Source organism: Micromonospora sp. NPDC047467 (genome assembly GCF_040643095.1).
GTDB lineage: Bacteria > Actinomycetota > Actinomycetes > Mycobacteriales > Micromonosporaceae > Micromonospora.
In genome coordinates, this window is sequence record NZ_JBEYTO010000001.1 from 204,885 (window position 1) to 992,563 (window position 787,679).

656 protein-coding genes and 3 pseudogenes (1 of these 659 only partly in view) are annotated in these 787,679 nt (G+C 71.6%); 363 read left to right on the forward strand and 296 right to left on the reverse strand.

The genetic code is table 11. The features are described 5' to 3' along the window. The 3 genes from ABZ780_RS00880 to ABZ780_RS00890 form a co-directional block, all read left to right on the forward strand. Positions 1–2,021 carry the 3' portion of an AAA family ATPase gene (locus ABZ780_RS00880; protein WP_356998757.1) on the forward strand. 751 nt of this gene lie to the left of the window's left edge, so only the last 2,021 of its 2,772 coding nucleotides appear in the window; its start codon lies beyond the left edge, outside the window; the stop codon is at positions 2,019–2,021. Positions 2,022–2,323: 302 nt separating this feature from the next. Further along, on the forward strand, positions 2,324–3,661 hold the full coding sequence (locus ABZ780_RS00885) for an MFS transporter (RefSeq protein WP_356998760.1): 1,338 nt from the start codon (positions 2,324–2,326) through the stop codon (positions 3,659–3,661). Between the two features lie 38 nt (positions 3,662–3,699). Further along, positions 3,700–5,106, forward strand: a complete 1,407-nt coding sequence (locus ABZ780_RS00890; RefSeq protein ID WP_356998763.1) for an FAD-dependent oxidoreductase — start codon at positions 3,700–3,702, stop codon at positions 5,104–5,106. A 48-nt stretch (positions 5,107–5,154) separates the two neighbouring features. Here ABZ780_RS00890 and ABZ780_RS00895 read toward each other — a convergent pair whose 3' ends face one another. Further along, entirely contained in the window at positions 5,155–5,973 is an 819-nt protein-coding gene (locus ABZ780_RS00895) for an NAD(P)-binding domain-containing protein (protein ID WP_357482808.1), read from the reverse strand. A 294-nt stretch (positions 5,974–6,267) separates the two neighbouring features. Between ABZ780_RS00895 and ABZ780_RS00900 the strand changes: the two genes are divergently transcribed. The 8 genes from ABZ780_RS00900 to ABZ780_RS00935 all read left to right on the forward strand — a co-directional run bounded on the left by ABZ780_RS00900 (position 6,268) and on the right by ABZ780_RS00935 (position 18,548). Further along, complete coding sequence (locus ABZ780_RS00900; protein ID WP_357482811.1) at positions 6,268–7,884, forward strand: hypothetical protein; 1,617 nt, start codon at positions 6,268–6,270, stop codon at positions 7,882–7,884. Positions 7,885–7,956: 72 nt separating this feature from the next. Beyond that, on the forward strand, positions 7,957–8,985 hold the full coding sequence (locus ABZ780_RS00905; RefSeq protein WP_357482813.1) for a DUF916 domain-containing protein: 1,029 nt from the start codon (positions 7,957–7,959) through the stop codon (positions 8,983–8,985). Then, positions 8,982–10,178, forward strand: a complete 1,197-nt coding sequence (locus ABZ780_RS00910) for a hypothetical protein (RefSeq protein WP_357482816.1) — start codon at positions 8,982–8,984, stop codon at positions 10,176–10,178. Before ABZ780_RS00905 ends, ABZ780_RS00910 begins: the two co-directional genes overlap by 4 nt. Further along, a complete protein-coding gene (locus ABZ780_RS00915; protein WP_357482818.1) occupies positions 10,175–11,533 on the forward strand; it encodes a hypothetical protein in 1,359 nt (452 codons plus the stop codon). Before ABZ780_RS00910 ends, ABZ780_RS00915 begins: the two co-directional genes overlap by 4 nt. Further along, positions 11,520–13,574: an ABC transporter ATP-binding protein gene (locus tag ABZ780_RS00920; RefSeq protein WP_357482821.1), complete on the forward strand. Its 2,055-nt coding sequence runs from the start codon at positions 11,520–11,522 to the stop codon at positions 13,572–13,574. Before ABZ780_RS00915 ends, ABZ780_RS00920 begins: the two co-directional genes overlap by 14 nt. Further along, on the forward strand, positions 13,571–16,396 hold the full coding sequence (locus ABZ780_RS00925) for an ATP-binding cassette domain-containing protein (protein ID WP_357482826.1): 2,826 nt from the start codon (positions 13,571–13,573) through the stop codon (positions 16,394–16,396). The genes ABZ780_RS00920 and ABZ780_RS00925 overlap by 4 nt, the downstream gene beginning before the upstream one ends. A gap of 65 nt (positions 16,397–16,461) precedes the next feature. Continuing rightward, on the forward strand, positions 16,462–17,166 hold the full coding sequence (locus ABZ780_RS00930; RefSeq protein ID WP_356998783.1) for a neocarzinostatin apoprotein domain-containing protein: 705 nt from the start codon (positions 16,462–16,464) through the stop codon (positions 17,164–17,166). A gap of 23 nt (positions 17,167–17,189) precedes the next feature. Beyond that, positions 17,190–18,548 (forward strand): hypothetical protein, encoded by a 1,359-nt coding sequence (locus ABZ780_RS00935; protein ID WP_357482829.1) that lies wholly within the window; start codon positions 17,190–17,192, stop codon positions 18,546–18,548. 71 nt (positions 18,549–18,619) lie between these two features. Here the strand turns inward: ABZ780_RS00935 and ABZ780_RS00940 are convergent, their stop codons facing one another. From ABZ780_RS00940 to ABZ780_RS00980, 9 genes are read right to left on the reverse strand one after another with little or no spacing between them, the layout of a single operon-like run. Next, the gene (locus ABZ780_RS00940) at positions 18,620–19,363 is read right to left on the reverse strand and encodes an arylmalonate decarboxylase (RefSeq protein WP_356998789.1); all 744 of its coding nucleotides are present in this window, start codon (positions 19,361–19,363) and stop codon (positions 18,620–18,622) included. Beyond that, entirely contained in the window at positions 19,360–20,043 is a 684-nt protein-coding gene (locus ABZ780_RS00945; protein ID WP_357482832.1) for a hypothetical protein, read from the reverse strand. The genes ABZ780_RS00940 and ABZ780_RS00945 overlap by 4 nt, the downstream gene beginning before the upstream one ends. A gap of 19 nt (positions 20,044–20,062) precedes the next feature. Then, entirely contained in the window at positions 20,063–20,887 is an 825-nt protein-coding gene (locus ABZ780_RS00950) for an SDR family oxidoreductase (protein ID WP_356998794.1), read from the reverse strand. Next, the gene (locus tag ABZ780_RS00955; protein WP_357482834.1) at positions 20,884–21,885 is read right to left on the reverse strand and encodes a hypothetical protein; all 1,002 of its coding nucleotides are present in this window, start codon (positions 21,883–21,885) and stop codon (positions 20,884–20,886) included. Before ABZ780_RS00955 ends, ABZ780_RS00950 begins: the two co-directional genes overlap by 4 nt. Further along, positions 21,878–22,600, reverse strand: a complete 723-nt coding sequence (locus tag ABZ780_RS00960) for a hypothetical protein (protein WP_357482837.1) — start codon at positions 22,598–22,600, stop codon at positions 21,878–21,880. Before ABZ780_RS00960 ends, ABZ780_RS00955 begins: the two co-directional genes overlap by 8 nt. Then, complete coding sequence (locus tag ABZ780_RS00965; RefSeq protein ID WP_357482839.1) at positions 22,597–23,868, reverse strand: aromatic ring-hydroxylating dioxygenase subunit alpha; 1,272 nt, start codon at positions 23,866–23,868, stop codon at positions 22,597–22,599. The genes ABZ780_RS00960 and ABZ780_RS00965 overlap by 4 nt, the downstream gene beginning before the upstream one ends. Before the next feature lie 6 nt (positions 23,869–23,874). After that, the gene (locus ABZ780_RS00970; protein ID WP_357482842.1) at positions 23,875–24,864 is read right to left on the reverse strand and encodes an alpha/beta hydrolase; all 990 of its coding nucleotides are present in this window, start codon (positions 24,862–24,864) and stop codon (positions 23,875–23,877) included. After that, on the reverse strand, positions 24,861–25,667 hold the full coding sequence (locus tag ABZ780_RS00975) for an oxidoreductase (protein WP_357482845.1): 807 nt from the start codon (positions 25,665–25,667) through the stop codon (positions 24,861–24,863). The genes ABZ780_RS00970 and ABZ780_RS00975 overlap by 4 nt, the downstream gene beginning before the upstream one ends. Positions 25,668–25,670: 3 nt before the next feature. Beyond that, on the reverse strand, positions 25,671–27,311 hold the full coding sequence (locus ABZ780_RS00980; RefSeq protein ID WP_357482848.1) for a nitrilase-related carbon-nitrogen hydrolase: 1,641 nt from the start codon (positions 27,309–27,311) through the stop codon (positions 25,671–25,673). A gap of 79 nt (positions 27,312–27,390) precedes the next feature. On the opposite strand from ABZ780_RS00980, the gene ABZ780_RS00985 reads away from it, so the two are divergent. Beyond that, positions 27,391–27,666, forward strand: coding sequence for a Dabb family protein (locus ABZ780_RS00985; RefSeq protein ID WP_357482851.1), 276 nt, complete (start codon positions 27,391–27,393; stop codon positions 27,664–27,666). Between the two features lie 28 nt (positions 27,667–27,694). On the opposite strand, the gene ABZ780_RS00990 is transcribed toward ABZ780_RS00985, so the two are convergent. The 6 genes from ABZ780_RS00990 to ABZ780_RS01015 are packed head-to-tail and all read right to left on the reverse strand — an operon-like array spanning position 27,695 to position 35,012. After that, a complete protein-coding gene (locus tag ABZ780_RS00990; protein ID WP_356998812.1) occupies positions 27,695–29,155 on the reverse strand; it encodes an aldehyde dehydrogenase family protein in 1,461 nt (486 codons plus the stop codon). Continuing rightward, on the reverse strand, positions 29,152–30,357 hold the full coding sequence (locus tag ABZ780_RS00995; RefSeq protein WP_357482853.1) for an NAD(P)/FAD-dependent oxidoreductase: 1,206 nt from the start codon (positions 30,355–30,357) through the stop codon (positions 29,152–29,154). The genes ABZ780_RS00990 and ABZ780_RS00995 overlap by 4 nt, the downstream gene beginning before the upstream one ends. After that, positions 30,357–31,280 (reverse strand): isocitrate lyase/PEP mutase family protein, encoded by a 924-nt coding sequence (locus tag ABZ780_RS01000; RefSeq protein WP_357482856.1) that lies wholly within the window; start codon positions 31,278–31,280, stop codon positions 30,357–30,359. The genes ABZ780_RS00995 and ABZ780_RS01000 overlap by 1 nt, the downstream gene beginning before the upstream one ends. Further along, complete coding sequence (locus ABZ780_RS01005; RefSeq protein ID WP_357482859.1) at positions 31,277–32,779, reverse strand: aldehyde dehydrogenase family protein; 1,503 nt, start codon at positions 32,777–32,779, stop codon at positions 31,277–31,279. The genes ABZ780_RS01000 and ABZ780_RS01005 overlap by 4 nt, the downstream gene beginning before the upstream one ends. Beyond that, positions 32,776–34,053: an acyl-CoA dehydrogenase family protein gene (locus ABZ780_RS01010; protein WP_356998821.1), complete on the reverse strand. Its 1,278-nt coding sequence runs from the start codon at positions 34,051–34,053 to the stop codon at positions 32,776–32,778. Before ABZ780_RS01010 ends, ABZ780_RS01005 begins: the two co-directional genes overlap by 4 nt. Before the next feature lie 5 nt (positions 34,054–34,058). After that, positions 34,059–35,012 carry a flavin reductase gene (locus tag ABZ780_RS01015; RefSeq protein WP_357482862.1) on the reverse strand — a complete coding sequence of 318 codons (954 nt, stop codon included), beginning with the start codon at positions 35,010–35,012 and terminating at the stop codon, positions 34,059–34,061. 192 nt (positions 35,013–35,204) lie between these two features. Between ABZ780_RS01015 and ABZ780_RS01020 the strand changes: the two genes are divergently transcribed. Further along, entirely contained in the window at positions 35,205–36,026 is an 822-nt protein-coding gene (locus ABZ780_RS01020) for an IclR family transcriptional regulator (RefSeq protein WP_356998827.1), read from the forward strand. A gap of 14 nt (positions 36,027–36,040) precedes the next feature. Here ABZ780_RS01020 and ABZ780_RS01025 read toward each other — a convergent pair whose 3' ends face one another. After that, positions 36,041–36,748, reverse strand: coding sequence for a hypothetical protein (locus ABZ780_RS01025; protein ID WP_357482865.1), 708 nt, complete (start codon positions 36,746–36,748; stop codon positions 36,041–36,043). 56 nt (positions 36,749–36,804) lie between these two features. Between ABZ780_RS01025 and ABZ780_RS01030 the strand changes: the two genes are divergently transcribed. Continuing rightward, positions 36,805–37,692 carry a CoA ester lyase gene (locus tag ABZ780_RS01030; RefSeq protein WP_356998833.1) on the forward strand — a complete coding sequence of 296 codons (888 nt, stop codon included), beginning with the start codon at positions 36,805–36,807 and terminating at the stop codon, positions 37,690–37,692. A 68-nt stretch (positions 37,693–37,760) separates the two neighbouring features. On the opposite strand, the gene ABZ780_RS01035 is transcribed toward ABZ780_RS01030, so the two are convergent. From ABZ780_RS01035 to ABZ780_RS01045, 3 genes are all read right to left on the reverse strand, one after another. Further along, on the reverse strand, positions 37,761–39,221 hold the full coding sequence (locus ABZ780_RS01035; RefSeq protein ID WP_356998836.1) for an MmgE/PrpD family protein: 1,461 nt from the start codon (positions 39,219–39,221) through the stop codon (positions 37,761–37,763). Then, the gene (locus tag ABZ780_RS01040; protein WP_356998839.1) at positions 39,218–40,060 is read right to left on the reverse strand and encodes a cyclase family protein; all 843 of its coding nucleotides are present in this window, start codon (positions 40,058–40,060) and stop codon (positions 39,218–39,220) included. The genes ABZ780_RS01035 and ABZ780_RS01040 overlap by 4 nt, the downstream gene beginning before the upstream one ends. A gap of 238 nt (positions 40,061–40,298) precedes the next feature. Next, positions 40,299–41,165: a DUF4437 domain-containing protein gene (locus ABZ780_RS01045; protein ID WP_356998841.1), complete on the reverse strand. Its 867-nt coding sequence runs from the start codon at positions 41,163–41,165 to the stop codon at positions 40,299–40,301. Between the two features lie 224 nt (positions 41,166–41,389). Here ABZ780_RS01045 and ABZ780_RS01050 point away from each other — a divergent pair, with 224 nt between their 5' ends. From ABZ780_RS01050 to ABZ780_RS01115, 14 genes are read left to right on the forward strand one after another with little or no spacing between them, the layout of a single operon-like run. Beyond that, positions 41,390–42,583 (forward strand): CoA transferase, encoded by a 1,194-nt coding sequence (locus ABZ780_RS01050; protein WP_357482868.1) that lies wholly within the window; start codon positions 41,390–41,392, stop codon positions 42,581–42,583. A gap of 1 nt (position 42,584) precedes the next feature. Next, positions 42,585–43,235, forward strand: coding sequence for an isochorismatase family protein (locus tag ABZ780_RS01055; protein ID WP_356998846.1), 651 nt, complete (start codon positions 42,585–42,587; stop codon positions 43,233–43,235). 40 nt (positions 43,236–43,275) lie between these two features. Then, the gene (locus tag ABZ780_RS01060; RefSeq protein WP_357482871.1) at positions 43,276–44,073 is read left to right on the forward strand and encodes an SDR family oxidoreductase; all 798 of its coding nucleotides are present in this window, start codon (positions 43,276–43,278) and stop codon (positions 44,071–44,073) included. 46 nt (positions 44,074–44,119) lie between these two features. Continuing rightward, on the forward strand, positions 44,120–45,661 hold the full coding sequence (locus ABZ780_RS01065; protein ID WP_357482874.1) for a class I adenylate-forming enzyme family protein: 1,542 nt from the start codon (positions 44,120–44,122) through the stop codon (positions 45,659–45,661). Next, on the forward strand, positions 45,661–46,200 hold the full coding sequence (locus tag ABZ780_RS01070; RefSeq protein ID WP_357482877.1) for a MaoC family dehydratase: 540 nt from the start codon (positions 45,661–45,663) through the stop codon (positions 46,198–46,200). Before ABZ780_RS01065 ends, ABZ780_RS01070 begins: the two co-directional genes overlap by 1 nt. Next, entirely contained in the window at positions 46,197–47,231 is a 1,035-nt protein-coding gene (locus ABZ780_RS01075; RefSeq protein ID WP_357482880.1) for an LLM class flavin-dependent oxidoreductase, read from the forward strand. Before ABZ780_RS01070 ends, ABZ780_RS01075 begins: the two co-directional genes overlap by 4 nt. Then, the gene (locus tag ABZ780_RS01080) at positions 47,228–48,496 is read left to right on the forward strand and encodes a CoA transferase (protein ID WP_356998858.1); all 1,269 of its coding nucleotides are present in this window, start codon (positions 47,228–47,230) and stop codon (positions 48,494–48,496) included. The genes ABZ780_RS01075 and ABZ780_RS01080 overlap by 4 nt, the downstream gene beginning before the upstream one ends. Continuing rightward, complete coding sequence (locus tag ABZ780_RS01085; RefSeq protein ID WP_357482883.1) at positions 48,493–49,887, forward strand: MmgE/PrpD family protein; 1,395 nt, start codon at positions 48,493–48,495, stop codon at positions 49,885–49,887. Before ABZ780_RS01080 ends, ABZ780_RS01085 begins: the two co-directional genes overlap by 4 nt. After that, the gene (locus ABZ780_RS01090; protein WP_357482886.1) at positions 49,884–51,110 is read left to right on the forward strand and encodes a RidA family protein; all 1,227 of its coding nucleotides are present in this window, start codon (positions 49,884–49,886) and stop codon (positions 51,108–51,110) included. The genes ABZ780_RS01085 and ABZ780_RS01090 overlap by 4 nt, the downstream gene beginning before the upstream one ends. Further along, a complete protein-coding gene (locus ABZ780_RS01095; protein WP_357482889.1) occupies positions 51,107–51,607 on the forward strand; it encodes a MaoC family dehydratase N-terminal domain-containing protein in 501 nt (166 codons plus the stop codon). Before ABZ780_RS01090 ends, ABZ780_RS01095 begins: the two co-directional genes overlap by 4 nt. Further along, positions 51,604–52,047 carry a MaoC/PaaZ C-terminal domain-containing protein gene (locus ABZ780_RS01100; protein WP_357482892.1) on the forward strand — a complete coding sequence of 148 codons (444 nt, stop codon included), beginning with the start codon at positions 51,604–51,606 and terminating at the stop codon, positions 52,045–52,047. Before ABZ780_RS01095 ends, ABZ780_RS01100 begins: the two co-directional genes overlap by 4 nt. Continuing rightward, positions 52,044–53,186 (forward strand): acetyl-CoA acetyltransferase, encoded by a 1,143-nt coding sequence (locus tag ABZ780_RS01105; RefSeq protein ID WP_357482895.1) that lies wholly within the window; start codon positions 52,044–52,046, stop codon positions 53,184–53,186. The genes ABZ780_RS01100 and ABZ780_RS01105 overlap by 4 nt, the downstream gene beginning before the upstream one ends. Continuing rightward, positions 53,186–53,563, forward strand: coding sequence for a Zn-ribbon domain-containing OB-fold protein (locus tag ABZ780_RS01110; RefSeq protein ID WP_357482898.1), 378 nt, complete (start codon positions 53,186–53,188; stop codon positions 53,561–53,563). Before ABZ780_RS01105 ends, ABZ780_RS01110 begins: the two co-directional genes overlap by 1 nt. A gap of 12 nt (positions 53,564–53,575) precedes the next feature. Next, positions 53,576–54,733, forward strand: a complete 1,158-nt coding sequence (locus ABZ780_RS01115) for an acyl-CoA dehydrogenase family protein (RefSeq protein WP_357482900.1) — start codon at positions 53,576–53,578, stop codon at positions 54,731–54,733. A gap of 133 nt (positions 54,734–54,866) precedes the next feature. Here the strand turns inward: ABZ780_RS01115 and ABZ780_RS01120 are convergent, their stop codons facing one another. The 4 genes from ABZ780_RS01120 to ABZ780_RS01135 form a co-directional block, all read right to left on the reverse strand. Next, positions 54,867–57,335, reverse strand: coding sequence for an FtsX-like permease family protein (locus ABZ780_RS01120; protein ID WP_357482903.1), 2,469 nt, complete (start codon positions 57,333–57,335; stop codon positions 54,867–54,869). After that, positions 57,332–58,093, reverse strand: coding sequence for an ABC transporter ATP-binding protein (locus ABZ780_RS01125; RefSeq protein ID WP_356998881.1), 762 nt, complete (start codon positions 58,091–58,093; stop codon positions 57,332–57,334). The genes ABZ780_RS01120 and ABZ780_RS01125 overlap by 4 nt, the downstream gene beginning before the upstream one ends. Positions 58,094–58,205: 112 nt before the next feature. Next, a complete protein-coding gene (locus ABZ780_RS01130; protein WP_356998883.1) occupies positions 58,206–58,862 on the reverse strand; it encodes a response regulator transcription factor in 657 nt (218 codons plus the stop codon). Beyond that, complete coding sequence (locus ABZ780_RS01135; protein ID WP_357482906.1) at positions 58,850–60,076, reverse strand: sensor domain-containing protein; 1,227 nt, start codon at positions 60,074–60,076, stop codon at positions 58,850–58,852. The genes ABZ780_RS01130 and ABZ780_RS01135 overlap by 13 nt, the downstream gene beginning before the upstream one ends. 169 nt (positions 60,077–60,245) lie before the next feature. Between ABZ780_RS01135 and ABZ780_RS01140 the strand changes: the two genes are divergently transcribed. From ABZ780_RS01140 to eccCb, 5 genes are all read left to right on the forward strand, one after another. Next, positions 60,246–60,476 carry a hypothetical protein gene (locus ABZ780_RS01140; RefSeq protein WP_356998888.1) on the forward strand — a complete coding sequence of 77 codons (231 nt, stop codon included), beginning with the start codon at positions 60,246–60,248 and terminating at the stop codon, positions 60,474–60,476. 136 nt (positions 60,477–60,612) lie between these two features. Further along, positions 60,613–61,860 carry an NAD(P)/FAD-dependent oxidoreductase gene (locus tag ABZ780_RS01145; protein WP_357482909.1) on the forward strand — a complete coding sequence of 416 codons (1,248 nt, stop codon included), beginning with the start codon at positions 60,613–60,615 and terminating at the stop codon, positions 61,858–61,860. An 8-nt stretch (positions 61,861–61,868) separates the two neighbouring features. Continuing rightward, positions 61,869–62,363, forward strand: a complete 495-nt coding sequence (locus tag ABZ780_RS01150; RefSeq protein WP_356998893.1) for a MarR family transcriptional regulator — start codon at positions 61,869–61,871, stop codon at positions 62,361–62,363. A 55-nt stretch (positions 62,364–62,418) separates the two neighbouring features. Next, entirely contained in the window at positions 62,419–62,898 is a 480-nt protein-coding gene (locus ABZ780_RS01155) for a hypothetical protein (RefSeq protein ID WP_356998896.1), read from the forward strand. A 3-nt stretch (positions 62,899–62,901) separates the two neighbouring features. Next, positions 62,902–67,251: a type VII secretion protein EccCb gene (gene eccCb / locus ABZ780_RS01160; protein WP_356998898.1), complete on the forward strand. Its 4,350-nt coding sequence runs from the start codon at positions 62,902–62,904 to the stop codon at positions 67,249–67,251. Positions 67,252–67,266: 15 nt separating this feature from the next. Here the strand turns inward: eccCb and ABZ780_RS01165 are convergent, their stop codons facing one another. The 4 genes from ABZ780_RS01165 to ABZ780_RS01180 all read right to left on the reverse strand — a co-directional run bounded on the left by ABZ780_RS01165 (position 67,267) and on the right by ABZ780_RS01180 (position 72,163). Further along, complete coding sequence (locus ABZ780_RS01165) at positions 67,267–67,764, reverse strand: hypothetical protein (protein WP_356998901.1); 498 nt, start codon at positions 67,762–67,764, stop codon at positions 67,267–67,269. Then, complete coding sequence (locus ABZ780_RS01170; RefSeq protein WP_356998903.1) at positions 67,761–68,018, reverse strand: hypothetical protein; 258 nt, start codon at positions 68,016–68,018, stop codon at positions 67,761–67,763. Before ABZ780_RS01170 ends, ABZ780_RS01165 begins: the two co-directional genes overlap by 4 nt. 294 nt (positions 68,019–68,312) lie before the next feature. After that, a complete protein-coding gene (locus ABZ780_RS01175) occupies positions 68,313–69,608 on the reverse strand; it encodes a ricin-type beta-trefoil lectin domain protein (protein ID WP_356998905.1) in 1,296 nt (431 codons plus the stop codon). A gap of 197 nt (positions 69,609–69,805) precedes the next feature. Further along, positions 69,806–72,163, reverse strand: coding sequence for a non-reducing end alpha-L-arabinofuranosidase family hydrolase (locus tag ABZ780_RS01180; protein WP_357002682.1), 2,358 nt, complete (start codon positions 72,161–72,163; stop codon positions 69,806–69,808). Between the two features lie 1,251 nt (positions 72,164–73,414). Between ABZ780_RS01180 and ABZ780_RS01185 the strand changes: the two genes are divergently transcribed. Beyond that, complete coding sequence (locus ABZ780_RS01185; protein WP_356998907.1) at positions 73,415–74,854, forward strand: glycoside hydrolase family 43 protein; 1,440 nt, start codon at positions 73,415–73,417, stop codon at positions 74,852–74,854. A 28-nt stretch (positions 74,855–74,882) separates the two neighbouring features. On the opposite strand, the gene ABZ780_RS01190 is transcribed toward ABZ780_RS01185, so the two are convergent. Further along, positions 74,883–76,106 (reverse strand): MFS transporter, encoded by a 1,224-nt coding sequence (locus ABZ780_RS01190; protein ID WP_356998910.1) that lies wholly within the window; start codon positions 76,104–76,106, stop codon positions 74,883–74,885. Between the two features lie 254 nt (positions 76,107–76,360). Continuing rightward, positions 76,361–78,700, reverse strand: a complete 2,340-nt coding sequence (locus ABZ780_RS01195; RefSeq protein ID WP_356998913.1) for a lysylphosphatidylglycerol synthase domain-containing protein — start codon at positions 78,698–78,700, stop codon at positions 76,361–76,363. Positions 78,701–78,822: 122 nt separating this feature from the next. Between ABZ780_RS01195 and ABZ780_RS01200 the strand changes: the two genes are divergently transcribed. Further along, positions 78,823–79,443 (forward strand): DedA family protein, encoded by a 621-nt coding sequence (locus tag ABZ780_RS01200; protein WP_356998915.1) that lies wholly within the window; start codon positions 78,823–78,825, stop codon positions 79,441–79,443. Between the two features lie 50 nt (positions 79,444–79,493). Here ABZ780_RS01200 and ABZ780_RS01205 read toward each other — a convergent pair whose 3' ends face one another. Next, positions 79,494–80,777, reverse strand: a complete 1,284-nt coding sequence (locus ABZ780_RS01205; RefSeq protein ID WP_357482913.1) for a glycosyl hydrolase family 18 protein — start codon at positions 80,775–80,777, stop codon at positions 79,494–79,496. Positions 80,778–81,175: 398 nt separating this feature from the next. Here ABZ780_RS01205 and ABZ780_RS01210 point away from each other — a divergent pair, with 398 nt between their 5' ends. Both ABZ780_RS01210 and ABZ780_RS01215 read left to right on the forward strand, forming a co-directional pair. Further along, positions 81,176–84,361, forward strand: coding sequence for a penicillin acylase family protein (locus ABZ780_RS01210; RefSeq protein WP_356998921.1), 3,186 nt, complete (start codon positions 81,176–81,178; stop codon positions 84,359–84,361). Positions 84,362–84,576: 215 nt separating this feature from the next. Further along, positions 84,577–85,320: an alanyl-tRNA editing protein gene (locus ABZ780_RS01215; protein WP_356998923.1), complete on the forward strand. Its 744-nt coding sequence runs from the start codon at positions 84,577–84,579 to the stop codon at positions 85,318–85,320. A 150-nt stretch (positions 85,321–85,470) separates the two neighbouring features. Here the strand turns inward: ABZ780_RS01215 and ABZ780_RS01220 are convergent, their stop codons facing one another. Together ABZ780_RS01220 and ABZ780_RS01225 are read right to left on the reverse strand one after the other, a co-directional pair. Continuing rightward, positions 85,471–86,151 (reverse strand): lytic polysaccharide monooxygenase, encoded by a 681-nt coding sequence (locus tag ABZ780_RS01220; RefSeq protein ID WP_356998926.1) that lies wholly within the window; start codon positions 86,149–86,151, stop codon positions 85,471–85,473. A gap of 312 nt (positions 86,152–86,463) precedes the next feature. Next, positions 86,464–87,045, reverse strand: coding sequence for a hypothetical protein (locus ABZ780_RS01225; protein ID WP_356998929.1), 582 nt, complete (start codon positions 87,043–87,045; stop codon positions 86,464–86,466). Positions 87,046–87,526: 481 nt separating this feature from the next. Here ABZ780_RS01225 and ABZ780_RS01230 point away from each other — a divergent pair, with 481 nt between their 5' ends. The 3 genes from ABZ780_RS01230 (at position 87,527) to ABZ780_RS01240 (ending at position 93,736) form a co-directional block, all read left to right on the forward strand. Next, a complete protein-coding gene (locus tag ABZ780_RS01230) occupies positions 87,527–88,708 on the forward strand; it encodes a cellulose binding domain-containing protein (protein ID WP_356998932.1) in 1,182 nt (393 codons plus the stop codon). 53 nt (positions 88,709–88,761) lie between these two features. After that, a complete protein-coding gene (locus tag ABZ780_RS01235) occupies positions 88,762–89,901 on the forward strand; it encodes a glycosyl hydrolase 53 family protein (protein WP_357482916.1) in 1,140 nt (379 codons plus the stop codon). Between the two features lie 895 nt (positions 89,902–90,796). Next, positions 90,797–93,736, forward strand: a complete 2,940-nt coding sequence (locus ABZ780_RS01240) for a M20/M25/M40 family metallo-hydrolase (RefSeq protein WP_357482918.1) — start codon at positions 90,797–90,799, stop codon at positions 93,734–93,736. Positions 93,737–93,919: 183 nt separating this feature from the next. Here the strand turns inward: ABZ780_RS01240 and ABZ780_RS01245 are convergent, their stop codons facing one another. Together ABZ780_RS01245 and ABZ780_RS01250 are read right to left on the reverse strand one after the other, a co-directional pair. After that, positions 93,920–94,087 (reverse strand): hypothetical protein, encoded by a 168-nt coding sequence (locus ABZ780_RS01245; protein WP_357482921.1) that lies wholly within the window; start codon positions 94,085–94,087, stop codon positions 93,920–93,922. A 36-nt stretch (positions 94,088–94,123) separates the two neighbouring features. Beyond that, positions 94,124–94,987: a TIGR03620 family F420-dependent LLM class oxidoreductase gene (locus ABZ780_RS01250; RefSeq protein WP_357482924.1), complete on the reverse strand. Its 864-nt coding sequence runs from the start codon at positions 94,985–94,987 to the stop codon at positions 94,124–94,126. Positions 94,988–95,292: 305 nt separating this feature from the next. Between ABZ780_RS01250 and ABZ780_RS01255 the strand changes: the two genes are divergently transcribed. Then, positions 95,293–95,955 carry an MOSC domain-containing protein gene (locus ABZ780_RS01255; protein ID WP_356998946.1) on the forward strand — a complete coding sequence of 221 codons (663 nt, stop codon included), beginning with the start codon at positions 95,293–95,295 and terminating at the stop codon, positions 95,953–95,955. A 27-nt stretch (positions 95,956–95,982) separates the two neighbouring features. On the opposite strand, the gene ABZ780_RS01260 is transcribed toward ABZ780_RS01255, so the two are convergent. Next, positions 95,983–96,648 (reverse strand): TetR/AcrR family transcriptional regulator, encoded by a 666-nt coding sequence (locus ABZ780_RS01260; RefSeq protein WP_356998948.1) that lies wholly within the window; start codon positions 96,646–96,648, stop codon positions 95,983–95,985. Between the two features lie 93 nt (positions 96,649–96,741). On the opposite strand from ABZ780_RS01260, the gene ABZ780_RS01265 reads away from it, so the two are divergent. After that, positions 96,742–97,221: a quercetin 2,3-dioxygenase gene (locus ABZ780_RS01265; protein ID WP_356998951.1), complete on the forward strand. Its 480-nt coding sequence runs from the start codon at positions 96,742–96,744 to the stop codon at positions 97,219–97,221. A 119-nt stretch (positions 97,222–97,340) separates the two neighbouring features. On the opposite strand, the gene ABZ780_RS01270 is transcribed toward ABZ780_RS01265, so the two are convergent. Then, complete coding sequence (locus ABZ780_RS01270) at positions 97,341–98,168, reverse strand: SAM-dependent methyltransferase (RefSeq protein WP_356998954.1); 828 nt, start codon at positions 98,166–98,168, stop codon at positions 97,341–97,343. 250 nt (positions 98,169–98,418) lie between these two features. Here ABZ780_RS01270 and ABZ780_RS01275 point away from each other — a divergent pair, with 250 nt between their 5' ends. Beyond that, on the forward strand, positions 98,419–98,952 hold the full coding sequence (locus tag ABZ780_RS01275; RefSeq protein WP_356998957.1) for a SigE family RNA polymerase sigma factor: 534 nt from the start codon (positions 98,419–98,421) through the stop codon (positions 98,950–98,952). Continuing rightward, a complete protein-coding gene (locus ABZ780_RS01280; protein WP_357482927.1) occupies positions 98,939–100,183 on the forward strand; it encodes a hypothetical protein in 1,245 nt (414 codons plus the stop codon). The genes ABZ780_RS01275 and ABZ780_RS01280 overlap by 14 nt, the downstream gene beginning before the upstream one ends. 127 nt (positions 100,184–100,310) lie before the next feature. Here ABZ780_RS01280 and ABZ780_RS01285 read toward each other — a convergent pair whose 3' ends face one another. After that, on the reverse strand, positions 100,311–101,231 hold the full coding sequence (locus tag ABZ780_RS01285) for an RNA polymerase subunit sigma-70 (RefSeq protein ID WP_357482930.1): 921 nt from the start codon (positions 101,229–101,231) through the stop codon (positions 100,311–100,313). Positions 101,232–101,368: 137 nt separating this feature from the next. Between ABZ780_RS01285 and ABZ780_RS01290 the strand changes: the two genes are divergently transcribed. Continuing rightward, positions 101,369–102,076, forward strand: a complete 708-nt coding sequence (locus ABZ780_RS01290) for a DUF899 family protein (RefSeq protein WP_357482933.1) — start codon at positions 101,369–101,371, stop codon at positions 102,074–102,076. 65 nt (positions 102,077–102,141) lie between these two features. Here ABZ780_RS01290 and ABZ780_RS01295 read toward each other — a convergent pair whose 3' ends face one another. Then, the gene (locus tag ABZ780_RS01295) at positions 102,142–103,236 is read right to left on the reverse strand and encodes a bifunctional NAD(P)H-dependent oxidoreductase/GNAT family N-acetyltransferase (RefSeq protein ID WP_357482936.1); all 1,095 of its coding nucleotides are present in this window, start codon (positions 103,234–103,236) and stop codon (positions 102,142–102,144) included. Between the two features lie 56 nt (positions 103,237–103,292). Here ABZ780_RS01295 and ABZ780_RS01300 point away from each other — a divergent pair, with 56 nt between their 5' ends. After that, positions 103,293–103,742 (forward strand): MarR family winged helix-turn-helix transcriptional regulator, encoded by a 450-nt coding sequence (locus ABZ780_RS01300; RefSeq protein ID WP_357482938.1) that lies wholly within the window; start codon positions 103,293–103,295, stop codon positions 103,740–103,742. 123 nt (positions 103,743–103,865) lie between these two features. Here the strand turns inward: ABZ780_RS01300 and ABZ780_RS01305 are convergent, their stop codons facing one another. The 5 genes from ABZ780_RS01305 to ABZ780_RS01325 form a co-directional block, all read right to left on the reverse strand. Continuing rightward, on the reverse strand, positions 103,866–104,669 hold the full coding sequence (locus ABZ780_RS01305) for an SGNH/GDSL hydrolase family protein (RefSeq protein ID WP_357482942.1): 804 nt from the start codon (positions 104,667–104,669) through the stop codon (positions 103,866–103,868). Between the two features lie 198 nt (positions 104,670–104,867). Then, on the reverse strand, positions 104,868–105,761 hold the full coding sequence (locus ABZ780_RS01310; RefSeq protein ID WP_357482945.1) for a hypothetical protein: 894 nt from the start codon (positions 105,759–105,761) through the stop codon (positions 104,868–104,870). Then, positions 105,758–106,840 (reverse strand): hypothetical protein, encoded by a 1,083-nt coding sequence (locus tag ABZ780_RS01315; RefSeq protein ID WP_357482948.1) that lies wholly within the window; start codon positions 106,838–106,840, stop codon positions 105,758–105,760. Before ABZ780_RS01315 ends, ABZ780_RS01310 begins: the two co-directional genes overlap by 4 nt. Continuing rightward, on the reverse strand, positions 106,837–107,283 hold the full coding sequence (locus tag ABZ780_RS01320) for a DUF4188 domain-containing protein (protein ID WP_357482951.1): 447 nt from the start codon (positions 107,281–107,283) through the stop codon (positions 106,837–106,839). Before ABZ780_RS01320 ends, ABZ780_RS01315 begins: the two co-directional genes overlap by 4 nt. After that, positions 107,280–108,821, reverse strand: coding sequence for a phenylacetate--CoA ligase family protein (locus ABZ780_RS01325; RefSeq protein ID WP_357482953.1), 1,542 nt, complete (start codon positions 108,819–108,821; stop codon positions 107,280–107,282). Before ABZ780_RS01325 ends, ABZ780_RS01320 begins: the two co-directional genes overlap by 4 nt. 186 nt (positions 108,822–109,007) lie before the next feature. On the opposite strand from ABZ780_RS01325, the gene ABZ780_RS01330 reads away from it, so the two are divergent. Together ABZ780_RS01330 and ABZ780_RS01335 are read left to right on the forward strand one after the other, a co-directional pair. Continuing rightward, on the forward strand, positions 109,008–109,718 hold the full coding sequence (locus ABZ780_RS01330; RefSeq protein ID WP_357482956.1) for a ThuA domain-containing protein: 711 nt from the start codon (positions 109,008–109,010) through the stop codon (positions 109,716–109,718). Then, entirely contained in the window at positions 109,688–110,800 is a 1,113-nt protein-coding gene (locus tag ABZ780_RS01335; protein WP_357482959.1) for a Gfo/Idh/MocA family oxidoreductase, read from the forward strand. Before ABZ780_RS01330 ends, ABZ780_RS01335 begins: the two co-directional genes overlap by 31 nt. 16 nt (positions 110,801–110,816) lie before the next feature. On the opposite strand, the gene ABZ780_RS01340 is transcribed toward ABZ780_RS01335, so the two are convergent. Together ABZ780_RS01340 and ABZ780_RS01345 are read right to left on the reverse strand one after the other, a co-directional pair. Continuing rightward, positions 110,817–111,635: a DUF2470 domain-containing protein gene (locus ABZ780_RS01340; RefSeq protein ID WP_357484054.1), complete on the reverse strand. Its 819-nt coding sequence runs from the start codon at positions 111,633–111,635 to the stop codon at positions 110,817–110,819. A gap of 160 nt (positions 111,636–111,795) precedes the next feature. Next, a complete protein-coding gene (locus tag ABZ780_RS01345; protein ID WP_356998992.1) occupies positions 111,796–112,092 on the reverse strand; it encodes a DUF1540 domain-containing protein in 297 nt (98 codons plus the stop codon). A 675-nt stretch (positions 112,093–112,767) separates the two neighbouring features. Here ABZ780_RS01345 and ABZ780_RS01350 point away from each other — a divergent pair. Then, positions 112,768–115,920 carry a BTAD domain-containing putative transcriptional regulator gene (locus ABZ780_RS01350; protein WP_356998994.1) on the forward strand — a complete coding sequence of 1,051 codons (3,153 nt, stop codon included), beginning with the start codon at positions 112,768–112,770 and terminating at the stop codon, positions 115,918–115,920. A 126-nt stretch (positions 115,921–116,046) separates the two neighbouring features. Beyond that, positions 116,047–117,729: a bifunctional 3-(3-hydroxy-phenyl)propionate/3-hydroxycinnamic acid hydroxylase gene (locus ABZ780_RS01355; protein WP_357482961.1), complete on the forward strand. Its 1,683-nt coding sequence runs from the start codon at positions 116,047–116,049 to the stop codon at positions 117,727–117,729. Positions 117,730–117,782: 53 nt separating this feature from the next. Here the strand turns inward: ABZ780_RS01355 and ABZ780_RS01360 are convergent, their stop codons facing one another. Next, positions 117,783–118,925 (reverse strand): peptidoglycan-binding protein, encoded by a 1,143-nt coding sequence (locus ABZ780_RS01360; protein ID WP_357482964.1) that lies wholly within the window; start codon positions 118,923–118,925, stop codon positions 117,783–117,785. Between the two features lie 386 nt (positions 118,926–119,311). On the opposite strand from ABZ780_RS01360, the gene ABZ780_RS01365 reads away from it, so the two are divergent. The 8 genes from ABZ780_RS01365 to solA all read left to right on the forward strand — a co-directional run bounded on the left by ABZ780_RS01365 (position 119,312) and on the right by solA (position 143,202). After that, entirely contained in the window at positions 119,312–124,261 is a 4,950-nt protein-coding gene (locus ABZ780_RS01365) for a hypothetical protein (RefSeq protein ID WP_357482966.1), read from the forward strand. Then, positions 124,258–127,662, forward strand: a complete 3,405-nt coding sequence (locus ABZ780_RS01370) for a DUF6603 domain-containing protein (RefSeq protein ID WP_357482969.1) — start codon at positions 124,258–124,260, stop codon at positions 127,660–127,662. The genes ABZ780_RS01365 and ABZ780_RS01370 overlap by 4 nt, the downstream gene beginning before the upstream one ends. Beyond that, positions 127,659–133,184 (forward strand): DUF3892 domain-containing protein, encoded by a 5,526-nt coding sequence (locus ABZ780_RS01375; RefSeq protein ID WP_357482971.1) that lies wholly within the window; start codon positions 127,659–127,661, stop codon positions 133,182–133,184. The genes ABZ780_RS01370 and ABZ780_RS01375 overlap by 4 nt, the downstream gene beginning before the upstream one ends. Further along, positions 133,184–137,611, forward strand: coding sequence for a hypothetical protein (locus tag ABZ780_RS01380; protein WP_357482974.1), 4,428 nt, complete (start codon positions 133,184–133,186; stop codon positions 137,609–137,611). Before ABZ780_RS01375 ends, ABZ780_RS01380 begins: the two co-directional genes overlap by 1 nt. 10 nt (positions 137,612–137,621) lie before the next feature. Continuing rightward, complete coding sequence (locus tag ABZ780_RS01385; protein WP_357482976.1) at positions 137,622–139,367, forward strand: hypothetical protein; 1,746 nt, start codon at positions 137,622–137,624, stop codon at positions 139,365–139,367. A gap of 56 nt (positions 139,368–139,423) precedes the next feature. Next, a complete protein-coding gene (locus tag ABZ780_RS01390) occupies positions 139,424–140,185 on the forward strand; it encodes a cyclase family protein (protein WP_357482979.1) in 762 nt (253 codons plus the stop codon). Positions 140,186–140,198: 13 nt separating this feature from the next. After that, entirely contained in the window at positions 140,199–141,845 is a 1,647-nt protein-coding gene (locus ABZ780_RS01395) for a thiamine pyrophosphate-binding protein (RefSeq protein WP_357482981.1), read from the forward strand. A 181-nt stretch (positions 141,846–142,026) separates the two neighbouring features. Then, on the forward strand, positions 142,027–143,202 hold the full coding sequence (solA, locus tag ABZ780_RS01400; protein ID WP_357482984.1) for an N-methyl-L-tryptophan oxidase: 1,176 nt from the start codon (positions 142,027–142,029) through the stop codon (positions 143,200–143,202). Between the two features lie 23 nt (positions 143,203–143,225). Here the strand turns inward: solA and ABZ780_RS01405 are convergent, their stop codons facing one another. Further along, positions 143,226–143,519 carry a hypothetical protein gene (locus ABZ780_RS01405; RefSeq protein ID WP_357484057.1) on the reverse strand — a complete coding sequence of 98 codons (294 nt, stop codon included), beginning with the start codon at positions 143,517–143,519 and terminating at the stop codon, positions 143,226–143,228. A 12-nt stretch (positions 143,520–143,531) separates the two neighbouring features. Continuing rightward, positions 143,532–144,572 carry a LacI family DNA-binding transcriptional regulator gene (locus ABZ780_RS01410; protein ID WP_357482986.1) on the reverse strand — a complete coding sequence of 347 codons (1,041 nt, stop codon included), beginning with the start codon at positions 144,570–144,572 and terminating at the stop codon, positions 143,532–143,534. A 691-nt stretch (positions 144,573–145,263) separates the two neighbouring features. On the opposite strand from ABZ780_RS01410, the gene ABZ780_RS01415 reads away from it, so the two are divergent. Beyond that, entirely contained in the window at positions 145,264–147,012 is a 1,749-nt protein-coding gene (locus tag ABZ780_RS01415; protein WP_357482990.1) for a cellulose binding domain-containing protein, read from the forward strand. Positions 147,013–147,090: 78 nt separating this feature from the next. Here ABZ780_RS01415 and ABZ780_RS01420 read toward each other — a convergent pair whose 3' ends face one another. Both ABZ780_RS01420 and ABZ780_RS01425 read right to left on the reverse strand, forming a co-directional pair. After that, on the reverse strand, positions 147,091–148,005 hold the full coding sequence (locus tag ABZ780_RS01420) for a molybdopterin cofactor-binding domain-containing protein (protein WP_357482992.1): 915 nt from the start codon (positions 148,003–148,005) through the stop codon (positions 147,091–147,093). Between the two features lie 103 nt (positions 148,006–148,108). Further along, on the reverse strand, positions 148,109–149,332 hold the full coding sequence (locus tag ABZ780_RS01425) for an oxygenase MpaB family protein (protein WP_357482994.1): 1,224 nt from the start codon (positions 149,330–149,332) through the stop codon (positions 148,109–148,111). A gap of 147 nt (positions 149,333–149,479) precedes the next feature. On the opposite strand from ABZ780_RS01425, the gene ABZ780_RS01430 reads away from it, so the two are divergent. The 3 genes from ABZ780_RS01430 (at position 149,480) to ABZ780_RS01440 (ending at position 153,522) form a co-directional block, all read left to right on the forward strand. Then, a complete protein-coding gene (locus ABZ780_RS01430; protein ID WP_357482996.1) occupies positions 149,480–150,673 on the forward strand; it encodes an acyl-CoA dehydrogenase family protein in 1,194 nt (397 codons plus the stop codon). Further along, positions 150,670–151,437 carry a 3-oxoacyl-ACP reductase family protein gene (locus ABZ780_RS01435; RefSeq protein ID WP_357482999.1) on the forward strand — a complete coding sequence of 256 codons (768 nt, stop codon included), beginning with the start codon at positions 150,670–150,672 and terminating at the stop codon, positions 151,435–151,437. Before ABZ780_RS01430 ends, ABZ780_RS01435 begins: the two co-directional genes overlap by 4 nt. A 222-nt stretch (positions 151,438–151,659) precedes the next feature. Beyond that, positions 151,660–153,522 (forward strand): AMP-dependent synthetase/ligase, encoded by a 1,863-nt coding sequence (locus ABZ780_RS01440; protein ID WP_357483001.1) that lies wholly within the window; start codon positions 151,660–151,662, stop codon positions 153,520–153,522. A 52-nt stretch (positions 153,523–153,574) separates the two neighbouring features. Here the strand turns inward: ABZ780_RS01440 and ABZ780_RS01445 are convergent, their stop codons facing one another. Then, positions 153,575–154,513, reverse strand: a complete 939-nt coding sequence (locus ABZ780_RS01445) for an oxygenase MpaB family protein (protein ID WP_357483003.1) — start codon at positions 154,511–154,513, stop codon at positions 153,575–153,577. A 196-nt stretch (positions 154,514–154,709) separates the two neighbouring features. Between ABZ780_RS01445 and ABZ780_RS01450 the strand changes: the two genes are divergently transcribed. The 3 genes from ABZ780_RS01450 to ABZ780_RS01460 all read left to right on the forward strand — a co-directional run bounded on the left by ABZ780_RS01450 (position 154,710) and on the right by ABZ780_RS01460 (position 157,696). Then, a complete protein-coding gene (locus ABZ780_RS01450; protein WP_357483006.1) occupies positions 154,710–155,180 on the forward strand; it encodes a DUF4334 domain-containing protein in 471 nt (156 codons plus the stop codon). A gap of 26 nt (positions 155,181–155,206) precedes the next feature. Further along, on the forward strand, positions 155,207–156,298 hold the full coding sequence (locus ABZ780_RS01455) for an NAD(P)-dependent alcohol dehydrogenase (RefSeq protein WP_356999046.1): 1,092 nt from the start codon (positions 155,207–155,209) through the stop codon (positions 156,296–156,298). A 180-nt stretch (positions 156,299–156,478) separates the two neighbouring features. Beyond that, the gene (locus ABZ780_RS01460; RefSeq protein WP_356999048.1) at positions 156,479–157,696 is read left to right on the forward strand and encodes an oxygenase MpaB family protein; all 1,218 of its coding nucleotides are present in this window, start codon (positions 156,479–156,481) and stop codon (positions 157,694–157,696) included. A 14-nt stretch (positions 157,697–157,710) separates the two neighbouring features. Here the strand turns inward: ABZ780_RS01460 and ABZ780_RS01465 are convergent, their stop codons facing one another. Beyond that, positions 157,711–158,874 (reverse strand): TetR/AcrR family transcriptional regulator, encoded by a 1,164-nt coding sequence (locus ABZ780_RS01465; RefSeq protein ID WP_356999051.1) that lies wholly within the window; start codon positions 158,872–158,874, stop codon positions 157,711–157,713. Between the two features lie 79 nt (positions 158,875–158,953). Then, positions 158,954–160,150, reverse strand: a complete 1,197-nt coding sequence (locus ABZ780_RS01470) for a TetR family transcriptional regulator (protein WP_357483009.1) — start codon at positions 160,148–160,150, stop codon at positions 158,954–158,956. A 184-nt stretch (positions 160,151–160,334) separates the two neighbouring features. Here ABZ780_RS01470 and ABZ780_RS01475 point away from each other — a divergent pair, with 184 nt between their 5' ends. Further along, positions 160,335–161,549 carry an acetyl-CoA C-acetyltransferase gene (locus tag ABZ780_RS01475; RefSeq protein ID WP_357483012.1) on the forward strand — a complete coding sequence of 405 codons (1,215 nt, stop codon included), beginning with the start codon at positions 160,335–160,337 and terminating at the stop codon, positions 161,547–161,549. 10 nt (positions 161,550–161,559) lie between these two features. Next, positions 161,560–163,707 (forward strand): 3-hydroxyacyl-CoA dehydrogenase NAD-binding domain-containing protein, encoded by a 2,148-nt coding sequence (locus tag ABZ780_RS01480; RefSeq protein WP_357483015.1) that lies wholly within the window; start codon positions 161,560–161,562, stop codon positions 163,705–163,707. A gap of 4 nt (positions 163,708–163,711) precedes the next feature. Here ABZ780_RS01480 and ABZ780_RS01485 read toward each other — a convergent pair whose 3' ends face one another. From ABZ780_RS01485 to ABZ780_RS01510, 6 genes are all read right to left on the reverse strand, one after another. Next, positions 163,712–165,658 (reverse strand): GMC family oxidoreductase N-terminal domain-containing protein, encoded by a 1,947-nt coding sequence (locus ABZ780_RS01485; protein ID WP_357483018.1) that lies wholly within the window; start codon positions 165,656–165,658, stop codon positions 163,712–163,714. Beyond that, positions 165,658–166,410, reverse strand: coding sequence for an ABC transporter ATP-binding protein (locus ABZ780_RS01490; RefSeq protein WP_357483021.1), 753 nt, complete (start codon positions 166,408–166,410; stop codon positions 165,658–165,660). The genes ABZ780_RS01485 and ABZ780_RS01490 overlap by 1 nt, the downstream gene beginning before the upstream one ends. Beyond that, on the reverse strand, positions 166,407–167,159 hold the full coding sequence (locus ABZ780_RS01495) for an ABC transporter ATP-binding protein (protein WP_357483024.1): 753 nt from the start codon (positions 167,157–167,159) through the stop codon (positions 166,407–166,409). Before ABZ780_RS01495 ends, ABZ780_RS01490 begins: the two co-directional genes overlap by 4 nt. Beyond that, entirely contained in the window at positions 167,156–169,096 is a 1,941-nt protein-coding gene (locus tag ABZ780_RS01500; RefSeq protein ID WP_357483026.1) for an ABC transporter permease, read from the reverse strand. Before ABZ780_RS01500 ends, ABZ780_RS01495 begins: the two co-directional genes overlap by 4 nt. Positions 169,097–169,173: 77 nt before the next feature. Continuing rightward, complete coding sequence (locus tag ABZ780_RS01505) at positions 169,174–170,406, reverse strand: ABC transporter substrate-binding protein (protein WP_357483029.1); 1,233 nt, start codon at positions 170,404–170,406, stop codon at positions 169,174–169,176. Between the two features lie 414 nt (positions 170,407–170,820). Further along, complete coding sequence (locus ABZ780_RS01510) at positions 170,821–171,972, reverse strand: acyl-CoA dehydrogenase family protein (RefSeq protein ID WP_356999079.1); 1,152 nt, start codon at positions 171,970–171,972, stop codon at positions 170,821–170,823. 75 nt (positions 171,973–172,047) lie between these two features. On the opposite strand from ABZ780_RS01510, the gene ABZ780_RS01515 reads away from it, so the two are divergent. Continuing rightward, a complete protein-coding gene (locus ABZ780_RS01515; protein ID WP_357483031.1) occupies positions 172,048–173,538 on the forward strand; it encodes an aldehyde dehydrogenase family protein in 1,491 nt (496 codons plus the stop codon). Between the two features lies 1 nt (position 173,539). On the opposite strand, the gene ABZ780_RS01520 is transcribed toward ABZ780_RS01515, so the two are convergent. After that, complete coding sequence (locus ABZ780_RS01520; protein WP_357483034.1) at positions 173,540–174,220, reverse strand: GntR family transcriptional regulator; 681 nt, start codon at positions 174,218–174,220, stop codon at positions 173,540–173,542. Between the two features lie 44 nt (positions 174,221–174,264). Here ABZ780_RS01520 and ABZ780_RS01525 point away from each other — a divergent pair, with 44 nt between their 5' ends. The 4 genes from ABZ780_RS01525 to ABZ780_RS01540 are packed head-to-tail and all read left to right on the forward strand — an operon-like array spanning position 174,265 to position 178,433. After that, positions 174,265–175,086 (forward strand): enoyl-CoA hydratase-related protein, encoded by an 822-nt coding sequence (locus tag ABZ780_RS01525; protein WP_357483036.1) that lies wholly within the window; start codon positions 174,265–174,267, stop codon positions 175,084–175,086. Then, complete coding sequence (locus tag ABZ780_RS01530) at positions 175,083–176,240, forward strand: CaiB/BaiF CoA-transferase family protein (protein ID WP_357483039.1); 1,158 nt, start codon at positions 175,083–175,085, stop codon at positions 176,238–176,240. Before ABZ780_RS01525 ends, ABZ780_RS01530 begins: the two co-directional genes overlap by 4 nt. After that, positions 176,240–177,268 (forward strand): LLM class F420-dependent oxidoreductase, encoded by a 1,029-nt coding sequence (locus ABZ780_RS01535; RefSeq protein WP_356999092.1) that lies wholly within the window; start codon positions 176,240–176,242, stop codon positions 177,266–177,268. The genes ABZ780_RS01530 and ABZ780_RS01535 overlap by 1 nt, the downstream gene beginning before the upstream one ends. A 28-nt stretch (positions 177,269–177,296) precedes the next feature. After that, entirely contained in the window at positions 177,297–178,433 is a 1,137-nt protein-coding gene (locus tag ABZ780_RS01540) for an acyl-CoA dehydrogenase family protein (protein ID WP_356999094.1), read from the forward strand. Here ABZ780_RS01540 and ABZ780_RS01545 read toward each other — a convergent pair. Both ABZ780_RS01545 and ABZ780_RS01550 read right to left on the reverse strand, forming a co-directional pair. Next, a complete protein-coding gene (locus tag ABZ780_RS01545) occupies positions 178,419–179,168 on the reverse strand; it encodes a helix-turn-helix domain-containing protein (protein ID WP_356999098.1) in 750 nt (249 codons plus the stop codon). The genes ABZ780_RS01540 and ABZ780_RS01545 overlap by 15 nt on opposite strands. Before the next feature lie 106 nt (positions 179,169–179,274). After that, positions 179,275–179,736: a hypothetical protein gene (locus ABZ780_RS01550; RefSeq protein ID WP_356999101.1), complete on the reverse strand. Its 462-nt coding sequence runs from the start codon at positions 179,734–179,736 to the stop codon at positions 179,275–179,277. A 240-nt stretch (positions 179,737–179,976) separates the two neighbouring features. Between ABZ780_RS01550 and ABZ780_RS01555 the strand changes: the two genes are divergently transcribed. From ABZ780_RS01555 to ABZ780_RS01565, 3 genes are all read left to right on the forward strand, one after another. Continuing rightward, entirely contained in the window at positions 179,977–180,228 is a 252-nt protein-coding gene (locus ABZ780_RS01555; RefSeq protein WP_357483041.1) for a hypothetical protein, read from the forward strand. Then, positions 180,225–181,007, forward strand: a complete 783-nt coding sequence (locus tag ABZ780_RS01560; RefSeq protein WP_357483044.1) for a hypothetical protein — start codon at positions 180,225–180,227, stop codon at positions 181,005–181,007. Before ABZ780_RS01555 ends, ABZ780_RS01560 begins: the two co-directional genes overlap by 4 nt. 231 nt (positions 181,008–181,238) lie before the next feature. Beyond that, positions 181,239–181,331 carry a BBE domain-containing protein gene (locus ABZ780_RS01565; protein ID WP_357002688.1) on the forward strand — a complete coding sequence of 31 codons (93 nt, stop codon included), beginning with the start codon at positions 181,239–181,241 and terminating at the stop codon, positions 181,329–181,331. 102 nt (positions 181,332–181,433) lie between these two features. Here ABZ780_RS01565 and ABZ780_RS01570 read toward each other — a convergent pair whose 3' ends face one another. After that, positions 181,434–182,573: a lytic polysaccharide monooxygenase gene (locus ABZ780_RS01570; protein WP_357483047.1), complete on the reverse strand. Its 1,140-nt coding sequence runs from the start codon at positions 182,571–182,573 to the stop codon at positions 181,434–181,436. Positions 182,574–183,362: 789 nt separating this feature from the next. Between ABZ780_RS01570 and ABZ780_RS01575 the strand changes: the two genes are divergently transcribed. From ABZ780_RS01575 to ABZ780_RS01605, 7 genes are all read left to right on the forward strand, one after another. Beyond that, the gene (locus ABZ780_RS01575; protein ID WP_357483050.1) at positions 183,363–186,242 is read left to right on the forward strand and encodes an AAA family ATPase; all 2,880 of its coding nucleotides are present in this window, start codon (positions 183,363–183,365) and stop codon (positions 186,240–186,242) included. 140 nt (positions 186,243–186,382) lie between these two features. After that, a complete protein-coding gene (locus ABZ780_RS01580) occupies positions 186,383–187,420 on the forward strand; it encodes a hypothetical protein (RefSeq protein WP_357483053.1) in 1,038 nt (345 codons plus the stop codon). Positions 187,421–187,546: 126 nt separating this feature from the next. Continuing rightward, entirely contained in the window at positions 187,547–189,823 is a 2,277-nt protein-coding gene (locus ABZ780_RS01585; RefSeq protein ID WP_357483056.1) for a TOMM precursor leader peptide-binding protein, read from the forward strand. Between the two features lie 52 nt (positions 189,824–189,875). Then, positions 189,876–191,330, forward strand: coding sequence for a SagB family peptide dehydrogenase (locus ABZ780_RS01590; protein ID WP_357483059.1), 1,455 nt, complete (start codon positions 189,876–189,878; stop codon positions 191,328–191,330). Beyond that, positions 191,327–192,136 (forward strand): hypothetical protein, encoded by an 810-nt coding sequence (locus ABZ780_RS01595; RefSeq protein ID WP_356999121.1) that lies wholly within the window; start codon positions 191,327–191,329, stop codon positions 192,134–192,136. Before ABZ780_RS01590 ends, ABZ780_RS01595 begins: the two co-directional genes overlap by 4 nt. Then, a complete protein-coding gene (locus ABZ780_RS01600) occupies positions 192,133–194,316 on the forward strand; it encodes an NHLP family bacteriocin export ABC transporter peptidase/permease/ATPase subunit (RefSeq protein ID WP_357483063.1) in 2,184 nt (727 codons plus the stop codon). The genes ABZ780_RS01595 and ABZ780_RS01600 overlap by 4 nt, the downstream gene beginning before the upstream one ends. A 24-nt stretch (positions 194,317–194,340) precedes the next feature. Beyond that, on the forward strand, positions 194,341–197,364 hold the full coding sequence (locus ABZ780_RS01605) for an ATP-binding cassette domain-containing protein (RefSeq protein WP_357483065.1): 3,024 nt from the start codon (positions 194,341–194,343) through the stop codon (positions 197,362–197,364). Between the two features lie 8 nt (positions 197,365–197,372). Here ABZ780_RS01605 and ABZ780_RS01610 read toward each other — a convergent pair whose 3' ends face one another. Beyond that, the gene (locus ABZ780_RS01610; protein WP_356999129.1) at positions 197,373–198,119 is read right to left on the reverse strand and encodes a MerR family transcriptional regulator; all 747 of its coding nucleotides are present in this window, start codon (positions 198,117–198,119) and stop codon (positions 197,373–197,375) included. 369 nt (positions 198,120–198,488) lie between these two features. Between ABZ780_RS01610 and ABZ780_RS01615 the strand changes: the two genes are divergently transcribed. From ABZ780_RS01615 to ABZ780_RS01635, 5 genes are all read left to right on the forward strand, one after another. Continuing rightward, positions 198,489–198,851, forward strand: coding sequence for a hypothetical protein (locus tag ABZ780_RS01615; protein ID WP_356999132.1), 363 nt, complete (start codon positions 198,489–198,491; stop codon positions 198,849–198,851). A gap of 147 nt (positions 198,852–198,998) precedes the next feature. Next, the gene (locus ABZ780_RS01620) at positions 198,999–199,373 is read left to right on the forward strand and encodes a hypothetical protein (RefSeq protein ID WP_356999134.1); all 375 of its coding nucleotides are present in this window, start codon (positions 198,999–199,001) and stop codon (positions 199,371–199,373) included. Between the two features lie 26 nt (positions 199,374–199,399). Continuing rightward, positions 199,400–200,566, forward strand: a complete 1,167-nt coding sequence (locus ABZ780_RS01625; RefSeq protein ID WP_356999136.1) for a YcaO-like family protein — start codon at positions 199,400–199,402, stop codon at positions 200,564–200,566. Then, positions 200,559–201,956, forward strand: a complete 1,398-nt coding sequence (locus ABZ780_RS01630) for a TfuA-like protein (protein ID WP_356999138.1) — start codon at positions 200,559–200,561, stop codon at positions 201,954–201,956. Before ABZ780_RS01625 ends, ABZ780_RS01630 begins: the two co-directional genes overlap by 8 nt. A 10-nt stretch (positions 201,957–201,966) precedes the next feature. Then, a complete protein-coding gene (locus ABZ780_RS01635; protein ID WP_357483068.1) occupies positions 201,967–204,099 on the forward strand; it encodes a radical SAM protein in 2,133 nt (710 codons plus the stop codon). A 75-nt stretch (positions 204,100–204,174) separates the two neighbouring features. Here the strand turns inward: ABZ780_RS01635 and ABZ780_RS01640 are convergent, their stop codons facing one another. After that, the gene (locus tag ABZ780_RS01640; RefSeq protein ID WP_356999142.1) at positions 204,175–204,747 is read right to left on the reverse strand and encodes a zinc-binding dehydrogenase; all 573 of its coding nucleotides are present in this window, start codon (positions 204,745–204,747) and stop codon (positions 204,175–204,177) included. Positions 204,748–204,862: 115 nt separating this feature from the next. Here ABZ780_RS01640 and ABZ780_RS01645 point away from each other — a divergent pair, with 115 nt between their 5' ends. Next, complete coding sequence (locus ABZ780_RS01645) at positions 204,863–205,237, forward strand: MerR family transcriptional regulator (protein WP_357483071.1); 375 nt, start codon at positions 204,863–204,865, stop codon at positions 205,235–205,237. Between the two features lie 150 nt (positions 205,238–205,387). Here ABZ780_RS01645 and ABZ780_RS01650 read toward each other — a convergent pair whose 3' ends face one another. Next, complete coding sequence (locus tag ABZ780_RS01650) at positions 205,388–205,795, reverse strand: RidA family protein (protein ID WP_356999147.1); 408 nt, start codon at positions 205,793–205,795, stop codon at positions 205,388–205,390. A 75-nt stretch (positions 205,796–205,870) separates the two neighbouring features. Here ABZ780_RS01650 and ABZ780_RS01655 point away from each other — a divergent pair, with 75 nt between their 5' ends. Beyond that, on the forward strand, positions 205,871–206,491 hold the full coding sequence (locus tag ABZ780_RS01655) for a TetR/AcrR family transcriptional regulator (protein ID WP_357483073.1): 621 nt from the start codon (positions 205,871–205,873) through the stop codon (positions 206,489–206,491). Between the two features lie 153 nt (positions 206,492–206,644). Here the strand turns inward: ABZ780_RS01655 and ABZ780_RS01660 are convergent, their stop codons facing one another. Further along, positions 206,645–207,172 (reverse strand): cupin domain-containing protein, encoded by a 528-nt coding sequence (locus ABZ780_RS01660; protein WP_357483075.1) that lies wholly within the window; start codon positions 207,170–207,172, stop codon positions 206,645–206,647. A 448-nt stretch (positions 207,173–207,620) separates the two neighbouring features. Here ABZ780_RS01660 and ABZ780_RS01665 point away from each other — a divergent pair, with 448 nt between their 5' ends. From ABZ780_RS01665 to ABZ780_RS01675, 3 genes are all read left to right on the forward strand, one after another. Next, positions 207,621–208,856: a low temperature requirement protein A gene (locus ABZ780_RS01665; RefSeq protein WP_357483078.1), complete on the forward strand. Its 1,236-nt coding sequence runs from the start codon at positions 207,621–207,623 to the stop codon at positions 208,854–208,856. 85 nt (positions 208,857–208,941) lie between these two features. Continuing rightward, entirely contained in the window at positions 208,942–209,514 is a 573-nt protein-coding gene (locus ABZ780_RS01670; RefSeq protein ID WP_357483081.1) for a TetR/AcrR family transcriptional regulator, read from the forward strand. 78 nt (positions 209,515–209,592) lie between these two features. Beyond that, on the forward strand, positions 209,593–210,771 hold the full coding sequence (locus ABZ780_RS01675) for a GDSL-type esterase/lipase family protein (RefSeq protein WP_357483084.1): 1,179 nt from the start codon (positions 209,593–209,595) through the stop codon (positions 210,769–210,771). Positions 210,772–210,823: 52 nt separating this feature from the next. Here the strand turns inward: ABZ780_RS01675 and ABZ780_RS01680 are convergent, their stop codons facing one another. Continuing rightward, positions 210,824–211,429 carry a TetR/AcrR family transcriptional regulator gene (locus ABZ780_RS01680; RefSeq protein WP_357483086.1) on the reverse strand — a complete coding sequence of 202 codons (606 nt, stop codon included), beginning with the start codon at positions 211,427–211,429 and terminating at the stop codon, positions 210,824–210,826. Between the two features lie 193 nt (positions 211,430–211,622). Between ABZ780_RS01680 and ABZ780_RS01685 the strand changes: the two genes are divergently transcribed. The 4 genes from ABZ780_RS01685 to ABZ780_RS01700 all read left to right on the forward strand — a co-directional run bounded on the left by ABZ780_RS01685 (position 211,623) and on the right by ABZ780_RS01700 (position 215,011). After that, positions 211,623–212,183 (forward strand): hypothetical protein, encoded by a 561-nt coding sequence (locus ABZ780_RS01685; RefSeq protein WP_356999167.1) that lies wholly within the window; start codon positions 211,623–211,625, stop codon positions 212,181–212,183. Between the two features lies 1 nt (position 212,184). Then, positions 212,185–213,606: an NAD(P)/FAD-dependent oxidoreductase gene (locus tag ABZ780_RS01690; protein ID WP_356999170.1), complete on the forward strand. Its 1,422-nt coding sequence runs from the start codon at positions 212,185–212,187 to the stop codon at positions 213,604–213,606. 94 nt (positions 213,607–213,700) lie between these two features. Further along, positions 213,701–214,000 (forward strand): hypothetical protein, encoded by a 300-nt coding sequence (locus ABZ780_RS01695; RefSeq protein ID WP_357483088.1) that lies wholly within the window; start codon positions 213,701–213,703, stop codon positions 213,998–214,000. A gap of 261 nt (positions 214,001–214,261) precedes the next feature. Further along, the gene (locus ABZ780_RS01700; protein ID WP_357483090.1) at positions 214,262–215,011 is read left to right on the forward strand and encodes an alpha/beta hydrolase; all 750 of its coding nucleotides are present in this window, start codon (positions 214,262–214,264) and stop codon (positions 215,009–215,011) included. 232 nt (positions 215,012–215,243) lie between these two features. On the opposite strand, the gene ABZ780_RS01705 is transcribed toward ABZ780_RS01700, so the two are convergent. Next, on the reverse strand, positions 215,244–216,077 hold the full coding sequence (locus tag ABZ780_RS01705; protein WP_357483093.1) for an IS5 family transposase: 834 nt from the start codon (positions 216,075–216,077) through the stop codon (positions 215,244–215,246). A 288-nt stretch (positions 216,078–216,365) separates the two neighbouring features. Between ABZ780_RS01705 and ABZ780_RS01710 the strand changes: the two genes are divergently transcribed. From ABZ780_RS01710 to ABZ780_RS01720, 3 genes are all read left to right on the forward strand, one after another. Continuing rightward, complete coding sequence (locus ABZ780_RS01710) at positions 216,366–218,399, forward strand: hypothetical protein (protein ID WP_357483095.1); 2,034 nt, start codon at positions 216,366–216,368, stop codon at positions 218,397–218,399. Positions 218,400–218,511: 112 nt separating this feature from the next. Beyond that, positions 218,512–218,667, forward strand: coding sequence for a hypothetical protein (locus ABZ780_RS01715; RefSeq protein WP_357483097.1), 156 nt, complete (start codon positions 218,512–218,514; stop codon positions 218,665–218,667). A 138-nt stretch (positions 218,668–218,805) separates the two neighbouring features. After that, on the forward strand, positions 218,806–220,371 hold the full coding sequence (locus ABZ780_RS01720) for a hypothetical protein (protein WP_357483100.1): 1,566 nt from the start codon (positions 218,806–218,808) through the stop codon (positions 220,369–220,371). On the opposite strand, the gene ABZ780_RS01725 is transcribed toward ABZ780_RS01720, so the two are convergent. Beyond that, positions 220,332–222,548: a hypothetical protein gene (locus ABZ780_RS01725; RefSeq protein ID WP_357483103.1), complete on the reverse strand. Its 2,217-nt coding sequence runs from the start codon at positions 222,546–222,548 to the stop codon at positions 220,332–220,334. The two genes, ABZ780_RS01720 and ABZ780_RS01725, sit on opposite strands and share 40 nt — an antisense overlap. A gap of 264 nt (positions 222,549–222,812) precedes the next feature. Here ABZ780_RS01725 and ABZ780_RS01730 point away from each other — a divergent pair, with 264 nt between their 5' ends. Beyond that, the gene (locus ABZ780_RS01730; RefSeq protein ID WP_356999189.1) at positions 222,813–224,303 is read left to right on the forward strand and encodes a S8 family serine peptidase; all 1,491 of its coding nucleotides are present in this window, start codon (positions 222,813–222,815) and stop codon (positions 224,301–224,303) included. Between the two features lie 94 nt (positions 224,304–224,397). On the opposite strand, the gene ABZ780_RS01735 is transcribed toward ABZ780_RS01730, so the two are convergent. After that, a complete protein-coding gene (locus ABZ780_RS01735; RefSeq protein ID WP_357483106.1) occupies positions 224,398–225,993 on the reverse strand; it encodes a ricin-type beta-trefoil lectin domain protein in 1,596 nt (531 codons plus the stop codon). 263 nt (positions 225,994–226,256) lie between these two features. Here ABZ780_RS01735 and ABZ780_RS01740 point away from each other — a divergent pair, with 263 nt between their 5' ends. From ABZ780_RS01740 to ABZ780_RS01755, 4 genes are all read left to right on the forward strand, one after another. Next, complete coding sequence (locus tag ABZ780_RS01740; RefSeq protein ID WP_357483108.1) at positions 226,257–227,861, forward strand: beta-1,3-glucanase family protein; 1,605 nt, start codon at positions 226,257–226,259, stop codon at positions 227,859–227,861. A 386-nt stretch (positions 227,862–228,247) separates the two neighbouring features. Further along, complete coding sequence (locus ABZ780_RS01745; RefSeq protein WP_356999196.1) at positions 228,248–228,736, forward strand: sigma-70 family RNA polymerase sigma factor; 489 nt, start codon at positions 228,248–228,250, stop codon at positions 228,734–228,736. A gap of 115 nt (positions 228,737–228,851) precedes the next feature. Further along, positions 228,852–229,814, forward strand: a complete 963-nt coding sequence (locus ABZ780_RS01750; RefSeq protein WP_357483111.1) for a zf-HC2 domain-containing protein — start codon at positions 228,852–228,854, stop codon at positions 229,812–229,814. A gap of 112 nt (positions 229,815–229,926) precedes the next feature. After that, positions 229,927–230,814, forward strand: a complete 888-nt coding sequence (locus ABZ780_RS01755) for a hypothetical protein (RefSeq protein WP_356999201.1) — start codon at positions 229,927–229,929, stop codon at positions 230,812–230,814. A gap of 214 nt (positions 230,815–231,028) precedes the next feature. Here the strand turns inward: ABZ780_RS01755 and ABZ780_RS01760 are convergent, their stop codons facing one another. Beyond that, positions 231,029–231,790 carry an AraC family transcriptional regulator gene (locus ABZ780_RS01760; protein WP_356999203.1) on the reverse strand — a complete coding sequence of 254 codons (762 nt, stop codon included), beginning with the start codon at positions 231,788–231,790 and terminating at the stop codon, positions 231,029–231,031. Positions 231,791–231,978: 188 nt separating this feature from the next. Here ABZ780_RS01760 and ABZ780_RS01765 point away from each other — a divergent pair, with 188 nt between their 5' ends. Continuing rightward, a complete protein-coding gene (locus ABZ780_RS01765; RefSeq protein WP_356999205.1) occupies positions 231,979–232,425 on the forward strand; it encodes an SRPBCC family protein in 447 nt (148 codons plus the stop codon). 305 nt (positions 232,426–232,730) lie between these two features. Here the strand turns inward: ABZ780_RS01765 and ABZ780_RS01770 are convergent, their stop codons facing one another. Both ABZ780_RS01770 and ABZ780_RS01775 read right to left on the reverse strand, forming a co-directional pair. Next, positions 232,731–233,186: a DUF4913 domain-containing protein gene (locus ABZ780_RS01770; RefSeq protein WP_356999208.1), complete on the reverse strand. Its 456-nt coding sequence runs from the start codon at positions 233,184–233,186 to the stop codon at positions 232,731–232,733. A gap of 35 nt (positions 233,187–233,221) precedes the next feature. Continuing rightward, on the reverse strand, positions 233,222–234,454 hold the full coding sequence (locus ABZ780_RS01775) for a CAP domain-containing protein (protein ID WP_356999210.1): 1,233 nt from the start codon (positions 234,452–234,454) through the stop codon (positions 233,222–233,224). Positions 234,455–234,685: 231 nt separating this feature from the next. On the opposite strand from ABZ780_RS01775, the gene ABZ780_RS01780 reads away from it, so the two are divergent. From ABZ780_RS01780 to ABZ780_RS01825, 10 genes are all read left to right on the forward strand, one after another. Then, complete coding sequence (locus ABZ780_RS01780) at positions 234,686–235,177, forward strand: hypothetical protein (protein WP_356999212.1); 492 nt, start codon at positions 234,686–234,688, stop codon at positions 235,175–235,177. Further along, on the forward strand, positions 235,174–235,470 hold the full coding sequence (locus ABZ780_RS01785; RefSeq protein ID WP_356999215.1) for a hypothetical protein: 297 nt from the start codon (positions 235,174–235,176) through the stop codon (positions 235,468–235,470). Before ABZ780_RS01780 ends, ABZ780_RS01785 begins: the two co-directional genes overlap by 4 nt. Before the next feature lie 77 nt (positions 235,471–235,547). Next, positions 235,548–235,907 (forward strand): hypothetical protein, encoded by a 360-nt coding sequence (locus ABZ780_RS01790; protein ID WP_356999217.1) that lies wholly within the window; start codon positions 235,548–235,550, stop codon positions 235,905–235,907. Next, positions 235,904–236,644 (forward strand): hypothetical protein, encoded by a 741-nt coding sequence (locus ABZ780_RS01795; RefSeq protein ID WP_357483114.1) that lies wholly within the window; start codon positions 235,904–235,906, stop codon positions 236,642–236,644. The genes ABZ780_RS01790 and ABZ780_RS01795 overlap by 4 nt, the downstream gene beginning before the upstream one ends. Positions 236,645–236,647: 3 nt before the next feature. Then, positions 236,648–237,865 (forward strand): hypothetical protein, encoded by a 1,218-nt coding sequence (locus ABZ780_RS01800; protein ID WP_357483117.1) that lies wholly within the window; start codon positions 236,648–236,650, stop codon positions 237,863–237,865. 49 nt (positions 237,866–237,914) lie between these two features. Next, the gene (locus ABZ780_RS01805) at positions 237,915–239,408 is read left to right on the forward strand and encodes an SCO6880 family protein (RefSeq protein WP_357483120.1); all 1,494 of its coding nucleotides are present in this window, start codon (positions 237,915–237,917) and stop codon (positions 239,406–239,408) included. Continuing rightward, positions 239,405–241,108 carry an ATP/GTP-binding protein gene (locus ABZ780_RS01810; protein WP_357483123.1) on the forward strand — a complete coding sequence of 568 codons (1,704 nt, stop codon included), beginning with the start codon at positions 239,405–239,407 and terminating at the stop codon, positions 241,106–241,108. The genes ABZ780_RS01805 and ABZ780_RS01810 overlap by 4 nt, the downstream gene beginning before the upstream one ends. Further along, positions 241,105–242,868 carry a TraM recognition domain-containing protein gene (locus ABZ780_RS01815; RefSeq protein WP_357483126.1) on the forward strand — a complete coding sequence of 588 codons (1,764 nt, stop codon included), beginning with the start codon at positions 241,105–241,107 and terminating at the stop codon, positions 242,866–242,868. The genes ABZ780_RS01810 and ABZ780_RS01815 overlap by 4 nt, the downstream gene beginning before the upstream one ends. 116 nt (positions 242,869–242,984) lie before the next feature. Next, positions 242,985–244,439, forward strand: a complete 1,455-nt coding sequence (locus tag ABZ780_RS01820) for a hypothetical protein (RefSeq protein WP_357483129.1) — start codon at positions 242,985–242,987, stop codon at positions 244,437–244,439. 227 nt (positions 244,440–244,666) lie between these two features. Next, positions 244,667–244,954 (forward strand): hypothetical protein, encoded by a 288-nt coding sequence (locus ABZ780_RS01825; protein ID WP_356999243.1) that lies wholly within the window; start codon positions 244,667–244,669, stop codon positions 244,952–244,954. Positions 244,955–245,025: 71 nt separating this feature from the next. On the opposite strand, the gene ABZ780_RS01830 is transcribed toward ABZ780_RS01825, so the two are convergent. The 3 genes from ABZ780_RS01830 to ABZ780_RS01840 all read right to left on the reverse strand — a co-directional run bounded on the left by ABZ780_RS01830 (position 245,026) and on the right by ABZ780_RS01840 (position 246,653). Continuing rightward, complete coding sequence (locus ABZ780_RS01830; RefSeq protein ID WP_357483132.1) at positions 245,026–245,466, reverse strand: hypothetical protein; 441 nt, start codon at positions 245,464–245,466, stop codon at positions 245,026–245,028. Between the two features lie 83 nt (positions 245,467–245,549). Further along, positions 245,550–245,942, reverse strand: coding sequence for an ester cyclase (locus tag ABZ780_RS01835; protein ID WP_356999247.1), 393 nt, complete (start codon positions 245,940–245,942; stop codon positions 245,550–245,552). Between the two features lie 24 nt (positions 245,943–245,966). After that, positions 245,967–246,653, reverse strand: a complete 687-nt coding sequence (locus ABZ780_RS01840; RefSeq protein WP_357483135.1) for an SDR family NAD(P)-dependent oxidoreductase — start codon at positions 246,651–246,653, stop codon at positions 245,967–245,969. Positions 246,654–246,764: 111 nt separating this feature from the next. On the opposite strand from ABZ780_RS01840, the gene ABZ780_RS01845 reads away from it, so the two are divergent. The 4 genes from ABZ780_RS01845 (at position 246,765) to ABZ780_RS01860 (ending at position 254,484) form a co-directional block, all read left to right on the forward strand. Next, positions 246,765–247,370: a TetR/AcrR family transcriptional regulator gene (locus tag ABZ780_RS01845; RefSeq protein ID WP_356999252.1), complete on the forward strand. Its 606-nt coding sequence runs from the start codon at positions 246,765–246,767 to the stop codon at positions 247,368–247,370. 86 nt (positions 247,371–247,456) lie between these two features. Next, positions 247,457–248,902, forward strand: a complete 1,446-nt coding sequence (locus tag ABZ780_RS01850) for a hypothetical protein (protein ID WP_356999254.1) — start codon at positions 247,457–247,459, stop codon at positions 248,900–248,902. After that, positions 248,895–253,067: a hypothetical protein gene (locus ABZ780_RS01855; RefSeq protein WP_357483139.1), complete on the forward strand. Its 4,173-nt coding sequence runs from the start codon at positions 248,895–248,897 to the stop codon at positions 253,065–253,067. The genes ABZ780_RS01850 and ABZ780_RS01855 overlap by 8 nt, the downstream gene beginning before the upstream one ends. A gap of 40 nt (positions 253,068–253,107) precedes the next feature. Next, entirely contained in the window at positions 253,108–254,484 is a 1,377-nt protein-coding gene (locus tag ABZ780_RS01860; protein ID WP_356999260.1) for an AbfB domain-containing protein, read from the forward strand. A gap of 26 nt (positions 254,485–254,510) precedes the next feature. Here the strand turns inward: ABZ780_RS01860 and ABZ780_RS01865 are convergent, their stop codons facing one another. Then, positions 254,511–254,954: a MerR family transcriptional regulator gene (locus tag ABZ780_RS01865; protein WP_356999263.1), complete on the reverse strand. Its 444-nt coding sequence runs from the start codon at positions 254,952–254,954 to the stop codon at positions 254,511–254,513. 63 nt (positions 254,955–255,017) lie between these two features. Here ABZ780_RS01865 and ABZ780_RS01870 point away from each other — a divergent pair, with 63 nt between their 5' ends. Then, positions 255,018–255,959 carry an oxidoreductase gene (locus ABZ780_RS01870; RefSeq protein ID WP_357483142.1) on the forward strand — a complete coding sequence of 314 codons (942 nt, stop codon included), beginning with the start codon at positions 255,018–255,020 and terminating at the stop codon, positions 255,957–255,959. A 112-nt stretch (positions 255,960–256,071) separates the two neighbouring features. Here ABZ780_RS01870 and ABZ780_RS01875 read toward each other — a convergent pair whose 3' ends face one another. The 4 genes from ABZ780_RS01875 to ABZ780_RS01890 all read right to left on the reverse strand — a co-directional run bounded on the left by ABZ780_RS01875 (position 256,072) and on the right by ABZ780_RS01890 (position 260,691). After that, entirely contained in the window at positions 256,072–256,950 is an 879-nt protein-coding gene (locus ABZ780_RS01875; protein WP_357483145.1) for a fructosamine kinase family protein, read from the reverse strand. Between the two features lie 166 nt (positions 256,951–257,116). Next, positions 257,117–258,247 carry a DUF4241 domain-containing protein gene (locus ABZ780_RS01880; RefSeq protein ID WP_356999272.1) on the reverse strand — a complete coding sequence of 377 codons (1,131 nt, stop codon included), beginning with the start codon at positions 258,245–258,247 and terminating at the stop codon, positions 257,117–257,119. Positions 258,248–258,371: 124 nt separating this feature from the next. Beyond that, positions 258,372–259,826 (reverse strand): alkaline phosphatase PhoX, encoded by a 1,455-nt coding sequence (locus tag ABZ780_RS01885; RefSeq protein WP_357483149.1) that lies wholly within the window; start codon positions 259,824–259,826, stop codon positions 258,372–258,374. Between the two features lie 106 nt (positions 259,827–259,932). Then, entirely contained in the window at positions 259,933–260,691 is a 759-nt protein-coding gene (locus tag ABZ780_RS01890) for an IclR family transcriptional regulator (RefSeq protein ID WP_357483152.1), read from the reverse strand. A gap of 262 nt (positions 260,692–260,953) precedes the next feature. Between ABZ780_RS01890 and ABZ780_RS01895 the strand changes: the two genes are divergently transcribed. Genes ABZ780_RS01895 through ABZ780_RS01905 form a run of 3 tightly spaced genes read left to right on the forward strand, consistent with a single transcriptional unit; the run spans position 260,954 to position 265,431 of the window. Next, entirely contained in the window at positions 260,954–262,150 is a 1,197-nt protein-coding gene (locus ABZ780_RS01895; RefSeq protein WP_357483155.1) for a fumarylacetoacetate hydrolase family protein, read from the forward strand. Next, entirely contained in the window at positions 262,147–263,661 is a 1,515-nt protein-coding gene (locus ABZ780_RS01900) for an aldehyde dehydrogenase (NADP(+)) (RefSeq protein WP_357483158.1), read from the forward strand. Before ABZ780_RS01895 ends, ABZ780_RS01900 begins: the two co-directional genes overlap by 4 nt. A gap of 42 nt (positions 263,662–263,703) precedes the next feature. Then, positions 263,704–265,431, forward strand: coding sequence for an IlvD/Edd family dehydratase (locus tag ABZ780_RS01905; RefSeq protein WP_357483161.1), 1,728 nt, complete (start codon positions 263,704–263,706; stop codon positions 265,429–265,431). A gap of 73 nt (positions 265,432–265,504) precedes the next feature. Here ABZ780_RS01905 and ABZ780_RS01910 read toward each other — a convergent pair whose 3' ends face one another. The 4 genes from ABZ780_RS01910 to ABZ780_RS01925 all read right to left on the reverse strand — a co-directional run bounded on the left by ABZ780_RS01910 (position 265,505) and on the right by ABZ780_RS01925 (position 269,616). Next, the gene (locus ABZ780_RS01910; protein ID WP_357483164.1) at positions 265,505–266,755 is read right to left on the reverse strand and encodes a cellulose binding domain-containing protein; all 1,251 of its coding nucleotides are present in this window, start codon (positions 266,753–266,755) and stop codon (positions 265,505–265,507) included. 220 nt (positions 266,756–266,975) lie between these two features. After that, the gene (locus tag ABZ780_RS01915) at positions 266,976–267,947 is read right to left on the reverse strand and encodes a PaaX family transcriptional regulator C-terminal domain-containing protein (protein ID WP_356999288.1); all 972 of its coding nucleotides are present in this window, start codon (positions 267,945–267,947) and stop codon (positions 266,976–266,978) included. Between the two features lie 90 nt (positions 267,948–268,037). After that, complete coding sequence (locus ABZ780_RS01920) at positions 268,038–268,646, reverse strand: class I SAM-dependent methyltransferase (protein ID WP_356999291.1); 609 nt, start codon at positions 268,644–268,646, stop codon at positions 268,038–268,040. Positions 268,647–268,683: 37 nt separating this feature from the next. After that, positions 268,684–269,616, reverse strand: coding sequence for an SDR family oxidoreductase (locus tag ABZ780_RS01925; protein WP_356999293.1), 933 nt, complete (start codon positions 269,614–269,616; stop codon positions 268,684–268,686). A 96-nt stretch (positions 269,617–269,712) separates the two neighbouring features. Here ABZ780_RS01925 and ABZ780_RS01930 point away from each other — a divergent pair, with 96 nt between their 5' ends. After that, entirely contained in the window at positions 269,713–270,288 is a 576-nt protein-coding gene (locus ABZ780_RS01930; protein ID WP_356999296.1) for a TetR/AcrR family transcriptional regulator, read from the forward strand. A gap of 69 nt (positions 270,289–270,357) precedes the next feature. Here the strand turns inward: ABZ780_RS01930 and ABZ780_RS01935 are convergent, their stop codons facing one another. The 12 genes from ABZ780_RS01935 to ABZ780_RS01990 are packed head-to-tail and all read right to left on the reverse strand — an operon-like array spanning position 270,358 to position 280,473. After that, positions 270,358–270,774: a RidA family protein gene (locus ABZ780_RS01935; protein ID WP_357483168.1), complete on the reverse strand. Its 417-nt coding sequence runs from the start codon at positions 270,772–270,774 to the stop codon at positions 270,358–270,360. After that, positions 270,771–271,484 (reverse strand): fumarylacetoacetate hydrolase family protein, encoded by a 714-nt coding sequence (locus tag ABZ780_RS01940; protein ID WP_357483171.1) that lies wholly within the window; start codon positions 271,482–271,484, stop codon positions 270,771–270,773. The genes ABZ780_RS01935 and ABZ780_RS01940 overlap by 4 nt, the downstream gene beginning before the upstream one ends. After that, positions 271,481–272,503 carry a 4-hydroxy-2-oxovalerate aldolase gene (gene dmpG, locus ABZ780_RS01945; RefSeq protein ID WP_357483174.1) on the reverse strand — a complete coding sequence of 341 codons (1,023 nt, stop codon included), beginning with the start codon at positions 272,501–272,503 and terminating at the stop codon, positions 271,481–271,483. The genes ABZ780_RS01940 and dmpG overlap by 4 nt, the downstream gene beginning before the upstream one ends. Next, a complete protein-coding gene (locus ABZ780_RS01950) occupies positions 272,500–273,411 on the reverse strand; it encodes an acetaldehyde dehydrogenase (acetylating) (protein ID WP_357483177.1) in 912 nt (303 codons plus the stop codon). The genes dmpG and ABZ780_RS01950 overlap by 4 nt, the downstream gene beginning before the upstream one ends. Then, a complete protein-coding gene (locus tag ABZ780_RS01955; protein WP_356999309.1) occupies positions 273,408–274,202 on the reverse strand; it encodes a fumarylacetoacetate hydrolase family protein in 795 nt (264 codons plus the stop codon). Before ABZ780_RS01955 ends, ABZ780_RS01950 begins: the two co-directional genes overlap by 4 nt. Beyond that, positions 274,199–275,677 carry a 2-hydroxymuconic semialdehyde dehydrogenase gene (locus tag ABZ780_RS01960; protein ID WP_357484060.1) on the reverse strand — a complete coding sequence of 493 codons (1,479 nt, stop codon included), beginning with the start codon at positions 275,675–275,677 and terminating at the stop codon, positions 274,199–274,201. Before ABZ780_RS01960 ends, ABZ780_RS01955 begins: the two co-directional genes overlap by 4 nt. 47 nt (positions 275,678–275,724) lie before the next feature. Further along, on the reverse strand, positions 275,725–275,973 hold the full coding sequence (locus ABZ780_RS01965; protein WP_356999312.1) for a EutN/CcmL family microcompartment protein: 249 nt from the start codon (positions 275,971–275,973) through the stop codon (positions 275,725–275,727). After that, complete coding sequence (locus ABZ780_RS01970; protein ID WP_356999314.1) at positions 275,973–276,299, reverse strand: BMC domain-containing protein; 327 nt, start codon at positions 276,297–276,299, stop codon at positions 275,973–275,975. The genes ABZ780_RS01965 and ABZ780_RS01970 overlap by 1 nt, the downstream gene beginning before the upstream one ends. A 20-nt stretch (positions 276,300–276,319) precedes the next feature. Then, entirely contained in the window at positions 276,320–276,610 is a 291-nt protein-coding gene (locus ABZ780_RS01975; RefSeq protein ID WP_354824231.1) for a BMC domain-containing protein, read from the reverse strand. A 20-nt stretch (positions 276,611–276,630) separates the two neighbouring features. Next, complete coding sequence (locus ABZ780_RS01980; RefSeq protein WP_356999317.1) at positions 276,631–277,458, reverse strand: 2-amino-5-chlorophenol 1,6-dioxygenase subunit alpha; 828 nt, start codon at positions 277,456–277,458, stop codon at positions 276,631–276,633. Continuing rightward, on the reverse strand, positions 277,451–278,437 hold the full coding sequence (locus ABZ780_RS01985; protein WP_356999319.1) for a tRNA U-34 5-methylaminomethyl-2-thiouridine biosynthesis protein: 987 nt from the start codon (positions 278,435–278,437) through the stop codon (positions 277,451–277,453). Before ABZ780_RS01985 ends, ABZ780_RS01980 begins: the two co-directional genes overlap by 8 nt. Beyond that, the gene (locus tag ABZ780_RS01990; protein ID WP_356999322.1) at positions 278,434–280,473 is read right to left on the reverse strand and encodes a hydantoinase B/oxoprolinase family protein; all 2,040 of its coding nucleotides are present in this window, start codon (positions 280,471–280,473) and stop codon (positions 278,434–278,436) included. The genes ABZ780_RS01985 and ABZ780_RS01990 overlap by 4 nt, the downstream gene beginning before the upstream one ends. Positions 280,474–280,594: 121 nt before the next feature. Here ABZ780_RS01990 and ABZ780_RS01995 point away from each other — a divergent pair, with 121 nt between their 5' ends. Continuing rightward, positions 280,595–281,422, forward strand: coding sequence for an IclR family transcriptional regulator (locus tag ABZ780_RS01995; RefSeq protein WP_357483180.1), 828 nt, complete (start codon positions 280,595–280,597; stop codon positions 281,420–281,422). 5 nt (positions 281,423–281,427) lie between these two features. Here the strand turns inward: ABZ780_RS01995 and ABZ780_RS02000 are convergent, their stop codons facing one another. Genes ABZ780_RS02000 through ABZ780_RS02035 form a run of 8 tightly spaced genes read right to left on the reverse strand, consistent with a single transcriptional unit; the run spans position 281,428 to position 291,443 of the window. Next, the gene (locus tag ABZ780_RS02000) at positions 281,428–283,050 is read right to left on the reverse strand and encodes a thiamine pyrophosphate-binding protein (protein ID WP_357483184.1); all 1,623 of its coding nucleotides are present in this window, start codon (positions 283,048–283,050) and stop codon (positions 281,428–281,430) included. Then, positions 283,047–283,808, reverse strand: a complete 762-nt coding sequence (locus ABZ780_RS02005) for an enoyl-CoA hydratase/isomerase family protein (protein WP_357483187.1) — start codon at positions 283,806–283,808, stop codon at positions 283,047–283,049. Before ABZ780_RS02005 ends, ABZ780_RS02000 begins: the two co-directional genes overlap by 4 nt. Next, on the reverse strand, positions 283,805–285,163 hold the full coding sequence (gene purB / locus ABZ780_RS02010) for an adenylosuccinate lyase (protein ID WP_357483191.1): 1,359 nt from the start codon (positions 285,161–285,163) through the stop codon (positions 283,805–283,807). Before purB ends, ABZ780_RS02005 begins: the two co-directional genes overlap by 4 nt. Continuing rightward, positions 285,163–286,728 carry a class I adenylate-forming enzyme family protein gene (locus ABZ780_RS02015; RefSeq protein ID WP_357483193.1) on the reverse strand — a complete coding sequence of 522 codons (1,566 nt, stop codon included), beginning with the start codon at positions 286,726–286,728 and terminating at the stop codon, positions 285,163–285,165. The genes purB and ABZ780_RS02015 overlap by 1 nt, the downstream gene beginning before the upstream one ends. 3 nt (positions 286,729–286,731) lie before the next feature. Next, positions 286,732–288,741 carry a hydantoinase/oxoprolinase family protein gene (locus tag ABZ780_RS02020; protein ID WP_357483196.1) on the reverse strand — a complete coding sequence of 670 codons (2,010 nt, stop codon included), beginning with the start codon at positions 288,739–288,741 and terminating at the stop codon, positions 286,732–286,734. Between the two features lie 31 nt (positions 288,742–288,772). After that, a complete protein-coding gene (locus ABZ780_RS02025) occupies positions 288,773–289,603 on the reverse strand; it encodes an ABC transporter permease (RefSeq protein WP_357483199.1) in 831 nt (276 codons plus the stop codon). After that, positions 289,600–290,484 carry an ABC transporter ATP-binding protein gene (locus ABZ780_RS02030; RefSeq protein ID WP_357483202.1) on the reverse strand — a complete coding sequence of 295 codons (885 nt, stop codon included), beginning with the start codon at positions 290,482–290,484 and terminating at the stop codon, positions 289,600–289,602. The genes ABZ780_RS02025 and ABZ780_RS02030 overlap by 4 nt, the downstream gene beginning before the upstream one ends. After that, a complete protein-coding gene (locus tag ABZ780_RS02035; RefSeq protein ID WP_356999348.1) occupies positions 290,481–291,443 on the reverse strand; it encodes an ABC transporter substrate-binding protein in 963 nt (320 codons plus the stop codon). The genes ABZ780_RS02030 and ABZ780_RS02035 overlap by 4 nt, the downstream gene beginning before the upstream one ends. Positions 291,444–291,586: 143 nt before the next feature. Here ABZ780_RS02035 and ABZ780_RS02040 point away from each other — a divergent pair, with 143 nt between their 5' ends. Further along, positions 291,587–292,468 carry a MaoC/PaaZ C-terminal domain-containing protein gene (locus ABZ780_RS02040; RefSeq protein ID WP_357483204.1) on the forward strand — a complete coding sequence of 294 codons (882 nt, stop codon included), beginning with the start codon at positions 291,587–291,589 and terminating at the stop codon, positions 292,466–292,468. A gap of 46 nt (positions 292,469–292,514) precedes the next feature. Here ABZ780_RS02040 and ABZ780_RS02045 read toward each other — a convergent pair whose 3' ends face one another. Next, complete coding sequence (locus tag ABZ780_RS02045; RefSeq protein WP_356999354.1) at positions 292,515–292,808, reverse strand: helix-turn-helix transcriptional regulator; 294 nt, start codon at positions 292,806–292,808, stop codon at positions 292,515–292,517. Between the two features lie 77 nt (positions 292,809–292,885). Between ABZ780_RS02045 and map the strand changes: the two genes are divergently transcribed. Further along, entirely contained in the window at positions 292,886–293,704 is an 819-nt protein-coding gene (gene map, locus ABZ780_RS02050) for a type I methionyl aminopeptidase (RefSeq protein ID WP_357483206.1), read from the forward strand. A 23-nt stretch (positions 293,705–293,727) separates the two neighbouring features. Here map and ABZ780_RS02055 read toward each other — a convergent pair whose 3' ends face one another. From ABZ780_RS02055 to ABZ780_RS02080, 6 genes are all read right to left on the reverse strand, one after another. Then, complete coding sequence (locus ABZ780_RS02055) at positions 293,728–294,306, reverse strand: carboxymuconolactone decarboxylase family protein (protein WP_356999360.1); 579 nt, start codon at positions 294,304–294,306, stop codon at positions 293,728–293,730. A 191-nt stretch (positions 294,307–294,497) separates the two neighbouring features. Next, entirely contained in the window at positions 294,498–295,862 is a 1,365-nt protein-coding gene (locus ABZ780_RS02060; protein WP_357483208.1) for a cation:proton antiporter, read from the reverse strand. Between the two features lie 142 nt (positions 295,863–296,004). Continuing rightward, positions 296,005–296,529, reverse strand: a complete 525-nt coding sequence (locus tag ABZ780_RS02065) for a helix-turn-helix domain-containing protein (protein ID WP_357483211.1) — start codon at positions 296,527–296,529, stop codon at positions 296,005–296,007. 52 nt (positions 296,530–296,581) lie between these two features. Further along, positions 296,582–298,027: an MFS transporter gene (locus tag ABZ780_RS02070; protein ID WP_357483215.1), complete on the reverse strand. Its 1,446-nt coding sequence runs from the start codon at positions 298,025–298,027 to the stop codon at positions 296,582–296,584. A 680-nt stretch (positions 298,028–298,707) separates the two neighbouring features. Next, positions 298,708–299,451, reverse strand: coding sequence for a helix-turn-helix transcriptional regulator (locus tag ABZ780_RS02075; RefSeq protein ID WP_356999370.1), 744 nt, complete (start codon positions 299,449–299,451; stop codon positions 298,708–298,710). Positions 299,452–299,919: 468 nt separating this feature from the next. Further along, entirely contained in the window at positions 299,920–300,726 is an 807-nt protein-coding gene (locus ABZ780_RS02080) for a TIGR03084 family metal-binding protein (protein ID WP_356999373.1), read from the reverse strand. A gap of 465 nt (positions 300,727–301,191) precedes the next feature. Between ABZ780_RS02080 and ABZ780_RS02085 the strand changes: the two genes are divergently transcribed. The 13 genes from ABZ780_RS02085 to ABZ780_RS02145 all read left to right on the forward strand — a co-directional run bounded on the left by ABZ780_RS02085 (position 301,192) and on the right by ABZ780_RS02145 (position 320,526). Beyond that, positions 301,192–302,142, forward strand: a complete 951-nt coding sequence (locus tag ABZ780_RS02085) for a DUF1702 family protein (RefSeq protein ID WP_357483217.1) — start codon at positions 301,192–301,194, stop codon at positions 302,140–302,142. A 28-nt stretch (positions 302,143–302,170) separates the two neighbouring features. Further along, positions 302,171–303,706: a polyketide synthase dehydratase domain-containing protein gene (locus ABZ780_RS02090; RefSeq protein WP_357483220.1), complete on the forward strand. Its 1,536-nt coding sequence runs from the start codon at positions 302,171–302,173 to the stop codon at positions 303,704–303,706. Positions 303,707–304,007: 301 nt separating this feature from the next. Next, entirely contained in the window at positions 304,008–304,538 is a 531-nt protein-coding gene (locus tag ABZ780_RS02095; RefSeq protein WP_356999381.1) for a DUF5987 family protein, read from the forward strand. Beyond that, complete coding sequence (locus tag ABZ780_RS02100; protein ID WP_357483223.1) at positions 304,535–306,190, forward strand: GMC family oxidoreductase; 1,656 nt, start codon at positions 304,535–304,537, stop codon at positions 306,188–306,190. The genes ABZ780_RS02095 and ABZ780_RS02100 overlap by 4 nt, the downstream gene beginning before the upstream one ends. Further along, positions 306,187–307,248 carry a carboxymuconolactone decarboxylase family protein gene (locus tag ABZ780_RS02105; RefSeq protein WP_357483226.1) on the forward strand — a complete coding sequence of 354 codons (1,062 nt, stop codon included), beginning with the start codon at positions 306,187–306,189 and terminating at the stop codon, positions 307,246–307,248. The genes ABZ780_RS02100 and ABZ780_RS02105 overlap by 4 nt, the downstream gene beginning before the upstream one ends. 70 nt (positions 307,249–307,318) lie before the next feature. Beyond that, entirely contained in the window at positions 307,319–308,317 is a 999-nt protein-coding gene (locus ABZ780_RS02110) for a DUF1702 family protein (protein WP_357483229.1), read from the forward strand. Positions 308,318–308,693: 376 nt separating this feature from the next. Further along, positions 308,694–310,643 (forward strand): CRTAC1 family protein, encoded by a 1,950-nt coding sequence (locus ABZ780_RS02115; RefSeq protein ID WP_356999393.1) that lies wholly within the window; start codon positions 308,694–308,696, stop codon positions 310,641–310,643. A 5-nt stretch (positions 310,644–310,648) separates the two neighbouring features. Further along, the gene (locus tag ABZ780_RS02120) at positions 310,649–311,686 is read left to right on the forward strand and encodes an enediyne biosynthesis protein (protein WP_356999396.1); all 1,038 of its coding nucleotides are present in this window, start codon (positions 310,649–310,651) and stop codon (positions 311,684–311,686) included. Further along, entirely contained in the window at positions 311,683–317,436 is a 5,754-nt protein-coding gene (locus tag ABZ780_RS02125) for a type I polyketide synthase (protein ID WP_357483232.1), read from the forward strand. Before ABZ780_RS02120 ends, ABZ780_RS02125 begins: the two co-directional genes overlap by 4 nt. Position 317,437: 1 nt before the next feature. Further along, on the forward strand, positions 317,438–317,872 hold the full coding sequence (locus ABZ780_RS02130; RefSeq protein ID WP_356999401.1) for an acyl-CoA thioesterase: 435 nt from the start codon (positions 317,438–317,440) through the stop codon (positions 317,870–317,872). Positions 317,873–317,891: 19 nt separating this feature from the next. Beyond that, complete coding sequence (locus ABZ780_RS02135; protein WP_356999404.1) at positions 317,892–318,473, forward strand: flavin reductase family protein; 582 nt, start codon at positions 317,892–317,894, stop codon at positions 318,471–318,473. Beyond that, positions 318,470–319,840, forward strand: coding sequence for a cytochrome P450 (locus ABZ780_RS02140; RefSeq protein WP_356999406.1), 1,371 nt, complete (start codon positions 318,470–318,472; stop codon positions 319,838–319,840). Before ABZ780_RS02135 ends, ABZ780_RS02140 begins: the two co-directional genes overlap by 4 nt. After that, positions 319,837–320,526 (forward strand): O-methyltransferase, encoded by a 690-nt coding sequence (locus ABZ780_RS02145; protein WP_357483234.1) that lies wholly within the window; start codon positions 319,837–319,839, stop codon positions 320,524–320,526. The genes ABZ780_RS02140 and ABZ780_RS02145 overlap by 4 nt, the downstream gene beginning before the upstream one ends. Before the next feature lie 189 nt (positions 320,527–320,715). Here ABZ780_RS02145 and ABZ780_RS02150 read toward each other — a convergent pair whose 3' ends face one another. Beyond that, on the reverse strand, positions 320,716–321,006 hold the full coding sequence (locus tag ABZ780_RS02150; protein ID WP_356999411.1) for a phosphopantetheine-binding protein: 291 nt from the start codon (positions 321,004–321,006) through the stop codon (positions 320,716–320,718). A gap of 266 nt (positions 321,007–321,272) precedes the next feature. Between ABZ780_RS02150 and ABZ780_RS02155 the strand changes: the two genes are divergently transcribed. Genes ABZ780_RS02155 through ABZ780_RS02170 form a run of 4 tightly spaced genes read left to right on the forward strand, consistent with a single transcriptional unit; the run spans position 321,273 to position 329,127 of the window. Next, positions 321,273–324,584, forward strand: coding sequence for an AMP-binding protein (locus ABZ780_RS02155; protein WP_357484062.1), 3,312 nt, complete (start codon positions 321,273–321,275; stop codon positions 324,582–324,584). A gap of 5 nt (positions 324,585–324,589) precedes the next feature. Then, positions 324,590–326,197: a tyrosine 2,3-aminomutase gene (cmdF, locus tag ABZ780_RS02160; RefSeq protein ID WP_356999414.1), complete on the forward strand. Its 1,608-nt coding sequence runs from the start codon at positions 324,590–324,592 to the stop codon at positions 326,195–326,197. A gap of 30 nt (positions 326,198–326,227) precedes the next feature. Beyond that, the gene (locus ABZ780_RS02165; RefSeq protein ID WP_356999416.1) at positions 326,228–327,730 is read left to right on the forward strand and encodes a tryptophan 7-halogenase; all 1,503 of its coding nucleotides are present in this window, start codon (positions 326,228–326,230) and stop codon (positions 327,728–327,730) included. Positions 327,731–327,744: 14 nt separating this feature from the next. Further along, positions 327,745–329,127 carry a condensation domain-containing protein gene (locus tag ABZ780_RS02170; protein ID WP_357483236.1) on the forward strand — a complete coding sequence of 461 codons (1,383 nt, stop codon included), beginning with the start codon at positions 327,745–327,747 and terminating at the stop codon, positions 329,125–329,127. A 64-nt stretch (positions 329,128–329,191) separates the two neighbouring features. On the opposite strand, the gene ABZ780_RS02175 is transcribed toward ABZ780_RS02170, so the two are convergent. The 4 genes from ABZ780_RS02175 to ABZ780_RS02190 form a co-directional block, all read right to left on the reverse strand. Then, positions 329,192–330,205 carry an NAD-dependent epimerase/dehydratase family protein gene (locus ABZ780_RS02175; RefSeq protein WP_357483238.1) on the reverse strand — a complete coding sequence of 338 codons (1,014 nt, stop codon included), beginning with the start codon at positions 330,203–330,205 and terminating at the stop codon, positions 329,192–329,194. 91 nt (positions 330,206–330,296) lie between these two features. Then, entirely contained in the window at positions 330,297–330,719 is a 423-nt protein-coding gene (locus tag ABZ780_RS02180) for an SgcJ/EcaC family oxidoreductase (protein ID WP_356999423.1), read from the reverse strand. 32 nt (positions 330,720–330,751) lie between these two features. Continuing rightward, a complete protein-coding gene (locus ABZ780_RS02185) occupies positions 330,752–331,933 on the reverse strand; it encodes an acyl-CoA dehydrogenase family protein (protein ID WP_356999426.1) in 1,182 nt (393 codons plus the stop codon). Positions 331,934–332,171: 238 nt separating this feature from the next. Further along, the gene (locus ABZ780_RS02190; RefSeq protein WP_357483240.1) at positions 332,172–333,236 is read right to left on the reverse strand and encodes an RNA polymerase subunit sigma-70; all 1,065 of its coding nucleotides are present in this window, start codon (positions 333,234–333,236) and stop codon (positions 332,172–332,174) included. Positions 333,237–333,484: 248 nt separating this feature from the next. Here ABZ780_RS02190 and ABZ780_RS02195 point away from each other — a divergent pair, with 248 nt between their 5' ends. Beyond that, positions 333,485–334,879 (forward strand): FAD-dependent oxidoreductase, encoded by a 1,395-nt coding sequence (locus tag ABZ780_RS02195; RefSeq protein ID WP_356999433.1) that lies wholly within the window; start codon positions 333,485–333,487, stop codon positions 334,877–334,879. Between the two features lie 202 nt (positions 334,880–335,081). Here the strand turns inward: ABZ780_RS02195 and ABZ780_RS02200 are convergent, their stop codons facing one another. After that, positions 335,082–336,707, reverse strand: coding sequence for an MFS transporter (locus ABZ780_RS02200; protein ID WP_356999436.1), 1,626 nt, complete (start codon positions 336,705–336,707; stop codon positions 335,082–335,084). Between the two features lie 271 nt (positions 336,708–336,978). Between ABZ780_RS02200 and ABZ780_RS02205 the strand changes: the two genes are divergently transcribed. After that, positions 336,979–338,553 (forward strand): 4-hydroxyphenylacetate 3-hydroxylase N-terminal domain-containing protein, encoded by a 1,575-nt coding sequence (locus ABZ780_RS02205; protein WP_356999438.1) that lies wholly within the window; start codon positions 336,979–336,981, stop codon positions 338,551–338,553. Between the two features lie 4 nt (positions 338,554–338,557). On the opposite strand, the gene ABZ780_RS02210 is transcribed toward ABZ780_RS02205, so the two are convergent. From ABZ780_RS02210 to ABZ780_RS02220, 3 genes are all read right to left on the reverse strand, one after another. Then, the gene (locus ABZ780_RS02210; RefSeq protein WP_357483243.1) at positions 338,558–339,871 is read right to left on the reverse strand and encodes a DUF4872 domain-containing protein; all 1,314 of its coding nucleotides are present in this window, start codon (positions 339,869–339,871) and stop codon (positions 338,558–338,560) included. A 230-nt stretch (positions 339,872–340,101) separates the two neighbouring features. Then, complete coding sequence (locus tag ABZ780_RS02215) at positions 340,102–341,457, reverse strand: FAD-binding monooxygenase (RefSeq protein WP_356999443.1); 1,356 nt, start codon at positions 341,455–341,457, stop codon at positions 340,102–340,104. Between the two features lie 309 nt (positions 341,458–341,766). Then, positions 341,767–342,582, reverse strand: a complete 816-nt coding sequence (locus ABZ780_RS02220) for a hypothetical protein (protein ID WP_357483246.1) — start codon at positions 342,580–342,582, stop codon at positions 341,767–341,769. Positions 342,583–342,976: 394 nt separating this feature from the next. Between ABZ780_RS02220 and ABZ780_RS02225 the strand changes: the two genes are divergently transcribed. Next, positions 342,977–344,362, forward strand: coding sequence for an aspartate aminotransferase family protein (locus ABZ780_RS02225; RefSeq protein ID WP_356999449.1), 1,386 nt, complete (start codon positions 342,977–342,979; stop codon positions 344,360–344,362). 101 nt (positions 344,363–344,463) lie between these two features. Continuing rightward, positions 344,464–345,018: a TIGR03086 family metal-binding protein gene (locus tag ABZ780_RS02230; protein ID WP_357483249.1), complete on the forward strand. Its 555-nt coding sequence runs from the start codon at positions 344,464–344,466 to the stop codon at positions 345,016–345,018. A gap of 168 nt (positions 345,019–345,186) precedes the next feature. On the opposite strand, the gene ABZ780_RS02235 is transcribed toward ABZ780_RS02230, so the two are convergent. Beyond that, entirely contained in the window at positions 345,187–346,407 is a 1,221-nt protein-coding gene (locus tag ABZ780_RS02235) for a cytochrome P450 (protein WP_356999452.1), read from the reverse strand. A 70-nt stretch (positions 346,408–346,477) separates the two neighbouring features. Further along, positions 346,478–347,719, reverse strand: coding sequence for a cytochrome P450 (locus ABZ780_RS02240; RefSeq protein ID WP_356999455.1), 1,242 nt, complete (start codon positions 347,717–347,719; stop codon positions 346,478–346,480). A 285-nt stretch (positions 347,720–348,004) separates the two neighbouring features. Here ABZ780_RS02240 and ABZ780_RS02245 point away from each other — a divergent pair, with 285 nt between their 5' ends. Then, positions 348,005–349,189, forward strand: a complete 1,185-nt coding sequence (locus tag ABZ780_RS02245; protein WP_357483252.1) for an acyltransferase — start codon at positions 348,005–348,007, stop codon at positions 349,187–349,189. Positions 349,190–349,317: 128 nt separating this feature from the next. Here the strand turns inward: ABZ780_RS02245 and ABZ780_RS02250 are convergent, their stop codons facing one another. The 3 genes from ABZ780_RS02250 to ABZ780_RS02260 form a co-directional block, all read right to left on the reverse strand. Beyond that, a complete protein-coding gene (locus tag ABZ780_RS02250) occupies positions 349,318–351,501 on the reverse strand; it encodes a molybdopterin-dependent oxidoreductase (protein ID WP_357483255.1) in 2,184 nt (727 codons plus the stop codon). Between the two features lie 174 nt (positions 351,502–351,675). After that, on the reverse strand, positions 351,676–352,791 hold the full coding sequence (locus tag ABZ780_RS02255; protein WP_356999463.1) for an abortive infection protein: 1,116 nt from the start codon (positions 352,789–352,791) through the stop codon (positions 351,676–351,678). A 33-nt stretch (positions 352,792–352,824) separates the two neighbouring features. Beyond that, positions 352,825–354,036: a cytochrome P450 gene (locus ABZ780_RS02260; protein ID WP_357002694.1), complete on the reverse strand. Its 1,212-nt coding sequence runs from the start codon at positions 354,034–354,036 to the stop codon at positions 352,825–352,827. A 342-nt stretch (positions 354,037–354,378) separates the two neighbouring features. Here ABZ780_RS02260 and ABZ780_RS02265 point away from each other — a divergent pair, with 342 nt between their 5' ends. The 4 genes from ABZ780_RS02265 to rfbH all read left to right on the forward strand — a co-directional run bounded on the left by ABZ780_RS02265 (position 354,379) and on the right by rfbH (position 359,192). Next, positions 354,379–355,788 carry a nucleotide disphospho-sugar-binding domain-containing protein gene (locus tag ABZ780_RS02265; protein ID WP_357483258.1) on the forward strand — a complete coding sequence of 470 codons (1,410 nt, stop codon included), beginning with the start codon at positions 354,379–354,381 and terminating at the stop codon, positions 355,786–355,788. A gap of 170 nt (positions 355,789–355,958) precedes the next feature. Beyond that, on the forward strand, positions 355,959–356,981 hold the full coding sequence (locus ABZ780_RS02270) for an alcohol dehydrogenase catalytic domain-containing protein (protein WP_356999468.1): 1,023 nt from the start codon (positions 355,959–355,961) through the stop codon (positions 356,979–356,981). Between the two features lie 247 nt (positions 356,982–357,228). Further along, positions 357,229–357,771 (forward strand): TIGR03086 family metal-binding protein, encoded by a 543-nt coding sequence (locus ABZ780_RS02275; RefSeq protein WP_356999475.1) that lies wholly within the window; start codon positions 357,229–357,231, stop codon positions 357,769–357,771. A 119-nt stretch (positions 357,772–357,890) separates the two neighbouring features. Then, complete coding sequence (gene rfbH / locus ABZ780_RS02280; protein ID WP_356999478.1) at positions 357,891–359,192, forward strand: lipopolysaccharide biosynthesis protein RfbH; 1,302 nt, start codon at positions 357,891–357,893, stop codon at positions 359,190–359,192. Between the two features lie 3 nt (positions 359,193–359,195). Here rfbH and ABZ780_RS02285 read toward each other — a convergent pair whose 3' ends face one another. Continuing rightward, on the reverse strand, positions 359,196–360,119 hold the full coding sequence (locus ABZ780_RS02285; protein WP_356999481.1) for an NAD-dependent epimerase/dehydratase: 924 nt from the start codon (positions 360,117–360,119) through the stop codon (positions 359,196–359,198). 302 nt (positions 360,120–360,421) lie between these two features. Here ABZ780_RS02285 and ABZ780_RS02290 point away from each other — a divergent pair, with 302 nt between their 5' ends. Next, positions 360,422–361,249 (forward strand): AfsR/SARP family transcriptional regulator, encoded by an 828-nt coding sequence (locus ABZ780_RS02290; protein WP_356999484.1) that lies wholly within the window; start codon positions 360,422–360,424, stop codon positions 361,247–361,249. Positions 361,250–361,413: 164 nt separating this feature from the next. Further along, on the forward strand, positions 361,414–363,579 hold the full coding sequence (locus ABZ780_RS02295; protein WP_357483261.1) for a peroxidase family protein: 2,166 nt from the start codon (positions 361,414–361,416) through the stop codon (positions 363,577–363,579). A gap of 69 nt (positions 363,580–363,648) precedes the next feature. Here the strand turns inward: ABZ780_RS02295 and ABZ780_RS02300 are convergent, their stop codons facing one another. Continuing rightward, complete coding sequence (locus ABZ780_RS02300) at positions 363,649–364,620, reverse strand: helix-turn-helix transcriptional regulator (protein WP_357483263.1); 972 nt, start codon at positions 364,618–364,620, stop codon at positions 363,649–363,651. Positions 364,621–364,737: 117 nt separating this feature from the next. On the opposite strand from ABZ780_RS02300, the gene ABZ780_RS02305 reads away from it, so the two are divergent. Then, entirely contained in the window at positions 364,738–365,601 is an 864-nt protein-coding gene (locus ABZ780_RS02305; protein WP_357483266.1) for an SDR family NAD(P)-dependent oxidoreductase, read from the forward strand. An 80-nt stretch (positions 365,602–365,681) separates the two neighbouring features. Here ABZ780_RS02305 and ABZ780_RS02310 read toward each other — a convergent pair whose 3' ends face one another. Continuing rightward, complete coding sequence (locus ABZ780_RS02310; protein ID WP_357483269.1) at positions 365,682–365,990, reverse strand: hypothetical protein; 309 nt, start codon at positions 365,988–365,990, stop codon at positions 365,682–365,684. A gap of 299 nt (positions 365,991–366,289) precedes the next feature. On the opposite strand from ABZ780_RS02310, the gene ABZ780_RS02315 reads away from it, so the two are divergent. Further along, positions 366,290–366,871, forward strand: a complete 582-nt coding sequence (locus ABZ780_RS02315) for a hypothetical protein (RefSeq protein ID WP_357483272.1) — start codon at positions 366,290–366,292, stop codon at positions 366,869–366,871. Between the two features lie 10 nt (positions 366,872–366,881). Beyond that, positions 366,882–367,493 carry a copper resistance CopC family protein gene (locus tag ABZ780_RS02320; RefSeq protein WP_357483274.1) on the forward strand — a complete coding sequence of 204 codons (612 nt, stop codon included), beginning with the start codon at positions 366,882–366,884 and terminating at the stop codon, positions 367,491–367,493. Between the two features lie 43 nt (positions 367,494–367,536). On the opposite strand, the gene ABZ780_RS02325 is transcribed toward ABZ780_RS02320, so the two are convergent. Continuing rightward, positions 367,537–368,586 carry a zinc-dependent alcohol dehydrogenase family protein gene (locus ABZ780_RS02325; protein ID WP_356999500.1) on the reverse strand — a complete coding sequence of 350 codons (1,050 nt, stop codon included), beginning with the start codon at positions 368,584–368,586 and terminating at the stop codon, positions 367,537–367,539. Between the two features lie 88 nt (positions 368,587–368,674). After that, the gene (locus ABZ780_RS02330) at positions 368,675–371,029 is read right to left on the reverse strand and encodes an AbfB domain-containing protein (protein WP_357483276.1); all 2,355 of its coding nucleotides are present in this window, start codon (positions 371,027–371,029) and stop codon (positions 368,675–368,677) included. Between the two features lie 260 nt (positions 371,030–371,289). Between ABZ780_RS02330 and ABZ780_RS02335 the strand changes: the two genes are divergently transcribed. Then, on the forward strand, positions 371,290–372,306 hold the full coding sequence (locus tag ABZ780_RS02335; protein ID WP_357483279.1) for a LacI family DNA-binding transcriptional regulator: 1,017 nt from the start codon (positions 371,290–371,292) through the stop codon (positions 372,304–372,306). Between the two features lie 47 nt (positions 372,307–372,353). Here ABZ780_RS02335 and ABZ780_RS02340 read toward each other — a convergent pair whose 3' ends face one another. From ABZ780_RS02340 to ABZ780_RS02365, 6 genes are read right to left on the reverse strand one after another with little or no spacing between them, the layout of a single operon-like run. Then, the gene (locus ABZ780_RS02340) at positions 372,354–372,662 is read right to left on the reverse strand and encodes a DUF2470 domain-containing protein (protein ID WP_356999507.1); all 309 of its coding nucleotides are present in this window, start codon (positions 372,660–372,662) and stop codon (positions 372,354–372,356) included. Continuing rightward, on the reverse strand, positions 372,659–373,342 hold the full coding sequence (locus tag ABZ780_RS02345) for a biliverdin-producing heme oxygenase (RefSeq protein WP_357483282.1): 684 nt from the start codon (positions 373,340–373,342) through the stop codon (positions 372,659–372,661). Before ABZ780_RS02345 ends, ABZ780_RS02340 begins: the two co-directional genes overlap by 4 nt. After that, the gene (locus ABZ780_RS02350; RefSeq protein WP_356999512.1) at positions 373,339–374,262 is read right to left on the reverse strand and encodes a heme ABC transporter ATP-binding protein; all 924 of its coding nucleotides are present in this window, start codon (positions 374,260–374,262) and stop codon (positions 373,339–373,341) included. Before ABZ780_RS02350 ends, ABZ780_RS02345 begins: the two co-directional genes overlap by 4 nt. Continuing rightward, positions 374,259–375,353, reverse strand: coding sequence for an iron ABC transporter permease (locus ABZ780_RS02355; protein ID WP_356999515.1), 1,095 nt, complete (start codon positions 375,351–375,353; stop codon positions 374,259–374,261). Before ABZ780_RS02355 ends, ABZ780_RS02350 begins: the two co-directional genes overlap by 4 nt. Further along, on the reverse strand, positions 375,350–376,369 hold the full coding sequence (locus ABZ780_RS02360; RefSeq protein WP_357483285.1) for an ABC transporter substrate-binding protein: 1,020 nt from the start codon (positions 376,367–376,369) through the stop codon (positions 375,350–375,352). The genes ABZ780_RS02355 and ABZ780_RS02360 overlap by 4 nt, the downstream gene beginning before the upstream one ends. Continuing rightward, positions 376,366–377,214, reverse strand: coding sequence for a hypothetical protein (locus ABZ780_RS02365; protein WP_357483288.1), 849 nt, complete (start codon positions 377,212–377,214; stop codon positions 376,366–376,368). The genes ABZ780_RS02360 and ABZ780_RS02365 overlap by 4 nt, the downstream gene beginning before the upstream one ends. Before the next feature lie 182 nt (positions 377,215–377,396). Here ABZ780_RS02365 and ABZ780_RS02370 point away from each other — a divergent pair, with 182 nt between their 5' ends. The 3 genes from ABZ780_RS02370 (at position 377,397) to ABZ780_RS02380 (ending at position 380,901) form a co-directional block, all read left to right on the forward strand. Further along, a complete protein-coding gene (locus ABZ780_RS02370) occupies positions 377,397–378,890 on the forward strand; it encodes an HtaA domain-containing protein (RefSeq protein WP_356999522.1) in 1,494 nt (497 codons plus the stop codon). Positions 378,891–378,976: 86 nt separating this feature from the next. After that, on the forward strand, positions 378,977–380,074 hold the full coding sequence (locus ABZ780_RS02375) for a DUF916 domain-containing protein (RefSeq protein WP_357483290.1): 1,098 nt from the start codon (positions 378,977–378,979) through the stop codon (positions 380,072–380,074). Then, positions 380,071–380,901 (forward strand): hypothetical protein, encoded by an 831-nt coding sequence (locus ABZ780_RS02380; protein ID WP_357483293.1) that lies wholly within the window; start codon positions 380,071–380,073, stop codon positions 380,899–380,901. Before ABZ780_RS02375 ends, ABZ780_RS02380 begins: the two co-directional genes overlap by 4 nt. Here ABZ780_RS02380 and ABZ780_RS02385 read toward each other — a convergent pair. Further along, positions 380,888–381,871 (reverse strand): NAD(P)-dependent alcohol dehydrogenase, encoded by a 984-nt coding sequence (locus tag ABZ780_RS02385; protein WP_357483296.1) that lies wholly within the window; start codon positions 381,869–381,871, stop codon positions 380,888–380,890. The genes ABZ780_RS02380 and ABZ780_RS02385 overlap by 14 nt on opposite strands. Positions 381,872–381,986: 115 nt before the next feature. On the opposite strand from ABZ780_RS02385, the gene ABZ780_RS02390 reads away from it, so the two are divergent. After that, positions 381,987–382,700: a TetR/AcrR family transcriptional regulator C-terminal domain-containing protein gene (locus ABZ780_RS02390; RefSeq protein ID WP_357483299.1), complete on the forward strand. Its 714-nt coding sequence runs from the start codon at positions 381,987–381,989 to the stop codon at positions 382,698–382,700. Positions 382,701–382,828: 128 nt separating this feature from the next. Here ABZ780_RS02390 and ABZ780_RS02395 read toward each other — a convergent pair whose 3' ends face one another. Together ABZ780_RS02395 and ABZ780_RS02400 are read right to left on the reverse strand one after the other, a co-directional pair. Then, a complete protein-coding gene (locus ABZ780_RS02395; protein ID WP_356999536.1) occupies positions 382,829–383,515 on the reverse strand; it encodes an NAD(P)-binding domain-containing protein in 687 nt (228 codons plus the stop codon). A gap of 29 nt (positions 383,516–383,544) precedes the next feature. Further along, on the reverse strand, positions 383,545–384,576 hold the full coding sequence (locus ABZ780_RS02400; protein WP_356999539.1) for an LLM class flavin-dependent oxidoreductase: 1,032 nt from the start codon (positions 384,574–384,576) through the stop codon (positions 383,545–383,547). 68 nt (positions 384,577–384,644) lie between these two features. Between ABZ780_RS02400 and ABZ780_RS02405 the strand changes: the two genes are divergently transcribed. Further along, entirely contained in the window at positions 384,645–385,178 is a 534-nt protein-coding gene (locus ABZ780_RS02405) for a MarR family transcriptional regulator (RefSeq protein WP_357483301.1), read from the forward strand. Between the two features lie 176 nt (positions 385,179–385,354). Continuing rightward, a complete protein-coding gene (locus tag ABZ780_RS02410; protein WP_357483304.1) occupies positions 385,355–385,948 on the forward strand; it encodes a VOC family protein in 594 nt (197 codons plus the stop codon). A 9-nt stretch (positions 385,949–385,957) separates the two neighbouring features. On the opposite strand, the gene ABZ780_RS02415 is transcribed toward ABZ780_RS02410, so the two are convergent. Further along, the gene (locus ABZ780_RS02415; protein ID WP_357483306.1) at positions 385,958–387,535 is read right to left on the reverse strand and encodes a DUF6194 family protein; all 1,578 of its coding nucleotides are present in this window, start codon (positions 387,533–387,535) and stop codon (positions 385,958–385,960) included. A gap of 54 nt (positions 387,536–387,589) precedes the next feature. Here ABZ780_RS02415 and ABZ780_RS02420 point away from each other — a divergent pair, with 54 nt between their 5' ends. From ABZ780_RS02420 to ABZ780_RS02440, 5 genes are all read left to right on the forward strand, one after another. Beyond that, on the forward strand, positions 387,590–388,321 hold the full coding sequence (locus ABZ780_RS02420) for a TioE family transcriptional regulator (RefSeq protein WP_357483308.1): 732 nt from the start codon (positions 387,590–387,592) through the stop codon (positions 388,319–388,321). A gap of 117 nt (positions 388,322–388,438) precedes the next feature. Continuing rightward, positions 388,439–389,164: a YoaK family protein gene (locus ABZ780_RS02425; protein WP_356999550.1), complete on the forward strand. Its 726-nt coding sequence runs from the start codon at positions 388,439–388,441 to the stop codon at positions 389,162–389,164. A gap of 255 nt (positions 389,165–389,419) precedes the next feature. Then, on the forward strand, positions 389,420–389,848 hold the full coding sequence (locus ABZ780_RS02430) for a Fur family transcriptional regulator (RefSeq protein ID WP_356999553.1): 429 nt from the start codon (positions 389,420–389,422) through the stop codon (positions 389,846–389,848). A gap of 23 nt (positions 389,849–389,871) precedes the next feature. Next, positions 389,872–392,148 carry a catalase/peroxidase HPI gene (katG, locus tag ABZ780_RS02435; protein ID WP_357483311.1) on the forward strand — a complete coding sequence of 759 codons (2,277 nt, stop codon included), beginning with the start codon at positions 389,872–389,874 and terminating at the stop codon, positions 392,146–392,148. A gap of 160 nt (positions 392,149–392,308) precedes the next feature. After that, complete coding sequence (locus tag ABZ780_RS02440; RefSeq protein WP_357483314.1) at positions 392,309–392,923, forward strand: dihydrofolate reductase family protein; 615 nt, start codon at positions 392,309–392,311, stop codon at positions 392,921–392,923. A 103-nt stretch (positions 392,924–393,026) separates the two neighbouring features. Here the strand turns inward: ABZ780_RS02440 and ABZ780_RS02445 are convergent, their stop codons facing one another. Next, positions 393,027–394,406, reverse strand: coding sequence for a PHB depolymerase family esterase (locus tag ABZ780_RS02445; protein ID WP_357483317.1), 1,380 nt, complete (start codon positions 394,404–394,406; stop codon positions 393,027–393,029). Between the two features lie 288 nt (positions 394,407–394,694). Here ABZ780_RS02445 and ABZ780_RS02450 point away from each other — a divergent pair, with 288 nt between their 5' ends. Continuing rightward, complete coding sequence (locus ABZ780_RS02450) at positions 394,695–395,750, forward strand: PaaX family transcriptional regulator C-terminal domain-containing protein (RefSeq protein WP_357483321.1); 1,056 nt, start codon at positions 394,695–394,697, stop codon at positions 395,748–395,750. A gap of 185 nt (positions 395,751–395,935) precedes the next feature. Here ABZ780_RS02450 and ABZ780_RS02455 read toward each other — a convergent pair whose 3' ends face one another. Then, complete coding sequence (locus ABZ780_RS02455; protein WP_167944206.1) at positions 395,936–396,307, reverse strand: metalloregulator ArsR/SmtB family transcription factor; 372 nt, start codon at positions 396,305–396,307, stop codon at positions 395,936–395,938. Between the two features lie 254 nt (positions 396,308–396,561). Here ABZ780_RS02455 and ABZ780_RS02460 point away from each other — a divergent pair, with 254 nt between their 5' ends. Further along, complete coding sequence (locus ABZ780_RS02460; RefSeq protein ID WP_357483324.1) at positions 396,562–396,687, forward strand: hypothetical protein; 126 nt, start codon at positions 396,562–396,564, stop codon at positions 396,685–396,687. After that, entirely contained in the window at positions 396,684–397,775 is a 1,092-nt protein-coding gene (locus tag ABZ780_RS02465) for a winged helix DNA-binding domain-containing protein (protein ID WP_357483327.1), read from the forward strand. Before ABZ780_RS02460 ends, ABZ780_RS02465 begins: the two co-directional genes overlap by 4 nt. Before the next feature lie 72 nt (positions 397,776–397,847). Here the strand turns inward: ABZ780_RS02465 and ABZ780_RS02470 are convergent, their stop codons facing one another. After that, a complete protein-coding gene (locus tag ABZ780_RS02470; RefSeq protein WP_356999570.1) occupies positions 397,848–398,906 on the reverse strand; it encodes a polysaccharide deacetylase family protein in 1,059 nt (352 codons plus the stop codon). Positions 398,907–399,389: 483 nt separating this feature from the next. On the opposite strand from ABZ780_RS02470, the gene ABZ780_RS02475 reads away from it, so the two are divergent. After that, entirely contained in the window at positions 399,390–399,680 is a 291-nt protein-coding gene (locus tag ABZ780_RS02475; RefSeq protein ID WP_356999572.1) for a hypothetical protein, read from the forward strand. 64 nt (positions 399,681–399,744) lie between these two features. Here the strand turns inward: ABZ780_RS02475 and ABZ780_RS02480 are convergent, their stop codons facing one another. The 4 genes from ABZ780_RS02480 to ABZ780_RS02495 all read right to left on the reverse strand — a co-directional run bounded on the left by ABZ780_RS02480 (position 399,745) and on the right by ABZ780_RS02495 (position 405,986). After that, positions 399,745–402,987, reverse strand: coding sequence for a DUF87 domain-containing protein (locus ABZ780_RS02480; protein WP_357483332.1), 3,243 nt, complete (start codon positions 402,985–402,987; stop codon positions 399,745–399,747). Beyond that, entirely contained in the window at positions 402,984–403,661 is a 678-nt protein-coding gene (locus tag ABZ780_RS02485) for a hypothetical protein (RefSeq protein WP_357483335.1), read from the reverse strand. The genes ABZ780_RS02480 and ABZ780_RS02485 overlap by 4 nt, the downstream gene beginning before the upstream one ends. After that, on the reverse strand, positions 403,658–404,731 hold the full coding sequence (locus tag ABZ780_RS02490) for a DUF559 domain-containing protein (RefSeq protein ID WP_357483338.1): 1,074 nt from the start codon (positions 404,729–404,731) through the stop codon (positions 403,658–403,660). Before ABZ780_RS02490 ends, ABZ780_RS02485 begins: the two co-directional genes overlap by 4 nt. Positions 404,732–404,966: 235 nt before the next feature. Further along, positions 404,967–405,986 carry an aldo/keto reductase gene (locus ABZ780_RS02495; RefSeq protein ID WP_357483343.1) on the reverse strand — a complete coding sequence of 340 codons (1,020 nt, stop codon included), beginning with the start codon at positions 405,984–405,986 and terminating at the stop codon, positions 404,967–404,969. Positions 405,987–406,136: 150 nt separating this feature from the next. On the opposite strand from ABZ780_RS02495, the gene ABZ780_RS02500 reads away from it, so the two are divergent. From ABZ780_RS02500 to ABZ780_RS02515, 4 genes are all read left to right on the forward strand, one after another. Then, positions 406,137–406,721: a helix-turn-helix domain-containing protein gene (locus tag ABZ780_RS02500; RefSeq protein ID WP_357002698.1), complete on the forward strand. Its 585-nt coding sequence runs from the start codon at positions 406,137–406,139 to the stop codon at positions 406,719–406,721. Between the two features lie 142 nt (positions 406,722–406,863). Beyond that, the gene (locus tag ABZ780_RS02505; protein ID WP_356999586.1) at positions 406,864–407,451 is read left to right on the forward strand and encodes a hypothetical protein; all 588 of its coding nucleotides are present in this window, start codon (positions 406,864–406,866) and stop codon (positions 407,449–407,451) included. A 122-nt stretch (positions 407,452–407,573) separates the two neighbouring features. Then, a complete protein-coding gene (locus ABZ780_RS02510) occupies positions 407,574–408,341 on the forward strand; it encodes a glycerophosphodiester phosphodiesterase family protein (protein WP_357483346.1) in 768 nt (255 codons plus the stop codon). Position 408,342: 1 nt separating this feature from the next. Beyond that, complete coding sequence (locus tag ABZ780_RS02515) at positions 408,343–408,879, forward strand: SLATT domain-containing protein (protein ID WP_357483349.1); 537 nt, start codon at positions 408,343–408,345, stop codon at positions 408,877–408,879. 24 nt (positions 408,880–408,903) lie between these two features. Here ABZ780_RS02515 and ABZ780_RS02520 read toward each other — a convergent pair whose 3' ends face one another. Beyond that, positions 408,904–409,359, reverse strand: coding sequence for a septum formation initiator (locus ABZ780_RS02520; RefSeq protein WP_357483352.1), 456 nt, complete (start codon positions 409,357–409,359; stop codon positions 408,904–408,906). A gap of 102 nt (positions 409,360–409,461) precedes the next feature. Here ABZ780_RS02520 and ABZ780_RS02525 point away from each other — a divergent pair, with 102 nt between their 5' ends. The 3 genes from ABZ780_RS02525 (at position 409,462) to ABZ780_RS02535 (ending at position 412,048) form a co-directional block, all read left to right on the forward strand. Next, on the forward strand, positions 409,462–410,157 hold the full coding sequence (locus tag ABZ780_RS02525) for a response regulator transcription factor (RefSeq protein WP_356999595.1): 696 nt from the start codon (positions 409,462–409,464) through the stop codon (positions 410,155–410,157). Further along, complete coding sequence (locus ABZ780_RS02530) at positions 410,154–411,482, forward strand: HAMP domain-containing sensor histidine kinase (protein ID WP_357483356.1); 1,329 nt, start codon at positions 410,154–410,156, stop codon at positions 411,480–411,482. Before ABZ780_RS02525 ends, ABZ780_RS02530 begins: the two co-directional genes overlap by 4 nt. A 71-nt stretch (positions 411,483–411,553) precedes the next feature. Continuing rightward, positions 411,554–412,048: a PepSY domain-containing protein gene (locus ABZ780_RS02535; RefSeq protein ID WP_357483359.1), complete on the forward strand. Its 495-nt coding sequence runs from the start codon at positions 411,554–411,556 to the stop codon at positions 412,046–412,048. A gap of 64 nt (positions 412,049–412,112) precedes the next feature. Here the strand turns inward: ABZ780_RS02535 and ABZ780_RS02540 are convergent, their stop codons facing one another. Further along, a complete protein-coding gene (locus ABZ780_RS02540) occupies positions 412,113–413,966 on the reverse strand; it encodes an ABC transporter ATP-binding protein (protein ID WP_357484065.1) in 1,854 nt (617 codons plus the stop codon). Between the two features lie 139 nt (positions 413,967–414,105). Between ABZ780_RS02540 and ABZ780_RS02545 the strand changes: the two genes are divergently transcribed. Continuing rightward, positions 414,106–414,690 carry a DUF5872 domain-containing protein gene (locus ABZ780_RS02545; RefSeq protein ID WP_356999604.1) on the forward strand — a complete coding sequence of 195 codons (585 nt, stop codon included), beginning with the start codon at positions 414,106–414,108 and terminating at the stop codon, positions 414,688–414,690. A gap of 3 nt (positions 414,691–414,693) precedes the next feature. On the opposite strand, the gene trxA is transcribed toward ABZ780_RS02545, so the two are convergent. Continuing rightward, positions 414,694–415,041, reverse strand: coding sequence for a thioredoxin (gene trxA / locus ABZ780_RS02550; protein WP_356999607.1), 348 nt, complete (start codon positions 415,039–415,041; stop codon positions 414,694–414,696). Next, positions 415,011–415,403, reverse strand: a complete 393-nt coding sequence (locus tag ABZ780_RS02555) for a MerR family transcriptional regulator (RefSeq protein ID WP_357483362.1) — start codon at positions 415,401–415,403, stop codon at positions 415,011–415,013. Before ABZ780_RS02555 ends, trxA begins: the two co-directional genes overlap by 31 nt. A 275-nt stretch (positions 415,404–415,678) precedes the next feature. On the opposite strand from ABZ780_RS02555, the gene ABZ780_RS02560 reads away from it, so the two are divergent. Continuing rightward, complete coding sequence (locus ABZ780_RS02560) at positions 415,679–416,317, forward strand: dihydrofolate reductase family protein (protein WP_357483365.1); 639 nt, start codon at positions 415,679–415,681, stop codon at positions 416,315–416,317. A 19-nt stretch (positions 416,318–416,336) separates the two neighbouring features. Here ABZ780_RS02560 and ABZ780_RS02565 read toward each other — a convergent pair whose 3' ends face one another. Together ABZ780_RS02565 and ABZ780_RS02570 are read right to left on the reverse strand one after the other, a co-directional pair. Further along, a complete protein-coding gene (locus tag ABZ780_RS02565) occupies positions 416,337–417,536 on the reverse strand; it encodes a lectin (protein WP_357483368.1) in 1,200 nt (399 codons plus the stop codon). 199 nt (positions 417,537–417,735) lie between these two features. After that, positions 417,736–419,361: a glycoside hydrolase family 43 protein gene (locus tag ABZ780_RS02570; RefSeq protein WP_357483370.1), complete on the reverse strand. Its 1,626-nt coding sequence runs from the start codon at positions 419,359–419,361 to the stop codon at positions 417,736–417,738. A 255-nt stretch (positions 419,362–419,616) separates the two neighbouring features. On the opposite strand from ABZ780_RS02570, the gene ABZ780_RS02575 reads away from it, so the two are divergent. The 5 genes from ABZ780_RS02575 to ABZ780_RS02595 all read left to right on the forward strand — a co-directional run bounded on the left by ABZ780_RS02575 (position 419,617) and on the right by ABZ780_RS02595 (position 426,394). Beyond that, complete coding sequence (locus tag ABZ780_RS02575) at positions 419,617–420,912, forward strand: extracellular solute-binding protein (protein WP_356999622.1); 1,296 nt, start codon at positions 419,617–419,619, stop codon at positions 420,910–420,912. A gap of 52 nt (positions 420,913–420,964) precedes the next feature. Continuing rightward, the gene (locus ABZ780_RS02580; RefSeq protein WP_356999626.1) at positions 420,965–421,963 is read left to right on the forward strand and encodes a sugar ABC transporter permease; all 999 of its coding nucleotides are present in this window, start codon (positions 420,965–420,967) and stop codon (positions 421,961–421,963) included. After that, on the forward strand, positions 421,960–422,796 hold the full coding sequence (locus tag ABZ780_RS02585; protein WP_357483373.1) for a carbohydrate ABC transporter permease: 837 nt from the start codon (positions 421,960–421,962) through the stop codon (positions 422,794–422,796). Before ABZ780_RS02580 ends, ABZ780_RS02585 begins: the two co-directional genes overlap by 4 nt. A gap of 51 nt (positions 422,797–422,847) precedes the next feature. Then, on the forward strand, positions 422,848–423,864 hold the full coding sequence (locus tag ABZ780_RS02590) for a LacI family DNA-binding transcriptional regulator (RefSeq protein WP_356999632.1): 1,017 nt from the start codon (positions 422,848–422,850) through the stop codon (positions 423,862–423,864). A 469-nt stretch (positions 423,865–424,333) separates the two neighbouring features. Further along, on the forward strand, positions 424,334–426,394 hold the full coding sequence (locus tag ABZ780_RS02595) for a cellulose binding domain-containing protein (protein WP_357483376.1): 2,061 nt from the start codon (positions 424,334–424,336) through the stop codon (positions 426,392–426,394). 85 nt (positions 426,395–426,479) lie between these two features. Here ABZ780_RS02595 and ABZ780_RS02600 read toward each other — a convergent pair whose 3' ends face one another. Further along, on the reverse strand, positions 426,480–427,454 hold the full coding sequence (locus tag ABZ780_RS02600) for a hypothetical protein (RefSeq protein ID WP_357483378.1): 975 nt from the start codon (positions 427,452–427,454) through the stop codon (positions 426,480–426,482). 290 nt (positions 427,455–427,744) lie between these two features. Here ABZ780_RS02600 and ABZ780_RS02605 point away from each other — a divergent pair, with 290 nt between their 5' ends. Next, positions 427,745–427,897: a hypothetical protein gene (locus ABZ780_RS02605; RefSeq protein WP_357483380.1), complete on the forward strand. Its 153-nt coding sequence runs from the start codon at positions 427,745–427,747 to the stop codon at positions 427,895–427,897. 239 nt (positions 427,898–428,136) lie between these two features. Here ABZ780_RS02605 and ABZ780_RS02610 read toward each other — a convergent pair whose 3' ends face one another. Further along, positions 428,137–430,860, reverse strand: a complete 2,724-nt coding sequence (locus ABZ780_RS02610) for a M14 family zinc carboxypeptidase (protein ID WP_357483383.1) — start codon at positions 430,858–430,860, stop codon at positions 428,137–428,139. A gap of 251 nt (positions 430,861–431,111) precedes the next feature. Between ABZ780_RS02610 and ABZ780_RS02615 the strand changes: the two genes are divergently transcribed. Then, positions 431,112–431,498, forward strand: a complete 387-nt coding sequence (locus tag ABZ780_RS02615) for a hypothetical protein (RefSeq protein ID WP_357483385.1) — start codon at positions 431,112–431,114, stop codon at positions 431,496–431,498. Positions 431,499–431,628: 130 nt separating this feature from the next. Here the strand turns inward: ABZ780_RS02615 and ABZ780_RS02620 are convergent, their stop codons facing one another. Continuing rightward, positions 431,629–432,951 carry a glycoside hydrolase family 18 protein gene (locus ABZ780_RS02620; RefSeq protein WP_357483388.1) on the reverse strand — a complete coding sequence of 441 codons (1,323 nt, stop codon included), beginning with the start codon at positions 432,949–432,951 and terminating at the stop codon, positions 431,629–431,631. 146 nt (positions 432,952–433,097) lie between these two features. Between ABZ780_RS02620 and ABZ780_RS02625 the strand changes: the two genes are divergently transcribed. Further along, on the forward strand, positions 433,098–433,982 hold the full coding sequence (locus ABZ780_RS02625) for a bile acid:sodium symporter family protein (RefSeq protein WP_357483391.1): 885 nt from the start codon (positions 433,098–433,100) through the stop codon (positions 433,980–433,982). A gap of 9 nt (positions 433,983–433,991) precedes the next feature. On the opposite strand, the gene ABZ780_RS02630 is transcribed toward ABZ780_RS02625, so the two are convergent. Together ABZ780_RS02630 and ABZ780_RS02635 are read right to left on the reverse strand one after the other, a co-directional pair. Next, the gene (locus ABZ780_RS02630) at positions 433,992–434,411 is read right to left on the reverse strand and encodes a PPOX class F420-dependent oxidoreductase (RefSeq protein WP_356999704.1); all 420 of its coding nucleotides are present in this window, start codon (positions 434,409–434,411) and stop codon (positions 433,992–433,994) included. A gap of 112 nt (positions 434,412–434,523) precedes the next feature. Next, the gene (locus ABZ780_RS02635) at positions 434,524–434,934 is read right to left on the reverse strand and encodes a VOC family protein (protein ID WP_356999707.1); all 411 of its coding nucleotides are present in this window, start codon (positions 434,932–434,934) and stop codon (positions 434,524–434,526) included. Positions 434,935–435,047: 113 nt separating this feature from the next. Here ABZ780_RS02635 and ABZ780_RS02640 point away from each other — a divergent pair, with 113 nt between their 5' ends. From ABZ780_RS02640 to ABZ780_RS02650, 3 genes are all read left to right on the forward strand, one after another. Next, a complete protein-coding gene (locus ABZ780_RS02640; RefSeq protein WP_357483394.1) occupies positions 435,048–435,953 on the forward strand; it encodes an NAD(P)-dependent oxidoreductase in 906 nt (301 codons plus the stop codon). Positions 435,954–436,049: 96 nt separating this feature from the next. Beyond that, positions 436,050–436,457: a VOC family protein gene (locus ABZ780_RS02645; protein ID WP_356999713.1), complete on the forward strand. Its 408-nt coding sequence runs from the start codon at positions 436,050–436,052 to the stop codon at positions 436,455–436,457. Between the two features lie 117 nt (positions 436,458–436,574). Beyond that, positions 436,575–437,774 (forward strand): low temperature requirement protein A, encoded by a 1,200-nt coding sequence (locus ABZ780_RS02650; RefSeq protein WP_357483397.1) that lies wholly within the window; start codon positions 436,575–436,577, stop codon positions 437,772–437,774. 155 nt (positions 437,775–437,929) lie between these two features. On the opposite strand, the gene ABZ780_RS02655 is transcribed toward ABZ780_RS02650, so the two are convergent. Next, positions 437,930–439,810 (reverse strand): Xaa-Pro dipeptidyl-peptidase, encoded by a 1,881-nt coding sequence (locus tag ABZ780_RS02655; RefSeq protein ID WP_357483399.1) that lies wholly within the window; start codon positions 439,808–439,810, stop codon positions 437,930–437,932. 329 nt (positions 439,811–440,139) lie between these two features. On the opposite strand from ABZ780_RS02655, the gene ABZ780_RS02660 reads away from it, so the two are divergent. Then, entirely contained in the window at positions 440,140–443,505 is a 3,366-nt protein-coding gene (locus ABZ780_RS02660) for a S8 family serine peptidase (protein WP_357483401.1), read from the forward strand. Positions 443,506–443,564: 59 nt separating this feature from the next. Here ABZ780_RS02660 and ABZ780_RS02665 read toward each other — a convergent pair whose 3' ends face one another. The 10 genes from ABZ780_RS02665 to ABZ780_RS02710 all read right to left on the reverse strand — a co-directional run bounded on the left by ABZ780_RS02665 (position 443,565) and on the right by ABZ780_RS02710 (position 454,011). After that, complete coding sequence (locus ABZ780_RS02665; protein ID WP_357483404.1) at positions 443,565–444,086, reverse strand: DUF2231 domain-containing protein; 522 nt, start codon at positions 444,084–444,086, stop codon at positions 443,565–443,567. Between the two features lie 101 nt (positions 444,087–444,187). Continuing rightward, on the reverse strand, positions 444,188–444,811 hold the full coding sequence (locus ABZ780_RS02670; protein ID WP_357483407.1) for a LysE family translocator: 624 nt from the start codon (positions 444,809–444,811) through the stop codon (positions 444,188–444,190). A 2-nt stretch (positions 444,812–444,813) separates the two neighbouring features. Next, positions 444,814–445,560, reverse strand: a complete 747-nt coding sequence (locus tag ABZ780_RS02675) for a metallophosphoesterase (protein WP_357483410.1) — start codon at positions 445,558–445,560, stop codon at positions 444,814–444,816. A 79-nt stretch (positions 445,561–445,639) separates the two neighbouring features. Next, positions 445,640–446,689 carry an SEC-C domain-containing protein gene (locus ABZ780_RS02680; RefSeq protein ID WP_357483413.1) on the reverse strand — a complete coding sequence of 350 codons (1,050 nt, stop codon included), beginning with the start codon at positions 446,687–446,689 and terminating at the stop codon, positions 445,640–445,642. Between the two features lie 103 nt (positions 446,690–446,792). Further along, entirely contained in the window at positions 446,793–447,629 is an 837-nt protein-coding gene (locus tag ABZ780_RS02685) for an aldo/keto reductase (RefSeq protein WP_357483416.1), read from the reverse strand. A 77-nt stretch (positions 447,630–447,706) separates the two neighbouring features. Beyond that, complete coding sequence (locus ABZ780_RS02690) at positions 447,707–449,314, reverse strand: hypothetical protein (RefSeq protein ID WP_357483420.1); 1,608 nt, start codon at positions 449,312–449,314, stop codon at positions 447,707–447,709. Between the two features lie 213 nt (positions 449,315–449,527). Continuing rightward, on the reverse strand, positions 449,528–449,932 hold the full coding sequence (locus tag ABZ780_RS02695) for a hypothetical protein (protein ID WP_357483423.1): 405 nt from the start codon (positions 449,930–449,932) through the stop codon (positions 449,528–449,530). Beyond that, positions 449,929–452,382, reverse strand: coding sequence for an AAA family ATPase (locus ABZ780_RS02700; protein WP_357483425.1), 2,454 nt, complete (start codon positions 452,380–452,382; stop codon positions 449,929–449,931). Before ABZ780_RS02700 ends, ABZ780_RS02695 begins: the two co-directional genes overlap by 4 nt. A 105-nt stretch (positions 452,383–452,487) precedes the next feature. Further along, a complete protein-coding gene (locus ABZ780_RS02705; RefSeq protein WP_357483428.1) occupies positions 452,488–453,369 on the reverse strand; it encodes a hypothetical protein in 882 nt (293 codons plus the stop codon). Positions 453,370–453,450: 81 nt separating this feature from the next. Continuing rightward, entirely contained in the window at positions 453,451–454,011 is a 561-nt protein-coding gene (locus ABZ780_RS02710) for a DUF4352 domain-containing protein (protein WP_357483430.1), read from the reverse strand. An 84-nt stretch (positions 454,012–454,095) separates the two neighbouring features. On the opposite strand from ABZ780_RS02710, the gene ABZ780_RS02715 reads away from it, so the two are divergent. The 5 genes from ABZ780_RS02715 to ABZ780_RS02735 all read left to right on the forward strand — a co-directional run bounded on the left by ABZ780_RS02715 (position 454,096) and on the right by ABZ780_RS02735 (position 458,691). Next, positions 454,096–456,021, forward strand: a complete 1,926-nt coding sequence (locus ABZ780_RS02715; RefSeq protein WP_357483433.1) for an N-6 DNA methylase — start codon at positions 454,096–454,098, stop codon at positions 456,019–456,021. Positions 456,022–456,160: 139 nt separating this feature from the next. Further along, positions 456,161–456,580 carry a YbaB/EbfC family nucleoid-associated protein gene (locus ABZ780_RS02720; protein ID WP_357483436.1) on the forward strand — a complete coding sequence of 140 codons (420 nt, stop codon included), beginning with the start codon at positions 456,161–456,163 and terminating at the stop codon, positions 456,578–456,580. Between the two features lie 13 nt (positions 456,581–456,593). Further along, the gene (locus tag ABZ780_RS02725) at positions 456,594–456,902 is read left to right on the forward strand and encodes a hypothetical protein (protein ID WP_357483439.1); all 309 of its coding nucleotides are present in this window, start codon (positions 456,594–456,596) and stop codon (positions 456,900–456,902) included. Then, entirely contained in the window at positions 456,899–458,281 is a 1,383-nt protein-coding gene (locus tag ABZ780_RS02730; RefSeq protein ID WP_357483442.1) for a WXG100 family type VII secretion target, read from the forward strand. The genes ABZ780_RS02725 and ABZ780_RS02730 overlap by 4 nt, the downstream gene beginning before the upstream one ends. Next, positions 458,281–458,691, forward strand: a complete 411-nt coding sequence (locus ABZ780_RS02735; RefSeq protein ID WP_357483445.1) for a hypothetical protein — start codon at positions 458,281–458,283, stop codon at positions 458,689–458,691. Before ABZ780_RS02730 ends, ABZ780_RS02735 begins: the two co-directional genes overlap by 1 nt. A 165-nt stretch (positions 458,692–458,856) precedes the next feature. On the opposite strand, the gene ABZ780_RS02740 is transcribed toward ABZ780_RS02735, so the two are convergent. From ABZ780_RS02740 to ABZ780_RS02755, 4 genes are all read right to left on the reverse strand, one after another. Further along, complete coding sequence (locus ABZ780_RS02740) at positions 458,857–460,761, reverse strand: DUF2075 domain-containing protein (protein WP_357483447.1); 1,905 nt, start codon at positions 460,759–460,761, stop codon at positions 458,857–458,859. Between the two features lie 140 nt (positions 460,762–460,901). Then, positions 460,902–461,237, reverse strand: coding sequence for a nucleotide pyrophosphohydrolase (locus tag ABZ780_RS02745; protein ID WP_357483450.1), 336 nt, complete (start codon positions 461,235–461,237; stop codon positions 460,902–460,904). A gap of 65 nt (positions 461,238–461,302) precedes the next feature. Further along, the gene (locus ABZ780_RS02750; RefSeq protein WP_357483457.1) at positions 461,303–461,509 is read right to left on the reverse strand and encodes a DUF397 domain-containing protein; all 207 of its coding nucleotides are present in this window, start codon (positions 461,507–461,509) and stop codon (positions 461,303–461,305) included. Then, positions 461,502–462,389 (reverse strand): helix-turn-helix transcriptional regulator, encoded by an 888-nt coding sequence (locus ABZ780_RS02755; RefSeq protein ID WP_357483460.1) that lies wholly within the window; start codon positions 462,387–462,389, stop codon positions 461,502–461,504. The genes ABZ780_RS02750 and ABZ780_RS02755 overlap by 8 nt, the downstream gene beginning before the upstream one ends. A gap of 229 nt (positions 462,390–462,618) precedes the next feature. Here ABZ780_RS02755 and ABZ780_RS02760 point away from each other — a divergent pair, with 229 nt between their 5' ends. Further along, positions 462,619–462,921, forward strand: coding sequence for a DivIVA domain-containing protein (locus tag ABZ780_RS02760; protein ID WP_357483463.1), 303 nt, complete (start codon positions 462,619–462,621; stop codon positions 462,919–462,921). Next, positions 462,918–463,169 carry a hypothetical protein gene (locus ABZ780_RS02765; RefSeq protein WP_357483466.1) on the forward strand — a complete coding sequence of 84 codons (252 nt, stop codon included), beginning with the start codon at positions 462,918–462,920 and terminating at the stop codon, positions 463,167–463,169. The genes ABZ780_RS02760 and ABZ780_RS02765 overlap by 4 nt, the downstream gene beginning before the upstream one ends. 47 nt (positions 463,170–463,216) lie before the next feature. Here ABZ780_RS02765 and ABZ780_RS02770 read toward each other — a convergent pair whose 3' ends face one another. After that, a complete protein-coding gene (locus ABZ780_RS02770) occupies positions 463,217–463,711 on the reverse strand; it encodes a hypothetical protein (protein ID WP_356999779.1) in 495 nt (164 codons plus the stop codon). Between the two features lie 216 nt (positions 463,712–463,927). Between ABZ780_RS02770 and ABZ780_RS02775 the strand changes: the two genes are divergently transcribed. Further along, positions 463,928–464,392 (forward strand): hypothetical protein, encoded by a 465-nt coding sequence (locus tag ABZ780_RS02775; RefSeq protein ID WP_357483469.1) that lies wholly within the window; start codon positions 463,928–463,930, stop codon positions 464,390–464,392. A 115-nt stretch (positions 464,393–464,507) separates the two neighbouring features. Next, positions 464,508–465,320, forward strand: a complete 813-nt coding sequence (locus tag ABZ780_RS02780) for a hypothetical protein (RefSeq protein ID WP_357483471.1) — start codon at positions 464,508–464,510, stop codon at positions 465,318–465,320. Positions 465,321–465,418: 98 nt separating this feature from the next. On the opposite strand, the gene ABZ780_RS02785 is transcribed toward ABZ780_RS02780, so the two are convergent. The 6 genes from ABZ780_RS02785 to ABZ780_RS02810 form a co-directional block, all read right to left on the reverse strand. Further along, positions 465,419–467,767: a glycosyl hydrolase gene (locus ABZ780_RS02785; RefSeq protein WP_356999786.1), complete on the reverse strand. Its 2,349-nt coding sequence runs from the start codon at positions 467,765–467,767 to the stop codon at positions 465,419–465,421. A gap of 177 nt (positions 467,768–467,944) precedes the next feature. Continuing rightward, positions 467,945–468,412 carry a hypothetical protein gene (locus ABZ780_RS02790; RefSeq protein ID WP_357483474.1) on the reverse strand — a complete coding sequence of 156 codons (468 nt, stop codon included), beginning with the start codon at positions 468,410–468,412 and terminating at the stop codon, positions 467,945–467,947. A gap of 18 nt (positions 468,413–468,430) precedes the next feature. Further along, on the reverse strand, positions 468,431–469,312 hold the full coding sequence (locus ABZ780_RS02795) for a sugar ABC transporter permease (RefSeq protein WP_357483476.1): 882 nt from the start codon (positions 469,310–469,312) through the stop codon (positions 468,431–468,433). Further along, positions 469,309–470,319 (reverse strand): ABC transporter ATP-binding protein, encoded by a 1,011-nt coding sequence (locus ABZ780_RS02800; protein ID WP_357483478.1) that lies wholly within the window; start codon positions 470,317–470,319, stop codon positions 469,309–469,311. Before ABZ780_RS02800 ends, ABZ780_RS02795 begins: the two co-directional genes overlap by 4 nt. Next, positions 470,312–471,613 (reverse strand): sugar ABC transporter substrate-binding protein, encoded by a 1,302-nt coding sequence (locus tag ABZ780_RS02805; RefSeq protein WP_357483480.1) that lies wholly within the window; start codon positions 471,611–471,613, stop codon positions 470,312–470,314. Before ABZ780_RS02805 ends, ABZ780_RS02800 begins: the two co-directional genes overlap by 8 nt. Beyond that, positions 471,610–472,443 carry a carbohydrate ABC transporter permease gene (locus ABZ780_RS02810; RefSeq protein ID WP_357483482.1) on the reverse strand — a complete coding sequence of 278 codons (834 nt, stop codon included), beginning with the start codon at positions 472,441–472,443 and terminating at the stop codon, positions 471,610–471,612. Before ABZ780_RS02810 ends, ABZ780_RS02805 begins: the two co-directional genes overlap by 4 nt. Positions 472,444–472,815: 372 nt before the next feature. Here ABZ780_RS02810 and ABZ780_RS02815 point away from each other — a divergent pair, with 372 nt between their 5' ends. After that, on the forward strand, positions 472,816–474,753 hold the full coding sequence (locus tag ABZ780_RS02815) for a Xaa-Pro dipeptidyl-peptidase (protein WP_357483485.1): 1,938 nt from the start codon (positions 472,816–472,818) through the stop codon (positions 474,751–474,753). 45 nt (positions 474,754–474,798) lie between these two features. Here ABZ780_RS02815 and ABZ780_RS02820 read toward each other — a convergent pair whose 3' ends face one another. From ABZ780_RS02820 to ABZ780_RS02845, 6 genes are all read right to left on the reverse strand, one after another. Further along, positions 474,799–476,028, reverse strand: coding sequence for a helix-turn-helix domain-containing protein (locus ABZ780_RS02820; protein WP_357483487.1), 1,230 nt, complete (start codon positions 476,026–476,028; stop codon positions 474,799–474,801). Between the two features lie 440 nt (positions 476,029–476,468). Beyond that, a complete protein-coding gene (locus ABZ780_RS02825) occupies positions 476,469–476,984 on the reverse strand; it encodes a Uma2 family endonuclease (protein ID WP_357483489.1) in 516 nt (171 codons plus the stop codon). 114 nt (positions 476,985–477,098) lie between these two features. Then, positions 477,099–477,491, reverse strand: a complete 393-nt coding sequence (locus ABZ780_RS02830; protein WP_357483491.1) for a hypothetical protein — start codon at positions 477,489–477,491, stop codon at positions 477,099–477,101. Beyond that, positions 477,488–478,792, reverse strand: coding sequence for a WXG100 family type VII secretion target (locus ABZ780_RS02835; protein WP_357483494.1), 1,305 nt, complete (start codon positions 478,790–478,792; stop codon positions 477,488–477,490). Before ABZ780_RS02835 ends, ABZ780_RS02830 begins: the two co-directional genes overlap by 4 nt. Continuing rightward, positions 478,789–479,109 carry a type VII secretion target gene (locus ABZ780_RS02840; protein ID WP_357483497.1) on the reverse strand — a complete coding sequence of 107 codons (321 nt, stop codon included), beginning with the start codon at positions 479,107–479,109 and terminating at the stop codon, positions 478,789–478,791. Before ABZ780_RS02840 ends, ABZ780_RS02835 begins: the two co-directional genes overlap by 4 nt. Continuing rightward, on the reverse strand, positions 479,096–479,494 hold the full coding sequence (locus tag ABZ780_RS02845; RefSeq protein WP_357483500.1) for a YbaB/EbfC family DNA-binding protein: 399 nt from the start codon (positions 479,492–479,494) through the stop codon (positions 479,096–479,098). Before ABZ780_RS02845 ends, ABZ780_RS02840 begins: the two co-directional genes overlap by 14 nt. A 172-nt stretch (positions 479,495–479,666) precedes the next feature. On the opposite strand from ABZ780_RS02845, the gene ABZ780_RS02850 reads away from it, so the two are divergent. From ABZ780_RS02850 to ABZ780_RS02890, 9 genes are all read left to right on the forward strand, one after another. Then, a complete protein-coding gene (locus ABZ780_RS02850) occupies positions 479,667–481,616 on the forward strand; it encodes a Na+/H+ antiporter NhaA (protein ID WP_357483502.1) in 1,950 nt (649 codons plus the stop codon). A gap of 443 nt (positions 481,617–482,059) precedes the next feature. Further along, complete coding sequence (locus ABZ780_RS02855; RefSeq protein ID WP_357483505.1) at positions 482,060–486,109, forward strand: discoidin domain-containing protein; 4,050 nt, start codon at positions 482,060–482,062, stop codon at positions 486,107–486,109. A 163-nt stretch (positions 486,110–486,272) separates the two neighbouring features. Then, positions 486,273–487,502 carry an MFS transporter gene (locus tag ABZ780_RS02860; protein ID WP_357483508.1) on the forward strand — a complete coding sequence of 410 codons (1,230 nt, stop codon included), beginning with the start codon at positions 486,273–486,275 and terminating at the stop codon, positions 487,500–487,502. A gap of 166 nt (positions 487,503–487,668) precedes the next feature. After that, positions 487,669–489,345, forward strand: a complete 1,677-nt coding sequence (locus tag ABZ780_RS02865) for an ABC transporter substrate-binding protein (protein WP_357483511.1) — start codon at positions 487,669–487,671, stop codon at positions 489,343–489,345. 6 nt (positions 489,346–489,351) lie between these two features. Next, on the forward strand, positions 489,352–490,308 hold the full coding sequence (locus tag ABZ780_RS02870; RefSeq protein WP_356999829.1) for an ABC transporter permease: 957 nt from the start codon (positions 489,352–489,354) through the stop codon (positions 490,306–490,308). Beyond that, the gene (locus tag ABZ780_RS02875) at positions 490,305–491,189 is read left to right on the forward strand and encodes an ABC transporter permease (protein ID WP_357483514.1); all 885 of its coding nucleotides are present in this window, start codon (positions 490,305–490,307) and stop codon (positions 491,187–491,189) included. The genes ABZ780_RS02870 and ABZ780_RS02875 overlap by 4 nt, the downstream gene beginning before the upstream one ends. Further along, on the forward strand, positions 491,186–492,223 hold the full coding sequence (locus tag ABZ780_RS02880) for an ABC transporter ATP-binding protein (RefSeq protein WP_357483516.1): 1,038 nt from the start codon (positions 491,186–491,188) through the stop codon (positions 492,221–492,223). The genes ABZ780_RS02875 and ABZ780_RS02880 overlap by 4 nt, the downstream gene beginning before the upstream one ends. Further along, positions 492,220–493,221 carry an oligopeptide/dipeptide ABC transporter ATP-binding protein gene (locus ABZ780_RS02885; protein WP_357483519.1) on the forward strand — a complete coding sequence of 334 codons (1,002 nt, stop codon included), beginning with the start codon at positions 492,220–492,222 and terminating at the stop codon, positions 493,219–493,221. Before ABZ780_RS02880 ends, ABZ780_RS02885 begins: the two co-directional genes overlap by 4 nt. Then, positions 493,218–495,005 carry a gamma-glutamyltransferase family protein gene (locus tag ABZ780_RS02890; protein WP_356999839.1) on the forward strand — a complete coding sequence of 596 codons (1,788 nt, stop codon included), beginning with the start codon at positions 493,218–493,220 and terminating at the stop codon, positions 495,003–495,005. Before ABZ780_RS02885 ends, ABZ780_RS02890 begins: the two co-directional genes overlap by 4 nt. Here ABZ780_RS02890 and ABZ780_RS02895 read toward each other — a convergent pair. Next, entirely contained in the window at positions 495,002–495,685 is a 684-nt protein-coding gene (locus tag ABZ780_RS02895; RefSeq protein ID WP_356999841.1) for a GntR family transcriptional regulator, read from the reverse strand. The two genes, ABZ780_RS02890 and ABZ780_RS02895, sit on opposite strands and share 4 nt — an antisense overlap. A 69-nt stretch (positions 495,686–495,754) precedes the next feature. Between ABZ780_RS02895 and ABZ780_RS02900 the strand changes: the two genes are divergently transcribed. Then, positions 495,755–496,471: a YoaK family protein gene (locus ABZ780_RS02900; RefSeq protein ID WP_357483522.1), complete on the forward strand. Its 717-nt coding sequence runs from the start codon at positions 495,755–495,757 to the stop codon at positions 496,469–496,471. Here ABZ780_RS02900 and ABZ780_RS02905 read toward each other — a convergent pair whose 3' ends face one another. The 5 genes from ABZ780_RS02905 to ABZ780_RS02925 form a co-directional block, all read right to left on the reverse strand. Further along, the gene (locus ABZ780_RS02905) at positions 496,472–497,872 is read right to left on the reverse strand and encodes a carboxylesterase family protein (RefSeq protein WP_357483525.1); all 1,401 of its coding nucleotides are present in this window, start codon (positions 497,870–497,872) and stop codon (positions 496,472–496,474) included. Between the two features lie 189 nt (positions 497,873–498,061). Beyond that, positions 498,062–498,688, reverse strand: a complete 627-nt coding sequence (locus tag ABZ780_RS02910; protein WP_356999850.1) for a response regulator transcription factor — start codon at positions 498,686–498,688, stop codon at positions 498,062–498,064. Beyond that, on the reverse strand, positions 498,685–499,977 hold the full coding sequence (locus tag ABZ780_RS02915) for a histidine kinase (RefSeq protein WP_357483527.1): 1,293 nt from the start codon (positions 499,975–499,977) through the stop codon (positions 498,685–498,687). Before ABZ780_RS02915 ends, ABZ780_RS02910 begins: the two co-directional genes overlap by 4 nt. 4 nt (positions 499,978–499,981) lie before the next feature. Beyond that, positions 499,982–500,428 carry an ABA4-like family protein gene (locus tag ABZ780_RS02920; RefSeq protein ID WP_357483529.1) on the reverse strand — a complete coding sequence of 149 codons (447 nt, stop codon included), beginning with the start codon at positions 500,426–500,428 and terminating at the stop codon, positions 499,982–499,984. After that, positions 500,425–501,351 carry a hypothetical protein gene (locus ABZ780_RS02925; RefSeq protein ID WP_357483532.1) on the reverse strand — a complete coding sequence of 309 codons (927 nt, stop codon included), beginning with the start codon at positions 501,349–501,351 and terminating at the stop codon, positions 500,425–500,427. Before ABZ780_RS02925 ends, ABZ780_RS02920 begins: the two co-directional genes overlap by 4 nt. Positions 501,352–501,516: 165 nt before the next feature. Between ABZ780_RS02925 and ABZ780_RS02930 the strand changes: the two genes are divergently transcribed. Beyond that, positions 501,517–502,269 (forward strand): glyoxalase, encoded by a 753-nt coding sequence (locus ABZ780_RS02930; protein WP_357483535.1) that lies wholly within the window; start codon positions 501,517–501,519, stop codon positions 502,267–502,269. Positions 502,270–502,469: 200 nt separating this feature from the next. Here the strand turns inward: ABZ780_RS02930 and ABZ780_RS02935 are convergent, their stop codons facing one another. Then, on the reverse strand, positions 502,470–502,967 hold the full coding sequence (locus tag ABZ780_RS02935) for a YcxB family protein (RefSeq protein WP_357483538.1): 498 nt from the start codon (positions 502,965–502,967) through the stop codon (positions 502,470–502,472). Between the two features lie 120 nt (positions 502,968–503,087). Here ABZ780_RS02935 and ABZ780_RS02940 point away from each other — a divergent pair, with 120 nt between their 5' ends. The 4 genes from ABZ780_RS02940 to ABZ780_RS02955 all read left to right on the forward strand — a co-directional run bounded on the left by ABZ780_RS02940 (position 503,088) and on the right by ABZ780_RS02955 (position 506,370). Next, positions 503,088–503,552 (forward strand): MarR family winged helix-turn-helix transcriptional regulator, encoded by a 465-nt coding sequence (locus tag ABZ780_RS02940; RefSeq protein ID WP_357483540.1) that lies wholly within the window; start codon positions 503,088–503,090, stop codon positions 503,550–503,552. 112 nt (positions 503,553–503,664) lie between these two features. Then, on the forward strand, positions 503,665–504,051 hold the full coding sequence (locus ABZ780_RS02945; protein WP_357483543.1) for a YciI family protein: 387 nt from the start codon (positions 503,665–503,667) through the stop codon (positions 504,049–504,051). Next, complete coding sequence (locus tag ABZ780_RS02950) at positions 504,051–505,265, forward strand: DUF6596 domain-containing protein (RefSeq protein WP_357483546.1); 1,215 nt, start codon at positions 504,051–504,053, stop codon at positions 505,263–505,265. Before ABZ780_RS02945 ends, ABZ780_RS02950 begins: the two co-directional genes overlap by 1 nt. Positions 505,266–505,413: 148 nt before the next feature. Continuing rightward, complete coding sequence (locus ABZ780_RS02955) at positions 505,414–506,370, forward strand: LysR family transcriptional regulator (RefSeq protein ID WP_356999874.1); 957 nt, start codon at positions 505,414–505,416, stop codon at positions 506,368–506,370. Here ABZ780_RS02955 and ABZ780_RS02960 read toward each other — a convergent pair. From ABZ780_RS02960 to ABZ780_RS02995, 8 genes are read right to left on the reverse strand one after another with little or no spacing between them, the layout of a single operon-like run. Beyond that, positions 506,295–507,536: a VWA domain-containing protein gene (locus ABZ780_RS02960; RefSeq protein ID WP_357483549.1), complete on the reverse strand. Its 1,242-nt coding sequence runs from the start codon at positions 507,534–507,536 to the stop codon at positions 506,295–506,297. The genes ABZ780_RS02955 and ABZ780_RS02960 overlap by 76 nt on opposite strands. Next, positions 507,533–508,456 carry an SRPBCC domain-containing protein gene (locus ABZ780_RS02965; RefSeq protein WP_357483552.1) on the reverse strand — a complete coding sequence of 308 codons (924 nt, stop codon included), beginning with the start codon at positions 508,454–508,456 and terminating at the stop codon, positions 507,533–507,535. Before ABZ780_RS02965 ends, ABZ780_RS02960 begins: the two co-directional genes overlap by 4 nt. Then, positions 508,453–509,322 carry a MoxR family ATPase gene (locus ABZ780_RS02970; protein WP_357483555.1) on the reverse strand — a complete coding sequence of 290 codons (870 nt, stop codon included), beginning with the start codon at positions 509,320–509,322 and terminating at the stop codon, positions 508,453–508,455. The genes ABZ780_RS02965 and ABZ780_RS02970 overlap by 4 nt, the downstream gene beginning before the upstream one ends. After that, positions 509,319–509,894: a nucleotidyltransferase family protein gene (locus tag ABZ780_RS02975; RefSeq protein ID WP_357483558.1), complete on the reverse strand. Its 576-nt coding sequence runs from the start codon at positions 509,892–509,894 to the stop codon at positions 509,319–509,321. The genes ABZ780_RS02970 and ABZ780_RS02975 overlap by 4 nt, the downstream gene beginning before the upstream one ends. A gap of 3 nt (positions 509,895–509,897) precedes the next feature. Continuing rightward, the gene (locus ABZ780_RS02980) at positions 509,898–510,764 is read right to left on the reverse strand and encodes an XdhC family protein (RefSeq protein WP_356999889.1); all 867 of its coding nucleotides are present in this window, start codon (positions 510,762–510,764) and stop codon (positions 509,898–509,900) included. Between the two features lie 11 nt (positions 510,765–510,775). Then, positions 510,776–513,166: an aerobic carbon-monoxide dehydrogenase large subunit gene (locus ABZ780_RS02985; protein ID WP_357483561.1), complete on the reverse strand. Its 2,391-nt coding sequence runs from the start codon at positions 513,164–513,166 to the stop codon at positions 510,776–510,778. Further along, the gene (locus tag ABZ780_RS02990; protein WP_357483563.1) at positions 513,163–513,711 is read right to left on the reverse strand and encodes a (2Fe-2S)-binding protein; all 549 of its coding nucleotides are present in this window, start codon (positions 513,709–513,711) and stop codon (positions 513,163–513,165) included. The genes ABZ780_RS02985 and ABZ780_RS02990 overlap by 4 nt, the downstream gene beginning before the upstream one ends. Before the next feature lie 2 nt (positions 513,712–513,713). Beyond that, the gene (locus ABZ780_RS02995) at positions 513,714–514,586 is read right to left on the reverse strand and encodes a xanthine dehydrogenase family protein subunit M (RefSeq protein ID WP_357483566.1); all 873 of its coding nucleotides are present in this window, start codon (positions 514,584–514,586) and stop codon (positions 513,714–513,716) included. A 118-nt stretch (positions 514,587–514,704) separates the two neighbouring features. Between ABZ780_RS02995 and ABZ780_RS03000 the strand changes: the two genes are divergently transcribed. The 3 genes from ABZ780_RS03000 to ABZ780_RS03010 all read left to right on the forward strand — a co-directional run bounded on the left by ABZ780_RS03000 (position 514,705) and on the right by ABZ780_RS03010 (position 518,569). Next, complete coding sequence (locus ABZ780_RS03000; RefSeq protein WP_357483569.1) at positions 514,705–515,778, forward strand: XdhC/CoxI family protein; 1,074 nt, start codon at positions 514,705–514,707, stop codon at positions 515,776–515,778. A gap of 134 nt (positions 515,779–515,912) precedes the next feature. After that, complete coding sequence (locus ABZ780_RS03005) at positions 515,913–516,677, forward strand: ABC transporter ATP-binding protein (RefSeq protein ID WP_357483572.1); 765 nt, start codon at positions 515,913–515,915, stop codon at positions 516,675–516,677. Next, positions 516,674–518,569 (forward strand): hypothetical protein, encoded by a 1,896-nt coding sequence (locus tag ABZ780_RS03010; protein ID WP_357483575.1) that lies wholly within the window; start codon positions 516,674–516,676, stop codon positions 518,567–518,569. Before ABZ780_RS03005 ends, ABZ780_RS03010 begins: the two co-directional genes overlap by 4 nt. A 7-nt stretch (positions 518,570–518,576) precedes the next feature. On the opposite strand, the pseudogene ABZ780_RS03015 reads toward ABZ780_RS03010, so the two are convergent. Beyond that, positions 518,577–518,918, reverse strand: a pseudogene (locus ABZ780_RS03015) (transcriptional regulator); the annotation flags it as partial. A 304-nt stretch (positions 518,919–519,222) separates the two neighbouring features. On the opposite strand from ABZ780_RS03015, the pseudogene ABZ780_RS03020 reads away from it, so the two are divergent. Next, positions 519,223–519,975, forward strand: a pseudogene (locus ABZ780_RS03020) (XRE family transcriptional regulator); the annotation flags it as partial. Positions 519,976–520,104: 129 nt separating this feature from the next. On the opposite strand, the gene ABZ780_RS03025 reads toward ABZ780_RS03020, so the two are convergent. Then, entirely contained in the window at positions 520,105–520,932 is an 828-nt protein-coding gene (locus ABZ780_RS03025) for a DUF1963 domain-containing protein (protein WP_357483578.1), read from the reverse strand. Positions 520,933–521,138: 206 nt separating this feature from the next. Here ABZ780_RS03025 and fdh point away from each other — a divergent pair, with 206 nt between their 5' ends. The 3 genes from fdh to nrfD are packed head-to-tail and all read left to right on the forward strand — an operon-like array spanning position 521,139 to position 526,525. Beyond that, on the forward strand, positions 521,139–524,414 hold the full coding sequence (gene fdh / locus ABZ780_RS03030; protein WP_357483581.1) for a formate dehydrogenase: 3,276 nt from the start codon (positions 521,139–521,141) through the stop codon (positions 524,412–524,414). Positions 524,415–524,417: 3 nt separating this feature from the next. Continuing rightward, entirely contained in the window at positions 524,418–525,461 is a 1,044-nt protein-coding gene (locus tag ABZ780_RS03035) for a 4Fe-4S dicluster domain-containing protein (protein ID WP_357483584.1), read from the forward strand. Next, positions 525,458–526,525 carry an NrfD/PsrC family molybdoenzyme membrane anchor subunit gene (gene nrfD / locus ABZ780_RS03040; RefSeq protein WP_356999915.1) on the forward strand — a complete coding sequence of 356 codons (1,068 nt, stop codon included), beginning with the start codon at positions 525,458–525,460 and terminating at the stop codon, positions 526,523–526,525. Before ABZ780_RS03035 ends, nrfD begins: the two co-directional genes overlap by 4 nt. A gap of 53 nt (positions 526,526–526,578) precedes the next feature. On the opposite strand, the gene ABZ780_RS03045 is transcribed toward nrfD, so the two are convergent. The 8 genes from ABZ780_RS03045 to ABZ780_RS03080 form a co-directional block, all read right to left on the reverse strand. Beyond that, positions 526,579–528,135: an OFA family MFS transporter gene (locus ABZ780_RS03045; protein ID WP_357484068.1), complete on the reverse strand. Its 1,557-nt coding sequence runs from the start codon at positions 528,133–528,135 to the stop codon at positions 526,579–526,581. Between the two features lie 387 nt (positions 528,136–528,522). Continuing rightward, the gene (locus ABZ780_RS03050; RefSeq protein WP_357483587.1) at positions 528,523–530,100 is read right to left on the reverse strand and encodes an MDR family MFS transporter; all 1,578 of its coding nucleotides are present in this window, start codon (positions 530,098–530,100) and stop codon (positions 528,523–528,525) included. A gap of 104 nt (positions 530,101–530,204) precedes the next feature. Beyond that, on the reverse strand, positions 530,205–530,819 hold the full coding sequence (locus ABZ780_RS03055; RefSeq protein ID WP_357483589.1) for a TetR family transcriptional regulator: 615 nt from the start codon (positions 530,817–530,819) through the stop codon (positions 530,205–530,207). A 41-nt stretch (positions 530,820–530,860) separates the two neighbouring features. After that, positions 530,861–531,712 (reverse strand): alpha/beta fold hydrolase, encoded by an 852-nt coding sequence (locus tag ABZ780_RS03060; RefSeq protein WP_357483592.1) that lies wholly within the window; start codon positions 531,710–531,712, stop codon positions 530,861–530,863. Beyond that, positions 531,709–532,581, reverse strand: coding sequence for an SDR family oxidoreductase (locus ABZ780_RS03065; RefSeq protein WP_357483595.1), 873 nt, complete (start codon positions 532,579–532,581; stop codon positions 531,709–531,711). Before ABZ780_RS03065 ends, ABZ780_RS03060 begins: the two co-directional genes overlap by 4 nt. Beyond that, a complete protein-coding gene (locus ABZ780_RS03070) occupies positions 532,571–534,064 on the reverse strand; it encodes an NAD(P)/FAD-dependent oxidoreductase (RefSeq protein WP_357483598.1) in 1,494 nt (497 codons plus the stop codon). The genes ABZ780_RS03065 and ABZ780_RS03070 overlap by 11 nt, the downstream gene beginning before the upstream one ends. Continuing rightward, a complete protein-coding gene (locus ABZ780_RS03075) occupies positions 534,064–534,357 on the reverse strand; it encodes a DUF4873 domain-containing protein (RefSeq protein WP_356999933.1) in 294 nt (97 codons plus the stop codon). Before ABZ780_RS03075 ends, ABZ780_RS03070 begins: the two co-directional genes overlap by 1 nt. Further along, the gene (locus ABZ780_RS03080; protein WP_356999935.1) at positions 534,354–535,082 is read right to left on the reverse strand and encodes a TetR/AcrR family transcriptional regulator; all 729 of its coding nucleotides are present in this window, start codon (positions 535,080–535,082) and stop codon (positions 534,354–534,356) included. Before ABZ780_RS03080 ends, ABZ780_RS03075 begins: the two co-directional genes overlap by 4 nt. A 48-nt stretch (positions 535,083–535,130) precedes the next feature. Between ABZ780_RS03080 and ABZ780_RS03085 the strand changes: the two genes are divergently transcribed. After that, entirely contained in the window at positions 535,131–536,021 is an 891-nt protein-coding gene (locus ABZ780_RS03085; RefSeq protein ID WP_357483601.1) for a diiron oxygenase, read from the forward strand. A 95-nt stretch (positions 536,022–536,116) separates the two neighbouring features. Here ABZ780_RS03085 and ABZ780_RS03090 read toward each other — a convergent pair whose 3' ends face one another. Next, positions 536,117–536,668: a winged helix-turn-helix domain-containing protein gene (locus tag ABZ780_RS03090; protein WP_356999941.1), complete on the reverse strand. Its 552-nt coding sequence runs from the start codon at positions 536,666–536,668 to the stop codon at positions 536,117–536,119. 331 nt (positions 536,669–536,999) lie between these two features. Between ABZ780_RS03090 and ABZ780_RS03095 the strand changes: the two genes are divergently transcribed. After that, complete coding sequence (locus tag ABZ780_RS03095; RefSeq protein ID WP_357483605.1) at positions 537,000–541,370, forward strand: S8 family serine peptidase; 4,371 nt, start codon at positions 537,000–537,002, stop codon at positions 541,368–541,370. A 74-nt stretch (positions 541,371–541,444) separates the two neighbouring features. Here ABZ780_RS03095 and ABZ780_RS03100 read toward each other — a convergent pair whose 3' ends face one another. Beyond that, positions 541,445–541,951, reverse strand: coding sequence for a winged helix-turn-helix domain-containing protein (locus ABZ780_RS03100; protein WP_356999945.1), 507 nt, complete (start codon positions 541,949–541,951; stop codon positions 541,445–541,447). Positions 541,952–542,186: 235 nt separating this feature from the next. On the opposite strand from ABZ780_RS03100, the gene ABZ780_RS03105 reads away from it, so the two are divergent. Genes ABZ780_RS03105 through ABZ780_RS03120 form a run of 4 tightly spaced genes read left to right on the forward strand, consistent with a single transcriptional unit; the run spans position 542,187 to position 545,848 of the window. Further along, on the forward strand, positions 542,187–543,179 hold the full coding sequence (locus ABZ780_RS03105) for a phosphatase PAP2 family protein (protein WP_357483608.1): 993 nt from the start codon (positions 542,187–542,189) through the stop codon (positions 543,177–543,179). Positions 543,180–543,195: 16 nt separating this feature from the next. Beyond that, entirely contained in the window at positions 543,196–543,885 is a 690-nt protein-coding gene (locus tag ABZ780_RS03110) for a response regulator transcription factor (RefSeq protein ID WP_356999951.1), read from the forward strand. Then, a complete protein-coding gene (locus tag ABZ780_RS03115; protein ID WP_357483611.1) occupies positions 543,882–545,348 on the forward strand; it encodes an ATP-binding protein in 1,467 nt (488 codons plus the stop codon). Before ABZ780_RS03110 ends, ABZ780_RS03115 begins: the two co-directional genes overlap by 4 nt. Continuing rightward, entirely contained in the window at positions 545,345–545,848 is a 504-nt protein-coding gene (locus ABZ780_RS03120) for a hypothetical protein (protein WP_357483613.1), read from the forward strand. The genes ABZ780_RS03115 and ABZ780_RS03120 overlap by 4 nt, the downstream gene beginning before the upstream one ends. A 16-nt stretch (positions 545,849–545,864) precedes the next feature. Here ABZ780_RS03120 and ABZ780_RS03125 read toward each other — a convergent pair whose 3' ends face one another. The 3 genes from ABZ780_RS03125 to ABZ780_RS03135 are packed head-to-tail and all read right to left on the reverse strand — an operon-like array spanning position 545,865 to position 549,186. Further along, positions 545,865–546,875, reverse strand: a complete 1,011-nt coding sequence (locus tag ABZ780_RS03125; protein WP_357483616.1) for a D-alanine--D-alanine ligase family protein — start codon at positions 546,873–546,875, stop codon at positions 545,865–545,867. Beyond that, the gene (alr, locus tag ABZ780_RS03130; RefSeq protein WP_357483619.1) at positions 546,872–548,014 is read right to left on the reverse strand and encodes an alanine racemase; all 1,143 of its coding nucleotides are present in this window, start codon (positions 548,012–548,014) and stop codon (positions 546,872–546,874) included. The genes ABZ780_RS03125 and alr overlap by 4 nt, the downstream gene beginning before the upstream one ends. Further along, on the reverse strand, positions 548,011–549,186 hold the full coding sequence (locus tag ABZ780_RS03135; protein ID WP_357483621.1) for an acyltransferase family protein: 1,176 nt from the start codon (positions 549,184–549,186) through the stop codon (positions 548,011–548,013). The genes alr and ABZ780_RS03135 overlap by 4 nt, the downstream gene beginning before the upstream one ends. A gap of 147 nt (positions 549,187–549,333) precedes the next feature. Between ABZ780_RS03135 and ABZ780_RS03140 the strand changes: the two genes are divergently transcribed. Continuing rightward, the gene (locus ABZ780_RS03140; protein ID WP_356999965.1) at positions 549,334–550,209 is read left to right on the forward strand and encodes an LLM class F420-dependent oxidoreductase; all 876 of its coding nucleotides are present in this window, start codon (positions 549,334–549,336) and stop codon (positions 550,207–550,209) included. 75 nt (positions 550,210–550,284) lie between these two features. Here ABZ780_RS03140 and ABZ780_RS03145 read toward each other — a convergent pair whose 3' ends face one another. Continuing rightward, positions 550,285–552,546 (reverse strand): catalase, encoded by a 2,262-nt coding sequence (locus ABZ780_RS03145; protein WP_357483624.1) that lies wholly within the window; start codon positions 552,544–552,546, stop codon positions 550,285–550,287. A 176-nt stretch (positions 552,547–552,722) separates the two neighbouring features. Here ABZ780_RS03145 and ABZ780_RS03150 point away from each other — a divergent pair, with 176 nt between their 5' ends. The 11 genes from ABZ780_RS03150 (at position 552,723) to ABZ780_RS03200 (ending at position 564,814) form a co-directional block, all read left to right on the forward strand. Beyond that, entirely contained in the window at positions 552,723–553,622 is a 900-nt protein-coding gene (locus tag ABZ780_RS03150) for an alpha/beta hydrolase (protein WP_357483628.1), read from the forward strand. Positions 553,623–553,775: 153 nt separating this feature from the next. Then, the gene (locus ABZ780_RS03155; protein WP_357483631.1) at positions 553,776–554,576 is read left to right on the forward strand and encodes an ATP-binding cassette domain-containing protein; all 801 of its coding nucleotides are present in this window, start codon (positions 553,776–553,778) and stop codon (positions 554,574–554,576) included. Next, positions 554,573–555,295, forward strand: a complete 723-nt coding sequence (locus ABZ780_RS03160; protein ID WP_356999974.1) for an ABC transporter ATP-binding protein — start codon at positions 554,573–554,575, stop codon at positions 555,293–555,295. Before ABZ780_RS03155 ends, ABZ780_RS03160 begins: the two co-directional genes overlap by 4 nt. A gap of 29 nt (positions 555,296–555,324) precedes the next feature. Further along, positions 555,325–556,203, forward strand: a complete 879-nt coding sequence (locus ABZ780_RS03165; RefSeq protein WP_357483634.1) for a branched-chain amino acid ABC transporter permease — start codon at positions 555,325–555,327, stop codon at positions 556,201–556,203. Then, positions 556,200–557,312 (forward strand): branched-chain amino acid ABC transporter permease, encoded by a 1,113-nt coding sequence (locus ABZ780_RS03170; RefSeq protein WP_357483637.1) that lies wholly within the window; start codon positions 556,200–556,202, stop codon positions 557,310–557,312. Before ABZ780_RS03165 ends, ABZ780_RS03170 begins: the two co-directional genes overlap by 4 nt. An 84-nt stretch (positions 557,313–557,396) precedes the next feature. Then, positions 557,397–558,674 carry an ABC transporter substrate-binding protein gene (locus tag ABZ780_RS03175; protein WP_356999983.1) on the forward strand — a complete coding sequence of 426 codons (1,278 nt, stop codon included), beginning with the start codon at positions 557,397–557,399 and terminating at the stop codon, positions 558,672–558,674. 179 nt (positions 558,675–558,853) lie between these two features. Next, positions 558,854–559,597, forward strand: a complete 744-nt coding sequence (locus tag ABZ780_RS03180) for an SDR family oxidoreductase (RefSeq protein ID WP_357483639.1) — start codon at positions 558,854–558,856, stop codon at positions 559,595–559,597. A 94-nt stretch (positions 559,598–559,691) separates the two neighbouring features. Then, positions 559,692–560,303, forward strand: coding sequence for a TetR/AcrR family transcriptional regulator (locus ABZ780_RS03185; protein ID WP_356999988.1), 612 nt, complete (start codon positions 559,692–559,694; stop codon positions 560,301–560,303). A gap of 51 nt (positions 560,304–560,354) precedes the next feature. Beyond that, positions 560,355–563,138 carry an AAA family ATPase gene (locus tag ABZ780_RS03190; protein ID WP_357483642.1) on the forward strand — a complete coding sequence of 928 codons (2,784 nt, stop codon included), beginning with the start codon at positions 560,355–560,357 and terminating at the stop codon, positions 563,136–563,138. 46 nt (positions 563,139–563,184) lie between these two features. Further along, positions 563,185–564,333: an acyl-CoA dehydrogenase family protein gene (locus ABZ780_RS03195; RefSeq protein ID WP_357483645.1), complete on the forward strand. Its 1,149-nt coding sequence runs from the start codon at positions 563,185–563,187 to the stop codon at positions 564,331–564,333. A 16-nt stretch (positions 564,334–564,349) separates the two neighbouring features. After that, positions 564,350–564,814 carry a MaoC family dehydratase gene (locus tag ABZ780_RS03200; protein ID WP_356999996.1) on the forward strand — a complete coding sequence of 155 codons (465 nt, stop codon included), beginning with the start codon at positions 564,350–564,352 and terminating at the stop codon, positions 564,812–564,814. Between the two features lie 22 nt (positions 564,815–564,836). On the opposite strand, the gene ABZ780_RS03205 is transcribed toward ABZ780_RS03200, so the two are convergent. Then, positions 564,837–565,817 carry a LacI family DNA-binding transcriptional regulator gene (locus tag ABZ780_RS03205; RefSeq protein ID WP_357483648.1) on the reverse strand — a complete coding sequence of 327 codons (981 nt, stop codon included), beginning with the start codon at positions 565,815–565,817 and terminating at the stop codon, positions 564,837–564,839. Between the two features lie 286 nt (positions 565,818–566,103). Between ABZ780_RS03205 and ABZ780_RS03210 the strand changes: the two genes are divergently transcribed. The 6 genes from ABZ780_RS03210 to ABZ780_RS03235 all read left to right on the forward strand — a co-directional run bounded on the left by ABZ780_RS03210 (position 566,104) and on the right by ABZ780_RS03235 (position 573,090). Further along, positions 566,104–567,288, forward strand: coding sequence for an extracellular solute-binding protein (locus tag ABZ780_RS03210; RefSeq protein ID WP_357000003.1), 1,185 nt, complete (start codon positions 566,104–566,106; stop codon positions 567,286–567,288). Next, complete coding sequence (locus ABZ780_RS03215; protein ID WP_357000006.1) at positions 567,285–568,283, forward strand: sugar ABC transporter permease; 999 nt, start codon at positions 567,285–567,287, stop codon at positions 568,281–568,283. Before ABZ780_RS03210 ends, ABZ780_RS03215 begins: the two co-directional genes overlap by 4 nt. Next, positions 568,280–569,146: a carbohydrate ABC transporter permease gene (locus ABZ780_RS03220; protein ID WP_357483651.1), complete on the forward strand. Its 867-nt coding sequence runs from the start codon at positions 568,280–568,282 to the stop codon at positions 569,144–569,146. The genes ABZ780_RS03215 and ABZ780_RS03220 overlap by 4 nt, the downstream gene beginning before the upstream one ends. Before the next feature lie 38 nt (positions 569,147–569,184). Continuing rightward, the gene (locus tag ABZ780_RS03225) at positions 569,185–571,509 is read left to right on the forward strand and encodes a glycoside hydrolase family 3 N-terminal domain-containing protein (RefSeq protein ID WP_357000011.1); all 2,325 of its coding nucleotides are present in this window, start codon (positions 569,185–569,187) and stop codon (positions 571,507–571,509) included. 171 nt (positions 571,510–571,680) lie between these two features. Continuing rightward, on the forward strand, positions 571,681–572,088 hold the full coding sequence (locus ABZ780_RS03230) for a nitroreductase family deazaflavin-dependent oxidoreductase (RefSeq protein ID WP_357483654.1): 408 nt from the start codon (positions 571,681–571,683) through the stop codon (positions 572,086–572,088). Positions 572,089–572,361: 273 nt separating this feature from the next. After that, a complete protein-coding gene (locus tag ABZ780_RS03235; RefSeq protein WP_357483657.1) occupies positions 572,362–573,090 on the forward strand; it encodes a VOC family protein in 729 nt (242 codons plus the stop codon). A gap of 25 nt (positions 573,091–573,115) precedes the next feature. Here the strand turns inward: ABZ780_RS03235 and ABZ780_RS03240 are convergent, their stop codons facing one another. Further along, positions 573,116–573,976 (reverse strand): PhzF family phenazine biosynthesis isomerase, encoded by an 861-nt coding sequence (locus ABZ780_RS03240; RefSeq protein WP_357483660.1) that lies wholly within the window; start codon positions 573,974–573,976, stop codon positions 573,116–573,118. A gap of 207 nt (positions 573,977–574,183) precedes the next feature. Between ABZ780_RS03240 and ABZ780_RS03245 the strand changes: the two genes are divergently transcribed. Continuing rightward, on the forward strand, positions 574,184–575,125 hold the full coding sequence (locus ABZ780_RS03245; protein WP_357483664.1) for a nucleoside hydrolase: 942 nt from the start codon (positions 574,184–574,186) through the stop codon (positions 575,123–575,125). 52 nt (positions 575,126–575,177) lie between these two features. Here the strand turns inward: ABZ780_RS03245 and ABZ780_RS03250 are convergent, their stop codons facing one another. The 3 genes from ABZ780_RS03250 to ABZ780_RS03260 form a co-directional block, all read right to left on the reverse strand. Then, on the reverse strand, positions 575,178–576,332 hold the full coding sequence (locus tag ABZ780_RS03250; protein WP_357483667.1) for a cellulose binding domain-containing protein: 1,155 nt from the start codon (positions 576,330–576,332) through the stop codon (positions 575,178–575,180). A 261-nt stretch (positions 576,333–576,593) separates the two neighbouring features. Then, positions 576,594–577,598, reverse strand: coding sequence for an acetylxylan esterase (locus ABZ780_RS03255; protein ID WP_357483669.1), 1,005 nt, complete (start codon positions 577,596–577,598; stop codon positions 576,594–576,596). Between the two features lie 13 nt (positions 577,599–577,611). Further along, positions 577,612–578,646 (reverse strand): LacI family DNA-binding transcriptional regulator, encoded by a 1,035-nt coding sequence (locus ABZ780_RS03260; RefSeq protein WP_357000032.1) that lies wholly within the window; start codon positions 578,644–578,646, stop codon positions 577,612–577,614. Between the two features lie 310 nt (positions 578,647–578,956). Between ABZ780_RS03260 and ABZ780_RS03265 the strand changes: the two genes are divergently transcribed. The 6 genes from ABZ780_RS03265 to ABZ780_RS03290 all read left to right on the forward strand — a co-directional run bounded on the left by ABZ780_RS03265 (position 578,957) and on the right by ABZ780_RS03290 (position 587,979). Continuing rightward, positions 578,957–581,356 (forward strand): glycoside hydrolase family 3 N-terminal domain-containing protein, encoded by a 2,400-nt coding sequence (locus ABZ780_RS03265; RefSeq protein WP_357483672.1) that lies wholly within the window; start codon positions 578,957–578,959, stop codon positions 581,354–581,356. Positions 581,357–581,366: 10 nt separating this feature from the next. Then, complete coding sequence (locus ABZ780_RS03270; RefSeq protein WP_357000037.1) at positions 581,367–582,356, forward strand: ABC transporter permease subunit; 990 nt, start codon at positions 581,367–581,369, stop codon at positions 582,354–582,356. Then, on the forward strand, positions 582,353–583,261 hold the full coding sequence (locus tag ABZ780_RS03275) for a carbohydrate ABC transporter permease (protein WP_357483675.1): 909 nt from the start codon (positions 582,353–582,355) through the stop codon (positions 583,259–583,261). The genes ABZ780_RS03270 and ABZ780_RS03275 overlap by 4 nt, the downstream gene beginning before the upstream one ends. A gap of 52 nt (positions 583,262–583,313) precedes the next feature. Next, positions 583,314–584,951, forward strand: a complete 1,638-nt coding sequence (locus tag ABZ780_RS03280; protein WP_357483678.1) for an extracellular solute-binding protein — start codon at positions 583,314–583,316, stop codon at positions 584,949–584,951. Between the two features lie 212 nt (positions 584,952–585,163). Next, positions 585,164–585,850 carry a DUF624 domain-containing protein gene (locus tag ABZ780_RS03285; RefSeq protein ID WP_357483681.1) on the forward strand — a complete coding sequence of 229 codons (687 nt, stop codon included), beginning with the start codon at positions 585,164–585,166 and terminating at the stop codon, positions 585,848–585,850. Continuing rightward, positions 585,847–587,979 carry an alpha-glucuronidase gene (locus ABZ780_RS03290; RefSeq protein WP_357483683.1) on the forward strand — a complete coding sequence of 711 codons (2,133 nt, stop codon included), beginning with the start codon at positions 585,847–585,849 and terminating at the stop codon, positions 587,977–587,979. Before ABZ780_RS03285 ends, ABZ780_RS03290 begins: the two co-directional genes overlap by 4 nt. A 15-nt stretch (positions 587,980–587,994) precedes the next feature. Here the strand turns inward: ABZ780_RS03290 and manD are convergent, their stop codons facing one another. Next, positions 587,995–589,203, reverse strand: coding sequence for a D-mannonate dehydratase ManD (gene manD, locus ABZ780_RS03295; RefSeq protein WP_357000049.1), 1,209 nt, complete (start codon positions 589,201–589,203; stop codon positions 587,995–587,997). Between the two features lie 317 nt (positions 589,204–589,520). On the opposite strand from manD, the gene ABZ780_RS03300 reads away from it, so the two are divergent. Next, positions 589,521–590,894, forward strand: coding sequence for a PHB depolymerase family esterase (locus tag ABZ780_RS03300; RefSeq protein WP_357483686.1), 1,374 nt, complete (start codon positions 589,521–589,523; stop codon positions 590,892–590,894). A 40-nt stretch (positions 590,895–590,934) separates the two neighbouring features. Further along, the gene (locus tag ABZ780_RS03305) at positions 590,935–592,329 is read left to right on the forward strand and encodes an endo-1,4-beta-xylanase (RefSeq protein WP_357483689.1); all 1,395 of its coding nucleotides are present in this window, start codon (positions 590,935–590,937) and stop codon (positions 592,327–592,329) included. Positions 592,330–592,382: 53 nt separating this feature from the next. Here ABZ780_RS03305 and ABZ780_RS03310 read toward each other — a convergent pair whose 3' ends face one another. The 8 genes from ABZ780_RS03310 to ABZ780_RS03345 form a co-directional block, all read right to left on the reverse strand. Continuing rightward, positions 592,383–593,846 (reverse strand): hypothetical protein, encoded by a 1,464-nt coding sequence (locus ABZ780_RS03310; protein ID WP_357483692.1) that lies wholly within the window; start codon positions 593,844–593,846, stop codon positions 592,383–592,385. A gap of 20 nt (positions 593,847–593,866) precedes the next feature. Then, a complete protein-coding gene (locus ABZ780_RS03315) occupies positions 593,867–594,451 on the reverse strand; it encodes a hypothetical protein (RefSeq protein WP_357483695.1) in 585 nt (194 codons plus the stop codon). A gap of 47 nt (positions 594,452–594,498) precedes the next feature. Continuing rightward, entirely contained in the window at positions 594,499–595,032 is a 534-nt protein-coding gene (locus ABZ780_RS03320) for a hypothetical protein (protein WP_357000061.1), read from the reverse strand. Further along, complete coding sequence (locus ABZ780_RS03325) at positions 595,029–595,313, reverse strand: hypothetical protein (protein ID WP_357000063.1); 285 nt, start codon at positions 595,311–595,313, stop codon at positions 595,029–595,031. Before ABZ780_RS03325 ends, ABZ780_RS03320 begins: the two co-directional genes overlap by 4 nt. A 46-nt stretch (positions 595,314–595,359) precedes the next feature. Further along, positions 595,360–598,107, reverse strand: a complete 2,748-nt coding sequence (locus ABZ780_RS03330) for an AAA family ATPase (protein ID WP_357483697.1) — start codon at positions 598,105–598,107, stop codon at positions 595,360–595,362. A gap of 89 nt (positions 598,108–598,196) precedes the next feature. Further along, the gene (gene sthA / locus ABZ780_RS03335; protein ID WP_357000067.1) at positions 598,197–599,600 is read right to left on the reverse strand and encodes a Si-specific NAD(P)(+) transhydrogenase; all 1,404 of its coding nucleotides are present in this window, start codon (positions 599,598–599,600) and stop codon (positions 598,197–598,199) included. Between the two features lie 514 nt (positions 599,601–600,114). Continuing rightward, complete coding sequence (locus tag ABZ780_RS03340) at positions 600,115–600,753, reverse strand: response regulator transcription factor (protein ID WP_357483700.1); 639 nt, start codon at positions 600,751–600,753, stop codon at positions 600,115–600,117. Beyond that, positions 600,750–601,946 carry a histidine kinase gene (locus tag ABZ780_RS03345; RefSeq protein WP_357483703.1) on the reverse strand — a complete coding sequence of 399 codons (1,197 nt, stop codon included), beginning with the start codon at positions 601,944–601,946 and terminating at the stop codon, positions 600,750–600,752. The genes ABZ780_RS03340 and ABZ780_RS03345 overlap by 4 nt, the downstream gene beginning before the upstream one ends. A gap of 146 nt (positions 601,947–602,092) precedes the next feature. Between ABZ780_RS03345 and ABZ780_RS03350 the strand changes: the two genes are divergently transcribed. Further along, complete coding sequence (locus ABZ780_RS03350) at positions 602,093–602,851, forward strand: ABC transporter ATP-binding protein (protein ID WP_357483705.1); 759 nt, start codon at positions 602,093–602,095, stop codon at positions 602,849–602,851. Next, the gene (locus ABZ780_RS03355; protein ID WP_357483709.1) at positions 602,848–605,379 is read left to right on the forward strand and encodes an ABC transporter permease; all 2,532 of its coding nucleotides are present in this window, start codon (positions 602,848–602,850) and stop codon (positions 605,377–605,379) included. The genes ABZ780_RS03350 and ABZ780_RS03355 overlap by 4 nt, the downstream gene beginning before the upstream one ends. A gap of 55 nt (positions 605,380–605,434) precedes the next feature. Here ABZ780_RS03355 and ABZ780_RS03360 read toward each other — a convergent pair whose 3' ends face one another. Both ABZ780_RS03360 and ABZ780_RS03365 read right to left on the reverse strand, forming a co-directional pair. Beyond that, a complete protein-coding gene (locus ABZ780_RS03360) occupies positions 605,435–606,268 on the reverse strand; it encodes a helix-turn-helix transcriptional regulator (protein WP_357000081.1) in 834 nt (277 codons plus the stop codon). A gap of 94 nt (positions 606,269–606,362) precedes the next feature. Continuing rightward, positions 606,363–607,787, reverse strand: a complete 1,425-nt coding sequence (locus tag ABZ780_RS03365; protein ID WP_357000084.1) for an aldehyde dehydrogenase family protein — start codon at positions 607,785–607,787, stop codon at positions 606,363–606,365. 342 nt (positions 607,788–608,129) lie between these two features. Between ABZ780_RS03365 and ABZ780_RS03370 the strand changes: the two genes are divergently transcribed. Then, entirely contained in the window at positions 608,130–609,710 is a 1,581-nt protein-coding gene (locus tag ABZ780_RS03370) for a DHA2 family efflux MFS transporter permease subunit (RefSeq protein ID WP_357000086.1), read from the forward strand. 56 nt (positions 609,711–609,766) lie between these two features. On the opposite strand, the gene ABZ780_RS03375 is transcribed toward ABZ780_RS03370, so the two are convergent. Both ABZ780_RS03375 and ABZ780_RS03380 read right to left on the reverse strand, forming a co-directional pair. Beyond that, positions 609,767–610,651, reverse strand: a complete 885-nt coding sequence (locus ABZ780_RS03375; RefSeq protein ID WP_357000089.1) for an alpha/beta hydrolase — start codon at positions 610,649–610,651, stop codon at positions 609,767–609,769. Positions 610,652–610,765: 114 nt separating this feature from the next. Then, positions 610,766–611,710 carry a sigma-70 family RNA polymerase sigma factor gene (locus tag ABZ780_RS03380; protein ID WP_357483712.1) on the reverse strand — a complete coding sequence of 315 codons (945 nt, stop codon included), beginning with the start codon at positions 611,708–611,710 and terminating at the stop codon, positions 610,766–610,768. Positions 611,711–611,911: 201 nt separating this feature from the next. Here ABZ780_RS03380 and ABZ780_RS03385 point away from each other — a divergent pair, with 201 nt between their 5' ends. Both ABZ780_RS03385 and ABZ780_RS03390 read left to right on the forward strand, forming a co-directional pair. Then, complete coding sequence (locus tag ABZ780_RS03385; protein WP_357483715.1) at positions 611,912–613,078, forward strand: winged helix DNA-binding domain-containing protein; 1,167 nt, start codon at positions 611,912–611,914, stop codon at positions 613,076–613,078. Positions 613,079–613,112: 34 nt separating this feature from the next. Continuing rightward, a complete protein-coding gene (locus tag ABZ780_RS03390) occupies positions 613,113–613,856 on the forward strand; it encodes a DUF2071 domain-containing protein (RefSeq protein ID WP_357483718.1) in 744 nt (247 codons plus the stop codon). Between the two features lie 82 nt (positions 613,857–613,938). On the opposite strand, the gene ABZ780_RS03395 is transcribed toward ABZ780_RS03390, so the two are convergent. Next, positions 613,939–614,916 (reverse strand): aldo/keto reductase, encoded by a 978-nt coding sequence (locus ABZ780_RS03395; protein ID WP_357483723.1) that lies wholly within the window; start codon positions 614,914–614,916, stop codon positions 613,939–613,941. Between the two features lie 182 nt (positions 614,917–615,098). On the opposite strand from ABZ780_RS03395, the gene ABZ780_RS03400 reads away from it, so the two are divergent. From ABZ780_RS03400 to ABZ780_RS03465, 14 genes are all read left to right on the forward strand, one after another. Next, positions 615,099–615,458, forward strand: a complete 360-nt coding sequence (locus ABZ780_RS03400) for a hypothetical protein (protein WP_357000104.1) — start codon at positions 615,099–615,101, stop codon at positions 615,456–615,458. Between the two features lie 51 nt (positions 615,459–615,509). Next, on the forward strand, positions 615,510–616,070 hold the full coding sequence (locus tag ABZ780_RS03405) for a hypothetical protein (RefSeq protein ID WP_357483726.1): 561 nt from the start codon (positions 615,510–615,512) through the stop codon (positions 616,068–616,070). A 2-nt stretch (positions 616,071–616,072) separates the two neighbouring features. Further along, entirely contained in the window at positions 616,073–616,654 is a 582-nt protein-coding gene (locus ABZ780_RS03410; RefSeq protein WP_357483728.1) for a helix-turn-helix domain-containing protein, read from the forward strand. A 91-nt stretch (positions 616,655–616,745) separates the two neighbouring features. Then, positions 616,746–617,096, forward strand: coding sequence for a metalloregulator ArsR/SmtB family transcription factor (locus ABZ780_RS03415; protein WP_357483730.1), 351 nt, complete (start codon positions 616,746–616,748; stop codon positions 617,094–617,096). After that, entirely contained in the window at positions 617,093–617,575 is a 483-nt protein-coding gene (locus tag ABZ780_RS03420; protein ID WP_357483733.1) for an SRPBCC family protein, read from the forward strand. Before ABZ780_RS03415 ends, ABZ780_RS03420 begins: the two co-directional genes overlap by 4 nt. Before the next feature lie 140 nt (positions 617,576–617,715). Beyond that, a complete protein-coding gene (locus ABZ780_RS03425; protein ID WP_357483736.1) occupies positions 617,716–619,101 on the forward strand; it encodes a cellulase family glycosylhydrolase in 1,386 nt (461 codons plus the stop codon). Positions 619,102–619,303: 202 nt separating this feature from the next. Then, positions 619,304–621,973 carry a carboxylate--amine ligase/circularly permuted type 2 ATP-grasp protein gene (locus tag ABZ780_RS03430; protein ID WP_357483738.1) on the forward strand — a complete coding sequence of 890 codons (2,670 nt, stop codon included), beginning with the start codon at positions 619,304–619,306 and terminating at the stop codon, positions 621,971–621,973. Between the two features lie 97 nt (positions 621,974–622,070). Further along, positions 622,071–623,849, forward strand: a complete 1,779-nt coding sequence (locus ABZ780_RS03435) for an N-acetylglutaminylglutamine amidotransferase (RefSeq protein ID WP_357000122.1) — start codon at positions 622,071–622,073, stop codon at positions 623,847–623,849. After that, the gene (locus ABZ780_RS03440; RefSeq protein ID WP_357000125.1) at positions 623,850–625,694 is read left to right on the forward strand and encodes a prolyl oligopeptidase family serine peptidase; all 1,845 of its coding nucleotides are present in this window, start codon (positions 623,850–623,852) and stop codon (positions 625,692–625,694) included. It begins immediately after the preceding gene. Positions 625,695–625,785: 91 nt separating this feature from the next. Then, positions 625,786–626,328, forward strand: a complete 543-nt coding sequence (locus ABZ780_RS03445; RefSeq protein WP_357000128.1) for a hypothetical protein — start codon at positions 625,786–625,788, stop codon at positions 626,326–626,328. 321 nt (positions 626,329–626,649) lie between these two features. Beyond that, a complete protein-coding gene (locus ABZ780_RS03450) occupies positions 626,650–628,503 on the forward strand; it encodes an adenylyl cyclase (protein WP_357483741.1) in 1,854 nt (617 codons plus the stop codon). A 125-nt stretch (positions 628,504–628,628) separates the two neighbouring features. Further along, positions 628,629–628,721 carry a putative leader peptide gene (locus ABZ780_RS03455; RefSeq protein WP_357483744.1) on the forward strand — a complete coding sequence of 31 codons (93 nt, stop codon included), beginning with the start codon at positions 628,629–628,631 and terminating at the stop codon, positions 628,719–628,721. A gap of 153 nt (positions 628,722–628,874) precedes the next feature. Further along, the gene (locus ABZ780_RS03460; protein WP_357483747.1) at positions 628,875–629,021 is read left to right on the forward strand and encodes a hypothetical protein; all 147 of its coding nucleotides are present in this window, start codon (positions 628,875–628,877) and stop codon (positions 629,019–629,021) included. Continuing rightward, positions 629,021–630,283, forward strand: a complete 1,263-nt coding sequence (locus tag ABZ780_RS03465) for a putative sulfate exporter family transporter (protein WP_357483749.1) — start codon at positions 629,021–629,023, stop codon at positions 630,281–630,283. The genes ABZ780_RS03460 and ABZ780_RS03465 overlap by 1 nt, the downstream gene beginning before the upstream one ends. Before the next feature lie 63 nt (positions 630,284–630,346). Here ABZ780_RS03465 and ABZ780_RS03470 read toward each other — a convergent pair whose 3' ends face one another. Then, complete coding sequence (locus tag ABZ780_RS03470; RefSeq protein WP_357483752.1) at positions 630,347–631,213, reverse strand: metallophosphoesterase; 867 nt, start codon at positions 631,211–631,213, stop codon at positions 630,347–630,349. Positions 631,214–631,353: 140 nt separating this feature from the next. On the opposite strand from ABZ780_RS03470, the gene ABZ780_RS03475 reads away from it, so the two are divergent. Beyond that, positions 631,354–632,205 carry an alpha/beta hydrolase gene (locus tag ABZ780_RS03475; protein ID WP_357483755.1) on the forward strand — a complete coding sequence of 284 codons (852 nt, stop codon included), beginning with the start codon at positions 631,354–631,356 and terminating at the stop codon, positions 632,203–632,205. 123 nt (positions 632,206–632,328) lie between these two features. Here the strand turns inward: ABZ780_RS03475 and ABZ780_RS03480 are convergent, their stop codons facing one another. From ABZ780_RS03480 to ABZ780_RS03500, 5 genes are read right to left on the reverse strand one after another with little or no spacing between them, the layout of a single operon-like run. Continuing rightward, complete coding sequence (locus ABZ780_RS03480) at positions 632,329–632,958, reverse strand: hypothetical protein (protein ID WP_357000146.1); 630 nt, start codon at positions 632,956–632,958, stop codon at positions 632,329–632,331. Next, entirely contained in the window at positions 632,955–634,361 is a 1,407-nt protein-coding gene (locus tag ABZ780_RS03485) for a selenium-binding family protein (RefSeq protein WP_357483758.1), read from the reverse strand. The genes ABZ780_RS03480 and ABZ780_RS03485 overlap by 4 nt, the downstream gene beginning before the upstream one ends. Before the next feature lie 16 nt (positions 634,362–634,377). After that, a complete protein-coding gene (locus ABZ780_RS03490) occupies positions 634,378–635,109 on the reverse strand; it encodes an ABC transporter ATP-binding protein (RefSeq protein ID WP_357000150.1) in 732 nt (243 codons plus the stop codon). Beyond that, the gene (locus ABZ780_RS03495) at positions 635,082–635,912 is read right to left on the reverse strand and encodes an ABC transporter permease subunit (RefSeq protein WP_357483761.1); all 831 of its coding nucleotides are present in this window, start codon (positions 635,910–635,912) and stop codon (positions 635,082–635,084) included. Before ABZ780_RS03495 ends, ABZ780_RS03490 begins: the two co-directional genes overlap by 28 nt. Beyond that, positions 635,909–636,889: an aliphatic sulfonate ABC transporter substrate-binding protein gene (locus tag ABZ780_RS03500; protein ID WP_357483764.1), complete on the reverse strand. Its 981-nt coding sequence runs from the start codon at positions 636,887–636,889 to the stop codon at positions 635,909–635,911. Before ABZ780_RS03500 ends, ABZ780_RS03495 begins: the two co-directional genes overlap by 4 nt. A gap of 169 nt (positions 636,890–637,058) precedes the next feature. Here ABZ780_RS03500 and ABZ780_RS03505 point away from each other — a divergent pair, with 169 nt between their 5' ends. Next, positions 637,059–638,213, forward strand: coding sequence for an LLM class flavin-dependent oxidoreductase (locus ABZ780_RS03505; RefSeq protein WP_357483767.1), 1,155 nt, complete (start codon positions 637,059–637,061; stop codon positions 638,211–638,213). Here ABZ780_RS03505 and ABZ780_RS03510 read toward each other — a convergent pair. Further along, positions 638,210–638,614 carry a hypothetical protein gene (locus ABZ780_RS03510; protein ID WP_357483771.1) on the reverse strand — a complete coding sequence of 135 codons (405 nt, stop codon included), beginning with the start codon at positions 638,612–638,614 and terminating at the stop codon, positions 638,210–638,212. The two genes, ABZ780_RS03505 and ABZ780_RS03510, sit on opposite strands and share 4 nt — an antisense overlap. Positions 638,615–638,940: 326 nt before the next feature. Here ABZ780_RS03510 and ABZ780_RS03515 point away from each other — a divergent pair, with 326 nt between their 5' ends. The 6 genes from ABZ780_RS03515 to ABZ780_RS03540 all read left to right on the forward strand — a co-directional run bounded on the left by ABZ780_RS03515 (position 638,941) and on the right by ABZ780_RS03540 (position 643,521). Continuing rightward, positions 638,941–639,243, forward strand: coding sequence for an urease subunit gamma (locus ABZ780_RS03515; RefSeq protein WP_357000165.1), 303 nt, complete (start codon positions 638,941–638,943; stop codon positions 639,241–639,243). Continuing rightward, positions 639,240–639,578 carry an urease subunit beta gene (locus tag ABZ780_RS03520; RefSeq protein WP_357483774.1) on the forward strand — a complete coding sequence of 113 codons (339 nt, stop codon included), beginning with the start codon at positions 639,240–639,242 and terminating at the stop codon, positions 639,576–639,578. Before ABZ780_RS03515 ends, ABZ780_RS03520 begins: the two co-directional genes overlap by 4 nt. Beyond that, positions 639,575–641,278, forward strand: coding sequence for an urease subunit alpha (locus tag ABZ780_RS03525; protein ID WP_357483777.1), 1,704 nt, complete (start codon positions 639,575–639,577; stop codon positions 641,276–641,278). The genes ABZ780_RS03520 and ABZ780_RS03525 overlap by 4 nt, the downstream gene beginning before the upstream one ends. Continuing rightward, positions 641,278–642,039: an urease accessory UreF family protein gene (locus ABZ780_RS03530; protein ID WP_357483780.1), complete on the forward strand. Its 762-nt coding sequence runs from the start codon at positions 641,278–641,280 to the stop codon at positions 642,037–642,039. The genes ABZ780_RS03525 and ABZ780_RS03530 overlap by 1 nt, the downstream gene beginning before the upstream one ends. A 61-nt stretch (positions 642,040–642,100) precedes the next feature. Beyond that, positions 642,101–642,799 carry an urease accessory protein UreG gene (gene ureG, locus ABZ780_RS03535; RefSeq protein WP_357483783.1) on the forward strand — a complete coding sequence of 233 codons (699 nt, stop codon included), beginning with the start codon at positions 642,101–642,103 and terminating at the stop codon, positions 642,797–642,799. Continuing rightward, positions 642,799–643,521 (forward strand): urease accessory protein UreD, encoded by a 723-nt coding sequence (locus ABZ780_RS03540; RefSeq protein ID WP_357483786.1) that lies wholly within the window; start codon positions 642,799–642,801, stop codon positions 643,519–643,521. Before ureG ends, ABZ780_RS03540 begins: the two co-directional genes overlap by 1 nt. Before the next feature lie 182 nt (positions 643,522–643,703). Here ABZ780_RS03540 and ABZ780_RS03545 read toward each other — a convergent pair whose 3' ends face one another. Beyond that, positions 643,704–644,165, reverse strand: a complete 462-nt coding sequence (locus ABZ780_RS03545; protein WP_357483789.1) for a MarR family transcriptional regulator — start codon at positions 644,163–644,165, stop codon at positions 643,704–643,706. Positions 644,166–644,261: 96 nt separating this feature from the next. On the opposite strand from ABZ780_RS03545, the gene ABZ780_RS03550 reads away from it, so the two are divergent. The 7 genes from ABZ780_RS03550 to ABZ780_RS03580 all read left to right on the forward strand — a co-directional run bounded on the left by ABZ780_RS03550 (position 644,262) and on the right by ABZ780_RS03580 (position 651,312). Then, a complete protein-coding gene (locus tag ABZ780_RS03550) occupies positions 644,262–645,344 on the forward strand; it encodes a substrate-binding domain-containing protein (RefSeq protein ID WP_357000186.1) in 1,083 nt (360 codons plus the stop codon). A 417-nt stretch (positions 645,345–645,761) separates the two neighbouring features. Next, positions 645,762–647,006: an urea ABC transporter substrate-binding protein gene (gene urtA, locus ABZ780_RS03555; RefSeq protein ID WP_357000188.1), complete on the forward strand. Its 1,245-nt coding sequence runs from the start codon at positions 645,762–645,764 to the stop codon at positions 647,004–647,006. Between the two features lie 75 nt (positions 647,007–647,081). Further along, on the forward strand, positions 647,082–647,969 hold the full coding sequence (gene urtB / locus ABZ780_RS03560; protein WP_357483792.1) for an urea ABC transporter permease subunit UrtB: 888 nt from the start codon (positions 647,082–647,084) through the stop codon (positions 647,967–647,969). Beyond that, on the forward strand, positions 647,966–649,153 hold the full coding sequence (gene urtC / locus ABZ780_RS03565) for an urea ABC transporter permease subunit UrtC (RefSeq protein WP_357483794.1): 1,188 nt from the start codon (positions 647,966–647,968) through the stop codon (positions 649,151–649,153). Before urtB ends, urtC begins: the two co-directional genes overlap by 4 nt. Beyond that, positions 649,150–650,040, forward strand: a complete 891-nt coding sequence (urtD, locus tag ABZ780_RS03570) for an urea ABC transporter ATP-binding protein UrtD (RefSeq protein WP_357483796.1) — start codon at positions 649,150–649,152, stop codon at positions 650,038–650,040. The genes urtC and urtD overlap by 4 nt, the downstream gene beginning before the upstream one ends. Further along, on the forward strand, positions 650,040–650,732 hold the full coding sequence (urtE, locus tag ABZ780_RS03575) for an urea ABC transporter ATP-binding subunit UrtE (protein WP_357483799.1): 693 nt from the start codon (positions 650,040–650,042) through the stop codon (positions 650,730–650,732). Before urtD ends, urtE begins: the two co-directional genes overlap by 1 nt. 94 nt (positions 650,733–650,826) lie before the next feature. Next, positions 650,827–651,312 carry a molybdenum cofactor biosysynthesis protein gene (locus ABZ780_RS03580; RefSeq protein ID WP_357483802.1) on the forward strand — a complete coding sequence of 162 codons (486 nt, stop codon included), beginning with the start codon at positions 650,827–650,829 and terminating at the stop codon, positions 651,310–651,312. A 16-nt stretch (positions 651,313–651,328) separates the two neighbouring features. Here ABZ780_RS03580 and ABZ780_RS03585 read toward each other — a convergent pair whose 3' ends face one another. From ABZ780_RS03585 to ABZ780_RS03600, 4 genes are all read right to left on the reverse strand, one after another. After that, positions 651,329–651,706, reverse strand: a complete 378-nt coding sequence (locus ABZ780_RS03585; RefSeq protein WP_357483804.1) for a nuclear transport factor 2 family protein — start codon at positions 651,704–651,706, stop codon at positions 651,329–651,331. Between the two features lie 91 nt (positions 651,707–651,797). After that, the gene (locus tag ABZ780_RS03590; RefSeq protein ID WP_357483806.1) at positions 651,798–652,220 is read right to left on the reverse strand and encodes an ATP-binding protein; all 423 of its coding nucleotides are present in this window, start codon (positions 652,218–652,220) and stop codon (positions 651,798–651,800) included. Beyond that, a complete protein-coding gene (locus ABZ780_RS03595; protein WP_357000208.1) occupies positions 652,220–652,552 on the reverse strand; it encodes an STAS domain-containing protein in 333 nt (110 codons plus the stop codon). Before ABZ780_RS03595 ends, ABZ780_RS03590 begins: the two co-directional genes overlap by 1 nt. 127 nt (positions 652,553–652,679) lie before the next feature. After that, positions 652,680–653,012, reverse strand: coding sequence for a nuclear transport factor 2 family protein (locus ABZ780_RS03600; protein WP_357000210.1), 333 nt, complete (start codon positions 653,010–653,012; stop codon positions 652,680–652,682). 178 nt (positions 653,013–653,190) lie between these two features. On the opposite strand from ABZ780_RS03600, the gene ABZ780_RS03605 reads away from it, so the two are divergent. Further along, positions 653,191–653,577 (forward strand): DUF2267 domain-containing protein, encoded by a 387-nt coding sequence (locus ABZ780_RS03605; protein WP_357000212.1) that lies wholly within the window; start codon positions 653,191–653,193, stop codon positions 653,575–653,577. Positions 653,578–653,613: 36 nt separating this feature from the next. On the opposite strand, the gene ABZ780_RS03610 is transcribed toward ABZ780_RS03605, so the two are convergent. Continuing rightward, complete coding sequence (locus ABZ780_RS03610; protein WP_357483809.1) at positions 653,614–654,456, reverse strand: copper resistance protein CopC; 843 nt, start codon at positions 654,454–654,456, stop codon at positions 653,614–653,616. A 102-nt stretch (positions 654,457–654,558) separates the two neighbouring features. Here ABZ780_RS03610 and ABZ780_RS03615 point away from each other — a divergent pair, with 102 nt between their 5' ends. Both ABZ780_RS03615 and ABZ780_RS03620 read left to right on the forward strand, forming a co-directional pair. Continuing rightward, positions 654,559–655,011, forward strand: a complete 453-nt coding sequence (locus ABZ780_RS03615; RefSeq protein WP_357483812.1) for a hypothetical protein — start codon at positions 654,559–654,561, stop codon at positions 655,009–655,011. A 4-nt stretch (positions 655,012–655,015) separates the two neighbouring features. Beyond that, positions 655,016–656,386: a hypothetical protein gene (locus ABZ780_RS03620; RefSeq protein ID WP_357483814.1), complete on the forward strand. Its 1,371-nt coding sequence runs from the start codon at positions 655,016–655,018 to the stop codon at positions 656,384–656,386. 81 nt (positions 656,387–656,467) lie between these two features. Here ABZ780_RS03620 and ABZ780_RS03625 read toward each other — a convergent pair whose 3' ends face one another. Then, positions 656,468–658,138, reverse strand: a complete 1,671-nt coding sequence (locus tag ABZ780_RS03625) for a hypothetical protein (RefSeq protein WP_357483817.1) — start codon at positions 658,136–658,138, stop codon at positions 656,468–656,470. 236 nt (positions 658,139–658,374) lie between these two features. Continuing rightward, positions 658,375–659,940, reverse strand: a complete 1,566-nt coding sequence (locus tag ABZ780_RS03630; RefSeq protein ID WP_357483819.1) for a bifunctional NAD(P)/FAD-dependent oxidoreductase/class I SAM-dependent methyltransferase — start codon at positions 659,938–659,940, stop codon at positions 658,375–658,377. 75 nt (positions 659,941–660,015) lie between these two features. Between ABZ780_RS03630 and ABZ780_RS03635 the strand changes: the two genes are divergently transcribed. After that, positions 660,016–660,609 carry an XRE family transcriptional regulator gene (locus tag ABZ780_RS03635; protein WP_357483822.1) on the forward strand — a complete coding sequence of 198 codons (594 nt, stop codon included), beginning with the start codon at positions 660,016–660,018 and terminating at the stop codon, positions 660,607–660,609. 29 nt (positions 660,610–660,638) lie between these two features. Here ABZ780_RS03635 and ABZ780_RS03640 read toward each other — a convergent pair whose 3' ends face one another. Then, the gene (locus ABZ780_RS03640) at positions 660,639–661,541 is read right to left on the reverse strand and encodes an RNA polymerase sigma-70 factor (protein WP_357483825.1); all 903 of its coding nucleotides are present in this window, start codon (positions 661,539–661,541) and stop codon (positions 660,639–660,641) included. A gap of 127 nt (positions 661,542–661,668) precedes the next feature. Between ABZ780_RS03640 and ABZ780_RS03645 the strand changes: the two genes are divergently transcribed. After that, positions 661,669–662,490, forward strand: a complete 822-nt coding sequence (locus ABZ780_RS03645; protein ID WP_357000231.1) for an NAD(P)-dependent oxidoreductase — start codon at positions 661,669–661,671, stop codon at positions 662,488–662,490. Positions 662,491–662,542: 52 nt separating this feature from the next. On the opposite strand, the gene ABZ780_RS03650 is transcribed toward ABZ780_RS03645, so the two are convergent. Together ABZ780_RS03650 and ABZ780_RS03655 are read right to left on the reverse strand one after the other, a co-directional pair. Beyond that, positions 662,543–664,264, reverse strand: coding sequence for a sulfatase-like hydrolase/transferase (locus ABZ780_RS03650; RefSeq protein ID WP_357483828.1), 1,722 nt, complete (start codon positions 664,262–664,264; stop codon positions 662,543–662,545). A gap of 266 nt (positions 664,265–664,530) precedes the next feature. After that, positions 664,531–665,184: pseudogene (locus ABZ780_RS03655) on the reverse strand (CDP-alcohol phosphatidyltransferase family protein); the annotation flags it as partial. Positions 665,185–665,301: 117 nt separating this feature from the next. Between ABZ780_RS03655 and ABZ780_RS03660 the strand changes: the two are divergent. The 8 genes from ABZ780_RS03660 (at position 665,302) to ABZ780_RS03695 (ending at position 674,056) form a co-directional block, all read left to right on the forward strand. Then, the gene (locus tag ABZ780_RS03660; protein ID WP_357483831.1) at positions 665,302–666,285 is read left to right on the forward strand and encodes a dehydrogenase; all 984 of its coding nucleotides are present in this window, start codon (positions 665,302–665,304) and stop codon (positions 666,283–666,285) included. Positions 666,286–666,287: 2 nt separating this feature from the next. Then, positions 666,288–666,686, forward strand: a complete 399-nt coding sequence (locus tag ABZ780_RS03665) for a 6-carboxytetrahydropterin synthase (RefSeq protein ID WP_357000240.1) — start codon at positions 666,288–666,290, stop codon at positions 666,684–666,686. A gap of 62 nt (positions 666,687–666,748) precedes the next feature. Beyond that, positions 666,749–667,774 (forward strand): glycosyltransferase family 4 protein, encoded by a 1,026-nt coding sequence (locus ABZ780_RS03670; protein WP_357484071.1) that lies wholly within the window; start codon positions 666,749–666,751, stop codon positions 667,772–667,774. Further along, positions 667,771–668,595 (forward strand): class I SAM-dependent methyltransferase, encoded by an 825-nt coding sequence (locus ABZ780_RS03675; protein WP_357483834.1) that lies wholly within the window; start codon positions 667,771–667,773, stop codon positions 668,593–668,595. Before ABZ780_RS03670 ends, ABZ780_RS03675 begins: the two co-directional genes overlap by 4 nt. A 64-nt stretch (positions 668,596–668,659) precedes the next feature. Beyond that, entirely contained in the window at positions 668,660–669,598 is a 939-nt protein-coding gene (locus tag ABZ780_RS03680) for a lysylphosphatidylglycerol synthase transmembrane domain-containing protein (RefSeq protein ID WP_357484074.1), read from the forward strand. A 59-nt stretch (positions 669,599–669,657) separates the two neighbouring features. Continuing rightward, positions 669,658–670,341 (forward strand): GTP cyclohydrolase II, encoded by a 684-nt coding sequence (ribA, locus tag ABZ780_RS03685; RefSeq protein ID WP_357483837.1) that lies wholly within the window; start codon positions 669,658–669,660, stop codon positions 670,339–670,341. Continuing rightward, positions 670,338–671,051 carry a dihydrofolate reductase family protein gene (locus tag ABZ780_RS03690; RefSeq protein ID WP_357483839.1) on the forward strand — a complete coding sequence of 238 codons (714 nt, stop codon included), beginning with the start codon at positions 670,338–670,340 and terminating at the stop codon, positions 671,049–671,051. Before ribA ends, ABZ780_RS03690 begins: the two co-directional genes overlap by 4 nt. A gap of 224 nt (positions 671,052–671,275) precedes the next feature. Then, positions 671,276–674,056 carry an Hsp70 family protein gene (locus tag ABZ780_RS03695; RefSeq protein WP_357483842.1) on the forward strand — a complete coding sequence of 927 codons (2,781 nt, stop codon included), beginning with the start codon at positions 671,276–671,278 and terminating at the stop codon, positions 674,054–674,056. A gap of 18 nt (positions 674,057–674,074) precedes the next feature. Here ABZ780_RS03695 and ABZ780_RS03700 read toward each other — a convergent pair whose 3' ends face one another. Next, entirely contained in the window at positions 674,075–674,506 is a 432-nt protein-coding gene (locus tag ABZ780_RS03700) for a Rieske (2Fe-2S) protein (protein ID WP_357000252.1), read from the reverse strand. 152 nt (positions 674,507–674,658) lie between these two features. Between ABZ780_RS03700 and ABZ780_RS03705 the strand changes: the two genes are divergently transcribed. Continuing rightward, positions 674,659–675,231 carry a nucleosidase gene (locus ABZ780_RS03705; RefSeq protein ID WP_357000254.1) on the forward strand — a complete coding sequence of 191 codons (573 nt, stop codon included), beginning with the start codon at positions 674,659–674,661 and terminating at the stop codon, positions 675,229–675,231. Between the two features lie 9 nt (positions 675,232–675,240). Here ABZ780_RS03705 and ABZ780_RS03710 read toward each other — a convergent pair whose 3' ends face one another. Further along, complete coding sequence (locus tag ABZ780_RS03710; protein WP_357483845.1) at positions 675,241–676,410, reverse strand: low temperature requirement protein A; 1,170 nt, start codon at positions 676,408–676,410, stop codon at positions 675,241–675,243. A gap of 149 nt (positions 676,411–676,559) precedes the next feature. Here ABZ780_RS03710 and ABZ780_RS03715 point away from each other — a divergent pair, with 149 nt between their 5' ends. The 4 genes from ABZ780_RS03715 (at position 676,560) to ABZ780_RS03730 (ending at position 679,877) form a co-directional block, all read left to right on the forward strand. Continuing rightward, entirely contained in the window at positions 676,560–677,414 is an 855-nt protein-coding gene (locus ABZ780_RS03715; RefSeq protein ID WP_357483848.1) for a S1 family peptidase, read from the forward strand. Positions 677,415–677,508: 94 nt separating this feature from the next. After that, complete coding sequence (locus ABZ780_RS03720; protein WP_357483850.1) at positions 677,509–678,525, forward strand: sugar kinase; 1,017 nt, start codon at positions 677,509–677,511, stop codon at positions 678,523–678,525. Positions 678,526–678,528: 3 nt separating this feature from the next. After that, positions 678,529–679,272, forward strand: a complete 744-nt coding sequence (locus ABZ780_RS03725; RefSeq protein WP_357483853.1) for an IclR family transcriptional regulator — start codon at positions 678,529–678,531, stop codon at positions 679,270–679,272. Beyond that, the gene (locus ABZ780_RS03730) at positions 679,269–679,877 is read left to right on the forward strand and encodes a bifunctional 4-hydroxy-2-oxoglutarate aldolase/2-dehydro-3-deoxy-phosphogluconate aldolase (protein WP_357483856.1); all 609 of its coding nucleotides are present in this window, start codon (positions 679,269–679,271) and stop codon (positions 679,875–679,877) included. The genes ABZ780_RS03725 and ABZ780_RS03730 overlap by 4 nt, the downstream gene beginning before the upstream one ends. Before the next feature lie 78 nt (positions 679,878–679,955). On the opposite strand, the gene ABZ780_RS03735 is transcribed toward ABZ780_RS03730, so the two are convergent. The 5 genes from ABZ780_RS03735 to ABZ780_RS03755 form a co-directional block, all read right to left on the reverse strand. Next, complete coding sequence (locus tag ABZ780_RS03735) at positions 679,956–680,516, reverse strand: GNAT family N-acetyltransferase (RefSeq protein ID WP_357483859.1); 561 nt, start codon at positions 680,514–680,516, stop codon at positions 679,956–679,958. Beyond that, positions 680,506–682,566: a penicillin acylase family protein gene (locus ABZ780_RS03740; protein WP_357483862.1), complete on the reverse strand. Its 2,061-nt coding sequence runs from the start codon at positions 682,564–682,566 to the stop codon at positions 680,506–680,508. Before ABZ780_RS03740 ends, ABZ780_RS03735 begins: the two co-directional genes overlap by 11 nt. Beyond that, positions 682,563–683,384 carry an ABC transporter ATP-binding protein gene (locus ABZ780_RS03745; RefSeq protein ID WP_357483865.1) on the reverse strand — a complete coding sequence of 274 codons (822 nt, stop codon included), beginning with the start codon at positions 683,382–683,384 and terminating at the stop codon, positions 682,563–682,565. The genes ABZ780_RS03740 and ABZ780_RS03745 overlap by 4 nt, the downstream gene beginning before the upstream one ends. Before the next feature lie 29 nt (positions 683,385–683,413). Beyond that, on the reverse strand, positions 683,414–684,442 hold the full coding sequence (locus ABZ780_RS03750; RefSeq protein WP_357000281.1) for an iron chelate uptake ABC transporter family permease subunit: 1,029 nt from the start codon (positions 684,440–684,442) through the stop codon (positions 683,414–683,416). 76 nt (positions 684,443–684,518) lie between these two features. Beyond that, positions 684,519–685,556 (reverse strand): iron chelate uptake ABC transporter family permease subunit, encoded by a 1,038-nt coding sequence (locus ABZ780_RS03755; protein ID WP_357484077.1) that lies wholly within the window; start codon positions 685,554–685,556, stop codon positions 684,519–684,521. A 154-nt stretch (positions 685,557–685,710) separates the two neighbouring features. On the opposite strand from ABZ780_RS03755, the gene ABZ780_RS03760 reads away from it, so the two are divergent. The 6 genes from ABZ780_RS03760 to ABZ780_RS03785 all read left to right on the forward strand — a co-directional run bounded on the left by ABZ780_RS03760 (position 685,711) and on the right by ABZ780_RS03785 (position 694,784). Next, positions 685,711–686,742 carry an ABC transporter substrate-binding protein gene (locus ABZ780_RS03760; RefSeq protein WP_357000284.1) on the forward strand — a complete coding sequence of 344 codons (1,032 nt, stop codon included), beginning with the start codon at positions 685,711–685,713 and terminating at the stop codon, positions 686,740–686,742. 249 nt (positions 686,743–686,991) lie between these two features. After that, positions 686,992–688,494, forward strand: coding sequence for an aspartate aminotransferase family protein (locus ABZ780_RS03765; RefSeq protein WP_357483868.1), 1,503 nt, complete (start codon positions 686,992–686,994; stop codon positions 688,492–688,494). Between the two features lie 37 nt (positions 688,495–688,531). Next, the gene (locus tag ABZ780_RS03770) at positions 688,532–689,821 is read left to right on the forward strand and encodes a lysine N(6)-hydroxylase/L-ornithine N(5)-oxygenase family protein (RefSeq protein ID WP_357484080.1); all 1,290 of its coding nucleotides are present in this window, start codon (positions 688,532–688,534) and stop codon (positions 689,819–689,821) included. Continuing rightward, entirely contained in the window at positions 689,818–690,396 is a 579-nt protein-coding gene (locus ABZ780_RS03775) for a GNAT family N-acetyltransferase (protein WP_357483870.1), read from the forward strand. The genes ABZ780_RS03770 and ABZ780_RS03775 overlap by 4 nt, the downstream gene beginning before the upstream one ends. Then, positions 690,393–692,219, forward strand: coding sequence for an IucA/IucC family siderophore biosynthesis protein (locus ABZ780_RS03780; protein WP_357483873.1), 1,827 nt, complete (start codon positions 690,393–690,395; stop codon positions 692,217–692,219). Before ABZ780_RS03775 ends, ABZ780_RS03780 begins: the two co-directional genes overlap by 4 nt. A gap of 231 nt (positions 692,220–692,450) precedes the next feature. Further along, positions 692,451–694,784, forward strand: coding sequence for a beta-L-arabinofuranosidase domain-containing protein (locus ABZ780_RS03785; protein WP_357483876.1), 2,334 nt, complete (start codon positions 692,451–692,453; stop codon positions 694,782–694,784). A gap of 19 nt (positions 694,785–694,803) precedes the next feature. Here the strand turns inward: ABZ780_RS03785 and ABZ780_RS03790 are convergent, their stop codons facing one another. Beyond that, positions 694,804–695,268, reverse strand: a complete 465-nt coding sequence (locus tag ABZ780_RS03790) for a MarR family transcriptional regulator (protein WP_357483879.1) — start codon at positions 695,266–695,268, stop codon at positions 694,804–694,806. Between the two features lie 145 nt (positions 695,269–695,413). Between ABZ780_RS03790 and ABZ780_RS03795 the strand changes: the two genes are divergently transcribed. Continuing rightward, positions 695,414–695,974 carry an NAD(P)H-dependent oxidoreductase gene (locus ABZ780_RS03795; RefSeq protein ID WP_357483882.1) on the forward strand — a complete coding sequence of 187 codons (561 nt, stop codon included), beginning with the start codon at positions 695,414–695,416 and terminating at the stop codon, positions 695,972–695,974. A 311-nt stretch (positions 695,975–696,285) separates the two neighbouring features. Here ABZ780_RS03795 and ABZ780_RS03800 read toward each other — a convergent pair whose 3' ends face one another. The 3 genes from ABZ780_RS03800 to ABZ780_RS03810 form a co-directional block, all read right to left on the reverse strand. After that, entirely contained in the window at positions 696,286–696,771 is a 486-nt protein-coding gene (locus tag ABZ780_RS03800) for a GNAT family N-acetyltransferase (protein ID WP_357483885.1), read from the reverse strand. A 72-nt stretch (positions 696,772–696,843) separates the two neighbouring features. Further along, positions 696,844–697,818: an aminoglycoside phosphotransferase family protein gene (locus ABZ780_RS03805; RefSeq protein ID WP_357483888.1), complete on the reverse strand. Its 975-nt coding sequence runs from the start codon at positions 697,816–697,818 to the stop codon at positions 696,844–696,846. 35 nt (positions 697,819–697,853) lie between these two features. Continuing rightward, on the reverse strand, positions 697,854–698,927 hold the full coding sequence (locus ABZ780_RS03810; protein WP_357483891.1) for a LacI family DNA-binding transcriptional regulator: 1,074 nt from the start codon (positions 698,925–698,927) through the stop codon (positions 697,854–697,856). Between the two features lie 228 nt (positions 698,928–699,155). On the opposite strand from ABZ780_RS03810, the gene ABZ780_RS03815 reads away from it, so the two are divergent. The 5 genes from ABZ780_RS03815 to ABZ780_RS03835 all read left to right on the forward strand — a co-directional run bounded on the left by ABZ780_RS03815 (position 699,156) and on the right by ABZ780_RS03835 (position 707,054). Continuing rightward, entirely contained in the window at positions 699,156–700,307 is a 1,152-nt protein-coding gene (locus ABZ780_RS03815; RefSeq protein ID WP_357484083.1) for a Gfo/Idh/MocA family oxidoreductase, read from the forward strand. Next, complete coding sequence (locus ABZ780_RS03820) at positions 700,304–701,458, forward strand: dihydrodipicolinate synthase family protein (RefSeq protein WP_357483894.1); 1,155 nt, start codon at positions 700,304–700,306, stop codon at positions 701,456–701,458. The genes ABZ780_RS03815 and ABZ780_RS03820 overlap by 4 nt, the downstream gene beginning before the upstream one ends. Before the next feature lie 2 nt (positions 701,459–701,460). Beyond that, positions 701,461–702,258, forward strand: a complete 798-nt coding sequence (locus ABZ780_RS03825) for a sugar phosphate isomerase/epimerase family protein (RefSeq protein ID WP_357484085.1) — start codon at positions 701,461–701,463, stop codon at positions 702,256–702,258. A gap of 182 nt (positions 702,259–702,440) precedes the next feature. Next, positions 702,441–703,625, forward strand: a complete 1,185-nt coding sequence (locus tag ABZ780_RS03830) for an epoxide hydrolase family protein (protein ID WP_357483896.1) — start codon at positions 702,441–702,443, stop codon at positions 703,623–703,625. 375 nt (positions 703,626–704,000) lie between these two features. Continuing rightward, complete coding sequence (locus ABZ780_RS03835) at positions 704,001–707,054, forward strand: S8 family serine peptidase (RefSeq protein WP_357483899.1); 3,054 nt, start codon at positions 704,001–704,003, stop codon at positions 707,052–707,054. Positions 707,055–707,115: 61 nt separating this feature from the next. Here the strand turns inward: ABZ780_RS03835 and ABZ780_RS03840 are convergent, their stop codons facing one another. Further along, positions 707,116–708,675, reverse strand: a complete 1,560-nt coding sequence (locus ABZ780_RS03840; RefSeq protein ID WP_357483902.1) for an NAD(P)/FAD-dependent oxidoreductase — start codon at positions 708,673–708,675, stop codon at positions 707,116–707,118. Positions 708,676–708,886: 211 nt separating this feature from the next. On the opposite strand from ABZ780_RS03840, the gene ABZ780_RS03845 reads away from it, so the two are divergent. The 3 genes from ABZ780_RS03845 (at position 708,887) to ABZ780_RS03855 (ending at position 711,255) form a co-directional block, all read left to right on the forward strand. Next, positions 708,887–710,116 (forward strand): hypothetical protein, encoded by a 1,230-nt coding sequence (locus ABZ780_RS03845; RefSeq protein ID WP_357483905.1) that lies wholly within the window; start codon positions 708,887–708,889, stop codon positions 710,114–710,116. Positions 710,117–710,226: 110 nt separating this feature from the next. Beyond that, positions 710,227–710,799 carry a GNAT family protein gene (locus tag ABZ780_RS03850; RefSeq protein WP_357483908.1) on the forward strand — a complete coding sequence of 191 codons (573 nt, stop codon included), beginning with the start codon at positions 710,227–710,229 and terminating at the stop codon, positions 710,797–710,799. Between the two features lie 42 nt (positions 710,800–710,841). Further along, positions 710,842–711,255: a type II toxin-antitoxin system Phd/YefM family antitoxin gene (locus tag ABZ780_RS03855; RefSeq protein ID WP_357483910.1), complete on the forward strand. Its 414-nt coding sequence runs from the start codon at positions 710,842–710,844 to the stop codon at positions 711,253–711,255. A gap of 117 nt (positions 711,256–711,372) precedes the next feature. Here the strand turns inward: ABZ780_RS03855 and ABZ780_RS03860 are convergent, their stop codons facing one another. The 6 genes from ABZ780_RS03860 to ABZ780_RS03885 form a co-directional block, all read right to left on the reverse strand. Beyond that, positions 711,373–712,440 (reverse strand): ABC transporter ATP-binding protein, encoded by a 1,068-nt coding sequence (locus ABZ780_RS03860; RefSeq protein ID WP_357483913.1) that lies wholly within the window; start codon positions 712,438–712,440, stop codon positions 711,373–711,375. Beyond that, complete coding sequence (locus ABZ780_RS03865) at positions 712,437–713,252, reverse strand: ABC transporter permease (protein WP_357000327.1); 816 nt, start codon at positions 713,250–713,252, stop codon at positions 712,437–712,439. Before ABZ780_RS03865 ends, ABZ780_RS03860 begins: the two co-directional genes overlap by 4 nt. Next, the gene (gene modA / locus ABZ780_RS03870; RefSeq protein WP_357484089.1) at positions 713,249–714,016 is read right to left on the reverse strand and encodes a molybdate ABC transporter substrate-binding protein; all 768 of its coding nucleotides are present in this window, start codon (positions 714,014–714,016) and stop codon (positions 713,249–713,251) included. Before modA ends, ABZ780_RS03865 begins: the two co-directional genes overlap by 4 nt. An 11-nt stretch (positions 714,017–714,027) precedes the next feature. After that, positions 714,028–714,450, reverse strand: a complete 423-nt coding sequence (locus ABZ780_RS03875) for a TOBE domain-containing protein (protein ID WP_357483916.1) — start codon at positions 714,448–714,450, stop codon at positions 714,028–714,030. A gap of 287 nt (positions 714,451–714,737) precedes the next feature. Then, on the reverse strand, positions 714,738–715,229 hold the full coding sequence (gene smpB, locus ABZ780_RS03880) for an SsrA-binding protein SmpB (RefSeq protein WP_357000333.1): 492 nt from the start codon (positions 715,227–715,229) through the stop codon (positions 714,738–714,740). Positions 715,230–715,254: 25 nt separating this feature from the next. Then, positions 715,255–717,492, reverse strand: a complete 2,238-nt coding sequence (locus tag ABZ780_RS03885; RefSeq protein ID WP_357483919.1) for a hypothetical protein — start codon at positions 717,490–717,492, stop codon at positions 715,255–715,257. 144 nt (positions 717,493–717,636) lie between these two features. Between ABZ780_RS03885 and ABZ780_RS03890 the strand changes: the two genes are divergently transcribed. The 3 genes from ABZ780_RS03890 to ABZ780_RS03900 all read left to right on the forward strand — a co-directional run bounded on the left by ABZ780_RS03890 (position 717,637) and on the right by ABZ780_RS03900 (position 722,839). Further along, positions 717,637–719,304, forward strand: a complete 1,668-nt coding sequence (locus tag ABZ780_RS03890; protein ID WP_357000339.1) for an FAD-dependent oxidoreductase — start codon at positions 717,637–717,639, stop codon at positions 719,302–719,304. A 43-nt stretch (positions 719,305–719,347) separates the two neighbouring features. Next, positions 719,348–720,787, forward strand: coding sequence for an ATP-binding protein (locus tag ABZ780_RS03895; protein WP_357483921.1), 1,440 nt, complete (start codon positions 719,348–719,350; stop codon positions 720,785–720,787). Between the two features lie 105 nt (positions 720,788–720,892). After that, entirely contained in the window at positions 720,893–722,839 is a 1,947-nt protein-coding gene (locus tag ABZ780_RS03900) for an ABC transporter ATP-binding protein (protein ID WP_357484092.1), read from the forward strand. 39 nt (positions 722,840–722,878) lie between these two features. On the opposite strand, the gene ABZ780_RS03905 is transcribed toward ABZ780_RS03900, so the two are convergent. The 6 genes from ABZ780_RS03905 to ABZ780_RS03930 all read right to left on the reverse strand — a co-directional run bounded on the left by ABZ780_RS03905 (position 722,879) and on the right by ABZ780_RS03930 (position 728,099). Further along, positions 722,879–723,394, reverse strand: coding sequence for an NUDIX domain-containing protein (locus tag ABZ780_RS03905; protein ID WP_357000344.1), 516 nt, complete (start codon positions 723,392–723,394; stop codon positions 722,879–722,881). Between the two features lie 111 nt (positions 723,395–723,505). Then, on the reverse strand, positions 723,506–724,147 hold the full coding sequence (locus tag ABZ780_RS03910; protein WP_357483923.1) for an SRPBCC family protein: 642 nt from the start codon (positions 724,145–724,147) through the stop codon (positions 723,506–723,508). Continuing rightward, positions 724,147–724,512, reverse strand: a complete 366-nt coding sequence (locus tag ABZ780_RS03915; RefSeq protein ID WP_357000349.1) for a metalloregulator ArsR/SmtB family transcription factor — start codon at positions 724,510–724,512, stop codon at positions 724,147–724,149. The genes ABZ780_RS03910 and ABZ780_RS03915 overlap by 1 nt, the downstream gene beginning before the upstream one ends. Before the next feature lie 28 nt (positions 724,513–724,540). Next, positions 724,541–726,625: a xanthine dehydrogenase family protein molybdopterin-binding subunit gene (locus tag ABZ780_RS03920; RefSeq protein WP_357483925.1), complete on the reverse strand. Its 2,085-nt coding sequence runs from the start codon at positions 726,623–726,625 to the stop codon at positions 724,541–724,543. Then, entirely contained in the window at positions 726,622–727,605 is a 984-nt protein-coding gene (locus ABZ780_RS03925; RefSeq protein ID WP_357483927.1) for a xanthine dehydrogenase family protein subunit M, read from the reverse strand. Before ABZ780_RS03925 ends, ABZ780_RS03920 begins: the two co-directional genes overlap by 4 nt. Next, positions 727,602–728,099: a 2Fe-2S iron-sulfur cluster-binding protein gene (locus tag ABZ780_RS03930; RefSeq protein WP_357484094.1), complete on the reverse strand. Its 498-nt coding sequence runs from the start codon at positions 728,097–728,099 to the stop codon at positions 727,602–727,604. The genes ABZ780_RS03925 and ABZ780_RS03930 overlap by 4 nt, the downstream gene beginning before the upstream one ends. A 250-nt stretch (positions 728,100–728,349) precedes the next feature. On the opposite strand from ABZ780_RS03930, the gene ABZ780_RS03935 reads away from it, so the two are divergent. Next, positions 728,350–729,591, forward strand: coding sequence for a TIR-like protein FxsC (locus tag ABZ780_RS03935; RefSeq protein ID WP_357483929.1), 1,242 nt, complete (start codon positions 728,350–728,352; stop codon positions 729,589–729,591). A 12-nt stretch (positions 729,592–729,603) separates the two neighbouring features. Then, positions 729,604–733,515 (forward strand): FxSxx-COOH system tetratricopeptide repeat protein, encoded by a 3,912-nt coding sequence (fxsT, locus tag ABZ780_RS03940; RefSeq protein WP_357483931.1) that lies wholly within the window; start codon positions 729,604–729,606, stop codon positions 733,513–733,515. A gap of 277 nt (positions 733,516–733,792) precedes the next feature. On the opposite strand, the gene ABZ780_RS03945 is transcribed toward fxsT, so the two are convergent. Genes ABZ780_RS03945 through fxsA form a run of 3 tightly spaced genes read right to left on the reverse strand, consistent with a single transcriptional unit; the run spans position 733,793 to position 736,945 of the window. Next, complete coding sequence (locus tag ABZ780_RS03945; protein ID WP_357483933.1) at positions 733,793–735,520, reverse strand: HEXXH motif-containing putative peptide modification protein; 1,728 nt, start codon at positions 735,518–735,520, stop codon at positions 733,793–733,795. Positions 735,521–735,524: 4 nt separating this feature from the next. Next, on the reverse strand, positions 735,525–736,694 hold the full coding sequence (locus ABZ780_RS03950; protein ID WP_357483935.1) for an FxsB family cyclophane-forming radical SAM/SPASM peptide maturase: 1,170 nt from the start codon (positions 736,692–736,694) through the stop codon (positions 735,525–735,527). A 59-nt stretch (positions 736,695–736,753) separates the two neighbouring features. Next, positions 736,754–736,945: an FxSxx-COOH cyclophane-containing RiPP peptide gene (gene fxsA / locus ABZ780_RS03955; RefSeq protein WP_357000370.1), complete on the reverse strand. Its 192-nt coding sequence runs from the start codon at positions 736,943–736,945 to the stop codon at positions 736,754–736,756. 297 nt (positions 736,946–737,242) lie between these two features. On the opposite strand from fxsA, the gene ABZ780_RS03960 reads away from it, so the two are divergent. Both ABZ780_RS03960 and ABZ780_RS03965 read left to right on the forward strand, forming a co-directional pair. After that, complete coding sequence (locus ABZ780_RS03960) at positions 737,243–737,599, forward strand: YciI family protein (RefSeq protein WP_357483938.1); 357 nt, start codon at positions 737,243–737,245, stop codon at positions 737,597–737,599. A gap of 2 nt (positions 737,600–737,601) precedes the next feature. Next, on the forward strand, positions 737,602–738,810 hold the full coding sequence (locus ABZ780_RS03965; protein ID WP_357483941.1) for a sigma-70 family RNA polymerase sigma factor: 1,209 nt from the start codon (positions 737,602–737,604) through the stop codon (positions 738,808–738,810). Positions 738,811–738,833: 23 nt separating this feature from the next. Here ABZ780_RS03965 and ABZ780_RS03970 read toward each other — a convergent pair whose 3' ends face one another. Then, on the reverse strand, positions 738,834–739,559 hold the full coding sequence (locus tag ABZ780_RS03970) for a hypothetical protein (protein ID WP_357483944.1): 726 nt from the start codon (positions 739,557–739,559) through the stop codon (positions 738,834–738,836). Between the two features lie 236 nt (positions 739,560–739,795). On the opposite strand from ABZ780_RS03970, the gene ABZ780_RS03975 reads away from it, so the two are divergent. After that, positions 739,796–740,929: a glutamate--cysteine ligase gene (locus ABZ780_RS03975; protein WP_357000381.1), complete on the forward strand. Its 1,134-nt coding sequence runs from the start codon at positions 739,796–739,798 to the stop codon at positions 740,927–740,929. Positions 740,930–740,939: 10 nt separating this feature from the next. On the opposite strand, the gene ABZ780_RS03980 is transcribed toward ABZ780_RS03975, so the two are convergent. Further along, the gene (locus ABZ780_RS03980; RefSeq protein ID WP_357483947.1) at positions 740,940–742,724 is read right to left on the reverse strand and encodes an N-acetylglutaminylglutamine amidotransferase; all 1,785 of its coding nucleotides are present in this window, start codon (positions 742,722–742,724) and stop codon (positions 740,940–740,942) included. A 162-nt stretch (positions 742,725–742,886) separates the two neighbouring features. Continuing rightward, the gene (locus ABZ780_RS03985) at positions 742,887–743,318 is read right to left on the reverse strand and encodes a MarR family winged helix-turn-helix transcriptional regulator (protein WP_357000386.1); all 432 of its coding nucleotides are present in this window, start codon (positions 743,316–743,318) and stop codon (positions 742,887–742,889) included. Positions 743,319–743,415: 97 nt separating this feature from the next. On the opposite strand from ABZ780_RS03985, the gene ABZ780_RS03990 reads away from it, so the two are divergent. Continuing rightward, positions 743,416–745,194 (forward strand): ABC transporter ATP-binding protein, encoded by a 1,779-nt coding sequence (locus ABZ780_RS03990; protein WP_357002728.1) that lies wholly within the window; start codon positions 743,416–743,418, stop codon positions 745,192–745,194. Between the two features lie 43 nt (positions 745,195–745,237). On the opposite strand, the gene ABZ780_RS03995 is transcribed toward ABZ780_RS03990, so the two are convergent. Continuing rightward, positions 745,238–746,041 (reverse strand): TetR family transcriptional regulator, encoded by an 804-nt coding sequence (locus ABZ780_RS03995; RefSeq protein ID WP_357483950.1) that lies wholly within the window; start codon positions 746,039–746,041, stop codon positions 745,238–745,240. Between the two features lie 109 nt (positions 746,042–746,150). Here ABZ780_RS03995 and ABZ780_RS04000 point away from each other — a divergent pair, with 109 nt between their 5' ends. The 3 genes from ABZ780_RS04000 (at position 746,151) to ABZ780_RS04010 (ending at position 750,353) form a co-directional block, all read left to right on the forward strand. Next, complete coding sequence (locus ABZ780_RS04000; protein WP_357483953.1) at positions 746,151–747,092, forward strand: ABC transporter ATP-binding protein; 942 nt, start codon at positions 746,151–746,153, stop codon at positions 747,090–747,092. Next, positions 747,089–748,714 (forward strand): anibiotic ABC transporter, encoded by a 1,626-nt coding sequence (locus tag ABZ780_RS04005; protein WP_357483956.1) that lies wholly within the window; start codon positions 747,089–747,091, stop codon positions 748,712–748,714. The genes ABZ780_RS04000 and ABZ780_RS04005 overlap by 4 nt, the downstream gene beginning before the upstream one ends. 94 nt (positions 748,715–748,808) lie before the next feature. Next, the gene (locus ABZ780_RS04010; RefSeq protein WP_357483959.1) at positions 748,809–750,353 is read left to right on the forward strand and encodes an NAD(P)-binding domain-containing protein; all 1,545 of its coding nucleotides are present in this window, start codon (positions 748,809–748,811) and stop codon (positions 750,351–750,353) included. Here ABZ780_RS04010 and ABZ780_RS04015 read toward each other — a convergent pair. From ABZ780_RS04015 to ABZ780_RS04025, 3 genes are all read right to left on the reverse strand, one after another. Then, positions 750,337–750,936: a nitroreductase family protein gene (locus ABZ780_RS04015; protein ID WP_357002730.1), complete on the reverse strand. Its 600-nt coding sequence runs from the start codon at positions 750,934–750,936 to the stop codon at positions 750,337–750,339. The two genes, ABZ780_RS04010 and ABZ780_RS04015, sit on opposite strands and share 17 nt — an antisense overlap. 164 nt (positions 750,937–751,100) lie before the next feature. Beyond that, positions 751,101–752,252, reverse strand: coding sequence for a glutamate--cysteine ligase (locus tag ABZ780_RS04020; protein ID WP_357483962.1), 1,152 nt, complete (start codon positions 752,250–752,252; stop codon positions 751,101–751,103). A gap of 47 nt (positions 752,253–752,299) precedes the next feature. Further along, positions 752,300–753,463, reverse strand: a complete 1,164-nt coding sequence (locus ABZ780_RS04025; protein ID WP_357483964.1) for a M20 family metallopeptidase — start codon at positions 753,461–753,463, stop codon at positions 752,300–752,302. Between the two features lie 95 nt (positions 753,464–753,558). On the opposite strand from ABZ780_RS04025, the gene ABZ780_RS04030 reads away from it, so the two are divergent. The 3 genes from ABZ780_RS04030 to ABZ780_RS04040 all read left to right on the forward strand — a co-directional run bounded on the left by ABZ780_RS04030 (position 753,559) and on the right by ABZ780_RS04040 (position 757,940). Further along, positions 753,559–754,311 carry a hypothetical protein gene (locus ABZ780_RS04030; protein ID WP_357483966.1) on the forward strand — a complete coding sequence of 251 codons (753 nt, stop codon included), beginning with the start codon at positions 753,559–753,561 and terminating at the stop codon, positions 754,309–754,311. A gap of 115 nt (positions 754,312–754,426) precedes the next feature. Beyond that, the gene (locus ABZ780_RS04035) at positions 754,427–754,804 is read left to right on the forward strand and encodes a hypothetical protein (RefSeq protein ID WP_357483969.1); all 378 of its coding nucleotides are present in this window, start codon (positions 754,427–754,429) and stop codon (positions 754,802–754,804) included. After that, positions 754,791–757,940: a caspase family protein gene (locus ABZ780_RS04040; RefSeq protein WP_357483972.1), complete on the forward strand. Its 3,150-nt coding sequence runs from the start codon at positions 754,791–754,793 to the stop codon at positions 757,938–757,940. The genes ABZ780_RS04035 and ABZ780_RS04040 overlap by 14 nt, the downstream gene beginning before the upstream one ends. 202 nt (positions 757,941–758,142) lie before the next feature. Here the strand turns inward: ABZ780_RS04040 and ABZ780_RS04045 are convergent, their stop codons facing one another. Next, entirely contained in the window at positions 758,143–758,382 is a 240-nt protein-coding gene (locus ABZ780_RS04045) for a DivIVA domain-containing protein (protein WP_357484097.1), read from the reverse strand. Positions 758,383–758,753: 371 nt separating this feature from the next. Between ABZ780_RS04045 and ABZ780_RS04050 the strand changes: the two genes are divergently transcribed. Together ABZ780_RS04050 and coaD are read left to right on the forward strand one after the other, a co-directional pair. Next, positions 758,754–758,993: a winged helix-turn-helix domain-containing protein gene (locus ABZ780_RS04050; protein WP_357483975.1), complete on the forward strand. Its 240-nt coding sequence runs from the start codon at positions 758,754–758,756 to the stop codon at positions 758,991–758,993. 417 nt (positions 758,994–759,410) lie between these two features. Continuing rightward, a complete protein-coding gene (gene coaD, locus ABZ780_RS04055) occupies positions 759,411–759,974 on the forward strand; it encodes a pantetheine-phosphate adenylyltransferase (protein WP_357483978.1) in 564 nt (187 codons plus the stop codon). A gap of 101 nt (positions 759,975–760,075) precedes the next feature. Here the strand turns inward: coaD and ABZ780_RS04060 are convergent, their stop codons facing one another. Next, positions 760,076–761,371 (reverse strand): MFS transporter, encoded by a 1,296-nt coding sequence (locus ABZ780_RS04060; RefSeq protein ID WP_357483980.1) that lies wholly within the window; start codon positions 761,369–761,371, stop codon positions 760,076–760,078. Positions 761,372–761,841: 470 nt separating this feature from the next. Here ABZ780_RS04060 and ABZ780_RS04065 point away from each other — a divergent pair, with 470 nt between their 5' ends. Then, positions 761,842–762,774 carry an HNH endonuclease gene (locus ABZ780_RS04065; RefSeq protein ID WP_357483983.1) on the forward strand — a complete coding sequence of 311 codons (933 nt, stop codon included), beginning with the start codon at positions 761,842–761,844 and terminating at the stop codon, positions 762,772–762,774. A gap of 178 nt (positions 762,775–762,952) precedes the next feature. Here the strand turns inward: ABZ780_RS04065 and ABZ780_RS04070 are convergent, their stop codons facing one another. Beyond that, positions 762,953–763,987, reverse strand: a complete 1,035-nt coding sequence (locus tag ABZ780_RS04070; protein WP_357483986.1) for a hypothetical protein — start codon at positions 763,985–763,987, stop codon at positions 762,953–762,955. A 78-nt stretch (positions 763,988–764,065) separates the two neighbouring features. Then, positions 764,066–764,914: a hypothetical protein gene (locus ABZ780_RS04075; RefSeq protein WP_357483989.1), complete on the reverse strand. Its 849-nt coding sequence runs from the start codon at positions 764,912–764,914 to the stop codon at positions 764,066–764,068. A 220-nt stretch (positions 764,915–765,134) separates the two neighbouring features. On the opposite strand from ABZ780_RS04075, the gene ABZ780_RS04080 reads away from it, so the two are divergent. The 18 genes from ABZ780_RS04080 (at position 765,135) to ABZ780_RS04165 (ending at position 785,833) form a co-directional block, all read left to right on the forward strand. Then, positions 765,135–765,584, forward strand: coding sequence for a ribonuclease domain-containing protein (locus tag ABZ780_RS04080; protein ID WP_357483991.1), 450 nt, complete (start codon positions 765,135–765,137; stop codon positions 765,582–765,584). Between the two features lie 66 nt (positions 765,585–765,650). Continuing rightward, positions 765,651–766,016 carry a barstar family protein gene (locus ABZ780_RS04085; RefSeq protein WP_357483994.1) on the forward strand — a complete coding sequence of 122 codons (366 nt, stop codon included), beginning with the start codon at positions 765,651–765,653 and terminating at the stop codon, positions 766,014–766,016. Between the two features lie 862 nt (positions 766,017–766,878). Continuing rightward, on the forward strand, positions 766,879–767,820 hold the full coding sequence (locus tag ABZ780_RS04090) for a hypothetical protein (protein ID WP_357000468.1): 942 nt from the start codon (positions 766,879–766,881) through the stop codon (positions 767,818–767,820). A gap of 77 nt (positions 767,821–767,897) precedes the next feature. Further along, a complete protein-coding gene (locus ABZ780_RS04095) occupies positions 767,898–769,067 on the forward strand; it encodes a hypothetical protein (protein ID WP_357483997.1) in 1,170 nt (389 codons plus the stop codon). Positions 769,068–769,084: 17 nt separating this feature from the next. Beyond that, positions 769,085–769,513, forward strand: a complete 429-nt coding sequence (locus ABZ780_RS04100; protein ID WP_334501355.1) for a hypothetical protein — start codon at positions 769,085–769,087, stop codon at positions 769,511–769,513. A 56-nt stretch (positions 769,514–769,569) separates the two neighbouring features. Further along, positions 769,570–769,824 carry a hypothetical protein gene (locus ABZ780_RS04105; protein WP_357000474.1) on the forward strand — a complete coding sequence of 85 codons (255 nt, stop codon included), beginning with the start codon at positions 769,570–769,572 and terminating at the stop codon, positions 769,822–769,824. Next, positions 769,815–773,009 (forward strand): hypothetical protein, encoded by a 3,195-nt coding sequence (locus ABZ780_RS04110; RefSeq protein ID WP_357484001.1) that lies wholly within the window; start codon positions 769,815–769,817, stop codon positions 773,007–773,009. The genes ABZ780_RS04105 and ABZ780_RS04110 overlap by 10 nt, the downstream gene beginning before the upstream one ends. Continuing rightward, on the forward strand, positions 773,006–774,484 hold the full coding sequence (locus tag ABZ780_RS04115) for a hypothetical protein (RefSeq protein WP_357000480.1): 1,479 nt from the start codon (positions 773,006–773,008) through the stop codon (positions 774,482–774,484). The genes ABZ780_RS04110 and ABZ780_RS04115 overlap by 4 nt, the downstream gene beginning before the upstream one ends. A gap of 2 nt (positions 774,485–774,486) precedes the next feature. Beyond that, positions 774,487–774,987, forward strand: coding sequence for a hypothetical protein (locus tag ABZ780_RS04120; protein WP_053659787.1), 501 nt, complete (start codon positions 774,487–774,489; stop codon positions 774,985–774,987). Beyond that, positions 774,987–775,637 (forward strand): hypothetical protein, encoded by a 651-nt coding sequence (locus tag ABZ780_RS04125; protein WP_357484003.1) that lies wholly within the window; start codon positions 774,987–774,989, stop codon positions 775,635–775,637. Before ABZ780_RS04120 ends, ABZ780_RS04125 begins: the two co-directional genes overlap by 1 nt. Beyond that, entirely contained in the window at positions 775,634–777,661 is a 2,028-nt protein-coding gene (locus ABZ780_RS04130) for a hypothetical protein (protein ID WP_357484006.1), read from the forward strand. The genes ABZ780_RS04125 and ABZ780_RS04130 overlap by 4 nt, the downstream gene beginning before the upstream one ends. A 10-nt stretch (positions 777,662–777,671) precedes the next feature. Beyond that, entirely contained in the window at positions 777,672–777,995 is a 324-nt protein-coding gene (locus ABZ780_RS04135; RefSeq protein ID WP_357000488.1) for a hypothetical protein, read from the forward strand. A 1-nt stretch (position 777,996) separates the two neighbouring features. After that, positions 777,997–778,500 (forward strand): hypothetical protein, encoded by a 504-nt coding sequence (locus tag ABZ780_RS04140; RefSeq protein WP_357000491.1) that lies wholly within the window; start codon positions 777,997–777,999, stop codon positions 778,498–778,500. Continuing rightward, positions 778,493–779,929 (forward strand): baseplate J/gp47 family protein, encoded by a 1,437-nt coding sequence (locus ABZ780_RS04145; RefSeq protein WP_357000494.1) that lies wholly within the window; start codon positions 778,493–778,495, stop codon positions 779,927–779,929. The genes ABZ780_RS04140 and ABZ780_RS04145 overlap by 8 nt, the downstream gene beginning before the upstream one ends. A gap of 11 nt (positions 779,930–779,940) precedes the next feature. Continuing rightward, positions 779,941–782,286, forward strand: a complete 2,346-nt coding sequence (locus ABZ780_RS04150; protein WP_357484009.1) for a hypothetical protein — start codon at positions 779,941–779,943, stop codon at positions 782,284–782,286. A gap of 13 nt (positions 782,287–782,299) precedes the next feature. Further along, positions 782,300–783,427, forward strand: a complete 1,128-nt coding sequence (locus ABZ780_RS04155) for a hypothetical protein (protein WP_357484012.1) — start codon at positions 782,300–782,302, stop codon at positions 783,425–783,427. A 137-nt stretch (positions 783,428–783,564) separates the two neighbouring features. Then, positions 783,565–784,344: a BTAD domain-containing putative transcriptional regulator gene (locus ABZ780_RS04160; RefSeq protein ID WP_357000502.1), complete on the forward strand. Its 780-nt coding sequence runs from the start codon at positions 783,565–783,567 to the stop codon at positions 784,342–784,344. 226 nt (positions 784,345–784,570) lie between these two features. Beyond that, positions 784,571–785,833 carry an IS256 family transposase gene (locus ABZ780_RS04165; RefSeq protein WP_357484015.1) on the forward strand — a complete coding sequence of 421 codons (1,263 nt, stop codon included), beginning with the start codon at positions 784,571–784,573 and terminating at the stop codon, positions 785,831–785,833. 151 nt (positions 785,834–785,984) lie between these two features. Here ABZ780_RS04165 and ABZ780_RS04170 read toward each other — a convergent pair whose 3' ends face one another. Continuing rightward, complete coding sequence (locus ABZ780_RS04170; protein WP_357484018.1) at positions 785,985–787,478, reverse strand: FAD-binding oxidoreductase; 1,494 nt, start codon at positions 787,476–787,478, stop codon at positions 785,985–785,987. Between the last annotated feature and the right edge of the window lie 201 nt (positions 787,479–787,679).

Below are 787,679 nucleotides of genomic sequence, written 5' to 3' on the forward strand. Positions count from 1 at the left end.
CTCACCGCATCGAGGAGAGCTTCCAGCGCCGTTCAGGTAGCCTGCCCGTCGAGACGCAACTGCTCCTGTTGGTCGCGGCCGCCGAGCCGACTGGCGAAGCGGCGCTGCTGTGGCGCGCGGCCGCACACCTGGGGATTGCCCGCGAAGAGGCCGCACCCGCCGAAGCCGCCGGACTGCTGGAGATCGACACCCGGGTGCGGTTTCGCCATCCGCTGGTGCGCTCGGCGGTGTACCGGGCCGCCACACCACCCGATCACCGCCGCGCACACCGCGCGCTGGCCGCTGCCACCGACCCGCAGCTCGACCCCGACCGGCGCGCCTGGCACCGTGCGCAGGCCGTGCTCGGCACCGACGAGGAAGCCGCCGCAGAACTTGAGCAATTGGCCGACCGGGCGCGAGCCCGCGGCGGGTGGGCTGCCGCAGCGGCGTTCCTGCAGCAAGCCGCCGAGCTGACTCCCGAGCCGGCCGACCGTACGAGACGGGCGCTGGTAGCCGCGCACGCCAAGCACGAGGCCGGTGCGCCCGAGAGCTCCCTGAGGCTGTTGACGATCGCGGCCGCCGGGCCGCTGGACGCGTTGCAAGCAGCCCGCCTGAAGTTACTGCGTGCCCAGGTCACGTTCCACACCACGCGCGGTAGCGAGGTGCCGGAAATGCTGCTGGACGCAGCCAGGACCCTCACCCCGCTCGATGCGGCCCTGGCCCGTGAGACCTACCTGCACGCGCTCGACGCGGCGCTCGTGGCCGGTGACTCCGACCGCGGCGTCCTGGAGGTCGCCGAGGCCGCTCGGGCCGCACCTGCACCGCCAGGGTCGCCGCAGCCGTCGGACCTGTTGCTTGATGGCCTCACGAAGACCTTGACGGGTGGATATGCGGCGGGAGCGCCTAGGCTGCGGCACGCCCTGGAGGCGTTTCGCAACAGCCCGCTCACGGACCCCGAGCAAGACCGCCAGAGCGACCGCTGGCTGCGGCTGGCCGGCCGCAACGCGGTGGCAATCCTCGACGACGAGCTGCTCTACCTACTGGCCAGCCGTAACGTCCAGTTGACTCGTGAGGCCGGTGCGCTGACGAAGCTCCCGGACTCGCTGCGCTTCCTGTCCATCACGTTGGTCCTGATGGGCGAACTCGCCCGAGCCGGCGAGCTCGCCACCGAGGCGACGACCATCACGCAGGCCACCGGCGGCGTACAGCTGCGGCACGCTCACATCATCCTGAGTGCCTGGCGTGGCGACCAGGCGGAGACCACGGCGCTCAACGCCCTCACCGCCCAGGACCCCGCCTTCTCCGACGAGAGTACGGAGGCCTCCTTCGCTCAGTACGCGATGGCGGTGCTCCACAACGGGCTGGGCAACTATCCGGCCGCGCAGGACGCTGCGGCACGGGCGTTCAATTCCCCAGAGCTGGCGCTCAGCAACCTCGTCCACTTCGAGCTCATCGAGTCAGCTGCCCGCGCCGGTCGACCAGAACGAGCGGTCGAGGCGATGAAACAGCTCTGCTCCCGGGCTCGTGCCAGCGGGACGCCGTGGGCGCTGGGAATGGCGGCGCGCTCAGAGGCGCTCACGAGCACCGGATCGGCAGCCGGGGATCAGTACCGCGAGGCGATCGCGCAGCTCAAGCACAGCCGAATGGGCGGTTACCTCGCTCGTACCCATCTCGTCTACGGCGAGTGGCTGCGCCGCGAGGGCCGCCGTCGGGAGGCCCGCGAACAACTTCGCACCGCCCACGAGCTGCTGTCCGATATGGGTGCGGAGGCGTTCGCGGAGCGTGCCGCCCGCGAACTACGCGCCACCGGTGAACACCCACGAAAACGCGCCGCCCAGCCGACCGACGCGCTCACCGCCCATGAGCTGCACATCGCCCGGTTGGTCGCCACCGGAGCGACCTCCCGGGAGGTCGGCGCACAGCTGTTCCTGAGCCCGCGCACGATCGAAGCCCACCTGCGCAGCATCTTCCGCAAGCTGGGCATCACCTCCCGCAGGCAGCTCAAAGAACTTGCACCTGCTGATTGGGCAGGCCGCGGGTAGCACCGGCCGGCGGTGGGTCAGCGCCCGACGTGCTGCCATGAATCACGTCCTGGCAGCTGTCGCGGCAACGTCCGCCCCAGGCCGGGCCCTCTACGGCGATCGACGGTGCCATCACGGTCAGTGTCTCCTCGCTGACATCTCGCCATTGTCGCCCGTCCGCAACCGGGGACGGGTCGACGGCGCCGGACCGGGACCGGGCGGCGAGAAATGCGCCGCACCGACGCCATCACGTCCGGGCCCTGACCCGCTAGTGTGTGGAAACAGCGTTTCCATTCATGCCATCACAGGGCAGGGGGACCAGCGTGCATCGCAGCCAGGAAGACACCGCCGCCGCGCCGGAGGCCGGCGAGCAGACCACCACGTTCGGCCCACTCCAGCTCTCACCGGGCACGACCCGGACCAACATCAGCGGGTTCTACTGGCTGGCGCTGACGTCGATCATGACGTTCACGTTCATTCCGGCCGCGCAGACGGCACTACTCACCTCCGTCCTGGGTGTGCCCAAGGGGGAGCAGGGTTCGATCGTGGGCACCGCTGGGCTGATCAGCGAAATCGTCCTGATCGCGGCGGTCGGCCTGGCCGGTGCCTGGTCCGACCGCCTCGGACGGCGCCCGATCGTGGTCGGCGGCTACATCCTGCTCGGCCTCGGCGTCGGCATGGCACCGTTCCTCGGCTCGGTCCTGCCCTACTACCTGGCCCGGGGCGTCGCGGCCGTCGGCGTGGCGATGGTCACCGTGATGCTCACGGCCGTGGTCGCCGACTATGTCCGGGACAGCACCCGCGGCAGAGCCAACGGCATTCTCGGTTTCTGCAACGGTCTCGGTGCGCTCGTCACGTTCTTCGTGCTGATCAAACTGCCCGACATCTTCGAGGGCATCGGGATGGACGCGATCGCCGCGCTGCGGGCGACCTACCTCATCGTCGGCGGGCTGGCCCTGTTCACCGCGATCCTGATGCGGCTCACCCTCCGGGGCGGGCTGGCGACAACGCACTCCGAGCACATCCCGATCCCCAGGCTGCTGCGCGAGGGCGTAGCCGAAATCCGGCGCCCCGGCGTCTCCTTCGCCTACCTCAGCGCCTTCGTCGCCCGAGCTGACCTGGCGCTCGTCGGCGCCTACCTCACCCTCTGGGCACAGCAGTACGGCACCCAGCACCTCGGGCTCAGCGAGGCCGAGGCGCTGGCCAAGGCAGGTCTGTTGCTGGGAGTGGCCAACGGCATCGCGCTGATCGGGGCACCCGCCATCGGCATCATCGCCGACCGGCTGTCCCGCACCGACGCGGTGCTGATCTCCCTGGGGACCGCCGCCCTCGGCTACACCGCCACGATCTTCGTCGGGGACCCGTTCAGCCCGCTCGGCTACGCCGTCGCCGCGCTGATCGGGCTCGGCCAGGTGAGCGCCGTCATCTCCAGTCAGGTGCTGATCGCCGAACAGGCTCCCAGCCGTACCCGGGGCTCGGTCATCGGAACGTTCGCGCTCAGCGGTGGCATCGGCATCATGATCGCGTTCGCCGCCGGTGGCACCCTGTACGACAACTGGCGCCCCGCCGGCCCGTTCGTCCTGTTCGGCATCCTGGCCGGGCTGGCCTGCCTGTACGGCCTGGCCGTCCGATCGAGGATCCCCAACCACCCGGTGGACTGAAAGTCCCCCACTATGCGACTGGAGGGCCGGAGGTGGGTGTGCCAACCACGATCGTTGTGGGCGCCGGGCCGGGTGGCCTGGCCTGTGCCATCGCCGCCGCCGACGCGGGCGGCACCGTGCTGCTGTTGGAGAAGGCGCCGGACGTTGGGGGTGCCCTGCCCTACTCGGGCGGGCACCTGTCCGCCGGCGGCTTCTCGCTGCAGCATGAGCGGGGCATCAGCGACGACCCCGAGCGGCACTTCGACGACGTCTGGCGGATCAGCCGGGGCGCCGCGCGGGCCGACCTGACCCGGCTGACGCTGCGCGAACAGCCGGCGGTGCTGGAGTGGCTGCTCGCCGCCGGGCTCACCGTCGATCCGGGTACGCCCCGCATCGTGTACGGGCACGAGCCATACCGCACGCCGCGGACCGTCCACGCCACCACCGTCCCCGGCGGTCCGGCCATTCTGGCCGTGCTGCGCCCGATGCTCGACGCGCATCGGGCCGCCGGCCGCATCGATCTGCGCTGCGAGGTGCGCGTCACCGAGTTGCTGACCGAGGGCGGCGCGGTGGTCGGGGTGGCCACCGCCGACGGCGCGCGGTGGCGGGCACCCGCCGTCGTGCTCGCCACCGGCGGATTCGGGTACGCGCCGGAGTTGTTCGCTGAGCTGGAGGGCGCGCCGCTGACCACCTCGGCGGCGCCCACCTCGACCGGCGACGGCCTGCTCATGGGCCGGTCGGTCGGCGCCGGCCTGCAGGGCCTGGGCCGCTACATCCCCACCTTCGGCGGGCTGCCCCCGGTCGACGGCGACCTTCGGGTCGACTGGGCGCACCGGCCGCACCTGGTGGCGCCGGAGCGGCCGCCCTGGGAGATCTATGTCGACCGCGCCGGAAGTCGCTGGATCGCCGAGGATGAGCCCAGCATCGACCACAAGGAGCGGGTGCTGACCACGGTCGACCGGATGACCTTCTGGACGGTCTTCGACGCCCACGCCCTGCGCGAGTCGCACCCGATGGTGCACGGCTGGAGCGCGGCCGAGCTGGACGCCCAGTGCGGCCGGCGCCGCGGCGTGCACCGGGCGTCCGGGCTGGCGGAGCTCGCCGGGCTGGCCGGCATCGACCCGGCGGGGCTGTCGGCCACGGTGGCCCGCTACAACGGTTTCGTCGCCGACGGCCGGGATGCCGACTTCGGCCGGACGTACCTGCCGGCGCCGATCGTCGAGCCGCCGTTCTACGCGCTGGAGAACCATCCGGTCACCCTGATCACGTTCGCCGGCCTGGACGTGGACGAGCTGCTGCGGGTCCGCCGTGCGGACGGCACGACGATCCCCGGCCTGTACGCCGTCGGCGAGGTGATCGGCTCCGCCGCCGTCAATGGCAACGCGTTCTGCTCCGGCATGTGCCTGACGCCGGCCATGGCCTTCGGTCGGCTGGTCGGGCGTCGGCTCGCGGGGACCGCCGGCTGAGCCGGTATTGGCCGGACAGTCCAGAGCGGACAGAGGTTCCGGGCCGAGTCAGTGCGCGAAGGCGAAGCCCTCCGCGCGCAGCTTGCCGGAGCTGATCGGCACGAACGGGGTCCTGATCTCACCCCGGTAGGTCAGCGCGGGCCAGCCCTCGGCGGCGCAGAGTTCGTCGAGGACGGCCTGGTTGGTCTGCGGCACGACCGCGTCCGGTACCGCGTTGAACACGCCCGTGAGGTCGCGGGTCACCACGAAGTCGAGCGCGGCGGCGGCGTCGCGATAGTCGATGCGGTAGTGCAGGGCCTCGGCCGAGAACGGCACGCTGCCGCCGAGCATCTCGTGGGCCAGCTTCACCCGGGTCGGATAGTCGAGGTCGCGCGGATGCCCGTACACGTCGGGGATCCGCAGCGTGGCGCCGCGTGGGGCGGCCAGCACGGCGGCCTCGGCGGCGATGAAGTTGCGGGGGGAGGCGTCCGGGTCGTCGGTGACCGGGGTGGCCTCGTCGACCAGCGCGCCATGGCCGGCACCGTAGACCGACACCGAACTGGTGAAGACCACCCGGGGATGCACGGCGGCGGCGGTGCGCGCGGACGCGGTGAGCGTGTCGGCGTACTCGGCGATGCGCTGGTCGGCGTCGAAGGCTCGGGCGATGCGCGGGCTCACGGTGAGCACGACCGCGTCGGCGCCCCGGGTGGCCTGCTCGACGGCCGCGCGGTCGCTGCCGCGGAGGACCGCCACCTCGGTGCAGACGGGCGTCAGCTCGGGCACCCGCTCGGGGGAGGTGGTGGTGCCGACCACGTGGTGGCCGGCTGAGACCCAGCGACGGGCCAGCTCCATGCCGACGTTGCCGCATCCGATGATCACGTAACGCACCTGAACCTCCCTAAGGGAAACGCTGTTTCCCACTCTGCCCGATCTCCGGCCCCCTGCCAAGACCGAGGCCTGCCGGCGACGCTGCGGCGTCGGTGGAGTCGATCAGATCGGCCGGCGCAAATCGCCTGTCGGGCTATTGACAGGAGGGCGCCACGGCTGCCTTTATGGGACCTATCCAATTTTGGAAACCGCCGTTTCCGTCAGCGAAACGGCGGCCAGGGGTGCACCGTTCCCCACAGGAAGGAGAGCGGGACCGCAATGGGATTGCTCAGAACTACGGCTACAGCGGTGGGCGTGGCGGCGTTGGTCGCCGCCGCTACCGCGGTCTGCGTGTCCCCCGCGCAGGCGTACGGCCCCACCCCGGGCAACCTGGGATGCCGGCTGTACTTCAACGACGCCGGTACCGGCAGCTCGCCGACGAACTGGGCCGACTCGTTCGGGCTCACTCAGACGCCGGCGACGCCGAGCCCGGGGCAGACCGTGACGGTGACCTTCACCGCGGCGACCGGTCCGAGCAACGGCCCGGTCGCGATCAACCCCGGTGACGTGCCGATCCTGGTGGAGGCGGTGCTGGGTGGCTCGCAGAGCGGCCCGGTCACGCTCACCCAGCCCAACTACCCGGCCGGTCCGATCCCCGGCAATGCCCCCACCGGCCCGATCACCGCCACCGGCACCTACGTGGCGGGAGCGACGGGAGCCGCAACGCTCACCGTCAACCGGGTGATCCTCAACAACCCGATCGCCAAGACGTACTGCTCGGCGGCGGGCGACCGGGACCACAAGGCAGCGCCGGTCCCGACACCCATCGTGGAGAGCTTCACCGTCTTCGGTGGCACGGTCTCGGTCACCTCGGTGACCGGCCAGACCGTGACCGGGTCCGCCCGGGCCGGCAACGTCATCAACTACGCGGTGACCGGTCTCGCGCCGTCCACCACCCTGACCGCGACGCTGCGCGCGGCCAACGGCACCGGAACGCCCGAGGGCACGGGAACGGGCACGACCGACGCCACCGGCGCCGGCACCGGCACGCTCACGGTGCCCAGCGGCGCCACCACGGGAGCACGTACCCTGGCGGTCTCGGACGGGACCAACACGGTCTCCGTCCCGATCACGATCCTCGGCTCGCCGAGCATCGCGATCACCCCCGGCGGTGGCGGCTCCGGCACCGTGGTGACGGTCACCGGCACCAACTGGAACCCGGGCGGCACCGTCACGATCGGCGGTTACAAGGCGCTCACCGGCGCCCCGCCGCCGCCCGCGACGAGCGACCCGGCAACGACGGCCACAGCCGGCGCCACCGGCGGGATCAACGCCACCTTCACCGTCACGGACAGCACCACCGCGTACATCGGCGCGCAGTCCGGCGCCCTGTTCGCAATCTCCGCCTGGACGGGGTCGGCTGACTCGTGCACCGCCAAGTCCGGCTCGGCCACGACCGGCAACTGCACCCTTTCGTACAACCTGTCGCAGACCGTGACCGCCGGAAACCTGTCGATGGCTCGCGCCGCCGGCAGCGGCAACATCGCGTTCTCCGGCGTCACCGTCGGCGGCAGCGTACAGACGACGACGGGCAACCTGTCGACCGTCACGGTGACCGACTACCGGGGCAGCACCTTCGGGTGGAGCCTCGTCGGCACGGTCACCGACTTCACCGGCACCCCGGGCGGAACCATCGCCAAGAGCAACCTGTCCTGGACGCCGGCCTGCGTCGGCACCGCCGGCGCGACAAACGCGGTCACCGCGGTGGCCGGCACCCCGGGCACGGTCGACGCGGCGACGCTCTGCTCTGCGCCGACCAGCGCCACCGGTACGGGCGGCAGCTTCGACGCCTCGGCCGGGCTGTCCCTCTCCGTGCCGGCGAACCAACTCGCCGGTGCCTACGCCGCGACCCTCACGCTCACCCTGAGCTGAGGACCGCCTTGAGGTGTGGGGCGGTCGGCTGAGCCGGCCGCCCCACACCGACCAGTCGAAGGGTGGAACCGCGTGCGTCACCCCCTCTGGCCACGTCGCCGCCGCACCGGTGCGGTGGCCTTCGCCGCCGCTGTCGCCGTTGCCGCGCTGACCATCGTCCCGGTCGGGCCGGCCGCCGCGGCGGACAACGGCGAGTGGGCCGTCGTGCCCACCCCGCCGGCCAACGCCGGGCCCACCCCCCGGCTCTACTTCTTCCTCGAGTCACCCGCCGGCCGGACCCTCACCGACTCGGTACGCGTGATCAACCGCACCGACACCGAGCGCACCTTCACCGTGTACGGCGCGGACGCCTACAACACCGCGCGCGACGGCGGGTTCGCGCTGCGCCGGGTCGACGAGAAGCAGTCGGACATCGGGGTGTGGACGGCGGTCGGCGCCGGCACGGTGGCGATCCCGCCGAAGGCGCAGGCCGACATCCCGTTCTCCATCACCATTCCGACGAACGCCAGCCCTGGCGACCACGTCGGTGGCGTCGTCGCGATGGAGGCCGTCCCGGGCGGACGGAGCGAGCGCGACGGCGTGGTCATCGCGGTGCAGCGGGCCGTCGGCGCCCGCATCTACCTGCGGGTCGCAGGGCCTGAGGTGCCCGGCCTCAACGTCGCCGACCTGGACCTGACGCACCCGACGCCGTGGCTGCCCACGCCGGTCGACGGTGCCCTGGAATACACCCTCGCCAACACCGGTAACCTGCACCTCGCCCCCACCCTCACGGTCACCGCCTCCGGCATGTTCGGGCATCAGATCCGTCAACGTGGCGCCACTCCCCAACTCGACCTGGTGCCGGGCACCGAGGCGCGGATGCGTGCCCAGTTCACCGGGCTCTGGCCGGTCGACGTGGTCACCGCCACCGTGACGGCGAAGGCCGACGGCGGCGTGCTGGCGGTGCGGACCACCCGTACCGTGGTGGTCTCCTGGACCGGCCTCGCCGCACTCGCCGCGTTGGTCGCCGCCGGCGTCATGGCCTGGCGCAGACGCCGCCGCGCCCAGGTGGCCCGCCCCCGGGGCGTCCGGCCCGTCCGCGCGCCTGCGGAGGTCGGATGACGAGGATCGCGCGCACCCTGACCGCCGTCGCCTGCGCGCTGGCCTGCGGGCTGGCACTGCCCACCGGCCCGGCGTGGGCCGCCGAGGGACTCACCCTCGCCGCCCCGGCAGCGGCACCGGGTGACCCGCTCGGGGTGACCGGCACCGGCTGGCCCGGCGGCGCGCTGGTCCAGCTCGTCACCTGCGGACAGCTTGCCATCGCCGGCTCGGCCTCCTGCGACACGCGGGCCGCCCTGGCCGTTCCGGTGCGCCCGGACGGCACCTTCGCGGTGCAGTACGTGCTCGGCACCCCGCCGGTGCCCTGCCCGTGCGTCGTGCACGCCACGCTGGTCGGCGGAGCAGCGCGTGGCCAGGTCGACGCCCCGCTGGAACTCACCGGGCACGCCATGGGGGACACCCCCACGGTCTCTGCGGCCCCGGTCCGCCTCGACGTGGTCGAGGCGGGAATCGTCGGCCGGCCTGGCTGGCGGAGCCTGTTCGGCGCGGCGGCGACCCGGACCCTCGTCTACACCGTGCACAACCCCGGGCCGCAACCGCTGCCCAACCCGCCCCTCAACGTCCGGGTCGGCCGGGACGGCAGTGGCGACCGGGTCAGCACGCCCGGCGCCGACGCCATCCGGCCGGGCGAGACGCGCACCTACCGGGTGCCCGTCACTACCCCGTTCGCCGCGTTCGGCCGGTACACCGTGCAGGCCGACCTGGGCGGGTTCGGCCCGGCCGAGGTGACGCTCCGGACGTACCCGTGGGGCCTGTTCGTGGTGCACCTGCTCGGCGGGGTGCTGATCGTCGTGGGCGTCGCCCGCCGCATCAAGAACCACCGCAACCGCCCGCCGCTGCCCGCGATGGCCGCCGCCCCGGCCGGCACGCTGCTGCCGTCCGTCGTGCGGGTCGGCTCGCTCGGTGCGTACCTCGTCTTCGACGACGCTCCCGGTGCCGGTCAGCTGCGTCGGCGGGCCGGTGCCCACCTGAGCGTCGCCGCGCTGCGGGACCTGCTCGGCGACGCCGGGCTGCCGAACGGATCCGGCGCCGATCCGGCCGCGGGCGCCGCGATCGTCGACCTCGCCGCCCTCGACGCGGTGCTCGCAGCCCGCCCAGGCGCGGACACGCGGGCCGGAGCCGGCGGCGGCAACCAGTCCGCCGCCGCCGTGATCGATCTGGCCGCGCTCGACACCTACCTCGGGAGCCCTCGATGAGCCGCGATCCTGGCAGCCACGCCGACGGCGGGGACCGGACTTTGACGGTACGGGCGGCCGTCGCCGCCGTCGCCGCGCTGCTCGCCTTCGTCAGCTGCGGCGCGGTGCTGCCCGGCGCGGGCGGCGCGGACGGCACCGGCGTCGGGCCCGGCGTCACCGCCGACGAGGTCACCGTCGTCTTCGTCGGCACCGACCTCACCAAGACGGCGAACCTGACCGGGTTCAACACCGCCTCGGCCGGCGACCCGGCGCGCCAGATGCGGGCGCTGGAGAGCCACGTCAACGCCAACGGCGGCATCGCCGGCCGACGGATGCGGGCGGTCTTCCGCAACTTCGAGGCGAGCGACGACTCACCGGCCACCGAGGAGAAGCTCTGCAACCAGATCACCCAGGACGACCGGGCGTTCGCGGTCGTGCTCACCGGTCAGTTGCAGGCCAACGCCCGCCCCTGCTACGCCCAGCGGCGCACCCTGGTGCTGGACGCCACCCTGATCACCATCGACCAGGCGACGAACGAGCGGCTCGCTCCGTACCTGTTCGCCCCGGCCTACCCCCTGTACGACGACTTCGTGCGCGCATACCTGCCGGCGCTGGCCGCACAGGGCTTCTTCGACGGGGCCCGGCAGGCGGGCATCGTCGCGGTGGACGCACCGGCCAACCGGGCGATGTACGAGCAGCACGTGGTGCCGTACCTGAAGCAGCGGGGAATCACCCCGACCTCGGCCTGGATCGACACCACCGACCTGGGCACCCTCAACACGGGGCTCAACCAGGCTGCCGTCGACCTGCGGGCCAAGCGCGTCGACCGGGTCTTCTTCCTCGGCGGAACCCGGCTGGCCTCCTTCTTCCTCACCTCGGCCGCCGCGCAGGACTTCACCGCCCGGTACGGCATCTCCAGCTACGACAATCCCAGCTTCCTGATCGGCAACCCGGGCATCATTCCGCGCGAGGCGCTGACCGGGGCGGTGGGCATCGGCTTCAATCCCAGCCAGGACGTCGCCGACCGGGAGTACGCCTTCCCCGCCACCGACGCCGAACGCACCTGCCTGGGCATCTTCGCCGCGGGAGGTGAGTCGTTCGGCACCCGCGAGAACGCGCGCGTGGCCTTCCCGTACTGCGACGCGGCCCTGCTGCTGCAGGCCGGCGCGAAGGACCTCGGCGCGGACCTCAACGCGCACCGGTGGCTGGCGGCCGTGGGCAGGCTCGACACGAGTTTCCAGCCGGCGACCGGATTCTCCGGGCGGCTCGGTCCGGGCCGGTTCGCCGCCTCGAACGGCTACCGGGCGTTCGGCTACGACAGCGGCTGCGCCTGCTTCACCTACCGCGGGGAGGACGTGTCCTTTGCGACCCGATGACAGCATCCCGCCGGGCATCGCCCGCGACGGTGCGGGGGCATGGCGTTCCCGGAGCGCGGGCTGGGCCGCGGGCACGGCCGGCGGCCTGCTGACCGGGGTGCCCCTGCTCGGCGCCGCGGGACTCGCCCGGGGCCTCGGTGTCGACCTGACCAGCGTGCTGGCCGCGGTGATCGCCGCCGCGGTGGTTGGCGCGGCCGCGACCGTCGCGGTCGTGCAGCGGGTGCCGCACCGCCATCCGGTACGGGCCGCGCTGCTCGCCGGCGCCGGGTTGGGCGCCGCGCTGCTGCTGGTGCTCAACGTCGCCGCACCGATGCCGGGACTGTTCGCGCTCACCGCGCTGGGGCTGCCCTGGGCCGTCCTGGTGGTGGCTGGCCGCGCGGTCGCCGCCGCGACGGCGACCCTGCGGTACTGGCACGTGGGGCTGCTGAACGGGCTCGGCCTGGCCGCGCTGCTCGTTGGCGGCACCGGCGGCGGGTCCGGTTACCACTGGGCGGCAGCCGGCGTCCTCGCGGCGCTCGGCGCGCTGGCCGGGGTGACCGCCGCGGACCTGCCGGGCGATGCCGGGTGGCCACCGGCGCTGCGCACCCTGTTCGACAACGCCACCCGTCCACCCACCGCGCGTGTCGCCGTGCTGGCCCAGGCCGGCCTCGGCCTGGTCGTGCCCGGCGCACTGATCTTCGCCGTCGACGTGCTGCGCGCCGAGTTCGGCCTCGGTCCGCGCGGCGCCGTCGGTGTGGTCGGCGACGCGCTGCTCGCTGGGGCCGCGCTCGCGGTGCTGCTGCGGGGCGAGCGGGCGAGACGCCTGGCCGTCGCCGCAGCCCCGGCCGGGCTGCTCGTCGCCGCCGGTGCGGTGCTCGTCGGGGCCACCCCCGCCGCGGTCGGCGTCGTGCTGTTCGCATCGGGCCTGGCCGTGGCCGTCGGTGCGCTTGTCGCACTCGCCATCTCGGGCGAGCGCGTCGCCGCCGAGGTGCTCCACCCGGACGCCCGCCCCGCGTTCGCGGCGGCGGCGTCGGTGCTGTCCCTGGCCGGTGGCCTGGGCGGTGCCGGCCTGCTCGCCCTGCTCGGTACCCGGTACGGTGCCGGTCCGGCGTTGGCGGTGGCCGCGGCGGCGGTGCTGGTCGGCGCAGCCTACGCCCGGCGGCTCCAGCGCACCGCCGCGGCCGACGCCGAGCGGCTGGCCCGGGTGCTCGCCGACGAGGCGGAGGTCGCCCGGCTACGGCGCGGCGGTGCGCGCCCGGCCGCCCTCTCCTGCTCCGGGATCGACGCCGCGTACGGTCCGGTCCAGGTCCTCTATGACGCGGCCATACGCGTCGACGACGGCGAGATGGTGGCGATCTGCGGCCCGAACGGGGTCGGCAAGACCACTCTGCTGCGGGTGCTCTCCGGGCTGCACCGCCCCGCCGCCGGGGTGGTCCGGCTCGGCGGGGTCGACGTGACCGCGCTGAACGCGCCCCGCCGAATCGAGCTCGGGCTCTCCACAGTGGTCGGCCAGGCGGTGTTCGGTTCGCTCACCGTCACCGAGAACCTGCGCATGCACGGCTACGCGCTGGGTCGGCACAGCGACGCGGTGCACCGGGGGGTCGATGCGGCGTTCGCCGTCTTTCCCCGCCTCTACGAGCGGCGGGACCAGGTCGCCGCCACCCTGTCGGGCGGTGAGCGACAGCTGCTCGTGCTCGCCAAGACGCTGATCCAGCGCCCCCGGATGCTGCTGGTCGACGAGCTGTCGCTCGGCCTGGCCCCGGTCGTCGTCGGCGGCCTACTGGAGATGCTGCGCCGGCTCAACGCGCGGGGCACCTCGCTGCTGGTGGTGGAGCAGTCGGTCAATGTGGCGCTGTCGCTGGCCGACCGGATCTATTTCATGGAGAAGGGTGCGATGGTCGCCGAGCACACCGCGAGCGAACTGGCCGGCCAGCCGGACCTGGTCCGGGCCCTGATGCTCGGCGGCCACGCACCGGCTGAGGATGCCGAGCCCGCCCTCCAGGCACCGGACACTGAGCTTGCGCCCCAGGCCGCCCCAGCGGACGGGGCGGTGCTCCGGTGATCGGCGGTTTCGACTTCGGCCCGGACCGCATCGTGCTGGGTCTGTTCACCGGCCTCACGTACGGGCTGTTGGCGGTCGGGCTGGTGCTGGTCTACCGGTCCAGCCGGTTCGTCAACTTCGCACACGGCGCGGTCGGGGTGTTCGGCGCCGCCGTGGTCGGCCGGTTGGTCGGTGACGACGTGCTGTCGTACTGGCTGGCCCTGCCGGTCGGGATGCTCACCGCCGCAGCGGTCTCCGGCGCGATCGAGCTGAGCGTGGTCCGCCGGCTGCGGCACCGGCCCCGGGTGATCGGCATGATCGCCACCCTCGGGCTGTCCCAGTTCGTGCTCGTGCTGGCCCTGCTGGTGAACAGCTCGGGGGCCAGCGGCCCGGCATTCCCGGTGCCGCCCGGCATGCCGTCGTTCACCGTCGGCAACACCCCGGTCGGCCCGGCGTTCACCGCGATGCTGCTGCTCACCCCGGTGCTGCTGGTCGGGCTCGCCATGTTTCTCAAGCGCAGCCGGTTCGGGCTGGCGATCCGGGCCGCCGCCGACGCCCCCGACGCGGCCACCCTCAACGGTGTCACAGCGGCCCGGATGGCAACCCTGGCCTGGTCGATCGCCGGCGCCGTCGCCGCCTTCTCGGCGATCCTCGTGGCACCGACCCAGGGCACCCAGTCGATCGAGTCGCTCGGCCCGGCCCTGCTGGTGCGGGGCCTCGCGGGTGCGGTGATCGCCCGGTTCTCCTCCGTACCGATCGCGTTCGCAGCCTCGCTGGGCATCGGGGTGGGGGAGCAGATCCTGCTCTCCGGTCAATCCAGCGGCGGCCTCGTCGAGCTGGCCCTGGTCGGGGTCATCCTGGTCGCGCTGCTCGCCCAACCGGTCCGCGCGCGCCGCGACGGCGAGGACGGTGGCTGGGGCCGGATCGGCGCACCGCCGTTGCCCGCCGCGTACCAGCGGGTCTGGCTGCTGCGAAACCTGGGCCGGGTCGTCGCCGGGGTGGGGTTCGCCGTCGCCGCCGTGCTGGCCTTCGTGATCAGCAACGAGAGCGCCTCGGTGCTCATCGCGATCATCGGCTTTACCCTGGTCGGCCTCTCGATCGGGCTGGTCACCGGCGTGGCCGGCGAGCTGTCCCTGGGCCAGTTCGCGTTCGCCGGCATTGGCGCCGCGGTGTCGGTGCAGGTCTCCGTGCGGACCGGCAACCTCTTCCTGGGGATCCTCGCCGGCTGCGCGGCGGCGGCGCTGGCCGCAGTCGCGGTCGGGGTGCCAGCGCTGCGCCTGCGCGGGCTCGCCCTCGCCGTCACCACGCTCGCCTTCGCGCTGGCCACCAGCGCGTTCCTGCTGCGGCAGGGGTGGCTGCTCGGCGACGGTGCCCAGGTGCCCAAGCCGCGCATCGGGGGTCACACCTTCGACCTGGCCACCGACTACTACCTGTTCGCGCTGGCGACGCTGCTGCTCGGCCTGTGGGTCACCGCGAACCTGCGTACCGGCGCCTTCGGGCGGATCCTGGTGGCGCTGCGCGACAATGCCGACGCCGCCCGAGCTTTCACCGTCGCGGTGCCGGTGCGGGTCCTGCAGGCGTACGCGGTCGCGGGCGCGCTGGCAGGTCTCGGCGGGGCGGTGATCGGCCACGGGCAGACCCAGCTCACCGTGAACACGTTCCCGGCCTCGGCCAGCATCGACGTCGTCGCCACCGTGGTGGTCGGCGGGATCACGTTGCTGGGCGGCCCGCTGCTCGGGGCGTTCCTGATCATCGGTGTGCCCGGATTCCTGGAGCTGGACATCATCGGCCAGGCCGCGCTGACCCTGGTCTGGCTGGTCGTGGTGATCGCACTGCCGGCCGGGCTCGGCGGGCCGGTGCTGTGGCTGCGTGACCGGTTCGCCGCGCTGATCGTCCGAGGCCGCGGCGCACCGGCGCCGCCCGCCGCCGATGAGGTGGCCGAGCCCGTGGCCGGGCCATCGCCGGCCGCCGCCGGATCCGGTGGCGCGATCACGCTGCCGCCGCGCACCGTCCCGCTGCGACCGGCGGTGACCGGCGAGCCGCTGCTCTCGGTGCGCGGGGTGGCCCGCTCCTACGGCGGCGTGCGGGCCGTTGCCGGCGCCAGCCTCGACGTCACCGCCGGCGAGGTGGTCGGCATCATCGGTCCGAACGGGGCCGGCAAGACCACGCTGTTCGAGATCGTCGCAGGCTTCACCCGCCCGGACCGGGGCGCGGTCCTGTTCGCCGGCCGCCCGGTCACCGGGCTGTCGCCGCAGCGGCGGGCCAGCCTCGGGCTGGTGCGCTCGTTCCAGGACGCCCGGCTCTTCGCCACCATGACGGTGCTGGAGACCGTCATGGTGGCCGGCGAACGCACCGCGCCGACGAGCCTCTTCGCCGCGGCTCTCGGTGCAGGCGGCCCGGACCGGGCCAAGCGCCGCCGGGCCGAGGAACTCGTCACGCTGATGGGTCTGGCCCCGCTCGCCGATCGGTTGGTCGGGGAGCTGTCCACCGGTACCCGCCGGATCGTCGAGATCACCTGCCTGCTGGCGCTGGAGCCGGCGCTGCTGCTGCTCGACGAACCCTCGTCGGGGGTGTCCCAGACCGACGGCGTCGCGCTGGGCGAGGTGCTGCGCCGGATCCACGACGAGCTCGGCGTCACCATGGTCATCATCGAGCACGACCTGCCGCTGCTCGCCCGGCTCGCCGACCGGCTGGTCGCGATGGACGGCGGCCGGGTCATCGCCGACGGCACTCCGCAGGAGGTCCGCACCCACCCCGACGTGGTCCGCTCCTACCTCGGTACCGACCACGCCGCCGTCAACCGCTCCGGCGCGCCCGCCCAGCGTGCGGCGGTGCCGTCGTGAGCGCCGTCCGCGTCGCCCCGCCCCTTGCCCGTGCCGGCCCGCGCCGAACCTGTCAGGAGATCGCCGTGCGAACCTTCCGCCGCCGGGCGCTCACGCTCGCCGCCCTGCTCGCCACCAGCAGCGCCCTCGCCGTCGTGGGGGCACCCCCGGCCGCGTTCGCCGCGCCGACCCTTACCGTCAGCGTGACCACCGGGCTGTCGGACAAGCAGCAGGTCGTCGTCAACGGTTCGGGCTTCACCCCGGACCTGAAGCAGATCGCCGTCGGTCAGTGCGTCGCCGGATTCAAGGGCCCGACCGACTGCAACCTCGCCGGCGGTGCCGCGTTCGTCAACGCCGACGGCAGCGGGAAGCTGCCCACGGTCACCCTGAAGCTGGCCCAGAAGTTCGGCGCGTTCGACTGCACCAAACACGAGTGCGTGGTCGCGGCGCAGATCCTGCCCGCGAGCGGCAACGCCGACCAGGTCGAGGCCAACAAGGTCTCGGTGCCGTTGACGTTCGGCAAGAAGCCGGCACAGAAGCCCTCACCGGCAACCCCATCCGCGACCCCCGCCGCGCCCTCGGCACCGGCGGCCACGCCGGAAGCCACCACGGCACCCTCGACCGGGCCGGCGGGCGCAGCCGGCACGTCGACCCCAACGCTGGTCAACGCCAACCCGGTGAGCGCCGGCCCGGACCGCTACGCGGTCACCGTGCTGGTCGGCTCCGGCCTGCTGTTGCTCTGCATCGGCCTGCTCGTGCTGATGCCCTACCGGAACCGGAGGACCCAATGACCCGACGTCGTCATACCGTCCGGGTGGCAGCGCTCGCGCTCGTCCTGGCGCCGCTGCTGCTGCTACTCGCGATCCCGGCGGCGGCCCCCGCCCGGGCGACGCTGCCGGCCGCGGCGGTCGGCCCCACGGCCGGGACGCTGGGCTGCCGGCTCTACTTCAACGACGCTGGCACCGGCAGCTCGCCGACGGTCTGGCAGGACACCTTCACCCTGACCCAGTCACCGGCCGAGCCGAAGGTCGGCGACACCGTGACCGTCACGCTCACGGCGAAGACCGGCCCCGACAACGGGCCGGTGGGGCTGAACGCCGGTGACGTGCCGGTTAACGTCACGCTGGCCCTGGAGGGCTCCCTCTCCGGCAGCGCGACGCTGCGGATGTCCTCGTACCCGGCGCGGGCCGTCGCCCCGGAAGCGCCGCTCGGCCCGATCACCGCGACCGGCACCTACTTCGCCGCCGCCGCCGGAGCGGCGACGCTCACCGTCGGGCGGGTCACGTTCACCAACGCCTCGGCGACGACGCACTGCTCGGCGGCCGGCGACCGTGACCACAAGGCGGCACCGGCGCCGACCTCCATCGTGGAGAGCTTCACCGTCGGCGGTACCGGGACCGCGACCCCACCGCCGAGCCCGTCCGCCTCCGCCTCCGCGTCGCCGTCGCCGTCGCTGCCGCCGCCCACGACGAACGCCCCGCCGCCCACGACGAACGCCCCGGCGCCGACCGCAACCGACGAGGTCGACACGCCCGCCCAGCCGTTCGGCCCGAAGAGCGTGAAGCTGAACTGCAAGACGCTGAGCAGCCTCTCGTCGTGGACCGCCACGCACACGCTGAGCATGTCGCCCAGCAACCCTGGGCGGGGCGCCAAGGTGACGGTGAGCCTGAAGTTCTCGGCCGGCCCGAAGAGCGGACCGGTGCCGGTCGGTGCCGGCGATCTGGTGCCCAAGGCGACCGTCAAGGTCGGCGGGGTGGGCAGCGGTACGGTCAACCTGCAAGGCCCGGCGTACGGCGCGATCGACGCCAACGCCATCCTGCCCGGCGCGACGCTGACCGGGACCTACACCACCTCGCAGGCAGGGCTGGTGTCGCTGACGGTCACCAACATCGTCTTCGACCACCCGCAGGTCGACACCGAGTGCAACGCGGGCGCGGACCCGGTGACCGGCCCGGCGGCGACGTCGATCGTCGCCAAGTTCACGGTGAAGTCGCGGGCCGCGACCGGCGACGAGGGCGATGGCGGCGGCGGTGGCAATGGCGATGGGTCGCTGCCGACCACGGGCGAGGGGGGCGTGACGGCGCTGCTGCTGCTCTGGTCCAGCGCCGTGCTCCTGCTCGGTGTCGGCCTGGTCGTGGTGCTGCCGAGGCGTCGCGGAATCCCGCGGAGCTGAGCCGGCGAACGGCGCGGGCCGGGAAACATCCCCGGCCCGCGCCGTTGTCTATATCGCCGACCGCGCCGGTGTCAGTACTCGCGCAGCAGGGAACCGGCGCCATACACCTTGTCGGCGATCCCGTTATCGCGCAGCGCCATCCACCAGGTTGCCGCGTTGATGGCGATCACCGGCTTGCCGAGCCAGCGTTCGGCCTCGTCGGCCAGCCCGACCATCGACAGGTTGGTGCCGCACTGGACCAGGGCGTCCACGTCCGGGCCGTCCACCGCCAGCAGCGCCCGGCGCAACTCGTCCTCGGTGACGTGGGCGATGGAGACCGCAGTCGGGCACTTGAGCCCCTCGATCGCGGCCACCTCGAAACCGATCTCGGAGAAGAACTGCACCACGTTCGTGTCGCCGATCGGCTGGTACGGCGTCACCACGCCGATCCGGCGCGCGCCGTAGAGGCGCAGTGCCCGCTCGCACGCCTCCGCCCCGGTTGCCACCTCCAGCCCGGTGGCTGCCTCGATCTGGGCGACGAATTGCCGGTTGCCCTCGACACCGCCCCAGAACGTCTCGGCGGACATGCCCATCACCATGTAGTCGGGCTCGCAGGTCAGCACCCGCTCGCAGGCCGCGCCGATCTCGTCGCGGATCTGCGTCAGGAGGTTCTCGAAGTTGCTGTCGCTGGACAGGTCCTGGTTGCGGATGTGGATCCGGGAGAAGTGCGCGGTCACACCCGGCACCGTCATTCGGTAGAAGTCCGGCTCCACGATGGTGTTGGTGGACGGGGCGATGACGCCAAACTTGCGGCGCCAGCCGAGCGCGTCGGTCATGACCTGACAGCTCCTTCCTGGGTGGGGTTCGGGTGAGGGCTGGCCGTGGCCAGGGTGTGGGCGCGCGCGGTCAGCCACGCCGCGACCAGCAACGCCGCCTGGCCGAGGGTGTTCGTGCCCTGCTCCACCCACTGCATGGCCAGGGTCTCGTGATCGGGGTGGTTGCGCAGCGGCACCAGCAGCAGCACGCAGGCCAGCCCGACGGCGTAGAGCGCCACCGCGCCCCAGGCGCGCCGCCGGGCGGCGATGATCGCGGCCAGGACGCTGATGGTGGTCACGCCCGTGGTGGCGAGGGCGAAGATGGGGGCGAAGATGGCGTACGCGGTCGCCACGCTGGCGGTAACGATCAGCACGGCGGCGAACGGCCACCACGGCACGCTGCGCCCGCGCAGCGCACCGGCCAGGCCCCAGATCAGCCCGACCGCGCCGACCGCCATCAGCGGGAACAGCCCCGCCTCCAGCCAGGGCAGGTCGATCGAGAACCCGGCCAGCAGCAGCTTCCAGGTCGACTTGGCCAGGCCGCCGAGGCCGATCAGGACGGCGCCGATGCGGGCGACCGGGCCTACCCGGGGCACGATCCGACCGGACAGCCCGGCCAGGATCCAGAACCCGACCAGCGCCAGACCGGTCGGCACGAAGTCCTCCAGCGCGAGAACGACGGTGTAGTCGTTGCTGTTCACGATGTGTGCTCGCGTCGGGTCACCCAGGGCCTCCGACAGAGTCGCCGAAGAGGTCGCGCTTGCGGAAGCTGGCGACGGCGAACCGCGCGGCGGCCTTGCGGCTGGTCAGCCAGGCTGCCCGGCTGCCGTTGCGGCCCCCGGCGAGGATCTGGTCGGCCAGCCACGGGGTGACCGTCTCCACCCGGTCGCCGAGGATGTTGAAGATCTTCTTGGCCTTCGCCAGCTCGTCCGGCGGGTAGTCGTGGGTGAGCAGGTCGGTCACGACGATGCCGGGCGAGAGGTGGTGCACGGTGACCTTGTCGGCGACCCCGGCTGCGGCGAGCTCCTTGGCCAGCCCGTCGGTCAGGTAGGTGACCGCACGCTTCGACGCCCCGTACCCGGTCAGCCCCGGCCGGGCCTGGCCGTTGGAGCCGAAGCCCTCCATGTTCCACAGCGCGCCGTGGCCCTGCTCGACCATCGCGGCGAGCACCACCGCGCTGGCCCGGGCCACCCCACCGAGGTTCGCCGCGAGCACCCCGTCCAGCTCCGCCGGTGCCAGCTCCCACAGCGGGCGGCGGGCATGGTTCGTGCCCGCGTTGTTGATCCAGATGTCGACGCCGCCGAACGCCTCGGCGGCAGCCGACCACAGCGCGGCCACGTCGGCGCGGTCGGTGACGTCCGCACGCACCCCGAGCGCCTCGGCGCCGGCCGGCGCCGAGGCGTCGGAGGGCAGCGCGGCGAGCGCCGTGGACACCGACTCCGCGCTACGTCCGCAGAACGCGACCCGGGCGCCGCGGGCCAGCAGCGCGCGTACCAGGCCGGCACCGATCCCACGAGTGCCGCCGGTCACCACCACCGCGGTCATCTGGCCGGCTCCCAGGTGAGCAGGCCGTGCAGGACGCTGTCCAGCACGTTGCCCCGGAACAGCTCGTACACCACGGCGAGGCGCCCGCCGGCGGACATGCCCGGCTCGGCGTCGATGGCGAACTCGCGGCCCTTGACCTTCCACACGTCGCCGCCGTCGGCGTGGAAGTGCCAGGACGGGTAGCTGGCCCGGCCGAAGCCCTGGGCGTTGCCCCAGGCGTCGGGGCCCTCGAAGAAGAGCCGGTCGCCGTCTCGGCGCTGCTCGACCGTGTACCGCCGGTCCAGCCCGGCACCGGCCCAGCTCACCACCCGGCGGGTGCGGAGCAGGCCGATCGGCTCCAGGCCGAGGCGCACCGCCACCTTGCCGCGCAGCTGCTGGTCGGCGCCCCACAGCTCGCAGCTGCCGGTGAACGCGCCGGCCTGCTTGGTCGGCAGGATGTACGGCACCGGACCGCGCCGCTCCTCGGCGGACAGGAACCGCGCCACCCGCTCCCGGGTGTCCGGGTTGGTGTCGTGGTCGAAGCTGCGGGTGTAGACGCCGTTGAAGCAGCCCACGACCGCCCAGCCCTGGTAGAGCATGGACGAGTAGACCTGGGTCTCGCCGTCGGGCAGCACCTGGTTCCAGGTGTTCAGGTCGACCTGCCAGCCGGGGCCGTAGTAGTGCGAGTCCACAAAGGAGCCGTACGGCTGGCCGGTGCCGAAGAAGTCGGGGCCGGTGTAGACCCGGTCCGCGTCGGAGTCGAGCACGCCGAAGGCGAAAGGCGCGCCCAGCCGGTAGCGCCCGGCCAACTCGCCCCCGCCGACCAGCCCGCCGTCCATGTAGTACGTGGTGACGCCGTCGGCGAAGACCGACGAGCGTCGGATGTCCTCGAAGCCCTTCCAGACGCCGGTGGCGGTGAACAGCGACGGCCGGCCGTGCCAGTCGCCGGCGATCCGCTGCTGCCACTCGCTCGGTTCGGCCTCCGTCGGTTCGGTCGTCGGTGCCGTTGGTTCACTCATCGCTGATCAGCTCCGCCCGGATCCGGTCGGTCGCCGGCTCGCCGATCAGCCGGGTGACCCGGGCCCAGACCGGGTCGACGTCGGGGCTGAACAGGTTGACCCGCACGGCGGTGTCCCGGGCGGCCAGGTCGGTGTCGGCCAGGCCGGCCACGGCATCGGCCGGCAGGCCGTCGGTCACCAGCGTCGACCAGTGCTCGACGTACGCGGAGACGGCGGCTCCGATCTTCCGGAACGCCTCCTCGGTGGCCCGGCCGACCAGCATCCACGGCGACATCAGCGCGTACTGGCGCGGCCCGATGTCGGCCCGGCTCAGCCCGTCCATCGCGCTGGCCTCGGTGAAGACCTCGGTGAGTGGCTGGTACGCCGCGTCCATGTAGGGCAGGTGGCTGCTCAGCTCGGCCCGGGGAATCAGGTCGAGGTGGTAGGCGTAGTAGTCGCCGCCGTACACCGAGTCCAGGGTGAAGTGCGGGACCGCGCTGTCGGCGGCGGTGAAGGCGAAGACCATGTGGCTGTCGAGGCGGATCATCGGGACGACCAGCCCGACGTAGACCACCTTGGCCACCGGCTGGCCCGGTGCGCCCTGCCAGACCCGCAGCGAACCCACCGGGTCGGGCGACATCGGGCTGCTCAGCGGCTCGTCGATGACCGTGGTGAGCGGGTGCCGGGCGGTCAGATGGGCCACCGCGTTCTCGCAGAGTTCCAGCGGGAGGCTCATGCCTGCTCCTTCGTCGTCGCGCCGTTGGTCGGTTCGGGGCTCGCCTGCGCCTGCGCTCCCGCGGCGGCGTCGGCGCCCTCTTCCTCGGTGATGCGCTTGAGCCCGATCCGCTGCGCCTCCGCCACGGTCGGGTGGTCGCCCTTGGCCTTGTGCACCCAGGCACGGGCCAGCTCCGGGTTCTCCCGGCGGGCCGGCGAGGGGATGACGGTCGCCTCCCGGCGCGGCACGTCGCCCGTGATCCGGTCGGCGTCGGAGAGCATCCAGCCTCGTTCGGCCAGCTCCTGGCGGCGTCGCCGGTAGTGCACCGCGATGAGGTCGCTCTTGACGTGCAGTTCCGCACCCAGGTCGAACGGGAGCAGCTCGGGGCGGACGTTGTTCACCACCTCGGCGTCCTGGTAGAAGATCTTGAGGACGCGCTGTACGGCGTTGCGGTTGGCCCACGCCCCGGTGAAGAAGGTGCGCAGCGCGACCCACTTGACCAGCGTGGTCGTCTCGTCCACCGGGATGTTGGTGTCGTAGATGATCAGCTCACCGATCGGCAGCCGGACATGCAGCTTGATCATGTTGGGCAGCATCCAACCGGCCGAGGTGACCACCGGCGGGCGGTTGGCCAGGTCCGCGTTGTTGCGGTTGATCAGCGACCAGAGGCCCTTGGAGCGCGGCGGGTGCAGGCTGACCGTGGCGTACGCCGACCACTCGTCGGGCATTTCGAGCTCGTACTCGGGAACCTCGGGCTTCTGCGGGTTGCCGAATGCGCCGCCGTGCACGAAGGGCGCGTGCGCGATGTCGCAGCCGTTCTCCAGGATCCGCTCGTAGTTGGCCTTCCACAGGAACTCGCCGGTCACCGCGCGGAACTTGCCGCCGTTCTCCACCAGGTTGTCGAACTCCGGCCAGACCGGGATCGGCGGTCGCTCGGCCTCGGGCAGGTCGCCCATGAAGACCCAGACGAAGCCATAGCGCTCCTGCACGGGGTACGAGTCGACCCGGGCCTTGTTCGGGATGCCCCGGCCGGGCTGGTTCGCCGGGATCTTCGTGCACGCCCCACCCGGCTCGAACTCCCAGCCGTGATACGGGCAGACGATGTTCTCGCCGGCCGTCGAGCCGCCGGAGAGCGCCGCGCCCCGGTGCACGCACAGGTCGGACAGGGCCACCACGCGCCCGCGCGGGGTGCGGTAGAGGGCCAGGTACTGGCCGAGCACGGTGATCCGGGCCGGCTTGGTGGTGACCCGGTCGGAGAACTCGACCGCGTACCAGAAGTTCTTGAGCATGGTGGCTTACCTCCGACGGAACGAGGCGATCGAAGAGGTGGTGTCGAGCTGTGCCAGCAATCGGTCGAAGCCGTCGGCCGGTTCGCCGCGAAGGTGGACGGCGAGGAACCCGGACAGCAGGTCGACCAGGAGCGCGCGGGTGGCTTCTGGCTCGGCGGTCGCCTCCTCGTCGAGGAAGGCGCGCGCCGAGGTGGGATCGAGCGGGTGCACGATGCCGAAGTGGTTGGCGCCGGCCAGCCGCACCAGCAGGTTGGTGCCGCCCGCGTCGGGCAGCGCCTCGTCGAAGGTTCGGGTGATCGGGTCGGCGCGGGTGGCCGCGTCCTCGCCGTACCGGTCGGCGGAGCCGTTGATCACGCCGTCGTGGGTGCCGGCGAGCAGCATGACCGGGCAGTCCACCTGGGCCGGCAGCACGGTGCCGGCCGGCCAACCGAGCATGGTCGCCACCATGGTGTGCGCCCCGTAGGTGGCCACCGCACGGACCTCGGGCAGGAACCGCGCCGACTGCAGCGCGACCGTACCGCCGGCCGAGTGGCCCACCAGCGCCACCCGGTCGAGGTCGAGCAACCCGTCGAGCGGTCCGGTGAGCTGCGCCAGCGCGTCGAGCACCGGGCGCAGCGACGGGCTCGTCGGCCGGCTGCCGTAGCCGTCCGGCCGGGCCGCGTCCAGGTCGACGCCCGGCGTGATCCCGTGCAGGCCGGCGAAGAGCACCCCGACCCAGTCGTAGGTCACCGCGACGACGCCGCGGGCGGCCAGCTCCACCGCCAGCCAGCGGTAGGTGTCCTGCCCGACGTTGACCCCGGAGACCAGCAGGACCACCGGGTACGGCGCCCCGGCCGGATCGGCTGCCAGCACCCCGCTGAGCCGCTCGGCGTCCGAGCCGGTGGGCCGCGCCGGGTAGTAGACCCGCAGGTGTGCGGTGTCGAACGGGGCTGGTGCACCGGGGACGCGTGCGGCCCACCAGAGCGACCGGACACCACTTCGCCGCGGATCGCTCATGCCGACGGCCGGGGGAGTTCGCGGTCGCCGCCCCAGAGCGCACGGACGAGACGGTTGGTGGTCTCCTCGCCGAAGTAGCGCACGCCCATCACGTTCGCCGGGTCGCGGTCGGTGATGTTGCGGCGGATCCGCAGGTCGGTCTCGGCGAGCGCGGCCCGCTCCTCGGCCGGCACGGGCTCGGCCTCGTCGACCCAGCGCAGCCAGCGGTCGACGTGGGCGTGGGTCAGCTGGCTGACCTTCTCGATGTTCTCCGGGCTGCGGTCGAAGGAGTAGCAGTGCGCCGTCGGCGACAGGCTGGCCCGGATGAACCCGGCCCGACTGACGAAGTAGTTGAACGCCGGGTCGTCGCGCAGCTGTAGCCACTCCTCGTTGACCGGCTCGTAGTACCGGTCGTAGTAGTCGCCGTGCTCGACCATGTTGACCCGGGGTACCGAGTCGACGTAGAACCAGCCACCGGGCCAGACCAGCAGGGCCAACCCCAGGTGCGGCACCCTGACCTGCGGGCCCAGCCAGCACGTGAGGTGCAGGTTGGCGAAGCTGGCCGCCGGGTTGCCCAGCCAGGAGTGCACGAGCCAGTCGACCTCGGGCCCGGTGTACGCGGCGAGCGAGCCGCCCGGCCCGTTCGGGTAGTCCCCGTAGTGCTCCAGCGGCTCGGTGGACGGGTCGCGGGTCAGCTCGAACCGTGCGTCGATTTTGGCCTTCAGCTCATCCAGGAGCACCTGGTAGCGGTGGAACGTCTCGTGGACGTCGACCGTGGGGGAGTCGTCGAGCATGTCCTCGACATGTTTCAAGGTGTCGGCCACGGGTCAGCGCCTTTCGGTGAGGTCCTGGACGAGCCGCCACGGGCGGCCGTCGACGAGGTCGGTGCGGCGGGAGACGAGCCGGTTCGCCGCCTGCGCCGGGGCCACCACGGCATGCGTGACGGGCCGGTCGGCGGCGATGTCGGTGCGCAGCGGGCTGCTGATCCGGCCGGTGAACGGTCCGGCCCAGGTGGTCCAGAGGGTGAAGTCGGCGCTGAGCGCGAAGACCGCGGCGCCGGTTCCGAGGGGCCCGGCGGCGATCACGTTGAGCCGGTTCTCGGCGGCCCGCTCCGGCAGGCCCAGCGCCAGCTCCCAGGGCTCGCGCGGAGTGAACGGCACGGCGACCACATCGGCGTCGGCGAGCGCGGCGAGCCGGAACGTCTCCGGGAAGATCGCGTCGTCGCCCACCACGATCGCCAGCCGCCCCCAGGGCAGGTCGAAGGTGCGCAGCGCGTCGCCGGGCCGTGCGGCGTCACGGGCCGCGCCGGCCCGATGCAGTTGTGGCTGCTCGCCGATCACGCCGGACGGGCCGATGAGCAGCCCGACCGGGCCGTCGGCGCCGTGGGCGGTGGCGACGGCGTACGCGTCGGTGCCGCGCAGTGCCGGTGCCAGCGCCGCGGCCACGTCGGCCGGCCCGGCGTGCGCGCCGAGGGCGTTCTCGGCGAGCACGCCGAGCAGCGCGCCCTCGGCGACCGCCTTGCCGAGCAGGTCGGCCGCCTGGCCGGGGTCCCGCGGCCGGACCACGGCGACCGGCAGGCTCGACGCGCCGGGCGGCCGGCGGCGACCGGTCGGTGCGTCCCCGAGTGGGCCGTAGAGCTCCGGTCGGCGGGCCGTGCGGATGTCGGTGCCGTCCGGGCGGTGCTTGTCGTCGGCGCGTTCCGGAGCGATGTCGGCGATGACGACGGCCTCACCGGTGCGCGGGCCCCTGGCCACCACCGTGCCGTCCGGTGCGACGATCTGCGACTCGCCGGCCCCGTGCAGCCACTGCTCCGGCACGCCGAGGCCGCGGCTCATGGCCGGCAGGTGCTCGGCGGGCAGCAGCGGGCCGACCTTGTTGGCGGCGATCACCCAGGCCCGGTTCTCCGCGGCCCGCACCGGGATGTGCAGCGCGGCCTCGTCGGTGGCGAACGAGTTCAGGCTGTTCAGCAGCACCTGCGCGCCGCGCAGCACGAGCCCGCGGGTGACCTCGGGAATGACGCCCTCCATGCAGGCGTACATGCCGATCCGGCCGATCGGGGTGTCGAGCACCGGTCCGACCTCGGTCGCCGGGTCGAGGTGGTCGTTCTCGGCACCCATCAGGACCTGCTTGTCGCAGCTGCCGAGCACCGCCCCGTCCGGTCCGAAGAGGAAGTTGGTGCCGCCGGTGCGCCCGTCGGGGTAGGCGTGCGTGACGTTGATTTTGATGTACATCCGGTGCTCGGCGGCGCTCGCCGAGATCGCGGTGAGGAACGTGTCGCCCGGCCGGGTGGCCAGGGCGTGTGCCTGGGCGCGGTCGGTGTACCAGGCCAGGTGGTTGCAGAACTCGGGCAGCACCACGAGCTGCGCGCCCTGTCCGGCGGCATCGGCGACCAGGCGCAGGCAGGTGGCCAGGTTGGCATCGATGTCCTGGCCGGCCTCGAACTGTACGGCGGCAACCCTGATGGTCATGCCCGCTCCGGTTCCCCTAGCGAAACGCTGTTTCCAGAACATACACTCGGGCGACGCTGGGGAACAGGGGGACGAACAGGTGTTTACGCACGTGGTACTGATGAAGTTCGCCGATTCGGCCGATGCTGCCAAGGCGAAGTCGTTGCTGGAAGGTCTGGCCAACACAATTGATGAGATCGCGACGCTGACGGTCGCCCTGGACACGCTGCGGACCGCGGTCTCCTACGACCTGTGCATGATCAGCACACACACCAACGCGGACGCGTTGCGCGCCTACCAGGCCCACCCCGCCCACCTGGAGGTGGCGGGCTGGCTCAAGCCGCGCCTCGCGGCCCGCGTCGTCGTCGACTACTGAAACAGGGCCCGCCCGACGCGGCCCGGCCTCAGCCCGGGTACGCGTTGGCGGCCAGCCCGGCACCACCGGGCCGGAACGGGCCGGGGGCGTGCACGACGCAGGTCTGCGCGTACTCGGCCAGCCCTTCCTCGGCGTACTCACGGCCGTAGCCGGAGCGCTTCACCCCACCGAACGGCGCCCGCAGCGACAGCCCGGTGCGGTTGTGCGTGTTGACGAAGACGAAGCCCGCCTCGACCCGGCGGGCCAGCGCGAACGCCCGCTCCTCGTCGGCCGACCAGACGGAGCCGCCCAGGCCCAGTTCGTCGGCGTTGACCCGGGCCAGCAGTTCCTCCTCGTCGTCGTAGAGCAACAGCGGTACCGTCGGCCCGAACTGCTCCCCGGCGACCACCTCGGCGTCGTCCGGTGCGTCCAGCACGAGTGTCGGGGTCACGAAGTACCCGCCGGCCAGGTCGGTGCCGCCGTCGACGGTGCCCAGCGGCAGCGCGGTGGCTCCCCGGTCAACGGCCGCGGCCACGATCCGCTCGATCCGGGCGGCGGCGCCCGCCGAGACGACCGGGCCCATGCTCACCCCGGGCGTGAGCGCGTCACCGACGCGCAGCACCTCCGCTGCGGCGGACCGGTACGCCGCCACGAAATCGTCGCGGCGGCTGCGGTGCACGTACAGCCGCTTCGCCGCCATGCACACCTGGCCGCTGGTGGCGAAGCTCGCCAGGACCAGCCGGCGCATCGGCTCGGCGTCCAGGTCGGCGTCGGGCAGGAAGATCGCCGCGTCGTTGCCGCCCAGCTCCAGCACGACCGGCGTGGTCTGGGTGGCCGCCGTCGCTGCCACCTGCCGGGCCGCCGCGCTGCCGCCGGTGAACGCCACCTTGCGCACCAGCGGGTGCCCGACCAGCGCCGCTCCGGCTGCGGCGTCGCCGTGGACGACAGCCAGCGTCCCGTCCGGCAACGCCCCGGCGAGCAGGCGCAGCGCCTCCGAGACCGCCAGCGGGGCCAGCGGCGAGGGCTTGACCACCACCGCGTTGCCGGCGGCGAGGGCCGGGGCCACCTTGAGCACGGTGAGGATGATCGGCGCGTTCCACGGCGTGATCGCGGCGACGACCCCGTAGGGCCGGGGCAGCCGCAGGAGCCGGCCGGCCGCGTCGTCGATCTCCCGCTCCGCGTATGCCGCCGGGGCGTGCTCGACGACCCAGCGCAGGTACGTGGCGGCGAACCCGACCTCGCCGCGGCAGTCGGCGAGCACCTTGCCCGACTCCCGGGCCAGCAACTCGGCCAGCGCCTCGCACCGTCCGGCGATCGCGTCGGCGCCGGCGGCCAGCGCGGTGAGCCGCCGCGCGATGCCGGTGACCGCCCAGCCCCGCTGCGCGGCGTCGGCCCGGCGGACCAGGGCGTCCACCCGCTCGGGCCCGCTCACACCGACCGTGCCGACCAGCTCGGTGACCCTGGACGGGTTCTCCCGCTCGATCACCGGGCCGTCGTCTGGCGCCGTCATGCCCGCGCCACCGGCTGCCCGGCGTCGGGGCGCAGCGAGGCGATCATGGAGCTGCGCAGCAGATACGCCCGGGCGGCCGCCGGATCCTCGGCCAGCGCGCGCAGGCCGGCCAGATGCGCGGAGCGCAGCTGCGGATCGGTGACCCGCATCCGGCGGTAGTTCTGGTCGGAGACCTCCTGCACGTACGTCAGGGCGATCCGGCGCCGCTCGTCGGCCACCGTCGTCACCGCCCGGTCCAGCTCCCCGTCGTCCGGTGCCGTGCGGCTTGAGGCCAGCACCTGCGCGTAGGCGACCGCGTCGTGGATGCCCGAGTTCATGCCCAGCCCGCCGAGCGGGTTGTTGACGTGCGCGGCGTCGCCGGCCAGCAGCACCCGCCCCTGCCGGAACGCCGTGGCGACCCGCTGGTGCACCCGGTACAGGCTGGCGTGCGCCACCCGCCACGGCCGGCCCGGGTCGGCGATCGCCCGCAGCCGCTCGTCGAGCCGGCCCAGCTCGTGGGCGTCGGGGGTGTCCTCGGGGGTGGGCAGCAGCACCCGCCAGTGCTCCGGCGTGCGCAGCAGCACCGACCACTCGACCGGGTCGAAGACGTAGTTGACGTACGCCAGCGGGCCGAGCAGCGCCGGCAGGTCCTCGTCGGTGGAGGCCACCAGGAACCGTTCGGGATAGGTGATCCCGTCGAACGGCAGCTCCAGCGCCCGCCGTACCGCGGAACTGGCGCCGTCGGCCGCGATCAGCCAGTCGCCGGCCACTTCCCGGCCGTCCTCGGCGACCGCGACCACGCCGCCTTCGGCCGGATCCGCGGCCTGCCGCACCGAGTCGACCGGCCAGCCGAAGTGGACCCGGGCCGCTGGATGCCGGGCCAGGTGGGTCAGCAGGATCTGGGTCAGCTTGGACTGCTCGCACTGCACCCGGTACGGGTACGGAGTGTCGGCGGCGAGCACCGAGAGGTCCAGCTCCGCGATCAGCCCGTCCCGACGGTCCCGGTAGGCGAACGTCGGCGCCACCAGCCCGCGCGCCAACAGGTCTGCGCCGACCCCCAACGCGTCGAGCATCTCCAGCGTCGGCGGGTGGAACGTGGAGGCACGGGACTCGGCGGCGAGGTCGTCACCGGCCTCCAGCACGGTCACCTCGCAGCCCTGGCGGGCCAGCGCGAGCGCCGCGGTCAGCCCGACCGGCCCCGCTCCGGCGATCAGCACGTGCATCAGGCGTACCTCCGATCGAGAGTCAGCGCGTCGTCCTGGCCGACCAGCGCGGTGAACGACGACCAGGCGAGCCGGGGCACCGCGTCGGCGTGACCGTCCCGGCCGATCGCGGCGTAGGCGGCGGCAGCCGCGCGCAGCGCGGCCAGCATCGGCGCGACCGGGTGCAGCACGACCCGGACCCCGAGCGCGCAAAGCGCGTCGTCGGGCGGGAAGGCGCGCACACCAGCCGCCTCCGAGCGGTTCACCACCAGGGGTACGCCGGGCAGCGCGGTACGCACCGCCGCCAACTCCTCGGCCGTGTCCACACCCTCCAGGAAGACCGCGTCGGCGCCTGCCTCGGCGAACCGGCCGGCCCGCTCGATCGCCTCGTCGAGGCCGGCCACCGAGTAGGCGTCGGTGCGGGCGATCAGCACCAGGCCGGTGCCCGCCTCGGCGATCGCCCGGATCTTCGCCGTCGCACCCGCGATGTCCAACAGCTCCTTGCCGGCCAGGTGGCCGCAGCGCTTCGGGCTGACCTGGTCCTCCAGGTGCAGCCCGGCGACGCCGGCCGCCGCGTACCGCTGGGCGGTCCAGACCGCGTGCAGCGGATTGCCGTAGCCGGTGTCCGCGTCGGCGATCAGCGGCACGCCGGCCAGCGCCGGGACCAGCCGCGCGGCCCGCTCCGCGACGTGTGTGCCGTGCAGGTATCCCAGGTCGGGAAGGCCCAGCTCGACCGCGGCGCAGACCGCACCGGACAGGTGCACGACGCGGTGCCCGGCCTCGGCGGCCAGCGCGGCGGTGAGCGGGTCGTGTACGCCGGGGGCGTGCACCGGCGAGGCGCCGCCCAGCAGCGCCTGCAGCACGTCGGCCGGGCGTGCGGTCACCGCGCCGCCGGCCGCGACCGGGGGCGCATCACTCGACGGGACCGTGTCGCCCGGGGTCATGACCGGCCGTGCAGCGCGAAGCCGCCCTCGACGCCGACGACCCGCGGGTTGGTGAAGAACCGCAGGGTCTCGGCGGTGCCCTCCTCGCCGTACCCGGACAGCCCGAACGCCGGGCGCGGGCTGAACAGGTGCAGGCTGAGCACCGAGGAGCCGTTGACCTTGACCTCACCGGCCCGGATCCGGCGGGCCACGGCCAGCGCGGCCTCCTCGTCCGCGCCGAACACGTACGCCTCCAGCCCGTACGGCGTGCCGTTGGCCAGCGCCACCGCCTCGTCCACCGTGGCGTACCGGTGCACCGCCGCCACCGGTCCGAAGATCTCGTCGCCGGTGTGCGCCGTGGCGACGCCGGTGACCAGCGTCGGGGCGAGGAAGTTCCCGCCGGCCAGCGGCCCGGCGGCCGGCAGCGTGGTGCCGGTGACCGCGGTCCCGCCGTGGGCCAGCAGGGCGTCGCGGGCGGCCAACACCCGGGCCAGGTGCCGGGAGTGCACCAGCGGACCGAGGTCGGTCGCGGGGTCCAACGGCGCGCCGGCGACCAGGCCGGCGAGCCGGTCGGCGATCGCGGCGACGATCTCGTCGTGCCGGTCGGCGGGCACGATCAGCCGACCCAGGGCCCGGCACCACTGCCCGTTGAGGGTGCTGAGCAGGTCGACCGCGGCCCGGGCGACATCGGCGACGTCGGCGTCGGGGAGCACGAGAAGCGGGTTGTTTCCGCCGAGCTCAAGCTGCACCGGCTTGATGTCGTAGGCGCAGGCCGCCGCGACCGCCCGTCCGGCGGCGAGCCCGCCGGTGAAGGAGACCGCCCGGATCCGGGGATCGCTGACCAGGGCGGCGCCGGCCTCGGCCCCGCCGTGCACGAGCTGGAACACCCCGGCCGGTACGCCGGAGGCGCCGAGCGCGGCCCCGATGACGGCGGCGAGCCGTTGGCTGCCGTATGGGGCGTACTCGCTGGGCTTGAGGATCGTGGGGCAGCCGGCGGCGAGCGCGTTCGCGACCTTGTGCGCGGCCATCGGCGCGGGCGCGTTCCACGGCACCACGCAGACGGCCGGACCCCAGGGCAGCCGTTCGGCGTGCACGATCCGACCGTCCTCGCGGTGGAACTCCTGGCTCTGCGGGCCCTGCCGTAGCTGGGCGGCGGCGAGCCGGAACGCGCCGCCGAGGATCACGCCCAGCGGTGTGGTCTGCCGGATCGGCACGCCGGTGGTCGCCGACTCCAGCGCGCAGATCTCGGCCGCGATGCCCTCGACCGCCTCGGCGACGCTGTCCAGCACGTCGGCGCGAGCGGGGGCCGGCAGTGCGGCCCAGATCCCGGCCTCGTACGCCGCCGAGGCGGCGGCGACGGCGGCCTCGATCCGGTCCGGCGGCGTGCCGGCGGCGGGCCGCCGCGCCGCCCCGGTCGCCGGATCCTCCAGGTCGAACCCGAGCGGCGCGTCGCTGGGTGTCCAGACCCCGTCGACCAGGTCGGCGAGGTCGGGCAGGTCCGGTTGGTGGGGCCCGGTCACCCGGCCACCGCCGCGAACAGGTTGTTGGACCGGTCGCTGGTGACCATGCCGGCCGCCTCCAACCGGCCGCGCTCCGGCGGGAACGTCATCACCAGCCCCATCGCCAGGTCGCGAAGTGCCCGGCCGACGGGCCCGTTCATGGTGGCACTCGACGTGCCGGACGCCTTGAGCGCGCCGACCGCCACGTCGAAGCACGCCTCGCAGATCGAGCCCTTCGCCAACCGCCACTGCTGGTAGACCTCGGCGTGCGAGCGTAGCGGCGGCTCGCTGGTCTCCAGCAGCAACTGGCGGCGCAGCCAGAGGTACGCCGTCTCCAACCGTTCCGTCATATTGCCGATGATCACTTGGTGCATGGGGCTCTCCGCGATCGGCCGGCCGGTGTCGGCGAAGGTCTTCTCGGTGAGCCTGGTCAGCGTGTCGTCGTAGACACTCTGCGCCGCGCCGACGTAGACCGCCGTGATGGCCAGCTGGTTGCCGACGAAGCTGCCCCGGCTGCACTGCAACATCTTCACGAACGCGCCGGGCACGGTGAGCGCCTCGTCGGCCGGGATGAAGACGTCGTCGAGCCGGATGCCGTGGTTGGCCGAGCCGCGCATGCCGATGCCGTCCCAGCTCGGCCGTGAGGCGACCCCTGCGGCATCTCGGGGCACGAGGAACAGTGCCAGCCCGTCCGCTGTCTCGTGCCCGGCGAGCCGGGCGGTGACCAGGTAGGTGTCGGCGACGCCGGTGGCGCAGCCGAACGACTTCTCGCCGCTGAGTGACCAGCCGTCGACGCCGTCGCGACTGACCGGGGTGGCGGTGGTGGAGATGGCGATGTTGGCCGACGAGCTCTTCACCGCCTCGCTGGCGAAGTTGGCCAGCCACACCCCACCGGCCATCCGGGTCAGCACCTTCTCGGCGAAGGCCCGCACGGCGGGGACGTCGTCGTCGTCGAAGAGGCCGCGTTCGATCGCCTCCAGCGGCAGCAGGCCCCGGGAGGCGCTGGTGTTGTGGAAGAAGAAGGCCAACGCCGTCGACGGGCAGGCGCTGCCCATCGCGAAGGTGGCGGCGGCGAGGTCGCGCAGGCCGCCGCCGAGGCCGCCGTACTCCTGCGGAACCACCAGGCCGAGCAGCCCGGCATCGCGCAGCAGCGCGACGTGCGCGGCGGGGAACACCCCGTCGGCGTCGGCCTGCGCGGCGGCGGCCCGCAGCGCGGGCAGCACCTTCTCCACCCGGGCCGCTCGATCCTGCTCGGCCGGGGTGAGGTCGTCGATGAGCCGTCCGCCGGTGGACATGTGGGTCACTCCTCTGGGTTGGTGGCGGGGAGCCGGGGACAGGACACCCCGAGTTGACGGGCGAGAAAGACCAGGTCGCGGGTGCGCAGGGCACCCGCTCGCCCGCTGAGGGTGGTGTCGAAGCCGGTGACCCCGCTCTTCATCGCGACCATGGCGTTGACCAGGCCGAGCCCACGCTGAGTCCGCAGCCGCACCCGAAGTGAGGCGCGCCGGGCGCGCACGGTGGCGTCGGCGAGCACTGCCCGCACCTGCACCGGGCTGGCGTCGGCCGCTTCGACCAGGGTGACGGCGGTGTGCCCGGCGCGCAGCAACTGGTCCAACTCGGCGAGGGTGGCATCCTCGCCGCCGGCCCGGAAGGCGTCGGCGATCATCGGGCCGGGCGTTGCCCGCACCGTGAAGCCGGCCATCGCCAGGGTGTTCGCGCGCAGGCGGGAGAGCCGGCCCCCGATCGCGATGTCGATCCTCTCCGGCAGGGGGTCGGCGAGCTGGCTCCACACGCTGGAGTGGAACAGCAACGGGGCGCCGACCCGGGGGGTGCTGGCGGCGAGCACCTCGCCGACGAAGATCGTGTGGTCGCCGCCGGGGTAGGCGTGCACGATCCGGCAGTCCAGCCAGGCGGTCGAGTTGACCAGGACCGGGCAGCCGGTCTCGGCGTGCACCCAGTCCAGCCCGGCGAAGCGGTCGGTGATCTCGGGGCGCATGCCGGCGAAGCGCTGGCCGATGCCGGCCTGGCCCTTGCCGAGGAAGCTGATCGCGAAGACCCCGGCACGCTCCACCAGGGCGTGGCTGGGAAGGTGGACGCCCAGGCAGACGGAGACCAGCGGCGGGTTGAGGCTGACCGAGGAGAACGAGCTCGCGGTCATGCCGTGCGGTCGGCCGTCGACGACCGTGGTCACGACACCGACGCCACTGGGCCACTGGGCGAGGGCCGAGCGGAACGTGATGCTTTCGACCGACACTGACAGGCTCTCCGTTTCGCATCAGGAAACGCCGTTACCAGAAACGTAACGAGGGGTGGTGTCCCGTGTCAACCGTCGATTGGTCCGGGCGGCCGGCGACACCCCGGACACGCTGTTTCGCTAGGTGGAATCGCGCGACCTACACTGCTCTGGAGACCGGACAAAAACGAACAGTGCTGTGGAGGCCCAACCATGACCAGTCGGACATCCGCGGCGACGGCACCGGCCGTTGCGGAGGACGGCGACGGCCAGTCCCGCTCGATCGCGGCGGTCGAGCGGGCGATGGACGTGCTGCTCTACTTCGGGCGCAGCGGGCGACCGGACCTGGGCGTCACCGAGATCGCGACCGCGCTGGGCCTGACCAAGGCCGCCGTGCACCGCATCCTCACGGCGCTGCGCAGCCGGGATCTGATCATTGTCGACCCGAGCACCCGTCGCTACGCACTGGGCCACGCGGCCGTCACGCTCGGCCGGGCCTACCTGGCCCGCACCGACCTGCGCGCGATGGCCGGCCCGGAGCTGCGCGCGTTGGCGGCCCAGACGGGCGAGACCGCCACGCTGTCGCTGCGCCGGGGCGACACCCGGCTGTACGTCGACCAGGTGGTGCCCGAGCACGAGCTGCGGCTCGACGTCAACATCGGCATCCCGTACCCGCTGCACGCCGGCAGTTCGTCCAAGGCGTTCCTGGCCTTCGTCGCGGAGGACGAGTTCGACGCCTACCTGGAGCGGCACCGGCTCGTCGAGGTCACCGACCGCACCATCACCGACCCGGCGAAGCTGCGCAAAGAGATGGCGGCCATCCGCAAACGCGGCTATGCCACCTCGCGCGGCGAACGCCAGCCCGGCGCGACGTCGATCGCGGCGCCGGTCTACGACCACGACGGGCACGTGGTGGCGGTCGTCAGCGTGGCCGGGCCGGTGGGGCGGTTCAAGCCGGACTCGCCCGAGCTGGCGAAGTCGCTACTGGAGGCGACCGGCCGGATCTCCGCTCAGCTCGGCTACAGCGGCGCCTGACCGGCCTGCCCGGGTCACAGCGCCGCGAGCGGCTTCAGCACGCCGAGCGCCGCGGCCGCCAGCACACTGCCCCAGATGCCCCACACGTAGGGTAGGCAGCCGTCGATCGCCCGCCGCATCGTGCGCTCCACCTCCGGCGTGGAGCCGGTCGTCATCAGGGCGCCGAAGGCCGGTCCGAACGGGCGCAGGGTGAGACGAATGCCCAGTCCGCAGGCGATCGCGACGCTGTAGAGCAGGATCTTGCCGCCCAGCCACTTCGGGTTGGTGTCCACGCCGAACGGTGCGGCGGCGAAGAGTGTGTAGAGCGCTGTCCCGGCCAGCCCGGCGATCAGCACGATCCGGACCGTCCAGTCCGCCCGGCGCACCCACCGGCGGTGGCCCGGGCGGTGGTGGTCGGAGATCGTGGCGGCCAGCCACCCCGCCGCGAACACCCAGAGCAGTGCGACGATCGGCCAGCCGAACGGGTTGATTCCGAAGACCTGCGCGCCGTGCGGGTCCAGCGCCATCAGCGTGACGCCGCTGGGCAGGAAGAGCACCAGGCAGATCTTGGGCCCCAGGTCGAGCCCGCCCATGATCTTCAGTGCGGTGGCCCGGGCGGCCGGCGTGAGATCGGGCTTGAGGACGAACCGGCTCGACCAGAAGACCCCGAGATCCCCGCCCAGCCAGAAGACGAAGAGCACGATGTGCAGCAGAATCCACCAGCCGTACGGGTGCGGTCCCATGAAGCCTCCTTGACGTCTCGACCACCAATGGAAACACTGTATTCGCAGTCGAAACAATGGCCGCATCGCCGGGCGTTGTCGAGCGGAAGGGCCCGAAGCCGTTGAGGTCGTACCTGTACGTGCCCGGGGACGCGCCCGACAAGCTGGCCAAGGCGGCGCGGCGCGGCGCAGACGCGGTCATCGTCGACCTGGAGGACGCGGTGCCGCCGGCCGGCAAGGACGCCGCCCGCTCGGCGGTCGCCGCCTTCCTGCGCGCCGCGCCGCCCGGGGTCGCCTGGTGGGTGCGGATCAACCCGGGCCCGTTGGGCCACGTCGACGCGGCGGCCGTCGTGGGGCCGGGGCTTGCCGGGCTCTGTGTGGCGAAGGCCGAGTCCGCCGCCGAACTGGCCGCCCTCGACGAGGTGCTCGGCGCGGCCGAGTCGGCGGCTGATTTGCCGGCGGGCACGACCCCCGTGGTGCCGCTGCTGGAGTCGGCGGCGGCCGTGGTCGCGGTCCTCGACATCGCCCGCGCACCTCGGGTACGACGGCTGCAACTCGGCGAGGCGGACCTGCGCGCCGACCTCGGTGTCACGCTCGGGCCGGACGAGCGGGAGTTGCTGTTCGTCCGCTCGCAGGTGGTGCTGGCCAGCGCGGCGGTCGGCATCGAGCCACCGGTGGCACCGGTCAGCACCGACTTCCGGGACCTGGTCGCGCTGCGCGCGTCGACGATCGCGCTGCGACGGCTCGGCTTCGTCGGCCGGGCCTGCATTCATCCGGCGCAGATCGCGGTGGTCAACGAGGCATTCACCCCAACACCGGACGAGGTGGCGGCGGCGGCTGACCTGGTGGCCCGCTTCGACGCGGCGGTCCTCGACGGCGTGGGGGTCTGCCTCGACGCGCGGGGCCGGCTGGTGGACGAGGCGGTGGTCCGCTCCGCCCGGCGACTGCTCGCCCTGGCGGTGTAGGCGCCCGCGCATTCCCGGCGCGGCGTCGGTGTGGGTGCGGCGGTGGGCATGGCCGGCCGGGTCCGGCCTCAGCGAGCCGGCGCGGTCAGCGCGAGTAGCGCCGATGGCGTCACCCCGGTGCCGAGCACGGCGTCGCGCAGCGCGGCGATCCGCGCCGGTGGAATCGCCCGCTCGGCGTTGAGCTGGAACTTCGTCGCCAGATCGGCCGCGCTCAACGGATGCTGTGGCCCGCCGCGCGACGAGTCGACCCGGTGCTCCAAGAGGGCTCCACCGCGGGTCCGCACCCGCAGCACCGCCGCGAACGCACGCGGGAACAGTTCCGACGCCCGGGGGTCGGCCACGCACCGGACGCGGGCCGCCAGCGCCAGCCGGTCGGCCGCCAGCTCGCCGACGAAGTCGTCGAGCGACAGCCCCAGGCCGCCACCGCCGAGCAGCGCCGCCGCGATCGTGTACGGGCCGGAGAACTTCGCGTGGTACGCGCTGCGCGGGCGGGTCTTCTCGGCGGTGGGTTCGGCGATGGTACGCAGTACCGGGGCGGCCACCCCCAGCTCGATCTCGGCGACGTCGGCCGGGTCGAGCCCGCCAGCCCGCAGCGCCAGGGCGCAGTCGACGCCGGGGTGGGTGAAGTGATTCGACGGGTACGGCTTGTAGACGGTGCGCAGCACCTCCCAGTCGGTGCCCAGCCCGCGCAGCAGCGCGTCGGCGGTGAAGTCGCCGGTGTGCGCGGCGAAGAAACCGAACCGTCCCTCCAGCACGGTCGGTGGCCCGGTCAGCCCGTCGGCCGCCAGCACCGCCGCGCTCACCCCGGCGTGGGCGGCCCAGCCGCAGTGGGCCTGCTTGACCGAGCCGCCGGTGCGGTTGGCCTCCAGGATGCCGGCGCCCATGCTCGCGGCGATCCCGATGGCATGGCCGATGCCCGCGGCATCCAGGCCGTAGAGGAGGCCGGCCGCGACGGCCGCGCCGATCGTGCCGCAGATCGAGGTGGCGTGCTGGCCGCGCTCGAAGTAGACGTTGACCCCGGTTCCGGGCAGGTAGCCGGCCATGCCGAGCCGGTTGGTGATCTCGATCCCGGCGGCCACCGCCGGGACCAGGGCCGCGCCGTCGGCAGCCGCACCGCCCCCGACCGCCTCCGCGGCGGCGAGCGCGGCCGGCACGACGCTGGCGCTCGGGTGCAACACCGAGGGGAGGTGCGTGTCGTCGAAGTCCAGCGAGTGGGCCAGTACCCCGTTGACCAGCGCGGCGGCCGGGGCGGGCAGCCGGTCGCCGGAGCCGATGACGGTGGCCTCGCCGATGCCGCCCCAGCGCCGCACGGAGCGCAGCGCGGCCGCTGCGGCGTCGGCACCCGGGTCGGCGTGCGCGGCCAGGGCCAGCCCCAGGATGTCCAACACCCGGCCGGGGATGTCGGCGCGGACGACGTCGGGCACCCCGTGGTCGCGGCAGTCGACCGCGAAGCGCGCCAGCCGGGCGCTGAGCGTGGGCTCGTCGCCCGGCGCGGCCGTGGTCCCGGCCGTGCTTCCGCCCGCCGTCACGGCAGGACCGCCAACGGGCGGACCGGGGCGCCGGTGGCCCCGACGATGGGCAGCGGGTTGAGCACGAACAGGAACTCCCGGGCTCCGGTGTCCAGCAGCGGGGCCAGGTTCATCGTCTCCACGATGTTGATCCCGTGCTCCACCAGCAGGATCCGGTGCACCGGCAGGGTGGCGTGGCCTCGTCCGGGCGCGAGGTGCTCGAAGGCGATCGTCTCGCCGCCGACCACCCTGGGGGCGCGCTCGGCGAGCCAGCGGGCGGCGGCCACCCCCGGGCCGGGAACGCCGTCGGCGAGCCCGACGAACGCCGCACCGTCGCCCCACCGTCGCGACCATCCGGTGCCGACCAGGACCGCGTCGCCCGGTGCGATCCGAATGTGCCCGGCGGCCCGCTCCAGGTCGTCCGGAGTGATCTCGTAACCCGCCGGCAGCACGGCGGTGGAGTGCACGGCGGCGACGTCGAGCAGCACGGCGCGTCCGACGTACGGGTCGAACGTCTCGATGCCCAGCTCCGCGAAGCCTTCGTGGGACTGCGCTGCCCCGGCCGGCCGGCCGGCGTGCACGAATCCGTCCTGCGAGACGTGGGCCAGCGCGTCGACGTGGGTACCGACGTGCCCGCCGGTGATGATGACCTCGTTGGCGGCGCTGCCGCCGTCGGCGCGCACCAGGTCGCCGTGGCGGCGCTCGATCACCATCCGGAACGGCGGGTGGTTCGGTGACTGGGGCATTCCCCGGCGCATCGGGTGGGCCAGGTCGATGATCCGGGCCCCAGCCAGCGCCGGCCACAGAGCGGTGGCGCCGGGGTCGAAATCGGGTTGCGGTCCAGCGGTGCGTGGGCCCACTCAGATCACGCCTCTCGACTGCAGGTCGGCGAGCTCGTCGGCGCTGAGGCCGAGCCGGTCGCCGTACACGGACTGGTTGTTGGCGCCGGGCGGACGCCCGTGACCGTCTGCTTGTTGCGGCCGAGCATGGTCCACCACAGCGGCACGCCGTCCCTCGTTGGTCCGGTGTACGTCACCCGCTAGGTGTGACCGGGGTGTGACGCGGCGGTGGTCGTGGCCGCGTCACACCCCGTCGCCATCACATCCCGTCGCCGGACCAGGGGCCGCGCGAACGGGACCGCACCGGCAGGGTGGAGATGACCGGCGCCTCGTCGTGTTCGTGGTAATTGGTCGCCGTGCCACCCCACTTGATCCACTCATCGGTGGTGTACCAGTTGATCAGCTCGCCGTCCGATCGGATGATCCAGTCGATGTCGGTCTCGGCCACGAAGTGGCCGTGCTTCACCCCGGCCGGCCGGAAGCAGTAGGTGCCCTCGTCGATGTCGCCGAAGTTGTACGCCATCTTCCCGCCGAGCGTGTAGAACTCCTCGTAGCAGGGGTGGTGGGCCAGCCGGTGGTCGCTCCAGCCCTTGTGGGCCCGGATCAGCCGGGTGTAGAAGTTGGTCACCGGGTCGCGGTGCAGCAGCTTGATGTAGAGCGGGGTGATCGGCCCGACCGTCGGTGCGGCGGTCCACTCCATCTCGTTGGAATCCACCACCGTCACCTCGCCGACGGCGCTGTCCCACCGTGCTGAGGCCGGATTCCACTGTGCCTTCTCGACGTCGAAACCGCAGTCGCCGTACTCGCGCCAGTGCAGCACCGACGAGCCCTCGCGGATCTTGATCCAGTCCATCGGCACGCCCCGCGGCACCTGCAGGTAGCCGCCGGGGCCGATCTCCTGACCGCCGTAGTTCAGCGAGCCGGACTGCACGTAGAACTCCGTGTCGGCGTGCGGCACGCCCGGCCCGCGCCCCCAGTCGCTGTCGAAGCTCAGCGACAGCGAGGACGACCCGTCCTCCTCGTCCACCGATAGCCGGCGTTCGCGGGCCCCGCCCTCGCCGTGCGGCAACTCCCCGACGTGCCAGATGTAGTCATTCTCGTGAATCAGTTCGACGTGCGCTCGCACCCGCTGCTCCTCACTTCGCGTTTCAGGGTCTTCCCGGCGGCGTTGCGGGCGGCGCCCCCGGCCGGAGGTGCCGGGGCGCCCGGCAGCCGGCGTCGGTGAGATCGGTGCCGTCCGGGACCAGCATGGCTGCAATGGAAACACTGTTTCCACGAGCACGGCAAGCCCGCCGCCCCCCGCAATGTTCCCCCTAGCGAAACGGCGTATCCAGGCATACGATGCGTCGAATGAATGGGGCACTCTCCGACGTCAGGGTCCTGGAAACCGGCACATTGCTCGCCGGTCCGTTCTGCGGCCAACTCCTCGGCGACTTCGGCGCCGAGGTGATCAAGCTGGAGGACCCCGGCCGGGGCGATCCCATGCGTCAGTGGGGCCGGGAGAAGCCGCACGGCCAGTCGCTGTGGTGGCCGGTCGTGGCTCGCAACAAGAAGTCCGTCACCTGCAACCTGCGCAGTGCGGCCGGGCAGGACCTGCTGCGTCGGCTGGTGGTCGAGTCGGACGTGCTGCTGGAGAACTTCCGTCCCGGCACGCTGGAGCGGTGGGGGCTCGGCTACGACGTGCTCAGCGCGCTCAACCCGCGCCTGATCCTGGTCCGGGTCAGCGGCTACGGCCAGACCGGGCCGTACTCGCCGCGCGCCGGCTTCGGCTCCATCGGCGAGGCCATGGGCGGTATCCGCTACGTCACCGGCGAGCCCGACCGACCTCCGTCGCGAGCCGGCATCTCGCTCGGCGACTCGCTCGCGGCCACCTACGCCGCGTACGGCACCCTCGCCGCCCTGCACGCCCGGGAGCGCAGCGGCCGCGGCCAGGTGGTCGACTCGGCGATCTACGAGGCGGTGCTGGCGATGATGGAGTCGCTGCTGCCCGAGTGGTCGGTCGCCGGTTACCAGCGGGAGCGCACCGGTGCGATCCTGCCCAACGTCGCTCCCAGCAACGTCTACCCGACCGCCGAGGGCGGCGACATTCTGATCGCCGCCAACCAGGACACCGTCTTCCGCCGGCTCGCCGAGATCATGGGCCGCCCCGAGCTGGCCGACGATCCCCGGTACGCCAGCCACGGCGCGCGCGGCGCCCACCAGGCCGAGCTCGACACGCTCATCGCCGAGTGGACCGCCACCCACACTGCCGTCGACCTGCTCGGTCGGCTGCACGCCGGCGGGGTTCCGGCCGGTGGCATCTACACCGCCGCCGACCTGCTCGCCGACCCGCACGTCGCGGCCCGCGAGGCGATCGTGCGGGTGCCGCACGAGCGGTTCGGCGAGCTGCCGATGCAGGCGCCGGTGCCGAAACTGTCCGCCACCCCCGGCGCGGTGAACTGGTCCGGGCCGGAGCTGGGTCAGCACAACGACGAGGTGTACGGCGACCTGCTCGGGATGAGCGCCGAGCAGCGCGCGGCCCTGCGCGCGGACGGGGTGATCTGAGATGTCCGACGGTACCGCGCGTGGCGGCACGCTCGATGCCGACTACGTCGGTGCCGGGTTCGCCCGTCGGCTCGGCTGGGGCACCCGGCCCGCGCTCGTGCTGGTCGACCCGGTCGCCGCGTACGCCGTACCCTCGTCGCCGTTGTTCCTGGCCACCGCGGAGAGCGCGCTGGCCGCGATGGCCGCGCTGGTGGCGGCGGCCCGCGCGGCCCGGGTCCCGGTGGCCTACACCGCGGTGCGGTACGCCGACGACTCCTGCGCCGAGGCGCCCCTGTTCGCCGCGAAGGTGCCGGCGCTGTCCGCGTTCGCCGCCGGCAACCCGCTCGGCGACTTCGCGGCCCAGGTGATGCCCGCCAGGGGCGAGCACATCGCGTACAAGCACTACGCCAGCGCCTTCGCCGGCACCGCGCTGGCCGCCTGGCTCACCACGGCCGGCGCCGACACGGTGGTGCTCGGCGGCTTCTCCACCAGCGGCTGCGTCCGCGCGTCGGCGGTCGACGCCCTGCAGAACGGGTTCCGCCCGATGGTGGTGCGCGAGGCGTGCGCCGACCGCGATCCCGGCCCGCACGAGGCCAACCTCTTCGACCTCGACGCCAAGTATGCCGACGTGGTGCCGCTGGCCGATGCGGTCGCCCGGTTGACCGGTGACTGACCGGACCCGTTCTCCCCGACTTGAGTGGGCAGGAGCCGTCATGCGTAAGACAGTCATCACCGGCAGCACCAAGGGGATCGGCTTCGCGCTCGCCCGCGAGCTGCTCTCGCGGGGCCACTCCGTCGTCGTCTCGGGGCGCTCACGAACGGCCGTGGACGATGCCGTCGCGCGGCTGCGCCCGCAGGCCGCCGCGGCGGCCACCGTCCATGGAATCGCCGCGGACGTCACCGACGCCGCGCAGGTCGAGCGGATATGGAGTGCCGCGGTCGACGCGCTGGGCGGCGTCGACCTGTGGATCAACAACGCCGGTGTCGCCAACACCACCCGGCCGATCGTCGACACCGCGCCGGAGGACGTCCGGACGATGGTCACCACGAACATGCTCGGCACCGTGTACGGGTCGCAGGTCGCCGTCCGCGGCATGCTCGCAGCCGGCGGCGGCCAGGTCTTCAACGTGCTCGGCGGCGGCAGCGACGGCGCGATCCGCCCCGGCATGGGGGTCTACTCGGCCACCAAGCGCGGCCTGGACTCCTTCACCCGGGCACTGGCCAAGGAGGTCACCGGTACCGGCGTGCGGATCGGCCAGATCCGCCCCGGCATCCTCATCACCGAGGGGTGGCTGCGCGAAGCCGCCGCCGCGCCGGAGCAGGTGGCGCGGCAGCGCAGGTTGCTCAACATCCTCTGCGACCACGTCGACGACGTCGCCCCGTACCTGGTCGAACGGTTGCTGGCGAGCACCCGCAACGGCGACGCGATCGCGTGGCTCACCACCGGCCGGATGACCCGCAAGTTTCTCGTCGCCGGCAAGCGGGACGTGCTCGGCCGCTACGGACTCTGACCGGGCCGTCATGCACATCAATGACTCAGGGAAAGGACGGCATCGGGTGAAGGGTGTGCAGCTCAACATGGCCGCCGGGATCCGCGAGTTCGGCCGGGCCACGCCGGGCCGGGTCGCGGTCGTCGACGGTGACCACGTCGTGACGTTCGGCGCGCTCGACGAGCGCTCCAACCGGCTCGCGTCCGCGACGCTCGCGCACGGCATCGCCCCCGGTGAGCGGATCGCGGTGCTGAGCAACAACCGCTACGAGTACTTCGAGATATCGGCGGCGATGGCCAAGGCCGGCATCCCGACCGTGCCGCTGAACACGAAGAACAACAGCTCGGACAACGCCTACATCCTCGCCCACTCCCGGGCGAGGGGGATCATCCTGGCCGACGAGCTGGCCGGCAACGTCGACGGCCTGCTCGACGACCTGCCGCTCGTGCTCAGCTTCGCCGGCGAGGTCGGCCAGCGGTACGAGACGTTCCTGGGACAGGGCCGCGCGGTCGATCCGCAGGTCCCCGTCAACGAACTCGACCCGTTCTGCATCACCTACACCTCCGGCACGACCGGGCGGCCCAAGGGCGTCCTGCTGACCCACCGGGGACGGGTCCTCACCGCGTTCGGAGTCGGGCTGGACTACGGGCTCGGCCCCAACCGCAGCACGATCGCCGTCGCACCGATGTACCACGGCGCGGGGTTCGCGTTCGCCTACACCGCCCCGATGCTCGGCGGCTCGTGCAGCGTGCTGCCGACCTGGGATCCGGAGCGGCTGTTGGACCTGATGGCCTCCAGTCGCGCCTCCACGGTGTTCCTGGTGCCCACGCACGCCCAGCACCTCCGCCGGTTCTGCGAGGAGCCGGCCGCCCGGTACGACCTGTCGGCGCTGCGGACGCTCTACTTCAACGCCGCCGCGTTGCCGGTCGCGCTGAAGGAGTGGGTGATCGCCGCGTTCCCCGGCGTCGACGTGCACGAGCTGTACGGCTCGACCGAGTGCTCCATCGTCACCAACCTGCGCCCCGAGTTCGCCCTGGAACGGGCCGGCAGTGTCGGGCATCCCTGGTTCTGGAACGAGATCCGGCTCAAGGACGACGACGGCAACGAGGTCTCCCCGGGTGAGCCCGGCGAGCTGTTCGCCCGCTCGCCGCTGCTGCTGGCCGGGTACCTCGACGACGAGGAGGCCACCCGGGCCGGATACGACGCCGACGGGTTCTTCTCCGTCGGCGACGTGGCCGTGCGCGATGAGGAGGGCTTCATCACCATCTTCGACCGGAAGAACGACATGATCATCGCGGGCGGGGTGAACATCTTCCCGCGCGAGATCGAGGAGGTCATCGCCCGCCACCAGCCGGTCGACGAGGTCGCCGTCATCGGCGTGCCCGACGAGGTGTACGGCGAGCGCATCGCCGCGTTCGTGGTGGGCCGCCCGGGGACGCGGATCGACGTCGGAGCCCTGGAGGGCCACGTCCGGCAGCACGTGGCGCGCTACAAGGTGCCCCGCGAGTGGCACGTCGTCGACGCGTTGCCGCGCAATCCGAGCGGCAAGATCCTCAAGCGGATGATCCGCGACGGGTACCTCGCGCGTTGTCAGAAGGAGATTGGCTGATGGGGCTCAAGCAAGGCTGGACCGGGCGGTTCTTCGAGGACTTCGAGATCGGAGACGTCTACCAGCATCCCCTGGGACGCACCGTCACGGAGACCGACAACACCTGGTTCACGCTGCTGACCATGAACACCAACGAGATGCACTTCAACGCCGAGTACGCCGCACGGTCGGAGTTCGGCAAGCCGCTCGTGGTGTCGACACTCACGGTGGCCATCGCGGTCGGGCAGAGCGTCACCGACCTCACCCAGAACGCGTTCGCGAACCTCGGCTGGGACGAGATCCGGATGACCCACCCGGTGTTCGCCGGTGACACGCTCTACAGCGAGTCACTCGTGCTGGCCAAGCGCGAGTCCGCGTCCCGCCCGCATGCCGGCATCGTCACGGTGCGCACCCGCACGCTGAACCAGCACGGCGACGAGGTCTGCTCCTTCAAGCGCACGTTCTATGTGTACCGCCGGGGCGCCGAACAGCTGGAAAACCTCTTCCCGGTGGGGAAGTCCCCACTCTCCCTCGACGGCGACAGCAAGGAAACGGCATGAGGCTCACGTACCAGCCGTGGGGGGAGACGCTCGCGGAGTTGGCCGACGCCGGGCGCCGGGCGGAACGCGCGGGCGCCGAGGTGCTGTGGGCCTCGGAGCTGCACCGGAGCGCGACCGGCACCGCCGCGGCCCTGGCCGGGGCGACGTCGACCGCACGGATCGGCACCTCGATCATCCTGGCGTTCACCCGCAGCCCGATGATCACCGCGCTGGAGGCGCTCGACCTGGACGAGCTGTCCGGTGGCCGGTTCGTGCTCGGCCTCGGCTCCGGGGTGCGCCGGCTCAACGAGCAATGGCACAACGTGCCGTTCGGCAAGCCGGTCGGTCACCTGCGCGAGACGGTCCACAACATCCGGCTGTTCTGGGACGCCTGCACCACCGGCGCCGAGATCCGGGCCGACGGCGAGTTCGAGCCGATGCACATCCGCGGCTACGAGCGGCCGTACGCCGTTCCGGAGCGGCCGATCCCGGTGTACCTGGCCGCGATGGGCCCGCTGATGACCCGGCTGGCCGGCGAGATCGGCGACGGCTGGATCAGCCACGAGCTGTGCTCACCGGGGTACCTGCGGGAGCACATCCTGCCCGACCTCACGCTCGGCATCGACCGCGCGGACGGCAAGACGCGCCACGACGTCGACGTCGTCGTCTCCGCGTGCTGCTCGGTAGCCGCCGACCCCGCGCTCGCCCGCCGCCGCGCCGCCGGTGTGGTCGGCTTCTACGCCACGGTCCGCACCTACGCCGACTTCTTCGCGTTCCACGGCCTCGCCGAGGACCAGCAGGCCGTCATCGACGCGTTCCGGGCCGGTGCCGGAGCGGACCACCTCGCGGGCAGCGTCAGCGACCGGATGGTCGACGCGCTCACCATGGCCGGCACCCGCGACGACGTCGCCGCCCGGATCGCGGCCTATGACGGCATCGCCGACACCGTGAAGCTGAGCCCGCCGACCCACGGGCTGCCGGTCGCCGAGATCCGCGCAGCCCAGGACGAGATCATCGCGCTGATCGGCGAGCTGACGGGAGCGTCCACATGAGACCGCTGGAGGACCTGCGCATCATCGCGGTCGAGCAGTACGGCGCCGGGCCGTTCGGCAGCGTGCACCTGGCCGACCTCGGCGCCCAGGTCATCAAGATCGAGGACCCGCAGGCCGGCGGCGACGTCGGCCGGTACGTGCCGCCGTACGCCGAGGACGAGGACTCGCTCTTCTTCGAGACGTTCAACCGCAACAAGCGCAGCATCTCCCTCGACCTGAACACCGCCGCCGGGCGCGGCGTCTTCGAGCAACTCGTCGCGGTCTCCGACGTCGTCTACTCCAACCTGCGCGGGGACGTGCCGGAGAAGCTGCGCATCCGGTACGACGACCTCAAGCACCTCAACCCGCGCATCGTGTGCGTGTCGCTGACCGGGTTCGGGATGACCGGGCCCCGCAAGCAGGAACCCGGCTACGACTACGTGTTGCAGGGTCTCGCCGGCTGGATGGAGCTGACCGGTGAGCCGGACGGACCGCCCACCAAGTCCGGACTGTCACTGGTGGACTACTCGGGCGGCTTCGTGGCCGCGATCTCGCTGCTGGCCGGGGTGCACGCCGCCCGCCGCGACGGCGTCGGGATGGACTGCGACGTCAGCCTCTACGACACCGCGGTGTCGATGCTGACCTATCCCGCGACGTGGCACCTGAACGCCGGGTTCCAGCCGGTCCGCACACACCACTCGGCCCACCCGTCGCTCGTGCCGTTCCAGGCGTTCGAGGCCAAGGACGGCTGGATGGTCGTCGGCTGCGCGAAGGAGAAGTTCTGGGCCCGGCTGTGCCAGATCGTCGGCCACCCGGAGTGGGCCGAGGCCGGCTCGCCGTACGCGACCTTCGCCGGACGGCGGGAGCACAGCGCCGACCTGGTGCCCCGGTTGGAGGCGATCTTCCGGCAGAAGACCGTCGACGACTGGCTCACGCAGCTCTACGCCGGGTCGATCCCGTGCGGCCCGATCAACGACGTCGGCGCGGCCCTGGTGGACGAGCACACCGCCGCCCGGAACCTCGTGGTCACCACCGACCACCCCCGTTACGGCGAGGTACGGCAGCTCGCGTCCCCGGTGCGGGTCGGCGACGAGACGCCCACCTACCGCCGGGCACCGCAGCGCAACGAGGACCTCGCACTCGTCACCGAGGAGATCCTGGGCCTGGACGCGTCTCAGGTGGTCGCGCTGCGGGCGGCCGGCGCGTTCGGCGATGCCGAGCCGGCACACGGCGCGAACACCCCCGACACCCCTGACAGCCTCGACACAACAGCCACGTCACGATGATCGCCGAGGAGCTTGCCGAGTGGGGCACGGGCCACGTCGAAGTGCCGGCCGCGGTCCGGGCCGCAGCGCTGCGGCACCTGCTCGACGGGGTCGGAACGGCGCTGGGTGGGCTGCGCGCCAGCCCGGTGACGGGGGAGACCGGTGGGCCGTCGCCGATACCGGCCGTCGTCGTCGCCCGGGAACTCGGCGGGCCGCCGGAGGCGACGATCATCGGGTCGCGGGGCCGGGTCGGTGCGCCGGCCGCCGCGCTCGCCAACGGCACCCTCGTGCACGCACTGGACTTCGACGACACCCACGCTGGCGGCCTCGTGCACGCCACAGCCGTGGTGCTGCCGGCCGCGTTCGCCGTCGGCGAGCAGGTCGGCGCGCCCGGCCGGGCCGTGCTCGAGGCCGCCGTCATCGGCTACGAAACCGTGTGCCGGGTCGCCGCCGCCGCGTCGCACGGCTTCCACGCCCGCGGGCTGCACGCCACGATGGTGGCCGGCGTGTTCTCCTCGGCGATCGTCGCGTCCCGGCTGCTCGGCCTCGACGCCGCGCGGACGACCGACGCGCTCGGCATCGCCGGCAGCCAGGCCGGCGGGCTCCTCGCGTTCCTGCACAGTGGAGCCTCGACCAAGCAGCTGCACCCGGGATTCGCCGGGCACGCCGGCATCCTCGCCGCCCGGCTGGCCGCGGCCGGGGCCGGCGGCCCGGCGAACGTCCTCGACGGCCCGCACGGTGTCTACGACGCACTGGCCGCCGGCGCGGTCGACCTCGCGTCCATCACCGCCGAGCTCGGCACACGCTGGGAGACCACCCGGATCGGCATCAAGCCGTACCCGGCGTGCCAACTCTCCCACGCCGCGATCGACGCGGTCCGCGACGCGGTGCGCCGCGGCGGTGTCCGTTCCGGCGACGTCGCCGCGATCGACGTCGACGTGCACCCCGACTCGGTGCCCACGGTCTGCGACACACGGCGGGACCTGGCGCGACCGGCGTCGCCGTACGCGGCGAAGTTCTCGCTGCCGTGGAGCATCGCCGCCGCCGTCGTCGACGGTGACCTGACCACCGCAACGTACGAGCCGGACTCGCTCGGCCGACCCGAGGTAGAACGCGTTGCCCGGCTGGTGCGTTGGCACGTTGCCCCCACCGGCGGCCCCGCAGCCGACGCGCCCGGCACCGCCCGCATCACGCTCGTCGACGGCTCGGCCGTTCCCGGCAGCGTGCCACGCAGCGCGGGCGGCCCGGACAACCCGCTGACCGACGAGCAGCTCGTCGCGAAGTTCCACCGCAACGCCGGTGGCGACACCACAGACGTCGTCGACCTGCTGTCCCGTCTCGACGAGCTGGACACCATCGAACCGCTCATGGCGGCGCTGGCCGCCGCCGGTACAGGCAGGGACCGCCCGTGACACCACACGCCATCAAACCGCCCTCCTTCCGCTGGTTCCCGTACGACGGCTTCACGTTCTGCCTCGGCCTCGCCGAGGGCGACGCGGCCTGGACCTCCGGCCACACCTCCGCCGCGTTCGACGAGGCCGTCGGCAGGATGACGGTCACCGGGGACATGGCGGCGCAGGCGCGCACCGCGTACGAGAAGGTGCTGACGATCCTGGCGGCCGCCGGGTTCGGGCCGCAGGACGTCACCCGGGTCACCGAGAACGTGACGGTCGCCGGGCTCGCCGAGTACGAGGCGGCCGCAGCGGTCCGGTGGGAGGTCTTCGGCGACCACGAGCCCGTGCTGCGGACGGTCGTCGTCGAGCGGCTCGTGCGGCGTACCGCGCTGCTGGAGGTCGAGCTGCACGCGGTCCGCGGCGGCGGCGAGGTGCTGGCCGCCAGCGAACCCCGGCCGGCCGGCACCTGGCAGGCCTCCGCCGTGCGGACCGGCCACGACGGCGCGGTGTACCTACCGACGATGCTCCCGGTCGACGCCACCGGCGCCGTGGTCCACCCGGGGGACTTCGCCGCGCAGTACGCCTACTGCCTGGACCGGGCGGGCGACCTGCTCACGGCGGTCGGGCTGTCCCTCGACGCGGTCGTCACGACCTACGACTACTCGACGCCGGAGACCCGCGACGTGTACCGCCGGACGCACCGCGTGCGGCGGGAACGTCTCGGCGGCGCCGGTGTCTACCCGGGCGCGGGCGGCATCCTGATGAGCCGGCTGCACCACCCGGACGCGCTCGTCGCGATCGACGTCACCGCCTCCCGACACCGGTTGGAGCTGGTCAACCCCGGCTGGTCCCGCTACGACACGCTCACCTACGCCCCCGGGGTCAGGGCCGGCCGGACCCTGTACATGTCCGGGTTCGCGGCGCTGGACATGCAGACGCAGCAGGCCCTGCACCCCGACGACATCGTGGCGCAGGCCGAGGCGACGTACGGCGCGATCCTGCACCTGCTGCGCCACGCCGGCCTCGGACCGGAGCACCTGCTGGAGACGACCGAATACTGCGTCGAATCCGCGCTGCCGGCGTACCGGGGCGTGGCCGGCGTGCGGGAACGGCTGCTCAGCCCGCCCTGGCCGGCGTCGACCGGGGCGATCTGCAAGGCCCTGCTGCGCCCCGAGTTCCTGTTCGAGGTGTTCCCGACGGCGGTGTATCCGAACATCAGCGGAGCGGAGGAGACGACGTGAGCCTGCTGACCGACGAACTGCGCGCGCTGCTGGGCACGAGGAAGGTCTACACCGCGCCCGAACCGCTCGGCGCCGCGGCCGGCCGGTACTTCGGCATGGCCGTCGGCGACGACAACCCGCTCTACTCCGACCCCGAGTTCGCCCGCGCGCAGGGCCTGCCGGGCGTGACCGCCCCACCGACGCTCATCTGCGAGACCAACCAGTACGCGAACCTCCCGATGGACAGCGACGGCTATGCCGGGCACTCCTGGCAGCTCGACCTCCCCGGTACCCGCCAGGTCCGCGGCGGCAACAGCTACACGTTCCACCGCCGGGTACGCCCCGACGACGTCATCACCGCGACCTGGGAGATCCACGACCTGACCGAGAAGCAGACCCGCACCGGCGCGGACATGCTCGTGGTCTCCTCGCGCGCGACGTACACCAACCAGGACGGCGAGCTGCTCGCCGTCAACGAGGAGACGATCATCCTGGTCAGCCTGGACGGTGCCGCATGACACCTCGGGTGCCACCGAACGTCGGGGCTGCGCTGCCCACGCTGGAGCGCACCATCACGCTCACCGACATGGTCGCCTACGCCGGTGCCACCTGGGACTGGTACCGCCTGCACTTCGACCCCGAGTTCGTGGCCGCCGCGCGGGTCCCGGGCCCGGTCGTGGACGGGCAGGTGTTCGGGGCGCTCTTCGTCGAGCTGCTGCAGGACGCGCTCGGCCCGCGCTGCTTCGTGCACGAGCTGTCGTTCACGTTCCGCAACCTGATGTTCGCCGGGGAGACCGTGCGGTGCGAGGCGACCGTGGTCGAGGTCGGTGCCGACCGCGTCCGGGTGGACCTCTCCGCCACGATCCTGGCCAGCGAGTATGGCCCGCAACGGCCCGCCGCCCGCCCTGCCCACGCGACGGTCCTGCTGGGCACGGCCGACGGGCCGGGCGCCCGGTGACCGGCGTCGCGATCGTCGGTGCGGCCGAGTGCGACCTCGGCAGCACCGGGAAGTCCACGCTCACGCTTCAGACCCAGGCCGTCACACGGGCGCTCGCCGACGCCGGGCTCACCCTCGCCGACGTCGACGGACTGGCCACCACCGGAGTTTCCCGCTTCTCCACCACACAGCTCGCCGAGTATCTCGGGCAGCAGCCCCGCTGGGTCGACTCGACGTTCGTCGGCGGGTCGGCCGCCGAGATGATGGTCGCCCGCGCCACGCAGGCGATCGACGCCGGCCAGGCTTCCACCGTGGTCATCAGCTTCGCGTCGAACCAGCGCTCCGCGCGCTCGCGCAGCCTTGGCGGGATCGTCGAGGAGCACACCCCGGAGGCCCAGTTCGAGGCGCCGTACGGCCCGTTGTACCCGCTGTCGTACTACGCGATGGCGGCGCAGCAGTACTTCCACCGGTACGGCGGCACGCGGGAGAAGCTGGCCGAGATCGCGGTCGCCGCCAGGGAGTGGGCGCTGCTCAACCCGGCCGCGTTCCGCTACGGCGCCGGGCCGCTGACCGTCGACGACGTGCTCGGCGCGCCGATGGTCTCCAGCCCGCTGACCGTCGCCGACTGCTGCCTGGTGACCGACGGTGGCGGGGCGGTCGTGCTCACCACGCTCGACCGGGCCCGCGACCTGCGGCACCCGCCGGTACGGGTCCTCGGGTACGGCGAACGGTCGACGAACACGTCGATGACCGCGGTCGAGGACCTGACGGTCACCGGCGCGCGCGAGTCCGGCCGGGAGGCGTTCGCCCGGGCCGGCATCACACCGGCTGACGTGGACGTGCTGGAGGTGTACGACTCGTTCACCATCACCGCCGCGCTCAGCATCGAGGCGCTGGGCTTCTGCGGACCGGGGGAGGTGCTCGACTTCATCCAGGACGGCCGGATCCGCCCCGGCGGTGAGCTGGCGCTGGACACCTCCGGCGGTGGCCTGTCGTACTGCCATCCCGGTCAGTACGGGGTGCTGCTGCTGGTGGAGGCGGTCCGCCAACTGCGCGGCGAGGCGGGAGCCCGGCAGGTGCCCGACGCCCGGGTGGCCGTGGCGCACGGCACCGGCGGGATCCTGTCCACGCACGCGACGGTCGTGTTGGGGGTGCGGTGATGCACGTACCGCCGCCCGACGACGTGACGGCTGGCTGGTGGGACGCCACCCGGGAGCACCGCTACACGCTGCAGACCTGCGGGTCCTGCGGGCACGTCCAGCATCCGCCGCGTGCGCTGTGCGCCGCCTGCTCGTCGATGGTGGATCTCGGGTTCGTCGAGGCGTCCGGCCACGGCGTCGTGGACACGTTCACCGTGGTGCACCGGTCACCCGTGCCGGGGGCTGCCGTGCCCTACACGATCGCCCGGATCCGGCTCGCCGAGGGACCATTCGTGCTGTCCACCCTCGAAGGGCAGGACTGGCGGATCGGCGACCCGGTCCGTGTCGGTTGGCTCGACCTCGACGACGGCCGGGCGCTGCCGGTCTTCCACCGCTGACGGAGGCTACCCATGGACTTCACGCTCACCGAGGAGCAGCAGGACTTCCGCGCCCTGCTCCGCACGTTCGTCGACCGGGAGATCATCCCGGTCGCGCGGGAGTGGGAGCAAACCGGGCGGTACCCGACGGAGATCGTGCGGGGGATGGCCGAGATGGGGCTGTTCGGCATCACCGTGCCGGAACAGTACGGCGGCCTCGACCTCGACCCGGTCTCGTTCGCGCTGGTGTTCGAGGAACTCGCCCGCGGCTGGATGGGCATCGCCGGCATCCTCGGCAGCCACTCCCTGGCCTGCCGGATGATCGCTATACACGGCACCGAGGAGCAGAAGCAGGCCTACCTGCCCGACCTCGCCACCGGCGCCCGGCGGACCGGCATCGGCCTCACCGAGCCGGACGCCGGCACCGACCTGCAGGGCATCCGCACCACCGCCCGCCTCGACGGCGACCACTACGTCGTCAACGGCACCAAGATGTGGATCACCAACGCGCGGCACGCCGACCCGCTGCCGGTGCTGGTCAAGACCGACCCGCACGCCACGCCCGCGCACACCGGCATGAGCGTGCTGCTCGTCGACGCGACGCTTCCGGGCTTCCAGGTCCTGCGGGACATCCCGAAGCTCGGCTACAAGGGCACCGAGTCCTGCGAGATCCTCCTCGACAACGTGCGGGTACCGAAGGACCGGTTGCTCGGCGGCGTCGAGGGCGTCGGCCTCAAGCAGGCGTTGTCCGCCCTGGAGTGGGGCCGGGTCAACATCGCAGCCCGGTCGGTCGGTATCGCGCAGCGCGCCCACGACGAGGCGCTGGCCTACGCCCAGCAGCGCAAGGCGTTCGGCAAGCACATCGCCGAGTTCCAGGCGATCCAGCTCAAGCTCGCCACCATCGCGATCCAGCTCCAGGCCGCCCGCCTGATGGCGTACTGGGCGGCCGACGCGGTCCGGCGCGGTCGCGCCGACGGGCAGACCGGGATGGCCAAGGTGTTCTGCTCGGAGGTGGCCCTCGATGCCGCGATCGACGCGATGAAGGTGCACGGCGGCTACGGCTACTCCACCGAGTTCGAGGTCGAGCGCCTCTACCGGGACTCGATCCTGATGAGCATCGGCGAGGGCACGAACGACATCCTGCGGACCGTCGTCGCGAAGGCGCTCGTACGCGGCGACGTGACGGTCTGACACTCCCACCAGGGCGGGTTCGTCGTGCCCGGGCCGGCGACGGTGATCCCCGTAGCGGGGACGCCAGGGCGACCGTGCCGCCTCAGCGGTGTCCGCGGAGGCGGCGCGGTCGCCGATATTCGAGCCGCGACGCCTACTCCTTCACACCGATGTTGTCGATCGGAGAGGCGCTGAGCAGAGTTCGGACGGGCCACACCGTGGTTGCCAACGCCAGCAGCGTCGTGCCGCCGAGCACCGCCACCGCACCGAGCGGCGGGACGTACGGGATGGGGCTGCCGGTCAGTCCGTTGACGATCGCGCTCAGGCTCAGCGCCGCGATCGTCGCGCCGATCAGCACCGCGGTGCCGAGCAGCCCAGCCTGTTCGGCCCGGACCATCCCCCGAATCTGACGGCGGGTGACCCCGACCAGTTGCAGCAACGCCAACTCGCGGCGGCGGGCCAGCGCGGCCATCACCATCGTGGTGGCCGCCGCCAGCGCCGCGTACCCCACCATCACGCCGATCAGCAGCCGGTTCAGCCAGGCGCCGAGCGCCAGATCGGTGCTGATCAGGCGCGTGCGGGTGGCGGCGTCGAGAACCTCGGTGCCCGGCTGCCCAGCCGACCAGGTGGCCAACGCGGTATCGGCCTCCGGGCCGGCGCTGACCAGGATCTCGTCGTTGGTGTTCCCGGCCATGTGCCCGGCGACCGTCTCAGCGGCCAGCGTGACGTCGCCGAAGCCGAGGCCACGGCCGTAGATCGCGATGACGTCCAACGTGACAGGCGTGCCGTCGCCCAGCCAGAACTTCGCCTGATCGCCGATGTCCCAGCCGGACGAGGACGCCTGTATCGCAGACAGGGCGACCGTGCCCGCGCGGAGGTCGGCCAGGTTGCCCTCGCGCACGTCGAGGTCCATCGTCGACGTGATGCCCGCCGGGTCGACCGACTGCGCGCTGACCGGCTCGATTCCGCCGAGCGCCCGCACCACCACCTGCGTACGGCGCACACCAGTGGCCGCCTGCACCCCGGCCAACTCGCGGATCTCCCGCGCCGCGTCCGCCGGCAGCCCACCCGGAGCGACAAGCACCCGCTCGGCGAGGGTTCCCGCGCTGCTCTGCGTGGTGGTCTGCCGTTCCAGGTTGTTCTGTAGGAACCAGACCGAGCCGCCGAAGCCCACGGACAGCACGAGGGCGGTCAGGACTGTCGCCATGCCCTGCGCGTTGGCCCGCAGGTTGGCCGCAGCCAGGTAGCCGCTGACCCGCCATATCCGCTGCAACAACGGTGTGAGCAGCCGAGCCGCGTACGCGTTGATCATCGGTGCGAGCAGCGCCACCGCGATGACGAACAGGTACAGCATGCCGACCGCACCGGCCAGCGCCCCGGTCGACCCGGCGACACCGAGCGTGAACGCCCCGGAGGTGCCGGCCGCCGCCAGCGTCAGCACGCCGGCGATCAGTCGCACCCGGCCGCTACGCCGAGGCTCGACAGCGATCTCGCCGAGCGCCTCGATCGGCTTGATCCCGGTGACCCGGCGTGCGGCGACCAACGCGGCGAGCACCGCCACGAGGACCGCCGTACCGACCGCGGCCGGCACCGCGAACAGGCCGCCGGCCATCGGGAAGCCGGCCGGCACGAACCCCCGCCCGACCAGCTCGCCGTGGACCCAGCGGGCCGCCAGCAGGCCGGCCGGGCCGCCGATCGCAGAGCCGACCAGGGCGAGCAGGGCGGCCTCGGCGATCAGCATGCGGCGCACCTGCCCCGGCGTGGCCGCGACCGCGCGCAGCAACGCCAGGTCACGTCGACGGTGCCGGACGGACAGCCCGATGGTGCCGGCCACCACGAAGGCGATCAGCAGGACGACGTACCCCCCGAAAGCCAACCCGGCCTCGACCAGCAACGTCCGGGCGGCCTGGTTCTCCGACTGCTCGGCGTTCCCACGGTCCTTCCCGGCGTACGTCGTGGCGCCGGCCGCCGACGCGATCTCGCGTACCTCGCCGACGTCGGCGCCGGGCACCATCCGCACGCCGATCGCATCCACCCGGCCCGGGTGGGCGGACAACCTGGCGGCCTGCGCGTCGGTGAAGAACACCTCCGCAGAACCGGTCTCGGCGGTTCCGCTCACCCGGTACGACTGTCTGACCCCGCCGACGACCAGGTCGATGCGGTCACCGGGTGCCACGCCGAGCCGGGTGTCGACAAGCACCTCGTCGTCGGCGCGTGGCGCGGCACCCGCGGCGATGGGACGACCGGTGAAGGTGTACGTGTCCCAGCCGCGTCCCACTGCAGCGGGTGAGCCGATCACCACCCTTTCGTCGCCGGTGACGGCCGCGACGCCCGGCACCTGGCGGATCCGGTCCACCAGGGCCGCGTCCACCGTGCCGCCCTCGGGCAGCGTGACGGTGCTCGTGGTGGTTTCGCCGAACTCGGTGAACGTGTGGCTGACCGTGCGGTTGGCGACGACCACGTCGGCCGCGGCCCAGAGCCGTGGCTCCGCGCGGAAACGCAGCCCGGACTCGACGACGGTGCCCATCGCCACCAGGATCAGCACGCCGACGATCAGGGCCAGCAGGGTCGCGGCGGCGGGGCCGGCGCGGTGCCGCAGCAGGCGGGCGGCGAGCCCGGTCATGCGAGGACCCGCCGATCCAGCGACGCCAGGTGCTCGGCGATACGGGCGGCTCCGAGCTGCGGAAGGTCGGCGACGATCGCACCGTCGGCCAACACGAGCACGCGGTCCGCGTACGACGCGGCGATCGGATCGTGGGTCACCATCACCACGGTCAGCCCGTGTTCGTCAACGACCGCGCGCAGCAGCGTCAGCACCTCCGCCGCGGTCCGCGAGTCGAGGGCGCCGGTGGGCTCGTCCGAGAAGATCACCTCGGGGCGGGCGGCCAACGCCCGGGCGATCGCCACCCGCTGCTGCTGGCCGCCGGAGAGCGCGGCCGGCCGGTGGTGCAGTCGGTCGGTGAGGCCGACCCGCTCGACCACCCGGGTCAGCCAGGCCCGGTCCGGACGGACGCCGGCCAGGCGCAGGGGCAGCACGATGTTCTCCTCGACGGTGAGCGCGCCGATCAGGTTGAACGCCTGGAAGACGAACCCGATCCGGGTACGACGCAGCTCGGTCAGGCGGGTCTCGGACAGCCCGGACAGGTCGGTGCCTCCGATGACCACCCGACCGGAGGTGGGCCGGTCAAGCCCGGCCGCAGTCTGCAGCAGCGTGCTCTTGCCGGACCCCGAGGGCCCCATCACCGCGGTGAAGGTGCCCCGGTCGAAGTCGACATCGATGCCGGCAAGCGCAGTCACCTGGTTACGGCCGGCGCCGTAGACACGGGTGAGTTGTTCGACGCGTACCGCCGGCTCGATGGTCTGTCCCGGATAGTCCGGCATTCTGGTGGCCTCTTTCCGTGTCAGCGGCAAGAACTGCGCGCACCAGAAACGCTATTGACGTGGGAGAACGGCGACCATCCCGCGGGCTGCCAGGTCCGGGGTACAGCAGGCGCTACCGCCGATCGCCGTTCAGGTAGCGCAGCACCGCGGTGACCCGGCGGTCGGCACGGTCGTCCGGTGGAAGCTGAAGCTTCGAGAAGATGCTGCGGATGTGCTTGTGCACCGCGCCGTCGGTGACGAACAGCCGCTCGGCGATCGCGCCGTTGCCAAGCCCTTCGGCCATCAGCCCCAGCACCTCACGCTCACGCGGCGACAGCTCGCTCAGTGCCGTGTCCGTCCGGCGGTTGCGGGCGAGCAACTGTGCCACCACCTCCGGGTCGATCACGCTGCCGCCGTCAGCGACGCGGTGAAGCGCGGCGAGGAACTCCTCGACCCGGCCCACCCGCTCCTTCAACAGATAACCGAGCCCGGCGGCGCCGACCGAGAACAGGTCGGTCGCGAAGGCCTGCTCCACGTACGCCGACAGGACCAGCACCGCGAGGCCGGGGCGGCGCCGCCGGGCCTCCACCGCGGCCACGATGCCCTCGTCGGTGTGGGTCGGCGGCATCCGTACGTCCACGATCGCGACGTCCGGCGCGTGTTCGTCGACGGCGACCAGGAACTCGCCCGGGGTACCGGCCGTGGCGACCACGTCCAGATCCTCCGCCCGCAGCAGCAGCGCCAACCCCTCACGCAGCAGCGCGTCGTCCTCGGCGATCACGATCCGCATGGCAGCTCCACGTCCATTCTCGTCGGCCCTCCCGGTGGGCTCGTCAGTGTCATCCGGCCGTCGTACGCCTCGACCCGCCGGCGGATACCGGTGAGCCCGGAGCCACGTGTCTCGTCCGCGTCGCCGTGCCCGTCGTCCTCGATGCTCACCAGCAGCCGGGCGCGCTCGCGGCGCACGGCCACGTCCACCTGGCTCGCACCGCTGTGCCGGACGACGTTTGTCAGCGCCTCGGCCACCACGAAGTACGCGGTGGCCTCGACCGAGGCCGCGCACCGCACAGCCACGTCCACCTCAAGTCGGCAGGGCACCACGCTGCTGCCGGCCAGGCCCGCCAGCGCGCCGACGAGACCCCGGTCATCCAGCACGGGCGGCAGGATTCCACGCACCACCGTACGCAGCTCGCCGAGTGCCTGTTCGGCAGCGTCCTGCGCCTGCCCGAGGATCTCGTCGGCGCGGTCCGGATTGCGGCGCAGGGCCCGCCGCGCGGCGCCCAGCAACACGTTGACGGCGACCAACCGGTTCTGGGTGCCGTCGTGCAGCGACCGCTCGATCCGGCGCAGTTCGACAGCGTGGGCGTCGAGCGCCGCGGCGCGGGTGGCGGTCAGCTCGGCCACCCGCAGCGACAGGTCGACACCCGGCGGCGGGGGCAGCAGCCACCGGCCCGGCCATGCCTGGAGACGGGCCAGCGCCGGGCTGAACCAGATCGCGGCGGCCAGCCAGCCCACCCCGAGCAACCCGACCGCGAGTGCCTCGGACAGTCCGTCGATGCGCCACCAGACGATCCCCGGCGCGCCGGCGTCGGCAGGGAGCAGCCGGTACCACAGCGGGAATGTGACGTCCTGCACGGCATAGAGTGGCAGCGCGAGGCCGACCAGCCCGGTCACCAGGCCGATGAGCGAGTACAGCGCGACCCAGCCGAGCTCCCGGCGCACGAAGGGATCGCGCGCCGCCGTCCGCAACCCGGCCGGCACCGGCCCCGGGGTGGGGATCGGCTCGCCCCGGCGGGACAGCCGGGCGCGCTCGCGGTCGGCCACCGAGCGCACCGCTCGCAACGCACCAGGCGCCGCCAGCAGCCCCACCCTGGCCAGGCAGGTGACCGCCACGGTCGCCGCCCAGAGCAGCGCGCCCAGCGCCAGCGTGGCGGTGCCCAGGCCCCCGACAAGGTGCTCCAGGGCGTTGACCGAGGCGCGAACCTGGGCCTGCACGTACGCCATCGACCCCACCTCCTCCGCCAACATAGGCCACCGCGGGCACAGCCCAGCAACGCCCGGCGCGGAAGGTACAGCCTGCTGTACCACTGTCGTCGAGCTGGCGGGATCGTCGCCGCCGCGCCGCCCGCCTAGCGTTGACCACGTCGAGAAACATTCGTCAAAGGAGGCAGTCATGACCGATCCGTACCGCATCACCGAGGCCCCGGTCGCCGCACCGAAGAAGCCGGGCGGCTTGCTCCGTCCGCTGCTGTGGCTGGTGCTCGTCGTCAGCGCGGCGGCCAACATAGTGCTGTCGACCGCGGCGGACAACCAGTGGATCAGCTCGGCGTTCGGCCTGGTGGTGGTGCTCAGCGCGGTCGCGCTGATCGTCCACCACCGCCGTAACCGCGGGCGAGAGTCGTAGGGACACAAGCCTCACCCCGAGACCACCAGGCGACTCACGTTGCGGGATCGTGAGCTGCGGTGCTGTCGCGGATGGCTGGGCTTTGCGCCGCGCCGCGTGGCCTTGCCCAAATCATCTTAGTCATTAAGATAACTGCATGGGCTCATCGACTGACTTCTCGGTGGCAATCGCCGGCGCCGGCCTCGCCGGCCTCTGTCTCGCCCAGTACCTGATGCGCGCCGGCATCGACGTGCACGTCTATGAGCGGGACCCGGGCCCCTTCGTCCGGCGGCAGGGCTACCGGATCATCCTCGACCGGTACGGGCTGGAGGCGCTGCGCGAGAGCCTGCCCCGCCCGCTGTACGACCTCGCGCTGACAACCGGTGACGAGCCTGGCGGGCAGTTACGTTTCACCGACAGCCGGCTGCGGGACGCGTTCTCCATCACCTTCAAGGACGAGCCGCAAGCGACCCGCCAGGTCGACCGGCTGACCCTGCGGTCGATCCTGCAGTCCGGGCTGCACCGACGCATCCACTACGGCAGGGACGCCGTCGCGGTGGAGAGCGGCGGCCCCGCCGGGCTGCAGCTGCGGTTCGCCGACGGCGGGGCCGCCTCGGCAACCGTCGTCGTGGGCGCGGACGGCGTCGGCTCGGCGCTGCGCGCGCAGCTCATGCCGGACGCGGACCCGGAGAACACCCCGATGGCGGGCATCTACGGTCGGTCACCCCTGCGGCGCAACGGTCAGAGTGTCATCCCGGACGCGCTGCGTACCAGCGGGGTCCTGGCCATCGGCGACCGGCCGGGGCGCGCCTTCTTCTTCACGTCCATGCGGTTCGGCGAGAATCCGCAGGAAGCGTTCGCGCGCCTGGCCCCGGGCAGCTATGCCCCCACCGGCGACGACTACGTCATGTGGGGACTACTGCTCCGGCAGGAGGAGGTGCCCATCGGCATCCGTGGCGACCTGCTGGCGCTGTGGAGACTGACCAGTCTGATGAGTGACGACTTCCACCCGCTCGTCCGGCGGCTGGTCGGCACCGCCGAGCTGGACGCCACAGTGCTCAACCTCTTCGCCGCCGGCCGACGCCCGCACCGGTGGGCGGTGCCCCGGGCGACGATGATGGGCGACGCCGTGCACGTCATGCCGCCGTTCGGCGCCCACGGCGGCAACACCGCGCTGCGCGACGCCGCCCTGCTCGGCAGAAAACTGGTCGAGGCCCGGGCGAGCGGCGCGCCGGTGGAGGAGGCGATCGCCCGCTACCAGGACGAGATGGTGCCGTACGCCTTCCGCGCCGTCGACACCGCCGCCCGGCTGATGCGCCGCCTCACCGGGGGAGCGGCCGCGCCGCACTGGGTGCTGACCCGCGTGTTACCTCGACTGCACCGGGTGACCGTGCCGGAGGCATGATTGCGGCCATGTCCCACGACCCGGCCCGTACCTCCGCGATCGCCGATCTCATGCGCGCCGGGCGGGAGATGTCGCGGCTGTCCATGGTGTTCCGGTACGCCATCGCGGAGCGGCTCGGCCTCACCGTGAGCGACCTGGAGTGCCTGGACTACCTGGCCGACGCCGGATCCGCCACCGCGGGGCAGGTCGCCGAGCGGACAAACCTCACCACCGGGGCGGTGACCAGCATGCTGCGCCGGCTCAAGCAGGCGGGGTACGTGACGGCCGAGCGCGACCCGGTGGACCGGCGGCGGGTGATCGTCACTCTGCGGCCGGAGCGGATCGCCGAGCTGAAGCGACCGTACGAGCGGTTCGCCGAGCGGACGGCACGCCTCGTCGAGGGCTACAACGCCGAGGAGGTCCTGCTGCTGGTTCGGCACTATGACCGCATGCAGGCGATGTACCACGCCGAGCTGGACCGCCTCCGCAGCGGCCTGTCTGAGACGCCGTCGTTTGACGATTGAGGATCCTGTGGCCTCGCCCCGGTGGTGTTGAATGTAGACACAGAGAGGGGTGGCAATGCTGGAACTGGTGCTGTTGGTCGAACCAGAGCAACCGATCGGCGGCGAGCGGTTCGATGCCCTCACGCAAGCGCTCGGTGACGACCTGCGAATGGTGCCTCGACTGCAGGTCACGCTGGTCGGCGCCACGGGCCCGGTGCTCGGGACGAAGTCGGCAGAGGCGTGGGAGCTGGGCATGTTGGCGGTTGGTGGGCTCTTTTCCGCCACCACTGTGAGGGCCATCGCCTTGGTCGCCATCGCTTACGCCGAACGGACCAAGGCGCGGTCGATCCGCATTCGGCGGGGCGACATCGAGCTGGTCATCACCGGTAGCACCCAGATCGACGATCCCGCGCTCGTCGACGGGCTGGCGCGGCTAGTCGAGATGTCCGCAGAGGCAGGGCCGACCCATGTGTCGTCACCTGCCGCTGCCGCTGCCGCTGCCGCTGCCGCTGCCGCTACGGATCCCCTGCCTCGGTTGGGCGGGGCGGGAGCCTGAGCCGTGGGACAGCGGCTGGCCCTGCTCATCGCCAACGACCGCTACATTGACGAGTCGTTGGCCGACCTCTACGCCCCGCGCGAGGAGGCTCGCGACCTGCAGAGCCTGCTCGCCGACGCGGACATCGGGGCGTTCGACAGGGCAACCCTGCTGGAGAACGAGTCGAAGAGCTCGGTTGAGCGCAGCATGGAGATGATGCTGCGCGCGGCCGGCCCGGAAGACCTAATCCTGTTGTATTTCTCTGGGCACGGCATCCGTCGGGGCCCCAAGGGCCGCTTCTACCTGGCAGTCGCCAACACCGAGGCCAAGTACCTGTCGTCCACCGCCATCTCGGCGTCGTTCGTCCACGAACTGCTCGACGAGTCACCGGCTACCAGCTCGATCATCCTGCTGGACTGTTGCTACAGCGGTGCCTTCGAGCAGTCGAAGTCACCGACGGAGCTCAACCTGGACGGGGAGCTGAAGGCCGGGGACGGCCGGTACGTCATCACCGCTACCAACTCGATTGAGCGGGCCAGTGACGGCAGGCCGGCAACGGCGGCCACGCCGCGACAACGGTCGGCGTTCACCGAGACGGTGATCCAGGGACTGAGCACAGGGGCCGCCGACCTGACCGGACGCGGCCGGATTACCCCGGAGGACCTGTGGCGGTACGTGCACATGGAGCTGCCGAAGCGCACCACCGACCAGTCGCCCTGTCACTTCGGACGCGCAAGCAGCGAGGTACACATCGCGCTGTCCCGGGACGGACACCACCGGCAACGCGGGAAGCGGGACCAGCGTGATCCCCGGCTTGGTGACCTGCTCGGGCCGTTGAAGGCCGTGGACGACGTCAAGCTATGCGCAATCGAATGGCGGCAACGCGGCCTCCTGAAGGTGCCGGTCGGTCGCAGCGAGCGCATGGACGCGCCCTCCGGCGAGCCAGTGTCACTTGACCTCGGGTCCGCGGAGGGGCATCTGCTCATCGTGGGGCGGGCCGGGATGGGCAAGACCACCCTGCTGCGCACTATTATCGGCGGCCTCGCGCTCACCCACTCCGCCGACGAGGTGGTGTTCCACTGCCTCGAGTCGGGTGGCAACTGGTTGGGGCCGATGCGGCGCCTGCCGCACATGCAGACGGTGTTGGGCGACGACGAGGTCGAGGAGCTGGGCAAGCTGCTCACCCGAATCGAGGACGAGGTGCAGCGGCGCAAGCGGCTGTTCCGAGACCACGAGCTGGAGTCACCGGCGAGCCTGCGCGCCCGGCGGCGCCAGCTCCCGGGCGGCCCGTACCCGGACGTGTTCCTGGTGGTGGACCGCTGGCAGGACTTCGCGATGCTGCTGAGCGGCTTCACCAGCCGGGTAGTCGAGCTGGCGAACAGAGGGCTCGGGTACGGGTTCCACCTGGCCGTGCTCGATCGGAACTGGCGCTCTATCCCGGAGGAGCTGGCTGAACTACCGCAGCTGCGGATCGAGACCCGGCTGTCGCAGCCTGCGGACTCGATGGTTGATCCGGATCACGCGGCAAGACTGCCGCTGTCCATGCCCGGCTGGGCAATCCAGGGCCGGCGGATGTTCCGCATCGCGCTGCCCGAACTGACAGTGACCGACGTGGACCCGGAGCTCGAGTCGGAGTTGGACGAGGCCGCACCGGACGGAACGACCGCGATGATTTCGATGATCGCGGAGGCGTGGGGCGTAGGGACGTCGCAGTCGAGGCCGGGATCGGCGCACCTGGCCGGCGAGACCAGAGACGAGGCGTTGGAGGTGCTCGGCGTCGCGGACTACCAGGCTCTTCAGGACTTCGCCGGGCGGGTGACGCCAATGGGAGCCGACTACCTGCGGGTCCCCATCGGGTTCGAGCTGGGCGGTCAACCCGTCATGCTCGATTTCAAGGAGTCGGCCCAGGGCGGCATGGGTCCGCACGGCCTGGTCATCGGCGCCACGGGCTCCGGCAAGAGCGAGCTGTTGCGTACGGTGGTGGCCGCGCTGGCGGCGCGACACTCGTCCGAGACGTTGAACTTCGTCCTGGTGGACTTCAAGGGTGGGGCGACGTTCGCGTCGCTGGATGTTCTGCCGCACACCAGCGCTGTGATCACCAACCTGTCGGACGAGCTGGCGCTGGTGGACCGGATGGGCGACGCGCTGGCCGGTGAGCTGAACCGGCGGCAGGAGGTGCTGCGTGCGGCGGGGAACTACGCCTCGCGGCACGACTACGAGAGGGCGCGGGCGGCCGGTGAGCCGTTGGAGCCGATGCCGAGTCTGCTGATCATCTGCGACGAGTTCTCCGAGTTGTTGGCGGCAAAGCCCGATTTCATCGATCTGTTCGTGCAGATCGGCCGGGTCGGCCGGTCGCTGGGTGTGCACCTCCTGCTGGCGTCGCAGCGGCTGGAAGAGGGCAGGCTGCGCGGGCTCGACGTGCATCTGTCGTACCGGATCGGCCTGCGCACTTTCTCGGCGGTGGAAAGCCGGATCGTGCTCGGCGTGCCGTATGCGTACGAGCTGCCGAACGCGCCGGGGCACGGCTATGTCAAGGCCGGCAACTCGACGATGACCCGGTTTCGGGGCGCCTACGTGTCTCGACCGCCCGTGCAGTACGACGCCGAGCTCAGCGACCCTGCGGAGCGGCGGGCCGCCGACTCGATCCTGGACATCCTGGTGGAGCGTCTTCAGGGCCGGGGCCGGCCAGCGCACCAGGTGTGGCTGCCGCCGCTGGCCGATCCGCCAACGCTGGACAGCCTGCTGCCACCTCTATCGGCGCATCCGGAGTTCGGACTGTCCGCCAATTCGTGGCCGGGCCGTGGCGCGCTCACCGTGCCGGTGGGGGTGGTGGACCGCCCGTACGAGCAGCGCCGGGATCCGTTGATGGTCGAGCTGGCGGGTGCTGGCGGCAACGTGGTGATCGTCGGCACGGCGCTGAGCGGTAAGAGTACGATGCTGCGGTCGTTGCTAGCGTCGCTGGCGTTGACGCACACGCCGCGTGAGGTGCAGTTCTTCTGTCTGGATTTCGGCGGTGGGGCGTTGCGCAGCTTGGCGCAACTGCCGCACATGGCAGGGGTGGCCGGCCGGCGAGACACCGAGGCGGTGCGCCGTACGGTCGCCGAAGTGGTCGCGGTGCTCGACGAGCGGGAGGCACGATTCGCGCGGCACGGCGTCGATTCGATGGCGAGTTACCGGCGGCGTCGGGCGTCGGGGGAGTTCGCCGATGACCCGTTCGGTGACGTGTTCCTGGTGGTCGACGGGTGGAACACCCTGCGCGAGGATTACGAGGAGCTGGAGCAGACGATCACCACCCTGGCCAACCGGGGTCTGGGCTTCGGGGTGCACGTGGCGCTGACGGCGGTGCGGTGGGCGGAGATCCGGATCAACATGCGGGATCTGCTGGGCACCAAACTGGAGCTGCGTCTGGGTGACCCGGCCGAGTCGGAAATCGACCGCCGGTCCGCGATGAACGTGCCGGAGAAATCCCCGGGCCGGGGCCTGACCCGCGACAAGTTGCACTTCCTCACCGCGGTCTCGCGGATCGATGGCAGGCAGGACATCGAGGGTCTGACCGAGGCATCGGCGGAGTTGGCCGGGCGGCTGGCGGCGAACTGGCCCGGCCCGGTGGCCCCGAAGGTGCGGTTGCTGCCTCGCCGGCTCTCCATGGCCCAACTGGACCGGGTCGTCGACCGCACCGCGCCGGGCCTGCCGATCGGTGTTGACGAAGCGAGCTTGGCTCCGGTCTACCTCGATTTGACCGCCGATCCCCACCTGACAGTCTTCGGAGACGCGGAGAGCGGCAAGACCAACGTGCTGCGGTTGATCGCCCGGCAGATCGTCGACCGGTACACCCCGGCGCAGGCTCGACTGGTCATCGCCGACTACCGGCGGAGCCTGCTCGGCGCGGTGGAGGGGGAGCACCTGCTGGAGTACGCCGCGTCGAACCAGGTGTTCAGTCAGGGGTTGGAGTCGATCCATGCCGCGTTGTCCAACCGCCTTCCCGGGCCGGAGGTCGGCACCGCACAGTTGCGCGACAGGAGCTGGTGGAAGGGCCCGGAGTTGTACATCCTGGTGGACGACTACGACCTGGTGGCATCCGGCGGCAAGAATCCCCTCAGCGCACTGCACGAGTTGCTGGCGCGGGGCCGCGATATCGGCCTGCATCTGATCGTCACCCGGCGCATGGGTGGCGTGTCGCGGGCGATCTACGAGCCGGTATTGCAGCGGCTGCGCGAGTTGGAGTCGCCCGGCCTGTTGTTGTCCGGAAACCGGGACGAGGGTGCGGTCCTCGGCAATCTCCGACCGAGCCCGCAACCGCCCGGCCGGGGCACCCTGGTCCGCCGGCGCGACGGACAGCAGCTCATCCAGGTCGCCTGGAGCGAGCCTGGGTGACCCACGCGGTCGGCGTCACCATGGATCCGGTGGCGGCAGGGCGGCCACCTCCTCAGCCGCCCTTCGCCGTGTCGCCGCCGCGTCCTCCACCGCCGCGGCTATGCGTGCCGCGAGCCGATGTGCGACGGCCTGCACCGCCAGCGGCGCGGGCTCCGGTGGTACGACGTCGCCCGCCGGCATGACCAACAGACCCGTGAGGTGTGCCTCGGCGGTCGCCTGCCGTACTAGCTCACGTGCTCGGGCCAGCTCCTGTCCGCGGTTGGCCAGCGTGGCGGCGATGACCGTGTAGGCGTCTTGTGCCTCGTCGAGTCGGCGGGTCAGGCGACGTAGCAGATCGTCGACCTGATCCCGGTCGCGGCCGGAGCGCCAGTGCGCGTCGAGGAGACGGTGTAGCCGGCCCAGTTCCTCGGCGCTGTCCCGCGCCGTGCGGGCAGCCTGCGCCCATTGCTCGCTGTCGGCCGCGCTGGAGTCGTCCTCCAGTAACCGCGCGTAGGACACGGACCCCTCCGTCATGCGTCACCGTGTCGGGCGAACCGCATCGCGAGTTCGTCGTCGGTCGCCGTGACCGTACGGGCGATCTCTCGCAGTTGTGCTTCGACCTGGGCGAGCTCGGCCCCAATCCGCGGCAACTCGTTGGCCCAGGACCGTGAGGTTTCGTCTGTTGCGGATGGAAGGTCGAGCGCGAGCAGCAGGTCTGCTAGATCGCCGATGCCGTGTGCGACTGGGCCCAGACCGTCCGGGTCCAGGTCCAGGAATCTGTCATTCATGGGCCGATCCACCCCCAGTCACGCGCTACTCGAATGCCTACGCTGTTGTCTGCGTGAGCGCTGCTCGGTGTTGCGGCGGGACTACGTTCGCAGCGCTCCGATGACAGGACTGGGAGCATCATGCCACTCATCCCGTCCACCGGCGCTGTGCTGAACGGGTGACCCACGCCGCCTCGCCGCGTTCGGCACCGACCTTGACCAGCTGCCGCCCGGACATCGGCGTCAGCCAGCCGCGGGTTTCCGGATGAGGTGGGCGGGCCCGGCTGATGCCGAGCCCGCCGGTATCAGTGCTCGTTACGCGCGGGCGACGAGCCGGAACTGTTGGTTGGTCTGGCCGTGGCAGTCGTAGAGCTGGATCTGGGCGCCGTTGGCGGTGCTCCAGACGTCCAGGCATCGTCCGGACTGCACGCTGCTGATGGTGCCGTTGGAGTTGACGTTCCATTGTTGGTTGGTCTGGCTGTGGCAGCTGTAGATCTGTACCGCCGCGCCGTTGCCGGTGCCTGCGGCGTCGAGGCACATGTTGCCGTACACCTGGAGTTGTTTGCCTGAGGTGTAGGTCCAGGTCTGGTTGGTCTGCCTGTTGCAGTCGTAGAGCTGGACCCGGGTGCCGTTGTTACGGGAGGCGTTGGGTACGTCGATGCAGCGGCCGGATTGTGTGCCGACGATCTCGCTGGCCGAGGTGGGCGGGACCGTGGGCGGCACGGTGGGCGACGCGGTGGGGGTCGGTCCCGGCGTGGTGGGCGTCGGGGTGGTCGGCGTCGACGGCAGCAGCGGGCAGGTGCTGCGGTAGGTGACCACGCCGCTGGAGTCCAGCAGCGGGCAGAGGAACTGGCTGTACCGGGCGTCGTTGTCGACGAACATCTTGACGAACGGCAGCATGGTCCGGACCATCACCGGGTTCGGCCGCCCGACCATGAATCCATGATCCGCACCGGCGACCTCCAGGTAGACGCTCTCCGTCGTGGCCGGGAGGCTGTTGTACAGGCCGGTGGCGTAGGACGGGGTGACCACCGTGTCCGCCTGCCCAGAGAGGATCATCGTGGGCACCCGGTCGTTGGCGAGGTTCGACGACGGCGAGTACGGCGCGATGCCGACCACTGCCTTCAACGACGAGCGCCGCATGGCTGCGCTCAGCGCGCCCCCGCCGCCCATGGAGTGACCGGCGACGGCCAACCGGCTGGGGTCGACGCGGTCACGTACCGGGCTCTGCTGCGTGAGGTAGTCCAATGCGGCGAGCAGTTGGGTGCCGCGGGCCGTGTCGAAGTCGTTGCGGCTGTTGGTCTCGATGCCGATCACGACGAAGCCGTGGGAGGCCAGCCACGGGCCCATCCAGGCCAGTTCGGCGGAGAACAACGCGGTGTAACCCGGCGAGATGGCGATGGCCCCGAAGGTGCCCTGGCTGGTGTCGGTCGGGTAGTAGATCCTGCCGCCGTTGAAGCCGTACCCGGTCGGGACGCTGACCGATGTGTTGGCGAAGGGGCCGTTGACGTTGGCGACGCTGCTCTGGGTGGGGTCCGGTCCCCGCTGGTACGGGTTGTCGGCGGCCGATGCCGACCCGGTCGCCACGGTGATGGTGAACAACCCGACCACGGCGGCGATCCCTACCGCGGCGAGCTTCCACACCCGTCCCCGAAATCGGGCGGGCGTTCGGTCGGCATGGGTATTCCCCGAGGGCGGGGGGTGGTGTCGGTGTCCTCGCACTGTCGGTGCCTCCTGGTGGTGGGTAAATGCGGAACGGGCGGGCTCGGTCGTGTGCCGAGCCCGCCCGTCCCGGCGTTGTCCGGTCGTCAGCGTTGCAGCGTCAGCAGACCCGGCCGGTACGGCAGGAGCCCGTAGTCGCCGCCGGAGCTGGGAGAACGCCCCTGGTAGAGCAGTTGCAGGTTGCAGGCGTCAACGGTCATGGTCTGGTCGGCGTTGCTGCGGATCAGCTCGCCGTGACTGATGTCGTTGGTCCAGGTGGCGCCGCTGTTGGCCTTGCCGGCGAAGGGGTTGCTCTCCGACGTGGCCTGCGGCGTCCACGTGCCACCCAGGCTGGTGGCCGTGAACGAGCGGAAGTAGCGCCCGTTCGCGCCGATCGCCTCGACGAGCATGAGGTACCGGTTCTGGCCCTGGAGCTTGTAGACCTGAACGCCCTCGAACAGGTTGTTCGTCGAGTCGGTCATGATCGTCGTGTAGTTCGACCCGAAGCTGCCCGGGAAGTTCCCGATGGGCATGCTGGCCCGGTAGATCCTGCCGTTGTCCCCGGCGAAGAACAGGTACATGTTCTGGTCGTCACCGATGACTGCCTGGTCGATCGGGCCGGTGCTGGAGTTGGAGATGCTTCCGGTGAACAGCGTCTGCGCCCCGGACCAACTGTTCACGTTGGTCGGATCGGTCGACGTGCGGTACGAGAACGCCGTCGGACCCCACTGATAGGCCAGCACCCAGACGTTGCGCGGCGCGAAGTAGAACAGTGACGGTGCCACCGCCGCGAACGGCATCTGGTTCTGCGACGCGGACCCCATCTGGTTCCAGTTCGAGAAGAGACCGAAGTTCATCGAGCCCCACGTCGTTCCGGTGTCGTGCGTCGTCGCGTAGACCAACTGCTGGCCGTTGTACGGCGCGTGGGTGAAGTCCTTCAGCGACACCCAACCCGACCTCGGCTGTGCCAGCGCGCCGGACGACGACCAGCGGTACGACGACGGAAGGTCACAGGTGCCGCCGGTCGGCGGGGGAGTCGACGTCGGGGTCGGCGTCGGCGTGGATCCGCCGCCGAGGGAGGCGAGCCGGAACTGCTGGTTGGACTGTCCGTTGCAGTCGTAGAGCTGGACCTGGGCGCCGTTGGCGGTGCTCCACACGTCAAGGCATCGTCCGGACTGCACGCCGGTGATGGTGCCGTTGGAGTTGACGTTCCATTGCTGGTTGGTCTGGCTGTGGCAGCTGTAGATCTGTACCGCCGCGCCGTTGCCGGTGCCTGCGGCGTCGAGGCACATGTTGCCGTACACCTGGAGTTGTTTTCCTGAGGTGTAGGTCCATGCCTGGTTGGCCTGCTTGTTGCAGTCGTAGAGCTGTACTCGCGTGCCGTTGGTGGTCGAGGCGTTGGGTACGTCGACGCACCGGCCCGACTGCGTGCCGACGATCTCACTGGCCGAGCCGGGTGGGACGGTGGGCGTCGCGGTGGGGGTCGGACCCGGCGTGGTGGGCGTGGGGGTGGTGCCGGGGCCAGCGCTGTTCAGCGCCTCCAGGGTGGAGTTGTAGGCGGCCTTCTTGTTGCCGCTGCAGTCGAAGAGCAGCGGAGTGCCGCTGGAGCGCCACGAGTCGCAGTCACGCACGCCCCATACGGTGACACCGTTGCAGCGAGCCACGGCAAGGCAGTCGTTGACCACACTGCGGAAGGTGTTGGCCTGCGACGTGCCGGATCCCTCGATATCCAGCTCGGTGATCTGCACGTCCACGCCGAGGGCGGCGAAGCTGGACAGCGTCGTGCGGTAGTTGCTGTTGTACGGCGAGTTGGCGTTGAAGTGCGACTGGAAGCCTACGCAGTCGATCGGCACCCCACGGGACTTGAAGTCGCGCACCATGTTGTAGACGGCCTGGGTCTTGGCCCAGGTCCAGTTATCGGTGTTGTAGTCGTTGTAGCAGAGCTTGGCGTTCGGGTCCGCCGCGTCGGCGGCGCGGAACGCCGCCTCGATCCAGTCGTTGCCGGTGCGCTGAAGGTTCGAGTTGCGACGGGCGCCGCTGTTGCCGTCCTCGAACGCCTCGTTCACCACATCCCACGAGTCGATCTTGCCCCGGTAGTAGCTGGCCACGCGGGTGACATGGTTCAGCATCGCGTTGCGCAGCGCGCTGCCCTCCATGCTCTGCATCCAGCTCGGCTGTTGCGAGTGCCAGGCCAAGGTGTGGCCGCGGACCTTCCACCCCCGGGAGGTGGCGTGGTTCACGATCCGGTCCGCGTTGCCGAAGGTGAAGTTGTTCTGCTGCGGCTCGGTCGCGTCGATCTTCATTTCGTTTTCGGGGGTGACGCTGTTGAACTCGCGGTTCAGGATCGTCGTGTAGGCGCCGTCGCTGAGCTTGTTCGCGGCCACGGCGGCACCGAAGTACCGGCCGGACTGGGCCGCGGCAGCGCCGAGGGTCGTCTCAGCGGCCTGTGCGAGATTGGGCACCAGCGATACGACCAGGGCCAGAATTATCGCGGCTGTTCCGGAAAAAGTGAGTGTTCGTAGTCGGGTGCGCTTGGGGGGACGGGTCCGGGAAATCATGCTGATCCTCCAGTGGTGGATAGGAAATCCTGTCGCTGTTTCCAGTGGGGAGGCCCCGCTCGAAACGGTGGCGGCCCGATGCTGAGTCCGCCTGAGCGGGCCGGGGCCCACGTCAGGTGTCCGCCCCCGATGTGACTCGGCTCGGGCTGCCTGGCCAGCGTGTGAAGGGTTGCGACGGGTGGTCCGGTCACCCGCTGGTGACTGGTTGCGGGCGTAGGGCTCTCTCGGTGGTGGACGTGGTCACCTGGTAGGTGGGTGGGCCTGACGGTCGCGTGCGGCGCCTCCGGTGCTGAAGTGATCTTGTTAACGTTCACACTGATCGATGGCTATCAGGCTGGCAGAAAGTTCCAGGTAATTCAACCGGTAGTTTCGGACCTGTTGCGGGTGGGCGCGGTAGGCTTCGAGTCCTTCGGCCGAACAAGATCCAATCCGACCGGGCCGGTGTCCTTGTCGTGCGTACGCTGCGGCATTGCCGCGTGCGAGTCCGATCCACGTCCAGGGCCGGGCCGCGCGGTCGTCGGTCACCGGTCGATCATGGAGTAATGGTGGCCGGTATGTGGTGTTCCGCACCTTTCGTCGGGCACCGCAACTCCATGATCGACGGGGCTCCGGGTCTTGGCGCACCCGCACTCCCGCGATCTTGTAGTTTCTGACCTGACAAAAGGTGCGAGACGGTCCATACCGTCGACCGGAAGTGCAAGGTCAACGAGGCCAGGCGAGGCGCGAGCGGAGCAGGCGAGGCACGCGGGACGCTGCTCGCCCGGCCCTGTCGTCCACACCCGACCACGCCACCGTGTGCGGCGCGCGTGAAGGAAGATCCGGGTCGGTTGACCGTCCGCCGTTGGCTCGCGGGTCTGCGTACCCGGCCGCTGGCGGTCGGCGTCAGGGTCTGCGCCGCACGCGGCTCATGGTTGCTGGAGAAGGCGTTCCGGGGCCACCGAGCCACCGTCGTCCGGCCGGTCGGATAGCTCTTGACCAACGACCATGGTCGATCCCTTGACACTCCAGATGGGGTCGCTAACACTTGGCCGCAACACGAATGTAACAAGAATCCGAGATCCGAGCCGAGCAGGGCCGGAGTCCTGTTAGCGCTAACGCCAGTGCTCGCCGCACCGCCCGCCAGCTGATCCCTACGGCCCCTGCGCGAAGGAGAGACCTATGTCGAGATTCCTCGCCCGGCTCTGCGCGGTGGCGGTCGCCGCGTGCCTGCTGTTCACCACCTGGTCGGCGGCGACGCCGAAGGAGGCGTCCGCACTCGACCCGACAGTCGGCTACCTGATGGCGCACTTCACCGGCGAGTCGTCCACCGACCAGCAGATCTACCTCGCGCACAGCGCCGACGGCCTGCGGTGGACGGACCTGAACAACGGCGGGCTCGTACTGCGGTCCACCGTCGGCACCCGTGGCGTCCGCGACCCCGCCCTGGTCCGCTCGCCCGGCGGCGACCGGTACTGGATCATCGCCACCGACCTGTGCATCGGCTGCGGCCAGGACTGGTCGGCCGCGATCAACAACGGCAGCCGCAACCTCGTCGTGTGGGAGTCCACCGACCTGGTCAACTGGTCGGCGCCGTGGCTGTTGAACGTCGCCGGCGCGATCCCGGACGGACGCAACGCCTGGGCCCCGGAGGCGATCTGGAACCCGGCCACCGGCGACTACGTCCTCTACTGGGCGACCAACGTCCCGCTCAACGGGGCGACCAAACACCGCATCTACTACGCGCGCACGGCGGATTTCCGCAGCATCACCACGCCGCAGGTCTACGTCAACCGGCCCGGCAGCCAGGAGATCATCGATACCCAGATCGTCGAGGTGCCGGCCGGCGTCGGCGCCTACCGCTACGTCCGGGCCTCCCGGGACGACCAGATCACCATCGAGGGCAGCAACTCCCTGCTCGGCACGTGGACGAACCTCGGAAACCTGGCCGGCGTCGGGCTGACCGGGGGGCAGGTCGAGGGCCCGATGTGGATGAAGTTCAACTCCCGCAACGAGTGGGTTCTCTACCTCGACCAGTACGCCACCGGGCGCGGCTATCTGCCCGTCCTGACCACCAACCCGTCGAGCCCGGGCAGCTTCCGGCTGCCGGCGTCCGGCTCGTACGCCATGGGCGGCACCAAGAAACGGCACGGTTCCATCCTCAACCTGACCGCCGCCGAGCAGAGCCGGGTGCTCGCCCGCTGGCCCGCCACCGCCGTGAACCGAATCCAGTCGTACAACTTCCAGGACCGGTACGTGCGGCACGCCGACTACGACGCCCGCATCGACGCGAACGTCAGCCCGGCCCAGGACGGCCAGTGGCGGCTGGTGCCCGGCCTGGCCGGCTCCGGCACGGTCTCCATCCAGTCGGTCAACTTCCCGGGCTACTACCTGCGCCACTACGGGTTCGACTTCCGGTTGGAAGCCAACGACGGCACCGCCACGTTCGCCGCCGACGCCACCTTCCGGCAGGTCGCCGGCCTCGCCAACTCCTCGTGGACGTCGTTCCAGTCCTACAGCCACCCGGACCGCCACATCCGGCACTACAGCTATCTGCTCCGGCTCGACCCGGTCACCGACGCGCAGAGCCGTGCCGACGCCACCTTCCGCGTGATTAGCTGACGCTGGTCCCTGCCCGAGGAACTCGGACCTAGGGCGTACCCGCCCGAGCGGTTGGGCTCTGGCGCGTGGAGCTGGTGGGGCCGGTGGCCGTCGACGGACGGCCGGCGGCGCGGGCCCGCCGGGCGTCCACGGTGAGCAGGGTGAGGGCGACCAGCGTCAGTAACCCGGCGACGAGTGCCAGTGGGCGTGCCCCCGAGGTGGGCAGGAGAACACCGCCGATGAGTGATCCGCCGGCAATGCCGGCGTTGAAGGCGGTGCTGACGCCGGCCGACGCGATGTCGGTGCTGCCCGGAGCCAGTTGCAGCATGCGGCTCTGCACGGCGGAGCCGAACGCCGCGTAGGCCAGGCCGATCCCGGCGAGGAGCGCGACCGCACCGGGCCGGAGCGTGCCGAGCGCGTACAGGCCGAACAGCGAGGCGGTGCCGATGCTCAGTGGCGTCAGCAGGGAAGCGATCGGCCGGGTGTCCAGGGTCCGGGCCGCGGCCAGGGTACCGACGACGCCGGCCGCGCCGGAGACGAACAACAGGGGCGCCAGCACCGCGTCGGCGAAGCCGCTGACGTCGAGCAGGAACGGTGTGACGTAGGTCTGCAGGGTCATGAAGCCGCCGATGCCGAGGGCGGTCGCGACCAGCAGCAGGGCGAAGCGCCGCCCGTCCGGTGCGGTGCCGTGCGCGGCGCCGCCAGCGGCCGGGGGATAGGAGGGAAGGAGGACGAACACCGCGGCGGCGATCACCACACCAACCCCGGCCAGCACCGCGAACGCGACACGCCAGCCGGCCTGCTGCCCGATCCAGGTCCCCAGGGGTACGCCGAGCACCGGGGCGAGCGTCGCTCCGGTCGCGAACAGCGCCACCACCCGGCCGCGCACCGCGACCGGGAAGGGGCCGGTCACGGTCGCCGTGGCGATGGACCAGAACACCGCCTGAGCCAGGGCGGTCACGAGCCGGGAGCCGGCCAGCACGGTGTACGTCGGCGCGAGCGCGGCGGTGGCGTTCGCGGCGGCGAACAGGAGCATCGTGACGCTGAGCAGTTGACGCCGGGGGATCCGCTGGGTCAGTCGGGCCAGCGGCACGGAGGCCAACACGACGACGATGGCGTACCCGCTGACCAGCAGGCCTATCTGCGAGCGGGACCGGTCCAGATCGGGTGCGATGTGCGTCAGCAGGCCGACGGGCAGCAGCTCGGTCGTGATGAACGCGAAGGCGGCGAGGGAGAGCGCGACGAGCACAGCCCTCGCCCTTCGTGGCGACACCTCCGGCACCGTGGCCCACCCCCGTTCGTCGTCACCGTAATGGAGGGCCCCGACGCCCCCAGCGTTCGGGGGCGTGTCCTGCCTCAGTCCGCGTTTTCGGTCTCGGCCAACCGGTCGGCCGGGCCTGCGCCACCGGGTGGCCGGTGTCGTCGACCAAGCCGACCGGCCGTGCCGAAGGGCCGGGCGCCACCGCCTCACTCGACGGCCCCTCACCTCGGGCACCGGCCGCCGCGGTGGCCGACACTGCCTGGTGGTCATAGCAGCCGGCGGCGGGCCAGGAGCCGAAAGGCCAGGTAGCCCGGCGGTACCGGGAGCCAGAACGTCGCGAGGCGGTAGATCAGGGTGCCTGCGACGGCAGCGTCCAGCGGCACTCCGTAGAGCAGCAGGCCGGAGACGAGTGCGGCTTCGGTGGCGCCGAGCCCACCGGGGGTGGGCGCGGCGGACGAAACGCCCTCGCCGACGAGGCAGACCAGGATCACGGGGGGCAGGTGCGCGAGGGGGACCGGGCCGGTGGCGAGTAGCGCGAGGTAGAGGCAGAGGCCGTAGGTGAGGGTGAGCGCGGTGGACGCGACGACGAGCCGTCGCAGGCCGTGCTGACGGGTCAGGGCGCGTAGGGCGACGCCGACCTGGCCGGCTGCCGCGCGTCCGCGCCGACGGAGCCGTGGTGCGGCGAGGACGGCCGCCACGATGAGCAGCACAGCCAGGGCGCCCAGCAGCAGCGGCATCGCTCTGGTCGCGTGATGGGTGAGGATGCGGGCGGGCTGGCGGGCGAAGGGCAGCAGCACCGGCAGGAGCAGCACGACCGAGAGCACACCTGCGGCGCGGGAGACGCCGACGGCGGTGGCCGCACCGGCGGTGGTGAGTTCCCTCTGGTGTAGGTAACGCAGGCTGAGCGCGGCGCCGCCGAGGCTGCCGGGCGCCAGCCGGTTGGCGAACGACGCGGCGACCTGCACCAGGGTGGCCTCGCCCAGCGGGATCCGATTGGCTGTGGCCATCCGGAGCACGACGCCGCTGAGCAGGTAGGTCAGGGCGGAGCCGAGCAGCGTCGCGGCGACCGCGAGCGGGTTGGCGTGCAGGATGAGACGCGCCGCGGTGCGTACCTCGCCGAGCTGCGGAAGCAGCAGGTGCACAGTCAATCCCAGGATCAGCAGCTCCAGGACGGTGCGGCGGTTGATCCGGACCACCTTCGCCGCCGGGCGGTCGCGGGCGGGGCAGCGACGCACGATTTCCTTGCGGAGGCTGTCGAGCGTGCCGGGACGGCCGCGCAGGGCGCTGCGGCCGGCGCGGGACAGCACCGGGGGTTGCAGGAACGGCACGCTGTCCGCGACCGCCGCGACGCCCAGGCGGTCGACCGCGGCGGCGACCACGCTGGCTGGGGCGACCCGCGTGGACAGGGCGACCATCAGCTCGACGACGTCGCGAGCCTGCTGCTCGGCCGAGGCGTCGTCGCTGGCGAAGCCCAGGTCCACCAGGTAGGCGTGGTCCCGGCCGACGAGCACGTTCGCAGCGCGCAGGTCGCGGTGCGCGATGCCCGCCCGATGCAGGCGGGCCACCTGTTCGCACGCGTCGCGCACGGCGGCGAGCGGGACCGGCCCGACGGCGGCGTGCAGCGGGGCGGCGTCGATGAACTCCTGCACCAGTATGGCGTCGCCGCCGGACATGGCGGCGGTCGTGACGACGGCCGGGACCCGGACGCCGGCGCGTTCGGCCAGCAGGGTCAGACACGTTTCGTGCTCGCTCTGCTGGCGGGCGCTCAGGTACGGCGGCGCATCGGCCACGTGGCGGTAGCGCACCCGCCGGTACAGCTTGTAGACCCAGTCCGCGTCGCGTTGCTGGCCGCCGGTCACCTTGACGAACAGCCGCCGCCCGTCGGTGGTGACGGCCCGCCACGGCTGCGACCCCCGGGCGTCGCCGTGGATCGGTGTCAACCGTGCCACGTCGATCCCGCGCCGCCGCAGCGCCGCCCGCAGGTTGGGCGCCGACCGTTGCGGCCCGACCTCGCCGACCACGAGCCGGGTCAGACACACCGCGAGCCAGCCGACAAGGAAGCCGCCGACCACGTCGACCGGCAGGTGCGCCCCGACGTGGATCCGCGCGACGGCGACCAGCCCGATCACCACCCAGGCCGCACGGCGCCACCGGGGGCCGCAGGCCCGCGCCGCGACGAGCGCCAGGGCGGTGGCGACCGCGACGTGTCCCGAGGGGTACCCGAACCGTCCGCTGATCGTCTCGCGCAGGACCACGTCGGTGAGCAGCGCCGCCGGCCGCTGCCGGGCGATCACGGCCTTGACGGCGACCGCGAGCCAGTACGCCAGGTTTCCGGCCAACAGGAGGCTCCACGCCGTGCCGATCCGGCGGGCGAGGGCGGCTGCTGCGGCGGTGACGAACACCGCCGGGTACGAGCCGAGCTGCAGGACCAGACCCAGGACCGGCGTCAGCCCGGCGGGAAGGTGGTTGAGAAGGGCGAACAGGTCCCGCTCCCAGGGCGGCACCCGATGGCTGCGGATGGCCGCGCTCACCGCTGCCAGCAGTCCGGTCGAGACGGTCAGGCTGACCAGCAACGCCGGCGACGGGCGATGCGTGCGCGCTCCCACCGGTCCTCGGCCGCCCCTCGTCCGGCACAGTGCCCCTTCGTCGACCCGAACCCTACGGATCGCCCGCCCACCGGAAGGCAATCTTCGTTACCGGCCAACCCGTTGGGGGCGACAATCAGCGGGTGGTGGACAAGGTGGTGGAGACGCTCGTCGGGCTGCCGCCGCTCCTCGTCCTGACGCTGGTGATCGTCCTGCCGGCCCTGGAGTCCTCGACGCTGCTCGGGCTGGTCGTACCGGGCGAGACGGCCATCCTGATCGGTGGGCTGGTGGCTCACGGCGGTGCGCTGCCGCTGTGGGCGGTGGTCGCCGGCGGCGTCGTCGGGGCGTGCCTCGGCGACCAGGCCGGGTACGCCCTGGGCCGCCGGTACGGCCCGAGCGTGCTCGCCCGCGCCCCGCGAGTGCTGCGCCGGCGCCTCGACCTTGCGCGGGCCCGCCGCCTGGTCGCCCGTCGTGGGGCGTGGGCGGTGGTCACCGGACGCTGGGTGGCGGTGCTGCGGGCCGTGGTCCCCATGATCGCTGGCGCGGGTGGGATGCGCTGGCCGGTGTTTCTCCGGGCGAACCTGGCCGGCGGGCTGGTGTGGTCGACAGCCGTGGCGCTGCTGGGCTACCTGGGCGCCGCCTCCTACCGCTATCTGGAGCGGGAACTGGGCATCGGCGAGTGGGCCCTGCTGGCCCTGATCGGCGCCGGCGTGGCGTTGCGGGTGTGGCTGCGGGCCCGGCGCGGCCGATCTGGCTCACCCTGACCGGAGGCCGTCTCGAATGCCACCAGTACGGACGCCGGCACCATCACCCGTCAGCGGCCCTGCAGGCGCTTCACGTTGTCGCCGAAGGTCCACCCCTTCGACCCGTCCCAGTTCGCCGACCACGTCATCAGGCCCTTGAGGCCGGGCACGGAGTTCCAGGCCTGCGTGACCAAAGACGTCGACATGTAGCCGCCGCCCGCCCCGTTCTGCGCGGGCAAACCCGGGACCTGCTTGTCGTACGGCACGCGGATGGTGGTGCCCTGGATGGTGAGGCCGTTGTTGAGGCACTGCGTCTGCACGGTGAAGCCCTGCACGGTGCCGGCCGGGTACGAGTCACCGGCGCAGCCGTACATGCTGCCGTTGTAGTACTGCATGTTCAGCCACCAGAGGCGGCCGTTGTCCACGTACTTCTTGATGATCGGCAGGTACGAGCCCCAAATCGAGCCGTAGACCACACTGCCGCCGGTGACGTAGGCCGTCTCCGGTGCCATGGTCAGGCCGAAGTTCGACGGCATCCGGGCCAGCACGCCGTCGATGATCCGGATCAGGTTGGCCTGCGACGTCGACAGGGTGTTGATGTTGCCACTGCCGGTCAGGCCGGTCTCGATGTCGATGTCGATGCCGTCGAAGTGGTAGGCCGTCAGGATCGGCACGATCGTCGCGATGAACCGGTCGGCGACCGCGGTGGAGCTCAGGTCGATGCCCGCGGCGGCGCCGCCGATCGACATCAGGATGGTGGCGCCTGCCGCTTTGGCCTGGCACATCTCGGCCGGGGTGGCCACCTTCACGCCAGCGTCCATGCCGTTCTCCCAGAGGACCGTGCCGTCCGAGCGGATCACTGGGAACGCCGCGTTGATCACGTTGTAGCCGTGCTGGTTGAGCCGGCTGTCGGTGATGGGGATCCAGCCGAGGCCGGGGTGGACGCCGTTGGAGGCGCCGTCCCAGTTCTCCCAGTAGCCCTGCAACACCTTGCCGGTGGGCCGTGACTTCACCGCGCAGGTCCCGCTGGTTGGCGGTGGCGTGGTGGGGGGAGGTGTGGTCGGGGGTGGAGTCGTCGGTGGCGGCGTGGTGGGTGGCGGCGTGGTTCCCGAGCATGCGCCCAGGTCACGCCACAGCGACGGGGTCGCGGCGGGGTTCCAGCCGGCGCCGGGGTGCGCGGTGTGGGTGACCAGTGCCTGGTAGAGGCGGCCGCCGTAGGTGACCTGGGCGCCCGACTGGTAGGCGTTGCCCTCGGCCCAGGCCGGGGCGGTGCAGGCGACCATCGCGACGGCGTTGGCCGAAGACACGGCCGCCATGCTGCTGGGGACGAAGGCGACGGCGGCCGTGAGGGTCATGGCCGCCCCGGCTGCCACTGCGAAAATCCGACGGCTTCTCATGGCCAACTCCCCAGGCTTAGGCGACCCGCGACCTCCATATATTGACGTTCGTGAAGGCTAATATCAAGGATTGTTTACAGAAGGCGGGAAGTTGGGGGAGTGCGGGGCCTGCCAGGCTGGGCGGCACCTGCGCCACTCCCGCCGCGCTCGATGCCGGTGGCGGTAGGCGGCGAAACGTCGGCATTGGCGCGTGGTGAACGACGGCTATCCCGGACGGCGGTCCTGCGTCGATCATTGCTCGAATCGATGTGAGTCATTCTCACCTCCGGGTGGAACGCCCGGGCGCGGAGGGCGAGAGGTCGGCACCGGCAGCCGGGCGTGACGAACGGCCCGACTCCGCGTCCCCGGAGGACCCCATGCCCAGACCCGCCCTTCGTGCCCGGCTCGCGGCCCTCACCGCCGCCGTCCTGACCGCGAGCGTCCTGACGGTCATCCCGCCGTCACCGGCGCTCGCCGCCAGCACCTTCACCCCCGACGACTACTGCCTCGGCCAGTGCGCGGACATCCTGCCGCCCGGGCAGAACGGTAACGCCACGCTGGTCGCCATCCTGGCCCACCAGGCGCTCGGCACCCGCCCGGCGCATTCCAGCGACCAGCTCGACGAGTACGCGAACCTGGTCTACAACTACGCCGGGCTGACCGACGAGCAGATCGCCCACTTCTACAACGACGCCTCGTTCGGCGTCCCCGCCGCGCAGGTCGAGAGCACCATCTCACCGCGGTCGGACGTCACAATCGTGCGGGACAAGGCCACCGGCGTTCCGCACGTCACAGGCACCACCCGCGCCGGCACCATGTTCGGCGCCGGCTACGCCGGGGCCCAGGACCGGCTGTGGGTGATGGACCTGCTGCGGCACGCCGGTCGCGGCACGCTCACCTCGTTCGCCGGCGGCGCGCCGGGCAACCGTGAGTTGGAGCAGAGCATCTGGGCCAACTCGCCCTACTCGGAGGCGGACCTCCAGGCGCAGGTGGACGCGCTGCGCCTCAAGGGCACCCGGGGCCAGCAGCTCTACACCGACGTGGTCGACTACATCGCCGGCATCAACGCCTACGTCGACAAGTCGATCGCCGACGACAACTACCCCGGCGAGTACGTGCTGACCGGCGCTGGCAAGCCGAAGCACTTCACCATGACCGATCTGATCGCCACCGCCGGTGTGGTGGGCGGGCTCTTCGGCGGGGGCGGCGGCAGCGAGATCCAGTCCGCGCTGGTCCGGGTGGCCGCCCGGGCCAAGTACGGCACCACCGAGGGCGACCGGGTCTGGCAGGCGTTCCGCTCGCAGAATGACCCGGAGACTGTGCTCACGCTGCACGACGGGCAGAGCTTCCCCTACGGCGCGACACCGCCGGGCGCGACCAGTGCGGTGCTCCCCGACGCCGGCACGGTGGTCGCCGAGCCCCTCGCCTACGACGCCACCGGCGGGGCTGCCGCCCGTACCGGCGCCAGCACGGCCACCAACGAACTGCTCGGCGGGCTGTCGAACGTGCGTGCACACGGCATGTCCAACGCGGTGGTGGTCTCCGGCAGGCACACCACCACCGGCAACCCGGTCGCCGTGTTCGGCCCGCAGACCGGCTACTTCGCCCCGCAACTGCTCATGCTCCAGGAACTCCAGGGGCCGGGGATCAGCGCACGCGGCGCCGCGTTCGCCGGGCTGAACCTCTACGTCCTGCTCGGTCGCGGTCAGGACTACGCCTGGAGCGCCACCTCCGCGTCCCAGGACCTGACCGACACGTACGCGGTGCCGCTGTGCACCACCGACGGCAGCGCCCCGACGCTGCGCTCCAACCGCTACCTCTACCGCGGCCAGTGCCTCGCCATGGAGGTGCTGGAGAAGCGCAACTCCTGGTCGCCGACGCTGGCCGACTCCACCCCGGCCGGCGCGTACACGCTGCGCTCGCTGCGCACCAAGTACGGGCTGGTGTCCCACCGGGGCCTGGTCAACGGGCAGCCCACCGCGTTCACCAAACTGCGCTCCACCTACCGGCACGAGGCCGACTCGGCGATCGGCTTCCAGGCGTACAACGACCCCGCGGCGATGGGCAGCGCGGCGGCGTTCCAGGCGTCCGCCGCGAACGTCGGGTACGCGTTCAACTGGTTCTACGTCAACTCGACCGAGGCGGCGTACTTCAACTCCGGCTCGAACCCGGTCCGGCCCGCCGCCGCCGACCCGAACCTGCCGACCAAGGCCGAGCCGGCGTACGAGTGGGTGGGCTGGAACCCGGACACCAACGACGCCACGTACGCCCCGGCGTCGGCGCATCCGCAGTCGGTCAACCAGGACTACTACGTCAGCTGGAACAACAAGCAGGCGCGCGACTTCGGCGCGGCCGACGGCAACTTCAGCTACGGCGCGGTGCATCGGGGTCAGCTGCTCGACGGTCCGGTGCGCGCGGCCATCGCCCAGCGCAAGGTGGGCCGGGCCGACATCGTCCGGATCACCGCCGAGGCGGCCGTGACCGACCTGCGTGGCCAACAGGTGCTCGGCGAGCTGCTGCGGGTGCTCGACAGCACGCCGGTCACCGATCCGGCGCTGGCCGCCGCCGTGAGCAAACTGCGGGCCTGGCAGCAGGCTGGCTCCCGCCGGGTGGAGACGTCACCCGGCTCCAAGGTCTACCAGCACGCCGAGGCCATCCGGATCTTCGACGCCTGGTGGCCGCTGCTGGCCTCGGCGCAGTTCCGACCCGGCCTCGGCCCCGACCTGTACGCCGCGCTCGTCGATGCCCTGGAGGTGAACGAGGCACCCTCGGGCGGCCAGAATGGCGCACGCGACGGCACCGTGAGCTGGTCGTCGCAGGGGCAGGCGCACAAGGGCTCGGCGTTCCAGTACGGCTGGTGGGGCTACGTCGACAAGGACCTGCGCACCGTGCTCGGCGACCCCGTCGCCGGCGGGCTGGGCCGCGCGTACTGCGGCAACGGCAACCTCGGCGCGTGCCGGCAGTCCCTGCTGGACACGCTCGGTCAGGCCGCCGCGCTGCCGGCCACCACGGTCTACCCGGGTGACAAGTCGTGCGGTGCCGGTGACCAGTGGTGCGCCGACGCGATCGCCCAGTCCGGGCTCGGTGGCATCACCCACCCGCTGATCGCCTGGCAGAACCGTCCCACCTACCAGCAGGTCGTCTCGTTCCCGGCGCGGCGCGGCGACAAGGTCACCAACCTGGCGCAGGGACGGCCGGCCACCGCGTCGAGCACCCAGTTCCTGACCAGCAACACCCCGGCCAAGGCGGTCGACGGCAGTCTCGGCAGCCGGTGGGCCAGCAGCTACAACGACAACCAGTGGCTCCGGGTTGACCTCGGCGCGGCCCGGACGGTCAGCCGGGCGGTGCTGCGGTGGGAGGCCGCGTACGCCACCGGCTACCGGATCGAGGTTTCCGGTGACGGCAACTCCTGGCAGCCGGTGTTCAGCACCACCGCCGGCAACGGCGGCGTCGACAACGTGACCTTCGCCCCGGTCAATGCCCGCTACGTGCGGGTGTACGGGGTCAGCCGGGCAACCTCGTACGGGTTCTCGCTCTACGAATTCGAGCTGTACGGACGTTGAGCTCGCCCGGAGGGGCGGCGTGAGTCACACGCCGCCCCTCCGGGGCGTGCACAGCGCGGGAGAAACCGTCACCGTCACGGTCGTCGAGGTGTACCGGCGGGCCACCGGGTGTTTGTCCCCGACGTACGACGCACGAATAATCGGGGTGCAGACGACCACACGAGCGCTGAAGGGGGACGGAGTGGCGCCGCCGACGGCCGCCCTCCCATCAACCTATGGGCATTGATCATCACGGCCGGACCCAACGGCTGGACTGGGAAGATGTGACACTCCGTACGTGGGACTGCACCGTCCTGTGGTCGGACCCGACGGATCCGGAGCAGGGCATCGTGCTGGACCGATCCGCGTTCTACCCCGGCGGTGGCGGCCAGCCACCGGACCACGGCGTGCTGATCTGGCAGGGGGTGCAGACGCGGATCGTCGGCACCCGCAAGGGCGACGACCTCTACCTGTTGCCCGCGCCCGGGGATCCGGTGCCCGCCGTCGGCACCACGGTGACCGGGGCGATCGACGACGATCGCCGTACCTCGCTCATGCGTACCCACTCGGGTCTGCACGTGCTCTGTGGCACTGTTTTCCGCGACTTCAACGTGCTGGTGACCGGTGGCAATATGGAGCCCGGCGAGGCCCGCATGGACTTCAACCTGCCGGAGGTCCCACCGGGGTTCAAGCAGACCCTGGAGGACGCGGTGAACGCCGAGATCGCCGCCGACCGCAAGATCGTCGTTCGGATGCTCACCCGGGACGAGGCGAATGCCACCCCCGATCTGGTACGGACGCAGTTCACGGCACCACCGGATCTGCCTCAGGTGCGGGTGGTGGACATCGTCGGGCTCGATGTGCAGGCAGATGGGGGCACCCACGTCGCCTCGACCGGCCAGATCGGCCGGGTGACCGTCACCAAGGTCGAGAGCAAGGGCCGGCAGAATCGGCGGGTCCGGATCAAACTGGGTTCCTGAAGGGGCGGACGCCGTCCCTCGGGTGGCGCAGCCGGTCGCCCGCCGCACCCGTGCGCGGTGTCGACCGGCACCCGGTGTCGGGTCACCACCGGACGAAGGATCCGGCCCAGGACGCCAACGCCCTGGGCCGGGGTGGTGCCGCGTCGCCGATCAGGCGATGTTGATGTCGCTGCACCACATGTAGGTCTGGTCCATGTGCGACGCCTTCCAGATCACGAACAGGACGTGGTTTCCGCTGCGTCCGGAGGTCGAGACGTTGAACGAGATGTTCTGCGCTGGCGCGTAGCGCCCCGTCGTCGTGATCAGGTCGAGGTTGCCCCACCCGAGTTGCTGGGTGGCCGAGTTGAAGCCCTGCTTGGTGACGTACACCCGGAAGTAGTCGGCACCGTGGCTGGCCTGGTCGTACATCTGAACCGTGAAGTTGCGGCTCACGGTGGTCTTCTTCCACGCGCCAGGCTGGTTCAGCGTGTTGTTCCTGGACAGGCCGTTGCTGCAAAGCTGTCCGTCCGGGGTACGGGCCTGGAACTGGCCGCCGAGGCCGTCGCGGAGCTGGCTCATCCAGTTCCACATGGTGTCGGGGTTGGTTTGGAAGGCCTGCCAACACATGGGGTCCTGTTGCTGCATGGCCGGGTTCATGTGTTGGTTGCCCCAGGTCTTCCAGCACTGATACGCCCGACTCGCCGGGTTGATGATCGTGCCGTGGGCCTGGGCGGCGCCGGTCCAGGGCAGCGTGCCCACCACCATGGCGAACAGCAGGACGAGCGCCTGGAGGGACCGACGGATGGCTGACCGGGACTGCCCGCCGGATTGATCGGGCTTGTGTGAACGCACTGTTCATCCTCCCTGGTACTGAAGACTGGATTTGGGAACGCTCCCAAATCACTGTTACATCTATTGACGTAAATATCAATGCTGATCTATCTATAGGTGGATGTGGATCGAGCTGTCCGAGATCGCCGGATCAACGACGGGTGGTCCGTGGCTGCGGCACCGTCGTACGGATCGCCGACAACGGCACCCACGGCAGTACGCGGACGGCGCGTCGTGCCCGGTGCGGGAGAGGTCCGGCCGCTGGCTCCGCCAGTCGAGGTCCGGCGGGCGGATGGGTGCGAGCGCGACGCCCGGCCCGGCTTCCCCGAAAGGTCAGAGCCCGGCTGCGGCGTCGTACCGGCGGCGCTGGTCGGCCATCTCCGAGGTGGTCAGCGCCTCCTTGAGCGCCAACTCCTCGTACTTGTCCGGGAACATCTCCCGCAGCCGGTCGACGAACCTGACGTCGGCTGTCGCCTCGACCACCTGGATGCCCGGAGGCTGAGTGGACATATCCATGATCACTGGGCCGACCAGCTTGACCGCCACGTCCCAGGGGCGCTGCTTCTCGGCGATCCCGCAGAGGTGGAAGCCGTAGACAGTCCGCACGTCGGCGAGCGCGGTGGCCTCGGTCGGCTCGTAGCCGTAGACGTGGACCCCACAGATCACCGGCGGCTTCTCCGCCCCGGTGGCCGCCTGCTGGGCACCGTGCCCGGCGTGGTTGTGCTGCCCCGGGTCCGCCTGTTCGAGCGTGGTACGCATCCGGGCCACGATCTGCGCCTGCAGATCCGCCGGCTTCTCCGCCGGGGCGGAGCGGTTGGTCAGTATGACCGCGCCGGCCGACGTCGCCAGCAGGATCACCGCCACCCACACCAGGCGGTGTCGGTACCACCCCGCGAAACCTTCTCGGGAAATCATGACTGCTTCTCACCTCGTCGCCGGTTCTGGTGCGCTGGCAGACCGAATCGGACGCATCCGGCGGGTCGAACATCGAGCGGGTCGGCCGCCGGGGGACACGTGCCCGGGGGGATGCGTACGGCGGGCGAGGGTGCCTGTCGGCAGAGCGCCCGTCGTCGTGGAGATGGCCCGGCGATGCGGCATGTGAGCGCCTGCCCAAGCGGCGCGCTGCCGGCACTGCGATGCTCCCGTGCTCGCCCTTCCCAGCACGGTTGCCCCCGTGCCGCGGCGATATGAGCCATTCCAACATGCCTGCATCCGCTCTGGCAATATTGACGAAAATGTCTTCGTTGGACTCCGGCGAGCCGATCACGCTTCCGGTCGAGCGGGTGAGGCGTCGGCGGAGAAGCGGGGCGGCCAGCCACCGTGACTCGGGCCGGTCGGCCGACCGAGGCGTGAGATACGTTGGCGATCATCGATGTAAGGACTGCATCGTCGAGGTATGACAGGCGTCTGCTCGTCCTCGCTGCTCCGCCGTCTGCGGCCGGGTCTGCTGGCCGCCGTTGTGCTCTCGACGGCGGTGCTCGGCATTGCTCTGGGCGCTGCCCCGCCCGCCGGCGCCGGCGCCGGGGCGCCTGCCGCGTATCCGGGGGTCGCCCCGGCGCCCGATCGCGCTGTGGTGAACGCCGCAGAGCCGACCGCTACCGCGCCGCCCACGGCACCCAGCACGCCGGGCACCTCGCCCTTCCCGCCGAGTGCGCCCACGAACCTGACCGTCAGTGAGGTCAAGACCGGGTCGGTCACCCTCACCTGGACGGCCGCCACGCCCGGCTGCTGCGCCGTCACCGGGTACGACATCACGTACTACCAGGCGTTCGACGACGTCGTCCTCAGCGTCACCGTCGGAGCCGTCACCACCACCACGATCACCGGCTACCTCCGCCCGGGCAGGCAGTACTCCTTCCAGGTGGCCGCTCGGGACAGCCTCGGACACCGCTCCCGCTCGACGGACCCGCTGACCGTGGTCACTCCGGTGACGGACACCGGCCCGGACACCACCCCACCGAGTGCCCCGCAGAACCTGACCGTCGGCGGGGTGACCGCCTCGACCGCGACGCTGTCCTGGTCGCCGTCGACGGACAACGTCGGCGTGCTCGGGTACAACGTCTACCGGTTCGACGGCTGGTTCACCTCGACGCTGATCGCCACCGTGCCGGGAACGACGTACACCGCTTCGCTGCCACAGTCGACGCCGCTGCGCACCCTGTACTACGTACGGGCTCGGGACACGATGGGCAACGTGTCGGTCGCGTCGAACACGGTCGAACTGCCCACGACGTCCAACCCGCCGACCCCGCCGCCGTCGACGTGCCGGGTGACCTACCGGAACCAGTCCGAGTGGCAGGGCGGCTTCGTGGCCACCGTGACGGTCCAGAACGTCGGGACGGCACCGGTCGACGGCTGGATCGTCACCTTCAACTTCCCGGGCGACCAGCAGGTCACCTCGGGATGGAACGCCACGATCGGCCAGACCGGTGCCACCGTGACCGCCCGCAACGTCGACTGGAACCGCGTCCTCGCGCCGAACGGCTCGGCGACCTTCGGCTTCCAGGGACGGTGGAGCGTCAGCGACGCACCGCCGACCGGCTTCTCGCTCAACGGGGCACCCTGCGCCGTGGGCTGACCCCGGCCCGGGAGCTGATCTGGCTCGACCGTCCCACAGTGAGGAGGAATCTCGTGAGCACGGGTTCGACAACACCCCACCGCCGCCCCAAGGCCCTGATCGGGGCACTCGCGGCGGGCATCCTCGTCGTCTCCAGCACGCTCGGCGGCACGCCCGCGCCCGCCTCCGCCGCGAACACGCTCAGTATGCGGGGCGCCGACGTCTCCTCGTTGCAGCGCAGCCTCGACCTGGGCGCCAGGTACTACGACGCCGGCGGTGTCGCCCGTGACCCACTGGACATCCTGAAGTCCGCCGGCGTCAACTACGTCCGACTGCGCGTCTGGAACAACCCGATCAGTGGCTACAACAACAAGAGCAGGGTGTTGGCCCAGGCGGCGGTGGCCAGGGCGAAGGGCCTCAAGGTGCTCGTCGACTTCCACTACTCCGACACCTGGGCCGACCCCGGCAAGCAGTACAAGCCGGCCGCCTGGGCCGGCCACAGCCTGAGCCAGCTGCGTAACGACGTGTACAACTTCACCTACGACGTCTGCTCCAGCCTCAGGGGGCAGGGCACCCCACCCGACAGCGTGCAGATCGGCAACGAGATCAACGTCGGGATGCTGTGGAACGAGGGAAAGGTCGTCAACAACGACTTCGCCCCGCTGGCCAGCCTGCTGAAGCAGGGCTACAACGCGACCAAGGCGTGCGGCAGCGGCATCCCGGTGATGATCCACACCGCCAACGCCGACAGCAACGCCAACGCCCGATGGTTCTACGACGGCATCCGCGCTCAGGGTGTGCAGTGGGACATCACGGCGCAGTCCTACTACTGCATGTGGCACGGCACCCTGTCGAACCTCTACAACAACATCGTCGACCTGCGCGGCCGCTACGGCAAGCCGGTGGTGATCGTGGAGACCGCGTACCCCTTCACCCGGAACAACGCGGACAGCGAGCCCAATGCCATCGGCGACGCGACCTGTGACGGCATCAGCGCGACCTGGTCCGGGCAGGCCCAGGAGTTCGACTGGGTCCAGAACACCGCCCGCAATGCGGGGGCCATCGGTGTCTTCTACTGGGAACCGACCTGGTACGCGGTCAGCGGCAACGGCTGGGACCCGGCCGACATCAACGGCACCGGAAACCAGTGGGACAACATGGCGGTCTTCGACTGGTCCGGGCGGGTGAACCCGGGCGTGCGCTGGAGGCCCTGACGTCTCAGGAGATCCAGCGTGTTCGCGTTGGCCAGCAACAATGCCAGGATCAGGCGCTGTTGGCGGGGGCCGACCTTCACGCCGGCCTCACCGGCCTCATCGCCGCGGCGCGCATTACGCGACCAACCGATCGAGGCTGAGAGACCGTCGATCGGACGGGCTCGGCGTTGCGATACCGTCATGGCGCCCACACCGGCGTCGAGTAGTCCGCGTCCGTCGGCTGTCGGTGGCCCGCAGGGCGCCCCACCGATCCAGGGAGATACCGATGCCGGAGCCTGAGCCCGTCCAGGACGACCACGCGGCGGATGCCGAATCCTCAACCGAGACCGAGACCGAGACCGAGGCCGAGACCGAGACCGAGACCGACCAACCTGCCGTTCACGCAAATCGGGCTGCCCGGCGCGCGAAGGGCAAGGTCGCCTCGCCTCAACCATATGGAAAGGGCCAGCACAGCGGGGGCCGGGGCTCGGTCCAGAGCCCGCGCCAGTGGGGTAACCGCCGAAGCGGCTGATCCGTTTGGCGGAGCCCGTTGTGCGGCATGTCGCGAGCTCTCCGGCCGGAAGGTGAACCCGACCCGCAAGGAGTTCGACCTGCTGATGGCGTTGGCCCGGCACGCGGCACGGGGGGCGCGTCCGGTGAACGGTTGCTGAAGGACGTATGGCAGACCACCCGGAAGGCCGGACGCACCCTCGACGTCCGCTTTGCCCCCTGGGAAGGTCGACGATGCCGGCCCGATGGAGACCGTCCGTGGGGGCGGGCTACCGGCTGCGGCCGAGCTGACGGCACCGGCCGATCCTCAGATGATCCTCAAGAAATCCCCAGCTAGCGACCGCTGGCGGCTCGGCTGGTGTGTGCTGCTCTCACTACTGTGACATCCCCCTGTTCTGGAGCTTATATGAGAGACAGACGGAAGTCGATCTTCTCCGTCATGCTCGCCGCGACCCTCGTGGCGACCGTTGCCCCACCGTCCAAGGCCTCCGCGACCAGCCTCGGCGAGGAGCGCTTCCAGCCGAGCGTCACCTACGACCTGTCGGTGACCGACGCCGAGCGCGACGCGATCCACGCGGAGGTCGAGGCGCTGGCTGGACGCGTCAACAGCGCGCGGGCGGGAGACGGCACCTACAACCCGCTCACTCTGGTCGGGGCGATGCTGGACGGGTCGAACTACGACTCCATCTCCCGGGGCGGCACGGCCGCGACGGCGTACCCCTTCCCCGTCAGCAACACCCCAGCCAACCAGAACGAGTACGACCGCAAGGTCGCCAAGCTCGCCTGGGTGGTCAAGCTGGCCACCGACCTGGGTTTCCCGGTGGTCGTCCAACGCCAGCCCGACAAGTACGTCTACGCCGAGATCGGTGACCCGGACGCCCCGGAAATGATCATGGCGTTGAGCCACCTCGACTCGCCGACGTCTTCCGTTTCGGCAGCCCAGCTGGCGCGCTGGCGGGACGCCGATGGCAACCTCGGCACTCCTGGCGCCTACCACTCGCCCTATCTCCAGGACGGCTGGGTCTACGGCGCGGGCATCCAGGACGACAGCGGCCCGACGCTGGCGACGCTGCTCGCGGCCAAGGCGCTGCTCGAAGCGGGGTTGCCCCTCGACCGTCGCATCCGCATCGTCATGGGAATCTACGAAGACGGCGGTCCCGGTACGCCCACGGCGGCGAACACCGCAGCCTTCCAGTCCATCCCGTACAACGCGAACCCGAGCTTCTACGACAACTGGGCCTACAAGAACCTCAACCGGGAGGAGATGCCAATTGCGGCGTACACCTCCGACTCGCGGTTCCCGGTCATCGTCGGCAACTCCGGCTCGGTGACCCCGGCCGTGTCGATGAGCTTGGCGGCGGACAGCACCAAGGCCTTCCGGCTGACGGCTGCCACGGCCGGCGTCACCCTGCGCGAAGGCGACCCGACGCTCAAGGACATCGCCTACGGCAGCACCACGCAGATCGCCTCGCGGGCCATCTTCACCCTCGACGTGACGGGCGCCAGCTCCGCCGAGCGCAACCGGTTCGTGTCCGCGATCACCGCTGCCGCGACCACGAAGGGTTGGCTCCCGGACGCTCCCCGCACCACGCCCAAGGTGCAGACCACGATCACCGGCGACTCGCTCACGCTGGAGATCAACACGGACGTGGCGATGGAGATGCCGACCCCGCAGTACGGCAAGAACGCCGTCGTGTGGGGCATGTTCCTCCTCTCCAAGGGGCTCGGTGAGTTGGGGAGCACGACCGCCGACCTGCAGTTGAAGAAGGCCGCCGACGGCATCGCCGACCTGTTCTTCCGCGGCGGGGTCGAGGGCGAGGCCTACATCGGCAAGTACATGGGCATCCCGGCGAACCTGTTGCGCAACCCGAACAACGGCACGCCGAACCTGACCCTCGCCCTCATGGCCAACATCAACTCGGAGACCCCGACGAGCTTCTACACGGAGGCCACCGGCAACCTCAGCATGCCGATGTACGTGCGCAGCATGCACCTCAACGCGGCTGACTCCGGCCAGGCGACCGCGGCGATCACGGAAGCCTTCCAGGGCAAGGGGTTCACCATCGGCAACCTCGGGTCGCCCATCGGCGCCGGGTTGTACGTCACCCACGACAACCCGCTGACGGCTCTGCAGTACAAGAGCTACCAGGCCACGATCGACCACAGCCCGCAGGAGTTCGCGGACCCGCACTCCCTGCGGGACGTGGTCTACCCGCAGGGCACCACCGGTGGCACCCTGGCCAGCAACTTCCGCAACAAGATGACCGCCTTCGGCGCCGTCATCCCGGGCAACGAGCGTTGGTGGCACACCGCCAACGAGCGGATGAAGGTCGACTCGGCGGTCCAGATGACCAAGATGATGGCCGACGGCATGCTGGAGATGGCCCGCTACACCGGGCCGGCCGGCGCCAAGTTCATGTGGGCGGACATGCCGGGGCTGAACGCCGACCGGGCGGACCTCGACCTGCTCGATGTCACCATCGGCACCTACAAGGACGCGTCGGGCGCCGTCGGCGCGAACCAGTTGGGCAACCGGGCCCTGCTCGGCGCCACCTCGTTCAACATCCCGATGTGGAACGGGCGCGGCAACTCGGCCCCGACGGCTGCGGCGTTCGCGCTGGGCCACGAGCCGGGAGGGGTCTACCTGCCCCTGACCGACCCGGAGTTCCAGAGCAGCACGTACGTGGCGCCGATGCGTCTGGAGTTCAAGGTCGAGCGCCCGGCACACATGTCGGACGCGGCGTGGGCGAAGTTCATCGCCGGCGGCTACGGCGATTTCCGGTTCAACATTCTCGCCGGCGGCCGGGTCGTGCCGCTGGCCGTTCCCGCGGGGCAGAGTGCGGACAAGTACTTCTCGTCGCGCATCTCGGCCAACAACCCCAACGCCATCTACCTGTCGGTCAACCTCGCGATCACCGACGCGCCGTACACCGGTGTGCAGGCCAAGCTCGCGGACTCCAAGACGGACCTGTACAAGGTCAACCCGACGTACCTGGCGTCGAACCCGGATCCGTTCCCGGGTCGCGGGGCCACCGAGCAGCGGGGCTTCTTCCAGTTCGGTGACGGGCAGAAGAACGCCGAGTTCTCGTCGCCCGACGCGGTCTACGTGACAGTGGCCAACGCGGTCACCGATGCGAAGCCGTCGGCGGTGGTGAAGAAGTTGAAGGGCAACACGAACGAGTTGACCATCACGGTGAAGCAGACCCGTATCGACGGCAGCGAGTCTGCTGTGACGCGTACGTTCACCATCAACAACAACGCTGCTGGCACTTACACCGTCGGCGACTACAAGGTGTACGTCGACACCAAGGGCAACACCCAGGTGCGGTCGATCTCCATCGTGTGACGCTGAAGTTCAGCGCGCGCACGAGAGGGCACGCGCGGTGGCAGGACGCCTCGACGCGGGGTCAGCGCCACCGTAGGTGCCCTGCACATTGACAACGGAGTGGAACCATTGCCATCGGCAATGGTTCCACTCCGTTATGCGAGGATGTCAGATCGTGTAGAGAATCGTCATGTCGTTGAGGGCTCAGTACACCGGCGCCTCGGTGCCGTACCACACAGCCTGCTGGATCTTGCGGTCCGCCCGCAGTTGCACGTCCTTGCCGACCTGCGCGTAGAGCGTGCCGGTCGACGTGTTGTAGTGGTCGGCGATCCGGGAGTCCAGCTTGGTGTTGGCCTCACCCTTGCGTGGCAAGGGACCGCAACATCGCCTGGCGGGACTTCACCCGTGTCAGATCAGGACTGCGGCGAGAGCGCGGAACGCGTCGGCGGGGAATGCTGTGGCGTCGCCGCCATTGAGTACCTGGACCGCTACCTCGTCGGCGCCGGCCTGGTAGTGCTTGTCCAGCCCGGCAGCGACCTCTTCGGCTGTGCCCCAGGGAATCAGGGCGTCGACGAGCCGGTCGCTGCCGCCTTCGGCGAAGTCCTCGTCGGTCCAGCCGAACCGCCGCAGGTTGTTGGTGTAGTTCGGTAGGGCGAGGTATCCGCTCGTGTATTGCCGGGCCGTGGCGCGCGCCGCGGTGGCGTCTGCTTCGAGGACCACCGCGACCTCGGGAGCGAGCAGCCGGTCAGGCCCGATTGCCGCCCGAGCCTCGGCGGTGTGCTCGGCAGGGACGAAGTACGGGTGCGCCCCGGCTGAACGGTCGCGGGAGAGCTCAAGCATCCGTGGGCCGAGTGCGGCCAGGATCCGCCGCTCGGCAGGGAGCCCGGCCGCGTCGAGACCGTCGAGGTACTCCACCATCCTCGAATACGGCTTGCGGTAGGTGGTGCCGCTGCCTTCCACCACCACGGCGTGGCTGGCGCCGAGACCGAGCAGGAACCGGCCGGGATGGGCCTGCTCCGCGTCCTGCGCGAACGCCGCCACCTCAGGGGGCGACGAGTGCCAGATGCTCACGATCCCTGACGCGACCCCGATGCGCTTGGTCCCGTCCAGGATCTCCCGGAAGCGTGGGGCGATGTTCTCCCCGAAACCGCCCGAGAACCAGAGCCGCGAATAGCCGAGCTCCTCCAACTCCGTCGCGGCGTCGATGGCAGCGCCCCGACTCGCGCTACCAAGGAAGAACGGTTGCCATACGCTGACGAGTCGCTGTGCCATACCGGAACACTACGCACCAGTTCCGGTGAGAGCCCACCGCCGCACCGGTGCCGTCCTGGCTCGCAGAGATCCGCAGCGAGAGCGCGGTCCGGCGGACGCGCTCGCAGCTCCCCGGCGAAGCCGAGCATGCCCCACCCTGGACCGCCTGCGTCCGTACGGGCGTCAAAGCCGTCTCGACTATGGAGGCGGCGGCGCAGCCTGGCCCGACAGTCGGTCATCGGTGAAGCCGCGTAGGTCTGGACGGCACCGGCAAATGGCGGGAAATTGCTCGGCGTGCGGTGGCCAGGGCAGTTAGGTTGCCGGACGTGAGCAGAATCGTCTCGGTCAACCTGGCGGTGCCGGAGCCCAACCCGGCCAAGGGCGTTGGTGTCACGGGTATCAACAAGCGACCGGTTGATCATCCGGTCGCCGTACGTGCGCCGGGGCCCAAGACGACGGGACTGCACAGCGGCCTGGTTGGTGACCAGATCTTCGACGTCGAGCATCACGGCGGCGACGACCAGGCCGTTTACGCGTACGCGCTGGAGGACTACGGCTGGTGGCAGGTGCGGTTGGGTCGGCGGCTGTCCAACGGGCTCTTCGGCGAGAACCTGACGACCGAGGGCGTAGACGTCAACGGCGCGGTCATTGGCGAGCGGTGGCGCGTCGGTGCGCGGTTGGTCCTCCAGCCGACCTTCGGTCGCATTCCGTGCGTCACGTTCCAGCACAAGATGGGCGAGCCGGGCTGGGTGAAGTCCTTCGCCCAGGCGAACCGCCCGGGCGCCTACTTGCGGGTGTTGGAGCCGGGCGAGGTGCGGGTAGGCGATCCGGTGACTGTGGAGGACCGTCCGGCGCACGGGGTGTCGATCGCGAAGGCGTTTCGCGCGTACCTGACCGAGCCGGAACTGCTGCCTGAGTTGGTCGACGTCGACGGGCTGCCCGACGATCTGCGCGAGACCCTCGCGGAACGGCTTCCCCGGCGGCGGTAGCTCGTGACAGCCCTTGCCAGCGAAGGGCTACCGGCTACCGGTGAGCAGGGCGTCGCGCATCCGGCGAGCCAGCCAGTCCCGGAAGGCCTCCTCGGTCCAGCCACAGCGCAGCACGAACGCACCGTAGTGGGCCGGGTCGTTGTAGAACCACAGCTGGTCGATCGCCAGCTCCGTGTCGGGGCCGGGTCGCCACGGGGCGTCGAGGGTAGCGATGTGTTCGACCACCATCCGTGCCCCCGCCCGCCGATTGCGCAGAAGCGTCTCCCAGATCTCGGCCAGTTCCGCCGTCTCGTCGGCGGCGCGCCGCACGACCTCGAAGATGTGGGATGCCCGGCTGCCGATCAACGTGCAGACGCCGGCATAGCCGTCGAGGACTCCGCCCGGACTCGTCGCTTCCCAGACCGGACGGAACCAGGGGCGCTGGGCGATCGGCACGGGTTCGTCGTCACCGGCCAACGCCTCGTCCAGAACCTGCCGCAGCAGGGCGGGCTTGGAGCCGAACGCGGCGAACACCGTGGGGCGGGCCACCCCGGCGGCGGTGGCCACGTCGGCAAGCGACGTCGCGCCGTACCCGTGGGCGGTGAAGAGGTCGGTGGCCGCTCGCACCACTGCCTGGCGGGTGCGGCGGGCGCTCTCCGCCCGCACGGGTGAGCGGTACGGGCGGGCCTGCTTCTCGCCCTTGACTTCTTCCATGGCTGGGCAATACTAGCAACATATTCACCGTACCGGCGTAATATCGAATAGCTGACGGCTACTGAATGTGATGTCCACCATGGAGGAGGCGCCATGACGGCCCACCCGTACCTACTTCGTCAGGACGACGGCCAGGCCTACTGGTTCCTCGGCAACCTGGTGACCCTCAAAGCCACCGGAGCCGACACCAACGGCAAGCTGACGGTTGCCGAATTCGTCAACCCTCCCGGCTTCGCCCCACCCCTGCACCGGCACCAGGTGGAGGACGAGATGTTCTACGTCATCTCGGGTACCGCCCGGTTTCTCTGCGGTGGCGAGGAGTTGGAGGCAGGGCCGGGCGACTTCGTCCTGCTGCCGGTCGGAGTGCCGCACAGCTTCGTGGTTGGCGCGGACGAGCCCTTGCGGGCTCTCCAGATCACCACTCCGGCGGGGTTCGAAGGGTTCGCCGCCGAGGCCGGTTGCCCCGCGCCGCAACGGCGGCTTCCCGATCCGGCACCCATCGACCCGGCCGCCCTGGGTCACGCAGCCGCCCGGCACGGCATCGAACTGCTCGGCCCGCCGCCGCGCGCCTGATCGTCAGGGGACTCTGAGGGGGTCGCCCAAGCCCATCGCGGTCGGCTGTCCGCCAAGGGCCGGGGCCTCCGGCTAGACGCCGCTCGCGCCGCATCGACAGGCCCCGCCGTGAAACGGGCCTACGGCTTGTGAGCGAGGAGCCCGACGAAGGTGTGGTAGGTGTCGGTCTGGTTCGGAGCGGGCGTACCCGGCTCCGGACGCCACTCGGCCAGCGGCACCAGCCCCGGCTCCAGCAGCGTCAACCCGTCGACGAAGGTGAGGATCTCCTCGTCCGTACGCCACCGTCCGGTGCCCAGCGACTCGTTGAAGACCCGCTCGACCTCGCGGGCCTTGCGGGAGCCCTCCGGGTCTCGCTCACCCGGGTCACGGAAGTGCGAGATCGCCACGTAACTGCCGGAGGGCAGCGCGTCGATCAACGCCCCCGCCACCGCTCGCGGGTCCTCGTCGTCACCGAGGTGGTGCAGGATCGCGAAGAGCAACAGGCCGATCGGCCGGTCGAAATCGAGGAATCGGCGTACGTCTGGATGGTTGAGGATCTCGTGCGGTGCCCGGATGTCCGCCTGGATCACCGTCGCGGTGCCCTCCCTGGCGAGCAGGGCCCGCCCGTGGGTAAGGACGATCGGGTCATTGTCCACATACACCACTTGGGCCGTCGGGTTGTGCTCGGTGGCGACCTCGTGCACGTTGCCCTGGGTGGGCAGGCCCGATCCGATGTCGAGGAACTGGTCGATGCCGGCCTCGGTGACAAGGTGGCGGATCACTCGACGCAGAAAGGCGCGGTTCGCCTGGCCGGCTGCCGGCCCGTCCGGTGTGATCCGCAGAGCGTGTTCGGCGACCTTTCGGTCGACCTCGAAGTTGTCCTTGCCGCCGAGGAAGAAGTCGTAGACCCGGGCCACGCTGGGAATGTTGGGGTCGATGCCGGGGGGTGCCGCCTTGTCGCGGGTCACAGGCGTCTCCATTCGATTCGGGACAGCACCCGCTGACGTCTGCGTGCGGTGCCGGGGTTGCGGCGAGTGTAGCGATCGGAAGGGCTGAATTTCGCCCCCGGCTGGTACCGCTCCCACCGGAGGTCTGCCGCACGTCTCACAGCCCAGGCCACCCCTCACGGATGGTAGTCGCACAACTATTTTTCCGGGCGGTGCAACTTCCCGGACGGGTGGCTCCGTTCTACCTCCGTCACAGGGGGAGGCAACAGACGTGAAAGCCGACGACGAGCAGGCATTCCGCGAGTTCGTGACGTCAGAGATGACGTCGCTGCGCAAGCTGGCGTACGTGACCTGCGGCGACTGGCACACGGCAGAGGACGCCGTGGCCAACGCGCTCATCAAGCTCTACCCGCGCTGGCGGAAGCTGGAACGGCCCGATCTCTACGTCAAGACCATGGTCTACCGGGCCGCGATCGACGAGACCCGCCGGCCCTGGCGGCGCGAGCGGTCGGCCGGCAACGCCATGCCGGAGGTCACAGGCGGGGACCCGGTCAGTGCGGCCGACGAGCGGATGCGCCTGCGGGCGGCGCTCGACGCCGTGCCGGCGCGGCAGCGGGCCGCGGTCGTGCTCCGGCACTACCTGGGTCTGAGCCTGGAGGACACGGCCGGCGTCCTCAACTGCACGGTGGGCACGGCCAAGAGTCAGGTCTCCCGCGGCCTGGCGAAGCTGCGCGAGTCACTGGCCGGCGAACGCATCAATCTGAACGGCACGTCGATGGAGGAGTGGACAAATGCAGTTGCATGACCTGGTGGATGCCGTGACGGGCGACGAGCCGCCGATGGCCCGTACCGCCGACGACATCATCACGGCAGGCCGGCGGGCCGAGCGGCGTCGTCGGGCCGGCTTCGCGTCGGCCGGCGCGGCCGGCCTCGTCGCGGTCGCGGTCGCCGGCGCGTTCCTGCTGCCGACCCTGGCCGCCGAGCAGAGCACCCCGGCCGCGCCGGCCCCGGCCGGCGCGGCGACGTCCGAGGTCGACGCGGCCGAGTGGTCCGACGCCGCGCCGTTCACCTTCACCTTCAAGGGGTACGACGCGGGCACGCTGCACGTGCAGGACCCGATCGTGGTGTCCACCGCGTACCAGATCGCCTCCGTCTACTCCGACGGCCACACCTCGAACGACAAGCCCGTCACCAAAGAGGAGGCCGATGCTCAGGGCGACACCATCGAGCAGAAGAAGAAGGCCAGCGGGGGGAAGCCAAGCCTGTGGGCGTACCTGACCGTCTACCGACCGGGCGCCTTCGACCCCGCCGGGATCAAGGACGGCAGGAACGTCACAGTGGCCGGGCGCAAGGCCGTGCAGGCGACACTGCCGGTCGGCCTCGATCCGCGGAACGAGTTGGACCCGGGCAACAAGCTGTTCGCCTGGGAGTACGCCGACAACGCCTGGGCGGCCGTCACGTCGGTGTCCAGCGACGACGCCACCCCGAGCTTCGAGACCCTGGGCGGCCTGGTCGAGGGCCTGAAGCCCAGCCAGCCGACGCCGGCCCTGGTGCCGTTCACGGTGGGCTACGTGCCGCAGGGCTACAAGCCCCTGCAGATCGGCACGCACGCCATGCCCGGGCTCAGCGGCATCGCCGCGGCCCGCGCCGGTGATTACGGCGGCGCGACGTACACCAAGCCCGCGGCACCCACCTCGGGCCTGACCGGGCCGTACGACGCGGTCGAGGGCGCCATCAAGGACGGGTTCCACATCTTCGTCACGCCGAGCACCAGCTCGAACCAGTCGCCGGAGCCCGGCACGACAAGGTGTTACAACGCCTCCGACCGGCCTGGCGGCGACGGCAGCGGTCCCGAAGCCGGTGGCTTCTGCAACGTCTGGAGCGCCGACGGGAAGGTCGTCGTCCAGGTCAGCACCGGTGGCCTCGGCAACGGACTGTCGCAGTCCGAGCTGGAGAAGATCGCCAAGGGAATCACTGTCGTCGACGTCAATGACGAGTCGACCTGGACCCCTGCCGCGCAGGCCCTCCAGCCGTAACAACAAGCACCGGACACCACGGGCGGCTCTCTACCGTCGCTCGGCTCCGGGACGCGCACCATGGTCACGGGCAACTGCCGGCGGTTCCGGCAGTTGCCCGTGACCGTCTGCGGAGGCGACAACTTGTCTAGGGCTCGAGTGTGGCGGGCATGCTGAAGGCGGCGACGTGACGGGCACCGATGAAGGCGTTGCTCTCCACGATCTTCCCGTTCTCGATCCGGAGTACGTCGACGACCAACGCCTCGTAGTGCGGGCTGCCGGGCCGGCGGAGATAGTTGATTAATGCCGGGCGCCCGTTGGCCGAGGTGGGGAACGTACGCCAGTCGAGCGGTCGGCCGAGGAACTCCGCGGCCGCGTCGATCCCGACGACCGGCGGCTCGGGCGGCATCGTGATCCGTACGTCCTCGGCGAGCAGTGCCCGGATCGTCTCCGGGTCCTTCGCGTTGGCGTAGCGGCGCAGGATCTCTTCGTCCTCACAGGTGAGCTGCGGGCGGCGCCAGTCCTTCGGGTCCGACGGCGCTTGCCGTCGGAGGGTGTGGCGGGCCCGCTGGAGGAGGCTGTTGACGGCCGCTACGGCGGTGTCGAGCGCGGCGGCGATCTCCTGCGGCGTCCAGCCGTGGACGTCGCGCAGCACGAAGGCCGCCCGCTGCCGCGGCGGCAGGTACATGAGCGCTGCGATCACGGCCAGCTCGACGGTTTCCCGGGCGGCGAGACCGGTCTGCGGATCGTCGGCCAGCAGGGCGTCGGGATAGGGGCCGAGCTCGGTGGACCACTCCAGCGGGTCACCGTACGGTACCGTCCGGTGACCGGCCGCCTTGCGGCTGTCGAGGAAGACGTTTGTGGCGATCCGGTAGAACCAGGTGCGCGCCGACGCGCGACCCTCGAAGCGGTCGCGAGCCCGCCAGGCGCGCAGGAAGGTCTCCTGCACCAGGTCGTCCGCGTCGGTGACGTTCCCGGCGAGGCGGTAGCAGTGCACGTGTAGCTCACGCCGGTGCTCGTCGAAGGCGCGCTGCAGCCAGACCGCCTGCTCGTCAGGCGAGTCGGACATGTGATCTCCCCGGGGCTGACTGGTCCTCACAACCGTACTGACGACCGCGGACCCCATCCGTCATCGGACACCGATGACGATCGCCGACTCGGTCGTCTGTACCTGTGACCGATCCCCACTCCACGAAGGAGATAGCCATGACGGCAACCCCCGTGTCCAGCGCCGCCGCGCCCCCGGTCGTCGACCGGGAGACCTGGCTGCGTGAGCGCGACGAACTGCTGGTCCGGGAGAAGGCCCATACACGCGAAGGAGACGCGATCGCCGCCGCTCGTCGTCAGCTGCCGATGACCTTGATGCCGACGGTGACGGTGCGGGGCCCTGGCGGGGACACCCCGCTGGTGGAGGTGTTCGAGGGCCGCCGGATGCTCATCGCCTACTTCCACATGTGGCACGACGGCAAACCGTACGAGCATCAGTGTGAGGGGTGCACCTTCTCGACCTGTCACATGCAGATGCTGGACTACCTGCACGCTCGGGACGTCACCTACGCCGTGTTCTGCCAGGGTCCCTACGACGAAAGTGCCCCATTCGCGGAGTTCATGGGCTACAGGTTCCCCTGGTATTCGGCGAAAGACTCCGACCCGGCTCTGGCCGACGGTCGCGACTTCGGGTTCATCGCGTGCTACCTGCGCGACGGCGACGAGGTCTACGAGACCTACTGGACCACCGGGCGGGGCGTGGAGGCGTTGATGACCACCTACCACGCCCTGGACCTCACGGTGTACGGCCGGCAAGAGAACTGGGAAAACTCGCCCGAAGGCTGGCCGCAGGTCACCGGGCACCCGTGGCGTCTCAACGGCCGCCCCACCGCGCAATGGTCACGCCCCGGCGTCGCCCCGCGATGATGTCCTGATGATCGAGGTGATCATGCTCAGGTCGGCCGCGGTGTCAGCCTGCTGCTGCGTCGTGCTCACCTGACAGAGGTGACCGGTTGCCGCTGTTTGGTGAGGCGGACGGCGTCGTGCGGGGTGCCTTCATCGGGGGTGAGGGCATAGCCAGCGCGTTCGTACAGCCTGATGTTGCGGTTGCTGCGGCGGCCGGTGAACAGTTCGTAGTGCTCGGCCTTCTGGGGGGCCTGCTGCTCGACGTGCGTCAGGAGCCAGGTGCCGATGCCGTTGCCGGCCTGGTCGGGAGCGACCATGAGGCGACCGATCAGCCATGCGCGCTCATGCGCCCGTGCACGCACCGCTGCCACGAGGCGTCCGTGCCGCCGTACGCACCACAGTTGCCAGGTCGGCATCGATTCGCGCAGTTCGTCAAGCGTCTCCCGCAGCGGCGCCAGGTCGAGGGTGTCGTTCGCGAGGGCCTCCTGCACCCAGCAGCACCGCTGGAGCACGAGCAGTTCGGCCAGGTCGTCGGGCTGGGCCGTGGTCAGCCTCAGCCCGTCGACCGGCCCGGTGACCTCACTCTCGGGTTCGGTACGCAGGGACCGCATCGCTGAGGCCACCCGGGTCAGCTCAAGCAGCATTCTGCGGGCGGTCTCGTCGAGTCCTGCGGATTGCAGCACCTGCCCGTTGCGTGTGCTTTCGGCGATGCGCAGAGCGACGGTGGCGCCGATGGGCATCATCTTCAAGGTGGTGACGACCTGCTTGGCCATCTGCACGGAGCGGGTGCCGGCCGAGGTGTTGCCGTAGCTGACGAACGCTACCGGCTTCCACGCCCACTCGTGGTAGAGGAAATCGAAGGCGTTCTTCAACGCCGCCGGCATTGCGTAGTTGTATTCCGGTGTCACCACGACGAACGCGTCAGCGGCGGCAACCCGTCGGCTCCACGCCCGGGTGTGCTCGTGTTCGTACACGCCGCTGGAGGGGTGCTCGGGCTCGTCGAGCAGCGGCAGCCCGATGTCGGCCAGGTCCGCGACGTCGACAGTGCCCCCGCCGGCGGTGGCCGCGGGAAGGGTTGCCTGGACGAACCAGTCGGCGATTGCTGGCCCCAGCCGTCCGGGGCGGGTGCTCGCGACGATGACCAGCACGTGCAGGGGTGGGGTCGACGCATTCGATGACATGTCACAGAAGCTAGTCGAGTTTTCGATGACGTGTCAACGAGTAGTACTGTGGCCAGGTGGACATCCGCTGGCTCAGTAAGGACGAGGAACACGCGTGGCGCTCCTTCCGGCGACTGCTGACAGCGCTGCCGGCGCGGCTCAGCCGGGACCTGGCCCGCGACTCAGGGCTGTCGCCGGCCGACTACGAGGTGCTGAGCACGCTCTCGGAAAAGCCGAACCGGCGGTGGGCGCTCAAGGACCTCGCCGCCAAGATGGAGTGGTCGCGCAGCCGGCTGTCCCATCACGCGGCCCGCATGCAGGCGCGAGGGCTGATCGACAAGGAGCCCGACCCGCAGGACGCCCGGGGCTGCATCCTGCACCTGACCGATGACGGCTTCACGGTGCTGGAGGAGGCCGCCCCGCACCACCTTCGTTCCGTACGAGCGCGCTTCCTCGATCATCTGAGCCCGGACGAACTCGCGGTGCTGCGCAAACTGTCGACCCGGATCGCCGACCTGCCGGACTGATGACCGGAATCACCGGGCAGCCGGCGGCGCGGTGCCGGGCTCGTCGCCATCCGGTCGGGCCTGTGGGAGCGGTGCATCGACCGCACCCACAGGCTCCGCCGGATCGGGCCAGGGCCCCCGGCGTCAGCCCGCGACCGACCGGAAGACCGGGTAGTAGCCGCCGGACTGGCCGGCCGCGGTCGGGTGGTAGGAGATGCCGATGTTCGCGAAATTCAAGGCGTGCAACCACTTCTCGCCGTAGCTGCACAGCTGGTGCCCGACGAACTTCGACCGTACGTCGGCGAAGGTGAAGCCGGCGGCCAGGGCGGCGCTTCGGGTGATGTCATCCACCAGATTGATGCCCTCGTTGATCTTCGCGCGGGAGGTGGCGCTGAGCCCGACACACGTCGTGCCGAGCTGGTAGAAGACCGGGTAGCCGACGACCACCACCCGGGCCGAGGGCGCCCGGGTGCGGATTCCGTTGTAGACGGCGCGGAGCAGGTTGGCGAGGTCGGCCCGGGCCTTGTCCTGGGCGGCCTGCACGGCGGCCACGCAGTCGGTGGTCCCGTAGAGCACGCAGGTGGTCATGATGTTGGCGAAGCCGACATCGTTGCCGCCGACAGTGACGCTGACCAGTGTGGTGGTGGCACTGAGCGCGCTGAGCTGCGTGTTGATCACACTAGTGGTGGTGGCTCCGGAGCAGGCAACCGAGCGGTACGACGCGGGTCGAACGTTGGTGGCGTACAGCGCCGGGTAGGCGTTGGTGCTGCGCTGACAGGAACCGCTTTCGGCGGTGTAGCTACCGGCACCCACCCCTGAGGAGTAGGAGTCGCCGAGAGCGACGTAATGGTCGGCGGGAGCAGCCTGGGCAGGCGCTGCCAGGGTGAGGGTGGCACCCAGGGCCGCGGCCAGGCTCAGGGCGAGGGTTGCCAGACGGGATCTCCACACGTCGCGCTCCGGTGGTTAGGAGGATCGGTGTGAAATAGATACCACTAAATATTGACGCAGGAAAGATTCCTGCGGGCCCAGCCGCTGCTGATCGGCCTACAGCGCTTGCCGCCGGGCTCGCGCCTCGCGCGGGAAGACGCCCGCATGCCACGCCGTTTCACGGCGTCCCAGCGCCAAGGCCGGCGTTCGGACGGCCCGTCAGCGACGGGCCGAGCGGACCGGCTCGGTGCGGGGGCGACCGACGCGAAACACCGTGAGGGGTGTGCCGCCCACCCGCTCGGCGAGCCGCGCGGCCGTCGCCGGGCAGTCGATGAGCTGGCTGAGCGGATGGACCGCCAGGCCGTGCCGGGCGAGAGTCAGCCACGTACGCAGAAGGCGCCTGCCTGCGGCGATGCGGTCGTCGCCGTCGGCGAGCAGGACCAGGATGCTGCCGTTGTAGCGCAACAGGCCGCGACCGCTGGCGGCCAGCAGGGCCGGAAGGCCCAGCCGGCGGGCGACGGGGTACGCGCGAAGCGCTGTGGACAGAGCCCACGCTTCGGACCGGGACAGGGCGAGTGCCCGGTCCGTGAGTCCGTCGAGGTGATACCGAGGGTGGCGTGGGCTGAGGCGCAGCCAGTCACGCAACTCGACCGCGACGGCTGGCGTGCCGAACATCCAGCGGTCGGCGACCGCCAGATCCGGTGCGAGATCCCGGGTCGCAACGTGCGCGATGCAGGGCTCCAGCTCCGCGATGACATCGGCGTCGACGTACCCGGGCTCGTAGGGACCACGGGCGACCCGGCGGGCCTCGACGTCGGCGATCGTGAACGGAGTCCGGTAGCGGTTCGCCGCGGGGATCAGTTGCGGGCCGGGAGCCGCGGTGACGGAGAGACCGAGTTCGGCGGAGACGATGAGGCAGGTCTCCACGAATGCGCCGATACCGAGGGCCAGATCGCGGCCGGTCGGGTCGGAGTCGGGCAGGCTGCGGGCCGCGTCGACATCGATGACGATCCTGTCGGCGTGGTATTCCGGTCGCCACGGCTGCGTGTTGTGCGCGCTCGGTGCCCGGTTGCAGATCGCCGCGTTGGCCCGCAACTGCTCCACCCAGCTCACGCCGTCGCCCTCTCGTAGAAGGTGTACCCGTGCAGGGGCCGTCCGCCGGCGCGCCGGTACTGGGCTGCGGAGGCGTCGTTCGTCCGCTCGACGAAGGTGCTGCGCAAGGTGCGGTACCGGTTGCTGGCGAGGTTGCGATGCAGTTCCCGGGACAGCAGCGTCAGGTACCCCTTGCCCTGCTCGTCGGGCACGGTGCCCTTGATGATGAGGACGGCGTCGCGCCGGTACCGGTCGCGGGTGGCGAGGAGGCGGAGCTGGTTGATGACGCCGAGCCGACCGCCGATGCTCATGAGGTACTCGGAGATGTCCGGCACTGTGACGACGAACGCGACGGGTCGGCCGGCCTTCTCCAGCCAGAGCAGAAGCGCCTCGTCGAGCAGGAACGCGAGGCCGTCCGTCTGCTCCGCCAGCTGCTCGGCGGAGATGGTGGTGTAGTAGCCGAGCTGGGCGAAGCTCACGTTGAGCATCTGCCGCAGGATCGGCAGCTGGCGGCGCAGGCGCCATCGGGAGCCGTGCCGGATGACGAGCTGTTCGGCGGCGATCCGGGCGTCGTCGAAGGCAAAACCGTGGTCGGGGTCGGCGGCTCCCGCGCCGTCGAGGTCCACAAGCCAGGTGTCCGCCTCGAAGCGACGGTGGAAGCCGTGCCGCTCGTACATCGTCGGGTAGTAGGCGGGGTTCCACGCGGAGTCCACGAAGCCGCGGTCGGCGAAGCCGGAGGTGATCACCCCGCCGGTCTGGTTGGGCAGCAGGGCCACCGGTCCGAAGAGCGGTCGGCCGTCGGCCCTGGCCTCGACGCCGTCCAGGATGGCCGCGAAAACGTCGTCGTCATCGACGAACTCGGTGTGCCCGAACAACTGTCGAGGGCCCACCTTGGCGTCGAAGGCCGCACTGCGGTGCATGCTGGTGCGTCCCACGACGGCGCCGTGTCGATCGCGGACCAGGAACAGTTCCGCGCTGCGGCGGTGGGTCGCGATCACCGATGACAGCAGAGGCACGTACCTGTCGGTCGGGTGGAGCCGGAGCGGGAAGTCGACGAACGCCCGCAGGTCTGCCCGCGACCGCACAGGAACCAGTCTCATCCGCGATGCACCGCCGGGCCGGACGTCTCGGTGGACAGGGGAGTGAAGGTCGGGATGTGTGCCATGCCGTCGGACTCGGCGCGCCAGACGCCGTTGCTGTAGCCCTGGGGCTCGGCGTTGTACAGGCGGATGTAGCCGCCTGTCGCGTTGGTCGTGCCGTGATCGGTCACCCAGCACATGAGGTCGCGGTGGTGACGGCTGCGGGCGAACTTCAGCAGCGCGTCGCGGTCGCTGAAGAAGGCGATGGTGCCGAGAGTGAAGGGGAACTGGTAATACACGGTGTGCCACCGGTATCCGTCCATCCGCTTCATCTGCCGAACCATCTTGAACCACACCCGGGTGAGCGTGAGGATCGAGCGCGGCCCCCGGTAGCGGGTGGCGCCGACGAACATCGCTGTCGCCTGGCCCACCGGAGGCGCGGCCGAGAAGTCGCTGGTCCTCACACCGTCACGCCCTTCACCAGGTACACGTTCTTGATTTTGGAGGCGGCGTCGGCGAACGGCCCGGTGCCGAACTCGTGGACCTCCACCCGCAGGTCGGCGGCGGACGGATCCTCGGCGAGGGATTCGGCAAAATCGCGGCTGACCTGGGCGAGGTGACGCAGGACCCCCGCGCGGCAGGTGTCCACGAGGCTTCGCCGCTCGTCGGAGCCGAGTGTCAGGTGCTCGCGAAGTTGCAGGTGGATGACCGGCCGAGTCTCCAGGTCGGCCTGCTCGGTCAACTCCAGGCAGAAGCTCTCCAGCAGGTGCGCCTGCGAATTGCCTGTGTAGAGGCCGTACTCGACGTCCTGCGGGTAGATGTTGGCGCCCATGTAGGAGATCGTGCTGTCCTTGCGGCCGTACAGGAACAGCAGCGGCAACCGCATCCGGTCGACCTGCCAGGCGCGCTCCGCGTCGGCCCGCGCCTCGGGGTCGACGATGGCGGCCACAACCTCCGGGTACGACACCAGCCGGCCCTCGTCGCCGATGTTGTAGCGGACCCGCGGATTGAGCACCGCCGTCGAGTTGATCGTGCAGAGGACCTCCTGATCCGGGGTGGTCTCCAGGTACGTCTCCAGCGGGTTGTACTGGAAGACCATCGGCAGCCGATGCTCGCCGGCCCCCAGCAGGGCGGTCCGCAGCGCGACGTCGGTACGCAGACGCCGGCGGACCCAGACGCTGAAGTCGGTCTCACCGGCGATGCCGATGGTGAGGTCGCTGGCCCCGTAGCCGGAACGCACCTTGACGAACCGCTCCTGGAGATAGTCGCGCAGCGCCTCGGTCATCCCCTCACCGCCGACCAGGCCACTGATGCGGTACTCGGCCCACGGGAAGTCCTCGGCGTCGAGCTTGTCGCGCAGATGCTTGAGGAACGGGGGGTACGCGGTGACGATGTAGTCGAAGCCGGGCCCGAAGTACCGCAGGGTATCGACGATCTTCTGCAGGTCCGGTCCGGTGTTCTTCACCATGGCGATCGTGGACATGGCGATGCCGGTGTTGGTCCCGGTGGCCCAGGCACCCATCGAGTACGCGTTGATGACGAACCGCCGCTTCGACGGAAACACCATTGTGGCGTAGCCGGCCAGGTTCTTGTGGACCGAGCGCAACTCCCGGCGGCTGCGGATCCAGTTGAACGGCTGACCGGACGAGCCCGACGACTCGTCGACCACACTGCCAGCGATCTCGATCTCACCGTGCCAGCAGCGCTGCGCCTCCGGGTACGCCTGCACGTAGGACCGCTTGTCGGTGGGCGGGTACGACGACAGGTCGAACCACCGGAACCGCCACTGGTTGCGGCGGAGGTAGTCGCCGTACGCGGGCACGTCGATAGCGGCGAACTGACAGGTCATCCAGGCGTGCAGTCGGGCGAAGCGACCCATGTACGGACGATACTGACGTGCGGTGAGCCGCCACATCGCCGGATGGATCCGGTACAGCGTGTAGAGCCAGGTCAGTGCGAAGCTCGCGAAGCGCAACGTCCACCGGCGCAGGAATGTCACCACGCGCCGAGGCTATTGGACCTTCGGGTCGGGCGCCTGATGCCGGATACTCGGCTGTCCTGAGTATCCGGACCCAGCCGCCGGGTGGGTCCGCCGCTGCGACAGCTGAAGCGTACTCCGCGTCCATGGTCCGGGGCGGCAACCACGAGTACGGTTTCGGTTCTCGACAGGCACGGGGAGGGAGCGAGGGTGGCGCAGCAGAGAGCGTTGGTGGTCCGGGGCGGCTGGGAGGGGCACCGGCCGGTCGAGGCGACGGAGTTGTTCATCCCCTTCCTCGAACGTAGTGGCTATGCCGTACGGGTCGAGGAGTCGACGGAGATCTACGCCGATGCCGCCGAAATGGCCGCCACCGACCTCGTCGTGCAGTGCGTGACGATGTCGCAGATCACCGCGGAGCAGTCGGCGGGCCTCAGCGCGGCGGTCATCGCCGGTACGGGGTTCACCGGCTGGCACGGCGGAATCGTGGACTCGTTCCGCGCGTCATCTGAGTACCTGCATCTGGTGGGCGGCCAGTTTGCGACCCATCCGGGTCGGGAGCCGTGCGAGCGTCGCGGCGGCGAGGAGGACAACTTCCTGCCGCACACGGTGCACATCACCGATCTCGGCCGGGAGCATCCGATCACCGCCGGAATCGAGGACTTCGACCTGGTCACCGAGCAGTACTGGGTGCTGCACGACGACCTGATCGACGTCCTGGCTGTCACCACCCACCCGACGCAGGAATGGCATCCGTGGCACCGGCCGGTCACCTCGCCGGCGATCTGGACCCGACTCTGGGGTGCCGGGCGCGTCGTCGTGACCACCCCGGGGCACAGCCTCGACGTGCTGGAGCACGCAGGCGTCCGTACCGTCATCGAGAGGGGGATGATGTGGGCGACCCGCACCGCGTCGGCGTCGTAGGTCTCGGGGTCATCTCCCGCGCGTACCTGGACACACTGGCGAACCACCCGGCGGTGAGCATCGCCGCGCTGGCCGACCTCGACGCTGCCCGGTCGGCCGCCGCGGCGGCCACCATCCCCGGCGCTGAGGCGTTGACCGTCGAGGGTCTGCTCGCCCGCCCGGACGTGCAGACGGTGCTCAACCTGACGATCCCCGCGGCGCACGCCGAGATCTCGCTCGGCGCGATCGACGCGGGCAAGAACGTGTACGTCGAGAAGCCGCTCGCCGTGACGTTCGAGGACGGCCGTTCGATCATCGAACGCGCCGCGGCGGCCGGTGTGCGTGTCGGGTGCGCGCCGGACACCGTCCTGGGCACCGGCACCCAGACGGCGCGGGCGGCGATCGACGGCGGGCTCATCGGCCGCCCGTTGTCCGCGTCGGCCGTCATGGTCACGCCAGGGCACGAGCGCTGGCACCCCCACCCCGACTTCTACTACGCCCCGGGCGGCGGCCCGTTGCTGGACATGGGGCCGTACTACATCTCGGCGCTCATCCACCTGCTCGGGCCGGTTCGCGCGGTGGGCGGAGCCGCCAGCCGTCTGCGCGCCGAGCGCGTCATCGGCTCGGGCCCGCGTCTCGGCCAGCGGATTCCGGTTGAGGTGGACACCCACGTGACAGGCGTGCTCGAGCACGTCAACGGCGCTCTCTCCACCATCACCATGAGCTTCGACGGGGTCGCGACGACGGCCGCACCGATCGAGGTGCACGGGGAGACCGGCACGCTCGCCGTACCCGATCCGAACGACTTCGACGGTCAGGTTCGCCTCTGCGCGCTCGGCGGCACCGAATGGCGCATTCTCGAACCGCGGGCCGGTTACGCCGAGGGTTCCCGAGGCATCGGTCTGATCGACCTTGTCCGGGCCGACGGTCAGCGTCCGCCGCGCGCCGGCGGCGACGTCGCGCTGCACGTACTCGAAACGATGACCACCCTGCTCCAGTCGGCAGCCGAAGGCCGGCGGATCGAGCTGACGACGGTGGTGGAGCGACCGGCACCAGTTCCGCTCACTCCGGTCGCGGACTGGAAGGTGTACGACGCCGCGTAGGCGAAACTGTTCAGGCTCAGTTGCCCGCGCCCCTGACCTCGCTGACGCTGCCGCCGATCATGGTCCTGAACTGGGGCGTACCGGCCGATCCGTGCGGTGCGGGCGTGGCGAGCAGCATCCGCAGCCCTTCGGCGAGGCCGGCGCTCCTGGTGACCCGCTGGGCGAACGTCAGCCGGACGTCGGTGTGCCGGTCCGGCGCCTCGGCGCGGAGCACGATGCCGTTGGCGTCGACGGCGACCGGTACGACTCGCGTCGACCCGGCGGTCAACGCGGGGTCGAGCAGTGCGGCGAGCTGGTCGAGGAGATCACCGTGCTGGTCGGTGAGGTGTTGCAGGTGTACGGCCTCGTCGGCGGCGAGCGGGTCCGGCCGCGCGCCCCGATAGGCGCTGACGCTCAGCGCGGTGTCGCCGATGTCGCGGGTGAGGCCGACCTCGACCGGTTCGACAGCCCACAGCGCGACGGGAGGCAGATCGAGCAGGGACATGACGGTGTCGCAGTCACACGAGTCCAGGACGCCGGAGTCGAACCGGCGCGCGGTGCCCAGCATCCAGACTCTGGCCCGCACGCGGGAGCGTACGGCGACCGGGACGAGTTGCGTCACGTCGAGCCGCGCCGCGCCCTGCCGCCCGCGTGCCGCGACCAGCAGGCCGCCGGTCCGGCTCATCGCGTCGACGGCGAGGATCACCGTGCCGTCGGGCAGGACGGCGTGCGATTCGATGAGGTCGGCGCAGGCGTCGCCAAGTCGGAGCCGCAGGGACGACGCAGCGGCCAGGGTCGATCGTGCCGTCACGGCGGCCTGATCAGCCGCTGCGGCAGCGTGCGCGGGATCCGCCAGCTCCGTTGGTCGCACGGCTGGGTGGAACACCATGTCAGTCCCCTTGGCCCGTAGTGAAGGTGAATCGGCCTCGGATCGTGACAATAGTAGGTAAGGCTAACCTTTGCCAAGGCGGTGCCGTGCCGTGGGTGTGACGTCACGTCGGCACGCGCCAGTGGCGTCAGGCCGGCTGGTAGGTGAGGCAGTCGCTGGCGGTGGCGCCCGGGCCGACGGTGATGGACTCGGCCGTGCAGGCGAGGTTGGCGTTGTAGGTGCACTCGGAGCGCGCACACGCGCCCACCGCGCCGGTCACCTCCGGGATGCCGCCCTGGATCGAGGACTCCACGAACGTGGCGCAGGACGCGGCGTCGCCCGTCGAGGCCACGGTGATCGCCGGAGCGTGGCAGCCCTTTGCGTTGAAACTGCACGCGGTGGCGGCACATTCACGCACGGGGGGCGACTGGAGCAGAGTTTTCATGATGTTCTCCCAAGCCAAACCGTAGGGGCCGGCGCGGTAAAGGAAGCCGGCGTGCTCATATGTCAGTCCGTATATTTGCCACTCAGGTGGAAGGCAAACCCGCCACCGATCGGGACCTTGAAGACATCACGCTAACAGCGCGACGTGTCCCGCACGACGTTTTCATCGTTCCTTCGCGGTCGCGCCGGAGGCAAGTCGGAATTTGTTAGGTAAGTCTTGCCTTACCTGTTCGGAGGCTTTGTGTGCGCCTGGCGGCCCTGATTTCAGCATCACGGAAAGGAGAGGGGGTTCGGCAATTACCGCAATTGCTCAACAGCGCTTTCAGCTTTCGGCGCTACTTCACGAACGTGGGAAGGTGCCGGGTGGCGGTCAAATAGATCCCGCCTTCGCGGTACGGCCGCACAGGCGCCAGGTAATGCGGCCGGTCGGACCGTCGTCATGGCCCGGCCAAGCCCTCGCCGGATCGAGACCGTTCAGCGTGGTACGCGTGCGCCAGGGCACGACCCGAACGTCCGAGGCGTACGCCCGCCGGAGTCCGCGACGATGAAGGCTCAAGTGCTCAGTTGCCGCCGGCGTAGCGAGCGACAGCCTGGACGGCGGGTCGCGCTGTCGGTCCGGCCCGATCGCTGCCCTACTCTGCATTGGACATGTTGGGACCATCGTTGTGGTGATGGCATGCAGTTCCGGCTGCTAGGTCCGCCGGAGATCCTCCGGGGCGGGCGAGTGGTGCCCCTCGGAGGACCGAAGCAACAGGCGCTGCTGGCCCTGCTCCTGCTGCGACCCAACCGGTTCGTGGCCGCCGACTGGCTGGTCGAGGCGCTGTGGGACGGACGGCCGCCGGCCAGCGCCCAGATGACGCTGCGCACGTACGTGGCCGGGTTGCGTCGGGTCGTGGAGCCCGAGCGGTCCCATCGCGAGCCGGCACGAATCCTGCGCAGCCACCCGAGAGGGTACGAGCTGCGGGTGGACGCCGAGGCCATCGACGCGGTCCGGTTCGGCAGCCTCGTGGACCAGGCGGCGGATGCGTTCGCGGCCGGGGAGCTGGCGGCCGCCGAGGATTGCTACGCCGAGGCGTTGGCGTTGTGGCGGGGTGAGCCGCTGGCGGGCGTCGCCGAGCTGGCCGCGGTGCGCCCGGAGGTGACTCGGCTGGCTGAGCTGCGGTTGAGCGCCGAGGAGGGGCGTTTGACCGCCGCCGTCGTGGCCGGCCGGCACGCGACGCAACTGGCGGAACTGCGCCGGTTCGTGTCGGCGAACCCGCTGCGCGAGAGGGCTCGGGCGCAGTTGATGGTGGCGCTGTACCAGTCCGGCCGGCAGACCGAGGCGCTGGCGGCCTTCGACGAGGGGCGCCGGATCCTGGCCAGCGAGTACGGGCTCGACCCCGGGGAGCAGATCCGGGCGGTGCACCGGCTGATCCTGGAACAGGCCGAACCGGCGGAGTCCGACGGTCCGGCGACGGTCGGTCCGGACGTCGTACGGGTGGCCGAGACCCTGCCGCTCCGCGTCGAGTCCCTACCGAGCTCAGTCGCGGTGGTCCCGAACGAGCCCGGAGCCGAGGGCGCGGACCCGCTGGTGGGTCGTGGCGCGGAGCTGGAGCGCCTACGGGAATCGCTCGACGCGGCCACCCGGCACGGCGGGCGGGTGCTGGCTCTGGTGGGGGAGGCCGGCATCGGCAAGACCAGCCTGGCCGCGGCACTCGGCGCGCAGGCCGCCGCGAACGGCGTCCCCGTGGTCTGGGGCCGCTGTCCCGATGTCGGGCAGGCGCCACCGTTCTGGCTGTGGAGCCAGGTGGTACGCGCGCTCGTGGCGATGCCGGAGGCCAGCGCCACGGGTTCGGCGAGCCGGCTGGGCGGGTTCGCCGCGGGGTCGCTGCCGGCCCCGGCGGACGGTGGCGGGTTCGACCCCACGGCGCGGTTCCAGGTGTACGAGGCGGTGTCGGAACTGGTGCACGCGGTGGCCCGGCGGCGCGGCCTGCTGGTCGTGGTGGACGACCTGCACGCCGCCGACCCGGACTCGCTGCTGTTGCTGCGGTTCCTCTCCGCCGATCTGTCGGCGGCCCGGGCGCTGGTGGTGGCCACCCTTCGGCCGTACGACCACGATCCGGCCCTGGTGGCGACCGTCGCCGAGCTGGCTCGCGGTCGGGGGTTCGGCCAACTTCGGCTCGCCGGGCTGGACGCGTCCTCGGTCGCCGACCTCGTCCGGGACCGGACCGGGGTGGCACCGCCGGAGCCCGTCGTGGCGCGACTCGTCACCCGTACCGGCGGGAATCCGTTCTTCATCACCGAGCTGCTCCGATCCCGGACCGACCCGGCAGCCGCCGCGGAGCTGCCGCCGAGCATCCGCGACACCGTACGGCTGGGGCTCGGTGGGTTGCCCGAACCCGCCCGACGCTGCCTCGACCTGCTCAGCGTGGCCGGACACGACCTGGACCTTCAGGTGATGGCGGCGGCGCTGGACACCACGGCCCCGGCGGTGGCCGAAGGGCTGACCCCGGCCTACACGGCGGCACTGGTGACCGAGGCCGGACCGGGCGCGGTCACCTTCCGCCATCCGCTCATCGCCGAGGTCACCTACGCCGAGCTGGTCCCGCCGCGCCGGGCCGCTCTGCATGCCCGGCTGGCCGTGGTCTACGAGCGGGCGGCGGACGTCGCACCGGCCGAGTTGGCCCACCACTACGGTCAGGCGATCGGGCTCGGCCACGGTGAGGACCACCTGCGGTGGTCGCTGCTCGCCGCCGACGACGCGACCCGGCGGGTCGCCTACGAGGACGCGCTCGGTCACCTCGAACGCGCCGCGCACCGGCTGGCCCCGACCGCGCAGGGCTCGCCCGACGTGGCGTCGACCGAACTGGCCGTCCAGTTGCACCGCGCGTCGCTGTTGCAGATGACGGTCGGTGTCGGCAGCGACGCGGTCGACCAGATCTGCGCCCGCGCCCGGGAGCTGCTGACACTGGTGGGGCCGGACGCCGACATCCGGCACGCGCTCTGGGCACTGGGCGAACTGGCCGCCAACCGGGCCGAGTTCGCGTTCTGCACCGACCTGGCGGAGCGGCTGGTGCGGGCCGAGGACGACGGCAGCCGGCTGATCGCCGTGGCCGGCGAGTACCTGCTCGGTGCGGTCGGCTACTTCACCGGCCGGCTGGCCGACGGCGAGCGCCGGCTCACCGTCGCGATCGACCGGCTGCGAACGGTCGATCGGGTGCTGCTGCGCCGAGAGATTGGTCGGCGTCCGGTTCTCGGCTGCCACAACTTCCGGGCGTTGGTCCGCTCGGTACGCGGCAACCCCTCCGGCGCCTGGGCGGACATCGCCGATGCCGAGGCCCTTGCCGAGGAACTCGACGACCCGTACGGCCGGGCGAACGCGGCACTCTACGCCGCCTGGCTGGCGATGCAGGAACACGACGTCGCCGCAGCCGACGTCGCGGGGCGGCGGTGCCAGGACATCGGCCGGGCCACCGGCCTGCCGCACCTGATGGCGACCGGCGCGTTCTTCGCCGAGTGGGCTGCCGCGCGGGGCGGTGAGCACGGCCGGCTCGAAGCGATGCGCGCCGCCGGTGAGGAGATCTACCGTCCAGGACTGCGGTCCACCCGGACCATCACGCTCTGCGCGATGGCCGAGGCGTACCTGACTGCCGGTCAACCGGAGACCGCGGCGACGCTGGCCGAGGAGGCGCTGGCCGTGGCCGACCGGGTGGGGGAGCGGGTGTTCGTCGCTGAACTGCACCGCATCCGCGGCGTCGCGCGCCGCGACCGCACGGAGTGGGACGTCGGGGCCCAGATCGCCGCCGAACAGGGCGCCGGGCTGTTGCTGCCCCGGTTCGCCGGTTTCTGACCGGCGTGGAGGCCCGCCTCCACGCCGTCTCCACAACTTTTCCACGCCGAGCTGGTGCCCTGGTTGGCGTCGGGGAGGACGGCCGGGTGCCGTCCCCACAGGAACGTGTTCCGAGAGGGCACCGCCATGCGTCCAGATCAGCCGTCGGCTCACCACCCGGTCCAGGAGGTCGACGTGGCCGTCATCGGCTGCGGACCGGTCGGTGCGCTCACCGCCAACCTGCTCGGCGCTCGCGGCGTCACCACACTGGTCGTGGAGCGGAGCGCGGCCCCGCACGGCCAGCCGCGAGCCTTCTCCTGCGACGACGAGGCGCTACGCATCTACCAGCAGGCCGACCTGCTCGACGAGGTACGGGGTGAGACGATCGCGCCGCCGCTCGTCGAGTACGTCAACCGCGCGGGCCGGGTCTTCGCCCGGATGGCGTTGTCCGAGACGGATTTCGGGTACGGCCACGCCCCGCTGCGCTTCTTCGACCAGCCACGACTGGAACGGACGCTACGGTCCGGGCTGGACCGCTTCCCGCACGTCCAGCTCTCACTCGGCACCGAACTGGTCGGCCTGACCCAGGACGAGCACGGGGTGACCGTGCTCCTGTCCGACGTGGTCACCGGTCAACGGCGGGCAGTTCGCGCCAGGTACGTGCTCGGCTGCGACGGCGCCCGCAGCGCCACCCGATCCGCCGTCCGGATCCCGCTGGGTGGGGCGAGCTACGCCGAGCCGTGGCTCGCGGTCTCCGGCGACGTGCCGCCCGACGCGGTGCGGGTCAGGGACACCCGGTTCGTCTGCGACTGGCAGCGCCCGGCGTTCGTGTCTCCCGGCGCGGCCGGCAGCTACCGCCTGGAGTTCATGCTGCGCCCGGGGGAGACCGAAGCCGAGATGCGGCACCCGGAGATGATCGCCGCGCTCGTCTCGCCGTACGTCGACCCGGACCGGTTCGACGTCACCCGGGCGGTGGTCTACAGCTTCCACCACCTCATCGCCGAACGGTGGCGGGAGGGGAGGGTCTTCCTGCTGGGCGACGCGGCCCACCAGATGCCCCCATTCTTGGGTCAGGGTCTGTGCAGCGGCCTACGCGACGCGGCGAACCTGTCGTGGAAGCTGGCCCTGGTGTTGTCCCGCGCCGCCGACGCCGCGGTGCTGGACACGTATGAGACCGAGCGGCGCCCGCACACCCTGGAGATGGCGCGGACGAGCGTCCGGCTGGGGCGGGTCTTCCTGGCCCGCAACCGGTCCGCCGCCTGGGTGCGGGACACCGTGCTACGGGCGGTCCAGACGATCCCCCGGGTACGGCGGTTCGTGGAGCGGTTCGAGTTCAAGCCGGTGCCGGCGTACCGGCGGGGCCTGATGTCCGGCGGTCGGCGCGACGGCGTGGTCGGGACGATGTTTCCCCAGCCGCGGATCCTCATCCCGGGATCGTCCGGTGCGCGTCTGCTCGACGAGGCGCTCGGCGACGGCTTCACCGTGCTCGGCCTCGCCACGGCGGGCAGTTCGCCCGGACCGCAGTGGCGAGGGCTGCCGGTACGGTTCGTCGCCGTCCACCCGTCCGGCACTCCGGTGGCTGGCCTGCCGGACCTGTCCGGGGACGACCAGCCGGACCGGGTCGATGTCGTTGACGTCGACGGTGTGCTCGGCAGTTGGCTCCGGCACCGCAGCGCCGACCTGGTGGTGCTGCGGCCGGACCGGTTCGTGTTCGCCCTGTCGGCGGCCGCCGGGATCGGCCAGGTCGGGCGGGATCTGTCGGCCGCCCTCGGCGTGCCGTCGGATCGACCGGGTCAGTCCGTGCGGCCGGTGGGCGGGGCTGCCTCGTGACCTGGTGCAACCACGTCCACCGGCGCCCCGGGGCCGGCCGACCCGCGACGAGATCAGTACCTGACCTGCACTCCCATCTTGCGCCAGGTGCGCGGGCCGACCGCGCCGTCGGCCGTGAGGCCCTGCATCTTCTGGTACCAGCGGACCCCGGCCTCGGTCCGGCTGCCGAACTCCCCGTCCGCCGTGCCGCACCGCCGCTCGCCGATGAACCGCTGGACGAAGCCGACGTCGTCGCCGGTCGCGCTGCGGCGCAACGTGCGGGAACCGGGCTCCCGTCGGGGTTGAGCCGGCGGCTTCGTCGGGGGCTTCGCGGGCGGTTTGGTCTGCGGCTTCGCGGGCGTCGGCGGCTTCGCTGTTGTCGACGGCTTCGCGGGCGTCGGCGTGGACGCCGTGCGGAGGGCCGCCACGGTCTTCGGCCCGACCAGGCCGTCGACCGTGAGCTTCTTCGCCTTCTGGAAGCCGCTGACCCACGCCTCGGTACGGCTGCCGAAGTCGCCGTCCACGGTGAGCGGTGGCTTCGCGCCGAGCGTGTTCGCCAGGGCCTGGAGTTCGCGGACGTCAGCGCCGGTGCATCCCGTACGCAGCACCCGGTCGCCGAGCTTCAGGGGCTTGGTCGGCACCCCGGCGTCGATGCCCCAGGCCCGGCGGCTGTTCTCCAGTTCGGGGGAGTGGCTGACGCTGACGTGCAGGTGCTTGGTGTGCGGGTTCGACCCGGTGTACCGGGACGGCGTGAACCCGCGGGTGCGGCTCCAGATCGTCCGGTCGAAGATCACGTACTGCGTGGACGGGTGGACGATGGCCCGGCGCACCACCAGCTGCGGGTCGATGCCGTCCCGGTCGACGTCCAGCGCGTTGACGGAGTTGTCGTGGTCGGGGTTGTGGTCCGATTTCGTGGCCTGGTGGGCGGTGTCGCCGATCCAGCCGTCGGAGGCGCGGTCCCGGTTCGGCCAGCGGGCGTTGATCTCGTTGCGCAGGCACGCCAGCACCGGGGCGAGCCGGACCGGCGGGCGCATGCCCGGTGGAGGTTCCTCGCCGTCGTCCGGGTCCTCCCCGCCCGGGTCCTCTCCGGGACCGGCGCCCGGGTCGTCGTCCGGACCGAGGTCGTACTCGACCTCGTCGCCGATCAGGCTGCCCGGGTCGTCGTCCTCGTCGTGGTGGGTGACATCCGGATCGTCGATGTCGGGTGCCACGTCCATGTCGTCCTCCCAGGGGTTGGGTCTCGGCGGCGGTGCGGGAGACGAACCATCCCGGCCGCGGTCGCCGCCAGCCTGGATCTCCAGAATTCCCGTCCACAAGGGCAAGTCGGGTTCCTTGCAGTAGGAGGGCCGGACAGGTTGAGCCGCTGCCGACCGATCGGTAGGTCGGCCGCCCGCGAAAGGCCCCTGGTTGGCAAACGAAGGGTTACGAGTTGATCGGCAATCGAGCGATGTTACTGAAGGGTCACCGCAGCGTTGACTGAGCGCACGGGACAGTGGCGAGCTTGGAATGGGTGGCGTGTGAAGGGATCCAACGCATTGGAGGTGTCCACAATGGACGTACATGGCCAGTTCGGTGCCGTCGGCTCGGGCCCGTGGAGGTCGGCGTGACCTGGCAGCCCCGCCCGCTCGCCAGCCTTCCGCTGGTGCTGGCCGGCCCCCTGCTGCGGCGGGTGGACGGCACGTCCGTCACCGTGTGGCTGGCGCTGCGCGAACCCCGCAAGGTCACCCTGCGGGTCTACTCGTCGGACGCCGACGGGGTCGGGGTGACCCAGGTCTGCGAGGGCAGCCGCAACACGGTCAAGGTGGCCGCCAACTGCCACCTCGTCGCGGTCACCGCCACCGGCGCGGCGCCGCTGGCGGCCGGCACCCTCTACCGGTACGACGTGTTCTTCGCCGCGCCCGGTGCCGAATCCGTGCCGGCACCGGCCACCGAGCCCCGGTTGTACTCCCCGAACGTGGTCGCCACCACGGCGGCCGCCGCCCGCGCGGCCCTCAGCTACGCCGGGCCGGGCGCGCCGAGCCTGCCGAGCTTCGCCACCCCGCCGGAGGACCTCAACCGGCTGCGCGTGGTGCACACCTCCTGCCGCAAGCCGCACGGCGGTGGCGACGACGCGCTCGCCGTGCTCGACGAGATCCTGCGGGCCGATGTCGCCAACCCGCTCGCCCGGCCGCAGCAACTGGTGCTCAGTGGCAGCCAGATCTACGCCGACGACGTCGCCGATCCGCTGCTGGCGGTCGTCACCGGGCTTGGGCAGACCCTCAAGGCCGGCCCCGAGGCGCTGCCCGGAGTCGTCGACGCGGACCCCCGAATGCGGCCCGGGCACCGGCAGGAGCTGGCCACCGGGGCGGCCGGACTGACCGCCACGGCGGCGAAGAGCCACCTGCTGACGCTGGCCGAGCTCTGGGCGATGTACCTGCTCGTCTGGTCCGACGTGCTCTGGCCGGAGAACCTGCCGGAGTTCGCCGACGTACACCCGGACGACCACGCGCTGCTGGAACGCTCGCTCACCGACTCGGGGCTCTCCGACGCGTGGGCCGCCATGGCCCGGTACGGCCCGGCCAAGCAGCGGCGGGACACGTTCGCCGACGAGCGCGCGGCGGTGCTGGCGTTCCGGTCCAGTGTCGGCGCGGTCCGCCGGGTGCTGGCGAACACCCCGACCTACCTGGTGCTCGGCGAGCACGAGGTCAGCGAGGACTGGTTCTCGACGCAGGGTTGGACGGAGAAGGCACTGTCCACCACCGGCGACGCCAGCGGGCTGGGCCGCCGGGTGATCCAGAACGCGCTCACCGCGTACGCCCTCTGCCAGGGCTGGGGGAACACGCCGGAACGGTTCGCGCCCGCCGGCCCGGCCGGTGAGCCCGGCCGGCGGCTGCTGGCCGCCGTCGCGGCCTGGGACGGCACCGAGAACGACACCTCGGCGACCATCCGTGCCTGCGTCGGCCTGCCCACCGGCTTCAACAGCGGCGTCCCACTGCGTCCCGCCGGGGCGCTGAGCTGGCACTACCACGTCGAGTGGGCGAAGCACCAACTCATCGTGCTGGACACCCGGACCACGCGGGTCTTCCTCGGCGGGCCGGGCGACCCGCCCGCCCTGCTTTACGGCGACGCCGCCCTGAAGGAACAGGTGCTGGACCCGCCGGACCTCGGCCCCGAGGCCGCCACCTTCGTGGTCTCCGCGACACCCGTGGTCGGCTACCCGTTCGTCTCCGACTTCGTGCAACAACTGCTCGGCAAGCGCTACCGGGGTCGGGCCACCGTGGACGGCGAGGCCTGGGGGCTGCAACGCGCCGGGTACGAGAAGCTGCTGTCCCGACTGTTCAACAGGGGCGCCGCACGACCGGACGGCACCCGCCGGCAGCGACTCATCCTGCTCTCCGGTGAGGTCGGCTACGGCTTCGCCGCGCGGCTGCGCTACGAGGGCGCGGCGCCGTTCCGGGCCACCGCGCCGGTGCCCACCCGGGGAGTGGTGGCGCAGTTCGTCGCCAGCGCGGCGCGCAACGAGGACGGGCTGACCCGGTTCCTGCACGGCACCGGCTTCGACGTGACCGCCGACGTGCTGCCCCGCAGCAGCCGGGTCGGCTGGGAGAACCCGGCCGGCGGGAACCTCGCGGTCGGCACCGAGCTGGTCGACACGATCACCGGGCCCCTGCGGAGCGTGCCGTGGACGGTGCACGGCACCCCCGCCGTGGCGGAGATCGGGCCGCTGCGCACTGTCACGCGTACCCCGGACTGGTCCTACGACCTGAGCTTCGTCAAACACGACGCCGCCGACCCGACGATCCCGCCGCGACCCGGCTCGCCGCGACCGGTCTACCCACCGGCCGGCGACCGCGCGGCGGCCCTCGGGCAGTACCTGGCCGCCACCGAGAACCACGACGACTACCTGGGCAAGTGGGGCGACGGCAAGGAGGTGGTCGGCTACGCGAACATCGGCGAGGTCAGCCTCTCCTGGCAGCCGGGCAACGCCAAGAAGGCGATCCAGACCCTGTGGTGGCGGCTGCCCGGCCAGGAAACCGCCGCACCGTTGACCCGCTGCGTGGTGAGCCTCTCCACCCGGGCGGCCACCGCGCCGCACGACCCCGACCACCTCGTGCTGATGACCGGGCGGCCCGCCGCGGGCGGGGTCGCCGCGACCAGCCAACCCGCCGAGGACACCTGGGTCTACTGGCGTACCGGCGGCGCTGTCCGCCGGCTGCGCGCCGGCACCGACGGCTACCTGTACGCCAGTGCCGTCGCCGGGTCGACCGAGCCGTGGGACTACACCGAGGCGTTCAAGCCGGCCGCCGGCAGCGTCGCCGAGGTCGCCTACAGCAGCGGCGCCCGACCGCTGCCGGACGCGCTGCTCGGCACCGCCGGCCTGTTCCAGCAGCGCACCGTGCCGCCCGTGCCACCGGCCGGCGACGGGGAGCCCGAACCGGTCACGGTCACCCTCCCCGCACGTGTACTGAGCCTGGTCAGTCCCGAGGAACTGGCGCTCTGGCCGGTGCTGTGGCATGTGCCCGACACCTACGCCAAAGCGGGGCTCCGGCAGCAGGCCAACGCGTGGGCGCCCCCGGCCGTGGTGCACGGCGACCCGGCCCCGGCCGCGGTGGCACCGGACCGGCCGGTGGAGCGGGGCCTGCGGATCGAGGGGCAGGTCGACGCCGCGGCGACGCAGGTCCGGCTACGGCTGCAAACCTCAGCCGGCGTCGCGCTGCGGTTGCGGACCGGGATCGCGGCCGACGCGCCCACCGCCGACGAGGTGACGGCGACGCTGGCACCCCCGGCCGGCGGGGTGCGTACGTTCACCGCGACCGTGTTCCTGCACGACGCGGCTGCCGCGTTCGGCCCGGTGGAGGTCCTGGTCGTCGCCGAGGGGCCGGCCGTGCCACACGTCGAGTCGTTCACCGTGCACCTGTGCGGCCTACAGACCGCGCTGGTCGACGACCCGACCGCGCAGGATCGCGGCCCGCTGCGCGGCGAGGCCGACGAACTCGTCGTCGTGGACTTCCTCCGGTCGCCGCAGAACACCCTCGCCCTCCTCGACAACGAGACGAGGGTCCGCCGGATGCTGCCGTACCAGTTCCGTAACGAGCGACGGCCACTGGTCGCCGGTGGGCCGGACCGGCTGCGACCGCAGATGCCGATGTGGATGGGGGAGGTGCACTTCGTCGGCGTCACCGACGATCAACTGCGCGACCTGCTGCGCCGGCGGTACGCCCGGTCGGCGGTGCTCGACCCGCCGGACCCGGCGGCCAACCCGGCTCCGCCGCGCAAGCTGCGCATCGACTGGGCCTGGAACCTGCGGCTGAGCTGGGACGGCCCGGACGACAACGCCGACGCCATGGCCGGCCCGGTGCAGAACCCGCAGCTCGGCCACAACTACCAGTTGGACCTGGCGGAAAGCCCGACGGTGGTGCTGCACTACGGCGCCACCGGGCAGTTCACCGACGCCCGGGGGCGGGACCTCGTCGTGGACGACCAGGGACGGGTGCCGGCGGCCTTCGCGCCCGCACCGACCGTGGTCCCGTTCCCGGTCGCGAACCGGCGGTTGCCCGCCGTGCTGGTCACTGGCCAGCAGCGGCCGTGGGGGCGTCTCGCCGGTGCCCAGGCGCGGCCGGCACTGGTGCTGGAGTTCCAACCTTCGGTGACCGATGCCGGGCGGGAGGTGATCCGGGGCGGCGACGGGAAGTTGGGCGTGTCGAGCTTCTCGTTCGACGAGCGACCGCTGGATTCCGGGCTGATCCCCAACGCGGCAGGAGTGCTCGGGCCACCGCCGGCCGCCGTGCCGCTGCTGGTGCTGCCCGACTTCCGGGTCCTCGGGCGAAACCCCGCGCCCGACGCCGAGATCGAGGCGGTCATCGAGGACATCGTGGAGGAGTACTACAACACCAATCAGGCCCTGCCCCGGGTCAACATCCTGAGTTTGGCGTGCTGGCAGCGGACCGCGCTGTTGATCTTCGGGCACGAGAGCGGCGTACGTGGCGGCTACAACCAGTTCCGTACGGACCCCCCGCGCCGCCCCGAGTACACGTTCCAGGGCGGCTCCTGGCGGTACGGCCACGAGACGGACATGCCGCTGTTCGGGCCGCCCCACGGTTATGGAATCGGCCAGCTCGACAACTGGGGCAACCCGCCCACGGGCGTCGATGCCGACGAGGCGTGGAACTGGGTGGAAAACATCCGTCGAGCCGTCCGCCTGATTTTCGGGACCTACGGCGCCGGCGCCTACAACCTGATCGACGACCATCTGCCCAATCCGATTGACCAGCGCATCCGCGCGGTCTTCCAGCGGGAGACGATCCGCCGCTACAACGGCGGTCGGGAGTTCCAGTGGAACGGCAACGCCTGGGAGATCGAGCCGAGCATGCAGTACCGGACGCCGGGCAACGTGGCCTCCGGCCCGAACCCCCGGCTGCTCTACCCGAACCAGGTCCTGGCCCACGCCGGCGTGCCGGCCATCACCTACTTCAGCAGTGCGGCGGGCGCCGCGAACGTCGGCGACGGGGCCAACACGGTCTACAACCGGCCTGCTGCCTTCACCGCGGCTCACTACGGACCGGAGACGGCATGACCGACGACGGCAACTTCCAGACACAACTGCTCGGCGAGATCGAGGCGCTGCTGTCGCCGATCACCATGGCCGCCACCAGCCAGTGGCGTCGCTCCGGCATCCTCGACTCGCTCGGCTGGGACCTCGCCGCGCTCGCCGGGATGCCGGCTGACGAGTTCGAGAAGTGGTTGACGGACTGCGCCGAGGCTGTCGACGGCGTGCGCCGGATCATCGAGCACGGGCCGCCGGAGACGCTCGACGACCTGACCGCGGCGCTGGACACCGTGTCGGCGGCGGTTTCGGCGGTCAGCGGGCTGCCACCGGCGCTGAGCGCTGGTGCGGCGAACCTGCCGCCGGCTGAGGTGCTGGCCGAGGATCTGATCACCTTCCTCACCGTCAACTACCTGCAACGCCAACACCCGGTCGCGTACCAGGTGGCGATCCTGTTGACGCTGCTCACCCCGGCCGGTGAAACGCCGGTGAGCGCGCCGATGCCGGCGACCGGCGCACCGGTACGGCTGCCCCGGTCCCGGCCCGAGTTGCACCTGGACCGGCTCGGTGACCTGCTCAGCGACCCGGTCGGCACGCTGCGGACGGAGTACTTCCCGGACGGGCTGGCCACCACGGCGGCGGCGGACGCGGCGGCGGCGAAACTCTTTCCCCGCATCGCCGCCGTGCTGAAGGAACTCGGCGTTCCGGCGCTGTACGGCCTGAACCCGGCCGACGGGCCGGACCTGGGTGCCGTCGGCACCGCCCTGGCTGCCCGGATGCTCACCGTGGCCGCCCCGGTCCGGATCGGCGACGCCCGGGTCACCGTGGGGGCGAGCGCGGCACTGTCCGCCGCCGACCGGGGCGGGCTCGGCCTGGTCCTGGCGCTGCGGGGCGCCCTGGAACTCGATCGGATCGTCGCTGGCTGGGCGTTGAAGCTGGCGATCCAGGGGGCCGGCGCCGGCTTCGCGATCGGCCCGGACGGGCTGACCCTGCCGGCCGGTCTGGACGCGATGGTGCGGATCGCGCTCACCGCCGACCGGGTGCCGGACGCGACAGGGGTCGCCCTGCGCATCGGCAGCGCCACCGGCACGCGGCTGGAGGTTCAGGGCCTGCGGCTGGCCGTCGGCGCAGCGCTGGGCGGCGGGGTGGACGACATCGAGTTGTCGGTCTCGGCGGCCCGCGCGGCGCTGGTCGTCGCGGCCGGCGACGGTGACGGGTTCCTCGCCCAGGTGCTGCCGCCGGAGGGGCTGCGCGCCGAGTTCGACCTCGCGCTGACCTGGTCGCTGCGCAAGGGCCTGACGTTCCGGGGCGCCGCCGGGCTCGACGCGGACCTGCCGCTGCACATCTCGGCCGGCCCGGTCGAGATCTTCGGGCTGCACGCGGCGCTCGGCGTACGCGGGGAGGGGCTCTCCGCCGCGCTGGCCGCCTCGGCGACCCTGCGGTTGGGGCCGCTGCGCGCGGTGGCCGAGCGGATCGGCGTCGAGGCGGGCCTGACGTTCCCGCCGGGCGGCGGCAACCTCGGCCCGGCCGAGACGGCGCTGGCCTTCAAACCGCCGTCGGGCATCGGGCTGTCGCTCGCCGCCGGGCCGCTGGTCGGCGGCGGCTACCTCTTCGTGGACGCCGACGCCGGCCAGTACGCCGGTGCGCTGCACCTCCAGTTCGAGTCGATCGCGGTGAGCGCGGTCGGCCTGCTCGCCACGAAGAACCCGGACGGGTCGCCGATCCGGATGCCGGACGGCAGCGACGGGTTCTCCCTGCTGGTCATCATCGCGGGCGAGTTCACCCCGATCCAGCTCGGTTTCGGCTTCACCCTCAACGGGGTCGGCGGGATGCTCGGCGTGCACCGGACGGTCAACGTCGAGGCGTTGCGGTCCGGGGTGCGCAACGGGTCGCTGAACTCGCTGATGTTCCCCACGGACCCGGTGGGCCGGGCCGCGGAGACGGTGGCGGCGGCCGGCGCGATCTTCCCGGTCGCGGTCGGCCGGTACGTCTTCGGCCCGATGGCCAGGCTCGGCTGGGGTACGCCGACGCTGCTCACCTTCGACCTCGGTCTGGTGCTGGAGTTGCCGGCGCCGCTGCGGCTGGTGGTGCTGGGGCGGCTGCGGATGGCCCTGCCCGACGAGAAGCACCCGATCGTAAAGATCAACATGGACGTCCTGGGCATCGTCGACTTCGGCGCCGAAGAGGCGTCCATCGACGCGTCGCTCTACGACTCGCAGATCGCCGGCTTCCCGATCAGCGGGGACATGGCGATGCGGATGTCCTGGGGAGCGAAGCCGACGTTCGCGCTCGCGGCCGGCGGGTTCAACCCGCGATTCCAGCCGCCGCCGAACTTCCCGCAACTGCGTCGGCTCGCGATCGCCCTGTCCGAGAAGGACAATCCCCGGCTCCGACTGGAGTCATACCTGGCGCTGACCTCGAATACCGTGCAGTTCGGTGCCCGGCTGGAGGTGTACGCCGAGGCGGCCGGCTTCAACGTCTCCGGGATGCTCTCCTTCGACACCCTTGTGCAGTTGGCGCCATTGGGCTTCGTCGCCGACATCGCGGCGGCGGTGGCGCTGCGCCGGGGCAAGCGGGAGCTGATGGCCGTCGCGCTCAGCGTGACGCTCAGCGGGCCACGGCCGTGGCGGGCGCGCGGCAAGGCCAAGTTCAAGGTGCTGTTCGTCAGCGCCTCGGTCTCCTTCGACCTGACGATCGGGTCGCGTACCCCACCGCCGCTGCCCACCCCGGTCGACGTCGGCGGGCAGCTCGACGCGGCGTTCGCCGACCCGCGCAACTGGACGGCGCAGCTGCCGCCGCAGGGCGAGGCACTGGTCACCCTCCGCAAGATCGAGGTGGCGCCCGGGCAGTTGCTGGCCCACCCCCTGGGCGCGATCGCGGTCACCCAGCAGGTCGCTCCGCTGGGCCTGACCATCGACCGGTACGGCAGCGCGCCGGTGACCCAGAAGACCGGCTACGCGATCGCGTCGGTGCGGTTCGGCGGTGTCGACGCCACCGCCGCCGGCACGGTCACCTACGAGCATTTCGCGCGGGCCCAGTTCCAGACCATGACCGACGACCAGTTGCTCTCCACCCCCTCGTTCGAGCGGATGGAGGCGGGCCGCAGCTTCTCCTCCCCGGAGGTGGAGTACGACCTGGCCGCCCCGCCGCCGGTGCCGCTCGGCTACGACGTGCTGATCATCGACGAGCCCGACGTCGCCGCCCGCACCCCGGGCGGGACCGGACGGGCGAAGCGGTCGGCGGTCGACCAGGCCCCGGCCATGCGGCCGATGGACGGAGCGACGCTGAAACGACTGACCCGATCCAGCGCGGCCGCGCTGGCCCCCGCCCGGGCCACCGGCCCGGCCGCCTACCGCGCCGGGCTGACCCCCCTGGTGCGGTTCACCGAGCCGGTCGCCGGTTCGCGCACCCCCGAGGAGGCACGCCGGTGACGGCGCAACTGCATTTCCTGGCGTACGTCCGGCAGGGGCTGGCCGCCGCCGGTGCGGTGGCCGACCCGCTGGAGACGGACATCCCCGCCCGGCAGCCGGTCACGGTGGGCGTCCGACTGGCCGGTCGCACCGAGCACCAGTTCGACATCCGCCTGTACGGGCCGGGCGACATCCGGGGCATCGACACCCGCCAGGTGATCCGCATCGATCCGCCGGAGCGGGCCAGCGACTTCGAGCCGAACAACCTGGTCACCATCGAGTTCGACCGGCCGGACTTCCCGTGGCTGTTCACCCCGGCCGCCCCCGGCCGCCGGCAGCGGCTGCGCCCCTGGCTGTTCCTGGTCGTGGTGCCGGTGGAGAACTCCGACCTGCGTACGGACACCGGCGCCCCACTGCCGGTGCTGGAGTGCGCGTTGCCGGACCTGCCCGACCTGGCCGAGTCGTGGGCCTGGGCACATGCCCAGGTCGCCACCACCGGGGCGGGCGAGCCGGTCGCCGACGTGCTGGCCGGTGACCCGCGCCGCACCCTGTCCCGGCTGATCAGCCCACGCCGGCTGGCTGCCGGCATCGCCTACCGGGCCTGCCTGGTGCCGGCGTTCGAGGCCGGCCGGCGGGCCGGGTTGGGCCTGCCCGTCGACGACGGCGCGGATCTCGCCCCAGCCTGGACGCCCGGTCTGGGCGCCGCGCCGCTGCTGCCGGTCTACCACAGCTGGGAGTTCTCCACCGGGGCCGACGGCGACTTCGAGTCCCTGGTCCGGCGGCTGCGGGCCCGTGGCCTGCCCGCCGACGCGGGGCTGCGCCCGATCCTCCTCGGCCGGTCCGGGGTCCCCGGGCTCGACCCGTCGGTGCCCACGGTGACCCTGGGCGCCGAGGGTGCGCTGCGTGGAGCGCTCACCATGCCGACCCTCTGGCCGGCGCAGTCCCGGGAGGCGTTCCAGGAGCTGCTGCGGGCGCTGATCGCCGACACCGGCACCCGGCTCGGCCCGCCGCTCTACGGCGGCCGGTACGCCGGGGTCGACCGGGTACCCGGCGACGCGGCCCACCCGCACTGGCTCCGGGAGCTGAACCTCGACCCCCGGCACCGGATCGCCGCGGCGCTCGGCACCCGGGTGGTGCGCGAGCAGCAGGAGGAGTTGATGGCGGCGGCCTGGGAGCAGGCGGCCGAGGTGCAGCGGGCCAACGAGGCGGTACGCCAGGCCCAGCTCGCCGCCGAGGTCAGCCGCTCGACGTACGAGCGCCGGATCGCCGGTCCGGAGGGTGCCGGTCTCGCCCGCTCCGACGCCGGCCGGCTCGCCCTCGGCGGCCCGCTGGCGGCCGGCCGGCTGTTGCAGGTCTCCGGGGCGGTGCTGGACGCCGTGACGGTCACCCCACGCGGCAAGCGGCTGGTCAGCGGCGAGCTGCACCGCAACCCGACCGCGACGGCGACCCTGTCGGCGGCGTTCCGCCGGTTGACCCGGCCGGACGGTCCGCTGGCCCGGCGGGCCGGCGCCGACGCGCTGGATTCGGTGGTCGAGGCGGCGGCGAGCAACGAGGTGACCGCGACGCCGCCGGAGCAGCCGCCGGCGGGCACGGTGCTCTTCGACGACGTCGCGGGCGACGACATCGCCTTCCACCTGATCAACCGGACCCGCATCGACCGCGCCGACCCCTGGTGGCGGGGACGCGCCGCGGGCCTCGCGGCCGCCGCGACGACAGATGCGGCCACCGCTGAGGCACCGGCCGTGGCGGCGGACGAGGCAGCCGTGGCGGCGGACGAGCCCGCCCCGGCGTCGGCCGTCGCGGTGGATGAGCTGGCTCCGGCAGCGGATGCCGTCCCGTCGACGTCGGAGCCGGAGGTCGCGCTGGCTCCACCGACGTCCGACGGCACCGGTGGCGACAGCCGGCCGGCGCTGACCGGCCTGCTCGACACCCCGGTCGGCGCCGCCACCGTCGAGCAGTTCGGCGAGGTGTGGACGGTGTCGCCGATGCGACCGATCGAGCCGAGGCTGCCCCCGGACGACCCGAACTGGCCGCCGCGGGACCCCTACCCCGACCCGGAGCCCGATCCGATCCCGGACCCGCCGCAGCCGTTGCCGGTGACGTACCTGGACACCAGCCCGCTGGAGGCCGGCATCCCCGCCGCACCGACCGGCCTGCCGGGCACGGTACTCAGCCCACCCGGCCCGGCGGTGAACGACCGGCAGACGTTCGTCACCACCAGCGACGGCCGGTTGTTCGAGCGGTCCTACGACGGCACCCGGTGGCTCTGGTTCGACCACGGCGCACCGCCCAGCACCCAGGCCGCCGGGGTCGAACCCGGCGGGGTCATGGACGGCGGCCGGCGGATCTTCGTCGCCACCGTGCACGGCGGGCTCTTCGAGCACTACCGCGAGGACGACCGCTGGTACTGGCGCAGGCATCCGATCCCGCCTGGCAGCTACGGGCTCGGCAGCTCGCCGTTCCTGGTGCTCAACAACCAGAGCATCTTCCTGACCACCACCACCAACGGTGGCGGCAACCGGCTCTGGGAGCGGCGTCGCAACGGCGCCCAGTGGAGTTGGGTCGACCACGGCAACCCCAACCACTACAGCGCCGAGAAGATCGTCAGCACCCCGGGCAGCGCCCAGGGCAACACGAGCTTCTTCGTCACCAGCGACGCCGGCCGGCTGTGGCAGCGCTACTGGACCGGCACCCGCTGGGAGTGGCGCTGGCACGGGCACCCGACCGGCGCCCCGCTGCGGCACGTCGCGCCGCGGACCGCCCCGGTCAGCGTGTTCGCCGTGTCCTACGACGGTCGGTTGATCGAACGGGTACTGGCCAGCGGCACCTGGGGCGACCACGGCACCCCGCCGGGGACCACGCTCACCAACGCCCCCGGCGACATCATCGTCAGCGGCAACGAGGTGATGATCTTCTGCGGGGCCGCTGACGGGCGGCTGTACATCCGGTACTGGAACGGCTCGGCCTGGTCGTGGCAGAACCTGGGGTTCCCACCCGGTACGAGGGTGATGCAGGTGCCCGGCGCGGCGATGTGGGGCCGGTTGACGGTCTTCGTGACCGGCAGCGACGGCCGCCTCTTCACGGTGAGCCGTACCGGCAACGGGTGGAGCTGGGACGATCAGCACGGCTTCCCAGTGGACTCCCGGGGCGCCGGCTCGATCGCCGCGGAGCCGGTCGGCGGCCCCCGGTGGGCGCTGCCGCTGGGCTTCATGTCCAACCTGGTCGCCGCGCACGTCGACAACGGCGCGACCGACAACGTCATCTACCACCGGGTGGGCCGCGACCTCGGGTTCGAGGCCGAGGTACGTGGCGGCTGGTCCGCGCAGATCAACAAGCCGGGCGCGATCGGCTGGGAGACCCAGGGCCTGGGCATCGCGGTCGCCGACGTCAACGGCAACGGCCAACCCGACCTGGTCCTGATGTGGGTGGACAACCCGGCTGGCGCCAATGCCGTCCACTACCAGATCGGCTGGAATCTCGGTGCCACCGGCGAGGTGACCGGCGGGTGGAGCGCGGTGCACCGGCTGCCCGACGAGGTGGCCGCCGAGATCCAGGGCGCCGACCTCACCGTGGCGGACCTGGACGGCGACGGTCGTCCCGAGCTGATCCTGGCGTACGCCACCGGCGGTGCCGCGCCAGGGCTGTACTACCGGGTGGGCTGGCGGCTGGACACCCAGGGCGCGATCAGCCGGGGGTGGTCCGACGCGGTGTCGGTGCCCTGGACGCCGCGGCCGGTGCAGGGCGTCGGGGTGGCCGTCGCCGACCTCAACGACAATTTGACCCCGGACATCATCGTGCTCACCATCGAGCCGTCCGGCGGCACCAACCAGGCGGTCTACCGGATCGGGTGGCAGCTCAACGCCCGGGGCCGGGTCGCCGGCGGCTGGGCGCCGGCCAAGGTGGTCGGCGGCGGCCCGCTGCCGGCGGCGCACCAAGGCGCCGGCATCGCCGTCATGGACGTCACCGGAACCCGCCGGGCCGATCTGGTGCTGTTCCACGTGGCCAACCCGGCCCAGTCCAACCGCGGCTACTATCGGGTCGGCTGGGACCTGGACCGGTACGGGGTGGCCCGGCAGTGGACGGCCGACGCCGAGGTCCCCGGCTGGTTCGGGTGGGAGGGGCAGGGGGCGGCCATCGCCCTCGCCGACCTCGACCCGGCGTTGACCGCCGCCCGCACCGCGATGGGCGACCGGTTCGCCGCCGCCGCCGGACGGCATCAGGACCGGGTGCTGGCGGCCCAGGCGCTGGCCCAGGCGAAGCAACGGGTTTCGGTCGATACCGCCACGCTGGCGGCCCGGATGACCGCCGCCCTGGAACCCGTCGGCGGGATCACCGACCAGACCGCCGGCCGGTTGAAACTGGCCGGTGCCGAGTCGGCGCAGGAGTTGCGCGAACTGGTGGTGGTGCCCCGGTTCACCCGCCCGATGTACGAGGCGCTGCGGGACCTGTCCCAGGAGCTGCTCTTCCCCGGGGTGTCCGCGATCCCGCCGGAGACGGTCACCCTGTTGCGGGTCAACGCGTCCTTCGTGGAGGCGTTCATGGTGGGTCTCAACTCCGAGCTGGGCCGGGAGATGCTGTGGCGGCGCTACCCGACCGACCTGGGTGCCACCTTCTTCTCCCAGTTCTGGGACGTCCGGTCAGCGCAGCCGTCCGTCGGCCCGCTCTCCGACATCCCACCGATCCAGGGCTGGAAGCCCGGGAACGGGCTGGGCGAGAACGCCACCGCGGTCGGTGCCGGCGACCTGCTGGTGGTGCTGGTCCGCGGCGAGCTGCTGCGCCGGTACCCGGGCACGGCGATCTACGTGCAGAAGGCCTTCTTCGCCGAGGACGGCAGCCGGCAGTTGGCCGACGAGACGCGCGAGCCGCAGTTCGCCGGCCGGCTCGACCCGGACATCCAGTTCTTCGGCCTGCCGCTGGGGGTGTCCGACGCCCGAGGCAGTGACACCGACGCCGGCTGGTTCATCGTGCTGCGGCAGCCGCCGACCGACGCCCGGTTCGGGTTGGACGCCCCGCCCGACGGGGCGAGCTACGGCGGTGCCCCGACGCACTGGTCGGACGTGCACTGGCGGCACCTGACGGGCGACGCGTCCGAGGAGCAGCGACTGCGGCACGCCCAGGCCTCCGGCCGGCTGAGCAGCCTGCGACTCGGTGGCCTGGAGTGGGGATACAACAGCGCCCACCAGGCGCAGATCACTCTCCAACGGCCGGTCCTGGTGGCGATCCATGCCAGCGACATGATCCCGCCGATCGACGACACCTGGCAGATCGAGGCGGTCGCCCGGCACGCCGCCGGGGTGCCCCAGCACCGGATCGTCGCCGTCGGCGGGCGCCGTGTCGACGGCACGCCGTGGCGGATGAGCACCGAGGAGGTGATCGCCGCGATCGGCCGGCACGAACGGTTCTTCGTCGAACGCCCCGTCGGCGACCAGGTCCAGGTGCTGGTCTCCCGGACCGCGACCGGTCGGCCGTACCTCACCACCGAGGCCGACGGCGACCTGCCCAACAACCTGCTATTCCTGCCCGAACTGGCCGAGGACGCGTGATGAGTACACCCAACCCGCCGTGGCACCTGCCCACCCAGTGGCCGGTGGCCCTGCTGCCGGTGCGCGTGGAGACCCGATTCGTCGACACCGGACCGACCGGCACCGAGCTGTGGCTGCGGATCCTGCCGGACGTGCTGCACGTCGACACCCACCAGCCCCGACTGACCGACGACGAGGTGGCCTGGGGCAGGCAGTACTGGATCGACGTGTGGCGGGCCGGGCGGGTCGCCGCCGACGAGGTCATCGCCTGGCGGCGGCTGTGCCAGCTCGTCGACCCGGAACGGGCCGTCTGGATCGCCCGGGCGCTGGAGCCGGCGGCGGACGGCCGCCCAGGCAAGCCCGTCCCACCCGGCCGGCCACTGCTACGGGAACCGGACTTCCCGCCGGTGTCCGGCGGCGCCGACGCCTGGGACCGCGAGCCGGTGGCCCGCGCCCTGCCGAGCCAGTGGCACGCCACCCTGTGGCGGGCCGGTGTCGCGCCGGTGTACGCACAGTCCACGCCGGTACGCCGCCCGCTGGTCGTCGGCCCGTCACCCGCGGCCGACCTGACCTCGCTCAGCGACGAGGAGCCACCGGTCGACGAGAAGAGCCGGTGGCTCGTCGACTTCCAGGCCGCCGTCGACGCCGGCATGGCGATGCGGATCCCGCTGCCCCCGCAGATGGCCCAGGGCGGCATCGATCGGCTGGTCGTGTTCGGTGTGGACACCGACGACGTGGTCGCGCCGGAAACCCCGGCCGGGCGCGGCGCCCGGGTTCTCGGTGAACTGCTCGACGCCCACTTCCACACCCACGGGCTCGGTTTCGTGCCGCCGGGCACCCCGACCAACAACACGGCCGGCGCCCGCTCCGGCCACGACCCCGACGACCCGCAGCGGATCGACCTGCTGCGGGTGCTGCCCGGCCAGGAGCCCCCGGCCGAGGTGGACGGCGACGCGCCGGTCACCGCTCGGGCACTGGGCGTCCCGCTCGTCGCGCAGCAGGGCGACCCGCTGCACGCGGTCCGGGGCGGCACAGTCACCGGGTCGCCCCGGGCGCTGGCCCGAGCCGCGCTCCGCCCGGAGGGACCGCCCACCGCCCCGGCCCGTGCCGCGGTGTCGCAATCCGCCGGCGCCCGACACATGAACACGGTCACCTGGGCCGCGACCTGGGGATACTTCCTCAGCGACATGGTGACCGGGGTGGTCACCGAGGACGACATCCGGCACGGGCGGCGGCACTACATCGAGCACGTACGGGCCGCCGGGCCGGTGCCGGCGCTGCGGGTCGCCGAGCAGCCGTACGGGGTGCTGCCGGTGACGGCGCTGGACCGGTGGACCGGCACCGACACCCGGGACACCGCCCTGGTCGGCTTCCTCCGGCTGCTACGGGACCGGGTGTGGCGTCCCTCGGCCACCGAGATCGAGGCGGAGACCGGCCTGCCGGGCGTACCCCGGGTCGGCGGTCCCGGCGACCCGCGGGAGGTGCTGTTGCGGATCCTGGCCCAGGGCCCGCTGGGGTCGCGGTGGCAGGCCCGCAGCCTGCTCGGCATGGACTACCTGACGCACCTGTGGCGGTTCCTGCGGCTGGACATGGACGAGAACTGGCGGGTGCGGCAGGCGTTCGAACCCAGCCAGTTGATGGCGTTGCTCGAACTCGACTGGGACACCCGGCTGTCCCAGGCCACCTTCGCCGAGCGGGCCTTCACGATCGGTGGACCCCTGGTCGCCCCGCCCGAGGGCGCGGGGCCGGCCGACTACCTGCCCTGGTTCGCCGCGCTGGAGCGAACCTGGACCGACCTGCGCGACCAGGCGGAGACCAACGGCACCGCCACCCCGCTGCTCTACCGGTTGCTGCGCCAGTCCGCCCTGGCCGAGTACGCCACCGCCGCCCGCCGGCTCCAGCAGACGCTGGCGCCGCTGCCCGCCGACGCGTACCGAGACGCGGAGCTGATCGACATCCGCCCCGACCGGACGAGCTGGCCGCTCTGGCGGCAACTGGCACGCCAAATTCCGCTGCCGGGCGGGTCGACCGCCGTGGTCGGCGAGCACCTGCGGACCGCCCCGGGAACGGACCTGGCCGCGTTCCGGGAGAGCGTGTTGGCGCTGGCCGCGTACCCGGCCGCCGAGCTGGAACGGTTGCTCGCCGAGTCGATCGACCTCTCCTCGTACCGGCTCGACGCGTGGATCACCTCGTTCGCGACGAAGCGGCTCGCCACGATGCGCCGGAACCAGGCGACCGGGGTGCACCTGGGCGGGTACGGATGGGTGGAGAACTTGCGCCGGAGCAGCACCGCCGGCGACCCGGCCACGCTGCGGGAGGGCGCCGCGAACGCCGGGTACGTGCACGCGCCGTCGCTCGGCCAGGCGGCCACCGCCGCGGTGCTGCGCGCCGGGTACCGGGCCCACGGCTCCAGCGGTGACAACCCGCTCGCGGTCGACCTCAGCTCCGACCGCGTGCGGCTGGCCAGCTGGCTCCTCGACGGCGTACGCCAGGGACAGCCCCTCACCGAGCTGCTCGGCTACCGGTTCGAGCGCCAACTCCAGGACCATCCCCGGGTGCTGGAGCAGTACCTGCCCCGGCTGCGGGAGATCGCGCCGGTACGGGCCCTGCGGGTGCAGCACGACGCCGAGGCGGAGCCGGTCGTCGCCACCGCTGCCGTGGTGGACGGCCTCGACCTGTACCAGCGCTGGCGGGACAGCGGGATCGACTGGTCCGGCGACCCGGACCTGCCGAACCCCGGCGACGGCGACCAGGTGGCGCTCGCCGAGGTGCTCACCTCGCTCGGCGAGGCGATCGACGCGGTGGCCGACGCGCTGCTGGCCGAGAGCGTGCACCAGGCGGCGCAGGGCAACCCGATGCGGACCGGGGCCACCCTGGACGCTGCCTCCCGGGGCGACGTACCCGCCAGCGAGCTGGAGTTCGCCCGGACCCCGCGCACTGGCCTGGCGATCACCCACCGGGTGGCGCTGCTCGGCAACGACTGGCCGGCCGCGACGCAGGACTGGCCGACCACGGGACCCACCCCCCGGGCGGCGGCCGAGCCGCGGCTCGACGCGCTGGTCGGCGGGCTGCTGCCCCGGCCGGCGTCGGTGCGCGCCCGGGTGGAGTGGGCCGGCCCGAACGGCCCGCTCTCCGGCGAGGTCGGCCTCGACCGGATCGGCCGGTCGCCGCTGGACCTGCTCGCGCTCACCGACGCCGACGAGATCTCCGCCGACAGTGAGCTGGTGGCCCGGATCCTGGACGCCGCGATCCCGCCCGCGGGTGCGACCGGGTCCCGGCCGCTGCGCGTGCTGCCGGGCCGGGGCGTGAACTGGGCCGCCGACGTGCTGGCGCTTGACGAGTTCGTCGAGGTCGCCCGCGCGGTGCGTACCCTGGTCGCCTCGGCCCGCCCGCTGACCGCCGCCGACCTCACCCCCGGCGGCACCGATCCGGACCCCGACACGTCGGGCATCGACGGCACCGAACCGGACGGGGACCCGACCCTGCGCGACCGCGCCGACGACGCGGCGGACCTGCTGCGGCGGCTCGTCGCCGACCTGGCGAGCGAGGAGCCGGCGGTACTCGGTCCGGCGCTGGCGACCGCCGCCGGCATCGGGGTGCTGGGCGCGTACGTCGGTCCGGACGCGACGCCGCCGGCACTGCTGGCCCGGGCTCGCGCGGTCGGCGCGGAGGTCGGTGCCCGGCACGCGGCCCTGCTCGCGTTGACCACCAGCTTCGACCGGGCCAGGGAAACCGCCGAGCAGCGCCGGGACCACGACGTGGCCCGGTTGCAGGCGGTCTTCGGGGCGGACTTCCGGGTTCTGCCGGCGTTCACCCTCGCCGAACCGATCGGCCTGAGCGCGGCACTGGCCGCGAGCACCGACCTGCAGGGCGGGTCGCCACACGAAGCCGGCGACTGGCTGGCCGACTCGGCACCGGTCCGGGCCGGTGTCGACCGGCTGGAGACGGTACGCGGCTACGCCCAGGCGGTCCGCCCCGACCGGTACCAGGACCTGCGGGTGGCGCAGCTTCCGTACACGCCCGGCGACCGGTGGGTGGGGCTTCGCTTCGGTGCCGAACGGCCCGCCGGGTCCCGGCTGTCGATCGTCGTCGACACACCGGCCACTGTCGATCCGGCCGCGCCGTTGTGCGGACTGCTCGTCGACGAGTGGGTCGAGGTGGTGCCGAACGAGGCCGAGACCACCGGGGTCGCGTTCCACGCCGAGACGCCCGGTCAGGCGGCACCGCAGGCCATCCTGCTCGCCGTGCCGGCGGACGACGCGCCGCTGTGGACCCGGGAGGCCCTGGAACGCACGCTCGTGGAGACCCTCGAACTCGCCCCGCTGCGCGCCATCGACGTGGCGACCCTCGGCGAGGTCGGCCAGTTCCTGCCCGCGCTCTACTTCCCGTTCAACACCGACGGCGAAACCGCCTCGACCGACTTCACCCGCACCGTCCCCGCAGGCTAAGGAACCCACGATGTCCTCTGTCACCTCATGGACCCGGCTCGAACCGGGCGCTCGCAGCGACGACCTAGCCCCCGGCCTGCAGGCCCGGATTCACGACCCACTCTGGATGCTGTCCCGGCAGTGGCAGTTGGGCGAGTTCACCGGCGAGGACGCCGGTTCGCCGGTGTCGGTCAGCCTGCGGGCGGAGGTCGCGCCGGTGACCCACTACCGCCCGCACGGCGGCACCGTGCGGCCCTACGACCGGGGCCGCCCGCTGGAGACGGCGGTCGAGGCCGGCTCCTCGGGCCGGCTCAGCGACCTGCGGATCGCGGCCCGGGCCGGCCAGCACTTCCTGCGGCTGCTCGGCGGGGATCCGGCACTGGCCGGCTACCGGGACCGCTTCGCCGCGGCGTACCCGCTGACCCTCGACGACGGCGGTGACGGCCCGCTGGACCCGCAGAGCCGGCGCTGGTTGTCGGTGCTGGGGCGGCGGACGCCGAGCGGTGCCCAACTGCTGCCGGAGATGCGCGCCCTAGCCCTCAACGGCACGCCGCCGACCCGGGTGACGGTGGCCTTCGCGGACCTGCGTGCGTTGCGGTCCAGGGCCCGGTCGTGGCTGACCTGGCTCGACTCGCTCGGGCTCACCCCGGACGGTACGGACACGGCACCGCCGGCCTGGGACCCGTCCAGGATGGAGTACCGGTTCGAGGTGGCGGCCCGGTCAGGTGGTGTCGACACGGTGCTCTCCGCCGCCGAGTACGACGGTGGCCGGCTCGACTGGTACTCGTTCAGCGTGGACACCGGTGCCACGCTGCCGGCGGCCGATCCGGTCGAGGCGCCCGCCGAGGAGATCGTCCGGACCGTGCTGCCGGCCCCGGCCGGCTATCCGGGCATGCCGGCGGCGCGCTGGTGGGAGTTCGAGGACGCGCGGGTGGACTACGGGCGGGTCGAGGCGGAGCCGACCGACCTGTCCCGGCTGCTGCTGGTGGAGTACGCCACGGTCTACAGCAACGACTGGTACCTGCTGCCGCTGACCCTGCCGGTGGCCTCCGTGGTGCGGATCGGGTCGCTGGTGGTCACCGACACCTTCGGTTTCCGGACCCTCGTCCGCCCCGCCGGTGCGCTGCCCGGCGACGGCCAGGACTGGAGCCTGTTCCGGCACAGCGTCACCGGCCCGGGGGCGGCGGCCGGTGGGCACTCGGACCGCTTCCTGGTCGCCCCGGCGATCGCCGACAGCCTGGAGGCCGAGCCGGTGGAGGAGGTCCGGATCTTCCGGGACGAGATGGCAAACGTCGCCTGGGCGGTGGAGACCACGGTGGCGGGGGCGACCGGCCGCCGGGTACGCCGGCACGAGACGGCCGAGTTGGTCGGTGCCGACGCGTCGGCGGGTTCCGGTGGCCCGACGGCGGCCTCGGGCGAGGTGGGGACCGACCACTACCGGCTGGCCACCAGCGTGCCGGAGCACTGGTTCCCGTTGCTGCCGGTGGAGCCGGCCCGGGGCGCCTACCTGCTGCGCCGGGGCAGTGTCCCCCGGCGTGACGCGGGGCAGACGGTGGACCCCCGGCCACGGGGCGAACTGCTCGAACCAGGGCGCGACCTGACGATCCACTCGGAGGAGGTGCCGCGCGAGGGGCTGCACGTCACCCGGGTACACCAGAGGGCCCGCTGGTCGGACGGGTCGACGTACACCTGGATCGGCCGCCGGAAGCGGCCGGGTCGCGGCGAGGGTTCGAGCGGCCTGGTCTTCGACGTCGTCGAGCAAGGCCCGGCCGGGTAGGATGTCTGTCCACACTGGTCAATTCCAGGGCCGGCAGCGCGGTGTACCGTCGCCGCATGACGGTGCTGCAGGAGTTTGTCGCCGCTCTTTCCAGCGGCCGGATCCAGGTTGTCGACCTCACCGCTCCGCTCTCGGACCAGACCCCGATCCTGGGTCTGCCCGAGCAGTTCGGCCAGACCTGGCCGTTCCGGCTCAGCGAGATCAGCCGGTACGACGACCGCGGTCCGGCCTGGTACTGGAACAACTTCTCCACCGGGGAGCACACCGGCACCCACTTCGACGCCCCGGTGCACTGGGTCACCGGTCAGCAGGGCGCGGACGTGTCGCAGGTCCCGGTGAGCCAGTTGATCGCCCCGGCGGTGGTGATCGACCACGCCGCCGAGGCCGCCGACGACCCCGACTTCCTCCTTGAGGTCGAGCACATCAGGGCGTGGGAGGCGGAACACGGTGCCCTGCCCACCGGTGGCTGGCTGCTGTACCGCACCGGCTGGGACGCGTACGGCGACGATCCGGAGCGGTACGCCAACGGCGGCCGTACCCCGGGCATCTCCGTCGAGTGCGCCCGCTGGCTGGCCGAGGAGTCGCCGATCCAGGGCGTCGGGGTGGAGACGGTCGGCACCGACGCGGGTGCCGCGCATTCGTTCGACCCGCCGTTCCCGTGCCACTCGTTCCTGCTGGGCCAGGAGAAGTACGGCCTGACCCAGCTCCGTAACCTGGCGCAGTTGCCGGCGACCGGCGCGGTGGTGATCGCCGGACCGTTGCCCATCGTCTCCGGGTCCGGCAGCCCGTGCCGGGTCCTCGCGCTTGTCGAACGGTAGGGCCCGGCCACCGATGCGGGTAGCCGAGGTGGTCGGGCGGGTCCTCTACGGACACGGCGCGCGGTTCGTCTTCGGGGTGGTCGGCAGCGGCAACTTCCACGTCACGAACGCGCTCGTGGCGGCCGGCGCGCGGTTCGTGGCGGCGGCCCACGAGGGCGGAGCGGCGAGCATGGCCGACGGGTACGCCCGTACCGCCGGGACGGTGGGCCTGCTCTCGGTGCACCAGGGTCCGGGCGTCACCAACGCGCTGACCGGTCTCACCGAGGCCGCGAAGAGCCGTACCCCGATGCTGGTCCTGGCCCCGGAGGTGACCGCGCCCCGGTCGAATTTCTTCATCGACCTTCCGGCGCTCGCCGCCTCGGTCGGGGCCGACTTCCACCGGGTACGCGCGACGCACGCGGCCGAGGACGCGGGCGCGGCGTACCGGGCCGCCGCCCGGGGCGCGACGGTGGTGCTGGGCCTCCCGTTGGAGGTGCAGAACACCGTGACCGAACCGTGGGTCGGCCCGGTCCCCGCGGTCGCGCCGACCCCGGCCACCGCCCCGCAGGTCGAGCCGTTGCTGGCCGCGCTCCAGGCCGCACGTCGCCCGGTCTTCATCGCGGGTCGGGGCGCCCGCGCGGCCCGGGAACCGCTGACCCGGCTCGCCGACGCGTGCGGCGCGCTGCTCGCGGTCTCGGCCGCGGCGAAGGGACTGTTCGCCGGCAACCCGTGGAACATCGACGTGGCCGGCGGCTTCGCCACCCCGCTCGCAGCCGAGCTGATCGGCGCGGCCGACCTGGTCGTGGCGTGGGGCAGCACGCTGACCATGTGGACCACGCGGCACGGCGAGCTGATCCCGCCCTCCGCCGTCGTCGTCCAGGTGGACCACGACCCGGCCGCGTTCGGGGTGAACCGCCCGGTCGACCTCATGGTGGCCGGCGAGGTGGCGGCGGTCGCCGAGGCGGTGCTCGGTCGGCTGGGCGTCGTCTCCACGGGGTCTGTGGACGCCGGGGCCGGCGGTTGGCGGACGCCGGAGCTGGCACGACGGATTCGTGACCACGGCCGGTGGCGGACGGTCCCGTACCAGGACGAGGGCGGCGGCAGCCCGGCGACGATCGACCCGAGGACGCTCTCGGCGGCCCTGGACGACCTGCTGCCGCCCGCCCGGACGGTGGTGGTCGACTCCGGCAACTTCATGGGCTACCCGTCAATGTGGCTCGACGTGCCGGACGTGGCCGGATTCTGTTTCACCCAGGCGTTCCAGTCGGTCGGGCTCGGCCTGGCCAGTGCGCTCGGCGCGGCGGTCGCCCGGCCGGACCGGCTCACCGTCGCCGCGGTCGGCGACGGTGGCTTCCTCATGTCCGCCACCGAACTGGTCACCGCCGTCCGGCTGGCGCTGCCCCTCCTCGTGGTGATCTACGACGACGCGGCGTACGGCGCCGAGGTGCACCACTTCGGCCCGGACGGGCACCCGTTGGAGACGGTCACCTTCCCCGACACCGACCTGGCCGCGATCGCCCGTGGCTACGGCTGCGACGGGTTGACCGTCCGGACTGTCGCCGATCTCGGGCCGGTACGCGGTTGGCTCGCGGGTCCCCGTACCCGTCCTCTGGTGGTCGACGCCAAGGTCTGCGGGGCGCGCGGCTCGTGGTGGCTGGAGGAGGCGTTCCGTGGCCACTGAGCCATGGGCCTGGACGCTCCCCGGCGGGGTGCCGGAGTGGGATCGTGCGGCGGCGCTGGTTCGCTGACCGGCGACCCCGGTGCCCGGTCGAGATCCGACTGCTCACCACCCCCGCGCCGACCGTCCAGGGGCCGGCGCGGTAGTTTCCGTCCGCGGATCAGCGCAGGCAGGAGGCCCGGACATGGCGGAACACGACGTCATCGTGGTCGGACTCGGCGGGATGGGCAGCAGCGCCGCCTACCACCTCGCGGCGCGCGGCCAGCGGGTGCTCGGTCTGGAGCGGTTCGGGCCGGCCCACGACCGAGGGTCGAGCCACGGTGGCTCGCGCATCACCCGGCAGGCCTACTTCGAGGACCCGGCCTACGTGCCGTTGCTGCTGCGGGCGTACGAGCTGTGGGAGCGGTTGGAACGCGACACCGGGCGGGACATCATCTCGCTCACCGGCGGGGTGTTCGTGGGCCGGCCGGACAGCGCGACGGTGGCCGGGAGCCTGCGCGCCGCCCGGGAGTGGGACCTGCCCCACGAGACGCTCGACGCGGGCGAGCTGCGCCGCCGCTTCCCGACCTTCACCCCGGCCGACGACGAGGTCGCGCTCTACGAGGCCAGGGCGGGTTTCGTACGCCCCGAGGCGACCGTCTCCGCGCACCTCGACCTCGCCGCCCGGCACGGCGCCGACCTGCACTACGACGAGCCGGTACGCGGCTGGCAGGTGCTGCCCGACGGTGACGTCCTGGTCACCACCGACCAGGCGTCCTACCGGGCGGCACGCCTCGTCGTCTGTCCCGGCGCGTGGGCACCGGAGCTGCTCGCCGACCTCGGCGTGCCGTTCACCATCGAGCGGCAGGTCATGTACTGGTTCCAGCCTGGGGCCGGGGCGGGCCCGTTCCAGCCGGGACGGCATCCGATCTACATCCACGAGGACGCCGCCGGCAGCCAGGTCTACGGCTTCCCGTCCATCGACGGCCCGCAGGGCGGCGTCAAGGTGGCGTTCTTCCGCCACGGCGAGGCCTGTACGCCGGACACCATCGACCGGCGGGTGCGCCCGACGGAGGTCCGGGAGATGTCCGAGCGTCTGGCGACGATCCTGCCCACGCTCGCGGGCCGGTTCGTCCGGGGTGCCACGTGCATGTACACGAACACTCCGGACCAGCACTTCGTCATCGCGACCCACCCGGAGCATCCGCAGGTCACCGTGGCCTGCGGGTTCTCCGGCCACGGCTTCAAGTTCGTCCCGGTCGTCGGCGAGATCCTCGCCGACCTCGCGACGGAGGGCGCGACCCGACACCCCGTCGGCCTGTTCGACCCACGCCGCCCGGCGATCAGGGAGGCCACGGGTTTCCGTGCCACGTCGACCTGACCAGGAATTACGCCGTACCGCCCTCAGAACTGGGGCAGGCCGGCGGACGGGGCGTCGAGCACGGCGGTGAGCAGGGCGGGCGCCGACCGCCCGGCGGTGGCGTGGAGTTTGGCGCGGAGGTCCGCCTCGGTCAGCGGGCGAGCGGTGTGCCCCCGGGCGTACGGCACGTCGATGCGGAATTCGCCCTCGGCGGTGGTGAGCGTGACCCTCGCCGGGTAGCCGTCGCCGGTGTCGCAAAGCGTCTCCGAGGCGCGTACCGTGACGCGGCGGCTCAGCGTGAGTATGCCCGGATCGGCCAGGTCGTCGAACCAGGACAGCGGCGACCAGGATCATCGGGTAGCGGGCGGTGCGGTGCTGCCGCGCACGACGAGGGTCGTGCCGAGTTCGTATCGTTCCTGGTCCATGCGACCGCCGTCGGCCAGGGCCAGTGCGAGTCGAGCGGCGGTGGCGCCGATTTCACCGAACGGCTGTCGTACCGTGGTCAGCGGCGGTGTCAGCCATGCGGCCTGGTCGATGTCATCGAAGCCGACGACGCTGAGGTCCTCCGGAATCCGCAGGCGTGACGCCCGCGCCGCGGCGTAGACGCCCAGTGCCTGGAGGTCGTTGCCGCAGACGACGGCGGTCGGCGGGACGGCTTGGGCGAGCAACTGGGCGCCGAGTTCACGGCCGTCGTCGAAGCTGAACACACCGCGCCGTTCGAGGGCCTCGTCCAACGGGACCTCGGCGTAGTCCAACGCGGCGCGGAAGCCGTCCAGGCGAGCCCGCGCGGTCAGGTCGTCGACCGGCCCGGTGATCACACCGATCCGTCGGTGGCCGAGGTCGAGAAGGTGCCGAGTGGCGGCGAGGGCCCCACTCCAGTTGTTTGCCCCGACGGCGGGCGTGGGGGACAGGTCGCCGGTCGGGTCGATGGCGACCAGCGGTATGCCGGCGGCGGCCAATCGCCTACCGTGATCGGCGGTGACCAGGGAGAACGCTGTGATGACGGCGGTCGGCTGGCGCAGGAGTAGGGGCTCCACCCAGGGCCGGCCCGCCAGTATGCCTTGTCGAACATCGGTGAAGCCGACCGTGCAGTCCCTCGTGCCGGCGACCTCCTGGACACCGCGCAGGATTTCCATGGCGATCGAGGGCAGCATCTGGTGAAAGACCACCTCGATGCAGAGGGTCGCGCCGCCGGTTTGTCGTCGGCGGTAGCCGTGGTCGCGTAGCAGCGCCTCCACCCGTTGCCGGGTCTGCTCGCCGACGCCACCTCGGCCGTTGAGAACCTTGGAGACCGTGGGCGGGGAGACCCCGGCGAGTTCGGCGATCGTGGCGATGGTCAGGTCACCGCGCCAGGGCTTGCGCGAGTGGCGTCCTTGACCTTCCTCGATCACGAGAGGAATTCTACGGGCGGCCAGTGGCCTGCTCGGCCAGCCGGCATACCTGCGGTCGCGTGCTCCTGACCTTTGGAAATGTTCACGACAACATTTCGTGCACGCGCGTTCCGACGTCGGCCGTCCGATTCGCGGTGCGAATGTCGAGCGGATCGGGCGGACCCGGTGTGGTGCGGACTCGCATTCGACCTGGTCAATTGGCTGAGTCTCGCGCCCGGCGGGCTGCTCGTCCTCGCGCGAGGGTGCCGGAGCGAGCGTGGTCAAGGATGCCGACCGGCATGCGCTTCAGGTCAAAACTTTCGCGAAACGTCGTCATCACATCTTGACGGGCGGCGTTTCCATCCACGACAGTCGATGTGGGCAAAGATGGCGCGCCGTCCGGGATTGCGGGCGCCAGCGAGACGTCGACGACGTCGGTGCCGGGTGCGACGAGCCGCACATGTTAGCGCTAACGACGATGTCGTCAGCTGACCTGGTCACGGCGTGGGTTGCCGGCGGCAATCGATCGCTGCCGGAGAGCCGTACGCGTCGCGGAGCCCTTCCAGGACTTCGTGGGCGGCACCGACCGTCCGACCTCGCACGGGCGTCAGGCAGCCACCTTCCGCGTCACGTCCTGAGGAAGCCAGCGACACCCGTCCCTCACCTGTACGCGCCTCCGATTCTGATGGCCACACACCCAGGAGAAATGTCGATGAGAAGATCGAGAAAGACCAACGCGGCCCTGATGTCCGCCGGTGCCGTTCTGTTGGCCTCGACGGCGGTTGCCGCGGCGGTGCCGGCCGGGGCCGCGGCTGCCGGCTGTTCGGTGAACTACAGCGTGTCGTCGCAGTGGCAGGGTGGCTTCGGGGCCAACGTCACCATCACGAACCTTGGTGACCCGATCTCAAGTTGGGCGTTGACCTGGTCCTACGGCGCAGGGCAGGCCGTCACGCAGGCGTGGAACGCGACGGTGACCCAGAGCGGTGCGGCGGTCACCGCGAGGAACGTCAGCTACAACGGGGGCATCGCGACCAACGGCACCGCCTCGTTCGGTTTCAACGGTTCGTGGACCGGCAGTAATCCGGCTCCGACCAGCTTCGCGCTGAACGGGGTGGCCTGCACCGGCGGCACGACACCGACCACGCCACCGCCGACCACGCCGCCCCCGACCACGCCACCGCCGACCACGCCACCGCCGACGACGCCGCCCCCGACGACCCCACCGCCGAACGGGCCGGCGGACATCACGGTCAACAGCGCGACCAGGTACCAAACTGTCGACGGGTTCGGAGCCGCGCAGTCGATCTGGGGTAGCGCGTGGTCGACGGCCGAGACGCAGACGCTGGTCGGGATGGGCCCGAACCAGTTGGGCCTGTCGATCGTGCGTACCGGTCTCTCGCCGGTGTCCAGCGAGTGGGCGACGCATGTGAACTCGTTGAAGACAGCGAAGGCGTCCGGGTCGGGGGTGAAGATTCTCGCCTCGCCGTGGACGGCACCTGCGGCGTGGAAGACCAACAACAGTCGGGTCAACGGCGGCAAGCTGAGGACCGACTACTACGACGACTACGCCAACCACCTGAACAGCTACGTCCAGTACATGCGTGGTCAGGGTGTGACCATCGACGTGACATCGGTGCAGAACGAGCCGGACTGGCACCCCGATTACGACTCGATGGACTGGAGCGGCACCGAGCTGCGTACCTTCGTCCGTGACCAGGGCGCGAGGGTGCAGAACACCAGGCTGATGGTCGCCGAGGCGGTGAACCTGAACTACGGCTACACCGACCCGACCCTGAACGACGCGACCGCCCGCAACAACATCGGCTACATCGGCGGGCACCTCTACGGCACCGAGGACTCCGGCCGGCTGCGGCCGTACTCCCTGGCCGAGCAGCACAACAAGCCGGTGTGGATGACCGAGTGGAACCTGCACGCGGCGGACGGCGGCGGCTCCAACATCTGGGGCAACCCCGCCAACTCGGCGGTCTGGAACGAGACGCTGGACGACATCATGCGTACGGTGCACAAGTCGATGGAGGCCAACTGGAGCGCCTACATCTGGTGGTACGGCAAGCGTTACTACTCCTTCATCGGTGACGGCGAGTCCGCGTACGGCACCGTCGCGGGCGCTCCCCTCAAGCGTGGGTACGCCTTCTCCCAGTACGCCAAGTACGTTCGCCCCGGCTACCAACGCGTCGCCCTCACGAAGGGCTCCAAAGCCTCACCGCTGGAGGTGACCGCCTACCAGGGCGACGGGAAGATCACCCTGGTCATCCTCAACCGCTCCAACAGCGCGGTCAACAACACGGTGGTCCAGGCCCCGCAGAACGTCACCCGGGCCGAGCACTACCTCACCTCACAGAACGCCAACGCGGCCAGCCAACCCACCAGCGTCAACGGAGGTCAGGCCACCATCAACGTCGGCGCACGCAGCATCTCCACACTCGTCTTCACCCTCTAGGACCCGCGTCGGAGCCTGTCACTCGTTGACCGCGGCGATGGGGCACCGAGTTCGTCGGAACGGGTGGCCGCAGCGCGGTCACCCGTACTCCACTGCAGGACGCTGCTCGTAGGTTCGGGGTCGAAGGTCGGTGCCCAGCCGCCCTTCGACCCCGTTCTCATGTGTCTGCCCGGGTGGCGGCGGTTGGCCCGGGACGTCTCGGCCCCGACGTGCGGTCCCGAACGAACGCAGCGGACTGGCTACCGCGTCGGGCGCATTGCGCCGGTCGATGACGGTGGAGCTCTCCCGCGACGTGAGGTCCACCGCCATGGCGACCGTGCTCGTGCTGGCGGCCCTCGCGGCGAGGGCGCCGATGTCGAGGCTCCGGCCGGAGCCGTCGGTGATGACGCCGTCGTTCAGCCACAGGTCGGCGACGGGCGAGCCGAGAGTGGCCGACGCTGCCTTCAGCAGTCGCCGACGGGCTACGGCCGCGGCGACCCGGATGGGGGTGCAGGTCGAGATGATCGTGTTCGTTTCGCCGGTCACCTGGTTGAACGCCACGTCCGGCCCGACGTCGGCCAGTGTGACGTGGACTCGCCTTGGTGGCACGGACAGTTCCTCGGCGACCAGCATGACGGTCGAGGTGGTGAGGCTCTGGCCGACCCAGGTGCGGGGCAACGCGAACGACACGGTCCCGTCCTGGCTGACCTCGACGGAGATCAGCCCTGCTGCCGGCAGCGCGGCCGCGGTCATGATGTCGTTGAGGCCGAGCAACCGCGTCACGTCTGACGACGGTATTGGGGCGGTTGTCGTGGACGTCGCCGCCAGTTCGGCCGCGGTCACGAGGATCGGGGCGGCCAGCACGTACCCGAGAAGCCGTCGCCGGGCGGCCGGCTCCACCACGGCACTGCCGCTGCCGGAGACCGGCCCGCCGCCGGACAACCTCCCCGGTGCACCGAGAGCCCGCCGCGGTCCGCCCGCCAGGAGGACGTCGCGCCTGTCCAGCTCAGTCATGCCTTGACTCCTTACCGGACCACCGGTGCCGGCACGCCGTTGAGTGCGTCGGGAAGAGCCAGTTCGCGGGCTCGACCCGCGCCCTCAGCGGCGACGCTCCCGATCAGAAGTCGCGGTTGCCGACCGGGATCTCGATGTTGATCGACCGACCCTCGGACAGGAAGAGCAGGGCCAGTTTGCGCAGGAACTCGTCGAAGAGCCAGTAGCACTCCGGCGCGAGGGGGAGGGGGAGCAGGGCCTCCCGGACGGCGATGAACGGCCCCCAGAACGACCGCAGCAGCGAGTCCCAGAGCAGGTCCCGGGGAATCTGGAGCCAGTTGGCGATCTGGTTGCCGAGCAGGAACCGCGTGAACGAGCCGAGGATGGGCTTGCTCAGGAGGCCGGCGTCGATCTCCTTGCCGAGGTCGAGCAGGATGTCCGCCAGCGCGATGCCCTCGGGCGTCGGTGCCAGCACCGGGTCGAGGATCTGGTCGGCCTGCGCGTTGGCCGCACTCCACGACGAGGGGATGTACTCGTCCTTGATGCCCAGCATGTGGGCGGCCACCTGCCACAGGTGGAGGAAGGCCGCCGACTCGCGGGCGGGGATCGGGACGTGCCAGGCGTTCAGCTTCCGCATGACAGTGGTCGGCAGGCTGTGCCAGGTGACCATCAGGTCCCGCTGACTGATCGGGATGTCCTCGGGGGCCACATCGGTCCACTCCCGCGACTGCGGCAGGAGGTGCCGCACGCCGGCGTGCGCCAGCCGGGTCTTGACGGCCGTCACGATCATCGATCCGTCGGGCTGGTAGGCGTTGGCCGTCCCGATGTCGTACCCGAGTTTGGCGGTCTTGGAGATGCGGTCCTTCATGTCCGCGCCGCCCTTGGAGTAGTAGACGGCGCGGGCCTCCTTCGGAATGACGGTGCTCATCATGCCGCTGGCCAGGCCATAGAGCACGCCGAGGTAGAGCCCTCGCTTCTCGTTGAACTGCACGGCCGTGGCCAGCTTGCCCTGGTCGACCCATGACGGCAGCACGCGGGCGCGCTCGATGAACTGGTGCACATCCGCCGGCAGCCCGGCTGGCAGTGGCTGACCGTTCTTGGTCCAGCCCCGTAGCAGTTGGTTGACCATGGGCACGTCGCCACGGTCGAGCAGTGCGGCGACCAGTGGGTCGGCCTCCTCATCCCACACCCACCGCGGGTCGACGCCCGCTCCGGCGCCCGCCACGGAGCCCGAGGGGGACCAGGTCCACAGCGACTGGGCCTGCGCCGGCGCGGCGACACCCAACGCGCCGAGCGCGCCCAACGCCCCACCGGCCTTCAACATGTTGCGTCTGCTGAGTGGATCCATGCTTCTCTCCTCCTCGATCCCCCACTGATACGATGAAACGAATGTTGCGTCCGTGTATCAGATGAGAGCACACTGTGTCAGTGATCACAAGAATGAATGTGATGGTTCTCGATGTCTGAGGCGAGTGTTGAGGCGCCTGGTGACGGCGTGCAGGACCTGACGGATCGGGTGCGGAGCTTCATCGACGATCAGGTGATCCCCGTCGAGCGGGAGATCGAGACCAACCCCGAGGTCCGCACAGGACTTCGCGCGGCCGCTCGCGCCGCCGGCGTCTTCGCCCCTTCGGCACCCAGGGGGTACGGCGGTCTGGGGCTGTCGATGCGCGAACAGGCCGACGTACTCGAAGAATCCGGCCGGAGCCTGCTCGGCCCGCTCGTCATGAACTGCGCGGCGCCCGACGAGGGCAACATGACCCTCCTCGAACACGTCGCCACGCCTGCGCAACGCGAGCGGTATCTCCGACCACTGGCCAGCGGCGAGGTACGGTCGGCGTTCGCGATGACCGAGCCCGCCCCCGGTGCCGGATCGGACCCCGCGGCGCTCACCACGACGGCCGTGCGCGACGGCGACGACTGGTTGATCGATGGCGGGAAGTGGTTCATCACCGGTGCCGACGGCGCCGCCTTCTTCATCGTGATGGCACGCACCGGCCCCGACGCCGCGACGATGTTCCTCGTCGACGCCGGCACTCCCGGTATGTCGGTCGGTCGGCACATCCCGACCATCGATGCCGGCTTCACCGGCGGGCACTGCGAGATGGTGTTCGAACGCTGCCGGGTGCCGTCGTCCGCCGTGCTGGGCGAGGTCGACCGCGGCTTCGCCAACGCCCAGGTCCGGCTCGGGCCCGCCCGCCTGACGCACTGCATGCGCTGGCTCGGTGTCGCCCGCCGCGCCCACGAGATCATGCTCGGCTATGTCGTCGAGCGTGAGCTGTTCGGTCACCGGCTGGCCGATCTCGGTCTGGCGCAGCACCTCATCGCCGACAACGAGATCGACATCGCGGCGTCCCGGTCACTGATCCGGACGACCGCCGCGACATTGGACAGGCTTGGGCGTGCGAACAACGAGACGTCGATCGCCAAGACGTTCGTGTCCGAGGCGGTCGGGCGCATCGTCGATCGCTCGGTGCAGTTGTGCGGCGGGCAGGGTGTCTCCCATGACCTACCGCTGGCGCGGTTCCTCGCCGAGGTGCGGCCGTTCCGCATCTACGACGGCCCGTCCGAGGTGCATCGCTGGGCGGTGGCCCGACGCGCTGTCCGGCGGTACGAGGCCGCCCGACGCGGCGGGCAGGGCAGCGTTGAGTTCGTGACGAGAGACCCACAGGGAGGGATCCGAGCATGACCACTGTCGAGGGACAACTTCAGGGCAAGGTCGCCTGGGTGACGGGCGCCGGCCAGGGTGTCGGGGCGGCAATCGCCGAAGGACTGGCCGAGGCCGGCGCGTCCGTGATCCTCCAGTCGCGACGGAGGGACGCTCTGCTGGCGGTGCGGGACAAGATCGTCGCCAACGGTGGCACGGCGGACATCGTCGCCGGCGACGTCACCGACGAGTCCATCGCCGATGCCGTCGTGACGCTGGCCCGGCAGCGGTGGGGCCGCCTCGACATACTGGTGAACAACGCCGGCATCAGTCCGGCGCTGCACCGCAGCGAGCAGCTGCGCGTCGCGGACTGGCAGCAGGTGATCGACACCAACCTGTCCGGGGTGTTCATCTGCGCCCGCGCCGCCGGCACGATCATGATCGAACAGGGCGCGGGCAGCATCATCAACATGTCCTCGGTGCACGGTCAGGTCGGCCTTCCGCGACTCGCCGCCTACAGCGCCAGCAAGGGCGGAGTCGAGCAGCTCACCCGGACGTTGGCGCTGGAGTGGGCGTCCGCCGGTGTCCGCGTGAACGCCGTGGCGCCCGGCTACCTGGAGACGCCGATGACGGAGGGACTGCGCAGCCACGAGCAGTGGTCGAAGCGGTTGCGCGAGCGCATCCCCATGGGTCGGTTCGGCCAGCCGCGTGAGGTTGTCGGCGCTGTCGCGTTCCTGGCCTCGGACGCCGCCAGCTATGTGACAGGCAGCGTCCTGCACGTCGATGGCGGGTGGACCGCCCAGTGACGACCAGCGATCCCGTGACTCGACTGGTTAGCCGGCGTTCGTCCATTGGCGACGTCCGCTCCCTGAGCTGAGCACATACCACCGATCGCTCCTTCCCAGAAAGTTAACCGTCGTTTACAGTGCTGGGACGGGCCGCGGCGCCCTCGACGGCACCACGACGAGGGGTGCGCCGACCTCAACTCACACCACCACCAGGCCCGGTTACGGTTGAAGGAGTACCTCATGGATCCTGCCGACACCCTTGCCGACCAATGCGCCAAGACGGCCGCAGACCTCACCGTCCCCGCCCTCATGCACCGCAACGCCACCGAGTTCGCCGACCTGCCGGCGCTGACAACGCTTGACCGCGACGACACCCGTACGTGGGCCGAGTTGCGCGATGAGGTCGCCGAGATGTCCGGTGGCCTGGCCGAAATCGGCCTGGAGCCGGGCGGTCACATGCTGATCATGATGTCGAGTCGGCCGGAGCACTGGCTGGTCGACCTCGCCGCGGTCCACCTGGGCGCGGTGCCCTCCACGATCTATCCGACGCTGAGCACCGATCAGATGCGACACCTGGCGCTACACAGCAGGGCCCAGGTGCTCGTGCTGGAAGGTGCCGCCGAGCTCGACCGCTGGCGTTCGGTCCTACCTGACCTGCCCAACCTACGCCGGGTCGTGCTGGTCGACGAAGCCGGCGACACGACCCCGGACACCGTGCTGCTGTCACACGTACGCTCCGTCGGCCAGGCCGCGCACCAGGCCGACCCGGCTGCCTTCGAGCGGCGCTGGCGCGCGATCCGACCCGAGCAGCCGGTGACGTTGCTCTACACGTCGGGGACGACCGGTGACCCGAAGGGCGTCGTGCTCAGCCACCACAACGTGATCTATCAGGCCGTGGCCCTGGAAGCCAACGTGTCCGTCCCCAACCACGCGCCGTCGGCGGCCTACCTGCCGCTGGCCCACATCGCGGAGCGGTTCCTGGGAATCTACAACCCCATCTACCGCGCCGGTCACGTGACCATCTGCCCCGACCCCACCCAGCTCATCAAGGCCCTGCGCACGGTCGGTCCGCCCTCGTTCTTCGGCGTTCCGCGCATCTGGGAGAAGATGGCCGCCGGCGTCCAGGCCCATCTGGGCACCGCGGAGCCGGCGGTGCAGGCCGCCTTCAGCGCCGCGAGCGCCGTCGCCCTGCAGGCGTACGAGCTGCGCGCGGCGGGCCAGCCGGTGCCCGACGAGTTGGCTGCCCGGCTGGCGCAGGCCGAAGCCACCGTTCTGCGACCGTTGCAGTCCACACTGGGCCTGCAGAACATGGTCTGGGCCGGCAGCGGCGCCGCCCCGATCCCGGTCGACGTCCTGCGGTTCCTGGCCGGGCTCGGCGTCGACGTGCTGGAGGTGTGGGGCATGACCGAGACCACCGGCACCGCCACCATCAACCTGCCGACGGGCTTCCGCACCGGTACGGTCGGCCGGCCCCACCTCGGCATGCAGGTGCGCCTGGCCGACGACGGCGAGGTGCTCGTACGCGGGCCGCTGGTCTGCTCCGGATACCTGCGCGGCGACGGCAGCGTCGAGTCGATCGTCGACGCGGACGGCTGGCTGGCCACCGGCGACGTCGGCACGATCGACGGCGACGGCTACCTCACCATCACCGACCGCAAGAAGGAACTCATCATCACCTCAAGCGGCAAGAACATCTCGCCGGCGTACATCGAGGGGCTGCTTCGGGCGCATCCGCTGATCGGTCAGGCGGTCGCGATCGGTGACCGGCGGCCGTACGTCACGGCGTTGATCGTGCTGGATGACGAGGTCGCGCCCCAGTGGGCGCGGTCGCGTGGCATCAGCGACGCGCAGCTGCCCGGCCTGGCCTCGGACCCGCTGCTGCTCGCCGAGATCCAGGCCGCCGTCGACGCCGCCAACGCCCGGCTCGCCCGACCCGAGCAGGTCAAGACCTTCGAGGTGTTGCCGTCGAGCTGGACGCCGGCGTCGGGGGAGCTGACTCCGACCCTGAAGCTACGGCGCCGCGTCATCGTCGACCGGTACGGCGAGAGCATCGACGCCCTCTACCGGGCCACGGATCCGGCTGTCGAGTCCGTCACCGGATAGTGGCCGCCGCCCCCGGCCGCCTCCACAACCCGTACGCGCCGGAGTCGAAGGGTCAGCGATCACCCGACGGCTCCGGCCCGGCGGCCGGCGGCGGTTCCGGGCGGGCCAGCCACGTCGGGTCGAGGTCGGGTGGCGGGGGCGGGGAGCCCAGATCGGCTGGCTCGTACCCGTGCGGGTAGCCGGGGTAGGTGCGGTTGCGCGGCGCCTGGGTCAACTTGCTTGTGGTCCGCGGCGGCAGCAGCCGCACCACCGCGGCCCGGGTCCGCAAGCCGCCCGTGACCGTCACGGACAGCCAACGTGGTGCGGCCGGGAACGCGAACGCGTCGCGTAGCTCGGCGGGCAGCAACGCGAGCACGCCGAGCCGCGCCGCACGGCGCAGGGGCGTCGGGTACCACGAGCCGAACAGGTCCAGGGTGTAGGCGCCGATCCGCTGGTTGGTCGGGGCGTAGCGGAAGGTGGTGCGCTCGTACTCGCGCTTGAAGTCCCAGAACGCGTCGAAGTCGTCCGGCACGTCGCGGATGCCCATTCGCGCACCTACCGCCCGGTAGTAGTGGAACGCGGCCAGCCGCTCGTGCTCGTGGGGCCGACGCCAACCGAACCGGTCCAGCCAGTCGATCGGCTCGTACACGAAGGTGGACAACACATAGCGCATGTCGTCGTTGGAGATCGCGTACCGCTGGTGCGCCCGGTTGATGACCCTCAGCGCCTGTTTGCCGCGCGGCGAGTCGTAGCCGTGCTCCGCCATCTCGGCCATCAGCAACGCGGTGTCGTCGTACCGCTGCTGCGCCCGCAGCCGGAACTCGCCGGTCGCGTCGAGCAGCGCGGAGATGCTCGGCACGCAGTACGTCCGCAGGAGCGCGAGCTCCAGGGCCCGCTGGTAGTCGAAGGGAAACTCGTACCCGATCGAGATCCGGTATATCTCGTGGTGGTCGCGGACCGGATCGAGTGCCTCGATACGACGCAACCAGCGGTGCCGACCGCCATCAGCCATCGCGATCACCTCCCCAGCAGGTTCGGCGACGGCGCGGCGCGTTGTCAAGGCCGGGTGTCGTGCACCGGCCAGGTCCCGACGACCCTCACTAGAGTTGGCCACGGAGGCGATCGCCCGGGCCGTCCACACGTTACGACCGCTCGATCAGCACGTCAGCGACAAGACCCGCCCCGGCGTACGGCGAGAGGAAGCCACCATGAACGCGAGCCTGGCCCGAGCCCGCTTCTCCGAGCTGCGCCGATCAGGTGGCCCGGTCTCCGCCGCCGAGCTCGACGAGATCTGGGCCGAATTGGACACGGTCCGTCCCGAAGGGATCCTCGGTGAGTGGAAGGGCAGCGCGTTCGACACGGGGCACCCCCTCAACGGGCAGCTGGACAAGGTGCGGTGGTATGGCAAGACCTTCGTCACCCGCACCGACGTCAAGCCGCTGATCTGCCGGAACGACGATGGCGAGCTGTACTCCAACACCGTGCTCGGCAAGGGCGAGGCCAGCCTGTGGACAGTCGAGTTCCGCGGCGAGTCGACCGCGACGATGGTCTACGACGGGCAGCCGGTCTTCGACCACTTCAAGCGAGCCGACGAGACCACGCTCATGGGGATCATGAACGGCAAGTATGTCCCCGCCGACGGTCCCTTCTTCTACTTCGTCCTCGAGCGCGTGGCCTGAGGCCAAACCGCGCGAAGGAGTTCGCCATGCGAATCCGAGCTGCCGTCACCGACACCCCGGGTGGACCGTTCGTCGTCCAGGCCGTGGATCTGGAGGCCCCACGACCGCACGAGGTGCTGGTCAAAATCGCCGCTGCCGGCCTGTGCCACACCGACCTCAGCATGCAGGCGATCTGGCCCCGGCGGCTGACTCCCATGGTCTTCGGCCACGAGGGGGCCGGCGTGGTCGAGGCCGTCGGCGCGGAGGTGACCACTCTCGCGCCGGGCGACCGCGTCTGCCTGACCTTCGGCAGTTGCGGCGCGTGTGAGCAGTGCGTGGCTGACCACCCGGCCTACTGCCGCCGCCAGGAGGCCCTGAACACCTCCGGCGGTCGGGGCGACGGCACGACCCCGCTGTCCCGCGACGGCGCTCCCGTACACGGGGGTTTCTTCGGCCAGTCCAGCTTCGCCACGTTCGCGCTCGCCCACGAGCGCAACGCCATCCGGGTCCCCGCCGACCTGCCGGCCGTCGTCGCCGCGCCGCTGGGCTGTGGTGCGCAGACGGGGGCGGGTACGGTGCTCAACCGCCTGCGCCCCGAGCCGGGAAGCTCCCTGGTCGTCATCGGCGCCGGCGGGGTCGGACTCACCGCGCTCATGGCCGCGATCGTCCGCGGCTGCGACCCGGTCATCGTCATCGAGCCGGTCGCCTCGCGACGAGCCCTGGCCACCGAGCTCGGCGCCAAGGCAGCCCTGGACCCGACGGCGGCCGGCCTCGTCGCCACCGTGCAGGACCTCACCGGCGGCGGCGCACACCACATCGTGGACACCACCAGCCGGCCGGAGATGCTCCAGCGGGCCGTCGCCATCCTGCGCCCCCGGGGCGACCTCGCCCTCGTCGGCGTCGGCACCACAGTCGCCTTCAACGTCATGAGCCTGCTCGCCAAGGGGATCCGCGTCCACGGCGTGCTCGAGGGCGACGCGAACCCGGCGCGCTTCATCCCCGAACTGGTGGATCTCCACCAGCGCGGCCTCTTCCCGCTGGACCGGCTCATCGCCACCTTCCCCTTCGAGAACATCGGTGACGCCGTGGACGGCATGCGCGACGGCTCCGCGATCAAGCCCGTCCTCACCTTCGACTGACCCGCGCCGCCGTCGCCGAGATGGCGGCGGCGCCCATGTCGTACCTGCCCCTTGCAGGCGGAGTCAAGCTCCTCTATGTTAATAGAAAATCACACGCCTGGACGACTTGAAACGCGCTTGCAGTGCCCCAACAAGCTGGCGTTCAGGGCGATGTCCGGCTGGCCCGGGAAGTGGTGGCTAATGGAAAATCTCAGCAGGCGAAGTGTCCTGACCCTCGGTGCCGCGCTGGGTCTGGTGACCGTGGCCGACGTGCCGAAGGCATGGGCGTGGTCGTCCGCCAACTCGATCGCCGGGACCAACACGGTCACCGACCCGTGGGACGTCTGGGACGACGACACCGACCCGCTCGTCGCCTCCCTCCTCGACAACGGCCAGATCCCGGCCGTCAACAACGCTTTCAAGACGTTCATCAGGAACGGCGACCCGGTGCCGAGCGGCCTGCCCCCCGCGCTCGCCACCTACATCAGGCAGGTCAACAAGCTGCCGTCCTGGGCCGACCAGGCCAAGCTGGACCGTGCCGCCCAGTTCAACAAGCGCATGAGCATGTACCTGTTCCTGCTCTACGGGCTGGGGAGCGGCATCATGAGCACGGTGATCCCGCGGGAGGCCCGCAACGTCTACTGGTCCGAGGGCGGCGCCGACATGAAGTCGCGCGCGGCCAAGACCTTCACGTACGGCTACGACCTGAACACGCCTGACGCCTTCAAGGCGACGGGCAAATTCATCACCACCTCCACCAAGACCCGGCTGACGCACGCCGCGGTGCGGCACCTGCTGCCGCAGTCGGCAGCGTGGCGGGGGGTCACGGACCACCCGATCCCGATCAGCAACGGCGACATCCTGATCACCTTCCACAGCCTGGGCACCTACGTGCACAGCAAGCTGGTGGAGTGGCGTCGCTACGGCCTCAAGGTGTCGGCCGCCGAAGAGGAGGCCTACCTGCACATGTGGCAGGTCGCGCTGCACCTGCTCGGCGTACGGGACGAGTTCATCCCCGCCACCTGGGCTGCCGCCCACGAGCAGTCGCAGTACGCGCTGACGCCGATCCTGGCGCCGACGCGGGAGGGCATCGACCTGGCCGACACTCTGCTCAACCTGACGTCCTCGGTCGACCTGGGCATCACCAAGGGATTCCAACGCGAGTTCGCGCGCTACGTGCTCAGCGACCGGATCGGCAACTGGCTGAGGTTGCCGCGCGACCTCATCTCGCGGGGCGTGATCGAGGCCGGCTGGCCGACGTACATCATGTTCCGTGAAGGGTTGTCGCCGGTCATGCCGGGCACCTTCTCGATGTTCGACCACTTCGTGCGCGGCCTGGCGATGCTCTTCCTCAACAACGGCACCTCGTCGTCCCACACGCCCATCACCATCCCGACGATGAACCGGCCCGGCAGCTGAGTAGGCGTCCCGACCTACCGGATCAGGGCACCGGTGACCAGTGCGGTGACCGTGTCCCGATGGCCGGGCGCATCCTGCCAGCGCAGGGCGCGCCCGGCCTCGACCACCACGCCGAAGCCCGCATGGACCAGCATCCGGGCCTGTCGGGGGTCCAACTCCGGGCGGACCAACCGCAACTGCTGCTCCCAGACGGCGATGTGCTCACGCTGCGCGAGGATCAAGGGGCGCCGCAGGTCGGCCGGAAGACCGGCGACCTCGGCGTCGGCGACGCTGTTGAGCGCGTTGTGCTCGAAGCAGTAGGCCACGTACGCCGCCGCCAGAGCGACCACGGCCTGACGTGGATCGGTCGCCCGCTGAAGGCTCCGCTCCACCGCCTGGGCCAGCAGGCCCGCCGCCTGCAGACAGGCGGCCACCAGGATGTCGACCTTGCCGGGGTAGTGGCGGTAGATCGCGGACGGGGCCAACCCCACGGCCTGTGCGATCTGCGCGTTCGTGACGTTGGCGAACCCGTCCTGCGCGAACAGCGGGATGGCCGCCGCCAGGATCTCGGCACGTCGAGTGCGCGGCACGGGCTGGGCGGGCAGTTCGACCAGGCTCGCGCTGCCCGTCGCCGCCGCCGGATCGGTCGCGACCACGCCCAGGGCGGATGCCAGCAACAGATCCTCGATCCGGCGTTGGGCGATCGAGGTGTGATGCATGGTGACGGACCCGATCACACCGAGGGCCGCCACCGCCCGCAGGTGCTCGCCGGGCAACGGATATTCGCACCGCACCAACTCGGTCACCCGCTCGACGACGTGGGCGAACTTCGTCCGAAGCAGCCGGCGGTCCGCGCGTTCGAGGTAGCGGGCCTCCCACCGGTAGAGGCCGCCCGACGCGCGGCGGGAGACCGTCACCCGGGTGAGGGCGACGAGTACGTCCTTCAGGGCGGCCTCGGGCGGGCACTCGTCGATGACCTCGACGAGCTTGTTCACGATGACATTGGCGCACTCGGCGAACAGCGCGTACTTGTTGGGGAAGTGCCGGTACAGCGCCGGGCCGCTGATGCCGACCACGGCGGCGATCTCCTCCATGGACGCCGCGTGGTAGCCGCGCTCGCTGAACACCTGGCCGGCCGCTTCGACGATGACCTGCCTGCGGTTGCGCGGTCGGGTGGCAGCAGTCGGCCCGGTGGTCACCGGATCAATCGATCAGAGGCGGGCGGACGCAGTACCATACGCGCTAGTCAATCACAGCGCCATCGAGGCTTTCGAGAGCTCAGGCGTGCAGCACCGCGAGGGCGAGGCGGGCCGTCTGGGTGTCGTAGCCCTCGGCGCGGTCGAAGCGGCCGAGCCGGCCGATGTCGGTGACGACGTTGAGCGCGGCGTGCACGAGCACGCGGACGTCGGCGGCCGGCAGGTCCGGTCGTACCGTCTCGACGAGGCGCATCCATTCCTCGACGTGCAGGCGCTGCGCCCCGCGCAGCTGGTGACGGTCCTCGTCCGGGAGGTTGTTGTTCTCCGCAAGGTAGACCGCGACGAGGTCGCTCTGGCCGAACGCGTAGGCGACGTAGGCCTGCACGACCCGGCGCAGCGCGTCCGCCGGGTCGCTCGCCTCGGCGATCGCCGTCGTCGTGGCCCCGGCGAGTCGGTCGGTGGCACGGTAGTAGGCGGCCGCGAGCAGGTCGGCCTTGCTGGGGAAGTACCGGTACACGCTGGAGGCCTGCATGCCGGCTGCGCGCCCGATGTCCTCGACGGCGACGGCGTGGTAGCCGTGGCGGTGGAACAGGCGGATCGCCTCGATCAGCAGCAGTTCACGACGCGAGGCCGGGCGCACCGGCGCGGTGCCCGGCGTGGCGTGCTGCTGTGGCGGCAACTGGGGCGCGTCGGCCCGCAGCAGAGTCCAGGCGACCCGGGTGAGCAGCTTCTCGGTGTCGGTGCCGGTTGCCGCCGCGCGGTAGGTGGTCACGCTGCCGAAGGCACTGAGTGCCGCGTTGACCAGCAGCTCCGCCCGCCCGGCGGTCAGCTCGGGCCGCAGCTCGCGCAGGGGACCGGCGAGGCGGCCGACCAGCGTGGCCAGGGTCGTGGCGAACTCCTGCCGATGCTCGGGCGTGAGGTAGCGGCCCTCCCACTGGTACAGCCCGGCGACGCGCCGTTTGCTCACGGCGACTCCGGCGAGCGTGCTCAGCAGCTCGTCGAGCACACCCTCGGTGGTGCTCGCCTGCGGGTCGGCGGTCGCGGCGAGCAGGGCGCCGACGACCTCCCGGGTGGCGTGCACCAGGATCGCGTACTTGTTCGGGAAGTGCCGGTACACCGCCGGGCCGCTGATGCCGACGACGGCGGCGATCTCGTCGACGGTGACCAGGTGATAGCCCCGCTCGCAGAACAGCTCGGCGCCGGCCAGCGCAATGCGGTCCTTGCGATCCTTCGGTCGTTTGGTCGCTGCCGGGCCCACACCGCTCGCTGCTGGTCGCACCCCTACACGTTAGCGCCACCTCGCACGGTTGCGGTGATTGCCCTCGACTTTCTCTCGTGCCGTGCATCGGCAAGGCCGAAGGTAGCCAGCGCGCATCGGGTGTGGACATTGCTTGACAAGCGGCCGTGAGCTCAACGAAAGTTAGGCTGGATTCGCATCTGGGTGAGCAGCGAGGAGCTTGGCTATGACAACCGAGGCGTTCATCTACGACGCACTGCGCACACCGCGCGGCCGGGGCAAGCCGAACGGATCGCTGCACGGTGTTAAGCCGGTTTCGCTCGTCGCTGGTCTGATCGAGGAGACCCTGCGGCGGATGCCCGGCCTTGACCCGGCGCTGATCGACGACATCGTGCTCGGCGTGGTGTCCCCGCTGGGTGAGCAGGGCGCCGACATCGCCAAGACGGCCGCCATCGTCGCCGGCCTGCCCGACACGGTCGCCGGCGTGCAGCTCAACCGCTTCTGCGCCTCGGGCCTGGAGGCGGTGAACATCGCCGCGCAGAAGGTGCGTTCAGGGTGGGAGGATCTGGTCCTCGCCGGCGGCGTCGAGTCGATGTCCAGGGTCCCGATGGGGTCCGACGGTGGAGCGTGGGCGCTGGATCCGGAGACGAACTTCACCACCGGCTTCGTGCCGCAGGGGGTCAGCGCGGACCTGATCGCCACCCTCGACGGCCATGGCCGCGACGTGGTCGACGGCTACGCGTTGCAGTCGCAGGCCCGGGCGGCGAAGGCGTGGGCCAACGGCTACTTCAACCGCTCGGTCGTACCCGTGCGGGACCGCAACGGCCTGACCGTCCTCGACCGCGACGAGCACATCCGGCTGGACTCGACCGCCGAGGGCCTCGCCGCGCTTCGACCCTCCTTCGCCGGCATCGGCGAGAAGGCCGGCTTCGACGCGGTCGCGCTCCAGAAGTACCACTGGGTCGAGCGCATCAACCACGTCCACACTGCGGGCAACTCGTCCGGCATCGTCGACGGCGCCTCGTTGGTGGCCATCGGCAGCGAGGCCGTCGGTGCGGCCGCCGGTCTCACCCCGAGGGCGCGCGTCGTCGCCACGGCACTCAGTGGCGCCGATCCGACGATCATGCTCACCGGCCCGGCTCCGGCCGCTCGCAAGGCGCTGGCCAAGGCCGGCCTCGGCGTCGAGGACCTCGACCTGGTGGAGATCAACGAGGCGTTCGCGGCCGTGGTCCTGCGGTTCGTCGCCGACCTGGGTCTGAGCATGGAGATCGTCAACGTCAACGGCGGTGCGATCGCGATGGGACACCCGCTGGGGGCAACCGGAGCCATGATCCTCGGCACGCTCGTCGACGAACTGGAGCGACGCGGTGGTCGCTACGGGCTCGCCACGCTCTGCGTCGGCGGCGGCATGGGCATCGCGACCGTCATCGAACGAATCTGAGGAGTCACGAATGGTCAACACAATCCGGTGGGAGCGCGGCGACGACGGCATCGTCCTGCTCACCCTCGACCACCCCGGGCGTTCGGCGAACGTGATGAACGACGAGTTCGGTGCGAGCCTCGTGGCGACTGTCGATCGGCTCGAAGCCGAGCGCGACCAGATCGCCGGCGTGGTCATCACCTCGGCCAAGAAGACGTTCTTCGCCGGCGGCGACCTGGAAGCCCTGCTGCGGCTGGCGCCGGCCGACGCCGAGACCTCGACGGCGAACACCCGACTGCTCAAGAACGCGGTACGCCGACTGGAGACACTCGGTCGTCCGGTCGTGGCCGCCATCAACGGCTCGGCCCTCGGTGGCGGGCTGGAACTCGCCCTGGGCTGCCACCACCGCATCGTGCAAGACAACCCGGCCATCGAGATCGGCTTCCCGGAGGTCACCCTCGGCCTGCTGCCGGGCTGCGGTGGCGTCGTACGCAGCGTCCGGCTGCTGGGCGTGACCGACGCGCTGACCAACTGGCTGCTCCGCGGCCAGCGGCGCCGACCGCAGGACGCGCTCGCGCACGGGCTGGTTGACGAGATCGCCCCCGATGAGGCGGCCATGCTGGGCGCGGCCCGTGCCTGGGTCGCCGCCAACCCCGAGGCGGCCCAGCCGTACGACCGCAAGGGCTACAGGATTCCCGGCGGCACCCCGTCCACTCCGGCGCTCGCCGCCCAGTTGCCGGCGATGCCGGCCATTCTGCGTCAGCAGCTCAAGGGCGCGCCCTATCCCGCCCCGCCCAACATCCTCGCCGCCGCCGTCGAAGGCGCCCAGGTCGACCTGGACACCGCCTTCACCATCGAGGGACGGTACTTCACCGAGCTGGCCACCGGTCAGATCGCCAAGAACATGATCAAAGCACTCTTCTTCGACGTGCAGACCGCCGGATCGCGGGACATCGGCGCGGGCCACCCGCCGCTGCGGCGGGTGGCGGTCATCGGCGCGGGCATGATGGGCGCCGCCATCGCCTACGTGTGTGCCCGGGCCGGAATGCAGGTCCTGCTCAAGGACGTGACCCTCGCGGGGGCGCTGCGGGGGAGGGACTACTCGGTGGGCCTGCTCGACAAGGCCGTCGCCCGCGGTGTGTCCACGCTGGACGAGCGCGACGCGATCCTGGCCCGGATCCAGGCGACCGAGGACCTCGCCGACCTCGCCGACGTCGACCTCGCCATCGAGGCGGTCTTCGAGGATCCCGCCCTCAAACACAAGGTGTACGCCGAGATCGAGCAGGTCGCACCGAACGCGCTCATCGCCTCCAACACGTCGACGCTGCCGATCACCCTGCTCGCCGAGGGCGTCAGCAAGCCGGAGGAGTTCGTCGGCCTGCACTTCTTCTCGCCGGTCGACAAGATGCCGCTGGTCGAGGTGATCCGCGGCGAGCGCACCAACGAGGCCACGCTGCAACGGGCCCTCGGCCTCGTACGTCGGCTCCGCAAGACGCCCATCGTCGCCAACGACAGCCGCGGCTTCTTCACCAGCCGGGTCATCGGGACGTTCACCAACGAGGGCATCGCGATGCTGGCCGAGGGAATTCCAGCGGCCACCATCGAGCAGGCCAGCAGCCAGGCCGGATACCCCGCACCGGTCCTGGCGCTGATGGACGAGCTCACCCTCACCCTGCCCCGCAAGATCCGGCAGGAGACGGCCGCGGCCACGGTGGCCGCCGGCGGCACCTGGAAGCCGCACGCCGCCGACGCCGTCATCGACCGGATGATTGACGACTGCGGGCGGACCGGACGCTCGGGTGGCGCTGGCTTCTACGACTACCGCGACGGCAAACGGGTCGGCCTCTGGCCGGGCCTGCGGGACACCTTCGGCGGAACGAACCTCGACACGCCCTTCGAGGACCTCAAGGAGCGGCTGCTCTTCATCGAGGCGGTCGAGTCGGTGCGGTGCCTCGAAGAGGGGGTGCTGACCTCGGTGGTCGACGCCAACGTCGGTTCGATCCTGGGCATCGGCTACCCGAGCTGGACCGGCGGCGTCCTGCAGTACATCAACCAGTACGAGGGCGGGCTGCCGGGCTTCGTGGCCCGCGCGCGGGTGCTCGCGGAGCGCTACGGTGACCGGTTCAGCCCGCCCCACCTGCTGTTGGCCATGGCCGAGCGGGGCGAGCGGTTCGAATAGGCGGTCAGAGCCCGGCGGCGAGTCGTTGGGCGTTCATGTACGCGATGGCCTCGACGGAGATCATCGGGTTGACGCCCAACGACGCCGGGAACGTGGACGCGTCGGCGAGGACCAGGTTCGGGACCTCCCACGTGGCACCGTCGGGCCCGGCGACCGACGTGGCCCTGCTGCCGCCCATGCGGGCCGCGCCCATGATGTGCAGGGCGGCCATGGCGACCTGGCCGGGCGCGGTCCCCAGGGTGTCCGTGTGGCGGATGAAGTCCTCGATGGAGCCCTTGCCGCGCTCCCAGATCCTGCCGCGCTGATGACCGGAGAACAGCTTGCGGGCGCCGGCCGCCTCGACGATACGAGCGGCACCGGCGATCCCGGCCCGCATGTGGGCCGCGTCGTAGGCGGAGAGGCGGTAGTGCACCACCGGCTCGCCGTCGCTGCCGACCTTGACCTGTCCGCTGTCACGGTCGCGGGTGATGATGCCGACCCCGCTGAGGTTCGGCAGCGACCGCATCTGGTCCAGGTGGGTCCGGGCGCCCGTCCAGCTCATGAAGGACACGGCGGTGGCCGGGTTGGTGGCGGCGGTCTCGTAGATGACGCCGTAGCCGAGGCCGTCGAGATCGGCGTGTTCGGTGGAGTACCGGGTCTGCATGCCGCCCTCCCACGGGCGGACCTCCTCGGCGAACACGCCCCAGACGCCGGTGGCCGGGTGCAGATGGAGGTGCCGGCCGATGTTCGGGTTCGTGAGGCCGGAGCGGCGCAACAGGGCCGGCGTCTGCACGCTGCCGGCGGCGGCGACTACCGCGCGAGCGCGAATGGTCACCGGGTGACCGTCGGCGGTGTGACCGGCGACGCCGGTCGCCCTGCCGGCCGTGATGGTGACCGTGCGGACGTCGACGTCGACGAGGAGGCGCGCACCCGCGCGTTGGGCGTCCACGAGCCAGGTCTTGGTCGCGGACTGCTTGGCGCCGATGCGGCAGCCCAGGCCGCACCGCCCGCACTCGATGCCGGTGTCGCAGCCGTCGACGTTGCGGGGCATCTCGTCGACGTGCCAGCCGAGCGTGGTCAGTCCGCGCTCCATGAGCGCGTCGCGCGACGAGATCCGGCCGTGGTCGCGGTTGACGCCGAGCCGCGACCACACCGCGTCGAGGCAGCGCTCGTACTCATCCGTGGCGAACTGTGGGACGCCCAGCGCGGCCCACTCGTCGCGAACCCGCGGCGGGGTGCGGAACGACGTGGTGTAGTTGACGACGGTGCCGCCACCGAGGCACTGCCCCTGGAGGATGCTCAGTTGGCCCTCCGCGCTGGCCGAGGGGCCTGGGGCGTAGAGCCGCGACAATCCCGACAGCTCCCCGCCGTCGAAGTCCCTGTCGTCGTAGTACCCGCCCTTCTCCACGACGATCACGTCGAGGCCGTGGCCGGCGAGGACGGCCGCGGCGGTGCCGCCGCCAGCGCCCGACCCGACGATGACGACGTCGCAGTCCAGGGTGGTCGCCGTGGACGGGCGGATCGGCGCCAGGACGGGCTCGGGGGCGTCGGTCCTGGTGCCGAGCGGGCCGGGGTAGCCGATGGCGGGCCACACCGGCGATCGACCGGTCGGCCCCGGCGCCATGTAGTAGGACAGGGTGGCCGCGCCCTTGAGCGCCTGGAAGAGCGCCCGCTTGCGGGTGACGCCCGACCCGGCCAGGGCGAGCAGCATCTGCTCGCGGCGCTGCTGGGTCTGCCGGGAGAACCGCCGTGCGCCGCCGCCGAGGATCAACTGGGTGGCGGGGGAGTCCCACCGATCCAGCAGTTGGAGGAACTGCGTGACCTCGGCGGCGCGAGGGTTGTGCAGGACCAGCGCGGCCATGATGTCGACCGCGCCGAGCTGACTGGCCGACGGGAGGTCGGCCCCGTCGCCCGGTGCGAAGGTGTCGCAGATGCTCGCCAGGGCGGCGCGCTGTTTGGCAGATAGTTCCATCATTTATCCGTTCGGAGCGGTGGGCGGGGTCCCGCGTGGCCGGCGCCAGGCGCGGGGGCGGTGCCGAAGTAGGCCTCGGCGACGCCGCGCCTGTCGGCGCGGAGTTCGGCGGCGGACCCGGTGAGCACGACTCGGCCGTGATGCAGCACCATCGCCCGGTCGGCGACGGACAGGGCGAGGTCGATGTGCTGCTCGACGAGGACGACACCGACACCGAGCCGGTCGGCCAGCGCTCGGATGCCGGGCAGCAGGGCCTGGACCGCGATCGGGGCCAGACCCATGCTCATCTCATCGATGAGCAGGACCCGTGGCTGGCAGACCAGTGCCTTGGCGATGGCGAGCATCTGCTGCTCACCGCCGGACAGCTGACCGCACCGGCGTGACATCAGTGGTTTCAGAGCGGGGAAGAGGTCGAGGGCGTGCCCCAGGCTGGAACGCCAGCCTCGGGCGAGGGCGAGATTCTCGCGTACCGACAGGCTGTGGAACACCCCTCGCGTGTCAGGTACCAGGATCAGGCCACCGCGGGCGTTCTGTTCCAGCCGTCCACGCAGGGGCCGGCCGAGCGCGGTGACGGTGCCGACCATTGGCCGGATGACCCCGGCGGCGGTCAGCAGCGCCGTGGTCTTTCCCGCACCGTTGGGGCCGAGCACGGCCAGGACCTCGCCCTCGCCGAGGTGCAGGTCGAGCTCCCGGAGGGCGGGGATGCCGGCGTAGCCAGCCGTGACGCGGTCCAGTCGCAGGACATCGCTCATGGCACGAGCTCCGATCCGAGATACGCGGTACGCACGGCCGGGTCGGAGAGCACGGCGCCCGGCGTACCGGAGGCGATGACGGCCCCGTAGTCCAGGACGTACACGCGATCGCAGATGTCCGCGACGAGGCTCATGTCGTGCTCGATGAGCAGCACCGCCCGACCCGATGCGGCGATGGCACGGACGTGGCCGCCGAATTCGGTGCTCTCGTCGGTGTCCAGCCCGGCGGCCGGTTCGTCGAGCAGGAGGACGCGAGTGGCGCCGGCGAGGGCTCGGGCGACGCCGACGATCTTCTGCCGGCCGAGGCTCAGCTCACCGGGGCGGCGATCGGCGATGACGTGCAGGCCGAACATCTCCAGCACGTCGTCGTCGTGGTCGGGCCGGCGACGACCGGCGAGGTCACTCCAGAGGTTGTGCAGCGGCCCCCGGCCGGACGCGATCGCGATGTTCTGGCGCACGGTCAGGTCGGTGAAGAGCTCTCCCGACTGCCAGGTCCGGGCCAATCCGGTACGCCTGCGCTGGTGGGGCGCGAGCCGGTCGATCCGCCGCCCGGCCACGCTGATCATGCCCCGGGCCGGCGTGAATCCGGTGACGGCGTTGACGAAGGTGGTCTTGCCGGCGCCGTTGGGGCCGATCAGCCCGACGACTTCACCCTCGTCGACATGGATGCTGATGTCGCTGTTGGCCACGACGCCGCCGTAGCGGACGGTCAGGCCGGTCGTGGTGAGCAGAGGCTGGGTCTCAGTCACGGGGTGACCTCCCGACGGGTGTGTCCGCGCAGCAGGCCGGTGGCGCCGCCGGCGATACCCGATGGATTGAGTACGGCGGTCACGACCAGGGCGCAGGCTGCGATGAGGGTGTAGTAGTGGCCGAGGCCGAACGTGCCGTTGAGCAGCGTGTAGAGCACGCCCAGTGGGGCGACGAGCCCGGCGATGAGCGCACCGCTGATTCGGGTGATCCCGCCGACGTAGGCCATGCACAGGACGCTGAGCCCCACGATGATGTTGAACGACTCGACCGACAGCTGTGAGCGGCTGTAGCCGATGAGGCATCCGCCGACACCGGCGAGGAACGCGGAGAGCGCGAAGCCGGTCAGTTTGACGCGGGCCACGTTGATGCCGACGCTTGCCGCGGCCCGCTCGTTGGAGCGGACGGCCAGGAACGACTGGCCGGTCGCGCCGGCCAGGATCCGGGCGACGGCCAGGGTCAGCAGGCCGACGATGACGATCACTGTGGTCGCGAACGCGGAGGTCGTCAGGTCGGTGCCGCGGCGCACCGCCAGGTCCCAGCCGAGCAGGGTGGGGTCCGCGATGAGGTTGCCCTCGAACGGGGTCAGCGCCGGGTTGGCGAAGACGAGTTGTTGCAGGGCGACGGCACCGGCCAGGGTCACGACCGCCAGTTGCGCCCCGCGGACCCGTAGCGCCGGCAGGCCGACGATCACACCGACGAGGGTGGCGGCGCCGGCCGAGACCACGATCGACAGCGGGAACGGTATGTGCCAGGACGTCGTCGCGCGGGACAGCAGAAACCCGGCGGTACCGGCGAAGGCCATGGCGGCGAGCGATATCTGGCCCAGGTAGCCGGTGAGCACGACAAGCGATAGGGCGATGAGCGCCATGATGATCGAGGTGACGACGCCGAACCGCCAGCTGCCCGAGGTCAGCGCGACGGCCAGGGCGGCGGCACCGACCAGCGCCACCGCCGCCCGGAACGGCCGTCGGGGCAGATCTACTGCCGGCATGCGTACGGTGCCCAACGCGCCCCGTGCGGGGAGGTGCCGGCCCAGGACGACCAACGCGACGATGACGAGCACGAACGGAACGACGTCGCCGAGGCCGGCCTGAGCCCAGACCGGCCAACCGTCGAAGCTGCTCAACAACAGCAGTACCGACTGGAGGACGCCGATGCCCACACCGGCCAGGCACGCGATGATGATCGAGGTCAGGCGGGCCAGGAGGGCGGCGGCGAGGCCGGGCAGGACGTAGAACATGTAGCCGATCGGGTCGAGGCCGAGTGTCGGGGCGGCAAGGACGGCCACCAGTGCCGTCGCCGCGCCGGTGAGCAGCCACATGACGCTGGCCAGCCGATCCGGTGACAACCCGGTCAGCCTGGCGGCGAGCTCGTCCTCGGCTCCGGCCCGGGTCGCCACGCCCCACCGGGTGAACCGGAAGTACGCCGCGAGCACCACCGCCACCACCAGGGCCGCGACCAGAAGCACCAGGTCGCTGATGTTGATCACGGCGCCGCCCACGGACAGCGTCCGGTCGGTGAGCAGGGTGGGCGCGAGCACTCCGTTGGTCGAGAAGCGCAGCGGCACCAGCGAAGCGATCGCCAGCATCAGCCCGACCGACGCGACCACCTGTGACAACGGTGGTGCGGTGCGCAGCGGCCGGAACACCAGCCAGTGCGCGGCGAACGCCAGCCCGGCCGCACTGAGCACGCCGAGCGCGACAGCGGGCCAGGCCGGCAGTGGTTGCGAGCTGAGCCGCACCGCGCCGATGGGGAACACGAGCGTGCCGCTCTCCCGCAGCTCGGCGACCACCCACACCGCCCACAGGGCCAGGGAGCCCTGTGCGAAATTGAGGACTCCGGTGGCGGCGTACAGGGACACGATCGACGTGGCGATCACGGCGTACACCGCCCCGCCGGCGAAGCCGAGCGTGACGAACAACAAGACCTGATCCATTGTCGATTTCCTTGCGCTGGCCCTGACATGGACGGTGGGCGACGGCGTGCGGCCCGCGCACGCCGTCGCCGCGGGGCTTACACCGCGCCGGGAATGATGCTCATGACCTGGGGCATGGGCGTGATCCAGGTGTCCGTGGCGGGCTTGATCGAACCGTCGGGCTGGACCACGAAGAGCAGGAGTTGTGTCGTGCAGTTGGGTGAGGTGGCGCTGCCGCAGGTGATCTTGGGGCCGAGGAAGCTCGGGAAGTCCTTGAGCGCCTTGAGCGTCTTGAGGACACCGGGGCCGGTCAGGTTGGCTTCGGTGGCCGTGGACATCGCCTTCGCGAAGTTCATGAAGAGCGCGAACTCGCCGAACGCGTAGTACCCGGCGGTCCCGCCGGACACGCCGGAGATGTACTTCTCGGCCAGCGTCAGGTCGCCCTGGACCTCCGCCGGTGCGTACCGGGCGGCGGCGGGCAGCCAGTTCGACGAGTACAGGGCACCGCCGGCGGCCTGCTCCGGGGCGCCCTTGATGTAGTCGGTGCACGCGGCGGTGAAGATCTCGCCCTGGTACCGCAGTTGCCGCAGCGCCTTGACCAGAGCCGTGCAGACGGCCTCGCTCGGCGCGGCGACCAGGCCGCCCACATCGGGGTTGTCCCGGGCGATCGTGGAGGCCACGGCGGTGAAGTTGGGGTTCGTGGGGGAGAAGTAGATGCCCTTGGCGTCGATCCCGAGCGCCTTGGCCAGTGCCGGAAGAAGATTGTCGATGGTCTGGTGCGACGACGGGGTGTCGACGAGGGCCAGCGTCACCGACTTCTTGCCTTCGGTCTTGAACGCCTGCAGGGCGCCGATGAGGAAGGCGGCCTGCGGCGCGGCGAAGAACACGCGGTTCTCCGCCTTGGCGCCGGTCACGGAGTCGAACGGAATCATGCCGACGAGCGGGATCTGCGCGGCGGTCAGGGTCGGCAGGGTCGCGCTCGAGGACAGGTTGTAGCCGTCCATGACGGCGACCACCTTCTTCTCGACGAACATGTTGGCACACGACTGTGCCCGCTCCGGTGTCGTGTCGGTGTCGCACGAGACGACCTCGAGCGGGTGGCCGTTGATGCCGCCGAACTCGCCGTTGATGTAGGACAGCGCCGCCTTGACCCCGGTGTCGGTGCCCGGTTGGGGGACCGGCCCGCCGGACGGGTTGAGGAAGCCCACGACGATCGGTGACTTGGACAGTGTGGAGGTCGTGCTCGGGGTGTCCGAGGCGCAGCCGGTCGCGGCCACCAGGGCGGCGACGAGAATGGTTGAAGCCCGCAGGACGGCAGGGCATCTGGGCATGGATCCTCATTTCGACGCGACGGTCGGTGCCGTCATCCGTTCGAGGCGGCCGACCGAACGGCTCTCCGTGATGCGACGGGCCTGTCCTGCGGTGTTCTGTCAGACGTCGCCCAGTGGTGGCGTGGCGGTGTCGGCGAATGCCCAGGACGGCGCACCACCGGACCGGTGCGTGACCGGACCGGCGGTACCGGCGGTGACAGGCGATCGGCCCGCGATTGCTGGCGCGGGCATCCTCTTCGTGCTTACGGCACTGTAAATCAGAGGTAACTTCTTGGGAAGAGTTCGGGACCATGCCGCTATATACGTCCGCTGGTCGGCGAGGTTGACGGACGGGCACCAGCGAACCACGCCTAACAAAATGCCCCGGCCGACGAGTGTTGAGCACACTCGTCGGCCGGGGCGTGGCGCTGAGCCTTACCGCATGTGGTCGGACAGTCCGTAGGTCTTCGCGATGATCTCGCGCTGGATCTCGCTGGTGCCGCCGTAGACGGTGGACACGACCGAGGAGCGGACCAGGCGCTCCATGTCGAACTCGGTCGCGTACCCGTAGCCGCCCATCATCTGCATGGCGTCCAGGGCGACGCGGCGGGCGGTCTCGGTGGCCTTGAGTTTCGCCATCGACGTCTCCCGGGGCAGCACCGTGTCCGGAGAGCGGTCGACCTGGGCCGCGGTGTCGTAGACCAGGAGCCGGGCACACTCGATCTCGGTGGCCAGGTCGGCCAGGCGGTGCCGGATCACCTGGAACGACCCGATCGGCCGGCGGAACTGCTGCCGGTTCTTGACGTATTCCACGACGTCGTCGAACGCCCGCTGCGCGGTGCCGAGCATCAGGCTCGCGAGGATCAGCCGCTCCATGTTGAGCCCGGCCATCAGCTGCCGCCAGCCGTTGTCGATCTGGCCGACCACGGCGTCGGCGGGCAGCGCGCAGTCGGCGAAGTAGAGGTCGTTGACCTCCCGGCCGCCCATGGTGTCGATGCCGGAGATGGTCAGTCCGGGTGCGTTGGCGGGGACCAGGAACATGGTCAGGCCGTTGTGGTCGCCGGCCCGGCCCGACGTGCGGGCGACCAGGAGAATGTGCTCGGCGAGATGGGCGTTGGAACACCAGGTCTTCTGGCCGTTGATGACGAATCCGTCGCCCCGGCGCTCAGCGCGGCAGCTCAGGTTGGCGACGTCCGAGCCGGCCTCGGGCTCGGACATCGCGACCGCCTCGACGACGCCGCGGGCCACCCCGCTCAGAATGAGCTTCTTCTGCTCCGCCGAGCCGAACCGTACGTAGGTGGCGGCGACGATGATCGACGTGGTGAAGCCGCCGATCGGCGCCATCGCTCTGGCGGTCCCCTCCAGAAAGAGGCAGAGCTCCACCATCCCCGCGCCACCGCCGTCGAACTCCTCCGGCAGCGACAGGCCGAGCCAGCCGAGGTCGGCCATCTTGCGATACAACTCCGGGCTGTGGGGTTCCCGTCCGCCGTTGGTGAGTCTCTGCCGTTGCTCACGGGTTCCGGCCTCGCGGCGGCAGAAATCCTGCACGGCCGCGACAAGGGACCGTTGCTCGTCGCTCCATTCCACAGCTGTACCTCCAGCGTCGCAAAGGGATTGACAGCAAGGCTAGACTATCGAATATCAAATGTCAGGAGGCTGCCGATGGCGTCCCTCGTTGAGCACCCTCGCCGGTTACACGTCGTCGATCCGATCACCGGCGAGTCCCGCACCGATTACGACCTGGCCGACGAGGCCGCGGTGAGTGCCGCAGTCCAACAGGCACGCGAGGCTGCCGGCTGGTGGTCCGGCCTGGACGCCCGGCAACGTCGGCGTCATCTGCTCGCCTACAAGGCACTCGTCGCGAGCCGCATCGACGAGCTGGCCGAGCTCATCCGGAGCGAGACCGGCAAGTCCCTCGCCGGGGCCCAACTGGAGGTGATGCTCGCCGTCGAGCACCTGGACTGGGCCGCCCGGCACGCCCGGCATGTGCTGAAACGGCGGTCGGTGTCCTCCGGCCTGCTCGCGTTCAATCAGGCCAGCTCGGTGGAGTACGTGCCGTACGGCGTCGTCGGCGTGATCGGGCCGTGGAACTATCCGGTCTACACGCCGATGGGGGCGATATCGCACGCGCTGGCCGCCGGCAACGCGGTGGTCTTCAAGCCCAGCGAGTTCACCCCCGGCGTCGGCCTGTGGCTGGCCCAGCGCTGGAGTGAGCTGCATCCCGACCGGCCGGTCCTGCAGGCCGTCACGGGTGACGGCACGACCGGGGCCGCGCTGTGCCGGGCAGGGGTCGACAAGATCGCGTTTACCGGGTCGGCCGCGACGGGGCGGGCGGTCATGGCCGCCTGCGCCGAGAACCTGATCCCCGTCGTGATCGAGGGCGGCGGCAAGGACGCGCTCATCGTCACGGCCGACGCCGACCTCGACGCCGCCGCCCAGGCGGCGGTGTTCGGTGGCCTGGGCAACGCCGGGCAGACGTGCGCCGGGGTCGAGCGCGTCTACGTCGAGCAGGCCGTGTACGAGCCGTTCCTGGCCAAGCTGGCCGATCTGGTGCGGCAGGTCCGGCCGGGTGCCGAGCCGGATGCGGCGTACGGGCCGATGAGCACGCCGGTCCAGCCCGGCATCGTGCTGAGCCACATCACCGACGCGATCGACCGGGGTGGTCGCGCGGTCGTCGGCGACACGAGTTCGGTGCGGCCTCCGTTCGTCGAGCCGGTCCTGCTGGCCGACGTCCCCGAGGACAGCACGGCGGTCACCGACGAGACCTTCGGGCCGGTGCTGGTGGTCAACCCGGTGGTCGACGCCGACGAGGCGCTACGCCGGACGAACGCGACAAGCTACGGGCTCTCCGGCTCGATCTTCACGCGCCATCGCCGCCGGGGGCTGGCGCTCGCCGCGCGGCTGCGCGCGGGCGCGGTGTCGGTCAACTCGGTGCTGGGGTACGCCGGTGTGCCGTCACTGCCCTTCGGCGGCGTCGGCGACTCGGGCTTCGGGCGGGTCCACGGCGCGGACGGCCTGCGCGAGTTCAGCCGGCCACGGTCGGTCACCTGGCAGCGGTTCCGGCCGGCGATCGACGTGATGACGTTGCAGCCGACCGCTTCCGCCATGCGGACCTCGTTGGCGATGTTCAAGTGGCGTCATGGTCGCCGGTGACTCACCCGCTCCACAGCCCCAGACCATCGAGGTGCTTCACCAGCCGCTCCGCGCCGTCGGTGAAGTGGCGGGCCATGACGGGCCGGACGGTGACCGGGTCGTGGGCATCGAGCGCGTTGAGCAGGGCCTCGTGATCGGCGATCATGCTCGCCCGCCACTCCGGGTCGGCCGCGTAGAACCGCGACGGCGTGTAGCGCGTTGCCGTCCGCAGCAGCCAGGACAGCTTGCGCGCGTCGGTCAACCGGTTGATGCTGCGGTGGAACTCGAACTCGAGCTGCTCGACCCGGCTGACCTGCCTGGCCTGGGCGGCCCGGCGCAACCGCTCGTGCTGCTGCCGCAGGTCGTCGAGCTGGGCCGGCGTAATGCTGACGGCGACCCGGGCGGCGAGCTCGCCGGCGATGTGGCCCTGCAGGCTGAACACGTCGATGATGTCCTGCCTGGACAGCGGCGCGACCACGTGGCCTCGCCGCGGTTGCAGCTCGACCATGTCCTCCGCGCGCAGCATCAGCAGGGCCTCGCGCACCGGCGTGATGCTCAGCCCGGTCTCCTGCGCGACCTCCTCGAGCCGGATCCGCTCACCGGGGCGCAGCTGCCCCGACATGATCCGGTCGCGCAGCAGGCTCGCCACCGTCTCTGACAGCTGAGGATGAGAAACGTCCTGGACCTTGCTCCGCTCCGCCACACCGATAAGAGTATCAAATGTCAAATGTCACAAGGGATGCGTCGATGAGGTCGTCCCTACAGGAGGCCGAACCGGCTGGTCGCGGTCTGCGAGCCGCCACCCACGCCGGGGTCCGCACGATCTGGTTCGACCGGCCCGACCAGCGGAACGCGATGACGCTGGACATGTTCCGCGACTACTACGCGGCGTTGCAGGCCGCCGACGTGGATCCGCAGGTGCGGGCGATCGTGGTGACCGGTGCCGGCGACTGGTTCTGTGTGGGCGCCGACCCGGAGGCGCTGCACGCGCTGCTCGACGAGCGTCACCGCGACCTGCTGGTGGACGAGTTCGGCTTCGCACCACATCTGCCGATGACGCTCGGAACGCCGATCGTCGCGGCGGTCAACGGCGGCGCCGCCGGCCTCGGTCTGGTCCACGCGCTCTATGCCGACGTGCGGTTCCTGTCGTCGCAGGCACGGCTGGCCGCCGCGTTCAGCCGGCTCGGCCTCATCGCCGAGTACGGCAGCGCCTGGCTGTTGCCCCGGTTGGTCGGTGTCGGCAACGCGCTCGATCTGCTGGTGTCCGGCCGCAAGATCGACGCTGCGGAGGCGTTCCGGATCGGACTGGTGCAACGGGTGCTCCCACGCGACGAGGTGCTGGCCGAGGCACAAGCCTATGCCGCCGATCTCGCCGCGCACTGCTCACCGGCGTCCATGGCGGTGATCCGGCGGCAGGTGTGGTCGGGCCTGGAGACCGGGGCCGCCGAGGCCGCCGCCGACGCCAACCGGCTCATGGCCGCGTCCCTCGCCGGGGCCGAGTTCGGTGAGGCCCTCGCCAGCCAGGTCCAGGGGCGTGCTCCCCGCTTCGCGGCGCGGTCCGGCGCATGAGCGGCCCGCTGGACGGCATCCGCGTCGTGGAACTCGCCGGGATCGGCCCGGGCCCGTTCGCGGCGATGCTGCTGGCCGACCTGGGCGCCGACGTCGTCCGGGTCGACCGACCGGAGCCGGGCGCGCTGTCGGCTGGCTCCCCGGGACGGGACCTGCTCAACCGGGGCAAGCGGTCGGTCGTCGTGGACCTGAAGCATCCCGACGGGGCCGGGGTGGTCCTCGGACTGGCCGAACAGGCCGCGATCATGATCGAGGGCTGGCGTCCCGGGGTGGCCGAACGGCTGGGCATCGGACCGCAGGCCGCGTTGGAGCGCAATCCAGGCCTCGTCTACGGACGGATGACCGGGTGGGGACAGCAGGGGCCGCTGGCCCGCGCTGCCGGCCACGACATCGACTACATCGCCGTCGCCGGCGCGCTCCACCCGATCGGCCGCGCCGACGAGCCGCCGCAAATTCCGCTCAACCTCGTCGGTGACTTCGGTGGTGGCGCGCTCTACCTCGTCGTCGGCTGCCTGGCGGCGCTGCACGTGGCCCGGACCACCGGCCGCGGGCAGGTCGTCGACGCCGCCATCGTCGACGGCACGGCCCACCTCACCACGATGTTTGCCGGCCTCCTCGCCGGTGGCGCGTGGCAGCCCGAGCGTGGCCGCAACCTGCTCGACGGCGGGGCACCGTTCTACGACGTCTACGCGGCCGCTGATGGCGGTCACATGGCGGTCGGCGCACTGGAACCCCAGTTCTACGCCGAACTGCTGCGGCTGCTCGGGCTGGCCGACGCTGACCTGCCGGCCCAGCACGACGTCGCCGGATGGCCGGTGCTGCGCGAACGCTTCGCGAAGGTCTTCGCCGAGGGCACCCGCGACGAGTGGACGACGCTGTTCGAGGGCACCGACGCCTGCGTGGCGCCGGTGCTGTCGCTCGCCGAGGCGCAGCGCCATCCGCACCTGGTGGCCCGCGCGACGTTCGAGGAGCACTCCGGCGTCCGGCAGCCCGCGGTGGCGCCTCGCCTGTCGCGGACCCCGGGGGTGATCGGCGGCAGCCCGCCGGTGCCGGGCGCGGACACCGAGACCGTGCTCGCCGAGTGGGGTCTCGGCGCACACCGACAGCGGTGGCTGGACAACGGCGCCGTCAGCCAGACACAAGGAGTTCGCTGATGCGGATCGCGACACCGCTGGCCTATGCCACGGACCCCAAGAGCGGCGCGGACGCCGTGGCCGACTGGGAGCATGACGGCCTCGACGTGGTCTGGGTGTCGGAGGCCTACGGCTTCGACGCCCCGACCATCATGGGCTACCTCGCCGCGAGGACGACCCGGTTGCAGATCGGCTCCGCCATCCTGCCCATCTACTCCCGAACCCCGGCGCTGCTGGCACAGACCGCGGCCGGCCTGGACGCGATCTCGGGCGGCCGCGCCATCCTCGGCCTGGGCGCGTCCGGACCGCAGGTGATCGAGGGATGGCACGGCGTCGCCTACGACCGGCCGCTCGGACGGACCCGCGAGGTGATCCGGATCTGTCGGCAGGTGTGGCGACGCGAGACGTTGATCCAGGACGGCATCTACCGGCTGCCGCTGCCCGCCGGGGAGGGCACCGGCCTCGGCAAACCGCTGAAGATCCTCACCCACCCGGTCCGCGACCACATCCCGATCTACGTGGCGAGCCTGGGTGACAAGAACGTGCAGATGACCGCCGAGCTCGCCGACGGGTGGCTGCCCTTCCTGTACGACCCCGAGCGCGCGGCCGACGTCTGGGGCGCCGCGTTGACAGCCGGCCAGGCCAAGCGGCCCGACGATCTCGGACCGCTCGAGGTCGTGGCCGGCGGTCCACTGGCCATCGGCCCGGACGTGACAGGCCTGCGCGACCTCGCCCGGCCACTGATCGCCCTGTACGTCGGTGGCATGGGCGCCAAGGGTCGGAACTTCTACCACGACCTGCTGTGCCGCTACGGCTACGCCGCCGAGGCGAGCCGCATCCAGGAGCTCTACCTGGCTGGCCGCAAAGCGGAGGCTGCCGCCGCCGTGCCGGCGGAGCTGCTGGAGCGCACCAGCCTGATCGGGCCGCAGAGCTACGTGCGGGACCGCGTCCAGGCCTATCGCGACGCCGGCGTCACGATCCTCAACGTCACGCCGCTGGGCTCCGATCCGCGGCGCCTCATCGCCTCAGTGAAGGACATGGCCCGGTAGGGACCTGTGGAGCAAGGAGCTGACGTACATGGCGAACCGCACCATCTTCTCCGACGACCACCTCGCGTTCACCGAACTGGTGCGCGCCTTCATCGACAAGGAGATCGCGCCGCACCACGACCGCTGGGAAGCCGACGGCATCGTCGACCGCGGCCTGTGGCGGGCCGCCGGCGCCGCCGGCCTGCTGGGCTTCTCCGTCGACGAGCGGTACGGCGGCGGAGGGGTGACGGACCGGCGCTTCAGCGCCGTCCTCACCGAGGAGTTGGCCCGCGCGGGCGCGAGCGGGCCGGCGTTCGGCCTGCACAACGACATCATCGGGCCGTACCTCACCGACCTGACCAACGACGAGCAGAAGCAGCGGTGGCTGCCCGGCTTCTGCTCCGGTGACATCATCACTGCGATCGCCATGTCCGAACCCGGTGCCGGCAGCGACCTACAGGGCATCACGACCACCGCGGTCCGCGACGGGGACACCTACGTCCTCAACGGGCAGAAGACCTTCATCAGCAACGGCATCCTGGCCGACCTGGTCATCGTCGTGGCGCGCACCGATCCGGGCGCGGGGCACCGGGGGATCAGCCTGTTGGTGGTCGAGCGGGGCATGGACGGCTTCGAGCGCGGCCGCAACCTCGACAAGATCGGGCAGAAGGCGCAGGACACTGCCGAACTGTTCTTCGCCGACGTCCGGGTGCCGGCGGCCAATCTCCTCGGCGTCGAGGGGCAGGGCTTCGCCTACCTGATGCGCAACCTGCCCTTCGAGCGGCTGTCGATCGCCGTCGCGGCGCTCGCCGGTGCCGAGACGGTGTTCGAGCAGACCCTCGCGTACTGCAAGCAGCGCGAGGCGTTCGGCCGCCCCATCGGCAGCTTCCAGCACAACCGGTTCGTGCTGGCCGAACTCGCCACCGAACTGCGCCTCGGCCGGGTCTTCGTCGACCAGTGCCTGGTCGAGCCCGCCCTCACGGCGGAGACGGCGGCGATGGCGAAATGGTGGTGCACCGAACTGCAACACCGCACCGTCGACCGCTGCCTCCAGTTGCACGGCGGCTACGGCTACATGCGCGAATATCCGGTGGCCAAGGCGTACCTGGACGCCCGTGTCCAGACGATCTACGGCGGCACCACCGAGATCATGAAGGAGGTGATCGGCAGGTCACTTGGCCTGTGAGTCGCACTCCAGCATGGGCACGAGGAACCGCCGGGCCACGGCACGCAGTTGGTCGGCGTCGTCGAGGTCGACGACGACGCTGGGAGTGACGAGGAAGGAGCAGGACAGGCGCGTCATCAACTCGGCCACCACCTCGACGTCCACCGTCTCGGAGATGGTGCCGGCGCGTTGCTCGCGGCGGAGTTGGCCGGCGACGAACCGTTGCACCGTGGCCAGCGTACGCCCGCCGTCGCTGGTCATCGAGGGGATGACCGCGTCCGGTTCGGCGGTCATCAGCCCCCCGATCAGCGGGTTGCGGCGGAAAGCCTGCAACGCGCTGACGAAGCCCAGCACCACCCGGTCGCCGACGGTCGCCGCCTGCTGGATGTCGAGGAGGAACTGGTCGAAGTAGCGACGGAACTCCCGCCGGACCACCTGCTCGACCAGCCTGTCCTTGGTGGCGAACCGGCGGTACGCGGTGATCCGGGAGACGCCGGCCCGGCGGGCCACGTCCTCCATGGTGGACCGCCGGATGCCCATGCGGCAGAACTGCTCGTAGGCGGCGTCGAGAAGCCGTGCGGTGACCTCGTCGCTGTCGTCCGCGCGCTCCAGCGCATCGGTGAACGCGCGTTCCAGCAGCGAGTCCGGGCCGGACGCGACCCCCAGCGCGGGCAGCAGCGGTTGCGCGGTGTGCCCGTCGTGACCTGCCTCGGACAGCCCGGGGGACGGTGCGTTCGCGGATGCGCTCCGGGCCATGGCTGCCCTCTCGTGAGATACGGTGACGCACGTCGTGCATCACGGTACCAACCACGAACCCGCAACTTCGAGTACGGCGGCTCGGCGGCCCGGCGTCGGACCAGGCTCAGGCGGGGAAGCCTCCCGCCCGGAGCAGGGCACCCGGGAGTTGACTGCCGAGCCTTCCTTCCAGCCAGGACACGGCCGAGGTGAGCTCCGCCAGGTCCAGGCCGGTGGGCTGCCCCATCCGGTTGAAGAGGTAGACGAGGATCGCGTCGAGGGCGGTGACGCCCGCCTGGACCGCCGCGACGGCGTTGGCCACGCCGGCGTGCCGGGTGTCGTGCAGGTGCAACCGCAGCGGTGTGCGGGATTCGGAGATCTCCCGGGCGAGCGCCAGCCGACTGGTGACGGCGGAGGGTACGGCCACCCCGATGGTGTCGGCGATCGGTCCAAGCCCCGGCGGTTCATCACCAGGCCCTGGTACCGGACGCCGTCGTGCCGGGGGAGCGCGGCCATCAACTCGTCCGCGTCGGAGGTCCAGATCGGACGGTCGACCGACTACGCAAGCGTCCTGCCGATATACCTCCATCCTGGAGCCGCAGAAGCGGCTCGCGGGTGGGTTAGAGTCGGCGTTGTGGCGCCCGAGGAGCGGTTACGCATCGGAATGTCCGGACCGAATGTTCTGGAATGGGGAGAACGTCGAGTTGCGGCACCGATTAGTTCGAGTTCCCGCACAACTCGAACATGACGCCCTCGGCGCAGGGGGTTGGACGAAGCCTGAAGTCGCGATCGATTAGAAGCGACCACTCCGCGAGAAGGATGAAGAAGCGTGTTCACTGAAAGGCCGACAGAGGAAGCGGTCCGTGCCGCAGCCGCAGCATCCGGAGACGCGGAACTTATCGCGCTTGTTGCCGCTCCGGGATCGTTCTTGCTCCGCAAGCGCGCCGACGAGGACTCAAAGCAGGATGTCTACGACCTTCTGGTTGTCAACGCGTCCCACCCCCCGCTGTTTCGAGTCGCCGTCGACCGGCAATCCGGCTCGGTCACCATTGCCCACACTGAAAGCGGTGGCCCGAGGTGACCGCCGACCCCCACACCGTCGCTAGCCGCGTGGTCGGCACCGAGGCCGACCAGCAGACGCGCGACTACATTCTCGGCTATCTGATGGAATCAGAACGGGGAGCGGAAATCCTCGGTGAGATCTGGAATTCCAACACCGACGTGACCTTTTATTGGTCTGATCGCGGTACCTACGCCAACAATGAACACATGTGGCTCGACCGGAACGAAAACCTCGAAGACCTACTTCCTGCGGCCGCGCACGAGATCTACCACGTGCGAGCGTACGTGGGCGGCGAAAGATCCTGGCCGGGCCAGGACGGCTACGTGCCAAATATGCTTGGCGAGGAAGCGCGGGCCCATGCTGCGGCTTTCGTGATACATATGCAGACGGGTCGGCGATATCCCGCTCCGCGCAATTTCGGGGATTTCAGACACAGTTACCGCAATATTGTCACGCCTTCGAGAGGTCAGCCCAATTTTGCCAACGTCACTCGAGCAGGCGAGTTCTTCTGCCGCATGCAGATGTCCAACGGCTTGTGGCTGACCAGCAACACCAACGAGAGGTATCGCGACTACTACGAACGTTTTCACCAAGCCGCACTCCAGAGCAACCAGAGCAACCAGAGCAACCAGAGCAACCAACCCGCGCCGTCCTCCGTAGCTGCCGCAGCGCGTCTCCGTCAGTCACCGCGAACACCTTCCACTCCGACGGTCGCCAAGATCAACGAGGCCGACTCCCCGACACGACCGGCCAGAGGACGGCCCGGGGGCCAGAGCTCGAGCGGGATACGGCGATAGCCACGTTCGGTCCTAATCAAGCAGTTGGTCCACATGATGGAGCACGGGCGCGGACGCGCCGGAGGTCAGTCCGGCGCGTCCGCGCCGTCGTCCCAACGCTGGGCGACAAGTCCGCGGGGGGTGCCGTGGCCGCCACCGCCACGGACGCCACGGCGTACGCCTGGCGCGACGCCAACTTCCTGATCGCGGCACCGGCCCGGAGGCTCTGGCACGCGCCTTCCGCCCGATCACCTGCGGCGGCTCCGGGATCTCAAACGCCGGTGGGACCCGACCGGCCTGTTCCGCGACAACTTCGCCATCGACCCGTCGGCGGACGACGCCTGACGAAACCACCGGCGGATCGTCGCCTGCCACGGGGTGAATCCGCGCACGAACGCCGGTGTCCGAGTCTCCCGGGAGGGAGTGCAGGACACCGGCGTCAGCGGTTCAGGACTGCGGATGCCACAGGGCGGGGACGTTCGGCGGCTCCCAGCCGGGTTGGGCGACGTGCCCCTGGCGGGCGACGTAGCGACGACCGTCGAAGGTGACGAGCGCGCCAACCGGGTACGCCGTCTGCGGCTGCCACTGGCCGGATGTCGCGCCGGCACTGGACTCGGCCAACCAGAGCGCCGCGACCAGCGGCGGCTCCCAGCCGGGCTGGGTGGTGTGGGCCTGCCGGCAGACGTAGACCTGGCCGTTGTGGCTGACCCGGGCACCGACCGCGTAGGCGGTGCCCGGTTGCCACGGAGCGACGACACTCTGCGCCAGGCGCTGCCCCGGGGTGTGACCGCCCCCTGCGCCCTGCTCGTGGTGGCCACCGTGCTGCTGGCCCGCGTCACCATGGTTACCGTGCGCAACCGGCGCGGGCGACGGCGATTCGGTGTGCTCCTCGTGCGGCGGGGGCTGCGCCGGGCCGCCATCCTGACCGCCGAAGACCACGTCGGAGCAGGCGTAGAACGCCTCCGGGCTGTCGGTGCGCTGGTAGACGGTGTAGATGAGGTGGCGGCCGGTCCGGCCGGTCGGAAGCGTGCCGCGCATGACGTAGGAACCGTCGATCAACGGCGGCTCGTCGACCGCGAGGAACGGCTGCGAGTCCAGGTCGGACCAACGCAACGGTTGCTTCGGGTCGTATCCCGGACGGGTGAGGTAGAACTCGAATCCGCCCTTGTGCGGCGCGGTCGCGCGCCAACGGAACTCGTAGCTCGCACCGGCCGCGAGCGTCGTGGCCGGCCAGTCGGCGCGGGGCAGGTCGAAGCCGGCGAAGGGCGCGTTTCCGGCGCTGCACAACTGCCCGTCGGGGATGACGCGGTGCTCGCCGCCGGCGTGGCCCCGGTTGATGCCGTTCCAGTCGTAGAAGGCCTGAGAGCCGCCCCGATCCAACGCGGCCTGACACGCGGGCGACAGTGCCGCCGCCGTCAGTTCCAGATAGCAGGTGTACGCCCGGCTGACCGGCGCCTGGACGGAGCCGTGCGCGCGAGCACCGCGGTCGTCGAAGCTGACCGCCAGGAGCACGCCCGAGGCGGCCAGCAGCACGAGCGCGCCGCCCACGAGTATCGCTTTCCTGAGGTTGGGGACTAGAACCCGCATGGTGATTCCCCTCTGTGTGGTGCCATCGATCCGACACGTGCACGACGAACCGGCACCGGTCACGGTTCAACCTCTGCTCGATTGGTCGTGTCGACGTCTCCCACCTGCCGTGCCGCACGCCTGACAGGCTCTGCCCGCGCAGGGCTTCGGCCAACGGCCGTCGGGGAGCGTGGGGTGGTCACCGACCCGCGTCGCGAGGTCCCGGACATTGCGCTACGTGTCAACGACACGCTGATCGATCTGTAGAAGGGTGGTCAGCCCTCGCGCGGCGACGATATCGCCGATTGACTCCGCCACCGTGTCGATGGCTGATGGGAATGTTATGACAGTAGTCGCGTCGACGGCCGTTCGGGCGGACTTATCCAACCGGGAGGCTCGTCATAAGTGCTCTGATCGTCAGGCCGATGGCGCGGTAGAGATATGACCGCTTCGGGTGGTTCGTATAGGCGTTCGTGATTCTGGTGTTATCGGGGCGGGTGTCCTCCCCGATGGTCATTCAGGTCAGGCTGGATCCGTACAGAAGCCCTGCGGTGGCCCCGACCTGCTCGGAAGGTGCCTGGACCCGGGTTGGCGAGGGGTGATTTATTGGGTTTCGGGGATATCGTTCCGGCATTTTGGTGACCGGTACCTTTCTGCGGGTTGTGGCCCGATGCCGAAAAAGACCTCTGCCTCGGCCTCGTCTGGCGAAATGGCAACCGACCGCATTTAACATCTTCGACATCCGACCGTGCTCCGGTATAGTCCGACCAATCCCCCTTTGAGTGTGCCGGAAAGCGTCTGATCTGCGTGATGACAACTGGGCTGGAAAATGCGGCAACAGACCCGCGCTTCGTCGGGCGGCGACCACAGTTGGCGCGTATCGGGAGAGCCCAGGCCGTCGCGCTGAACCGCGGCCGGCAGATGGTGTGCGAGGTGGTGGGGGAGCCGGGCATCGGCAAGACCCGGTTCGTCCGCGAGGCCCTGGAGCGGTGTGTCCCCACCGTCGCATGGGCCATCGGGACCTGCGCGCCGGATGAACGAGGCGTTCCCTTCCACGTGTTCCGACACGCCTTCACCGAGGGGCAGCCACGCCGACGCGGGCTGCGCGCCGGGCGATCCGCCAGGGAGACCTGGGCGGAATCCGCCGACGCGGTGCCACCGTCGCCGGCGCGGGCGTCGGACGCCCGGCGGTTCCGGACCTACCAGTTGGCCCGCCGGCTGATCGGCCTGGCGGCGCGGGACGGTCTGGTGCTGGTCCTCGACGACCTGCACTGGGCGGACGCCTCCTCCACCGGTCTGATCGCCCACCTCCTGCGATATCCGGTGCCCGCCCCACTGCTGCTCGTGCTCGTCTACCGTCCGCGGCAGATGGCGACCCCGATGCCGTTCGGTCCACCAGATCCCCACGAACACGCCGATGCGGACCCGTCGCCACGCGATCGGATCGAACTCCGCCCTCTCGGCCTGGCCGATGTCGCGCTTCTGCACCCCCACGTCGACCCGGCGGAGTTGCGCGCCCGATACGACGTGACAGGCGGCAACCCCGGTTACCTGGCGGCGCTGCCGGGTGGCCCCGCATCCGACAGCGCCGACCCGATCCGTGTGGCGCAGGGCGCCCGGTTGTCCGATGCGGCGGTGGCCGTGCTGCGCCGCGACTGGGCGGGCCTGCCGTCGGTCGAGCTTGCCTGCCTGCGGGCCGGGGCGATCGTCGATGCGCCCTTCGCGGCGGACCTGCTCGCCGAGGTCGCGCAGGTCCCGGTGTCACTGGCGGTCGAGGCCAGTTGGCGGTTGGCCCGGCTCGACCTGATCCGCCGCGTCCCCGGCACCGGACGGTTCGCCTTCCGACACCCGGTGTTGCGGATGGCGGTCGTCGAGGACACCGACCCGGCGTGGCGGGTGGAGGCCTGTGCGCGGGCGCTCACCGCGCTGGTCGATCTGGGCGCGCCACCCGCGGACCGGGCCCGCTATGCGGAGCGCCTGCTCGCCGTGCCGAACGGCCGCTGGGCCGACAGTTGCGTCGACGTGCTCTGCCGGGCCGCCCAGGAGATCCGACGCGAGACACCCGACCTGGCCATCCGCTGGCTGCGGCTGGCGCTGCGGGCGCTACGGCCGACGGCCGGTTCGACGCAGCGTCGCCGAGACGTGTCACTCGCGCTGGCCCAGATCACCGGGGAGGCCGGCAACCTGGCCGAGAGCAGGGCCCTGCTCCAGGAGATCGTGCCGCTGTTCCCGGCCGACCCGGAGGGAGGGCGAGCCCACGCGGTAGCTCTCTGGGCGCGCGTGGAACGCCTGCTCGGCAACTACGCGGAGGCGGCGGCGATCAGCCGGCGCGAGCTGGCCGCCCTGCCGGCCGCCACCGGACCCACCGGCGGCTACCGACTCGCCGCCGAGATCGGCGCCGCCGGCATCCTGGCCGGCCGCCCGATGGTCGGGCTGCCCGACGAGCTCACCGGAGAACTCGGCGGCTCCGGCGGGGACCGGGCCGGCCTGCTGGCCATCCGCAGCCTGGCCGCCGTGCACGACGGCGCACTCGACGACGCCCGAGGTCTGCTCGACGCCGGCGTCCGGATCGTCGACTCGCTGCCGGACCGGGACGTGCGGGACCACCCCGACTGCCTCACCGCGCTCGGCCTGACCGAGTTGTACCTCGAACGCCAGGCCGACGCGACGCGGCACCTCGACCGAGGGCTGGCGCTCGTCCGCGCCGCGCACCGCGACGACGGTTTGTGCCTGCTGCTGCTCGGTCGCAGTCAGGTGGCCTATCACGGCGGTCAGCTGGCCACCGCCATCGGCCTGGCCACCGAGGCGGGCATCGTCGCCCGGCGCATCGGCAGTCGGGACCTGCTGAGCTTCGCCCTGGCGTTCGAGGCGGAGGCGACGGCGTGGCGTGGTGGCCCTCGCGACGACGACCGGGCGGTCGCGCTGGCCCGCAGCGCCATGGAAATCGCCCCCGACCTCGCCACCTGGTGCGGTCGTACCGCCGCGATGGCGCTGGCGACCGCGGCACTGCTGTCCGGTGATCCGGCGACCTGCGCCGAACTGGTGCACTCAGCAGGTGGTGACAGCCGGCTGAGCCGTCTCCAGAGCACCCTTCGGCCGATGTGGTACGAGCTGCTCTGTGCCGCCGCGCTCGCCGCGGGCGAGGTGGCCGACGCCGAGCGGCAGGCGCGACGGGCGATGGCCGAGGCGGACCAGGTCGGTCTTGCCGGGCAGCGGGGCTTCGCCGAGTCGGCGTACGGCGAGGTGCTGCTCGCCCGCCGCGAGATCCCGGCGGCGCTGCTCCACCTGGAAGCCGCGGTTGATCTGTTCCGCTCTGGCGGGATGGCCCTACGGCGCAGCCTTGCGCTGGCCTCGCTGGCCCGGGCGGCCGAAGCCGCGGGCCAGGTCGGGGCGGCGGCGCGGGCCCGCCGCCGGGCGCTGGAACTGGCCCGGTGGTGCGGGACGGAACGGGTCGGCCTGCGCCTGGCCCGTCCGGTCGGCCCGCGCGAGGTCGCCGCCCTGACCGACCGGGAATGGCACATCGCGCGGCTGGCGGCGACCGGGGTCACCAGCCGGCTGATCGGGCGGCAGTTGAACATCAGCCCTCGCACGGTGGAGGCGCACCTGACCCGGATCTACCGCAAGGCGGGCGTCGCCTCCCGGTCGGGTCTGGTCGCCTGGGTCGCTCGGCTCGATGACACCGAACGGTGACCGCGATCCGGGCCGGATGACGTCGTTTGGTGCAACGCCGACAGGCCGTGCAGCACGAGGCCGCGCCGGCACCGGTGTGGCCCGACGGCCGCTCACATACTCGAATGCATCGGGCGCGATTCCCGTGTACCGGGTGGTGGATGGAGGACGAGATGCTGGGCAGAAGATCCGTCAGGAGCCCGCGTACCCCCGCCGCGCCGGTGCCGGCGATGCCGTTCGCCGCCGCCGCGGTGGCGCTGCTCGTGCTGACCGGTTGTGGCGGCGAGCCGGTGGACGCGGCCACCCCGGAGCCCGACGGTTCGGCCACCTTCGGTCGGGACCGGGCCGCGCTGGTGCTCACCGCCTTCGACCAGGCCGACTCGGCCGCCTCGGTGGCCGGTGACGTCGAGGCGCTGCGGACCCAGGAGGTGTCGCCCTCGCTGGACCTGAGCATCGCCGCAGTCCGCCGGGCCGCCTACAACCAACGTCCGCAACCGTCGTTCCAGCACATCAACCCGGCGTTCGCGGTGCCGCCCGGCGACCCGGCCTGCTTCCTCGTCACGGCCACCCTCAGGCTGGCCGGCTCGGAGCTGGCGCCCACCGACGTCAGCCAGTTCGTGCTCGGTGCCGACGGCCAGTGGAAGCTCAGCCACAACGTCCAGGTCACCCAACCGTCGCTGGTGGTCGCCCGGAGCATCGACGGCCGGCCGGCCACGGAGGGCGGCACCGCCCTCGACGAGACCAGCCGGCGGGCCCTCGCCGCCGAGGTGTTCGCCCGCAGCATCGGGTCCACGACGAGCAATCGGTCCCTCGTCGCGTCGAGCCCGCTGCTCGACGGCCAGTTCGCCGGCGGTTGGGAGGTCTACGGGCAGCAGCTCGCCGGCGTCGGCGCGGCGGTGCAGCGGACGATGGACCGCGCGGAGTGGTCGGACTGCGCGGTCGCGGTGCCGACCGGCACGCTGACCTTCCTGACGATCCACGCCACCGACACGCTGCGCCCGGCACCCGGCGGCCCGGCCACCGTCCGGATGGTGCCGCAGAGCCCGGATCTGATCGCCACCGGTCACCGCGAGGACGTCAGCGGAAAGTCCATCCGGGTCACGCGGGTGGAGACCTTCCTGCTGCTCGTACCGGCGCAGGCCACCGGCACATCGGTGCTGGGGCTCAACGACACCGCGCTGACCGTCACCGCCAGCTGACCGGGCCGGAGGCGGCCGACGGCAGAAACCGGTGGCATCACTCGGGATCGGACGCCCCGGACCGCGACGATTGCAGCAGCGGTGATCGCCGGCGGAGCTGGCGGTCCAGCAGGCTCGGGAGGAACCATGTGGCGTCCGCGTTTCCGATCGGACTACGTACCGGTGCGGCTGCCCGACGGTCCGCTCGTGGTGCTGGGGGAGACCCGCAGCCTGCTCGTCGACGATCCGGTCGCCGCAGACCTGGCCGACCAGCTCGACGGCGCCGCGCCGCTGGCCGACGTGGTGGCCCGGCTGGCCACCCGGCATCCAGTCGCCGCCGTCGCCGCCGCCCTCGCCCGGCTGCGCGACCACGGCCTGCTGGTGTCCGGTCCGGCGCACACCTCGCCAGCCGAGGCCGCCGGCTGGGACGCCCGGGGTGTTCCGCCGGAGGCCGGGCAACGGTGGATGGCTGGAGGCCCGGTCACCATCGTGGACCTCGGCGCGCCCCGGGTGGCCGAGACCGCCGACGCGCTGCGGGCACTCGGGCTCGCCGTGACGGTGGTCGGGCCGGCGGGACCGGACCCCGACCCGGGCACCGCCCAGGTGCTCGTGCTGCCGTCGTCGATGCTCGACCCCCGGCTGGCCCTGATCAACGATCGTCACCTGGCGGCCGGCCGCGCGTGGACCCTGGCCCGGCCGCACGGCAACGTCGTCTTCCTCGGCCCGCACCTGGTGCCCGGCCGCACCGGCTGCTGGGTCTGCCTGCGGCAACGCTGGCAGGAGAACGAGCAGGTGAACGCCTTTCTCGGCGGGCAGGACCTGGCCGGTCCGCTGCCGCAGCCCGGCCGGGCGGTCCTGCCCGGACTGGCCACCATGGCCGCCGGACTGCTCGCCGCCGAACTCGCCGTGCTCGCCGTACGGGGAACGTCGCCCCGCCTCACCGGCCGGATGGTCGCCCTGGACACCCGGGACCTGAGCACGGAGAGCCACCAGCTGGTACGTCAGCCGCAGTGCCCCGCCTGCGGAGACCCGGACCTCGTCGGCAAGGCCGAGCCCCGGATCGACCTGCCACCGAGCGGCGCCCAGCCCAGCCGGGCCGAGGACTCCCGCACCCGGGAGCCCGCCGAGGCGTACGCCGCGCTCGCCCACCACGTCAGCCGGTACCTGGGCGTGGTGAGCCGGCTGACCCCGCTGGAGGCGACCGACAACGGCGTCACCCACACGTACTCGGCCGGGCACAACTTCGCCCAGCCCCGCCAGCTCGCCGCTCTGCGCCGCAACCTGCGTGGGCAGAGCGGCGGCAAGGGCCGGACCGACCTGCACGCCCGGATGAGCGCGATCGGGGAGGCGGTGGAGCGCTACTGCGGGGTGTGGCGCGGCGACCGCCCGGTGCACCGGGCGACCTACCAGCAGCTCGGCCCGGACCGCGCGGTGCACCTGCGGGAGTTGCTGCTGTTCTCGAAACGCCAGTACGCCGACCGGGAACGGCTCAACCGCGACCTGGGCCACCTGCACCGCGTTCCCCGCCCGCTGCCGGACGACGTGGAGCTGGACTGGACCACGGGCTGGTCGCTGACCCGCCAGACAGCGCGCGAGTTGCCCGCCGCGCACTGCTGGTACGGGCATCCGGAGCTGACCGGGCTCGGGGTGTGCTCGGCCGACTCGAACGGCTGCGCGGCCGGCGGCAACCTGTCCGAGGCGATCCTGCAGGGCTTCTGCGAACTCGTGGAGCGCGACAGCGTGGCCCTGTGGTGGTACCACCGCTCCCGGATGCCCGGGGTGGACCTCGCCTCGTTCGGTGACCCGTGGACCGCCGCCTGCGTCGACCACCACGCCACCGCCCTGGGCCGCGAGCTGTGGGCCCTCGACCTGACCGCCGACCTCGGCGTACCCACGTTCGCCGCGGTGTCCCGGCGGGCCGACGGAGGGCCGGAGGACGTCCTGGTCGGCTTCGGCGCGCACCTGGACGCGCGGGTCGCGCTGACCCGGGCGCTCACCGAGGTTAACCAGTTCCTGCCCGCCGTTCCCGGACCCACCTCCGCGCGCAACCGGTACGGCATCAACGATCCGGACACCGCGCGCTGGTTCGGCACGGTGCGGGTGGCCGACCAGCCGTGGCTGTCTCCGGACCCCACCCGGGCACCGAGCACCGCCGCGGACCACCCGGCGTCGACCACCGGCGATGTCGGGGGCGACGTGCGTCGGTGCGTACGCCGGGCGGAGCGGGCCGGCCTGGAGGTGATCGTCGTCGACCAGTCCCGTCCGGATGTCGACCTGGCGGTGGTGAAGGTCGTCGTGCCGGGCCTGCGGCACTTCTGGCGCCGGCTCGGTCCCGGCCGGCTGTGGGACGTGCCGGCCCGACTCGGCCGGGGCCCGCTGGCCGCCGACGAGGCGTCGGCCAATCCGCTGAACGTTTTCTTCTAGCGAGAGGTGCGCAGATGACCACCGTGGGGGACCCGGTCGGTCGGCGGTCGTCGTGAGCGGCTCCGTCGGCGGCCCGCCGATCCAGGATTCGTACCGGCTGCGCCGCGACGCGGAACTGCGGCTCGGCGAGGACGGCTCGCTGACCCTGCGGCAGACCCGCTTCCAGCTCACCCTGGAGCAACCGGGGATGGGCCGGCGGGCGCTGCTGCTGCGGCTCGCCGCCGACTGGGTCAGCGACGTCGAGGTCGGTCGACTGATCAGCGGCCTGGAGGGGGAGAGTCGGGTTCTGCCAGCGCAGTTGCTGCTGCGCAGGCTGCTCGCCCACTCCTGGCTGGAGCGTCGCGTGCAGGTCGACGACCGGGCGCTGCTCGACCTGGTGCCCACCGGCCTGGGTCGGGGCAGTCTGCCGGAGAGCCGCCCGCACACCCCGGGGGCCCGCTACCGGCTTTCCCGCTTCGCCACCCTCCAGCACGAACGGGCCATGCTGGTGGCCGCGTCACCGCTGAGCACCCTCGCCGTCGGCTGCGCCGACCCCGCCCTCGGCGCGGTGCTGGCCGCCGCCGTGCCGGGCGTCGGAGGAGACACGGTGGCCCGCACGCTCGGCGTGCCGCCGGAGGCCGCCGGCCGGGTGCTCGACGAGCTGGCCACCGCTCGGATCCTGGTCACCGACGCCGAGTTCGAGGCGGAGCGCGACGACGCGCCGCTGGCCTACTGGTCGCCGGAGGAACTGCGGCTGCACCACCGCTCCCGGGCCGGCCGGCACGCGCTGCCGGTGGGCGGCACCTACCGGATGCGGGAGCGCTTCGCCCCGCAACCGCTGCGCCGCCCGTACGACGGGGGCCGGACGATCGAGCTGCCGCTGCCGGACCTGGCGACGATCGCCAAGGCGGACCCCGCGTTCAGTCAGGTCGTCGCGGACCGGCGCAGCGTACGCGAACACGACGACACCGCGCCGCTGCCCCTGGAGCGGCTGGCGGAGTTCCTGCACCGGTCGCAGCACACCACCGCCGTCGGCGAGGCCGGCGGGCAGGAGGTCGGCCACCGGCCCTACCCGGGCGGCGGCGGGGTCTACGAGCTGGAGATCTACCCGTTGGTCGCGCGCTGCGCCGGGCTCGACCCCGGGCTCTACCACTACGACGCGGTCGGGCACCGGCTGGAGCCGGTCGCCGGCTGGGGAGCCGCCGCCGACCGGCTGCTGGCGTACGCCCGGGCGGCCGGCGCCATGGCCCGGCCGCCGCAGACGGTCCTGGTGGTCACCGCCCGGGTCCAGCGGCTGATGTGGAAGTACGAAGGGATGAGCTACGCCATGATTCTCAAGGACGCGGGTGTGCTGACCCAGCAGATGTATCTCGTCGCCACCGCCATGGGGCTGGCGCCGTGCGCCCTCGGCGCCGGGGACTCCCAGGCCTTCGCCGAGTTGTCCGGGCTCGATCCGCTGGTCGAACCGAGCGTGGCCGACTTCCTGCTCGGCTCCCGCTGCGCCGCCGGGGCGGGGGGTCAGCCATGAAGTTCCGGCGGCAGGCACTGCGCCAGTTGGAGGCGCCCGAGCAACTGGACCGGGCGGTCCGGCTGACCACCGTGCCGAACTGGCTGGCCACCACGGCGCTGGTCATCGTCGTGGTCGCCGCGGGTGTCTGGTCGGTGCGTACGGTGGTGCCCCGGACCGTCGAGGCGGCCGGGGTGCTGATCCATTCCAACGGGATCTCCGCCCTCGACGCGCTCGACAGCGGTCAGGTCACCAAGGTGTGGGCGTCACCGCACCAGCGGGTGACCAAGGGAACCCCCCTCTACAGCCTGCGCACGATGGACGGCAAGGTGCGGGTGGAGAACGCGCCGGGTGACGCGTACGTCGTGGCCTGGCTGGTCTCGGAGGGCGAGATCGTCACCCCGGGCACGCACCTGGCCGACCTGGAACGGCTCGACACCGCCGGGGACGCGTTGCAGGCCGTCGTCTACGCCCCCGCCGTCGCCGCGCCGCTGCTGCAACCCGGCGTACCCGTCGAGGTGGCCGCCGCGGCGGCACCGCGCAACGTGTTCGGCACGCTGGCCGGTCAGGTGACAATGGTCGGCGCCTTCCCGGAGACCGAGGCCTCGTTGCGGGCCTTCCTGGGCACCGGGCCGGACGTCCGGCGGCTGCTCGCCCGCGGCAGCGTGATCCGGGTGACGGTCGCCCTGGAGCCCGACCCGGCCGCCCCGGGTGGCCTGCGCTGGACCAAGTCCCCACCGCCGTTCCAGCTCAACTCGGCCAGCGAGGTCACCGCCTGGTTCACAGTGGACCAGGAGCACCCGATCGACTGGTTGCTGCGGCGATGAGCGCGCCACCGATCCCCGCCGCCGGCACACCGGAGCTGCCCCGGATTCGGCGTCGACGGGTCCGCACACCCACCCTGATCCAGATGGAGGCGGTGGAGTGCGGCGCCGCCGCACTCGGGATCCTGCTCGCCCACCACGGCCGGCACGTGCCCCTGGAGGAGTTGCGCCGGGTGTGCGGAGTGAGCCGGGACGGCTCCACCGCCGCCACCGTGCTCAAGGGCGCCCGCCGGTACGGGATGGTGGCCAAGGGTTTCCAGATGGACCTGACCGGCCTGGCCACCGTGGCGCTGCCGGCGGTGCTGTTCTGGCGGTTCGAGCACTTCGTGGTGCTGGAGGGCCTCGGCCGCAAGGTCTACATCAACGATCCGGCCACCGGCCCCCGCGCGGTGAGCTGGGAGGAGTTCGACGGCGCCTTCACCGGCATCGCGCTCACCATGGAGCCCGGCCCGGAGTTCCGGCCGGGCGGCACCCGTTACCGGATGGTCCGGGCGCTGGCGCAGCGGTGGCGCGGCCCCGGCTCGGCGATCGCGCAGATGCTGCTGCTCGGGCTGCTGATCGCCGTCGTCGGTCTGACCATCCCGGTGATGGCCAAGGTCTTCGTCGACCGGGTGCTGCTGCAGGAGGACCGGGCCGCGTTCGCCGGCCTGGTGGCGGCGGTGGCGGTGGCCACCGTGCTGACCTTCCTGGCCAGTCTGCTCCAGCAACACCTGACGGTACGCGCGGAGACGGCGCTCGCCCTGGCCAGCGCCGCCCGGTTCTTCCGACATCTGCTGCGGCTGCCGCCGACCTTCTTCGACCAGCGGCAGGCCGCCGACCTCAGCCAGCGGGTCCGCGGTAACGAGGTGGTCGCCGAGGTGCTCACCCGCCGGGCGGCCACCACCGTGGTGGACACCGGCCTGGTGCTGGCGTACGGGGTGCTGCTCTGCCAGTACGACCTGCTGCTCGGACTGTGCGCGGTGGTCCTCGCCGGGCTGAACGTCAGCGTGCTGCGCTACGTCGCCTCGACCCGGTCGACCGCCGTCGCCGGGCTCCAGGCGGACCGCAGCAAGTTGGTGACCACCGTGTACACCACGGTCCAGATGATCGAGACGGTGAAGGCCGGTGGCGAGGAGGAGCGCGCCGTGGCCCGGTTCGCGGCGCGCCACGCCACCGTCGCCACCCGTCAGCAGCGGCTGGGGGTGCCCACGGCGGTGCTCTCCGTCCTGCCGGCGTTCCTCGCCTCGGGGACTACCGCGGTGCTGCTGGGGTTGGGCAGCCGGCAGGTCATGGCGGAGGCGATGAGCGTCGGCGTGCTGGTCGGCATGCAGAGCCTGGCCGCCGCGATGAACCGGCCGCTGGGCAGCCTGACCGCGCTGGGCTCGCGGTTGCAGGACATGAGCGCCGACCTCAACCGGCTGCGCGACGTGGAGCAGTATCCGCTGCCGTCGGCCGGGGATCGACCTGCCCGACCGTTGACGCCGATGGAGGGGCACCTGCGCATCGAGGAGGTCACCTTCGGCTACAACCCGCTGGGCCGGCCACTGCTGGAGAACTTCAGCCTGGACCTGCCGCCGGGTGCCCGGGTGGCGCTCGTCGGCCGCTCGGGCAGTGGCAAGTCGACGGTGGGCCGGCTGGTCGCCGGGCTCTACCGTCCGTGGAACGGCCGGGTCACCGTGGACGGCGTCGAACGGCCGGGGACCGACGACGGGCTCTGGGCGGCCACCGTCGCCATCGTGGACCAGGACCAGCGGTTGTTCGAGGGGACGGTCCGGGACAACGTCACCATGTGGGACCTGACAGTCGCGGACGAGGACGTCGTCACCGCGCTGTCCGACGCGTGCCTCTACGACGAGGTCGCGGCCCGTCCGGGCGGCCTGGCCAGCCCGGTACGGGAGAACGCCCGCAACTTCTCCGGTGGCCAGCGGCAGCGGCTCGAGATCGCCCGCGCGCTCGTCCGCAACCCCCGGGTGCTGGTGCTCGACGAGGCCACCAGCGCGCTGGACGCCGAGACCGAACGCCGGATCGACCTGCACCTGCGTCGGCGGGGGGCGACCTGCCTCATCGTGGCCCACCGCCTGTCCACGGTCCGCGACTGCGACCTGATCGTCGTGCTGGACGGCGGTCGAGAGGTGGAGCGCGGCACCCACGAGCAACTGGTCGCCCGGGACGGGGCGTACGCGCGCCTGGTCCGGGACCACTGACCACGACGATCCGAGGAGACGCTGATGAGCGGCGCGGTGGAGGATCCCCAGGCCGGCGGCCTGATCGGCTTCTGCGCCGACGGCGTACGCCAGGTCTGCCGCCTGGACGGCCCGATGGCCGGCTGGCTGGTGACCGGCGGCGAGGCCGACCTGTTCGCGGTGCGCCGGGCCGGGTTGAGCCCGTCGCGTCGCCACCATGTGGCCCGGCTGCCCGAAGGTGGCCTGGTGCCGACGTCCACCGCGATCGGTGCGTGGCAGTTGATCCTGGTGCCGCTGCCCGGCACGGAGCTGCGCGGGCTGTCCCGGCGTCACCTGTCCCTGCTGGAGCGGCACGTCCGACTCGGCCGTCCGGCGGACGAGGGGCGGGCGCGGACCGCCGCGAGGGAGTTGGTCGCGGGGGTGGACCTGGTGCTGGTCACCATCGCCGACGCGCTGCGGCGGGGGCAGGCGCCCCGGGAGGCGTCCACGCTGCACGGGCGCGAGATCCTCTCGTTGGCGCAGGGGAGCGCCCTCACCTCCACCGGCGGCGCCTGGTGGCTGCGCAGTGCCGGCGGACAGTTGCGCCGCAACGACGGTGGCCCGGTGGAGATGTCGGGGGAGCGGGAGCTGCTGCTGGTCGCCGAACGGGACTGGGTGGTGGCCGAGTCGCCGTGCGCGGTGGAGAGCCACGGCAGCTGGGACCTGCTGGTCACCGGTGAGCTCCGGTCGGCGGTCGACCAGCACGTGGCCCGCCTGCTGCGGATGGTGGAGACCCGGATCGAGGAGGCCGACGCGGCCCTGCTGAGCGCCGTCGAGCGGCGCCGGCAGATCGACGCCGCGGTGCTGGCCGCGGCGGCCCGCCGGTCGATCGGGGTGATCGGCGCGGGCGGCGCGGTGCCGGTTCCGGACATCGAGGCCGGCTTCGACCGGTACGGGCGGGCGGCCTCGGTGGTCCGGGTGGTCACCGAGGGGATGGGCAGCCCGGTCAACGAGCCGGCGGACCGCAGCCGTGCGCCGCTGGACGACCGGGCGGCGGTGCACGCGGTGTCCCGGGCGTCCAGCCTGTTCCTGCGCGAGGTGCACCTGCCGGACCGGTGGTGGCGGCGGGATCTGGGGCCGCTGGTGGGGTGGCGGACCGGCGATGACCCGGAGCGCGCCGTCGCGGTGCCGCTGCTGTTCCGCCGAGGTCGCTACCACCACGTCGACCCGGACACCCGGGCGTACGGTTCGATCGACGCGACGGTGGCCGCGACGTTCGCCGCCGAGGCGACCCAGGTGCAGGCACCGCTACCGCCGACCGCGCGGATGCGCCACCTGCTGCGGGCCGGGCTTGTCGGTGCGGCCCGCGACGTGCGGGGCCTGCTGTTCGCCGCCGTCTGCGTGGCGCTGCTGGGCCTGGGCGTGCCGCTGGCCACCGGCGCGGTGCTCGGCCAGTTGGCCCGGCAGGGCGAGGTGCACGGCCTGTTCGGCTTCCTCGGGCTGCTGCTCAGCGCCGCGGTGGTCGCAGGGCTGGTCGGTGTGGTGCAGAACCTGCGGCTGCTGCGGCTGGACGGCCGGTTGCAGTCCGGCGCGCAGATGGCGATCTGGGACCGGCTCATGCGGCTGCCGGCCCGGTTCTTCACCGGTCGCAGCAGCGGTGAGATCGCCAACTCGATGTTGGGGATCTCGTTCGTCGGTGAGGCGCTGAGCGCGCTGCTGCCGCAGCTCGTCTCGGCGGGCGCGACAGTCGTGGTGACCGTCGGCATGCTGCTGGTGATCGAGCCCGTGCTCGGGTTGTGGGGGGCGGGGATCGTCGGCGTCACCATGCTGGCCTTCGGCGCGTTCGCCGTACTCATCGTCCGTCAGCAACGGTCCGCGCTGCCGGCCGAGCACCGGGCGGCGGCGATGACCAACCAGTTGCTCGGCGGCATCATCAAGATCAAGGTTGCGGCCGCCGAGGCGCGGGCCCACGCCCGCTGGTCCGAGGTGGCCGCGGTGGCACGGGCGGCGCTGCAACGGGTCCGGCAGAGCCAGGCGGGCCTGGTCGCCTTCGCCACCGTGCTGCCGGTCGCCGGTCAACTGGTCCTGTTCGCCGTGCTGATGGGGCCGCTCGCCGGCCGGGTCGCGCCGGCCGACTTCTTCGTTCTCAACGTCGGTTTCGCGATGCTGCTCGGCGCGCTGCTGGTGCTGGTGACGGCCGGGGTCGAGGTGATCGCGGCGGTGCCCCGGCTGGGCAGCCTGCGGGGCATCCTGCGCGCCGACCCCGAGGCGCGGCCGGACCGGGTGGACCCGGGCGAGTTGCGCGGCGAGGTCGCGCTGCACCGGCTCACCTTCGCCTACCAGCCGGACGAGCCGCCGGTGCTCGTCGACATCGACCTGCACGTCCGACCGGGTGAGTTCGTCGCCATCGTCGGGCCGAGTGGCTGCGGAAAGTCCACGCTGCTCCGGTTGCTGCTCGGCTTCGAACGCCAGCAGCAGGGCGCGGTGCTCTACGACGGCCAGGACCTCTCCGAACTCGACGTGCACGCGGTCCGCCGGCAGTGCGGGGTGGTCCTGCAGGACGGTCAGCTCTTCGCCGGCTCGGTACGGGACAACATCTGCGGCGCCGGCAGCTTCCCGCTGGACCAGGTCTGGGAGGCGGCGCGGATGGCCGGCCTCGCCGACGACCTGGAGGCGCTGCCGATGGGAATGAGCACGATGGTGCCGTTCGGCGGCGGGACGCTCTCCGTCGGGCAGCGCCAGCGCGTGCTGATCGCCCGAGCGCTGGCTCCCCGGCCCCGGATCATCTTCCTCGACGAGGCGACGAGCGCCCTGGACAACCGGACCCAGGAGGTGGTCACCCAAAGCACCGCGGCCCTGGCCGCGACCCGGGTGGTCATCGCCCACCGGCTGTCCACGGTCCGTGCGGCGGACACCATCGTGGTCCTGGAAGCGGGGCGGATCGTCCAGCGGGGCAGCTACGACGAGTTGATGGACCAACCCGAAGGGCTGTTCCACCGACTGGCGCGGCGGCAACTCGTGGAACAGCCGGATCGGTCCGACGCCGAGGTGGCGAGCCGGCAGCCGGACGGGCAACCCGCGACGAGCTGACGGTCCGGTCAGCCGTTGTCGATGGCCGTGCCGTCCTCCAGGCACACGTCGGCGTCGAGGTGGTTCTCCAGCAGCTCGGCGACGTGCGCCTCCGCCTGGTTCTCCACGGCGAGCCGGAACGCCTCGGTGAGCACGTTGACCACACCCTGGGTCAGCAGCAGGGTCTCCCGGTCGAGGTCGGCCCAGGACGACCGGGCGCCGCTGCGCACCAGCTCCGGCGCGAGGGCCAGCAGCCGGGCCGTGACGGCGGCGACCAGCTCGTCGGCTATCGGCCGGAGGCTGTCCAGCACCTCGCTGAGGGTCTGCAGTGCGGGCACCGTGCCCACCCGTACCCGATGCAGGTCCAGGGCGGCGCGCAGCGGGCGTGGCCGGACGGTCCGGACGGTGCCGTCGGCGGCGCGGCCGATCACGCCGTGCCGGGTCAGCGCGTGGGCCAACGCGGGACGGTCGGTGGCCAGGCGTTGCAGCATCGCGGTCAGGCCGTCCGGCGCCTCGTCACTGGCCCGGACCCCGAGCATCGCCTCGATGGAGACCAGGTTGAAGCCCTGCCGTTGCAGGGCGAGGATCGCGTCCAGCCGGCGGACGTGGGAGTCGTCGTAGAGCGCGGCCCGGCCGTGTCGCACTGGCGGGGGCAGCAGCCGCCGGGCCTGGTGTGCGCGGATGTTGCGTGCTGACATCCCGACCTTGCGAGCGAGTTCCTCCACGCTGTACCCGACCGGGCCGCCGGACGTCGTCGTCACCTCGTCGATGGTCACGGTGGCCTCCGGCAGCACTCGGTGACGGAACCTGGCACCCCGTCGAACCGCTGTCACGGTGGGCGGGCCGACGATCGCAGCGTATGTGCGGGCACCGGGCGGGTAACAGGCGAGGAATTACTACTTGTCTATGGCGACAACGGTCATTAGAATCGCGCTCCGCCGTCGGCTGCTGATTCCCAATTACCCGGCTTTCGCCGCAGCGCGACCTTTTCGCGGCCGCATTCGATGAAATTCCCACTCGTTGGGCAAACCGGATCGGCCGGTGGCCCACGATGAAGCGAAACCGGCGGCTCGGGGAACCTCCCGCGCTGCCTGTCGCCGCCCCGGTGTCGCCGCCGGTGGCCGACCATCGAAGGGAGCAGGGGTATGACGCCTATCGATCGAGCGGTGTTCGTGGCCGCGTACAGCCGACTCGTTGCCGACGTCTGGGCCGACCCGGTCAAGGAGCAGGCGCTCGACCGGGACCCGCGGGGTTTCCTCGCCGGCTACGGCCTTCAACTGCCCGAGGACGTGCAGGTCCGGGTGGTCCGGGACGTCGCCGACGCCGATCCCGACCTTGAGGTGCAGGTCGAGTCGTGGGAGCAGGCGGGGACCACCGGCGCCTTCGTGCTCTTCGTGCCGTCGCTGCTGCCGGTGGCCCAGGCGGAGTTGGCCGAGGACGAGCTGGACAGCGTCGTCGCCGGCCTGGACTCCAGCTGTGCCTGCTGCTGCCCGTGCTGCTGCACCTGACACCGATGTCTGCCGCCCGCCGGCCGCTGCGGCAGAAACTGATGGCAGTCAGAGGAAATCCTTGATTGCCGAACCTCGATCTTTCTAGCGTTCTCCCCACGGCAATTAACCGCTTCTCCGCAGCGATCCCGAGGAAAGGACCGAACGATGAGCAACGACGGACAGGAATATGGCGCGAGGTTCGTCACCAAGTACTCGGAACTGGTCACCGCGGTGTGGCGCAGCGACGAGGAACTGCAACGCCTCCTCGCCGACCCGACCGGGTACGCGACGGCGGCGGGCCTGCCGGTCGCAGCCGGCGCCACGGTCGAGGTCGACCGCGCCCAGCCCGCCACGCTCTACACCAAGGAGGAGATCGTCAACGACTGGGCCGGCACGCCCGGCCGGCACGTGCTGCACGTGCCCGAGGTGCCGCTGGTCGACCTCAACGAGCTGACCGAGGCCGAGCTGGAGACGGTCGCCGGTGGCGTGGCCCCGGTCGCCGACAACAACGTCAACATCATCGCCGTCCTCATCCTCTGAGATTCCCACCCCCACCGGGAGCCTCGATGACTGACATGACCGAGACCATCGCGTTCCGATCCGGCACCTACCGGACGGCCACCGTGGAGCAGACCTGGGAACGGGTCGGTGGCATGCTCGACCGGTTCCGGATCACCCGGGTCGCCGACATCACCCGGCTCGACGAGATCGGCCTACCGGTGCACGTCGCCTACCGGCCGGTCGGAGCCACCATGGCGGTGAGCGTCGGCACCGGCGCCACGGCGACGCAGTCCCGGGTCAGCGCGGTGATGGAGAGCATCGAGTCCTGGCATGCCGAGAACCTCCGGCCGGGGACCGTCGTCCGGTCCCCGGCCGAGGCGCTCGACCTTCCGTACGACGTCCGGTGGTTGCACCTGGCGGAGCGGTCACCCCTGACCCCTGCCGTCGAGCTCGACTGGGTGGCCGGCCGTGGCCTGGTGACCGGTGCGCGTTACCTGGTGCCCCGCGCCACCATCGAACTCGACTTCACCGTCCGGCGTGGTTGGGACCGCGCCCTGTTCACCCCCAGCAGCAACGGGCTGGCCACCGGGAACACCTTCGCCGAGGCCAGCCTGCACGCCCTGCTGGAGGTCGTCGAGCGCGACTGCATCGCCCCGTACTGCACCTCGCAGTTGGACGAGCGCACCTACACCGACCCGGGCACCGCCACGAACGCGATGACCCGCACCGTGCACGACGCGCTGGTGCGCGCCGGCTGCTGGGTGGAGGTCTGCGACATCACCAACGCGGTGGGCGTGCCCTGCTATGCCGCCTCGATCTGGTCGGAGGACCTGCCGGTCACCTTCGGCGGCTTCGGCTGCCACGTGGACCCGGAGATCGCCGTCGGTCGGGCCATGTCGGAGGCCGCCCAGTCGCGGCTGGTCATGGTCTCCGGGGCGCGGGACGACATCGACGCCACCGCGTACCACGACGTCGGCGCCCCGCCGGTCCCACCTCCCACCGTCGACCGGCCCGTCCGGCCGGTCCGTCGGGACCAACCGCCCGCGGGGGACGTGACCCAGGTGCTGCGCGAGCTGGCGTCGCGGGTGCAGCGGATCACCGGCGTCGAGCCGTTCAGCGTCGACCTGACGCACGACGACATCGGCATTCCGGTGAGCAAGGTGTTCGCCCCCGGCCTGCGGATGTTCGACGAGCGGGCCCTGAGTACCCGACCAGGAGTGCCCCGTGACTGACGTCGTCTTCATCGGTCCGAGCCTGCCGGCCGACGAGGTCGGTCGGCTGTTGCCCGACGCGGTGGTCCTGCCGCCTGTCGCGCACGGCGACCTGCTCCGCCTGGACGTCGCACCCGGCGACCGGGTCCTCGTCGTCGACGGGTTCTTCCTGCAACACCCGCCGGTCCGCCACCGGGAGATCCTCGACCTGCTCGACCGTGGGGTGACCGTGGCCGGCGCCGCCAGCATGGGCGCCCTGCGGGCCGCCGAGCTGTGGCCGTTCGGGATGCGCGGCGTGGGCGAGGTGTTCCAGCTCTACCGCGACGGCATCGTCACCGGCGACGACGAGGTGGCGGTGGTGCACGGGCCCGCCGAGGACGGCCATCGTCCGTTGAGCGAGCCGCTGGTGAACATCCGCGTCGCGCTGCGCCGCGCCGTCGCCGCCGGTGTGCTCAGCGACGCCGAGGCCGCGCTGCTGCTGGACATCGGCCGTGACCTGCCCTTCCGGCGGCGGTCGTACCGCGCGCTGGAGCGCACCGCGCCACCCGAGGCCGCGGCCGTGGTGGACCGGTTCCTGACCTGGCACCGGCGAGACCCCGCCGACGCCAAGAGCGCCGACGCGCGGCTGCTGCTGTCACTCGCGGCGGACGACGCGCCCGAGCTGTGCCCGGCGCACGACGGCGACCAGCCGATCGACAACCTGCACACCCGATTCCTCGACAGTTGGCGATCGCGGTTCGCCGGGGCGTCGGTCGGCGGGCACTGGGTCAGCGACCGGGAGGCCGCGGCGGTGCTGATGCTGCTGCACCCCGAGGAGCCGACCTGGCACCGACGGGGGGTGCTGGCCGGGCTGGCCGGCGTCGACATCGCCGACCCGACAGTCGAGGAGCGCGCCCGCGAGGTGGCCCGTGAGCGAGGGCTGACCGCCGGGGCGCCGGGCGGGTGGGACTGGCTGACCGACCGGGAACGGAGCCTCGACGACCGCGAGGCGGTGCTGCGGGTGGTGGTGCGGGCGTTCGGCACCACGCCGTACCGCAGCCTGGCGCTGTGGATGGTCGCGGCGCCGCTGCGTACCCCCGCGATGCTCGCCGCAGCCCGGCAGGTCGCGGCGACCGCGGCGTCGCTGAACGAGACAGTCGTCCCACGTACGACCGGGCACCGCCGCCCGGGTGGTCGGCTGCACTTCCGTACCGAGGTCATCGACGCGTGCTTCGCCAGGCTGTGGGGCTGCGACGCCGACGGGCTGGAAGCGGCGGCGTGGGACCGGGGCTTCGTCGACCTGGCGGCGTTCCGGTACGCCGCCGAACCGCTTGTGGCATACGTGAAGGCGTTCGGCGCTCCGCGGCTGCCGGAGGTGGCGCGACGCGCGCAGGAGGACACCCTGGCCGGTTCCGTGGCCCGGGTCGGCTGAGGAGGCGTCGATGAGCGGCACGGTGAACGCGGCACTGATCTACCCCCCGCTGACCGATCCCACCTCGGGATACCACTCCCTGAACTACCTCGACTCGTACGCCCGGGCGCAGGGGCACCGGCCGGCGGAGATCATCGACGCCAACATTGAGGCGTTCCACCACTCCTACACACCGTCGGCGTACGAGTGGCTGCTGCGGGAGCGGTCCCGGCTCTCGATCGACGACCTCAGCGGCCCGGACGCGCTGATGGCCCGGGCGAATCAGCTCGGCCTGCCCGACCCCGATCCGGAGCGGCTGCGCCGGTCGATCGGGGTGTTGCAGGATCCGACCCTGTTCTACGACTACCGGCACTACCAGGACGCCGTCGAGGGTGTGATCTCCTGGATGGACGCGCTCGGCGCGGTCGGGTTCCCCGGCCAGTTCCGCGCGGGCTTCCGACTCCACCCGCCGCCGATGATCTCGATCGGCTCGGTGGCCGCGCTGACCGACGAGGCGCTGCTCGGCCGGCTCAACCGGCCCTTCCAGCCGTACTACGAGGACGTGCTGATCCCGCGACTGGCCGCTGGCGGGCACCAGGTGATCGGGATCAGCGCCACCTATCAGTGGCAGCTTCCGTTCGCGCTCTGGATCGCCCGACTCGTGCGGCGGGCCTGCCCGGACGTCTTCCTCATCGCGGGTGGCACGGAGATCTCCGACGTCTGGAAGTGCGCCAGCAAACCCGAGTACGTCTTCCAGGTGCTTGCCGACTTCGACGCGATCGTGGTCGGCGAGGGGGAGAGCGCGTACACGGAAATCCTGGACGCGGTGGCGGCCGGCACCCTACCGGCCGGGCACCCCAACGTCCGCCTGCACCCGAAGTACGGCCGGCAGCGCCAACTGCCGCTGCGCTACGAACGCCTGGCGCAGATGCCCGTCCCGGACTTCTCCGGCCTGCCCTGGGACCTCTACCTCAGCCCGGAGCGATTCGTCTACTACTCGCCGACCCGAGGCTGCTACTGGAACAAGTGCACGTTCTGCGACTACGGACTGAACACCGACGGCCCCACCAGCCCGTGGCGGCAGGACACGGTGGACAAGATGATCACCGATGTCACCGAGCTGTCGAAGTTCGCCAAGTTCATCTACTTCTCGGTGGACGTGCTCGCTCCCGCGACCATCCTGCGCTTCGCCGAACAGGCCGTCGAGCGGGGGCTGGACTTCCGCTGGGGTGCGGAGATCCGGCTGGAGAAGTACTGGTCGGACGAGCGCTGCGAGCTGCTGCGGCGCAGCGGCTGTGTCGCCATCTCGGTCGGCTTCGAGTCCGGCAACCAGCGCATCCTCGACCTGATCGACAAGGGCACCAAGCCGGAGCAGGTACGGCGCACCATGACCGCGATGACCAAGGCCAACATCGGTGTGCAGATGATGGGCTTCACCGGGTTTCCCACCGAGACCCGCGAGGAGGCGCTGGACAGCATCACGTTCCTGCGCGACAACCCGGACCTGTGGACCCTCGGCGGGCTCGGCGACTTCATGCTGACCCCGGGCGCCATCGTCGCCAAGGAGCCGGAGCGGTTCGGCATCACCAACGTGCGGCCGGTGGAGGGCTCGGACATCGTCCGGATGCTCCGGTACGACGAGCCGGTGACCGAGGCGGCGCAGGAGGAGGTCGCCCAGGCCAAGGCCGGCCTCAACCCTGGGCACTTCCACCGTCCGTGGCTGGGCAGCACCGACACCCCGCACACGTTCTTCTACCACGACCGGTACGGCACCGCCGTGCGCGGCGTGCTCGCCCACGACCGGGTCCGGCACGACACCGACGACCAGACCGAGTTCCTCGCCAACGGCTCCTTCGTGGACCACGACGACGAGCGGGTCCGCGACGCGTACCGGCGGATCCGGTCGGATGAGCAGGACGGCGTCCCCGGCGACCTGCCGGCGGACCGGAACCTGTTCCGTCGGGCCGACGGCCAGGTGTTCGCGCTCAACCGCAGCAGCCGGCTGATCCTGGAACTCTTCACCGCGCCGCTCACCCTCGCCGAGGCGCAGAGTCGGCTCTGGATGGTCGAACCGACGGTCGCCGAGCGGGTCTGGCGGACCTTCATCGGAGAGCGGCTGATCCGCCGGCATCGCCCCCCGGCCCCGGCCGAGCCGACGCGGTGACCCGAGCGGGCGCGGCGGCCAGATCTGACACGTGCGAGCGTCCCGACCGGCCGTGCCGGTCGGGACGCCTGCCGATCAGGCGGTGACAGCGATCACCAGCTTGCCGGTGGTGTGACCGGTCTCGACGGCCGCCAGCGCCTCCGCGCTCTGGTCGAAGGTGAACGTACGCGTGATCTGCGGGTCGATGGTGCCGTCCACCATCAGCGCGGCGACCGCTTCGAGCGACGCTCTGCCGAGGCGGCGGGTCAGGTACTCGCCGCCCAGTTCGCTCACGATGCTGTCCGCGGCTGACAGCAACTGCTTGGCATCCTTCACCAGCCCGGCGATCGCGCGCAGAGAGTCGCCGCCGACGAGGTCGATCACGCCGTCGACGCCGGAGGGGGCGAGCTCGCGCACCTGCGCGGGCACATCGCCGGCGCCGACCGCGAGCACGTCGCCAGCGGCCTCCATCCCCATCACCTGCGGGAATGGCACGTGCCCATTCAGCATCCGGACAGCTCCGGATCGGAGCAGGTGGTCGAGGCGTGCCACCCCGGCGGCCCGGACCTTGACGAGGATCTCACCGTCGCCGGGCTGCGGGTCGGGCCGATCAAAGTACAACTGGACCTCGGGGCCACCGAAGGCACGGTATCCAAATGCGCGGCTCATAGTAACGCGGCTCACACATCCGGGTGGTGGCTTGGGCACCGGCTACCGTGCTTGCTGACGGTGACGTCAGGGGTAGGAACACCCGACGTGGTGTGACGCGAAGGAGGGGGCGGTCGTGCGGATCGGCGAGGTGGCGGAACGATCCGGAGTCAGCGTGCGGGCGCTGCGCTACTACGAAGAGCAGGGCCTGCTGTACGCCGAGCGCAGCACCAGCGGGCAGCGGCGCTACGACGGGACGGCGGTGGACCGGGTCCGCCTCATCCAGCAGCTCTACGCCGCCGGGCTGTCGAGCAGGGACATCCTCGAACTGTTGCCGTGCGTCTACACCGGGATCGCCACACCCGACATGATCGCCAGGCTCGGGGTCGAACGCGATCGCATCGACCGCCAACTGCGGGGCCTCACCGAGACCCGGGACCGGCTGGACTCGGTGATCCGCACCGCATACCAGCACCTGGACCAGGATCCGAAGCCGGAATCGCGCGCGTGACAAGGGCTGTCGCGATCGTCGCCTCGCCGGCTGGGTCGGAGCATCCTGACCGGTGACGATACGGATGAGCGGAGGTCGCCCTGGCCGGGGCGGTTGAGCCCGACGCGACACCGGCGGTCGCCGGTGTCGCGTCACTCGGCACGTCTGCCCTCAGCTGAGGACGGCGGTGGCCTCGACCTCGACCAGGAAGTCGGGGGCGGCGAGCGCGCTGATGCCCAGCCCGGTGAGGGGCGGGGTCGGGGTGATCCCCAGCTTCGCGGCCGCCCGGGAGATCCCCTCCAGCAGCAGAGGCATCTTGTCCGGGGTGAAGTCGACGATGTAGACGGTCAGCTTCGCCACGTCGTCGAAGGACCCGCCGACCTCGGCCAGGGCGGTGCCGACGTTGAGGTAGCACTGCTCGACCTGAGCGGCGAGGTCGCCCACCCCGACGGTGCTTCCGTCGGGGCCGAGTGCGACCTGGCCGGCGAGGAAGACCAGCTTCGAGCCGGTGGCGATCGAAACCTGCTGGTGGGTGGCCACCGTCGGCAGTCCCTCGGGGTTGATCAGGGTGATGGGCATGCCGTCTCCTTCGTCGCGGAGCCTGTGGACTCGGTTCGGAAAACATAACACAGCAATGTTATGTATCCTGGTGTGATGGCGAGAACACGGGACCCCGCCGTCCGCACCTTGCTCGTCGAACGAGCGGCGACGATGCTCCGCACCCGCGAGCCCATCACCCTGCGGTCACTCGTCGAGGGGACGGGCGTCTCGACGATGGCCGTCTACACCCACTTCGGCGGCATGGACGGCATGTGGAAGGCGTTGCGGCAGGAGGGTTTCACCCGCTTGGCCGCCCGCTTCGCCGCCGTGCCCACGTCGGCGGATCCGGTGGGGGATCTGACCGCCCTGGCCGCCGCCTACCTCGGCAACGCCCTGGACCATCCCGACCTGTACCGGGTGATGTTCGACGCGAGTTTCGACCTCGAAGACCTCAAGGCCGCGGACGCGACCCTGGAGTACCTGGTGCAGGCCGCCGAGCGAGCCATCCAGGCCGGTCGCTTCCGCGCCGACAGTGTCCCCCTGGACGTGGCGATCCAGACCTGGACGGTCACCCACGGGCTGGTCTCGCTGGTCGCCAACGGCCCGCTGCCGCCCGAGACGCTCGCCAACGGCGTCACCCTGCTGACCGCGCTGTTCACCAGTACCGGCGACGACCCGGAGCGATGCCGCCGGTCGGTCGAGAGCGGCTGGCGGCAGTCGGGCCCGGCCAGGTGAGAGGGGTGCGGGGAGGACTCCGACGCGGGCGGAGTGGCGGACGACACCCCGTACGCCGGCCAGCGCCACAGGCGCGAGGCGCGTCAGTTGTCGCGGCTGCGTCGAGGGGGCCTGATCTCGGAAGCGGGTGGGGTGGTCGTGCGCGGCGGGCTGTCAGAGCATCTCGGTGCGGTATGCGGGAGCCAGGTCGGCTGCGCGTTGCCGGCGCTCCGCCATGTCCTCGTCGGTGAGCTGCGGCGGCCGTGCGTCCTTGTCGGCGACTTCGTCGCCCACGCGCAGGAAGTATTCGTCCTGGCCCGCGGGGGTGCACATGCACAGCATGCGGGCGGGCGCGCCGGAGGTGTTGCGGAAGTTGTGCGGCGCGTTGGCCGGGATGTTCACCGTGGAGCCGGCCCGGACGGTGTGCTTCTCCCCGCGGAAGGTGAAATCGATCTCGCCTTCGAGAACGGTGAACATCTCCTCGAAGTCGTGCCGGTGTGGCGGCGGCCCGCCGCCGTCGGGGACGCGCATGTCGATGAGGCAGTACTGCCCGTTGGTCTGCTTGCCGGTGATCAGCATGGCGTAGGTGCCCCCGGCGAGGGACATGTAGGTGGTTGCCGGGTCGTCGGGGTTGGCGACGGCCAGTGTCCGGGTCGGATCGTCGTCGGGGATGGCAGGGGTTGCGCGGTCGAGGGCGGTCATGCTGCCTGTCCTTCCTGGTGGAGTTCTTCGCAGCGCAGTGCGGCGCGGGCTTCCCGGTCGCGGAAATGACGGTAAAGCGTCCCGACGCCCACGCCAGCCTCCTAGGCGACCACCGCCATGGGAGCCGTCATGTCACGCTGCAACGTGCGCAACGCCGCCGCCAGGACCTTCTCCCGGTTGGCGACGCCGTCGCTGCGCGGAGCACGACTCACCGTTGGTCCGCGTGGCGCGCCGCAGTCATGACCCGCATCCTAGTGACGACGAGATAACGCGGCCGCGCAGCGGCACGAGGAAGCCCATTCGCCGGCCCGACAGTAGGCCAGCGGCGCGGCGTCGTTGGCGGCTGTCTGCTGCAAAGCGAAGCGGATACCGGCCCGGGCGGGTGAAGGCTGGCGCAACTCCTCCGGCACCGGTTCGTTGGTGCGACAAGGGGGGACGGAGGCGGACGATGGCGGCGGGCCGGGGTGCCGAACTGCTGCGCTCTCCGACGAGTTCGGGCCGCGCGACGTTCATGGAGCTCTTCTTTGACCTGGCCTTCGTTGTGGCCCTCACCCGGGTCTCGCAACGGTTCGCCGGCCTGAGCGATGACGCCGGCTGGGCGCTCGTCACAGGGTTCGGTCGCACCCTGCTGCTCTTCCTGGCGCTCTGGCTGATCTGGTCGCACACCGCCTGGATCACCAGTCGCTACGAACCGGAGCACCCACTCATCCAGGCCGTCGTGGTCGGCACCATGTTCGCCGGCCTGATCATGGCGGTGACGCTGCCACGCGCCATGGAGGAGCGGGCACTGCCGTTCGCGGCCGCGTACCTGATGGTGATGCTGGTGCGGCCGCTGGTGGTCGCCGCCGGGCTGCGTGGCCATCCGCGGCGGCTGGTGCCGCTCCGGCTTGCCGCGTGGGCCGCGGCGAGCGCGCCGCTCTGGCTGGCCGGCGCGCTGGGTCCGGACCACCTTCGCCTGCCGCTGTGGGCTACCGCCCTCGCGGTCGACTACCTCGCCTGGACCCTGGGCTGGCCGCTGCCGTGGCTCGGGGCCTCAAAGGTGGGCCGCTGGCGGATCGCTGGGACGCATCTTGCCGACCGTTACCAGCAGATGTTCCTCATCGCGCTCGGTGAGTCGATTCTGGTCATCGGCGTGGTGTTCAGCGGTCGGGACTACTCGGGGGTGCGGGCAGCAGCCTTCACGGTCGCCTTCGCCACCAGCGCGCTGCTCTGGCGGATCTACTTCCACCGCGCCGGTCTGCTGCTGACCGAGGCGTTCGATCGGGCGGCCCTGCCCGGCCGGCTGGGCGCGGCATCGGAGCGGACGCATCTGCTGATCGTGCTCAGCGTACTGGCCACCTCGGTCGGCTACGAGCTGGTGATCGATCAACCGTTCGGACCGGCGCGGCCCAGTGGGCTTCTGTTCGTGGCGGGAGGTCCGGTGCTCTTCCTCGTCGCCCGTATGCGGCTGGAGTACGAGATCTTCGGCCGGGTCACCTCATCCCGGCTGATCGGCGTGGTGGTCCTCCTGCTGCTCACGCCAGCGATGGTCCGCTGGGCGCCGATGGTCGGGCTGTGCGTGGTGGCCGGAGTGCTGGCCCTGGTCGCGTCACTCGACGCGCTGCGCAGCCGGGGACGGCCGCTGGAGGTTCCCGCCTCGCCGATCGGTCGGAAGGCATCCGACGATCGCCCCGCCGAGGCGTGACCGCGCGCGGCCACGCACCGCGACCGGCATTTGCCTACAACCATTAGGCAGGAGCATAATAGGTGTAGGCAGATGGGGGAGAGCGATGGAGAGGCTGGGTCTGACGCCGGAGCGTCTGACTCGCGCGGGGGCGGAAATGGCCGACGAGGTCGGCTTCGACGCGGTCACCGTCTCGGCGCTCGCCCGGCGGTTCGACGTCAAGGTCCCGAGCTTGTACTCGCATCTGAAGAACTCCCAGGACCTCAGGACCCGCATCGCGCTGTTCGCGCTGGAGGAACTCGCCGACCGCGTCGCCGACGCCGTCGCCGGCCGTGCCGGCAGGGACGCGTTGGCCGCGTTCGCTGACGCCTACCGCGACTACGCAAGGGAGCACCCGGGTCGCTATGCCGCCGCCCGGCTCCGACTCGACCCGGACACGGCGGCCGCCAGCGCCGGCGTCCGACACGCGCAGATGGCGCGAGCGATCCTGCGAGGCTACGAGTTGGACGAGCCGGCCGCGACGCACGCGGTCCGGATGCTGGGCAGCGTCTTTCACGGCTACGTCAGCTTGGAGTTGGCCGGTGGTTTCGACCACAGTGCCCCCGATGCCCGGGAATCCTGGGACTGGATCGTCGATTCGCTCGACGCGCTGTTGCGCGACCGCAGCAGCACCCCCTGACCCGGCCGCGCCGCCGCACACGGTCCGCTGCGCGTCGCGCCGACGAACACCGACATTTCGGTCGAGAGGCTTGAGGCAATGACCACCGAACACCACTGGGTCGTCACCCCGGTCACCATGGACCTCCTGCGTGGCCACGTCGACGTGGAGGCGACCGTACGCGGTCTGCTGCCGCACCGGCTGCCCGCGCGGGCGCGCCGGCAGATCCCCGACGACCAACTGACCATGGCCGAGGCCCAGCCCTCCGGTGTGCGGCTGGCCTTCCGCACCCGGGCCCGCGTGATCGAGTTGGACACGCTGCCGACCAGGCGGGTCTACCAGGGCTTCGCGCCCCCGCCGGATGGCGTCTACGACCTGCTGATCGACGGTCGCCTGGCCGCGCAGGCCTCGGTGGCCGGGGGCAATGTCCGGACCATTACCAACATGTTCACCCAGGCTTCCGTGCTGACCGAAGGGCCGGCCGGCACCGCACGCTTCGCGGGTCTGCCCGCGGGTGAGAAGGACATCGAGATCTGGCTGCCGCACACGGAAATCACTGAGCTGATCGCGCTGCGCAGCGACGCGCCCGTCGAGCCGGCACCGCCCAGCGGGCGCAGGACGTGGCTGCACCACGGCAGTTCCATCAGCCACGGCTCGAACGCCGGTCATCCCAGCGCCATCTGGCCAGCCCTGGCCGCGGCCGAGGGCGGCGTGGAACTGGTCAACCTGGGGTTCGGCGGCAGCGCGTTGCTCGACCCGTTCACCGCCCGTGCGATGCGGGACATCACCGCGGACCTGATCAGCGTCAAGATCGGCATCAACATCGTCAACGGCGACGTGATGCGTCTACGCGCCTTCACTCCGGCGGTCCACGGCTTCCTCGACACTGTCCGAGAGGGGCATCCGACCACACCACTGCTGGTCGTGTCCGCCATCCTGTGCCCGGTCCAGGAGGACACGCCCGGCCCTCTCGCGCCGGACGTCGAGGGCGGGAGGCTGCGGTTCAAGGCCACGGGCGATCCGGCCGAGCGGGCCGCCGGGCGGCTGACGCTCAACGTCATCCGTGCCGAACTCGCCCGGATCGTCGAACAGCGCGCGGCCGACGACCCGAACCTGCACTACCTCGACGGCCGCGACCTGTACGGCGAGGCGGACTACGCCGAACACCCGCTACCCGACGAACTCCACCCGGACACTGCCGGGCACCGCCGTATCGCCGAGAACTTCGCGCGGCTCGCGTTCGGCGACGGCGGCCCTTTCGCCGCCAAGAGGCGCTGACCAGGGGGTACGCGGACAGCGCCGGCCGCGGGCGTGGATCCATCAGCCGCGATCAGCGGGATGTGGTCGACCGGCGCTCGGCGTTGATCCGGAGGAGCCCTTCGACCCCGCGCACGAAGGTCTCGGACACCAGCGCGGGGTCGTAGAGGCATCCGGCTGCCATGGCGCCGTCGCGGAGCATGACGAAATGGCGCGCGGCGGGAGCCGCCGTCTCCTCGTGGACCTGCGCCATCAGCATGGTGAGTGTGTCCAGGAACCATTGCCGGTGGGTGATGATCTCCTGGTTGACGGGATGGTTGGTGTCGGGATATTCCGCGGCGGCGTTGAGGAAGGCGCACCCGCGGAACCCGGGGGACTGGATGTTCTGCGCAATCGAGCCAGCAATGGCCAGGAGGGTGTCGAGCGGCGACGGGTTGGTGGCGAGGGCCGCATCGACCGCGCGGCGATCCATCTGATGGACGTCACGCAGGTAGGCGAGGATGAGGTCGTCCTTGCTGGGGAAGTGCCGGTAGAACGTGGCCCGGGTCACTTTCGCCTCGGCGATGATCCGGTCGACGCCGACGGAGTGGATGCCCTCCGCGTAGAAGAGCCTTGTTGCCGTGGTGAGGAGCCGGAGTCGCGCCTCAGAGGGCCGAGTGTCGGGTTCGCCGCGCGTCATACCGACCATCTTAGCGAAAAGAACGTTCGGTCTGAGCAATGCAAGCCGCCGTGAGCAGCGGTGTTCCGCCCGCCACCGCCCCCGGCGAAGCACAGATAGAACGTTCGGTCTTGACGTTTGCCGTGGCGCCTGCCATGCTGGCACGACAGAACGTTCGATCTCCCCAGCAAGCCCCTCCGCTGAAAGGCTCACCGTGGCCACCATTGCTGCTCCACCCGGCATCTCCCAGACGGCGTCCGCGCTGCGGCGGCTGTACTTCGGCCGTTTCGCGTTCGCCATCGTGTGGGCCGGGGTGACGATCGCTACCGCCAAGGAGATCGGCCCCCTCGCGGTGGCGCTGTTCGTGCTCTATCCGTTGTTCGACGTGGGTGCCGCCATCTACGACCTTCGCTCGTCGCGGACCACCGGCTCGCCGGCCCTGCTGTACGTGAACATCGCGGTCAGCCTGATCGCGGCCGTCGGCGTGGGCGTCGCCAGTTCGTCCGGCATCCCCGCGGTTCTGCGGGTCTGGGGTGCCTGGGCGATCGTGGCCGGCCTGGTCCAGTTGATCGTGGGGGTCACCCGTCGGAGGATGGGCGGCCAGTGGCCGATGATCATCAGCGGCGGCATCTCGGTTCTGGCTGGTGGGTCCTTCATCGCCAGCGCGTCCGCGGACAACCCGTCGTTGACCAACGCGGCCGGCTACGCCATCCCCGGCGCCATTTTCTTCCTCATCGCGGCTGTCCGCCTCGGCCGCGCCGCGAAGGGCAACTGACATGACCACCTTTGAGTACGACGTCGTCGTGATCGGTGCGGGTCCGGTCGGGGAGAACGTCGCCGACCGGGTCGTGAAGGGTGGCCTGACCGCCGCCATCGTCGAGCGGGAGTTGGTCGGCGGTGAGTGCTCGTACTGGGCCTGCATGCCGACCAAGGCGTTGCTGCGCAGCGCGTCCGCGTTGCGGGCGGCCCGCCAACTGCCGGGCGCGCGGGAGGCGGTGACGGGAGACCTGGACGCGGCTGCGGTGCTGAGCCGGCGGGACTCCTTCGCGTCGCACTGGCAGGACGACGGGCAGGTTTCGTGGCTGGAGTCGGCCGGGATCGCGCTGCACCGCGGTCACGGGCGGATCAGCTCCGAGCGGGTCGTCGAGGTGACCGGCGTCGACGGTGTCACGACGACGTTGACCGCGCGACACGCGGTGGTCGTCGCGACCGGCAGCAGTGCTCTGTTGCCGGACATCCCGGGCCTGCGTGAGGCGGCGCCGTGGACCAGCCGCGAGGCCGCCTCGGCCGCCTCGGTTCCCCGCCGGCTCGCCATCATCGGCGGTGGCGTGGTGGCGACCGAGATGGCGACCGCGTTCGCCGCTCTGGGGTCGTCGGTGACGGTGCTGGCTCGCGACTCTGTGCTGCCGTCGGTGGAGCCGTTCGCCGGTGAGCTGGTCACCGAGTCGCTGCGCGAGGCCGGTGTGTCGGTACGCCCCGGCGCGGAGGCCGTTTCCGTCAACCGCGACGACAGCGGAGCCGTCCAGATCGTGACCGCCGACGGTGACCGGGTCGAGGCCGACGAGGTGCTGGTGGCGATTGGTCGTACACCGAACACTCAGGACATCGGCCTCGACGGCATCGGGCTGACCCCGGGTGCCTGGCTGGCGGTCGACGACACCCTGCGCGTCGTCGGCGGCGGCGAGTGGCTGTATGCGGCGGGCGACGTGAACCGGCGGGTGCTGCTGACTCACCAGGGCAAGTACCAGGCGCGGGCGGTGGGCGACGTGATCGTGGCCCGGGCGAAGGGTGCCACGGTCGAGGACGGCCGGTGGGGCCGGCACGTGGCGACGGCCGACGAGCGGGCGGTGCCGCAGGTGATCTTCACTGACCCGGAGATCGCGTCGGTGGGTCTGACGGCGTCCGCGGCCGAGGCAGCCGGGCTGCGGATCCGTGTCGTGGACTACGACCTGGGTGCCGTTGCCGGGTCGTCCCTGCACGCCGATGGCTATAAGGGGCACGCCCGGATGGTCGTCGACGAGGACCGGAAGGTGATCGTCGGCTTCACCCTCGCCGGCCCGGACGTGGCGGAACTGATCCACGCCGCGACGATCGCCATCGTCGGTGAGGTGCCGCTGGACCGGCTGTGGCACGCGGTTCCGGCGTACCCGACCGTCAGCGAGGTGTGGCTGCGGCTGCTGGAGACCTACGGCCGCTGACGGTCGATGGGCCGGGCACTCGTCCCGTCGTCCGGGCCCGGCGCCCTCGGTCGTCTCTCGTGTCATCACTCGGAAACCATGTAAGGGGAGCGTCATGCCCACCAAGATCACGTTGATCATCGGTAACCCCGAGAACCCTGACGAGTTCGAGAAGGTCTACGCGGAAGTACGACAGGCCGCGGACACGTTCCCGAAGGTACGGCGTGTCGAATCGGCCAAGGTGTGGCCGAAGGAGGATGGCACCGCCACCCCCGCGTACCGGACCCTCGACCTGTACTTCGACAGCTACGAGGACGCCTCCGCCGCGGTCGCGACACCCGTTGCCGGTGCCGTCTTCGGAGGGCTGACGCAGGCGCAGGTGACGATCATGGGGCTGTTCTCGGATATCGAGTAGTGCCGTGTCGGCGCTTCGGGTCGGCCGGCCCGAGGCGCCGATTCAGGGCCCACCGGAACGCCGGGGTGGGCTCGTACATCTGGCTTTTCTCGATCTCGCTGACAGCAGTCTGACCCGTACCGGATATTGGATGCGGCACCGCACTGGCCGGGATTGCGGGCCGGTACGCGCTGCCAGTGAATCGCCCGTCGACCGTCCGCGCTGGCCAGGTCTGCATTACCACATGCAGCGGGCAGTGGGGCCTCTCGAAAGGAATGCCAGATGAACGCTGCGCCCGACATGTCTGCCCAGGAGGCAGGGATGCCCACCGTTGTTCTCGTCCATGGGGCATTCGCCGGCTCGTCGAGTTGGAATGGAGTGATTGCTCACCTCAAGCGTCGGGGGCATCCGGTCATTGCCGTCGCCAACCCGCTGCGCGGTGTGCAGAAGGACGCGGCTTACGTTCGCTCGCTTCTGGACAGCATGCCCGGGCCGGTCGTGATGGCCGCCCACTCGTACGGCGGGCTGGTAATGACCGAGGCCGCGGATGGCGCTCCCAATGTCAAGGCTCTGGTGTACGTCGCCAGCGTGAGCCCGGACGTAGGGGAAAGTGTGATCGGGCTGATCTCCAAGTACTCCGGAAGTCAGCTCGCCTCCAGCATCAAAATGGTGCCGATCCCTCTCGACGACGGTGGCACGACAATGGATCAGTACATCCAGCAAGACAAGTTCCCGGAGGTGTTCGCCGCGGACGTCGACCCCGACACCGCCGCACTCATGGCGGTAACGCAGCGGCCCGCCTCCGCGAGCGCCCAGGAGGAGGGTGTGACAAAGGCCGCCTGGAAGACGATCCCATCGTGGACGCTGATCAGCACCCAGGACCAGGGCATTCCGCCAGACCTGCAGCGCTTCCTCGCCGAGAGGGCCGGGTCCACGACAGTCGAGGTCGCCGCGTCCCACGCCGTGGCAGTCTCACAACCCGGTCCGGTCGCGGACCTCATCGACACCGCCGCCCGCGCCACCATGAGCTAGGTGTGCTGTCCCGACAATGTCGGCAACCATGACGACGATTGGTGGCCCCGGGCTGTCTCGCACCGCGACCCAGCCTGGGGCCAGCATCGGAGATCCACACCAGATCGGCGGCATAGCGCCATCCCGTCAAGCTGATACCGCGATGTCGCCGAAACGGAGTCGATCTTAGGGCGTCAGGCAGGGCTGTGACCCCCGCACACCGCCGGCTCAGAGCGTGTTTGAGATGAGCTGATCAGGTCCAGGTGAAGGTGCGGCGGGCTTGGCGTCGGGCGGGTCGGCCCCGGGTGATGCGGCGTGCCATGCCGGCGATGGCGGCCCAGCGGATGATGGCTTCGGAGACCTCGGGGTGGCGTTCGTAGTCGCGGGCGAGTCGGCGGCAGGCGGTGAGCCAGGCCAGAGTGCGTTCGACGACCCAGCGGCGGGGATGCACGGCGAAGCCGCGCTGGTCGGTGGGCTTGCGGACGATCTCGAGGGTGGTGCGCAGGATGTCGCGGGTCCAGTCGACGAGCCGTCCGGTGAAGCCCTGGTCGGCGAAGACGTGTCGGATCGGGGCGGCCATGTAGGCGCTGAGCAGGGCGGTCTTGGCGCCGTCGCGGTCCTGCCAGCTTGCGGCCAGGACGGTCACGGTGACCAGCAGGCCCAGGGTGTCGGTGACGATGAACCGCTTGCGGCCGTTGACCTTCTTCCCGGCGTCGTAGCCCCGGCTGTCTCGGCTGACGGTGTCAGCGCCCTTCACTGACTGGGAGTCGATGATTCCCGCCGAGGGCTGCGGCTCGCGGCCCTGCTGCACCCGCGCCTTGACCCGCAGCGTGGCCAGGAGCTTCTCGGTCACGCCGGCGTCTTCCCACCGGGTGAAGTACCAGTACACCGTCTGCCACGGCGGAAGATCCGCCGGCAGATACCGCCACGGACACCCAGCCCGCACCACGTACAGGATCGCGTTGACGATCTCCCGACGAGGATGCTTCTCCCTCCGCCCGTCCGTGTTCGGCTCCGGCAGCAGCGCCTCGATCAGCGCCCACTGAGCATCGGTCAGGTCCGAGGGGTAGCCACGACGAGCAGACACCCGAGCCACCCTGCCCCCTGAAGATCCTCGGCGCTATGCCAACACGCCGTCCACAACAGACCTTCTCAAACACGCTCTCAGACATCTCTGAGCCGGCCTTCACGCGCTGAGACGACATACCTGCGCGAGCATCCTCGGGAATCCTCGACCCACCGCACGAAGCGTGCGGGCGAAGGGGAGAGGGGACGTGGTGGCCCCTTGCTGAGATCCATTCACGAGCGTAGGAAGAACACCACCCCCACCGTCGGCCCGCGCGCCGACCCACCGTCCAGCGTCGAGGAGATGCGTGTGACGACACACAGACGGCTCCGTCTTGCCGTGTCCGTGCTGGCGACCATGAGCACCGTCCTGCTCGGCGCCACCCCCGCCACCGCGCATCCCGCGCATCCCGCACCTGCCCGGCCCGGGGCCTGCGACCCGATCGACCCGACGGCCTGCCTGCTGCCGTTCCCGAACGACTACTTCACCGTGCCGGACCGGACCAGCCCCACCGGCAAGCGGGTGCGGTTCGCGGCCTCCGCGATGCCCGCGAGCGCCCAGGGGACCCCGATCGACCCGACAGAGTGGAACCGGCAGGACGGGTTCAGCCCCGGCTCGCCGATTCTGGTGCGGGTGCCCGGTCTCGACGCCGTGGCCTCCGGGATCACCCCGGTCACCGACATCGGCCGCTCGCTGGCGCCGGACGCGCCCATCGTGCTGCTCGACGCCCGGACCGGGAAGCGCACGCCGTACTGGGCCGAACTGGACGCGCACGCTGTCGGCCAGCCCGACCGGCAGGTGCTGATCATCCGGCCGGCGGTGGCGCTGTCCGAGGGCACCCGGTACGTCGTCGGGCTGCGTGGCATGCGTGACGGCAGGGGAGCGCCGATCCCGGCGCCGAAGGCGTTCACGGCGTACGTGAAAGGCTCCGGCCTCGGCCATCGGGACAGTCGCGCACCGCAGATGAAGCGGATCCTCGCCGACCTGACCAGGGCCGGTGTCAAGCGGCAGAGCCTCTACCTGGCCTGGGACTTCACCGTGGCCAGCCGGCACGGTCTGACCGGGCGGATGCTGTCGATCCGGGACAGCGCGTTCGCCGGCCTCCGCCGGGCCGCACCGACGTTCACGGTCACCCAGGTGACCGACTACCCACCGGAGCAGGAGCCGCTGATCGCGCGGCAGGTGACCGGCACCGTCGGCGTGCCGTCCTATCTCACCGGTGACGGCGGGCCGGGCTCCCGGCTGCACTACGGGCCGGTCGGCGGCAGCGGGAGGCCGTCGACGCCGAACTCCCTGCCCACCCCGTCGGGCGCGACGGTGGCGGCGGACTTCGTCTGCAACATCCCGCGCAGCGCCTCCGCCGCGAAGCCGGCGCACCTCTCGCTCTACGGTCACGGCCTGCTCGGCAGACCGACCGAGATCAACGCCGGCAATGTCAAGACGATGTCGAACACGTACGACTTCACCTTCTGCGCGACCAGCTGGATCGGCATGGCCGCCGCCGACGTCCCCTATGTGGCAGGCGCGTTCACCGACCTCAGCGCCTTCCCGGCGGTGGCCGATCGGTTGCAGCAGAGCTACCTGAACTTCCTCTTCCTGGGCCGCGCGATGATCCACCCGGGCGGGTTCGCCGCCCACCCGGCGTTCCGGGACGCCGCCGCACGGCCGCTGATCAACGTGGCCGGCGGGCTGCACTACGACGGCAACAGCCAGGGCGGCATCAACGGTGGCGCGCTCACCGCCATCGCCCAGGACTGGACCCGGTCGGTGCTCGGCGTGCCCGCGATGAACTACTCCACGCTGCTGCAACGCAGCGTGGACTTCGCCCCGTTCCAGTCGATCATGGACGGCTACTACCCGGACAAGGTCGACCAGCAGTTGATCCTCGCGCTGCTACAGATGTTGTGGGACCGCTCCGAGGCCAACGGGTACGCCCAGCACATGACCGACCGGCCGTTGCCGGGCACCCCGGCGCACCAGGTGCTGATGCACGTTGCCTTCGGCGACCAGCAGGTCTCGCCCGCAGCGGCCGAGGTCCAGGCCCGCACCATCGGCGCCCGCCTACACACCCCCGCACTCGCCGACGGCTGGTCACTGGACGTACGGCCGTACTGGGGCATCGCGCCGATCCGCAGGTACCCGTACACCGGCTCGGCGATCGTGATCTGGAACAGCGGCGCGGCCCACGCGCCGCCCCCGACCAACCTCGCCCCGGCCGGGCCGGAGTACGGCGACGACCCGCACGAGTTCCCGCGCGCCCAGGCCGCGGCCCAGAAACAGAAGGCGGTCTTCCTGCTCACCGGCAAAATCATCGACGTCTGCGCGCGTACACCCTGCGCCTGACGCCGACCGGACGGGCCCGCCGGGATCACCATCCCGGCGGGGCCTGTCGGTGGCGCGGCGGCGGTCAGGCATCATTCGCGCATGACCGCACCGACCTTCGCCGACCGGGTCGATGCCGATCGCGCTCCAGGACCGCTTCATCGCCGACGCGGACGCGCTGACCCCGGGCAACCGGTTCGACGTCCGGTCACTCGATGTCAGCCACGCCGCGGTCCTGGTCCGCCCGGGCGAGGCCGCGGCCCTGCTCTCCGAACTGCTCCCGAAGTGACCTCCCGTTAACGGCACCGCCCTGCTGCCGACACAGGACCGCCAACCGATCACGGTCACGTTGAACCGTCGCGACCCCGGCTCGTATTACAGGACCGGAACTGCAGGATTTGGATGGACCGAGGGTACGGAGGCGATGGTGCTGATACGGCGAGCCGTGGCGGCGGCACTGGTGCTGGTCGGGCTCGTCGTGGGTGCCCCAGCGGGGCAGGCGCGTGCGGCCCCCGCCGAGACGGGCCGGTACTACGTGGTGGGGCCGGCGGTCGACGGCCAGAGGGAGTACCTGTACGCCATTGCCCTGCGCACCCTCGGCAACGGCAACCGGTACCGGGAGATCGTCGACCTCAACGTGGGGCGCAAGCAGCCCGACGGCGCGACATTCACCGACGGCCTGGTGCTCGAACCCGGCTGGATGTTGGTGCTGCCGGCGGACGCGAAGGGCCAGGGGGTACGCATCGGCCGGATGCCGACGGTCGCCGCGCGGTCGCCGCGACCGGCGCCGAGCACCGTGGCACCGAGCGCCGCCCCGTCGAGCCCGGCACCCCGGTCGACCGCCCCGTCTCCACCCGCACCGTCCACACCGGCCCCTTCGACGGCTGCCCCGTCCACGGCCGCCCCGCCGCCCCCCTCGGCCCCGGCCGTGGCGACGACGGAGACCGAGGCCCTCGCCCGGCCGCGGGAAGAGCGGACGGTGACCACCGATCCCGTCAGCCCACTGCTGGTGCGGGGTGGTGCCGGCGTACTGGCGGTGATCTTCGCAGTGGTGGCGCTGATGCTGCTGCGTCGGGTGGGATCACGCCGGGGCGCGCTTGCCCTCACCGACGACGGACCGTGGCCGCCACAGCGGCACCACACACCGACCCCCGCCGAACTCGCCGCCGGTCACGCCCCGCCGCCGTCGGTCGCTCCAGGGCCATCCGAGGTGACGGCACCCCTCGTCCTGCCGGCGCCGCCGACGATCCCGATCCGGGGCGGTACGCGGCCGGGCGAACCTCCTGTGGCACCGTCCACTCCGGCCCCGCCGGTCGTGCATCCGAAGGCTGAGCCTCCGGATCCGGTGCCGGAGCGCGCGGTCGTCGGGCCGCCGGCCGAGCAGGCGCCGGGTCCGGTACCGGAGGTGCCACGACCGACGGTGCCGAGCGGCGACGAGGTCCCCTACCTGAGCGCCGATCTGGACACCGAGGCCGGTCCGATGCGGGTCCGGCTGGCGGGGGTGGCGACGGGACGTGGATCAGCGCCCGCGTACGCCTGGCTCGGCGAGCGGGAGCCCGCCCCGCCGGCCATCCTCCCGCTGGTGCTGGGCAGCCAGGGCCCCTGGCGGCTGCACGTCGACCTCGGTCGGGCCCCGGACGTCCTCACCCTCGTCGGCCCCGTCGACGACTGCCGGCGTGCGGCCGTGCTCCTCGCCCGGCGGCTGCATGCCGGTGGCATCGGCGTGGCCGTGGTCGGCGCGGCACTCGGCACGGACGCCCCCGGCGGCAGCCGGGTCCTGGACGCCCTGCCACAGCCGCCCACGCCGGAGGAGGAACTGCCGAAGCCGTACGTGGTGTTCACCGCCGGGTTGCCCGCCGGTGGCGCGGCCGGCGCGCGGAGCCTCGCCGCCACGACGGGCGGCCGGTGCGTGCCGGTGGTGACCGGTCCGGTTCCCAGCGGCCGGTGGTCGATTCAGGTCGGGCCGGATGCCGGGGCGGTGGCGGCGGACTGAAGCCGACGCAGCGTGGCGGGCAGCGGCCCAGGGGTGACGCCACGGCTGCGCTGCCAGCCGCCGTCGCGGGCCTCGTGGACGCGCCGCACCTGGATCCGGTCGTAGGAGCGGCTGCCCAGGATCAGCTCCACCCCGGCCCGGTGCAGCGAGTCCACCCGGGTCCGCACCGAGGCGAGCGGTGCGAGCACGGCGGCGGTGGCGCCGACGTCGACGGTACGGCTCCGGGGCACCCGCACCTCCACTAGCAGCCGGCCGGGTCGGGCCGCTGGCGGTTGCCGGTACAGCCGCAGCCAGCCCCGGGGAAGACCGCGCGACCGCACCGGCAGGAGGGCGTACGCCTTCCGTGTGCCGAACTCGGGCCAGCGGCGTACGTCGTTCGGCAGCCCGGCGGTCGAGCGGGCGGTGGGGGCGGACCGGATCCGCAACGTCGCGCCGTGCGCCTCGCCGACCGGCATGAGCCATCCGACGCCCTCGGTGCGGAACCCGCCGACCGGGCGCACCCGATCCAACCGGGCCGCCGGCAGCAGGTAGGTGTCCGACGTGCCGAGGAGGTACTGCAATCGGGCCGGTACGTGGGATCGCAGCGCGGCAACCGCGATCGCGCCGCCCGGCTCGATCCGTACCCGCAGGAGATCGCAGCCCTCGGGCGCGGACCGGGGGTCGAGGAAGGCGATCAGGAACAGCTCGGCGCTGGGCATGCCGTCGGCGACGACCCCGGCCGGGTCGCTCGGCGTCCGGATGAACGCCTCGAATGTCTCCGCGTTGACCTGCTGGCCACGGCGCAGCCAGGGCGGGCCGTAGTCCGAGGCGCGGCGCCGCTCGGTGACCAGCGCGGGGCGGGGCAGCGGCGAGGTCAGCACCGCCGTGGGCGGATCGGCCGGCCCCTCCGCCGTCTGCTGGTCTGCCGCCGACCCGTCTGTCGACTTCTTTGGCGGCGTACCGACGGCCGCGCCATCCTTCGGTGTGGCGTCGGTCACGCTCGCGTCTGCCGGCGTTCCGTCCGCGGCCTCCTGGTCCGCCGCCGGCGCCTCGTCGGCGCCAGCCGTCGGGCCACCCACGCCGGACGCCGGCTCGGCCGGTCCGTCCGCCTCCGTGGTGGCAACCGGACGAGGCGCCACGCCACCCGCGACGGTCAGCGCGATCCGTTCCCGGGTGAGTCGCGACACCAGCAGACCGTCGGGAGTGGCGTCGAGGGTCGCCGGACCGTCGGCGTACCTCGGCCGGTACGCCCGCCACGGCGCGACGGCGCCCGCGGCGTCGAGCGCCCGCAGGTCCCGGTGGTCGTCGATCAGCTCTGCGCGGCCTCCCGGCGGCGGCGTCCAGACCGTGGCGCCGGTCGTCTCGGCCAGCTCGACGGTCTGCTCGGCGAGTCGGGCCTGCTCGTCGGCGTCGGAGGGCCAGGTCAGCCAGAGCCGCAGGTCGGCGCCGTAGAGGGGAAGGTCGCCCACGAGGGCGGCGAGCTGACGGCCGCTGTGCACGCCCTGGGTGCCGCTGTAGTTGCCCACCAGGAAGCCGTCGGCGCGGGCCGTGACGGCAACGGTGACGATGCCCTCGGAGATCAGGCCGAGCCGGTGCGCGGTGGCCCGGCGGGCCACGAAGTCGGCCCGGGTCGCGAGGGCGAGCCCGTCGGCGAGCGGCAGGCGCACCACGCCGGTGCGCGGGCGGACCAGGCCCTCGTCGAGGGCGAACCAGCCGGGCAGGTGGGTGGCGAGGTCGGGTGGCTGGAGTACGAGCCAGTCCATCGGCTGCCGGGTGACCCGGTGCAGCGGCACCGCGTGTAGTGGCCCGGCGGTCCCGGTGGTCCCAGCGTCGGCGCCGATGACTCGGGGGGCGGTGTGCCGGATGTCGGTGCCCTCCGGGCTGATCAGCACGTCGTGGCCGAGCAGCCCGGCCACCTCGGTGAAGAGGTCAGCGTGCCGGGCGCCGTCGTCGGTGAGGATCCGGACGTCGTCGGCGGCGTCCCCGGTGCGCCGTACGAGGTCGGCGATGGACCGGGCATCGAGTAACCGGTTCGGGTCGGTGGGCACCATGAGCCGGCCTTTCGGGCCCGGGGCCAGCCACAGGTCGAAAAGCCCGGCGACCCGCCGGTGCCGGCGCGGGTCGAAGCGCCGGGTCGCTGGGACCCGGTCGATATCCCTGCTGGCCACCGCTCTGGCGGACCGTCCGAGTGCTGTCACCGCCGCCCTGCCTTCGTCCCCACCGGATCATCGTGACGTGATCCGCCCCATCCCACCACTGTGTACGGCCGCGCGACGAGGCGCGCCGTCATCACGAGTCCTAAAGAGACAGTCTCTCAGCCGCCGCCGGTACTCTCCATCGACCTCATGACGAGGTTCGTCGGGGCCTGGTTCAAATTGATTTGAACTAACGCGGCGCGAATCCGCAATAGACGGTGGAACGCGGTGACGTTCATGGCCGTGGTGACTAAAGGAGGACACCCAGTGCTGGCGAAGCACCCCATCCTTGCCCGCCTGCTCGTGGTGGTGATGACCGGTTGCGTGCTTCTGGCCGTACCCCGGCTGTCGGCGGCGAGCCCCACACCCGACAGCCGGCCGTACGTGAAGTACTACGTGGTCGCGGCCCAGTACCAGGGCCAGCCGGAGAATTTGACCGACATCGCGTGGCGGCTGCTCGGCAGCGGCGAGCGGTCCGATGAGATCTATCACCTGAACACCGGACGGGTGCAGCTGGACGGGCTCCGGCTGACCGACCCGGCAATCTTGACCGCCGGGTGGCACCTGGTGCTGCCCTGGGACGCCGCCGGTGAGGGGGTCAAGTACGGCCAGCTTCCGGCGCCACCGGCGCAGACCCCCTCGGCCCGTCCCGGCGGCACCGCGAAGCCCAGCGGCACCGCGAAGCCCAGCGGCAGCCCGTCGCCCACGGCGAGCCCGACACGCAGCAGCCCTGGACCCGGCGGTGGCGGCACCCAGAAGTGCGCCGCCGCCGCCGGGTCCAGCAGCCGCTCGGACTGGGCGCAGTTGCGGATGGCCGCCGACAGCGCCTGGACCCTGACCCGGGGCAACGGAGTGAAGATCGCGGTGGTCGACACCGGCGTCGACGCGACCCTCCAGCAGTTGAGCGGCCGGGTCGCCGTCGGCGCGGACGTGACCGTCGGCAATGGCCGCGGCGACACCGACTGCGTCGGTTCCGGCACCGCGATGGCGGGCATCATCGCCGCTGACAGCAGCGTCGACGGCAGCCCGGTCGGGATCGCCCCGGACGCCACCATCCTGCCGGTCCGGATGGTGGGGTCCGGTGCTGCCCGAGCGGCCGACGCGGCGACCGCCATCGAGGTGGCGGTGAGCGCGGGCGCGTCCGTCGTCGCGCTCGGCTCCCACGTCGACCTGGCCGCTCCGGCGGTGGCGGCCTCGCTGACCACGGCCCTCAATCACGACGTGCTGGTGGTGGCGGGCGCACCGACCAAGACGACACCGCTGCCGTCGGCGGGCAGCGGGGCCGCCGGCGGTGCCCTGCTGCTCACCGGCGGGGTCGGACCCGCCGACCAGTTCGCCGAGGAGTATCCGGAGGGGACCGTCGAGGTCGTCGCGCCGGGTGTCGACGTGGCGAGCCTCGGCACCGGCGGCAGGGTGGCCGGCAGGACCGGCACCGGCCTCGCCGTCGCCTTCGTGGCGGGACAGGCGGCCCTGATCCGGGCGGCCGAGCCGAACCTCACCGCAGCCCAGGTCAAGGAGCGGATCCTCGGCACCGCCGATCCCATCGGCGGGCAGGACCCGCACCCCAAGTTCGGCGCTGGGATGATCAACCTTGCCACCTCAATGGCGGGTGCCCTGGACAACCAGGGTCCGGTGGCCGCGAGGCAGGACAGCGGAGGCTCCGGCGCGGCGATCATCGTCCTGCTGGGCCTGGCGCTGGTGTGCGCAGGTGGTGTGTTCTTCGGCCTTCGGATGCGCCGCCGCCGCTACGCCGGCTGACCGTCTCGTTACAGACGCCGGTGCCCGGCGGCCGCCCTTTCGGGGACGGGCCGCCGGGCACCGGCTGTTACGAAACAACCCCTGCTGGGCCGGGCTACTTCTGGGTGAAGGTCTGCTTCAGGTTGAACACGCAGATCCAGATCACCAGCGGCGCGCCCGCCGCGTGGCCGTCGACGTCCAGGCACTTGTCCGTCGCGCGGTTGAAGAGCGAGCGGCGCCCGTTGCTCTCGATCCACTCCCATTTCTGAGCGGGCCCGGCGGTGCAGTTGGCGGACTGCACGGGAGCGCCGTCGCGCTTTTCACCCCAGGCGACGTCCAGGCAGAGGCCGTTCGCCCGGACGGTGCCGTCGGACGCGAAGGACCACCACTGGTTCCGCACCTCCTGGCACTTGCGCAGCGTTGCCCGTACGCCGTCGCCTTCGCCGCCGTTGACGCAGAGCCCGGTCTCCTGGCCGACGATCTGCTTGACGCCGGCCGGCCGGACCGGTGGCGCCGGCACCTTGGTGGGCTCGTCGGGCCGCTCGTCCTGCGCGGGCGGAGGCTTGGCGACGGCCTGGCTGGGGGTGGGGGACGGCGACCCGGACGGTGAACCGCTGGGCGACGGGGGTGTGGCCGGGGTGGTCGGCGTGGTCGGCTTCAGGCGGGCGTCGAGGGCGTAGAACTCGGTGTTCTCCCGGACGGTCCGCAGGAACACCTGGGTGGGGCCGTCGAGCTCCCCGCCGGTCTGCCGCACGGTGGTGGGCCCGTTGCGGAACGCGGCCAGCGCCAGCAGGTACGGGTCACCCTCGATGCCGTCCAGCTCGCTGCGCAGCGCGCACATCACGCTACCGACCGCAGGTATGGCCACCTGCGGGTCCCAGACCGAACCCTGGGCCGGGCCGTGCTCCTGCCACACCTCGGGCAGGAACTGCGCGATCCCGCGCTGGCCCTCGTCGCCGAGCATGTTCGGGTCGAAGCCGGACAGCGCCATCACCTGGCCGGCGACCGCCGCGGGCGGCACCTCGGGGCAGGCGGACCCGGCCCGTACGACGAGCTGGACGTACTCCGCCGGAACTGCCTTCGGCTGCTGCGGCTTGCTGTTCGGTCGGGGCTCGCCGGCCCCGCCGAACGGCACCAGGTTCGCGTAGAAGGCGGCGTACCCGCTGGCGTGGTCGACGTAGTCGACGGAGCTGGACGGCACCCCCTTGGCCTTGCGTACCTCGTCGATACCGGCGTTGAACGCGGCCAGCGAGAGGCGCCAGGGGTCGCCCGCGATCTTGGTCACTCGGACCTGGCCGCTCAGATCGCACATCTTGTGGGCCAGGGCGAGGATGTTCGCCGCGCTGTCCGAGCGTTGCGCACCTGGCCACGGCACCCAGGCCTGCCATGCCGCGTCGTCCAGGCCGGCGATGCCCCGGCCGCCGGAGGCGGTCCGCTTGGCCTGGCCGTCGAGCCCCGACTCGGCCATGAGCTGGCCGGCGAGCCGAGCCGGGGTCAGGGCCGGGCAGGAGCGGGCGGCGGACCGGATCGTGGTCAGTTGCTCGTCGGACACGGCCCGACCGACGAAGTCATCGTCCTGAGCCGAGGCGACTCCCCAGCTGACAGTGGCGACGACCGCGGACAGCACCGCCAGGCCGGCGACCACCCCGGCGGCCGCGCGACGCGAGATCGGACCCAGCCGGCTACGGGGGGAGGGCTGATCGGGTTCCACGGGAGCATCCCTTCCGGTGTTGGCATTGCTGTCTCGACGGACGCGCGCTGCCCTCGGTTCACCGGCTCGTGATCGGATCGAACGAAATTTTCCTGCGAGGTATTGAACCGAGGGGCACGCCGAGCCGTCAACGCTGCAACCGCCGGCCCGCGTTGCCTGTCACACCGCAACGACGCCGACGGCTGACCGTCAGACCCTTTGATCGGAGTTGATTAATGCTGACTCGCCGCAGGATGCTCCGGATCGGACTTGCCGGAGCTGCCGTGGTCGGGGCACCCCTGGCGGCCGCACCCCTGATCTCGCGGGCCTACGCCGCCGACGGGCTGCCGTTGAACATCGTGAACAGTACCGGCCGTTTCGACAGTGCCGCGATCACCATGTACGTCGTCGGCACCGACCTGGCGACCGGCCGGATGGGGTACGTCCGCGAGAGCGGCACGTTCACCCCCGCCAACCCGGCCGACAACGGCCCGGACGGCTTCGCCAACATCGGGGTACGCCTGGACGCCTCCGGCACGACCCGGTTCGTGCTGCCCAAGATGTCCGGTCGGATCTACTTCGCGATCAACGAACGGCTGAGGTTCACCGTGGTCAGCGACGGTGACGGCCAGCCGGCGTTGCAGTACCCGGTGGGCTGGGCGGAGGGCGACCCGGCGTTCGGTGTGCTGCACGACTGCTGCGAGTTCACCTACAACGACTCCGTGCTGGCCTGCAACACCACGACGGTGGACATGTTCAGCATCCCGATGGCGATCCGCCTGCGCGGCAACACCGAGCAGGTCGCCGGCAAACTGGTCGACGGTGGACGAGAAGCGATCTTCGCGGAGTTGGCCCGCCAGCCCGGCTACGAGCGCCTCGTCATCGGAGACGGGCTGCGGGTGATCGCGCCGGGCAAGGGCATCGAGACGGGCCGGTTCGATCCGCACTACTACGACAGCTACGTCGGTGAGGTGTGGGACCGCTACAGCCGTACCGAGCTGCGCGTGCACACGCCGTCCGGGACCCGCCGGGGCCGGGTGGCCGACGGGCGGCTGGTCTTCGACGGCGTGCGAGCCTTCGACCGGCCCTCGACGTTGGACGTCTTCTACTGCGCCGGTGCCCTCGGCACGACTGGTGACGAGGCCGCCAACCAGGTGGCACGAGTCCTCGGTGCCGGCTTCAACCGGTCCACCATGGACCAGCACGATCACCCGACCACCAACCGCAGCGCCTTCTACCAGCATCCGGTCACCAACCACTACTCACGGGTGCTGCACCGATACTCCGCCGACGGCAAGGCGTACGGGTTTCCCTTCGACGACGTGATCGAGGACGCCTCGTACATCCAGGACACCGCTCCCCAGGAGATGACCATCACACTCACGCCGTTCGGCGGAGGACGGGTGGAGGTGCCGGCGCCTTCGGGCACCGAGGCGGTCGTCGTGCCGCCGGTCGTGTCGGCCGGACAAGCCGCACCGGGCTCCCGGGGGGTGGGCGAGGAGATCGCCGCCGCGAGTTTCGACCGGCAGCACGGGGTCCAGACCGAGGCGTCCAGCGAGGGTGGAGAGCACATCGGCTTCCTCGCCAACGGTGACTGGGCCGGTTACCAGGGGGTCGACTTCGGCGGCACACCGGTCACCCAGTTCCAGGTGCGGGTCGCCTCCGGAGCGCCGGACGGGGTCTCCGGCCTGGTCGAGGTGCGCCTCGACGCTGCGGACGGCCCGCCGGTGGGCGAGATCGTGGTGGCCAGCACCGGCGGCTGGCAGAGCTGGACGACGGTGTCGGGCAACCTTGCCCCGGTCACCGGCACGCGCGACGTCTACCTGACGTTCACCAGTGGGCAGCCGCAGGAGTTCGTCAATGTCCGCTGGCTGCGGTTCAACACGTGAGCGCGGCCGTCCTCGTCGATGCCGACCGGCGGAGCGAGCTCACCACCGTGAATCCCCGCGCCGACCGGTCCACACCAGACACAACGGCCCCTCCGTCGGGTCAGGACGGACGCCGCCGACGACCCGGCGCCGCCGGGCCCCGGTCAGCCGCCGGCACCGCCGACTCACGCCTGCGTGAACCCGTTGGGCGGCGGCCACGATGGTCGTCTGTCGGATCCGGCTATCCTTCCCCTCAGGGTGTGATCGACGTTGACACGTCGGCGCGACCGCACGGGCACGACCCGTGCGTGAGGGGGAGGCGTTCTGTGTCGGCGGTGCCCAACGAAGCGCTGGGATCTGAGGTCGTCGGCGACACCGTGACCGGGCAAACCTCTCCGGATGCCCTGATGCGGTCGATCCACGAGCAGTACCGGGGCCCCTTGCTGCGGTTTCTCACCCGGCTCGTCCTCGGTCAGCACGAGCTGGCCGAGGATCTGGTGCAGGAGACGTTCCTGCGGACCTGGCGAAACCTGGAGACGCTGGCCGCCGATCCACGGCGGATCGCCCCGTGGCTCTACACCGTCGCCCGACACGTGGCGATCGACGCGATGCGCGCCCGGCAGGCCCGGCCGCCCGAGGTCGCCATCCCCGACCTGAACCGGCTCTCCGTCCCGACGGACGACATGGACCGGGTGGCGTCCGCGCACACGGTCCGGCTGGCGCTGCAGCGGATCTCGGCGGAGCATCGCGCGGTGCTGATCGAGATGTACTACAAGGGCTCGTCGGTCGCCGAGGCCGCGGAGAGACTAGGAATACCGGAGGGTACGGTAAAGTCCAGGACGTACTATGCGGTGCGCGCGCTGCACGCGGCAATTGGTCCGATCGAGTCGTCCTGATGGCACCTCTCCTGACGCCTCGTCGCCCCGGGGCCTCGCCAGGTCTCCAGCACGGCGGTCGTTGCGGGCGGCGACACGCCGTTCGCGGTGCTCTGGGTCCGAGATGGGGGGCGTGATGCGAACCGGCGAAGAGAATCCGACTGCCGAGCACGCCACGCTGGCCCGCTATCTGCTCGGTGCTCTGGACGAGGCCGAGCGCGTCGCGTTCGAGGCGCACCTCGCCGGCTGCTGGGAGTGTCTGTCGGCGGCGGGGCAGATGGGCAGCGTGACCAGTGCCCTCCCCGAGTTGGACGCCGCCGACTGGGAGGCGATCGCGTCCCTTCCGCCGGACTTCGCGCTGCCGGAGTTCGTGCCGCCGACCGAGCCCGACACGTCGGCGGTCGTGCGACCGACCGAGCCCGACACGTCGACGGTCGCGCCACCGGCTTCCGGTCCGACTCTCCCGCCGGGCGGCCTCGCGGTCGAACGCGAGGCCGGCCCGCCTGAGCCCTCGGACGACCCGCCCGGGGCGACGGCTTCCGCCCCGGCCGGCCCTGGAGCTGACGTGACCCGCCGCCGGAACCGCCGTGGCGGCGCCGGTCCACGTACCGTCGGGTCGGCCCGGCCGGCCGGAAGCCGACCGGGAACGCCAGCCGCACCCGAGAGCCGCCCGGGTCGCCCGTCGAGCGACCCACGACGTCGCCGGCTCAAGCTCTGGGCCGGGGCGGCCGCCGCGGTGCTGGCCGTCGTCATCGCCGGCGGTGGTGTCGTGGCCGGCCTCGGCCCCACGAACAGCGACGTGGTGCTCACCGCGAACGGGGAGGCGCCCGCCCAGGGCGTGAGTCTCGCCGTCACGATCACCACCGACCAGGACAGGTCGAGCATCAAGGTCACCGCCATCGGTCTGCGTCCGGGCCTGCGCTACCGCCTCTTCGGGGTGACCCGGGACGGCGCCACCCATGTGATCCGCGACTGGACGGCGTCGTCCGGGCCGCAGGACGTGGCCGCCGAGCTGTCGCTGCCCGTCAACGACCTCGCGTTCGTCACGGTGGGGCTTGTCGACGGCACGGCGATCGTCACCGCTCCGATCTCCCGCTGACCCGCCCGCCGACCGGCGGGTGGGCGGGCTCCCCACGGATTGGGCTGAACCGAACGTCGGCGGCAGCCGTAGGGCCTGCGACGGCGATGACCGAGGCCCACCGGAGGTGTCCATGCCCGAGCAGACGCGAGCGCCCAACCCACACGTCGAGCGGCTGGCGCTGAAGATTGTCGAGAATGACCTGCGCCGGATCGCGCAAGCGGCTCACAACCGCTCGCCCGATCTGGCGAACAAGTGGAACGACGCGAGAAAATTCGTCGACGGCAAGCAGCGCGACCTCGACCGCAAAGGACCGCCCCCGCCCGGCGAGACGCGCCGACGCGACCGGGACCCGGGTCAGGATCTGGACCCGGCGGAAGCGCAGTGGCAGCCGGAGACCGTTGTCCACCAGAGCTCGGAGAGCACCTTCGGGCGCTTGGTGCGGGAGCTGTTGCAGATGCTGGACGGGTCGTCGACGCAGCCGACCGCGACGTATCCGGCCTCGCAGGGGCCACCGCACGCGACGCCGGGGCCGTGGCCGGCTCCGCCCCCGCCCGTCACGCCGTACAGGCTGCCTCTCCACGACCTGCCGATGGACGTCCGACCGATGTCCGAAATAGACGAAGCGGTGCTGCGCAGCCACCTCACCGATGCGGTCGACTCGATGCTGAAGGACAGCCCCGCGCTGAAGGAACTGTACGACCAGGTCGGCCTGCCCACGGTGTCGCACTTCCTCAAGGGCCGCGCGGACGGGCCCGAGCCAACGCCGGACGGGGCCGAGGCGAGGTTGGACGGGGCCGAGACCCGGCTCGACCGGGAGCCGACCGCCGCCGACGTGGCCGCGCTCACCAGCCCGGGCGGCGACCGACCACCGTCCTCCCGGCGCGGGTCGGAGACATCGATCGCGAATGTGGCCGCCCTCCGGTCGACGCCCGCGGTGTCGCCGAACACCACGCCGGTCTCGCCGGTCAGTCGACGGCCGAGCACCGTCGTGCCGAGCCGGACCGCGATGCGGCGGTAGCCTCGCGGACCAGCGGCCTCCCGTCTTCCCTCGGCCGGGTGGCCGCGGTCGCCGCCGCGCACGCCCGCGCCGGTTCGGAGTTCGTGGATCAGGTTCGTGAGGTGTTGACCGGCGTGGCCGGGCCGGGATCGACCCCGACCTGCTCGCCGACGGCCACAACACCATGAACGCCCTCACCGACCTCGCCGCCGGCTGTCCCTGGCTTAAGCCCTGATTAGTTACCCGTCCGGTACGCCGACGGTCGAATACCGGTCTCTCGCAGGAAGGCCGCCGAAAACTGCGCGGTGCCGCCGAACCCGCAGCGGATCGCAGTCTGTCCTACCCCCATCCCACGTTCCAGGTAGCGGCGGGCCTGATCAATGCGCAAACGGGTCAGGTACCGGGCCGGGGTCAGCCCGGTGGTCTGCCTGAACACCCGCAGGAAGTGAAAGGTGCTGAGGTGCACCTCCCGTGCCAGATCGGCCAGTCGCAGTGGTTCAGCCATACGCTCGTTCATGAGCTCGATAGCGGCGTGGACCCGCTTGTCCTCACGACCCACCCGTTCGGCCTCTCCGGGCCGGCCCAGCAGGTGAACCGCGAGGAACTCAGCAGCCGTCTGAGCATGAAGGTCGCCGGCGCCCCGGCGTGCCGCGCTCGCGAGTGATGGCAGTAGCGACGGGAGTAGTTCGTCATCGCTGGGGACGTGTGTTGCAGTCGGGAGACTCATCTCAGCTGCCACCCTGCGGACCGTGTGGCCGGGCAGATGTAGGTGGACAGTGGACATCGGTTCCGAGAGCTCGAACCGCAGGCGGCTCTCATCGCCGCCCACGGACCCGCCGATCAACCCCGGAGCGACCGGAACAGTCTTGCGTTCGTTGCCCTGCTCGATCCGCATCGTGCCCTGCCCGGCCACGACCAGCCACACGTGGTAGCTGGATGTGGCGGGCAGGTCGACCTCGCCGACCTTGTCCAGATGATCGAAGCTCTGGACAAGCAATGCACGTCAGCCTGCGGCGTCCCAGCTGTACAGATTCGTGTGGAGTCGTGACGTGTCGTATCCCGCGTAGGCGGCGAAGTCGAACTGGGCCTCGCGATTCACCGATCGACGCTAACACCGCAAGATCGATGCGGCTGTCCGCAATCTCACGTAACAACCGATCACGCCCACGCTTCTACCGTCGGGGAATGCCTCACCGCTACTCCATCAACGCGCGCTCGAACGCCGCTCCCACGGCCGTCTATGATGCGCTGCTGCGTGCCGGCTCCTGGCCAATGTGGTCACCTATCGACTCGGTGACCCTGGCAGACGGCCGCGACCCGTGGGATCGCGGCCGTGTAGGCGACGTCCGACTCTTCCGCACAGGACGGGCTCTGAGCCGCGAATCAATCGAAGATCTCGATCCCGATCGGCGCTTCGTCTACAGCAATCCCTCCGGACCGTTTCGCAGCTACCGCGGTCAGATAGAACTGATACCTGACGGCTCCGGGACTAAGATCAACTGGCAGGCCGAGTTCGAGACGAACATCCGTCTGATGGGTCCGATCATGCGCCTCTACCTGCTGCGCTTCATGCGTCGGATGGCGTGGGGACTCGCCACCTACGCGGAACGGCCGACGATGACGAGCAAGTAGTTGTGAGCAGGGCAGCAGCCGGCGACAGGTCATCAGGTCCGGCAACCAGCCGACGGCAGCGTTCTCATTACCCTGCGGCGGATGGTCGGCGCCACGGTGGACGTGACTCGGCGGGTGCCGAACGCGGTGTCGCCCAGGGCGATCCATCACCGAGGCAGTGCCAGTCACCGACGGTGAACACGGCGGGCTGCTGCCCGACCTCGCAATAGCCCTGACCCCCCTTGCCGAGCCGGAGCCCAACGCGGCGGTCGCCTCGCTGACCTGCGGCCTCCCGTCCCCCTCGGTCGGGAGGCCGCCCGCCGGACTCAGTACGGGTCGACCTGCGGGACCTCCTTGGCCCGGTGCGCGCCGGGCTTACAGCCGGCGAACGGACCGGACGGGTCGCGCAGCGTATTCATCACCGGGCCGAGGTGGTCGCGGTGCCAGTTCGCCGGTCCACTCAGCCCGGCGTTCGGGCCGGTGAGCTCCTGCCACGCCAACCACAGCCCGTAGAACTGGGCGACGGCCTCGGGATGCTGCCACCACCGGGAACACCAGGGCGCGGTCGAGGAGACCTCCCGGGCGTAGACGGGCACGAGCAGGTGCCGTACCCACATCGTCAGCATCCGCAGCGCCTCGGCGTGCTCGTCGCCCTCGAGATAGAGGATGAACGGCGGCTTCCTCGGCGCGGGTGGGGCTGACGCGTCCGTGGCCGGCGGAGCCGGTTCCCCGGCCGACTGTGCGGGCTCGGCGGCCCGCTGCTGCTCCTGTGCTGACAGCATGTCCTCTCCTTCTCGGTTGGTCGATGAGCTCGTGGTCAGCCCGGGGCGGCGAAGTTCTGCGTCCAGTACGGGCCGTCCCCGTTGTCGGCGCGGCCGATCCCGATCTCGGTGAACGCGCAGTTGAGGATGTTGGCCCGGTGTCCGGGGCTGTTCATCCAGGCGTCCATCACCGCCTCCGGCGTCGGTTGGTTGTACGCGACGTTCTCCCCGTAGGTGCGCCACACGTAGCCGGCCCGGTCCAGCCGTTGGCCCACGTCGCTGCCGTCGCTGCCGGTGTGCGACATGTTCCGGTGGTCGGCCTGGTCCTGGCTGTGCCGCATCGCTGCCGTGGTCAGTTCCGGATCGCTCTGGACCGGAGCGCAGCCGGCCTCGCTCCGTCTGGCGTTGACCAGTTCGAGGACCCCGCCGCCGGTGGTGGCGCTGTCGCCACCATCCGCACCGTCGTCGTTTTCGTTTTCGTTGTCGTCCTCGGTGGTCGCCTCCGAGGTCGGGCCGGTGGTCGTCGGGGTGGCGTACGGCTCGCCGAGAATCCCCATGTACTGGCCGAAGTAGGCGCGTACCTTCGCGGTGTAGGCCCGGGTGTTCGTGCTCGGGCTGACCCCGCCGGCCTCGCGTACCGCGTCGATCCCGTCCTGGTACGCGGACAGGGTCAGGTCGAGGACGTTGCCGATCACCTTCCCCTCGTCCAGCAGGGTCTGCACCTCCTTGGCGAGCGCGCACATGTACTTCGCCTGCGCCATGATCGAGTCTTCCGGGTCCTCCGGGCGGGTCTTGTCGTTGTCGTCGGTGTCCTCGCCGTACTTCTCGAAGATCTCGGGGTCGAGCTGGGAGATGCCCACCTTCCCGTCCTCGCCGACCTTCGCGGTGTACCACCCGGAGCCCACCTGGATCTGGGCGGCGATGACCACCGGACCGATCTCGGTGCACTCCTTGCCGGCGTCCTCGATGGTCTCCAACAGCGAGGCCGGCACCTGCTCGGTGTCCAGTTCGCCCTTGCCGTCTCCCCGTCCCGCCTCGATGGACTGCCGGGCGGCGTCCTGGACGTCGATGTCCGGCCCGCCGCCGCTTCCGCTGAACCCACCGAAGAGCCAGATGAGCAGGATCAGCGGGAGCAGCAGGATGTAGAGCGCGCCGACCACGACGACCAGGGCGCCGCCGACGGCCAGCGCGATCGGGCTGGACATCAACGCCATGCCGCCACCGATCGCCGCGCCGATCACGGCGATCCGGGTGCCGCTGCCCTCCCCACCCGCACCGGAACCACTCACGTCGCCTCCCGTCCTCGGGTCGCTTGAAAAATCTGGAACTCGTCTTGAACCGGGGCGTCGGACGCCCCGTAGAGGCGTCCGTCAACGAGCCGGACGGCCGCACAACGGGGCCGAGGGCCTGTCGGTTCAAACCCGGTCGGGACAGATCAGATCGGGATTCACGAGGAGGAGGTGGATGGCATGATGCCCGCGACGACGGTCGGGCCGGCATCGCGCGTGCCACCGGGATCGGTGTCCGCGCGGACACCGGGCCACAGCCCCGCCACGCAGCCCCGCCGGTACCTCTCCGAGGAGGGGATTGGCTGGATCGCGGCGCACGGGGGCGCCGGCACGACGACACTGGCCCGGCTCCTCGGCGGCACCGACCTCGGCTGCCGATGGCCGGACGCCGCGTTGGCCGAACCCGCCACGGTCATGCTGGTGGGCAGGACCAACGCGGAGGGGATCCGGGCACTGTCGCGGGCCCTCAACGCGTTGCGGGAGGGTCGGCACCCACCCGGCATGCGGCTGACCGGCCTGGTGCTGCTCGCCGACGCCCCGGGCCGGCTGCCGATGGCGCTGTCCCGGCGGATCCGGGTGCTGCGCTCGGTGGCCCCGGTGCACCGGGTGCCGTGGGTCCCGGAATGGCGTCTGGGCCGCCAGGCGCGTACGACGCCGAAGGCGATGCTGCGGCTGGCCACGGCGGCCGGTCTCCGTTCCGACACGCGGGGGAGACCGTCGTGAACCTCGATTTCGAATCTATCCGCGCGGCAGATCCGAGCCCGTTCGTGCCGCCGCCCGGGTACACCCCGGTCTCCGAGGCGAACGACCTGCTCGGCCTGCTCGCCTGGTGTGTGACGGCGGCTGCGATCGCCGGTCTCATCGTCGTCGGCATCCAGATGGCCTTGCAGCTCAACCGTGGTACGCCGGGCGAGGGTGCCGAACACTTCCGTGGCCTGGTTGTCGTCGCGCTCGCCTGTGTCCTGGGCGCCTCGGCCGGCCCTCTCGTCGCGTTCTTCGGCGACCTCGGTCTCTGACCACGTCGTCACCGGTCGACCGGGAGCCCCCGGATCGCCGATCGTCCTGATCCGCTTCCTCCACAAGGAGTTTTCCGATGTCGCTCACCAGCCTCAGCCAGTCCGCCGCCGCCCACGTCCTCGCCCGGCTGCCGATGGAGCCGGCTCCCGGCGGCGGTGGCGTGGTCAACCCGACGCCGAGTGCCCCCACTGCGCTCAGCGATCTGGTCAACAAACTGCTGGGGTTGATCGCCTGGGGCGGCACCGCCGCGGGGGTGGCCGGGGTGCTGATCACCGGCACGATGATGGCGATCTCGGTGAAGCGGGGCGAGAGCTCCGAGCACATGTCAAGGCTCGGCCTCGTCCTCGGTGGGTGCATCCTGGTCGCCGTCGCCGGCCCGGTGGCGAACTGGTTCCTCGGCGGCGGTGGGGACACCACCCAGGGCGGGGCCCAGTGACCGACGGCGGCCGACGATGGTCGGAGGACGGGAAACCGCCCTTCTGGACGGAACGGGGGTGGATCGTCTCCGCGGTCTTCCTCGCCGGGGCGGTCCTGCTCTCCGGGATGGTCTGGATCGGCGGGCTGGGCGGAGACGACTCGGCCGACCTGGGGGGTCAGGCCGCCGCGGGGCCCGCGAAGCAGCCGGCCCCACCCTGTCCGACGACCTCCACAGTGGCGTCCGCTCCGGCGCAACCACCCGCCCCGACGAAACCACCCGCCGACGTGTCCTGGCGGGCCGTCGACGTCGGCTACCAGGTGCCGGTCTCGGCCAGCCAAGGGCCGCTGCGCATCGAGGGCGGGGTGCTCCGCTGCTTCGCCCACACTCCTATCGGTGCGGTGCTCGCGGCGCACATCATTCCGGTCAAGTTGGACGGCCCCGACTGGCAGACGGTTGCCGACCTTCAGGTTCTGCCCGGCCAGGGCCGGGAGGTGCTGACCGCCCGGCTCGACCGGGTGGTCAACAACAACCGTCGGGGTGGGGGCAACTACGCCGGCTACGCGGTCGACGCGTACACGCCGGAGGCGGCCACCGTGCAGCTACTCGTGCACGGCGCCGGGTCGTACATGGCGAGCCGGATCGAGCTGCGCTGGGACGACGGCGACTGGAAGCTCGCGCCGTCGCGGGTCGGCGTGGTGTTCGAGTCCATCGGCACGGTCGCCAGCAGCCGTGGCTTCAGTGTGTGGAGGCAGTGACACGTGTGTGACACAAGTCCGCTGAACAGCCTGCAGGACATCTTCGAGCTCATCATCAACCCGGTCGGGATGTTCGTCCGGATCATCGCCAACCTGATCCTCGCCGGGGCGATCTCGATCTTCGGTGAGTTGACCGACGAGGTGCCCACCCTCTCTGCGGAGGCGGACGGCGAGCCCTCCATGGCCGTCCCCGGGATGATCAGCGACCAGATCGAGTGGCTCATCGTCTACCTGGCGGTCGGCTCGATCCTCTTCGCCGCCGCCAAGATGGCGATGGATCGGCGCGCCGAGGCCGGCAAGGTGGCGCTGCGCGGCTTCCTCCGGGTGATCCTGGTGGCCGGGGCCGGCTCGTGGATAGCGATCAAGGCCGCCGCCATCTCGGACGACTACACCCGGCACCTCTTCTCCACGGCCTCCCTGAACATCATCAAGAGCGTGCCGTGCATCGACGACGGCTCCGGGATGGAGGCGTTCCTCCTCCTGGTCCTGGCCTTCCTGTTGCTGATCTCGGCCATCGTGCACGTCCTGCTGCTCTATGTCCGGCTCGGCGTGATGATCCTCCTGCTCGGCACCCTGCCGCTGGCCGCCGCCGCCTCCATGACGAACTGGGGTGCCGGCTGGTGGCGCAAGCACATCGGCTGGACGGTCGCCTGGCTGCTCTACAAACCGGCGGTCGGCCTGATCATGTATGCCGGCTCGCAGATGATCGCCCAGGGGAACAAATCCGAGGACGGCATCCACAGCCGAATAGCCGGGGTCGGCGTTCTGCTGCTGTCGGCGATCGCGCTCCCCGCCCTGCTCAAGCTCGTGGTCCCGGCAACGGCGGCGCTGGGCACCGGTGACCCCGCCGGCACCGCCATCTCCGCGGCCGGTGGCGCTATCGCCTCCGGTGCGAAGAAGATCGCCAGCGGTGCCGCGTCGTCGTCCGGCGGCAGTGTCGGCCCGTCCGGGTCACGCGCGCCCAGCGGTGCCTCCGGCCCCGCCGGCCGCGACGGTGGCTCCGCGAGCGGGGGTCGCGACGGAGCGTCGGGCCGCAACGGTGCCGGCGGGCGACCCGCCCCGAGCAGTGCCGGTGCCGCGACGAGCGGCGCTGGCGCCGCAGCGAGCGCCGCCGGACCCGCCGCCGCCGTGATCGGCGCGACGTACCAGGCGGCCCAGGTCGGCCGGCGCATGGTGTCCGGCGCGGTGGAGCGAGCCGACGGCGACGCGGGCCACAACTGACGGTGCGTCGGCGGCCGACCGCCGACCAGAAGAGGCGAGGGAGAGGTCTATGTCGACGGAAGCCGCTATCGAACCGACGTACGGGAACTGGCGCCGGCCACGCCGCGCCGGGCTGGGGCCGTTCGGTCTGCTCGGCACTGTCGGGGTCTTCGGCGGGCTGGTGGTGGTGCTGCTGGCGTCTCTGGCATCGCTGCAGGCGGCGATGGTGATCGGTACGCCGTTCGTGCTGGGCCTTGTTCCCATGGCGGTGCGCACCCCGGACGGCCGCAACCTGTACCAGCTCGTGACGCTGCGCATCGGCTGGTCCCGGCGGCGGGCCCGGGGCGAGCACCTGTACGTTTCGGGGCCGCTGTCGGCCCGTCCCGAGGGTCGGTTCGCCCCGCCCGGCATGCTCAGCGGGGTGGCGGCCCTGGAAGGGCGGGACGCCTACGACCGGTCGTTCGGGGTGCTGCACCACCGCCGCCGCAACCTCTACACCATCGTGCTGCGCTGCGAACCCGACGGCGGGTCGCTGGTCGACCCGGACCAGGTCGACACCTGGGTGGCGCTCTGGGGCGAGTGGCTGTCCCGACTCGCCCACGAGCCGGGGCTGCGCGGCGCGTCGGTGGTGGTGGAGACCGCGCCCGACCCGGGCACCCGGCTGGCGACCGAGGTGCTGCCCCGGCTCGACGCTGACGCCCCGCCCGCCGCCCGCGCGGTGATGCAGGAGGTGGTCGAGGACTACCCGTCCGCGTCGTCGGAGATGAACTCGTACATCACCCTGACGTACGCGCCGGTGGGCGGGCCCCGCCGCGACCCGGAGGACGTCATCACCGACCTGGCCATCCGGGTGCCGAGCCTGCTGACCGGGCTGGTCAGCGCGGGCGGTGGGGTGGCCGAGCCGCTCACCGCCGAGCAGATCGCCGAGGTGGTCCGGGTCGCGTACGACCCCGCGTGTGCCGCCGACGTGCTCAGCGTCCGCGCCGAGCACGGGCACACCGGGCTGGAGTGGATCGACGCCGGGCCGGTGGCTGCGGTGGAGACGGTCGACGCGTACCAACACGACTCCGGGGTGTCGCGGACCTGGCTGCTCACCCTCGCACCCCGGGGCACGGTCCGGTCCAGTGTGCTGCGGACCATGCTGGACGCCTCCGCCGGCACCCGCCGCAAGCGCGTGGCGCTGCTCTACCGGCCGATCGACCCGGCCACCTCGGCCCGGATCGTCGAGGCGGACCGGCGGACCGCCCAGTTCATGGCGACCTCGGGTCGCGGCATGGTGCAGGCGCGGGCCGCCGCCGAGGTACGCGCCGCCGAACAGGCCGCCTCCGAGGAGGCCACCGGCGCCGGGCTCGTCGAGTTCTCCCTGATGCTCACCATCACCGTCGACCGCCCCGACCAGCTCGACGACGCGTCGGTGGTGGTGCGCAACCTGACCGGGGCCGCCCGGATCTCCATGCGTCCGGCCAACCGGATGCAGGCGGCGGCGTTCAGCTGCAGCCTGCCGGCCGGAATTCTGCCCTGGGAACAGACCATGCTGCCGCACGAACTCCAGGAGGCGATGTGAGCACCCCACTCGGTGCCGGTTGGCCGGCCGGGCACGCCGGGGCGTCCACCGCGCTCACGGGCCTGGTCGGCGACCCGGACGACGAGGCCCCCAAGCCAGCGAAGGCCGCCCCACCGAAGCCCCGCCGGGACTTCCCGGTCTCGGCGCGGGGCTGGGACGGACCGGGCGGCGGCAAGGTCGGCTACCTCGACGCGCCGACGATGTGGCGGGCCACCACCGTGCAGGCGTGCGGGCTCTGGCCGTTCTCGGCCGGCTCCGGCGCGCCGATGTCCGGGGTGCCGCTCGGCCAGCACCTTTTCACCGGCGCGACGGTCTGCGGCGACCCGATCTCCTGGTTCACCCGGGCGAAGTACATCTCCAACCCGTCGCTGTTCATGCTCGGTATGCCCGGCCTGGGCAAATCGACCCTGATCAACCGGATGGCCGTGGGACTGGCCGCCACCGGTGTGGTGCCGCTGGTCCTCGGCGACCTGAAGCCGGACTACGCGGACACGGTCCGCGCCCTCGGTGGGCAGGTCATCTCGATCGGCCGTGGGGTCGGCGGCATCAACGTGCTGGACCCGGGGGCGATGGGGCTGGCCGCCGAACGGATCGGCGGCAAGGCCGGTCAGGCGCTGGCGGCCGAGACCCACGGCCGGGTGCTCAACATGGTGGCGGCGCTGCTGACCATCGTGCGGGGCCGGGCCCTGGACGACCACGAGCAGGCGGTGCTCTCCGCCTGCCTGCGGCACCTGCGGGAACGTACCCCGAATGGGCGTGCCCCGATCCTGCCTGACCTGCTGCGGGTGTTGGAGGAGGGGCCGGACCGGGTCCGGGCGGTGACCCTGGACCGGGGGCAGGAGACCCGGTACCGGGACGCGGTGGACCCGCTGCACCGCTCCCTACTCGGCATCCTCGATGGCGCGCTCGGCGACACCTTCGGTTCGTCCACCTCGACCCGGATCAACCTGGACGCCCCCGCCGTCTGCATCGACATCTCCCGGATCGGCGAGTCGGACACCCAACTCACCGCGGCGGCGATGCTCGCCGCCTGGTCTGATGGCCTGGGTACGGTTGCCGCCGCGCATGCGATGGCCGACGCCGGAATGGCACCGCGCCGCTGGTTCTTCACCATCCTGGACGAGCTGTGGCGTCCACTTCGGGCGGCCTCCGGCATCGTCGACCGGATCGACGCGCTGACCCGGCTTAATCGCTCACTCGGCCTCGGCGACGCGAAGATCACCCACACCCTCAAGGACGCCGAGGCGCTCGGCACCGACGCCGACCGGGCCAAGGCGCGTGGTTTCGTGGAGCGGGCCGGGATCGTCGCCTGCGCCGGACTGCCGGCCGCCGAGATGACCGACCTGGGCCGGGTGATCGGCCTGTCCCGCCGGGAGATCGAGCTGGTGTCGTCCTGGTCGTCCCCGCCGGGCTGGGCGAGCAGTGGCAGCAACGAGGAGCCGCCCGGCCGGGGCCGGTTCCTGATCAAGGTCGGTGGTCGACCTGGCATCCCGATCCGGGTCTCCATCACTGACACCGAGCGTCGCCTGCACGACACCAACCTGCGCTGGGTGCAGAACGGTTTCGCCGAACAGCAGGCCGCCGAGCGGGCCGCGGCCCGGCAGGCGGCCTTCGAGGCCGAGGCCGAACTGGGCAACCTGAGTACCCAGCCGGAGTACGCCCAGGTGACCGAGGGAGCCAGCCGGGGGTGGGAGGCGTGAGCGGGAGGATGTCCTCCGGCCCGCCACGCGGGTCCGACCTGTTCTTCTGGGCCTTTTCTCTGGTCGTCCTCGCCAACCTCGGGCTCTTCATCGTCGCCTGGACGGGCGGCACGCTCGGCGCCGGGCTGACCGGGCACGGCTGGCGCCCGCCGCCGTTCACCATCGGCTCGTACTTCGCCCTGGTCTCCGGCGACCTCGACACGCTCTGGCCCGGCGCGTCCCCGTACGCGGTCTACGGGGGGATGGTCGTGGTGGCCGCGCTCCTCGTCGTGCCGGTCGTGCTCGTCGGGCGTTGGCTGCTCGACCGCCGCAACCAGGGCGTCGGGCTGGCCCGCAGAAGCGATCTCGCGTCGTTGGCCCCGGCCGGCATCGCCGCCCGCGCCCGGGAGTTGCGTCCCTCGCTGGCCGGGATGAAGCACCTACCGCCGGACGAGACCGGCAACCTGCTCGGCGACCTGTCCCCGAACGGCCCGGAGTTGCGCTCCTCCTACGAGGACGTGGAGTTGGACCTGATGGCACCCCGGGCCGGAAAGTCCACCGGCATCGCCATTCCCCGGGTGCTGCGTGCCCGGGGCGCGGTCCTGCTCACGTCCAACAAGTCCGACGTGTACGCGGTGACCCGCGCCGAACGGGAACGTATCGGCACCGTCTGGACCTTCGACCCGCAGGGCATCGCGCACGCGCCCCGGGAGATGTGGTGGGACATCCTCGCCGACTGCGTCACCATCGAGGGCGCGCGGCGGCTGGCCGGGCACTTCGTCGCCTCGGTCAACGACGACAGCTCGAAGAAGGACTTCTGGATCTCGGCGGCGCAGAACACCCTGACCGCGCTCTTCCTGGCCGCCGCCCGGGGGCGGGCCCCGGTCACCGACCTGCTCGGCTGGCTCGCCGACCCGGCCGACCGCACCCCGATCGACCTGCTGCGCGACGCGGGCATGCAGGCGATGGCCGAGCAGTTGCAGGGCACCGTACGCGGGGCCGTGGAAACCCGCGACGGCATCTACGAGACCGCCCGGCAGTGTGTGGCGTGCCTGCTCGACCCGGAGATCCTCTCCTGGGTCAGCCCGGACCCGTACCTGCCGCAGTTCCGTCCGGATCGGCACGTCCTCGGCCGGGACACCCTCTACCTGCTCTCCAAGGACGGCGGCGGCTCCGCCGCCGGAGTGATCGCCGGGCTCGCCGACGCGACGCTGCGGGCCGGGGTGGTCGCCGCCGAGCGGATGGGCGGCCGGCTGGACCCGCCGATGACCGCGGTGCTCGACGAGGCGGCGAACGTGTGCCGGATCTCCGACCTGCCCGACCTGTACTCGCACCTCGGCTCGCGCGGGATCAACGTGGTGACCCTGTTGCAGAGCTATCGGCAGGGCTCCCGAGTCTGGGGCGAGGCCGGCATGGACGCGATGTGGGGTGCCGCCACCATCAAACTGCTCGGCGCGGGCCTCGACGACGCCGACTTCGTGGAGAAGATCTCCAAGTTGGTCGGCCTGCACGACGTGAGCACCGTCAGCATCTCGCGTAGCCGGGACGGCTCGTCGCGGTCCGTCTCGTACCGTCAGGAGAACGTGCTGCCAGCCGACCGGATCCGGGCGCTGCCGAAGGGGACCGCTCTGCTGCTGGCCACGGGCGTCCGACCTGCGGTGATCAAGCTGCGTCCCTGGTACAAGGAGCCGGACGCGGGACGAATCTCGGCGCTGGCCAAGCAGGAGGTCGCGGCGATCACCGAACGGGCCACCGCCAAGCTCGGCACCAGCTCGACGTAGGCCTGGCTCCTCCGACCAATGGGCCCAGGTAGAAGATCTTGCATGCGGGCTGAACCGGGGGGCGGGGCGCCGCGTAGAGCGGGAATCCAGGTCCACCGTCGGCAGGAGACGATGAGATGGAACGAGACCAAGACCCCCGACAGCCCTACTACGACGGAAGCAACCACTGGGACACCAGCAGCGGCACCAGCCACCAGAGCGGTGACAACACCTACGACTTCGGCCCGGCGCTCGACGAGAACGGGTACCCGTCGCACATGAACGTGAGTGTCGCTCCGTACGCGACCATGCAGCCGTTCTCGAGCAGCGGCACCAGCTCCGCACCGTACCCGTACCCGTACCCGGCCGCCGCCTCGCCCTCGCCGCAGGGGCCGTACGACTATTCGACCAGCTTCGAGCAGCCTGTCTCGGTCGACGAACTCGCCAACCAGTTTGAGCGTTATCAGCTCGCCGGCAACCTCGCCTCGGTTGACCACGATGTGTGGGAGGCGCAGCGCGCCTTCGCCACGGCACCCGCTGATGACCGGATGCCTGAACCTGCCCCGGTGACGCCTCCGCTGCCTCCGGACTTCGCCGAACTGGAGGCGAGCACGAGGGCGTGGGAGCAGTGGGCTGATCAGCATGTCGCCGACGGACTCACCAACCTCGTGACGGGGGAGCCGTTCCAGCTCGGGACGCGCCCCACGCAGCGGGAGGAAATGGTCGTCCCCGACCGCTCCCCGCTGGCCAGTCCCAGCCACACCCCGAGTGGATCTCCGCCTCTTCCGCCGGTTGGCGGCCCTGCGGGCGGGCCTGACGTGGAGGCGGGGCGGGCGGACACGTTCGCGCTGCACGAAGACGGGCAGACGCTCCTGCAACGTGTCAAAAATGGCTGGCAAGTTGTCATGGACGAGGAGGTCCGGACCCGGGTCCTGTACGCGCTCGGCAGCACGCTCGAGGCGTTCGGGCGATCCACCGGAGTGTCTTACGCCATCGCGACCGGCAACGCTGTGATCCTCGGTGCCGACATCATCAACAGAGGTCAAAGCATCTACAACAACATCACCGCGCCGCAGGTCGACATGCCGCGTCTGGCCCGGGACACCGCCGACGTCGTCGGCCTCACCACCGGTATCGCGGCCGGCTACACCCTGATCTCTGGTGTGAACAAGGCATTGTCAACGGACGACCACCTCGTCATCGACAGAAGTCATGTCCGAGCGGCGGGTTATCTGGGCGGCGCCGCTGCGGTCGCGTACGGGGCCGGTGCGGTTTTCGCTGGCGTGGACCGGAACAGAACGGCAGCCGGGCCCGCCGACACCGGCAGCGAGCACGCTCCGGCCGACCGGTCGGAGTCGCATCGGTCGGAGTCGCATCGGTCGGAGTCGCACCGGTCGGAGTCGCACCGGTCGGAGTCGCACCGGTCGGAGTCGCACCGGCCGGAGTCGCACCGGTCGCACGGGACGACCAGCGGGGCTGCCCGGATGGCCGCTCCCCGCGCCGAGCGGGAGTACGCCGAGACGCAGCAGGGGGAGTCGAGCTACCAGTCGACCAGCCAGCGACGCAAGGGCAAGGCACGGGCGAAACGCTGACGCCAGTCTCCACCGGGTGGGGCAGAGGTGCGGGCCGGCCTCTGCCCTGCTGACAGCAGGCGGCGCCCTGACCAAAACAACCGGTCAGGGCGCCGCTGCGCCGTTTTCGACGGCTGCCTCCCCGGGGGCGACGGGCTGTCGGCGGATGGTGCGATGCGGTGGCCGATCGCATTGCGGCGCGGATGCTGTGGCGAGAACGAGCGCGGTCCGGGATAGCCTTGCCGGATATGGCTACCTATCGCAGCGCCTCAGTGCTTCTCGCCTCGGACGGCACCAGGACCCCCGGCACCGCCGCGCTCTTTGCTGAGCCCGCCCGCAAGGGCGGGGTCCCGCCGTGGGCAGGCGACTTCCGACCCGCCAACAGCGCCGGCAACGGCCCCAAGAACGCGGTCGGTAAGACCTTCACGTTGGAGCTGCCTGACGGCAGCACCGGCACAGTCGTGGTCCAGAGCCTCAAGCGGGGCAAGGGCGGCGTCGTGCTGGCGTTGATGGGCGAGGACGCGCCCCCCTTCTGAGTCGCCACCGCCAGTGGTGGTGGCTCGGGCCGGGCTGCCCTGGCCGGCGGGCCGCCGACCAGGGCCGTCGGTCAGCGGCGACCGGCGGCCAGGGCGACGAGGTACTGTCCGCCGCCCGCGTCGACGCTCGCGGTCACCGGCAGTCCGGGCACCAGCCGGGAGAACCGGTCGACCAGCCAGTCCGCCGCCTCCTGGGCGTCCCTCTTGCTCGGACAGCGGGCCACCAACTCCCGGCCACCCTTGCGTTCGAGTCGCTCGGCGACGGCGATCAGCGGCGCGGGCTCCACCACGTGCAGGCGGTCCGACCAGGCGATGACCACCTTGACCGCGCCCTTGCGGGTGTTGCAGGCCCGGTGCGCGAGTCGCTCGGCGACCTTGGCCTTCTTGTCGGCGGTACGGCTGTCGACGCTGGGACCACGCGGGTCGTTCACCGACCTGTCGGCGTCGACCGGCTCGTCGCACACCCAGCATCGCCAACCGTCACGCGCGGCGACGTCATCGAGGAGACTCATCCGAGCAAACTAGCCTGTCAGGATGACAGGCCTCTGCCGCGTCCGCTCGGGGGAGCGAGCGGACGCGGCAACCGTGGATGCTGTCAGGCGGTCAGTTGCCGAAGCATCTCGGCTGAATCGTGCAGGGCCGTCATCTGCACGAACCGGCCGTCGCTGACCTTGTAGATGGCGTACTCGACGATCTCGAAGGACCTGCCGGACGGCGGCACACCGAGCCACTCCTTCACCGGCGTGCCGGTGTTGATCGCGCGTACGGCGATGCGGTCACGGTCGAACAGCAGTTCCTTGACCTCCCAGCGCAGGTCCGGGACGGCGTCGACGTCGTGCTTCTGCACGTTGAGGACGTCGTCCCGGGTGCCGGGCTCGCCGTTGAGCATCACCGTGTCGTTGATGAACTCGTCCATGCCGTCGAACTTGTGGGCGTTGAGGTCGGCGACGTAGCGCAGGTACCAGTCACGCAGGTTGTTGTCAGTCATCAGATTTTCTCCTGTTTCTCGGTGTTACCAGTTGAAGGGGCCGAACTCATCGGTGAAGGTTCCGGTGGGCCCGTCGGGGCCGAGCGTGGCGAGGTGTACGACCGTCTTGGCGCTCTCCGCCGGTGACCGTCCGAATCCGTAGGCGGCGGTCAGGTCGGTGGCGGTGGCGCCGGGCTCGATCGCGTTGAACTTGATGCCCGGGTTCGCCTTGGCGTACTGGATCGTCAGCATGGTGGCCGCCGACTTGGACGCCGCGTAGAGCGCCGCCGGGAGGTTGTATTCGGGACGTTCGGGGTTGGTGACCGCCCAGAACGATCCGAGGCTGCTGGAAACGGTGACCGCCGTCGGGTTCGACGACTTGCGCAGCAGAGGCAGTGCTGCCTCGGTGACGCGGACGATCCCCACCGCGTTGGTGTCGAACACCCGCAGGGCTTTGGGGCCGCTGAGAGGGCCGTCGCCGAGGATGCCCGCGTTGTTCACCAGGACGTCGAGTCGGCCCTCCGCCGAATTGATGGTCGCCAGCGCGTCGTTCACCGACGCGTCGTCGGTGACGTCGAGCTGCACGAACCGTGCGCCCAACTCGGCCGCGGCTTTCTCGCCTCGTTCGACGTCGCGTGCGCCGATGTAGACGTTGTGGCCCAGTTCGAGAAGTTGTCTGGCTGTCTCGAAACCGATGCCCTTGTTCCCACCGGTGATCAGCGTGACGGTCATGTGTTTCCCCTGCTCTTTTGTACCGCTCGGTTGCCGGGTAACCGTAACAGGTTTTGTACTGAGCGGTAGGTGAGCCGGGTCACGATTTGTACCGCGCGGTACTATGGGGTCATGAGTGCGACATCCACGGGCGGACGACCCCGGGCCTTCGACGAGGAGGCGGTCCTCGACCGGGCGGTCGAGGTCTTCTGGCGACACGGCTACGAGGGCGCGTCCCTGAGCACCCTCACCAGCGCCATGGGCATCAACCGGCCGAGCCTGTATGCCACGTTCGGCAACAAGGAGCAGCTGTTCCAGCGTGCCTTCGCCCGCTACCACGAGACCCAGCTGACCAGCGCCCGCGCGGCACTCGAACAACCCACCGCGTACGCCGTCATCGAGGCCTTTCTGCGCGCCAGCGCCGACGGCCTCACCGCCAGTGACCACCCCGCGGGGTGCCTCTCCATCCAGGGCGGCCTGGCCTGCTCGCCGGAGAACGCCCGCATCGCCGAGATCCTGGCCGCCGGGCGGGCCGACACCGAGTCCGCGCTGGAAGAACGACTGTCCCGCGCGGGGACCGAGGGGGACCTCCCGGACGGCATGGACGCCCGGGCGCTGGCGCGATTCGTGATGGCGCTCAGCGAGGGTCACGCCGTCCACGCCGCTGCAGGCGCGACCCGCGAAGACCTCCAGGCCTCGGTCGACATCGCGCTGCGAGCCCTCGCGCTCCACCCCTGAGGCGGCGGTGAGGTAGCCCGGACCGGCAGAAGAGCCCTCCGTGCGGCCGTGTTTTCGATGGACGACGGTCACTATCCTCTGAGGCCATGGGCACCCAAGGTGACGATCGTCGTCTCTACCCGAACCTGACCCACGATCTCGTGGTCGTGGTGCCGGGGATCATGGGTAGCGAGCTGTACGACACGGTTCGGCGGCGAACTCTCTGGGGAGCGTCGGTGCCCCTGCTGCTCAGGTCCTGGCTGGACGGTGCGCCCCTGCGGGACCTGGCCCTCGACGAGCGTGAAACCGCCGGCGAGTACGGGCGCGTCCGTCCGACCCGACTGCTGCGCCTGCCGGAGTGGTTGCCGTTCCTGCGCGGGGCCGAGCCGTACACGAGGCTGGTCGACGCGGCACGCGGTTGCGTCGTGGATCCCCGGGCACTGCTGGAGTTCCCGTACGACTGGCGCCTCCCGGTCGGCCACAACTCCGGCCTGCTCGGCACCTCGGTGCTGGCGGCCCTGGAGCGGTGGCGGGCCACCCCGGAGCACGAGGGCGCGCGTCGCCGTCACCCCACCGGTCGCCCCGCCATGGTGGTGATGGTGGCCCATTCCATGGGCGGCCTGCTCGCCCGCCAGGCCGCCGCCATCCCGGGCATGCGCGAGCTGATCCGCGCCGTGGTGACCCTGGGCACCCCGTTTCACGGCTCCCTGAAGGCGGCGGCGCTGCTCAACACCGGCGTGGGCCTGCCCGTCCCGCTGCCCAGCCACCGACCGCTGGCATCCCTCGGACGCCCCGACGCCGACGACGGCGTCCGGGCGCTCGCCGCCACCCTGCCGGGGCTCTACGATCTGCTGCCCAGGTTTCGGTGTGTGGACGACGGCGGCGACGGACGCCATCTCACCTGCGCCGACGTGCGGGCACTCGGCGGCGATCCGGACCACACCGAGGCCTGGGCGAGCCGGCAAACCGCCACGGTGGGCACCCTCGACGACCATCGGCTCGTCCTCGGCGGAGCGCAGCCGACTCCGCAGAGCCTGCGCCTCAGCGACGGCGTCGTCACGCTCCTGCACACCGAACTCGGTACCAGCAGGTCGAACCGTTACGGGGACGGCACGGTGCCCACCGGATCCGCCGAGCTGCCGGGCCTTCGTCCGGTCCGCTTCGCGCAGCAGCACCAGGATCTTGCCCGGGCCGACGCGGTGCTCCGCGAGGTGACCCGGACGCTACGGGAGCGCGATCTCGACCAGCTCGGGCCGCCTCTCGGTGACGACGAGGGCGTCGGCGTCGAGGTGCCGGACACCCCGGTCGCGGCCGGGCTGGAGTGGACGGCGACGGTCCGTGGGGTGAGCCGTCCCTCCGAGGTCGAGGCCGCCGTCGTCGCACTCTCCAACGGACACCGCCGGGTGCCGTGGCCCGTCGAGATCCGCGACGGCTCGGTCCAGGTCCCGGTGACACTGCCGGCCCCCGGCCTCTACCGCCTGGAGTTGACGTCTCGCGCCGGCATCATCAGCCAGGTCGTGCTCGCCGGGCCATCGAGCGGCGCACATGGGTAGCGACGAGGCGCCGCTTCTCGTCCCCTTCCCGATCGGCAGGTACCGCGACACCAGCTGGCCCGAACTGGACGTCGACGCCGAGGTCGGTCGGCTCCACGCCATCCTGGCGGCATTCGGATGCGAACACCTGCCGTGGTCCGTGCCGCCCGAGGAGCGAGGGTCGGACGCGGTGACCGACCGGCTGCGCCTGTGGAACCAACAGTGGCCCCGGCGCGACACCATCATCTACTGGCTGGGCCACGGCTACCGCGACAGCCAGACGGCGCTCCTGGCGCACTACCTCACCGACCAGCGGCACCCCAGCGGCATCATCCCCGCCCAGATCGGCAACGAACTGGGCTACCGCGGCGACGGCGAGGCGCAGCCACCGTGGACCCTCGTGATCATCGACGCCTGCACCTCGGCGACGTTCGTCCAGCAACTCACCGCGTACGTCACCGGTCAGACCACGGCCCGGCGACTGCTGCTGTTCGGCACATCCGGCGACGGCCAGACCCGGCTCGGGGAACTGAGCCGCCAGCTCGACCAGACCCTGCGTACCCACTACGCGCGCAACGACCGGATCCCGTTGGCCGAGCTGGTCAGCCAACTGGAGACCGACGGTCTGCGCGGCGCGTACGTCGCCAGCCTGCGCATGCCGGCCGACGCGGCGCTGGTCCGACGGCACGCGCCAGTGCCCGTCACCGCGCCCGTGGACCTCGCCGCCGAGGTGGAGCAGGCGATCAACGCCCTCAGCGAAACCGAACGCCTGCACTTCGTCCGGCCGCTCCGGGGCGGCGAGGCCGGTGACCTGAGCTGGTACTTCACCGGACGGGCCACCGAGCAGCGGCGCATCGCGGGCTGGTTGCGCGAGCACGACCACGGTCTGCTGCCGGTCATCGGTGACCCGGGGGTGGGCAAATCAGCGCTCCTGGGCCAGGTTCTCGTCCAGTCCAGGCCGCCGATGCGTACGGTGCTCGCCCAGTTGGGTCTCCACCTGACAGCCGACCAGGAGGGTCGGCCCGACGACGACGTGTTCACCGCCGCGCTGCTGCTGACCGGGTTCGACCGCCGGTCCCTGGCACTGGCCATCGCCGAGGCCGGCGGGCTACCCGCGGTGCCGCCACACAACGACCCCCGGCTGCTCGCCGACTGGCTGGCTGACGGACTGCCGCCCGTCACGCTGCTCGTGGACGCCCTCGACGAAGCGCAGGAGCCCGAGGTCGTCGCCATGATGCTCGCCCGAATCGCCGAGCGGTCCGGCATCCGCGTCATCGTCGGCACCCGTCCGACGACCTCTCTGCTGGAGGCGCTGGGAGATCAGCCGGCCATCAGAGTCGAGTACGACGAGTCGACCGCCGTGGAGTACGTGGTGAGCCGACTCACCCACGCGTTCCCCGAACTTCCGGCGAAGGCGGCACTCACCTCCGCACGGCAGATCGCCGGGGGCGGTCGGGACTTCCTCTTCGCCCGCCTCGCGGTGGGCGAGCTGCTGGACCGTCCGGCTCTTCTCACCGACCCGACCGCACTCGACGCCGTCCTCGCACGCGGCCGTGGCGGGATCTTCGCCGACTGGCTCGACCGGGTCAGCGCAGAGGTGCCCGCGGTGCCGAGGTTGCTGCTGGCGCTCGCCTTCATGCGCGGTCGAGGTCTGCCGAGCGCGGCCTCGATCTGGGCGACCGTCGCGGAGGCGCTGACCGACGGGCCGCGGATCACCACCAACGACATCGCCGCCACCGTCCGGCGGCACGCGGCCGGCTATCTCGTCGCCGACCTGGAGAACGGCGCGACGGTCTACCGGTTGGCGCACAACGTCTACCAGCAGGTACTCCGCGAGCGCCATCGCGCCGACGAGGCCGCCGTACACCTGGTGATCGTGCGGGCGCTGCTGCGGCTCGCCGGTAACGCCGGCGACGCTCCGCCGCCCTACCTCATCGCGTACCTGTCCGCACACGCGGCGGCGGCCGGCCAGGCCGGATGGCGTGAACTGGCGGGCCGCCCACGGATTCTCGACCTGCTGGACGGTGCCCGGCTGCGGACCGACCTCATCCGCGACGCCCTCGGCACCCCCGACCTGCCGGCGGAGATCAGGGGGGCGACCGCCGCCGGCCACCTGCTGGCCACCGCCCGGCACGCCGACCGACGGGGCATCCGCGAGGTCGCCATGGCGCGGTACGCCGGCGTCAACCGATTCTCCGGGTACGACGACCGCGACTCCTGGTCTCTGGACGGCGCCTGGCTGGCCCGGGAGACGACGCATGCCATGGTCGGCCGACACCACGGGCTGGTGCACGCGCTGACGGCGTTCACCGGAATGGGCCGCACCCGACTGGTCAGTGCCGGCGACGACGGGGTCATCCGGCTCATCGATTCGGCGACCGGGCAGGTCGATCGGCTCGGGAGGCACGGCGGCCCCGTCTGGGCCCTCACCACGGTTCCCGAGGCGGACGGCCGCCACCTCGTCGTGTCGGGCGGCGCCGACGGCACGATCCGGTTCTGGGACCCGTACCGTCGCCGCTCCCGACCGGAGCCGCTGGTAGGGCATGTCGGCCGGGTGCGTGCGCTCGCAGCGGTGGCCACCGGGGATCGCCTCCTGCTCGTCTCCGGGGGAGAGGACAGGCTGCTGCGGGTCTGGGATCTGAAGAGCCATGAGCTGTTGTTCGTCTGCGCGGGGCACGAGCACTGGATCATGGCGGTCACCGCCTTCACCAGCGTGGACGGGCAGCCCCTGGTCGCCACCGCCGGACGTGACCGGCACCTGCGGATCTGGGATCCACTGACCGGCGAGCCGCGGGGCGTCCTGTCCGGCCACACCGACTGGGTCTACGACGTCACAAGTTTCACCGGCCGGGGCCACCAGCCGCGTCTCGCCTCGGCGGGCGGTGAGGGTCGCATCCGCATCTGGGATCCGCAGACCTGCCGGGAGGTCCAGCAGCCACTCCGGGTCGCGGGCCCGGACGGTATGAGGGCGGTGCACACGGTGGCGTCGTGCACCGGGGTTTCCGGTGCCGCGCTGCTCGTCTCCGGCGGTGACGACCGCACCGTGCGGATCTGGGACCCCAACGCGGGCGAGGAGATCCTGGTCGATCCAGAACGGAAGCACCGTCGTGGCATCCGGGCGGTGGCCGTCTTCTCCGACCAGCGACAGTTCCCGGTCGTCGCCTCGGCAGGGCACGACCACGACGTCCGGGTCTGGAACCCGTACGCCGAACCGCCGTCGGGCACCGCGGGCCGACGCCACATCGGTCGGGTCCTGGCCGTCGCGGTCTACCCCCGTCGGCGACGCCAGATGCTCGCCAGCGTCGGTGCCGATCGGAAGGTCCGGATCTGGTCGACCTCCGACGCTGAGCAGGCGGGGGACTTCATCGCGGGGCACCGGGGCGCGATCAACGCGGTCCTGGCGGCGACCGACCCCAGCGGCGCGCCCTGTCTGGTCACCACCGGCAGGGACCGGACGGTACGGATGTGGGAACCGGGCAGTGGCCGCCAGATCGGTGAGGCGAACTGGCGGCACACGGCCGAGGTGCTGACGCTCGCCGGCTTCCGTACCACCGCCGGAGAGCAGTTCGTGGTGAGCGCCGGCGTCGACAAGACGGTGGCGCTCTGGGCACTGAACACCCGCGGCCCGCGCCTGCGTGCAGTGCTGGAGGGGCACTCGGGCTGGATCAGGGCTGCCGCCGTGTTCCGCGCCAACGACGGGAGCCGGAGCGTACGCGTGGCGACCGGCGGCGACGACAGCACCATCCGACTCTGGGATCCCCTGCTGAAGCAGGAGGCCGACGAGCCGATCAGGGTGCGCGCCAAGCGGGTCCTCTCGCTCGCGGCCTACGAGGTCGGTGGTCGATGTCTCATCGCCTCGGGTTGGCGCGACGGCACCCTCCACCTGTTCGATCCGGCGTCCCGGCAACCCGCGGCCACCCCGGCCCGGGCCCACGCGAGCGGCGTGTCAGCCGTCACCACGTTCACCACACCCGCTGGGCGCCTCCTGCTCGTCACCGGCGGTTGGGACCGGACCGTACGGCTGTGGGACCCGCTGACGCTGACGCCGGTGGCCGTGCTGCCCCTTCAGGTGACCGTCAACAGCCTCGCGGTGGCCGGTCACCACATCGTGGTGGCCGCGGTGGAGGGTGTGCTGCTCGTGCACCCCGGACCGCTGCCCGCCGAGCATCGACCCGCCCCCGGCTGAACGCCCGCTGACAGCCAACCCCTCGAGAGGAAGCCGTCTCATGAGACTGACAACCCGCTGGCGCGCCATCGCGTCCGTGATCGTGTCCTTCGCCCTGGTGACCACGACCCTGGTCGCCATGCCCGCACAGGCGGCCAACCCGATCGTGACTCGATTCGCCGGGGACCCGTCAATGCTCGTCGCCAACAATCGCGTGTACGTCTACGCCACGGACGACCAGGGCAACAGCGGTACGTACTGGGACTCCAACGCGTGGCGGGTCTACTCGTCGAGCAATCTCGTCGACTGGACCGACCACGGCGCGCCCTTTTCGGTCAGCGGATTCTCCTGGGCGACGCGGTACGCCTGGGCGCCGTCCGCGGTGCAGCGCAACGGGTACTACTACCTGTACCTTCCGGTCGACCGGACCAAGATCGGGGTGGCACGCAGCACGTCGCCCACGAGCGGCTTCAGTGATCCTCGTGGCAGTTCCCTCGTGGAGCGCGGGCGCGACGCCAACACCGGCGAGGAACCGATCGACCCAGCGGCCTTCGTCGACGACAACGGGCAGGCGTACCTGTATTTCGGCGGTGCCCGCGCACCGAAGGTGATCCGGCTCAACGCCGACATGATCTCGACCTCCGGCGGTGTCCAGAACCTCACGATCACGGGCACCGGCAGCAGCACCGCCTTCGGCGAGGCCGGGTTCGTGCACAAGCGCAACGGGATCTACTACTTCTCGTACTCCACCGGCTGGCCCGGCCAGATCGCCTACGCCACCTCGAGCAGTCCGCTCGGCCCGTTCACCTATCGCGGGATCCTGCTGGACTACACCAACAACAACACCAACCACCACTCGATCGCGGAGTACAACGGCCGCTGGTACATCGCCTACCACCGCAACGGTCTGCCGGGGAGCAACGACTACCGGCGATCCCTGGCGATGGACTACCTGAACTACAACAGCGACGGAACCATTCAGCGCGTCACCCAGACCAGCGTCGGCGTCGGCACGCCCACGCTGCCGGTGAACCGCTTGCAGTCGTACAACTTCGCCGACCGCTACGTACGGCACGCCAGCTACGACGTCCGAATCGACGCGAACGTGAGCCCGTCGGCCGACAGCCAGTGGCGGATGGTGCCCGGCCTGGCCAACGCGTCCAGTGGCTACGTCTCGTTCGAGTCGGTGAACTTCCCGGGCTACTATCTCCGGCACTTCGACTACGACTTCTCGCTGGCCCGTAACGAGGGCACCGCGCAGTTCGCCGCCGATGCCACCTTCCGACGGGTGGCCGGGCTGGCCGATTCCGGCGCGGTGTCGTTCCAGTCGTACAACTTCCCGGACCGCTACATCCGGCACTGGGAGTACCTGTTGCGGCTCGACCAGATCACCGACTCCACCGGACGCGCGGACGCCACCTTCCGCGTCACCAGCTAGACCTTGGGGAGTCTGACCCGGGGGCGTCAGCCGACCTGGTGTCGGTGCGCCCCCGGCACGGGCGGTGGTTCCTGTTGCCAGGGATCTCCGGTGCCGCCGGCGGCGAGGTGTCGCTCGTAGCTGGCCACCTTGGTGTCGACGAGGTCGAGACAGTCGCGCAGTTGGGCGAGCTGCCCGGTGATGTGCTGCCGGTGTTCGCGCAGCAACGTCAGCCGCTCGGCCTCGTTGCCGCTGCCCTCGCGGACGAGTTGGGCCAGGCGGCTGATCGTGGTGAGGGGCATTCCGGTGGCCCGGAACTTCACGCAGTTCACCAACCACTCGACGTCCCAGGCACTGTAGACACGTCGGCCGGCCCGGTCGCGCCGCACCTCGCTGGCCAGCAGACCCGCCCGCTCGTAGAGCCGCAGCGTGTGCACGCTCAACCCGGTGCGCCGCGCCACCTGCCCGATGCTCAGGTCCCCGTCCGCCATGGCGTCGACGGTAGCCCGTTGACCGTTGACCTAGACCTTGGTCTAGCACCTAGCGTCCGGGCCATGACCAGCGACGCGACCCACACCACGTTCGGCGCCCACAGCACGGCCGGAGACGTCCTCGGCGAGATCGACCTCACCGGCAGGACGGCTGTCGTCACGGGCGGCTACTCCGGCCTCGGCCGCGCCACGACCCTCGCGCTCACCCGAGCGGGCGCTCGCGTCGTCGTCCCCGCCCGTAGGCCGGACGACGCGCAGCGGATGCTGGCCGGCGTGGGCGGGGTCGAGGTCGACCAGCTCGACCTCGCCGACCTCGCGTCCGTCCGGACGTTCGCCGACCGGTTCCTGCGCGACCACCCGAAGCTCGACATCCTGATCGCGAACGCCGGGGTCATGGCCTGCCCGGAGACGCGGGTCGGGCCGGGTTGGGAGGCACAGTTCGCGATCAACCACCTCGGCCACTACGCGCTGACGAACCTGCTGTGGCCCGCGCTCACCGCCGCCCGGACGGCCCGGGTGGTCTCGGTCGCCTCCGGACGTGACCCGTCGTGGCGGATCCGCTGGGATGACGTGCAGTTCGAGCGCGGCTACGACAAGTGGGCGGCCTACACCCAGTCCAAACTCGCGAACGTCCTGTTCGCCCGCCACCTCGACCTGCTCGGAAGGCCGTACGGCGTCCGCGCCTTCTCGGTCAACCCCGGCTGGATCCGCACCCCGCTGCAACGGCACCTCGCGGTCGAGGAGATGGTCGCCGCTGGCTGGATCGACGCGGACGGCACTCCGAAGCCGGGCCTTTTCAAGACCGCCGAGCAGGGCGCGGCGACGCAGGTCTGGGCCGCCACGTCGCCCGATCTCGACGCGGACGGCGGCGGCTACTGCGCGGACTGTCGCATCGTCGTCGGCGGCGACCCCACCGAAAGCGGCGGCGACCCCTCGGACAGCGGTGCGGCGGCCCGCCTCTGGGCGCTCTCGGCCGACCTGACCGGCCTCGGCCTCGTCCACTGAGCCTGGCCCGGCCGGCCCACGCACACCCGCGGCGCCGCGCGTCCATGCCCCGAGCGGCCCTGAGAGGCCGTGCCCGAGCGGTTCGGCCATGCCGAGCCGAGGGCACCTGCGGTCAGGTTTGCGTACGGAACGGGGCGAGGGTGGCGCGGATCTGGTCGGCCGCGCCCCAGTCGTCGTCGAACTGGGCCAGCACGGCGAGATGCTGCCGCAGTTGGACGATCGGCATACGGGCCCGCCAGTCGCTGTCGAGCGAGGTCAGTTCCGCGTACACGTCGAAGAAGCGTCGCGCCTCGGGCGGGGGAGCAGTGGACCAGACGTGGGCGAGGTCGACCTCGGCCCACATGTAGGACACGGCGGGGTCGATCAGCGCGGGCTGCCCGTCCGGCGTGGCCAGGATGTTCTGTGCCCACAGGTCACCGTGGGTCAGGCAGGCCGGCCGGTCGGGAAGCAGGTCGGGCAGCCTGTCGCAGAGCCGTTCCAGCGCCGCCCGGTCGCCGGGGTCGAGTGCCGCGTCGACGCGCGGCTGCCCGAGCCAGCGCAGCAACCGGTGCTGCGCGAAGAAGGCGAAGCCGTCGTCGTCCCAGGTGTTGATCTGGCGGCGGCGGCCCAGCCAGTTGTCGTGGTCCCAGCCGAAGCGCGGGGAGGTCGTGCTCAGGTGCATCCCGGCGAGCGCGTGCGCGAACCGTTCCCAGAAGTGCTCGTCGTGCGGCCTCGGCCGCAGCACCGACAGCACCAGCAGGTCCCGGCCCGCAAGGATCACCTCAGGCGTCGCCACGCCGCCGCGCTCGCACAGGGCGGCCAACCCGTGCGCCTCCGTGACGAAGACGTCCTCGGCTGGTGCGTCGGCGAACGCCTTGACGAACACCGCAGGCGCGTCCCGGCGGGTGGCTATGCCGGCGAGCGCCGCGAGCCCACCCGTCACCGGCTCGACCGCCACGACGTCGCGCATCCCGGCCCGGTGCAGGCGTTCCAGCAGGATCTTCGAATCCATCGGGCCGCACTCCCTTGGGGCCGGGGCGTCTGCCGGCCGATCGTAGGGGACGGTTGACGATCGAGGAACAGCTCCACGTCGCACCGTACGTGAGGGTGCATGTCACTCGCATCAGGGCTCGCGGCTCGAACCGGCTGACGTTTGTCGGCTCGCGAGTCCTGTCAGCTCAGTCGTCGTCCTCGTCGTTGTCGGTGGGGAACAGCAGCATGTCCGCGACAAAGCAGGTCACGCTCTCGGCAGCGTCATAGCCGATCCAGGTGGGGTAGGCACCGTCGCCCCAGCCGCTGGACCAGGCGACCATCGCTCCGGAGTCAATCGTGCGATGCCGGGGATCGATCAGGCCGTCGAGGGTCAGCCAGACGTCCTTCATCCGCTCGCGGGCGTCCGCATCGACGAAGCAGGCCATGCCCGCGTCCACGCCGAACCCGAAGAACTCCCGATGGCCCAGATCGATCGGCTCCTGGCCATCACGCAAGGCCAGCTCCCACCGCACGGTGGGCCGGTCGTTGACGTCAAGGCGGGCAGCGCACACCCGGCGGTGGCGCGGGTCGTCGAGGAAGGTGGCAAGGCTGATCGAGACCGGGTACGCGCCCGCTGGCACGCTGACGGTGAACGGCTCGGCGTCGAACTCCAGCGACGAGGGGTCGGCCGCCACCAGACGGCCGGAGGTCAGGCGAAGCTCCCCGGCCTGATGAACCGACAGGCGAAGCCGCTTGTCGTGGATGTCGACGATGGCGCCGGAGACGAACAGCTCCGCAATGCCGTCGGGCCGCAGGGGACGGGGCGGTCGCCACGGCGCGCGGGTCTCCACGCGCACCGGCAGCTCGTGCTGGACGGCGTCGACAATCTCGGCGGATGCCTCCCCGGCGAGGCGCAACAGCTCGTTCCATTGGCCAAAAGCCGGGATGGGAAGCCTTGGTGGTCGCTGCTCCGACGTGGACTCCTGCCGGGCACCCCGGTCTCCGCGCGGCTCCACGATGTCGGCACGCATTCCGGAGATGCCGTACGTCGTGGTTGTCCTAGCCGCGACGTGCGGATACTCGTACTTGCCCGCGTCGGCTGGGCCATCCCAGGTGCGGGCTTCGCGCAGGAACAGGTCGCCTTCGTCGGTGCCGCGCAGCAGGTGCCGAGACAGTTGCCTGTCAGCGGGGTCGAATCGAGTGATTCGGCAATACCCATCGCTCCAGGACAGGTCCATCACCGCGCACAGCCGACCGTTGAGCAACAGCAGGACGGTGTACGGCTCGCCCACCGCGTCGCGTGCTCTCGCATCAACCGACGTCAACGGGTTGACCACGCCGGCGTCCCACCCGTCGCAGTAGACAGCCTCAAGCCTCGCTGGCACGGCGGTGACCCTACCTGCCGCCTCGACCCGCGTCGTGGGGGCCAGGCCGGTCGCCTGACCCCCACTGGTGTGGGCGTCAGCCCAGGTACTTCTCCCACGGGCCGGTGATGGCCAGGGTGAGGCCGGGGTCCTGCATGTTGACGAAGAGGACCTTGCCGTCGGCGGTGAAGGTCGGCCCGCAGAACTCCGAGTCGTTGAGCTGGTTGCGGGCGATCGCGTACGTCGGGCCGCCCGGAGTCGCGCTGAGCACGTGGGAGGCGCCCGAGCCGTCCTCGGCGAGGACGAGGCTTCCCCACGGGGTGACTGTCACGTTGTCGGGGCCGTCGAACGTGAGGTCGTTGTACCGGACCGGCGTCCCCTCCTCCGAGGCGGTCTGGTGCGGGAAGTACGTCACCAGTTGAATCGTCTGGTCCCTGTAGTTGTAGAACCAGACCATGCCGTCGTGCGGAGCCGCGTCCGCCGGCAGGTCACCGTCGTCCCAGGCGTAGGAGTTGACCACGTACACGCCCTCGTCGGTGCCCCACACGCCCTCGAACTTGCGGCCGCGGGTGACCTGGCCGTCGGTGAACTGCTCGCGCACGGGCTTGTTCCGCGCGTCGCGGTCGGGCACCTCGATCCACCGGACCGGGAAGGGTCGGCCCAACTGGGCGGAGGTCAGGTAGGCGACGTCGGGCAGCACCGAGCCGTCGTCCATGATGATCTGCATCGCGGCGAGGACGCCCGCGTTCGGTGCGAGACGGGTGAGCACGCCCGGCCCCAGCTTCACGCCGTGTGGCGCCGTCCAGCGGTAGAAGAGGCCGTTGGGCTCGTCGGCGTCCTCGGAGAGGTAGATCCTGGTGCGGTCCCTGTCGACCGCCAGGGCCTCGTGGGAGTAGCGGCCCAGGCACTTGACCGGCCTCGGGTCCGCGCTGCCGTCGGCCCAGACCTCGAAGACGTAGCCGTGGTCCTTCTGGTAGACGCCGGACCGGCCGCCCTCTTCCCACTCGTCGCCGGCCCGGTCCTCGGTCTCCTCGCAGGTGAGCCAGGTCCCCCAGGGGGTCGGCCCGCCGGCGCAGTTGGAGATGGTGCCGGAGAGGGCGACGAACTCACCCAGGTTCCGGCCCGCACGGTCGGTCTTGATCACGGTGCAACCGCCGGCGTCGACGGCACCCGGGTCGTACACCGTGCCCTTGACGTGCGGCACTCCGAACTCGGCGCCGGGGTCGATCTCGTGGTTCTGGATCAGGTGGTAGCGACCGCTGCCGGCGTCGTAGACAGCCATGCCGTCGTGGTCGGCCGGGGTCGCGCCCTGGCCGCGGTCGAGCCGGGTGACCCCGGTCCGGGTGACCACTGTGTAGCTGAAGCCCTTGGGCAGGGCCAGGATGCCCTTGGGGTCGTTTACGAGCGGGGGGAAGGGCACGGGCCCGGCCTTGACCGGCGGGTGCGGCCGGCCCGGGCTGGCCTGCGCCAGCGACGGCAGCCCGCCGGCGACGGCAAGGCCCACGCCGGCGGCGGCGCTGCCCGCGAGGAAGGTACGACGAGAGGAAGGCACGTGGATCAGCTCCTGGTCCAGGCAAGTGCGACGCCTGACAGCCAATCCGCATGGACCGACTCCGACACGTCATCGATGCGATCGACCGGTGACATCGGAGTGACGATCAGGGGGTGGGAGGTGTGTAGCCGAGCTCGCGTGAGATCTTGTTCGCGGTCTCCAGCAGGAGCGGAAGGGCGCTCATCAGCTCGTCGAGGCTGGCGATGACCTCGATCGCCGTCATCGAGGCGGCGGCGATGACCTGCCCTCGCGAATCCCTGACCGGTGCGGCCACACACATCACGTACGCGTCGTGTTCGCCGTTGTCGGTGGCCCAGCCGCGTTCGCGGATGCTGGTGAGTTCGGCTTCGAGGGAGTCGTGGTCGGTCAGGGTGGTGTCGGTGAACCGTTCGAAGACCACGTGGGAGAGGAGACGGTCGCGCTCATCCGGGGGCAGGTAGGCAACGATCGTCTTGCCGACGGCGCTCGCGTAGATCGACACCGCGCGCCCGACCCGGGACGGCAGCTTCACGGCGTCGAACGCCTGACTGTCGACCTTGTCGATGTAAATGATCTCGTCGCCGGTCAGCTGCGCCAGGTGTACGGTGTGGCCGGTATCGCGCTGGAGCGCACGGAGGTGCGCGGCGGCGAACTGCCGCAGGTCCATCGAGCCGAGCGCGAGCTCGGACAACTCGATGACCCCGCTGCCGAGCACGTAGGTGCCCGCGCCGGTCCGGCGCACGAAGCGGGCGGCCTCCAGCGTCTGCAGGATCCGCAGGGCCGTGGACTTGTGGACGCCGAGCACCTCTGCCGCCTCCGTGAGCGACAACGGGTGCTCCGCCGACCGACGGATGAGGTCGATCGCGCGGCGAATCGATTGCGCCAAGACCCTGTCTCCCCTCGCACGGCGGGTTGACCCGTCGCTGTCGTTGCATCATATGCAATGTAGTTCACGGGCCGCGCAATCATTGCTTGACACCGTTGCACATGGCGCTACGATCGTTGCAATTTCCTCCGATTGACTCTGATGGGTATTGGTCGCCCCGTCGATCGCGGCGAAGGGCTGGGCGAAACATGAAGATCGTCGCTGTCGACACACCGGTCGTCGGCTTCCACCGCGCCAACCGCGCCATCGTGGAGAGCGGCTCATGACGGAACTGGCCGCTGGTGCGGACTGGTTCGGTTCCCCCGCCGAGGCGCTGCCGGACGACGTCGACCAGAGCGTCCTCATCGGTCGGGTCTGGGACCCGTCCGTCGACGGCCCCTCGCCCGTCACCGTGCGGGACGGCGAGGTCATCGACCTCAGCCACCTGTTCCCGACCATCCGGGACGTGTGCGAGCTGCCGGATCCCGCCGCGACGGTGGCCGGGCTTGACGGGCCACGGGTGGGCGACTTCGGGGAGATCCTGGCCAACACGGCCGCCGCGTCCCCGGACCGTACCCGGCCCTGGTTGCTGGCCCCGGTCGACCTCCAGGCGCTCAAGGCCGCGGGCGTGACCTTCCCGGTCTCGATGATCGAACGCGTCATCGAGGAGCGGGCACGGGGAGACCTGGCGGTGGCGGCGGACATCCGTCGGCGCATGTCCGACGACATCGGCACCGACCTGTCCAGCCTGGAGCCGGGCTCGACGGAGGCAGAGAGGCTCAAGAACCTGCTGGTCGGCGAGGGCCTCTGGAGCCAGTACCTGGAGGTGGGGATCGGCCCGGACGCGGAGATCTTCACCAAGGGACAGATCCTCTCCGCCGTCGGCACCGCCGTGCCGGTCGGTGTGCTCGCCGCGTCGACCTGGAACAACCCGGAGCCCGAGGTCACGCTCATCGTCCAGTCCAGCGGCCGGATCGTCGGCGCCACCCTCGGCAACGACGTGAACCTGCGGGACGTCGAGGGCCGCTCGGCGCTCCTGCTGCCGCTGGCGAAGGACAACAACGCCTCGTGTTCCCTCGGCCCGCTGATCCGGCTCTTCGACGAGCGCTTCGGCCTGGAACAGGTGCGTGAGCTGAAGGTGGGTCTGGAGGTCTGCGGGGTGGACGGCTTCCGACTGGAGGCGGTCTCGGAGATGACGCGGATGTCGCGCGACCCGGAGGCGCTGGTGCGTCAGCTGATCGGCCCACACCACCGCTACCCCGACGGTGCCGCCCTGATGCTCGGCACCATGTTCGCGCCCATCCAGGATCGGGACCGCCCCGGCGAGGGCTTCACCCACAAGGTCGACGACGTGGTGCGGATCAGCTGCCCGTCACTCGGCACCCTGGTCAACCGTGTGCGGCACGCGGAGATGTGCGAGCCCTGGCAGTTCGGGGTCCGGGCTCTGATGGCCAACCTGGCAAAGAGAGGACTGCTGTGAACGTGGTCAGCACGGTCGATCCGCGCGACGGCCGACGCCGCGCGACGGATCTCACCGAGACCGACGAGTCCCGGCTGGAGGCGATCGCCGGCCAGGCGTCCGGGGCGGCGCAGTGGTTGTCCGGTCTGGGCAGACTCGGCAGGGCGGAGATGCTGGACGCGATCGCCGCGTCCCTGGAGTCCCACCGCGCGGAGTTGGTCGCCGCCGCGGAGACGGAGACCGGGCTGAGCCACGCGCGTCTTGACCAGGAACTCACCCGGGCCGCGCTCCAGTTCCGTCTCTTCGGCGACGTGCTGCGCGACGGCGGGTACGTCGAGGCGGCCATCGACCACGCGGCCGAGACACCGCTCGGGCCCGGCCCGGATCTGCGGCGGATGCTCGTACCCCTCGGGCCGGTCGCCGTTTTCGGGGCCAGCAACTTCCCGTTCGCGTTCTCGGTCGCCGGGGGCGACACCGCCGCCGCGCTCGCCGCGGGCTGTCCCACCGTCCTGAAGGCCCACCCGTCGCACCCGCTGACCTCGCACGCCTCCGCCGAGGCGATCGGGTCGGCGGTCCGCGGCCTGGGCGGGCCCGACGGCGTGATCGCCACCGTGTACGGGGAGCAGGCCGGTCGCGCACTGGTGCGCCACCCCGCGATACGCGCGGCGGCCCTGACCGGTTCCGTCGGCGCCGCGCGTGCCATCCAGGCGGCCATCGACGAACGGCCCGATCCCATTCCCTTCTACGCCGAGCTGAGCAGCGTGAACCCGATCGTCGTCCTGCCCGGCGCGTCCGCCGACCGGGCCGACCAGATCGCCGAAGGGCTGTTTGTCTCCTTCACCGGCTCGGGCGGTCAGCTGTGCACCAAACCGGGTCTGGCGTTCGTGTCGTCGGATCCGGACGGTGAGCACCTGGTCGACGCGCTGCGGGAAAGGGTCGCCGCCTCGGGCGGCACGGTGCTGCTAAACGAGCGCATCCGGGACGCGTACGAGAGCGGGGCCAGGGCGTTCGAGCGGGCCGGCGCTGAGGTCGTGGCGCGGCCCGTGGTCGATCCTGGCGTGGGTTTCACCGTCGCGCCGACGCTCCTGGAGGTCGGTCTGCCGGGGCTGACCGCCGAGATCGCCGACGAGTGTTTCGGCCCGCTCATGGTCGTGGTCCGGTACCGCGACGTCGCCGACCTCGACGCCGTGCTGGCGACCGTCGCGCCGTCGTTGACCGGCTCCGTCCATCTCGGACCGCGCGATGATGCCGCCGTCGTACGCCGGCTGGCCGACGTTCTCGCCGCCAGCTCGGGTCGCATCGTCTTCGACGGATATCCCACCGGTGTCCGGGTGTCGTGGGCCCAGCACCACGGTGGGCCCTGGCCGTCGACCAATGCCGTGCACACCTCGGTGGGCGCCACGTCGATCCGGCGATTCCTTCGGCCGCTCGCGTGGCAGAACGCGCCGGAATGGATCCTCCCCGAGGAACTGCGCGACGAGTACACCGTCATTCCCCGGCGCGTCGATGGACGGCTCGAATTCGACCTCTGACGCCGGCGCCCGTCAACATCCCGATGACAGAGAGGTGTGCTGATGTCGACCACAGATCGACCGCGGCGCAGCGCCGAGTGGTTCGGTGCCGAAGGCCGTAACGGGTTCGTCCACCGGTCCTGGATGCGTAACCAGGGGTTCGCGGACGACGTCTTCGACGGTCGCCCGGTGATCGGCATCGCGACCACCTGGTCGGAGCTGACACCCTGCAACGCCCACCTGCGTGACCTGGCCGAATCGGTGAAGCGCGGCGTGTGGGAGAGCGGCGGCCTGCCGCTGGAGTTCCCCGCGATGAGCCTGGGCGAGCCCCTCATGCGACCCACGACCATGCTCTACCGCAATCTGCTGGCGATGGAGTTGGAGGAGCTTGTCCGCGCCAACCCGCTCGACGGGGTGGTGCTGCTCTCCGGCTGCGACAAGACCACCCCAGGCCTACTGATGGGCGCGGCGAGCGTGGACCTGCCGACCCTCATGCTGACCGGCGGCCCGATGCTCAACGGCAAGTTCCGCGGCCAGGACATCGGCTCGGGCACCGTCGTCTGGCGCTTCACCGAGGAGGTGCGGGCCGGACGGATGACCGTGGCCGACTGCGCGGAGGCCGAGGTCGGCATGTCCCGCAGCCGGGGCCACTGCATGACCATGGGTACGGCCTCCACGATGGCCTGCGTGACCGAGGCGCTGGGGGTGCAGATGCCGGGGGCCGCCGCCGTGCCGGCGGTCGATTCGCGCAGGTACGCGCTCGCGCACGCCGCCGGCCGCCGGATCGTCGCCATGGTCGAGGAGGACCAACGGCTGTCCACGGTGCTCACGCGGCAGGCGTTCGAGAACGCCATCCGGGTCAACGCGGCGATCGGCGGCTCCACCAATGCCGTCGTACACCTGCTCGCGATCGCCGGACGCCTCGGCGTTCCGCTGTCACTGGAGGACTTCGACACACTCACCGCCGACGTGCCGATGCTTGTCAACCTGATGCCGTCGGGTACGTACCTCATGGAGGACTTCGCCTACGCCGGCGGGGTCCCGGCGGTGATGACGGAGATCGCCCCGCTGCTGCACCTCGACCACGTCACGGTCAGCGGAAAGAGTGTCGCCGACAACATCAGTGGCGCCCAGTGCTGGAACCGGCAGGTCATCGGCACCCTCGCGGCGCCGTTCCAGCCCGCCGGGTCGGGCACGGTGGTGCTGCGCGGGTCGCTCGCGCCGTCCGGGGCGGTGCTGAAGGTCTCCGCTGCCTCCGCCCACCTCCTCACGCACACCGGCCCGGCGCTCGTCTTCGACCGGATCGAGGAGTACGTCGTCGCGGCCGACGATCTGGACCTCGATGTCACCCCGGACACGGTGATCGTGGTGCGGAACGCCGGGCCACGGGGCTATCCCGGCTTCCCGGAGGTGGGCAACGTGCCCATGCCACGGCGGCTGCTCGCCGCCGGCATCACGGACATGGTCCGGATCTCCGACGCCCGCATGAGCGGCACCGGGTACGGCACCTGCGTCCTGCACGTGGCCCCGGAGGCGTCGGTGGGCGGCCCGCTCGCGCTGGTGCGTACCGGTGACCTGGTCCACGTCGACGTCCCGACGCGACGCCTGGACCTCCTGGTCGACGACGCGGAACTCGCGCTACGTCGTGCCGCCTGGCAGCCACCCCCGCTGACGGCTGACCGGGGCTGGACGCGGCTCTACAGCGAGCACGTCCTGCAGGCCGACAGGGGAGCCGACCTCGACTTCCTCGTCGGTGGCAGCGGCAGCGCCGTGCCCCGACACTCACACTGACCGGCGGCGGAACACCCTCGGCGGGCCGGTGATCGGGCACCGGCCCGCCGAGGGGCTCACGCGGTGGTGGAAATCAGCTTCCGGTGCAGGTGGCGGTGGCGCCGCTGCCGTTCCCGGTGCCCTGGAACCCGAACGTGGCAGTCTGGCCGGCGGCCAGTCGCCCGTTGTAGCTCTGGTTCGTGACGGTGATGGTGCCGCTCGTGCCGCTGTTGACGCCGTTCCACAGCGAGCTGACCGACGCCCCGCTCGGCAGGTTGAGGGTGACCCGCCAGCCGGTGAGCGCGCTGGCTCCGGCGGTCACGGTGACGTTGGTGACGAATCCGCCGTTCCACTGGTCCTGCACGGCGTAGACAGCGGTGCAGGCCGGGCTGCCGGTCGGGGGTGGCGTGGTGGGTGGCGGCGTGGTGGGCGGTGGGGTGGTGGGTGGCGGGGTGGTGGGTGGCGGCGTCGTGGGCGGCGGGGTGGTGGGCGGTGGGTTGTCGCCGAGCGTCAGGTTCTTCTGCTGGACGGTCCACTGGGTGCGGCACAGCCCGCAGTTCGCGCCGACGAAGTTGCCGCCGGCGGTCGTGTCACCCTTGAGACGCCACTTGAAGTAGAGCACCGCCACGCGGCCGAACTCGCCGCCGTTGGTCTGGTCGTAGGTGCCGCCGTGACCGACGTTCAGGTTGCCCATGAAGGCCGGCAGCCCGGAGGGCAGCTTGCCCCAGTCGTCCATGGCGTTCGGGTAGGCGATGTCGCTGGGACCGCCGACGAAGTAGGCGATTGGCTTGGTCAGTCTCCGCAGTTGGTAGTCGTCGGCGTCGTTCAACAGGCCGCTGCTGAAGATGCCGGTCGTGGTGACCCGGGGGTCGCCTGAGACGGCGTACGCCTCCAGACCTCCGCAGGAGAAGCCCGCGACGGCGACCTTGGACGTGTCGATCTTGTTGTAGTACTTGCTGCCCTGCCGGGAGTTCTCCGCGACTGCCCAGTCGATGGACTGGGTGAGCATCTGGGAGTTGGTGGAGCCGGACCCGTTCGGGGCGCCGTTGGCGATGGCGAGGAAGCCGTGGGAGGCGATCTCGCGGAGGAAGTTGCCCTGGGAGAGGCCGTTGGCCGAGCAGGCGCCGTTGCCCCACACGACGATCGGAAGGCGCTCGGACGGGAGCGTCTGCGGGCGGAAGATGGTGTGGTTGGCCAGGGTGGCCGACGTCTCGTAGTCGGCCGGATAGGGCCCGGAGCCGCCGACCGCGGCGCTGGCCGGCGTCACGCCGATCGCCATGATCACGGACGCGACCGGGACGATGGTGGCCGCCAGCCCGGCGTAGACCTTCGATCTTTTTCGCATTGACCCCTCCAGGGATATCGCGACGGCGCTCCCTGTGACGGCGGCGGCGATCGTGCGGTCGCGTCGCGACCAGCGTGGTCGGCGCGGGCCACGGGCCGGGTGGATGTGGGCGGCGTCCACCATCCGGCCGCGGTCGCCACGGGCGATCCGACGGGAGCTGTATGCACTTACTATCACCGCCGTAACGAAAAGTGTCAATGTCTGGTCTGCTGGGCCGCTGTCAGCCTGGGCGGGGCCGGCTGCCGTGCGTACCGCCGGTCGGCTCCGGTCGCGCGGGATCCCGCGAAGCCTGGAAGTGGGTGATCCAGGACGCGGCGTCCGGCCAGTGCGGTGACGCCACCTGGACGAGACGCGCCTGTGCGAGCGAGCCGAGCGTGGAGTGGATGTCCAGGAAGGTCTCCCTGGCCTGCTGGCGGGGCCAGGGCTGCGGCAGCAGATGCGGGGGCAGATCCGGGTCGGCGTCCGCGAACTTCCGCCAGGAGTCCATGGCGGAGGTCCGCGCCACCAGTGCCCTGGCCGGGGCCACCTGCCCGGCGAGGGCGTCAACCCGCAGCTCCGCGTACTGCTGGATGAAATCCGAGTACGCGGCAGCGAGACCGGTCAGGTCGTACGCGGAGGCTGGGCCGTGCGGCCCCGACTCGTCGTCGAACCGGACGTGCATGACCGACCACCGCGCACCCTCGACGTGGTGCAGCAGCTCGGTCAGCGACTCCTTCGCCGGCGCGGCGTCGGTTCCCGGCCGGATCCACACGCTGTCGTACAGGCCCACGAAGCGCAGCGCGCTCAACGCCTTGCGTACGGCGTGACGGGAGGCCTGGCCGGCGTTCGGAATCGAGAACGACACCAGCACCCACTCGCCGGTCCAGTGCGGCTGGTGGGCGCCGAAGGTCAGGAAGTGACGCATCCGGGAGCGGTGCTTGGCGATCGCCTGGGGCGTGAGGTGATAGACCGGCGACCGTCCGGTGCCCCGGGCCGCGATGAGACCACGTTTGACCAGTCGGGACAACGCGGCGCGGGCACTGGCTTCGCTGACCCCGAACTCCCGCAGGATCGCGATGACCGCCGACGACGGCAGGTCGGCGTCCGAGGAGTCGAGATATTCGCCGAGCAGGGTCGTCAGCAGATGCTGCGGGCTGGGCCCGACCTGGGCCCGGGGAACTCGGACGTCGTCGGCCGGCTCTGGGGCGTTCACCCCATCAGATTGCCCCACCGCGTCGCGCTCATCTCGCCGACCTGCGGTGAGACGGGCCATGAGCGCGGCAGACCAGGTCGCCTGGGCGGCTCATCCTCCGGTCGCGATGGCCGCGATGGCACCATGCGGTCGATGCTGGCCGTCGCCGGGCCGCCGCAGACGCTCGACCTCCGTGAAACCGGCTCGCGCCAGCCGCTCGGAGACCTCGTCGAAGGGCCAGCGATAGGCCGTCGTGACCTTGTGGTCGAAGGCGGCGACCTCGTCACCGTCGAAGAGACCGAGCACCAGCATTCCGGACGGGGACATCGCTCGCCGGAACTCGGCGAGCACACCGTCGAACTCCTGCGGCGGCAGGTGAATCAGTGAGTACCAGGCCAGGATGCCGGCCAGGGAGTGGTTGGCGACGTCGAGGCTCTCCAGCGACCCGAGCTGGTACCGACCGTTCGGGTGGGTCGCCCGCGCGTGGGCGATGAACTCTCCGACCAGGTCGAGACCCGTCGCCTCGACGCCCAGCGCGCGGAGGTGGTCGGTGAGGTGGCCAGGACCGCAGCCCAGGTCGAGCACCAGGCCCGGTCGGCCCGCCAGATGCCGCCCGATGAAGGCGAGGTCGTCGGGGTGTACCTGCTCGCTGGTGCCGAACAGCCCGATGTAGACCTCGGCGACGGATGCGTACGCCTGCCGAACCCGCTCCACGTTCACCGCCCGACTATAGGAGCCCGCGGGGTCGCAGGGTTGCTCAGGCGAAGTAGTGGCCGAGCGCGAGGTCTGCGATCAGCCCAGGCCGAGTCGGTTGCCAGTCGAGCAGGTCACGAGTGACATGCGCCGAGGCGGGTCCGTCGATTCCCCAGAGGGCGCCAAGCCAGCCGACGTAGTCGCCAGCCTCCTCGGGGCTGACCGAGACGGCGGGGACGCGCAGGTGGGCGGCGAACGCCTCGGCGACCGCGCGGATCGGTACGCCCTCGTCGTCGACCGCGTGCAGCACGGAGCCGGCGGGCGCGGACTCGACGGCGAGGCGGAACAGCCGTGCGGCGTCATCGCGGTGGACGGCGGGCCAGCGGTTGCTGCCGTCACCGACGTATGCCGCAGCGCCCTTGTGGCGGGCGAAGCCGACCGCGGTGGTGGTGAAGCCGTTGTCGCCCTTGCCGTGGGTGGCGGGTGGGAGCCGCACGAGCGAGGAGCGGACCCCGTGGTCGGCGAGGGCGAGAGCGTGGCGCGCGGTAGCCATCCGTCCGTCGGCACCGCTGATCGTGCCGGCGCTGCCGATGTCCGGGGTCAGCCCGTCGCGTTCGGTGGCGACGACACCGGACGGTAGCCCGAGCACGCCGAGGATGCCGGAGGCCATGACGAAAGGCTTGTCGGTGCCGGCGAGGGCCTCGCCGAAGGTGTCGACCGCCGTGCGATCGGCGGTGGTGGCGCCGGCAGCGTCGCCCGCGAAGAACAGGTCGTGCTTGAACGCGAGGTGGACGACGCCGTCGGAGGAGGTGGCCCCGTCGCGGAGGACGTCGAGATCGTCCAGCGATCCCGCGCGGACCTCGGCTCCCATCGCCCGCAGGGACTGGGCCGCCGCGTCCGAGCGGGCCAGGCCGGTGACCTTGTGGCCGGCGGCGATCAGCTCGGGGACGAGCCCTCGACCGACCCAACCTGACGCTCCGGTGACAAACACGTGCACGGGGACCTCCCTATTTCTAGAACGATCGTGCTAGGAATGAAGATAGTACGATCGCTCTAGTAACTGCAAGGCGAGCTGGATCACGAGGCGGAGCTGATGGGGCGGCCGGTCAATCACCAGCGGCGGGCCGACCTGCTCGACGCCGCGGTCGACTACGCGGTCGAACACGGGTTCGCCGAGCTGTCGTGGCGGCCGGTGGCCAGCGCCCTGGGGGTGTCGACCACGACGCTGGTGCACCACTTCGGCACCAAGGAGCAGATGCTTGAGGCGATCCTCGGGCGGTTGCGGGAGCGGACGTTCGCCGCCACGAGCGACGCGGTCGGCGACCAACCCGACCTGGCCTCGGCGGCGCGGGCGGTCTGGGCGCGCACCTCCGACCCGCGCCAGTCAGCGGAGTTCCGGCTGTTCTTCGCGGTCTACGGACGAGCCCTGCAGGCGCCGCAGCAGTTCGTCGAGTTCCTCGATCGGGTCGTGGCCGACTGGATGCGCTCCCTGGTCGACGCGCAGGGGCCGGGCACCGACCCGGCGGCGGCGACCCGCACCGCAACCCTGGTCATCGCGACGATCCGCGGCTTGCTCCTCGACCTGCTGACCACCGGTGACCGCGACCGCATCCAGGACGCCGCCGAGACCTTCCTGGCGACGCTGGAGCACGACGCGCCGCCGCGCTAGGCCGCGGGTGGCACCCGGTGCGAGCCTGGTTCGGGGAGGGAGGCTGGGACGTGGCGCAGGCCACTCCGGTCACCTGGCCGGCAACACCGCGATCCCCTGCATCTCGATCAGCAGGTGCGGGTGGGGTAACTGGTGCACGGCCACGGTGGTGCGCGTCGGCCCGGTCTCGTCGAAGAACTCGGCGTACACGTCGTTGTAGCCGCCGAAGTCGTTCATGCTGACCAGGTACGTGGTGACCTGCACGAGGTCGGACAGGTCCGCGCCGACGTCGCGCAGGATGTCACGCATGTTCTCGACGACGGCACGGGTCTGCGCGGCGATGTCCAGCGACGTGGTGCCCATGGCGTCCACCGTCGCACCGGCGATCGTGTTGTCGGGGCGGCGGCTGCTCGTACCGGACACGAAGACGAGACCGCCCGCGACCTTGACGTGCGGGAACCGGCCGCGCGGCACGGCCTTGCCGGCGACGACCCTGGCCCCGCTCATGCCGACGCCCGCAGCGACGCCGTGCCGAGCCGCTCGACGGTGACCCGCACGTGCGCGCCCGGCCGCAACGGCACGGCGGCCGTCGCCGCGCCGGCCAGCAGCACCCAGCCGTCGCGCAACTCCCCGGCGAGGCGGGCCGCCTCGGGCAGGGCGCGGCGCGGGTCGCCGAGTATCGCGGCGGTGGAGCCGACCTGCGCGACGCGGCCGTCGACCTCCAGCAGCACGCCGAGGTTGTCGACGCCGTCCGGCACCGGCCGCCACGGCCCGACGACGAAGCCGGAAGCGGACGTGTTGTCCGCGATCACCTCCGGCAGGGTGAACCGGAAGTCCACGTAGCGGGAGTCGATCAGCTCGATGGCCGGGGCGATCGCGGCGATCTCGCCGCCCTCGACGAGGAACGCGACCTCCGGCTCGACCTTCGGGTGGATGCGCCCGGACAGGTCGACGGTGCCGCCGTCGGGTACGTGCATCGCGTCGGTGAGCCGGCCCCAGATCACCTCGTCGACGCCCATCTGGGTCATCTTCGCGCGGCTGGTCAGGCCCAGTTTCAACCCGACCAGGGCCTCGCCGCGGTCCAGCCGTCGCGCCACCAGGGCCTCCTGCACCGCGTACGCGGTGGTCACGTCGAGGCCGGCGTCGGCGCCGAACTGCGCGACCGCGGTGTGCGACACGGCGGCCTCGTCGAGGCGGCCGGCGAGGGTGTCGATCACTTCGGGTCCTTTCCGGCGTCCCGGAGCAGGTCCAGCGCCACGTCGACGATCATGTCCTCCTGGCCGCCCACCATCCGGCGGCGGCCCAACTCCATCAGGATCGTGCGTACGTCCACCCCGTAACGCTCCGCGGCGCTCTCGGCGTGCCGCAGGAACGACGAGTAGACGCCGGCGAAGCCCAGCGACAGCGTCTCCCGGTCCACCCGCACCGGCCGGTCCTGCAACGGGCGCACCAGATCCTCGGCGGCGTCCATCAGCGCGAACACGTCGCAGCCGTGCTGCCAGCCGTTCAACTCCGCCACCGCGACGAACACCTCAAGCGGCGCGTTCCCCGCCCCGGCACCCATCCCGGCCAGCGAGGCGTCCACCCGGCGCACCCCGTGCTCGACCGCGACGAGGCTGTTCGCCACCCCGAGCGACAGGTTGTGGTGCGCGTGGATGCCGATCTCCGTCGCAGGGTCGAGCACCTGCCGGTACGCGTCCGCCCGCTGCGCCACGTCCGCCATGGTGAGCCGGCCACCGGAGTCGGTGATGTAGACGCAGTGCGCCCCGTACGACTCCATCAGCTTCGCCTGCGCCGCCAGGGTGCCCGGGTCGGCCATGTGCGACATCATCAGGAACCCGGCCACGTCCATGCCGTTGTCCCGGGCCCAGGCGATGTGCTGCGCGGAGATGTCCGCCTCGGTGCAGTGCGTCGCCACCCGCACGCTCGTGACGCCGAGATCGTGGGCGGCCCTCAGGTCGGCGATCGTACCGATGCCCGGCAGCAGCAGCGTGGTCAGCTTCGCGCGGGTCAGCACGGACGCGGCCGCGCTGATCCAGTCGGCGTCGGTCGCGGCGCCGTGGCCGTAGTTGACGCTGGATCCGGCGAGGCCGTCGCCGTGCGCCACCTCGATCGCCGCCACCCCGGCGGCGTCCAGCGCCGCCGCGATCTCGGTGACCTGCCCGATCGTGTAGCGGTGCCCGATGGCGTGCATGCCATCGCGCAGGGTGACGTCCTGGATGTAGAGGTCGGTCACGACGAGGCCATCCGTTCGGCGGTGCGCAGCGCGGCGCTTGTCATGATGTCGAGGTTGCCGGCGTACGCGGGCAGATAGTGACCGGCGCCGGAGACCTCCAGGAAGACAGCGACCTGAAGGCCGGTGAAGTGCCCGCCGAGCGCCGGCACGTGCGCGTCCACCTCGGTGAACTGCACGTCCTGCTTGAGCCGGTAGCCGGGCACGTACTGCCGCACCGCCGCCGCCATCGCCTCCACCGACGCGGCGATCGCCGCCCGGTCGGCGTCCACGTTCGGGCACAGGCAGTAGACGGTGTCGCGCATCAGCAACGGCGGCTCGGCCGGGTTCAGCACGATCACCGCCTTGCCGCGGCCCGCCCCGCCGACCACCTCGATGGCACGGGCCGTGGTCTCGGTGAACTCGTCGATGTTGGCGCGGGTGCCCGGCCCGGCCGAGCGGGAGGCGATCGAGGCGACGATCTCGCCGTACGCCACGGGCGCGACCGCGGCGACGGCCGCGACGATCGGCACGGTCGCCTGACCGCCGCAGGTGACCATGTTGACGTTGCGCTCGCCCAGGTGGGCATCCAGGTTCACCGGCGGTACGACGTACGGGCCGATCGCGGCCGGGGTCAGGTCGACCACCCGGATGCCGTGCTGGCGAAGCACCGCGTCGTTGTGCCGGTGCGCGCCCGCGCTGGTGGCGTCGAAGACGATGCCGACGTCGGCGAACTCCGGCATCGCGACGAGCCCGTCGACACCCTTCGCGGTGGTGGCCACGCCGAGCCGGCGAGCCCGGGCCAGGCCGTCGGAGGCCGGGTCGATGCCGGCCATCGCCACCATCCGCAGCGACTCCGACAGCCGCAGCACTTTGATCATCAGGTCGGTGCCGATGTTGCCGGAGCCGATTACCGCCACGCCGGTGGTCATGCGTCACCCTTCGAGAAGCAGGCCCGGACGCTGCCCAGGCCGGAGATTCGAGCCTCGTACGCGGCGCCCGGGGTGACCGTCACCATCGGCCCGAGCGCGCCGGACAGCACGGTGTCCCCGGCGCGCAGCGGCCGACCGTTCGTGGCGAGCGTCGCCGCCAGCCAGGCGACGGCGTGCAGCGGGTTGCCCAGGCACGCCGCCCCGGCGCCGACAGAGACCGGCTCGCCGCCGTGCTCCAGCACCGCCCCGCACAGCCGCAGGTCGACGTCGCGCACCCGGCGTGGGGTGGTGCCCAGCACGTACCTACCGCTGGAGGCGTTGTCCGCCACGGTGTCCACGATGGAGATGTCCCAGCCGGCGATCCGCGAGTCGACGATCTCGATGGCGGGCAGCAGGTGGTCGGTGGCCCGCACCACGTCGGCGACGGTGACCTGCTCGTAGGAGAGGTCGCGGCCGAGCACGAATGCCACCTCCGCCTCGACGCGCGGTTGCAGCAGGCCGCGCAGGTCTATCTCGGCGCCGTCCGGGACGGCCATGTCGCCGAAGAGGACCCCGAAGTCGGGCTGGAAGACGCCGAACGCCTCCTGCACCGTCCGCGACGTCAGGCCCACCTTCGCGCCGACCGGCCGGCGGCCCTCGGCGAGCCAGGCCGTGACCTGCGCCTGCTGCACGGCGTACGCGGCCCGCAGGTCGCCGGCCGGCAGCAGGTCGTCGCGCAGCGGAGCCCGGGCAACCCCGGTGGCGTACGCCTCGCGCAGCGCCGCCGCCGCGGCTTCGATGTCGGCGCTCATCCGAGGTCCACGCAGACGTTGGTGAGTTCGGAGTAGAAGTGCAGCGAGTGCGTGCCGCCCTCACGACCCACACCGGACGCCTTCACCCCGCCGAACGGGGTGCGCAGGTCCCGCAGGAACCACGTGTTCACCCAGACGAGGCCGGCGTCGAGCCGCGCCCCGGCCCGGTGCGCGCGGCCCACGTCGCGGGTCCACACGGTGGCGGCCAGGCCGTACTCGCTGTCGTTGGCGAGCGCGAACGCCTCGTCCTCGTCGTCGAACGGCGCGATGTGGCAGACCGGCCCGAAGATCTCCTCGCGGACCGTACGGGAGTGCTGCCGAAGTCCGGTCAGGACGGTGGGCTGCACGTACGAGCCGCCGTCGCGGTCGTCGCCGAACACCGGCACACCACCGCCGGCCAGCACGGTGGCACCCTCGGCGCGGGCCAGTTCGTAGTGGCCGAGCACCTTCTCCCGGTGCTTTCCGGAGATCAGCGGCATCGTCATCGTCGCCGCCTCCGACGGCCAGCCGAACGCCAACTCCTCGGCACGCTTCGCCAGCCGGGCCGCGAACTCGTCGAAGACCGGCCGCTGCACGTACAGCCGCTCGGTGCACAGGCACACCTGGCCGCCGTTGGTGAAGCTGGACCGCACCGAGCCCTCGACTGCCGCGTCCAGGTCGGCGTCCGCGAAGACCAGCCCGGCGTTCTTGCCGCCCAACTCGAACGAGACGGCCTTCACGCCGTCCGCGGCGGAACGCATGATGGCCGAGCCGGTCGCGGACTCGCCGGTGAAGGTGATCGCGTCCACGCCGGGGTGCCGGGTGAGCGCCTCACCCGCCGAGCCGGGACCGAAGCCGTGCACCAGATTGAAGACCCCGTCGGGTACGCCGGCCGCGGCCATCACCTCGGCCAGCACCGTCGCCGACGAGGGCGTCTCCTCGCTGGGCTTCACGACCACGGCGTTGCCGCACGCCAACGCGGGCGCCACCTTCCAGGTCAGCAGCAGCAGCGGCAGGTTCCACGGAACGATGATCGCCACCACGCCGACCGGCTTGCGGACCGCGTAGTTCAGCGCCCGCCCACCGCCCGCCGTGACGGTGGTGAACGACTCCGTCGGCGTGGCCGTAATGACGTCGGCGAACGCGCGGAAGTTCGCGGCCCCGCGCGGGATGTCCAGGGTGCGGGCCTGCGACACCGACTTTCCGGTGTCGGCGACCTCGGCCGCGACGAGGTCGTCGAAGCGGCGTTCCAACTCGTCGGCGACCCGGCGGAGCACGACGGCCCGTTCGCCCTCACCCATCGCGCCCCACGGCCCGCGCAGCGCGGCCCGTGCGGCGGCCACGGCCGCGTCCACCGTGGCGGAGTCCGCTTCGGCGACGTGCAGGATCGTCTCGCCGGTCACCGGCGACACCTTCGCGAACGGGGTGCCGCCGGTGACGAATTCACCACCGACGTAGTTGGGCAGCAGCAGGTCGCCGCTCGGACGGCCGTCGATCAGGCCGCTCGGCCAGCGGGTGGTACGCCCGGATGTCATGGCGGTCCTTATCGTTCGATCGTGGAGTCGGCGACGAGTGCCACGATGGCCGCGTCGGCCGTCGGCTCACCCGTCGCCGCGGCGGCCGCCTCGTCGGTGGCGACCAGCACGACGGTGCCGACGCCCACGTTGAGCGGGTCGATCGCGACGAGGTCGGGCCCGTCGGTGCGGGGCCGGACCAGCACCAGCCGGCGGCCCTGCAACGCCGGCAGGATCTTGTCCGGCCAGACCTTGGCGATGACCTCGCCGAGCATCATCAGGCGTCTCCCCGCAGGCTCGCCATGACCTCGCGGATCCGGGAGGCCTCCGGGTCCTCCAGCAGCGCGGCAGTGGTGGGGTGGGGCTTGGGGTACACCTGCGAGCTGCGCAGGTCGCCGTGTGCCCGGATGGCGGCCTCGCCGGAGGCGACGGCCTGTCGAACGGCCGCGAGGGTGCCCTGCACGGCGACGGCGAGGTAGCCGCTGGTCACCCGCTCCACGGCGATGCAACGGACGTCCGCAGTTTTGATCATGGCTTCGATTCCGGCGGACAGGGCCACGACGCCCCGGGTCTCGACGATGCCGATGGCGATGTCAGAAGGCATGTGCTGTTCTCCTTACCGGGTCAGTTGCCGACGAGACGGGGGTCGACGGCGAGCGCCGACACCGCGTCGCAGGGGCTGGCGAAGACGATGGAGTGGACCGTCCGGCTCTTGGCCTTGGCGGTCGCCTCGCCGATGTCGACGGCCTCCTCGACGGTGGCCAGGTCGCCGCGCAGCGCGACGGCGACGATGCCGCCGCCGAGGCGGACGACGCGGGTCACCTCGACCTCGGTGGCCTTCACCATCGCATCGACTGCGTCGAAGATGGCGGTGTAGCCCTCGGCCTCGACGAAGCCGGCAGCCATGTTCCGCATGGTTTCTCCTTTTCCAGTGTTTAGGGCAGGTTCCAGGACAGGACGGCGCCGCCGGTGCCCCAGAGCGGTCCGTACCCGTGCAGCTGCGCCGGTCCGGTCGCCGCCCCGGCGCCGGCGGCGAACGCCAGCGCGCGGAACTGGCTGTCGGCCTGCGCCTGGCGGGCGAAGTCCTCGCGGATCTTCAGCGCCTCGTCGACCTTGCCGGCGGTCAGCAGGTCCAGCACCCGCCGGTTCCAGCGGTCGTGCGCGGGGTCGCCGATGTGGTCCTCGTGCGGCTCGATCCACTGCTGGATCAGACCGGACGACATGCCGGAGACCACCACGACGGCGGCGCGTACGCCCGCCTCGCGGGCCGCGGCGGCGCCGGCCGCGCCGACGTCGGCGAGCGTCTGCGCGTCGGCGTACAGGTTGCACGACACCTGTGACCAGCGCAGCTCGCGGCCCGGGTCGAGCAGCGCCGAGGTGACGATGGTGCCGGTGTCGATCGGGAAGCCGTCGTAGCGGGTCCGCCGGGCCTGCATGCCGTCCTTCTGCACCTGGTCGGCCCACCGCTCGGTGAACGGCACGTCGAAGCGCAGGTCGTAGCGGAGCAGGCCGTAGTCGTAGGCGTACCAGTTCTCGTCGACGTGCTCGCCGCGCGGGTTCGGGTCGCACTGGAACTGGTGGCCCAGAACCGTGAACCACTGCGTGGACAGCAGCAGCACCACGTCGGGCTTGAGTCGGCGCAGCCGGTCGCCAACGTCGCGGGCGGCGTTGGCCAGGTCGGCCCAGCACTGCGCGGGCTTCTCCGCCAGCAGGTGCGGCATGCCGGGCAGCAGCGCCCCGGCGATGATCCCGGTGTCAGGCACGGCGGTCTCCTTCGGGCGTCCACTCGACGACCGCGTTGCCGGTGCCGATGATCGTGCCGTAGCCCATGACGTCGCCGGGTATCTGCGGCCAGCCCATCGCGGCCAACATCCAGGTGAGGCTGCCCGCCTTGGTCTCCGACGCGGTGGCCTCGATGTGCTCGGGGATCAGCTCGCGCAGCGGCGCGGTCGGCCCGCGGCGGATCGCCTCCAGCAGCTTCATGTCCCAGCGGTACTGGTGGTTGTTGTACGGGTGCTCGCGTTCCATGTCCTCCGGCAGCTCCGGCTCCTCGTGCCAGTGCAGGTGCGACAGGGAGTTGGAGGCCAGCAGCACGGCGCGGCGGCCAGTGCGCTCCACGGCCCGGCGGGTCGCCTCGCCCAGCACCTCCATCTCCTCCAGCGACGCGTCGGAGTAGAAGTACGGGTTGTTGTTGGCCGACAGCGACACCACCGGGATGTCCCAGGCGGGGTTGACCAGGTGCAGCGCGCCGATCGTGGCGTAGTCCACCCGTACCCGTGGGTCCCGCAGTTTGCGGGTGACCAGGCCGAGGTCGCTGGCCTCGTCGGCGATGGCCTCGCCCAGCTCCACGTCGGAGCGGAAGTCGTAGGAGTACCGGAACAGGTGCGGGAAGATCGGCTCGACGGAGACGCCGCGCGGGTTGGGCACACAGTTGACGTGGTGACCGACCATCGTGATCCAGTGCGGGGCGTGCACGATCAGCACGTCCGGGCGGTGCACCTCGCGGATGCGCTTGCGCAGCCGCTCGTACGCCCAGCGCAGCACCTCCCAGCCGCCGGTGGAGCGCGGCTCGTTCTGCGGCGGGTTCTCCGCGTATATCAGGTGTGGCGGGTGCGGGCTCATGATCCCGGCGACGATGCCGGCGCGGGCGGACGCCTCCTGCGGCAGCCGCTCGGTGGTGCCGGTGCGGCCGACGCCGCCCGGACGGGCGGGCGCCACGGGCACCCGGAAGACTCTGCTCATGCCGGTCCCTCCCCGGTCGTGCCCCGGTCGGCCAGCACCCGCACGAACGTGCGCTCGTCGGGTTCGGCGCCGAGGATCTGCAGCCCGTCGTCGTCGAGGGCCAGTTGGTCGTCGGCCAGGCCGGCGTCGTGCCGGACCCAGGCCCGCAGGGGCGCGGGGTGCGTGCCGTGGATCTCCACGAGGGCACCCTCGGCCAGGCCCGCGCCGGGTGCCACGTAGACGATCCGGCGCCGGCCGCGCTCCCCGGCGTACGGCTCACGGTCGGTGGTGGTGACGCGCAGCCACCGCCGCCCCCCGCGCATCTCCTGCCGGGTCGCCGCGGTCCCGCCGAGGTCGACCCGGCCGTCGTCGTCGAGCCGCAACCCGTAGCGGCGTTCGGCGTCGGCGGCGCTGAGGTATCCCTGCGTCACGTCGTCGGCGACCTCGGCGGGTTCGCGGTCGAGCGGGTCACCCCACCCGCCGCCGCCGGCGGACTCCATGACGAGGACGTCGCCGGCGCGCATGGTGAAGCCGGCGACCTTGCCGGGGGTCGCGAAGTCGACCCGCTCGCCGCTCGCGCGGCGCACGAACGTGACGGTGGGGGCGCCGGGGCCGCCGTGGTGCAGACCGTACGGGGGCACCGTCGTGCGGTCGGTCTGCACGGAGTAGGCGCCGGTGCTGGCGAGCAGTCGGGTTTCGCGCCGGCTGCCGAGCCCACCGCGGCGCGTCCCGTCGCCGCACGAGCCGAGGCGCAGTTCGGACGCGTCGATGAGGATCGGGATCTCGGTCTCCAGCCGTTCGACGGACTGGATGGTGGAGATGTCCCCGAGGTCGACGGGGTTCATCGCGCTCGGCCCGTCGGATTCGAGGAATCCACCGTTGCCACCCGCGGGGTAGTCGTAGTACAGGTAGGGCCGGCCGGTGCGTTGGTCCACGCCGCCGATGAGGTTCTGGAAGGTGGTTCCGAATTGGTCGGCCGCGATGAGGTCGGGTGCGACCTGGCTCAACGCGGCCATGACGGCGGAGATGACGCGCTTGCGCACCTCGCTGTGCGCGTTGGCGGGGGCCGGGTAGGCGACGTGCACGACGGTGCCCTGCTCGGTGTGCACGCGCAGCGGGCGGAAGGCGCCGTGGTTGACCAGACCACCGGGGTCGAGCGCGCTCTTGACGGCGATGAAGACGCCCGCGACGGTCATCGCTCGCGAGGAGTTGACGACGGCGGCGACCTGTGTGGACGAGCCACGGAAGTCGGCGTCGATCTCGTCGCCGTCGACGGTGAGCACGCAGCGCACCAGCGCGGGGTCGTACCGGCCGTCGGTGTAGAGGTCGAGGTAGTCCTCGTAGCGGTAGACGCCGTCGGGCAGCTCGCGGATGCGGTCGCGCAGTCGCTGCTCGGTGCGGTCCATGTTGGCGGCGACGCTGTCGAGCAGCAGTTCGGCGCCGTAGCGGCCGACGAGTTCGCGCAGCCGGCGCTCGGCGGTGTGGCAGGCGGCGATGCAGCTCTCCAGGTCACCGCGTCGCTCGTCGGCCATCCGCACGTTGGCGAAGAGGATGGCGTACGCGGCGGCGTTGGGACGGCCCTGCTCGATCAGCTTGATCGGCGGGACGCGCAGTCCCTCCTGGAGGATCTCGGTGGCCTGCCCGGAGACGCTGCCGGGGGTCATCCCACCGATGTCGGCCCAGTGCATGCGTACGCAGGGAAAGAGGAACAGCTCGTCGTCGACGAAGACCGGGGTGATCAGGGTGACGTCGTTGAGGTGGCTGCCGCCGCGGTACGGATCGTTGACCATGTAGAGGTCACCGGGGCGCATCTCGTCGGCGAAGTCGGCGAAGATCTCCGCGACGGAGGCGGGCATGGCGATGACATGCCCGGGCATGTCGCGCCCCTGGGCGACCATCTGACCCTTCGGGTCGAACAAGGCGCAGGAGAAGTCCTGCGCGTCCGCGATGACGGGGGAGTGCGCGGTGCGGAAGATCGTTTGGCGCATCTCGCGCACGATCGAGATCAGACCTTCGGTGACGATCTCGAGGTCGATCGGGTTCAACGTCTTGGTCATGCGACGCCTCATGTGTTCCGGCTCGTGGTGCCAAGTGGCTTGGCTCTGACCTCCCGTGGACCACATTGTGGTCCGTGGTTTATATTATGAAACACTACCAAGCGAGAAAGTGGGAAGCAAGATGTCGCAGGCCGCAGGACCGTCCCCAGCTGCGGAGGAGCCCGTCACCCGGGAGTCCGGCACCCAGGCGCTCGACCGCGCCCTCAGCGTGCTGCTGGCCTTCCGCAGCGGGAGCGTCGAACGCAAGGTCAGCGACGTCAGCCGCGAGCTGGGACTGCACAAGTCGACCGCCAGCCGGCTGTTCCGGGCCCTGGCCGACACCGGCTTCCTGCAACGCAACGACGAGACCGGCGCGTACCGGCTCGGCGTCACCGTCTTCGAGCTGGGCGCCCGCTTCCTCTCCGGGCTCGACATGCACGCGCTGGCCCGGCCGCTGCTGCACCAGCTCGCGCAGGACCAGGGCGAGTCGGTCAACCTGTCCATCCGCGACGAGCTCGACGCGCTGTCGATCTACATCGAGCACGGCACCCGCAACGTGCAGCTCGTCTCCCGCCTCGGCCGGCGCATCCCGCTGTGGTGCAGCGCGGCCGGCAAGGCGCTGCTGCTCGACCACGACGACGAGCAGATCCGTGCCCTGTTCGTCGACACCGAGTTCACGCCGCTGACCCGCAACACCGTCGCCGACCTCGACACGTTCGCCGAGCGGATGCACCAGGCGCGCGAGCAGGGGTGGGCGCTCAACGACGAGGAGAGCGAGGAGGGCCTGCGCGTCGTCGCCGCGCCCGTGCGCGACCAGTTCGGCCACGTCGCCGCCGCGATCAGCGTCTCGGGGCCGATCTTCCGCCTCGACGAGGCCCGCGTCGCCGAGCTGGCCGCCGCCGCCGTCCGGACCGCCGACGAGCTGTCGCGTCAGATGGGCCACGGCGTGGGCGCGATCTGGGGACACTGACCGGCTCAGAAGTGTTCCTGCACGGCGTCGGGGTGCACCCGCACGTGCAGCAGGGCGGGGCCGGTGACCGGCAGCACCGCGTCGAACGCGGCGTCGGCACCGGCCTCGTCCGTCACCGTCCAGGACGGCACGCCCAGTGCCCGCGCCACCGCAGCGAGGTCGCGTTCGGGGAAGCGGGCCAGCGCCGGATCCACCCCGCGTGGGCGCAGCTTGCGCACCTCCGCCCCGTACGCCGCGTCGTCCAGGACGATCAGCAGCACCGCGGCGCCCGTACGGGCCAGCGTGTCCAGCTCACCCAGCCCGGTGAGCAGGCTCCCGTCGCCCTCGAACGCCACCACCGGCCGATCCGGACGACCCACCGCGGCGCCCACCGCGAACGGCAGCCCCACGCCGATGCTTCCGAAATCCCACGGGGCGATCAGCGCCCGGTCCACCGCTGGTGAGTCCAGCAGCAGGTTCGGCCAGCCGCCGAAGTGCCCCACCCCCACCACCGTGGTGCGGTGCCTCGGCAACCGCCGCGCGCACACCCGCAGGAACGCCCGTGGGTCGATTCGGTCGGCCGCCCGCAACGGGACCAGCCCGGCGAACGGGTCCGCCTCGGCCACCTCCCGCGCCAGCTCCGCCGAGCGCCACTGTGGCCGCGAGATCGGCGGCAGCGCGGCGGCCACCGCGGCGGCCACCGCCCCCGCGTCACCCACCACCTGGGCGTCCACCGGCCAACGGGCGCCCAGCGCCGCCGCGTCGATGTCGACACCCACCACCTCGGCCTGGGCGAACAGCCGGCCGTGGTCCGCGGTCCACCGGTTCAGCCCGGCCCCGAACGTCAGCACCAGGTCCGCCTCGCCCAGCACCCGCCGGGTCAGCGGCCGGGCCAGCCCACCGGCCACCCCCAGGCAGTACGGGTGGTCGGCGAAGACGCCCGCGCCCATCAGCGTGGTGGCCAGCACCGACCCGCTGCGGTCCGCCAACTCCCGTACCGCCGCCGCCGCAGCCTCCGCGCCCCGGCCGACCAGCACGACCGGCCGCTCCGCCTTCCGCAGCCGCTCCGCGAGCATCACCACGTCGTCCGGGTGCGGGGTCGGCGGCCCCGACGGGCGCGGCCGGACCACCGCGACGGGCGGCGGCACGTCCTGCGGGACGTCCTCGTCCTGCAGGTCCATCGGCACATTCAGCACGACCGGTCCACGGGCCGATTCGGCCAGCCGGAACGCCGCCGCGACGTCCCGGACCGCGCCCGCCGCGCCGACCACCGGCACCACGCGGCCCGCCGTCGCCAGGGCGAACGGCTGCTGCGGGAAGTTCTGCACGTGCCCCGGGTCGCCGGGCGGGGTGTCGCCCGCCACCAGCACCAGCGGGGTGCCCGCCTGGCGGGCGATCGTCAGCGCGGCGCCCGCCACCGCCAGCCCTGGCCCCTGGGTCACCGTGGCCACCGCGCACCGCCCGGTCGCGCGGGCGTACCCGTCGGCCATCATCACGGCGGCGTTCTCGTTGCGGGCCGCGACGAACCGCACGCCGTGCCGGTCCACCAGGTCGTTGACGAGGAACATGTTGGCGTCGCCCAGCAGGCCGAACACCGTGTCGACGCCGTGTGCGACAAGCGCGTCGGCCAGCAACTGGTACACCTTCACCGGCGCTGGCCCTTCGGGTAGGCGCCGGCCGGTCGCAACGCGACGCTCAACGCACCCAGGTACGAGTCGTTGGCGGCGGCCTCGAACCGCGGCCCGGCCAGGCGCGCGGCCCGCTTCGTCATGGACCGGCCCACCGGCGACACGGCCAGCAGCCGGTCGACCACCGCGTCACACGCCGGGCCCAGCTCGTCCGCCGGCACCGCCGCCGTGACCAGGTCGTGGCGCAGCATCTCGGCCGGGTCGATCCGGTCGCCCAGCAGCAGCCAGCGCTTCGCCCGGTCCGCGCCCACCAGGTCGGCCATGATCGCCATGCCGCTCCAGGTCAGCGGAATGCCGAAGGTGACCTCCGGGAACGTGAAGAAGCAGCTCTCCGCCGCCACGCGGACGTCCGCGGCCAGCCCGAGCACCGCGCCGGAGCCGATCGCCGGACCGTTGAACGCGGTCACCGTCGTCTGCTCCAACCGGTACCAGCGCTCCACCAGTTCGGCCGTACGGCGCTGCACGTGCATCGTGGCGGACGCGTCCAGGGTGGCCAGCTCGTCCAGGTCGGTGCCGGCGCAGAACGCCGACCCGGCGCCGGTGAGCACCACCACCTCCACCTCGGAGTCGCGGCCCACCTCGTGCAGCACGTCCTCGAACCGGGCCAGCATCGCCAGGTCGAAGCTGTTGCGCCGATGCGGCCGGTTCAGCGTGATCCGGGCCAGCCGGCCCGCTCGGTCGAGCAGCACGGAAGACCCGGAGGACGGTTCGGTGATCATGGTGACTCCGAGGTGAGTAGGGCGCGGTCCACCAGGGCGGCGGCGTGACCGACGTACGACAGCGGGTCCAGCAGCCCGGCGATGTCCTCGCCGGGCAGGGCGGCGGCGACCTGCGGGTCGGCGCGCAGCACGTCGGCGAACGGGCGGTCCTGCTCCAGGCTGTCGCGCACCACCCGCATCACCAGGTGGTGAGCCTCCTCGCGGCCCAGCGTGCCCGCCAGCCGCAGCATCACGGCCTCCGACAGCACCAGCCCGCCGGTGATGTCGAGGTTGGCGCGCATCCGGTCCGGATTGACGCCCAGGTCGCCGAACACCTCGACCAGGCGCTCCAGGGCGCCGCCGATGAGGATGAAGCACTCCGGCAGCAGCTTCCACAGCGTCATGCCGACGCCCATGTCCCGGTCGTCCTGCGCGACCATCGTCTGGAGGGCCAGCGGCACCTGCGCGCGCAGCGTGCCGGCCGCCGCGATCACCGCCTCGCAGCGGATCGGGTTGCGCTTGTGCGGCATCGTGCTGCTGCCCACCTGGGTCGCGCGCTGCGGCTCGTACGCCTCGCCGATCTCGGTGCGGCCCAGGAAGTACACCTCGCGGGCCAGCTTCTCGCCGCTGGCCGCCACCAGGCCCAGCACCATCAGGCACTCGGCGAACCGGTCCGAGGTGGCGTGCCACGGGGTGTCCGCCACACCCAGGCCCAGGTCCTCGGCGACGATCCGCTCCAGCGCGAACGCCTGCGGCCCGTACCCGGCCATCGTGCCCGCCGCCCCGCCCATGCTCGTCACGAGCAGTCGGGCGCGCAGTTCCCGGAGCCGGTCGCGGTGGCGCTGCAACTCGCTCTGCCACACCGCGCAGCGCAGCCCGAACGTCGTTGGCAGCGCCTGCTGGCCGTGCGTACGCGCCGGCATCGGGGTGCTGCGGTGCCGCAGCGCCAGCCGGCGCAGCAGCCGCACCAGCTCGTCGAGTTGGCGTCCGACGATGTCCAGGCCGGCGCGGGCACGCAGCACGAACCCGGTGTCCATGACGTCCTGTGTGGTGGCGCCCAGGTGCACGTACCGCCCCGCCTCGCCGGGGCACGCCGCGGTCAGGGCGCGCACCAACGGCACCAGCGGGTGCACGGTGTCCGCGGCGTCGGCGGTCAGCGCCGCCGTGTCCAGCTTCTCCAGCCGGGCCGTCGCCGTGATCGCCTCCGCGGCGGAGTGCGGGATGATCCCGAGTGACGCCTGACCGCGGGCCAGCGCGGCCTCCACGTCCAGCCAGGACTGCATGAGCTGCCGGTCGTTGAACACCCCCCGCATCTCGGCGTTGCCGAAGAAGCTGGTGACGGTCAGCGAGTCGAGGAAACAGGACCCCAGGTGCATCAGTTCTCCCCCTCGAACAGCGCCAGCGCGGCGCGCCGGTCGACCTTGCCGGACGGCAGCAGGGGCAGCCCGGCGACCGCGCGTACCCGTGTGGGCAGCTTGTGTCGGGCCAGCCGCCCGGCGGCGGCGGCGAGCACCACCTCGGGGTCGAGCCGGGCGTCGGGCGCGGCGACCAGCAGCGCGCCGACCTCCTCACCCCAGCGCGCCGACGGCACGCCGAGCACACACGCCTGGCCGACGGCGGCGTCGTCGAGCAACACGGCCTCCACCTCGGCCGGGCTGACGTTCTCGCCGCCTCGGATGATGAGCTCCTTGACCCGGCCGGTGAGCGTGAACACCCGCTCGGCGGTCAGCGCGCCGAGGTCGCCGGTGCGCAGCCAGCCGTCGTCGGTCAGGGCCGCGGCGGTGGCGTCGGGGTCGTCGACGTACCCGGCCGCGACCGACTCGCCGCGGACCAGCAGCTCACCCGGCTCGCCCGGCGGCACGGCGTGCCGGGTGCCGGGCCGCACCACGGCCGCTTCCAGGCCGGGCACGATCCGGCCGACGGTCAGGCCGACCGGGGCGCAGCTGCCGTCGCCCGGGTCGACGCTGATGGTCGGACCCGCCTCGGTCTGGCCGTAGACGACGGCGGCGCGGTCCAGGCCCAGCACGCGCACGGTGCGCTCACGCAGCGCGGGCGGGCACGGCGCGCCGCCGAGGAAGCCGACCCGTAGCGACGACAGGTCCCACCGGCCCGGCTCGCGCTCGACCCGGTCGGCGAGCATCGTGGCCATCGTCGGGACGGCCTGCACCACGGTGCAGCGGTGCCGCTCGATGAGGTCCAGCACGGTCTCCGAACGGAACCGCCGCGTCGACACCCAGAGCGCCCCGGTGACCAGGGCGAGCACGGCGCCGCTGCTCAGCCCGGCGGCGTGCGCCAGCGGCAGCGGTGAGGCGAGGATGTCGGCCGGGCGCAGCCCGGCCGCCTGGGTCGTCCACTGCGCGTTGCGCACCAGGTTGCGGGCGCTCAGCGCCACCATCTTGGCGGGGCCGGTGGAGCCGGAGGTGAACTGGATGTTCAGCACGGCATCGGCGTGACCGGTCGGTGCCGGTGCGGGGTCTGCCCAGCCGGTCAGCGCCGCGAGCGCGCCCCGACCGCCGTCGTCGTCGAGCGTGTGGATGCCGTCCGGCGCGTACGGCGTACCGGCCAGCGCGGCGGCCGCCTCGGCGGGCGCGTTCCGGTCGCGGATCCGCGCGGCCACGAACAGCCGGCGCGGCCGGGCCCGGGCCACCGCCTCGGCCAGCTCCGCCGCGGTGAGGCCCGGGTGCAGCGTGACCAGGGCGGCGCCGCGCCAGGCCGCCGCCGCGAGCAGCGTCAGCCAGGCGAGGCTGTTCTCCGACCACACCGCGATCCGGTCTCCGCGGCCGATCCCCTGGGCGGCCAGGACGGCGGCGCCCCGGCCCGCCAGCTCGGCGAACTCGGCGTGCGTGACCGGGCGGTCCAGTTCCGCGAACGCGTACAGCGGCCGGTCCGGGCACCGGGTCGCCCCGTCGAGCAGGACGGCGTCGAGAGCGAGGTGCGACACGGGTCAGTCCCGGGTGAGTAGCAGGTTGCCGTGCTCGTCGGCAGCGCCGCGCCAGCCGGCCCCGACGACGGTGGTGCTGCCGTTCTCGCGCACCACGGCCGGGCCGGTCACCGTGTCGCCGGGGGCCAGTTCGGCCCGTCGCCACACCGCGGCGTCCACCCAGCCGTCCAGCCCGTACAGCCGGGTTCGGCCCGGTTCGGCCCTGCCGGCGGACGGTGCGGCGAAGCGTACCTCGGGGCTGGGCCCGAACGCGGTGAGCCGACAGTTGACGATCTCCGCCGGGTGGCCGGTACGCACGTAGGCGTACCGCTCGGCGTACGCGTCGTGGAACGCCGCGACCAGGTCCTCGGCCCGGGCGGGCAGGTCGTCCACCGCGACGGCCAGGTCGTGGCTCTGCCCGCGGAAGCGCATGCCCACGGTCAGGGCGAACGACACCTGGTCGGCCTCGATGCCGTCCTCCGCCTTGAGTTGCGCCCGGGCGGCGTCCTGTAGCTCCGCGACGGCCTCGCGCGCCGCGGCCAGCCCCGGCTCGTCGGCGGCCACCAGGACGGTACGCACGTAGTCGTGCCGGGCGCGGGCCGTGACGAACCCCAGCGCCGAGAAGTTGCCCGGCACCGGCGGCACCAGCACCCGGCGGATGCCCAGCTCGTCGGCGAGCGCCGTGGCGTGCATCGGCCCGGCCCCGCCGAACGGCATCAGCACGAAGTCGCGCGGGTCGTGCCCGCGGGCCACGGAGATCTCCTTGATCGCGCTGGTCATCTTGATGGTGGCCAGCCGCAGGATGCCGTGTGCCAGCTCCATCTCGTCCAGCCCGAGCTGCCCGGCGAGCGCCGCCGCGGCAGCCGCCGCCGGCGTCCGGTCCAGCAGCACCTCGCCGCCCAGGCTCTCCTGCGGGTCGAGGTGCCCGACCAGCAGGTGGGCGTCGGTGGTGGTCGGCTCGGTGCCGCCACGGCCGTAGCAGGCCGGGCCGGGCGTGGAGCCCGCGCTGCGCGGCCCGATCCGCAGCTCGCCGCCGAGGTCGCGCCAGGCGATGGAACCGCCGCCCGCCCCGATCGTGTTGATCTCCACCTGGAAGGTGCGGTTCGGGTACCCGGCGATCGTCCCGTCGCTGGTCATCAGCGGCGAGCCGCCCTTGATCAGGCAGACGTCGGTGCTGGTGCCGCCGATGTCGCAGGTGATCACGTTCGAGTGTCCGGCCAGGCCCGCCACGTGGACGGCGGCCGCGACACCGCCCGCCGGGCCGGAGAGCGCCAGGTTGATCGGCAGGCGGCTGGCCTCGTCGGTGGAGACGACGCCGCCGCTGCTGGTCATGATGGACAGCGGGTGCACATACCCGGCGTTGGCCAGGGCGGTGCCGAGCCCGCGCAGGTAGTCGGCGACGGCGCCGCGGACGCTGGCGTTGAGCACCGTCGTGGCGAACCGCTCGTACTCGCCCTGCTCCGGCACGACATCGGAGGAGACCGTGCAGACCAGGTTCGGGTGGCGTTCGGCGAGCCGCTGCGCCGCTGCCCGCTCGTGGGCGGGGTTGCGGTACGAGTGCAGCAGGCAGACCGCGACGGCTCCCGGCCCGGCGGCTGCCACCCGGTCCAGCACCTCGTCGAGGTGGCCCGCGTCGAGTGGTTCGGTGACCGAGCCGTCGGCGGCGACCCGCTCGCGCAGCGCGTGCCGCAGCGAGCGGGGCGCCAGCGACGGGCGGGCCGCCTCCTTGACGCTGTAGAGCTGCGGGCGGTGCCCGAGGCCCATCTCCAGTACGTCGCGGAAGCCGGCGGTGGTGACCACGCTGACCGGGTCGCCGGAGCCCTCCAACAACGCGTTCGTCACCCGCGTGGTGCCGTGCACGAAGCGGTCCACCGTGTCCAGCGAGACGCCGAGCTTGGCGAGTCCTTCGAAGATCGCGGCCGCGGGGTCGTGCGGCGTCGACAGCGTCTTCGCCTCGGCGAGCCGTGCGGTGGCCGGCTCGTAGACGATCACGTCGGTGAACGTGCCGCCGATATCGACGCCGATGCAGAGCATGCGGGGGGTGCCTTTCGTGGGAGGGGGACCGTCAGAAGGTGACGCCGTAGCGGCGCAGCGTGGTACGCGTGACGGTCCGCAAGATCCAGTCGAAGAGGTAGCCGAGCAGGCCGAGGGCGAGGATGCCCACGAAGACCCACTCGGTCTTGGCGTAGTTGCGGGCGGTCCAGATCAGCGAACCCAGCCCGCTCTGCGCCGCGACGATCTCCGCGGAGACGATCGTCAGGAACGAGTTGCCCATGGCGAGCCGAGCGCCGGTGACGACGTGCGGCACTGTGGACGGCAGCACCACCGACACGAGGCTCTGCAGCGGCGAGGCGCCCAGGGCGCGGGCCGCCCGCAGTCGCAGATCGTCGACGGCCAGCACCCCGGCCAGGGTGTTGAGCGCGACGATGAAGACGGTGGTGTAGAAGATCAGCGCGACCTTGGACGCCTCGCCCGGGCCGAGCCAGATGATCGCCAGCGTGACGAAGGCGATCGGTGGCACGAACCGGAAGAACTGGATGTACGGGTCGAGCATCAGTCGCAGCCAGGGGATGCACCCCATGAGCAGCCCCACCGGCACGCCGATCACGACGCCGAGCGCCCAGCCGGTCAGGATGCGGGTCGACGAGGCGCTGATCGAGGCCCACAGGGTGCCGTCGCGGATTAGGTCGACCGCGCCGTTCCAGGTCAGCATCGGCGACGGCAGGAAGAACGCCGTGTAGTTGCGGCTCACCAGGTCCCAGACGGCGATGCCGAGGGCCACCGAGAGCACCGACAGCCCGACCCGTGTCAGCTGGGGTCGCATGGTTCGCCGGCGTGCCGAGTGGCGCGGCCCGACGGGGGTGGGCGCCGGGTCCGTACGCACGTCGACGGTCATCGTCCCGCCCCTTTCTGGTCGCCGGTCGGCCGGCCGTCGTGCCCGTCGTCGAGCCCCTGGGCCCGCAGGGTCCGGGCCACCTCCTCGCCGATGTCCTCGCGCAGCTGCCGGAACAGGGCGGCGCTGGCCGGGTCGGTGAGGTCACGCGGCCGGGGCAGGTCGCACGGGTACACGTTCTTGATGGCGGCGGCGGGGCCGGCGGTCATGGTGACGATGCGGTCGCTGAGCAGGATCGCCTCGCCGATGTCGTGGGTGACGAACAGGATGGTGGCGCCGGTGTCGCGCCAGATCCGGTCCAGCTCGACCTGCATGACCAGCCGGGTCTGGGCGTCCAGCGCCCCGAACGGCTCGTCCATGAGGATGACGGAGGGCTCGTTGGCGAGCACGCGGGCGAGTTGCGCCCGCTGCCGCATGCCGCCGGAGAGCTGGCTGGGGAACCGGTCGGCGCTGTGGCTGAGCCCGACCATCGCCAGGTAACGGTCCTCGACGGCGGTGCGCTTCGCCTTCGGCATGTTCCGCATCCGGGGGCCGAACGCGACGTTCTGCCGGACGGTCAGCCAGGGGAACAGCGCCTCCGCGCTCTGGAACACCACGCCGCGCGCCACGTCCGGCCCGGTGACCGGAGCGCCGCCGCAGGAGACCTCGCCGCTGGCCGGGGTGACGAACCCGGCGACCGCGTTGAGCAGGGTGGACTTGCCGCAGCCGGAGGGCCCGAGCAGGCAGATGAACTCGCCCGCCGCGATGTCGAGTGTCGCGCCACGCACCGCGTCGAAATCGCCGAAGCGGATGTCGACGTCGCGAAGGGAGACGGGGGCCCCGCCCCGGCCGGTCGAGGACGACCGGCCGGTCGGGGACGCCGTACGCGTGCCGTGGGGCGTCACGCCACGCCCCTGACCATCACCGTCGCAGGGTCAGCGGCCTTCTCCACGATCTTGCTGTCCTGCTGGAACTTGGCGATCTCGGTGTAGCGCTGGAGGTCCTCGTCGGTGAAGTCGCGGACCTTGCACTCCACGCCCTGCAGGAGGTTCTGGGCCTCGGCCGCCGGGACCTTGATCGCCTTCTCGGTGACCGCGCCGGCCTTGGCGGCGTCGGCGGTGAGCTGCTCGCACGCCTTGCCGACGGTGTCGACGACCTTCTTGGCGGCGTCCTTGTTCGCCTCGTACCAGGCGCCGTCGACGCCGATCACGAGGTTGTAGACGTAGCCGATGTCGCCGCTGGTGAGCAGCACCTTGCCGCCGTTCGCCACACCGCGCGACGGCCACGGCTCCCACATGATGTAGCCGTCGACGTCGCCGCGCTGCAGCAGCGCCGGCATCTCGGCGGGGGAGGCCTTGACGAACTCGACGGCGTCACGGCTGATGCCCTTGGCCGCGAGGACCTTGTTGGTGGCGTACTCGTTGACGGTGCCGGGCACGACGCCGTACTTCTTGATGGCGGCGACGTCGTTGATGCCGGAGCGGGCGACGAGCTTGATGAAGCTGGGCGACTGGGAGAAGACGGCCAGGCCCTTGATGTCGCCCCGGGTGGCCCGGTTGAGCAGGCTGGACTCGGTGCTGGCGGTGACCTGGCCCTGCTTGGCCAGGATCGCGTCCAGGCCGCCGGTGCCCTCCTGGAACTGGGTCACCGTCACGTTGACGCCGGCCGCGGCGAACAGCTTGTCCTGGTCGGCCAGGTAGATGGGGGAGTACGCCGGGTCGACGCCCACCCCGAAGGTGACATTGGCGGACGGTGCGGTGGCGGCGCCACCGGCCTCGTCGGCCGTCTGGTTCTCGGCGCACGCGGCGCCGGAGACCGTTATCAGCAGAGCCGCGGCCGCTACCCGCAACGTTCGCATCTTCATGGCTACCTCAGTCTCCGACTGGCTCATATGGTGGTCCGTGTTGCTCAATGTGGGACGGTACTGTGCGGCCGCGCACACCGTCAAGGGATCACGGCCCGCTGACCAGGGGTTGGACACAATCCCCCTCACGATCGAGGTTGCTCATGACCCCCAGCACGGGCCCCAAAGTGCCCGATGACCGTTTCTGCCCCGCCGCGTTACGCCGCTGGCGGCACACCGTCGAGCGGCGGTGGGTCAGCGGCGACGCGTTGCTCTACGCCCTCGGCGTCGGCGCCGGGCAGCGCGACCCCGCCGCCGAGTTGCGCTTCACCACCGAGAACTCCGCCGGCCACCCGCACGCGGTCCTACCGACGTTCGCGGCCCTGCTCGCCGCCGATCCGCCCCCGCTCGGCGACCCGGCGGCCGTCCGCCACGCCGAACAGTCCCTGTGGCTGCACCGCGAACTGCCCTCCGCCGGTTTTGCCCGCGTCACCGCCGCCGTCACCGCCGTGTACGACCAGGGCAGCGGCGCCCTGGTCCGCGTCGTCTCCCGGATCCGTGACGTCCAGGGCCGCCCGTTCGCCACCGCCGTCGCCGGCTTCTTCGTCATCGGCGCCGGCGGCTTCGGCGACGACCGGGCACCCGCGCCCGCCTGGCTGGCCCCCACCGGGCCGCCCGACCACGAGATCCGCTACCCGGTGCCCGCCGACCAGGCCCTGCTCTACCGGCTCAGCGGTGACCGGAATCCGCTGCACAGCGATCCGACGGTCGCCGAACGTGCCGGTCTGCCCCGGCCGCTGCTGCACGGGCTCTGCACGTACGGCTACGCGGGGCGTGCGCTGCTGCACACGGTGGCCGGATCGGACCCGGCCCGGCTGCGTCGCGTCGACGCGCGCTTCACCGCACCAGTGTATCCGGGCGACACCCTGACGATCCGCGTCTGGCGCCACCGCCACGGTGCCGCCTTCCAGGCCGTGGACGGCGCCGGCCAGGTCGTCCTCGACCGGGGCGTCGCCCGGGTGCGGCCACCCTCGGCTGAGTCCTGAGAGCGCATCCGGGCGCTCCGCTGGAAGCTGAGCGGCGGGGCCCGCTCTACCGGAGCACCTGGGCGGCCGGCCTCCAGGACGACTGGCCGATGGGCATGTCGGCCATCCAGATCTCGGCCAGGTCGGCGAGCGGGACGTCGAGGGCCTGGCTGAGGCACACCACGGTGCCGAACGCCGGCGCGGGAAGGCGGCCCGCCTCGATCTTGCGCAGCGTCTCGGGGGAGATGCCGGCTGCCAACGCCACCTCGACGAGGCTACGGCCGCCGCGCGCGGCCCGGAGGGCGGCTCCGAGGCGCTGGCCCGCGGCGATCTGTTCGGCGGTGAGGGGTTGGCGAACCATGCCACCAGGATAGTCCCTCCGGAGCGCCGCCGATCTGGCGTGGTATAAAAATACCGCTTACGGAGAGGGAGGCTGTCGTGATCGAGCTCAAGTCCGCCGAAGAGATCCGCCGGATGGCGGTGGCCGGCCAGTTCGTCGGCGAACTGCTTGCCGAGCTGAGCGGTGTCGCCGCGGTCGGCGTCAACCTGATGGATCTCGAACACCACGCCCGCCGCCGGATCGCCGGACGCGGCGCCGAATCCTGCTACTGGGACTACGCCCCGTCGTTCGGTCGGGGCCCGTTCCGCAACGTGCTGTGCCTGTCGGTCAACGACGCGGTGCTGCACGGCCTGCCGCACGACTACGTCCTGCGAGACGGTGACCTACTCAGCATCGACATGGCGGTCGGCATCGACGGCTGGGTCGCCGACTCCGCGCTGTCGGTCATCGTCGGCACCCCCGACCCGGCCGACGAGAAGCTGATCGAGGCCACCGAGGTCGCACTGGAGGCCGGCATCGCCGCCGCCCAGCCCGGCGGCCGCCTCGGCGACATCTCCGCCGCGATCGGCGAGGTCGCCCGCTCCTACGGCTACGGCGTCAACGCCGAGTTCGGCGGCCACGGCATCGGCCGCACCATGCACGAGGCACCGCACGTCTCCAACGACGGCCGCCCCCGTCGTGGCCTGAAACTCGACCCCGGCCTCACCATCGCCATCGAGCCCTGGTTCTGTCGTTCCACCAACAAGATCAAGTTTGACGAGGACGGCTGGACGATCCGCTCCGCCGACGGGTCCCGCACCGCCCACTCCGAGCACACCGTCGCCATCACGGCTTCCGGCCCCCAGGTCCTGACTCGCCGCCCCACGCAGGGCACCACCGCGACCGACCCCACCAACCGGTCCGCCGCGACCTCCTGACCCCGCCGTCTCGGGGGCTGGGCTCAGCTGACCGGGGCGGCGGCCGGCGGCACGGGCAGCACCGATCCGTAGCCGGCCTCGATGATCCGACGCGTCGTCTCGGCGTAGGCGTCCGGACCGACGGGTGCGAAGGTGCCGAGGCCGTCGACGTACCTGTTGAACATGCAGAACGCGGCGGCGATCAGGACGGTGTCGTGGATTTCCAGGTCGGTGGCGCCCTCGGCGCGGGCGTTGGCGACCAGTTCGGTGGTGACGTTGCGGCCGCTGATCTGGACCGCGCCGGCGATGCGCAACAGTGCCCGCAGTTTGGCCGAGATCGGGGCGGTGTCGAGGTCGGCGCGTACCTGGTCGACGAGGGTCATGCCCTCGTCCAGTTGCGCCGCGGCGAACGCCGAGTGTGACGCGCAGCAGAAGGTGCACTCGTTGCGCCCGGAGACGTACGCGGCGATCAGTTCCCGCTCGCCGGCCGGGAGCGAGTGCGGTGCGCGCAGCAGCACCTCGGCCAGTTCGTTGAGCGGCTTCGCCGTCTCCGGGCGGTACCGCATGGGGCCGGTGATGCCGGGAAACTGCTTCTCGTCGACCCCGAGATCGATGTGCGCCATGGTCGTCAACCCTCTCCGCCGTACGCGGTGGGCCCAGCCGGACGACGCCTCCGCTCAGACGACTGCCCGCGTGGGGCGGCGGGACCGCCGCCCGACCATGCTCCCATCCGGCCCGTCGGGGGCGTTTCTCTGATCGTGCTCTCCCGGCGACGCGGCGCCGGCGGCTGTCGCCGCACGCCGGACGGGAGGGCTCAGTGGGGCGGTGACCCGTCGGTCGTGGTCGGCGGTGCCGCCGCCACCGGACTTCGGCCCCGCCAGGTGTCGTGTTCGAGCAGACGCAGCCGTTCCTCCTCGCCCTCGGCCATCTGCCTGGTGGCGTACCGCATCAGGGGTGGTGTCATCAGCGAGGTGACGATGGCGACCAGGACGACGACGGTGTACATGGCCGTGTTCAGGACGCCGAGACGCAGGCCGGTGAGCGCGACGATCACCTGGATGACACCGCGGGCGTTCATCCCCGCGCCGAGGGCCACCGCGGACCACCTGTCGAGCCGGCCGATCCACGCACCGAGGAACGCGCCGGTGAACTTGCCGACGATCGCCACCGCCAGCATGGCGAGCCCGGTCAGCAGCACGGCTGGCTCCACCAGCGCGGTGAGGTCCATCCGCAGGCCGGCGGTGGCCAGGAAGATCGGCGCCAGGACCGACAGCACGATCGCCCGCAACGGCGCGAGGAGCACCTGGGCCGACCGGGTGGTGGCGATGAGGATTCCCGCGATCAGCGCGCCGAAGAGCGCCTCCATGCCCAGCGAGTGTGTGATCACCGCGCCGATCAGCACGATGATGACGGCCGAGGCCACCGCCGGCCCGGAGTCGCCCGAGCGGGCCGCGCGTTCCATGACGCGGCGGACCAGAACTCGGCCCACGGTGGCGGCGAACGCCACGAACCCGATCAGATACCCAACGGCGACGCCGACGGCACCGACGGTCAGGCCAACCGTCGCCGCGGCGGCCACCAGCGAGAGCAGGAGCCACCCGACCACGTCGTCGATGACGCTGACGGCGAGGGTGAGCTGACCGATGTCGCGGTGCAGCAGACGCATGTCCGAGAGGGTCTTGGCGATGACGGGTACGGCCGAGACGCAGATCGCCACCCCGACGAGGAGCGCGAACGTCCACCGCTGCGCGTCCGGTGTGGCCGATACCGAGGCCGGGATCAGCAGGCCCAGGCCGATGCCCAGAGCGAGCGGGATCAGCAGTCCACAGATGCTGACCGCGGTGGCGGCCCTCCGGTGGCGGCGCACCACCGACAGGTCGACGTGGGTTCCGGTGACGCCGACGAGCAGCAGGAGGCCGAGCTGTGCGACGGCGTCCAGCAGGTGCATCTGCGCCGGGTCGTTGGGTAGCAGCCATCCGGCGATCCCCGGGGCGAAATGCCCGAGCAGGGACGGGCCCAGAATGACGCCGGTGAGCAGTTCGCCGACCACGGCGGGCATACCGAAACGTTCGGCGAGCGCGCCGAGCAGGCGTGCGAGCAGCAGCAGGACCGTGATGGCGGCGAGGAAGACCAGGAGCTGATGGTGGGCCAGTGGTGCCGGAGTGGCGGACAGGACCACGGGGACGACCTCCTCGCCGGATGCGTCCCACAATTCTCCGCCCGGGACGCGTCGCTGGCGTCTCCGGAGATGCCCTCCCGGTCGGTGCCGACGTGCTCCGACGCCCCTCCTGGGCGCGGCTCATCGAGCCGCCGGAGCGGGGTCAGGAGCCGGCGGGCGGGACCGAGGCGAGAGCGGCCGGAGGTGCGTCGTCCACCGTGGTGCGCGGTTGCGGCGCGGTGGTGGACGAGGTGGTCGGCCGGGTGGTCACCTCATCCATGGGGACCGGCCCGCCGCACGAGGTGCAGACCGTCACCAGCTCGACGCGGTGGCCGCAGCTGGTGTGGACGGTCTCCCGCTCGGGTGGCCCGGCGCCGGCGCTGTGCTTGTCACCCCACTGCATCAGCGCGGTCAGCACCGGCGCCAGCTCCCGGCCCCGGGGAGTCAGCCGGTACTCGTGCCGAAGTGGGCGGTGTTTGTAGGGGACCCGCTCGAAGATGCCCGCCTCGACGAGGGTGTTGAGGCGTTGGGCGAGGACGTTGCGAGCCATCCCCAGGTCGCTGAGGAACGAGTCGAACCGGCAGTCACCCACCATCGCGTTGCGGATGATGAGTAGCGTCCAGCGCTCGCCGACGATCTCGAGAGCGCGTGCGATCGAGCAGTTCTGTCCGTACCCGCGTCGAGACATTGAGTTATCGTAGTGCCCGCCAGGCCCTGAGAGCTGTGGGAATTGCCGCATCTCACGCGTCCGCCCGTCGGGCCGATTGATGGTTGCCGCCGTGTCGGAGCAGCAGCGCCGCCAGCACCCCGACCACGGCAAGGACGGCGGCGACCGCGAACGCGGTGTGCAGGCCGTCCGCCACCCGCCCCGGTGCCGCAGGCACTCCGGGCGCCGTCTGGTGCGCGACGAGAACTGCCGACACGATGGCGAGCCCGATGGCCCCACCCATGCTGAACGAGGCGTCGGTCAGGCCCGAGGTGGTGGGCGAGTCGGCGTCGGTGGCTCCGAGGGTCACGGCGATCTGCGCGGCCACGAAGGCGGCTCCCGTGCCCACGCCGATGACCGGCAGCACGCCGATGAGGTGCCCGGCGGCCAGTGGGCCAGGCACCATGGCCAGCGCCAGCAGACCGCCGCCCACCATGGCCATGCCGCCCAGGGCGACCGTCCGCAGCCCGTGCCGCAGTGCCACGGCCTGACCGGCGTACGACCCGATGACCGACGGCAGGGTCAGGGCGACCATCAGGATGCCGAAGCGGCTCGCGGAGAAACCCAACGACTCCTGGCTGTACAGGGCGATCAGCAGCAGCACGCCGTCGACGATCGTGCCGGCGGCGAACAGCACGACGAGGCCGGCCAGTCGGGTACGGGAGCGCAGTAGTCCGGGGCGTACCAGGGGACGGGCGGCTCGTGACTCGACGGTCAGGAAGAGCAGGAGCAGCATGATCGCGCCGGCCAACCGCAGCAGGGCCGCGACGGCCGAGCCCTCGGGGGTGAACGCGCCGACGATCGTCCAACCGAACAGGGCGAGGGCGCCGACCAGGATCGCCGTGCCGACCACGTCCAGCGGACGCCCGGCGGGAGCGCACCGGTCGGCGGGCAGGAGCGGGACGAGGAGCGCGGCGGCGAGACCCACTGGCACGTTCAGCAGGAACACCCAGCGCCAGCCGGGCCCGTCGGTGAGCACCCCGCCCAGCAGCAGCCCGCAGGTGCCGCCGAAGGCCCCGATCAGGGTCCACAGGCCGAGCGCGCGGGACCGGGCCGGGCCGTTGCCGAGGGAGAGCGCGAGCAGTGGCAGCGCGGTCGTCGCGACCAGCGCCGCGCCGACGCCCTGCAGGGCACGGGCCGCGATCAGCACAGCGCCGGACCAGGCCACTGCCGACAGCAGCGAGGCGGCGGTCACCAGTGCCAGGCCGGCGGTGAAGAGCCGTCGGCGGCCGAACATGTCGGCCAGGCGGGTGCTGAGCAGCAGCATGCCGCCGAAGCTGATCAGGAACGCGGACATGACCCACTGCACTGTCCCCGTGGACAGGCCCAGGCCACGTTGGATGCTCGGAATGGCGACGTAGACGATGGTGCTGTCTACTGTCACCATCAGGAACGAGGCGCCGAGCGCGCCGAGGGCCAACCGTTGACGTCTGCCGAGCCGCACCGCCGATGGCGACGGTCCACTGAAGTTGTCCACCATCCAGCCCCTTGGTTTCCCCGTGGTGCGGGAGCTAGCCGCATCCGTAAGCGGCAGACGTGCCGCGGGTCTGACCGGCCCACGACGGGCCACGGCTACGACAGACCCGAGGTGCCACGGCCGGGGGTGTGTCTGGGCGCGTCCCCGGGCTGCCGCTGGCGCGGCGTTGCCTACAACCACTCAGTGCGGATTAAAAACTGACGTTGGGCACTGAAGATAGCAGCAGAGCCTCCCTCGCACGACCCTGCGGGCCGGAGTCGAACGACAGCGAGCACATCACAACAAGACTGCGACCATGAAGGTGGATGGCGGTGTGGTCGAAGTGCATGTTGCACGCGATTATCGACGCCGTCTTCTAACCGATTTCCGGCAGGTTGGCCGCGACGGTCACCAGTGCTCCAACGGCGTTGTGGACGGACCGGACCACTGTCGTGGGCCGCTACGCCGCCCGGCGGCCCAGCGGGTGTGGGCGACGGCTGCGGGCGTCGTCGACCGCGAGGTTCGGCCCCGGCCGTGGTGCGACTCGACCTCGGGCGGGATCGTCGATCAGCGAGTGTCGGCTGCCGTGCTCGGCGCGGAGGCTCCGTGCCGGTGGAATCGTGCGGCGACGGGCCATCCCCGAGTCGGCCGTGGCTGAGCAGCCCTGGCCGACGGTGTCGGGCGGCTACCGGCGGCGTGTCGGATCAGCGGATGGGAAGAGCCAGCAGGATCGGCGGGTCGAGCGGCGTAATTCGTCGTAGGTGCAGGTCGACCTCTGTCGACCCCGGACGCCGGCAGATGGTCAGTGGGCCGTGCGCGCCGATGAGGGCGTCCTGGTCCTCGAAGGTGGGGCGCCAGTAGTTCTGCTCCTCGCGGAGCCGGGAGTAGGCGAGGACGTACCACTGCCCCGGTGGTGGGCTCTCCAACCGGTAGGGGCCGGGGCGTTCGAGGACGGTGCAGCTCGCTGGCCGCCCGAGTGGCACGGGGTCGCGGAAGAGTCCGATGAAGACGGTGCGCTCCGCGTTGTGGTCGGACTCGGGGGCGTGCACGGTGCCGCGGATCGCGGTGACCGGCGGTTGGACAGTCGGTCGTAGGTCGACGGGAACCTGCGGGGTCACCCCTCCCAGCCTGCGGAACGTGCTCGGCGAGACGCCGACGCTGCTGCTGAACCGGGAGCTGAAGGTGCCCACGCTGGCGTAGCCGACCTCATGGGTGATCTCGGTGACGCTCAACGAGGTGGACAGTAGGAGTTGTTTGGCGCGGTGCAGCCGCATGACCATGAGGAAGCGCCCCGGAGAGATGCCGGTGGTCCGTTGGAAGATCCGGGTGAAGTGGAACTTGCTGAACATCGCGGTCCTGGCCATGCCGTCCACGGTGTGCTCTTCGGCAAGATCCTCCCGAATTGACCTGATGACTCGACCGACGGCTCTCTGGATAGAGTCTTCCATCGCATCCCCCAATCCGATGGTTGGTGCGCGTGTGACACAGGATTTCGTGGCGGTGACTCGACCTGTCAGGTCTAGCGTGTGGCGATACGCGTTCCGCTTGCCGCCGGGTTGTTAAGCCGGCGGCAATTGCGTGTTTAAGAACTGACAGGGATAGACATAGGGAAATGATTGGCGACGGTGGGCTTATGTTAGCCCGCACCGGACCGGCAATCAATACACATATTTCCCCAGGTGGAGATACAGTTTCGTTAGGAGACTGGTCAGGGGTGACGAAAATGGACGCTTGCCCCGTATGTGATGACAGTGGTATGTGTTGCCGGGCAATGTCTGACTGTTCGATCCGGTTTGTCGGTTGACGACCTGGTCGGCCTGGTGGAAAAGGGGCGATCCGTCGTCCCGTCCACTGGACGGAACGGTTGCGGACGGATTTCCGACGCTGTGTCGGGTGAAATCCGGGTCAACCGGGTGCTATGACTGTCGGGTTCGGGCGAACTGGCCCGGCGACCGTCCCGAGCCGGCCGGCCCCCGGTACGCCTGGGCGATGTCCAGCCAGCGGTCGGCCTCGCTGCCGACCGCCCGCAGGGCCAGGTCGTCGCGGTGCCGGCGGCGGGTGGTGAGCAGGCAGAAGTCCTCGGCCGGGCCGCTGATCCGCTGCTCGGCGTCCTCCGGGCCGAACGTCCAGGCCGCGCCGGAAGGGGCGGTGATCTCGAACCGGAACTCGACGTCCGGCGGCGTCAGCCCGCGCGCCAGGTACCCGAAGTCCCAGGTCCGGACGGCGAACGCGACCAGGTGGCCGAGGCGGTCGGTGGGGGTGCGGTGCACTCCCAGGGCGTCCGCGACGTCCTGGCCGTGCCCGAAGACCTCCATCATCCCGGCCGCCGCGAGCACCGGTGCCGGCAGTGCGCGTACCAGCCACGGCACCGGCTGGCCGGGCGGCACCGCGGCGAGCGCCTTCTCGGCCGTGGCCCGCTCGGCGCGCCAACGGGACAGCAGGACCGCGGGCGGCTCGACGACGAACTCGGCCATGGCGGCCGCCACGTTGGCGTCGAAGTCGTCGCTGAGTCGGGAGGTCACCTGCTGGAACATGGCCGGCTGCGCGGCGGCCAACCCGGCGAGTCGGAAGGTCGCCGCCAGGTGGGCGATCTGGTGCCGGATCGCCCAGCCGGGCGCCGGGGTGGGAGTGTCCCACCGGTCCGCGTCCAGCTCCGAGACCAGGGCGTCGAGGGCCTCGCTCTCCGCGGTGAGATCGGCGATCACGTCGGGTGCCTGGGTCACGTCGTACCCTCTTCCTGATAGTCGTCACGGGGCGGGTGCCTGTTCGACGGTCAGCGACATGGTGTTCCGACCGGCTGGCAGCACATTTACCAATTTATGCACATCGATGCACGATGCCGGGTGCGGAAACTGCTGCGGCCGTTGCGAGAGGCCAGTAAAGCTGAGCTCAATGCGTCGGTAACTCCTGTGGCGCATGATCTACGTCGAATAGACTTTCCGAGTGTGCCCCAGTCGGCGACAGTATTCCTTCTCTGTTCGTGCCGTCACTCGACCAGCCCTCGACCGGCGATTACGGTCGGTGTGTCGACGCCACCAATACGGGCCGTGATTTACAGTGATCAGGAGATCGCGCAGAGCAACCAGGAAGTAGGCGATCGCCCCCCGCTGCCCCTAGCCTCGGCTCATCCGGGTCCACCGGACAAGGACACGGACGCCCCCGGCGTCCGTCTTCCGTGGGGAGAGCCGATGGCAGGCATGTGGCGCACCCTCCGTGCAAGCCTCATGACGCCGGACACCGTCGAGACGACGATGAGCCGGCGGGGATTCCACGTCAAGGACGAGGCCACCCGGCGCCGGCTGGAGTCCGTCGGCGCCAGCTTCCTCACCGGCTTCCGGGCTGCGGTGGAGGCCCGGGAGGACGCCGACATCGACCGCCTGGAGCTGATCGAGCGGCAGTTCCGTGGATTCGCCTACGAGGGCGCCGCCATGGGATACGCCATCCTGGACGGTGTCGCCCCCGGTGGCAACCGCACCGGCCGCTTCCTGACCGGCTTCGGGGAGCCGCACGTCTACATGGCCTACGTCGGGATCGGCTGGGCGTACGCCAAACTGCCCCGGTGGCGATGGCGGGCCGTCCAGGCGCCGGACCCGCTGCTGCGGTGGCTGGTGCTCGACGGCCTCGGCTTCCACCGTGCCTACTTCGAGACCGACCGCTTCGTGCGCCGCCAGGAGGTCAAGCCGGTGGCCTGGCCTCCGGACGTGCCCGGCGACTACCCCACGCACGCTATCGACCAGGGCATCGGGCGGGCCAGCTGGTTCGTCGCCGGCGCCGACCCCGACGTCGCGGCCGAGCTGATCAGCCGCTTCGACGAGTCCCGCCACGGTGACCTGTGGAGCGGCATGGGCCTGGCCGCGACCTACGCCGGCGGTGCCGACCCCGACGAGCTCAAGAAGCTGTACGTCCACGCCGGCCGGTACCGGCCGCAGTTGGCCCAGGGCGCGACCTTCGCCGCGCAGGCGCGACTGCACGCCGGCCTGGCCACCGAACACACGCACCTCGCCACCGGCGTCTTCTGCGGCTGCACCCCGCAGGAGGCGGCGACGATCACCGAGCGGGAGCGCGACGCCCTCCCCCCGGACGGAGTCGTGCCGGCGTACGAGATCTGGCGTCAGCGGATCCAGGCGCACTTCGCCTGACAGGTAGACCAGCCGGGAAGGTGGCACGGTGGAGCGGATCACGACGGGGCCTCGTACGGCGCCCGGTGGGGCGGCGCCGGCCGCGCGCTTCACCACCTCGGTGCTCGTCCATGAGCCGGGTCGGTTGCTGGTGACCTCGGCGACCCTGGGGCCGGGGGAGGACCCGTACCTCGACGACCCGGGCGGCGGCGCGTCGCTGGTGCTCCCGGCCGCGTGCGCGCTGGAGGCGCTCGCGCAGGGGTGGACCGCGCTGACCGGTCACGTCGGGCCCCCGGTGATCGAGGCGGTCGAGTTCGGCGAGCCGCTCGTGGTGCCCCGCGACCGCGCCGTCGAGCTGCGGCTGACCGCGGTGGCCGGCCCGCAGGTCAGCACGGCCACGGTGACGCTGCACAGCGCGTACCGGGGAGACCAGGTGGAGCACGTCCGCGCCCGGCTGCGGCACCGGGGCGCCGCCCGGGTGACCGACCCGGTGCCGGTCATGCGGCACCGGGTGGCCACCGTGCCCGTCCCGGCCGCCCTGCCGGTGCCCCCCGCGCGGCGCGTCGAGTCGACGCCGCAGTGGGCCGAACCCGTGGGTGAGCTGTACGACGCTCCACTCCGCTCCGACGGTCGGCTGCGTCGCCTGCTGCGTTACCGCGAGGTCACCGCCTCGGGCTGCGTGGCCGAACTCGCCGGAGCCGGCGCGACATGGTGGTTCGGGGCGGCCCCGCCCGAGCCACTGCTCCTCGGTGACCCCGGCCTGCGCGACGCGATCCTGCACGCCCTGCACGGGCTGGCCCCCGACGCGATCCTGCGACCGCTCGGTGTGGACCGGATCTGGCTGGCCGGTGCCGGCCCGTACGAGCAGGTGACGCTGTACGCGGTCCGCCGGGATCGGGACCGCGACGTGCACCGGTTCGACCTGGAGGTGCTGGCCGGCGGTCGGGTCGTCGAACGCTGGACCGGGCTGCGGCTGCGGCTGGCGTCGGGCGCTCGCCCGCCCGGCCCGTGGCCCGCGCACGTGCTCGGGCCGTACCTGGATCGCCGGCTCACCGAGCTGGTCGGCGTCGACGCCGCCACGGTGCTCGAACCGGGCCTGCACCGGGAGCGGCGCCGGCAGCACACCGCGCTGGCCGTGTCCCGGCTGCTCGGCGCCCGGGCCACCGTGCGGTACCGCCCCGACGGGCGGCCCGAGGTCGGCGGCGGACGCTGGGTGTCGGCGGCGCACGGCGCGGCGCACACCCTGGCGGTGGCCGCGCACACGCCGATCGGCTGTGACCTCGAACCCGTCGCGCCGCGCTCGCGCGACGAGTGGCGCCAACTGCTCGGCGGACACCTCGCCCTGGCCGAGCTGATCGCCGCCGAGACCGGGGAGTCGCTGTCCACGGCGGCGACCCGTGTCTGGTCGGCGGTGGAGTCGCTGCACAAGGTCGGGATCACGGCGGTCACCCCGCTCACGTACGACAGGCACACCCCGGACCGGTGGGTGGTGCTCACCGCCGGTACCTGGCGGGTGGCCACCTGCGTGATGGGGCTGCGCGGCACGCCGGCGGAGCTGTCCGTCGCGGTGGCCGCGGCCGGCTGATCGACCGCCCGGATGGACGTCGCGCATCCAGTTGTGCGGTGGCCATCCCATGCGCCGCGAATGTCGTCGCACGTCCTCCCGGTTGCGTTCTTTGTGGATGTGCACAGCAAAACGCGAGATGCGGCCGCAGCGGCACGCCGACACCATTGGATTGCGTCATGACGGGGGAATGTCGCAGCGTTTCTCGCGGGCGACCGGACATTGCGCGGACGCATGCCTGCAACGCGTTTCCTGTCAATTCAATCGATCGTCGGAGGTGATGCCCGTGCCCAGGGAAACCGATACAGCGCAGGCACGGACGATGTCGCTGGAAGCGTATGCCGACACGATTCTGCCCGGTGAGCGGCGGTGGCCCGGGGACCGGGCCGTGGCCGGGGTCTCGCAGGGCGGCGGCGCAGTGGCCTCGGGTGCGCTGGAGGTGCTCCGCTCCGCCGAGGGGGGCATGGCGCCGGCGTTGGACATGCTGGCCGACGGTCTCAACGAGCACGCCCGGGAGTACGCCGCTGGGGCCGGGATCGCGCTGGATCCAGAGGTCCCGCCGTTCGTCTCGCTCGACTATCCGGACCGGGTGCTGCTCGTGCAGCGACTGACCGACCACGCGCACCCGGAGCGGGAGGCGTGGATCAGCCTCGCCATGTTCAGCACCATCGCCTTCGACGCCGGGGCGCACACCAACACCGTGGAGGCGCTCGACGCCGGACACGCGGGCTTGACGACGATGGGCTTCCGCCCGCCGGACTCCGACGGGCTGTGGCGGTTCCCCACGTACAGCTACGGCCGGCAGTTGGCCCAGCCCCACCCCGACACGACCCCCTCCGGGAGCCCCGCATGACGAGTTCCGAGAGCACCGACGTCCTGGTGATCGGTAGCGGCTTCGGCGGCGCCATCACGGCGTACCACCTCGCTGCCGGCGGCGCGCGGGTGGTCGTGTTGGAACGCGGCCCGTGGCTGTCCGGCGAGGACTTCCAGCACGACTTCAAGTTCGGCTCGTCGTCGACCCGGATCTTCGACTTCGTCATCGGCGACGGGATGAGCGTGCTCAGCGGCAACTGCGTGGGCGGCGGCAGCGTCGTCTACTTCGCCGCGATGCCTCGCGCCCCCCGGTTCGTCTTCGACCGCAAGGGGCGCTTCAACCACCGGATGTGGCCGGCCGCGATCTCCCGGGAGTCGCTTGAGCCGTGGTACGACCGGGTGGCCGAGGCGCTGCCCGTCACCCAGACGACCTGGGACACCGTGCCGTTCTCCGGCGGGCTGTTCGGTGCCGCCTGCCACCACGCCGGACGGACCGCGAACGCGGTGCCGGTGGCGCTCGACGCGGCCACGTGCACGAACTGCAACTGGATGATGTCCGGCTGCCGGTTCGACGCGAAGCGGTCGCTGCTGCTCAACTACCTGCCGGCCGCGGTGGCGCACGGCGCGCAGATCCGGCCGCTGCACGAGGTGCAGCACCTGTCCCGCACCGACGACGGCGGCTACCGGGTGCACTACAGCGTCCTCGACGACGTCGACTACCGGGTCGAGGTGGGCGCCGGCACGATCGACGCCAAGATCGTCGTGCTGGCCGCCGGCGCCGGGGCCACTCCGGTCATCCTCCAGCGGTCCGAGCCGACCCTCGGTGCGATGCCACACGCCGTCGGCCGGTACTTCTCCGGCAACGGCGAGCGGCTGAACACGGCGATCCTCAACGAGGACCGCGTCCGCGACGTGCTCGGCCTGACCCGGCCCGACGGCGTGCCCTACGAGGCTTACCAGATCGGCAAGGGCCCGGCCGTTGCCACCTGGGACCGGCTCGACGGGTCCCTTCCCGAATACGAGCGGTACTCCCTGGAACAGCTCTACTTCCCGCCGGGCTTCGGCACGATCCTCGCCCAGGTGCCCGACGCTGTCGGGCCCTCCTGGTTCGGCGCGGAGAAGAAGGAGCTGCTGCGCCGCTGGCAGTCCTGGTTGACCGTCTTCACGATGAGCGAGGACGACAACGAGGGGGTGTTCGGCCCGCCGCCGTCCAGCGGCAACTCGATGCGGCTGTCCCAGCAGATGCTCGGACGCGGTTCGCTGCGCTACGACCCGACCGAGAACACCCTGCGTGGGTGGGCCCTCTCCGACGCCGAGGTGCGCGACATCCTCGAACGCGACGGGCTGGCCCGGGTGATGCCGTGGACCAACGACGTGGTGGGCGCGTACACGGTGCACCCGTTGGCGTCCTGCCGGATCGGCGACGACCCGGCGACCTCGGCGCTCGACGACCGGCACGAGCTGCGCGACCACCCCGGCATCTTCGTCACCGACGGCTCCGCGGTGCCGGCCGGACTGACCGTGAACCCGGCGATGACCATCGCCGCGCTGGCCGAGCGGGCAGTGCCGGGCATCGTCGAGGCGGCCCGCGCGCGTGGCGTGGACGTCCGCTACGGCGCCCCCGCGCCGGACGGGGCCACCAGCAGCCGCGACGCCATGCTGCCCCTGGTGAGCGGAGCGCGGCGGCGGTGAGCGGCCTGTACGCCCGAGTGGCCCGCCGCCCCTCCCGGGCGCACGTGCGTCGGGTCACCCCGGTGCCGGTCGAACGGGCCGACGGCCTGGTGGCCGCGGTCTACCAGCAGGTGGAGCGCGACTTCGGCATGCTCGCCCCGCCGGTCAGCCTGCACTCGCCCGCGCCGCAGGTGCTGGCCGCGTGCTGGGTGACGCTGCGCGAGACGCTTGTCGCCGCCGGCCGGGTGGACCGGGCCACCCGCGAGACGGTGGCGGCTGCCGTGTCGGCGGCCAACTCCTGCCCGTACTGCGTGGAGGTGCACTCGGCGACGCTCGACGGCCTGCTCCGGCCGGCGAGCGACGCGCCGGACGACGCCCGCCTGGCCCGGGTGGCCGACTGGGCACGGGCCGGCACGGCACGGACGTCGGCCCGGCAGGCCGCGCCCCCGGTCGCCCACGACGAGGCCGTCGAACTCCTCGGCGTGGCACTGGCCTTCCAGTACCTCAACCGGATGGTGAACGTCTTCCTCGAACCCTCGCCGATCCCGGCCGGTGTGCCGGAGGCGTTCCGTGGCGGCGTCCGCAAGGTGTTCGGCCGGTTGATGGCCCGGGGCGCCCGGGGTGACCGACCGGCCGGCGCCGCGCTGGAGCTGCTGCCGTCCGCGCCGTCGGCGCCGGACCTCGGCTGGACCGCCGGCCACCCGATCCTGGCCGACGCGCTCGCCCGGGGTGGCGCGGCTGTCGACGCCGCCGGGCGCCGGTCGGTGCCGGAGTCGGTACGGGAGCTGGTCGTCGCCCGGCTCGACACCTGGGACGGCCTGCCGACCGGGCTCAGCCGGGCCTGGGTCGGCGACGCGGTCCGTGACCTGCCCGCCGCCGACCGGCCCGCGGGCCAGCTCGCGCTGCTCACCGCGTTCGCGGCCTACCAGGTCGACGACGAGGTGGTGGCCGGCGTGCGTGCCGGCGGGGCAGACGATCGTGCCCTGGTCGAGTTGACCGCCTGGGCCAGCATGACCGCAGCCCGCCGGGTGGTGGCCTGGGTCCCGCTCGACCCGGCCCTGCCGCCGCACCCGTCGTGACCCCCCGCCCGCCGCCGGCACCCCGCCGGCGGCGGGCGTCCGTCCTGTCTGACTCCGTCCGGGAGGAAAAATGTCCACCGTTCTGGGCTCGTTGCGCAGGCTCGCGCTGGCACCCGCGCTGAGCGAGGTCAGCTTCGCCCGCCGAGGCTTCGCCGGGCCGCCGACGCCCGCCACCGCGCGGCTGGAGGCCATTCCCCGGGCTGTCGTGTGTGGCTTCGAGTGGGGCATCGACGCCCGGGACCTCACCGAGGTGCGGCACCGGGTCGAGCTGGTCGACGAGGGCATGCGCGGCTTCGCGTACGAGGGCGTCACGATGGCCTTCACCGTGCTGGACGCGATGGGCGGTGGCCGCCGCCGACGTACCCGTGAGCTGTTGCTCGGCCCGGGGGCGCCGCACCTCTTCCTGGCCTACATCGGCATCGGCTTCGCGATGGCGCGGCTGCCCCGGCCGCTGTGGCGCAAGGTGGTGCCCGACCTGGAGCCGGGCCCGTTCCACCCGACGATGACCTGGTTGGCCGTGGACGGCTACGGCTTCGACCTGGCCTACTTCGACGCCGGCAAGTGGGTCGACGAGCAGCGTGTGCCCGCGCCGTACGCCTGGCAGGGTCGGCCGGACTACTTCGGCCGGGCGGTGGACCAGGGGATCGGTCGGGCCCTGTGGTTCATCCACGGCGCCCGGGTGGACGACGTGGACGCCGCCGTGTGTCGCTTCGCCCCCGAGCGTCGGGCCGACCTCTACAGCGGCGTCGGGCTGGCCGCCACCTTCGCCGGCGGTTGCGGTGCGGCGGACCTCGCGACCCTGCGCCGCCGGGCCGGCCGGTACGCGCCGGAGTTGGCGCTGGGCAGCGTGTTCGCCATGCGGGCGCGGGTGCACGCGGGCTTCGTGCCCCCGCACTCGGCGGTGGCCGCCGCGGCCCTGACCGACCTGTCCGTGCAGGCGGCCGTCGCCCTGGCCGACGACACCGCGCCGGGGGCCGACGACGGGGGGCCGAACCCACCGTACGAGATATGGCGGACCAACATCCGTCGGCATTTCGACGACAAGACTGTCCACGCTTCTGTGGAGTAATTCCAAACAGTTATTGACGGCGCCTGTGTAGGTCTTTATACAAAACCCTGTCCCGCCCTCTGGGACGCATTATCTAAATGTGTCATCAATTCGAGACGCGGCAGGGCACAGCAATTTTCGAGTAGCCCGGGTTCTGGCGTCCTGTGAGGATCTGCTCACACGCCCCCCGCAGGGCGGACGACAGCACCGAGCCCGTCCGGGTCCCCCCGGTCGCCGGCCCGGTCGCACGTCGACCGCCTCCGGTCGGGCGGGTCGCCCGGCGAGACAGATCGAGCCGGGCGACCCGTGAACCGACCGGCCCGGGCCGGTACGCCACCGCGACGCGCGGTGGCGTCACTCCGACGAGTTCCGTCACCAAACGGGAGGTCTTGAGTTCATGTCAGCGACGTTTGGCCTGCTGCGCCGGCAGCTCGCCGGGATCATCGGCCTCACACTCGTGGTCGGAATGTTCTTCGCCGTCCGGTTGCCCAGCTCGTCCGCGGCGGAGCGGACGGACCTGTCGTCCCGGTACGCGTTCGAGCCCATGGGCATCGCGCTGCCCTCCGGAGCCGTACAACAGTCGATCCGCAAGGTGAACAAGTCCTACACCCACATCGACGCCTGGATCTCCTCCGTGGGTGCCGGCGTCGCCATGAACGACCTGGACGGCGACGGCCTGGCCAACGACCTCTGCCTGACCGATCCCCGCACCGACCAGACCGTCGTCACCCCGACGCCGGGCAAGGGCGAGGGCCGGTACCAGCCGTTCGCGCTGGACGCCGCGCCGCTGCCGATCAGTCGGATCACCGCGCCGATGGGCTGCGCGCCGGGTGACTTCAACGAGGACGGCCGGATGGACCTGCTGGTCTACTACTGGGGCCGTACGCCGATCCTCTTCCTGGCCCAGGGCGGGGCGCTCGCCCTCGGCAACGCCGCCTACCGCCCCGTCGAGCTGGTGCCAGGTGTCGGCGCCGGTGAGTACAACGGCCCACTGTGGAACACCAACGCCGTGGCGATCGACGACTTCGACGGTGACGGTCACGTCGACATCTACATCGGCAACTACTTCCCGCACAGCCCCGTCCTCGACGACACCGTCGAAGGCGGAGTGGAGATGAACGACTCGATGTCCAACGGCCTCAACGGCGGCGAGGACTACGTCTTCCGGTGGACCGGTGGGTCGGCGGGTGCCGAGCCGAACGCCACCTTCCAGCTGGTGAGCAACGTGGTCCCCCGAGCCGTCTCGAAGGGCTGGGCCCTCGGGGCGTCGGCCGCCGACATCGACGGCGACCTGCTGCCGGAGCTGTACCTGGCCCACGACTTCGGCCCCGACCGGTTGCTCTACAACCGTTCCACGCCGGGCAACATCGAGTTCGCGCTGGTCGACGGGGTCCGCACCGCGAACGTTCCGAAGTCGAAGGTGCTGGGCAAGGACTCGTTCAAGGGGATGGGCGCCGACTTCGGTGACATCGACGGAGACGGCCTGTACGACCTGTTCGTCAGCAACATCACCACGCCGTTCGGCATCCACGAGAGCAACTACGCGTTCATGAACACCGCGAAGGACCACAGCGAGGTCAAGACCAGCTTCAGCAGTGGCAACGCCCCGTTCTACGACCGCAGCGCCGACCTCGGCCTGGCCTGGTCGGGCTGGGGCTGGGACGTCAAGATGGCCGACTTCGACAACGGCGGCCGGCTCGCCATCGCCCAGGCCACGGGCTTCGTCCGGGGTGAGGTCAACCGCTGGCCCCAGCTCCAGGAGCTGGCCACCACCAACGACACGCTGGTCCGCCACCCGGCCTGGTGGCCGAACGTGCGCGCCGGTGACGACGTCGGCGGCAACCAGCGGCTGCACTTCTTCGTCCGGGGCGAGGACGGTCGGTACGTCAACATCGCACCCGAGCTGGGTCTGGACATCCCCGTACCCACCCGAGGGCTGGCCACCGGCGACTCCGACGGGGACGGCCGGCTCGACCTGGCGGTCGCCCGACAGTGGGCGGAGCCCATCTTCTACCGCAACACCAGCCCGAACGCGGGTGCCTTCCTCGGCCTGCGGCTGACCCACGAGTCCGCCGACCCGGCCGGCCGCGGCTCGCCGGCTGTCGGCGCCCAGGTCGCCGTCACCATGCCCGACGGCCGCACGCTCGTCTCCAAGGTCGACGGCGGCGGCGGGCACTCCGGCAAGCGCAGCAACGAGGTGCACATCGGGCTCGGCGCCGACGTCACCGGGCCGGTGAAGGTCACCCTCTGCTGGCGCGACCGTACCGGACAGATCCGTAAGCAGGACCTTCAGCTGACCCCGGGTTGGCACGACGTGCAGCTCGGCTCGCAGGCCAACGAGAGGTAATGGACATGGCCGAGACCCAGACCATCCCCGTCCGCCACGACGCCAAGATCACGACTGCGCTGCGCCGCTTCGCCATGTCGATCACGATCTTCAACATCGTCGGCTACGTCTACCTGGGCTTCGAGCAGCCCTGGCTGTGGCCCTTCATCGCGCTCGCCACCGGGTACACCGTCGAGATCGTGCTCGAGGCCGTCGGCGCCCGGGCCGAGGGTCGCGCGCCGCGCTTCCTCGGCGGCGGCAAGCGCGGGTTCATGGAGTTCCTGCTGCCGGCGCACATCACCTCGCTGGCCGTCAACATGCTGACCTACGTCAACGACCGGGTCTGGGTGATGATGTTCGGGGTCACCGTCGCGATCGCCGCGAAGTGGATCCTGCGGGCTCCCGTCCGAGGCCGGCTGCGGCACTACATGAACCCGTCCAACTTCGGTATCGCGGTCATCCTGATCCTGTTCCCGTGGGCCAGCATCGCCCCGCCCTACCACTTCACCGAGCACACCCCCGCGCTCGGCGACTGGCTGATTCCAGCCATCATCATCACCGCCGGGACGATGCTCAACGCCAAGCTCACCAACCGGATGTGGCTGATCCTCGGCTGGCTGTCCGTGTTCGCGCTCCAGGCGGTGGTGCGCGGGCTCATCCTCGACACCGCCATCCTGGGTGCCCTCGGCATGATGACCAGCGTGGCGTTCGTGCTGTTCACGAATTACATGATCACCGACCCGGGCACCAGCCCATCCAGCCCCGCGTCGCAGTTCGCCTTCGGTGCCGGCGTGGCCACCGTCTACGGCGTGATCACCGGCGCGGGGATCGCCTACGGGCTGTTCTTCGCCACCGCGACGGTCTGCCTCATCCGCGGCATGTACCTGTGGGCGCTGCACATCTCCAACAAGGTCCGCGAGCAGCGGGAAGCCGCCGCCGGCGGGACGGAAACCCCCGGTGGCCAGCCCGCCCCGATCGCCGCCGCCACCGGCACCGAGGCAGGCGCCGACGCCGGCACTCTCGCCACGGAGCCCAACTCGCATAAAGAGGCGGTACCGGCATGAGTCGCATCGCCGTCGTCGGCCTGGCGTGCCGATATCCCGACGCCGCGTCGCCCGGGGAACTGTGGGAGAACGCGGTCGCCGGCCGGCGGGCCTTCCGCCGCCTGCCGGACGAGCGGATGCGGCTGGCCGACTACTGGGACGCCGACCGCAGCGCCCCGGACCGGTTCTACGCGCGCAACGCGGCCGTCATCGAGGGGTACGAGTTCGACCGGGTGAAGTTCCGCATCGCCGGCAGCACGTACCGCTCCACCGACCTGACCCACTGGCTGGCCCTGGACGTGGCCGCCTCGGCACTCGGCGACGCCGGCTTCCCGATGGGCGAGGACCTGCCCCGCGAGCGGACCGGCGTGGTGGTGGGCAACACCCTCACCGGGGAGTTCGCCCGCGCCAACGTGCTGCGGCTGCGCTGGCCGTACGTCCGTCGGACCGTCGGCGCGGCCCTGCGCGAGCAGGGCTGGGACGACGACCAGCTCGGTGACTTCCTCGGCACCCTCGAACAGCGCTACAAGGCGCCGTTCCCGGAGATCGACGAGGACACCCTGGCCGGCGGACTGTCCAACACCATCGCCGGGCGGATCTGCAACTACTTCGATCTCAAGGGCGGCGGCTACACCGTCGACGGCGCCTGCTCCTCGTCGCTCCTGTCGGTGCTGACCGCCTGCCGCGGCCTGGTCGACGGCGAGCTGGACGTCGCCGTGGCCGGCGGTGTCGACCTGTCGATCGACCCGTTCGAGATCATCGGCTTCGCCAAGACCGGCGCGCTGGCCCGTGGCGACATGAAGGTCTACGACCAGGGCTCCAACGGGTTCTGGCCCGGTGAGGGCTGCGGCATGGTCGTCCTGATGCGACACGAGGACGCGGTGGCGCAGGGCCGGCGCATCTACGCGTCGATCGCCGGCTGGGGGGTGTCCTCCGACGGCAAGGGCGGCATCACCCGGCCGGAGGAGGACGGCTACCGGCTGGCGCTACGCCGGGCGTACGAGCGCGCCGGCTTCGGCATCGAGACCGTCGCCATGTTCGAGGGGCACGGCACCGGCACCGAGGTGGGTGACGGCACGGAGCTGCGGGCACTCACCGAGGCTCGGCGCCTCGCCGGCGCCTCCGGCACGCCGGCCGCGATCAGCTCCATCAAGGCGATGATCGGGCACACCAAGGCAGCCGCCGGGGTCGCCGGCCTGCTGAAGGCGGTCCTCGCGGTGCACCACCAGATGCTGCCGCCGACCGTCGGCTGCGAGGATCCGCACGACGTGCTCACCTCGACCGAGGCGAAGCTGCGGGTGCTGCCCGCCGCCGAGCCGTGGCCGGCCGACGCGCAGTTGCGCGCCGGGATCACCGCCATGGGGTTCGGTGGGATCAACACCCACCTGGTCGTGCAGGGCGAGGACGGCGCACGCCGCCGGCCGGACGCCCGGACCCGCACGATGGCGTCCCGGACGCAGAACGTCGAGCTGCTCGCCGTGGACGCCGACACACCGGCCGAGCTGGCCGAGCGGATCGGCGCCCTCGCCACACAGGTGATCAAGCTGTCGTACGCGCAGCTCGGTGACCTGGCAGCCGGCCTCTACCGGGAGCTGGGCGACCGGCCGTACCGGGCCGCCGTGGTGGCCCGCTCGCCGGAGGACGCCGAGCGTCAGCTGCTGCGGGTGCACGCGGCCCTACAGGCCGGGGAGACCCGGTTGTACGCCGTGGACGGCCGGGCCTTCCTCGGGCACGCCCGAGGCTCCGCCCGGATCGGTTTCCTCTTTCCCGGGCAGGGCACGGGTCGTGGCCGGCCGGCGCAGGCGCTGCGTCGCCGGTTCACCCAGGCCGAGCGGATCGTCACCGAGGCGGCGCTGCCCACCGGCGACGTGGTGGCCACCGAGGTCGCCCAGCCCCGCATCGTCACCGGGTCGGTCGCCGGGCTGAGCGTGCTCTCCGCGCTCGGCATCGAGGCCGACGTCGCCGTGGGGCACAGCCTCGGCGAGCTGACCGCACTGCACTGGGCCGGGGCGATGGACCTGTCGTCGGTGCTGCGGATGGCCGCCACACGGGGCCGAACCATGGCCGAGCACGGTCGCCCCGACGGGACGATGGCCGGCATACCGGCCGACCCGGAGACCGTACGCCGGCTCCTCGGCGAGGACCCCGTGGTCATCGGTGGCTACAACAGCCAGCGGCAGACCGTGGTCTCCGGCGCGGTCGAGGCGGTCGACCGGGTGCTGGCGCGAGCCGAGGCGGCCGGCGTGGCCGGCAAACGGCTGCGGGTCTCGCACGCCTTCCACTCGCCCCTGGTCGCCGAGGCGGCCGAGGCGTTCGGCGGGTACCTCGCCGGTGAGCGGTTCGACCCGCTGCACCGGCAGGTGATCTCCACCGTGACCGGCGCCGAGCTGCCGTCGGACACCGATCTCGCCGCCCTGCTGCGCAACCAGATCACCGATCCGGTGCTGTTCACGCAAGCCGTCGCGTTGGCCGCCAAGGAGGTGGACCTGTTCGTCGAGGTCGGCCCGGGACGCATCCTGTCCGACCTGGCCCGCACCGACGTGTCGGTGCCGGCGGTGGCACTCGACACCGATGACGAGACGATGGCCAGCGTGCTGCGGGTGGCCGCGGCGGCGTACGTCGTCGGTGCCGCCCGGGTGCACCCGCAGCTCTTCGACGGCCGGCTGGTCCGGCCGCTGAAGGACGTCGACCAGTTCACCTTCTTCACCAGCCCCTGCGAGACGGTGCCCGAGGTGGCGCTGCCGGAGTCGCAGCAGCGGGCCGTCGAGGTCGCCGCGCCGCTGCCCGGTGGCGCGCCCACCGGCGAGTCGGCGTCCCTGACGCTGCGCCAGCTCGTCGCCGAGCGGGCGGAGCTGCCACTGGACATGGTCGGCGAGGACAGCCGACTCCTCGACGACCTGCACCTCAGCTCGATCACGGTCAGCCAGGTGGTCAACCAGGCCGCCGAGCGGCTGGGCGTACCCCCGTCACGGCTGCCCACCAACGTCGCCACGGCGACCGTACGGGAGGTCGCCGAGGCGCTGGAGACACTGATCGGCACCGGCCTGATCGAGGATGCGTCGCAGCCGACGTCGGTGGCCGGTGTGGCCACCTTCATCCGGGCGTTCGCGGTCGACCTGGCCGAGACACCCACGCCGGTGCCCGGCCCGGCCGAACCGGCCGGCAGGTGGCAGCTCTTCGGCGCGCTCACCGATCCACGCGCCGAGCAGGTCCGCCAGGCGTTGGCCAACGGCGGCGTGGGCGGCGGTGTGCTGGTCTGGCTGCCGGCGGACTGCCCGCCGGAACAGCTCGAACCGGCCCTGCAGGGGGCCCGGGCGGTGCTGGCCGGCGGCACGACCGACCGCTTCGTGGTGGTGCAGCACGGCCTCGGGGCCAGCGGGCTGGCCCGCACCCTGCGGCTGGAGGCGCCCCAGATCAGGACCACGGTGGTGCACCTGCCGCCCGGGTTCGACGCCGCCGAGCGGGTGCTGGCCGAGGTCGCCGCGACCGAGAGCTACCGCGAGGTCCACTACGACGCCTCGGGCACCCGCCGGGAGCAGGTCCTGCGGGCCCTGCCGATCGCGCCGGGCCGCACCGAGGCCCCGCTCACGACCGGGGACGTGCTGCTGGTCACCGGTGGGGGCAAGGGCATCACCGCCGAGTGCGCCCTCGCCCTGGCCGTCGACGCCGGGGCCCGACTGGTGGTGCTCGGCCGGTCCGACCTGGCCGGCGACGCGGAGCTGTCGGCCAACCTGGAGCGCTTCGCCGCCTCCGGGGTCGAGGCCCGGTACTTCCAGGCCGACGTCACCGATCCGGTGGCGGTCCGGGCCGCGGTCGACGAGGCCCAGCGCCTGCTCGGCCCGGTCACCGCCGTGCTGCACGGCGCCGGGCGCAACGAGCCGGCCGCGCTGACCTCCCTGAGCATGGACGACTTCCATGGCGCCCTCGCACCCAAGGTCGGTGGGCTCACCAATGTGCTGGACGCGGTCGACGCTGACCGGCTCAAGCTGCTGGTGACCTTCGGCAGCATCATCGGTCGGGCCGGGCTGCGGGGCGAGGCGCACTACGCCACCGCCAACGACCGGCTCGCCGAGCAGACCCGCCGATTCGGTGCCGCCCACCCGGACTGCCGTTCCATCTGTCTGGAGTGGTCGGTCTGGTCGGGCGTCGGCATGGGGGAGCGGCTGTCGGTCGTCGAGTCGTTGACCCGCGACGGCATCACCCCGATCACCCCCGACGAGGGCGTGGCGCTGCTGCGCCGGCTGGTCACCGACCCGGACACTCCGCCGGTGGTGGTGGCCAGCGGCCGGGCCGACAGCCTCGACACGCTCCGGTTCGAGGAGCCGGAGCTGCCGCTGCTGCGCTTCGTGGACCGGCCCCAGGTCCGCTACCACGGGGTCGAGCTGGTCACCGACGTCGAGCTCACCGCCGGCAGTGACCTGTACCTGCCCGACCACCTCCTCGACGGCAACCTGCTCTTCCCGGCGGTCTTCGGCATGGAGGCGATGGCGCAGGCGGCCATGGCCGTCACCGGCCGCGACGAGACACCTGTCATCGAGCAGGCCCGGTTCAGTCGACCGATCGTGGTGCCGCCGCACGGCAGCACCACCATCCGCATCGCGGTGCTCGTCACCGCCGACGACACCGTGCGCGCGGTGATCCGCGCCTCGGACACCGGGTTCGCCGCCGACCACTTCGAGGCGACGCTGCGCTTCGCCGAGACCCCGGTGCCGGCCGGACCGCCGGAGCAGGTCACCGACGACCTGCCGCCGGTGCCGCTCGACCCGGCCCGCGACCTGTACGGCGGCACCCTCTTCCAGGGGGCACGCTTCCAGCGGCTGCGCGGGTTCCACCGGGCCGCCGCCCGGGACGTCGACGCCGACCTGGCGGCCGAGCCCGGTACGGACTGGTTCAGCGCGTACCTGCCGAGCACCCTGCTGCTCGGCGACCCGGGGGTCCGCGACGCGCTGATGCACGGCAACCAGGTCTGCGTGCCGGATGCCACCCTGCTGCCGGTGGCGATCGAGCGGCTGTACCCGGCCGGTCCGCGGCTGGGCACCGAAGGCTCGCTGCGCTACTGCGCCACCGAGCGGGAGCGCGACGGCGACACCTACGTCTACGACATCGCGCTGCGAACCGGCTCGGGCGAGGTCGTCGAGCGGTGGGAGGGCCTGCACCTGCGGGCCGTACGGAAGAAGGATGGCCGGGGTCCCTGGGTGGCGCCGCTGCTCGGCTCCTACCTGGAACGGACCCTGGGTGACCTGATCGGCGCCACGGTGGCCGTCGCCGTCGAACCGGACGCGGAGGCCGGCGACGGCGATCGGGACGCCCTGGCGGTCGGTCGCGCCCTCGGGCACGCCGTGTCGCTGCGCTACGACGGCAACGGACGTCCGGAGAAGGTCGGCGACCGCTCGGTGGCGGTCTGCCACGGCGCTGGCCTCAGCCTCGCAGTGGCGGCCACCGCCCAGATCGGCTGCGACGTGCGGCCGGTGCCGGCGCGTTCGGCCGACGAGTGGTCGGCGGTCCTGGGCCGGCGCGGGGCGCTGCTCGACCAGTTGGTGGACGGCTCCGGTGAGGACCGGGACGTCTCCGGGGCCCGCATCGAGGCGGTCCTGGCCTGCCTGCGTCAGATCGGTCTGCCGGAGCACGCGCCGGTGGCGCTGACCCCGGTCCGGCGCGACGGCTGGGTGGTCTTCGCCTCGGGTCCGGTGCGGGTGGCCACCCTCGCCACCACCGTGGGTGACACGGCCGCGCCGGTCCTCCTGGCCGTCCTCACCGATGGCTGGTCATGACATGGAGGACTACTTCGAGTACCGGCACACGGTGGGCTTCGAGGAGACCAACCTCGTCGGAAACGTCTACTACGTCAACTACCTGCGTTGGCAGGGACGGTGCAGGGAGATGTTCCTGTACCACAAGGCGACCGACGTCCTCGACGACCTGCGCGCCGACCTGAAGCTGTTCACGTTGAAGGTGGACTGCGAGTTCTTCGCGGAGATCACCGCCTTCGACCAACTGGCCATCCGGATGCGGCTGGTCGAGCTCACGCAGACCCAGATCGAGTTCAGCTTCGACTACGTCCGGCTGCACGCCGAGGGCGAGGTGCTGGTCGCCCGCGGCCGGCAACGGGTGGCCTGCATGCGCGGGCCGAACAGCCGCACCAGCCCTACCCGGGTTCCGGATTCGTTGGCCCGGGCACTGGGTCCCTACCGGGCACGGACGGCGTAGCGACACACGGGAGGTACACGTGAACGTCCAGTCAGAGTCCGTCGTCGAGCCGTCCGATCCCGTCCAGCTGCGCCGAGCGTTCGGCTCGTTCGCCACTGGCGTGACCGTGGTGACCGTCGGAGGCGACTGTCCACACGGGATGACGGCGAACTCGTTCACGTCGGTGTCCCTCGACCCGCCCATGGTGCTCGTCTGCGTCGACCAGCAGGCGATCATGCACGGCAGTCTGCTGGAGCGCGGCCAGTTCGGAATCTCCGTGCTGGCCGCGCACCAGGAGCCGGTGGCCCGGCACTTCGCGAACCGGCGTCGCCCGTTGGGCGCCGCCCAGTTCGACGCCGTCGACTGGTTCGCCGGCCAGGCCACCGGCGCACCACTGATCACCGGGGCGCTGGCGCACTTCGAGTGCGAGCTGTGGCGGTCCTACGAGGGCGGTGACCACACCATCTTCGTGGGCAACCTGCTGGCGGCGCGCCGTGAGCCGGAGGGGGACGGCGTGCTGTTCGTCCACGGCCGGTTCCGGCAGCTCACCCCGGACCGGGCCGACCCGGCCGACGGTGTGCCCGCGTGGCACGCCACGGCCCGAGGAGGGGTGACGGGATGACGACGACACCGATCCGCCGCGTACCGGCGGGTCCGACCGGCCCGGCGATGCTGCGCACGCTCTGGCAGCTCGCCCGGGACCGGCTGGGCCTCATGCGGACGGCGGCGAGCTACGGCGACGCCGTCCGGCTCGGACCGAGTTTCAAGACGATGAACTTCTTCAACCACCCCGACCACGCCAAGCACGTGCTGGCCGACAACAGCCAGAACTACCACAAGGGCGTCGGGCTCGCTCAGGCCCGGCGGGCCCTCGGCGACGGCCTGCTCACCAGCGAGGGTGAGCTGTGGCGCAAGCAGCGCCGGGTGATCCAGCCGGCGTTCCAGGCCAAGCGGATCGCCGCGCAGGCCGGCGTGGTGGTCGAGGAGGCCGACCGGCTGGTCGGACGGCTGCGCGCGCACCGCGACGGCGCCCCCGTCGACATCATCCAGGAGATGACCGGGCTGACCCTCGGAGTGCTGGGTCGCACCCTGCTCGACAGCGACCTCAGCGGGCACGGCTCGGTGGGGCACTCCTTCGAGGTCATGCAGGACCAGGCCATGTTCGAGATGGTCACGATGGGCTCGGTGCCGACCTGGCTGCCACTGCCCCACCAGCTCCGGTTCCGGCGTGCCCGACGGGACCTGCAACGAATTGTCGACGCCCTGGTCGCCGAGCGGCGGGCCCGTGGCGAGGCGGGTGACGACGCGTTGACCCGACTGATCGTCTCCACCGGGCAGGAGGCCGATCCCCAGGTCGGCCGGCTGCGGATGCGCGACGAACTGGTCACCCTGCTGCTGGCCGGGCACGAGACGACGGCCAGCACGCTGGGCTGGACCTTCCACCTGCTCGACAAGCACCCGGAGGTGCGCGAGCGGGTCCGCGCCGAGGCGGTGGAGGTGCTCGGCGACCGGCTGCCGGTGTTCGAGGACCTGGCCCGGCTGCGGTTCATCGGTCAGGTGATCAGCGAGGCGATGCGGCTCTACCCTCCGGTGTGGATGCTCTCCCGCATCGCCCAGGGGCCGGACGTGATCGGCGGGTACGACGTGCCGGCCGGCGCGGACGTGTTGATCTGCCCGTACACCCTGCACCGCCACCCGGACTTCTGGGAGGAGCCGGAGCGGTTCGACCCCGACCGGTTCGACCCGTCCCGATCCGGCGGCCGGCCACGGTACGCGTACGTGCCGTTCGGCGCCGGACCTCGGTTCTGCGTCGGCAACAACCTGGGGCTGATGGAGGCCACGTTCGTGATCGCCATGGTCGTGCGGGAACTGCGGCTCACCGGCGACCCGGCGTACCGGGTGATTCCCGAACCGATGCTGTCGCTCCGGATCCGGGGTGGCCTGCCGATGCGGGTCACGGCGGAGGACGCCGCGGGGACGCGCCGGTGAGCGGCGCGGGCTTCGCCGAGGTCAAGCACGTGCCGGTGAACCAGGCCGTCCGGGACTACCTGGTGCGGTCCAGCTCACCGCCGGAGGAGGCCCTGAGCGGGTTGGTCGACTCCACCCGCGGGGTGGGCGAGGCGGCCGGGATGATGGTGCCGGTCGAGCAGGCCGCGCTGCTGACCATCCTGACCCGGCTCGTCGGTGTGGGCACGGCGGTGGACATCGGGACGTTCACCGGGTTGTCGGCCCTGGCCATCGCCCGCGGGCTCGCCCCGGGCGGCCGGGTGGTGACCTGCGACGTCACGGATCAGTGGATCGACATCGCCCGCTCCCACTGGGAGCGGGCGGGTGTGGCCGACCGGATCGAGTTCCGGCTCGGCTCGGCGGCCCGGACCCTGCGGTCGATGCCCACCGACACGGTCGTCGACCTGGTCTTCATCGACGCCGACAAGATGAACTACCCCACCTACTACGAGGCGGTGGTGCCGATGCTGCGGCCCGGCGGCCTGCTGCTGGCGGACAACGTCCTGCTCGACGGGTACGTGCTGGCCCCGGAGCTGGCCGAGCCCGGCCTGCCCCGGCGTGCCGCGCAGACGCTGCGCGCGTTCAACGCCACGCTGGCCGCCGACGAGCGGTTCGAGACCGTCATGTTGCCGATCGCGGACGGACTCACCATCGCCCGACGCCGCTGAGGCATCCGCAACCGACCCCGGCCCTGGTGGGCGCGGGGTCGGTTGCGTGTGCGCCGGCGCGCGTCGGCGTCCCGGAATCGGCGTGGGTCGTGCCCCGGCGTCGGCCTCGGCGTGGATCCCGACGCGGCCCGGACACGACGACGCGGATCCACCCCCGAGGGTGGATCCGCGATGTCCGACCGGAACCGGTCAGGCGGGATTCGCCGCCTGCGCGTCCTGCCCGGGTCGGCTGGCGGCCACGACCGCCGCCGTGAAGGCGGTCAGGTCCGGATCCTCGAAGAGGAGCCCGACGTCCACCACCACACCGAGTTCGTCCTCGATGCGCGTGATGATGCGAACCGCCGAGATGGACTGTCCCTGCAATTCGAAAAATGTCGCCTCCGGTCGATCCGGTGGCATGCGTAGAACGTCGCTCCAGATCGCCGCGACACACTTTTCGACCGTCGACCGACGCAAATCGTCCTGATCGATATCCGTCATTCGCAGTGCTCCCCTCCTGGCCGGGTCCGGCACCCGTGGCCGGCCGGTCACGGGTACCGGACTGCGGCAGGCACGCCGTACCGCGCTCCCATGTTGCGGGTGGTCGATGGGCAGGCGCATCCTTGCGATTGCGCGACCGTCCGGCGGCGACTGGTGTGTTCGTCGACGGTGGAATTCCCGTCACCGACCCGGCGTGCTCTATTTCCGGGATCGCATTTGTTGAGAAGACCGGCTTCATTGTCACGTGCCACGATTCGACCGTGGCGATGAGCAGGGACACGACGCTGGCCGGTACGCCCGAGACGGGTGCCGACCCCGTCCGCACGTCCTGGGCACAGGACGGCATGTGGCTGCTGGACCACCTCGCCCCGTACCGGGGCGTGCACCGGATCGTCCGGACCTGGCGGGTCGACGGGACGGTCGACGCGGAGGCGCTGCGGGTGGCGTGGCGCACGGTGCTGGGCCGGCACGAGGTGCTGCGGACCCGGCTGGCCGAGGTGGACGACCGGCCGATGCCGGTCGTCACCGCCGATCCCGAGGGCGCCTTCGTCCACGTCGACCTGACCCACCTGGCCGGCGCCGAGATCGACCGCCGCGCCGACCGGGTCTGCGCCGCGGCCGCCGCCGCCCCGGAGCACGCCACCGACGGCCCGCTGGCGCGACTGACGCTGGTGCGGACCGGCCGCACCGCGTACCGGCTGGTGTTGGCGCTGCACCGCGCCGTGGCCGACGACCGGTCGGTCTCCGTGCTCGTCGACGAGCTGTCCACCTGCTACGCCGCCGGTGCGCGTCCGGCGCCGGCGCGTCCGGTGCCGCTGCCCCCGGCTCCCCGCTACGCCGACTACGCCCGCTGGCAGCGCGAGCTGGTCGCCGGGCCGGTCGGCCGGCGGATGCTGGACTGGTGGACCGACACCCTCACCCCGGTGCCCCCACCGGTGACGCTGCCCGTCGACCCCGGCACCCGGCCGTCGCTCCCCGCCGGCCTCGTCCCGTTCGACTGGGGCACCGAGCTGTCCGGCCGGCTCGCCACGTTCTGTCGGGCCGGGGAGACCAGCCCGACGGTGGTGCTGCTGGCCGCGCTCCAGGCCGTCCTGCACCGGTACGGCGACGACGACCGGGTCAGCGTGGCGCTGCCCGTGCCGGTGCTCCCGGAGGAGTTCACCGGGCTCGTCGGCCCCTGTGACAACCTGTTGGTGCTCGTGGGCGACCTCGGGGGCGCACCCACCTTCACCGAGACGGTGGGGCGCGCCGCAGCCGTGCTCCGGGCCGCCACCGCCCACGGCGAGCTGCCGTTCGCGCGGCTGGTCGGGGCGCTGCCCGTCCACCGCGACCCGGGCCGGGTGCCGTTCTGCGATGTGGTGCTGGCCGTCAACACGTCGGAGGCCGAGCTGCGGCTGGCCGGTGCCCGGACCCGAGCGGCGAAGGTGGCGGACGGCGGTCCCACCGTCGCGGACCTGGTGCTCACCGTTCGCCGGACCTGGCCGTCGGTCACCGGCACGCTCGGATACCGGGGGGACCGGTTCGAGGCGGCCTCGGCGGCCGGGGTGCTCGGCCAGGTCCGAACGCTGCTGTCGGCCGCGCTCGACGCCCCGGACACGCCGCTGGACCGGCTGCCGCTGGACGAGCCGACGGCAGTCGACCCGGCGCCGCAGGCCACGACCGTCGACCCCCCACCCGTGTACGAGAGCATCGCCGCGCACGTCGCACGGATCCCGCAGGCGATCGCGGTGGCCGGTGTGGACGAGCGCTGGACGTACGACGAGTTGGAGCGCCGCGCGGCGTCCCTGGCCGCCCACCTGAGCGCGCTGCCCGTCGTCGGCGCGCCGGTTGTCGTCCGGATGGCGCCCGGTCCGTGGCAGCTCGCCGCGTCGCTGGGCGTCCTGCGCGCCGGCGGCCACGTGGTGTGGTTCGGTGCCGGCGACGCGGGGGAGCGGGGTCGGGCGGTGCTGGCCGAGATTCTGCCGGCCTGCCTCCTGCGGATGGGTGAGGATCCGGGCGACGACCTGGCCCGCTGGTTCCGGGACGAACTCAACGGCCGGCTGATCGACGTGACAGCCCTCCCGGACCAGCCGAGCGTCGCGCGGGCCGTCGACCTCGACCAGCCGAGCGCCGTGGCCGCCGTCGACCCCGACCAGCCGAGCGCCGTGGGCGCCGACGACCCGGGCTCGCGGACCGCCTACGTCGCCTATACCTCCGGCTCGACCGGCCGGCCCAAGGGCATCGCCCAGACCCACCGGGCGCTGGCCCAGTTCGTCGGGTGGATGGCCGACGCGTTGGAGCTGGGCCAGGGCGCCCGGGTGGCCCAGTGGGTCACACCGGAGCATGACCCGAGCATCTGCGAGGTGTTCGCCACGCTCGTCGGCGGCGGCACGTTGCACCCGGTGCCGGAGCGGATCCGCGTGCACCCCGAGAAGTTCGTCGACTGGCTGGTGCGGGAGCGGATCACCTTCCTGCAGACCGTGCCGAGCTTCGCCCGGGAGCTGCTGGCCGTCGTCGCGGCCCGGGAGCCGGCCGACCGGCCCACCGGCCTGGCCCGGCTGGTGCTCATGGGCGAGGCGTTGTCGGGCGAACTCGTCGACGGGTTCCGCCGTGCCCTGCCGGCCACCCGGCTGACGAACATGTACGGCCCGACCGAGACGATCGCGGCCACCTGGCACGACATCACCGGCCCGGTGCCGGCGACCGTGCCGATCGGCCGACCCATTCCGGGGCGGCAGGTGCTGGTCCTCGACGAGGCGGACCGGCCCTGCCCGACCGGCGTCACCGGTGAGATCGTGGTGCGCAGCCGGTACGTCTGCGACGGCTATGTCGGCGCCGACGGGCCTGGGCCAGCCTTCCGACCACCCTCCGGCCACCTCGACGACGACACCGGCCCGCGGTGGTACCGCACCGGTGACCTCGCGCGGCGGCGGTGGGACGGCCTGCTGGAGTTCCGGGGGCGCGGCGACCAGCAGGTCAAACTCCTCGGCTCACGGGTGGAGCTGGCCGAGGTCGAGGCGGCGCTGGCCGCGCACGACGGGGTGACGGAGTGCGCGGTGGTTCCGGTGACCGACCGGGACGGGTTGGTGGTCCGGCTCGCGGCGTACGTCGTACCGCGTCGCGGGCCCGACGGCGGCCCGCTCGGCGGGGTCGGCGAGTGGCGGGCGCACCTGCGCCGGCGGTTCGGCACCGCGATGGTGCTCGTCTCGTTCGAGTCGGTGCCCGGCCGGTTGCCCCGCACGGTGGCGGGCAAGGTGGATCGCCGCCGGTTGTCCGCACCGAGGCCGTCGACGGACCGTCGGGCACCGACCGGCCCGGTGGAGCAGGCGCTGGCCGAGATCTGGTCGGACCTGCTCGGTGGAGGGCGGTTCGACGCCGAGTCGACGTTCTTCGCCGCCGGTGGGGACTCCCTGCTCGTCCCACCGCTCGTGGCGCGGATCCGGCGACGCCTCGGCGTCACGGTGGCGCTGCGGGACTGCTTCACCCACAACACGTTGGCCGGCATGGCCGCCCTGATCGAGGCGGCGCGCGTGGCCCACGACCGTTCGATACCAGCGGAATCGGCAGACCTGAGTGCTGTCACGGACGCGATGGAGTGAGTGCATTGACGTTGGCCAGAACCACGCAGGCGGTGGCAATCACGGGCGAGGACCTCGACATCCCCGGGGTGCGACGGGTCGCAGAGGAGGGCGCACCCATCGAGGTGGCGGCGTCGTCGCTGGCCCGAGCGGGCAAGAGCCGGATGCTGTTCGAGGACATCGTGCGCCAGGACGTACCGGTGTACGGGGTCACCACCGGCTACGGCGAGATGATCTACATGCTGGTCGACACGGCCAAGGAGGTGGAGCTGCAGACCAACCTGGTTCGCAGCCACGCCGCCGGGGTGGGTCCGTTGTTCGCCCAGGACGAGGCGCGGGCCGTGGTGACCGCCCGGCTCAACGCGTTGTCCAAGGGGCACTCCGCGGTCCGCCCGGAGCTGTTGGAGCGGCTGGCGCTCTACCTCAACCTCGGCCTGACCCCGGCCATCCCGGAGATCGGCTCCCTCGGCGCCAGTGGTGACCTGGCGCCGTTGGCGCACATCGCCTGCACCGTGATCGGTGAGGGCTACCTGCTGCGCGACGGCCGGCGGGTGCCCACCGGCGAGGTGCTGCGCGAGCACGGCATCGAGCCGATGCAACTGCGCTTCAAGGAGGGCCTGGCACTGATCAACGGCACCTCCGCCATGACGGGCCTCGGCGCGCTGGTCGTGGGCAGGTCGATGGACCAGGTCCGGCAGGCCGAGATCGTCACCGCCCTGGTGATCGAGACGCTGCAGGGATCCACCAGCCCGTTCCTGGCCGAGGGGCACGACGTGGCCCGGCCGCACCAGGGCCAGATCGACAGCGCGGCGAACATGCGGACGCTGATGCGCGGCAGCGCGCTCACCGTCGAGCACCGCCAGCTGCGCAGCCAGCTCCAGGAGGGCAAGCAGGACGGCGTCGACGTCCAGCGCACCGACGTGTACATGCAGAAGGCGTACTCGCTGCGGGCCATCCCGCAGGTCCTCGGCGCGGTACGGGACACCCTGTACCACGCCACCAACAAGCTGAACATCGAGTTGAACTCGGCGAACGACAACCCGCTCTTCTTCGAGGGGCACGAGGTCTTCCACGGGGCCAACTTCCACGGTCAGCCGATCGCCTTCGCGATGGACTTCGTGACGATCGCCCTCACCCAGCTCGGCGTCCTGTCCGAGCGCCGCACCAACCGGCTGCTCAACCGGCACCTCAGCTACGGTCTGCCCGAGTTCCTGGTCACCGGCGACCCGGGCCTGAACAGTGGCTTCGCCGGTGCGCAGTACCCGGCCACGGCCCTGGTCGCCGAGAACCGCACGATCGGCGCGGCGAGCACCCAGAGTGTGCCGTCCAACGGCGACAACCAGGACGTGGTGAGCATGGGCCTGATCGCCGCCCGCAACGCCCGTCGGGTGCTCGCCAACAACCAGTACATCCTGGCGGTGGAGCTGCTCGCCGCCGCCCAGGCGGTGGACATCTCGAAGCGACGCGCCGGCCTCAGCCCCGCCTCCGCCGCGGCGTACGAGTTCGTCCGGGGCATCGCGCCGACCCTCGACCGGGACCGCTTCATGGCCGACGAGATCGAGCAGGTCGGCGCCGCGCTGAGCCGGGGCGAGTTGGTCGCCGCCATCGGGCAGAGCGATGTCGAACTGCGCTGAGCGCGGACGTACGCCGAGTAGGGAGATCCGATGACGGACAACGAGTACGACTACGACGTGGTGGTGGTCGGCGGTGGACCCTGCGGCTCCACTATCTCCACCCTGGTGGCCATGCAGGGCCACCGGGTGCTGCTGCTGGAGAAGGAGCGGTTCCCGCGCTACCAGATCGGGGAGTCGCTGCTGCCGTCGACCGTGCACGGCATCTGCCGCATCCTCGGCGTCGAGGAGGACCTGCGTCAGGCCAACTTCATGCCCAAGCGGGGCGGCACGTTCCGGTGGGGCGCCAACCCCGAGCCGTGGACCTTCTCCTTCGGCCTCTCCGCCAAGTTCGCCGGTGACTCCGCCACCGCCTACCAGGTGGAACGGATGCGCTTCGACCAGATCCTGCTGGACAACGCCCGACGCAAGGGTGTCGAGGTCCAGGAGGAGACGTCGGTGGTCGACGTGCTCACCGACGCGGACACCGACCGGGTCAACGGGGTGCTCTACGCCGGCCCGGACGGGGTACGACGTGAGGTGCGCAGCCGGTACGTCGTCGACGCCTCCGGCAACAAGAGCCGGATCCACACCCGGGTGGGCGGCCAGCGGCGATACTCCGAGTTCTTCCGCAACCTGGCCCTGTTCGGCTATTTCGAGGGGGGCAAGCGGATGCCCGCCCCGAACCGGGGCAACATCCTCGCCGTCGCGTTCGACGCCGGCTGGTTCTGGTACATCCCCCTCACCGAGGAACTGACCAGCGTCGGCGTGGTGCTCATGCCCGAGGCGTTGGACCGTGCGCGGGGCGACCGGGAGCAGGCTCTGCTCGACCTGATCCAGCAGTGCCCGATGATCGCCGACTACCTCTCCGACGCCCGCCGGGTCACCGAGGGCCCGTACGGCGAGGTCCGGATCCGCAAGGACTACTCGTACATCCAGGAGAAGTTCTGGCGGCCCGGCCTGGTCCTGGTCGGCGACGCGGCGTGCTTCATCGACCCGGTCTTCTCCTCGGGTGTGCACCTGGCCACCTACAGCGCTCTGCTCGCCGCCCGGTCGATCAACACGGCGTTGCGGGGAGGGCTCGACGAGACGACCTGCTTCGAGGAGTTCGAGGTGCGGTACCGGCGCGAGTACGCCCGGTTCCACGACTTCCTGGTCGCCTTCTACGACATGCACCAGGACGAGACCTCCTACTTCTGGAAGGCGAAGAAGGTCACCAACAACACGGTCTCCGAGATGGAGTCCTTCGTGGAACTCGTCGGCGGCGGCTCCTCCAACGAGGCCGCCCTCGTCTCCTCCGGCGCGTACGCCCGGGGCCGCGACGAGGCGTACCACGAGCTCGCCGACCTGGTGGCGCAGCCGGTGCAGGAGGCCGGGGAGGACCGCGACCTGCTGAATTCCGCCCTGGCCCGGTCGGTGTCCAAGGAGGGCACCCGGATCCAGATCCAGGCCGAGCTCGGCGAGAGCACCGACGAGAACGTTCCGGTACGAGCCGGAGGGCTGGTGCCCTCCACCGACGGCCTGCACTGGTCGTCGCCGCAGCAGCCGGCCGGCTGATGGAAGGGAGCCCGATGACCGACACCCTGCTGCCACCGCCGACGCCGGCTGGTGACCCGACGGCCCAGACCCCGACCCGTGTCCCGCTCTCCCTGCAACAGGAGTTCCTGCACCACATCGACCACGGCGACCACACCGGGCCGTTCGGGCCGCGCTACACCATCGTCGGCGGCTGGCGGGTCACCGGCGAGCTGGATGTCGACACGCTGCGTCGGGCCCTCGACGACGTGGTGGTGCGGCACGAGACGCTGCGCACGTCGATCGTGCGCGACGGGTCGGAGGCGTACCAGCTGGTGCGCCCGCCGGCTGCGGTCCCGCTGGAGGTACGCGACCTGCGCGCCGGGCCGCAACGCGACCGCGACCTGGTCGCCGAGGACCTGGCCAACGAGATCGAGGCCGACGTGTTCGGCATCGACGAGATGCCGCTGCTGCGCGCCGTGCTCGGGCGCTTCGACGCCCACGACGGTGTGCTGGTCCTCGCTGCCCACCACACCGCCGTGGACGGTTGGTCGGTGCACCTGGTGCTGCGCGACGTGGCCGAGTTCTACGCGGCGCGGCGGGAGGGCCGCCCGCCGGAGCTGCCGGCGATGCGGCAGTACCGGGAGTACGTGCGGTGGCAGCAGGAGAGCCAGGCCGGCGAGAAGGTGCGCCGGGCGCGGGAGTTCTGGCGGGAGAACCTGCGGGGCGCGCAGGTGGTCGCCGTCCCGACGGACCGCACCCGGTCCGAGGAGCCCTTCGTCACCTCCTGGTACCGCTTCCTGCTCGACGAGGAGTTCCGGCGGGCCACGGCGGACCTGGCGGCGGCCACCCGCAGCACCCCGTTCATGGTGCTGCTGGCCGCGTACCTGACCCAGCTGCGGGAGCAGACCGGCAGGACGGACCTGGTGGTGCCGACCTTCACCCCCGGACGTCACCCGGCCTGGGTGCAGAACACGGTCGGTTCGTTCTACAACTTCCTACCCATCCGGGTCGACCTGACCGGCGTCGGTGACTTCCGGGACGTGATCGCCCGCGCCCGGGCGGCCTGTCTCGCGGCGTACGCGCACGAGCTGCCGTTCATCCAGATCCTGGAGGAGGCGCCGGACGTCATGAACGACGCCATCGGTCCGAACGCCGCGGCGTGCGTGCTCCAGGTGACCCAGTCGCCGGACATGATGTTCGGCCAGCAGCACGGCGACCTGCACTTCGCCGCGATGCGCCGGCGGATGGTGTCGGCCTCGGTCGGTTCGCAGATCCCCGACGGGGTGCTGTTCGGGCTGGAGGCGTCCCCCGAGGGCGGCCTGGTCGGCAGCGTGGGCTTCACCACCAACCTGTTCGTCGAGAGCACCGTCCGGTCGATGGTCACCACCTTCCGGCAGACTCTCGTCGACGTGCTGGGCGGGCGGGGCGGCGCCTGACCCGGCACCACGACGCCGGCGGTGACCCGAGAGGGTCACCGCCGGCGTCGTCTGGTGTGACCGGTCAGGCCGGCTGTGCCGCCAGCCCGGCCTGCCGTCGGGTGATCAGACCGCTGCGGTGCAGCCACCGCGTGGCGTCCCGGATCGTCTCCGCGACCGCGCGGGTCGGTGCCGGCGTGTCGGGGTCGGTCCGGACGTCGCAGTGGCAGGTGTAGACCGCGCCGTACTCCACCGGGATGTGCCAGGGCCAGAGGCGTTGCAGCGACGACGTGGCGGCGCCCACCGGCAGCACCGCGGCCGAGGGCAGGTAGGCCACCGGCAGCCGGCGCCCGGTGACCTCGCGTACCGTCGCGACGAACTCCCTGGTGGACAGGTACCGGCCGGCCGCCAGCAGGCGGCGCGGCCCCTGCCCGGGGCGCAGCGCCGCGACGTGCAGGTCGGCGACGTCGCGGACGTCGCCGACCGGGAACCCACCGCCCGGCCAGATGGGTAGCTGCCCGCGCAGCAACGCCCGCAGCCGGGCGAGCTGATCGCCCACGTGCGGGTCGTGGGGCCCGAGGGTGGCCATCGGGTACGTGATGACGACCGGCGCTCCGGCGTCCTGGTGCCGGCGGGCGACCTCCTCGGCGGCGGCCTTGGTGGCCATGTACCGCTCTCGTGGCCGGCCCACCGGCAGGTGGGTGCTGAGCGGACGCCCGCCGGTCGGCGCCAGGGCGACGAACGACGACACGTGCACGACCGGGTCGGCGCCGGCCTCGATGGCCGCGTCGAGCACCACCTCCGTGCCGCCGACGTTCACCGCCCGCATCCGGGCGTGCCGGCGGGTGTCGAAGGAGTAGACCGAGGCGGCGTGCAGCACCGCGGCGCAGCCGCCGACCGCCCGGCGCACCGACGTCGCGTCGGTCACGTCCCCGACGACGGTCTCCACGTCCCGCCCGGACAACCCGAGCGGCCCCAGCGCGCCGTCCACCGCGCCGGGGTCACGGACCAGCAGCCGCACCGTGTGCCCGGCGCGGTACAGGGCCGCGACCGTGTGCGACCCGATGTAGCCGGTGCCTCCGGTGACCAGAATCCGCACGTTCGCTCTCCTCGCTGCGCTGGTGGATGGGGGGACACGGCGACGGCGCCGGTCGGAGGGGGACTCCGACCGGCGCCGTCGACGGGCCGGGTCAGCCGGCGTCGCGCGGGCTGTTCTGGTACGCGGCCAGTCGCCACCCGTCGTCGGTGCGGACCAGCAGCCACGAGGCGCGGATGGCGCGCTCGGTAGGAACCTCCGTCTCGCCCGGGCCGAGGACGCCGCCGTCGGTGAGCAGGAGCGCCACGTCGGTGCTGAGGACGCGGATGTCGAAGGGTTGACCGGTCACCTGGGTGCCCTTGTACGGCCCGGCGAAGCCCTTGGCCATGAAGTCACGGATGTCGTCGCGGCCCCTCTGGAACAGGCCGGGCAGGATCATCGTGCCGTCGGCGGTGAACACGTCGGCGAAGGCGTCGGCGTCGTGCGCCGCCCACGCCTGCACGATGCGTCCGGGCACCGCGGCGATGGCGGCCTGGTCGTCTGCGGACACGTCCGGTGCGAGGCTGTTCGTGGTCACGGGATGGGATCCTTCCGTCGTAGCGGGGGACGTCAGAGGTAGAGGGTGTTCGGGGCGAGGCCGCAGAGGATCCGGCCGTACAGCTCCGCGTTGGTGGTGGGGTTCATCAGCGCGTGCAGGTTGATCGCCTGCACGTCCCGGGCGATTCGCTGGATCGGCACGTCGTTGTAGACCGATGAGCCGCCGCTGGCGAGGGCGAAGACGTCCACGGCCTCCTTGCCGCGCCGGCACACCGCGCCCAGCTCGGCCCGGGCGCGAGCCCGCTCCTCAAGGGTCCACTGTGTGCCGCCGGTGGCCCGGTCGTCGACCAGGGTCGCCAGCCGCTGCGCGTGGAACTCCGCTTCGTCGCCCTTCAGCACCGCGTCGGCCACCTGGTGGTGGGTGATCGGCGCGTCCTTCTGGCTGTCGTAGTCGGTGTAGGTGATCTTGCGCTCGGGCAGCCGCTCGAAGAACACCTCGCGGGCCGCCCGGGTCAGGCCGACGACGCTGCCGACCGAGGACGCCGCCGCGACCGGCAGCAGGGGAGAGCGGTAGATGGGCGAGCCCGCGTTGGCCGCCGACACGCCCTGCCCCTGCACGATGGCGCCCAACGGCAGCACCCGGTCGGCGGGGACGAACAGGTCCTGGGCGACGGTGCTGACGCTGCCGGTGCCGCGCAGGCCACTGGTGTGCCAGTCGTCGATGACCTGCAGGTCCGACATCGGAACGAGCGCCACGATCGGCATCGGCTCGCCCTGCGGGCTGAACTGCACCGCGACGATCTCCTGCCAGTGGGCGTGCGGCGCGCCGCTGATGAAACCCCACTTGCCGTTGACCACGATGCCGCCGTCGACCGTGGTGGCCGTGGCGCTGGGGCTCAGCGTGCCGCAGACCCGCACGTCGGGGGTCGAGAAGACCTCGTCCTGCACGTGGTCCGGGAAGAGGCCCACCATCCAGGTGGGGATCCAGTAGACCGAGGCGACCCAGGCCGCGGAGCCGTCACCCCGGCCCAGTTCCGAGGCGACCTCGACCAGCGTCCGGGTGTCCACCTCGTAGCCGCCGTACCGGACGGGCCGGCGCAGCTTGAAGACGCCGGCGTCGGCCAGCGCGGCGATCGTCTCGTCGTGGACGCGGCGGTTCTCCTCGGACCAGGCCGCGTGCCCGCGCAACAGGGGTACGAGGTCGGAGGCGCGTCGGACGAGGTCCTCGGACGTCGGGACATCGGTGGTGAGCAAAGCACCCTCCTTGGAATGGTTGCTGGGTGGTGCGGACGGTCCCGGTTGGCCTCGCGGGGGTACGGCGCGGGGCTGCTCCACCGAGGACGGGCGGCGGTCTGCGCGGCCGGTCAACCCGAGGATCACAGAGGCTGGACATGCCCCGCATCTCCCCGAATGCGTAGCGGGCGGCGGTGCGGCGGGGAGGTCACCCGGATCGAGGCACGGGTGGTCGTCGCCCCACGCGGGGACGGCCGGGTCAGAGAGCTGCCGGGAGGCCGAACGCCGGGAACAGGTCCGGCTCGAAGGCGGTGATCTCGACGATCTTGCCGTCGGCGATCCGGAGCACCTCCAGCACCTGCGGCCGGAAGGCGGTGTCGCCCGGACGGCGTACGTAGTGGGCCGCCGCCGGCTGCCGGTTGGCCCAGGTCGGCACGCTGCGCCACTGGCCGAGGTAGGCGGGCGAGCCCGGGTCGAGGACGTCGCGAAGGCTGGACAGGAACGACGACCGACCCCACCAGGCCGGGTCGGGCATGCCGGGCACGCACGGCACCGACATCGGCATGGTGATCCGGATGTCCTCCCGCAGCAGCTCGGCCATCGCGCCGGTGTCGGCGCGCTCCAACACCCCCATATAGCGCTGGAGCAGCGCACGCTCCTCGCTTGTCGCGTCCTCCGCCGCCGCCCACTCGATGCGGTGCGGCGGCAGGTGGTCCTTGAGGTTGCCCCGGGCCCGTTGCAGGGCGCTGTTGGCCGAGGCGACGCTGACCTCCAGCAGCTCGGCCGTCTCGGCGGCGGGCCAGCCGAGGACGTCACGCAGGATGAGCACGGCCCGCTGCCGGGCCGGCAGGTGCTGGATCGCGACCAGGAACGCCAGCTCGATGGTCTCCTTGGCGACCACCGCGGCGTCGGGCTCCGCGTCGGCCGGCGCGGCCGGCTCCAGCAGCCGGTCCGGATAGGGCTGTAGCCAGTACACCTCGTCCGGTGTGGTGGGACGGGCGGCGCCCTCGGTCAGCAGTGGGCCGCGGCCGGCGCGGGGCTGTCGGGGGTGGCGGCTGAGGAAGTCCAGGCAGGCGTTCGTCGCGATGCGGTAGAGCCAGGCGCGGAAGGTGGACCGGGCCTCGAACGTGTCCCGTTTGCGCCAGGCGCGCAGGAAGGTCTCCTGGACCTGGTCCTCGGCGTCCTCGAAGGACCCGAGCATCCGGTAGCAGTGGACCTGCAACTCACGGCGGTGACCCTCGACCAGACGAGCGAAGGTCGCCTCGTCGACGGGCATCGACGGGCGCGCCTCGAACTGGGTGGAGTTGACCCTGACACGGCTCACAGATCGTGCCCCGCTCCCGACAGCAACTGTTCGATGACGGTCGGCCAGAACCGTAGCACGGCGGCGGTACACGGCAGCCCTCTTCGGGCACGCCGGCACCGGGCGTCAGCCGTAGCGCACGGCAAAGGATGCGACCGGCACCGGGTGACGGTGACGCTGACCGCAGTGGCCGGCGCGGCGACCGCTGGGGCCGCACGGGCCACGTCGTCGCCGACCTTGGAAACGGTCGTCGTCAGGAGGTTGCCGCAGTGAGTGAGATCGGTAGACGCGCCGTCGTGCTGGGCGGCAGTATGGCCGGCGTCCTCGCCGCCCGGGTGTTGGCCGAGTCCTACGGCGAGGTCCTGGTCGTCGACCGGGACACGCTGTTGGGCGTACGTGGGCCCCGGCGCGGCGCACCGCACACGGTGCACGCGCACGGCCTGCACGCGCGCGGTCACCTGAACATGGAGGAACTCTTCCCCGGCATCACCGACGAGTTGACCGCGGAAGGTGTGCCGACCGGGGACCTCGGCGAGATGCGCTGGTTCTTCAACGCCCGCAAGATCCGCCCCGCCCACACCGGCCTGGTCTCGGTGACCGCGCCCCGACCGGTGCTGGAACACCACGTCCGCAGCCGGGTGGCGGCCCTGCCCAACGTCCGGTTCCTGGAACAGCACGATGTCCTCGGCCTGGTCACCACCGACGATCGGGAGCGCGTCGTCGGTGTCCGGGTCCGCTCCCGCGCCGTGGACGCCTCGCCCCAGGAGTGGGAGGCGGACCTGGTGGTCGACGCCACCGGGCGCGGCTCGCGTACCCCGGCGTGGCTGGCGGAGCTCGGTTACCGGCGGCCGGACGAGGACCGGGTCAAGGTCGGGCTGGCCTACACGACGCGGCACTACCGGCTGCGTCCGGAGATGTTCGAGGGCGTGCAGTCGATCAACCCGGTCGCCTCGCCCGCGCACCCTCGTGGCGCTTTCTTCGGGCAGGTCGGCCGCGACGTCTGCATCCTCTCGCTGACCGGGGTGCTGGGCGACCATCCGCCGACCGACCACGAGGGGTTCCTCGCCTTCGCCCGCTCGCTACCGGTGCCGGACGTCTATGACGGGGTACGGGACGCCGAGGCGCTCGACGACCCGGTGTCGTTCACCTTCCCGGCGAGTGTCCGGCGTCGCTACGAGCGGCTGACCCGGATGCCCGACCGGCTCCTCGTCATGGGTGACGCGGTGTGCAGCTTCAACCCGGTCTACGGGCAGGGGATGAGCGTCGCGTCCATCGAGGCGCTGACGTTGCGGGAGCACCTGCGGCGGGGCCGACCGCCACGGACGGGAGAATTCATGGCCGACATGTCCCGGGTGATCGACACCCCGTGGGACATCTCCGCCGGTGGTGACCTGGACTTCCCGGGCGTCCAGGGGCGGCGCACCCTGCAGGTGCGGGTCGTCAACTCCTACATGGCGCGGCTGCAGTACGCGGCCACCAGGGACGCCCGGGTGACCGAGGGCTTCATGCGGGTGGCCGGGCTGATGGACCCGCCCCAGGCGCTGATGCGGCCCTCGATGGTGCTGCGGGTGCTGCGGCACGCGCCACTGCGACCGGCCGCTCCGCCCGGCAACCCGTCGCCCGCCACGCCCACGGCCGGTACGGCGGTACCGCCAGCCGGCTGACCGCATCGCCGGACACCGCCCCGGGTCGCGCGTCGGCCCGGGGCGCCCGCGTGTCCCGCCGACGGCGGTGGTCGGACAGTCCGTGGCGGGACAGGCGCGCTGCCGAACGGGCGGCGGGCGTGTGCCCGGGAGCCACACCGGCCGCCCCGGCCCCCACGAGGGGTGACCGGAGCGGCCGCGGTGTAACGGCGACGTGTGCGGCTCAGTGCACCGGCTGCGCCGGGACGGCCGCGTCCGAGGTCGGCTCTGTCTCCTTCGGGGGCATGCCGGGCATCGGCATGTCACCGAGCGACGGCACGTGCCGCAGCCCGAAGAACGCCACCAGGGCCAGGGCGACGAAGAGGAAGACGCAGACCAGCGCGACGGTGTTCAGGCCGGTGGTGAAGGCCTCCCGGGCCGAGTCGAGCAGCGCGCCGGCGGGCGAGCCACCGACCTGCTCGGCCACCACGTTGGCACCCGCGATGCTCTCCTTGGCGGTGGCCGCCGCCTCGGCCGGCAGATCGCCCGGGACGCTTACCTGACCCCGGTAGGTCGCGGTGCCGATGAGGCCGAGGATGGCCACACCCAGGGCGACGCCCAGCTCGCCGACGGCCGAGGAGAGCGAACCGGCGGCGCCGGCCTTCTCCGGTGGCGTGGACGACATCACCAGGAACGGGGTCATCGGGCCGATGGAGGCGCCACCGACGTAGACGATCCCGAGACCGACCAGCAGGGTGGTCAACCCGGCGGTGCTGCCCACCTGGGTCAGCACCACCATGCCGACCGCCGCGATCAGGGAGCCGCCGGCGAGCACGTAGGCGGGTCGGACCTTGCGGGCGATCGCCGGCGCCAGGTTGCCCACGACGATCATCACGACGGACGGGATCAGCAGCAGCGTGCCGACCCGCACCGGGGTGAGGCCCTCGACCATCTGCATGTAGAGGCTGCCCATCAGACCGGCGCCGCCCATGACGAAGGCGATCATCAGGGCCATCGTCAGGGCCGTCGAGAGCGCGCGGATCTTGAACAGGCTCAGGTCGAGCAGCGGGTGGGTCAGGTGGGCCTGCCGACGCAGGAAGACGACCAGGAAGACCAGCCCCGCCACCAGGGCGATCAGCGGCACCGGCGCCCAGCCCTCGCGCGCCAGCTCCTTGAGGCCGTAGACGAACGGCAGGATGGCCAGCAGCGACAGCGCCACGCTGAACAGGTCCAGACGGCCCGCGCTCGGGTCCTTCGACTCGGGGATCAGCGCCGGGCCGGCGAGCAGCAGCAGGCCCATGATCGGGACGGCGAGCAGGAACACCGAGCCCCACCAGAAGGCGCCCAGCATCAGACCCCCGACCACCGGGCCGAGCACCACACCGGCCATCAGGGACGTGCCCCAGAGGCCCATCGCGGCGCCCATCTGCTTCGGGTCCTTGAACATGGTCCGCAGCAGGGCGAGGATCGACGGGATCAGCGTCGCGCCGGCCACGCCGAGCAGCGCACGGGCGATGATCAGGACGATCGTCGAGGTCGCGAACGCGGCCAGCAGCGACGCCGCGAGGAACGCCGCGCCGCCGAACAGCAGGACCTTCTTACGCCCGACCCGGTCGCCCAGCGTGCCCATGGTGACCAGGAAACCGGCGATCAGGAAGGCGTAGATGTCCGAGATCCACAGCTGCTCGGTGCTGCTCGCCCCCAGGTCCGCGGTGACGTGTGGCAACGCCAGGAACATGACGTTGAGGTCCACCGTCGTCAACATGGTGGGCAGGCACATCACGGCCAGAGCGAACCACTCCCGCCGGGTGGCCCGAGGAGCCACGGCCGGGGTGGCGGCTGCGCCCCCCTGCCCGTCGACTGTTGTCATGCTCTTGGTCCTCTCGATTACGGCCGCGCTGTCCTGCGGCTCACTGTTGAGACGGCAGCGCCCCGAAAAAGTCATCGCTCTATGGAGTGCCCGTGTCACGGGCGTCCGGCTGGAGGTGACCACGGCCCGCCGTCTTCCCGGTTGCGCTCTGCCGCGTACCGCCTTGTCCCAACCTCCGGCGCTGACCATGCTGAATGCGGGCCAGGCCGGCGCGACGGCTGCCCGGTCCGATCGGACCCGATGGCCTGCCCGGCCCGGCGAAAGGCGACCCATGACCGAGTTGGCAGACCGACCGACGGCCGAGGTCCGCCGGACCCGCCCGATGACCGGCGACGAGTACGTCGAGTCGCTGCGTGACGGCCGGGAGATCTACCTCTACGGCGACCGGGTACGGGACGTCACCCGGCACCCCGCCTTCCACAATCCGGTACGGATGACCGCCCGGCTCTACGACGCCCTGCACGACCCGCGGTCCCGTCCGGTGCTGACCGCGCCGACCGACACCGGCAGCGAGGGCTGGACGCACCGGTTCTTCACCACGCCGCACAGCGCGGAGGACCTCGTGGCCGACCAGAAGGCCATCGCCGCGTGGGCCCGCCTGAGCTACGGCTGGATGGGACGCAGCCCGGACTACAAGGCCTCGTTCCTCGGCACGCTCGGCGCCAACGCCGACTTCTACGAGCCGTTCGCCGACAACGCCCGCCGCTGGTACCGGGAGACGCAGGAGAAGGTTCTCTACTGGAACCACGCCATCGTGCACCCGCCGGTGGACCGGTCCCGGCCGCCGGACGAGGTCGCCGACGTCTTCATCCACGTGGAACGGGAGACCGACGCCGGGGTGATCGTCAGCGGCGCGAAGGTGGTCGCCACCGCGTCGGCGTTGACCCACCACAACTTCCTGGCCCACTACGGCCTGCCGGTCCGCAAGCGGGAGTTCGCCCTGGTCGCGACCGTGCCGATGGACGCCCCCGGGATGAAACTGATCTGCCGACCGTCCTACTCGGCCAGCGCCGCGGTCATGGGCAGCCCGTTCGACTATCCGCTCTCGTCCCGGCTGGACGAGAACGACACGATCCTGGTGCTGGACAAGGTCCTGATCCCCTGGGAGAACGTGTTCATCTACGGCGACCTCGGCAAGGTGCAGATGTTCGCCGGCAAGTCCGGCTTCACCGAGCGCTTCACCTTCCACGGCTGCACGCGCCTCGCCGTCAAGCTCGAGTTCATCGCCGGCCTGCTGGCCAAGGCCCTGGACACGACGGGGACGTCCGACTTCCGGGGCGTGCAGAGCCGGCTGGGCGAGGTGCTGGCCTGGCGCAACCTGTTCTGGGGGCTCTCCGACGCGGCCGCCCGCAACCCGGTGCCGTGGCACAACGGCGCGGTCCTGCCCAACCCGGCGTACGGGATGGCGTACCGCTGGTTCATGCAGGTCGGCTACGCCCGGGTACGGGAGATCATCCTGCAGGACGTGGCCAGCGGCCTCATCTACGTCAACTCCAGCGCCGAGGACTTCGCCAACCCCGACCTGCGCCCCTATCTCGACAAGTACGTCCGTGGCTCGGGCGGCGTCGAGGCGGTCGAGCGCGTCAAGATCATGAAGCTGCTCTGGGACGCGGTCGGCTCCGAGTTCGGTGGCCGGCACGAGCTGTACGAGCGCAACTACGCCGGCAACCACGAGAACACCCGGGTCGAGCTGCTCAACGCCCAGATCCTCGGTGGCGAGCTGGACAGCTACAAGGCGTTCGTCGACCAGTGCCTGGGGGAGTACGACCTCAACGGGTGGCTGGTCGACGACCTCGACTCCTTCGAGGACCTGCGCGGGCTGCGCGACGTGCTGCGCGACAGGTGAGGGCTCACTTCAGCACGTGGCGCAGCGCCCCGACGGCCTCCCGCTCGGTGTCGTAGACCGCCTGGATCTGCTCGGACAGCCGGGCCAGGTCGGGCTCGGCGGGGAGCTTGCGGTCGTACTCGCCGATCAGGTCCCACAGGGTGTCGGCGGCCTCGGCGCGTTCGGCGACTGCGGAGTCGCCGGCCGCGACACCGGCGGAGATGGTGGCGACCAGCTCCCGGAGCCGGGCGTACTCGGGGACGTCCCAGGGCAGCGCCGTCTCGGCCACCTCGTGCCACAGCTGCGCGGAGTCGCGGAACAGCTGCGCCGCGTCGGCCGCCGCGTCGGCGGAGTCGCCGAGCAGGGGCGCCGCCTCGTCCAGGAAGTCGGCGTAGAGGCCGCGCAGATTGCCGCCGGTGAGCCCGGCCGGTTCGACGTGCTCCCAGACCGACAGCAGCGTGGTGACCATCCCCGCCTTGCCGTACAGCGTGGGCCAGCCCTTGGCGTTGCGGGGATCGGTGACCAGGCGGCTCCACTTGCTCCACGCGGGCAACGCGACGGTGGCGGCCTTGGCGTCCAGGTGCGCGACGCAGTCGGCGATGCCGGCGCGTACCGCGTCGGCCAGCGGGAGGGTCTCCGGCACCGAGTCCACGACGATCATGCGGTTCTTGGTGGAGCTGACCCGGGCCCGCGCGTCGGCGAGGGTGTCCGCGTCGACGGTGAGCGGGGCGAGGTTGCGGTCGTCGAGCCGGATGCCGTCGTCGGTGACCGCGTACGCCACCACGGGGCTGCGCCGGGCGCCGGAGAAGACCGGACGGCCGCGGCCGGCCAGCGCGGGCTCCGGGGGCAGGTGCCAGTAGCCGACGAGCTGCCGGTCCGGCGCGATCATGACCGGGGTGCCGTCGGCGAGCCGCTCGTGCAGCGCGGCGGACGCGGCCTTGCTGCTGCCGGTCGTCTTCACCTGGTAGCCCACGCCGAGCCGGTCCATGGTGCGCTCGGCCCAGTCGTGGAAGGTCCACCGGTACCGGAATCCCAGGAACAGGTTCGGCGTCTGCCCCTTGATCTCCCAGAGCATGTAGCCGGCCCCGAGGCCACCCCCGACGCCGAGCAGCATCGCCTCGGTCAGCTCCGCGCCGCTGGTGTCGCCCAGGTGGGTCAGCAGGTTGGTCACGTTGGAGGTCTCGGCGTGCAGCCCACCGCGTAACGCCCAGCCGGCGTCGGTCACCGGCCGCGGCGCTGTCCGGGCTCCGGACAGCTCGGCACGCGCGGTCGGGTAGCTCTCGCCGGTGCGGGCCATCCGGGTCCGGATGCGGGCTTCGCTGGGCTTGCGGGTGGTCATGGTCCCCCCTCGGGCGAGCTGTCGCTGGTGGCCGACGGGGCGGCCGGGTACGGCGCGGGACGCCCCGGTCGACGCCTCGTCGGAGGATACGTGCTCGCGGCGACCGTCGGGGTTGGTTCGACACGCGAGCCGCGATGACGACGGAAGGACCTCGCCCCCGGTGGGGACGAGGTCCATCGTGCCGTCGCCGGTCGGCCGGAGGGCGACCAGGTGCCGGGGTGACCGGCGGGTCAGATCCGTCCGCCGAACAGCGGCATCTCGGCACGCGAGTGACGCATCACCCGCCACACCACGGCCGGGCGCAGCAGGGCCTCCAGCGGGTCGACCAGACCGGCGGAGCGCATGAACGCCTCTGTGAGGCTGGCGTCCTTGGTGGCCGCCATGTGCAGTCGCTTCATGTAGGCGAGCAGCATCAGCACCTTGCGGGTGCGCTTGCCCTCGACAGCGGGGAAGCTGAGGTTGATCGACTCGGTCATCTCCCAGGCCGGGTCGATGATCCGCCCGACCGTACGCATGAAGTCCTTGGCCTGTGGGGCCTGGCCCGAGCGCAGCAGGTCCCGCAGCGCCAGCGCCTGCAGCGCGGCCAGTGTCTGCGCCTGGGCGAACACCGGGTTCGGGGTGCAGACCGCGTCGCCGAGCACCAACAGGCCGTCGGGGAAGCGGGACATCAGCTCGTAGCGCCGCCGCAGCGTGGTGGGGAACTTGAACAGCACCGGGTCGTCGAGGGGCTCGGCGTCCGAGATGCCCTCGTAGATCTCCGGGGCGGACAGCGACTTGACGAACTGGTTGAAGCCCTCCGGGTCGGTGGGCGGGTGGTCGCCCATGATGCCGTACGTGGTCAGCTCGACCCTGCCGCCGTCGGACTTGGTGAAGATGGCGCCCCGGGGGTTGTCCGCCGACGCCACCGAGATGATCGAGTGGCTGGTGCCGAACGGGTCGTGCCGCAGCTTGTAGTGCCGGGTGACGTAGCCGAGCCCGATCTTCGTGCCCTCCTCCGGCACGCGCTGGTAGCCCTGGGCCTCCAGCCAGACCGGGGTGCGCGATCCCCGGCCGGTGGCGTCGACGACGAGGTCGGCGGTGAGGATCTCCTCGCTGTTGCCCTCGCCCTGGCGCTGCACCCGCGCCCCGATGACCCGGGACTTGTCCGAGCTGAACACCAGGCCGGTGATGTCGGTGCGCTCCATGAAGGTCACGTTCTTCAGCGCGGCGACGCGCCGCCGCACGTGTCCCTCCATGATCGGCCGTCGGGCCGCGACGCAGGTCAGGCCGGCCCGGGTCTGGGCCAGTGGCCTGCCGTTCATGTACCACTTGACAGTGCCGGCCAGGTCGGTCAGCGGGCATCCGGCGGTGACCATCTGGGCGGTGATCTCGGGGAACAGGTCTTCCATGGCCCGGGAGCCGCGGGCGATGAGGCCGTTGATGTGCCGGCCCTGCGGTGCGCCTCGGCGCGCGTCCCAGACGTCGACCATGTCGTCGCGATCGACAATGACGACCTCTCGATAGCCTTCGCTGAGCGCGCTGGCGGCGAACAGCGCCGTGATGCTCCCGCCGAGCACCACCACGCGATTTCCAATTTCGGAACCCACGGCTAACCTCTCCTGCCTGTCGAGCGAAACCGGGGAAACTGTCAGCGGTTGGGGAAATCGTGATTGGTGCTTCGCACACTCCGCCAATGCCGCTTCATAGCCGCCGACAAATGATGTCGGACCAGCTGGCGAAAAATGTTCTGCCGACTGGTCTTCTTCTAATCGGCCACAACGTAATGGTGGCATTAGGCGGCGGGGGAGGGCATCTTCTGTGTTGCCCCGGTCTTTCGTTCATGGCGGAGGAATCCTCGCGCCGCAAACGCGACCGTGCCCACGCCCGGAACGGGCGTGGGCACGGAAGTGCGTAGCTCAGACGATGCCGCGCGCGTTGGCCAACCGGTGGAAGTTCGCCGCCATCTTGTTCGCCGTCTCGATGTCGGTGACGATGCCGTAGTAGAGCACGTTGCCCATCACCACCATCACGATGTGCTTGAAGCGGTCGATCCCACCGTTGGGCTCGACGCCGCCGTAGTACGTCTCAAGGATCTTGGTGCCCGCCGCGTCCTTCTGCGGCGGGAACGTGATCCGCTGGACCAGGCCCTTGGCCTCGGCGCCGGCCAGCGATGGCGTCTCGAAGTTGACGTTGCTGAGCTTGCCCGGGACCTTGCCGTCCAGCGTGATGTCGCCGTTGTTGCAGGCGGTCGCCGCCTTGTGCATTGCGTCCAGCTTCGGCCCCTCCGGCAACTCGACCACGAAGTGCGCGAAGAAGTTGTCGTGGCCCAGGTTGTGGTCCTTGCCCACCGGGCTGGCGGTGTTGAACTGCATGAACCCGTTCAGGCCGGCGATGGTGGCCGGCGCCGCGGTCTGTAGCGGGGTGCCGGCCGCGTCGCCGATGGTCACGTAGTTGACGCAGGAGTCCGGAGTGAAGGCCATCCCCTTCGGGGGCGCCAGCAGTGACTTCTCCGCCACCTGCTTGAAGTCGAAGGTCAGCACCTCGTCCTTGCTGGCGTCCTCGTGCGGGTTGGTCAGCAGGTCCTTGAGGTCGGCGGGCGCCTTCGGCGTCGCCGGGGCCGGCGTCTCGGCCTTGGCGTCGGTGCCAGCCGAGTTGCCGTCCCCACACCCAGCCACCAACACCAGCATCACCGCGGCCATCGCCGCGGAAATCTTTCCGCCCCGTACGGGCATGTTCTCCCCCATCCTGGTAAATGCGGCGTCAATTTAGTGCCGCTGGTTCCTGAGCGAAATGGATGGCCGACCGCTGTTTCTGCGGGCCACCACCGATATACACCTCGAACGCGTACGGTAAGCAGCGGTCCGGCTTGTCGGCATCTTCCAGAGTGCTTATTTCGCGACCCGGCACCACGACGTGACCCATGTGGGGCGTTGCGCACGGCCGAAGATGTTCCGGCCGCCCGTGGCTGCCATTGTTTCGGGGAGTCCACCGGTAGGGCGCAGGTACGCCCGGCCGTCCACGCGCCGACCGACCGGTGCGGTGGTGGACACAGTGGACCGCCGCCAAGTCGGCCGTCCCCACCACGTACCGCGAAGCCCGCATCGTCTGCAACGAGGGAGTAGTCACGTGACGATTTCTACGACCAGAGCCGGGCGCGCCGTGTCCGGTGCCGACCTGGGGGAGCTGGACAAGCGCTACGTCCTGCACTCGCACCAGCGTGACCAGCGACCGTTCCGCCGGATGATCGTGCGGGGCGTCGGCTCCACCGTGTGGGACGCTGAGGGCCGGGAGCTCCTCGACATGCTTGGTGGCGGCATCTGGGTCGCCCAGGTCGGCCACGGTCGCCGGGAGCTGGCCGAGGCGGCCGCCGCGCAGATCACCGAGCTGGCCCACTTCACCAGCTTCTTCGAGTTCGGCAACGACAAGTCCGCGCTGCTCGCCCAGCGGCTGGCCGACCTGGCCCCGGGCGACATCAACCGGGTCTTCTACACCTCCGGCGGCTCCGAGGGCGTGGACACCGCCATCAAGCTGGCGCGGCTGTACCACCACCGTCGCGGGCAGACCGAGCGCAACTGGATCATCGCCCGGCACTTCGGCTACCACGGAGCCACCCTCGGCGGCGGCACCGCGACCGGCATCCCGGACATGCAGATCGGCGTCGGTCCGAACCTGCCGCACGTGGAGAAGGTCACCCCGCCGTACCCGTACCACAGCGAGATGTACGGCGGCGAGGACCCGACCGCCTTCCTGCTGCGGGAGCTGGAGGCGACGATCGAGCGGCTGGGGCCGGAGAACGTCGCCGCGATGATCGGCGAGCCGATCCTCGGCGGTGGCGGCGTCATCGCCCCGCCCGCCGACTACTGGCCGCGCGTGCGCGAGCTGCTCAGCGGGTACGGCATCCTGTTGATCGCCGACGAGGTGATCACGGCGTTCGGGCGTACCGGCACCTGGTTCGATTCCGCCGACCGCGGCATGGACGCGGACATCATCGTCACCGCCAAGGGCCTCACCAGCGGCTACCTGCCGCTGGGCGCGGTGCTGATGCGCGACGGGGTGGCCGACGTCATGGCGGCCGGGGAGGCCAGCTTCTTCCACGGCCACACCTACTCCGGTCACCCCACGGCCTGCGCGGTGGCGCTGGCCAACCTGGACCTGCTGGAGAACGAGGGGCTGCTGAAGCGGTCGTTGGAGATCGGTGACTGGATGCGGGCGGGGCTGGCCCCGGCCGCGGCCCTGCCCGCCGTCGGCGAGGTGCGCGTCGAGGGCGCGACAGTCGGCATCGAGCTGGTCAGCAACCCCGAGACGCGGGAGCCGGTCGCGCCGGACCTCGCGCTGGCCGTCGCCGACGAGCTGTACGAGAACCACCGCGTCATCACCCGCAACTACGGCCCGACGCTGGTGCTGTCCCCGCCGCTGGTCCTCGACGACCAGCAGGCCAAGCGGGCGTCCGCCGCGATCGTGGACGTGCTGTCCCGGTTGGACGTCAAGGCCGGCACGGTCAACCCCAGCTGACCTGCCCCGATCCCCGGTGCCCGGCAGTGGCTGTCCCCGCCGCTGTCGGGCACCGGCGTGTGCGGGGCCGTCCCGTCGCCGGCACGTCCTATAGTGCCGCGATGGACGAGGTCGTGGATCGGTACCTGCGCCGCTCGGACGCGTTCGCCCGGACCGCCGCGACGGTGCCGGGCACCGGCTGGGACGGCCCGACACCCTGCGGCGACTGGACGGTGGGCGATCTGGTGACCCACGTGGCCGAGATGAACACCATCCACCTCGGACGCGCCGGGGCGCCGCCGCCGGCCGTGCCGCGCGTGACGGAGGATCCGCTCGGCGGGTGGGGCGCCATCCAGCAGCAGGTCCGCGCCGCGCTCACCGACCCCGAGGTCGCCGGCGCGCGGATCGGCGGACGGTTGGGCGACTGGACGTACGCCGAGGTCGTCGACCGGGCGATCGGCATGGAGCTGGTGGTGCACCACTGGGACCTGGCTCGCGCCCTCGGATGGCGGGCGCGCATCGACCCGGCCGACATCGACCACCTCTGGCACACCATCGAGCTGGTCGGTGAGGACGAGGTCCGGTTCGGCTTCGGCCCAGCGGTGCCACCGCCGCCCGCCGCCGACGAGCAGGCCCGGCTCCTGGCCCACCTGGGCCGGCACGACGACGGCCGCTGACCCGGGTCACCGGCCGGCCGTGGACGCCGCCACGCGCCCACTCAGGGCTGCGAGGTACGACCCCGCCCGCCACCACCGCGATCTTGCACTTCCGGCCCCTGATTCGTCCCGTTTCGGGGCTTTGGTCCAGGCAGAAAGTGCAAGATCGCGGTGGTGTTGAGGGGGCGCTCAGGGCCGGGGCGTGAAGGTCACCGGCAGCCGCTCCAGGCGGTGCAGCACGAAGCTGGCCTTCCACGTCAGGTCGTCCGCCGGCACGGCGAGCGCGAGGCCCTCCAGCCGCCGCAGCACCGTCTCGAACGCCACCTCGCCCTCCAGCTTGGCCAGCGGCGCCCCGAGACAGAAGTGGATGCCGTGGCTGAAGCTGAGGATCTGCCCCTTGTTCTCCCGACGCACGTCGAGCCGGCCCGGGTCGGCGAAGACCGACGGGTCGTGGTTGGCCACCGCCGCGGCGATGACCACGTGCTCGCCGGGGTGGATCTCGAAGCCGCCGATCTCAAGCCGCTCCCGGGCGAAGTGGTACGTCACGCAGGAGACCGGGCTGTCATAGCGCAGCAGCTCGTCGACGGCGTTCGGCATCAGCGCCGGCGTGGCCCGCAGCAGCTCGGCCGCCTCGGGGTGCCGCAGCAGCGCGAGCAGTCCGTTGGCCACCAGGTTGACAGTCGTCTCGAAGCCCGCGCTGAGCAGCAGCAGCGCGTTGGAGCGCAGTTCCAGGTCGCTGAGCCGGTCACCCTGCTCCTGCGCGGCGATCATGGCCGAGATCAGGTCGTCGCGGGGATCCGCGCGACGCAGCTCGACCAGATCGCTGAGGTACCGGTCGAACCAGGTGCCGGCCGCGATGATCGAGTCGAAGCTGGCCGAGGCGTTGATGCCGGTCAGGGTCTCCGCATGGTGTTCGAACTCGGCGCGGTCGTCGTACGGCACGCCGAGCATCTCGCTGATCACCGCGATCGGCAGCGGCAGCGCGAGGTCCCGGACGAGGTCCGCCTCCCCCCGCGCGACCACCTCGTCGATCAGCCGGTCGGTGATCTCCTGGATCCGTGGCTTCATCTGCTCCACCCGGCGCCGGGTGAACGCCTTGGACACCAGCCGCCGCAGCCGGGCGTGGTCCGGCGGGTCCGCGAAGAGCATGTGCCGGGAGAGCGGATAGTCGTCACTGGCCAGCGGGTGGTACTTGTGCAGCTCCGGATCGGCGGCCTCGATGCTGCGCACCAGCCTGGGGTCGGACAACGCCTCCCGAGCCTCGCGGTTTCCGGTGACCAGGACGGAGGGCATCCCGTCCGGCAGGGTCACCCGGTGCACGGGACGCCGCTCGCCCAACTCGGTGAGCAGCGCCAACGGGTTGGCGAACACCTCTGCGCTCAGCGCGACTGCGCCGTCTGGGTTGTGCATCGGACTCCTCGGGGACTGCGGCGGGATGGGCAGGGCGCCGGAGGGTCCTCCGGCGCCCGGGCGGCGCGGTTCACCAGACGACGGGCAGGCAGGCCAGGCGCTCGACGTCCCCGCTCTGGAAGGTGGGGATCTGCGCGGCCGGCACCGCGAGTCGCAGGTTGGGCAGCCGCCGTACCAGCGCGCGGAAGGCGATGTCCAGCTCCAACCGGGCCAGGTTGTGCCCCAGGCAGTGGTGGATGCCGAAACTGAAGGCGAGGTGGTTCGACGGCGGCCGGGTGACGTCCAGGGTTCCGGGGTGGCTGGTGACGCTCGGGTCGAGGTTCGCCCCGGCGAAGCTGACCAGGATGCCGTCCCCGGCCCGGATGACGTGGCCGCCGATCTCGATGTCCTCGGTGGCCACCCGGGCGAGCTGCTCCACCAGCGAGATGTGGCGCAGCATCTCCTCGACCGCTCCGGGCACCAGGTCGGGATCGGCCACCAGGCGCTGGTACTGGCCCGGGTTCTCCAGCAGGGCGAGGGTACCCAGCCCGATGATGCTCGACGTGGTGATGGTGCCGGCGACCAGGATCGCCATCGCGAAGGAGACCAGCTCCTTGGGGGTCAGGGTGCCCTTGGAGACCTGACTGGCGATCAGGTCGTCGATCAGGCCGGTGGCCGGTTGCGACCGCCGCGTCTCGACCAGGCCGGTCAGGTACGTGGTCAGCCACTCCATCGCCTCGTCGGCACGCTCCGGCTCGAACAGGTCGCGGGTCAGCGGCTCGAAGATGGCGCGGTCGGCGTACGGCACTCCGAGGTAGGCGCAGACCACCCGGGTCGGCACCGGGGTGGAGAAGGTGGACACCAGGTCGCCCGGAGGTCCCTCGTCGAGCAGGGCGTCCAGGCACTCCTCGACGATGCGTTCGATCTCCGGGCGCAGCACCGCCACCCGCCGTACGGTGAAGCGCGGCACGAGCATCTGCCGCTGCCGGGTGTGCTCCGGCGGGTCCACCCCGAACAGGGCGCCGGCGAAGCCGCCCTCCTCCTCCTTGGCCATCTCCCGGGTGGCCCGCATCCGGGTGTGGCGCTCGTCCATCACCGGATAGTTGGGGAAGTCCGAGCGGTTGGAGACCCGGCGGTCGGCGAGCAGGGCGCGGGCCTCCGCCGGCCCGGTGATGAACCAGGCGACCTTGCCGTCGTAGAGCCGCACCTTCGAGACCGGTCCGGGCTCACGAAGGCGGGCGGTCTCCGGCGACGGGTGGTACGGGCACTCCCGGGGGATCGGGTAGCTGGGCAGTTCCGACGAGCCCGGCTCCGATGTGGTCTTCGTAGGCACGGCCATGGCCACCTCTCGAACGGAAAGTGGAACCGTCGTCCTGTGGACGGCACGGTCTGCTGCTGACAGGACACCGTCAACCGTCTCTTTCCGTGGCTGGCCTGCGCATCCTCCCGATTGCGATGGGCGCTGCGGCGGCCCGGTCCGGTCGGATGCCACGCGCCCACAGATCCGCATTTCCGGAGAACTGGCGGGGGATCCACGTTGCTAGATTGCCGGCAACGCAAATGGCAGTCGTGTCTGCCGTGTACATAGATCTGGCGCCCGGAGAGGACGGCCGCGAAAATGACAGCGATAGACGAGGCGTCGACACAGGCTAAGGAGTCCGTTCCGACGAGACTTCCGTCCCTGACCGCACTGCGCATCATCGCCGCGAGTCTGGTGTTCATCGGGCACGGGCTGATCTTCCCGTTGTTCCGCAACGAAGACGTCAACGAGGTGTACGGCATCATCGCCCACAACACCGGGTCGGTCGGCGTCGCCTTCTTCTTCGTACTCAGCGGATTTGTCCTCACCTGGTCGGCCCGGTCGAGCGACTCCACCGGGGCGTTCTACCGCCGACGCTTCTTCAAGATTTTTCCGAATCACGTGGTGGTCTATCTCGGCGTTCTGGCATTGATGCTGATCGCCGGACTGCCGGTCATGCTCGGGCCAACCCTGGCCAGCCTCCCGCTCATCCAGGGCTTCCTGCCGGATCCGAACTACCACCTGTTCGCGGTCAACGGCGTCACCTGGTCGCTCTCGGTCGAGCTGCTCTTCTACGCGCTCTTCCCGCTGCTGCTGCCGCTGGTGAACCGGATCCGGCCGCAGCGGCTCTGGCTCACCGCCGGGCTGTTCACCGCCGGAGCCATGCTGCTGCCGGTGATCGCCCGCGCGGCGCTGCCGGACGGGCCGCTGAGCCCGATGTCGACCACGCTGAGCTGGACGGAGCAGTGGTTCGTCTACTTCTTCCCGCCGGCGCGACTGTTCGAGTTCCTGGTCGGCATGGTGATGGCCCGGATCCTGATCTCGGGTCGCTGGATCGGCCTGCGCACCGTGCTGCCGACGCTGCTCCTGGTCGTGGTCTACGTGGCGACCATCCCGCTGAGCCTCATGGACGGCTACCAGTCGGTGCTGCTCGTGCCCATGGCACTGCTGATCACCGCCGCCGCGGCGGGTGACGTGGCGGGGCGCCGCTCGCTGTTGAACAACGGGCCGATGGTCTGGCTCGGCGAGATCTCCTACGCGTTCTTCCTGGTCCACGTGCACGTCCTGTTCCTGCTGCACGCGGCGGTCAACGGCCAGCTCGGCGTGCGGGCGGCGTACCAGCCGTACCAGTTCGACACGGTCACCGGCATCGCCTTCCTGATCGGCGTCTACCTGGTCTGCATCCTCGTCTCCTGGGTGCTCTACACCCTCGTGGAACGGCCCGCGATGCGGCTCTTCGCGTACCCCAGGCGTGACGCGCGGGCTCCGTCCGTGCCCCGCTGACCCCGCCGCCGGCCCCGGCCGGCCGGTGGAGGATCCCCGGTGGGTGGCAGCGTCGCCACCCCGCCGGGGATCCGGCCGTCGACGGCGCCCCCCGCCCGGATCGGGCGGGGGGCGCCGTGTCGTGCTGGTCAGTCCGCGGGAGCCGGCGCGGGCGCGACAGTCACCGGAACACCGCTGAACACCGCGTTACCGGAGAGCACGTCCACGACCCTCTCGTCGGTCAGGGCGTTCGCGTTGACGCCCGGGTCGCGGGCTGCGAGCCGCTGGCCGGTACGGCGATGCCCCCAGCCGTGCGGCAGGCTCACCACGCCGGCCATGACCGTGTCGTTCGGCTCCACCGGCACGACGACCTCGCCGGTGGCGGACCGGACGACGGCGTGCCCGCCGAGGCCGAGCCGGGTGACATCGGCCGGGTTGACGTGCAGCGTGCACCGGTTGCTGCCGCCGGTCAGCGAGTCGGTGTTGTGCAGCCAGCTGTTGTTCGAGCGCAGCTGACGCCGGCCGACGAGGAGGAACTCCGGCTGCGGCCCGGCGAAGCGGGTCCGCAGTCGCTCCACGTCCGCCGCCAACGGCGGCGGGGCCAGCTCGACCCGCCCCGACGCGGTGCGCAGCAACTCCGGCAGGCGCGGCTCCAACGGCCCCAGGTCGATGCCGTGCGGATTGGCTCGCAGCTTCTCCAGCGACAGGTCGTACGGGCCGAGCCGCAGCATCGCGTCGAGCATCAGCTCCGGACCGCTGTCGCCGGTCAGCTCGGCGCGCAGCTGCGCCACGTCCGCGCCGGCCAGCGGCGAGCCCGGCGCGGACGTACCGCCGCGCAGCACCGCGTCGAGGATCGCCTCGTCGGCCAGCGCCGGGTCGGCGTCGGCACCCTGACCGGTGATGATCAGCAGCAGCCGGGCCATGATCTCGGCCTCCGACGGCTGGCCCGGTGCCAGCGGCAGGATCTGCGGCGAGAACCGGGTGTAGTTGCGTACCGTCACGATCAACAGCAGGAAGTCGTAGTGCGGCATCTGCAGGATCCGGGGCGGTGGCAGGATGACGTCCGCGTGCCGGGTGGTCTCGTTGAGGTACGGGTCGATCGCGACCATGAAGTCCAGGTCGGGCAGCGACTGGTCCAGTCGTGGCCCGTTCGGCGCCGAGAGCACCAGGTTGCCGGCGATGCAGACGAACGCGCGGATCTGACCCTCGCCCGGGGTGTCGATCTCGTCGGCGAGGGTCGCCACCGGGATCTCCCCGAGCACCTCCGGCAGCTTGCGGACCCGGCTGTGCCACCGTCCCGTCGTGAACGGCTGCCCGGTGCGGAAGATCTCCAGCGCGGCCGTCCGGGTGAACATCACCCCGCCGGGGCGATCGAAGTTGCCGGTGAGGATGTTCACCACGTCGACCAGCCACTGGGCCAGGGTGCCGAACTCCACCGTGGACGTACCCACCCTGGTGTAGACCGCGGCGGTGGGCGCGGCGGCCAGGTCGCGGGCGATCCGCCGGATGTCGGCGGCGGCGACCCCGCAGACCGGCGCCACCGCCTCCGGGCTGAACTCGTCGGCCAGGGCGCGCATCTCGTCGAGCCCTTCCACCTCCACGTCGACGCGGGTCAGCCCCTCGGTGAAGAGGGTGTGGACGATCCCGAGGAGCAGGAACGCGTCGGTGCCGGGACGGACCGGCAGGTGCTCGTCGGCGAACGCCGCGGTTCGGGTCCGTCGCGGGTCGACCACGACGATCCGGCCGCCCCGGGCCCGCAGCGCCCGCAGCCGGCTGGCGAAGTCCGGCGCGGCGCAGAGCGACCCGTGTGACTCCAACGGGTTCGCCCCGATGATCAGCAGGTGGTCGGTCCGGTCCACGTCGGGCACCGCGATGGCGAACGGGTCGCCGAACATGTAGCCGGTCGAGACGTGCTTCGGGATCTGGTCGATCGTGCTGGCGGAGAAGACGTTGCGGCTGCCGAGGGCCTGGGTCATCGGCTCGCGGTACATGAAGCCCGCCATGGTGTGGTACGTCGGGTTGCCGAAGTACACGGCGAGCGCCTCGCGGCCGTGCTTCGCGATCACCCCGCTGAGGCCCTCGTCGACCCGGCGGAAGGCCTCTTCCCAGCTCACCTCCCGCCACTGGTCCCCATCGCGGACCATCGGCGTGCGCAGCCGGTCCGGGTCCTCGTCGAGTCGGCCGAGGCTGGCCCCCTTCGGGCAGACGTACCCGCCGCTGAACGGGTCGTCGGGGTCACCCCGGACGGAGGTGACGTGGTCCTGGTCGTCGAGGGTGAGCCGCAGGCCGCAGACGGCGTCGCAGATCGGGCAGGTCCGGTGAACGGTTCGCATGGTGCTCCTGGGGGTCGGGCCCAGCGCCGACGTTGGCACGCGGGACGGGACCTGACCCCTCCCGCCGGCCGGCCGGGGGACCTCGGAGGGTCCCCCGGCCGGGTGCCGACGCGGGCGCGGCGGGCTGCGGTGACGGTGGGTGTCGGGCCGGACGGCGATGGCCCGGCCGGAGGTTCAGCGGCGGGCCGCCTGGAAGCCGAGGTGCGCGTAGTGGTCGGCGATGGCGTGGAAGGACTCCTTGGGCTCGATCCGGTAGGTCGACGCCGAGTCGGCGAAGTCGTTCCGGATCGTCTTGACGATCGCCATGCTGGCGGTGTCCAGGTCGAGGCGGGGATCGTCGGCGTGCGGGTGGGTCGGGTGGATGAACTCCGAGATCCAGACACCGTTGACCCCGGCCTGCTCGAACAGCTCGAACATCCGCAGGTGGTACGCCGCCTGACGACCCTCGTCACGGATCACGCCGTCGAACACGAGCGGCGTGGCGCCGGACCGGTCCACCACGTCCCAGAAGAAGAAGGCCTTCTCCTCCGCGCCCTGGTAGGTGGCGGTGCCGAATTCGGCGACCTGGATGGGCAGCCCCCAACGTCGGTAGCCGTCGAGCACCGCCCGGTGCTGCTCCGGCGTGTGGTGGGTGGGCAGGTACTGCCACATCAGCCCGATCCGGTCGAACAGCGACCAGTCGACCTGCTCGAAGGGCGCGGCCGAATAGCTGACCGGCCCGGCGAACGACTGCTGGGCCACCTTGCTGGCCCGGGCCAGGAACTCGTTGAGCCGCGGCGATGCCTCCGCGAAGTCGATCTGACCGGTCGGGTGCAGCAGGTGATGGTCGGCGTCCGCGTACGCGTTGGCCATTCGCTGGTGGTACTGCTCGCCGTCGGTGATGCCGGGGGTGAACAGCAGGTGCACCGCGCCGACGGTCAGGTCGATCCGGGCGTCCTGCTGACGCAGCGACTCGGCCAGCCGGGCGGCCTCGGCGAGGTGGTCCAGCACCTCGTTCTGCGGCCGGTCCACCAGCCGGGGCTGCAACCGTACGTGCAGGTCCCGCTCGACGGCGGCCTCCGCGGTCTCCCGCAGCCGCTCCAGGTCGGTGCCGTAGATCGTGATGGAGTTGCAGTTGAGCTGATCGCTGATCAGGCTCAACTCCTCCAGCATCTGGCGTCTGCTCCACGCCATCCGGGACAGGTCGCCCTGACCGGTGGCGAAGTTCGTGCCGGTGTCGTAGGCGACGCCGCGATACTCCAGGGCCTCGCCGGTCGCGTCACCGGCATGGTCGGTGCGGGGCTGTGCCATGCTGCTCCTTCGCCTCGTAGCCGTCGGGGCTGGTCACCACTGCACGGGCAACTCGTACAGCCGCTGCAGGGTGCCGTCGTTGTTGTTGCTGGGCAGGTTGTCGAGCGGGACCGCCGCGCGCAGGTTGGGCATCCGCTCGACGAGCGTCTTGAAGGCGATCTCCAGCTCCAACCGGGCGAGGTTGTCGCCGGGGCAGCGGTGGATGCCGTGGCTGAACGAGAAGCTGGGCTTGGCGGACCGGCGGATGTCGAACGTGTCCGGCTCCTGGACGTGCGCCGGGTCGAAGTTGACCCCGGCGCAGCTGATCAGGATCCCCTCGCCGCTGCGGATCACGTTGCCGTCGCCCAGGTCGATGTCCTCCACCGCGACCCGGGCAAAGGCCTCGACGAGGGAGACGTAGCGCAGGATCTCCTCGACGGCGGCGGGCACGATCTCCGGGTCGGCCCGCAGCGCCTCCCACTGCTCGGGGTTGTCCAGCAGCGCCATCGTGCCCAGTGAGATCACGTTGGTGGTGGTGTCGGTGCCGGCCACCAACATCGCCATGGCGATGTGCACCAACTCCGAGCGGGTCAGCTCACCGGTGTGCAGGTGGTTGGCGATCAGGTCGTCGAGCAGACCGACGGCCCCGGCGCCCGGGTCGTTCTCCTTCTTCTGGATCAGCCGGTCGAGGTACTCGCCCAGTTCGGTGGTGGCCTCATCGGCCAACTCCGGCACGAAGAGCTTGTGCGCGGGTGTCTCGAAGTCCTCGTGCTCGTCGTACGGCACGCCGAGCACGGTGCTCATCACCATCGAGGGCACCGGCTGGGCGAACATGCTCACCAGGTCCGCCGGAGCGCCGTGGCGCATCATGTCGTCCAGCTTCTCGTCGACGATGCGCTGGATGTCCTCGCGCAGCAGCGCGGTACGCCGCAGCGTGAAACTCGGCATGATCATCGAGCGTTGCTTGGTGTGCTCCGGCGGGTCCACCCCGAACAGCACGTCCGCGTAGCCGCTGTCGACGACCTTCTCGAACTCCTCGTTCAGCAGCGGATAGTTGCCGTGGTACGGGCGGATCGACACCCGCCGGTAGTCGGAGAGCACCGCCCTGGCCTGCGCCGCTCCGGTGACCAACCAGGCAATACGTCCGTTGTAGAGCTTGACCTTGGTCATCGGGCTGTCCGCTCGCAGGCCGACGTGTCGGGCTGACGGCCGGTACGGGCATTCCCGGGGGATCGGGAAGGCCGGCGTGTCGACGGCTTCGGTCATCGCCATGGGTCACCCCTCACTGCCCACGGGTCGCCGCACGCGTGTTGGCACACATGTCGCCCGCAGGATCCGATGTCGTCCGGCGCTCATCGTCCAACCGTGCGCGAACGGGCAGCAACTTCCCGATTGCCCACCGTGAACAGGGCGGGCCGCCGGCCGGACGAACCGGTGCGGGCCTGCGCACTACAGGAGAAGCCGGGCCGGCCCGGTGTCGGCATCCTGATCACCAGGCCGGCGACTGCCGTGCCGGTGCCGGCACGGCGTCCACGCCTGCCCGAGCGGGTGCGCCGTGCCCGGGACGCCGAGGACCGACAGCCACCCCGCGTGCCCAAGGAGGACCCCGTGCGTGTCTTGATAACCGTCTATCCCGCCGTGGCGCATCTGTACCCCGTGGTGCCGTACGCCTGGGCGTTGCAGAGCGCCGGGCACGAGGTCCGGGTCGCGTCCCACGCCGGCTTCGCCGACACCATCGCCAGCACCGGCCTGGTCCCGGTCGCGCTGGGCGACGCCGGGTCGCCCGAGCCACGGCTGCGCGACGACGCCCGCCAGCCCCCGACGCCGGAGGACGTCAACGCGTACGCGCGGGCCCTGGGCCTGAGCCCGGAGGAGCGCGAGCACTGGATCGCCTTCTACCAGTGGAACCTCAACCCGGCCTCGGACTACGTCCGCGCCGACCTGCCCGACGCGCCGGACCTGGTCGAGTTCGCTCGCGCCTGGCGTCCGGACCTGGTGCTGTGGGATCTGGTCTTCCCGGCGGGCGCGGTGGCGGCGCGGGCCGCCGGCGCGGCACACGGCCGGCTGCTCGGCAGCAACCTGGACTACTTCGCGTTCAGCCAGGAGCGGCTGGCCACGCACCGGGACGCCGTGCGCCGCGCCGGGCTCGCCACCGACCCGCTGGGCGACCTGGTCCGCCCGCTCGCCGAGCGGTACGGGATGACCGTCGACGACGAACTCCTTCTCGGACAGTTCACCGTCGACCCGCTGCCCAAGGGGCTCAGCCTCTCCACCGCCACGACGAAGGTGGCGGTTCGCAAGGTCCCCTACACCGGCGCGTCGGTCTTCCCGCGCTGGCTGTACGCCCGGCCGCAGGGGCGGCCCCGGGTCGCGTTGTCGCTCGGCGAGTCCACCCGCCGCTACGTCGCCGGCGACTGGGGTCGTACGCCCAAGTTGCTGGCCGCCCTGGCCGAACTCGACGTCGAGGTGGTCGCCACGCTCAGCCCGCTGCAACTGGAGGCCGTGGGCACGTTGCCGGACAACGTGCGGGCGATCGAGTGGGTGCCGCTGACCCAGTTGCTGCCCACCTGCGACGTTCTCGTGCACCACGGTGGCATGGGGACGCTCAGCTCCGCCGTCGCCGCGGGCATCCCGCAACTGGTCTGCGACACCGACGACTCGCTGTTGTTCCGCCCCGCGTCGGCCGCCCCGGCCGAGGTCGACAGCGGCACCTACCGGGTCGGCCGGGAGTTCGGAACCGAGACCGGGCAGGCGGCCGAGGAGGCGGCCGGTTGGCTGCACCCGGAGAAGAACCTGCTGGCCACGCCCTGCGCCAGCTACGTCACCGACCAGGGCGCCGGGGTCCGGCTCGACCACCAGAAGCAGTCGGTCGAGGAGATTCGTGCGGAGATCCACCGGGTGCTCTCCGAGCCGGCCTTCCGGGAGGCCGCGACCAGGCTGCGCGACACCTGGCAGGCGATTCCCAGCCCCGCCGAGATCGTTCCGGCGCTGGTGGCGTTGGCCGAGCGTCGGCCCTGACCGGCCGTCGCCGCGATGCGGCAATCGCGAGGATGTAGCGCCGGTCGGGGCGGGGCGAGCATGCAGGGACGGCGCGGGCGGACGATCGTCCGCCCGCGCTGCCGGTCTGACGCCGTGGCGTCCGGACGGAACCGATTCCGAGTCGTGCACAGGACGGGTGGTGGTTGGTGATGAGAGCGGCGGTTGTGCCGGGAGTCGACGTTGCCTGGGAGTTGCGTGAGGTGGCGAACCCCGAGCCGGGTCCCGGTGAGGTTCTCGTTCGCGTACGGGCCTGCGGGGTGTGCGTCAACGACGTACTGGCCACCCGGGGGATGCTGCCCTTCCCGGCGATCGAGCCGGCCGTCACCGGGCACGAGCCGGTCGGCGAGGTGGTCGACGTGGGTGCGGGGGTGACGAGCCGGCGTCCCGGTGACCGGGTCGGTGTGACCTGGGTACGGTCCGGCTGCGGCCGGTGTGACTACTGCCTGCGGGGCCTGCCGGTGACCGGGCAGACCGCACTGAACTGCCCCGCGCCGACGACCACCGGGTTCACCGCACCCGGCGGGCACGCCGAGTACCTGGTGGCTGCCGCCGAGTCGACCGTGCTCCTGCCCGACGGGCTCGCCTGGGAGTTGGCCGCGCCGGTGATGTGCGCCGGTTACACCGCCTGGTCGGCGCTGCGCGCGGCGGAGCCCCGCCCGCACGACCGGGTGGCCGTGATCGGCATCGGCGGCCTCGGCCACCTGGCCCTGCAGTACGCGAAGGCGTGCGGGCACGAGACGATCGCGGTCACCGGCTCGGCGGACAAGCACGAGGCGGCCCGCCGGCTCGGCGCCGACCTGGTGGTCGCCGACGGGGACCAGTTGCGCGCCGCGGGCGGTGCCGACGTGGTCCTCCTCACCGCCCCGTCGCACCGGGCGGCCGCCGCCTGCCTCGCCGGGCTGCGGGTGCAGGGACGGATGGTGCTGGCCGGCATCGACGGCGTCGAGCCGTTCACCATCCCGCCGGCCATGGCCTACCCGTTCTTCGCGCAGGGGCAGCGGATCACCGGCGCCACCCATGGTGGACCCCACCTGCTGCGGGAGGCACTGGACCTGGTCGCGGCGGGCAAGGTCACCCCGTGGGTGGAGACGTTCGAGGCGCACCGGGTGGCCGAGGCCGTCGACCGCGTCGCCAAGGGTGAGGTGCGGTTCCGCGCCGTCGTCGAGTACTGACCGCCGCAGGATCGCAGGGGAGAGCCGCCGGGCAAATCGGTGGACGACACGCCGAACCGGGCTTTCTGCCGATGATTTTCCCGCCTGCCGAGCGTCGTACAGGTAGTGCCCCGGTGCCGCCAGGACTGGCGTCCGCCGGGGCCACCTGACGTCGAGTGGCAGGAGAGCGGTTATGTCAACGGTCAAGCCTGGACGGACAGCTGATCCGTCGGTGCGTGGTGCGGGGCTCACGGCGGAGGAGCAAGCCGTGGCCGACCGGTTCGCCCGGCTCGGCGCGCAGTTCGCCGACCGGGTCGCCGCGGTCGGAGCGGACGCGTGGTCGGGGCCGACGCCCTGCACCGAGTGGACCGTGCGTGACCTCGTCGCGCACGTCGTCGAGATGAGCGAGATCCACCTCAGCATGGTCGACCTGCCGGTGCCGGAGGGCCCCGGCGTGGACGTCGACCCGTACAAGGCGTTCGTGCGGGTGCGGGACCAGATCGAAACCAGCCTGAACGACCCCGAGCAGGCCCGCGCGGAGTTCGACGGGCGGTTCGGCCTGCGCACCTTCTCCCAGGCGATCGACAGCGCGGTCTCCACCGAGCTGGTCGTGCACGGCTGGGACCTGGCCCGCGCCACAGGCCAGGACGAGCGGATCGACCAGGCTGACATCGACAAGGCGTGGGAGTCGCTGCGGATGGTCGGCGAGGAGGTGGTGCGCAGCCGCATGGTCAGCGGACCCGCCCTCGAGCCCCCGCCCGGTGCGGATGAGCAGACCAAGCTGTTGGCGTACCTGGGGCGCCGCGCCTGACGGGCCGCACCGCCGGCCGGGACGGTCCGGCCGGCGGTGCCTCCACCGTTCCTCGACGGATCCTCGACCGGTGCCGCTGACCATGGGCGTACCGATCGTGGAGCGGAGAGGGTGCGAACATGACGTCGCTGAAGGATCTGGTGCTCGAACAGACCCGCAAATACCACCGCGAACAGGAGTCGACAGACTTCGTGCCCGGGGTGACCCCGATCCTGTCGTCGGGGGCGGTGCTCGACGAGGACGACCGCGCCGCCTTCGTGGAGGCCGCACTGGACATGCGGATCGCCGCCGGGATCAGCGCGCGGCGCTTCGAGAGCGCGTTCGCCGCCTACTACAAGCTGCGCAAGGCGCACCTGGTCAACTCGGGCTCGTCGGCGAACCTGCTCGCGCTGACCGCGCTGACCTCCCCGAAGCTCGGTGAGGCACGGCTGGGGCCCGGCGACGAGGTGATCACGGTGGCCGCCGGCTTCCCGACCACGGTCAACCCGATCCTGCAGAACGGCCTGGTGCCGGTCTTCGTCGACGTGGAGCTGGGCACCTACAACACCACCGCCGAGCGGGTCGCCGAGGCGATCTCGCCGCGCACCCGGGCGATCATGATCGCGCACACCCTGGGCAACCCGTTCCCCGTCGCGGAGATCGCCGACCTGGCCACCGAGCACGATCTGTACCTCGTCGAGGACAACTGCGACGCGGTCGGTTCGACGTACCGTGGCCGACTGACCGGCACCTTCGGCGACCTCACCACGGTGAGCTTCTACCCGGCGCACCACATCACCGCCGGCGAGGGGGGCTGCGTGTTGACCGGCAGCCTGGAGTTGGCCCGCATCGTCGAGTCGCTGCGGGACTGGGGCCGGGACTGCTGGTGCGAGCCCGGCACCGACAACACCTGCCTCAAGCGGTTCGACTACCAGTTGGGCACCCTGCCCGCCGGCTACGACCACAAGTACGTCTACTCGCACGTCGGCTACAACCTGAAGGCCACCGACCCGCAGGCCGCGCTCGTGCTCAGTCAGTTGCGCCGGCTCCCGGAGTTCGTCGAGGCCCGGCGGCGCAACTTCCGCCACCTGTACGAGGGGCTGGCGGACCTGCCCGGCCTCCTGCTGCCGGAGGCGACCCCGGGCAGCGACCCGAGCTGGTTCGGCTTCCCGATCAGCGTGCGGCCCGAGGCCCCGTTCACCCGCCAGGAGTTGGTGGCGTGCCTGGAGGACCGGAAGATCGGCACCCGCCGGCTCTTCGCCGGCAACCTGACCCGGCACCCGGCGTACCAGGACGTGCCGTGCCGCATCGTGGGGGACCTGGCCAACTCGGACTTCGTCACCGAGCACACCTTCTGGATCGGCGTGTACCCCGGCATCACGCTGGAGATGGCCGACTTCGTCATCGACACCGTCCGCACCTTCGTGACCGGGCGGCACTGACGCTCAGCCCTGCTCCCACAGGGCCTCGATCGACTCCCGGACCCCGATGCGCGGGGTCCACCCCAGCAGGCGTTGGGCCTTGCGGATGTCGGCTCGCGTCCACGGGCCCCCGTTGCTGGGCACCGGGGCTTCGATCAGGGACACCGCCTCCGGTCGGATGCCGGAGGTCGTCAGCAGGATCCGGACCAGGTCCCGAACGTCCTCGGCGACGCCCCGCCCGATGTTGATCGCCTGCCCGGTGACCGGGGCGCGGCCCGCCAGCACCACCGCCTCGGCCAGGTCGCGGGCGTCGACGAAGTCCCGGCGGGCCGCGGCGAGGCGTACCGTCAGCCCTTCCGGGCCGGCCCGTCGCAGCCGGTCGCGCAGCGCCCCCAGGAAGCTCGCGGGCGTGGTGTACGGGCCGTACACGTTTACCGCCCGCAGCACCACGGCGTCCACCGTGCCGGCCTGCGCCGCCCGGAGCACGATCCCGCTCCCGGCCCGTTTCACCCGACCGTAGGCGGTGTCCGGCCGGAGCTCGGCCGTCTCGCTGACGCTGGTGCCCTCGGCGACCACGCCGTACTCGTGAACCGAGCCGATGTGCACCAGCCGAGGCCGGGTCTCCATCGCGCCGAGGGCGGCGACGAGCCGACGGACGAGCTGGACGTGGCTCCGCTTCAGCTCCTCGGCGCGCGCCCACCCGCCAGCGGCGTTGACCACTGTGTCCACGCCCTCGTCGGCGAGGATCCGGGCCAGGTCGGCGGGCGCGGTCGCGGCGATGTCGAGGGGGAGCAGAGCGGCGCCGACGTCGGGCAGCGGTGTCCGGGCGACGGCGAGGACCCGGTCGCCGCGCCGGGCGTACGCCGCGCAGACGGCACGCCCGACGCAGCCGGTCGCGCCCAGCACGGCGACCCGCGTCGGGCCGTCGGTGGTCGTCGCGTCGATCATCCCCACACCTCCGTACGGCCCTGCGTCAGGTGGCGGGACGGCAGCCGCCCCGCCGCCGCCGTGCCGGGCCGTGCGGGGCGGCGGCGGGGCTCGGGTACGTCGGCGGGGCCGACAGGTGGTGGCAGCGTAGGTCGTGCCGCTCGACGGCCGGTTGAACCTTGATCGAGGGCCGTCGAACGCGATGCGGAGGGCGGCGGGCACGGTAGAGGATGCGGACGCGACGTGCCGCCGATGACCATAAACATCCGCTCACGTCGACACGAGCAGGGGCGCGCGTGAAAGCTACGGATCAACCTATCGAGATGGCCGTGCTGGGACCAATGTCCGTACGCGTGCGGGGAGTCGACTGGACGCCGACGGCGCCGAAGGTACGCAACGTCCTCGCCGTGCTGATCGCGCACGCCGACCAGCTGGTGCCCGCGTCCTCGCTGAGTACCGAGCTGTGGGGGGACGACCCGCCAGCCAGCGCGTCGACGACCGTGCAGACGTACATCCTCAGCTTGCGCAAGCACCTCGCGGCCGCGACCGGCTGGCCCGTGGCGGCGGTCAGCACCGATCTCCTGGAGACCCGCACCGGCGGGTACCTGCTGCGTAGCCGTCTGACCGGCCTGGACCTGCGTCGATACGAGCTGCTGGCCCTGCGGGGGCGGCAGGCGCTGGCCGACGGTGACGACGACCGGGCCGTGCGGCACCTGTCGGAGGCGCTGCGGCTGTGGCAGGGACGGGCGTTGGTGGACGTGTCCGTGGGCCGACTGCTGGAGGCGCGCCGCCGGCAGCTGGAGGAGTCCCGGCTGGTCACCCTGGAGTACCTGGTCGACGCCGAGCTGCGGCTGGGCATGCACCGCGAGGTGCTGACCGAGCTGGCCGCTCTGATCGTGGAGAACCCGCTGCACGAGGGGCTGCACGCGCAGTACATGTGGGCGCTGCACCTCAGTGGTCGGCGGGCGCAGGCGCTTGAGGTCTTCCACCGGGTGCGGGGCAACCTCGTCACCGAGTTGGGCCTCGAACCCGGTGCTCCGGTCCAGCGCCTGCACCAGGCGATCCTCAACGCCGACAACGACGTGGACGCCTGGTCGTCGCAGCGCAGGCCCTTCGTGGGGCCGCGTCCGTCCCCGGCCGGACGGCCGTGACAAACGGGTGATCGCCCCGCTCCGCAAGGCGGAAGAAGCATCCGTGTACGGGGGGCGACGACACTACCGGGGAGATCGACAGTTGCACGTGGCGCTCGGCGCCAGCGACGGGGTCGCCAGTCTCCGTCCCATCGTTTTCGTCAATTCAAGGGGAGGAGAGGGGCATGCGCGTAGCCGTATCCGGCCGACGTGGCCGGGCCCGATCAACCAGGGCGGCCCAGGCCGGGGTCGTCGCACTCGTGGTGGCTGCCGGGGTGGGGCTCAGCGGCCCGGCCCACGCCGGTGGCGGCTCGGACCGGGTCCTCGGTCTCTGGGAGGTGCAGAGCATCGACGGCTCCGGTAACAACCGGGCGAACCCCACCTGGGGCATGATCGACACCATCTACCCCCGGGTCGGGCCGGCCTGGTACGCCGACGGAATCAGCGAGATCGTCGACCTGCCGCCCGAGCGGTACGTCAGCAACCGGATCTTCAACGACACCGACGTGAACATCTACTCGCCGAACCAGGTGAGCCAGTGGGGCTTCGTGTGGGGCCAGTTCGTCGACCACTCCGTCGCCCAGCGGCTCGGCCGGCGCCTGGTCAGCCCTCCCGGCGAGACCCGCAACATCGTGTTCGACAACGCCGACCCGATGGAGTCGTTCCGCAACGACATCGGCATCGTCCCGTTCGACCGGTCCCGCCCGGCCGAAAACACCGGCGTCACCACACCCCGGGACCAGATCAACACGGTCAGCTCCCAGCTCGACGCCGCCGCCGTCTACGGCAACAGCCACGACCGGCTGGACTGGATGCGCGAGGGCGTCGTCGACGGCAATCCGCGCAACAACAAGGCCAAGCTGCTGATGGCCGACGGTTATCTGCCCCGACGGGACGCCCGGGGGGACGCGTCCACGGCGCCGAACATGGTCGCCGGTGGGCAACTGTTCAACACCCCGGAGAAGGCGGCGGTCGCCGGTGACCAGCGAGCCAACGAGAACCCGGGGCTGCTGGCCATCCAGACGCTCTTCGCCCGGGAACACAACCGGATCGTCGCGCAGCTGCCGAAGTGGCTCTCCGAGCAGGACAGGTTCGAGATCGCCCGGGCGGTGGTCATCGCCGAGCAGCAGCACATCACCTACACCCAGTTCCTGCCGTCGCTCGGCGTCGAGCTGCCCCGCTACACCGGCTACAAGCCCGGGGTGGACCTCTCGGTGAGCAACGAGTTCGCGACCGTCGGATACCGCGCGCACAGCCAGATCCGCGGTGACTTCCGGCTTGAGGCCGAGGTCGGCCGGTACAGCCAGCAGACCCTCGACCGTTTGCGGGAGCTGGACGTCGAGGTGACCGTCCAGGGCAACACCGTCCGGCTGATGATTCCGTTCGGCGAGGACGCCTTCTTCAACCCCGACCTGCTGGAACTGATCCAACTCGGACCGATGCTGCACGGCGTCGGGCTGCGTCCGCAGACCCGCAACGACGAGCTGATCAGCAACATGCTGCGCAGCTTCCCGTTCTTCATCCCCGTGCCGGGCAACCCCAGTTGCTCGGACGACCCCGCCCTGCCGGCCTGCCTGCCGGGCCGCAACGACCTGGGCTCGATCGACATCGCGCGCAGCCGCGACCACGGCATGCCGAGCTACAACGACATGCGGAGGGCCTACGGGCTGCCGGTCAAGCGGTCGTTCACCGCGATCACCGGGGAGCGGTCGGAGTCGTTCCCGGCCGACCCGGAGCTCACCCCCGGCGCGGAGATCGACGACCTGGACAGCCTGGACTTCACCGCCCTCTACAACGTCGCTGGGAAGAAGACCACGGTGGCGGCCGACGACGCCGTACGCGCCGAGCGTCGTACGCCGCTCGCGGCCCGGCTCAAGGCCGTCTACGGCAGCGTCGACCGGCTCGACGCGTTCGTGGGCATGTCGGCCGAGCCGAACCTGCCCGGCAAGGAGTTCGGTGAGCTGCAACTGGCGATCTGGCGCAAGCAGTTCACCGCGATGCGCGACGGGGACCGGTTCTACTACGGCAACGACCCGCTGCTGCCGCTGATCCGGGCCGCGTTCAAGATTGACTACCGGAAGTCGCTCGGCGACATCATCGCCCTGAACACCGACGTTCCCCGATCAAAACTGTCGGCCGACGTGTTCCGTACGCCGCAGGGCCAGCACCGGTCCGTCCGTGCTCCCGGCGGCGAGAAGCTGCTGCCCGGCAGCGGGACGCGTGGTCTCGGCATCGGGAAGGCCGGCTCCGCGAAATCGTCGCCGGCCGTGCTGCTCCCGCCGGGCCTGGCGCCGAGCGGCTCGGGGGCGCGGGCACCCCGGCGCGGGTCGCGCCGTGACAACCGTCCATAGCCGCTGACCGATCACGATCGGGCCGGGTGCGTCGCGCACCCGGCCCGATCCGCGGGCTCACCCGACGGGTCAGGTCGAGTCGGTGACGTTGTCCCGCGCCGACGCTTCGCGCGTCGGAGTGCCGCCGGAGGGCGTGCGGTCCGTCTGGTGCTGGGCCGTCAGGAGGGCGAGCAGGCGCAGGTTGTCGTGCGAGAGGCTTCCGGGGTCGGTGGTGTAGACGAACAGCGTCTGCTCCTCGTCGCCGGGCAGCGCCAGCGCCTCGTACCGGATGGTGATGGGGCCTACGGCGGGGTGGCGCATGTGCTTGGTGCCGTGCGTGCGCTCGTGCACGCGGTGGCCGTTCCACCAGGTGCGGAATTCCGGGCTCTTGATGGTCAGCTCGCCGACCAGTTCGTTGAGCTGGGGGTCGTCGGGGAACCGCCCGGCGTAGAGACGCAGGGTGCCGACCACCTCGGCCGCCACCGTCGGCCAGTTGAGAAAGGCGTCCCGGGCGGCCGGGTCGAGGAAGACCCACCGGGTGTAGTTGCGGTGCCGGGGCGGCAGGCGTGTCCAGTCGGTGAGCAGGGCGCGTGCCAGCACGTTCGAGGCGAGGACGTCCGTGCGGCGGCCGACGACGAAGGCCGGGTGGTCGACCATCGAGGCGATCATCTGTTGCAGTGCCGGCCGGACCCGCTGGGGCGGGGCCTGCTCGACGCGGCGCCGGGCCGGCCGAGCCAGGTCGGTGAGGTGGGCGCGGGCAGCCGCGTCGAGCCCGAAGACCCGCCCCAGCGCGTCCAGGACCGCTTCCGACGGGCTGGTGTGCCGGCCCTGCTCCAACCGGGTGTAGTAGTCGACACTCACGCCGGCGAGCTGAGCCACCTCCTCCCGGCGCAGGCCGCGCACCCGTCGTCCGGGTTGACGGATATAGCCAGGAATGCCGGCCTCTGGTGTCGTGTCCGTCCGGCACTTCCGCAAGAAGTCACCCAGATCTCCGCGCCCTGCCATGCCGCCAATAGTGGCCGCGCCGGCGGCGCGGTGCCAGACGTTGACTGGGCATGGCATACCCCGGTAGCGCTGGGCCGGGCTGACGGTGTCCGGGGCAGGTGTGCGGCAGCAGCATGAAATGGCGTCCCCCGCCCCGGGAGGACGCGTCGAAGTGAGCCGTCAAGGAGCATCCACATGCCGTATCCCACCACCGCACCCGCAACCTGGTTCGTCACCGGCGCCTCCCGCGGGCTCGGTCTCGAGCTGGTCAAGCAGCTGCTGCACGGCGGTGACAACGTCGTGGCGACCACCCGCTCGACCGAGCGGCTGACCGCGGCGCTCAGCCCCGTCGACACGTCCCGGCTGCTGGCCCTGCCGGTCGACCTGGCCGACGAGGAGAGCGTCGCCGCGGCGGTGGCAGCCGCCAACGACCGCTTCGGTGCCATCGACGTCGTCGTCAACAACGCCGGCTACGGTCTGCTGGCCGCGGTCGAGGAGGTCACCGACGCCGCGGCCCGGGACCTGTTCGACGTGCAGCTCTTCGGGGCGTGGAACGTGCTGCGTGCCGTCCTGCCCGGTATGCGCTCCCGCCGCAGCGGCCACATCATCAACGTCTCGTCCATCCTGGGGCTGACCACCTTCCCCGGCTGGGGCGCGTACTGTGCCGTCAAGTTCGCCCTGGAAGGCCTCACCGGCTCGCTGGCCGGCGAGGTCGCCGAGTTCGGGATCCGCGTCAACCTGGTCGAGCCGGGCTACCTGCGCACCGATTTCCTGCGCACCCACAGCCTGCGCCTGCCCGCACAGGCCGCCGAGGGCTACGACAGCATCCGCGAGATGACCGCCAACCACCTCGCCATGCCCGGCACGCAGCTCGGTGACCCCGTGAAGGCCGCCGCCGCGATCATCACCATCGCCCGAGCCGGCACCGCGCCCCTGCACCAGGTCCTCGGCTCCGACTCGTACGCGCTGGCCACCGCCCAGGTCCAGAACCTCGTCACCGACCTCGAAGCCGGCCACGCCCTCGCCACCACCACCGACATCACCGAGGAGTCGAGGTGACGACGCCGCGTCGGTGAGTTCGCCGGAGCAGGCCGCCGGGGTGTGCGCGGCGAGCGCGCCCCGGCGGTCGGCCGGTGGTGTCAGGCGTCGGGTGGACGAGGGTGCCGGCGTGAGACCGCCACCAGCAGAGCCGTCACCGCACCCCGGTTGTGCAGCGCCCGCAGCGGCAGAGCGGCCAGCCACAGCACGTCGCCGCACCCGACGGTCTGTCGCGTGCCGCTGACCGCCTCCAGCTCGACCTGGCCCTGCTCGATCACGACGATCGCGTCCCGCCAGTCGGCCTCGTCGTAGTCGAGCGCACCGCCCGGCGGCAGGGCCACCACCCGCATCCCCATGTCCGGCCCGAGTCGGGAGCGCAGGAAGGAGAACGGTCCTTCGCCATCGTCCATCAGCAGGCGGCACGCAGGCCGTACGCGCCGCGTGCGCAGGGGAGTGGGGATCGGGTCGCCTGAACCACTGTCACGTACCACTCCCCGGTCGTCTGTCGGCCTCGTGCCGTGCTTGCAGATATGACGGCCGGGGGCCGGAAAAGTCATCGCCTCCGTCGCGGGGTCGCCAGCGGAGCGCCGTTTTTGGGCTGTGGGCCCAAACCTGGTCGTCGAAAGTGCGCAACCGCGAAGAAGAGTGACGGCATGGTGACGCCTAGTGTGTGTGCTGAGATATCCAGCCCCCTGGATGGAGTTGACACATGAGCGTGGCCAAGGAAAGCACCTCGCGTCGCGGGCTGATGGGTGCGATCAACGGACCGCACCATCGCACGGTCCTCTGGTTGTACATGGCCATCGTGCTCGCCCACTGGGCCGAGCATCTGGTGCAGGCCTTCCAGATCTGGGGGCTCGGATGGGCCCGCCCGCAGGCGCGTGGCGTCCTGGGCATGCCGTTCCCGTGGCTGGTCAGCTCGGAATGGCTGCACTACGCGTACGCGATCGTCATGCTGATCGGCTTGTTCGCCCTGCGTCCCGGATTCGTCGGCCGGGCGAAAACCTGGTGGACGATCGCTCTGGTGATCCAGTTCTGGCATCACATCGAGCACCTGCTGCTGCTGTTGCAGGTCCAGATGGGCTTCCTGCTGCCCGGCGCGGCCGCCCCAACCAGCCTGGCGCAGCTCATCGTGCCCCGCGTCGAGCTGCACCTGTTCTACAACTCGGTCGTCTTCATCCCGATGCTGGTCGCGATGTACCTGCACCTGCGTCCGAACGACGATGAGCTGCGGCAGACGCAGTGCACCTGCGCCCCCACGGACCAGCGCCAGCTGACGTCCGTCGGCTGAGCGGGCCGTCTTGTCCGCCGCACGCCGTCGCACCCTGGCGGTCGCCACCGCCCTGGCCTCCGTCGGGGTCGCCGCCGTCGTCGGGGTCGCCGTCCGACAGTCCGGCAGCGAACCGGCTCGCGTGCTGGCGGTGACCCCGGCCGGCGACTCCGTGCTGGCGACCACGCCGGACGAGATCACCCTGCGGCTCTCGACCAGCGCCGACCCGGTGCTGTCGCACGTCACCGTCCGCGACAGCACCGGGGCCACGGTCAACGACGGGAAGGTCAGCACCGCCGGGGAGACCGGGTTACGCCAGCCGGTTCGCGTCACCCTGGCCGGTGACTACAGCGTCGCCTACCACATCACCTTCACCAACGGGCAGGACGACAGCGGCGCGCTGCGATTCAGTGTCGGCACCGGCACGGTGCCCCGCGACACCGGCGAGATCCTCGACGCCATCCCGGACAACGAGGGGCATGCCCACGGCATCGACCCGTTCGGCGCCACCCTGCTGGTCGCCGACGGCCTCGTGCTCATCGTCGTGCTCGTCCTGTTGCTGCGTCCCGCGCGCCGACGTCGCACCGTCGCGTCGGAGCCAGCGGAGCACGGATATGCGTCGGAGCCAGCGGAACGCGGGTAGGCGCCGCTGACCGAGACCGGACGTTGTGCGACGCGTGACCCGCTCACCGCGGGCGGATGAGACACATTCCGCCCGTGGTGGGCTGGTCCATCGTGGCCAACGCGTCGGGCACGTCGTCGAGGCCGATGGTGCGGGTGATCAGGTCGGCCGGGCGCAGCACACCGGCGGTGACCAGCCCCAGAAGCTCCGGGTAGGCGTGCGCGGCCATACCGTGGCTGCCGCGCAGCTCCAACTCGTACGCGATCACGAACTCCATCGGCAGCGCCGGACGACCCTGGGCGGGGGGAAGCAGCCCGACCTGGATGTGGCGTCCCCTGCGCCGCAGGCTCTCGATCGAGGCGGTGCAGGTGGCGTGACTGCCCAGGGCGTCGAGGGACAGGTGCGCTCCGCCACCGGTCACGTCCCGAACGGCGGCGGCCACCGCGCCGGGGCCGGTGAGAGCGCCGCCGTCGAGGCAGACCGTGGCCCCGAAGCTCCGGGCCAGGTCGAGTGCGCCCGGTGCGATGTCGACCGCCACCACCCGCGCACCGCAGGCCGCGGCGATCATCACCGCGGACAGTCCCACACCGCCGCAGCCGTGCACCGCCACCCACTCACCCGCGGCCACCCGCCCCTGCTGCACCACCGCGCGGAACGCCGTGGCGAACCGGCAGCCGAGCGCCGCGGCGGCCGGGTAGCCCAGCTCGTCGGGGAGCCGGACAAGGTTGACGTCGGCGTCGTGCAGCGCCACGTACCCGGCGAACGACCCCCAGTGGGTGAAGCCGGGCTGCGTCTGCCGCTCGCAGACCTGCTGGTCGCCGGCGAGGCAGGCCGGGCACCGCCCACACGCGCACACGAAGGGCGCGGTGACCCGGTCGCCGGGCCGCCAGCCGCGTACGTCGGCGCCGACCGCCGTGACGACACCGGCGAACTCGTGACCGGGTACGTGGGGTGGGCGGATGTCGGGATCGTGTCCCTGCCATCCGTGCCAGTCGCTGCGGCACAGGCCGGTCGCCTCGACCTGGATGACGGCGCCTCCGGGCGGCGGCACCGGGTCCGGGACGTCGCGGACCTCGGGGCGGGCTCCGAACTCGTCGAAGATCACGGCACGCATGGCCCGTATCCTCACACGTTCGCTGGGCTGCCGGTTCAGCTGCCCGCCGGGGCCGGCCAGGTGTGGCCGACCCCGGCGGACACGCCGGTCAGGGCGCCCAGGGCATGGCGATGTTCCAGGTGCTGTCGGCCGCCCACAGCGCTGGCGTGTTGTACGCGTCGCCGCCGGTGCCGTTGCTGAGCCAGACCTCCGAGTTGTAGTGCCGCAGGAACTTGCCGCGGAAGTTGTACGACTCCAGCGACACGCCGCTGCCGGTCAGACCGACCCGGGCGCACCAGGTGGCGTCGGCACGCAGCAGCGCGGTCCCGTCGTTCGGCGAGTTGCGGACCCGGGACTCCTGGTGCCGCAGGTACTGCCCGGGGAAGTTGACCGACTCGAACGAGTAGCAGTTGGTGTCGGCCAGGCCGGGCCGGATGGTGTACGTGGCGTCGTTCTTGAGCAGGGCCGAGCTGCTCGCCTCGACCACCTCGGTGTACGCCAGGCTGTTCTGGTGGCGCAGGTACCTGTTCGTGTAGCCGGGCGTGGTCACCTGCAACGACCGGCGGGTGTTGACCGGCAGGGCGACGGGTGCGGAGCTGCCGATCGACTTCGAGGCGTTGATGAGGGCGGTGTTGGCGGCGCGGACCCGGGCCTGATCCATCTTGATCACCTGCCGGTCGTAGGTGAGGAAGCCGTTCAGCTCCCCCTCCTGATCGGTGATCTCGGTGTAGACGGAGACGCTGAGCCCCTTGCCGAGCATCAGGTTCTGGGTGCCCTGCACCAGCCCCACGTAGCGATCGGTGAGCGCCGCCGACGTGGGTTGCCACTCGTAGGCGAAGAACTGGCCGTTGGGGCTGTATTCGTGGCCGGGCGTGTGCAGGCCCAGACCGCCGAACTCGCCGAGCACGGCGATCCGGCTGCCCGAGGGCGAGGGGGAGTCCGGCCCCAGGTAGACGTGCCAGTCGTCGATGTCGCCGTTGCCGGGGTTGCCGAGCGACTGGCAGCAGTTGTAGCCACTGTGGGTGTTGACCAGCCGGGTGGGATCCTGGTTCTTGATGTTCTGCCCGACCCGCCGGGTGTCGGCCAGGTTCCGCTCACCCCAACCCTCGTTGTACGTCGTGTAGGCGACGACCGCCGGGGAGCTGCGATGCTCGTCGACGATCTCCCGCGCCTCGGTCTCGAACTGCGCCTGCTGGGCGTCGTTGGCGTCGACGTCCTGTGCGGTCATCGACGGGATGTCCTGCCAGACAAGCAGGCCGAGGCGGTCGGCATGGTAGAACCAGCGCTGCGGCTCGACCTTGATGTGTTTGCGAACCATGTTGAAGCCGAGGTCCTTGTGCTTCTGCAGGTCGAAGGCGAGCGCCGCGTCGGTGGGTGCGGTGTACAAACCGTCCGGCCAGAAGCCCTGGTCGAGGGTGCCGACCTGGAACACGAACTGACCGTTGAGCTTGGGGCGCAGCACCCCGTTCACCAGGCCCGTGGTGATCTCGCGCATGCCGAAGTAGTGCGTGGTGCGGTCCACCGTCGCGCCGCCGGCGTTGCGCAGCGTGACCCGCAGGTTGTAGAGGAACGGGTCGTCGGGTGACCAGCGGCGCGCGTTGGGCACCGGCACACTGAACTCGGTGAAGCCGCCGGTGGCCGAGCCGACCACGGTGCTGCCGTTCAGCGCCTCGGCGAGCACGCTGTGACCGCTGACGTCGCCCCGGGTGAAGACCCGTACGCGCAGGGTGTTGTTGGCGAGGTTCGGGTAGACGTCCACGCTGCTGATCGACGCGGCCGGCACGGGCTCCATCCACACCGTCTGCCAGATGCCGGAGCTGGGCGTGTAGAAGATCCCGCTGGGTGTCTTGGTCTGCTTGCCGATCGCCGGGAGACTGCCGTTCTGCCGGGTGTCGGTGGGGTCCCACACCTTGACGACGATCTCGTTCGAGCCGGCACGCAGTTGCGGGGTCACGTCGAAGGTGAAGGCGTCGTAGCCGCCGGTGTGCGCCCCGACGCGTACGCCGTTGACCCAGACGGTGCTCTGCCAGTCGACCGCGCCGAAGTGCAGCAGCGTCCGTCGGCCCGACCAGTTCGGCGGGACGGTGACCGTACGCCGGTAGAAGAGGTAGTTGCGGTTGTCGTTGGCGGCCCGCTGGATCCCGGAGAGGGCGCTCTCCACCGGGAACGGCACGTTTACCCGTTCGGGCAGGTTGGTGCCGAACTGGGGGGCGTCGTCGGTGGCGGACTGTCGCAGCTGCCACTCACCGTTGAGGTTGAGCCAGTCCGGTCGGGTCATCTGCGGTCGCGGGTACTCCGGCAGCGGTGTGCCGACCAGCGCCTGACTGGTCCAGGGGGTGGTCAGCGGCGGGGTCTTGGCCGGGGCGGCCTGTGCCTCCCGGGTGGGCGCGGCGAGTACGCCGGCGACCAGGGTGAGGATGAGTAGCAGGGGCAGGGCGGGGCGGATGGGGACTCGACGTGTCATGCCGTCTCCGGGGGACGAGTCGCCGCGGGCGGTGCAGCTGGCCCGAAGCGCGCGGGCGGTGGGCATCCGGTGGTCGCTGGGCAGGGGCGGAGGACGTCGGCGGGGGTTCCATCAACGACGATCGGCAACACTATTGACATCCGCCGTATCTATATAACGTTATAGATGAGCGGCGGACGTTCGGTCAATGTCTGTCGATGCATACTCGGGTGGTCCGCGCCGACCGCCACCCTCGGGTGGTCTCCGGAAAGGGTGGGTCGATGGGCGTCAGCCTGAAGGACATCGCCGAGCGCGCGGGTGTCTCGCTGGCCACTGTCTCCAATGTGGTCAACGGATACCGACCGGTGGGGGAGCGGACCCGCCAGCGCGTGCAGCAGGCGGTCGACGAACTCGGCTACAGCCCCAACCTCAGCGCCCGGCACCTACGCCGGGGGCGTACCGGGTTGATCGCCCTGGCCATTCCGGAGCTGACCAACCCCTACTTCGCCGAGCTTGCCGAGATCGCCATCCGGGAGGCGGCCGGGCTCGGCTACACCCTGGTGATGGAGAACACCGCCGCCGACCGCGATGCGGAACAGCTGCTCCTCGACGGCTCCCGGCGCCAGATCATCGACGGTCTGATTCTCAGCCCGGTACGCGTCGGCCGCGCCGAGGTGCTCGACCGCAGGGCCGGCACCCCCCTGGTGCTCATCGGCGAGGGCGTCTACGACACGCCGTACGACCACATCGCCATCGACAACGTGGCCGCGAGCCACGCGGCGATCCGGCACCTGGTGGCGATCGGCCGCCGCCGGATAGCGTTCATCGGCGCGCCACCCGGCGACGAGCGACAGTCGGCGCAGTTGCGCCTCCGTGGCTACCGGGAGGCCCTGGCCACGGCCGGCCTGCCGTTCAGCCCTCAGTTGGTCGCCCGCACCGACGGGTTCGACCGGATGGAGGGCAGGCGCGCCATGCGGGACCTCCTCGCCCTCGACGAGCCACCGGACGCGGTGTTCGGCTACAACGACCTGATCGCGATAGGCGCGCTGCGTGCCCTCACCGAGGCCGGCCGCCGGGTGCCCGAGGATGTCGCGGTGGTCGGCATCGACGACATCGAGGAGGGGCGGTTCGGCGCGCCGACCCTCACCACCATCGCGCCGGACAAGGAGGCGATCGGCCGGCTGGCGGTGCGGCGCCTCGTCGCCCGGATCGAGAGCACGCCGGTGGCCGGCCCGCTCACGGTGCAGACGCCGTTCCAGCTGATCCGCCGGGAGAGCACCGCCGCGCGGGCCGGCTGAACCGGCCCGCGCAAGCCACTACACCGGCCCGCAGACGCGCGGCGCTGTCAGCCGGCGGGGCGGGGTTCGATGCCGAACTGTTCGCAGGCCTCCCGGTACATCCGGACCACCTCGCGGCGGATCTCGGCACGTTCGGTGAGCCGGTGGGCGAACGGGACCCGGACCGCCACATCGAGGCCGTCCACCGTGGCCACGAAGTCCATCCCGTCGGCGTCCAGACCGGTCGTCCGGGCCTGGGTGGCCGTCGGGCAGCCGCCGAGAGAGCGGCAGATCAGCAGGGTGTCCGCGGCGTGGTCGTCGTTCATGTGCCGGCTGACGGCAGCGACCACGTCCGGGCCGAACGGCTGCCCGCTCATGCCACGGCCGCCGTGGCATCGGTGCCGCCACCGGCCGGCACGTGTCCGGCCAGCGCGGCGAAGACGTCGGTGTTGTGCTGGTATGCCACGAGTACCTCCTCCAGCAGCGCGTTCGCCGTCGCCTCGTCGAGCGGCAGCGCGTCCAACCGGGCCCGGTAGGCGTCCTTGTACACCTTGGGGCGCGGGATGTCGTCGAAGCGGTAGAAGGCCACCCCCGCTCCGTCGTCGAGACCGTAGTGTCGGGCCACCGACCGGCCGATGTGCAAGCCGCCGGACAGGTCGCCCAGGTAACGGGTGTAGTGGTGGGCGATGAAGCGCTCCGGCGAGTCCGCACGGACCTCCCGGATCCGCTCTACGTACGCCACGGTGGCCGGAGTCCGTACGGTCCGGTCGGCCCAGTCGGGGCCGACCAGGTGCGCCAGATCCGCTTCGAGGGCGGGGAGCCGGATCAGCGCGGCGTCGACGAAGGGCCCGGCCAGCGGGTCATCGCGCAACCGGTCACCGGCGGCCTCCAGCGCGGCGTAGATGGCGTGGTGCTGCACCACCAGGTCGGCGTATCCGGCCAGGTCGAGCTCTCCGGCCAGCAGGGCGGAGACGTACCGCTGGGACTCCGCGGTCTCGTGGGCTCCCGCGGTGGCGGCCCGGACGCGGGCCGAGAACGGGGTCGTGGTGTCACTCATGTCTTCTCCGAAGTCGCGGTAAGGCCGGTCGATGGCGTCGTTGACGGGTGCGCGGCGGGGTGGTGGCGAAGGGGTACGACCAGCGGCAGTTGGTTGCGCGGGTGCGGGACGACCTCGATGTCGTGCCGGTACACCTCGCTGAGCAGCGCGGCGGTGAGCACCTCGGCGGGTGGGCCGACGGCGCGGACCCGGCCGTCGCCGAGCAGGGTGATCACATCGGCGTACGCCCCGGCCAGAGCCAGGTCGTGCAGCACGACGACGACGGCGTCCCCGTCTGCGGCGCGATCCCGGGCGATCCGCATGACCAACTCCTGATGGTGCAGGTCGAGCGCGGCGGTCGGCTCGTCGAGCAGGAGGACCGCAGCGCGCTGGGCCAGCACCCGGGCCAGCGCGGCGCGGGCCTGCTCCCCACCGGAGAGCGACGGGAACTGCCGGGAGGCGAGGCGGGCGACGTCGCACAGGCTCATGGCCTCGGCGACGATGGCGTCGTCCTGCTCCTCCTCGGGCAGACCGGCCCACGGCGCCCGTCCCATCCGGACCGTCTCCTCGACCGTGAAGGGGAAGCTCAGGGTGCTGCGCTGGGTCAACACCGCCCGGCGCATGGCCAACTCCGCCGGTGACCACTCCCGCAGCGCGCGGCCGTCCACCTCGATGGTGCCGGTGGCCGGCAGATCGCCGCTGATCGCGGCCAGCAGGGTGGACTTGCCGGCGCCGTTCGGGCCGACCAGGGCGTGCACCTCGCCGGCGCGTACCCGCAGGTCGACCTGGTCCAGCACGGGCCGGCCGGCGCGCTGCACCCGCAGTCCGGCGACGTCGATGCGTACGTCCGGGGTGTGGGTCGGCGCGTGCGGCGGGGCGACCCGCCGTCGCCGGCCGAACAGCCGGAAACGTTCGGCGCCCATCCGTTCGGTCCGGCTCATCCCCAACCTCCGGAGCGTTCCCGGGTGCGCCGCAGCAGCCAGAAAAACGCAGGCCCGCCGACCACCGCCGTCAGCACGCCGAGCGGAAGTTCCTGGTGCTCGACGATGGTACGGGCGAAGAGGTCGGCGAGGACCACCACGATCGCACCGCCGAGCGCGCTGGCCGGCAGCAGCACCCGGTGGCCCGGCCCGGCGACCATCCGCACCAGGTGCGGGACGACCAGGCCGACGAAGCTGATGATGCCGGTGAAGGCGACCGCGGCGGCCCCGAGCAGCGCGGTGACCACGATCATGCGGATCCGCAGCCGCTCCACGTCGACGCCGAGGTGCCGGGCCGAGCGCTCGCCGAGCGCGAGCAGGTCGAGCCGGCGGGCGTCGACGAGAGCGACGGCCAGACCGAGTGCCAGGCACGGCGCGGCCAGATAGACCGCCGACCAGTTGGCCTGGGCCAGGCTGCCGAGGTTCCAGAAGGCGATGGACTGTACGCCGGACTCGTCGGCGACAAACATGAGCAGCCCGATGGCCGCCCCGGCGACCGCGTTGACCGCGACGCCGGTGAGCACCAGGGTCACCACCTCGGTCCGGCCGTTGGACCGGGCCAGCAGGTAGACCAGGTACGTGGTGACGAGCCCACCGGCGAACGCGGCCGCCGGCACGGTCCAGGCGCCGAGGACGGTGACCCCGGCGGCGATGGCCAGCGCGGCGCCGACCGCGGCTCCGGCGGAGACGCCGATGACACCTGGCTCGGCCAGTGGGTTGCCGAAGACGCCCTGCATGATGGCCCCGGCAGAGCCGAGCGCGGCGCCGACCACGGCGGCGAGCACCACCCGGGGAAAGCGGACGATCCAGAGCGCGTTCTCGCCCTGTGGGGCGGCTGGCAGGCTGCCGACGTCCAGACCGAGCCGGTGCAGGATCGAGCCGAGCACCTCGGCCGGGGAGATCTGGACCTGCCCGCGACCCGCCGCGACCAGGGCGACCACCAGCAGGGCGAGCGCGAGCCCGGCGACCAGCAGCCGGCCACGCCGGGGGTGCTTCCCGGCGGGGCGTCCGGGGCCCGGCCGTGCGACGGGACGTGTGTCCACATCGGTCATGACGCCGCTCCGCACGCGTGTACGGCGCGGGCCAGGGCCTGGACGGCCTGCCCGGAACGGGTGCCGAAGGTGAGCAGGACGCCGTCGTCCATGTCGACGATCCGACGGGCGGCACCAGCGGGGGTCTGCGCGACGCCGGGGAGTTTCAGCAACCCGTCGACACCGCCGACGGATGCCAGCCCACCGCTCATCACCAGGATCACGTCCGGGGCGGCGTTGATCAGGCCTTCGCTGGTCAGCGGACGGAACTTCGACAGCCCGATCGCGCTGCCGGCGTCCTCGCCGCCCGCTGCCTCGATCATGGCGTCGGATCCGGCGCCCTCGCCGCCGATCAGGTAGACACCGGCGGTGCCGCGCAGGTAGAGGAAGGCGACCCGGGGTGCCGTGTTCCGGGGTACGCCGCGCTTCGCCTCGGCGATCTCGCCTTCGACCCGGCTGACGAGCTGGTCGCCGGCCTCGACGACGCCGAGAGCGGCGGCGACCGCGCGGACGTGTGCACCCACCCCGGCGAGCGTCTGCTCGGCATCGACCAGCACGACCGGGATCCCGGAGGCGCGGAACTGCTTCAGCGCCTCCGGTGGGCCGATGCTGTCGTCGGCGATGATCACGCTCGGGCTCAGGTCGAGCACCGCCTCGGCGGAGAGGTCGTGCCCGGCCGGGGTGACCACGGGCAGGTGCGCGGCGGCGGGGAAGGTGGTGGCGGTGTCCCGGCCGATGACGTTGCCGCCGAGGCCGAGACTGAACACGATCTCGGCGATCGAGCCGTACAGGTTCACCGGCAGGATCCGGTCGGCGTTGGTGACCGTGGTGCGGACGCCGTCGGCGGAGGTGATGGTCACCGGCAGGGCGGGAACCGGTGTCGGGGTGAGCGGTGTGACGTCGGACTGGCCGACGGTGGCGGTGACCGGACCGCAGGTGGTGGCCGACGGGGCGGCGACGGTCTGCTCGGCGCAGCCGAACGCGGTGCCGGCGAGCAGGACGAGCAGGGCGGAGAGGACGGCGGTGCGGCGGTTCACTGGGCCAGCTTCCGTCGCCGGCGGCGCAGTCCGATCAGGAGCGTCACGAGCACGAGGATCGCGCCGAGCGCGACCGGCCACCAGCGGCCGACGTCGACGTTCGATGCCGCGCTGACCCGGGTGACCTCGGCCTGCGCGGACGCGGTGCCGACCGCCGGGGCGGTGCCGCCCGCGTCGACCGGTGCGCCGCCGGTCGCGCCGCCAGCGGCGGTCCCGGCGGCCGACGGAAGGGCCGCGGTCGACGGCCCGGCGGCGGACGTGCCGGCGCTGCCCGGCTGGGCCGCACCGGCGGCGGTGCCACTGCCGGTCGCGCGTGGTGCCGCGCTGCTGCGGCTCGGTGCGGGCGCGGCGGCGAAGGTCACCGGCACCCGTACGTCCTGGGATCGGTCGGCGGGTCGGGTGTGGTCGGTGCGGGTGGCGACCACGCACCGGCGAACCGTGCAGTCGACGTCGCCGATCGTCGGGGTGATCTTCACGGTGACCCGGAACGAGCCACCCGAGCCGTATGGGGTTGCCAGGTCACCCGCGTAGCTGGGCGGGTTGTTCGAAATCCAGTGCGAGGCGCCGAGGCTGCCGCTGGTGTCGGCTCCGCCGCCGCAGGGTGTCGGTGTCTGGCCGGCGCCGTTGTCGATGCAGTATCCGACGTAGATGCCCTTGGTGGTGTCGTACCCACTGCCGGTGACGGTGACGCTCGTCCCGGCCCGGCTCACCCCGGTGCTCGGCGTGGCGGTGAGGGTCTGACCTCCGGGGCCGCGGGCGGTGCCGGCGTATGCCGGAAGCGCACCGACGACGACACTCACCGTAATCAAGGCGGCGGGCAGAGCGGCGCGACGCAGTGCTCGCATCGGACTCCTCACAAGATGTATCGCCAGGGAACTAGCTAAGGTTTGGCTAACCTAAGTTAGAAACGTGCAGGTCACAAGGGGTTCTTCGGATGAAGATCTTTTAGCCGAACGAGTGAGGGTGTACTTAGTTAGGTTTGCCTAACCTTTGCGGGTCCGCAGTGCGTTCCGTGAAGGGAAACAACATGGTCCGATCCAGAGCCGGTACCGCCTGGCGCCGGTCGATGCTGTGGGCGGCAATCGTCGCCCTCGGCGCGTCGGCCGCCCTCGTAGGGGCCGGCCCCGCCTCGGCGGCCGAGGCCGAGATCACCGGAGGCAGCCTGAACTGGGGTTTCAAGTCGTCGTTCCGCAGCTACGTGAAGACCGGCAACGGGAATCCGCCGCTCGCGGCGAGTGACGGCGCCACCATCAAGGCCGACGGGACCTTCACCTTCCCGTCGACGGGTGGCACCCACGACCCCGCCACCGGGGCGATCACCGCCGAGTACGGCGGGAAGGTCGTCTTCTCCTACCCGGCGCACTTCTTCACCATCACCCTGGCCAACCCGACGGTCTCCGTCTCCGGCGGCTCCGCCGAGTTGAAGGCCGACGTGGAACTGGTCACCAACGAGGTCGAGCCGGTCTCGGTCCACCAGGCCACCATCGCCACCATCGCCGGCAACCCCGCCAGCAGTGGCGGTACGGTGACCGGCACCAACCTGGCGGCCACGCTGACCGCCGCGGGTGCCAGCGCCTTCAACGGCTTCTACGCCGCCGGCGAGGCGCTCGACCCGCTGTCGTTCACCTTCACCACGGGCGATGCCGAACCGGCCGGCCCGGCGGTCACCGTCACCCCGCCCGGCGGGCTCGACCCGAACGGGTCGACCATCACCGTGCGGGGCAGCGGCTTCGACCCGGAGGCCAACGGCGCGGCCGGCTTCTACGTCTCCTTCGGACCGAAGGTCGCCGAGCACTGGGCCAACGCGGGAATCCTGCAGACCACCAAGTGGGTGAACAAGACCAACGAGCCGACCGACGCCCGGGACCGGCTCAACGCCGACGGCACCTTCAACACCACCCTGTCGGTCAGCGCGGCCTACACCGCCCGTACCGGTGAGGAGGTCGACTGCATCGCCGTGCAGTGCTACGTGATCACCTTCGCCGCCCGCGGCTCGGCCGACCGCAGCCAGGACACCTTCACCCCGGTCACCTTCGCCGGCGGTGGTTCGGGCGGCGCGAACGCCAGTCAGCGGATCACCGCCACCGTCACCGGCGGCCCGCTGACCCTCGGTGTGGCCGGTGACACGGTCGCCCTGCCCGCGGTGAGCAACGGCCAGGTCGCCAGCGGGGCGCTGCACGCCGCCACGGTGGCGGACCTGCGCGGCACCAACGCCGGCTGGAGCCTGGTCGGTCAGGTCTCCGACTTCACCTCGGCCGGCGGCAGCATCGCCGCCGACAACCTGGGCTGGGTGCCGAGCGCCAGCGTGGTCGCCGACCCCCTGGGTGGTACGCCCGGTGTGGTCACCCCGGGTGCGACCGCCGCACCCGGTGCCGGCCTGGGTGGGGCGCGTGCGCTCTGCACCTCGCCCACCGGCACGAGCAACGGCACCTTCAACTGCGGTGCCCAGCTCAACCTGGGGATCCCGGCGTCGGCCACGGCCGGCGACTACGCCGCGACCCTCACCCTGACCCTCTCCTAGGTCAGCGTCGGTAGCCGGTGGGGCGGGAACTCCCCGTCCCGCCCCACCGGCCCGACCGCACCTGGTAACACCCCGGAGCCGCACCCATGCCTCGCACCACCGCCCTGTCCCGGACCTGCGCCGCGCTCGTCGCCGTGCTGGCCGTGACGGTCCCGGCCTCGCTGGCCGTCGCCGCACCGAGCCCCACCCCTGCTCCGGCCGCCGGCAACTCGGTCGCGCGGTGGGCGGTACAGCCGTCCAGCCCCGACGGGCCCACCGGACGCAACTACTTCATCTACGACCTGACACCCGGCAGCACGCTCACCGACCATCTCGGCGTCACCAACCTGAGCGATCGGCCGCTCACCTTCGACGTGTACGGCACCGACGCCCACACCACGACCGACGGCGCGTTCGCCCTGCTCCCCGCCGACCAGGCCGCCGTGGACGTGGGCTCCTGGATGCGCCTGGAGCAGCGTCGCTGGACGGTGCCGCCCGGCAAGCGGGCCGACATCCCGTTCCGGCTGACCGTGCCGAAGAACGCCTCCCCGGGCGACCACGCCGGTGGGATGATCGCCTCCCTGTGGCAGGCCGGCACCACCGCCGACGGTCAGCGGGTCCGAATGGACCAGCGGCTCGCGGCCCGGGTCTACCTCCGGGTGACCGGGGAGGTGCGACCCGCCGTCGCCGTCGAGTCGGTCACGGTGGCGTACGACAATCCGGTCAACCCGCTCGGCGGCGGCGACCTGACGGTCAGCTACCTGCTGCGCAACACCGGCAATGTTCGGGTCGGCGGAACGGGCTCGGTCATCGTCGACGGGCCCTTCGGCTGGGAACTCGCCCGGACCGCCCCCGTGGACCTACCGGAGTTGCTGCCCGGCGCCACCTTCGCGGTGACCGAACGGATCACCGGGGTTCCGCCGACACTGCGCTTGTCCGCCACTGTGGACCTCGCCCCGACCACCACCGACACCGCGCTACCTCCGGTGCTCCGCACGGCGGGCGTCTGGGCACCCCCGTGGCTGCTCATCGCCCTGCTCGCCACGGCGGTCGGCTGGTTCGGCGTACGGCGCTGGCGTCGCCGCTCCGCCACCCGCCCGGCGTCCACGACCACCGCATCGCCGTCCGCGAGCAGGGCACCGACCGCTGCTGAGCCGCGCGGTGGCGACCCGCGCGGTGCTGAGCCGCTCAGCGGCACGTCGTGAAGCGGCTTGCCCTGCTCGTCGTCTCTGTCGTCGCCGTCCTGCTGTCGTCCACCGGGTCGGCCCTCGGCACCGACCGGGCACCTGACGTTCAGCCCCGCGTGGCGCTGCCCGAGGGGACCCACCGGGTGGGAGACCGGGTGCTGGTGGCGCTCGACGGTTGGCCGGCCGGCGTGGTCCAGATCGAGGTCTGCGGCAACGAGGGCCGTCGGGGCGCGCTCGACTGCGCGACGGAGCGGGCCACCGACGGCCAGGTGCGGGCCACCGGCAGCGCCCGGGTGCCGGTGTTGCTCGCCGCGCCGCCGGTCGCCTGCCCCTGTCTGCTGCGCGTACGGACCCCGACTGGCGCGACCACCGCCACGGTGGCTCTGCCGCTGGCGGGCGTATCCACTCCGGCCGCCGTGACGACCGGGCCGGCGGTGCTGACCCTGGCCGGCCTGCACGCGGTGGACGAGTCCGGGGTGGGCGGCTGGTTCGGCCTGCCCGGCGAGATGACCGTGCGGCTCACCCTGCACAACCCGGGCTCCGTCGACGTGATCGAGCCACCGGTCACGGTGCTCGCCGGCCGCCCCGGGCGGGTGCACACGATGGTGGCCGCCCCGCCCGTCGGTACCGTCCCCGCCGGGCAGAGCCGTGACTACGTGATCCGGGTGCCGCTGAGCGTGACGACCATGGGCCGGTACGAGGTGCACGGACTGATCGAGCCCGCGGCCGGGCCGCTGCCCTTCGTGGTGGCCACCACGCGGCACCCGTGGGGTCTGCTCGCGGTGCCGGTGGCGCTGCCCGCTCTGCTGCTCGCCGGCGCCGGCCGGCGTGTCAGACGGAGATGACCACTTTCGCCCGGGCGTGTTCACCTTCGAGGTACCGGATGGCGTCGGGCACCTCGTGGAGCGGATAGGTCCGGTCGACGATCGGCGTGAGGCGGCCGGCCTCGGCGTGGGCGCGCAGCGATTCGAGGTGCTGCCGGCTGGGGGCCGCGGTGAGGGTGACGATGCGCTGCCGGACGAACGGCGCCAGCAGCCGTCCGCGAGCGAGGAGCCAGACCGGTCCGACGAGGCTTCTGCCGTGGTAGACCCCGCCGCCGGAGAGCACCAGCGTCCCGGTCGGGGTGAGCGCCCGCCGGAGCGCGGTGAGTGAGCGGTTGCCGACCAGGTCGAACACGACGTCGTGTCGGCGTGCGTCGTGGGTGAAGTCGTCGCGCGTGTAGTCGACGATGTGGTCGGCGCCGAGAGCGCGGACCAGGTCGACGTTGCGGGTGCTGCACACCCCGGTCACGGTCGCGCCGAGCGCCTTGGCCAGTTGCACGGCGAGGGTGCCGACACCGCCGGAGGCGCCGTTGACGAGGACACGGTGCCCTGGCTGGACCTGCGCGACATCGCACAGTCCCATGAGCGCGGTGACGCCGGCCAGCGGCAGCGCGGCGGCCTGCTGCGGTGTCAGGTTCGCCGGGGTCGGTGCGACCAGGTTCGCGGGCACGCACACGTACTCGGCGAAGGCGCCGTTGGCGTCGCCGAGATCGCCGAAGACGGCGTCGCCCGGGCGGACCTGTCCAACGTCGGCGCCGACCGCCTCGACGCGGCCGGCGAAGTCGCGGCCACGGATTCGCGCGCGGGGCCGTGACCCGCCCATGGCCAACCGCGCCATCCGTGGCTCGCCCCGCATGATGTGCCAGTCGTACGCGTTGAGCGCGGCGGCCTCGACCCGCACGAGCACCTCGTCGTCGGCGGGCACCGGCATGTCGACGTCCGCGAGTTGGAGCGTCTCCGGCGGGCCGTACCGGTCCTGGACGATCGCCTTCATCTTCGCCTCCCTCTCAGGTGTACGGCGTACACCTTGATACCGACAGCGTAGGTGTACGCCGTACACCAGTCAATGCGGTTATGGTTTCTACCGCCGCCGGAAGACGAGGATCGAGATGGCTGAGCAGGTGGAGATGCTGCGCCGGACGCCGCTGAGCAGGGATCGGATCCTGCGCGCCGCCGTCGCGCTCGCCGACGAGGCCGGGATCGAGTCCTTGAGCATGCGCAACCTCGCCAAGGACCTCGGGGTCGTGCCGATGGCCCTCTACAAGCACGTGGCCAACAAGGACGAGTTGCTCGACGGCATGATCGACGTGGTCGTCGCCGAGATCGACCCGCCGGCACCCGGTGACTGGAAGCACGTGGTGCGCGGGCGCATCCTCTCCGCACGGCGGGCGCTGCTGCGCCACCCCTGGGCGCCGCTCGCGATCGATACGCGGAACATGGCGACGCCGGCCGTCCTCGCCTACCTCGACTCGATGGTCGGGACGCTCCGGGCCGGCGGGTTCTCCGCCGATCTGACCCACCACGTGATGCACGCGATGGGCAGCCGGATCCTGGGCTTCAGCCAGGAGTTGTTCGACGACTCCCGGCGCGCCGGCCGGTCCGGCACGACCAACGCGGAGCCGCCAGCGCCCCTGCCGCCGGAGGTCGCGCTCCGGTTCCCGTACCTCGCGGAGATCGCCACGGCGGCGTCGCACGACGACGCCTCGGTCGTGGGGCAGGGCTGCGACGACCAGTTCGAGTTCGAGTTCGCGCTGGACCTGCTGCTGGACGGCATCGAACGGCTGCAACGGCAGGGCTGGACCTCCGCGCACCCACCCCGCTGAGCAAACGCCGCCGCCTGGCGAGATCGTGCTCGAACGCGGAAGTAGTGGCATCCCCAGCACGCGGAGGCCACTACTTCCTGGATCGAGCACGACCATGAAGGGCCGGCGGGCGCCTCGTGTCGCGGTGGTCAGCGGGCCCGCGCCGCGGCGATGACCCGTCCGCGCTCCGACTCGGGGAAGCGGTCGAGCATGGCACGCACCTCGTCCGCGCTCACGTTGGCGCCGAACAACTCGCTACCCGGTTCGAGCCGTACGCCCTCGGCGAGGCCACCGGCGACGACCGGGTCGAAGCCCAGCGCGTCCACGAGGGAGGCGACCGCGGTGAGGTCGGCGGCGTCGTCGCCGGCGATGGCGATGGCCTTGCGGTCGGCCGCTCCCGCCGGCCGCGCCCCCTCCTCGAGATCGTGGTAGCCCATGTGGTTGAACGCCTTGACGACCCGCGCGCCGGGCAGGAACGCCCGCACGGTCTCACTGGACGACGTGCCCGGGTCGGTGAGGTCGTCGCGGATGCCGTCGACCTCCCACCAGTAGTTCATGGCGTCGATCACGAGCTTGCCGCGCAGCGCCTCGGCGGGAACGGTGCGGTACCTGCCCAGCGGCAGGGCGAGGATGACCACGTCGGCGACGGCCGCCGCGTCGACCGCTGTGGTGGCGACCGCCCCGGGCGTCAGCACCTCGACGGTGAGGGCGATCTTCGCCGGATCGCCGGAGCCGGCGATGAGCACCCGGTAGCCGGCGGCGAGGGCGAGCCGGCCGAGCACGGTGCCCACCTTGCCGGCACCGAGCACGGCGAGGGTCTGGCCGTTGTCGAGCATGTCTTCCCTCCGGGTACGCACTTGACCGGTCAGCTGGCCAGCATGTCGCGGACCATGGGGATCACCGTCGAGCCGTACAGCTCGACCGCTCGCATCCGGGCACTGACCGGCTGCGCTCCCGCCGTGTAGATGAGATCGAACCGGCCGACGCCGAGGCCGCGGATCGCGTCGGCCATCCGGCGGGCCACGGTCTGCGGCGAGCCGATGTAGAGGGATCCGTGCTCCACCTCGGCGTCGAACTCGGCACGGCGGATCGGCGCCCAGCCCCGCAGCGCACCGATCCGGTCCCGCATGATCCGGTAGTGCGGCCAGTAGATCTCCTTGGCCTCCTCGTCGGTGTCGGCGATGAAGCCCGGCGAGTGCATCCCGACCGGGTGCGCGGTCGTGCCGAGCTGGTCGGCCGCCCTGCGGTACAGGTCGATGTAGGGCGCGAAGCGCTCGGGTGAGCCGCCGATGATGGCGAGCATCAGCGGGAGACCGTAGCGGGCGGTACGCACGACCGACTGCGGTGAGCCGCCCACGCCGACCCAGGTGTTCAGGTGGCCCGATTCCGTCTTCGGGAAGACGTCGGCGTTGTCCAGCGCGGCACGCAGGGTGCCGTTCCAGGTGACCGGCTTCTCGTCCAGGAGCTTCACGAACAGCTCGATCTTCTCCTCGAACAGCGTGTCGTAGTCGCGCAGGTCGTAGCCGAAGAGGGGAAAGGACTCGGTGAACGAGCCACGACCGAGGATGACCTCGGCCCGGCCGTGCGACAGCGCGTCCACCGTGGCGAAGCGCTGGAACACCCGGACCGGGTCGTCCGAGCTCAGCACTGTCACCCCGGACGCCAGCCGGATCCGCGACGTACGGGTGGCGATCCCCGCCAGCACCGTTTCCGGCGTCGACACCGAGTACTCCGGCCGGTGGTGCTCGCCCAGGGCGATGACGTCGACGCCGAGCCCGTCGGCGAGCACCGCCTCGTCGACGACCTGCCGGATCGCGGCGGCGTGCGAGAGGGGCATGCCGGCGTCGTCCTGCGGTACGTCGCCGAAGGTGTCGAGCCCGAACTCGAGGTCAGACATGGTGTGCTCCTTTGCGGTCGAACCAGCCGTGAAGGCGTCTCGCCGGTTGACGTGTCAATGATGCTAACGTGGCGATTGACACGTCAATTCCGGGGGAGCAGATGACGGAGGCCACACCCGAGCGGCGGCGACGCCAACTGCCGACGGCGGAGGAACTACGGATCTGGCGAGACTTCATCGAGACGACGGGGGCACTCAATTCCCAGCTCACGTCACGCCTCCAGGTCGAGTCCTCGCTGTCACCGGGGGACTACGCCGTCCTGCTCGCGCTCAGCGAGGCACCGGACCAGCAGATGCGCTCCTCCGAACTCGCGTCGCACATCGGGTGGGAGCGCAGCCGGCTCTCCCACCACCTCGGCCGGATGGAGCGGCGCGGGCTCATCCGCCGCCAGGAGTGCCCGACCGTCCCCCGAGGGGCGGAGGTGCTCCTCACGCCGAGCGGAGCGGAGGCTTTCCGGCGGGCGACCGTTCCGCACCTGCGCGCCATCCGTGAACTCTTCGTCGACGCTCTCACGCCGGATCAGCTCCGCGCGGCCGGCGAGATAGCCGCGGCACTTCGCGCGCATCTCGATCAGCGAGGTCGCGGCCTCACTGAACGATAGGCAGGAACACCCGGCCCCGAGGGCGGGCTCCGGAAATTCCCCGGCCCGACTGGATCGCCGACCGTGCTCGGTCCGCCGCGCCGCGAATGCATGCGCCGCGGCGCGACGGGTACGCCGCTACTCGATCCAGGGAGGCTGCGATGTGCCCGAAGGCTGCCCAGGCCGACGTGAGTCGGATGTCGAGCGTCGAGAGCCTCGACACGAAGCTTGAGGTGATCGTCGTACCGGTGTCGGACGTCGACCGCGCGAAGGCGTTCTACGAGCGCCTCGGGTGGCGGCTCGACCAGACACCGCCCGGCGTGGTCCAGTTCACCCCGCACGGCAGTGGATGCTCGGTGCAGTTCGGCCCGAGCCTCACGGCGGCGACGCCCGGTTCGTCCACGGCGTACCTGATCGTGTCCGACCTTGAGGCGGCCCGCGACGCCCTGGTCGGCGTCGGCGTCGAGGTGGGCGACATCTTCCATGTCGGGCCGGACGGCCCGGTCGCCGGGCTGGATCCCGAGCGGCGCAGCTACTTCTCGCGCGCCACGCTCCGTGACCCGGACGGCAACACCTGGCTGATGCAGGAGATCACGACCAGGCTGCCCGGCCGCGTCGAGGGCGGCCTGACGTCGTTCGGCTCGGCGAGCGACCTGGCGAGCGCGCTCCGTCGCGCGGCGGACGCCCACGGCGAGCACGAGAAGCGCACCGGCGCGAGGGACGACGACTGGCCCGACTGGTACGCGGCGTACATGGTGAGCGAGCAGTCGGGAGCCAAGCCGCCGGAGTGAGCCGTGCCGTCACCGCGGCCGGCGCGAGGCGCGCTCGTGCCTGTCGACGGCTCGGGCGTGGGCCACCGCGAGCAGCCGGTCGATCTGGGGCAACATTTGCGGGCCGGGCATGACGATGCTGGCGAAGCCGTGCAGCGCGTAGCCGGGGTGCGGCATTACGGTGTCCAGCCTCGCGAAGTCGAAGCTGTCGCGGTGGGCCTCGAAGTCCTTGGGCGCGAAGCCGAACAGCCTTTCGAACTCGGCTCGGCCCAGATCCAGGTTGAGCCGGAAGACGCCGGGCCGGTCGAGCTGGGAGCTCTCGTCGAAGCCGGGTACGTCGTGCTCGACGATTGTCGCGAACGGCTGGCGGCGGTCCGGGCCGACGTAGAAGAAGCGGTCACCCCAGGCGCCCTCCGGTGCCCCGCTCTCGGCGCTCGCCACGAGCTGCTCGGCGCCGGGCAACGCGAGAATCCGATCGGCGAGCGTCGCCGGGTCGATGCCGGTCGGAATGTGCAGCACCCCGTCCGCGTGCGCGATCGTGGCCTCGTCGAGCGGGAAGTACCGGTAGTCGTGCGACCTCGTCTCGGCAGGCTCCACGTCGGCGGCGCGGACGTACCGGGGAAGGTGTGTCAGGCGCTGGAGCGCGCCCTCGTACGTCGAGGCGGCGGGCGCGTCGATGCCGAGCGCGGGGCTCGCGCCCAGGCTGCCGACAAGCACCGCGTACCGGTCACCGAGCAGCGCGCCGACGATCGCGCCGGCACCGAACCACGGCTGGTCGGTTCCGGCCACGGTCATCGTGCTCGGATTGCGCTGGAGGTGCCGGTTGTGCGCGAAGGCCAACGTCGGCCCACGGTGCGCCTCGGTCGCGCGGATCGCGAGCAGGTTCTCGGCCATCAGCGCGTCCCGGACCTGGGCCAGGCGGGCGAAGCGTTCCTCCCGCGCGAGCGGTGCGGCGGCCTCGGCGTGGTAGCGCAGCAGGGCGACCGCGCTGGTCGCCGCCACGTTCGCCGCCGGCCAACCCTCGGGCCGCTGGGGTGCCCGCAGGTACATCTCGGTCAGCAGGTCGTCGGCGATCACCCGCAGCCGCTGGGCGTCGGCGGAGCGTCCGACCGACCGGCCCGGCTCCCAGATCGCGGCCGGGTCGCTCCATCGGGCGTCGTCGCCGATCAGGCCGTCGATCTCGGCGAAGCGGCCCGAGCCGAGATAGTCACAGACCTGGGCGAGGTGACGCCGCGGGCTCGGCGCGTGATCCATCTCCAGCGGGGCGTCGAAGCCGTGGAACGTCAGGCGCTCGGCCGCCGGCCGCCCGCTGTTCCACTCGCGCATCCACAGCAGCAGGTCACGGTTGGCCGGTGCGGAGCCGAGCCCGTGGCTGAAGCCCTCGGTGAGCGCGCGGTCGAGCGTCACGCCGATGTCGCCCTGGACGAACGCGTCGGCGATCAGCCCCGCCGCCCGGTCGCTCTCCACCGCGATCGACCGGTAGCCACTCTCGGCCAGTTGCGCGAAGGCCTCGTTGCGGATCTGGAGGAAGGCGGATTCGCCGTGCGTCGGCTCGCCGAGCGCGAGCAGGGCCGGCGGCATGGCAAGCAGGTCGAGTGGGAACGTCATTCCATCAACCGTATCGTTGAACCACCGTTTGAGACTTCCGAGCGATTGAGCGCGATGACACCCACAAAACCTTCAAACCCGGGGGTACGTCGGCCAGTCGACCTCGCGCGGGCGTACGGCCTCTCCGCGCAGGCCGTGCGCAACTACGAGCGAGACGGGGTCCTGCCGCTGGCGCAGCGCAGCCCGAGCGGCTACCGCCGGTTCACCGAGGCGCACGCCTTGGCGCTGGGCGCCTACCTCGCGCTCATCCCCGGCCACGGTTACGCGGCCGGTGGCGAGATCATGCGTGCGGTCAACCGGGGCGAGATCGACACGGCGTTGCGGGTCATCGACCGCGGCCACGCCCTGCTGCAACGTGACCGGGAGACCCTGGACGCGGTGGAGGCGGCGGTCCCGCTCCTCGTCGGGATCGAGCGTGAGCCGCAGGGCCGCAGTGCCGTGCCGATCAGCGCGCTGGCGCACCGGCTCGGCGTACGACCGGCGACCCTGCGCAAGTGGGAGCGCGCCGGCCTGCTCCAGCCGGCGCGCGACTCGGCGACCCGCCACCGCCTCTACTCGCCGGACGACGTCCGTGACGCCGAACTCGCCCACCTGCTGCGCCGCGGCGGGTACCGGCTCGACCACATCGCCGGCGTCCTGGGTCAGGTGCGCGACGCCGGCGGCGCGGAACCGCTCGCCGCGTCACTGCGCCAGTGGCGGCACCGGCTCACCGTGCGCGGCCAGGCCATGCTCAACGGCGCGGCCCGGCTCTCCGAGTACCTCGACAGCGGCGCCGGCACCGGGTGACCGGGTGGTGTCCGAACCGGGCGAATACCACCTCTTCGCTCTATATGCTGCATCGAGTATCGGGAGGTCGATAATCACGAGACGGACCGCCGCAAGCCCCGCAACAGTGGAGATCCGATGGCCAGCACTGGATCCGGGCAGCCAGCGCGCCCTCCGAGTCAGCTCGACCCGCAGGACGCCTACCGCGAGTTCCGCTATCCGATCCTGGCCCTGGCGGTGACCACGGCTATCGCCGGCCTCGTCGACGCCTTCGCGTTCCTGCGTTACGGCGTCTTCGTCGCCAACCAGTCCGGCAACGCGATCTTCCTCGGCATCGGTCCGGCCGGGCGGCACCCGGCCTGGCCGGCCGCGTTGACCTCACTGGTGGCGTTCGGCGCCGGTGCGGGGGTGGTGGCGCGACTGCGAGCGATGGGCCCTCCCCGTAGGTCGGCGACCCGCGGTCTCGCCGCCACCGTGATCGCCGTGGCGGTCTGGTCGGCGGTCAACGTCCTCCTCGAGTACGGCCGCACCAGCCCGCAGTCCCGGGCGGTGCTGGCTGCCTTCGGCGGCTTGGCCATGGGCTCCCTGGCGACGCTGTTCGTGCGTACCGCCGGGGTCGCCACCACCATCACGTACCAGTCGGGCACCGTCGCGAAGACCGGGGAGCGGATCGTCGGCTGGATCGCTGGTCCGGGCAACAAACGGTCGCAGGCCCGGAAAGGCTCACTGCTCGGGCTGCTGACCCTCGCCACGTACGTGGTCGGGGGTGCGCTCGGCACGTTGGCGCAGCAGTGGCCCCTCTGGGTGCCGGTCTGGGCGACGCTCGTCCTGGCGGCAATGGCGCCCGCGCTCCGTCGTTCCTGAGCTGGAGGCCCGGTCGGGGGACGTTCTGCCGATTCTGGCCGGGCGGGGCCGCCCCTGCCGTAGCCTCGGTGGCCGGTGATCTCATCCATCGGGCGTCGATTCCAGGCGCTGCCCCGCGAGCGGCCGGGCAGCCCGCAACGCGGTCCAGCAGCCACCGGGCCGCGTTGGCCCGCTCCGCTGGGTGGGCGGGACGTGAGCGAGCCGAGGCCGGCGACAAACTTGATTTATTCCAAAACAGCGGGCTATGGTCTGCACGTGACGTCCGACATCGAGGCCCAGCTTCGGGCGGTCTCGATGCGTGTGACCCGGCCCCGGCTGGCTGTGCTCGCGGCGCTGCGGGACCATCCGCACGTCGACACCGACACGGTGATCGCGCTGGTCCGGGCGGACCACCCCACGATCTCCCACCAGGCGGTGTACGACGTGCTGCGCGCGCTCACCGACGCCGGTCTGGTGCGGCGCATCCAGCCGGCCCGTGCGACAGCCCGTTACGAGTCGCGGGTGGGGGACAACCACCACCACGTCGTGTGTCGCTCCTGCGGCGCGATCGCCGACGTCGAATGCGCCGTCGGCCACGCACCCTGTCTCACCGCCTCCGATGACCACGGCTTCGTGGTCGACGAGGCGGAGGTCGTCTACTGGGGCACCTGCCCCGGCTGCGCGACCGCACGCACCTCCCAGTGATCCGCCAGTTCGGAAGGAAGTACATGAGCGACACCCAGGACAACCGTCCCTCCAGCGCCCAGGGCGTGGATGAGAAGGCGGCGGCCGGCTGCCCCGTTGCGCACGACTCCGTGACCGCGCACGGCAGCGAGAGCGAGAACCCGGCGATCGACTCGCCGACCCCGAAGACCGGCGGTCGTCCGCGTACGAACCGGGACTGGTGGCCCAACCAGCTCGACCTCTCGGTGCTGCACGCGCACTCGCCGAAGGGCAACCCGCTGGGGGCGGACTTCAGCTACGCCAAGGAGTTCGCCAAGCTCGACGTCGAGGCCCTCAAGCAGGACATCACCACGGTCCTCACGACCTCGCAGGACTGGTGGCCGGCCGACTTCGGCCACTACGGCGGCCTGATGATCCGGATGAGCTGGCACGCCGCCGGCACCTACCGCATCCAGGACGGCCGTGGCGGCGCCGGCGACGGTGGCCAGCGGTTCGCCCCGCTCAACAGCTGGCCGGACAACGCCAACCTCGACAAGGCCCGGCGGCTCCTGTGGCCGGTCAAGCAGAAGTACGGCCAGCAGATCTCGTGGGCCGACCTGCTCGTGCTCGCCGGCAACGTGGCCCTGGAGTCGATGGGCTTCAAGACCTTCGGCTTCGGCTTCGGCCGGGAGGACGTCTGGGAGCCCGAGGAGATCTTCTGGGGCCCGGAGGACGCCTGGCTCGGCGACGAGCGCTACGTCTCCGAGAAGGAGATGGCGGCCGACGTCGGCGCCACCGAGATGGGGCTCATCTACGTCAACCCGGAGGGCCCGCGCGGTAACGCGGACCCGCTCGCGGCGGCGCACTTCATCCGGCAGACCTTCGCCCGGATGGCGATGAACGACGAGGAGACCGTCGCCCTCATCGCCGGTGGCCACACCTTCGGCAAGACCCACGGTGCCGGTGTCGCCGACGACCACGTCGGCCCCGAGCCCGAGGGCGCCCCCCTGGAGGCGCAGGGCCTGGGCTGGCTGAGCACCTACGGCAGCGGCAAGGGCGGGGACACGATCACCAGCGGTCTCGAGGTGACGTGGACCGACCGGCCGACGCAGTGGAGCAACCGGTTCTTCGAGATCCTCTTCGGCCACGAGTGGGAGCTCACCACCAGCCCGGGCGGGGCGAAGCAGTGGGTCGCCAAGGACGCCGAGGCGATCATCCCGGACGCGCACGACCCGTCGAAGAAGCACATCCCGTACATGCTGACGACCGACCTGTCGCTGCGCGTCGACCCGGCGTACGAGAAGATCTCGCGCCGCTTCCTGGAGAACCCCGACGAGTTCGCGCTCGCGTTCGCCAAGGCCTGGTACAAGCTGCTGCACCGCGACATGGGTCCGGTCGACCGCTTCCTCGGGCCGTGGGTCCCGGAGGCCCAGCTGTGGCAGGACCCGGTGCCGGCCGTCGACCACGAGCTCGTGGGTGACGCCGACGTCGCCGCCCTCAAGGCGAAGGTGCTGGAGTCCGGCCGCACGACCGCCCAGCTGATCTCGACCGCCTGGGCGTCGGCCGCCAGCTTCCGGTCCACCGACAAGCGCGGCGGCGCCAACGGTGCCCGGATCCGCCTCGAGCCGCAGCGCAGCTGGGAGGTCAACCAGCCGGAGCAGCTCGCGACGGTCCTGGAGACCCTCGAAGGCATCCAGCGGGAGTTCAACTCCGCCGGTGGCGCGAAGATCTCGCTCGCGGACCTGATCGTGCTCGCCGGCTCGGCCGCGGTCGAGAAGGCGGCGCGTGACGCCGGCGTCGAGGTGACCGTGCCGTTCCGGCCGGGCCGCACCGACGCCACCCAGGAGCAGACCGACGTCGAGTCGTTCCGGGTCCTCGAGCCGCGCGCGGATGGCTTCCGCAACTACCTGCGTCCCGGCGAGAAGACCCAGCCGGAGGTGCTGCTCATCGACCGCGCGTACATGCTCAACCTGACCGCGCCCGAGATGACCGTCCTCATCGGCGGCCTGCGCTCCCTCGGGAACAACGTCGGCGGAGCGGCCCACGGTGTCCTCACCGACCGGCCCGGCGTGCTCACCAACGACTTCTTCGCCAACCTGCTCTCCCCGGGCACCCGGTGGAAGGCGTCGGAGTCCGAGGAGCACGTCTACGAGATCCGGGACCTGGCCACCGACGAGGTGAAGTGGACCGCCACCGCGGTCGACCTCATCTTCGGCTCCAACTCCCAGCTGCGGGCCCTCGCCGAGGTCTACGCCAGCCAGGACGCGCGGGACAAGTTCGTGGCCGACTTCGTCGCGGCCTGGACGAAGGTCATGGAACTCGACCGGTTCGACGTGGCCTGACCCCTGCCCCAACCGACGAGCCCCGGTCGATCCTCAGCGATCGACCGGGGCTCGTTCGTCGTCGTGACGCGCCGTCGCGACAGGTCGGTGTCCGGTCGATGAGTTTGGGATGCTGTGGCGGTCTACCTGCTGACATCACCTGATTCGAAGGAGCACCGCCATGGCGAAGGTCATCTCCACGCTGTTCATCTCGGCCGACGGGGTGGCCGAGATCGACCCCGACTGGCACTTCCCGTACTTCGACGAGAACATGGGCCGCGCCGTCGGCGAGGACTACGACACCTCCGACGTGCTGCTCATCGGCCGCGAGACGTACGACAGTTTCGCGGGCGCCTGGCCTGAACGTGAGGCCGCGGGCGGGGAGGACGCCGGGTTCGCCAAGCAGCTCGGGGACGTCCGCAAGGTGGTCGTCTCGCGCCAGCCGCTGGAGTTCACCTGGCGCAACTCGGAACTGGTCGAGGGTGACCTGGTCGACGCGGTCGCCGCGCTCAAGGCCGACGCCGGCATCAAGGGCATCCTCATCCCCGGCTCGATCTCCGTGGTGCAGCAGCTGCTCGCCGCGGGGCTGGTCGACGAGCTGCGTCTGCTGGTGCACCCGGTGGCGGCGCGCAAGGGCCGCCGGCTCTTCGACGACGGCGACACGCCGTACCACCTGAGGGTCACCGCGACCGAGGTGTTCCCGACCGGCGCGATCCGCGTGATCTACACGCCGACCGACGCGCCCGCGACGGTCACCTACGACGAGGTCACGGACCTGGTCCCGGCCGGCGAATAGCTCCCCGGCCGTGCCTCGTCGCGCCTTCGCGCCGACGTGGGATGTGACCGCCGGGACTCCGGGGAGGTGCGCGGGCCGCGCACCTCCCCGGAGTCCGCCGTCCTCAGGCGAGGGTGCAGGACGCGCCGTTGAGGGTGAACGAGGCGGGTCGAGCGGTGTTACCGGTGTGGGTGGCCTGGAAGCCGATGGTGACCGATCCGTTGGCGGGGATGGTGGCGTTGTAGGAAAGGTTTCGGGCCGTCACCTGCCCCGAGGTGGGGGAGTAGGAGGCGTTCCAGCCCGAGGTGATGTTCTGCCCGCTGGGCAGGGCGAAGGCGAGGGACCAGCCGTTGATGGCGGTCGCGCCGGTGTTGGTGATGGTGATGTTCTCCGTCAGCCCGTTGTTCCAGGCGTTGACGGCCACGGTCACACCACAGCCGCTGGCCGGGGGCGGAGTCGTCGGCGGCGGGGTGGTCGGCGGCGGGGTGGTCGGGGGCGGGGTGGTGGGCGGCGGCGTGGTCGGGGGCGGGGTGGTGGGCGGCGGGGTGGTCGGGGGCGGGGTGGTCGGCGGGTTGGTCAGGCCGAAGAACTGGACGGCGGCCGCGGCCATGCCGGAGCTGGGCAGGCTGTGCCCGGCGCCCTGGACGCTGTACGCCTCGACCTGGACGGTGCCGCTGGTGTCGGCGTACCTGCGTCGGTTCCAGTTCGCCTGCGGCGTGTCGGTGGAGGTGGGTGTCTGGCTGAGCCCGAACACGTTGGTCCACTGCTCGATCGTCTCCTGCAGCAGCGAGAACGGCACGAGCGTGTCGTTGGTGCCGTGCCACAACTGCACGCGGGGGCGAGTGCCGGAGTAGCCGGGGTATGCCTGGCGGACCGCGTCCCCCCACTGCTGTGGCGTCCGGTTCATGTTCCCGCCGGTGCACTGGCTGGCCCCCGGCGGGTAGTCCGCCGCGTTGGCGAAGCAGTTGAAGGGCACGCCCATGAAGGCCGCCCCTGCCTTGAACACGTCGGGGTAGAGCGCCAGCATGTGGTTGGTCATCATGCCGCCGGACGAGCTGCCGGTGGCGTACACCCGGTTGGCGTCGCCGCCGTACTGCTGCTGGGCGTAACGGATCATGGAGATGATCGACACCGGGTCGCTGCCGCCGCCGCGGCGCTTGGCGGCGTCGGACCACGTGTCGAAGCAGTTGCCGAACCCGGCCTGTTGGGTCGCGCTCGGGTAGATCACGATGAATCCGTACCGGTCGGCCTGGCTGGCGAACTCACTGCCGGAGTAGAAGCCGGGGCCGGAGCCACCGCAGCCGTGCATGGCCACCACGATCGCCGGCCTGGCCGGGCGGTTGTCCGGCACGTAGACGTGCATGCGCATCCGGCCCGGGTTGTCGCCGAAGCTGGTCACCTCGGCCAGCGACGCGGCGTACGCGGGTTGGAACGCGGGGATCACCAGGCCGATCGCGGCCAGTGACGCGGTGAGGCCGAGCAACAGTTTCCTTCTGATTCTCACGGGGACGACTCCTTCGATCAGCTGTGCGGGCTGGGATCGGCCACGCGCGTCCGGCTCGCGGGAACTTCCGGCTCGCCGCGGTGATCGCGCATCGCCTACAACGTGTGCTCGCCCTGTGCCCGGCTCAGTGCGGCGTCGCGTTGCAGATAGTGTTATCCCCGGGCCAAGAAGTGTCAATCGACGTACCTCGATCAGGTGTGGTCGATTCCGCCAGCCTCGGTGAGGTTGGTTCGCCGACGGTCCGTCTACAGTCGGTAGACCGTTCCTCAGCAGAGCCCCGGAGTGCCTGTGGCGAGCCCGTTCGACATCGAGGAGATCTATCCCGACGATGGGGAGCACTCACTCCGGATGCCTCGGCGGCAGGCCGGCAGCTCGCCGCAGGGCGTCGCGGTGACCCTGCTGGCGGACTACACACTGCGGGCCCGTGCCATGCTTCCGTCCGCCGCCATCGTCGCGCTGCTCGCCGAGTCCGGCGTGACGACGGCCGGCGCCCGTGCGGCGATCAGTCGGCTGGCCCGTCGAGGCGTCCTGGAGGGCAGCAGACAGGGACGACGCAGCTCCTACCGGCTCAGTCAGGCCGCCGCCGCCCACCTCTCCGCCGGAGGCAACTGGATCCTCGCCTCCACCACGGCGGCAGAGCCCTGGGACGGGTGCTGGACGACAGTCGCCTTCTCGCTGCCGCAGGACCGCGGCGCGCAGCGGCGGGCCCTGCGTGGCCAGCTCCGCTGGCTGGGGTACGCGCCGCTCTACGACGGGCTGTGGATCTCACCGTACGAGTTGACTCCGCCGGCTCGGGCGCAACTCGCCCAGCTCGCCGGTGGCGCCGTCACGGTGTTCCGGGGACGACAGGTGGCGCTCGACGCGGACAGCCAGCGCGCTCCCATCGATGCCTGGGACATCGACGCGATCAGGGGGCACTACGAGGCGTTCCTGCGGAGGTGGGCGCCCCTGGTGCCGCAGGTGCGCTCGGGACAGGTCGACGGCGCGGCGGCGGTGCGGACGCGTACCGAGGTCATGGACACCTTCCGGCGCTTCCCCATCCTCGACCCGCAACTGCCCCGGGAGATCCTCCCGGCCGGATGGCTCCGGCAGCCGGCCCGGGAGTTGTTCGCGGCCGTCTACGACGGTCTCGCCGAACCGGCGGAGCGACACGTGCGAGCGGTCGTCGGGCAGTTCACCGACAGTGCGCAGCCCGGCATCCAGGCGCACACCACCACCGACCTGCTCGCCGGGGTGCGCGGCGACGTGGGCCGGGCGAGACCGGCCCAGCGCGGGCCGGCCCTCGCATCGACGGCTGACTGTGTACCTGGTGGAGAGCGACGCGGCGACGGGGGGCCCGGGTGACCATCCGCAGCGGAGAGCCTCGGCGGGCGGACGCGCCGCAGCCACGCCCGTCCGACCAGGACGTGTCCTTCAACGGCACCGTCGCCCGCGTCGGCTGAGGACAGCGCGCCGGGGGCGTACCACCGACCTCGCCCTGAGCGATCGTCGGTGCGGCCCGCCGGCCGCGGCCGGCTAGCTGGCCCGCATCAGCGGGTCTTCTTCGTCGGCCGCTTGCGAGGCGGCGTCAGCAGGTCGGCGATCGCCGCGATCGCGGACGGCACGATCCGGTAGTACGCCCAGACGCCGCGCTTCTCGCGCTCGATCAGGCCGGCCTCGGTGAGGATCCGGAGGTGATGGCTCACGGTCGGCTGGGAGAGATTGAGCGGCGCGGTCAGGTCGGTGACCGACGCCTCGCCCTCCGGCGCCGACTGGATCAGGCTGAGCAGGCGCAGGCGGGCCGGGTCGGCGAACGCCTTCAGCACCCCCGCGAGTCGCTCGGCGTCGGCGCGCTTGATCGGCTCACCAGCGAGCGGCGAGATGACAGGCATAGAAGTTTCCGCAGTTCCCACGTCATGCATAGTTCCACCAAGACTGTCGGTTGACCGGCGGAATCGGACACTTCGCCAAACCAGTGGTACGAGTCACGCCCGACGGCGGCCTGCTCCGCGCCCCGGACACGGGCGGCGCCCAGGCGCGTCTGGAGCAGCGAGAGCAGTCGAGCTGAGGTCCTCGGCACGGCCGTCGATGGCACCCACGAGAGGCGGACACAGCCTGACCTCTTCACCTGCGATCGTCGTCTCGTGCCCGACACCGACCGGAAGGACCCGTCGCCATGACCGCCACGACCTCCCCAGCCGCGGCGCTCGACCCGGAGCGGACCGACCTGCTCGACCAGTGCGCCCGCCTCGCCCTGATCACCACGTCACCCGCCATCCAAGACCGCCGAGGCGCCCGATGACGGTTCTCGACAACCGGGCGCTCAACCGCGCGACGCTTGCCCGGCAACTGCTGCTCGATCGCGCCGACCTGCCGGTGCCCGGGGCCGTCGCGCAGCTCGGCGGACTCCAGGCACAGGAACCGCAGGAGCCGTTCGTCGGGCTCTGGTCGCGACTGCGTGCCTTCGATCCGGCCGTGCTGTCGGACCTGCTGGTCCAGCGGCAGGTGGTGCGGACGCACCTGATGCGCCGTACCGTCCATCTGGTCGTCGCCGCCGACGCCCTGGCCTGGCGCGCCCGGCACGACGCCATGCTGCGCCAACGGACGCTCGGGGCCTACCGGCGCGAGCTGGACGGGGTGGACCTCGACGAGGTGGTCGCGGCGGGCCGGGCGCTGATGGCCGACGGCGTGCCCCGCACGATGACCGAGATCGCGCGGGCGCTCGCCGATCGCTGGCCGACGCCGGGGCCGCGGGCACTGGGTGAAATGGTGGTCGCCGCGCTCGTTCCGATGGTCCAGTTGCCGCCGCGCGGGGTGTGGCGCGCGAAGGCAGGTGTGCGCAACGTCCCGCTCTCCCTGTGGCTGGGTCGGGAGATCGACCCGCCGTCGCTGGAGCCCTCCGACCCCGCCGGTCAGGCGCTCGTACGGCGGTATCTGGCCGCGTTCGGCCCCGCGGCCACGGCCGACCTGCGGGCCTGGTGCGGCCTCACCGGCCTGCCACCCGCGGTGGCCGCGCTGCGCGAGGAGCTGGTGACCTTCCGCGACGAGCGTGGCCGCGAACTGATCGACCTCCCCGACGCGCCGCGTCCCGACCCCGACACACCCGCGCCGGTACGGTTCCTGCCGGCGTTCGACAACGCGATACTCGGCTACGAGGATCGCAGCCGGATCATCGACCACGCTCATCGCGGCCTGTCGGTCGCCGGTGAGCGGGTGGTGCTGGTCGACGGCCGGGTCGCCGCGACCTGGACCGTCGACGCCGAAACCGTGCGCGTCACACCGCTGGGCCGCCTGTCCCGAGGCGACATCGCCGCCGTGACCGAGGAGGGGGAGGCTCTGGCGTCGTTCCTCTCCGACGGCGACAGCGACCGGGTCCGGGTCGACCTCTGAGGGCGGTGCGCCGTGCCGGCGCTGGTCCTGCGGGGCGTCCGCCGCCCGCCCCGCAGGACCAGGTCCCGAAGGTCAGCCCGCGGTGCAGGAGCGGATCTGTGGTCGGGCGTTGCTGTTGCCGTTGAACATCGTGGTGAAGCCGAAGGTGTTGCCGCTGCCATTGGACCGCACGGTCATGACGTTGCCGCTGCTGTCCCAGGTGGCGCTGCCGTTCCAGACGCTGGAGACCTTCTGCGGCGCGGTGAGGGCGACGACCACGGACCAGGTGCTGGCGCCGCTGACGGTCACCGACGTGTTGTAGCGGTCACCCCAGACGTTGGGGGTCGTCGCGGTCGCCGTGCAGCTGCCGCCGGAGGGCGGCGGCGTCGTGGCAGGCGGCGGGGTCGTGCCGGGTGGCGGGGTCGTGGCGGGTGGCGGGGTCGTGCCGTCCGGCGCGACCGCACGACCGGTGGACGGCGAGATCATGCCGGGGCACAGGTTGCGGCTGGTGAGGTTGGCCATGATCTGCCCGATGGCGTCGCGGGTGTTCTGGATCCCGTCGTGCATGAGGATGACCTGGCCGGCCTGGAGGCGGCTGGCGTTGGACACGATCTGACTCACGCTGGCGCCGTTCCAGTCCTGGGAGTCCACGTCCCAGATCACCTGTCGCATGCCGAGCGACGAGGCGACGGACTGGAGGGTGGAGTTGGTCTCCCCGTACGGGGGCCGGAACAGCTGTGGCCGGCTGCCGGTGGCCGACTGGATAGCCGAGCTGGTCTGGGACAGGTCGGACTGCATCTGCGCCTGGCTCATCGACGTCATGTGGGCGTGGTTCCAGCTGTGGTTGCCGACCCACATGCCGGCGGCCACCTGGGCCTGTGCCGCCGAGCGGTTGTTCTGGACGTTCTGACCGACGTTGAACATCGTGGCCCGCGCGCCGTTGTTGCGCAGCACGCTCAGCAGCGCGCTGGTACTGCCGCTGGGTCCGTCGTCGAAGGTGAGCCCGACGTAGCCGTTGCAGGTGGCGGCGCTGGACGGGGTCGCGGTGGCCGCGACGACGACGCCGCACGCCGCGACGGCGGTGGCGAGGATGGACAGCCCCGCGCGTAGTCGCTTCGACCGTACGAGGGTGCGGAGGGGGACAGTGCTCATCTGGTGCCCCTTCTACCGGGCTGGGAGGCGTGGAGGCGCACGCCGGCCGTCCGGATGGTGGTGGGGAGATCGACCGAAACCCGACGAAGCGGGGCTGCATCGACCGCGATGGATCGGAGTATTACAGCGGGAATTCCGACGCGTCAACAACTTCCGGAAGCGCTCTCGGCGGGGAGATCTGATCCGGAAGTTGATCGGAACTATCGGCCTCGATCGGCGTGCCGGGCGGACGCCGCCGCCGAGGGCCGCAACCATGCTCGGGAAGGCAGCCTCGCAGCCTGGGTCAACGAGCCGCCTCCGGAGCCGTTGGCCGGCGAGGGTTACCGCAATGTTTCCGAGAAATGTTGACAGCGCGTCGTGGCCGTACCAATACTTTCGCCATCGGCGGACCTCGACGGCTGTCGATCAAGGCCGCCGCAGTTCCACACCATGCCGGCACGCCGCCCCCGCCGGCACTCACAAGGAGGAAGCATCACATGACCGATGTTTCCACCCACCCGAAGAGCCGGCGGCTGCTCCGCCACGCTGTCTGCCGGCCAGCAGTGGGGCGACCGCTACAACCTCAACGTCGCGGTCTCGGGCTCCAACAACTGGACGGTGACGATGAACGTGCCGTCCCCGGCCAAGGTCCTCTCCACCTGGAACATCAACGCCAGCTACCCCAATGCCCAGACGCTGACCGCGACGCCCAACGGCAGCGGCAACAACTTCGGCGTCACCATCGGGACCAACGGCAACTGGACCTGGCCATCGGTCTCCTGTAGCGCGAGCTGACCCTCGTACACCCGGATCAGCGCACTGTGGCACGGCGGCTCCCGGCCGCCGCGCCACGAGGCTGTCACGGCCTGCCAGTACGCGGATCAGCGACGGGGCGGGTGCGGGCAACGACCTCCTCGGGGGTCAGCGGCGCCCTCGGATGATGCGTGAGGCACAGCGGGGTGCGGACCTTGACGAACGAGAAGCCCGCCCCAGCCACGTAGAACTCACCGCTGCTCAAAAGGCCGATGTCGGGCAGCCGTCCGCCCTTGGCCTCGGCCAGCTGGCGGGCGGCGTCGATCTGCGCCGGCGCGTTGAGCAGCCCGAAGAACTGGGTCGTCGCGTTGCCGGAGATCTGGTTGTGTAGACCCTTCGGCGCCTGGGTGGCGAAGACCAACCCGAGCCCGTACTTCCGGGCCTGGGAGGCGAGCGCGATGGAGCTGGCCGTGCAGGCCGTGTTGCCCGTCGACGGCGCGAGTGTCTGCGCTTCGTCCATCACGAAGAGGCCGCCCAGCGGACGGTCACCCGCCGGGTGCCGCTTCACCCAGGCGAAGAGCGCCATCTGCAACTGGTTGACGAAGCTCTGGCGTTCCTGGTCGGAGGTGAGGCCGACGAAGCTGATGACCGAGACCCGTGCCCGCCGCCCCGGCGACGGCGTCAGCAGCAGCCCTGGGTCGGCCGGCGCGCCGACCCCACCGAAGAGCGGGTCGGTGACCATAGCCGCCTTGAGCGTCTCGGCCAGTTCCTGGGCGAGCTTGTCGGCCCGCGTCAGACGGCTGACCCCGTCGGGCAGATCGGCGAGGAACTCGGTGAAGCCGTGCAGTCCGACCATGCCGCTGCGCGCGTACGCCTGAAGGGCCTCGGTGAGCACCGCCTTGCCCTGCTGGGCCAGCTTGGTGGGCCGGTCGACGCCGGCCCGTGGTGCGAGCGCCTCCACGGCGGACCGGATCGCCTGGTCGAATTCGTCGGGCCATTCGCGCAACGACGTGAAGTCGGGCAGTGGTTGGAAACTCAGCGGACGGCCGGCGGTGACGCGGGGCGTCCACACGACCACCTCGGTGTGGGCGAGATAGTCGGCGGCACGCTCAGCGTCACCGGAACCCCAGCCGGCGGGTGCCTCGGGCCACGGGTCGCCCAGCCGCGCGAGGTCGTTGTTGGGGTCGAGCACGATCGAGGAAACGCCCTGCCGGGCGCACTCCTCGACGAGCCGGCGGATGAGCACCGTCTTGCCGGAACCCGACCCGGCGAACAGCACGGCGTGCCTGCGGAGAGACTCCAGGTCCACCGTGAAGGGACGGCCACCCTCGATCGTGCGTCCCAACCCGATCGACCGTCCGTCGCGGGCGGCCGCGGAGTCGGGCGGATCAGCGGCGGGCGGCGAGGACGAGACGACCGCGTCCACGGACGTTTCGCCGGCGATGCCGACGGTCGTGCCAGACGGGCCGGGCGCGGTGGTGAGGGGCGCGGTGGTGGCGGGAGCCGGTTCCGGCCCCGGCAGGACCGCCCGCAAGAGTGCCGTTGTGCTTGCCGGGCGGCGGGCGATCAGCCACTCCTGCAAAGCCGCGGACGGCTCGCCCGCCATCACCTGCAGGGCCGCGAAGACCCGCAGGTCCGCCTCTGTCACCGCGCAGCGGACGCCGCCGGCCGCGTCGAAGGCGGTCAACACCTCCGTGGTACGTCTGCCCGTCGGCCACGGACCGTTGCGCAACAGCACCAGTCGCCGCTGCGGCAGGTCCCGGTCCAGCCCGGCCATGGTGCACGCGGCCTTGACCCGCGCGGTGACCGCGATCGCGTTGGGATGCGCGATCGCCCGGAAGCACCAGTGCGCCTCGTTCTCGGTGGCCTCGTCGAGGACCTCGATCAACCGTCCGTGCAGCGCGGGCTTGCGGCTGGGCGGTGGGTCGTACTTGTAGGTGGCGCCGGTCGGCGCCTGCTCGGCGATCCAGGCGGCCAGGCCGGCCGCGAGCAGCGGTGGCATCCGCTCGTCCTCGCCGGCCGGCGTGAGCGCGGCCGATACGTCCGCCGCGGCCACCAGTTCGGCGAACCGGGCGTCCAACGTGCGCAGCTTCTGCTCGTCGGCCGCCTGGTCGTTCGGCCGGCCAGGCACGACGGCCGGGGACGGTGCGGCGTCGACGCCGTCGATGAGCCGGTCGAGTTCGGTGACCTCGTCGCGGTCCCGGCACCAGGCGACGTGGCGGTCCACCCGCCGCAGCAGAGCACGTGGCGTCAGGGTTGGCGCGTCGGCGAAAGCGGAGGGGTCGATGGGCCAGGTCGGGTACGGCGGGTCGAAGCGCGATCCCGCGAACGCGGCGGTGAGCCGTTTCACCACGATCGCCAGGCCGATCTCGGGAGTGGGTATCCGGTCCGGCAGGGTCGCCTGCCGGAACCGGTCACTGACCGGCGTGGGCGCGCTGCGGGTCAGCAACTCCCAGGTGTCGGGTAGGCAGGAGACGACGATCAGCGTGCGACGGGTGACGTCCCGGAGCTTGAGCAGGCCGTCGGCGATCGGGCCGACCACCCGCGCCTGGCCGTCCTCCAGGCCGGCGTGCTGCTCCCACAGCGAGGTGCTGCTCTGGGCGAAGAGCGTGTCGAGCTGATCCACGGCGATGACCGTCGGGTCCAACGTCAGAGCCATCAGCCGGGAAATGTCCTGCACGATCTGCTGCGGGGTCCGCAGCCCAGGGCTCAACCCCCACGCCGCTCGCGCCTGCGGGTCGCCCGGCTCGGAGATCAGGTGGGCGTAACCGACGTCCTGCGCCTCGAAGTCGATGGCGCCGTGCAGGATTAGCGCCCGGGCGGTGTCCTGGCAGTCCCGCCCGACCTCCCGGTCGCGGCTGCGCAGCCCTCGGATGAAGGCGTCCAGGTGTTCGCGGGTCACCGGCTGGGTGCCGGCGACCGCGTCCCGGACCTCGACCGGCAGGCCGAGCTGGGCGGTGAGCCGGCGCAGGAAGGTACGCAACTGGGTGCCCCAGCCGATCGCGTCGCGACCCATGCCCTCCACCAGGGCGAGGGCGACGCTCTCCCAGAACGTCTTGCCGCTGACCATGTCGACCAGGAAAAAGTAGCCGCCGTCGCGCTGAACGCGCTCACGGACCGCGCCGAGCAGGTGCGTCTTGCCGGCACCCGCCCGACCCTGCATGGCCACGCCGAGCGGCACGGTCGTGTCGTCGGTGCGCGCCCGTCCCACCCCGCGCAGGATCTCCGCGACCACCTTCTCGTGCAGCTCGGGGACGTTGTGCGGGCTGGCCCGCCAGACGTCGTCCGGGGTGACGGCCGGGTTGAAGCTCACCGCCTCCAGGGCGGCCCGCTGCTCGTCGGAGATCATGCCGGGCCGATCGCCAGGGCGTGATTGTCCTCGTTGCCGATCCGCACGGCCGCCGCCCGGTCGCGCGCGGTCAGCGACTTGGTGTTCGCCACCGGGATGATGCGTACGTCCGCACGCTCGACCATGGCCCGCAGCGCGGTGTCGACGGCGGACCGATCGGTGTCGGCGAGGCGGTCCCGGACGTCGGCGAGACCGACCCAGGCGCCCGGTGCGGCGGCCAGATCCCGGTACGCCGCGCGTACCAGCGCCTCCACGTCCACGGCGGGGGCGCGGGCGGGGGGCTCCGGCGTGGCGGCGACCGGCGCCCCACCGTCGGTCTGCTTGAAGAAGTCGCCGTGGCTGAGCCGGAGTCGGTCCAGCGAGCGGTGCAGGTTGGTCAGGACGGTGAGCAGTGAGCGGGTCGCCGAGCCGGCCGCCTTCGGTGGGGCGGCGGTGTGCAGCTGACGGACCACCCGCCAGCCCTCGTCGGTCAGCTCGTGGGCGAACGGACGGTGCTGCCGGTCCGTCACGACCAGGCCCAGGTCGACGAGCCGCTTGTTGTCCTTACCGGTCAACGTGAAGCCAGCCAGCTCACGCAGCTCGACGTTGGTGAGTCGGCGCGCCTCGACCATCAGCACCACGAGGGCGTTGATCTGGTTCGGCGTCAGGCTCGGTACGTCCGCCGGGCTCGTCATGATGTCTCATCTCCAAGGGGATGCGTGCCGTCCGCGCGTCTGCGCGCCAGCAGCCGACGGATCCCGTCAACCACCGCCGGTACGTCGGACAGCACCTGCTCATTGGTGAAGCGGAGCACGCTCAGCCCGAGCAGTTGCAGCCGAACGTCTCTCCGCCGGTCGTTGGCGAAAGCGATTCGCCCCCGATGCTCCGGCCCGTCCACCTCGACCGCAAGACCCTCGGCGGGCCAAAAGAGATCCAGCCGGTAGGGCTCGCCGAGCGGATGCGGCTCGTACGTCTGATTCCACCGTCGGCCCCGCGCCCAGAGGTGTGGCGTGAGCGCGCGTTCCAGCGCCTGTTCGGCCGCGCTGTCGCCGCGCGGTACACCGGCGATCGGTGGCCAGGCCAGCAACGCGGGCTCCGGTGGGCCGACCATGTCTGGTACCTGACCAGTCGCGTTGGCCAGGTCGACGAAGCGGGCCGGCACCGTGACCGGCACCGAACGGACCCGGTCCGTGTGATGCATTCCAGCGCCAGCCAGCCACACTGTGAAGTCGCCGTGCCGCACCAGCCACTCGGCGGCGGCCACGAGTGTCCGTTCGGCGTCCGGGCCCAGCTCGGGCACGGTGACGAGAAGGACGCACTCCTTACGGCCGTACGCCTCGGCGATCACCCGGGCGAGCCCGGCGGCGCGTACCTCCGCCGGAAAGCGGAACCGGTCGCCGGGCCGCCGGGAACCGCGTGTCGAGCGCTCGGCCAGGTCGGTCAGGAACGGACCGAAGTGCCGCGAGCGGGCAGCGGTGCGGGCCGCCAGCGAGCGGGCCGCCGCCACGCTCAGCGTGCCCTGACCGTCAAAGCCGTCCGCGCCCGGCAACCAGCTGGGAAACATCGCGACCGCCACGCTGTCCAACTGGTCGAGGAGGGTGCTCACCAGGTCACCCAGCGGACCCACGACCACGGGCCGGTAGTGCACGAGAGCTGGCGCTTCCGGCGGCAGCGGGTCGAGCGCGACCCGCAGCAGTTCGGGATCGATGCCCGGCAGGTGGCTGACACGTCGGGGCGCCGAAGCGGCCCACCAGGTCGGGCTCATCGTGCGGTGGCACCGCGATTCCGGCTGTGGCTGCCCCCGTACGCCCCACAATGCCGGGCCTCAGGCCGAGCCGGGCGCGCCATGCTGGCACCATACGACAGGGATCGGTCCGACCGCCGCCCCGGGACAACACCTCTCGGTGAACTGAGAGCCAAGATCGGGGCGTGCCCAGGCGCCCGACGAGGTTCCGGGGCCACCGCCCCGCTCGTGGCGGCACCGTCGGCGCTCCTCCGGGTCAGCGACGTCGCAGCGTCGGGTCGAGCAGGGCGGGCGGGGTGTCGAATTTCTCGTGGGCGGCCAGGTCGACGCCGGGAGCGACGACCGAGTCGATGGCGTCGAGCACGTCGCCGGAGAGCACGGTGTCCGCGGCGGCGAGCTGGGAGCGCAGGTGGTCCATGGTGCGGGGGCCGATGAGCGCGCTGGTCACGGCGGGGTGCGCGGTGACGAACCCGAGCGCGAGCTGGATCATGGTGAGGCCGGCCTCGTCGGCGACGGCGGCCAACTTCTCGACGGCGTCCATCCTGGCCTGGTTGGCCGCGATGGTGGTGTCGAAGCGCTCCGGCAGGATCGTCGAGCGGCTGGTGGTGATTTCCCGGCCGGCCCGGACCGCGCCCGACAACCAGCCCGTGGCCAGCGGGCTCCAGGCCAGGACGCCGAGGCCGTACTGCTGCGTGACCGGCAGGACGTGGGCCTCGATCCCGCGCTGCAAGATCGAGTAGCTGGGCTGCTCGGTGACGTAGCGGCTCAGGCGGTGCTCCCGGGCGGCCCACTCGGCCTGCACGATGCGGTACGCGGGCACGGTCGAGGAGCCGAAGTAGCGGATCTTGCCGGCCCGTTGTAGGTCGGTCAGCGCCGACAGGGTTTCCTCGTCGCTGGTGGTCGGGTCCCACCGGTGGATCTGGTAGAGGTCGACGTGGTCGACGCCGAGGCGTCGCAGGCTGTTGTCCAGCTCGGTGACCAGCCAGCGGCGCGAGCTGCCCCGATGGTTGCGCTCGTCGCCCATCGGCAGGCCCGCCTTCGTGGCCAGCACGATGTCGTCGCGGCGGCCGGCGATGGCCCTGCCGACCAGCTCCTCCGACTCGCCCTGGCTGTACATGTCGGCGGTGTCGATGAGGTTGATGCCCGCGTCCAGGGCGGCGTCGACGATCGCCGTCGCCTCCTCCTGGGTGGTTCGTCCGATCTTGCCGAAGTTCATCGCGCCGAGCGCGAGCGTGCTGACCTGGACGCCGGTGCGACCCAAGGTGCGGTACTGCATGGCTGTTCCTCCGTGCGGTAGGGGTGAAGCTGGCTGCGGCCCGCCTGTTCTGGCACACTGAACAAGTGGAACCATGTTCCGCTAAACAATATACGGAACACCGTTCCGTTTGACAACCAGGGTGACGGAGGTAGCGGCGCAGTGGCCGACATCGACAGCGGATCAGCGCGGCCGGCACCGCGGAAGCGGGCCGACGCCCGGCGCAACGAGGCGACGCTCCTGGACGCCGCCGCCTCGGCCTTCATCGCCTCCGGCGTCGACGTGCCCGTCCGCGACATCGCGGCCCGGGCCGGCGTCGGTGTCGGCACGATCTACCGCCACTTCCCGACGCGCGCCGACCTCATCGTGGCCGTCTACCGACACCAGGTGGAGGCGTGCGCCGAGGCCGGACCGACCCTGCTGGCCAGCGGCGGCACACCGCGTGCTGCCCTGGCGCGATGGATCGACCTCTTCGTCGACTTCCTCGTCACCAAGCACGGCCTCGCCGAGGCACTACAGTCCGACAACGCCGCCTTCCAGTCGCTGCACGCCTACTTCCTCGACCGCCTGGTGCCCGTGTGCGCCCAACTGCTCGACGCCGCCGCCACGGCGGGCGAGATCCGATCCGACCTGACCGCCATCGAACTGCTGCGCGGCGTCGGCAACCTCTGCGTCGGCGCGGACGACCCCCGCTACGACGCGCGTCGCATGGTCGGCATCCTCGTCGCGGGGCTGGGCGTCATCGACGACGACTGAGCAGCGACGGCGGTCGCACGGCGACGCGACCGTGCGATGAGCGCTCAGGGTTCCTCGGTGGAAGACCTGAGGCGAAGACCGGGGCTGTGCCAGGGCAGCGCCCGGAGGTCGGACCGACGCCGACGGCCAGAGGATGGCATTCATGAGAAGAGCTTCGATCTTTCTGGTCGCCGGGCCGACCTGCATCGTCGGCTACGGACTCCTCCGGCTGTGGGGGAGGTCCGACGGGACGTACGGGCCGGGCCTGGACTGGCAGGCCGCGCACCTGGTCGGCCTCGCGGGCATGGTGTTCTTCGTACCGGCCGTCCTGGCGTTGGCCCGCCTGCTGCCCCGCAGCCCGTGGCGCACCGGCGTGGTGGCCCTCACGCTGGTCGGGCTCGCCGCCACGATGGTGCAGTTCGGCGCCGACATCGTGGAGGGGCTGATGGCGGCGGACCGGGCGGAGATGTCGGCGCTCGGCGCCGACTTCAAGGACATCCCCGGCGTCGAGATCGCCTTCTACGACGTCGTACCCCAGCTCTTCTTCCTCGGTCTGGTCGTCCTCGCGGGCATGCTGGTCGCCAGCCGGCGACTGCCGTGGTGGAGCGTTCCGCTGCTGCTCGCCGGCATCGTCGCGCCGGTCGTCACGCTCGATCTGCTTCCGCTGGGCGGCCTGTGCATGCTGGTGGCGCTCGCGCCGGCTCTGCCGGCCCTGCGGCAGCGACCGATGCGATCTGTCGGGATCCACTGAGGACTGCGCTCCCAGGTCCGCCGGGCGTTGGCCTATCGTGGGGCAGGCCGCGGGGGAGTGCCGCGCGGACGGCACCGAGGCGCTTCCGGAGTGCGGCGGCCGGGCGCGGGGCGGGAGGAACTGTGGCGTCCGACGACCACTGGCTGGTGAACACCCCTATCGCACACCGTGGACTGACCGGCGACGGCCGGCCGGCCAACTCGCTCGCGGCATTCGAGGCCGCCGCCGACAACGGCTACGCCAGCGAGTTGGACGTGCAGCTCACCCGGGCGGGCGAACTCGTCGTCGTCCACGACTACGAATTGACCGCGCTCACCGGCAGGCCGATCCGGACGGCGGAACTCACTCCGACCGATCGGCGGCAACTGCGGTTGCAGGGCACCGACCAGTGCATTCCCACCCTGGTCGAGGTGTTGGACCTGGTCGCCGGTCGTGTCCCGCTGCTGATCGAACTCAAACGGCCCACTCTGTCACTGAACTTCGACCTCGTGAACGAATTGTTACGTCAGACGGCCGACTACTCGGGGCGTTACGCGGTCGAATCCTTCGACCCGTTACTGGTGGCGGCACTGCGGGTCGCGGTGCTGCGAATGCCGGCCGACCGACGCGTGCCGGTGGGGCGAATCTGCGGGCTCCTGCGCACGGCCGGGCCGCTGACCCGGATGGTCGGCCGCAGCATGGTCAGCAACCTGGTCAGCCGCCCGGACTTTCTGACCTACGAGGTCGACGGATTTCCCTCCGCCCTGACGGCGTGGTGGCGACGGCGCGGCGTTCCGGTGATTGCCTGGCCGGTCGCTTCCGCCGACCAGGAGTCGTACGCCCGTCAATTCTCCGACAACATCGTATTCTCGGGCTATAGACCGTCTTCTGGCCAGGATCTAGCATCGTGACGTGTCTGTTGAACAGGGGCAGAGCGGTTCGGTGACCGTGATTACGGTCGACCCACTACAGACCTATCGCGCGCTCGCCGAAGAGAGCGTCAACAAGCTCCGCGACCAATACGACTGGCGAGCGAAATGGCACCGCCGACTGTTCCGTTTCAGCGGCATCCTGGTCATCGTCCTCAGCGCGTCCCTGCCGTTGCTCGCCGGCTTCGGCTATCCGGGAAAGAACCTGGTGATCGCGGTCACGGGTGTGGTCATCGCGACGGCCACCGCGCTGCGGACCTTCTACCAGTGGGACCAAATGTGGGCCCTGCTGCGGCGTACCCACTTCGGGCTCATCGAGGCGAGCAGCCAGTGGAGACTGGCGTTCGCCCGCGCCGAGGCGACAGTGGATCCGGTGGAGCGGGAGCAGCGAGCGTACGAGGCCACCGACACTCTGCTCGCGAAGATCGAGGGCCTTCGCAGTGCCGAGACGGAGAAGTTCTTCAGCTCGCTGGCCTTCCCGGAGGATTCGCCCCTGGCCGGCAAGCCGTTCCGCTCCTGAGCCCCGATCGGGGCTTGCCGCGGTTCAGTCGTCGGTGACGGCCACCGGCTCCGAGCCGATGCAGCGCACCTTCAGCTCGTGCTCGCCGGTTGACCCCTCGAACGTGACCTCGACGTCGTCGTCCGGGCCCCGGTCCACGTCGCGGACCCGGTAGCCCTGCGCGGGCGCCCAGGAGACGAGGCGTACCCCGTCGGGGCCACACTCGGCCACGGCCGTGCCGCCCACGGTGGCGAACACCCGGCGGACCCCGGAGCTGGCGCTCGGCGCGGCGCTCGTCGTGCCCGGCGCGACGCCCGTCGTGCCGGTGGGTGTCGGCTCCGGCGACGCGAGCGCTCGCTCGATCTCCGCCTCGCTGCGCACCCCGCCGGGGGTGCCGGTGATGCTCTCGCCCACCAGCCGGATCGCACCCAACCCGATCAGGGTGGCCACGGCGGCGGTCGCCACCCACCCGGTGGCGACGAGGATCGAACGACGGCCCATTCCCTGACTATCCCCGATCCATGGTTGTGGCCGGCACATCCGGGCGTTAAGGCAGTGCTAACGCGCGCCCCGGTCCGGGCCGCAGCGGCTAGCCTGCCAGCTGTGGCCCGCCTGCTGCTCGTCGAGGACGACCTGACCATCCGTACGCCGCTGATCCGGGCTCTGCGCGAACGCGGGCACGCGGTGGCCGCGGCCTCGACCGCGATGGCGGGGCTCCGCGACGCCCTGGAGGACCGGCCCGACCTCGTCGTGCTCGACCTGGGCCTGCCCGACCTGGACGGGCGTGAGCTGCTGCGGATGCTGCGCGCGGTCAGCTCGGTGCCGGTCATCGTGGCCACCGCCCGCGACGACGAGACCGAGATCGTCCGGGTCCTCGACGCGGGCGCCGACGACTACGTGGTCAAGCCGTTCACCGCGGCGCAGCTCGACGCCCGCGTCCGCGCGGTGCTGCGGCGTGGCCCCGCCGGCGCCGACGCGCAGGACCCGGCGCTCGTCGTCGGCGGCCTGCGCATCGACCCCCGGGGCCGGCAGGTCACCCTGGACGGATCGACGGTGGAGCTGACGCCCCGCGAGTTCGACCTGCTGCACCACCTCGCGGGACGACCCGGCCAGGTGGTCACCAAACGTGAGCTGCTCACCGAGGTGTGGCAGATCCCGTACGGCGGCGCCGACAAGACCGTCGACGTGCACCTGTCCTGGCTGCGCCGCAAGCTGGGCGAGAGCGCCCAGCAGCCCCGCTACCTGCACACCGTGCGTGGCGTCGGGGTGCGGCTGGAGGCGCCGGTGGCGCAGCGGTGAGAGCCCGCCTCGCGCTGCTGGTCGCAGCGGTCAGCGTGCTCACCCTCATCGCGTTCCTGGTGCCGCTGGCGCTGCTGGTGCGTACCGTCGCCGAGGACCGGGCCACCGTCCGGGCCACCGCCGACGCGCAGAGCCTGGTGCCGGTGGTCGGCACCGCCGACCCGGCGACCATCCGGCTCACCGTCGAGCAGCTCGCCGCCGAGTCCGGTCGACCGGTGAGCGTCTTCCTGCCCGACGGCACGGTGCTCGGCGCCCCGGCACCCCGTACGCCCGCGGTGGCCCTAGCCGCACGCGGGCAGAGCCTGACCGGTGAGTCGGCGGCCGGCCGGGAGGTGGTCATCGCCGTGCAGGGCCGGGCGGACGGCACCGGAGTGATCCGCACCGTCGTTCCGAGGCAGGAGCTGACCGCCGGCGTAACCCGAGCCTGGCTGGTGTTGGCCCTGCTCGGCGTGCTCCTTGTGCTGATCGGGCTGGCGGTCGCCGACCGGCTGGCGCGCACGCTGGTCCGGCCGATCAGCGAGCTGTCCGCCGTGTCGCACCGACTGGCGAACGCCGAGTTGGACGCCCGGGTCACGCCAGCCGGCCCGGCGGAGCTGCGCGAGGTCGCCGGGGCGCTCAACCACCTGGCGGGCCGGATCCAGGTCCTCCTGGTGCAGGAGCGTGAGCAGGTCGCCGACCTGTCGCACCGGCTGCGTACACCGTTGACGGCGCTGCGGCTGGAGGCCGAGGCGCTGCGCGACCCGGACGACGCGGCCCGGATCACGGCCGCCGCCGACGGGCTCGAACGGGCGGTCACCGGGCTGATCCGGCAGGCCCGCTGGCGTACACCGACGCCAGGCGCCGCAGCCTCGGACGCCGCGGCGATCGTCGCCGACCGGGTCGCGTTCTGGTCGGTGCTGGCCGAGGACACCGGCCGGGCCGTCAGCCTCGACCTGGCCCCCGGCCCGCTCCTCGTCGGTGTGCCTGCCGACGACCTGACGGCCGCCGTGGACGCCCTGCTGGGCAACGTCTTCGCGCACACCCCCGACGGGACACCGTTCGCCGTCCGGCTGGCCGCCGAGGCGGGGGAGGTGCTGCTCACCGTCGCCGACGAGGGCCCGGGAATGCCGGCCGGCGCGGTCCAGCGGGGCGCCAGCCCGGGCGGGTCGACCGGCCTCGGCCTGGACATCGCCCGCCGCGCCGCGCAGGCCGGCGGTGGCCGGCTGGAGCTGCGGACCGGCCCGGCAGGCGGGACGCAGGTGCTGCTCCGGCTCGGACCGCCGACGCCGGCGCGCCCGGGCGGCGGCGGGTCCACGCCGGCCGCCGACGGCTTAACCGGGCCTTAGCGTCCGCGCAGCGCGCCCCTATCGGACTTTGGCCGATCCTCGAACTACCAACGAGGAAGGGTGACACCACGATGAAGCGCAGCTCTCTGCTCCTGGCGTCGGTCGGCGGGGCGGCCGTGCTGGCCGTGGCCGGGGCCGCCGTCGGCGTCAGCGCCGCCGCCGACCCGCCGAGCCGTGGTACGGCGCTCGCCGCCGCCACGGTCAACCCCACGGCCACGCCGGATGACAGCGCCACCAGCAGCGGCACCCCCACTCCGGGGACCAGCGTCGCTCCGTCGAGTGCCAGCGCACCGGCCGGCGGGGCGGTCGACCAGCAGCGCGCCGGTGAGATCGCGCTGGCCCGCGCCGGCGGCGGTCAGATCGTCGAGGTCGAGGCCGAGCAGGAGAACGGCCGACCGGTCTGGAGCATCGAGATCGTCGCGGGCGACACCGAGCACGAGGTGGACGTCGACCGGGACAACGGCACGGTGGTCAAGGCCGAGCAGGAGCCGGTCGACGACGACGATGACGACGACGATGACGACGACGACGACGATGACGATGACGAGGCCGGCGACGACGACTGACCCCGGCCGAGTGTCGCCGCCCACCACGGGCTCACCGTGGTGGGCGGCGCACTGCGGGCACTGCTCAGACGGCCGCGACGCGCTCCTGCGGGGCCGCCGGCTCGTCCTGGTCGAACTGGGTGCGGTAGAGATCCTGGTACCGGCCACCGGCGGCGAGCAGTTCGCTGTGTCGCCCGCGTTCGACGATGCGGCCGTCCTCGACGACGAGGATCTGATCCGCCGCCCGGATGGTGGACAGCCGGTGTGCGATGACCACGCTCGTCCGGCCGTCCAGCGCCTCGGCGAGCGCCTCCTGAACGGCGGCCTCCGACGTGGAGTCCAGATGTGCCGTGGCCTCGTCGAGAATCACCACACGGGGACGGGCCAGCAGGAGCCGCGCGATGGTGAGCCGCTGCCGCTCCCCGCCCGACAACCGGTATCCCCGCTCACCGACGACCGTGTCGAGCCCGTCCGGAAGTGAGCGGATCAGAGTCTCCAGCCGGGCCCGCCGCAGCACATCCCACATCTCCTCCTCGGTCGCGCCCGGCGCGGCGAACTCCAGGTTGGCGCGGATGCTCTCGTGGAACAGGTGCCCGTCCTGGGTGACCACGCCGAGCGCCGCACGGATCGAATCGGCCGACAGGTCGCGTACGTCGACGTCGGCGAGCCGCACGGCGCCCTCCTCGACGTCGTACAGGCGCGGCACGAGTTGGGCGATTGTCGACTTGCCCGCCCCGGAGGAGCCGACGAGGGCGACCATCTGGCCCGCCTCGGCGCGGAACGACACGCCGTGCAGCACCTCATCGCCGCCGCGCGCATCGAGCTTCGCCACATCCTCCAGGGACGCGAGCGACACCTTCTCGGCCGACGGGTAGCCGAACCGTACCCCGTCGAACTCCACCGCGACCGGTCCGTCCGGAAGCGGCCGGGCGTCGGACTTGTCGAGGATCAGCGGCTTGAGGTCGAGGACCTCGAACACCCGCTCGAAGCTCACCAGCGCGCTCATCACCTCGACCCGGGCGCTGGCCAGCGAGGTCAACGGCGCGTAGAGACGGGACAGCAGCAGCGCGAGCGCGACCACGGTGCCGGCGTCGAGGCTGCCCCGCAGGGCGTACAGCCCGCCCAGCCCGTAGACCAGGGCCAGCGCCAGCGAGCCGACGACGGTCAGCGCGGTGATGAAGACCCACTGGAGCATGGCGGTGCGGATGCCGATGTCGCGTACCCGCCGGGCCCTTGCCGCGAACTCGGCCGACTCCTCGGCCGGACGTCCGTACAGCTTGACAAGCGTCGCCCCGGGCGCGGAGAAACGTTCGGTCATCCGGGTGCTCATGGCCGCGTTGTGTTCGGCCGCCTCGCGCTGCAACCGGGCGAGCCGCGAACCCATCCGGCGGGCCGGGAGCACGAAGATCGGCAGGAGTACGAGCGCCAGCAGCGTGATCTGCCACGAGAAGGTGAGCATCACCGCCAGGGTCAGGGCCAGGGTGACGGCGTTGCCGACCACGCCCGACAGGGTGTCGCTGAAGGCCCGCTGCGCACCGATCACGTCGTTGTTCAAACGACTGACCAGCGCACCGGTACGGGTCCGGGTGAAGAACGCCACCGGCATGCGCTGGACGTGGTCGAAGACGGCTGTCCGCAGTTGGACGATCAGCCCCTCACCGATGCTGGCGGACAGGAAACGCGTCACCAGGCCGAGGCCGGCCTCGGCCAGGGCGATCACGGCGATCAGCACCGCCAACCGGATCACGACGCCGCTGTCGGCGCCGTCGACGATCGCCTCGATCACTCGGCCGGCGAGGACCGGCGCGGCCACCGTGAGCACGGCTGTCACCACGCTCAACAGCAGGAACCTGACGATCAGGGCGCGGTGCGGCTTCGCGAACCGCCCGATGCGCTTCAGGGTGGCACGGGACAGTGGTCGCTCGTCCTGCGCGTTCATGGCGTGGTGCAGGGACGTCCACGCCGCAAATTCCATACTCATTCCGTACCTCCGCAAGGAGGCTAGAACCTCGCGTGCGGTTGAGGTCAAGACGGCACGCAGGACGCATAGCCGGTGTGGTGTCGGGTAGCTGCGATCCATGGCGCGGTACACGAAGCCCGAGCTTCGGGAGCAGATCAAGGAAGAGATCAAGGCTTCCGACAAGGGCGGCAGGCAGGGACAGTGGTCGGCTCGCAAGTCGCAGCTGCTCACTCAGGAGTACAAGCGGCGCGGCGGGGGATTCCTGGGCGAAAAGGACGAGCGGCAGAAGTCTCTCCAGCGCTGGGGCAACGAGAAGTGGCAGACCAAGGAGGGCGACACCCGTGCCCGCCGGGGCGGTACGACGAGTCGCTACCTGCCCAAGCGCGCGTGGGAGGAACTGTCGGACAGCCAGAAGCGCGCGACCGACGCCAAGAAGCGTGACGCGTCCCGCTCCGGCAGGCAGTACGTCGCCAACACCGGCCCGGCCAAGCGGGCGCGCAAGGACGCCACCGGCCCGGCCAAACGGGCGCGCAAGGACGCCACGACGGCCGGCCGGATGTCGGAGATGTCGGTCGCCGAGGCGGCCAAGCTCGTTCGTGGCCTGGACACACGGCAGCTCCGGACCGCCCTGCGCAACGAACGCGACGGCAAGGGCCGCAAGACGCTCATCCAGCGGCTCCAGGCGGAACTCGACCGCCGCTGACGGTCACAGGCCGGCGTGCGCGGCCAGGGTCTGCCGCAGATAGGTCTTCGGCCTGGACCCGACGATCGAGCCGACGACCTCGCCACGGCGGAACACCAGCAGCGTCGGTAGGGACATGACGGCGTACGTCCGCGTGGTCCGCGGGTTGTCGTCGCTGTTGAGCTTGGCCACGACCATCTGGCCGGCGAACTCCCGTGCCAGCTCGGCGAGGCTCTTCTCGATCATCTTGCAGGGCGGGCACCAATCCGCCCAGAAGTCGACCACCACGGGCCGCTCGCTGGCCAGCACCAGCTCGGCGAACGTGTCGTCGGTGACGGTGATCAATGATCCGACTGCCGTTTCCTGGGGCATGATTCCTCCCGGTGTGCGATGGCGTGACTGAGTTGGGTGTGCAACTGCTGACGTACCGCGCCGAGCCGGTCGAGGTAGTCGTCGACCTCCGCGAGCTTGCGTCGCAGCACGAGCACCGAGTCCGGACAGACGTCGCCGGACGCGTTGCTCGCCCGCAGGCAGGCCACGAACGGGCGGACGTCGTCGAGGCCGAAGCCGACGTCGAGCAGCGCCCGGATCTCCCGCACGACCCGCAGCTCCGCCTCGTCGTAGACGCGGTAGCCGTTGGCTGACCGCTGTGGCCGCACCAACCCGTGCGCCTCGTAGTAGCGCAGCGCGCGGGTGCTCGTGCCGGCCCGCTCCGCCAGCTCGCCGATCAGCATCCGACCTCCTCGACCAACCCTGGCGACCACGCTAAACGTTGTCGCCAGCGTCAAGGCAAGGGGCGCACGGTCACTGCGGGCCACGGCGCCGCGCGGTCGAGAACCGTCGCGCCTGCGAGGTCGGATTCGCCGGGGCGGGTAGCGTCGCTCACCGATGCGTCAGTTGCTGGCGACCGGTCGACGAGCAGGCAACGGGGTGCCGTCGCAGCGATGAGTCTGCGGGTGCCCACGGGTCTACCTTCCGACCGAGACAACCCACTCATCGGGGGTACGGCATGGGCCTGATCCACATCGAGATGTTCGCAACCCTCGACCTCGTCGGGCAGGCGCCCGGCGGCCCCGAGGAGGACCCGGCGGGGTTCCCGTTCGGCGGCTGGCAGGCGCCCCTGCTGGACGAGGTCTCCGGGGCGCAGGTCTTCGCCGCGTACGAGGGCACCGACGCCCTGCTGCTGGGCCGGCGGACGTACGACATCTTCGCCGCCTACTGGCCGCACCAGGAGGGCGGCCAGGACAACGCGTTCGCCACGCTCTTCAACAGCATCCCGAAGTACGTGGCCTCCCGGGGCAGGCCCGACCTGTCGTGGGCCGGGTCCACTCGGCTCGGCACTGATCTGGCCGGCGCGGTGCGCGAGATCCGCGACCGGCACGAGCACGTCAAGGTCGTGGGGAGCCTCAACCTGGTGCAGACCCTCCTTCGTGAGAGGCTCTTCGACCGCCTCGACCTCTGGGTGCACCCGATCGTGCTGGGCGTCGGAAAGAAGGTGTTCGACGGTGGCGCGGTGCCCACCAACGTCACACTCCTCGAACCGCCGGTGGCCAGCCCGACGGGCACTGTCTACCTGCGCTACGGCCTCGCCGACGGCACGCCCGGCACGGGCGACATGAGCGCACCCGATCGCGGGCGCGACGGCTGAGCCGCCGCGCGTCGGCGGGCTAGCCGATCCGGAACTGGTCGCCGTAGACGGCGAACACCAGCGGCGTGTTCAGGTTGAGGTTGCCGTTGTTGAGGAACACCCGCTGGGCCGTGTCGACGCGGGACGTGTCCGAGTGGGCCGCCTCCTTGCGCATCTCGATGACCCGCTCGTCGAGGAACGCGTGGAGCCAGGCCCGCTCGTCGCCACCCTGGGCCGGCGGCTTCGCGCGGGCGAGGGCGCGGCTGCGGATCTGACGCATGCCCTCGTACCCGTGCATCACCGCCGCGTCGTAGTAGGCGAACTGGCCGAGCGCCCGGACCTGGTCGTTCTTGCCATCGCGTACCGACGGGTTGAAGTACACCCGGTCCCGCTCGGCCTCCTGGGCGGCCTGGAACACCGGGTCGGTGGCCGCGGCCCGCCAGTCGCGGGGGAAGTTGGGGTCGAGGCCCGCGTGCGACGCCGTGCCGTTGACGGCGCGCAGCGCCGGCAGGTACGCGGCCAGCACGTTCCCCGGCTTGGTGCGGGTGTACGCCTCGACCAGTTCGAGCATGTCGCCGGTGCCGGAGCAGAAGCCGATGATGCCGGCGGTGTAGCCTCGCCCGTCGCCGATGTCCTCGATGTAGGAGAACTGCGCCCGCCAGTCGAGCGAGGAGTTCTCCGCCGCCGAGACGAGTTGCATGGCGACGTCCTTCTTGGTCGGGTCGTCGAGGTTGACCCCGGCCGGAGTGGTCGGAGTGGGGGTGCCGCCACCGCCGCCGGGAAGCGTCCAGCGCTGGTTGGTGGTGCCCGAGCAGGTCCAGATCTGCAACTGGGTGCCGTTGGCCGTGTTCCGGTCGGTCACGTCGAGGCACTTGCCCGAGCCGGTGTTGACCAGCGCGCCGTTGCTGGCCGTCCACTTCTGGGCGCCGGTGTTGTTGCAGTCGTACAACTGCACCTTCGCGCCGTCGGCCGTCGACGCGGCGGTGACGTCGAGGCACTTGCCGAGCGCGCGGATCGAGGTGTCGGTGTTGCCGACCGTCCACGTCTGGGCCGCGGTGCCGTTGCAGTCGTAGAGCTGGACCGGTGTGCCGTTGGCCGTGGCGGCCCCGGCGACGTCGACGCACTTGCCGCCGAGGCCGGTGATCGGGCCGGCGGTCGCGGCGCTGGCCGACGGCAGGCCGAAGCCGACCGCCGCGACGCCGATCAGCAGCGCGCCCACGACGTAGGCGGTTGTCCTCATGCGCACCATGGTGCTCCTCGGGGGATGCGGCGGCGCACCGCCGGCCGGCCGCTGGCGTGTCGGCCGTGGACGTCGCAAAATCAGGAAACTGTATTTACAGTTACCAGTACGTCGATGCGACGTCAAACGTTCAATCGGCCGGCCAAGCTGCGGTGCCGACCGGGAGAAGGATCGCTTCCCCGGTCGGCACCCCCCGTCGTCAGTGCTCCTGATAGGTGGCCAGGTCGAAGTCGGCGTACACGCCGTCGCCGCCGAGATCCTGCACCCACAGGCCGAGGAACGCCCCGGTGAAGCCCCACGCCGCCGGCTCGCCGTCGATGATCAGTGCCGCGTGCTCGTCGGACAGGATGGTCGCGTCCAGGTCGACGGGAAGCCGCTGCCAACCGCCGCCGAGGTCGTAGTCGAAGCGCACCACAGGCCCGTCGAACACCGCCCGCAGGCCAACCCGGGTGACGCCGTCGGCGTTGACTGTCAGCTCCGGGTACGCGGTGCGCCGACCGTTGTCGGAGCTGAGCAGATCCAGCACCGTACGCCCGTCGTCGGCACGGGTCAGATAGAGGTGGTGCCAGTTGAGGCTGTTGTAGTAGGCGGTGATCCCGGCGAGCTGGCGGTGGTCGAGCGGGTCGAACTCGACCGCGGTCTCCAGCGAGCAGTGCGTCGCGCCGACGCGCCGTGCCACCAGACTCGGGGCCTGCCGCCCCACCGGCGACTGCCCGCCGTGCACCCGCAGGTGCGACGGACGCGAGCGCAGGTCGATCCAGTCCGCGGTGGCCGGTCGGCGCAACGTCGACCAGCACGGCCCCAACTCGGGTTCGTCGAAGTGGTCGGTGGCGGGCTCCGCCGGCCACGGGTGCGGGGGCAGGTCGGGGGCGACGACCTCCTCGGCCGGCACGCCTCCGTCGATCCGGGGCCAGCCACCCGAGGGCCACTCGACCCGCTGGATCGCGGTCTCGCGCCCCAGCACGCAGTTGCCCAGCGGCGAGTAGGGCCGGGCCACCAGGTGCGCCAGATACCACCCGCCGTCCGGGGTGCGGACCAGGCTGCCGTGGCCGGCCTTCTGCAACCGCAGGTCGGGGCGGCCGACGGAGGTGAGCAGCGGCCCGTCCGGGTCCACCTCGTACGGCCCGAACAACTCCCGCGACCGCGCCACGGTGACCTGGTGCTCCCAGCTGGTGCCGCCCTCGGCGGTGATCAGCCAGTACCAGCCGTCGTGGCGGTACAGGTGCGGGCCCTCGGTGACCCCGACCGGCGTGCCGGTGAACAGGATCCGGGGTCGGCCGACGAGACGGCGCGCGGCCCGGTCGTACTGCTGGATCTCGATGCCGCCGAAGCGGTCCCGGCCGGGTCGCCAGTCGGCGCTCATGCTCAGCAGCCAGCTGGTGCCGTCGTCGTCGTGGAACAGCGCGGCGTCGAAACCTCGGCCGTGCAGTTTCACCGGGTCCGACCAGGGCCCGGCGATGTCGGGCGCGGTCACCAGGAAGTTCTGCGGGTCCCAGTAGCCGCTGGCGAAGCTGGCCACGTCGCTGTAGACGAGGTGGAACTCGCCGTCGTGGTACGTCAGGTCGGGCGCCCACACACCGTTGGAGTCGCCACATCCCCGCAGGTCGAGCAGGCGGCGGTCGGTGATGATCCCGCCCAGGGTGCGCCAGTTGACGAGGTCGCGCGAGTGGTGCACGCGGACCCCCGGATACCACTCGAAGGTCGAGGTGGCCAGGTAGAAGTCGTCGCCGACGCGCAGCATCGACGGATCCGGGTGGAACCCGGCGAGGACGGGGTTGCGGATCGACCAGGCAGCGGTCGCCACGTCAGCGGTGTCGGTCGACACGAGGGCTCCTCTGTGCGCGGGTTTAAGAAATTTCCGGAAATTATGCGGTACCAAGCCATAGGAAGTCTTCACTACGCTAGCCGGTCTTTTCCCGACTGGACAGGGGTCTTGACCGCCGCCGAAACTGCTCGTAGCGTGCCGGCCATCGATCGGTAATACCGACGAAGCATTGAAAGTTCCGGAGATCCAGGTCTGAACCCTTGCCGGCCTGGCCGGCGTTTCCGCACCGTCAGTGAGTCCCCGAAGGGATGGATCATGACCACCCACCTCACCCGCCGAACGCTGCTCGGCCTCGCCGGTGCCGGCGCCGGTGCCTACCTGCTCAGCGCGTGCAGCGGCGACGAAGCGTCGAGCGACCCGAACGCCCCGCAGACCATCAACTGGTGGCACATCCAGAACACCGAACCGATGCTGCCCGTGTGGGCCGCGCTGTCCGAGGAGTACAAGACCGCGCACAGCAACGTTTCCTTCTCCATCCAGCCGCTGGAGAACGAGGCGTTCAAGGCCAAGCTCACCACCGCCACCCAGGCCGGCGACCCTCCGGACCTCTTCCAGTCCTGGGGTGGCGGCGTGCTCAAGCAGCAGGTCGACGCCGGTCTGGTCAAGGACCTCACCGACGACGTGAAGGACGTGGTCGGCGGCATCCTGCCCGCCGCCATGGAGCCGTACACGATCGACGGCAAGGTCTACGGCATCCCGTTCGACATCGGCATGGTCGGGTTCTGGTACAACAAGGACCACTTCGCCCACGCCGGCATCACCGAAGCCCCCACCACCTGGGCGGCGCTGCTCGACGCGGTCCGCAAGCTCAAGGCCGCCGGGGTCACCCCGGTCGCCCTGGCCGGCAAGGACAAGTGGCCGGCCCACTTCTACTGGTCGTACCTGGCCATGCGAATCGGTGGGGTCGACGCGCTGCAGAAGGCCGTAGACGGCAAGAACTTCGACACCCCCGACCTCGTCGCCGCTGGTGAGCGGCTCAAGGAACTCGTCGACCTGCAACCGTTCCAGAAGGGCTTCCTCGGCGCTGAGTACGGCTCACCCGACGGTCAGGCCGCCACCATGGGCAATGGCAACGCCGGCATGGAGCTGATGGGGCAGTGGGCGCCGGCGGTGCAGGCGTCCAGTTCCACCAGCAAGAAGGGCCTCGGCGACAAGCTGGGCTTCTTCCCGTTCCCGTCCGTGGACGGCGGCAAGGGGTCCTCCACCGAGGTGTTCGGCGGCGGCAACGGCTTCGCTGTCGGCAAGGACGCGCCGGGGGCCACCATCGACTTCCTGAAGTTCCTGCTCAGCGCCGCGAACCAGCGTCGATCCGCGGAGACCGGCGCGGTGCTGCCCACGGTGAAGGAGGCCACCTCGGCCATCAGCGACCCCAACAACAAGGTCGTCGCGGAGGCCCTGGCCAAGAACACCGGCTTCCAGCTCTACCTCGACCAGGCGTACGCGCCCGCACTCGGCCAGCAGATCAACGACAGCGTGGCCGAACTGATCGCCGGCAACAAGCAGCCCGCGGCGATCGTCAAGGACATCACGCAGGTGGCGAAGACCGTCTGATCGTGACGACCCGCCCATCCGTAGCCGGCCGTAGAACCCGAGTGGAGCAGGCATGACCAGGCCATCGACCGTGTCGGACGTCAGACGCGGCGACACGGCGACCGACCCGCCGGCACCGGGGCCGGGCACCGCGCGACAGCGCGGCCGCCAGCCCCGGCCCGGCCGGGGTCGCGTGCTCGCTGTCTTCCTGGCGCCTGCCCTGGCGCTGTTCCTGCTGCTGGTCGTCGCCCCCATCGTGGTGGCCGGCTACGCCAGCTTCTACAAGTGGAACGGCTTCGGGCTGCCCGAGAACTTCGTCGGGCTGGACAACTACACCCGCGCCTTCAGCGACCCGACCTTCCGCGGGGACCTGTGGCGCGGGTTCGTGCTGGTGGTGCTGTCCCTGGCCGTGCAGTTGCCCGCCGCGCTGGCCCTGGCCATGCTCCTCAACCAGCCGCTGCGTGGTCGGGCCGCCTACCGGCTGATCTTCTTCGCGCCGTACGTCCTCTCCGAGGTCACCACGGCCGTCCTGTTCACGCTGGTGTTCTCACCCAACCGGGGCCTGGGCGAGGGGGTCGCCCGGTGGTTGGGTGCCGACGCGGGCACGATCTTCGCCGACCCGGACACCGTGCTGTTCGCCGTCTTCCTGGTGGTGTCCTGGAAGTACTTCGGCCTCTACATGATGCTGTTCCTGGCCGCTCGCCAGGGCATCCCCAAGGAGCTGTCCGAGGCCGCGGTCACCGACGGCGCCACCGCCTGGCAGGCGTTCCGACACGTCACGCTGCCGCTGCTCGGGCCCACGATCCGGATCAGCGTGTTCCTGTCGGTCATCGGCACCATCCAACTGTTCGACATGGTCTGGGTGCTCACCGGCGGCGGCCCGGTCCACTCCTCGGAGACCCTCGCCGTCACGATGTACCAGTACGGCTTCCGCCGCTTCGAGGTCGGCTACGCCAGCGCGATCAGCATCATCATGTTCCTGCTGAGCCTCGTCTTCGCACTGTTCTACCAGCGCATCGTTCTGCGCCGGGACACCGCGGGCGCGATCACCAACCAGGGAGACCAGCGATGAGCGGCACGGTGAACCGCGCCCAGCGAACCCGCAGCGTCGTTCTGCACCTCGTCTGCATCGCCGTCGGCGCGCTGATCGTCGTACCGGTCTGGTTCGGGGTGCTCGGCGGCTTCAAGGACAACGGACAGCTGTCCACCAACCCGCTCGGCTGGCCCGATCCCTGGGTGCCGAACTACCTGGAGATCCTGGGCACCGAGGTGTTCTGGCGGCAGCTCGGCAACAGCCTGCTGATCGCCGTGAGCAGCACCCTCATCGTCGTCGGCGCGGCGGCGATGGCGGCGTTCGTCTTCGCCCGCTACGCCTTCCGGGGCCGTGAACTCCTGGTGACCCTGTTCGCGATCGGCCTGATGTTCCCGTTCGCGGTGGCCATCCTGCCGCTGTTCGTCCTGCTGCGCAGCGTTGGTCTGCTGGACAACCCGCTCGGCGTGATCCTGCCCCAGGCCGCCTTCGGGCTGCCGATCACCATCATCATCCTGCGGCAGTTCTTCCGCACCATCCCCGCCGAGGTCGAGGAGGCCGCCGTCCTCGACGGGTGCGGCCCCTTCGGCTTCTTCTGGCGGGTCCTGCTGCCGATGGCCCGTCCCGCCCTGGCCACCGTCTCCGTACTGGCGATCGTGACCAGTTGGAACAACTTCATGCTGCCGCTGGTCGTCTTCAGCGACCAGAGTTGGTGGACCCTGCCCGTCGGGGTCCAGGCGTTCCAGGGCCAGTACGCCGACGACACGGCCCGGGTGCTCGCCTACGTCGTCCTGTCCATGCTTCCCGCCCTGGGCTTCTACGCCGTGGCCGAACGGCAGCTCATCGGCGGCCTGACCGGCAGCGTCAAGGGGTGACAGCGAACCGTCAGCCGACCTGAAGCAACCCGCCAGACGAAGGAGGGGACCGTGGGCTCCGACAACGGCCGAAACGTCACCATCGCCATGATCGCGCGACTGGCCGGTGTCTCCGTGCCCACGGTCTCCCGGGTCATCAACGGCCGCTCCGACGTCGCCCCCGGCACCCGGGAACGCGTCGAGGCGCTGCTGAACCAGCACGGCTACCGTCGTCGCTCGCAGGCCAGGCGGACCGACGCCGCCCTCATCGACCTGGTCTTCAACGACCTGGACAGCCCCTGGGCCGTGGAGATCATCCGCGGGGTGGAGGACGTCGCCCAGAGCAGCGGCGTCGGCACCGTCGTCTCCGCCATCCACTGGCGCATCACCTCGGCCAAACAGTGGCTGGACAACATGCGTACCCGCTCCACCGAGGGCGTCATCTTCGTGACCTCGATGGTGAACCCACCGCTGCAGGCCGAACTGCGCCGGCTGCACCTGCCGGTGGTCATCATCGACCCCGCCGGTGTCGACCCGCTGGAGTCACCCACCATCGGCGCCACCAACTGGGCGGGCAGCCTGAGCGCCAACCAGTACCTGCTCGAACTCGGCCACCGCCGCATCGGCTTCATCGCCGGGCCGCCGCACCTGATGTGCAGCCGGGCCAGGATGGACGGCTACCGCGCCGCACTCGGCGCCGCCGGTGTCCCCGTCGACGAAGCCCTCATCCGACCCGGCAACTTCTATCACGAGGCCGGCTACACCTCGGCCATCCAACTGCTGGCCCTGCCCGACCCGCCCACCGCCATCTTCGCCTCCAGCGACCAGATGGCCCTCGGCGTCTACGAGGCGGTTCGTAAGCGGGGCCTGCGCGTTCCCGACGACATCAGCGTGGTCGGCTTCGACGACCTGCCGGAGGTCCGCTGGTGCTCCCCGCCGCTGACGACGATCCGCCAGCCCCTGGCCGAGATGGGCATGCTGGCCGCGCGAACCGTGCTGCGGCTCGCCAGCGGCGAGAAGACCGAGAGCCCGCGCATCGAACTCGCCACCGAACTCGTCATCCGCGACAGCGCCCGACCGCCGCGCTGACCAACCCGACCCCCCCGTCAGGCGTCGCGCAGAGCGTCGTCGACGCCGGTCTCCCGGCGTCCGAGGTGCGCCGGATCCCGGCCGGAGAGCACGTCCAGCGCCGCCGCCGGCGTCTCGCGTACCAGCGTCTGGCCGCACGCAATCGTCCCCGCATCCCGCGAGACTATTCCGGCTGCGCTCCCGACGACCGCCTCGGGGGTCGAACCGTGTAAGGGCCGTGCTGGCGCGGGTCGCGTGGCGTACCCCTTGAGATCATCGATTCGTCCGTGACATTCTTGGCCGTCGATGAAGCCACGCGCGGGGCTGACCGCCGTCCAATGGGCAGCCGGGACGCAGCACGGGTCCCGGGGGACGGTGACACGAGCGATGGAGCACCGGGAGCCATCCGTCCACGGGTCCGCCCGCCGCCGCGCCGCACCCTGACCGGCTGGGCGACTCACTGTTCAGTCTCCGCGAAGGAACTCCGCCCATGCGTAAACCGAAAGCCCGCACGGCATTTCTGGTGAGCCTGTTGCTCACCGCGGGCGCGCTCTCCGGCATCAACCCCTCCACCGCCAGCGCGGCGGCCGACCCGGTCGCCGTGACCGTGAACGCCCGCGCGGGGCTCGCGACCGTGCCCGACACGGCACTGGGTGTCAACCACGCCATCTGGGACCAGAACCTCGGCACCGCCGAGACGACGGACCTGCTGCGCGACGCCGGTGTGCAGATGATGCGCTACCCCGGCGGCTCGTACGCCGACATCTACCACTGGAAGGACCACACCGCCCCCGGCGGGTACGTGGCGCCCAACACCGACTTCGACACCTTCATGGCGGCGGTCAAGCGGGCCGGCGCACAGCCGATGATCATCGCGAACTACGGCACCGGCACGCCCGCCGAGGCCGCCGAATGGGTGCGGTACGCCAACGTGACAAAGGGCTACGGCACGCGGTACTGGACCGTCGGCAACGAGAACTACGGCAACGGGCACTACGGCTCGGCGTGGGAGGCGGACGACCACCCGGACAAGAGCGCGAGCCAGTACGCGCGGCTGGTCGTCGAGTACGCCGACGCGATGAAGGCGGTCGACCCGAGCATCAAGGTCGGCGCGGTGCTGACGATGCCGGGCAACTGGCCGGACGGGATCACCGCCGGCAGTGACCCCGGCCCCTGGAACCGGACCGTGCTCTCCATCGCCGGCCCGAAGATCGACTTCGTGGACGTGCACTGGTACCCGGGTGGCACCGCCGCCGAATCCTTGAGCCGGACCAACCACCTCCCCGACGCGATGCATCTGCTCCGCCAGCAACTCACCCAATACGCGGGCCCGAACGCCGCGCGCATCGGCATCAGCTTCACCGAGCTGAACGTCGATGTCGGCCGGACCACCCAGCCGGCGGCGCTCTTCCTGGCCGACGTCTACAGCGGGCTCCTGGAGAGCGGCGTCTTCACCGTCCAGTGGTGGAACGTGCACAACGGCATCGGCACGGTCTCGGAGGTGGCGGGCCAGACCGACTACGGCGACTTCGGTCTGCTGTCCAGCGGCGGCTGCACCGAGGACGGCTCGGTGTGCGAGCCGCCGTTGAACACGCCGTTCGCGCCGTACCACGGGCTGACCATGATGAAGCTGTTCGCCAAGACCGGCGACCAGTTCGTTCGCGCCGGCACCGACGAGCCGCTGGTCACCGCGCACGCCGTCCGCCGGACCAACGGCGACCTCGCCGTGCTGCTGGTCAACAAGGACCCGGACAACGCACACCCGGTCACCATCGACTACGCCGGGTTCACCCCGTCGGCCGCCGCCCCGACGGTCTCCACCCTCACCAACGGCGCGACGGGCATCGCCACCAGCCAGTCCGGCTCGGCGACCAGCCGGACGCTGCCGCCGTACTCGTTGACCACGCTCGTGCTGCGCCCGGCCGGCGCGACCGCCGGACGGCCCTCGGCGCCGGGGCAGCCCACCGCCGGTGGCGTCACCGACCGCGCCGCGACGATCACCTGGCCGGCGGCCACGCCGGGCGGTAGCCCGATCGCCAAGTACGAGGTGTACCGGCAGAACGGCGCGGTAAGCGAGCAGTTCGGCGAGACGACGAGCACCTCGTTCACTGTCGGCAACCTGGTGCCCGGCAGCAGGTACACGGTCAACGTGCTGGCCCGGGACACCGCCGGTCGGGTGTCGTGGTCCTCGCCGCCGCTCACCTTCGCCACCGGAAGCCCGGCCGCGAGCGCGTGCACCGTCCGCTTCACCACCAACGGTGACTGGGGCAACGGCTACATCGGCGGCGTCGAGATCATCAACAACGGTACGAGGCCGATCACCGGCTGGACGCTCACCTGGACCTGGCCGACCGGCTGGCAGCAGGTGAGCAGCGGCTGGAGCGCCACGTGGGAGCAGGTCGGCACGGCCGTGCGGGTCACCCCGACCGACGACAACCGACAGATCGCCGCCGGTGCCAGTGTGAGCGCCGGCTTCGTCGGCGCGTACAGCGGCCCGAACGTGCTACCCACCGCGTTCACCCTGAACGGCACCGTCTGCACAAGCGGCTGACGCCGTCGCCGGCCGGTTGGCCCGTTCGTCGGGCCAGCCGGTCGCGCCGGTCGCGCGACCCGCGCCGGGTGCCACGTCCTCGGCTTCACTTCTGTGTCGGGTGGCGTAGGGGCGGGGTTGGGGTCCAGCCGGCTGCGACGAGGGCGCGGCGGAGGGTGTCGGCGACCTCGTCGGGGCGGGCGCGGACCAGCCAGGCCGGGAAGCGCAGGATCCGATCGCCGCTGGTCCAGACGTCGTTCTGCCGGCGCATGTCAGCCGCCCACTGCCGGGCGTCCATGTGATGCGCGCCGTCGATCTCCGCCTGCACCCGCCACTCCCGCCAGTACGCGTCCAGCCAGCGATTTCGACCCGCCGCGTCGAGCCGATGTTCTTGGAGGTCGGGGGTGGGTAGGCGGTGCCGGCGGCACAGCCGCAGGAAGTCGATCTCAGAGAGCGCCTGTGCGCCGCCCGCGATGTCGCTGACGGCCTGCCTGATCAGCCGCCGGCGAGGCGCCCGAGGGAGGATGTCGAGCACCGCCCGCAACTCCTGGGGCAGCACCCGACGCTGCTGGCAACCGGCGGCCAGGATCGCCTGCGCCTCGTCCACGCCAGCCGCCCAACCCGCCGCGTCCACGAGTGCTCTGGCCGTCGTGGTACGCGGCGGGCGGGCGAGTTGACGATGAGACTCCGGCAGCACCGACGTGCGATGCACCAGCACCGCTGGCATGTCGATCGGAAGTCGACGCAGGCTGGTCCGCGCGGCACGGCGGTCTGCCGGCACCAGCACATGCAGTGGCTCCCGCCGCAGTCCCCGTACCCCGCCTTCCGCGGCGGCGGTCACCCCAGCCAGCACCGCCTCCGGTCCGGCCGCCAGCACCGCCACCCAGAGCTGTTGGTCGTGGGTCAGCCGGCCGTTGCCGGTCAACAGGATTCCCCGGCAGACCGACCGCCACCGGCCGGAGCGAATCCGGCCCCGCACTGTCCCCTCGCTCAGCAGCCCGGAGATCTGCGCGGTCGTCAGCACGCCCGCCTGCTCGAAGGCGAGCCAGTCGAGTCCGTCGGCGTCATCGGCGGGCAGCATCCCGACAGCTTTCGCCGCGGGCCGTCGCCACGCCACCAGATCTTGGACAGTTCCCGTCATTCGCCGGGCCGCCGGGCCGCCGGGCCGCCGCCGCGTCGCCGGGCCGCCGGGCCGCCGGGCCGCCGCCGCGTCGCCGGGCCGCCGGGCCGCCGGGCCGCCGGGCCGCCGCCGCGTCGCCGGGCCGCCGGATCTTGGACAGTTTCCGTTAGTGGGTAACGGAAACTGTCCAAGATCTTCGGGATTTCGCGCTGCCATTGCGGGAACGCGGGCAGCTAGCGGGCGGACGCCCAGTGGGTGAAGCGTTCGGTCAGGTCGGCCGGCGGGGCGGTCGGGTTCAGGGCGGCCAGGTTGCTGGCGGCCTCGGCCTGAAGCGTCGTCAGGTGGACGAGCAGGGCCGCACGGTCGAGCCGGTAGGTGGCGAGAAGGCGAAGCTTCGCGGGTGAGCAGGGCCAGGCGATGCCACAGGTTCCGCAGCGCCAGGTGGGACGGGCCGGCCCGTGGTCGGACGGGCGGCGGGCCTTCAGTCGACCCGCACCAGGTCCGAAGGGCCAGCGTTGGTCTTCGAGCCGGCGTCGTGGCGGGCTTTCGTCGCCCAGGCCGCCCGGCGGTCGTACCCAACCCAGATCGCGCAGAAGCGCCCGCCCCCAGTCGAGGGGACGGGCGCTTCGTTGTGCGGGATCTGTCAGCCGACCATCGATCGCAGTGGCACCTTGGCGTCGCGCAGGGCGCGTACCAGGTTGGCCAGGAACGGGTGTTCGTCGGCCTGGAGTCCCTCCGGGTTCGGGATCACCACGTACGCCGAGCCGTCCTTCGCGGACGTCTGGGCGTCGGTGGTGAAGCGTTCGACGATCGCCTGGGTGCGCGGCAGGTCCGTGGCCGCGACCTGGATGGTGATGGGTCGCCACCCGCCACCCAGGTCCGCCGCGACCGGCGCGGCGGCGGCGCTGGCGCGCGCCGGGTCGATCGCGGCCGAGCGGCGGGCGTCCGGCGTGGTCGCGGCGGCCGGGTAGAGCAGCGCGTTGGCCACCAGGTGCAGACCATTCTCGTTGTACGCCCGGAAGAGCGGATTGAACGCGAACAGCACCGCCCGGCCCGCCCCGGTCGGCTCGTCCACCACCGCGGCCGTGCCCCTGAGCGCGTCCGCGCCGACGGTGTAACCGTTGGCCCAGAACGTGTCGCCCGTCGGGTAGCTGAGCACGTTCGTCCCGGTGGTGCTCGGGTTGAGGATCGGGTCGCTGTTGTTGAACTCGAAGTCCTCGGCGGGGCGGCCCAGGGCGACCGGGCTGTCGCGGTCGACGTCGACCCGCAGGTGGGAGCCGATCACCAGGTAGTCGGCCGGTTTGGGCTTCTCGGTGGTGGAGGTGAGCCCGGCCGCGCGGGCCAACCGGGTGCCCTCGTTGCGCAGCCCGAGGTAGGTGTGGCCCTGGGCGATCCAGTCGCGCAGGTTGGCCTGCCCGGTGGCGGTGAGGCCGCCGGTGGGGCTGCTGCCGTCCGGCACCAGCAGCACCGTACGGCCGGTGAACGCCTCGGTGTTGTCGTTGATGTCGGCCGTGGTGACCGGCGTGAGGTCGAGGCCCCACCGCTTGCCGAGCACGTACCGGGCCTCGCCGTGTGAGCCCGAGGTGGTGGAGATGCCGGTGCCCTGGAACAGCCCGACGTCGGGCAGGCTGAGTCGGGTCCCGGTGGGCCGTCCGCCCGGCGTCAGGGTGACGCCCAGTGATTCGGCCAGGTCGTCGACCGTACGGCTCAGCGTGCTCGCCGCGATGGCCACCGTGTTGGTCCGCAGGTCACGCACGAGCGGTACGCCGCGGCCGAGCAGGGTGAAGGTGAGCTCCGCGGCCGCCGCCGAGTCCAGCGGGTACGTGTACGAGCCCCACGGCGACGCCACCCCGGACCGACCACCGGTGATCTTCCGGACCAGCTGGGCCTTGGGCCGGACGTTGTCCGCCGTGTAGAGGGCGGAGACGCCCATCAGCAGCGGGTTGCTCCAGGACGATACGTCGTAGAAGTACGGGAACGGGGCGTACGGGTCCTCGCCCATGATCGCCTGGATCCAGTGCTTCTGTGGCTGGTCCATCGGAATCCAGTACGCGCCCTTGGGCACTGTCACGTTGGTGGCGCTCCGGCCGCCGAAGATCCGGGCGTTTGGCACGCGGGTGGGTTTCTGCACCTCGTACACCTCGACGTCCATCCGGCGCAGCCGCTCGACGAGCTGGCGGACGTCGGCGAGCTGCCGGTCGGGCAGCAGGAAGTACGAGCGGATTTTGATGTCCGGCACCGGGAACTGGACCTCGTTGGTGGGCTGCACCACCTCGTTCGGCTCCAGCGTGCCCGCCCTGCCCTGGGCGAGCGCGTCGGTCCAGATGTCGAAGTAGCCGCTCAGCACCTCGCGCTTGTTGGCGGCGGCCCAGCCGAGGGTCGCCCACTGGGTGTTGAACTGCTGCTGGACCCGGTCGGCCACCGCCGAGGCGCTGCCCTTCTCGTACGTCATGCCGGCCGCGCCGAAGCCGGTGGTCGGCACCGTGTCGCCGTAGCCCATGAAGAACATGTCGTACGTGTCGTAGTTGAAGTAGCACTCGGTGGTGACGGTGTCGTCGCAGGCGCCGTTGTAGCCGAAGCCGGCCTTGTTGGCCTCGCCGATCCGGTTGATCCAGTCCACCGCCTCGCCGGCGATCTCGTGGTGGATCGGGTCGGCGTTGGGCGGGAAGAAGTACTGCCGGCCACCCATCTCGTGGGCGTCGATGAAGACCTGCGGCGGGTAGCGGCGCAGCAGTTCGAGCTTGCCGTCGGTCTCCTGCTGGGTGCGGGCGAACCAGTCCCGGTTCATGTCGAAGCCGAACTCGTTCTGCCGACGGGTCGCGTCACGGCCGTCCGGGTTCTGCGTCGGGACGATGATGGTGACCAGGTTGTCGTTGCGCTGGGCGACCGCGCAGGACAGGCCCGCCGCCAACTCGTACAGCGTCTTGAGGGCGGCGTCGGTGCCGCTCTTCTCGCCGCCGTGCACGTTGGCGGTGACCCAGACGATGGCCGGGCTGTCCTTCGCGGTCCGGGCGGCCGTCCGCGCGCTGGTCCGGCGGGGGTCGCGCAGGTCCCGTACGTCGTCGGCGATCTTCCGCAGTGCGGCGGGCCGCACGTTGCGCTCGTTGGACACCACCGCGTACGGCAGCGGCTGGCCGAGCACGCTGGTCGCCATCACGCCGGTGACGACCCGGTCGGAGGCGCTGTCGACGGCCCCGAGGTACGTCCGGACCTCGCCGTTGGTGACGACCCGCTCCTGGCCCGCGCCGAGGGGGAAGCCGAGCACCGCCTCCGGGCTCGGCACGGTGCTGAGTCGGGCCGTCGGGTCATTGCGGCACGGAGAGGGGCGCGCGGCGCTGGCGGCAGTGCCGCTGAGCAGGGGAGTCATGCCGAGTAGGAGCGTGATCGCGGCGGCACTCGCCAACCGCCTCGGTGGGACCGTCCAGAACGGACGCGACGATGGGGCCATGTCTCGTGTTTCCCTTCTCGGGAACAGCCTCGCAGTGGCCGGAGCCTATGAACCGTCGATACCCCGGTCAAGACCTGATCGACTTCGGCGACTGCGTGGGCTGCCTCGGGCGGCGTCGGCTGGCAGGATGGCGGTGTGGGGTATTCCTCGCACGGGAGGGGACGACGCTGATGGCGCCTCTGGAGACGATCACGCTCACGGTCCATCCCGATCTGCCGTCCGCTGACGCCCGGCGGTCACTGGCCTCCTGGCTGCGGGCCGAGGACCGGCTCAGGGGAGAGGTGACCGCAGCGTCCGCCGCCGGTTCGACAGCGCCGCCCGACGAGATGTCGGCCGAGGCCACAGACGTGCTGCTGGTGACCGTCGGCAGCGGCGGCGCCGTCATGGTGCTGGTCCAGTCGATCGCCGGCTGGCTGACCCACCGCCGGGAGGATGTGACGGTGCAGCTGACCAGCCCGGGTGGCTGGTCGGCCGAGTTGGACGTACGCCGGGCTCGTGACATGGACCAGGTGACCGCGCTCGTCGAGGCCGCGGTGCGCGCCGTGGCGGTGCCGTGATCGTCGCCGGTCGTACGACGTGGCGTTACAGCGAGCGCTGGACCACCCGGTGAGCTGACGTCGGCCCGCCGCCGACCGGGAGATCGGTCGGCGACGGGCCGGGGGAGTGCCAGGTGCGACGGGGGTACGCCTACCAGGTGGTCAGCCCGAGGCCGATCGTCTTGGTCAGGGTGGCGTTGTCGTCGTCGCCGTCCAGCGACCACATCATGGCGCCGGCCAGGCCGGCCCGCCGGATGTAGAGGGTCTTCTGCAGCACGACCGCCGGGTCGTCGTACGTCCACAGCGTCGTACCGTCGAACAGCCAGGCGTGCCCGGCGCGCAGGTCGCGGTGCACGGTGTAGCCCTTGCCGGCGAGGGTTTTGAGCTGCTTGTAGTCCTCGTAACCGGCCTCGTAGGTGGCCGGCGCGGGGCCGGTGGCCGGTTGGAAGAGACCGTTGCCGCCGCCGGTGATGCCGGTCCAACCCCGGCCGTAGTACGGGATGCCGAGGACCAGCTTGTCGCGCGGCGCGCCACGGGCGATCCAGCCGTCGATCGCCACCTCGGCGGAGAAGTCCGGGTTGTCCGGCGCGCCCGCCGGCACGCGCAGCGCCGACTGCTGGTTGGCCTTCGCGTCCCAGCCGCCGTGGAAGTCGTAGCCCTGCACGGTGGCGAAGTCCAGGTACTTGAAGATCTTGCGGCCCTCGTAGCCGGCGTCCATCGTGGCCGGGTTGGCCGGCAGGAACGCGGTCAGCGGGTGGTGTTTGCGGGTCGTGCGTCCGTACCCGTCGAGTTGCCGGCGGAACTCGGCGAGCAGCTTGGTGAAGTTCTCCCGGTCCTCCGGGCGGATGACGTTGCCGGGCTCACCGTCCCAGTTGGGCCACTCCCAGTCGAGGTCGATGCCGTCGAAGACGCCGGCCGCGGCACCCGGGCTGCCCGGCAGGTTGCCCTTGAGGTAGATGTCGATGCAGGACGCGACGAACGCCTTGCGGGAGGCGTCGGTGCGGGCGGCGTTCGAGAAGTACGTCGACCAGCTCCACCCGCCCAGCGAGATGAGCACCTTCAGTTTGGGGTGCTTGGCCTTGAGCTTGGCGAGCTGGCCGAAGTTGCCGTTGAGGGCCTGACCCGGGGCGTCGGCGACGCCGTCGACGCTCTCCTCGGCGGGGACGGGTCGTTGGTAGTCGGCCCAGGCGTCACCCTCGCCTGGCCCGCCGTCCACATAGCAGCGTCCGTCCTCGCTGACGTTGCCGAAGGCGTAGTTGACGTGGGTGAGGCGGCTTGCCGCCCCGGAGGTGTCGAGCTTCTTGACCGGGAAGGCCCGGCCGTAGATGCCCCACTGGGTGAAGTAGCCGACCCGGTGGTAGCCGGTCCGGTCCGGTTTGGCGCCGGCGCTCGCGGCGGTGGGCGGGGCGGCGGTGATCAGCAGGGTCGCCAGGGCGACGACTGCGGTGAGACGGCGGTGGCGGAATGGTCGCATCGGCACACTCCCACGAGGTATCAAGCAGAATTAGTTAAGAGACTTATCTGATTGATGAAGTTAAGCCGGCTGCCGTCCAGGGTCAAGGGCCGTCCAGCCACATGGGGGATTGTGACGGCGTTACCTGGTGGTAACGATGTTGTGCCATGGACTCAGCATTGACACTGATCGGTCTGCCCATCGCCCTCGGCGTCATCATGCTCGGTCTGGGTCTCGGGCTGACCACCGAGGACTTCCGCCGGGTGGCCCAGCATCCGAGGGCCGCCGTCATCGCGCTGGTGTGCCAGGTGCTGGTGCTGCCGGCGCTCTGCTTCGGCCTCGTCCTCGCCTTCGACCTGGCACCGGAGTTGGCCGTCGGCATGATGCTGCTGGCCGCGTCCCCTGGCGGCACGACGGCCAACCTCTTCAGTCACCTGTTCGGTGGGCACGTGGCCCTGAACATCACCCTGACCGCCATCAACTCGGTGCTGGCCGTGTTCACCCTGCCGATCCTGGTCAACCTGTCGGCGGCGTACTTCCTGCCCGACGGGCGCAGCATCGGCCTGCAGTTCGACAAGGTGCTCCAGGTCTTCGCCATCGTGCTCCTCCCGGTCGCCCTCGGCATGGTGATCCGGGCCAGGGCGCCGCAGGTGGCCGAGCGTCTGAACCGCCCGGTCCGGGTGCTGTCCGTCGTCGTGCTCGTCGCGGTGATCGCCGGGGCGGTGCTCGGCGAGCGCGAGAACATCGCCGACTACTTCGTCTCGGTCGGCCTGGCCGTCCTCGCGTTCAACCTGCTGAGCCTCGCCATCGGGTACGGGGTGCCCCGGCTGGCCGGCGTCGACCGGAGCGCCGCGACGGCCGCCGGGTTCGAGATCGGCATCCACAACAGCACCCTGGCCATCACGATCGCGCTCAGTCCGGCGCTGCTCAACAGCACCCAGATGGCGATCCCGGGAGCCGTCTACGGCATCGTCATGTTCTTCACCGCGGCGGCCTTCGGCTACCTGGTGAACCGCGTCGGCACCCGCTCCGCAACCGCCGTGACGCCCTGACGGCGGGTGTCAGCCGACCTGGCTGTTGTCCTTGAGTGAGCCCCAGCCATGCCAGCGATCGATCTCGATCAGGGCGCTGACCCGATCGCGCTCCCGCCGTGGATAGGCGTTACCCGTGTAGTGCTGTGACAACCGGTCGATGTCCGCGAGGCCCTCGTCCGCGCGCAGTTCCGCGACGTGCCCGATGATGCTGACGTGGGTGTACCAGCCGTCCTCGTCCAGCACGGTGAGGGAGACCCGGGGGTCGTTCCGGATGTGGTCCAGCCGGCGGCGGCTCGCGTCCATGTTCACCAGAACCCGACCGTCCTCCCACAGGTACCAGGTGGCGGCCGACACCGGCTGACCACCCGACTGGAGGGTCGTCATGACGGCCGGGTTCGGCTTGCGCAGCATGGCGATCGCGGGCTCGGGCAGCGGTGGCTTGGACATGGACGTCTCCTCCTCGCGTGAGCGTTACCCCCGCACGTTACGCACCCGCGGCGCGCCGCACGCCGGGACGCGGGCCCCTTCACTCAGCGGCGGGGGATGCGGGGCAGGCGGCTCAGCGAAGCTCCTGAATGCGGACCATGTTGCCGGCCGGGTCGCGGAAGGCGCAGTCGCGGATGCCGTAGGGCTGCTCGGTCGGCTCCTGGACGACCTCGGCGTCGCCGGCCTGCACCTTCTCGAAGGTGTCGTCGAGATTCCGGGTGGCCAGCAGAATCCAACCGTAGGTGCCCTTGGCCATCATCTCGGCGATCATGCGGCGCTCGTCCTCGGTGAGGCCGGGGTCGGCGGTCGGCGGCGCCAGGAGGATGGACGTGCCGGGCTGCTCGACGGGGCCGACGGTGATCCACCGCATCGTGCCCTGCCCGACGTCGGTACGGACCTCGAAGCCGAGGACGTCGCGGTAGAAGGCCAGGGAGGCGTCCGGGTCGACGTGCGGAAGAACGGTGGTGTGAATGGTGATGTCCATGCCGGTCATGCTAGGTACGGACGCAGGCACCGCACTTCTCGATTCCTGATCGATCCGCCATGTGCGCGTGGGTCGGGTGCGCGATGCCGCACCCCGCCGGAGAGGATGGGGACATGACCGATCCCGTACTCCCCAGGCGCGTCGTTGTCACAGGCGCCACCGGCAAGCTTGGCCGCGCCGTGGTCGCCCACCTGCGCGGCGTGGGTGTCGACGTGCTGGCGGTGGACCGTGCCGGTGGACGCGATCCGCGCGACCTGGACGGCGAGTTTCTCCTCGTCGACCTCACCGACTACGGGCAGGTGGTGGAGGCGTTCACCGGGGGCGCCGACGAGCACGCCGGCGGCATCGAGGCGATCGTGCATCTGGCGGCGGTCCCGGCCCCGGGGCTGATGTCCAACGCGAGGACGTTCGCGAACAACTCCGCCGCCACGTACAACGTCTTCGCGGCGGCCAGGGCGGCCGGCATCAAACGGGTGGTGTGGGCGTCGAGTGAGACAGTCCTCGGGCTGCCGTTCGACACCCCGCCGCCGTACGCGCCCGTGGACGAGGAGTACGCGGCGCGACCGGAGTCGACGTACTCGTTGAACAAGGCCCTTGAGGAGGAGATGGCGCGGCACTTCTGCCGCTGGGACCCGGAGCTGGTCATGGTGGGTCTGCGGTTCTCCAACGTGATGGACGTCGAGGACTACGCGCCGTTCCCCTCGTTCGACGCCGACCCGCGGTTGCGGCGGTGGAACCTGTGGGGCTACATCGACGCCCGCGACGGCGCCCAGGCGGTCGAGCGGGCACTCGCCCACGACCGGCCCGGCGCCGACGTCTTCATCATCGCCAACGCCGACACCGTCATGACCAGGTCCAGTGCCAGCCTCATGGCGGAGGTCTACCCGGGCGTCGAGATCCGCGGGGAACTGGGCGAACACGAAACCCTGCTCAGCATCGACAAGGCACGCCGGGTCCTGGGCTACGAACCTCGGCACTCGTGGCGCGACCATGTGGACACGCCGGTTTCCGAGGCGTGACGCACGCGTCGCGGCGATACTGTCGGCAGCACGGCGGCGACGGGGCTCGACCCGGAGCGATTGCGACACCAGAGCACACGACTTGAGGAGTGCCGGTTGAACTGGACGTTGGAAGTGGTGGTCGTACCGGTCTCAGACCTGGACCGCGCGAAGGAGTTCTACGCCGACCGTCTCGGCTTCGTCGTGGACCACGACACAGCGATCAACGACGACACGCGGCTGGTGCAGCTGACGCCGCCGGGCTCGGGCTGTTCCGTCGTCATCGGCAAGGGACTGGTACCGGACATGCCGCCCGGCTCGATCAAGGGGCTGCAACTGGTGGTGCCCGACCTGCAGAAGGCTCGCGCGGAGCTGGTGGAGCGAGGTGTCGAGGTCAGCGAGATCCAGGTGATGGGCAAGAACCCCCGTCCGGTGCCGGACCCGCTGGACAACGTGGGCTTCATCTACTTCACCGACCCGGACGGCAACGCCTGGGCGGTGCAGCAGATCTCCAGCCGCGCCTGACCCTGGGCCCGCCGCTGGATCCGCCATAACCGCCAGGGGCCCGCGAAGATCGGGATAAAGTGCCTCAACGGGTACGGGGTGGACTCGTCGGCGAGGGGGCGCGGGGCGATGGTGGCCGTGCTGACGCGATCCTGGATGCGCGGGCTGGGCGAGAGCCGGAGCCCGCGCGGGGCGACCGTCCTGGAGCTGCTCTTCGACATCGTCTACGTCTTCGCGCTGGCCCGCCTGGCCGGACGCGTCGCGGACGACCTGACCATCGTCCGGCACACGCTGCTGTCGGAGGCGGGTCAGACACTGCTGATCTTCACGGCGATGTGGATGATCTGGTCCCTCAACGCCCTGATGGCCAGCAGCTACGACCCCCGGCGCAGCGACATCCAGGTCATCCTGCTGGCGACGATGTTCGGCACACTGGTGCTGGCGGTCTCCCTGCCGCAGGCGTTCGGCCAGCGGGGTCTGATCTTCGCCTGCACGTACGTCATCGTCCAGGTTGGCCGCCCGCTCTACCTCACGCTGGCGTTGCGGGGTCAGCTCGGCGGGCTGCTCGCCGCCCGCGTGCTGGCCTGGCACGTGGCGTCCGGCGTGCTGTGGATCGGCGGCGGCATCAGCGGCGGAATGGGGCGTGGGGTCTTCTGGACCATCGCCCTCTCCATCGAGGTCATCGGCGCCGCGAGCCACTGGCCCGCACCCCGCCTCGGCGCACAACGGTTCACCCGCATGGTCGTGATCTCCGAGGTGCACCTCGCGGAGCGGTACAACCAGTTCTTCATGATCGCGTTGGCCGAGGTGGTGCTCGAAGCCGGTGCCGCCGTCAGCTTCCCGGGCTTCTCGACCGCGCGGACCGTCACCCTCATCGCGGCGTTCGTGGCGGTCGTCGCGTACTGGCGGATCTACTTCTACCACGTCGCTCCGGGGCAGACCGCGACGGGATTGTCGGCCGGGGGCGCCCTGCGGCTGGCCCATTCGGCGGGCTTCAGCCTGCTGCTCATCGTCGGCGGCATCATCTGCACGGCGGTCGGCTTCGGACAGGTCATCGAGGACCCGGACCCGCCGATCGACTGGGCGCTGGTGGTCATCATCTTCGGCGGCCCGGTGCTGTTCCTGATCGGGCGCAGCTTTCTGGAGCGCCCATCCCCGTCCCGGCCGAGCTGCCGGTTGCTGTTGGTCGGCGTCCTGGTGCTGATCGTGGCGGCCCCGCCCATGGTGCTCCTCCCGCCGGTCGCCGTGGCTGCCGTCGCGGCGCTGATCCTGGCCGCGATCGCCGTCGTCGACGGGCTGGCCCACCGGCGGGGACCGCAGACCAACCCACCGCTGTAGCCCGACCGCCCAAGATCGCACTCGATGCGGGACAGAGCGGTGCGGACGAGCGCACGACATCCAGGATCGAGCACGATCAGGTCACCGCGACCGGAACGCGCGGGTGGGGCAGCCCGAACACGTCGGGCTGCCCCACCCGGGGTACGAACTCGACCTCAGAACCCGAGGACGGACCGTCCGCCGACCACCGGCAGCCGCAGCTCACTGTCGTTGGGCGCGACCCGCAACTCGGTGCCGCCCAGCGGCAGCAGCGTGTACTCCTGGTCGCTGGAGAAGACGACCACGCCGATGCGGTGACCGGCCGGGAAGACGTAGTCCTTCGGCTCCATCGTCCAGCGGTAGTCGTACAGCTTGCCCTGCTTCACCGGCTCGGTGCGCGCGGCGCTCTTGCGGTTCTGCGGGTCCATCCAGCCCCGGGTCACCACGGTCGGCGCGGCGGTCGAGCCGACCGGGCCGTAGTCGACCAGGTACGCGGTGAGGTTCGCGTCCGGCTTGTTGTCGATCGCCATCCGCAGCCGCATCTCCGGACGGCCGGAGATACGCACGCTCTGGGTCAGCGTGGGGGAGCGGTAGGCGAGCCGGTTCGCGCTCGCCGCGTCCGGGTTGGCGACCAGGGTGTCCGGGTGGATGGTCCGGCCCTCGTCGACGAAGCTCTGCTCGACCTTGGCCTTCGGCGGCTTGCCCGTGGTGAGCGCGCCCGGGGCCGTGGCGTCGGTGGCGGCGAACCGCAGCCCGACCTCGCGTGCGCCCGGGTCGGGCCAGTTGGCGTACGTGGTGTAGGCCCGGTCCTCGCGCTGTAGCACGGCGGTCGGCTCGTCCATGATCCCGTTGCGCACGTTCCACAGCCAGAAGTCGAACCAGCGGTTCTCGGTCTGCTTGTAGGTCCACGTCCGACCGTCGGGCAGGGTCACCGAGGCATTGCTGCCCGGACCGCCGTGCCCGCCCTGGTGCAGCCAGATCTTGCGCGGTACGTCGCGCTTGGCGAGCTGGTCCCACCAGCCGGCGAAGTGCTCGGTCTTCACGTTCCAGTCGTTGAGACCGTGCACGACGAAGACACTCGCCTTGACGTCGCGGGCGTCGAGGTAGTCGCGCTCCTGCCAGAACTTCGAGTAGTCGCCGGTGACCCGGTCCTGCTCCTCGGTGATCGTCGCGAGCTCGTCGGCGCAGGGCCCCTCGGCCCGTGCCTGCCCGGCCGTGTACTGGGCCAGGATGTCGAGATCCTCACCCTGGAACGTGCCGGGGGCGACGACCAGACCGTTGGCCCGGTAGTAGTCGTACCAACTGCTGATCGCCGAGACCGGCACGATCGTCTTCAGGCCCTTGACCCCGGTGGTCGCCACCTGGTTCGGCAGCGTCCCGTTGTAGGAGACACCGGTCATGCCGACCGCGCCCGTGGTCCAGCCGGCGGTGACCGGGGCGCCGCTCGCGTCGTACCCCTTGGCCCGCCCGTTCAGCCAGTCGATGACGGCCTTGGTGCCGAGCGTCTCGGCCTGGTCACCGCTGGTCGGGCAGCCGTCCGAGTCGCCGGTGCCGACGCTCTGACCGAGCACCACGGCGTACCCGCGCGGGACGTAGTAGTCGTCCAGCGAGCCGGGCAGGTTGGCCTTCGCCTGGGCGCGCTGGGCCTCCACGTCGAGCGCCCGACGCCCGGAGTGGCCGTTCAGGCCGTTCTGCGGGAGGTCGTCGACCAGCACGCTCGGGTACGGCACGTCACCCCAGGTGCCCTTGCGGTACGGGCTGTGCTCGAAGATGACCGGCACCTTGAAGCCCTGCGTGGCGGTCTCCCGAGGTCGGGAGATGTCGATGGCCACCCGGTCGGGGCGGCCGTCGTGGTCGGTGTCCACCGGCGTCTGGACGTACACCCGCTCCTCGATGGCGTCGGCGAGTGAGAACACCGGCTGGGTCATGCCGTCGGCGACCACGATGCCGGTCGGAGCGGGGGCCTTGGGTGGGGCCGCCGTCGCCGGGGCAGCGCTGAGGACCAGGACGCCGGACACACCGACGCTGAGTAGTGCCAGATAACGGGGTCGACGCATGCGCGTCTCCCTTCGGTTGGGCTGGTTGCCGGGTTTCGGCAGGGGCCAATCTCGAAGATCCATTCGTCGACATGCTAGGTCCGGGCCGGCGTTCCGTCGATCCCGTCGGGCCGTGCGGCGAGTGAACACGTCCGCGGTGGCCGGCCCGTTCGGAGGCGGTAATCGAACCGACATCGAACCGGGTACGGCGGTGACACATCGCCGAAATCCCTGTCGGGCGGGCGAAGGAGAGGTGTCGTCCAGGGGCCCCGAAGATCACGTACTCGTGCATATGATCTTGCTCGGAGCCGCCGATAAGGCGCGTTTGTCCACATCAGACAGGGAGCAGGATGCTCAAGAGAACACGGTGGCTGCTGGCCGTCGCCGTCACGGCCACGGCGCTGACCGCCGTACCGGGCGGCACCGCCACAGCCGGCCCCAACGACGCCACCCCGGCGGGCGCGCCCGACGCCTCCGCCGACCGGAAGACACACACCGTCACCCTGCTCACCGGGGACGTGGTGACCGTACGGACCACCGGACCGGGATGCCCGCAGGCCACGGTGCAGCCCGCCGACCCCAACACGGTGATCCACCAGAACTGCGGCCCCGACGGCCACCTGCACGTCATCCCCGCCCGCGTCGCGTCCCAGGTCGGCTCGGTCCTCGACCCCGACCTCTTCGACGTCACCGCGCTGATCGCCGACGGGTACGACGACGAGAACACCACGGAGCTGCCGCTCATCGTGCAGCCCGCCACCGCCTCCGCCCGGGTGGCCGCCCTCGGCGACGTCCTGCCGCTGCCCAGCATCGGCGCGGTGGCCGGCCACGTACCCAAGAAGAGCCCGACCACCACGAAGCTGGCCACCAATTCGCTGCTCGCCGGCGCGAAGAAGGTCTGGCTCGACCGCAAGGTCCACGCCACCGCGCTGACCGGCGGCGGGCACGGCGCCGGCAAGCCCGCCGGCCTCGACCGCAACCTGGCGCAGATCGCCGCGCCCGACGCGTGGAAGGCCGGCTACACCGGCAAGGGCGTCCGGGTCGCGGTGCTCGACAGCGGCGCCGACTTCACCCACCCCGACCTGGTCGGCCGGGTCGCCGACCGCGCCGACTTCACCGTCGACGGCGGCGACGCCGTCGACCACAACGGCCACGGTACGCACGTCGCGTCGACCATCGCCGGCACCGGCGCTGCCTCGAACGGCCAGCGTCGCGGCGTCGCGCCGGACGCCAAGCTGGTCATCGGCAAGGTCCTCGACGACCACGGCTCCGGCGAGGACTCCGGCATCATCGCCGGCATGGAGTGGGCCGCCGCCCGCGCCGACGTCATCAACATGAGCCTCGGCGGCAGCTACCCGGACGACGGCAGCGACCCGCTGTCGCTCGCCGTCGACGCGCTGAGCAAGCAGACCGGCGCGCTCTTCGTGATCGCCTCCGGCAACAACGGTGGCGCCATCTCCTCGCCCGGCTCCGCCGCCAGCGCCCTGACCGTCGGCGCCGTCGACCGCGACGACAAACTCGCCGAGTTCTCCAGCCGTGGGCCGCTGGTCACCAGCAACGTGGCCAAGCCGGAACTCGTCGCACCCGGTGTCGACATCGTCGCCGCCCGCGCCGCCGGCACGGACCTACAGGACCCGATCGACCAGTTCTACGAGGGCAGCACCGGCACCTCGATGGCCACCCCGCACGCCGCGGGCGCGGCCGCGCTGCTCGCCCAGCGGCACCCGGACTGGACGGGGGAGCGGCTCAAGGCGGCGCTCGTCGGCGCGGCCGACCCGCTGACCGGCGTCGACCCGTACGCCGTCGGGGCCGGCCGGCTCAACGCGGCCCGCGCCCTCGGCGGCCCGACCAGCGACCAGCCGGTGGTCAACCTCGGCACCTTCGCCTACCCGCAGTCAGGCACCAGCGAGACGAAGCTGACCTGGACGGGCGACGCCACCCCGGCGACGACCCACCTCGACCTCGACGTGTCGATCGTCAACCACGACGGCCAGCCCGTGCCGCGCGGCGCGGCGTCGCTGTCGACGACCCGGGTGACGCTCAAGCGCGGCAGCACCGCCGACACGACCCTGCGCGTCAACCGCGCGGCGCTGGCCGCACGGCCCGGCTTCTACCTGGCCACCGTCACCGCCCGCACCGCCGGCCACAAGCTGGTCTCGACCACCCCGGTCAGCTTCTACGTCGAGCCGCCCAGCTACGACCTGACAATCCGCACGAAGCCGCTGCCCGGCCTCAAGGACGGCGCGGAGAGCTGGATCAACATTCTGGTCACCAACCTCGCCGACCCCGTCCTCTACTACGGCGGACCGGGCGGTGTGCCCGGAGACACCTTCACCGTCCGCGTGCCGGCCGGCCGGTACGCGCTCCTCGGCTCGTCGGTCGCCTACTACGTCGACAGCGACGTGCTGGAGACGACGCTCGTCGGGGAGTCCGACCTGAACGTCAACGGCCCTCGTAGCGTGACGCTCGACCCGGCGCGGGCCAAGCCGGTGACGGCGACGGTCGACGGCGTCGCCACCACGCCGACGCGGGTCGACCTCACCATCCAGCAGACCGCGCCGAACGGCCTGTCCTGGTGGAGCCAGGCGAGCGGGTACGGGACCGCGACGAGCGTCCGCACCTCCGCGCTGCCGAAGCCCAGCGTCGGTACGCGGCGCAGCTGGGCGGCCGTCAACCTGAACTCGCCCGCCGGCACCGCCAAGCCGTACCGCTACAACCTGGTGCACGAGTACCCGGGCGGCGTACCGGCCGACCCCGCCTTCCGGGTGGGCGCCGCCGAGCAGGCCCGGTTGGCCCGGATCGACGAGCGGTTCCACCAGATGGACTCGCCGGGAATGATCACCCAGCTGATCCGGACCGGGTTCACCGCCGACGGGCTGGGCGTGACCCAGACCCACGAGGGGGACCTTCCGCCGAACCGCACCGACTACCTCTCGCCGGAGATCCTCTGGGCCGACGAGGGTGTCTACGGTGGGCTGTCGGCACAGGAGGCGCCCCGCCGCTACCAGCCCGGCAGCAGGCAGTCCAAGGTCTGGGCACGCCAGCCGCTGCACTCCGGCTGGTACGACGACCCGGCCGACAACGGGTGGACCTGCGCCACCCCACCGTCGCGGACCCGGGGCAACCTGCACATCGACCTGGTGTCGCTCACCGACCAGCACCAACGCGCCGACTGCCTGCAGGGCAACTCCATCGGCGTGAAGCGCACCCTGTCGCTGTACCGCAACGGCAAGCTGGTCGAGCAGCGGGACCGGCCGCTCGCCGACATCACCGTCGGGCAGCAGGCGGCCGACTACCGGCTGACCCTCGACGTCGACACGAGCCTGATCCTGCCGATCTCGACCAGGGTCTCCACGTCCTGGACGTTCCGGTCCGCCGGGCCGGACGGGACCGGAAGCGTGCCGTTGCCGCTGCTCGCGGTGGACTACGCGCTGCCGATGGACACCGCCAACCACGCCACCGGCGGAACGGCGGAGTTCGCCGTCCGCCAGGCGCACGGCGTCAAGGCGCAGAAGGTGACGTCGTTCCAGGTGTGGGCCTCGACCGACGACGGCGCCACCTGGAAGTCGGCCCGGGTCACCCGCAGCGGGGACACCTACCGGGCCGAGCTGCCCAAGGCCGCCACCGGCAAGCCCGTCTCGCTTCGGGTGCAGGCCGACGGCGACGGCGGTAGCGGCATCGACCAGACCATCATCCGGGCGTACACCGCCGGCTGACGGTCAACGCGGTGGTGCGGGCCAGCTCCGGCTGGGCCGCACCACCGTTTTCCGGGCCGTCACTGGCCCTCCCAGACCGCCATCGCGCCGGAGTCGCCGGTGCGGATCACGTAGTACACGGCGACAGCGGCGGCCACCAGCGACAACACCTGCAACGCCACGGTGAGCGCCCGACCGGGCCGTGCGTCAGTGCTCGTGTCGGCGGGTCGCGCGTCCGCGTTCGTGGCGGCAGGTCGCGGCGCGACGAACCGGACCAGCGCCAGCGCCACGATCGCCAGCCCGATGCTGGCCCAGAGCGTGAAGTCACCGAACTCCTGGTGTGCCTCCAGCTTCGGCAGGAACTCGGGAGTGACCCGGTTGGCCGACCGCATGCGCTCGAAGAACGCGTCACCGGAGAGCTTCGCCAACAGCGCGGACAGCGGCGCGCCCACGGCCAGCAGCCCCAGCACCCAGCGGGTGTGCGGCCGGATCGGCGGGACGAACGCGTACCCGACCGTCAGGAGAGCCAGCAGCGGCACGAACACGACCGCGGCGTGCAGCACGAGAGGGTGGGCGGGGATGCCCATGAACTCCTCGAACATCGGCGACTCCTCCGGTGAAGACGGACCTCGATGATCCAGGCATGGACGCTATCGGTACCGGCCGGACGTGTCACCCCATGATCCGCCGATTGGCACTCGACTCAGGTCACCGCGGAGCGGACACCGAGGCCGAGCAGGATCACCCCGGTCAGCCGGTCGAGCACGCGTCGGACGGCGGCCGTGCGAAGCAGCCGGGCGGCGGCGCCGGAGATGGCCGTCCACCCCGCGAGCCAGCAGGTGTGCAGCGCGGAGTGCGCCGTGGCGAGGAGCAGCATGGGTAGCAGCACCGGTCGACCTGGTTCGAGGAACTGCGGTGCGAGCGTGAGGTAGATGGCGGCGGCCTTGGGATTGAGGACGTTGCCCAGCAGCCCCTGGAGATAGGGGTGGTCCACCCGCCACGGCAGCTTCCGCACCCGGGTCGGCGCTGACGTGGAGCGCCGGGTCGCGTGGACGAGCATCCAGAGCCCGAGCCCGACGAGATAGGCGGCACCGACCAGCTTGACGACCCAGAACGCCTGCGCCGAGCGGAGCACCAGCGCGGCCAGGCCGACAGCGGCCAGGGTGGCGTGCACGTAGAGGCCTGTGATCGTACCCAGGATCACCCACCACCCCTGCCGCCGGCCACCGGTGGCGACCCGCGAGACGACGAGTGTCAGGCTCGCGCCCGGTGTGGCGGTGATCGGCGCGACGGCGACCAGGAAGCCGAGCACGGCCACGCCGCGCACGCTCAGACCACCACCCGGTAGTGGGTGGTGAACAGGCCGGTGTCGTCGTACACGTGGAACGCGACGCCGGGCGGCTGGGCCTGGGTGGTCAACGCTCCCTCGCCCTCCCAGGGCATCCGCAGGGTGGAGACCACGCCCGGCGCGATCCGGAGTGGACGGCCGGCGAAGGTGCTCGCGGCGGCCGTGTGGAAATGCCCGGTCAGCACGGCGACGACCTGAGGGTGGGCGGCGACCAGGTCGGCCAGGGGATCGGCGGGCAGCAGCCGCATCGGGTCGATGACCGGGTGGTGCAGCACGACCGGCGGGTGATGCAGGGCGATGAACGTCGGCGTTCCCGCCGGCACCGCCCCCAGCTCGTCGGCGAGCCACGCCAGGGTCTCCCCATCCAGGTGGCCGTGGTCCTCGCCGGGCACGGACGAGTCGGCGAGGAGGAAAACCGCGCCGGCGATGTCGTGGCGGGTGTTGATCGGGCCGGTGCCGCCGCCGTCGTCACCGAGCAGACCCTTGCGGTACGCGGCGCGCACGTCGTGGTTGCCGGGGCACGTCAGGACCGGCAGCGGGGAGTCGAAGAGCCTCGCGGCGGTCTCGTATTCGGCCACCTCGCCGTGGTCGGCGATGTCCCCGGTGATCAGGACCGCGTCGACCGGTCGCGGCAGGGCGTGCAGGTGCTCCATCACCCGGGCGGCCCGCTCGGCCGACCGAGGGTGGTCGTCGATGTGGGTGTCACTGAGGTGCGCGATGACCAGCACGACGACCCCCTAATGGTTCACGATCCCAACCGCGCCCCGCTACCACCAGCGGCACACCACCGCACGATAGCCGCCGCCCTCAGCTGCGGGAGCGGGGCAGGCAGTCCTTCTTGTACTTGAGGCCCGAACCGCACCAGCAGGCGTCGTTGCGCTCCGGCGGCCAGGGGATCCGCGCCGCAGGCCGGGCCGCCAGCTCCCGCGCGTACCCGGCCCGGACCTCCCGGTCGGACGGGTCGCCGTCGCGCCGTTTTGCGAACGCGTCCAGCCCGTCGACCGTCGCGCTGAGCACACCCAGCCCGACCTGGCCGGCGCCGGCCAGCCGCACCAGCTCCTTCTCCAGCCGCGCCCGGTGGGCGTCCCAGTCCGGCCCGTACACCTCGGTCAGCTCGCCGTGCGTGGAGAGCAGCCGGTCGAACTCGGCTCGGGGCCAGAAGATCAGATCCGGCTCACCGCCCTCGCGTTCCCCCGCTCGGCGGACGAGTTGGGCCTCCAGCCGGTCCGCCAGATCGTCGTGCCGGTCGTGCGGAAGGTTGAGATCCCGGCGGACCCGGTGGCGCTGTTGCAGCAGGAAGAAGAGGACACCCGGCGACTCCGGAGGGCCGACCTCCACCGTCGGCTCGACGGCGGTGATGGCCTGCGCCGACGCCCCGGCGGCGGTGGCGCGCTCGCCCAGCAGGGTGTCGACCGCCTCACTCAGCCACCGCTCGGCGATCGCCGACCGGCCGGCGGCGTCCAACGCCGCACTGACGTAGGCGGGGGCGTCGGGCTGCACGAGCAGCAACGGGCGCAGCGCGGTCAGCTCCGCCATCGCCTCGTCCTCCCGGCCGCCGGCCTGCAACAGCGCCCGTGCCCGCAGCGCCCGGGCGAAGCCGGCCCGAGGATCATCGCCGGACGGGTACGCCGCCAGAGCCTGCTCCGCGTACCGGAGAGCGGCATCCGGTCGCACCCGGATCTCCGCGATCTCGGCGGCCAGGGTCAGCGCGTCCCCAGCGTCGTCCGGATCCTCCAGCCGGCCCTGCTGGACCGCCTCGGCGATCTCGGCGGCGACACCGAGCGGGTTGGCCGTCCCGAGCGCCGAGCGGCGAAGTTCGACCAGGTCAGCCTTGGTGAGTACGTCTTTCGTCGACACGGCTACACGCTACGTCGGGGTGCCCCCGGCCTGCCGGCAGATCACCCGTTACGCCCAACCTCTCCCGTCAGCCGCCCGCACGATCAGCGCGGCGACGCTTCGCTCAGAACTCCTCGTACACCGCCGGGTCCTGATCCGCGAGGCGCCCGTCCGGGCGGCCCAGCGCATTGATGGCCTCGACCTGCGCGTCGGTGAGCGTGACGCCGAAGACGTCCAGGTTCTCGACCTGTCGTTGCGGGGAGGCGGCCTTGGGCAGCGGGATCACCTGGCGGGCCACGTGCCAGGCGAGAATGGCCTGCGCCGGGCTGACGCCGTGGGCTGCCGCGATGTCCACGATCGTGGGGTGCTGCCGCACGTCGTTGCCCCGGCCCAACGGGCTCCACGCCTGCACGAGGATCCCCCGCGCCCGGTGGTAGTCGATCCCCTCCTGCTGCGGGAAGTACGGGTGCACCTCGATCTGGTTGACCAACGGGGCGACCCCGGTCTCGGCCACCAGGCGGTCGATGTGCTCGGGCAGGAAGTTGGACAGCCCGATGTGCCGGACCAGGCCGCGCTCACGGGCCTCGATCAGCGCCCGCCACGCCTGCACGTACAGGTCGGTCTTGGGGTTGGGCCAGTGGATGAGGTACAGGTCGATCCGGTCCAGGCCGGTGCGGAACACGCTCTCCTCGATGGTGGTCAGCGCCTCGTCGAAGCGGTGGTGCCGCCCCGGCAGCTTCGACGTGACCACCAGTTCGTCCCGAACGTCGCCCGCCGCGCGGACGGCCCGGCCCACCGCGCCCTCGTTCTCGTAGTTCACCGCCGAGTCGATCAACCGGTAGCCCGCCCGGATCGCCTGACCGATCGCGTCGGCACCCGTCGAACCATTCAGCTGGTACGTGCCAAGCCCGATCGCCGGCAGACTCGTGCCGTCACCAGCCGTCAGGTGGGGAATCGTCATGGTGGTATTTGCCCTTCTATCGCCCGTGCCTGGACCCTACCGGCACGAGCTACGCGTTCCGGCGGAGCCCCATTCCGCTATCGGGTGATTGCCTCCCTCGTCGAGGACTCGCCGCTCAGCAGTGGGTCGGTACGCCGCTCGCTTTCGGGTAGATCCATCGCTGCGGCCAGGAGATTGCCAAGCCGACAGGCGTCGTCCAGCCCTTTCCCCTTGCCGGCCCAGTCATCGAAAGTGAGCCTGATGTTCTCGTCCGTGGTGATGACGTCCAGAACGGGGCCGCGCTTGTCGCGTTCGCGGAACCGTACGTAGCGAATCTCCGAGAGCGGGATCTCGCGCTCGATCGTGCCTTGCTTGCGCACGGCGCTCTGCGTCGAGATGAAGAAGCGTTCGGGTGTCACTCCGAGGTAGGCGTCGTCGCCGACGAGGCGGTCGAGATTGACATCGGCGATAGCCAGCAAGGGTTCCTCGCCAGGCACGATCCACCGTAGGATCCGCAGTACTTCCTCCGGCACAGCATCACTGAAGACTGTGAGTGGCGGATCCAGCGGAGCGCGTTGAGTGTGAGTGCGGTTGCGAAGGGCCGCCACCCGCTCGGCCAACGCCTCGGCCATGCCAACGCTGTCTCGGATGCTCTGACGCTTGGCGGTGAACGGCAGACTGAGTTCGGCCGGGAGTTCGGCGATCAAACGGCACTGGCGTTCGAGGTCGGCGAGGAGATTCGCCACCTCGTCCATGGCCAGGGTGTGCTCGCGCTGGGTGTCGGCGACCAACTCGGCCAGAAGCCGTTCGTTTTCGACAGCATTCGCCTCGTCGCGGCTGATGTGGCCGGCGCGCAACACCTGCGAGCGATACCAGGACCACTCCGCCATGAGCATGCCGTGAGTGTCGGCGAGAATCTGCTCGATGTTCTTTTGGATATGGGCGCGACGGCTCTGTCCGTCAGTATCGAGTGCCTTGACGTGGCCGCGGACGAGGGACCGGAAGAGGTGCCGCTGCTTGCGTAGGTCTGCGTCCCTGGTGGCGATGGAGGCGAAGATGTGGTCATTGACCGTGCCGGCCGCCTGAGACTCACGCACAGCGCGCATCGTCGTCTCGTGCAGGCCGAGCAGCGTCGTCCACTGATCCTCGTGCAGCGCTTGGAGAACGTCACGGGTGAGTTTGACGTTCTCGTCGATACGACGCGAGATCGACGCCAACTGCACCTGCAGCGCCAGGAGTGCGGCGGCCGGCCCGAGAGCGGAGAGGATGGAGGCGGTCTGCGCCCCTGTCACGGGCGCCCAGCGCACCGAGGCGGCGATCTTTCCGTTGCTCGTGACGAGCGAACCCAGGTTCCAGCCGCCCGACGTCATCGGCTGCGCCGTCTTGAGTGCCTGCAGAGTCTCGGGCGCCAGACGCACCAGCCCTTGCACGGTAGTCGCAGCCTGTGCACCCTGTGCCGCCAGATTGCCGATGCCCGAGGCCATCGCGAGCTTGTCGGTCAGGCCTTGGCTTGCTTGAGCACCCATCATCTCGAAAGGGATCAGGTCGAAGCCGACGGGCGGCTGGTCCGCGAAGAGTACGGCCACTCCCGGTTCGATCTCGACCAGGCTGACCTCTGGGTCATCCCCAGGGGGCACAGTGGCAACGGGGGCTTGGTCAGCGGGTATGGAGAGTTCGGTCTCGGATCCCTCGGCCTCAGGAGCCATCCCACATCCTTCATGATCGACAATGGGAGCAAACAGTACGTGTCAATGCGGTCACCCCGGTTCAACCGGAGCGGCACCTCATCCTGCGAAGTGTCCAGACGCGAGTGGCTGAACAGGTCTAGTACGCCGAGATCGGTGCCTGCGGGCGGGCGAGGTCGTATCCGGGCTGGTAGGACAAGGCGAAATCCCTCTTGGTTGAGCCATCTGTCGGGGTCAACCCGTGCAGTTGGCGCTCGGCTGCAGTCGTTCGAGCAGGGTGCTCACCTCGGCGTGCAGCCGGCGCAACTCCGCCGCCGTGGGGGCCAGTTCGTAGCAGTGGTGGTGCGTGGCCGCGGACAGCGACGCCCAGGCGAACGCCACCCGGCGGGCGGTCTCCGTGCCCGGGCCGAGCCGGCCACGCAGCATCAACTGCTTCGCGCGACCCTGCCGGCACGCCGCCACGGTCGGCTTCACCTGCCGCCAGTAGCCGTCGATCGCCTCTTCGAGGGCGAGCCGGATCAGGCAGGCGCAGGCCCGGGGCCACCAGCCGGCGCCCACCGCTGCGGCACCGAGCAGGCCGGACCCACGCAGCAACTGGTCGGCCGCCGCCAGGCAGCGCTGCGGCGTCGGCGGGGTCACGACAGCACCGCCGCGAGGAGGCGGGCGTCCGCGACCAGCCCGGGCAGGTCCGCCAGGTTCGCGCCGTGCACGCCTTCCCGACACGCCTGGTACGCGTTGACGGCTCGCCGCCCGTGCCGCCGGCTGAGCCAGCCGAGCACGTCGCCACCCTTCTCGGCGTCGTCGAAGACCGCCAGGGCGACGGTTGTGGTGACCCGTCGGGAGGCGTCCTCGATCGCCTTCTCGATGTCGGCGTGCGGGACGCCCCGCGCCACCCTGTTCCGCCAGACCGCCCGGTGGCAGGATGCCTCCACCGCAGAGCGGCACAGCTCCGCGACCACCGGTCCGCGTACCTCTGCGGTGATCTCCTCGTTGCGCGCCAGCGCGTACGCGTCGTCCAGATAGCGGGTCACCGGGTCGGAGCCGGGCCGCAACGTCACCACCGACCGCTCCGCGCGGGTCACCTCGATGATCCGCGCCCGGCCCAGGTCGAGCCGTCCGACCGCGTCTGGCAGCCGGGTGTCATGCGTGAAGACCACCACCTGCCGCTGCTCGGCCAGCTCGGCGAGCACTCGTGCGAGACCGTCCACCTTCGACGGATCCATGCTCTGCACCGGGTCGTCGACCACGATGAACCGGAACGGGCTCTCCGGGGCGCAACTGCGCGGCAGGAACGTCGCCAACCCGAGGGCCTGCATCTCACCCTGGCTCATCACCCCCAGCGCGGTGCCGTTGTCGGCGCCATCCACGCTGACCGGAAAGACGACCCGCCGCCGGGTGTTCGCGCCTTCGAGCGTCATCGCCCCCAACTCGACGTTGCTCTCCTGACGCAGCTGCGCCCAGATCCGCTGAGAGTGCCCGGCGAAGGGCGCGACCCGCTCGTTGCGAATCTTCGTACTGGCGTCCTTCAGCCACGCTCGCGCGGTCTTCAACCGGCTCAGGGTCGCCTCCCGCTTGGGCATCTCGCCGGCGGCGGCCACCCACTCGCGTACCCCGGCCACCGCCGCCCGCCAGCCGGTGTCGCGCTGTCGCAGGAACCCCTCGGCGTACGCGCGGGCCGCGTCCGCCGCGGTCACCACCGCCGGGTACCGCGCGGCCAGGTGGTCGGCCAGTTCGGCCGGCTCCCCGGGTACGCGCCACAGCGCGGCCACGGCGTCGCGCAGCGCCTCGACCGACGGCTCCGTCCCTGGGCCGTCGGGCACCACGAGGTCGTCGATCAGGTGATGCGTCTGCCGCAGCAGAGCCGTGAGCCGGGTCGCCGCCGTCTGGGCGGCGACGCTGCGCTGCCGAAGCTCGGTCAGCGCCTCCGCGGCAGCCGCGCGCCACCCACCGTCGAGCGTGCCGGTCGCGCACACCGGACACGACCCGTCGCCCTCGTCCTCGTGATGTTCGAGGGCGAGGCGGAGCAGTTCTGCGCTGCGTAGCGCGGCCCGCGACCGGCCTCCGTCGTACCGCTGAGCCTCGACCTCCGCGTCCCGTAGTTGACCGGCCAGGCGGATCACCTCGTCGACCGGCGGTGGGGCGAAAGCGGCGAGCTCCCGGCAGAGCATGACGGTCGGGCCGTTGGACGCCTCGTCGGGCTCGTCGAGGATCGCCGACACCGCGGCGAGGTCGACCGCGCCCCGACCACCCAGCAACGCGGCGGTCCGACGAGCCCGGTCGTCGGCGATTCCGCCGAGCGCTTCGACCAGGGCGGCGCGCTGTGCGCGTACCTCCTTGATGGTGGTGTCGTGCGGCCGGGCGGCGCGCAGGAGACGCTGGTCGGCGTCGGTGAGCGCGTCCAGGCCGAGGATCGCGAAGAGCGCGTCGAAGAGCTGGCTCTGCGTGCCGGCGGCGAGCTTGCCCAGCTCGGCGGCGGTGAGGAACGGCCGGTACAGCTCCAGCGGGCGGGCCAGACCCAACTCGGACAGGCCGGCGTGCCGACCCTGGGCGCTGGTGACGGTCACCTCGGCGTCGGCCAGCTCGGCCCCGACCGGCCAGGCACGGTGCACCCGGGTCGACGTCGCCACCCCATCGACGCGCAGCTCCACGCCTACCCAGCACGGGTCCGGGTTGTGCAGGTTGCGCCACCCCGTACGCCAGACGCTGGTCTTGTCGGCCCACCGGGCGCTGTCACCGGTGAGGGCGAGCTCGACGGCCTCGGCGAAGCTGGACTTGCCGGAGCCGTTGCGGCCCACCACCAGGGTGAGGCCCGGACCGGGGTCGATCTGGAGGGTCCGTTCCGGGCCTACGCCGCGGAACCCGGCGACGGTCACCGACTTCAACCAGACGCGCTCCGCCGGACCGTCTCCGGTGGGGGAGCGGAGGGCCAGCCGGGTGGGAGTGCCGGCGAGCGCGGCGGTCAGCTCGTCGTCGCCCGTGAGCGCGGCGAGGACCAGCTCGGCGGTCTCGGTCGGTACGCCGTCAGCGGCGGCCAACTGGTCGAAGATCAGGTCGATCAGGGGCGCGGTGGGCTGCGGAGGCTGGGTCATGGTCGTCTCCAGGCGTGTGGTGTCCGCGGGTCGACGGCTCGTCGGGGCGAGGCGTGCGGGAGAAGGTGTGTGCTGGTGCGCTATGGACCTGATGTCGCAGACGAATCAGGCGGGCGCGATCGTCCAGTTGCCGTCGGCCGTGATCTCCATGAGCGCGGGTGCCGTCAGCGGCCGTACGCCGGAGTAGCCACCGATCTCGTTGACCAGCAGGCCACCCTCACCGGATTCGAGAGAGTAGGCGTACACCGCGAAGTTGGAACTGCCTCGGGAGTGCGTGATCTTTACGGCGGTCGCGTCTCCGCCCAGGATGACGACGTCGTCACCCTTGCCCGAGACCTTGCCCGAGGTCGCCTTGGTGGCCATCTGGTCGAGCGAGCCGATCGTCAAGGTCCAGCTGCCCGCTGCCTCCACCTCGAACTGGGTCGTGAGCGCGCCATCCTCGAGGTTGATCCATCGCTTGCCGGTGTACGCGCCGATTTCGTTGACCAGCAGTCCCTCGGGGCCGTCGCTGCGCAGGATCGTGTTGCTGCTGCAGCGGCACACGAACTTCACGACAGCAAAGTCTGTCAATGCGGGGATCCGCACGACGTCGTCGCCCCGCCCCTTGATCACCTTCGGCTTCGGGGCCGGCGGAGTGGTGGTCGGCGCGACCGCCGTCGGTTCCGCGATGGTGGGGGAGGCCGTCGGGGCGGCGGTGCTGGGGGCGGCGGTCGTGGGAATGGCGGTGCTCGGGCTGGCCGAGATCGGGCTGCCTCCGCTGGCCGCCGGTTCCTCGTTGTCGCCGGTCACCGCGCCGATGACGACACCGCCGCAGCTCAGGGCGACTACCAGGGCGACTCCGCCGATCGCCCAGGCGCGCAGGTGGGACCGCCGGCCCTTCGTGGGCGGGAGCGGCTCGCCGGGCGGGACATCCCCGACAGGGCTGGCGGGGGGCGGCACCGCCGGCTCGGTCGGTTCGTCGGGCGGCGGCGGGGTCGGGTCGGTCATGGCGAGCGGCTCCTTCTGTGAACAAGTGGGCTGTGAACAGCCGGGGCGGATCGTTCAGACCCGCCCCGGGGTCGCGGGAAGTCAGCCGAGGGTGACGTCGACGCCGCCGGAGAACGGCGAGTCGTGCAGCTCGAGCTTGGTGAGCTTGACGTTCTTCGGGATGTCGAAGACCACGACGCCGTTGACCTGGTTGCCGGGGTTGATGTCGTTGAGGAACGTCTCGGCGTTCTTGTTCGCGTAGATCGCCGCGCCGGAGTCGGCGGAGTACTCGGTGCCGTCGGCCGCGTACGCCTTCTGGCTGCTGCCGTCGAACATCTGCGCTTCCTTGCCGATGTTCTTCACGTTCAGCGTGACCAGGCAGAACTGGCCCTGCGCCTTCTGGCCGAGGAGGTCGCTGCCGATCTTGGCCACGCCGCACTTGGACGACTTGACCGTGAACTCGAACTTGCCGTCGCGGGCCGGCTGCCCGATCTTCGCGGTCTTGGCCGGCTTCTCCTCGGCCTTGGCGCCGCCCTCATCTCCACTGGAGGTGGTCGCCTTGTCGTCGCCGCTGGAGCTGCTCGCCGTGTCGGTCGAGCCGGAGCCGCAGCCCAGGGCGATGAGGCCGGCGGCGATCAGAGCGAGAGTGGTGGTCTTGCGCATCGTTGTCCTCCTGATGTGAACGTTGCGGCGTCAATAAGAGCATCGTCCGAGAGCGGTGTCAACAGACATTCTCGTGCTTGACAGATGTGCGAGACTTTCGGGGTGCAGGAGAACCCGACGATCACGGCAGCGGAGATCGCCCGGCTCGCCGGCGTTGGTCGCGCGGCGGTCAGCAACTGGCGTAAGCGGCACTCCGACTTCCCCGCCCCCGTGGGCGGGACGACGGCGAGCCCCGAGTTCGACCTGATCCAGGTCGAGCAGTGGCTACGCGCCCAGGGCAAGCTCCCCGAGCTGGCCACCGCCGACCGGCTCTGGCGACACCTCGCCGCAGCCAGCGACACCCCGGCCGCCGGCCTCGCCGCTGTCGGCGCGTTCCTGCTGGCTCGCCAACGCGGCTCCCGAACCGGCCACCCCGACGCCCAACTCGCGCCCCTGCTGCCCGACGTCGACGCCCTCGCCGACGAGTTGGGCACGCAGGGCGCGTTCGACGAGCTGTGGCAGCGGTTCTCCGAACCAGGCCCCGGCCGCCCCTTCGCCACCCCGGACGACCTCGCCGACCTGATGATCGGGCTCGCCAACGTCGGCGGCGGCTCAGTGCTCGACCCGGCCGCTGGCTCCGGCGCCATCCTGCGAGCCGCCGTCCGCGCCGGCAGCACCTCCGTCTACGGGCAGGAACTCGACGAGGACCTGACCAGACTCGCCGGGCTGTGGCTGGCCCTGCACGACGTACCCGGGGAGGTCTGCGCCGGGGACACCCTGCGCGCCGACGCCTTCGCCGGCCGCGCTGTCGACGCCGTCGTCTGCCATCCACCATTCGGCGCGACCAACTGGGGCGACGAGGAACTCGGCCACGACCCCCGCTGGATCGTCGGCACCACACCCCGTACCGAACCGGAGCTGGCCTGGGCGCAGCACGCCCTGGCCCACCTGCGGGTCGGCGGACACGCCGTCCTGCTGATGCCACCCACCGTCGCCAGCCGCCGCGCCGGCAAACGGATCCGCGGCGAGCTGCTGCGCCGAGGCCACCTGCGCGCCGTCATCGCGCTCCCGCCGGGGGTGGCGGCGCCGCACGGCGTACCCCTGCATCTGTGGGTGCTGCGACGCGCCGCGACGGACGCGCCGCCACCGGCGCGGGCGCTGCTGATCGACGCCGCAGGCGGCGATTTGGCCGACACCGCGCCGCGCGTGCTGGCCGCGTGGCGGGCCTTCGCCACAGCCCCCGACGGCGACGTGGAGGAGGCCGGGTTCGCCCGCGCGGTCCCGGTCATCGAGCTGCTCGACGAGGAGGTCGACCTCACCCCCGCGCGCCGGCAACCGGCCGTCGTGGGCGAGGCCTCAGGCGAGCATTTGGTACGCACCAGAGAGCGACTGGCCGCCATCGTGGGCGAACTGCCGGCGCTGTTGCCGCAGGTCACGCCTGCGCCCGACGGGCCGGACGGCTCGTTCCTCACCGTGGGGGAGCTGGCGAAGACCGGTGCGCTTCAACTGATCGGTCCCGTCCGCGCCGGCACGTCCACGCCGGCACCCGACGGGCCTCCGGTGCTCACCGTGCCGGACGTGCTCGCCGGAGTGAAGGCATCCGGGCGGGTGGACGACCGGTTCGGGCAGGAGATCCCCCTCGCTGTGGGGGACGTGGTGGTGCCGATGATCGCGCCGCAGCTCACCGCGCGGGTGGTCACCGCCGAGGGAGCGCTGTTGGGGCGCAACCTGTACCTGCTGCGGCCAAATCCGACGGCGTTGGATGCGTGGTTCCTGGCCGGTCAGCTACGTACGTCGGCCAACGAGAAGCAGTCGTCGAGTCTGTCGGGATCGATGCGGTTCGACATTCGACGGGCTCAGGTGCGGCGACTGCCGCTCGCCGAGCAGCGGGCGCACGGGGTGGCGTTCCGGCGACTGGTCGCCTTCGAGTCGGCGATCCAGCAGGCTGCCTCGTTGGGTGCGGAACTGGCCCAACTCGCCGCTGATGGGTTGGCGCGGGGGGTCGTACGGCCAGACGGCGACATCCGATGAGGCAACTGAGGCAACGCCTTGGCCGCTCACGGCGCGGCTGAGGGACATCGCCCATCACGGTTGTGCTGCAGAGTAGAGGCTGCGCGTGCAGGCGTCGGTCGAATGACTGTGCTGAGGCGCGTAGCCAGGAGGTTGGGCGTTGTTAAGTCAAGATCCGGACGCGGCACAGGAATTTCTGCACTCCTGGACAGCCCGGCTGTCGACACGAGCTCAGGCTGCCGCCGAACTCTCGGACCGGGTCGCGACCATCACGGCCTCGGCGGTCGGCGCGGACGGTGCGGTACGCGTGACGGTCGCCGTCTCGGGGGCGGTGACGGACCTCCAGTTGGACAACCGTGTCCAGCGGATGACCGGCTCCGAACTTGCCGGCATCATCATGGCCACGATTGCCCGTGCGCAGGCCGGGTTGATCGAGCAGGTGAGCATTGCGGTGCACGACACCGTGGGCACCGACTCGGAGACCGGGCGGGCGGTCACCGACACCTTCGCCAGGCGGTTCCCCAGGCTCCCGGACGAGCAGCCGGATCGGCGGGAGCGGGACGCCAGAAATGGCTGGTGACGCGGAGATGCAAATGTCGGTGGCGGCGGTGATCCGGCATGCCGCGACGGTCGACGACATCGGCGACAAGATGGAAACCGCTCGTGGGGCGGCGGCGTACGTGCAGATGGGCGCGGAGGCGTATGGGCAGATCTGTGGCTTCCTGCCTCGGTTGATCGACCCGGTCGCGGACAGGGCGGTGACGGCGCTGGGGGAGTCCGCTACCGCGCTGCGTGAGGCGGCAGCCAACCTGCGGGCGGCTGCTACCGCGACCGAGGCGATCGACGCGGCGAGCGCGCAACGGCTCACCGACAGCGCCGGCCGGTTGGGGCTGCCATTGTGACTGACATGGTGGCCAACCCGCTGGTGGCGGCGCGCCACGACTCGACCCGGTGGTACACCGGGCTCGGGTTGGTGGAAGACGTCGCCGACACCGTGTCAGGTATCGAGTCGGGAAGCTGGATCGACTCCACGATCGGTGGTGTCGCCACGTCGATGGACGCGCTGGCCACCGTGCTCGACCCGCTCGGCTCGCTGGTCAGTTGGGGGGTCGGCTGGTTGCTCGAACACGTCAAACCACTTTCGGACGCGTTGGACTGGCTGGCCGGCGACCCGGACCAAATCAACGCGTACGCGTCAACGTGGCGCAACGTCGCGAAGCAGAGCACCGATGCGGCGGCTGACTTGCAGGCGGCGGCTTCATCGCAGCTCGCCGAGTGGGCTGGCGTGTCGGCGCGGGCCTACCGGGCGCACATGTCGGGTCAGGTGCGGGCGATGGAGGGCATCGCGCGGGCTGCCGACGGCATCGCTTCGCTGGTGGAGGGTGCCGGACTGCTGGTGGCGCTGGTCCGCGAATTGGTTCGGGACCTGATCGCGGACTTCGTGTCGGTGTTGGCGGTCAGGCTGCCGCTCTGGCTGGCCGAGGCGGGCGCGACGCTGGGCGTGGCGACTCCGCTGGTGATCTCCCAGGTGAGCAGTCTGGTGGCCAAGTGGGCGGCGCGGATCGGCAGGTTGATCAGCGCGCTGATCAGCAGTCTGCGTCGGCTGACTCCGATGCTCAGGCGCTTGGGTGACCTGATCGACGACCTGAATGGCCTGCTGCGGCGGGCGGCCCGCGCAGACCCGGTCAGCCCGGCAAATGGCGCCACACCCGGTGGCCACCCCGGGACCTGGGGAGACCCAGACCTGGATTCGATGGGGCGTCGGTCGGACTGGGAGGATCCTTCCGCACATCCGCAGGCACCGCCACCGTCGGATGCGAACCTCCCTGCCGGGGATCCGGTCTACCATCGCCCGAACAGCACTGCCATTGGCTACGACAGCGCCACGATGCGCAACTTCGACGCCGTGGCACCGATGCCCGGCCAGCACGACGTGGTCGTGCACGGCCTACCCAACGGTCTGTTCCGACCCGGCCTCGTGGGCGCTGACGGTGCCGACCACCCTGCGAACCTCACCCACCCACAGCAGATCGCCGACGCCATTCGCGCCAACCCGCACTACGACGGTGGCCCGGTGCGACTGGTGTCCTGTCACACCGGCACCGTTGCGCCCGATGCCGGCGTGCCACCAGCGGCGCAACAGGTCGCCGACGCCCTCGGGGTGCCCGTGATGGCACCGACGGACGCTGTCGGTGTCGACAGGTATGGTCCCGTGGGGCAGACCCCGATGATCCGGGGCGGCGGGGAGTGGAAGACCTTCTATCCGAACGGTGGGCGTTGATGGGCGGCGGTCAGTTGAAGGCGGCGGGTATGTTCCGCGAATTCGGGCCGGTCCGCTCCGCCGAGCCGCAGGAGAGCATCTTCGACAGCGTCGCCGACGAGGAACTGCCCGACGTCACCCAGGTGGTCACCTATCTGAACTCGGGGCACATCCTCATCGACGTGATGGACGTCGCCAACGACGCCTTCGACTCGACCCGGCAGGTGATGAACGGCTCTACCGTTGTGACCGACGGTGACTGGCTTTGGCGGAAGGACCTTGCCTACTACGTGCGGCGTCACCGCGTCTCAGTGCCCGAGGACTTCCTCGCGCTTATCCGCGAGCGTGACTACGTCGTCCCTTCGCGGGGCGTGCCGGAGTTGACAGCTTGTTCGCGGCAGGCACGCGAACTGATGTTCTGGAACAGCTGACGAGCTAGCTGGTCACGATGCACCGCCAATGCTGCCAGAGGCCCGGCAGCGTCGTGCCGTTACCAGCCGTCAGCCGAGGAACTGACATCGTGGATCTGTTTCATCGTCTCTGCCTGGAACCCTGCCCGAGCGCACGCGCGGGAGCGGTGAGCACAGCCGGGGAGATCAGCGGAGGTCGCCGTCGGTCGCCTCGTAGACCGTCTCGACCGGCCGGATCACCTTGACCAGCGAGGCGAGATACTCCCGCGTCTCGGGATCAGTGGAGTAGACGATCGTGCCCTGCATCCCGCGGGTCAGCAGGACCTTGTAGGTGTTGCGAATCAGCAGGTCCGCTTCGGCGTCGCTGACCGACTTGCGACTGCGAAACGCTGGATCCTTCGATTCCTCGCGTCGCGTCACCAGACGGCCGTCCCGGGCCACCAGGTCCGGACCCATGATGACGCCCGACCAGTCGTACTCGAAGCCCTGCGCCGTGTAGACGCAGCCCACCTGGCCAAATCCGTTCGGGTCGGTGGCCCAGAACGCGCTGCCTGGTGCTTCTCCGACGCTGCGGTCGCTCTTCACGTTCCAGGGCCGAGACCAGCCGCCGACCTGCACGTCCGGCACCAGGGTGTCGTCCGGGCGAGGATCGCTCCAGGGCCAGCAGTACCCGGCCGACATTCGAGCCGTCACGCCGACCGCCTGCCTTTCGGCGAGGAAGGCCTCCAACTCCTCGGGCGACTCCGCGAGACGCAGGTCGATCCTCCCGTCGCCGGTCCAGACCCACGGTTCGCCGCCGTCGAGGCCGAGCAGGTCTACGACCCATCGTTCGTACGCCTCGCTGCCGCCGCAGCGGAACTGGCTGTGCAGCGACACCACCTCGACATCCAGGTTGAGCTGCTTCGCGTACGACGAGATGACCTCGACGTTGCCCAACTCGCCTGGCTTCACCACCTGGTGCTCATCGAGCAGGAAGACCGGCACCCGGGCGACGGCGATGAGTTCGTCGATCTGCGGACGAGCCTTGTCACGCTTCGCCTTCGGGGTGAACCGGTTGACGGAGGTTTCCCGGATGCGGTGCGCCTCGTCGCAGATCAGCACATCCAGATCATTGCGATCGGCGGACATGAAGCTATTGAAGTAGCCAAACAGGTTCTTCAACCGGGTTGAGCCCGTGGCTGCGTATCGGCGCAAGGTCTGGGTGAACGACCGCGACCCCGTCGCGTGCATGACAGAGCGGTTCTGACGTGCCAACTCGCCCAGCACCGACAGCGCGATCACGCTCTTGCCACTGCCCGGCCCACCCGACACGACTACGACCGATTTGCGGTCCGCCGATCGGGCACGCTCGACGGCGTGCAGAACCAACTCGTACGCGACGCGTTGCTCATCCAGCAGTGTGAAGTGCGATCGATCCTTCAGCGTTTGCGCGGCGTACCTCAGCAGGTGCCGGCTGGGCCGAACCGAGCTGGTGAGGAAGCGGTCGGCCGCACCAGCACCTGACTTCGGGGCGAGATGGGTGCGTAGATAATCGTGGAACTGGCCGCGCCGCTGCTTGGTGAAGATCCGACTCTGCTCGGTCGCCGGGCGATCGAACAGGTCGCTGATATCGCGGTCGACCGCATTGTGCAAATACGCGACGCCACGCACCGGATTCTGGTGCTCGGCGAGGATGCCAAGGAAGTCCGTCAGGTACTCGCAGTAGAGCTCGACCTGGACGCCGGGATGCAGCCGCGGGCCGCGGGCGTGCTCCACTGCCACCAGGTTGTCGGCGCTCTCGTAGGACTCGGCATAGGACCACTGCTTCAACTCCACGACGACGTAGGAGTCGTCGGACGTCCTCGGGTCCACGCCGGCGAGCACCACGTCGACCCGTTTGCTCGTCAGCGGTAGCTGGTACTCGACCAGCATTTCCACCTGGCCTAGACCAGCGTCGACGAGATCCTGCCCCAGCACCTCAAGGCTGCGTGACCAGGCCCGGCGTTCTGCCGGGCTCACATTGTGACCGATCTGCTCCACAATCCGGTCTTCAAGAACGCCGCTGCCAACCAGGCGCAGCAGACCATCGGCGGACGTACGGAACGCTGACAACACTTGCCCCCGGGCAGCACGAAGTGATCGTGCGCATGGGGGGCGTGTCCGGCAATCGCCGGAAGCCCGTCGTGACGCGCTCCTACGGCAAGGACTGTAGCGAAGAGATCAACTCAACGCCATGCTGCCATTGCTCCTGACTACCGTTTCGCCGCCGAACCGCGAGCCTGCTCTACGGGGTAGCGACGCGCCGAATCTTCCAGCTTGGTCAGGGCTGCCTCTACCAGGTCGATGCCGAGCACATCGGCGAGCCGGGTCAGGTAGATCATTACGTCGCCGATCTCGGCCTTCACCCGGCTCCCGGCGTCCGGGTCGGACATGACCACCGCGGCCTGTTCAGGTGTCAGCCACTGGAACTCGGCAATCAATTCGCCGACCTCACCTGAGAGTGCCATGGCCAGGTTCTTGGGCGTGTGGAACTGCTGCCAATCCCGCTCTTCGGCGAACGCCCGCACGCGGTCCGTCAAGTCATCCATGCCGTTGAGCATCGCAGGTGCCACTGCCGGTCGGACAGCGCCTACAGTCGGTCGGTGTTGGCCTCTCAGACTCGGGGGAGGCTGGCAGACTTCACCGCGGTTGTGAACAGTAGCCAGGCGCATTGTTCGAAGCGGAGAGCGGGTCCGTCACTGTTCTTCGAGTCGCGAACGGCGACCACACCGGGAAGGTTGGACGCGACCTCGACGCAGTCGCCGCCGTTGTCGCCGCTGCGGGTGCTCTTGCGCCAGACGGCACCGGTCAGGTCAGTCATGTCGCATCTCCCCGGAGACTCTCTTGATCATGTCGGTCGATTCTGCCTCGCCGAGGGCCAGCCCATCCAGCCCTCTCCAGACGCGCTCGTAGGCGGCCAACTCGTCGGGCTTGTCGAGGTAGAGCGCTCCTGTCAACGATTCGCTGTAGACCACTGATGGCTCGGGCGCGGTCCGGCCGCCCTTGGTCGTCGGGAAGTCGAGGATCACGAAGGATCCCGCAACCGCACCGGGCTGCGGGCCTGCTGCCAGCGGCAGCACCCTGACGCTGACGTTCGGTAGCTCGGACAGCTTGGTGAGGTGAGCGAGCTGCTCGGTCATGACCGGCGAGCCACCAACGCCCCGACGGAGCACCGCCTCAGACAGCACGGACTCAACCCTAGGAGCAGCCGGCAAGCGCCGAGAGAGCAATGCCTGCCGTTGAAGTCGGACCTGCACCGCCCGCTCGCGTTCCTCCTCGGTCAGGATCCCGCCAAGGCGGTAGAGCGCGTGGGCATACTCCTTGGTCTGGAGGATTCCAGGGATGAGCGATTCGTCGTAACGACGGAGCCGGGAGGCGGCGGATTCCAACCCCACGTACAGCTCGAACCAGTTCGGCACCGCGTCGCCGTACGCGTGCCACCAGCCCTTCGACTTCGTCTCGGCGGCCAGGCCGCGCATCGCCTCGGTCATCTCGGGTGACACCCCGTACAGCTCGCACATGGCCTTGACGTCGAGCACCCGGACCGAGCCCTGGCCGCATTCGAGGCGCCAGATCTTCTGCCGGCTGTATTCGAGGGCTTCGGCGGCGGCGTCGAGTGTCACGCCGGCCTCGTTGCGGAACTGCCGAAGCAGCCGGCCGAGTTGCCGGCGCGGCACGGTCGATCCGATGTCGTCGGGCATCCGCACACTCCCTGGTTCCATCACGCAACACTGCGTGACCTGCTGCTGCAACTCCTACGGGTTTCAGCAAAGAAAGTCAATGCACAACGGCGAAATTGCGGTCTGGAACGTTGCGCTTTGGCTGCGGACTGTCGCAGGCTGATCACAGCACGGCGGCCGTCGGTCCCCCCGAACGGTCGCCGTGCTTCCCCGACACCCTCGCCCCTGCGTACCAGGAAGGCAGGCAGACATGAGCGCCAGAATCCAAAGACCCGAGCCGGCGAGCGGCGGTACGACGTACCGCTCCGGCGCGTACACCAGTCTGCTGCCGTGGCAGGTGCGTGAGCGCCGCTTCGCGCCGACCGGGCTCGGGCGTCGCGGTCTGAACCCCGACGACGTGTACGCCTTCCTCGACCGGGTCGCCGTCGACATGGCTGCCGTCTACGCCGCTCTCGCCGAGAGTCGCCTCGAAACCGCCCGGATCAAGCACGCGCTGCGTCGCTGGCAGACCGACCACGCCCGCGCTCGCAACGACCGGGACCACAATCGATGAGCCAGCGGTACGTCATCCACCTGCCCGTCATCGCGGCTGACCTGCCCGCCGCGCAGCGCCTGGCCCGGGTGGTCGGCCGCTGGATGCTGGTGCTGCCGATGGCGGACCCGGGGGAGACCACGGTCTCCGAAGAGGACGCGCAGTTTCTGCGCCACCGGGTCTTTTGCGACAGGCTGATGCCTGGCGGCCGGCGCTGTCTGCTCCGCGATGGCCACGACGGCGACTGTTCCCGCCGCCTGCGAAGGTGAGGGTCACCCGCCCACGCCGTCGCGCAGGTGCCGCAGGCGGTGGGCCGTTAGGCCAGCGGGCTGAAGCTGCGCCCGTCGAGCACGTTGATGAGCTCGTCGTCGCGGGTCACCTCGTAGCCGCGTCGGCGCAGCTCCGCCACCAGTTCGGCCTCTTGGTCAAGGGGAATGTTGAGGTAGTCGCCGTTGTGCGCGGTGAACTCGCGCTTCCCGAACTGGGCCTGCACGTCTACGGGAAGCAGTTCGAGCCCTCGCTCGGTGACCATCGGGGGCCAGTCGCCCTCTACGACCGAGCTCACCTCGTTGAGCGTGAAGGGCTTGCCGTCGGCGTACTCTCCGTCCGGCTCGTAGCAGTCCGCGCCGGCGGGGTTCCAGAGGTGAGTCATCTGGACCTTCCGGGCTTCGTCCCAGGTGCGGGCGGCGGCGAGCGCCTTGATTTCTCCGGCCTCCTCGGCTGCGGTGTTCGCGTCGGCGAAGGCGAGGCAGTCGTGCAACTGTGCGTGACCGTAGATCAGGTGCTGAGTGGCGGGGCGTGTTGTCGTCATGATCGACATCCTGCCAGAGAGGTACGACAGCCAAGATCGGATCTCGAAGCGCGTCTTCTGCGACCTGCGGATGCCGGGCGGGCGGCGCTGCCTCCTCCGCGATGGTCACGGCGGCGACTGCTCTCGCCGCCTGTGTCGGTGACCGGGTCTGACCGAGGTCGCGCAGGAGCGCACTCTCGACGTGTTCCGGCATCACAGAGCTACCGGGGGTATGAGGTGCAGTACCAGATCCACTTCGAGGCCGCGTTGCCCGCCGATACGCTGCGCCGGCACCTGCAACAGGATTACGGCATCGCCCCCGAGGCCGTGTATGTCGGTCGGATCGGGGACCGGGCGGTGGACGATCCCCGGCCGGTGGCCATGTTCACCCCGCCCGACGAGGACGAGGAATTCGGCTGGATCCTCACCGGTGACACCGAACTCGCCGACGCCACCGGGCAGAACGAGCGGGATCTCGCTATCAGCCTGGCACGTACCTTCGCGGTGCGGGCGCTGGTCGACGACGGCAGCATCTATCCCGACCGGTGGCTGCTGGTCAGCACCGACGGAAGCAGCGGACGCGTCATGACCGACGAGGACGCCGCCGCCGACGGAGACCTGCGGATCGTGTACGCGCTGGAGCCGATCTCCGGTGAACCGCAGCTCGCCGTGGTGCCACCGCCGGACTGGGCGCGCGGCTAGCCGCCGCGCGCCGTCTGGGCGCGGAACCGGATGATTCGTCACCTCTATTGCCCGTAGGGCCGAGTGCCCGCGTGATCACGACGTCGCTAACCTCCGCAGCACGGAGGTGACGGGGATGGCCGTTCAGCGTTGGGATGCCCGGTTCGAGGGGGAGCAACTTGTCCTCCGGCGGTGGCGGTTACTGCCGTGGCCGAAGGCCTACAGCAGGCGGATACCGCTGGTCGCGATTCGCGACATCCGCTCAGCCACCGCCGCAGACCACTCGAAGCGACGCGCGCAACTCACCGTCCAGGACGCTTCAGCCCTCCACATCGTCGAGGCGATTCCGGTCAGGTTCACCGCAGAGCAGTGGACGTTCGCCGGCTGGTTCCTCCAGGGACGGCAGGAGGCCCGGATCCAACCGCCGGGCGCCGGTGCGGCGACACCGCCACGTCCGGCTGCCGAGGTCCCGGCGCGGTCGCGGGGAGGAGTGCGGCCGTCGGCCGCGTCGCAAGCCCACCTCTCGGCCAAGGCGGCCGGGCCCTCGCCGTCGTCTCAGCCAGCCACCCCTGTCATGCGGGTCGACGATGGCAAGCGGCAGGTGTGGTTGTGGCCCCAGAACGGGGAGATTCAGGGCTCTCTCGTGCCGGTGGCTGATGCCTTGCCACGATGGCTGAGCCCTGCCCAAGTTGCCCATCTCCTGCTTTCCGACCTGTCCAGGACGATGCCGGCGATTCACGCGCTGACGGGCATCTCCGACATTCAGCAGGCACTGGCTCAGATGCGGATCTGGCAGCGGTCAGAACCGGTCGTCGTCAACCTTCCTGCCTCCGATCTTGCGGGACGGAGGGTGACGGAGGCGCAGCAGAAACCGGGCCGGAGCAACCCCGACGGCACCGTACGCACCGTGTCCGGCGGACTTCCCAGTCTGAACAAGCGCAGGCGTTGAGCCCCTCGTCGCCCCAGTACCCGGCAACGGTGCAGGCCACCCCCCGAATCCGGGAGGTGGCCTGCGCGCCGCGTCAGACGCGACGAACTACCTGTTGATCAGCCCGCTCGGCAGGAGGAGAGCACGCCGATCACGCCCACCCCGGTCGGCTTGAGCGGCAGCCTCGTCGATGCCGCCGGGCAACGGGGCACCGTGAGGTCGTAGACGCTCCGACCGAAGGTCGCCGCGGTGAGCTGCCGGCTCGGCTCGTGGTAGCGCAGGTACATGATGGGCGCCTGCGGCAGGTTGGTGCCCAGCGCCGCCCACTCGCCGCCGTTCCACGCCGACATGAAGACCCCGACGTCGGTGCCGACCAGCAGCAGGCCGTCGGCGGTCGCGACGATGGAGTTCACCGGCGCGTCGGGCAGGCCCCGGCCGATGTTGCTCCAGGTCCGGCCGCCGTCGCGGGTCATCATCACGTGCGACCGGTCGCTGCCGGACCGGAAGGCGGAGAAGGTGGCGTACGCGATGTTCTTGTCGGCGGGGTTGACCGCCACCCGGGTGACCCAGGTGCCGGGCAGTTGGCGGGGGGCGACCTGCTGCCAGTTCTGCCCGAGGTTGTCGGTCCACCACAGCTTTCCGTCGTCCGTGCCGACGTAGATCTTGTTGCCGTCGGTGGGCGCGGGGGCGACAGTGGTGATCGTGCCCCACGGGTAGCCGTTCGGGTCGTTGGGGCCGCCGCCGGTGAGGTCGGGGCTGATCGGCGTCCAGGTACGACCGTTGTCCGTCGAGCGGTTCAGGATGTTCCCGGCGTAGTACATGACGTTCGGGTCGCTCGGGTCGAACTGCAGCGGGGTCAGCCAGTTGCGGCGCTGCGAGGTCGTCTGGTTGGTGCCGATGGTCTGGCGGGGGGTGCCGCCGGAGTTCTCCGACCGGTAGCAGGAGCCGTACTGGCTGCACCCGAAGACGATGTTCGGGTACTCCGGGTGGATGATCACCTGGAGGCCGTCACCGCAGCCGATGGCGTTCCAGGGGCCCCCGACGCCGTTGTAGCCGCGGTTGCAGCCGTTGTCCTGCGCGCCACCGACCTTCAGCACCGGGTCGGTCTCCGCGACGTCCACGGTGTAGAACTGCGTGTAGGGCTCGTAGGTGGCCTTGACCCAGCCGCTCGCGCCGTTCGCCTCGGATCGGTAGAGGCCGCCGTCGTTGCCCAGGTAGACCCGACCGGGCACCTTCGGGTCCCAGCGCAGGATGTGCTGGTCGGCGTGGACGCCGCCCACGGACGAGAAGCTCTGCGCGCCGTTGGTCGAGCGCATGAGGTTCACGCCGGTGAGGAAGACGTGATCGGCGTTGTTCGGGTCGACGAAGAGCTTGCCGAACCACCAGCTGAACGTGGACTGCGACGCCTGACCGGCGGTGACCGGGGTCTGCGTCCAGGTGTCGCCGCCGTTGTCGGAGCGGTAGAAGGCGCGGAACGGGCCGAGCGCGGTGCCGACGTACGCGTACAGCCGCTGGGGGTTGTCCGGTGCGACAGCGATGCCCCAGCGACCCTGGTCGGCGTCGGTGGGCAGGCCGTTGGTCATCCGCGACCAGGTGCGGCCGGCGTCGTCGGAGCGCCAGAGGCTGGAGCCGAGCCCGCCGTAGGTGCGCTGGTGCGGTTCACGCAGGTGGTCCCACATCGCCGCGTACATCCGGCGCGGGTTGCTGGGGTCGATGATGACCTCGGTGGCGCCGGTGGTGGCGTTCGGCGGCGCGAGCACCTGCTTCCAGCTGTTCCCACCGTTCTCGGAGAGGTAGACGCCGCGCTGGCCACCCGGTACGAAGAGGTTGCCGCTGGCGGCGGCGAAGATCCGGTCCTCGTTTGTCGGGTCGATGGCGAAGCGGCCGATGGCGTGGCTGTCCTTCAGGCCGACGTGCTGCCAGGTCTTACCCCGGTTCTTCGAGCGGTAGATGCCGTCGCCGCCGAAGGTGATCGAGCCGCCACCGGGCTGGGCCTCGCCGGTCCCGGCGAAGAGGACGCCCTTGCTGGTCATCGCGACCGCGCCCATGCTCTGCGTACCGTCGTCCGGCCAGGCCGTCTCGAACGTGGCGCCGGCGTCGTCGGACTTCCAGATGCCGCCGGACGCGGCGGCGATGAAGATCTGGTCGGGGACCTGCGGGTCGACGGCGATGTCCACGACCCGGCCACCGATGTTGCTGGGGCCGAAGAAGCTCCACTTTCGCTCCGCCAGGTGGCGGTAGAGGAGGTTGGTGCGCAGGCTGAGACTGAGGGCCTCGCCGCGAGCCTTCACGTACTTGGCCGCCGAGAGTTCCCGGCTGCCGTCGCTCATCCGCTGAGCGGTCATCCATTCGTCGGGGACTTCCATCGGCCCGGTCGGCGAGTTGGTGGCTAACGACTCCTGGACCGGTCGGGGCACGGACGAGCCGGTCAGCGCGAGCGCGATGACCAGGCCCAGGCCTGTTGTCATTGCGAGCCCGCGGTACCTTCGGACGAGCGTGAGTCGCATGTAGTCTCCCTGTCGACGCGCCATGTGACCGCGAAAGCGATTCTGAGCGCACGCTAGACAGTGCATCGGTCGACGTCACTGCTCATCTGTCGCGACTCGTCGGGTCCGATTAGGACACCTGTCGAGCGGGTTCGATGATCAGTTGCTCTGGAACTCCGGGAGGCCGGCCTCATCCGAGTCCGGCCCGATCACCGCGGTCAGCGTCGTGCCGTCCGCGCAGAGCGCGGTGGCCCGCAGGTACGTCCGTCGTTCCTGCGCCCGCATCAGCACCTCGGCCTCGAACACCTCGTCCTCGGCGCGCAGCAGGTCGATGTCGCCACGGCTCTCGTAGTGGGCGCGGACGTCCAGCGGCGTCATCCGGATGGTGGCCGCGACCGTGGTGAGGGCACCCTGCTCGACCACCGAGGTGACCCGCGCGCCGTCCGGCAACAGCAGACCGGTGACCTTGCTGTCGACCTCGGCGTCGGCGTCCAGCGGCACCCGGTCGCAGCTGGGCAGGTTCGCGAGCATCCCCGGCCCCCGGCCGGTGGCCTGCCCGGAGGCGGTGCCGCCGCAGGCGGCGAGCAGCGGAACCATGGCCACGACGGCGATCATCCGGAGTCTCACCACAGCAGGATGGCACGCTCAGCGCAGGACCCGCCAGCGTCGCACGAGCAGCAGCAGCACGGTGATGATGACACCGGTGACCACCATGAGAACGCTTGTGATCATGGCTCCGTAGGCGAAACCGGAGAACTCGAAGACCTGGTCGAAGATGTAGACGGGCAGGTAGAGCGTGGCGTTGGCGGGTCTTCCGTCGGTGAGGACGTACGCGGGCACGAAGTTGACCTGCAGGGTGAGGATCGTGTCGCGGACGGCGAGCAGCAGCAGCACCGGCGCGAGCAGCGGCAGTGTGAGCCGGCGCAGTTGGCCGAACGGCCCGCAGCCCTCCAACGCGGCCGCCTCGTACAGGCGACCGTCGAGCATCCGTCGGGCGGCGAGCACGACGATGAAACCCTCACCGATCGGGAACGCGAGCATCAGCGCCACGGCCAGCCGCGCGGAGCCGGGCTCCGCGAGCCAGTTCAGGCCCGGGTGGCCGAAGAGCCCGAGCAGTTGGTTGAGCGGGCCGTACAGCGGGTTCAGCACCCACAGGAAGAGCACCGCGAGGGCCACGTCGGGCACGACGGTCGGCAGGTAGACCGCGACCCGGAACCAGCGGCCACCGGGGCGCGGGGCGGCCAACAGCAGGCCGAGTCCGATGGCGGCCAGCAGCCGCAGCGGTACGGCCAGCGCCAGGTGGATCGCGGAGGCGCGGACGCTGTCGACGAGGAAGTCGTCGGAGAGCAGGCGGCGTGCGTTGTCCAGGCCCACGAACCGCGGATCCCGGGTCAGTCCGGTGTGGTCGGTGAACGCGTAGCCGAGGTTGAGCAGGGCGGGTAGCGCGATCAGCAGTACGACGGCCACCGCGTACGGCGCGAGGAACGCCCACGCGGTCAGCGGCCGGCGTACCCGGCCGCTGCTCACCGGCGTCGCCCTGTGGCGGCGTCGAAGCGGTGGATCCGCCCAGGGTCGGCGAGTAGTCGTACCTGCTCGCCCGGCCCCACGCCGGGTCGGGGTCCGGTGCGGATGATCAGTCGGGTGCCGTCGCCGCAGCGGGTCAGCAGGACGGCCTCGCTGCCGAGCGCCTCCACCGCCTCGACTGTCGCCTCCACCGGTCCGTCGGGGTCGAGGCGCAGGTCCTCCGGGCGTACGCCGATGGTGGTGTCGGTGGCGCCGCCCAGGACGCCGCCGCCGGGCACCAGGTTCATGGGCGGGCTGCCCAGGAAGCCCGCCACGAAGGTGTCCGCGGGCTCGTCGTACACCTGTTGAGGTGGGCCGATCTGGCGGATCTGACCGCGGTCCAGGACGACCACGCGGTCGCCGAGCGTCATGGCCTCGGCCTGATCGTGGGTGACGTGGATGGTGGTGGTGCCCAGTTCACGGTGCAGGGTGAGCAGGTCGGCGCGGGTGGCGAAGCGCAGCGGCGCGTCCAGGCTGGCCAGCGGCTCGTCGAGCAGGTAGACGGTCGGCTCGCGCAGCAGCGCGCGGGCGAGGGCGATGCGCTGGCGCTGCCCGCCGGAGGTCTCGTCGGGGTAGCGGTCGAGCAGGTCGGCGATGCCGAGCCGCTCGGCCGCCGCCCCGGCCCGCTCCTCGGCCTCCGCGCGCTTGACGCGGCGGACCCGCAGCCCGAACGTCAGGTTGCCGCGGACGGTGAGGTGTGGGTAGAGCGCGTAGTCCTGGAAGACCATCGCCACCGCGCGGCGGTGCGGTGGCACCTGGGCCACGTCCTGCCCGTCGACGACGACCCGGCCACCGTCGGGCCGGTCCAGCCCGGCGATCAGCCGCAGGATCGTCGACTTGCCGGAGCCGGACGGGCCGACCAGGGTCACCATCTCACCGGCGCGTACCGCCAGGTCGACGCCGCCGAGGGCGACGACCTTCCCGTACGACTTGGTCAGCGATTCGAGCCGGATCACGCCCCGCTCAGCCACCGCCGCCCACCTGGAGTGCGAAGAGCGGGCGGAGTTTGTCCTCCAGTTGTCGCAAGCCCTTCTCGCGCTCGACCCGGCCGTAGAAGACCTCCTCGAGCAGGCCGCCTCCCTCGCGCTCCACACGCGACCAGGTGCCCGTGCGCGGGGTGGCGCGCAGGTGCGGCTCGGCGTCGAGGTAGACCCGCGACGACCGGGGAGGCTGCTGTGGGTCGAGGAAATCGGGGGAGTTGGCCACGTCGAGCCGGGACGGCACCGTACGGCCCGACTCGGCGAGGATGCGCTGGCCCTGTCCGCCCATCGCGAACTCGATGAACCGCCAGGCCCGGTCGTGGTCGCGCAGCCCGGCGCTCATGCAGTAGGCGTCGCTGTGCAGGATCGACGCGGGTACGCCTCCGGGCGCGATCGGCAGTGGCGCCGCGTCCCAGGTGAAGTTGTCGATGGCGCGCAGCGTGGGCACGGCGACCCGGCTGTTGAGGTACATGCCGAGTTTGCCGCGCATGAACCGGGCCTCGCTCGACTCGCTCTGCTCCTCGGCGTCCGGCGGCACGACGCCGTGCTTCAGTTGCAGGTCGAGGAACCAGTCGACGGCGGCACGGCTGGCCGGGTTGCCGGTGAGGGTCAGGGTGGTCGGCTTGTCCGGGTTGTCGACCAGTTCACCCCGGTTGGACCAGACGAACGGGGCGAGCCGCGGCAGGGACGGCTCGACGCCCGCGCCGTACGTGCCGTCGCCGGTCATGGCCTGCGCGGCGGACAGGAAGTCGTCCCACGTCCAGCCGGCCTTCGGCAGCGGCACACCGGCCCTCGCGAACAGGTCTGCGTTGTAGTAGACGACCAGGGAGGACATGTTCTGCGGCAGGCAGGTGAGGGTCTTGCCGTCGAACCGGAAGGCGTCCAGTGCCCGGGGCGAGAAGTCGCTCTCCTTCAACGTCGTGCTGCGGTCCAGGTACGCCTGCGCCGGTTCGATCGCCTGCTGGGCGGCGAACTGGCCGTAGCGGCGGTAGTTGAGCAGGAACACGTCGGGTGGCTGCCCGCCCGCGAAGGAGGTGGTGAGGCGGGCCATCAGGTCGTCCTGGGTGGCGACGGGGGAGAGGTTGACGGGCACGTCCGGGTGGGCCTTCTCGAACGCGGCCACCAGGCTGCGGTAGCCGGCGATCTCCTCGGCGTCGCCGAAGAGCACGACGGTGATCCCCGGCCGGTCGGCCCCGCGGTCGCCGGCGCCGCAGCCCGCCGCGTAGCCGAGCAGCAGCACGGCGGTGACCAGGGCCATCCATCGTCGAGCGCGGAACGTGTTCACCTACGACCTCCAGATCTCAGTGCCGCCAGCGGATCGTCATTAAGCAGGATTCGCTGAGCGAGCAGGAACACCACCACGCACGGTGCTGTGGCGACAACGCAGGCGGCCATCAGCAGCGGCCAGTCCGTCGGGTTCAGCAGCCGTAGGAACTGCAGGCCGAGTGGGTACGTGTAGCGGTCACCGCTCTGCAGGTAGAGCAGCGGATCGATCAGGTTGGACCAGTGCAGCGTGAAGGCGAGCACGCCGACGGCCAGCGTCGCCGGGCGCACCTGCGGCAGCGCCACCCGGCGCCAGATCGTCAACCACCCGGCGCCCTCCAACCGGGCCGCCCCGAGTTGGGTGTCCGGCACCCCGCCGAAGCTCCAGGCGTAGAGCAGCACCAGGAAGGGGCTGCCGGCGAGCAGCGCCGGGGCCAGCAGCGGGACGTACGTGTCGACCACGCCGGCCAGCCGGAACAGCTCGAACCGCGTGGCCCACACCGCGGTGACCGGCACCAGGAGCACCGCCAGCAGACCCAGGACGGCCTTGCGGCGGGCCGCCGGCGTCAGCAGTCGCAGTCCGAAGCCGGTCAGTGAGGCGACGCCGACGGTCAGCGGCACGGCGACCGCTACGACCAGCGCCGAGTTGGCCAGGTACCGGAACAGCGGGATCAGCTCCGGCAACCGGGTGTACGCGGCAACGGTCGGGTCGGGCGGCAGCACTTCGAGGGTGCGGGGTGGGGGCAGACCGGCGGGCCGCAGCGAGCCGACCACCATGAACCACAGTGGCGCCGCGAAGAGCGCCGCGAACGCCGCCGGCACCAGGAACCGCCCGATGAACCGCGGGATCACGGCTGGGCCCGAGAACCGCACATCCCGCCCTTCCCGTCGCCGGCAGTCGGTTGGCGCGCTCGTCTCCGATGCCGCCGAGGCTCCGCCGGTGACCCTGGGTGACGGTCAATTCGGCCGGCGGAGTTGGTGCGGCGAACCTATGGCCGGGCGGCCGGGACGTCATCGGCCAGGTGTCGGAATCACCCGGCACCCGGTCCTACGTCTGTCGCATCTCGACAGACGTAGGACGGGCTGACGGTCACCTTCCGCATCTGTCTGATGATCAGTTGTGAATCCGTTTCTAGGGTGCGAGGCGACCGTCGCACCGCCGGCCCGACATCTCACTCGGGACGACCGGGACCACGGCTGGTGCCGGAGATGAGAAGGAGCACGATGCGAACTACTAAGAGTTGGTGGCGAGCGTCAGTGGTGGTCGCCGCGACCATCGCTGTCGCCCTGCCGACGGCAACCGCGACGGCGCACCCGACGAAGGACCGGGCCAAGCCGGTCATCCAGGACGGTGTTACCCAGCCGGTGTTCGGCTATGCCGACGCGATCCGCGAGCGGGTTTTCGTCACCTCCGACGTCGACTCCGACGGCGACGGCGCCCGCGACGTCGTGTCAATGGACATCATCCGGCCCAAGGCCAGCGCCAACGGCCTCAAGGTGCCGGTGATCATGGACGCCAGCCCCTACTACTCCACCCAGTGTCGGGGCAACGAGACCGAGTGCAAGCGCGACCTCGACGGCGACGGCCTCAACGACCAGTGGCCGCTGTTCTACGACAACTACTTCGTCCCGCGCGGCTACGCGGTGGTCCTGCTCGACATGATCGGCACCAACAACTCGACCGGCTGCCCGGTCACCGGTGGTCGGGCCGACAACATCAGCGCGCCGACCGCCATCGACTGGCTCAACGGCCGCCGGGCCGGCACTGACGCCTCCGGTAAGAAGGTCGTCGCCAACTGGCACAACGGCAAGACCGGCATGATCGGCAAGTCGTACGACGGCACCCTCGCCAACGCCGCCGCGGCCAGCGGCGTCAAGGGACTCTCCACCATCGTCCCGATCTCGGCGATCTCCAGCTGGTACGACTACTCGCGCAGCAACGGCCTGGTCACCCGGGCGAACAACTACTCCGGCAGCCTCTCCAACACGGTGACGAACCCGGAGCGGCGCTCGTACTGCGCGCCGGTGCGGGCGCAGCTCGGCGTGGACAGCGACGACACCACCGGCGACTACAGCCAGTTCTGGGCCGAGCGCGACTACGTGCCGAGCGCCGGCAAGGTGCGGGCCAGCGTCTTCGTGGTCCACGGCATCAACGACAACAACGTCCGGGCGGACCACTTCAGCAAGTGGTGGGACGCGCTGGCCGAGGAGAACGTGCCGCGCAAGCTGTGGCTGACCGGCACCGGTCACATCGACCCGTTCGACTTCCGTCGCGGCGAGTGGGTGGACACCCTGCACCGTTGGTTCGACTTCTGGCTGTACGGCGTGCGCAACGGCATCATGAACGAGCCGATGGCCGACGTCGAGCGCTCGCCGGACGTCTGGGAGACCCACCGGAACTGGCCGGTTCCGGGCACCAAGACCACCCCGGTGGCGCTGGTTCCGGGCGTCGACGGCGCTGCCGGTGAGCTCGCCCTCTCGACGCCGGGCAAGGGCCCGAAGGGTCCCAAGGCCTCGAAGGAGACCCTGACCTTCCAGGACACCCCGACGATGAGCCAGGCCAACGCGATCCGGCACCCGTCGGAGCCGCAGGCCAACACCGACAACCGGCTGGTCTTCCTCTCCCAGCCGCTGAAGGCGCCGCTGCACATCTCCGGCTCGCCGATCGTCAAGATCAATGCGTCGGTGAACGGTGAGGACACCAGCTTCGCCGGCCTGCTCGTCGACTACGGCACGCAGCCCCGGTTCAGCACTGTCGGGGACGGCATCCGCACCCTGACCGAGGAGGACTGCTGGGGTGAGCAGGCTACCTTCGGTGGGTTCGGCGAGAACGCCTGCTACCGGCAGGCCGAGAAGACCATCGCCACCAGCCCGCAGGAGCTGGTGACCAAGGGGATCCTCGACGGCCTCAACCTGAAGTCGCTCTCGGTGTCGCGGCCGCTGGTGCCGGGCAAGAAGAACGCCGTCGAGGTGCCGCTGCTGGCCGAGGACTACGTGTTCGCGGCCGGCAACCAGATCGGCGTGGTGCTGCTCGGCTCGTACTCCGGCTACAGCAGCCGGGCCAAGCAGACCCGGGCCGAGATCACCGTGCACTTCGACCGCAGTGTGATCGAGCTGCCGATCGTCGGCGGCCGGCCCGCCGCCGTGCGGGCAGGTCTGTAGTAGGGACATCGGCGGGCGGGGCGGCATACGCCCCGCCCGCCGGCGTCACTCCGTCGGCTGGTAGGCCCCGGTCAGCCGGCTCAACTTCAGCGCGAGATGCAGGCAGAGCCGCTCGTTGCCGTCCTTGAGGTCGGTGTCGGCGAGATCCTCAATCCGCCGCAGCCGGTAATAGAGCGTCGTGCGGTGCAGCCGCAACTGCTCGGCCGTGGCGTGCGCGTTACCGGCCAGATCCAGATAGCGCTCCAGGGTCTGCAGCAGCACCGGGTTCGTCTGATCCCTCAGCAGCCGCTGCAACCCGGGATGGACGTCGGCGATGTTCAGGTGCCGACTGTCCAATCGGGTCAACAGCCGGTAGATGCCCAGCCTCGGCCAGGACACCACTGGGCCGAGCGCCGGCATCCGGACACCCAGCCGGGCGGCCTGCAACGCCTCCTCGTACGACCCGACGGCCTCGGCGAGCCCCGGGCGCGTCTGCCCGATGCCCACCACGACGCGTTCCACCGTGCCGAGTCCGCGCGTGGCCTGGCGTAGGTTGTCGTCGAGCAGCTTCGCGGCGACCTCGGGGGAGAGTCGTCCGCCGGCCCGCCCCCCGCAGAGCAGCAGGACCGCGTGGTCGTCGCGGACGAGGTGCAGGGCATCCCGGGTGCCGATCCACCGCCGGGTGGTCACCAGAGCCTGCTCCAGAGCCAGGCGGGTCACCTCGTCCGGCAGGTCGTCGGTCGACCCCACCAGTTGCGCCACGACTGCGGTGGCCGGGCCGTCCCCGGCGATCAGGCCCGCCTCGCGCAGGATCCGCACCGACTCGTCGCGCGTCGCCTCGCTGTCGGAGAGCAGTGTCCGCGCCGTCTCGGTCTCCCGCTGCGAGGCCAGCTCGCCGAGCAGGTTCGCCCGGTACATCGTCAGGGACAGCTCGCTCATCAGGCCGGAGGCGGCGATGTCCGCGTCGGCCATCGTGCCGTCCGGGTCGATGAACCAGACGAAGCCCAGCAGCAGGTCCCGGTGGCGGATCGGCACGCAGAACCGGGGCAACAGGCCGAGTTCCTGTGATGCCGGCGTGTGCACCGGCGTACGGGCGTGCATGACGCCGACGTCCCGCAGCCAGGCCATGACCTCCGGGGTGCTCTGGCGGCGCAGGATCGACGCCTGTCGTACGCCGTCCATCAGTCCGGTGTGTTCGCTGTAGACCACCACCCGCTGGCGGCGGTCTTCGATCAGCGCCGGGCGGCCCGCGTACGCGGCGAGAGCGTCGACAAGGCGTTGCAGTTCCCCTTGCATGAGATCCTCCCGTCGCCTCCGCACTGGTCACCGCAGCAGCACCCCGAAGGGACTGCCCAGGTCTGCGGCGACTCGGTGTGCCCGCCGTGCCACAAGACGATCATGCTGGCCGACGCGGACGTTCACAACGGTCTGTCGTGCCGTAGCTGGCCGTTTGTGCTGCGGATACCGCCCAGCTACCCGTCAAGATCGGCCGATCCCCGGACACACCGACACCGGCACTGTGGCCGAGGCAACACCGCGTTTGGACCACTGTGGACCCGCGCGAGCTGGGGGATAGGCGACCAGCTACCCTGCGCCTCCGTCATCGATGGAACGGGAACTGAGCGGCCCGCCAACGGATCGATCCGATGCCCGCCCACGGCCGGGGTCGATTCCACGCGGCTCGTCGGGGGACCGGTGCGGTGGCTCCGACGGGTTGCCTCCCCGGTCGAACCGCGTCAGCTCAGCCCGTGCTCGTCCAAGCCGGTGTTGAGGACCCAGGCCAGGGGCATGGTCGCGCGGGCGACGTACTTATCGCCTTCCAGGCGGTTCATTGTTACCGTCTGTGCCGAATCCTGGTCGACCACCCAGTATTGGGGAATCCCGGCGGCAGCGTATTCGCTGCGCTTGGTCACCGTGTCGATGCCTTCGGAGCCGGGTGAAACGATCTCGACCACAAGGAGTACGTCGGCCACCGGCAACCAGACACCGTCTGACTGAGCCTTGCTCCAGACGACAAGATCAGGAATGCGGCCGCCGACACCGCCGTCACGACCCGGGATGCGTAGCCCGACAGCTTGAGCAACGTGCTCTGCCGGAACGCCTCCCTGGACTAGCCACACCATGAGCCGGGTTGCGATGATCGCGTGGCTGTATCCCGGTGGCGGCATGATCGAGACGACTCCCTCGGGACTGATTTCGTACCGGTGGTTCTCGTCCGCGGCCATCATCGCCGTCAAGTCGTCGAGCGTCACGACCGGGGGCATGTACCTGCCAACCGCCTCTGAGCTCATGGCCGCATCGTACCTGTTTACCGTCTGGGCCTGGCGCAGGTGGAGCACAGCAACGCCGACCAACAAATAGCCGATTCAGTGGTACCCGAGGATTCGCATCGCTTCCTCTCCGGCCAATTGGAGCCGATCCTCTCGGAGGTCTGGCACGCGGTAATCGTGGCCGCGCACTGTCTCGAGGAATTCCGTGGGCAGGCGCACGTGGTACGTGGCGAAATAGAAGCGCAGATCGTCGCGCCACAACCATTCGCCGTCCGTCAGCACCGAAGCGCCTCCGACCAGGTGCCGGCCGCTACCAAACACGTCGACCTCCGCGCCCATGACGTCGATGAGGCCATGCCCCTGGCGGAGATAGCCTTCGACCAGCAAGGCGTCGGGGATTGGCTCCGAGTCGGTGCGCGAGTGGATGCTTCCCACGTAGACGTCGGTCTGGTGGGGGCCCAGCTCCCGAAAGAACCCCACGGTCTTCATTGGTGCCCCCTTGCACGCGGCACGAAGACCTCCCAGGTGCCGCCGCTCTCGATGACTGGCGGCTGAGGTTCGGAAGCCCACCGTTGGGTACCCACCCGGGCCGTCGGCGCGAGCACGCTGACCCCGAGTTCGTCGGCGACCTGTTGACCGAGTGGCGCAGCGTCGATGCCGGGGTTGACAGCGCCGGCGTAGCAGGAGACCAAACGGAGCGGGCCGCCGTCGTAGGCAGGGTTGTCCCGGACAGCGGCGGCGATCTGTGCGGCGTTTGTGGCGTTCCCATCCATGTGCGCTCCGTCTGCTGAAACCTTGCCCGGGACAAAGTATCCCTCGTCAGTGCCGTGCACGATGACGTCGTGGTGCCCGTCGAGCGGTCGTATCTTGTCCAGGTTTCGCAATGTCAATTCGTCATAGCCGATGCCCGTCGAGCGCTCGCGGTGATAGACCGGGTCTCCAGCGGAGAGGTAGGAATCGGGAGGCCGCCCCGGCGGCAACGGCCGGTCCCTCGGGTCAACCCAGTCACGTCGCTGCCCCATCCGGTCGGCAGGTCGAAGTCGACCCAGCGCCTGCTTGAGCTTCTCGATGAGGTCGCCGAGCCTGCGCACCTCCGGGATCAGCCGCCGCAGGCTGGCCAGCAGTCCGCGCAGCAGCCGCGCGATCCGTGCACCCCACGACGCGACAGTCGTGGTGACCTGCTCCACGACCAGCGGTGTGGCTAGTCCGCCGGTGATGACGAGTTCGCCCGCGTACACGATGAGGCGGGAGACGCAGGTGGCGATGGCGTCGCGGACGAGGAGCCGGACGGCCGCCACCAGGCCGGCGGTGCCCTCGGTGATCGCGGCCATGGCGTCGGCGCCCTGGGCGAGCCCGATGATGGCCTGCTGTTGTTCGCCGGCCCAGGTGCGGTAGGCGGGGCCGGCGCTGCCGCCCCAGGTGGCGACGTCGGTGCGGACAGCGCGGGCGAGGGTGGCGGCCTCGTCACGCAGTGACGCGGCGACGTTGCGCCAGGTCTGGGCGTGTGCGGTGATCTGCGCCGGGTCGCCGGCGAGCCAGTCGAGGGCCTCGCTGAGCGGCTTGACGTGTTCGATGAGCCAGGCGATGCCGTACTGGAGGAGGGCGCCGACCGGGTCGGAGACGAGGGCGAGGGCGTCGAGGCCGGCGCTGACCACGCCGAGGCTGCCGTCGATCCAGCTGCCGTTGCGGACGCCGTGCGCGATGAGTTCGATGTCCTCGCAGATCCACACGCCCGCCCAGGCGCTGGGCGGGGTGTCCGCTGCGGCGGCGACGAGCGGGTTGGCTGTCACCGGTGCTGCCGCACCCCGTCGAGCAGTTGCTTGGCGTGAGCGTCGGAGTGTCGGTAGCCGTCGGCGCTGGTCCGCAGCTTCCCGGCGGTGTCGCGTACCGAGCCGGCGGCGGCGCCGATGCCGTCGACCAGGGTCCGTTGCAGGCCGTCGAGCAGCATCGGCATCATTGCGCAGAGCTGCCCGTAGGCGTCGGTGCCCAACCGGACGTGCTGGCCGGCCCGCTGGGCGGTGTCGAGGCTGCCGGCGCAGCGGTCCAGGCGTGCGGCGTGGGCGGTCAGGTCGGCCGGGTCGACCTGGATGCCGTCACCGGCCGGCATCGTTGGACCCCGGGTCGCGGACCAACCGGCTGCGGTACGAGTCGATGACGGCCTGGGCGCTCGGGTCGTCGCCGAGGGCGTCCGTGGTCACGGCCGTGAGCTGCGTCAGCAGGTCGGCCTGCGCGGCGCGGGTGGTCGCCAGGATCTGCCGGGCGGTGCTCGCGGCCGGTTGGTTTCGGAGGCGTTCGTCGAGCCGCAGGTCGATCAGGAGGCCAGTCGAGTCGACGGTGACCTCGATCGTCCGGTCGGGGTTGCGGGCGGTGCCGGTCAGAGCCTGCACCCTCGCCGCCAGCGTCTTCGCCCGCTCCGCCCGTTCGGTGAGCGACGACTCCCACTCGTCGAGCCGGCGTCCCGCCGCGTCGAGCGCCGCGTCGTCCGCCCACATGCCGACCCTCCCCAGGGGACCACTGCCGGCGGCGGCCGGCGAGATCGCCGGTACGTTATCAATCGGTGGCGCTCTGTGTGTGCCCTGATTGTCGCGCCGAGCGGGAGGGACGCGAACACGCAGTCGCCCGAATCCGGGCCGGTTGACGATCAGTTCGGGGAGGATTGTCCCCGTGACGAGCAGCAACTCGCCCCGGGGATGGTCCGCCCGGACCGCCTGGGAGGGCCGGATCGACGTCCCGCTGCGCGCCTTTCTGCATACCGAGACCGGCGGCGCTCGGGTGGTGCTGGTTACCGCGGTGGCGGCCCTGGTGTGGGCCAACCTGCACGTGTCGTCGTACGAGTCGCTGTGGAGCACACCCTTCTCCGTCCAGTTCGGCGACTGGCGGGTGTCACACGACCTGCGATTCTGGATCAACAGCGGCCTCATGACGTTCTTCTTCCTGGTCGCCGGGTTGGAGCTGCGCCGGGAGTTCGACATCGGCGAGCTGCGGGAGCGCCGTCGGTTGGCGTTGCCGATGCTGGCCGGGATCGGCGGCATGCTCCTGCCGGTCGGCATCTATCTCGCGATCACCGCCGGGCACCCCAGCGCCGCGGGCTGGGGCGCGGTGATGGCCACGGACACAGCGCTCGCGCTCGGCGCGCTGGCCGTCTTCGGGCCGCGCTTCTCGGATCGGCTGCGAGGATTCCTGCTGACGGTCGCCGTCATCGACGACGTGGTCGCGATCGCGGTGCTGGCGATCGCGTACCCGCACCATCCGTCGCCCACGGCGCTGCTCGTGGCGGCGGGAATCTTCGGCGTGGTCCTGCTCGTCCGGGCGTGGGGCGTGCGGTTCGGGCCGGTCTTCGCGCTGCTCGGGGTGGCGGCCTGGGTCGCGGTGTCGGAGTCCGGTGTCGACCCGGTCGTGGTGGGTCTGGTGATGGGGTTGCTGACCTACGCCTACGCCCCCGGCCGCACCGAGCTGGAACGGGCGAGCGACCAGTTCCGACTCTTCCGGGAACAGCCCACCCCGCAGCTCGCCCGGATCGCCCAGGCGGGGCTCACCTCGGCGTTGTCGCCGAACGAGCGGTTGCAGACGCTCTACCATCCGTTGGCGAGCTACGTGGTGGTGCCGCTCTTCGCGCTGGCCAACGTCGGGATCGTGATCGACGGCGAGCTTCTGGCCGGGGCCGTCACCTCACCGGTCACGCTCGGCGTCGTGGCGGCGTACATCGTCGGCAAGCCGGCTGGAATCGTGGTCACCTCGTGGCTGGTCACGCGGGTGAGTGGCGACCGGTTGCGGCCCCCGGTCGGCTGGCTCGCCGTCACCGGAGTGGGCACGGTCTCCGGCATCGGGTTCACCGTCGCCCTGCTGATCGCCACCCATGCCCTCAGCGGTCCGGCCCTGGACGAGGCAAAGCTCGGCATCCTCGTCGCGACGGTCGGCGCGTCCGTCATCACGTGGCTGGTGTTCCGCTTCGCCGCCCGGCTCCCGCCGGCGCGGCGTGCACGGGCGCTGCTGGGCGTCGCCGAGGGGATCGTCGACCTGATGCATCCGGTCGACCCGGAGCGCGACCACATGCGCGGGCCGGGCGAGGCGCCGGTGACGGTCGTGGAGTACGGGGACTTCGAGTGCCCCTACTGCGGGCAGGCCGAACCGGTGGTGCGGGACCTGCTGGCCGCCTTCGCCAACGTCCGGTACGTCTGGCGGCACCTGCCGCTGACCGACGTCCACTCGCGTGCCCAGATCGCCGCCGAGGCGGCCGAGGCGGCGGGCGAGCAGGGCGCGTTCTGGGAGATGCACGACCTGCTTCTCGCGCACCAGGACGCACTCGACCCCCCTGACGTGCTCGGGTACGCCGACCAACTCGGCCTGGACCTCGACCGGTTCCGTGAGCACATGGTCGAGCGGATGGGCGTCGATCGGATCGCCGAGGACGTCGACTCCGCCGACCTCAGCGGTGTCACCGGCACTCCGACCTTCTTCATCAACGGCCGGCGTCACCACGGCGCCTACGACATGGTCGCGCTCTCGGCGGCGGTGCAGGCGGCGTTCGCCAGCGCGGAGCTTCGCCCCGAGTACCACCGCCGGGATCCCGAGGGCTCCGAGGGGGACCGGGGAGCTGACCGCGAGGGCGAGTAGTCGTCCCCGCGACACGCGGGCCGCCGGTAGCGATCAGGCCGGCCAGACACGGCGCCGGCTGTGGACACGCATGCCGCGCAACAGGTGTGCGCTGGTGGGATGTGATGGTCGGTGCCTTTGGAGCTGAATCGTTTGTGATATCGCCGGCCGGGCCGCGGGCTGCGGCTGCGGTTGCGCGGGCCGCGTGCTCCGCACTGCGAACCGCGGGCGGCTCCAGCCAACAGATCTGAATCGTTTACGACATCAGCTCCAAAGGCAGCGCACCCAACCCCCAGCCCTTCGCCGCTCCGGGCGATAGCTGGGAGCGGTCGCTGCGGAACGTATTTGTGGAATCACGATCGACTCAAGCTCTTGACTCTCACGAAACGTGGGGCCACCATCTGACAACGTTGTCACAGACCACGCAGACCACGCCTGACAGCGTTGTCATCTCTGGAGGCAAGATGTCCGACCCATCGCCCCTGTCGCGGCGTACCTTCCTCTCCGCCGGAGCCACGCTGCTGGCGTCGGTCGGGGTGACCGCGGTCCTACCGGACGCCGTCGCGGCCGCCGCTCCGGCGACTCCGCCGCCACCCGGCACCCCGGCGCCCACCGACCTTGCCCGGTACCGCCCGGTGGCGGCCTCCTCGACCGACTACGCGCCGACGCCGGCCTCTTTCGCCGTGGACGGACTGCCGCAGGTCGGGGTACGGGGGAGTGGATGGCGGGCCGCCAACAGCGATCCACAGTGGATCTCGGTGGATCTGCAGGCTCCCTGTCGCATCGAGGCCGTGAACCTGGTCTTCGAGGCCACGCTCACCGACGGGCCGTTCGACGGCAACTACACCGACACCGACGGCGACGAGATCCTCTCCAGCGCGGCGACGGCGTACCGGATCGAGGTCTCCACCGACGGCCGTGACTGGCGGTCGGTGTACGAGACCACCGAGGGCCAGGGCGGTGTGCAGGCCATCAAGCTGTCGCAGCCGGTCACCGCGCGCTGGATCCGCATGACGGCCACGAAACGCTCGAACAGCAACCCGGTGGGCCTGAACGGGTTCCAGGTCTACGGCGTTCCTCTGGCGGGCCGGCCGAAGGCCGAGGGCTGGACCAGCTGGGAGGGCGGCAACACCGGCCCCGCACCCGAGCTGACGGTGGCCGCCGACGGCACGGTCCCGCTGGAGTCGGGCTGGTCGCTGACGATGGATGACTTCGCGGGCACCGCCGACGGCGCCGAACTCTCCCGCGCTGGCGTCGACGTCCGGTCCTGGTTGCCGGCCACCGTCCCCGGCACCGTGCTGGGAACGCTTGTCGACCAGGGCCACCTGCCCGACCCGGTGGCCGGCTTCAACAACCTGCGCATCCCGGAGGCGCTGTCCCGGCACACCTGGTGGTACCGGCGGGCGCTGCGCCTGCCGCGCGGCCTGGACACCTCGGCCGGTCGTCGAATCTGGCTCGAATTCGACGGCATCAACCACGAGGCCACCGCCTGGGTCAACGGCGTGCACGTCGGCAGCGTGAAGCACCCCTTCGCGCGGGCGGCCTTCGACATCACCGACGCCCTGGCCGGTCACCGGGGCGAGCACGTCCTCGCCGTCCGGGTCACCCCGATGCCGCACGCGGGCACGCCCGGCGACAAGGGCACCGACGGTCGTACCTTCCTCCAGTCGGCCCACCACTACCTCGACGCGCCGACCTACCTGGCCGTGTCCGGGTGGGACTGGATGCCCGCCGTCCGCGACCGGGTCACCGGCCTCTGGGACCACGTCCGGCTGCGCAGCACCGGCGCCGTGGTCGTCGGCGACCCCCACGTGCAGACCACGCTGCCCGACCTGCCGGACACCCGTACCGCCGAGGTCACCATCCGGGTCCCGGTGCGCAACGCGGCGGCCACCGCCACCACGGTCACCGTCCGCGCCGAGTTCGACAAGGTACGCGTCGAGTCCACGGTCACCGTTCCCGCCGGCGGCGACACGATCGTCACCTTCACGCCGGAGCGCTTCCGTGAGCTGCGCCTGCGCAACCCCCGGCTGTGGTGGCCCAACGGCTACGGCGAACCCCACCTGTACGACCTCACGCTCACCGCCACCGTCAAGCGCGCGGTCAGCGACAGGCGCCAGCTCCGGTTCGGCATCCGCGAGTTCGCCTACGACTGGCACCAGCCGATCGTGATCTCACCGCCCGGTAAGCCGCCGCTGGAGTTCGTCGACGGCGCCGCGACCCAGACCGTCACGTTCGCCCGGCAGCGCGCCCGGCACGTACGCATCCAGGCCGGCCAGCGCGCCACCGGGTGGGGCATCTCGATGTGGTCGCTGTCGGTCGCCGACGGCACCGGCCCGGATCTCGCCCTGCGCCGGGACGCCACCGCGTCGTCCTCGGAGAACGACGCCAACGGGCCCGACAAGGCTGTCGACGGCAACCCCGCGACCCGCTGGGCCTCACATGCCGAGGACAACCAGTCGATCCAGGTCGACCTCGGCGCGACGGTCGACGTCGACCGGGTCACCATCGTCTGGGAGCAGGCGTACGCGCTCGACTACCGCGTCCAGGTCTCCGTCGACGGCGACACCTGGACCGACGTGACCTCGGTCAGCAACGACACGCCGCTCGGCAGCCGCGCCACCCAGGTGGAGACGTTCACCGCCCAGACCGCCCAGCACCTGCGCATCCAGACCGGCTCGCGGGCGACGTCGTGGGGAGTGTCCATGTGGGCGCTCACCGTGCAGCGGCAGGCCGAGCCGGGCGTCGACCTGGCCCTGCGCGCCACCGCCACCGCGTCGTCGTTCGACGGCGACTCGAACGGCCCGGACCGGGCCGTCGACGGCAACCCCCGCACCCGGTGGTCGTCGAAGTTCGAGGACAACCAGTGGATTCAGGTCGACCTCGGCAAGCCGGTCAGCTTCGACCAGGTCACGATCGTCTGGGAGCAGGCGTACGCCCGCGACTTCGTCATCCAGGTCTCGAACGACGGGCAGCGGTGGACCGACGTGAAGTCGGTCAGCAACAAGATCACTGAGCTGAAGATCAGCGTCAACGGCGTGCCGGTGTTCGCCCGGGGTGGCAACTGGGGCTGGGACGAACTGCTGCGCCGGGTGCTGCCCGACCGGCTCGCGGACACGGTCGAGATGCACCGCGACATGAACTTCACGATGATCCGCAACTGGCTCGGCAGCAGCAACCGCGAGGAGCTGTACCAGGCCTGCGACGAGCAGGGCATCCTGGTCTGGAACGACTTCTGGCAGGCCGGCGGGTTCCTGCCCAACCCGCCCGGCTACGTCGACATCGCCGCCGACACCATCCGGCGTTTCCGCCACCATCCGAGCATCGTGGTCTGGTGCGGCGCCAACGAGGGCGACCCGCCGCCGATCGTCGACGCCGGCCTCAAGGCGGCCGTCACCACGGAACACCCGGAGATTCTCTACATCCCCAACTCCGCCAGCGGCATCGTGAGCGGGCGCGGGCCTTACCACTGGGTCGACCCGACGACCTACACCGACGTGAAGATGTACGAGGCCGACTCCTTCGGCTTCCACACCGAGATCGGCATGCCGGTGGTGTCGGTGGTCGAGAGCATGCGCAACCTGGTCGGTGACGCGCCGGAGTGGCCGGCCGGCGAGGTGTGGAACTACCACGACTGGTCGACCATCGGTAACCAGCGCGTCGGCACGTACCAGGCGGCGATCGACGCGCGGCTCGGCGAGTCCGTCTCCCTCGACGAGTTCGCCACGCGGGCGCAGTTCGTCAACTACGAGAGCCACCGCGCCATGTTCGAGGCGTGGAACGCCAACCTGTGGCAGGACGCCACCGGCCTGCTGCTGTGGATGTCGCACCCGGCGTGGCACAGCACGGTGTGGCAGACCTACGACTACGACCTCGACGTGAACGGCGCCTACTACGGCGCCCGCAAGGGTTGCGAACCGGTGCACGTCCAGGCCGACCCGGGCACCTGGCAGGTACGGGTGGTCAACCACACCGCCGAGGCGCTGGGCGGCATCACGGTCACCGCCCGCCGCTACGACCTCAACGGCCGATCACTGGGTACGCCGCAGCGTCAGCGGGTGGACGTCGCCCGTTCGGCCACGACGCCGGTCTTCCCGCTCGCCGCGCCCGACGGTGGCGGGCTGCACCTGGTCCGGCTGGAGCTGCGGGACAGCCGCGACCGCCTGCTGGCGGACAACACCTACTGGCGGTACGACAACTCCGAGCAGATGCGGGTGCTCAACGACGTGCCGAGCACCCGACTGTCGACGTCGTCGAGCACGGTACGCGTCGTGGACGGCCGGAACACGGTCACCACGACGGTCCGCAACCAGGGCCGCACGGTCGCGGCGCTGGTTCGGCTCGCCGTGCGCGACCAGCACGGTAAGCGGGTTCTCCCGGCCCGCTACGACGACAACTACTTCTGGCTCCTGCCGGGGGAGACCCGCGAGGTGCGGATCTCCTGGCCCGCGCGGGCCGGCCTCGCCCGTCAGGTGAAGGTGACGGCGCAGGCGTACAACTCGGCCGTCAGCTAGGAGTACGCGGTGGGGCTGGATCGTGCCACCTGATGTGGGCGTTTAAGGGCCGTAACCGCACCCTCCGTCAAGGTCAAGACCCATGCTGTACGCGGGGTCGGGCGCCGCGACGAGAGGGTGCGGGCGGTGCCTCGCGGCAGGTGTCGAGCCGGAGGGACTGATCATGTCCAACGCCAGCCAGGCGGACGGCGCGACGGCACGGCCCAGCTCCACCTCCGCTGCGGTGCGGGTCGCGTTCGCGTTCTGGATCACGCTCGTCGGCACCACCGTGCCGACCCCGCTCTACCCGCTCTACGAGATGGAGTTCGGCTTCTCGTCGTTGACCGTGACCGTGGTCTACGCGTTGTACGCGCTGGGGGTGGTCGTCGGGTTGCTGGTCTTCGGCCGGCTGTCCGACCAGATCGGCCGGCGCCCCGTCATCCTCGCCGCGCTGCTCCTCTCCGTGGCCGCGGACGCCGTGTTCCTGGGCGCCGTGGACCTGGCGATGATCATCGTGGGTCGAGTGATCGCCGGTCTCTCCGCCGCGCTGATCATCGGAGCGGCGACCGCCGCGCTGGCAGAGCTGATCGGCCCGCGGCATCCGAGGCGAGCCGCCACCGTGTCGATCTTCGCCAACCTGGGTGGTCTCGCCACCGGCACCCTGCTGGCCGGGGTCGTGTCGGATGTGGCGCCCGAGCCGCTCCGGCTGCCCTGGGCCATCGTGCTGGTCCTGGCGGTGGTCGCGATCCTGGCGCTGCGCGGCGTACCGGAGACGGTCCGGGAGCGCTCGCCGGTGATCCTGCGGATCCAGCGGCTGTACGTGCCGGCGAACATTCGCGGCGCCTTCGTCCGCTCCGCGATCACCGCTGGTGCGGGCTTCGCCGCGCTCGGGGTGCTCACGTCGGTGAGTGGGCTGTTCCTCGGGATGGTCCTGCGCGAGACGTCGCACACCCTCGCCGCGCTGGTGGTCTTCGTGGCCTTCGCCGGCGCCGCGTTCGGTCAGCTGTTGACCCGCGTCCTGTCCTCGCGCGCCGCGCTGGCCAGCGCCTGCGCCGGCCTGATCGTCGGGGCCGGCCTGCTCGCGTTCAGCATGTGGATGCCCGCGCTGGTGACGCTCGCCGCCAGCGCGGCGGTCATCGGGGTCGCGTCCGGGGTGGCGGTCGGTGACGGCATCGCGACGATCACGATGAAGACCGCGCCGCAGCATCAGGCCGCGGCGGTGTCGACCTTCTTCGCCATCCTGTTCGCCATGCTCGGCGTGCCCGCGGTCGGGGTCGGCCTGCTGATCCAGGTGGTCGGTCTGCGTCCCGCTGGCGGGATCTTCAGCGCGGTGGTGGCGGTGCTCGCACTCCTCGTCCTGCTCAGCCTTGTGCGCCGCGGTCCGGCCCAGCCCGCAGCGCGATCCGCAGGTTGATCTGCCGGCTCACCTCCGGTTGGTCGGTCGGTGTGGTGGTCGGATCGCCCACGCGGACGCGCCCACACCGGGCGCGAAAGAGGCGTCGAGAGGCAGTCACGGAGGTCTTGCGGCAGTCATCGTATACAACATACGCTCCCCGAATCGCCCACTCGAGGAGCTCTCCATGACGAACCTCTCCGTCAGCGAAACGAGCCTGCCGCGCCGCCGTTTACTCCGGGTCGCGGTGGCGGCGGCCGCTGTCGTCTGCGCGGTCGCTGCCTGCTCACCGGTGTCGAACAGCGGGAGCGACGACCAGTCCGGCGACGACCAGTCGACCGGCCAGGACTCCTTCGGTACGCCGGCCGACCCCGCCGCCGTCAAACAGGGCGGCAAGCTGGTCATCGCCCTCTCCGCCGAGCCCGACGCCCTGGACCCGACGCTGTCGCGGAGCCTCTACTCCCGCTACGTCTTCCAGGCGATGTGCCAGAAGCTCTACGACGTCAACGAGCAGGCGCAGGTCGTACCGCAGCTCGCGACAGCCCTGCCCACGACGAGCGGTGACGGCCGGACGGTGACCATCGCGCTGCGTCAGGGCGTGCGCTTCGCGGACGGCACGCCGTTCGACTCGGCCGCGGTGAAGGCCACCCTCCAGCGTCACCTCACCAACGACCGGTCGGCGCGCAAGAGCGAACTCGGTCCCATCGACGGCGTCGACACCCCGGACGCGCAGACCGTCGTCCTGCGGCTGAAGCAGCCGTTCGCGCCCCTGCTCGGCGCTCTCGCCGACCGGGCCGGCATGATCATGAGCGCCAAGGCGTTGCAGAGCCTCGGCGACGACTTCGCCTCGGCGCCGGTCTGCGTCGGCCCCTTCAAGTTCGCCAAGCGGGTGCCGCAGAACTCGATCGACGTGGTGAGGGACCCGAACTTCTACGAGGCTGACAAGGTGCACCTCGACGCCATCTCGTGGCGCATCCTCAGCGACGCGAGCATCCGCGCCGCCAACCTGCGCTCCGGCGACGCCCAGGTCGCCGACAGCATCTCCACCCAGGACGTCGCCTCCCTGCGACAGGAATCCTCCGTGTCGGTCCTCCAGTCGCAGTCGCTGGGCTACCAGGGCCTCACCATCAACATCGGCAACGTCGACGGTGTCGGCACCGCGCCCAAGCCGATCAACCGCCCCCTCGCCCAGAACGCCAAGGTGCGGCAGGCCTTCGAGCACGCGATCGACCGCAAGGCCCTGGTCGACGCCGTCTTCAACGGCGTACACACCGCCGCCTGCTCGCCCATCTCGCCCGCCAGCCCGTTCTCGTCGCCGGAGGCGCAGACCTGCCCGGCGCACGACCCCGCCAAGGCGAAGCAGCTCCTCACCGAGGCGGGCGTGCAGATGCCGTACGAGATCACGATGCTCGCGTCGAACACCCCCGACACGTTGCGCCTCGCGCAGGCGTTGCAGTCCATGCTCAAGGACGGTGGATTCGAGCTGAAGATCAACCCGGTGGAGTACTCGTCGCTCCTCGACGAGCAGGACCGTGGCAACTTCGAGCTGTTGCAGCTCGGCTGGAGTGGGCGCATCGACCCGGACGCCAACATCACGAACTTCGTCGGCACCGGCGCCAGCCAGAACGTCTCCGGCTACAGCAACCCCCAGCTCGACACCCTGCTGACCCAGGCCCGCCAGGCCGGCGACGTCGAGGAGCGCAAGAAGCTGTACGGGCAGGCGGTCACCCTCCTTCAGCAGGACGACGCGCTGATCTACCTCTACCGGCAGCGGAACCTCACCGCCGTCAGCAAGCAGATCCAGGGTCTGCAGGTGTTCCCGGACGGCGTGATCCGCGCGGCCTTCGCCGGCTTCACCAAGTAGGTCGCCGTGGCCCGGTATCTCCTCACCCGCGCCTGGCAGTCGGCGCTGACCCTGCTGTTGTCGACGATCGTGGTGTTCTTCGGCGTCCGGGCGCTCCCCGGTGATCCGGCCCTCGCGCTGGCGGGGGAGGACCGGTCACCGGAGGCGCTGGAGGCCATCCGTCGCCACTACGGGCTGGACCAGCCGTTGCCCCTGCAGTTCACGCAGTACGTGGAACGCATGGCGCAGGGCGACTTCGGGGTGTCGATCCGGACCGGAACGCCTGTCTCGTCGATGCTGACGACAGCCCTGCCGGTCACCGTCGAACTCGCCGTCCTGGCGATCCTCATCGCCACGGCGCTCGGCGTCGGCGCCGGGGTGCTCGCGGCCGTACGCCGCGGGCGCCCGGCGGAGTGGGCGGCCAACGGCCTGGCCCTGATCGGCCTGTCGGTGCCGCACTTCTGGCTCGGGCTGCTCGCGATCCTCTACCTGTCCGTGGCGACCGGGCTGTTCCCCGCCTCCGGCTTCGTGCCGATCCTGGAGGATCCCGTGGACAACCTGCACCACATCGTCCTGCCGGCGGTGATCCTCGGGACCGGCCTCGCCGCCATCATCATGCGGCAGACCCGGTCGGCGATGCTGGACTCGCTCTCCTCGGACTATGTGCGGACGGCGAAGGCGAAGGGCCTGCGACCTCGTGCCGTCATCACCCGGCACGCCCTGCGCAACAGCCTCATCGTGGTGGTGACCGTCGTGGGTCTGCAACTCGGAGGTCTGATCTCGGGAGCGGTCGTCACCGAGCAGATCTTCGGGCTGCCGGGCTTCGGCAAGATGACGATCGACGCGGTGTTCCAACGGGACTACCCGGTGATCCAGGCCGTCGTCCTGCTCACCGCGACGGCCTACATCGTGATCAACTTCTTCGTGGACCTGCTCTACTCGGTCATCGATCCACGGATCCGGGTGACGGGAGATCCGGCATGACCGTCCTCACCGTACCGATGGCGGAGACCGCCGTCAGCGTCACCCGGCGCGCCCGCGTGCTGCGCCGGTTGCGCCGCAATCCGCTCGCTGTCGTGAGCTTCGTCGTGCTCGCGCTCGCGGCCGTCATCGCGCTGCTCTCGCCGTGGATCGCGCCGTACTCCGTCGACCAGACCGACTTCGCCCGTACGTTCGCACCTCCCGGCACGCCCGGGCACGTGCTCGGCACCGACGACCTCGGTCGCGACGTCCTCTCCCGCATCATGCTCGGCGCGCGGGCGTCGTTGCAGGTGGGGCTCCTGGCGGTGGCCACCTCCCTGGTCATCGGGGTGCCGCTCGGCCTCGCGGCCGGCTACTTCCGGGCCTGGGACGCCGTGATCTCGCGCTTCACCGACCTGCTGCTTGCGTTTCCGTTTCTGATCATGGCGGTGGGGCTGGCGGCCATTCGGGGTGCCAGCCTCGGCAACGCCGCGGTGGCCATCGGCATCGCCCAGATCCCCGGGGTGATCCGGGTCGTCCGCTCGGACACGCTGCGCCTCAAGTCGCTGGACTTCGTCGCGGCGGCCGTCGTGGACGGGGCGAGTGACCTGTGGGTGCTGGCCCGGCACATCCTGCCGAACGCGACGTCGGTGATCCTGGTGCAGGCCACTGTCGCGATCCCGGCCGCGATCCTCGGCGAGGCCGTGCTGTCGTTCCTCGGCCTCGGCATCCAACCCCCGGCGCCCAGTCTGGGCACCATGCTGGCCACCGCCCAGCAGTTCGCCGCCCGAGCGCCGTGGGCGGCGGTCCTCCCCGGTGTCGTGATCATGGGTCTCGCGCTGGCGTTCAACGTCTTCGGCGATGCCCTCCGCGACGCCCTCGACCCGAAGGGAGACCGACGATGACCACGGCCACCGCAGGCGCCACGGCCACGGCGGGCACTGCCGCGCCCGTCCTGGCGATACGCGACCTCTCGGTGTCGTTCCCCACCGAGACCGGCACCGTGTCGGCGGTCGACGGCGTCAGTCTGGATCTCGCACCCGGGGAGATCGTCGGGATGGTGGGCGAGTCGGGGTGCGGCAAGAGCGTCACCGCGATGAGCATCGCCGGTCTGCTGCCCGGCAGTGCCCGGATCACCGGCTCCGTACGCCTCGACGGCACCGAACTAGTCGGCGCCCGTGAGTCGGCGCTGCGCCGGGTACGCGGCCAGGAGATCGCCTACATCTTCCAGGAGCCGATGACGTCCTTGAACCCGGTGCTCACCGTCGGGCGGCAGATCGGGGAGGTGCTCCAGGTCCACGAGCGGATGTCCCGGCGGGCGGCGCGGGCCCGTGCCGTCGAGCTGCTGACGCTCGTCGGGATCCCGTCCGCGGCCCAACGGGTCGACACGTACCCGCACCAGCTCTCCGGGGGCATGCGCCAGCGCGTGATGATCGCGATGGCGGTGGCCTGTGGCCCGAAGGTGCTGGTGGCCGACGAGCCGACGACGGCGCTGGACGTCACGGTCCAGGCCGGCATCCTCCAGGTGCTGCGGGACCTGCGGGACCGGCTCGGCACCAGCGTCCTCATCATCACGCACGACCTCGGCGTGATCGCCGACATCGCCGACCGGGTCGTCGTCATGTACGCGGGACGGGTGGTGGAGCGGGCGCCGGTCAACGACCTGTTCGCCTACCCGCGCCACCGCTACACCGCCGGGCTGCTGTCGGCGTCACCGCAGCCGGGCCGGCACGCCGGCACGGACCGGCTGACGGAGATCCCCGGGCTGGTGCCCGTCCTGTCGACCCAGCCCGACGCGTGCACGTTCGCGGACCGCTGCCCGGCCGCCGACGCGCGGTGCCGTGACGCCGCCCCGCCCCTGGCGGGGTTCGGCGGCACCGACCACCTCGCGGCCTGTTGGCACCCCTGCACCATGGCACCTGAGGAGGCGAACCGATGACGCCGCAGCCCAGCGCCCTGGAGATCGAGGACCTGGTGATGCACTTCGGCCCGGTCCGCGCCGTGGACGGGGTGTCCCTGACGATCCCGCGAGGCCGGGTCACGGCCCTGGTGGGGGAGAGCGGTTCCGGCAAGTCGACAGTGGGCCGCTGCGTGGTGCGGCTCGTCGAGCCGACCGCGGGGACGGTCCGGATCGCCGGGACGGACGTCACCCACCTGTCCCGACGACAGCTGCGCCCACACCGGAGCACGGTGTCGATCGTCTTCCAGGACCCGGCCGCGTCACTGGACCCGCGCATGCTGGTCGGCGAGATCGTCGCCGAGCCGCTGCGGCTGGCCGGCAGGCGGCTCTCACGGCGTGACCGGGACGCCCGCGTCGCCCCGCAACTGGAGCGGGTCGGTCTGCGCGCCGAGGTGGCGCGTCGCTACCCCCACGAGCTGTCCGGCGGGCAACGCCAACGGGTCAGCATCGCCCGCGCGCTGATCTCCGATCCCATGCTGCTCATCGCCGACGAACCCACCAGCGCACTCGACGTGTCGGTGCAGGCGTCGGTGCTCAACCTCCTCGCCGACCTGCAACGCGACATCGGGTTCGCCTGCCTGTTCATCACCCACGACCTGTCCGCCGTCGAGTACCTGGCCGACGACATCGCCGTCATGTACCTGGGCCAACTCGTCGAGAAGGGCAGCCGCGAGCGGATCTTCGCCCGGCCCGCGCACCCGTACACGCAGGCACTGCTGTCCGCCGCTCCGGTGGCCGACCCGGTGCGCCAACGGCAGCGGCAGCCGGTGCTGCTCGGCGACGACCTGCCGTCCGCGCTCGACCCGCCGTCCGGCTGCCGGTTCCGCACCCGGTGTCCGCTCGCGTTCGACAGGTGCGCGACGGAGGTTCCGGCGCAGACGGCGATCGGCGACGGCATGGCCGCGTGTCACCTGGTCCAACCGGACGGCACCGGCCCCGACGTACGCACCGCAGACCCCAGTGAGGTGTTGTCATGACGTTCACCACCCGACCGACCCTGCAGGGCACCTTCGGCATGGTGTCCTCGACGCACTGGCTCGCCAGCCAGGCGGCGATGGGCATCCTCGAACGCGGGGGCAACGCCTTCGACGCCGCGGTCACCGCCGGCTTCGTCCTGCACGTGGTCGAACCGCACCTGAACGGGCCGGGCGGTGAGGTGCCGGCCATCGTGGCCACCGCCGAGGACCCGCGGCCGAAGGTGCTGTGCGGGCAGGGGCCTGCGCCGGCCGGTGCCACCATCGCCCATTTCCGGTCCCTCGGGATGGACCTCATCCCCGGCGCGGGGCCGCTCGCGGCGGCCGTACCCGGTGCGGTGGACGCCTGGCTCCTGCTGCTGCGCGAGCACGGCACGCTCACCCTCGCCGAGGTGCTGGAGCCGGCGATCGGCTACGCCGGCGCCGGCCACCCGCTGCTGGGCCGGGTCGGTGACACCGTGGCGGCCGTGCGGTCGCTGTTCGAGGAGCACTGGCCGACCTCCGCCGCGCTCTGGCTGCGCGGCGGCCGGCCGCCGGCCGCGGGGGAGATGGTCGCCAATCCGGCGTACGCGCACACCCTGCGACGGCTGGTCGAGGCGGGACAGGCCGCCGGCGCCGACCGGGAGGCGCAGATCGAGGCCGCCCGCCGGGCCTGGAGTACGGGTTTCGTCGCCGAGGCGATCGACAGGTTCAGCCGGCAGCCGTTCCAGGACTCCAGTGGACGACCGCACGCCGGGCTCGTCACCGGCGACGACCTGGCCGCGTACTCGGCGTCCTGGGAGGCGCCCGCCACCCTCGACTGGCACGGCTACTCGGTGGCGAAGACTGGGTTCTGGGGCCAGGGGCCGGTGCTGCTGGAGACGCTTGCCACCCTCGACGCGCTCGACGACCCCGGCGCGTACGACGCGGCGACCGCGGCCGGCATCCACGCTCAGGTCGAGGCGCTCAAGCTCTCCTTCGCCGACCGGGAGGCCTGGTACGGCGACGGCGACGTGCCCGCCAAGGCGTTGCTCTCCGCGGAGTACGCGCGGGAGCGGGCCGCCCTGATCGGTGACCGGGCGTCGGCGGAGCTGCGGCCGGGACGTCCCGACGGTGCGCAACCCCACCTGCCGGCCCACGTCCGGCCCGGTGCCGGGCGTCGCGCCGACCCGGCGGACCCGACGACGGGGGAGCCGACGGTGCAGTCCGACGGGGTGACCCGTGGCGACACCTGTCACGTGGACGTGGTCGACCGCTGGGGCAACATGATCTCGGCGACCCCCAGTGGTGGCTGGTTGCAGAGTTCGCCCACGATTCCGGAACTCGGCTTTCCGCTGGGCAGCAGGTTGCAGATGTTCTGGCTGGAGGAGGGTCTCGCCTCGTCGTTGGCGCCGGGCCGCCGACCGCGTACGACGTTGAGCCCGACCATGGTGCACCGCGACGGGGAGCCGGTGCTGGCGTGCGGCACACCCGGCGGCGACCAGCAGGACCAGTGGCAGTTGCCGTTCCTGCTGCGGCATCTCGTCGGCGGCCAGACCTTGCAGGAGGCCATCGACGCGCCCGCGTGGCACACGGTCAGCCTGCCGGGGTCGTTCTATCCACGGGACATGGAGCCCGGCGTCCTGGTGGTGGAGGACCGGCTCGACGAGGGGGTGCTGGCGGCCCTGCGGGCGTACGGGCACGAGGTGCGGGTCACCGACGGGTGGAGCCTCGGTCGGCTCTGTGCCGTGACCCGCGACCCGGGCACGGGTGTGCTCGCCGCCGGCGCGAACCCCCGGGGGATGCAGGGCTACGCGTGCGGCCGTTAGTGCGCCGCCACGTATCCGCCCTCGGCGTTCTCGAAGGCGGCGGCGGATGCCGCGGCGAGGTGGATGAGCGCGGCCTGCTCGGCGCGGTCACCGTCACCCGACTCGATGGCGTCGACGAGTTGGATGTGCTCGGCCCACGAGTGTGGTGCGCGTTCGGCCGCCCCGAGCCGGAACACCCACTGGACATGGAGGTAGAGCGACTTGGCGATCGACGACAGCCAGGGGTTTCCGCTGATCTGGAGGATGCGCAGGTGCAGTGTGCTGTTGAGCTCGGCGACCCGGGCCAGGTCCTGTCGCTGCGTCGCCTCGCGGCCCTGGTCGAGCAGGGCACGCAGGGCCGCCACGTCCGCCGGGGTGGCCCGCTCGGCGGCGAGCCGGGCGGCCAGCGACTCCAGGCGCTCGCGGACGGCGAACATGTCGGCGATGGTCCCGCTGCTCGGTGAGGCGACGACGGCTCCCCGGCGGGGGAGGATCACGACGAAGCCCTCCGCCTCGGCGACACGCAGAGCCTCCCGGACGGGGTTACGGGAGACGCCGAAGTCCTCGGCCAGCCGGTCCTCGGTGAGCCGTTCCCCGGGGAGGTAGTCGCCGTCGATGATGGCGGTCCGCAGGGCGGCGAGGACCTGATCGCGTAGCGGCAGGTGTTGCGCGCCGAGCTTGTCCCGCAGGTCTTCAGCCACCTGTTTGCCTCTCCGTGAACGTGTCCCGACCGAGTGTATACGAAGAACAATTTTGGGAGGTAGCCGACAGTGCCGAGCACAGCGCCCCGCGTCATCCGCCCCCGCTTCGCCGCTGCGGGGGACCAGCACCTCCTGCGGCGACGGCAGGCGCTCGTCGTCGTGCTCACCTTCCTGACCGGGTGTGCCGACGCCATCGGGTTCCTCTCCCTCGGAGGTGCCTTCGCCAGCGTCATGACCGGCAACATGGTCCTGGTCGGACTCTCGGCGGGCAGAGGCGACGCCGAGCTGGCCCTGACGTCGGCCTGCGCCATCCTCAGCTTCATCGTCGGCGTCCTCGCGGGCGCTCGCGTCGTCGGCTCGGCGCAACCGGACGATCCGGTCTGGCCACGGCGGGTCACCTGGGCGCTGGTCCTGGAACTGCTGGTGTTCGTCGTGTTCCTCGTCGTCTGGGAGGTCAACCTCCCCGCCCACGACGAGCGCGTCCATCTCGCGCTGCTGATGCTGTCCGCGGTGGCGCTGGGCGTGCAGAGCAGTGCGATCCAACGGTTCGGCGTACCCGGTCTGTCGTCCACGTACCTCACCGGCACCCTCACGAGCCTGATCGCCGGCGTCGCCGCACGTAGTCCGTGGCGCAGCCTGCGGCCCAAGGCCCACGTCCTGCTGGCCCTGATGACCGGTGCCGCGATCGGCGCCCTGGTCGCCCTGCACCTACCGGTCGTCGCACCGGCGCTGCTGATCGTGCCGCTCGTGCTCGTCATCGCCGTGTCCTGGCGGATGCGGTCGTAGCTACCCGAAGCGCTGGATCCGGCCGCCCCGGCCGCCGTACGGCGCCCAGCCCCACTCGGTCAACGCCTGCGCGCCGCCGGTGGCGAACGACAGCCAGGCCGCGCGCAGCGGACCGCCGCGCGCGGCCACCTCGGCCCAGGTCTGCCCGGCGAGCATCGGCGCCCGCGCCCAGTCGGCCTCGTCACCGAAGAGCAGCGGAAGATCGCTGCAGTGGCAGGCGTGGTACGGCGATGTCGGGGCCGGCCCGTCGATGCGGTACGCGAAGACCTGCGCGCCCGCCTGCGCCAACTGCCTGCCGAACCGCAGGGTGGGCCGGGTGAAGACCGACCGGGTCCCCAGCCTGATCGCCCCGTTCTCCACGGCACGACCCACCAGCGGCACGCGCCGGGAGATCGGGCCACCGGCCAGGAAGTAGGCGATCTCGCGGTGGGTGGTGCCCAGCACCACCTCAAGGCCCGGGGCGCCCGCGCGCCAGGCGGCCCGCCAACCCGCCACGTCCGGCAGGGGAGACACACCGGCCACCGGCTGGTACGCCGGGGCGAGCCCGAACCGGCTGCGCCCGGCCACGTCCCGCTCGGCCAGCTGCTGCGCGGCGACGATCTCCGTGAGGGACGCCCGCCGTGGATCCCGCCCGAGCCGGGCGAGGAACCGGTCGGCGACCCGGCGGGCCGCGGCGTCGCCGGCCAGCCCGAGACCGAGCGGTGGACTCTGCAACACCACCCGACGGAACAGCGGTCGGGCCTGCTCCACCCCGAGCAGGCAGGCCACCGAGTGGGCGCCCGACGACTGCCCCACCACTGTCACGTTCGCCGGGTCGCCGCCCAGGTCGGCCGCGTTGTCGCGGACCCAGCGCAACGCCTCGATCTGGTCCAGCAGACCCAGGTTGCCCGGGGACACGCCCGGCGCCCGCAGGTAGCCGAGCGCCCCGAGCCGGTAGTTGACGCTCACCACGACCACGTCGCCCTCGCGGGCCAGCCGGTCGGTGCGGTAGCGGTCCCAGGATCCCGCGCCGGAACGGTACGAGCCGCCGTGCAGCCAGACAAGCACCGGCCGCGCGGCGCGGTCGGCCGCCGGGGTGACGACGGTCAGGTTCAGGCAGTCCTCCGACTGCACGCCCACCTCGCACCAGCCGCCGGCTGTCGTGGCCCGGGCCGGAGGTTGGGGGCTGACGGCACCATGCTCCCGCGCGTCGCGGATCCCCGACCACTGCCGCTCCGGCACCGGCGCCGCGAAACGGTCGGCGGTGGCGTACCGGACGCCCCGCAGGACCGTGAGCCCGTCCGCTCGCCGGCCGCGCAGCGTGCCCCCACGCACGGTGACGAGCACGTCCGTTCCGGCCGCCGCCGCGTCCACGTCGCGTCGATCGCTCGGGACACTGCGGGTGGCCGGCTCGGACGTCACCGCCAACCCCGCCGCTCGGACGACACTGCCACGACCCCGCCTCTCGTAGACGCCGCCACCGCTGGCGGACCGCGCGTTGGCGACCGGCCGAGTGGCGCGAGGGCCACCGTAATCCGCCGCCCGGACGCCCGGAGCGTGGCGTCGCCGCCACGAGACGCAGGTCATCCGGGCACGCCGACCGGCGAACCCTCAGCGGCTGCGCGCGAACAGGGCAAGGCGTACCCGATTGGGGCTGTCGGTCTTGGTCATGAGGCTCGTGACGTGGGTCTTGACCGTGGTGACGCCGATGTGCAGCCGTTCGGCGATCTCGGCGTTGGTCAGGCCCTCGGCGACCAGGGTGAGCACGTCCTGCTCGCGGGCGGTCAAGCCGCGCACCGGTCGCGGCGTCCCGGCGCGGGCGTGCACCGCGCGCTGGACGAGGCGTTGCAGCACCTCCGGGCTGAACGGGCTGTCGCCCGCGGCGGCCCGGCGGATGCCGTCCAGCAGTTCGGTCGGGGGCGCGTCCTTGAGTAGGAACCCGCAGGCACCGGCGGTGAGGGCGGGGTAGAGATGGTCGTCGTCGCCGAACGTGGTCAGCACCAGCACGCGGGCGGCGGGCCGCTCGGCGAGGATGCGGGTGGTGGCGGTGATCCCGTCGACGCCCGGCATACGCAGGTCCATGACGACGACGTCGGGGACGAGCCGCGCGGCGAGGGGGACCGCCTCCCGGCCGTTGTCGGCCTCGCCGACCACCTCGATGTCGGGCTGCGCCTCGCACAGCATGCGCAGGCCCGCGCGGATGAGGTGCTGGTCGTCGACCAGCAGGACGCGGATCATGCGGGCTCGGGCTCGGGCGCGGGTGACCCGGCCGGCGCCACCCGGGGCGGCGACACGACCGGCTTTCCGGCGGCGGAGGCGGCCCCGACGTGCGGGAGGACGGCGCGCACCCGCCATCCCGTATCGGTCGGCCCCACCTCCAGCCGGCCGCCGAGGACCTCGACACGTTCCCGCATGCCGGTGATGCCGTGCCCGCCGCCATCCGGCACCACCGCCGGCCGGCCGCCGCGCCCAGCGCTGCCCGGCGCCAACCCGCGCCCGCCGCCGTGGCCGTCGTCGGTGACCTCCCAGTGCACGGCCCCGTCCTGGACGGCGACGACCAGCTGCGCCAGCGCGGACGGGCCGGCGTGCCGGGCCACGTTGGTCAGCGCCTCCTGGGTCAGCCGCAGCACCGCCAGGCCCCGCACCGCGTCGAGCGAGCCGACAGCCGGGTCGATGTCGGCCTGCACGGTGATGCCGGCCCGGCGCGCACGGTCCACTGTCGCGCCGAGCGCCGCCGGGAGCGCCGAGGGCTCGATCGCGGTCAGCGCCGCGTCACCGCGTACCCCATCGGGATCGCGCAGCACCGCGACCAGCCGGCGCAGCTCCGACAGGGCGGCGCTGCCCGTGCCGTGCACGTCGTCGAACACCTCGTCCACCCGGGGGTCCAGGTCGGTGAGCACGTGCCGGGCCACGCCGACCCGCAGCACCATCGACGCCACATGGTGCGCGACGACGTCGTGCAACTCGCGGGCGATGGCGCTGCGCTCGTCGGCGCGGGCCGCCCGGCCCTCCGACTCGCGTCGGCGCTGCTCGGCCACCGTCCGCTCGACGGCCTGCCGGCTGAGCTCCCGGTTGGTGCGGATGACCAGCCCGAGCAGCACCGGTACGCCGACTTCCAGGGCCAGCCCGACGACGCCGGACGCGACCTTGCCGGGCGGGTCGCCGATCGAGTCGGTCAGGTCGACCACGGCCAGCAGCGTGGCGGCCAGCCAGATGGTGCGGGCGCGACGTGCCCGCATGGTGACCTCGAGCAGCGCCCAGCTTGCGCCCACCTGGTTGATCATGATGTCGTCGACCAGGCAGATCGCGACCGCGAGCAGTGCCGTCTGCACCACCAGGTTGACCACCGGCCGACGATGCAGCAGCAGGGCCACCCCGAACGCGGCGACCGCAAGGATCCACTGTGTCCCCGTCGGCGGATGGCCGGCCTGGGTGCCGAAGACCAGGTAGCCCACCCCGCTGAGGTCGAGCAGCACCGTCCGCACGAGCGTGTCCCGCGCGTCGAACAGTCGTCCCGCCCACCCCACCGGGTCAGCCTAGGTGCTGCGGCCCGGTGGCACGAGGGTCCTGCCAGCGGGTCCGCACCGCCAGATAGGCGGCCAGGCCGAGCGGTCCGAGCAGGATGGTCAGCACCAGCACCGGAGCCATGACCAGCGCCGGCACCCCCCGTTCCCGGCTGTCCAGCCACGCCCAGCGACCGACGAACAGATCGAACGCGATCATGTGCGCCCAGGCCGCCGCCGCGCCGTCGGAGGTGCCCAGCAGGTCGCGCACCCCCTCCAGGGTCGGTGCGGCCACGGCCGGCAGCACCTCGCCCACCGCCGGGACCACCAGCAGCCCGTAGATCACCACGGCCGGCAGCACGATCAGCGGCGAACCGATGATCCGGGCGGTCCACGACCAGCGCGGCAGCAGGATCATCAGCACCCAGAACGGCGCGGCAACCGCGAACGTCAGGGTGAACAGCGTCGCGGTCATGCGACCAACTCCAGTTCCGGTCGGCGTCGACGGGCCAGCACCAGTCTGGTGGCGATCGCGGTCGCGACCACCAGGGCCCCCGCGGCGGCCAGCGTGAGGGCGTCCGGGCGCAGCAGCGGCTGCCCGCGCAGGGCCTGCCAGGTCAACAACACCGTGAGTACGCCGTACGCCGCGCCCGCGACGACCAGCAGCCGGGCGCGGGTACGGTCGTCCAGCCGCGTGCCGAGGAACCGGGCCAGCAGGATCGCCAGGATCGGCAGCACCTGCAGGGCGTGCAGACCCACGAAGTGCCCGATCCGCAGGTCACCCCCGGTGGTGCTCCAGCCGACCAGCGGCAGCCCCGCACCGCCGTCGGCTACGCCCACGCTGTGTGCTCCGCTGATCCCCTCGATGCCCGGATCCTGGGTGGGCAGCGTCATCGGCACCGCCACCAGCATGCCCAGCAGCGACAGGCCGAGCCCCCAGCCGACGGCGGTCGCGGCGACCCGGTCGGCAATCCGCCGGATCAACACGACGATCCCGACGACGAGGTGCGCGGCGAACAGCACCATGATCGCCGCACCCATCGCCCCGAACAGGGCGGCGTTCAGCGGCGTCGTGTCGTTGAAGTGACTGGCCGTACCCCGAATCACCTGCGCGACGATGATCACCATCTCGATCACCGCCATCGCGACGATGACCGTGACGGCCCACTCCGCGATCCGGCTGCGGCGCGGCAGCAGGGAGAGCATCCAGGCCAGCGTCGTGCCGTACAGCACGAACGACATGGCGAACTTGAGCGGCTTGAGCCAGATCGGTGCCCCGGTGACGAGGCGGGGGTCGGCGAGGACGCCGATCGCGGAGACGACAGCGAGCACCGCCATCGCGGCGACGAAGAGCAGCATGGGGCGGTGCTGTGCCGCCCGGCGCAGAACAGTGGTCATGCCTGTAGATGCTTCTGGCGGGACCGGGCGACCGCGTCCGACCGGGAGCCCCGCCTGCGGCCTGCGGTCGGAGCGCCGCCTCCTCCCTGGGTAGGAGACGAAAGGCGCGCGACACCTCGTCGACGCTGGCACAATGGCCGGCCTGTCTACGGGATCGGAAGTGGCATGACGACCATCGAGGACCGCGTCCACCCCAACGAGACCACCGTGCCGTTGCTGCACTGCGTGTCGCCCGAGGAGACCTTGGCGTTCTGGCGCGCCCTCGGCTTCGACGTGACCTACGAGCAGACCCGGCCGTACGTGTACCTGGCCTTCGCGTGGAGCGGGTTCCAACTGCACTACGGCCCCACGCCGAAGGACCTGGACCCGACGAAGGAGACTACCGGCGGCTGTCTCGTGATGGTCGACGCGGTCGCGCCGTACCACGCCGTGTTCACCGAGGCGATGCGCCGCACCTACGGCAAGGTGCTGGTCAAGGGTCTGCCCCGGATGACCCGTTACCGTGCCGGGGCATCGCGGTTCACCGTCGTCGACCCGTCGGGAAACTCCATCGTCTTCATCCAGCGCGACGAGCCGCAGGATCTGGAGTACGGCGGGTCGAAGGAGCTGCAAGGGCTGGCCCGGGTGCTCGACAACGCGCGGATCCTGCGCGAGTTCAAGATGGACGACCGGGCGGCCTACCGGGCGCTGGACTCAGGGATGCGACGGCGGGCCGAGGACGCGCCGGTGGTCGAGCAGGCGAAGGCGCTCGCCGGGCTGATCGAACTGTCAGTCGCGCTGGGCAAGACCGATCGGGTGCCCGAATGGGGAGCCCGTCTGCGCGAGCTCACGTTGACCGATCCGGAGCGCACGCAGGTCAGGAGCTACGTCGCCGACCCGGCCCTGCTCGAACCGTGGTGGCGGCCCGAGGCGACCTGATGCCCGACGACCGGCGGCCTGACCGGCGGGGGTCAGCCGCGTTTGGCGGGGACGTCTACTCTCGCCGCCATGGGAGCAATCAAGCCGTGGCACCTGGCCGTCCTGTCGATCTGTTGTCTCCTGCCGACGGCGGCGGCGGTCGTCGGGGGAGTCTGGGCACTTCGTCGACGTCGTACCCCTCGCTGAGGCCGCTCTGCGTCTCAGCGGGGCTGGAGCAGCCCGCGTTCGGCCATGAAGGCTCGCAACGTTTCGTCGTCCTCGGCCGACATCAGGCGGCGCGGGATCACGGTCGCCGGCATCCGGTCGACGAATACGATCCAGAACTCCGGGGTGTCCCTCACCTCGGCGACCCCGTCCCAGGCGATGCCGCCGGACTCCGAGCCGCTGCGCATCATGATGTTGTCGTCGGTGATGTCGTACGCGCCCTCGACGGCGTAGCCACCGGAGCGGCGCCGGGCGCGCCACCGCACCCACGGCGCGTACAGCATCGACAGCACGCCAGCCACGACAAGCGTTATGCACAGCGACGAGACCCGGTCGCCCCACGTGAACCCCCGCGAGACGACGAAGGCGACCACCCCGACCGCAGCCAGCACGGCACCGATGAGACTGAACCGGCGCAGTCGGACACTGCTGAGCGCGGCGGCCACGCGGCCCGGGTAGGCGGGATCGGCGGGGACGTCAAAACGAATGTGCACGCCAGAACGATAGTGCCCCCGCCTGCCCCGGGGTCGCGCCCCGCTGGCCACGCTCTTGATCTGAACCATGGTTGAGGTTCTACCGTCGTGTTCAACAGTTCACCACGGGAGGCAGATCTCATGACGATGCAGGAGTTGTCCGACGTCGAGCTCGCGGGCCAACCTGCGGCCTATTGGACAGGTGTCGCCTACGAGGCTCTCATCGCCTTCACCCGTGCCCGGCACGCCGAACACGGCTTCACGCAGCCTCAGTTCTGGCTGCTGCGCAACCTCTCCGCGAGCGACCTTCTGCCGCAAGGTGGTGGGATGACCGTCCCCGAGCTCCGCCAGGCGATGAGCTCATATCTCAGGGCCGAAGACGATCTGGACGCCGAAGCGGAGGTTCTGCTGGAGCGCGGGTGGCTGACTCGTGACGAGGAAGGAAGACTGCGGATCACCGAAGCGGGGGAAGGGGCTCGCGTCACCCTCAAACAGCACGCGCCGGCCATCCGAGCCCGCATCCACAAGGGCATCGACGACACGGACTACGTGACGACCCTCAAGGTGCTCCGACAGATGATCCGGAACACCGGCGGCCCGGTGTAGTGACGTTCCGACGGAGAGAGATTTCTCCGGGGCATCGTCGATCTGCGGGTCGCCCGTTCGACGTGTGGGTGCGAGGGTCGGGAGGTGACCCTGCCGGATGAGGAGAAACGCGATGCCGAAGTACATGCTGATCATGCGGGGCACCGATGAGACGAACGCGGCCATGATGGCGTCGATCGACGAGGCGATGGCCGCCACCGGCCGGTTCATCGAGGAGATGATCGAGGCCGGCGTTCTCCTCGCGGCCGAAGGGCTGGACGATCCGGGCCGGGGCGTCGTGGTCGACTTCAGCGGCGAGGCCCCGGTGGTCACCGACGGGCCGTACGGAGAGACCAGGGAACTGTTCGGGGGCTACTTCCTGCTCGATGTCGCATCGATTCAGGAGGCGGTCGAGTGGGCCAAGCGGGTCCCGGCGGTCCCCGGCTCCAAGATCGAGGTTCGTCGGGTGGCCGAGGCCGACGAAGTCCCGCAGGGCAGCGAGAGCAACGGCCAGATCTGATGGGTACGGCCGACGTCGAGGCCGTCTGGCGGATCGAGTCGGCGCGGATCGTCGCCGCGCTGACCCGGTTCACCGGCGATTTCGGGCTGGCCGAGGACGCGGCCCAGGAGGCGGTGGCCGAGGCGCTGGTGTCGTGGCCGCTTGCCTCTCCGGCCAATCCGGCCGGCTGGCTGATGGCCACGGCTCGGCGGCGGGCGATCGACGCGATCCGCCGCCGTACCGCCCTCCAGGACCGGTACGCCCTGCTGGCGACCGACCCGGCGGTCGACGAGGAGATCGACCCCGACAAGATCGACGACGACGTCCTGGCGCTGATGTTCGTCAGCTGCCACCCGGTGCTCTCCCCCGAGGCGCGGGTGGCGCTGACCCTGCGCGTGGTCGGCGGCCTCTCCAGCGAGGAGATCGCCCGCGCGTTCCTCGTGCCCGTGCCGACCGCACAGGCCCGCATCACCCGGGCGAAGAAGACGATCGCGGCGGCCGGGGTGCCGTTCGAACTGCCGGCGGCAGGTGAGCGCCGCGCACGGCTGGGCGGTGTGCTCAGCGTCCTTTACGTGATCTTCACCGAAGGGTCGACGGCCACGTCGGGCGACCGGCTGCTGCGCCCCGACGTCGCGTACGAGGCGATCCGGCTGGCCCGCACGCTGGCCGCGCTGCAGCCGGACGAGCCCGAGGTGCACGGCCTGCTCGCGTTGTGCGAGCTGACGGCCGCGCGCTTCCCGGCCCGGACCGGCCACGACGGCTCACCGGTCCTGCTCGAGGACCAGGACCGGCGGCTGTGGGACGTGCCGGCGATCCGCCGTGGGCTCGCCGCGCTGGTCAGGGCATCGACTCGCGGCCTCGGCCCCTACGGTCTACAGGCCGCGATCGCCGCCGCCCACGCGTCGGCGCCTTCTGTCGAGGCGACCGACTGGGACCGGATCGTGGTGCTCTACGAGGCGCTCGGCCGGGTCGCGCCGTCGCCGGTGGTCGAGCTCAACCGTGCCGTCGCCGTGGCTATGGCCTCGGGTCCGGCGCAAGCCCTGGCCATCGTGGACGAGCTGATCGCCTCGAACCGACTCCCCGGGTCGTACCTGGTTCCGACCGTACGCGGTGAGCTGCTGGCCCGGCTCGGCCGGCGTCAGGAAGCGCGTGCCGAGTTGGAGCTGGCGGCCAGGCTGTGCGCCAACCAGCGTGAGCGCTCAGTGCTGCTGCGCAAGGCAGCCGAATTGGACTGATGCGTGACTCGTCGGGCACGAACGACGGTGCGGACGTCACGACGGGCAGATGACTCACGCTGGCGGTGGGATGATTCGGCGGGCAATGATCGGGGTTCGTCTCGACGGAGAGCCGAACCACGCGATGGCGGGGAGGTGGGTGGCGCCGATGACCCCGACGCAACTGCGCGCATACGTCGCCGTGGTCCGGCTGGGGTCCGTCAAGCAGGCCGCCGCCGAGCTGGAGGTCTCCGAGTCGGCCGTGTCGCTGCACGTCGCACAGTTGCGCAAGGAGTTCGGGGACAAGCTGTTCACCAAGACGGCAGCGGGGCTCGCGTTCACCCCCGGCGGGCTCCGGCTGGCGAGCCGTGCGGCGGAGCTGCTGGGTCTGCAGGACCGTACGATGCTTGAGGTGAGCGCCGCGAAACGCGGCCGGCGGCTGCTGCGGGTGGCCGCGTCCAGCCTGTTCGCCGAGTTCGCCGCGCCGGGGCTGATCGAGCTGTTCGCGAAGCGGGCCGCCGACCTCGACGTCGAGTTGAGTGTGCGCAACCCGGGCTCGTTCGAGTCGCTGTTGCTGACCCGTGCCGCGGACATCGCGGTCGGCCCGCAACCGCCGGTTGTCGACGAGGCGATCACCTGCCGGCCGATGATGAACTACCGTCTCGTGCTCGTCGTCGGCCCGGACCATCCGCTGGCCGGTGTGTCGGCGTCCCCGGGGCAGTTGCGGGAGCAGACCTGGTTGCTCGGGCCGTCGGCGGCCACCGACCTGGGCGCGGTTCCCGTGATGCTGCGCCGGCTGGCCGTGCCCGACGACCGGCAGCAGATCTTCCAGAGCCACGCGGCGGCGCTGGGGGAGGCCAAGCGGGGCAGGGGCGTCTCGCCGGCACTCTCGTTCACCGTCGCACCGGACGTGCGCGACGGCCAACTCCAGCAGGTGGTGGGGCCACACGCGACGGTCGAGGCGGTGTGGCACTCGCAGGTGCTGACCAGTCCGGGCCCGTTGTCGGCCGCCGCCGAGCTGTCGCGGTTCTCGTCGACACCTCGGGCGATTCAGGCGATGATGCGCGGCGCGGGCGTCAGCATCGGCCACTTCAAACCGTCGGTGCACGTGACGCTCTGGAGCTGACGGGCGGCGACCAGCAGGTCCTGGAACGTTCCGGCCGGCAGCAGCCGGTCGCAGTAGGGGAGCGCGGCGGCCATGCCCGCCGTGCGGGGGGCGAAGCCGGGGGCGCCGGCCCGGGGATTCAACCAGACGATCCGGTACGCGCGGCGGCGCAGCCGGGCCATCACGGCGGCGAGTTCGTCGGGCGGATCGCTGTCCCAGCCGTCCGAGCCGATCACCAGCACAGCCCCGCGGACAGCATCCGCGCGCTGGGAGGTGAGCAGGGCACGCAGGTTCGTGGCGATCCGGGTGCCGCCATATCGGTCGGTCACCGCCGCGCTGGCCTGCGCGACCGCCTCCGCGGCCGAGTGGTGCCGCAGCACCACCGTGAGCCGGGTCAAGGTCGTCGCGAACGCGAACACCTCCGCCTCGGCGACCACCGCGAACGCCCGCATCAGATGCAGGTACGCGGTCGCCTGCGCCCGCATCGACTCGCTGACGTCGCAGAGCAGCACGACCCGGCGCGGTCGCCGTACCGCCCGTTCGCGGACGACCTCGACGGGTTCCCATCCGGTACGGCGGGCCCGGTTGATCGTGGACCGCAACGCGATCCGCCGTCCGGTCGGGCTGACGGCGTGCCGTCTCGTGCGGCGGGTCGGCCAGCCGACGACGGCCGCGCGCAGGGCGTCGCCGAGCATCGTGACCTGTGTGGCGTCGAGTTCGTCGAACGGCCTCTCGGCGAGCCCGGCGAGGACGCTGGGGTGCCGCTCCGGCAGCCGCAGCACGGTGTCCGACTCCGGCGACTGAGCGACGGCCGGCGGCAGCGTCGCCCACGGCAGGCCACCGCCCGGACCATCCTCGGCCGTGGCGGTGGGCAGCGGCACGTGGACGTCGTCGGGGTCTCCTTCCGCCGGGGCCGCGGACCGGTTCGGTGGCGGCAGCGGCGGCGCGTCCGCGAACACCGCTGCGAAGACGCGGTCGAACGCGTCGAGGTCGGCGTGCCGCCGGACCAGGCTGATCCGGGCGGTCCAGTAGAGCGTGGACATCGAGTCGGGCGGGCTGGCATCGAGGGCCCGGACGAAGCCGTCGACATCGGTGAGCCCGGCCGGAACGCCGGCGCGCCGCAGCCGGGCGGCGAACGCCACGGCGAACGCGGCCCGGTCGATCCCGCGCAGCAGGGCCGGGCTCACCGCCGCGCGACCAGCCAGGCGATCACCGCGCCGACCGCGACGAGGCCGACGATCGCGGGTACGAGCCGCTTGGTGATCGACCCGCCCGCGATGCCGAGCAGGTCGAGCGCCTCTGGCTCGGCCATCGGCGTGGTGCGCGGGCTAGCAGCCGACGGTTCGGCGGCCGGCGGCCCGACGAGCTGCCCGGCAGGGGACGGCTGAGAAGGGGTTGGGTCGGCGGTCGGCGGCCCGACGGGTTGCCTGGCGAGCGGCGATGGCTCGGCAGACGACGCGGTCAGCGGCGGCGGCTCGACCGGGGAGGGCGCGACGGCGGCGGTGGCGGGAGTGGTCGTGACCGCCGTGGCGGACGCGGCCGGAGACAGCTCGGGCGCGGGCGGAGTAGCGGACGCGGCGGGATCGTCCCCGGTCCGCGCGGCCGGCACTGCCGTAGCGGCCGGCACTGCCGTAGCGTCGCCTTCGGCAGCAGGCGTCGACTGCTCGGCTGCCAGCTTCGCCTCCAGGTTGGCGACGAACTGGGCCAGCAGCTTGCCCGACACCTCCTTGATCAGGCCGCTGCCGAACTGGGCCAGCTTCCCCGAGATCTTCAGGTCGGTGTCGACCCTGACCAACGTCCGGTCGCCGTCCGGCCGGAGTTGGGCGGTGACCAGCGCGGAGGCGTTCCCCGCCGACCGGGCGTCGCGGCCCTTCGCGTCGATCACCCCGTGGTATGCGGCGTCGTCCTTCTCGACGAACTGCGCGGTGCCCGCGAACTCCGAGATGACCGGCCCGACCTTCACCTTCACCCTGCCCCGGTAGACGTCGCCGTCGACGCCGGTCAACTGGGCGCCCGGCAGGCACGGCGCGATCCCCTCCAGGTCGGTGAGCACCGCCCAGGCCCGCTCGACGGGGACGGTGACCGCGAACTCATTGGTGATCTTCATGGCTGACTCTCCTGGTAGGCGCCGAGCGCGGCGGCGACCACGGCGCGGTCGTCGGGGGTCTTGGCGATCGTGCCGATGGTGTGCGCGACGTCGTCGGCGGCCAGGTCGGCAGCGCCGAGCACGGACAGGGCGGCCACCCAGTCGATGGCCTCCGCCATCCCGGGCGCCTTCTCCAACTCCCGGCCGCGTACGCCGCCGACGAACTGCACTGCCGCCCGGATCAGCGGCTCGGTCGCGCCCGGTACGGCCCGGCGGACGATCTCCACGGCGCGAGACGGCTCGGGGAAGTCGATCCAGTGGTAGAGGCAGCGGCGGCGCAGCGCGTCGTGCAGTTCCCGGCTGCGGTTGGAGGTGAGCACCACGACGGGCGGCGTGCGGGCGGTGAACGTGCCGAGTTCGGGGATGGTGATGCCGGCCTCTCCGAGGAACTCGAACAGCAGCGCCTCGAACTCGTCGTCGGCGCGGTCGATCTCGTCGATCAGCAGCACCGGCGGGACCGGCCCCCGGTGGCGTACGGCCCGCAGGATCGGGCGTTCCTGAAGGAATTCGGCGCTGAACAGGTCCGCGTCGGTGAGTCGCGCCTGCTGAGCCTCGGCGAGCCGGATCGCCAGCAGCTGCCGCTGGTAGTTCCACTCGTAGAGCGCCTCGCCGGCGGTCAGCCCCTCGTAGCACTGCAACCGGATCAGCGGCGTCTCCAACGCCCTCGCCAGCGCCTTCGCGGCGGCGGTCTTGCCGACACCGGGCTCGCCCTCCAGCAGCAGGGGCCGACCGAGGCGCAACGCCAGGAACAGGGCCATCGCCATGCCGTCGTCGACCAGGTAGTCGACGGCGTCGAGGCGGTGCCGGACGGTCAGCGCGTCCTTCATGCCTCGCCCGCCAGCAGGCGCTCGTAGTCCGCCCGGGTGTCCACGTCCACGGGCACCGGCCCGTCGGCGGGCACCTCGGTCACCGGATGACGGCCGGAGTGCAGCAGCTTCCATACGGCCTTGTCGCCGTGCAGGTCGTACAACTCGGGAATGACCTCGCGGCCGAAGCGGAACGGATGGCCCAACCCGTCGGCGTACCGGCAGACGGCCAGTGGGGTGGTCGCCGTGGCGACCCGGCGGACGTCGGCGGCGCGGACGCCGGGTTGGTCGCCGAGGAGCAGCACGAGCGCGTCGGCGCGCGGCTCCACCGCGCGGGCGGCGGTGCTGACCGACGACCCGCAACCGCTGCTGAATGCCGGGTTCTCGACGACCTGGCAGCCGGTGAGGTCCACCCGGTCGCGGACCGCTCCCGCCGCGCCGCCGAGGGTGACGAGCAGTTGGTCGAAGCCACACGAGCGGGCCAGGTCGAGGGTGGCGTCGAGCAGTGTCCGCCCCCGGTACGGCAGCAACTGCTTCGCCTCGCCGAGCCGCGTCGATGCCCCCGCGGCGAGGACCAGGCCGGTCGTGAACACGGGCTACGCCGCCGTGTACGTCGCGAGGCAGCCGGCGCAGCAGAACCAGACGTCCTGCCCGTCGACCCGCGCGTACGGGGTGCCCGGCCCGACCAGCACGGTCATCCCGCACACCGGGTCGACGGCCTGCTGTGGTCGGGTGACCGGCGCGCCCGTGGCCGGGGCCAGGCCGTCCACCCGGATCGCCCGAACCACCTCACCCATGATCGACAGCGCGATCTCCGCTGGCGTCCGCGCGCCGATGTCCAGCCCGGCCGGCGAGTGGACGCGGGACCGATCGGCGTCGGTCAACCCCAACTCGTCGAGTACGACCGCGCCGCGCTTGTGGCTGGCGACCAGCGCGACGTACCCGACGCCCGCGTCGAGCGCGGCCCGGATCGCCTCCTGCTCGCCCCTGCCCAGCCCGGCCACCACGACGGCCGTGCAGCCGGCGTAGTCGTCGGAGGTCACGACGTCGAAGTCGAGGAACGCGGCGAGGGTCGCCACCGCGGCGCTGATCGGCGTGTCGCCGACCACGCGCAGTGCCGGCGCGGGCAGCATCGGCCGGAGGAAGACCTCGATCGCGCCGCCGGAGTGGCACGGGTTGACCACCACCCGCGCCCCCGGAGTCTCCGGGAACGGGGCAGCTCCCTCCGGCAGCACCCGCAGCAGCAGGGCGGTGCCGTCGCGCAGTGCGTCCAGGGCCGCCGCCCGCACCGAACTCTCGGCGCACACCCCGCCCACGAAGCCCTCGATCGACCCGTCCGATCGGATCACCGCGTCGTCGCCCGGCCGGGCCGATGTCGGCTCCTGGGCGCGGACCACTGTGGCGTGCACGAACGGCTCCCGGGTGACTGTCAACTCCCGGGCGCGCTCCGCGATGGTGGTCATCCTCGGCCCTCTCAGATCGGCGGCCGGGCCTGGCCGCGCATCGCGTCCCAGACCCGCGACGGCGTCAGCGGCATGTCGGCGTGGCGTACGCCGAAGGGCTTCAGGGCGTCGATGACGGCGTTGACGATCGCTGGCGGCGAACCGACGGTGGCCGACTCGCCCACACCCTTCGCGCCGATCGGGTGGTGCGGCGACGGGGTGACGGTGAAGCCGGTCTCCCAGTCGGGCACCTCCAGCGACGTCGGGATCAGGTAGTCCATCAGGGACGCGCCGAGGCAGTTGCCGTCCTCGTCGAACGCGATCATCTCCATCAGGGCCATGCCGACCCCGTCGGTCAGCCCACCGTGCACCTGACCCTCGATGATCATCGGGTTGATCCGGGTGCCGCAGTCGTCGACCGCGATGAACCGCCGCACCGTGACCTGCGCGGTGCCGGGGTCGATGTCCACCACGCAGATGTACGCGCCGTGCGGGTACGTCAGGTTCGACGGGTTGTAGCAGATCTGCGCCTCCAACCCACCCTCGATGCCCTCGGGCAGGTCACCCGCGCCGTGTGCGCGCAGGGCGATGTCCTGGATCGTGACGGACCGCCCCGGGTCACCCGCGACGTGGAACGCGCCCTTCTCCCACTCCAGGTCCGCCACCGACACTTCCAGCATTCCGGAGGCGATGATCCGGGCCTTGTCGCGGACCTTGCGCGCCACCAGGGCCGCCGCCGCGCCCGAGACGGGTGTGGAACGGCTGCCGTACGTGCCGAGGCCGAACGGGGTGTTGTCGGTGTCGCCGTGCAGCACCTCGATGTCCGCCGGGGGGATCCCGATCTCCTCGGCGACGATCTGCGCGAACGTCGTCTCGTGCCCCTGGCCCTGGGACTGCACGCTGAGGCGTACCACGGCCTTTCCGGTCGGGTGGACACGCAGCTCGCAGCCGTCGGCCATGCCCAGCCCGAGAATGTCCATGTTCTTGCGCGGCCCGGCGCCGACGGCCTCGGTGAAGAACGCGATGCCGATGCCCATCAGCTCGCCCCGGGCCCGCTTCTCCGCCTGCTCGCGGCGCAACTCGTCGTAGCCGGCCATCTCCATCGCCAGCCGCATCGTCGGCTCGTAGTTGCCCGAGTCGTACACCCAGCCGGTCTTCGTCGTGTACGGGAACTGCTCCGGCTGGATGAAGTTCTTCAACCGCAGCTCGGCCGGGTCCATGCCCAGCTCGTCGGCGAGGCAGTCGACGATCCGCTCGACCAGGTAGACCGCCTCGGTGATCCGGAACGAGCAGGCGTACGCGACGCCACCGGGGGCCTTGTTGGTGTAGACCGCCGTCATCGAGCAGTACGCGGCCTCGATGTCGTAGCTGCCGGTGAAGACCCCGAAGAAACCGGCCGGGTACTTCACCGGGGCGGCGGTGCCGTTGAACGCGCCGTGGTCGGCCAGCACGTTGGTGCGGATGCCGAGGATCCGACCGTCGCGGGTCGCCGCGATCTCGCCGCGCATGATGTAGTCGCGGGCGAAGCCGGTGCTGATCAGGTTCTCCGACCGGTCCTCCATCCACTTCACCGGCTTGCCGGTGACGATCGAGGCGACGATCGCGCAGACGTACCCGGGATAGATCGGCACCTTGTTGCCGAACCCGCCGCCGATGTCCGGCGAGATCACCTGGATCTTGTGCTCGGGCAGGCCCGCCACGATGGCGTAGAGGGTGCGGTGCGCGTGCGGGGCCTGGGTCGTCGACCAGAGCCGCAGCTTGCCGTCGACCGCGTCGTAGTCGGCGACCGCCCCGCACGTCTCCATCGGCGCCGGGTGCACTCGGGGGTAGACGAGGTCCTGGCTGACCACGACGTCGGCGCGGGCGAAGACCGCCTCGGTGGCCGCCCTGTCGCCGGTCTCCCAGTCGAAGCAGTGGTTGTTCGTCTTGCCGTCCAGGTCGTCGCGGATCAGCGGGGCGTCCGGCTCCAGCGCGCGGCGCGCGTCGATCACCGGGTCGAGGACGTCGTACTCGACGTCGATCAGCTCCAGCGCGTCGCGGGCCGCGTACCGGTCGTCGGCCACCACGAAGGCGACCTCCTGGCCCTGGAAGCGCACCTTGTCGGTGGCGAGCACGGCCTGCACGTCGTTGGAGAGCGTCGGCATCCAGGCCAGGTTCTGCTCGGCCAGCATCGCCCCGGTCACCACCGCCCGCACCCCGGGCGACGCCTCGGCGGCGCTCGTGTCGATGCTGACGATCCGGGCGTGCGCCACCGGCGACCGGAGGATCGCGAGGTGCAGCATGCCGGGCAGTTGGACGTCGTCGACGTACCGGCCGCGACCGCGCAGGAAGCGCGGGTCCTCCTTGCGCAGCATCCGGCCGTACCCGACGGGCTTCTGGTCGTTGTCGTGGAACGTGTCCACGCGCTCGTGCACGGTGGTCATGCGACGGCCTCCGCGGGCTGGCCGGCGTTGTCGATCTCGCCGGCCTCGGGCGATTCGGTGGTCTCGGTGACCTCGGCCGCGGCCTGCGCCTCGGCGACGGCGGCCCAGCGCACCGAGCGGACGATTGTGGCGTAACCCGTGCAGCGGCAGATCTGACCCGAGATCGCCTCCCGGATCTCGGTCTCGCTCGGATCGGGGTTGCGGTCGAGCAGCGCCCGCGCGGTCATCATCATCCCCGGCGTGCAGAAACCGCACTGAAGGCCGTGGCACTGCATGAAGCCCTGCTGGATCGGGTCCAGCTCGGCACCCTTGGCGAGGCCCTCGACGGTACGCACCTGGTGGCCGCCGGCCATCGCCGCGAGCACCGTGCACGACTTCACCGGCTCGCCGTCCAACCAGACCACGCAGGTGCCGCAGTTGCTGGTGTCGCAGCCCCAGTGCGTGCCGGTCAGACCCAGCACGTCCCGCAGGAAGTGCACCAGCAGTAGCCGGGCCTCGATCTCCCGGGTGACCTCGACGTCGTTGACGGTCATGGTGACCTGCATGCTCAGCTCCTCGCCCGTTCGACGGCCCGGCGCAGGGTCCGCCTGGTCAGCTCGGCGGCCAGATGCCGCTTGTAGTCGGCACTGCCGCGCTGGTCGGTCACCGGGTCGCAGCTGCGCGCCGCGATCGCCCCGGCCTGCTCGTAGAGCCCCTCCGACGGTTCCTGCCCGCGCAGCGCCGCCGAGATCTCCGGAATGCCCGTCGTGTTGGGGCCGACCGCCGCGAGCCCGACCCGGGCGTCGACTATCGCGCCGCCGTCGAGCCACACCGCCGCGCCGGCCGACACCACGGCCCAGTCGCCGGCCCTGCGCTCCACCTTGGCGTACGCGCTGCCGCAACCGGGTCGCACCGGCAGCCGTACCTCGACGAGCATCTCGCCGTCGGCGACGGCCGTCTCGTACGGCCCGACGTGGAACTCCTCCATCGACACGACCCGCTCCGCGCCGCCCGGACCACGGATCACACACCGCGCGTCAAGCGTCGTGCAGACCGCCGAGAGATCCTCGGACGGGTCCGCCTGGCAGAGCGAGCCGCCCAGCGTGCCCCGGTTGCGCACCACCGGGTCGGCGATCACCCGCTCGGCGTCGGCGAAGATGGGGAACGCCGCCGCCAGCACGGGAGAGTCGAGCAGCTCCCGATGTCGGGTGAGCGCCCCGATGCGTACGTCGTCCGGGCCCGCCTCGATGTAGCCCAGCTCGGCGTGCAGGTCGTTGATGTCGATCAGGTAGTCGAAGTTGGCCAGCCGAAGCTTCATCATCGGCAGCAGGCTGTGCCCGCCGGCGATCAGGCGGGCCGTGCCGCCCAACCGCTCCAGAAGGCTTATCGCATGGTCCACACTTGTTGCGCGCTCGTACTCGAACGGTGCCGGCACCTGCATGTCGTACCTCCGCGGTCCGGCAAAATCTCTGCCCGGCGGTGGTCAAAGTCAACGGCGACCTAAGCAACTGCTTAGGTCGCCGTTGACGCTGCCGCCGGGGCTCACGGAAGGTGCGGCCATGCGAGACATCGTCGACGGGCTCACGGGCTGGCGCACTCGCGGCGTCGCGTTCGCCGTCGCGACAGTCGTGCGGACCTGGCAGTCGGCACCCCGGCAGCCCGGCGCGGCGATGGCCGTCTCACTGCACGGCGAGGTCCTCGGCAGCATCTCGGGCGGCTGCGTCGAGGGCGCCGTCTACGAGCTCTGCCGCACCGCGCTGGAGACCGGAACGGCCCACACCCAGACCTTCGGCGTCAGCGACGACGACGCGTTCGACATCGGCCTGACCTGCGGCGGAACGATCCAGATCCTGGTGCAGCCGGACGTCGCGATGACCGAGCCCGACGAGGTGCTCGCCGCGATCCGGGACAGCCGCCCGGTCGCCACCGCATCGGTCGAGAACGCCCAACTGGTGATCTGGCCCGATCGGGTCGCGGGCAGCCTCGGCGCGCCCGACCTGGACGACGCGGCGGCCCGGCAGGCGACCGGAATGCTCGCCCTCGGCACCACTGGCATGATCCATCTGGGCCGGCAGGGGGAGCAGCGCGGCGACGACGTGGCCGTGTTCGTCCAGTCGTACGTGCCGCCGCCCCGAATGATCATTTTCGGCGCGATCGACTTCGCCGCCGCGATGGCCCGGATGGGCAGGTTCCTCGGCTACCACGTCACGGTCTGCGACGCCCGTCCGGTGTTCGCCACCCGCGCACGTTTCCCCGACGCCCACGACCTCGTCGTCCGGTGGCCGCACGCGTACCTGGAGTCGACGACCGTCGACGACCGGACGGTGCTCTGCGTCCTGACCCACGACCCCAAGTTCGACGTGCCGCTGCTCCAGGTCGCCCTCGGGACACCCGCCCGCTACATCGGCGTGATGGGCAGCCGACGCGCACACGACGACCGGATGCGCCGGCTGCGCGAGGCCGGAGTGCCGGAGGACGGGCTGGCCCGGCTCTCCTCGCCGATCGGGCTGGACCTGGGCGCGCGGACACCGGAGGAGACCGCCGTGGCGATCGCCGCCGAGATCACCGCGCAGGCCTGGGGCGGCTCGGGTCGCCCGCTCGGCGAACTGGAAACCCCGATCCACCACGTCTGACCACGGCCCGTCGATGGCTCGCGACGTGGGCACGACCTGTCCCGGTGCGATCGTCTGCTGGCCAAACCCTGGGCGTGTGCCGATCCGCCGTGCTGCGGGCCCCTCCGTCGTGAATGGATCACTATGCTCGGCGCGTGATCCCCCCAGCACTCGAGATCCGCGGCCTGGAGAAGACCTTCGGGGCGCATCGCGCGGTGAACGACCTCGATCTGACCGTCCGCTCCGGCACGTTCCACGGCATCGTCGGACCCAACGGCGCCGGCAAGTCCACCACCATCGGGATGGCGGTCGGGCTGATCATCCCGGATGCGGGGGAGATCCGGATCCTCGGCCACGACGCGCTGCGCGACCGTGGCGTGACCCGCGCGTTGACCGGCGTGCTGCCCGACGGTCTCGACTTCCCGGAGCGACTCACCGGCGCCGAGTTGCTGCGCTACAGCGCCGGCCTGCGCGGGCTGCACCGCGTCGCGGCCGCCAATCGGGCCGCCGAGCTGATCGACGTCCTCGGACTGGCCAAGGGTGCCGGCACCCCACTCGCCGACTGCTCCACCGGCACCCGCAAGAAGCTCGGCCTCGCCCAGGCGCTGCTGCACGCGCCCCGGCTGCTCGTGCTCGACGAGCCGTTCGAGGCGGTCGACCCGGTCTCCGCGGCCACCATCCGTCGGGTGCTGCGCCGGTTCGTGTCCGGCGGAGGCACCTGCGTACTCTCCACGCACTCGATGCTGCTGGTCGAGCAGATGTGCGACGACGTCACCGTCATCCACCAGGGTCAGGTGGTCGCCGCCGGGCCGGTCACCGAGGTCGCCGACGGCAGCAGCCTTGAGGATCGATTCGTCGAGCTGGTCGGCGCCGACGTCTCCGGCAGCGCCGGCCTGGACTGGCTGACCGGGCCCCGATGAGCGCGGAACCTCTCGCCCACGGTTCGCTGGCCGGCACCCTCGGCAAGATGGCGGTGCCGGCACGGATGCGCTCCGCCATGCTGCGTCGGTCGCTGCGCGAGCATCCCGGGCCCGCGGTGGCCGGCCTGGTCGGCCTGCTCGCCGCCGCCTGGCTGATCCGGTACGCGCTCCACGGCGACCGGCACACTCTCGCCCTGCTGGCCGGGGCGTGGGTGCTCGGCTGGATCGTGTTGCCGCTGCTGCTCGGTGGCGGGCGCGGCCGGGTCCGTCCAACCCACCTGCGGCTGGAGCCGATCGGCGGTGTCCCGGCCGCGATGGGTCTGCTCGCCGCGTCCGCGATCGGCATCGGCCCGGCCGTCTCGCTGGTGGCGCTCGCCGCGCTGCCGGTGCACGCCGCTCGTCACGGCGCTGTCGCCGTCCTCGTCACCGCCTCCGGCGCGGCGCTGCTCTGGCTACTCGGGCTGATCGGCTCGGCGATCGCGCTGGAGGTCGTCGGCCACGCCGGCGGGCCGGCCGGGGCGCTGCTCACCGGCATCGTCACCGGGACGGCGATGGGTGTCGCCGGGTCGCTCTGGGCGGTCTTCCCCTGGGTGTCGGTCCTGCTGGTCGAGGCGCCGGACACGGTGGTCCGGGTCATGGAGTACGTGCCGAGCGGCTGGCCGCTCTCCGCCGTGGCCGGGCCACCCGACCGAGGTGCGCTGAAGATGGCGACCCTGGTGGGCATCGTGGTGCTCTGCGCCGCCGCGTACATCATGCTCGTCCGAAGGGTGATCATCGCCGGCGTGCCGTTCCGGCCACGCGGGACCACCGCGGTCCCGCTCCCCAGCGAACCTCGCCGCACCACGGCGGCATCCCCGGCCGGGAATGGGCGCGGGTGGCGGGGATGGTTGCCGGCCGCGACGCGGGCGGTTGCCGGCCGCGAGTTGCGTGCCTGGATGCGGCATCCGCTGCGGTTGCAGTATCTGGCGTTCGCGGTGGTGTACGGCGCGCTGCTCGCCGGACTGCCGCTGCTGTCCGACGTGGATCTGCTGCTGCCGTGGGCCGGGTCGCTCGCCGTGCTCGGCGCGGCGGCGATGTCGGCCGGCCTGGTCGGACTGGACGGCACCGCGCTCTGGCTGCCGCTCACCACACCGGGCGGCGAACGTGCCGAGATCCGAGGACGAGCCATCGCGTGGCTGGTCCTGGTCACCCCGATCGGGGTGCTGCTGGCCGTCGCCGGCGTCATCCTCGCGCCCCAGGTCGACGCGCTGGCGGCGCTCTCCACTCTGCCGGCACTGCTCGGCGCCGGCGCCTCGGTGCCGGTGTGGATGTCGCTGCTGCGAGTACGACCGGTAGCCGACCCACGGCATCCCACCTCGGCCGACAACCCGACCGACATCGTCAGCGTGCTGGTCGCCACCGCTGGTGGGCTGCTCGCCGCGGCGCCCGTACTCGCGCTGGTTGTCTGGGGCCCGCCGGGGGTGACGCCGCTGCTGCCGCTGGTTGGGCTGCTGTCGGGTGCTGCGGCCCTGTGGGGTGGCATCCGGTTGGCCGACGACCGCCTCACCCGGCGCGGGACCGAGGTGCTCGCCGCGGCCGGGCAACGCAGCCGACCGCCGGAGACGGTGATTCCGCTGAAGTGGGATGCGGAGTGGTACCGGGAGAACAAGGCGACGGCGTGGGCGCTGGGGTTGCTGACGGTCGGATGGATCCCGGTGATCCCGCAGGGGGTGATGCCGCTGGCGTTCGGGATCGACGGTGGGTGGATCGTGGCGGGTCACCTGGAGGGAGGCGCGCACACAGCGGTGGGGTTGGCAATGGTCGCGCTGGGCGTTGCGATGCTGCTCACCGGCCTGGTGTTGTGGGACCGCCGACCGCAGCGAGCAGTCGTAGTCGCCGACCGGTCGGGGTAGATGCGCTGCGTCGGGCGGTGAGCAGTGCCCACGTGTTGTGGATGTTGAGGTCCGTGAAGGGGCGGCCAGCGTCGAGGCGTCCGACCAGGTGTCGGAGGAGCCGGGAGCCTCGCCAGTCGGAGAGCGCTGCCGGCATGAAGGAGTCGTCGCGCTGGCGGTACGGGATCTCGCCGACCCAGTAGGCCGAGTAGTTCAGGGCGGCGCGTTCGCAGGCATCGTCCGGATGGGCTCGGGCAATGAAGTCGCGAAGTGGTTCCGGATCGCCCTGGTTGGCGAGGGAGGTTGCTACCGAGCGGGCGTCGGGCCACAGAGGCGTCCAGGTGTGGAAGGTGGTCGCTGGGCGAGATCTGCGTCCTTTGCTCTGCTTCAATCCACGCAACACCACGCGTCCGATATCCGGACACTCCCCGTTGCGTCCGTTGAAGCAGAGCAAAGGACCCGTGAGCACCCCGACCACCAGGCGGCCGGGCGCCTTGTCGACGCCGTCCCTCGCGGCTCGTCGGATCGCCGTAACCTCCGCGCATGGAACTCGATGATCTTCCGCTTGCCGAGTTCGCGTTTCCAGGGCCGCTGCGGGACAGACTCGTAGCCGAGCCGGGCGATCCCGGCGTCACCGCGATACTCAGGCAGCCGCGCTGACGTACGAGGGCGCCGAACGTCGGTCGGCGCAGGCTCTTTTGGCGGAGGCGCTGGGGCTGGCGCAGATGTTCCTCGCCTATCAGCCAGCCGCGGAGGTGCTGTGGCGCGTCGCCGACCGCGCGATGATTGCGGCGCAGGAGTCCGGTGATCCCGAGGCGCTGGCGGGCGCGGGGTGGTTCCTGTGCCAGGTGCATCGTGACGCGGGAGACTGGGACACCGCCATGGCGGTGACGCTCGACATCGTCTCGGCCCTTGAGCCGAGGGTCGGCGGTGCTAACGCGAACCTTCTCACCCTCTGGGGTGCGTTGCATTTCGAGGCCGCCTACACCGCCGCCCGCGCCGGCGAGGAAGGCCGCGCTTGGCGGTACTGGGACCGCGCTGATGCGGTCGCGCAGCGTTTGCCACAGGGCTTCTACCAGCCGCAGACGTCGTTTTCCCGGGTCGTCATGGGCGCTCACGCGGTGACCGTGGCCGTGGAGTTGCAGAAGTCCGGCGAGGCGGTGCGGCAGGCGCGTCGCCACGAGGCGGCGGTCATCCCGTCGCGGCCGCGCCGAGCGCGTCATCTGATCGAGGTCGCTCGTGCTCAGTACGGCAAGGACGAGAAGGAGGCCGCCGTGAGGACGCTCCGCCGGGCGTACGAGTCGGCGCCCGAGACAATCCGCTTCAACGGCTACGCCCGGCGGATCACCCTGGATCTGCTCGACGGGCCGCGCGCTACCCGGGATGACGCCCATGACCTGGCGCTGAAGATCGGCCTCGTCTCCTGAAGAGGGTACGAACCTTACCCATTCCGCCCTGGATCGTCCGTAGCAGGACCGCCATCCACAGTGCCTCGCTCCGGGCCGCCCTCGTCTGCTCGGAGCCGGGTGCCTCGACGCACCCGGCCTGTTGTGAGCTCAGGGATTCCAGTCCACGACGGCGTACACGCCGTCGAAGCGCCGCGCGGCCAGGTCGTCGCGCTGGATCCCCCAGTAAAGGGCGGCACCGCCTGGCCTCATCTCCGAGCTGCACAAGAACTCGGCCAGCAGCACCCAGTCCTCGGCGCGCGGTGAGGGGCTGCGGGAGCCGTGCCAGTAGCCCAACTGCTCCGCCTTTCCCGCGTACTGAGCGACGACTCCGAGAGGGCCGTTCTTTCCGCGGAAGTCGCAGGCCGAGGCGTGCCCACCAATCTGCACGCCGCCCCACTTGCCGCTGACGGGGGCCTTGTCATTCCAATAATCGATCAGTTTGGGGTTGAGATGCTCCGGGGTGTGTGAGGGTAGGGAGACATCGATCGTCAGGCGTATGTCGCCCTGTGGGAAACTCTGACAAACCTGGACAAATTCCTCATCTTCGTCCTCGTCGAGTTCTTCGTCCATTGGCGGTTCCTCGACGGCTACGCCAGCCGGGACGTACAAGGCCGAGCCCTGTGAGTAGTACTCGTCGCCTTCGGGATAGCCGAAGAGCAGCAGTTGGCCGTCGGGCGGTAGTGGAAGATCCGTCGCCTGCCCGGGCAGGGCCGCGCAGTCGATGGTGGCGACGAGGGGATTTCCGGGAACGTGGGTGCCCCGGGGAACCATCGCGGTGCCGCCGAACCGGCCGACGACCGGCCCGTCTCCGCCGGGCGCCAGTGTCCCGCAGGGAATCGCGGTGGCGATCCATCGTTCGACATCGTCGGCCGGGAAGCCCTGTTCGAGTGCGTCGGTGCGGATCTGCGCCAACTGCTGAGGCATGGTCAGAATCACGTGGGCAGACTAGTACGGCAGTCGGCCTTTGAGATGGCGCTGCTCGGCAGGGGTGGGCTGACCTGCCGCATACACCATGCCGTCCCCGGCTCGCCCGAAAAGGGCCGAGGGCACCATCGCTCCTTCTGATCCCGCCATGATCAGCCGGCACCTCGTCTAATGTCAGGCTGTTCACATTTGGCGGCATTGGTCGGAAAGGTGCGGCGATGGGGGTGCGGAGCTGGATCGAGGGCTGGCCGCTCTATCGCCAGCTCACCGGCACCGACCCGCTCGGCCGGGGCGCCGCAGCCAAGTCCGCCCGTTCGCTGTCGCTGACCGCCCGCACCGAGACCGCCGATTCGGTGGCTCGTTCGGTCTGCCCGTACTGCGCGGTGGGTTGTGGTCAGCGGGTGTTTGTCAAGGACGGGCAGGTCACGCAGATCGAGGGCGATCCGGACAGCCCGATCTCGCGGGGTCGGCTCTGTCCGAAGGGCTCGGCGAGCAAGAGCCTGGTGACCAGCCCTCTGCGGCCGACGACGGTGCGCTACCGCCGGCCGTACGGCACGGAGTGGGAGGATCTCGACCTCGACACGGCGCTGAACATGATCGCCGATCGGGTCCTGGCGGCTCGGGACGAGACCTGGGAGGACGTCGACGACGAGGGCCGGCCGCTCAACCGGACGCTGGGGATTTCCAGCCTGGGTGGGGCGACGCTGGACAACGAGGAGAACTACCTCATCAAGAAGTTGTTCACCGCGATGGGGGCGCTCCAGATCGAGAACCAGGCCCGTATTTGACACTCCGCCACCGTCCCCGGTCTGGGGACCAGCTTCGGTCGCGGCGGCGCCACCCAGTTCCAGCAGGACATGTCGAACTCCGACCTGATCGTCATTCAGGGTTCGAACATGGCCGAGGCGCACCCGGTGGGTTTCCAGTGGGTGATGGAGGCCAAGCGTCGCGGTGCGAAGGTGATCCACGTCGACCCGCGCTTCACCCGCACCAGCGCTGTCGCTGATGCGTACCTGCCGATCCGGGCGGGCACGGACATCGCGCTGCTCGGCGGGGTCGTGCGCTACATCCTGGACAACGAGTTGGACTTCCGGGAGTACGTCGTCGCCTACACCAACGCCGCGACGATCGTGACCGAGGAGTACCTCGACACCGAGGATCTGCACGGGCTCTTCTCCGGCTTCAACGAGGACAACGCCAGCTATGACCAGACCAGCTGGCAGTACGAGGGGAACGAGGAGAACGCCTCCATCCACGACACCGAGACACAGCGCGAAACCGCGGCCGGGTTGGAGCACGAGTCGCACGGCGCGCCGGTGGGCGGGCAGACCCAGCGCGACGAGACGTTGCAGCACCCGCGCTGCGTCTACCAGATCCTCAAGCGGCACTACGCGCGGTACACGCCGGAGATGGTGGAGCGGGTCTGCGGCATCCCGCAGGAGAAGTTCCTCGAACTGGCGCAGGCGTGGACGGCGAACTCGGGCCGGGAGCGGACGAGCATGCTCGTCTACTCGGTGGGGTGGACCCAGCACAGCGTGGGCGTGCAGTACATCCGGACCGGCGCGATCATCCAGCTCCTGCTGGGCAACATGGGCCGCCCCGGCGGCGGCGTGATGGCGTTGCGCGGACACGCCAGCATCCAGGGCTCCACCGACATCCCGACACTGTTCAACCTGCTGCCGGGCTATCTCCCGATGCCGCACCACGCCGACCACCCGACCTTCGACGAGTGGGTGGACAGCATCCGCCACCCCGGCCAGAAGGGCTTCTGGGGCAACGCCCGGGCCTACGCGGTGAACCTGCTCAAGGCGTACTGGGGTGACGCGGCCACCGCCGAGAACGACTACTGCTACGGGTACATGCCCCGGATGACCGGCGACCACGGCACGTACCAACAGGTGTTGAACATGATCGACGGGAAGATCAAGGGGTACTTCCTGCTCGGCCAGAACCCGGCGGTCGGCTCGGCGCACGGGCGGGCACAGCGGCTCGGGATGGCCAACCTGGACTGGTTGGTGGTCCGGGACCTGTTCATGATCGAGAGCGCGACGTTCTGGCAGAACGCGCCGGAGATCGAGACCGGCGAGATCGTTCCGGAGGAGTGCCGCACGGAGGTGTTCTTCCTGCCCGCGGCCTCGCATGTGGAGAAGGAAGGAACCTTCACGCAGACGCAGCGGCTGTTGCAGTGGCGGGAGAAGGCTGTCGAGCCGCCGGGCGACGCCCGCTCCGAGCTGTGGTTCTTCTACCACCTCGGCCGCATCATCCGGGAACGCCTGGCGCAGTCGACCCGACCCCGCGACCGGGCGCTGCTCGACCTGAACTGGCACTACCCGACCCACGGCCCGAACGCCGAGCCGAGCGCCGAGTCGGTGCTCTACGAGATCAACGGGTACGACGTGGCCAGCGGCCGACCGCTGTCGAGCTACACCGAGATGAAGGACGACGGCTCCACCGCCGGCGGCTGCTGGATCTACACCGGCGTGTACGCCGACGGCGTCAACCAGGCCGCCCGGCGCAAGCCCGGCGCGGAGCAGCCCCTGGTGGCCCTGGAGTGGGGCTGGGCCTGGCCGTCGAACCGCCGGATCCTCTACAACCGTGCCTCCGCCGACCCGGACGGCAGACCGTGGAGCGAGCGCAAGAAATACGTCTGGTGGGACCCGGACAAGGGCGAGTGGACCGGCGACGACGTGCCCGACTTCGAGAAGACCAAGCCGCCGTCGTACCGGCCGCCGCCGAACGCCTCGGGCGTGGCGGGCATCGCCGGCGACGACCCGTTCATCCTGCAGGGCGATGGCAAGGGCTGGCTGTACGCGCCCAGCGGCGTCCTGGACGGGCCGCTGCCCACGCACTACGAGCCGGTCGAGTCGCCGGTGCGCAACCCGCTCTATCGGCAGCAGGCCAACCCGACCCGCAAGGTCTACACGCACCCGATCAACACGCTCAACCCGAGCCCACCGGAGGAGCACAGCGACGTCTTCCCGTACGTGTTCACGGTCAGCCGGCTCACCGAGCACCACACCGCCGGCGCGATGAGCCGGAACGTGCCGCACCTCGCCGAGTTGCAGCCGGAGATGTTCGTCGAGGTGTCGCCGGAGCTGGCGGTCCTTCGAGGGCTGACCCATCTGGGCTGGGCGCACCTGGTCAGCACCCGCGCGGCCATCGAGGCGAGGGTCCTGGTGACGGACCGCATCACCCCGCTGCGGGTGGACGGTCGGATCATCCACCAGGTGTGGCTGCCGTACCACTTCGGCTACGAGGGTCTGGTGACCGGCGACTCGGCCAACGACCTGTTCGGCATCACCCTCGACCCCAACGTGCTGATCCAGGAGAGCAAGGTCGGCACGTGCGACGTGCGGCCCGGACGACGCCCGAGAGGACAAGCCCTGTTGGACCTCGTCTTCGACTACCGCAGGCGGTCGGGGGATCTGAGCCACCACTACCCACCGATGGTCACGACCGACGTCGCCGACAGCAGCAGCGACCAGGAGGCCTGACCGATGCCCCACGCCAACGCCCTGTACGGGCCGCTCGACCCGGCGCCCGACGCCGGCTACGAGGATGCGCCGCCGAGGATGGGGTTCTTCACCGACACCAGCGTCTGCATCGGCTGCAAGGCCTGCGAGGTGGCCTGCAAGGAGTGGAACCTCGTCCCGGAGAGCGGCCTGGACCTGCTGGGCATGTCGTACGACAACACGGGCGCGCTGACCGCGAACTCGTGGCGACACGTCGCGTTCGTCGAACAGCCCCGCTCGGCCGGCTGGGCGACCCCGGCGTTCGAGGGCGACCCGGACGGGCCGGCGGTCAGCCCGGCGACGGCGGCGGTCGGCGCGCGTACGCACACCGACACCGGGACGAACCCGGGCCTGCCGGCCGGCTCGCCAGCGGCGGCCGCCCGGATGGCGGCCGGACCGGAGTTCCTGGGGATGCCGGGGGCGCAGCCGCCGGGTCGGGGTACCGGTGCGGAGGGGCGCAGTGATTTCCGGTGGTTGATGATGTCGGATGTGTGCAAGCACTGCACTCATGCGGCGTGTCTGGATGTGTGTCCGACGGGTTCGTTGTTTCGGACCGAGTTCGGGACGGTGGTGGTGCAGGAGGACATCTGTAATGGGTGTGGTTACTGCATTTCGGCGTGTCCGTATGGGGTGATTGATCAGCGTAAGGGTGATGGTCGGGCGTGGAAGTGCACGCTGTGTTATGACCGGTTGGGTGCGGGGATGACGCCGGCGTGTGCGCAGGCGTGTCCGACGGAGTCGATTCAGTACGGGCCCCTCGATGAGTTGCGGGAGCGGGCCGCGAGGCGGGTCGCCACGCTGCATGAGCGGGGGGTGCCTGAGGCGCGGTTGTATGGGCATGACCCGAACGACGGTGTCGGTGGGGATGGGGCGTTCTTCCTGCTGTTGGATGAGCCGGAGGTGTATGGGTTGCCGCCGGATCCGGTGGTGACCACGCGGGACCTGCCGGCGATGTGGAAACGCGCCGGCCTCGCCGCACTGACGATGGCCGCCGTCACGGCTGTCGCTTTCCTCGGCAGGCGGCCATGACCGGCGCGACGCCACCGAACGAGCCGGTCGGATCCCGGTTCCGCGAGTTCCAGGCCCGACTCGACCAACCTGACGGGCAGCGTCGTCGCGGGCGGGGGCGCGGCCACGACGGTGAGCAGCTCACCGTGCCGCCAGCCGACTTCACCGCCTACTACGGCCGGCCGGTGCTCAAACCGCCCGTGTGGAAGTACGACATCGCCGGGTACCTGTTCACCGGTGGCCTCGCCGCCGGAGGCGCGCTGATCGGTGCGGGCGCCCAGCTGACCGGGCGCCCCGACCTGCGCAAGGTGGGCCGGTGGACAGCCCTCGGTGGCGTCGCCGCCAGCACGTACCTGCTGGTTCACGACCTCGGTCGGCCGGACCGGTTCCACCACATGCTCCGGGTCGCCAAGCTGACCTCGCCGATGTCCGTCGGCACCTGGATCCTCGCCGCGTTCGGCCCGCTGGCCGGTGTGGCCGCGATCGCCGAGCTCGCGCCCCGGCTCCCACAGCACGGCGTGTTCGGTCTCGCCCGCCGGCTGGCGCTCCCCGTCGGCAACGCCGCCGGCCTGGCCGCCGCCGCCACCGCGCCGGCGCTGGCCACGTACACCGGGGTGCTGCTCGCCGACACCGCCGTGCCGTCCTGGCATGAGGCGTACCCGTCATTGCCGTTCGTCTTCGCCGGCAGCGCCCTCGCCGCCGCGTCCGGGGTCGGCCTGATCGCGGCGCCAGCCACGCAGACCGCCCCCCTGCGGCGGCTCGCCCTCGCCGCCGCGACCGTCGAGTTCGCCGGCGGTCACCGGCTGGAGCGGATGGGCCTGACCGGCGAGCCCTACGTACGCGGGCGCAGCGGCCGTCTGGTCACGGCCGGCCGGGTGCTGCTCGCCGTCGGCACCGCGGCGGCGCTGGTCAGCCGCCGCAGTCGACTCCTGGCGGCGGTCTCCGGTGCGGCGCTCGTGGCCTCGTCGGTCGCCACCCGGTTCGGCGTCTTCGAGGCGGGCAGGGTGTCGGCCCGCGATCCGAAATACACGGTCGTGCCCCAGCGGGAGCGAGTCGACCAGAACCGGTCGACGACCGCGCGCTGAGCCGATCAGGAGGGCGCCCGTGGGCGCCCTCCTGCGTCCGGTCGCGACGCGCGTCAGCCGGTGAACAGTTTCGCGGCGGTGATGGCGGTCTGGACGATGCCGTACCCAAGGAGCAACGCCACGAGCAGCCACGACAACCAGAGCCGCCCGGTCTGCGTGCCGACGTGCTCGGGCACCGGAGGTTTGCTCTGTGGGCCCAGAGCGACCGGCTCGGTGATGCTGGCCTTCGCCACGGGCGACGTCGAACCCCGATCCGGCTCGTGGAACCGTTCGGGCACGGGCCGGACCAGCAGGTTGGCGATGAAACCGATGGCGAGGACGCCGACCATGGTGAACAGCGCGGGCCGGTACGCCGAGGCGGTGAGGGTGCCGGGCTTGCCCTGCGTGTCGAGGATCCCGTTGACGATCAGCGGGCCGGCGACGCCCGCGGCCGACCAGGCGGTCAGCAGCCGGCCGTGGATGGCCCCGACCTGGAAGGTGCCGAAGAGGTCACGCAGGTAGGCGGGCATGGTGGCGAAGCCGCCGCCGTAGAAGGAGATGATCGCGGCGGCGATCAGCACGAAGACCGCGGTGGCGGAGTGCCCGGCCACGGCGAGCAGCGCGTACAGCACCATGCCGAGGCCGAGGTAGACCATGTAGATGGGCTTGCGGCCGATGAGGTCAGATGTCGTGGACCAGACGAACCGGCCGGCCATGTTGAACAACGACAGCACCCCCACGAAGCCGGCCGCCGCAGACACCGAGACGGCCGTGGACCCGTTGTCCCGGAAGAAGTCCTGGATCATCGGGCTGGCCTGCTCCAGGATGCCGATGCCCGCCGTGACGTTGCAGAACAGCACGATCCACAACAGCCAGAACGCCCGGGTACGCACGGCGCTCGTCGCGGACACGCTCGCCCTCGTCACCAGCGGCCGGCTGGCGACGCTCGCGGGGTCGAACCCGGCGGGCCGCCAGTCCGGCGGGGGAACCCGGACGTTGAACGGGCCGAACATCATGATCACGAAGTAGCCGATGCCGAACGTGACGAAGAGCGCCACGAGGGCGTGCCCCGACGCCACGGCGGCCGGATTGTCGGGGTTGTAGCCGGAGTCGTAGAGGGAGAGCAGTTGGCGGGCGAGCGGGCCGGCGACCAGGGCGCCACCGCCGAACCCCATGATGGCCAGGCCGGTGGCGAGGCCCGGCCGGTCCGGGAACCATTTGATCAGGGTCGAGACGGGCGAGATGTAGCCGATGCCGAGCCCGATGCCGCCGATGACGCCGTAGCCGAGGTAGAGCAGCCAGAGTTGCTGGGTCGCGATGCCGAGCGCGCCGACCAGGAACCCGGTGGCCCAGAAGCAGGCCGAGGCGAACATCGCGCGGCGCGGTCCGTTGCGCTCCACCCACCGGCCACCCACCGCCGCGGACGAGCCCAGCATGACGATGGCGATGCTGAAGATCGCCCCGATCGCCGTCTGACTGGTGTCGAAGTGGGCGATGAGGGAGTTCTTGTAGACGCTGGTCGCGTAGACCTGCCCGATGCAGACGTGCACGGCCAGCGCCGCGGTCGGGATGAGCCAACGGCTGTATCCCGGGGGAGCGACGGTGTGCCGAGGGTTGAAGACCGACAGCATGGACATCGTCCGCGCCTCCTGCGGCTGAGTAGGCCGGCGGCGGTGCACGCCTGCGTCAGCCGTTGGCCGGCTGCATTCTCACGTTACGTGGCGGTCGGATGGCGTTCTGTAGTTACGGCAAAACGCGAGCACGGAGACGTCGGCGTCGGCCCGCCAGCGGAGGGGGCGGGTGTCAGTTCGTTCCCTTTGCTCTGCTTCAACCGACGCAACACTCACGGCCCGAAACCGTTGCGCGGGTTGAAGCAGAGCAAAGGCGGCAGACAATGCCCCAGCCAGCCAGCCAGCCAGCCAGCCAGCCAGCCAGCCAGCCAGCCAGCCAGCCAGCCAGCAGGCGGACGCAGAACGGGGGCGGGCCGACCGGCCCGCCCCCGACTGTTGTCGTACGCCTCAGTGAATCGCGGCCTTCGCGGCCGCCTCCTCCTGGGCGCGTCGTTCGTCTCCGCTGAGGGTGTGCAGCGGCTTCTCCTTGATGAACAGCACGACGATCAGCGCAACCAGCGCGATCGGCGCACCGACCAGGAAGAGGTCGGCGGTCGCGATGCCGTAGACGTCCTGGATGATGAGCCGCACCGGCTCGGGCAGGGTGGACAGGTCGGGCACCTCAGCGGTGCCGCCGCCGGTCGCCGCCGGGCCGAGCCGCTCGGTCGTCAGCGAGGTCACCCGGCTCGCCAGGACCGCGCCGAGCGCGCTGACGCCGATGGCGCCGCCCATGCTGCGGAAGAACGTCAGCACGGAGGTCGCGGCGCCGAGTTCGTGGGCCGGGACGTCATTCTGTGCGGCGAGCACGAGGTTCTGCATGAGCATGCCGACGCCGACGCCCAGCACGGCCATGTAGATCGACAGGACGGCGACGCTGGTCTGGGCGTCGATGGTGCCCAGGAGCGTCATCCCGACGGTCATCACCGCGGCGCCGGCCACCAGGAAGGCCTTCCACCGGCCGTACTTCGTGATGAGCTGGCCGGCCACCGTCGACGAGACGAGCAGACCGAAGATCATCGGGAGGCTCATCAGGCCTGCGACGGTGGGCGACTTGCCCAGCGAGATCTGGAAGTACTGGGACAGGAAGACCGTGCCGCCGAACATCGCGACACCGACCAGCACGCTGGCGATCGTGGTCAGCGAGACCGTGCGGCTGCGGAAGATCGTCAGCGGGACGATCGGCTCCGCCGCGCGTGACTCGACGAACACCGCCAATCCCAGCAGGACCAGGCCGCCGATGACCATCAGCGCCGTCCAACCGGAGGCCCAGTCGAACTTGTTGCCGGCCAGCGAGGACCAGATCAGCAGCGTGGAGACACCCGAGGTGATCAGCAGGGCGCCCAGCCAGTCGATCTTGGCCTTGCGGCGGACGACCGGGAGGTGCAGGGTCCGTTGCAGCAGGACGATGGAGATGATGCTGAACGGGACGCCGATCAGGAAGCACCAGCGCCATCCCAACCACGAGGTGTCGACGAGAACCCCACCGATCAGCGGGCCGGCGATCGTGCCGACACCGAAGACCGCGCCGAAGATACCGGCGTAACGGCCCAGCTCACGCGGCGGGATCATGGCCGCCATGACGATCATGGCCAGCGCCGTCATGCCGCCGGCCCCGATGCCCTGGACGACACGGCTGACCAGCAGCACCTCGACGTTCGGCGTGAAGCCCGCGATGAGTGAACCCACCACGAACAGCCCCAGCGAGAGTTGGATCAGCAGCTTCTTGCTGTACAGGTCGGCCATCTTGCCCCACAGCGGCACGGTCGCCGTCATGGCGAGCAGTTCGCTGGTGACGATCCATGTGTAGACGGTTTGGCTGCCGTTCAGGTCGGCGATGATCCGCGGCAGCGCGTTCGCCACCACCGTGGAGGCGAGGATGGACACGAACATGCCGACCATCAGGCCGGAAAGGGCCTGGAGAACCTCCCGACGCGACATGCGCGTGCCGACGGCGGCGGTGTCGGCGGGCGGGATGGTGGTGGTCATTGACGCTCCCTTGTCGGGTTTGTAGCGGAGTGATTGGCCCAGCAGCGGTTGCGGCGGGGGAGTGGTTCGGCCCCGGAGCGGTTGCGGCGGGGCGGACTGGTGGGTCAGGAGGGGCTGGTCGGATCCGGCAGGCCGGCGGCGAGCCCGGTGAACGCCTCGTCCACGAAGGCGCGCAGGGGCCGGGTGTCGTCGCCGGTGGCCCAGCGCAGCAGCGCGGCGCGGAAGGCGGCAGCGGTCACGGCGACGACCAGCGGCGGGTGGGCATGCTCCGGGCCCACGCCGAGGCGGGTGGCGATGACCGTGACCATGTCCCGCTCGGTCGCGATGTTGCCGGCCACCAGCCGGGGCAGCAGCGCGGGGTTCTGGGCGATGACCGCCAGTCGCAGTCGCCACAGCTCCCGGTCGGCCTGGATCGCGTCGATCGCCTCGTCGAGGGCGAGCCGGACGGCCCGTAACGCCGGCACCCGCGCGGGGACGGCGGCCAGCCGCGCCACGAACGGGGTGCCGTCGAGCGCCGGATCATCGGTGAGCGCCTCGTCCTTGCAGGCGAAGTAGTTGAAGAAGGTCCGCGAGGAGACGTCCGCGGCCTCGCTGATCTCCTCCACCGTCACGTGGTCCAGGCCGCGTTCGGCGACCAGCCGCAGCGCGGCGGCGGTCAGCGCGGCCCGCGTCTGCGCCTTCTTGCGGTCCCTTCGGCCGGTGGCGGCGGTGTCGGTCACGTCGGCGAGGCTAGAAGCCAACTTGCACAGACTGCAAGTTTTTATTCTGTGAAGTGATTTTCCCGACCCGCGCCGCCAGCAGGCGACCGAAGGTCGTTGCGGGGCACGGCGCCGGTGGTCTCCAGGATGAGCGCGGCGACCAGGTCCGGGTCGTCGCTCATCGGCACGTGCCCGCAGCCGGGCAGCGTCACCACCCGGGCCGCCGGCAGCCCGGACCGGGCGCGTTCGGCCTGGTGGACGCCGAAGATACGGTCGCGGTCGCCCCAGCCGATGGTCACCGGCACCGCCGTGTCGGTGAGCCGGACACCGTCGAAGCGGTAGTCGCGGGCGGCTCGGGCCACGGCGGTGAAGCCGAGGCCGCGCCGTAGGGCGAGCGCGTCGCCCAGCGCGCGGTCGGCGTCCAGCAGCGTCGGGCGGGCCACCAGCGGCCCGAAGCACATCCTCCGCAGGTACGCCGAGCGCAGCGCGACCCGCATGATCGGCGTGGGCAGGTACGAGTTGACCCGCAACATCCGCAGGATCGCCAGTGCCCGGCGGCACTCGCTCGGTGTGAAGAAGCCGGCGGGGGAGAAGGCGGTGGCCGAGGCGACCGCCCCGCTGGCGGCGAGCTCCAGGCTGATCGCCCCACCGAGGCTGTAACCGGCCACGTGCGGACGCTCCAACCCCCATTCGGTCAGGACCGGCAGCACGGCGGCGACGGTGGCGGCCATGTCGGCGGGCATGCCGGCGGAGGGCATCGGGGAGTTGCCGAATCCGGGCAGGTCCAGCGCGATCACCTCGTGGTGGGCGGCGAGCCGGTCGAAGACCGGCTCCCACGCCTGGTGGCGGTGGCCGATGCCGTGGATGAGCACGAGCGGCTCGCCGCTGCCCCCGCGACGGACGTGAACGCTCACGACCGGTCTCCCACCGACGTCCTGCCGAAGGAGCGCCCGAGTTGGCGTACCTCGTCCTCCATCTGGCCGACCATGGTCCGACCGCCGAAGCGGGAGATCAACGCGTCCGAGAAGCCGCTCAGCACCACCGGCCGCAGCGCCTGCACGATGGCCAGCGAACGCGGCACGTACACCTTGCGCTTTCGGCGCTCGATGCCGCGCAGCAGGGCGTCGGCGCACTGCTCGACCGGGACGACGGTGGACAGCGGCCACGGCAGCCGGCGCAGCGTGGTGCGGAACGACGCCAGGTCGTCGCTGATGTCGCGGACCAGGTCGGTGTCGATCCAGATCGGGTGGGCGGTGCCGACGGTGACACCGCGTGCGCGGGTCTCCAGGCGCAGCACGTTGGCGAACTGCTCCACGCCCGCCTTGGACGCGCAGTAGGCGGCCATGCCGGGCATCGCCGCGAAGGCGGCGGCCGACGAGATGATCAGGACGTGCCCCCGGGCGGCGGTGACGTGCGGCAACGCCGCGCTGACCGTGCGGATCGCGCCGCAGAGGTTCACCTCGACGGTACGCACCAACGCGTCGACCGGCCCCACCGCGACGGTGCCCAGGTTCGCGATGCCCGCGTTCGCGACCACCACGTCGATGCCGCCGAAGCGGTCCACGGTGGAGGCCACCGCCTCGTCCAGCGCCGCCTGGTCGGTGACGTCGCACTCGTACCAGTGCGCGTCGAGGTCGGTGCTGAGCTGCTTGAGCAGCTCGCCTTCCAGGCCCACGAGGGCGACCTGTGCGCCCCGGGCGACGGCGTCGCGGGCCATCTGTGCCCCGATGCCGCGCGCCGCTCCGGTGATGAGCAGGGTCCTGCCCGCGAGGTCATACCGCATCGGCGTGCTCCCGTTCCGTTTCGTTGGGGGTGCGGTCAGCCGGAACGACCCGGTGGTCGGCCGGACGGAAGCGGCGCAGCCGCAGCCGGAAGCCGGTGGCGAAGCCCGGCCAGATGGTGGTGTTGCGGCCGGTGGCGTCGAGGTACCAGCTCGAACAGCCGGTCTGCCAGACGGTGCCGGTCATCTTCTGGTCGACCCGTTCGGTCCAGCGTCGTTGCGCCTCGGCGGTGGGCTCGATGGCCGGGATGCCCTTGGCCCGCATGTGGCGCAGCGCGGCGAGCACCAGGCGCAACTGCGCCTCGATCATCAGCACCACGGAGGTGTGCCCGAGCCCGGTGTTCGGGCCGAGCAGGAAGAACAGGTTGGGGAAGCCGTTGATGGTGGTGCCCCGGTACGCGTGCATGCTGGGGGTCCAGGCCTCGCCCAGGTTGCGCCCGCCCCGGCCGTGGATGAGCCGCACGACGGGGGAGTCGGTGACGTGGAAGCCGGTGCCGAGGATGATCGTGTCCGCCCGGTGGTGCACGCCGTCGGCGCTGACCAGGCCGTCCAGCACGATCCGGGTGATGCCGGCGGTGACCACGTCGACGTTCGGCCGGGTGAGCGACGGCCAGTAGTCGTTGGAGATCAGCACCCGCTTGCAGCCCATCGCGTACCGGGGGGTGAGCTTGTCCCGCAGGGCCGGATCGGTGACCTGACGCCGCAGCGTACGCAGGGACAGCCGCGAGGCGAGGCGGTTGACCGCCGGGTGCAGGAAGCCCAGGCCCATGCCCTCGCGGACCAGGTAGAGCCCGGCTCGGGCGGCCCGCTGCGCGCCGGGCAGTGCGCGGAACGCGGCCTGCTCGACCCGGCTGATCCGGCGCGAGCGCCTCGGCATGATCCACGCGGGGGAGCGCTGGAACAGCGTCAGCCTCTCGACGGCCGGCTGGATCTCCGGCACGAACTGGACCGCCGACGCGCCGGTTCCGATGACCGCGACACGACGGCCGGTCAGGTCGTGGTCGTGCCGCCAGCGGGCGGAGTGGAAGACCGTGCCCGCGAAGTCGTCCACCCCGGGCAGGTCGGGGACGGCGGGTTCGCTGAGCGGGCCGGCCGCGCAGATCAGGACCCGGGCGGTGTGGTCGCCACCGGACGTCCGCAGCAGCCAGCGCTGGCGCTGGTCGTCCCAGCGCGCGTCGAGGACCTCGTGACGCAGCCGCACCTTCGGGCGTATCCCGAAGCGGTCGACGCAGTCGCGCAGATAGTCCCAGATCTCCGGCTGGCTGGAGAAGGTGTTGGACCAGCGGGGGTTGGGGGCGAAGGAGAAGGAGTAGAGGTGCGACGGCACGTCGCAGGCGCAGCCGGGGTAGGTGTTGTCCCGCCAGGTGCCGCCGACCTCGTCGCCCCGGTCGAAGACGAGAAAGTCGGTGAAGCCGGCCCGTTGCAGGGCGACGGCGGCGCCCAGGCCGCCGAAGCCGGCGCCGACGATGGCGATGTCCGTCTCCATCACTCCTCCGCATCCTCGGGCCCCGGCTCGGCCGGCGGCGGCCAGGGCGGTTCGCCCACTCCGGTGACCCGTACGCCGCCCCACGGGTCGATCTCGGCGAGTCGGGCCGGCCGGGCCCGGCCGGCGATGCGCAGCTCGACGTCGCGCCGGCCGGAGCGCACCAGCCTCGCCACCGTCAGGTCGGGCTCGATCCGCCCACCCCAGTGGTAGCGGCCGTCGACAGGCTCCCACCGCCCACTGAGGTGTGCCCGGACCGGGGTGCCCGCGACGCTCGCCGGGCCGTGGTAGCTCACGGCACGACCCGCTCGTGGGCACGGGTGAGCTCGGGCGGCAGGTCGGCGCTGGCCCGGACCCCCTCGATCCCGCTCCACAGCAGAGCGGTCAGGTAGTCGGTGAGGGCCGCCCGGCTGATCGGCTGGCCGTGCGTGGTCCACCAGTCACCGACCGCCTGCACGAACCCCACCAGGCCGTACGCCCAGGGCTCCGCCGGGCCGGCGTCCAGGCCGAGCGCGCGGAGCCGGTCACCGATCACCCGGGCCAGCCCGGCGGCCACCTGCCGGCTGGTCCCCGCGACGACCTGGTGGATGCCGGGCTGGCCGGACTGGCGCATCAGGAACCGGTAGAGGGTGGGCTGTGACTCGATCACGCCGAGGTACGCGTCGATCGTCGCCCGCACGAGGTCACGCTCCTCGCGGACCTGGTCGATCGCGGGCGCGATGGCGTCGACGACCCGGGCCGCCACCACCTCGCTCACCGCGACCCAGAGCTGCGACTTGTCGGCGAAGTAGCGGTAGAGGACCGGCTTGCTGACGCCCGCGGTGGCGGCCACCTGGTCCATGTCGACGTCCGGGCCGTGCCGCAGCAGGGCCTGCACGGCGGCGCCGATCAGTGCGTGTCTGCGCTGCTCACGGTGGTCGGCCCAGCGATCCCGACGGCCGTTGCCCTTGGTCTTCGGGTCGCTGTCAGTGGCCGCGGTCGGCGGGTCGGATCCATTGACATCCTTGCGCGGTGATTGCATGCTACTACTCGTAACAGTTACCGGTCGTCACGTCAATATGGAGGGACCATGGAGGCGACGGAACCCGAGGGTACGGCGGTCGCCGAGCGACTGCTCACGTCGTCGCTGCGGACCAGCTACGACCCCGTTGTCGAGATCGACTGGGACGCGCCGCACACCCCGGGCGCCTACTGGCTCCCGCCGCACCGCAGCAGCCTCTACGGCACTCCACTCTGGTCGCGTCTGAGCGAGGAGCAGCGTGTCGAGCTCACCAAACACGAGGTGGCCAGCGCCGCCAGCGCCGGGCTGTGGTTCGAGACGATCCTCATGCAGATGCTGATCCGGCAGTACTACGACGACGACCCCACCAGCCGGCACGCCCAGTACGCGCTGACCGAGGTCGCCGACGAGTGCCGGCACTCGATCATGTTCGGTCGGCTGATCGAGGCGACGGGCTGCCCCGTCTACCGGGCGAGCCCGGTCGACCACTGGCTCGGCCGGTTCCTCAAGGCCACCGCCAGCGGCCCCCGGATGTACGCCGCGATCCTCATCGCCGAGGAGATCCTCGACGCGTTCCAGCGCGAGATCATGGCGGACGAGTCGCTCCAACCGCTGATCCGGATGGTCTCGCGCATCCACGTGGTGGAGGAGGCGCGACACGTCCGGTTCGCCCGCGACGAGTTGGTCCGCCAGGTCGCGGCAGCCGGCCCGGTCGGCATGGCGTACGCCCGGCTGTTGATCGGACGCGCCGCCTACACGATCGCCAACCGCCTGGTCCACCCGGACGCCTACGCGGCGGTGGGCATCGCGCCCCAGGTGGGCCGGGCAGCCGCCCGCGCCAACCCGCACTGGCGGGCCACCCTGCGCTGGTCGGCGGCCCGGGTGCACGACCACCTCGCGGACGCCGGCCTGGTGGCCGGGCCGGGTCGGCTGCTGTGGGCCCGCGCCGGGCTGATCTGACGGCCGGCTCGGTGCCACTGTCGTCGGTCGACCACCTCGCGTGGCGCGACGGTCGGATCAGGCGGCGCTGATCAACTGCCCACATCAGGCAGGCGTCAGGCGCGCCCGATCCGGGGCTCCTGCCGGTCGGTGAGCAGCAGGCCGACGCCCCGCACCGCCTCGATCGTGGCAGCGGTGCCGAGGTCGAGCAGCTTGCGCCGCAGGCGCTTCACGAGGGACTGCACGTCGGCCTTACGCTCGCGCCCCTCGTCATGCCAGACCGACCGGTGCAGCTCGGCGTAGCTCCACACCCGGACCGGCTCGGTGGTCAGGCAGGTGAGCAGGTCGCGTTCCAACCGGGTGAGGTCGACCTCGCGGGTCCCGTACCGTGCGGTGGACCGGGCCGAGTCGATGACCAGGGCGAAGTCGGCCACCACGGCGGGCGTCGGCCCGGCCGGTGACTCATCGGGCGGCTCGGCCGGCTGCGGCGGCCCGATCAGCCGGCGCAGCTCGTCGAGGTCGGCCACCAGCAGCAGCGGCGCGATGCCCTCGAGACGTTCCGCGAGCCGGATCCGCTCGGTCGCCGACGGGGTCACCGCGATCAGGAGTGGGAACGGCTCGTCAGTCGGAGCAGCCCCGCCCACCGCAGCTTCGTCGTCCTCGGCCACCACACCCGCCCGGGATAGATGGGCATTCCTGCCCAGCTCTCGTCATGGTCCTGACAGTGATTGGCAAGCGCGTCGCCACCAGGGCAACCGTTAGCGACAAGTTGCTCACAGCAAGTTCTTGATCGTCCTTTCCTCTCGATCATAGTGTCCACTCGGGCAACCGGCGTGACCCGCGCGGTGCATGGAGGGGCATGAAGGGGTTCGTCCGCTCGGCTCAACGGCGGCGAACCAACCGCACCCTCACCATGGCCCATTACACCCCTGGGTCGTTCTGAGGGAGGCAGCACCGATGTTCAGACGTCCACAATGGAGGCGCACAGCCAGATCACTGGTGAGCGCCGGAGCGGCGATGATCCTCGCCGCCACAGGCCTGGCCACCATCGGCTCCAGCGCCCAGGCGGCGCCCGGCCAGATGGGGTCGGGCACCGCCGCGGGCGACAAGATCCGACCGGAACTCGCCAAGCAACTCCAGGCCAAGAACGCAGGGGACTTCTGGATCCGGTTCAAGGACCGGGCGGACCTGAGCAAGGTCAGCACCATCAAGGACTGGACGAAGCGCGGCGCGGCGGTGGCCGAGACGCTGCGCAAGACCGCCGCCGAGAGCCAGGGCAAGATCCGGGCCGAACTCGACAGCTCGGGCGCCAAGTACGAGACCTTCTGGGCCACCAACGCCATCAAGGTGAACAGCGGCACGCTCGCCATGGCGCAGAAGTTCGCCGCACACTCGGAGGTCGAGGGCCTCTACGCCCCGGTCGCGTACGAGGTGCCGGAGACCATCAAGGGCGCCGACGAGAAGACCGTCAACGCGCTCGAGTGGGGCATCGCCAACATCAACGCCGACGACGTCTGGTCCCAGTACGGCGTCACCGGCGAGGGCATCACCATCGCCAACATCGACACCGGCGTGCAGTTCGACCACCCCGCGCTGGTGAACTCCTACCGCGGCAACAACGGCGACGGCACGTTCGACCACAACTACAACTGGTTCAACGCCGCCGGCACCTGCTCGGCTGCGCCCTGTGACAACGATGGCCACGGTACGCACACCATGGGCACCATGGCCGGCTCCGCCGGCGCGAACCAGATCGGTGTCGCACCCGGGGTCAAGTGGATCGCCGCGAACGGCTGCTGCCCCAGCGACGCCGCCTTGATCGAATCCGGTCAGTGGATGCTCGAACCGACTGACCTGAACGGCCAGAACCCGGACGCCAGCAAGCGGCCGAACATCATCAACAACTCCTGGGGCACCCGGCTGCCGTCGAACGAGCCCTTCATGGAGGACGTGACGCTGGCCTGGACCGCGTCGGGCATCTTCGGTGTCTGGTCCAACGGCAACAGCGGACCGGCCTGCCAGACCAGCGGCTCGCCGGGCAGCCTCGCCAGCAACTACTCGACCGGCGCGTACGACGTCAACAACAACGTCGCGGGCTTCTCGTCCCGTGGCGCAGGGCAGAACGGTGAGATCAAGCCCAACATCTCCGCGCCGGGCGTGAACATCCGGTCGAGCATCCCGGGCAGCACGTACGGCAGCATCAGCGGCACCTCGATGGCAGCCCCGCACCTCGCGGGCGCTATCGCGTTGCTCTACTCGGCCGCGCCGTCGCTCGTCGGTGACGTCAACGCGACCCGTACCCTGCTCAACGGCGCCGCCATCGACAAGGCCGACAGCCAGTGCGGTGGCACCGCGGCGGACAACAACGTCTACGGCGAAGGCCGGCTGGACGCCCTCGCGCTGCTCAACGCCGCACCGACCGGCGACGTCGGCACCCTCGCCGGCACGGTCACCGACGCCGCCACCGGCACCCCGATCGCCGGCGCGACCCTGACGCTCACCGGCCCCACCGCACGCGAGGTGACCACCGGGGCCGACGGGACGTACTCGACCCAACTCCCGGTCGGTGACTACCAGGTCGCCGTGTCCGCCTTCGGTTACGGCACCACCACGAAGTCGGCGACCGTCACCAACCGCGCCACCACGACGCTCGACGTCGCACTGACGGCGGTGGCGAGCGTCAACATCACCGGCGCGGTCACCGACGGCTCCGGGCACGGCTGGCCGTTGTACGCCAAGGTGACCGTGACCGGCCTGTCGGGCGTCTACGACTACACCACGCCGTCCAACGGTCGCTACACCATCAAGCTGCCGGCCGGGCAGACCTACACCCTGAAGTACGAGCCGCAGTACCCGGGCTACCAGACGGTCACCAAGACGGTCGTGGTCGGCACCCGCAACGTGACCACCAACGTCGCGGTGCCGGTGGACACCACCAGGTGCACGACGGCGCCCGGCTACGAGTTCGGTGCGGACGGCGAGTACGAGACCTTCGACGGCACGACCACGCCGGCCGGCTGGACCGTGGTGGACAACGCGGGCAGCGGCCAGGTCTGGAAGTTCACCGACGACGGCAGGCGAGGCAACCTGACCGGCGGCAGCGGCAACTTCGCGATGATCGACAGTGACGCGTACGGCGCGGGCAACAGCCAGGACACCTCGCTGGTCAGCCCGGTTGTCGACCTGACCGGCGTCACCGCCCCGTTCATCCGGTTCAACCAGGACTTCAACCAGTTGGACCAGGACACCGCCGACGTCGACCTCAGCATCGACGGTGGCACCACCTGGACGAACGTGCTCCGCCAGGAGACCGACGTCCGTGGGCCGAGGGTCACCGAGGTCCCGATCCCGCAGGCCGCCGGCAAGGCGCAGGTCCAGGTGCGGTTCCGCTACTACGACGCCTCCTACGAGTGGTGGTGGGAGGTCGACAACGTCCTGATCGGCAGCCAGGTCACCTGTGTGCCGGTCGACGGCGGTCTGGTCGTCGGCAACGTCCGCGACAAGAACGACGACAGCTACATCAACGGCGCGACCGTCACCAGCAGCGACCGGCCCAGCGAGAAGGCCGTCACCGTGGCGACCCCGGACGACCCGGGGCTGGCCGACGGCTTCTACTGGATCTACTCGACGCTGACCGGCACGCACAAGTTCACCGCGACGGCCGGCAACTACGCCAGCCAGAGCAAGCAGATCGACGTCGAGCCCGACTGGGCGACCGCCACGAACTTCGCCCTCGCGGCGGGCCAACTGTCGGTGACACCCACCCAGTTGAGCGCGACGCTCCAGATGCCCGGAGGCAAGACCAACAAGACGTTCACGGTGACCAACACCGGCGGCGCGCCCGTCGCGGTCGGCTTCAGTGAGCGTGACAACGGCTTCGAGCTCCTGCGGGCGGACGGCTCCCGGGTGACCCGGCAGCAGGTGCTCGGTGCCGCCGGTGCGCCGGAGCAGCGGCTCTCCGTCCCGACGTCGTTCGCCGCCAAGGCGTCCGGCATGGCGCCGACGGTGGCTTCCCCCGCGGTCGGCCCGCAGGCCGCGCCGTGGACGGACATCGCCGACTACCCGGCCAACATCATGGACAACCGGGTGGTGACGCTGGACGGCAAGGTGTACTCGATCGGCGGTGGTGACGGCAGCGCCTCCACCACGAAGAACTACGCCTACGACCCGACCGCGCAGACCTGGACGGCGATCGCCGATCTTCCCGCCGCGCGCAACGCCCTGACGGTGGGCGTCGTGGACGGGAAGATCATCGCCTCGGGTGGTTGGGGTGACAACGGCCCGGACGCGGCCACCTGGTCCTACGACCCGGCGGCCAACACCTGGACGGCACGGGCCGCCAACCCGGCGCCGCGGGCCGCGGCCGGGCAGGCGGTCGTCGACGGCAAGCTGTACGCCATCGGTGGCTGCACCACCGCGGGCTGCCTGCCGATGTCGAACAGCGTCGTCCGGTACGACCCGGCCAGCAACGCCTGGGAGACGCTGGCCAACTACCCGAAGTCGGTGGCGTTCGCCTCCTGCGGCGGGATCGACGGGATCGTCTACTGCACCGGCGGTAACGACGGGTCCGTCGCGCAGAAGGCCAGCTACGCCTTCGACCCGGGTGCCAACACCTGGACCGCCATCGCTGACGCGCCGGCCGACAACTGGGCCAGCTCGTACGCGGTGGCCAGCGGCAAGCTCCTCGTGGTGGGCGGTTCGCAGGGTGGGGCCATCAGCAACGCCGGCTTCGCCTTCGACCCGGCCACCAGCTCGTGGTCCAACCTGCCGAACGCCAACACCGCCCGGTACCGGGGTGGCGCGGCGTGTGGCTTCTACAAGGTCGGCGGCTCGTCGGGCAGCTTCAACGCCGCTGCCGACAGCGAGGTGCTGCCGGGCTTCGAGGGCTGCGCCGAGGCGGCGGCCGACGTCAGCTGGATGACGATCGACAAGTCGTCGGTCACCCTCGCGCCGGGTGCGAAGGTCACGGTCACCGTCGGGATGACGGCGAACGTGGACCAGCCGGGCACCTACTCCGGCGCGGTAGCGATCAAGGAGAACACGCCGTACTCGGTGGCACCGGTCGAGGTGACCATGACGGCGACGCCCCCGAAGACCTGGGGCAAGCTGATGGGTACGGTGACCGGCACCAGCTGCCAGGGTGCGACCTCGCCGATCTCCGGCGCGGTGGTCCAGGTCGACTCGTGGGCGATGTCGTTCACGTTCGCGACCGACACCGCCGGCAAGTACGCCTACTGGATGGACCGTCGCAACAACCCGCTCACGATGATCGTCGCCAAGGACGGCTGGAAGCCCCAGACCCGTCAGGCGAGGATCGACACCACCACTCCCACGGTGGAGAACTTCGGGTTGTCTCCCATCCGGTGCTGACGCCTGAGCGGTAGTACACAGATCCGGCCCGCCTGGTCACCGACCAGGCGGGCCGGACCCGTTCCGGCGGCGCCTCAGACGGTGGCGAGCCGGAAGCCGACCCCGCGGACCGCGTCGATCGTGGCCGCGGCGTCGAGCCGGGCGAGCTTGCGGCGGACCCGCCGCACGACCGAGTGCATGTCGGACCCCCGGCCGAGGTGCCGGTTGCCCCAGACCTCAAGGTGCAGTCGCTCGTAGGTCCAGACCTGCCCGGGCGCGTCGACCAGGCAGAGCAGGACGTCGTGCTCCAGCCGGGTCAGGTCGATCTCCTGGTCACGCCAGCGCAGGACCCGACGGTCGGAGTCGACGGCCAGGTCGGGCGGAGGCGGCTGCGCAGCCGGCACCACCTCGGCGCGGACAGCCTGTGCCGGCAGCGCGGCGACCGGTGGCATCTCGACCACCCCGAGAAACTCCCGCGCCTGGTCGACGTTCGAGACGATCAGAAAGGCGTCGCTCCCACCGAGCAGCCGGGCCAGCTGCCGGCGCTCGGCCGGCGACGACGCGATGCCGATGACCAGCGAGGCGACCGGAACGTGTTGCATTGCCCCACCCCTTCCGGGTCCCCACAAACACTCCGGATGGTTTCGTGCCGCCGACCAGAGCATCGATCGGCATCTTGACCTTAGTGGCGACGAGTCTCGGCTGGGTAAAACATAGTTGCATGTAAGCATGTGAATCCCGTTCGGGTCGTATCTCTCCGGGCGGTGCCGGCGGTTGTGACAGAACCAAGACACAGCACGGACGGAGCACGGACCTGCCGGGCGGACGATGGCCGGCATGTCCCTTCGATCGTCGTACCCCGTCGGCCGGTCGTCGGTCGCCTCCACGCTGCCGCCGCCGACCGGTGTCGTGCGACAGGTGCCGTCCAGCCGCGTGGCCGCGCCCCTGGGCCCGCGGCTGCTCGGGGCGGCCGTGTGCTTCCTGGTCGCGCTGGGTCTGACCGGCGTGCTGTTCGTGTGGACGTACCCCGGTCAGTGGGTGGACGGCCTGCTCCTGCCGCGCGCCGAGCGGGGTGGGGGTTACGAGCAGCAGACCGACCTGGTCGGGCCGGCGAAGGCCGTGCTGGCGACCTTCGGCGACCGGACGCTGCTGGCCGCGCTGCTCGGCGGGCTGCTGCTGGTGGGCCTGCTCGGCCGGCGTCTGCTGGCCGGCGTCGTGGGTGTCGTCATGGTGCTCGGCGCGGCCGTGGCGGCCGGCGCGGCGAAGTCGGCGCTGCCCCGCCCGGATCTGGCGATCCAGAGCTCGACCACCCACAACAGCTTCCCCAGCGGTCATGTCGCGGTCGCGGCGGCCCTGCTGCTGGCGTACATGCTGGTCCTGCCCGGATGGGCCCGACGGTGGCTGGCGCTGCCGGGCGCGGCTGGCGTCTCGGTGATCGGCGCGGCCACCATGATCGCGGGCTGGCACCGCTTCAGCGATGTGCTCGGCGGCGTCCTGCTGAGCGCGACGCTGTTCTGCCTGGCCGCAGCCGCCCTCGCGGGCAGGCCGGGCGGCGGCGCACCCCGCTCGCCTGGCCGGCTGGACGGCGGCGGCGTCGGGCGCCGGTTGGCCGAGGGCCTGGTGGGGCTGGTCGTCCTCGTCTGGGCGTCGATGGCGGTGGCGCCCGATCTGGCCGCCTCGGTGCGGCGGGGCCCGTTGTTGGCCATCGTGGCGGCGGCCGGGCTGACGATGCTCGCGGTGGGCGTGGCGGTGTTTCTGGTGCGGTCGGCGGATTTCGCGGCACCGGCGGGGCACAGAACGACGCCGACGAAAGGCGACGTATATCCGTGATGGGATACTTGGTGGCATGTCCCAGGTCCTGCTGATCGAAGATCACCAGACGGTCCGCGACGGGTTGCAGTTGGCGCTGACCCGACAGGGCCACACGGTGGACGCCGTGGCGACCGGTGAGCAGGGGCTGCAACGGCTGCGCGAGGCCGAGGTCGTGGTCCTCGATCTCATGCTGCCCGGCATGGACGGGTTCGAGGTCTGTCGCCGGATCCGCCAGCTCGGCGACCTGCCGATCATCATGCTCACCGCCCGCAACGACGACATGGACGTGGTGGCGGGTCTGGAGGCCGGTGCCGACGACTACGTGGTCAAGCCGGTGCAGCCCCGGGTGCTGGAGGCCCGCATCCGCGCGGTGCTGCGCCGGACGGCGGTCGAACCGCGGCGCGCCGACAGCGAACGGCCCGGCCTGCGTCAGCACGGCTCGCTGACCATCGACCGGGCCGCGCTGGTGGTCAGCAAGGACGGCACGCCGGTCAGCCTGGCCCCGACGGAGCTGCGCCTGCTGCTCGAACTGTCCCACACCCCGGGGCAGGTGCTCAGCCGCCAGCAGTTGCTGGAGGCCGTGTGGGAGCACGGCTACCTCGGCGACTCGCGCCTGGTGGACGCCTGCGTGCAGCGGCTGCGCGCCAAGATCGAGGACGAGCCGTCGGCCCCGGTCTTCATCCAGACGGTCCGCGGGTTCGGCTACCGGTTCGGGCCGTTGTGACACGGTGGCGCTGGGCCGGCACCAGGGCTTCGGGCCTGCGGCTCCGGCTGGTCCTGGCGTTCGCCCTGCTGGGCGTCACCACCACGGCGGTGGTGGCCAGCGTGAGCTACGTCCAGGCCCGCACCGTGATCCTCCAGCTGGCGCAGGATGCCGAGGTGGCGTCGCTGACCGACCAGATCGCGAAGCTGTACCCGGTCGTCAACCTGCCACCCACCCAGGAGGACCTCGACCTGATGGCGCAGCGCCTCTCCGACCGGGACGGGTACGCGGTGGTGCGGTACCGGGATCTGCGGGGCCAGGGCGCCCAGGTGCGCGCACCCCTCACCCCGGAGGTGCAGGCGGCGGTCGCCGATGGTCGCATCGCCTGGCAACGTGTCAGCCGGGACGGGGTGCCCACGCTGCTCATCGGCACCCAGCTGAGGATCGAACGCCCCGACGGCAGCTCCGTGCCGTCCGGGCTGGAGGTCTATTCGGTGCGCAGCCTCGCCTCCGAGCAGCGGAGCATCGACCAGCTCGCCACCTACGCGTGGCTGACCGGCGGGCTCTCCCTGATCCTCGCGGTCCTGCTGGCCCTGCTGGCCGCTCGGGGCGTGCTGCGGCCGGTACGCGAGCTGGGTCAGGCGGCCCGCCGGCTCGGCGAGGGCGACCTGTCCACCCGGCTGACCGTCCGTGGCGTGGACGAGCTGGCCGACGTGGCGCGGACCTTCAACGACACCGCCGGGAGACTGGAGCGGCAGGTCGGTGAGCTGCGGCGGATGGAGGCCGACGCCCGGCGCTTCGTCGCCGACGTGTCACACGAACTCCGCACGCCGCTGGCCGCGATGACGGCGGTCACCGACGTGCTCGACGAGGAGGCGGACCGGCTGCCGGGGGACGCCGGCCGGGCCGCCCGGCTGGTCAGTCAGGAGACGCAGAGCCTCACCCAACTGGTCAACGACCTCATCGAGGTCAGCAGGTTCGACTCGGGAACGGCGCGGCTCGCCCTCGACGACATCGATGTCGCCGCGGCGGTCACCGCGACCCTGCGGGTGCGGGGCTGGGCCGAACGGGTGCGAACGGAGCTGCCACCGGGTGTGGTCGCCCGGCTCGACCCCCGCCGGCTCGACGTCATCGTCGCCAACCTGGTCGGAAACGCCTTCCGCCACGGCGCCGAGCCGGTGTCGGTACGCCTGAGCGCCGAGGAGGACTGGATCACCATCGAGGTCAGCGACCACGGGCCGGGATTGGACCAGCAGGTGCTGCCGCACGTCTTCGACCGCTTCTACAAGGCCGACACCGCGCGGACCCGCTCCGAGGGCAGCGGTCTCGGCCTCGCCATCGCCTGGGAGAACGCACGGCTGCACCGGCGCGCCGGGCAGTCCGGACGTCTCGTCGCGGGCAACGCGCCGACCGGCGGCGCGGTGTTCACGCTCCGCCTGCCCCGCCGGGCGTCGGACACGGCGGACGAGGCAGGCGTACGGTGAGCGGCCGTCGAGCGCTGCTGGTCGCGGTGGGGCTCCTGTTCGCGCTGCTCGCCACGGGCTGCGGCGTCCGGCCCAGCGAGGTCATCAACGGCCGCCCTGCGGTGACCGGCCCGTCCGAGGGCACCGGGATCTACCTGATCGCGGATGGGCAGGTCGCCTTGGTGATCCGGCAGACGAAGACGCCGTCGCCGCCGCTGTCGCCGGCCGCGACGCTCGCCCTGCTCGCCAAGGGGGCCAGCGAGACCGAGCGGAGTGCGGGGCTCACCAGCGAGGTGCCGGCCGACCTCGTTCCGGCCGACGTGGGGCCGACAGCCGACGGGCGAGGCGTCACGGTGACGGTGGCGGGTGCCGTGTTGCCGCTGTCGCCGCTCGCCGCCGACCAACTCGTCTGCACCGTGGCCGATGCCGTGGCACGCACCGCCCAGGGGACGAGTTTCGCCCCGGTCACCCTGGTCGGGCCGGACGGCACCCGCCCGGCCCGGACCTGCCCGCTGGCGTGACCGGGGCGATGGCCGCTCACACCAGGCCGACCGCCCGGGGCAGCCCGCCGAACGAGCGCTGGTCCGCATCGGCCAGCGCGCCGTCGATCAGGATGTCGAGCAGGGCGGGGAACGCGATGCCGGCCCGCCGCCAGATCTGCGGGAACTGCGACGCGGCAGTGAAACCGGGGAAGGTGTTGACCTCGTTCACGATCGGCTCCGCGCCCTCGCCGGGAAGGAAGAAGTCGACCCGCAGCAGCCCCCGACAGTCGAGGGCGTCGAAGGCGCGGATCGCACGGTCCTGGAGCACCTCGGTGGTGGCGGCGTCGAGCGGGGCGGGGATCTCGAAGACCGCCCCACCGTCGTACTTCGCGTCGTAGTCGAAGAAGCCGGCGCCGGCCACCCGGATCTCCAGGGGCGGCCCGGCCTGGACCCGACCGTCGGGGTGCTGGAGGACGGCCACGTCGATCTCCCGACCACGCGCGCCCTGCTCGACGAGCACCTTCGGGTCGAGCGCGCGGGCCCGATCCAGCGCGTCCGGTAGGTCCGCCCAGTCCGTCACCTTGACGACGCCGAGGCTGGACCCGGCCCGCGCGGGTTTGACGAAGACCGGCAGGCCCAGGCGCCGCCGGTCGGCCGGCGGCAGGTCCTCCCCGGATCGCAGGGTAACGCCGGGGCTGACCCGCAGGCCCTCCGCGGCGAGGAGGCGCTTGGTGACGCCCTTGTCCATGCCCGCCGCGCTGGCGAAGACCCCGTTGCCCACGTACGGCACGCCGAGCCACTCCAGCAGCGACGCGACAGTGCCGTCCTCGCCGTACGGGCCGTGCAGGGCCGGGAACACCACGTCCTGGGCGCGTACCACCCGCAGTGCCTGGGGCAGCGGCATCGGCTGGCCGTCGACGTGCCACTCGCCGTCGGTGTCGATGAGCACCTCGGTGACCTGGTACCGCTCGCGGTCCAGCGCGGCCAGGATGCTCTCGCCCGATCGGCGCGACACCGCGTGCTCGCCGCTCCGCCCGCCGTACAGCACTGCCAGTCGCGTGGTCATGAGACGTCCGTCCTTTCGTGGAGGTGGTCGCGGCCCACCCGGGCCCCGATGCCGGTCAAGATCTCGTGCGGGTTGGTGCCGGCCCACCGCGCCCACTCGGTGACGGTCGGCGCGGCTGTGCCGTCCCCGCCGGGGCCGAACACGACGACCGGATCCCCGATCGCCACGGGCGCCTCGCCGACGTCGACCACGCACTGGTCCATGGCGATGCGCCCGACGACCGGGCGGCGTCGACCGCCGAGCCATACCTCGGCGCGGCCCTCGGTGGCCCGGGGAAGGCCGTCGGCGTAACCGAGCGGCAGCAGCGCCAACGTCGTCGGCCGCTCGGTCACGTACTCCGGGCCGTAGGACACGCCGGTGCCGGTAGGCACCCGCTTCAGGTTGATCACGGTGGTCCGCAGCGTCATGGCGGGCCGCAGCCCGAACGCGCCTGGCCCGTCCGCGCCGAACGGGTCCACGCCGTAGAGGGCGAGCCCGATCCGGCAGAGGTCGAAGCGGGTCCGGGGCGCCGACAGGGCCGCGGCCGAGTTGGCCAGGTGCACGAGGTCGGGGGAGAGGCCGGCGTGCTGGGCGACCCGCAGTGCCTCCTCGAACATCGCCACCTGGTGGGGCAGGCCGGGGCTGCCCGGCACGTCCGCGTCGGCCAGGTGGGACCACACACCGCGAACCCGGACCCCGCCCTCCACCTCGTACTTGCGGGCCCACGCCACCAGGTCGGGCCAGTCGTCGCCGCTGGCCCCGTTGCGGGACAACCCGGTGTCGACCTTGAGCTGCACCGTCGCGGGCAGGCCGACCCGGTGGGCCGCGTCGACGATCGCGTGCAGATGGGTGGTCGTCGACACGCCGACGTCGACGCCCGCGCTGATCAACGCGGCGAAGTCGTCGTCCGGGCGGTGCAGCCAGCTCAGCGTGGGCGCGGTGATGCCCGCGCCGCGCAGGGCCAGCGCCTCGGCGGCCGAGGTCACACCCAACCAGCCGGCGCCGGCGTTCAGCGCGGCCCGCGCGACCGGCACCGCGCCGTGGCCGAACCCGTCCGCCTTCACCACGGCCATCACGTCGGTGCCGGTGGTCGCCGCGACCGCCCGCACGTTGTCGGCGATCGCCCCGAGGTCGACCACCGCCTTGGCCAACGCGCTCATCGGGCGGCCCCCGGACGGGCCCCTCGCGGGGCCGCCGCCCGGCGGGGTCCGGGGAGCGCGAACAGCCAGCCGGCGCGCACCGCCAGCAGCCCGCGGTGGACGGCCAGGCTCAGGCCGATGATGAGCCCGGTCAGCAGGATCGGATAGCCGAGCACCACCAGGCCCTGACCGGCCGGGTCCAGCCCTGAGACCGGGCCGAGCAGCACATGGTGCAGCAGTGCCAGGACGGGCATGTGAACGACGTAGATGGGCAGGGTGATGCGCCCGAGGGTGGCCAGCCGGTCGCTCAGCGCACGCCATCGGCACAACCGGGCGGCGGCGGTGATGCCGAAGGCCACCGCCACGACGGAGACCACCGGCCACACGCCGAACCACCGCTGCGCGCCGGCCGCCGCCATCGCGGCGAGCGCGACGGCGTACGCGCCCGAGGTCAGCGCGAGGCGGCGCCGGGTGGCGGTCGCCGCCCACCGTTCGATCTGCGGGCGCAGGTGCAGGCCGGCGAGGAAGAAGACCAGGTTCTGGTAGAGGCCGGCACGGTTGCCCGGGGTGTCGAGCAGGCCGGCCGCGGCGACGGCCGACAACACCGCCGCGGGTACGAGCACCAGCACCCGGGGCGCCCGCCGGAGCACCTTGGCGAGCGTGAAGTAGAGCGCCAGGGCGTACAGGTACCACAGGTTGGACGGGGTGATCGTGAGCTGTTCCAGGAGTTCGAGGGCGGACGTGGCACGGTCGGTCGGGAGGTCCGGCGCCGCCGCGAGGGCCGCGGTGTGGATCAGCAGCCAGAGGGCGTACAGGTAGAGGAACCCGGCGATGCGGGTACGGGCGACGGTCCGCCAGGGCCGCCCGACGGCGTTCGCCGCGAAGACGCCGGAGATGGTGAAGAACAGGGGCATCCGCAGCGGCAGGAACTGCTCGCCGAGCGCACCCCACAGGCCCGGCACGGGTACGCCGAGGTGCCAGTCGATCTGCAGGTAGTCCTTGACGATGACGTGCCACAGGACGACGAGGATGATGCAGACGCCCTTCGCCGCGTCGGCCCACTGCGCCCGACCGGACCCGGCGGGGACGGGTCCGGCGAGAGCCCGGGGCCTCCGGTGGCGGGACCGGGCGCGCGGCGCGTCGGGCTGCTGCTCGGCGGGCCGGGAGACGGTGGATGTGGGCGGTTGGATCACCTACCAGAAGTTGCCAGCGGGATATCCGCAGGTGATCCACGAAATGTCATGAACCGGTAATGGACGTCGCCGGACCGGCTCGCGGGCACCGTCGACAGCCATGCCGGTGACGCCGTGGGCCACTAGGCTCGTTCCGGAGGTGCCGAGATGAATCTTGGTCTGCACTACTGGAGTTTCTCGACCCCGGCCGCGCCGGCCACGATCGCGCCGACGCTGGCGGAGGCGGCCGTCGCCGCCGAGCAGGCCGGCGTCGCCTCGTTCACCGTGATGGACCACTTCTTCCAGATGGACGCGGTGGCTCCGGCCGAGGAGCCGATGCTGGAGGCGTACACGACGCTTGGCTACGTCGCGGCGAAGACCCAACGGATGACGCTGGGCGTGCTGGTCACCGGCGTGATGTACCGGTACCCGGGTCTGCTCGCCAAGACGGTGACGACCCTCGACGTGCTCTCCGGCGGTCGCGCCCGCCTCGGCATCGGGGCGTCCTGGTACGAGCGGGAGCAGCGCGGCCTCGGTGTGCCCGTGGTGCCGGTGGCGGAGCGGTTCGAGCGGCTGGAGGAGACGCTGCGCATCTGCCTGCAGATGTGGAGCGACGACAACGGGCCGTTCGAGGGGCGGCACTACCAGCTCGCCGAGACGATCAACTCGCCGCAGGCGTTGAGTCGTCCCCGCCCGCCCATCATGATCGGCGGTGGCGGCGAGAAGAAGACCCTGCGCCTGGTGGCCCGGTACGCCGACGCCTGCAACCTGTTCGGCACGGCCGACGGCGCCGGGGAGGTGGCGCGCAAGCTGGACGTGCTGCGTGAGCACTGCGCCGCCGAGGGCCGCGACTACGACAGCATCGTCAAGACGGTGGTCGCCCACCGGCCACCGTTGGACGACGTGGACGCGTTCCTCGCCGAGGTTGCCGACTACGCCGCGCTCGGCGTCACCGAGGTGCAGGTCACGCCGGCCGGGCACCCGGTGGAGTTCGCCCAGCGGCTCGGCGACGAGGTGCTGCCCCGGCTGGCCAACATCGGCTGATCCGGCAACGGCACAGTGGCGGGGCTGCCCTCCGCGCGAAGCGGAGGGCAGCCCCTGGTCGTGCTCTACCGCCGGTCAGGCGACCGAGGCGGGGAACCTCTCCCACACCCGGTGTGCGGCCATCAGCCGTTGCACCGCCGTCAGCGCCTCCGGGCCGGAGCCCGCCGACACGATGCCCGCGGTGCCGGCCACCCCGGCCTGCTCCAGGACCGTGACGCCGGCACCCCAGGCGCCGATCGCCTTGGCGTGCCGCCAGCACTCCTCCACCAGCAGCAGCACGCGGGGGTCGACGGTCGCCTGGCCCGGTTTGCCGGCCTTGGCGTCGCGGGCGGGCAGCGCGTCCGGCGCGGGGGCCGGCGCCGCGGCCAGCAGGAGCGCGTCCAGCTCGACCGACCGGCCGGTGGCGAAGGTCCGCTGCACGGGCATGTCGCCGACCAGGCCGCCGTGCGGGGCGATCAGCAGCGGCACCATGCCGGCCGCGAACACGGCCCGACGGACCTCATCGACGCCGTCGAGGTCACCGTTGGGGTCGACGACGATCCCGACCATCCGGCCGTCGGCCGGCCACTCCTGGCCGACCTGCGACAACGCGGGGCTCGGCGTGACGTCGGCCAGCGGCACCGTCGGCTGCGGCGCGGGCAGGCCGAGGCCGGTGGCGACCTGCTCGCACAGCACCGGGTCGATGTTGGCGAGGCACTGGAGCTGCCGCTCCTTGATCGCCTGGTGGTAGCACTTGCCCAGCTCGAAGGTGTAGGCCCGGATGATGTGCTCCTTCTCGACCGGCGACATGCTCAGCCAGAACAGGCGTGCCTGGCTGTAGTGGTCGTCGAAGGAGACCGGATTCGCGCGGACCTTGGGCGCCTGCGCCACCGTCACCGGCACGTCCAGGAACGCCTGCTCGTCGTCGCCCGCCGGGAACGGGTTGCCACCGTCGAGCGAGTTCGGCCGGTACGGCGCGACCCCGGCGTGGACGGCGTGCTGGTGGAAGCCGTCGCGCAGCATGTCGTTGACGGCGGCGTGCGGCCGGTTGATCGGGATCTGCGTGAAGTTCGGCCCGCCCAGCCGGGTGAGCTGCGTGTCGACGTACGAGAACAGCCGGCCCTGTAGCAGCGGGTCGTTCGTGACGTCGATGCCCGGCGGCAGGTGGCCGAGGTGGAAGGCGACCTGCTCGGTCTCGGCGAAGAAGTTCGTCGGCGTCCGGTTGAGGACGAGCCTGCCGACGGGCTGCACCGGCGCGAGCTCCTCCGGCACGATCTTCGTCGGGTCCAGCAGGTCGATCCCGGCGAAGGTCTCCTCGGGGGTGTCGGGGAAGACCTGGATGCCCAGCTCCCACTCGGGGAACGCGCCGGCCTCGATCGCGTCGTAGAGGTCCCGACGGTGGAAGTCCGGGTCGATGCCGCTGAGCATCTGCGCCTCCTCCCAGTCCAGGGAGTGCACGCCGAGCTTCGGCTTCCAGTGGAACTTGGCCAGCGCCGTCTCCCCGGCCTCGTTGACGAGGCGGAACGTGTGCACACCGAAACCCTCCATGGTCCGGTACGAGCGCGGGATGCCCCGGTCGGACATGTTCCACAGGGCGTGGTGCTGCGCCTCGGTGTGCAGCGAGACGAAGTCCCAGAAGGTGTCGTGGGCGCTCTGCGCCTGCGGGATCTCCCGGTCCGGGTGCGGCTTGCCGGCGTGGATGACGTCGGGGAACTTGATGGCGTCCTGGATGAAGAACACCGGGATGTTGTTGCCGACCAGGTCGAAGGTGCCCTCGTCGGTGTAGAACTTCGTCGCGAAGCCGCGGGTGTCGCGGACCGTGTCGGCCGAGCCGCGCGAGCCGAGGACGGTGGAGAACCGGACGAAGACCTCGGTCTCCCGGCCCTTCTTGAGGAAGCCGGCCCGGGTGACCTCCTCGGCGGTGCCGTAGGCGGTGAACAGGCCGTGCGCGCCGGCGCCCCGGGCGTGCACCACCCGCTCCGGGATTCGCTCGTGGTCGAAGTGCGTGATCTTCTCGCGGAAATGGTGGTCCTGGAGCAGGACCGGTCCCCGTGGCCCGGCCTTGAGCGAGTGGTCGGTGTCGCGGAGCCGGGCTCCGTTGGCCGTGGTGAGGTACGCGCCCTGCTGGCCCTTCGCGGTCTTCGGCGCCCCGGTCCGCGCGCCCGTCGGCGTACGGGTCTGCGGCGCTCCCTGTTCCGGCTTGGGCGGCAGCGGGTCGTGGGGCGTCGTCGGCTCGTCGACGGTCGGCGGCGCGCTGCCGGGCGCGCCGGGCACGTCCGGCGTCAGGGCATCGGTGATCTTGTCTGAGGCGGTCTTCACGACGTTCTTGACCGCCTCGGCGGGCTTGCTGGAATCCACGGAACGGAACCCCTCCGTTGAGCGCTTACGAGCGGGCGTCTGCCCTGCTACCCCAGGTCAGGGGGTCAAAACGCGACCGAGTCGGGCGGGACTGGTGATTTCGCCGATGCGGGGGGCACACGGAGCGGCCGACACTGACGCACGTCGATATCGCTCGACTCTAGGGAGTGCCCGACGTGTCGTCACCAACCACCACCCGTCCCCGTTCCGTGGCAGCCCGAGCCGTCCGGCTCGCGCTGACCGCCGCCCTCGTCGCCGGCGGCGTCCTGGCCGGACCCTCCGGCGCCGCACAGGCGGCCAGCCCGTACGAGCGGGGCCCCGCCCCGACCACCGCGATCCTGGAGGCCAGCCGCGGCCCCTTCGCCACCGCCTCGCAGAGCGTCTCCTCGCTGAGCGTCACCGGCTTCGGCGGCGGCGTCATCTACTACCCGACCAGCACCAGCGAGGGCACCTTCGGCGCCATCGCCATCTCGCCCGGCTACACGGCCTCCTGGTCCAGCATCAGCTGGCTCGGCCCGCGGATCGCCTCGCACGGCTTCGTGGTGATCGGCATCGAGACCAACACCCGGCTCGACCAGCCGGACAGCCGGGGCCGGCAGTTGCTGGCCGCGCTTGACTACCTCACCGAGCGCAGTTCGGTGCGGAGCCGGATCGACAGCAGCCGGCTCGCCGTGGCCGGTCACTCGATGGGTGGCGGGGGCAGCCTGGAGGCGGCCTCGTCTCGGCCGTCGTTGCAAGCCGCCGTGCCGCTGGCACCGTGGAACCTGGACAAGAGCTGGTCCGAGCTGCGGGTGCCGACGCTGATCATCGGTGGCGAGAGCGACTCGGTCGCGCCGGTCTCGTCGCACTCGGTGCCGTTCTACAACAGCATCCCGGCCTCCGCCGAGAAGGCGTACCTGGAGCTGAACGGGGCGAGCCACTTCTTCCCGCAGACGACGAACACGCCGACCGCGCGGCAGATGGTGGCCTGGCTGAAGCGGTTCGTCGACGACGACACCCGCTACGAGCAGTTCCTCTGCCCCGGGCCGAGCGGCTCGCAGATCCAGGAGTACCGCAACACCTGCCCCAGCTCCTGAGCGCGACAACCGGGGCGGCCGCCGGTGGCGGCCGCCCCGTCCGCGTGCCGCCCGACGGTGTCCTGCTCGGGGGTATCGAAGGTATTGACGCCGTACCCGAGAAACGTACACTGCGAGTGTAAATAACACCCGCCACGACAAGAGGGATGGGTGATGGAACGCGGGCTCGAACTGCACCACATCGGCGTCCGTTTCGGCGGCCTCACCGCCCTCGACGACGTCTCGCTGCGGGTGCCACCCAACCGGGTGGTGGGCGTGATCGGGCCCAACGGCGCGGGCAAGACCACCCTGTTCAACGTGATCTGCGGTTTCGTGACCCCGGAGACGGGTTCGCTCACTCTGGACGGTCGGCCGCTGCGACCACGGCCGCACGGCCTGACCCGGCTCGGCATCGCCCGGACCCTGCAGGGGACCGGGCTCTTCGCCGGGCTCACCGTCGTGGAGAACGTGATGACCGGCGCTTCGCACACCGCCCGTGCGGGCTTCGCGTCCGCGCTGTTCGGCCTGCCCCGCAGCGACCGCGACGAACGGCGGCTGCGCCAGCAGGCACTGGACATCCTGGACGACCTGGGCATCGCCGGGCACGCCGACGCCGCGCCGACCACGCTGCCCTTCGCCGTACGCCAGCGGGTCGCCCTGGCCCGCGCGCTGGCCGCACGGCCCCGGCTGTTGCTGCTCGACGAGCCCGCTGGCGGCCTCGGCGCCGACGACATCACCGAGCTGGCGGAGCTGGTCCGGCAACTGCCGCGACGCGACGCCGACCCGTGCGCGGTCCTCCTCGTCGAGCACCACATGGACCTGGTGATGGCCGTCTGCGACGAGCTCGTGGTGCTCGACTTCGGCCGGGTCATCGCCGCCGGGACGCCGGACGAGATCCGCGACGACCCGGCGGTCACCGACGCCTACCTGGGCGCGGCGATCGAGGACGCCGCCGTCGACGGTGCCACCCCGTGAGCGCGGCGGACCTGCTCGTCGTGCGCGGGCTGGTGGCGGGTTACGGCGCCGCGCCGGTGTTGCAGGCCATCGACCTGACCGTGCCGGCCGGCACCATCGCGGCGGTCGTGGGCGCCAACGGCGCCGGCAAGACCACTCTGCTGCGCGCCCTCTCCGGCATGATCCGCCCGACCGCCGGCCAGGTCGTCCTCGCCGGGGAGGACCTCCGCGGTACGCCCGTCGAGCAGCTCGTCCGGCGCGGCATGGCACACGTGCCGGAGGGGCGGGGCGTGATCAACGAACTCACCGTCGACGAGAACCTGCGGCTCGGCGGGCTGTGGCGGCGCGACCGGGCGGACGCCGGCCGCGCCCTCGACGAGGTCTACCAGCTCTTCGAGCCGCTCGCCCGGCGTCGCCGGCACCTCGGCCACCAACTGTCCGGCGGTGAGCGACAGATGCTCGCACTCGGACGGGCGCTGGTCGGCCGGCCGCGCCTGCTGCTGCTCGACGAGCCCTCGCTCGGCCTGGCCCCACGGGTGGTCGCCCGGACCATGGCGCTGCTACGTCAGCTGCGCGACGCCAGCGGCCTGACCGTCCTGCTGGTCGAGCAGAACGTGCGCAGCGCGCTCGCCGTGGCCGACCAGGGCGTGGTGATGTCGCTGGGCCGGGTGGTGATCGCCGCACCGGCGGCCACACTGCGCGACGACCACGACCTGCGCCACGCGTACCTCGGCTTCTGACCACCACCTCGTTCCCGAAGGGAGGACTGTTGGACCGCTTCGTCTTCCTCACCATCGACGGCCTGTCCCGGGGCGCGGTGTACGCCGCGTTCGCGCTGGCCCTGGTGCTCATCTGGCGGGCGGCGCGGGTCGTCAACTTCGCCCAGGGAGCGATGGCCGTCGCCGCCGCGTACGTCGCGTACACGGTGTCCACCGCGACCGGCTCCTACTGGCTGGGTTTCGTCGTCGCCATCGTCGCCGGGCTGCTGCTCGGCGCCCTGGTGGACCGCGTCGTGATGCGCCACGTCGACCACGCGTCGCCGCTCAACCCGGTCATCGTCGCGCTCGGACTGGTGCTGTTGATCCAGGCCGTGCTCGGCATGGTGTACGGCAACGAGTTCCGGCCCGCCGAGGCGCCGTTCAGCCGGTCCGCCCTCACCGTGGGCGGGGTCGCGGTGCTGTCGCCGTACGACCTGCTCGTCTTCGCCACGATCGGGGTGGTGGTCAGCGCGCTGGCGTGGATGTTCGCGCGTACCCCGGTGGGGTTGCGGATGCGGGCGGCGGCCTTCGCGCCGGAGGTGTCCCGCCTGCTCGGCGTCAACGTGGGCGGGATGTTGACGCTCGGCTGGGCGCTCGCCTCCGGCGTGGGCGCGCTCGCCGCCATGCTGGTCATCCCCACCGAGCTGGGCCTGCACCCGCACGCCATGGATCTGGTGTTCGTCTCGGCGTTCACTGCGGCGGTGGTCGGTGGGCTGGACAGTCCACCGGGTGCCGTGGTCGGCGGCCTGGTGGTGGGTCTGCTGCTCTCCTACGTCAGCGGCTACGCCGGCAGTGACCTCACCCCGCTGGCGGTGCTGGTCCTGCTGCTGGCGGTGCTGCTGGTCCGGCCCGGTGGGCTGTTCGCCCCGGTCGCGGCGAGGCGGGTGTGAGCGCCACCCGGGCGGCCCTGCCGCCGCGACACCGACCGAGCGAGGCCGGCGACCGTCCGGTCGACCGCCGACGCGGCTCCACCCTGCTGCGGCATCTCGCCGTGGTGCTCGCCGTGGGGCTGGTGCTGGTGGCGGTCAGCTACGCCATCGAGCCGTTCCGCAACTTCCAGCTCGCCACGGTGGCGGCGTATCTCTGCGCCACCGCCGGGCTGACCGTCCTCACCGGGCTCAACGGCCAGCTCTCGCTGGGGCACGGAGCGCTGATGGCGACCGGGGCGTACACGGTGGCGCTGTGTCAGACCGCGTTCCTCGACCGGGGGTTGACCGGCGGCTGGCTGTTGCCGATCTCGCTCGGCGTGGCGGTGCTCAGCACTGTCGCGGTCGGCGCGGTGGTCGGCGTGGCCGCCGCCCGGCTGCGGGGGCCCTACCTGGCCGGCGTGACCCTCGCCGTGGCCGTCGTCGTGCCGGCGTTGGCCGTGACCTTCGACGGCGTCCTCAACGGCGAGCAGGGGTTGTCGGTGCCGGTGGAGCCGCCGCCGATGGCACTCGGCGCGTACTTCCCCTATGAGCGGTGGCAGCTCTGGATCTCGGGTGCGGCCACCCTGCTCGCGCTGTTGCTGCTGGCCAACCTGATCCGCAGCCGGTACGGGCGGACGTTCCGGGCGGTCCGCGACGACGAGGTGGCGGCCCGCCTCGCCGGCATCCACGTGGCGCGTACCCAGGTCCTCGCGTTCGTGGTCAGCGCCGCCACCGCCGGTCTCGGTGGCGCGCTGCTCGCGGTGCTCGCGCAGAGCGTCTCGCCCGGCGCGTTCTCGTTGACCCTGTCGCTCTTCCTGCTGATGGCCGTGGTGATCGGGGGCCTCGGTCGCCTCGCCGGTGCGCTGTGGGGGGCCGTGCTGCTGGTCGCCCTGCCCGACCTCACCCATTCCGTGACCGAGCTGTTCACCCTCTCGCCCGCGGTGGCGCAGCGGCTGGAGGGCAACCTCCCGCTGGCGATCTTCGGCGTCACGTTGATCGTCGTGATGATCGTCGCGCCGGGCGGCGTGCAGGGCCTGCTGTCCCGCCTCGGCCGGGCCCTGCTGGCCCGGTGGCCGGCGCGGCGTTCCTGAGCTGTCCTCGGCCCGGCCTCGGCCGGGCGCCCCACCACCACACCGTTCCCCCGAGAATCGGACCGAGAAAGGTCGGTGTTTCCCATGCACCGTACGGCACAACGCGGTCTCGCGATCGCCAGCACCATAGCCCTGCTCATCGCCGCCGCCGGCTGTAGCGGCGACGACCCCGGCTCCGGCGGGGCGTCGGTGCCGGGTGTCACCGACACCGAGATCGTCGTCGGTACGCACATGCCGCTCACCGGCCCGGCCTCGGCCGGCTACTCCAAGATCGCCCCGGCGACGAAGGCGTACTTCGACTACGTCAACGCCAACGGCGGCGTGCACGGCCGGAAGATCACCTACAAGATCATGGACGACGGTTACAACCCGGCGAACACGCAGCAGGTGGTACGCCAGCTCGTCCTTCAGGACAAGGTCTTCGCCGTCCTCAACGGCCTCGGCACGCCGACGCACACCGGCGTGCTCGACTTCCTCAAGAGCAACCGGGTGCCCGACCTCTTCGTCGCCTCCGGCAGCCGCAGCTGGGACCAGCCGGACAAGTATCCGGGCACGTTCGGGTTCAACCCGGACTACACGATCGAGGGCAAGATCCTCGCCAACTACGTGAAGGCGAACCACGCCGGCCAGAAGGTCTGCTTCCTGGGCCAGGACGACGACTTCGGCCGCGACAGTCTGGTGGGCGTGGAGAAGGTGCTCGGGGCCGTGGCGGTCAAGCAGACCTACGTCACCAGCAACACGAACGTCGCGCCGCAGATCGGCGCGTTCAAGGCGGCCGGCTGCCAGGTCGTCGTGCTCGCCACCGTGCCGGGCTTCACCGCGCTCTCCGTCGGCACGGCCGCGCGGCTGGGCTTCAAGCCGCAGTGGCTGGTCTCCAACGTCGGCGGGGACCACCCCACCCTGGCCAAGCAGCTCGGCGAGGCCGCCCCGCTGCTGGAGGGCATGGTCGGCGCCAACTACCTGCCGATGCAGAACGACACCGCGAACCCGTGGATCCAGCTCTTCACGAAAATCAACAAGGAGCACAACGGTGACGCGCCGTTCGACGGCAACACCGTCTACGGCATGTCGGTGGGTTACCTCTTCGTGCAGGTGCTGCTCGCCGCCGGCAAGGACGTGACCCGGGAGAAGGTGCTCGCCGCCGTGGAGAAGGGCGGCTTCCAGGGGCCCGGCCTCGCGCCGCTGCGCTTCGCCGCCGACGACCACTCCGGCTACGGCGGGCAGCGGCTGACCCGGGTGAGCGGGGGAGTGCAGAGCTACTTCGGGCCGACGTACGAGACCGATGAGGAGGGCGGCCCGGTCACCGAGTACTCGGCCGCGCCGGTCGCGCCGCCCGCCAATGGGGTGCCGACCGTCTCCTGACGACTCGTTTACCCGGCCGTCGACCGGGCGTGGTCACCGTGGACCGCGTCCGGTCGTACGGCTGCGCCCTGACAACCGACGGTGGTGCCACCGGGATTCGGGGGCGTGCGGCCGGGCGTTGACCGACACCGATCACCCCTCCTACTATCTGCACTGTGGATGCAGAATCACGTAGGCTCGTGGATCGGGTCGCCATCGTCACCGGCGCCAGTCGGGGGATCGGGCTGGCCATCGCGCGGCGGCTGGTGGCCGAGGGCGCGCGGGTGGGCCTCACCGCCCGCCATCCGGAGGCGTTGGCCGAGGCTGTCGCCGCCCTCGGCGGTCCCGCGTACGCGGTCGCTGTCCCCGGCCGGGCCGACGACGCCGCACACCGGGCCGAGGCGGTGCGGCAGGTCAGCGCGGCGTTCGGGCCGGTGGACCTCCTGGTCAACAACACCGGCATCAACCCCGTGCACGGCCCGCTGGTCGAGCTGGACCTCGCGGCGGCGCGCAAGATCCTCGACGTCAACCTGGTCGCCGCACTGGGCTGGGTGCAGGAGGTCTGCGCCGCCGGCATGGCCGACCGGGGTGGCTGCGTGGTCAACGTCTCGTCGATCGCGGGGCTCGCCCCGTCACCCGGCATCGCCCTCTACGGGGTGAGCAAGGCCGCGCTCAACCACCTCACCGCCAGCCTCGCCGTCGAGCTGGGGTCGGCGATCCGGGTCAACGCCGTGGCCCCCGGCGTGGTCAAGACCCGCTTCGCCGCCACGCTGTACGAGGGCCGGGAGGACGAGGTCGCCGCGCGGTACCCACTCGGCCGACTCGGCGTCCCCGACGACGTGGCGGGCGCGGTCGCCTTCCTGGCCTCTGCCGACGCCGCCTGGATCACCGGGCAGACCATCGTCTGCGACGGCGGCTTCACGCTGTCCGGCCGGTCCGGGTGACTCGGCCCGTGGTCGCCCGGAGCTGGCTGATCACCGCCTGTCTAGACTCGGCGGTGCGTCGGGGGACGCCGTGGCGGTGAGAGGGCGGGGGCGGATGAACAAGGTCGAGGCCCCGGGTCGCGTCGACGGGCGCACGGCCCGTGCCGAGCGCACCCGGGCGGCCATCGTCGAGGCGCACCTGGCGCTTATCGCCGAGGGTGACCTGCGGCCGACCGGCGAACGCATCGCCGAGCGGGCCGGCATCTCGCTGCGGACGCTCTGGACCAACTTCAAGGACATGGAGACGCTGTTCGAGGCGAGCGGCGCGGAAGTGCTGCGTCAGCAGGACGCCGCGTACCGGCCGATCTCGCCCGCTTTGCCGCTGGCCAAGCGGGTCGACGCGTACTGCCGGCAGCGGGCCCGGCTGCTCCAGCTCATCGCGCCGTCGGCACGGGCCGCGCAGATGCGCGAGCCGGTCTCCGACCAGCTGCACCTCAACCGCCTCAAGCACATCGACCGGGTACGCGACGAGGTCGAGCAGCTCTTCGCCGCCGAGTTGGCGCAGGCCGGGCAGGGGCGCGAGCAACTGCTCAACGCGCTTGTCGCGGCGAGCATGTGGCCGGCCTGGTCGATGATGCGCTACGGCCTCGGGCTGGGCGTGGATCAGGCGCGGGCGGTCATGGCCCGGACGATCGGCGCGCTGTTGGCCGAGGTGGCGGCCGACTGATCCCGGCCTGTCCTCTTTCCATCCGCTTATCGATGAGTGACACTGTGACGCATGGTTACTGCATCACGAGTGCAAATAACTGTGCTGCGCGGCCGGGATGACCAGTGCCGGGCCGTCCGGAGCCTTCTCGACGGCGTGAGCGACGGCGGCGGGGCGCTGCTGCTGCACGGCGAACCGGGGTCGGGGCGTACGGCGCTGGTCTCCTACGCCCACCGGTACGCCGGGAACTGTGTCGTGCTGGCCGGTGCCGGGCTGCCCGAGGAGGCGACGCTGCCCTACGCCGGCCTGCAACGCCTGCTCGATCCGGTGCGCGACCGGGCCGCCGACCTGCCGGAGCCGCAGCGGCACCTGCTGCGCCGGGCGCTGGACGGGGAGAGCTGCCCGCCCGACCGTCGGCTGGCCCTCTCGGTGGCCGTGCTCGGGCTGCTCGCCGCCGCCGCCCGGGAGCGCCCACTCCTGGCCACCATGGACGACGTCGACCGGGGCGACCCCGAGACCGCGCAGGTGTTGGCGTTCGTGGCCCGCCGGCTGCGGCACCTACCGGTCGCCGTCCTGCTCACCGCCGACGTCACCGCCACGGTCGACGGGATCACGACGTACCGGCTCCCGCCGCTGGACGAGGGGGACAGCATCGCCGTCCTGGCCGACCTGCTCCCCGAGCGACCCACCGCGCCGGTGGCGGCCACGCTCGCCGCGGTCAGCGGCGGCAACCCGCAGGCCCTGGTGGATCTCGCCGAGGTGTTGAGCCCGGGGCAGTGGCGGGGGGAGGAGCCGTTACCCGCCGCGCCACCGGCCGACGGCGCGCTCGGCCGCGCCTACCGGGCACGCCTCGACCGGTTGCCGCCGGACACCCGCCGGATGCTGCTGCTCGCCGCGCTCGACGATTCGAACGAGCCGACGACCCTCGCCCGCGCGGCCGACACCGCCGGCGTGGCCGTCGAGGCACTCGCCCCGGCGGAGGTCGCCGGCCTGGTCCGCGTCGAGCCCGAGGGCGTCACGTTTCCGCAGCCACTGGCCCGGGCGATGGTCGCGGCCAGCGCGTCGCTCGCGCAGCGGCGAGCGGCGCACCTGCTGCTCGCCGGCGTCCTCGACGGGCAGCGGCTGCGCCGGGCGATGCACCTCGCCGCCGCGACGGCGAGCACCGATGCGGCCCTCGCCACCGAGTTGGAGCAGGCGGCGGCGGCCGGTGGCCCGAACGACTGGGCCATGGCGTCGGCCGCGCTGTGCCGGGCCGCCGAGCTCAGCGACCGCCCGCGCGACGCCGCCGGCCGCCTCCTGGCCGCCGCCCGGTACGCCTGGACGGCCGGTCTGCCCGGTCGGGCCCGGTTGCTGCTCGACCGTCTTCACGCGACCTGCGCGGACCCCTCCGTCACCGGGCACGCCGACCTGTTGCGCGGTGAGCTGGAGCTGCGCTGCGACGGCGCCTCGGGCGCGGCGTCCACGCTGCTGGCCGCCGCCGCGACGGTGGCGGCCACCGACCGCGCCCTGGCCGTGCAGGCGCTGGCGAGGGCCGGCGAGGCGGTGTGCTTCGCCGGCGACCAGTACCGGTACGCGGAGGTTGGCCGCCAGGCGGCGGCGTTGCGCCGCCCGCACGATCCACCAGCGGTCGAGCTGGCGAGTTCGCTTGTCGCCGGTGTGGCGGCCACGCTGCGGGGCGACCACGAGCGGGCCGGTCCCGCGCTGCGCCGGGCGGTCGTCCTGGGTGGCCGGTTGACCGGGCCGGAGCTGACCCCGACCGCGCTCACCTGCGCGGCGGCGGCCGGTCTGGTGGTGGCCGTGGACGGCGCGGCGCACCGGCTCGCCGAGCGTGCCGCCGGGTTGGCCCGGGAGCGGGGCGAGCTGTCCATGCTGTCCCGGGCGTTGGAGCTGCGGGCGGTCGCCGAGTACTGGCTGGGTCGGCACGAGGCGGCGGCGGAGACGTCCCGGGACGGGCTGCGGGTCGCCCGTGCCGCCGGTCAGGTCAACTGCGCCAACGTCCACCTGGGCATGCTCGCCGTGCTGGCCGCCGTCCGGGCCGACCGGGAGGCCAGCCTGCGCCGGATCCGGGAGATCGGCGAAGCCCCGACACCGGGCAGCCGGCCACACGCGCTGGCGGCGTGGGCGCTGGCCGTTCTCGACCTGGCCGACAACCGGCATGCCGAGGCGGCGACCCGGCTGGCGTCGCTGGCCCGACTCGGCACCGGTCGAGGTCAGGTGCTCGTCCAGGTGATGGCCACCCCGTACCTGGTGGAGGCCGCCGCCCACCTGGCGCACCGACCGGCGGCGACGGCCGCGCTCGCCGTCTTCGACAGGTGGGCCAGCAGCACCGCGAGCCCGTTGCGGCGGGCCCTGTCGGCCCGGTGTCACGCGCTGCTCGCCCCCCGGGGCGGCGCCGAGGCGGAGCGCGAGTTCCGGACGGCGCTACGGCTGCACCCGACGGAGGCCGGCGCGTTCGAACGGGCCCGCACCGAGCTGCTCTTCGGGCAGGAGCTGCGGCGCAGCCGTCGCCCGCGCGACGCCCGGGGGCACCTGCACCAGGCCCGCGAGACGTTCACGCTGCTCGGGGCGAGTCGCTGGGCCGAGCAGGCCACGGCGGAGCTGCGGGCCGCCGGGGAGTCGGTCGGCCCGCCCGATCTGCCGGCCGCGCGGCTGCTGACCGGCCAGCAACTGCGGATCGCCCAACTGGTCGCGGAGGGGGCCACCAACCGGGAGATCGCCGCCCGGATGTTCCTCTCCACTCGCACGGTCGACCATCACCTGCGCAATGTGTTCCACCGGCTGGGCATCCGGTCGCGCACCGAGCTGGCCCGCGCGTTCGCCACCGATCGGCACGCCGGGTTGGCCTCCGACCGGTGACCGTCCGGTCTGGACGACGTAAACTATCACCGCTAGTTTATTCGCCATGGAGCTGACCCTCACCGCCGAGCAGGCTGCCGTCCGCCGGCTCGCCGCCGAGTTCGCCGACCGGGAGCTGCTGCCGCACGCGGCCGAGTGGGACCGGCACGAGTCGGTCGACCCGGCCATCGTCGGCCAACTCGGCGACCTGGGCTTTCTGGGGCTGACCATCGCCGAGGCCGACGGCGGCTCCGGCGGCGACCACCTCGCGTACTGCCTGGTCCTGGAGGAACTCGGCCGGGGCGACTCGGCGGTGCGCGGCATCGTCTCGGTCTCGCTCGGCCTCGTCGCGAAGTCGATCGCCGCCCACGGTTCGGCGGCGCAGCGGGCCGAGTGGCTGCCCCGGCTCTGCTCCGGCACCGCGCTCGGCTGCTTCGCGCTGACCGAGCCGGACAGCGGCTCGGACGCCGCCGCGCTGCGCACCCGCGCCGTCCGCGACGGCGACGACTGGCTGCTCACCGGCACGAAGATGTTCATCACCAACGGCACCACCGCCGACGTCGCCCTGGTCTTCGCGCGCACCGGCGGTCCCGGGCACCGGGGCGTCACCGCGTTCCTGGTGCCCACCGACAGCCCGGGCCTGACCCGCCGGGAGATCCACGGCAAGCTCGGCCTGCGCGGGCAGGCCACCGGTGAGCTGCGCCTCGACGACGTACGGGTGCCCGACGCGGCCCGCCTCGGCGACGAGGGCGGCGGCTTCCGCCTGGCCCTGTCCACCCTCGCCAAGGGCCGGATGTCGGTGGCCGCCGGTTGCGTCGGCATCGCCCAGGGCTGCCTCGACGCGTCGGTCGGCTACGCGGGGCAGCGGACCCAGTTCGGCAAGCCGATCGCCGGCCATCAGCTCGTGCAGCAGTTGCTCGCGGCCATCGCCGTGGACACCGCCGCCGCGCGGCTCCTGGTCTGGCAGGTGGCCGACCTGATCGACCGCGGCCAACCGTTCGCCACCGAGGCGTCGATGGCCAAGCTCTTCGCCAGCGAGGCCGCCGTCCGGGCGGCCAACAACGCGGTCCAGGTCTTCGGGGGGTACGGCTACATCGACGAGTACCCGGTCGGCAAATACCTGCGTGACGCCCGGGTCGCCACCCTCTACGAGGGCACCAGCCAGATCCAGCAGCTCCTGATCGGACGCGCGCTCACCGGCGTCAACGCCTTCTGACCCAAAGGACACCCGGATGCGAGTCTTCACCTCCGTCGACGAGTTGGCCGCCGCGGTCGGCGAGACCATCGGCCCCGGCCCCTGGCAGCGGGTCGAACAGAGCCGGGTGGACCTCTTCGCCGACGCCACCGACGACCACCAGTGGATCCACGTCGACCCCGCGCGGGCGGCGTCGGGACCGTTCGGTGGCACGATCGCGCACGGCTACCTGACCCTGTCGTTGCTGCCGGCGCTGGCCGGCCAGCTCTACCGGGTCGAGGGCGTCGCGATGGGGGTCAACTACGGGCTGAACCGGGTGCGCTTCCCCGCGCCGCTGCGGGTCGGGGCCGCCGTACGAGCCACCGCCACCATCGCCGAGGTGTCCCCGGTGAGCGGCGGTGTGCAACTGGTCGTGACGGTCGCGGTGGAGACCGACGGCGGCGGCAAGCCGGTCTGCGTCGCCGAGACGATCAGCCGCCTCTACCCCCGCACGGATCGCTGACCCTTCCGCTGGCCTGCGGGTGTCAGTGGCGCGGGCGGCAGGAGGAGCGGATGACCAGCTCGGTGGGGAGCCGGATGTGGGTGTCGCGTTCGACGCCGGCGATCAGGTCGATGAGCAGGCGCAACGCCTCGGCGCCCATCCGCTGCAGCGGTTGCATGATGGTCGTCAGCGGCGGGTTGACCAGCGCCGACTCCGGTACGTTGTCGAAGCCGATCACCGACAGGTCGTCGGGCACCGAGAGGCCCATGTCACGAGCTACGTCCATCGTGGATATCGCGGAGAGGTCGTTACCCGCGAAGATCGCGCTCGGCCGGTCGGTGAGGGCGAGGAGCTCCGCGGCCGTACCGGCGGCGCTCTCGATCCGGAACCCGCCGACGCGGACGAGTCGCTCGTCCACCGGCACGCCGGCATCAGCCATCGCACTGCGGAAGCCGGCCTCGCGCAGCTGCGCCGACTTCAGGTCGGCGCGTCCACTGATGTGCCCGATCCGCCGATGGCCGAGGGACAGCAGGTAGTTGGTGGCCAGCACCGCGCCGGCGAAGTTGTCCGAATCGACGGTGGGCAGGTCGGACGGCCCGGTGTGCGGGTCGACGGCTACGACGTGGAAGCTGTGTTCGGTCTCGACCACGGTCGGCGTGACGATCACGGCCCCGTCGATGAGAGTGCCCGAGAGGCGGGCGAGCGAGCGCCGCTCCCACCCCACGGCGGCGCCCTCGCCGTCGCCGCTGGAGTAGGCCAGCAGCTGGTATCCGCTGCCCGCGACCTCCTGGGACGCCCCCTTGAGCAGCTCGGTCGAGAACGGTTCGAACTCGGCGACCAGGATGCCGAGCACGTTGGTGCGGTGGCTGCGCAGGCTCTGCGCCCCCAGGCTCGCCTCGTAGCCGAGCTCGTGGATGACCTGCTGGACGCGCTCCACGGTTGCCTGGGCCACGCCGTACCGCCCATTGACAACCTTCGATACGGTCGCGACCGAGACGCCGGCGGCACGTGCGACATCCGACATCTTGACACGCTGCTGAAACACCACGCCGATGATGATAGGGCCGCCGCCTGGGCTGCGTCGCGAGCGATTCGAAAACGTTATCGATACCGATTGACATCAAGTTACATGACTGTAAAACTTCGCGAAACCCGAGTACCGCGACTGAGTAGTCGAGGAGACATCGATGGCAACGAAGCGCCGTGCAGGTGCCGTTCTGGCAGTACTAATGACAAGTGTTCTCGTAGTCGCCGGGTGCAGCGGCGGCGGCGAAGAGGCAGCCCCTCAGAGCGAGTTGTACAAGGACCCGGTGACCCTGACCTGGTGGCACAACGCCTCACAGGACGGGCCCGGCAAGACCTACTGGGAGAAGGTCGCCAAGGACTTCTCCGCGCTCCACCCCACCGTCAAGATCGAGATTGAGGCGATCGAGACAAACCAGCTCCAGCGCACCCGGCTCCCCGCCGCGCTGCTGAGCAGCGACCCGCCGGACATCTTCCAGGCCTGGGGCGGTGGCGAGATGGTCGAGCAGGTGGAGGCCGACTATCTCAAGGACATCACCGACCAGGCCAAGACCGAGGTGGGCAACATCGGTAGCGCCGCCGAGATCTGGCAGGTCAAGGGCAAGCAGTACGGCCTGCCGTACCGGATGGGCATCGAGGGCATCTGGTACAACAAGGACATGTTCGCCCAGGCGGGCATCGCGGCGCCGCCGACCAATTTCGAGGAACTCAACGCCGCGGTCGCCAAGCTCAAGGCGATAAACGTCGTCCCGATCGCGGTGGGCGCCGGTGACAAGTGGCCGGCCGCGCACTGGTGGTACAACATGGCGCTGCGCGCCTGCTCGGTCGACACGCTCAAGAAGGCGTCCACGGACAAGGTCTTCGACGACCCGTGCTTCGTGAAGGCCGGCCAGGACCTGAAGGCCTTCATCGACACCAAGCCGTTCCAGGCCAACTTCATCGCCACGCCGGGCCAGAACGACCCGACCAGCGCCAACGGCATGCTCGCCAACGGCAAGGCCGCGATGGAGCTCATGGGTGACTGGAACCGCGGCACGCTCGACACCGTCGCCACGGACAAGGCGAAGCTCGCCTCGTTCCTCGGCTGGTTCCCGGTGCCGGCGATCGCCGGTTCCCCGGGTGACCCGAAGGCGGCCCTCGGTGGTGGCGACGGCTTCTCCTGCTCCAAGAACGCCCCCGCAGAGTGCGTCGAGTTCCTCAAGTACATCGTGAGCCCCGAGGTGCAGAAGGCCTACGCCGAAACCGGCACCGGCCTGCCGGTGGTCAAGGGCGCGGCCGACGGCGTGACGGACCCCGCGCTGAAGTCCATCCTGGAGGCCACCTCCAGCGCGAGCTACGTCCAGCTCTGGCTGGACACGGCTTACGGCAGCACCGTCGGCACTGCGATGAACGACGCCATCGTCGCCATCTTCGCCGGCAGCGGGACGCCTGAGAAGGTCGTCTCGGCGATGAAGGCGGCCGCAAGCAAGTGACCTCCGTCAACCAGATCCGTACGCCCGCCGGCGGCGCTTCCGCGTCGCCGGCGGGCTCCCACAAGGCCGGGCGCGCGCCCGCCCGCCGAGCCGATACCCGCCGCAAGTGGTACGAGATCATCGGACTCACGACGCCCGCCGTCGTCATCTACGTGATGTTCGTGCTGGTGCCGATGGGCTTCGCGGTCTACTACAGCCTGTTCCGGTGGCGTGGGGTCGGGCCTCCCACCGAGTTCGTCGGTCTGCGGAACTACACCCTCGCTTTCCAGGATCCGATCTTCCTCGACGCGTTGCGCAACAACGCCATCATCGTGTTCGGGTCGCTGCTGATCCAGGGCCCGATCGCCCTGGGCATCGCCCTGCTGCTCAACCGTCGTTTCCGTGGGCGCTCCGTGTTCCGCCTGCTGGTGTTCGTGCCGTACGTGCTCGCCGAGGTCACCGTCGGCATCATGTGGAAGCTGCTCCTGACCGGCGGCGGCACGGTCGACGCGATGCTGGAGTCACTGGGCCTGGGCAGTCTGGTGCAGCCCTGGCTCGCGGACCTGGACCTGGTCATCTGGACGCTGCTGGCCATCCTCACCTGGAAGTACGTCGGCTTCGCCATCATCCTGCTACTCGCCGGGCTGTCCAACGTGCCCGACGAGCTGACCGAGGCGGCGGCCATCGACGGCGCGAGCTGGTGGCAGATTCAACGGCACGTCACGATTCCGCTGCTCGGCCCGACGATCCGGATCTGGATGTTCCTGTCCATGATCGGCTCACTGCAGATCTTCGACATGATCTGGGTTACCTCGGTGCCCGCGGTGCGGTCGCTCGGCGCGTCGGCCACCATGGCGACCTACATGGTGGACAACGGGTTCTTCGCCCGGCTCTGGGGCTACGGCAACGCCGTTGCCGTGATCCTGTTCGTCATCTCCTTCGTGGCGGCACTGCTGTTCCAGCGGTTCCTGCTCCGCCGCGACATCGAGGGCGCCATCACCGGAAAGGCGAAGTGACGATGGCTGTGAACTCCGTTCCTTCCCCGTCCGCCGGGCGCCGTCAGGTGTCCTGGGGCACGCCGCTCACCTACGCGCTCGCGCTCGCGATCGCGGCCGTGTCGATCGCCCCGGTCGTCTACGTGGTCATCGGCGGCTTCCGCACCACCCCGCAGATCGTCGCGAACCCGGCCGGCCTGCCCGACCCCTTCGTCTGGGACAACTACGCCAGGGTGCTGACCCAGAGCAACTTCTGGCAGCAGGCGTTCAACAGCGCGGTCATCGCCCTCGGCACCACACTCGCCGTCGTCGTGCTCGGGCTGGCCGCCGCGTTCGTGCTCGCCCGTTACCGCTTCCGCGGACGGGAGGCGCTCTACACCTTCTTCACACTCGGCCTGCTGTTTCCCGCCGGCGCGGCGATCCTGCCGCTCTACCTCATGCTGCGTGACCTGAGCCTGATCAACTCCTACTACGCGGTGATCCTCCCGCAGGTCGCCTTCTCACTGCCACTGACGATCGTGATCCTGCGTCCCTTCCTGTCGGCCATCCCGAGAGAGTTGGAGGACGCCGCCGCCATCGATGGTGCGAGTCGGCTCGGTTTCCTCTGGCGCGTCGCGATGCCGCTGTCGCGGCCCGCGCTCGTCACCGTCGGCGTTCTGGCGTTCGTGGCGAGTTGGAACTCGTTCCTCCTGCCGCTGCTCGTTCTCAGCGACGTCAACCTGCACACCCTGCCGCTGGGCGTGCAGAACTTCTCCAGCCAGTACACCACCGACACGGCAGGCGTCCTCGCCTTCACCTCCCTCGCGATGCTGCCGGCACTGCTCTTCTTCACGCTCGCGGAGAAGCAGATCGTCGGCGGCCTTCAGGGTGCGGTCAAGGGCTGAGCGGCAGCGGTACGGGCACAACCAGAGGAAGGCACAGCATGACTGAGGTCCACACACTGGTGGACGGGCCGGCGCCGGCTCAGGCAGGTCCGGACCACGGTCGACCGGACGGGCACGACGGCGCGGCACGCCTACGCGATCTCCTCGGCCGGATGACGATCGAGGAGAAGATCGCTCAGCTCGTCGGCTTCTGGGAGAAGGAGGACGGCGAGGCCGTCGCGCCGTTGCAGGGGGAGTTCGGCGAGGCCGTCAAGCTCGAGGAGTTCTCCCGGCACGGGCTCGGTCACCTCACCCGCGCCTACGGCACCCGCCCGGTGGACGCGGCGGCACGCGCGTCCTGGCTGTGGAAGTTCCAGCGGGACCTGGTCACGGGGACCCGGCTCGGCATCCCGGCGATCGTCCACGAGGAGTGCCTCACCGGGCTGTCGGCATGGAAAGCGGCCACCTTCCCCACGCCGCTGGCCTGGGGCGCCGCGTTCGACCCCGAACTGGTCACCGAGATGGCCGCGGCGATCGGCGCCTCGATGCGGACCCTGGGTATCCACCAGGGGCTCTCTCCGGTGCTCGACGTCATCCGTGACCCCCGCTGGGGTCGGGTGGACGAGTGCATAGCCGAAGACCCGTACCTTGTCGGCACCATCGGCACGTCGTACGTGCGCGGGCTGCAGTCGCAGGGGGTGCACGCCACCCTCAAGCACTTCGCCGGCTACTCCGCGTCGCAGTCGGGGCGTAACTTCGGCCCGGTGCACATGGGCCGCCGGGAGTTGGCCGACGTGCTGCTCGTCCCGTTCGAGATGGCGATCCTCGACGGTGACGCCCGCAGTGTCATGCACTCGTACGCCGAGATCGACGGGGTGCCCGTCGCCGCCGATCCGACGATGCTGACCGGCGTCCTGCGGGAGCAGTGGGGTTTCGACGGCACGGTGGTGGCCGACTATTACGGGGTCGCGTTCCTGAACCTGCTGCACCACGTGGCGGGCGATCACGCCGAGGCGGCCGGACAGGCGCTGACGGCCGGTGTCGACGTCGAACTGCCGACCGGCGACGCCTATCTGACCCTGCGGGAGTCGGTGCGGGCGGGCGCGCTCGACGAGGCGTTCCTCGACCGCGCGGTGCTGCGGGTGCTGCGACAGAAGCAGGACCTGGGTCTGCTCGACGCGACCTTCACCGACGAGCCGCCCCAGGCGATCGACCTCGACTCTCCCGAGCATCGGTCGATCGCCCGCCGGCTCGCCGAGGAGTCGATCGTGCTGGTCGCCAACCGGGACGCGCTGCCGCTGCCGGCGGGGCGACGGGTGGCACTTATCGGCCCGAACGCCGACCGGCAGGGCGCGCTCTTCGGGTGCTACTCGTTCCTCAACCACGTCCTCGTCCAACACCCCGGTGTGGAGACCGGCATCGAGGTGCCGACCGTGCTCGACGCGGTGCGGGTCGAGTTCGGCGGCGATCTCGTCACCTGGGCACACGGCTGTGACGTGGACACCGACGACCGATCCGGCTTCGACGAGGCTGTCGCCACGGCCGCCGCCGCGGATGTCGCCGTCCTGGTCGTCGGTGACCACGCCGGTCTCTTCGGGCGCGGCACGGTCGGCGAGGGCTGTGACCGGGACGACCTGGAGCTGCCCGGCGTCCAGCGCGAACTGGTCGAGGCGGTGCTGGCAACCGGCACGCCGGTTGTCCTCGTGCTGGTCACTGGCCGGCCGTACACGGTCGGCTGGGCGCTTGCGCGCTGTGCGGCGGTGGTGCAGGCATTCTTCCCGGGGGAGGAGGGCGCCGGGGCGATCGCGGGGGTGCTCTCCGGGAGGGTCAACCCGTCGGGCAGGCTGCCGGTCACCCTGCCCGGGTCGGCCGGCGCGCAGCCGTACTCCTACCTGCACCCCACCCTGGGCGCGGGCAACGAGGTGACCAACCTGCCGGCGACGCCCGTGGCGCCGTTCGGCCACGGCCTGTCCTACACGACGTTCGCGTACAGCGAGCTCACCGTGCCCACCACGGTGCCCACCGACGGGGCGGTAGGCGTGACGGTGCGGGTGACGAACACCGGCGCGGTCGCCGGCGACGACGTGGTCCAGCTCTACGGTCGTGACCTGGTGGCCTCGGTGACCCGGCCGGTGGCGCAACTGCTCGGCTACCGGCGAGTCCACCTGGAACCGGGCCAGTCCGTCACGGTCGAGCTGACGGTCCCCACCACCCGCCTGGCGTTCTCCGATCGCACGCTCACCCGCGTCGTGGAGCCGGGCGACGTCGAGCTCTGGGTCGGTACCAGCGCGCAGCGTGCCACCCAGGCGGTGACCACGCTTGTCGGTGACACCGTCGCGGTCACCAACGCGTCCCCACGCTGGACCACCGCCGACATCCGCTGAGGCCGGTCCGCCGTCGTCCTGGGGGGACGGTCGGCGGACCGCTCACGCTCGCGTGCCGGTTCTCCGCGCTGCTGCTGATGGCTCGTTGGTGCGTGGTCGCGGTGTCACGCCCCGGGCCGAGACTGTCAGTATCGTGTTGAGGAAGCCGATTCGCGGAGGCAAGGAGAAGGCATGAGCGACTGGAACGACAAGATCATCGCTGAGTTTCGCGCCAACGGTGGGCAGGTCGGCGGCCAGTTCGCTGGCGAGCCGCTGCTGCTGTTGCACACGGTCGGCGCCAAGAGCGGCCAGCCTCGCGTGAACCCGATGATGTACCAGAAGGTGGACGGCGGCTACGCCGTGTTCGCGTCCAAGGCCGGTGCGCCCACCAATCCCGACTGGTACTACAACCTGCTCGCTCATCCGCAGGCCCGAGCGGAGATCGGCACCGACAAGGTCGAGTTGGTCGCCAGAGTTGCCGCCGGGGACGAGCGGGAGCGGATCTGGACCGCGCAGAAGGCCGCGTATCCCGGCTTCGCCGACTACGAGCGGAAGACCACCCGCCAGATCCCAGTCGTCGTGCTGGAACCTGCGCCGTAGGCAGAGACGGTACAACCCGGTGCCGCTTGTGCGGGCCACGCCGCTGATTCAGCGCATATCCGCCGCCGACAGTGCACACGGCACGGCAGCGGGTGGGTGTCGCCTCGCTGTGGAGGGCACCTCCGGCGTACCCCGAACGCCTGAGCCGCCCGCCGCGTCCGCTGCGACCTGCCCTGGCCCTCCCGGACGCGGGAGCTGTCGGCAACGTCCGCCCATGTCGAGATCGGTACGGCTGATCCTGTGACGTGCCGGGCTGCCGTTAAGATCGTCGGCATGGCAACGCGGCTCGTTCAGATCAACATGAAGGCTCGGGACGACTCCGCGCTCGGCGGTTTCTGGGCGGAGGTGCTCGGCTGGGACGTTTCCAGTGAGGGACCCGGCGTGACCAACCTCGAACCCGAGGGCTTCGTCTACCCCGACCCCGTCGCTGTCTGCCTCGACCTCGTCCTCTCCCCGGAACCCAAGACGGTGAAGAACCGCGTACACGTCGACCTCGCCACCACCTCGGTGGCCCATCAGGCGGAGGTGGTCGCGCGCCTGAGGGATCTCGGCGCGACACCCACCGACGTGGGCCAGGGCGACGTGCCGTGGACGGTCATGGCCGATCCGGAGGGCAACGAGTTCTGCGTGCTGGACCCCCGACCGCTCTACCGGGACACCGGACCGATCGCCGCGGTGGTGGTCGACTGCGTGGACCCGCGAGTCATGGCCCGCTTCTGGGGCAGCGCGATGGACTGGACCCTGCACGAGGTGACCGACGACAAGGCGGTGCTGCGCTCCGCCGCGGGCGTCGGCCCATATCTGGAGTTCATCCGCACGCGCGAGGTGAAGACCGTGTGGAACCGTGTCCACCTCGATGTCCGCCCGTACCCGGGTGGCGACGTGGAGGTCGAGGCGGCCAGGCTGCGGGCTCTCGGCGCCACCGCCATCGACCTGGACGTGCCGTGGACGGTCCTCGCCGACCCGGAGGGCAACGAGTTCTGCCTCCTCGCTCCAGGCTGACCCAGACCGGGCGGTGAAACCTAGGTCAGACCCCGCTCGCCAGGACGTCAGGAAGGGCAACGGCGGTGCCGGTCACCGCGATCCCGCTTCCGGCTTCGGCGGGGATCCCTACCGTGAGAAGGCTTGGACGGCCCATGTCCTGGCCCTGCCGCACGGTGACCGTCGCGGGCGGTGTCACCAGGTGCAGCTCGCGCAGATAGCCACCCAACGCCGCGGCGGCCGCACCTGTCGCGGCGTCCTCGACAACACCACCGGGTGGGAACGGGTTGCGCGCATGGAACACCAGCGGGGACTCGCGGTAGACCAGGTCGATGGTCGTCCAGTCGCGCTGGGCCATCAGGCTGCCCAACGCCGCCATGTCGTAGTCCAGGTTGGCCAGGCGTTGCCGGCTCGCGGCGGCCACGATGGGATGCCATGCTCCGGCGAACGCGACCCGCGGCGGCAGCGTCGCGTCGAGGTCGTCCAGCTCCCAACGCAGCGCGTCGAGCAGCGCCGCAAGGTCGCCGGGGGCGATGGGTCTGCTCTGCGGTTCGACGCTGATCAGCGTGGCGGTGGTGGCCCCGTCCGCCCGCACCTCGGTGGAGACCTCGACCAGGCCGGCGCGGGTGTCCAAACGCAAGGCTCCCGGACCGTGCCGCTCGGCATAGGCAACTGCCGACGCGATGGTCGCGTGGCCGCAGAAGGGGACCTCTGCCTTCGGGCTGAAATAGCGCACCGTGAAGTGCCCATCGCGGCCAGGCACGATGAACGCCGTTTCGGAGTACCCGACCTGGGCCGCCACCCGCTGCATCTCCGCGTCGTCGAGCCCGGTGGCATCCAGGACCACACCAGCCGGGTTGCCACCGGTTGGATCGGCGGTGAACGCGGCGTACCGCAGGATCTCCATGATCAGGACTCTAGCTCCGTAGGTCGTGGGCGAACCTGGCTCATCGCTGGTCGCCGTCGGTGATGGTGTACTCGCGCCGCCGCAAGGGCACCCAGCTTCGGGCGGGCCGCCCCAGCGGTCAACACGATGCGACGTGTCCCTGCCCCTGCCGACGGGTCAGATGAACCTGCGCCGGCAGCTCATGATCGAAGCGATAGTGTCCTGCGCGTGACGCGCCCCGTGCTGCTCGACTGTGACCCCGGCATCGACGATATGGTGGCCATCCTTACGGCGGTGGCCAGCCCGGAGGTGGAACTTGTCGGGGTCACCACCGTCGGCGGCAACGTCGGAATCGACACCACCACCCGCAACGCGTTGGATGTGCTCGCGCTGGCCGGCCGGGCCGACATCCCGGTGGCCCGCGGGGCGGACCGACCGTATCTGCGCTCATTGAGCGACCGCGCCGCGTCGGTGCACGGAGACAGCGGGCTGGGCGGCATCACGCTGCCGACCTCCGGCGTCGGTCCGATCGAGGCCACCGCGCTGGAATTGATCGTCGAGACGGTACGGGCCGCCACGGAACCGGTGACGCTGGTCGCGACCGGACCCCTGACCAACGTGGCGCACCTGTTCGCGGTGCACCCCGACGTGGCATCGCGGTTGGCCCGGCTGGTGGTCATGGGCGGCTCGATCGGCGCCGGCAACCGAACGCCGGCCGCCGAGTTCAACATCTGGGCCGACCCGGAGGCCGCCTACCGAGTGCTCACCGAGCCGGGGCTACCCCGGCCGGTGCCGACCACGCTGGTCGGTCTGGACGTCACGTACCGCACCGCCTACGGTCCGGACGACCTGCACCGGCTCCGCGCGGCCGGCAGAGTGGCCGCTCTCTGCGCGGACGCGCTCGAGTACTACCTCTCGGCGTATCGGCGGGACCACGGAATGGACGTCGTACCGCTGCACGACCCGCTGGCGATGGCGGAGGCGATCCGGCCCGGCCTGGTCACCGCCGACCCGGCGTACGTCGAGGTGGACACCACAACCGGGCCGAGCCGTGGCAACACTCTGGTGGACCTGCGCGGCCTGCACGGCCCGCCGACCGTCGAGATGGGGGTGGACGTCGACGTGCCATCCGCGTTGGAGTTCATCACGAGTCGGCTGGCGATCCTGTGAGCTGGACGCGGCACCGGGCAGCCCGTTGCTGCCCGGCACCGCGACGGGATCGTCAGGCGACGGCGCAGGCGGCGCCGTTGAGGGTGAAGGCGGACGGCCTGCCGGAGTTGCCGGTGTGGGTGGCCTGGAAGCCGATGTCGACCGTCGTGCTCGGAGTGATCGTGCCGTTGTAGGAGACGTTGCGGGCGGTCACCGCCCCGCTCGACGGCGAGTACGTGGCGTTCCATCCGCCGGTGATGGCCTGGCCGCTCGGCAGCGTGAACGCCAGCGCCCACCCGTTGACCGGGGCGCTGCCCGTGTTGGTCACCGAGATCGACGCGGTGAGGCCGTTGTTCCAGGCGTTGACCGTGTACGCGACCCGGCACACACCGGCCGGCGGCGGCGTGCTCGGCGGGGGAGTCGTCGGCGGGACGGTGGTGGGCGGAGGCGTCGTCGGCGGTGTGTCGCCGCCGATGCTGCCGGGCACCGAGCGGAGCGCGTCGTACCAGGCGACGGCCATCTTGCGGTAGCCCGTGGCGTTGGGGTGGACGCCGTCGGCGAGATCGCTCAACGTCAGGGCGCGGTACATGTCGACCAGGTGGACGCGTTTGCCGGCGGCGGCCCGGGTCTGCACGATCCCGGGGATCGCGGCGTTGTATGCCCGGACCTGGTTGTCCGCACCGGATTTCGGCACGATCGTCGCGACGAACACGTCCGCGTTCGGGGCGGTGTTGGTGATCTTGTCGACGAGTGCGGCAAGCCGGCCCGGAGCACCGGAGGTGTCGCCGTACATGTCGTTGGTGCCGATGTGCAGCAGCACCGTCCGGGGGGTCGTCGCCCGTAGCCAGTTGACGACGTTGGCGTCGATCTGGGCGATGGTCCAGCCGGAGTGCCCCTCGTGGTCGTGGTCGCCGAGGCTGGCCGGGCCGTTGAACTGGGAGCCGACGAAGTCGATCCGGTATCCGCCGGTCGTGAACCGCTGCCAGAGTTCGATGCGGTATCCGCCGGCGACGTTGAAGCCGTCGGTGATCGAATCGCCCAGCGGCATCACGCGTACCCCGCCGTTGGATTCGGCGCTGGCGGGCATGGTCGCCACCGGGACGGCGGCGGCCACGGCCGCGACGGCCGCCAGGGCCGCCCACCACAGGCGAGCCCGTCGGGGCCTCGGTGTCGCGGCGGTGGTCGCGGGTGCGGGGGGAACCGGGTGGTCGAGGTAGGGACTGCTCATGAGGGCTTCCTCCGGTGGTGGGGGAGCGTGCGCCAGCAGGGCGGCGCCGCGACGGCGCCACCATTTCGCGGTACGCGTGGATCAGCTGGCAGGACGGCCAGGAGCCCGGACGTCAGCACTGGTGGTCGACGCTGCCTGTGCCGCTGGTCATCGACGGGCCGGCTGCGACGGATCGATGGACCGCGACGGGAGTGTGCCCTGCACCCCGTCGGACGCACGATAGCGTGTTATCGCTAACAAGGGCAATCGATCGACATTGCACTATGGCTGTGTCACGGCCGGTTCGAGCGTCGACGCCAGCCAGCGCAGCTGCCGTCGGACGTGGACGGCCTCACCGCCCTCGTGACCGTTGAACGGGTAGACGTGCATCTCCCGCTCCGGCGGTGCGGGCCGGCCGGTCGCGGCGCCGTACTGGTGGTAGGCGGCGAAGCCGGTGCTCGGCGGGCAGACGGTGTCGCGCAGGCCGATGCCGAAGTGGGCCGGAGCCGTGGCCCGGCGAGCGAAGCTCACCCCGTCGACATAGGACAACGTGTGCCGCACGGCTTCCTCGGCCTCCCGGTGCACCGACAGGTAGCGGGCGATCTCCCCGTACGGCGAGGCGTCGCTGAGCGCGATGGCCCGCTGCACGTCGCAGAGGAACGGGGCGGTGGTCAGCACCGCCGCGAGGTCGCCGACGAGACCCGCCACCGCCAGGGCCAGGCCGCCGCCCTGACTGTTGCCGACCACGGCGATCCGGCCTCCGTCGACTCCGGGCAGCGCGCGAACCGCGTCGACGGCCCGGACCGCGTCGGTGATCAGGCGTCGGTAGTGGTAGTCGTGCGGGTCGAGGATTCCCCAGGTGGCGGGCCAGGGGCCGCCGGGTGCGCCGTGCGGGTCGGTGGTGTCACCGGCGCCGTACTGCCCGGCCTGCCCCCGGTTGTCCATCAGCAGGTGGGCGTACCCGGCGACCGGCCAGGTCAGCCGCTCGTGTGGCAGGCCCCGGCCACGCCCGTAGCCGGCGTACTCGACAACGGTGGGCAGCGGGTCCGCAATGCCCGCCGGGCGCGTGTACCAGGCCCGCACCGGGTCACCTCCGTAGCCGGCGAACGTGACGTCCCACGTGTCGAGCAGGCGCAGGTCGGTGGGTTCCGGGCGAACGTCCACGAGCGCCGGACGGGCGGACGCCTCGGCGAGGGTGTCGCGCCAGAACCGGTCGAAGTCGTCAGGCTCGACGACGGTTGGCGCGTAGCGCCGCAACTCGTCCAGGGCGGGGGCGGGCTCGGGCATGGCTCCTCGCAGGTCAGCGCGGGTGGGCGGGCGGGGCGGTGCTCTCCCGTACGACCAGCTCGGTCACCAGGTCGATCCGGCTGGTCGCCGGCTCGTTGCCGTTGGCCAGGTCGAGCAGCATCTGGGTGGCGATGCCGGCCATGTCGCCCAGCGGCTGGTTGATCGTGGTCAGCGCGGGGTCGGTCCAGGCCGAGACAGGCAGGTTGTCGTACCCGATGACCGAGAGGTCCTCGGGCACTCGCAGGCCGCACTTGCGGGCGGCCCGGAGCACCCCCATGGCCTGGATGTCCGAGCCGGCGAAGATCGCCGTGGGTCGGTCCGGTCGGCTCAGCAGCCGCAGGCCGTGGGCGTGCCCGGCATGCGCGGAGAAGCTGCCGTAGCTGACCAGTTCGCGGTCGACGGCGACCCCGGCCTCCTCGTGGGCGGAGTGGAAACCGGCGGCGCGGGCCCGGCTGCACAGCATGTCGGTTGGCCCGGAGATGACGGCGATCCGTCGATGGCCCAGCTCCAGCAGGTGCCGGGCGGCCAGCAGGCCGCCGTTGAAGTTGTTCGAGCCGACGGTGGGCACCGAGGCGGAGGTCGCGCTGTCGGTGTCGACGACGACGAACGGGATGCCCTGCCGCCGCAGCTGCTGCTGCTGGCTGTCGGTCAGGTGGCAGAGCACGAGCAGCACGCCCAGGGGGCGATCGGCGAGCAGCGTGTCCAGCCACCGCGACGGCGGTCGGTGTGCGCCGCCGAGTTGGGACACGGCGAGGCCGATCCCGGCGGCGGCGGTCACCGCCTCGGCCCCGCGCAGAATCTCCAGCGCCCAGCCGGTGTCGAACTCGTGGAACACCAGATCGATCCGGCGCTGGCCGGTCGACGGCCGCCGGTTGCGGCGCTGGTACTGGTGGCGGTCGAGACTCGCCTCGACCCGGGCCCTGGTGGCGGGGGCGACATCCTCGCGTCCGTTGAGGACCTTGGACACCGTCGCGACCGACACGCCCACGTCGTTGGCGATCGTCGCGATGGTGGAGGCGGGTGGGTCGAGCGGGCGGTGCTCTGTCATCGCAGCCTCTACAGCGTCCGAAAATTTCGGAAGACCATAACACGATCGATTGGGCCGGCCGACGCATGAGATTCGGGTTGCTCGATCTCTGCCACTGGCCCACCTCTCGGATCGAGGATCGTGCTGGTCGGCTCAACCGGCTGGGTAGCGGGGGATCCATCGTCACATCGAAACTCTTGACAGGCTTAGGCGGTGCACTTAGGTTGCCGAAAAGGTTACGCGGGTTTCCGGAAAGTTTCGGATCGCGGTCACCCGTCACGAACCGATCCCGCGAGGGTGCGGGATGTGGCCGGAGCTAAGGGGTCTCGGCATGAGAAACGACGTGCCCGTCGACGGCGCACCGGCGTCCCACGACGCCACACCGTGGCGTGACGCGCGGCTGTCGCCGGTCGAACGGGCCGAGGCGCTGTTGCCGCTGATGTCGCTGGAGGAGAAGCTCGCCCAGCTCGTCGGGGTCTGGGTGGGCGCCGACGCATCCGGTGAGGGCGTCGCCCCGCACCAGGCCGACATGCTCGACGAGCTGCCGCCGTGGAGCACCGTCATCCGGCACGGGTTGGGCCAGCTCACCCGGCCGTTCGGCACCGCACCTGTCGACCCGGTGCTCGGCGCCCGGTCGCTTGCCGCGTCCCAGGCGCAGATCGTGGCCGCCAGCCGGTTCGGCATCCCGGCGCAGGTGCACGAGGAGTGCCTCACCGGCTTCGCGGCCTGGCGGGCCACCGTCTACCCGACCCCGCTGAGCTGGGGCGCCTCGTTCGACCCGAAACTGGTCGAGGAGATGGCCACACGGATCGGCCAGTCGATGCGCGCCGCAGGCGTGCACCAGGGGCTCGCCCCGGTCCTGGACGTCACCCGCGACTACCGCTGGGGACGCACCGAGGAGACCATCGGCGAGGACCCGTACCTGGTGGGGACGACCGGCGCGGCGTACGTGCGGGGCCTGGAGGGCACCGGCGTGGTGGCCACGCTGAAGCATTTCGCCGGATACTCCGCCTCCCGGGGAGGGCGCAACCTCGCGCCGGTGCCGATGGGCCACCGGGAGCTGGCCGACGTGATCCTGCCACCGTTCGAGATGGCCCTGCGGCTCGGCGGCGCCCGCTCGGTGATGAACTCCTACGCCGAGATCGACGGTCTGCCCATCGCCGCCGACGAGGAACTGCTGACCGGGCTCCTGCGTGACGAGTGGGGCTTCACCGGCACCGTGGTCGCCGACTACTTCGCCGTGCGTTTCCTGCAGACCCTGCACGGGGTGGCCGAGCGCCCCGCCGACGCCGCCGGCCTCGCCCTGCGGGCCGGGATCGACATCGAGCTGCCCACCGTGGACGCGTTCGGCGCCCCGCTGCTGGCGGCGGTCCGCGCCGGTGAGGTCGACGAGGCGCTGATCGACCGGGCGGTGCGGCGGGTGCTCATCCAGAAGATCGAGATCGGTCTGCTCGACGACGGTTGGCGGGAGCTGCCCGACGACGTGGCGAGCCTGCGACTCGACGACGAGGCCAGCCAGGACGTCGCCGTACGACTGGCCCGGGAGGCCATCGTGCTGCTGCGCAACACCGGCGTGCTGCCGCTGCCCGCCGGTGGTCGGGTGGCCCTCGTCGGCCCGCTCGCCGACGACCCGATGGCCATGCTCGGCTGCTACACCTTCCCCAACCACGTCGGCGTCAACCACAGCGAGTACGGCCTCGGCGTGGACATCCCCTCGCTCCGCGACGAGCTGGCCCGACACGTCCCGCACCTCAGCTTCGAGCCCGGCTGCGCCATCACCGGCGAGGACACCTCGGGCATTCCCGCCGCGGTCGCCGCGGCGGTGGCCGCCGACGTGTGCGTGCTCGCCGTCGGCGACCGGGCGGGCATGTTCGGTCGGGGCACCTCCGGGGAGGGCTGCGACGCCGTCGACCTGGCGCTGCCCGGGGTGCAGGCCGACCTGGTCCGGGCCGTCCTGGCCACCGGCACCCCGGTCGTGCTGGTGCTGATGACTGGCAGGCCGTACGCGCTCGGCCCGGAGTTCGACGCGGCGGCGGCCGTGGTGCAGGGGTTCTTCCTCGGACAACGTGGCGGGCAGGCGCTCGCCGAGGTGCTCACCGGAGCGGTGAACCCGTCCGGGCGGCTTCCGGTCAGCGTGCCCCGCGACGCGGGCGGCCTGCCGGGCACCTACCTGGCGCCACCGCTGGGGCGCCGCAACAAGGTCTCCTCGATCGACCCGACGCCCGCGTACCCGTTCGGCCACGGGCTGAGCTACACGACCTTCGACTGGTCCGGCGCGGCCGTCGTCAGGCCGGCGGACGACGTGTACGACGACGCGGCCGAGCCGGTCGCCTGGCCGGTCGACGGCGAGGCGCGGGTACGCGTCACCGTCCGCAACACCGGTTCCCGGCCCGGCACCGAGGTGGTGCAGCTCTACCTGCACGACCCCGTCGCGCAGACGACCCGGCCGGTGACGCGGCTCGTCGGCTACGCCCGGGTGCCGTTGGAGCCCGGCGGGGCGGCCGACGTGACGTTCGGCGTACCGGCCGATGTCGCGTCGTTCACCGGGCGGGCTGGCCGGCGCATCGTCGAGCCCGGCGCGGTCGAGCTGCGGTTCGGCCGCTCCAGCGGTGACACGGTGGCCGCCCTCGCGTTACGGCTGACCGGCGAGGAACGCCAGGTGGGCCACGAGCGGGAGCTGCTCACGGCAGTGCGGATCGAGCACCTTCTGGCCGTCCCGCAGTCCGCATAGGAGTCCGAGGATGACCTCCGGGACGTTACGGCCGCCGCCAGCGCCGCCTCCCGCTCCGGCGGCGGCCCCCGCGCCCGCCCCGCGTGCTCCGCGACGTCGCCGAACCTGGCGGCAGGCGTTGCGCCGGGACTGGCAGCTCTACTCGCTCGCCGTCCTGCCGCTGCTGTTCTTCCTGGTCTTCCGGTACCTGCCGATGATCGGGAACGTCATCGCGTTCCGCCGGTTCAAGCCGGGCGGCAGCATCTTCGGTGAGTACTGGGTCGGGCTGCGGTACTTCCGGATGTTCCTCACCGACCCGACGTTCTGGGAGGTCTTCACCAACACGCTGGTGCTCGGGACGCTGACCCTGCTGTTCTGCTTCCCACTGCCGATCGTGTTGGCGCTGCTACTCAACGAGGTGCGTGCCCGGCGGTTCAAGCGGTTCGTCCAGTCGGTGTCCTACCTGCCGCACTTCCTGTCGATCGTGATCGTGGCGGCGATGGTCATGCAGCTGACCTCGATCGACGGCACCGCCAACCAACTCGTCCGGCTGTTCGGCGGCGATGCGGTGGCGTTCCTGCAACAGCCCGAGTGGTTCCGCACCATCTACGTCTCGTCCGAGGTCTGGCAGACCGTCGGCTGGGGCACCATCCTCTACCTCGCGGCCCTCACCACGATCGACGAGGACCTCTACGAGGCCGCGCGGATCGACGGTGCCAACCGGCTGCGGCAGACCTGGCACGTGACGCTGCCCGGGATCCGGCCGACGATGGTGACCCTGCTGATCCTCAACATCGGCAGCTTCATGGCGGTCGGGTTCGAGAAGATCCTGCTGCTCTACAACCCGCTGACCTACCCGACGGCGGACGTGCTCTCCACGTACCTGTTCCGGATGGGCTTCCAGTCCAGCAACTTCAGTTACGCCGCCGCGATCGGTCTCTTCGAGGCCGTGATCGGGCTGGTCCTGGTCCTGTCGGCGAACCTCATCTCCCGTCGCACGGTGGGGACGAGCCTGTGGTGACCCTCGGTACGAAGGCGGACGCCCCGACGACGCGCGGGCCGGTGGACAGCCGGGGCTACCGGATCTTCCGGATCGTCAACACGGTCGTCCTGACCGGCGTGGTGATCGTGACGCTCTACCCGTTCCTCACCATCGTGGCCCGCTCGCTCAGCGAGGAGGCGTACATCATCGCCGGGAAGGTGAACCTGGTCCCGCGCGGGTTCGACCTGACCTCGTACAAGCTGGTGATGTCCGACGCGATGTTCTGGACGAACTACCGCAACACCGTCGTCTACACGGTCGTCGCCACGATCATCTCGATCGTCCTGACCACCTGCTACGCGTACGTGCTGTCGAAGCCGCAGCTCAAGGGGCGCGCCGTCCTCGTCGGCGTCGCGCTGTTCACCATGTTCTTCTCCGGCGGTCTGATCCCCAACTACGTGCTGGTCACCAGCCTGGGGATGAAGAACACCATCTGGGCCATCGTGATCCCCAACGCCATCAGCGTGTTCAACCTGCTGGTGATGAAGGCGTTCTTCGAGAGCCTGCCGACCGAGTTGGAGGAGGCCGCGGCGGTCGACGGGCTGAACACGTACGGCATCCTGCTGCGCATCGTGCTGCCCCTGTCGAAGGCGATCATCGCCACGATGGTGCTCTTCTACGCGGTCGCCTTCTGGAACTCGTGGTTCACCGCGTTCCTCTACATCGACCGGCAGGACCTGCTCCCGGTCACCGTGTACCTGCGCAACCTGATCGCGGGCGCCACCAGCGCCGAGTCGGCCGCCGCCGACGCGGACAAGGTCCAGGCCGCGGCCACGCTCCAGGCCGTGACGATCGTGCTCACGACCCTGCCGATCCTGGCGGTCTATCCCTTCGTCCAGCGGTACTTCGTCCGTGGCGTGATGCTCGGCGCGGTCAAGGGCTGAGCCACGCACGTCGCAGCGCTCCACCCCCACCCCCCCACCGAAAGGACCAGCCATGCTCCACCAGACGTGGCGCCGCGTGGCGTTAGCCACCGCGGGTCTGCTCGCGCTCAGCCTGACCACCGCCTGTTCCGAGGATCCCGCCGAGTCGTCGGACCTCTCGGAGAACCGGGCCGGCGCGATGGCCAACTATGGTGTCGGCGACCAGTTCAAGGCCACCGAGGCGCTCTCCTTCTCGACCCTCTACAACAACCACACGTTCTATCCGCTCAAGGACGACTGGCCGTTCTGGTCCGAGTTGACCAAGCGGACCAACGTCACGATCGAGCCGGTGGCGGTCCCGCTCAGTGACTACGAGCAGAAGCGCAGCCTGCTGATCGGCGCCGGGGACGCCCCGCTGATCATTCCGAAGACGTACCACCCGCAGGAGAACGCGTTCGTGTCCTCCGGGGCGATCCTCCCGGTGAGCGACTACCTGGACCTGATGCCCAACCTCAAGGACAAGATCGCCAAGTGGAACCTCAAGCCGGAGATCGACAACCTGCGGCAGTCCGACGGTAAGTTCTACCTGCTGCCCGGCCTGCACGAGAAGCCCACGCAGGACTACACGGTGCTGGTGCGCACCGACATCATGCAGGAGCTCAACCTGCCGACCCCGAAGACCTGGGACGACCTGTACGCCGTGCTCAAGGCGATGAAGGCGAAGTACCCGAACGTCTATCCGTACTCCGACCTCTTCAGCAAGCCCAACCCCACCGGCGCCCTGCTGAACATCCTCGGCTCGGCCCACGGCACCCAGGCTGGCTGGGACTACCAGCACGCCACCTGGGACCCGGCGGCGAAGAAGTTCAACTACACCGGCGCGTCCGAGCAGTACAAGCAGATGGTCACCTTCCTGCACAAGCTCGTCGCCGAGGGACTGCTCGACCCGGAGAGCTTCACCCAGACCGACGACCAGGCACGCCAGAAGCTGGCCAACGGCAAGTCCTTCGTAGTCACCGGCAACGCGCAGACCCTTGTCAACAACCACCGCCCCGACCTGGCCAAGACCCTGCCGAACGCGAAGATGGCCAAGATCCCGCTGCCGATCGGCCCGGCCGGCGAGGTCAACCCCTTCCCCCGGTTGGAGAACGGCGTCATGATCTCCACGAAGGCCCGGGAGAGCAAGAACTTCGTCGCCATGATGCAGTTCATCGACTGGCTGTGGTACTCGGACGCCGGCCTGGAGTTCGCGCGCTGGGGCATCGAGGGCACGACCTTCACCAAGGACGCGTCCGGGAAGCGCTCGCTCAACCCCGGCGTCGACTTCCTCGGCCTCAACCCGAACGCGCCCAAGCACCTGCAGAAGGACTTCGGCTTCCAGAACGGCGTCTTCGCCTACGGCGGTTCCCCGGACCTGGTCCGCGGGTTCTTCTCCCCGGAGGAGTTGGAGTTCCAGAAGGTGATGGACGCCCGCACCCCGAGGCTGGTGCCGCCGCCCGCCCCGTTGACCGACGAGGAGCGCGAGCAGGTGTCGCTCTGGGAGACCCCGCTGAAGGACTTCGTCACCCAGAACACGCTCAAGTTCGCCCTGGGCCAACGGCCCCTCACCGAGTGGGACGCGTACGTGGCCGAGCTGAAGGCCAAGAACTCCGACCAGTACATCGACATGGTCAACAAGGCGTACGAACGGTTCCAGAAGAGCAACGGCTGATCAGCGGGGAGCCCGGTCGGGCGGCTGATCGCGGCCCGACCGGACTTCCCGGCGACCACCGGCCGGCGCGGTGCGCGTGCTCCGCCCGCCGCCGGCCAGGACGACCAGAGGACAGCGATGCCCATCACCGTTCCCGACCAGGCCACCGGCCGGCCCACCGACGCCGGGCGGCGCTGCGCGCTGCCGGTCGCCGCCGGCCGGGCGGAGCAGCGGTGAGCACCGCCCACGCCTGGCGACAGTTCGGCGACGGGCCACTGTCGCGGATCACCTCCCGCGTCTACGTCCTGCTCGTCGTCGAGCTGCTGCTCCTGCTCACCACCCTGCCCGGCCTGCTCCCGTTGCTGCTGCTGGGCCGCGACCCCAGCAACCTGCCGCTGGTCGCGGTCCTCCTGCTGCCGGTCGGCCCCGCGATCTCGGCCGCCCTGTACGCCCTGCGGCACCAGCGCCCCGACCTGACCGACCTGCGGCCCGCCGCCCTGTTCTGGCGCGGGTACCGGGCCAACCTGTCCGGCGTGCTGCGCGTCTGGGTGCCGACGCTGCTGTGGCTGACCGTGCTCGCCGTAAACCTCGCCTACCGCGACGCGGCCGGCCTCGCGACGTGGTGGGCCGTGCCGCTGCTCCTGATCGCGGTGGGGGTGACGCTCTGCGCGGCCAACGCCCTGGTCGTCACCTCGCTGTTCGACTTCCGCACCCGCGACGTGCTCCGGCTGGCCGTGCACTTCCTCGTGCGTACGCCCGGTGTCACCGTCGGCAACGCCCTGCTGCTGGCCGCGGCGGCCGGGATCACCGCGGTCCTCTCCGAGGTGGTCCTGGCGATGCTCGGTTCGATCGCGGTCCTGGCGTTCCTGCGGGTCGGCGATCCGATGGTCCGGCTGATCCGCAAGGAGTTCACCCCGTGAGCGCACCGGAGTCCGTAAAGCTGGAGGAGTCGATGTTCGTGGCGGACCCGCTGGACGTCGGGGAACCCCGCGTGCACGCCGCCTGGCTGCCACCGGAGGCGTTCCGGTCGCTCGGCGCGCGCCGCGTCCTCGTGCACGGCGACGGGCCGCTCGTCGACACCGTCCTCGACGAGGTGGCCCGCGCCTGCGCCCGCTACGGCGGACGGATGTGGCACTCCCCGTCCTGGGACGTGGACGTCGATCTGGTGCTGACGCTGCGCGGCGCGGGCGAGCTGCCCAGCTCGACGGCGCAGGGGGCGCGGGCGGCGGGCGAGGCGGCGCTGACCGAGGACGGCCGGACGCTCGGCGACGAGGGGTTCCTGCTGGCGCGGGCCGGTGACGTGACGGTCGTGCTGGCCGACGCGCCCGCCGGCCTGCTGTACGGGCTGTTCCACGTGGTCCGGCTCTGCGCGGCTGCCTTCGACCCGGCCCGCCCGCCGGAGCTGCACCGGCCCGCACTGCGCCGCCGGATGCTGAACCACTGGGACAACGTGGTCGTGCACCCGGTGATGGGCCAGGTCGAACGGGGGTACGCCGGCGGCTCGATCTTCTGGCGTGACGGCCTTCCGCGCGGCGACCTGTCCCGGATCCGGGCGTACGGGCGGCTGCTGGCGGCCAGCGGGGTCAACGCGATCTCGGTGAACAACGTCAACGTGGGGCGGACGGAGGCGCGGCTGCTCACCGACCGGATCGGTGACGTCGCCGAGATCGCGGACGTCCTGCGCCCGTACGGCATCCGGGTGCACCTGTCGGTCACCTTCGCCGCGCCGGTGGTCCTCGGCGGTCTGACCACCGCCGACCCGGCCGACGAGGCGGTGCGGGCGTGGTGGGCCGACACCACCCGGGGGGTGTACGAGCGCATCCCGGATTTCGGCGGCTACCTGGTGAAGGCGGACTCCGAGGGGCAACCCGGCCCGTTCACCTACGGCCGGGACCACGCCGACGGGGCGAACCTGCTCGCCGAGGCCCTCGCCCCGCACGGGGGAGTGGTGCACTGGCGGGCGTTCGTCTACAACCACCACCAGGACTGGCGGGACCGGTCCACCGATCGGGCGCGAGCCGCGTACGACCATTTCACGCCGCTCGACGGGCGGTTCCGTACCAACGTGGTCGTGCAGGTGAAGTTCGGCCCGGTGGATTTCCAGGTGCGCGAGCCGGTCTCTCCGGTGCTCGCCGCGATGCCCGCCACCCGGCTCGCCGTGGAGGTGCAGGTCACGCAGGAGTACACGGGTCAGCAGCGGCACGTCTGCCATCTCGGCCCGTGGTGGAGCGAGGTGTTGCGGTTCGCGCCCTGGGGCCCCGACGGGCGGACGATCGCCGACGTGGCCATCGGGGAGGCGGGGGAGGGCGGCGGCCTGGTCGCCGTTGCCAACACCGGCGACGACCCGTTCTGGACCGGGCACCCGCTGGCACAGGCCAACCTGTACACGTTCGGTCGGCTCGCCTGGGATCCCCGGCTGGATCCTCGGGCCGTCCTCGACGAGTGGATCACGCTGACCTTCCCGCCGTCGGCGACCGCCGATCCGGAGCCGGTGCGGCGGACGCTGCACGAGATCATGGACGGCTCCTGGCGCACCTACGAGCGGTACACCGCCCCGCTGGGCGTCGGCTTCATGGTCCACCCGGGTGACCACTACGGGCCCGACGTCGACGGGTACGAGTACTCGCGGTGGGGCACCTACCACTTCGCCGACCGCGACGGCGTCGGCGTGGACCGCAGCCGCGCGACGGGCACCGGCTTCGCCGGCCAGTACCCGCCGTACTGGGCGGACGTGTACGAGTCGCCCGAGCGGTGCCCGGACGAGCTGCTGCTCTTCTTCCACCACGTCCCGTACGGGCACGTCCTGCACAGCGGGTCCACCGTCATCCAGCACATCTACGACACCCACTTCGCGGGAGTCGAGGAGGTGGAGGCGATGCGGCGGCGGTGGCAGACGTTGAACGGGATGATCGACCCGGCCGTGTACGTGCGGGTGGCCGAGCGCCTCGACGAGCAGGTGCGTTCGGCCACCGAGTGGCGGGATCAGATCAACGCGTACTTCCTGCGCAAGTCCGGGGTGCCGGACGCGCGGGGGCGGCGCATCTACTGACCCCCCTGCCCGCGCTCACCAGGGGTGCACCGTGCCGTCCTCCAGGCGGTTCACCGGCAGGTACGCCGGGGTGTACGGGTACCGGGCCGCCGCCTCCTCGTCGATGTCCACCCCGAGGCCGGGAGTCTCGGCGGGGTGCAGGTAGCCGTCGGCGTAGTGGTACCCGTGGGGGAACACCTCGTCGGTCTCGGCGGTGTGCCGCATGTATTCCTGCAGACCGAAGTTGGGGATCGAGATGTCGAGTTGGAGCGCGGCGGCCATGCAGACCGGTGAGAGGTCGGTGGCGCCGTGCGAGCCGCTGCGCACGTGGTGCAGCGCCGCGAGGTCGAAGATGCGGCGCAGGTGTGTGATCCCGCCGGCGTGCACGACGGTGGCCCGGATGTAGTCGATGAGCTGTTCGCGGATGAGCGAGGCGGCGTCGAAGATGCTGTTGAAGACCTCGCCCACGGCGATCGGGGTGGTGGTGTGCTGCCGGATCAGCCGGAAGCCCTCCTGGAGGTCGGCGGGGACCGGGTCCTCCATCCAGGTCAGCGCGTACGGCTCCAGGCTGCGGCCGAGTCGGGCCGCCTCGATCGGGGTGAGCCGGTGGTGCACGTCGTGCAGCAGCCGCAGGGTGGGGCCGAACTCGTCGCGGACACGGGCGAACACCGTCGGCACGTGCGCCAGGTAGCGGGCGGTGGACCAGGTGGCCTCGCTGGGCAGCGCCGCGTCGGCCGGCTCGTAGAAGAGCTTGTCGGCGCTGACCCCGTACGTCTGGGGTAGGCCGGGCACGCCGCACTGCACCCGCACCGCCCGGTAGCCGAGGTCGTGGTAGCGGGCGACCTCCACCAGCACCTCCTCGACGGACTCGCCGTTGGCGTGCCCGTACACCGTGACGCCCTCGCGGGACCGGCCACCGAGCAGTTGGTAGACCGGGAGGCCGGCGACCTTGCCCTTGATGTCCCACAGGGCGGTGTCCACCGCCGCGATCGCGCTCATCGTGACCGGCCCGCGCCGCCAGTACGCCCCCTGGTACAGGTACTGCCAGGTGTCCTCGATCCGCGCCGGATCCCGGCCGATCAGCAGCGGCGCCACGTGGTCGCGCAGGTACGACGCGACGGCCAACTCCCGACCGTTGAGGGTGGCGTCCCCGACGCCGGTGACGCCCTCGTCCGTGACGATCTTGAGGGTGACGAAGTTTCGGCCCGGACTGGTCACGATGACCCGGGCATCGACGATCTTCACTCGATCTCCTTCGTGCCCACGGGTCGGGTGTGGACGCCGCAGGGGGGTGGCGCGAGGGCGGGGAGAGGCGCGATGTGCTTATCGGGAACGTCCCGATAATAGCCCGCCGCAGGTCGGCGGTGAGTGGCGTCGTGCGCCTGCCCTGGTGTGCAGGTCGCCCGCAATCCGTTGCGCCGAAAGGTTTCCGGAAGACTTGACAATCGAGTGCGCTCGATTGAAGCTGACGTTGGTCACGCGAGCCGCGGTCACGGTCGGGCGAAGGGCAGTCCTCGACTCACCCCCTTCCATGCGCCATGCTCCCGAGGGAATCGCGAACGATGACACTGAAGACAAGGATGCTTGGCGTCGTCATGGCGGTCGTGACACTGGCCGCAGCCGCGCTGGCATTCGCCGCACCCGCGTCGGCGGCGACGCTCACCCAGGTGACCGGCTTCGGCACCAACCCCACCAATCTTCAGATGCACCTGTACGTCCCCGACCGGGTTGCCGCCCGACCGGCGGTCCTGCTCGCCCTGCACTACTGCACAGGAACGGGCCCGGCGTTCCACTCCGGCACCCAGTACGCGTCCCTCGCCGACCGGTACGGGTTCATCGTGATCTACCCGTCGGCGACCCGCAGCAGCCGCTGCTGGGACGTGGCCTCGCCGCAGGCGCTGCGCCGAGGCGGGGGCAGCGACCCGGTCGGGCTCATGTCGATGGTCGACTACGTGCGGCAGCGGTACGCTGTCGACCCGGCCCGGATCTTCGCCACCGGCACCTCGTCCGGAGCGATGATGACCAACGTCATGCTGGGCGACTACCCGGACGTGTTCGCGGCGGGTGCGTCCTTCGCCGGGGTGCCCTTCAGCTGCTTCGCCACCGGCGGCAGCTCGGAGTGGAACAGCGAGTGTGCCAACGGCCAGCTCATCAGGACGGCACAGCAGTGGGGGGACCTCGTCCGCGGGGCGTACCCCGGTTACACCGGCCAGCGGCCACGCATGCAGATCTGGCACGGCACCAACGACGAGACGCTGCGCTACCCGAACTTCGGTGAGCAGGTCAAGCAGTGGACCAACGTGCACGGGCTGAGCCAGACCCCCACGTACACCGACTCGCCGCAGTCCGGTTACACCCGCACCCGGTACGGCAGCAGCGGCCCGATGGCGCCGGTCGAGGCGATCAGCATGCAGGGCGTCTCGCACAACCTGCCGGTCGACGCCGCGCAGGTGATCCGCTTCTTCGGCCTGGACGGCTCCACGCCGCCACCGACGACCCCGCCACCGACGACCCCGCCACCGACGACCCCACCGCCGACGACCCCACCGCCGACCACCCCGCCACCGACCACGCCACCGCCGACCACCCCACAGCCGACCACCCCGCCGCCGACGGCGGGTGCCTGCCGGGTCGGTTACACGGTCAACGCCTGGAACACCGGTCTCACCGCCAGCGTGACCATCACCAACACCGGGACCGCCCCGGTGAACGGATGGGCGCTGACCTTCACGCTGCCCACCGGCCAGAGCATCACCAACGGCTGGAACGCGCAGTACTCCCCGACCAACGGTGCGGTGACCGCCCGCAACGTCTCCTACAACGCCAGCATCGCGCCGAACGCGTCCGTCGAGATCGGCTTCCAGGCCACCCACAGCGGCGGCACCGGCAAGCCCGCGTCCTTCGCCCTCAACGGGGCGACCTGTTCGGTCTCCTGACCACCCCTTCACACCACCAGTTCAGAAACGGAGTCGCACGATGAGAAACGCGAAATGGAGGGCGGCAACGAAAGCCGCCCTCGCGCTGACCGGCGCGGCTGCCCTCGCCGCCAGCATGGCGATGTTCCTGCCCGGCACGGCGAGCGCGGGGACGACGTTGGGCGCGTCCGCCGCCGAGAAGGGCCGGTACTTCGGAGCGGCGGTGGCCGCCAACCGGCTCTCCGACGGCGCCTACACGACGATCCTCAATCGTGAGTTCAACTCGGTGACGCCCGAGAACGAGATGAAGATCGACGCGACGGAGCCGCAGCAGGGGCAGTTCAACTTCACCAACGCCGATCGGATCGTGAACCACGCCCGCAGCCAGGGGATGAGCGTGCGGGGTCACACCCTGGCGTGGCATTCGCAGCAGCCGGGCTGGATGCAGAACATGAGTGGCAGCGCGCTGCGGCAGGCGATGCTCAACCACGTCACCCAGGTGGCGACGTACTACCGGGGCAAGATCGCGGCCTGGGACGTGGTGAACGAGGCGTTCGCCGACGGCAGCTCGGGTGCCCGGCGTGACTCGAACCTGCAGCGCACCGGAAACGACTGGATCGAGGCCGCGTTCCGGGCCGCCCGCGCCGCCGACCCGGGCGCGAAGCTCTGCTACAACGACTACAACACCGACAACTGGACGCACGCGAAGACGCAGGCCGTCTACAACATGGTCCGCGACTTCAAGTCCCGTGGCGTGCCGATCGACTGCGTCGGTCTCCAGTCGCACTTCAACAACGACTCGCCGTACGTGAGCAACTACCGCACCACCCTGTCCAGCTTCGCCGCCCTCGGCGTGGACGTGCAGATCACCGAGCTGGACATCCAGAACGCGCCGGCGAACACGTACCGGGCTGTGGTCGAGGACTGCCTCGCGGTGCCCCGCTGCAACGGGATCACGGTGTGGGGTATCCGCGACAGCGACTCGTGGCGCTCCGAGCAGAGCCCGCTGCTGTTCACAAGTGGTGGTGCGAAGAAGGCGGCGTACGACGCGGTCCTGGCCGCGTTGAACGCCGGTGGCACCACGCCGCCGCCCACCACGGCGCCGCCGACCACTCCTCCGCCCACCACCGCGCCGCCCACGACGCCTCCGCCCACCACTCCGCCGCCCACCGGTTCCTGCACCGCGACGGTGTCGGTGAACCAGTGGCCGGGCGGTTTCGTGGCCAACGTCCGGGTGACGGCGGGATCCTCGGCACTCAACTCCTGGGCGACGACTATCACGTTGCCGTCGGGCGCCGCGGTCACCAACGCCTGGAGCGCCAACCGCAGTGGTAACAGCGGCACGGTCCGCTTCACGAACGTCGACTACAACAGTCAGGTCGGCGCTGGGCAGACCATCGAGTTCGGCTTCCAGGGCACCGGCACCGCCGGCAACCTGAGCGCGACCTGCGCGTGAGGCTGACGTGACACCGGCCGGTGCGGAGGCTCGTCCTCCGCACCGGCCACCGGTCAGCCTTTGCAGATCTTCTTGTCGGGCTGGACGTCCAGCTTGTTGAACACGTTGTCGACCTGTCCGATGCCGGCACTTGCCGCGATCGGCCCCGCGTTGAACAGGTCCAGGAACTTGTTGATCACCCTCGCCAGGCCGCCGGGGATTGTGTAACCGACGCCGTAGTCCACGGACAGGCCGAGTTGGGTGCTGCGGCACAGCGCGAGTGGCGCTCCCAGAGCGGAACCGACAGTCAGCCCCGCAGAGGCGGTGACGATCGCGTACAACCCGGCCGTGAAACCGAACATACCCAGGCCGGCCCGGAACGCCGCCTGGTAGTAGATGATGATTCCGTTCACGCCAACCGACGGTCCGCTGATCGAGTCGGTGATGCTGTTGTGGACGGTGAGGTTCCAGGGCTTCGTGACACCGAACACGCCGTCGGCGTAACCGAACCCGACGGAGCCCTCCAGCGACCACTCGCCGGCCGCCTTGATGTTGCCCTCCTTGGAGCTGAAGGCCGTCTGTATCCCGATGACCTGGTTGGCGGTGACGGAGAACGGCACCCCGAGGATCTTGCCCACCGGCACGCTGAAATCCAGCGGGATCGGGATGCGCTTGTTGATGTTCTGACCCCTGTCGGTTGCCCCCTTGATCTCGATCCGCAGCCCGGCCATCCCGCTGACCCGCAACTCCGCCCTCCGGATCGTGGCGCCGCGAATTTCGAGGTAGAACTGGGCCGTCGGGCTCTTCATCAGCAATGTCGCCAAGCCCACGATGCGGATCCCGCCGCCGTCATAGCTGAACCGCGCGCCCACCGCGTTCACGCAACAGATCGACGTGACGTCGAAACCGGCGATCCGCCGAACGCCAGAGAGGACCGCCGGGGACACGCCGACACCACTGCCGACCGGTCGCACCCCGGACGAGGAGGGCGGCGTCAACGCCGCAGGCACAGCCGCGCCGCCACCCGCCCCGCCATCCGCCGCGTCGTACTCGGCCCAGAAGGGTGTACCCGCGTCGTACCGGACCGGTTTCTCCAGGGAGACCGGGCCGTCACTGGCGAAGGTGCCGTCACGGATCACGTCGGTGATGTCCACCGGCCCCAGGACCACCGCCAGGTCGTCGCCGTCGCGTCGGACGTCGAGCACCCGCCCGACCACCCGCCCGGTGAGGAACAGGACCTTCCCCCGGGCGAGCTTGTCGGCTCCGCTGGCCTGGGGGTCGATGCGCCAGGTCAGCGCATCCTCGGAGAGCCCGCGTACCGAGCCGCCCCCGCCGCCCACGAACACCACGTCGGGCTGGTAGGTCACCTTCGGGTCCGGCACCGGTGCCGCCCCGTACCGCTGGTCCGCATCGGCGGCGTCGGCCGGCGGGCGGGGCGGTTTCGGGCCGGCCTCACCCCGCTGGCAGGCGGCGAGAAGCACCAGGGTCACCGTGAGCAGCACGGCCACCGCCCGGCGACGCCGCGATCCCCGTGCCACCACCTCGCCTCCCTCGCCGTTCAAAGGCGGCCGGCGACCGTGCGGGCCGCGGTTTCCAGAGCCGCGCGGTAGGTGGCCGGATCCTCCAGGCGAACCAACCGGACGCAGACCCACACCCCGCCCTTGCTGACGAAGACCGTGCCGTCCTCGGCGTACGACTCGTCACCCACTCCACTGATCGGGGTCAGCTTGTGCCCGAGTTCGCGATCGATGTCGAGGAACTTCTTCGCGCCGTCACCGACGTACACCTCCACTTGGGCGGTCGGCCCGGTCGCCGGTCCGGTGTAGGTGCAGGAGTCCCGATCCTCCGGCTTCTCCAGCGGGTCCTGCAGCGGGGTGCCGGCCAGCTTCTCGGCGTCGCCCTTCGTGACCAGTGCGCAGGCGTCGACCTTCGCCGCGGCCGGCGGCGCCTCCGCCGACGGCGGCGCGGCCGGGTCGCCCTCGGGCGTGGCGGCCCCGCTCTGCCCTGCGCCGGCCGCCGGGGTGCCGTCGTCGTCCTTGCCGCCGATCATCCCGCAGCCGCCGAGCGCGGTGAGCGTCGACACGGCGGCTGCGGCGGCCAGGAGTTGAACGCGCCGCCGCCTGCCGGTTCCAAGGTGAGTCATCGTGGCTCCACTTCCTGTCGCGGGGTCGGCCGGTCGGGGGCTGTGCATCACAGCGGGAGGGCGTCGAGCACCTTGCGCAGCGTCGGCTCGTACCCGCCGGGGCTGGCACTGATCGCCTGGAAGCTGCTGAGGATCACGGTGTAGCTGCCCTTGTCGCTGACCACGACGGCCTCACCTTCGATGTCCTTCACCGCGAGGTACGCCTTGCGGCCCTTGTCGACGTCCTTCACCTCCCGGTAGATCTGGGTGGCCTGCTGGCGCTGGTAGGCGTAGGTGCTTTCACCGGCGAGCGGCGAGGCGACGGTGATGGTGAGCGAGGCGACGCCCTTGCCGTCGCCGAACAGGCAGTTGCCCTGGTCCTCCATCGGTTGTCCGACGAGGTCGGTGACCTGGGCCGCGCTGAACGGGCACGCCGGCCGTGGAGCGTCGGGCAGGGCGCCGTCGCCGTCGCCCTCGGCGTCGACCCCGACACCGGCTCCGGCGGCGGGGTCGGCGCTCCCGGTGTCGTCGGGGCCGCAGGCGACGAGCGGCAACAGCAGCAGCGAGCACCACAGAGGTGCGATCAGTCGGCGCACAGTCATGCTTCCTTCACCTGTCGGGGGAGATCCGGGTTGGTGGAGCTGATCTGAGGTGGACGGATCCACCGGGCCGGAATCAGCCGGTCGACCCGCCACGCGCTGTCGGCGGCGGCCGCGGCCACCACCTCCGCGTCGGGGCCCTCGACCAGCGCGATCACGACATCGTCGGTGGGCAACCGGATGGCGGCGACCAGCCGACAGCCCGGAGTGGTGATCAGCGGCGCCGCCGTGCCCGCCTCGGAGGAGCAGTCGTACTGCTCCAGGACGAACAGGTGGTTGGCCATGACCTGACGCTAGGTCCCGGCGGGCGGCGAGGAATCGGGCGTTTCCCTATGCTTGCGAGTCCGCCCTGGTCATCGCCGCGCCCAGCTCGGCGCGAGTGGAGATGCCGAGCTTGCGGTAGACCCGGGCGAGATTGGCCTCGACGGTCTTCGGGCTGACGAACAACTCGTCGGCGATGGCGCGGTTGGTCCTGCCGCGCGCCGCCAGCCGGGCCACCCGCTCCTCGGTGGGGGTGAGGTGCCGTGGTGTCGGGGCGCGACCGCCGACGCGAGCCAGTTCGGCCCGGGCGCGCTCGGCGAACGCCGCCGCGCCGATCGCGCTGAACTCCGCCACCGCTGTCTCCAGCGCCTGCCGGGCCGGCAGCTTCCGGCGGGACCGCCGGTGCGCCATCCCGGCCACGAACAGGCAGCGGGCGCGATCCAGCGGAAGCACATCCGGTGGTACGGCGTCCCGCGCCGCCGCCAACGCGTCGAGCGCCGGGCCGGGGTCCTGGCCGGTGGCGCTGTCCAGCAGTACGCGAGCCCGCGCGGCGCCCAGGGTCGTCCAGGGCCGTGGCAGCCGGCGATGTCGGGCGTTCAGCCGTTCCAGCACCGCCCCCGCCCGGTCGAGTTCGCCGGCCCCGACACACGCCTCGATCCAGTCCGGCTCGAAGCGCATCGAGAGGGGCTCCACCAGACCCCGCGCGTCGATCGTGGCGGCCAGGGCGGTGTAGGCGGCGGCGGCCTCCGCCATCCGGCCGGCTGACAGGGCCACGAACCCGGCCAACTGCTGGTGGATACGTCGGCACCAGTCGTCGTCCAGATCCTCGGCGAGTCGCAGGCCGGACTCGGCGACCCGGGCCGCCTCGTCCAGCCGGCCCCGATGGGCGTCGAGCAGGGCGGCCAGCCAGGTCTCGGCGACCAGACCGCTGCCGAGCTGGTCACCGAGGTCCCGCGCGGCGGCGATGTGCCGTTCCGCCTCGTCCCACCGCCCGGCCAGCAACTCGGCCTCGCCCAGGTGTGTGAGCAACTCGTGTTGCAGGGGCTCGTCCCCGCGTGCCTCCGCCCGCCCGAGCATCCGGTGCAGTCGACTGCGGGCACGCTCCGCGTCGTCCATCGACTTCCACCAGATCGCGGGCACCGTGCTCGCCAGCCACGCCGGTTCGTCACCCTCCAGGGTGAGAGCCCGTTCCAGCAGGTCGGTGCGCGGTGCCCGGCCGAGGCGTACCTCCTGGAAGAAAAGCAGGACCAGCGCGGCCGCGAGCAAATCGTGTTCGCCGTCGCGACCGTCCAAGAGGGCGGCGGCGGCCTCGGCGTGCGCCCGTGCCGGCTCGGTGTGGTCGTTGAAGACGGCCAGGTGGGCGTGGATGCGACCGGCCAGGGCCGAGTCGGGTCGGGCCGCCGCCAGGGCCCGGGTGCCGAACTCCACCGCCGCCTGGCCGGCCTCGCCGCTGGACCAGGCGACGACGGCGCGCAGCAGCAGGGACTCGGCCCGTACGTCGCCGGGGAAGTCGGCCGCGACCGCCTCGGCCGCCTGCCGGGCCGCCGGGAGGTCACCGCTGTCGAGCCGGCAGCGCGCCGCCGCGAGCCGCCGCCGGCCCAGCCGTACCTGGTCGTCGGCGGGGGTGAGCTGGCCGGCGCGGTCGTGCAGGTCGGCGGCGAGGTCGGGCGCGCCACGGCTGTGCCACCGCTCGGCAGCGGCGGCGAGGGTGTCCGCGACCGCCGGGTCCGGTTCCGTCGTACACAGTGCCAGGTGCCGGGCCCGCTCGTCCGGGTCGGCCACCAGGTCGGCCAGCCTGCGGTGCAGTCGGCGGCGCACCCCCGGCGGAATCCCGGCCCGTACGGCGGCGGCGTGCACCGGGTGGGTGAACCGCACGCCCGTCGGTGTCACGACGATCAGCCCGGCCTCCTCGGGGGCGTCCAGCGCGGTGGCGGACACCCCCGCCGCTGTCAGGTCGACCAGCGTGGGCACGGTCAGCAGCGCGGCCAGTCGTACCGCGTCGCGGCTGGCGGGGGACAGCCCGGCGACCACGTCCGCGAGCAGGTGGTGCATGGACGCCGCCACCGGCAGGTCGTCGCCGGGCGAGGGGTGGCGCGGCAGGCGTTGCATGGCGCGGACCACCTCGATGGTCAGCAGTGGATTGCCCTCGGCCTCCCGCGCCACCCGCACCAGCATCGGTCGGGTGAGCGTGACGCCGAGCTGATCGCGCAGGACGTGGTGCAGAGCGCCGACGTCGAGTGGCGGCAGCTCCACCCGGTCGAGCCGGCTGCCGTCGCGGCCATCGTCGAGCCCGAGGGGCACGCTCTCGGGGTCGCCCCGGCCACGTCGGCGGCTCACCAGCACGCTCAGACCCGCCACGCGGCGCAGCGCGTACCGCAACGCGCGTTCGCTCGGCCGGTCCAGCCAGGGCGCGTCGTCCACGGCCACCAGCGTCGCCGGGTGGCCGTCCTGCGCTGCGGCTTCCAGCAGGGAGCGGGTCGCCGCCCCGACCACCCGTACGTCGACGGCCTCGTGGACGTCGCCGGCGAGGAGCACGACCTCGGCCGCGGTCCGCTGCGGCTCGGGCAGCGCGGCGACCCGGTCGGCGAGCGGGCGCAGCAGGTCGGCCAGGGCGGCGTACGGAAGCTCCGCCTCGGCCTCGGTGGGCGCGCAGCTCAGCACCAGCCAACCCGCCTGCGCGGCCTGCGCGACCAGCGTCCGCCAGAGTTCGGACTTGCCGATGCCGGCCGGCCCCTCCACCAGCACCGGCCCCGGTCGGCCCAGTCGCTGCCAGGCCCGGTCGAACACCTCGTCCCGCCCGACGATGGCGTGTCGCATGGGGAAATTCTGGCATCGGAGACGGTCGCCGGGGCATCCCGCCAACGGGTGACCGGGGATGGCCCGCAGGCCCGGCTGACCGGCGGAGACTAGCCGTCGATGCGGGTGATGTTGCGGATCTTGTTGGACGCGTCCAGGGCGGCCACCTTGTACGCCTCGGCCAGGGTGGGGTAGTTGAACACCGCGTCCACCAGGTAGTCGATCGTGCCGCCGCAGCCGATCACGGCCTGCCCGATGTGGACGATCTCGGTGGCGGCGGTGCCGAACACGTGCACCCCGAGCAGCCGGCCGTCGTCGGGGGAGACGAGCAACTTCAGCATCCCGTACGAGTCGCCCACGATCTGGCCACGAGCCAGCTCGCGGTACCGCGCGATGCCCACCTCGAACGGCGTCGAGGAGTCGGTGAGCTGCGCCTCGGTCTGCCCGACGAAGCTGATCTCGGGGATGGTGTAGATGCCGATCGGCTGGAGGCCGTGCATCTCGCGGATCGGCTCGCCGCAGGCGTGCTGCGCGGCCAGCCGGCCCTGCTCCATCGAGGTGGACGCCAGCGCCGGGAAGCCGATCACGTCGCCAACCGCGTAGATGTTGTCGACCGGGGTGCGGTAGTTGGCGTCGACCGCGATCCGGCCGCGTCGGTCCGCCTCCAGCCCGGCCGCCTCCAGAGCCAGGTCGTCGGTCTGGCCCTGCCGGCCGGCCGAGTACATCACCGTGTCCGCGACGATCTTCTTGCCGCTCTTGAGGATGCACAGCGCGGCGGTCTGGTGCTTCTCCACGGCGGCGACCTCCTCGCCGAAGCGGAACGCCACGGACAGGTCGCGCAGGTGGTATTTGAGCGACTCGACGACCTCCTCGTCGCAGAAGTCGAGCATCCGGTCGCGGCGTTCCACGACTGTCACCTTGGTGCCGAGCGCGGCGAACATCGACGCGTACTCCATGCCGATCACACCCGCGCCGACCACGACCATGCTGCGGGGTACGGCCTGGAGGTTGATGACGCCGTCGGAGTCCACGATGGTCCGGTCGTCGAAGTCGACACTGTCCGGCCGGGCCGGGCGGGTGCCCGCCGCGATGATGGCCTTGTCGAAGGTCACCTTGGACTCGCGCCCCGAGCCGGCGTCCACCCAGATGGAGTGGGCGTCCGCGAACCGCCCGGTCCCGGTGATCATCGCGACCCGGTTGCGGGCGAGCTGGTTGCGGATGACGTCGGTCTGCCGGGTGATCACGTGCTGGGTCCGGGCGGCCAGGTCGCTGACCGTGATCTCCTCCTTGACCCGGTAACTGCTGCCGTAGAGATCCCGCTGGCTCAGGCCGGTCAGATAGAGCACGGCCTCGCGCAGTGTCTTGGAGGGGACGGTGCCGGTGTTGATGCACACCCCACCGATCATGTCGCGGCGGTCCACGATGCCGACCCGCCTGCCGAGCTTGGCGGCGGCGATCGCGGCCTTCTGACCACTGGGTCCGGAGCCCAGCACCAACAGGTCGTAGTCATACATGATCGCTAGCGTCCCAAGATGTCGGCGAGCGCGCCAGAGCCGATCGTTGCTCGTCCGCCCGCGCAGGCGCCGACACTCCTCCTCCGGTGCGGCGCGCGGTTGCCCGAGGGGGCCGCTCTCCAAAGCCGGCACAGGGAACGAGCCGTTCGCGTCGGTGGGGGATGTGTCGGTCGCTGCCTTTGGAGCTGAATCGTTTGCGACATCGCCGGCCAACTTCACCCGGACGTCATCGGGCGGACGTCAGCGGGCCGACTTCACCCCTGGCGGACGCCGCCAGCGGACTTCGGCGGGGCCGACATCACCGACCGGACCAGGTGGGCGTAGTTCACGATCCGCGATCCCAGACAGTGCGGCCGAATCGTTTACGGCATCAGCTCCAAAGGGCGCCGCACCCACATCCATCCCCCTGCGAGCCCGCGTCGGCGAGGCCACACCCGGCGAGGCCGCGTCCGCGAGCGCGCGTCTGCTAGGCCGCGCCCCGGCGTGCCGGTCAGCCCCTGTTGCCGGACCCGCCCTAACCGACGAGGCGGCGCTCCCAGGCCCAGGCGGCGATCTCGACCCGGTTCCGGGCCGGAAGTTTCATCTGCACGCTGGCCAGGTGGGTCTTGACCGTGCCGACGGCGATGAAGAGTCGGGCGGCGATCTCGGCGTTGGTCAGGCCCCGGGCGACCAGCTTCACGACGTCGAGTTCCCGTGGGGACAACCCGGCGTCGTCGTGCGTCGACGCGGGCCGGCTGAGGTGCTCCAGCAGCCGTACCGTGATGGACGGGCTGATCAGCGCTTCACCGGAGACGGCCGCGCGGACCGCCTCCACCAGCAGCGCCGGGCCGGAGTCCTTGAGCAGGAAGCCGCAGGCGCCGTTGGCGAGCGCGGTGTGCACGTACTCGTCGAGGTCGAAGGTCGTCACCACGACGACCCGGATCGGGTCGGCGACGCCCGGCCCGGCGAGCAGCCGCAGCGCCTCCAGACCGTCGAGGCGGGGCATCCGGATGTCCAGCAGCACCACGTCCGGGCGCAGGCGCCGGGCCATCTCGACCGCGACGACTCCGTCGGCGGCTTCGCCGACCACCGCCATGTCCGGCTGTGCCTCAATGATCATGCCGAAGCCGGTCCGCACCATCGCCTGGTCGTCGGCGATCAGCACCCGGATCATCGCCCCACCGCCGAGCGCAACGGGAACGCGGCGTCGAGCACCCAGCCGCCGCCGACGCCCGGCCCGGCGGTGATCGTGCCGTCGAGGGCGCGTACCCGCTCGGTGAGGCCGAGCAGGCCGAAACCGTGCCCTCGGGCCGGCGCGGTGCGGGGGGTCGCGCCGTCGTCGGCCACCCGGACCAGCAGCCAGTCCGGTGTACGGCGCACGGACACGTCCACCGATCGCGCATCCGGGGCATGTTGGCGGGTGTTGGTCAGCCCCTCCATCACCACCCGGTACGCCGAGGTCGACACCTCCACCGGCAGTCCTTCCAGGTCACCGTCGACGTGCAGCCGTGCCGGCGCGCTCGCCGTGCCGTTGAACCCGGACAGCAGGGGCGCCAGGTCGATCACCCCGGCCAGCGGGGCCAGCGGTGCGTCCGGCGGTGCGTCCGGGTTCCGCAGGACCCCCACCATCCTCCGCATCGAGGCCATCGTCTCGGCGCCGGCCCGCTCGATCTGCTCCAGGGCGACGATCACCCGACGCGGATCCTGCTCGGCGACGAACCGCGCACCCTGCGCCTGCACCACGATGCCTGTCACGTGGTGGGCGATGAAGTCGTGCAGGTCACGCGCGAACTCCGCACGCTGCTCGGCCCTGACCAGCGCGATCGCCCGGTCCCGACCGGCGGCGATCACCCGCAGATAGAGCCCCACCCCGGCGGCAGCGACCGCCGCGAGCGCCTGGAGCAGACCGAAGATCACGAGCAGGCTGTCGGTGCCGATGCGCAGCGGCATCGCGGCGACGGCGAGCCCGGCGGCCATCGCCGCCCACAGGGCGAACCGGGGTGCGCCCCAGCGGCTCACCACGAAGACCACCCCGATCAACCCGGCCGACTCGGCGAGCCCCCAGGTGCGGGCGAACACGGTGCCGCCGGTGAGAACCACCAGCATTGCGGTCACCGCCAGTGAGACGGTGGCGAGTGCCAGCGCGGCCAGCGGCAGCCGGTGGGAACCCAGCCGATGCACCGGAAGCCAGAGCGGCACCGTCGCCACCGCCAACCCCATCGACACCAGCAGGAGTACGAGAGCGGTGATGCCGAGGCCATCGGTCGCGCTGACCGTGAGGTCGAAGAGGGCGAGCAGCCCAAAGGCCACCAGCCCGGCAGCCTGGGCCAGGCGTACCCACCAACGTCGAAGATCCGGCGCGCTCATGATGACCCAGCGTAGCCAGCCGGGCGGAGATGACAGATCAGCCGAAAGGCAGACCCGACGCCGGCGATACCCGGCCCCGGACCGATGCGCCCGCCCGCCGGTGGCGGCGACGCTTTCCCGGTCACATCGCAGCCACTGGAGGAACAATGACAACCCACGCCCCGCCTCAGACCAGCCACGCCGCGGTCGCCGCGGTCGACCTGGTGAAGGTGTACGGCAGCGGCGACACCGCCGTCCGCGCCCTGGACGGGGTGTCGGTGGGCTTCGGCCGGGCCGAGTTCACCGCGATCATGGGCGCGTCCGGGTCCGGCAAGTCGACGCTGATGCACTGCCTCGCCGGCCTGGACACGGCCACCTCCGGCCGGGTCCTGCTCGGCGGCACCGACCTCACCGGGCAGTCCGACCGCACGCTGACCCGGGTACGCCGCGACCGGATCGGGTTCGTCTTCCAGTCCTTCAACCTGCTGCCGCAGCTCACCGCCGCGCAGAACATCACCCTCCCGCTGGATCTCGCCGGCCGGCAGCCCGACGCTGCTCTCCTTGCGCACCTGGTCGACGTGCTGGGGCTCGGCCAGCGGCTGGGCCACCGGCCCAGTGAGCTCTCCGGCGGTCAGCAGCAGCGGGTCGCGCTGGCCCGGGCGCTGGTGGCGCGGCCCGAGGTGGTCTTCGCCGACGAGCCGACCGGCAACCTCGACTCCCGCTCAGGCGCGGAGGTGCTCACCATCCTGCGCGACTCGGTCCGCGACCTCGGCCAGACCGTCGTCATGGTCACCCACGACCCGATCGCCGCCGCGTACGCCGACCGGGTGGTGCTGCTCGCCGACGGCCGGGTCGCCGGCGAGATCGACAAGCCGGACCAGGTGTCGGTCACCGACGCGCTGCGTGATCTGGCGGCCCGCGCATGAGGGCGACCGTGCTGCGTAGCCAGATGAGCGCCGCCGCCCGGCGGCCGGGCCGGCTGATCCTGACCGGTCTGGCGATCCTGGTCGCGTCCTTCGTCGTCTTCGGCACCGTGCTGGTGCAGGGGATCACCGAACGGACCGTGCGGGACAACCTGAGCGGCACCCCGGCCGCCACCGACCTGGTGATCGGCAGCAACGACGAGCCCCCGCCCACCGTGGCGGAGTTGGCGCGGCTGCGCGCCGTGCCCGGTGTGGCCGAGGCGGTGGGCCGGGTGGAGATCGGGGTGTCCGTCGACGACGGGTACGTCAACCTCCAGGCCGATCCGGGCACCGGCCCGCTGAGCAGGGTCACCGTCGTCGAGGGCAGCTATCCGGCCCGGCCCGGCGAGATCGCGGTCACGCCCCGTACCGCCCAGCGGGCAGGGCTGTCGGTCGGCAGCACCGTCAGCGGCGAGGGCGGTGAACTCACCGCGCCCGCCCGCCTCGTCGTGACCGGCATCGTGGACACCAACGCCGACTCCGGTTTCGACGCGTACGCCCCGGACAGCGCCGTGACCTCCTGGGCGCGCCTGAACACCGTCGATCGCGTCGACGTTCGGGTGGCACCCGGCGAGTCGACGGAGGCCGTGCACCAGCGGGTGACCGCAGCGGTCGCCGGCCAGCCGATCCGCTCCGGCGACGAGGTACGCGAGGCGGAGGCCAACGCCGCGGCCACAGAGGTCGCGACCCTGTTCATCCTGGTCGGCGTGTTCGTGTCGATCGCGGTCGTGGCGGCAGCGCTGGTGGTGACCTCCACCTTCCGGATCGTCTTCGCCCAGCGGATGCGGCAGCTCGCGCTGCTGCGCGCGGTCGGCGCGGGCCGAGGCACCCTGGCCGTGGCGATGACCGCCGAGGGAGCGTTGACCGGGCTCGTGGCCGGCGTCACGGGGGTCGCCGCTGCTCTCGCTCTCGGCGTCGCGCTGCCGGCGATCCTGCGCTCCGCCGGTCACGCCGTCTCGTCGCCGGCCCCGCCGCTCGCGGCGGCGGTAGCCGTGGTGATCGGCGCGGTCGTGATCACGGTGCTGGCCGTCCTGGCACCGGCGCTCTCGGCGGCCCGTGTGTCCCCGCTGGAGGCGTTGCGGACGGCGAGCATCACGGCCGGCCGGCGCGGCATCGGGGTGCTGCGCCTCGTGTCCGGGCTGCTCCTGGTCGCCGGCGCGGTCCTGGCCGCCGTCGTGGCGATCAGCCGGTTGCCGAAGCCTGAGCAGACGACGTACGACCCGCTAGTGCCACTGCTCCTGCTGGTCGGGTCCGGCACGCTGGCATTCTTCGCGCTGGTGGCCCTCGGGCCGCTGCTGGTGCGTCCCGTGCTGGCCGTGGTGGGTTGGCCGCTGCGCCAGCTCGGGCCGCTCGGGCGGATGTCGGTCGGCGGGGTCGGCGGGGCGCCGCGTCGGGCCGCGGCGGTCTCCGTCGTGGTGGCGCTCGGCGTGACCCTGATCTCCGGGGTGATCATCGGCGGTGCGTCGTTGCAGGTCCTCGCCGACCGCGAGCTGGCGCTGTCGGCGCCGACCGACTTCGAGGTCGTCGGCAACGGTGAGCCGTTGCCGGCGGATGTCGTGACCCGGGTCGAGGCGGCGCGGGGCACGCTGGCCCGGGTGGTGCCGTACCGGCGGGTCGGCGACGTCACGCTCATGCGCGGTGCCGACAAGCTGGGCGACGTCGAGTCCAGCTATGTGACGAACGACCTGGACCTGAGCGCGTTGCCGACCACCGGTGACCTGGACGTGGCCCAGGGCGCGCTGGCCGATCGCGGCCCCGGCCGGATCGTGCTCGACAGGTGGGTTGCCCGGGACACCGGTCTGCGGGCCGGCGACGCCGTCACCCTCGCCATCGCCACGCGCCGGGTCGACGTGCGGGTGGCGGCGGTCCTGGGCGGCGACGGCCCGCTGCGCGCCGGCATTCTCACCGACCCGGCCGACCTGGACCAGCTCGGCGTGCCGGCCGCGTACACGGGTCTGCTGGCCGACGCGGCCGAGTCCGGTGAGGACGGTCGGACCGCGGGTGTGCGGGCGTTGCGTGCCGCGATCGGGGACAACGACGGGGTGGGCCTCGTGGTGCTCGCCGATGAACGGGACCGCAACGACGAGGTGGTGCGCACCCTGGTCTGGCTCGGCGTCGGTCTGGTCAGCCTGACCGTGCTGATCGCGGTCGTCGGCGTGGGTTCCACGACGGCGCTCTCGGTGGTGGAACGGGTACGCGAATCCGGGTTGCTCCGCGCGATCGGTCTGTCCCGCACCGGCCTGCGCACGATGCTGACCGTCGAGTCCGGTCTCTACGGGGTGGTCGGTGCGACCCTCGGCCTGCTGCTCGGCGTCCCGTACGCCTGGGTCGCGGTGCAGTCCCTCGGGATCAACGCCCCGTTGACCGTGCCGGTGCTGCCACTGGTCGGGCTCTTCGTGACGCTGGTCGTGCTGACCGCGCTGGCCGGGGTCCTGCCGGCCCGGCGGGCGTCGCGGGTCAGCCCGGTGGTGGCGCTGGGGGCCGATGGCTGAGCCACGGTGGCGGGTCGGTGCCGAGTCTCTCGGTGCCGACCCGCTGGGTGCGGTCTCAGACGACCTGGGCGCCGATGACGGAGAGCAGCCGCAGTTTCTCGTCGCTCTCCGACCCGGGCACGGCCGTGAAGACCAGCAGCGTCTGGGACTGGTCGGGATCCACCAGGGTCTGACAGTGCAGCTCCAGTGCCCCGACCTCCGGGTGGAGGAAGCGCTTCGCCGGGCAGTAGCCGCCCGGCACCGGGTGCTCCTGCCACCGCCGGGTGAACTCCGGGCTCCGGGCCAGCAGGTCGTCGACGATCGTCGCCGCCCGCGAACCCCGGCCATCCCGGGTGTACGCCGCGTGCAGGTGCGCCACGAGGAGGCCGCTCTGCGTCTCGTGGTCCTGCGCCGGGTGCCGTTGCCGAACCCGGGGGTCGGTGAACCAGCGGTGGTGCGCGCTGCGCGCCAGCCCGGTGTGCCGGGTCTCGTCACCGAGCAGCGCGATCGCCGACGCGGTCTGGGCCAGGGTCTCGCCGAGGTGGTTGACCACCTGGGCGGGGGTGTCCTGCAACCGGTCGAGGATCCGCATCATCCCCGGGTTGACGTGGTCGGCCCGGACCGACCGGTGCGGGACGGCGTGGCCGGCGAGCTGGAACAGGTGGTCCCGCTCGGCCAGGGAGAGCCGCAGGCCCCGGGCCAGCGCGGCGAGCATCTGGGCGGAGGGGTGCGGACCCCGCTGCTGCTCCAGCCGACTGTAGTAGTCGGTGGACATACCGCTCAACGTGGCGACTTCCTCGCGCCGCAACCCTCCGGTACGCCGGCGCTGGCCCCGGGGCAGCCCCACGTCCTCGGGCTGGAGCGCCTCGCGTCGGGTCCGCAGGAAACTGGCGAGTTCGGCGCGGTTCACGGCTGGCTTCTCCTTCACCCGGGCGGACCGGCGGGACCGGCACGTCGACTGCAACAGGCGTACCCCGGTGTGGTGTTCCGGGGTACCCGGCGACTCAGCGTTGGATGGACTTGATCTCCAGGAACTCCTCCAGACCGAAGCGGCCGAACTCGCGGCCGTTGCCGGACTGTCGGTAGCCGCCGAAGGGCGCGAGCGGGTTCCAGTGGCCGGCGTTGACGTCGACCTGGCCCACGCGTAGCCGCCGGGCGACCGCCAGCGCGTGCTCCGGCTCTCCGAAGACGCCGCTGGTCAGCCCGTACAGCGTGCCGTTGGCGATAGCCACGGCCTCGTCCTCGTCGGCATACGGGATGATCGTCAGCACCGGGCCGAAGATCTCCTCCTGGGCGATCGCGGACGTCGGGTCGACGTCGGCGAAGATCGTCGGCTGGACGTAGGCGCCGTTCGGCAGGCCGGCGGGCCGGTCCGGGCCACCGAACACGAGGCGGGCACCGTCGGCGATGCCCCGTTCGATGTACCGGAGCACCTTCTGGCGGTGCGCCTCGGACGCCATCGGCCCGATCCGGGTGGTCTCGTCGGTCGGGTCGCCGACGGTGTGCTGCCGGGCCGCCTCGACGGCCAGTGCGACGACCTCGTCCTGCCGGGAGGCGGGCACGAGCATCCGGGGCCACGCGCCGCAGACCTGCCCGCCGTTGGCGAACGCCATCAGCATGCCCGTGGTGACCGCAGCGGGCAGGTCGGCGTCGTCGAGGATGATGTTCGCGCCCTTGCCGCCCAGCTCCAGCGTGACCCGCTTGACGGTCTGCGCCGCCACCTCGGAGATGCGTCGTCCGGCCCGGGTGGAGCCGGTGAAGGAGATCATGTCGATGTCCGGGTGGGCGGAGATCGCCTCACCGACGACCGCCCCGGTGCCGTACACCACGTTGAACACGCCCGCCGGTACGCCCGCCTCCGCGGCCACCTCGGCGAGGATCCGCGCGGTCAACGGGGCGTTCTCGGACGGCTTGAAGACCATCGTGTTGCCCGCGAGCAGCGCCGGCGCCAGCTTGGAGACGATCTGCTGCAGCGGGAAGTTCCACGGGGTGATCGCGCCGACCACGCCGATCGACTCGCGGACGATCAGCGAGTTGCCGACCTCCTCGGTCCAGGCGAAGTCGTCGGCCAGGCCGGCCACGGACTCGATCACCGCGGCGGGGAAGGCGACCTGAGCGGTCCGGGACATCCCGATCGGGGAGCCCATCTCGGCGGTGATCACCGCCGCGATCTCCTCCTTGCGGGCGGCGAGGCCGGCGCCCAGGCGGCGCAGCACCTCGGCCCGCTGCGCCGGGGCGGTCGCCGCCCAGTCGGGGAAGGCCGCCCGGGCGGCGGCGACGGCCCGGTCGACGTCGGCGGCGGTGCCGGCCGGGGTTTCGGCGACGAGGTCGCCGGTCGCCGGGTTCACGACGGGAAGGGTGCCGGCCGAGCCGGCGAGTGTCTCGCCACCGATCCAGTGGCCGGTGACGGTGTGGGTGGAAGTGGTCATGCACCGACCGTGGCACCGTCCCGAACCCCCAACCAGGTGCGGTTCATCCACGGATTCGCGGTCCCTGGCTGAGCGCTGGGCCTCGGGTCGCCTGCCGTTCGGTGCTGGCCGACGGCTTGATCGCCTCGCCGACTGATTGACACCCCGACAACCGACCGTAATCGAACGGCCGGACGGATCCGGCGCCGCTCGGCGTCACGAAACCTGGCGGCGAACCGTCACAACTGACGGCTAGTCTGCCTGCGCGCGTCGTCGCCTCGGTACGTCGCGCTCCGCGCCTGGTGGGCGCGGCATCGCCGCCACCGCCGACCAACGCGTGCTCAACCGACCTCAGGAGAGTTTGTGACACAGCAATCTGTCGCGACATCGGACAGACTCGACGCCGCGGTGCTCAAGGTGGCGGGCGTCGTCGTCCTTGGCGCGATCATGTCGATTCTCGACGTGACGGTGGTCAGCGTCGCGCTGCCCACGTTCCAGAGCGAGTTCGACGCGTCCCTCGCGCGAGTCGCGTGGACGATGACCGGCTACACCCTCGCGCTGGCCACGGTGATCCCGCTCAGCGGGTGGGCGGCCGACCGGTTCGGCACCAAACGCCTCTACATGGTGGCGCTCGCGCTGTTCACCATCGGGTCCGGTCTCTGTGCGACCGCCGACTCGATCGGCGAGCTGATCGCCTACCGCGTCCTGCAGGGCCTCGGTGGCGGCATGCTCATGCCACTGGGCATGACCATCATGACCCGGGCGGCCGGGCCGCACCGGATCGGCCGGCTGATGGCCGTCCTCGGCATCCCGATGCTGCTCGGCCCGATCGGCGGCCCGATCCTCGGCGGCTGGCTGATCGACGTGGCGAGCTGGCACTGGATCTTCCTGATCAACCTGCCGATCGGTGTCATCGCCCTGATCTACGCGCAGGTCGCGCTCCCGAAGGACGCGCCCGAGCCGTCGGAGTCGTTCGACTTCCTCGGCATGCTGATGCTCTCGCCGGGCCTCGCCCTCTTCCTCTACGGCGTCTCGTCGCTGCCGGAGGCGGGCACCTTCAGTGAGACCAAGGTGTGGGGGCCGATGCTCGTCGGCGGCGCGCTGCTGGTGGCCTTCGTGCTCTACTCCTTCAAGCCCCAGCACCCGCTGCTCGACCTGCGGCTGTTCCGCAACCGCAACCTGACCATCGCCTCGCTGACCCTGTTCGTGTTCATCATCGCGTTCATGGGTGCCGGCCTGCTGTTCCCGAGCTACTTCCTGCAGGTGCGGGGCGAGTCGACGCTGGCCGCCGGCCTGCTGATCGCACCCCAGGGGCTCGGCGCGATGATCACCATGCCGATCGCCGGAACGCTCGCCGACCGGGTGCCGATCGGTCGCACCGTGCCGTTCGCGCTGGCGCTGATCGTGATCGGGTTCTTCAGCTTCACGCAGGTCGACCCGGAGACCTCGTACTGGCTGCTCGGCGCGTCGCTGTTCGTGATGGGCCTGGGCATGGGCGGCACGATGATGCCGATCATGACGTCGGCGCTGCGGACATTGCAGGCGCAGGAGGTGGCGCGCGGCTCGACGCTTGTCAACATCCTCCAGCAGATCGGCGGGTCGATCGGCGCTGCCGTGATGTCGGTGATCCTCACCAACGAGCTGAACGGCTCCCGGCCGATCCCCGGTGCGGTGGACCCGGACGGCAAGCCGATCACCGAGGCCGGCCTGGCCATCGCCTCCCAGCAGCGGCCGGAGGTGCTCCAGCAGTTCCCGGTGGACCCGTCGGTCATCGAGCGCGGGCTCGACTTCGCCGCGAAGTCGTTCGCCCACACGTTCTGGGTGGCGTTCGCGTTGGTGGTGGCCACGTTCATCCCGGCCGCCCTGCTGCAGCGGCGGCGTCGGCCCGCGCAGCCGCTCGACGACCAGGCCGAGCCGGCCAGGCCGCCCGTCGTCATCCACTGAGCGAGCGCACTGCCGCGCCCGACGCCCCTTGCGGTGTCGGGCGCGGCGGTGTGCTTTCAGCGCTGGAGCAGCTCCACCACGGCCGCGGTGAACTCCGCGGGCTGCTCGATGTGCCCGAAGTGACCGCTGTTCTCCAGCACCACCAGGCGGGAGTCCTTGAGACCCGCGTGCAGCTGCTCGGCCCAGCGGGGGCCGCAGATGAAGTCGTGCGCGCCCACGACCACCACGGCGGGCACGGTGATCTCACCCAGGTCGCCCCGCACATCGAATCCGGTGGGGTCCTGCGCGCCCGCCGGGGCCGCCGAGATCCGCACGGCCGCCTGGAACGGGGCGAACTCGTCCCGCCGGCCCCAGAAGTCCGCGAAGTAGACCGGCACGGCCGCACGCAGCGCGGCGCCCAACGTCTCGTCGTCGGTGGCGGCGCCGATCTGAGCGAAGGCAGCCGGCATCGCCGCCGCCTCCGGCCGATCCGGGTGCCGCTGCGGGTACGCGGCGAGAGCGTCCATCGCCTCGGCCCAGAACTCGGCGCCGGTGACGGGTGAGGTGTCGTACAGGGCGAGACCGGCGACCCGGAGTGGGTGCGTCAGCGCGTACCGCTGGACGACGAAACCGCCGTGCGAGTGCCCGAGGAGGTACACCCGGGGCGCCCCGAGGTGCTCGACGACGGCGTCGAGGAACCGGACGTACGTGTCGAGGCGGTAGTCGTCGGCGTTGTCGAGCCGCCCCGAGGCGCCGGTGCCGACCGGCTCGACGTACACCATCGTGAAGTGCTCTTCGAGGCTCGGCGTCCGCAGGTAGGCCCATTCGATGCCGGGGCCGCCGGAGTGCGCCACGCACACCGGGCCGGTGCCGGCGACGTGGTAGACCTGCCGCACGCCGTCGACGGTGAAGGTGTGGGCGCCCGGTGCGAGGGCGCTGACGTCGTGGCTGATGGAACCCATGAGCTATCTCCCGATCCGAGACCCGTGTGGCGCGTGCCGACACGGCGGCTGGTGAATGACGCGGACCAGACGCGTGGGTCGGGCCAAGAGTTCGCTCGGATGGAAGAGTTTTTCTCAGGCCAGCGCCGGCTGGCGGATCTCCCGAGGCGCGACGGGGTGGAAGAGGGTGAGTTGGCGCACCCGGCCCTCACGCAACTCCTGCAACCACAGCGCTGCGGGTGGGCAGTGCTCCGGGTCGTCGGGCGGGCTGATCAGGTCGGTTTCCCAGATCAGCACGTCGCCGCTGGCCACGACGTTGCGCAACCGCTGGCGTACCCCGGCGGTCAGGTCGCGGGTCATGCCGGCGACCGCCAGGTCACGGCCGCCGCGCCGGCCACCCGGCACGATCATCTCGGCGTCCGCCCACCAGCTCTCGCGGACCACCTGGTCGAAGTCGCCGTTCATCGCCATGGCGATCATGTCGAGGCCCTCGCGCCACCGGGCGTCGCTCGACGCGGTGACGTCGGCATGCGCCGCGGTCGCCTCCGATCGCAGACCGCCGGCGAGCGCACGGCGGGCGTGGCTGAGGCGGCTGCGGACGGTGCCGACCGGCACGCCGCAGACGGCCGCGATCTGCTCGTACGACGACGCGTCGCTGAAATACCGCAGCAGGGTGACGAGCCGGTCAGTCGGGGACAACTGCCCGATGGCGTGCCACACCCAGTCGCGCATCGCGCCCCGGTCCAGTGCCTCCTCTGGGGTGGGTGTGTCGGCGGGGCCGGCGAACCACTCCGGCTCGGCGACCGGGACCGGCCGGGGCCGGCGCAGCGTCGTCCGACTGTTGTTGCGGACGATGGCACGCAGCCACGGGCCGACGGCGTTCGGATCGCGGACCTCCCCGATGCGGCGCAACGCCACCACCATCGCGTCCTGGACCGCGTCCTCGGCGTCCGGTCCGTACCCGAGGATGCTCAGCGCGACGGCCCGCATGGCGGCTTCGTGGCGGGCCAGCAGCGCGCCGAGCGCCGCCGCGTCGCCCGCCTGCGCGAGCACAACCAGCTCTGCGTCACCCTGCGTCACGCTACGTCCTCCTGTACGTTCCGAGGCGTTCCATCTATGGCGGTCTGGGCGTTTTGCTCGGCCGCGCCGCCGTACCAGCCTACGGCGGGTGATGGGCTGCGGCCCAGGCCAGCGCCCCTGCCGGCGATACCGGTCGGAAACTGACGTACCCCGCTCGTAGCGTGGCGGCATGAGGACCCGCGCCTTCCGCGAGAGCCCGCGATGACCGACCTGAGCTGGGCGCGGGTGTCCGCCCGGCGTCTTGCCCGGCACGGGCTCTCGGCGTCGGCGTCACCCGGGTCACCCTCGGCACCGGATGCCGAGGGCGTCGCCGACGTGGTGTCCGCGATGTGCGGCGCGCACGCCCAGGTCGCCTCCGCCGCCGAGTTGTCCGTCGGGCTGCGGGTCCCGGGTGCCACCCGAGCCCACGTGCGACAGGCGCTCTGGAGGGATCGCACCCTGGTCAAGACCCGTGGGCCGCGCGGGACGGTGCATCTGCTCGCCGCCGCGGACCTGCCGATGTGGATCGGCGCGCTTACCGCGTTGCCGGCTCCGGCGTGGGAGCAGAGCCGCGACCTGTTGACGCCCGAGCAGACCGAGCAGGTCCTCGCCGCCATGGGTGACGCGTTGGCCGAGGCCGAGTTGACGACCGCCGAGTTGACCGAGGAGATCGTCGCCCGCACCGGCCCGTGGGCGGGCGAACGGGTCATGGAGGCATTCCAGGACCGGTGGCCACGGTGGATCGCGGCGATGACGGCCGCCACCCGGGGCGGGGTGATCTGCTTCGGCCCGAACAGGGGCCGCGCCACCACCTACACCAGCCCGACGCGCTGGCTGCCGGGGTTCACGCCGATGGCCGGCCGCGCCGCGCTGGCCGATCTCGTCCGCCGTTACCTGTTCGCGTACGGGCCGGCGACCCCGGCGCAGTTCGCCCAGTGGCTCTCGGCGCCGGTGCGGTGGGCGACGTGGCTGTTCGACTCGGTCGACCTGGCCGAGGTGACGGTGGAGGGCACACCGGCGTGGGTGGCCGCCGATGACGCCGACTTCCCGGACGACCGGCCGTCCGGGTTGCGGCTGCTGCCCTACTTCGACGCGTACGCGGTCGGCTGCCGCCCGCGTGAGCGGCTCTATCCCGGCGGCGCGGCCGAGCGGGCGCTGTCTCGTGGCCAGGCCGGCAACTATCCGGTGCTGCTGGTCGACGGGGTGGTCGCCGGAGTGTGGCACCAACGCCGCTCCGGCCGCGCGATCCACGTCACGGTCGAGCCGTTGCGGGCGCTCGACTCGGGCCGGCAGCGGGCGCTGGAGGAGGAGGTCGAGCGGGTCGGCCAGATCCTGGAGGGCAGAGCCTCGCTGACCATGGGGACGGTGAGTGTCGGCCCGCACGCGTGAGGCCGCTGTCGACCCCCTGGGCCAGGATGGAGGCGTGGACATCGAACCGGTCGACTGCGCGCCCCGACAGACGTTCACCGGGGCGGTCCTGCGGCAGCGCTGGGAGGACCTCACCTTCCTGCACTGGGCCGTGGCACCGGGGGTGGTCGCGCCGTTGCTACCCGCCGGCACTCATCCGGACACGGTGGACGGCGTCAGCTACGTCGGCCTGATCGGCTTCCGGATGGTGGGGCTGGGCTTCGGTCGCGGGCCGGGGGTGCCGTACTTCGGCACGTTCTGGGAGACCAACGTCCGGCTCTACTCGGTCGACGACAGCGGCCGGCGGGCGGTGGTGTTCCGGTCGCTGGACGCGTCCCGCCTGGTGCCGGTGCTGGTCGCCCGGGCGACGCTGCGCCTGCCGTACCTCTGGTCCTCGATGCGGTTGGCCCGCGACGGTGACCGGCTCACCTACCGGTGCCGGCGGCGCTGGCCCGGCCCGGCGGGTACGACGAGCCGGATGGACGTGCGGGTGGGGGAGCCGATCGCCGAGCCGACGCCCCTGGAGCACTTCGTCACCGCCCGCTGGGGGCTGCACACCCGCGCGTACGGGCGCACCCTGCACCTGCCGAACTGGCACCCACGCTGGCCGCTGCACCGGGCCGAGTTGCTGCACCTCGACGACGAGTTGGTCACCGCCGCCGGGCTGCCGGCACCGGACGGGCCGCCGGTCAGCGTGTTGTATTCCCCCGGTGTCGGGGTGCGGTTCGGCTCGCCGGCCGTCGCCGCCGCGCCCGGCTGACCGCGTGCGTACGCGATCAGCCGAGCCACGGACGACCGGCTGATCAGGACGGCCCGCGATCAGCCGGGCGGGGCGGGGATGCTCAGTAGCGGCTTCCCTGGGGCGCGGGCAGGGCGTCGAGGTCGGCCAGGTGTTCGGCGCCGAGCCGCATGTCGCCGGCGGCGCAGTTGTCCTCCAGGTACTTCGGCGTCTTCGTGCCGGGGATCGGGATGACCTGGCCGCCCTGGGCGACCACCCACGCGAGGGCGACCTGCGCGGGGCTGGCCCCGGCCCGGTCGGCGATCTCGCGGACCCGGGCGACGATGGCCAGGTTGGCGCGCAGCGCGTCCTGTTGGAAACGCGGCAGGCCACGGCGGAAGTCGTCGGCGGGCAGGTCGTCGAAGGACGCGAACCGGCCGGTGAGGAAGCCCCGACCCAGCGGCGAGAACGGCAGGAAGGCGATGCCCTGCTGCTCGCAGTAGGGCAGCACCTCGGTCAACGGGTCACGGGTCCACAGCGACAGCTCGGACTGCACCGACGCCACCGGGTGCACCGCCTGAGCCCGCACGATCTGCTCCACGGTCACCTCGGACAGCCCGATCTGCCGCGCCTTGCCCGCCGCGACGACCTCCGCCATCGCGCCCCAGGACTCCTCGATGGGGACCTGCGGGTCGACGCGGTGCAGCTGGTAGAGGTCGACGTGATCGGTGCCGAGCCGGCGCAGGCTGGCGTCGATCGCCGCCCGGATGTGCTCCGGCTGGCCGTTGTTGCCGATCGCCGGCGAGTTGCCGGGGCCGCCGGTCGGGGAGGTGGCCACCAGCCCGACCTTGGTGGCCAGGACGGCCCGCTCCCGGTGGCCGCCGGCCAGCGCCCGGCCGACCAACTCCTCGTTCGTGTACGGCCCGTACACGTCGGACGTGTCGATCAACGTGGCACCCAGGTCCAGCGCCTGTCGGATCACGGCGATCGACGTGTCGTCGTCGCGGGGGCCGGTGATGTCGTAGCCGTGGCTCATGCCCATGCATCCGAGGCCGATGACGCCGACCTCGGGCCCCGCACTGCCCAGCGTGGTGGTTCGCATACGCGACACGCTACGCCGGAGGGTGCCCTCTGCCGGCGGCGCATGACGCGGAGTCCGGCGACCGCCCGACGTGCGGGGCGGTGACGACTCTCACCGGATGCGGACTCAGGAGTCCGGTACGGTCGAGGCTAACCGGACCCAGGAGTCCGAATATGACCGGCACCGACCGACGAGGAGTTCCCATGACCCAGGTGCGAATCAGCGACGCTCTCCGTGCGGTGGCCTTCGAGCCGACGCGCGACCTGACCGAGGCGCTGGACGAGTTCTACGCCCCCGACTACACCCACCGCAGCGACGGAAAGACGATCAACCGGGCCGAATTCGCCCAGATGGTGACAGAGGTGCGCGGCCAGATCGTCAGCGCCACAGTGACAGTCCTGGACGAGCAGCGTGACGGCCTCCACTACGCCGAACGCCACGTCTTCGAGATCACCATGGTCGACGGATCGACCGCCAAGCGGGAGATCGCGATCTTCGGGACGTACGCCGAGGACGGCCGCTTCCGCCACCTCAGCGAGACGGGGTTCGACCTCCCGGCCTGAACCCCATCTCGACGACAGCACGCGAGCGACGACAACACAGGAGAGACAGCCATGCCCCGACTTACCGATCCCGACCCGAACGCGGTTCCTGCCGACGTCCGCGACTTCCTGTCCGCGCTGCCACCCGATCCGATGGTCAAGATGATGACCCACTCGGTCGCCACGGTGAAACTGTTCATCCAGCTCGCGAGGGCGCAGTTCACCTCACTGGAGCTGCCCGCCCGCTCGCGGGAACTCGTCATCCTGACCGTGGCCGAGTATGCGGAGAGTGAGTTCGTGGCGGCCCAGCACCGCCCGATATCCGAGGCGGTCGGCGTCGACCAGCGCACCCGCGAGATCATCGGCAGCCGGGACATCGACAGTCCGGACCTCTCGGCGTACGACGGGACGCTCATCCGGTTTGCCGCCGAGGTGGTGCGGTCGCCGCGTGTCCCCGACGACCTCTTTGAGCAGGTGCGACACATCCTCAGTGAGCGCGAGATCGTCGAAGTGCTCCAGGTGGTGGGCTACTACTGGTCGTTCGGCCGAGTGGCCACGGCGCTGAACGTCGAGGTCACCGCCGTGTACGGCGATGAGCCGCTGATCGCCGACTACCGACCGGGCAGACTGTGACAATGACCCCGCCCGACGCCGCGCAGATGGCGAGTGACCCGGACGCTCCGCGTCGGCGTATCGACGCCCGCCGCAACCAGGAGCGGGTCATCGCGACGGCCCGGGAGCTGTTCACCGAGCAAGGGCTCCAGGTGACCGTTCCGCAGGTGGCGGAGCGCGCCGGGGTGGGCCGGGCCACCGTCTACCGCAGCTACCCCCGCAAGGAAGACTTGATCATCGCGGTCGTACGGGAGCAGTTCCAGGAGTTGGAGCAGCGCACGAACGCGGCGCTCGACGGCGCGGACGCGTACCGGGAGCTGTGTTCCTACGTCCCCGACCTGTTCGAACGCCTCGCGCGCGACAGGGTCCTCGCTGATGTCTTCTTCGAGGGCAGGCTGCTGCCCGCCGCGCGCATCCTGAATCAGATCGGACGGTTGGTGGCGGCGGCCGGGGCGTCCGGTCTGATCCGTCCGGACGTCGACGAGCGGGACATTCGGGTGATCCTCTGCGGGGCGGTGCGGCAGCTCATCGTGCTGGATCAGCGCGAACCGGCGGTCTGGCGCCGGTACGCGGACATGGTGCTCAACGCCCTGCGTCCTGCCTGATCCGCTCCCCACGGAGTGGACGGCGGCGCTCTGGCGCGTCGAACTCACTTAGCCCTTGACCTAAGTAATATGGCTCTGCATAGTTAGGCACATGGCTAAGCGTGCGGGGGAGGAGGGCAGCGCTCTCGACCGGGTGTTCCACGCGCTGTCCGACCCCACCCGCCGGCAGGTCGTCGAACGCCTGAGCCAAGGCCCGGCCACGACCAGTGACCTGGCTCGTCCGTTCGACATGGCACTGCCGTCGTTCACTCAGCACCTGCACGTCCTCGAAAAGTCCGGTCTGGTGACGTCGGAGAAGAAGGGCCGGGTTCGCACCTACCGGCTTGCGCCCCAGTCGCTGGAGCGCCTCGACACCTGGCTCGCCGCGCAGCGGGCGCGGTGGACCCGACGCCTCGACCAACTCGACTCGCTTCTCTACGACCTGAAGGAGCAACAGCGATGACCTTCTACACCGTGAACCCCGAACTCGATCTCGTCCTGGAGCGCACCGTCGACGTGGCGCCGGAGCTGGTCTGGCGGGCCTGGACCACGCCCGAGCTGCTCATGCGGTGGTTCACCCCGAAGCCCTGGTCGACCGTCGCCTGTGAGATCGACCTGCGGCCGGGCGGCAGGTTCGACACGACAATGCGCTCGCCCGAGGGCGAGGAATATCCGAGCAGCGGCTGCATCCTGGTGGCCGAGGAGGGTTCGATGCTGGTCTTCACCTCCGGCCTGGGGCCCGGCTTCCGCCCGCAGGTCGCCCAGGACGGCTTCCCGTTCACCGCGGTGGTCCGGATCGAGCCGGACGGTGCGGGCACGAAGTACACCGCCATCGCGATCCACGCCGACGCGTCGGCGAAGAAGTCGCACGAGGAGATGGGCTTCCACGAGGGATGGGGTGCGGCACTGGACCAGTTGGTTGAGCTCATGAAGGCCAACTGAGCTTTCGCGCTCCGCCCACGCGCTCCCCGGCGCGTTCAAGGGCGGCCGCGCACCCTTGAACGTATCGCAGAAGATCGATATTGTCGGCTCTGGCGCCGCCCCGCCTCAGACCATCACCGTCGATCCGAAGCGGGTTCAGCATGCGCAAACTGAGACTTGTCACGTCGCTGGCCGTCGCCGGCCTGATCGCTGGCGCGGTGGCGATCGCCGCCACGCCGGCCAGCGCCGCGACCGCCGTGTTCTCCGTGACGAACAACTGGGGCAGCGGCTACCAGGGCCAGGTCACCGTCACCAACAACACCTCGGCGCAGATCACCAGTTGGCGCGTCGAGTTCGACCTGCCGGCCTCCTCCAGCGTCAGCCAGTCGTGGAACGCGCAGCAGACGACCTCCGGCAGCCACTACACCTTCACCAACGTGTCCTGGAACGGCACCCTGGCCGCCGGAGCGTCGACGTCGTTCGGCTTCCTCGTCAACGGCTCCGGCACCCCGGTCAACTGCACGGTCAACGGCACGTCCTGCGCCGGAGGCCCACCCCCGACGCCCACCACTCCCGCGCCGACGACTCCGGCGCCCACGACACCGCCGCCGACCACCCCGCCGCCCACGAGCCCGCCGCCGACCACCGGCACGCCTGTCGAGCGGCACGGGCAGCTGCGGGTGTGCGGCACGACGATGTGCGACAAGTCCGGCGCGCGGGTGCAGCTGCGCGGCATCAGCAGCATGTGGCTCAACTGGGAGACCGCCCCGTACGCCGAGAACCTCTCCGCGCTGAGGTGGATGCGCGACAACTGGAACCTCCAGGTGATCCGCGCGGCGATGGGTGTGGAGCCGGCCGGGGCGTACCTCAGTGACCCGGTCAAGGCACGTAACCAGGTGGAGACCATCATCAACAACGCGGTCACCGCCGGCGTGTACGTGATCGTCGACTGGCACGCGCACGAGGCGCAGAACAACCAGTCCCAGGCGGTCGCCTTCTTCGGCGACCTGGCCCGCCGCTACGGCCACCTGCCCAACGTCATCTGGGAGCCCTACAACGAGCCACTACAGGTGAGCTGGACGAACGTCATCAAGCCGTACCACCAGGCGGTCGTCTCCGCGATCCGCGCCGCCGACCCGGACAACATCGTCGTGCTCGGCACCCCGACCTGGTCGCAGGACGTCGACGTCGCGGCGGCCAGCCCACTCTCCGGCACCAACCTCATGTACACGCTGCACTTCTACTCGTGCACCCACGGGGCGTCGCTGCGGGCCAAGGGTGACGCGGCGATCCGGGCCGGCCTGGCGCTGTTCGTCACCGAGTGGGGCGCCAGTCACGCCGACGGTGGCCTGGACGGCCGCGCCTGCCTGCCGGAGGCGCAGTCGTGGATCGACTGGATGAAGGCCAACGGCATCTCCTGGACGGCCTGGAAGCTCGACGTCGGCACCGACACCACCAATTTGCTCAGCCCCGGCGCCCCGGTGACCGGCGGGTGGAACAACTACCTGCACGGCCACGCGCCGTTCGTGGTCCAGAACATGAGGTGATCCGCTCGGCGTGATCAAAGATCGGCGATGTCGGGGTATCCGCGCCTTGGGATACCCCGACATCGCCGATCTCGTGTCGATCTCGCTGAACAGGCCCAGGCAGAACGGCGCGTCACCTTAACGCGCAGGAAACACCCCCGGTACCAACCCTGGGAACGCTCGTCGGACAAGTCGACACACCGACACGCGAACCGGGGTGACCATGGCCGACAACACCACGAACGCGGCGACCTTCGACGGGCCGGTGGGCCGGTCCGGCAACGGCCGGACGGTGCCCGCATCCCGCGCCCAGCCGGTCACGCCGGTGGGCGACGCCGACCCGGCGGACCTGGCCACGATCGGTGTGGAGGAGGAGTTCCACGTCGTCGACCTGCACACCCGCGAGCTGGTGCCCCGCGCGGGCGAGCTGCTCGACCGGCTTCCGGCCACCTCGTTCACCGCCGAACTCCATCGCAGTGTCGTGGAGACCAACACCGCGGTCTGCCGCACCCTGGACGAGATCCGCGCCGAGCTGACCCGGCTGCGCCAGGCGGCGGTCCAGGTCGCCGACCGGGCCGGGCTGGGCATCGTCGCGGCCGGCACGGTGCCGCTGCGCGCCGACGGCGACCCGAGCGTCACCCCCACCTCGCGCTACCGGCGGATGGTCGACGAATACCAGCTGCTCGCCCGGGAGCAGCTGATCTGCGGCGCGCAGGTGCACGTCGGGGTGTCCGACCGGGACCTGGCGGTCGCCGTCACCCGGCGGGTCCAACCGTGGCTGCCGGTCCTGCTCGCCCTGTCCACCAGCTCGCCGTACTGGATGGGCCAGGACAGCGGCTACGCCAGTGTCCGCTCGCTGGTCTGGCAGCGCTGGCCCACGGCCGGCGACCCGGGCGAGGTGACCAGCGCGGCCGACCACGAGGCGCTGGTCGCGGAGCTGATCTCCTCGGGCACCATCACCGACCCCGCCATGATCTACTTCGATGTACGGCCGTCGGCCCACGTGCCCACGGTGGAGCTGCGCATCACCGACGCCAACTCCGACGTCGAGACCATCGTCCTGCTCACCGGCCTGTTCCGGGCGATCGTCCGCCGGGAGGTCGCCGCTCTGCGCGCCGGGGTGCACCGCACGGCCGTACGGCCACCGGTGCTGCGCGCCGCCGTGTGGCGGGCCGCCCGCTCCGGCCTGGAGGGCGACCTGCTGGACCTGCCCCGCTCGGCCCGACCGGTGCCGGCCGCCGAGGCGGTCCGCCGTCTGGTCACCGACCTGCGTCCGGTGCTGGAGGCGACCGGCGACTGGGCGCAGATCCGCGAGCTGACCGAGTACGCGCTGCGGCGCGGCAGCTCCGCGGCACGGCAGCGGCGGGCGTACGAGCGGCGCGGCCGGCTGGCCGACGTGGTCGACCTGCTGCTCGACGAGACCCGGGGCAGGATCCGCGCACCCGGCCCCGGTGCGCCGCCACCGCCCGCCCTGCCCACCTACGTCGACGCCGCCGACGAGGTCTTCGGCCCAGCCGGACCGGAGCCGACGTACCGTCCGCTGCTCGCCGCCCTGCGCGGCCTCGGCGCCGGCGGCCTGCGCCAACGCGAGCACGACCGCGACGAGGAGCAGCGCGCCCGGGGCGTGACCTTCAGCGTGGCTGGTGAGGCGAGCACCCGGCTCTTCCCGGTCGACCTGGTGCCCCGGGTGGTGCCCGCCGACGACTGGCGGACGCTGCGCACCGGCCTGGTGCAGCGCGCCCGCGCGCTCGACGCCTTCCTGCGCGACGTCTACGGCGACCGGGCCGTGGTGGCCGACGGCGTGGTGCCGGCCTGGGTGGTGGAGTCCTCACCCGGGCTGCGCCCCACCGGTGCGCTCATGGGCCGGCGCGGCACCCGCGCCCAGGTGTCCGGAACCGATCTGGTCCGCGACCCCGACGGCGGCTGGTACGTGCTGGAGGACAACCTGCGGGTGCCCTCGGGCCTCGGCTACGCGGTGCAGAACCGCCGGCTGACCCGGGCGGTCCTGCCGGAGCTGCCGGTGCCCGACGACCTGCTGCCCGCCGACGAGACCCCCGCGATGCTGCACCGGGCGCTTGTCGCCGCCGCGCCCGCCGCCGTCGACGACCCCGCCGTGGTGGTGCTCAGCAGCGGCCCCGGCGACCCGGCCTGGTTCGAGCATCGGCTGCTCGCCGACGAGATGGGCGTGCCGCTGACCGGGAGCAGCGACCTGCTGGTGGAGGACGGCCGGGTGTGCCTGGTGCGCGAGGGCCGCCGCAGCCAGGTCGACGTGATCTACCTGCGGATGGACGAGGAGGCGCTGCTGCACGCGCCGGGCGCCGACGGGGTGCCGCTGGGCTGGCCGCTGCTCGCCGCGGTGCACGCCGGACGGCTCACGCTGGCCAACGCGCTCGGCAACGGCGTCGGCGACGACAAGGCGCTGTACGCGTACGTGCCCCGGCTCATCGAGTACTACCTGGGGGAGAAGGCGCTGCTTCCGGACGTGCCGACATACCTGTGCGGGCTGCCCGACCAGCGCGCCGAGGTGCTGGCCCGGCTCGACGAGTTGGTGCTCAAACCGGTCGACGGGTACGGCGGGGACCGGGTGGTGATCGGCCCGCGCGCCGAGGCGGAGGAGTTGAACGCCGTCCGGGAGCAGATCCTCGCCGCGCCGCACCGGTGGATCGCCCAGGAGATGGTCGCGCTCACCACCCACCCGGTGTTCGACGGCACCGCCCTCGCACCCCGGCACGTCGACCTGCGGGCGTTCGTCTTCCTCGGCGACACGGCCGAGGTCGCGCCGGTGGCGCTGACCCGGGTGGCACCGGCCGGCAGCATGATCGTCAACTCGTCGCGGGGCGGTGGGTCGAAGGACACCTGGCTGCTCGGCGGAGCCGATCAGCTCCCGGCGTAACTCACGCTTGACCCAGATGTCATCGGGACGCAACCCGGTCCGCCAAATCTGGACCGGTCAGCGGCCCGAGCGACCGAGCCGATGAGAGGTGAGTGCCATGTGCGGTATCGGAGGCGAGTTCCGCCTCGACGGGGCGCCCCCGGACATGGCGGCCGTCGAGCGGATGCTCCCCGCCCTCGCCTCCCGGGGCCCGGACGGCGAAGGCCGGTGGCGGCACGGGCCGGCGGCGCTCGTGCACCGCCGGCTGCGCATCATCGACCTGTCCGACACCGGCGCCCAACCGATGGTCGACTCCGAGCTGGGCCTGGCCCTGGTATTCAACGGCTGCATCTACAACTACCGGGAACTGCGCGACGAGCTGACCGCCGCCGGCTACTCCTTCCGGTCCACCTCGGACACCGAGGTGATCCTCAAGGCGTACCACCGGTGGGGGACCGCGTGCGTGGAACGGTTCTACGGGATGTTCGCCTTCGCCCTGGTCGACCTGACCACGTCCACCCTGGTGCTGGCCCGCGACCGGCTCGGCATCAAGCCGCTCTATCTCGCCGAGAGGCCGGGCCGGGTCCGCTTCGCCTCGACCCTGCCGGCGCTGCTCGCCGCCGGTGACGTGGACACCGACATCGACCCGGTGGCGCTGCACCACTACATGAGCTTCCACTCGGTGGTGCCGCCGCCGCGCACCATCCTGGCCGGCGTCCGCAAACTGCCCCCGGCCACCGTACGCGTGATCACCGGCGACGGCCGCAGCACCGACACCGTCTACTGGCGGCCGGAGTTCACCCGCGCGGCCGCGCCGCCGATGTCCACAGGCGAGTGGCAGGAGCGGATCATGTCGGCGCTGCGCACCGCCGTACGCCGCCGGATGGTCGCCGACGTGCCGGTCGGGGTGCTGCTCTCCGGCGGCATCGACTCCAGCCTGATCGTCGCCCTACTGGCCGAGCAGGGTCAGGAAGGGCTGGCCACCTTCAGCATCGGGTTCGAGGCGAAGGCGGGGGAGAGCGGCGACGAGTTCCACTACTCCGACCTGGTGGCCCGCGAGTTCGGCACCGACCACCAGCAGATCCGTATCGGCGGGGACCGGTTCGTGCCGGCCGTGCACGCCGCCATCGGGGCGATGAGCGAGCCGATGGTCAGCCACGACTGCGTCGCGTTCCACCTGCTCTCCGAGGAGGTGTCGCAGCGGATCACGGTGGTGCAGTCCGGCCAGGGCGCCGACGAGATCTTCGCCGGCTACGACTGGTACCCGCCGATCGCCAACGTGGCCCGCGCCGACGCCGTCGAGGCGTACGCCCGGGTGTTCTTCGACCGCCGCCACGACGAGCTCGGCGGGCACCTGGCACCGGAGTGGATGCTCGACCACGACGCGAGCCTGGAGTTCGTCACCGCGCACTTCGCCGCGCCGGGCGCGGACACCGCGCTGGACGCGGCGCTGCGCCAGGACAGCCTGGTGATGCTGGTCGACGACCCGGTGAAGCGGGTGGACAACATGACGATGGCCTGGGGGTTGGAGGCGCGGGTGCCGTTCCTCGACCACGAGGTGGTCGAGCTGGCCGCCGCCTGCCCTCCGGCGTTGAAGCTGGCGCACGGCGGCAAGGGCGTGCTGAAGGCGGCGAGCCGGGGCATCGTCCCGGACGAGGTGATCGACCGCCCGAAGGGCTACTTCCCGGTGCCCGCGATCCGGCACCTCTCCGGCCCGCTGCTCGACGACGTCCGGGACGCGTTGACCGCGCGGCCGGCACGCGAGCGGGGCCTGTTCCGCAAGGACTACCTGGAGGAGTTGCTGGACGCGCCGAACGCCCGGCGGACCACGTTGGGTTCGAACGCGCTCTGGCAGCTCGGGCTGCTGGAGCTCTGGTTGCAGCGGATCGGGGTTTAGATGAGCGTACGGACCGAGGCGTTGCGCACCAGTCGTCGGAGCCGCCCGACCGGTCGGCTGCCGGTGTCGCCGCCGCCCGTCGGCGCGGACTTCGCACCCGCGCCCTCGCCGGACGGCCGGCGGGTGGCGTTCCTGTCCGACCGGGCCGGGACGCCCGGCGTCTGGATCCGCGACGTCGGCGCCGCCGAAGCCGTCGTGGTGCCCACCGGGGACGAGCCGGTGCTGGCGGTGAGTTGGTCGCCGGACGGGCGGTGGCTGGCCTGCGTCGTCGCGCCCGGCGGCGCGCCCCGCACCGAGCTGTGGGTGCTGCGCCCGGACGGTACGCGCCGCCGGCAGGTCGCCGGCTTCGGCCGCCGCAGCGCGTCCCTGTCCGGGTGGCTGCCCGGCTGCGCGCTGATGGTGGTCACCGAGACCGCCGAGCGGGGCGCGGCCGTGCTGATCGACGCCGGCACCGGGCACCGGCGGGTGCTGGTCGAGGACGACCTGCTCACCCTGTTGGACGTCACCCCGGATGCCGGGGCCGCGCTGCTGCGCCGTGGCCCGCGCAACGCCCGCTGGTTGGAACTGCTCGACGTGGCGACCGGCGTCCGGCGGCGGCTGCTGCCGGACACCGGCCGGGGCAGCACCGACCAGGGCTGGTTCGGCCCGGACGGGACGAGCGTGCTGGCCCGTACCGACGCGTTCTCCGAACTGGCCGCGCTGGTGCGGGTCGACCTGACGCGAGCGGAGCGCGTGCCGGTGCGGCTCGCCGGGCGACCGGACGCCGAGCTGGAGCACGTCGCGGTGAGCACCGACCGCTGCCGCGCCGCACTGCTCTGGAACACCTATGGCGGGCGCAGCGAGGTGAGCCTGTTCGACCTGGTCGGTGGCGTGCAGCGGGCCGTCGCCGCCCCGGGTGAGGTGCTCGATGGCGCCGTCTTCGCCGCCGGCGGGGACCTGCTCTGTCTCGCCGCGCAGGGGCCGGTGCAGCCCCGTGAGGTGTGGCTCGTCGACCCGGCGACCGCCGCGACGCGTCCTCTGCGGCCGGACACCGGCGCCCCGCGTACCGGTGGCAGTGGTGTCGCGCCGCAACTGGTCGACCTGCGCGCCCGCGACGGGTTGCCGCTGTCCGGCTGGCTGTATCGCCCGGCCGGCCCTGGGCCGTGGCCGACGGCGATCAGCCTGCACGGTGGCCCCGAGGCGCAGGAACGGCCCTGCTACAACCCGCTGTTCCAGTCCCTCGTCGCGCAGGGCGTCGCGGTCTTCGCGCCGAACGTGCGGGGCTCGTCCGGCTTCGGCCGTACCTTCGTCGCCGCCGACAACCTGGCCGGCCGGTACGGCGCGATCGCCGACGTGGCCGCGTGCGCGGACTTCCTGCTCGACAGCGGCGTGGCCCGGCCCGGTCAGCTCGGCTGCCTGGGCCGCTCCTACGGTGGCTACCTGGTCCTCGCGGTGCTGGTGAACTTCCCCGGGCTGTTCGCCGCCGGGGTGGCCGAGTGCGGCATCTCCGACTTCCGCACGTTCTTCGCCGGCACCGAGCCGTGGATCGCCGCCGCCGCCGTCAGCAAGTACGGCGACCCGGTGCGCGACGCGGAACTGCTGCGGGACCTGTCACCGATGACCCACCTCGACCGGCTCGACGTGCCGGTGCTGCTCATCCACGGCGCCAACGACACAAACGTGCCGGCCGGCGAGTCGGCGCAGGTGGCGCAGGCCCTCGCCGCCCGCGACGCCCCGCACGGGCACCTGGTCCTGGCCGGCGAGGGGCACGACTTCCTGGCCCGCGTCAACGCCGAGGCGGCACGGACGGCCACCACCGCGTGGCTGACCCTGCACCTCGCCGCGACCGCGACCGCTGTCGGCTGAGGCGTCCGGCACCGCGACCGCTGTCGGCTGAGGCGTCCCGGCACCTTGGCGCGACCGCGACCGCCGTCGGTCGAGGCGTTATCCTGCGCCGGTGGAGGTCACGGCGCAGGGTGAGCGGCTGGCCGCGGACCTGGGCCGCTGGCTGGTCGACCTGACCTTCGTCGACCTGGCCACCGACGAGGTCACCGCACGGGTCATCGAGTCGGTGGAAGGCTGGGCGCAGGCGCAGGGCTGGCGGGTCTACCGGCGGGCGCCGAGCGTCCTGCCGTTGCCGCCGCCCCTGCAGGAGCGACACTCGGTTCTCGACGTGGCGTGCGCCCGCCCGGACGGGCCGCCGGTCGTCGTGGAGGTCGACCACACCGACCGGGCCCGGACGGTGCAGAAACTGCGGGCGGAGGCGGACGCCGGCCGGATCCCGATCTGGGTGCGCTGGGGCGTCGGGCGCTTCACCGCGCCGCCACCGCCGGTGCGGATGGTGACCGTCGAGGTGACCCGGCGTGCCGGACCGGCGGGGCGCGGACGCCTGCACAGCCGCACCGGCGACCGCCCCGCGCCGGCACACTCGGCCGGCGGCGGCACGGCTGCCACGCAGGCGCTGCCGATCCCGCTGACCGACCCGGATACCGGCACCTGAGACGGAACGTCGGCGCGGGACGGCACGGTCCTGAATGTCACCGGCGAACACGACCGGCGGCCCGGAGGTCGGACGGCTGGCGGGGTCGGACACCTACCCGTCGCCTCCGCCGCCGCCGCCATCGTCGTCGTCGAACCCGTTGTCGACGACGCTGACCGCAGCACGGCGCGGGTGCGCCTCCCACCCGTCCGGGCGAAGTTCCCGGCTTCGGGCATGGCGTGCGGACGCTTCACCGGGTACAAACGGGATCAGAGAGCGCTCTCACAGCCCGCCCCCAGCTGCGCCGGGAGTACGATCCGGCCAGCGGAGAGGACGAACCGCATGACAACCCCGTCCCGTCGTACCCTCCTGCTCGCCCTGCTGGTGACCGCCGCGGTCACCCTGACCAGCACCGCCGCCACCGCCGGCCGCCCGACACACGGCGCACCCGACTTCGGCCCCAACGTGACGATCTTCGACCCGGCCACGCCGGTCGGCGAGATCCAGCGGACCCTGGACGCGGCGCACGCCCGCCAGGTCGACAACGAGATGGGCACCGAGCGGCACGCCTACCTGTTCAAGCCGGGCACCTACGGCACGGCCGGGCAGCCGTTGCAGGCCAAGGTCGGCTACTACACCGAGGTGTCCGGCCTGGGCGCCTCGCCCACCGACGTCACAGTCAACGGCAAGCTGGAGGTCTACAACCGCTGCCTGGCCGACGGCGGCACCGGCAACTGCCTCGCGCTTGTCAACTTCTGGCGCACCCTGTCCAACCTGTCGCTCACCATCAACGCGGCTGGTCAGGACGACTGCCGGGCCACGGCGAACTTCTGGGCGGTGTCCCAGGCGGTGTCGATGCGCCGGCTCAACATCGGCGGCGGCGGGCTGTCGCTGATGGACTACTGCACCGCCGGCCCGCAGTACGCCAGCGGCGGCTTCATCGCCGACTCGCGGCTGCCGGCCACCACCAACGGGTCCCAGCAGCAGTGGCTGACCCGCAACAGCGAGGTCGCAGGCTGGTCCAACGCCGTGTGGAACCAGGTCTTCGCCGGGGTCGAGGGCGCGCCCGACGACGCCACGTTCCCCGACCCGCCGTACACCACCCTGGACACCACGCCGTTGAGCCGGGAGAAGCCGTACCTGTACGTCGACGGCAAGGGCCGCTACAACGTGCGGGTGCCCGCGGCGCAGCGCGACAGCCGGGGCGTCTCCTGGGCCAAGGGCATGACGCCGGGGCGGACCATCCCGATCGGCGACTTCTTCGTCGCCAAGCCGTCCGACCCGGTGCGCGTCATCAACAGCCAACTCGCACGCGGCAAGCACCTGCTGCTCACCCCCGGCGTGTACGACATCGCCCGCAGCATCGAGATCCGCCGCGCCAACACGGTGGTCCTCGGCATCGGGCACGCCACGCTCACCGCGGTCAACGGCGCCGTCCCGCTCGACGTCGCCGGCGTCCCCGGCGTGATCGTCGCGGGCGTCACCATCGACGCCGGCCGCGTCGAGTCACCGGTCCTGCTGCGGGTGGGTCGGCAGCACGGGCACAACGCCAGCAGCGCGGCCAACCCGACAACGCTCTCCGACGTGTACTTCCGGGTCGGCGGCCCGCACATCGGCCGCACGAACACCGCGCTGGAGGTCAACAGCGACAACGTGCTCATCGACCACACCTGGGTGTGGCGCGGCGACCACGGCGTCGAGGGCTTCACGGAGGGCGTCAACGGTGACACCGACCGCTGGCGTACCAACACCGGTCGCTACGGCGCCGTCATCAACGGCGACCACGTGACCGCCACCGGCCTCTTCGTGGAGCACTTCCAGCGCTACAACACCATCTGGAACGGCGAGCACGGCACCACGATCCTCTACCAGAACGAGCTGCCGTACGACCCGCCGACGCAGGCCGACTGGATGAACGGCCGGGTCAAGGGGTGGGCCGGCTACAAGGTCGGCGACCGGGTACGGCACCACACCCTGTACGGCGGCGGCGTCTACGTCTTCAACCAGAACAACCCGTCGATCCGCACCGAGAACGGCTTCGAGGTGCCGAACAGGCCGGGCGTGAAGCTGCACCACATCATGACCGTCAACCTCAGCGCCGGAACGATCGACCACGTGGTCAACGGCGTCGGGGACGCGGCCGACATGACGAAGGTCGGCGCGCCGGTCTACCTCGCGGGGTACCCCGTCCCGTAACGGCTCAGGCGTACCGAATGGGGGTCGGAGCCCGGCGTGGCTCCGACCCCCACTGTCGTGTCAAGGCCCGGGAAATTCGCGTCCACGGTCTTGAATTCCTATTAGGTCGGTAGGAAAATGGGTGAATGCCGGCCGGTCCACTCCTCACCTCCCGCCTGGCCGTGGACCTGATGCGGGTCGCCTCCGAGCTCTGTCCGGGCTCCCCGGCGGCCTGCTGAACACCCGAGACACCGCATCCGCGTCCGGCCCCGCCGCCGGATCGCCCGCCGAGGCGTGACCCATCTGGTCACCGGCGTCACCGCGCACGCACGTCAACGCCCTCTCCACCGATCCGGCCGTGCCGGATCGGTCCACCCCCATGGAGGTACGTCATGACAGCCGATCAGCCACCGTCCACCCCGCCAACCGCCGGCGACTCCCGGCTCGCGTTCAACGAGGACTGGCTGGCGACCATCCTCGGCCTGGCCCTGCTCGCTCTCGTCCTGCTCGGTGCCATCCCCGCCGGGCTGGTGCCCTGATGGCCACCGACGCGACCCGCACGGGGGACGAGACCCGCGCCGCCGATCCGACCGGCACGGGGGACGAGAACCGTACGACTGACGGCACCCGCGCGGACGACACGCCCGCCGACGCCGTCGAGACCACCCCGGCCAGCGGGCCACCGGCGGCCGACGACCCCGCCGGCCCGGTGGGCGTCGTGCGCGACGGCAGGTTCTGGGCCTGGACGGCCCTCGGTCTGGTGGTCGTGGTCGGTCTCGCCGCGCTCACCCGCTACCTGGAACAGAACGTCCCCGAATGGGCCGAGGGCACCGCCGTCGAGGACATCGGCGCGGCCGTCGAGTACCCGGTCTACGCGATCCTGCTCGGCCTGCTCGGCAACGTCGCCGTCACGCTGCTCGGGTGGCGCGACCGGATCGCCGCCGCGTTCCGGACCGAGTTCTTCATCAAGACCGGTCTGGTGCTGCTCGGGGCGTCGATCAACCTGGCAGTCATCGCCAGCGCCGCCGGCCCGGCGATCGCCCAGGCGATCCTGCTGATCAGCGGGGTGTTCCTGTTCACCTGGTGGCTGGCCGGCAGGTTCGGGCTCGACGACAAGCTGCGTGCTCTGCTCGCCGCGGCGGTGTCGATCTGCGGGGTCAGCGCGGCCATCGCCGCCGCCGGCGCGGTGCGGGCGCGACGTGAGCAACTGGCCTACACGGCGAGTCTGGTCATCGTCTTCGCGCTGCCGTCCATCTTCATCCTGCCCTGGCTGGCCGACGTGTTCGGGCTCTCCGACGCGGTGGCCGGCGCGTGGATCGGCGGCAACATCGACACCACGGCCGCGGTCACCGCCGCCGGTGCGCTCGCCGGCGAGGAGGCGCTCCAGATCGCCAGCATCGTCAAGGTCACCCAGAACGCCCTGATGGGTGTGGTCGCGGTGGCGCTCACCGCGTACTTCACGCTGAAGGTGGAGCGGCGGCCCGGCGCCGCCCGACCGGGCCTCGGTGAGGTGTGGCGGCGTTTCCCCAAGTTCGTCCTGGGCTTCGTCGCCGCCTCGGTCATCGCGACCTGGTATCTCGACACGGCCGGCGCGGACGGCAAGGCCACCATCGCCATCGTCAACGACCTGCGCGTGTGGTTCCTCATCCTGGCCTTCGTCAGCATCGGCCTGGAGGTCCGGGTCGCGTCGCTGCGGGAGGCCGGCTGGCGGCCCGTCGCGGTTTTCGCCAGCGCCACCGTGTTCAACCTGGCACTGGCGCTCGGCCTGGCATCCCTGCTGTTCCGTAACTTCTCGGTCTGATCCACCGTCGCACCCGCCCTCCGGCACTGCCCGAGGGCGGGTGCGACACCACGCAACGACGGGTCAGCCGGCCGTCTGCCGCATCCGGCGCAGGTCCTCCGCCGGGTCGATGGTGCGTACCGGACGTGGCGTCGGCCCGCGCCGACGCCACTCGCGCGGATAGCCCAGCGAGACCTCCTCGAAACGCACCCCGTCGTGGAAGGTCGTACGAGGGATGTGCAGGTGCCCGTAGACCATGGTGGCCGCGCCGAAGCGCAGGTGCCAGTCACGGGTGCGGACCGTGCCGCACCACTGGGCGAACAGCGGGTACCACAGCACGTCGGTCGGCTCCCGGACCAGCGGGTAGTGGTTGACGAGCACGGTCGGCAGCGCCGGGTCGCGCAGGGCCAGCCGGCGCTCGGTCTCGGTGACCCGGGCGTCGCACCATGCCTCCCGGCTCGGGTAGGGGTCGGGGTGCAGCAGCGCCTCGTCGGTGCACACCACCCCGGCCGCGTGCGCCAGGTCCAGCGACTGCTGCTTGGTGCGCGCCTCGGGCACCCGGAACGTGTAGTCGTAGAGCACGAAGAGCGGGGCGATCGTGGCCGGCCCGCCCACGCCGTCCCACACCGGGTACGGATCCTCCGGCGTGACGACCCCCAGCCGCCGGCACAGCCGCACCAACTCCTGGTAACGCGCCTCGCCACGCAGCTGCACCGGGTCGTTGGGTGGCGTCCACAGCTCGTGGTTGCCCGGCGCCCAGACGACCTTCGCGAAGCGACTGCTCAGCAGCCCGAGCGCCCACTCGATGTCGGCGTACCGCTCGGCCACGTCACCGGCGACCAGCAGCCAGTCGCCGTCGTGCTCCGGGCGTAGCTCCTGGACGAACGCGCGGTTCTCCGGATAGCCGATGTGCAGGTCGCTGACGGCCCGCAGCCGAGGGGAAGGAGTCACGCCCCAACGCTAGGCGGCGCCACCCGATCGGAAAACCCCTGTTCCTGCCCTGCCGGGCGAATCCGGTGGCCCGCATATCCGGCGACCCGGCGGGAACGCACCCGACGTCCGACAGCCCCGATCCGGAGCAGGAGACAAACATGCCTTTCATCACCGTGGGGACCGAAAACTCCGCGCCCATCGACCTGTACTACGAGGACCACGGATCCGGTCAGCCGGTGGTGCTGATCCACGGCTTCCCGTTCAACGGGGCGACGTGGGAGAAGGAGACCAGCGCGTTGCTGAACGCCGGATACCGGACGATCACCTACGACCGGCGCGGTTTCGGCAACTCGGCCCAACCGGCGTTCGGATTCGACTACAACACCTTCGCGGCGGATCTCGACGTGCTGATGACCGAGCTGGACCTGCGTGACGCGATCCTGGTGGGTCACTCGATGGGCACCGGCGAGGTCGTCCGTTACCTGGGCAACTACGGCTCGCAGCGAGTGAGCAAGGCCGTGCTGCTCAGCCCGCTGCAACCGATGCTGGCCAAGGCCAAGGACAACCCGGAGGGCGTGGACACCAGCCTCTTCAAGGGTTTCCAGGACGCCATCATCAAGGACCGCTTCGCGTACCTCACCCAGTTCTGCGACGCGTTCTTCAACTACAGCGAGAACAAGGGCAAGCTGGTCAGCGACGAGGCGTACCGGGCGCACTGGCAGATCGGCGCGATGGGCTCGGCCAAGGCCACCCACGACAGCGTGGACGCCTGGCAGGAGGACTTCCGCCCCGACCTGCCGAAGATCGACGTGCCGGTGCTGATCGTCCAGGGTGACAAGGACAACGTGCTGCCCTACCCGGTGACCGGTCAGCGGCTCGCGCCCATGATGCCGACCGCCCAACTCGTTACCCTCAAGGGCGCGCCGCACGGTATCCCGTGGACGAACGCCAACGACGTCAACAAGGCGATCATGGACTTCCTGAAGCAGCCGGCGAAGGCTCGCGCCTGATCGCTCCGGATCGGCGCGACCAGCGCGGCGACGTAGTCGCCACGCCCGACCCGTGCTGGCCTCCGGCCGGCGCGGGTCGGGCCGCCCCGTTCGTGCCATCCACGATGGTCGGACGCTCGGCGGTCAGGCCCGGATCAACGTGACCAGCCCGGCCGCGACCAGCACACCCGCCCAGAGCCTGTCGACGTTGAACCACGCCCGGCGCAGCACCCCGACCCCGAGCACCTGGTAGACCAGCACCGCGACGACCAGGGCGGTGCCGAGCATGGCCACGGTGTGCACCCCGGCCGCCGCCAGCCCGGGCAGCGCGCCCACCGGCGCGGCGGACAGGTGCCCGGCGTGGCCCCCGCTCACCGGCTCGTTGACCAGCACCGGCAGCAGCATCAACCCCGCGCCGTGCGCCGACGACATGAGAAACGACCAGCCGGCGAGCTGCGCCGCGGACATCCGCATCCCCGCCCAGCGGAAGTGCCGTTCGGAGAGCAGCCGCCACAGCCCGAAACCGACCAGCAGCACGCCGCCGCCCACCGCCAGGGCGGTGCTCGCCGTCACCGACCGGGTCGCGGTGACCAACGCGGCGACGATCCCCACCGAGGCCAGGTGCCCCGCCGCGATCGGCGGCAACGAGCGCAGCAGGGCCGTCCTGCTGCGCTCCTGTAGGCCGCGGGCCACCGCGAACAGCCAGCCCATCGCCGGATTCAGGCCATGGAACGCGCCGAGCGCGGCGAGCGTCACCCAGGTGCCGACGGTCACGGGAAGCAGTACGAGTCGGAGGACGCGTCCCCGCCCTGCAACCGCGTCTGGTGCACCCGCAGGCCACGGAACTCGTCGCCGTGCGGGAAGAACCTCGGGTCGAGGGCGAGCCCGCCGGCGTCCACGTCGACGTCCAGCTTGGCGAGCCACGCGCCCACCCCGTCGGGGTAGAACTGGTCATCCCAGGCGCCGTAGAGGGAGTTGCTGACGTAGACCCGCCGGCCGTCCCGGCTCACCTCGACCATCTGCGGGCCGCCGGCCAACGCCTCGTCCGGCGCGGTCGGGTGGGCGGTACGGCGGACGATCCCGCCGAGGTGCACCGAGCCCGTCAGCACCGGGTGCAGCGGGTCGCTGACGTCGTACTGGCGCAGCTCCCCGGTGCCCCAGCAGGAGACGTACAGGAAGCGGTCGTCGACCGACAGGTCGATGTCGGTCACCAGCGGCGGCACCGCGCCGAACGGCTTGAGCAGGTCGGGCAGGTCCGCCGGGTCGGCCGGCTCGGCCGGAATGTCGATCACCTTGGTGACCGCCCAGGCGTCGCCGTCGCGGTGCCACAGCCAGATCGAGGCGGACAGGTCCTCGACGCTGATCACCACCCCGACGAACCCGTACGACTTCGTCGGGTCGTGTGCCGGGCGCAGCTCCAGCGGCATCTGGTACGCATCGCCAAGGTCGACCCGCTGCACGTGCCGACGCTTCGCGAGATCCCAGAAGTGGATGGCGTGACCGTAGCGCCGGCCCAGCAGCAGCTCACCGATGATGCCGTCCTCGACCATCGACGGGGTGCCCCACTCGCTGGTGACAAGCACGTCCTGGGTGAGGTGCCACCACAGGTCGTACGCCAGGAACTGCGGCCCCCGGTCGGCCTCCCACGCCCCGCGTACCTCGAAGGTGGTGTGGTCCAGGATGGCGATGCCGCCCGGACCCTCCGCGCCGTCCGCGCCGCCGAGAGCGGAGACGTAGATGCCGTCCGGTCCGCAGTGCACGGTGTGTGGGCGGGAGTATCCGGCGCGCTTGGCCAGCTCCTCCGGCCCGATCACCTTCACCACCTGGGGTTGGCGCGGGTCGGGTTGGGTGTCGATGACGTGGATCCGCGACGAGCGCAGACCGGGAACGATCAGGTACCGCCGCTCGACGTGCGGGTGCGGGGCGGTCGGGCAGAGCGCGCTGCTGCACGCGTTCCAGCCGAAGTGGTGCACCTCGTCGCCGAGGTGCGGCAGGTCGGTCCAGCCGACGACTTTGCCGTAGTCGGGGGAGTCGGGGTCGGTGCCCAGCACCACGATGGCGTCCGGGCGGCTGGCCGTCCGGTCGAAGGCCGCCACGTAGGCGAGCTTCTCCGCCGGGGCCGTCACCGCCTGGCCGGGGGAGGGGTAGAAGGTGGGATCGGGGGTCCAGCGAGTCATCGGGGGTCTCCGCTCGTCAGGTGGTGGGAACGCCGAGTTGGTCGAGCAGGTGGCGGCGCAGCGCGCCGAAGGCCGGGTCGTCCGGCGTACGGGTGGGGGTCAGGTCGACGGGCAGGTCCGCGGCGATGCGGCAGGCGTCGAGGAGCAGGATCCGGTCGGCGAGCAGCAGGGCCTCCTCCACGTCGTGGGTGACCAGCAGGGCGGCGAAGCCGTGCTCGGCGCGCAACCGGCGCAACAGCACCTGCATCCGCAGGCGGGTCAGCGCGTCCAGGGCGCCGAACGGCTCGTCGAGCAGCAGCAGGTCCGGCTCGCGGACCAGGGCACGCGCGACCGCCACGCGCTGCGCCTGCCCGCCGGACAGTTCGGCCGGCCAGGCCCGGTGCCGGTCGGCCAGCCCGACCTCGGTCAGCGCCCGCTCGATGCGTCCGGCGCGGTCCGGGCCGGTCAGCCCGAGCCCGACGTTGTCGGCGACCCGTTTCCAGGGCAGCAGCCGGTGTTCCTGGAACACCACGGCGGCGGTGCCGTGCACGGCGATCTCGCCACCGGCCGCCGTGTCCAGCCCGGCGAGGATCCGCAGCAGGGTGCTCTTGCCGGAACCGCTGCCGCCCAGCAGCGCGACGACCTCACCCCGGGCGATGCTCAGGTCGACCCCGGACAGCACGACCGTCGGCCCGAATGCCCGGCGGACCGCGTGGGCGGTGAGCACGGGTTTCGCGTCGGTCAGGTGGCCCGCAGTCCGCGACGCCATGTCAACATCCTCCTCTCCGCAACGCGTAGGGCAAGGTCGGATATCAGTCCGAGTAGCGCGTAGACGAGCAGGCCGAGCACCACCACATCGGTCTGGCTGAACTCCCGCGCCTCCATCATCAGGAAACCGATTCCGGTCTGGGCGTTGACCTGCTCGCCGACGACGAGGCTGAGCCAGGCCGCCCCGATGGCCAGTCGCAGGCCCAGGAACAGCGCGGGCAGCGCCCCGGGCAGCACGACGTGGCGCAGTCGGGCGGCCTGGCCCAGTCCACAGGTACGGGCGGCCTCGACCAGCCGCTCGTCGATGTCACGGATGCCGGCGTACGTGTTGAAGTAGATCGGGAAGAACGCACCGAGGGCGACCAGGCTGATCTTGAGCGGTTCACCGATGCCGACCCAGATGATCAGCAACGGGACCAGGCCGAGGTGCGGCAGCATCCGGGCCATCTGCACCGGCGGGTCCACCAGGTCGTCGCCGAGGCGCAGCAAGCCCGCCACGGTGCCCAGGGCCAGCGCCAGGACGCCGCCGATGAGCAGCCCGGCCCCGGCGCGGGTGAGCGAGTCGACCAGGTGCACGGCGAGCGTCCCGTCGCGGCTCAGCCGCCAGCCGGCGGCCAGCACGTCGCTCGGCGCGGGCAGCTTCTCCGGCGCCAGCACCCCGACCCGGGCGGCCAGCTCCCAGCCCACCACCAGCACGACCGGACTGACCAGCCGCCGCCACCGCCGGGCCGGCCGCTGGCGGGGGGCCGTGACCGGCGCGGCGGCGACCTCGGCGGGGGCCTCGACGAGAGTCGTACGGTTCACCGGAACACCTCGCTGAACCGGTCGTCGATCCGGGACCGGATGTCGACCGGGCCCGGAATGAGGTCCAGGGCGATGAAGCTGTCGGTGATCGCCTGGAGCTCGTCGCCGATGGCCGGACTGACCGGTGCGAGCGGCTTGGCGCTGCGGGCCAGGGCGCGGCTGGTGACGTCCTCGGGGATCTTCAGCTCCGGTGCGAGGGTGCTGGCCCGCTCCTGCGGGTTGGCGATGCCCCAGTCGGTCACCTCGCGGTACCGCTGTAGGAACGCGCGGACCTCGTCCGTGCGGTGCTCGACCGCGTCCGGGGCGGCCAGGACGTACTCCCGGTTGCTGGCCAGGCCTGTCGCGTCGGCGAGCACCCGGACGCCCGGCTGTTCGGCCAGCGCGAAGTACGGATCCCAGATCACCCAGGCGTCGACCTGCCCACTGTCGAACGCGGGTCGCCCCTCGGCGGGCTTGAGGTACGTGACGTCGATGTCCCGCAACGTCATGTTGTTCGCCTCCAGCAGCCGGACCAGCAGCCAGTGCACATTGGAGCCCTTGTTGAGGGCGACCCTCTTGCCCCTCAGGTCGGCGAAGGTGCGGTAGCCGCTGTCGGCCTTGACCAGCACGGCCTCGCCCTGCGGGATCGGCTCGGAGGTGCCGATGACGGAGAACGGGATCTTCCCGGCCGCGGCGAAGACCGGCGGCGCCTCTCCGACCTGTCCGATGTCGATGGAGCCGGCCTTGAGCGCCTCGGTGAGCGCCGGGCCGCTCTCGAACAGCGACCACTGGACGCCCGGCGTCGCGCCGCGCGCCTTGACCAGGCTCAGCCCGCCGAAGCGTTGGTAGCCGATCCGGAGCGCTCCGGCGTCGTCCTTCGCGTCGGCGGACCCGCCGCAGGCGCTCACGGCGGCCGTGGCGAGCAGGGCCACGGCCGTGAGGGCGGCCGTGGCGAGTCGGCGGCGGTGCGGCTGGCGACTCGTCGAAAGGGTGGGCATGGCGACTCCTTGGGTCGGGCGGGTAAGCCGGGCCACGTCGACCGGTGCGGGTAGGCGGTCGGTAGCCTACTAACCCGATAGGTTTTATGGGTAGAGTGGCGGCGCGATCGTCCCAAACCTCAGGAGGGGCCAGCCGCGCGTGCCCCGACCACCGAAGGAAAGAGCCGAGATGACCCTCACCTTCCACTGGTTTCTGCCCACCAACGGCGACAGCAGGGACATCGTCGGCGGCGGACACGGCATGCCGGCCGGCACCGCCGGGCGTGCCCGACCGGCCAGCGTCGCCTACCTCGGGCAGATCGCCCGCACCGCCGAGCAACTCGGCTTCGTCGGCGCACTCACCCCGGCCGGCGCCTGGTGCGAGGACGCCTGGCTGAGCACCGCGATGCTCACCGAGGTGACCGAACGCCTCAAGTTCCTGGTCGCCTTCCGACCCGGGCTGCTGGCACCCACCCTGGCCGCCCAGATGGCCTCCACCTTCCAGCGGCTGTCCCGGGGCCGGCTGCTGCTCAACGTGGTCACCGGCGGCGAGTCCCACGAGCAGCGGGCCTACGGCGACTTCCTGGACAAGGACGCCCGGTACGCGCGGGCCGACGAGTTCCTGCACATCGTGCGTGCGCTGTGGCGGGGTGAGACGGTCGACCACACCGGCACCCACCTGCGGGTCGAGCAGGCGCGGCTGCACCGGCTGCCCGACCCGACGCCGCCGGTCTACTTCGGTGGCTCGTCGGCCGCCGCCCTACCGGTGGCGGTGCGGCACAGCGACGTCTACCTCACCTGGGGCGAACCTCCGGCCCTGGTCGCCGAGAAGCTGCACCGGGTCCGGTCGCTGGCCGCCGCCGCCGGGCGCGAGCTGCGCTTCGGCATCCGGCTGCACGTCATCGCCCGGGACACCGCCGACCAGGCCTGGGCGCAGGCTCGCCGCCTGCTCGACGGCATCGCCGAGGCCGACATCCAGGCCGTGCAGAACGGGCTACGTCGCAGCGAGTCCGAGGGGCAGCGCCGGATGCTCGACCTGCACGGCGGCTCCCGCGACGGACTGGAGATCGCACCCAACCTGTGGGCCGGCGTCGGGCTGGTCCGTGGCGGCGCCGGCACCGCCCTCGTGGGCAGCCACACCGAGATCGCCGACCGGATCGCCGAATACCACGCCCTCGGCATCGACGAGTTCATCCTCTCCGGCTATCCGCACCTGGAGGAGGCGTACTGGTTCGGGGAGGGGGTGCTGCCGATCCTGCACGAGCGCGGGCTGTGGCGGCACCCCGACGGCCAGCCGGCAGCGGAGCACGTCGACGTGCCCTTCGCCGGGCAACCGGTGCCCTAGCGGCTCCGGCTGGCCCGCCGTCGGCCGATGCGCCGCCCCGCGAGGCTCACCGCCGTGCTGCCGGCCGCCATGCCGATCAGCATCAGAACGGCACCGACCGCCCACAACCCGCTGTCGTCGGTCGACGCGGCCTGCCATGACCAGGCCGCCGTGAAGGCGACAGTCATCACCGGCGCCACCAGCCACGGGCTCAGCCGCATTCCGGCCAGGGCGGCGAGCAGCACCAGCGTCACCACGCAGCCGATCACCTGCCACGGCTCGTACGGGCCGCTGGTCGAGTTGGTCTCCGGGTCGACCGTGTACTCGGTGTCCCAGCCCAGCCAGAGCAGCCACACCCCGACGGTGGCCACCGCCAGGAACAACGCGCCGAGCAGTTTCTGGGTACCTCTGGTCGTCGTCACCGGGTGATCATCCCCTGTGCGACGCCGTACGCGATGAGCACCCGTACCCACCGTCGCGGGGGCGGCCGTGATCCCGAGCGGACTGTTGCCCCGGCCGGTGGTGGTCCTCTACGGTCTGCTCAAGCGGTGGGCGGTGCGGTCCGCATCCGACCGGAAGCCGCCGGGTGCTCGTCGCGCGGGCCGGGATGGTGGAGTCCCGGGTCACCCCGTCGGCAGCGGGCCTGGCGGTCGTGTGACTCCAGCTCGTACCCCGGGGTGTGTCGCTGCCCGGTGCGGCTCCGCGCGGAGCCGGCGAGCCGGGCACGCCGATCCCACCGGGAGATCCCGTGTTCCTCAGCCCGCACGAGCAGGACCGCCTGCTCATCCACGTCGCGGCCGATGTCGCCCGCCGTCGCCGCGAGCGCGGCCTGCGACTCAACTACCCCGAAGCCGTCGCGCTCATCACCGTGTTCCTGCTCGAAGGCGCCCGCGACGGCCGGTCGGTGGTCGACCTGATGTCGGCCGGCCGGACCGTGCTCGACCGCGACGACGTCCAGGACGGCATCCCCGAGCTGCTGAGGGAGGTGCAGGTGGAGGCGACGTTCCCGGACGGCACCAAGCTCGTGACGGTGCACCACCCGATCCCGTGATCCCCGGGGAGATCCTGCCGGCGGACGGCCCGGTCGAGATCAACGCCGGCCGTCCGGTGACCACCCTGCTGGTGGTGAACACCGCCGACCGGCCGGTGCAGGTGGGCTCGCACTACCACTTCGCCGAGACCAACCCGGCGCTGGCCTTCGACCGGGACGCGGCCTGGGGGCAGCGGCTCGCCGTGCCGGCGGGCACGTCGGTCCGCTTCGAGCCGGGCGTCAACCGCAGTGTGGACCTCGTCCCGCTCGGCGGTGCGCGCATCGTGCCAGGTCTGCGTGGCGCGTGCGCCGGGCAGTTGGACGACGCCGGTACGACCCCGGGGGTGGCGCGGTGAGCGCCGTGCGGCGGGACCGCTACATCGACCTGTACGGGCCCACCACCGGCGACCGCATCCGGCTCGCCGACACGAACCTGCTCATCGAGGTGGAGACCGACCACTGTGTCGGCGGCGACGAGGTGGTCTTCGGCGGCGGCAAGGTGATCCGTGAGTCGATGGGGCAGTCCCGGGCCACCCGCGCCGAGGGAGCCCTCGACACCGTCATCACCGGTGCCGTGGTGCTCGACCACTGGGGAGTGGTCAAGGCCGACGTCGGGTTACGCGACGGCCGGATCGTCGCCCTGGGCCGCGCCGGCAACCCGGACACCATGCCCGGCGTCCACCCCGACCTGGTCATCGGCCCGGCCACCGAGGTGATCGCCGGCAACGGTCGGATCCTCACCGCGGGCGCGGTCGACACCCACGTGCACCTCATCTGCCCGCAGATCGTCACCGAGGCGCTGGCCAGCGGCATCACCACGCTCGTCGGCGGTGGCACCGGCCCCGCCGAGGGCACCCGAGCCACCACTGTCACCCCGAACGCGTGGCACCTGGCCCGGATGCACGAGGCGCTCGACACCCTGCCGGTCAACGTCCTGCTGCTCGGCAAGGGCAACACCGTCTCCACCGAGGCGCTCTGGGAGCAGTTGCGGGCCGGGGCGGGCGGTTTCAAGCTGCACGAGGACTGGGGGACCACCCCGGCGGCGATCGACGCCTGCCTGCGGGTGGCGGACGCCTCCGGTGTCCAGGTGTCGATCCACACCGACACGCTCAACGAGGCCGGTTTCGTGGCCGACACTCTGCGCGCGATCGGCGGGCGGGCCATCCACTCGTACCACACCGAGGGCGCCGGAGGCGGGCACGCGCCGGACATCATCACGGTGGCCGGCGAGCCGAACGTGCTGCCGTCGTCGACCAACCCGACCCGGCCGTACACCCGTAACACCCTCGCCGAGCACCTGGACATGCTGATGGTCTGCCACCACCTCAACCCGTCGGTGCCGGAGGACCTGGCCTTCGCCGAGAGCCGCATCCGACCGTCCACGATGGCCGCCGAGGATCTGCTGCACGACCTCGGGGCGATCTCCATCATCGGCTCCGACGCGCAGGCGATGGGCCGGGTCGGTGAGGTGATCCTGCGGACCTGGCAGAGCGCGCACGTGATGAAGGAGCGGGTGGGCGCGCTGCCGGGCGACGGCGCGGCGGACAACCACCGCGCCCGACGGTACGTCGCGAAGTACACCATCTGCGCCGCGATGGCCAACGGGCTGGAACGGGAGATCGGCTCCGTCGAGCCGGGCAAGCTCGCCGACCTGGTGCTCTGGGACCCGGCGTTCTTCGGGGTACGCCCACACCTGGTCATCAAGGGCGGCATGATCGCGTACGCCCAGATGGGTGACGCCAACGCGTCGATCCCCACCCCGCAGCCGATGCTGCCGCGCCCGATGTTCGGGGCGTACGGGGCTGCGGCGGCGGCCACCAGCCTGACCTTCGTGGCTCCGGCGGCGCTGGAGGCCGGGCTGCGCCTGGACGTGCGGCGTCGGGTGGTGCCGGTCGCCGACGTACGGTCCCGGGGCAAGGCCGACCTGCCGGAGAACAACGCGATGCCCCGGATCGAGGTGGACCCGGACACGTTCACCGTCCGGATCGACGGGCAGGTGGTGGAACCGGACCCGGTGTCCCGGCTGCCGCTGGCCCAGCGGTACTTCCTGTTCTGATGGCCACGTCCAGCCTGCTCCTGCTACTGGCCGACGGGCGCTTCCCGGCCGGCGCGCACGCGCACTCCGGCGGCCTGGAGGCGGCCGTCGCCGCCGGCCGGGTCGGCGACCTGGCCTCGTTGGGGGCGTTCCTGCTCGGCCGCCTGGCCACCGCCGGGCTGGTCGGTGCGGCGTTCGCTGCGGCGGCACACCGGGCGGTGGCACCGGACGGCGCGGGGGCGGCCGACGGCGCCGGGGCGGCCGACCGCGCCGATCCGGTCGCGGCGTCGACCCCGGCCGGGTCAGTCCGCCGTCGGGCCATCCTGGCGCGGCTCGACGCCGAGTTGGACGCGCGGACCGCCTCCCCGGCGCTGCGCGCGGTGTCCCGCAGGCAGGGCCGGGCGCTGCTGCGCGCCGGTCGGACGATCTGGCCGGACGCCGCGTTCGCCGACCTGCCCACGACACCCGGGGGAGCGCACCAGCCGCTGGTCCTCGGGCTGCTCTGCGCCGCCGCCGGGTTGAGTCGCACCGAAACCGCCACCATCGCCGCGTACGGCACGGTGACCGGTGCGGCCAGTGCCGGCGTGCGCCTGCTCGGCTTGGACCCGTACCAGGTCCAGGCCCTGCTGGTCGGCCTCGCCGACAGTTGCGACGGCACCGCCGCCGAGGCGGCCCGGTCCGCCGACGATCCACCGGAGCGGCTGCCGGCCGCCGCCGCTCCGCTCGCCGACATCCATGCCGAAGTGCATGCCACCTGGGAGGTGCGTCTCTTTGCGTCCTGACATCGCTGTACCGACTGCTGTGCCCGCCGCCGGGCCGACCGCTGTGCCGCACGACGAGTCCGTGCCGCACACCCATCCGGAACCGGGGGTGGACCCGCACCCGCCGCTGGCGCGAGCCGGTCGGGCCCTGCGGGTCGGCATCGGGGGACCGGTGGGCTCCGGCAAGACCGCCCTGGTGGCCGCGCTCTGCCGGGCCTTCGCCAGCGAGTTGCGGCTCGGCGTGGTCACCAACGACATCTACACCACCGAGGACGCCGACTTCCTCAAGCGGGCCGGCGTGCTCGATCCGGAGCGCATCCGCGCGGTGGAGACCGGCTGCTGCCCCCACACCGCCATCCGGGACGACATCGGCGCCAACCTGGATGCCGTGGACGAGTTGGCCGAGGCGGTCGGCCCGCTGGACCTGGTGCTGGTGGAGAGCGGCGGCGACAACCTGACCGCCACCTTCAGCCGGGGCCTGGTCGACCGGCAGATCTTCGTGGTGGACGTGGCCGGCGGGGACAAGGTGCCGCGCAAGGGCGGGCCGGGAGTCACCGCCGCCGACCTGCTCGTGATCAACAAGACCGATCTGGCGCCGATGGTGGGCGCCGACCTGGCGGTGATGGACCGGGACGCCCGCGCCCGGCGGGGCGACCTGCCGACCCTCTTCCTGTCCATTGTGGCCGATCCGACAGCGGGTCGGGTCGCCGACTGGATCCGGCACGAGCTGGCCCACCACGCGGCACTGCACCCGCTTGCCGCACCGGGCCGCCGGACCTGATGCGTGCGCTCGCTCGACTGGTGGCCCGGGCCGACGGCAGGGGTGGCACGGCGCTGGTCGAGGTGCACGGCGAGACGCCGCTGCTGCTGCGTCAGACCCCGGCCCGGAACGGCACCCCCACGGTGTACGTCGTGGGGGGCGCCGCCGGCCCGCTGGCCGGTGACGACCTCCGGTTGGACATCGAGGTGGGGCCCGGGGCGGCGGTCCGGTTGCACACGGTCGCCGCGTCGGTCGCCCTACCCGGCCGTCCGGGCGCCGTGTCCCGGATGGTCGTGCGGGCGGTGGTGCACGCCGGAGCCACGCTGCACTGGCTGCCGGAGCAACTGGTCGCGGCGGCCGGGTGCGCGCACCTCGCCGAGTCCCACGTGGAGCTGGCCGCCGGGGCGAGCCTGCGCTGGCGGGACGAGTTGATCTGCGGCCGGTTCGGTGAGGAGCCCGGCAGCGCCGTCGTGCACACGCGGGTCGACTACGACGACCGGCCGCTGCTGCGGCAGTCGCTGGCCGTGGGGCCGCACGCGCCCGGCTGGGCCGGCCCTGCGGTGCTCGGCGGCGCGCCGGCCACCGGTTCGCTGCTGGTGGTCGACCCGTCGCGCCCCGCCGAACCAGCACAGGTGCGGGCCTACCGGAGCGTCGCCCGGTTACCGCTGGCCGGTGGCCCGGCGACACTGTGGAGCGCGACGGCCCCCGACGCACACACCCTGCGGGCGCAGCTCACCGTCTAGGGCTGACCGCGCGCTGGCTCGCCGCGCGCTGGCTCGCCCGGGGACCCACGAGGCCGGTACCCCTCAACGGCGATATACCTGTGGGTCATAACTATGACCCACAGGTATATCGCTCCCGGTGGTGTCCGCCCTCGACGCCGGCCGCAGGTGCGCCGGGCGTCGCCCGTCGGTGCGGGTGTGGGTCAGTGCGAGCCGACCGTGTCGGCGCGGTCGCGGTGGCGGGCCGGGTCGAGTCGGCCGATCAGGTCGTCGAGCTGGTTGATCAGGTCGGCGCCCTCGGGTGCGCCCAGCTCGGCCAGGCTGGCGCGGACCCGCTGATCGAGGCGCTCGTGCTCACGCCGGCCCCGGGCCGTCAGGTACGCGCGGATCCGCCGACGGTCCAGCGCGTCCACGCGGCGGAAGACGAGGTTCTGGTCGACGAGCTGGTCGACCAGCTTGGTGAGGGTGCCGGGCGGCAGTGACGCCTCGGCGGACACCTCACTCATCGGGTGGCCCTGACCGTCGGCGAGCAGGCAGAGCACCCGCCACGCCTCGATGGTCAGCCCGTCGTCGGCGAGGACGGCACCCAAGCGGCGGGAGAGCAGCCGTTCGGCGCGAGTGAGCGAGCGCAGCAGGTCGGCTGGCGCCCCGGGCACGTCTGACATGGATCTCCCTGGTCCGGTGGCACCGTCATGTTACCGAGTGATCCCGGTCAGTGCCGAGCTCTGGTCTTCCGACGTGGACCGGGCAATCATGTGCTCATGTCCGCGCTGGCAGCGCCGTGGCTCACCGTCGATTCGGCGGTGGTCAGCATCGCGCTGGTGTATCCGATGCGCGGGCCGGCGGGAATGTTCGGCCCGACCTGCGAACTCTGCGCCCAGCTCGCGGTCGAGGAGATCAACCGGTGCGGTGGCGTGCTGGGCCGGGAGGCGCGGCTGATCCCGGTCGACGGCGGCGCTCCGCCAGCCGAGGTGGCCGCCGAGGTCGAGGCGCTGGTGTCGGTGGGGGCCGTGCAGGGGGTGACCGGATGGCACATCTCGTCGGTGCGTCAGGCGCTGGCGCCCCGGGTCGCGCACCGGGTGCCCTACGTCTACACCGCCCTGTACGAGGGCGGTGAACGTACCGAGGGGGTCTTCCTGACCAGCGAGACGCCGGACGCTCAACTGTGGCCGGCCATCCGGTTGCTCGCCGGGGAGCAGGGCGTACGTCGCTGGTTCGTGGTCGGCAACGACTACGTGTGGCCCCGGCGCACCGCGCGGGCCGCGCAGCGGTACGCGTTGCGTGCTGGTGGTCGTGTGGTGGGGCAGAGCTTCCTGCCGCTGGAGGCGCACGACTTCGACGCGGTGCTGCGCCGTATCGAGCACAGCGAGGCCGACGCGGTGCTGATGCTGCTGGTCGGCGCGGACGCGGTGCGGTTCAACCGGGCGTTCGCCCGGTCCGGTCTGGACCAGCGCTGTCTGCGCCTGAGCACCCTCATGGACGAGAACATGCTGCTGGCCAGCGGCGTCGGCGCGACGAGACGGCTCTACAGCACGGCGGGTTTCTTCGCCGGCCTGGTGACCCAGGAGAACCTCGACTTCCACGGGGAGTTCGCCCGCCGCTTCGGAGTGGAGGCGCCGCCGCTGGGCAGCCTGGGGGAGTCCTGCTACGAGGGTGTGATGCTGCTCGCCGCCCTCATCGGACAGGCGCGCACCCTGGACGTGCGGGCCATCGAGACGGCCGCCGACACGGTGGCCTACCACGGGCCGCGGGGGCGACTGCGGCTGCGGCGGCGGCACGTGCGCCAGCGGATCTACCTGGCCGAGGCCGACGGGCTCGACTTCACCGTGCTCGCCCAACTCTGACCGGCGGCCCCCGCCCGTGCGGCAGGCCCTTGACAGCCGCACCCAACCGCGCCCTAAGATGCTTCCTGCGTGAAGTATCCGGTCTGCGAGGCCGGATGTCGCCAATGTGCTCGCCCATCGGTGAAAACGATCACCGACGATTGTGGCGACGCTATTCCCTAGATTCCTGAACGGCCGACACCGCTTTTCCAGTCGCGGTGTCGGCCGTTTTTGCGTGCGTACCGTCCACCAGCGCGGAAACAGTCAATTAAGGACCGGGAAACATTGGCGCAATGATGCCGGTCAACGCTTTCGGTGCCCATATCCGAGTCGGTGCCCGGTCGGCGTCCACCCGTCGCACCCGGCATCGCCCGCCTCAGCTCCACGGACCGCACCGACCGTCCATTCGCCACTTCAACTGCATCGCAGGGAGAATTGATGTCACTATTCCGGGGCCGCCGCATCCTGGCGGGTGCCATGACCCTGGTCGCCGCGGCAGCGATGACCGCGTGCGGCAGCAAGACCAGCGACGAGGGCGGCGCGGCCGGCGTCAGCGCCGACATCTCCGGCGACACCGTCAAGGTGGGCCTGCTCAACTCGCTCTCCGGGACCATGGCGATCAGCGAGGTCACCGTCCGCGACTCCATCATGCTCGCGGTCGAGGAGATCAACGCGGCCGGTGGCGTCCTCGGCAGGAAGATCCAGCCGGTCGGTGAGGACGGCGCCTCGGACTGGCCCACCTTCGCCGAGAAGGCCGAGAAACTCGTCTCCGTGGATCGCGTCGCGGCCGTCTTCGGCTGCTGGACGTCGGCCAGCCGCAAGGCGGTCAAGCCGGTGTTCGAGAAGAACAAGGCGTTGTTGTTCTATCCGGTGCAGTACGAGGGGCTGGAACAGTCGCCCTACATCTTCTACACCGGAGCGACGACAAACCAGCAGATCGTTCCCGGGCTCGACTACCTCAAGGCGCAAGGGGTCAAGTCGGTCTATCTGGTCGGCAGCGACTACGTCTTTCCCCGGACGGCCAACAAAATCATCAAGGCGTACGCGGCGGCGAACGGGATGAGCGTGCTGGGCGAGGATTACGCCCCGCTGGGCTCGACCGAGTTCGGCACGATCGTCAACAAGGTCAAGTCGTCCGGTGCCGCCGCTGTGTTCAACACCCTCAACGGTGACAGCAATGTGGCCTTCTTCAAGGAGTACAAGTCGGCCGGCCTGACCGCCGCCGCGATGCCGGTGGTGTCGGTGTCGATCGCCGAGGAGGAGGTCAAGGGCATCGGCACGCAGTACCTGCAGGGCCAACTGACGGCCTGGAACTACTACCAGACCACGCCCGGCGCGGCGAACGCGAAGTTCGTGGCCGCGTACAAGGCGAAGTACGGCGCGGACAAGCCGACAAGCGACCCGATGGAGGCCGCGTACGTCGGGGTGTACCTGTGGAAGGCGATGGTCGAGAAGGCCGGCGCGTTCGACGTGGAGAAGGTCCGTGCCGCCTCCGACGGGATCACCTTCGACGCGCCCGAGGGCCTGGTGACCGTCGACGGAGAGACCCAGCACATCTCCAAGACCGCCCGGATCGGCAAGATCGGCGCCGACGGTCTGATCACCGAGGTGTGGAACTCCGGCAAGCCGGTCGAGCCGGACCCGTACCTCAAGAGCTACCCGTGGGCGAGCGGCCTGAGCTGACGACGCCGGCCCGGGCGGGGCGTGTTGCCGCGCGGCCCGCCCGGGCCACCCGACCAGCAGTTCGGAGTACGCACCGTGACAGTCCTCTTCGGTCAACTCTTCACCGGCATCAGCATCGGCGCGGTGCTGCTGCTCATCGCGCTCGGGTTGGCACTGACCTTCGGGCAGATGGGCGTGATCAACATGGCGCACGGCGAGTTCATCATGGCCGGCGCCTACACCACCTACGTGTTGCAGCAGAGCATCACCGGCGCCGGCTGGTCGCTGCTTGTCGCGTTGCCGGTGGCATTCGTGGTGGCCGGCACGATGGGTGTGCTGCTGGAGGTCCTGCTGATCCGCCGGCTCTACGCCCGGCCGCTGGACACTTTGCTGGTCACCTGGGGCGTGTCGCTGATGCTGCAGCAACTGGCCCGCGACGTCTTTGGCAGCCCGAACGTGCAGACCCGCGCGCCGGAGCTGCTCACCGGCAACGTGGCGCTGCCCGGCGGGCTGACCGTCGCCAACAACCGGCTGTTCATCCTGGCCCTGGCGCTGGCCGCCGTCGCGGCGCTCACCCTGGCGCTGCGGCTCACCCCGCTCGGGCGTCGGATCCGCGCCGTCGTGCAGAACCGCGACCTCGCGGCAGTTTCCGGCATCCCCACCGCCCGCGTCGACCGGACGACCTTCTTCATCGGCTCCGGCCTGGCCGGGCTCGCCGGGGTCGCGCTCACCCTGCTCGGCCCGATCGGCCCGACCATGGGCACCAACCTGATCATCGACGCCTTCCTGGTCGTCGTGGTCGGCGGGATCGGCCAGCTCAAGGGCAGCGTGATCGTCGCCTTCGCCCTCGGCGTGCTCCAGGCCACGGGGGAGTACCTGACCACCCTCAGTGTCGCCAAGGTGATCGTGTTCGTGGCGATCGTCGCGTTCCTCCAGTGGCGACCACAGGGCCTGTTCACCCTGCGGACCAGGAGCCTCGCATGACCGCCGTGACACCCGCGCCGCCGGACACCGCCACCCGCCCGGCCCCCGTGAGCGCCGTACCGCCGGGCCGGCGAGGCGGCCGGTCAAGGCTGCGGACGGCGGCGGGCTTCGCGTTCGGCGCGGCGCTGCTGTTCGCCGTGGCGCCGCTGGTGCTGTCGGACTTCCGGCTGTCCCTGCTCGCCAAGTACCTCTGCGTCGCCATGGTCGCGGTCGGCATCGGGATCGCCTGGGGCCGGGGCGGGATGCTGACGCTCGGCCAGGGCGTCTTCTTCGGCCTCGGTGGCTACGCGATGGCCATGCACCTCAAGCTCGCCGACGCGGGTCCCGGCGGGATGCCCGACTTCATGCAGCTGTACGGGCAGCTCGACGAACTGCCGGTGTGGTGGCGGCCGTTCGCCAGCCCGTGGTTCGCGCTGCCCGCCACGGTGCTGCTGCCGATGGCTGTCGCGTTCGGGCTCGGCTCGCTGGTGTTCCGTCGCCGGGTGCGGGGCGCGTACTTCGCCATCCTCAGCCAGGCCCTCGCCGCCGCGATGGTGATCCTGCTGATCGGCCAGCAGGGCACCACGGGCGGCACCAACGGGCTCACCGACATCCAGGGCTTCTTCGGCTACGACCTGGACGACCCGGTCAACCAGCGGATGGTCTACTTCATCATCGCCGGTGTCCTGCTGGCGCTGCTCGCGCTGACGCGCCAGCTCATCCACAGCCGCTACGGCGAACTGCTGGTGGCGGTCCGCGACGGCGAGGAACGGGTCCGCTTCCTCGGCTACGACCCGGCGTCGGTCAAACTCGTCGCGTACGTCGTCGCGGCCGGCATGGCGGGGCTGGCCGGTGCGCTGTTCGTGCCGGCGGTGGGCATCATCTCGCCGGCGCTGATCGGCATCGTCCCGTCGATCGAGTTCGTCATCGGGGTCGCGGTGGGTGGCCGGGCCACCCTGCTCGGCCCGGTGCTCGGCGCGGTCGCGGTGGCGTGGGCGCGTACCGCCCTCTCCGAGCGTTTTCCCGGCACCTGGACGTACCTTCAGGGGCTGCTCTTCGTGGTGGTGGTCGCGTTCCTTCCCGGCGGCCTGGCGTCGCTGTGGGCGCTGGCCCGCCGCCGCGACGACGGCGCGCGACCGCGTCGGCGCGGGTGGTCGCCGCAGGGCCGACGGCGCGCGGAGCGGACGGAGGTGCCGGTGGCATGAGCGAACGCACCGAGCGCAGCGAGGGCCGTGAGCGCGTGCCCGGCCAGCACGGCATGAGCGAGCGCACCGAGCGCAGCGAGGGCCGTGAGCGCGTGCCCGGCCAGCACGGCATGATCGGCGACCGGCTGGACGGGTTGTCCGTCCGTGACCTACGGGTGAGCTTCGACGGGTTCACGGCCGTCGACGGCGTCTCGCTGGAGGTGCCTGCCGGTGACATCCGGTTTCTGATCGGGCCCAACGGCGCCGGCAAGACCACGCTGGTCGACGCGGTCACCGGCCTGGTCCGGGCGACCGGCTCGGTCCGGTTCGGCGACCAGGAGCTGCTCGGTCGCCCGGTGCACCGGATCAGCCGGCTGGGCATCGGACGGACCTTCCAGACCTCGACGGTCTTCGAGGAGCTGTCGGTGGTGCAGAATCTCGACATCGCGGCGGGCGCCCGGCGCAGCTGGGCGACCCTGGCCCGTCGCCGCCGTGGCATCCCCGACGAGGTTGCCGCCGCGCTGGACACGATCGGACTGACCGGGCGGGCCGAGCAGCTCGCCGGGACGCTCGCGCACGGCCAGAAGCAGTGGCTGGAGATCGGCATGCTGCTGGTGCAGGACGCGCGGCTGCTGCTGCTCGACGAGCCCGTCGCCGGGATGAGCCACGAGGAACGCGACGCGACCGGCACGCTGCTGGAGACGGTGAGCCGGGACCGCACGGTCGTCGTGATCGAGCACGACATGGACTTCCTGCGCCGGTTCGCCCGCAGCGTCACAGTGCTGCACGCCGGCCGGGTGCTCAGCGAGGGCACGGTGGCGCAGGTCCAGGCGGACCCGCGCGTGCAGGAGGTCTACCTTGGTCACCCGGTCGACGCCGGGTCGGCCCCCAGCGGTCTGGAGGCATGATGCTGACCCTGCGTGGGGTGCACGCCGGATACGGGCGCAGTCGGGTGCTGCACGGGGTCGACCTCGCCGTCCCGCCCGACGGGGTGGCCGCGGTGCTCGGGCACAACGGCGCCGGCAAGAGCACCCTGCTCCGGGTCGCGGCCGGCCTGCTGCGCCCGAGCGCCGGCACCGTCGAGCTGGACGGCGAGGACGTCACCCGGCTCGGCCCGCACGAGCGGGTGGCGCGCGGGATGGCGTACGTCCCGCAGGGTCAGCAGTGTTTCCCGCACCTGACGGCGGCAGAGAACCTGCGCCTGGTCGCCGACGGCAGGCGCGACGGGGCGGTGGCGACGGCGGAGGTGCTGGACCTGTTCCCGGCGCTGCGCCCGCTGCTGCGCCGACGGGCCGGGCTGCTCTCCGGTGGTCAGCGCCAGCAGTTGGCCATCGCCCGCGCGCTGATCACCCGGCCGCGGCTGCTGATGCTCGACGAGCCGACCGAGGGCATCCAGCCGTCGGTCGTCGCGGAGATCCAGGAGCGGATCGTCGAGCTGACCCGGCAACCCGGCTTCAGCGTGCTCCTCGTCGAGCAGCACCTGGGTTTCGCGCTGCGGGTGGCGAGCCGCTACCACGTGCTGGAATCCGGTCGGGTCACCTCGCGCGGCGACGGCGGTGTCACGGCGGAAGGGGAGGTCCGGGCGGCCCTGGCGGTCTGAGCCGAGGCCGGCGTGGCCGTCGCGCGGCGCATCGCCGTCACCCGTCAGCCCACATCCCGGCGGCGACGGGTGCCCGGTTCGTAGAATTCCTCCCATGTCGCGGATCGTCGAGTTGCTGGCCTCGCCGGTGCATCGCTTCCTGGGCCGGCCTGCCGACGGCCCGGCGCCGGCCCCGCCCGGTGAGCTGGTCGACGTCGTCCAGATCCGGGCGGGCCTCGGCATCGTCGGCGACCGCTACTTCGGCAAGCCGGCGCACCGCGACGCCAGCGTGACGGTGATCGCCCAGGAGTCGTTGCCCGCCGGCATCGGCCTGGCGCAGGTGCGGCGCAACGTCCTCACCACGGGGATCGCGGTGGACGAGCTGATCGGGAAGGTGCTCGTCCTCGACTCCGGCGACGGCCCGGTCAGCCTGCGGGTGAACCGCGCGGCCCGCCCGTGCGCGTGGATGGACGTCACGGTCGGCCCCGGGGCGTGGAAGGCGCTGCGCACCACCGGTGGCGTCCGCTGTACGCCCCTCAACGACGGTTTGCTGCGCGTCGGCCCGATCGACGTCACCGTCGAACGGGCGCCCGCGTCCTAGCGTCCACGCCCCAGGGTCAGACGGGGCTGATGTGTGCGGCCAGCACGCGCCATCCGTGCGGGTCGTCGTGGACCCACGTCCGGGTGTAGCGCAGGCGCGCCGTGACCGGCTCACCGTTGAACCTCCCGGTGACCCGGCCGACGAAGAACGTCACCCCGGTCGACCCGGCGACGAGCAGATCCAGCTCCTCCTCCACGAGGTCCTCGATGACCGAGGTGCGGTCCCGGTGCGCGGCCAGGTCCTCCCGCTTGGTGAACTGGCGGCCGTCGGGGCCGACCGCGATCAGCTGGTCGACGAGCAGTTGGTCGAGGGCGGCGACGTCGCCGGCCCGCTGCGCGGCCTGCAGGGTGCGCTCGGCGTCGAGCAGCTCCGCCTCGCGTTCGCTGTCCGGCATGGTGCCATCCCTCCTGGTCTGCGTCCTCCGGGCTGACCGCATTGTGGCAGCCGGCCCGGCTCGTACGGGTGCGGCGCGGCGCGGGCCGTGCTCACATGCCCAGACGGATCCGCACCACGGTCCCGTCGGGGTCGCTGAGCACGGCCACCTCGTCGCAGACCTGCTCGACGATGGCGAGCCCTCGACCTCGTACCGCGTCGGCGGTGGGCATCCCGCGACCGAGCGCCCGCACCGGCCCCTGGTCGACCACGTCGCAGAACAGTTGGCCCCCCTCGGCCCAGAGCCGGACCTGACCCCCACCGGTGGTGTGCTGCAACGTGTTGGTGGCCAACTCGCTGACCGCCAGCGTCAGCAACTCCACCCGCTGCGGCGACAGGCCCCGGGCCAGGGCCTCGGCGCCGACGAAGGTGCGCAGCGCCCGCAGGTCGGTCGCCACCTCGTACGTCATGGTGTCGACGATCGGGGGTGTCGACTGCCCGGCCACGGTGCGGGTCTCCCGCCGGTCGGCCGGCATCAGCCCGCCAACCGCGGGTCGTCGGCGGGCGGGCGCAGCAGGTTGCCGATGCCGGTGATGTCCAGCACGGCGGCGACCGGCCCGGCGGCGTTCACCGCGTAGAGATGCCGGCCCTCCGCCCGCGCCGCCTGATAGGCGGTCACCAGGCCGTGCAGGCCGGTGGAGTCGAGGAACCGTAACCCACCCACGTCGACGACCACCACCGGCGCGGCGCGGACCGCCGCGGACAGCACGGTGGTCAGCTCACCCTGGGCCGCCAGGTCGCACTCACCTGTCAGCTCGACCACGATCCGCCCGGGTGCCGCGGACGTGCGGGCCTCGAAGTGCGCCATGAGACAGCAGCACCTTCCTCGTCGTGACAGCTGTTGTCGGCACATCATGTCACCCGTCTGCCGGTGGGGCGCTTCGTCCGTTCGGCGACGTTCCGCAAACGGGCCGTTCGCGCCGGTCAGCCGGTCGCTACGGGCGGATGTCGAGGGCGCCGATCAGGTCGCCGCGGAGCGTGAACCGGTACCGCAGTTCGATCGGGCTGCCCGCGAAGTCGCCCGAAACCCGGGTGAGGACCAGGTACGAGTCGCCGGCCTGGGGAGTGACCCGCACCGGCTCGGCGGTGTACGAGTAGGCCGCCACGGTTCGTTCCCGCCAGGAGCGGATCGAGGCGCGGCCGTCGTAGAGCCGGTCCTCGTCGGCCACGCTCGCGGTGTCCGCGAAGCAGGCGACGAACGCGTCCACGTCGCCGTCGCCGATGGCCTGGAAGTACCGGTCGATCACGTCGGGCAGGTCGACCGCCATCTACTCCTCCTGCGGCGCGGGCCGCTTTGGGCGGCCGCCGTGGTCCCGGTCCGACCTCACCGTACGAGACGGGGCTGGCGGGGCGGGGAGCAACCGACAGAACCGTGCCGGTCGCACCGGGGTTTGCCGCAGGTGCGCCCGGGTAGCCACGCGTCTCCGGAACGGGAAGGGCGGGGGCATGGCCGAGCTGACGTTCGTCGACAAGGTTGCGGCACGGGCGGGTGTCCCGCCGGCGCAGGCACGCCCGCTGACCGAGGCCGTTCTGCGTACGCTCACCGAGCGGCTCAGCGGCGGCGAGGCTGCCGCGCTGGCTCCCCACCTGGCCGCCGAGCTGAGCCCGCTGCTGGTCAAGGCCGCCGAACCGCCGGAGGCGTTCGGGTTCGACGAGTTCCTGCGGCGGGTGGCCGAGCGCGCCGGCACCGACCGGCCGGGAGCCGAGCGGGGAGTGCGGGCGGTGCTCCAGACGATGCACCGGGTGGTCGGGCACCGGGAGTTCGAGGACGCACTGTCCCAGCTCCCGGCGGACCTGCGGGCTCTGGCCCAGCCGCTGCCGCACGGGCCCTGACCGGGCCGGCCGGTCTCGCCGGCCCCGGACGGTGTGTCAGCCCTGGGGGCGGCCGCGGCGAGCCGGTCGGCGGCTCGTTCCCGCTCGCGGGCGGGCAGCGGTGCCGGATCGGCGCGGTGCCGGCTTGCGGCTCGTTCGTCCACCCGGGCGGGCGGCGCCACCGGACCGGGCCGGTGCCGGCTTGCGGCGGGCCGCCACCACGATGATCGCGCCGACGACCACCACGACCGCGGCGGGCAACAGCCATGGCGGAACCCCTCCGTCCGGCTCGGACGCCGCAGGCTGGGCCACCGGGGTGCCGGTCGCACCGGGCGCGGGGGACGCCGATGCGGTGCCCTCGATCAGGGCGAGCAGGGCGGGGGCCGGCTCGTCCGTGGGGGCCGTCCAACCGGCCGGAGCCGCCGTGCCCGGACCCTGGTAGTCGAACGTGACGTTGCCCCGCACCGCCTCGCCGTCGGAGGCGACGGAGAGGTACGTGGCGGTGTACCTCCCCTTCGCCGGCCAGTGCGCGACGGCCACCATGGCCGGGAACCCGGTGTGGTAGAGCCGCGGCTCGAAGACGCCGTTGACCATGAAGTACTCCTGGACCGGCTTGTCCAGTCGCTTCGGCTCGCCGAACGACCAGCCGTTGTCCACCCGCTTCCCGTCCGGCCCGGTGACGGTGAAGTGCGCGTTGGCGGCGGGCTTCTCGGTGAAGTACAAGCCGACCTGGGCCAGCGGCTGCCGGACCACGGTGCCGGTCAGTGGGGTGGAGGTCGCCAACTGCCCGTGGGCGGACGCCGGAGCGGCGGGCAACAGCAGCGACACCGCCAGCACCGCGACCAGCGCCGCGGCGGCACGGCTCAGGACGTGACGGGCAGTGGCCAACCTCGATCGCATTCGTTCATCATGGTCATTTCCCAGGTGCCGAACAAGACGTAGAGTTCACCTCCCCGACGATCATCTCGACACCCGTCCCCTCGCGTCGTTCGGAGTCCGCCCGTGTACGTCCGTGCCCCCGGTTCCCGCCTCTCCGCCGCCCTCGCCACCGGTCTCGTCACCGCGCTGCTCGCCACCGGGTGCGGGCAGGGCGACGACCCGTCCGTGGCCACCCCCTCGGCGGCACCGACGTCCGCCGTACCGAGCACCACCCCGACCGCGGCGGACAGCCCCACCGCCAGCACGCCCACGGTCGACCGGGAGATCACCGTGACCATCGCGAAGCGACGGGTCAACCCGCCGACCGGCCGGGTCACCGTGGGCAAGGGCGAGCTGGTCCGGATCACGGTCACCTCGGACACGGCCGACGAACTGCACGTGCACGGGTACGACCTGGGTGCCCGGCTGCCGGCCGGCGTACCCGGCTCCGTGCAGTTCCGCGCCGACAAGACCGGACTGTTCGAGGTGGAGACGCACGAGACCGAGCTGGTGCTGTTCCAGCTCGTCGTGCGCTGAGCGGATGAGCGGCGCTCCGGTGCTGTTGGCGCACGGCGTCGGCGGCCGGCAGGACCTGCCGATCACGCTGGCGCAGCTCGTCGTCGCCGCGGCCCTGACCCTCGTCGTCACGTTCGTCGCGCTGGGCGTGCTCTGGCGCGAGCCGCGCCTGGACCGGGACGCGACCGGCGGCCGACCGGTGCCGGACTGGTTGGCCCGACTCGTCGACGCCCCCGCGTTCCTGGGGGTGTTGCGCGGGCTGGGGCTGCTCGCCGCCGGCTGGTTCTGCGTGGGCCTGCTCAGAGGGCCGGACACGGCCGACAATCCGACGGCCGGCGCCCTCTACGTGCTGCTCTGGGTCGGTCTGGTGCCCGTCTCGCTGCTGTTCGGCCCGGTCTGGCGTGCGGTCAATCCACTGCGTACGGTGCACCTTCTCGTCGCGCTCGCGGCGCGGCGGGATCCGGCGCGCGGCGTCCGCGACCTGCCGCCCGGTCTGGGCCTCTGGCCCGCCGCCGTCACCCTGTTCTCGTTCGTCTGGCTGGAGCTGGTCGCGCCGGACCGGGCCACCCTGCCGGTGATCGGCGCGTGGCTCGCCGGGTACGCCGTGGTCATGCTCGCCGGTGCGGTGCTGTTCGGCGCGACCTGGTTCGACCGGGCCGACCCGTTCGAGGTCTACAGCGCGCTGGTCGGCCGGCTCGCCCCGATCGGCCGGGCCGCCGACGGGGTGCTGGTGTGGCGCAATCCGCTCGACGGCATCGCCGGGTTACGACCCCGCCCCGGGCTGGTCGCCGTGGTGATCGTGCTGCTCGGCTCGACCATGTTCGACAGTCTCTCCAACGCGCCGGCCTGGCTGCGCTTCGTCCAGGAGAACGGTCTGCCCCCGGCGGTCACCGGCAGCGCCGGGCTGGTCCTGGTCATCGGTGTGGTCGCCGTGGCGTACCTCGTCGCGGTGGCCGCCGCGGCCCGCATCGGCCGGGCCGGTCCGGGCGGCGGCGCGGCCTCGGCCGATGGTGCGGCCTCGGCTCGGCGAGCGGCTGGGGAGATCGCCCACTCGATCGTGCCGATCGCGGTGGGGTACGTGGTGGCGCACTACTACTCGCTGCTGATCCTGGAGGGTCAGCGCACCGTCGCCCTGCTCTCCGACCCCCTGGACACGGGCGCGGACTGGCTCGGCACCGCCGGTTGGCAGCCGCACACCGCGCTGGTCACCCCGTCCGGGGTGGCCAGTCTCCAGATCACCGTCATCATCCTCGGGCACCTGCTCGGCACGCTGCTCGCCCACGACCGCGCCCTGTATCTGTTCCCCCGGGCGCGAGCGGTGGCCGGTCAGCTCCCACTGCTCGCGCTGATGGTCGCCTACACCGTCGCCGGCCTGCTGCTGCTCTACGCCGGCTAGGACCGCCAGCCTCGACGCGGCCGGCGGCCCGGCTCCGCGCGTCATCGCCTCGCGCGCGGACCGGGCCGACCGTCGTCGAGGTCAGTGCCGTCCGGCGCCGTTCTCGCTGACCGGCTGCCCGAAGGCCAGAAACGGCACCGGCGTCGGGTCGGCGTCGGGCCGGGACAGGAACCGGTCGGCGTCGTCGCCGGGCTCCTCGGACGCGACCGTGCGGTCGGACGTGTCGTCCGCGACGGTCGGCGCGTCCGACCGTTCGCCACCGGGTTGGTCGGCACGCGACTGGTCGTCGCCGATCTGGTCGGCACGCGGCTGGTCGTCACCGAACTGGCCGGTACGCGACGCGTCGCCGGCGAACTGGCCGTCGGGCCGGTCGCCGTCGGTCTGGGCGACGTCGGCGGGCCGGTCCGGGCCCAGGCGTTCGACACCGGCCTGAGGTGCGCTCTGCCGGTCGACGATGGAGGGCCCGGGGTGGGGGCGGGCGCCCACCATCGGGTACTCCGCGGTCTCCGTACCACCGGCGGCGGCGGCCATCACGGCGGCGGCGGCCAGGTCGGCCACCCGCTTCGCCTCCCGCTGCACCCGGGCACGGACGTCCTTGGCGTGCCGCTCGGCGGAATCTCCGGCCCGGCGGGCCTCGTCCAGCCTGGTCGCCTCGGCGGTGAGGTCCCGGCGGACCTCGACGAGCCGCTGCTGCATGCGGGACAGCTCGTTCTCCAGGGTCTCGCCCTCGATGCGGATCTCAGCGAGCTGCCGCTCGGCGGTCTCCAACTCGGCGTGCAGCTGGGTCGACTCCTGCCGGCGCTCCTCGATCTCCTGTTGCAGCGCGGCAAGCTGCTCCTGGTGGCTGGCAGCCTGCTCGTCGGCCCGGTTACGCAGCTCGGTCACGTGCTGCTGCGCCTCGGCCAGCAGCGACGCGATCTGCTGCTCGGTCGACCGGCGCTGCTCGGCCAGCTCCTCCTGGGAGGCGGCCTTCAGCTCGGCGATCTCCTGCTCGGCGGCGGTGCGCCGCTCGGCGACCTCACGCTCCACCCCGGCCTGCCACTGGGCCATCTCCTGCTGGCTCTTGGCCCGGGCCGTCTGGACCTCCTGCTGGATCTGCGTGCGCGCCGACTTCATCAGGGCGTCGGCGGCGACCCGGGTCTGGTTGAGCTGCTGCGCGCTCTGTTCAGTGATGCGCTTCGCCTCGTGCTGCGCGCGTTCGTACGCGGCCTCACCGTCAGAGCGCAGTTGCTCCGCGCGCTCCCGGATCGTGGTCAGCTCGGCCTCGGCCACGCTGCGCCGCTCCTCGTACGCCTGCTCCTGCTCGGCGCGTCGCGCGGCCACCTCCTCGGACAGGTCCTGGCGTGCCTGCGCGGCCCGCTCGCGGGTGTCGGTGAGGATCCGCTCCGCCTCGGTGCGTAGCTCGTTCGCCCGGTCGGTGGCTGATTCGGTGATGAGAGCGGCCTGCTTCTCGGCGAGGGTCAGGATCTCCGCGACCATCGGGCCCAGATCCTGGAACGAGGCGCGGTCCACCTGCACCGGCTGCTCGTGCAGCTCGGCCAGTTCGGCGCGCAGTCGCTGCACCTCGGCGGTCAGCTCGCGGACCCGCACGGCGGACCGTCCATGCTCACCGCTGAGCATCGCGATCTGACCATCGAGCTGCTCCAGGTGCCGGTCCACCTGGCGTTTGTCGTAGCCGCGCAGGGCGAGCTCGAAGCTCGGCCGCGAGGCCGCGTCGTCGCGTGCTGCGAGCGGCTCAGCGCCGATGGTCATGCACCATCCTCCGTACGATCGGGGGCGCCGGGGCGGGCGGTGCACCCCCCGCGGGCCGCGAGTGTCGCGCAACGCTACCGCCGCACCCGCCCCCGTGCGAAGGCCCGCCCCGATCCCGATTTCCGAACCGTCCCCGCCCTGGTCGATCATGGCGTCGTGGTGCCCGGAAGGCCCTGATCCGCCGCTCTTGTCGTGTAGCACGACGCCATGATCGATGTCACGGGTTGGTGGACGGGTCAGTGGCGGCGGGCCACCAGGACCGCGTCGTGGAAGGTGACGTCCGGCTCCGGTCCGGGGCGGGGTCGGGCCTCGCTGGCGAGGACGTCCCACTGGGTCGGGTCCAACGACGCGGCAACCTCCTCGGCGGTGTACATCATGTCCGGCATGTGCATGCGGTGCCCCGACGTCCACAGGTCCGACGGGTGGTGCCCGACGATCAGCAGGACGCCACCGGGGGCCACCGCGGCGGCCAGTCGGGCGAACAACTCCCGCCGGGGCTCCGGGGGCAGGTGCATGAACTGCGCCGACACCAGGTCGTACGCCTGCTCGGCCGGCGGCTTCTCGCGCAGGTCGACGTGCGTGAACTCGATCCGGTCACCGACCCCGGCGGCCTTGGCGTGCTCGGCCGCCCGGGTCAGGGCGGTGGTCGAGATGTCCACCGCCGTCACCTGCCAACCCCGCTCGGCCAGCCACACCGCGTCGGCGCCCTCCCCGCTGCCCACATCCAGCGCCCGACCGGGGGTCAGGTCGGCGGCCTCGGTGACCAGTTGGGGGTTCGGCCGACCACTCCACACCACCGGCTTGGACTGGTAACGCTCCTCCCACGCCGGCTCCTCGAAGGCGGTGGCGACCGTCTGCCGGTACGCGGCCACCGCGTCGCGGGTGTCCTCGGCGATCAGGTCCGCATTGATCGCCGCACCGGCCATCAGGCCGTTCGCGGCGGACGTGATCACCTGGCCGCGGATGTCGGCCACGTTGCCGGCCACCCACACGCCCGGCACCGTCGTGGCTCCGACCGCGTCGGTCGGGATCTGGGTGCCGATCACGTGCCCGGCGATCGTCACCTCCTCCGGGGCCAGGCCCAGCCCGACCAGCAGGTCGGCGCGGGCGACGGTCCGGGGCGCCACCACGACCGCGTCCAGCGCCACCACCCGGCCGTCGGCGAGGCGTACGCCGGTCAGCGCGTCCCCGGTCACCTCCAGCGCGGCGATCGGCCCCGGCACCACGGCGATGCCCCGTGCGGCGAGCCGCTCGGCCGTCTCCTCGTCCGGAGTCGGGGCGTCGTGCAGCAGGAGCAGCACACTCGGGCTCCACTGTCGCCACATCTCGGCCTGGTATACGGCCATCGGCCCGGTCGCCAGCACGCCGATCCGCCGGTCCCGGACCTCCCAGCCGTGGCAGTACGGGCAGTGCAGCACGTCACGGCCCCACCGCTGGGTCACCCCGGGCACGTTGGGTAGCTCGTCCTTCAGCCCGGTGGCCACCAGCAGCCGGCGGGCCCGCACCGTCGCGCCGTCGTCGAGGGTGAGCCGGAACCCGTCGTCGTCCCGGGTGACGGCCTCCACCCGGCCGGCGCGGAACTGCCCGCCGTACCCGGCCACCTCGGCACGCCCGACCGCGATCAGCTCGGCCGGCGGGGTGCCCTCCCTGCCCAGGTAGTTGTGCACGTGGTCGGCCGGCGCGTTGCGCGGCTCGCCCGAGTCGATCACCAGCACCGACCGTCGCGCCCGGCTCAGCGACAGGGCTGCGCTGAGCCCGGCCGCGCCCCCGCCGACCACCACTACGTCGTATGTCTCGCTCACCGGTTTTTCCCCTTAGCTGTCGGCTGGCCTCCACCATCCGCCGCCGTCGCCCCGGCGGCAACTATCCTTGCCGTTATGGCAAACGAGGACAGTGCGGCGCTGGCCGCTGTCGGCCCCCGGCTGCGCGCCCTGCGCCACCAGCGTGGGACGACCCTGACCCAGCTCGCCGAGCTGACCGGCATCTCGGTGAGCACCCTCTCCCGGTTGGAGTCCGGAACCCGCAAGCCCACCCTGGAGCTGCTGCTCCCGCTGGCGAGGGCCCACCAGGTGCCGCTGGACGAGCTGGTGGACACACCGATCACCGGTGACCCCCGGGTACGCCCCAAGCCGATCGTCCGGCACGGCATCACGTTCCTGCCGCTGACCCGCCGACCGGGTGGCGTCCAGGCGTTCAAAGTGATCTTCCCGCCGGAAGGCCCGGCCGGCGAGCGGAACCAGCAGTCGCACGAGGGCTACGAGTGGCTCTACGTGCTCTCCGGCCGGTTGCGCCTGCTGCTCGGTGAAAACGACCTGACGCTGACCGAGGGGGAGGTGGCCGAGTTCGACACCCGGATCCCGCACCGCATTCTCAATCCCGGCCCGGGTGCCGCCGAGGCCCTCATTCTCTTTGGGCCGCAGGGGGAGCGGCTGCACGTCCGCGCCCGCCCCGCCGCCGCCGAGAAGCGGTAGCGCGGGTCGGGGCGCTGGCCCGGCCGGAGTCAGCGGCGCAGGGCGGTCTCCTGCCGCATGTGCGAGAGCTTCTCCGGATTGCGCACGGCGTACAGCTCGGTGATGAGCCCGTCGTCGATGCGCAGCGCTACGACCGCGTCGATCTCGCCGTCGAGTCGCAGAACCAATGCCGGATAGCCGTTGGCCTCGACCGGCTCCGCCGACAGGTCGGCGACCAGGTCCGGCCTCGCGGTCAGCAGGCGGGCCACCTTGACGGCTCCGATGATCGGCCGCGGGATCGCCTGCCGGATCCCACCACCGTCGCCGATCAGCACGACGTCCGGTGCGAGGATGTCGAGCAGCCCTTGCAGGTCACCGGTCTCGACCGCCCGGCGGAACGCCTCGACCGCCTGTCGGGCCTCGGCCCGGGAGACGATCCCGCGCGGCCGACGTGCCGCTACATGTGCCTGCGCCCGGTGGGCGATCTGGCGGACCGCCGCCGGGCTCTTGTCGACGGCTTCGGCGATCTCGTCATAGGCCAGGTCGAACACCTTGCGCAGGAGGAACACGGCCCGCTCGGTGGGGCCGAGCGTCTCCAGCACCAGCAGCATCGCCATCGAGACGCTCTCGGCCAACTCGACGTCCTCGGCGACGTCGGGCGCGGTCAGCAGCGGCGCGGGAAGCCACGAGCCGACGTAGGACTCCCGGCGCCGGCCGAGGGTCCGCAGCCGGTTGAGCGACTGACGCGTGGTGATCCGGACGAGGTAGGCGCGCTGGTCCCGCACCGTGGAAAGGTCGACGTCCGCCCACCGCAGCCACGTCTCCTGGAGGACGTCCTCGGCGTCGGCGGCCGAGCCGAGCATCTCGTACGCCACAGTGAAGAGCAGGTTGCGGTGGTCGACGAACGCCTCGACGGCCGGGTCCGGACACTGCCCATCCGACGTGCTGGTCACGCGCGGCTCCTGTCTCCTCGATCGGGACGTCTCCGCATAAGACACCGATCCGCCGCCTGTTGTGACACAGCGCCCGCACCCACGGCACATCGACGGTTCTGTCGGTGCATCCGACCACAATTGGCGGATGGTCGTACAACTGGGCACTGTCATCGTCACGGGCGCCGCCGGGCGCATCGGTTCGACAGTTCGCGAACACCTGCGCGGCGAGGTCACGCAGCTCGTGCTTGTCGACCGGGTCCCCGTGCGGCCGACCGCACCGACAGAGCGGGCGATCCAACTGGATCTGACGGACCTCGACGCGGTGGTGGACGCGTTGGAGGGTGCGGACGCCGTGGTGCATCTGGCCGGCCTTGCGGACGAGGCGCCGTTCGCCGACCTCCTCGACAGCAACGTGCTGGGCACCTACCACGTGCTGGAGGCGGCCCGCCGGCACGGGGTGCGGCGGGTCGTCCTGGCCAGCAGCAACCGCGTCACCGGGTTCTACCCGGTGGGGCAGGTCGTCGACCCGGACACACCCGTACGGCCTGACGGTTTCTACGGGGTGAGCAAGGTCGCCGTCGAAGCACTCGGCCGGCTCTACGCCGACAAGTTCGGACTCTCGGTGGTGTGCCTGCGCATCGGCAGCTTCGAGGACGAGCCGACCGAGGCCCGCTATCTGGCAACGTGGTTGAGCCCGCGCGACGGTGTGGGCTTCATCCGCGCGGCCATCACGGTGCCGGACGTGCACTTCGTGACCGCCTACGCCGTCTCGGCAAACACCCGCGCCTTCTGGGACACCGCTGCCGGAGCGCAACTCGGATACCTGCCGGTGGACGACGCCGAGCGGTACGCCGCGCGGGTACCCGGCTCGGAGGCGCCCTCGGACGCCACCGCATTCCAGGGCGGCGCCTACACCAGCCCGGAATACTCCCTGCGGCACGTCATGGCACCTCCTTCGCCGTCCTGAACGCGCCGATGTGCGCGCCGTGGCCCTGCGTGCCACGGCGCGTCCGGCCCGGTCAGCGCGGTGCGGCCAGCGGCGGCGGCGCCGTCCCGAACGTGGTCAGGAAACGGTCGCGGAAGGTGTCCATCGGCCACACCGGAGCCTGCGGACCGGGCCGCAACCCGTCCTGCCAGCCCCAGCCCGCCACCCGGTCCAGCACGCCCCGGTCCCGGGCGACGATGGTGATCGGCACGTCCCGGCTCGCACCTTCGCCGGTCACCACCGGGGAGGGCTGGTGGTCACCGAGAAACACGAGCACCAGGTCGTCGTCCCCGTACGTCTGCACGTACGAGATCAGCGTCCGAAGCGAGTAGGCGATGGCCTGCCGGTAGCCCGCGCGAGCCCGCCCGGTGTCCCGCTCGTCGGTCTCGCCGTCGTCGGCCGCGGCGGCGTCACCGTGGTAGATCGAACCGTCGCCCACCTCGTCCCAGCCGATCATCTGAGGCACCGCCGTCCACGGCGAGTGGCTGGAGATCAGCGGGATCTGCGCCATGATCGGACGGTCCGCCCTCGCGCGGACCTGCCGCTGGAAGAACGACAGCGTGTACTGGTCGGGCATCGGGGCGTAACTGAAATTCGGACCGCGGTAGCCGAGCGCCTCGGCGTCGTAATAGCGATCGTAGGAGAAGAAGCCCTGCTCCGGCCACGGCTGGGTGGCTGCCGGCAGCACCCCGACGGTCTGCCAGCCGGCCCGACGGAACGCGCCGTTGAGGGTCAGCCGATCGCTGGACAGCAGGGCGCGGTGCCGCTGCTCGTTGTCCGTCCACAGCCCGGACAGCAGGGTGTCGTGCGCCAACCAGCTGCCGCCGCCGAACGTGGGGGAGGTGAGAAAGCCGCTGCGGCTGCCGTACCCGGCTGAGCGCAGCGTTTCGGTCCCGGCGTCCAGCACCGCGTTGACCTGTGGCGCCAGCGCCGGGTTCTCCACCGCGTCACGCCCGTAGCTCTCCACGAACGCGAGGATGACGTCCTTGCCGCGCAGCCCGGTCAGCAGTTGCTCACCCGGTACCTCCCGGAACGGGTCGCTGCCGATCTTCGCGGTGAACCGCCCACTGTCGCGCAGCCGGTCGTCCACCTGGGCGGCGTGCGCGCCGACGAGCGCTGTGACACCGGCGTCGGCCACCGGCACGCCGGGGACGATCCGCACCCCGACCACGGCGCACGCCACCCAGGCGACGGTCAGCGCGGCCACCACCCGCGTCGCCGCCCGCTCGTGGCCCACCAGCAGCGCCGCGAACCGCCGCAGCGCCACGGTCACCCCCAGCAACAGCACGCCGATCAGCAGCACGACGCCGACCGCCGCGCCGAGGGCGCCGGCCCGGCCGGCCGAGTCCCGGACGAAACCGAACGCGTCATCGAGCAGCAGCCAGTCCAGCACCAGGTCGAACGGGCGGTCCAGAGCCGTGCGGAAGCCCAGGTCGGCGAGCTTCACGACGGCCAGCAGACCGAGCAGCGGCCCGACGACGGCCACCACCACCCGCCGGGGCCGCGCCGGCAACGCCAGCAGCAGCGCGGCGATGAGCAGCCCCTCCAGCGGGATGCGCAGAAACGCGCCGGGGGTCAGCTCGCTGAGCCGGTCCGGGCCGACCAGCACGCCGTACACCAGCAGGACCGCCAGCGCCGCACCGAGCGCCCGCCGCGTCCGGCGTCGCGGCACCGACGACACCGCTGGGGTACGCGCGTCGTCCGCCGCCCCCGCACGCGGGCCGGCCAGCCGGCGCAGCCGGGCGGGAAGGGTCATTACCGCCTCCAGTCGGAGTGGACGGTCCCGCCCGAGCGGGCAGCCATCGCCCGCACCGGCAACAGCGGCAGCACGATGAGCGGTGTCTGCCCACCGGTCGGCAGCAGGGGTGGCGCCACCGGCGTGTGGCCGGGTGCCCGGACGGGTGGCGTGGTCGCGGTCTGCGCGGCGACCCGCCGTGCGGCCGGCGCGGGAGCCAGCGTCGAGGTGACCGGCGTGGCGAGTCGGGCGGGTGCCGACAGTCGCCGGTGAGGCATCGGGCGGCGTCGCCACAGCCAGGCCACGTCCCTGCCGAACGACTCGACCAGCAGCGCCAGGGCCGCCACCAGCACCAGCGTGGTCCACGGCTGCGGCAGCACCCCCGCCGCGGCGACCGCCAGCAGCACCCCCTGTGCTGCGGCCACCACCTTGCGCCACAGGCGCGGCGGCAGCGACCCACCCAGCCAGGGCAGCGCCGCGCTCGCCGCGACGAACGCGTACCGCATCAGGCCGATGGCCAGCACCCAACTACCGGCGGCCGGGGCGACGTACACGCTGAGCACCAGGATGAGGAACGCGTCGACCTCCATGTCGAAGCGGGCGCCGAGCGCGCTGACCGTGCCGGTCCGCCGCGCGACCTGGCCGTCCACCGCGTCCAGCAGCAGGGCCACCGCCGTCACCGTGACCAGCAGCCCCACCGGCGTGGGCCGGGAGAACGAGTCCACCACCAGCGCGGTGACCGCGCCGACCAGGACGGCCCGGGTCAGCGTCACCCGGTCGGCCGGGCCGAGACCTGACGCGCCGGCCCGGCGCAGACCCCTGCTCAGCGCGAGGCAGGTGACCGTCGCGTAGCCGACCCCGACCAGCCAGCCGGCCCAGGTCAGACCCACGGTGGCGGCCAACGCCGCCAGCACGACCAGTTGGGCGCTCAGCCCGATCATCGGACCACTTCGAACTGTGGGCACCGTACCTCCGTGTTTATGATCGACGACCCCGACAGGGAACACGGAAAATGTGGCCGTTCGGTTCGGCCCGCAGCGAAGGTGAGGTGCGCGACGGTGATCCGCGAGGCGTACGCCTGCTGGGTGCGCGAGCCCGGCGCGGCGGAGATCCGGCCGCTGTCGCTGCCCGAGCCGGGGCCCGACGAGGTGCTCGTGCGGGCGCGCTACTCCGGGGTCAGCCGGGGCACCGAGACGCTGGTCTTCGCCGGCCGGGTGCCCCCCGACCAGTACGCCTCGATGCGCGCCCCGTTCCAGGAGGGCGACTTCCCCGGCCCGGTGAAGTACGGCTACCTCAGCGTCGGCGTGGTCGAGCAGGGCCCGCCGGAGTTGCTCGGGCGGACCGTGTTCTGCCTGCACCCGCACCAGAGCGCGTACGTCGTGCCGGCCAGCGCCGTGGTGCCGGTGCCGGATGACGTGCCGCCCGCCCGCGCGGTGCTCGCCGGCACCGTGGAGACCGCCGTGAACGCGCTGTGGGACGCCGCGCCGCTGGTCGGCGACCGGGTCACCGTGGTCGGCGCGGGCATGGTGGGTTGCTGCGTCGCGGCGCTGCTGGCCCGGTTCCCCGGCGTGCACGTCGAACTGGTCGACACCGACGCCCGTCGGGCCGGGGTGGCCGGCGCTCTCGGTGTCGGGTTCGCCCAGCCGGACGACGCGGCCGGCGACCGGGACCTGGTGGTGCACGCCAGCGCCACCGCCGCCGGGCTGCAACGCTCGCTGGACCTGCTCGCGCCCGAGGGCACCGTGGTCGAGCTGAGCTGGTACGGGGACCGCCCGGTGCAGGTGTCGCTGGGCGGGGCCTTCCACTCCGGACGGCTGACCGTGCGCAGCAGCCAGGTCGGCATGGTCGCACCCGCCCGGCGGGGCCGGCGCAGCTACAGCGATCGGCTGGCCCTGGCCCTGGACCTGCTCGACGATCCGGCCTTCGACGCGCTGATCACCGGCGCGTCCCGGTTCGGGGAACTGCCCGACGTACTCGCCCGACTGAGCACGGGCGACCTGCCCGCGCTCTGCCACCTCATCACCTACGACGACGGGGAGTGACCGTGTTCAGCGTGACCGTTCGAGATCACATGATGATCGCCCACAGTTTCCGGGGCGAGGTCTTCGGCCCGGCCCAGCGCCTGCACGGCGCGACGTTCGTGGTGGACGCGACGTTCCGCCGGCCCGACCTGGACGCCGACGGCATCGTGGTCGACATCGGCCTGGCCACCGAGCAGCTGCGGGCGGTGGTCGGTGAGCTGTCCTACCGCAACCTCGACGACGAGCCGGCGTTCGCCGGGGTGAACACCACCACCGAGGTGCTGGCGCGTACGGTCGCCGACCGGCTGGCCGAGCGGGTCCACGCCGGTGCGCTGGGCGACGGGGCACGCGACCTGGCCGGCATCACCGTCACCCTGCACGAGTCACACGTCGCCTGGGCCAGCTACGAACGGTCGCTGTGACGGGTGCCGGCCGGGCGTCGCACGATCGGCCCGCGGCCGACGCCGACGCCGACGGCCGCGTGGTGCACGTGGTCCTGCCCGGCGACATCGACGACCCGGGCACGCCCAGCGGCGGCAACACCTACGACCGGCGGGTCTGCGCGGGCCTCGGCGAGCAGGGCTGGACAGTGCGCGAGCACCAGCTGCCCGGTGCGTGGCCGCACCCCGATGCGGCCGCCTGGACGGCGCTGGCCCGGCTGCTCGCCGCCACGCCGGACGACGCGGTGGTGCTGCTCGACGGCCTGATCGCCTCGACCGTGCCGGACCTGCTCAGCCCGCACGCCGAGCGGCTGCGCCTGGTCGTCCTGGTGCACATGCCGCTCGACGACGAGGCCGAGGCCCGCGCGCTGGCCACCGCCCGTGCCGTGGTGACCACCAGCGAGTGGACCCGCCGCCGGCTGCTCGCCCGTCACCCGCTCACCGCCAGCCGGGTCCACGTCGCGCCGCCGGGGGTGACTCCCGCACCGGTCAACAGTGGTTCCGCCGCCGGCGACCGGTTGCTCTGCGTCGCGGCTGTCACCCACCACAAGGGGCACGACGTGCTGGTCGACGCCCTGACGGTCCTGGCCGACGTGCCGTGGACACTGGTCTGCGCCGGCACGCTCACCCGGGAACCCGAGCTGGCGCACCGGCTGCGCGAGCGGCTCGCGGGTGCCGGCCTGATTGATCGGGTGTCGTTCGCCGGCCCGTTGACCGGCGAGGCGCTGGACGGCGCGTACGCCGCCGCCGACCTGCTCGTGCTGCCGTCCCGAGGCGAGACGTACGGCATGGTTGTCACCGAGGCGCTGGCCCGGGGCCTGCCGGTGCTGGCCACCCGGGTGGGCGGGTTGCCGGAGGCGCTCGGCCGTACGCCCGGCGGTGAGCTGCCGGGGCTGCTGGTCCCGTCGGACGATTCGGCCGCCCTGGCCGGCGCGCTGAGCTGGTGGTTGGGCGACGACGCGTTGCGGGCCCGGTTGCGGCGTGCGGCCCTCGCCCGCCGCGACACCCTGACCGACTGGTCGGTGACCGTCGCGTCGCTGGCCGCCGTACTGCGGGAGGTGGCACGTTGACCGTCGAGGAGACCTTGCCGTTCGCCGACTGGCTGCGGCTGCGTGAGCCGGCCGACGCCTCCGCCCGCGCGCAGGACCTGGTGGACGCGGTCCGGCCCCGGCTGACCGGTGCCGCCCCGATCATCGTCCACGACCTGGGCAGCGGCACCGGCTCGATGAGCCGCTGGCTGGCGACCCGACTGCCCGGCCCGCAGCACTGGGTGCTGTACGACCGGGACCCGGACCTGCTGGCCCGGGCGGCGGAGGGCATGGCCGGGGTGGCCGCCGCCGACGGTGCTCAGGTCACCGTGGACACCCGATGCGGTGACCTCACCCGGCTGACCGCCGCCGACCTGGCCGACGGCGCGCTGGTCACCGCGTCCGCGCTGCTGGACATGCTGACCACCGAGGAGGTCGAGCGGGTGGTGGACGCCTGCGTCGGTGCCGGCTGCCCGACCCTGTTCGCCGTCTCGGTGACCGGGCGGGTCCGGTTCACCCCGGCCGACCCGTTGGACGCCGCCGTGCAGGACGCGTTCAACGACCACCAGCGGCGTACCGTCGACGGCCGTCGGCTGCTCGGCCCGGACGCGGTGACGGCCACCGCCGCCGCGTTCACCCGCCGGGGCGTGGACGTGCGGGAGCGGCTCACCCCGTGGCGGCTCGGCCCGGAGCAGGCCGGCCTGGCCGCCGAGTGGTTCCGCGGCTGGCTGGGCGCCGCCTGCGAGCAGCGCCCGGAACTGGCCGACCCGGCGCGGTCGTACGCCGAGCGCCGGCTGGCCGACGCGGCCGCCGGCCGGCTCGCCGTGCTGGTCGAGCACCGGGATCTCCTCGCGGGCGGATGAACCGCCGGCACCCTGGGTACGTGCACTAGGGCAAGTGGACGATCTTCAGGGAGGACCGGCGCCGATGGTGTGGGCCTGGGCACGAGTGGTCGGCGGGGTGGGTCTGCTCGCCGTCCTGCTGTGGCAGGTGGGCAGCGGTCCGTTCCTGGCCGGGGTGCGGCTGATCGACGCGCCGGCACTGACCGCGGCGCTGCTCATCGGTGTCCTCACGACGGTCTGCGCGGCGTGGCGGTGGAGTCTCGTCGCCGACGGCCTCGGGGTGCGGCTGCCGCTGGTGACCGCGGTGGCGCACTGCTACCGAGCGGTGTTCCTCAACGCCACGCTGCCCGGCGGGGTGCTCGGCGACGTCCACCGGGCGGTGCGGCACGGCCGCGACGCCGGCGACGTGAGCCGGGGCATCCGCGCGGTGGTCTGGGAACGTGCCGCAGGCCAGGTGGTCCTGGTGGGCGTCGCGCTGGTGGTCCTCGCCGCGTTCCCGTCCCCGGTGCGGCCCTACCTGCCGGCCGCCGCCGCGTTGCTGCTGGCGGGCGGGTTGGTCGCCGTACTGCTGGCGCGGGTCCTGCCCCGGACCGGCCGGTCCCGGTGGGCCCGGGGGATGCGGACGGCCGTCGCGGACGTGCGGTCCGGGCTGTTGTCCCGGCGGACCTGGCTCGGTGTGCTGATCGCCTCCGCCGTCATGGTCGCCGGCCACCTGGCGACCTTCCTGGTGGCGGCACGTACCGCCGGGTCGGACGCCCCGCTGTCGCGGCTGCTGCCGCTGACCCTGCTCGCCCTGCTCGCCATGGGCCTGCCGCTGAACGTCGCCGGCTTCGGCCCGCGCGAGGGAGTGGCCGCCTGGGCGTTCGGCGCGGCCGGGCTCACCGCCGCCGAGGGCGTCGCCACCGCCACTGTCTACGGTGCCCTGGTTCTGGTCGCCAGCCTGCCCGGCGCCGCCGTGCTACTCGCCCGCCGCGCCCGCAATCCCACCACCGTTCGGGAAGCCGCCGCCGGTGGCGGCGGTTGAACCGTTGGTGAGACGGTTACGCGTCGCCGTGGGACGGTGGCGCCGGACAAAGGAGTCCCATGCTCGAAGCACTCCCGGTCGCCACGATCCGAACCCAGGTCACGGTGCCTCTGGCGTTCCCCGACGGCTACGCCACGACCGTCCGCGTGTTCTCGTTCAAGGGACTGGTGGACGGTCGGGAACACCTCGCCCTCGGCCTCGGTGACTGGACCGGCGCGCTGGACCGGCTCGCCGCCGGTGGTGAGCCGCCGCTGGTCCGCCCGCACAGCGAGTGCCTGACCGGTGACGTGTTCGGCAGCCAGCGCTGCGACTGCGGGCCGCAGTTGCGCGAGGCGGTGCAGCGGATCGCCGACACCGGCGGTTTCCTGCTGTACATGCGGCAGGAGGGCCGGGGCATCGGCCTCTACGCCAAGCTCGACGCGTACGCCCTGCAGGACGCCGGACTGGACACCTACCAGGCCAACGTCGCGCTCGGCCGGGGCGAGGACGAACGGGACTACAGCGCCGCCGCGCAGATGCTCGCCACCCTCGGCGTGCCGCGCATCCGGCTGCTCAGCAACAACCCCGACAAGGAAGAGCAGCTGACCCGGCTGGGTGTCGCGGTCACCGAGCGCGTCCCCACCGGCGTCTTCCTCTCCCCGGCCAACGCCGACTACCTGGCGGCGAAGGCGGCGAAGGCGGCCGAGACCGAGGCGGCGGAGGCGCGGGCGGGCCGGACCCCTGACCGGTCCGTCTCCCGGTGAGCTGCCGCCCGGCGCCACCACGGCCGTACGTGCTGCTGAGCTGCGCCGCCTCCATCGACGGGTACATCGACGACGCCTCCGACCAGCGGTTGCTGCTGTCCAACGAGGACGACCTGGACCGCGTCGACGCGGTCCGTGCGTCCTGTGACGCGATCCTGGTCGGCGCCGCGACGGTCCGCCGCGACGATCCCCGGCTGCTGGTGCGCTCCGCGGCGCGTCGGGCCGAGCGGTTGGCGTGCGGCCGACCCGCCACGCCGACCAAGGTGACCCTGACAGCCCGGGGCGACCTCGACCCGACCGCCCGGTTCTTCACCGCCGGCGACCCGGCCCGGCTCGTCTACTGCGCCACCGGCGCGGTGGAGAAGGCCACGGAACGGCTCGGCCGGCTGGCGACAGTGGTGGACGCGGGTGAGCCGGTCGAGCCGGCGTGGATCCTGGCCGATCTGGCAGGTCGGGGTGTGCGCCGGCTGATGGTGGAGGGCGGCGGGACGGTGCACGCCCAGTTCCTCACCGCGGGTCTCGCCGACGAACTGCACCTGGTGGTCGCCCCGTTCTTCGTCGGTGACGGCCGGGCGCCCCGGTTCGTCGGCGAGGGGCGCTTTCCCTGGAATCCGGGTCGTCGCGCCCGACTGGCCGAGGCCCGCCAGATCGGCGACGTGGTGCTGCTGCGCTACGCCCTCTCCGACCGGTTCACCGACACCGACGGTTGACCCGATCGGGGCAGCAGGCCCGACAGTGCCCGGCCCGACGGGCAGCCCTGGCGTAAGCGTGATGTCGCTGAGACATCAATATGTCTCAGCGACATCGCCCTCAAACGCGGAACCGGGCCGTGGGCGGCCGAGAAGTGCCTGTCGCACCGTGTGATCAGGACACCGGTGTCGGCTGCGTACCATGCGGGGCTGGGTTTCCTCGTCGCGGCGGAGGTATCGGGCACATGGCAGGCCAGCACGAGGGTTTCGCCCTCGGCGTCGACCTCGGTACGTCCAACACGGTCGCGGTGCTGCGCTGGCCCGACGGGCGGACCCGTCCACTGCTGATGGACGGTCAGCCGGTCAGCCCGTCCGGCGTGTACGCCGATCCGGAGGGCACCCTGCACGCCGGCTGGGACGCCCGACGGCTGGCGCAGGCCGATCCGGCCCGGTTCGAGCCGAACCCGAAGCGCCGGGTGGACGAGCCGGCCGTGCTGCTCGGTGACCGCTCGTACCTCCCGGCCGAACTGCTCGCCGCCGTGCTGGCGGCGGTCGGACGGGCCGCGGTCAACACGGTCGGCTTCCTGCCTCCGGCCGTGCTCACCTGCCCGGCGGCCTGGGACGAGACGCGGCGGCAGGTGCTCGCCGACGCGCTGCTGCAAGCCGGTTGGCCGCAGGCCGCCGAGCACACGCTCGCCGGGCCGACGCCGCCGGGCACCCGGTTGCTGCGCGAGCCGGTGGCCGCCGCCCGCTACTACGCGCAGGTGCTGCACCGACCGGTGCCGGTCGGCGGCGCGATCGCGGTGTTCGACTTCGGCGGCGGGACGCTCGACGTCGCGGTGCTGCGCAACGAGGGCGCCGACCCGTGGGGCGACTCGGGCTTCAGCGTGATCGCCGATGGCGGCCTGCCCGACCTGGGTGGCCTGGATCTCGACGCGGCGCTGGTGCGGCGGGTCGGTGAGCTGCTCGGCCAGCGGCACGCCGCGCAGTGGGCCCGGCTGGTCGGGCCGTCAGGCCCGGAGCAGCGCCGCGACCAGGTCCGACTGTGGGACGAGGTCCGGGGCGCGAAGGAGACGTTGTCCCGGTCCACGGTGGCGCCGGTCGCGGTGCCCGGGGTGGCCGAGGCGGTGCAGCTGACCCGGGCGGACGTCGAGCGGGTGGCCACGCCACTGCTGCGCCGCGCGGTGGACCGGGCACGGGAGGTGATCGGCGCCGCCGGGCTCAGCCCCGACCAGCTCGCCGGGCTGTTCCTCGTCGGTGGCTCGTCGCGGATCCCGCTGGTGGCCCGGCTGCTGCACGCCGAGCTGGGGGTGGCGCCGACGGTGCTCGACCAGCCGGAGCTGCCGGTGGCCGAGGGCGCGCTGACGGACCTGCCGCTGCGTCGTCAGCTGCCCGCACCGGCGTACGCGGGACCGCCCGCCGCCCCGCCAGCGCCGCACGCCGCCCCGCCAGCGCCGCACATGGCCCCGCCGGGGTCGCCCGTGCCGTCGCCGGTGAGTCCGCCCGCGGTGGCCGTGCCGTCGTCACCCGTGCCCACCGCGCCGACCGTACCGTCGCAACCTGGGCCGGGCTGGCCGGCGGCGACCGTGCCGGGGCCGGCGGGCGTACCCCGAACCCTGGTCGGTGGATCGGGCGCGACCCCGCCGACCCCGCCGCCCGCCGCGACGTCCTGGCGGAGGGCCCGCTGGGTGGTGCTCGGCGCGGTGCTCGCCCTGGCCGGGGTGGCCACGGCGGCGACGCTCTACCTGACCCGGGACCGCTATCCGGATCTGGAGTTCGGGTCGCTGCGTGAGGTGGCGCGGCACCAGGCCGGCGCCGAGCGCCCGCGCGGCATGTGGACGGCGGTGCTCGGCGACCGGGCCTACCTCGGGTACCCGCTGCCGGACAACCGGCTGGAGGTGGTCGCCGTCGACACCGGCACCGGCGACCAGTTGTGGCGCAAGCCGACCGGCGTGACCGCCGACAGTTGGACGGGGCTGGTCGCCGTCCCGGGGGCGGTCGCGGTCCTCGCCAACGCTTCGGGCAGCAGCACGCCGCGCGCGCTGGCCGTCCTCGACGGCCGCTCGGGCGCGCAGCGCTGGCACCGGTCGATTCGCGGTGACGACGACGTCTACTTCTCCGACGACATGGCGGTGGTGGTGGACCGCGCCGCCGGCCAGTTGGTTGGTCTGCGCATGGGCGACGGCACCGAGAAGTGGAACAGGCCCAACCCCCGCGACCAAGGCGGCGGATTCCGCACCGTCGTCCGGCCGGTGGGCAGCGACAAGGCCGCCGGCGGGCCGGCCTTCCTCGACGGCACACCTCGCGACCCGTGGGCCGGCAAGGGGCGGCGGCTCGTACAGATCGGCGCGGACCGCTCGGCGCGACTGCTCGACATGGCCTCCGGCGCCGTACTGCGGGAGTGGGGCAACGTCGCCGACCTCGACGACCTGGTGGTGGCGCACGAGGACCGGCTCTTCGTGGCCGCCAACGAGGGTGGGTTCCAGCTGCTGGCGTACGACCTGGGCTCCGATGCCGCCCCGGTGGTCCTCTACCGGGCCGGGAACGACCAGCATCGGCCGAAGGGGCTGGTGGCCTGCGGCGAACGGCGGGCGTGCCTGATGCAGACGCAGAGCAGCGACGCCGAGCGTACCGAGGTGGTGGCGGCTGCCGAGGGCGAGACCCCGGTCCGCTGGTCGGCGCCCGGCACGACCGGCCTGGTGCCGCTGGGCGAGCACGTGCTCACCCAGCGGGAGTACCCGAAGCCGACGGTCACCCTCTTCGACGCCGCCGGCAAGCCGCTGGCGCTGCGCGACCGCCCCGGCGTGGCAGCCCGGCTGGACGCGGGGAACCTGCTGGTCTTCGCCGAGGCGCCGAGCATGGTGGCGGACAACCGCAGCGTGGCCGGCGTGTGGGCCGGGTCGGGTGAGTTCGACGAGCTGGGCGAGCTGCGGGACGTCCGCAGCGCGTCCTGCTCCTGGAACACCCGGGTGATCGCCTGCGGTGCGGACAAGGACTTCGTGCTGTACCGCTTCACCGACGCCTGACGCGCTGCCCCGCAACGGTCAGGCGCGGACGATGCTCGTCCCGTCGACCCGAACGGGGATCTCGGTGAGCCCTCGCGTGGCGGGGCCACCGAGGCGGGCGCCGTCGCTGACCGCGAAGGTCGAGTTGTGCGCCGGGCAGGTGATCACCCCGTCGCGGGGAGCGCCGACCCGCACGCCCTGGTGCGGGCAGGTCGCGTCGTACGCCGTGAAGGTGCCGGCCTCGGGCTGCACGACCAGCACCCCGCCGACGATCGTGCCGCCGCCGACCGGCACGTCGCCGGTGCTGGCCAGCACGCTGCCGGGCTCGGCGGCCGCCGGAGCGGAGGGACTGTCATCGGCGCCGCAGGCGCTCAGCACTCCGGCCGCGCCGATCGCGCCGGCCCCGGTCAGCAGCGCCCGCCTGCTCAGGCACCAGCGCTTGTCGCGGAGGAACTCCTGCCCGTCGTACACCGTCGTCACCTCTTTCGTCGCGGCCCGGACCGCCGGCGGCGTCCCGTGCTCGCCGGACCAGCCTGCCCCACCCGGCTGGACGCGCGATGCGACGAACCTGGACGTTGGCTGGGTGCGGAGCGGCTCCCAGCGGCGGCCCGTACGATGCTCCGATGATTCTTCGGGGTACGGTCCGCGCCGATCGTCCGCTGGTGGTGCTCGCCGTGGGGGAGGAGGCCCGCTACCTGCCGCCCGAGCTGCCGGTGCTGCTCACCGGGATGGGCAAGGTGAACGCCGCCAGCGCGGTCGCGGCGGTGCTGGCCGCCGGGCCGCGCCCCAGCCTGCTGCTCAACCTGGGTACGGCCGGGGCGCTGCGCCCCGGCTGGGCGGGCATCCACGAGGTCGCCTCCGTGCTCCAGCACGACCTGGACACGGCCCTGCTGCGCACGCTCACCGGTGAGACCTACGGGGCGCCGCTGGCGCTGGCCGCCGAGGGGGCGGTGCTGGCCACCGGCGACACGTTCGTGGCCGACGACGACGCGCGGGACCGGTTGGCGCAGCGCGCCGACCTGGTCGACATGGAGGGGTACGCGATCGCGTGGGCCGCCGCGCAGGCCGGTGTGCCGTGCCGGCTGATCAAGCAGGTCAGTGACGAGGCGGGCGAGGGTGCGGCCCGGACCTGGCGAGAGTCGGTGGACGCGTGCGCCCGGGACCTCGCCGAGTGGGCCGGTCGACACCTCGCCTGACCGGTGCGGTCAGGTGCCGGCCCCGGGCGCCAACGCCCCCGGCCTGGTATCGCGTTGCTCCGGGGGGATCATCACGTGGCCGGCGAGCGCGAGGGCCACGACCACGCTGACCAGCAGCGGTGGCCAGCCGCCGGCCCACGGCAGCGCCAGCAGGGGCAGGAGCTGCCACCCTGCCCGCCACCACGGCACGTGGCCGGCCACGACCAGCGCGAAGAGGGCGCGGCCGAGCACGAACAGCATCGGGCCACCGATGATCAGTACCAGTAACCGCACAGGTGTCGTTCCGACCGGGTGTTCGACGACCAGGTGGAAGGCGGACGCCGTGACGACCACGCCGACCAGCATCACCAGATGGGTGTACGGGGCGATCCGGGCGGCGCGTCGCCCCGTGATGCCGGCCTCCAGCAACTGCCCGGCCCGGAAGACGTAGATGTGCCAGAGCAGCAGCATGGTGGCGAACGCGCAGAGCAGGGCACCAGCCGGGAGGTGATCGAAACCGCTCCGGCCGACCTGTAGGACGGGCATCAGGATGATGTCGCCGAGGGCCAGGATGACGAACTGCTGGTAGCGCTCGCCCAGGTGCTCGGTCGTCCCCTTGTACTGCTGCAGCGGCACGCGGCCCAGACGGGGGGTGGGGTAGCGCAGCGCGGCGGCGGTCAGGTCGATGGCCATCGCGACGGTCCAGAGCTGCCATTTCACCGTGCCGCTGATCCCCCCGCCGATCCAGAAGACGCCGGACACCAGGAACCAGAACAGGAATCGTGCGGCGCGGGCGGTGGCCGCCCGGTGCCGATGCCGGGACAGCGTGGTGATCAGGATGATGCCGCGCACCACGTGCGTGGCGACGTACGAGAGCGCGAAGATGAGCCCGTACTGGCTGGGCAGGGCGGCCGCCATGCCCACCGACCCGACCATGGCCACCATGAGGATGGCCTGGATGGGGCCTTGCTGCGGGTCGTAGAACTCGGTGGTGGTGGTGGTGACCGCCCAGGTCCACCAGATCGCCGTCAGCATCAGCAGCACCGACGCGACACCGGGCCAGCCGTCGTGCTCGGCGACGAGCCGCGACACCATCGCGAGCGCCGCCACGAAGACCACGTCGAAGAGCAGCTCCAACAGGGTGGCCCGGGTCGACCCATCCTGGTCGCGGACCAGCGCCGCGGTGTCTCCGGTGGTCATGCCGGCCTCCCGTGTCTCCGGAATTATCAGCGGCACCGGTGCGGCCCGTCCGGGGATCAACGATTCCGGTCGGCCCGGTGTTGCCCTGGCCACGGCTACCGGGCGATGCTTCATGCATCCACACATTTCGATCATATTCGGAGGTTCGGATGCGTCGCTCCCCGCTCGTCGCTCTGGTCCTGACCGCCCTCCTGCTCGTCGCGCCCGGCGCCGCGCAGGCCGCCGTGCCCGACCGGGTCACCGCCGACCCGGCCGCCGTGCTGGCCGGGGTCCGCACGGCGGGCACCGCCTGGGGCCTCGACCCGGCCACCGGCCGGATGACCCTCACCGTCGACGACACCGTGGCCCCCGCCGAGGTGGCGACGCTGCGGGCGGTCGCCGACCGGGCCGGCGCCCTGCTGCGCCGGGAGCCCGGCACGCTGCGCACCCTGATCGCCGCCGGGCAGGGCATCTACGGCGGTGGCGCCCGGTGCTCGCTGGGCGCCAACGTGCGCAGCGGCAGCACCTACTACGTGGTCACCGCCGGGCACTGCACCACTGCCGTCAGCGCCTGGTACGCCGACAGCGCGCAGACCACCGTGCTCGGCACCCGCACCGCCACCAGCTATCCCGGCAACGACTACGGGCTGATCCGCTACACCGGCCGGATCGCCCACCCGAGCGCGGTCTACACCTATCCGGGGCTGCTGACCATCAACAGCCACGGCAGCGCGTACGTGGGTCAGGCGGTGTGCCGCAGCGGTGTGACCACGGGAGTGCGGTGCGGCACGGTCACCGGCCTCAACCAGACCGTCAACTACGGCGGCGGCAACAGTGTCTCCGGTCTGATCAGGACGAACATCTGCGCCGAGCCGGGTGACAGCGGCGGGCCCCTCTACGTGGCGTCGACCGGCGTCATCCTCGGCATCCTCTCCGGTGGCAGTGGCAACTGCACCTCCGGCGGCGTCTCCTACTACCAGCCGATCGGGGAGGTGCTGGCCGCGTACGGGCTGACGCTGCCCTGACCGCCGTTGCGCTCAGCGCAACGGTTGCTCAGGCAGCGCAACGGGCCTAGGCTCGGCGGCACCCCGGACCCCCTCCGCGAGGACGTGTGCCCCCATGCCGACCGAGCCCCGACCCGACGACGCGGCCTCCCCGGCCGGCTCACCGCCGGCCGAGGTGGTCACGGTGGGGGAGACCATGGTCGTGCTCTGCCCCGCCCCCGGCGAGCCGCTGGAGCACGCCGAGCGGGTCGCCCTCTCGGTCGGCGGCGCGGAGTCCAACGTGGCCGGCTACCTGGCCCGGCTGGGGCACCGTGCGGCCTGGGTGAGCCGGGTCGGCGACGACCCCTTCGGCCGGGCCGTCGTGCGGCATGTCGCCGCTGATGGCGTCGACGTCGACCTGGTGACTGTGGATCCGACCGCCCCCACCGGCCTGTACGTCAAGGACCCCGGTGCCACGGCCACCACCGTGCACTACTACCGGGCCGGCTCGGCGGCCTCCCGGATGGACGCCGACGCGCTGGCCGACCCTCGGCTGATCGGTGCGGCGGTGCTGCACCTGTCCGGCATCACCCCGGCGCTCTCCGACTCGTGCCGGGCGCTGGTCACCCACGCGGTCACCGACCGGCCGCTGCCGGGCGCGCTGGTCAGCTTCGACGTCAACCACCGGGCGCGGCTCTGGCCGGCCGAACGGGCCGCGCCGGTGCTGCGGGACCTCGCCGACCGCAGCGACCTCGTCTTCGTCGGTCAGGACGAGGCCGACGCTCTGTGGGGCACGGCAGACCCGCTGGCCGTACGCCGGCTGCTGCCCGGGCCGCGGACGGTGGTCGTCAAGGACGGCGCGGTGGGCGCCACGGCCCTGTTCCGCGACGCCGAGCCGGTCTTCGTCCCGGCGCCCCGCGTGGCGGTGGTGGAGCCGGTCGGCGCAGGGGACGCGTTCGCCGCCGGCTACCTGGCCGGGGTGCTGCGCGGCCTCGATCCCGTCGGCCGGCTGCGCCTCGGTCACCTGGTCGCCGCGCAGGCGCTGGGCAGCAGCGGCGACAACGCCCCGGTGCCGCCGTGGTCGTGGTTCGAGCGGCTGCTCGGCGACCCCTGGTCACCACCGGACCTGACCGGCGCGCGGGCGGAGGGCTGAGGCGTGTCCGAGGGCGTCGACCGGGCGATGCGCGTGCTCGAACTGCTGGCGCGTGAGCCGGCCCCACTCGGGGCTGTGGCCGCGGACCTGGGAGTGCACAAGTCCACCGCGCTGCGCCTGTTGCAGACCCTGGAGGCGGGTGGATTCGCGCGCCGCAGCGACGGTGGCTGGGCGGTCGGGCTGCGGTTGATCGATCTCGCCCAGCAGGCACTGGACTCCCTGGACGTGCGCGCGGTGGCCCGCCCGCATCTGGCGGCGCTCGGGCGCGACTGCGGGCACACCATCCACCTGGCCCAACTCGTCGACGACGACCTCGTCTACGTGGACAAGATCGAGGCCCGTGGTCAGGTGCGGATGTACTCCCGGATCGGTCGCACCGCGCCACTGCACGCCAGCGGGGTGGGCAAGGTGGTGCTCGCGTACGGCCCGAAGTCCTGGCTGACCCGGCTGGTCGAGGGTGCCGAGCTGCGGGCGTACACGCCGGCCACCATCTGTGACCCGGCCGCCCTGCGCGCGGAGCTGGCGACCGTCGCGGAGCAAGGCTGGGCCGCCGACGACGGCGAGTTCGAAACGCTGATCACCTGCGTGGCGGCACCCGTGCGGCAGGCCGACGGGTCGGTCATCGCGGCGGTGTCTGTGACCGCGCCGACGGTGGTCGCCACCCTCGCCGACCTGCGCCGCCTGCTGCCCCGGCTGCTGGCCACCACCCAGCAGATCTCCCGCGACCTCGGATGGAGTGCACCATGACCACGACGGATTTCGACCACATCTTCGGCGGTGCCCGGGTGATGGCGATCCTGCGCGGCCTCCCGGTCGCCGAGACCGTCCGGCTCGCCGAGCGCGCCTGGGATCTCGGCATCGACGTGGTGGAGGTCCCGGTGGCCACGCCCGACGCGGTGCCGGCGCTGCGCGCCGCCGTCGAGGCGGGCCGCGCGCGAGGCCGGATCGTCGGCGCCGGCACCGTGCTCGACGTCGACCAGGTCGCGGCGGCGGCGGACGCGGGTGCCGCGTTCACCGTCGCGCCCGGCCTCGACCTCACGGTCGTCGACGCCGCCGCCGCGCGTGGCCTGCCGCACCTGCCCGGCGTGGCCACGCCGACCGAGGCGCAGCAGGCGCTGCGGCACGGCCTCACCTGGCTCAAGGCGTTCCCTGCCATCTCGCTCGGCCCGGCCTGGTTCAAGGCCGTCGCCGGCCCGCTGCCACAGTTGCGCTTCGTCGCCACCGGCGGCCTCGACGCCAGCAACGCCGCCGCGTTCCTCGAAGCAGGCGTACGGGTGGCAGCCGTCGGTTCGGCCCTGTCCGACCCGACCCAGCTCGACCAGTTGGCCAAGCTGGCGACACATCCGCGCTGATCTTGCACGTACTGCCCCGTCGAAAGCTGCCAATCGGGACAGATCGGCGACCATAAGTGCAAGATCGACGGGGTGGGGTCAGCGGGGGGTGGTCGCCGGTCGGTTGAGGAAGAACAGCCGGGCGCGTTTGTTCGGCAGGTCGATCAGTGGGCCGGCCTGGAATCCGGTGCGCAGCAGGCGCTCGGTCATCCGGTCGTTGCGGGCGTCCGGCTCCATCACGACCCGCAGCCGCGTCGGGTCGGCCAGGACGAAGTCGAGGATCGCGCCGAACAGCGCGCCGGTGAAGCCGGGCTCGACCGCGACGGGCGGCCCGATCAGCAGGTGGACGCCGATGTCGCCGGGGCGTACCTCGTAGCACTCGCCGACCGGGTCGGCCGCGGGCTGGTAGGTCTGCGCCAGCGCCGCCGGCACACCGTCGCGGTGCACCAGGTACGCGTGGTGGGTGTCCAGCGAGTCGAGGTACGCGTAGATCTCGTGCACCCGCTCGCGGCTCGCGTCGAGCATCCCCCAGAACCGGGCGCGTTCCTGGGTGACCCAGCCGTGCAGCAGGTCGGCGTCCTCGTCCGGCCGCACCGGCCGGATGGTGACCACCCCGAACCCGGCGACGTCCTGCCGGAAGTGCTGCCCGTCAGTGCTCATCTGGCTCCTCGCTGAGTTGGGTCCAGTCCGTGGTCACCGGCAGCAGGTCGCCAGCCAGCCAGGCGGGGCTCTGGTCGTCGTGGTGCGGGTCGCCGGGCACCCCGCTGGCACCCAGCGGGACGACCCAGCGGCTGTCCTCGCGTCGGGCCAGGTCCCACACGAAACGCGCTGCCGGCCCCCGGAAGCACCAGTGGGTCACCCCGGGCACGCTGGACGTCGCCAGCACGCAGTCGTGGTCGCCGTCCAGCCGGGGGCCGGGCACGGCCGCCGGGTCGGGCAACGCCCGCCACGGCGCCAGCCGGTGCAGGTCCCCCCAGGGCGCCGGCCCGTCCGTCGCGCCCGCGACCTCCTCGGCCGCCGCCCGGACCAGCGCCGCCGCGTCCACGCCGGGCAGCGCGGTGGTGCCGAGCAGGTGCTCCAGCGCGTAACCCACCCGCGGCGTCAGCGCCAGCCAGGGTGCGAACAGCTCGGGGTACGCGGGCGGATCGGCCAGCGCGGCCAGGGCCGGATGGGCGGCGAACCGGCGGACGACGGCGGCCCGCAGCGCGGCGAAATCCGCGGCGTCGGTGCTGTCGGCGCTCATCCGCCGGTCCCAGCGCAGCAGCCGTTCGCGCAGCGCGGCGGCGGCCGGGCCGAGCCCGCTCAGGTCCCGCAGCACAGCCAGCAGCGGGCCGGCCGAGCCCAGGTACGTGTCGGTGTGCACCGTGGCCATCTGGTCGGCCGTCCAGCTCTGCCCGGCGTCGAGCAGTTCGGCGAGCCGGTGCGCCCGGTGCGGTGGGGCGAACTCCACCCCGAGCGGCGCCGCCAACCCGCGCTCGTTGGCCATCACCGCCCGGCCGGTCACCTCGGCGCGGGGCATCGGAGCGTGCCAGCCGCGCCAGGCGTGTGCCGCCTCCCAGGCCGGGACCACCCGTCGGCCGTTGTCCGGATGCCGTACCGGAACGGCACCGGCGACCCGGTGCAGCAGCCCGCCCGCCGTGTCCGCCGCCAGCACCACGTTGACCGGCTCCACCCAGCGCTTCACCGCCCGGTCCACATCGGACACGGTGCGGGCGCGCAGCAGCGCCGGCAGGACGGCGAAGCCCAACTCGGCGCGGACCCGGGGCGGATAGCGCAGGCTGATGCCCGTCGGGTCGTCCGGCCCGCCGACGATCAGCGGACCCCGGTCGGTCTCCACCACCTCGACGCGTACCGGGTCGGCCCCGGCCACCTCGATCGTCTCGACGTGGTGGTGGACCTCCCGCCAGCCGTCCGGGCCGAGCGCCTGCACCCGCGTCCCGTGCCGGCGCAGCCGCTCGGCGTAGAGGTCCTGGTAGTCGGCCATCGCGTTGGTGATCGCCCACGCCACCGTGCCGGTGTGCCCGAAGTGCGCGATGCCCGGCACGCCCGGCACGGCCAGCCCCACCACGTCGTACTCCGGGCAGGCCATCCGGATCTGCTGGTAGACGCCCGGGTCCTCGATGAAGCGGTGCGGGTCGCCGGCGAGCAGCGCGGCGCCCGTGCCGGTGCGCCCGCTGGCGAGCAGCCAGCCGTTGCTGCCGGCGACGGCCGGCCCGTCGGTGGCGAACAGGTCGACGGCGGCCGGGCCGAGCTGGTGTGCGACGTGTTCGCGCCAGAGCTTGCCGGGGAACCCGGCGAACAGGATGTGGTGGCCCAGCCACACCGCGAGCGGCGTCCACGGCTCCCAGCGGCCCGGGGTCAGCCCGGTCGCGGCGAACTCCGGTGTCCGCTCGGCCCCGGCGGCGAGACCGGCGTTGACCCCGTCGACGTACGCGCCCACCCACTCGGCGGTCGCCGCGTCGAGCGCGGCGTGACAGCGGCGGGCGGTGTCGGCGAGCCGGACCTGCCGGGCGAAGCGGTCCCAGCCGAGCGCGTCGACGCCGAGGAACGCGGCGCTGGTGCCCTGCGCCCGGTGCCGTTCCACCTCGAGCTGCCACGCCCGGTCGTACGCGGTCACCCGGCCCTGCGCCGCCGCGAGGGCGAGCGGGTCGTCGGCGCGCAGGTGCGGCACACCCCACCGGTCGCGGAACCGCCCGGCCCGTTCGCTCACGCCAGCTCCGGCACCGTCGAGGCGACCCGGCGGCGGGCGGCGGGGACGACCAGCGGGGTGCCGGTCTCCGGGTCGTCGATCACCCGACAGGGCAGCCCGAACACCTCGCCCACGAGGTCGGCGGTCACCACCGAGGCCGGCTCGCCGGAGGCCACCACCCGTCCGTCGCGCATCGCGATCAGATGGGTGGCGTAGCGGGCCGCGTGGTTCAGGTCGTGCAGCACCGCGACCAGCGTGCGCCCCTGCTCCTCGTGCAGCCGGGCGCAGAGGTCCAGGATCTCGATCTGGTGGGCGATGTCGAGGTACGTGGTCGGCTCGTCGAGCAGCAGCAACGGGGTCTGCTGGGCCAGCGCCATGGCGATCCAGACCCGCTGCCGCTGCCCGCCGGACAGCTCGTCGACGGGCCGGTCGGCGAGGTCGGCGACGCCGGTGGCGCCCATCGACTCCTCGACGATCCGTTCGTCCTCGCGCGACCACTGCCGCAGCAGCCCCTGATGCGGGTAGCGGCCCCGGGCGACCAACTCGGCGACGCTGATGCCGTCCGGCGCGATCGACGACTGCGGCAGCAGACCGAGGGTACGGGCCACCTTCCGGGCCGGCAGGTCGTGGATGTCCCGACCGTCCAGCAGCACCGTGCCGGCACTCGGGCGCAGCATCCGCGACAGGGCGCGCAGCAGCGTCGACTTGCCGCAGGCGTTCGGGCCGATGATCACCGTGAACGACCGGTCGGGCACCGCCACCGTCAGGTCCTCGGCGATGGTGCGCCGGTCGTAGGCGAGAGTCAGCCCGGTGCCACCGAGCCGGGAACTGCCGTGCATGGGTGCTCCTTCGAGGGCGTCGCGGGTGTTCACAGCCGACCCGCCCGGCGTTCGACGGCCAGCAGCCAGACCAGATAGCCGCCGCCGATCACTCCGGTCACCACGCCGACTGGAAGCTGGTGCCCGGTGAACGCGCGCTGGGCCAGCAGGTCGGCGCCGACCATCAGGGCCGCCCCGACCGCCATCGACGGCAGCAGGTTCGGGCCGGGCGCCCGGGTGAGCCGCTTCGCCAGGTGTGGCGCGACAAGCGCCAGGAAGGACACCGGGCCGGCGGCGGCCGCAGCGAACGAGACCAGCAGCACCGCCGCGGCGAGCAGCACCAGACGCAACGCGCGCACGGGCACACCGAGGGCACCGGCCGTGTCGTCACCCAACTCCATCATCCGCAGCGCCGGACCGCAGGCGACGAGCACCAGCGGCGCCACCACGGCGGTGACGGCGAGCAGCGGCCCGGCGTTGGCCCAGCCACGCCCGTCCAGGCTGCCGGTGAGCCAGAGGACCGCGCGGGCGGCGTCCATCAGTGGCGCCCGGGTCAGCAGATAGCCGTTGACCCCGGTGAGGATCGCGGCGACGCCGATGCCGACCAGGATGAGTCGGAAGCCGTGCACGCCGCGTCGCCAGGCGAGCGCGTAGATCAGGAGGCCGGTGCAGAGCCCGCCGACGACCGCCGCGCCCGCCAGGGCCAGGCTGCTGCCACCGAGGACGACCACCACCAGCGCGCCGGTCGACGCGCCCTGGGTGAAGCCGAGCATGTCCGGGCTGCCCAGCGGGTTGCGCACCAGCGACTGGAAGATCGTGCCGGCGAGCGCCAGCGCAGCGCCGACCAGAAGGGCGGTGACCAGCCGGGGCAGCCGCAGCTCGGTCACGATGAACTGCTCCGCCGGGGTGCCGCCGCCGGCCAGGGTGCGCAGCACGTCGGCCGCGCCCATCGGGTAGTCGCCGCTGCCCACGGCCACCAGGCCGAGCCCGGCCGCGAGCAGGGCGGCGCCCGCGCCGACGGCCAGCGCGCGGGGGCGGAACCGCAGGGACAACCCACCGGGGGTACGGATGACTGTCACGCCACCGCTCCGCTTCGCTCCGCCATGGCGCGACGCGCCATGCTGTTGTGCCTGCTGGTTCGCTCGCTACGCTCGCTCACGGGTGCGCCACCCGTGAGCGGGTGACCAGCCAGAGGAACAGCGGGCCGCCCAGCACGGCGGTCACCATGCCGACCTGGAGTTCGCCCGGTCGGCCGAGCACCCGGCCCAGCACGTCGGCGCCGAGCAGCAGCACCGGCGCGAGCACCGCGCAGTACGGCAGGAGCCAGCGCAGGTCGGGCCCGGTCAGGGCGCGGACGAGGTGCGGCACCAGCAGACCGACGAAGACGATCGGGCCGCAGGCCGCGGTCGCCGCGCCGCAGAGCAGGGTGACCGCGACGATCACGGCCGCCCGGATGAGCGCGGGGCGGGCGCCGAGGGCGCGGGCCGCGTCGTCGCCGAGCGCGAGGGCGTTCAGCGGGCGGGCGGCGCCGAGGGCGACCAGCAGGCCGATCAGGATGAACGGCGCCACCCGGCTCACCGTCGCGGCGTCCGCGCTGGCCAGTGAGCCGACCGTCCAGAAACGCAGCCGGTCCAGCGAGGCGGTGTCCAGCATCATGACCGCGCTCACGTACGAGTAGAGGGTGGCGTTCAGCGCCGCGCCGGCCAGCGCGAGGCGGGCCGGGGTGGCACCACGTCCACCGCCGACGGCGTAGACGAGAGCGGTGACCACTGCGGCGCCGGCCAGCGCGAACCAGACGTACCCGCCGATGGCGGTGACGCCCAGGAACGCGGCGGTGGCCACGGCGGCGGACGCGCCCGCGTTGATGCCGAGCAGCCCGGGATCGGCCAGGGGGTTGCGGGTGAGGGCCTGCATCACCGCGCCGGCCACCCCGAGCGCCGCGCCGGCGAGCAGCCCGAGCAGGGTGCGTGGCAGGCGCATCTGGTGCACCACGGCGTACTCGGTGGCGTCGTGGTCCAGCAGCCCGGACCAGACGTCGGCCAGCGGCAGGGACTTGGCGCCGACCGCGATGCTGAGCACCAGGATCACGCCGAGCAGCGCCACGGCGGCGACCAAACCGGCGGCACGCGCGGCCTGGCGGGAGCGCCGCGCCGGCTGTGGCGCGGGGGGTGGTTCCGCCGACCCGAGCACTATTCGTGTTCGGGTGCTGACGGACGGTGTGGCGTCCAGTGTGGGCTCCGAAGGTGTGGCGACACGGCGAACCGCTGTTGACAATGTCCGAGGTTAGGCTAACCTAAGCCCCGCTGTCCGGTCGACCCCGGCCGTCCCTTGATCGAAAGACGACACCATGCCCGAATCTCTGTCCGCCCGTCGCCTGACCCGTCGCGGCCTGCTCGCCGCCGGTGGCGCCGCCACGCTGGCCACCCTCCTCGCCGGCTGCGGCAAGGACGACACTGCGAAGCCCGCCTCCGACAGCGGAAGCGGCCCCTGGTCGTTCACGGACGACCGCAACAAGAAGGTCGAGGCGGCAGCCCGCCCGGCACGCGTGGTGGCCTTCACCGGGGTGGCGGCGGCGCTGGTCGATTTCGGTCTCGACAAGCAGATCGTCGGCGTGTTCGGCGAAACCAAGCGCGCCGACGGCACGGCCGACCCGCAGGCCGGCGACCTGAGCGTCGAGTCGGTGGAAATCCTCGGCAACGTGTGGGGCGAGTTCAGCCTGGAGAAGTACGCGGCCCTGCGCCCCGAGCTGCTCGTCACCCACATGTACGACCCGGACGCCCTCTGGTACGTGCCGGACGAGAGCAAGGACAAGATCCTGCCGCTCGCGCCCAGCGTCGCGATCACCACCGCCCGGGTGCCGATGACCAAGCCCATCGAGCGGTACGCCGCGCTGGCCGAGTCGCTCGGCGCGGACCTGTCCGCCAAGAAGGTCACCGACGCCAAGGCCCGCTTCGACGCCGCCTCCGAGAGCGTCCGGCAGGCCGTCAAGGACAACCCCGGCATCAAGGTGATGGCCTGCTCCGGCAGCCCCGACCTGTTCTACGTCTCCAACCCCAAGGTGAGCACCGACCTGATGTACTTCGCCGAGCTGGGCGTCGACATCGTGGTCCCCACCAAGCTCGAAGCCGGCGACTACTTCGAGGCACTGAGCTGGGAGAACACCGCCAAGTTCCCCGCCGACCTGATCCTGCTGGACAACCGCAGCACCGCGCTGCAGCCCAAGGACCTGGCCGCCAAGCCCACCTGGGGTCAGCTGCCGGCGGTCAAGGCCAACCAGGTGAGCCCGTGGGACGCGGTGCCCCGCTTCTCGTACGCCGGCTCCGCGCCGCTGCTGGAGAACCTGGCCACCGCCATCAAGAACGCCAAGAAGGTCAGCTGACGCCATGAGGGCGCGCACCGCCGTGGCCGCTCCCGGCGATCGGGTGCCGCGGCTCGGCCCGGCGGTGCGCGACAGCCCCAGCGTCTGAGCGGCGATCCAACCGAGAGACAGCACGGCCCCCGGGCGCGACCGCGACGGGGGAGGGTTCTGGCTGCCCACCGCCGAGAACGTGGAGGACATCGCGTGACCGTGCCGACGCACCCTGTCGAGGCCGACCCGCCGCCGCGGGCACCAGTCACACCGCCACCGGTGCCCGCGGCACCAGCCGCCGCGCGGGCGCAGCTGCTGCACGACGGCTCGGTCGAGCAGTACCGACGGGCCATCGCCGACGGCGTCGACCGGGTCGCCCGACGGGTGGCCACCGTGCAGCAGCCCGGCACCGGCATCGCCCCCGCCGAGCTGGCCCCCCTGGTCGACCGGGTCGACCTGGACCGGCCACTGGGTGACGCCGGCGCGGCCCTGGACGAGCTGGAGGACGTCTACCTGCGCGACGCCGTCTGGTTCCACCACCCCCGCTACCTCGCCCACCTCAACTGCCCGGTGGTCATCCCGGCGCTGCTCGGCGAGGCGGTGCTCAGCGCGGTGAACTCCTCCCTGGACACCTGGGACCAGAGCGCGGGCGCCACCCTCATCGAGCGACGACTGATCGACTGGACCGCCGCGCGGGTCGGCCTCGGCGCGCATGCCGACGGCGTGTTCACCAGCGGTGGCAGTCAGTCCAACTTCCAGGCGCTGCTGCTGGCCCGGGAGGAGGCGTGCGCGGCCGTGACCTCGCCGGCCGCCCGTGCCGAGCTGCTGCCCCGGCTGCGCGTGCTCACGTCCGCCGCCGGCCACTTCAGCGTGCAGAAGTCGGCCAAGCTGCTCGGTCTCGCCCCGGACGCGGTGATCGCGGTGCCCACCGACGCGCGACGGCGGATCCGACCCACCGCCGTCCGTGACGAGATCGCCCGGTGCCAGCAGGCCGGGCAGGTGGTGATGGCGGTCGTCGGCACCGCCGGCACCACCGACTTCGGTTCCATCGACCCCCTCGTCGAGCTGGCCGGGATCTGCGCGGCGGCCGGCGTCTGGCTGCACGTGGACGCCGCGTACGGCTGCGGGCTGCTCGTCTCACCGACGCGCCGGCACCTGCTCGACGGCATCGAGCAGGCCGACTCGGTGACCGTCGACTACCACAAGTCGTTCTTCCAGCCGGTCAGCTCCAGCGCGCTGCTGGTCCGCGACCGGCGGATGCTGCGACACGCCACCTACCACGCCGACTACCTCAACCCGGCGCGGATGGTGGAGCAGCAGATCCCCAACCAGGTCGACAAGAGCCTGCAGACCACCCGCCGCTTCGACGCGCTGAAGCTGTGGCTGACGCTGCGGGTGATGGGCCCGGACGCGCTCGGCGCGCTCTTCGACGAGGTGGTCGACCGGGCCGCCGAGGCCTGGCAACTGGTCAGCGAGGATCCCCGTTTCGAGGTGGTGACCCGCTCCGAGTTGAGCACGGTGGTCTTCCGCTACCTGCCCACCGGGCCGGGCCGCGAGTTCGCCGACGCGGCCAACCTGCACGCCCGGGAGGCGCTGGCCGCGTCCGGCGCCGCGCTGGTCGCCGGGACCCGGGTCGACGGCCGCCACTTCCTGAAGTTCACCCTGCTCAACCCGGCCACCACCGTCGCGGACGTGGGCCACGTGCTCGAACTGATCGCCGGCCACGCCGGCCGGTACGTGCAGGAGCGCACCGCCGCCGACCTGACCTGCCACGTCGGCTGACGCCGTGACCACGAAACCGCGCCGGGAGGCCCGGACGATGTCCACCCATGATTTCATCGCCATCGGGCTCGGCCCGTACAACCTGGGCCTGGCCTGTCTCACCGCGCCGATCGACGAGCTGGACGGGGTGTTCCTGGAGGCCCGGCCCAGCCTGGCCTGGCATCCGGGCATGCTGCTGGAGTCGGCCCGGTTGCAGACCCCGTTCATCGCCGACCTGGTCAGCCTCGCCGACCCCACGTCGCCGTACTCCTTCCTCAACTACCTCAAGGAGATCGGCCGGCTCTACCCGTTCTACATCCGGGAGAGCTTCTACCCGCTGCGCAGCGAGTACGACGCGTACTGCCGGTGGGCGGCGGCCAAGCTGCCGAACCTGCGCTTCGGCCAGTCGGTGACCACAGTGGAGTACGACCCTGCCGACGAGCGGTACGTCGTGCGGGCCGACACCGGCGCGGGGGAGAGCGTCGAGTACCGCGCCCGGCACCTGGTGCTCGGCACCGGCACCCCACCGCACCTGCCCGCCGCTGTGGACGGGCTGCCCGGCGACGCGGTGCACAACTCGCGCTACCTGGAGCACCGAGACGTGTTGCGCACCAAGCGCAGCATCACGGTGGTGGGCAGCGGGCAGAGCGCCGCTGAGATCTACCACGACCTGCTCGGCGACCTCGACCGGTACGGCTACCAGCTCAACTGGGTCACCCGCTCGCCGCGGTTCTTTCCCCTGGAATACACCAAGCTGACGTTGGAGATGACGTCACCGGACTACGTGGACTACTTCCACGCGCTGCCCGAGCAGACCCGCTACCGGCTGGAGGCCGAGCAGAAGGGCCTGTTCAAGGGCATCAACGCCGACCTGATCAACGACATCTTCGACCTGCTCTACGCGCACAGCGTCGACGGGCCGGTGAACACCCGGCTGCTGACCAACACCGAGCTGGTCAGTGCCGAGCACCACGATGGCGCGTACACGCTGGGGTTGCGGCACGTGGAGCAGGAGCGGGCCTTCACCCTGCGCACCGAGGGGTTGGTGTTGGCCACCGGCTACCACTACCGGGTGCCGGAGTTCCTCGCCCCGGTGCGCGAGAGGATCCGCTGGGACGCGCACGGCCGGTTCGACGTGGCCCGCAACTACAGCATCGACCACACCGGGCGGGGGATCTTCCTGCAGAACGCGGGCACCCACACGCACAGCATCACCTCGCCCGACCTGGGCATGGGCCCGTACCGCAACTCCTGGATCATCCGTGAGCTGCTCGGCCGGGAGCACTACCCGGTCGAGAAGAGCATCACCTTCCAGGAGTTCGGCGCACCCGCCGGGGTGTCGTCGTGAGCGTCGTCTTCCAGCGCGCCGACGAGCGGCTCGGCGAGTTCGCGCTGCGTACCCTCGACCCGGCCGCCGACGCCGCGCTGCTGCACACCTGGGTGACCCATCCGAAGGCGGCGTTCTGGCTGATGCAGGACGCCGACGAGGCCGCGGTGGTCGAGGAGTACCGGCGGATCGCCGAGCATCCGCACCACGACGCGTACCTCGGCCTGTGGCGGGGGAGCCCCGCCTTCCTGGCCGAGCGGTACGACCCGGCCCACGTCGAACTGGTCGGCCTCTACGACAACCAGCCCGGCGACGTGGGCATGCACTTCCTCTGCGCGCCGGTCGGCACACCCGTGCACGGCTTCACCCGGGCGGTCATCACCACCGTCATGGCCTGGCTGTTCGCCGATCCGGCGACGCGGCGGGTGGTGGTCGAGCCGGACGTGCGCAACACCGCCGTGCACGCGCTGAACGCCGCCGTCGGCTTCGAGGTCGTCGGCCCGGTCGCGAAGCCCGAGAAGGAAGCGCTGCTCAGCGTCTGCACCCGAGCCCAGTTCCAGGCCGCCGTCACCACCGTCGAAGGAGCCCAGGCGTGACCGCCACCGCCGTCCCCACCCCGACGACCACGTCCGACCCGGTCGGGCATCTCACCCCGCGGCGCTGGGCGCGGGCCAACCGGCTGCTGGTCCGCAAGGCGCTCGCGGAGTTCACCCACGAACGGCTGATCACGCCCGCGCCGGTGCCCGGCGAGGACGACCGGCAGTGGTACGAGGTCGGCAGCGACGACGGCACGGTCACCTACCGGTTCGCGGCCCGCCTGCTCGCCCTGGAGCACTGGCAGATCGACGTGGACAGCATCACCCGGCGGCGCGACGGCACCCCGCTGCCGCCGGACGCGGTGGACCTGATCGTCGAGCTGCGCGGCACCCTCGGACTCTCCGCGCGGGTGCTGCCGGTCTACCTGGAGGAGATCACCTCCACGCTGGCCGGCACCGCGTACAAGCTGGCCCAGGCCGGGCCGAGCGCCGCCGAGTTGGCCGGGGCGGACTTCCAGACCATCGAGACGTCGATGACCGAGGGGCATCCCTGCTTCGTGGCCAACAACGGCCGGCTCGGCTTCGGCGCCGACGAATACCACAGGTACGCCCCGGAGACCGCCTCCCCGGTACGGCTGGAGTGGCTGGCCGCGCACCGGGACCACTCGGCGTTCAGCAGTGCCGCCGACCTCGACTACGACACGCTGATCGAGGGGGAGCTGGACCCGGAGACCCGAGCCCGGTTCGCGGCCACGATGGCCGGTCTCGGCCTGGACCTCGCCGACTACCACCTGATCCCGGCGCACCCGTGGCAGTGGTGGAACAAACTGGCGGTCACCTTCGCCGGTGAACTGGCGCAGCGCCGGCTGGTGCACCTCGGCCCCGGGCCGGACGCGTACCTCGCCCAGCAGTCCATCCGGACCTTCTTCAACGTCACCGAGCCGAGCCGGCACTATGTCAAGACGGCGCTGTCGGTGCTGAACATGGGCTTCATGCGCGGGCTGTCCGCCGCGTACATGGCCGCCACCCCGGCGATCAACGACTGGCTGGCCGACCTCATCGCGAACGACGAGGTGCTGGCCGGCACCGGCCTGACCGTCATCCGGGAACGGGCCGCGGTGGGTTACCGGCACCGACAGTACGAGGCGGCCACCGAGCGCACCTCCCCGTACCGCAAGATGTTGGCCGCCCTGTGGCGGGAGAGCCCGCTGCCCGGCCTCGAGCCGGGGCAGCGACTGTCCACGATGGCCGCGCTGCTGCACGTCGACAGTGACGGCGGCTCGCTGGCGGCGGAGCTGATCGCCCGGTCGCCGCTGGCGCCCGAGGTGTGGCTGCGTCGCTACCTGGACGCCTACCTGACCCCGCTGCTGCACAGCTTCTACGCCCACGACCTGGCCTTCATGCCGCACGGCGAGAACGTCATCCTGGTCCTCGACGAGCAGTCCACCGTCGAACGGGTGATCTTCAAGGACATCGCCGAGGAGATCGCGGTGATGAGCGCCGACGTCGAGTTGCCGGAGGCGGTGGAGCGGATTCGGATCGAGGTGCCCGACGACACGAAGTTGCTGACCATCGTCACCGACGTGGTCGACTGCTTCCTGCGCCACCTGAACGCGGTGCTGGTCGAGGCCGGCGTGCTCGCCGAGGACGACTTCTGGCGTACGGTCGCGGGCTGCGCGTCCGACTACTTCGACCGGGTGCCGCACCTGGCCGAGCGGATCCGCCACTACGACCTGTTCGCACCGGAGTTCACGCTGTCCTGCCTCAACCGGCTGCAACTGCGCGACAATCAGCAGATGATCGATCTGGCCGACCCGTCGGCCGCGCTCCAGTTCGTCGGCACCCTGACCAACCCGCTGGCCGCCCACGCTCCACGCCGCTGACGCCGCCTGGGCCGCCGGTGTTATCGATAACACCGGCGGCACCAGCGCATCAGGACCGGTAACAGTGCTGATCAACGGCCGCACGGCAGTCATCATCTTGAATAGAAGTGGCCCTCCGCCGTAACATGCCGGACACGGATGTGAGCGTTAACGCTCACATCTGACCGTCCTGTCGAGCCCCGTCCCGCCCGGCTGTGCTCCGTCGCCTGTTGCGCTCACCGTGGAGGTCCCATGTCACCCCTGCCCATCAGTCGTCGCCGCGTGCTGCAGGCCGCCGGCGCCACCGCCGTCGTCTCCGCCACCGGCGGCACCCTCCTCACCGCCGGCCCCGCTGCCGCTGCCGTGGTCCCTCCGGCGCGGTCGGACCTCGGCGTCGGGGCGTACCCCTTCGACCTGGGTCAGGTGCGACTGACCGCCGGTCGTTGGCTGGACAACCAGAACCGGACCCTCAACTACCTGCGCTTCGTCGACGTCGACCGGCTGCTCTACAACTTCCGGGCCAACCACCGGCTGTCCACCAACGGTGCCGCGGCCAACGGAGGCTGGGACGCCCCGTCGTTCCCGTTCCGCACCCACATGCAGGGGCACTTCCTGACCGCCTGGGCCCATGGCTACGCCGTGCTGGGCGACACCACCTGCCGGGACAAGGCGAACTACATGGTGGCCGAGCTGGCGAAGTGCCAGGCGAACAACGCCTCTGCCGGGTTTGGCACGGGATACCTCTCCGGTTTCCCGGAGTCCGACTTCACCGCGCTCGAGGCGCGGACGTTGTCCAACGGCAACGTGCCCTACTACTGCATCCACAAGACCCTCGCCGGGTTGCTCGACGTGTGGCGCTACACCGGCAACACGCAGGCCCGCTCGGTGCTGCTGGCGCTGGCGGGCTGGGTCGACACCCGGACGAGTCGACTGAGCGCCAGCCAGATGCAGTCGATGCTGGGCACCGAGTTCGGTGGCATGAACGAGGTGCTGACCGACATCTACCAGCAGACCGGCGACGCGCGGTGGCTCACCACCGCCCAGCGGTTCGACCACGCCGCCGTGTTCAACCCGCTGGCCTCCAACCAGGACCAACTCAACGGCCTGCACGCCAACACGCAGGTGCCCAAGTGGGTGGGCGCGGCCCGGGAGTTCAAGGCCACCGGAACCACCCGCTACCGCGACATCGCCGCCAACGCCTGGAACATCACCGTCGGCGCGCACACCTACGTGATCGGCGGCAACAGCCAGGCGGAGCATTTCCGGGCGCCGAACGCGATCGCCGGGTACCTCAGCAACGACACCTGCGAGCAGTGCAACACCTACAACATGCTCAAGCTGACCCGGGAGCTGTGGCTGCTCGACCCGAACCGGACGGACTACTTCGACTTCTACGAGCGCGCCCTGATCAACCACCTGATCGGCGGTCAGAACCCGGCCGACAGCCACGGCCACATCACCTACTTCACTCCACTGCGGCCGGGCGGGCGCCGGGGCGTGGGCCCAGCGTGGGGCGGCGGCACCTGGAGCACCGACTACAACTCGTTCTGGTGTTGTCAGGGCACCGGCCTGGAGATCAACACGAAGCTGATGGACTCCATCTACTTCCACAACGGCACGACGCTGACGGTGAACCTGTTCGTGCCATCGGTGCTGACCTGGTCGCAGCGCGGTGTCACGGTCACCCAGACCACCAGCTACCCGGTGGGTGACACCACCACCCTCACCCTGTCGGGCACGATGAGCGGCTCGTGGAGCATCCGGGTCCGCATCCCGGCGTGGACCAGCGGCGCGACCATCAGCGTCAACGGTGTGGCGCAGTCGGTGACCAGCACGCCTGGCAGCTACGCGACGGTCACCCGGGCCTGGGCCGCGGGCGACACCATCACCGTACGACTGCCGATGCGGGTGATCATGCGAGCCACCAACGACAACGCGTCGGTCGCGGCCGTCACCTACGGGCCGAGCGTGCTCTGCGGCAACTACGGCAACACCACGCTGAACGCGCTGCCGTCACTCGCCGTCTCGTCCATCGCCCGGACCAGCACCAGCTCGCTCGCGTTCACCGCCACCGCGAACGGGGCGACCGTCAACCTCGGGCCGTTCCAGGACGCCCACGGCTACAACTACACCGTCTACTGGAACACCGCCAGCAGCGGCGGCGGTGGCAGTCACCGGCTGGTCAACGTCGGCACCGGCCTCGTCCTCGGCATCCAGAACATGTCCACCGCCGACGGTGGGCTCGCCGTGCAGTGGGGCGACAGCGGCACCGCCGACCACAACTGGGTCGTGGTGACCGACGGCAACGCCGTGCGGTTCCGCAACGTCAACAGCGGCAAGGTCCTCGGGGTGGAGAACATGTCCACCGCCGACAATGCCCGGGTCCTGCAGTGGGCCGACAACGGCACCGCCGACCACCGGTGGATCCTGGTGGACAACGGGGACGGCACCTACCGGATCCGCAACGTCAACAGTGGCAAGCTGCTGGGCATCCTGAACGGGTCGACGGCGTGGGGAGCGCAGGCCGTGCAGGACTCGGACAACGGCAGCGCGGACAACCGTTGGCGGCTCGTGCCCAACGCCTGAGCGCAGGGTTCGGCCTGGCTCAGTCGGCCGTGCCGACCCGCTCGAACGCGCGGGCCAGCTGAGCCAGGTCGAGGCCCTCGAAATGTCGCAGGAACCGCCGGCGGATGGCGGCCAGGTGGCTCGGCCACGACTCCTCCAGGCGGGCCAGACCCGCGTCGGTGAGGATGGCGTTCCAGCCGCGGGCGTCCTCCTCGCACCGTTCCCGTTTGACCAGGCCCTGGGTCTCCAGCCGGGCCACCGTGCGGGTCATGCCGCTGAGCGAGAGATGGCAGGCCGAGGCGAGCTCGTGCATACGCATCCGCCGCTCCGGCGCCTCGGAGAGGTGCATGAGGGTCGTGTACTCGGTCAGCGGCAGTTGGCGGTCGCCGGCCATGTCGGCGTCGATCGTGCGGGGCAGCACGTACATCACCTTGACCACGGCGCGGACCAGGGCCTCCTCGTCGGGGCCGAGGGGGCGAGGCGCGTCGGCGGTGCGGTCCGGCATCCCCCCAGCCTAGTTGCTTGACTGAGCAACTGCTCACGCTCGGGTGTGACGACGGTCATGGGATGTATATTTGCTTGACCAAGCAAGGAGTGGCTAGCGTTCCGGCGGCACACAGGCCACGACCCCTTCTGAAAGGCGCCAACCAATGACCAGGATCGGGATCATCCTCGGAAGCACCCGCCCCGGGCGTAACGGTGAGGCCGTGGCCCGCTGGGTCCTCGACGTCGCCCGGCAGCGCTCCGACGCGGAGTTCGAGTTGATCGACCTGCTCGACTACAAGCTGCCGCACCTCGACGAGGCGTACCCGCCAGCGATGGGGCAGTACACCCAGCCGCACACCCTGCGGTGGGCCGAGACGATCGCGTCGTTCGACGGGTTCGTGATGGTCACCCCCGAGTACAACCACTCCACCTCCGGGGCCCTGAAGAACGCCATCGACTTCCTCTACGCCGAGTGGAACAACAAGGCTGTCGGCTTCGTCAGCTACGGCTCGGTCGGCGGGGCGCGGGCCGTCGAGCACCTGCGGCTGATCGCCGGCGAGCTCCAGATGGCCGACGTACGTTCGCAGGTCGCGCTCTCGCTCTTCACCGACTTCGAGAACTTCAGCGTCTTCACTCCCAACCAGCACCAGCGGGACGCGCTTGGCGTGACTCTCGACCAGGTCGTGGCCTGGAGCACCGCGCTCGCACCGCTGCGCCAGAGCTGACCCCGTCCCCACCGGAGGGTTCACGCTCGAGGCGGCACCGGTAGTGGGGTTGAGACGCTTTGGAGCTGATGTCGTAAACGGTTCACGCGGCGCGCGCAGCCGATTCGTCTACGACATCAGCTCCAAAGGCGGCAGTGCTACCAGGCCCGGGGCGAGTCGCCCGGCGGCCGCCCGGCATCCGCGCCGGGCACGCCGGGGGTCCGCCACCGGCGACCGACCACCTGACCCAGGCGTCTCCCCGATGTCGCGGTATCCGGTGCGCCTGGACACCCCGACATCGCCGAAATGGAGTCGGTCAAGGGCCAGGCCGGTCAGAACTCCTGGTACATGACGTGCAGGCCGACCCGGCCGAGGGTGGGGTGGCGGAACGCGCCCGGCACGGTGCCGACCACGTCGAAGCCCTCCCGCCGGTACAACTCCACCGCCGACCGGTTGCTCTCGACCACGGCGTTGAACTGCATGCCGGCGTACCCCTGGTGGCGGGCCCAGGTCAGGGCGTCGCGGCACAGCGCGGTGCCGACGCCCCGGCCCCGGGCGTCGGCGGCGACCATGAAGCTCGCGGTGGACACGTGCGCGCCCGGCCCGGGCCGGTTGGTGCCCATCTTCGCGGTGCCGAGCACCCGCGTGCCGTCCACCGCCACGACGGTCCGCCCGGGTGGGGCCTCCGCCCACATGCCGTACGCCGCGTCGGGGGTCATCGCCGGGTCGTAGGGGAAGGTCTCCTGTGCCCCGATCACCTCCTGGATGATCGGCCACACCTGCGACCAGTCCTGCTCGACGAACTCGCGAATCACCACCGGCGCAGGCTACGCAGACGTTCCGGAGCGGACAACGGATTTCCGGTGCGAAGCGTCGATCGTGACGAGACGTCAGGCCCGGCCGAGCGCCGCGATCTCCTCGTCGAGCAGGGCCGACAGCCGGGCGTGCCGCCCGGGGTGGCTCCGCTCGGTCATGCCTCGGCTGGGCATCTCCACCGTCATGAGCAGGTACAGGTGCAGCCGGTAGAGGCCCAGCCGCCGCCGGGCGGAGCCGTCCAACAGCAGTGGCGTGCCGGCCGCGCTGCGATAGCCGCGCAGCAGAGGGTGCTCCGGCTCGTCCTCGATACGGCGAAAGAGCAGCGGCGAGACCAGGTCCAGCAGCGGATCGCCGTACAGGAAACGCTCCCCGTCCACCAGACCGCACAGCCGCAGTTGGCCCTCCGCGTCGGGCGCGGCCAGCACGTTGCCGTCCCAGCAGTCGAAGTGCAGCAGCGCCGGCCGGCGAACCTCGTCCAGCACGTCGGCGTTCCGTCCCACCAGCGCGTGTAGCTGGTCCGGGGTGACCGGCAGCGTGACGTCCCAGTCGGCAGCATCGGCCAAGAGCGCGTCGAGCATCGCGGTGAACGCCGCCCGCCAGGTCGCCCCGCTGGCCCGACCACCCTCGTAGCCGAACCGGTCGCCGGTGATCTCGTGCAGCGAGGCGAGCGCAGTCCCCAGGTCGTACCGCGCCGGGCCGTCGTCCACCGGGACACCGCCCGCGGCCAGGTCCGGCAGCGAGCGGCCGGGCAGCAGCCCGGTGACCAGCCACTCGCCGTACGCCGGGTCGGTGCCGTGGTGCAGGACCGGGGGTACGGGAACGTGCGGCACCCGCTCGGCGACCAGCCGGAAGTAGCGCGCCTCGGCCGCGCACAGCCCTCGCTCGTAGCGCAGCAGGCGCGTTCCGGCCGGCGGGAACACCTTCAGCACCACCCGGCGGTCGTCGTCGAGCAGAACCCACCAGACCGTCGCGTACCCGCCGCCGGTCAGCGGGCCGGTGTCGCGTACCCGGGTCGACGACCCGAACGACGCGCGGACCAGGTACGTCACGTCGTCTGTCGTGAGGGGACGCTGCGTCGGGCTGGTCACGAGGTGGCGTCGGCCCGGCGGGCGTCGGGCGGCGAACCGGCCGTGTCCCACCCGGGATGCGGTGCGGGGCCGGTGGTGCCCCGGCGGACCAGCTCGGCGGGGAGCACCTCGACCCGGGGCGCCGGCCCCTGCGCGCCGAGCACCAGGGACATCGCCCGGACTCCCATGTCGACCAGCGGCAGCCGCACGGTGGTCAGCGCCGGAGTCACGTCCCGGGCGATCGGCATGTCGTCGAAGCCCACCACGGAGATCTGCTGCGGCACGGCCAGCGAGCGGGACCGCAGGGTGGCGAGCGCGCCGATGGCCATCGAGTCGTTGAGCGCCACGATCGCGGTCAGGTCCGGGTCGGCGTCGAGCAGCCGGGCGGTGGCCTCGGCGCCGCCGTCGCGGTCGAACTCGGCGTACCGGATGCGTCGTTCGGGCAGCTCGCGGCCCTGCTCGCCGAGTGCCTGCCGGAGCCCCGCGAGCCGGTCGGTGGTGGTGGTGAGGATGCGCGGGCCGGCGACCACGCCGATCGCCCGGTGCCCCAGCTCGCACAGCTCCCGGCCGGCGAGGTGGCCGCCGGTCCGGTTGTCGGGCATCACCGCGTCGCCGGAGTGCTCGTGCCGGCCGATCACCGCGACCCGCCCGCCGGTCGCCTCGTACGCGGCGAGCTTCTCGTTGAGCTGCCGGGTGAAGGCGTCGTCGTGGTAGCCGGAGCCGGCCAGGATCAGTGCCGCCACCTGGTGGCCGCGCAGCAGCTCCACGTACTCCAGCTCGCGGTCCGGGTCGCGGTAGCTGTTGCAGATCATCAGCAGCCGGCCCTGGTCGGTGGCGACCCGTTGCAGCCCACGGGTGATCTCGGCGAAGTACGGGTCGGAGACGTCGTGCACGATCACGCCGACCGCGCTGCGGTGTGAACGGGCCAGCAGTTGGGCGTGCGCGTTCGGCACGTACTGCAACTCGGCGACGGCGGCGAGCACCCGTTCGCGTAGCTCGTCGGTGACCGGCTTGCTGCTGCCGTTGATCACGCGGGAGGCGGTGGCGGGTGAGACGCCCGCGCGCCGTGCCACGTCGGACAGGGTCGCCATGGCCGCCCTCTCGGTCTGTCGCCGGCGTTCCGCCGTGCCGGTCAGCGTCACGGTACCGCAGTGAAAGCCCTTTCCCGTCGGGAGGCCCCCAGGGTGTGACGTGGATGGAGGAAAGGCCTTGCCTGCCGTCGGAGGCCCGCCTACGCTCGCGGGAAAGCGTTTGCCTGATACGCCATCCGGCCCGCTCCACGGCTGCCGTGCCGGGCTCAGAGGAGGTTCCGCGTGACCATGACCCGCAGGTCGATCGGCATCATCGTCAACGGTGTGACCGGCAGGATGGGCTATCGCCAGCACCTCGTCCGGTCGCTGCTGGCGATCCGTGAAGCCGGCGGCGTGACAATGGCCGACGGCACGACCATCTGGCCGGAGCCCGTCCTGGTCGGCCGCAACGAGACCAAGCTCCGGGAGCTCGCCGAGCGGCACGGCCTGACCGACTGGACCACCGACCTGGCCTCCGCGCTGGCCCGCGACGACGTCGAGATCTACTTCGACGCGCAGGTCACCCAGCAGCGGGAGAAGGCGATCCGGCAGGCCATCGAGGCCGGCAAGCACATCTACACGGAGAAGCCCCTCGCGGAGGACACCGCCGCAGCGCTCGACCTCGCCCGGGCCGCCGACGCGGCCGGGGTCCGCACCGGCGTCGTCCAGGACAAGCTCTTCCTGCCCGGCCTGCGCAAACTCAAGCGGCTCGTCGACGGCGGCTTCTTCGGCCGGATCCTCTCGGTGCGCGGCGAGTTCGGCTACTGGGTCTTCGAAGGCGACTGGCAGCCGGCGCAGCGTCCGTCGTGGAACTACCGGGCCGAGGACGGCGGCGGCATCGTCGTCGACATGTTCCCGCACTGGCACTACGTGCTGGAGGAGCTGTTCGGGCGGGTGAACGCCGTCTCCTGCGTCACCGCCACCCACGTGCCGGAGCGGGTCGACGAGGGTGGCCGCGCCTACCCGGCCACCGCCGACGACGCCGCGTACGCCGTCTTCGAACTGGACGGCGGTGTGATCGCGCAGCTCAACTCGTCCTGGAGTGTGCGGGTCTACCGCGACGAGCTGGTGGAGTTCCAGGTCGACGGCACCGAGGGCAGCGCGGTGGCGGGGCTGCGTAACTGCCGGGTGCAGCACCGGGCGGTGACGCCGAAGCCGGTGTGGAACCCGGACCTGCCGGTCACCGAGGACTTCCGGGCACAGTGGGCCGAGGTGCCCGACAACGAGGAGTTCGACAACGGGTTCAAGGTGCAGTGGGAGGCGTTCCTGCGGCACGTCGTGGCCGGCGAGCCGTTCCGCTGGGACTTTCTCGCCGGGGCACGCGGTGTGCAGCTCGCGGAGTTGGGGCTGCGCGCGGCCCGCGAGGGCGTCCGCGTCGAGGTGCCGGAGCTGCACTCATGAGCGCTGCCGACGTGGTGCTGCCCGGCGGGCGGCGGCACCGGCTGGCCGGGGGGAGCGGTTTCGCCCGTCCGGCCGCGCCGGCCACCAGCCGGATCGCGTACGCCGCCGCGCACGTGGTCGCCGACCCGGGCGCGGAGAACGTGCCCGGTACCCCGGCCGGGGTCGACTGGGACACCACCCTCGCGTTCCGGCGGCACCTGTGGTCGTACGGGCTGGGGGTCGCCGAGGCGATGGACACGGCCCAGCGCGGGATGGGGCTGGACTACCCGGCGACCCGGGAGCTGATCCGGCGCAGCGCCGCCGAGGCCCGCGCGGTGGGTGGACGGATCGTCGCCGGGGTCGGCACCGACCAGCTGCCGGCCGGCCCGGCCACCCTCGCCCAGGTCACCGCCGCGTACACCGAGCAGCTCGACGACGTCCGCGCGGCCGGCGCCCGCCCGGTGCTGATGTGCAGCCGGCACCTGGCCGCCGCCGCCCGCAGCCCCGAGGACTACCTGCGGGTGTACGACGAGCTGCTGACCGCCGCCGACGAACCGGTGGTGCTGCACTGGCTGGGCCCGATGTTCGACCCGGCGCTGACCGGCTACTGGGGTGCGTCCGACCTGGACCTGGCCGCCGACACGGTGGTCGAGCTGATCAAGGCGCACCAGTCGAAGGTGGACGGCATCAAGGTGTCGCTGCTGGACGCGGGCCGGGAGGTCGCGCTGCGCCGCCGGCTGCCGGCGGGGGTACGCCTCTACACCGGCGACGACTTCCACTATCCGGAGCTGATCCGGGGTGACGAGGTGGGCCACTCCGACGCGCTGCTCGGGGTGTTCGCGGCCATCGCACCGGCCGCCGCCGCCGCGCTGGCGGCCCTCGACCGGGGGGACACCGCGGCGTACGACGAGATCTTCGCGCCGACCGTGCCGCTGGCCCGGCACCTGTTCGCGGCCCCGACCTGGCACTACAAGACGGGGATCGTGTTCCTGGCCTGGCTGGCCGGGCATCAGGACCACTTCACGATGGTCGGCGGCGCGCAGTCCGGGCGGTCCCCGGCGCACCTGGCCACCCTGCTCGTCCTGGCCGACGCGGCCGGGCTGCTGCCCGACGCCGACCTGGCCGCCGCCCGCGCGCGGGCGCTGTTCACCGTCGCGGGGGTGGCCCAGTGAGTCTGCGACGGTTTTCGTTCAACCAGGCGACCGCCCAGCGCTGGCCGCTGCCCGACGTGGTGGCCGGCTGCGTGGCCGCCGGCGTACCGGGGATCGGGTTGTGGCGCGAGCCCGTCGCGGAGTACGGGCTGGCCCGCTCGGCGAAGCTGGTCCGCGACGCCGGCCTCACCGTCACCTCGCTGTGCCGGGGTGGCTTCTTCGCCGCCGACGACTGGCTTTCGGAGAACCTGCGGGCCATCGAGGAGGCCGCCACGCTGGGCGCGCCCGAGTTGGTGCTCGTCTCCGGCGGGCTGCCGGCGGGCGGTCGGGACATCGACGGCGCCCGGCGTCGGGTCGGCGATGCGATCGGTGAGCTGGCTCCGCACGCGGCGGCGGCCGGCGTACGGCTGGCGATCGAGCCGCTGCACCCGATGTTCGCCGCCGACCGCTGCGTCATCGCCACCCTCGGCCAGGCGTTGGACATCGCCGAGCGGTTCGACCCGGCGGTGGTCGGCGTGGTCGTGGACGCGTACCACGTGTGGTGGGACGACACGGTGTACGCGCAGATCGCGCGTGCCGGCGCGCGGATCGCCGCGTTCCAGGTCTGCGACTGGGTGACGCCGCTGCCGGAGGGGGTGCTGCTCGGGCGGGCGCTGCCCGGTGACGGGTGCATCGAGCTGCGCCGGCTGCGGGAGGCGGTCGACGCGGCCGGTTACGCCGGCCCGATCGAGGTGGAGGTTTTCTCCGCCGAGATCTGGGAGCGTCCCGGCGCGGAGGTGCTGGACGCGGCGATCACCGGCTACCTGCGCCACGTCGTCTGAGGCGCTCGACCGCCGCCGCGCCAGCGCCCTCGGGCGCGGTGATCGGGGCGGACTGGAGAGCCCAGCACCCTGCCCGAATTGCCGTTTTTGGGCTGTTGGCCGTCGGTCAGGTGCGAAACTGGCCCGGTGCCACCGCCGACGGTGCCTCAGCGCCCGCAGGCCCGACCCGGTAAGTGGGAGAGATGTCCGACGTCACCGAAATCCGCCCCTTCCGACTCGACGCGCCGGAAGAGACGCTCGCCGATCTGCGTCGCCGGATCGAGGCGACCCGTTGGCCCACCCGCGAGCTGGTCACCGACCGTTCGCAGGGCGTGCAACTGGCGACGATCCAGGAGTTGGCCCGGTACTGGAGGACCGACTACGACTGGCGACCGGTCGAGGCGACGCTCAACGCGCTACCGCAGTACACGACCTACCTCGACGGCGTCGAGATCCACTTCATCCACGTGCGGTCACCGCACGAGAACGCCCTGCCGTTGATCATGACGCACGGCTGGCCGGGCTCGGTCGTCGAGCTGCTCGGGGTCATCGGCCCGCTCGCCGACCCGACCGCGCACGGCGGTAGCGCCGAGGACGCCTTCCACCTGGTGCTGCCGTCCCTGCCCGGCTACGGCTTCTCGGGTGAGCCGACCGAGCTCGGCTGGAACTCCGCCCGCATCGCCGGGGCGTGGGCGGAGCTGATGAAGCGTCTCGGCTACTCGCGCTACGTCGCCCAGGGAGGCGACGTGGGTGCCTCCATCACCGACGCGATGGGTCGCCAGGGACCCGAAGGACTGCTCGGCATCCACCTCAACCTGCTCGCCGGCGCGATCGGCATCAAGGACAAGCTGCCGGCGACCTCCCCGCAGGAACGCGCGGCGCTCGACGCGCTCAACCTGTTCATGCAGGACGGCTTCGGCTACTTCCTGGAGCAGTCCACGCGTCCGCAGACGATCGGCTACACCCTGCTGGACTCACCCGTCGGGCTGGCCTCCTGGATGCTCGACCACGACACGGACAGCTACTACAAGATGTCCCGGGTGTTTGTCGACGGCGAGCCGGCGGCCGGGTTCACCCGGGACTCCATTCTCGACAACATCACGCTCTACTGGCTGACCGGCACCGGCGCGTCAGCCGCCCGGTGGTACTGGGAGAACGGACGCGCGCTGGCCTCCGGCCAGACCCCTCCGCCGGTCTCGGTTCCGGTGGGCTTCACGACGTTCCCCGGCGAGATCTGGGCGGCCCCGCGTGGCTGGGCCGAGGCGGTATACCCCGGCCTGGCGTACTTCAATGAGGTCGACCGCGGCGGCCACTTCGCGGCCTGGGAGCAACCCGACCTGTTCGCGAGCGAGGTGCGTGCCGCGTTCCGGCCGCTGCGGACGTCCTGAACGCGCTGACCGCCGTCAGGCCAGCGGCATCCGCGCCGACCGGCCGCCCTCACCTGCGGCCGTGAGGATCGCCGCGTAGCTGCCGCCGCCACCCCGGGTGCTGAGGCGCCCTAACGGCAGAGGGTTGATGCCTGGCTGGGTCGGGTCCTGGCAAAGCCGTGGATCGCGAAGGTCCGGCTCGACCTGGTCGCACGCACGGTGATCTTGCAGGTACCGGCGTTCCGTAACACCGCGCAAACCCCTGTTTAACCATGGCTGCCTTAGGTATGGGAGCGCTAACAACGCGGAAGTTGTGCAGAATGATCATCGCTCCACAGGGGAGCACGCGAAAGGAGTCTCGTGGCTAACAGCACGAGCAGAGCCAGGCTGCGAAGATTGGCGATACCGACGCTGGTCGTCGCCATGATCACCGGCACAACCGGTGTCGCGGCATCGGCAGCCCCCGGAGAACAGCCGGCCAACAGCGGCCCGGGCTACTTCTCCGCCGGGTCCGACCGGAAGGTCACCCTGACCGACGGCGCCGACCGTCGCCCCGACGGCAGCCAAGCGGTCGGCCCGAGGTCCGCAGTGGATTCGACCGGAGCCGGCCTGTACGTCGTCGAACTGGCCGAGGACCCGCTGACCAGGTACGCCGGGGGAGTGTCCGGGCTGACGCGGACCCGTCCGGAGCCGGGCACCCGACTGGACGTGACGTCGACGCCGGCGCAGGCGTACCGCCGACACCTCGACGCGCAGCGGACCGCCGTCGCCGGCGCGGCCGGCGTCGAGATCAAGACGGCCTACACCGCGGCCTTCAACGGATTCTCGGCACGGCTGACCGCCCAGCAGGCCACCGCGTTGCGGGCGGACAAGCGCGTCCGTGCCGTCACCGCGGCGCAGGCGCTCGGCACCCGGACGACGTCGCCCGGTCCGACCGCTGCCACCCCCACCGGGGCTGCGGGGGTCGCGCCGCCGCCGCCGACCACGGGTGCGGACCACCCCGAGCCGGGTAAGCCCGGCAAGCCGGGTAAGCCTGGAAAGCCGGCCAAGCCGGGTCCCGACACGGGTGCGGGCATGGTGATCGGTGTCCTGGACACCGGCATCTGGCCGGAGAGCGCGTCGTTCGCCAAGAAGATGCCCCCGCCGGCGGGTTGGCACGGCACCTGCCAGACCGGTGTCGCCTTCGTGGCCGAGCACTGCAACGGCAAGATCGTCGGCGCCCGGTACTTCGCCGACTCGTGGCTCGCCTACGGCGGCTCGGTACCCGAGGGTGAAATGCTGTCCCCCCGCGACATGGTCGGGCACGGCACCCACACCGCCTCCACCGCGGCGGGTCTGCCACTGCCGAACGTCACGATCGACGGCCGCCGTTTCGGTCCCGTCTCCGGGGTTGCCCCGGACGCCCAGATCGCCGTCTACAAGGTGCTCTGGGGCGGCACCGGCTACGACGCCGACATCATCGCCGGCATCGACGCCGCGGTCGCCGACGGGGTGAACGTCCTCAACTTCTCGATCGGCAGCGAACTCGGTGACTGGGAGGCCAACACCCCCATCGGCATCGCGTTCCTCAACGCCTCGCTGGCCGGGGTCTTCGTGGCCGCGTCGGCGGGCAACACCGGCATCGTGAGCGGGGCGATCAGCAACGCGGCGCCGTGGGTGACCACTGTCGGCGCGGCGGTGACGAAGCTCGACGAGGCGACGCTCAAGCTGGGCGACGGCACGACGCTCGTCGGCGGTTCGCTCGACGCTCTGCCCGACGGCACCTCCCGCCCGCTCGTCTTCGGCGAGCAGGCCGGGTCGTTGGAGCGGTGGGCCGCGTACTGCGAACCGGGGAGCCTCGACCCTGCCAAGATCAAGGGCAAGGTGGTCGCCTGCGCGCTGTCCGACCTGTTCGGATCGGTCGCCGAGATCAAGGCCAAGGGCGGCGTGGGGATGGTGGTGTTCGACCCGGCCGGCAACTACCGGATCAACTCCATCTTCAACTTCCCGGTGGTCTACCTGCCGACCAAGAAGCAGGCCGGCACGTTGTTCACCTACCTGATGCGCCACCCTACCGACGCGACGGTCTCTCTGCGCAGCGGCGGTGACGGCTCCAGCGTCCCGGGCATTCCCAGCGTCGCGGACTTCTCCTCGACCGGCCCGGACAAGGTGACGCTCGGCGTCTTCAAGCCGGACCTGGTCGCGCCGGGGTCGAACATCATCGCCGCGGTCTCGCCGGCGGGCAACTTCGGGCGGGACTACGACGCGTACTCCGGCACCTCGATGGCCTCGCCGTACGTGGCGGGAGCGGCGGCGATCCTGCGCGCCACGCACCCGAACTGGTCACCCGGTGCGGTCGCCTCGGCGTTGCGGACCACCGCCACCGACACCGTCGGCACCAGCAACCCCCTGGACCAGGGCAGTGGGTTCATCAACCTGGCCAAGGCCACCGACCCCGGCCTGGTCATCCAGCCGACGGCGGCGGAACTGGTCACGTTCAGTGAGACCGCCCAGCCCGACGGCAAGGAGCTCAACCTGCCGGCCATCTCGTTGCGCGAGTACGACGGCACCCGCCCGGTGACGCTCACCCGCACCCTGACCAACGTGGGCAAGGCGCGGGAGACCTACCGTTCGTCGGTGTCCGGCCTGGACGACATGAAGGTCAGCGTGACGCCGGCATCGGTGACGCTGGAGCCGGGCAAGTCCGCCACGGTGACCATCACCGTGCGCCGGGGCAACGCGCCCTGGGACCGGTACGTGACCGGGTCGATCACCTGGCGCGGCAAGGCCCACAGTGCCCGCATCCCGGTCGCCGCCCGACCGTGGGGCATCAGCCCTCGGCCCTACGCCGACGACGGTGAGGAGTACGGCCGGATGGTCAACGGCGCGTTCGGCGCCCTCCAGCCGGGCTTCACGGGGCCACTCGCCGGCCGCAGCACCGGCTACACGCCGATGGTGCGGACGGCGTACTCGATGCCGGCCGGCGTCGACGGCGGGGTGTTCGACCCGAACGCCACCGGCGTGAAGAAGGTCGACTTCACCGTGCCGGCGAACACCGCCGGCATCGTCGTCGAGGTCAACACCGACAACCCGAACGCGAACCTGGATCTCTACCTGTACAAGGGTGACACCCTGATCCACCGCAGTGACAGATCCTGGACCAGCGCGGAGCAGGCGTACAAGTTCCTGCCCGAGCCGGGGCGCTACACCGCGTACGTGTTCGCCCAGGTGCCCGGTGGCCCGGTCGTCAACTTCGAACTGGGCCACGCCATCATCGGTCGTAACGCCACGTACTCGGCCGCTACGCTGACCGTCCCTCGCACGGCGGAACGCGGCATGTCGACCAACTTCACTCTGAAGCCGAACACGTCGCTGCCGGAGGGCGACGTCTGGGGCTACACCGAGTGGAGCACGAACGGCACGGTCATCCCCGGAAACCTCGTCTACACGCGGCGAGACGCCTGGGAGTAACAGGTACCGACCGGTGGGGTGGTGCGTCCCGGACGCACCACCCCACCGGGGTGTCATCTCGTCAGCCCAGCGGCTGTGCCGACCGGCCGCCGTCGGTGGCCACGCCCGCACCCTTGGGCACGGTGATCGGTGCGGTGACGATGCGGCTGGGCAGCACCGGCGCGTCGCGGCCCGTGCCCCGTCGGCCGCCGCCACCGGGGGTCGTCTGCTCGTGGTAGTCCTGCTCGACGTTGACCGACCAGACGTCGTGCGTACTGCCGGTGGCGATGTTCTCCACCGTGAGCATCGCGGTGAGCATCGAGTGGTCCTGGTTGTTGTAGCGGTGCATGCCGTTGCGCCCCACCGGGTGCACGTTCGGCACCGCCTCGGCCAGCCACGCCCGGATCACGTCCACGTTGTGCTGGTAGCGCTCGTCGTACACCGGGTAGGCCTTCGGCATCCGCACGACGTGGCCGGCCTCGACCACGCCGGGCCGGACCAACCCCAACCGCTCCAGCTCCGCGGTGGCCAACGCCACGAGGTCGGCGTCCGGGGTACGCCACATCTCGTCGTCCTCGAACACGAAGTACTCCAGGCCCAGGCAGGTGCGGCCGTCCTTGACCAGGTACGGCGACCAGGAGCCGAAGTTCTGGATCCGACCCACCCGCACCGCCGGGTCGTGCACGTAGATCCAGTTGTCCGGGAACGAGAACTCCGCCGGCACCACCAGGGCGACCGTCAGGAAGTCGCGGTAGCGCAGGTCGGCGGCACAGGCCAGCACCTCCGGCGGCGCGGGCGGACGCAGCGCGGCCACCAGCTCCGAGATCGGCATCGACGAGATCACGTCGTCGGCCGGTTCGGTGCGCTGCCCGCCCGCGCCGTTGACCGTCACGCTGATCGCCCGCCGCCGCTGCGGGTCGCGGTGCACGGCGGTCACCCAGGTGCCGGTCGAGAGGTGCCCGCCGCGCTGGCGGACCTGCTCGGCGCAGCGTTCCCACATCATTCCCGGCCCGAACTTCGGGTACTGGAACTCCTCGATCAGGCTTGTCACGTCGGTGGGCCGCCGCCGGGGCAGCAGCGCATTGCGGATCGCCGTGGCCAGCGACAGGTTCTTGATCCGCTGCGCGGCCCAGTCGGCCTGCAACCGGTCCGCCGGCATCCCCCAGACCTTCTCGGTGTACGTCTTGAAGAAGATCGAATACAGCCGCCAGCCGAACCGGGCCGACACCCAGCCCTCAAAGTGCGACTGGTCGCGGGGTGGGCGCAGCCGCGCCCGGGCGTACGAGCCGAGGCAGCGGACGGCCTCCGGCAGCCCCAGGTTGCGCAGCGCGTTCGTGGCGCTGAGCGGGTAGTTGAACAGGGCGCCCCGGTAGAAGATCCGGCTCATCCGCGGCCGGGTCAGGAAGTCCTCGTCCGGCAGGATCTCGTGCCAGAACGCCTCCACCCGGGGCACCTTCGTGAAGAACCGGTGCCCGCCGATGTCGAACCGCCACCCGTCGCGCTCCACGGTCCGGCTGATCCCGCCGACCACCTCGTCGGCCTCGAAGACCCGGACGGACCGGCCGTGCCGGAGCAGCTCGTACGCCGCCGTGAGCCCTGCCGGCCCCGCACCGATGACCACCGTGCCGTGCTGCTCACTCATGCCGCCGTACTCCCTGGTCACTGCCGTGGTTGAGGCGCGGCGCGTACCCGTTCCGCGGCAGATGTCACCTTCGCGACCCCGGTGGTCCTGAGTTTTCACTCCGGGATTTCGCTCCGGGGTTTTCGCTCCGGCGGGGCGTGATGGGGCGTACAACGGGGGGGGCGAACCCCCGCGCGGCGGGTGGGCCGGTCGGACCGGGGGAGCGGGGCGGATGCACCGGTGGCGAGGCGGCCGGCGGCGCGCGGCGGCGCTGGCCGCGCTGGTGGCCCACGCCGGCGTGCGCGTGGCCCGCCGGGTGCCGGCGCCCTGGCCGTACGTGATCGGGCTGTTCGTCGGCGCGAAGGTGCTGCTGACCCTGCTCGGGCTGCTGGTCCTGCACGCCTGGGACGGCATCCCCGGAGCGCCGCCACCGGACGAGACGTTGATGTGGGCGCAGCAGCGGGAGATCTCCGGGCACCGGTGGATCTCGTTCTGGTTCGCCTGGGACGCGCTGCTCTACCTGCGGTTGAGCGAGTTGCCGCTGACCGGACGACCGTGGAACGACTTCGGCTTTCCGCTGCTGTATCCGTTCCTGGCCCGACCGGTCGGCGCGCTGCTCGGCGGCGACAACGCCCTGGCCCTGCTGCTGATCAGCAACGTCGCGTTCCTGCTGGCCCTCTGGTACGGCTACCGGCTGGCCGAGGTGCTGCTCGGCGACGCGGACGCGGCCCGCCGGTTCACCCGGTACCTGGTGCTGCTGCCGACCGCGTTCCTCTTCCAGGCGGCGCTGACCGAGTCGCTCTTCGTCTGCCTCGCGTTGGCCGCGTTCTACTACGCCGAGCGGCGGCGGTGGCTGCTGGTCGGGGTGCTCGGCTACTTCCTGGCGATGAGCCGGTCGGTCGGCCTGCTCGTCGCGCTGCCGCTGGCCCTGGTGCTGCTGCGCCAACACGACTGGCGGCTCGGCCCCCGCGCGCTGCTCGGGTACCTGCGTCTCGGCTGGCCGTTACTGCTGCTGCCCGCCGGCTGGTTCACCTTCATGGCGTTCTGCCGGTGGCGCGGCGGGGACTGGTTCGCCTACCAGCACGCCCAGCGGGTCGGCTGGGGCATCGAGGTGCAGAACCCGGTGCCGGTGCTGCTGGGCGGGTTGGCCGGAGAGCCGCGCGACGCCGCCCGGGTCGCCTTCGCCGTGGCCGTACTGGCCGTCCTGGCCGCCGGGTTTCGCCGCCGGGAGGTGGCGTACGTGGTCTACGGCGTCCTCATGGTGCTGGTGCCGCTGTCGATGGGGCCGCCGGTCTACAAGAGCCTGCTGCGCTACCTGCTCGCGGTGTTCCCGGTCGCCCTGGTGCTGGCCCGCTGGGCACGTCGGGCCACCGTCGACGTGTGGTTGACCGCGGTGCTCGCCGTGGTGCAGGGCGCGCTGTTCGCGCTCTGGCTCAGCTACTGGACCCACATGATCATCTGATCCCGGACCGCTCCGCCCGCCGATGCTGAGCGCGAGGCCGGCGCCGCCCCGGCGTCGGGCCTGTGCGAGCCTGCTACCGACGTTCGAAGCGCACCCCGACTGGAGGCCCGGTGTTCGCTCTGCCGCTGACCGACGAGGTCGAACTGCGCCCGCTCGACCCGTGGCGGGCCGAGGAGTTCCTCGCCAACCTGGACCGCTCCCGCGAGCACATCCAGCCCTGGGTGTCGCCGTCCTTCGTCGCCGCCGACCTGCCGTCGGCCCGTGCGGTGTTGCAGCGGTACGCCGACCGTTGGGCCAGTGACAACGGCGGCATCTGGGGGCTGTGGTGGCGGGGCACACTCGTCGGCGGGGTCATGTTCGTGTCGTTCGACGTGACCCGGGGCGTCTGCGAGGTCGGCTGCTGGGTGGAGCCGGAGGCGCAGGGGAGGGGCATGGTCGCTCCGGCCGTCCGCCGGATCGTCGACTGGGCAATCCGCGAGCGCGGCATCCAACGGGTGGAATGGCGTACCAACGCCGACAACACCCGCAGCAAGGCGCTTGCCCGCCGGCTCGGTCTGCGCCTCGACGGCACCCTGCGCCAGGTCAGCCCAGGCCCGCACGGCCGGATCGACCTCGAGGTCTGGTCGGTGCTGGCCGACGAGTGGCTGACCGAGTCGAGCGAATCACGGCCCACTGTCCACTGACGACGGCGGATTAGTGTCGTACCCGGGCGGCACCATGCATCCATGGCCGTCCCCGCGCTCACCCCGCATCCCGACCCGCCGCGTTCCGTGCCGCTGCGTGAGGCGCGCACCCGGTTCAGCCAGCTCGTCGCGCTGGCCGAGCTGACCGACGCGGTCACCGTCGTCACCCGCGACGGCGATCCCCGCCCGGTCGCCGCGATCGTCCCCGCCGCAGCCGCCCGCAGCGGCGCGCAGGCCCGCGCCGACGCCGACCGGCTCGCCGCGGTCACCGCCGGTTGGGCCCGCCGCCTCGACGAACAGCACCGCCGCAGCACCCATCGGCACGCCGCCGAGCTGGGTGCGGTCCGTGCGGCGCTGGCCGAGGTCTGGGCCGAGCTGGATCGCCGGGTCACGCCGGGCAGCGATCCGGCACTGGCCCGACTGCGCGCCGCGCACGCCGACCTGCTCGCCGGCTGACCCGACGCCGAATCGGCCGTGCTCGCGGGCGGCCTGTGCCGGGTCCGTGCCGGGGGCTCGTGTCCGTGCGGTCTGTGCCGCGCCTGGTGACCCTGTCCCTGCCGGTGGTGTCGGGTGTCAGCCGGTGGCCGGGTACGCGTTTGTCTCGGCCGCCTTGACCGCCACCCAGACCGGCTGGCCGGGGATCAGCCGCAGTTGGGCGGCGGCGGCGGGTGTGACGTCCGCGGCCACCCCGATCGGCCCGTCGACCTGCACCCGCACGTTGTCACCGTGGCGCTGGACGCCGGCCACCGTGCCCGCCCAGGTGTTGCGCGGGCTGCCCTCCGGGCGGGTCGGGTGCAGAGCCACCGCTGCCGGGCGGAACGCCACGAAGGCCTCGCCATCCAGCCGATCGGCGACGGCGAGGGTCAACTCCGGCGCGACCCGTACCCCGTGCCCCTCGGCCCGACCCCGGTAGAGGTTCAGCCCGACCAACCGGGCCACGTAGTCGGTGCGCGGGCGGGCGGTGACGCTCGGCCCGTCCCCCTCCTGCACCACCCGGCCACCCTCCACGATGACCAGGCGGTCGGCCAGCGCCAACGCGTCCAGCGGATCGTGGGTGACCAGCACCGTGGCGCCCGGGTGCGCGGACAGATGCCGGTGCAGCTCCGCGCGGGTGTCCAGCCGGGTGCGGGCGTCCAGGGCGGCGAGGGGCTCGTCCAGCAGCAGCAGCGACGGTGCCAGGGCCAGTGCGCGGGCCAGCGCCACCCGCTGCGCCTGACCGCCGGAGAGCTGCCGGGGCCGGCGGTGCTCCTGCCCGGTCAGGCCCACCCGGCCGAGCCAGTCGCGGGCCGTGGCGCGGGCGGTCCGCCGGTCGACGCCGTGCCGGCGCGGCCCGAACGCCACGTTGTCGAGCGCGCTGAGGTGTGGAAAGAGCAGGTAGTCCTGGAAGACCACGCCGACCGACCGGCGCTCGGTGGGCACCCAGCCGCGCGTCGACGGGCGGTCCAGCTCGGTGCCGTCGAGGGTGACGTGCCCGTCGGTGAGTGGGTGCAGGCCGGCCAGCGCGCGCAGCGCGGTGGTCTTGCCGGCGCCGTTCGGGCCGAGCAGCGCGACGACCTCGCCGGGCGCGACCCGCAGCGGCACGTCGAGGCGGAAGGCGCCCCGGTCGACGACGAGCCGGGCGTCGAGCAATGGGCCGCTCATGCGCTGGTCATCCAACGGTCCCGCAGCGCGGCCAGGATCCCCACCGACACGATGAGCAGCACCAGACTGAGGACGATCGCGGACTCCAGGTCGGTCTCCAACGCCAGATAGACGGCGAGCGGCATGGTCTGCGTCCGGCCGGGATAGTTGCCGGCGAAGGTGATGGTGGCACCGAACTCGCCGAGCGCCCGCGCCCAGCACAGCACCGCGCCCGCCGCCAGACCCGGTGCCACCAGCGGCAGCGTGACGTGGGTGAAGGTGGTCCATCGGCTGGCGCCCAGCGTCGCGGCGGCCTCCTCGTAGCGGTGGTCGGCGGCGCGCAGCGCACCCTCCACGGCGATGACCAGGAACGGCATGGCGACGAACGACTCGGCCAGCACGACACCGGCCGTGGTGAACGGCAGGGTGATGCCGAACGTGGCGTCGAGCCAGCCCCCGAGCAGCCCGCGCCGCCCGAAGACCAGCAGCAGCGCCACGCCACCGACCACCGGTGGCAGCACCAGCGGCACGGTGACCAGCGCGCGGACCAGCCGGCGGCCGGGGAACTCGACCCGGGCCAGCAGCCAGGCCAACGGCACCCCGAGCAGCAGGCAGAGCACCGTGGCGAGGGTGGCGGTCTGCACCGACAGCCGCAACGCGGTCAGCGCGCCCGGCTCGGTGAGCCGCTGCGGCAGGGTCGTCCACGGTGCCCGGATCACCAGCCCGGCCAGCGGCAGGACGAGGAACAGCAGGCCCAGCCCGGCCGGGATCAGCAGCGCCGCCGGCACCCGCCCCCTGCGGCGCGGCACGGCGACGGTGTGGACCCGGCTCACGGAGCCTGGAACCCCGCCTCGGCGAGGACCGCCTGCGCCGGCGCCGAACGGACGTACGCGACGAAGGCCTGCGCGCCGGCCGGGTTCGGCGCGTCCTTCAGCGCGACGATCGGGTAGTCGTTGACCGCCCGCGCCGACTCGGGGAACTCCACGCCGGTCACGTCCGCGCTCGCCGCCCGCGCGTCTGTGCGGTAGACCAGGGCCGCGTCGACCTCACCGAGCTTTACCTTGGCCAGAGCGCCCTTGACGTCCTGCTCCAGGGTGACCGGCGTCAGTTTCACCCCGGAGGCGTCCAGGGCGGTGCGGGCCGCCGCGCCGCACGGCACCTGGTCGGCGCAGATCGCCACCTTCACGCCCGGACGGGTCAGGTCGGCCAGCCCGGTCACCGCCTTCGGGTTGCCGACGGGCACCGCGATCACCAGTTGGTTGCGGGCGAAGGTCACCGGTGTGCCGTCGGCGTTGCCGGCCTCGGTCACCGTCGTCATGTTCTTCGGGGCGGCCGAGGCGAAGACGTCCGCCGGTGCGCCCTGGTTGACCTGGTTGGCCAGGGCGGAGCTGCCGGCGAAGTTGAGGGTCACGGTGCTGCCCGGATTGGCGGCCTCGAAATCCTTGCCGATCCGGGTGAACGATTCGGTCAGCGAGGCGGCGGCGAACACCGTGACCCGGCCGCCTCCGGTGCCGCCCGACGCCGGGTCGTCGCCTCCGCCGCAACCGGCCGCCGCCAGCCCGGCCACCGCCACCAGGACGGCCACCGCCGCGCGCATCGTCCGTACGCTCATCCGCCCGACCGTCCCCTGACCGGCGTGGATGCGGCCCGCTCCACCACCACCGTGGTCGACTTGATCACCGCGACGGCCACCGAGCCGACCCGCAGGCCAAGCTCGTCGACGGCCTCCCGGCTCATCAGCGACACGATCCGGAACGGGCCGGCCTGGATGTCGACCTGGGCCATCACCGTGTCCTTGCGGACGTCGACGACGATGCCGCGCAGCCGGTTGCGGGCCGAGGAGAGCTCGGCGCCCGCGTCCGGATCGGCGGCCTGGGCGCGGGCGAAGGCGGCGAGGTCGACGCCGTCGATGACCCGGTGGCCGTGCTCGTCGCGCCCGGCGGGCAGCCGCCCCGCGTCCACCCAGCGGCGGATCGTGTCGGCGCTGACGCCGAGCAGGCCAGCCGCCTCGCCGATCCGGAACATCGTCACCGGCTCACCCTAGCGCCCGCATCTGCGAGCACAAAAGAACCTCAGGGCCGGCATCCGCAGGAGAATTCAGGCATCAGAGCCAGCAATTGCGCCGCAGGGCAGCCATCTCCCGCCGCTTGCGACAACGCGCCCGGCGCCCCCGCATGATCGTGCTCGATCCTGGATGTAGTGGTGTCGGTGCGTTGGTGAGGCCACTACTTCCTGGTTTGTGCACGATCTTGGCGCGGGGCGCGGGGCGCGGGGCGCGGGGCGCGGGGCGCGGGGCGCGGGGCGCGGGCGGAAGGCGGTCAGGGGCGGCGGGGATGGCCTTTGAGGTGCCGGCCCAGTTCGCGGGCGATCTCGCGGTTGGCGTCCCGCTCGGCCAGCGTCTGCCGCTTGTCGTAGGAGCGCTTGCCCTTGGCCAGGGCCAGTTCGACCTTGGCGTAGCCGTTCTCGAAGTACATCGACAGCGGGACCATGGTCACCCCGCCCTCGCGTACCTTGTCCAGGATCCGGTCGATCTCCGCGCGGTGCAGCAGCAGCTTGCGGTTGCGGCGGGGGGCGTGGTTGGTCCATGTGCCGTAGGCGTACTCGGCGATGTGCAGGCCGTACAGCACGATCTCGCCGTCGCGCTCGTGCGCGAACGCGTCCACCAGCGAGGCCCGCCCCTCGCGCAGCGATTTCACCTCGGTGCCGACCAGCACGATGCCCGCCTCGTACGTGCGGAGCACGGTGTACTCGTGCCGGGCCTTCTTGTTGGAGGCGATCAGTCGGCGTTGCGGCTGCTGGGACCTGCTCACGCGGTGACGATATCCGGGCGCCGGGTCAGTCGGTGCGCCGCCGTCCGGCTCGCAGCCGGTCGGCCAGGTCCCGCACGGCCACCGCGAACGCCTCCTGCGACTCGCAGGGCAGGTGCGCGAGGATCGGCGGCGGCACGCTGTCGCTGGGCGGCGGCACCACCCCCTGCGGGTCCTTCAATCGGCGGTCGACCGTCGCCGACGGGCCGGTCAACGACTCGGTGTCGCCCGGGCGGTGCGCGGCGAAGATCCAGCCGCCGATCGGGTCGGTGTCCCGCCACAGGTTCAGCCAGCGCCAGCCGACCCGCTGGCCGATCTCGTGCAGCGCCGCGTCGTCGACGTACGCGGGGAACAGCGGCGAGTACAGCCGTTTCAGCGGGGACCCGTAGGTCAGCAGGGCGACCCGGTCGGTGACCCGGTGCGGCAGTTGCAGCACCGTGGCGGCGAGCAGCACCGAGCCGTGACTGTGCCCGGCCAGTAGCACCCCGTTGCCCTGGTCCACGAGGTAGGTGATCCGTTTGGTCAGCTCCGGCACTGCCCGCTCGGCATAGCAGGGCGGTGCGAAGGGATGCGCTGCCCGGGGCCAGAAGGTCCCCAGGTCCCACAGCACGCCCACGTACCGGCGGAACGGCGCCGTGCGGTAGGCGAAGATGCCGCCGAGGACCAGCCCGAGAATGATGGCGGCGATCAGGTAGCTGCCCAGCCCGATCATGAAGTTGATCAGGTCGGCGGGCACCCCGATGAAGTGTTGCAGCTCGTCGCCGGGGAAGAGCTGGATCAGGCCCAGCACGCTGGTCGCCAGGCCCAGCGCGGCCAGACAGGCGTAGACCACGGTCAGCGGCTCCAGCCGTTCGGTGAACCGGGCTCGGGCCACCGCCTGCTCGACCTGCCGCAGCCGCTGCGCCGCCGCTGGCGGCGCGTCGGGGAAGTCGGCCGCAACGATGGCGGCCGCCGCGCGCCGCCGCTTGCGCCGGGTCAGCACGGTGATCACCCCGGCGACCAGCAACGCGGTCATCACCGCCAGGAAAAACCCGAAGATCGCCCATTTGTACGCTAGAGGCGGGCTGGTTTCCAGGGTATCGGCGGTTTCCCCCTCACGGTCCAGCAGGTCCGACACCCGGTAGACCAGCTCCGCCGAGAACGCCACGGCGAGCCCGGCGGCGATCGTCATGAAGACCGGCGCGCCCAGTGCGCGCAGCGCCCTGCTTCGCCGCCCTCCGCCCCGCCGCGCGATGACCACCACGGCGAGGATGGCCACCAGTACGGTCTGGCTGACGAACAGCCAGGCCATGGTCGCGCCGTACCCGGGCAGTGAGCCGCCCTGCGGCCACGGTGCCGGACTTCTGATGACGTGCACGATCACCAGGATCGTCAGGCCGCAGGTGACAGTGCGCAGTGCGCGGGTGAACCCGTCCACCGGGTGTTCGCGACCGAGCTGGTCGATGATCCGTACGGAGGTGAGCAGCGCCAGGCAGGTGACCAGCACCGCCCCGCAGGCCACCAGCAGCGCCACCATCACCGGTGAGGAGTGCTGGCTGGCCCGGGCGACCAGCAGGCTGCCGTCCAGGGTGGCGAACGCGCCCGCCACGTGCACCGAGCGCAGCCGGCCGACCAGCGGCGCGGCGTCCCACTGGCCGACGCCGCTCAACCGGTGCGCCGAGGTCTCCTCCACCGGGGTCCGGAAGGCGTCGAACGTCTGGCCCTGGCGTGAGCCCAGCCACCAGACGATTCCGATGGCGGCGACCGGCACCACCGACAGCACCGCCAGGCGCAGCCCGGGCGAGCGCCCGCCGAGCCAGGACAGCCAGCTCCGCCCGGCCATGCAGGACGGGGTGCCCATGCAGCGCCAGGCGACCAGGTCCAGTGCCACACCGACGATGGACAGGACGTAGAGCATCGTGAGGGTCAGCGCGAGCACCCGGCACAGCGCGAGGACGACGTGCTTCGAGGCGGGGTTTCCCGGGCGCATCCACAGCGCCACGTTGCAGAGCATGAAGGGCAGCAGGAACACCAGCGACAGCGTCCGCACGGCCGTGCCGGACGGCAGGTCACTCCAGCGGTACGCCTCCATCGTCACGCCGCCGGGTCCGGTGGCGCCCGGATAGCCGGCGCGGGGACGGTAGAAACCGCCGTTGCGGTCCCCGGCGACCTGTTCCAGGTGCGGTCGGTTCAGCACCTGGTCGGCGCCCGCTCGGGAGACGCCGTGCACACGCAGCTCCACGACCTGGCCCGACGTCGTCGGTTCGGTCGGCGACGCGTCCGCCATTGGCCCCCCGAGGTGTGCACGGCAGTCGGGCGGGTCGGCATGTGCGTCCGCCCGCGCGGCTCACCGGCTTACCCATCCCGAGCCTGGTCAACCGTGGCTCCGAGGGCTGGGCGCTGGTGCGGTCGACCCCCGGCAGGTGGTTTCATGGGCGCCATGGCGAACCCGGTGATCCTGACCGTCGACGACGACCCGGTGGTCTCCCGGGCGGTGGCTCGGGACATCCGCCGCCGCTACGGCGACCGCTACCGGGTGCTGCGCGCCGTGTCGGGTCCGGAGGCGCTGGACGCGCTGCGGGAGGTCAAGCTGCGCGGCGAGCAGGTGGCGCTGCTGCTGGCCGACCACCGGATGCCGGAGATGACCGGTGTCGAGTTCCTCGAAGCGGCGATGGACATCTTCCCGGCCGCCCGCCGGGTGCTGCTCACCGCGTACGCGGACACCGACGCCGCGATCGAGGCGATCAACGTGGTCGACCTGGACCACTACCTGCTCAAGCCCTGGCATCCGCCGGAGGAGAAGCTGTACCCGGTGGTGGACGGCCTGCTGGAGGCGTGGTCGGTCACCCCGGACGCGGCGTCCACCGAGATCCGGGTCGTCGGGCACCGCTGGTCGTCGCCGTCGTTCAAGGTCCGCGACTTCCTGGCCCGCAACCTGGTGCCGTACCGCTGGTTGCTGGCGGACGACCCGGAGGGCGCCCGGCTGCTCGACGCGGCGGGAGCCACCGAGGCGGACGTACCGCTGGTGGTGACCGCCGAGGGTAAGGCGCTGATCTCCCCGACCCAGGCCGAGTTGGCGGCGCTGGCCGGGTTGACCGTGGTGCCGGCGTCCGACTTCTACGACCTCGTGGTGATCGGCGCCGGCCCGGCCGGTCTGGGCTCGGCGGTCTACGGCGCGTCGGAGGGGCTGCGCACCGTGCTGGTCGAGCGGCGGGCGACCGGCGGGCAGGCCGGGCAGAGCAGCCGGATCGAGAACTACCTGGGCTTCCCGGACGGCGTATCCGGCGCCCAGTTGACCGACCGCGCCCGGCGACAGGCGGTGAAGTTCGGCGCCGAGCTGCTCAGCTCCCGGGAGGTGGTCGGCCTGAGCGAGGCCGGTTCCGCCCGGCTGCTGCGTTTCGGCGACGGCACCGAGATCGCCGCGCACACCGTCGTGCTGGCCACCGGCGTCTCCTACCGGGTGCTCGACGCCCCCGGGCTGGCCGACTTCACCGGCCGGGGCGTGTTCTACGGCGCCGCCGCCACCGAGGCGCCCAGCTGCGTCGACCAGGACGTCTACATCGTCGGCGGGGCCAACTCGGCCGGTCAGGCCGCGGTGCACTTCTCCCGGTACGCCGCCCGCGTGCACCTGTTGATCCGTGGCGCGGACCTGACCGCGTCGATGTCGCGCTACCTCATCGATCAGCTGGAACGGATGGACCGGATCACCGTGCACCCGCACACGGCGGTCGTCGGCGGCACCGGGCAGGGCCACCTGCAACAGCTCACCCTCTGCGACACCCGCACCGGGCAGAGCCGCTCGGTCGACACGTCCTGGCTGTTCATCTTCATTGGCGCGGAGCCCCGGACGGACTGGTTGGACGGGGTGTTGGTCCGCGACGGGCGCGGCTTCATCGTCACCGGCCCGGACCTGCTCACCGACGGCCGTAGGCCGGCCGGCTGGTCGTTGTCGCGCGACCCGTACCACCTGGAGACCAGCGTGCCGGGGGTGTTCGCCGCCGGTGACGTGCGCGCCGAGTCGGTCAAGCGGGTCGCCTCGGCCGTCGGCGAGGGGGCGATGGCCGTGTCGCTCGTGCACCGTTACCTGGAGGCCCAGTGAGCCGGTGTTGCCGAGCCCCGCAGTCGCGATCGAAGGAGGCCCAGTGACCACCGAGTCTGAACGGCTGACACCCGCGCAGCTGCGCACCCTTTTCCTGTTCGAGGCCCTCGACGACGGGCAGCTCGACTGGCTGGCCGAGCACGGCCGGGTCGAGCGGCACGTCGGCGGCACCCTCGTCTACGCCGAGGGTGAGCCCGCGACCTGCTTCTTCGTCCTGGTGCGCGGCGCGGTGGCGTTGAGCCGGCAGGTGCGCGGCGACGACGTGGAGGTGAGCCGCACCGAGCAGCGCGGCGTGTATGGCGGGGCCACGCAGGCGTACCTGGGCGACCAGGTCGACCAGGTCTACCGCAACAGCCTGCGGGCGGTGGTGGACGCGGAGTTCTTCGTGCTGCCGGCGGAGGACTTCGCGTACGCCCTGCGGTCCTGGTTCCCGATGCCCATGCACCTGCTGGAGGGGTTGTTCTTCGGCATGCGGGACTCGCAGACCATCGTCGGTGAGCGGGAGCGGCTGCTGGCGCTCGGCTCGCTCTCGGCGGGGCTGACCCACGAGCTGAACAACCCGGCGGCGGCGGCGGTGCGGGCCACCTCGGTGTTGCGCGACCGGGTCGCCGGGATGCGGCACAAGCTCGCCATGATCGCCGACGGCCGGCTCGACGGGCGTGCGCTGCACGGGCTCGTCGCGTTGCAGGAGGAGGCGGTGGCCCGGGTCGCCACCGCGCCGAAGCTGACCCCGATGGCCACCGCCGACGCCGAGGACACCCTCACCGACTGGCTGGAGGAGCACGGGGTCGGTGGCGCCTGGGACCTGGCGCCTATCCTGGTCGGCGGCGGGCTCGACGTGCCCTGGCTGGCGCAGGTGAAGGCGGCGGTCGGCCCGGCCGATCTGGAGGCCGCGGTGCGCTGGCTCACCTACACCGTCGACACCGAGTTGCTGATGCGCGAGATCGATGACGCGGTGAGTCGGATCTCCGGCCTGGTGGGCGCCGCCAAGCAGTACTCCCAGCTGGACCGCGCGCCGCACCGGGTGGTGGACGTACACGACCTGCTCGACGCCACGCTGGTGATGTTCAAGGGGAAGATTCCCGCCGAGGTCAAGCTGGTCCGCGAGTACGACCGCGACCTCCCTCCGGTCCCGGCGTACCCGGCCGAGCTGAACCAGGTGTGGACCAACCTGATCGACAACGCGCTGGGCGCGATGGGGGACAAGGGCGTGCTGACCGTCCGCACCGGGCGCGTCGGTGACCTGCTGGCCGTGGAGGTCACCGACACCGGCCCCGGCATCCCACCGGAGGTGCGCCCGCGCATCTTCGAACCGTTCTTCACCACCAAGCCCGTCGGCGCGGGCACCGGGTTGGGGCTGGACATCTCGTACCGGATCGTGGTGCACAAGCACCACGGCGACATCCGGGTGGAGACGGAGCCCGGTCGGACGACGTTCCGGGTGCTGCTGCCGGTCAACGAGGACGCGTCGCCGGGTTCCTGACACACGCGTACGACGCGCCGACTACCTGGAGACATCGAACGGTGGCCGGCAGTAGTCTCGGGCGGCGTTCGTGCCCACGCCCCCCGAGGAGTGTCCGTGGAGTCGATGGCCCGTCAGCGCACGGCTGGCCCGGACGACGACCCGCCGGTCGACCCGCCATCCGGCGGCACCATGCTGCCGGAGCTGGAGGACCGCGACTGGTTGCACCACGCGCAGGAGTTCGCGCACACCAGCTTCTGGGCGGTGGCCCGCCGACTGCCCCGGCTGGTTCGGGAGGCGGTGGGGCTGGCCTGGGCCACCAACCGTCGCGACACGGTCGTCTCCATCGGCCTCAACATCGCCGCCGGGGTGATGACCACGTTCGGCCTGCTCGCCACCACCAGCGTGCTGCGGGAGCTGTTCGCCGCCGGCCCCACCCCGGACCGGGTCCGCTCGGCCCTGCCGGCGCTGATCGTGGCCGCGGCGGCGGTGTCTGCCCGGGGCGGCCTGACGATCGCGGCCGGTTGGGCGCAGGCCCGGCTGATCCCGCAGATCAACTACCAGGTGGAGTTGCGGCTGTTCGAGGCCACCACGGCGGTGGACCTGGCCGCGTTCGACGACGCCGGCTTCGCCGAGGAGATGGACCGCGCACGGGACCGGGGGATGGCCGAGGCGGCGTTCATCGTCGACCACACCGTCAACCTGGTCACCGGCGTGGTCGGGATGCTCGCCACCGCCGTCGCGGTGACCGTCATCCAGCCGCTGCTGCTGCCCTGTCTGCTGCTCGCGGCGGTGCCGCAGGCGATCACGGCGGTGCGGATGGCCCGCCGGGAGTACCTGGCGATGTTGGCCCGGATCACCCGTCGACGGCGGATGTGGATGCTGGCCCATCTGATGGCCAACCGGCGCACCGCCGCCGAGGTGCGCGCGTACCAGATGCGCGATTTTCTGCTCGCCGAGTACCGCGGGGTGATGACCGTGGAGACCCGGGCGCAGTTGCACCTGGTCCGTTCGCAGACCGGCACGCGGGTGGTCGGTGCCACCGTCGCGGGTCTGGCCACCTTCGGGGTGTACGCGGTGCTGGGCGGCCTGCTGCTCAACGGGATGGTGGCCCTCGCCGCCGCGGCGACCGCCCTGCTGGCCCTCCAGTCGGCGCGGACCAGCCTGGGTGTCGCGGTTGTCGCCACCAACTCGCTCTACGAGGACGCCCTCTACTACCAGGATTACCGGGACTTCCTGGCCCGCGCCCACGCCCGGGTGCCAATCGGCGGCGACCGGGTGACCGACGGCGTCGACGCCATCGAGGTGGACGAGGTGAGCCTGACCTACCCGGACACCGACGCCCCGGCGGTGGACCGGGTCAGCCTGACCGTCCGCCGGGGTGAGGTGATCGCGCTGGTCGGTGAGAACGGCTCCGGCAAGACCACGCTGGCCAAGCTGATCGCGGGGCTCTATCGACCGACCGGCGGGGTGATCCGCTGGGACGGCGTCGACGCCGCCGAGCTGGATCCGCGTACCCTCGGCGCCCAGGTGGCCGTGATGACCCAGGAGTGGTGGAAGTTCCCGTTCACCGCCGGGCAGAACATCCGCGTCGGCCGGCACGACCGCCCGCCGGACCGACCCGGCCCGAGCGTGCAGGAGGCCGCCGCGTCGGCGGCGGCACACGAGATGATCGTCGGCCTGCCGCACGGCTACGACACCCTGCTGGACCGGGAGTTCAAGGACGGCCAGGAGCTGTCCGGCGGGCAGTGGCAGCGGCTGGTCGCCGCCCGCGGCCTCTACCGCGACGCCGCCCTGCTCATCTGTGACGAGCCGTCAGCGGCCTTGGACGCCCGCGCCGAACACGCCCTGTTCCAGCACCTGCGCCGCCGACCCGACCGGGCGGTCGTGTTGATCACCCACCGGCTGGCCAACGTCCGACACGCCGACCGGATCTTCGTGATGGAGCGTGGTCGCCTCGTCCAGGACGGCAACCATGACGAGTTGATGGCGGCCGGTGGCCTCTACCGCGAGTTGTTCGCCCTTCAGGCCAGTGGCTACCTGACCGGCACCGACGACGCCCTGCCCCGCTGACACCCGATAGGCCGTGTGACTGTGGCCGCCCGTGTGCGGTCAGGCGGAGCGGGCGGGGGTGAGGAAGTCGGCGAGTACGCGGGTGTGGGTGGAGAACGCCAACTCGACCGGGTCGGTGAGGATCAGCCACTCCGTCGCCTCTTCGGTCGGCGCGGACGGCGGAAGGTCCTCGGCGGCCCGTTCGGGCAGTACCCCGAAGATCATCATCGTGCCGCCCGCCGTGGCGCTGTGCACCGCGAAGAGCCGGGCGTCCTCGGCCGCCGCGATCAGCCCGGTCTCCTCCCGCAGCTCCCGGACCAGCGCGTCGGACCACCCCTCGCCGTACTCGATGAAGCCGCCGGGCAGCGCGAGCAGCCCGCGGGCCGGCTCGATGTCCCGGCGGACCACCACCACGCCCAGGCCCTCGGCGGTGCGGACCGGCAGCACCGCGACCGCGACGGGCAGGGGGTTGCGCCAGACGCTCTCACCGCAGACCGCGCAGACCCGCGGCCACCCGGCGTCCGCCGGGTAGGCGGCGCCGCAGTAGGAGCAGTGCGAGTACGGCGTACCGGTCATGCCGCAGCACGTTACCCGGGCCACCCCTTGCGCTGCCGGTCACGATGCTCGCGCGGCCGTCACCGCACTTGCCTGCGGCTGGTCGAGGCGCCGCTCGCGCTTCGGCGGGGATCAGGCTGCCGGGGTGCCGGTGTAGAAGGCGGTGGTGCGCTCGGCGGCGGCCTTCGCCTCGTCGGCGTCGGTGCCGGCGGCGATGCTCGCCTCACCCCACAGTTGGCTGCTCAGCTCCATGGCCCGACGCCCCTCGTCGGAGGCGCTCCACTCGGCGCTCTGCTCCGGGGTGATTCCGCTGCCGTCGCCGGCCAGGTACGAGGCGAGGCCGAGCAGCCCCAGGTCCCAGCCGACGCCGACGGCGCCCGGCCCGAACTGGGCCCACCGGTCCTGGTCGACGTGGGCGATGTGCTCCAGCTCGAACCGGGTCCGCTCGGTGTCGACGGGGGTGAGTCGCACCTCGATCCAGCTCACCTCGTCGCCGTACTCCCAGGTGGCGGTGAAGCGGTGCGGCGGCTCGCAGCTCTCGATGGTGCCGTGGGCGTTGCCCTGGAGCTGGTACGTGCCGTGCAGCCGCAGATCGCCGGAGATCGGCAGGAACCAGCGGGGGATGCGTTCGGCGTTGGTGCAGGCGTCCCACAGATCCTCGACCGTGGTCTGGTAGGTCTGGCTGATCGTGGACACCCGAGCCTCGCCGGCTTCCAGGATGCGGCTGCCGACCTGCCGTTGGACGGCGTTGATCTGCTCGGTCGCGTCGTACATCAGGTGTTCCTCTCGTCAGGTGGGTCAGAGGCTTCGCGCAGCCGGCGTTCGCGTCGGCCCCGGGCCAGCTCGGTGGCGAGTGCCGCCAGGGGCGGGGTCCAGAACCGGCGGAAGTGCTCCAGCCAGCCGTCGACCTCGCGTAGTGGGCGCGGGTCGACCGCGTAGAGCCGCCGGGTGCCCTCGGGTCGCACGGTGGCGAAGCCGTTGTCCCGCAACACCTTGAGGTGCTGCGACACGGCGGGTTGGGAGATGCCGAACTCGTCGCGGATGACCGCGCTGACCGCGCCAGCGGTCTGCTCGCCGGTGGCGAGCAGCTCCAGGATGCGGCGCCGGACCGGATCGCCCAGCACGTCGAAGGCGTGCACGACGACCTTTATATCACCACGGGCTTATTTAAGCGAGGGATGATGTGTAGATCAGCTTGTCCAACCGGATCGGCAGGTCACGGATCCGTACGCCGGTGGCGTGGTGCACCGCGTTCGCGACCGCCGCCGCCGTGCCGACGATGCCGACCTCGCCGATGCCCTTCACCCCGGCCGGGTTCAGCTCGTCGTCGTGCTCGTCGAGCCAGTACGCCTCGATGGACTCCACATCGGCGCAGCCGGCGATGTGGTACGTGGCCAGGTCGTGGTTGACCCAGTCGCCGTACCGCTCGTCGAGCAGCCCCTCCTCGTGCAGCGCCATCGACAGCCCCATCGTCATGCCGCCGACGAGCTGGCTGCGCGCCGTCGTCGGGTTCACCACCCGCCCGGCGGCGAACACTCCGAGCATCCGGTTCACCCGCACCTCGCCGGTGTCCGCGTCCACCCGGACCTCGACGAACTGCGCCCCGTACGCGTATCGGGGCCGTGCGGGCTGCCCGGCCACCTCGTCCTCGGTGCTCACCTGGGCGGTCACCTCGCCGTCGGGGGCGTCCCGCAGCTTCTCGCGCAGCGCCTGACAGGCCCGGATCACCGCCCAGCTCCACGACGCGGTGCCCATCGAGCCACCGGCCAGCGGGGCCGTGGGCAGATCGCTGTCGCCGATGCGGATGTCCACCCGCTCCGGCGGCACCCCGAGCGCGTCGGCGGCCACCTGCCAGAGCGCCGTCCGAGCGCCGGTGCCGATGTCGGTGGCGTTGACGCGTACCAGGAAACGACCGTCGGGTCGGGCGGTGGCCGCCGCCGACGAGGGCCTGGTGCGAGCCGGGTAGCTCGACCCGGCCACTCCGGTGCCGATCAGCCAACGCCCGTCACGCCGCGCCCGGGGTGTCGGGTCCCGGCCGTCCCAGCCGAACCGGTCGGCACCCTCGCGCAAGCAGGCCACCAGGTTGCGGCTGGTGAACGGCTCACCCTGGTCGGGGTCGACCTGGGCGTCGTTGCGGACGCGCAGCTCCACCGGGTCGATGCCGACGGCGACGGCCAGCTCGTCCATCGCCGACTCCAGGGCGTACGCGCCGGGGCACTCGCCGGGGGCGCGCATCCAGAACGGGGTGGGCACGTCGAGGCGGACCAGTCGGTGGGTGGTGCGCCGGTGCGGTGCCGCGTACATGCTGCGGGTGTAGACGGCGGTCTGCTCGGCGAACTCCCGCGTGGTCGAGGTCTGGCTGATCGCGTCGTGGCAGATCGCGGTGAGCCGCCCGTCGGCGTCGGCGGCGAGGCGTACCCGCTGGATGGTGGGGGTGCGGTAGCCGACGGGGCCGAACAGTTGCTGCCGGGTCAACGCCAGCTTGACCGGCCGGTCCACGTGCCGGGCGGCGAGCGCGGCGAGTACCACCGCCGCCTTGGCGTACCCCTTGCTGCCGAAACCCCCGCCGACATGCTCGGTGACCACCCGGATCGAGTCCGGCGGCAGCTCGAACAACTCGGCGAGCGTGGCCCGCACCGGCGTGGCGCCCTGGTTGGAGTCGTGCACCAGCAGCCGCCCGTCGTGCCACCGCGCCGTGGTGGCGTGCGGCTCCATCGGGTTGTTGTGGTAGGCCGGCGTGCGGTAGGTGGCGTCCATCCGGACCGGCGCGGCGGCGTACCCGGCGTCGAAGTCGCCCTCGGCGGTGTCCGTCGGGTAGCTGGGGTTGACGTGGTCGGGCCGGTACAGGCCGGGATGGTCGGCGGTGAGCACGGTGCTGTGCGGGCCGGTGTCGTAGTCGATCCGGACCAGCCGGGCGCCCTCCCGGGCCGCCTCCAGGCTGGTGGCCACCACCACCGCGACCAGTTGCCCCCGGCAGTGCACCGCCGGGGTCTGCAACAGCCACAGGTCCGCCTCCGGCCCGGGGGCGAGGCGGGGCGCGTTGCCGTGGTGCAGCACCGCCAGCACGCCGGGCGACGCGAGCGCCTCCGCCGTGTCGACCCGGGTGATCCGGCCCCGGACCACCGTCGCCGGCACCGCCCAGCCGTAGGTGACGCCGTCCACCGGGTACTCCACCGCGTAGCGGGCCGTGCCGGTGACCTTCTCCGGGCCCTCCAGCCGGGGATGGGCCCGGCCGACCGCGTCGGCGCTCACGACGACGCCAGCTCGGTGAGCGCCCGCACGGTGATCGCCCGGGTCAGCGGCAGCTTGAAGCCGTTGTGCCGCAGCGGTCGCGCCTCGGCCAGTTCGGCGTCGGCGGCCCGCGCCGCGAGCTCCGGGCTGAACGGCCGACCGCGTAGCTCCTCCTCCGCCCGGTACGCCCGCCACGGCCGGTGCGCCACCGCCCCGTACGCCAGCCGGACGTCGCGGACCACGTCGCCGTCGAGGTCGAGCACCGCGGCCACCGAGCCGGCGGCGAAGGCGAAGGACGCCCGGTCGCGCACCTTCAGGTACGTCGAGCGGTGGGCAGCCGGCAGCGCCGGCAGGCGGACGGCGGTGATCAGCGCTCCCCGGGCCAGGGTGGTTTCCCGCTCCGGATGGTCGCCGGGGGAGCGGTGCAGCGCGGTGAGCGGGACGTCGCGAGCGCCGTCGGCCTCGTGCACCTCCACCACGGCGTCCAGCGCGGCGAGGGCGACCGCCAGGTCGGACGGGTGGGTGGCCACGCACTGCTCGGACCAGTCCAGCACTGCCAGGTCGCGGTTCTGCCCGTGCAGGGCGGCGCAGCCGCTGCCCGGGTCGCGTTTGTTGCACGCCTTGCCGGTGTCCTGGAAGTAGACACAGCGGGTGCGCTGCAACAGGTTGCCGCCGGTGGTGGCCATGTTGCGCAGCTGGCCGGAGGCGGCGGCGAGCAGGGCGCGGGCCAGCACCGGGTAGTCGCGGCGGACCACCGGGTGGGCGGCGAGGTCGCTGTTGCGCACCGTCGCGCCGATCCGCAGCCCGCCCTCGGGCAGTTCCTGGACGGTGTCCAGGGGCAGCCGGGTCACGTCCACCAGCAGGTCCGGCCGCTGCACCCCGAGTTTCATCAGGTCGACGAGGTTGGTCCCGCCGCCCAGGTACGCCGCGTACGGCTCGGCGGTCAGCACGGCGACGGCGTCGGCCACGTCGGTCGGCCGGTGGTAGCGGAACGGCCTCACCGCGTGGCCGCCGTCTCGCGGACCGCCGCGACGATGTGCGGGTACGCGGCGCAGCGGCAGAGGTTGCCGGCCATCCGTTCGCGAATCTCCGCGTCGGTCAGCTCGGCGGGGGAGGTGAGGTCGCCGGTGACCGCGCTGGGCCAGCCTCGGGCCACCTCGTCGAGCATGCCGCGGGCGGAGCAGAGCTGCCCGGGGGTGCAGTAGCCGCACTGGAACGCGTCGTGGGCGATGAACGCGGCCTGGAGCGGGGACAGTCCGTCCGGGTCGGCCAGCCCTTCCACGGTGAGCACCGACCGGCCGTCCAGGGTGACCGCGAGGACGAGGCAGCTCTTCACCCGCCGGCCGTCCAGCAGCACCGTGCAGGAGCCGCACTGGCCGTGGTCGCAGCCCTTCTTCGCCCCGGTCAGGCCGAGGTGTTCGCGCAGCGCGTCCAGGAGGGTGGTGCGGTTGTCGAGGGTCACCTCGCGGGACGCGCCGTTGACCTCGAACGCCACTTCCGACGAGTGTCGCTCGTCGGTGATCGTCTCGTTCCGGGGTCCGCCCTGCACCCGCCCAGGCTATCTCTAGTGGTACATACAGGGGCGAATAACGCGGGAGGCTGCCGACGCCGCACGACGTACCCGGAATGCGTCGGGCATGCGACTCTCGGCGCGTCCGGTGCGATGATCGCGGCCCACTGACCTGGCATCGACGGTCCTATACTTGGTGCCAATCGGTCGTGGAACCCGTGAGCGGAGGCGGGGCGTGCCACTCTTCTTCCTGAGCTACGCCCAAGAGGACAACCGCAACGGTCAGGTGCAGGCGTTCTTCGGCGATCTCAGTGAGGCGGTGGCCGGGCTCGCCGGGGTCCGTTGGGACAAGGCCGGCTTCATCGACGGGCAGATGCTGCTCGGCAGCACCTGGACGGACGCGCTGTCCAACGCGCTGACCACCAGCGCGTGCCTGATCGCGCTGACCTCCCCCCGGTACGTCGTCAGCGACTACTGCGGCCGGGAGTTCCGGGTCTTCGCGGACCGCATCGACGAGCATGAACGGCAGTTCCACGTGCGGCCACCGGCGGTGGTGCCGGTGCAGTGGATCCCCTGCGACCGGCTGCCCGACGTGGTCGCCGACTTCCAGTACCGCAACTTCCCGACCGGCACCGTCTACGCGCAGGACGGGCTGCTCACGCTCAAGCAGCGCCGCCGGCACGAGGACGAGTACAAGGACTTCGTCGACGCGTTGGCCAAGCACATCGTGCAGACCGCCCGCGACCACACCCTGCACCGCCCGGTGCGGCGGCCGGTGCTGTCCAAGGTGACAAGTGCCTTCGGCCTGCCGGCCCGGCCGCAGACGCACGACGGCCCCACCGCGTCGGCCGCGGCGCAGCGGGCCACCAGCGCGCGGCACGTGCACATCGTCCTGGTCGCCGGCAGTTCCGCCGAGCTGGCCGGCAGTCGGCCCGGCGCCGAAGACCGCTACGGCGCGGTCTCGCGGGACTGGCGACCGTACCGGCCCGAGTTGGAGGTGCCGATCGGCAGCTGGGCCGGTGCCATCGCCACCACCAAGAGCTACGGCTGGACGGTGGAGGACGCCGAGGAGTTGGCGGTGGTCCGGGAGTGGGCCCGGGACCACAACCAGATCGTCGTGCTGGTGGTCGACGTCTGGTCCGCCGACCTGCCGCGCTACCAGGTCAGCCTGATCCGCCACGACCGTGACGTGGACTCCCCACGGGCGCCGGTGCTGGTGCCCTGGACGGCCGCCGACGACACGGCAGCGGGCGGCAACCGCAAGATGTGGGACACCCTGGCCCGGGTGCTCCCGCATCACGTGCTGCACAACACCCGTGACGTGTGGCGCACCGAGATCGCGACGTCCGCCCAGTTCCAGGAGGAGTTGGAGGACGTGCTCGTCGTCGAGCAGGGCCGGATCTACCGCACGGGCACGGTCTACCAGGAGCCGCCCACCGACGGCTCCGGTCAACGCCCGATCCTCGAAGGTCCCTAGGGGAGGCACGCCATGGCGGTGAACGAGACGGCACGCGGCCAGATCGTGACCTTCTACTCGTACAAGGGCGGCACCGGCCGGACGATGGCGCTGGCCAACGTGGCCTGGATCCTGGCCAGCCAGGGCCTGCAGGTGCTGGTCGTCGACTGGGACCTGGAGTCCCCGGGTCTGCACCGCTACTTCCACCCGTTCCTGCGGGACAAGGAACTCCGCGCCACCCCCGGCGTCATCGAGATGATCTGGGATTACTCGATCGCGACCATGCAGCGCAACCGCGACGACGACTCCCAGGAGCTGCTCGCCGGCCATGCCAAGATCCAACGCCGGGCGGTCTCGCTGAACTGGGACTTCAGCCACGGCGGTGTGATCGACTTCGTGGCCGCCGGGCAGCAGGACTCGGCGTACTCCCGGCTGGTGAGCACCTTCGACTGGGCCAACTTCTACGAACGGCAGGGCGGCGCGTCGTTCATCGACGCGGTCCGGGCGCAGATGCGCGCCGAGTACGACGTGGTGCTGATCGACAGCCGCACCGGGCTCAGCGACGTCGCCGGCATCTGCACCGTGCAGCTGCCCGACATGGTGGTCAACTGCTTCACCATGTCCACCCAGAGCATCCGTGGCGCGGCGGCGGTGGCCCGGTCCATCCGCGGTCAGCGTCCGGACGACCCGCCGCTGCTGCTGCCGGTGCCGATGCGCGTCGAGGACGCCGAACTGCGCAAACTGGATACCGGCCGGGACCTGGTGCGCGCCGAGTTCGCCCCGTTCCTCGACCACCTCTCCGACGCGGCGGCGGCCCGCTACTGGAACACCATCGAGGTGCCCTACCGCACGTTCTACGCGTACGAGGAGATCCTCGCCGCCTTCGGCGACCGGCCCGAGCAGGTCGGCACCCTGCTCGCCGCGTACGAGCAGCTCGCCTCGGTGATCACCGGCGGGCGGGTCACCACGCTGCACCCGATGCGGGAGGAGGACCGGCGTCGCTCGCTGACCGAGTTCGAGCGCAGCCGGCTCACCGCCGAGCAGGCCGTGCTGCTCAGCTACGCCTCCGCCGACCGGCTCTGGGCCGAGTGGATCACCGACCAGTTGGAGGACGCCGGCCTGCGGGTGGACCGCCGCGCGCTGGACGTGCCGCTGCGCGACGGAGGACGCGCCGAGTTCGAGCGGGCCCTCAGCGGTGCCAGCCGGGTGCTGGCCGTGCTCACCCGGCACTACGCGGGCACCGCGCTCGCCGGCGAGGTGTGGAAGACCGCCAGCGGCCGTGATCAGCTCGGCGGTGGGGGAGTCCTGGTGCCGCTGCGGGTGGACGAGTCGAGGCTCACCCTCCCGTACAGCGACCACAGCCCCGTGGACCTCACCGACGTCGACCCGTCCACCGCGCGGACCCGACTGTTGGAGGCGGCCGGTGCCACGACGGTCGCGGTCGGCGGACGCGTGGTCGGCCGGTTCCCCGGCCCCTTCCCGGCGATCTCCAACGTCCGCCAGCACGGCACCCCGTTCGTCGGCCGGGCCGCCCAGTTGGAGGCGCTGCGCGACCGGCTCACCACCTCACCGGACTCGGCGACGCAGGTCGTGCACGGCCTCGGCGGGGTCGGCAAGACCCAGCTCGCCGCCGAGTACGCGCTGCGCTTCGGCCGCGACTACGACCTGGTCTGGTGGGTCCCGGCCGACAGCGAGGACCGCATCCGGGGCGGCCTCGCCGACCTCGGCCAGGCGATGGGGTTGGGCACCGGCGGCGGCGCCGACGCGGCCCGCCGGGTGCTCGACGCGCTGCGTCGGGGCGGCCCCGACCGGCGCTGGCTGATCATCCTGGACAACGCCGACAAGCCCACCCGGGCCACCCGGGCGCTGCTGCCGCAGGGCCCCGGCCACGTGCTGCTCACCACCCGGGACCAGAGCTGGGGCGAGTACGCCACCGCGACCGAGCTGACGGTCTTCGACCGGGCCGAGAGCGTCCAACTGCTGCGCGACCGGGTGCGCGGGCTCACCGAGGCCGAGGCGACCCAGGTGGCCGAGAAGCTCGGCGACCTGCCGCTCGCGGTGGAGCAGGGCGCGGCGTATCTGCGGGCCAGCGCCATGCAGGTCCAGAAGTACCTCAGCTCACTGGACACCCCCGGCCTGCTGCGGATCCTCGACGGTCGGCAGTCCGCCGGCTACTCCAAGGCCCTCGCCGCCACCTGGCTTTTCACCCTGGGGCAGTTGCGCGAGGAGAAACCGGCGGCGGCCCGGCTGCTGGAGCTGTGTTCGTTCTACGCTCCGGAGCCCATCCCGGTCGCCATGCTCACCGGTGACCGCTTCGCCAGCTTCATGGCGCCGATCGACCCGACGCTGACCGATCCGATCCTGCAGGGCCTGGTCACCGCCGAGCTGGGCCGGTACGGGCTGGCCCAGGTCGACGCGGAGAACAACTCGGTGCGGATCCACCGGCTGGTCCAGCTGGTCATCCAGGACCAGCTCGGTGACCCGGAGGAGGCCCGCCGCCAGGCGCAGTTGCTGCTGGCCGGCGCCAGCCCCCGCGACCCCGACAGGCCGGTCAACTGGCCCCTGTACGCCGAGCTGTGGCCGCACGTACGCCCCAGCGGGCTGCACCTGTCCACCATGGACGAGGCACGGCAGTTGGTCGTGGACATCGTGCGCTACCTCTATCGGCGCGGCGACTACGACACCAGCCGGGCGCTCGCGGAGGAGTCGCTGGCCGGCTGGCGGGACACCGACGAGGACGACCCGACCAAGCTGCGGATGCGCTTCCACCTGGCCAACGTGCTCCGCGCGCAGAGTCACTTCGACCGGGCGTACGACATCGACCGGGACGTCTACGACCGGCAGCGGCGGATCTTCGGTCAGGAGCACCTCTACACGCTGATGACCGCCCGGAGTCTCGGCGCGGACCTGCGTGCCCAGGGCCTCTACCACGAGGCCGAGGCGCAGGACCGTCGCACTCTGGAGCTGAGTGTGCGCAGCTTCGGCGACGACAGCGGCCGTACGCTCGTCGCGGAGAACAACCTCGCCGTGTCGTTGCGGCTGGTCGGCGACTTCCGTGGCGCCGCCGCACTGGACCAGCACATCCACGAGCGACGGCGGGACCGCTTCGGCGAGGAGGATCCGTCCACCCTCGCCTCGGCCAGCAACTACGGGCGCGGGCTGCGCGACGTCGGCGAGCTGTGGCGTTCGCACAGCGTGCTGCAACGCACCTACGCCATCCAGCAGAAGGTGAACGGCGCGGACCACCCGGAGACCCTGCGGACGGCCAAGGAGTTGGCGCTCACCCTGCGCCAGCTCGGCCGGTTCGCCGACGCGCACCGGCTGATCGAGCGGACGGTCGTCCGATATCAGCGCACCCTCGGCGGCGACCACGCCGACACCCTGTCCGCCGAGATGGCCCTGGCCACCACCTGGTCGGCGGTGGGCGACAACGAGACCGCGCTGCGGGTGGCCCGCCGGCTGCGCGACGGCTACAACGAGGTGCTCGGCGAGACGCACGCCATCACCCTGGCCTGTCTGAACAACCTCGGCGTGCTGCTGCGCAAGCAGGGCGACCACCCCCAGGCCCGGGAGCTGTCCCAGCGGGTCCGCGACCAGTTGCTCGCCAACCTCGGTGAGCGGCACCCGCACACCCTGTTGGCCACCCTCAATCTGGCCAACGACCTGTTCGCCCTCGGTGACCGGGACACCGCGCTGCTGCTCGACACCACCGCCTACGTGGAGTTGACCCGGGCGCTGGGCGCCGAGCACCCGGACACTCTCTCGGCGTCGGTCAACCTGGCGTTGAGCCGCCTCGCCACCGAGAGTGAGGCGGACGCGGGGCGGGCCCTCTACGACGAGGCGTTCGGGCAGTTGGTGCAGCTCTTCGGCGGGGACAATCCCCGGGTGGTGCAGGCCCGCCAGCAGGAACGCTCCAACGCGTACATCGAGCCAGCGCTGCTCTGACCGGCCCCACCGCCCCGCCACCCCGCCGTCGTCCGCGCCCGCTGCGGGGTCGCATCACTTTCCGCGCCCCGGCCCGTCCCCCTTCGCGCGTCCTTTGCTCTGCTTCACCCCACGCAACACTTGTGGCCGACGAGTGTTGCGTCTGTTGAAGCAGAGCAAAGGACGCAACCCGAGCCCTGAGGGCGCGGCCGGTGGCGTGTGCGCCTCGGCTTTCGCGCTGGCAGGTGGGCCGCCGGTCTGTCTCGCAAGGAAGCCTGGCCCCGGCGCCGGGTCGCGGCTATCGCCGTGATTCGGGATCGGCGGCGGGGATGGCCTGCGCCAGCCAGTCCGCGAGGGCGAGCGGGTCGGTGTCGGGCAGCGTCTGACTGAGCGCCCGCACCAGTTCGGGCCGGCAGACCAGCGCCCCGGCCGCCCCCGGCCGCCCGGTGTGGTGGGCGGCCAGGGCCAAGCCCACCCAGGCGTCGACGTCCGCGGGGTCGGCGGTCAGACGTCGGCGGTACCCGGCCAGCGCGTTCTCCAGATTGCCCGCCGCGTAGGCCTGGTCGCTCGGGTTCGACCCGGATGGCCCGCCGGAACCCAGGAGTCGCCGTCGCACCGCCGCCTCGGGACCACTGTCGGCGGCCAGGGCCGGGCGGGCCGGGGCCGGCACGACGGTCGGAGCCGGCACACCGGCCTCGGGCGGCACGCCGTGCCGCCAGGCCCGCGCCAGCCGGCTCACCCCCTCCGGGTCGGGCAGCAGATTGGCCAGACCCCAGCGCACCGCGCCGGCGTCGGCCACGTCCCGTACCGCCGCCTCGACCCGACCGTCGACCGGGTCACGCCAGTCACGCAGGGTCCGCGCCATGCCCGCCACGAAGGACCGGCCGGCATCGGTCAACTCGGCCGCGCCGGCGAGCTGCCGGGCCGCCCGGGTGGTCTGCTCCCGCCAGTACGCGTACTCGAAGGTGGCAGCGACCCCCTCGTGCCGCCGGCAGCGCCACACCTCGGCCACCCCCAGGTGCGCGTACGCGCCCTGCAACAGCGCGCCGACCGGACGTGGGTCGAGCCGCCACGGCGCCCGGTAGCGGGCTGGCCCACCCGTCCGGTACAGCGGCACCAGGTCCAGCAGGGCACCGAGTTTGGTGTGTTGCAGCTCGTGCACCAGCAGCAGCGCGAGGGTCCGCGCGTCGGCCGGCACGGAGAGCGCGATGGCGCCCAGAGCGTCCCTGCTGGTGGCGCTCACCGGGTTTCCCGACGGCGGGGGGAGCAGCGGCACCAGCGAGCGCAGCAGAACGGTCAGCGCGTCGGCGTGCGCCGGAAGGTGCGCCCGGAGCCACTGCCAGCCGTCGGCCGTGAGCCGGCCCAACCGGGCCGCCGCCGCGTCGTCCAGTCGCGCAGCCGACGGCCGGTGATAGCAGTGGCGCCACGGGTCCTGGTCGTCGACCACCACCCCGAAACCCTCGACGAGGCTGATCCGTCGCACCGGCGACCAGCACACCCCGCCGCCGTCCGCGCCGATGCGGTGGCCGTCGACGATGCCGATCCGCACCCGGTCGCCCGCGCCGCCACGGTCGGCGCCGATCCGCAGTGTGCCGGCCTCGCCGCGCAGCAGCACCGGGCCGGTGGGCAGACCCGACGCGGCGCCGACGGTCGGCAGCGGCAGCACACCGTCGACGGGGCCGGGCACCGTCAGCGTGAACGTCAGGCCGGCGCGGGTCGCCGCCACCGCCGCGAGCGCCGCCAGGTAGGTGGGACCGGCGGTGCCGTCGAGCGCGGCCCGAGCCCAACCGGTGACCGGTGGGTGGGCCAGCACGTCGGCCACCGTGACCGGGTCGGCCTGCTCGGCCCGGGTCAACAGGGCCAGGCTCTGCCCCACCAGTGGCTGGTCGTCGGCGGCGCGAGCGGCGGCGACTGTCAACAGCCGGCGGCGGCCAAGCTGCCCGCCGCGTAGCACCGCGAGCGTGTCGGCGTCACCGTGCCCCCCGGCCAGGCCGGCGAGCTGCACCGCAGAGAGGGGCTCGGCCACGCCCTCACCGCTCCGCTGGGATGGTCGGGGCGGCGACGCGGCGGCGCAGCGTGCCCAGGTCGGCGGTCACCGTGGACCGTACGTGCCCGATCAGCCGGAACAGGTCGGCACAGTAGACCGACGGGTGGGCGAAGCCGGCGCCGTCGCGGAAGCGGTGTGCGTACAGGCCGCCGCCGCAGGCCCCGACGACCGGGCAGGCCCGACACGTCGCGGCCAGGGCGTCGACCCCGGTGGGACGCCCGGCCAGCGACGGGTGCCCCAGCGCCTCGTCGAGGCTGTGCCGGAACACGTCGAACCCGGTACGCATCGCCGACGCGGTGGTCGTCTTGAGGGTGTCGGTGCCCTCGATGGTGCCGTCGGTCTCGATCGTCATGACGTCCGGCTCCGCGCTGCCGAGCGCCCGGGTGCCGCTGCGCCCGCCGAGCAGCAGCGCGATAAGCGACTCGAACAGCCGGATGCCCGTGCGTCGTGGCGTCTCCGCGTACCAGCGGTCGAAGACGGTGATCAGCCAGTCCGCGTACGGGGTGGCGGGGTCGTCGGGCTGGCGCCCGGGCGGCGGGGTGCTCCAGTTGCCGTGCGGCAGCAGCAGATCGAGCCGGGGCGGGTCGAACTCGCGCAGGCCCTCGTAGACGGCGATCGGGTCGTTGGCCAGGTCCACGGTGCAGAGCAGGCCGGCGTAGCGTTGCCGGTGCTCGGGTCGGCCCAGCAGGCGCAGCGCGGCGGCCACCTCGGCGAAGCTGCCCCGCCCGTCGGCGTGCCGGCGGCTGCGGTCGTTGGACACACGGTCACCGTCCAGGCTCACGCCGACGTCGATGCCGTGGGTGTGGCACAGGTCGAGTGCCGCCTCGTCGAGGAGCAGCCCGTTGGTCTGCATCGCCATGTCGAGGGTGGTGCCGGTGGGCATCGCGGCGCGCAGGGTGCGGACCGTCCGGTCGAGCGTGGGCAGGCCGGCGAGCAGCGGCTCCCCGCCGTGCAGCACCACCCGGACCCGGTCGGTGCGGTGCCGCTCGACGTGTGCGGCGAGCCGGTCGGCGACCCGGGCCACGGTGCCCGGCCCGATGACCCGGGGCCGGTCCCGCCAGCCCTGGTCGGCGTGCCGGTAGACATAGCAGTAGTCGCAGGCCAGGTTGCAGCGGGAGTGGACCTTCAACACCAGTTGGCGGACACGGGGCACCGGCGCGACCACGTCAGGGCGGTGTCGAACGGCCGACGGCGAGGCGTCGGCCGGCACGGTCAGAAGCTCGATTCGAAAGCCGACACGACGCCGGGCCGGCCCGGCTCACCCTCGGCGACCAGCGTGCCCAACACGTGGGCCAGGACACCGTCGCCAGCGCCGGCCAGCAGATCCGCCAGGGGTACGTCGCCGAGCTGCACCAGAGCGGCGCCGGCGGTGAGGGGAGTGGGCGACTGGTCGTGGTCAGCCACCGTGGACCGTCCTGCCGTCGAAGGCCGGCACCTGCGTCACCGCTGCGCTCACTCCGCCTTTCTACACCATCGCACCCGGCCCACGACGGCGCGACACCACAGCCCGTACGCGCTGGTCATCGGGCCGTCACCTGGCGTACCACCGGCGCAGCCCCGACGGCCCGGCGCACGCCCGCGACCTGGACCGACGCGGACCGGCTGAAATTGCCGCCGGCGGCCTGTCGAGGCGGGCGATGGCGATTCGTGTGGAGGATGGGAGATCGGCGTCGGGCCGGTCGCCGCCGCGAGGAGGAAACGATGACGCTGTACCTGCTCAGCATCCACCAGCCCCAGGGCGAACGGCCGCCGGAGCCGGAGTTCCTGGCCGGGGTGATGCGTCAGGTCGACGAGCTGCACGACGAGCTGACCGCCGGCGGGTCGTGGGTCTTCGGGCAGGGCCTGCACGGCCCGGAGACCGCCACCGTGCTGCGCGTCCGCGACGGGGACGTGCAGATCACCGACGGGCCGTTCGTCGAGGGCAAGGAGCACCTCGGCGGCATCGTCGTCATCGACGTGCCGGACCTGGACGTCGCCCTGGCCTGGGGTCGTCGCTACGCGCTGGCCACCACCCTGCCGATCGAGGTCCGCCCGTTCCAGGGTGGAGCCGGGGCCTGAGCGTGCCCGACGTGGAGGCGGTGTTCCGCGCCGAGTACGGCCGGGCGGTCGCCGTGCTGGTCCGACTCCTCGGGGACATCGACCTCGCCGAGGACGCCGTCCAGGAGGCGTTCGCCATCGCGGCACGGCGGTGGCCGAGCGGCGGCGCACCTCCCAGCCCGGCTGGCTGGATCATCACCACCGCCCGCAACCGGGCCATCGACCGGCTGCGCCGGGAGGCGTCCCGGGCGGACCGGCACGCCCAGGCGGCCCTGCTGTACGCCGTCGACCCACCCGCCGAGGAGGGACCGGTGCGCGACGACCGGCTACGTCTGATCTTCACCTGCTGCCACCCGGCGCTCGCCCCGGCCGCCCGGATCGCGCTCACCCTGCGTCTGCTCGGTGGCCTGAGCACCGCCGAGATCGCCCGCGCGTTCCTGGTGCCCGAGTCGACGATGGCGCAGCGGCTGGTCCGCGCCAAGTCGAAGATCCGCAATGCCCGTGTCCCGTACCGGGTGCCGCGCGACGCCGACCTGCCCGACCGGCTGCACGCCGTGCTCGCGGTGCTCTACCTGATCTTCAACGAGGGGTACACGGCGAGCGCTGGCCCGCACCTGGTCCGCGCCGACCTGTGCGCCGAGGCGACCCGGCTGGCCCGGCTGCTCGTCGAGCTGATGCCGGACGAGCCGGAGGCCCTCGGACTGCTCGCGTTGATGCTGCTCACCGAGTCGCGCCGGGAGGCGCGGACCACGGCCGACGGAGAGCTGGTGCCGTTGCCCCGCCAGGACCGTGGCCGGTGGGATGCCGCGTTGATCGCCGAGGGGCAGGCGATGGTGCGCCGCTGCCTGCGCCGCGACCGCCCGGGGCCGTACCAGATCCAGGCCGCGATCGCCGCCGTGCACAGCGCCGCGCCGCGCGCCGCCGACACCGACTGGGGTCAGATCCTGCGGCTGTACGACCAGCTGACGGTCATCGCCCCCGGCCCGGTGGTGGCGCTGAACCGGGCGGTCGCGCTCGCCGAGGTCGCCGGGCCGGCGGCGGCGCTGGCCGAGGTGGACCGCCTCGACCTGGCCGGCTACCACGTGCGGCACGCCGTCCGCGCCGACCTCCTGGCCCGCCTCGGTCGGGGCGGGGAGGCCGCCGAGGCGTTCCGGACGGCGGCCGCGCTGACCGACAACGCGGCGGAGCGGGCCTTCCTCGCCGCCCGTGCGGCGGCGGTGTCACCGGACTGACCGGCGGGCCGGCGGCGGCCGGGCTATTGGTCCGTCACCATGCGGCGCGTCGGCTGGCCGGGGACGGTCGCCGCCTCGGCGAGGATGCCGTGCATCACGTCCTCGACGTTGGGCACCTGGGCAAGCTCGCCCAGCCCTTCCACGTAGCGCAGCAACCGGCGCTGCATCGCCGCCAGCTCCGCGCGGCACTCCGCGTCGTCCGGCCAGGCGGACTCCGGCCCGTCCGGATTGGACCGCTCCCACGCCCTCAGGCGTGGATGCCACTTCGAGAGGAACGGCCGAAGCTCATTGTTGAGCATGGCGATCGCGAGGTGCTCGACGGTCGGGCGACCGGTGGTACGAATGGAGGGTGCCGCCTGGCCCAGGATCTCCCGGGTGATCCCGAACAGCTGGTACAGCGACGACAGCGCCTCCCGGACGAGGCCCGTGCCGGTGGCCAGCGGCTGGCCGGACACCCGGGTGACCGCCTCGACGAACAGCCGCCACGCGGTCTGCTTGTTGTCCCGGGTGACCGCGAACTTCAGCTCGCTGAACTGCGGGACCGAGACGGTCACCTCCGCCAACTGGAACATCCGCGAGTAGGTGGACGCCACCACCGCCGCGACGCCGCCCGCCGTCGTGCCGCAGAGCGCGAAGAGTGCGGGGCCGGTGAGTCGACTGGCCAGGTAGACCGCCAGCCCCACGACGGCACCGACGACCAGACCCAGGGCGATGTTGAACCACCGAGAAGTGCGCCAGCGCATCAGCATCCGTGCATCGTCGCAGACAATCCACTGCGGAGGCACGTGGCAAGCGACGCGGCGTGCCGGTGGCGGTGGGGGGTGCCATCGGGTGTTCTCGTCCACCGCGTCCCGCTTGTTCCCAGCCTCGCCGGTGGTCTCGGCCGTCCCGTTTCGCTCGCGCGTTTGCCGCGGGCCCAACCCGGGAAACCGAGGCGCCCCGGCCACGGGTCCACCCGTGGCCGCGAAAGCGGATGGAGGCGGCCATGGCGTACCGTCCGACGACCGTCGACACCGTGCCCGACCTCGGCGTCCTCACGCTCGGCGTGGAGGAGGAGTTCCTGCTGCTCGACCCGGACAGCGGGCGCAACCTGCCGGTGGCCGCCGAGGTGCTGACCGCGCTGCGCGGTGCGGCCCGCGACCAGAGCCGCCAGGAGTTCCGGCACAGCATGGTCGAGATGGTCACCCCCGTCTGCGCCGACCTCACCGAGCTGCGCGGCCACCTGGTGGCGCTGCGCCGATCCGCCGCCGAGGCCGCCGCCGCTGCCGGCGCCCGACTGGTGGCGGTCGGTGCCACCCCGGTGGCCGAGCCGCACCGGACGGTGCCGGACAAGCCGCGCTACCACGCGATGTCGCGCCGGTACGGGCCGGTGGCGCACGACCCGGCGGTGTGCGGGTGTCACGTGCACGTCGGGCTGCCCGACCGGGAGTTGGCCGTGCAGGTCTGCAACCACCTGCGGGTGTGGCTGCCGGTGGTGCAGGCGATCACCACCAACTCGCCCCTGCACGACGGGCAGGACACCGGCCACGCCAGTTGGCGGTCGATGCAGCTGGAGCGGTGGCCGAGCATCGGCCCGACGCCGTACTTCGCGTCCGCCGCCGACTACGACCGGACCGTCGACGAGCTGATCGCCGCCGGCATCATGCTCGACGCCGCGATGGTCTACTGGTACGCCCGCCCGTCGTCGGCCTACCCGACCGTGGAGGTACGGGTGGGCGATGTCTGCCCGGACGTGGACGACACGGTGCTGGTCGCCGCGCTGGTCCGGTCACTGGTCGCCACCGTCGCCGATGACGTACGCGCCGGAGTGACCGCCCCGGATACCCGCGACTGCCTGGTCGCCGCCGCGCACTGGCGTGCCGCCCACGACGGTCTCGACGGTGAGCTGATCGACCTGCGCGCCGGTGGCACCCGACCGGCCTGGGCGCTCGTCGACGAGATGATGGCGATGATCGCCCCGGCTCTGCTGCGCCACGGCGACCTCGGGTACGTGCTGGCGCAACTGGCTCGGCTGCGCCGCGACGGCACCGGCGCGACCCGGCAGCGGCGGGTGTTGGAGCGTACCGGTGATCTGCGCGCGGTGATCGACGACCTGGTGGCGCGCACCAACGCCGGCTGACCGGCGCGCCTCAGCGGATGTCGTGCGACTGTAGCCACAGCTCCAGCAGGCCGAGCTGCCACAGTTTGTTGCTGCCGGCCGCCGCCTCGGCCCGGTCCGGCTCGGCGAGGAGCCGCGCCACGTACTCCGAGCGGAACAGCCCTCGTTCGCGTGCGGCCGGCGCCTGCAACGCCTCGGCGACCAGTTCACGGACCGGCCCGTCCACGTTGCGCAGCGCCGGCACCGGGAAGTAGCCCTTCGGACGGTCGATCACCTCGGCCGGCACCACCTCCCGGGCGACCTCCTTGAGCACGCCCTTGCCGCCCTGGGCCACCTTGTGCTCCGGCGGGCAGTGCGCGGCCAGGGTGACCAGGTCCTGGTCGAGGAACGGGGTGCGGACCTCCAGCCCCCACGCCATGCTCATGCTGTCCACCCGCTTGACCGGGTCGTCGGGGAGCATCAGGTGGGTGTCCAGGCGCAGCACCGCGTCGAGCGCGGTCTGCGCGCCGGGCGCGGCGAGATGCCCGACGAGGAGGTCCCGGCTGGCGTCGTGGTCCAGCGCGTACGCCGGGCCGACCATGCTGCGCAGCTCGTCGTGGTCGCGGTCGAAGAAGGCGGCGGCGAACGTCTCGGCGGCGCCGTGTCGGGGCGCCTCGGTGAGCGGCTGGTGGTAGCCGTACCCGGCGAACACCTCGTCGGCGCCCTGCCCGGACTGCGCCACCTTCACGTGCCGGGCCACCTGCTCGGAGAGCAGGTGGAAGGCGACCACGTCGTGGCTGCCCATCGGCTCGTTCATGGCCAGCACTGCTCGTCGTACGGCGGGCACGAGGTCGTCGTTCGACAGTCGGATCCGCTGGTGGTCGGTGTCGTACGCGCGGGCCACCAGGTCGGAGTAGTGGAACTCGTCGCCGGACTCGTCGCCACGGCTGTCGAAGCCGATGCTGAACGTGCGCAGGTGCTGCTGGCCGGCCTCGGCGAGCAGCGCCACGATGAGGCTGGAGTCCAGACCGCCGGAGAGCAGCACGCCGACCGGGACGTCGGCGACCAGCCGTCGGCGTACCGCCGTGCGCAGCGCGTCGCCGACGGCGGCCCGCCAGTCGGCGGCGTCCATTCCCGCGTCGGCGGGCTCCCGCACGTAGTCGGGCCGCCAGTACACCTCCTCCCGGCTGCGCCCGTCCGCCTCGATCACGCGCAGGGTGGCCGGCGGCAGCTTGCGCACACCGCGCAGCACGGTCCGGGGCGCGGGCACGATGGAGTGCCAGGACAGGTAGTGGTGCAGCGCCACCGGGTCGATGCTGGTGTCCACGTCGCCGGCGCGCAGCAGCGCGGGCAGGGTGGAGGCGAACCGGAGCCGCCCGGCCGTCTCGGCGAGGTAGAGCGGTTTGATGCCGAGCCGGTCCCGGGCCAGGATCAGTCGGCGTCGGTCTCGGTCGACCAGGCCGATCGCGAACATGCCGACGAGGTGGTCGACGAAGCGTTCACCCCAGTGGGCGTACGCCACCAGGATCACCTCGGTGTCGCTGGTGGAGTGGAACCGGTATCCGGCGTTCCGTAGCTCCTCGCGCAGCTCCGGGTAGTTGTAGATGCAGCCGTTGAAGACCAGCGCGAGGCCCAGGTCGTCGCGCACCATCGGCTGGCCGCCGGCCTCGGACAGGTCGATGATGGTCAGCCGGCGATGCCCGAGCGTCACCCAGTCGGCGGTGTGGAGCCCTTCGCCGTCCGGGCCGCGGGAGCGCATCGCCTCGGTCATCCGGGTGACCGCCTCCGCGTCGGGCGTCCGGCCGTCGAATCGCGCCTCTCCGCTGATCCCGCACATCAGGCGGGGTGGTGGGTCAGCTGGGACACCAGTGGCACGGCCATCCTCCTGTCGCGTCCCCGGCCGGTCGTGGCCGGTCCCGCCGACCGGACGGGGGCGCTGGCTACCCGGGCGCGGGGTGGGCAAACCCGCTGGTTCTTGACGGCAGGCCGGTGCTGCGGCTCAGCCGCGCAGGGTGCGCAGGATGCGGGTGAGTTCGGCGCGGTCGGTGTCGTCCAGGTGGCCGAAGAAGCGGTCCGCCTCGGCGCGGCGGGCGGCCCGGATGGCGGTGCTGACCCGGTTGCCCTCGTCGGTGAGGGCGACGAGGGTCGCCCTCCGGTCGGCCGGGTCGCGTCGACGTTCGACGAGCCCGCGCGCCTGGAGATCGTCGATGACCTCGGTGGCCGAGCGGGGGGCGATGCGCAGGTGCTCGGCGAGGGTGCCGGGGCGGACCTCGCCGTGCCGGGCCAGCACACCCAGGGCCCGGGACTGGCTGGGGGTGATGTCCCACGGCGCCAGCGCCTCGCGGGTCTGCCGGCGTAAATGGGACGCGACACCCCAGAACGCCTCCGCGAGGCTCTCGTCCTCGCCGCTGTCGGTGGTGTCCGCGGTCACCGGAATACCGTAGCAGCCAATGCTGTTGTTCCCTCATGTTGAGGTAACCTCAGCATATCCCCGACCGAGAGGTGGTACCCCCTTGGAACCCACCCCCATGGGCCGCGACCGCGGCCACCACACCGTCAGCGCCGAGGAGAAGTCGCAGGCCCGCCAGGTGTCCCTGCGCCGCATCGGCCGCCTGTTCACCCCCCACCGGCCCGCGCTGGCCGCCGTCACCGCGATCATCGTGCTCTCCTCGATCATCGCGATGGCCACCCCGTTCCTCCTGCGCGCCGTGATCGACCGTGCCCTCCCGCAGGGCGACGTGACCCTGCTGGTGTGGCTGGTCCTGGGCATGGTCGCCGTCGCCGCGGTGACCGCCGCCCTCGGCGTCGTGCAGACCTGGATCTCCACCCAGGTCGGCCAGCGGGTCATGCACCGGCTGCGCACCGACGTCTTCAGCCACCTCCAGCGCCAGTCGCTGGGCTTCTTCACCCGCACCCGCACCGGCGAGGTGCAGTCCCGCATCACCAACGACATCGGCGGCATGCAGTCGGTGGTCACCTCCACCGCGACCGCCGTCGCCGCCAACCTCACCACCGTGGTCGCCACCGCGGTCGCCATGATCGCGCTCTCCTGGCAGCTCTCCCTGGTCTCCCTCGTCGTGTTGCCGCCGGCCATCTGGCTGACCCGCCGGGTCGCCCGGATGCGCCGCGAGATCACCGCCCAGCGACAGCGTGAACTCGCCGACCTCAACGTCACAGTCGAGGAGGGGCTCTCGATCAGCGGCGTGCAGCTCGCCAAGACCCTCGGCACCGGCCCGGCGCTCATCGACCGGTTCACCGCCTCCTCGGCCCGCCTGGTCGACCTGGAGCTGCGCAGCGAGCTCGCCGGCCGCTGGCGGATGGCCTCGATGAGCATCATCTTCGCCGCCGTACCGGCCGTCATCTACCTCGCCGCCGGCCTGCCCGGCACCGCCGGCACGCTGAGCATCGGCACCCTGGTCGCCTTCACCGCCCTGCAGGGCGGCCTGTTCCGGCCACTGATGGGGCTGCTCAACGTGGGCGTGTCGCTGACCGCCTCGCTGGCCCTGTTCGCCCGGATCTTCGAATACCTCGACCTGCCGATCGACGTGGCCGACCCCACCGAACCGGTCGCGGTCGACCCCGCCCGGGTACGCGGCCACCTGCGCCTGGACGACGTCACCTTCGGCTACCCCGGCAGCGACACCGCCGCCCTCGCCGGAATCACCCTCGACGTGCCCGCCGGCACCAGCCTCGCCCTGGTCGGCGAGACCGGCTCCGGTAAGAGCACCCTCGCCGGGCTGATCAGCCGCCTGCACGACCCCACCGCCGGCCGGATCACCATCGACGGCGTCGACCTGCGCGACCTGCGCCTGGCCGACCTGGCCTCGATCGTCGGCGTGGTCAGTCAGGAGACGTACCTGCTGCACACCACCGTGCGGGAGAACCTGCGCTACGCCCGCCCCGACGCGACCGACGCCGAGATCGAGGACGCGGCCCGCGCCGCCCAGATCCACGACCTGATCGCCGACCTCCCCGACGGGTACGACACCATGGTCGGCTCGCGGGGGCACCGGTTCTCCGGCGGCGAGAAGCAGCGGCTGGCCATCGCCCGTACGCTGCTGCGCGACCCGCGCATCCTGGTCCTCGACGAGGCCACCAGCGCGCTGGACACCGAGACCGAGCGGGCCGTGCAGCGGGCGTTCGACGTGCTCGCCGAAGGCCGTACCACGATCACGATCGCGCACCGGCTCTCCACGGTCCGCGACGCCGACCAGATCGCGGTCCTCGACCACGGTCGGATCGTCGAGGCCGGCGACCACGACAGCCTGCTGCACCGCAACGGCCGGTACGCCACCCTGGCCGCCTGAGCCTGGCTCAAAACTATCTCAAAACTGTCGTAGAACCGTCTCGTTATTGTGCGGTCAGGTGCCGGTAGACGGTGGCCCGTGAGACACCCAGCGCGGCGGCGATGGCATCCACCGAATGGGTGCCCGCCGCGTGCATCCGCCGGGCCGCCTCCACCTGCTCCCGGCCCAGCGCCCGGGGCCGCCCCGGCTGTCGACGCCGGTCGACCGTAGTGCGGCGGGTGGCCGCGCCCCGCGACGTCGTCGACGGTGGCGCCTCGCCCGCCGGGGCCGCGTCGGTCGGGATAGCCGTGGCGGTGCCCGGCGGCGACAGGGCCAGCAGCCGGCGTACGCCGTCGAGCATGTCGGCACGCAGCACCTCGTCGGACACGTCGGTGAAGAAGACGACCGGGTCGCTGCACGTGGCCACCGCCTGCACCGCCCGCACCCGCTCGCGGCGTCCCGCGCCCGGTCCGGCGATGAGGTCGTTGGCCCGCATGGCGATCTCCATGAGGCGGTGGTACGTGTCGCCCCGGCCGACCAGCGCGATGTCGTGAAAGAGCATGCCGAGCGGCCGACGATGGGCGAGCATGATGTCCACCCAGCCCTCCACCACCGTCCACCGGGCCGACTCCGCGGGCTGCGTCCGGGCCGAGTCCAACAGCGCCTCCAGGTCCGCCACCAACGGCTCGACCAGGGCGGCGAGCAGATGCTCCTTGGCCGGGAAGTGGTACAGGATCGCGGCCTTGGTCAGCCGCAGCCGCTCGGCGATCTGGCGCAGCGAGGTGCGCTGGTAGCCGTGTTCGGCGAAGAGGTCGAGCGCGGCGCGCAGGATCCGGGTGCGGGTGTCGTCCGCGGGATCGGCGGTCATGCCGGCCAGCCTAGCGACGCCCTGACCGGAGGGCGACATTGCCGTTGATGTGACTGACCATCGGTCAGTACAGTGGGGACGGTCGACGCAGCCAACGGCAGGAGGGGCGATGCCCGTCATCTCGATCGGCAACCTGGTCAAGACGTTCGGCGCCATCCGGGCTCTCGACGGGCTGGATCTGCGCGTCGAGCAGGGGGAGGTGCACGGCTTCCTCGGGCCGAACGGCTCCGGAAAGTCCACCACCATCCGGGTCCTGCTCGGGTTGCTCCGCCGCGACTCCGGCGAGGCCCAGGTGCTCGGCGCGGACCCGTGGCGCGACGCGGTCCGCCTGCACCGCCGGCTGACGTACGTGCCGGGCGACGTCAGCCTCTGGCCCAACCTCACCGGCGGGGAGGCCATCGACCTGCTCGGCCAGCTGAGGGGCGGCCTCGACCGGCGTCGCCGCGACGAGCTGCTGCACCGCTTCGACCTCGACCCCACCCGCCGCTGCCGCACGTACTCCAAGGGCAACCGCCAGAAGGTCGCCATCGTCGCCGCCTTCTCCTCCCCGGTCGAGCTGTACGTGCTCGACGAGCCGACCTCCGGCCTCGACCCGCTGATGGAGGCGGTGTTCCAGGACGAGGTCCGACGGATCAAGCAGGCCGGGGCCACCGTGCTGCTCTCCAGCCACGTCCTCGCCGAGGTCGAGGCGCTCTGCGACCGGGTCAGCATCATCCGCGAGGGTCGTACCGTCGAGTCCGGCACCCTCACCGAGCTGCGCCACCTCACCCGCACGGCGGTGACCGTCGAGACCGCCCGGCCCATCACCGGCCTGGCGGCGCTGCCGGGTGTGCACGACGTGCACGAGGTCGACGGGCGCACCCACCTGGAGGTCGAACCGGCCCACCTCGACGAGCTGCTCGGTCAGCTCATCCGCTTCGGCGTCCGCGCGCTGACCAGCACCCCACCCACCCTGGAGCAGCTCTTCCTGCGCCACTACGGCGACGACCCCGCCGCCAACGGTCCGGCCGCCGCCCCGGCCGCCGCGACCCCGCAGGCCGGCGCCCGATGAGCGGCCTCACCGGCACGCCCCTGCTGGCCCGGCTCGTGCTGCGCCGCGACCGGATCCGCCTCGCGATCTGGGTCCTCGGCACGCCGCTGCTCGGCTACGCCCTCGCCGGCAGCGTCGCCGACATCTACCCGGACCAGGCCGCCCGTCTGGGCTACGCCACCACCTCGGCGTCCAGTCTGGTCGCCCGCGCCTTCAACGGCCCCATCGCCGGCACCGATCTGGGCGCCGTGGTGGTCGCCGAGACGTACGTGACGTTGGCTCTGATCGCCGCGCTGCTGAGCACCTTCGCGGTGACCCGGCACACCCGGCAGAACGAGGAGACCGGTCGGGCCGAGTTGCTCGGGTCCTCCGTGGTCGGCCGGTACGCGCCGCTCACCGCCGCGCTCCTCGTCGTCGTCGCGGCGAACGCCCTGGCCGCGGCGCTGCTCGCCGTCGCGCTGGTCGGCGCCGGCCTGCCGCTCGCCGGCTCGGTCGCCGCCGCAGCCGCGATCGGTGGCGTCGGGGTCGCCTGCACGGCGATCGCCGCGGTCACCGCCCAGCTCTCCGTCACCTCGCGCGGCGCCAACGCGCTCGCCGCCACCGCCGTCGGGCTGTCCTTCGTGCTGCGCGCCGTCGGCGACATGTTCGGCGACCAGAGCGCCGACGGGACCCAGGTGCGCAGCGCCTGGCCGTCATGGATCTCCCCGCTCGGCTGGGGCAACCAGGTCCGCGCCTTCGCCGGCGACCGCTGGTGGGTGCTGGCCCTGCCCGTCGCGCTGCTGCTCGCCGGGGTGGCGGTGGCGTACGCCCTCGCCGAGCGGCGTGACCTCGGCGCCGGGCTGATCGCCCCCCAACGCGGACCGGCGACCGGGGCGTCCTGGCTGCTCAGCCCCGCCGGGTTGGCCTGGCGCACGCAGCGCGGCACGCTGCTCGGCTGGGCGGTCGGGGTGGCGGTGCTCGGCCTCTCCATGGGTGCCGCCGGCGACGAGTTCAACGCCATGCTCGACCAGAACCCGGCCGCCGCCGAGGCGATCAACGCGATGGGCGGCGGAGGCGACCTGATCAACGCGTACCTGGCCGCGATGCTCGGCCTGTTCGCCCTGACCCTCGGCGCGTACGTCGTGCAGGCCCTGCTCCGGGTACGCGGCGAAGAATCCGACGGGACGCTGGAGGCGGCGCTGGCCACGGCGGTCAGCCGCACCCGTTGGCTCGGCACCCAGGTGCTCGCCGCCACCCTCGGCGCTGCCGCCCTGCTCCTGCTCGCCGGCCTGACCACCGGCCTCGGCTACGGCCTGGTCACCGGCGACCCCCTCGGCGAGGCCGGCGACCTCGGTGGCGCGGCGCTGCTGCGACTGCCGGCCCTGCTCGTGGTCGCCGGGGTGGTGACGGCACTGTTCGGTCTGCTGCCCCGCTGGTCGGTCGTGCTGTCCTGGGTGGTGCTGCTGGTCTTCCTGCTCCTCGGGCAGCTCGGGGCGGTGCTGAAGGTGCCGCAGGCCGCGCTCGACCTGTCGCCGTACACCCATGTGCCGTCCGTGCCCGCCGCCGACCCGGCGGCGCTGCCCCTGGTGGTGCTGACCACGGTGGCCGCGCTGCTCGTCGCGACCGGTGTGGTCGCGTTCGGCCGACGCGACGTCCCGAGCTGACTGTCCGGTGACCCGTTGACCACCCTGCGGCATTGACACCCGCCACAATCCAACCCATCGTCGATGGATCATTTCTCCGTCGAAGGGCCGCAGGATGGTCAGCAGCGAGCACAGGTACGTCATCGTCGGGGCCGGACCCGCCGGCCTCCAACTGAGCTACTACCTCCAGCAGCAGGGTGCCGACTACCTGACGGTCGAAAGTGGCGACGGGCCGGGCGGGTTCTTCCGGCGGTTTCCGCGCCACCGCCGGCTCATCTCGCTGAACAAGGTGCACACCGACAGCCCCGATCCTGAGATTCGCCTTCGCTGGGACTGGAACTCGCTGCTCAACGACCACCCGGATCTGCTGTTCCCGCGATTCAGCGAGGAGTACCTGCCGGCGGCCGACGACCTGGTGCGCTACCTCGCCGAGTTCCAACGGGTCCACCAGCTCAACGTCCGCTACGGCACGACCGTCGAGCGGATCACCCGAACCGACGACGGCTTCACGGTGAACACCGACCAGGGTGACGTGCGTGCGCGCTGCCTGGTCGTCGCGACCGGCTGGGGCCAGCCGTTCGTGCCCGCCATCAAGGGCATCGAACACGCCATCGGGTACGAGGACATGACCGTCGACCCCACCGCGTACGACGGTCAACGGGTCCTGATCATCGGTAAGGGCAACTCCGCGTTCGAGACCGCGTCGTCCATCCTCGGCCGGGCGTCGATGGTGCACCTGGCCAGCCGGCAACCCCTGCGACTGGCCTGGAACACCAAACACCCCGGCGACGTCCGTGGTCAGTACGGCGCGATCCTCGACAGCTACCAGTTCAAGACGCTGCACTCGGTGCTCGACTGCACGATCGACGAGATCCGGCCCGTCGACGGGCGGTTCCAGGTGTCGATCACCTACACCCACGCGCAGGGGGAGACCGCCGTTCTCGACTACCACACGGTGTTGAGGTGCACCGGCTTCCGGATGAACACGGCGCTGTTCGACGAGACGGCCCGGCCCGACATGGTGCGGGACGGCCGGATGCCCGGGTTACGCCCCGACTGGCAGTCCAGCAACGTCGACGACCTGTACTTCGCCGGCACCATCGCCCAGGCCCGGGACGTCAAGCACGCGTCGTCGCCCTTCATCGACGGCTTCCGGTACAACCTGCGCACGTTCACCCGGATCCTGCGTGAGCGCTACGACGACGTGCCGCTGTCGTATGCGACGACGCCGGCCGACGCCGCGTCACTGACCAAGCTGATGCTCGACCGGGTCAACTGGTCCTCGGCGCTGTGGACCCAGTTCGAATACCTCTGCGACGTCTTCGTCCGCGACGACGCCACCGGCGACTTCCACCACTACGAGGACCTGCCGGAGGACTACGCCGTGGAGCGCTTCGCGGACGCCACGCAGTGGTACACGCTCGCGCTGCGGTGGGGCCGCGACGACTACGGCGACGTCTTCGCTATCGACCGGCACCCGACCCCCGACCGGGCCCGGGAGAGCGCCTTCATCCACCCGGTCATCCGTCGGTACCGGGGCACGGAACTGCTCGCCGAGCAGCACCTGCTGGAGGATCTGCTGGCCGAGTGGCGGCGCCCGGACCGACACGTCGAGCCGCTTGTCGAGTTCCTGACCGGGGACCTCACCAGCGGACCATGACCTCGTCGAGGGGTTTGCGGGTCAGGTCGGGGACGTGGGCGTCCGGCGTGGGATACCCGACGGGCATCACCACGTACGGGCGCTCCTCCGGCGGCCGTTCACACACCTCGTTGAGGAACCGCATCGGGCTGGGCGTGTGGGTGAGGGTGACCAGGCCGGCGTGGTGCAGCGCGGTGATCAGCAGACCGACCGCGATGCCCACGGACTCCTTGACGTAGTACGGCTTCGGGCTGCGCGGCCCCTGGTGCACCTCGAAGACGACGATCACGGCCGGTGCGGTCTCCAGGAACGGCTTCCGCCAGTCGGTGCCGAGCCCGGCGATCGCACCCAGCCACTCCGCCGAGGCGCGGCGGTCGTAGAACGCGCGTTCCTCGGCCTCCGCCGCCTCGCGTAGCCGGCGTTTGCGGGCCGGGTCGGTCAGCACCACGAACCGCCACGGTTGCACGTTCGCACCACTGGGCGCGGTCGAGGCGGCCCGGATCGCGGCCTCGATCACCCCGTCGGGCACGGGGTCGCTGGCGAAGTCGCGCACGGAACGGCGTCGCTCCATCCGGTCGGCGAACGCCTCCGCGTCGCGCACCATCTCCGCCGGGGGTCTACGGTCGTGTTGGATGGGGACCTTGGACAGCAGGTCTGCGTCGTTCACCTGGGACCTCCCCTGATCCGGTGGTGCCGGTTTCCACGGGAGGGCCTGCCTGCCGCCGACATCCGGTTCCTCCAGCATTTCGGAGGCGGAGCGGCTTGTCGTTACGCAAGTGTGCTTTCTTCAGACATGGGCACGTTGGGCGCGGTCTGCGCCACGATTTCGTCGACCACGTCGGTCAGGCGTCCGCGTAGCGCCGCGGCGGCCCGCTGGCGGGTCGCCCCGTCGCCGTCCGCGGCGAGCCACCCCAGCCAGGCCTCCACCCGCTCGCCGTCGCCCGCCTCGTCCAGCGCCGGTCGGGCGAGCGCCACCAGCCGCTCGGCGAGGGCCGCCGCGGGCAGCAGTCGGCCCGTGGTGACGTCGACGCCGTGGCCGCCCATCCCGTCGCGGGCTGCCCGCCAGTACGCGAGCCGCAGCAGCTCGGGGACCAGCTCCGGGCCCTCGTCACCGCCGTCGACGGCATCCCCGGCCACGACCACCAGAGCCCGCACGAGGGCCGCGAGCGCCGCGGACTCGGCGGCGGTCAGGGGTACGTCGGCCACCCGCACCTCGAGCGTGGGATGGTTCGTCGACAGGCGGAGATCCCAGAAGATCGTGCCCTGGTCGACCAGCGCGCCCGCGTCGAGCAGCATGTCCACGTGCTCGTCGTACTTCCGCGCGGACGTCAGGAACGGCGGCGGGCCGGCAACCGGCCAGCGCCCCCACGTGACGCTGCGCCAACTCGCGTACCCGGTGTCGCGCTCGGGCCAGTAGGGCGAGTTGGCCGTGAGGGCGAGCAACGCCGGCAGGTGCTGGCGCAGATGGTTGCCGATCAGCACGGCGCGGTCCCGGTCGGGCTGCTCCACGTGGACGTGGACGGCGCAGATCGCCAGCTCGTCGTGCAGCCCACGAAAGGTGGCGGTGCCCCGGTCCTGGCGAGGCCCCTCGGTGATGGGCGGCGGCACGGCACGGCCCAGCACCGGCGAGCCGCTGGCGATCACCCGCAGACCCGCCGACAGCGCCGCGGCCTGGACGGCGGCGCGGCCCTCGACGAGCTGCCCGTGGAGATCGTCCACGCCCTGGCACGGGTCGGTGCGGGTCTCCACCTGCAACTTGGTGATCTCACCACCCACCCGGGTGCCGAGGGCCGGTCTCGCGCGGCCGACGACGGTGGCCGCCTCCGGCACGACCTCACCCCGATCGGTGTCGACGACGAGGAACTCCTCCTCGACACCGAGCAGGGGAATGGGCGGTCCCGAGCGCTGTCCCACAGTCATGCCGACGCCGACCTCTCGCTGCCGGTCGTCCGCCGGCGGTCAGCACGTTACGGGATTTCGTCGATGGGTTGCGATTCGAAACGCTCCATGGTGGACAACGCGTCGACGAGTCCGGCCAAGAGTGCCGTCCGTTCGGGCATTCGGTCGAGGCGGACGTACTCGTCGGCGGCGTGCGCTCCGCCTCCCACCGCGCCCAGGCCGTCCAGGGTCGGCACACCCAGCGCGGCGGTGAAGTTACCGTCGGACGCGCCAGCGGCGTACGCGCCGACGAGCCCCGGGATGCCCAGCTGGCAGGCGATCGACTGGGCCAGCTCCAGAAGCGGTCGCGCGAGCTCCGGGGACATCGGGTAGCGGTTGATGCCGCCCTGCACCGCCAGCGTCGCCTCCGGCAGGAACGGCACCAGCCCGCGGATGGCGTGATCGACGCGCTCCAGCTCGTCCCTGGTCCAGGCGCGGACGTCGACGGCCAGGCTGGCGCGCTCCGGCACCGTGTTCGTCGTGGTGCCGGCGGAGAGCAGGGTCGGTGTGACAGAGGTGCCGCCGCTGTCCGCCGCGCCGAGCGCACCCAACGTGAGAACCTGGTGGGCGACCTCCACCGTGGCGTTGACCCCGCGCTGCGGTTCGACACCGGCGTGCGCGGCGCGACCCGAGACGGTGAGCCGGTAGACCGAGCCGCCCTTACGAGCCACCTTCACGTGCCCGTCCGGGGTGGCCGCCTCGCAGACGAGCACCGCACCCGAGCGCCGCGCCTCACGTTCGATCAGGGACCGTGACGTGACGGAGCCACTCTCCTCGTCGCAGGTGAGCAGCACGCCGACCGCCGAGGTGTCCTCGATCAGGCGCAGCGCCGTGAACATCTGCACGATCCCGGCCTTCATGTCACACACGCCAGGCCCCGTCGCCACGTCCCCGCGTACGGTGAAGGGCCTGGATCGGGTCGTGCCGACCGGGAAGACCGTGTCGAAATGGCCCAGCAGCAGCACACGCTGGTCGGCGGCCGGCCACAGCAGGTGCGGCAGGCCGTCGACCACGACCCGACGGGCGGGCCGGCCGAGCGCTTCCTCCCCCCAGCGGGCGAGCAGGTCGGCACAGGACCCGAGGTGGGGCAGCGAGCCCGGCGCCGACTCGCAGGCGACGAGCGCGCCCAGTCGGTCGACCATCTCGGTTCGGAACTTCTCAGCGGCATCGAGCAGACAGCGCGGGTGCTCCATCGATCCCTCCAACTGCACGGCTGACGGGCTTGGCCGGGCGTGCTCATCGACGATCGCAGGGGGATCGGGGTGCGGTCACCCTTGTCTGTGCTCAGATGGCCGGGTGGACGACGATCCCGCCGTCGCCGTTCGCGTACGAGCGGGAGGCGCTGGGGTCGACCGTCCCGGTCGCCGCTACCCGGTCCCCAGATCTCGTCGCGCCCCGCGTGCGCCACTTTCCCGACAGCGTCCGCCGTCCCAGCGGCGTACCGTTCGCGGTCGAGCGGAGGGGGAGCCGGATGAGCCATCTGGAGCAGGCTGAGCAGTCGCCGGACACTGAGCGGATGTTCGACGCGGACACGAAGGCGATGGGCTACCTGCCCAACTACACCAGGTTGTTCGCCCACAGCCCGGCCGTCTACCTGGCCTGGCAGCAGCTAAACGGTGCGGTGAAAGCCGAGATGGAGTTGCGCCGCTACGAGTTGGCGACCCTCGCCGCGGCCCGGGCCCTAAAATCCTCCTACTGCGGACTGGCGCACGGAAAGGTCCTGCGAGACAAGTTCTTCGACGCGCCGACCGTCGCCGCCATCGCGTCAGACCACGGCAGCACCGGCCTCTCCGCGCAGGAGGTCGCAGTCGTCAACTTCGCCGGAAAGGTCGCGGCCGACGCGAACTCGGTCATCGAGGCCGACATCGCGGGCCTGCGCAGTCACGGTCTTGATGACACGGAGATCTTCCGCGTGATCCTCGCCGTTGGTGCCAGATGCTTCTTCAGCACGGTCCTCAGCGCTGCCGGGGCTGAACCCGATCCGCAGTACAACGAAAGCCTCGACGCGGACCTGCGGCAGGCGCTGAGCTTCGGCGGCTAGACCCAGGCGTTCTAACCGGTCGACCACAACGGCCAAGATCGTTTCTGTACCCACGGCGGGGAACTGGTGCAGGTAGCGTTGGCGAACTTTCCAGCTGTTGTGAAGGGCGTGTTTGATGCGAATTGTGATCACGGCGGACGAGTCGGATGATGAGTTGCGGCGACTCGGGCATTGGCTACGCGACGACGACGATGTAGCAAAATCAGCCGATGTTTCACTGCGCACGTCCGGTCAGTCCGGTCAGATGGGCGGGCTTGAGATTATCGACGTGGTCGTTTCGAATGCCGTCGGGCTAGCCAGCCTTGCCATAGCGTACGCCTCATGGCGCAACTCGCGGCGGCAACACCTCTCAGTGACGTTCACTCGTGATGACGGCTTGGAAGTAACTGTGCGTGGCGGATCAGCTGCTGATATTCGCCAGATCTCCGACTCGCTTTCACAACCGTACCGGGGCCGCGACCTCGAGCAAGGAGCTGGCCATGGCAAGGGTTGATGCGTCAGCTCGCCTGGAGCTCTCTGACCCCAGTGAATCTCGGGCTGTTTTGATTGGGGTGTCGGATTATCGACACATGGATCCGCTCCCCGCTGTTGACAACAACCTAAGCAGCCTCCTCGCCTTGCTCAAAGATCCTGAGGTATGGGGACTCGCCGACCAGCACTGCATAGTGTTGTCGAATCCGTATGCCGTTGGCGATGTGCTGGAAGCGGTTCATGTTGCGGCGACAGAAGCGTCCGAGGCGCTCGTGGTGTACTTCGCTGGCCATGGCCTGGTGGACGACCGATCGGATCTCTACCTGGCGTTACGCGACTCGGACGACGGCCGCCTTCACCGAGCAGTGCGGTACGACGATGTGCGTCGGGAGATGGTGTCGACTGCTCGTCGGTGCCGAGCGAAGATAATGATCTTGGACTGCTGCTACAGCGGTCGGGCGATGTTGGGCGGAATGGGCGCTGCAGTGGACGTGGCGGACCAGGCTCGGATTGATGGCACCTACCTGATGACAGCGTCGGCCGAGACGAAAATCGCTCTTGCGCCCCCGGGCGAACGGTACACGGCCTTCAGCGGCGCGCTGATCGACACGCTCACCGAAGGATTGGCAGACGGGCCGAGCGTGCTTGGTATGGAAGCGTTGTACTGGCACATCCGATCTGAACTTGAGGCGAAGCGATATCCGGTACCACAGCAGCGCGCCCGCAACGATGGCAAGGACATCGCGATCGCCCGCAATCGCTGGGGACGCTCAGTGAAACAGGACTCAAGCCGGACCTCAGTCGTTCCGCGACCGCCAATTCCCGATGGTCACGCCACAACCATGCACCTGCCTCCTGCTGCGCTCGTTCGTGAGATCGAGGCTCTCCGCGCGGCTAAGCGGCTAGTGATAGCTGAGCAAGTCTTGGCCGCTTCCGCAGCTCGGCGCCCAGACCAGGAGGTGGCCGCTGTTGTTCGACACCTACGCGGAGTTGGCCTGAACGGCGACGTCGATTTGATGATCAGGTCGGCCGCGCGGCGACCGGCTGTTGAGATCTTCGCATTGATTGAGGTGTTCGACGAAACTGGCCAAGCCAGCGAACTACCCGGCCTTCTTAAAGCCGCCGCTGGCGCACCTGCCGATGAAATCGCGGCACTCACAGGTTTGCTGGATACGGCTGCCAGAAGTCGGGACATCGACGTATTCATCGAAGGCGTCCTCGCTTCCGTCTCTACGACCTCGCGGCTAATCTCCGTGGTGGCAGCACTCTGGTTGGCGGGCCAAACGGCTGCTGCTGAAAAGGTTCTGCAGGCAGTGGCCACCCACCGCAACGGCGAGGAGACGGTCGCCGTGGCTGACGCGCTACGCGACGCAGGACGACAGGAGGCAGCCTTTCGGCTTTACCTCGCCGCTATTGACACCACCGCGCGGCGCTCCGCAGATAGCATCGCCCAGCTGGCTTTAGCTATGCGCGACACCGGCCACGCTCAAGGCTCCGACCGCCTGATCGACGCCGCAGTTGCCGCCGCTGCCGGCCGTGACCTAGGCGCTCTCCTGTCACTGATCGAGACATTCAACACTGGTGGTCAGCCGGAAAGCGGTCGCCGCGCGCTGGCGACCGCAGCCACGACATTGGCCGTCGGCGAGGTGCTGGAGCTCGCGGCGAAGCTACGTGCCGCCGAACAGCCAGAAGAGGCACGTCGGCTCTGCCTGGCCGCTGCGGAACGCCGGTCATTGCCCGATGTCATCCAGATCTTTCAAGGGCTACATGAGGCGGGGCGTCCAGTTGACGCGAATCGGGTGCTGGATTCAGTTATCCAGGACCGCACCGGAGCCGAAATCGCGGCCGTCGCGTCCGCTCTGCGCGAGCGAAGCCACGACCGCGAGGCGGGCCGTTTGACAGGACAGCTCATCCACCATCCGCCAACCGACATTCCAAACATTCTGAGCCGCTTGGGCGAGCAGGACCGAACGCAATTACTCGACGCTCTAATCATGCAGCCGGCGGACCGTCTCGCCGCCACCATCGCGCAACTCCACGAGGCGCGACGCGACGCCATTGCAACAGAACTCCTAGCACGGATGGTACGGCATCTGCCGGCAGTCGAAACTATCGCCGTCTGGAACCAGTTAACCTATACATCCGCCAGCCGCCTGCTGGCTGTCGTCTCCGAACGGGCCACTCCCGATCTGCTGCGCGAACTTCTGCAAGCGTTGTCGGTCGGCGCTAGCGGCTTCTCAGGAACCATGGCTATGTTACTCAACGAACACCCCGTCAAAGAACTTCCGGTGCTGTTAGGTGCGTTTCGTCGAGCAGGTATGGACGGTGACGCCAGCCACCTCGCTGAGAGGTTTCTGGAAATCCACGCCGATGATCTCATTGAAGCGGTCAAGGGCCTAACCAGATCTGGCAATCACGACGACGTTGACGCGCTGGTCGAGGCTGCAATCGACCATTCGCCGGTCACGGTAATCGTTGCGATCATCATTGCTCTGGACATCGCTTCAGGCGCGGATCGCGTCGACCGGTTGCTGGCTATCGTTCCTGCCCGGCGATCAGACGATGATATTTTACATCTAACCCAACTCCTTCACGCGAACAGCATGCAGAACTATGCCGACGAACTGCACCGCGCTCGACGTGCCCACAAGCGGGGGCAAAACCCAAGCGTTTATGGGGATAGGAAAACCGCCATGAGCCCGAAATTTCGTCCGAAGCGGTCCTTTCGGCGGACACAAGGCATGAGGGTCGGTGTAGATTCGCACCGTGTCTGGTGCGGTTGTCATCGGTGGTCGAAGGCACTCGCAGTGACGCCTGTAGGAGGTGGCCAGGCTCTGGGGTTCGGATGCGCCGGCGGTCCTGGCAGGACACACGGACCTGGAGCAACCGGTACGAATGCCCTCGTTCACCGGATCAAGATGTGGTGTCTCGTCGGTGAACGAGTTCGCTCACCCAGCGGGCGGCCTCCTTCTGCGCGGCGCGCATGTGCTGGCGGGCTTCGGCCACCTCCTCGTCGGCGTCCATGTCGGGGTGCTCGCTCAGGATCGTCACCCACCTGGGGCTTAGCTCCTCGGCGTACGTCGCTTTGCGAAGCTGCTCGTCGAACTGGTACTCCAGCTTCACCATGCGGTCCACGTGCGGTTGGAGGGCCGGCATGATCCGTTCGTCGAGGCGGACGGCGGCGCTTGGCTGTCGCCTCGCCGCGACGGCTGAGGATGTAGCCGGTCAGCCAGATCCAGCCGTCGTAGGTCGGCTGGTCGGACACGGATACGACGCGGAAGGTCAGGGCGCGCTCCCCGGCGAACTGCACCGAGGCCCGACCGTCGATGACGAGCAGGTCGCCGGGGGAGGGACGGGCGCTCACCAGCGGCCGGAGTTGTGGTGGTGCTCCTGCGGCGACCGGCATTCCCGGGCGTGCATGCTCTGCCAGTCGCGCAGCGCCCGCTTGATCCGGTCGTTGTCCTGGCTGAGTAGCCGTACCGTCTCGTTGAGCATGGCCAGCTCGTCGGCCACTCGGGCCTGGAACTCGCGTACCTCAACAGGGTCGACGCCGCGCCGGCACGCGGCGAACTCACGGGTCCGCACCTCGTGCGGGGTCAGCCGGGCCGGGTAGCCGGCGGGGTAGGGCTGGCCACCTCGATACACCTGAGCCACGACGGTCCTCTCTGGGGCAGGCGGGAGCGCGCAAGGTCCTTGTGGTGGGTCTGGAAGGGCGGGCCGTCCCGCGTGGGGCCGCGAGCGACCCGCCCGCTCCGCCCCCGCAGCTCGATTCAGCGGTACGACAGCAGAGCAGTCCGGTGCGGTCGGGACGGGCACACGCACCCGCCCCGACCAGGGGATGAGCCGAACTCGTTGCCACGCGAGGAGCAGCTCAGGCTCAAGAGTAACGACCTATTCGTTTAAACCAACCACGGGGTGTTGTCGTTCGTGGGCGGTTCGTGATCGAATTGGCGAGCCACGCAAGGAGCGCCATGCCTACAACACCTGACTACATCCGCATTGCCGATGACATCATTGCTGGGGTCAAGGCAAAGAGGCTCAAGCCCGAGGACAAGCTGCCGCCGATCGCGCAGATGGCAACGGACTACCAGGTCGGCACGTCCACCATCCAGATGGTCTACGTGCGGCTCGAAGCCCTGCGTGTCATCCGACGCCATCAGGGCAAGGGCATCTTCATCACCGAGCCGAAGACCTGGATGCGGGAGCCGTAGGCAAGCGGCCACCTGCCTGCACGGTCTTGGGTCGGGCTTGTCAAAGATGATCGACGATGCCCGATTGACTGGTGGCCACGAGCCCGGGCTCCTTGGCCGAGCGGCGTCAGGTCGATGCCGATCATTGGCTGGCTGGCCGAGGACATGTTGCCCCGGGCCAATGTCCGGGGCCGCCGCGAACGGCTGGCCACCGTCGCGATTCCGGTAAAGCAATGGCCGGTCCCCGCGACCCGATCGAGCACGACCCGCGTTCGCGTCGAACACGCCGTCTCCTGCGCGCGGGAAGCGCGTTCTGCGACGCGGCCACGCGTGGTCGCTGGCAGACGGCACGCCACTCGCGACCGTCACGTCCTACCGCCGCAGGTTGCCGCCAAGAAGTGCACGCTGCGCGTACTGTCGGCGGCACAGATGTAGGCGGTGGTTGACGGTGACGACACGCCAAAGTCGGGTCGGCACCTGTGGGGCTGGGATGATCGTGGCCATGTGGTGGGAGTCGCGGTGACGGCTACGTCGGACCGTGGAGCGGTGCCGGTACACGGCTCGCTGGCGGTCCATCCCGGTACGTTCGATCCGTTCACCCCGGGGCACCTCGACTTGGTGGCCCGTGCTCGGGTGATGTTTGACCAGATCATCGCGTTGGTGGCCGTGAACGCCGACAAGCAACCAACCGCTGAGGCCACGACCAGGGCCGTAAACGTGCGCGACGCTATGCCGGCAGCTTGGGGCAATGTCGAGGTGGACACCTGGACCGGCCTGACCGCCGCCTATTGCCTGCGCCGCCGCGCCACGGTCATCGTCCGGGGCGTGCGTACTGCCGCGGACCTTCGCTACGAGTACCAGCTCGCTGCGATGAACGAGCAGCTCGGCATTCAGACCGTCTGGTTGCCGTCCCGTCCGCAGCTGGCCGCCACGTCGTCAACGGTCGCACGCGCCTACCGCTCGGCACAGTCGGCCCGTCCGTCGCATAGCGCTGGGAAGTGACGCCCGATCGGCGGCAGAACAGTGAGCCTCGGTACATGGCGGCCGACTGATCCTGCTCTGCGAACTGGCGGTGTGGCTGGCGTCGAGGAAGTCCGCCGCTGTCAGGCGCGGGCGGCTGGTTCGGTGGGCTTGGTGGTGGGGCTGTCACTCGGTCCACCGTCGGCTGGCTCGGGCTGCGCTGCGTCGGCAGCGCGGGCGGGGGCTACCACCTGCAGTTGACGGACGTCTCGGCTCGCCAGCATGCCGAGGACGGCGAGCAGCACCAACGCTGCGAGAATCAGCAGTGTGTCGCGGGTGCCGATCGCCGCGGAGAGCGGCCCGACCGATACCTGGCCGAGCGGGATGGCGACCCAGGACCCCAGCATGTCGTATGAGTAGACGCGGGCCAGCCGATCGGCCGGGATGTGCTGCGCGATCGATGTGTCCCAGGCCACCGCGTACTGTTCCACGGCGATGCCGACCGTCGCCGAGGCCGCAACGAGTACGATCATGGTGGGCGCCAAGGCGAGCCCCAACAGTAGGAACGACTCGGCGAACATGCAGGCGACCCCGAGCAGCAGAAGTCGGCGTACCCGGATCCGCAGGGCGATCAGACCGCCCACCACCATTCCGGCGGCCTCCGCCGCCAGCACCACACCCCAGGCACTACGGCCAATCGTCTCGTCCGCGACGGCCGGACCGAGCACGTTCACGCCCCCGGCGAGCGCCGCGTTGAGGAGCATGAAGCCGAGCACCACCACCCAGACCCACGTTCGTCCAGTGAACTCGGTCCAGCCCTCCCGAAGGTCGGCGACTACGCTCCTGCGGGTACTTGTAACCGGCGGGGCGGCGATCCGGAGTCCAGCGAAGGCGGCAGCCGCAATGGCGAAGGTGAGCGCGTCGACGGCGAGTCCCCAGCCAGGCCCAACGGTGGCCACTAGGAGGCCACCGAGTGCAGCGCCGCCGATCATGCTCGCGTTGATGCCGAGCCGGATGATCGCGTTGGCCTGCTGGATCAGCTCCGACGGCACGGTCTGCGGTGTCGCGGCGGCCGAGGCTGGCTGGGCTAGGGCACTCACCATGCCGTTGGCCACGCCGAGCGCCAGTATCAGCGGGACCGTCGCAGTGCCGGTCAGCACCAGGGCGGCGACTGCGGCCTGTGTCAGGGTACCCAGTACGTTGGAGCCGACGAGCACCAGCCGGCGCGGGAGCCGGTCCGCCACTACGCCGCCGAAGAGCACGAACAGCACGGTTGCCAGCGATCGCGCGCCGACCACCAGGCCCAGGTCGCGCACCGAGCCGGTCAGATCGAGTACGGCAAAGGCGAGCGCGATGGGAGCAACGCCGTTACCCAGCATGTTGACCATCCGGCCAGCAGCCAGGTATCGGAACGCGCCATACCGCAGCGGAGCCAGCATCAGTCCTCCATCCGGAACAGGGCAACGATCAACATGGAGCAGACGCAGCTCGCCGAGGCGATCGGCACCCAGGCCACCCTCGTGGCTGGAGGTTCCATGCCCAGAAGGAAGGTGGTGGAAGGAACACCCGTAATGATCGGCTCTCAGTGCGGTTCGATCGAGCCATTCTCTTAAGAGCAGAAAGGCGATGCGGCAGACACGTTGGCAGCCAACTTCGGCGCACTCAACTCGGCAGATCCGGAAGCCGCAGGGCCTTCGGCACCTGCCCATGCGACGCGGTGGCCCCAGTGCGCCACATGCTCTGTCGAGCGATACGCCGAAGGAATCGCCGCCGTGGCCGCCAGCCCCAGGCAACCCGGACCACGCTGATATTCGGCGGTGCCAGCACCTTCCCGGGGAGCGCATCCAGGATGCGGGTTTGACCGCTTGGGTGGTGGTGTTGAGATCAATCCTCCGGCAACCTGTCCGCTGTGAAGGCCTTCGTGGGTGTGACGGACGAGAGGTGGTATCGCTTCCTGGCGGAGCGATCCGAGCTGAATGAGGTCAACTTCTGGCGGCCGTCCGGCGGTGGGTTCCGTGCTCTCATTCCGGGCGAACCGTTTCTTTTCAAGGCGCACTTCCCGCTGAACCGGGTGGTGGGCGGTGGGTTCTTCAGTGGCTTCACGCAGCTTCGGATCTCGGAGGCCTGGGAGCTTTTCGGCGAGGCCAACGGCGCTGCGAGCATCGACGAGATGCGCCTCAGCGTCGGGCGTTACCGTAAGCAGGCGATTGGCCCCGGCGAGGATCCGGTCATCGGCTGCATATTCGTCCGTGACGTCACCTTCTTCCACGCAACGTCGACCGTCGACCCGCCGCCACGATTCGCGTCGAACGTGGTGCAGGGCAAGACCTACGACCTGGCCGACGCTGATTCGGCGGCGTACTTCGATCTGCTGATCCGCCGGTTGATCGGGTTGACGGCGGAGGTGGACCTCGACGGGCCCTGGCACCGGCCTGGTCCTGTCTATGGCGATCCTCGCCTGGTGCCCCAGCGGCTCGGACAGCAGTCATTCAAGGCGGTCGTCCTGGGTGCCTACGGCCGGCGTTGCGCCATCACCGGCAACAAAGTTCGGCCTGTGTTGCAGGCCGCGCACATCCGGCCGCTTCCCAACGGCGGCGAGCATCGGTTGGACAATGGTCTGCTGCTCAAGTCCGACGTGCACATCCTCTTCGACCGGGGGTATCTGGGCGTCGATCCGAAGCATCGGCTGATGGTCAGTCCACGGCTTCGGACCGAGTTTGGCAACGGCGACCAGTTCTATGCCAGGGCGGGCGAACAGATAGCGCTCCCGGAGCGACGGGCTGATCGGCCGCGCGCTGAGTTTCTGGAATGGCACCTCGACACCGTCTACAAGGCTGCCTGATCACTACAGTTGGTGCTTCGTCACGCAGTCATGAACCGGCCCGTTTCCCCTATCTGATCGACCGGTGCTCGTCGGCCGCGCCACCAGGGATGTCGCCCTGCCTGAACTCGGCGAAGCATTCCCGGCGACTCCGGTGGCCGCGGTCTGGCACAGCGGCTGACGTCTGTCCGTCGCGGCCTCAACGTTGGCTCTGACGAAGGTTCCACCAGGGTCGGCGCGGCCGTGGGCTGACGGGAGCAGCCGTCGTGGTTTCCACCGGTGCGGTCCCGTTCAGGTTTGCCAGGGTCAGGTGCCGGCGTGGCCGTTGCGCCGCCCGGAGGTCGCTGAACCATCGCACGAAGGTGCCGATGAAGATGCCGTCCGGGTCGTTGATGATGTAGATGCCGGTCAGCTCGACGATGTCATCCCGGGCCTTCCCGTCGACGTGCTGGTGCATCTGCCAGATCAACCGACCACCGTACTTTCCGTCGGCGGCGTTCTGGACGAGGACAAAACAGGTCGGGTACTTGCCGAGCACCGCCTCCAGCACGGCTTCCTTTCCCTGCTGGCCGGCTTTGACGATTTCCCGATAGTGCGCCAGGTAGTTTTCGGCCACGAGCTCCGCGATCGATTCGTCGGGGTGGCGCTCCAGCCGGTCCATGTCGATGTGCGAAAGCTGCACGATGCGGTGGTACGTGACCTTTCCGAGCTTCCGATTGAGTGATTCGAGGTAGCGCAGGCTGTGATCTTTCACGTGAGCGTCGCCCGGCTGGATGCCGACCTCCACGAACGAGTTGACGGCGTAGATGCGGGAGTCGCCGTCCTCGTGTGCCGACTCGATGACCAGCCGCGCGGCCGCGTAGAGGGCACGCGCCTTCTCGTCCCGCTCCGGCGAGTGCTGGCCGGGATCCAGCGGGTAGTACTGGATGGAGAGGCCGGCGCGCCGTGTCAACTCCTCGACGCTGCCCCGTAGCGAGGCGAGGATGGCGATCGCCACGATGAGGATGAAGATGAGAACCATCGTGAGCCACGTCGTCTGAGTGGTGGCTTTGTCGGCGACGTTCTGACCCAGTTGTCCCACCAACGCCTGACCGAGCACCGCGAGCGTGAACGCGATCCCGGCGGTGAGTACGGCGACAAGTGGACTCCTTCGGAAGAACAGCCAGGTTCTACGCATTAGCCCACCCGTCCTGGAGTTGTTTTCTTGGGCGTGGCACCGAAGAGAGCCGCGCACCTTCGCAATTCGATGTTTGCATGCCGATCAAGGCGTCGAGAATGACAAAAATCCGACAGCCGAGCCGCTCGCTCCGCCTCAACTTCGCAGGTCGCCACCTGTGGCGGGGCGATTCTGTTGGGGTGCGATGTTCGGCGACTCGAACTGGCCCCGCTGCGGACGGCGGCGCTCGTCCAGCAGTTCGTCGATCCACCGGATGGCATCCCGCTGCCTGCTGAGCATGTGCTGGCGCGCGCTGGCCAGGTCCGGGTCGCCACCGGCCACCGCGAGGTGTTCATCCAGGATCACGACCCACCGGCGGCTGAGTTCTTCGGCGTACCGTGCCTGCTGCAAGTGCTCTTCGAGGCGGCATTCGAGTTTGATCAACCGATTGATCTGTGGCTGAATCGCCCGTCTGATCTGCTCGTCGAGCCGGACGGCGACGTCCGGTGCGCAGCTGACTTCGAGGTCGCCTCGCTGGTAGCACCAGGGGCCCTGCTCGGCGAGCGCCTGCTGCAGGTGCTTCTCCAGGTCCGCCGCGCGGTGTGGGGCCAACTCCCGGGCGGCGTCGGCGGCGAGCCGGGTCAGCCGCTGGACTGCCTGCGGCATGAAGTAGTCGGCGTACCAGCTCAGCACCTCGGAGCGCAGGCTGACCGTCGACGACCAGGCGAACGTCGCGCGGATGTGGAAGGAGTACACGTAACCCTGGGCGGGCACCACGATCTGCCAGGGCGCGCTGCGCTGCTCGATGAGCGGGCCGGACGGCGACGGGCCGGCCCCGGCCCCGACAGGCGCCTCGTCCTGGAGCGCGGCGACCAGCCGGTCCCAGGTTCGCGCCCACCAGCGCCACGCGCCGACACTCACGTCCCGGGTGATGGTCAGCCCACGGATGCCGCGCTGCCGCCACTGGTCCGCGGGCCTCGGCCTCCCGTCGGGAGCGTCCGTCATGGCACCCCTCCAGGGTCACGGATCCGCATTTCACGCTAACAACCGGTGACCGATTTGCCCGTAGCCACGCCGTCACCCGGCGGGGCCACCATCAAGGGTTCAGCCAGCATTGTGGAGCCGTTGAGGCGTCGAGGGGTGTTGCTGTCGGCCGACAGCGGTGAGACTGGTCCCGATCCGACAACGACACGGATCGATGGATCGGATGGTTTGGAGGCAGCCTGTGCCCACCCTCGTGTCCCCGCTGGCCACGCTCGGCGCGATCCGCCGGCGTACCACCACCCTCGCCCTGCTCCTCGCCATGGTCGCCGCCACGCTGGTCGGCCCGGCCGTGGTGACCCCTCGGTTGACCGACTCCGCGTCAGCGGCGGTCTACAACTCCTGCACCATCAGCCGCTGCGCGGACGCCCGCACCGCCCGCTCCGGATGGTCCGCCAAGGGCTTCCCGACCAGCCGTGCCTGGTATTCCTGGAGCGGCGGCAAATCCAACTTCGCCGGCGGCCGGTTCTACAACTACGAGGGTCAACTGCCCACCAACGCCACCTACTACGAGTACGACGTCTACCCGCGTACCCAGGGCGCCGCCCGGGACGCGTACCGGATCGTGGTGAACCGCAGCACCGGGGTCACCTGGTTCTCGCCCAACCACTACACCGACTTCTACCGGCTCTGACCAACGCCGGTGCCGACCGTCCCGACCGGCCGGCACCGGCGACCGGGCCAGATCAGGAGGTACGTGATGGTCGATCCGAGCGGTGGCGAGCCGCCCGAGTGGCTGACCGTGTGCCGAAACGGGACGCCGGAGGTGCCGGGCGCTGCGGTGCTGGCCGGAGCGGCGACCCGGACCCGACCGGCGCTCTTCGCGGTGTTGAGCGCGGTGCTGGCCCTGCCGGCCCACCTGGGAAGCACCTGGGACGCCCTCGCCGATGTGCTGCGCGACCGGCTGGACGCCGGCCCGCTCACCCTGCTGATCGACGACGCCGGCCAACTGCTCGCCGACGAGCCCGCCGGCCAGTACGCCCTCCTGCTCGCCGTGCTGGGCAACCTGGCCGCCACCGCCCCGCACCCGCTGCGCGTCGTCCTGCACGACGCCTCACCCTCCTGAGTGCTGCCGCCGCCGCGAACGGGGGACTCTCGCACGAGCCTCGCGCCGTCCCGCTCCCACGAGCCGCGATGGCGTCCGGCGCCGACCGGCCGACAGGATCGCTTCGTCGCCGACGTAGCCGGGACGCCGCCGGGGGGCTCCGCCAGCCGCGAGTCACTCGGTGCGGATGGCATCTCACGGAGCGTGACGGTGTGGGAGTGGGCATGCTCGTACGAGCGTGATGTCACACAGACATCTTGATGTCTGTGTGACATCACGCTCAACAGCGACACCGGCACCCCGCGCGTTGGCGGGGCCTGCGCGTTGGCCGGCCTGTGCGTTGGCTGGGCCTGTGCGTTGGCCGGGCCCACGCGTTGGCCGGGCCGCTGCGCGCGCAGCCCGGGCGTTGGCTGGGCCTGCGCTCGCGGTGACGCGCCCCGCCTCGCCGACACCCCGACCTGGCGCGGCAGGCATCGACCGGAGCCGCGTCGGGGGCAGGCTGCGTCGACCGGCGCCGCGTTGGGAGCAGGCTGCGCTGACCGGCGCCGCGTTGGGAGCAGGCTGCGCTGACCGGCGCCGCGTTGGGAGCACGCCACGTCGACCGGCGCCGCGTTGGGGGCCACGCCGCGCCGACCGGGCCGCGTGGGGGTGTGCTGCGTTGACCGTGCGCTGCGTCGGGGTGCGCTGCGCGGTGTGGCCGCGGTTGCCGCTTCGGTGGCCTGGGGGCGGGGCGCTATCGCTGTGCGGGTGCTCAGTTCCCGACAGTCGGGGCCTCCGGTGGGTGCGGTGACGGTGGCGGTGACGGTCGGGTGACGGCCCCTTCGCGATCCTCGTGCCGAGCCGGGCGGCGTGCCCCGGCGCGGGCAGCGGGGAGGCCGGTGCGGTGGACTTCGTCGACGGTGTGCTGGTGCGGCTGGCCGATCCGGGCACCCGCGCCGCCGTCTTCGACGACGACTCGCTGGCCCACCTGGTCGAGGCCGCGTACGACACCGAGGCGATGCCTGTCGCACCGCCGTACGCGGCGGTGTTCGACGAGCTGACCCTCGGCTTCGCCGCTGCGCCGGTGACCCTGGCAGAGGGGGAGTGGCTGGGCTCCGGCGGCACCACCCGTACCGAGCTGCGGGTCCGGCTGCACGGCCTCGGCGGGTCGGCGCTGCGCATCGACGCGCTGTGGCGGGGCAGCCTGGTGGTGCGTACCAGTGCGGCCCGGGACCGGGTCGAGGACCTCGACGTGGCGGTGCCCGCCTTCGACGTCGACCCGCAGATCGTCGCCGACCTGGGCGCGTTGCCGGCCGACCCGGCGGTGCTGGAGACCGAGCGCCGGACCCGGCTGGTGGCCCGGCTGCGGGCCGGCCTGCACCAGCCGGCCGCGTTCACCGACGCGCACCTGGACCGGCTGCTCGCCGGCGTCGGGGCCGCGACCGCCGGTGACCTGGTGGCCAGGATGCGCGGGCAGGTCGCCGGCGCCACTGTGAAGCTGCGCTACGCGGCCCCGCCAGCGGCACCACCCACCCCGCGTCCGCTGCCGTTCGCCGCCGCCGTGCTGATCCGCGACCGGGGCTTCTCCCTGGCCGACCTGCTCGTCGAGACGCGGCTCGTGCGGGCCCGCGCGGAGGAGTTGGGGCTGGACGTGCCGGCGCCGGACGACGTCCGGCGCCGACACCGGGTGGTCGCCGTCTGGGTGGTGCCCATCGAGACGTTCGACGACGACGGCTGGCCCGGCGGTGACACCGGCACCGACGCGCAGAAACGGGCCGCCCGGTTCGCGCGGGCCGGCCAGTGGCTCGCCCGCAGCGGCATCGGGCTCGCCGCCGTGACGACCTGAGACTCCCAGCCGCTGGCAGCCCGCAGCGGCCGGGAGTCGCCCACCGACCACAGCAGAAACTCCGTCCGGGAGGACCCGTGGCACCGACAGCAGCATTCCCGTTCATCGAGGTCCGGATCGTGCCGCCACCGGCGCCGCTGGCACAGCGCTCACCCGGCGTCATCGCCGTGGTCGGCAAGGCGCCGTCCACCGCCGACGGAGGCTCGGCACCGGCGAACACGCCGGTCCGGATCGAGACCCTCGACGACGCGGTCACCAACTTCGCCCGCCGGCAGGCCGGCAACGTGGTCCGCAACGCCCTCTACAACTCGCTGGAGTTGGCGTTCCTACAGGACCCGCGGCCGGCCAAGGTGTACGGGGTCAAGGTCGCCGGCGACGACTACGCCGCCGCGCTCGGCGCCCTGGAGGCCGCCGACGACGTGACAATGGTGTCGCTGGCCAACGAGACGAGCGTCGGCAACCCGGCCGGTGCGGGCGCACCGACCGGTCTGCACGCCCTCAAGGCGCACGTGGAGACGATGTCCGCGGCCGGCCAGCGGCGGATCGGCTTCGCCATGGTCAACCCGGCCACCGAGAAGGTGCCCACCTACGTCGCCGACATCACCGCCGCCGCGAACCCGCTCAAGAGCAGCACCAGCCGGATGCTGATGATCGCGGCTCGGGGCGCGGACGGCGACGCGGCCACCGCCGCGATGGCCGCCGTGGCCGGGCTGCCGGTGCACCACAGCATCGTGCTGAAGAAGATTCGCGGGGTGGCCATCCCGGTGGCCAAGCAGTACAGCCCGGCCGAGATCAAGGGTCTGTCCGAGGCGAACCTCACGCCGATCATCGACCCGACCCTGATCACCGGGGAGAGCCTGCACTTCGCCGACGGGAGGCTCTTCACCACCGACGCGAGCCTGCTGCACGTCGACCTGGTCCGCACCCTGGACCAGATCGAGTTCATGCTCCGCGCCGGCCTGATCGGCCTGGTCGGCGACGCCCGGATCACCAAGCCGGGCATGACCCTGCTGAAGACCCAGGTGGACGGCATCCTCGGCCCGCTGAAGCGACAGGCGGTGATCGACGACTACCGGATCGAGATCCCGGTGCTGGAGATCCTCAGCATCCCCGAGGTCGCCCGCACCGCCACCGACACCTCGATCGTCACCGCCGCCCGGGCCGACCGCACGGTCGACCTGGTCGTCACCGTCACGTACGGCCCGGCCGTGAGCCGCCTGCTGGTCACGCTCGTGGCCAAGTTCTGACCCGGAGGAACCAGACCATGGAGTGGAAGACCCGCCTCGCGGTGCAGTACACCAAGGGCACCGAGACGGTGCTGATCAGCCCGATCGACTCGTTCAGCCCGTCCTTCTCGCTCAACGTCGAGGCGCTGCACTCGTGCGAGGTGACCCACCTGGGAGTCATCCACGCGCCGGTGTCGATGAACTTCACGATGACCGTGAAGGCGATCGGGGATGTCGCCGGCCGGCTCACCAAACTGGCCCTCGACGGCGAGCTGTTCGACATCGCGCTGCTGGAGCACACCGGCGACGACTGGTCGTTCTCCTCCTTCGTGCTGCGGGACTGCCTGATCACCAGCGCGACACCGACCACCGCCACCATCTCCGGCGCACCGGCGGCGACGTTCAGCGGCTTCAGCCTGGCCGCCACCGTCGACCCGAAGACCGGCGACCAGTCCGTGCTGCCCTGACGCGCCGACGACAGCCCGCCCACGACAGCCCGCCCACGATCGACCGGAGGTAGCAGATGGCGACCGGTGCTGGCCGTGCCGCCCGGGTCACCCGTACCGGGCTGGCCCTGGTGCACGCGGGTGAGCTGGTGCTGCCGGCGGCCGGCAGCGAGGCCGAGGCCGAGCAGGTGGCCGAGGATGACCGCGCGGTCATCGCGTACCACTTCCCGGTGGAGATCGAGGTGGTCGCGGCCGGCGGCGCGGTCGACGCCGACGCCCTCGCCGACCTCGCGCTGGCCCGGTTCGCCGAGCACCTGGACGGGTGGGCCTGACGGTGGCCATCTCGGTGCACGTGCCGGTGCGGATCCGGCTGGACGCCCACTCGGTGACCGAGCGGCCGGAGGCGGTGACCGGCGCGCTCGGCGCGGCCCTGGCCCGCGCCCTGGAACGCTCCCGCCGCGAGGTGGTCGCGCCACGCGGCGGCTACCTGGAGGTACGCCCCAACGCGCCGGAGTTCCGCTGGACCGGCGCGGGCCGCGAGCGGGTGTCCCCGGACGACCGGCGGGCCTTCGAGGCCCGGCTGCGCCGGCGCATCGACGAGGTGGTGGCCGCCGCCCGGCTGGACCCGGGGCTGCCCGCCGGGGTGGCCGCGCCGCTGAGCCGGCCGCCGGCCGAGCTGTTCAACCCGCAGCGGATGCGCCACCTGCTGGCCGTCTATCGTGTGCCGTCCTACGACGACGGTGGCGACGCCGCCGAGGTGCCGGTCGACGGCGACGAACCACCGCCGATGCGCTACGACTGGCAGCTGCTCCCGGTCACCGACCTGGTCGGTCACTTCGCCGAACTGGCCCGCGAGGCGGTCCGACAGCACGGTGCCCCGCCGTCGGGCGCCCCACACGGCGTCATCGCCCGCGTCACCAGCCCGGAGGGACGGCAGGTGTGGCTGGTCATGGTCACCACCACGCCGCTGTCGTACTTGACCTTCGACCGGTTCGGCGAGACGGTCTTCCGGGCCACCCCGCAACCGCACTTCGAGATCGAGGCGCGTACGCCCAGCCCGCAGCCGGGCACGGTGGACCGTCGACCCGTCGCCGACCGGGCCGCGCTGGTGGCCATGGTGGACGAGGAGATCGGCGCCGACATCCGGACCCGTTTGCGCACCGCGCAGCCGCGTGGTGAGACCACCACCGCCGAGGAGTACGCGGCGCAGATCGAGCGGGCCGTCGAGGCGGAGGTGAACCGGCGCGTCGAAGGGATCCTCGGTTCGCTGGGCGGTGCGACACCGACCAGCCTGATCATCGTCCAGGTGGGTGGCACGTCGCTGCTGCTGGTCGGCACCGAGGCCACCGATGCGACGCTGCACTGGACCGGGCGGGCCAACCTGCTGCCGATCAGCGTCGAGCAGCACCCCACGACGCCGGTCGACCCCAACGCGCCACCCGGTGGCGGCACCAGCACCGGGGCGGGCGGCGGCACTGGCTCTGATGGCGGCGGTGGCACGGGTGACGGAGGCGGTGGCACCGGGGCGGGCGATGGTACGGACGCCGGGGGAGGGTCCGGTGCCGGAGCCGGCGGTACGCCACGGGGCGGGTTCGTCTTCGACCCGAGCGTCCCGAGCGCGCCACCCGGCGCCGGGGCGAGCCGGTTTCCGCTGGTCACCGGCGAACGGGCGGAGATCCCGGCGTGCGGGTCGCTCAACGGCGAACCCGACCTGGACGCGTTGGGCGCGGACGCCGACGATCTGCGTCGCCTGATGGACGACATCGCGTTCCGCCTGCAGATGAACCAACCGTGCCGCTACCCGGCGACCTTCTGCCTACAGGCCGCCGCGGTGCTGCGCGCCCGGGCCGCCGCGATCGGCGTACTCGTTGGCACGGCGGAACGGGAGGCGTTCAGTCGGCCCGTTCCGGAGGGCACCGGTCGGCTCGGGCCGCTGGACTTCCGGCCGGTCGCCTCGCCCGCCATCCAGTTCCTGCGTCACCTCGCCGGGGTGGTTCCCCGGCTGGACCACCTCGCCCAGCGGATCATGGCCGTCTATCGCAAGCCGGAGCACTGGGCCCGGATCCGCAGCGCCTCGTTCGAGCACCCGGCCGCCTGGAACCTGCACTTCCTGCACAGGTTCACCCCGGCCGTGAAGGACGCCGTCGGGACGATCTTCGTGATCGGCAACAAGGCCATGCTGGTGCAGTTGCTGCTCACCTCCCGGCAGGGCATCCAGGCTCGGATCACCAACTTCCCGGCGTACGCGCCGATCTTCGAGCGGCTGATCGTCTCCCAGCTCACCGACTACGTCGAGTTGCAGGGACTGCGGGACCGGCTGCGTCGGCACGAGGCGGCCCGGACCCTCCTGACCTACACCAGCACCGGGGGAGAGGCACTCGCCACAGCCAGCCTGGTGAACCCCTCCACGGCCTGGTACGGCGCGGCGCACTCGCTCGCCGGCGCGTTCCTCGCCGCCGAGGCCGCCTTCACCAGCGCCGGGGCGGCCGGCGAGATCGTCGAGCGGGACGGGGTGACCCGCATCCGGGACTCCCACGGCGTGCTCTGGACCGTCGCCGACATCGAACAGGCGATGGTCATCCAGCGCGGCGAGGCCGAGGGCATCGACCCGCTGGTCAAGCAGATCGCCGACCTGCCCGACGTGCTGGCCCGCTTCGCCGGTGACCGCAGCGCCATCCGCGACGAGCTGTGGCGGGTGCTGCAGGACATGCGGCGCAACAACGCCGAGATGCTCGACCGCGCCCGGGAAGACGCCGGGTTCGCGTTCCGGTCCAGCCGGATCAGCGAACACATCCCGTCGGCCACCATCCCCGGCGGCCGGTACGCACTGCAGGGCATCCACCTCGTCACCCACCAGCAGCTCGGCGAGTTCTTCGGCGGCAGCAGTTACTACACCCTCGGCGTCGATGACCTGTTCAGCGGTGAACTCGGCCGGCAGGCGCTGTCGACGTTCGCGCTGACCGTCGGCATCATCGCCCTGTCGGTGCTCTGCCCACCGCTGGGTTTCGTCGTCGGGGTGGCCGTCGCCGTGGGCGACGTGATCCACGCCCACCGGCGCGAGCGGCTCTACGGGGCGTTGATAGACCCGGAGCTGGTGCTGACCCGCGCCGAGGTGGAGGTGGAACTCTTCGCCGCGTACCTCGGGCTGGGACTGTCCCTGATCCCGGAGGTCGGCACCATCGGCGGCGCGGTCGTGCGCGGTGGCCGGGTCGCCCTGCGGTACGGGCTGCGCGCCGGGCTGCGGGCCGGTGGCCGGTACGTGGCGCGCCGGGTCGCCCGCCAGGTCATCGAGGCGGCCTCCCGGGACCTGCTGCAGGCGTTCATCACCGAGATCCTGCTCAACGAGGTGCTGGAACGCGTCGTGCAGAAGCTGATGGAGCCGGTGCTGGCGTACGTGGAGCGGGAGGCGATGCTGCGCAGCGCGGTCGGCGGCCCGGAGGGCGCCCGGTTCATCCTCATGGTGCTCGACTCCCAACCCGCCGCCGCCGGTCCGCGCGTCCCGGTGGTGCGGCCGTGACCCCGCCCCGCCGGTTCCGCGCCGGCCGCTTCCTGGACGCCGCGGCGGTGCACGCCGCCGCCGACGCCAACCCGCGGTTGCGCCGGTTCATGCGAACGGTGGCCGGGCACAGCGAGGCCGGCGAGGTGCGTTCTCGCCGGCTGCTGGAGCACCTCATCCGCCGCATCGTCGACGATGTCGGCGACCTGCACCTGGGCAACGCGGTGAGCCGGCTGGAGCGGATCGCCGTGCTGCGGGAGAACATCGCCGCGATCCTCGACCACGTGCTCGACGGCGGCACCCTGCCCGAGGGGGTCCGGGTGGAGACCCTCGGCGAGTACTTCGACCAGCTCAGCACCGAGATGCGCGAGCTGAGCCGACCCCGCGACGGCATCGTCGGGGACGCACCGCTGCGGCTGGCCGACGACGCCGCCGCGTACGCCGAGTCGTTGCTGCGGGAGTTCGAGGCCGGCGGCGGCGCGGGCGGCCGGCACGCCGAGCCGGCCGCCGTGGTCGGTGACGCGTTCCGTGCCATGCCGGCGGACCGGCAGGCCGCGCTGCGCCGCGCCGCCGAGCTGGAGCCGCAGGCGCTGTGGCGGGCGGTGGCCGCCGAATCCGAGAGCGGCAAGCGGGCCGCCGTCGCGGACCTGGAGACCCGGCTCGGCGGCCGGCTCACCCCCGACGAGTTGGCCCGGCTGCGTACCGCCGTCGACGACCTCGGTCGGGCCCGCTCGCGCGGCCTGCAGATGAGCGAGGCCCGCCTCGCCGAGATCCTGGCGCGGATCGCCGACCCGGACCTGCGGGCGGTGGTGGCCGGCGGCGACGCGTGGCTCACCCAGCAGCTCGCCGCGCACAACCCGGAGGCCCTGGCCACCCTGTGGCAACGCTTCCGGGACCGGGGCGGACGCGCCGACGACGGCCCCGGCTTCCGCGCCTACCTGCGCCACGACATGGTCACCTACGGCCGGGGCGTGCTCGGCGAGTACAGCGCGGCGTTCTCGCTGAGCAGCATCGAGCTGTTCCTCAAAGGGCCGGACGCCAACGTCAAGGTCGCCGGCACCGACCTCGTCGGCATCGGCCACGACGGCTGGGTGTGGCTGATCGACGACAAGTCGCACCGGGCCGCCAGCGTCAGCGGAGTCAGCGCGCTCACCGAGAACCTGGCCACCAACCTGCGTCGCGACGCCGCCGACTTCCGCGACGCCATCACGCGGCTGCAACGCGACGACCCCGGCTTCACCCCGGACCCGCGGATCCTCGACGCGATCTCCCGGATGGAGGACGCCGCCACCGAGATCGACCGGATCAACCGGCGCGGCTCCGCGTCCACCCGGCCCGCGCGGATCAGCGCGGCAATGGCGGAGCGCCGGCTGCGGCTGCGGGTCACCAGCGCAGCCGGCGAGGTCCGCGAGATCACCCAGGCGCTGCGCGACCTGGGCCTGGCCGTCGAACCCACCGGTACGCCGGTGCCGCTGCCACCCACCGGAGGGCGCTGAGCATGGCCATCACCAGCAGCTTCATGCGGTACGGCACGGTCCCGTCGGCGATCATCAGCGACGGGGTGCTGCCGATCCCGCTGTGGGCGGTCACCGCGATATCCCTCGCGCAGACGTACCACCTGCCGCCGATCGGCTCCACCGCGCACAAGGCCATCGTGGCCACCCACGATGACACCATCACGCTGACCGGGGTGCTCGTCGGCGCGGAACGCTACGCCTGGAAGTTCGCGCTGGAGACGATGGCCGAGGCGAGCAAACGCGGCACCGCGCTTGCCGCGTACTCCGGTGGGAAGTTCGGCGGGCTGATCCTCGTCACGTCGATGACCATCCGCACCGACATGCAGGTGCAGTCGCTGACCTTCAACGCCTCGGCCGCCCGCCGGGACGTCCTGGACACCACCATCACCCTCGTCCACGTGCCCCGTCCCAGCCTGCTCGGCAAGCTGCTCGACGTGGCCAGCATCGGAGTCGGCGCGCTCGCCGACGGGTTGGGCAACTGATGCCACCGTTCCCGATCGACCGCTACCTGCTGCCGGAGACCCCCATCGAGGTGCCCGACGGGTTCACCGAGGTCCGGCAGAGCCTCACCGCCGGCCTGCCGCACCGCGTCGAACTCGGCGCGGGCGTGCACGCGGTGCTGATCCTGCCCACCGGCCTGGCCCGGCAGTGGCTCGACACCGACCCCCTGGCGGTGGTCACCAGTTCCGCCGACGACCTGGCGCCCCGGCCCGCACCGCCGGCCACACCCCGGGCCCCGGCGCTGGTCGGCCGGGTGCCGCTGCGGCTGGTCGTCCGCCAGGGCACCCGGATCCTCGGCTCGGTGCCGGTCGCCGCCGGCCTGCGCCGGGTCTGCCCCGACGCCGGCACGCCCGCTGACACCGCCGGGTCCGCCCCGGTCGCCGTCGAGGTGGTGGTGCTCGGCTGGCTGCTGCACGCCGGGACGGTACGCGGCTCCGGCGACTACGGCTCGTCGCTGACGCTGGCGTGGCGTCGGGCCGACCGGGCGGTGGACCAGTTCGGGCCGCCCCCGATCAACGAGTTCGTCTGGCGTCGCCGCCCACCCGCGCAGCGCGTCGAATCCGAGCTGGGCCCCGGCAAGCTGCGCTACCGCTACCTGCTCGACAAGAAGCTGCGGAGGGTTCTGCGATGACGCTCACGCCGTTCCAGACCGGTCAGGTGCGCCAGGGCGCGGTGGGCAACGACGCCGGCTGGACCCTGACCTTCCACCGGGAAACCCCGACCGGCCTCAGCCCTGACACCGCGCTCACCCTCTCCAGCGCGGACTACTACGCGGCCATCGACGCCGCGCTGCCCGACGGGCTCGGCCCCGGCGCGTACACGATCACTGTGCAGGGGCTGATCGACGAACACTTCGCCGCGCTGCGCACCGCCGAGGGGCAGCCGCCGCTGGTGGCGAAACTGCACCTGTACTGGCGGGACGCCAACACCTCCGTCGGCGCGTTCTTCACCAACCTGGTCGGCGTCAACGCCGGCCCGTCGCCGGCCGAGCTGACCCAGGCGCTGGTCGCCGTGCTGCGGGTGACCAAGGTGCGCCGGCTCACCGGCGAGCGGACGTATGACACCGAGCTGACCCTCGTCGAACAGGCGTACGCCCGGCTCGGGCAGCGGGTCGCCGAGCGGTTCGAGGCGGCGAACTTCACCGCCGCCATTCGCGCCGTCGCCGAGCGGACCCGGGTCGACGTGACCGGCTGGGGCGCCAACCCGGACGGCACGATGACCCGGGGTGCCAGTGAGGCGGCCGGCGACGAGCGGGTCACCTTCGGCGCCGGGCTGCTCTACCGTGCAGCGCTGGAGCGCATCGGTGGCGCGTTGCAGCAGTCGCTCAACGCGTACGGGCGGGGGATGCTGCTGATCCGCGACGGCACCGTGCACGTCGGCAAGCGGCCGATCCCGTACCCGGAGGGGGAGCCGAAGCCGCTCACCCTCGCCACCGGCCTGCTGGAGTGCACCGAGAGCGGCGGCCAGGACACCGACCCGTACGCGGCCACCGAGGCGGGTGGGACCGCGCCGCCGCGCCGTCGGGCGTGGACGCTGACCCTCAAGGGCCGCCCCGATCTGAAACCCGGTGACGTGGTGCTCTTCGACCCGCCGGCCGTGGACGAGGCCACCACGCTGGGCAGCGTCGGCGCGGCGCTGCTCGGCTCGTTCGCCGCCCCGTTCGCCCCGTCGACCGGGGAGTTGGGGGCCGGGGCGAAGCTGCTCTACCTCAGCGCGGCCCGGCACACGCTGTCGCGTACCGCCGGGTTCGTCACTGTCGTGCAGGGCGTGGAGGTCGCCTCGCCCGCGCAGGCCTGGGACAGCTGGAGTGACGCCTCCGGCGTGGGCGCCACCGAGCCGGCCGGCCCGGCGTCCTCGCCCGGGGTGGCCGCCGCCGAGGCCGTGCGCCGTGCCGTCCGCGCGGCCCGGGGCGAGACGCGTGGCCTGGAGATCGGCGAGGTCCGGGCGGCGGCCACCAACGCCAGCGGCGCGGTCGAGCCGCCGGCGCAGACCGAGACGGTGTGGGAGGGGCTGGCCCGCCCGGACGGCCGACCCAACGGCGCTCGCCGGCTGCCGGTACGCCGGGAGCAGCCCGCGCCGCTGCCCGGGGTGACCTACCTGACCCCGTTCGCGTGGGGTGGGTGCGGGCTGATCCTGCCCCGCTACCCGGGGACGCGGGTGGCGCTGGCCTACCGCAACGGCGCCCCGGACGACCCGGTGGAGGTGGGCGCGCTCTGGCCCACCGGGCACGCCCCGGTGTCCGAGCCGGGGGACTGGTGGTTGTCACTGCCGGTCGGGGTCGCCACCAACAGCCGCTCGTCCATCGGCGACACGGTGGTGCCCGCCGACCACGCCGGCAAGGTGACGCACGACCTCACCGACGGCGACGGCAACCGGGTCATCGAGTTGGGGGAGCTGACGGTACGGGTGGGCCGGGATCAGCTGCACGGTCGGGGTCAGCGCCCGGCACGCGCCGGGGTGGCCGACAGCATAACCATCGAGCACGCCGCCGGTGGGTCGTCGATCGTCATGAAGCAGGACGGCTCGATCACCATCACCGCCAAGCGGATCGACCTGGACGCGGGCAACGGCGCGGTGAACATCAGCGGCGGCACCGTCAACATCGCCGCCGACGACGTCGACGTCCAGGTCAGCAACGCGATGAACGTCCACTGAGGAGAACGACATGGCATTCGTGCTCACCACGTCGAGTGACGTGCACTGCCCCACCCAGGGGAAGGTCTCCCCGGCCGGGCAGGCGAAGCTGATCGTGGCCGATGCCGAGGTGACCCGACTCGACGGCATCACGGGGAAGTCGGTGACCGGCTGCACGATCACCGACAGCAACTCCACCATGCAATGCAAGAGCGTCGTCTCGGCGACCGGCGCCGCCGGAAAGCTGCTCGTCGGCAACGTCGGTGTGGCGCTCGACACCCTCAGCGGCGCCACCAACGGCAGCACACCCGCCCTCTCGGCCAGCGCCGGGCAGAGCAAGCTGAAGGCGGTCTGAGATGGACCGGACCGAGCGGGAACGGCAGGCCGCCCAGCGCCGGTACCTCGGCTGGGGCCTCGCCTTCGAACCCACCATGCCCGGCGTGGACCTGGCCCGCGACGTCGTCTTCGACGACGGCCCGAACGGCCGAGTGCTGGCCCTTGTCGCCGGCACCCAGAACGTGGCGCAGAGCCTCGCCGTGGCGCTGACCACGCTGCGCGGCTCGAACGTCTTCGACGCCACCTTCGGCTTCGACGGGCTCAACGCCCTCGCCGAGCAGATCGAGCCGAACCTGATCCGCGAGCAGGTACGCATCGGCATCATCACGCTGCTCGACCGCGATCCCCGGGTTCGCAAGATCGTCGACGTGAACCTCGACGACGGACGGCTCGGCGCGAACGGCACCGACGACGCGGCCCGCGCCGCACTGCGTGCCTCGCGCACCCTGCAGGTGCAGGTCCAGTTCGAAACCATCACCGACGACCGACTCTCGGTGCATCTCGGGGAGCTACCAAGTGTCTGATCCCACCCTGCCGGCCGAGCTGGCCGACGTCCTCGCCGTCGACGCCGCCGCGCTGCGGGCCACCGGCTCGACCGGCTTCGGCATCGTCGAGACCGGCTTCGTGCCCAAGTCCTTCGCCCGGCTGCTCGCCGAGAAGCTCGCCACCGCCCGGCTGCTCTTCGGCGACGACGTCGACCTGACCAGCGGGGCCGTCCTGCGCAAGGTCCTCGAACTGGCCGCCCTGGAGGACGCCCGACTGTGGGCGGCGCTCGGCGCGGTCTACGACAACTCGTACGTCGTCTCGGCCACCGCCGACGCGTTGACCCGCCTCGGCGAGGAACTCGGCATCCCCCGGCCATACCTGCCGGCCCGGGGCACGGTGAAGCTGAAGCTCAAGGCCGCGCTGCCGACCGGCCGCACCCAGCTCACGCTGCCCCGGGGCGCACGGCTCTCCACCCCCGGCGGGCACCACGTCGCGCTGGACGAGACGGTGGTGCTCACCGCCGCCGTCGGTGAACGGACGCCGGCCGTCGCGGCCTTCTATCCCGGCCCGGCGCACAACCTGGACCCCGCCCAGGCCAGCCAGAAGATCGACCGGTGGAACCGGGCCGACACCCTGCTGGCCGACCTGGACGACGCCGAGCAGGCCGCCGGCAAGGAGCTGGTGGAGATCACCCACACCATCGCGCTGACCGGCGGCGAGCAGCAGGTCTCCGACGCCCGCTACCGACAACTGCTGCTGGCCGCGCCCCGCTCCATCTGGACGGCCGAGGCGATCGGCCTGGCCGTGGCCACCGTCCCCGGCGTACGCCAGGTGCAGGTCTTCGACGGCCGGGGCGGGCTGGACCTCAACCAGTCCATCTTCGGCAACTTCAACTTCATCGAGCGGGTCTTCAGCACCGAACGTGACCTGGGTAACCCGTACTACGTCACGGTGCTCGTCGCGCCGACCGCCGCGGCCATCTGGGACGGCCCCGACGGGCTGCACGCCGCCGTCGAGTCGGTCATCGAGGACCTGCGCCCGGTGGGCATCTTCGCCTCGGTGGACCGGGCCGACGAGGTCGGCATCGGTGTCGAGGCCGACCTGGTGATCCGTGGCCTGCCGCTGCCCACCGGCTCCACGGAGACGGTGAACGCCTCCACGGCCGCCGCCGAGCTGCGCGCCCGACTGCACGCCCGGCTCCGCCGCTACGTCGACGAGCTGCCCTTCGGCGAGCCGGTCCGGGCGGCCGAGGTGATCTGGACGCTGATGAACGAGCCAGGTGTCGCCGACGTCCGCTCGCTGCGGCTGGTCCGTTTCCCGGCCGACTCAGCCGTGGTGGTGACCGGCAGCGCGCCGACCGGCGACGGGGTGCAGCGGCTGCCCGTCGGCGACAACGCGGTGCTCGCCGCCAACCAGGTGCCCGTCTACGTCGACCGGGACGATCCCCGGCCGTTCCGGATCGTCTGAGCGGGGGCGCGATGACCGACATCCGGGTACCCGTGGACGGTGCCGACCCGTCCGTCGAACGCAACCTCGTCGACCAGTTGGAGGGCCCCTACCCGGGCACCGTGCGGCGGGTCGTCGTGCCGATCGCCGCCGCCGGCACCGCCGCCGTCGACTGGACCAGCCGACACCCGCTGCTCACCGTCGTGCTGCGCCGGGACCTGGTCGAGGAGACCGTCCGGGTGACGGTCACCGTGGCGCCGGGCGGCACCGGCGAGCGCGTGCTGCCGCCGGTCGTCTTCGCGCCCTGGTCGGCCGCTGGCGCGTCGGTGCCCGCGTACGCGCCGGACACCGCCGACGAGCCGCTGGTCGCCCCGTTCACCGTCGCGGTGACGGCCGAGCGGGCCGTCGACGGTGGTGCCGCCACGGCGGTCACCGGTGCGGCGCTCGGCGGGCTGGTCGAGCTGGCCGTACTGGAGGGCAACCTGGGGCGGCTGCTGTACCTGATGTCGTACGAGAAGCACCGGCTGCGTCGCGCGGCCCGGGAGGTGCACGCGTACCGGACCCTGGCGCACGCCCGGCGCGACGCGCTGGACCGGATCGGCGCCGACGTCGGCGTGGCCCGCTTCGTCGACGAGCTGGTGCACGAGCCGACCAACGGCGAGGTGTACGCCCGCCGGCTGGCCCCGCCGGCCCGCGAGCCGGATTCGGCGTACGCCCACCGGCTCGGGCTCTACCGGCGGTTCCTGCTGCCCACCCCGGGTGCGGTGCGCCGACTGCTCAACGGGCCGGGCGCGGACACCGAGCCGAACTCCGGGCTCTTCGCCGACCTGCCCGGCGGTGCCCGGTTCACCCTGCGCGAGGACGACGACCGGTTCGCGGTGGCGATCCGGCTGGTCGCCGCCGGGGATCCGCAACACCGCACGAACTTCCTCGCCCAGCTGCGCCGGGACCGGCTGGTGCTGCCGGCGAACACGCCGCCGAACAACACCACGCACGCCGGCCGTGCGCTGCCGGCGAGCCGGCTGGCCGAGGTCACCGCGCTGCGGGCCAGCCTGCGCCAGTCGTACGCCTTCGACAGCGGGCACGCCGTGGCACCGCCGCTGGCCGCCGCCCTGGACCGCGCCGGGCGGGTGTGCCGGGCGCTCGGCTCGTCGGTGGTGTGGCAGGTGACCCGGGCGCAGGACGACGCCGGTGGCAGCCGCTACGAGCTGGGTCTCGGTGTGGACGTGAGCTGGCCGACCCCCGCGCAGGCCACCGACCTGCGCAACCGGGTGCTGGACACCGGCCGGGCGGTCACCGCCGACCGGACCGCCGAGGCGTTGATCGTCGCCGCTCGCGCACGCGGTGTGCCCACCGTGGCGGCCGACGGCGAGCTGGCGTGGCTGTGGCGGGTGTGCGGGTTGTCGACCACGCACCGGATCAGCACCACCCGGATGTACCTGTCCCACCTGCCCACCCGAGGGCTGGCGGTGACCGCGCCGCTGAGTGCGCCGGTCGCCGCCGATGCGACGGTCGAGGCGCAGTTCCACGCTCCGGGCGACCCGGGCGGCAACGCGCTGCTGCTGGCCGGGTTGACCGCGGCCAGGGCGGCCTGGACCGCCGCCGGGGAGCCGGCGTGGACGCCGCTGACCGACGCGGCCGCCCGCACCCGGTGGGCGGCCGTGCCGACCCGGCCGGCAGGGCAACCGGTCGATCAGGTGCTGGCCGCCGCCGGTCTTCCCGCGGTACGGGAGCCGGCGCCCGTGGTGGCCGCGCTCAACCGCCTGCCCGACGAGTTGGTGGAGACCATCGAGCTGCCGGCGGCGCTGGCCTCCGCCTTGATCGCCGGGCAGCCGGCCGCCGGAGACCGGCTGGCCCGGCTCGTCGGGCTGCTGCGCGATCAGCACCTCGCCGCCGCGCTGCCGCTTGTCGAGACGGGCAACCGGGTGCTGCTGGTGTGCAGCGTGATCGGCCTGCCGCAGGCCGGGCTGAACCTGGCCGAGCGCCGGGCCACCGGGTTCCGCTGGTACACCGTCGGACTCGGCGGCGGCACGGCGGAGATCAAGGCGGTCGGCGCGCGGACCACCCTGCGCCCCACCCACGCCGGGCTGGTCGCGGTGGTGGCGCTCTCCTATGTGCGTACCGGCCTGACCGACCCGTACGAGTTCCGGGTGGAGCTGCCCGACGGGGTGGCGCTGACCCTGGCGCAGTACGAGCGGCTGATGAACGCGTTGACGCGAGTCTGCCCCCTCGGCGTGGAGATCAACACGTTCGGCATCCGGCGCGACCACGTCGACCTCGACGGCAACGGCGCCGCCGAGCCGCTGCGCCCGGCGGTGGCCCGTACCTTCCGCACCTTCCAGCAGCGCCGGCACCGCGGCGTGTACGACCAGCTCTGAGAGGGACACCACCATGGCGAGCGAGATCAACTACGACGGGATGACCGTCACCGAGCTGTACGAGGTGTTCACCAGGCACGGCATCCCGCCCTCGGACGCCAGCGTGCTGGTCGCCTCCTGGATCTACGAGAACGTGGGCACCGCGAAGCGGGTGTTCAGCTACGCCGAGTCGTTCCCGGCGGTGGAGCCGGGCTGCGCGCCGCCGCCGTTCGCCCGCACCTTCGCCCACACCGACTGGGTCGACGGCGAGGACGTCGTGCAGGCCGGACAGACCCCCGGCGAGCAGGGCTTCAACGAGCGGTTCCACCGCATCGAGCACGACCTGGACCACCTCGGCACCGACCTGGCCAAGGCGTTCACCTGCATGGCCGCGATGCGGGTGAGCCTGCGCCGGCTGCTCGACGAGATCCGCGCCGAGATCAACCGGCTGCACTCCACCGTGCACGAGAACAAGGTGACGCTCGGCCCGCACGCCATCGAGCAGATCCCCAACTACATCGGCGCGCTGGACTTCGGTAAGTACATGGGCACCACGATGTTCATGGACAAGAAGGTAAGCATCTGGCAGACCAAGGCCGGCACCATCGTGCTGCCCGCCGTGGAGACCCTCGGCGTGGACGTGGTCGTCGGCCCGAAGGTCCGCGGTGCCGCCCAGCTCGCCCGCCACGCCGCCGAGCACAGCGACGTCCGGCAGCGTTTTCCCCGCGAGGTGAAGCTGGTGGAGTTCATCCGGTTCTTCGGCGAGGAGGAGTTGGCCGACGGTCGGCTGGTCCGCGACGTGCTCAAGGTGCTGCCGGCGGACACCAGCTACCCGAGCCTGGACGCGATGTTCGGCGAGGTGAGCGAGCGTGAGGCAGCGATCGTCCGGACCACGGTCGGCGCCTCGTCGGCGGTCTCGGCGGCGCTCGGCATCGAGGCCGAGTTGGAGAACGTCGCCGACGCCGACATCGCCATGCTCGCCGGGGTGCCGACCAAGGCCCGTGCGGCGCTGACCCGCGCCGGGATCAGCACCCTCGGCAAGCTGGCCGACGCGAAGCCCGAGCAGGTGCTCGCGGTCATGAAGGAAGCCGGGGTACGCGCCGACGTCGGCGACGCCGCCGAGTGGACCGGGTACGCCCAGACGCTGAGCAAGCTGCGCTGAACGGCCGTCACCGACTCGGGCGAACGGTCGATCCGCACCGCTCGCCGGGTCGGTGTGACGACACTGCGCTGGCGTGCCGACCTTCCACACCCGAGCGTGGAACTGCCACGGCTCGATCGGGTGCGAAAGGCGCATGCATGGCTGTTCAAGAGGTGCCGCACGACCTCCGCACCGCGCCGCACGAGGCCGATGCGGGGCAGCCACCCCGGTACGTGCTGCGCCTGCTCGGCGGGTTCGGGCTGGAGCGCGACGGCCGGTCGGTCGCGGTGCCGCAGGGCGCCCGCCGGTTGCTCGCCTACCTCGGCGTACGCCAGCGGTGCGCCCGCGCGGAGGCCGCCGGCACGCTCTGGCCCGGCTCCCACGAGGAGCGGGCTCGGGCCAACCTGCGCACCATGCTGTGGCGGCTGCACCGGGTCACCCCCGAGCCTTTGGTGGCCGAGGACGACCGGCTCGCCCTGGCCGCCGGGGTGACCAGCGACGTGGCCATTCTGGGCGCGGCGGCGGCCGCGCTGCTGGCCGGCGGGTCACCGGTCGGCGTCGGCCTCGGCGTGCCGGCGCTGGCGACCGGCGAGCTGCTGCCCGGCTGGTACGACGACTGGGTGCTGACCGAGCGGGAGCGGCTGCGCCAGACACGGCTGTACGCGTTGGAGGCCCTCGCCGAACGACTCACCGCGCAGGGCCGCTTCAGTGAGGCGGTGCAGGTGGCGTTGACCGCCGTGCAGTTGGAGCCGCTGCGGGAGAGCGCCACCCGCGTGTTGATCGCCGTGCACCTGGCCGAGCGCAACATCAACGAGGCGGTACGCCGGTTCGAGCTGTTCCGCGCCGACCTGGGCCGGGAGTTGGGTGTGGCACCGACGCCCTGGCTGGAGCACCTCGTGCGCGCGGGCAAGTCCGGCGCCCCGGTCCCGTATCCCTGAAAGACTCCGGCGCCGCCCCGCCGGCCCACACCCCCGGCCGGCTCCCGCTCCCGCCGGTCTCCGCGCCCGACCGGGCCGGGGCGGCGGCCACCGTCCCCACGGCCTAATGAGTGCTGGGAGGGTGCTGTTTGGCAAACTCCTGGTGGGGGACTGCGTAGGTTTCCGTGTTTGACCTGGGTGTGGTCCGTTGGACAGGACGTTGATCCTGTCCGGGAAGGACTACGTCATGGCAGACAAGAAGAACGCGGTTCAGCTTCCTGAACCGTCGGCGGTTGAGGTGGAGTTCGCTCAGCAGTTGGTCGAGCGGGCCAAGGCTGACGGAGTGTCGTTGGTCGGGCCGGGTGGGCTCCTCGCGGGGATCACCCGCACCGTCCTTGAGTCGGCGCTCGGTGCGGAGCTGGATGCTCACCTCGTCGAGTCCGGTGTTGACGAGGAGTCGGGCCGGCGGGTCAACGTCCGTAATGGGCACGGGGCGAAGACGGTGCAGACCGAGGTGGGGCCGGTGCGGATTCAGGTCCCGCGGGATCGGGCGGGGTCGTTCACGCCGCGGATCGTGCCCAAGCATGTTCGTCGGTTGGACGGGTTCAACGAGGCGATCTTGTCGCTGTATGCGAAAGGCCTGACGACCGGGGAGATCTCCGCGCATCTGGCGGATGTGTATGACGCCGACGTGTCCCGGGAGTTGATCAGCCGGGTCACTGACAGCGTGGTGGAGGAGATGGAGGCTTGGCGGCAGCGGCCGCTGGATCGGGTCTATCCGGTGGTGTTCATCGACGCTCTGGTGATGAAGATCCGGCAGGGGCAGGTCGCGAACCGGCCTGTCTACGTCGTGGTCGGGATCAGCCTCGACGGGGAACGTGACGTGCTCGGTATGTGGGCCGGGACCGGCGGTGAGGGCGCCAAGCAGTGGGCCGGTTACCTCACCGAACTACGCAACCGCGGGGTGGAGGACGTGTTCATGGTCTGCTCTGACGGCCTCAAGGGCATGACCGACGCCATCGAGCAGGTCTGGCCCCTCGCGGTGCACCAGCAGTGCGTCGTGCACCTCGTACGGGCGTCACTGCGGTACACCAACCGCAAGGACTGGCAGAAGATCACCCCCGCGTTGCGGGAGATCTACACCGCCCCCACCGTCGCCGCCGCGGAGGCCCGTTTCGAGGCGTTCGCCGCCGAGTTCGGCGACCAGTACCCGGCCGTCATCAAACTGTGGCGGACCTCCTGGCCGCAGTTCGTGCCCTTCTTGGACTACGACCACGAGGTCCGCAAGGTCCTCTACACCACCAACATCATCGAGAGCCTGAACGCCCGGTTCCGGCAAGCCGCCCGCCGGCGCGGGCACTTCCCGACCGAACAGGCCGCGATGAAGGTCCTCTACCTCGTCGTCCAGCAGAAACGTAAGGGCGGCGGGAGTATCACCGGCCGGGTCTACGGTTGGGCCAAGGCCCTCAACGCCCTGATCCTCGCCTACGGCGACCGGATCACCATCTAACAGCCTCGATCACACCACAGGCCCAAACACGGAAATCGACACACTCCCTACGCCGCTTGAGTGTTGCGTCGGTTGAAGCAGAGCAAAGGCTGCGCGGGGGTGGGGCGGCCCCGCCGTGTGGGTGGCGTGACCGGCGCTGCCGCCGCGCCGGTCAGTGTGTCGCGGGCGGGATGCTCTGCTCGTACTGGAAGACGTTGTGGGGGTCGTACTTCGCCTTGATCCGGCGAAGCCGGTCGAAGTTGCGTCCCCAGTAGGCGGTCTCCCATTCCGCCATGCCGATGTTCGGCACGTTGACGTAGGCGCCGCTCACGTAGGGCCGCAGTGCCTGGCTGAACTCGGCGATCCAGGTCTGGGCGATCGGGGTGACGTCGTCACCGCTGTTGGGCTCTCCGCGGGTGCCCCAGCCAGCGCCGGGCTCGGAGTAGAAGAGCGCGTCGCGGTGCGGGAACGCCGTGCCACCGAACGGTTCCTGCCGCTGCGCCCCCGTGCCGAACGCCTGGGTGAAGAAGTTGCTGTCGTCCGACGGAGCGTCGTCCATGAACGCCTGGATGATGCTGATCGCCTGCCTCGGGAACGGTTCTCGGGTGAACTGCGAGAAGAACTTCCAATTCGCAGGCTCGTCCTCGGTCGGAATCTGGAATCCTGCGTACGTCTCGCCCCAGCCTCCGATCTGCACCGTCACCTCGGGGCTGCCGATTGACAGGATCGGTTCCAGCAGCCGCCTGGCCTCTGCCTCCGAGCCTTCGGCGAGCACTCCGAACAGCAGGATCTCGTTCCGGTGGACCTCGAGTTGGCTGCCGAGGCGGGGGTCGGTGAACGGTGCGCTGCGCTGCCAGGTGTCGAAGACCCCGTGCAGGTCGCCGAGGCCCTGCCAGGTCGCCTGGAGGTAGGCGACGCTCTTGAGTGGGGCCACCTTGTAGGTGAGCGAGGTGACGATTCCGAAGTTGCCGTTGCCCGCTCCCCGCAGCGCCCAGAGCAGGTCCGGCTGGTTCCACGGGTCGACCTCGAGCACCTTCGCGCCGTCGGCGCCCGCCGCGACGACGATCTCCGCCCCGACCAGGTTGTCGCAGGCCATCCCGAGGTAGCGGGTGAGGAAACCGAAGCCGCCGCCGAGGGTCGCCCCGGACAGGCCGACGGTTCCCTCCGTTCCCGTCGTCGCCGCCAGGTCGTACTCGCCGAGCGCGGTGACCGCCTCCAACTGGCTGAGCCCGGCGCCGACCCGTGCGATGCGGCTGGCGGGGTCGATGTGGGTGCTCTTCAACTCGCTGACGTCGATCACGATGCCGTTGTCGACGTTCGACCAGCCTTCGAGGCTGTGACGACCGCTGCGGACCCGGAGCGCGACGTTGTTCTGCCGTGCCCACGTGAGGGCGTTGACCACGTCCCGGGTCTCCTGGGCGAAGACGATGACCAGCGGATAGTGAACGAAGAGCTCGTCCCAGCCGAGGCTCGCGTCAGCGTAGTTGGGGCTCTGGGGGCGGACGATGCGGCCGGTCAGCTCCGCCGGGGGGTACTTCGCACCGGACCCGGACCCGGGGCCGTCGGCCGCGATCGCCGAGCTGCCCGCCAGCGCGCCTGGGATAGCGACCGCTCCGGCGCCAGCGGCCGTCGCCTTGAGCAGATCACGACGAGAAAGGTCACGCATGGTCAGAGTCCTCTCGATCGGGGTACGCCGAAATCGGTCAAGAGGGCTCATTGCCTCTGATCAGGCGCAAACCAACCGTAAGTGCAGAGGGCTCTTCGAAGATCTGAGAGGGCGTCTGATTCACGTATTTTGCGGGTGATGCCGTCTTCAGGTGTCTCGCCAGGTTGGGGTGGTTTCGTTGGTGATGCGTTTGGTGAGGTT

What these genes read in the sequence shown, in the direction of transcription:
- ABZ780_RS00910 (WP_357482816.1), top strand. Translation starts at nt 8,982, where the DNA reads ATGACGAGGATCGCGCGCACCCTGACCGCCGTCGCCTGCGCGCTGGCC.
- ABZ780_RS00915 (WP_357482818.1), top strand. Translation starts at nt 10,175, where the DNA reads ATGAGCCGCGATCCTGGCAGCCACGCCGACGGCGGGGACCGGACTTTG.
- ABZ780_RS00940 (WP_356998789.1), bottom strand. Translation starts at nt 19,363, where the DNA reads ATGACCGACGCGCTCGGCTGGCGCCGCAAGTTTGGCGTCATCGCCCCG.
- ABZ780_RS00950 (WP_356998794.1), bottom strand. Translation starts at nt 20,887, where the DNA reads ATGACCGCGGTGGTGGTGACCGGCGGCACTCGTGGGATCGGTGCCGGC.
- ABZ780_RS00955 (WP_357482834.1), bottom strand. Translation starts at nt 21,885, where the DNA reads ATGAGTGAACCAACGGCACCGACGACCGAACCGACGGAGGCCGAACCG.
- ABZ780_RS00960 (WP_357482837.1), bottom strand. Translation starts at nt 22,600, where the DNA reads ATGAGCCTCCCGCTGGAACTCTGCGAGAACGCGGTGGCCCATCTGACC.
- ABZ780_RS00965 (WP_357482839.1), bottom strand. Translation starts at nt 23,868, where the DNA reads ATGCTCAAGAACTTCTGGTACGCGGTCGAGTTCTCCGACCGGGTCACC.
- ABZ780_RS00970 (WP_357482842.1), bottom strand. Translation starts at nt 24,864, where the DNA reads ATGAGCGATCCGCGGCGAAGTGGTGTCCGGTCGCTCTGGTGGGCCGCA.
- ABZ780_RS00980 (WP_357482848.1), bottom strand. Translation starts at nt 27,311, where the DNA reads ATGACCATCAGGGTTGCCGCCGTACAGTTCGAGGCCGGCCAGGACATC.
- ABZ780_RS00990 (WP_356998812.1), bottom strand. Translation starts at nt 29,155, where the DNA reads ATGACGGCGCCAGACGACGGCCCGGTGATCGAGCGGGAGAACCCGTCC.
- ABZ780_RS00995 (WP_357482853.1), bottom strand. Translation starts at nt 30,357, where the DNA reads ATGCACGTGCTGATCGCCGGAGCGGGGCCGGTCGGGCTGACCGCGGCG.
- ABZ780_RS01000 (WP_357482856.1), bottom strand. Translation starts at nt 31,280, where the DNA reads ATGACCCCGGGCGACACGGTCCCGTCGAGTGATGCGCCCCCGGTCGCG.
- ABZ780_RS01010 (WP_356998821.1), bottom strand. Translation starts at nt 34,053, where the DNA reads ATGTCCACCGGCGGACGGCTCATCGACGACCTCACCCCGGCCGAGCAG.
- ABZ780_RS01020 (WP_356998827.1), top strand. Translation starts at nt 35,205, where the DNA reads ATGACCAGTCGGACATCCGCGGCGACGGCACCGGCCGTTGCGGAGGAC.
- ABZ780_RS01025 (WP_357482865.1), bottom strand. Translation starts at nt 36,748, where the DNA reads ATGGGACCGCACCCGTACGGCTGGTGGATTCTGCTGCACATCGTGCTC.
- ABZ780_RS01030 (WP_356998833.1), top strand. Translation starts at nt 36,805, where the DNA reads ATGGCCGCATCGCCGGGCGTTGTCGAGCGGAAGGGCCCGAAGCCGTTG.
- ABZ780_RS01050 (WP_357482868.1), top strand. Translation starts at nt 41,390, where the DNA reads ATGAATGGGGCACTCTCCGACGTCAGGGTCCTGGAAACCGGCACATTG.
- ABZ780_RS01055 (WP_356998846.1), top strand. Translation starts at nt 42,585, where the DNA reads ATGTCCGACGGTACCGCGCGTGGCGGCACGCTCGATGCCGACTACGTC.
- ABZ780_RS01060 (WP_357482871.1), top strand. Translation starts at nt 43,276, where the DNA reads ATGCGTAAGACAGTCATCACCGGCAGCACCAAGGGGATCGGCTTCGCG.
- ABZ780_RS01070 (WP_357482877.1), top strand. Translation starts at nt 45,661, where the DNA reads ATGGGGCTCAAGCAAGGCTGGACCGGGCGGTTCTTCGAGGACTTCGAG.
- ABZ780_RS01075 (WP_357482880.1), top strand. Translation starts at nt 46,197, where the DNA reads ATGAGGCTCACGTACCAGCCGTGGGGGGAGACGCTCGCGGAGTTGGCC.
- ABZ780_RS01080 (WP_356998858.1), top strand. Translation starts at nt 47,228, where the DNA reads ATGAGACCGCTGGAGGACCTGCGCATCATCGCGGTCGAGCAGTACGGC.
- ABZ780_RS01085 (WP_357482883.1), top strand. Translation starts at nt 48,493, where the DNA reads ATGATCGCCGAGGAGCTTGCCGAGTGGGGCACGGGCCACGTCGAAGTG.
- ABZ780_RS01100 (WP_357482892.1), top strand. Translation starts at nt 51,604, where the DNA reads ATGACACCTCGGGTGCCACCGAACGTCGGGGCTGCGCTGCCCACGCTG.
- ABZ780_RS01110 (WP_357482898.1), top strand. Translation starts at nt 53,186, where the DNA reads ATGCACGTACCGCCGCCCGACGACGTGACGGCTGGCTGGTGGGACGCC.
- ABZ780_RS01115 (WP_357482900.1), top strand. Translation starts at nt 53,576, where the DNA reads ATGGACTTCACGCTCACCGAGGAGCAGCAGGACTTCCGCGCCCTGCTC.
- ABZ780_RS01120 (WP_357482903.1), bottom strand. Translation starts at nt 57,335, where the DNA reads ATGACCGGGCTCGCCGCCCGCCTGCTGCGGCACCGCGCCGGCCCCGCC.
- ABZ780_RS01125 (WP_356998881.1), bottom strand. Translation starts at nt 58,093, where the DNA reads ATGCCGGACTATCCGGGACAGACCATCGAGCCGGCGGTACGCGTCGAA.
- ABZ780_RS01130 (WP_356998883.1), bottom strand. Translation starts at nt 58,862, where the DNA reads ATGCGGATCGTGATCGCCGAGGACGACGCGCTGCTGCGTGAGGGGTTG.
- ABZ780_RS01135 (WP_357482906.1), bottom strand. Translation starts at nt 60,076, where the DNA reads ATGGCGTACGTGCAGGCCCAGGTTCGCGCCTCGGTCAACGCCCTGGAG.
- ABZ780_RS01140 (WP_356998888.1), top strand. Translation starts at nt 60,246, where the DNA reads ATGACCGATCCGTACCGCATCACCGAGGCCCCGGTCGCCGCACCGAAG.
- ABZ780_RS01145 (WP_357482909.1), top strand. Translation starts at nt 60,613, where the DNA reads ATGGGCTCATCGACTGACTTCTCGGTGGCAATCGCCGGCGCCGGCCTC.
- ABZ780_RS01150 (WP_356998893.1), top strand. Translation starts at nt 61,869, where the DNA reads ATGTCCCACGACCCGGCCCGTACCTCCGCGATCGCCGATCTCATGCGC.
- ABZ780_RS01155 (WP_356998896.1), top strand. Translation starts at nt 62,419, where the DNA reads ATGCTGGAACTGGTGCTGTTGGTCGAACCAGAGCAACCGATCGGCGGC.
- ABZ780_RS01165 (WP_356998901.1), bottom strand. Translation starts at nt 67,764, where the DNA reads ATGACGGAGGGGTCCGTGTCCTACGCGCGGTTACTGGAGGACGACTCC.
- ABZ780_RS01170 (WP_356998903.1), bottom strand. Translation starts at nt 68,018, where the DNA reads ATGAATGACAGATTCCTGGACCTGGACCCGGACGGTCTGGGCCCAGTC.
- ABZ780_RS01185 (WP_356998907.1), top strand. Translation starts at nt 73,415, where the DNA reads ATGTCGAGATTCCTCGCCCGGCTCTGCGCGGTGGCGGTCGCCGCGTGC.
- ABZ780_RS01205 (WP_357482913.1), bottom strand. Translation starts at nt 80,777, where the DNA reads ATGACCCTCACGGCCGCCGTCGCCTTCGTCCCCAGCAGCATGGCGGCC.
- ABZ780_RS01210 (WP_356998921.1), top strand. Translation starts at nt 81,176, where the DNA reads ATGCCCAGACCCGCCCTTCGTGCCCGGCTCGCGGCCCTCACCGCCGCC.
- ABZ780_RS01215 (WP_356998923.1), top strand. Translation starts at nt 84,577, where the DNA reads ATGGGCATTGATCATCACGGCCGGACCCAACGGCTGGACTGGGAAGAT.
- ABZ780_RS01225 (WP_356998929.1), bottom strand. Translation starts at nt 87,045, where the DNA reads ATGATTTCCCGAGAAGGTTTCGCGGGGTGGTACCGACACCGCCTGGTG.
- ABZ780_RS01230 (WP_356998932.1), top strand. Translation starts at nt 87,527, where the DNA reads ATGACAGGCGTCTGCTCGTCCTCGCTGCTCCGCCGTCTGCGGCCGGGT.
- ABZ780_RS01240 (WP_357482918.1), top strand. Translation starts at nt 90,797, where the DNA reads ATGAGAGACAGACGGAAGTCGATCTTCTCCGTCATGCTCGCCGCGACC.
- ABZ780_RS01250 (WP_357482924.1), bottom strand. Translation starts at nt 94,987, where the DNA reads ATGGCACAGCGACTCGTCAGCGTATGGCAACCGTTCTTCCTTGGTAGC.
- ABZ780_RS01260 (WP_356998948.1), bottom strand. Translation starts at nt 96,648, where the DNA reads ATGGAAGAAGTCAAGGGCGAGAAGCAGGCCCGCCCGTACCGCTCACCC.
- ABZ780_RS01265 (WP_356998951.1), top strand. Translation starts at nt 96,742, where the DNA reads ATGACGGCCCACCCGTACCTACTTCGTCAGGACGACGGCCAGGCCTAC.
- ABZ780_RS01280 (WP_357482927.1), top strand. Translation starts at nt 98,939, where the DNA reads ATGCAGTTGCATGACCTGGTGGATGCCGTGACGGGCGACGAGCCGCCG.
- ABZ780_RS01285 (WP_357482930.1), bottom strand. Translation starts at nt 101,231, where the DNA reads ATGTCCGACTCGCCTGACGAGCAGGCGGTCTGGCTGCAGCGCGCCTTC.
- ABZ780_RS01290 (WP_357482933.1), top strand. Translation starts at nt 101,369, where the DNA reads ATGACGGCAACCCCCGTGTCCAGCGCCGCCGCGCCCCCGGTCGTCGAC.
- ABZ780_RS01295 (WP_357482936.1), bottom strand. Translation starts at nt 103,236, where the DNA reads ATGTCATCGAATGCGTCGACCCCACCCCTGCACGTGCTGGTCATCGTC.
- ABZ780_RS01315 (WP_357482948.1), bottom strand. Translation starts at nt 106,840, where the DNA reads ATGAGACTGGTTCCTGTGCGGTCGCGGGCAGACCTGCGGGCGTTCGTC.
- ABZ780_RS01345 (WP_356998992.1), bottom strand. Translation starts at nt 112,092, where the DNA reads ATGAAAACTCTGCTCCAGTCGCCCCCCGTGCGTGAATGTGCCGCCACC.
- ABZ780_RS01350 (WP_356998994.1), top strand. Translation starts at nt 112,768, where the DNA reads ATGCAGTTCCGGCTGCTAGGTCCGCCGGAGATCCTCCGGGGCGGGCGA.
- ABZ780_RS01355 (WP_357482961.1), top strand. Translation starts at nt 116,047, where the DNA reads ATGCGTCCAGATCAGCCGTCGGCTCACCACCCGGTCCAGGAGGTCGAC.
- ABZ780_RS01360 (WP_357482964.1), bottom strand. Translation starts at nt 118,925, where the DNA reads ATGGACGTGGCACCCGACATCGACGATCCGGATGTCACCCACCACGAC.
- ABZ780_RS01370 (WP_357482969.1), top strand. Translation starts at nt 124,258, where the DNA reads ATGACCGACGACGGCAACTTCCAGACACAACTGCTCGGCGAGATCGAG.
- ABZ780_RS01380 (WP_357482974.1), top strand. Translation starts at nt 133,184, where the DNA reads ATGAGTACACCCAACCCGCCGTGGCACCTGCCCACCCAGTGGCCGGTG.
- ABZ780_RS01385 (WP_357482976.1), top strand. Translation starts at nt 137,622, where the DNA reads ATGTCCTCTGTCACCTCATGGACCCGGCTCGAACCGGGCGCTCGCAGC.
- ABZ780_RS01390 (WP_357482979.1), top strand. Translation starts at nt 139,424, where the DNA reads ATGACGGTGCTGCAGGAGTTTGTCGCCGCTCTTTCCAGCGGCCGGATC.
- ABZ780_RS01395 (WP_357482981.1), top strand. Translation starts at nt 140,199, where the DNA reads ATGCGGGTAGCCGAGGTGGTCGGGCGGGTCCTCTACGGACACGGCGCG.
- solA (WP_357482984.1), top strand. Translation starts at nt 142,027, where the DNA reads ATGGCGGAACACGACGTCATCGTGGTCGGACTCGGCGGGATGGGCAGC.
- ABZ780_RS01415 (WP_357482990.1), top strand. Translation starts at nt 145,264, where the DNA reads ATGAGAAGATCGAGAAAGACCAACGCGGCCCTGATGTCCGCCGGTGCC.
- ABZ780_RS01420 (WP_357482992.1), bottom strand. Translation starts at nt 148,005, where the DNA reads ATGACTGAGCTGGACAGGCGCGACGTCCTCCTGGCGGGCGGACCGCGG.
- ABZ780_RS01425 (WP_357482994.1), bottom strand. Translation starts at nt 149,332, where the DNA reads ATGGATCCACTCAGCAGACGCAACATGTTGAAGGCCGGTGGGGCGTTG.
- ABZ780_RS01435 (WP_357482999.1), top strand. Translation starts at nt 150,670, where the DNA reads ATGACCACTGTCGAGGGACAACTTCAGGGCAAGGTCGCCTGGGTGACG.
- ABZ780_RS01440 (WP_357483001.1), top strand. Translation starts at nt 151,660, where the DNA reads ATGGATCCTGCCGACACCCTTGCCGACCAATGCGCCAAGACGGCCGCA.
- ABZ780_RS01445 (WP_357483003.1), bottom strand. Translation starts at nt 154,513, where the DNA reads ATGGCTGATGGCGGTCGGCACCGCTGGTTGCGTCGTATCGAGGCACTC.
- ABZ780_RS01450 (WP_357483006.1), top strand. Translation starts at nt 154,710, where the DNA reads ATGAACGCGAGCCTGGCCCGAGCCCGCTTCTCCGAGCTGCGCCGATCA.
- ABZ780_RS01455 (WP_356999046.1), top strand. Translation starts at nt 155,207, where the DNA reads ATGCGAATCCGAGCTGCCGTCACCGACACCCCGGGTGGACCGTTCGTC.
- ABZ780_RS01460 (WP_356999048.1), top strand. Translation starts at nt 156,479, where the DNA reads ATGGAAAATCTCAGCAGGCGAAGTGTCCTGACCCTCGGTGCCGCGCTG.
- ABZ780_RS01475 (WP_357483012.1), top strand. Translation starts at nt 160,335, where the DNA reads ATGACAACCGAGGCGTTCATCTACGACGCACTGCGCACACCGCGCGGC.
- ABZ780_RS01480 (WP_357483015.1), top strand. Translation starts at nt 161,560, where the DNA reads ATGGTCAACACAATCCGGTGGGAGCGCGGCGACGACGGCATCGTCCTG.
- ABZ780_RS01485 (WP_357483018.1), bottom strand. Translation starts at nt 165,658, where the DNA reads ATGGAACTATCTGCCAAACAGCGCGCCGCCCTGGCGAGCATCTGCGAC.
- ABZ780_RS01490 (WP_357483021.1), bottom strand. Translation starts at nt 166,410, where the DNA reads ATGAGCGATGTCCTGCGACTGGACCGCGTCACGGCTGGCTACGCCGGC.
- ABZ780_RS01500 (WP_357483026.1), bottom strand. Translation starts at nt 169,096, where the DNA reads ATGGATCAGGTCTTGTTGTTCGTCACGCTCGGCTTCGCCGGCGGGGCG.
- ABZ780_RS01505 (WP_357483029.1), bottom strand. Translation starts at nt 170,406, where the DNA reads ATGCCCAGATGCCCTGCCGTCCTGCGGGCTTCAACCATTCTCGTCGCC.
- ABZ780_RS01515 (WP_357483031.1), top strand. Translation starts at nt 172,048, where the DNA reads ATGGCGTCCCTCGTTGAGCACCCTCGCCGGTTACACGTCGTCGATCCG.
- ABZ780_RS01525 (WP_357483036.1), top strand. Translation starts at nt 174,265, where the DNA reads ATGAGGTCGTCCCTACAGGAGGCCGAACCGGCTGGTCGCGGTCTGCGA.
- ABZ780_RS01530 (WP_357483039.1), top strand. Translation starts at nt 175,083, where the DNA reads ATGAGCGGCCCGCTGGACGGCATCCGCGTCGTGGAACTCGCCGGGATC.
- ABZ780_RS01535 (WP_356999092.1), top strand. Translation starts at nt 176,240, where the DNA reads ATGCGGATCGCGACACCGCTGGCCTATGCCACGGACCCCAAGAGCGGC.
- ABZ780_RS01540 (WP_356999094.1), top strand. Translation starts at nt 177,297, where the DNA reads ATGGCGAACCGCACCATCTTCTCCGACGACCACCTCGCGTTCACCGAA.
- ABZ780_RS01545 (WP_356999098.1), bottom strand. Translation starts at nt 179,168, where the DNA reads ATGGCCCGGAGCGCATCCGCGAACGCACCGTCCCCCGGGCTGTCCGAG.
- ABZ780_RS01550 (WP_356999101.1), bottom strand. Translation starts at nt 179,736, where the DNA reads ATGGAGGTATATCGGCAGGACGCTTGCGTAGTCGGTCGACCGTCCGAT.
- ABZ780_RS01570 (WP_357483047.1), bottom strand. Translation starts at nt 182,573, where the DNA reads ATGCGGGTTCTAGTCCCCAACCTCAGGAAAGCGATACTCGTGGGCGGC.
- ABZ780_RS01575 (WP_357483050.1), top strand. Translation starts at nt 183,363, where the DNA reads ATGACAACTGGGCTGGAAAATGCGGCAACAGACCCGCGCTTCGTCGGG.
- ABZ780_RS01580 (WP_357483053.1), top strand. Translation starts at nt 186,383, where the DNA reads ATGGAGGACGAGATGCTGGGCAGAAGATCCGTCAGGAGCCCGCGTACC.
- ABZ780_RS01585 (WP_357483056.1), top strand. Translation starts at nt 187,547, where the DNA reads ATGTGGCGTCCGCGTTTCCGATCGGACTACGTACCGGTGCGGCTGCCC.
- ABZ780_RS01595 (WP_356999121.1), top strand. Translation starts at nt 191,327, where the DNA reads ATGAAGTTCCGGCGGCAGGCACTGCGCCAGTTGGAGGCGCCCGAGCAA.
- ABZ780_RS01600 (WP_357483063.1), top strand. Translation starts at nt 192,133, where the DNA reads ATGAGCGCGCCACCGATCCCCGCCGCCGGCACACCGGAGCTGCCCCGG.
- ABZ780_RS01605 (WP_357483065.1), top strand. Translation starts at nt 194,341, where the DNA reads ATGAGCGGCGCGGTGGAGGATCCCCAGGCCGGCGGCCTGATCGGCTTC.
- ABZ780_RS01615 (WP_356999132.1), top strand. Translation starts at nt 198,489, where the DNA reads ATGACGCCTATCGATCGAGCGGTGTTCGTGGCCGCGTACAGCCGACTC.
- ABZ780_RS01620 (WP_356999134.1), top strand. Translation starts at nt 198,999, where the DNA reads ATGAGCAACGACGGACAGGAATATGGCGCGAGGTTCGTCACCAAGTAC.
- ABZ780_RS01625 (WP_356999136.1), top strand. Translation starts at nt 199,400, where the DNA reads ATGACTGACATGACCGAGACCATCGCGTTCCGATCCGGCACCTACCGG.
- ABZ780_RS01635 (WP_357483068.1), top strand. Translation starts at nt 201,967, where the DNA reads ATGAGCGGCACGGTGAACGCGGCACTGATCTACCCCCCGCTGACCGAT.
- ABZ780_RS01640 (WP_356999142.1), bottom strand. Translation starts at nt 204,747, where the DNA reads ATGAGCCGCGCATTTGGATACCGTGCCTTCGGTGGCCCCGAGGTCCAG.
- ABZ780_RS01650 (WP_356999147.1), bottom strand. Translation starts at nt 205,795, where the DNA reads ATGCCCATCACCCTGATCAACCCCGAGGGACTGCCGACGGTGGCCACC.
- ABZ780_RS01655 (WP_357483073.1), top strand. Translation starts at nt 205,871, where the DNA reads ATGGCGAGAACACGGGACCCCGCCGTCCGCACCTTGCTCGTCGAACGA.
- ABZ780_RS01660 (WP_357483075.1), bottom strand. Translation starts at nt 207,172, where the DNA reads ATGACCGCCCTCGACCGCGCAACCCCTGCCATCCCCGACGACGATCCG.
- ABZ780_RS01665 (WP_357483078.1), top strand. Translation starts at nt 207,621, where the DNA reads ATGGCGGCGGGCCGGGGTGCCGAACTGCTGCGCTCTCCGACGAGTTCG.
- ABZ780_RS01670 (WP_357483081.1), top strand. Translation starts at nt 208,942, where the DNA reads ATGGAGAGGCTGGGTCTGACGCCGGAGCGTCTGACTCGCGCGGGGGCG.
- ABZ780_RS01675 (WP_357483084.1), top strand. Translation starts at nt 209,593, where the DNA reads ATGACCACCGAACACCACTGGGTCGTCACCCCGGTCACCATGGACCTC.
- ABZ780_RS01680 (WP_357483086.1), bottom strand. Translation starts at nt 211,429, where the DNA reads ATGACGCGCGGCGAACCCGACACTCGGCCCTCTGAGGCGCGACTCCGG.
- ABZ780_RS01690 (WP_356999170.1), top strand. Translation starts at nt 212,185, where the DNA reads ATGACCACCTTTGAGTACGACGTCGTCGTGATCGGTGCGGGTCCGGTC.
- ABZ780_RS01695 (WP_357483088.1), top strand. Translation starts at nt 213,701, where the DNA reads ATGCCCACCAAGATCACGTTGATCATCGGTAACCCCGAGAACCCTGAC.
- ABZ780_RS01700 (WP_357483090.1), top strand. Translation starts at nt 214,262, where the DNA reads ATGAACGCTGCGCCCGACATGTCTGCCCAGGAGGCAGGGATGCCCACC.
- ABZ780_RS01715 (WP_357483097.1), top strand. Translation starts at nt 218,512, where the DNA reads ATGCCGATCGCGCTCCAGGACCGCTTCATCGCCGACGCGGACGCGCTG.
- ABZ780_RS01745 (WP_356999196.1), top strand. Translation starts at nt 228,248, where the DNA reads ATGCGGTCGATCCACGAGCAGTACCGGGGCCCCTTGCTGCGGTTTCTC.
- ABZ780_RS01750 (WP_357483111.1), top strand. Translation starts at nt 228,852, where the DNA reads ATGCGAACCGGCGAAGAGAATCCGACTGCCGAGCACGCCACGCTGGCC.
- ABZ780_RS01755 (WP_356999201.1), top strand. Translation starts at nt 229,927, where the DNA reads ATGCCCGAGCAGACGCGAGCGCCCAACCCACACGTCGAGCGGCTGGCG.
- ABZ780_RS01765 (WP_356999205.1), top strand. Translation starts at nt 231,979, where the DNA reads ATGCCTCACCGCTACTCCATCAACGCGCGCTCGAACGCCGCTCCCACG.
- ABZ780_RS01770 (WP_356999208.1), bottom strand. Translation starts at nt 233,186, where the DNA reads ATGCTGTCAGCACAGGAGCAGCAGCGGGCCGCCGAGCCCGCACAGTCG.
- ABZ780_RS01790 (WP_356999217.1), top strand. Translation starts at nt 235,548, where the DNA reads ATGTCGCTCACCAGCCTCAGCCAGTCCGCCGCCGCCCACGTCCTCGCC.
- ABZ780_RS01805 (WP_357483120.1), top strand. Translation starts at nt 237,915, where the DNA reads ATGTCGACGGAAGCCGCTATCGAACCGACGTACGGGAACTGGCGCCGG.
- ABZ780_RS01820 (WP_357483129.1), top strand. Translation starts at nt 242,985, where the DNA reads ATGGAACGAGACCAAGACCCCCGACAGCCCTACTACGACGGAAGCAAC.
- ABZ780_RS01825 (WP_356999243.1), top strand. Translation starts at nt 244,667, where the DNA reads ATGGCTACCTATCGCAGCGCCTCAGTGCTTCTCGCCTCGGACGGCACC.
- ABZ780_RS01830 (WP_357483132.1), bottom strand. Translation starts at nt 245,466, where the DNA reads ATGAGTCTCCTCGATGACGTCGCCGCGCGTGACGGTTGGCGATGCTGG.
- ABZ780_RS01835 (WP_356999247.1), bottom strand. Translation starts at nt 245,942, where the DNA reads ATGACTGACAACAACCTGCGTGACTGGTACCTGCGCTACGTCGCCGAC.
- ABZ780_RS01840 (WP_357483135.1), bottom strand. Translation starts at nt 246,653, where the DNA reads ATGACCGTCACGCTGATCACCGGTGGGAACAAGGGCATCGGTTTCGAG.
- ABZ780_RS01845 (WP_356999252.1), top strand. Translation starts at nt 246,765, where the DNA reads ATGAGTGCGACATCCACGGGCGGACGACCCCGGGCCTTCGACGAGGAG.
- ABZ780_RS01850 (WP_356999254.1), top strand. Translation starts at nt 247,457, where the DNA reads ATGGGCACCCAAGGTGACGATCGTCGTCTCTACCCGAACCTGACCCAC.
- ABZ780_RS01855 (WP_357483139.1), top strand. Translation starts at nt 248,895, where the DNA reads ATGGGTAGCGACGAGGCGCCGCTTCTCGTCCCCTTCCCGATCGGCAGG.
- ABZ780_RS01860 (WP_356999260.1), top strand. Translation starts at nt 253,108, where the DNA reads ATGAGACTGACAACCCGCTGGCGCGCCATCGCGTCCGTGATCGTGTCC.
- ABZ780_RS01865 (WP_356999263.1), bottom strand. Translation starts at nt 254,954, where the DNA reads ATGGCGGACGGGGACCTGAGCATCGGGCAGGTGGCGCGGCGCACCGGG.
- ABZ780_RS01870 (WP_357483142.1), top strand. Translation starts at nt 255,018, where the DNA reads ATGACCAGCGACGCGACCCACACCACGTTCGGCGCCCACAGCACGGCC.
- ABZ780_RS01875 (WP_357483145.1), bottom strand. Translation starts at nt 256,950, where the DNA reads ATGGATTCGAAGATCCTGCTGGAACGCCTGCACCGGGCCGGGATGCGC.
- ABZ780_RS01895 (WP_357483155.1), top strand. Translation starts at nt 260,954, where the DNA reads ATGACGGAACTGGCCGCTGGTGCGGACTGGTTCGGTTCCCCCGCCGAG.
- ABZ780_RS01905 (WP_357483161.1), top strand. Translation starts at nt 263,704, where the DNA reads ATGTCGACCACAGATCGACCGCGGCGCAGCGCCGAGTGGTTCGGTGCC.
- ABZ780_RS01910 (WP_357483164.1), bottom strand. Translation starts at nt 266,755, where the DNA reads ATGCGAAAAAGATCGAAGGTCTACGCCGGGCTGGCGGCCACCATCGTC.
- ABZ780_RS01930 (WP_356999296.1), top strand. Translation starts at nt 269,713, where the DNA reads ATGGGGCGGCCGGTCAATCACCAGCGGCGGGCCGACCTGCTCGACGCC.
- ABZ780_RS01935 (WP_357483168.1), bottom strand. Translation starts at nt 270,774, where the DNA reads ATGAGCGGGGCCAGGGTCGTCGCCGGCAAGGCCGTGCCGCGCGGCCGG.
- ABZ780_RS01950 (WP_357483177.1), bottom strand. Translation starts at nt 273,411, where the DNA reads ATGACCACCGGCGTGGCGGTAATCGGCTCCGGCAACATCGGCACCGAC.
- ABZ780_RS01955 (WP_356999309.1), bottom strand. Translation starts at nt 274,202, where the DNA reads ATGAGCGCCGACATCGAAGCCGCGGCGGCGGCGCTGCGCGAGGCGTAC.
- ABZ780_RS01965 (WP_356999312.1), bottom strand. Translation starts at nt 275,973, where the DNA reads ATGATGCTCGGCGAGGTCATCGCCAAGGTCTGGCCGGACAAGATCCTG.
- ABZ780_RS01970 (WP_356999314.1), bottom strand. Translation starts at nt 276,299, where the DNA reads ATGCCTTCTGACATCGCCATCGGCATCGTCGAGACCCGGGGCGTCGTG.
- ABZ780_RS01975 (WP_354824231.1), bottom strand. Translation starts at nt 276,610, where the DNA reads ATGCGGAACATGGCTGCCGGCTTCGTCGAGGCCGAGGGCTACACCGCC.
- ABZ780_RS01985 (WP_356999319.1), bottom strand. Translation starts at nt 278,437, where the DNA reads ATGAGCAGAGTCTTCCGGGTGCCCGTGGCGCCCGCCCGTCCGGGCGGC.
- ABZ780_RS01990 (WP_356999322.1), bottom strand. Translation starts at nt 280,473, where the DNA reads ATGACCAAGACGTTGAACCCGATCGACCTCGAGATCGTCACCGAAGGT.
- ABZ780_RS01995 (WP_357483180.1), top strand. Translation starts at nt 280,595, where the DNA reads ATGTCGCAGGCCGCAGGACCGTCCCCAGCTGCGGAGGAGCCCGTCACC.
- ABZ780_RS02005 (WP_357483187.1), bottom strand. Translation starts at nt 283,808, where the DNA reads ATGATCACCGAACCGTCCTCCGGGTCTTCCGTGCTGCTCGACCGAGCG.
- purB (WP_357483191.1), bottom strand. Translation starts at nt 285,163, where the DNA reads ATGCACCTGGGGTCCTGTTTCCTCGACTCGCTGACCGTCACCAGCTTC.
- ABZ780_RS02020 (WP_357483196.1), bottom strand. Translation starts at nt 288,741, where the DNA reads ATGCTCTGCATCGGCGTCGATATCGGCGGCACGTTCACCGACGTGATC.
- ABZ780_RS02025 (WP_357483199.1), bottom strand. Translation starts at nt 289,603, where the DNA reads ATGACCGTCGACGTGCGTACGGACCCGGCGCCCACCCCCGTCGGGCCG.
- ABZ780_RS02035 (WP_356999348.1), bottom strand. Translation starts at nt 291,443, where the DNA reads ATGAAGATGCGAACGTTGCGGGTAGCGGCCGCGGCTCTGCTGATAACG.
- ABZ780_RS02040 (WP_357483204.1), top strand. Translation starts at nt 291,587, where the DNA reads ATGACCCCCAGCACGGGCCCCAAAGTGCCCGATGACCGTTTCTGCCCC.
- ABZ780_RS02045 (WP_356999354.1), bottom strand. Translation starts at nt 292,808, where the DNA reads ATGGTTCGCCAACCCCTCACCGCCGAACAGATCGCCGCGGGCCAGCGC.
- ABZ780_RS02055 (WP_356999360.1), bottom strand. Translation starts at nt 294,306, where the DNA reads ATGGCGCACATCGATCTCGGGGTCGACGAGAAGCAGTTTCCCGGCATC.
- ABZ780_RS02065 (WP_357483211.1), bottom strand. Translation starts at nt 296,529, where the DNA reads ATGTCTCGACGCGGGTACGGACAGAACTGCTCGATCGCACGCGCTCTC.
- ABZ780_RS02070 (WP_357483215.1), bottom strand. Translation starts at nt 298,027, where the DNA reads ATGGTGGACAACTTCAGTGGACCGTCGCCATCGGCGGTGCGGCTCGGC.
- ABZ780_RS02075 (WP_356999370.1), bottom strand. Translation starts at nt 299,451, where the DNA reads ATGGAAGACTCTATCCAGAGAGCCGTCGGTCGAGTCATCAGGTCAATT.
- ABZ780_RS02085 (WP_357483217.1), top strand. Translation starts at nt 301,192, where the DNA reads ATGGCAGGCATGTGGCGCACCCTCCGTGCAAGCCTCATGACGCCGGAC.
- ABZ780_RS02095 (WP_356999381.1), top strand. Translation starts at nt 304,008, where the DNA reads ATGTCGCTGGAAGCGTATGCCGACACGATTCTGCCCGGTGAGCGGCGG.
- ABZ780_RS02100 (WP_357483223.1), top strand. Translation starts at nt 304,535, where the DNA reads ATGACGAGTTCCGAGAGCACCGACGTCCTGGTGATCGGTAGCGGCTTC.
- ABZ780_RS02110 (WP_357483229.1), top strand. Translation starts at nt 307,319, where the DNA reads ATGTCCACCGTTCTGGGCTCGTTGCGCAGGCTCGCGCTGGCACCCGCG.
- ABZ780_RS02115 (WP_356999393.1), top strand. Translation starts at nt 308,694, where the DNA reads ATGTCAGCGACGTTTGGCCTGCTGCGCCGGCAGCTCGCCGGGATCATC.
- ABZ780_RS02120 (WP_356999396.1), top strand. Translation starts at nt 310,649, where the DNA reads ATGGCCGAGACCCAGACCATCCCCGTCCGCCACGACGCCAAGATCACG.
- ABZ780_RS02125 (WP_357483232.1), top strand. Translation starts at nt 311,683, where the DNA reads ATGAGTCGCATCGCCGTCGTCGGCCTGGCGTGCCGATATCCCGACGCC.
- ABZ780_RS02130 (WP_356999401.1), top strand. Translation starts at nt 317,438, where the DNA reads ATGGAGGACTACTTCGAGTACCGGCACACGGTGGGCTTCGAGGAGACC.
- ABZ780_RS02140 (WP_356999406.1), top strand. Translation starts at nt 318,470, where the DNA reads ATGACGACGACACCGATCCGCCGCGTACCGGCGGGTCCGACCGGCCCG.
- ABZ780_RS02150 (WP_356999411.1), bottom strand. Translation starts at nt 321,006, where the DNA reads ATGACGGATATCGATCAGGACGATTTGCGTCGGTCGACGGTCGAAAAG.
- ABZ780_RS02155 (WP_357484062.1), top strand. Translation starts at nt 321,273, where the DNA reads ATGAGCAGGGACACGACGCTGGCCGGTACGCCCGAGACGGGTGCCGAC.
- ABZ780_RS02165 (WP_356999416.1), top strand. Translation starts at nt 326,228, where the DNA reads ATGACGGACAACGAGTACGACTACGACGTGGTGGTGGTCGGCGGTGGA.
- ABZ780_RS02170 (WP_357483236.1), top strand. Translation starts at nt 327,745, where the DNA reads ATGACCGACACCCTGCTGCCACCGCCGACGCCGGCTGGTGACCCGACG.
- ABZ780_RS02200 (WP_356999436.1), bottom strand. Translation starts at nt 336,707, where the DNA reads ATGACAACAGTCGACGGGCAGGGGGGCGCAGCCGCCACCCCGGCCGTG.
- ABZ780_RS02205 (WP_356999438.1), top strand. Translation starts at nt 336,979, where the DNA reads ATGACCGAGTTGGCAGACCGACCGACGGCCGAGGTCCGCCGGACCCGC.
- ABZ780_RS02210 (WP_357483243.1), bottom strand. Translation starts at nt 339,871, where the DNA reads ATGACCACCCGCAAGCCCAGCGAAGCCCGCATCCGGACCCGGATGGCC.
- ABZ780_RS02220 (WP_357483246.1), bottom strand. Translation starts at nt 342,582, where the DNA reads ATGCCCGTACGGGGCGGAAAGATTTCCGCGGCGATGGCCGCGGTGATG.
- ABZ780_RS02230 (WP_357483249.1), top strand. Translation starts at nt 344,464, where the DNA reads ATGGACGAGGTCGTGGATCGGTACCTGCGCCGCTCGGACGCGTTCGCC.
- ABZ780_RS02235 (WP_356999452.1), bottom strand. Translation starts at nt 346,407, where the DNA reads ATGCACAACCCAGACGGCGCAGTCGCGCTGAGCGCAGAGGTGTTCGCC.
- ABZ780_RS02245 (WP_357483252.1), top strand. Translation starts at nt 348,005, where the DNA reads ATGACAGCGATAGACGAGGCGTCGACACAGGCTAAGGAGTCCGTTCCG.
- ABZ780_RS02250 (WP_357483255.1), bottom strand. Translation starts at nt 351,501, where the DNA reads ATGCGAACCGTTCACCGGACCTGCCCGATCTGCGACGCCGTCTGCGGC.
- ABZ780_RS02255 (WP_356999463.1), bottom strand. Translation starts at nt 352,791, where the DNA reads ATGGCACAGCCCCGCACCGACCATGCCGGTGACGCGACCGGCGAGGCC.
- ABZ780_RS02260 (WP_357002694.1), bottom strand. Translation starts at nt 354,036, where the DNA reads ATGACCGAAGCCGTCGACACGCCGGCCTTCCCGATCCCCCGGGAATGC.
- ABZ780_RS02270 (WP_356999468.1), top strand. Translation starts at nt 355,959, where the DNA reads ATGAGAGCGGCGGTTGTGCCGGGAGTCGACGTTGCCTGGGAGTTGCGT.
- rfbH (WP_356999478.1), top strand. Translation starts at nt 357,891, where the DNA reads ATGACGTCGCTGAAGGATCTGGTGCTCGAACAGACCCGCAAATACCAC.
- ABZ780_RS02285 (WP_356999481.1), bottom strand. Translation starts at nt 360,119, where the DNA reads ATGATCGACGCGACGACCACCGACGGCCCGACGCGGGTCGCCGTGCTG.
- ABZ780_RS02290 (WP_356999484.1), top strand. Translation starts at nt 360,422, where the DNA reads ATGGCCGTGCTGGGACCAATGTCCGTACGCGTGCGGGGAGTCGACTGG.
- ABZ780_RS02295 (WP_357483261.1), top strand. Translation starts at nt 361,414, where the DNA reads ATGCGCGTAGCCGTATCCGGCCGACGTGGCCGGGCCCGATCAACCAGG.
- ABZ780_RS02300 (WP_357483263.1), bottom strand. Translation starts at nt 364,620, where the DNA reads ATGCCATGCCCAGTCAACGTCTGGCACCGCGCCGCCGGCGCGGCCACT.
- ABZ780_RS02305 (WP_357483266.1), top strand. Translation starts at nt 364,738, where the DNA reads ATGCCGTATCCCACCACCGCACCCGCAACCTGGTTCGTCACCGGCGCC.
- ABZ780_RS02310 (WP_357483269.1), bottom strand. Translation starts at nt 365,990, where the DNA reads ATGGACGATGGCGAAGGACCGTTCTCCTTCCTGCGCTCCCGACTCGGG.
- ABZ780_RS02315 (WP_357483272.1), top strand. Translation starts at nt 366,290, where the DNA reads ATGAGCGTGGCCAAGGAAAGCACCTCGCGTCGCGGGCTGATGGGTGCG.
- ABZ780_RS02325 (WP_356999500.1), bottom strand. Translation starts at nt 368,586, where the DNA reads ATGCGTGCCGTGATCTTCGACGAGTTCGGAGCCCGCCCCGAGGTCCGC.
- ABZ780_RS02330 (WP_357483276.1), bottom strand. Translation starts at nt 371,029, where the DNA reads ATGACACGTCGAGTCCCCATCCGCCCCGCCCTGCCCCTGCTACTCATC.
- ABZ780_RS02335 (WP_357483279.1), top strand. Translation starts at nt 371,290, where the DNA reads ATGGGCGTCAGCCTGAAGGACATCGCCGAGCGCGCGGGTGTCTCGCTG.
- ABZ780_RS02340 (WP_356999507.1), bottom strand. Translation starts at nt 372,662, where the DNA reads ATGAGCGGGCAGCCGTTCGGCCCGGACGTGGTCGCTGCCGTCAGCCGG.
- ABZ780_RS02345 (WP_357483282.1), bottom strand. Translation starts at nt 373,342, where the DNA reads ATGAGTGACACCACGACCCCGTTCTCGGCCCGCGTCCGGGCCGCCACC.
- ABZ780_RS02350 (WP_356999512.1), bottom strand. Translation starts at nt 374,262, where the DNA reads ATGAGCCGGACCGAACGGATGGGCGCCGAACGTTTCCGGCTGTTCGGC.
- ABZ780_RS02355 (WP_356999515.1), bottom strand. Translation starts at nt 375,353, where the DNA reads ATGACCGATGTGGACACACGTCCCGTCGCACGGCCGGGCCCCGGACGC.
- ABZ780_RS02365 (WP_357483288.1), bottom strand. Translation starts at nt 377,214, where the DNA reads ATGCGAGCACTGCGTCGCGCCGCTCTGCCCGCCGCCTTGATTACGGTG.
- ABZ780_RS02370 (WP_356999522.1), top strand. Translation starts at nt 377,397, where the DNA reads ATGGTCCGATCCAGAGCCGGTACCGCCTGGCGCCGGTCGATGCTGTGG.
- ABZ780_RS02375 (WP_357483290.1), top strand. Translation starts at nt 378,977, where the DNA reads ATGCCTCGCACCACCGCCCTGTCCCGGACCTGCGCCGCGCTCGTCGCC.
- ABZ780_RS02385 (WP_357483296.1), bottom strand. Translation starts at nt 381,871, where the DNA reads ATGAAGGCGATCGTCCAGGACCGGTACGGCCCGCCGGAGACGCTCCAA.
- ABZ780_RS02390 (WP_357483299.1), top strand. Translation starts at nt 381,987, where the DNA reads ATGGCTGAGCAGGTGGAGATGCTGCGCCGGACGCCGCTGAGCAGGGAT.
- ABZ780_RS02395 (WP_356999536.1), bottom strand. Translation starts at nt 383,515, where the DNA reads ATGCTCGACAACGGCCAGACCCTCGCCGTGCTCGGTGCCGGCAAGGTG.
- ABZ780_RS02400 (WP_356999539.1), bottom strand. Translation starts at nt 384,576, where the DNA reads ATGTCTGACCTCGAGTTCGGGCTCGACACCTTCGGCGACGTACCGCAG.
- ABZ780_RS02410 (WP_357483304.1), top strand. Translation starts at nt 385,355, where the DNA reads ATGTCGAGCGTCGAGAGCCTCGACACGAAGCTTGAGGTGATCGTCGTA.
- ABZ780_RS02415 (WP_357483306.1), bottom strand. Translation starts at nt 387,535, where the DNA reads ATGACGTTCCCACTCGACCTGCTTGCCATGCCGCCGGCCCTGCTCGCG.
- ABZ780_RS02420 (WP_357483308.1), top strand. Translation starts at nt 387,590, where the DNA reads ATGACACCCACAAAACCTTCAAACCCGGGGGTACGTCGGCCAGTCGAC.
- ABZ780_RS02425 (WP_356999550.1), top strand. Translation starts at nt 388,439, where the DNA reads ATGGCCAGCACTGGATCCGGGCAGCCAGCGCGCCCTCCGAGTCAGCTC.
- katG (WP_357483311.1), top strand. Translation starts at nt 389,872, where the DNA reads ATGAGCGACACCCAGGACAACCGTCCCTCCAGCGCCCAGGGCGTGGAT.
- ABZ780_RS02440 (WP_357483314.1), top strand. Translation starts at nt 392,309, where the DNA reads ATGGCGAAGGTCATCTCCACGCTGTTCATCTCGGCCGACGGGGTGGCC.
- ABZ780_RS02455 (WP_167944206.1), bottom strand. Translation starts at nt 396,307, where the DNA reads ATGCATGACGTGGGAACTGCGGAAACTTCTATGCCTGTCATCTCGCCG.
- ABZ780_RS02460 (WP_357483324.1), top strand. Translation starts at nt 396,562, where the DNA reads ATGACCGCCACGACCTCCCCAGCCGCGGCGCTCGACCCGGAGCGGACC.
- ABZ780_RS02465 (WP_357483327.1), top strand. Translation starts at nt 396,684, where the DNA reads ATGACGGTTCTCGACAACCGGGCGCTCAACCGCGCGACGCTTGCCCGG.
- ABZ780_RS02470 (WP_356999570.1), bottom strand. Translation starts at nt 398,906, where the DNA reads ATGAGCACTGTCCCCCTCCGCACCCTCGTACGGTCGAAGCGACTACGC.
- ABZ780_RS02475 (WP_356999572.1), top strand. Translation starts at nt 399,390, where the DNA reads ATGTTTCCACCCACCCGAAGAGCCGGCGGCTGCTCCGCCACGCTGTCT.
- ABZ780_RS02480 (WP_357483332.1), bottom strand. Translation starts at nt 402,987, where the DNA reads ATGATCTCCGACGAGCAGCGGGCCGCCCTGGAGGCGGTGAGCTTCAAC.
- ABZ780_RS02485 (WP_357483335.1), bottom strand. Translation starts at nt 403,661, where the DNA reads ATGACGAGCCCGGCGGACGTACCGAGCCTGACGCCGAACCAGATCAAC.
- ABZ780_RS02490 (WP_357483338.1), bottom strand. Translation starts at nt 404,731, where the DNA reads ATGAGCCCGACCTGGTGGGCCGCTTCGGCGCCCCGACGTGTCAGCCAC.
- ABZ780_RS02495 (WP_357483343.1), bottom strand. Translation starts at nt 405,986, where the DNA reads ATGCAGTACCGCACCTTGGGTCGCACCGGCGTCCAGGTCAGCACGCTC.
- ABZ780_RS02505 (WP_356999586.1), top strand. Translation starts at nt 406,864, where the DNA reads ATGAGAAGAGCTTCGATCTTTCTGGTCGCCGGGCCGACCTGCATCGTC.
- ABZ780_RS02520 (WP_357483352.1), bottom strand. Translation starts at nt 409,359, where the DNA reads ATGGGCCGTCGTTCGATCCTCGTCGCCACCGGGTGGGTGGCGACCGCC.
- ABZ780_RS02535 (WP_357483359.1), top strand. Translation starts at nt 411,554, where the DNA reads ATGAAGCGCAGCTCTCTGCTCCTGGCGTCGGTCGGCGGGGCGGCCGTG.
- ABZ780_RS02540 (WP_357484065.1), bottom strand. Translation starts at nt 413,966, where the DNA reads ATGAACGCGCAGGACGAGCGACCACTGTCCCGTGCCACCCTGAAGCGC.
- ABZ780_RS02545 (WP_356999604.1), top strand. Translation starts at nt 414,106, where the DNA reads ATGGCGCGGTACACGAAGCCCGAGCTTCGGGAGCAGATCAAGGAAGAG.
- trxA (WP_356999607.1), bottom strand. Translation starts at nt 415,041, where the DNA reads ATGCCCCAGGAAACGGCAGTCGGATCATTGATCACCGTCACCGACGAC.
- ABZ780_RS02555 (WP_357483362.1), bottom strand. Translation starts at nt 415,403, where the DNA reads ATGCTGATCGGCGAGCTGGCGGAGCGGGCCGGCACGAGCACCCGCGCG.
- ABZ780_RS02560 (WP_357483365.1), top strand. Translation starts at nt 415,679, where the DNA reads ATGGGCCTGATCCACATCGAGATGTTCGCAACCCTCGACCTCGTCGGG.
- ABZ780_RS02565 (WP_357483368.1), bottom strand. Translation starts at nt 417,536, where the DNA reads ATGAGGACAACCGCCTACGTCGTGGGCGCGCTGCTGATCGGCGTCGCG.
- ABZ780_RS02575 (WP_356999622.1), top strand. Translation starts at nt 419,617, where the DNA reads ATGACCACCCACCTCACCCGCCGAACGCTGCTCGGCCTCGCCGGTGCC.
- ABZ780_RS02580 (WP_356999626.1), top strand. Translation starts at nt 420,965, where the DNA reads ATGACCAGGCCATCGACCGTGTCGGACGTCAGACGCGGCGACACGGCG.
- ABZ780_RS02585 (WP_357483373.1), top strand. Translation starts at nt 421,960, where the DNA reads ATGAGCGGCACGGTGAACCGCGCCCAGCGAACCCGCAGCGTCGTTCTG.
- ABZ780_RS02595 (WP_357483376.1), top strand. Translation starts at nt 424,334, where the DNA reads ATGCGTAAACCGAAAGCCCGCACGGCATTTCTGGTGAGCCTGTTGCTC.
- ABZ780_RS02600 (WP_357483378.1), bottom strand. Translation starts at nt 427,454, where the DNA reads ATGCTGCCCGCCGATGACGCCGACGGACTCGACTGGCTCGCCTTCGAG.
- ABZ780_RS02610 (WP_357483383.1), bottom strand. Translation starts at nt 430,860, where the DNA reads ATGACTCCCCTGCTCAGCGGCACTGCCGCCAGCGCCGCGCGCCCCTCT.
- ABZ780_RS02615 (WP_357483385.1), top strand. Translation starts at nt 431,112, where the DNA reads ATGGCGCCTCTGGAGACGATCACGCTCACGGTCCATCCCGATCTGCCG.
- ABZ780_RS02620 (WP_357483388.1), bottom strand. Translation starts at nt 432,951, where the DNA reads ATGCGACCATTCCGCCACCGCCGTCTCACCGCAGTCGTCGCCCTGGCG.
- ABZ780_RS02625 (WP_357483391.1), top strand. Translation starts at nt 433,098, where the DNA reads ATGGACTCAGCATTGACACTGATCGGTCTGCCCATCGCCCTCGGCGTC.
- ABZ780_RS02630 (WP_356999704.1), bottom strand. Translation starts at nt 434,411, where the DNA reads ATGTCCAAGCCACCGCTGCCCGAGCCCGCGATCGCCATGCTGCGCAAG.
- ABZ780_RS02635 (WP_356999707.1), bottom strand. Translation starts at nt 434,934, where the DNA reads ATGGACATCACCATTCACACCACCGTTCTTCCGCACGTCGACCCGGAC.
- ABZ780_RS02640 (WP_357483394.1), top strand. Translation starts at nt 435,048, where the DNA reads ATGACCGATCCCGTACTCCCCAGGCGCGTCGTTGTCACAGGCGCCACC.
- ABZ780_RS02655 (WP_357483399.1), bottom strand. Translation starts at nt 439,810, where the DNA reads ATGCGTCGACCCCGTTATCTGGCACTACTCAGCGTCGGTGTGTCCGGC.
- ABZ780_RS02660 (WP_357483401.1), top strand. Translation starts at nt 440,140, where the DNA reads ATGCTCAAGAGAACACGGTGGCTGCTGGCCGTCGCCGTCACGGCCACG.
- ABZ780_RS02665 (WP_357483404.1), bottom strand. Translation starts at nt 444,086, where the DNA reads ATGTTCGAGGAGTTCATGGGCATCCCCGCCCACCCTCTCGTGCTGCAC.
- ABZ780_RS02685 (WP_357483416.1), bottom strand. Translation starts at nt 447,629, where the DNA reads ATGACGATTCCCCACCTGACGGCTGGTGACGGCACGAGTCTGCCGGCG.
- ABZ780_RS02690 (WP_357483420.1), bottom strand. Translation starts at nt 449,314, where the DNA reads ATGGCTCCTGAGGCCGAGGGATCCGAGACCGAACTCTCCATACCCGCT.
- ABZ780_RS02700 (WP_357483425.1), bottom strand. Translation starts at nt 452,382, where the DNA reads ATGACCCAGCCTCCGCAGCCCACCGCGCCCCTGATCGACCTGATCTTC.
- ABZ780_RS02705 (WP_357483428.1), bottom strand. Translation starts at nt 453,369, where the DNA reads ATGACCGACCCGACCCCGCCGCCGCCCGACGAACCGACCGAGCCGGCG.
- ABZ780_RS02710 (WP_357483430.1), bottom strand. Translation starts at nt 454,011, where the DNA reads ATGCGCAAGACCACCACTCTCGCTCTGATCGCCGCCGGCCTCATCGCC.
- ABZ780_RS02715 (WP_357483433.1), top strand. Translation starts at nt 454,096, where the DNA reads ATGTGCGAGACTTTCGGGGTGCAGGAGAACCCGACGATCACGGCAGCG.
- ABZ780_RS02725 (WP_357483439.1), top strand. Translation starts at nt 456,594, where the DNA reads ATGTCGGTGGCGGCGGTGATCCGGCATGCCGCGACGGTCGACGACATC.
- ABZ780_RS02735 (WP_357483445.1), top strand. Translation starts at nt 458,281, where the DNA reads ATGGGCGGCGGTCAGTTGAAGGCGGCGGGTATGTTCCGCGAATTCGGG.
- ABZ780_RS02745 (WP_357483450.1), bottom strand. Translation starts at nt 461,237, where the DNA reads ATGGATGACTTGACGGACCGCGTGCGGGCGTTCGCCGAAGAGCGGGAT.
- ABZ780_RS02750 (WP_357483457.1), bottom strand. Translation starts at nt 461,509, where the DNA reads ATGACTGACCTGACCGGTGCCGTCTGGCGCAAGAGCACCCGCAGCGGC.
- ABZ780_RS02755 (WP_357483460.1), bottom strand. Translation starts at nt 462,389, where the DNA reads ATGCCCGACGACATCGGATCGACCGTGCCGCGCCGGCAACTCGGCCGG.
- ABZ780_RS02760 (WP_357483463.1), top strand. Translation starts at nt 462,619, where the DNA reads ATGAGCGCCAGAATCCAAAGACCCGAGCCGGCGAGCGGCGGTACGACG.
- ABZ780_RS02765 (WP_357483466.1), top strand. Translation starts at nt 462,918, where the DNA reads ATGAGCCAGCGGTACGTCATCCACCTGCCCGTCATCGCGGCTGACCTG.
- ABZ780_RS02770 (WP_356999779.1), bottom strand. Translation starts at nt 463,711, where the DNA reads ATGACGACAACACGCCCCGCCACTCAGCACCTGATCTACGGTCACGCA.
- ABZ780_RS02780 (WP_357483471.1), top strand. Translation starts at nt 464,508, where the DNA reads ATGGCCGTTCAGCGTTGGGATGCCCGGTTCGAGGGGGAGCAACTTGTC.
- ABZ780_RS02785 (WP_356999786.1), bottom strand. Translation starts at nt 467,767, where the DNA reads ATGACAACAGGCCTGGGCCTGGTCATCGCGCTCGCGCTGACCGGCTCG.
- ABZ780_RS02815 (WP_357483485.1), top strand. Translation starts at nt 472,816, where the DNA reads ATGCGAACTACTAAGAGTTGGTGGCGAGCGTCAGTGGTGGTCGCCGCG.
- ABZ780_RS02820 (WP_357483487.1), bottom strand. Translation starts at nt 476,028, where the DNA reads ATGCAAGGGGAACTGCAACGCCTTGTCGACGCTCTCGCCGCGTACGCG.
- ABZ780_RS02830 (WP_357483491.1), bottom strand. Translation starts at nt 477,491, where the DNA reads ATGAAGACCGTGGGGTTCTTTCGGGAGCTGGGCCCCCACCAGACCGAC.
- ABZ780_RS02840 (WP_357483497.1), bottom strand. Translation starts at nt 479,109, where the DNA reads ATGCCGGCCGGTGACGGCATCCAGGTCGACCCGGCCGACCTGACCGCC.
- ABZ780_RS02845 (WP_357483500.1), bottom strand. Translation starts at nt 479,494, where the DNA reads ATGTGGGCGGACGACGCGGCGCTCGACGCGGCGGGACGCCGGCTCGAC.
- ABZ780_RS02855 (WP_357483505.1), top strand. Translation starts at nt 482,060, where the DNA reads ATGTCCGACCCATCGCCCCTGTCGCGGCGTACCTTCCTCTCCGCCGGA.
- ABZ780_RS02860 (WP_357483508.1), top strand. Translation starts at nt 486,273, where the DNA reads ATGTCCAACGCCAGCCAGGCGGACGGCGCGACGGCACGGCCCAGCTCC.
- ABZ780_RS02865 (WP_357483511.1), top strand. Translation starts at nt 487,669, where the DNA reads ATGACGAACCTCTCCGTCAGCGAAACGAGCCTGCCGCGCCGCCGTTTA.
- ABZ780_RS02875 (WP_357483514.1), top strand. Translation starts at nt 490,305, where the DNA reads ATGACCGTCCTCACCGTACCGATGGCGGAGACCGCCGTCAGCGTCACC.
- ABZ780_RS02880 (WP_357483516.1), top strand. Translation starts at nt 491,186, where the DNA reads ATGACCACGGCCACCGCAGGCGCCACGGCCACGGCGGGCACTGCCGCG.
- ABZ780_RS02885 (WP_357483519.1), top strand. Translation starts at nt 492,220, where the DNA reads ATGACGCCGCAGCCCAGCGCCCTGGAGATCGAGGACCTGGTGATGCAC.
- ABZ780_RS02890 (WP_356999839.1), top strand. Translation starts at nt 493,218, where the DNA reads ATGACGTTCACCACCCGACCGACCCTGCAGGGCACCTTCGGCATGGTG.
- ABZ780_RS02910 (WP_356999850.1), bottom strand. Translation starts at nt 498,688, where the DNA reads ATGATCCGCGTCCTGCTGGTCGACGACCAGCACCTCATCCGCGCGGGC.
- ABZ780_RS02920 (WP_357483529.1), bottom strand. Translation starts at nt 500,428, where the DNA reads ATGACCGCGACGCTGTTCACCCTGACGTTCGCGGTTGCCGCGCCGTTC.
- ABZ780_RS02925 (WP_357483532.1), bottom strand. Translation starts at nt 501,351, where the DNA reads ATGACCACTGTTCTGCGCCGGGCGGCACAGCACCGCCCCATGCTGCTC.
- ABZ780_RS02930 (WP_357483535.1), top strand. Translation starts at nt 501,517, where the DNA reads ATGACGACCATCGAGGACCGCGTCCACCCCAACGAGACCACCGTGCCG.
- ABZ780_RS02940 (WP_357483540.1), top strand. Translation starts at nt 503,088, where the DNA reads ATGACGATGCAGGAGTTGTCCGACGTCGAGCTCGCGGGCCAACCTGCG.
- ABZ780_RS02945 (WP_357483543.1), top strand. Translation starts at nt 503,665, where the DNA reads ATGCCGAAGTACATGCTGATCATGCGGGGCACCGATGAGACGAACGCG.
- ABZ780_RS02950 (WP_357483546.1), top strand. Translation starts at nt 504,051, where the DNA reads ATGGGTACGGCCGACGTCGAGGCCGTCTGGCGGATCGAGTCGGCGCGG.
- ABZ780_RS02955 (WP_356999874.1), top strand. Translation starts at nt 505,414, where the DNA reads ATGACCCCGACGCAACTGCGCGCATACGTCGCCGTGGTCCGGCTGGGG.
- ABZ780_RS02965 (WP_357483552.1), bottom strand. Translation starts at nt 508,456, where the DNA reads ATGAAGATCACCAATGAGTTCGCGGTCACCGTCCCCGTCGAGCGGGCC.
- ABZ780_RS02970 (WP_357483555.1), bottom strand. Translation starts at nt 509,322, where the DNA reads ATGAAGGACGCGCTGACCGTCCGGCACCGCCTCGACGCCGTCGACTAC.
- ABZ780_RS02980 (WP_356999889.1), bottom strand. Translation starts at nt 510,764, where the DNA reads ATGACCACCATCGCGGAGCGCGCCCGGGAGTTGACAGTCACCCGGGAG.
- ABZ780_RS02985 (WP_357483561.1), bottom strand. Translation starts at nt 513,166, where the DNA reads ATGACCACCGTGCACGAGCGCGTGGACACGTTCCACGACAACGACCAG.
- ABZ780_RS02990 (WP_357483563.1), bottom strand. Translation starts at nt 513,711, where the DNA reads ATGCAGGTCACCATGACCGTCAACGACGTCGAGGTCACCCGGGAGATC.
- ABZ780_RS02995 (WP_357483566.1), bottom strand. Translation starts at nt 514,586, where the DNA reads ATGCAGGTGCCGGCACCGTTCGAGTACGAGCGCGCAACAAGTGTGGAC.
- ABZ780_RS03000 (WP_357483569.1), top strand. Translation starts at nt 514,705, where the DNA reads ATGCGAGACATCGTCGACGGGCTCACGGGCTGGCGCACTCGCGGCGTC.
- ABZ780_RS03010 (WP_357483575.1), top strand. Translation starts at nt 516,674, where the DNA reads ATGAGCGCGGAACCTCTCGCCCACGGTTCGCTGGCCGGCACCCTCGGC.
- ABZ780_RS03035 (WP_357483584.1), top strand. Translation starts at nt 524,418, where the DNA reads ATGCCCCACGCCAACGCCCTGTACGGGCCGCTCGACCCGGCGCCCGAC.
- nrfD (WP_356999915.1), top strand. Translation starts at nt 525,458, where the DNA reads ATGACCGGCGCGACGCCACCGAACGAGCCGGTCGGATCCCGGTTCCGC.
- ABZ780_RS03045 (WP_357484068.1), bottom strand. Translation starts at nt 528,135, where the DNA reads ATGCTGTCGGTCTTCAACCCTCGGCACACCGTCGCTCCCCCGGGATAC.
- ABZ780_RS03050 (WP_357483587.1), bottom strand. Translation starts at nt 530,100, where the DNA reads ATGACCACCACCATCCCGCCCGCCGACACCGCCGCCGTCGGCACGCGC.
- ABZ780_RS03065 (WP_357483595.1), bottom strand. Translation starts at nt 532,581, where the DNA reads ATGCGGTATGACCTCGCGGGCAGGACCCTGCTCATCACCGGAGCGGCG.
- ABZ780_RS03070 (WP_357483598.1), bottom strand. Translation starts at nt 534,064, where the DNA reads ATGGAGACGGACATCGCCATCGTCGGCGCCGGCTTCGGCGGCCTGGGC.
- ABZ780_RS03080 (WP_356999935.1), bottom strand. Translation starts at nt 535,082, where the DNA reads ATGCAATCACCGCGCAAGGATGTCAATGGATCCGACCCGCCGACCGCG.
- ABZ780_RS03085 (WP_357483601.1), top strand. Translation starts at nt 535,131, where the DNA reads ATGGAGGCGACGGAACCCGAGGGTACGGCGGTCGCCGAGCGACTGCTC.
- ABZ780_RS03100 (WP_356999945.1), bottom strand. Translation starts at nt 541,951, where the DNA reads ATGCAACACGTTCCGGTCGCCTCGCTGGTCATCGGCATCGCGTCGTCG.
- ABZ780_RS03105 (WP_357483608.1), top strand. Translation starts at nt 542,187, where the DNA reads ATGTCCCTTCGATCGTCGTACCCCGTCGGCCGGTCGTCGGTCGCCTCC.
- ABZ780_RS03110 (WP_356999951.1), top strand. Translation starts at nt 543,196, where the DNA reads ATGTCCCAGGTCCTGCTGATCGAAGATCACCAGACGGTCCGCGACGGG.
- ABZ780_RS03125 (WP_357483616.1), bottom strand. Translation starts at nt 546,875, where the DNA reads ATGACCACGCGACTGGCAGTGCTGTACGGCGGGCGGAGCGGCGAGCAC.
- alr (WP_357483619.1), bottom strand. Translation starts at nt 548,014, where the DNA reads ATGAGCGCGTTGGCCAAGGCGGTGGTCGACCTCGGGGCGATCGCCGAC.
- ABZ780_RS03140 (WP_356999965.1), top strand. Translation starts at nt 549,334, where the DNA reads ATGAATCTTGGTCTGCACTACTGGAGTTTCTCGACCCCGGCCGCGCCG.
- ABZ780_RS03155 (WP_357483631.1), top strand. Translation starts at nt 553,776, where the DNA reads ATGGAACGCGGGCTCGAACTGCACCACATCGGCGTCCGTTTCGGCGGC.
- ABZ780_RS03175 (WP_356999983.1), top strand. Translation starts at nt 557,397, where the DNA reads ATGCACCGTACGGCACAACGCGGTCTCGCGATCGCCAGCACCATAGCC.
- ABZ780_RS03185 (WP_356999988.1), top strand. Translation starts at nt 559,692, where the DNA reads ATGAACAAGGTCGAGGCCCCGGGTCGCGTCGACGGGCGCACGGCCCGT.
- ABZ780_RS03190 (WP_357483642.1), top strand. Translation starts at nt 560,355, where the DNA reads ATGGTTACTGCATCACGAGTGCAAATAACTGTGCTGCGCGGCCGGGAT.
- ABZ780_RS03195 (WP_357483645.1), top strand. Translation starts at nt 563,185, where the DNA reads ATGGAGCTGACCCTCACCGCCGAGCAGGCTGCCGTCCGCCGGCTCGCC.
- ABZ780_RS03200 (WP_356999996.1), top strand. Translation starts at nt 564,350, where the DNA reads ATGCGAGTCTTCACCTCCGTCGACGAGTTGGCCGCCGCGGTCGGCGAG.
- ABZ780_RS03205 (WP_357483648.1), bottom strand. Translation starts at nt 565,817, where the DNA reads ATGTCGGATGTCGCACGTGCCGCCGGCGTCTCGGTCGCGACCGTATCG.
- ABZ780_RS03225 (WP_357000011.1), top strand. Translation starts at nt 569,185, where the DNA reads ATGACTGAGGTCCACACACTGGTGGACGGGCCGGCGCCGGCTCAGGCA.
- ABZ780_RS03230 (WP_357483654.1), top strand. Translation starts at nt 571,681, where the DNA reads ATGAGCGACTGGAACGACAAGATCATCGCTGAGTTTCGCGCCAACGGT.
- ABZ780_RS03235 (WP_357483657.1), top strand. Translation starts at nt 572,362, where the DNA reads ATGGCAACGCGGCTCGTTCAGATCAACATGAAGGCTCGGGACGACTCC.
- ABZ780_RS03240 (WP_357483660.1), bottom strand. Translation starts at nt 573,976, where the DNA reads ATGGAGATCCTGCGGTACGCCGCGTTCACCGCCGATCCAACCGGTGGC.
- ABZ780_RS03250 (WP_357483667.1), bottom strand. Translation starts at nt 576,332, where the DNA reads ATGAGCAGTCCCTACCTCGACCACCCGGTTCCCCCCGCACCCGCGACC.
- ABZ780_RS03255 (WP_357483669.1), bottom strand. Translation starts at nt 577,598, where the DNA reads ATGCCCGAGCCCGCCCCCGCCCTGGACGAGTTGCGGCGCTACGCGCCA.
- ABZ780_RS03260 (WP_357000032.1), bottom strand. Translation starts at nt 578,646, where the DNA reads ATGACAGAGCACCGCCCGCTCGACCCACCCGCCTCCACCATCGCGACG.
- ABZ780_RS03265 (WP_357483672.1), top strand. Translation starts at nt 578,957, where the DNA reads ATGAGAAACGACGTGCCCGTCGACGGCGCACCGGCGTCCCACGACGCC.
- ABZ780_RS03270 (WP_357000037.1), top strand. Translation starts at nt 581,367, where the DNA reads ATGACCTCCGGGACGTTACGGCCGCCGCCAGCGCCGCCTCCCGCTCCG.
- ABZ780_RS03280 (WP_357483678.1), top strand. Translation starts at nt 583,314, where the DNA reads ATGCTCCACCAGACGTGGCGCCGCGTGGCGTTAGCCACCGCGGGTCTG.
- ABZ780_RS03300 (WP_357483686.1), top strand. Translation starts at nt 589,521, where the DNA reads ATGACACTGAAGACAAGGATGCTTGGCGTCGTCATGGCGGTCGTGACA.
- ABZ780_RS03305 (WP_357483689.1), top strand. Translation starts at nt 590,935, where the DNA reads ATGAGAAACGCGAAATGGAGGGCGGCAACGAAAGCCGCCCTCGCGCTG.
- ABZ780_RS03315 (WP_357483695.1), bottom strand. Translation starts at nt 594,451, where the DNA reads ATGACTCACCTTGGAACCGGCAGGCGGCGGCGCGTTCAACTCCTGGCC.
- ABZ780_RS03320 (WP_357000061.1), bottom strand. Translation starts at nt 595,032, where the DNA reads ATGACTGTGCGCCGACTGATCGCACCTCTGTGGTGCTCGCTGCTGCTG.
- ABZ780_RS03325 (WP_357000063.1), bottom strand. Translation starts at nt 595,313, where the DNA reads ATGGCCAACCACCTGTTCGTCCTGGAGCAGTACGACTGCTCCTCCGAG.
- ABZ780_RS03330 (WP_357483697.1), bottom strand. Translation starts at nt 598,107, where the DNA reads ATGCGACACGCCATCGTCGGGCGGGACGAGGTGTTCGACCGGGCCTGG.
- sthA (WP_357000067.1), bottom strand. Translation starts at nt 599,600, where the DNA reads ATGTATGACTACGACCTGTTGGTGCTGGGCTCCGGACCCAGTGGTCAG.
- ABZ780_RS03340 (WP_357483700.1), bottom strand. Translation starts at nt 600,753, where the DNA reads ATGATCCGGGTGCTGATCGCCGACGACCAGGCGATGGTGCGGACCGGC.
- ABZ780_RS03345 (WP_357483703.1), bottom strand. Translation starts at nt 601,946, where the DNA reads ATGAGCGCGCCGGATCTTCGACGTTGGTGGGTACGCCTGGCCCAGGCT.
- ABZ780_RS03350 (WP_357483705.1), top strand. Translation starts at nt 602,093, where the DNA reads ATGACAACCCACGCCCCGCCTCAGACCAGCCACGCCGCGGTCGCCGCG.
- ABZ780_RS03355 (WP_357483709.1), top strand. Translation starts at nt 602,848, where the DNA reads ATGAGGGCGACCGTGCTGCGTAGCCAGATGAGCGCCGCCGCCCGGCGG.
- ABZ780_RS03365 (WP_357000084.1), bottom strand. Translation starts at nt 607,787, where the DNA reads ATGACCACTTCCACCCACACCGTCACCGGCCACTGGATCGGTGGCGAG.
- ABZ780_RS03375 (WP_357000089.1), bottom strand. Translation starts at nt 610,651, where the DNA reads ATGGGTTCCATCAGCCACGACGTCAGCGCCCTCGCACCGGGCGCCCAC.
- ABZ780_RS03385 (WP_357483715.1), top strand. Translation starts at nt 611,912, where the DNA reads ATGACCGACCTGAGCTGGGCGCGGGTGTCCGCCCGGCGTCTTGCCCGG.
- ABZ780_RS03395 (WP_357483723.1), bottom strand. Translation starts at nt 614,916, where the DNA reads ATGCGAACCACCACGCTGGGCAGTGCGGGGCCCGAGGTCGGCGTCATC.
- ABZ780_RS03400 (WP_357000104.1), top strand. Translation starts at nt 615,099, where the DNA reads ATGACCCAGGTGCGAATCAGCGACGCTCTCCGTGCGGTGGCCTTCGAG.
- ABZ780_RS03405 (WP_357483726.1), top strand. Translation starts at nt 615,510, where the DNA reads ATGCCCCGACTTACCGATCCCGACCCGAACGCGGTTCCTGCCGACGTC.
- ABZ780_RS03410 (WP_357483728.1), top strand. Translation starts at nt 616,073, where the DNA reads ATGACCCCGCCCGACGCCGCGCAGATGGCGAGTGACCCGGACGCTCCG.
- ABZ780_RS03415 (WP_357483730.1), top strand. Translation starts at nt 616,746, where the DNA reads ATGGCTAAGCGTGCGGGGGAGGAGGGCAGCGCTCTCGACCGGGTGTTC.
- ABZ780_RS03420 (WP_357483733.1), top strand. Translation starts at nt 617,093, where the DNA reads ATGACCTTCTACACCGTGAACCCCGAACTCGATCTCGTCCTGGAGCGC.
- ABZ780_RS03425 (WP_357483736.1), top strand. Translation starts at nt 617,716, where the DNA reads ATGCGCAAACTGAGACTTGTCACGTCGCTGGCCGTCGCCGGCCTGATC.
- ABZ780_RS03430 (WP_357483738.1), top strand. Translation starts at nt 619,304, where the DNA reads ATGGCCGACAACACCACGAACGCGGCGACCTTCGACGGGCCGGTGGGC.
- ABZ780_RS03435 (WP_357000122.1), top strand. Translation starts at nt 622,071, where the DNA reads ATGTGCGGTATCGGAGGCGAGTTCCGCCTCGACGGGGCGCCCCCGGAC.
- ABZ780_RS03440 (WP_357000125.1), top strand. Translation starts at nt 623,850, where the DNA reads ATGAGCGTACGGACCGAGGCGTTGCGCACCAGTCGTCGGAGCCGCCCG.
- ABZ780_RS03450 (WP_357483741.1), top strand. Translation starts at nt 626,650, where the DNA reads ATGACAACCCCGTCCCGTCGTACCCTCCTGCTCGCCCTGCTGGTGACC.
- ABZ780_RS03455 (WP_357483744.1), top strand. Translation starts at nt 628,629, where the DNA reads ATGCCGGCCGGTCCACTCCTCACCTCCCGCCTGGCCGTGGACCTGATG.
- ABZ780_RS03460 (WP_357483747.1), top strand. Translation starts at nt 628,875, where the DNA reads ATGACAGCCGATCAGCCACCGTCCACCCCGCCAACCGCCGGCGACTCC.
- ABZ780_RS03465 (WP_357483749.1), top strand. Translation starts at nt 629,021, where the DNA reads ATGGCCACCGACGCGACCCGCACGGGGGACGAGACCCGCGCCGCCGAT.
- ABZ780_RS03475 (WP_357483755.1), top strand. Translation starts at nt 631,354, where the DNA reads ATGCCTTTCATCACCGTGGGGACCGAAAACTCCGCGCCCATCGACCTG.
- ABZ780_RS03485 (WP_357483758.1), bottom strand. Translation starts at nt 634,361, where the DNA reads ATGACTCGCTGGACCCCCGATCCCACCTTCTACCCCTCCCCCGGCCAG.
- ABZ780_RS03490 (WP_357000150.1), bottom strand. Translation starts at nt 635,109, where the DNA reads ATGGCGTCGCGGACTGCGGGCCACCTGACCGACGCGAAACCCGTGCTC.
- ABZ780_RS03500 (WP_357483764.1), bottom strand. Translation starts at nt 636,889, where the DNA reads ATGCCCACCCTTTCGACGAGTCGCCAGCCGCACCGCCGCCGACTCGCC.
- ABZ780_RS03505 (WP_357483767.1), top strand. Translation starts at nt 637,059, where the DNA reads ATGACCCTCACCTTCCACTGGTTTCTGCCCACCAACGGCGACAGCAGG.
- ABZ780_RS03530 (WP_357483780.1), top strand. Translation starts at nt 641,278, where the DNA reads ATGGCCACGTCCAGCCTGCTCCTGCTACTGGCCGACGGGCGCTTCCCG.
- ABZ780_RS03540 (WP_357483786.1), top strand. Translation starts at nt 642,799, where the DNA reads ATGCGTGCGCTCGCTCGACTGGTGGCCCGGGCCGACGGCAGGGGTGGC.
- ABZ780_RS03545 (WP_357483789.1), bottom strand. Translation starts at nt 644,165, where the DNA reads ATGTCAGACGTGCCCGGGGCGCCAGCCGACCTGCTGCGCTCGCTCACT.
- ABZ780_RS03550 (WP_357000186.1), top strand. Translation starts at nt 644,262, where the DNA reads ATGTCCGCGCTGGCAGCGCCGTGGCTCACCGTCGATTCGGCGGTGGTC.
- urtA (WP_357000188.1), top strand. Translation starts at nt 645,762, where the DNA reads ATGTCACTATTCCGGGGCCGCCGCATCCTGGCGGGTGCCATGACCCTG.
- urtC (WP_357483794.1), top strand. Translation starts at nt 647,966, where the DNA reads ATGACCGCCGTGACACCCGCGCCGCCGGACACCGCCACCCGCCCGGCC.
- urtD (WP_357483796.1), top strand. Translation starts at nt 649,150, where the DNA reads ATGAGCGAACGCACCGAGCGCAGCGAGGGCCGTGAGCGCGTGCCCGGC.
- urtE (WP_357483799.1), top strand. Translation starts at nt 650,040, where the DNA reads ATGCTGACCCTGCGTGGGGTGCACGCCGGATACGGGCGCAGTCGGGTG.
- ABZ780_RS03580 (WP_357483802.1), top strand. Translation starts at nt 650,827, where the DNA reads ATGTCGCGGATCGTCGAGTTGCTGGCCTCGCCGGTGCATCGCTTCCTG.
- ABZ780_RS03585 (WP_357483804.1), bottom strand. Translation starts at nt 651,706, where the DNA reads ATGCCGGACAGCGAACGCGAGGCGGAGCTGCTCGACGCCGAGCGCACC.
- ABZ780_RS03590 (WP_357483806.1), bottom strand. Translation starts at nt 652,220, where the DNA reads ATGCCGGCCGACCGGCGGGAGACCCGCACCGTGGCCGGGCAGTCGACA.
- ABZ780_RS03595 (WP_357000208.1), bottom strand. Translation starts at nt 652,552, where the DNA reads ATGGCGCACTTCGAGGCCCGCACGTCCGCGGCACCCGGGCGGATCGTG.
- ABZ780_RS03600 (WP_357000210.1), bottom strand. Translation starts at nt 653,012, where the DNA reads ATGGCGGTCGACCTGCCCGACGTGATCGACCGGTACTTCCAGGCCATC.
- ABZ780_RS03605 (WP_357000212.1), top strand. Translation starts at nt 653,191, where the DNA reads ATGGCCGAGCTGACGTTCGTCGACAAGGTTGCGGCACGGGCGGGTGTC.
- ABZ780_RS03610 (WP_357483809.1), bottom strand. Translation starts at nt 654,456, where the DNA reads ATGCGATCGAGGTTGGCCACTGCCCGTCACGTCCTGAGCCGTGCCGCC.
- ABZ780_RS03620 (WP_357483814.1), top strand. Translation starts at nt 655,016, where the DNA reads ATGAGCGGCGCTCCGGTGCTGTTGGCGCACGGCGTCGGCGGCCGGCAG.
- ABZ780_RS03625 (WP_357483817.1), bottom strand. Translation starts at nt 658,138, where the DNA reads ATGACCATCGGCGCTGAGCCGCTCGCAGCACGCGACGACGCGGCCTCG.
- ABZ780_RS03635 (WP_357483822.1), top strand. Translation starts at nt 660,016, where the DNA reads ATGGCAAACGAGGACAGTGCGGCGCTGGCCGCTGTCGGCCCCCGGCTG.
- ABZ780_RS03645 (WP_357000231.1), top strand. Translation starts at nt 661,669, where the DNA reads ATGGTCGTACAACTGGGCACTGTCATCGTCACGGGCGCCGCCGGGCGC.
- ABZ780_RS03650 (WP_357483828.1), bottom strand. Translation starts at nt 664,264, where the DNA reads ATGACCCTTCCCGCCCGGCTGCGCCGGCTGGCCGGCCCGCGTGCGGGG.
- ABZ780_RS03680 (WP_357484074.1), top strand. Translation starts at nt 668,660, where the DNA reads ATGGTGTGGGCCTGGGCACGAGTGGTCGGCGGGGTGGGTCTGCTCGCC.
- ribA (WP_357483837.1), top strand. Translation starts at nt 669,658, where the DNA reads ATGCTCGAAGCACTCCCGGTCGCCACGATCCGAACCCAGGTCACGGTG.
- ABZ780_RS03695 (WP_357483842.1), top strand. Translation starts at nt 671,276, where the DNA reads ATGGCAGGCCAGCACGAGGGTTTCGCCCTCGGCGTCGACCTCGGTACG.
- ABZ780_RS03705 (WP_357000254.1), top strand. Translation starts at nt 674,659, where the DNA reads ATGATTCTTCGGGGTACGGTCCGCGCCGATCGTCCGCTGGTGGTGCTC.
- ABZ780_RS03710 (WP_357483845.1), bottom strand. Translation starts at nt 676,410, where the DNA reads ATGACCACCGGAGACACCGCGGCGCTGGTCCGCGACCAGGATGGGTCG.
- ABZ780_RS03715 (WP_357483848.1), top strand. Translation starts at nt 676,560, where the DNA reads ATGCGTCGCTCCCCGCTCGTCGCTCTGGTCCTGACCGCCCTCCTGCTC.
- ABZ780_RS03720 (WP_357483850.1), top strand. Translation starts at nt 677,509, where the DNA reads ATGCCGACCGAGCCCCGACCCGACGACGCGGCCTCCCCGGCCGGCTCA.
- ABZ780_RS03730 (WP_357483856.1), top strand. Translation starts at nt 679,269, where the DNA reads ATGACCACGACGGATTTCGACCACATCTTCGGCGGTGCCCGGGTGATG.
- ABZ780_RS03735 (WP_357483859.1), bottom strand. Translation starts at nt 680,516, where the DNA reads ATGAGCACTGACGGGCAGCACTTCCGGCAGGACGTCGCCGGGTTCGGG.
- ABZ780_RS03745 (WP_357483865.1), bottom strand. Translation starts at nt 683,384, where the DNA reads ATGCACGGCAGTTCCCGGCTCGGTGGCACCGGGCTGACTCTCGCCTAC.
- ABZ780_RS03760 (WP_357000284.1), top strand. Translation starts at nt 685,711, where the DNA reads ATGCCCGAATCTCTGTCCGCCCGTCGCCTGACCCGTCGCGGCCTGCTC.
- ABZ780_RS03770 (WP_357484080.1), top strand. Translation starts at nt 688,532, where the DNA reads ATGTCCACCCATGATTTCATCGCCATCGGGCTCGGCCCGTACAACCTG.
- ABZ780_RS03785 (WP_357483876.1), top strand. Translation starts at nt 692,451, where the DNA reads ATGTCACCCCTGCCCATCAGTCGTCGCCGCGTGCTGCAGGCCGCCGGC.
- ABZ780_RS03790 (WP_357483879.1), bottom strand. Translation starts at nt 695,268, where the DNA reads ATGCCGGACCGCACCGCCGACGCGCCTCGCCCCCTCGGCCCCGACGAG.
- ABZ780_RS03795 (WP_357483882.1), top strand. Translation starts at nt 695,414, where the DNA reads ATGACCAGGATCGGGATCATCCTCGGAAGCACCCGCCCCGGGCGTAAC.
- ABZ780_RS03810 (WP_357483891.1), bottom strand. Translation starts at nt 698,927, where the DNA reads ATGGCGACCCTGTCCGACGTGGCACGGCGCGCGGGCGTCTCACCCGCC.
- ABZ780_RS03815 (WP_357484083.1), top strand. Translation starts at nt 699,156, where the DNA reads ATGACCCGCAGGTCGATCGGCATCATCGTCAACGGTGTGACCGGCAGG.
- ABZ780_RS03820 (WP_357483894.1), top strand. Translation starts at nt 700,304, where the DNA reads ATGAGCGCTGCCGACGTGGTGCTGCCCGGCGGGCGGCGGCACCGGCTG.
- ABZ780_RS03830 (WP_357483896.1), top strand. Translation starts at nt 702,441, where the DNA reads ATGTCCGACGTCACCGAAATCCGCCCCTTCCGACTCGACGCGCCGGAA.
- ABZ780_RS03840 (WP_357483902.1), bottom strand. Translation starts at nt 708,675, where the DNA reads ATGAGTGAGCAGCACGGCACGGTGGTCATCGGTGCGGGGCCGGCAGGG.
- ABZ780_RS03845 (WP_357483905.1), top strand. Translation starts at nt 708,887, where the DNA reads ATGCACCGGTGGCGAGGCGGCCGGCGGCGCGCGGCGGCGCTGGCCGCG.
- ABZ780_RS03855 (WP_357483910.1), top strand. Translation starts at nt 710,842, where the DNA reads ATGGCCGTCCCCGCGCTCACCCCGCATCCCGACCCGCCGCGTTCCGTG.
- ABZ780_RS03860 (WP_357483913.1), bottom strand. Translation starts at nt 712,440, where the DNA reads ATGAGCGGCCCATTGCTCGACGCCCGGCTCGTCGTCGACCGGGGCGCC.
- modA (WP_357484089.1), bottom strand. Translation starts at nt 714,016, where the DNA reads ATGCGCGCGGCGGTGGCCGTCCTGGTGGCGGTGGCCGGGCTGGCGGCG.
- ABZ780_RS03885 (WP_357483919.1), bottom strand. Translation starts at nt 717,492, where the DNA reads ATGGCGGACGCGTCGCCGACCGAACCGACGACGTCGGGCCAGGTCGTG.
- ABZ780_RS03890 (WP_357000339.1), top strand. Translation starts at nt 717,637, where the DNA reads ATGGGCGCCATGGCGAACCCGGTGATCCTGACCGTCGACGACGACCCG.
- ABZ780_RS03900 (WP_357484092.1), top strand. Translation starts at nt 720,893, where the DNA reads ATGGCCCGTCAGCGCACGGCTGGCCCGGACGACGACCCGCCGGTCGAC.
- ABZ780_RS03905 (WP_357000344.1), bottom strand. Translation starts at nt 723,394, where the DNA reads ATGACCGGTACGCCGTACTCGCACTGCTCCTACTGCGGCGCCGCCTAC.
- ABZ780_RS03910 (WP_357483923.1), bottom strand. Translation starts at nt 724,147, where the DNA reads ATGTACGACGCGACCGAGCAGATCAACGCCGTCCAACGGCAGGTCGGC.
- fxsT (WP_357483931.1), top strand. Translation starts at nt 729,604, where the DNA reads ATGGCGGTGAACGAGACGGCACGCGGCCAGATCGTGACCTTCTACTCG.
- ABZ780_RS03960 (WP_357483938.1), top strand. Translation starts at nt 737,243, where the DNA reads ATGACGCTGTACCTGCTCAGCATCCACCAGCCCCAGGGCGAACGGCCG.
- ABZ780_RS03970 (WP_357483944.1), bottom strand. Translation starts at nt 739,559, where the DNA reads ATGCTGATGCGCTGGCGCACTTCTCGGTGGTTCAACATCGCCCTGGGT.
- ABZ780_RS03975 (WP_357000381.1), top strand. Translation starts at nt 739,796, where the DNA reads ATGGCGTACCGTCCGACGACCGTCGACACCGTGCCCGACCTCGGCGTC.
- ABZ780_RS03980 (WP_357483947.1), bottom strand. Translation starts at nt 742,724, where the DNA reads ATGTGCGGGATCAGCGGAGAGGCGCGATTCGACGGCCGGACGCCCGAC.
- ABZ780_RS03990 (WP_357002728.1), top strand. Translation starts at nt 743,416, where the DNA reads ATGGGCCGCGACCGCGGCCACCACACCGTCAGCGCCGAGGAGAAGTCG.
- ABZ780_RS03995 (WP_357483950.1), bottom strand. Translation starts at nt 746,041, where the DNA reads ATGACCGCCGATCCCGCGGACGACACCCGCACCCGGATCCTGCGCGCC.
- ABZ780_RS04000 (WP_357483953.1), top strand. Translation starts at nt 746,151, where the DNA reads ATGCCCGTCATCTCGATCGGCAACCTGGTCAAGACGTTCGGCGCCATC.
- ABZ780_RS04005 (WP_357483956.1), top strand. Translation starts at nt 747,089, where the DNA reads ATGAGCGGCCTCACCGGCACGCCCCTGCTGGCCCGGCTCGTGCTGCGC.
- ABZ780_RS04010 (WP_357483959.1), top strand. Translation starts at nt 748,809, where the DNA reads ATGGTCAGCAGCGAGCACAGGTACGTCATCGTCGGGGCCGGACCCGCC.
- ABZ780_RS04015 (WP_357002730.1), bottom strand. Translation starts at nt 750,936, where the DNA reads ATGGTGCGCGACGCGGAGGCGTTCGCCGACCGGATGGAGCGACGCCGT.
- ABZ780_RS04020 (WP_357483962.1), bottom strand. Translation starts at nt 752,252, where the DNA reads ATGACTGTGGGACAGCGCTCGGGACCGCCCATTCCCCTGCTCGGTGTC.
- ABZ780_RS04025 (WP_357483964.1), bottom strand. Translation starts at nt 753,463, where the DNA reads ATGGAGCACCCGCGCTGTCTGCTCGATGCCGCTGAGAAGTTCCGAACC.
- ABZ780_RS04030 (WP_357483966.1), top strand. Translation starts at nt 753,559, where the DNA reads ATGGCCGGGTGGACGACGATCCCGCCGTCGCCGTTCGCGTACGAGCGG.
- ABZ780_RS04035 (WP_357483969.1), top strand. Translation starts at nt 754,427, where the DNA reads ATGCGAATTGTGATCACGGCGGACGAGTCGGATGATGAGTTGCGGCGA.
- ABZ780_RS04040 (WP_357483972.1), top strand. Translation starts at nt 754,791, where the DNA reads ATGGCAAGGGTTGATGCGTCAGCTCGCCTGGAGCTCTCTGACCCCAGT.
- ABZ780_RS04050 (WP_357483975.1), top strand. Translation starts at nt 758,754, where the DNA reads ATGCCTACAACACCTGACTACATCCGCATTGCCGATGACATCATTGCT.
- ABZ780_RS04060 (WP_357483980.1), bottom strand. Translation starts at nt 761,371, where the DNA reads ATGCTGGCTCCGCTGCGGTATGGCGCGTTCCGATACCTGGCTGCTGGC.
- ABZ780_RS04075 (WP_357483989.1), bottom strand. Translation starts at nt 764,914, where the DNA reads ATGACGGACGCTCCCGACGGGAGGCCGAGGCCCGCGGACCAGTGGCGG.
- ABZ780_RS04085 (WP_357483994.1), top strand. Translation starts at nt 765,651, where the DNA reads ATGGTCGATCCGAGCGGTGGCGAGCCGCCCGAGTGGCTGACCGTGTGC.
- ABZ780_RS04100 (WP_334501355.1), top strand. Translation starts at nt 769,085, where the DNA reads ATGGAGTGGAAGACCCGCCTCGCGGTGCAGTACACCAAGGGCACCGAG.
- ABZ780_RS04105 (WP_357000474.1), top strand. Translation starts at nt 769,570, where the DNA reads ATGGCGACCGGTGCTGGCCGTGCCGCCCGGGTCACCCGTACCGGGCTG.
- ABZ780_RS04120 (WP_053659787.1), top strand. Translation starts at nt 774,487, where the DNA reads ATGGCCATCACCAGCAGCTTCATGCGGTACGGCACGGTCCCGTCGGCG.
- ABZ780_RS04125 (WP_357484003.1), top strand. Translation starts at nt 774,987, where the DNA reads ATGCCACCGTTCCCGATCGACCGCTACCTGCTGCCGGAGACCCCCATC.
- ABZ780_RS04130 (WP_357484006.1), top strand. Translation starts at nt 775,634, where the DNA reads ATGACGCTCACGCCGTTCCAGACCGGTCAGGTGCGCCAGGGCGCGGTG.
- ABZ780_RS04135 (WP_357000488.1), top strand. Translation starts at nt 777,672, where the DNA reads ATGGCATTCGTGCTCACCACGTCGAGTGACGTGCACTGCCCCACCCAG.
- ABZ780_RS04140 (WP_357000491.1), top strand. Translation starts at nt 777,997, where the DNA reads ATGGACCGGACCGAGCGGGAACGGCAGGCCGCCCAGCGCCGGTACCTC.
- ABZ780_RS04150 (WP_357484009.1), top strand. Translation starts at nt 779,941, where the DNA reads ATGACCGACATCCGGGTACCCGTGGACGGTGCCGACCCGTCCGTCGAA.
- ABZ780_RS04155 (WP_357484012.1), top strand. Translation starts at nt 782,300, where the DNA reads ATGGCGAGCGAGATCAACTACGACGGGATGACCGTCACCGAGCTGTAC.
- ABZ780_RS04160 (WP_357000502.1), top strand. Translation starts at nt 783,565, where the DNA reads ATGGCTGTTCAAGAGGTGCCGCACGACCTCCGCACCGCGCCGCACGAG.
- ABZ780_RS04165 (WP_357484015.1), top strand. Translation starts at nt 784,571, where the DNA reads ATGGCAGACAAGAAGAACGCGGTTCAGCTTCCTGAACCGTCGGCGGTT.
- ABZ780_RS04170 (WP_357484018.1), bottom strand. Translation starts at nt 787,478, where the DNA reads ATGCGTGACCTTTCTCGTCGTGATCTGCTCAAGGCGACGGCCGCTGGC.